The 922,746-nt window shown below is 57.0% G+C and carries 731 protein-coding genes, 5 tRNA genes, 1 pseudogene and 2 riboswitches (2 of these 739 only partly in view); of the genes and pseudogenes, 427 read left to right on the forward strand and 310 right to left on the reverse strand.

The genetic code is table 11. From position 1 onward, the window contains the following. A protein-coding gene (locus MTX78_RS12060) for an MmcQ/YjbR family DNA-binding protein (protein WP_243794215.1) crosses the window boundary here: on the reverse strand, positions 1–164 show its start. It extends 196 nt beyond the left edge of the window; only the first 164 of its 360 coding nucleotides appear in the window; its start codon is at positions 162–164; the stop codon falls past the left edge of the window. A gap of 203 nt (positions 165–367) precedes the next feature. Here MTX78_RS12060 and MTX78_RS12065 point away from each other — a divergent pair, with 203 nt between their 5' ends. Continuing rightward, complete coding sequence (locus MTX78_RS12065; protein WP_243794217.1) at positions 368–1,039, forward strand: NDR1/HIN1-like protein; 672 nt, start codon at positions 368–370, stop codon at positions 1,037–1,039. Positions 1,040–1,247: 208 nt separating this feature from the next. Here the strand turns inward: MTX78_RS12065 and MTX78_RS12070 are convergent, their stop codons facing one another. Further along, positions 1,248–1,418, reverse strand: coding sequence for a DUF6728 family protein (locus tag MTX78_RS12070; RefSeq protein WP_243794218.1), 171 nt, complete (start codon positions 1,416–1,418; stop codon positions 1,248–1,250). Positions 1,419–1,607: 189 nt separating this feature from the next. After that, positions 1,608–3,374 (reverse strand): AMP-dependent synthetase/ligase, encoded by a 1,767-nt coding sequence (locus MTX78_RS12075; protein WP_243794220.1) that lies wholly within the window; start codon positions 3,372–3,374, stop codon positions 1,608–1,610. Between the two features lie 208 nt (positions 3,375–3,582). Between MTX78_RS12075 and MTX78_RS12080 the strand changes: the two genes are divergently transcribed. Further along, entirely contained in the window at positions 3,583–4,038 is a 456-nt protein-coding gene (locus MTX78_RS12080; protein ID WP_243794222.1) for a nuclear transport factor 2 family protein, read from the forward strand. 142 nt (positions 4,039–4,180) lie between these two features. Here MTX78_RS12080 and MTX78_RS12085 read toward each other — a convergent pair whose 3' ends face one another. From MTX78_RS12085 to ispG, 5 genes are all read right to left on the reverse strand, one after another. After that, positions 4,181–4,501, reverse strand: a complete 321-nt coding sequence (locus MTX78_RS12085) for a DUF6984 family protein (protein ID WP_243794224.1) — start codon at positions 4,499–4,501, stop codon at positions 4,181–4,183. A 57-nt stretch (positions 4,502–4,558) separates the two neighbouring features. Further along, the gene (locus MTX78_RS12090; protein WP_243794226.1) at positions 4,559–5,233 is read right to left on the reverse strand and encodes an HAD family hydrolase; all 675 of its coding nucleotides are present in this window, start codon (positions 5,231–5,233) and stop codon (positions 4,559–4,561) included. Positions 5,234–5,434: 201 nt separating this feature from the next. Next, complete coding sequence (locus MTX78_RS12095; protein ID WP_243794228.1) at positions 5,435–6,097, reverse strand: Rossmann-fold NAD(P)-binding domain-containing protein; 663 nt, start codon at positions 6,095–6,097, stop codon at positions 5,435–5,437. A gap of 57 nt (positions 6,098–6,154) precedes the next feature. Next, positions 6,155–6,583 (reverse strand): DUF7684 family protein, encoded by a 429-nt coding sequence (locus MTX78_RS12100; protein WP_243794230.1) that lies wholly within the window; start codon positions 6,581–6,583, stop codon positions 6,155–6,157. A 113-nt stretch (positions 6,584–6,696) separates the two neighbouring features. Further along, entirely contained in the window at positions 6,697–8,688 is a 1,992-nt protein-coding gene (ispG, locus tag MTX78_RS12105; RefSeq protein WP_243794237.1) for a (E)-4-hydroxy-3-methylbut-2-enyl-diphosphate synthase, read from the reverse strand. Between the two features lie 212 nt (positions 8,689–8,900). On the opposite strand from ispG, the gene MTX78_RS12110 reads away from it, so the two are divergent. After that, positions 8,901–9,380, forward strand: coding sequence for a TlpA disulfide reductase family protein (locus MTX78_RS12110; RefSeq protein ID WP_243794240.1), 480 nt, complete (start codon positions 8,901–8,903; stop codon positions 9,378–9,380). Positions 9,381–9,424: 44 nt separating this feature from the next. Further along, complete coding sequence (locus MTX78_RS12115) at positions 9,425–10,045, forward strand: thioredoxin family protein (protein WP_243794242.1); 621 nt, start codon at positions 9,425–9,427, stop codon at positions 10,043–10,045. A gap of 146 nt (positions 10,046–10,191) precedes the next feature. On the opposite strand, the gene MTX78_RS12120 is transcribed toward MTX78_RS12115, so the two are convergent. Continuing rightward, positions 10,192–10,848 (reverse strand): NAD(P)H-binding protein, encoded by a 657-nt coding sequence (locus MTX78_RS12120; protein ID WP_243794243.1) that lies wholly within the window; start codon positions 10,846–10,848, stop codon positions 10,192–10,194. Positions 10,849–11,004: 156 nt separating this feature from the next. Further along, on the reverse strand, positions 11,005–12,003 hold the full coding sequence (locus tag MTX78_RS12125; protein ID WP_243794245.1) for an NAD(P)H-quinone oxidoreductase: 999 nt from the start codon (positions 12,001–12,003) through the stop codon (positions 11,005–11,007). Positions 12,004–12,145: 142 nt separating this feature from the next. Between MTX78_RS12125 and MTX78_RS12130 the strand changes: the two genes are divergently transcribed. Then, positions 12,146–12,646: a hypothetical protein gene (locus MTX78_RS12130; RefSeq protein WP_243794248.1), complete on the forward strand. Its 501-nt coding sequence runs from the start codon at positions 12,146–12,148 to the stop codon at positions 12,644–12,646. A 172-nt stretch (positions 12,647–12,818) separates the two neighbouring features. Here the strand turns inward: MTX78_RS12130 and MTX78_RS12135 are convergent, their stop codons facing one another. After that, positions 12,819–14,021: a lactonase family protein gene (locus MTX78_RS12135; protein WP_243794250.1), complete on the reverse strand. Its 1,203-nt coding sequence runs from the start codon at positions 14,019–14,021 to the stop codon at positions 12,819–12,821. Positions 14,022–14,247: 226 nt separating this feature from the next. Between MTX78_RS12135 and MTX78_RS12140 the strand changes: the two genes are divergently transcribed. The 10 genes from MTX78_RS12140 (at position 14,248) to MTX78_RS12185 (ending at position 22,396) form a co-directional block, all read left to right on the forward strand. Continuing rightward, complete coding sequence (locus MTX78_RS12140; RefSeq protein ID WP_243794252.1) at positions 14,248–14,898, forward strand: HAD family hydrolase; 651 nt, start codon at positions 14,248–14,250, stop codon at positions 14,896–14,898. A gap of 202 nt (positions 14,899–15,100) precedes the next feature. Then, the gene (locus MTX78_RS12145; RefSeq protein WP_243794254.1) at positions 15,101–15,592 is read left to right on the forward strand and encodes a Panacea domain-containing protein; all 492 of its coding nucleotides are present in this window, start codon (positions 15,101–15,103) and stop codon (positions 15,590–15,592) included. Then, positions 15,576–15,956 (forward strand): hypothetical protein, encoded by a 381-nt coding sequence (locus tag MTX78_RS12150; RefSeq protein ID WP_243794257.1) that lies wholly within the window; start codon positions 15,576–15,578, stop codon positions 15,954–15,956. Before MTX78_RS12145 ends, MTX78_RS12150 begins: the two co-directional genes overlap by 17 nt. A gap of 337 nt (positions 15,957–16,293) precedes the next feature. Then, positions 16,294–16,716 (forward strand): hypothetical protein, encoded by a 423-nt coding sequence (locus tag MTX78_RS12155; protein ID WP_243794259.1) that lies wholly within the window; start codon positions 16,294–16,296, stop codon positions 16,714–16,716. Positions 16,717–17,290: 574 nt separating this feature from the next. Next, complete coding sequence (locus MTX78_RS12160; RefSeq protein WP_243794261.1) at positions 17,291–17,593, forward strand: hypothetical protein; 303 nt, start codon at positions 17,291–17,293, stop codon at positions 17,591–17,593. 154 nt (positions 17,594–17,747) lie between these two features. Then, on the forward strand, positions 17,748–18,173 hold the full coding sequence (locus tag MTX78_RS12165; protein WP_243794264.1) for an STAS/SEC14 domain-containing protein: 426 nt from the start codon (positions 17,748–17,750) through the stop codon (positions 18,171–18,173). Between the two features lie 472 nt (positions 18,174–18,645). Further along, positions 18,646–19,080: a hypothetical protein gene (locus MTX78_RS12170; RefSeq protein WP_243794272.1), complete on the forward strand. Its 435-nt coding sequence runs from the start codon at positions 18,646–18,648 to the stop codon at positions 19,078–19,080. Positions 19,081–20,346: 1,266 nt separating this feature from the next. Further along, positions 20,347–21,117, forward strand: coding sequence for an outer membrane beta-barrel protein (locus tag MTX78_RS12175; RefSeq protein ID WP_243794274.1), 771 nt, complete (start codon positions 20,347–20,349; stop codon positions 21,115–21,117). A 127-nt stretch (positions 21,118–21,244) separates the two neighbouring features. Then, the gene (locus MTX78_RS12180) at positions 21,245–21,802 is read left to right on the forward strand and encodes a GNAT family N-acetyltransferase (protein WP_243794276.1); all 558 of its coding nucleotides are present in this window, start codon (positions 21,245–21,247) and stop codon (positions 21,800–21,802) included. A 123-nt stretch (positions 21,803–21,925) separates the two neighbouring features. Then, the gene (locus MTX78_RS12185) at positions 21,926–22,396 is read left to right on the forward strand and encodes a hypothetical protein (RefSeq protein WP_243794279.1); all 471 of its coding nucleotides are present in this window, start codon (positions 21,926–21,928) and stop codon (positions 22,394–22,396) included. A gap of 1,054 nt (positions 22,397–23,450) precedes the next feature. Here MTX78_RS12185 and MTX78_RS12190 read toward each other — a convergent pair. Then, the gene (locus MTX78_RS12190; protein WP_243794281.1) at positions 23,451–25,640 is read right to left on the reverse strand and encodes a glutamine synthetase III family protein; all 2,190 of its coding nucleotides are present in this window, start codon (positions 25,638–25,640) and stop codon (positions 23,451–23,453) included. A gap of 314 nt (positions 25,641–25,954) precedes the next feature. Between MTX78_RS12190 and MTX78_RS12195 the strand changes: the two genes are divergently transcribed. The 4 genes from MTX78_RS12195 to mtaB all read left to right on the forward strand — a co-directional run bounded on the left by MTX78_RS12195 (position 25,955) and on the right by mtaB (position 31,016). Further along, positions 25,955–27,814, forward strand: a complete 1,860-nt coding sequence (locus tag MTX78_RS12195; protein ID WP_243794284.1) for an LTA synthase family protein — start codon at positions 25,955–25,957, stop codon at positions 27,812–27,814. 309 nt (positions 27,815–28,123) lie between these two features. Beyond that, positions 28,124–29,158: a glycoside hydrolase family protein gene (locus tag MTX78_RS12200; protein ID WP_243794291.1), complete on the forward strand. Its 1,035-nt coding sequence runs from the start codon at positions 28,124–28,126 to the stop codon at positions 29,156–29,158. 68 nt (positions 29,159–29,226) lie between these two features. Beyond that, positions 29,227–29,604: a hypothetical protein gene (locus MTX78_RS12205; protein WP_243794304.1), complete on the forward strand. Its 378-nt coding sequence runs from the start codon at positions 29,227–29,229 to the stop codon at positions 29,602–29,604. Positions 29,605–29,675: 71 nt separating this feature from the next. Beyond that, complete coding sequence (gene mtaB / locus MTX78_RS12210) at positions 29,676–31,016, forward strand: tRNA (N(6)-L-threonylcarbamoyladenosine(37)-C(2))-methylthiotransferase MtaB (RefSeq protein WP_243794306.1); 1,341 nt, start codon at positions 29,676–29,678, stop codon at positions 31,014–31,016. 105 nt (positions 31,017–31,121) lie between these two features. Here the strand turns inward: mtaB and MTX78_RS12215 are convergent, their stop codons facing one another. From MTX78_RS12215 to MTX78_RS12230, 4 genes are all read right to left on the reverse strand, one after another. Beyond that, the gene (locus MTX78_RS12215) at positions 31,122–31,577 is read right to left on the reverse strand and encodes a hypothetical protein (RefSeq protein WP_243794308.1); all 456 of its coding nucleotides are present in this window, start codon (positions 31,575–31,577) and stop codon (positions 31,122–31,124) included. Between the two features lie 460 nt (positions 31,578–32,037). Further along, positions 32,038–32,661, reverse strand: coding sequence for a helix-turn-helix domain-containing protein (locus tag MTX78_RS12220; protein ID WP_243794311.1), 624 nt, complete (start codon positions 32,659–32,661; stop codon positions 32,038–32,040). Between the two features lie 12 nt (positions 32,662–32,673). After that, a complete protein-coding gene (locus MTX78_RS12225; RefSeq protein ID WP_243794313.1) occupies positions 32,674–33,051 on the reverse strand; it encodes a cupredoxin domain-containing protein in 378 nt (125 codons plus the stop codon). Between the two features lie 14 nt (positions 33,052–33,065). Continuing rightward, positions 33,066–35,333: a heavy metal translocating P-type ATPase gene (locus MTX78_RS12230; protein ID WP_243794326.1), complete on the reverse strand. Its 2,268-nt coding sequence runs from the start codon at positions 35,331–35,333 to the stop codon at positions 33,066–33,068. 380 nt (positions 35,334–35,713) lie between these two features. On the opposite strand from MTX78_RS12230, the gene MTX78_RS12235 reads away from it, so the two are divergent. The 9 genes from MTX78_RS12235 to MTX78_RS12275 all read left to right on the forward strand — a co-directional run bounded on the left by MTX78_RS12235 (position 35,714) and on the right by MTX78_RS12275 (position 46,392). Further along, positions 35,714–36,187, forward strand: coding sequence for a hypothetical protein (locus tag MTX78_RS12235; protein WP_243794329.1), 474 nt, complete (start codon positions 35,714–35,716; stop codon positions 36,185–36,187). Positions 36,188–36,495: 308 nt separating this feature from the next. After that, on the forward strand, positions 36,496–37,443 hold the full coding sequence (locus MTX78_RS12240; protein ID WP_243794331.1) for a heavy metal-binding domain-containing protein: 948 nt from the start codon (positions 36,496–36,498) through the stop codon (positions 37,441–37,443). A gap of 51 nt (positions 37,444–37,494) precedes the next feature. Further along, positions 37,495–38,214: a DUF305 domain-containing protein gene (locus MTX78_RS12245; RefSeq protein WP_243794333.1), complete on the forward strand. Its 720-nt coding sequence runs from the start codon at positions 37,495–37,497 to the stop codon at positions 38,212–38,214. 157 nt (positions 38,215–38,371) lie between these two features. Further along, complete coding sequence (locus tag MTX78_RS12250; protein WP_243794336.1) at positions 38,372–39,616, forward strand: TolC family protein; 1,245 nt, start codon at positions 38,372–38,374, stop codon at positions 39,614–39,616. Position 39,617: 1 nt separating this feature from the next. Further along, a complete protein-coding gene (locus MTX78_RS12255) occupies positions 39,618–40,223 on the forward strand; it encodes a hypothetical protein (protein WP_243794338.1) in 606 nt (201 codons plus the stop codon). After that, complete coding sequence (locus MTX78_RS12260) at positions 40,207–41,352, forward strand: efflux RND transporter periplasmic adaptor subunit (RefSeq protein ID WP_243794341.1); 1,146 nt, start codon at positions 40,207–40,209, stop codon at positions 41,350–41,352. Before MTX78_RS12255 ends, MTX78_RS12260 begins: the two co-directional genes overlap by 17 nt. Before the next feature lie 103 nt (positions 41,353–41,455). Beyond that, positions 41,456–44,677 (forward strand): efflux RND transporter permease subunit, encoded by a 3,222-nt coding sequence (locus MTX78_RS12265; protein ID WP_243794354.1) that lies wholly within the window; start codon positions 41,456–41,458, stop codon positions 44,675–44,677. A gap of 147 nt (positions 44,678–44,824) precedes the next feature. Further along, the gene (locus tag MTX78_RS12270; protein WP_243794361.1) at positions 44,825–45,031 is read left to right on the forward strand and encodes a heavy-metal-associated domain-containing protein; all 207 of its coding nucleotides are present in this window, start codon (positions 44,825–44,827) and stop codon (positions 45,029–45,031) included. Between the two features lie 257 nt (positions 45,032–45,288). Next, positions 45,289–46,392 (forward strand): SGNH/GDSL hydrolase family protein, encoded by a 1,104-nt coding sequence (locus tag MTX78_RS12275; protein WP_243794374.1) that lies wholly within the window; start codon positions 45,289–45,291, stop codon positions 46,390–46,392. A 206-nt stretch (positions 46,393–46,598) separates the two neighbouring features. Here MTX78_RS12275 and MTX78_RS12280 read toward each other — a convergent pair whose 3' ends face one another. Beyond that, positions 46,599–47,900, reverse strand: coding sequence for an amidohydrolase family protein (locus tag MTX78_RS12280; RefSeq protein ID WP_243794377.1), 1,302 nt, complete (start codon positions 47,898–47,900; stop codon positions 46,599–46,601). A 69-nt stretch (positions 47,901–47,969) separates the two neighbouring features. Next, a complete protein-coding gene (locus MTX78_RS12285) occupies positions 47,970–51,053 on the reverse strand; it encodes an amidohydrolase family protein (RefSeq protein ID WP_243794379.1) in 3,084 nt (1,027 codons plus the stop codon). A gap of 301 nt (positions 51,054–51,354) precedes the next feature. On the opposite strand from MTX78_RS12285, the gene MTX78_RS12290 reads away from it, so the two are divergent. Next, entirely contained in the window at positions 51,355–52,806 is a 1,452-nt protein-coding gene (locus tag MTX78_RS12290; protein ID WP_243794388.1) for an amidohydrolase, read from the forward strand. 30 nt (positions 52,807–52,836) lie between these two features. Here the strand turns inward: MTX78_RS12290 and MTX78_RS12295 are convergent, their stop codons facing one another. Together MTX78_RS12295 and MTX78_RS12300 are read right to left on the reverse strand one after the other, a co-directional pair. Continuing rightward, a complete protein-coding gene (locus tag MTX78_RS12295) occupies positions 52,837–54,045 on the reverse strand; it encodes a porin (RefSeq protein ID WP_243794390.1) in 1,209 nt (402 codons plus the stop codon). Between the two features lie 240 nt (positions 54,046–54,285). Further along, positions 54,286–55,524, reverse strand: coding sequence for an ABC transporter permease (locus MTX78_RS12300; RefSeq protein WP_243794392.1), 1,239 nt, complete (start codon positions 55,522–55,524; stop codon positions 54,286–54,288). A gap of 303 nt (positions 55,525–55,827) precedes the next feature. Between MTX78_RS12300 and MTX78_RS12305 the strand changes: the two genes are divergently transcribed. After that, a complete protein-coding gene (locus MTX78_RS12305; RefSeq protein ID WP_394805581.1) occupies positions 55,828–57,102 on the forward strand; it encodes an asparagine synthetase B in 1,275 nt (424 codons plus the stop codon). A 516-nt stretch (positions 57,103–57,618) separates the two neighbouring features. Continuing rightward, positions 57,619–59,484: a glycoside hydrolase family 2 protein gene (locus MTX78_RS12310; protein WP_243794393.1), complete on the forward strand. Its 1,866-nt coding sequence runs from the start codon at positions 57,619–57,621 to the stop codon at positions 59,482–59,484. A gap of 216 nt (positions 59,485–59,700) precedes the next feature. On the opposite strand, the gene miaE is transcribed toward MTX78_RS12310, so the two are convergent. The 3 genes from miaE to lpxK form a co-directional block, all read right to left on the reverse strand. Next, positions 59,701–60,309 carry a tRNA-(ms[2]io[6]A)-hydroxylase gene (gene miaE, locus MTX78_RS12315; protein ID WP_243794396.1) on the reverse strand — a complete coding sequence of 203 codons (609 nt, stop codon included), beginning with the start codon at positions 60,307–60,309 and terminating at the stop codon, positions 59,701–59,703. An 87-nt stretch (positions 60,310–60,396) separates the two neighbouring features. Beyond that, a complete protein-coding gene (locus MTX78_RS12320; RefSeq protein WP_243794398.1) occupies positions 60,397–62,430 on the reverse strand; it encodes a putative porin in 2,034 nt (677 codons plus the stop codon). A gap of 13 nt (positions 62,431–62,443) precedes the next feature. After that, on the reverse strand, positions 62,444–63,520 hold the full coding sequence (gene lpxK / locus MTX78_RS12325) for a tetraacyldisaccharide 4'-kinase (RefSeq protein ID WP_243794400.1): 1,077 nt from the start codon (positions 63,518–63,520) through the stop codon (positions 62,444–62,446). Between the two features lie 68 nt (positions 63,521–63,588). Between lpxK and MTX78_RS12330 the strand changes: the two genes are divergently transcribed. From MTX78_RS12330 to groL, 12 genes are all read left to right on the forward strand, one after another. After that, entirely contained in the window at positions 63,589–64,281 is a 693-nt protein-coding gene (locus tag MTX78_RS12330; RefSeq protein ID WP_243794402.1) for a uracil-DNA glycosylase family protein, read from the forward strand. 70 nt (positions 64,282–64,351) lie between these two features. Continuing rightward, positions 64,352–65,452, forward strand: coding sequence for a Nif3-like dinuclear metal center hexameric protein (locus MTX78_RS12335; protein ID WP_243794410.1), 1,101 nt, complete (start codon positions 64,352–64,354; stop codon positions 65,450–65,452). Next, entirely contained in the window at positions 65,442–66,203 is a 762-nt protein-coding gene (locus MTX78_RS12340; RefSeq protein WP_243794413.1) for a zinc ribbon domain-containing protein, read from the forward strand. The genes MTX78_RS12335 and MTX78_RS12340 overlap by 11 nt, the downstream gene beginning before the upstream one ends. 202 nt (positions 66,204–66,405) lie before the next feature. Further along, positions 66,406–67,803, forward strand: coding sequence for a tetratricopeptide repeat protein (locus MTX78_RS12345; RefSeq protein ID WP_243794415.1), 1,398 nt, complete (start codon positions 66,406–66,408; stop codon positions 67,801–67,803). Positions 67,804–67,917: 114 nt separating this feature from the next. Beyond that, complete coding sequence (pabB, locus tag MTX78_RS12350; protein ID WP_243794417.1) at positions 67,918–69,189, forward strand: aminodeoxychorismate synthase component I; 1,272 nt, start codon at positions 67,918–67,920, stop codon at positions 69,187–69,189. A gap of 147 nt (positions 69,190–69,336) precedes the next feature. Continuing rightward, on the forward strand, positions 69,337–70,791 hold the full coding sequence (miaB, locus tag MTX78_RS12355) for a tRNA (N6-isopentenyl adenosine(37)-C2)-methylthiotransferase MiaB (protein ID WP_243794424.1): 1,455 nt from the start codon (positions 69,337–69,339) through the stop codon (positions 70,789–70,791). Between the two features lie 374 nt (positions 70,792–71,165). Beyond that, on the forward strand, positions 71,166–72,485 hold the full coding sequence (locus MTX78_RS12360) for a sigma-54 interaction domain-containing protein (protein WP_243794431.1): 1,320 nt from the start codon (positions 71,166–71,168) through the stop codon (positions 72,483–72,485). After that, complete coding sequence (locus tag MTX78_RS12365) at positions 72,466–73,017, forward strand: LptE family protein (protein WP_243794438.1); 552 nt, start codon at positions 72,466–72,468, stop codon at positions 73,015–73,017. Before MTX78_RS12360 ends, MTX78_RS12365 begins: the two co-directional genes overlap by 20 nt. 136 nt (positions 73,018–73,153) lie before the next feature. After that, a complete protein-coding gene (locus MTX78_RS12370) occupies positions 73,154–74,605 on the forward strand; it encodes a hypothetical protein (protein ID WP_243794440.1) in 1,452 nt (483 codons plus the stop codon). Further along, on the forward strand, positions 74,606–75,004 hold the full coding sequence (gene secG, locus MTX78_RS12375) for a preprotein translocase subunit SecG (RefSeq protein WP_243794442.1): 399 nt from the start codon (positions 74,606–74,608) through the stop codon (positions 75,002–75,004). 271 nt (positions 75,005–75,275) lie between these two features. Then, on the forward strand, positions 75,276–75,566 hold the full coding sequence (groES, locus tag MTX78_RS12380; protein WP_206983612.1) for a co-chaperone GroES: 291 nt from the start codon (positions 75,276–75,278) through the stop codon (positions 75,564–75,566). A gap of 43 nt (positions 75,567–75,609) precedes the next feature. Continuing rightward, complete coding sequence (gene groL, locus MTX78_RS12385) at positions 75,610–77,250, forward strand: chaperonin GroEL (protein WP_243794445.1); 1,641 nt, start codon at positions 75,610–75,612, stop codon at positions 77,248–77,250. A 168-nt stretch (positions 77,251–77,418) separates the two neighbouring features. On the opposite strand, the gene MTX78_RS12390 is transcribed toward groL, so the two are convergent. Further along, positions 77,419–78,843 carry a peptide MFS transporter gene (locus MTX78_RS12390; RefSeq protein WP_243794446.1) on the reverse strand — a complete coding sequence of 475 codons (1,425 nt, stop codon included), beginning with the start codon at positions 78,841–78,843 and terminating at the stop codon, positions 77,419–77,421. Between the two features lie 226 nt (positions 78,844–79,069). Here MTX78_RS12390 and pckA point away from each other — a divergent pair, with 226 nt between their 5' ends. From pckA to MTX78_RS12405, 3 genes are all read left to right on the forward strand, one after another. Continuing rightward, the gene (gene pckA / locus MTX78_RS12395) at positions 79,070–80,692 is read left to right on the forward strand and encodes a phosphoenolpyruvate carboxykinase (ATP) (RefSeq protein WP_243794448.1); all 1,623 of its coding nucleotides are present in this window, start codon (positions 79,070–79,072) and stop codon (positions 80,690–80,692) included. Between the two features lie 330 nt (positions 80,693–81,022). Beyond that, positions 81,023–81,808 (forward strand): S1/P1 nuclease, encoded by a 786-nt coding sequence (locus tag MTX78_RS12400; RefSeq protein WP_243794450.1) that lies wholly within the window; start codon positions 81,023–81,025, stop codon positions 81,806–81,808. Positions 81,809–81,924: 116 nt separating this feature from the next. After that, on the forward strand, positions 81,925–82,626 hold the full coding sequence (locus MTX78_RS12405) for a 16S rRNA (uracil(1498)-N(3))-methyltransferase (RefSeq protein WP_243794458.1): 702 nt from the start codon (positions 81,925–81,927) through the stop codon (positions 82,624–82,626). 22 nt (positions 82,627–82,648) lie between these two features. Here MTX78_RS12405 and MTX78_RS12410 read toward each other — a convergent pair whose 3' ends face one another. Beyond that, positions 82,649–84,082, reverse strand: coding sequence for an RtcB family protein (locus MTX78_RS12410; RefSeq protein WP_243794460.1), 1,434 nt, complete (start codon positions 84,080–84,082; stop codon positions 82,649–82,651). Positions 84,083–84,297: 215 nt separating this feature from the next. Here MTX78_RS12410 and MTX78_RS12415 point away from each other — a divergent pair, with 215 nt between their 5' ends. Continuing rightward, positions 84,298–84,960, forward strand: a complete 663-nt coding sequence (locus MTX78_RS12415; protein WP_243794463.1) for a DUF4159 domain-containing protein — start codon at positions 84,298–84,300, stop codon at positions 84,958–84,960. A gap of 107 nt (positions 84,961–85,067) precedes the next feature. Here MTX78_RS12415 and MTX78_RS12420 read toward each other — a convergent pair whose 3' ends face one another. The 5 genes from MTX78_RS12420 to MTX78_RS12440 form a co-directional block, all read right to left on the reverse strand. Further along, positions 85,068–85,619, reverse strand: a complete 552-nt coding sequence (locus MTX78_RS12420) for a hypothetical protein (protein ID WP_243794464.1) — start codon at positions 85,617–85,619, stop codon at positions 85,068–85,070. A gap of 74 nt (positions 85,620–85,693) precedes the next feature. Next, positions 85,694–86,266 (reverse strand): 1-acyl-sn-glycerol-3-phosphate acyltransferase, encoded by a 573-nt coding sequence (locus tag MTX78_RS12425; RefSeq protein ID WP_243794467.1) that lies wholly within the window; start codon positions 86,264–86,266, stop codon positions 85,694–85,696. 64 nt (positions 86,267–86,330) lie between these two features. Then, positions 86,331–87,164: a patatin-like phospholipase family protein gene (locus tag MTX78_RS12430; protein ID WP_243794468.1), complete on the reverse strand. Its 834-nt coding sequence runs from the start codon at positions 87,162–87,164 to the stop codon at positions 86,331–86,333. A 62-nt stretch (positions 87,165–87,226) separates the two neighbouring features. Beyond that, on the reverse strand, positions 87,227–88,075 hold the full coding sequence (locus MTX78_RS12435; RefSeq protein WP_243794470.1) for an MBL fold metallo-hydrolase: 849 nt from the start codon (positions 88,073–88,075) through the stop codon (positions 87,227–87,229). Between the two features lie 73 nt (positions 88,076–88,148). After that, positions 88,149–89,096 (reverse strand): acetyl-CoA carboxylase carboxyltransferase subunit alpha, encoded by a 948-nt coding sequence (locus MTX78_RS12440; RefSeq protein WP_243794477.1) that lies wholly within the window; start codon positions 89,094–89,096, stop codon positions 88,149–88,151. A 250-nt stretch (positions 89,097–89,346) separates the two neighbouring features. Here MTX78_RS12440 and MTX78_RS12445 point away from each other — a divergent pair. Beyond that, positions 89,347–89,420: transfer RNA gene (locus MTX78_RS12445), tRNA-Asp, on the forward strand. 128 nt (positions 89,421–89,548) lie between these two features. On the opposite strand, the gene MTX78_RS12450 is transcribed toward MTX78_RS12445, so the two are convergent. Both MTX78_RS12450 and MTX78_RS12455 read right to left on the reverse strand, forming a co-directional pair. Beyond that, positions 89,549–90,499 (reverse strand): ADP-ribosylglycohydrolase family protein, encoded by a 951-nt coding sequence (locus MTX78_RS12450; protein WP_243794480.1) that lies wholly within the window; start codon positions 90,497–90,499, stop codon positions 89,549–89,551. A gap of 95 nt (positions 90,500–90,594) precedes the next feature. Then, positions 90,595–91,257: an HAD family hydrolase gene (locus MTX78_RS12455; RefSeq protein ID WP_243794488.1), complete on the reverse strand. Its 663-nt coding sequence runs from the start codon at positions 91,255–91,257 to the stop codon at positions 90,595–90,597. A gap of 408 nt (positions 91,258–91,665) precedes the next feature. Between MTX78_RS12455 and MTX78_RS12460 the strand changes: the two genes are divergently transcribed. Further along, positions 91,666–91,911 carry a hypothetical protein gene (locus tag MTX78_RS12460; RefSeq protein WP_243794495.1) on the forward strand — a complete coding sequence of 82 codons (246 nt, stop codon included), beginning with the start codon at positions 91,666–91,668 and terminating at the stop codon, positions 91,909–91,911. A gap of 71 nt (positions 91,912–91,982) precedes the next feature. Here MTX78_RS12460 and MTX78_RS12465 read toward each other — a convergent pair whose 3' ends face one another. Both MTX78_RS12465 and MTX78_RS12470 read right to left on the reverse strand, forming a co-directional pair. After that, the gene (locus MTX78_RS12465; protein WP_243794504.1) at positions 91,983–93,059 is read right to left on the reverse strand and encodes a nucleotidyltransferase domain-containing protein; all 1,077 of its coding nucleotides are present in this window, start codon (positions 93,057–93,059) and stop codon (positions 91,983–91,985) included. A gap of 70 nt (positions 93,060–93,129) precedes the next feature. Continuing rightward, positions 93,130–93,978, reverse strand: coding sequence for a nucleotidyltransferase domain-containing protein (locus MTX78_RS12470; protein WP_243794512.1), 849 nt, complete (start codon positions 93,976–93,978; stop codon positions 93,130–93,132). A 144-nt stretch (positions 93,979–94,122) separates the two neighbouring features. Here MTX78_RS12470 and MTX78_RS12475 point away from each other — a divergent pair, with 144 nt between their 5' ends. From MTX78_RS12475 to MTX78_RS12490, 4 genes are all read left to right on the forward strand, one after another. Then, positions 94,123–94,533 (forward strand): DUF2268 domain-containing putative Zn-dependent protease, encoded by a 411-nt coding sequence (locus MTX78_RS12475; protein ID WP_243794514.1) that lies wholly within the window; start codon positions 94,123–94,125, stop codon positions 94,531–94,533. 110 nt (positions 94,534–94,643) lie between these two features. Continuing rightward, positions 94,644–95,378 (forward strand): SGNH/GDSL hydrolase family protein, encoded by a 735-nt coding sequence (locus MTX78_RS12480; RefSeq protein WP_243794516.1) that lies wholly within the window; start codon positions 94,644–94,646, stop codon positions 95,376–95,378. A 141-nt stretch (positions 95,379–95,519) separates the two neighbouring features. Beyond that, complete coding sequence (locus tag MTX78_RS12485) at positions 95,520–97,226, forward strand: M28 family metallopeptidase (protein WP_243794519.1); 1,707 nt, start codon at positions 95,520–95,522, stop codon at positions 97,224–97,226. A 46-nt stretch (positions 97,227–97,272) separates the two neighbouring features. Further along, complete coding sequence (locus tag MTX78_RS12490) at positions 97,273–98,316, forward strand: S41 family peptidase (RefSeq protein WP_243794521.1); 1,044 nt, start codon at positions 97,273–97,275, stop codon at positions 98,314–98,316. Between the two features lie 12 nt (positions 98,317–98,328). Here MTX78_RS12490 and MTX78_RS12495 read toward each other — a convergent pair whose 3' ends face one another. Both MTX78_RS12495 and MTX78_RS12500 read right to left on the reverse strand, forming a co-directional pair. After that, positions 98,329–99,384, reverse strand: coding sequence for an SDR family oxidoreductase (locus MTX78_RS12495; RefSeq protein ID WP_243794523.1), 1,056 nt, complete (start codon positions 99,382–99,384; stop codon positions 98,329–98,331). Between the two features lie 154 nt (positions 99,385–99,538). Then, positions 99,539–100,621 (reverse strand): alpha/beta hydrolase, encoded by a 1,083-nt coding sequence (locus MTX78_RS12500; protein WP_243794525.1) that lies wholly within the window; start codon positions 100,619–100,621, stop codon positions 99,539–99,541. Positions 100,622–100,829: 208 nt separating this feature from the next. Between MTX78_RS12500 and MTX78_RS12505 the strand changes: the two genes are divergently transcribed. Then, positions 100,830–101,435: an SMI1/KNR4 family protein gene (locus MTX78_RS12505; RefSeq protein ID WP_243794527.1), complete on the forward strand. Its 606-nt coding sequence runs from the start codon at positions 100,830–100,832 to the stop codon at positions 101,433–101,435. A 121-nt stretch (positions 101,436–101,556) separates the two neighbouring features. Here the strand turns inward: MTX78_RS12505 and MTX78_RS12510 are convergent, their stop codons facing one another. Beyond that, positions 101,557–104,181, reverse strand: a complete 2,625-nt coding sequence (locus MTX78_RS12510; protein ID WP_243794529.1) for a polynucleotide kinase-phosphatase — start codon at positions 104,179–104,181, stop codon at positions 101,557–101,559. Between the two features lie 55 nt (positions 104,182–104,236). On the opposite strand from MTX78_RS12510, the gene MTX78_RS12515 reads away from it, so the two are divergent. Then, a complete protein-coding gene (locus tag MTX78_RS12515; RefSeq protein WP_243794531.1) occupies positions 104,237–104,842 on the forward strand; it encodes a hypothetical protein in 606 nt (201 codons plus the stop codon). A 28-nt stretch (positions 104,843–104,870) separates the two neighbouring features. Here the strand turns inward: MTX78_RS12515 and MTX78_RS12520 are convergent, their stop codons facing one another. Next, on the reverse strand, positions 104,871–106,856 hold the full coding sequence (locus tag MTX78_RS12520) for an OmpA family protein (protein WP_243794533.1): 1,986 nt from the start codon (positions 106,854–106,856) through the stop codon (positions 104,871–104,873). 115 nt (positions 106,857–106,971) lie between these two features. After that, on the reverse strand, positions 106,972–107,508 hold the full coding sequence (locus MTX78_RS12525; protein WP_243794535.1) for a hypothetical protein: 537 nt from the start codon (positions 107,506–107,508) through the stop codon (positions 106,972–106,974). Positions 107,509–108,150: 642 nt separating this feature from the next. On the opposite strand from MTX78_RS12525, the gene MTX78_RS12530 reads away from it, so the two are divergent. The 9 genes from MTX78_RS12530 to MTX78_RS12570 all read left to right on the forward strand — a co-directional run bounded on the left by MTX78_RS12530 (position 108,151) and on the right by MTX78_RS12570 (position 119,044). Beyond that, positions 108,151–109,833 carry an OmpA family protein gene (locus MTX78_RS12530; protein ID WP_243794537.1) on the forward strand — a complete coding sequence of 561 codons (1,683 nt, stop codon included), beginning with the start codon at positions 108,151–108,153 and terminating at the stop codon, positions 109,831–109,833. A 289-nt stretch (positions 109,834–110,122) separates the two neighbouring features. Continuing rightward, the gene (locus MTX78_RS12535) at positions 110,123–110,449 is read left to right on the forward strand and encodes a hypothetical protein (RefSeq protein ID WP_243794538.1); all 327 of its coding nucleotides are present in this window, start codon (positions 110,123–110,125) and stop codon (positions 110,447–110,449) included. 293 nt (positions 110,450–110,742) lie between these two features. After that, a complete protein-coding gene (locus MTX78_RS12540) occupies positions 110,743–113,205 on the forward strand; it encodes a TonB-dependent receptor (RefSeq protein WP_243794540.1) in 2,463 nt (820 codons plus the stop codon). Between the two features lie 207 nt (positions 113,206–113,412). Continuing rightward, positions 113,413–114,123, forward strand: a complete 711-nt coding sequence (locus MTX78_RS12545) for an ABC transporter ATP-binding protein (protein ID WP_317258898.1) — start codon at positions 113,413–113,415, stop codon at positions 114,121–114,123. Between the two features lie 7 nt (positions 114,124–114,130). After that, entirely contained in the window at positions 114,131–115,549 is a 1,419-nt protein-coding gene (locus MTX78_RS12550) for an ABC transporter permease (protein WP_243794542.1), read from the forward strand. 5 nt (positions 115,550–115,554) lie between these two features. Further along, complete coding sequence (locus MTX78_RS12555) at positions 115,555–116,946, forward strand: ABC transporter permease (RefSeq protein WP_243794543.1); 1,392 nt, start codon at positions 115,555–115,557, stop codon at positions 116,944–116,946. A gap of 238 nt (positions 116,947–117,184) precedes the next feature. Next, the gene (locus tag MTX78_RS12560; RefSeq protein WP_243794551.1) at positions 117,185–117,595 is read left to right on the forward strand and encodes a Fur family transcriptional regulator; all 411 of its coding nucleotides are present in this window, start codon (positions 117,185–117,187) and stop codon (positions 117,593–117,595) included. A 334-nt stretch (positions 117,596–117,929) separates the two neighbouring features. Continuing rightward, the gene (locus tag MTX78_RS12565) at positions 117,930–118,481 is read left to right on the forward strand and encodes a hypothetical protein (RefSeq protein WP_243794553.1); all 552 of its coding nucleotides are present in this window, start codon (positions 117,930–117,932) and stop codon (positions 118,479–118,481) included. A gap of 176 nt (positions 118,482–118,657) precedes the next feature. Continuing rightward, positions 118,658–119,044: a MerC domain-containing protein gene (locus tag MTX78_RS12570; protein WP_243794555.1), complete on the forward strand. Its 387-nt coding sequence runs from the start codon at positions 118,658–118,660 to the stop codon at positions 119,042–119,044. 348 nt (positions 119,045–119,392) lie between these two features. On the opposite strand, the gene MTX78_RS12575 is transcribed toward MTX78_RS12570, so the two are convergent. Beyond that, a complete protein-coding gene (locus tag MTX78_RS12575; RefSeq protein WP_243794557.1) occupies positions 119,393–119,809 on the reverse strand; it encodes a winged helix-turn-helix transcriptional regulator in 417 nt (138 codons plus the stop codon). A 160-nt stretch (positions 119,810–119,969) separates the two neighbouring features. Here MTX78_RS12575 and MTX78_RS12580 point away from each other — a divergent pair, with 160 nt between their 5' ends. Continuing rightward, positions 119,970–120,341 carry a DoxX family protein gene (locus MTX78_RS12580; RefSeq protein WP_243794559.1) on the forward strand — a complete coding sequence of 124 codons (372 nt, stop codon included), beginning with the start codon at positions 119,970–119,972 and terminating at the stop codon, positions 120,339–120,341. Positions 120,342–120,364: 23 nt separating this feature from the next. Here MTX78_RS12580 and MTX78_RS12585 read toward each other — a convergent pair whose 3' ends face one another. The 8 genes from MTX78_RS12585 to MTX78_RS12620 all read right to left on the reverse strand — a co-directional run bounded on the left by MTX78_RS12585 (position 120,365) and on the right by MTX78_RS12620 (position 131,018). Beyond that, on the reverse strand, positions 120,365–121,825 hold the full coding sequence (locus MTX78_RS12585; protein WP_243794560.1) for a 3' terminal RNA ribose 2'-O-methyltransferase Hen1: 1,461 nt from the start codon (positions 121,823–121,825) through the stop codon (positions 120,365–120,367). Between the two features lie 262 nt (positions 121,826–122,087). Next, the gene (locus MTX78_RS12590) at positions 122,088–124,823 is read right to left on the reverse strand and encodes a choice-of-anchor I family protein (protein ID WP_243794562.1); all 2,736 of its coding nucleotides are present in this window, start codon (positions 124,821–124,823) and stop codon (positions 122,088–122,090) included. A gap of 104 nt (positions 124,824–124,927) precedes the next feature. After that, positions 124,928–125,725: a class I SAM-dependent methyltransferase gene (locus tag MTX78_RS12595; protein WP_243794564.1), complete on the reverse strand. Its 798-nt coding sequence runs from the start codon at positions 125,723–125,725 to the stop codon at positions 124,928–124,930. After that, entirely contained in the window at positions 125,718–126,770 is a 1,053-nt protein-coding gene (locus MTX78_RS12600) for a hypothetical protein (protein ID WP_243794566.1), read from the reverse strand. Before MTX78_RS12600 ends, MTX78_RS12595 begins: the two co-directional genes overlap by 8 nt. A 308-nt stretch (positions 126,771–127,078) precedes the next feature. Next, complete coding sequence (locus tag MTX78_RS12605; RefSeq protein WP_243794593.1) at positions 127,079–128,575, reverse strand: GH1 family beta-glucosidase; 1,497 nt, start codon at positions 128,573–128,575, stop codon at positions 127,079–127,081. Between the two features lie 146 nt (positions 128,576–128,721). Continuing rightward, positions 128,722–129,744, reverse strand: coding sequence for a glycosyltransferase family protein (locus MTX78_RS12610; protein ID WP_243794595.1), 1,023 nt, complete (start codon positions 129,742–129,744; stop codon positions 128,722–128,724). Between the two features lie 165 nt (positions 129,745–129,909). Further along, entirely contained in the window at positions 129,910–130,803 is an 894-nt protein-coding gene (locus tag MTX78_RS12615; protein ID WP_243794597.1) for a UDP-2,3-diacylglucosamine diphosphatase, read from the reverse strand. Then, positions 130,800–131,018, reverse strand: a complete 219-nt coding sequence (locus tag MTX78_RS12620) for a hypothetical protein (RefSeq protein ID WP_243794599.1) — start codon at positions 131,016–131,018, stop codon at positions 130,800–130,802. Before MTX78_RS12620 ends, MTX78_RS12615 begins: the two co-directional genes overlap by 4 nt. Before the next feature lie 240 nt (positions 131,019–131,258). Between MTX78_RS12620 and MTX78_RS12625 the strand changes: the two genes are divergently transcribed. Further along, positions 131,259–131,819: a hypothetical protein gene (locus tag MTX78_RS12625; RefSeq protein ID WP_243794601.1), complete on the forward strand. Its 561-nt coding sequence runs from the start codon at positions 131,259–131,261 to the stop codon at positions 131,817–131,819. A 281-nt stretch (positions 131,820–132,100) separates the two neighbouring features. Here the strand turns inward: MTX78_RS12625 and MTX78_RS12630 are convergent, their stop codons facing one another. After that, the gene (locus MTX78_RS12630) at positions 132,101–132,613 is read right to left on the reverse strand and encodes an NUDIX domain-containing protein (protein WP_243794603.1); all 513 of its coding nucleotides are present in this window, start codon (positions 132,611–132,613) and stop codon (positions 132,101–132,103) included. A gap of 385 nt (positions 132,614–132,998) precedes the next feature. On the opposite strand from MTX78_RS12630, the gene MTX78_RS12635 reads away from it, so the two are divergent. Both MTX78_RS12635 and MTX78_RS12640 read left to right on the forward strand, forming a co-directional pair. Then, a complete protein-coding gene (locus tag MTX78_RS12635) occupies positions 132,999–134,429 on the forward strand; it encodes a DEAD/DEAH box helicase (protein WP_243794605.1) in 1,431 nt (476 codons plus the stop codon). Positions 134,430–134,689: 260 nt separating this feature from the next. Next, on the forward strand, positions 134,690–135,190 hold the full coding sequence (locus MTX78_RS12640) for a hypothetical protein (protein ID WP_243794607.1): 501 nt from the start codon (positions 134,690–134,692) through the stop codon (positions 135,188–135,190). Positions 135,191–135,371: 181 nt separating this feature from the next. Here the strand turns inward: MTX78_RS12640 and MTX78_RS12645 are convergent, their stop codons facing one another. From MTX78_RS12645 to MTX78_RS25435, 3 genes and pseudogenes are all read right to left on the reverse strand, one after another. Further along, complete coding sequence (locus MTX78_RS12645; protein WP_243794609.1) at positions 135,372–135,539, reverse strand: hypothetical protein; 168 nt, start codon at positions 135,537–135,539, stop codon at positions 135,372–135,374. Positions 135,540–136,302: 763 nt separating this feature from the next. After that, a complete protein-coding gene (locus MTX78_RS12650) occupies positions 136,303–136,731 on the reverse strand; it encodes a hypothetical protein (protein WP_243794611.1) in 429 nt (142 codons plus the stop codon). Positions 136,732–136,920: 189 nt separating this feature from the next. Beyond that, positions 136,921–137,040 (reverse strand): annotated as a pseudogene (locus tag MTX78_RS25435) (helix-turn-helix domain-containing protein); the annotation flags it as partial. 144 nt (positions 137,041–137,184) lie between these two features. Between MTX78_RS25435 and MTX78_RS12655 the strand changes: the two are divergent. After that, complete coding sequence (locus tag MTX78_RS12655; RefSeq protein WP_243794612.1) at positions 137,185–137,409, forward strand: hypothetical protein; 225 nt, start codon at positions 137,185–137,187, stop codon at positions 137,407–137,409. Here the strand turns inward: MTX78_RS12655 and MTX78_RS12660 are convergent. Next, positions 137,406–139,190: a L,D-transpeptidase family protein gene (locus tag MTX78_RS12660; RefSeq protein WP_243794614.1), complete on the reverse strand. Its 1,785-nt coding sequence runs from the start codon at positions 139,188–139,190 to the stop codon at positions 137,406–137,408. The genes MTX78_RS12655 and MTX78_RS12660 overlap by 4 nt on opposite strands. A 351-nt stretch (positions 139,191–139,541) precedes the next feature. Between MTX78_RS12660 and MTX78_RS12665 the strand changes: the two genes are divergently transcribed. Further along, complete coding sequence (locus MTX78_RS12665; protein ID WP_243794616.1) at positions 139,542–141,356, forward strand: M1 family metallopeptidase; 1,815 nt, start codon at positions 139,542–139,544, stop codon at positions 141,354–141,356. A gap of 196 nt (positions 141,357–141,552) precedes the next feature. Continuing rightward, positions 141,553–142,500 (forward strand): cyanophycinase, encoded by a 948-nt coding sequence (locus MTX78_RS12670; protein ID WP_243794618.1) that lies wholly within the window; start codon positions 141,553–141,555, stop codon positions 142,498–142,500. A gap of 132 nt (positions 142,501–142,632) precedes the next feature. Here MTX78_RS12670 and MTX78_RS12675 read toward each other — a convergent pair whose 3' ends face one another. Next, a complete protein-coding gene (locus MTX78_RS12675) occupies positions 142,633–143,616 on the reverse strand; it encodes an isoaspartyl peptidase/L-asparaginase family protein (protein ID WP_243794620.1) in 984 nt (327 codons plus the stop codon). A gap of 145 nt (positions 143,617–143,761) precedes the next feature. Between MTX78_RS12675 and MTX78_RS12680 the strand changes: the two genes are divergently transcribed. The 3 genes from MTX78_RS12680 (at position 143,762) to MTX78_RS12690 (ending at position 146,033) form a co-directional block, all read left to right on the forward strand. After that, positions 143,762–144,187: a DUF3127 domain-containing protein gene (locus MTX78_RS12680; protein ID WP_243794621.1), complete on the forward strand. Its 426-nt coding sequence runs from the start codon at positions 143,762–143,764 to the stop codon at positions 144,185–144,187. 211 nt (positions 144,188–144,398) lie between these two features. Next, a complete protein-coding gene (locus MTX78_RS12685; protein WP_243794623.1) occupies positions 144,399–145,271 on the forward strand; it encodes an SDR family oxidoreductase in 873 nt (290 codons plus the stop codon). Positions 145,272–145,403: 132 nt separating this feature from the next. Then, positions 145,404–146,033 (forward strand): AlbA family DNA-binding domain-containing protein, encoded by a 630-nt coding sequence (locus tag MTX78_RS12690; RefSeq protein ID WP_243794625.1) that lies wholly within the window; start codon positions 145,404–145,406, stop codon positions 146,031–146,033. A 110-nt stretch (positions 146,034–146,143) separates the two neighbouring features. Here MTX78_RS12690 and MTX78_RS12695 read toward each other — a convergent pair whose 3' ends face one another. Together MTX78_RS12695 and MTX78_RS25355 are read right to left on the reverse strand one after the other, a co-directional pair. Then, positions 146,144–146,479, reverse strand: a complete 336-nt coding sequence (locus MTX78_RS12695; protein ID WP_243794627.1) for a hypothetical protein — start codon at positions 146,477–146,479, stop codon at positions 146,144–146,146. A gap of 298 nt (positions 146,480–146,777) precedes the next feature. Continuing rightward, positions 146,778–148,283 (reverse strand): alpha/beta hydrolase-fold protein, encoded by a 1,506-nt coding sequence (locus MTX78_RS25355; protein WP_317258899.1) that lies wholly within the window; start codon positions 148,281–148,283, stop codon positions 146,778–146,780. A gap of 150 nt (positions 148,284–148,433) precedes the next feature. On the opposite strand from MTX78_RS25355, the gene MTX78_RS12710 reads away from it, so the two are divergent. The 9 genes from MTX78_RS12710 (at position 148,434) to MTX78_RS12750 (ending at position 158,986) form a co-directional block, all read left to right on the forward strand. Further along, a complete protein-coding gene (locus tag MTX78_RS12710) occupies positions 148,434–149,138 on the forward strand; it encodes an alpha/beta hydrolase-fold protein (RefSeq protein ID WP_243794644.1) in 705 nt (234 codons plus the stop codon). Positions 149,139–149,292: 154 nt separating this feature from the next. Then, positions 149,293–150,312 (forward strand): ATP-grasp domain-containing protein, encoded by a 1,020-nt coding sequence (locus MTX78_RS12715; RefSeq protein ID WP_243794646.1) that lies wholly within the window; start codon positions 149,293–149,295, stop codon positions 150,310–150,312. Between the two features lie 130 nt (positions 150,313–150,442). Beyond that, entirely contained in the window at positions 150,443–151,540 is a 1,098-nt protein-coding gene (locus tag MTX78_RS12720; protein ID WP_243794648.1) for a carboxylate-amine ligase, read from the forward strand. Positions 151,541–151,782: 242 nt separating this feature from the next. Further along, complete coding sequence (locus MTX78_RS12725) at positions 151,783–152,631, forward strand: type 1 glutamine amidotransferase (protein WP_243794650.1); 849 nt, start codon at positions 151,783–151,785, stop codon at positions 152,629–152,631. Positions 152,632–152,679: 48 nt separating this feature from the next. Next, a complete protein-coding gene (locus MTX78_RS12730; protein WP_243794652.1) occupies positions 152,680–153,867 on the forward strand; it encodes a hypothetical protein in 1,188 nt (395 codons plus the stop codon). Positions 153,868–154,042: 175 nt separating this feature from the next. Further along, the gene (locus tag MTX78_RS12735; RefSeq protein ID WP_243794654.1) at positions 154,043–154,570 is read left to right on the forward strand and encodes a YkvA family protein; all 528 of its coding nucleotides are present in this window, start codon (positions 154,043–154,045) and stop codon (positions 154,568–154,570) included. A gap of 182 nt (positions 154,571–154,752) precedes the next feature. Further along, on the forward strand, positions 154,753–157,014 hold the full coding sequence (locus MTX78_RS12740; protein WP_243794661.1) for a S46 family peptidase: 2,262 nt from the start codon (positions 154,753–154,755) through the stop codon (positions 157,012–157,014). A gap of 73 nt (positions 157,015–157,087) precedes the next feature. Further along, positions 157,088–157,684 (forward strand): hypothetical protein, encoded by a 597-nt coding sequence (locus MTX78_RS12745; RefSeq protein WP_243794663.1) that lies wholly within the window; start codon positions 157,088–157,090, stop codon positions 157,682–157,684. 33 nt (positions 157,685–157,717) lie between these two features. Further along, positions 157,718–158,986 carry a metal-dependent hydrolase family protein gene (locus MTX78_RS12750; protein WP_394805615.1) on the forward strand — a complete coding sequence of 423 codons (1,269 nt, stop codon included), beginning with the start codon at positions 157,718–157,720 and terminating at the stop codon, positions 158,984–158,986. Between the two features lie 60 nt (positions 158,987–159,046). Here the strand turns inward: MTX78_RS12750 and MTX78_RS12755 are convergent, their stop codons facing one another. Further along, positions 159,047–159,802, reverse strand: a complete 756-nt coding sequence (locus MTX78_RS12755; RefSeq protein ID WP_243794670.1) for a glycosyltransferase family 2 protein — start codon at positions 159,800–159,802, stop codon at positions 159,047–159,049. Between the two features lie 172 nt (positions 159,803–159,974). Here MTX78_RS12755 and MTX78_RS12760 point away from each other — a divergent pair, with 172 nt between their 5' ends. Further along, positions 159,975–160,274, forward strand: coding sequence for a hypothetical protein (locus MTX78_RS12760; protein ID WP_243794672.1), 300 nt, complete (start codon positions 159,975–159,977; stop codon positions 160,272–160,274). 163 nt (positions 160,275–160,437) lie between these two features. Further along, positions 160,438–161,307, forward strand: a complete 870-nt coding sequence (locus MTX78_RS12765) for a LysM peptidoglycan-binding domain-containing protein (protein WP_243794674.1) — start codon at positions 160,438–160,440, stop codon at positions 161,305–161,307. A 127-nt stretch (positions 161,308–161,434) separates the two neighbouring features. On the opposite strand, the gene MTX78_RS12770 is transcribed toward MTX78_RS12765, so the two are convergent. Continuing rightward, positions 161,435–162,307: an SDR family oxidoreductase gene (locus MTX78_RS12770; RefSeq protein WP_243794675.1), complete on the reverse strand. Its 873-nt coding sequence runs from the start codon at positions 162,305–162,307 to the stop codon at positions 161,435–161,437. 405 nt (positions 162,308–162,712) lie between these two features. Between MTX78_RS12770 and MTX78_RS12775 the strand changes: the two genes are divergently transcribed. The 3 genes from MTX78_RS12775 (at position 162,713) to MTX78_RS12785 (ending at position 165,689) form a co-directional block, all read left to right on the forward strand. Next, positions 162,713–163,576, forward strand: coding sequence for a Rossmann-fold NAD(P)-binding domain-containing protein (locus MTX78_RS12775; RefSeq protein WP_243794677.1), 864 nt, complete (start codon positions 162,713–162,715; stop codon positions 163,574–163,576). A 197-nt stretch (positions 163,577–163,773) separates the two neighbouring features. Continuing rightward, positions 163,774–165,015, forward strand: a complete 1,242-nt coding sequence (locus MTX78_RS12780; protein WP_243794678.1) for a BaiN/RdsA family NAD(P)/FAD-dependent oxidoreductase — start codon at positions 163,774–163,776, stop codon at positions 165,013–165,015. Positions 165,016–165,245: 230 nt separating this feature from the next. Further along, positions 165,246–165,689 carry a PA2169 family four-helix-bundle protein gene (locus MTX78_RS12785; protein ID WP_243794680.1) on the forward strand — a complete coding sequence of 148 codons (444 nt, stop codon included), beginning with the start codon at positions 165,246–165,248 and terminating at the stop codon, positions 165,687–165,689. 149 nt (positions 165,690–165,838) lie between these two features. On the opposite strand, the gene MTX78_RS12790 is transcribed toward MTX78_RS12785, so the two are convergent. Beyond that, the gene (locus MTX78_RS12790; protein WP_243794687.1) at positions 165,839–167,752 is read right to left on the reverse strand and encodes a DEAD/DEAH box helicase; all 1,914 of its coding nucleotides are present in this window, start codon (positions 167,750–167,752) and stop codon (positions 165,839–165,841) included. Between the two features lie 521 nt (positions 167,753–168,273). Then, on the reverse strand, positions 168,274–168,465 hold the full coding sequence (locus MTX78_RS12795; protein ID WP_022824769.1) for a cold-shock protein: 192 nt from the start codon (positions 168,463–168,465) through the stop codon (positions 168,274–168,276). A gap of 257 nt (positions 168,466–168,722) precedes the next feature. On the opposite strand from MTX78_RS12795, the gene MTX78_RS12800 reads away from it, so the two are divergent. Next, a complete protein-coding gene (locus tag MTX78_RS12800; protein WP_243794688.1) occupies positions 168,723–169,133 on the forward strand; it encodes an acyl-CoA thioesterase in 411 nt (136 codons plus the stop codon). Between the two features lie 6 nt (positions 169,134–169,139). On the opposite strand, the gene MTX78_RS12805 is transcribed toward MTX78_RS12800, so the two are convergent. Further along, positions 169,140–169,853: a hypothetical protein gene (locus tag MTX78_RS12805; RefSeq protein ID WP_243794690.1), complete on the reverse strand. Its 714-nt coding sequence runs from the start codon at positions 169,851–169,853 to the stop codon at positions 169,140–169,142. A 51-nt stretch (positions 169,854–169,904) separates the two neighbouring features. Here MTX78_RS12805 and MTX78_RS12810 point away from each other — a divergent pair, with 51 nt between their 5' ends. Then, complete coding sequence (locus MTX78_RS12810) at positions 169,905–173,510, forward strand: UvrD-helicase domain-containing protein (protein WP_243794692.1); 3,606 nt, start codon at positions 169,905–169,907, stop codon at positions 173,508–173,510. An 11-nt stretch (positions 173,511–173,521) separates the two neighbouring features. Here the strand turns inward: MTX78_RS12810 and MTX78_RS12815 are convergent, their stop codons facing one another. Continuing rightward, positions 173,522–174,199, reverse strand: coding sequence for a hypothetical protein (locus MTX78_RS12815; protein WP_243794694.1), 678 nt, complete (start codon positions 174,197–174,199; stop codon positions 173,522–173,524). 170 nt (positions 174,200–174,369) lie between these two features. Here MTX78_RS12815 and MTX78_RS12820 point away from each other — a divergent pair, with 170 nt between their 5' ends. The 3 genes from MTX78_RS12820 (at position 174,370) to MTX78_RS12830 (ending at position 178,642) form a co-directional block, all read left to right on the forward strand. Beyond that, positions 174,370–175,638: a TCR/Tet family MFS transporter gene (locus MTX78_RS12820; RefSeq protein ID WP_243794696.1), complete on the forward strand. Its 1,269-nt coding sequence runs from the start codon at positions 174,370–174,372 to the stop codon at positions 175,636–175,638. A gap of 205 nt (positions 175,639–175,843) precedes the next feature. Then, the gene (locus MTX78_RS12825; RefSeq protein WP_243794698.1) at positions 175,844–176,311 is read left to right on the forward strand and encodes a (2Fe-2S)-binding protein; all 468 of its coding nucleotides are present in this window, start codon (positions 175,844–175,846) and stop codon (positions 176,309–176,311) included. Positions 176,312–176,431: 120 nt separating this feature from the next. Next, positions 176,432–178,642: a xanthine dehydrogenase family protein molybdopterin-binding subunit gene (locus tag MTX78_RS12830; protein ID WP_243794701.1), complete on the forward strand. Its 2,211-nt coding sequence runs from the start codon at positions 176,432–176,434 to the stop codon at positions 178,640–178,642. Between the two features lie 78 nt (positions 178,643–178,720). Here MTX78_RS12830 and MTX78_RS12835 read toward each other — a convergent pair whose 3' ends face one another. Together MTX78_RS12835 and MTX78_RS12840 are read right to left on the reverse strand one after the other, a co-directional pair. Next, positions 178,721–179,224, reverse strand: a complete 504-nt coding sequence (locus MTX78_RS12835; RefSeq protein WP_243794703.1) for a vitamin K epoxide reductase family protein — start codon at positions 179,222–179,224, stop codon at positions 178,721–178,723. 88 nt (positions 179,225–179,312) lie between these two features. Continuing rightward, positions 179,313–180,071, reverse strand: coding sequence for a YwqG family protein (locus MTX78_RS12840; protein ID WP_243794705.1), 759 nt, complete (start codon positions 180,069–180,071; stop codon positions 179,313–179,315). A gap of 89 nt (positions 180,072–180,160) precedes the next feature. Between MTX78_RS12840 and MTX78_RS12845 the strand changes: the two genes are divergently transcribed. After that, positions 180,161–183,202, forward strand: coding sequence for a PD-(D/E)XK nuclease family protein (locus tag MTX78_RS12845; RefSeq protein ID WP_243794708.1), 3,042 nt, complete (start codon positions 180,161–180,163; stop codon positions 183,200–183,202). 98 nt (positions 183,203–183,300) lie between these two features. Then, on the forward strand, positions 183,301–183,735 hold the full coding sequence (locus MTX78_RS12850) for a nucleoside deaminase (RefSeq protein ID WP_243802880.1): 435 nt from the start codon (positions 183,301–183,303) through the stop codon (positions 183,733–183,735). A 90-nt stretch (positions 183,736–183,825) separates the two neighbouring features. On the opposite strand, the gene MTX78_RS12855 is transcribed toward MTX78_RS12850, so the two are convergent. Beyond that, the gene (locus MTX78_RS12855) at positions 183,826–184,878 is read right to left on the reverse strand and encodes a LacI family DNA-binding transcriptional regulator (protein ID WP_243794714.1); all 1,053 of its coding nucleotides are present in this window, start codon (positions 184,876–184,878) and stop codon (positions 183,826–183,828) included. A 216-nt stretch (positions 184,879–185,094) separates the two neighbouring features. On the opposite strand from MTX78_RS12855, the gene MTX78_RS12860 reads away from it, so the two are divergent. The 4 genes from MTX78_RS12860 to MTX78_RS12875 all read left to right on the forward strand — a co-directional run bounded on the left by MTX78_RS12860 (position 185,095) and on the right by MTX78_RS12875 (position 188,678). Next, positions 185,095–185,400: a hypothetical protein gene (locus MTX78_RS12860; protein WP_243794722.1), complete on the forward strand. Its 306-nt coding sequence runs from the start codon at positions 185,095–185,097 to the stop codon at positions 185,398–185,400. Further along, a complete protein-coding gene (locus MTX78_RS12865) occupies positions 185,397–185,765 on the forward strand; it encodes a hypothetical protein (RefSeq protein WP_243794724.1) in 369 nt (122 codons plus the stop codon). Before MTX78_RS12860 ends, MTX78_RS12865 begins: the two co-directional genes overlap by 4 nt. Positions 185,766–185,877: 112 nt before the next feature. Then, the gene (locus tag MTX78_RS12870) at positions 185,878–186,705 is read left to right on the forward strand and encodes a mechanosensitive ion channel family protein (protein ID WP_243794727.1); all 828 of its coding nucleotides are present in this window, start codon (positions 185,878–185,880) and stop codon (positions 186,703–186,705) included. Positions 186,706–186,899: 194 nt separating this feature from the next. Then, positions 186,900–188,678 (forward strand): chloride channel protein, encoded by a 1,779-nt coding sequence (locus tag MTX78_RS12875; protein WP_243794729.1) that lies wholly within the window; start codon positions 186,900–186,902, stop codon positions 188,676–188,678. Positions 188,679–188,753: 75 nt separating this feature from the next. On the opposite strand, the gene MTX78_RS12880 is transcribed toward MTX78_RS12875, so the two are convergent. Then, positions 188,754–189,944, reverse strand: a complete 1,191-nt coding sequence (locus tag MTX78_RS12880; RefSeq protein ID WP_243794731.1) for a cation:proton antiporter — start codon at positions 189,942–189,944, stop codon at positions 188,754–188,756. Between the two features lie 308 nt (positions 189,945–190,252). Between MTX78_RS12880 and MTX78_RS12885 the strand changes: the two genes are divergently transcribed. After that, complete coding sequence (locus MTX78_RS12885) at positions 190,253–191,476, forward strand: TIGR03862 family flavoprotein (RefSeq protein ID WP_243794733.1); 1,224 nt, start codon at positions 190,253–190,255, stop codon at positions 191,474–191,476. Positions 191,477–191,948: 472 nt separating this feature from the next. Beyond that, positions 191,949–193,334 (forward strand): OmpA family protein, encoded by a 1,386-nt coding sequence (locus tag MTX78_RS12890; RefSeq protein ID WP_243794735.1) that lies wholly within the window; start codon positions 191,949–191,951, stop codon positions 193,332–193,334. Positions 193,335–193,502: 168 nt separating this feature from the next. On the opposite strand, the gene MTX78_RS12895 is transcribed toward MTX78_RS12890, so the two are convergent. Then, positions 193,503–195,257, reverse strand: coding sequence for a glycoside hydrolase family 9 protein (locus MTX78_RS12895; protein ID WP_243794743.1), 1,755 nt, complete (start codon positions 195,255–195,257; stop codon positions 193,503–193,505). Between the two features lie 468 nt (positions 195,258–195,725). Between MTX78_RS12895 and MTX78_RS12900 the strand changes: the two genes are divergently transcribed. Continuing rightward, the gene (locus MTX78_RS12900; protein ID WP_243794745.1) at positions 195,726–196,781 is read left to right on the forward strand and encodes a LacI family DNA-binding transcriptional regulator; all 1,056 of its coding nucleotides are present in this window, start codon (positions 195,726–195,728) and stop codon (positions 196,779–196,781) included. A gap of 152 nt (positions 196,782–196,933) precedes the next feature. On the opposite strand, the gene MTX78_RS12905 is transcribed toward MTX78_RS12900, so the two are convergent. Next, positions 196,934–197,194, reverse strand: coding sequence for a hypothetical protein (locus MTX78_RS12905; protein ID WP_243794747.1), 261 nt, complete (start codon positions 197,192–197,194; stop codon positions 196,934–196,936). A 203-nt stretch (positions 197,195–197,397) separates the two neighbouring features. Between MTX78_RS12905 and MTX78_RS12910 the strand changes: the two genes are divergently transcribed. After that, positions 197,398–198,882 carry a DNA integrity scanning protein DisA nucleotide-binding domain protein gene (locus MTX78_RS12910; RefSeq protein WP_243794748.1) on the forward strand — a complete coding sequence of 495 codons (1,485 nt, stop codon included), beginning with the start codon at positions 197,398–197,400 and terminating at the stop codon, positions 198,880–198,882. An 85-nt stretch (positions 198,883–198,967) separates the two neighbouring features. Here MTX78_RS12910 and MTX78_RS12915 read toward each other — a convergent pair whose 3' ends face one another. After that, complete coding sequence (locus MTX78_RS12915; protein ID WP_243794750.1) at positions 198,968–199,957, reverse strand: aldo/keto reductase; 990 nt, start codon at positions 199,955–199,957, stop codon at positions 198,968–198,970. A 146-nt stretch (positions 199,958–200,103) separates the two neighbouring features. Here MTX78_RS12915 and MTX78_RS12920 point away from each other — a divergent pair, with 146 nt between their 5' ends. The 5 genes from MTX78_RS12920 (at position 200,104) to MTX78_RS12940 (ending at position 203,566) form a co-directional block, all read left to right on the forward strand. Then, positions 200,104–200,589, forward strand: a complete 486-nt coding sequence (locus MTX78_RS12920) for a DUF4112 domain-containing protein (RefSeq protein ID WP_243794752.1) — start codon at positions 200,104–200,106, stop codon at positions 200,587–200,589. Between the two features lie 336 nt (positions 200,590–200,925). Then, positions 200,926–201,351 (forward strand): hypothetical protein, encoded by a 426-nt coding sequence (locus tag MTX78_RS12925; RefSeq protein WP_243794754.1) that lies wholly within the window; start codon positions 200,926–200,928, stop codon positions 201,349–201,351. 5 nt (positions 201,352–201,356) lie between these two features. Beyond that, positions 201,357–202,040: an SCO family protein gene (locus tag MTX78_RS12930; protein ID WP_243794768.1), complete on the forward strand. Its 684-nt coding sequence runs from the start codon at positions 201,357–201,359 to the stop codon at positions 202,038–202,040. Then, positions 202,037–202,474: a c-type cytochrome gene (locus MTX78_RS12935; protein WP_243794770.1), complete on the forward strand. Its 438-nt coding sequence runs from the start codon at positions 202,037–202,039 to the stop codon at positions 202,472–202,474. The genes MTX78_RS12930 and MTX78_RS12935 overlap by 4 nt, the downstream gene beginning before the upstream one ends. Before the next feature lie 138 nt (positions 202,475–202,612). Then, positions 202,613–203,566: an enhanced serine sensitivity protein SseB gene (locus MTX78_RS12940; RefSeq protein ID WP_243794772.1), complete on the forward strand. Its 954-nt coding sequence runs from the start codon at positions 202,613–202,615 to the stop codon at positions 203,564–203,566. Between the two features lie 114 nt (positions 203,567–203,680). Here MTX78_RS12940 and MTX78_RS12945 read toward each other — a convergent pair whose 3' ends face one another. After that, positions 203,681–204,247, reverse strand: coding sequence for a DUF2062 domain-containing protein (locus MTX78_RS12945; protein ID WP_243794774.1), 567 nt, complete (start codon positions 204,245–204,247; stop codon positions 203,681–203,683). A gap of 113 nt (positions 204,248–204,360) precedes the next feature. Between MTX78_RS12945 and MTX78_RS12950 the strand changes: the two genes are divergently transcribed. Further along, the gene (locus MTX78_RS12950; protein ID WP_243794776.1) at positions 204,361–205,296 is read left to right on the forward strand and encodes a YihY/virulence factor BrkB family protein; all 936 of its coding nucleotides are present in this window, start codon (positions 204,361–204,363) and stop codon (positions 205,294–205,296) included. A gap of 36 nt (positions 205,297–205,332) precedes the next feature. On the opposite strand, the gene MTX78_RS12955 is transcribed toward MTX78_RS12950, so the two are convergent. Next, positions 205,333–205,677, reverse strand: coding sequence for a four-helix bundle copper-binding protein (locus MTX78_RS12955; protein ID WP_243794778.1), 345 nt, complete (start codon positions 205,675–205,677; stop codon positions 205,333–205,335). A 156-nt stretch (positions 205,678–205,833) separates the two neighbouring features. Here MTX78_RS12955 and recQ point away from each other — a divergent pair, with 156 nt between their 5' ends. From recQ to MTX78_RS12970, 3 genes are all read left to right on the forward strand, one after another. Then, entirely contained in the window at positions 205,834–208,080 is a 2,247-nt protein-coding gene (gene recQ, locus MTX78_RS12960; protein WP_243794785.1) for a DNA helicase RecQ, read from the forward strand. 250 nt (positions 208,081–208,330) lie between these two features. Next, positions 208,331–209,131 (forward strand): LexA family transcriptional regulator, encoded by an 801-nt coding sequence (locus tag MTX78_RS12965; RefSeq protein ID WP_243794787.1) that lies wholly within the window; start codon positions 208,331–208,333, stop codon positions 209,129–209,131. 233 nt (positions 209,132–209,364) lie between these two features. Further along, positions 209,365–210,084, forward strand: coding sequence for a pirin family protein (locus MTX78_RS12970; RefSeq protein WP_243794789.1), 720 nt, complete (start codon positions 209,365–209,367; stop codon positions 210,082–210,084). A 615-nt stretch (positions 210,085–210,699) separates the two neighbouring features. Here the strand turns inward: MTX78_RS12970 and MTX78_RS12975 are convergent. The 8 genes from MTX78_RS12975 to MTX78_RS13010 all read right to left on the reverse strand — a co-directional run bounded on the left by MTX78_RS12975 (position 210,700) and on the right by MTX78_RS13010 (position 224,364). Beyond that, positions 210,700–211,527, reverse strand: a complete 828-nt coding sequence (locus MTX78_RS12975) for an alpha/beta hydrolase (protein ID WP_243794790.1) — start codon at positions 211,525–211,527, stop codon at positions 210,700–210,702. A 208-nt stretch (positions 211,528–211,735) separates the two neighbouring features. Next, a complete protein-coding gene (locus MTX78_RS12980) occupies positions 211,736–213,589 on the reverse strand; it encodes a M2 family metallopeptidase (protein ID WP_243794792.1) in 1,854 nt (617 codons plus the stop codon). A 137-nt stretch (positions 213,590–213,726) separates the two neighbouring features. Next, positions 213,727–214,668 (reverse strand): M90 family metallopeptidase, encoded by a 942-nt coding sequence (locus MTX78_RS12985; RefSeq protein ID WP_243794794.1) that lies wholly within the window; start codon positions 214,666–214,668, stop codon positions 213,727–213,729. 96 nt (positions 214,669–214,764) lie between these two features. Beyond that, complete coding sequence (locus MTX78_RS12990) at positions 214,765–217,188, reverse strand: ABC transporter permease (RefSeq protein WP_243794796.1); 2,424 nt, start codon at positions 217,186–217,188, stop codon at positions 214,765–214,767. A 189-nt stretch (positions 217,189–217,377) separates the two neighbouring features. Further along, complete coding sequence (locus tag MTX78_RS12995; protein WP_243794797.1) at positions 217,378–219,792, reverse strand: ABC transporter permease; 2,415 nt, start codon at positions 219,790–219,792, stop codon at positions 217,378–217,380. 142 nt (positions 219,793–219,934) lie between these two features. Next, a complete protein-coding gene (locus tag MTX78_RS13000; RefSeq protein WP_243794799.1) occupies positions 219,935–222,304 on the reverse strand; it encodes an ABC transporter permease in 2,370 nt (789 codons plus the stop codon). Positions 222,305–222,365: 61 nt separating this feature from the next. Then, complete coding sequence (locus MTX78_RS13005) at positions 222,366–223,055, reverse strand: ABC transporter ATP-binding protein (protein WP_243794800.1); 690 nt, start codon at positions 223,053–223,055, stop codon at positions 222,366–222,368. A gap of 49 nt (positions 223,056–223,104) precedes the next feature. After that, a complete protein-coding gene (locus MTX78_RS13010) occupies positions 223,105–224,364 on the reverse strand; it encodes an efflux RND transporter periplasmic adaptor subunit (protein WP_243794802.1) in 1,260 nt (419 codons plus the stop codon). 312 nt (positions 224,365–224,676) lie between these two features. Here MTX78_RS13010 and MTX78_RS13015 point away from each other — a divergent pair, with 312 nt between their 5' ends. Further along, positions 224,677–226,059 carry a sigma-54-dependent transcriptional regulator gene (locus tag MTX78_RS13015; RefSeq protein WP_243794808.1) on the forward strand — a complete coding sequence of 461 codons (1,383 nt, stop codon included), beginning with the start codon at positions 224,677–224,679 and terminating at the stop codon, positions 226,057–226,059. Continuing rightward, positions 226,049–227,401 carry a sensor histidine kinase gene (locus MTX78_RS13020; RefSeq protein ID WP_243794813.1) on the forward strand — a complete coding sequence of 451 codons (1,353 nt, stop codon included), beginning with the start codon at positions 226,049–226,051 and terminating at the stop codon, positions 227,399–227,401. The genes MTX78_RS13015 and MTX78_RS13020 overlap by 11 nt, the downstream gene beginning before the upstream one ends. Before the next feature lies 1 nt (position 227,402). On the opposite strand, the gene MTX78_RS13025 is transcribed toward MTX78_RS13020, so the two are convergent. Further along, positions 227,403–227,753, reverse strand: coding sequence for a low molecular weight protein tyrosine phosphatase family protein (locus MTX78_RS13025; protein ID WP_243794820.1), 351 nt, complete (start codon positions 227,751–227,753; stop codon positions 227,403–227,405). Positions 227,754–227,942: 189 nt separating this feature from the next. Between MTX78_RS13025 and MTX78_RS13030 the strand changes: the two genes are divergently transcribed. The 6 genes from MTX78_RS13030 to MTX78_RS13055 all read left to right on the forward strand — a co-directional run bounded on the left by MTX78_RS13030 (position 227,943) and on the right by MTX78_RS13055 (position 233,646). After that, positions 227,943–229,454, forward strand: coding sequence for a TolB family protein (locus MTX78_RS13030; RefSeq protein ID WP_243794821.1), 1,512 nt, complete (start codon positions 227,943–227,945; stop codon positions 229,452–229,454). A 102-nt stretch (positions 229,455–229,556) separates the two neighbouring features. Then, a complete protein-coding gene (locus MTX78_RS13035; protein ID WP_243794823.1) occupies positions 229,557–230,873 on the forward strand; it encodes a gluconate:H+ symporter in 1,317 nt (438 codons plus the stop codon). A gap of 194 nt (positions 230,874–231,067) precedes the next feature. Next, a complete protein-coding gene (locus MTX78_RS13040) occupies positions 231,068–231,580 on the forward strand; it encodes a gluconokinase (protein ID WP_243794824.1) in 513 nt (170 codons plus the stop codon). 238 nt (positions 231,581–231,818) lie between these two features. After that, the gene (locus MTX78_RS13045; RefSeq protein WP_243794831.1) at positions 231,819–232,442 is read left to right on the forward strand and encodes a TetR/AcrR family transcriptional regulator; all 624 of its coding nucleotides are present in this window, start codon (positions 231,819–231,821) and stop codon (positions 232,440–232,442) included. 445 nt (positions 232,443–232,887) lie between these two features. After that, positions 232,888–233,166 (forward strand): phosphopantetheine-binding protein, encoded by a 279-nt coding sequence (locus tag MTX78_RS13050; protein WP_243794833.1) that lies wholly within the window; start codon positions 232,888–232,890, stop codon positions 233,164–233,166. A 42-nt stretch (positions 233,167–233,208) separates the two neighbouring features. Then, positions 233,209–233,646: a hypothetical protein gene (locus MTX78_RS13055; protein WP_243794835.1), complete on the forward strand. Its 438-nt coding sequence runs from the start codon at positions 233,209–233,211 to the stop codon at positions 233,644–233,646. A 13-nt stretch (positions 233,647–233,659) separates the two neighbouring features. Here MTX78_RS13055 and MTX78_RS13060 read toward each other — a convergent pair whose 3' ends face one another. From MTX78_RS13060 to MTX78_RS13075, 4 genes are all read right to left on the reverse strand, one after another. Then, positions 233,660–234,361 (reverse strand): DUF2625 domain-containing protein, encoded by a 702-nt coding sequence (locus tag MTX78_RS13060; RefSeq protein ID WP_243794836.1) that lies wholly within the window; start codon positions 234,359–234,361, stop codon positions 233,660–233,662. Between the two features lie 90 nt (positions 234,362–234,451). After that, positions 234,452–235,834, reverse strand: a complete 1,383-nt coding sequence (locus MTX78_RS13065) for a DEAD/DEAH box helicase (protein ID WP_243794838.1) — start codon at positions 235,832–235,834, stop codon at positions 234,452–234,454. A 78-nt stretch (positions 235,835–235,912) separates the two neighbouring features. Continuing rightward, complete coding sequence (locus MTX78_RS13070) at positions 235,913–236,425, reverse strand: GNAT family N-acetyltransferase (RefSeq protein WP_243794840.1); 513 nt, start codon at positions 236,423–236,425, stop codon at positions 235,913–235,915. 49 nt (positions 236,426–236,474) lie between these two features. Next, on the reverse strand, positions 236,475–237,656 hold the full coding sequence (locus tag MTX78_RS13075) for a THUMP domain-containing class I SAM-dependent RNA methyltransferase (protein WP_243794841.1): 1,182 nt from the start codon (positions 237,654–237,656) through the stop codon (positions 236,475–236,477). A 264-nt stretch (positions 237,657–237,920) separates the two neighbouring features. Here MTX78_RS13075 and MTX78_RS13080 point away from each other — a divergent pair, with 264 nt between their 5' ends. The 6 genes from MTX78_RS13080 (at position 237,921) to MTX78_RS13100 (ending at position 246,770) form a co-directional block, all read left to right on the forward strand. Next, complete coding sequence (locus MTX78_RS13080) at positions 237,921–238,382, forward strand: carboxypeptidase-like regulatory domain-containing protein (protein ID WP_243794843.1); 462 nt, start codon at positions 237,921–237,923, stop codon at positions 238,380–238,382. Positions 238,383–238,627: 245 nt separating this feature from the next. After that, complete coding sequence (locus MTX78_RS13085) at positions 238,628–239,653, forward strand: methyl-accepting chemotaxis domain-containing protein (protein ID WP_243794845.1); 1,026 nt, start codon at positions 238,628–238,630, stop codon at positions 239,651–239,653. A gap of 339 nt (positions 239,654–239,992) precedes the next feature. Continuing rightward, positions 239,993–241,024 carry an acyltransferase family protein gene (locus MTX78_RS25440; protein WP_394805582.1) on the forward strand — a complete coding sequence of 344 codons (1,032 nt, stop codon included), beginning with the start codon at positions 239,993–239,995 and terminating at the stop codon, positions 241,022–241,024. Between the two features lie 365 nt (positions 241,025–241,389). Continuing rightward, on the forward strand, positions 241,390–242,793 hold the full coding sequence (locus MTX78_RS13090) for a sugar MFS transporter (RefSeq protein WP_243794847.1): 1,404 nt from the start codon (positions 241,390–241,392) through the stop codon (positions 242,791–242,793). A gap of 386 nt (positions 242,794–243,179) precedes the next feature. Continuing rightward, positions 243,180–244,202, forward strand: coding sequence for a UDP-N-acetylmuramate dehydrogenase (murB, locus tag MTX78_RS13095; RefSeq protein ID WP_243794849.1), 1,023 nt, complete (start codon positions 243,180–243,182; stop codon positions 244,200–244,202). Positions 244,203–244,484: 282 nt separating this feature from the next. Continuing rightward, a complete protein-coding gene (locus tag MTX78_RS13100) occupies positions 244,485–246,770 on the forward strand; it encodes a phospholipase D-like domain-containing protein (protein WP_243794850.1) in 2,286 nt (761 codons plus the stop codon). A 98-nt stretch (positions 246,771–246,868) separates the two neighbouring features. Here MTX78_RS13100 and rlmF read toward each other — a convergent pair whose 3' ends face one another. From rlmF to MTX78_RS13125, 5 genes are all read right to left on the reverse strand, one after another. Beyond that, positions 246,869–247,837: a 23S rRNA (adenine(1618)-N(6))-methyltransferase RlmF gene (gene rlmF, locus MTX78_RS13105; RefSeq protein WP_243794857.1), complete on the reverse strand. Its 969-nt coding sequence runs from the start codon at positions 247,835–247,837 to the stop codon at positions 246,869–246,871. Between the two features lie 42 nt (positions 247,838–247,879). Beyond that, entirely contained in the window at positions 247,880–248,437 is a 558-nt protein-coding gene (locus tag MTX78_RS13110; RefSeq protein WP_243794859.1) for a cupin domain-containing protein, read from the reverse strand. Between the two features lie 123 nt (positions 248,438–248,560). Beyond that, positions 248,561–250,978 carry an endonuclease MutS2 gene (locus MTX78_RS13115; RefSeq protein WP_243794861.1) on the reverse strand — a complete coding sequence of 806 codons (2,418 nt, stop codon included), beginning with the start codon at positions 250,976–250,978 and terminating at the stop codon, positions 248,561–248,563. A 196-nt stretch (positions 250,979–251,174) separates the two neighbouring features. Continuing rightward, on the reverse strand, positions 251,175–251,933 hold the full coding sequence (locus MTX78_RS13120) for a TIGR02757 family protein (RefSeq protein WP_243794863.1): 759 nt from the start codon (positions 251,931–251,933) through the stop codon (positions 251,175–251,177). A 144-nt stretch (positions 251,934–252,077) separates the two neighbouring features. After that, complete coding sequence (locus MTX78_RS13125) at positions 252,078–253,094, reverse strand: LysM peptidoglycan-binding domain-containing protein (protein ID WP_243794870.1); 1,017 nt, start codon at positions 253,092–253,094, stop codon at positions 252,078–252,080. Between the two features lie 226 nt (positions 253,095–253,320). On the opposite strand from MTX78_RS13125, the gene kdsB reads away from it, so the two are divergent. Then, entirely contained in the window at positions 253,321–254,085 is a 765-nt protein-coding gene (gene kdsB / locus MTX78_RS13130; protein WP_243794872.1) for a 3-deoxy-manno-octulosonate cytidylyltransferase, read from the forward strand. A 14-nt stretch (positions 254,086–254,099) separates the two neighbouring features. On the opposite strand, the gene MTX78_RS13135 is transcribed toward kdsB, so the two are convergent. The 4 genes from MTX78_RS13135 to gap form a co-directional block, all read right to left on the reverse strand. After that, on the reverse strand, positions 254,100–254,528 hold the full coding sequence (locus MTX78_RS13135; protein ID WP_243794873.1) for a DUF1622 domain-containing protein: 429 nt from the start codon (positions 254,526–254,528) through the stop codon (positions 254,100–254,102). Between the two features lie 165 nt (positions 254,529–254,693). Beyond that, complete coding sequence (locus MTX78_RS13140; protein WP_243794875.1) at positions 254,694–255,038, reverse strand: translation initiation factor; 345 nt, start codon at positions 255,036–255,038, stop codon at positions 254,694–254,696. Between the two features lie 86 nt (positions 255,039–255,124). After that, positions 255,125–255,994, reverse strand: a complete 870-nt coding sequence (locus MTX78_RS13145) for a diacylglycerol/lipid kinase family protein (protein WP_243794877.1) — start codon at positions 255,992–255,994, stop codon at positions 255,125–255,127. A 233-nt stretch (positions 255,995–256,227) separates the two neighbouring features. Beyond that, entirely contained in the window at positions 256,228–257,235 is a 1,008-nt protein-coding gene (gene gap / locus MTX78_RS13150; RefSeq protein ID WP_243794884.1) for a type I glyceraldehyde-3-phosphate dehydrogenase, read from the reverse strand. 249 nt (positions 257,236–257,484) lie between these two features. On the opposite strand from gap, the gene MTX78_RS13155 reads away from it, so the two are divergent. The 4 genes from MTX78_RS13155 to MTX78_RS13170 all read left to right on the forward strand — a co-directional run bounded on the left by MTX78_RS13155 (position 257,485) and on the right by MTX78_RS13170 (position 261,015). Continuing rightward, positions 257,485–257,556: transfer RNA gene (locus tag MTX78_RS13155), tRNA-Glu, on the forward strand. Between the two features lie 104 nt (positions 257,557–257,660). After that, positions 257,661–258,254 carry a Crp/Fnr family transcriptional regulator gene (locus MTX78_RS13160; protein WP_243794885.1) on the forward strand — a complete coding sequence of 198 codons (594 nt, stop codon included), beginning with the start codon at positions 257,661–257,663 and terminating at the stop codon, positions 258,252–258,254. Between the two features lie 70 nt (positions 258,255–258,324). Continuing rightward, a complete protein-coding gene (locus MTX78_RS13165; RefSeq protein WP_243794887.1) occupies positions 258,325–258,690 on the forward strand; it encodes a DUF4260 domain-containing protein in 366 nt (121 codons plus the stop codon). A gap of 150 nt (positions 258,691–258,840) precedes the next feature. Next, on the forward strand, positions 258,841–261,015 hold the full coding sequence (locus MTX78_RS13170) for a bifunctional alpha,alpha-trehalose-phosphate synthase (UDP-forming)/trehalose-phosphatase (protein WP_243794889.1): 2,175 nt from the start codon (positions 258,841–258,843) through the stop codon (positions 261,013–261,015). A gap of 102 nt (positions 261,016–261,117) precedes the next feature. Here MTX78_RS13170 and MTX78_RS13175 read toward each other — a convergent pair whose 3' ends face one another. Next, positions 261,118–262,902: a glycoside hydrolase family 15 protein gene (locus tag MTX78_RS13175; RefSeq protein ID WP_243794896.1), complete on the reverse strand. Its 1,785-nt coding sequence runs from the start codon at positions 262,900–262,902 to the stop codon at positions 261,118–261,120. Positions 262,903–263,122: 220 nt separating this feature from the next. Here MTX78_RS13175 and MTX78_RS13180 point away from each other — a divergent pair, with 220 nt between their 5' ends. Further along, the gene (locus tag MTX78_RS13180) at positions 263,123–263,824 is read left to right on the forward strand and encodes a TVP38/TMEM64 family protein (RefSeq protein WP_243794898.1); all 702 of its coding nucleotides are present in this window, start codon (positions 263,123–263,125) and stop codon (positions 263,822–263,824) included. A 66-nt stretch (positions 263,825–263,890) separates the two neighbouring features. After that, positions 263,891–263,962: transfer RNA gene (locus MTX78_RS13185), tRNA-Glu, on the forward strand. Between the two features lie 77 nt (positions 263,963–264,039). Here MTX78_RS13185 and MTX78_RS13190 read toward each other — a convergent pair. Then, the gene (locus MTX78_RS13190) at positions 264,040–264,549 is read right to left on the reverse strand and encodes a DUF421 domain-containing protein (RefSeq protein WP_243794900.1); all 510 of its coding nucleotides are present in this window, start codon (positions 264,547–264,549) and stop codon (positions 264,040–264,042) included. 528 nt (positions 264,550–265,077) lie between these two features. Here MTX78_RS13190 and MTX78_RS13195 point away from each other — a divergent pair. Further along, positions 265,078–267,237 (forward strand): hypothetical protein, encoded by a 2,160-nt coding sequence (locus tag MTX78_RS13195; RefSeq protein WP_243794901.1) that lies wholly within the window; start codon positions 265,078–265,080, stop codon positions 267,235–267,237. A 73-nt stretch (positions 267,238–267,310) separates the two neighbouring features. Here the strand turns inward: MTX78_RS13195 and MTX78_RS13200 are convergent, their stop codons facing one another. Both MTX78_RS13200 and MTX78_RS13205 read right to left on the reverse strand, forming a co-directional pair. After that, a complete protein-coding gene (locus MTX78_RS13200) occupies positions 267,311–269,296 on the reverse strand; it encodes a PAS domain S-box protein (RefSeq protein ID WP_243794903.1) in 1,986 nt (661 codons plus the stop codon). 243 nt (positions 269,297–269,539) lie between these two features. Continuing rightward, positions 269,540–272,596 carry a CheR family methyltransferase gene (locus MTX78_RS13205; RefSeq protein WP_243794909.1) on the reverse strand — a complete coding sequence of 1,019 codons (3,057 nt, stop codon included), beginning with the start codon at positions 272,594–272,596 and terminating at the stop codon, positions 269,540–269,542. A 263-nt stretch (positions 272,597–272,859) separates the two neighbouring features. Here MTX78_RS13205 and MTX78_RS13210 point away from each other — a divergent pair, with 263 nt between their 5' ends. From MTX78_RS13210 to MTX78_RS13245, 8 genes are all read left to right on the forward strand, one after another. Next, positions 272,860–273,822, forward strand: coding sequence for a chemotaxis protein CheB (locus MTX78_RS13210; protein WP_243794911.1), 963 nt, complete (start codon positions 272,860–272,862; stop codon positions 273,820–273,822). Between the two features lie 251 nt (positions 273,823–274,073). After that, positions 274,074–274,328, forward strand: coding sequence for a hypothetical protein (locus MTX78_RS13215; RefSeq protein WP_243794913.1), 255 nt, complete (start codon positions 274,074–274,076; stop codon positions 274,326–274,328). A 684-nt stretch (positions 274,329–275,012) separates the two neighbouring features. Continuing rightward, positions 275,013–275,453: a hypothetical protein gene (locus MTX78_RS13220; RefSeq protein WP_243794915.1), complete on the forward strand. Its 441-nt coding sequence runs from the start codon at positions 275,013–275,015 to the stop codon at positions 275,451–275,453. Positions 275,454–275,602: 149 nt separating this feature from the next. Continuing rightward, on the forward strand, positions 275,603–275,917 hold the full coding sequence (locus tag MTX78_RS13225; protein WP_243794917.1) for an STAS domain-containing protein: 315 nt from the start codon (positions 275,603–275,605) through the stop codon (positions 275,915–275,917). A gap of 50 nt (positions 275,918–275,967) precedes the next feature. Continuing rightward, positions 275,968–276,210, forward strand: coding sequence for a KGG domain-containing protein (locus tag MTX78_RS13230; protein WP_243794918.1), 243 nt, complete (start codon positions 275,968–275,970; stop codon positions 276,208–276,210). A gap of 275 nt (positions 276,211–276,485) precedes the next feature. Beyond that, the gene (locus MTX78_RS13235) at positions 276,486–278,177 is read left to right on the forward strand and encodes an MFS transporter (RefSeq protein WP_243794920.1); all 1,692 of its coding nucleotides are present in this window, start codon (positions 276,486–276,488) and stop codon (positions 278,175–278,177) included. Between the two features lie 416 nt (positions 278,178–278,593). Then, positions 278,594–280,381: an ABC transporter ATP-binding protein gene (locus MTX78_RS13240; RefSeq protein ID WP_243794922.1), complete on the forward strand. Its 1,788-nt coding sequence runs from the start codon at positions 278,594–278,596 to the stop codon at positions 280,379–280,381. A gap of 178 nt (positions 280,382–280,559) precedes the next feature. Beyond that, entirely contained in the window at positions 280,560–281,480 is a 921-nt protein-coding gene (locus MTX78_RS13245; RefSeq protein ID WP_243794924.1) for a M48 family metalloprotease, read from the forward strand. Between the two features lie 135 nt (positions 281,481–281,615). On the opposite strand, the gene MTX78_RS13250 is transcribed toward MTX78_RS13245, so the two are convergent. Further along, a complete protein-coding gene (locus tag MTX78_RS13250) occupies positions 281,616–283,169 on the reverse strand; it encodes a DUF4394 domain-containing protein (protein ID WP_243794931.1) in 1,554 nt (517 codons plus the stop codon). Between the two features lie 395 nt (positions 283,170–283,564). Here MTX78_RS13250 and MTX78_RS13255 point away from each other — a divergent pair, with 395 nt between their 5' ends. Together MTX78_RS13255 and mutM are read left to right on the forward strand one after the other, a co-directional pair. Beyond that, positions 283,565–284,464, forward strand: a complete 900-nt coding sequence (locus MTX78_RS13255; protein WP_243794933.1) for a PhzF family phenazine biosynthesis protein — start codon at positions 283,565–283,567, stop codon at positions 284,462–284,464. A gap of 164 nt (positions 284,465–284,628) precedes the next feature. Beyond that, positions 284,629–285,456 carry a DNA-formamidopyrimidine glycosylase gene (gene mutM / locus MTX78_RS13260; protein WP_243794942.1) on the forward strand — a complete coding sequence of 276 codons (828 nt, stop codon included), beginning with the start codon at positions 284,629–284,631 and terminating at the stop codon, positions 285,454–285,456. 112 nt (positions 285,457–285,568) lie between these two features. Here the strand turns inward: mutM and MTX78_RS13265 are convergent, their stop codons facing one another. Then, complete coding sequence (locus MTX78_RS13265) at positions 285,569–286,594, reverse strand: SDR family NAD(P)-dependent oxidoreductase (protein WP_243794944.1); 1,026 nt, start codon at positions 286,592–286,594, stop codon at positions 285,569–285,571. Positions 286,595–286,913: 319 nt separating this feature from the next. Between MTX78_RS13265 and MTX78_RS13270 the strand changes: the two genes are divergently transcribed. Continuing rightward, positions 286,914–287,420 (forward strand): hypothetical protein, encoded by a 507-nt coding sequence (locus tag MTX78_RS13270; protein WP_243794946.1) that lies wholly within the window; start codon positions 286,914–286,916, stop codon positions 287,418–287,420. A 125-nt stretch (positions 287,421–287,545) separates the two neighbouring features. Here MTX78_RS13270 and MTX78_RS13275 read toward each other — a convergent pair whose 3' ends face one another. Continuing rightward, positions 287,546–288,313 (reverse strand): sulfite exporter TauE/SafE family protein, encoded by a 768-nt coding sequence (locus tag MTX78_RS13275; RefSeq protein WP_243794953.1) that lies wholly within the window; start codon positions 288,311–288,313, stop codon positions 287,546–287,548. Positions 288,314–288,441: 128 nt separating this feature from the next. Here MTX78_RS13275 and MTX78_RS13280 point away from each other — a divergent pair, with 128 nt between their 5' ends. The 16 genes from MTX78_RS13280 to ureG all read left to right on the forward strand — a co-directional run bounded on the left by MTX78_RS13280 (position 288,442) and on the right by ureG (position 308,583). Next, a complete protein-coding gene (locus MTX78_RS13280; RefSeq protein WP_243794954.1) occupies positions 288,442–290,010 on the forward strand; it encodes an MDR family MFS transporter in 1,569 nt (522 codons plus the stop codon). Positions 290,011–290,142: 132 nt separating this feature from the next. Next, entirely contained in the window at positions 290,143–291,189 is a 1,047-nt protein-coding gene (locus MTX78_RS13285) for an LLM class flavin-dependent oxidoreductase (protein WP_243794956.1), read from the forward strand. A gap of 439 nt (positions 291,190–291,628) precedes the next feature. Continuing rightward, a complete protein-coding gene (locus tag MTX78_RS13290) occupies positions 291,629–294,271 on the forward strand; it encodes a sensor histidine kinase (protein ID WP_243794957.1) in 2,643 nt (880 codons plus the stop codon). 281 nt (positions 294,272–294,552) lie between these two features. Further along, positions 294,553–297,120 (forward strand): TonB-dependent receptor, encoded by a 2,568-nt coding sequence (locus MTX78_RS13295; RefSeq protein WP_243794959.1) that lies wholly within the window; start codon positions 294,553–294,555, stop codon positions 297,118–297,120. A gap of 128 nt (positions 297,121–297,248) precedes the next feature. Further along, positions 297,249–298,544, forward strand: a complete 1,296-nt coding sequence (locus MTX78_RS13300) for a PepSY-associated TM helix domain-containing protein (protein ID WP_243794961.1) — start codon at positions 297,249–297,251, stop codon at positions 298,542–298,544. 245 nt (positions 298,545–298,789) lie between these two features. Continuing rightward, on the forward strand, positions 298,790–299,818 hold the full coding sequence (locus MTX78_RS13305) for a bile acid:sodium symporter family protein (protein WP_243794962.1): 1,029 nt from the start codon (positions 298,790–298,792) through the stop codon (positions 299,816–299,818). Positions 299,819–300,300: 482 nt separating this feature from the next. Then, complete coding sequence (locus MTX78_RS13310; protein WP_243794964.1) at positions 300,301–300,753, forward strand: ankyrin repeat domain-containing protein; 453 nt, start codon at positions 300,301–300,303, stop codon at positions 300,751–300,753. Between the two features lie 206 nt (positions 300,754–300,959). Then, complete coding sequence (locus MTX78_RS13315) at positions 300,960–301,559, forward strand: urease accessory protein (protein WP_243794966.1); 600 nt, start codon at positions 300,960–300,962, stop codon at positions 301,557–301,559. Between the two features lie 120 nt (positions 301,560–301,679). After that, the gene (locus MTX78_RS13320) at positions 301,680–302,417 is read left to right on the forward strand and encodes an urease subunit beta (RefSeq protein WP_243794972.1); all 738 of its coding nucleotides are present in this window, start codon (positions 301,680–301,682) and stop codon (positions 302,415–302,417) included. A 37-nt stretch (positions 302,418–302,454) separates the two neighbouring features. After that, positions 302,455–302,916 carry a hypothetical protein gene (locus MTX78_RS13325; RefSeq protein ID WP_243794974.1) on the forward strand — a complete coding sequence of 154 codons (462 nt, stop codon included), beginning with the start codon at positions 302,455–302,457 and terminating at the stop codon, positions 302,914–302,916. A gap of 67 nt (positions 302,917–302,983) precedes the next feature. After that, positions 302,984–303,082, forward strand: a complete 99-nt coding sequence (locus MTX78_RS13330) for a hypothetical protein (protein WP_243794976.1) — start codon at positions 302,984–302,986, stop codon at positions 303,080–303,082. Positions 303,083–303,272: 190 nt separating this feature from the next. Then, the gene (locus MTX78_RS13335; RefSeq protein ID WP_243794978.1) at positions 303,273–303,764 is read left to right on the forward strand and encodes a hypothetical protein; all 492 of its coding nucleotides are present in this window, start codon (positions 303,273–303,275) and stop codon (positions 303,762–303,764) included. 5 nt (positions 303,765–303,769) lie between these two features. Next, entirely contained in the window at positions 303,770–305,098 is a 1,329-nt protein-coding gene (locus MTX78_RS13340; protein WP_243794979.1) for a hypothetical protein, read from the forward strand. Between the two features lie 147 nt (positions 305,099–305,245). Then, positions 305,246–306,961, forward strand: a complete 1,716-nt coding sequence (ureC, locus tag MTX78_RS13345; protein ID WP_243794981.1) for an urease subunit alpha — start codon at positions 305,246–305,248, stop codon at positions 306,959–306,961. Between the two features lie 74 nt (positions 306,962–307,035). Next, positions 307,036–307,707, forward strand: a complete 672-nt coding sequence (locus tag MTX78_RS13350; RefSeq protein WP_243794982.1) for an urease accessory protein UreF — start codon at positions 307,036–307,038, stop codon at positions 307,705–307,707. 117 nt (positions 307,708–307,824) lie between these two features. Then, on the forward strand, positions 307,825–308,583 hold the full coding sequence (gene ureG, locus MTX78_RS13355) for an urease accessory protein UreG (protein WP_243794984.1): 759 nt from the start codon (positions 307,825–307,827) through the stop codon (positions 308,581–308,583). A gap of 55 nt (positions 308,584–308,638) precedes the next feature. Here ureG and MTX78_RS13360 read toward each other — a convergent pair whose 3' ends face one another. Continuing rightward, positions 308,639–309,496, reverse strand: coding sequence for an urease accessory protein UreD (locus MTX78_RS13360; RefSeq protein ID WP_243794986.1), 858 nt, complete (start codon positions 309,494–309,496; stop codon positions 308,639–308,641). A gap of 407 nt (positions 309,497–309,903) precedes the next feature. Between MTX78_RS13360 and MTX78_RS13365 the strand changes: the two genes are divergently transcribed. The 3 genes from MTX78_RS13365 to MTX78_RS13375 all read left to right on the forward strand — a co-directional run bounded on the left by MTX78_RS13365 (position 309,904) and on the right by MTX78_RS13375 (position 311,805). Further along, positions 309,904–310,827 carry a helix-turn-helix domain-containing protein gene (locus MTX78_RS13365; RefSeq protein WP_243794988.1) on the forward strand — a complete coding sequence of 308 codons (924 nt, stop codon included), beginning with the start codon at positions 309,904–309,906 and terminating at the stop codon, positions 310,825–310,827. A 193-nt stretch (positions 310,828–311,020) separates the two neighbouring features. Beyond that, positions 311,021–311,482, forward strand: coding sequence for a hypothetical protein (locus MTX78_RS13370; protein WP_243794989.1), 462 nt, complete (start codon positions 311,021–311,023; stop codon positions 311,480–311,482). Between the two features lie 8 nt (positions 311,483–311,490). Then, positions 311,491–311,805: a DUF3817 domain-containing protein gene (locus tag MTX78_RS13375; protein WP_243794991.1), complete on the forward strand. Its 315-nt coding sequence runs from the start codon at positions 311,491–311,493 to the stop codon at positions 311,803–311,805. 157 nt (positions 311,806–311,962) lie between these two features. Here the strand turns inward: MTX78_RS13375 and MTX78_RS13380 are convergent, their stop codons facing one another. The 5 genes from MTX78_RS13380 to MTX78_RS13400 form a co-directional block, all read right to left on the reverse strand. Further along, positions 311,963–312,670: a dienelactone hydrolase family protein gene (locus MTX78_RS13380; protein ID WP_243794993.1), complete on the reverse strand. Its 708-nt coding sequence runs from the start codon at positions 312,668–312,670 to the stop codon at positions 311,963–311,965. A gap of 4 nt (positions 312,671–312,674) precedes the next feature. Continuing rightward, entirely contained in the window at positions 312,675–315,371 is a 2,697-nt protein-coding gene (locus MTX78_RS13385; RefSeq protein WP_243794994.1) for an MGH1-like glycoside hydrolase domain-containing protein, read from the reverse strand. Between the two features lie 672 nt (positions 315,372–316,043). Next, positions 316,044–318,506: a M1 family metallopeptidase gene (locus MTX78_RS13390; RefSeq protein WP_243794996.1), complete on the reverse strand. Its 2,463-nt coding sequence runs from the start codon at positions 318,504–318,506 to the stop codon at positions 316,044–316,046. Positions 318,507–318,779: 273 nt separating this feature from the next. Continuing rightward, the gene (locus MTX78_RS13395) at positions 318,780–323,048 is read right to left on the reverse strand and encodes a T9SS type A sorting domain-containing protein (RefSeq protein WP_243794998.1); all 4,269 of its coding nucleotides are present in this window, start codon (positions 323,046–323,048) and stop codon (positions 318,780–318,782) included. Between the two features lie 621 nt (positions 323,049–323,669). Then, entirely contained in the window at positions 323,670–324,767 is a 1,098-nt protein-coding gene (locus MTX78_RS13400; RefSeq protein ID WP_243794999.1) for an acetamidase/formamidase family protein, read from the reverse strand. Positions 324,768–325,167: 400 nt separating this feature from the next. On the opposite strand from MTX78_RS13400, the gene MTX78_RS13405 reads away from it, so the two are divergent. Together MTX78_RS13405 and MTX78_RS13410 are read left to right on the forward strand one after the other, a co-directional pair. Next, positions 325,168–326,457 (forward strand): PQQ-dependent sugar dehydrogenase, encoded by a 1,290-nt coding sequence (locus tag MTX78_RS13405; protein WP_243795001.1) that lies wholly within the window; start codon positions 325,168–325,170, stop codon positions 326,455–326,457. A gap of 8 nt (positions 326,458–326,465) precedes the next feature. Then, positions 326,466–326,915 carry a c-type cytochrome gene (locus tag MTX78_RS13410; RefSeq protein ID WP_243795003.1) on the forward strand — a complete coding sequence of 150 codons (450 nt, stop codon included), beginning with the start codon at positions 326,466–326,468 and terminating at the stop codon, positions 326,913–326,915. A 113-nt stretch (positions 326,916–327,028) separates the two neighbouring features. On the opposite strand, the gene ygiD is transcribed toward MTX78_RS13410, so the two are convergent. Beyond that, the gene (ygiD, locus tag MTX78_RS13415) at positions 327,029–327,862 is read right to left on the reverse strand and encodes a 4,5-DOPA-extradiol-dioxygenase (protein WP_243795005.1); all 834 of its coding nucleotides are present in this window, start codon (positions 327,860–327,862) and stop codon (positions 327,029–327,031) included. Positions 327,863–328,139: 277 nt separating this feature from the next. Between ygiD and MTX78_RS13420 the strand changes: the two genes are divergently transcribed. The 5 genes from MTX78_RS13420 (at position 328,140) to MTX78_RS13440 (ending at position 332,566) form a co-directional block, all read left to right on the forward strand. Further along, a complete protein-coding gene (locus MTX78_RS13420; protein WP_243795006.1) occupies positions 328,140–328,532 on the forward strand; it encodes a BlaI/MecI/CopY family transcriptional regulator in 393 nt (130 codons plus the stop codon). A 22-nt stretch (positions 328,533–328,554) separates the two neighbouring features. After that, positions 328,555–329,994 (forward strand): M56 family metallopeptidase, encoded by a 1,440-nt coding sequence (locus MTX78_RS13425; RefSeq protein WP_243795008.1) that lies wholly within the window; start codon positions 328,555–328,557, stop codon positions 329,992–329,994. 284 nt (positions 329,995–330,278) lie between these two features. Beyond that, positions 330,279–330,767 carry an ankyrin repeat domain-containing protein gene (locus MTX78_RS13430; protein WP_243795015.1) on the forward strand — a complete coding sequence of 163 codons (489 nt, stop codon included), beginning with the start codon at positions 330,279–330,281 and terminating at the stop codon, positions 330,765–330,767. A 20-nt stretch (positions 330,768–330,787) separates the two neighbouring features. Continuing rightward, positions 330,788–331,360: a GNAT family N-acetyltransferase gene (locus MTX78_RS13435; protein WP_243795017.1), complete on the forward strand. Its 573-nt coding sequence runs from the start codon at positions 330,788–330,790 to the stop codon at positions 331,358–331,360. Positions 331,361–331,411: 51 nt separating this feature from the next. Continuing rightward, positions 331,412–332,566 (forward strand): alpha/beta fold hydrolase, encoded by a 1,155-nt coding sequence (locus MTX78_RS13440; protein WP_243795024.1) that lies wholly within the window; start codon positions 331,412–331,414, stop codon positions 332,564–332,566. Positions 332,567–332,709: 143 nt separating this feature from the next. Here the strand turns inward: MTX78_RS13440 and MTX78_RS13445 are convergent, their stop codons facing one another. From MTX78_RS13445 to MTX78_RS13470, 6 genes are all read right to left on the reverse strand, one after another. Next, positions 332,710–334,983: a xanthine dehydrogenase family protein molybdopterin-binding subunit gene (locus tag MTX78_RS13445; RefSeq protein ID WP_243795026.1), complete on the reverse strand. Its 2,274-nt coding sequence runs from the start codon at positions 334,981–334,983 to the stop codon at positions 332,710–332,712. Continuing rightward, positions 334,980–336,005 carry an FAD binding domain-containing protein gene (locus MTX78_RS13450; RefSeq protein ID WP_243795028.1) on the reverse strand — a complete coding sequence of 342 codons (1,026 nt, stop codon included), beginning with the start codon at positions 336,003–336,005 and terminating at the stop codon, positions 334,980–334,982. Before MTX78_RS13450 ends, MTX78_RS13445 begins: the two co-directional genes overlap by 4 nt. 80 nt (positions 336,006–336,085) lie before the next feature. Next, the gene (locus tag MTX78_RS13455) at positions 336,086–336,625 is read right to left on the reverse strand and encodes a (2Fe-2S)-binding protein (protein ID WP_394805583.1); all 540 of its coding nucleotides are present in this window, start codon (positions 336,623–336,625) and stop codon (positions 336,086–336,088) included. A 290-nt stretch (positions 336,626–336,915) separates the two neighbouring features. Then, complete coding sequence (locus MTX78_RS13460) at positions 336,916–338,226, reverse strand: TonB-dependent receptor domain-containing protein (RefSeq protein ID WP_243795030.1); 1,311 nt, start codon at positions 338,224–338,226, stop codon at positions 336,916–336,918. Next, on the reverse strand, positions 338,181–339,161 hold the full coding sequence (locus tag MTX78_RS13465; RefSeq protein ID WP_243795032.1) for a TonB-dependent receptor plug domain-containing protein: 981 nt from the start codon (positions 339,159–339,161) through the stop codon (positions 338,181–338,183). The genes MTX78_RS13460 and MTX78_RS13465 overlap by 46 nt, the downstream gene beginning before the upstream one ends. An 84-nt stretch (positions 339,162–339,245) precedes the next feature. Continuing rightward, the gene (locus MTX78_RS13470) at positions 339,246–339,599 is read right to left on the reverse strand and encodes a winged helix-turn-helix domain-containing protein (protein WP_243795035.1); all 354 of its coding nucleotides are present in this window, start codon (positions 339,597–339,599) and stop codon (positions 339,246–339,248) included. 319 nt (positions 339,600–339,918) lie between these two features. Here MTX78_RS13470 and MTX78_RS13475 point away from each other — a divergent pair, with 319 nt between their 5' ends. Then, entirely contained in the window at positions 339,919–340,629 is a 711-nt protein-coding gene (locus tag MTX78_RS13475; RefSeq protein ID WP_243795037.1) for a hypothetical protein, read from the forward strand. Between the two features lie 212 nt (positions 340,630–340,841). Here MTX78_RS13475 and MTX78_RS13480 read toward each other — a convergent pair whose 3' ends face one another. Continuing rightward, positions 340,842–341,675 (reverse strand): arginase family protein, encoded by an 834-nt coding sequence (locus MTX78_RS13480; protein WP_243795050.1) that lies wholly within the window; start codon positions 341,673–341,675, stop codon positions 340,842–340,844. A 26-nt stretch (positions 341,676–341,701) separates the two neighbouring features. Then, the gene (dnaB, locus tag MTX78_RS13485; protein WP_243795051.1) at positions 341,702–343,321 is read right to left on the reverse strand and encodes a replicative DNA helicase; all 1,620 of its coding nucleotides are present in this window, start codon (positions 343,319–343,321) and stop codon (positions 341,702–341,704) included. 259 nt (positions 343,322–343,580) lie between these two features. Here dnaB and MTX78_RS13490 point away from each other — a divergent pair, with 259 nt between their 5' ends. Together MTX78_RS13490 and MTX78_RS13495 are read left to right on the forward strand one after the other, a co-directional pair. Beyond that, the gene (locus MTX78_RS13490) at positions 343,581–344,969 is read left to right on the forward strand and encodes a UDP-N-acetylmuramate--L-alanine ligase (protein ID WP_243795054.1); all 1,389 of its coding nucleotides are present in this window, start codon (positions 343,581–343,583) and stop codon (positions 344,967–344,969) included. 92 nt (positions 344,970–345,061) lie between these two features. Beyond that, positions 345,062–345,760: an alpha/beta fold hydrolase gene (locus tag MTX78_RS13495; RefSeq protein ID WP_243795056.1), complete on the forward strand. Its 699-nt coding sequence runs from the start codon at positions 345,062–345,064 to the stop codon at positions 345,758–345,760. Between the two features lie 549 nt (positions 345,761–346,309). On the opposite strand, the gene MTX78_RS13500 is transcribed toward MTX78_RS13495, so the two are convergent. Further along, complete coding sequence (locus tag MTX78_RS13500) at positions 346,310–346,870, reverse strand: hypothetical protein (RefSeq protein WP_243795058.1); 561 nt, start codon at positions 346,868–346,870, stop codon at positions 346,310–346,312. Positions 346,871–346,897: 27 nt separating this feature from the next. Beyond that, complete coding sequence (locus MTX78_RS13505) at positions 346,898–347,689, reverse strand: M48 family metallopeptidase (RefSeq protein WP_243795060.1); 792 nt, start codon at positions 347,687–347,689, stop codon at positions 346,898–346,900. A gap of 312 nt (positions 347,690–348,001) precedes the next feature. Between MTX78_RS13505 and MTX78_RS13510 the strand changes: the two genes are divergently transcribed. Both MTX78_RS13510 and MTX78_RS13515 read left to right on the forward strand, forming a co-directional pair. Then, a complete protein-coding gene (locus MTX78_RS13510; RefSeq protein ID WP_243795070.1) occupies positions 348,002–348,616 on the forward strand; it encodes a fumarylacetoacetate hydrolase family protein in 615 nt (204 codons plus the stop codon). 298 nt (positions 348,617–348,914) lie between these two features. Beyond that, complete coding sequence (locus MTX78_RS13515) at positions 348,915–350,846, forward strand: M23 family metallopeptidase (protein ID WP_243795072.1); 1,932 nt, start codon at positions 348,915–348,917, stop codon at positions 350,844–350,846. Positions 350,847–350,933: 87 nt separating this feature from the next. Here the strand turns inward: MTX78_RS13515 and MTX78_RS13520 are convergent, their stop codons facing one another. The 3 genes from MTX78_RS13520 to MTX78_RS13530 all read right to left on the reverse strand — a co-directional run bounded on the left by MTX78_RS13520 (position 350,934) and on the right by MTX78_RS13530 (position 352,612). Next, complete coding sequence (locus tag MTX78_RS13520) at positions 350,934–351,629, reverse strand: ClpP family protease (RefSeq protein ID WP_394805584.1); 696 nt, start codon at positions 351,627–351,629, stop codon at positions 350,934–350,936. An 88-nt stretch (positions 351,630–351,717) separates the two neighbouring features. Next, positions 351,718–352,020 (reverse strand): hypothetical protein, encoded by a 303-nt coding sequence (locus tag MTX78_RS13525; RefSeq protein ID WP_243795074.1) that lies wholly within the window; start codon positions 352,018–352,020, stop codon positions 351,718–351,720. A 4-nt stretch (positions 352,021–352,024) separates the two neighbouring features. Continuing rightward, the gene (locus tag MTX78_RS13530; RefSeq protein ID WP_243795082.1) at positions 352,025–352,612 is read right to left on the reverse strand and encodes an RNA polymerase sigma factor; all 588 of its coding nucleotides are present in this window, start codon (positions 352,610–352,612) and stop codon (positions 352,025–352,027) included. Between the two features lie 379 nt (positions 352,613–352,991). Here MTX78_RS13530 and MTX78_RS13535 point away from each other — a divergent pair, with 379 nt between their 5' ends. The 5 genes from MTX78_RS13535 (at position 352,992) to MTX78_RS13555 (ending at position 357,953) form a co-directional block, all read left to right on the forward strand. Further along, positions 352,992–353,567 (forward strand): lipocalin family protein, encoded by a 576-nt coding sequence (locus MTX78_RS13535; protein ID WP_243795083.1) that lies wholly within the window; start codon positions 352,992–352,994, stop codon positions 353,565–353,567. Between the two features lie 123 nt (positions 353,568–353,690). Next, positions 353,691–354,140 (forward strand): thioredoxin-dependent thiol peroxidase, encoded by a 450-nt coding sequence (gene bcp, locus MTX78_RS13540; protein WP_243795085.1) that lies wholly within the window; start codon positions 353,691–353,693, stop codon positions 354,138–354,140. 302 nt (positions 354,141–354,442) lie between these two features. After that, complete coding sequence (locus MTX78_RS13545; RefSeq protein ID WP_243795087.1) at positions 354,443–355,345, forward strand: transketolase; 903 nt, start codon at positions 354,443–354,445, stop codon at positions 355,343–355,345. A 178-nt stretch (positions 355,346–355,523) separates the two neighbouring features. Further along, positions 355,524–356,927 (forward strand): vWA domain-containing protein, encoded by a 1,404-nt coding sequence (locus tag MTX78_RS13550; RefSeq protein WP_243795089.1) that lies wholly within the window; start codon positions 355,524–355,526, stop codon positions 356,925–356,927. Between the two features lie 69 nt (positions 356,928–356,996). After that, entirely contained in the window at positions 356,997–357,953 is a 957-nt protein-coding gene (locus tag MTX78_RS13555) for a transketolase family protein (RefSeq protein WP_243795090.1), read from the forward strand. Positions 357,954–358,318: 365 nt separating this feature from the next. Here MTX78_RS13555 and MTX78_RS13560 read toward each other — a convergent pair whose 3' ends face one another. Both MTX78_RS13560 and MTX78_RS13565 read right to left on the reverse strand, forming a co-directional pair. Then, positions 358,319–358,861 (reverse strand): hypothetical protein, encoded by a 543-nt coding sequence (locus MTX78_RS13560; protein WP_243795092.1) that lies wholly within the window; start codon positions 358,859–358,861, stop codon positions 358,319–358,321. A 260-nt stretch (positions 358,862–359,121) separates the two neighbouring features. After that, entirely contained in the window at positions 359,122–359,766 is a 645-nt protein-coding gene (locus tag MTX78_RS13565; RefSeq protein WP_243795094.1) for a zinc ribbon domain-containing protein, read from the reverse strand. 135 nt (positions 359,767–359,901) lie between these two features. On the opposite strand from MTX78_RS13565, the gene MTX78_RS13570 reads away from it, so the two are divergent. Next, entirely contained in the window at positions 359,902–360,753 is an 852-nt protein-coding gene (locus MTX78_RS13570) for a DUF481 domain-containing protein (protein WP_243795095.1), read from the forward strand. A 390-nt stretch (positions 360,754–361,143) separates the two neighbouring features. Here the strand turns inward: MTX78_RS13570 and MTX78_RS13575 are convergent, their stop codons facing one another. Further along, the gene (locus MTX78_RS13575; RefSeq protein WP_243795097.1) at positions 361,144–361,419 is read right to left on the reverse strand and encodes a hypothetical protein; all 276 of its coding nucleotides are present in this window, start codon (positions 361,417–361,419) and stop codon (positions 361,144–361,146) included. A 159-nt stretch (positions 361,420–361,578) separates the two neighbouring features. On the opposite strand from MTX78_RS13575, the gene MTX78_RS13580 reads away from it, so the two are divergent. From MTX78_RS13580 to MTX78_RS13595, 4 genes are all read left to right on the forward strand, one after another. Continuing rightward, positions 361,579–362,118: an RNA polymerase sigma factor gene (locus MTX78_RS13580; RefSeq protein ID WP_243795099.1), complete on the forward strand. Its 540-nt coding sequence runs from the start codon at positions 361,579–361,581 to the stop codon at positions 362,116–362,118. A gap of 100 nt (positions 362,119–362,218) precedes the next feature. Then, on the forward strand, positions 362,219–362,677 hold the full coding sequence (locus tag MTX78_RS13585) for a hypothetical protein (RefSeq protein ID WP_243795101.1): 459 nt from the start codon (positions 362,219–362,221) through the stop codon (positions 362,675–362,677). A gap of 33 nt (positions 362,678–362,710) precedes the next feature. After that, positions 362,711–363,190 carry a Spy/CpxP family protein refolding chaperone gene (locus tag MTX78_RS13590; RefSeq protein WP_243795102.1) on the forward strand — a complete coding sequence of 160 codons (480 nt, stop codon included), beginning with the start codon at positions 362,711–362,713 and terminating at the stop codon, positions 363,188–363,190. A 125-nt stretch (positions 363,191–363,315) separates the two neighbouring features. After that, complete coding sequence (locus MTX78_RS13595; protein WP_243795104.1) at positions 363,316–364,509, forward strand: aspartate aminotransferase family protein; 1,194 nt, start codon at positions 363,316–363,318, stop codon at positions 364,507–364,509. 92 nt (positions 364,510–364,601) lie between these two features. Here MTX78_RS13595 and MTX78_RS13600 read toward each other — a convergent pair whose 3' ends face one another. Then, positions 364,602–365,039 carry a tellurite resistance TerB family protein gene (locus MTX78_RS13600; RefSeq protein WP_243795111.1) on the reverse strand — a complete coding sequence of 146 codons (438 nt, stop codon included), beginning with the start codon at positions 365,037–365,039 and terminating at the stop codon, positions 364,602–364,604. A 265-nt stretch (positions 365,040–365,304) separates the two neighbouring features. On the opposite strand from MTX78_RS13600, the gene pfkA reads away from it, so the two are divergent. Continuing rightward, positions 365,305–366,276, forward strand: coding sequence for a 6-phosphofructokinase (gene pfkA, locus MTX78_RS13605; protein WP_243802886.1), 972 nt, complete (start codon positions 365,305–365,307; stop codon positions 366,274–366,276). A 127-nt stretch (positions 366,277–366,403) separates the two neighbouring features. Beyond that, positions 366,404–367,039 carry a hypothetical protein gene (locus MTX78_RS13610; protein WP_243795113.1) on the forward strand — a complete coding sequence of 212 codons (636 nt, stop codon included), beginning with the start codon at positions 366,404–366,406 and terminating at the stop codon, positions 367,037–367,039. A 98-nt stretch (positions 367,040–367,137) separates the two neighbouring features. Here MTX78_RS13610 and miaA read toward each other — a convergent pair whose 3' ends face one another. Continuing rightward, positions 367,138–368,046 (reverse strand): tRNA (adenosine(37)-N6)-dimethylallyltransferase MiaA, encoded by a 909-nt coding sequence (gene miaA, locus MTX78_RS13615; protein WP_394805616.1) that lies wholly within the window; start codon positions 368,044–368,046, stop codon positions 367,138–367,140. 35 nt (positions 368,047–368,081) lie between these two features. Further along, positions 368,082–369,212, reverse strand: coding sequence for a glycosyltransferase (locus MTX78_RS13620; RefSeq protein WP_243795116.1), 1,131 nt, complete (start codon positions 369,210–369,212; stop codon positions 368,082–368,084). 137 nt (positions 369,213–369,349) lie between these two features. On the opposite strand from MTX78_RS13620, the gene MTX78_RS13625 reads away from it, so the two are divergent. The 4 genes from MTX78_RS13625 to MTX78_RS13640 all read left to right on the forward strand — a co-directional run bounded on the left by MTX78_RS13625 (position 369,350) and on the right by MTX78_RS13640 (position 376,592). After that, on the forward strand, positions 369,350–373,420 hold the full coding sequence (locus tag MTX78_RS13625; protein ID WP_243795118.1) for a PAS domain S-box protein: 4,071 nt from the start codon (positions 369,350–369,352) through the stop codon (positions 373,418–373,420). Positions 373,421–373,493: 73 nt separating this feature from the next. Further along, complete coding sequence (locus tag MTX78_RS13630) at positions 373,494–373,871, forward strand: response regulator (RefSeq protein ID WP_243795120.1); 378 nt, start codon at positions 373,494–373,496, stop codon at positions 373,869–373,871. Positions 373,872–373,978: 107 nt separating this feature from the next. Next, the gene (locus MTX78_RS13635; RefSeq protein WP_243795122.1) at positions 373,979–374,746 is read left to right on the forward strand and encodes an MBL fold metallo-hydrolase; all 768 of its coding nucleotides are present in this window, start codon (positions 373,979–373,981) and stop codon (positions 374,744–374,746) included. A gap of 229 nt (positions 374,747–374,975) precedes the next feature. Further along, positions 374,976–376,592 carry an NFACT RNA binding domain-containing protein gene (locus MTX78_RS13640; RefSeq protein ID WP_243795124.1) on the forward strand — a complete coding sequence of 539 codons (1,617 nt, stop codon included), beginning with the start codon at positions 374,976–374,978 and terminating at the stop codon, positions 376,590–376,592. A gap of 60 nt (positions 376,593–376,652) precedes the next feature. Here MTX78_RS13640 and MTX78_RS13645 read toward each other — a convergent pair. After that, positions 376,653–376,734, reverse strand: a tRNA-Leu gene (locus MTX78_RS13645). Between the two features lie 375 nt (positions 376,735–377,109). Continuing rightward, the gene (locus MTX78_RS13650) at positions 377,110–377,796 is read right to left on the reverse strand and encodes a Dps family protein (protein ID WP_243795131.1); all 687 of its coding nucleotides are present in this window, start codon (positions 377,794–377,796) and stop codon (positions 377,110–377,112) included. A 278-nt stretch (positions 377,797–378,074) separates the two neighbouring features. Between MTX78_RS13650 and MTX78_RS13655 the strand changes: the two genes are divergently transcribed. Next, positions 378,075–378,626 carry an MOSC domain-containing protein gene (locus MTX78_RS13655; protein WP_243795139.1) on the forward strand — a complete coding sequence of 184 codons (552 nt, stop codon included), beginning with the start codon at positions 378,075–378,077 and terminating at the stop codon, positions 378,624–378,626. Between the two features lie 733 nt (positions 378,627–379,359). Here the strand turns inward: MTX78_RS13655 and MTX78_RS13660 are convergent. Next, positions 379,360–380,763 (reverse strand): RtcB family protein, encoded by a 1,404-nt coding sequence (locus tag MTX78_RS13660; protein WP_243795141.1) that lies wholly within the window; start codon positions 380,761–380,763, stop codon positions 379,360–379,362. 1,049 nt (positions 380,764–381,812) lie between these two features. Between MTX78_RS13660 and MTX78_RS13665 the strand changes: the two genes are divergently transcribed. Beyond that, positions 381,813–382,067: a hypothetical protein gene (locus MTX78_RS13665; protein ID WP_243795143.1), complete on the forward strand. Its 255-nt coding sequence runs from the start codon at positions 381,813–381,815 to the stop codon at positions 382,065–382,067. A 160-nt stretch (positions 382,068–382,227) separates the two neighbouring features. Here the strand turns inward: MTX78_RS13665 and MTX78_RS13670 are convergent, their stop codons facing one another. From MTX78_RS13670 to MTX78_RS13680, 3 genes are all read right to left on the reverse strand, one after another. Then, on the reverse strand, positions 382,228–383,064 hold the full coding sequence (locus MTX78_RS13670) for a TIGR02452 family protein (RefSeq protein ID WP_243795144.1): 837 nt from the start codon (positions 383,062–383,064) through the stop codon (positions 382,228–382,230). A gap of 85 nt (positions 383,065–383,149) precedes the next feature. After that, positions 383,150–384,676: a TROVE domain-containing protein gene (locus MTX78_RS13675; RefSeq protein WP_243795145.1), complete on the reverse strand. Its 1,527-nt coding sequence runs from the start codon at positions 384,674–384,676 to the stop codon at positions 383,150–383,152. A gap of 108 nt (positions 384,677–384,784) precedes the next feature. After that, on the reverse strand, positions 384,785–386,089 hold the full coding sequence (locus MTX78_RS13680) for a PcfJ domain-containing protein (protein WP_243795147.1): 1,305 nt from the start codon (positions 386,087–386,089) through the stop codon (positions 384,785–384,787). 1,180 nt (positions 386,090–387,269) lie between these two features. Here MTX78_RS13680 and MTX78_RS13685 point away from each other — a divergent pair. After that, complete coding sequence (locus tag MTX78_RS13685) at positions 387,270–388,172, forward strand: histone deacetylase family protein (RefSeq protein ID WP_243795152.1); 903 nt, start codon at positions 387,270–387,272, stop codon at positions 388,170–388,172. Between the two features lie 51 nt (positions 388,173–388,223). After that, complete coding sequence (locus tag MTX78_RS13690) at positions 388,224–389,252, forward strand: J domain-containing protein (protein WP_243795154.1); 1,029 nt, start codon at positions 388,224–388,226, stop codon at positions 389,250–389,252. A gap of 18 nt (positions 389,253–389,270) precedes the next feature. Here MTX78_RS13690 and MTX78_RS13695 read toward each other — a convergent pair whose 3' ends face one another. Together MTX78_RS13695 and MTX78_RS13700 are read right to left on the reverse strand one after the other, a co-directional pair. Continuing rightward, positions 389,271–390,212 (reverse strand): alpha/beta hydrolase, encoded by a 942-nt coding sequence (locus tag MTX78_RS13695; protein WP_243795155.1) that lies wholly within the window; start codon positions 390,210–390,212, stop codon positions 389,271–389,273. 29 nt (positions 390,213–390,241) lie between these two features. After that, positions 390,242–390,835 carry a TetR/AcrR family transcriptional regulator gene (locus MTX78_RS13700; RefSeq protein WP_243795157.1) on the reverse strand — a complete coding sequence of 198 codons (594 nt, stop codon included), beginning with the start codon at positions 390,833–390,835 and terminating at the stop codon, positions 390,242–390,244. Positions 390,836–391,131: 296 nt separating this feature from the next. Here MTX78_RS13700 and MTX78_RS13705 point away from each other — a divergent pair, with 296 nt between their 5' ends. Next, positions 391,132–392,187: an N-acetylmuramoyl-L-alanine amidase family protein gene (locus MTX78_RS13705; protein WP_394805585.1), complete on the forward strand. Its 1,056-nt coding sequence runs from the start codon at positions 391,132–391,134 to the stop codon at positions 392,185–392,187. Between the two features lie 10 nt (positions 392,188–392,197). Here MTX78_RS13705 and msrB read toward each other — a convergent pair whose 3' ends face one another. Next, entirely contained in the window at positions 392,198–392,638 is a 441-nt protein-coding gene (msrB, locus tag MTX78_RS13710; RefSeq protein WP_243795166.1) for a peptide-methionine (R)-S-oxide reductase MsrB, read from the reverse strand. Positions 392,639–392,978: 340 nt separating this feature from the next. Between msrB and MTX78_RS13715 the strand changes: the two genes are divergently transcribed. The 3 genes from MTX78_RS13715 (at position 392,979) to MTX78_RS13725 (ending at position 400,074) form a co-directional block, all read left to right on the forward strand. After that, on the forward strand, positions 392,979–393,743 hold the full coding sequence (locus MTX78_RS13715; RefSeq protein WP_243795167.1) for an NIPSNAP family protein: 765 nt from the start codon (positions 392,979–392,981) through the stop codon (positions 393,741–393,743). Between the two features lie 423 nt (positions 393,744–394,166). Next, positions 394,167–396,350: a M3 family metallopeptidase gene (locus tag MTX78_RS13720; protein WP_243795169.1), complete on the forward strand. Its 2,184-nt coding sequence runs from the start codon at positions 394,167–394,169 to the stop codon at positions 396,348–396,350. 331 nt (positions 396,351–396,681) lie between these two features. Continuing rightward, on the forward strand, positions 396,682–400,074 hold the full coding sequence (locus MTX78_RS13725) for a DEAD/DEAH box helicase (RefSeq protein WP_243795170.1): 3,393 nt from the start codon (positions 396,682–396,684) through the stop codon (positions 400,072–400,074). Positions 400,075–400,125: 51 nt separating this feature from the next. On the opposite strand, the gene MTX78_RS13730 is transcribed toward MTX78_RS13725, so the two are convergent. From MTX78_RS13730 to MTX78_RS13780, 11 genes are all read right to left on the reverse strand, one after another. Beyond that, positions 400,126–403,269 carry an SBBP repeat-containing protein gene (locus MTX78_RS13730; RefSeq protein WP_243795172.1) on the reverse strand — a complete coding sequence of 1,048 codons (3,144 nt, stop codon included), beginning with the start codon at positions 403,267–403,269 and terminating at the stop codon, positions 400,126–400,128. Positions 403,270–403,378: 109 nt separating this feature from the next. Beyond that, positions 403,379–406,621 carry an SBBP repeat-containing protein gene (locus MTX78_RS13735; protein WP_243795174.1) on the reverse strand — a complete coding sequence of 1,081 codons (3,243 nt, stop codon included), beginning with the start codon at positions 406,619–406,621 and terminating at the stop codon, positions 403,379–403,381. A gap of 103 nt (positions 406,622–406,724) precedes the next feature. Further along, entirely contained in the window at positions 406,725–409,883 is a 3,159-nt protein-coding gene (locus MTX78_RS13740) for an SBBP repeat-containing protein (protein ID WP_243795176.1), read from the reverse strand. 366 nt (positions 409,884–410,249) lie between these two features. After that, on the reverse strand, positions 410,250–413,348 hold the full coding sequence (locus MTX78_RS13745) for an SBBP repeat-containing protein (protein WP_243795183.1): 3,099 nt from the start codon (positions 413,346–413,348) through the stop codon (positions 410,250–410,252). Positions 413,349–413,648: 300 nt separating this feature from the next. Next, the gene (locus tag MTX78_RS13750) at positions 413,649–416,867 is read right to left on the reverse strand and encodes an SBBP repeat-containing protein (protein WP_243795185.1); all 3,219 of its coding nucleotides are present in this window, start codon (positions 416,865–416,867) and stop codon (positions 413,649–413,651) included. A 303-nt stretch (positions 416,868–417,170) separates the two neighbouring features. After that, complete coding sequence (locus MTX78_RS13755) at positions 417,171–420,356, reverse strand: SBBP repeat-containing protein (RefSeq protein WP_243795187.1); 3,186 nt, start codon at positions 420,354–420,356, stop codon at positions 417,171–417,173. 397 nt (positions 420,357–420,753) lie between these two features. Beyond that, positions 420,754–423,927, reverse strand: a complete 3,174-nt coding sequence (locus tag MTX78_RS13760) for an SBBP repeat-containing protein (protein WP_243795189.1) — start codon at positions 423,925–423,927, stop codon at positions 420,754–420,756. A gap of 510 nt (positions 423,928–424,437) precedes the next feature. Continuing rightward, entirely contained in the window at positions 424,438–425,880 is a 1,443-nt protein-coding gene (locus MTX78_RS13765; RefSeq protein ID WP_243795191.1) for an amidohydrolase family protein, read from the reverse strand. Between the two features lie 127 nt (positions 425,881–426,007). After that, positions 426,008–426,499 (reverse strand): hypothetical protein, encoded by a 492-nt coding sequence (locus tag MTX78_RS13770; protein WP_243795193.1) that lies wholly within the window; start codon positions 426,497–426,499, stop codon positions 426,008–426,010. A gap of 289 nt (positions 426,500–426,788) precedes the next feature. Then, positions 426,789–427,397 carry a class I SAM-dependent methyltransferase gene (locus tag MTX78_RS13775; RefSeq protein WP_243795194.1) on the reverse strand — a complete coding sequence of 203 codons (609 nt, stop codon included), beginning with the start codon at positions 427,395–427,397 and terminating at the stop codon, positions 426,789–426,791. Positions 427,398–427,759: 362 nt separating this feature from the next. Beyond that, positions 427,760–429,457: a flavin monoamine oxidase family protein gene (locus MTX78_RS13780; RefSeq protein ID WP_243795196.1), complete on the reverse strand. Its 1,698-nt coding sequence runs from the start codon at positions 429,455–429,457 to the stop codon at positions 427,760–427,762. Positions 429,458–429,822: 365 nt separating this feature from the next. Between MTX78_RS13780 and MTX78_RS13785 the strand changes: the two genes are divergently transcribed. From MTX78_RS13785 to MTX78_RS13795, 3 genes are all read left to right on the forward strand, one after another. Continuing rightward, positions 429,823–430,818 carry an SDR family oxidoreductase gene (locus tag MTX78_RS13785; RefSeq protein WP_243795198.1) on the forward strand — a complete coding sequence of 332 codons (996 nt, stop codon included), beginning with the start codon at positions 429,823–429,825 and terminating at the stop codon, positions 430,816–430,818. Positions 430,819–431,025: 207 nt separating this feature from the next. Next, positions 431,026–431,232 carry a hypothetical protein gene (locus MTX78_RS13790; protein WP_243795199.1) on the forward strand — a complete coding sequence of 69 codons (207 nt, stop codon included), beginning with the start codon at positions 431,026–431,028 and terminating at the stop codon, positions 431,230–431,232. A gap of 289 nt (positions 431,233–431,521) precedes the next feature. Then, on the forward strand, positions 431,522–434,146 hold the full coding sequence (locus MTX78_RS13795; RefSeq protein ID WP_243795201.1) for a T9SS-dependent M36 family metallopeptidase: 2,625 nt from the start codon (positions 431,522–431,524) through the stop codon (positions 434,144–434,146). Between the two features lie 224 nt (positions 434,147–434,370). On the opposite strand, the gene MTX78_RS13800 is transcribed toward MTX78_RS13795, so the two are convergent. The 5 genes from MTX78_RS13800 to MTX78_RS13820 form a co-directional block, all read right to left on the reverse strand. Beyond that, a complete protein-coding gene (locus tag MTX78_RS13800) occupies positions 434,371–435,603 on the reverse strand; it encodes an NADP-dependent isocitrate dehydrogenase (protein WP_243795202.1) in 1,233 nt (410 codons plus the stop codon). Between the two features lie 228 nt (positions 435,604–435,831). After that, the gene (gene uvrA, locus MTX78_RS13805; protein WP_243795210.1) at positions 435,832–438,390 is read right to left on the reverse strand and encodes an excinuclease ABC subunit UvrA; all 2,559 of its coding nucleotides are present in this window, start codon (positions 438,388–438,390) and stop codon (positions 435,832–435,834) included. Positions 438,391–438,613: 223 nt separating this feature from the next. Next, a complete protein-coding gene (locus tag MTX78_RS13810; protein ID WP_243795212.1) occupies positions 438,614–439,138 on the reverse strand; it encodes a hypothetical protein in 525 nt (174 codons plus the stop codon). A gap of 721 nt (positions 439,139–439,859) precedes the next feature. Then, positions 439,860–440,348, reverse strand: coding sequence for a hypothetical protein (locus MTX78_RS13815; RefSeq protein WP_243795213.1), 489 nt, complete (start codon positions 440,346–440,348; stop codon positions 439,860–439,862). Positions 440,349–440,607: 259 nt separating this feature from the next. Further along, complete coding sequence (locus tag MTX78_RS13820; RefSeq protein WP_243795215.1) at positions 440,608–441,393, reverse strand: XRE family transcriptional regulator; 786 nt, start codon at positions 441,391–441,393, stop codon at positions 440,608–440,610. A 202-nt stretch (positions 441,394–441,595) separates the two neighbouring features. Between MTX78_RS13820 and MTX78_RS13825 the strand changes: the two genes are divergently transcribed. The 13 genes from MTX78_RS13825 (at position 441,596) to MTX78_RS13880 (ending at position 458,411) form a co-directional block, all read left to right on the forward strand. Further along, positions 441,596–441,997: a CesT family type III secretion system chaperone gene (locus MTX78_RS13825; protein WP_243795217.1), complete on the forward strand. Its 402-nt coding sequence runs from the start codon at positions 441,596–441,598 to the stop codon at positions 441,995–441,997. A gap of 111 nt (positions 441,998–442,108) precedes the next feature. Then, positions 442,109–442,813, forward strand: a complete 705-nt coding sequence (locus MTX78_RS13830) for a PspA/IM30 family protein (RefSeq protein WP_243795219.1) — start codon at positions 442,109–442,111, stop codon at positions 442,811–442,813. Between the two features lie 15 nt (positions 442,814–442,828). Then, entirely contained in the window at positions 442,829–443,059 is a 231-nt protein-coding gene (locus MTX78_RS13835; RefSeq protein WP_243795220.1) for a hypothetical protein, read from the forward strand. An 86-nt stretch (positions 443,060–443,145) separates the two neighbouring features. Beyond that, positions 443,146–443,805, forward strand: a complete 660-nt coding sequence (locus MTX78_RS13840; protein ID WP_243795222.1) for an OB-fold-containig protein — start codon at positions 443,146–443,148, stop codon at positions 443,803–443,805. Between the two features lie 15 nt (positions 443,806–443,820). After that, positions 443,821–443,958 (forward strand): hypothetical protein, encoded by a 138-nt coding sequence (locus MTX78_RS13845; protein WP_243795230.1) that lies wholly within the window; start codon positions 443,821–443,823, stop codon positions 443,956–443,958. A gap of 18 nt (positions 443,959–443,976) precedes the next feature. Then, a complete protein-coding gene (locus tag MTX78_RS13850; protein WP_243795232.1) occupies positions 443,977–444,387 on the forward strand; it encodes a PH domain-containing protein in 411 nt (136 codons plus the stop codon). 87 nt (positions 444,388–444,474) lie between these two features. Continuing rightward, the gene (locus MTX78_RS13855) at positions 444,475–446,643 is read left to right on the forward strand and encodes a flotillin family protein (protein ID WP_243795234.1); all 2,169 of its coding nucleotides are present in this window, start codon (positions 444,475–444,477) and stop codon (positions 446,641–446,643) included. Between the two features lie 90 nt (positions 446,644–446,733). Next, positions 446,734–447,420, forward strand: coding sequence for a hypothetical protein (locus MTX78_RS13860; protein WP_243795236.1), 687 nt, complete (start codon positions 446,734–446,736; stop codon positions 447,418–447,420). Between the two features lie 116 nt (positions 447,421–447,536). Next, a complete protein-coding gene (locus MTX78_RS25540; RefSeq protein WP_449555798.1) occupies positions 447,537–447,911 on the forward strand; it encodes a DUF3592 domain-containing protein in 375 nt (124 codons plus the stop codon). 45 nt (positions 447,912–447,956) lie between these two features. Next, a complete protein-coding gene (locus MTX78_RS13865) occupies positions 447,957–452,897 on the forward strand; it encodes a DNA repair ATPase (RefSeq protein ID WP_243795237.1) in 4,941 nt (1,646 codons plus the stop codon). A gap of 76 nt (positions 452,898–452,973) precedes the next feature. After that, positions 452,974–455,928: an Eco57I restriction-modification methylase domain-containing protein gene (locus MTX78_RS13870; RefSeq protein ID WP_243795238.1), complete on the forward strand. Its 2,955-nt coding sequence runs from the start codon at positions 452,974–452,976 to the stop codon at positions 455,926–455,928. A 60-nt stretch (positions 455,929–455,988) separates the two neighbouring features. Continuing rightward, on the forward strand, positions 455,989–456,525 hold the full coding sequence (locus tag MTX78_RS13875; RefSeq protein WP_243795240.1) for a pyridoxamine 5'-phosphate oxidase family protein: 537 nt from the start codon (positions 455,989–455,991) through the stop codon (positions 456,523–456,525). A 197-nt stretch (positions 456,526–456,722) separates the two neighbouring features. Continuing rightward, entirely contained in the window at positions 456,723–458,411 is a 1,689-nt protein-coding gene (locus MTX78_RS13880) for a serine hydrolase (protein ID WP_243795241.1), read from the forward strand. A 231-nt stretch (positions 458,412–458,642) separates the two neighbouring features. Here MTX78_RS13880 and MTX78_RS13885 read toward each other — a convergent pair whose 3' ends face one another. Continuing rightward, on the reverse strand, positions 458,643–459,650 hold the full coding sequence (locus MTX78_RS13885; RefSeq protein ID WP_243795243.1) for an SDR family oxidoreductase: 1,008 nt from the start codon (positions 459,648–459,650) through the stop codon (positions 458,643–458,645). Positions 459,651–460,030: 380 nt separating this feature from the next. On the opposite strand from MTX78_RS13885, the gene MTX78_RS13890 reads away from it, so the two are divergent. Then, positions 460,031–461,134, forward strand: coding sequence for a Gfo/Idh/MocA family protein (locus tag MTX78_RS13890; protein ID WP_243795244.1), 1,104 nt, complete (start codon positions 460,031–460,033; stop codon positions 461,132–461,134). 84 nt (positions 461,135–461,218) lie between these two features. Here the strand turns inward: MTX78_RS13890 and MTX78_RS13895 are convergent, their stop codons facing one another. The 5 genes from MTX78_RS13895 to MTX78_RS13915 form a co-directional block, all read right to left on the reverse strand. Then, positions 461,219–461,776, reverse strand: coding sequence for a YfiT family bacillithiol transferase (locus MTX78_RS13895; protein WP_243795245.1), 558 nt, complete (start codon positions 461,774–461,776; stop codon positions 461,219–461,221). A gap of 218 nt (positions 461,777–461,994) precedes the next feature. Then, on the reverse strand, positions 461,995–463,011 hold the full coding sequence (locus MTX78_RS13900; protein WP_243795247.1) for an EthD domain-containing protein: 1,017 nt from the start codon (positions 463,009–463,011) through the stop codon (positions 461,995–461,997). Positions 463,012–463,080: 69 nt separating this feature from the next. Beyond that, positions 463,081–464,154 (reverse strand): SDR family oxidoreductase, encoded by a 1,074-nt coding sequence (locus tag MTX78_RS13905; protein WP_243795249.1) that lies wholly within the window; start codon positions 464,152–464,154, stop codon positions 463,081–463,083. Positions 464,155–464,324: 170 nt separating this feature from the next. Beyond that, positions 464,325–465,230 carry a helix-turn-helix domain-containing protein gene (locus MTX78_RS13910; protein ID WP_243795250.1) on the reverse strand — a complete coding sequence of 302 codons (906 nt, stop codon included), beginning with the start codon at positions 465,228–465,230 and terminating at the stop codon, positions 464,325–464,327. A 200-nt stretch (positions 465,231–465,430) separates the two neighbouring features. After that, positions 465,431–467,188, reverse strand: coding sequence for a serine hydrolase (locus MTX78_RS13915; RefSeq protein WP_243795252.1), 1,758 nt, complete (start codon positions 467,186–467,188; stop codon positions 465,431–465,433). Positions 467,189–467,718: 530 nt separating this feature from the next. Between MTX78_RS13915 and MTX78_RS13920 the strand changes: the two genes are divergently transcribed. Both MTX78_RS13920 and MTX78_RS13925 read left to right on the forward strand, forming a co-directional pair. After that, positions 467,719–468,096 (forward strand): GerW family sporulation protein, encoded by a 378-nt coding sequence (locus MTX78_RS13920; RefSeq protein WP_243795253.1) that lies wholly within the window; start codon positions 467,719–467,721, stop codon positions 468,094–468,096. A gap of 57 nt (positions 468,097–468,153) precedes the next feature. Continuing rightward, positions 468,154–468,636, forward strand: coding sequence for a DinB family protein (locus MTX78_RS13925; RefSeq protein WP_243795261.1), 483 nt, complete (start codon positions 468,154–468,156; stop codon positions 468,634–468,636). Between the two features lie 202 nt (positions 468,637–468,838). On the opposite strand, the gene MTX78_RS13930 is transcribed toward MTX78_RS13925, so the two are convergent. Beyond that, positions 468,839–469,201: a hypothetical protein gene (locus MTX78_RS13930; protein ID WP_243795262.1), complete on the reverse strand. Its 363-nt coding sequence runs from the start codon at positions 469,199–469,201 to the stop codon at positions 468,839–468,841. A 263-nt stretch (positions 469,202–469,464) separates the two neighbouring features. Here MTX78_RS13930 and MTX78_RS13935 point away from each other — a divergent pair, with 263 nt between their 5' ends. The 3 genes from MTX78_RS13935 to MTX78_RS13945 all read left to right on the forward strand — a co-directional run bounded on the left by MTX78_RS13935 (position 469,465) and on the right by MTX78_RS13945 (position 473,369). Next, positions 469,465–470,865, forward strand: a complete 1,401-nt coding sequence (locus tag MTX78_RS13935) for a TolB-like translocation protein (RefSeq protein WP_243795264.1) — start codon at positions 469,465–469,467, stop codon at positions 470,863–470,865. A gap of 320 nt (positions 470,866–471,185) precedes the next feature. Further along, positions 471,186–472,415: a multidrug effflux MFS transporter gene (locus MTX78_RS13940; protein WP_243795266.1), complete on the forward strand. Its 1,230-nt coding sequence runs from the start codon at positions 471,186–471,188 to the stop codon at positions 472,413–472,415. A 72-nt stretch (positions 472,416–472,487) separates the two neighbouring features. Then, positions 472,488–473,369: a 3-keto-disaccharide hydrolase gene (locus MTX78_RS13945; RefSeq protein ID WP_243795268.1), complete on the forward strand. Its 882-nt coding sequence runs from the start codon at positions 472,488–472,490 to the stop codon at positions 473,367–473,369. Between the two features lie 160 nt (positions 473,370–473,529). On the opposite strand, the gene MTX78_RS13950 is transcribed toward MTX78_RS13945, so the two are convergent. Then, positions 473,530–474,852: a leucine-rich repeat-containing protein kinase family protein gene (locus MTX78_RS13950; RefSeq protein ID WP_243795270.1), complete on the reverse strand. Its 1,323-nt coding sequence runs from the start codon at positions 474,850–474,852 to the stop codon at positions 473,530–473,532. A gap of 48 nt (positions 474,853–474,900) precedes the next feature. Further along, complete coding sequence (locus tag MTX78_RS13955) at positions 474,901–475,593, reverse strand: HAD family hydrolase (RefSeq protein ID WP_243795271.1); 693 nt, start codon at positions 475,591–475,593, stop codon at positions 474,901–474,903. A 102-nt stretch (positions 475,594–475,695) separates the two neighbouring features. Here MTX78_RS13955 and MTX78_RS13960 point away from each other — a divergent pair, with 102 nt between their 5' ends. Continuing rightward, complete coding sequence (locus MTX78_RS13960) at positions 475,696–476,325, forward strand: chloramphenicol acetyltransferase (RefSeq protein ID WP_243795273.1); 630 nt, start codon at positions 475,696–475,698, stop codon at positions 476,323–476,325. A gap of 65 nt (positions 476,326–476,390) precedes the next feature. On the opposite strand, the gene MTX78_RS13965 is transcribed toward MTX78_RS13960, so the two are convergent. The 6 genes from MTX78_RS13965 to MTX78_RS13990 form a co-directional block, all read right to left on the reverse strand. Further along, positions 476,391–476,774, reverse strand: a complete 384-nt coding sequence (locus MTX78_RS13965; RefSeq protein ID WP_243795276.1) for a DUF3037 domain-containing protein — start codon at positions 476,772–476,774, stop codon at positions 476,391–476,393. Continuing rightward, positions 476,752–477,549 (reverse strand): HipA family kinase, encoded by a 798-nt coding sequence (locus MTX78_RS13970; RefSeq protein ID WP_243795286.1) that lies wholly within the window; start codon positions 477,547–477,549, stop codon positions 476,752–476,754. The genes MTX78_RS13965 and MTX78_RS13970 overlap by 23 nt, the downstream gene beginning before the upstream one ends. Positions 477,550–477,607: 58 nt before the next feature. Beyond that, a complete protein-coding gene (locus MTX78_RS13975) occupies positions 477,608–479,194 on the reverse strand; it encodes an N-acyl-D-amino-acid deacylase family protein (RefSeq protein ID WP_243795287.1) in 1,587 nt (528 codons plus the stop codon). Between the two features lie 187 nt (positions 479,195–479,381). Then, positions 479,382–480,980, reverse strand: coding sequence for a protein adenylyltransferase SelO (locus tag MTX78_RS13980; protein WP_243795294.1), 1,599 nt, complete (start codon positions 480,978–480,980; stop codon positions 479,382–479,384). A 200-nt stretch (positions 480,981–481,180) separates the two neighbouring features. Then, entirely contained in the window at positions 481,181–481,600 is a 420-nt protein-coding gene (locus tag MTX78_RS13985) for a DMP19 family protein (RefSeq protein ID WP_243795296.1), read from the reverse strand. 95 nt (positions 481,601–481,695) lie between these two features. Continuing rightward, positions 481,696–482,772 (reverse strand): SMP-30/gluconolactonase/LRE family protein, encoded by a 1,077-nt coding sequence (locus MTX78_RS13990; protein ID WP_243795298.1) that lies wholly within the window; start codon positions 482,770–482,772, stop codon positions 481,696–481,698. Between the two features lie 168 nt (positions 482,773–482,940). On the opposite strand from MTX78_RS13990, the gene MTX78_RS13995 reads away from it, so the two are divergent. Further along, positions 482,941–483,960, forward strand: a complete 1,020-nt coding sequence (locus tag MTX78_RS13995; RefSeq protein ID WP_243795299.1) for an SMP-30/gluconolactonase/LRE family protein — start codon at positions 482,941–482,943, stop codon at positions 483,958–483,960. A gap of 242 nt (positions 483,961–484,202) precedes the next feature. Continuing rightward, positions 484,203–487,199: a PAS domain S-box protein gene (locus MTX78_RS14000; protein WP_243795301.1), complete on the forward strand. Its 2,997-nt coding sequence runs from the start codon at positions 484,203–484,205 to the stop codon at positions 487,197–487,199. 56 nt (positions 487,200–487,255) lie between these two features. On the opposite strand, the gene MTX78_RS14005 is transcribed toward MTX78_RS14000, so the two are convergent. Continuing rightward, positions 487,256–488,998: an alkaline phosphatase D family protein gene (locus MTX78_RS14005; protein ID WP_243795303.1), complete on the reverse strand. Its 1,743-nt coding sequence runs from the start codon at positions 488,996–488,998 to the stop codon at positions 487,256–487,258. A 448-nt stretch (positions 488,999–489,446) separates the two neighbouring features. Between MTX78_RS14005 and MTX78_RS14010 the strand changes: the two genes are divergently transcribed. After that, positions 489,447–489,923, forward strand: a complete 477-nt coding sequence (locus tag MTX78_RS14010) for a YsnF/AvaK domain-containing protein (RefSeq protein ID WP_243795305.1) — start codon at positions 489,447–489,449, stop codon at positions 489,921–489,923. Positions 489,924–489,947: 24 nt separating this feature from the next. Beyond that, on the forward strand, positions 489,948–490,832 hold the full coding sequence (locus tag MTX78_RS14015; protein WP_243795306.1) for a YsnF/AvaK domain-containing protein: 885 nt from the start codon (positions 489,948–489,950) through the stop codon (positions 490,830–490,832). Between the two features lie 103 nt (positions 490,833–490,935). On the opposite strand, the gene MTX78_RS14020 is transcribed toward MTX78_RS14015, so the two are convergent. Further along, a complete protein-coding gene (locus MTX78_RS14020; RefSeq protein ID WP_243795308.1) occupies positions 490,936–492,126 on the reverse strand; it encodes a PLP-dependent cysteine synthase family protein in 1,191 nt (396 codons plus the stop codon). 144 nt (positions 492,127–492,270) lie between these two features. Then, a riboswitch (SAM riboswitch) is annotated at positions 492,271–492,385 on the reverse strand. Between the two features lie 215 nt (positions 492,386–492,600). Next, entirely contained in the window at positions 492,601–493,401 is an 801-nt protein-coding gene (locus MTX78_RS14025; protein WP_243795314.1) for an SDR family NAD(P)-dependent oxidoreductase, read from the reverse strand. A 413-nt stretch (positions 493,402–493,814) separates the two neighbouring features. On the opposite strand from MTX78_RS14025, the gene MTX78_RS14030 reads away from it, so the two are divergent. From MTX78_RS14030 to MTX78_RS14045, 4 genes are all read left to right on the forward strand, one after another. Further along, positions 493,815–494,132, forward strand: coding sequence for a hypothetical protein (locus tag MTX78_RS14030; protein WP_243795316.1), 318 nt, complete (start codon positions 493,815–493,817; stop codon positions 494,130–494,132). 51 nt (positions 494,133–494,183) lie between these two features. Continuing rightward, complete coding sequence (locus MTX78_RS14035; protein ID WP_243795317.1) at positions 494,184–494,441, forward strand: hypothetical protein; 258 nt, start codon at positions 494,184–494,186, stop codon at positions 494,439–494,441. A 126-nt stretch (positions 494,442–494,567) separates the two neighbouring features. Further along, positions 494,568–495,521 (forward strand): helix-turn-helix transcriptional regulator, encoded by a 954-nt coding sequence (locus MTX78_RS14040; RefSeq protein WP_243795319.1) that lies wholly within the window; start codon positions 494,568–494,570, stop codon positions 495,519–495,521. A gap of 110 nt (positions 495,522–495,631) precedes the next feature. Then, on the forward strand, positions 495,632–496,156 hold the full coding sequence (locus MTX78_RS14045) for a DinB family protein (protein WP_243795321.1): 525 nt from the start codon (positions 495,632–495,634) through the stop codon (positions 496,154–496,156). 118 nt (positions 496,157–496,274) lie between these two features. On the opposite strand, the gene MTX78_RS14050 is transcribed toward MTX78_RS14045, so the two are convergent. Then, complete coding sequence (locus MTX78_RS14050) at positions 496,275–496,829, reverse strand: TIGR02594 family protein (protein WP_243795323.1); 555 nt, start codon at positions 496,827–496,829, stop codon at positions 496,275–496,277. Between the two features lie 427 nt (positions 496,830–497,256). Here MTX78_RS14050 and MTX78_RS14055 point away from each other — a divergent pair, with 427 nt between their 5' ends. Further along, the gene (locus MTX78_RS14055; RefSeq protein ID WP_317258900.1) at positions 497,257–498,564 is read left to right on the forward strand and encodes a flavin monoamine oxidase family protein; all 1,308 of its coding nucleotides are present in this window, start codon (positions 497,257–497,259) and stop codon (positions 498,562–498,564) included. 527 nt (positions 498,565–499,091) lie between these two features. Here MTX78_RS14055 and MTX78_RS14060 read toward each other — a convergent pair. From MTX78_RS14060 to MTX78_RS14075, 4 genes are all read right to left on the reverse strand, one after another. Beyond that, positions 499,092–499,799: a PD-(D/E)XK nuclease-like domain-containing protein gene (locus MTX78_RS14060; RefSeq protein ID WP_243795328.1), complete on the reverse strand. Its 708-nt coding sequence runs from the start codon at positions 499,797–499,799 to the stop codon at positions 499,092–499,094. Between the two features lie 286 nt (positions 499,800–500,085). Then, the gene (locus MTX78_RS14065) at positions 500,086–500,715 is read right to left on the reverse strand and encodes a cyclase family protein (protein ID WP_243795330.1); all 630 of its coding nucleotides are present in this window, start codon (positions 500,713–500,715) and stop codon (positions 500,086–500,088) included. Positions 500,716–500,823: 108 nt separating this feature from the next. After that, positions 500,824–503,466 carry an MGH1-like glycoside hydrolase domain-containing protein gene (locus MTX78_RS14070; protein ID WP_243795336.1) on the reverse strand — a complete coding sequence of 881 codons (2,643 nt, stop codon included), beginning with the start codon at positions 503,464–503,466 and terminating at the stop codon, positions 500,824–500,826. Between the two features lie 231 nt (positions 503,467–503,697). Further along, on the reverse strand, positions 503,698–504,516 hold the full coding sequence (locus MTX78_RS14075) for an SDR family oxidoreductase (RefSeq protein WP_243795337.1): 819 nt from the start codon (positions 504,514–504,516) through the stop codon (positions 503,698–503,700). A 196-nt stretch (positions 504,517–504,712) separates the two neighbouring features. On the opposite strand from MTX78_RS14075, the gene MTX78_RS14080 reads away from it, so the two are divergent. From MTX78_RS14080 to MTX78_RS14090, 3 genes are all read left to right on the forward strand, one after another. After that, on the forward strand, positions 504,713–506,050 hold the full coding sequence (locus MTX78_RS14080; protein WP_243795339.1) for a rhamnogalacturonan acetylesterase: 1,338 nt from the start codon (positions 504,713–504,715) through the stop codon (positions 506,048–506,050). 57 nt (positions 506,051–506,107) lie between these two features. Next, positions 506,108–507,490, forward strand: coding sequence for a glycoside hydrolase family 88/105 protein (locus MTX78_RS14085; RefSeq protein ID WP_243795340.1), 1,383 nt, complete (start codon positions 506,108–506,110; stop codon positions 507,488–507,490). 88 nt (positions 507,491–507,578) lie between these two features. Beyond that, positions 507,579–508,553 carry a glycoside hydrolase family 43 protein gene (locus MTX78_RS14090; RefSeq protein WP_243795342.1) on the forward strand — a complete coding sequence of 325 codons (975 nt, stop codon included), beginning with the start codon at positions 507,579–507,581 and terminating at the stop codon, positions 508,551–508,553. 161 nt (positions 508,554–508,714) lie between these two features. Here MTX78_RS14090 and MTX78_RS14095 read toward each other — a convergent pair whose 3' ends face one another. From MTX78_RS14095 to MTX78_RS14145, 11 genes are all read right to left on the reverse strand, one after another. Continuing rightward, positions 508,715–509,707: a 2-hydroxyacid dehydrogenase gene (locus MTX78_RS14095; protein ID WP_243795344.1), complete on the reverse strand. Its 993-nt coding sequence runs from the start codon at positions 509,705–509,707 to the stop codon at positions 508,715–508,717. 271 nt (positions 509,708–509,978) lie between these two features. After that, the gene (locus tag MTX78_RS14100; protein WP_243795350.1) at positions 509,979–510,809 is read right to left on the reverse strand and encodes a rhamnogalacturonan acetylesterase; all 831 of its coding nucleotides are present in this window, start codon (positions 510,807–510,809) and stop codon (positions 509,979–509,981) included. A gap of 32 nt (positions 510,810–510,841) precedes the next feature. Beyond that, complete coding sequence (locus MTX78_RS14105) at positions 510,842–511,603, reverse strand: rhamnogalacturonan acetylesterase (RefSeq protein WP_243795352.1); 762 nt, start codon at positions 511,601–511,603, stop codon at positions 510,842–510,844. Between the two features lie 368 nt (positions 511,604–511,971). After that, a complete protein-coding gene (locus tag MTX78_RS14110) occupies positions 511,972–513,972 on the reverse strand; it encodes a rhamnogalacturonan lyase (protein WP_243795353.1) in 2,001 nt (666 codons plus the stop codon). 117 nt (positions 513,973–514,089) lie between these two features. Then, a complete protein-coding gene (locus MTX78_RS14115) occupies positions 514,090–515,628 on the reverse strand; it encodes a RagB/SusD family nutrient uptake outer membrane protein (protein ID WP_243795355.1) in 1,539 nt (512 codons plus the stop codon). Positions 515,629–515,654: 26 nt separating this feature from the next. Then, a complete protein-coding gene (locus MTX78_RS14120; RefSeq protein WP_243795357.1) occupies positions 515,655–518,768 on the reverse strand; it encodes a SusC/RagA family TonB-linked outer membrane protein in 3,114 nt (1,037 codons plus the stop codon). 298 nt (positions 518,769–519,066) lie between these two features. Continuing rightward, complete coding sequence (gene rhaT / locus MTX78_RS14125; protein ID WP_243795363.1) at positions 519,067–520,182, reverse strand: L-rhamnose/proton symporter RhaT; 1,116 nt, start codon at positions 520,180–520,182, stop codon at positions 519,067–519,069. A gap of 238 nt (positions 520,183–520,420) precedes the next feature. Further along, the gene (locus MTX78_RS14130; RefSeq protein WP_243795366.1) at positions 520,421–522,088 is read right to left on the reverse strand and encodes a peptidase dimerization domain-containing protein; all 1,668 of its coding nucleotides are present in this window, start codon (positions 522,086–522,088) and stop codon (positions 520,421–520,423) included. Positions 522,089–522,274: 186 nt separating this feature from the next. Next, complete coding sequence (locus MTX78_RS14135; RefSeq protein WP_243795368.1) at positions 522,275–524,818, reverse strand: zinc-dependent metalloprotease; 2,544 nt, start codon at positions 524,816–524,818, stop codon at positions 522,275–522,277. A gap of 54 nt (positions 524,819–524,872) precedes the next feature. Next, positions 524,873–526,339, reverse strand: coding sequence for a RagB/SusD family nutrient uptake outer membrane protein (locus tag MTX78_RS14140; protein ID WP_243795370.1), 1,467 nt, complete (start codon positions 526,337–526,339; stop codon positions 524,873–524,875). A gap of 17 nt (positions 526,340–526,356) precedes the next feature. Continuing rightward, a complete protein-coding gene (locus MTX78_RS14145) occupies positions 526,357–529,524 on the reverse strand; it encodes a SusC/RagA family TonB-linked outer membrane protein (RefSeq protein WP_243795372.1) in 3,168 nt (1,055 codons plus the stop codon). Positions 529,525–530,662: 1,138 nt separating this feature from the next. Between MTX78_RS14145 and MTX78_RS14150 the strand changes: the two genes are divergently transcribed. The 7 genes from MTX78_RS14150 to MTX78_RS14180 all read left to right on the forward strand — a co-directional run bounded on the left by MTX78_RS14150 (position 530,663) and on the right by MTX78_RS14180 (position 540,281). After that, positions 530,663–532,771 (forward strand): bifunctional aldolase/short-chain dehydrogenase, encoded by a 2,109-nt coding sequence (locus MTX78_RS14150; RefSeq protein ID WP_243795374.1) that lies wholly within the window; start codon positions 530,663–530,665, stop codon positions 532,769–532,771. A 435-nt stretch (positions 532,772–533,206) separates the two neighbouring features. After that, entirely contained in the window at positions 533,207–534,298 is a 1,092-nt protein-coding gene (locus tag MTX78_RS14155; protein WP_243795382.1) for a GntR family transcriptional regulator, read from the forward strand. A 421-nt stretch (positions 534,299–534,719) separates the two neighbouring features. Next, on the forward strand, positions 534,720–536,000 hold the full coding sequence (locus MTX78_RS14160; protein WP_243795384.1) for a TIM barrel protein: 1,281 nt from the start codon (positions 534,720–534,722) through the stop codon (positions 535,998–536,000). Positions 536,001–536,013: 13 nt separating this feature from the next. Then, positions 536,014–537,342, forward strand: coding sequence for an FGGY-family carbohydrate kinase (locus tag MTX78_RS14165; protein ID WP_243795387.1), 1,329 nt, complete (start codon positions 536,014–536,016; stop codon positions 537,340–537,342). Positions 537,343–537,607: 265 nt separating this feature from the next. Then, positions 537,608–538,348 carry a (Fe-S)-binding protein gene (locus MTX78_RS14170; RefSeq protein ID WP_243795389.1) on the forward strand — a complete coding sequence of 247 codons (741 nt, stop codon included), beginning with the start codon at positions 537,608–537,610 and terminating at the stop codon, positions 538,346–538,348. Further along, positions 538,345–539,718, forward strand: a complete 1,374-nt coding sequence (locus tag MTX78_RS14175) for a lactate utilization protein B (protein WP_243795391.1) — start codon at positions 538,345–538,347, stop codon at positions 539,716–539,718. The genes MTX78_RS14170 and MTX78_RS14175 overlap by 4 nt, the downstream gene beginning before the upstream one ends. Continuing rightward, entirely contained in the window at positions 539,715–540,281 is a 567-nt protein-coding gene (locus MTX78_RS14180; RefSeq protein WP_243795394.1) for a LutC/YkgG family protein, read from the forward strand. The genes MTX78_RS14175 and MTX78_RS14180 overlap by 4 nt, the downstream gene beginning before the upstream one ends. A gap of 320 nt (positions 540,282–540,601) precedes the next feature. Here MTX78_RS14180 and MTX78_RS14185 read toward each other — a convergent pair whose 3' ends face one another. Both MTX78_RS14185 and MTX78_RS14190 read right to left on the reverse strand, forming a co-directional pair. After that, on the reverse strand, positions 540,602–541,369 hold the full coding sequence (locus MTX78_RS14185) for a LytR/AlgR family response regulator transcription factor (protein WP_243795401.1): 768 nt from the start codon (positions 541,367–541,369) through the stop codon (positions 540,602–540,604). Then, positions 541,320–542,366, reverse strand: coding sequence for a sensor histidine kinase (locus tag MTX78_RS14190; RefSeq protein ID WP_243795414.1), 1,047 nt, complete (start codon positions 542,364–542,366; stop codon positions 541,320–541,322). The genes MTX78_RS14185 and MTX78_RS14190 overlap by 50 nt, the downstream gene beginning before the upstream one ends. 291 nt (positions 542,367–542,657) lie before the next feature. On the opposite strand from MTX78_RS14190, the gene MTX78_RS14195 reads away from it, so the two are divergent. Next, positions 542,658–544,523, forward strand: a complete 1,866-nt coding sequence (locus tag MTX78_RS14195) for a serine hydrolase domain-containing protein (protein WP_243795416.1) — start codon at positions 542,658–542,660, stop codon at positions 544,521–544,523. Positions 544,524–544,605: 82 nt separating this feature from the next. Here MTX78_RS14195 and MTX78_RS14200 read toward each other — a convergent pair whose 3' ends face one another. From MTX78_RS14200 to MTX78_RS14220, 5 genes are all read right to left on the reverse strand, one after another. Beyond that, positions 544,606–546,039 (reverse strand): glycoside hydrolase family 28 protein, encoded by a 1,434-nt coding sequence (locus MTX78_RS14200; protein ID WP_243795418.1) that lies wholly within the window; start codon positions 546,037–546,039, stop codon positions 544,606–544,608. 304 nt (positions 546,040–546,343) lie between these two features. Further along, positions 546,344–546,658, reverse strand: a complete 315-nt coding sequence (gene rhaM / locus MTX78_RS14205; protein ID WP_243795426.1) for an L-rhamnose mutarotase — start codon at positions 546,656–546,658, stop codon at positions 546,344–546,346. Between the two features lie 179 nt (positions 546,659–546,837). Next, on the reverse strand, positions 546,838–549,702 hold the full coding sequence (locus MTX78_RS14210; RefSeq protein WP_243795428.1) for a glycosyl hydrolase: 2,865 nt from the start codon (positions 549,700–549,702) through the stop codon (positions 546,838–546,840). A 353-nt stretch (positions 549,703–550,055) separates the two neighbouring features. Next, complete coding sequence (locus tag MTX78_RS14215; RefSeq protein ID WP_243802890.1) at positions 550,056–551,114, reverse strand: glycoside hydrolase family 88/105 protein; 1,059 nt, start codon at positions 551,112–551,114, stop codon at positions 550,056–550,058. A 314-nt stretch (positions 551,115–551,428) separates the two neighbouring features. After that, positions 551,429–554,296 (reverse strand): glycoside hydrolase family 2 protein, encoded by a 2,868-nt coding sequence (locus MTX78_RS14220; RefSeq protein ID WP_243795430.1) that lies wholly within the window; start codon positions 554,294–554,296, stop codon positions 551,429–551,431. 405 nt (positions 554,297–554,701) lie between these two features. Here MTX78_RS14220 and MTX78_RS14225 point away from each other — a divergent pair, with 405 nt between their 5' ends. Further along, positions 554,702–556,300, forward strand: a complete 1,599-nt coding sequence (locus tag MTX78_RS14225) for a Na+/H+ antiporter (RefSeq protein ID WP_317258901.1) — start codon at positions 554,702–554,704, stop codon at positions 556,298–556,300. 108 nt (positions 556,301–556,408) lie between these two features. Here the strand turns inward: MTX78_RS14225 and MTX78_RS14230 are convergent, their stop codons facing one another. The 8 genes from MTX78_RS14230 to MTX78_RS14265 form a co-directional block, all read right to left on the reverse strand. Next, complete coding sequence (locus tag MTX78_RS14230) at positions 556,409–557,623, reverse strand: glycoside hydrolase family 88/105 protein (protein WP_317258902.1); 1,215 nt, start codon at positions 557,621–557,623, stop codon at positions 556,409–556,411. Positions 557,624–557,822: 199 nt separating this feature from the next. After that, on the reverse strand, positions 557,823–559,475 hold the full coding sequence (locus MTX78_RS14235) for a glycoside hydrolase family 28 protein (protein ID WP_243795439.1): 1,653 nt from the start codon (positions 559,473–559,475) through the stop codon (positions 557,823–557,825). 73 nt (positions 559,476–559,548) lie between these two features. Then, a complete protein-coding gene (locus tag MTX78_RS14240; protein WP_243795441.1) occupies positions 559,549–561,684 on the reverse strand; it encodes a hypothetical protein in 2,136 nt (711 codons plus the stop codon). Between the two features lie 142 nt (positions 561,685–561,826). Then, positions 561,827–565,525, reverse strand: coding sequence for a DUF4450 domain-containing protein (locus MTX78_RS14245; protein WP_243795443.1), 3,699 nt, complete (start codon positions 565,523–565,525; stop codon positions 561,827–561,829). 117 nt (positions 565,526–565,642) lie between these two features. Next, positions 565,643–567,175 (reverse strand): RagB/SusD family nutrient uptake outer membrane protein, encoded by a 1,533-nt coding sequence (locus MTX78_RS14250; RefSeq protein WP_243795445.1) that lies wholly within the window; start codon positions 567,173–567,175, stop codon positions 565,643–565,645. A gap of 20 nt (positions 567,176–567,195) precedes the next feature. Continuing rightward, the gene (locus MTX78_RS14255; protein ID WP_243795447.1) at positions 567,196–570,408 is read right to left on the reverse strand and encodes a SusC/RagA family TonB-linked outer membrane protein; all 3,213 of its coding nucleotides are present in this window, start codon (positions 570,406–570,408) and stop codon (positions 567,196–567,198) included. A 467-nt stretch (positions 570,409–570,875) separates the two neighbouring features. Continuing rightward, entirely contained in the window at positions 570,876–572,399 is a 1,524-nt protein-coding gene (locus tag MTX78_RS14260) for a RagB/SusD family nutrient uptake outer membrane protein (protein WP_243795449.1), read from the reverse strand. A 26-nt stretch (positions 572,400–572,425) separates the two neighbouring features. Next, entirely contained in the window at positions 572,426–575,635 is a 3,210-nt protein-coding gene (locus MTX78_RS14265; protein WP_243795451.1) for a SusC/RagA family TonB-linked outer membrane protein, read from the reverse strand. Positions 575,636–575,906: 271 nt separating this feature from the next. Here MTX78_RS14265 and MTX78_RS14270 point away from each other — a divergent pair, with 271 nt between their 5' ends. The 3 genes from MTX78_RS14270 to MTX78_RS14280 all read left to right on the forward strand — a co-directional run bounded on the left by MTX78_RS14270 (position 575,907) and on the right by MTX78_RS14280 (position 578,385). Next, on the forward strand, positions 575,907–576,761 hold the full coding sequence (locus tag MTX78_RS14270; protein ID WP_243795453.1) for a helix-turn-helix transcriptional regulator: 855 nt from the start codon (positions 575,907–575,909) through the stop codon (positions 576,759–576,761). Positions 576,762–576,865: 104 nt separating this feature from the next. Beyond that, positions 576,866–577,186, forward strand: coding sequence for a hypothetical protein (locus tag MTX78_RS14275; protein ID WP_243795456.1), 321 nt, complete (start codon positions 576,866–576,868; stop codon positions 577,184–577,186). A gap of 284 nt (positions 577,187–577,470) precedes the next feature. Then, positions 577,471–578,385, forward strand: a complete 915-nt coding sequence (locus MTX78_RS14280) for an NmrA family NAD(P)-binding protein (protein ID WP_243795458.1) — start codon at positions 577,471–577,473, stop codon at positions 578,383–578,385. A 294-nt stretch (positions 578,386–578,679) separates the two neighbouring features. Here the strand turns inward: MTX78_RS14280 and MTX78_RS14285 are convergent, their stop codons facing one another. From MTX78_RS14285 to MTX78_RS14300, 4 genes are all read right to left on the reverse strand, one after another. Beyond that, positions 578,680–580,197 carry a sialate O-acetylesterase gene (locus MTX78_RS14285; protein WP_243795460.1) on the reverse strand — a complete coding sequence of 506 codons (1,518 nt, stop codon included), beginning with the start codon at positions 580,195–580,197 and terminating at the stop codon, positions 578,680–578,682. A 244-nt stretch (positions 580,198–580,441) separates the two neighbouring features. Beyond that, a complete protein-coding gene (locus tag MTX78_RS14290; protein ID WP_243795462.1) occupies positions 580,442–581,533 on the reverse strand; it encodes a glycoside hydrolase family protein in 1,092 nt (363 codons plus the stop codon). Then, positions 581,534–582,760, reverse strand: a complete 1,227-nt coding sequence (locus MTX78_RS14295) for an oligogalacturonate lyase family protein (protein WP_243795464.1) — start codon at positions 582,758–582,760, stop codon at positions 581,534–581,536. Positions 582,761–582,928: 168 nt separating this feature from the next. Further along, positions 582,929–583,525 (reverse strand): polysaccharide deacetylase family protein, encoded by a 597-nt coding sequence (locus MTX78_RS14300; RefSeq protein WP_243795466.1) that lies wholly within the window; start codon positions 583,523–583,525, stop codon positions 582,929–582,931. A gap of 370 nt (positions 583,526–583,895) precedes the next feature. Between MTX78_RS14300 and gndA the strand changes: the two genes are divergently transcribed. The 4 genes from gndA (at position 583,896) to pgl (ending at position 588,399) form a co-directional block, all read left to right on the forward strand. After that, positions 583,896–585,395, forward strand: a complete 1,500-nt coding sequence (gndA, locus tag MTX78_RS14305) for an NADP-dependent phosphogluconate dehydrogenase (protein WP_317258903.1) — start codon at positions 583,896–583,898, stop codon at positions 585,393–585,395. Between the two features lie 94 nt (positions 585,396–585,489). Next, on the forward strand, positions 585,490–585,954 hold the full coding sequence (locus MTX78_RS14310) for a DinB family protein (protein WP_243795471.1): 465 nt from the start codon (positions 585,490–585,492) through the stop codon (positions 585,952–585,954). Positions 585,955–586,150: 196 nt separating this feature from the next. Further along, entirely contained in the window at positions 586,151–587,668 is a 1,518-nt protein-coding gene (gene zwf / locus MTX78_RS14315) for a glucose-6-phosphate dehydrogenase (RefSeq protein WP_243795473.1), read from the forward strand. After that, the gene (gene pgl / locus MTX78_RS14320) at positions 587,668–588,399 is read left to right on the forward strand and encodes a 6-phosphogluconolactonase (protein WP_243795481.1); all 732 of its coding nucleotides are present in this window, start codon (positions 587,668–587,670) and stop codon (positions 588,397–588,399) included. Before zwf ends, pgl begins: the two co-directional genes overlap by 1 nt. A gap of 73 nt (positions 588,400–588,472) precedes the next feature. Here pgl and rpiA read toward each other — a convergent pair whose 3' ends face one another. Next, positions 588,473–589,222 (reverse strand): ribose-5-phosphate isomerase RpiA, encoded by a 750-nt coding sequence (rpiA, locus tag MTX78_RS14325; protein ID WP_243795489.1) that lies wholly within the window; start codon positions 589,220–589,222, stop codon positions 588,473–588,475. Between the two features lie 253 nt (positions 589,223–589,475). Here rpiA and MTX78_RS14330 point away from each other — a divergent pair, with 253 nt between their 5' ends. The 9 genes from MTX78_RS14330 to cbiB all read left to right on the forward strand — a co-directional run bounded on the left by MTX78_RS14330 (position 589,476) and on the right by cbiB (position 603,486). Further along, complete coding sequence (locus MTX78_RS14330; RefSeq protein ID WP_243795491.1) at positions 589,476–590,084, forward strand: RNA polymerase sigma factor; 609 nt, start codon at positions 589,476–589,478, stop codon at positions 590,082–590,084. Positions 590,085–590,183: 99 nt separating this feature from the next. Continuing rightward, positions 590,184–591,200, forward strand: a complete 1,017-nt coding sequence (locus tag MTX78_RS14335) for a FecR domain-containing protein (RefSeq protein WP_243795494.1) — start codon at positions 590,184–590,186, stop codon at positions 591,198–591,200. 171 nt (positions 591,201–591,371) lie between these two features. Then, positions 591,372–594,809: a SusC/RagA family TonB-linked outer membrane protein gene (locus tag MTX78_RS14340; protein WP_243795496.1), complete on the forward strand. Its 3,438-nt coding sequence runs from the start codon at positions 591,372–591,374 to the stop codon at positions 594,807–594,809. Positions 594,810–594,830: 21 nt separating this feature from the next. Further along, positions 594,831–596,468 (forward strand): RagB/SusD family nutrient uptake outer membrane protein, encoded by a 1,638-nt coding sequence (locus tag MTX78_RS14345; RefSeq protein ID WP_243795498.1) that lies wholly within the window; start codon positions 594,831–594,833, stop codon positions 596,466–596,468. Positions 596,469–596,539: 71 nt separating this feature from the next. Next, the gene (locus MTX78_RS14350; protein WP_243795505.1) at positions 596,540–597,847 is read left to right on the forward strand and encodes a YdcF family protein; all 1,308 of its coding nucleotides are present in this window, start codon (positions 596,540–596,542) and stop codon (positions 597,845–597,847) included. Positions 597,848–597,862: 15 nt separating this feature from the next. Then, a complete protein-coding gene (locus MTX78_RS14355) occupies positions 597,863–599,929 on the forward strand; it encodes a glycoside hydrolase domain-containing protein (protein WP_243795508.1) in 2,067 nt (688 codons plus the stop codon). A gap of 105 nt (positions 599,930–600,034) precedes the next feature. Then, positions 600,035–601,507, forward strand: coding sequence for a cobyric acid synthase (locus MTX78_RS14360; RefSeq protein ID WP_243795515.1), 1,473 nt, complete (start codon positions 600,035–600,037; stop codon positions 601,505–601,507). A gap of 12 nt (positions 601,508–601,519) precedes the next feature. Further along, a complete protein-coding gene (locus MTX78_RS14365) occupies positions 601,520–602,548 on the forward strand; it encodes a pyridoxal phosphate-dependent aminotransferase (RefSeq protein ID WP_243795523.1) in 1,029 nt (342 codons plus the stop codon). Then, on the forward strand, positions 602,527–603,486 hold the full coding sequence (cbiB, locus tag MTX78_RS14370) for an adenosylcobinamide-phosphate synthase CbiB (protein WP_243795525.1): 960 nt from the start codon (positions 602,527–602,529) through the stop codon (positions 603,484–603,486). Before MTX78_RS14365 ends, cbiB begins: the two co-directional genes overlap by 22 nt. On the opposite strand, the gene MTX78_RS14375 is transcribed toward cbiB, so the two are convergent. Continuing rightward, complete coding sequence (locus tag MTX78_RS14375; protein ID WP_243795528.1) at positions 603,445–604,803, reverse strand: cobyrinate a,c-diamide synthase; 1,359 nt, start codon at positions 604,801–604,803, stop codon at positions 603,445–603,447. The genes cbiB and MTX78_RS14375 overlap by 42 nt on opposite strands. A 37-nt stretch (positions 604,804–604,840) precedes the next feature. On the opposite strand from MTX78_RS14375, the gene MTX78_RS14380 reads away from it, so the two are divergent. The 7 genes from MTX78_RS14380 to MTX78_RS14410 all read left to right on the forward strand — a co-directional run bounded on the left by MTX78_RS14380 (position 604,841) and on the right by MTX78_RS14410 (position 612,432). After that, a complete protein-coding gene (locus MTX78_RS14380; protein ID WP_243795530.1) occupies positions 604,841–605,377 on the forward strand; it encodes an AAA family ATPase in 537 nt (178 codons plus the stop codon). A gap of 36 nt (positions 605,378–605,413) precedes the next feature. Beyond that, positions 605,414–605,618: riboswitch (cobalamin riboswitch) on the forward strand. 29 nt (positions 605,619–605,647) lie between these two features. Continuing rightward, a complete protein-coding gene (locus tag MTX78_RS14385) occupies positions 605,648–606,868 on the forward strand; it encodes an ABC transporter substrate-binding protein (protein WP_243795533.1) in 1,221 nt (406 codons plus the stop codon). Next, entirely contained in the window at positions 606,865–607,965 is a 1,101-nt protein-coding gene (locus tag MTX78_RS14390) for a FecCD family ABC transporter permease (RefSeq protein WP_243795535.1), read from the forward strand. Before MTX78_RS14385 ends, MTX78_RS14390 begins: the two co-directional genes overlap by 4 nt. 3 nt (positions 607,966–607,968) lie before the next feature. After that, the gene (locus tag MTX78_RS14395) at positions 607,969–609,015 is read left to right on the forward strand and encodes an ABC transporter ATP-binding protein (RefSeq protein ID WP_243795537.1); all 1,047 of its coding nucleotides are present in this window, start codon (positions 607,969–607,971) and stop codon (positions 609,013–609,015) included. 33 nt (positions 609,016–609,048) lie between these two features. Then, positions 609,049–611,280 carry a TonB-dependent receptor gene (locus MTX78_RS14400; protein ID WP_243795539.1) on the forward strand — a complete coding sequence of 744 codons (2,232 nt, stop codon included), beginning with the start codon at positions 609,049–609,051 and terminating at the stop codon, positions 611,278–611,280. After that, positions 611,280–611,786: a bifunctional adenosylcobinamide kinase/adenosylcobinamide-phosphate guanylyltransferase gene (locus tag MTX78_RS14405; protein ID WP_243795541.1), complete on the forward strand. Its 507-nt coding sequence runs from the start codon at positions 611,280–611,282 to the stop codon at positions 611,784–611,786. The genes MTX78_RS14400 and MTX78_RS14405 overlap by 1 nt, the downstream gene beginning before the upstream one ends. 37 nt (positions 611,787–611,823) lie before the next feature. Continuing rightward, complete coding sequence (locus MTX78_RS14410) at positions 611,824–612,432, forward strand: cob(I)yrinic acid a,c-diamide adenosyltransferase (protein ID WP_243795543.1); 609 nt, start codon at positions 611,824–611,826, stop codon at positions 612,430–612,432. A gap of 93 nt (positions 612,433–612,525) precedes the next feature. Here MTX78_RS14410 and MTX78_RS14415 read toward each other — a convergent pair whose 3' ends face one another. Beyond that, entirely contained in the window at positions 612,526–613,182 is a 657-nt protein-coding gene (locus MTX78_RS14415) for a type I restriction-modification system subunit M (protein ID WP_243795545.1), read from the reverse strand. 221 nt (positions 613,183–613,403) lie between these two features. Here MTX78_RS14415 and MTX78_RS14420 point away from each other — a divergent pair, with 221 nt between their 5' ends. Both MTX78_RS14420 and MTX78_RS14425 read left to right on the forward strand, forming a co-directional pair. Continuing rightward, positions 613,404–614,171: a nucleotidyltransferase domain-containing protein gene (locus MTX78_RS14420; protein WP_243795547.1), complete on the forward strand. Its 768-nt coding sequence runs from the start codon at positions 613,404–613,406 to the stop codon at positions 614,169–614,171. 114 nt (positions 614,172–614,285) lie between these two features. Next, positions 614,286–614,693, forward strand: a complete 408-nt coding sequence (locus MTX78_RS14425; RefSeq protein WP_243795549.1) for a Fic family protein — start codon at positions 614,286–614,288, stop codon at positions 614,691–614,693. A gap of 701 nt (positions 614,694–615,394) precedes the next feature. Here the strand turns inward: MTX78_RS14425 and MTX78_RS14430 are convergent. Further along, entirely contained in the window at positions 615,395–615,772 is a 378-nt protein-coding gene (locus MTX78_RS14430; protein WP_243795551.1) for a SnoaL-like domain-containing protein, read from the reverse strand. A gap of 254 nt (positions 615,773–616,026) precedes the next feature. Here MTX78_RS14430 and MTX78_RS14435 point away from each other — a divergent pair, with 254 nt between their 5' ends. Beyond that, on the forward strand, positions 616,027–616,989 hold the full coding sequence (locus MTX78_RS14435) for a helix-turn-helix transcriptional regulator (protein WP_243795553.1): 963 nt from the start codon (positions 616,027–616,029) through the stop codon (positions 616,987–616,989). 646 nt (positions 616,990–617,635) lie between these two features. Here MTX78_RS14435 and MTX78_RS14440 read toward each other — a convergent pair. From MTX78_RS14440 to MTX78_RS14480, 9 genes are all read right to left on the reverse strand, one after another. After that, positions 617,636–618,052 carry a response regulator gene (locus MTX78_RS14440; RefSeq protein ID WP_243795555.1) on the reverse strand — a complete coding sequence of 139 codons (417 nt, stop codon included), beginning with the start codon at positions 618,050–618,052 and terminating at the stop codon, positions 617,636–617,638. A gap of 17 nt (positions 618,053–618,069) precedes the next feature. Next, positions 618,070–620,157, reverse strand: coding sequence for a PAS domain-containing sensor histidine kinase (locus tag MTX78_RS14445; RefSeq protein ID WP_243795556.1), 2,088 nt, complete (start codon positions 620,155–620,157; stop codon positions 618,070–618,072). Next, on the reverse strand, positions 620,063–620,680 hold the full coding sequence (locus MTX78_RS14450) for a PAS domain-containing protein (RefSeq protein ID WP_243795558.1): 618 nt from the start codon (positions 620,678–620,680) through the stop codon (positions 620,063–620,065). Before MTX78_RS14450 ends, MTX78_RS14445 begins: the two co-directional genes overlap by 95 nt. A gap of 564 nt (positions 620,681–621,244) precedes the next feature. Then, entirely contained in the window at positions 621,245–622,447 is a 1,203-nt protein-coding gene (locus tag MTX78_RS14455; RefSeq protein ID WP_243795560.1) for a PAS domain-containing sensor histidine kinase, read from the reverse strand. Positions 622,448–622,745: 298 nt separating this feature from the next. After that, the gene (locus tag MTX78_RS14460) at positions 622,746–624,968 is read right to left on the reverse strand and encodes a PAS domain-containing sensor histidine kinase (protein ID WP_243795562.1); all 2,223 of its coding nucleotides are present in this window, start codon (positions 624,966–624,968) and stop codon (positions 622,746–622,748) included. A gap of 42 nt (positions 624,969–625,010) precedes the next feature. After that, a complete protein-coding gene (locus MTX78_RS14465; RefSeq protein ID WP_243795564.1) occupies positions 625,011–626,075 on the reverse strand; it encodes a chemotaxis protein CheB in 1,065 nt (354 codons plus the stop codon). Between the two features lie 123 nt (positions 626,076–626,198). Further along, positions 626,199–627,260 carry a fatty acid desaturase family protein gene (locus MTX78_RS14470; RefSeq protein ID WP_243795573.1) on the reverse strand — a complete coding sequence of 354 codons (1,062 nt, stop codon included), beginning with the start codon at positions 627,258–627,260 and terminating at the stop codon, positions 626,199–626,201. A gap of 6 nt (positions 627,261–627,266) precedes the next feature. After that, positions 627,267–627,518 (reverse strand): hypothetical protein, encoded by a 252-nt coding sequence (locus MTX78_RS14475; RefSeq protein WP_243795581.1) that lies wholly within the window; start codon positions 627,516–627,518, stop codon positions 627,267–627,269. A gap of 363 nt (positions 627,519–627,881) precedes the next feature. Further along, positions 627,882–628,535, reverse strand: a complete 654-nt coding sequence (locus MTX78_RS14480) for a response regulator (RefSeq protein ID WP_243795583.1) — start codon at positions 628,533–628,535, stop codon at positions 627,882–627,884. Between the two features lie 470 nt (positions 628,536–629,005). Here MTX78_RS14480 and MTX78_RS14485 point away from each other — a divergent pair, with 470 nt between their 5' ends. Further along, positions 629,006–629,479: a hypothetical protein gene (locus MTX78_RS14485; RefSeq protein ID WP_243795585.1), complete on the forward strand. Its 474-nt coding sequence runs from the start codon at positions 629,006–629,008 to the stop codon at positions 629,477–629,479. Positions 629,480–629,637: 158 nt separating this feature from the next. Here MTX78_RS14485 and MTX78_RS14490 read toward each other — a convergent pair whose 3' ends face one another. The 3 genes from MTX78_RS14490 to MTX78_RS14500 all read right to left on the reverse strand — a co-directional run bounded on the left by MTX78_RS14490 (position 629,638) and on the right by MTX78_RS14500 (position 634,769). Next, entirely contained in the window at positions 629,638–634,185 is a 4,548-nt protein-coding gene (locus tag MTX78_RS14490; RefSeq protein WP_243795587.1) for a CheR family methyltransferase, read from the reverse strand. Between the two features lie 120 nt (positions 634,186–634,305). Then, positions 634,306–634,452 carry a hypothetical protein gene (locus MTX78_RS14495; protein ID WP_243795589.1) on the reverse strand — a complete coding sequence of 49 codons (147 nt, stop codon included), beginning with the start codon at positions 634,450–634,452 and terminating at the stop codon, positions 634,306–634,308. A 17-nt stretch (positions 634,453–634,469) separates the two neighbouring features. Continuing rightward, a complete protein-coding gene (locus MTX78_RS14500) occupies positions 634,470–634,769 on the reverse strand; it encodes a chemotaxis protein CheB (RefSeq protein WP_317258948.1) in 300 nt (99 codons plus the stop codon). 603 nt (positions 634,770–635,372) lie between these two features. On the opposite strand from MTX78_RS14500, the gene MTX78_RS14505 reads away from it, so the two are divergent. The 3 genes from MTX78_RS14505 to MTX78_RS14515 all read left to right on the forward strand — a co-directional run bounded on the left by MTX78_RS14505 (position 635,373) and on the right by MTX78_RS14515 (position 637,911). Beyond that, entirely contained in the window at positions 635,373–635,981 is a 609-nt protein-coding gene (locus tag MTX78_RS14505) for a BLUF domain-containing protein (protein ID WP_243795591.1), read from the forward strand. 542 nt (positions 635,982–636,523) lie between these two features. Further along, complete coding sequence (locus MTX78_RS14510; protein ID WP_243795593.1) at positions 636,524–636,763, forward strand: hypothetical protein; 240 nt, start codon at positions 636,524–636,526, stop codon at positions 636,761–636,763. Continuing rightward, entirely contained in the window at positions 636,760–637,911 is a 1,152-nt protein-coding gene (locus tag MTX78_RS14515) for a PAS domain-containing sensor histidine kinase (RefSeq protein WP_243795594.1), read from the forward strand. Before MTX78_RS14510 ends, MTX78_RS14515 begins: the two co-directional genes overlap by 4 nt. Before the next feature lie 694 nt (positions 637,912–638,605). Here the strand turns inward: MTX78_RS14515 and MTX78_RS14520 are convergent. Continuing rightward, positions 638,606–639,343, reverse strand: coding sequence for an SDR family NAD(P)-dependent oxidoreductase (locus tag MTX78_RS14520; protein WP_243795597.1), 738 nt, complete (start codon positions 639,341–639,343; stop codon positions 638,606–638,608). Positions 639,344–639,534: 191 nt separating this feature from the next. On the opposite strand from MTX78_RS14520, the gene MTX78_RS14525 reads away from it, so the two are divergent. The 4 genes from MTX78_RS14525 to MTX78_RS14540 all read left to right on the forward strand — a co-directional run bounded on the left by MTX78_RS14525 (position 639,535) and on the right by MTX78_RS14540 (position 641,442). After that, the gene (locus MTX78_RS14525) at positions 639,535–639,903 is read left to right on the forward strand and encodes a winged helix-turn-helix transcriptional regulator (protein ID WP_243795599.1); all 369 of its coding nucleotides are present in this window, start codon (positions 639,535–639,537) and stop codon (positions 639,901–639,903) included. A gap of 127 nt (positions 639,904–640,030) precedes the next feature. Next, on the forward strand, positions 640,031–640,930 hold the full coding sequence (locus tag MTX78_RS14530) for an arginase family protein (protein ID WP_243795606.1): 900 nt from the start codon (positions 640,031–640,033) through the stop codon (positions 640,928–640,930). A 5-nt stretch (positions 640,931–640,935) separates the two neighbouring features. Then, a complete protein-coding gene (locus tag MTX78_RS14535) occupies positions 640,936–641,133 on the forward strand; it encodes a sensor histidine kinase (protein ID WP_243795608.1) in 198 nt (65 codons plus the stop codon). A gap of 111 nt (positions 641,134–641,244) precedes the next feature. After that, positions 641,245–641,442, forward strand: coding sequence for a hypothetical protein (locus MTX78_RS14540; RefSeq protein ID WP_243795610.1), 198 nt, complete (start codon positions 641,245–641,247; stop codon positions 641,440–641,442). 114 nt (positions 641,443–641,556) lie between these two features. On the opposite strand, the gene MTX78_RS14545 is transcribed toward MTX78_RS14540, so the two are convergent. Continuing rightward, positions 641,557–641,892 (reverse strand): hypothetical protein, encoded by a 336-nt coding sequence (locus MTX78_RS14545; protein WP_243795617.1) that lies wholly within the window; start codon positions 641,890–641,892, stop codon positions 641,557–641,559. A 115-nt stretch (positions 641,893–642,007) separates the two neighbouring features. Between MTX78_RS14545 and MTX78_RS14550 the strand changes: the two genes are divergently transcribed. Both MTX78_RS14550 and MTX78_RS14555 read left to right on the forward strand, forming a co-directional pair. Continuing rightward, positions 642,008–642,766 (forward strand): DUF72 domain-containing protein, encoded by a 759-nt coding sequence (locus tag MTX78_RS14550; RefSeq protein ID WP_243795619.1) that lies wholly within the window; start codon positions 642,008–642,010, stop codon positions 642,764–642,766. 133 nt (positions 642,767–642,899) lie between these two features. Then, positions 642,900–643,301, forward strand: coding sequence for an AraC family transcriptional regulator N-terminal domain-containing protein (locus MTX78_RS14555; protein WP_243795621.1), 402 nt, complete (start codon positions 642,900–642,902; stop codon positions 643,299–643,301). 18 nt (positions 643,302–643,319) lie between these two features. Here MTX78_RS14555 and MTX78_RS14560 read toward each other — a convergent pair whose 3' ends face one another. Further along, complete coding sequence (locus tag MTX78_RS14560) at positions 643,320–643,628, reverse strand: hypothetical protein (protein ID WP_243795623.1); 309 nt, start codon at positions 643,626–643,628, stop codon at positions 643,320–643,322. On the opposite strand from MTX78_RS14560, the gene MTX78_RS25445 reads away from it, so the two are divergent. Then, complete coding sequence (locus tag MTX78_RS25445) at positions 643,572–643,700, forward strand: helix-turn-helix domain-containing protein (protein WP_394805617.1); 129 nt, start codon at positions 643,572–643,574, stop codon at positions 643,698–643,700. The two genes, MTX78_RS14560 and MTX78_RS25445, sit on opposite strands and share 57 nt — an antisense overlap. Positions 643,701–644,076: 376 nt before the next feature. On the opposite strand, the gene MTX78_RS14565 is transcribed toward MTX78_RS25445, so the two are convergent. Together MTX78_RS14565 and MTX78_RS14570 are read right to left on the reverse strand one after the other, a co-directional pair. Further along, a complete protein-coding gene (locus MTX78_RS14565; protein ID WP_243795625.1) occupies positions 644,077–644,871 on the reverse strand; it encodes an SDR family oxidoreductase in 795 nt (264 codons plus the stop codon). Between the two features lie 178 nt (positions 644,872–645,049). Next, positions 645,050–645,907, reverse strand: a complete 858-nt coding sequence (locus MTX78_RS14570) for a helix-turn-helix domain-containing protein (protein WP_243795627.1) — start codon at positions 645,905–645,907, stop codon at positions 645,050–645,052. A 647-nt stretch (positions 645,908–646,554) separates the two neighbouring features. Here MTX78_RS14570 and MTX78_RS14575 point away from each other — a divergent pair. The 5 genes from MTX78_RS14575 (at position 646,555) to MTX78_RS14595 (ending at position 653,728) form a co-directional block, all read left to right on the forward strand. Beyond that, positions 646,555–647,646 carry an efflux RND transporter periplasmic adaptor subunit gene (locus tag MTX78_RS14575; RefSeq protein ID WP_243795634.1) on the forward strand — a complete coding sequence of 364 codons (1,092 nt, stop codon included), beginning with the start codon at positions 646,555–646,557 and terminating at the stop codon, positions 647,644–647,646. Positions 647,647–647,664: 18 nt separating this feature from the next. Continuing rightward, positions 647,665–650,808 (forward strand): efflux RND transporter permease subunit, encoded by a 3,144-nt coding sequence (locus MTX78_RS14580; RefSeq protein WP_243795640.1) that lies wholly within the window; start codon positions 647,665–647,667, stop codon positions 650,806–650,808. A gap of 11 nt (positions 650,809–650,819) precedes the next feature. Further along, entirely contained in the window at positions 650,820–652,121 is a 1,302-nt protein-coding gene (locus MTX78_RS14585) for a TolC family protein (RefSeq protein ID WP_243795648.1), read from the forward strand. 156 nt (positions 652,122–652,277) lie between these two features. After that, complete coding sequence (locus MTX78_RS14590) at positions 652,278–652,757, forward strand: DUF892 family protein (protein WP_243795650.1); 480 nt, start codon at positions 652,278–652,280, stop codon at positions 652,755–652,757. 350 nt (positions 652,758–653,107) lie between these two features. Further along, positions 653,108–653,728: a TetR/AcrR family transcriptional regulator gene (locus tag MTX78_RS14595; protein ID WP_243795652.1), complete on the forward strand. Its 621-nt coding sequence runs from the start codon at positions 653,108–653,110 to the stop codon at positions 653,726–653,728. A 130-nt stretch (positions 653,729–653,858) separates the two neighbouring features. Here the strand turns inward: MTX78_RS14595 and MTX78_RS14600 are convergent, their stop codons facing one another. Further along, a complete protein-coding gene (locus MTX78_RS14600) occupies positions 653,859–654,095 on the reverse strand; it encodes a transposase (protein ID WP_243795659.1) in 237 nt (78 codons plus the stop codon). Positions 654,096–654,104: 9 nt separating this feature from the next. Further along, the gene (locus MTX78_RS14605) at positions 654,105–654,611 is read right to left on the reverse strand and encodes a transposase (RefSeq protein ID WP_243795661.1); all 507 of its coding nucleotides are present in this window, start codon (positions 654,609–654,611) and stop codon (positions 654,105–654,107) included. Between the two features lie 445 nt (positions 654,612–655,056). On the opposite strand from MTX78_RS14605, the gene MTX78_RS14610 reads away from it, so the two are divergent. The 11 genes from MTX78_RS14610 (at position 655,057) to MTX78_RS14660 (ending at position 667,332) form a co-directional block, all read left to right on the forward strand. Continuing rightward, a complete protein-coding gene (locus tag MTX78_RS14610) occupies positions 655,057–655,344 on the forward strand; it encodes an ArsR/SmtB family transcription factor (RefSeq protein ID WP_243795663.1) in 288 nt (95 codons plus the stop codon). 264 nt (positions 655,345–655,608) lie between these two features. Continuing rightward, complete coding sequence (locus MTX78_RS14615) at positions 655,609–656,769, forward strand: efflux RND transporter periplasmic adaptor subunit (protein WP_243795665.1); 1,161 nt, start codon at positions 655,609–655,611, stop codon at positions 656,767–656,769. A 12-nt stretch (positions 656,770–656,781) separates the two neighbouring features. Then, entirely contained in the window at positions 656,782–659,979 is a 3,198-nt protein-coding gene (locus tag MTX78_RS14620; protein WP_243795667.1) for an efflux RND transporter permease subunit, read from the forward strand. A gap of 5 nt (positions 659,980–659,984) precedes the next feature. Beyond that, complete coding sequence (locus MTX78_RS14625) at positions 659,985–661,412, forward strand: TolC family protein (RefSeq protein ID WP_243795679.1); 1,428 nt, start codon at positions 659,985–659,987, stop codon at positions 661,410–661,412. A gap of 93 nt (positions 661,413–661,505) precedes the next feature. Then, positions 661,506–661,781 (forward strand): ArsR/SmtB family transcription factor, encoded by a 276-nt coding sequence (locus tag MTX78_RS14630; RefSeq protein ID WP_243795686.1) that lies wholly within the window; start codon positions 661,506–661,508, stop codon positions 661,779–661,781. Between the two features lie 97 nt (positions 661,782–661,878). Next, positions 661,879–662,625 (forward strand): NADPH-dependent F420 reductase, encoded by a 747-nt coding sequence (locus MTX78_RS14635; protein WP_243795699.1) that lies wholly within the window; start codon positions 661,879–661,881, stop codon positions 662,623–662,625. Between the two features lie 54 nt (positions 662,626–662,679). After that, positions 662,680–663,126 carry an organic hydroperoxide resistance protein gene (locus MTX78_RS14640; protein ID WP_243795701.1) on the forward strand — a complete coding sequence of 149 codons (447 nt, stop codon included), beginning with the start codon at positions 662,680–662,682 and terminating at the stop codon, positions 663,124–663,126. A 140-nt stretch (positions 663,127–663,266) separates the two neighbouring features. Beyond that, on the forward strand, positions 663,267–664,004 hold the full coding sequence (locus tag MTX78_RS14645) for an NADPH-dependent F420 reductase (protein WP_243795703.1): 738 nt from the start codon (positions 663,267–663,269) through the stop codon (positions 664,002–664,004). Positions 664,005–664,089: 85 nt separating this feature from the next. Continuing rightward, positions 664,090–664,995: an NmrA family NAD(P)-binding protein gene (locus MTX78_RS14650; protein WP_243795705.1), complete on the forward strand. Its 906-nt coding sequence runs from the start codon at positions 664,090–664,092 to the stop codon at positions 664,993–664,995. 91 nt (positions 664,996–665,086) lie between these two features. Then, the gene (locus MTX78_RS14655; RefSeq protein ID WP_243795707.1) at positions 665,087–666,211 is read left to right on the forward strand and encodes an LLM class flavin-dependent oxidoreductase; all 1,125 of its coding nucleotides are present in this window, start codon (positions 665,087–665,089) and stop codon (positions 666,209–666,211) included. Between the two features lie 74 nt (positions 666,212–666,285). Next, positions 666,286–667,332 carry an LLM class flavin-dependent oxidoreductase gene (locus MTX78_RS14660; protein ID WP_243795709.1) on the forward strand — a complete coding sequence of 349 codons (1,047 nt, stop codon included), beginning with the start codon at positions 666,286–666,288 and terminating at the stop codon, positions 667,330–667,332. Between the two features lie 131 nt (positions 667,333–667,463). Here MTX78_RS14660 and MTX78_RS14665 read toward each other — a convergent pair whose 3' ends face one another. The 3 genes from MTX78_RS14665 to MTX78_RS14675 all read right to left on the reverse strand — a co-directional run bounded on the left by MTX78_RS14665 (position 667,464) and on the right by MTX78_RS14675 (position 669,343). Further along, entirely contained in the window at positions 667,464–667,706 is a 243-nt protein-coding gene (locus MTX78_RS14665) for a hypothetical protein (protein WP_243795711.1), read from the reverse strand. A gap of 577 nt (positions 667,707–668,283) precedes the next feature. Continuing rightward, entirely contained in the window at positions 668,284–668,736 is a 453-nt protein-coding gene (locus MTX78_RS14670; protein ID WP_243795719.1) for a hypothetical protein, read from the reverse strand. Positions 668,737–668,962: 226 nt separating this feature from the next. Then, on the reverse strand, positions 668,963–669,343 hold the full coding sequence (locus MTX78_RS14675) for a hypothetical protein (RefSeq protein WP_243795721.1): 381 nt from the start codon (positions 669,341–669,343) through the stop codon (positions 668,963–668,965). Between the two features lie 562 nt (positions 669,344–669,905). On the opposite strand from MTX78_RS14675, the gene MTX78_RS14680 reads away from it, so the two are divergent. Both MTX78_RS14680 and MTX78_RS14685 read left to right on the forward strand, forming a co-directional pair. Next, entirely contained in the window at positions 669,906–670,790 is an 885-nt protein-coding gene (locus MTX78_RS14680; protein WP_243795722.1) for a DUF2911 domain-containing protein, read from the forward strand. Positions 670,791–671,382: 592 nt separating this feature from the next. Then, the gene (locus tag MTX78_RS14685) at positions 671,383–672,360 is read left to right on the forward strand and encodes an adenylate/guanylate cyclase domain-containing protein (protein WP_243795724.1); all 978 of its coding nucleotides are present in this window, start codon (positions 671,383–671,385) and stop codon (positions 672,358–672,360) included. Here the strand turns inward: MTX78_RS14685 and MTX78_RS14690 are convergent. Together MTX78_RS14690 and MTX78_RS14695 are read right to left on the reverse strand one after the other, a co-directional pair. Beyond that, entirely contained in the window at positions 672,357–674,936 is a 2,580-nt protein-coding gene (locus tag MTX78_RS14690; protein ID WP_243795731.1) for a BamA/TamA family outer membrane protein, read from the reverse strand. The genes MTX78_RS14685 and MTX78_RS14690 overlap by 4 nt on opposite strands. 211 nt (positions 674,937–675,147) lie before the next feature. Next, on the reverse strand, positions 675,148–676,290 hold the full coding sequence (locus MTX78_RS14695; protein ID WP_243795733.1) for a redoxin domain-containing protein: 1,143 nt from the start codon (positions 676,288–676,290) through the stop codon (positions 675,148–675,150). Between the two features lie 357 nt (positions 676,291–676,647). Between MTX78_RS14695 and MTX78_RS14700 the strand changes: the two genes are divergently transcribed. Then, positions 676,648–678,966, forward strand: coding sequence for a histidine kinase dimerization/phosphoacceptor domain -containing protein (locus MTX78_RS14700; RefSeq protein WP_243795735.1), 2,319 nt, complete (start codon positions 676,648–676,650; stop codon positions 678,964–678,966). Between the two features lie 6 nt (positions 678,967–678,972). On the opposite strand, the gene MTX78_RS14705 is transcribed toward MTX78_RS14700, so the two are convergent. Then, entirely contained in the window at positions 678,973–681,480 is a 2,508-nt protein-coding gene (locus MTX78_RS14705; RefSeq protein ID WP_243795743.1) for a sigma 54-interacting transcriptional regulator, read from the reverse strand. A gap of 332 nt (positions 681,481–681,812) precedes the next feature. On the opposite strand from MTX78_RS14705, the gene MTX78_RS14710 reads away from it, so the two are divergent. The 14 genes from MTX78_RS14710 to MTX78_RS14775 all read left to right on the forward strand — a co-directional run bounded on the left by MTX78_RS14710 (position 681,813) and on the right by MTX78_RS14775 (position 692,688). Continuing rightward, complete coding sequence (locus MTX78_RS14710; protein ID WP_243795745.1) at positions 681,813–682,421, forward strand: Crp/Fnr family transcriptional regulator; 609 nt, start codon at positions 681,813–681,815, stop codon at positions 682,419–682,421. A gap of 55 nt (positions 682,422–682,476) precedes the next feature. Then, positions 682,477–683,085, forward strand: coding sequence for a Crp/Fnr family transcriptional regulator (locus tag MTX78_RS14715; RefSeq protein WP_243795747.1), 609 nt, complete (start codon positions 682,477–682,479; stop codon positions 683,083–683,085). An 87-nt stretch (positions 683,086–683,172) separates the two neighbouring features. Next, complete coding sequence (locus MTX78_RS14720) at positions 683,173–684,090, forward strand: pirin family protein (RefSeq protein WP_243795753.1); 918 nt, start codon at positions 683,173–683,175, stop codon at positions 684,088–684,090. After that, entirely contained in the window at positions 684,087–684,404 is a 318-nt protein-coding gene (locus MTX78_RS14725) for a GNAT family N-acetyltransferase (RefSeq protein ID WP_243795755.1), read from the forward strand. Before MTX78_RS14720 ends, MTX78_RS14725 begins: the two co-directional genes overlap by 4 nt. Positions 684,405–684,466: 62 nt before the next feature. Further along, positions 684,467–685,066, forward strand: coding sequence for an NADPH-dependent F420 reductase (locus MTX78_RS14730; RefSeq protein WP_243795757.1), 600 nt, complete (start codon positions 684,467–684,469; stop codon positions 685,064–685,066). Positions 685,067–685,127: 61 nt separating this feature from the next. Next, on the forward strand, positions 685,128–686,099 hold the full coding sequence (locus tag MTX78_RS14735) for an alpha/beta hydrolase (RefSeq protein ID WP_243795758.1): 972 nt from the start codon (positions 685,128–685,130) through the stop codon (positions 686,097–686,099). 139 nt (positions 686,100–686,238) lie between these two features. Then, the gene (locus MTX78_RS14740) at positions 686,239–686,697 is read left to right on the forward strand and encodes a cupin domain-containing protein (RefSeq protein WP_243795759.1); all 459 of its coding nucleotides are present in this window, start codon (positions 686,239–686,241) and stop codon (positions 686,695–686,697) included. A gap of 74 nt (positions 686,698–686,771) precedes the next feature. Then, positions 686,772–687,239 (forward strand): DUF305 domain-containing protein, encoded by a 468-nt coding sequence (locus tag MTX78_RS14745; RefSeq protein WP_243795760.1) that lies wholly within the window; start codon positions 686,772–686,774, stop codon positions 687,237–687,239. Between the two features lie 21 nt (positions 687,240–687,260). Then, a complete protein-coding gene (locus MTX78_RS14750) occupies positions 687,261–688,667 on the forward strand; it encodes a YncE family protein (RefSeq protein WP_243795761.1) in 1,407 nt (468 codons plus the stop codon). A 71-nt stretch (positions 688,668–688,738) separates the two neighbouring features. Beyond that, the gene (locus tag MTX78_RS14755; protein WP_243795762.1) at positions 688,739–689,149 is read left to right on the forward strand and encodes a hypothetical protein; all 411 of its coding nucleotides are present in this window, start codon (positions 688,739–688,741) and stop codon (positions 689,147–689,149) included. A gap of 172 nt (positions 689,150–689,321) precedes the next feature. Continuing rightward, a complete protein-coding gene (locus tag MTX78_RS14760) occupies positions 689,322–689,795 on the forward strand; it encodes a Dps family protein (RefSeq protein WP_243795763.1) in 474 nt (157 codons plus the stop codon). Positions 689,796–690,190: 395 nt separating this feature from the next. After that, the gene (locus tag MTX78_RS14765) at positions 690,191–690,937 is read left to right on the forward strand and encodes an SDR family NAD(P)-dependent oxidoreductase (protein WP_243795764.1); all 747 of its coding nucleotides are present in this window, start codon (positions 690,191–690,193) and stop codon (positions 690,935–690,937) included. A gap of 47 nt (positions 690,938–690,984) precedes the next feature. Then, positions 690,985–691,977, forward strand: a complete 993-nt coding sequence (locus tag MTX78_RS14770) for a quinone oxidoreductase family protein (RefSeq protein WP_243795765.1) — start codon at positions 690,985–690,987, stop codon at positions 691,975–691,977. Between the two features lie 141 nt (positions 691,978–692,118). Beyond that, positions 692,119–692,688 carry a Crp/Fnr family transcriptional regulator gene (locus MTX78_RS14775; protein WP_243795766.1) on the forward strand — a complete coding sequence of 190 codons (570 nt, stop codon included), beginning with the start codon at positions 692,119–692,121 and terminating at the stop codon, positions 692,686–692,688. 83 nt (positions 692,689–692,771) lie between these two features. Here MTX78_RS14775 and MTX78_RS14780 read toward each other — a convergent pair whose 3' ends face one another. After that, a complete protein-coding gene (locus MTX78_RS14780; RefSeq protein WP_243795768.1) occupies positions 692,772–694,205 on the reverse strand; it encodes an alginate export family protein in 1,434 nt (477 codons plus the stop codon). A 324-nt stretch (positions 694,206–694,529) separates the two neighbouring features. On the opposite strand from MTX78_RS14780, the gene MTX78_RS14785 reads away from it, so the two are divergent. The 13 genes from MTX78_RS14785 (at position 694,530) to MTX78_RS14845 (ending at position 709,685) form a co-directional block, all read left to right on the forward strand. Beyond that, a complete protein-coding gene (locus MTX78_RS14785; RefSeq protein ID WP_243795770.1) occupies positions 694,530–695,186 on the forward strand; it encodes a hydrolase in 657 nt (218 codons plus the stop codon). A gap of 254 nt (positions 695,187–695,440) precedes the next feature. After that, positions 695,441–696,061, forward strand: a complete 621-nt coding sequence (locus tag MTX78_RS14790) for a (2Fe-2S)-binding protein (RefSeq protein WP_243795771.1) — start codon at positions 695,441–695,443, stop codon at positions 696,059–696,061. A 4-nt stretch (positions 696,062–696,065) separates the two neighbouring features. Beyond that, the gene (locus tag MTX78_RS14795; RefSeq protein WP_243795777.1) at positions 696,066–697,052 is read left to right on the forward strand and encodes an FAD binding domain-containing protein; all 987 of its coding nucleotides are present in this window, start codon (positions 696,066–696,068) and stop codon (positions 697,050–697,052) included. Positions 697,053–697,066: 14 nt separating this feature from the next. After that, positions 697,067–699,388, forward strand: coding sequence for a xanthine dehydrogenase family protein molybdopterin-binding subunit (locus MTX78_RS14800; protein ID WP_243795778.1), 2,322 nt, complete (start codon positions 697,067–697,069; stop codon positions 699,386–699,388). 108 nt (positions 699,389–699,496) lie between these two features. After that, complete coding sequence (locus MTX78_RS14805; protein WP_243795780.1) at positions 699,497–700,372, forward strand: NmrA family NAD(P)-binding protein; 876 nt, start codon at positions 699,497–699,499, stop codon at positions 700,370–700,372. A gap of 100 nt (positions 700,373–700,472) precedes the next feature. Continuing rightward, on the forward strand, positions 700,473–701,480 hold the full coding sequence (locus MTX78_RS14810) for a bestrophin family protein (RefSeq protein WP_243795782.1): 1,008 nt from the start codon (positions 700,473–700,475) through the stop codon (positions 701,478–701,480). Positions 701,481–701,651: 171 nt separating this feature from the next. Further along, positions 701,652–702,719 (forward strand): NADH:flavin oxidoreductase/NADH oxidase, encoded by a 1,068-nt coding sequence (locus MTX78_RS14815; protein WP_243795784.1) that lies wholly within the window; start codon positions 701,652–701,654, stop codon positions 702,717–702,719. A 15-nt stretch (positions 702,720–702,734) separates the two neighbouring features. After that, the gene (locus MTX78_RS14820) at positions 702,735–703,853 is read left to right on the forward strand and encodes an FAD binding domain-containing protein (protein WP_243795786.1); all 1,119 of its coding nucleotides are present in this window, start codon (positions 702,735–702,737) and stop codon (positions 703,851–703,853) included. Between the two features lie 247 nt (positions 703,854–704,100). After that, complete coding sequence (locus MTX78_RS14825; protein ID WP_243795787.1) at positions 704,101–705,102, forward strand: type I glyceraldehyde-3-phosphate dehydrogenase; 1,002 nt, start codon at positions 704,101–704,103, stop codon at positions 705,100–705,102. Between the two features lie 52 nt (positions 705,103–705,154). Then, positions 705,155–705,427, forward strand: coding sequence for a UBP-type zinc finger domain-containing protein (locus tag MTX78_RS14830; RefSeq protein WP_243795789.1), 273 nt, complete (start codon positions 705,155–705,157; stop codon positions 705,425–705,427). Positions 705,428–705,526: 99 nt separating this feature from the next. After that, on the forward strand, positions 705,527–706,921 hold the full coding sequence (locus MTX78_RS14835; protein WP_243795791.1) for a sensor histidine kinase: 1,395 nt from the start codon (positions 705,527–705,529) through the stop codon (positions 706,919–706,921). Positions 706,922–706,953: 32 nt separating this feature from the next. Beyond that, on the forward strand, positions 706,954–707,988 hold the full coding sequence (locus tag MTX78_RS14840; protein WP_243795793.1) for an oxidoreductase: 1,035 nt from the start codon (positions 706,954–706,956) through the stop codon (positions 707,986–707,988). 41 nt (positions 707,989–708,029) lie between these two features. Beyond that, complete coding sequence (locus MTX78_RS14845) at positions 708,030–709,685, forward strand: FAD-dependent oxidoreductase (protein WP_243795795.1); 1,656 nt, start codon at positions 708,030–708,032, stop codon at positions 709,683–709,685. A gap of 129 nt (positions 709,686–709,814) precedes the next feature. Here the strand turns inward: MTX78_RS14845 and MTX78_RS14850 are convergent, their stop codons facing one another. From MTX78_RS14850 to MTX78_RS14860, 3 genes are all read right to left on the reverse strand, one after another. Further along, positions 709,815–710,213 (reverse strand): SRPBCC family protein, encoded by a 399-nt coding sequence (locus MTX78_RS14850; RefSeq protein ID WP_243795797.1) that lies wholly within the window; start codon positions 710,211–710,213, stop codon positions 709,815–709,817. An 82-nt stretch (positions 710,214–710,295) separates the two neighbouring features. Further along, positions 710,296–710,550: a hypothetical protein gene (locus MTX78_RS14855; protein ID WP_243795799.1), complete on the reverse strand. Its 255-nt coding sequence runs from the start codon at positions 710,548–710,550 to the stop codon at positions 710,296–710,298. A 105-nt stretch (positions 710,551–710,655) separates the two neighbouring features. Further along, the gene (locus tag MTX78_RS14860) at positions 710,656–711,678 is read right to left on the reverse strand and encodes an Atu2307/SP_0267 family LLM class monooxygenase (RefSeq protein ID WP_243795800.1); all 1,023 of its coding nucleotides are present in this window, start codon (positions 711,676–711,678) and stop codon (positions 710,656–710,658) included. Between the two features lie 458 nt (positions 711,679–712,136). Between MTX78_RS14860 and MTX78_RS14865 the strand changes: the two genes are divergently transcribed. The 3 genes from MTX78_RS14865 to MTX78_RS25450 all read left to right on the forward strand — a co-directional run bounded on the left by MTX78_RS14865 (position 712,137) and on the right by MTX78_RS25450 (position 713,471). After that, positions 712,137–712,535, forward strand: coding sequence for a hypothetical protein (locus MTX78_RS14865; protein ID WP_243795802.1), 399 nt, complete (start codon positions 712,137–712,139; stop codon positions 712,533–712,535). 483 nt (positions 712,536–713,018) lie between these two features. Then, entirely contained in the window at positions 713,019–713,141 is a 123-nt protein-coding gene (locus MTX78_RS25270) for a hypothetical protein (protein ID WP_262924439.1), read from the forward strand. Between the two features lie 42 nt (positions 713,142–713,183). After that, positions 713,184–713,471, forward strand: coding sequence for a hypothetical protein (locus MTX78_RS25450; protein WP_394805586.1), 288 nt, complete (start codon positions 713,184–713,186; stop codon positions 713,469–713,471). A gap of 512 nt (positions 713,472–713,983) precedes the next feature. Here MTX78_RS25450 and MTX78_RS14875 read toward each other — a convergent pair. The 3 genes from MTX78_RS14875 to MTX78_RS14885 form a co-directional block, all read right to left on the reverse strand. Next, entirely contained in the window at positions 713,984–717,640 is a 3,657-nt protein-coding gene (locus MTX78_RS14875; RefSeq protein WP_243795804.1) for a PQQ-dependent sugar dehydrogenase, read from the reverse strand. Positions 717,641–717,922: 282 nt separating this feature from the next. Beyond that, a complete protein-coding gene (locus tag MTX78_RS14880) occupies positions 717,923–722,245 on the reverse strand; it encodes an Ig-like domain-containing protein (protein WP_243795805.1) in 4,323 nt (1,440 codons plus the stop codon). A gap of 357 nt (positions 722,246–722,602) precedes the next feature. Further along, positions 722,603–726,097, reverse strand: coding sequence for a glycosyl hydrolase (locus MTX78_RS14885; protein ID WP_243795807.1), 3,495 nt, complete (start codon positions 726,095–726,097; stop codon positions 722,603–722,605). A gap of 984 nt (positions 726,098–727,081) precedes the next feature. On the opposite strand from MTX78_RS14885, the gene MTX78_RS14890 reads away from it, so the two are divergent. Then, positions 727,082–730,093 (forward strand): two-component regulator propeller domain-containing protein, encoded by a 3,012-nt coding sequence (locus MTX78_RS14890; protein WP_243795814.1) that lies wholly within the window; start codon positions 727,082–727,084, stop codon positions 730,091–730,093. Between the two features lie 682 nt (positions 730,094–730,775). Here MTX78_RS14890 and MTX78_RS14895 read toward each other — a convergent pair. The 4 genes from MTX78_RS14895 to MTX78_RS14910 form a co-directional block, all read right to left on the reverse strand. After that, the gene (locus MTX78_RS14895; RefSeq protein ID WP_243795816.1) at positions 730,776–731,369 is read right to left on the reverse strand and encodes a hypothetical protein; all 594 of its coding nucleotides are present in this window, start codon (positions 731,367–731,369) and stop codon (positions 730,776–730,778) included. A 336-nt stretch (positions 731,370–731,705) separates the two neighbouring features. Beyond that, positions 731,706–732,176: a hypothetical protein gene (locus tag MTX78_RS14900; protein WP_243795817.1), complete on the reverse strand. Its 471-nt coding sequence runs from the start codon at positions 732,174–732,176 to the stop codon at positions 731,706–731,708. Positions 732,177–732,475: 299 nt separating this feature from the next. Further along, positions 732,476–732,799 (reverse strand): putative quinol monooxygenase, encoded by a 324-nt coding sequence (locus tag MTX78_RS14905; protein WP_243795819.1) that lies wholly within the window; start codon positions 732,797–732,799, stop codon positions 732,476–732,478. A gap of 43 nt (positions 732,800–732,842) precedes the next feature. Next, complete coding sequence (locus MTX78_RS14910) at positions 732,843–733,925, reverse strand: NADP-dependent oxidoreductase (protein ID WP_243795826.1); 1,083 nt, start codon at positions 733,923–733,925, stop codon at positions 732,843–732,845. 140 nt (positions 733,926–734,065) lie between these two features. On the opposite strand from MTX78_RS14910, the gene MTX78_RS14915 reads away from it, so the two are divergent. From MTX78_RS14915 to MTX78_RS25360, 5 genes are all read left to right on the forward strand, one after another. Further along, on the forward strand, positions 734,066–734,410 hold the full coding sequence (locus tag MTX78_RS14915) for a winged helix-turn-helix transcriptional regulator (protein ID WP_243795833.1): 345 nt from the start codon (positions 734,066–734,068) through the stop codon (positions 734,408–734,410). A 95-nt stretch (positions 734,411–734,505) separates the two neighbouring features. Further along, positions 734,506–735,828 (forward strand): ATP-binding protein, encoded by a 1,323-nt coding sequence (locus tag MTX78_RS14920; protein WP_243795835.1) that lies wholly within the window; start codon positions 734,506–734,508, stop codon positions 735,826–735,828. 372 nt (positions 735,829–736,200) lie between these two features. Beyond that, positions 736,201–737,175, forward strand: a complete 975-nt coding sequence (locus MTX78_RS14925) for an NADP-dependent oxidoreductase (protein WP_243795837.1) — start codon at positions 736,201–736,203, stop codon at positions 737,173–737,175. Next, a complete protein-coding gene (locus tag MTX78_RS14930) occupies positions 737,172–738,080 on the forward strand; it encodes a helix-turn-helix domain-containing protein (protein WP_243795839.1) in 909 nt (302 codons plus the stop codon). The genes MTX78_RS14925 and MTX78_RS14930 overlap by 4 nt, the downstream gene beginning before the upstream one ends. Positions 738,081–738,480: 400 nt before the next feature. Next, the gene (locus MTX78_RS25360) at positions 738,481–738,762 is read left to right on the forward strand and encodes a hypothetical protein (RefSeq protein WP_317258904.1); all 282 of its coding nucleotides are present in this window, start codon (positions 738,481–738,483) and stop codon (positions 738,760–738,762) included. Positions 738,763–739,150: 388 nt separating this feature from the next. Here MTX78_RS25360 and MTX78_RS14940 read toward each other — a convergent pair whose 3' ends face one another. The 5 genes from MTX78_RS14940 to MTX78_RS14960 form a co-directional block, all read right to left on the reverse strand. Further along, complete coding sequence (locus tag MTX78_RS14940) at positions 739,151–740,110, reverse strand: ribonucleoside-diphosphate reductase small subunit (RefSeq protein ID WP_243795841.1); 960 nt, start codon at positions 740,108–740,110, stop codon at positions 739,151–739,153. A 149-nt stretch (positions 740,111–740,259) separates the two neighbouring features. Next, on the reverse strand, positions 740,260–740,910 hold the full coding sequence (locus MTX78_RS14945; protein WP_243795843.1) for an HD domain-containing protein: 651 nt from the start codon (positions 740,908–740,910) through the stop codon (positions 740,260–740,262). Between the two features lie 108 nt (positions 740,911–741,018). Beyond that, the gene (locus tag MTX78_RS14950; RefSeq protein WP_243795845.1) at positions 741,019–741,939 is read right to left on the reverse strand and encodes a GlxA family transcriptional regulator; all 921 of its coding nucleotides are present in this window, start codon (positions 741,937–741,939) and stop codon (positions 741,019–741,021) included. Between the two features lie 139 nt (positions 741,940–742,078). Further along, positions 742,079–742,495, reverse strand: a complete 417-nt coding sequence (locus tag MTX78_RS14955; protein ID WP_243795846.1) for a hypothetical protein — start codon at positions 742,493–742,495, stop codon at positions 742,079–742,081. A gap of 52 nt (positions 742,496–742,547) precedes the next feature. Then, the gene (locus MTX78_RS14960; RefSeq protein ID WP_243795848.1) at positions 742,548–742,955 is read right to left on the reverse strand and encodes an HD domain-containing protein; all 408 of its coding nucleotides are present in this window, start codon (positions 742,953–742,955) and stop codon (positions 742,548–742,550) included. 963 nt (positions 742,956–743,918) lie between these two features. Here MTX78_RS14960 and rbsK point away from each other — a divergent pair. Beyond that, complete coding sequence (gene rbsK, locus MTX78_RS14965; protein WP_243795849.1) at positions 743,919–744,827, forward strand: ribokinase; 909 nt, start codon at positions 743,919–743,921, stop codon at positions 744,825–744,827. A gap of 15 nt (positions 744,828–744,842) precedes the next feature. Further along, entirely contained in the window at positions 744,843–745,817 is a 975-nt protein-coding gene (locus MTX78_RS14970) for a nucleoside hydrolase (RefSeq protein WP_243795862.1), read from the forward strand. A 448-nt stretch (positions 745,818–746,265) separates the two neighbouring features. On the opposite strand, the gene MTX78_RS14975 is transcribed toward MTX78_RS14970, so the two are convergent. The 5 genes from MTX78_RS14975 to MTX78_RS25275 form a co-directional block, all read right to left on the reverse strand. Continuing rightward, positions 746,266–746,655, reverse strand: a complete 390-nt coding sequence (locus MTX78_RS14975) for a lipocalin-like domain-containing protein (RefSeq protein WP_243795864.1) — start codon at positions 746,653–746,655, stop codon at positions 746,266–746,268. A 487-nt stretch (positions 746,656–747,142) separates the two neighbouring features. Further along, positions 747,143–747,322 (reverse strand): hypothetical protein, encoded by a 180-nt coding sequence (locus tag MTX78_RS14980; protein ID WP_243795865.1) that lies wholly within the window; start codon positions 747,320–747,322, stop codon positions 747,143–747,145. Positions 747,323–748,266: 944 nt separating this feature from the next. Continuing rightward, entirely contained in the window at positions 748,267–749,307 is a 1,041-nt protein-coding gene (locus MTX78_RS14985) for an NAD(P)-dependent alcohol dehydrogenase (protein ID WP_243795866.1), read from the reverse strand. Between the two features lie 100 nt (positions 749,308–749,407). After that, on the reverse strand, positions 749,408–750,322 hold the full coding sequence (locus MTX78_RS14990; protein ID WP_243795868.1) for a helix-turn-helix domain-containing protein: 915 nt from the start codon (positions 750,320–750,322) through the stop codon (positions 749,408–749,410). A 336-nt stretch (positions 750,323–750,658) separates the two neighbouring features. Next, entirely contained in the window at positions 750,659–750,787 is a 129-nt protein-coding gene (locus tag MTX78_RS25275) for a hypothetical protein (protein WP_262924440.1), read from the reverse strand. Between the two features lie 100 nt (positions 750,788–750,887). Here MTX78_RS25275 and MTX78_RS14995 point away from each other — a divergent pair, with 100 nt between their 5' ends. The 8 genes from MTX78_RS14995 to MTX78_RS15030 all read left to right on the forward strand — a co-directional run bounded on the left by MTX78_RS14995 (position 750,888) and on the right by MTX78_RS15030 (position 758,579). Continuing rightward, a complete protein-coding gene (locus tag MTX78_RS14995) occupies positions 750,888–751,715 on the forward strand; it encodes a helix-turn-helix transcriptional regulator (RefSeq protein WP_243795870.1) in 828 nt (275 codons plus the stop codon). A 70-nt stretch (positions 751,716–751,785) separates the two neighbouring features. Then, on the forward strand, positions 751,786–752,607 hold the full coding sequence (locus MTX78_RS15000) for an SDR family oxidoreductase (protein WP_243795872.1): 822 nt from the start codon (positions 751,786–751,788) through the stop codon (positions 752,605–752,607). Between the two features lie 263 nt (positions 752,608–752,870). Then, positions 752,871–753,647 carry an SDR family oxidoreductase gene (locus MTX78_RS15005; RefSeq protein ID WP_243795874.1) on the forward strand — a complete coding sequence of 259 codons (777 nt, stop codon included), beginning with the start codon at positions 752,871–752,873 and terminating at the stop codon, positions 753,645–753,647. 17 nt (positions 753,648–753,664) lie between these two features. Further along, on the forward strand, positions 753,665–753,865 hold the full coding sequence (locus MTX78_RS15010) for a hypothetical protein (RefSeq protein ID WP_243795887.1): 201 nt from the start codon (positions 753,665–753,667) through the stop codon (positions 753,863–753,865). Position 753,866: 1 nt separating this feature from the next. Then, complete coding sequence (locus MTX78_RS15015) at positions 753,867–754,220, forward strand: hypothetical protein (RefSeq protein ID WP_243795889.1); 354 nt, start codon at positions 753,867–753,869, stop codon at positions 754,218–754,220. 164 nt (positions 754,221–754,384) lie between these two features. Next, entirely contained in the window at positions 754,385–755,305 is a 921-nt protein-coding gene (locus MTX78_RS15020; RefSeq protein ID WP_243795915.1) for a helix-turn-helix domain-containing protein, read from the forward strand. Positions 755,306–755,772: 467 nt separating this feature from the next. Continuing rightward, positions 755,773–756,879: an MBL fold metallo-hydrolase gene (locus tag MTX78_RS15025; RefSeq protein WP_243795923.1), complete on the forward strand. Its 1,107-nt coding sequence runs from the start codon at positions 755,773–755,775 to the stop codon at positions 756,877–756,879. 467 nt (positions 756,880–757,346) lie between these two features. Then, complete coding sequence (locus MTX78_RS15030) at positions 757,347–758,579, forward strand: putative sensor domain DACNV-containing protein (RefSeq protein WP_243795925.1); 1,233 nt, start codon at positions 757,347–757,349, stop codon at positions 758,577–758,579. Between the two features lie 113 nt (positions 758,580–758,692). Here MTX78_RS15030 and MTX78_RS15035 read toward each other — a convergent pair whose 3' ends face one another. After that, complete coding sequence (locus MTX78_RS15035; protein WP_243795927.1) at positions 758,693–759,688, reverse strand: helix-turn-helix domain-containing protein; 996 nt, start codon at positions 759,686–759,688, stop codon at positions 758,693–758,695. Between the two features lie 397 nt (positions 759,689–760,085). On the opposite strand from MTX78_RS15035, the gene MTX78_RS15040 reads away from it, so the two are divergent. From MTX78_RS15040 to MTX78_RS15050, 4 genes are all read left to right on the forward strand, one after another. Then, positions 760,086–762,854, forward strand: coding sequence for a TonB-dependent receptor (locus tag MTX78_RS15040; protein ID WP_243795928.1), 2,769 nt, complete (start codon positions 760,086–760,088; stop codon positions 762,852–762,854). Between the two features lie 62 nt (positions 762,855–762,916). After that, the gene (locus MTX78_RS15045; protein ID WP_243795930.1) at positions 762,917–764,575 is read left to right on the forward strand and encodes an FAD-binding dehydrogenase; all 1,659 of its coding nucleotides are present in this window, start codon (positions 762,917–762,919) and stop codon (positions 764,573–764,575) included. Positions 764,576–764,599: 24 nt separating this feature from the next. Beyond that, a complete protein-coding gene (locus tag MTX78_RS25455; RefSeq protein WP_394805618.1) occupies positions 764,600–764,698 on the forward strand; it encodes a BBE domain-containing protein in 99 nt (32 codons plus the stop codon). A gap of 141 nt (positions 764,699–764,839) precedes the next feature. Beyond that, the gene (locus MTX78_RS15050; RefSeq protein WP_243795936.1) at positions 764,840–765,340 is read left to right on the forward strand and encodes a hypothetical protein; all 501 of its coding nucleotides are present in this window, start codon (positions 764,840–764,842) and stop codon (positions 765,338–765,340) included. 333 nt (positions 765,341–765,673) lie between these two features. On the opposite strand, the gene MTX78_RS15055 is transcribed toward MTX78_RS15050, so the two are convergent. The 4 genes from MTX78_RS15055 to MTX78_RS25545 form a co-directional block, all read right to left on the reverse strand. Then, the gene (locus tag MTX78_RS15055; protein ID WP_243795938.1) at positions 765,674–765,910 is read right to left on the reverse strand and encodes a hypothetical protein; all 237 of its coding nucleotides are present in this window, start codon (positions 765,908–765,910) and stop codon (positions 765,674–765,676) included. Positions 765,911–766,237: 327 nt separating this feature from the next. Beyond that, positions 766,238–767,299 (reverse strand): ATP-grasp domain-containing protein, encoded by a 1,062-nt coding sequence (locus MTX78_RS15060; protein ID WP_243795940.1) that lies wholly within the window; start codon positions 767,297–767,299, stop codon positions 766,238–766,240. A gap of 617 nt (positions 767,300–767,916) precedes the next feature. After that, positions 767,917–768,309 (reverse strand): hypothetical protein, encoded by a 393-nt coding sequence (locus MTX78_RS15065; protein WP_243795941.1) that lies wholly within the window; start codon positions 768,307–768,309, stop codon positions 767,917–767,919. Positions 768,310–768,356: 47 nt separating this feature from the next. Next, the gene (locus MTX78_RS25545) at positions 768,357–768,617 is read right to left on the reverse strand and encodes an Imm32 family immunity protein (protein ID WP_449555799.1); all 261 of its coding nucleotides are present in this window, start codon (positions 768,615–768,617) and stop codon (positions 768,357–768,359) included. A gap of 217 nt (positions 768,618–768,834) precedes the next feature. On the opposite strand from MTX78_RS25545, the gene MTX78_RS15070 reads away from it, so the two are divergent. Then, positions 768,835–769,203 (forward strand): hypothetical protein, encoded by a 369-nt coding sequence (locus MTX78_RS15070; RefSeq protein WP_243795943.1) that lies wholly within the window; start codon positions 768,835–768,837, stop codon positions 769,201–769,203. 286 nt (positions 769,204–769,489) lie between these two features. Here MTX78_RS15070 and MTX78_RS15075 read toward each other — a convergent pair whose 3' ends face one another. Further along, entirely contained in the window at positions 769,490–771,136 is a 1,647-nt protein-coding gene (locus MTX78_RS15075; protein ID WP_243795945.1) for a MutS-related protein, read from the reverse strand. 209 nt (positions 771,137–771,345) lie between these two features. Between MTX78_RS15075 and MTX78_RS15080 the strand changes: the two genes are divergently transcribed. The 5 genes from MTX78_RS15080 (at position 771,346) to mgrA (ending at position 777,629) form a co-directional block, all read left to right on the forward strand. After that, entirely contained in the window at positions 771,346–772,365 is a 1,020-nt protein-coding gene (locus MTX78_RS15080; protein ID WP_243795946.1) for an AraC family transcriptional regulator, read from the forward strand. An 81-nt stretch (positions 772,366–772,446) separates the two neighbouring features. Beyond that, on the forward strand, positions 772,447–773,250 hold the full coding sequence (locus tag MTX78_RS15085) for an inositol monophosphatase family protein (RefSeq protein ID WP_243795948.1): 804 nt from the start codon (positions 772,447–772,449) through the stop codon (positions 773,248–773,250). A 13-nt stretch (positions 773,251–773,263) separates the two neighbouring features. Further along, positions 773,264–773,887 (forward strand): NAD(P)-dependent oxidoreductase, encoded by a 624-nt coding sequence (locus MTX78_RS15090; RefSeq protein WP_243795950.1) that lies wholly within the window; start codon positions 773,264–773,266, stop codon positions 773,885–773,887. A gap of 435 nt (positions 773,888–774,322) precedes the next feature. Beyond that, positions 774,323–776,590, forward strand: a complete 2,268-nt coding sequence (locus tag MTX78_RS15095) for a glycoside hydrolase family 2 TIM barrel-domain containing protein (protein WP_243795952.1) — start codon at positions 774,323–774,325, stop codon at positions 776,588–776,590. 46 nt (positions 776,591–776,636) lie between these two features. Then, a complete protein-coding gene (mgrA, locus tag MTX78_RS15100) occupies positions 776,637–777,629 on the forward strand; it encodes an L-glyceraldehyde 3-phosphate reductase (protein ID WP_243795953.1) in 993 nt (330 codons plus the stop codon). A gap of 158 nt (positions 777,630–777,787) precedes the next feature. Here mgrA and MTX78_RS15105 read toward each other — a convergent pair whose 3' ends face one another. After that, on the reverse strand, positions 777,788–778,552 hold the full coding sequence (locus MTX78_RS15105) for an alpha/beta fold hydrolase (RefSeq protein ID WP_243795955.1): 765 nt from the start codon (positions 778,550–778,552) through the stop codon (positions 777,788–777,790). Between the two features lie 209 nt (positions 778,553–778,761). Between MTX78_RS15105 and MTX78_RS15110 the strand changes: the two genes are divergently transcribed. Continuing rightward, positions 778,762–779,169, forward strand: a complete 408-nt coding sequence (locus MTX78_RS15110; protein WP_243795962.1) for a winged helix-turn-helix transcriptional regulator — start codon at positions 778,762–778,764, stop codon at positions 779,167–779,169. Positions 779,170–779,472: 303 nt separating this feature from the next. On the opposite strand, the gene MTX78_RS15115 is transcribed toward MTX78_RS15110, so the two are convergent. From MTX78_RS15115 to MTX78_RS15125, 3 genes are all read right to left on the reverse strand, one after another. Beyond that, on the reverse strand, positions 779,473–780,072 hold the full coding sequence (locus MTX78_RS15115; RefSeq protein ID WP_243795963.1) for a hypothetical protein: 600 nt from the start codon (positions 780,070–780,072) through the stop codon (positions 779,473–779,475). Between the two features lie 78 nt (positions 780,073–780,150). Next, the gene (locus tag MTX78_RS15120; RefSeq protein WP_243795965.1) at positions 780,151–780,675 is read right to left on the reverse strand and encodes a hypothetical protein; all 525 of its coding nucleotides are present in this window, start codon (positions 780,673–780,675) and stop codon (positions 780,151–780,153) included. 315 nt (positions 780,676–780,990) lie between these two features. Then, positions 780,991–781,737, reverse strand: coding sequence for a hypothetical protein (locus MTX78_RS15125; protein ID WP_243795967.1), 747 nt, complete (start codon positions 781,735–781,737; stop codon positions 780,991–780,993). 667 nt (positions 781,738–782,404) lie between these two features. On the opposite strand from MTX78_RS15125, the gene MTX78_RS15130 reads away from it, so the two are divergent. From MTX78_RS15130 to MTX78_RS15140, 3 genes are all read left to right on the forward strand, one after another. Then, positions 782,405–783,286: a Ca2+-dependent phosphoinositide-specific phospholipase C gene (locus tag MTX78_RS15130; protein ID WP_243795985.1), complete on the forward strand. Its 882-nt coding sequence runs from the start codon at positions 782,405–782,407 to the stop codon at positions 783,284–783,286. A gap of 117 nt (positions 783,287–783,403) precedes the next feature. Further along, entirely contained in the window at positions 783,404–784,591 is a 1,188-nt protein-coding gene (locus MTX78_RS15135) for a hypothetical protein (RefSeq protein ID WP_243795987.1), read from the forward strand. Positions 784,592–784,945: 354 nt separating this feature from the next. Further along, on the forward strand, positions 784,946–786,418 hold the full coding sequence (locus tag MTX78_RS15140) for a hypothetical protein (protein WP_243795989.1): 1,473 nt from the start codon (positions 784,946–784,948) through the stop codon (positions 786,416–786,418). Between the two features lie 295 nt (positions 786,419–786,713). On the opposite strand, the gene MTX78_RS15145 is transcribed toward MTX78_RS15140, so the two are convergent. Together MTX78_RS15145 and MTX78_RS15150 are read right to left on the reverse strand one after the other, a co-directional pair. Continuing rightward, entirely contained in the window at positions 786,714–789,008 is a 2,295-nt protein-coding gene (locus MTX78_RS15145) for a hypothetical protein (protein ID WP_243795990.1), read from the reverse strand. A gap of 320 nt (positions 789,009–789,328) precedes the next feature. Then, a complete protein-coding gene (locus tag MTX78_RS15150; protein WP_243795992.1) occupies positions 789,329–789,913 on the reverse strand; it encodes a hypothetical protein in 585 nt (194 codons plus the stop codon). 285 nt (positions 789,914–790,198) lie between these two features. Here MTX78_RS15150 and MTX78_RS15155 point away from each other — a divergent pair, with 285 nt between their 5' ends. The 14 genes from MTX78_RS15155 to MTX78_RS15220 all read left to right on the forward strand — a co-directional run bounded on the left by MTX78_RS15155 (position 790,199) and on the right by MTX78_RS15220 (position 802,288). After that, on the forward strand, positions 790,199–790,408 hold the full coding sequence (locus MTX78_RS15155; RefSeq protein ID WP_243795994.1) for a hypothetical protein: 210 nt from the start codon (positions 790,199–790,201) through the stop codon (positions 790,406–790,408). A gap of 355 nt (positions 790,409–790,763) precedes the next feature. Continuing rightward, positions 790,764–792,443 carry a T9SS type A sorting domain-containing protein gene (locus tag MTX78_RS15160; RefSeq protein ID WP_243796006.1) on the forward strand — a complete coding sequence of 560 codons (1,680 nt, stop codon included), beginning with the start codon at positions 790,764–790,766 and terminating at the stop codon, positions 792,441–792,443. Between the two features lie 584 nt (positions 792,444–793,027). Further along, a complete protein-coding gene (locus MTX78_RS15165; RefSeq protein ID WP_243796008.1) occupies positions 793,028–793,447 on the forward strand; it encodes a cupin domain-containing protein in 420 nt (139 codons plus the stop codon). 54 nt (positions 793,448–793,501) lie between these two features. Beyond that, positions 793,502–794,221, forward strand: a complete 720-nt coding sequence (locus tag MTX78_RS15170; RefSeq protein ID WP_243796010.1) for a carboxymuconolactone decarboxylase family protein — start codon at positions 793,502–793,504, stop codon at positions 794,219–794,221. A gap of 44 nt (positions 794,222–794,265) precedes the next feature. Further along, entirely contained in the window at positions 794,266–795,456 is a 1,191-nt protein-coding gene (locus MTX78_RS15175) for an aldo/keto reductase (RefSeq protein ID WP_243796012.1), read from the forward strand. Positions 795,457–795,469: 13 nt separating this feature from the next. Continuing rightward, the gene (locus MTX78_RS15180) at positions 795,470–795,949 is read left to right on the forward strand and encodes a cupin domain-containing protein (protein ID WP_243796016.1); all 480 of its coding nucleotides are present in this window, start codon (positions 795,470–795,472) and stop codon (positions 795,947–795,949) included. 16 nt (positions 795,950–795,965) lie between these two features. After that, the gene (locus tag MTX78_RS15185) at positions 795,966–796,388 is read left to right on the forward strand and encodes a putative quinol monooxygenase (protein ID WP_243796018.1); all 423 of its coding nucleotides are present in this window, start codon (positions 795,966–795,968) and stop codon (positions 796,386–796,388) included. Positions 796,389–796,470: 82 nt separating this feature from the next. Next, the gene (locus MTX78_RS15190) at positions 796,471–796,971 is read left to right on the forward strand and encodes a (R)-mandelonitrile lyase (protein WP_243796024.1); all 501 of its coding nucleotides are present in this window, start codon (positions 796,471–796,473) and stop codon (positions 796,969–796,971) included. A gap of 88 nt (positions 796,972–797,059) precedes the next feature. Then, positions 797,060–797,209 carry a hypothetical protein gene (locus MTX78_RS15195; protein WP_243796031.1) on the forward strand — a complete coding sequence of 50 codons (150 nt, stop codon included), beginning with the start codon at positions 797,060–797,062 and terminating at the stop codon, positions 797,207–797,209. Positions 797,210–797,221: 12 nt separating this feature from the next. Further along, positions 797,222–798,205, forward strand: coding sequence for a helix-turn-helix domain-containing protein (locus MTX78_RS15200; RefSeq protein ID WP_243796033.1), 984 nt, complete (start codon positions 797,222–797,224; stop codon positions 798,203–798,205). A gap of 296 nt (positions 798,206–798,501) precedes the next feature. Further along, a complete protein-coding gene (locus tag MTX78_RS15205; protein ID WP_243796040.1) occupies positions 798,502–799,557 on the forward strand; it encodes an SMP-30/gluconolactonase/LRE family protein in 1,056 nt (351 codons plus the stop codon). 206 nt (positions 799,558–799,763) lie between these two features. After that, complete coding sequence (locus MTX78_RS15210; RefSeq protein ID WP_243796042.1) at positions 799,764–800,219, forward strand: putative quinol monooxygenase; 456 nt, start codon at positions 799,764–799,766, stop codon at positions 800,217–800,219. Between the two features lie 83 nt (positions 800,220–800,302). Further along, positions 800,303–801,298, forward strand: a complete 996-nt coding sequence (locus MTX78_RS15215; protein ID WP_243796043.1) for an aldo/keto reductase — start codon at positions 800,303–800,305, stop codon at positions 801,296–801,298. Positions 801,299–801,325: 27 nt separating this feature from the next. Beyond that, entirely contained in the window at positions 801,326–802,288 is a 963-nt protein-coding gene (locus tag MTX78_RS15220) for an MBL fold metallo-hydrolase (RefSeq protein ID WP_243796045.1), read from the forward strand. A gap of 574 nt (positions 802,289–802,862) precedes the next feature. Here MTX78_RS15220 and MTX78_RS15225 read toward each other — a convergent pair. Further along, entirely contained in the window at positions 802,863–803,393 is a 531-nt protein-coding gene (locus MTX78_RS15225) for a GNAT family N-acetyltransferase (RefSeq protein WP_243796046.1), read from the reverse strand. A gap of 72 nt (positions 803,394–803,465) precedes the next feature. On the opposite strand from MTX78_RS15225, the gene MTX78_RS15230 reads away from it, so the two are divergent. Beyond that, positions 803,466–804,041 (forward strand): Crp/Fnr family transcriptional regulator, encoded by a 576-nt coding sequence (locus tag MTX78_RS15230; RefSeq protein WP_243796048.1) that lies wholly within the window; start codon positions 803,466–803,468, stop codon positions 804,039–804,041. Between the two features lie 11 nt (positions 804,042–804,052). On the opposite strand, the gene MTX78_RS15235 is transcribed toward MTX78_RS15230, so the two are convergent. Further along, positions 804,053–804,379, reverse strand: coding sequence for a DMT family transporter (locus MTX78_RS15235; protein ID WP_243796056.1), 327 nt, complete (start codon positions 804,377–804,379; stop codon positions 804,053–804,055). Between the two features lie 323 nt (positions 804,380–804,702). On the opposite strand from MTX78_RS15235, the gene MTX78_RS15240 reads away from it, so the two are divergent. Continuing rightward, positions 804,703–805,284 (forward strand): recombinase family protein, encoded by a 582-nt coding sequence (locus MTX78_RS15240; protein ID WP_243796058.1) that lies wholly within the window; start codon positions 804,703–804,705, stop codon positions 805,282–805,284. Between the two features lie 211 nt (positions 805,285–805,495). Here MTX78_RS15240 and MTX78_RS15245 read toward each other — a convergent pair whose 3' ends face one another. The 5 genes from MTX78_RS15245 to MTX78_RS15260 all read right to left on the reverse strand — a co-directional run bounded on the left by MTX78_RS15245 (position 805,496) and on the right by MTX78_RS15260 (position 809,558). Then, positions 805,496–806,134, reverse strand: a complete 639-nt coding sequence (locus MTX78_RS15245; RefSeq protein ID WP_243796060.1) for a hypothetical protein — start codon at positions 806,132–806,134, stop codon at positions 805,496–805,498. A 243-nt stretch (positions 806,135–806,377) separates the two neighbouring features. Further along, entirely contained in the window at positions 806,378–807,652 is a 1,275-nt protein-coding gene (locus MTX78_RS15250) for a virulence-associated E family protein (RefSeq protein WP_243796061.1), read from the reverse strand. Positions 807,653–808,019: 367 nt separating this feature from the next. Beyond that, a complete protein-coding gene (locus MTX78_RS25460) occupies positions 808,020–808,208 on the reverse strand; it encodes a helix-turn-helix domain-containing protein (RefSeq protein WP_394805587.1) in 189 nt (62 codons plus the stop codon). Positions 808,209–808,445: 237 nt separating this feature from the next. Continuing rightward, entirely contained in the window at positions 808,446–809,348 is a 903-nt protein-coding gene (locus MTX78_RS15255) for a hypothetical protein (RefSeq protein ID WP_243796063.1), read from the reverse strand. A 134-nt stretch (positions 809,349–809,482) separates the two neighbouring features. Next, a tRNA-Lys gene (locus tag MTX78_RS15260) sits at positions 809,483–809,558 on the reverse strand. Positions 809,559–809,638: 80 nt separating this feature from the next. On the opposite strand from MTX78_RS15260, the gene MTX78_RS15265 reads away from it, so the two are divergent. Next, positions 809,639–810,355, forward strand: a complete 717-nt coding sequence (locus tag MTX78_RS15265) for an SH3 domain-containing protein (RefSeq protein WP_243796065.1) — start codon at positions 809,639–809,641, stop codon at positions 810,353–810,355. Positions 810,356–810,413: 58 nt separating this feature from the next. On the opposite strand, the gene MTX78_RS15270 is transcribed toward MTX78_RS15265, so the two are convergent. Beyond that, positions 810,414–811,217 carry an SDR family oxidoreductase gene (locus tag MTX78_RS15270; RefSeq protein WP_243796067.1) on the reverse strand — a complete coding sequence of 268 codons (804 nt, stop codon included), beginning with the start codon at positions 811,215–811,217 and terminating at the stop codon, positions 810,414–810,416. Between the two features lie 382 nt (positions 811,218–811,599). Between MTX78_RS15270 and MTX78_RS15275 the strand changes: the two genes are divergently transcribed. The 4 genes from MTX78_RS15275 (at position 811,600) to MTX78_RS15290 (ending at position 820,284) form a co-directional block, all read left to right on the forward strand. Next, complete coding sequence (locus MTX78_RS15275) at positions 811,600–813,681, forward strand: GEVED domain-containing protein (protein WP_243796068.1); 2,082 nt, start codon at positions 811,600–811,602, stop codon at positions 813,679–813,681. Between the two features lie 121 nt (positions 813,682–813,802). Further along, positions 813,803–817,780, forward strand: a complete 3,978-nt coding sequence (locus MTX78_RS15280; protein ID WP_243796069.1) for a T9SS type B sorting domain-containing protein — start codon at positions 813,803–813,805, stop codon at positions 817,778–817,780. Between the two features lie 197 nt (positions 817,781–817,977). Beyond that, the gene (gene rlmD, locus MTX78_RS15285; RefSeq protein WP_394805588.1) at positions 817,978–819,387 is read left to right on the forward strand and encodes a 23S rRNA (uracil(1939)-C(5))-methyltransferase RlmD; all 1,410 of its coding nucleotides are present in this window, start codon (positions 817,978–817,980) and stop codon (positions 819,385–819,387) included. A 522-nt stretch (positions 819,388–819,909) separates the two neighbouring features. Further along, positions 819,910–820,284 carry a hypothetical protein gene (locus tag MTX78_RS15290; protein ID WP_243796070.1) on the forward strand — a complete coding sequence of 125 codons (375 nt, stop codon included), beginning with the start codon at positions 819,910–819,912 and terminating at the stop codon, positions 820,282–820,284. 102 nt (positions 820,285–820,386) lie between these two features. On the opposite strand, the gene thiL is transcribed toward MTX78_RS15290, so the two are convergent. Next, the gene (thiL, locus tag MTX78_RS15295; protein WP_243796071.1) at positions 820,387–821,415 is read right to left on the reverse strand and encodes a thiamine-phosphate kinase; all 1,029 of its coding nucleotides are present in this window, start codon (positions 821,413–821,415) and stop codon (positions 820,387–820,389) included. 379 nt (positions 821,416–821,794) lie between these two features. Here thiL and MTX78_RS15300 point away from each other — a divergent pair, with 379 nt between their 5' ends. Continuing rightward, a complete protein-coding gene (locus tag MTX78_RS15300; protein ID WP_243796072.1) occupies positions 821,795–822,382 on the forward strand; it encodes a hypothetical protein in 588 nt (195 codons plus the stop codon). 836 nt (positions 822,383–823,218) lie between these two features. Here MTX78_RS15300 and MTX78_RS15305 read toward each other — a convergent pair. Beyond that, complete coding sequence (locus tag MTX78_RS15305; protein ID WP_243796073.1) at positions 823,219–824,964, reverse strand: M3 family oligoendopeptidase; 1,746 nt, start codon at positions 824,962–824,964, stop codon at positions 823,219–823,221. 173 nt (positions 824,965–825,137) lie between these two features. Next, entirely contained in the window at positions 825,138–826,247 is a 1,110-nt protein-coding gene (locus MTX78_RS15310; protein ID WP_243796074.1) for a ferredoxin--NADP reductase, read from the reverse strand. Between the two features lie 205 nt (positions 826,248–826,452). On the opposite strand from MTX78_RS15310, the gene MTX78_RS15315 reads away from it, so the two are divergent. Continuing rightward, entirely contained in the window at positions 826,453–827,139 is a 687-nt protein-coding gene (locus tag MTX78_RS15315) for a peptidoglycan DD-metalloendopeptidase family protein (protein ID WP_243796075.1), read from the forward strand. A 102-nt stretch (positions 827,140–827,241) separates the two neighbouring features. Here the strand turns inward: MTX78_RS15315 and MTX78_RS15320 are convergent, their stop codons facing one another. Further along, complete coding sequence (locus MTX78_RS15320) at positions 827,242–828,387, reverse strand: ABC transporter permease (protein WP_243796076.1); 1,146 nt, start codon at positions 828,385–828,387, stop codon at positions 827,242–827,244. A gap of 114 nt (positions 828,388–828,501) precedes the next feature. Here MTX78_RS15320 and MTX78_RS15325 point away from each other — a divergent pair, with 114 nt between their 5' ends. The 3 genes from MTX78_RS15325 to MTX78_RS15335 all read left to right on the forward strand — a co-directional run bounded on the left by MTX78_RS15325 (position 828,502) and on the right by MTX78_RS15335 (position 831,516). Beyond that, entirely contained in the window at positions 828,502–829,740 is a 1,239-nt protein-coding gene (locus MTX78_RS15325) for an exo-beta-N-acetylmuramidase NamZ family protein (RefSeq protein WP_243796077.1), read from the forward strand. Between the two features lie 246 nt (positions 829,741–829,986). After that, positions 829,987–830,952: a methionyl-tRNA formyltransferase gene (gene fmt / locus MTX78_RS15330; protein WP_243796078.1), complete on the forward strand. Its 966-nt coding sequence runs from the start codon at positions 829,987–829,989 to the stop codon at positions 830,950–830,952. A gap of 78 nt (positions 830,953–831,030) precedes the next feature. Further along, positions 831,031–831,516 carry a dihydrofolate reductase gene (locus MTX78_RS15335; RefSeq protein WP_243796079.1) on the forward strand — a complete coding sequence of 162 codons (486 nt, stop codon included), beginning with the start codon at positions 831,031–831,033 and terminating at the stop codon, positions 831,514–831,516. A gap of 129 nt (positions 831,517–831,645) precedes the next feature. On the opposite strand, the gene porU2 is transcribed toward MTX78_RS15335, so the two are convergent. Both porU2 and MTX78_RS15345 read right to left on the reverse strand, forming a co-directional pair. Next, entirely contained in the window at positions 831,646–836,718 is a 5,073-nt protein-coding gene (porU2, locus tag MTX78_RS15340; RefSeq protein ID WP_243796080.1) for a putative type IX secretion system sortase PorU2, read from the reverse strand. 144 nt (positions 836,719–836,862) lie between these two features. After that, a complete protein-coding gene (locus MTX78_RS15345) occupies positions 836,863–837,966 on the reverse strand; it encodes a putative type IX sorting system protein PorV2 (protein ID WP_243796081.1) in 1,104 nt (367 codons plus the stop codon). A gap of 369 nt (positions 837,967–838,335) precedes the next feature. Between MTX78_RS15345 and MTX78_RS15350 the strand changes: the two genes are divergently transcribed. Together MTX78_RS15350 and MTX78_RS15355 are read left to right on the forward strand one after the other, a co-directional pair. Further along, positions 838,336–838,698: a PadR family transcriptional regulator gene (locus MTX78_RS15350; protein WP_243802895.1), complete on the forward strand. Its 363-nt coding sequence runs from the start codon at positions 838,336–838,338 to the stop codon at positions 838,696–838,698. 51 nt (positions 838,699–838,749) lie between these two features. Then, positions 838,750–841,446 (forward strand): GIN domain-containing protein, encoded by a 2,697-nt coding sequence (locus MTX78_RS15355; RefSeq protein WP_243796082.1) that lies wholly within the window; start codon positions 838,750–838,752, stop codon positions 841,444–841,446. A gap of 294 nt (positions 841,447–841,740) precedes the next feature. On the opposite strand, the gene MTX78_RS15360 is transcribed toward MTX78_RS15355, so the two are convergent. Next, the gene (locus MTX78_RS15360) at positions 841,741–843,159 is read right to left on the reverse strand and encodes a CCA tRNA nucleotidyltransferase (RefSeq protein WP_243796083.1); all 1,419 of its coding nucleotides are present in this window, start codon (positions 843,157–843,159) and stop codon (positions 841,741–841,743) included. A gap of 188 nt (positions 843,160–843,347) precedes the next feature. On the opposite strand from MTX78_RS15360, the gene MTX78_RS15365 reads away from it, so the two are divergent. After that, positions 843,348–844,127: a DUF2306 domain-containing protein gene (locus MTX78_RS15365; RefSeq protein ID WP_243796084.1), complete on the forward strand. Its 780-nt coding sequence runs from the start codon at positions 843,348–843,350 to the stop codon at positions 844,125–844,127. Positions 844,128–844,258: 131 nt separating this feature from the next. On the opposite strand, the gene MTX78_RS15370 is transcribed toward MTX78_RS15365, so the two are convergent. After that, positions 844,259–844,837, reverse strand: coding sequence for an L-threonylcarbamoyladenylate synthase (locus MTX78_RS15370; RefSeq protein WP_243796085.1), 579 nt, complete (start codon positions 844,835–844,837; stop codon positions 844,259–844,261). Positions 844,838–844,926: 89 nt separating this feature from the next. Next, the gene (mce, locus tag MTX78_RS15375; RefSeq protein ID WP_243796086.1) at positions 844,927–845,328 is read right to left on the reverse strand and encodes a methylmalonyl-CoA epimerase; all 402 of its coding nucleotides are present in this window, start codon (positions 845,326–845,328) and stop codon (positions 844,927–844,929) included. A gap of 166 nt (positions 845,329–845,494) precedes the next feature. On the opposite strand from mce, the gene MTX78_RS15380 reads away from it, so the two are divergent. The 4 genes from MTX78_RS15380 (at position 845,495) to MTX78_RS15395 (ending at position 848,149) form a co-directional block, all read left to right on the forward strand. Further along, positions 845,495–846,709: an IscS subfamily cysteine desulfurase gene (locus MTX78_RS15380; RefSeq protein ID WP_243796087.1), complete on the forward strand. Its 1,215-nt coding sequence runs from the start codon at positions 845,495–845,497 to the stop codon at positions 846,707–846,709. A gap of 90 nt (positions 846,710–846,799) precedes the next feature. Then, a complete protein-coding gene (iscU, locus tag MTX78_RS15385; protein WP_243796088.1) occupies positions 846,800–847,216 on the forward strand; it encodes a Fe-S cluster assembly scaffold IscU in 417 nt (138 codons plus the stop codon). A gap of 99 nt (positions 847,217–847,315) precedes the next feature. Then, positions 847,316–847,726 carry a hypothetical protein gene (locus tag MTX78_RS15390; protein WP_243796089.1) on the forward strand — a complete coding sequence of 137 codons (411 nt, stop codon included), beginning with the start codon at positions 847,316–847,318 and terminating at the stop codon, positions 847,724–847,726. 96 nt (positions 847,727–847,822) lie between these two features. After that, positions 847,823–848,149: a HesB/IscA family protein gene (locus tag MTX78_RS15395; RefSeq protein WP_243796090.1), complete on the forward strand. Its 327-nt coding sequence runs from the start codon at positions 847,823–847,825 to the stop codon at positions 848,147–848,149. A 108-nt stretch (positions 848,150–848,257) separates the two neighbouring features. On the opposite strand, the gene MTX78_RS15400 is transcribed toward MTX78_RS15395, so the two are convergent. From MTX78_RS15400 to murI, 5 genes are all read right to left on the reverse strand, one after another. Further along, on the reverse strand, positions 848,258–850,894 hold the full coding sequence (locus MTX78_RS15400) for a T9SS type A sorting domain-containing protein (RefSeq protein WP_243796091.1): 2,637 nt from the start codon (positions 850,892–850,894) through the stop codon (positions 848,258–848,260). A gap of 471 nt (positions 850,895–851,365) precedes the next feature. Continuing rightward, on the reverse strand, positions 851,366–854,770 hold the full coding sequence (locus MTX78_RS15405; protein ID WP_243796092.1) for a T9SS type A sorting domain-containing protein: 3,405 nt from the start codon (positions 854,768–854,770) through the stop codon (positions 851,366–851,368). A 1,061-nt stretch (positions 854,771–855,831) separates the two neighbouring features. Then, a complete protein-coding gene (locus MTX78_RS15410) occupies positions 855,832–857,010 on the reverse strand; it encodes a glutathionylspermidine synthase family protein (RefSeq protein ID WP_243796093.1) in 1,179 nt (392 codons plus the stop codon). A 106-nt stretch (positions 857,011–857,116) separates the two neighbouring features. Next, positions 857,117–857,812, reverse strand: a complete 696-nt coding sequence (locus tag MTX78_RS15415; RefSeq protein WP_243796094.1) for a hypothetical protein — start codon at positions 857,810–857,812, stop codon at positions 857,117–857,119. A 188-nt stretch (positions 857,813–858,000) separates the two neighbouring features. Continuing rightward, complete coding sequence (gene murI, locus MTX78_RS15420; RefSeq protein ID WP_394805589.1) at positions 858,001–858,849, reverse strand: glutamate racemase; 849 nt, start codon at positions 858,847–858,849, stop codon at positions 858,001–858,003. Between the two features lie 143 nt (positions 858,850–858,992). Here murI and MTX78_RS15425 point away from each other — a divergent pair, with 143 nt between their 5' ends. The 4 genes from MTX78_RS15425 to MTX78_RS15440 all read left to right on the forward strand — a co-directional run bounded on the left by MTX78_RS15425 (position 858,993) and on the right by MTX78_RS15440 (position 867,188). Continuing rightward, the gene (locus MTX78_RS15425; protein WP_243796095.1) at positions 858,993–859,226 is read left to right on the forward strand and encodes a hypothetical protein; all 234 of its coding nucleotides are present in this window, start codon (positions 858,993–858,995) and stop codon (positions 859,224–859,226) included. 301 nt (positions 859,227–859,527) lie between these two features. Continuing rightward, positions 859,528–863,064 (forward strand): PAS domain-containing hybrid sensor histidine kinase/response regulator, encoded by a 3,537-nt coding sequence (locus MTX78_RS15430; protein ID WP_243796096.1) that lies wholly within the window; start codon positions 859,528–859,530, stop codon positions 863,062–863,064. Positions 863,065–863,176: 112 nt separating this feature from the next. Next, the gene (locus tag MTX78_RS15435) at positions 863,177–865,075 is read left to right on the forward strand and encodes an ABC-F family ATP-binding cassette domain-containing protein (protein ID WP_243796097.1); all 1,899 of its coding nucleotides are present in this window, start codon (positions 863,177–863,179) and stop codon (positions 865,073–865,075) included. A gap of 670 nt (positions 865,076–865,745) precedes the next feature. Next, positions 865,746–867,188 (forward strand): carbohydrate-binding protein, encoded by a 1,443-nt coding sequence (locus MTX78_RS15440; protein ID WP_243796098.1) that lies wholly within the window; start codon positions 865,746–865,748, stop codon positions 867,186–867,188. 94 nt (positions 867,189–867,282) lie between these two features. Here MTX78_RS15440 and MTX78_RS15445 read toward each other — a convergent pair whose 3' ends face one another. The 5 genes from MTX78_RS15445 to MTX78_RS15465 form a co-directional block, all read right to left on the reverse strand. Next, positions 867,283–868,071 carry a hypothetical protein gene (locus MTX78_RS15445; protein ID WP_243796099.1) on the reverse strand — a complete coding sequence of 263 codons (789 nt, stop codon included), beginning with the start codon at positions 868,069–868,071 and terminating at the stop codon, positions 867,283–867,285. A gap of 80 nt (positions 868,072–868,151) precedes the next feature. Beyond that, positions 868,152–868,496, reverse strand: coding sequence for a DUF952 domain-containing protein (locus MTX78_RS15450; RefSeq protein WP_243796100.1), 345 nt, complete (start codon positions 868,494–868,496; stop codon positions 868,152–868,154). Positions 868,497–868,678: 182 nt separating this feature from the next. Further along, complete coding sequence (locus MTX78_RS25365; RefSeq protein WP_317258905.1) at positions 868,679–869,911, reverse strand: rhamnogalacturonan lyase family protein; 1,233 nt, start codon at positions 869,909–869,911, stop codon at positions 868,679–868,681. Beyond that, a complete protein-coding gene (locus tag MTX78_RS25370) occupies positions 869,827–870,906 on the reverse strand; it encodes a rhamnogalacturonan lyase family protein (RefSeq protein ID WP_317258906.1) in 1,080 nt (359 codons plus the stop codon). The genes MTX78_RS25365 and MTX78_RS25370 overlap by 85 nt, the downstream gene beginning before the upstream one ends. Before the next feature lie 313 nt (positions 870,907–871,219). After that, positions 871,220–871,609: a hypothetical protein gene (locus MTX78_RS15465; protein WP_243796101.1), complete on the reverse strand. Its 390-nt coding sequence runs from the start codon at positions 871,607–871,609 to the stop codon at positions 871,220–871,222. Between the two features lie 288 nt (positions 871,610–871,897). On the opposite strand from MTX78_RS15465, the gene hppD reads away from it, so the two are divergent. The 10 genes from hppD to MTX78_RS15515 all read left to right on the forward strand — a co-directional run bounded on the left by hppD (position 871,898) and on the right by MTX78_RS15515 (position 886,933). Next, positions 871,898–873,031: a 4-hydroxyphenylpyruvate dioxygenase gene (hppD, locus tag MTX78_RS15470; RefSeq protein ID WP_243802900.1), complete on the forward strand. Its 1,134-nt coding sequence runs from the start codon at positions 871,898–871,900 to the stop codon at positions 873,029–873,031. A 495-nt stretch (positions 873,032–873,526) separates the two neighbouring features. Next, on the forward strand, positions 873,527–875,263 hold the full coding sequence (locus MTX78_RS15475; protein WP_243796102.1) for a phospho-sugar mutase: 1,737 nt from the start codon (positions 873,527–873,529) through the stop codon (positions 875,261–875,263). A 168-nt stretch (positions 875,264–875,431) separates the two neighbouring features. After that, the gene (locus tag MTX78_RS15480; RefSeq protein ID WP_243796103.1) at positions 875,432–875,869 is read left to right on the forward strand and encodes a hypothetical protein; all 438 of its coding nucleotides are present in this window, start codon (positions 875,432–875,434) and stop codon (positions 875,867–875,869) included. A 292-nt stretch (positions 875,870–876,161) separates the two neighbouring features. Further along, positions 876,162–878,183, forward strand: coding sequence for a 7TM diverse intracellular signaling domain-containing protein (locus tag MTX78_RS15485; protein ID WP_243796104.1), 2,022 nt, complete (start codon positions 876,162–876,164; stop codon positions 878,181–878,183). Positions 878,184–878,848: 665 nt separating this feature from the next. Next, the gene (locus tag MTX78_RS15490; RefSeq protein WP_243796105.1) at positions 878,849–881,986 is read left to right on the forward strand and encodes a SusC/RagA family TonB-linked outer membrane protein; all 3,138 of its coding nucleotides are present in this window, start codon (positions 878,849–878,851) and stop codon (positions 881,984–881,986) included. Between the two features lie 27 nt (positions 881,987–882,013). Beyond that, complete coding sequence (locus MTX78_RS15495) at positions 882,014–883,561, forward strand: RagB/SusD family nutrient uptake outer membrane protein (RefSeq protein WP_243796106.1); 1,548 nt, start codon at positions 882,014–882,016, stop codon at positions 883,559–883,561. 33 nt (positions 883,562–883,594) lie between these two features. Then, positions 883,595–884,413: a PKD domain-containing protein gene (locus MTX78_RS15500; protein WP_243796107.1), complete on the forward strand. Its 819-nt coding sequence runs from the start codon at positions 883,595–883,597 to the stop codon at positions 884,411–884,413. Between the two features lie 19 nt (positions 884,414–884,432). Then, the gene (locus tag MTX78_RS15505; RefSeq protein ID WP_243796108.1) at positions 884,433–885,332 is read left to right on the forward strand and encodes a glycoside hydrolase family 16 protein; all 900 of its coding nucleotides are present in this window, start codon (positions 884,433–884,435) and stop codon (positions 885,330–885,332) included. 171 nt (positions 885,333–885,503) lie between these two features. Continuing rightward, complete coding sequence (locus tag MTX78_RS15510) at positions 885,504–886,367, forward strand: glycoside hydrolase family 16 protein (protein WP_243796109.1); 864 nt, start codon at positions 885,504–885,506, stop codon at positions 886,365–886,367. 101 nt (positions 886,368–886,468) lie between these two features. After that, positions 886,469–886,933, forward strand: a complete 465-nt coding sequence (locus MTX78_RS15515) for a helix-turn-helix domain-containing protein (protein WP_243796110.1) — start codon at positions 886,469–886,471, stop codon at positions 886,931–886,933. 128 nt (positions 886,934–887,061) lie between these two features. Here the strand turns inward: MTX78_RS15515 and MTX78_RS15520 are convergent, their stop codons facing one another. The 7 genes from MTX78_RS15520 to MTX78_RS15550 all read right to left on the reverse strand — a co-directional run bounded on the left by MTX78_RS15520 (position 887,062) and on the right by MTX78_RS15550 (position 895,439). After that, positions 887,062–888,750: an ABC1 kinase family protein gene (locus tag MTX78_RS15520; protein ID WP_243796111.1), complete on the reverse strand. Its 1,689-nt coding sequence runs from the start codon at positions 888,748–888,750 to the stop codon at positions 887,062–887,064. Between the two features lie 316 nt (positions 888,751–889,066). Further along, positions 889,067–889,612: a phasin family protein gene (locus MTX78_RS15525; protein ID WP_243796112.1), complete on the reverse strand. Its 546-nt coding sequence runs from the start codon at positions 889,610–889,612 to the stop codon at positions 889,067–889,069. A 229-nt stretch (positions 889,613–889,841) separates the two neighbouring features. Continuing rightward, positions 889,842–890,780: an alpha/beta hydrolase gene (locus MTX78_RS15530; protein WP_243796113.1), complete on the reverse strand. Its 939-nt coding sequence runs from the start codon at positions 890,778–890,780 to the stop codon at positions 889,842–889,844. Positions 890,781–890,930: 150 nt separating this feature from the next. Beyond that, positions 890,931–892,085: a lysophospholipid acyltransferase family protein gene (locus MTX78_RS15535; RefSeq protein ID WP_243796114.1), complete on the reverse strand. Its 1,155-nt coding sequence runs from the start codon at positions 892,083–892,085 to the stop codon at positions 890,931–890,933. A 200-nt stretch (positions 892,086–892,285) separates the two neighbouring features. After that, entirely contained in the window at positions 892,286–893,581 is a 1,296-nt protein-coding gene (locus MTX78_RS15540) for an aspartyl protease family protein (protein WP_243796115.1), read from the reverse strand. Positions 893,582–893,870: 289 nt separating this feature from the next. Next, positions 893,871–894,959 carry an o-succinylbenzoate synthase gene (locus tag MTX78_RS15545; protein ID WP_243796116.1) on the reverse strand — a complete coding sequence of 363 codons (1,089 nt, stop codon included), beginning with the start codon at positions 894,957–894,959 and terminating at the stop codon, positions 893,871–893,873. 228 nt (positions 894,960–895,187) lie between these two features. After that, a complete protein-coding gene (locus MTX78_RS15550) occupies positions 895,188–895,439 on the reverse strand; it encodes a KGG domain-containing protein (RefSeq protein ID WP_243796117.1) in 252 nt (83 codons plus the stop codon). A gap of 274 nt (positions 895,440–895,713) precedes the next feature. Between MTX78_RS15550 and egtB the strand changes: the two genes are divergently transcribed. The 6 genes from egtB (at position 895,714) to MTX78_RS15580 (ending at position 902,018) form a co-directional block, all read left to right on the forward strand. Next, positions 895,714–897,012, forward strand: a complete 1,299-nt coding sequence (gene egtB, locus MTX78_RS15555) for an ergothioneine biosynthesis protein EgtB (protein WP_243796118.1) — start codon at positions 895,714–895,716, stop codon at positions 897,010–897,012. Between the two features lie 86 nt (positions 897,013–897,098). After that, positions 897,099–898,127 carry an L-histidine N(alpha)-methyltransferase gene (gene egtD / locus MTX78_RS15560; protein ID WP_243796119.1) on the forward strand — a complete coding sequence of 343 codons (1,029 nt, stop codon included), beginning with the start codon at positions 897,099–897,101 and terminating at the stop codon, positions 898,125–898,127. A 234-nt stretch (positions 898,128–898,361) separates the two neighbouring features. Further along, positions 898,362–899,450 carry a pyridoxal phosphate-dependent aminotransferase gene (locus MTX78_RS15565; RefSeq protein ID WP_243796120.1) on the forward strand — a complete coding sequence of 363 codons (1,089 nt, stop codon included), beginning with the start codon at positions 898,362–898,364 and terminating at the stop codon, positions 899,448–899,450. 96 nt (positions 899,451–899,546) lie between these two features. Further along, positions 899,547–900,914 carry an MATE family efflux transporter gene (locus MTX78_RS15570; protein WP_243796121.1) on the forward strand — a complete coding sequence of 456 codons (1,368 nt, stop codon included), beginning with the start codon at positions 899,547–899,549 and terminating at the stop codon, positions 900,912–900,914. A gap of 139 nt (positions 900,915–901,053) precedes the next feature. Next, entirely contained in the window at positions 901,054–901,611 is a 558-nt protein-coding gene (locus tag MTX78_RS15575; RefSeq protein ID WP_243796122.1) for a DUF922 domain-containing protein, read from the forward strand. Between the two features lie 65 nt (positions 901,612–901,676). Then, positions 901,677–902,018, forward strand: a complete 342-nt coding sequence (locus MTX78_RS15580; RefSeq protein WP_243796123.1) for a tRNA-binding protein — start codon at positions 901,677–901,679, stop codon at positions 902,016–902,018. 69 nt (positions 902,019–902,087) lie between these two features. On the opposite strand, the gene MTX78_RS15585 is transcribed toward MTX78_RS15580, so the two are convergent. Next, positions 902,088–902,459 (reverse strand): DUF4296 domain-containing protein, encoded by a 372-nt coding sequence (locus MTX78_RS15585; protein ID WP_243796124.1) that lies wholly within the window; start codon positions 902,457–902,459, stop codon positions 902,088–902,090. Between the two features lie 90 nt (positions 902,460–902,549). Here MTX78_RS15585 and MTX78_RS15590 point away from each other — a divergent pair, with 90 nt between their 5' ends. The 5 genes from MTX78_RS15590 (at position 902,550) to MTX78_RS15610 (ending at position 906,848) form a co-directional block, all read left to right on the forward strand. Next, positions 902,550–903,452 carry a DUF58 domain-containing protein gene (locus tag MTX78_RS15590; RefSeq protein ID WP_243796125.1) on the forward strand — a complete coding sequence of 301 codons (903 nt, stop codon included), beginning with the start codon at positions 902,550–902,552 and terminating at the stop codon, positions 903,450–903,452. After that, a complete protein-coding gene (locus MTX78_RS15595) occupies positions 903,385–904,443 on the forward strand; it encodes a hypothetical protein (protein WP_243796126.1) in 1,059 nt (352 codons plus the stop codon). The genes MTX78_RS15590 and MTX78_RS15595 overlap by 68 nt, the downstream gene beginning before the upstream one ends. 104 nt (positions 904,444–904,547) lie before the next feature. Beyond that, positions 904,548–905,594: a vWA domain-containing protein gene (locus tag MTX78_RS15600; RefSeq protein ID WP_243796127.1), complete on the forward strand. Its 1,047-nt coding sequence runs from the start codon at positions 904,548–904,550 to the stop codon at positions 905,592–905,594. 105 nt (positions 905,595–905,699) lie between these two features. Next, positions 905,700–906,368, forward strand: coding sequence for a YggS family pyridoxal phosphate-dependent enzyme (locus MTX78_RS15605; RefSeq protein ID WP_243796128.1), 669 nt, complete (start codon positions 905,700–905,702; stop codon positions 906,366–906,368). A gap of 102 nt (positions 906,369–906,470) precedes the next feature. Further along, complete coding sequence (locus tag MTX78_RS15610; RefSeq protein ID WP_243796129.1) at positions 906,471–906,848, forward strand: DUF423 domain-containing protein; 378 nt, start codon at positions 906,471–906,473, stop codon at positions 906,846–906,848. A 93-nt stretch (positions 906,849–906,941) separates the two neighbouring features. Here MTX78_RS15610 and MTX78_RS15615 read toward each other — a convergent pair whose 3' ends face one another. From MTX78_RS15615 to MTX78_RS15630, 4 genes are all read right to left on the reverse strand, one after another. Beyond that, complete coding sequence (locus MTX78_RS15615) at positions 906,942–907,463, reverse strand: DUF1573 domain-containing protein (protein ID WP_243796130.1); 522 nt, start codon at positions 907,461–907,463, stop codon at positions 906,942–906,944. A gap of 208 nt (positions 907,464–907,671) precedes the next feature. Next, a complete protein-coding gene (locus tag MTX78_RS15620; protein ID WP_243796131.1) occupies positions 907,672–908,334 on the reverse strand; it encodes a DUF4136 domain-containing protein in 663 nt (220 codons plus the stop codon). Between the two features lie 141 nt (positions 908,335–908,475). Further along, a complete protein-coding gene (locus MTX78_RS15625) occupies positions 908,476–909,900 on the reverse strand; it encodes an ATP-dependent DNA helicase (protein ID WP_243796132.1) in 1,425 nt (474 codons plus the stop codon). A gap of 559 nt (positions 909,901–910,459) precedes the next feature. Next, on the reverse strand, positions 910,460–910,909 hold the full coding sequence (locus MTX78_RS15630; RefSeq protein WP_243796133.1) for a PaaI family thioesterase: 450 nt from the start codon (positions 910,907–910,909) through the stop codon (positions 910,460–910,462). 113 nt (positions 910,910–911,022) lie between these two features. On the opposite strand from MTX78_RS15630, the gene MTX78_RS15635 reads away from it, so the two are divergent. The 4 genes from MTX78_RS15635 (at position 911,023) to coaD (ending at position 913,695) form a co-directional block, all read left to right on the forward strand. Beyond that, positions 911,023–911,613 carry a DUF4126 domain-containing protein gene (locus tag MTX78_RS15635; RefSeq protein ID WP_243796134.1) on the forward strand — a complete coding sequence of 197 codons (591 nt, stop codon included), beginning with the start codon at positions 911,023–911,025 and terminating at the stop codon, positions 911,611–911,613. A gap of 29 nt (positions 911,614–911,642) precedes the next feature. After that, on the forward strand, positions 911,643–912,152 hold the full coding sequence (locus MTX78_RS15640; RefSeq protein ID WP_243796135.1) for an NUDIX domain-containing protein: 510 nt from the start codon (positions 911,643–911,645) through the stop codon (positions 912,150–912,152). Between the two features lie 110 nt (positions 912,153–912,262). Beyond that, positions 912,263–913,144 (forward strand): DUF3822 family protein, encoded by an 882-nt coding sequence (locus tag MTX78_RS15645; protein WP_243796136.1) that lies wholly within the window; start codon positions 912,263–912,265, stop codon positions 913,142–913,144. 86 nt (positions 913,145–913,230) lie between these two features. Beyond that, positions 913,231–913,695, forward strand: a complete 465-nt coding sequence (gene coaD / locus MTX78_RS15650; protein WP_243796137.1) for a pantetheine-phosphate adenylyltransferase — start codon at positions 913,231–913,233, stop codon at positions 913,693–913,695. A gap of 87 nt (positions 913,696–913,782) precedes the next feature. Here coaD and MTX78_RS15655 read toward each other — a convergent pair whose 3' ends face one another. After that, the gene (locus tag MTX78_RS15655; protein WP_243796138.1) at positions 913,783–914,472 is read right to left on the reverse strand and encodes an NUDIX hydrolase; all 690 of its coding nucleotides are present in this window, start codon (positions 914,470–914,472) and stop codon (positions 913,783–913,785) included. Positions 914,473–914,728: 256 nt separating this feature from the next. Here MTX78_RS15655 and MTX78_RS15660 point away from each other — a divergent pair, with 256 nt between their 5' ends. Beyond that, a complete protein-coding gene (locus MTX78_RS15660) occupies positions 914,729–915,223 on the forward strand; it encodes a metallophosphoesterase family protein (RefSeq protein WP_243796139.1) in 495 nt (164 codons plus the stop codon). A gap of 168 nt (positions 915,224–915,391) precedes the next feature. Here MTX78_RS15660 and MTX78_RS15665 read toward each other — a convergent pair whose 3' ends face one another. Further along, a complete protein-coding gene (locus tag MTX78_RS15665) occupies positions 915,392–915,565 on the reverse strand; it encodes a hypothetical protein (protein ID WP_243796140.1) in 174 nt (57 codons plus the stop codon). Positions 915,566–915,663: 98 nt separating this feature from the next. Between MTX78_RS15665 and MTX78_RS15670 the strand changes: the two genes are divergently transcribed. From MTX78_RS15670 to MTX78_RS15680, 3 genes are all read left to right on the forward strand, one after another. Next, entirely contained in the window at positions 915,664–916,689 is a 1,026-nt protein-coding gene (locus tag MTX78_RS15670; protein WP_243796141.1) for a threonine aldolase family protein, read from the forward strand. Between the two features lie 163 nt (positions 916,690–916,852). Continuing rightward, complete coding sequence (locus MTX78_RS15675) at positions 916,853–917,506, forward strand: metallophosphoesterase (RefSeq protein WP_243796142.1); 654 nt, start codon at positions 916,853–916,855, stop codon at positions 917,504–917,506. A 34-nt stretch (positions 917,507–917,540) separates the two neighbouring features. Continuing rightward, positions 917,541–918,209 (forward strand): DNA-3-methyladenine glycosylase family protein, encoded by a 669-nt coding sequence (locus MTX78_RS15680; protein WP_243796143.1) that lies wholly within the window; start codon positions 917,541–917,543, stop codon positions 918,207–918,209. Between the two features lie 4 nt (positions 918,210–918,213). On the opposite strand, the gene MTX78_RS15685 is transcribed toward MTX78_RS15680, so the two are convergent. Together MTX78_RS15685 and MTX78_RS15690 are read right to left on the reverse strand one after the other, a co-directional pair. Further along, positions 918,214–918,411 (reverse strand): hypothetical protein, encoded by a 198-nt coding sequence (locus tag MTX78_RS15685; RefSeq protein ID WP_243796144.1) that lies wholly within the window; start codon positions 918,409–918,411, stop codon positions 918,214–918,216. A gap of 122 nt (positions 918,412–918,533) precedes the next feature. Further along, positions 918,534–918,791: a hypothetical protein gene (locus tag MTX78_RS15690; RefSeq protein ID WP_243796145.1), complete on the reverse strand. Its 258-nt coding sequence runs from the start codon at positions 918,789–918,791 to the stop codon at positions 918,534–918,536. 373 nt (positions 918,792–919,164) lie between these two features. Here MTX78_RS15690 and MTX78_RS15695 point away from each other — a divergent pair, with 373 nt between their 5' ends. Next, positions 919,165–922,059 carry a T9SS type B sorting domain-containing protein gene (locus tag MTX78_RS15695; RefSeq protein WP_243796146.1) on the forward strand — a complete coding sequence of 965 codons (2,895 nt, stop codon included), beginning with the start codon at positions 919,165–919,167 and terminating at the stop codon, positions 922,057–922,059. A 102-nt stretch (positions 922,060–922,161) separates the two neighbouring features. Here the strand turns inward: MTX78_RS15695 and MTX78_RS15700 are convergent, their stop codons facing one another. Further along, positions 922,162–922,746 carry the 3' portion of a DUF58 domain-containing protein gene (locus tag MTX78_RS15700; RefSeq protein ID WP_243796147.1) on the reverse strand. The gene runs 336 nt beyond the window's last position, so only the last 585 of its 921 coding nucleotides appear in the window; the start codon falls outside the window, past its right edge; its stop codon occupies positions 922,162–922,164.

Consider the following 922,746-nt stretch of genomic DNA (forward strand, 5'->3'; position numbering starts at 1 on the left):
CGCTCTGGGTCACACTTCAGGTTGATACTCCCAAACGTATTGATGTCGGTAAGGGCAAACACTTTGCCCCCGACTTTAAACACCAGCGTATCGGGGCCGAAGGGAGTTTCTTCGGTCACGCCGGCTTTTAGTAGGCAATAGTCGCGGAAATCTTCAATGTTCATTTTTCAGCTAACAGCTTTTGGTGGTTCGTGTCTCAAACGGGTGCCCACGCAAATCGGTTTGAATGGCTTTTCTATTCAGGCAAGTTACGGCCCCTGCTGAGCACCCAGCTGACCATGGCACTTATAGCAACTAAACTAAACACCAATTAGTATAGCAGTCCAACTATTAAAGCTTTTCCATCCTTTTTTCAGTCCCACTCCGAATGCTCCGTTTTCTTCCTTCAACCAATCGTCGTTCTCCACTGGCTGCATTGGGACTATTGTTTGTCTTGGCCTTTAGCAGCTGTGGCATTTCCGAGCAAGTACAGCAAGCCAAAGCGTTCAAAGGCGCGCAGATACGCCTAGCGTCCGTGGATCAAGCCACCGTGGCCGGCATCGACGTCACCCAAATCCGGCAGCCCAGCGACGTGAGCACCGTGGACAAGGCCCGGCTGGTGGCCGCTTACGCTGCTGGCAATATCCCTTTGCGCATGCGCGTAAACCTGGAAATCCGCAACCCCAACGACGAGGTAGCCGCCCTCAACGAGCTGGATTATGTTGCTCTCATCGATGGCAAGCAGGTAGCTACCGGCCGCTCCACTGAGCGCATAGAGGTAGCTGCTGGCGGCACCACCATTGCCCCGCTCACGCTGGAAAGCAACCTGCGCGAAGCCGTAGGGGAAGAGTCGGGCGAGGCGCTGGCAAACCTGATATTTGGTTTAGCTGATCGTGACCGTCAGCCCGTGCGCCTAACTATGCGCGTTCGGCCCACGTTTATTACCAGCAGTGGCCGCCGCATTACGCCAGCGGGCTACATCGACCTAGATAAAGAGTTTACCACCACCGAGGTGCTCAATGCCATAGACCGGCGCGACTCGCTCAAGAAACGCCCCTAACGCTGAGCAAGGATGTGAGCGGCATGTACGTTTCGCGCTGCTTCCTCACTTGCCACGCCTTCCTACGGCCTATTACTTGAAAGCCCTCCTGACCATGCTAGTCGGGAGGGCTTTATTGCTTGTATGGAAAACGGGAACGGCTAATCTCACCTCGTAGCGGAGCGACCACGCCCGGTAGGCTGACGAGGCACAAGCCAAACAACTTAGGCTAACGAAGAAACCAACGGTAGAGAAGCACCAGGAAGCCAACCAGGAACATCGCCATGGAGAGCTTATTGATGAAGTGCATAGTCCGCAGGTTGAAATTGGTGGTGCGGTTTGGGTCGTTCTTACGGAAGAAATAACCGAAAACGGGACCAAGGTTAAACAGGCCTTTCATGCGCATGATTCAAGTCTTGTGGTATGCTGATATAACACTCCGAGGCCCGGAATGATTTACTTTTCGCCCTATATTTTCAAATAATTACATAGACCTATCAAGTCGTTACAAGCCACATAACCGTCTTATTTTCAACACAATATACTATTGTCATACTGGTGTAGCAGACAAGATTCAAGGCTTCGTCTGCTAGCGGTACAGCTCCTCAATTCGTTGCTGATTGTTCTGGCTGATGATTTTGCGCTTCACCTTCAAGGTCGGTGTCAACTCCCCCGATTCCACACTCCACACTACGGGCAACAGTGCCACTTTCTTGATTTGCTCCCATTGCGCGAAGGCCACATTTGTTTGCTGCACTAGTTGCTCGTAGAGATGCTGCACTTGGGTATGCGCGGCCAATGCGGCATCGGGTAGGTCGGCGGGCAGGTTGTGGGTTTGGGCCCAGGCCCGCAGCTCAGCGAAGGCAGGCACCACCAAGCAGGCCGCAAACTTCCGGCCCTCCCCCACTACCATCACCTGCTCCACGAGCGGCGACTCCGACAGCCGCGACTCCAGGGGCTGCGGGGCCACGTACTTGCCGTTCGAGGTTTTGAACATCTCTTTTTTGCGGTCGGTAATTTTCAGAAACCGTCCTTGCACCAACTCGCCAATGTCGCCGGTATGCAGCCAGCCCTCAGCGTCGATGGTTTCGGCCGTGAGGTCGGGGCGGTTGTAGTAGCCTTGCATGACGGAAGGCGAACGGGTCAGGATTTCTCCGTCCGGGGCCAGCTTCACTTCCACCCCCGGAATCACGGGCCCTACTGCACCAATGAGGTTGCCGCTGGCTTCAGGCTGGCTGGCAGCAATAACCGGCGAGGTTTCCGTCATCCCGTAGCCCTCCATCACCCGGATACCGGCCGCCCAAAACACCCGTGCCAGCCGAGGCTGCAAAGCCCCACCCCCGCTCACAATGTAGCAAACTTGCCCACCCATGGCTTCGCGCCACTTACTGAAGATAAGCTTGTTGGCCAGGGCTAATTGTGCGTTGTACCAGGCACCCTGGTCTTTTTGCGTGTCGTAGCGCAGACCCAAGTTCAGAGCCCAGAAAAACAGCTTTTTCTTGGCGCCAGTTAGCTCGTGGCCTTTCGCTACAATCTTGTCGTAGATTTTTTCCAGCAAGCGAGGCACCGTAGTGAACACCTGCGGCTGCACTTCCCGTAGGTTGTCGGCAATGAGCTCCACGCTCTCGGCGTACCAGACACTGAAACCCAACAGCAGATACAGGAACGTGGCCGTGCGCTCGAAAATGTGGCTTAGGGGCAGGAAGCTCAATGCCTTTTGCCCGGGCGGCAACGGCAGGTAGCTGGTCAGGTTTTCGCAGTTGAAGAGAATGTTGCGGTGACTGAGCATCACACCTTTGGGCCGCCCGGTGGTGCCAGAGGTATAGATGAGCGTTAGCAAATCGTCGGGCTGCACGGCGGCTTTCAGCGCGGTAAGGGGGGCAGTGTCAGCAGACTGCCCCAGGGCCAGCAGTTCGGTGAAAGAGCGGGTACCGGCCAGCTTTTCAAACGTGAAGATGTGGCGTGGCCCCTCGGTTAGCGTTCGGGTTGCTTCCTGCACCCGAGCCAGCAGTTTCTCGTTTTCCACCAGCACCACCTGCACTCCCGCGTCTTGGAAGATGTGCCGATAGTCTTCCACCGTGATGGTGGGGTACATGGGTACGCTTACGGCTCCTAGCTGCGCAATACCAAAGTCAGCTATGACCCATTCGGGCCGGTTGGCAGAAATAATGGCCACTTTGTCGTTGGGGCCTATGCCGAGTTGTAGCAGCCCCAGGCTCACCTGGTTGCTAAGCTCCTGTACCCGCGCCGCACTCAGTGGCTGCCAGGTACCTGCCTTCTTTTCCACCAAGCAGTCTGCCTGTGGCGTGGTGGCAGCTAAATGGGCAAGCAGGTCAAAGGTGCGGCGGATTTCCATGGAGGGGTGCAATGAGGCAGGAAGCAGAGCGGTTGCTCCTACAATATTAATCTGGTGGGCGCCAATAGTGCTACCACGCCATAATGTTGCTACGGCTGCGTGCTGTTTGTAGCAGGTAATGCGCCTGAACACAGCGGGTACGCGTCTGATTGCGCGCCGCAACGTTGGGATATGGTTAGTGTCCTTGGTTCAGTTTAACTTCCACCCCATGAAACACTTCCTACTTTTCGGCCTGCTTGTGTCCGCTACGTCTGCTTCGGCCCAAACGCCAGCCGCCGAAACCGAAGCCGTCAAGAAAACCATCCAGACGTTTTTTGAGGGCATGCGCAACGGGGACAGCACGGTGGTACGGTCCACGTTTGCTCCTGGCGCGGTTTTTCACACCATTGCCAACCGCAACGGCACCACCCAGCTTCTGCCCGAAAACCCATCGGAGTTTGTGAAAGCCGTAGGCAAGCCGCACAAGGAAGTGTGGGACGAGCGTATCACCTTCGATAAAGTACTGATTGATGCCAACCTAGCCAGCGTCTGGACTCCCTACGAATTTTACCTCGGCAACACCTTCAGCCACTGCGGCTACAATTCGTTTCAGTTAGTGAAGCTGGCCAGCGGCTGGAAGATTGCGCACGTCATCGACACCCGGCGCAAAGACAAGTGCAAGTGAGGCTTGGTGGTTGCTGGTTAATCCCAACGAAAGACCTTTGCTGGCCCCTCGCCAGGGCCATTAGAGCAGCTAAATATTAACGGCATCAAGAGTTGACTACGCATCCATCACCCACTAACTCCCAACAATCCGCCAATCCGCATTAGAAAGCCGGTATGCGGCGAAGCGGCGAGTCATCTGTTTTCCAGTAGTCCAACTCATACAGCTCCCCTTCTTGATCTAGGTAAAGGGAAACGAATGCCAACACCCCATCCTCATCCAGGAACTGGGTGCTGGCTATTCGTTCTCCTAGCTGGCGGTTTGGCTGGGTGCCAACAAACCGTAGGGGCCCGTTTTCACCCGTATGCAGCTCCTCTACCTCCACCGTGTGGAGCAATGCCAACAGGCGTTCCACCCGAGGTTTACCACGGAGCATGAAAATGAGCATGCCAAGCTCAGGCAGTTTCAGCGAACGTCTGGCCATGGGCTGGAAACGGCGGCAGCTAGGTCACCTGCCGCACCCTCCACTGGTGTATACGGGCTAGGCCGGATTTGCAGCGTTGGGAAACGCTAGTATAGTGGCGGCGTTCAGCTCCCTCAGGTCCGACACCACCCGGTCGGCCAAGCGCAGGTCCTGGCCGGTGGAATGTTCACTACGGTAGCCAATGCAGTACATGCCCGCAGCTTTGGCGGCCGCTACGCCGTTGGCAGCATCCTCAAGTACCAGGCAGCCAGGGGGCGGCGTACCCGCTAGCTCGGCGGCATGCAGAAAGATGGCCGGGTTAGGTTTCGACTCGGTGAAATCTTCGCCGCTCACCAGGTGCGCAAAGAATGGATATAGCCCAAACCGATTGAATACGCGGGCAATGGTGTCTTTGGAGGCCGAGGAAGCCAATACTAGCGGCACGCCGTGCTGGTGCAGGTCTTCAACCAACTGCCGCGCTCCGGGCAGCAAATCCAGCTCCGTCGATTCGTCGAAAGACTTACCGAACAGTTCCCGCTTGCGGCTCATCAGGGCGTCCACTTCCTGGGGCAGATCGAACTTCTGCTTTAGCCGCTGATAGATGTTGCGGGTGGAGGAACCCAGAAACGGGGCATAGTCCTCGGCCGTCATGGTAATGCCTAGCTCGGCGAAGTGGCGAAAGAAAGCGTCGTGGTGTAGCGGCTCGGTGTCAACCAGCACGCCATCCATATCGAAAATTACGGTGCGAATCATGCAGAAAAGTAGGGAGGCCCGGCCAAAGGTAGCGCATAGACGCGTGGGCTGAATGGTGCTGCTGGAAACGGATAGGCTCTACGGACTGCCACCGCCAGCACACATGCCGCTCCCCTAACCCTGAATACCCCACGAGAACGTCATGCTGCGCCACACGAGGCATCTGCTGTGCTAAGAATAGATGCTCGGACAACGACTGGCTTACTTCTTCACCAACGCCTTGATATCGGGCACTTCCAACACTGACTTGGGAGCCCCATGCTGCGCCACCCGAATCATGGCCTGCCCTACTGCCGCTAGTGTGGATACGTAATTGGGTGCTACCGTGCGCAACACCGGATACAGCCACCCTATCAAGTTGTAGTAGCCCTTTATGTTTTGCTGCCCCGGCGTGGCACGCATAAACGCAGGCCGGAACATATAGGCCTGTTTGAAGCCCAGTTTCAGTAAGTTGTTTTCGGTCTCGCCTTTCACGCGGGCCCACATCTGGCTGCTTTTCAGCGTGCTGTCTGTGCCTGCCCCCGATACAAAGCAGAACGTCAGGTCGGGGTTGCGAGGCAGCAGGGTTTCAGCAAAGCGCATCGTCAGGTCATAAGTGAGGCGGCGGTACTCCGGCTCCTTCATCCCCACCGACGACACGCCCAAGCAGAAAAAACAGGCGTTGTAACCCTTAAGTTGGTCTTGGATGGGCGTAAGATCGTGGAAATCAGTGTGTGTGATTTCACGCAGCTTTGGGTGCGTATGGCCGCTGGGCTTGCGGCTAACGGACAGCACCTGTTCCACCTCGGGGTCGTTTAAACATTCCAGTAGCACGCCCTCTCCCACCATGCCGGTGGTTCCGGTCAATATCACGCGTAGTTTCATGTGATGGGCAGACGGATGAGCAGCCGGAATGTTTTATAGCAGTAAAGCCGATAACTTTTAAGAAAGTGCTGACATTAAGTTGCTCTTATCTATATCACTCTTGCTGTCCAGATTGATGCAAACCACTTTGCTGATAACCAACTCCTCATGGCAAGCCACATTTACAGCAAACCATATTCCCTCTTTGAAGTCATCATGCCAAGTCGTCATTGGAGCATAAATGCTACTATGCTCCACACCTTGCCATATTATTCCCTCATCAAAACTATCGTGAATCAACTCACAGGCTTTACCCGCTGTACAGATATAAGCTGGTTTGTGGGCAATGCACTCATCTACAAAAGCAATGATAACCTCCTTATCAGGATCGTCACCAATTGCGAATAACAACCAACTGCTTTCAAAGACCTTACTATTCCAATCTACTTTGCCTTCTGTTGTGAAGTAGTAGATATCCCTGCCATTTTGCTGGCCTACATAATTCATTTATCTCTGTTAGTGGCTATGCTATGCGAGCAACAGGTATTGTAATGCTACGCTTTACTGAAGCGGAAGAGATGCCCTGGCAAGCGCAGCATGACAAACGTAAGGATACATACCTACCCCAATACCGGCTCTTCCAGCACTTCTTTCTCGATCCAGCGGCCGTCTTCGCGCATGAGTTCGATGAGTTCGTCCACGGCTTGTTCTTCGGGCACGGCCTTCTTGATGACCTCTTGGCCGCGGTAGAGGGCAATTTTGCCTTTGCCCACGCCCACGTAGCCGTAATCGGCGTCGGCCATTTCGCCGGGGCCGTTCACGATGCAGCCCATAATGCCGATTTTCACGCCCTTGAGGTGGTCGGTGCGCTTGCGGATCATGGCGGTGGTTTCCTGCAGGTCGAATAGGGTACGGCCGCAGCTGGGGCAGCTGATGTACTCGGTTTTGGACATGCGGGTGCGCGCCGCTTGCAGGATGCCGAAGCTGAGTTGGTTGAGTTGGTCGATGTCGCGCAACCAGTGTTCCTGCTCTTGCTCGGGCAGCAAGTCGGTGCAAAGGGCAATGCCATCACCAAGGCCGTCGATGAGCAGGCCGCCCACGTCGGTGGCGGCATCAAGCTGCGTTTGGGCTGGGTTCTCCAGGGTGTAGAGGCGGCGAACTATTACTGGGCAGGTCACACCGTAGTCCAACAAATCAAAGAAGGCGCGCCGCATCTCGGGCATGGCGTGGGCGTTGGTGCTGCTTAGCACCAGCACTACGCGGGTTTCGGTGCGCAACTGGGCCAGCAGCTCGGCATCCAGCGTACTCAACTCCACCACCAGGAAATTGAGTTGCGGGTGCAGCTTTGGAAAGTCGGCCAGATAAATATCAACGGTGAGCAAGGGAAAATGGTCGAGGCGCTGGCCGCCATCCACCCAGGCGCTGTGCGTTACAATCTCCTTGAGGCCGTTGGGCAGCATAAACGGCACGGGCCGCTCCCCGGTATAGATGAAGTCGGCCCCCAAGTCGCTCATTTGGAACTTGTCGAGAAACGAGGAATACAAGTGCCCGGCAGCGCGCAAATCGGCGTACTCCAGCTTCGGCAGGCGCGAAAGGTCGGCTACGACGCGCGGCACGTTCAGCCCCCCGATGTTGAGCACCTCGTGCGTGATGCGCCGATGGTACTGGAACGGGTCGAGCGGCTCCGCTTCCAGCAGCGGCCGAATCGATTGGGCCTCCTGGGCGCGGTTGGTGTAACGGTTGATAAGGGCTCTAGCTACGGGGGCTTCGGCTTCGGGGGCTTCGGTGAGGCTCACGCGCACGGTGTCGCCGAGGCCGTCTTCGAGCAGCGTACCAATGCCCACGGCCGATTTGATGCGGCCGTCCTCGGCTTCGCCGGCTTCGGTTACGCCAAGGTGCAGCGGGTAGGGTTGCAGGCCTTCTTCGTCGAGCTTCTGCACCAACAAGCGGTAGGCTTGCACCATCACCTGCGTGTTGGAGGCTTTCATGCTCAGCACCACGTTGTAGTAATTTTCTTCTTCGCAAAGGCGCAGAAACTCCAGCGCGGACTCTACCATGCCCAGCGGCGTATCGCCGTAGCGGCTCAGAATCCGGTCGGACAGGGAACCGTGGTTGGTACCGATGCGCATGGCGGTGCCGTACTGCTTGCAAATCTGAACCAAGGGCCGGAACCGCTCCCGAATGCGCTCCACCTCGGCGTGGTAGGTGGCGTCGGTGTACTCGATGAAGTCGAACTTCTTTTTGTCGGCGTAGTTGCCGGGGTTCACGCGCACTTTCTCTACAATGCGGGCTGCTAGCTCGGCTGCGTTGGGCGTGAAGTGGATATCGGCAATCAGGGGCACGGTGCAGCCCCGCTTGCGCAACTCTTTTTTAATTTCCAGCAGGTTTTGCGCCTCCTTCATGCTAGGCGCCGTGATTCGCACGTACTCGCACCCGGCCTCCACCATGCGCAATGTCTGCTCCACTGAACCCAGGGTGTCCATGGTATCGACGGTGGTCATGCTCTGCACCCGGATTGGGTGGAGCCCCCCCATGGGCAAATCCCCTAGTTGAACTTCGCGGGAAAGGCGGCGCTTGTATTCGGTGAGGCTAGGGCAATAGGTCTTGTTCATAACCCGAAGGGAACTGTTTCTTGGAATAACAAAGGTACGGAAGGTTCGTTGTTGACTGGCAGCAGAATGAGTGCCAAGCGGCTATTCGTAACGCATCTCTTTTACGCTCCCTCAGCCAAGCCCGGAGTGCAGGGGTAGTGCCACCGCCGCAACTTCTGGCGCCACGAACTGTCTATAGAAAAATATTGCTCCCTTACTTTCTCATGAAGCATTTGAAACTCTTTCCCCTAGCCGCGGCGCTGCTCTTCGCGCTGCCGAGCCAGGCCCAGCAAGTTGCCCTCATCAAACTACCCGAGCTGCAAAAACGCCTCAGCCGCAAAACAGACACCACATACGTCATCAACTTCTGGGCCACGTGGTGCGCGCCCTGCGTGAAGGAGCTGCCCTACTTCGAGCAAGTGAACACCACCTACGCCAAGCAAAAGGTGAAGGTGCTGCTGATAAGCATGGACTATGCCTCCCAACTCGACAAAAAAGTGAAGCCCTTCGTGCTGAAGCGCGGGCTGAAGTCGGAAGTGGTGCTGCTCAACGAAGCTGATCCCAACACCTGGATGGACAAGGTGGACGGCAAATGGTCGGGGGCGCTGCCCTTTACGCTGATGATCAACAACAGCAAGCAGAAACGAGTGGCTTACGAAAAGGAATTCACTCAGCCAGAGCTAACGGCGGCCTTACAGAAGTTTCTCCAGTGATTTTCAGTACCGCTTTTCGTCTTTCACTTCTACCTCTCCTCTCTATGAAAAAGCTAGTTCCTTTTCTGGCTGCCTGCCTGTTGCTGGTGCTGAGCAGCTACGTTCGGCCGATGGCGGGCTATCAGGTTGGTGATAAAGCCGCCGACTTCAAGCTCAAAAACGTGGATGGCAAGCTGGTGTCATTGGCCGACAACAAGACGGCGAAGGGCTACATCGTGGTGTTCACCTGCAACACCTGCCCCTACGCCCAAGCCTACGAAAGCCGCATTATTGCGCTGCATCAGAAATACGCCAGCCAAGGCTACCCCGTCGTAGCCATCAACCCCAACGACCCCGCCCTTGCCCCCGGCGACTCTTTTGCGGCCATGCAGGCACAAGCGAAAAGCAAGAAGTATCCTTTCCCCTACCTCTTAGATGAAACGCAGCAGGTTGCCCAATCGTACGGAGCCACCCGCACGCCCCACCTCTACGTCCTGACCCGCCAGGGTACCGGCAACGAGTTCAAGGTGAGCTACATCGGCGCCATCGACGACAACTCGGAAGACGCCACGCGGGTGAAAACCAAGTACGTGGAAAATGCCATGACCGAAATCCTGGCCGGCAAGCCCGCTACTACGGGTTCCACCAAAGCCATCGGCTGCTCCATAAAATGGCGTAAGGCGTAGTTAGGTTAGCTCCAACACAAAACGAAGCTCCGGCTTCCGCAGCACACACGAGGCGAGTATCGGCTGCAAACGCCAAATGGCGCGGCAACTGCTAGTCAGCTTGTGGGGGCGGGGGCCGGAGCTTCGTGCGTGTACAGGTGCGGAGACTACTCAGCAGCGCGTTTGAATACGCCTTCCAGCGAGTCAATCTGCACGCCGGGCTTTTCGTCGAGGGCGGCATTTATCATGGCGTTGGCTACTTCCCGGCCGTGGATGGGGCGGTAGGGAGCCAACCCAGGCACGCGCGCCAACAAGGCGGCCAACGGCAACGCGATGCGCTCGGCTAGCCGGGGCTCGGGGCGGTTTCCGGCCAGCATACCAGGCTGGATAATGCGGATGCGTTGGAACGGCAGGCGCTTGATGGAGCGCTCCAATTCGCCTTTCATGCGCATGTAGAAAACAAACGCGTCGGGGTCGGCAGAGGCAGATGAAACCAACACGTAGGTTTTAACGCCATTTTGCGCGGCGGCTTCGGCGGCCCGGTATTGGTACGTGTAGTCTACTTTGTATTGCGCGTGGTGGCTGCCGGCTTGTCGCAAGGTGGTGCCCAGCGTTGAAAACAGGACATCACCGGCCAGCAGGTGCTGCCACTTTTCGGGCTCATCGAAGTTCACAATGTGCTCCTCCAGCTTCGCCGGATTCTTGAACCCGGTGGGCCGACGCACAAATATCTTGATAGTGGCAAACCGGTTGTCGGAAAGCAACTGCCGCAAAAGGTAGTTGCCAACAAGACCGGTGGCCCCAATTAGTAAAGCAGTTTTCATGAGGCGTGCAAAGATGTTTTGGAGTGGTAGGCAGGCTGCTTTCTAGGAAAGCACAGAACGGACAGCGCAACACGGTTGAGCTTGTACGCAAGCTCAGCATTTTCCGCTTGTTTTTGCTTGCCTTTCTGCGCTTTCCGGGCTTCTCCCACCGCTACGCTATACCGAAGGCACCTCCTGTTGCTCGTGCGTGAGCAGCACTATTTTGCCGATGTGCTCACTGCTTTCCAGAAGCTGGTGCGCGGCCGCGGCTTCGGCCAGCGGAAACGTGCGGTAGAGCACCGGCCGAAACTGTTTCTGGAGTAGCAAGGGCCATACGTGGCGTTCCACTTCGGCAGCAAGGGCGGCTTTGAATGCAGCGGAGCGCGGCCGCAACGTGCTGCCGCTGATAGTAAGGCGACGGCGCATAACGTCCAGCGCATTGAATTCGGCCGTTCCGCCCCGCATGGCGTTGATATATACCAGGCGGCCATCGTCGCGGAGCAGCCGCAGGTTTTTAGGAGTGTAGTCACCGCCTATCATATCCAGCACCACGTCGGCGCCGCCCATGGCCTGCACTTCCACCTCGAAATCTTGTTCTTTGTAGTTGACCACCACATCGGCGCCTAAAGCCCGCACTGCTGCCGCTTTGGCGCTGCTACCCACTGTAGCGGCTACGGTGCTGCCCAGCGCATGCGCCAGCTGCACCGCCGTGATACCAATGCCACTGCTGCCACCGTGCACCAGCAGCGTTTCGCCGGGTTGGAGCAGCCCCCGCTGAAACACGTTGTGCCACACCGTAAATACCGTTTCGGGCAAGCTAGCGGCTTCAGCGAAGCTCCACCCGGCGGGCAACGGCAGGCAATGCCGCGCATCCACTACGGCGTACTCGGCGTAGCCCCCAGAAGCCAACAATGCACACACTTGGGCGCCGGGTTGCCAGCGCGTGACACTGGCACCGCTCCGCTCCACGATGCCAGCTACTTCCAGCCCCGGCACTGTGCCGCTGACATCCCCAGAGCCAGCGTACTTGCCTTGCCGAAGCAATACATCCGGACGATTTACGCCCGCTGCCTGCACCCGAATTAGAATCTCGTGGGCCGCGGGCTCCGGAATGGGCTGGGAGGTAAGATGCAGCACTTCGGGCCCGCCGGGTGCACTGATGACAATAGAATTCATGAGCAAGAAATAGCGCGAAAGAACAGCGTTGCGTATGCAGCTATGCCGCGGCGGCCGTGGGCACCACTACCCACCATTGCACGATACGCGAAGTGGTAGCGCCGCGCTGCTTTCCTGCCGCATTTTCTGTTTATTGCCTTCCATGAAGAAGCTGAGCCTACTCCCGCATATTGTTCGCACTGCCAGCCAGCTTACGGGTATGGCCGCTTGGCAGACCGGCCGCTTGTTTCGTAAAGCCGCAGCTTCGGCCCTCGATTCCATTCAAGAAGTGTTGCGGGCGGAAGTGAAAAAAGGCAATGCCAAGCTCGTCGTTGACTTTCTGACCGATAAAGCCCTGCCCACTGCCCGCGCGTTGCTGCTGGAACGCATGGCCGCCCGGCTGCTGATTCGCCTGGGGCTTCGCGGCGCTCTGGCTTCCAGCGTCGTCGGCTGGATTTTGCCTTTCGTGTTAGAGCAGATGGTACGGGTTGGGCAGCGCACTGGCCTTTTCGATAAGATTCGCGCCAATCCTACCGTACAAGACAGCCTACTTCGCCTAGAAGAGCTACGCCAAGCCGTTTGGAAACGGCTGGCCCCCGACCACGGCACCGGCGTGCAGCTCCTAGACGATGACGCCGAGCTACCCCGTGAGTTGCCAGCTTGAAAATATGCACAGGTCACGCTGTTGAAAGCCCCTCATGCTGCGCTGGCCGAAGCATGAGGGGCTTTATGCGTTTGAAACCTGCTCTCAGTGGACTGCCTAGGCAGGCTGGTTGACGGCAATTACTCTTGCTATACTTCCAAGCCTATACTTCTACGCGGGTGCTCTATCTTTTCTATTTGCCAGCCCGAGTGAAGTCAGACGTGACAAAGAGGAACATAGGGGAAGGAATGTCGATAGACTGGCCGGTGGGCCGCAACTTTCCTGTTTTCTGGTCGACGTGGTAGGTGAAGACGTTGTTGGAATTTTGGTTGCCTACTAGTAGCAAACGGCCAGCTGGGTCGAGCGTGAAATTGCGTGGGGTTTTGCCTTGCGTGCTCTCGTGCTGAAGCAAGGTTAGGTTGCTGCCGTCAATACCAAACACAGCAATGCTGTTGTGGCCGCGGTTGGAAGCGTACAAAAACTTGCCGTTGGGCGAAACGTGGATGTCGGCACAGGAGTTGTCGCCCACAAAGCCCGCGGGCAGCGTCGAAACGGTTTGCAGTTCGCGGAAAGTGCCTTGAGCGGCGTCGTAGGCCAGGGCCGTTACCGTGGAGTTCAGCTCGTTGATGAGGTAGGCACTACGGCCATTGGGATGAAACGTGAGGTGGCGCGGCCCGGCCCCGGGCTTGGCAGTGAAGGCGGGTTCCGGCTTGGCAGTCAGCTTGCCGGTGGCCGGCTCCACCTGATAGCTGTACACTTTGTCGGTGCCCAGATCCACAGCAAAGGCATACTTGTTGGCGGGGTCAGGGAGGAAGCAATGGGCATGGGGCATATTCTGGTTTTTGTGCGGGCCGCTGCCTTGGTGCTGGTTCATGCCCGTTGGGGCGCCCACTTTGCCATCAGCCGCCACGGGCAGCACGCTCACGTTACCGCCCATATAGTTGGCCACCAGCACCGCTTTTTCCGTGCGGTCGAGGCTGATGTAGCAAGGCGAGCCCCCCTGCGAAGGCTCTTGGCTGAGCAGCGTGAGGCCGCCCGTCTGTTGGTTGATTGCAAACGCACTAACCGCCCCGCTTTTCGCGCCCCGGAACTCGCTGGTTTCGTTGACCGTGTATAAGTGCTGCCGCTTGGCGTCCAGGGTCAGGTACGTGGGGCTCGCGCCGCCCTTCAAGCCGCTCACTTGCGTCAGCGCCCCGGTGGTTGGGTCGAGCCGATACAGGAAAATCGTATTCTCGGTTTCCGAATTCACATTGGTCCCGATATACACCAGATACCCTGGTGCATCAGGGGTACTTGGCACTATGCGCGCGCAACCAACCAGCGAGAAGGAAGCCAGCACTAGGCCAAAGCCGGTATTCTTAAGAAAACTACGACGCGAATACAAGTTGCGAATCATGAAAACAAGGGTAGCAAGTGGGACGTTATGCTGCCAGCCAGGTTGTGGCTCCGCTAGGTGTTGCCCGGCAGCAGGGCAAACTACAAAATTCCCTAACCCGCTCGTCTATTCCTTGCAAACCTCCCTTCCCGACTAGGGATAGAAATGCGTTTCCACCCCTTGTATTCTAGGTTTGGGTTGTATTGCATAGTAGGTTTGCGCGCACTCCCTTTACCGATACGCACTTATGAAAGGCTTCATTTTCGATTTGAATGGTACCATGATCCACGACATGGAGTATCATACAAGAGCCTGGCAACACCTGTTCAACCACGACTTGGGCGGCAATTTCACCTGGGAAGAAGTTAAGCCCCAGATGTATGGCAAAAACCAGGAGGTACTGGTACGGATGTTTGGCGCCGACCGCTTTACGGAAGCAGAAATGGATCGTCTGTCGCTGGAAAAGGAAAAGCGCTACCAGCAGGAGTTTCTTCCGCACTTGCAGCTGCTGCCCGGTTTGCCGGCTTTTCTGGAGCAAGCCTACCAGCAGAACATCCCCATGGCAATTGGATCGGCCGCTATTCCCTTCAACATCGATTTTGTACTCGATACCTTACATATCCGGCACTACTTCAGCACCATTGTCAGCGCCGACGACGTTGTCTTAAGCAAACCGCACCCCGAAACTTTCCTTAAGGCCGCAACCCAATTGGGAGTGCCGCCCACCGAATGCGTGGTATTCGAAGACGTTCCGAAAGGCGCTGAAGCCGCTCACAATGCGGGCATGAAAGCTGTAGTGCTAACCACCACGCACGAAGCGCATGAATTCACGCACCTGCCCAACGTGTTGCATTTTGCTGCCGACTTCAACGACGAGTTTATGAAGACGCTCTTGTAAGTAAAGTCCTTGCAGCCAAGTAGTACTGCGCAAGCGCCGGGCTACTGACACACAGCAATAGGAGCTAGCAACCCGGCACCCGTGCTTTGTTTCTGCTACCAACTAGCATTAAATCGACAATTCTTTGCACCGCTTGGGAATTGTTCGTATATATAGTTGCGTTCTGCACTATCTTACCCGCTTTCACACCATCCGTTTGCTCATGGAAAATGCAGTTGCAGTAGCTAATTACTTCGTCAGGAAGTCGTTGGATTCAGGCATTCCTGTCACGCCCATGAAGCTTGTGAAGCTCGTGTACGTAGCACACGGCTGGTATTTGGGCCTAACGGGGGAGCCACTGATTGCCGAAGGAGTGCAAGCATGGAAATATGGCCCGGTAGTGCCTTCGGTATACGACAATTTCAAAATGTACGGGGGGTCTCCCATCACGGAGCCAGCCGGTACGCTAAGCACCAACGGCCAGAGCGTGTACTACACCCTGAGCCGACCTGAACTGGCCGCCTTCCTCGACAAAATTTGGGAAGAGTACAAAGACTACTCCGCCGTGGAACTATCGGCGCTGACGCACCAAGAGCGTACGCCCTGGTTTGATACGTGGCACAACAAGGGCGGTAAAGCCAACCGGGCAGTGCCCATTGCCAACGATGCCATTCAGTCGCACTACCAGATTCTAGCGAGTGCCAACGTCGCCTAACCCCAAGCCCACCCCCGATCTGAACGCCATTCAGGCCGAAAAACGTCCTACCCGCCGCGGCGCGCTGCAGGCTGCCGAGCAGGAAAAAGACTGGTTTGAAGAAGACAAACGCAAAGGCAAGCATCGCCGCGACCAGCAAGCGCGCAATCTGCTGCATTGGGTCCTGTTGGTCCTGCTGGTAGTAGCCGGTATTATCCTGCTAGTGGGTCTGGTTATTCGGGCCTGCCACGTGTTCTTACCTCCCGAGCAGTTTTGGCTCAACAAAGAGCAACTGGAGTTCATCGACCATCTTTTCCAGCTAGCTGGCTCCGGCTTCCTGGGTGGTTTAATGACGAGGTATTTAACTCGCAACATAGAAGACTAGAAACCGGTCCGCAGGCAAGCAGTCATTGACTTCTTATGCTAGAAGCGAGACGAACTTGCCCGCCATGACGAGCCCCTCCGCTTGCCCTGCTTGCTGCTACCCGCAGCACGTGCCTCTTCTCGCTTAACCTTGTATACCAGGCCTCTTTCAGGCAAGTAGTGCACGAAAATCGATTACGGATATCTTCCTATATACTGGACTTTCACTAGGAAGGTATGGGTCAAGGTGGTTAAGTTTGACTGGCGGCAGGAGCCTTACATGGAGTTATCTATCCGGGAAATTATAGTCCTACTGCACTTCGTTTTATTTGCCGCGCAGATTTCCGGCTATTCGCAGCATGAAAACAGAAATACGTAATCCTTTTGGCGCAATATACCTTACTGTTGAGTTTCACGAGGCCAGTAACTTAGTGTATAACAATTGGTTTGGTTACCAGACCTACCCTGGTATTATAGCGGGTGCCAACACCAGCCTCAAAATTATAGTGGAGCATCAGTGCCCTTACCTACTCAACGACAACAGCCTGGTAGTAGGGCCCTGGGACCACGCGCTAGAATGGCTCACCACCGGTTGGGCCCCACGGGCGGTGAAAGGTGGTTTAACCCATTTCGCTCACGTAGTAAGTCCGGAGTCCTTTGCCGCCTTCTCGGCCCACAACTTACATATGGAAATCAGCGAAAAGCTGCACATGCGCATCTTCGATAGCGTTATCGAGGGGTTAGAGTGGTTGCGTGCTGCTCAGCGTAAGTTGTCCCATTGAGTTCAAATGATTACAACCCCACTTGTCCCCTACTACTGCTACTGTTGGCAAGAATATTACTCTGGCATCTTACTTGTACCTGGTTAGCTCAACCTCATACATAATTCCTGCTATCTATCTATTTCTCAATTCAACAGGTAAAGCCCCGGTTCCTTTCATTATCATTCTAGTGTCTGCGCTATTTTAGGATCTATTGTAGCGGTACGCTTACAGCTTACAGCTTGCAGCAGGCAATACATAACAAAGGTGCCGTTACTGCTGCATGCAGTAGGCATAACTATTTTGTGCTTCTACTCTTTTCTTACCCTATTTCACAGCGCCACCTAATACTCCTGTGTATCCTAGCCTTTCTGACCTTGAACCTAGGCAACATGGTTTTCCTATTCAGAGTCTGCAGATGGCCGGACACAACCGGCTGAACTACCGAACTATCCTTCTACCCTTCACTTATTTCTTGTTAGATATGCTTCGTCTTTTACCACTCCTCACCCTATGCCTACTCTTATTTGCCACGGCCTGTGAAAAGGATAACGTAGCAGAACCTCCTTTAGAAGGGCGTTGGAATCACAAAAGCATGATGGTCTACGTTTGTGATAAGCAGGGCAACGCGTTGGAGACTCATCCTGGCATATCGCCCACTCCCTACTACCTGGTACTGACTTCCTCAACACAGGAGCGCTTCGACTTACCCGGTGATGTACCGCGGGGCTCGACGACGTTCACTCGCCAAGACAACCAGCTTACCTTTGCCGACGGCCGCCAGCTATTTATCGTGGAACTAACGTCCCGGCGGCTGACGCTGCATGATAAGAACGGCGGTCCTTCGCTCATCACTCCAGGCGACCATATGGAAGTGGATTATATCTACGAACGATGAGGGAAATATGCCCTTTGTGGTCCTCTCAACATCAAAATCAGGCTCATCTTACTTCTTGTCTTGTGAGCAGCCGCAACAAACTGGCTGCTCTGCCTCTGACTAAAGCCTCTCTTACTGTTCCTATGCGAACCCACCCCCATCATAACCTCTCAGCATGCCCATAGAACTAACAAACGGGTTCGGTAAGGTCTATCTCACCATTGAGCACGATGCCGCCAACCAGTGGGTCTACAACAACTGGATTGGCTATCAGACCTACATCGGCATTATTGCTGGCGCCGATGCCTGCCTGCACCCCCTAGGCGAAAACCGCTGCCCCTACCTACTCAACGACAACCGCCAGGTTATCGGCCCCTGGAACCACGCCGTGGAATGGCTAGCCACCGACTGGGCCCCGCGGGCCAGCCGGCAGGGCCTTACCCACTTCGCCCACGTCGTTAGTCCCGAGTCACTGGCCGCTACGTCAGCCGAGGCAATGTACCTCGGCATCAACGGCCAGATTCAGATGCGCATGTTCTCGGAAATAGACGAGGCCCAGGCGTGGCTGCGCGAAGCCCAAAAACATGCCACTACCCCCTGATGCTATAGCCGCTCACGAGGCGGGTGTTGCAGAGAGGGAGTGTAACTGGCTGAGTTGAGTTAAGCAAATTAGCCGCCTGCTTTCGGAACAACCCATTTTACAATATTAAATAGGGGAGCCGCTTGGGGCTTCTGCATTCTACAGTAGCTTAACAGAGAAACAGAAAAGGCCTTCTGCGTATTGCAGAAGGCCTTTTTGCTAGAACCCGAAAATTCAGGCAACAAAAAGTCGCCCCCACCCGGAAGCATTATGCTTACTAGAAAGTGTCTTTCTAGCATGTGAAAGCACTTTTCCAAAAATGGGGCAAATTCGGGGGCGAACTACAACAACTAAGCCGTCGCCTCTTCTTTTGCTCATCCTTCTTGGGTAGCTGCTAGCTTGTAGCCTGAAGAGACGTTTTTTTGCCGCACCCAGTGCAACTTTTTCTCGAGGCTGAGGCTCTCACTAGTACACCCTCAATCTCGTCTTTGCCATGAAAAAAGTACTCTTGCTTTCCCTCTCTCTGGCTTCGCTCGTCTCTTGCCAAAAAGAAGACTCGGCAGAATTTAAAGTCGGTGCTTACCCCCAAACGTGGCAGTTGGTCAAATCCACGTCATCCTGGACGAACACCGTCGTGACGGGAGCTAACCTGCCTTACCAAGAAAAGTACGTCTTCCAGGCTGACAGCACCTTCACCAAAACGCGCCAGGAAGGGGATCAGACCACGGAGGCTAGCGGCACGTTTTCTGTGCGCACCTTTTCGGATGGTCAGTATGCGACCCTCACCTATCCCGAGGCCAGCAACCTCATTGGCTCTTGCACCACCATATCGTTGAAAGAGCACCTCGCTCTCAAATCCAATGATACTATTCGGAATACGTGGGAAGCCTGTGATGGTCCTCGACTCGAATATAAGAGAGTGAACTAGGATTACGCGTGGCACAAGCGGCTGGGTAAAATACATGGTGAAACAAGCGCCGAACAACGTTAAACGAGGCTTGAACAGTTCTTATTCATTACCCTATTCATACCGATTCCTAGCGTGACCACAAAAAAGGCCCTAGCGCATTGCTAAGGGCTTTTTTATTCTTTGTGCGGCAGATTGCGGGGCAGTTTTTGTTGAATGCTGTCACTTCGTATAACCTCAGTGGCTGTTGCAAAAGCCTGGCACGCAGAAAAAGGCTACGTAAACAGCCGATTTCTGCCCACTGAACAGCTAATACTCTTTTATTTCTAGGCCACGATGTAGGAGTAGTGACTTTTGCAACAGCCACGTTAGATATTGGACTAGCCCTGAAAGAGTGGCGGTTTGAATGTTGCTTAAGTTAGAGACTAATTACATCATTTTATAAATACTACATTCCGGGTGGATCCATGGGGTAATAAGCCATGAAGAAGAACCCAAGAAGGGCCACTAACATTACAAGGCCGATGAGCAGCGTAAGCCCCAGTAAAAGTATTGAGCCAATAGTCCAAGAACTGTGTCTATATAGGCGATAGCATAACACTAGACTAGCTACACTATAAAGCCCGATCGGTGTAACAAGGAAGAACAGAAAGTCTCGTTCCAGCATCTATAATGAATCAGACGTGCGCTTCTTGATAAGATACGACTCGCTGGCTCTGGGTTTATTAACCGTCCTACATACGCATTCCTGTAATACGTTCTAACACGATGAAGATAGCAGCTTAAGCCCGTAACGGTTGTTGAACGGTCTTCCAGTAGGTCCTCCTACCTGTTTGCCATTTTACAAAGTGTCTATATATAATGTCATGTTCATATGGCTACTAAAACCGCTGTCCTAGTTGACCTTCTTATACGTTTCGTACTCCTAGTCGAAATCGAATAATTGCTGCACCACCTGTTGCTCACTTGTCCATCCGCTCATTCTGCCGGCGTTGCTCTTCGAGCAGTTACTGCAGCAATTGCACCGACTGGCCCAAACTGGTTACTCCAACCCTCGACATAGCCGCGCAGGCGTTTGTTCTCCAGCCACTCCTCGACCTGTATTCCTTTGGGGGTAGGCGCGCATTCACTCCGGAATCATGTACTCGCTCTCATGCACGAGGCCTGCAACAGCGAAGCCTTCCTAATCCAGCAGCTTACCGTTGCCCGACACCGTCAACCGGTTCAAGTCCAACCAACATCGAATTCGGTGGTATCTCTAGGACTTGGATAATAGTCAGCTACCAGATGAGTTTCAGTTCAGCCAGATACATCAGACTATCCTCTATATTTCATTTATCTTGTTTTCCATCTTACCTATCTCTTCTATCGTATCCCGTGCACATCACATTGCTATGCTGCTTGGCAGCCTGTATAGTCCCGCTAGCCAGCCAAGCGCAGGACATTGCTCCTACCACTTACCACCCCTTCTATGTAGGAGTGGGAGCTAATCTGGGCTCTTATTATCTAAGGTGGGGAGGAGGGTATATCCGCGAGCCTTTTAGCTTCTCCCCGTCCCTGGCTGTTGGCATTGCAATAAAACCTGACTGGGCGCTGCAGGCAAGAGTTACGGCGTACGAACAGAGCCGTAGCAGCAACTACTCCTATGTTGGCAGCGGCCTTGACCCCAGAAAAGGAAAAACAACATATGTTGCCACCACCTACCGTAACCGAATTGTAGTGGTGCCTCTGCTCCTGCGCTCTACCTTGACGCGGGATGTAACGCGGCGCTTACAAGTGGATGTGCTGCTGGGCGTTACGTTAATCAGCACTAGAATACGTAGTTCTGGAGTATCAAAAGACAGCGTCGATACTGTAATCTTATCCTCTAGTGAGAACTCTTCTGCCTTGAATAAACCCCTAACCTTTGGAGCGGGCCTGCGCTACAAGCTAACCTCAAACGTAGAACTAGCCACTGAAGTGCTATCCAGTCTTCATTATGCTTTTCTCGGTTTTCAGCCGAACGCCAATATGCAATTGGAGTTGCGTTACCGTTTCGGCCCCTTAAAGAAAAGTTAGACTACCCGCAGGTTACTATAGTCGGGTGTGGTATTGATAACGTCCGTATCGCAGCTGAGTAGGTGCAAGTTCACGTTGTCGGTGAAGTGGGTAACATAAGCAGAGAGCATTTTACTATTTTGCTTCTATGAAGCTTCCCCTAAGCCTGCGGGCTACTCCAGTTTCCGTAGTACCACTACTGGAAACGCCTGACTTGCTACTCCGAGGTCCCCACCCCAACGACTTGGCCGATGCCGTGACCATGCACGCTGAGCCTGCCTTTTACCGCTTCCTAGGCAACAAGCCCCACTCCCACGAGGAGGTATGGCGCCGTCTACTGGGTCAGCTCGGTCACTGGGCCATGCTGGGGTATGGTTCGTGGGCTATTGAAGAGAAGATCACCGGCCGCTATATCGGCACTATTGGGTTCTTCGACTTTCAGCGTGAACTCACGCCCTCCATCAGCGGCACGCCCGAGGCCGGCTGGGTGCTGACGCCACGCGTGCACGGCAAAGGATACGCTAGTCAGGCATTGCAAGCTGCACTGCATTGGGCTGATACGCACCTTGGCGCCGAGCGCATCACGTGCATTATCGACCCAGGTAACGCGGCCTCTCTGCGCCTAGCTGGCAAATTCAACTTCCAGGAAGTTGCCCGTACCACCTACCATAATGATCCAATAGTCTTGCTGGAGCGACGCCGTTGAGTTCACCTAGGTAAGCCTTGGCAGGTTGCTATAGCCGGGGAGAATGCAACCTTGCGCGGCCCCTGTGACTCCTACCTCCAACAACTTGTGTTACGACCTATTCCACGCTTTTACTCCAACCACATGAATCGCATTATCCGCTTGACCCTATTCGTGCTTAGCCCCCTGCTTTGCTGCTTCCAATGCGAAAAGGAGTCACCTTATGTAGCATGTGCCCCGGAAGAAATACAAGCCGTGACCACCCAGGAAATAGCCCCCGTTCACTTCACTCCGCAAGCCAATACACGACTAGAGACCAGGGCTTTTCAGGTAAATTCTCTAGCGGAACTAACTGCTATTGTTCCGGCCGACCAATTACAAGGGCTGAACATTGATTTCGCTCTTTATACGCTGGTTGGGGGCGTGTCCCACCGCTCGGGCGGGATCAGCGTGACCTCGCAACAGGTAACGCAGGACTGTCGGGATGGGTACACGTATTCTGCTCGCTTAGCAGACAGTCCTACGTTAAGCCCAACCAATCTCTTATTCGGAGTCCTGATTCCGAAGCTGCCGAAAGGAACCATGATTTCGTACGAGCTCCAAGCTTACGAATAATCAGTTGCTGAACACCTAATAAAAGGGCCCTCGTGCGGATTGCACAGGGCCTTTTTATTAGGTGCTTTAAGACCAGCATTACACGACGAGTAGGCCACTGTAGTCGATACTGGCGTTGATGACGTCAGTGCCACAGGAGAGCATATGTAGGTCCAGGTTGTCTGTGAACTGGATGTATGGTGCGCCGGAAAGTTCTTGTTACGCTCACTAACCTTCACTTTCATAATACGGCCTTTATTATCCTGGCTTACCGGAGCCAGCAGCATGTCTTGTACCACATCCTTGCAGTTCACCTTGTTGAAGAGCATCCTCAACAGCTCAGGGTCCCGCTCGGCCAGCAGAGCCTGGGCGAGCTGATAGCGTGTAGAGTGGTCAGGGATACGCCCCAGGGCAAAGAGACGCAAACGCCAGCCCCCGAGCCCGCAGGCCCCATACGAACTGCTCGTTGAGGGTATAAGCACTATCCGGCTATCGGGCATTACCATTCCTCATCACTAAGAAACTCCACTTCCTTTTTCAGGTGAGGCGCATAGTAGCGACAGAACTCATCCAAGAGGTCGTCGATTGAGGCGGGATACTTGACGTAGAGCCCCTTTAGGAATCCGTATTCGCGCTTGTCCACGTGGGGCTATCGGCAGGAGTTCTTCAGGAATCTGATACTCAGGGAGGCCGAAGCCGATGAGCGCCACTAGATGCTCTAAGTTCATCACGCGGCCGATGCACACGTTGTTGCGCATAGTGGTAGTCGCCTCGTAAACCGCGCGCATGGCGGTATCGATGGCGCTAATGGGCAGGTCCTATCCCGAAATTTCAGCGCTTTGCTGCTCCCAAGGTGTACGTAGGATGATACCTTGACGGCCTCGGAAATGCGCGCCTAGGTTCTGTAACCTAGCGTGGCTTAATAGAAAAGGCCTTCTGCGTATTGCAGAAGGCCTTTTTACTAGGACCTAAAATTCAGGCAACAAAAAAAGCCGCCCCCACCCGGAAACGGCTTTTTTGAAATCGATGCGCGGAGAAAATTCCCACCCAACTCCGGCCCGATTCTGACCCTAGTTTAGTGCCGGAACAAAAGTTCGCGGTACTTTACCAGGGGCCAGTCCTCATCGGCCACCAGCAACTCCAGCTTGTCGGCGGAGCGGCGAATGGTGTCGAAATGTGCTCTGACGTTGTCGCAATAGGCTAGTGCCCGTTCGCGGGTATCGTCAATCTTGTTGGCTACTTTACGAGCATTTACCATCTCATCCACAGTGGTTTTAATGATGGTAATGTGACGCGAAATAGTTTTGATAGTATCTACGGTTACCTGTGAATCGGCATCGTCGAGTCCTAGTTCGCGCAGGCCCCGTACGTTGTTGATTAACTTGGTTTGGTAGGCTACCGCAGTAGGAATGATGTGGTTTATGGCCAAATCACCCATTACGCGGCTTTCAATTTGAATCTTCTTGATGTACTCCTCCAGCAGAATTTCGTGCCGAGCGTGGAGCTCAACGTGCGAGAAGATGTGGTGGCGCTCGAACAAAGATAATGCTTCTTCCGTTACCAGCGCATCTAATGCTTGTGGAGTTGTGGGTACATTGGCCAGACCCCGCTTGGCGGCCTCTTCTTTCCACTCGTCAGAGTAGCCGTTTCCTTCAAAACGGATGTTCTTCGAGCTGATCACGTACTCCCGCAGCACCTCTACAATAGCTACCTCTTTTTTCTTGCCTTGCTCGATGAGCCTGTCAACTGACGTTTTGAAGTCGATCAGTTGCTCTGCTACAATGGCATTAAGCGTCGTCATGGCCGACGAGCAGTTTGCCGATGATCCTACGGCACGCAGCTCGAACTTGTTGCCGGTGAAGGCGAAAGGCGATGTACGGTTACGGTCGGTATTGTCTAGCAGGATGGCTGGAATCTTGTCGATACCAAGCTTCAAGTAGATATTGTCACCTTTGTCGAGCGGCAGTTTCGCTGTGCGCTCCAACTCGTCTAGTACCGAATCCAGCATAGAGCCCACAAACACCGACATGATAGCTGGAGGTGCTTCGTTGGCGCCAAGGCGGTGGTCATTGGAGGCGGAGGCAATGCTAGAACGCAGCAAGTCACCGTAGGTATGCACAGCCTTGATTGTGCTGATGAAAAACGCCAGGAACTGGAGGTTTTCTTTGGGCCGGCGACCAGGGGCGAGCAAATTCACACCCGTATCGGTGCTCATTGCCCAGTTGTTGTGCTTGCCCGAGCCGTTCACACCGGCGAATGGCTTTTCGTGTAGCAGCGCCCGGAAGTTGTGGCGGTCAGCCGTCCGCTCCATGATATCCATCAGGAGTTGGTTGTGGTCGACAGCTAGATTGGCGTCTTCGAAGGTAGGCGCGCACTCGAACTGGTGCGGAGCTACTTCGTTATGACGGGTACGCAACGGAATACCTAGCTTGGTTGACTCTTCTTCGAAGTCCAGCATGAAAGCATGTACCCGAGCTGGAATAGAGCCGAAGTAGTGGTCTTCCAGCTGCTGGCCTTTAGCCGGAGCGTGGCCAAACAGCGTGCGACCGGTCATTACGAGGTCGGGACGAGCTGCGTACAATGCCTTGTCAACTAGGAAGTACTCCTGCTCGATACCCAGCGTGGTGTGCACGCGGTTTACATCTTTATCAAAGTAATGACATACATCAACGGCTGCTCTTTCCAAAGCGGCCAGCGACTTAAGCAATGGCGCTTTGTAGTCTAGGGCTTCGCCGGTGTAGGCCACAAAGATGGTGGGGATACACAGCGTTTTGGCACCAGCCGTTTCAATGATGAAAGCAGGCGAAGTGGGGTCCCAAGCCGTGTAGCCACGCGCCTCGAAGGTGTTGCGAATACCTCCGTTCGGGAACGAAGAGGCATCTGGCTCTTGCTGTACCAGCGCTGAGCCCTTGAAATTCTCGATCGGACGGCCGTCCGAATTCAAGTCAAAGAACGAATCGTGCTTCTCGGCAGTAGCGCCCGTCAGCGGCTGAAACCAGTGGGTGTAGTGCGTCGCACCTTTGGCCATGGCCCAGGTTTTCATGGCTGAAGCCACGGCATCGGCTACACTGTGCTCTACGGGTGAGCTTTGCTTGATGGCGGCTTGCAGTTTCTTGAAATACTCTCCGGGCATTGTAGCCCGCATAGCTTCAAGATTGAAGACGTTTTTACCGAATGTGTCAGAGCGACGCTCTCCATTGCCCTCTATTATCAGCGGTTTACGCTGGTCAACTAACTCGAGTGCTTTGAAGCGAAGAATTGCCATGTAAGGGTGAGAGGGTTAGAATGAGCGTTTTTGATGATGGCAAATGTGAAGCGCATTTTTTGCTTTTCCAAACGCACCCCTCTGAATTATTGAAGTTATTTTTCAAATATGATTAGTTTTTCTGCCCACCCCCCTTTCAAAACAGCTGGACACATAGAATTTTAAGGAAAATTTCAGCGAACAGGGTAAACAGACAATAGCGTGGTCAGCAAGTAAAAGTGAGTCAGTGGTCACTTCATCAAGCTCGACACTTCCACTCCGTTACCGCACGTAGTTCCGCCCAAATGCTGGGTCGTCGGCATTACCTTTGCGGCGTGAAAAACCGATTTGACTTTCAGTGGCGTTATTTCTTGTTCTGGCTAGCCTTCTTTGTGGCAGCCAAGGCGCTATTTCTACTGTATCACTTCTCGAAAACCACATCCTTATCTGGCAGCACTCTTGCGGGCATATTTGCCTATGGGCTACGGCTCGATGCTTCCGCTACAGCTTACTTAAGTGTTGTGCCGTTTGTGGTTTTCATACTAGGTAGCCTGTTAGGCCGGCGCTTTCCGTTTGCGTTTCTGGTTAAGGGCTACACTGCCGTGGTGGGTCTGCTGGTGGCGTTGCTGAGCGTAGCCGACTTGGAACTCTACCGAGTTTGGGGGTTTCGGTTGGATGCTACGCCACTGCAATATTTGGATTCTCCCACTGAAATGGCCGCCTCGGCGGGCAGCGCGCCGGTAATGCAGCTTGGGCTATGCTTACTTGGGCTGGCGGCGGCTGGCATCGTGCTATACAACAAGATAATAGGAAAAATACCCGCCCTCCCTAGCCACATTGGCCGGGGCCGGGCAGCGCTGGCCGGTCTGTTGTATACTGCGTTGCTGGTGGTACCCTTGCGAGGGGGCTTGCAGCAGATTCCCATCAACCAGAGCGACGTATACTTTTCTTCTATCCTGTTTGCCAACCACGCCGCCGTAAACCTACCCTGGAACGTAGCCAATTCCTGGCGCTTGCGCGATACCAACACCAGCCGCTACCAGTTCCTACCCGATTCCACTGCTACCCGCCTAGTACAACCGCTGTACACCTACATCAGTCCGGCCTCTGATTCGGCCACCCATGCGCTGCTACGCAGTCCTCGGCCCAACGTGCTGTTTGTTATCCTGGAAAGCTTCACTTCCAAGTTGATAGGGAGTGTAGGCGGCGAAGTTGGCGTAACACCCAACCTGGACAGCCTCGCTCGCACAGGGGTGGTGTTCAACAATATAGTTGCGGCCGGCGACCGGAGCCAGAAGGGCCTGGTGGCATTGCTCTCAGGCTTCCCGAACCAGCCGAATAACAGCATCATAAAGTACCCTCGCAAAACGGAACGGTTGGCGCATCTGTGTCAGTCGTTGAAACCGGCCGGGTATCACTCCTCCTACTACTACGGCGGCGAACTGGCCTTTGCCAATATGAAGAGCTACCTCGTAACGGCCGGCTACGAACGGTTTACGGAGCGGGGCGATTTTCCTAAAAGCCAGCAAAACTCGAAATGGGGTGCCCACGACCATATCCTGTTCGAGCGGGTACTGCAAGATTTCAAAACCCAACAACAGCCCTTCTTCAGCACCATTTTCACGCTGAGTAGCCACGAACCCTTCGAGATACCCATTCCAAGCAAGTTTCCGGGTTCCGATGAAACGGCGCTTTTCCGCAATTCAGTTTACTACACCGATTGGGCCTTGGGCCGCTTTCTACAGGAGGCCCGCCGCCAGCCCTGGTATGATAATACGTTGCTCGTGTTGGCAGCCGACCACGGCCATGGGCTGCCGGGCGGCAATTCGGTGGAAGACCCCGCTAAATTCCGCATTCCGTTGATATTGGCGGGCGGAGCGCTACGCCCAGAAGCGCGCGGCCGCGTGATAACCGCATTAGGCTCCCAAACCGATGTGGCGGCCACTCTCTTGGCGCAGTTGCAACTACCCGCCACCGCCTACCGCTGGAGCCGCGACCTGCTCCGCCCGGTAGCTCAGCCTTCGGCGTTCTACTGTTACACCGATGGTTTTGGCTTCTTCACGCCAAAGGGTGTTGTTATTTTCGATAACGTTTCTCGCCGCGAAATGAGCCGGGGTGCCGGCGTAACCGACGCGCAGCTTCAGCAAGGCCAAGCGTACGAGCAGTTGACGTACTCAGACTATTTGGCGAAGTAGCTCTTGGCTGAGGCTTACGGCGTTGTCTGCATCCAAGGCGTGTTGCAAAGTTCTTTACGTAGGCTGGTTGCTGCTAGCAGACCACCCGTAGCCGGGCACGCGCTTCTAGCTTAGGAGTGGCTGCGACAAGTCAGCCGGGGGCTTCTAGTTTCAACGCACTATCACCGGCAGTTGTAATAAAGCTTGAAAGCAGAGCCGTATCGCAGGAGAGCACAGGATAGAGGCTTCCCCTAAAAGCAAGTTCTTTCCAGCACTGGGCCGCAGTGACCTATCCATGCTAACCTAGTTTACCCGTCAATATAAGTGGAGATGCTTTTTCGCCTACGCTGTTTGCTGTTTCTGATTTTAATTTCTATTGCCACGCAGGCACAACAAAAACCTGCTGGCAAGCTAGCCCCCAAGCCCTTGTTTCGGGACCCTATCTTTGATGGTGCCGCCGATCCGGTTCTTATCTGGAATAAGAAGGAGAAGAAATGGTTTATGTTTTATACCAACCGCCGGGCCACCGACACCACGGCCACCGGGGTAACGTGGGTGCACGGCACGCGCATCGGTATTGCCGAATCGGCGGACGGCGGCGCCACCTGGCGTTACCGCGACACGGCGAACATCAACTACCGGCCTACCTCGCAGTACACGCACTGGGCCCCCGATGTGGTGGAAGCCAACGGCACTTACCATATGTTTCTGACCTATGTGCCCGGCATTTTCACCGATTGGAATCACCCGCGCAGTATCCTGCACCTTACCAGCCCAGATTTGCTGAATTGGAAATACGAATCGAGCTTGGCGCTAACTACCGACAAAGTAATTGATGCCAGCGTGTACCGCCTACCCGACGGCACCTGGCGCATGTGGTACAACAACGAGCGGGACGGCAAGAGCATTTATTACGCCGATAGCCCAGACCTCTACAACTGGCAAGACAAAGGCAAAGCGCTAACCGAGCGGGGCGAAGGCCCCAAGGTATTTCAGTGGCAGGGCCGCTACTGGATGATTATTGACAAATGGAAAGGCTTGGGCGTGTACAGCTCCACGGACCTAAAGCAGTGGCAGCCCCAGCCCGGACGCCTCCTCGAACTTCCTGGGCAGGGGCCGTTTGACCAAGCTATTGGCGGCCATCCGGATGTAGTCGTGCAGGGCGACCGGGCCTATTTATTCTATTTCACTCATCCAGGCCGCACCCAAACCGCTGCCGCCGCTACGGGCGGGCTGGATGCCAAGCGGAGCTTGATTCAGGTGGTGGAGCTACACTACCAAGGCGGCAAGCTCACTGCTGACCGCGACCAGCCAACGTACTTGAAGCTGGCTCCAACAGCTTCCAACAAGCGCATTCAACACTAGCAACGCAAGGAGTACTTGATAGCATACCCAAACCGGTAGTAAATTGGAAACGCTTAGCGTTTCTATTCATGACCGAGTTGCTCTTTGTTTATAATGCCGACAGCGGATTGCTGAACGCCGCCGTGGACTTCTTCCATAAAACCCTCTCGCCGGCCACCTACACTTGCTCGTTGTGCGCCACAACGTACGGCCCCCGCGGGATGCGCCCCGACTGGAAGGAATTTGTAGCGCAGTTGCCGGTGCAGTCCACGTTTATGCACCGCGACGAACTGCGCAAAAAACACCCGGAGTTGATTCAACACAAGCTGCCCGCCGCGTTCCGCCGGGATAATGGCGGCTCGTGGCGCCTATTTCTGACAAGTTACGAACTAGACCACAGCAACCTGCCTGCCCTGATGCAACTAGTCCGTGCGCAGCTGTCTGCTCCTACTAGCCCAGCTAAGTAGCGCAACTTCACGCGCAACTAACTATTGCTCGTAGCGCTGTTGTATCTTTGCGGTCTTGTTCGTGAAAATCCGTGGAAACCAGAAAAGTTGCCTTTTATACGTTGGGCTGTAAGCTCAACTTCTCGGAAACGTCGGCCATTGGTCGGCAGTTTGAGGAGCACGGCTTCGAAAAAGTAGCCTTCGAAGACGCGGCCGACATTTACGTCATCAATACCTGCTCGGTCACCGACCACGCCGACCGGAAGTGCCGGAAGGTGGTGAAGGAAGCGCTGAAGCACAATCCGGAAGCCTTCGTGACGGTGGTGGGCTGCTATGCGCAGCTGAAGCCTCAGGAAATTGCCAGCATCCCGGGGGTGCATGCCGTGCTGGGCGCCGCCGAAAAGTTTCAGTTGGTAGAGACGCTGGCGGGCTTCCGCAAGCCGGAGGCGGGCTCGCCGGGCCGGGTGTACGCCTCCCCTATTTCAGCAGCCACTGAATTCCACGCCGCCCACTCCTTCGGCGACCGGACCCGCACCTTCCTGAAGGTGCAGGATGGCTGCGACTACTCCTGCTCGTTTTGCACCATACCGTTGGCCCGCGGCAACAGCCGCTCCGACTCGGTGCAGAGTGTGGTAGAGCGGGTGCAAAAGTTAGCCGAAACCGGGGTCAAGGAAATCGTGCTGACGGGCGTGAACCTGGGCGACTTTGGCTTGCAGGGGCCGGAACGGGAGCGGAAAGAAAACTTCTACGACTTGGTGCAGGCTCTGGACGAGGTGGAAGGCATTGAGCGGTTTCGTATCAGCAGCTGTGAGCCCAATTTACTGTCGGATGAGATTATCCGGTTTGTGGCGCGTTCCAAGCGTTTTATGCCGCATTTCCACATTCCCTTGCAGTCAGGCTCCAACAAGATTTTGGGACTGATGCGCCGCCGCTACCGCCGCGAACTGTACGTGGAGCGGGTGCGCTTAATCAAAGAAGTGATGCCGCACGCCTGCATTGGGGTGGATGTAATAGTGGGTTTTCCGGGCGAGACTGAAGCTGACTTCTTGGAAACCTATGCGTTTCTGAACGAGCTGGACGTAAGCTACCTGCACGTCTTCCCGTACTCCGAGCGCGAAAACACGCTAGCCCCCACCCTGCCTGGCCGCGTGCAGGACCGTCACCGTCATGAGCGTACCACTCAGCTGCGTAGCCTCTCGGAGAAGAAGAAGCGCCATTTCTACGAACAGCAAATAGGCCTTGCAACAGCCGTGCTTTTCGAAGACGACGTGACCAACGGCCAGATGGAAGGCTTCACGCCGAATTACATCCGCGTGACGGCCAAGTATGACCCACTGCTGGTGGGCGAGTTGAAGCGCTTGCGCCTGACAGCTGTGAACCCGCAGAACCTAATGGAAGCCGAAGAGCTAGGCATAGAAGTGTTTCAGCACTAGCGTGAGTTAGCGGGCCGCATTGTGCCTGGCTATACAGTCAAAAGCCCCGGCGCCACAGGAGTGGCGCCGGGGCTTTCTTATTGTCTAACGCTCATTAATAGTGTGCTACCTTGGCGACAACTGCCGCTGCATAAGGTCTAGCATTTGCTGCATGAGGCGCTGCTGTTCTTGCAAATGCTGATTGCGCAGCTCAGCCATAGCAAGCTGATGCGCCATTTGCTGGGTGTAGAGAGCCGGCTGCCACGCGGCTTCAGCAGGAACGGAAGCAGCTACCGGAGCCGGTGGTGGTGTAGATGCTGCTGGTAAAGCCACTTCGGGAGTAGGAACAACGGATACAGAAGCAGGAACCGTGGCCTCAGGAGCGGCAGGCGTGGCGGGTTCTTGCAGTGTTGCCGGAGAGCTGGTTATGGGTGCCTGGCTGCTGGGCGCAGAAACTGGTTCGGTATCTCTACTCTCGGCAGCAGCTCCTGCTGCGTCCGGCACGGGCACGGGACTTTTCGCTTTGGCAGAGCTAGCAGTAACGGGGGCGGCTGTGGGCAGGGAAGTATCTGAAAGTATCATAGGCCCAGCGCCTAACATAAGCCAGTCTCTTGATACATTTGGATATACTTTAAACACAGAACTCAAAAGGTCAAACCCGGGCTTATTACGTTCATCAACAAGGTGTTGGATTACAGTAGCAGTTTTGCCTATCGAAGACGCAAAGGCATTTTTCGATATTCCCAAATGAGAAATAAGCTGAACAAATCGCTGGCCGATGGTTTCAGATTCAATCATATACAAATGTTGTTAACTACGCAAATGTATATAAAACATTCCAACAACCACCATTGCTTGCGCGCGCAGCTTTTTACTTCTCTATGCCCTCGCCAATCCAAGCAGAGGCAAAAGATTGACAAACCAAGCGGAACATCACCAGATTTATGCGCCAACCCCAGTAGCTCATTGCTCTCATAGTGCCCACCGCTCGCGTCATCGTAATTGAAGCTGAAGGCTCCTCTCCTCCTTCCGAGCGAGCTTGTTAAATTAGCGCATCTAGGCTGCGACGGGCGTGGCTAGCCGGGCCCAGCTTTTGAAATTCCGTGGGGGTTAGGCCGGTTACCTGCCGGAACTGCCGCGACAAATGGGCCGGACTGCTGTAGCTTAGCTGCTGCGCAATTTCAGTCATGCTCAGCTCGTCGTAGCCAATCAATTCTTTCGCTCGTTCCACTTTCTGCCGGATGATGAACTTCTCGATGGTCAGGCCTTCGTGGGTGGAGAATAGGTGCGAGAGGTAGTGATAGTCGCGGCCTAGCTGCTCGGACAAGTACGCCGAATAGTTGAGGAGGCGTGGCCCGGGCGGCGGGTAGTGAATAAGCGCCACGACCAAGGTTTTGATGCGCTCAACCAGCTGCTCTTGCGGGTCAACGAGCAAGGCAAAGCCCTGCTTCTGCAAGCTGCCCGCTATGCTTTCCAAATCCGGCGGCGCCCCATTAGGGCTGGAAACGTCGGCCTCACCCAAGGCCACGCGGTGCACCTGCAAGCCCAGCGTGGCTAGCTCCTCTCCCACCACCCGAACGCACTGCGGGCACACCATGTTTTTTATCAGCAGCCGGTGAGTTCCGGGTGGGGGCAGGATGTGCGCAGCACTCAAGTCGTTTTTCATTGGACGCCAGTTTTATTTCACTACTAAGCTACCGCGCAGCATGCCCATACCGCAGGTGAAAGCATACGTGCCGACTTTTTCGGGCAGTAGTTCCACCAGCGTCGTTTTGAAGGCCGGCAGTTCGCGGCGGACGCTGAAGTCGGGAAACAGCACTTCCTCGGAGCAGCTATTTTCTTCGTCGCGGTAGAAGTGTAGCTGCACGGGCTTGCCACACTCCACCTCTATGACGTCGGGCGTGTAGCCGCCTTTCACATTGATGGCCACTTCTTGCACGCCACCGGAAGAGGAGACGGCGCTAACCACTTGCCGAGTGGAAAAGAAGAAGTACCAGACCACAAAGGCTGCCAACGCGAGGCCCGCCAGGGTAACGATAATTTCGGGAGCATCCATAGCGGTGAGGGTGATTAGCGGTGAGAAAACGAACGCAGACGCAGCGAGTTGGTAAGCACCGACACCGAGCTTAACGCCATGGCTCCGGCTGCCAGCATGGGCGAAAGTAGGATGCCGAAGAACGGATACAGCAGCCCAGCGGCCACGGGAATGCCCAGCGTGTTGTAGATAAAAGCGAAAAACAGGTTTTGCTTGATGGTACGAATCGTTTGGCGCGACAGCTCAATGGCCGTAACTACCCCGCTCAGATCAGAGCGCATCAGGGTGATGCCGGCGGCTTCCATGGCGACGTCGGTACCAGCGCCCATGGCTAACCCGATATCGGCCTGGGCCAGCGCGGGTGCATCGTTGATACCGTCGCCGACCATGGCGACGGTGCGACCCTCGGCTTGCAGCTCTTTCACTTTGCTGGCTTTGTCTTGGGGCAGCACCTCCGCGAAGTAGCGCTTAATCCCGACCTGGCCGGCCACCTGGGCGGCAGTTTGCGGGTTGTCGCCGGTCATCATGACCACTTCAATACCCATGGCTTGCAACCGCTGGATGGCCGCCGCAGAGCTTTCGCGCACCGTATCGGCCACCCCTATCAGACCGGCGGCCTGACCTTCGGTAGCCACGTAAAGCACGGTTTTAGCTTGCGCCAACAACTGTTGCGCCTGCTGTTCTAGCGCTGGCGTTAGGCGCACGCCGGCTTCGTTCAGCAAGCGCAAGTTGCCAACAAGTACAGCTTGCCCGCTAATGGTAGCAACCGCTCCTTTGCCTTCCACCGCCCGGAACGCAGTAGCTGGCAGAGCGGCCACTTGCTGGGTCTCAGCATAACGCACTACGGCTTCCGCCAGCGGGTGCTCCGATTGACGCTCAACGGCTGCTACCAGTTCTAGTAGCGCAGTGGCATCCTGACCGGCCGCGGGCACGAAATCCGTTACGGCTGGCTCGCCACGGGTGATGGTGCCGGTTTTGTCTAGCAGCACCGTGTTCACCTGATGCGCCTTTTCCAAGGCTTCCGCATTCCGAATTAACACGCCGTGCTCGGCTCCCTTGCCGGTAGCTACCATGATAGCCGTGGGCGTGGCCAGACCAAGCGCACACGGACAGGCAATGATGAGTACGGCCACGAAATTGACCAGCGCCAACGGCAAGCGCGCCTCCACTGGCGCCAAATCGAACCAAACCACGAACGTCAGGATAGCAATAACTACCACCGTGGGCACGAAGATGGCGCTTACCTTGTCGGCCAGGCGTTGGATGGGGGCGCGGCTACCTTGGGCGTCCTCTACCAGCTTCACAATCTGGGCAAGCATGGTATCGGCCCCCACTTTGGTGACTTGAAAACGAAAGGAACCCGTTTTATTGAGGGTGGCTCCGAACACCGCGTCGCCGGGTTTCTTGTCCACGGGCAGGCTCTCCCCCGTGAGCATGGCCTCGTCTACGGCCGAGTGCCCTTCCGTAACGAGGCCATCGGTGGCTACTTTCTCGCCGGGGCGCACCACTATCAGGTCGCCTAGCTGTACCTGTTCGATGGGCACATCCACTTCCTGACCGCCGGGGCGCACGACGCAGGCTGTTTTGGCCTGCAACCCTATTAGCGCCCGGATAGCGGCCGAAGTCTGGGTCTTAGCCCGCAGCTCCAGCACTTTACCCAGCAGAATCAGGGCAATAATGGTGGCGGTGGTGTCATAATACACTTCGGGCATGATGCCGCGGCGCATAAAGAAACCAGGCACGATGGTGGCCGCGAGGCTATACAGAAAAGCTGCGCCAGTGCCTACCGCAATAAGCGTGTCCATGTTGGCGGCCCGGTGCTTGAAGCCATTCCAGGCCGAGCTATAAAACTCCCGGCCGCTGTAGAACAGCACGGGCAGGGTAAGCAGCAACAAGCTGTAGTTGAGCCACTGCATGTTGACCTGTTGCATCAGCGCGGGCCACAGCATCAGCATGCTCAGCGGCATAATCAGGAGGGCCAAGCCCGCGGCCACCCAGAAGCGCTGCTTGAGCTTCAGATAGGCCAGGGCTTTCTGACGGTCGATTTCTGCGTTGCGCTCGGCCGCGCTAGTATCGGGAACACGCTCTATCACGCCATAACCGGCGTTTACCACGGCTTCTTTTAGGGAAGTGGGGCTGGCTTGCGTAGGTACATAGTCTATAGTGGCTTTTTCGGTGGCGAAATTGACCACGGCCCGTTGTACGCCGGGGGTGCGGGTCAACGATTTTTCCACGAAGGCCGCGCACGAAGCGCAGGTCATGCCTTCAATATCGAGGGTTTCGGTTTTCGTAGTAGGTTCCATGATGGGATAGCAACAAAGTAGAGTTCCGGCACCTACTCCTATGATAAATCGGGGCGCGGAATTACACTACAAAGGAACGGCTGGCTGGGGCACGAGTTGGTACGGAATCTTTCGGAAATCTTGCATAATTAGCACGCCAGCTACCAGCCAGCAGCTTATAAAATACTGCCGCTAGCTGGCATAATTTTGCGCTTCCCGATGCGCAAAAACTAGTCGCAGCTACTCAGAAACCGACGTTAAAGTGATAATCAGTGCGGTTTTCCAGTATACTTCCAGACAGGCACCCCGCGTTGGAAACTCTTTCTTTGAAAACTTAGTAGAGGCTGTAGCTCTTCTATTTCTTTGGAGAAGCCTACTTTTGCGCCTACTTACCGCACACCATGTTTCGTAGTCTGTTCCTTTTCCGACGCTTGCTGGCGACGTCCTTCCTGGTCGTCTTCGTCAACGTGTTCGTGGGACAGTGCTGGTGTGCGAGCCTAGCTTCGGCTGCTACGCCTTCAGGGGCCGTGGCCAAGTCGGTAGCGCCAACGAAGAGCGCCCATGCGGGGTGCCATGGCATGGCTTCCAAGAAAGCGCAGCACAAAGCCCGGCACGCGCAGAAGCCCTGCCACTCGACCCGGAAGCATGACTGCTGCAAAGACAAGTCGGCATCCCTGCTCTCGTCGCTGACGGCACCCGCGGGGAAGCACCTCTTCACTCCGGCCCCGGCCTTGCTGCCGGCTGGCACCGAGTTCTTTTTCCGGCCCGCAACGGGCCATTGGGACCGTACGGGCGTGGTTATGCTGGTGCTCCGCGAGCATCTGCCGCCCAAAATCCCGGACATTCGCATTTTTATTCAGTCCCTGACGGTCTGATGGTTATCACGCGCTGAGGCTCGCCCCGGCATAGCTGTGCTATGTCTGGGGTGGGCCTTTGCTTTTGCGTGTCCGCTTGGCGCCTTGGTCGCGCCTCCCCCACTTTTCCTGGTTTTCTCTTTCCACGAAGCAGGTCAGTTGGCGACGCCGCTGGTTGGTTTCCGCACCTAGTTGCTGTGGGCTCTGCTACGCACTTCGCGTGGGTTAGCTGGCGTGCCAGCCTTGTACCCAGACTTGCTAGCGCCACGCGCAGCAAAGTGCTAGGCGGCTGCACGCTTCCTTGGATATTCATTCCCCACTTCTGTTTTATGTACCGCATTTCCGTTTTCGTGCTGGCCCTTGCCAGCTTGTTTGCCACCGCTAGCTGCTCCTCGGATTCCGCTTCGAGCAGCGCCACCAACACCGTCACGACGCCCACCGAAGGGCCCGCTGAGGGCACCGCCGACCACGCCGGAGGCCACATTTACTCCTGCCCCATGCACCCCGAAGTGACCAGCACCAAAGCCGGTGACAAGTGCCCCAAGTGCGGCATGAACCTGGAGCATACCGACAAAGTCCTGAACGGCAAGTCGTATAGCATGAAGCTGGTGCCCACCCCTACGCAGCTCACCGCAGGCCAACCCGCCACGCTGGCATTCACACCCCAAGAAACCGGCAACGAAGCCGCGCCGGTGCCGCTGGCTGTGGTGCACGAAAAGAAAATCCACCTCATCATCGTCAGCAAAGACCTCGGGCAGTTCTACCATGAGCACCCCGAGTACACTGCCCAAGGCGACTACAAGGTGCAATACACCTTCCCAAAAGGCGGCGAGTACGTGCTGTTTCAGGATTACACGCCGGCTGGCGCTGGCCATCAGTTAGGCCGCCAGCCCATCACGGTAAAGGGCACGGCCTACACGCCCGTCAAGTTCAAGAACGACGACATGCAGTGGGACCAGGACGGCTACCAGGCCACCCTCTCGTTCGATAAAGCCCTGACCGTAGGCCAGCCGCTGGGCATGAAAATCAACATCACTAAGGGCGGGCAACCCGTTACCGACCTCGACAACTACCTCGGCGCCTTAGGTCACGTGGTGGTCATCAGCGAAGACACCGAGCAGTACCTGCACGTGCACCCCAACGAGCAGGCCGACAAGGGCCCTAGTATCGGCTTCAACACCAATTTCGAGAAGCCCGGTCTCTACCGCGTGTTCCTGCAGTTCAACCACGGTGGCAAGATTCACACCGGCGACTTCACTATCAACGTGAAGGCCTAGCCAGCCGGCGCAACGCCTTCCCTCTTTCACCTCTACTTCCTCGCAATTCCAATGAAAGCCTTGTCTTTTATCCTCGCTGCCCTTAGCTCAGGCGGGCTGCTGCTTGCCAGTTGCAACAACGAAAAAGCACCTGCTACCACTGCCACAAGTGAAGTACCTGCCGCCGATACCGCAGCTTCCGGCACCATGGCTGGCATGGACCACTCGGCTATGAGCCACGGCGCGGCGGCTAGTACCTCGCCCCTAGTGGCTTCTATGAACGAGATGATGGCCAAGATGGAGGCTGTCAAGATGATGGGCAACACCGACCACGATTTTGCCCACCATATGCTCGAACACCACCGGGGCGCGGTGGCCATGGCCGATATCGAGCTGCGCGACGGCAAGGATGCCACTATGCGCCAAATGGCCTCAACGATAAAAGCCAATCAGCAACAGGAAATTGGGGCGCTGGAAGCCGTAGCTACCCGCCTTGACAACGCCCCCACCAACTACAATCCTCAGAACCCCAACGACCCGTTCACGGCCCAGATGAAAGCCTCCATGGACGACATGATGAAGAACATGCCCACTACAGTAGCGGACCCCGACATGAACTTCAACATGCTCATGACCGTGCACCACCAGAGTGCCGTGGACATGGCTCAGGCAGAGCTAGTGCACGGCCGCGACACCAAGCTCAAGGCTATGGCCCTGAAGATGGTGGAGGAACAGCAGAAAGAAATCAGTGCTTTCAAAGCCTGGCACGCCCAAAACGCGTCGAAGATGTAAGCCGAGGAGTTCCCGCGGCAGCATCTGTGGCGGGAGCTTACGTGAAAGGCGCAGGCGGCATTCCCTGTTGTTGGATGTGGCAGCTCCGAGCCAGCCGCACCGTAGAACGGCAGCCACCACGGGTGGCGAACCGGTAGCGAATTACTAAACTGAGTGTATGAAGGACCTTGAAATACAAGGATTTGGTAGGGTATGGTTTCTCGTGCTGGCACTCCTCGGAGCCACGCTGGCACCTGTACGGGCGCAAACCACCGTTCGCCTGGACAGTGCCGAAGCCCAGGCGTTGCGGCGGCACCCGCGCCTACGACAGTCCGACCAGGAACTAGCCGAGCAACGCGCCCTCAAGCGGGGCTCGTTTGCGCCTGCCAATCCGGACTTCCTGTTTTCGGCTCCTACGGGGGAGCGGTGGGCCCCGGGCGTAGTACAAACCATCGACCTGCCCAACGTGTATCGGCGGCAGGCCCAGGTGGCACAGGCCGGTATCACGCTGGCCGAGCGCAACCGCGAGGTAAGCCGTGCCAGCGTCCTGCGCGACACGCGGTTAGCGTATTTGAGTTTGCAATTCACCGAAGCGCAAGTGCGCCAACTCGCCTACCAGGATAGCCTCTACCAAGCGTTGCGGCTAGCCACGGAGCGGCTGTTTGCGGCCGGCGAAGTCACCTCCCTGCAGCGCATCAGCACCGACGCGGAAGCCCGCCAGATTACGGTGCAGCGGCAACAAGCTGTAGCCGACCAGCAAGCCGCTCAGCGCCGACTGGGCCTGCTACTGGGTACGCCCACCGCGGGCCTGGTCACCAGCACCGATCTGCGCCAGACGGGCCCTGTGCTGGCTCAAACCGGGGCCGCGCTGCTGGGCAGCCTTCCGGCCGAGGACAGCAGCGCCCTGGTACGCAGCCCAGCTTTGGCCTACGCCACTCAGAATGTGGAGCTTAGCCAGTCCGGCATTAGCTTGGTGCGGGCCCGGCGCACCCCAGCCCTCACGGTGGGCTACCAGAACCAGGCCTACGAAAACTCGGTGGTGAAGTACCGCTTTCAGTTTGGGGTATCGTTGCCCATTTGGTTTTGGACCTACCGCTCGCAGCTGCAAGCGGCTACGGCCCGCTCGGAAGCCGCTGGCTACCAGCTGCAAACCCAGCGGCTGGAGCTAAGCACCCAGTACCAGCAGGCGCTGGCCGACACGCGCAAATTCTCGTCTTCGCTTACTTACTACGAGCAGACGGGAGTGCCCCAGGCCGCGGCCATTATCAGCCAATCCCAACGGCTGTTTCGGGCCGGGGAAATCAGCTACCTGGTGTTGATTCAGAGTTTGAACCAGGCCTTTACCATCCAGAATACCTACCTGACCACCATCCGCGACTATCGGCAGGCCCTGGTGGAACTTAACTACCTGCGGGGCGAATAATATGAAACAGCTCGTAATGCTACTGCTGGGCTTGCTGCTCGCCGGCAACGCCCACGCCCACGGCGGCGAAGACCACGGTGCCGGGGCCCAAGCCGCCACTCCGGCGGGGGCCACCTCTTTCTCGGTGGCGGCGCTATCCGAACAGTTCGAAGTGCTTTTGCGCTACGAGCCGCTAACCGCCGGCCAACCCGCCGACCTGCGCCTGTTCGTTTCAGACTACGCCACCAACGCGCCCATCAAAGGCGCCAAGCTGACCTTAACCAACCCGGAAGACGCCACCCTTAAATGGGCAGTAATTGAGCAGGAACCGGGCATGTATCTGGCGGAAGGCGAGTTTCCAGTGAACAAGCCCTACAGCTTCGCCCTCAACATAATAGCCGGCGAAAAGGCCGATTTACTGCTACTGGAAGGCATCAAGGTGGGCGAAAAGCTGCCGGTAGCGGCCACTCCGCCCACTGCTCCCTCTGTGTTTTCCTGGAAAATACTGCTGGCCCTGGTAGGCGCTTTTGCTCTTGGCATGGCCCTTACCGCCCTGTTGCTGTGGCGCCGACGCCCTCAGCCGCCCGTTTCCACGCCTACTCCTCTTGTGTATGAAAAGCAAGCATAAATTCCTAGCGGCTACGGCCGCGGCCGGGCTGGTGCTGGCGGTGTTGCTGCCGCCCCCGGCCCCGGTATTGGGCCACGACGGTGAAGACCACAGCGGCCAAGCGCAAGCCAACACCGGGCAGGCCCTCGCCAACGAGGTGGTGCTGCCCAAGGAAAGCCAGTTTCTATTTGAAGTGCGCACCAGTCTGGCCAGCTACTCGAACACCTACAGCCGCGCCACACTTTACGGCACCGTATCAGCAGCGGCAGGCGGCGAAGGCCGTATTGTGGTGCCTCAAACCGGCCGCCTTGTTCGCTTGGCCGCCCGGGTCGGGCAGCCGGTACGGGCCGGGCAGACCCTGGCCGTTCTCGAGCAAACCCTGGATGCCACCCAGCAAATCGGCCTCAGCACCGAGCGGGCCAACGCTCAGGCCGAGCTGCGGGCCGCTCAGCAAGACTATGCCCGCCTGCAAAGCATTGCCGACATTGCCGCCCACAAAGATGTAGTAGCCGCCGAGCTTCGCCTGCGCCAAGCCCGCCAGAATGCGGCCATCCTCAACGGGCAGGCCCAACAGCGGCGCGTCAGCATCACGTCGCCCATTAGCGGCACCGTAGACGTGTTCAGTTTGGCGGTGGGCCAGCAGGTCAATCAGGGCGAGGAGCTGTTCCGCGTGCTTAATCCCGGCAAGCTGCGGGTGGAAGCCCAGGTATTCACCCAAGACCTGGCGAAAATCACCCCCGATGCGCAGTTTCAAGTGGAGGGGTTGCAGGGCCAGGCGGGCGTACCGGCGCGGTTGGTGGTATTCAGCAATGCCATCAACCCCGTCAACCAAGCCCGCCAGCTGGTTTTGGAGTTGGATGGCACCGCCGGCAGCGCCTACCGCGCGGGCCAGGCGGTGAACGTGCAGGTGGTAGGCCAGAGTGGCGGGGGCCAGAAGCAACTAGTGGTGCCCACCACGGCCCTAACCGACCTGAACGGCAAGCCTGCAGTGTTCGTGCACACCACGCCCGAGCACTTCAACATTCGCTACGTGCAGCCCGGCGCCGTTAGTGGCGAGCAAACGGTGCTGCTACAGGGCGAGGTAAACGAAAACGACCGGGTGGTGACCAACGGCACCTACCAGCTCAAATCCATCTACCTCAACCAATAGCCTCTGCACGGTGCCTTGCTGCCCTTGGTGCCACCTCCTCCCAACTGAACCACGCTGACGCTGCCCCTGCAGCCCATCCAGTGGATCGTTGAAAGCTTCCTTTATGCTCGATCAAATCATTCGCTTTGCCCTGCAAAACCGCCTGCTACTGTTGGCTTTTGCCGTGGGCCTGCTCGTGGCGGGCACCTACACCGCCCGCCAGCTCCCCGTAGACGTGCTGCCTGACCTGGACCGTCCGCGCGTGACTGTGTTCCTTGAAGCGGCGGGCATGGCGCCGGAAGAGGTAGAGGCACTTGTTACGCTGCCCGTAGAAACCGCTCTGAACGGGGCCACCGGCGTATCGGCGGTGCGCTCCAACTCGGCTATCGGGCTGGGCATGGTGTTCGTGGAGTTCGACTACGGCACCGATATTTTCACGGCCCGCCAGATTGTAAGTGAGAAGCTGCAAACCGTGGGCGAGCAGCTACCCACGGGCATCACGCCGGTGCTGGGGCCTATTTCGTCGGTGATGGGTCAGATTATGCTGGTGGGCCTCTCGGGCGGACAGCAAACCAACGCGGCCGACCTCCGCACGCTAGCCAACTACACCGTGCGCCAGCGCCTGCTCTCCATCCCCGGCGTGGCTCAGGTGATTCCCATCGGCGGCGACAACCTACAGTACCAAGTGCTTCTCGACATGCCCCGCCTCAACGCCACCGGCCTGACCGTGACGCAGGTGGAAGAGGCCCTACGTAACTCCAACCTGAACACCACCGGCAACTTTTTCGACCGCAACGGCTCGGAAGTGCTGATCCGCAACCTTGGCCGCCTGCGCTCGGTGCAGGACATCGAGAACATCATTGTGGGCTACCGTGCTCAGTCGCCGATACGGGTGGCGGACGTGGCCCGCGTGGATTTTGGGGCCCGCTTCAAGCGCGGCGACGGCAGCGTAAACGGCCAGCCGGCCGTTATTCTCAGCATCGAGAAGCAGCCGGGCGCGGCCACCGTAGGCCTCACGGAGGCCGTGGAAAAGGCGTTGGTGGAGCTAAAACCTTCACTGCCCAAGGATGTGCAGCTGAACACCCGCCTGTTCAAGCAGTCGGAGTTTATCGAGTCGTCGATTACCAACGTGGAAGAGGCGTTGCGCGACGGGGCCATTCTGGTGGTTATTGTGCTGTTTGCCTTTCTGCTGAACGTGCGCACCACGTTTATCTCCCTAGTAGCCATTCCCTTGTCGTTGCTCGTAACGGCGCTGGTATTCCGCTTCGCGGGCATCAGCATCAACACCATGACCCTGGGCGGCCTGGCCATCGCCATTGGCGAGCTGGTGGACGACGCCATCGTGGACGTGGAAAACGTGTACCGCCGCCTGCGCGAAAACCGCCAGCTGCTGCAGCCCCGGCCGGTATTGCAGGTGATTTATTCGGCTTCCAGCGAAGTGCGCAACTCCATCGTGTACGCCACCATCATTGTGGTGCTGGTGTTTTTGCCCCTGTTTGCGCTGGAAGGCATGGAAGGCCGCATTTTCGCGCCCCTCGGCATTGCCTATATCACCAGCATCGTGGCTTCGCTGTTCGTATCGCTGACCGTGACGCCGGTGCTCTGCTACTACCTGCTGCCCCGCATGAAGCAGATGAGCCACGTGGAAACGGATGGCGGGCTGGTGCGTTGGCTGAAGAAAAAAGATGCGCGGTTACTGCATTGGGGCCTCGCGCACCCCAAGCTGATTCTCTCCACCACGGCGTTGCTGTTTGTGATGGCCGCCGCCCTGGTGCCCTTCTTCGGCACCGAGTTTCTGCCGCCCTTCAACGAAGGCTCCCTGACCGTCAACTTTTCGGCCCCGGCCGGCACCTCCCTCACCGAATCCAACAAGCTCGGCACCTTGGGCGAACAGCAGATGCTAAAGATTCCGGAAGTGGCCTACACCGCCCGCCGTACCGGCCGCGCCGAACTGGACGAGCACGCGGAGTCGGTCAACAACTCGGAAATCGAAGTGGCTTTCAAGACCGAAGCCGAGTTGAAGAAAGAAGGCAAAACCATGCGCAGCCGCGACGAAATTCTGGCCGACATGCGCACCAAGCTGGCGTTGATAACCGGAGTGAACGTGAACATCGGCCAGCCCATATCGCACCGCCTCGACCACCTTTTGTCGGGTGTGCGGGCGCAGGTGGCCATTAAAGTTTTCGGCAACGACCTGCTGGAACTGCGCCGCTACGCCAACGACGTGCGCGCGGCCGCAGCCACCGTGCCCGGCGTGGTAGACCTGCAAGTAGAGAAACAGGTGCAGATTCCGCAGCTGCTTGTTCGCCCCCGCGACCAAGCGCTGCGCGCCTACGGCATGGAACGCGGCGAAGTGGTGCGCGACCTGGAAACGCTGTTTCAGGGCTCGGTAGTGTCGCAGATGCTCGACGGGCAGAAGCGCTTCGACTTGGTGGTGAAGCTACCGGAAGCGCAGCGCAACGACATAGCGGCCATCAGCCAGACCCGGATAGAAACCCCAAGCGGGGCCCTGATTCCGGTAAGTGAAGTGGCCGACGTGAGCTACGAGCCCGGTCCCAACACCATCAACCACGAAAACACCCAACGCCGCATTACCATCTCGCTGAACGTGGCCGAGCGCGACTTAGGCTCGACGGTAAAAGAGATTCAGCAGAAAGTGAGTGCGCAGGTGCAGTTGCCGGCGGGCTACTACCTCACCTACGGCGGGCAGTTTGAGAGCCAGCAGTCGGCCTCGCAGAAGATTCTGTGGCTGAGCTTGTTTTCGTTGGCAGGTATTTTTCTGGTGCTGTACTCGCACTTCAAGTCCACGTACATGGTGGGCCAAATCATGCTCAACATTCCGCTGGCGCTGATTGGCTCGGTGGTGGCGGTGCTGCTTACCGGCGGCACGTTCAGCATCGCCTCGTTGGTGGGGTTCATTACGCTCACCGGCATTGCTTCGCGCAACGGCATCATGATGATTTCCCACTACATCCATCTGGTAGAGCACGAAGGCGAAAAGTTCGGCCTGCCGATGATTGTGCGCGGCTCATTGGAACGGCTGGTGCCGGTGCTGATGACAGCCTTGGTGGCGGCGCTGGCTTTGGTGCCCTTAACCCTGACCAAGGATGCGCCGGGCAAGGAAATTCTCTACCCCGTAGCCACCGTTATCCTCGGCGGCCTGCTCAGCTCCACCTTCCTCGACATCATCGTGACACCCGTAGTGTTCTGGCTGGTTGGGGAAAAAGCACTGGCGCAATACTTCGCCTCCCGCCAAGAAAAGGGCCTCGACCCGCATCCACAAGAGCTGGATGCCCAACCCCTTACACCCCCTACCGACTTAAATCCCGTGCAGCCTGCGGTGTAGGCAACGGGGTTCGGGCGGTGTTTGGAGCCGCTGAAAATCATGCAAGTCCCAGGCGCAATCCTGTACCGTTACGGCGGCACACGCCGGTACTTTTGGGCGTTTACTTTATAGCCTGCCTACCTGCGGGCGGTTCCAAACGCAACTCTCATGAAAACGCTCCACTTCAAAACCAACATCAACTGTGGCGGCTGTATAAAAGCCGTTACACCCACCCTGAACGGCGAAAAAGCCATTGCCTCCTGGCAAGTGGACACCGCAACCCCCAATAAGATTCTGACAGTACAAACCGATTTAAGCGAAAATCAGCTGGTAGCCCTCATAGAGGAGGCTGGCTTTAAAGCCGAAACAGTATAACGCACCGGGAAATCACGCAACCGGTGGTTCCAGCTTTGGAGCAGCGCATTGTGCTGCTACTGAGGCTGGAACTTTACTTTTAAGAAACTACCTGTGCTGGCATACAAGGAGCCTTTCTTTAGCTAGTTCTATATGAGAGCAACGAAATGCTATTTTTGCCCGCCCGGCCTCCTTGCTGGTTGCTGGCAGGCGCGGCCGATACCGCTATACTGCGCCTTTCTTGCTTGCGCATTTCTCTTGAAAGGCCACTTCCTTCTATGAAAACAACCAACGCCTATCTGCTAACAGCTCTGTGCTGTGCTGCCCTAAGCTGTGCGCCTTCCCGGCCCGGCACCAGTACTTCCGACACCCTGCCGGCAACCTCCTTGCAGCCGTATGGCCGAACTTCCATCAACGGCCAGCAGTTGGAGCTGATCAGTTCGGCGGTGCATTTCGGGTTTAGCTTCGAGGGCGAGCAGTGCCAGGTCTTTGCCTCCCTACCCAACGGCCAAGGCCATAATTACCTGCAATACGAGCTGGATGGCGTATATCAGAAGCGCATCAGACTGACCGGCGACTCGAAAGAACCCTTGGTTATAGCAGCTCCTGGCGCAGGCAAGCACACCGTTTGGATCTACAAAGCCACCGAAGCGCACACGGGCGCTATTGCCATTGAGAAAGTGGTAGGCAACAACATAAAGTCGTTGCAGAAGCCGCAGGCGCCGGTCATCGAGTTTATCGGCAACAGCATTACGTGCGGGGCCGCCGCCGACCCGTCGGAAACGCCTTGCGGCACCGGCCAATACCACGACCAACACAACGCCTACATGGCCTATGGCCCACGAGTAGCCCGCGCCCTTAAAACCAACTTTGTGCTAAGCAGCGTTTCAGGCATTGGCATATACCGCAACTGGAACAGCCTTGGTCCTACCATGCCGGAGGTCTACGAAAAGGTTGATTTTCAAGCCACCAACCCGCAGCGCTGGAACTTCAGCACCGTTACGCCCACCGTGGTCAGCATTGCGCTCGGCACCAACGACTTCAGCAACGGCGACGGTAAGAAAGAGCGGTTGCCCTTTGACTCGGCTAGTTTCGTGGGGCGCTACGTGGAATTCGTAGATCTAGTGAAGTCCAAATACCCCAAGGTCCGAATCGCGCTGCTCAGCAGCGCCATGGTCAACGGCAAAAACCGCACGACTCTCCAAAACTGCCTCACCGCCGTCAAGCAGCAAGCCGATACCAGGCATCCAACCGACCAACCGGTAGCGCTGTATTTCTTTCACCCCATGCAGGCCCGTGGCTGCGGCGGCCACCCCAACGTGGAAGACCACGCCATCCTGGCTCAAGAGTTGACCCCGTTCTTTAAAAAGCTAGTGCCGTAGAATAACCTCGCTTAAACTCACCTACTATCAACAACAAGGGCCGTTTCCACAGGAAACGGCCCTTGTTGTTGATAGTAGGTGAGCTTTGAACCTATTAGGAAAGAAGCCCTGTCATTTCGACGTAGGAGGAATCTGGGTTATTTACTCCAACGGCTTCACTCAGATTCCTCCTGCGTCGGAATGACAGGGCTTATTCGGATAAGCTCTTACTTCATATCGTATTTGCCGCGAAACTTACGGTTCAGGTATAGCTGCTTGTTTTCCGGGCTGAAGGCTCGGCCGTCGATGTAGGCGCGGGTGATGTTGTTGGTGCGCATGTCCAACAGGTCGCCCTGGCTAACCACGAGGGTGGCGCTTTTGCCATTTTCGAGGCTGCCGTAGTCTTTGTCGAGGCCCAGGATGCGGGCGGGGCTTAGGGTTACGGCCGTTAGGGCTTGCTCGGGGGTGAGGCCGTGGCCAGCGGCCGTGCCGGCAATAAAGGCCAGGTTGCGGGAGCCGGCCGTTTCCATGCTGCCCTCATAGTCGAGGCAAAAGCGGATACCAGCCTGCTGCAGCATGTTGGGCAGTTTATAGGGCAAATCGTAGTCGTCGCCGGGGCGGCGAGGCAGCGCGTGGGTGCGCGAGAGGACCACCGCAATGTCGTTTTGCTTCAGAAAATCCAGCATCATCCAGGCGTCACGGGCCCCGATAACGGCCACTTTCGTTACGCCCAGGCGCTTAGCAAAGCTGACGGCCTCGATGATTTCCTTGCCGTAATCAGCATGGATAAACAACGTTTTGGACCCGTCGAAAAGGCCGCTCAACGCCGACAGGCGCAGGTTTTCCCGGCGGCCCGGCGCCAGGTTCTTGTAGGCCGAAGCTTCCGTGAACATCTGCTCTAGTTCCCGCAGCTGGGCTTGGCGGTCCTTGTTGCGCTTTTCCAACACCTTTTCGTCTTCGGCGGGGCTGAGTTTGAGCGCCATCAAAGGCCAGTTCAAATGGATACCATCATCAGGACGGACGGCGGCATCCTGCCAGTTCCAAGCGTCGAGCTGCACGATGCTGCTTTGGCCGGAAAGCACGCCGCCCCGGGGCGTAATCTGGGCCAGCAGCACCCCATTGGTTCGTACCGTCGGGATGATGTCGGAATCGGTATTGTAGGCAATCAGGGAGCGGACGTTGGGGTTCATGTTGCCCACTTCCTGCTCGTCCACCGTCGCCCGGATGGATTCGGTTTCAGTGAGCCCGAGCGTGGTATTGGGCAGAATCAGGCCGGGGTACACTTCCTGGCCTTTCACGTCAATCACCTCGTAGCCAGCGCGCTGCGTGAAGCCGCTCTGGTTGCCGGCGTACGTGATACGGCCTTTGTCGAAAGCCACAGCGGCGTCGGGCACTACCGTGCCATTGCCGACGTGCAGGTTGCCGCCCACCAGCAGGATAGGTTTGCTCTGCGGGGCCGCAGGGGTTGGTACTTGCGCGGCGGCCGTATGCGCGGCAAGCAGGCTGAAGTAGAAAAGTAGCTGTTTCATGGTTGCTGTTCTGGGCGTAATCGGATTCCTCTTCTAAGCTTAAGCCAAGATTGAAGAGGGCCGGTCGTTCTACTTGTCTAGTTCTTTATCGGTGCCTTCCGTGTCGCAATGGAAGTGGCCGGTGGCCTTGGCAGTTGGCGTTTGAGTGGGCGCACCGCCTTTCTTAGCCGCCAGCATTTTCTGGATGATGCGCAACCGCTCCCGCTCCATTTCCTGGCGCGCCACCTTGTCTGACTCAATGTCGAAAAACTGCCGTCCATCCACGAAGGTGCGTTCAGCGTGCGCATAAATGCTTAGCGGATGCGTGCTCCACAGCACTACATCGGCATCCTTGCCTTCCTTGATGCTGCCCATCTTGTTGTCGACGTGCAGCATTTTGGCCGGGTTGATGGTCACCAGCTTCAGCGCTTCTTCTTCCGACAAGCCCCCGTATTTCACCGTTTTGGCTGCTTCCTGGTTGAGGCGGCGGCTCATTTCGGCATCGTCGGAGTTGATGGCTACTACAAGGCCGGCATCGTGCATGATGGCGGCGTTGTACGGAATAGCGTCGCGCACTTCGTTTTTGTAGCCCCACCAGTCGGCGAAGGTGCTAGCAGCGGCACCGTGGGCCTTCATTTTGTCGGCCACTTTGTAGCCTTCCAGAATGTGGGTGAAGGTATTCACCTTGAAGCCCAGGCGGTCGGCCACGTTGAGAAGCATGTTAATTTCGCTTTGCACGTAGCTATGGCAGGTAATAAAGCGCTTGTTGTTCAGGATTTCCACCAGCGCATCCAGTTCCAGGTCACGGCGCGGGGCTTCGGTTTTCTTCTGCTTACCTTTGCCCAGCTTGTTGTAGGCAGCCCACTCCTTCTCGTACTCCCTGGCCCGCGTGAAGGCATCCACAAACACCTGCTCCACGCCCATCCGCGACTGTGGAAAGCGCAGCACGTTGGCTTCCCCAGCGTTGGATTGCTTCACGTTTTCGCCGAGCGCAAACTTGATAAACGGATCAGCACCAGCCACTTTCAACCCTTCGGGAGCCGCACCCCACCTGAGCTTGATCAGCTGCGACTGCCCCCCAATAGGGTTGGCCGAGCCGTGCAGCAGTTGGGAGGCGGTTACGCCACCGGCCAAATCACGGTACAAGTCCACGTCTTCGGGGTCGAGCACGTCGCCGATGCGCACTTCCGACGTTACGGCTTGCGTGCCTTCGTTCACCCCGCCAATGATACCAATGTGCGAGTGCTCATCAATGATGCCCGGCGTCAGGTGCTTGCCGGTGCCGTCGATAATGCGCGCATCCTTGGCCGACAAGCTTTTGCCCACCTTCGAGATTTTACCGCCCACCAACAGCACGTCAGTGTTTTCCAACTTGCCCGCAGCCTCGCTGGTCCACACGGTCGCATTCTTAATTAGCACCGTTTCCTGCTGCGGCATGGCCGCCCGCCCGTAGGCCGCAAACGGATACAGAATAGCACCTATCTGCACCGGCTCAGGCGCTTTGGCAGAATCGCGCTTGGCGGCGCGGCTGGCGGCTTCTTGCCGCTGTGCTGTCCACTTTACCTGAAAGGCATCTACCTGGCCATCGCCCCTGAACTGACGAGTTTCAGGCGTATAGTAGCCACTCAGCCGTATTGCTTCCGCCTTTTTATCTTTCTTGGAAGGGAAAACGATGGTCGCTAGCTCACCATTTACACTAATGCTGCCTTTTAAGGTGTCTCCCGGAGCGGTTACTACTTTCAATTGTGGCGCTTCTGGCTTGCCCTCCACAATCATAGCCATATCTGCCCCTAGTTTAAATTCGTTTGCTTTCACCTTGTCAGCAGTAACAAGTTGGAGCGCATACACCCCGCGGTAATCAGCAGGCAGCGTGCTGAGTTGGTACCGCTCGCCCTGCACCCAGTTGTCGAGCAGCACGTTGTCGTCCGCGAAAAGGCGCGTTGAACACACCAGAAAATTGGCTATCAGGCCGGGCTTGAGGCTACCTACTTGGTTTTGCGCCTTTACCAGCTCGGCTGGCGTGGCGGTCAGGGCTCGTAGGGCTTGTTCTTCGGTAAAGCCGTACTGAATGGCTTTGCGCAGATTGGGCAGAAATTTCTTTTTGTCCTTCAAGTCGGCGGCCGACAAGGCAATGGTCACGCCGGCTTTGGTAAGCAAGGCGGCGTTGGCAGGAGCCATTTCCCAGTGCTTCAACTCTTCTAGCGAAATGCGCGAAGCATCGTACACGTCATCGACGTTGTAGGCATCAGGGAAATTGAGGCTGATAATAAACGAAGCACCCGTCGCCTTCATATCCGCCACGCGCTGGTACTCGTCGCCGCGGCCCCTGATGATGTACTGGGTCTTGAACTCGTCGCCTAGCTTGTCGGCTCGCAAGGCGTTCAGCTTGTCGCTCACCTCGAAAATCTGGGGTAGCGGCTGCTGCTCTTGCCACGCCCGGAGCGAAAGGTTTTGCTCTTTGCCGGGGTTGCGCTGGTTCCAATCGGCGTCTAGGTAGGTCTGGCGGAGCAGCGCAATGCTGCCCATCAGGGAGCCGGGGTAGTTTTGGGTGCTGGTGCCTTTATCAAATGAATACCCAGCGGCGGCAATTGGGTTGAGCAACACCTCGTTTTCACGGTGGCCAGCTGTGGCTAGCGTGACCAGGGCCGCCGTCCCGCGGGCAATACCATCGGGCTGTTGGGTGAGCACGGCTCCAAAGCCCATTTTGCGGTAGACATCGGCTTGCTCGTCGTTGACTTTGAACTCGTTGGCAGCAACGGTCTCCGGGTGAATGGCCTGGTTCCAGTCGTAGGCGCCCCCTTTTTTGCTTTCAAACTGCGGTGGTGGCCGGCGGCCAGTCCGCTCGGGCAGCTTCACGTCGGGCAAGCCATAATTAGCAGCCAAATCCACGAAGCCAGGGTAGATGTACTTGCCCTTTAGGTCTTGGACCACGGCCCCGGCCGGAATCTTCACCTTGTTCCCAACGGCTTCCACCCGGCCGTCTCGAATAACGAGCGTCGCGTCGGTGAGCTTGGTTTTGTAGTCGGTGAAGATGGTGGCGTGGGTGAAAGCGTACAGGCCTGGCCGCTGGTCGTAAACGCCGTTGCGCGGATACGTACTCGGCTGAGCGTAAGCACTAAGGCCACCAAGCAGCAAGCCGCCCGCTAGCCCCAATCTAGGAGTAAAAGTTTGCATTCAGTTGTAGTTGGAAGAACAATGCTAGCCTGTGGTGATGCAGGCACTATTTCAAATGTAGAGAATTAGCCTTTCGCTGATTGGCCTTTTAGCCTCCAACATCTAAATAAAAGCTAAAACGATATAAGAATAGTGGGCAATAGTGACGAGAAGGTCGCTTCTGTTGCAGATATTGCCTTCTCGCGCTGAGTCAAACTACCTAGCGTCGTTGAGGCGGCATTCATATAGCTTGCTCAAGAAGTATTTCCTGAAAGCAGCAAGTAATCCTTGCGTTATCTATCTCCGCAAACCTACAAGGTGCATGAAACATACAGCTACTTACCTCTTACTACTTGGCATACTTTGCTTGTCGTCGGGGCCAGTACAAAAGGAAAAGCCAGACCGCAGCAATCCGCTTAAAGCACAGGCTACCAAGAACATCCAAAGCGCCTACCCCGAGTACCGCAAGATTGCGCTGCAAATCTGGGAGTATGCCGAGGTTGGGTACAAGGAAACCCAGAGTTCCGCCCTGCTCCAGCAAACCCTGCGTGACCAGGGCTTCGCCGTTGAAGCGGGCGTAGCTGATATTCCAACTGCTTTCGTGGCTACCTATGGCAGCGGCAAGCCAGTCATTGGCATTCTGGCGGAGTTCGATGCCCTCCCCGGCTTGTCGCAGCAGGCCACCGCCGAGAAAAAGCCGGTGGCGGGCAAAGACGCCGGCCACGGCTGCGGGCACAACCTGTTTGGCACGGCCAGTGTAGCCGCCGGAATTGAGTTGAAGAAGCTGATTGAGGCGCGCAAACTCAAGGGCACCATCAAGGTATATGGCACGCCCGCGGAAGAAGGCGGCAGCGGCAAAGTGTACATGGTGCGGGCCGGCCTGTTCCGTGAGGTAGATGCGGTAGTGCATTGGCACCCAGGCAGCGAGAACCGCGCGATGATGAACAACTACCTGGCAAACTCCTCGGCCAAATTCCGGTTTCGTGGGGTTTCGGCGCACGCAGCTATGGCGCCGGAACGCGGCCGGAGCGCCCTGGATGCCGTGGAAGCCATGAATACCATGGTCAACATGATGCGCGAACATATTCCGCAGGAAACGCGCATTCACTACGTCATCACCAGCGGCGGCAAAGCGCCCAACGTCGTGCCCGACTACGCGGAAGTGTATTACTATGTGCGGCATCCCAAGAAAGACGACGTCAAAGAAATCTTCGAGCGAGTAGTGAAAGCCGCCCAGGGCGCCGCGCTAGGCACCGGCACCACCATGGAATACGAGGTGATTGGTGGCACCCATGATCTGCTGCTCAATGAAACCCTGGCCAGGGCGTTGCAGCGCAACCTCGAACAAGTGGGTGGGGTAAGCTACAGTGCCGAGGAAAGCGAGTTCGGCAAGAAAATCCAAAGCTCCCTAGGCTTCACGGTGCCCGCCCTCACCGCGGCTGCCACAGTAGGCAAGTTTGAAACCCGGGAAGGCGGCGGCAGCACCGACGTCGGGGACGTAAGCTATGTAGTGCCCACCGTAGGACTGGAAGCCGCCACCTGGGTACCCGGCACCCCGGCCCACAGCTGGCAAGCCGTTGCCTGCGACGGCACCGAGGTAGGGACCAAAGGCATGATGGTGGCCGCCAAAACCATGACCATGACGGCCATTGACTTGTTTACTTCGCCCGAACTGCTGCGCCAAGCCCAGCAGGAGTTCAAGCAGGATGTGGGCACTTACATCTACAAGCCCTTGCTAGGTGACCGTAAGCCGGCCCTCACCTACCGCGACTAGCTGTTGCTACCAAGGCCTAGGAAGTGGCAGTTAAAAGTTTACCTGCGCCTGCAGGCGTAGCAAGCCACCGCGCTGCCGGTTGCTGGGGCGCTGAAAATCCTCGAATCGGCGCGAAGAAAGCGTGTACATGGTCACCAACTCGAAGCTGCTAAACGGCTGCCATTCCACCCCTAGTTCGGCTTCGCGTACGGTGTAGCTGCGGGCATCACGCTCATGCTTCTTACCGCCATCGTAGTACTGCAGGCGCAGAAACGGATAGAACTGTTGCTGTTGGTACTGCAGACGGTAGTTAAGCATTACGTAGCCGCCATGCAGGGGCTGCGTTTCTATGCTGTCTGTCTGCGGGTTGAACTCGGGGCCCCGGCCGGCATTGTACTCGGCCTGTACTCCAAAGGGCTGCGGATACAGCACGAACGTAGCCGCCACGCGCTGATCCAGGTAGTTCATGTCGGGGCGGTGCTTCACGCCTGCTGATAGTTGGTCTTTGGCTACTGCATATTGGCCACTATACGCCTGCAAGGCGGGCTCTATGATCTGCTGGCCCACCACCAGCGGATACGAAAGGCGAGCCACCACATGGCGCTCGTTGTTAAGTTCGGGGCGGTTGGAAGTTTGTCCGTTGAATACGCCCACTCCCAGTACGCCATAGTCACCAGAGCCTTTCAGCCCATCTTTTACCAGCCGGGAAAAACGCTGGCGCACTGCTGTAGGCGCCCAGTAAAACATAACGCCCAAGTCCCGCTCGTTGGAAAGCGCACTGTTCAGCGCGTCGTTGCGGTCGAGCGGCAGCCGGTTCTGGCTGGACTGCATGTTTTCGAAGCCGTAGGGCACCTTGCTTTGGCCTATCCGCAACCGAAATCGGTTGACCTTATCGAGACCCAAGTCCAGGTAGGCATCGCGCAGCTGACCGAAGTTGACGGTGGTGCTGCCGCTGGGGGCACTGGCAAAATCATGCTGCAAATAGAAGTAAGCCCGTTCGTGCAACTGCCCGTAGAGAATCAGGCGCACCCGGCGCAGCGAAAACCCACCGTTGTTGCCCCACGACCTGTCACATTGTTCACACGACAGATCGGGGTTGGTTTCAAGCAACCGGTTGTAGCGTGCCTGCATGTAGCCGCGAATAGCGAAGCTCTCAAACCATTTTTTGGTGGTTGCGGGAGCCTGCGCTACCGAGTCAGCAGTCTGTCCGTAGGCTTGTCCTACTACGAAAGCAAGAGCAAGGAGTAACAATTTCTTCATGAAATGATAATGCTAGCACAAAGTGCGGCATTAACTATTACCTCGATGTTACCCCTGTGTTACGCCAATGTTACCAATCCTAAATGCAGCTTTTCACCCCGTTCCCGCCTGGTTACGCTCAGGTTTCACTCTTGTTTTTTTCTCTGAATTGAAAATGGTAGGGCAAAAGAAAAAGGAGAAGCTACTCGCTTCTCCTTTTTCTTGCATTGTTAGGAGCCGTTGGCAGCCTCCCGTTCTCCGCTATTCGTAGCGCAGACTCTCAATTGGGTCGAGGCCGGCAGCTTTACTGGCTGGGTAATAGCCTGAGGCTAACCCAACCGTAACGCAGATAATCAAGCCTAAGGTCATCCAGAACCACGGCACTAGGAAGGTACCTTCACCTACAAACAAAGACACCGCGTTGCCCATGGATACGCCCAGAATAATGCCCAGTATCCCACCCATCAGGCAGATAACGATGGCCTCAATCAGGAACTGCTGTCGGATTTGAAAAGCCGTTGCCCCGAGCGCCTTACGGATACCTATCTCCCGCGTGCGCTCCGTCACCGACACCATCATAATGTTCATAAGGGCAATACTGGCCCCGAGTAACGTAATAAAACCAACCCCAAACCCACCCATTTTCAGACCTCCCGACAGGTTATCGAGCGTAGCGGCCATAGAGTCGGAGCGCTCTACGTCAAAGCTATCTTCTTGCCCCAAAGGGTCGTGCCGCACGGCGCGCATAATGCCGGTAGCTTGGCCCGTCAAGTAATTAAGCTCTTCGGGACGAGGCGTGGCGGTTTTTACATCGAAGGTGAGGGCGCGCTGGCGAGGCAATTGGTTGCCGGTTTCCAGCGGGATGAGCACCAGGCGGTCGGCGCCGCCTCCTTGGCCCGTACTGCCGCTTTTTTCGAGCATGCCTACTACCAGAAAGCGGCGGCCCAGCAAGTATACGTACTTGCCCAACGGGCTTTCGGCGGGGTACAGTTTCTCTTTAATTTCGGCCCCTACAATGGCTACATTGGTTCCGTTCTCCAGTTCCAGAGGCGAAAAGGCGCGCCCCGCCCCCAGGTTGTAGCTTTGAATCTGCAGGTAGTTTTCGTCACCGGCTACTACCTGCACGTTAGGGTTGGTTTTCTGCCCGTTGGCCTTCACTTCAGCACTACCCGAAATGAATGCCGAGATACCAACCTGCGCTTCGTCGCCCAGTGCTTGTTTGTATTTCTTTGCTTGCAGCAAACTGATAGGCGGGTAAATTCGGCCCTGTACGCCCCCTCGCCGAAACCGGTTGGTATAGCCCTTCGCCTTCATCTCGAAAGAATTGGCGCCCAGACTTGCAAAAGTCTGGTTCAAAGAATACTTCATGGCATCAATAGCCGTTAGAATGCCCACCAAGGCCATAATCCCGATACTGACGATAAGGGCTGTTAGGACGGTCCGCAGCAAATTGCTGTGAATGGAACGGAAAGCCTCCTTGATGTTTTCTAGCAAGTGCATAACGACAGGACAAAAAGGCGCGGGCGGCGCAGAACCCGACTCAGCTTAACGTCTTCCAAAGCCGTTCAAGAAGCAGTAGGGACACGCAATGTAGCGCGTTTTCAGCACATACAGGGCCCTCCTTCCTTGCTTTGAAAATGAGGATCAATATTTGATTATTTTAATTTTATAGTTTCTCGAATAGGTCCTAGTTTCCTGCGTAATTCCTTTAAATTTAACTGATCAGAAAACCTGCAACGGCGCTTTTTTATTTAGTTTTTGTCAACTTACCATGCGTCTGCAGTTCCTTTCACCTTTCGCTATATGACCTTCCCTCGTTTTTTCCTTGTGCTGCTGCTGGTAGTTGGGGTGGCGGCGCCTACCATGGTGCGCGCCAACCATGTGCTTATTCCCATGGACCAAGCACAGAAAGAGCATCTGAAGGCCTACGGTATTGCTTACTGGCTGCTTACCAAGCAAGTGGAGGTGGACTGGCTACTTAATTACCGCGGCGGGTCCTTTGCCTGTGAGGTAGCAACCGGGGTGGAAAACGAGTTGGCTGTGCGCAACGTCTCCTACCAGGTTATCAGCGAAGCGCAGTACACCAGCATCCTGTCGGAAATAGCTGACCCGAACGCCAATATGGATGTCATGAAGCTAGAGAAAGTACCTAAGATTGCCGTGTACACGCCCAAAGGCAAGCAGCCCTGGGACGACGCCGTAACCATGGTACTAGGATACGCCGAAATTCCGTACGACCAGATATACGACGACGACGTGCTGGACGGCAAGCTGCCCAAGTACGACTGGCTACACCTGCACCACGAGGATTTTACGGGCCAGAACGGTAAGTTTTATGCCATGTACCGCAACCGCCCCTGGTATCAGCAGCAAATTCGGGAGGCCGAAGCCGCCGCCAAACGCCACGGCTTCACCAAGACTTCGCAAATGAAGGCGGCCGTCGTGACCAAAATGCAGGAGTTTGTTGCGGGAGGTGGCTTTCAGTTTGCCATGTGCTCTGCCACTGATACCTATGACATTGCGTTGGCGGGCTTGGGCGTGGACATGGCCGAAAGTATGTACGACGGCGACCCGGCCGACCCCGCCGCACAAAGCAAGCTCAACTTCAACCGCACCTTGGCTTTCAAAGACTTCCAGATTGTGCGCGACCCGTACCAGTACGAGTTCAGCAACATCGACATGGATATGCGCGAACGGGGCGTGTACGAAGACAACGACTTCTTTCAGCTCTTCACCTTCTCGGCCAAGTATGACCCTGTGCCCACCATGCTCACCCAGAACCACGAGAAAACCATTAAGGGGTTCATGGGCCAGACAACTGCGTTCCGCAAAACCCTCATCAAGTCCGACGTAGTAATAATGGGCGACAACAAAGCCTCGGGCGAGGTACGCTACATGCATGGCACCCTGGGTAAAGGCACTTGGACTTTCTATGGCGGCCACGACCCTGAAGACTACCAGCATATGGTGGAAGAAGAGCCTACCGACTTGGCCTTGCACCCTAATTCGCCAGGTTACCGTCTGATTTTGAACAACGTCCTGTTTCCAGCTGCCAAAAAGAAGAAACAAAAGACCTGATATCCCATTGCCTTCATGGGCCGTTCCATTGATAAAAAAGGAACCTGGGTTTGCATTTATCGGCCAACCCAGGTTCCTTTTTTGCTCTCTTCCTGTCTCCTATTTCCAACCATAACAGCCTGCGGCAGCAAAGCTGAACGAATACACTACATCCTCGCTGGCATTTGCTTGCCAGCGGCAACTACGCCGGGTGATAGTTCGGAATAGCAGTACCAAAGCTGGTTAGTGGTAGTATCAACATGCGTGAAACCCCTCTGTAATTCACTGGCCAACTGCTCGTTCCTTGTAATGATTCAGCATATAAGAACAGCTGTGCAGATAACATTTCGGGAACATTGCTGTCTTCTTGAACAGCTAGCGCAGCATGCGTGAGGATAAGGTATTGGTACGGAATACTAGAAAAGGACAGCACAAACGTCATTTCTAACGTACTTTCCCAAAGCCCGGCAGTGCTGCCTGCTAGCCGTGTGCGGCGTAATGCCGTGGCATGGTGTATCTCGTTCTAAACCAACCTCTATGAATTCCGAGCAAACCAACTACGGTCTATCTATTAGCCAAGAAGAGCTGAACGTTCCGGAACCATTCGTTAACCCACTACCCCGCGCTGTATTGCGCCTTAACACCCACGTCCTACTCGATGGCGACTGGCGCTTCGCCCTCGACCTTGAAGATACCGGCTTACGCGACGGCTGGCATTTGGGGCATTACTACGAGCACCGAGCCCAGTGGCCAGGCTCTGTGGAAGAGCATATAGCGCAGGCGCACGGTCAGCAGGAGCCCGCCACCTGGCACGACAGTGTGGTGGCGTGGTACGAACGGGAGTTTACGCTCCCTGAAGTAGCAGAATCTCTCAACCGCTCCATGCTTCAGCTCACCTTTGGAGCCTGCGGCTACGAAACCCGGGTGTGGCTCAATGGCCGCTTGCTACGCACCATAGAAGGCGAGGAAATTCACTACGGCGAGTACACATCTTTCTCGTACGAGCTGCAAGCCGAGCATCTGCGCCCGGTCAACCGCCTCACGGTGCGCGTAGCCGACACGCTGGATGCCGAGACGCCGCGGGGCAAGCAAGAGTCGCACGTGTACAAGCGGGGCGGCATTTGGTACCAGACTTCCACTGGCGCAGTGCGCAGCATCTGGCTGGAAATGGTGGAACGCAACCGTCTTCGCTCCCGGGTAGGGGTAGTAAGCGTGGTAGAAGACCAGTTGGTGCGGTTCACCGTTACGCCCCGCATACATGACCCTGGGCATTACACTTTGCGCCTGCAAGTGTTCGAGCGCAACGCCCAACCAAACACGCCCCCGTTAGCTACATCCGACTTCAAGCTGAACCTGGAGGCGGGCCAACGACAACAGCGTGTGGTGATGGAAGTACCCGACGCTCGGTTATGGTCGCCGGAAGCGCCCAACCTGTACCGGTTGGTTGCTCAGCTCATCGACGAGGAAGGCTACGCCGCCCAAATCGAAACGTATTTCGGACTGCGAAAAATAGAAGCTCGTGGCCGGTATGTGTACCTCAACAACGAGCCTGTTTACTTAGATGGCATTCTGTATCAGCCTGGTACGGCCACCTATGCAGAAGTACGGCGCCATATGTATGCCATGAAGGAGCTTGGCTGCAACTTGGTGCGCGTACATATTGCCGGCGTCGATCCACGCATCTACAACCTAGCCGACGAGCTAGGGCTGTTGCTGTGGGTGGAGGTGCCGAGCCCGCACAGTTCCACCGCTCGTAGCCGCGAAAACCATCGTGCCGAATTAATGCGCATGCTCACGCTTATTGGCACGCATCCGTCGGTGGTTATTTGGAGCTTGTACAACGAAGACTGGGGCGCCCAGGACATTGCCACCAATCCCGAAACGCGCCGCTACATCGTGGACATGTACCATTACCTGCAACTCGCGCACCCGCAGTTCTTGGTAGTCGACAATGATGGCTGGCACCATATCTCTCACGAAGGACGCTTGAAGTCTGACTTGCTTACGGCACATTTGTATACGCCTGATTTGCGCCGCTGGCAGGAATTGCTCGACCGGTTGGTACAGGGCGAACTAGAAGGTACTGCAGCTTTCCCCCTCGTCGTCGGCGACCCATTTTTCTACCGCAAGCAGGTGCCGCTGCTGGTCAGCGAATGGGGCGGCTTCGGCTTCCCCGACTACGGTGGCCCGAAAGACGCCGAGAGCCGCGCCGAAGACATCCGCCTCTTCAAACAAGAACTCCGCGCCCGTCCCATTGCCGGCGACGTGTACACGCAGGCCACCAACATTGAAGATGAGCGCAACGGCATCATCGACGTACACACCGGCACCCTAACCGTGCCACCAGGCTTGCTGAATTCCCGGACTCCGAAAACAACCGAAGAGCCGGAAGTGGGCCACTAAGTATCACACACAAAAGCGCCGCCTTGCAGCTAGTTGCAAGGCGGCGCTTTTGTGTGCTTGTTATAAACAAGTTACGCGCACATGTCTTGTCATTCCGACGCAGGAGGAATTTAGGTCACGCCGCTCAACAAGTGGACTTAGATTGTTCCTGCGTCGGAATGACAATGATTAGTTTGAGGAATGATAGCCATTGTGAGAAAAAGGGTAATCCAAGGATTAGTGCATCCGGTCGTCGCGGACAGGCAGATTGGTTACAATTTCGCCTTCTATCTTTAGCAGTTCCTGCAGACGAGCTTCCACATCTTTCGGATCGCAGTACTCCTTAGCAAGGTCCACGTAGCTCACAAAGTGACCGGCCTCCGACACCATCAGCTCATAGTAGAATTTGCTTAGCTCGGGGTCCGGAATGTGCTTCCAAAGCAGCTTGAACCGCTCACAGCTGCGGGCTTCAATGAGAGCCGACACAAGTAGTTGATCTAGAAGCTGCCGCTCACGCGGCCCGCCTTTGCGCACATGGGCCAGCAGTTGTACCACGTACTCGTCGCGGCGGGGGCGCCCGAGCTGGTAGCCTCGCTTACGCAGTTCCAGCAGTACCCGCTCGAAATGGCTCCACTCTTCGGCCACCAAATCGGTTAGCTCGTCTACGAGCCGAGTTTTCTCGGGATAGTGGATAATCATGCTGATGCCGGTGCTAGCCGCTTTCTGTTCGCACCACGCATGGTCAACGAGAATGTCCTCGATGTTCTTGCTTGCAATGTCTACCCACCGCGGATCGGTATTGAGCTTGAGTTTGAGGATGGTTTTTTCTTGATTCTGAGATTCCATAGAGGAGAGGCGTAAGAACAGCTTGGCAAAAAGGCGCTTTCGAGATTAGTAGCAAGATGCCCTTACCAAACAACCAATACAGCATAATCAGTCGAAAAACTGCCAGCGAATTCCAATCTGAAACCGCCGGGGCAGCGTGGTGTAATAAGGTGTCACAAAGAACCCGTCGCGCTGCAAACCTTGGTTCAGATAAGCCACTTTCAGGAACACAGCCACCGTACGAATATCGGCAGTTAGAAACGCATCTGCCACGGCAAAATTAGCTGCCGTGAATCCGTTCTGCACATAAAACTGCTGGGTGCTAGGGCTGTAGTCGTAGGGTTTCCAGCTAGATTGGTAGTACACCTCCGCTCCTATTTGCCCAAACAACGCATTCTTGAACACGGAGCCTTGGTAGTATATTTTGCTATTGGTAATTAGGCCAGGAATGCGAATTCCCTCCACGTCGTCTTCCCCACCAGTAGTTGCGTGCGCTTGGTTATCGAAGAACAGTTTTCCGACATTAAAACGGTGGCGCACTGAAGCAGTGAGCACACGCTGCCCTAAAGGGTCCGAGGTTTGCTCCGGCTCTCCCAATTCATTGTAATACACCAAGTTGGTGATGTTGACGATAGCACCCGATGCTTCCAACCGATGCTGCCCTAACGTTTGGTCCAAGCGTACCGTTAGTTGCTGCACGTTTGTATTTTTAAGACCTAGCCCATCATCGTAAGTGTACTTTGCTTCGTTGAACTTTTGGCCCCAGCGGTAGTGATTACCGCTGAATTGCTGCTGAGTAAGGGTTGGGGAGTAACTGCTAATCAAAACCTCTCCCGTTAAAGGACCTAGGCGCGCAAGTCCACGCGCCCAGTACTCTCCAAATTTGCTACCTTGATCGGGCTTAGGCAAAGCGTACTCGCCAACTGTTTCAATAGCAAATATTTTGTAGCGGAAGTTGGCTGTACCTCCCAGAAATATGTTGCTATACGGTTCTGAGTCGTTAGGAAGAGGGTTAATTGGATCCTCGATGCGACGATGCGTAGAAAGTGAAACTCCCCGATGACGAGCGTAGATGCGGTAATTCACTAGTTCATTGCGCCCCAATACGCCAACTGTGTTTTCCACCTGTCGAAGCTCGGCTTTGTCGTTGGTGCCTGCCCGGCTCAGCAGTGCCACCGGATAAAACAGCAGGTCCCTGTTGCTCGCTTGCCCCTGTGGCACTCGCCCAAAATCATCTAGAAAGCGGTTCCGCTGCCGGCGAAAGTCCACGATGTGATAGGCAGTGAGCCCGCGTCCAATCAGGCGATACGACTGCACAAACCGAATGCCGTCGCGGTGTTCGGTATTAGCGGCCTCCGTCAGACGGGAGATTTCCTCGTCGTAGCCAAAAAGCTGCTCTGGTACCGTGTCGGCTGGTTGCTGCGTAGTAGCGGCTTGGTAGTAGGCACCACCCGATTCGGCCGCTTGGTGCCGTACGTTGCTGTAGTTGAACAAGGCACGGTAGCGTTCATCCGTGCTTTGAAACCGTGCAAAAAGCAAGAAGTTGGTATGCTCTACCAGCCCGCTTCTGGATATAGCATTGTATAGCTTGTTGGAAGCAAAACGCTCATAGGCGAGCCCTACACTTGCATTCTTATTAATGCTGCGGGTGTACGAAAGCTCGAACACCTGCTCGCCGAAGCTTCCTTGAATAAAGCGAAAGAAGGTGTAGGGCGATTTGGTGTCGTAGTAAGGAATGGTGGCTGGGTCGCGGGCATACCGATCAAAGACATTGCGGCCGAGCCGGTAGCCGAGCTGCGTGTTGGTACGCCACAATAGCGGCCGGGCAGCGGTGCCCACAAGGCCTAAATCCTGATAGAAAGTGCTGTCGTGGTACCAATTACGAGACGAGGGGAAATTGGTAAGCGTCGTGTCAATGATGCGGCCTTCGGTCCGGTCGCGCAGTATGTCGTCTTCGTAGATAACGCGAGTGGTACGGGCACCGTACAGCACCTTCGTGGAATCGTCGAGGATTTGGGCCTGCACCGGCACGGCACGGCCTAGCAGCACGAATAGCAAGATGGAGAGCAATGCCCACTGGCAACGTCCAAGCCGGGCAACCAGAACCGTTGGGTGGCCGAACGGCCAGCGTTTAAAAATCACGGAGAGCAAAAAGTCAGACAACAGCTTGGGGCTGAATAGCGGCTGGAAGCAGCTGGCGCAGACGGTTCGCCCCATCGGCCAGAAACTCCACGGCAATTGGAATGTAGAAAACGGGCAAACCAACCATTTCCGTATGCAAGGTGGGGTCGAGCAAGCGGGTGGCATCTTTCTGGGTGGTAAAAATACGGCAACCTGGGCCGCAATACGCCTTCACCGCTGCAATTTCCTGTGCAGTGAAAACATGGTGGTCGGCAAATACCGCATGGTGCACAATGCGGTAGCCCGCACCCACCAGATAGTCGCGCAATGGACCAGGCTGCGCAATGCCCGTAAGCAGCACGATTTCCGAAGAATACGCAGTGGCATTCGATGCTTCGGCTACCACTTCCGACAGTGGCACGGGCGCTCCATACGTGTAGACACTGAACAACACGGGTATTTCTGGCCGACTGTAGCGCCAAATCTGACGTTCTATTTCCTGCCGTTGAGTTGTCGTTAGCGCAGGGTCGCACTTCGTGACTATCACCACATCGGCGCGGGCCGCCCCCGCCCGGCTTTCCCGCAAACGTCCCGCAGGCAGCATATAGTCCGTATAGAACGGGCGCTGCTGCTCGGTTAGCAACACGCTGAAGTCGGGGCGTACCCGGCGGTGCTGGTAGGCATCATCAAGGACCACACTAGTGCTTGTAGAACACTGCCGAAGCAAGGTACGCAAGCCTGTTAGTCGGTCTTCACACACGGCTACGGGCACTACTCCTTGAAAGTGTTGGAATTGCTGCAATGGCTCGTCGCCAAGGGTAGCGGCCGTATCGGTGGGGCTGGCCAGGCGAAAGCCGCGGGTACGGCGGCCGTACCCGCGGCTCAAAATGGCAGGTTGCTGCCCTAGTCGGCGCAGTTCCTCCACCACCCACGCTACGTGCGGGGTTTTGCCGGTGCCTCCTACCCGTAAGTTGCCGACACTGATAACGGGCACCTCTCCAAACCGTACCGACTCTTTCCACCCTTTGTTGTACAGCCAATTGCGTACGGCCATGATGCCGGCATATAGCCAAGCCAAAGGCAAGAGCAACAGAAGTAGCAGGCGGTGCATACAGACAAAGTTAGCGGACCGAACCTAACAGGAACCCGTACCTACGGATAATCAACTGAATTCACGCTATGCTTTCCTTCGCCGACCGGCTGCTGCACTTCCTTGCTACTTTCCCGGCCCCGCCGCTTCTGCCCGACGAAGTAGTGGCCTTCAACCCATATCAGGATGCCACCGTGGCAAACTTGATGGCGCAGTTCGGGCAGAAGTTTTACACCGGCCACCGCCCCCGCGTAGCGCTGTTAGGCATCAACCCTGGACGGTTTGGGGCCGGCCGGACGGGAGTTGCTTTCACCGACCCTGCCACGCTGGCTGCTGTGTGTGGCATTCCGAACGAGTTGCCGCAGCACCCCGAGCTAAGCAGCCAATTTGTATACCGTGTGGTGGCGGAGCTAGGCGGGCCAGCCGCATTCTACCAGGATTTCTACCTAGGCTCCCTGTATCCGCTGGTGCTGTTACGCCACGGCAAAAACTACAATTACTACGATTCGAAAACGCTGACCACCGCTCTGGAGCCAGATATTCGCCGTTCCTTGCAACGGCAGGTAGAAGAATTGGGCCTAGCACGCACGGCAGCCGTATGTTTGGGCCGGCGCAACGGCCTGCTGTTCGAAAAGCTGAACCAAGAGCTAAAGCTTTTCGACACTATTCGCGTACTCGACCATCCACGCTATCTGATGCAATACAAGCGCCGCGAGCTGCCGACGCACGTCGCGCACTACGTCGACGTGTTGGCAGCTTGCCGAAATCAAGCACAAGAGTAGAACTTGTATCACCCAAGTACCACGCAGCAGCAAATCCGTATTCCTTTCTGCCCTTCTCGTTCGTCAACCTATGCCCACCGTCGCTGATCTTGCCCGAGTATTAGAAGCTGCGGCTCCCCTCGCCTACCAGGAGTCTTATGACAACGCAGGCCTGCAATGCGGCGACCCGCACATGGAAGTGCGAGGTGTCCTTATCACGCTCGACTGCACGCCAGCTGTCGTAGAAGAAGCCTTGAACCGGGGCTGCAACGTAATAGTAGCGCACCATCCCCTGATTTTTCGTCCCTTAAAGCGTATTACGGGGGCCAATGAAGTGGAGCAGACACTGCTCAAGGCTATTAAAAACGATATAGCCCTGTACGCCGCTCACACCAACCTCGACAACGTGTATCACGGCGTGAACCGTAAGCTGGCCGACAAGCTTGGCCTCATCAACCTCCGCATCCTCGACCCTAAGCCCGGCTTATTAGCCAAGCTCGTTACGTATGTGCCACCTACACACACCGAAGCCGTACTGGCCGCCTTGTACGCTGCCGGAGCAGGCCAGATTGGCGACTACTCCGCGTGCAGCTTTCAGATGGAAGGCACCGGTACTTTTACGCCGGGTATCGGTACTCATCCGTTTCAAGGAGCAGTTGGCCAACCCGAAACGACAGCGGAGGTACGCATAGAAGTCTTACTGCCCCTGCATATCCAAAATGCCGCATTGCGGGCCCTACGTCAGGCACATCCGTATGAAGAAGTGGCCTATGAAATCATCAAGCTGGAAAACATCCACCAGGAAGTAGGCTCGGGCATGGTGGGTGAATTGCCGGAAGCCGTAAGCCCAGCGGCGTTTCGGGCGCAGTTGAAGGAGGCGCTCTTAGTGCCCGTCGTTAAGCACACTGCGTTCGAGAAACCCATCAAGAAAGTGGCCGTGTGCGGTGGTGCGGGTAGCTTTCTGATTAACCGGGCCCGCGCTGCCGGGGCCGACGCCTACGTAACCGGCGACTTGAAGTACCACGAGTACTTTCAGGCGGAAGGGCAGCTGATGCTCTGTGATGTAGGGCATTTTGAAAGCGAACAATTTACCGGCGAACTATTCCAGAATTTGCTTGCGTCAACCTTTGGTGGTACTTTTGCGCTCTTGATTGCAAAGACCCATACCAACCCCGTCTACTATGACTTCTAAAACCGTCGCTACTGCCCCGGCCGATGTTCCCGTTGCCAGCAAGCTGGAAGCTCTGCTCAACCTGCAACGCATTGACTCGCAGCTCGACGAAATCCGGCGCGTGCGGGGCGATTTGCCCGAAGAAGTGCGTGATCTGGAAGACGAAATTGCCGGCTATGAGGTGCGCGTAAGCAAATTCGATGAGGAAATTTCCGGCCTCAACGACCAGATAAAGCAGCGCAAGCAAAACGCCAAAGACGCCGAAGGCCTCATCAAGCGCTACGAAGACCAGCAGCAAAACGTCCGCAACAACCGCGAGTACGAGGCTATTGCCAAAGAAATCGAGCTGCAAAAGCTGGAAATTCAGATTTCCGAAAAGAAAATCAAAGAAGCTCAATACCAAATTGAGTTGAAAAACTCCGACATCGCTGGCACCAAGCAGCGGCTGGAAGAGCGGAAGAAAGACCTTGCCAACAAACGGAGCGAGTTGGAAGTGATTGTGGGAGAAAGTGAGGCCGACGAGAAGAAACTCATGGACGAGCGGGGCCAAGCCACGCAACCCGTGGAAGACCGTCTGCTGACTGCTTATACTCGTATCCGCGGCAACGTGCGCAACGGCCTAGCCGTGGTAACGGTAAAGCGTGATGCCTGCGGTGGCTGCTTCAACACAGTGCCCCCACAGCGCCAGGCCGACATTATTTCGCACAAAAAAATCATCGTGTGCGAACACTGCGGCCGGGTACTGGCTGATGTAGAAGCCCGCATTTCCTAATCCTTCGGTTGGAATTATTGATCTTGAAAAGAACGGCCCTCGTGCCGTTCTTTTTTTGCTTATGAAATGTCCTCCAGCGGGTAGCCAAATGCTTTGTGCCAAGACGCTGTGCCTGAGTATCCTGTTGGCCTTCAGCTCCGCGTTTTTTTGCGAAGTAGTGGGCGCTCCTGCATGGCATAGGCATCAGTCTGAAGCTAGTGGCGTGGCTACTCTCACCGCGCGGCAGGCGCGCGCATACGCGGAGGTGCTGAAGATGCGCCCAGAGGCGGCCCGTACCCTACTGAAAGGCACTCCAACAGAATCTGCGGGCACCCTGCTAGTTCATGATTGTCTGGATATTACCGAGTTGATGATTAGCCAAGATGCCCGGCGCTACCAGGCTATCATCAACGCCCAAGATAAACGGTTGGAGACACTAGAAAAGGCGGAAGGCAATGGGTCCCTATACCAGTATACGCGTGCCGAAATCCGCCTGCACCAAGCGGCGGCGCAAGTAGCTTTTGGGCACGAGATACAGGGGGCGTGGAACATGCGGCAAGCCTATCAGGAGATGCAAGGCACGGTAAAGCGCTATCCAGCCTACTTGCCAGCCCGCAAAACGTTGGGCATGATGCAATTCTTTATCGGCTCGCTACCGGAAGGCTACCGCTGGTTTTTGAAGCTGCTGGGGCTTTCTGGCAGCATACCAGCGGGACTAGCCAACTTGCGGGCGGCGGCCCATAATCCCAACGATTTCCAAACAGAAGCACAAATCATGTTGGCGCTGGTAGAGGAAACCTACTACAAGAAGCCCACCGAAGCCTTGCAACTCGTTGGCCGCCTAGCCCAACAACAACCCGACAATCTACTGTTTGCTTACCTGTTGATTAGTCTTAACAAGAAACAGCATCGTACCGAAGCGGCGTTGACTGCCTATCGTGCCCGCCCGATTGGTGCTGGCTATGTGCCGCTGCCCTACCTCCGACACATGGCGGCCGACTTGCTGCTCTACCAAGGACAGTACAGTGCCTCACGCCGCGAAAACGAGCTTTTTCTGAAAGAATTTCGAGGGGCTCACTACCGTAAAGACGCGTACTTCAAGCTTTACCTCGCGGCATGGTTCTCCCACGATGCCGTTGCGGCCGAGCAATTTCGCCGGCAGATCGACACGGGAGGACGCACCGTGGTAGAGGAAGACACCTATGCGCAGCGTTTCTTCGACGACCAACAACCGCTCAACCGCCACCTTACCCGCGCCCGGCTGCAGATTGATGGCGGCTACTACCGCGAGGCCCTAACCACGCTCGACGACTTTCAAGCCACCAACGCCACCTCTCTGCGCGACCGGTTAGAAGAACCGTACCGTCGGGCCCGCGCCTGGCAGGGCCTAGGCCAACTGGACTCGGCCCGCTTGCTTTTTGCTCGTACCATTGCGCTAGCGGGCACGGCACCTTACTACTTCGCTCCACAGTCGGCTTTGCAATTAGGGTATCTGTATCAGGCAGAAGGGCAGCGCACCACGGCTAAACTGTATTTCGAGAAGGCCTTGAGTTATCCTAAGCACGAGTACAAGAACAGCACCGACACCAAAGCCAAATTAGCCTTGGCAGAACTGAAGTAGATACCCTGCCAGCCTCTCAGCCATAGTGCGTTCCAAACCTGTTGCCTGACAACTACCGTCTACTCCCTAGCCACACCCCTTACAGTCGCCGTTGGCGCCTCGTATCTTCGCTTCGTGCTAACTGTTCCGCTCACCACCTTGCCTCCCGACTTTCGTCTTCGTGCCTTGCATTGGGGCAGCCGCTTTGCGCACTGTGCCTACTTCGAGCCCAATGAGTTACCGTATCCTGGCGGTGCCTTTGCCCGAATGTTGGCTATTGCAACAGAGGCTACCGACACCCCTAGCACCCTGGCGGAACTGCGAGAATGGCTACGCGGCAACCAAGCTGCTACGCCGGTGTGTGGCTTTATCACGTACGATGTAAAAAACGAAATTGAAGCTCTAACCAGCAACAACTACGCGGAACTAAGCTGGCCCAACCTGCACTTCTTCCGGCCGCAAACCTGGTTGCACTGGCACGAAGATCAATTGGAGATTTATGGCCGTACAGAGAATGTGTTAGAGGAGATTTTGTCGGCTCCACTCCCAACACCAAGCTTGCCTGAGGTGCCGGTGTTGCGCCCACGCATGCCGAAACCAGAGTACCTGCAAGCGGTAGCTGCTATCCGGGAAGATATTTTGAACGGGGAAGTGTACGAGTTGAATCTGTGCCAGGAGTTCTACGCCGAGCAGGTGCAGTTACATCCGGTTGAGGTTTTTATGCAGCTCAACGAGGCCTCGCCTACTCCTTTTGCTGGTTTTTATCGTTGGCACGACCATTATTTATTGTGCGCTTCGCCCGAACGGTTTCTGGCCTGCCGCCCACCTACGCTTCTGTCCCAACCCATCAAAGGCACCATCCGGCGCGGCGCCACCCCCGAGGCCGATGAACTACAACGCCTTACGCTCCTGCACGACGAAAAGGAGCGCGCCGAGAACCTTATGATTGTGGACCTGGTCCGCAACGACCTTGCCCGCGTAGCGCAGACGGGCTCCGTTCAGGTACCAGAACTGTTTGGGCTATACCCTTTTCGCCACGTGTGGCAGATGATTTCAACGGTGCAAGCAGAACTTCGGCCGGCCGTTGACTTGGTAGATATCCTGCACGCCACCTTCCCAATGGGCTCCATGACTGGGGCTCCAAAAATTCGGGCCATGCAACTCATCGAGCACTATGAGCGCAGCCGCCGCGGCTTGTACAGCGGTAGCATCGGCTACGTGTCACCCACCGGCGAGTTCGAATTCAACGTGGTTATTCGCAGCTTGCAATACCGCGCCGACACCGGCTACCTCAGCTTCCAGGTGGGTTCTGCCATCACTTACGACTCCGTGCCGGAACGCGAGTACGAAGAATGTTTGCTGAAAGCACAGGCAATACTGGAAGTAGTAGGAACCGTGATTCAATGAAACAAGCGGGCTTGTTGTTTCAACTACTTGAACGACACCACCTCGCTAATTCACCGAAAGGCAAGCTCTGCCATTCTGTCATTTTCACCCCAAAACAGCTACCTTTGCGGTTCTCCCGAACGTGAAGCTGACGCCGCGACGAACACCATGTCTCAACCGCTGATTACCCTAGATTTCCTCGATACCCTGCCTACTCCCACCCCTGACGCTATTACGCACGCGGATAGCCCGTCGGGCGCGGTGCGGGTGAGCCCGGCCACCGAAACTGGCCGCAAACGCAAGCTCTACATTGAGAGCTACGGATGCCAAATGAATTTTTCCGACTCCGAAATTGTGTCCAGCATCCTTTTCAACGAGGGCTTCGACACCACCGAGCAGCTGGAAGGTGCTGATTTGGTGCTCCTCAACACGTGCTCTATCCGCGAGAAAGCCGAGCAGACCGTACGGATGCGCCTCTCGCAGATAAACGGCCACAAAAAGCGCAATCCTGGTCTACTTGTGGGCGTATTAGGGTGCATGGCGGAGCGCCTGAAAAGCAAATTCCTAGAAGAAGAGAAGTTAGTGGACTTGGTGGTTGGCCCCGATGCCTACCGCGATCTGCCGCAGCTTATTCAGCAGGTGGATGGTGGGCAGAAAGCCGTAAACGTGCTGCTAAGCCGCGAAGAAACCTATGCCGATATCACGCCGGTACGCCTGAACTCCAACGGCATCACGGCCTTCATCAGCATCATGCGCGGCTGCGACAACATGTGCTCCTTCTGCGTGGTCCCCTTCACACGGGGCCGGGAGCGCAGCCGCGATGCCCATAGCATCATCCGGGAAGCGCAGGACTTGGTAGCAGCTGGCTATAAAGAGGTTACGCTACTTGGCCAGAACGTAGACTCCTATAAGTGGGCTTCAGAAGATGGTAACGAGCACGTCAACTTTGCGCAACTGTTGGAGCGCGTAGCGTTGGTTAGCCCAGCCCTGCGAGTCCGCTTCTCCACCTCGCACCCCAAAGACATAACCGACGAGGTGTTGCATACCATGGCGCGCCACGACAACATCTGCAAGTACATCCACCTTCCAGCCCAAAGTGGCAACTCACGGGTGTTGGCCCTCATGAACCGCACCTACGACCGGGCATGGTACGAAGAGCGGGTGCATGCCATCCGCCGAATTTTGGGCGAAGAGTGCGCTATTTCCACTGACATGATTTCGGGCTTCTGCTCGGAAACCGAGGAAGAGCATCGGGATACGCTGAGCCTTATGGAGTTCGTGAAGTACGATATGGCCTACATGTTCTTCTATTCGGAGCGCCCCGGCACGCTGGCCGCCCGGAAGCTGGAAGATGACGTGCCACTGCTGGTAAAGAAGCGGCGCCTACAGGAAGTTATCGACTTGCAGCAGCAACACAGCCGCCTACGCAACCAGTTGGCTATTGGCAAGGTGCACCGTGTATTGGTTGAGAACTTCTCGAAGCGCAGCCAGGAACACCTCAGCGGCCGCAACAGCCAGAACCAAGTGGTTATTTTCCCAAAAAAGCACTACCAGAAAGGCGATTATGTGGATGTACTGGTGCACAGCGGTTCGGCTAGTACATTGCTAGGCGAGGCTGTATAGCGGTACCTGCGTTATTGAGCTAAAGAACATTGCGTCCCAACAACCGAACGGGTGCTGGCATTGCCAGGCGTAACGGAAGGCTATTGCACCAAAGAGACACTCGAGAAACAGACCGCATAGTCCGTTTGTCGCTAGTTTTTACGATCCAAACCCTTCAGAAACGTTGAAGCTTGAAGGAACTGCCGGTTACGATGAGCATTCTATATAAGAACTTTGCTCTTCTGGCAAGGCACATGCAGCTATTATGTTTGGCTATTACTTGAGTGGCCCGACACGTTTGCCTATTCTAACCGGGCATGCCATGCCGTTTAGCCAGTGCGGATAAAATAAATCACCGCAATTTTCGTCTTCCCCACGAAAACCCACTTCCGACCTTGACACCTTCAGAAATACAAAGCATAAAACAACGGTTCGGCATCATTGGCAACGCGCCAACACTGAACTACGCCATTCAGGTGGCAACCCAAGTGGCGCCTACCGATATGACGGTGCTGATTACTGGTGAGAGTGGCTCCGGTAAGGAGTCATTTTCTAAAATCATTCATGCGCTTTCCCCCCGCAAGCACGGTCAGTTCATTGCCATTAACTGCGGTGCCATCCCTGAAGGAACCATTGACTCGGAACTGTTCGGACACGAGAAAGGCTCGTTTACGGGTGCCCAGGAAGCACGCAAAGGCTACTTCGAGGTAACCAACGGTGGCACCATCTTCCTTGACGAAATTGGGGAGATGCCGCTAGGCACACAGGCACGTTTGCTACGGGTGCTGGAAAACGGTGAGTTTATTCGAGTTGGGTCCAGCAAAGTGCAGAAAACTGACGTGCGTGTAGTAGCAGCTACCAACGTAAATTTGCTGGATGCCGTGCGCGAAGGCCGCTTTCGTGAAGACCTGTACTACCGCCTGAATACAGTGCCTATCATAGTTCCACCACTACGTGAGCGGGGCGACGACATCTATCTATTATTCAGAAAGTTTGCTACTGATTTTGCTGACCGTTATCGGGTAAAACCAGTGTCGTTGACGCCGGATGCTGTGCAGGATTTACAGCGCTTCCGCTTCCCCGGCAATATTCGGCAACTTAAGAACGTGGCCGAGCAAATGTCGGTGCTGGAAACCGACCGGGAGGTGGACGCGCGTCGTCTGCGCCAGTACCTACCCGCCGACCAAAGCAGCCGCTTACCCATGCTTTTGCACGCGGCCGGCGCAGCCACCGATGGGGCCGGCAACACGTACTCTGAGCGTGACTTGCTGTACAAGGTGCTCTTCGATATGCGCCGCGACATGACGGACCTCAAGAAGCTGGTGCTGGATATGGCTACTGGTCAGCGCCCCCAGGAAACGCAGGAAATGCTGCGCCAAAACAGCCACCTGTTTACCAACTTAACTCCAGCCCCCTACGATGGCGGTCCACGGCCCTTACGGCAGCCTTCTGCTGATGGAGGAGCGACAGAATATATCCTCACGCCCAATTCAGTGGATGATACCACTGACTACGAGGAAGATGTGCAGCGGGTAGAAGATATTCCGCACGAAACCGAAGAGGAAACTCTCTCGCTAGAGGCGAAAGAGAAAGAGATGATTATGAAGGCGCTGAAAAAACACCACAACAAGCGCAAATACGCCGCCCACGACCTGGGTATTTCCGAACGCACCCTGTATCGCAAACTCAAGCAGTATGACCTGGAACAAGCGTAGTGGCCCAAAGAGCCTAAGCAGTTGGATGTTGAGCTTTTCGTTGGTATTCCTGCTGGCACTGACTGGCTGCTCCGTCTATTCTTTTAGCGGCACCAACATCGACCCTTCTGTGAAGAGCATTTCTATCTCCACCTTCCAGAATACATCCAACAATGGTCCTTCTTCTTTGTCGCAACGCTTCACCGAAGACTTCAAAGACTACTTCCAGCGCAATACGTCCATCAAGCAGGTGCCTCGGGACGGAGACTTACAGTTTGAAGGTGAGATAATTGCATTCGATTATGCACCCGCGGCTATCCAGCAGCAGGACGGCCGCGACCAGGCCGGTGTAAACCGCCTGACCATTCAAGTACGCGTGAAATTCACTAACACCAAGGACCCTACCCAGGATTTCGAGCAGACCTTCCAGCAGCCCGAAGACTTTCCGGCCACGCAGGATATTGCCAGCATCAACAACGACCCCGCTGCTGTGCGCCGGGTCACGCAACGAATCATCACAGACGTATTCAACAAGTCGGTAGCCAACTGGTGAGTTGTCGGCTGAATGGTTTAATTACCGTATCCTTGCCGATTGAAACGTAGCAGCCAGCGGCCGCTACGTTTCTCACTTGTTGATTGCACGCTAGCCGTCAACAACTTACTTGTCAACCCACTCAGGCTTCTATTCTATGACCCGCGCGTCGCTGTTGCATATTCTCAACCACGTGGGCAGTATTTCAGAAACTGAAATTCGGGAGCTAGAGCAGTTGGCAGCGGCTTTTCCTTACTGCCAGACGGCCCACATACTGCTCGCGAAAGCAGCCCACGACCAGGGCAGCATGCTAGCCAGCCAGCGTCTGCGACGAGCAGCCACCTACGCTGCCGACCGCCAACTGCTACGGCAACTGTTAGAGCAACCAGCCCCTGCCACCGTCGAGTTATCGGCTCCCAAGGAATTGCCCGCAGAAGCTAGTTTGCCGGCTTCCGCCTCCGGTGCAGGTAGTTCCACCGCTTTTTTTCAGTCGCTGGTAACAGAAGACGTCCAGCCGTTGGAGCCTCAGGAAGAAGTGGAAACAATGGCGGAAGAAGAGGTTGTACCAGTGGCTACCCCTCTTGATTCGCTGCCCGAATCCACTATTCCTGCATCTGAGCCGACAAATGCGGAGTTACCCATCGAGGAAAACCAAGAGTTGGCGTTAGAGTCCCTTCCAGTCACTCCCACTGCAGCTGAAAGCTTGGTAGAGCCAGTAGAGCAGTTGGAGCCTCAGGAGTTTACCACGCCACTCTATCCCTCTGAAGCAACAGAGGCCCCAGCGGTTCTGGCTGCAGATGAGCAAGTAGAAGAGGTAGAACTAGCTGCGCCAAACGAGTCGGATAGCGAAGATTTCGCTACGGAACCCACTGCCAATGAAGAAGCACTTGCTATTGCAGTAAAGCAGCCTGTTCATTCCGAATTGGAAGTTGAGGCTGCTCCGGCTATCGACTCGGAAGAAGCCTTGCCAGCAGTTGCCCCCCCTATCCGCCCACCAGCTGAAGTGGGCTCTTCACGTTTCGAGTTCGGGCTAACAGAACCCAGCAAACTCCCCGTTCCCATTTTGTATCAGTTGCCGGGACTCGAGGAAGAAGATACTAGCACCACTCCAAACCAAGAAGCTCCGCTGGCAGCCACGGCGTTGGCCCCACCTTTCCGGGCAGACATTGATCTGGGGTACGCTTTGTTGGAAGGGGGCAGCCGCTTTGGGTATGCCCTTCAGCTGCAAGACGATGAACTGACGCTTCCTCTGCCCGCAACCAGTTTCTTTCCGCCCGATGCGCTCTTGCATGAACACGCGGTTAGTGTCAGCAAGCTTCAGCCTGCGCCGGCAGCGCCATCGACCTTCGATCTTATTAACCGATTCCTGAAGGTACAGCCCCGCCTCAAGTCGCCAGGAGTATTGCCGCTCGTAAATGAGCAGACCGATTTGGCGGCTCGAAGCACGCACGCGCAACCAGCTTTAGCCTCTGAAAGCCTCGCCAAAATATTGGTAAAACAAGGCAAAAAGGACCGGGCTATCGAAATATATGAACAGCTAATGGTGCGTCAGCCGGAAAAAAGCGCGTACTTTGCCGACCAAATTCAACAACTGAAAACTCTCGAATAGATGTACATTACGCTCATTGTTATCATTCTTATCGTGTGTTTCTTGCTGGCCGTTGTAGTACTGGCTCAGAACCCCAAGGGCGGTGGATTGTCGAGCCAGTTTGGTTCGGGTGGTGCTGCAAACCTGATGGGCGTGAAACGCACGGGCGACTTGCTAGAGCGCCTCACGTGGGGCTTCGCTATCGGCTTGATGGTTCTGACGCTCGGCACGCATGTACTCAATGGCACCTCAGCCGGCACCGGCCCGGTACGAAGCGTAAACCAGCGCAAAGCTCTCGAAACTCGTTTGCCAGCTGCGCCTGCACCCGCTATTCCTGGAGCAGCAGCACCCGGTGGCGCGGCAGCCCCGGCCGGTCAGCAGCCTGCATCGGCTCCGGCTAGTCCTCCACCAGCACAGTAGTACTCCCATCTGTATTTCTTAGGAGAGAGCTTTCCAGAAGGGAAGCTCTTTTTTTATGCCCTTTTGGTGCTGGCTGTGCTAGTATGCAAGCGAGCTTGTTACTATAACGAGGCGCAGCCGCCCTGTCAGGTCTGGCAGGCTTTGTACATAATCCTGACGCAATGCGCCTTTTTAGTGTTCATTCTGTCAGGTTTCGCCGGGCTGGCATAGGAAGTGAGGGGAGGCGGACACCACCTTGTTTCAAGTAAACCTTTCAACCAAAACGTACAATATGTCGCTTAGCATGAAACCGCTGGCTGACCGCGTAATTATCGCGCCTGCCGCCGCCGAGGAGAAAACCAAGTCGGGTATTATTATCCCCGATACGGCCAAGGAGAAGCCACAGCGCGGCGAAGTAGTAGCCGTAGGCGAAGGCAAAGTGGCCGATAGCGGCACCACCATCCAGCCTCAAGTAAAAGTTGGCGACCAAGTGCTCTACGGCAAGTATGCCGGCACCGAAATCACCATCGACGGCCAAGACTACCTCATTATGCGGGAGTCGGATATTTTCGCCGTAATCTAAGCCCCATTCCTTTCTCCCCTGATTTCAAACATCCGAACTTAAGATGGCTAAGAACATCCAATTCGATACCGACGGCCGTGACAAGCTGAAGCGTGGCGTAGACAAACTGGCTAACGCCGTGAAAGTAACCCTCGGCCCGAAAGGCCGCAACGTGGTTATCGACAAGAAATTCGGCGCCCCAACCATCACCAAAGACGGTGTGACGGTAGCCAAAGAAATTGAATTGAGCGACCCAATCGAGAACATGGGTGCCCAGTTGGTGAAGGAAGTAGCTTCCAAAACCGCTGATCAGGCAGGTGACGGTACTACTACCGCTACTGTTCTGGCGCAGGCTATCTATGCTGCTGGTTCCAAGAACGTAGCTGCTGGTGCCAACCCGATGGACCTGAAGCGCGGCATCGACAAAGCTGTACAAGCTGTAGTTGCCAACCTGAAGACCCAGTCGAAGAAAATTGAAAACTCTTCGGAAATCGCCCAAGTAGGTGCTATTTCGGCCAACAACGACATGGAAATCGGCCAGATGATTGCCGATGCCATGGACAAAGTAGGCAAGGAAGGCGTTATCACGGTAGAAGAAGCGCGTGGTACTGAAACCGAAGTGAAAACGGTGGAAGGCATGCAGTTCGACCGTGGCTACTTGTCTCCTTACTTCGTTACCAATCCAGAGAAGATGGAAGTCGAGCTCGACTCGCCTTACATCCTGATCTACGACAAGAAGGTGAGCACCATGAAGGAGTTGCTGCCTGTGTTGGAGCAAGTTGTTCAGACTGGCAAGCCCCTCGTTATTGTATCGGAAGACGTTGACGGCGAAGCACTTGCTACCTTGGTAGTAAACAAGCTCCGCGGCTCGTTGAAGATTGCTGCTGTAAAAGCCCCTGGCTTCGGCGACCGTCGGAAGGCGATGCTGGAAGACATTGCGGTCCTGACGGGCGGTACGGTTATTTCCGAAGAGCGTGGCTACAAGCTCGATAGCGCTACCCTCGACTACTTGGGTACGGCTGAGAAGATCATCATTGACAAAGACAACACCACGATTGTCAATGGCAAAGGTGACAAAGACGGCATCACCAGCCGTATCAACCAGATTAAAGCTCAAATCGAAACCACTACTTCGGACTACGACAAGGAGAAGTTGCAAGAGCGTCTCGCCAAGCTGTCGGGCGGTGTAGCTATCCTCTACATCGGTGCTTCTACCGAAGTGGAAATGAAAGAGAAGAAAGACCGTGTTGACGATGCCCTGCATGCTACTCGCGCCGCCGTTGAGGAAGGTGTAGTACCAGGTGGTGGTGTTGCATTGGTGCGCGCCCTCGACGCCCTCGAAGGTGTAAACACCCTCAACCTCGACGAGCGCACTGGTGTGAACATCATCCGCACGGCTCTCGAAGCACCGCTTCGCACTATCGTGGGCAACGCCGGTGGCGAAGGCTCAGTAGTAGTGCAGAAAGTGCGCGAAGGCAAAGGTGACTACGGTTACAACGCCCGCGAAGACAAGTACGAAAACCTGATGGCGGCCGGTATCCTCGACCCCACTAAGGTAACGCGCTTGGCCTTGGAGAATGCCGCTTCTATTGCTGGTTTGCTCCTAACCACTGAGTGTGTGATTTCCGATGAGCCAGAAGCCGAGAAAGAGCATAGCCATGGCGGTGCTCCAGGCGGCATGGGTGGCATGGGCGGCATGATGTAAGACATCACCGTCTGACTTAGCTCAGATACTAAAAAGCCCCACTGGAAAGATTCCAGTGGGGCTTTTTTATGCTTAGTGGCAACGTACTCAGCTTAAGTATTCAGAAAGAAACAGCTTACGATGTACTGTTTCGTCTGCACACGATGAGCAGGAATAACAGACAAGGACTTACCCCCGCCCGTGCATCATGTGGAAGAGCTTCTTAGCAATGGCAATAAGAATCAACCCGGCTAGAATAACGAAGCCGGCAATCAAGCCAAACACTTTCAAGGCGCCTAGCTCTTCAACGTAGGCAGCAATGTAGCCCCCGGCAATCTGCGCCACAAAGGGAGCAAGAAACCACACACCCATTAGCATGGAGGTAAGAGCCGCAGGTGACAGGCGCGACACCATGGAAAGGCCCACTGGAGACAAGCACAACTCCCCTACTGTGTGGAAGAAATACGTTGCGAGTAGCCACCAGATACTGGCTTTGATGGTCTGGTCGGCAATATCACCGCCCCGTTGCATCACTGCACCTACCATAAATAGGAAGCCTACTCCTAGCAGCACCATTCCCAGGCCCATTTTCACAGGAATGCTCAAGTCTCGGCCACGACGGCCCAGATATACCCAAAGCGCCGCGACTGGCGCGCCTAGCAATACAATGAATCCTGCGTTGACCGACTGAAACCACGAAGTTGGAATCAAGAAGCCCCCTACCTCACGGTCGATAAATTTGTCTGTGTACAAGGTCAGAGAAGAACCCGCTTGCTCGAAACCGGCCCAGAAGAACACCACAAACAGCGTAATAATGAAGATTACAGCCATACGGTCCGTCTCCTCCTTTGTGAGTGGGGCCTTGGTTATAGTTTTGTCTTCGTTGCGACCTTCTGGATACATACCCGTGTCTCCCAAAAAGCGCGTTCCCAACAAGTTAAATGCTAACTGGCCGAGCAACATGCCGATACCAGCAGCAAGAAAGCCGTAGCGGAAGCCATAGCTTGCCACCTGCTCTATGCCATTTACCACGGTTTTGGTGGCAAACAAGTCCTCCGCAAAGTAGCCGCATACCAGAGGCGCTAGAAAGGCCCCCGTGTTGATGCCCATGTAGAAGATTGTGAAGGCTGCGTCGCGGCGAGGGTCGCCTTGTTCGTACAGCTTGCCTACAATCGTTGAGATATTAGGCTTAAAAAAGCCATTCCCCAGAATTAGCAGCAACAAGCCTAGCAATGTTGGCCAAGGCAACCCAAAAAAGACGCCTTGAGTTGACAGGCTCGGCTGCATAAACAAAAAGAACTGCCCAACGGCCATCGTCAGACCACCTATAAGGATAGCTCTGCGTTGGCCGATGTACTTGTCGGCAAGCCAACCACCAATAATGGGCGTCAGGTATACGAAGCCAGTAAAGTAGCCATAAATCAGAGAAGCACTAGCGGCATTAATGCCCAGGCCACCTTCTAAAGCAGTTTTTGACAGGTAAAGCATGAGAAGGCCCCGCATACCGTAGTAGCTGAACCGCTCCCACATTTCCGTGAAGAAAAGCAGATAAAGTCCAGGGGGGTGGCCCTGCTGCGTGTTAGGTTGCTCCCGCACAGCGGAGGTAGTTTGCATGAAGAAGAATGAGGTGAGTGAGGGAAAAGGCTGCTGGCTGCAACCAGACGGTAGTTGGTAAAGCTACAAAACTTTGTTTACGAACACGCGTTAGTTTAGCAAGGTAAAACCAGCGAAAATTCGCTAGTAATTTCTCCGGAAACGTTTGCGGCTCGTGTTTTTCCTATATTTTTGTTGTCAGATTCCCCATCTACCTCTAAAACCCCCCACCCTGTTCCCGCCCAGTATGACGAATTCCGCCGCCACTGTCCTCACTCGCCTACGACCCTTGGGTTTCACGGAAGTCACTCAAATACACCTCAACCTTACGCCCGATGAACTGGTGCAACAAGCACTACATCGGCAGGAAGGTGTCCTGACTGATACTGGAGCTTTAATGGCCGACACCGGCACGTTTACGGGCCGTTCGCCCAAAGACCGGTTTATTGTTCGAGATGCCAACACGGCCGACAGTGTGTGGTGGGGCGACATCAACATCCCCTTCGACGCTGAGAAATTCGATCAGCTGCACCAAAAGATGGTGGCGTACCTGGCCGACAAGGAGCTTTACGTTCGTGAAGCCTATGCTGGCGCCAACCCCGATTACCAGCTCAAGTTGCGCGTGGTGAACGAGCTAGCTTGGCACAACTTATTCTGCTACAACATGTTCTTGCGCCCTGAGCCCGGCGCAGACACCAGTTGGACGCCGGATTTCTCTATTATCTGTGCTCCTGGTTTTGAGGCCGATCCGGCGGTAGATGGCACGCGGCAGAAAAACTTTGCCATCATCAACTTCTCGAAGAAGATGATTTTGCTGGGTGGCACGGGCTACGCCGGTGAAATGAAGAAGGGCATTTTCGGAGTACTCAATTATCTCCTTCCGCACCAGATGCACACGCTACCCATGCACTGCTCGGCCAATGTGGGTAGAGACGGCGACACCGCTATTTTCTTCGGCCTCTCCGGCACCGGAAAAACCACGCTTTCCGCCGACCCTAACCGGGGCCTTGTAGGCGACGATGAGCACGGCTGGACACCAGATGCCGGCATATTCAACTTTGAGGGTGGCTGCTACGCCAAGGTTATCGACCTGAGCGCGGAGAAAGAGCCGGAAATATGGAATGCCATTCGCGCTGGTGCTATTGTAGAAAACACTCGCTTCATTCCTGGCACCACTACCGTCGACTACGCCAACAAATCGGTGACGGAAAACACTCGTACGGCTTACCCTATTCATTTCATCCCGAATGCCATTGAGCCCTCGGTAGCCGATGCCCCCAAGAATATTTTCTTCTTGACAGCCGATGCCTTCGGGGTGCTCCCTCCTATCAGCCGCCTAGACAAGAGCCACGCCATGTATCATTTCATGTCGGGCTACACGGCCAAAGTAGCGGGCACCGAAATGGGCATTACGGAGCCGCAAACCACATTCTCGGCGTGTTTTGGGGCCGTGTTCCTGCCTCTGCACCCAACCAAATACGCCGAAATGCTCGGCAAGAAAATGGATGAGAACCCGGATGTGAATGTGTGGCTGATAAACACCGGCTGGACAGGTGGTTCCTACGGCGTGGGTTCTCGCATGAAACTAAGCTACACGCGGGCCATGATTACGGCAGCGCTCGACGGGGAATTAACTAACGTGGAATTCAGCACCCACCCTATTTTCGGTGTGTCGGTACCTGCTTATGTGCCCAACGTTCCCGACCATATTCTCGATCCACGTGACACGTGGGCTGACAAAGAGGGCTATGATAGAACCGCCGCTGACTTAGCTACCAAGTTTGTTGAGAATTTCAAGAAGTACGCAGATTTCGCAAACGCTGAAATATTGGCGGGTGCTCCCAAGGCAGAACTGGTTGCTAGCGTATAAAGTAGATAGCCGCTCATAGTGAAAGCCCCGTTGGTATTAAGCCCGCGGGGCTTTTTCGTTGTAGTAGCTGTTGTCTAGTTTATGGCCCACTGCAATAAACCATTGACGCAAGGCAGGATATACTGTGGCATCAGTTTGAATTTCTTTTCCGCTGTCATTTGGCATTTGCTCGCATCCAAAGCAAATGTGAACTGTAGTCTGCACTAGTCATAGGAACATACCTATTGCTTGCCGTTGAGGGTAGATGAGCAAGAGTAAGACAACCCGCCCAAAGTTGGGTTTTATGGGCTAATTTTGCGGCTTCAATGTACCCTTTACTCTTCTGTATTCATGCGCAAGCGCTTCCTGCCAGTTGTACTGCTGTTGCTCACTCCTCTCCACTTATGGGCCTGGGGAGTAGACGGGCACCGCGCCATTGGCAAAATTGCCGAGAATCACCTGTCCCGTCGTACTAAAAAGGAAATTCAGAAGCTGTTGGGCACTGAAACCCTGCCACTGGTTAGCACGTGGCCCGACGAAATTCGCTACTACCCGGAATTCAAAGAAACGGCTCCTTGGCACTACGTGAACACGGCATCTGGCCTGAACCACGACCAATACGTGCAGCAACTCAAAGCCCAAACAGAGCCTAACGCTTACAGTGCGCTGATAACGCAGCTGGGAATTTTGAAGGACTCCAAGAAGACGCAGCCGGAACGTTTGGCAGCTCTCAAGTTTGTGGTTCATATCGTGGGCGATGTGCATCAGCCCCTGCACGCGGGCCATGCCGAGGACAAAGGCGGCAATGATATCAAGCTGAAGTACCGCGGCAAGGACACCAACCTGCACAGCCTCTGGGATAGTGGCCTACTTGACTATCAAGGGCTTACCTACACCGAAATAGCGGGCCAGTACGAGCACCACCTGCGCGGCCAGCAAGTGAAGGCTTGGCAGAAAGACGCGCCAGAGCAGTGGCTGTGGGAGTCATATCAGGCCAGCGAGAAGATATATGGAGATGCCCCCGCCAACGGTGACGTCGACTACAAGTACTATCCTGCTCACGCCGAGCTGATGAAACTGCGCATCGAGCAGGCCGGCGTACGCTTAGCAGCTATTCTAAACGAAACCCTCAAGTAAGTGGTAGCGCCGTAAGCAAGCCAGCAGCCTAGCTGCTCTTTCTGGCTACGCAAGCCCTGCTGGCTCTGGCTGGCAGGGTTTTCTGTTTCAACTGCGCATCCCTCTATCTTTGCCTTATGCCGCACACTTTCTATGCTCCCGACCTAGCGGGCACCACCTACACGCTACCTGAAGACGAAAGCAAACACGCAGTGCGGGTGCTGCGCCTAACCACAGGCGAGACTGTAGAGTTGGTAAATGGCCGCGGCGGCGTCTTTCGGGCCGAAGTGGAGGCCGCCGATGCGAAGCGCTGCCGGTTGCGCGTGGTTGAGGGACAACAGGTGCCGCGCCGTTCCTACTTTGTGCACGTAGCCGTGGCCCCCACCAAAAACCTCGACCGGATGGAGTGGCTGGTGGAAAAGGCTACTGAGATAGGGGTCGACAGGTTATCGTTTCTGCGCTGTGCCCGTTCCGAGCGGCGTGAGCTCAAGCTGGACCGCCTGCACAAAATTGCGGTTAGCGCCCTCAAGCAATCAGGTCAGGCGTGGCTGCCAGAAATGGATGAGCTGGCGGACTTCGCGGCGTTTTTACCCACTGTGGCCGGCGACACTACGTTTATTGCGCATTTAGAAGAGGGAGAGCGGACGCCACTGGCTCGCGTAGCTGCCGCTGCCAGTGGCTGCTGCGTTCTTATTGGCCCGGAGGGCGACTTTACCCCACAAGAAATTGAAGCCGCCTTTGCCCGTGGTATTCGCCCGGTTACGCTCGGAGCCTCACGGTTGCGCACTGAAACCGCCGCGCTGGCCGCCGTCCACACCGTGCATGTCGTGCGAGAATAAGTAACTGCACTTGCCGATGCCGTTATTCCGCCTGCAGCGCCGAGCCATCGGCCTGGGAATCGGCGGCCGCTAAACGAGCAGCTTCCTTGGCTAGCTTCTTTTTACGCCAGGGCGCATCTTGCTCCCAATCGCCGGCCATGATGCAGCCGTAGGGCTGAATCTCGTCGATGGTGGTAGCCAAGTTGAAATCCGTAATCTGCTGCTTGACGTCGCTAGCATCCTTGTAGGCGCTAGGCAACTCGGAAATATCAATTTGATTGAAGTAAAACCGAGCGTCAATACCCTGGGTTTCCTCGGCAAAGAGGTCTTCTTTGGTTTGGCCAAGCTTGCTGTATTTGTGGCGGGTGCGGCTCAGGTTTCGGCCGGCCCCGTGGGGCGCGAAGCCTAGGTTGGTGCCGGTGGTGGTGCCTTCCACAATCAGAATAGGTTGGGCCATATTCAGCGGAATGATGCGTGGCCCCGTGATGTCGGGCATAAACTTCGGGTCGAGCGGCGTGGCTCCCTTGGCGTGGTAGTACAAGTCACCGTCGCGAAACACGAAATTATGCTCGTTCCAGTAGCGCTGCTGCACTGCAGCCCCAAGTTCTCTACTAATGGCCTCGTGCAGACATAGGTGATTTTGTTTGGTCCATTTCCGAACAGTTTGCAGCGCCGCCCAGTACTGCGCGCCTTCTTCTGACTCGCTGGGAATCCAAGCGTTGTGCGGGTTGGTTTCCGGCGAAAGCACCTGGCGGAATCGTTCGGCTACTTTCATGCCTTGCGTGTAGAGCGCGGCGCCTACGCCTCGGGAGCCGTGATGAGTCACCAATACTGTGTCGCCGGTAGCACGCGAAATCCCAACGTAAAGAAAGTGGTTGCCATCACCTTGCGTGCCTAGATGCTCGCGGGCGAAGTTGAGGCTGCGCAACGAGTTGAGGAATGGATTGGTGTGAAACTCTGCCTCTATTTCTGCGGGCAACCCAAACTGCCGCTCGGGCGAGCGGCCACCAGGACCGAAATGCGTGATTTGCTGCGCAGTGTCGAGCACGCTTTTAGGGTTCACCTTGCCCAGATTGGTTAGCATCACGGAGCAGCATATATCGGCGCTGTGCATGCCGGGGTGAATGGCATTACGGGTAACCACAATGCCGCCGACCGGAATAGTGCCCAAAGGTCCAGCTGGGCAGGCGTCAGGCATGATGGCGCCGGCCACCACCGTTGGCGTACGCATCAGTTGCTGCATCGACTGCCTCACGTAGTCGATGTTGGCTTGCTCCACCGCCGTGTCGGCCCGAATATTCTCATGAAAAGGCACTGGCTCGTTCAGCAAGGGCAGTTCTGGCGCAGGCCTCATGGTATCGAGGTAGGCCAACAGGGCGTCGCCTTCCAGATGGTGGGCATTGATATGCTCAAGAACTTCCTTGAACCGCTTACCGGGCTTCAACCCCAGCGCTATTAGATCTTTGCCGGTTACCATAAAGGATGGATAGGGTATCGTGACGGAGTAAGTGGTTTATCGATCAGCAAGAAATGAGGGGAACCGCAGCAACCCACCAGATGCCTACGCGCCTTGGAGCACACATCAGGCTCGACAATAATAGACAAACAACTTGAACCGATACTACAAGCCTGAACTTTCTCGGTTATCTATTACTTTGTTTGCTAATACGCCTGTTCTGGGTTGAATATCTTATGCTGAAAAACCTGCTGACTTTTCTGCTTCTGTTTTGTCTTACGGCTGCCGCGCCGCTAGCTCCTAGCTTCCGCATAGCCAAGCTGCACTACGGCGGCGGCGGCGACTGGTACGCCAACAAAACCTCGTTGCCCAACCTGATTCGCTACTGCAACCAGACGTTGCACACCAACATCGCGCCCGACGAGGCTACCGTGGAGCTGGATTCACCGGAGTTGCTGACATACCCGTTCGTGCACATGACGGGCCACGGCAACGTGGCTTTCACCGAAGGCGAGGCAAAAAACCTGCGGCGCTACCTTATTGGCGGGGGCTTTCTGCACATCGACGACAATTACGGCCTCGATAAATTCATCCGGCCTGAAATGAAGAAGGTGTTTCCCGAGCTAGACTTTGTGGAGCTTCCTTTCTCCCACCCGATCTATCATCAGAAGTTCCAGTTCCCGAAGGGATTACCTAAAGTGCATGAGCACGACGCCAAGCGCCCGCAAGGTTTCGGGTTGCTCTACAAAGGACGATTGGTGTGCTTCTACAGCTATGAGTGCGACTTAGGCAACGGCTGGGAAGACCTCGGCACCTATCCCGAAGACACACCCGCTACCCACGATGCCGCTTTGCGTATGGGGGCCAACCTCGTTACGTATGCCTTAACGCAAGACTAACACACCAATCGGTGCTGTTGCTTAGGCCTTCAACAAACTGCGCCCAACGTTAGGTCAAGTTGACCTGACGTTGGGCGCAGTTTGCGTCTGAACAGTTCTGACAACGCTTAAAACCTGCGCTGCAAAATCTCACCCAGCACAAAAGCGGCTCGTAAATCGGCCGGATTCCGTAGCCGGTCGGCTAAACTGCTGGATGGCTGCTCTTTGCGGCGAGTTTGTGTGCGACTCCAATAATCCTCCTGGCCGTGCTGCGTATTGGCGCGGGGCAAAGCGGCGGCTCGCCTGGCTTCATGCAGCGGAACTTCCAACGAGCGGGCTTCTCTGGACTTCTCCAAGGACTTTGGTATCACTGTGGTTTGCTCTAGGCTCCGAGGAACCGGCACTTTTTCCTGGGGGAGCGGTCGGCCGGCTGGGGTGGTTTGCTTATTGGCAGGAACGGCCGGCGCGGACGCCGTGGCTGGATTACCAGCGGTGTTTTGGGCCTGCATCTGCTTGAGCATTTCCTGAAAAGAAGCGGTAGGCAGCGGGGGCACTTTGCCCGTAGACTTCGGCCGTTCGCGTTGCTCACGGGCCATAGCCTCACGGGCTTTTTGGATCATGCGCCACACAAATACGCCAACGCCCAGCAGAATCCAGAGTAGTGTTTGCAGCTTTTCCATACCAAAACGCTAAGGTTAACGAGTGCACGCTTGAGTACCTAAACAGGTTGCCTTCCAGTTGGGCCTGCTTCCACTTAACGAACGCCTTTCTCTGGAAAGCGGCCCGACTTAGTACGATAAAAAGCTTTGATTTTTTCTAGATCAGCTTCGTAGTCGCCGGTGGGGTAAATAGCCGGACCAACCCCCGCTTCCTTTTTCTTGTAATCGAGAAAGCCCAACAGAATAGGCACCCCGGCGCCCAACGCAGCAAAATAGAACCCTTTGCGCCAACGAGGCTGGTAGGCCCGGGTTCCTTCCGGAGTGATAAGGATTACCAGTTCGTCGCGCTCATCGAACAGCTGAACCATGCCGTCTACTAGGCTGTTGTTTTTGCTCCGGTCCACGGCCAGCCCGCCTAAGGAGCGCACCAGGCCACCGAGAAGCGGAATTGTAGTCCACTCTTTTTTGATGGTCAGCCGCACGTCCACGTCCATGAGGAAAAAGGCCGCACGGGCCATAATAAAGTCCCAGTTGCTGGTGTGAGGAGCGGCAATCATCATGCTCTTCTTGATGGTGGGCGGCACTACGCCGTTGAGCTTCCAGCCAGCTACCCAGAAAATTGCTTTAGCGATGTAGTACCAGAACGTAGAGGTTTTGCGCGCAGCCATGCAGAAAATAAGGGCCTGTGTGGGTTCAGGCCGGAAGTAAAGCTAGAAGTAAATGCTTGAATTGCTAAAGCGAGTCACCCGGCTCGCTGGTAGAGCTTCCCTGAAGCAGCGCCGTTAGGGCTGTGGCCTGCGCCATGGTATGCTGATAGCCGATATCGAACAACTCCTGCCCCAACCGGTAGTCGAGTGTACGATACAGGCGCAGTTCTGGTGGTTCCAGCAGCAAATCGCACTGCTGCTTGTTGAGCGTGGTGTTGGCGTTAATGGCCAGGTTGAGAGTGCGCTCCACCAGCGTCCGGAACGTGGTAACGCGCGCCGCCCGGTTGGTGGGGTTGCAATTGACGCCTATCACGCGCAGGCCTTTGCCTAGCAGAGGCTCCACGGGCAAGTTGTTGAGCAATCCGCCGTCTACCAGTTGCCGACCTTCAAACTCAACTGGCCGGTACAGAATAGGCACGGCAGAAGAAGCCAGCAGCGGCGGAATCAGCAGGCCCGCTGAGAAATAAACGGAAACACCCTCGGTCAGGTCAGTGGCTACCAGCGTCAGAGGGCGGTGCAGATCGGCAAAGGTGCACTCCGCGCCCAAGTGCTGCGCCAATAACACCTGCACGGCGTCGAGGCGAAGTAAGCCGTAGCGGCTGAGCGAGAGGCGGGTGAGGCGGGTGAAATTGACGCTGGTGAACAGCCGCAGAATCTCGCGAGGCGCAAAGCCAGCCGCATAAAACGCAGCCGCAATAGCTCCCGACGATACCCCCGATAACTGGGCCAAGGGTAGTTCCAACTTGTCTAGCGCAGCCAGCACACCCAAATGCGCTATCCCCCGCGCCCCTCCGCCCGACAAAGCCAGCCCCAAGGAGTGGGTAGTTGCTGATTGCTCCTGTTTAGTTGGGTCGAACACTAGAACTAAAGCACTTCAGAACCGTGAAAAAATCGTTACAGAAACCGAAAACGCGCTACAGCTTACAGGTCCGATAAGCGCAGCGTCTCGGCCACCCGAATTCCTTTGTCGGTGTGTTGCACAGTGCAGCATTCCACGCTCGGGTCGTGTTCGAGCACCAGCACCCAGTTTTCGTCGGCGGCCCGGCGCAGCACTTGCTCTTTCTCTGTCATCGTCACCAAGGGGCGCATATCGTAGGCCATTACGTAGGGTAAGGGCACGTGGCCAGTACTCGGCAGCAAATCAGCCATGAATACTACTGTGCGCTCTTTATAGCGGATCATGGGCAGCATCATCTTCTCAGTGTGGCCATCGGCGAAGATGATTTCCTGGAAGGCAGGCAATTCGTCCGGCACGCCTGCTGTCGGATTCACAAACTTCAGATGGCCACTCTCCTGAATGGGCAAGATATTCTCCTTCAGAAAGCTCGCTTTTTCACGCGGATTAGGCGTTACGGCGCAATCCCAGTGCGCCTGGTTGCTCCAATACGTGGCATTCGGGAAGGCAAGTTGCAACTTGTCGTCGGGGGTCCGTACCACAGAACCACCACAATGGTCGAAGTGCAGGTGGGTCAGAAATACGTCGGTGATGTCAGAGGCCGTAAAGCCGCGCTGACGCAAGGATTTCTCCAACGTATCGTCGCCGTGCAAGTAAAAGTGCCCCCGAAACTTCTGGTCCTGCTTGTCGCCAATACCATTATCGACGAGGACCAGCCGATTGCCGTCTTCTACGAGCAGGCAGCGCATGGCCCACGTGCACATGTTGTTGTCGTCGGCGGGATTGAGCTTCTGCCACATGCTCTTAGGAACCACGCCAAACATAGCGCCGCCGTCTAGCTTAAACAGTCCTGTATCGAGCGTGTGAAGATGCATCGGTTGCTGATTGAGTGATTAAGTACGCCATGAACTGAGGCTGGAGGACAGGTAAGGATGCCAGGCAACCATTCTACTCCAGTACCACGCCCATGGCCGAGAACTTGTCGATCCGCTGGCTGATACGTTCCTCGTGGGGCAGCGCTTCCAGTTCGTCGAGGGTTTTAAGAATGGTTTTCTTGAGGGCCTGAATCATTTTGGCGGGGTCGGTGTGCGCACCACCTAGCGGCTCCTTCACAATGCCATCCACCAGTTTGGCGCCCAGCATGTCGGTAGCGGTAAGTTTGAGGGCCTCAGCTGCCTGCTCTTTGTAATCCCAGGAGCGCCACAGAATGCTGGAACACGACTCCGGCGAAATCACGGAATACCAAGTGTTTTCCAACATCAGCACCCGGTCACCGATGGCAATGCCCAGGGCTCCTCCGGAAGCTCCTTCGCCGATGATGACGCAGATGACCGGCACTTTTAGCAGAAACATCTCCTTGAGATTACGCGCAATGGCTTCGCCTTGCCCTCTCTCCTCGGCCTCCAGCCCCGGAAATGCCCCCGGTGTATCTATGAGCGTGACGATGGGCTTACCGAACTTTTCAGCCAGCTTCATCAGGCGCAGCGCCTTGCGGTAGCCCTCCGGGTTGGGCATACCGAAGTTGCGAAACTGCCGCTGCTTGGTGTTACGGCCTTTCTGCTGACCGATAAACATCACGGAGCGGCCATTTATTTCACCGAAACCACCTACCATGGCCTTGTCATCGGCCACAGTCCGGTCGCCGTGCAATTCCACGAACTTGTCGCTCATTCCCTCGATGTAATCGAGGGTGTAGGGCCGCTCCGGGTGGCGCGAAAGTTGCACCCGCTGCCACCGGGTAAGGTTGGCGTATGTTTCCTTCTTAAGTGCTCTAATTTTGGCCTCAAGGGCCGTTACGGCGTCCGAAACGTCTACTTGGCTATCGAGAGCCAGTTGTTGCATTTCGCGGAGCTTGCCTTCGAGGGCAGCGATGGGTTGTTCGAAATCAAGGAGCATTGGCCGGGAAGGAATGCGTCGGGTTGGTGGTGAGAACAGGAAGGAGGCAAAGGTAAGCGAAGCACCTCACTCGTCACACGCTTGATTGAGGGAGCTACCGAAGAAAGTTTTCTTCCTGATAAACAGGCATAAGAGTGCACAGCAGCCTCTAACTACCGATTTTATTGCCGTTGGGTTGGGAATTGTCGCCGCGCGCTCTACCTTTGCAGCACCTTACCGAAAAGCAACTGGCTTTTTAGGCAAGCGAACTGGTTCGGTAGTTCAGTCGGTTAGAATGCCGCCCTGTCACGGCGGAGGTCGCGGGTTCGAGTCCCGTCCGGACCGCAGCAATGCGAAATAAAAAGCCCCGATGAGTAATGTACTCGTCGGGGCTTTTGCTTTTAATAACCTTCTGGCAGCTTTTGTTTCTTTAGAAGCCTCAGACAACATGCAGCCGGCCCTACCCTTTGCTCTTAACGGCTTGGTTGATTAGCTACGCGAGCGGCAAGGTCTTCGATTTCGGAGCGGCGGACCAGCACGGCTAGCCACTCGGCTGGAATAGCCGCCTCTCCGTAGCAAATTCCAGCCAAACCGCCGGCTACGGCACCAGTCGTGTCGGTATCGTCGCCGAGGTTGACGGCGGCCAGCACGGTTTCGGCGAAGGTATCATGGCGGAGCAGACACCAGAATGCCGCCTCTAGGGTATGCATGACGTATCCGCCGCTACGAATCACTTGCACTGGAAAATCAGCCAGCCGGCCGGTAAGCAGATACTCGAACTGCTTGATTTCAGCAGGTGGTAGGCTTAATTCTTGAAGTTGCGCCGGAACCGTTTGGCAGAGTTGGCTGTAAGCGGCAGTTGGTGTCAGGCCCGCGAGCAGGTAACGTGCCATTTCCATGTACAGAAAACAAGCAATGGCCGAGCGCACATGTCCATGCGTGATGGCCGATACGTCAGAAATCAGGGCGAAACGCTCAGTTAACGGGGCATCTGTTTGGTAGAAAGCCAGCGGCAAAATACGCATCAGAGCCCCATTGCCGTTGCTGTATTCGTCGGTACCCCCAGCTAGTAGTAGGTCATTGTCAGCCTTTAGGCGATTAATGGCCTCACGGGTGGTGATACCGATATCGAAAACACTGCCATGGGGTGTCCAAAAGTTGTGGTAGTACCACCTGCAGCAGTTCTCGGCCACCTTACCGACTGTGAAACCATCGGCTATTGCCTCAGCCAGGCAGAACGTAAGGGAAGCATCATCGGACCAAGTGCCGACGGGTTGGTTATGGGTACCGTAAGCGCGCATATGCACCACCGGGTCGAGGCGGCGGGCCGCGCGGCTTTGAAATTCCACTGGCACGCCCAACGCGTCGCCGACGGCAAGCCCAAGCAATCCAGCACGAAGTTGTAATTCTGAAGCAGCAGACATTTTACTTGCCATAGGTTATATACACACCAGGCTGAATTACAACCTATTTTCTGTTAAGAAGCACCTGATTACGAAGCCAGTGGTAACAACCCTTACTAGAGCAGAGGCAACAGTTCCGGCAAGGCACTGATACGATATGTAGGACCTAGCGGCAAATTGTCGGCTTCCTGGCCGAAGCCATAGCTAGCCCAACAGGAGGCAATGCCACAGTTGCGGGCGAAACGCAGGTCAGGTGCTGTATCACCAATCATGAGCGTGTGGGCAAGACTAACGTTGGGGAACCGAGGCTGAATTACTTGCGTGAACATGGCTGGGTCAGGCTTGAGCGGCAACACCCGGCCGGGCGCATCACCGAGAATCAGGCTGAAATACTGGCGCAGTCCTAGCCGGCTCAGCGAGGTTTCTAGCAGCGGTAAGCCTTTGTTGCTGATAACGATAGACTCTTTACCACTAGCAGCAGCAGTAGTCAAGACTTGCTCCGCTCCCGGAAACACGTTCACCAGTGCCTCCGATTCGGAGTTGTAGATAGCGCGGTACGTATCCACCCAGATGGCTGGCAGCGGCGGTGTACCAGGCGGGTGCAGCCAAAGTAGCATCTCGGTCAGCAACAATCCCCGCCCTACCGCTTCTTCCATCAGGCTCTCATCAGGTGCGGGGTACTCTAATATTTCAAAGGTACGGCGCATCGCGTGCTTGATGGCCTGGCGCGAATCGCATAGGGTACCGTCGTAATCAAATAGCAGCAGAGAGTAAGGCATAGGGCACAAAAGTACAAGGTCGCCCAAGGTAAGACCAAGCGTCAGATACACGCGCCCAAATAACGCAAGCCTGTGCCTCTATGCCACTTCCTACGCTCAAGACAACACCAAGCACACCCTATAACAGCAGCGAACAGCCTCATATTGAAAACAGGCGGCACTCGGCGGCGTACCACTTGCTTAAGCTGCGCACGGGCGTTATGTAGGTAAGCCCGCTACATTCTCGATATGGCTACGCCAGTATTGACCTAATAAGAAATTTTTGTTTGGAACGACGGCTATCAGGCGCAAGAGCTGGCTTCATAGAATAAGACGAAACAGAATTATTTAAAGTTTTCTGGCTGATACACAATTTCTGGCCTCACTCTTGAGTTTATAACAGCATCACACACCTGACCTCTACTTCCTATGATCCGGACTCTGCTGCTGTTTTTTGCCCTGCTACTTGTAAGTGGTGTAGAATCAACCCCGGCCGAAGCGGGCCGTCCTACTGCCTATGCTCGCGCCAAAATGAAAGCCAAGCGGTACACTCACCGCCCCAGCTATAAAATTTACAAAGGCCACCGCAGACGCGGCCATCGTAGCCTGTTCAACTTCAACAAGAGAAGCCAAGCCAAGACCAAGCGCACCCCTACTCGCTCTAGCCGCATTTGAGCAGGCTCTAGCACCCAGGTAGCTTCCAGCTACAAAAAGGTCCTTCTCCCACACTCGGAGAAGGACCTTTGCTATTTGGCAGCTCCGTACCACGCCCGCCGTGTCTGGATCAGCAGTAGCTCCGTGGCGGCTTTGTCGGGGGCTTCGGGCAGGCTGGACGCGGCAAAGGCAGCTTCCACCCGCTCTACTAGGGTTTCTGCTTGCTGCACTAATTCCTCGTACTCGAACTCGCCCCGGCGGATGGCTAGCAAAAACTCCCGGTCGGGGCGACGGACCTGGAGCTGGCTGGTGAGGGCAATTTCCTCGGCCATGCGCAAGAGCCGGAACACGTGCAGCATGTTTTTGGCGTCGTAGTTTTTGCCGTGCTGTACAGTGTTCTGGTACCGCTCGGCATTGCGCTTGGCTACCCACTCGTGGTACTCCCGAAACACCCGGCAGTAGGTGCTGTAGCCGTTGCGGTTGAAACTCAAATACGCCACCGGCTCCTCTCCTTTCGGCACCGCCGACAGCAGCACGTCCTGCGAAGTTTCCGGGTCGCGCACGAGGCCCCGGTAGCCGTGGCGGCCGTTAGGGTCCTCGTCGATGAATAAGGCGTAGAGGTCGGTGAGGTGGGGCACATTGGCTAGGCCGCACTGCGCGGCGCTGAGGCCCTGCCGGGTTAGCCACGGCTGCACTGGCTGCGCGCCGGCGCCTACGGTCACGTAACAGAAATCTAGCACCGATTTCCGGCTTGGGGGCTCGGGATGGTTGATTTTCTTGTTCAAACCTTTGGCTTTACGAATCTGCGCTACGGCATACTCGGCGAAGCTCTGCCGACAAAGCTTGGACAGAAAATTTTCGGCTCGAAATGCCTCGAACAACGGGTGGCGGTATACCACGCAGTCGGCCGGGGTGCCGAGCAGTTCCAGCACGGTGGGGTTGTTTTTGAGTAGCAACTCTACGAAGCGGCGCAGCTCGTAAAACACTTCGTCGTTGGTGGCATTGGCTACCTGCGGCACGTAATCGAGCCCATAAAACTCTTCTTCTGGCAGAATAAACACGCCTTTCAAATCGGTATCGGAGTGAGGCAGATGGGTGCCGTAGGCGCGGCTGCCGCTAATGGCTTCGAAGAGAATAAGGCCGCGCTGGCGCAGGTCGGAAATGGTCATGGGTTGTGCTTTCGGCGCAGGTGCTGAGTTGTGCAACGGAGGCAAAGTTTCGCAGAGGCCGGCGGAAGGTTTAGGAAGAAGCTGGAAGCAAGGTTCGGAACAAGGCGTCTAGCGCGGGCGTAGGGTCGGCCACTCTAGCAATAGGCAGCGTGGCGTGGGCGGCCAGCGCGGCCTCGTATTCCGCTTGCAAGAAATCGACCAGCAGCGCCGGACGAGGCACAGTGGTTTTCTCGTCGGCCGTGGCCTTTCGGGCCAGCAACTCGTCTACCACCTCGTTCAACTCGGGCGGCAGGACCTGCCGCAGCTGCCGGAATTCCATGGGCGGCACCTCGGTGGGTTGCAGCTGAATCCAGCGGGCCGCCAGTGAGGAGCGCAGGGCATAAAAGAGCCGCTTCAAGCGAACATCTGCGGCAACTAAATCGTCTTCTACCCCGCGCCGCATCAACCCGGTGTAGTGGTTCAGCCCGGCCCGCGCGTTCCAGCAACTGGTCAGGTGCGGCGCAAGCTGGGCTTGAAATCCGGCTGCTTCTGCGTACACCACCGGCGACTGTAACCACTCGAAAAGCGCGGCATTAGAACCGCGCAGCAGCTTCAGTGCTTTGCGCAGCTCCCAACCAGCCAAGTCTAGCTCGTCGTCGACCGGAAAGTTGAGCGTGTCGGCGCCGTCGTCGAGCGTTAGGTACCAGTCGGTGGGATGAGCGTAGATGAACCGCACGTCGTAGTCGGAGTTCGGGGAGGGGAAGCCCCAGGCCCGACTGCCCGACTCGCAGGCGTAGAGAATCCGGATGCCGTGGGCGGCTTCGAGCTGGGTAAGGGCGGTTTGGATGCGGGTCAGCATGTAGTAGCCAGCAGTGCGCAGGTAGCAGTAAGGGCGAAAATCCAGTGAAAGTAGCTTGAACCACCGAAAAGGGCTTGCCATACTTGTGCTTAGCCCTACTTTCGTTTGCTTGAACTCTGCTGCTATTGGCTATGCCAGAAAGGCCACCAAACTGCCAATGGTCCTGGCGTTGATACCTTGGAGCTACTCCTGGTGCGACGTAACCGCTGCGGTCCGATAACGAACATGCCAAATTTGGTGACGCACGAAATGACGCACAACGTGCAGCAGCCCAACGACGGCACTTTGCTCGGGGCCGCTATTCGGGAAGGCATGGCCGATTTTGTGACTGAGCTGGTTACTGGCTTCCTTGGTAATAACGCCCGCTTGCACGAGTACGGCAACGCCCACGAGCAGGAGTTGTGGACTGCTTTCCGCCAGGAAATGAACGGCACCTATACCAAGAACTGGCTGGCCAACTCCGAGCAGGAGACGCCCGAAAAACCCTGTGACCTTGGCTACTACGTTGGCTATAAAATCTGCCAGGCGTATTACACCAAAGCGCCCAACAAAAAGCAGGCTGTAGCTGCCATGCTGACTACCAAAGATTTCCGCGTGTTTCTTGCCCAGAGTGGCTATGCATTGAAGTTTCCCTGATAACCCTGTCGGGCGCTCAAGCAGCAGACAAGCCGCCGGAATAAGAGGAAACTTGCGCTGTCTTCCTACCTTACGCCCCTCCATGCGCACTTCTTTAAAGTAAACTTCTTATGAAGTGGATCCTAGTTCCGATGTTGGCCTTGAGCTTTCTGACCACCCCGCTCCTAGCTCAACAAACACCACCAGCCAAGCAGGAAGACCCTTTGCGTACCGACTGGGCTAAACTCGCCCGCTATGCCGCCGCCAATCAGCAGCTACCCGCCCCCGCCGCCAACCGGCCCCGCGTGGTGCTGCTCGGCAACTCCATCACCGATTCCTGGCCCAAAGCCGACCCCACTTTTTTCGCCGACAAAACCTATGACTATGTGGGGCGGGGCATCAGCGGGCAAACTTCACCCCAGATGCTGGTACGCTTTCGGCAGGATGTATTGAACCTGCGCCCTGCCGTAGTGGCCATTCTGGCCGGCACCAATGACGTAGCCGAAAACACCGGCCCCTACGACCCGCAAGCCACCCTCAATAACATCATGTCGATGGCGGAGCTGGCCCGGGCCAATGGGGTGCGGGTAATTCTGTGCTCGGTGCTGCCTGCCACCGAGTTTCCCTGGCGCAAAGGCTTGAGTCCGGGACCTAAGATTGTGGCCCTCAACGAGCAAATAAAAGCCTATGCCCGCCAGCAGCAGTTCACTTACCTCGATTACCACGCCGCCATGGCCGACGCCCAGCAAGGCCTCAACTCTACTCTCGCCACCGACGGCGTGCACCCTACCCTAGCCGGCTATCAGGTGATGGGGCCTCTCTTGCAAAAAGCCGTAGCGGAAACCCTCAAGAAAAAGCAAAAGTAACTTCCTGTTCAACTGACAAGCCTTCGTAGATAGGACCTTAGCAAGTAGATGCTAGTTTCCCTCCCTTCAGAATCCAAGGAAAAATCAGCTTTTAGCTTGTAATCCTAGAAAGCGTTGCGCTTGTCTTTCTCACCCTACGCTATGAACCGCCAACCGACACTACCTGCCTTACTACTGCTCTGCACCACCACATTTTCTGCTCTTGGCCAGACAGTTGCGAAGCATGAAGGCAACCCCGGCGCTGGTAAGCCGCCGCGTTATACCGCTGCTCCCCCGGCCGCTACCATCACCGCCGCCACTATCAGTAAGTACCTGCAAGCCGTTTCCTCGGATGAGATGCAGGGCCGCAAGCCGTTCACCGTGGGCGAAGAACGCAGCACCCAGTACCTGGCCGACCAGTTCAAGCAGCTCGGCCTCAAACCTGGCCCCGATGGCAGCTACTTCCAAGCCGTGCCCATGGTGGAAATTACGGGTACTCCTGCAGCTACCATGCAAATCAAGGGCAAAAGCCAGAACCTGAGCTTCAATTACAAGACTGACTTTGTGGCTTTTACGCAGCGTGAGCAGGAGCAAGTGCCCGTCACGAACTCGCCGCTGGTGTTTGCCGGCTACGGGGTAGTAGCGCCCGAGTACAAGTGGGACGACTACGCCGGCCTCGACGTGAAAGGCAAAACGGTGGTGATCCTCGTCAACGACCCTGGCAACGCCGGCAACGACACCACGTTCTTCAAGGGTAAGGCCATGACCTACTACGGCCGCTGGACCTACAAATACGAGGAAGCTGCTCGCCACGGCGCGGCCGGTGTGCTGATTGTGCACGACACCAAGCCGGCCGCCTACCCCTGGTCGGTGGTGCTGAGTGGGGCCACCAGCCCGAAACTGCGCGCCCAGACGCCCAACAAAGCCGCCGATAAGTGCGCCTTAGAAGGGTGGCTGACCCTAGACGCTGCCAAGAAACTATTCCAGGCCGCCGGCCAGAACTACGACCAGCTCTACGCGGCGGCCAATAAGCCCGGCTTCCGCCCCCGCCCCCTCGGCGACCTTACCCTCACGACCAGCATAGCCAACAAACTCCGCCGCCAGACCAGCCGCAACGTGCTGGCCGTGCTGCCTGGCACTACCCGCGCTACCGAATACATCGTCTACTCGGCTCACTGGGACCATTTCGGCGTGGGCAAAGCCATTGCCGGCGACTCCATCTACAACGGCGCCGTGGACGATGGCACCGGCCTGGCCGCCTTGCTAAGCATCGCCGAAGCCTTCCAGAAAGCCCCGCAGAAGCCTGCTCGCAGCATTGTGTTCTTGGCCGTGACCGGCGAAGAGCAGGGGTTGCTCGGCTCGGCCTACTATGCCCAGCATCCGCCCTACCCCCTCAACAAAACCGTGGCCGACCTGAACATGGACATGCTTTGGCCCTACGGCGAGATGAAAGACCTGACCGTCATCGGCTACGGCCAATCAGAGCTAGAGGACTACGCCCACGCGGCCGCCAAAGAGCAGGACCGCTACGTGCTGCCCGACCAAACGCCTGAAACCGGCATGTTCTACCGCTCCGACCACTTCAACTTCGCCCACGTAGGCGTGCCGTCCCTCTACGCCAGCGGCGGCTTCGAGAGCCGCACCCGCGGCAAGGAATACATTGCCCAGCAGCGCCAGAACTACACCACCAACATGTACCACAAGCCCGCCGACCAGTTCGACCCGAGTTGGGACCTGTCCGGCATTGCTCAGGATGCCCAACTCTACTTCCGCGTCGGCCAGCGCCTCGCCGCCGAAATCACGTTCCCGAAGTGGCGCGCCGGCTCGGAGTTTAAAGGGGCGCGGGACAAGAGTATGGGCGGGAAGTAGTGGAACTCAGAACCAACCCTTCGCCCGTAATCCGCATCTTCGCTGCATGAAGAACCTCGGATTACTTGTGTTCCTATTCATTGTCACGCAGGCGGCCCGCGCCCAAACTGCGCCAGCCGCACTTCCCGATTCCGTTAAGGCCTTTCTGGATAAGAGTCTGACGCTGCTGGAAACGTACTCGCTGGAGCGTGGCACTGTAGACTGGCCCCAGCTGCGCCAGACGGTCTACCAGAAAGCCCAAGGCGCCCAGTCGGTGCGGGAGTTGCTGCCGATTTATCCGTTTGTGTTCGAGCAACTCAAGGACGACCACGGCTGGCTGACCTACAAAGGCAAAACCTACAAGTGGCGTAACCCTGCCTGTACCCCTTACGCCAACACCGTTGTAAAGGCGGCGCTGGCCAAGAAGCCGGGTGTGTTGGTGAAGATGCTGCCTGGCAACATCGGCTACGTGCAGTTGCCGGGCATCAACGCCGGGGGCAGCCTGCAAGCCATGCGCGACGCGGCCCTGGTGGTGCAAGATTCCCTGTGCCGCCTCAACCCCGATAAAGCCAAGGCCTGGATAATTGACTTGCGCCTGAACGACGGTGGAGCTATGGCTCCCATGGTGGCCGGCATCGCGCCCCTCATCGGCGACGGGTACCTGGGCGGCTTCGTTGATAAGGACGGCAAGCCCGATCAGCAGTGGTACCTCAAGCAGGGTAATTTCTACATGGATACCATGCGCGTAACCACCCTGCAAAACCGTTGTCCCGTTCGCAAAACCAATAAGCCCGTGGCCGTGCTACTCAGCGGCATGACGGCCAGCTCCGGCGAAATTGTAGCCATCAGCTTGAAAGGCCGCCCTACTACCCGCTTTTTCGGGGAGCCTACGTACGGCGCTACCACTGCCAATGAGAGCTACCGTATTAGTGGCAACTCCTACCTGACCATTGCCGGCATGCAGGAAACCGACCGTAACAAAGTCGTGTACCGCTCCAGCATCGTGCCCGACGAGCTTGTCACCGGCGGCGACAACTTCACCGACCTAAGCAAAGACACCAAAGTAGCAGCAGCCCTGAAGTGGCTGAAAACCGCAAGAAAGACTAAATAAGGTGCTTTTTCGTTACGGGATGATTTTCTCGGCTTTCAGCTGCTCGAACTGATTGCGGAAGGACGTGAAGCTGTCGAGGTGCATGTCGTGGAAACCAGCGCGGCGCAGCTTATTAACATCGAAGAAGGCATCGGCTTCCACGTTGAAGATAAAGTCGCCGAAGGGCCATTGTACTAGCTCGTCCAGGGTGTGAGATTCAAGGTTGTACTTCTGCACCATCTGCTGCCACAACTCCGCTTTGTCGGCCATATACTCTTGCAGCGGAAATGTGATGGGCTCGGCGTATTCCACCCCGAAATACTCGGCAAACTTCGGCCACAACTGGCTCCAGCGGAAAACGTCGCCGTTGGTAACGTTGTAGATTTCTTCGCGGCATTCGTCGTGGGTCGCCACCCATTCCATGCCTTTGGCCAGCAACGTGGCATCGGTCACGTTCACGAGCACCTGATAGGCCTGTAAGCTACCCGGGAACCGGAACGGCACCTTCAATTCCTTGCACAAGCTAGCGTACACGGCAATAAGGTTAGCTAGGTTCATGGGGTTACCTACGGCAAATCCCACCACAATATCAGGTCGCACGGCCGTCCAGCTCCACTCCTTACCAGCGGACTGCTCGCGCAAAAAGTCTTCCTGGCTGTAGTAGAAGTTCGGCGGGAAATGGCGCGGATCGTTTTCCAAGGCCGGTGTCTTGTAGCGGCCAAGGTGGGCTCCGTAGGCTTTACCGCCCTGAATGAAGGTGATATGCCGGAAGTTGGGTGCTACCTGTTCCAGGCCAGTTACGAGGTTGCGCAGCAAGGCCAGGTTCACGTCCGTCTGGGCGGCCAGGGTTTTGCCTTCGATGTAGGCCGCGTAGAACACGTGCGTAACCTCGCGCAGTTGCTCGGTCTGCTTGGCTACGGCCTCTGCGTCCAGCAAATCCAGCTGCACGTAGCGCGCTTCCGTTTCGTAGTCCAGCGCCGAAGCCGACGTAACCAGGGTGTTCCAATTGCCGGTAGAAAGCAGGTAGCTGACAGCATTGCGGCCAATGATGCCGTTGCCGCCGACTACAAGAATGGTGTTAATAGGCATACAGAAGTGGTTTTACTATCAAGAACTTAAAGCCATAGTCCGTCATGCAGAGGCGGAGCCGAAGCACCTCGCGTGCTTTGTCAGGTTCGTTCAGCGAAGCGGTAGAGATGCTTCGGCAAGCTCAGCATGACGTCCTTTCCGGTTGAAGCGTCCCTTAGGAGTGTGGTAGTACGGCATTCGGTGCGGCGGTAGCTACCGTATCCGCAGCTAGTTCGATTACGGAATTCAGTTGAGCTGAACCATGCAAGGCCGTTCGCAAAGAAGCAACCATCAGGTCCCAAGCACGTTGCGCGGACTCTTGGGGGCCAAAGTGGGTGAAAGCATGGTCCACGCCTTCAAATTCTTGGTGCGTGACGGTTACGCCCTGCTCACGCAATTTCTGCGCGTATTCATTGCCATCGTCGCGCAATAGGTCGTACTCGGCCGTGACGATGAGGGCTGGCGTTAGGCCGGTTAGGTCTTCGGCCAGCAACGGTGAAGCCAGCGGGTTGAGACGGTCGGCGGGACAGGGCACGTACATGTGCTTGAAAAACGAGGCCAGCTCAACGGAAAGCACCTGCTTCTTGCGCGGTACGACGTGCTTGTGGTCGGTACGTTCGGCCAGGTTGAGCGACGGATAATCCAGAATCTGTAGCGCCAGCGCAAACTCCTGACGCTCTTTTACCAGCAACGCCACTCCTGCCGCTATACTGCCGCCGGCGCTGTGGCCGCCAATGGCCAAGCGGCTGGCATCGTAGCCGAGTATAGCCGCTTGCTCGTGCACCCACTTCACCACCTCGTAGCATTGGTAAATGGCCGCCGGGAAGGGGTGCTCGGGGGCCAACGTGTAATCAACGTTCACCACCAGACACTGCGCCTGATGCGCCAAATACTGGCACAGCAAATCGTCTAGCTTCGGGAAGCCAAGCACAAAGCCACCGCCGTGGAAGTTGACGTACACCGGCAGCGGCCCATTGGCAGCCTCAGGCCAGTAAAACGTGGCAGGAGCCGCGCCGTGGGTCGTAGCCACCTCCCGCTGCTCAATAGCGCGCATAGCTACTTTCGGGAAGTGCACGTTGCGGCGAGAAGCAGTGCCCTTGATGAGCTGCCGCAACAAAGCCAACCGGATACGGCCGGCTGTCGTGATACGCGCGCAATTATCTGCCTGAATAGTGTAGGGTTTGCTTCGCCAAACCCACGTGAGAAACCCGGCCGTCAGGACTGGGGTCAGTAAAAGAGCTGCTGTTTTCTTTTGCATGAATCGGTTGCTGTTGGAAACGTCTTGGGCAGGTCTTCTAAAGGACACAAAGGCTTCGTAGTTGCGTGCTCCATCCTATCTGCCGCCCAAGCTGCGTTCATACGGAACGCAACCGAAAAGGGAAGTCGACTGTAAACACGTTTTCATCGGGCACTGGCACGATGCACCAACAATCCCATCCTCTTACCTCACAGTTGTTCAGACATTTATGCTACCTGCTATAGACATCACAACTTTCTGGGATGATTCCGACTACTATACCAACCCCGCCCCCCTTACTCCAGCTATGGTCAGCCAGGCGGAAAAGCAATTAGGCTACATGTTGCCCGACTCCTACATTCAGTTGCTGACCAGCAAGAACGGAGGTACGCCGCGCAACACGCGCTTCCCTACCGCTACCCCCACGTCCTGGGCCGACGACCACATTGCCATCAGCGGCATCTGCGGCCTTGGGGGCCAATGGGGCATTGATTCCATGGAGTTGGGCAGCAAGTTTATGCTGGAAGAGTGGGGTTACCCTCCTATCGGCATTGTGGTGGCGCAGTGCCCTTCAGCTGGTCACGATGCCGTTATGCTGGATTACCGCCGGTGCGGCGCCCAAGGTGAGCCACAGGTCGTACACGTGAGCGTGGAGGAAGACGAGGAACCGAACATCACCTTTCTGGCAGACAATTTTCAGGAGTTTCTGGCCGGCCTGGTAAACGAGGAGCAGTTTGCGGTGGCCAGCTCCAACGATGACTTTTCTGACTTTCAGACGTTACCAGCTGCTCCAGCTAATGAAACAGCAACTGGTAGCGCCCCGGACCCAAGTTAACTATCTGAACCAGGTGAATCTGCTCTAGTTTTCCAACCAGTTGCAGAAGCCTACCACTAAACACGTACGATTCTGCACCAATGGCGCAGAATCGTACATAATGTAACGAACAGTAAGTATGTTACAGCCGCGGGTCTACGGCCTCACTTTCCAGCGCCAGCACCCCGAACACACATTGGTGTACCTCACGAAGCGGAGCACCAGCTACGAATCGTTCTAGGCTTTCCACGCCGAGGGCAAACTCACGCAGGGCCAGGTTGCGCTTGGCCTTCACGGCGCGCTCCTTCAGGCGCTCCAGGTTGCCCGGCAGCAGGTAGTCGGGGCCGTAGATGATACGCAGGTATTCGCGGCCCCGGCACTTGAGGGCGGGCTGCACCAAGGTTTTAGAATTTTTCGGGATGAAGTCGTAGGGCTTAACCACCATGCCTTCGCCACCAGCGGCCGTAAGGTCGGTCCACCACTGGATGGTGGCTTCCACTTCCGCTGGGTCTTGGGTAGCGACTACGCGGTACGGCGTGGCGCGGAGCAAACCGGGGTCCTGCAGGCTGAGGGCGCGCAGGGTTTCCATATGCCAGGCGTGGTCCTTGTCGAAGTAGGTGCGGCCCTCGGTGGCGAGCAGGTGGAAAGGCGCCAACCGCAAATCGGCGAGGCTCTCCACCGGCCAGCAGTAGCGGCGGTAGGCTTCGGCGTAGTGGTCGGCGGCGGTGCGGCGGGCCGTGGTACGGGCTAGCAGGGCTTCGAGGCCGTCGATGTTGCGGGCGGTGGCTTGCTCTAGCGCGGCTTCGGCCAGGGGCAGCGCGGCGCTGGCCGCGGCCGCCACGGCGGCGTACTGGTTTTTGATTAGGTCCTGCGCTTTGGCCGACCATGGCAGCAGCTCGGCATCGAGGCAGAGCCAGTCGGTTTGGTGTTTCTCCCAAAAGCCAGCATCGGTTAGCGTTTGTTGCAACCGGGTTAGGAAGGCGCTTTCCAGGCCGGGGTCGTTGAAGAAGTTGCGACCGGTGCGGGTGTAGCATTTGCCGGGCCCCTCGCCTACCACACCGAACCGGCGGCGCGCCACATCCTCGTCGCGGGCCAGCACCACTACTACGCGGCTGCCCATGTGCTTTTCCTCGCACACCACGCGCTCCACCCCCATCTTGCGATAGTAGTCGAAAGCCTCGGTGGGGTGCTCCAGCAAGTCGGGCAGCGGGCTGGTTTCCGTCGGCGACATGGTGGGCGGCAAGTAAAGCAGCCACTTGGGATTGAGGGCGAAGCGGCTCATCACCTCCAAAGCGGCAATGGCGTTTTCCTCCCGAATCGTGACTGAAGGCAACAGGCGCGGCCGAATGATTTGCTTGCCTATCACGTCGCGAATGTCGAGCAGGGCGTCGTGCTGTTGCTGCGCGGTGAGGTCGGGGGTGGTTTGCGCGTTGGCGGCTGCTTGCTCCTGCTGAAGGCGCAGGTAGTTGAGCGGGCGCGTCGGCTCGCAGTAAACGCGGGCGGCGGGCACGGCTACCAGTTCCCGCTCGGGGTAACGCAAGGCCGTGAGTTGGCCGCCAAACACGCAACCGGTATCAATATCAATGGTGTTGTTGAGCCATTCCGATTCGGGAACGGGTGTGTGGCCGTACACCACCATGGCCCGGCCGCGGTACTCCAAGGCCCAATTGTAGCGGACTGGCAAGCCAAACTCGTCTATCTCGCCGGTGGTTTCGCCGAACAGCGCGAAAGACCGCACGGCGCCTGAGCCTCGCCCCTGCATGTCTTCGCGCAAGCCAGCGTGGGCCACCACCAGCTTCCCCCCGTCCAGGACATAGTGACTCACAAGCCCATCTAGAAATTGCCGCACCTGGCTCTTAAACGTGTCCGACTCAGTGGCTAGCTGCGCTAGCGTCTCGGCAAAACCGTGCTGTTCGTTTACCTTCTTGCCATTGAGGTGACGCAGCAGTTTGATGTCGTGGTTGCCGGGCACGCAGAGCGCCACCCCGTCCTGCACCATGCGCATCACCAGCCGCAGCACTGCCGGTGAAGCGGGCCCCCGGTCCACCAAGTCGCCAAGGAAAATAGCCCGGCGCCCGGCCGGTGCCGTCACACGCACGCCCAAGTCACGGACGTCCTGCACCGGCTCGGCCTCGATGGTATAGCCAAGGTCGGTGAGCAGCTGCACCAGCTCGTCGTAGCAGCCGTGCACGTCGCCGATGATGTCGAAGGGGCCGGTTTCCTGCTTGCGGTTGTTGTAGAGCGGGTCGCGCACTACGGTCGTCACGGCGTCGATTTCCTCGGGGCCGTTCAGGTGGTAGACGTGGCGGAAGCCTTCGTGCTTGAGGCTTTTGAGGCTGCGGCGCAACTGCACCCGCTGCTGCGGCACCACATGGCGGCCGAGGTGCCGACGCGCGGCCCGAGCGCGGTTGCGGCTTTCGGCCACGTGGTCAGGCACGTCAAGGATGATGGCGGTAGGCAGCACGTGGTAGTCGCGAGCCAGTTGCACCAAGGTTTTGCGGGCTTCGGGCTGCACGTTGGTAGCGTCTACCACCGTGAGCAGGCCGCGCTTGAGGCGCACGCCCACCAGATAATGCAGCAACGCAAACGCGTCAGGCGTGGCGGCTTGGTCGTTCTCATCGTCCGCTACCAGCGCCCGGCACTGGTCCGACGACACAATTTCGGTAGGCTTAAACAGGCGCCGGGCAAACGTGCTCTTACCCGCCCCCGACGTGCCAATGAGTAAGACTAGGGAGAGTTCGGGAAGCTTGAGGGTAGTTAGGGGCATGAGTATAAAGTCAGAGCAAACAAGCTATATCTTCAAACAATTAATTAATGGAATTATGACGCATTCAAATACTAGATACGACGGCCTGCCAACAGTCAGACAAGCATATATGACTGAGTTTTTGGTTGAGTGTCCCAAATGTCTGCGTGCAGCAACTGTAACAACTAGTAGTCCCTACTTCTTCTGCGACGGGCAATTGAACTGTGACAACTGCCAGCACTCTGAAAAGGCAGCTGATCTAATTCGATATCGGGTTTCTGTGAAAAGATATTGCGACAATTGCGGAACACAGTTCGAGAAAGTTATTCCTACTACTATACGTAAGGTTAATGAACTGACTATCTCCTGTCCTCAATGCGGCATCACCAGAACATTCAAGGCCAGAAACGATGAGGTTAGAATTAGTTACGGAAACACCGGCCTTGGCAATGACCCTATTTTTCATTTGCCCTTGTGGTTACAACATACTGTAAAAGCCCAGTTACTATGGGCTTACAACCGACATCATTTGCAAGACATCAAGCAATATATCAGTGCCAAGTTGCGCGAGAGGCAAGCAAGAACTCACACAACTATGGTAGAAAGGTTACCTAATTTTATTAAGGCTTCTAAAAACCGTAACGCCTTACTCAAGGCAATTGAGAAAATGGAGCAAAAGTAGAAGTACAGCCGATAATTATCCTTGTCTCCTACCGCCCGCCCGTCACGCGGAACTCTACGCGGCGGTTGAGCTGGCGGGTGGACTCGCGGGCGTTGCTGGCGCGGGGCAGAGAACCACCAAAGCCCACACTGGTGATGCGCTGCTCGGAAATGCCTAGCCCAACAAGGTAGATTCTTACAGCGGCGGCGCGCTGCTCACTAAGGATTTGGTTTTTCTCCGGGGGCCCTACGTTGTCGGTGTGGCCGCGTATTTCAATCAGCAGGCTCGGGTCTTCCTTCATGACAGCTATCAGCTGGTCAAGGGTGGCGTAAGAAGCGGCGAGCATCCGGGTGGTACCCTGGTCGAACTGCACGTTTTTCAGGCGAAGCGTGGTGCCAACGGTGAGGGGCTGGAGCAAAATATCCTGCACGTAGGGACCCGCCAGGGTGGTATAGATGCTGTCGGTGGGCAGGTAGCTAACGAGTTGGGCGTGTGCCCTGTACGCTCGGTCGGGGGTGACAGGCACAGCAAACGTACCCTCGGCGGTGAGTTGCACCTTGGTTTCCGCTTTGCCATTGTTTAGGCGGAGCAGAGCTTGGGGCAAGGGCTGTAATGTAACGGCATCAAGCACCCGCCCCCGCCACGTGGTAGCCGTAGGGGCCGCGGGCGGTGCTCCGGCGGCCGTCTTGGGCGGTGGTGGAGGCACAGCACGAAACAAGTTGCAGCCTGCCAGATCGGTATAAACGCCCCGGCGGACCCGGTAAGCCTCCCCGGTTTCCATATTCACCCGGTACAAGGATTTAGGTCCCGCCATATAGAGCCGCCGGCGCCCGGCTTTGTCTAGTTGCAGCAGCAAGTCGCTGTAGCCGCCCCGCTCGGGTAGGCCGCTGAGCGCAATCATTTCGGGGGCTGCCTGGCGGGTGCTTATGTTCACTTTTAGCAGGGAGCCATCGGTGCTGTACACCTCGTAGAGGGTGTTGGCGTCATCAATGCAGAAATTGCCGTGGGAGCCCGCCCCCGCAAAACCAATGGTTGAGAAATACGGCGTTTGCCGGGCGGGGTCCTTGGTCCAAAGCACCGTCACCGAGTTGTCGGCCGGACTGACTTTCACGAGCTTGTTGGCATCAGCCGTCATAAAATACAAGTTGCCGTGCTCATCGGTGGCAGCTGAAATCCAGACGGTTTCCGAGCCTTGGGCCGGAAGTCGCCACGTGGTGTACTCGCCCTTCTTGGTGGTAGGATTGTAGCGGTACACCAGTTCGGGCCGGTTGGTAGGCGCTTTGGTTACCGAATACAAGCAGTTGTCGAAGCCTTTAGCTAAGGCGTAAGATTGAAAAGGCAGTACCTCCCGATGAATTTTCGGAGACTCGGAGGGGTCAGTAACAGAAAACTCGTGAATGGTGCGGCAGTCGTCTTCCCACGTGTCGTTGACAATGCGCAGGGCCGCAATGCCGTACATCTTATCGTCGCATTGCTGGACGGGAACGGGCGGAGTAGGTACGCTGCCCGTCAAGAGGAACGACTCCACTACTTGCGCGCCCTCGGTTAGGTAACGGCCGTCTTGGGTGGTGGCGGCCCGGTATTCTAGGTTGAACTCCACGCCGCTGCGCCATAGTTGGCGCCCTACCACGCGGGTACGAGGGGCGGGGGCAGGCTGCGCGGCGTAGGTGTACTCGTAGCGCAGCTCTTCGTAGGTGCTGGCCGTCCGCTGCTCGAGTTGTAGCACTTGGACCCGAGGCAGGCGTAGGATGCTGCGCCACAAGGTATCCTGCTGGCCCCTGGCCAGCAGGCTCGCCAGCACTTTCTGCTCGGGCGGGAGCGGGCGGGAAGTAAGGGCAATATCGGCCAGCCGCTCGGTGCTACCGGCGTGGAGAGTTACGCCGGTCTTGTCCTCGCTTTGCTGCCGTTGCCAGGAATCAGGATACGTGAGCCGGTAGTGTGCTTTGGTATCGTTGTACACGCTAGAGCCCGCAGGCTCTTGTGCGTACAGCTTCAACCAGCATACCGCCAGCACCAGCGTCAGCAAGAACTTCATAAAAAGAGAAACCAGAAGAATAATCGATGCAAATAAAGCACCTTACGATACTTCAACTACTAGGGGCTATAACCAACGCCTAGCTAGGCCGGCAACCTGTAGCACTTGCAGCAAACTACAACAGCGCATCCAAGGTCAAGGTGGGAAAAACAACTAGCCGCCGACCCGTGATTACCATGTCCTCGACCTGATACTGATATTCCGACCGAAAGCCATTGACCAGCAAGATGTTCACGCCCGTCTTGAAACGCTCACTGAATCGAAAGTTGGTTCCGAAACCGCCGCCCACATTCCAATCCCTGACCGTGCCGCTTCGTCCAGCTAGGTCCCAATGATAGAACGAGCCCACCGTACCGAGCCCCACAAGCGGCTCAATTACCGTTGAATTTGTGGGCAGGTAGTAGGTAACGAGCCCAATGCCGGCCCAGCCGTATTCCTTGGCTCGGTCGTAGTCGAACTGTCTGGCGCCTGCCAATTTCACGCCCCACCTATCAATGAAGCGGTAATCCGTCTGTAAGCCGACAGCCTTGTACGTACCCAGTATGCCAATGGAAAGCTTGTGGCTGGAAAAAGCAACTGGACGTACCTCGGACGCCTGCCCGAATGCCGGTAGAGTCGCCAGCCACAACAAAGCGAGTAACGCGTTTTTCATTCTTATGGAGTGGTAATTGCCGAAAACGGCTGCTTCAAAGCTACCCAGTAAGTTCAATATTCAATAGACCACAGCGGCCCAGCCTGCCCTGAAATGAGGGGTAAGTGACGGGCATCAGCCTTCAAAAGTGCAGCATACGGGATAGGCTAAGTGGCACACGTCCCCGATAGCCTATCGAGAGCCAGTTGAAAACCAAGATGTCCTGGCAACACCGTTTGAACCACAACGGCTAGCGGATGACATTACAGAGAAAAGTACAAATAAATACCATTTGCACAATACATAGTGAGTTGCCAGTCAATAATAGAAAACCGGTTGAAACCGGGTTTTCACCGATTACTACGGTCTGTTGGCCGAGGCGCGTTGCACAGCAGATACTAGTTGCAGTAAATTAGCCCTAAACCCACCTTAGAGCTTTTCTCACGTTATGCAATTTGTATTCTCTTTACTCACCTCCGTTTTCACTAGCGTTTCAATTGCCGGCGTTGATGTTACCACTGTATGTTGTACCGTGCTAGCTGCTACCGCGTTTGAAGTGTTGGTTTCAGTTATGACAGCAAGAGAAATCAGCGAAAAATACAACCAATAAGCACCCTCTCCTTCCTCGTTGCGTCTTTGCTCGTTGGTTCCACCATTCTGTTGATGAAGCACTTCCTTCCCTTACTCCGAGTGCTGGCATTGCCCTTGCTCCTCGTTGCCACACAGCCCCTAGCTGTAGTGGCTCAGACGGCTGAGCGCCGGACCAGCATCGGGGTGAACGTAAGTACGCTGCAATACCAAGGCGACTTTGGTTCAGAGTATTGGAAGTTCAGCAACAACCACTACGCACCCGGCTTCGCCATCAATCAGTATTTGATGCGGGGCTTGGACTTGAACGCGCAGGTTTTCTACGGGGAACTGACAGGCCAACGTAGTGCTACCACGCACTTCGCTACCACGCTCATCAATACGAATTTAGGGTTCAAATTCCGGCTCAACAACGGCTGGGCTTTGAAGGAAGATGCTCTTATTCAGCCGTATCTGCTGGCTGGCTCCGGCTTTACGTATACCAGCCGCACGGGGCTCACCGACGGCAACCGCATAGAGGAAGACAAAGGTTTCGTGGATGTTATGACGGGGGCGGGTATTAACCTGCGCCTCGGCCGTGGGATGGGGTTGTTCGTGCAAAGCAGCCAGCACCTCCCCTTGCATGCTAACCTCGACGGTGTTGCGGCGCCAAACGAACCCCGGTGGGCCGACCGCTTTCTGCAACACACCGTGGGGCTGACTTTCAACTTAGGTCAAGCGCCTGATGCCGACGAAGATGGCGTGCCCGATGGCGCAGACCAGTGCCCCGGCACGCCCAACGGCATCGAGGTCAACGAACGGGGATGCCCGCTCGACGACGACAAGGACGGCGTTCCGAACCACCAGGACCAATGCCCCAACGACCCCGGCACCGTTGAAATGCGCGGCTGCCCCGATACCGACCAGGATGGCATTGATGACGTGGACGATACCTGCCCCGATACGCCTGGCAAACCCGAGCTAGGCGGCTGCCCCGACACCGACAACGACGGCGTTGTTGACTCGGAAGACACTTGCTTGGATACGCCCGCCGGCGCAACGGTTGATGCGAAAGGCTGTACGGTGCCGGGCGCGGCTCTAGCGGCGGCCCCCACTACCTCTGCCACTGCCACCGACACCGACGGCGACGGCGTAATAAACACCGAGGATCGCTGCCCCAACCACGCTGGCACGGTTGCCAATCATGGCTGCCCAGAAATTCAGGCGCAGGTGCGCCAACGTCTGCGAGAGGCCACCCAGTTTATTGGTTTTGAGCGCAACAAGGCTACGCTCCTGCCCTCTTCTTACCCTACCCTGGACACCATTACCCACATTCTCAACCAGTATCCCACCTACTCACTCAGCATTGCCGGCCACACCGATAGCCAGGGTCCCGCGGCCTTCAACCTGCGCTTGTCCCGTGAGCGGGCCGCCGCCGCTCGCCGCTACCTGCTCGACCATGGCAGTGCCAATGCCCGCATCGAGGTTCGGGGGTATGGCCCTCGTCATCCGCTCGCGCCTAATACCACCGAGGAAGGTCGCACGCGCAACCGCCGCGTGGAGTTCGACTTGTTCCTGACGGGCGAGGCCAATGCAGCCCAGGTGAAATATGGCTCCGAGCCGATGACTGCCACTGCTGGGCCAGCCAAGAGCAAAGTTTCTTTACCGAAAAAACAGCCTAGCAAGAAAGCTCGGGCCAGCAAGAAGGGCAAGAAGGCTCCGAGCCGCAAAGCCCCCGCTCGGAAAGCATCTAGTCGGAAAGCTCCATTGAACTGGTAAAGCGTTGGTTGGATGGGTTTCGGGGCTAGTGTATGTAGCACGGCCTTGCTCTCTCGAGGAGCAAGGCCGTGCTTTTTTCCATTAAATCGAAACCGGGTACCGGCCGATGAACCGCACAGATTTTAAACTCTGTAGCAGCCTTAAAGCACCTTTGCTTGGTACTAGAGTAGACGAGTAGACAGACGCTTCATTTGCATCTTTTACTTTGCAACATTGCTGCACTCTAAAAAATGTCGGTACCTTCGTCCTTTCTTTCAGCACAGTAGAGGTGAGCAGACAACGGAATTTTTTGGCTTGGTGGCTATTGCTGCTGCTGCTGCGGGTGTTAGCCCCAGAGGCCACGTTGTTGCGTCTGCACTTTCACCAGCACACTGAAAAAGAACCCGCTCTACTCCACGCCGACGAATCGGCCAGGAAAGCCGTGCTGTCTTCGCAACACCAGCACTGCCACGTTGAAGAGTTCTACAATGCTCCATTTCAGGCCGTAGAACCTACGAGTGTAGAAGCAATAGTACGCCAACGTGTGTACGCTCAGTACCGGCCGCAGGCTCTTGCTTGCCGTGCCTCGCACCTGTTGGATGGCGCTTCTTTGCGCGGCCCCCCCAGCAGGGCCTAAGCACGCCAATTTCTGTCTGACTACCTGCGGCGGCCCCTACTCCATGATGGGTTGGTAGCGGCTTTGCAGATCTACGCCGTGCATTTATAGGCTGGTCCGGCATAGCTAGCGACCAGCTGCCAGCCCCTTGCTGAGTGGGCAACCGGGTCATTACAGGCCCCACAAGTACTTGAGCGTCTGCAATTACCTGGCTTACACGATAAGCTAGCGGGTAGCGTCACGCTTATTCCTTTTTCTACTTTTTACCCGATGACCAGATGCTGTTTGGCTTGCTGGTTGGGTATGATTTTCCTATGCCACGACTTCTTCTTTTTCTGTTGTTGCTAGTGCCGGAGCTTGCCGCGGCGCAGACCTTGGGCCGGGTTACTGGCCGCATCACCAATCCGGCGGGCCAGGGCCTGGATGGTATATCGGTGGTGGAAGTGACGGGTCGCTTTTCCGCGCTTTCCGGCGCCGATGGTGGTTTCTCCCTCGACAAAGTGCCCCTGGGCGAATACACTTTCCTGACCCGCAGCCTGAGCCACCAAGAACAACGCCGGACGGTGGTGCTGAGCGCCGACGCCCCCAACCCTACGGTGAACTTTACGCTGCAAGCTAGCACCAACGCCCTGCAGGAAGTGGAGGTGATGGGCCGCAAGGAAACCACCTACAAGAGCGACTATAGCTTTGTGGGCACCCGCACGGCCACCAATCTTATCGACGTGCCGCAGTCGATTTCCACCGTTACCAAGGAGTTGATGGAAGACCGCCAGGCCCTGCGCCTTACGGAGGTAGTGAAAAACGTATCCGGTGTGACGCAATACTCGCACTACGACGACTTCACGATTCGCGGGTTTCGCAACGGCTACGAGAGTGGCTTTCGTCTCTTGAACGGGCTGCGCTCAGGCTTCAGCTACGGCAACTCCTTTACGCAGGCGCCCCTCACTGTGAACCTGGAACGGGTGGAAGTGCTGAAGGGACCTGGTGCAGCGTTGTTCGGCGACATCAACCCTGGCGGCACCATTAATATGGTGACCAAAAAGCCGCTTGACGTAAACCGCAAGGCGGTGACTTTCTCGACGGGCAGCTTCAACACCACCCGCGCCACCGCCGACTTCACCGGCCCACTCAACGAGCAGAAAAACGTACTCTACCGCTTCAACGCCGGCTATGAGAAGTCCAACACTTTCCGCAACGTGAACGACACCAAATCGGTGATGCTGGCGCCGACCGTAACGTTCCTAGTGTCTGACAAGACCACGCTGAATGCCGAGCTGGTGTACACCCATATCGATGGGTACCTTGACCGCGGCATACCTATCAAGAGCAACGACCTGTACGGTGTGCCGCGCTCCTTCACCCTGAGCCAGCCCAGCGACTATTTCCGCACCAACACCTACTACCTCAATGCCTCGCTGAGCCATAAATTCACCAACTGGCTGTCGTTCAACGCGTCGTATCTCGACTTCACGTACAACGAAAACCTGAGCGAGCACCGCACCCTCAACTCCTACGACAACTCCGACCCAACCAAGCCCACCAACTCGGTGATGAACCTGCGCTACTTTGACCGCCGCGCCGAGGAATACACCAAGAACCTGTCGACCTACTTTGTGCTGAACCGCAACACTGGTTCGGTAACCCACAAGGTAGTAGTAGGAGCCGACTACATCCGCTTCAATACCGACAAGGAAAGCGCCATGTTTGAGGCACGCAACCGCATTGCCACCACCGTAACGGGCACCACGATAACGCAACGCGTGGTACCGCTGCAATTTGACCTCAACAGCCCGAGCTATGAAATCCGCGACCCAAGCACTTATGTGCGGCGAGCGACCCCCGCGTTTTTCATCGACTATCTCAACTCGATTTATCACACCACCGGCATTTATGTGCAGGACCAAATCGAGGTAACTCCCCGTTTGGGCTTGCTGCTGGGAGCACGCTACGAGCTGTTTGCTGATGAGCGTGACTACGGCGACGGCTCCATTAACATTCCGCAAAGCAAGTTTCTGCCTCGGGCCGGCCTCACCTACGCCCTGCGCGACAACCTGAACTACTTTGCAAGCTATAGCGCCGGCTTCCGGCCGCTGCGCCCCGAGCTTATCCGCTTTCCAGAGCGCTACGGACGCACGGAGCCGTTCAGCCCCGAAACCAGCTACCAGTTGGAAACCGGATTGAAAGGCGAGTTCTTCAACAAGGCGCTGTTTGCCACCTTGGCTGGCTATCAGATCGGGCGCCGCAACCAGCTTGTGAATACTGGCACGCTCACGGCTGAGGGCGCGGCCATCTACCGCCAGAACCAGGCCCGCTCGCGCGGCGTGGAGGTTGAGCTGACGGGCAATATTCTGCCCAACTTCAGTTTAAACGCCAACTACGCCTACAACCACACCGAGGTAACAAAGGCTGACTTGGCCGCCGAGCAAGGCCAGCCCCTAGCCAACGCGCCTAAGAATTCGGGCGGCTTATGGGCCAAATACACCTTCATGACGCCCACGCTACGCGGACTGGGTGTGGCCGTGGGTGGCAACTACGTGACCCGGCGCCGCTTTGAAAACCAAGTGCAGCCCCTCGACGGTGGGCCCGAAGAATGGGCCTACTGGCCCGGATATACCGTGGTCGATGTGGCGCTATTCTACACCATCAACCGCTTCAATTTCCACGTCAACATGAACAACGTGTTCGATAAGTACTACTTCGTGGGCGGCTACGACTACTACCGGGCCAGCCCTGGTGCCCCCCGCAATTTCATGGCGACCCTGGGTTACACTTTTTAACGTCAAGCAGCTAGAAGCACCAAAAACTAGCGCTTGCGCTAGTTCCCCTCCTCAACTAAGGAAGGGTCAAGGGTGATTGACCAGAGCGTTGAATGACATCTATTTCTAGAATCTACTTCTAGCTTTTCCACCACCCCTAGCCCCTCCTCAGCTGAGGAAAGGAACTAGCTGCTTGGCTCTCACCTCGCACCCCAATTACCGAATTCTATGACGTATATTCTGGAAGCCAAAGAGTTGCGCAAGCAGTACCAGGGCAAGCTAGCCCTGCGCGGGCTGAATCTGCAGATTGCCCCAGGCGAAGTTTTTTGCCTGCTCGGGCAGAACGGCGCCGGCAAGTCCACGACCATCAACCTGTTTCTGGGCTTCGTGCAGCCGACTTCGGGCGCGGCCTTCGTGAACGGACTAGAAGTGGCCGCGCAACCCCTTAAAATCAAGGAGTACCTGGCTTACATCCCCGAGCAGGTGATGCTCTACCCGCACCTGACTGGCCTCGAAAACCTAGCGTTGTTCAGCAGCTTGGCTGGCTTCAAGTACCCCGAGCCGGAACTGCTAGCCTACCTCACGCGGGCGGGGCTGCCGGCCGAAGCCACCCGGCGGCGGGTGGGCACTTACTCCAAAGGCATGCGCCAGAAGGTGGGCATTGCCATTGCCGTGGCCAAGCACGCCAAAGTGCTCCTGCTTGATGAGCCCACCTCCGGCCTCGACCCCAAAGCTTCCAACGAGTTTTCCGAGCTGTTGCGGGAGCTAAGCGCCGAGGGTACCGCCGTACTCATGGCCACCCACGACATCTTCCGGGCCAAAGAAGTGGGTACCCGCGTGGGCATTATGCGCGAGGGCGAACTGGTGGACGTGCGGCCCACCACCGACCTGAATGCCCACGAGCTAGAGCAGCTGTACCTCACGCACATGCATAACTAGGCACCCCATGATTTACAGTATTGCACGCAAAGAATTCGTGAGTACCCTGCGCGACCGGCGCTTCCTGGTGCTGAGTGCGTTGGTGCTGGCGCTACTGCTGGTTGCCACGCTGGTAGGGCGCCGCAGCTACCGCACGCTACAGCAGGAACGAGCCCTGGCCCAAGCCACCGTCAACGACCAGTTTCACCACCAGCCGGCCCGGCATCCGCACCGGGTGGCCCACTATGGTTCGTTTGCTTTCCGGCCCAAGGCAGGCCTGAGCTTGCTGGATTCCGGGGTCGATTCCTTTACCGGTACCGCGGTATACCTGGAAGCGCACCAGCAAAACAGCGTCAATTTCAGCCAGGCCCAGCAGTCGGGCTCCCTGCTCCGATTCGGCGAAATGACCGTGGCATTCGTGCTGCAGCTGCTGGTGCCGTTGCTGATTATCTTCCTGTGTTTCGGGGCGTTCAGTGAGGAGCGTGAAACCGGCACTTTAAAGCTGTTGCTCAGCCAGGGCATTACGCTGCGGCAGGTAGCTTGGGGCAAAATCAGGGGGTACAGCCAGGCCGTGGCGCTGGTGGTAGTGCCCGCGCTGGCCGTGGCCGCCGCCCTGCTGTTTACCGGTGCCGAGTTTGCCACCGGCCCCGACCTGCTGGCGCGGTTGGTGCTGTTTGTAGTGGGCTACGCGGTGTACTTCTTCTTGTTTGTGGTGGGCTCCGTTGTGGTGTCGGCCTGGCAGGCTGACTCGCGCACGGCCCTCGTGACGCTGCTGGGGCTCTGGATGCTGGGCTGCATTATTCTGCCCAAAGCCACTGCCAACCTAGGCGCCACGCTCTACCCCACCACAACCAAAGCGCAGATGGACGCCGAGGTGCACGAAGAAGCCCAAAAGGGCATCAATGGCCACGACCCGCAAGACCAGCGCACCGCTGCGCTGAAGGCTTCCTTGCTGAAGAAGTACGGCGTCGATTCCGAAGAAAAGCTGCCCGTAAGCGTGGGGGGTATTGTGATGGGAGAAAGTGAGGCGTATTCCAGCCGGGTGTACCAGCAGCATTTCGCCGCCCTAAACGCCACCTACGAACGGCAAAACGCTATTTCCCTGTGGGCCGGCTTACTGAATCCCTATCAAGCCATCCGGCCGCTTTCCATGGGCCTGGCCGGCGCCGACTTCGCACACTACGTGCACTTCCAGCAGGCAGCCGAAACCTACCGCTACCAACTAGTGCAGCGCCTGAATTCGCTGCAAGCCGGAATGGGCTACGGCGACAAAGAACGCCGGCTTGATGCTGCCACCTGGCAGAGCATTCCCACTTTCACCTACCAACCGCCTACCCTGGCCTGGGCCCTGTCGCGCTTATTGCTGCCGGTGGTGGCGCTGCTGCTGTGGGCCGCGGGCTTGAGCTGGCTAGGGCTGCGCCTGATTGGTAAAACAAGCATCACCTGATTTCCATGAACCGATTTTCGCTTTTCCGCCTGTTGCTTTCCTATGAATGGCAACATTTCCGCGCCGCCCGCGGCCTGGTCGTACTTACGGGCTTGTTGCTGGCCACGGGCCTGTACGGCATCTACTACGGCACCACTGAAATAGAACGGCAGCGCCAGCACCTGGCCGCCCTGCCCGAACTAACGCGCCACAACATAGACGAGCTGAAAGGGAAGTTTCCGGGCGACGCCGACGCCGGCGACATCGGCTACTACCACACCACCTACGCCGTGCACCACCCCGATGCCTGGGCCGCCCTTTCCCTGGGCCAGCGCGACCTCAACCCGTATTATGTGAAGCTCCGCTTGCTGGGTTTACAAGGCCAGCTCTACGCCGCCGACAACGTAAATCCGGTGAAGTCGTTGAGCGGCAACTTCGACCTAGCTTTTGTGCTGGTATACTTGCTGCCGCTGCTAGTTATTGCCTTGAGCTTCAACTTACTGTCCAGTGAGCGGGAACAGGGCATTTTGCCGTTGCTGCTGGCCCAACCCGTGTCCCCGACGCTGCTCGTTGGTGCCAAGCTGGCGTTTCGGCTGGCCTTGGTGCTGGGGCTGGCGTGGCTGCTCTCGGCAATCGGCATGCTCTGGGCGGGCGTGCCGCTGGATGGCCGCGTGGGATTATGGCTTAGCATGACGACGCTCTACACCCTGTTTTGGTTTGGGGTGGCGCTGGTAGTGACGGCCTTGCAGCGCAACTCGGCGGTGAATGCGGTAACCCTGGTGGGTGCGTGGTTGCTGCTGGTGGTGCTGGTGCCGAGCTTGCTCAACCTGTGGGTGGCGGCCGCCCGGCCGGTGCCCCAAGGCTTGGAACTGACGATCCGGCAACGCGAGGAAATTCATGCCGGCTGGGACCGACCCAAGACCCAGACCATGAACCGTTTCTTCGCCCTCTACCCGAAGTGGCGCGATACGGCCACCATTCGGGAGCGGTTTGTGTGGCGCTGGTACTATGCCTTCCAACACCTGGGCGACCAATCGGTGCAGCCGCTGGCGGCCGCCTACACCTCCGGCCTGCAAGAGCGCTACAACCTGGTAGAGCAACTCAACCTGCTTTCGCCCGCCATCAACACCCAAACCAGCCTCAACGCCTTGGCGGGCACCGATTTGCCTACCCACCTGCATTTCCAGCAGAGCGCCCGCGCCTACCACGATGCGTTGCGCGCGTTCTACTATCCATTTCTGTTCAAGCAAGTGGCCTTCACCCACGCCGACTACGCCCGCGAACCCACGCACACCTTCACCAGCCAGCCCGAATTGCTTACCGCCTACGGGGGCCTACGCAAGCTGCTGCTAAGCGTGGCAGTGATAGTGGCGGCCGGCCTGCTGCTGCTGCGCAGCCGGGCTATTCAGCCTCGTTAAGCCTGTAGGCTACGGCTTGGGTAGGGCCGTTGTTCTCGGTTTGCTCGTGGCGCAGCTTCGTGCGTGTCACTGTATAAGGAGGGACGCTGGCCGACCTGCAACGTGCACGACCGAGCCCCGCTCCTACGCAGCACGCCGGCCAAGAGTTTGTCTGAATCGGGGACGTGTACTGCCATTTCTGCTACGCATTTGAGCAGCTACTGCTAGCTCCTGGTGTGCTCACTTCAATTTCGGTACTATGACCATTCTTTCCGTCGCGGCATTATTGCAGCGTTATGGCGTGCGGCTCACGGGCCCCCGCCGGGCAGTGCTGGAAGTGTTGCTTCAAGCCACCTATGCGTTATCTGGGGCCGAAATTGAACAGCATCTCACTCTGCTTCTCGATCGGATTACGCTGTACCGAACGCTGAAAACCTTCGAGGAAAAAGGGTTGATTCACCGGGTTATCGACCACTCCGATACCATCCGCTACGCGGTGTGTCCCGGCTCCTCCATCAGGGAGCATGTGCATTTCAAATGCACCACCTGCCAGCACATCTATTGCTTGGGCCAAGTGCCGGTGCCAACCATCACCTTACCCAGCGAGTACCGCGTGGAACGCGGCGACTACCTGCTCTCGGGTATCTGCGAGCGGTGCCATCCAAGCTAATGCGTTGCTGGCCACAAACAGCAGCCGGCCTGCAGCCCCAAGTTAAGTGCTGCCGGCTACTTGCTTTCCAAACTCGCCGATGACTTCAGCTGCGGCTATCGGCATGCCAGCGTTTTGACAGCCGCTTCCCCTGTTCTAGATGCGCCGCAACCTGTCAGCTTCGATTAAAACTAACCTTCATGACCGGGAGCAAGCCTCGCTTACAGCCACCATAGACTCTGCTGCTCCGAGAAAGAACCCGCGCTAGTTGATTTTCTGATAGAATTAACTCAGCTACACCCCAACAAACGCATCTATGTTGCGTTAGTCGAACCTGTACACCAAATTTTCATCAATGAATACCTCCGCATCCTTTTCTGCTTCCTTCGCCGCCAGCATATTTGCCTTGGCGCTGGCCGTCAGTAGCTGTCAGTCCGCCACCGACAAGGCCGCAGAAACCAGCACAGCCACCGAAGCCGGCACTACCGCGGCCACTGGCACCGTAACCCACGACCAGCTACTGGCCGACCATCAGAAGATGGAAGTTGACCACCGCACCATGGAAGAAGCCGACTCGGTGATGGAAGCCGAACACGCCGCCGACCTGACTGCTGCCAAAGCCGCTAAAACCGACGGAACGCCAGCTTTCAAGGAGTTGGAAGCTCGTCATACAGCCTTGATGACCAAACACAAAGCGGTGGTACAACAGCACAACGACGTGCTCAAACGCCACGCCGAACTAGAGCAGAATCACGGGGCCAGCTCAATCGACGACGCGACCATGCAAGCCGATCATGCCAGCATGAAAACCGAGGACGAGCAGATGCAGCAGGAACACCGCCAACTGGTTGATGACCACAAGAAAATTCAGCAGGAGCACGCCGCTCTCTTAACTGGGGGCAAGTAATACGCAAACCCAGGCTCTAGTTCCGAGGCACAATAGCTTGGGCTAGGGCTAAAAAACACAAGCCCGCCGGCATCATATGTAACATTGTTGCATTTAATGTCGGCGGGCTTATCTTTGAGCGGCAGTGGCAGCGAAGCCACTGCTTACTTCTCAAGCTAAGGCTTCAATCCACTACCATGAACTACCGACTTCAACGGGCCGCTGATTACGGCGGGATAGGGAACGCACTACTGTGCCTGCTGCATTGCGCCGCCGGCCCTGCCCTGCTAGCTTGGTGGGGCACCCAGCAGGCCAGCGCCACGGCCGAATACTGGGAACAAAGTTTTTTAGTGCTCAGCGGCGTACTCGTCGCTTTGGCTACTTGGCAGCACTCCACCCGCAAGTTGCGCCTGGCGTTGTGGTTGCTGTTTTCCTTGTTCGCGGTGGCCGGCCTGCTGGCGGAGCAATGGCCCCTGCTAGAGTTCGTGCAATATGCCGCTTCCGTCGGTCTGATGGTCACCCATCTGCTTAATCAACGCCATTGCCGTTGCAGCGCACAGCGGCCCTGTGTACCTGCTTGTTAGCCGTTGCTTGTAGCTTCCCTACTTGGGCCGACAAACAAAGCCCTTGCTAATCAGCAGCCCCGAACGACCTTATGTGGGTTACGGGGTGCGTGAGCGAACCGAGCCCCACAGCGTGTTCCGTTGCCGACAAGAACACCGAGCGTACCCGGCCTTTCCAGTTCGGGCTCCAACTGGCGGCTTAAGATGTTACGTACGCCCTTGACTACAGCAGCGGCAAACCCCAGCCTTCAGCTAGTGCTTCGTTGCTGCTAGTTTAGGCGGGTTATTTTGGGGAGGAAGATGCAACGCTCTTCGCTACGCCGGCAGTCAAGCAGCCGCAATTGGTTTCAGCACCAACCGGCGGTGCATTTAGGCGGCGACTACCTGCTCGAAGACTGCCGTTTTTTCAACGGCGGGTACTTGTGGATGCATGATACGGTTTCGGTGCTGAAGGCCCCAATCGTGGAGCGCTTCAATGACGGGAAACAGCGTATCCCCGTAGGATTGCAGGGTGTAGGTTACGGCCACCGGCGTGGCATCGGCTTGCACACTGCGGACTAGGAGTCCATTCATTTCCAACTCTTTAAGCTCTTTGCTGAGCATTTTGGCGGTGATACCTAGTACATCGCGCTGTAGCTGCTTGAATCGCTTCGGCCCTCCTAGCAGCGCCAAAATGATGGGCAGTTTCCATTTGCCGCCAAGCAGGTCGAGGGCGTCGCGTACGGAGCGCATGGCAGTGGTACACGCTTGGGTGTGCAAGTGCGGAGGCTTGGTGGGTATCGGCATGGAGGGAAGGTCGTTAGAAATCAGGCAAGTATACCATAAGATACCGGTATCCTTTGGTAAACCGGTATCCGAGGTAAACTGGAAAGCCGACACCTTTATGCCATGCAACAAGGCTTGCTGTCAACGCCTTCTGCCTTCCATTTCTCTACTCTTTACGCACATGGCACTCCACAAGAAAACCTTACTCACCGGCCTGCTTACCGCCGTTCCCGCCCTGATGGTTGTCGGTAGCGGCCTCTTCAAGCTCACGGGCGTCCCTGAGATTCGGGAGGCGCTAACCAAGGCCGGCGTCATCGACTACATGTATATGCTAGGCGCGATGGAGCTCGTGTTTGCGGCCCTGTTTCTTTATCCCAAAACCATGAAGCTCGGTGTGCTGCTGCTAACTGCTTATTTCGCCGGCGCCATGGCCACCGACCTTTCCCACGGCGTCAGTCCCCTACCTCCGGCCTTTATTCTGACGCTGGTTTGGATAGCTGCTTTCGTGCGCGACCGGTCGGTGTTCCTGCCCACCCCATCCGTAGCAAGCTAACCACGGCCACAAGCCAGGTTGCTTTAACCCTGTAGTTCAAACACTGCCAATTGGGAGGGAGCCCCCACCTGTGCATCTTCCGGGCCGAGCGGTTCTACGCGCACCCGGTAGCCGTGGCGGGCCGCCACGTCCGTTGCCCACGCCGTGAACTGCGCTTCAGTCCACTCGAAGCGGTGGTCGGAGTGGCGGAACTGGCCGGCGGAGAGCTTCTCGAACTTCTGATTGTAGGTAGCGTTAGGCGTGGTCAAGAACACAACGCCGGGGCGCGCCCGAGCAAAAAGCACTTGCTCGAACGCCGCTAGCCGGCCTTCGTCTAGGTGCTCGATAACTTCCACCACGGCTGCCGCATCGTAGCCCGCCAAGCGGGGGTCGTGGTACAGCAAGGAGCCTTGCACCAGCGTGAGCCGCTCGCGCTGGCGCGGGGGCATCTCGGCCACGTGCAGCCGCTCCTGCGCCCGCAGCAGCTCCTGGTACGACACGTCCATACCCAGAATGTGCTCGATTTGAGGCAGCTGGAGCAACCGGCGCACAAGTTTGCCTTCGCCGCAGCCAAGGTCCAGCACCCGCTTCGCTCCTACCTGCCTGATTTCTTCGGCGACGCGCGCCAGACGCAGGTCGTGCAGCTTCTGCTTCTCGGTTGGCGCGGCCTTGCTTTCACCGGTACCCGGAGCGTCGGTAGTTGCTTCCTCGTTGGTATCGGTTTCGGTTAGGAGCAATGCCGTAGCCACCACATCGTCGGTGGGAGCGTCTTCGGTGGCCAGCAGCCGTTTCAGCGTGGGGTTCACGTACTCGGCATACCGCAGGTAGCGGCGCGTGATAAACTCCCGGTCGGGGTGCTGGGGCAGCCAGTCGGCGCCACGGTGCAGCAGTTTTTCGGCCTCGGCCGCTCCTATCCAATAGTGCTTGTCGTTGTCGAGGACGGGAACAAGCACGTAGAGGTGCGTAAGCAGGTCGCGCAAACGGCAGGCGGCATGGCGCAGACGCAGCGTGTAGTAGCGGCTCTCGCCCCACGCGGGCACGGTGGGGTCGAGTGGGTGGGCTTCGGTGGACACCTCGTAGCCGAGGGGCGTGAAAAGGCGGTGCAGCTGTTCGGCGCTGGCAGCGGGCAGCGCCGCTACGGTTACGTCCAGCGGCAGCAGCGTTTCGGGCAGCTCCGGGCGGTCTTTGCACGTGCCGTTCATGGCCGTGTTAAAGGCTTTCACCAGCGCTGTGCTCAGAAAAGAAGAAGCGGCGTAGGGCCGGTCGTTGACGTACTGTTCCAGCGCGAACCCCTCCCCAACCGGCCCCCGGTGATTGCGCACCAACGCCACTGCGTCAACATCCAGCAACAACGCCACGGTGCAGCGGGCGGCCGTAGCTTCGGGATAAAAAATGTGGGCCTGCCCGTAGGCAATATCCACGGATTGGAGCCGGGCCGGGTTCTTGTGTAGCAGGTAGCCTAGGTCGGTGGCGGGCTGGTGTGTGGTGGAGATAGTGAGGAGCACGGTCTTCTGATAACAACGATGAAGTATAGCACTAGGACAGGCCAATATACGGAACCCTGGGGCACGTTGCGTGGCATCAGCCTGTAACCCGCCATTCCTCATCAAGTAGGCGCTGCGTGTTCTATGCGCCATATACCAGCCGGGAAATCAATCTTCGGTAACCAGAAAAATAAAGCCCCAGCCAGTAGTTGGCTGAGGCTTTTTTAGAGGTGGGTAAGAATAACGAGGGGTAGTGTAGAGGGATAAAACACGAAAGCAGTATCTAGCGCACCACCAGCTTCGAGCTGGCACCATCCTCGGCGCGGAGCACATAGACGCCCGGCGCAAGGCCAGCCGTTTCAATTTGTTGAGCGGCACGCAGCATACGGACCGGGCGGCCCAGCACGTCGTGCAGCGTACCACTTACTGCCCGGCTTAGCTGCACCTTGCCGCCCTGGCTCGGATTTGGGTAGAGGTGCAATGGCGCCGCGTTGCGGGCTGTTTTGGTGCTCAGCACCCCGCGGGTTTGGATGTTGTAGATGGATACCGTGCTGCTTACCTCGTTGGCTAGCAACAGCAGCGGCTGGCCCGTCGGGCTATTGGCGGCCGAAATAAACACAATGCCTTCGGGGCCCTGGTCGCCGGTGCCGTCGGTGGTGCTGCGGTTGTTGATGTACTGCACCAGCTTTGGCTGCGCCGGGTCGTTGACGTTGAATACGGCCACACCCCCAATGCGTTCCAGCGAAACAAAGGCGTACACCGTGTCCCGGATCATCCCCGTCGTGACGCCTTCGGGCTCGGGGCCTTTGTCGTCGGAGCGGTTCTTACGAACGGGGTTGCCGGTGGTGTTGCTGGCATTGAAGATGGCGCCGTACGTAGGGTCGGTGCTGGTAACGCGCTCCAGCAAGTCGCCGCTGTCGTGGACGAGGGCGCCCGTGCTGGCGTTGTAAACGCTGAACGAGCGACCTCCGAGGGCATAAATCTGGTCGAAGTCCCCGTCCCCGTCGGTGTCGCCTAGTTTGTTGGTGACGTTCAGACGGCCGAGTACCTGGGTGTTTTTCAGCAGTGCCGCGTTTGGAAACGCCGTGGGGTCAAGCACATAGGCTGCCTCACCAAGCCGGTTGATTTCGTTGAGGGCGTCGTACTCGCGGGCATCTCCCTCGTTGGCCGTAATCAGGTAGCGCTGCCCGGCCACCTCAAATGAGGCAATGGCATCGGGCTGCCGCATCCCCCGGATCGGCCAGTTAGCCATCAGGATGTCGGGGGTTTGGTCGGAGGCATCGAGGCCGAAGCCGGCCTGGCTATGGTCTTGGTAGCCCACTGTGCGCAAACTCGTGAACTGCCGGGTGGTCAGGTCGAGCGTAGCAATGGCGTTGTTTTCCTGGAGCGTGATGTAGGCCGTCCGTGAGTCGGCAGACACGGCCACGTACTCTGGCTCTAAATCCTGCGCTACTGTGCTGGGCGTTGCCGCGGTGCCGCCGTACAACCGGATGCCTGCCGCCCGAAGCGCAGCGGCTTGGCTGTTGTAGCTGGCAAAATTCAGCGTCGTGACACTGGCCTGGGTGACGCCGGCCACGCCGTTCGCGAAGTCAATAACCGATACCGAACCTTCGGGGTCGGTGGTGTAAGTAGAGTTAGGCTCGCCTTCGTTGGCGGTGATAAGCAGCTGGCCATCGGGCGAAAACGTAATCATGTCAGGCAAGGCCCCCACTGTTACTTGCTTGAGGAAAGCCCCGTTCTGGTCGAAAAACACCACACTGCCGTTTTGCTGCAGATTGGAGTTCTCTATAGCGCAGGCTACCACCCCGTTGCGCACCGCCACCGAGTTGATACCACCATACGGCAGGATGTTGATAGAAGCTACCGACGTGAGAGCCGCCGGATTGGCCATGCTCAAAATATCCAGCTTGCCCCCTGCCGAATTAGCCACGTACAGGCGTTGCGTGGTAGGATCGTGAGCCACAATTTCGGCCGAGTTGGTACCGGCCGCTCCATTCTGGTACGAGGCCCCCAACCGGCTGAGCGTGAGGTTGCGGGTTTGCAGCGGGGCCTGCGTATCGTTGTCTTTGATATACACCAACACCTCGGTAGCGCTTGCCGTGAGCGTGGCATTGGTAGGGTTTTGGAGGCGCAATGCGAAGTACTCCGCTCCTTCGGCCAGCATATCATCCGTCAGCGGCACCACTACGGTTTGGGGGCCTGTGGCACCAGCCGGGAACGTGAGCGTTTGCGTGGCGGCATACGTGAAATCGGTGCCGGGCGTAGCCGTGCTCAGACCGGCGACCAAGGCTACCTGCACCGTGCTGGCGGCGGTACCGGGGTTGGTGATAGAGACGGGAACACTCACGGTACCCCCATTTTCGTTGGCCACCACCGTAGCCGCCGTCAGGCCCAACGCAGGCACTACGGGAGCAGTGGCGCGGCCTACTTGCACTTCGTCCCAGGCCGCCCAGTCGTCGTTGCCGTTCTGCTTGGCGGCCAGGCGCAGGCGTACGGCCGTGCTACCTGCCGGAATAGATACGGTTACGGTCTGATAGGCCCGGGTGTCTTTGCTAAGCTGCGTGTAGGTTTTGGTGGCCGGCCACGTGGTACCGTTGTCGAACACCACCACGTACGCCAACGAATCAGGATTATCGAAGGCGTTGCTGAAGTATTGAAACGAAACTGTATTGGCAGCGGTAGTACCACTCTGAATGGCTACGGGGGCGAAATCCAGAAAGTGCCACACCGAGGCAGCGCCCGTAGCGGGCCCTTCCAAGTCGCGCATACCCCAGAGCTGGGCGCCGGCGGCTGGCACTGCGGCGGTACCGGCAGTGCCCGTGGTTCCCACGGTAGCCAGGGCCGCCCACTGGTCGTTATCGGCTACTACGTTGTAGGTAGCGGGGGTGGCCGTGAAAGCCCAGGTATCGGCGGCGGTGCCTTCGAATCCCTGCCGCACACTCTGCGCTGCTGCGGGCGTGGTACCCAAAGCAAGGAAGACCAAGCCAGTTTTCACTCCCGAAAGTAAATATTGACGCATCCAAACAAGGTTGATAGTAGATGCATCAAAGCTACCGGGAGCTTATTACGGTATAGTTATCTGCTAGTTATGGAATTGTGAAGCCCAGCAGTGAGTCTGCTCTGTTAACGGGCAGGCTGTTCAGCCAGCAGCACCGATGCTATTCCACCGGTGAGTTGCTCCACCCGAACATTGATAAGGCCGGCGGCACGGCAGGCCGCCGCCACCTCATCGAGCGTGGCAAATCGGCGCGCATACGACAACAGGTGCGCGTGTATCGTGAGAGGCCCTCCTATCTGCTGCAACAAGCAGTTGAGGGCCTGCATATAGTGCAGGCATACCAGGCGCCGCCAGCCACTGGCCGGCACCGTCAGTTCAAGCAGCGCCACCGTGCCGCCAGGCACCAGCAGGCGGACTATTTCAGCGGCCAACGCCGGATAGGCAGCCGGCGCCAACGTTTTCAACCCGAAAGCACTCACCACCACATCCGCTGAACCAGAGGCCAGGCCGCTACAACAGGCGTCGGCGTGGTGCAGGCTCACTTGCTGGCCCGCTGGCAACGCAGTACGACGGCGGGCGGCGGCGTGCAGCATCGAAGACGAGAAATCGACGGCCCGCACTCTGCCCGTTGGCCCCAGCCTGGGCAACAACCGGCTCCATAGCTCACCGGTGCCGGTCATCAGGTCAACCACCCGTTGTCCTGGTGCCAACGGTAGCCGGGCCACCAGCTGGCGCCGCCACCACCCCGTAAGGCCGGCCACCAGGATGGCGTGCCAACGATACGTGAGAGCCATATAATTGAAGAGTTGACGCACAAGTGCGGGCTCGTAAAGTGGAGGAACCGTGGCCACCACTCGTGTTGCGGGAGTTGCAGGGGTTGGTGCTGGCCGCATCAGCACCGGTAGCAGCATGGTCTTATTCATGTTCCACTTGCTGCTGAAGGGTGGTCAGGACCCGGGTGTGCATATCGTCGAGCAGGTAGTCGCTCCAGAGCTGCCAGTAGCCGCGCGGCCCGATGCTGTGCTGATACACGGTGCGCGCTTCCAGTAGCGTGCGGCCGCCCGGCAGCGGTTGCAGGCGAAACGTACCGGTGCTCACCCGGAAATAGCCGTGCAAGTGCGGGGCATGAATCCGGGGGTATGGACTCAGCTCCTTCATGGGCTCGGGCGTGACGGGCACCTTGAATTGCAGTTCCCGCTCTGGCACCCAGTGGCTGACAGGCAAATGGGCCACGGCTTTGCCTGAGTAGGCCACCGTCAGTTCACGCCCACCGGTTGCGGTTGTGCGCAACGCCGTTCGGGTAGGATATGCCACCCCAGCCCGAAACAGCAGCCCTACCCGCTCCGGATACTGCACCGGCTGCACCAGCGCCGCCCACACCCGGGTCGGCGGCGCCTGCACCACCAGCTGCGTCACCACCTCATGAGGTGGCGGAGGCGGGGTGTTCTCGTTTTCGTAGGACTGTAAGGCCGGATATACCAGCACCAGCGCCGCCAGCACAGGCACGGGCCGCCGACTATCACCGCCGAGCGCCCTGGTCATTCCTTCGCCAAGCGCGGCTCCCATCAAGGCCATCACCAACGCCACGGGGAAAGCCATCAGCACGCAAATCAGGCCTTCTATTCCGCCCATAATCAGCAGGCCCATGGTGCAGAGCAGCGCTAACGTAACCACCACGGCCAACGCTGGCCGGAAAAGCCGCCGCTGGCCCACTGGCCGACTCAGGTTATAAAGAATGGCAGCGGCCAGCCCACAAATCAAGGGCGAGAATAGAAAGAGTGTCATGCCATAAGCCCGAAACTCTTGGGTGGAAATAGCCATCAGCAGCGCCCCCAATAGGCCAGCTCCTCCCACGGCAACTAAGGCACTACCCGTCGAGGTGGAGTACCAGGGCAAGTCCGTGGTTTCAAAAGAATCTGGAGCGCCGGCTTCCGGGTCAAGTGGTGGTTCATTGCGTTCGGTAGACATAACCAGTAAGAACTAGGTGAAAAATCACTCAACTGGTTTTGCCGCTCCGCCTGCACCCCACGTCCAACTATGGAGCACTATCCAACTCTCGCCAGCCTTGCCTCAAATGTATTTTCTTATTTTCAATATTTATTGAAAGTTTGGTATAAATATTTTCCTCCTATTTATCAAGAGCAAAAGCCTGCACAGTTGGGAAACCATGCAGGCTTTTAAAGCTGCTTTGCCTTGTATAAGAGCACCGCTAAAGCTCTTTTGCCCCGGCCGGATTCAAGCTACCGGAACAGCCAAGCCCAGGGCCCTGAGGCAACTCAACTACCCAAGGAAGATGAGCCCGGCACCTGATAAACTGACTGAACCGGCGCTTCCGAAGTGGCCAGTGGGGTTCCGGTTCCGGCAGGCAGGCTTCCTTCTTCGCCCGCCAGAAACTTGCTGTACCACTTCCCAGAGTCTTTGATGGTGCGCCGTTGCGTTTCGTATTCCACATGCACCAACCCGAAACGCGGCCCGTAGCCTTCGGCCCATTCAAAGTTATCGGTGAACGACCAAGCAAAGTAGCCATCCACACGGGTGCCTTCCTGCCGAGCACGCAGCACCTGCCCGATACACGCTTGAATGTATGCTTGTCGGCTGGCGTCGTGTACGCGGCCGTTGGAGGTTAACGTATCGGGGAAAGCCGCACCATTTTCTGTCACGAGCAGGCGCGGTGCATTTGGGTAAGCACCAAATTGTTTTAACATATGGTACAAGCTCTCCGGAAACACCTCCCACCCCATATCGGTATGCGGTACTCCGCGGGGGGCGGCTCCTACTAGAGAGGCCCACAACAAAGGCACAAAGGGCGAGTGCCGAACCACTTCCCGAGTGTAGTTCTGCACCCCCAAAAAGTCGAAGTTAAAGGGCATCAGCTTGTCATCGCCGGGCCTGATATAACGCTCCATCCAGCCCAGCAGGGGCACATCGGCTACGGGGTAGCCCAGCCCGAGGGCCGGCTCTACAAACAGACGGTTGAGCAAGGCATCGGCCCGGCGAGTGGCGCGGGCGTCGCGGGCGTGCCCCAGCCGCCACGGCGTAACGTAAGAGCACGAAAACGTGGTGCCGATTTGGGCCTCGGCAGGCAATACGGCGCGAAGTGCTCGGCCACCTTCCGCCTGCGCCAACGTAGCATGGTGGGTAGCCGCCAGAAACGCGCCCAAACTACGCCGGCCCGGTGCATGAATACCCAACAAGTGGCCGGCCCCGGTGAATACCATCGGCTCGTTGAGCACCATCCAATGCTGCACCCGGTCGCCAAGGCGGGCGGCCATGCGTTGAGCGTACTCTGTGAACCACCCAACAATATCACGGTTGGTCCAGCCGCCTAGCTGCTGCAGGGTTGAGGGCAGGTCCCAATGGTAGAGCGTGGGCCAGGGAGTGATGCCACGCTCCAGACAGCCATCCACCAAACGGTCATAAAAGTCTATACCCTTTTGGTTAACCTCGCCTATACCATGCGGTATAACGCGCGACCATGAAATGGAAAAGCGAAAATCCTGTATTCCCATTTGGTTCAACAAGTCTAAGTCCTGGGGCCAGCGGTGGTAGAAGTCCGTGGCTACTTGCGCCGTTTCTGCCCGCTTGATGCGGCCCCGTTGCCGCACAAAATCATCCCAGATACTAGGCCCTTTGTCGTCTAGATTCCACGCCCCCTCTGTCTGGTAGGCGGCGGCCGAAACACCCCACCGGAAGTCGGGCCCAAAGTCCGCTCGGGTCACACGAGGGGGCGTAGTTGGGGGAAAAAAAGCGGCGGGTAGCGAAGTAATAGCCATAGGTGGAAGCGGAACGAGAGGGATGGCACCAGCCCTCCGGTACCTTAAATACGGCAAAGGGTAGCGCACAAACCCAAGAAGTGGGTGATTCGTGGCAACCAGCTAAGCAGATACGTTGTGGGATAAAAAAGTAGTTGCGCCTCCACTTAGAAACGACTCGCCAACGCTTTTTGCGAGCTCACTTCTGCCAGGAGGTTGTCCAACACTGCCCCTGTCTCGTCGGGGTACTCTACGGGTATCACCGTATCCTGCTGCAGCCACTGGTCGATAATGGCCAGGCTTTTATCCTTGAGGTTTTTCACAACGGGCACCCCCATCTGGGACAAGGCGGCGGCGTTGCACGTTTGCTCGTATTGGTTGCGCATGGGCACCACCAGCAGTTTCTTGCCCAGATACAAGGCCTCGGCGGGCGTTTCGAACCCAGCCCCGCACAAGACCCCGGCGCTACGAGCGAGGCTATCGGTGAAAGCCGTTCCGCTCACGGGCCTCACCCGTACGTTGCCGTACTCCGACTCCTGCTGGCTGTGCTTGCTAAACACCTCCCACCGTACGTCGCGGCTGAGGTAGCGCAGGCGTTTCACCAGCGTTTCCTCATCGAAAGCGGGCAGATACACGGTGTAGTGGCCGTGGTTTTGGGGCGTCAAGGCCCGTACCTGCTGCCGAATGACGGGCGTGGAAATGCGCGGCTCGTAGCGCTGGAAATGAAAGCCAAACTGCTGCGTGCTGGGGGCATAGTGCCGCAGCACGGCCCGGCCTACTATATCATCGTCTTTGGGTCGCGGGGCCGCGTCGTGCAGCACCGCGCTCTGGTGGCTTAGCGCTACGCATGGCACCTCGCGCAGCCGGCACGCCCATGCCGACACGGGCTCGAAATCGTTGATGACGACATCGTAGCTTTCCACGGGCAGTTGGCGCATCTCGCGCACAAACGCAGCTGAATTGAGTTGCCAAAAAGTCTTCAGGAAATTGATGCCGCCTTTTTTGCCGAAGATAAAGCCCATGCCGTGGTAGCGGTAGCGCACCTCGAAGGGCAGCTGCACGTCGGCCGGCGGCCCACTTACCAACAAATCAACCCGAGAGGCCCGTGCTTGCAGGAGTGGAACAATATCGAGGGCGCGGCTGAGATGACCGTTGCCGGTGCCTTGAATAGCGTAAAGGATGCGGGGCATTCGTAGTAGGTAGTGCTTGCTCTGGCTAGATAGTAGGCAGCTGGATGATTGGAGGGGTGCGTACTAGTATCCAGTATTTAACAAGAGAAGCGTTGATTTCAAAAAGTCAGTTGCCGTGTACGGTGCAGCAATGTGGTGCTACGTAGCGCCTACTCACTGCATGACTCATGACTTACGCAATTGAAACTCCGCCAACAATCCATCAAGCAACGTGGCCACCGGCATATCGGCGGCCGAATCTTCCTCGTCAACCTCTTCCGGGGCTTGGTCGGGGTGTTGCAGCATCTTGGGGTCGTCGGCGTAGCGGTAGAGTTGCCAGCCAGTTTTGGCGGTGTATTCCAGCGCGGTCAGGTTTTCCACCCAGTCGCCGGAGTTCAGATAGACGACATCTCCCTTTTCAGTGTTTATCGGCCTGATTTCAGGACAATGAATGTGCCCACAGGCCACGTAGCTGTACCCCTGATCGACGGCAATGGTGGCGGCGGTTGTTTCGAAGTCGCTCACCAGACTCACGGCGCTCTTCACGCGGTCCTTCACGGCTTTCGACAGGGCTACTCGCGGGCGGCCCAACCGGTGCAAACCCCAGTTTACCATCCGGTTGATTAGAATTAAGAGGTCATAGCCTTTGGCGCCCAGCTTGGCCAGCCAGCGGGAGTGCCGCATGGTCACGTCGAACACGTCGCCGTGGAAAAGCCAGGTTTTGCCGTGGGGCAGGTCCAGCACCAGCTTGTTGTCGATGCGAAAAGCTCCGAGGCGAGTGCCAGCGAATTTGCGCAGAAGCTCGTCGTGGTTGCCGGTGAGGTAGTGGATATGAGTACCCTTGGCGGCCAACCCCGCCAAATGGCGTACCACCCGCATGTGCGTAGCCGGCCAGTAGCTTTTGCTGAATTGCCAGATATCTACAATATCACCATTCAGCACCAGCACCTTGGACTTTATGCTTTTGAGGTAGCGTAGCAGTTCGGTGGCGTGGCAGCCATACGTGCCCAGATGGACATCAGAAACCACGGCCACCTCCACGCGGCGACGCTTCTTGGTGGGCGAGCATGCAGTAATCAAAGGGCGGGGCGGGGTCTGAGGCGCGCACTCGGGAGCGTGCGCCGGGTGGGTGGGGTATCCTGCGATTCCTCGTCGGCGTTATGAAACCGAAAAGGCAATCGTAGTGCCCCCATAGACCGCAGCAGGAAGGCCAGTACTAGAGCCAGCTGGAACATGACGTAGGCTGCTCCGCGCACTATCTGGTGCAGCAGAGGTATTGTCAGGGGAGCGCGCATAAGAGAAAGCCGTTTTTACCCGTCTCAAAGTTCGTCTTCCCCTATGAAGCAGGCGTTATGAGGGCGTTACCATTACGTCACGTTTCGTTGAGGCCTGTGTTACGCTTCATACACCCCCCAAACCACTAGCATCTAGCGGGTGAAACAGGTTTTTGGACGAAATCCAGTCAGCTGCATGTAGCACTTACCTATCTTTGGGAGCCTGAAACCTTACTTTCAAGCCTAAATCTAGCTTTTCATATGAAGAGAATTATTCTCCTGGCTGCCCTACTAACTTGTACACTAGCGGCTTCGGCCCAATATATGCCCGGCAAGCCTCGCAAGAAATACATGGTTGCCAAAAAGGATGAGGAATGCCAGTACGTGCTTAACGTCACCAAAAACACAGACGAGGATGCCGAAGTAGATGCCTGCGTCACACGCGTAGCCTACCGTCCGTACGCCGATTTGCTCACTGAAATCGACGCCCTCAAAAAGATCAAGAGTTGGGCCGACACCACGTATCAGCGGCGTTTCAGCCAGTTGCCTCCTGGTGGCGAGCTAAGCGTAACTATGTACCGCCGTGGCTCAGCCAACGCCGACCCGGCCCTGCTCAGCGTGGTGGGGAAAGACAAAGAAGGCAAGGAAGTGTTCAATGTGCCTTCCTTGGAAGCAGGCAATGGCCGCTTCTGGAACCGCGACTTGTACATGAGCAAACGCACTATACCATTTGTTAAAACAGAGGCTCCTCAGGATATAACAGTGCTTATTAATGACGCCAAAACCAAACAAACATTTGAATATATTATCAAGACTCAATAATTAAAGTAAATTTTTATTTCACTCATTATTAGCCAACTATACACTATAACAAAAAAGCTGCAGCCTCTTGAGGCTACAGCTTTTTTGTTTATACAAATGAATACAGACCATCCAAACTGGAATCTGCTGAAATAGCTCAACAGGCTCAAATGTTTCATACAGGCTGCCGTTGCACTGGTAATTGAAGCCCACTACGTTATGCGGATGTCCGCGCTACTCTCCGCATAACGTAGTGGGCTTTATCGAAACACAGATAGTATGGAGCGTATCCGTGCTATTTTTCACTTACGGAGTTGCGCCCACTGTACAGCTATCAGTGTTTTGGCGTCTTCGTACTGCTGGGCTACCAGTTGCTCGTGGGTGAGGACAACGCTTTCGATTTTCTCGCTTTCTTCGACTAGCCCTCCTCCTTCCCCACTCTTATTGCTTACCTCAGCGAAAAAGATGGTGATAACTTCAGCGTTTGCGCCAGGTGAAGGATAGATTCGGGCAATTTGTTCTAGCCGGTCCACATCGTACCCTAGCTCTTCCTGTACCTCGCGGCGGATAGCAGTTTCGGGTGTTTCGTCTCCATCAACCATTCCGGCGGCAATTTCCAGCACTTCCGCCTCCGCTCCTACCCGATATTGGCGAGTCAGTAGGTACCGCTCCTGCTGAGTGTCCCACACTAGGGCTGCCACGGCGGTGCCAGGTTCGAACCGTTCGCGCTTCAGCTGCTCGTCCCCGTCTTGTATAGTGAGTAAAGAAACCTTGAAATGGCCGTCGTAAGCAGTTTTTCGGCTGATAATTTCCATGAGATAAAACAGATGGTGAAGAATTTTCAGGAAAGTAAACGGAAAATAGCGCCGCAGGTGTTGACGTAGTTCTATCTACTGCATTCCGGTTAGCTGTCAGCTACTTTATTACGAGGGTATGTGCCTGTAAGCCAGTGTCTACTCCATTTTTCTAGAGCTTTCTTTTGTAGTGAGGCTGCCCCTGCACTAAGGGCACACACGCACTGTTGAGCTGCTTTTGATTGTACTTCAGCGCCCCTCAACCGGGCTTTTATTGCGAATGATAGGGGTGCATGAACCCAGTACCGCCCATTTCGCCGTAAAACCACCGACCTTTGCATTCTTGACTAGTACCCACAGCCCATCTGGCCACCATTAGGGCGCGGCCTCGCTTTTTTTCTTTTTGATGTCTTTCGACGAATTAAACCTGATTGATCCTATCCTGCGTGCTCTGCATGAGGAAGGCTACACGAACCCTACCCCAATCCAGCAGCAGGCTATTCCGCAGGTATTGGAAGGCCACGACTTACTAGGCGTAGCTCAAACCGGTACCGGCAAAACCGCTGCCTTCACCGTCCCGATTCTCCAGATTCTGCACCAGACGGCGCAGGTAGAGCGTCACGCGCCTGGTCGCATCCGCTGCTTGGTGCTTACGCCCACCCGGGAGCTGGCTATCCAAATCAATGAGAGCTTTGGGGCTTATGGCCGTCATCTGGCCAAGTTGCGCTCCACCGTCATCTTCGGTGGCGTAAGCCAGCACGCCCAGGTCCAGACCTTGAAACGCGGAGTGGAAGTTCTTATTGCTACCCCCGGCCGCTTGCTTGACCTCATGAGCCAGGGCTTTGTTGATCTGCGTAACGTGGAAGTGTTCGTACTTGACGAGGCCGACCGCATGCTCGACATGGGCTTTATCAACGATATCAAGCGCATTCTACCCAAGCTGCCCACTTCCCGGCAGACGCTCTTCTTCTCGGCTACTATGCCGGCTCAGATTCAGGAGCTGGCGAACACCATCCTGAAGCCAAACCCCGTGAAGGTGGCCGTTACGCCCGTTTCGAGCACGGCTGACACCGTGACGCAAGGTGTATACTTGGTTGACAAAAACGACAAGGCCGATTTGCTGGAGCATGTGCTCCGCGATTCCAGCATCAAGCGGGTATTGGTGTTCACACGCACCAAGCATGGCGCCGACAAAGTGGTGAAGACGCTGGCCAAAGCCAACATTCCGGCCGAAGCCATCCACGGCAACAAGTCGCAGAACCACCGGCAGCGGGCTCTTACCAACTTCAAGGCCGGCACCACCCGCGTACTGGTGGCCACCGACATTGCTGCTCGTGGTATCGACGTCGATGACCTTACGCACGTTATCAACTACGAAGTGCCAAACGAGCCAGAAACCTACGTGCATCGCATCGGCCGGACTGGACGCGCGGGCGCTTTCGGTACGGCTCTTACGTTTGTAGAAGACGAGGAGCGCGCTTATTTGCAAGACATTCAAAAGCTGATTCGCCGCCAGATTGACTTGGTAGCCGACCACCCCTATACCACGCGGTCAGTAGCGCCAGTTCTGTTGCACGGTAACGAATCCATCAAGCGGCCCAAAGGTCCTGCTGGCCGTCCGCCACGGCCGGGCCGGGAAGGAAATGCGCCGCGCGCCGCCCGCCCGAGTCATGAGGCTGGGGCCCAACGTGGTGGCTCAGACCGCAACCGTGCCACTGGCAACCGCCCTGCTGCCGCCCGTCCTGCGGGTGAGCGGTCAGCGGGTGGCGCCAGCTCAAGCGCTGGCCAGGGACGCCGTCCTTACCGGGGCGGTGGTGGCAACAGCGGCCGTTCATAGCGGCTACTAACAGCGGTTTCTGTACTGGTTTTTGTTTCAGCTCAGCCCTGGCAGTGATGTCGGGGCTGTTTTGCTTTATAGCCGCAGGAAACTTGCTACCTGAATGGTACGAAATTCGGGAGTAGATAGTATCAGGTGGCTGCTTGGAAATTTTGGCGGGAGTTAATAACTCGTTTAGCAAACAAAACACCAGGTATCAGTATTTTACAAGCAGCGGTTGCAATGCCGCTGCTATCCATCCCTCTGACGACGTTTGATTTATGGCTCACAGCACTCTTCCCGTCATTCAGGCACTCCGCGACACGGCTCAACGCCTGGCAACCCAAGCTCCCTACCAATGGGGCCATATGGGCAGCTGCAACTGCGGCCACTTGGCCCAGACCATCACGCATCTAACCAAGGGCGAAATCCACGCCCGCGCCATGCAACGCTACGGCGACTGGGAGCGGCAACTGATTGACTACTGCCCTACCAGCGGTTTACCCATAGATACTACCATTGACGAGATGTTGGCCCTAGGCTTCACTCGCACTGATCTTACGCACCTAGAGCGTCTTTCTGACCCAACTATCCGGGGTGCCATCCCTTTCGAACGGCGTGATGCTTTGCGCCACAACCAACGCGACGACGTGGTGCTCTACCTGCGTACTTGGGCCGCGTTGCTGGAAAACCAACTATTAGCAGGCATCGAGTTGCCTGACCTGCAACCTGCAGCAGTGCAAGAAACTAGCTCATTACCCGCCGCGGTGTTGGTAGGCTAGTCCAACTCACCCTCGCGCCTACTACAACTAAAAGCCCCACCAGACGCTGCGTCTAGTGGGGCTTTTAGTTGTGGCTACACTGCAGAGTAAGGCAGCGTGGCTCTAGTATAGCAAAGAGTAGAACCTGTAAAAGTCTGCTACTGCTAGCAGACCAGGTAGTCTTACAGCAGCTAACAGCTTCTTACTTGGCGTTGCTGCGCTGTGCCTCCCGATAGCCTTCGGTGCGGTGACTACGCTTGTAAGCGGCATCAGCATCCGGGTCTTTCTCGGCATCAGGAGCTTGCGAGCAGGATGACAGGAAAAGCGAGGCGCTAGCAGCGAGCAGGAAGAGCAGACGGAATTTTTTCATAGCCCAAAGGTAAGCAGCCCCCTTAAAAACGCCAAGCATACTTACCGCTTCTATTTGTGTTGCGGAGCGCTGTTAAGGATGAAGCGTAGGTATAGGCGGGAACAACGACTTATTGCAGCACGCAACATCTGTAAACTAACTGTGCAACCGCTTACTACTACAACCAGCTTTGCCCATCATTTTACTTTTGACAACTGCTTTATGAGATACAAAAAGGGTGTTAATGATCGTGTCCTGCGAAATCAGATGACGTCAAACGGCGTAGGCGAAGCGTGCACCATCTAATACAAGACTTTTTAGTATAGCTAAAGCAATTAGTGCCTAGCCATTGCTCCGCTTTATAATTTTTCCACCCTGTATGGGCTGTCAATTATTTTAGCAGATCCTTCAGCAAACGAGAGACGATTTTAGTCAAGCTAAATTTTATCTTAAAGTTGTATCGTTAGCATACACTATTTCTAAAACTACAACTTTATGCAACTCTTATTTTTGATTGATATACAGATGTTTATAACAAATAAAAATCACTGTACCATTGCCGGCTACTCTATACTACTGTTTTATACTTTACTTATTACACTTTGTCTTATACAGTCTATAATAGCAGCAAGTTACGGCTTTCCAGCAATGCTGATAAAGGGCTAGGATTCAACACTGCCAAATTGCACTAGAATTTGTCTGCTACACAGACATCCTATAAATGGCTTGTAATTACCTTGGCAGACAGCAACCGTTGACCACTTAGCATCATATGGCAAGCCACCTACTTAGCGTCGGGCTGATAATCAGTGAAAGTGCCATCTTGATAGAAAATAACTATGCGGCGGATGGCCTTATTCTTCTCCACAAATGCCTGAGCTTGTGAGGGAACTACGGTTTCCGTTTGGATAGTGGAGCCAGTAGGCGCTTTACCCCCCAGTGAGGTGGCTTCAAGGGCAGAACTGCTAGCTGATGCTGCTGTATAGGGATATGCTAGCGGTGGTGTAGGGACGTGCGGAGGGGTAGCACCCGCTGTATTGCCAGTTGGCGTGAGAGACGGACCTGCCGCTGGGGCAGTAGGAAACAAAGGCCAATTCGGCGCGGGCGCTCCTGGTGCTTGGCTAGCGCCCACTACCGTGCTTTGCTGGCCTTCAAACGCGCCGCCTGATGGCGCTATATCAGTTGTTGCCTTGTCACGCATTGCTTCAGGCATGTCGTGGGCTACAGGGGGCGTTTCTGACGCTCTAACAGCTGTCGCTCGCCGGGTTGAGGAACTTGCAGGTGCCACTGGGCTTGGTGTATCACTCACCTTCGGAGCTTGCATAGCCCCAATTCCTTTCATTAGCCAGGACAATGATAGATCTGGAAACGCTTCGCTGATCTTCTGGACCACTTCTAGGCTAGGCTTATTTCTGCCGCTAAGGATGTGACTTACGATGGGGCGGGCCACACCAATAGCATCAGCAAACTGCGTTGGCGATAATTGGCGAGCATGTAGAATCTCCCGAATACGATCAACCATAGAGCAAACATGTAATCATTAACAAATGTACTGCAATAATCACGTGCCTTACTCCTTGCATCTACTTGTTACCTATGTAAACTGTTTGCACTAAGTGTTTACATAGATAAACATTGTAATCTTAAGCGCAATCTTTGATTACATATGTTAGAGATAGACAATCAGCCCCCTCCTCTGTTCCTACTGTGGCGTGACTTACAAGAATTGTCTGATGCTTTAACAACTCTGAAAACGGAGTTGCTATGTAAGGGCATCTGCCATCGTTATCCGCTACGCATATATGATATACAAAAAGCCCCCTTGCTGGCAGGCAGCAAAGGGGCTTATGAAAACGCTTACATGGCCATCAAGCCGAGCGAGAAATACTAATTGAAGTACTCTCTAGCCAAAGATTTATCGTGGCCATAGATGTCGTCGCGAAAGTTGACGTTTCCGTCTGTATCAACCCAAGCTGTGAAATACACTAGGTACACTGGGAGGTGCTTGGGCAGGCTAACGTACTGCTCTTGGCCAGCAGCTATTGTTTCCTCTATCCGAGTTAGGTCCCACCCTTGCTTGTTACGAAGCAGATACTCGGCCAGCTTCAACGGCTCTTCTACGCGTACGCACCCGTGGCTAAAGCCACGCTTGGTCTGGCTGAACAACTCGTCGTGCGGAGTGTCGTGCAGGTAGATATCCTGGGAGTTGGGGAAGATGAACTTCACATCACCGAGGTCGTTTTTTGGACCTGGGCGCCGACGTAACGTGTACTTCCAAGTGGCTTGTGTTACGTTGGCCCAGTCAACGGTGGTGGGGTCAATAGGGGTTGCTTTGGCACCCCAGCCTTTGACCACTTCCATGTCTAGGCGGTCGAGTACAGCATGTGGATCAGCGGCCAGTTTTGGGCGTAGCTCCTTGTCGATGATGCTGAAAGGAACGTTCCAGTACGGAGCCAATACCACCGATTCCATCTTGTCGCTGAAGACCGGCGTGGCGTTAAGTGTCTTGCCTACGATAACCCGCATATCGAAAACTTCCTTGTTGCCTTCGACAACGTGAAGCTTATAATCCGGAATGTTTACTAAGAGGTAATCGGGCTCGAACTTCTTAGGGATCCAGCGCCAACGCTCCATATTAATGATGAGCTGCTCGATACGCTGAGTGACTGGAACGTTGAGCAAACGTAGCGTTTCACCACTTACTATCCCGTCCGCTTTGAGGCCATTTTGGCTCTGAAAAGACTTCACTGCGGCTACCAGTTCGGCGTCATACTTCTCGGCTGGAGCAGCAGGAGCAGTACCCGTGTTGCCGGTATTTGCTACCGTCTGAACTGGCGTGGCTGTCACGCCATTGGTAGCCACTGGGGCGGCAGCATCAGGAGCTTTCGTGCCAAGCAACCGCTGGCGCAACAGCGCAACGGCTGGCGACGGTTGACCGGGTTTGAGTTTGGTAGTGGCCGGGAGTACAGGCCATCCCCCGTTCCGTTGGATGTCCCGGTAGCTGGCTAACGCCTTCTTCAACTGGTCATACTCCGGATGCAGAGGCTCGAACTCGTAATAAGGATACGTGCTTTCTCGCTCCTTCAGAATGGTCATTAAGGCTTTGTGCAGCTTGATCTTGTTCCGCTTCACTTGCCAATCTATGGTCTTCACTTGGCGTGGGTCTACCGTGCCCCGATAGAAGTCGGATGCCCAGTTGAAATACGTCCCGGAAAGCGCCACATCAATCTCCTTTTCCAAGGCGTTTCGCTTGGCAGAATCACCCTTAACAGCCTCTAAATCAGCAAACAGCTTATCAAAATCCTTGGTTTTATATTCTTTAGGATCAAGCCCTTCGTCGGCGGCCTTGTCGATAACGCCGAGCATGGTTTTGGCTTGGGGAACCAGTTGATGGTCGCGAAACCAGCCTAGGCGGAAGCCCCGTTCTCGGTAGAACTTCTTGCCCCAATCAATCTGATCTTTGAACTTGGGCTCGGCACTCATGTACTTCACAATGTACACGCTGTCGAGTTTGGGTTGCGCGCCCCCAGCCTTGGACGATAGCCCTGGCAGTGACTCTTCTATTCTAGACTTCTGCTCCTGACTGCACGACGACGCGACAGTAAATACTGACAGGCTGAGGAGCCAAAACAGTAGAGTGGTCAGGAAAGCAGGACGAAACAATGTGTTCATGCAAATAGGTGGGAATAGCTAAAACGAACGACTCTCGACAGTGGTCATCAAGAAGTGAGTTCTTCTTGTAGAGCCGAACAGTCGGTTGCGCGTTCTACTGCATTCCCAGCGTATAAGTTGCTTGAAGAGCAGTATTCTCCTCAGCTTGCAAGTTAGCGGGTTTTGCCGACACACTTGTTATTCACACAGGTCTATTCCTGGCACCGTACCTGGCACGCTGCCTCACTGTCTTGGCGTCGGATCAGGCACGGGTTGCTGCGTTGTATGCCACCCGCCGGCGGAAGTGGTTTGGCTATCTTTAGGGCTTCGTCGGCCGACGCTTTATTGGCTGGCCTCATTAGCTTTTCGTTTATGCCTACTGTTGTTGCTTCTTCCATCCCCCGCTTCACGCCCGATCCGCACAGCTACGCTCGCCCCTCGGAAGTTAGTGTGCAGCACCTCTCCCTTACCCTGACCGTTGACTTCGAAACTCAGACGCTGGCGGGTTCCGCTACCTGGCAAATTCGAAACCACACCGGCACCTCCCACCTGTTGCTCGATGCCCGTGAGCTAGCCATCGACGCGGTGCTGCTCGGCAACCGGCAGGGTCAACCGACCGAGTTTGCGTTGGGCGAACCCGACCTGGTACTTGGACAACCGCTGCGGATAGCTATTCAACCCGACACGCAAGAAGTCACCATCTACTACCGCACCACTCCTGGAGCGGCGGCCTTGCAATGGCTGACGCCGGAGCAGACGGCTGGCCGGCAGCACCCATTCTTGTTCACCCAGTCGCAAGCCATTTTGGCCCGTACCTGGATACCCTGCCAAGACTCGCCGGGCGTGCGCTTCACCTACGACGCCCAAGTGCAAGTTCCTGCCGAGTTGCTGGCGTTGATGAGCGCCGAGAATCCGCAGGCCCGCAACACCACCGGGCAGTACAGCTTCCGGATGGCACAACCAATTCCTTCCTACCTAATGGCGCTGGCAGTTGGCGACGTGACGTTCGAACAGCTGAGTGGGCGCACCGGCATTTACGCCGAGCCCGTTACCCTGCCTTCGGCAACCAGTGAGTTTCAGGATTTGGAGAAAATGGTAGCTGCCGCCGAAGAACTGTACGGCCCATATCGGTGGGAGCAATACGATTTGTTGGTACTCCCCCCGTCCTTTCCGTTTGGTGGAATGGAGAACCCACGTTTAACATTTGTAACACCTACTATTCTGGCTGGTGACCGAAGCCTCACCAGCTTGGTGGCCCACGAGTTGGCGCATTCCTGGAGCGGCAACCTAGTTACCAACGCCACCTGGAACGATTTCTGGTTGAATGAAGGCTTTACGGTCTACTTCGAGCGGCGGATTATGGAGAAACTTTACGGCCGCTCCTACTCCGATATGTTGCAAGTGCTTGGTCATACAGGCCTCTTGCATACACTCGCCGAGCTTGGACCGGCTAGCAAAGACACCCACTTGCACCTCGACCTAGCAGGACGGGACCCCGACGAAGGCCTCAACGATATTGCCTACGAGAAAGGCGACTATCTACTTCTCACCCTCGAACACCTAGTAGGTCGTCCCGCGCTTGACACCTTCATCAAGGAGTACTTCGCGCAGCATAGCTTCCAGAGCATGGATACTCACTCCTTCGTGGCCTACCTGCGGCATGCGTTACTAGACAAACACCCTGGCTTGGAAGAGCAGCTTCAGCTTGACGGCTGGGTGAACGGTCCTGGTATTCCGGCAGTGGCACCGCCCGTGGGCTCGTCGCGCTTCGAGGCAGTGGAGGCAGCGCTACAGAACTGGCAGCACGGCACACCAGCAACCGAGCTACAACCTGCGGAGTGGAGCAGCCATGAGTGGGTGCACTTCCTGCACGGGTTGCCGACAGCTCTGTCCATAGAAAAGGTGGCGGAGCTTGATGCAGCCTTCGGGTTCACACAATCCGGTAATGCCGAGATACTGGCGGCATGGTTTCCCCGAACCATTGCCGCTGGCTACTCTCCTGCCGACGAAGCCCTTCGTCAGTTCCTGACCCACGTGGGGCGGCGTAAATTTCTGACTCCGCTCTACAAAGCATTGCTAGCAACGCCAGGCGGCCGGGAGAAGGCGCAACAACTGTACGCGGTGGCTCGCCCGAACTATCACGCAGTAGCAACCAGCACTTTCGATTCTCTGGTGGGGCAAGCGTAGCCCTTACGCATTCACTGCAACAAGTAAGGGAAAGGGCACCATAGCAGCCGGAAAAATGTAGTAATCTTTTGCCACTGGTTAGGAATTCGACATTGCGTGTTGTTTTTTGTTTATAGCGTTGAGTTGCCTGGTCCGAAGCTTGCTTGTCGCAGCTTGCGGTTTCTTATTTTGTGTTGTACTAGTTTGATTTTTTGCGTTGAAGAACATTAAACCATTGGGTAAGCTTATTGCCATCGGCGGCAATGAAGACAAGGGCACCTACCCTAACCCGCGTACGAAAAAGAAATACTACCTCAACTTTTTCGAGTTAGGCATTTTGAAACGGGTGGTGCTCGAATCCGGCAAAGAAGATCCGCGCATCGAAGTCATTACCACGGCTTCCATGATTCCGGAAGAAGTGGCCAAGATCTACGTGACTTCCTTTGCCATGCTCAACTGCCATCAGGTGGGCATCATGGATATTCGGACGCCCGAAGATGCACTACTGCCTGAGTATGTAGAACGGCTGCGCCACGCCGATGTAGTCATGATGAGCGGCGGCAATCAGTCGCGCCTCACCCAGATGTTTGGCGGCACCGAATTTCTGCGGGTACTGAAGCAGCGCTACCACGAATCTCCCAACTTCATTATTGCGGGCACTTCGGCGGGAGCCATGGCCATGTCGCAGACAATGATTTCGGGCGGCAGCGTTCCTGATGCCCTGATGAAGGGCGCCGTGAAGATGAGTACCGGCCTCGGCCTGCTCGATAATGTGGTTATCGACTCCCACTTTGTGAAGCGCGGCCGATTTGGGCGGCTCATTGAGGCGGTGGCACTGCATCCCAAACTGGTTGGTATCGGGTTGGGCGAAGACACCGGCGTACTGATTACGGGCGGCAATCAGTTTGAAGCCGTCGGCTCGAATCTGGTGGTGATTATGGACGGACACAAGCTCGAGCACAATAACGCCAGCGCCGCCCGCAAGGGGGAAGCCATTTCCATAGAAAACATGCTGCTGCACGTGCTGGTGAAAGGCAACGTGTATGACGTATCCCAGCGCGAATTCTATCCCAACCTAAAACTGCTACTCCAAGCCGTTGAATCCGACCAACTGACGACCGAGCAGTCAGCCAACGCGCCAGCGCCAGTTCCCACGGACTCGTAACTTCCTCTCGGGCGTATTACTGAAAAAGCCGCGTTTCCAGCTTTGGGACGCGGCTTTTGCATGTTTAAAGTAGTATCTGGTTTTTCTTCGGCTACTCCTTATATATATAGGTACAAAAACCAACCGGCCAGCTTAGTCTTTATAGATGCCGATGTAAAGCTTGGACGACGTATAACTACCACGGTACATACCCTCGGAATTGAAGGGCAATGCTACGTTGCCAGCGGCATCTACAGCCACGAGCCCCCCCTCCCCGCCCACTGGCGCTAGCTTGTCGTGCACCACAATGCGGCAGGCCTCGGCCAAGCTTAAATTACGATACTCCATCAGGCAGCTGATGTCGTGGGCCACCATCGCGCGCAGGAAAAACTCGCCGTGCCCCGTGCAGCTAATAGCGCAGGTGCAGTTGTCGGCAAAGGTGCCCGCACCGATAATGGGCGAGTCGCCGATGCGGGAGTAGCGCTTGTTGGTCATGCCGCCGGTGCTGGTGGCGGCGGCTAGGTTACCATGCTGGTCGCAGGCAACGGCTCCAACGGTACCCATCTTCTTTTTCGGGTCTTCGTTGGGAAACGCGCCCGGCTCAGCAAGCGGCGTAGCCGCGGCTAGCGCCTGGCTGTGGTCGAGGCGCATGCGGCCTTCTTGGAGTGCCTCCTGCAACTGGTCGAAGCGGTGCTGTGTGAAAAAGTATTCAGCAGGTTGCATGGGCAGGCCGTATTCCCGCGCCAGCTCGTCGGCCCCGGGGTAGGCCAGCAGCACATGTTCGGTTTTCTCCATCACCAGCCGCGCCGCCCGAACCGGATTTTGCACGGTCCGGACGCCAGTCACGGCGCCAGCGGCCCGGTTGCGGCCGTCCATGATGGCGGCGTCCATTTCCTGGTGGCCCTCGTGCGTGAACACGGCGCCCCGGCCAGCATTGAAGAGCGGATTGTCTTCGAGGCTGCGCACGGCTAGTTCCACAGCGTCGAGGGCGGAGCCCCCCTGCCGCAGTAACTCGTACCCAACTTCCAAGCTCTCCCGCAAACCTGCCTGGTAGGCGAGTTCTTTTTCGGGGGTCATGAGAGCGGGAGAAATAGTGCCGGCGCCACCGTGGATGGCCAGTGAAAAAGGATGATTCATGCGCAACGAAACTTCGGGCTGATTATCGAAGTTAACCCAAAGGTACGCACCTGCTCGAGCTCATCGGCAGCTAGTCTGGATAGCCGAACCCCGTTTTTTTTCGTACGTTTGATTTACTGTTTTCACTCCCCAAAATATTTACCTTATGGCTTACGATGCTACCGGCCGCCTGCACGAAATCTTCGATGAACAGCAGGTGAGCGAGAAATTCCGCAAGCGCGAGTTCGTGCTGGAAGTTGTAGATGGCCAGTACCCTGAGCATATCAAGTTCCAATTAGTGCAGGATAAAACTGCCCTCATCGACCCGTTCAAAGTGGGCGACGAGGTGAAAATTGCGTTCAACCTCCGGGGCCGCGGCTTCAACAAAAACGGCCAAATGCTGTACTTCACCAACCTAGAAGCGTGGCGCATTGAGCCCGCCGCTGGTGGTACAGGTGCTCCGCAAGGTGGTGGCTATCAGCAAGCGGCACCCCGCGCTGCTACTTCAGCCCCCGCTGCCAACCAGAACCCCAATCTGCGTGCTTCGGCCGCTCCGATTGCCTCCGACGACGACAACGACTTGCCTTTTTAAGCTATAGCCGTTGGCGCATGCCAAGCAACGAAATGCCGCTTCCAAAAAGGAGCGGCATTTTTTATGCTACAGTGTCGCAACCCTTCATCTATCTCCACAGGCAGGGCTATATTACCTGCTTGACAAACTTTCCTTCGGCCTTGTCTCGTTAATAGCCGCATATTGCCCGGCTAGTTCTTACTTGCCGCCGCTTCCACCGTATTCGCCGCGTATGGCTATTTCTATTGGGTCTTCCCTTATTGGCAAAACTGCACTCGTTACCGGAGCTAGCAGTGGAATTGGATTGGTAACAGCCCGGGAGTTGGCACGCCGGGGAGCACGCGTGATTATGGTATCACGCAACGCGGAGAAAGCGGAGCGTGCCCGCACCGCCATTTTGTTTTCCTCGCCTCACGTGCAGCTAGATGTCCGTCTCTGTGACTTATCGTTGGTGGCTAATGTGCAACAGCTCGTTCAAGACATCAGCCGCGACTACAGCAAGCTGGATATTCTGATAAACAACGCGGGCATCATGCCTGGCCCGCTAACCATCACGTCGGAAGGGCACGAATTAAGTTGGGCGACCAATCATCTGTCGGTTTTTGCGCTCACCCAATTGTTGCTGCCGCTGCTGTCGGAAGCGGAAACAGGCCGTATCGTTACGGTGGCTTCGGAGGCGCACTGGCTGGGGGAAATAGAACTGTCGCAGGAGGCGCGCAACGCTCCGGAAAAATACAGTTGGCTCACTGCTTACGCCGATTCTAAGCTGGCCAATATCCTGTTCACCACCGAGCTGGCTTACCGCCTGGAGCTTACCAACATAACGGCAAACTGCTTGCATCCGGGCTTGGTGAACACGGGCCTCGTGCACGCCGGTAGCTCTTGGGGTATGAAAGCCCTTTGGTGGCCTGCCAAGCCGTTCATGATCAGCCCGGAGAACGGCGCTAAAACCAGCATTTATTTGGCTACTTCACCGGATGTGACCAAGGTAAGCGGCCTGTATTTCAAAAACTCCCGGCCAGGCCGCAGTTCTAGCCGCGCGCAAAATCGCACGGATGCTGCCCGGCTCTGGCGGATTTCGGAAGAAGAAACTGGAATTGAATAACCACGCGTTTCCCTTCCGGTTGGACGGGTGCCGTCCGGCCCGAGGAAAAATCCGTAGTTGATAACCTATACTTTCCTCTCGCGCGGACAGCCTTTATTGCCCACGCCTAGAAAGTTGAAGCGTAGCTACCTTATGCCTGACCTACACAGCTTGATTCGACAAGGCGAGGGAGAGCGGCTGGAATTCAAAAAGAAAACCACCCACCCTACCCGCATTTCGCGCACCTTGGTTTCATTGGCAAACACCCACGGTGGCCAGGTGTTGGTGGGGGTGGACGATGACGGCCGCATTGTGGGCGTGCGCGATGCCGAAGAGGAAATGTACTTGCTTCGCCAAGCCGCGGAACACTATGCGGATCCTCCCCTCACGCTTAGAATCAGAGAAATTGAAGAAGAGGGCCGCACCATTCTGGTTGTGACGGTGCCTGAAAGTGCCCACAAACCGCACCGCGCCCAAGTAGCCGACGGCGACTGGCGTGGCTATGTGCGCGTGCGCGACGAAAGTGTACAAACCAGCCAGCTTACCGAACGAGTTCTAGAACGCACCGAGCCCGCCTTCCCGCGCTTAGAGAAATTGCCTCTCAATAAAGAGGAACTAGCGGTGCTAGAGTATTTACGCCAGAACCCACGCATCACGCTACAACAGTATATGAAGCTGCTCAACATCGGGCAGCGCCGGGCCTATCGAACTTTAATTAAGCTAACCCTTCACGGCTACATAAAACACCACGACAAAGAGAAAGAGGTGTATTACACGTTGTAAACTCTTTCACTACTCTGCTGGCGCTATATTATATATCCACCAGCGCATAGTAATTAGTTTCTCTCTTTCTAGTTGTGATATATTTTTATTCTCAATAGCAGTTAAAGCAGTTAGAATATTTTCTGTCCAAAAACTTCAACCAGCCAGAATGGAAATTGCTCGGCACTTTTGTTCCAACCAATTAAACATCTTTCTATCAGACTCTCAGGATGCACGTTCGTAAGAGGCTTTCTCTCTGCTAGAATTCGGCCAGCAACTTCCTGGTCTACAAAACTAGCTTCCACCCTCTGCGCACGTTCGAATACTTGCATAACGCCTTCTACTACTATATCATCGGCTACTTCACTTAGCACATAAATTAACTGTCTAGTTTTTAAGTCACCATAGCTATCAGAAGCACTATAAATTTCAGTTACAATATCTTCAGGCGTCTTAGGGAGTTTCATATTTTACTTGTTCCGACTTACTCTACATCTCTACTACTTATTGTAAATGAGTCTACCTGATAAATAAATAAAAAGGCCTAAACAATATAAGTAGTTTAGGCCTTTCGATTAATTAGTTTATTCTTGCTTACGAGCGCGAGCTTGCTTTTTCTCGTCTTTGGCAGCCTTCTTTTCTTTAGTTGTCTTGACAGGCTCCTTCTTTTTTTCTTTGCGGGCGTCTTGCGCTTTGGCCATAATGTGAGGGTTTAGGAGTGTGAGGTAAAAGAAATAACGCAGTCGGTGGACGGCGTGTTGCTCGCTAAGCCGGCAAATTCGGCAGGTACCGCTCCCGCAATATATGCAGGTGATGCGCCTCGTGGCCAGGCAGTATAAAAGCCAGAGCCCGCACACTGACAGGAAAGCCGCTAGCCGTACCCATCCGGTCGTAGGCGGCGGGCTGAAACGACTCGTACAGGCTCAGCGTGGCAGCCCGCACGGTGTCGTACTCTTGTAGAATGCTTTCCAACGTGCGGTCATTGGCGCCGGAGGTAGGCACATAGTCGTTTTGCTCGAAGCCCGCTAGGGGTTGCTGGTCGCCGCGGGCGATGCGCAGGGCCCGGTACGCGAAGATGCGCTCGGTGTCAATGATGTGCACCAACGATTCCTTGATGGTCCATTTGCCTGGCGCATACGCGAAGAGGGCCTGCTCGTTGGTGAGGTGCCCGACGAGGCGGTGCAACTCTTGCGGCTGCTGCTGAAGCTGGAACAATGGATTCGCCCCATCGGGCACCAAGCTGATGTAGGTGTCGTAGTAGGCGTTGTACTGGCCAGCGGCCGGGCGGGGCGAAGCAGACATAAATGAAGCAGGTAAAACGGATGCCGCTAAGTACTGAGAAAAATGCGTATTGCCACAATGCCGCCGCCGGTGAAGTCGCTGCCGGCTGTTCCAGGGGCTGGTAAGCTGGCTTGTATCTGCCTGAAGTACAGCCCGGGGGGCAGTAGCGCCAGGCACTCCAAAGGCCCAATACAAAAAGTCGGGCAGTAGGTGCCCCCACGTGTGCTGGTTGTGGCGCCCCCCCGCTACCTCCACGTAGCGGATACATGAATCAGGCAGGCCCTGGCGAACCAGAACCGCCATTAGGTCGAGGGTATCTTCGATGGAATCGATGATGCCGTTGTGGTTTCGGTCGTTGGTTTCGTCGAGGGTGCCGGTTTGCAGCCAGAATTGCTGGTCGGGGTGGGCGGCGCGGGCCCGCACCAAGCGGTGCATGATCCGGTCGGCATCGGTGTAGCCGTCGTTGATAGCGCGCTGGCGCCACCAGAAGGAGCCGGAAAAGGCCCCGGCCCGCGTGGCTGTTTCGGGGTGGTGCCACACGAAATCGAAAGCGGTAAGCCCACCCAAGGAACAGCCGGCAACTACGGTTTGGGCCGCCGCCGCGGTGACGTGGTAGTGCTGTTGCACGTAGGGCAGCAGTTCGTGCACCATGAATTCAGTGTACAAACCGGCCCGGCTGCCCCGGTTAAGGTAGTCGGGTTGCGCGGCGGTGCCGTACTCCTGAATGCGCTGATGGGCATGGATGGCCACGAGTACGAAGGGCTGTAGCTGCCGCTCCCGGTAGAGGTGGCGCAGGATAGCGGGTAGGCGCAAGCGGCGCAAATCCTGGCCGTCGTTGAGGTACAGAACGGGATAAGGCGCGGCGGCAGCAGGGTTGTAGCCGGGAGGTAGCACCACGTCGAGCTGAACGGGCCGCCCCAAAAACCTGGAATGCAGCGCAGCGTCGGGCACCACTCGCAGGGAGCGACTACGCTCGGAATCAATTGGCAAATACATCCACAAAAGTAAAATTCTTAGCCCTTACAATAACCTCCACCGTAGCATTAGCCGTTTAGACGAAGAAGAATTGCACAGATATTTTCGATAAGTTTCAACTTATTCTTTTCTTATTGTCATTGTTCACCTCTAGTTGACTGGATTTTGCAGGAAGCCTACCGCCCCTTTTACTCGCACAACCTCGGCCATGATGTGGAGATGCTGGTCTTCGGCGACCTTGGCTACCCCATCGTACTTTTCCCCACTTCCATGGGGCGCTACTACGAAGCCAAGGATTTCAAGCTGCTCGAAGCCGTGCAGTGGTTCGCCGACACGCACAAGTTCAAGTTCTATTGCATCGACGGCGTAGACCGCCACACGTGGTACGGCAAGCACCTGCACCCAGCGGAGCGCGTGCAAAACCACATCCGCTACGACCAGATGGTTAGCCAGGAACTGGTACCGATGCTGCAGCAGGAGTGCCACGTCGATAAGATTGGGGTTGCTGGCTGCAGCTTCGGAGGCTACCACGCCATGAATTTTGCGTTTCGCCACCCCGACCAAGTAGCGCACTTACTTACCATGGGCGCCGCCTTCGACATTAGGCAGTTTCTGGATGGCTACTACGACGAGAACGTATATTACAACAACCCACCCGACTTCATGCCGAATGCAGAAAACGAGCATTTTCACCGCATGAATATCGTGCTGGGCACCGCCGAACACGATTTCTGCAAGGGCTCCAACTTCCAGATGTCCGACATTCTGCACCGCAAAGGCATCCGGCACTGGTTGGATGTAGACCCGTTCGGCACCCACGACTGGCCAGTGTGGCGCGAGATGTTTCCGCGTTATTTATCACAACTTTGAGGGCTAAGAAGCAAGAGTTCAACCTGTAGAATGTTGGTGCAAGTACTTGCTTTAGCGCCTTTCTTCTTTGTGTTCGACGCTGCTGTTTCAACGTTCTAAGTAACCTCTCTTTCCACTTTAACCCTGCCCGGACTCTTCCCTTCGGGCTCAGCTTATGAAAAAAATCGGCATTCTTTTCGGACAGGAAAACACCTTTCCGCAGGCCTTCGTGGACCGCGTAAACCAGAAAGCGGGCGGCAGCTTCGCGGCTGAATTCGTTAGTATCAGCCAAGTCGAACAGGCAGTACCAACTGATTACGCTGTCATCATCGACCGGATTTCGCAGGACGTACCTTTCTACCGCGCCTACCTTAAGAATGCGGCTCTTACGGGTACGGCCGTCATCAACAACCCTTTCTGGTGGAGCGCCGATGAGAAATTCTTCAATAATGCGCTGGCCGTACAGCTTGGCGTACCAGTGCCACGCACGTTGCTCCTGCCTTCGAAGCAGCGGCCTGATGACACCAGCCACAATTCGTTCCGTAACCTGGAGTGGACCAACTGGGACGAAGCGTTTGCCAAAATTGGCTTCCCAGCCTACATGAAGCCTCACTCCGGTGGTGGCTGGAAGAGCGTGTACAAGCTCGATAACATCCACGACTTTCACCGCGCCTACGACGAAACCGGCCAACTGGTAATGTTACTCCAAGAAGCAGTTGACTTCACCGACTATTTCCGCTGCTACTGCATCGGGGGCAAGGAGGTGCTCATCATGCCGTACGAGCCGCGCAACGAGCCGCACTTGCGCTACGCCACCGAAATGAAAACCACTGGCCAAGCTGGCAAGAAGCTTCTGGCTACCATGAAAGACTATGTGCTGAAGCTGAACCAAGGCTTGGGCTACGACTTCAACACCGTGGAATTTGCTGTGCGCGACGGTATTCCGCTGGCCATCGACTTCGGCAATCCGGCGCCCGATGCCGACGTGAATTCTGTTGGTCAGCAGAACTTCGAGTGGGTGGTGGAAGCCGCCGCCAACCTGGCTATCAGCCGGGCCAAGGCCCACAAGCCGGGTCGCGATAACCTGACCTGGGGCACGTTCGTACGAAATTCAGCTGGCGGTCCGGCCGCTCCTGCCAAGAAGGCCTCCAAGAAGGACGAAGAAGTGAAGCCGAAAGCTAAAAAGAAAGATTAAGCAACGTTGTTGAATTGTTGTTCCGACGCGAGAGGAATCTGAGTGTAGTAGTCGAACGGCTTATTCAGATACCTCCCGCGTCGGAATGCTAGTTTTTTAACCTTATCCGACCACCTATACCACCTTAACCATGCCCCAATTCACGCTCGGAATAGAAGAGGAATTTCAGACGATAGATCCCGAAACCCGTGACTTACGCTCCCATATGTCGGAGATTGTGGAAGGCGGTAAGGTGGTGTTGCAGGAGCAAGTGAAAGCCGAAATGCACCAGTCGGTGGTAGAGGTTGGTACTACTATCTGCCACAACATTTCGGAGGCCCGCGAGCAAGTAACGCACCTGCGGCGCATGGTCATCGGCTTGGCCGATAAGGTCGGACTGCAAATAGCCGCGGCGGGTACGCACCCGTTTTCTCGGTGGCAGGACCAGCCCATTACGGCTGATGCCCGCTACGACAAGATTGTGGAAGAATTGCAGGAGGCCGCCCGCTCCAACCTAGTTTTTGGGATGCACGTGCATATTGGGCTTGAAAACCGAGATTTGGGCGTGTATGTCATGAACACGCTACGGTATTTTCTGCCGCACGTTTTCGCGCTTTCAACCAACTCGCCGTTCTGGGAAGGACGCGAAACAGGTTACAAGTCGTTCCGCACCAAGGTATTCGAGCGGTTTCCCCGTACGGGCATTCCCGATTATTTCAGCAGTGCCAGCGAGTACGATGAGTACATTGCCTTGCTAGTAAAGACGGGCTGCATCGACAATGGCAAGAAGATTTGGTGGGATTTGCGGCTGCACCCCTTCTTTGATACCATCGAGTACCGCATCTGCGACATGCCGTTGCGGGTAGACGAAACGGTAGCCTTAGCGGCTGTGATGCAAGCCTTAGTGGCCAAAATCTACAAGTTGAAAAGCCAAAACCTCAACTTCCGGCTCTACCGCAAAGCCCTCATCAATGAAAACAAATGGCGGGCCGCGCGGTACGGCATCGACAGCAAGATGATTGATTTCGGCAAGGAATCGGAAGTTCCTACCCGGGAGCTCATCATGGAGCTGCTGGAGTTTATCGACGACGTGTTAGACGAGCTTGGCAGCCGCCATGAAGTGGAATACGTGCACAAAATGCTGGAAATGGGCACCGGCGCCGACCGGCAGCTGAAAATTTTCAAGGAAACCAACGACTTGAAAAAAGTGGTGGATTTCATTGTCAGCGAGACGTCACACGGGCTATAATGCTGGAAGAGGAAACGCGGAGCACCCGGACCGCGTTTCCTCTCTTTCCAGGCTTCTTCGGTCGTACATGTTCTGCGCATCGTATGCAGCAGACTGCTTTTGTTCATTGAGAGCAGGACCAGGCTGCAAAAGCTTGGCGTTTGTTTTTTGTACTTTTGCTTTTTGCTGCTACTTGCCTATCCGCTCTAGCAAGCGGATACTCACTGTTTTGAACTACCCTAGCCGCCGGGCGGCCCCATTATATGAAGCCTCTTAAAATTGCTATTCTGGACATGTACGACAATGCTCCCAACGAGGGCATGCGTTGTATTCTCCAACTTGTGCGTCGGGCACAGGAAACCAGCCCCATTAGTCTTGCTTTTGATGTATTCAATGTGCGGGCTAACGTAGAACTGCCTGATCTGAGCTATGACATCTATATTTCCAGTGGCGGCCCCGGCAGTCCGCTCCCGACCGATGAAGCCTGGGAAAAGCCCTACTTTTCGCTCATTGATAGCCTCTTCGCTTGGAACCGAGAGCATAGCCAAAAGAAGCACGTGTTTCTAATTTGCCACTCCTTCCAGCTGGTAAGCCGACACTTGGAAGTAGGACTGTTGAGTAAGCGCAAGTCCACTTCGTTCGGCATTTTCCCGATGCACAAGACTGAAGCGGGCCAGGCCGACCCCATCTTAGGTACTCTGCCCGAACCGTTTTTCTCGGTTGATTCGCGCGACTACCAAGTGACGGAGCCTAACGAAGCCCGCTTAGCAGCATCCGGCATGACTGTTCTGGCTATGGAAAAAGAACGCCCGCACGTGCCTTTGGACCGCGCCATTATGGCTATTCGCTTCACGCCCGAGATTATTGGCACCCAGTTCCACCCCGAGGCCGACGGTGAGGGTATGTTGCGCCACTTCCAAACCACCGAGAAGCGCGAGCAGATTATAGCCAACCACGGCGAGGCCAAATACGAGGAAATGGTGCGCCTACTTCAAGACCCGCACACCATCGAGTTAACGGAGTCCCTGGTTGTTCCCACTTTCCTGCGCCAAGCAGTGGCGGCACTGGCCCCCACTGCCACCGACCGGCAGCCCGCTGGCGTGACATTTTAGTGCTTTTAGAATAGCTCCAGCGCTCATCCTTTCATCTACTCTCCTTCTATGATTCCTGAATTTCGCGCCCGCTACAACCAAGCTTTCAGCCCCGAACGCTATCAGGAAATGTTGCACACGATAGATCAGGAGTTGCCGGGACAACTGGAGTTTCGCTTAGCCGAGACACCGATTTTCGTGCCGGCTGCGTTGCGGGAGAAGTTGGTGCAAGCGGGCGAAAGCATCATCGACGTACTGACGGCACCCGACTTCAAAAGTCGTACGGAGCAGGCCGTCCCGCCTGCCCTACGAGTGCCCAACGAAAACGCGCATACTTCTTTCCTTGCTATTGACTACGCGGTGTGCCGCAATGCCAACGGCGAGCTAGAGCCTCAGTTGATTGAACTACAAGGCTTTCCCTCGCTGTATGCTTTCCAGGATTACTTCCAGGATGCGTATCGTCGGTTTTTCCCGGTGCCCGATTCTGTTTCTCACCTTTTCCAGAACCCTAGCTCCGCCGACTACATAGAGCGGCTTCGGCAACTGATTGTAGCCGACGAAAACCCAGAGAATGTGATTCTACTGGAGCTGTTTCCGGAAAAGCAGAAAACCCGCATCGATTTCGAGCTGACCAAGCGCTATTTGGGCGTGACGCCCGTGTGCCTAACCAAGGTACGCAAGGAGGGCCGGCAGTTGTATTACGAGCAAGATGGCCGCCGCATCCCGATTAAGCGTATTTACAACCGGGTTATCTTCGATGAATTAGCGCACTATCCCGGCCTCGAAACCGAGTTCGAGCTAACCGACGACGTAGACGTGGAATGGGTGGGGCACCCCAACTGGTTTTTCCGCATCAGCAAGTACACGCTGCCGCTGCTCCAAAGCCCCTATATCCCCCCAAGCTACCGCCTCGACCAACTGTCTACCTACCCCACCGACCTGGAGAACTACGTGCTCAAGCCACTGTTTTCCTTCGCGGGCAGCGGCGTGAAACTCGATGTAGCCGCTGCCGACCTCGACGCCATAGCCGACAAGCATAACTACCTCTTGCAGCGCAAAGTGCAGTACGAGCCCGTTGTTCAGTCGCCGGATGGACTGGTGAAGTGCGAAATTCGAATGCTCTACGGCTGGCCCGATGGCGACGCCCGCCCCACCCTGCTCACCAACCTGGGCCGCCTTAGCCGCGGCGCCATGATAGGCGTGGACTTCAACAAGAACAAAGATTGGGTAGGCGGCTCGGTGTGCTTTTTCGAGTAATTGTCCCGCCGGTAACTGACGCATTTCACATCAGTCGCACCACATTTCATCTGCAGCAATTAAAAAATAAACTGGAAGAAATAGGGCCAGTATAAAAAGCGTCTTGCATGGAGCATTTGCCTCTCCAATAACCTCCTTTGCCTTCCCCGCGTAAGCCCGGAGAAAACCTCATCATATGTCTTCTCTCTTAGAAAAAGGGCTTTCCATCTCAAAAAACGCGCTATTCAGCGTATTCCTCAATCGCGCTGGTAAGTTGCTAGGCCGTCCATTCCGAGCTGTGCTGGTGCTCAACGAAGTAGCCACCAAGCTCGCCAGCAAGGAAAGCGGCGACAACAAATTCAAGCAGGTATTCGACGTGGCCCGCACGCTGGTACGGCTGGTGCGCAACTACATCAGCGGCAGCTACCGGCAAGTAGACAACACCACCATTATATCGGGGCTGGCAGTATTGCTGTACACGCTTTCACCCATTGATTTGGTACCGGATTTTGTGCCTGTTGTGGGCTTCTTGGATGACTTGGCCCTCATCAGCTGGTTTGTAGAGAAGTTCCAGGATGAAATCCGCCGCTTCCGCGAGTGGGAGGCTGCCAATCCGACCGACGAAACCGACGACATCCCAGCGGCTTCCTCGAAGCCGGGCTACGCAGCGTCTAATACCAACGCCGAAAACTTGCCGGCCGTTGCGGAAATGGGTCACTCCTAGCCTGCAGGCTGGCGGCGCGAATGTAACTATCCGCTCTGCTTCCTAGGGAAATTTTAAAACGCCCAACCTTAGCTGGTTGGGCGTTTTTGTTTGCCCGTAGTCAACGTAGCCCCACAAGTAATCATGTCTGCCTGCAGCTAGTAGGCTATTTTTGTGTTCTTTTTCCGTACATCCGCTCTACTATGAATTTACGTTTCCGGCTGGCCGCGCTGGCGCTGGCTCTTCTGTCTTTTCTTCCGCAAGCTCGCGCCGACGAAGGGCTATGGTTGCCGCTGCTACTCAAGCAGCTCAACGAGGCCGATATGCAGAAAAAGGGCCTCAAACTCACCGCCGACCAGATATACAGCATCAACCAAGGCAGCTTGAAAGATGCCGTAGTACAATTTGGGGGAGGCTGCACCGGCGAAATTGTCAGCAGCCAGGGCCTGCTGCTCACCAACCACCACTGCGGCTACAGCCAGATTCAACAGCATTCCTCGGTTGAAAACGACTACCTCACGAAAGGGTATTGGGCCATGACCCGGGAGCAGGAACTTCCTAATCCGGGCCTCACGGCTACGTTTATTGTTAAGATGGAAGACGTAACCAGCCAAGTGCTGGCCGGGGTGCCAACAGCCAATGTGCAGGAGGCCGACCGGGAGAAACTAGTGCAAGCCAATATCCAGCGGGTGGCGCAAGCAGCCGTGCAAGGCACGCACTATCAAGCGTTTATTCGTCCGTTCTACAACGGCAACGAGTATTATCTATTTGTAACTGAAGTGTTTCAGGACATCCGGCTGGTGGGTGCCCCCCCAAGCAGCATCGGTAAGTTCGGCGGCGACACCGACAACTGGGCCTGGCCCCGCCACACCGGCGACTTCAGCATGTTCCGCATTTATGCCGGCCCCGACAACAAGCCCGCCCCCTACTCCAAAGACAACGTCCCGTTTACGCCCCGCCATCACCTACCCATTTCCTTGGCGGGCGTGCAGCCCGGCGACTTTACGCTGGTTTTCGGCTTTCCCGGCCGCACCAACGAATACCTGACGAGTTGGGGTGTGGAGGAAACCTATTCCGTATCGAACCCAGCCAAAATCAAGGTGCGCGATGCGAAGCTGAAAATCTTGGCCGCTGATATGCAGGCTTCTGACAAGGTGCGCATTCAGTATGCGGCCAAGTATGCCAGCATTGCCAACTACTGGAAAAAGTGGATTGGGGAAAACCGCGGCTTGAAAAAACTGGACGCCGTGACGCGCAAGCAGCAACAGGAAGTAACGTTTCAGCAGTGGGTGAACAGCGGCGACGAGGCCCGCAAAGCAGCCTATGGCACGCTGCTTCCTCAACTAGAGCGCAGCTACACCGCCGCGCGCGACTATACGCTAGCCCGCGACTACGTGACTGAGGCCGCCCTAGGCGTTGAGCTAGTGGCCGTGGCCAACAGCTTGGTTCCGCTGGCCGAAATGGTGCAAAGCAAGGTACCGGCCACCGAGCTAGCTACCGCAGTAGATAAAGCCCGGGCTGGCGTAATTAATTTCTACCGCAACTACAGCGCCGCCACCGACCAGAAAGTAGCTACCGCCCTGTTGCCACTCTACGCCACCGGCACGCCCACCACGCTGCTGCCTACCTACGTAAAAAACCTATCCAAACAGTATCCGGGCCAAAACGGCTGGAGCACGTACGTAACGCAGCTATATGACAAGTCGCGGCTAACCTCCAATGAAAGCGCCCAGGCGCTCCTCAACGAAGTAGCCAAAGGCAACGCTCGCGCCCTGCTCGATGACCCGGCCGTGCAGCTGGCCTCGGCCATCGTCAGTAACTATCGCACCGCCATCCTGCCCACCTACACCGCCGCCACCGACAACATTGCGTTGCTCCAGCGCACGTACGTAGCCGGCTTACGGCAACAACAGCCCGAACGCAAGTTCTACCCCGATGCCAACTCCACGCTACGCGTCGCCTACGGCCAGGTACAGCCCTACGCCCCCGCCGACGGTGTTAAGTACGACTTCTATACCAACCTCGACGGTATTATGGAAAAGGCGGACCCGACTAACCCTGAGTTTGAAGTGCCCGCCCGCCTCACCGAACTGTACCAAACCAAGAATTACGGCTCTTATGCCTACAAAGGCAGCGTACCCGTTGCCTTCATTGCCACCAACCACACCACCGGCGGCAACTCCGGCTCCCCCGTCATCAATGGCCGCGGGGAGTTAATTGGCATCAACTTCGACCGCAACTGGGAAGGCACCATGTCCGACATCATGTTCGACCCCGACCGAGTCCGCAACATCACCCTGGACGTGCGCTATATGCTGTTCGTAGTCGATAAGTTCGCCGGAGCCAAGCATTTGGTAAACGAAATGACCTTAGTAAGCAGCTCGGACCAGGCCGCGCCCGAAGCAGGGAAGAAGATCAAGAAAGTAAAAGCGAAACGTCAGTCAAGCACGGCCACGGTTCGGTAATGTGCCAGCTTGCAACCTTACAGACCGGGAGCGACTCGAAGGAGTGGCTCCCTTCTTTATTCTAGGCTAACTCATGAAAAGAACGTTTACACTCGCTACCGTTTTATTAGGCGCTTTAACGCCAGGCTTCAGTCAGAAACTGATGCTTACGGGTAGTTACACACGTGTCAGTGAAGATTCGTTTGCCGGAGTTGCTTCCACTTCCTTGCACACTGTGCTCCCGCTCGGGCAGCATATGGTGGCTGGCGTGGGCATAAGTGCCGGCCGCAACCGACAGGTGTACCAGGACTTTATATCATATCCTGATGCAGCAGGCGGCGGCCGGGCCATTGGGGCGTATCATAACTTTCTGTATTCGTTGCAGGGCTTTCTGGCCGCACGGCTCGCGTTTGCGCCCCACTATGAAGCGACGATAGGCCCTAGCGCCGGTTTTTACTTACTAGGTGCGCGCGAACGAAGCGACGAACTGAAGCCTGGATTTGGATTATGGTCCAACGTAACATACAAGCACATCGGCGGGAGCCGCTTCAATGTAGACGCTGTTTTTCATCCTAAAGTATTGCTACGCAGTTTCCCTGTAGAGGACGCGAACTTTCGGTTCGATGACCAGCGACTATTTGTGTGGGATGCGCAGGTGGGTATATCGTATGATTTGAAGCGGCAGCCCTAACTTGTAGGAGTCAATCAACTTCCCCCTACTTTGTTGCGCCTTCTCTTCGCTTGCAGCTTTTTTCTGCTCACTAGCCTTTCCAGCGCGGCCCATCCGCCCGCGGCCACCGTGCTTTTGCTGCTCCGCCCCGCGGCCGTCTTCGATGGCGAGGCGCTACATCCTGGTTGGGTGGTGCTGGTTGAAAATGACCGAATCCGGGCCGTGGGGCCGGCCGCACAGGTAACGGCCCCCGCGGGTGCCCGCACCTTGGAGTTGCCAGGCCTTACGCTGCTGCCTGGGCTGATTGAGGGTCACTCCCACTTACTGCTGCATCCCTACAACGAAACACCCTGGAACGACCAGGTACTGCTCGAATCAGAAGCTCTGCGGGTGGCGCGCGCCACGGCCCATGCCCGCGCTACGCTGGCGGCCGGTATCACCACCGCCCGCGACCTGGGTACGGAAGGTGCTGGTTATGCCGATGTTGGGTTGAAGCAAGCCATAGACCAAGGCCTGATTCCGGGCCCACGCCTACTGGTAGCCACTCGCGCCCTAGTAGCCACGGGCAGCTATGGCCCTAAGCTTTCTGTGGATGTCGAGGTGCCGCAAGGCGCTCAAGAAGCCGATGGGGTTGATGGTATCATCCGGGCCGTGCGGGAGCAAATCGGCAAAGGCGCCGACATCATCAAAGTATACGCCGACTACCGGTGGGGTGCCAACGAGCCAAGCCGCCCCACCTTTACGCAAGATGAGCTCAATCTGATTGTGAAAACCGCTAACAGCGCGGGTCGTCCAGTAGTGGCCCACGCCAGCACCCCCGAAGGCATGCGCCGGGCCACGCTCGCTGGCGTGCAAACCATCGAGCACGGCGACGGCGGCACCGCCGAAGTCTTCAAACTCATGAAGCAGCGCGGCGTCGCTCTGTGCCCCACCGTAGCCGCCGGCGACGCTATTTCACAGTATCGCGGCTACCGCAAAGGCCAAGACCCGGAGCCCGAGCGCCTGCGTCAAAAGAAAGAAAGCATGAAGCTCGCTCACCAAAGTGGCGTGGCGCTGGCCATCGGTGGCGACGTGGGCGTGTTCACTCACGGCGACAATGTACGCGAGGCCGAACTCCTAGCTCGCGAATACGGCCTTACTGCTCTCGAAGTACTGCGCGGCTTCACCAGCGGCAACGCCCGTATCTTCCAACTCCCTGACCGTGGCCGCATTCAGCCCGGTCTCCTCGCCGACCTGGTAGCCGTCACCGGCGACCCTACACAAGACGTAGGCGCCCTCCGCCAAGTGAAGCTGGTGCTAAAAGGCGGCGTAGAAGTGAAATAAAATTGTTGTCCTTCCGACATTCCGCTTGATGCGCGGAATGCTGGAAGGACAATTTTACCCTTAGCCTGGCCGCTCCACGCCTACTGCTTGTAGTTGCTCGGCGTACTTGTCGTAGATGACGCGCAGGTCGGCGCCGTGCTTGTCGGCGTCCACGCCAATGCTGACGTTGCTGGTGTGGAAGCGGTGCAGATGGCTGATGTGGGGCGACAGAATAGGCAGGTGCCCCGCCAGCAGGAAGCGCACGTAGAGGTCGAGGTCTTCGGCCATTTCAATTTCCTCGTCGTAGCCGCCGACCTTTTCAAACAGACTCCGAGAGTAGCATACATTACCTTGAATGAAGTGCTCGGCTTTGAAAATGGCCTTGAGCATGTCGGCTGCGGAATCGAAGCGCCACGCATAGTAGTCTTCGCTAGGCAGATAGCGGCGTTCTTCGTCTACGCGCAGGAAGTCGGCCACAAACCAGGGCTGGTCGGGGTGGCGTTGCACCAAATCGGCGTAGTGATACAGACAACGTTGCAGCAATACGTCGTCGTCGTCGAGAGGCACCAGCCAGGAATCAGCGGGTGTTTCCCGAATCAGGATGTTGCGGGCCGGACCGGGCTGCAGTTTGGTTTGCTGGCTGATGACGCGCAGCGCCTCGCCTTTTTGGTCGGTGGTGCGCAACCAGTCGGCGGTGTCGTCGGTGCTGGCGTTTTCCAGGATAAGGTGCTCATAGTGAATGTCGAGCGGGGCCGTGATGGTGGCCCGGACGCTGGCAATGGCCTCAGGCAGAAACTGACGGCGGTTGTGGGTCGGCGTGATAACCGTAAAGTGCATGGCAGAAAACGCAAGAAGTAAGCAGGCAGCCATAAAAGGCGCCCATGGTACAGTTGGCCGATAAGGAGCTCCCTCTTATTCTGTTGAGATGCGGAAAAAGTTGCCCTACCTGGTGCTCATAGTCAACTTTGTTGCTCTGTTGGGCGTTAGTTGGCTCTTAAGATCCTGCCTTATGGCTAAATTCATGGTTACGCTTCAGTTGCCCGTGGTTTTCACCGAAGATTTCGTAGCCCTCATTCCCCGGCACCGCATGTTCATCAATCAGCTTATTGAAGAACACGTGGTGGAAGCCTACGCCATCAGCGCCGACCGCACGCAGGGCTGGATAACCATGAACGGCCAAAGCGCTGAAGCCATCCGGCAAGTGGTCCAGCAATTTCCGCTCTACGCTTTTTTCACCGCGGTAAAAATCAATGAGTTGTTTGTTTTCGACAGTGTCAGCTCTCGCTTTCCCCCTATTAGTCTGAACTAAGTGGTGAAATAGTGAGATGATGAAATAGTGAGTTTACCGTTCGGTAGGCGGCAACTGCGCAGTCGGAACCTTGAACTCACCATTTCACACTTACACCGTTTCATCTCCCGGCCCGGTTTATGCAAGGCGGGCATCCAAACAAGTTGCTTACGATCATCCCTCTATGACGCGTTTTTTCCGGCTTTTAGCCTTTTTGCCGTTGACGGCAGTGGCTCTAGGAACTGCTTTCGCGCCTGCTGCTCAGGCTCCCGCCGACCGTATCACCACCGAGCAGCTCATGAACCGACTCAGCAACACCATCGAAAGCCTGAAAACGCTGCGCTGCAACGTGCGCGCGCAGGAACGACTGATTACTGGTAAATACCAAAGTGCCCAAACGTCCATGAAAATGACGTTTAATCCACAACGGATTTATCTTAAAAATATCAAAGGGGTGGAAGTACTATGGGTAGCGGGGCAAAACGATGGCGACGCCTGGGTGTATCCGAACAGCTTTCCGTACGTGACGCTAAGCCTAGACCCTAACGGTTCCATCATGCGGCGCAACCAACACCACAGTGCCCTCGACGCTGGCTTCGGCACCATCTCCGACCTTATTCACGGCTCCAGCCAACGCCACGACCATAGCTTCGAGCGCAGCTTCCGCTACGTCGGCGACTCTATCATTCTGGGCCGTCCTTGCTACGTGCTACGTTCCAACTATCCGCAGTTTCGCTATGTGCCGTACAAAACCGTAGCCGGTGACACCCCGGCCCGCATTGCCGACAAATTTGGCTGCGGCGAATACCGCGTGATGGAGCGCAACGGTATCAGCCCTGGCTCAGCCATTGCCGTTGGCCAAACCTTGCAAGTACCCAACGGCTACGGCCGCCGTACCATCGTTTGCATCGACCAAAAGCTGATGCTGCCCGTTATCGTTGATGTTCATGACGACAAAGGCTTGTTCGAAAAGTTCGAGTTCAGCGACATCATAGCCAACCAACCCATCCCCTTGGCCGAATTCAGCAAAGATTACCCGGCATACAAGCTGTAGCCGATACTACCGCCAAAAAGAACGGCAGGCTGCATGGGCCGAAGCATACTTCTCAGGTGGCAAACAAAACCACCAACTGAGACATACTTCGGCCCATGCAGCCTGCCGTTTTTGCGTAAGCGCGTTATTAGCGCCGCATTGTTTTCTCGATTTCATCCCACATGGGCGCCGGAATGGCTTCGAGTTTATTGAACTCGCCGGCCCCGTTCAGCCATTCGCCCCCATCAAGGGTTACCACTTCGCCGTTCATGTAAGCGGAGAAATCGGACACCATATAGGCGGCTAAGTTGGCTAATTCCTGATGGTCTCCCACGCGTTTAAGCGGCACACTGCCGGCGGGGTCAAGCTTGGTGGCAAGGGGCTCAGGGAAGAGGCGGCTCCAGGCGCCTTCCGTGGGAAAGGGGCCGGGCGCAATGGCATTGGAACGGATACCGTATTTGGCCCATTCCACGGCCAAAGAGCGGGTCATGGCTAGCACGCCGGCTTTGGCCGCTGCCGAAGGCACTACGTACGCCGAGCCCACGGAAGCATACGTCGTGACAATGTTGAGGATGGTCCCGGGCTTCTTGTCTGCTATCCAGCGCTTTCCGAAAGCCAGGGTGCAGTTGTAGGATCCGCGCAGCACTATGTCTACAATTACATCGAATGCCTTGTGGCTTAGGCGCTCTGTAGGGCTGATGAAGTTGCCGGCCGCATTGTTAAGAAGCACATCGACGCCGCCAAAGGTGGTAATTGTTTTTTCAAGCAATGCCTCTACCTCGTCGTACTTGCGCACGTCGCACTGCACGGCCAGAATGCTGCCGCCGGTTTGCTGGCGCAGTTCTTCGGCGGTTTTTTCGAGTACGTCGAGCTTGCGGCTGCTGATGACTACATTGGCACCGAGTTGTAGAAAGTACGTGGTCATGGCGCGCCCGAGGCCGGTGCCGCCGCCCGTGACGACGATGGTTTTACCTTGAAGCGCATTGTCGCGGAGCATGGGTTGGGCGTAGGGAGCAGACATAGGAGTAGGATGGGTGGGAAATGAAACAATAGGCAAAAAGCTTCCGCCCCCAGATACCAAGGGCAGCACTATTCTTCGCCTCTCAAATAAACTGCTTATTCCAGTAACAGCCCTTACTGCCTCCGCTGGCCACTGCTCCGCCAGCCTACCACTGGCCGGCATACAGGCCGCCATGAGCAGGCTGCCTGCGGCTGTAGCAAACCACTGCACTTCGCGCTTAGCATTTTACACTCAATGCAATATGCTATATACGCGCCGAGCAGTATATAATTTAGTTTTCAAGATATTGAACAGCGGGCAAGTTCAAAAAAACTCCTAACATAGCCGCTTCTGCTGGAGCAACGAGCAGCACAATCAGCATGGCCTACTTAGAACGCGAAAGAAATTTCATCACCTTTACCTCGCATGACAACAACCTCTTCCGCCTCTACTTCTCCAACTTCAACCATTGCCGTACTGGGCTGTGGCTGGCTTGGGCTCCCCTTGGCCCAGGCTCTCGTGGCTGATGGCTACACCGTGAACGGCTCCACTACCACTCCTACGCAACTGCTGACCCTTCGCGACGCCGGCATCCGGCCGTACTTGCTGCGCTTAGGGCCGGAGTTTTCGCAGACCGATGCCGATTCGCTGCACGCTATGCTCCACGAAGCCGATGTGCTGGTACTCAATGTACCGCCTCGGGCCGCGGCGGCTGGCGCTTACCCGGCTTTGCTCCGGCCTGTAGGAGCTGCTGTGGCGGCCGCCGGTGTTCGGCACGTACTGTTCGTTAGCTCCACCGGCGTCTACCCCGACGAGCCTCGCGCCATGCGCGAAGCCGATGCCCTTTCCTCCCCCGATGCGCCCTCTGACTTGTTGCGCGCCGAGGGGCAGTTCACGCCTCGCCGTGGCCAATGGCTCACTACGGTGGTGCGCTTGGGCGGCCTGATTGGGCCAGAGCGCCCACCCGGCCGTTTCCTGGCAGGGCGGCACGAACTGAAGCAGGGCAGCGCACCCGTCAACCTCATTCACCTCGACGACTGTGTGGGGTTGTTGCGCCATATCATCCAAGAGAAAGTGTGGGGCTACACGTTCAATGCCTGCGCCGCCCATCATCCCGCCCGGCGCGACTTTTATCCCGCTGCTGCCGCGCATCTCGGCCTCGAAGCCCCCACCTTCCGCCACGAGACGCCCACTGTCAGCGGCAAAACCATTGATACCACGCTGTTGCGCCAAACCACCGATTACCATTTCCGCCACGACGACCTGGTAGCAGCCCTGGAATATTGCTAAGCCTTAGGCAGCAGACTAGTTAACTTGCACAGGCCAGAAAATCCACGCAAGAGCAAAGTTTTGTGAACGATTGGAGTTCGAGCAAGCTTGTTGATGCAGGCCTGCTGGCCAGGGGTACGGATGAGCTTCACCAACAAGCATCTTTAACCCCCGACCGTTTGGGCTGATTGAAAAATCTGTGATCTAGCTTTGCATTTGTGAATACTACCAACTCTACGGTCGCTGTGCTAGGGGGCGGGGCAGCGGGCTTCTTTGGGGCTATTGCCTGTGCTGAGGCAAACCCAGACCTGACCGTTTATCTACTTGAAAAGACCAGTAAGCTGCTCAGCAAAGTGCGGATTTCGGGAGGTGGGCGCTGCAACGTAACCCACGCCGCCGACACTCCCGCCCAACTCGTGCTGCACTACCCACGCGGTGCCAAGCAGCTCAAGGAGCCGTTTCGGCAGTTTGATGCGCAAGCCACTGTTCGGTGGTTCGAAAAGCGGGGCGTCCGCCTCAAGACGGAACCCGACGGCCGTATGTTCCCCGTTACCGACTCGTCGGAAACTATTGCCCAATGCTTGCTCGATGCCGCTCGGCAGGCTGGCGTGCGCATTCTTACGCAGACTTCCCCCGACCAGATTGAGCCTCTACCCGATGGGGGTTTCCGGTTGCAGCTCGTTGGAGCCCATGCCGGCGAAATGACAGTCGGCAAGTTGCTGATTGCCACCGGTGGCGCGCCCAAATCCGAGCAGTACGCTTGGCTACGAGCCTTAGGGCACAGCATTCAGGAGCCGGTGCCAAGCTTGTTTACCTTCAACGTGCCCGAGTCGCCGCTACGGGAACTGCCCGGCGTGAGCGTGCCGCATGTACGGGTACGAGTGGCGGGCGAAAAGCTGGAATACGAAGGGCCGGTGCTGGTAACGCATTGGGGCGTGAGTGGTCCGGCAGTGCTCAAGCTCTCAGCATGGGGCGCCCGGCGCCTACATGAGCTAGGCTACCAAAGCACCGCCCTGATCAACTGGGTTCCAGAGTACAACGAAGACACGCTCCGGCATCACCTGCGGGAGTTTCGGGAGCAGCACGGCAAAAAGGTGGTAACCTCCAACCCCTTGTTTGGGCTGCCCCAGCGCTTGTGGCGCACCCTGGCGGAGCAGGCCGGCGTTACCGACGAAGTCCGCTGGAACGAGCTACCTGCTAAACCGCAAAACAAGCTCATTGAAGCGCTGCTCAACACGGCTCTACCCGTTCGTGGCAAAACCACTTACAAAGACGAGTTTGTAACGTGCGGCGGCGTGATGCTCGGTGAAATTAACATGAAAACCATGGAAAGCCGTCGTGTTCCTGGCCTCTACTTCGCCGGCGAAGTCCTCGACATTGACGGCATTACCGGCGGCTTCAACTTCCAAGCCGCTTGGACGACTGGGTACCTGGCTGGCCGAGCAATGGGCGAAATGTAGCGCACGGGTGGGGCTTGGCAGGTTGTTGCTAATGCATGAGTATGCATCTGTGTTGCTAGGACCGCGTGCTACCTACTCTCAGGCGCAACCGCATTATGGCAGAGCGGTAGAGATTCGGTGACAAGTAGTTCATCGAAACGCGGACCGTAGGCTTCATGCTACTCTCCGCAACCCTAGCTTAGCTTTCACAGTAAAGTAAGGCACAACCACCTTACCTAACACTACTTCTCATGGAAGCTAAAGCAACCCAAGCCGTCCTCAACGAATTACTCGAAACCCTGAAAGACGGCGAAAAAGGATATTCCGAAGCCCTCACCGACGTTGAAGACCAGGATTTGAAAGAGGTATTCAAGAGATACGCTGTGCAGCGCGACGGGTATCTAACTGAACTGGAAGATCAAATGCACCAGCTCAACCTGAAGGCCGAAGAAGAAAGCTCTATCACGGGTACTATTCACCGCGCTTTCATCAACCTGAAAGCTGCTGTTACGAGCAAGAGCCGCGAAAGCATCCTCAACGAGTGCGAGCGAGGCGAAGACTATGCCGTAAAGGCCTACCAGACGGCCCTAAAAGCCGAGCTACCTAGCCAGCTCAAAACTATTATCGAAAAGCAGTACCAAGGCATTCAGCAAGGCCACGACGAAATCAAAGCCCTGCGTGAAGCTTCTAAATAATTCACGGGTGTAGCCGACTTATCGGCTCACGCGCATTTCTTCAGACAAAAAGAAAGAGCCATCTCATTGAGATGGCTCTTTCTTTTTGTGGTTATTCATGAAGCATGATATTCATGCAAGCCGCGAAATCCAGTTAACTCCAAGATATATTAATCGCCTTGGTTGTCGCGCTTGCCTTTGTAGCCGCCACCGTAGGTGCTGCTGCCACCACGGCTACCGCCGCCGTAACTACCGCCACCACGGTTGCCGCCATAGCTGCCACCGCCGCGGTTGCCACCGAAGCCACCTTCGCGGCTGCCGTAGCCGCTTCCGCCTTCGCGGTTGCCGCCCTTATAGCCACCACCGTAGCTGCCGCCACCGCGGTTGCCGCCGTAGCCGCCTTCACGACGCTCGCCACCACCGAATCCACCGGGGCCACGACGAGCACGGTCGCCGAAGTTGCCACCCTCTTGCTGGGCATCCCCTTCCTGGCGAGGCGTGGCCACATTGAACGACACCGGCCGGCCGTTGATGTTCGTACGACCAAGCTGGCTAACCACTTCTTCTGTGAATTCTGAAGGCACTTCTACGAAGCTGAATTTATCGTAGAGCGAGATGTCGCCCACTTTCGCAGCCGTCAAGCCGGTATTTTCGGCAATCAGGTCCACAATGTCGCGGGGATGAATCTGGTCTTTCTTACCCATCGTGACGAAGAGACGGGTGTAGCCAGGGCGAGCAGCGCCCTGCGTACGGCTGGCGTCCAGGCTTTCCTGTGCGCGCTTGTCTTCTTTCATCGTCATTTTCAACAAAGCAGCCGCCACGTCCAACGACGTGATGCCATCTTCCTGATCCTGATCAAGCAAACGCTGCACGCGGCTAACGTACTTATCGAGGTTGCCTTTCGTGATGACGTCCTTGATAGAATTGAGCATGAGCGTGGTTTTCACCTCCGATACATCCTCGAACGATGGCACCCGCTCCTGCTTGATGGTAGCTTTCGTGAAGCGCATGATGTCGCGCAGCTTGTAGATGTCGCGGCCACTCACGAAAGTGAAGGCCTTGCCCAACTTACCAGCGCGGCCCGTACGGCCAATGCGGTGCACGTAGTATTCTTCGTCGGCAGGCAAGTCGTAGTTCACTACCACTTCCACGTTCTCCACGTCGATACCGCGAGCAGCTACGTCGGTAGCTACCAGGATTTCCAGGGTGCCTTTGCGGAACTTGTCGAGTGTATTCTGGCGCTGCTGTTGGCCCATATCGCCGTGCAAACCTTCGGCGAAGTAGCCTTTGGCCTGCAAGTCGCCTACTATCTCGTCAACCATGCGCTTCGTGTTCGCGAAGACGATGCCCGACTTGATGTTATACATGTCGATGAGGCGGGTCAGCACGTCTTTCTTCTGCGGACCACGCACTTCGAAGTAGCTCTGCTCGATGTTGGTAACCGTCATTTCCTGATGGTTGACCTTCACAATCTGCGGGTCCTTCTGGTAGCGCTTGGTCATCTCCATGATCGGCTTGCTCATGGTAGCCGAGAAGAACACCGTCTGGCGCTCTTGCGGCATCTGCTTCAACACCGTCTCGATGTCGTCGCGGAAGCCCATGTCCAGCATTTCGTCGGCCTCATCGAGGATGATCATTTTGCAATGCTCTAGCTTCAACGTGCCTCGCTCGATGTGGTCCATTACGCGGCCAGGGGTACCAATAACGATCTGCACGCCGCGCTCCAGAGCACGGAACTGCCGGTCGTAGGAGCTACCACCGTAGATTGGCACTACAGCCAAGCCACGCTTATACTTGCCGAGCTTCTGGATTTCGCCAGACACCTGCACCGCTAGTTCGCGGGTTGGGCACAACACCAGTACCTGCACCTCGCGGGAGTTGGTGTCGATGTTTTCAATTGCAGGGATACTAAAAGCGGCAGTTTTGCCAGTACCCGTCTGCGCTTGGCCGATTACATCACGGCCTTCGAGTAGTACGGGGATAGCAGCCGATTGAATCGGGGAGGCTTCTTCATAGCCTACTTCCGAAATAGCGCGCTGCATTTCTTCTGAGAGCGAAAGCTCTTCAAATCTTACTTTTTCCATTTTTGTGTTTGATGGAGTGGAGACACTACGCTCTGAAAACAGCAAATTCAGCGACGCTCTTCTCCCACTCTCTCACAACGACAAGTGACGGAAGCAACGGACGGAAGACAAAGCCGGCCAACAATTTTTACTTAGGCAGCTACAAGCTGCGCGGAACGAGGCCGTTCTCAAATGCGGCTGCAAAGGTAGTGACAATTTTACGCAATAGCTATACTGTAGCTACTGTTTTAGTGGAAAACGGCTTTCCACACAGCTACCGCTCTGTTGTAGTAATCAATAGCAGAGCGCTAGAATACTAATCCTTCTCCTCGTCTTAGGGGGTAGGAACGGTTGAAAAATCAGAAGTAGATACTGAGGCCAATGCCGTTCGATGGAGATAAACCACTTTAATTTTCTTCAACTGACGACAACTAGTTCTTTAGCTTCCTCTGGCAAACCGCTTTTATAACCGCTTGAACCACGCACAAAAAAAGCAGGCTCTTTGGAGCCTGCTTTTCAATCGTATCCGAAAAGGAGATGGACTAAGCCAACTTTACTTTTACGGCGTTCAGGCCCTTACGGCCTTGAGCAATTTCGAACTGAACCTTGTCGTTGTCGCGGATTTCGTCGATCAACTCGGTAACGTGAACGAAGATGTCTTCGCCAGTCTCGTCCACTTTGATGAAACCAAAGCCTTTGGTCTCATTGAAAAATTTTACAGTTCCTGTCTGCATGGTACTTTTGTGATGGATGATTTTTAAGGAAAGCAGCACTCAACTCCGCTTTCCCCTCCTTACGAAAGTACTCAACTGGACTGTGTAAACCACTTTTTCTTAAACTGCCTCAAAGATAGAAGAAGTTTCCAACTTCGTAGCGTCTAGGCACAATATTATATCAGTGTTATATCATAAACGGTGAGTACTGACGAGCTTAGTCAGATTGGCCTTCCTGCGTTTCTTTGCCTAATCATCTGTTGCCTTACTCCTACTTTATGGAAACGCCCGCCTTCCGCTTCTCACGCCTGCTCACTGTACAGCCTCACGACATCGATGAGCTAAACCATGCCAACAACGTGCAGTATGTGCAGTGGGTACAGGACACAGCCGCAGCGCATTGGCACACGGCCTATCCGCCTAGCGAAGGACACTCCTTTATATGGGTGGTGCTGGAGCATCGCATCCGCTACCACCACCCTGCCCTGCTTGGTGATGAACTACGCTGCACCACCTGGATAGGCGAAGTGCGCGGCGCTCAAAGTCAGCGCTTCGTGCGCATCGAGCGGGCCGCCGACAACAAGTTGCTTTGTGAGGCCGAAACGCAGTGGGTATTTCTGGACTCGAAAACCAAACGCCCCGCCCGCGTGACTCCAGATATGGTGGCGCGGCTGTGGGGAGCAGTATAGGGTGAATTAAAGCTCACTTTCCCATGTCAGTTGCAGCGTTTCTAAGCTTGGGCTTTCAAGAATGGTTGCTCCTAGTTTCTTACTAGTTCCGATGACCGGACAAAGCCTATCTTCTAAGTTGAAGAGACACCAGCTTAGGTCTGACGGGAACAGATAAAGCGTAGCATCGAAGAAAGACTGCTCCATAAAAGCAATGAACTCCTTTATAGAAACGCAGTAAACTACTTCATCCGCAGAAGGCAATAACTGATAAACTGCCTCCCAACGCCAGTAGTCTTCAATGTATAGAAAAAGTTGATTATCAACAGTTAAACGCTCCAATAGAGCTACCAAGCTACTCATAGTCAATTCAGATAAAGTGGCAAATCCACGTTTGCTCCATTCTAGTCTTCTCACCATGGACAGGTCGTAAGGTATACCAAACTGTGCAGCTAGATGCTTAAACGTAATAGGTGTATAGTTGGGCTTACGGTGAATACTATGCGTTCCGTATTGCTCCCATATAGCAGCATTTTTGTTGAGTTGAGCAATAGATGGGTCCTCTAAGTTGATTTCACCAAAAGGAAATCCTTGGATGATACCAACTGCTGGAAGCAAAGCAGTATAAGTAGCAAATATGTTAGGCACTGCATCTCCGACTTTTAGTACAGGAGTACTTGTGTGCGTATTTACAGTGGGTTTCAGCCACTCAATAACCGATAAATCATTGCTGTACTTCATAAGTTTAAGAGAAGGATAAGTCCGAACTTTGCAAGTTACTTTTCATACCCAATGCCCGCCACCTTTCGCATTTACTCTTCTTCTGCCGGCTCCGGCAAAACGTATCAGCTTACCAAGGAATACCTGAAGCTGGCCTTAGGCGACGAGGACCCCGGGTATTTCAAGCGGATACTGGCCATTACCTTCACCAACGATGCGGCGGGCGAGATGAAGCAGCGCATTATTGGCGCGTTGCGGCGGTTTGCCTACCCCACAGAAGGTCAGCTAGATACGCTACTGACAGAAGTGGCCACCGAGCTAGCTGCAGAAGGCAAGATGCCGCGCTTTGCGACCACAACCGAGGACCAGCAGCAGGAAGTACGGCGGCGGGCCCAGGCAACGTTTCGGCTGGTGCTGTACCACTACGCCGACTTCGCGGTGAGCACCATCGACTCGTTTGTGCAGCGCATCGTGACGGCCTTTACGCGGGAGTTGGGCTTACCAGCCACGTTTGAGGTGGAACTAGATACCGAGGCCGTGCTGCAAACGGCTGTGGCCGCGCTGCTTGAAAAGGTAAACCGCGACCCAAACTCCAAGCTGCTGGCCCGCACCTTAAGCGAATATGCCCTAAGCCGCGCCGACGAAGGCAAAAGCTGGAACAACCTAGCGGGCGAACTAGTGGAATTTGGGGGTTTCCTCTTCAACGAAACCGTGCATGAGGCCGTAGCGCAGCTCCAGACGCTCACGCTTCAGGATTTTCGGCGGCTGCACGAAACGCTACGCAAGCGGCGCGAGGAGATAGAAGGCGAGTTTCGGGCGGTTGGGGAGCAAGCTACGGCCGCCTTAGCAGCAGTTGGCGTAACGGAAACCGATTTGTATCAGGGCCGAAGCGGCATCTTTGGGTATGCCACAAAATGGGAAGAGCGCCTGCTGCCGGAAAAGGAAGCTAATAGCTACGTGCGTGCCACTGTGGAGCAAGACAAGTGGTATAGCGGCAAGGTAAAAAGCGAGGCCGACCGGCAGCGTGTAGACAGTGCTAAAGCGGCGCTACTAGCTGCGTATGAGCAGTTTGAACGACTACGTGCCAGTGTATTGCCCGACTACCTGTTGCTGGCGGCTATGCAGCCCTACCTGTTTCACGCCTCGCTGCTTAGTGAGCTGAATAAGATTGTGGATCAGGTAAGCCGGGAAAGGAACATCGTGCTGATCAGCGAGTTCAACCGCCGTATTGCCAGTATCGTGCTAACCGAACCAGTGCCGTTTCTGTATGAGCGCCTGGGCGAACGGTATAACCACCTGCTCATTGATGAGTTTCAGGATACGTCGGTGCTGCAATGGAACAACCTGCTGCCACTGGTGGAAAACGCCGTAGCGACCGACAACCTGAGCTTAGCCGTGGGCGACGCCAAGCAGGCCATTTACCGCTGGCGGGGCGGCGAGATGGAGCAGATTCTGCGCTTGCACCAAGGCCAGACCGAGGCGCTAGTGAACCGCGCGACCAATCCCGAAATGCAGGACTTGCTGCGCGAACGGTATGTCACGCTTGACCAGACGCTGGAACCGGCTTCTTTGAATGTAAACTACCGGTCGGCGGCGGAGATTGTGGGGTTCAACAACGACTTTTTCAGCCATATCCGGGCGATGCACGCGGGGTTTCCGTTGGTGCAGGACCTGTTTGCCGAGGAGTTCCAACAAACGGTACCGCAGGCTATTGGCGGCGAACGGCCCCATTTGCAGGCAATACCTTCAGAGCCAGCCGCAGAGGAGGCATTTGACTTCAGTGCGCCCAATGCTAGTTTAGAGTATATCCTTTCGTCGGCTTCTGACTTGGACGCCGCGCAGACGCCTGCTACTTCTCCTGCGAGGCAGAAAACCAAGCCGGCTGATGAGGCAACCGGGCACGTAGAAATTCTCTTCACCCAGGATGATGCGCCGGCCCAGCTCTATGCTGCCGACAAGGGCGAGTACGAAGACCATCCCATACCTGGCTATCCGGTTGGGGCTAGCCTGGACTACGAGGAAAGTACGCTGTATCTGACGCTGGCCCTGGTGCAGCAGGCCTTGCGCGACGGCTTTCAGTTGCGCGATATTGCCGTGCTCAGCCGGCGGCGGCGGGGCAGCCGGCTGGTAGCGAAGTTTTTGAAGGAGCGGGGCTACGATATTATTTCCGCCGACTCGCTGTCGTTGGAGTTTGCGGAGGTGGTGAACTTGCTGGTGGCTATTTTCCGAGTGTTCAACCAACCTATTGATACGTTGGCCCGCGCGGAAGCCTTGCTACTGCTCGACAAAGTGGTGCTTCGGCTGGCCCCTACCCCCGACCGGGCACGGCACATTGCTTCGCTGGCCAACGCAGAGCACGCCGCTAATTTCTACGACGAGTTTCGGACGCTAGGCTATGATTTGCGGGAGCAGGAAACCGGCAACTTAGGCCTCTACGAGCTAACGGAGCGCCTGATTGGGCTGTTTGGCTTGCTGGGCCGCAACGGCGAGAGCGAGTACTTGTTTCGCTTCCTCGACCTGACACTGGAGTACAGCTTGCGCTTTGGCAACAACCTCAACAACTTCCTAGCTTATTGGGACCAGCGCAAAAGTGCCCTCAGCATCAACGCCCCCGCCGGCCGCAATGCCATTACCATCACTACGGTACACAAAGCCAAGGGCTTGGCTTACGGAGTGGTAATTGTGCCGTTTGCGGATTGGAGCTTGGAGCCGTTTCGGGCAACGTTGCTGTGGGGACGCCTCTCAGAAGCCGACAAACCGGTGGCCGAAATGCCCGCTGTGGCCGTGGTGCCACTTACGAAGGCTCTTACGCGCACCGTTCTCACCGACCAGTACACGGAGGAACGCGAGAAAACCTTTCTGGAAGGGTTAAACATGTTGTACGTGGCCTTCACCCGGCCGCGTCACCGGCTCTACATCATCACGAAACGCACGGAAACCGGCCGCAAAACCAGTGACGCAGATGCTACGGCTGAACCTGCCGGGGGGGCAGCTCGAAACGTGGCAGAACTGCTGCACAGTTACTTACGCAGTGAAAACCGTTGGCAGGACGAGCAGGTGTCCTTTGTTCTTTCCACGGGCAGCTTTGCGCAGTCGGCCGGCAGTCAGCAGAAAGCAACTACCAACAATTTCTACCTCTCGAACCTGGAAACAGCTCCTTGGGAAGAACGACTGCGGCTGCGGCGGCACGCCAGTACGGTGTTTGACTTCGATGAGCAGGAACGGCTCGGCGAATGGAACCGCAAACTGCACTACGGCTTGCGCCGCCTGGTGCTGGCCACCGATGTAGAGCGGGTGGCCCGGCAGTTGGTGGCAGAAGGCCTGATCAGCAACAAAGAGCGGCCCGCGCTGACCGACCGCCTGCACAAAGTAGTGACGCACCCCCAGTTGGCGCACTACTTCAGCACGCAAGTATCGGTGGAGACGGAGCGTGAGATTCTAGTGGGTGGCGTGAAGCGGCGCGACTACAAGCCCGACCGGGTGGTATTTGGGGCCACCACTTCCGCTACCGGCCGGTCCGGCACCCGCGTGACGCTTGTTGACTTTAAAGTGCCCCCTCCGCAGCCGCAACACCGGCGGCCTTTGCAGCAATACGCCCAGCTATTCCGGCAGCTTGGCTACGAACAAGTGGAATGTGTGCTGTACTACTTCGGCAGTGAGGAAGTGCAGGTGTTCTAGTGGTTCCTGCTTTACTTGAGGGCTTTGAACATGCCTTGTCCAGTGGTAGCATAATGCCATTGCAGCTTTACCACGCCATTGGTAGGTACGGCTGGAGACAGTGAATCGCGTAGGGCCAGGGCAGCGGAGGAGTCCGACAACTCCCCCCGAAGCACATCCGTCATCTTATAGTACACGCTGTCAGTGGTGACCTTCGTGACCTGCACCAGCCCGTAACTGCGGCCGTCGTCGTTTGCTTGGAACCTGTAAAGGGCGCCTACGGCTACTTGCTCGTCGCGAAAGCCGTTTTCGGCGGTACCGGTGGAAACGGCAGTACTCGCGGCCGTAGCCGACTTCTTGGAGCTCGTACGCGACGCTGTTTTGCCCACAACGATGATAAATACAATAGCCGCTCCAAGGAGCATCAGCAGGATAAAGTTGGTAAGCGGCGTGCGCGCTTGCGCTTGAATGGCTCGCACGGGAGCTTGATAAGCAACCGGCATTTCGCGGGTTGTTAGTGTTTGCTTGCAGTGCGCACACACCGTTACGCTGGTTTTTCCTATCGGGAAAGCAGGAATCCAAAACAGATGAACGTAGCGCGAAAAGACGGTGCTGGTGAGGGAATCTGTTGTACCACAGTGCACACAAGCTAGGCCAGGTAGTGGTACGGTAGCGACGCGCGTATTACCGGTTCCGAAAAAGAACAACATAGTGAGTGGTATAAAGCTGGTCCCGCTTCAAGAGAGCGGGTTTAATAACTAGTGAAGAATCTTGCCTCTAATGAGCAGCTAAATAGTCAAATATTTTGGAAGCACCATCGTAGGCGCAACCTGTTGCACTCAAGCCGGTACCTTTACGGGCCCCAAGCTCTTCCCTACTCATGCTAGAAACTCAAACTGCCTCGGCTCGCAAGCCGGCGCTGATTTTTATCTTTATCACGCTGCTACTCGACGTCATTGGGTTCGGTATAATTATACCGGTGTTGCCTAAGCTAATCACGCACCTCACGGGGGAGCCGCTGAGTGCCGCCGCCCGCTACGGAGGTTGGATGGGCTTTGCTTTTGCCGGTATGCAGTTTCTGTTTTCACCCGTGCTGGGCAACCTCTCCGACCAATATGGGCGGCGGCCGGTGCTGCTCTTCGCCTTGTTCGGCTTTGGCCTCGATTACTTGTTTCTAGCCTTTGCACCCACCATTGAATGGCTGTTTGTGGGGCGCATGATTGCGGGCCTCACGGGGGCCAGTTTCACTACGGCAGGCGCCTATATTGCGGATATCAGCACACCCGAAAACCGAGCCAAGAACTTTGGGTTGATTGGCGCCGCGTTTGGGCTGGGCTTCATTATCGGACCAGTACTTGGAGGAAAGCTTGTGGGCTTTGGCGCGCAGGTACCCTTTTTGGTGGCAGCGGGACTTACTTTTCTAAACTGGCTATACGGACTTTTTGTGTTACCTGAGTCGCTGGCCAAGGAGAATCGTCGTCCCTTCAAATGGTCAAGAGCCAACCCGATTGGCTCGCTTAGGCTTTTGCGCCGAAACCCAGTAATTCTAGCACTAGTGGGTTCGTTGGTGTTAATCTATATAGCTGGCCATGCTACACAAACTACCTGGACTTACTATACTATGTATAAATTCCATTGGAATGAAAGTCGAGTTGGCGATTCTTTAGGGGTGATTGGTGCTTTGACGGCGTTGGTACAGGGTGTGCTGATTCGCTACCTCAACCCCAAGTTGGGCGCAATTCGGTCTGTACTTTTGGGCCTAGGTTTCTATGCCGTGGGCTTTCTGTTGTTTGCGTTTGCCCCAACGGGCTGGCTGATGTTTGCCTTTCTTGTGCCATACTGCCTGGGGGGTATTGCGGGGCCCGCTTTGCAAGGCATTATGTCGGGGCAAGTGCCACCTAACGAGCAAGGAGAATTGCAGGGTGCCCTCACGAGTTTAGTCAGCCTCACAGCCATTGTGGGCCCGCCCCTAATGACCAATTTATTTTCTTATTTCACTAGCTCACAAGCACCTATTCATTTTCCGGGTGCTCCTTTCTTGACTGGGGCCGTACTCACCGTGGGTAGCCTGCTGTTGGCCATGCGCTCCTTGAGCAACTATAAGGCGCCACCCTCAGCCGTAGCCGCTACGCCCACCGAGCAGGTATAAGCACGACCCGCTTCGCTTCTGTATGTGCACCGGAGAAGCATGCTACGGGTTTCCCCTTCCACGTTGGCACGTTGCCTCTACTATGCATACCACAGCGCACGCAGACTAGGGCTTGAAACGATGGATGCTCTACGGCCAGCTACGCAAAGGCTTTGCGCTCTGGTGTTCGCGCATCCTTTTAGCTGGACTGCCAGTATCTGCTAGCATGGATGCTGACTTGACCTTACTGGTAAACGGAAAGCAGCACACGCTGCGCCTCGACCCTGCCACCCCTTTGCTGTACGTTCTACGCAACGACCTGGGCCTCAACGGCCCGAAGTTCGGTTGTGGCTTGCAGCAGTGCGGTTCCTGCATGGTGCTCCTCAACGATATTGCGTGGCCGAGCTGTCAGCTGCCAGTAGACCAAGTAACGGGGGGCGTGGCCATCACCACCCTCGAAGGCTTGACGCAACCCGACGGTTCTCTACACCCCGTACAGGCCGCTTTTGTGCAGGAACAGGCTGCCCAGTGTGGGTACTGCCTGAACGGCATGGTGATTTCGGCGGTGTCGTTGCTGAAGCAGTACCCGAAGCCCGACGAAGCAGCTATTCGCAACGGACTGTTCCGGGTGCTGTGCCGGTGCAGCGTGCAGGCTCGCGCCATCCGAGCGGTGCAACGAGCGGCGGCAATGTAAAGCCTGGCGCGGGTTCAACCAACCGCTGCCATTGGCGGCAGAAAACCACACGATTATCCTTATCAGATTTATTTTCAGCCACCTCCTCTTGTAAAGCCGGAGCTAAGCGCTACATCGGTTATGTCTGACTCCACTGCTGCCGCTTCCCGTCGCAACTTCCTCAAAACCACTGGCTGCCTAAGTGTTGGCTTTCTACTGTTTCAAGCCAACCCGCTGGCCGCAACCACGGCGCCCAGCCCAGAGCTGCCGGACAGCCTGAAAAATAATCCGCGCATCAATGCGTGGCTGGAAGTGCTGGCCGATGGTCGAGTACGGGTGCTAACGGGCAAAATCGAAATTGGACAAGGCATCCGAACGGCGGTGGCACAGATAGCCGCCGAAGAGTTGGATATGCCGTTGGAACGCGTGGAAGTGATGCTAGCAGAAACCGGCCGGACCCCTGATGAACGCTACACCTCCGGCAGCGCCTCCATCGAGCAAAGCGCCATGTCAGTGCGTTATGCTGCCGCCGCCGCTCGGCAGAAACTATTGGTGCTAGCGGCCGCTCAGCTTAGAATCCGGCCAAGCCAGCTTACGCTACGCGAGGGCGCCGTACGTACCCCTGACGGACGCCAAGTTACGTTCGCGCAACTACTTGGTGGGCAACAATTTCAAGACGAAGTGCGGTTACCTGTTCGCCTCAAGCCTAAAGCCGACTACCGGTATGTAGGCCGCCCCGTTCTGCGCGAAGACATCGAGCACATGGTGCGGGCCGAGTCGTATTACGTGCAGGATTTGCGGTTTCCGGGCATGGTGCACGCTCGTATCTTGCGCCCGCCGAGCTACGAGGGCAAACTGATTGCCTTCGATTCGAAAGCCTTGCAGAAAGCGGTGCCCGGCGTGTTGCAAGTGGTTGTAGATGGCAGCTTTGTGGGAGTACTGGCTGAGCGAGAGTACGATGCCAAGCTAGCACAGGACTTTGGACAGCTGCACGCCCAATGGTCGGGGGGCCGCGTGCTGCCCGTCGACAAGCCACTGGCCGAGCATTTCCGGAGCCTGCCCGCCATCAACAAACGCACCACCGACAAAGGCGACTTCACCAATGCCACTGGCCCCGCCACACTGCGCGCCAGCTATTTCAAGCCCTATCTCATGCACGGGTCCATCGGCCCGAGTTGTGCTGTAGCCTTGTTTGACAAAGGGATGCTGCACGTCTGGACCCACAGCCAGGGCGTGTATCCGCTACGCGATTCGCTGGCCAAGCTCCTGAACTTGCCACCCGCCCATGTCCATGTAAAAGGCGTGCCCGGCTCAGGATGCTACGGCCACAATGGCGCCGACGATGTGGCTGCTGACGCGGCCTTGCTGGCGCGCGCCGTGCCAGGCCGCCACATACGGGTGCAATGGAGCCGCGACAACGAGCATGCGTGGGAACCTTATGGTAGCGCCATGCTGCTAGATATGGAAGCTCGCCTCGACCCTAAAACCGGGCGTGTTACCCACTGGAAGCATGAGCTATGGTCGGATACGCACAGTTCCCGGCCGGGCGGCTCGCCCGAAAAGCTACTAGCCGCGCAATACCTCGCCAACCCGCATCTGCCCCAGCCCGAAGACGATGTGAGTGGCGGCATTTACCGCAACTCCGACCCGTACTATACTTTCCCGGCCGTGCAGGTCGAGACGCATTACGTGCAGGGGCCGCTACGGGTGTCGGCGTTGCGAAGTTTGGGGGCTTTCGGCAACGTCTTCGCTTTGGAATGCTTCATGGAAGAGTTGGCCGTGAAAGCCAACCAGGATTCCTACGAGTTTCGGCTGCGCCACTTAGATGATGAGCGTGCCAGAGCCGTACTCCACAAGGTGCGCGACATGGTGCGCACCGAAAAGCTGGCACCACGCGAGGGCTTGGGGGTGGCCTTTGCCCGGTATAAGAACGAGGCGGCTTACTGCGCTGTGGTAGCCAAAGTAACGGTAGCCCCCGAAGTCGATGGCTCTACTGTGCGAGTCCTGAAAATCTGGTCGGCCATTGACGCCGGTGAGGTCATCAACCCCGACGGCCTAAAGAACCAAACCGAAGGAGGGCTCATTCAGGCCGCTAGCTGGACGCTCAACGAGGAAGTGCTTTTCAATGCCCAGCAGGTCACAACTCGCCAATGGGAGCAGTACCCCATCTTCCGTTTCGACGAAGTGCCGCTGGTGGAAGTGGCCGTGCTGGACCGCCCCAACGAACCGCCCCTGGGCGCAGGTGAAGCGGCTCAGGGCCCTACCGCCGCGGCCCTTGCCAACGCGGTGTTTCACGCCTGCGGCAAACGCATTCGGCAACTTCCCATTCGGCCAGAGAAACTGCTGGCTTAGTTTACTATCTGAACCTAAACTAGCGGCCTAATTTCCTTTCCTCGGTTGAAAAAGGAAACTAGGCCGCTACCGGTTCGATTACTCTTTGCCCAACAGGTTCTTGAAGCCTTTCACGGCTTCCGGCACTGCCAACGCAAGAGAGGCGACAGACGCTACGGTAGCCACTTGGCAATAGAAACAGAGGGCCTTATTGTCCTTCCACTCTTCCTGCCCAAGCTTCACGGTCGTGAGGGTATCAAACAAAGTTTTGAGGCCCATAGCTACGGGCAGAGCAGGCTGCTGCGAAGCGCGGTGCAGGCCACCGGCACCGGCCAGACAGGCAGTGAGGCCGTACGTAACCATCATGGGCAGTGCGTCGGGGGTATCGAGGCGCTTGTAGGCGTAGTCGGAGGCGTCTACTTTGTCGGAGTCGAAGGGGCCAACGGGTGGGTCGGGTAGATGCTTGATGATGCCGGTTTGGTAGAGGCTCACGATTTGGCCGGCCGCCACCCCAAGGATGGAAAGGCCGATTATCCAGCGGCGGCGGGTAAGGTCGGCGCTTTTGCCGTTGCGGAGTTCGTAGCTAAGTTCAGTAGGATTCATGAAAGCCGTTTTTGCGGTGGAGTACTGCAAAAGGGTACGGCAATGGTTGCTGTCGAGTTAAGGAGGAGCTTTCCGTCAGCAACAAGTTTTAGCAACAGTCCCAGTAGAAATACGCTTCCTTGAAACGGCCATCTTTTAAGGCTTGTTCATTGATAAAGAAATGTGCTATTCCTGCGTCTCCGAACATAATTTTCTTGTCTACATCAATTTGCAATAACTGCACGTCAATGCCCGATTGTGAATCGTTTTCCCGTGGGTCGTCTTGAGTGAAGGATGCATAACCACCCAGCTTATGGCCATTGCTACTCAAGAAACCATAGAAAATATCCTGCTCAACTTTTGTTAGCGTATCAACAAACTCATGGCTATCTAAGCCATTGAAGTTCGCCCCGAACCGGCAATCCTGGGTAGCTCCGTATTCAAATGTTTTCTCGAATATCAGCTTATGCTCGCATGCAATAGGGCTATCCTTATAATGCGTTGGGAGCAGAAAGCTATAATCCGTGCGAATCTCGGTTTGTAGCTGGTCGAAACTTATGTATAGTACCCGCGCATAGTCTGTATATCCCCAATCGTGGGCCGGCATATAGAACTGCAGTAGCCCGTCCTTAGGTAATAAATCGTTGGTAGGTAATTCACTGAGATTGATTTGAGCCAATAACAGTAGGGGCTTGCCGTTTGGCTCAGTTGGGTATTGTGCTGCAAATGGCAAATAAGGAAGCCCTCCAAAGTTGCTGGCAATGGAAACGCACAGGTCAGTTTTCAATGGCTTAGCCATGATTTTAATACTCTCTAGCTTATACTGTTCCAGCTGCGTGGCGAAAGGCGCTAGGAAATCAGGAATCATGGCGATGATAGTTTGGTTAGTTTAAAGAGTCGGCAACAAGATAAGTTCACCACCGCCACGGGCGTATCTTTCGCTGCTCATCTGTTGCTATGAATCAGCCCGCCGTATCCCTCCTGCCCACCCCTGTCACCGCTACCAACTCTTTCCTCTCGCAGGCCGCGCACGACTTGGTGAGCCGGTATTCGCCCGAGGAGCTGTCGGATTTGGTGGTGGTAGTACCGACGCGGCGGGCGGTGGTGTACTTGAAGAACGAGCTGGCTATGGCTACCAGCGCCGGTGAGGCGCTATGGAGCCCCCGCGTGGCGGCCATGGAAGACTATATGGTGGAGTTGGCCGGCGTACAAGTAGAAGAACCTATTGCGCTGCAGCTGCTGCTTTTCGACATCCTAAAAGGCATCGATGCTGACCTGGATTTCGACCGGTTTGTGGGGTGGTCGGGGCTGCTGTTGCAGGATTTCTCTAACCTCGACCAGAATCTGGCCCCCGCCAACAAAGTGTTTGAGTACCTCTCGCAGGCCAAGGCCCTGGAGCGGTGGGAGTTGAGTGATGCGCCTTCGCCGCAGTCGATAACGGGAGCGTATTTCAAGTTCTGGGACGACCTCACGAAAGTGTACCACCGCTTGCGCCGCCGAATGTTGGAGGAGCGCGTCGCGTATCCGGGCTTGGCGTACCGCCTGGCCTCCGAACGCGTAGCCGAGCAGGTGAAGAACGGCACCACGCCCGCCAAACACGTGTTTCTGGGCCTCGGGTACCTCTCGAAAGCCGAGTTCACGCTGATTGACGTGCTGTACCGCGCCGGCCGGGCCGAGGTACGCTTTGATGCCGACCTGTTTTACCTCGACTTTGACTCGCCGAACCGCGCCGGGCAGCACCTGAAAAATTACCTAAAACGCTGGGCTCCGCCGGAGTTCGGCGACTTTGGCGCCCCCACTGACTTGTTGCGCAGCCTGCCGCGGCACGTCCGCTTCGTGGGTGTAGCCAATGCCAGCATGCAAGGCAAAGTAGCCGGGCAGCTGCTGGCCGAAGCCCGCACCCAGTACCCCAGCCAAACCGTAGCGGTAGTGCTGCCCGACGAAACGTTGTTGCTGCCCGTCCTGCACGGCCTCCCTCCCGACGCCGTACCCGACTACAACGTGACTATGGGCCTCAGCTTCCAGAGCACGCCCCTGTTCAACCTCGTAGATTTACTGTTCGAGGTGCATCTGACGGGCATTCGGGAAGGCACTGCCGAAACCGGGTACGGCGTACCCCGATACCACCATCTGGCCGTCAACAAGCTGCTGAGCCACCCGTTTCTGCGCCGCTACCAGCAGTGGCTCGACAAGCAGCCCAACAAGAAATATCACGGACTGCTCGACGGCGTGTGCCGCGAAATTGTGAAGCGCAATGCCGTGTTGCTGCCCGCCACCGAACTACTGGAAATCGGTAAGCACCACCCGCTGATTGAGGCGCTGTTCCGAACCTGGGACACCTGCGACGATATTATAGAGGCTTGCTACGTACTGATTGATTTGTTGAAACAGGTGTACACCGAGCAGCATTCCGCCATTGAGGCCGAGTACTTGTACCTGTTTTTCACCTTGGTAAAACGGCTGGACTCGGTGTTCGACTGCCGGGAGCAGCGCTTGTCGGTGCGCTCGTTCCGGCGGTTTCTGTACGAGCAGATGGGCCGCACCCGCCTACCCTTCTCGGGCGAGCCAATTGCGGATGTGCAGGTAATGGGTCTGCTGGAAACCCGTGCCCTCGACTTCGACCACATCATCCTGCTGAGCTGCAACGAAAACGTGCTGCCGGCCCCCAAACGTCACACCTCGCTGTTCCCCTACGACGTGCTGACCGAGTTCCGCATGCCCACCTACGCCGACCACGAAGCCGCTACGTCCTACCAGTTTTGGCGCCTGCTCCAGCGGGCTCGCCGCGTAGATCTGGTACACGTGCTGCCCGGTGCTGAAGGGACTCGTACCGGCGAGCGAAGCCGGTTTTTGCTGCAATTACAGAACGACCTGGTGCCGCAGAACCCAGGGTTGGTGCTCGACGACCTGACGGCGGTTACCGTGCCGGACTATTCTGGTCTTGGCGCGCCAGAAACCGGTGCGTTTCAGAGACAAGCAGCTAGGCAGCCGCCGCATGACGTACTGGTTGGCGTGGAAGAAATGGCGCACGAAGTGATGGGCGACTTGGTGCTGGAAAAGGATTTGGGGATGCTGGCCGCGCTGCGCGAAGTGCTGATGAAGGGCCTCTCGCCCACTGGGTTGAACGAATACCTGAATTGCTCCCTGAAGTTCTACTTCAACCGCATTGCCCGCTTCCGCGAAACCGACGAAGTGGAAGAAGCCCTCGGTGTGGATGGGTTCGGGACGGTGGTGCACGAGGTGCTGGAGGAACTGCTGGCGCCGTTTCAGCGCAACAAGCGGCCACTCACCGCAGCGGCCATTCCAGACCTGCTGCATGCCACTCCGGCGCTGGTAGCCAAAGCCTTGCGCAAAGAAGAAGACGAGCGCCATGCCCGCGCCGACGAAGGGCTCAACCACGTGTTAGGGCAGGTTGCCAACCAGCTGATACGCCGTTATTTCGAAAGCCTGCTTGCCCAGCCCAACGCCCTACCTCTCCAGATCCAAAGCATCGAGGAAGCGCTGCAAGCCACCATTTATGTAGCCTTGCCAAGCGGCGAGAAGCTCCCCGTCAGCCTCATCGGTTTCGCCGACCGGGTCGATCAGCTTCCCGACGGCCGCCTGCGGGTAGTCGATTACAAAACGGGCCTTGTGCATGCGCACGAGCTGAAACTGCAAAAGCGCAACGAAACACCCGCCGAAGCCGCGGAGCGCTTAATTCGTGACGATACCTCGGCGGCAGACAAGGTGCGACAGCTGTGGCTGTATCGGTTTATGCTAGAGCAAGGCGGGCGCCCGGCCGCCGATGCGGCTATCATTTCGCTTCGCAATATTCCAGCTGGCCCAATGTCAGCTGATATGTCGTTTCTGACGGCTGACGGCCAGTCGTTTATGGCGCGTAGCGAAGAATTACTGGGTCAGCTGGTCAACCGTATCCTAGACCCCACGGAGCTCATCCGCAAAACCGACGATCTGGAAAAGTGCCAGTACTGCCCCTACCACGGTATTTGTGCCAGATAAGTATTAATAGTTAAGACTTGCTTGTTGGTCACCCAATCAGCAAAACTCCCAACTATCAACAACAAACAACCAACCATTCAACAATCAACAACCCCAACATGGACGAATTCATGCAGGCCGCCATCGACGAGGCACGCCAAGGACGCAAAGAAGGCGGCATCCCGATCGGCTCGGTTCTGATGCGCAACAATGAAATCGTGAGCCGCGGCCACAACAAGCGCGTGCAGAAACTGGACCCCATTGCCCACGGCGAAATGGACGCGCTACGCAACGCGGGCCGGCAGCGCACGTACCGCGACACCGTGCTTTACACCACGCTCATGCCCTGCTACATGTGCGCCGGCACAATTGTGCAGTTCAAAATTCCCAAGGTGGTGGTAGGTGAAGCGCGCACCTTCGGCGAATCCAAAGAGTTTTTGGAAAGCCACGGGGTGGAAGTTGTGATTCTGGACTCGCAAGAGTGCGTGGACATGATGCAGGAATTCATCGAAGCCGAGCCCACGCTCTGGAACGAGGACATTATGGAACTGTAGTAGCGCACCGCTGCTTGGGTGGGCCGTACGCTCGGAATAGCACCCCTAAGAACTGTCGGCCCAAGCAGCACCGGCTTCGGAGCCTTGACCTTAGGACGCGGAGTTATCCGGCTGGCGCAGCGAAGACTCCCGAACTAATAACTTGGGCTTCAGCACAATGTTGTGCTGCACAGGCGGCTGTTCCGGATCGTCCGCTATCAGCTCAAGTAGAAGACGGACGGCAGTGCGGCCCATCAGCTCGCAGTGCTGGTCGACGCTGGTAATGCTCGGATCGGTGAAGGACGTGAACTGCTCGTTGCTGAACCCCACCAAAGCTACGTCTTGGGGTACCCGGATGTGGGCGTGCTTGAGCACTTGCAAGGCTCCTACTGCGGCCACATCAATAGAAGAAAACACGGCATCGGGCGGTTGGGGCAACGCCAGCAACTTCTGCATGCCTTGAATACCTCCTTCCAAGCTCATTTCGCATAATACGGTCAGTTCCTCGTCGGTAGGCAAGCCGTGGGCCCGCAAGGCATCTAAATAGCCGCGGTGCCGGTTGCGGTGGATGTTGAGGTGCAGGCCGCCGGTGAAATGGGCAATACGGGTGCACCCTTGCGCCACAAGGTGCTCTACTACTTCGTAGGCGCCTTGGTAGTCGTCTAGTACTACGGCGCCCACGCTTTTGCCTTCGATACCTTCTATGCTCCGGTCGAAAAAAACCAAGGGCACCGTATTATTCCGCAACGTCTCGAAATGCCCGAAACTTTTGGTGGACTTGGATACCGAAACGAGAATTCCTTCCACTTGCGCGTTCAGCAGCAGTTCGATGTTTTTTCGCTCTTGCACTTCGTCTTCATTGGACTGAAAGATCATCACGTTGAAGCCCGACAGGTTGGCTTCGGTGGCAATACCGTGCACCACTTGCGGAAAGAAATTGCCAATAATATGGGGCACTAGCACACCCAGCATTTTGCTACGGCCCCGGCGCAGGCCTGCCGCCAACTGGTTGGGCTGGTAGTTTAAAGCGGCCGCTAAATCCCGTACCCGAGCTTTAGTGGCCTCACTAACATCTTCATGGTCGGCGAGGGCGCGGGAGATGGTGGAGGGCGACAAATTCAGCTGCTTGGCTAGATCTGTGATGGATGCCCGACGATTTGCCATAGTTTTTTGTTGCTATACTACCTACTGTTGCAACGGAGCCGCCAAGAGCGACGACTAAGACTACATATTTTTTCAAACACCCGGTAACTACCGGAATTGCAAACAGCAAGCAAAGTAGCATTGTCTGCGTGAAGTCTGCTGCCAGCTTTGCCGTATAAGTGCAAACTAGCTTTTTCTTACATAGTACGCGCTTCGCGCCTTTTTATACTTATTTGCATGGAACAACAGCCGCTTACTGCTTCCAAAAAATGCCCGCACTGCGGCTTTTGGAGCCAATGGCAGCAACGGGCCGACGACCGGTGTGAGCGGTGTGGGCTTTATCTGGACGCTCCTCGCATGCGCAGTGAGCAGGAGCGCGAAGCCTTGGCCAACGAGCCACTACCTGCCTTCATGCGCATCGAAATCAAGTCCACTGATGGGCCGGTGCTGCGCTTCTTCAAGCATATCATTCGGGGTGGGCAGCTGGCTTTTGGGGCGCTGGTGTCGTTTCTGCTGTGGCTGGTTGCCCTGGCGGCCGGATGAAGTGGCCGCTGGAATTCCGCCATCCGCTGTTTGTGGCTATGGCTGGGCTCTACGCGCTGTTTTTTTACAATCGTCGGTGGGGGCACTGGGAGTTGCCGGCTGTCCTCAACGCGCATCTGGCCGATGTACTCGCCTTGCCGCTGCTCCTAACGGTAGCCCTTTGGTTTATGCGCCGCCTGTACTTTCGGCAACCCGCTTTCGTGCTACCTTTCTCTTGGGTGGCAAGCACTTGGCTCCTGCTAGCAGTGTGCTTTGAAGGGGTGCTACCCTTACTGAAGCCAGCTGCCACTGCTGACCCGCTGGACGTGGTGGCCTATGCTGTGGGTGGGCTGGTTTTCTGGCGGTGGCTGAACCACCCAGCTTAAGTGGAGTGCTTGGGTACCTGAACCTATTGCTTTCTTTTCCGCGTAGAACCAGGGTCTTTGCCCCTGCTGGCGTTCTTGTTAGGGGGTCTGTTGATTCACTACAACCCGTTTCATGATTCACGATTTGCAAGAGGTGCTGGTCACCTATTGGCAGCAGTTTCTATTTGTACTTCCGAAGCTGTTGTTGGCGCTGGTTCTTCTTAGTGTAGCCATTTTCATTTCCAACCGCGTCAGCCAAGTACTGGGCACTCGGTTGCGCAGCCGCTCCCACGATCCGCTGTTGGCCGACTTCCTGACCGGCATCAGCCGGTGGGTGCTGTGGCTGCTCGGATTGCTGCTGGCTATGGAGGTAATAGGTCTATCGGGCGTTGTGACCGGGATGCTGAGCGCGGCAGGCTTGTCGGCCTTTGTAGTTGGTTTTGCCTTCAAAGACATAGCCGAAAACTTTCTGGCGGGTGTTATTCTGGCGTTCAACCGGCCTTTCCACCTCAACGACACGGTGCAGATTCGGGACCAGCTCGGGCACGTAGAAACCCTAAACCTGCGGACCACCGTCATTCGCACCTTCGACGGCAAGCACGTTTTTCTGCCTAATTCCATCGTGCTCAAAGAGCCGCTCATCAACTTCACCCGTAACGGCGACCTGCGGCAAGATTTCCTGATAACCATCAACTACGGCCCTGAGGGCAACTACGAGCAGGTGCGGGACCAGGTGCTGGCCTTCGTGCGAATGCAGCCCGACATTCACCTCGACGAACAGCGCGCCCCCTACGTGGTCTTGGAGAAATCAACGGACACCACCGCCGACATGCGCCTCTATTTCTGGTCGTCGTCGGAGGAATACCGCCGAGGTGCGCTTGAAACCAAGAGTGAGCTGATGCAGAAAGTCAAGAACCTGCTGCTCGAAAGAGGCTACGCCACCCCGAACGTGGCGCAGTAAGACGGTAAGCTCGCCGGATGCAGTGCCAGTGAGTCGGATGGTTGAGTTGCTCATTCAGCGCCCCTAGCGCTTAATTCACCGTTTCCTGGTCTTGCGGGTTCGGCATCTCACTACTTTTTTCAGTATCATGCGTTGAGAGTAGACAAACCAGCCACTGGTTTCGCTTGGCTGGTTTCCATTATTGCCCCGTGGCTATGCCCAAAAATTTTGTTCATCGGCTGCTCAGCCCTTTGTTGCTTTGGCGGTTGCGCCACGTCAATAATCGGGTATACCTGATTCTGGTGAGCGTGATAGTAGGGCTGATGGCCGGGCTGACCGCTGTGTTGCTCAAGAACTCGGTTCGCCATTCGCAGGAGTTTTTGTATTCCTGGGTGCCCGAGGAAAAGAGGGTTTTTGCGCTTTTCCTCTACCCTATTATCGGCATTGCATTGTCGGTGCTTTTCACGCGCTACTTTCTGGATGGCAACCTCAGCCGGGGTCTGGGCCCTATCATCTACAATATTGCCCGGCAAGGCAGCATCGTGCCGCGCAGCAAGCTGTATTCGCAGTTTGTCACGTCGTTCATCACCGTCACGTTCGGGGGGTCAGCCGGATTGGAAGCCCCTATTTCGGTAACCGGGGCGGCGCAGGGCTCCAACCTAGCCCGGATTCTGCGCGTTGGGCCGCGCGAACGGCGCTTGCTGGTTGGCTGTGGCGCGGCGGCTGGCGTGGCGGCCATCTTCAACTCGCCCATAGCCGGGGTGCTGTTTGCAGTGGAAGTGGTGCTGGGCGAGCTGTCGGCACCTTTTTTCATTCCGCTGCTTATCTCGGCGGCAACGGCCACGGTGGTGTCCAAGGCGTTGTTTGCGGGTCAGCCATTCGTGCTCATCACCACCAACTGGCCCGTCGATGCAATTCCGTTCTACATCATGCTGGGCTTGTGTACGGCCCTGCTTTCGGTGTACATGATCAGGGTGTACTTCGCCGCCGACAAGTTCTTCGAGCGGTGGCCGGGTGCTTTCCGCAAGGTGATGATTGGAGGCTTGGCCTTGGGCGTACTGGTGTTTCTGTTTCCACCGCTTTACGGCGAAGGCTACAACATTGTGCAGCAGCTGCTTGCCGGTCAAGGCCAGGAACTGGTCAACGGTTCCATCTTCGCCGTGTACCGCGACGAAAACGTGTGGATTCTGCTGGCTGTAGCCACGGCCAGCATGCTGCTTAAGGTGTTTGCCACCACCATCACGGTAGGGGCCGGCGGCAATGGTGGTATGTTTGGCTCTTCGTTGTTTGCAGGGGCGCTGCTTGGTTTCGTATTTGCGCGTTTGCTCAACCTGGGCGGATTCACTTCGGTGCCGGAAGTACACTTTATTGTGCTGGGTATGGCAGGGGTGCTGGCTGGCGTGGTGCATGCTCCACTTACCGCCATCTTCTTGATTGCCGAAATTACGGGGGGATATGCGCTCTTCGTGCCGCTGATGGTGGTTACGAGCAGCTCGTATGTGATTACCCGCTACTTCGAGCCCTATTCGGTGTACACGCGCAAACTGGTGCAGCGCGGGGTATATGTGCACAAAGACCGCGACCGGGGGCTGCTGGCCCAAATGGACGTGCTGCACCTAGTCCAGACTGATTTTGTGGCCGTGCACCCCAACGATACGCTAGGGGACTTGGTCCAAACGTTCCGCCATGCCAGCCGCAACCTGTTTCCAGTGGTTGACCAGGACGGGCAACTGGTGGGGGTTGTCACGCTCGACACCGTACGCGACGCCCTCTTCGACGACGCCCACTACGGCACCACCCGCGTCCGCGACCTGATGACCGACCCGCCCGCCACCGTCAACCCCGACGATTCGTTGCTGGATACCTTGCGGTGCATGGAGCAGCTCGGCGTGCCAGCCCTACCCGTCGTCGACCATGGCCACTATGTAGGCTTCCTGCTTAAGTCAACCATTCTGGCCGGCTACCGCAAGCAATTGCTCAAGGAAACTGAATAGCGGTACGGGTAGCACAAGCCGCTGAGCGTTTTAGCACTCGCCGGCCGCACTACAACGAGTGTTGTACTTCCTTTGCTAGTACTCACCTAGCTCTGGCTCCTTGCTGGCTAATTGCAAGCCAACCATCATGAGAAGTCCTGTAAGGAGGATGACGAGGAAGAGGATATTTTCGCCGACTTCGCCAATGTGGTGCTTAGCCGGAATGCTATAGTAAAGCAACACCGTAATAAGGCCCTTAGGCGCAATAAACAGCTCGGGTATCATATCGGTGTGGGCAATGTAGCGCAGGTAGAGGTAGCGAATGACGGTAAGTACCCCCACGATGAGCACCCCTTGCAGCAGCAACGTGCCACTGATAAGGCTGCTAAGCGTGATGCTAAACCCGAACAGCAAGAAGAAAAACGTCCGAATCAGGAAAGCCGATTCGGCGGTAATGCTTTTAAGTGGAAGTAGCTCGGCGGCCAGCTGTTCGGGGTGCAGCCAGCGGTGCAAACGGGGCCCGCGCAGGATCAAGTCGGCGTTGTTGACGGCCAAGCCGAACACCAGCACCAACACCAACGATGACAGATGTAGCTGCTTCGACAAGCTGTAGAGCAGCACTAGGAAGGCCAGGATCAGGAAGAATTTGACGTGTAACCGGATACGGCCAAGCAGAAACGCCAAAGCTGCCGTGCTCAGCACCGCCACAATCAGCACGGCCACCACATCGAGCGAGAAGGTAACGAGGGAGATACCTTGCGCAAAGTTGTCTTGCAAGGCAAAGTTGAAGAGCATGATGCCGAGGATATCGGAAAAGGTGCTTTCATACACGATAAACTCTTGCTTTTCGCCCATCAGGTTGGCTACGCTGGGAATAGCAATGGCCGAACTGATAACCGACAGCGGCACGGCGTTCACCAAGCACGTTTGAAACGGGAGGCCCACATATAGCTGCAGCAGCAGCGCAATAGCCACCGACTGCACCAGCAAAATAAGGGCGGCGGCCATAAAAGAGCGGCGAATGAGCGGTGCTTTGTCGCGGGTGAGTTTGAGGTCGAGGGCACCTTCAAGCACAATCATAATCAACCCGATAATGCCGAAGATTTCCAGCACTACCGTTGGGATGTCGAGCGCGAAGTTGAAGTAGTCGGCGGCCTGGCGTAACGCAATGCCAGTGAGCAGCAGCATCAGTACCGAGGGCACCCGAGTAGCCCGCGCTACCACATCAAACAGATACGACAGAATGACGGCGACACTCAGCCCAATAAGAATAGAGTAGGAACTCATGCAAGAAAAGCAACCAGCTACTGCCAGTGTGATGGACAGCTCTTATACGGCTCCCTACGGCAGTACGTCGGAAAGCGGAGCTCTTATCCGCATTACTCTAGTCTAAATGTCTTATAGACAAGATTTTATCAAGGAGCACCAGCAGCTATACGCCTCCATGAGCCTAGTGTAAGTTGCTAGTTAAGCGCTCTACCGCATGTTCGGGTGGAAGTTGCTGTCGGGTGATTGATTGAGCGGCCTTTCGAGAGGGCCGCGGGTCTTTGTTGTACTTTGCGCCTTTCTAAGCTAGTTGTTAGAAGGTTGCTTTCATGTCTTCGTCTTCATTAGTTGCTATTATTGGGGGTGGACCTGCCGGGTTGCTGGCGGCACAACGCCTGGCCGCGGCCGGCCACCAAGTAGCTGTGTATGAGGCACAAGCTACCGTAGGACGCAAGTTTCTGGTGGCTGGCCATGGGGGCTTCAACCTTACCAATGCCGAAGAGTTAGCTCCTTTCCAGACCCGCTATGGGCCGCAACAGACGGCGTTCAACTCCTTCCTCCAGCACTTCTCTCCCTCCGACCTGCGCCAATGGGCCACTGAGTTAGGTATTGCCACGTTTGTTGGCACTAGCGGCCGAGTATTCCCGCTCAAAGTTCACAAACCAGCCGACTTGCTTCGGGCCTGGGTGGACCGACTACGGGCGCTAGGCGTCAGCCTCTATACCCGCCACCGCTGGCTGGGCTTTGCAGGGGCGAGCGGCCTACGTATGCGCAACGAAGCCACCGGGGAAGACTACGAAATTCAACCCGCTGCCACACTTTTGGCTCTGGGTGGAGCCAGTTGGAGCAAGACCGGCTCCGATGGTCGCTGGGTGTCGGCCCTCGAAGAAATAGGTGTTCAGTGCGTGCCATTTGCGGCCAGCAACTGCGGCGCGGAAGTGGCCTGGTCAGCGTTTTTTCAAACGAAAGTGGGTCGAGCACCGCTGAAAAACATAGCCTTACGCTGTGGCCCGCAACGCGTCCGGGGCGAGGTGCTGCTCACTGAATACGGCCTAGAAGGTACGCCCGTATATGCCCTCACCCCCGCTTTGCGCGCTGCCTTGGCCGTTGGCACGCCCGCCCTGCTGCACCTCGACCTGAAGCCAGACCTCACAGATGAGCAGCTTCTAAGTAAGCTGCAAAAACGCAGTGGCCGTTCTCTGCCCGATTTTCTGCGCCAGCATCTCCGCTTGGGTCCGCCCGTTCCTACGTTGTTGCGCGAAGTCGCTCCCCTGGAAGCTACGGCTTCTCCGGAAGCAGTAGCTTATCTGCTACGGCATGTGCCTCTTCCGGTTCGGGCGCTACGCCCCCTCGATGAGGCCATCAGCACGGCTGGAGGGGTTGCCTGGACAGAGCTAGATGCGCAGTTAATGCTAGCACGTCGGCCGGGCACTTTCGTAGCGGGTGAAATGCTAGACTGGGAAGCTCCCACTGGTGGTTATCTGCTGCAAGGCTGTTTTAGTACGGGCGCCTGGGCTGCGCAGGGAGTGGCGCACTGGTTGCGGCAACAGTAGCATGGGTAGCGCATAGCAGCGTGTAGCCTCTTCTTCCAGCCTCGGGGATCTAGCTGCTTGGCTGTGTACACCTTACGTGGTTTACAACAAGACATCTGCTGTATCCTGCGGTAGCTCTAGCGTGGCGCGGCTCGCAAGGACGGTATATAATTATTCTTATACCAACTCAGCTATTAGAATATTAGTAAGAAATTATTTTTTTCCTATGAGTGCATACCACACTCATAATACAATTATTTGTTATTATATTTCTAAAAAATTAGCTCTCTGCCTTACGCAACCTATTCTTTATGCCCCAAGCATGTACCCTTCCCTGCAACCGCACTTGCGCTTTTATCCTTGTTTCGTGCTCCACGCTGGTAGCGTCCCGTTGATAGTTACCTCTACTTCCCTGCTGCCAGCGCTTGCTTAAGCCAAGCCCGACTACTAAAACTTCCCCTCCTTTTGGTTTGAAGCTAACAATTAAGGATAAATGAAAACGAATGTTGTTGAAGCGGTAAAATTTTGTTTTACCGGTAAGCTCATCACTCAGATTAGCCTCTCGGTTGATGAGAACGAGAAACGAGTTGAAAAAGCACTGGAGAAAGCCATTCCGCTGGTTCTAGAAAGCCTCATGCTTCGGGCCGAACGGGCGGGTGGCCCCACCGCTCTGTTGAATATGGCATGTGAAGCCTACGCCGCCGATCTGCTTCACCACTTGCCTCACCTAGCCACCACTGCGTGGTACACCACCAGCGCAGGGTTGATGCAGGGGCTAGCCGGCGACGGTTACGACAGCCTGATTAACCGCATTGCCATTGTATCCGGCGTTCGGCCTACGGCCGGCGAAGGGTTACTGCTGATTGCCGCCGCCGCCGTGCTGAGCGTATTGGGCAGGTATGCAACCGAAAACGAGCTTTCACCCACAGAATTTGTGAACTGGTTTAAAGCCCAAAAGGTGGAGGTTGCTATGGCCCTTTTCCCCGATATGAACCGTCAACCAGATTCGTTGACCGACAGCCTGGAAGGAGCGCATCACCTTTCTGCACTCAGACGCCCCACCGCTGTTGTTCAACGCCCTGGGCTTTCGGCGGAGCACGGTACCTGGGCCCCAGTAGGCGGAGGCTCTATCTTCACGCCCCAGCCCGAAACCACTGCCCCTGCTGCTCCCGCTGCTTCCAGCACCACCGGTTTCCGCTGGCAATGGTCGTTGCTGTTGCTTTTTGCGGTGTGCCTGGGCTACTATTTCGGCCATGAGCGCCTTACCACAATTCCTGGTACCGTATCCGCCTTCGCCGACTCACCCGGTGCCAACCCTACTGCCGTAGTCAATGCCACCGAGGCCGGGGCCACCACTACCCCGCTGGGCACCTACGACCGGGACCGGGACATGTACATCTATGATACTGGTCAACCCATCGTCCTGACCCTCGCCAATGGTAGCAGCCAGAAAGTAGGCGCCAACTCCACCGAGAACCGGCTCTATACTTTCCTGTCGGACCCTTCCTTCCAAGTGGACTCCGTCAACCGGACAAAAGGCTGGATCAACTTCGACCGTGTGTACTTCGACGCCGGCAAAGCCACGCTCACCTCGGAATCGGAACAGCAGCTGCACAATATAGCGGAGGTGCTCAAGACGTTTCCGGAAGCCACTGTGAAGCTGGGCGGCTACACCGACAACACAGGCCTTGATACCAAGAATCTAGTACTCAGCGAGGAGCGCGCCAAAACAGCTGCACTGGCACTGGTGAAGAAGGGCATTCCGTTTCACCGCTTGCAGTTCAAGGGCTACGGTTCCAAGTATTTCGTTGCCACCAACGAAACGCCAGAAGGCCGCGCGCTCAACCGGCGCATTAGCATCCGGGTAGTTAAAAAGTAATCCGCTGCTGCAAGCATCCTCCTGTTCTGGCAGGGCACTAGAGCTGGTTTATCATTTAAAAAAGCGCCTCCCCAATTCGTTATTGGGGAGGCGCTTTTCTATTCGGGCGGATAGAGCCTTCTTGAATCTGCTTCCTATTCGAGTTTACTGCTGCACCAGGTACCCCACCTAGAACTTCCCTTGCAGGGCTTCCATAGCCCCCGTCAGGTACACTAAAGGCGCGTTCCAGTTGATGGCAATTTCGTTGGAGGCGTACGAGCATACATCGTCGGTGTAGGACAGAGCGGCGGCTTGAAACGGGTACTGGCACTTGTCTTGTCGGCCAGGATTAGGCCCTCCTACCAAAAAGCCCGGTAAGGGTGCCAGCACCTTGTCGCCCTCAGATAACCGGTGATGCGGGTGTTGTGGGGTCTTGGCGCCATACCCCGTCACGAAGGAAAGCCCGAGAGCATTGCGGCCTAGCAGATAATCGAGGTTGGTGAGGGCGTACTTTAAATACTTCGGGTTGCCGCTGATCTGGTAGGCCTGAACAAGCGCAATGCCCTGGTTGCCAGCGGTGGAATTGCTGCCCCACGTGAAGTCACCGACGCTTTTGCCCATTACGGTCTGGTAGGCTCGGGTGTCGCTGCCCGCTGCCAGGGTTTCGGCCAGGGCTACAATTTCCTTTTTCGCCTTGGCTACCTCCTTTGCCGCCTTTGCTGGGAGCTTGGTGCCGAAGCGAGCCAACGTATAGTAGCTAAGGGCCTGCACCTGATTCCAACCAGGCAGCGGCAACTTCCCCTCGGGCAGCAGCTGAATAGATGGGTGATATGTCTCGTTTTTGGTGGTGGCGTACAGCTCGGTTGCGGCCCAGCTCCACTCGTCTTGCACGTTTTGGTCGCCATAGGTGCCGGTAGCAATGGCCGGTTGGAATTGCTTGTTCAACTCGTCTTGCTGATAATAGACGGCCGGATGTTTCTTGGCCCACTCCCAGGCGCGGGTAGATGCCTGCAAACACGAGTCGGCTAGACCTGGCAATTGGCCGCTGAATGGGCGAAACACGCGGCTGGCCTGGGCACATACGGCCGCGAAGTCGAGGGCGGCCGCAGTGCTTTTTTGCACCACGTAGCGGGGCGTTTGGCATTCGGTGGGCATCACCATGCCATCGAAGCTGGCATTGGTGAGCTTGTGGTACACACCCCCATCGTTCGGATCCTGCATGGTGAGCATCCACCGCAGATTCCACAATGACTCGTCGAGCACATCCGGAATCGGGTTGCTGCTTTCCGGAATCTGCGCGTTCAGCTGCTTGCCGTAGGCCGGAAAGTCTTCGTAGAGAGATAATAGAGTGGCCATCGTAATGCCGGAATTCACGATGTACTTGTTGTAGTCACCGGCATCGTACCAGCCCCGCGACGACGCAATACTGGTACCGGCCGGGCGCTGCGCACTAGCTGCCGAGGGGTGCACCAGCACGTGGTTGTCGGGGTGGCCAGCGGGCCGGTTCCACACCCCGGCATACGTGGCGGGCAGCGGCGTGGAAGCGCGTTGGTAATAGTAGCTTTTCAGTGCTGCCGCCGCCAGCGGCCCATACACCTGCGGCTTTATTTGAAAGGAATGCGAATATCCTATTGCCGGAATCCATAACACGTAGGTTCCGGCAGCAGTCAGGCCAGAGAAATCAGCCGTCCGTACCTCTTGTTCCGACAGCTCCGCATGGCGCTGCTCACCTAGGTTGCCAGTGAAAACTGTGGTAGATCGGTCGGGGGTGGTGACGTAAAATTTCCCGGCTGCTGCGCCCGTCACAGCTGCTACTTTCGGGGCCCCCGGGTAAAACCCTAGTTGGTTGAGCTTGATACTTTCTGTCAGTTGCTGCGCTTGAAGGGAAATAGCCGTTGCCAAGAGGAAGCTCGTAAACAGGACGGGTTTCAACACAGGGAGCATAGATTGAAGTTGCTAATTGAATGCAGAAGTGCGTATTTGCTTGCTTGGAAGAAGCCCGACAGTGGATGTGCTGGGCCCCAACAACCCGTAGTTGTTGCTGGGCAACCGTTTGACTCGAGCAGGCTAATAACGCGGATGCAAATAAAAAAGCCGCTTCACATGGCATTTTTAGTGCGAGAGAGAAACTGCAAGCAGCCTCCCGCAGGAAGTGACGTATTTCAGTGGCAAACCAAAACATCCGGTTAGTTATGAAGTTGCACCCCCGAAACCAACCCGCACCCGTCCTATAACCCGTTCACCCCACACCTCTTTTGTTGATAGGGCAGTGTTCCACTAACTAATTAGGAACCACTGCCTTCCCTAGCAGATGCTGGCTCGCATGGCTTATTGAAGCTGCCAGACAAGGAAACCTGCTGTTTTCGGATTGACACCCCGAGCATCTGCTTTACTGTTTATTTCGCTCATCACATGCCCAATATAAAACCAACATCCATTGCTGACTTGGCCCAGCAATTAGGTATTTCCCCTTCCACTGTATCACGGGCACTAGCCGACCACAGCGGCATCAGCGAGGCCACCAAGGACCGGGTACGGCAACTGGCGCAGCAACTTAACTACCGCCCCAACCAGTTGGCCGCGGCCCTACGCAAAGGCCATAGCAAAACCCTGGGGGTAGTGGTACCACACATCAGAGGCTACTTCTTTCCGGCCGTCATGAACGGCATCGAGAAAGTAGCGAGCCGGGCGGGCTTCAATGTCATGATGTGCCAGTCCAACGAAGAGCTGCGCCGGGAGCAACAGAACATTGATACGCTGTTGGCAGCTCAGGTAGAGGGTATTCTGATTTCACTTTCGGCCACCACCCACGACCAGATGCAGCACTTCGAGCAAGTCCGGCAGCAGGGTACTCCGCTGGTTTTCTTTGACCGGATGGCTGACCTAGCGGGCAGTTCCGCCGTGGTGCTCGACGATTTCCAGGGAGCTTACCGGGCCGTGACGCACTTGATTGAGCAGGGGTGTACTCGCATTGCGCACTTAGCGGGTCCGCAGCACCTTAACACCAGCCGCAACCGCTACCTAGGCTACGCCGAAGCGCTCCGGGCCCACGGCTTGCCGCTGGACGAGCAGGCGGTATACAACTTGCCCGAGCTGACCCACGACGCTGGTCGTGACGCTATGGAACACCTACTGACGCTGGAAACTCCTCTCGACGGCGTGTTTGCGGCGTATGCCATTCCAACGGTTGGAGCGCTGGAAGTGCTCCACGAACGAGAAGTACGCGTGCCGCAAGACGTGGCTATTGCTTGCTTCAGCAACGAGCCGTTCACCAACATGACCCACCCCCGACTAACTGTAGTCGACCAGCGGGCCGAGCAAATGGGCGAAACTGCGGTTCGCTTGCTGTTGCAATTGCTTAAGCGCGGACCGAGCTACTCGCCCCCACCGTTGGTACTCAAGCCCGAGCTGATTGTCCGGGCCTCGTCGCTGCACCACGCTGAGCCCGCCTCCCTGCCGAAACGGTAATAAAGCAATTGGCCCGCTATGGGTGCGCATGGGCAGGTGCTAACCACCTATCCATGTGCCTCTATAGCGAGCCGTTCAGTGAAGGATGGGTTTGCAGTCAGACGCACTATGCAGTGCGTATTGCAAACTAATTGCGAGTTATAGGCAGTACTTTATTGTCTTACTTCAGCAGCCTCAGCGGCGGCCAAAATTTCCTTGGCTTCATCGAGCAATCGTTCGCCCTGGTTGAGGTGGCGGCGCGCAATCATGGCGAACAGCAGCAGGAACGAGACAATCGGGAACAGCCAGCCGAGCGCGAACCACAACCAGTAGGAGCGGCCGTAACTGGCAGCGCAGTAGGCTGTAAGCAGCGGCAGCACCGAATAGGCGCACAGAAAACCGAGTCCGGATACTAGGAGGTAAACAGGAGGCATAGCGGCAGCATCTATACGTTCTAAGGTACGCTTTCCGGTGGCTTATTGCAAGCTAAGCGGCCAGTTTTCCTATCCTGTATAACTTGTAAAACGCAAGAAGGTTAAGTGAATTTGGCCGAAATCTTGCCGGGCAGCGGTCTATCTTCGTTGGCTTTTTTTCGTACTTGTTGCCAACGCCTCTTTCGTTTCTTTCTGCTCTGCCCTTGCCCACTCTCCAACTCCCCTCCATGTGGGACCACCAAAGCTTGTTTCGTGTCTCGGCTCAGTTGTTTGCTGATGGCATTTTCAACCTGCTCGACCGGAACCTGAAGCCTGAAGTATTCCTGTTAGGTTTGGCTTCGGCCCGCGAAACCGACGAGCCCCAGGCGGTAGTAGTAGAGCCCGCTACGTTGCGCTACACCCCCGCCGATTTCGCAGGAGTGAAGGCCTTAGCGGCCGATCTGGAACCCGACGGTCCTAGGGACGTGGTGTATCACCTGCACCCCGACGACCACGACCGATACGAAAAGCTCCGCTGGTATGCCTTGTTGCAACAGGCTACCCAGCAGACTCTGACCGAGCTAACCGCAACCCGCACCGAGGAACGCATCAGTTTCTGCTCGGTGCCCATTAGTATGTATGGCTACCTGGTGGTTATCGTGCTGCAGCTCTCCCGCGAAACCTACGAAGCCTATTACACTCTTCCGGTGCTGAGCACCGGCAACCGGCCCACTTCCTTGGTGAATGCCACGGTGCAGGAATTTCTGCAAGATTGCAGCCGCGCTCTGCGCGAGTCCGGCACCGATGACGATCGGCCCGTTCTGGACCGCGACTACAACGAAGTGCTACGCGCGGCGGGCCGCAGCTTTATGTTGCGCGTAGCCGCTGGCACCCACGGGCTGTACGACGCCTGCAACGGGGTAGCTGCCCTCCGCCACGAGGGCGACGAAGGCATCGGCACCATGCTCGTCGCGCGGCGGCATCACCCGGCTATTGTGTCGGTGCTTACGTTGGATAGCCCTATTCCGCTGCGCGACCACCGCCGCGTACGGAAGTTACTGGAACTAAGCGAAGACCGGACCGCCTTGGTTTCTGATGCCACCGATGTATTCGGGCTCGGCTACCTCGTGGCCCCCGACGACCAAGCCTACGAGCCTATTTTCACGGTGCATTTCACTCGGCACTACAGCTGGGAGCTAACGCACGACAACCAGCTGATGATGAAGGTAGTATCGAACACGCCCCGCCTACCGCAGGGCCGCGTCGATGCTACCAATTTCGCTCGGGCCGTGCAGCGCGTGTTTCCTTATCTGGATGAGGCAGCCATCGGGTATCTCTGGGAACTAACCCAACGAGCCACCTCGCAGCCTACCGGCACCATTCTGGTAGTGTCGGAAGGAGCGGCCCAGGAGGCGGCACGACTTACACGGCAGTGCTTCCGGGTGGTACCGCGCCTCATGACGCCTTCTGTCCTGCGCCTGGTTACGAATATTGATGGGGCCGTACTCGTTGAGCCGAATGGCATCTGCCACGCCATCGGGGCCATTCTCGACGGCCTGGCCACCGAAAAAGGAGACTCTTCTCGCGGCTCCCGCTACAACTCAGCCTTGCGCTACGTGGAAAGCAGCCGCTACCCTTGCCTGGCCGTGGTAGTGAGCGAAGATGGCCTCATTGATTTGCTTCCCCCAATACACAGAAACGGTAAGTAGGAACAGAACAAATAGACGGGGCCTCTGCCGTGGTAGTAACATTACTACCACGGCAGAGGCCCCGTTTTGCATGCCTATTATTTTTTTATCCGTTTACGCTGCCCATCATCTGCTCGGGGTAGCGCTGACCAGCAGCTACATGCAGGGGGGCTATTTCTTCTAACTGTTGTAGCTCTTCAGTGCTTAGTTGCACTTCAAGGGCACCCAGGTTTTCTTCCAGATACTGCACCCGCTTGGTGCCTGGGATGGGCACAATATCGGAGCCTTGCGCTAGCACCCAAGCCAGGGCCAGTTGGCCGGGGGTGCAGCTTTTTTGAGTTGCCAATTCTTTGATACGTGCCACGAGGTCGAGGTTCTTTTGAAAGTTCTCCCCCTGAAACCGTGGTGTATGGCGCCGATAATCATCAGGAGCCAGATCTTCGAATTGCTGAAGCTGACCCGTAAGAAAGCCTCGGCCCAACGGAGAATACGGCACAAAGCCAATCCCTAGCTCTCGGCAGGTTGGCAACACCTCGTCTTCAGGCTCCCGGCTCCAAAGCGAATACTCACTTTGCAAAGCCGCTATCGGATGCACTGCACTGGCGCGGCGCAGTGTGCCAGCTGCTGCCTCCGAAAGACCCAAGTAGCGCACTTTGCCTTCCTGTACCAGCTCTGCCATAGCCCCAACCGTTTCTTCGATAGGCGTATTCGGGTCAACGCGGTGCTGGTAATACAAATCAATATGGTCGGTGCCTAGGCGCTTTAGGCTAGCCTCACAAGCTTGCCGTACATAGCTCGGCGTGCCGTTTATGCCACGGACCGCGGGGTTACTGGGGTCGCGGACAATGCCAAACTTGGTGGCAATGAGCACTTGGTCGCGCCGGTCGCGGAAGGCTTTGCCTACCAGCTCTTCGTTTTTGAAAGGCCCATACATGTCGGCCGTATCAAAAAACGTAACGCCTAGCTCAACGGCTCGGTGCAGGGTACGAATGCTTTCCGCATCGTCGGGTTGGCCGTAGAAATCAGACATACCCATGCAGCCGAGGCCGAGGGCAGAAACAGTGAGGCCAGAGCGGCCAAGGGTGCGAGTTTGCATGGAGTTGTTCGGTTGGAAACGTCCTAGCAAGGAACGTATAGACTGCTCAGAGGTTCGCGGAAGCGCTACTGCCGCTACCGGCATACAACCATCGGACACCCCTTGCGTTTCTCTGCGGGAAAGCTATCCTACACGCCCCCTGCGCCATGCCTACGCCTACACCCACCCCTCCCTTCAATGCCAACGACCGCCTACGTTGGGTGGAAAGCATTTCCCGCATCATGGACAGTCAGTTTCGAGTACCGGGCACCTCCTGGCGCTTTGGCCTCGATCCTATCATGAGCTTGATACCCGTGGTGGGCGGCATTCCTTCCTTGGCCGTTTCCGGCGTCCTGATTCTCACCATGATGCGCCATGGTGCCAGTGGCAATGTAGCCGTCCGGATGGTACTCAACGTGTTGCTCGATACCCTCATCGGAGCTATTCCCATCATCGGCAACATCTTCGACTTCGCCTATAAAGCCAATGACCGCAACGTACGGTTACTGCGGGCCCACTATGCTGAAGGCAAATACCAGGGCAGCGGCAAAGGCATTATGGCCTTTGCTATTATTCTGCTTCTGGTGGTTGCAGGGCTAGTAGTGTGGGGAAGCTATGAGCTAATCCGCGCCGTCTGGCAATACTTTCAATAGCCTAATCCGCTGACAGATAGCATCCAACCGGACTGTACACATTTGATGCTTGCGCTTCTTGTTATGGGTGGCGGGAGTGATACCAAAGCGCAACAACTAACGCTACGGCTGCCGCTACTGCCATCAGGACGTAAACCGCCCGGTTTTGCCGGGGCTCTATTTCGTTTCTTTTCATGCGGGGGTAACCGTATAGCGTCTTCACTCCCTAACGAGACACCTTCCTTCGAGTTCGACGCTTGACCGTATGGCAACACTCGGAACGGGTCAGCATTGCCGCGCAGTTGTTGCCTGTTTTGGTCAGCGGCCATCCATCGTTTACCGCGTACCTTTGCGGGCGTGAACAAACTGCGCTTATTTATTTTGCTGCCGCTTGCCGCGTGGGCATCGGCGTGCCTCTCTCTGCAGAGCGACGAACAGAAGGCGGAAGCCGCTGAAAAAACCGTACTAGCCAAACACGATGAGCTTATGGCTCAGATGGATGAGCTTACCATCTTGCGGCAGCAGCTTCAGAAAACCCCTGGGCCCGACACCACCGCTGCGGGTCGCCGCCGCCGGGCCTTACTCAGCGCCGATGCGGCTATGATGGATTGGATGCACGGCTACCGCAAACCCGCCGATACCGTGGACATAGCCCGGCGCCTTACCTACTTTGCCGGGCAGCAGAAAAAAATCGATTCGGTAGCCGGCTTGTTTCGCACTAGTATCGACTCTGCGCGGTTAGTATTACAGACCGCCGGAACGCCCACATCTTCCGCTCAATAACCACCATGTTGTCTTCTCTTTTCCGCGTACCTACCCTATTTCTAGGCCTTTTATTAACGGCCGGGCTTGGTTTGTTTGGTTGCTCTGAAACCACTCCGCCCCAGGAGGAACGGCTTTCTATTCTGGGGTTGAAACGCACCACTCCTACCAGCCCTTCTGACACGCTCCCCGACCCTATTCCTAGCTTCACGCTCACCAACCAGGAAGGCAAGACGATCAACAACCAGACGTTTGCCGGCAAAGTCTACGTTACTGACTTCTTTTTTGCTACCTGCCCCAGCATCTGTCCCAAGATGCAAAGCGAACTGCTGCGCGTGTACGAGGCGTACCAGGACAATCCTGATGTGCTGTTCCTAAGCCACACCATCGACCCAGCCCACGACTCTATTCCAGTGCTTCGTGACTATGCCGAGCGGCTGGGCATCAAAGATGCGTCGCGCTGGCACTTCGCCACGGCACCGCACGATACCATTTTCAACTTGGCCCGCGCTTATATGACTGGTGCCGAAGTAGATAAGACAGTGGCCGGAGGATTCGCGCACAGCGGCACTTTTGCTCTGGTAGATTCCAAGCGCCGGGTGCGGGGGGTGTATGACGGCATGGAGAAAAGCCAAGTGGACTTGCTTATCCACGATTTACCGATTCTGCTGAAGGAGGAAGCCGAGAGCAAGCAAACCGCCGCTAAATGAGTTGGCTGCTTTCCTCGCTCCGAGTTGCTGCAGTGGCAGCGGTGGGCTTGCTGCTGGCAACCAGCACCACTGGTTGCTTTTCCCAAAAGCAGAACGAAGGCGCCCAACTCTATCAAACCCATTGCTCTAGTTGCCACGGCGAACAGGGCCAGGGACTGCGCCGCCTGATTCCGCCGGTTGCGGCCTCCGACTACGTAGCCAACCACCGCTCCGAACTGCCTTGTCTGATCCGGAACGGCATGAAAGGCCCGGTGGTCGTGAACGGCATCCTGTACAACCAAGTGATGCCCGGCCACCCCAAGGACCTGACCGATGCCGAGATTACCAATCTGTTGAACTTCGTGCAGCAAAGCTGGGGCAATAAAAACGAGGTGTACACCATTCGGGAAGTGTCGGAACTCCTGGGTCCCTGCAACGGTAGTATTATCCGGTGAGTAGACGTCGCTGGGTGGCAGCGAATTGGCACCCAGATCTTTAGTGTGGCAGCAGCCCCCAAGTGCTGTTTATACCCGCCGGGGCTATGCATCTTCACTCAATCTTGGTTAGCTTGCACCTTCACTCTTCGAATTCTTATGGGTCTGTTTGATTTTCTAAAAAAGAAGCCTGAAGCGCCGCAAACCCCGCCGGCTGCGGCTCCTGACACTACCACCACGCCTGCCGCTGCCCCTGCTGGCCCCCGCTACAAGGGTTCCAACTACACCATGCCCACCCAGGAGCAGGCTCCCCCAATACCTCCCATGCCGCTTATTCCGGAGCCTGCCTACGGACAGCCGCAGATTCCAGATTTTCCTTTCCCTCCATCCAACATTCTGGAGGAGTTGCTGATGCGGGCCGCGAATGAGCCCAATATTCGCCCGGCTTTCTATCAGGCATTGTTGCACGAAGAACTATTGGCCGTAACCCTTCCGAAAGAAGGCGATGCCGGCGGTGAAGTACCGCTCACGCCAGGCATGGAAATTCAGCTACAGGTGTTGAACGACGGTAAGATTCCTGTTTTTTCTGCCGTAGAGCGTATTTTTGAAGGAGGCATTGCGCCAGAGGGCGTCTCCTTTATCCGGGTTCGCGGACAGGATTTGCTGCAAATGATACAGGCAACAGACTGCGTGCTCAACCCATTTTCGCCGGCCGGCAAGCTTCTTACCAGCCAGGAAATGCAGGAGTTGCTAGCCAGCGACCTGATACATCCGCCTACGGACCCTGCCAGCCAAGTACCTGTGCAAATAGGCGCGCCCGCGGAGCCGCCAACCGTATTACTAGATGCCCTGCGCGAGTATTGCGCTACCCGTCCGTTCATTGAAAAGGCTTATTTGGCAGAGCTACGCGTGGAGAACAGCCCAGAGCCGCCTCGCATCCTGTTGGCATTCCAGAGCGATGAGCAAAATGCCGAATTCCTGCAAGAGCTAGGCCCCGTTATTGAAGGCCGCCTCGAAGGGTATCAGTTTGTGGATATGATGGTGCTTGATCCGAACGCCGACGAGCCCCTTAATCAGTATTTCAACCAGCAAGAGCCGTTCTTTCAGCGTTAAATATTGCAGTAGCCAGACGTAAAGCTGATTCTTGCAGCCTGGTTTTCAAACTACAAGGGCCCTTCACACCAGCATGGATGTGAAGGGCCCTTGTAGTTTATTAATGTGCCTTTTTCAAGGGCCTGTGGATTCGGCCGCGGCAGATGGTGTGTCACTCGCCAGCTTGCCGCTTTGCCGGGCCAGCAGCCACCGAAACAGAGGCCGCAAAGCAAAGTTGAGAAGCAACCCAACCGGAATGGAAGCCACTGCCCAAATCAACATGGCTCCCATGCTAGCCTGCCACAAGAGTTGCAGTGCTTCTCGCCAATCCTTCTCAAACAAAAACTCAAGTTGCGCTAGCGTGAGCTGAGTTGCTTGCCCATCGCCGAGCAACTGGGCACCCAAGCGCATTAGCGGAATAAGCAGAAGCAGTTGCACCGGGCTCATTAAGTGACTTACCACCAAGAGTGCCGCCACGTTCAGCCGCAGCCGCACGGCAGTTGCAGTGCCCATAAGCGTGGTAATACCCAAAATTGGGACCAACCCGAATACGATGCCTAGGGCAACGGTAAGCGAGAGTTGCTTGGGGGTGAGCCCTTGCTTGAGAATATTCAGAATCGGATCCAGCACACGCCTGCGCCACCAACCCGGCGAGGCAGGGGGCTCCGAAGAAGCCGGGACGGGCGGAGGAAGTACAGACACAGATGGAGCGAAAAGAAGTTGCGTAGCGGGAAGCGGCAGTGACAGGGCGCGGCGCTATCTTCGCAGTCTGCCCCGCGGGCCATTGCGGCGCCGCAACCTAGTACGCAAGGCTGATGACAAAAGTACAAGGGCCGCACCCAACCCGCCGCCAGAATTTTACAACTACCCTGATTTTGTTGCGCCGAGCGGCCCGTGAGCTGGTGGCCAACGACCCGCTTCGCCTAGGTGCTGCCACGGCTTTCTTCACGACCTTCGCCCTGCCGCCTATTGTGCTCATCTTGGTACAGGTGCTTGGCTCGGTGTATTCCACGGCAGCCGTGCGAATGATGCTGCTTACCAAACTCTCCAACTTATTGGGGTCGTCGGCAGCTGAACTAGTAGAGCAGATTCTCCAGAACGTAACCAACGTGCAGCGCAGCCGCTTGCTCACGTGGCTCGGGTTTGCATTTCTGCTCTTCATTGCCACCACGCTCTTCGTCGTTATTCAGCACTCGCTCAACCAACTCTGGCAGATACGGCCGCGGCGGGGGGGCCGGCGCTTCGATAAAGCCCTCAAAGAGCGCGCCCGCTCCTTGGGTGTGCTCGTAGCCACGGGCTTGCTCTCGCTGATAACGTTTCTAACTGACGCTGTCATTGCCTTCGTGACCGACTACGTGCGTGACTTCGACACAAACGTTGGGTACTACCTATTCGTGGCGGTCAGCCAAGTCACTTCTCTGCTGATTTTGGCGGCATGGTTTGCCATCACTTTTCGCAACCTGAGCAGCGCGAAAGTGCCGTGGCGGGCGGTATTACGGGGCGCGGCTCTCACAGCCGTCCTCATCGATTTAGGAGAATTCGTGCTGGGGCGGTTGCTGGTACAACGCAATCTAGGCCCCATCTACGGCGCAGCCTCCAGCATTGTGCTGGTGCTCTTGTTTGTGTTCTACTCGGCCATGATTTTCTATTTCGGGGCCTGCTTTACCAAAGCGTATGCGCACTACGTGGGCATGGATATCAAGCCCAAGAAATCCGCGGTGCGGTACCGGCTAGTTGATATCGAAGAATAACCGAACAAGTTATTAGGTTTCAACGGACCTGTGCCGTTAGCTATTCCAGGCCCGGCAGGCTTCCACGCAGGCTTTGCAGGCAGCGGCGCACTGCTGGCAGTGAGGGTCATTGTGCTTGGCGCACTCATTCTGACAAAGCTGACATACCTCGATGCACTCGCGCATGATGTGCTTGGCGTGCACTGAGCCACGGGCTACCAGGCGGGCCGTCAGTGCACAAATATCGGCGCAGTCCCGGTCGATGGCTATACAGCCTACCATGTGCTGAACGTGCTCTTCTTGCAAACAGGCAGTGGCACACAGCTCGCAGGCAGCTACGCAGCGATTCAGCGCGTCAAGAACGGTTTGGTTGTCAGTTAGGGAGGTAGGGGATTGGTACATCAGAAAGAGGGTTGGTGGGATAGCGCAAGCTAAACCGTTGTACGTAGGCGCACTGGCTTCAGGTTCGTGGCATTTCAACTGAAAAGTGCACCATTTCCGCCTCGTTGTGGTTACATTCAGCTTTCAAGTCCTACTCTACCGTCGTATTTTTACGGGATGTTATTTGCTGCTGAACCCTTCGCTCCCACTCTTGAGTCTGCTCGCCGCGTCCTCAAGAAATACTATGGTTATGATTCCTTCCGGCCTATGCAGGAAGACATCATCCAGAGCATTCTAAGCGGGCGCGATACGGTGGTGCTCATGCCAACGGGCGGCGGCAAATCGGTGTGTTTTCAGGTGCCCGCCGTGGTATCGGAGGGCGTGTGCGTGGTTGTTTCTCCGCTGATTGCGTTGATGAAAGATCAGGTGGAGGCGCTGAAAGCCAACGGTATTTCTGCGGCGTACATCAACAGCAGCGTCGGGCAAAGCGAGCAGAACGCCATTTGCTCGGATTGTGCCAACGGGTATTTGAAACTGCTTTACGTTTCGCCCGAAAAGCTTTTGTCGCCGGGCTTTTTGCAGTTTCTACAGCGGCTGCGGGTGAGCATGTTTGCCATTGACGAGGCGCACTGCATTTCATCATGGGGCCACGATTTCCGGCCGGAGTACACCCAGCTACGGGTCCTACGCGACCAGTTTCCCAACACGCCCATTATTGCCCTCACTGCTACTGCCGACCGGCTCACGCAGCGCGACATTCAGCTGCAGTTGCGCTTGCACGAGCCACAGGTATTCCTCTCCAGCTTCGACCGGCCCAACCTCAACCTCATTGTGCGGCCCGGCCAGGACCGCGTAGGCGGCATTCTCGACTTCATTGAGCGCCACCCCGGCGAATCGGGCATTATCTATTGCCTTTCGCGCAAGCAGTGCGAAACCCTCACCGCCAAGATTCAAGCCAAGGGTATCAAGGCGGGCTTCTATCACGCCGGCATGACGCCCAACCAGCGCGGCACGGTGCAGGAAGGCTTCCTGAAAGATGACTTGCAGGTGATTGTGGCCACCATCGCCTTTGGCATGGGCATCGATAAGAGCAACGTGCGCTGGGTGATGCACTACAACCTGCCCAAGAATATCGAGGGATACTACCAGGAGATTGGCCGGGGTGGCCGCGACGGGGCGCCAGCTACGGCGGTGCTCTTCTACAGCTTTGCGGATGTGCTGCAGCTGCGCGAAATGCTAACCAAGGAGAATCCGCAACTCACCCAACTCAACCTCACCAAGCTGGAGCGCATGCAGCAGTTTGCGGAAGCCGCCAGCTGCCGCCGCAAGATTCTGCTCCATTATTTCGGTGAGACGCTCAGCCAGGACTGTGGCAACTGCGACATCTGCCGCAACCCGCCCATCACCTTCGATGGTTCTTTAATTGCCCAAAAGGCTCTCTCGGCGGTAGTGCGCATGCGCGAAAGAGCCAGCATCGGGCTCCTGATTGACGTGCTGCGGGGCATGCGCAACCAAGCAGTGCTATCGGGCGGCTACGACCAGATAAAAACCTACGGCGCCGGTTCCGACCTCCCCTACCTCGACTGGTACAGCTATGTACACCAAATGCTCAATGACGGGCTGCTGTACATTGCCTACGAGGAAGGCTACGCGTTGAAAATCACGGAGTTGGGCCGCGAAGTACTACAAGGCCAGCGTCCGTTGCCACTCAAGAAATTTCAGCCAGCCGAAAAAGCTGAGAAGCCTAAGCGTGGCCGCAAAGCCGCAGCCGAAACCAAAGCGCCAGTGTCCCGCGAAGCACAGCTTTTCGAGGCCTTGCGCACGCTGCGCAAACGCATTGCCGACGAGCAGAACGTACCGCCGTACGTCATCTTTACAGACGCTACGCTGCAGGAAATGGCCACCGAGCGGCCAGTTTCTCGCATGGCAATGCTGGGCGTTTCGGGGGTTGGCATGAAGAAGTTCGAGAACTACGGCGAAGTGTTCATCAAGGAAATTCTGGCGCACGGCGGTAACCCTGCCGAACTAGACGAAACCGATGAAATGCTCGACGGCCTCGACCCCGACGATGCCGCCGCCCCCCGGACTCCTCGCAAGCGTGAAACCAACACGGCCGCGGGCAGCACTATGGATGCCACGTTCCAGTTGCACCGCATGGGCCTGAACGTGGAGGCCATAGCCGAACGGCGAAGCTTGGCCGTTTCCACGGTGCAAACGCATCTTACCAACGCCTACGCCAACGGTGGCGACCTGCGCATTGCCGATTTCCTGACGCCCAACGAGCTAGCAGAAATCCAAACGGCCCAGGCTCAGCTTGGTGGTAGCCCCATGCTGCGTGACCTGTTCGACCACCTGCGCGAGAGGTATGACTACTTCAAACTCCGGCTGGCTTTGATGTACTTCAAAAAGCTGCGCGGAGAATAAGTTGTATGCGTCGTTGCCAGCTGTCCGCAGGTGTGTAATGGCATCTTGTGACGACACCATTGGAGGCAATGCTGGCTGTTTGCTGCGTAGCAATGTTGAAGCGCTGATTTGATGGTGTGTTAGCCAGGTGTTTCAAAAAAAATTAGCAAAAACTTTCAGCTAATTGAATTAGTATTCTCGTAACAGGGTTCGTACTTTCACGAGCCGGTAACTATCTACCGATGAAGCCCTTTTCCGGCTCCCCTGCATCATGATTAACACGAATCTTAAATTCTGGCGGCGCGAACTGGCCCTTACTCAGGCCCAGATGGCCGAAAAGCTTGGTATCAAACGCTCTTTGGTGGGCGCCTACGAGGAAGGTCGTGCCGAGCCTAAGTTGACTACTCTCGTTAACATGGCTCGTCTGTTCGGCATCTCGCTGGATGCGTTGGTAACCACTGACTTTAGCAAAAAGAAGAACGCCAAAGCGGCCCTCCTGCAGCTTCAGCCAGCTACTTCCACCGAGCCCACCCGGCCCGGCGGCGGCTTGCGCATATTGGCACTCACGGTAGATAAAGAACAAAACGAGAACATTGAGTTGGTGCCTCAAAAGGCTGCAGCTGGTTACCTCAATGGCTACGCTGACCCTGAGTATTTGGAAGAGCTGCCTAAGTTCCGCTTGCCTATGCTGGGCACGGGTGGCACCTACCGCGCCTTCGAAATCAGTGGGGATTCCATGTTGCCTATTGCTAGCGGCACTGTTATCGTGGGCCGCTACGTGGACGACTGGATGACGCTGAAGGACGGCACGCCTTGCATCGTGGTTAGCTCCAAGGAAGGCATCGTATTCAAGCGTGTTTTCAACCGCCTCAAAGAAGGTGCTATGTTGGCTTTACACTCTGACAATCCGCTGTACTCGCCTTATGAAATAGGCGTGGAAGACGTAGTGGAAATCTGGGAAGCCAAAGCCTATATCAGCAGCACCTTCCCTATTGCCGATCTTTCGCTGAGTCGCCTCGCCAGCATTGTGCTGGACTTGCAGCAGCAGGTAAGCACTATGAAAAAGGCCTAACTAGTAGCAGGTACAGCAGGTCCCGCAACACACCTCTAAAACGAGGTTTCATAATCAAACAAGCCCTTGGCGTACACTGCGTCAAGGGCTTGTTGCATTCAGGGAGTTATACACCTGCAGAAACAAAACCTTAGGGATGTTGCGAGCAGGACAGGTAGCGCTGGATGAGGGTGCAATCAACTTCTAGCTGCTGGGCTGCGTAAGCGGAGCACATAACTCCAACTCGACCCGCTATGCTCAAGCTTGTTCTCGCCACCGAACGCCACCATGCTGCTCCTGTAGCGTGGCTCAACAGCTTCTTCCTCTTCAGCTTTGCCGATTACCATGACCCGAAGAACGCGCAATTCGGGCCGTTACGTGTTTTCAACGACGACACGGTGCAGGCCCAATCGGGTTTTCCGCAGCATCCGCACTCGGAAATGGAAATCGTGACGCTGGTACTGGAAGGCGAGTTGTACCACGAGGATACCATGGGCAACAAAGCCACCATCAAGAAAGGCGACGTGCAGCGCATGACAGCTGGTACTGGCATGGCCCATTCCGAGCAGAACCGCACCGATAAGGTGTTGCACCTCTACCAACTGTGGTTTTTGTCGAATCAAAAAGGCCTCGCCCCGAGCTACGAGCAAAAGGACCTAAACTTCCTGGATAGCAAAAACGAGTTGGTGCCGCTGGTATCAGGCCAGAAAGTGTTGGAAGATGTGGTATACATGAATTCCAACACCACCATTTACTGGTGTAATCTGCGCGAAGAAAAGACGGTTACTTTCAAAACGTTCCCCCTCCGCAACACCTTCATCTACGTGAAAGAAGGTTCGCTCTTCATCAACGGCGTTGACATAGGACCCAACGACCAGGTTCGCTCCACCGACGAGCATGTATTGGAAATTCGGGCGGTAAAGGATGCACAGTTTATCCTTATCGATTTGCCGGCTGACGCGGCGAATTACTAGTTTCGAAGTACTCACGCCGCTTGTTACGCTACGGACGTTGCGCACGTCAACGACCCTATAAGCAGAACAGGCCGAACCAAGTGGTTGGCCTGTTCTGCTTATAGGGTCGTGGTCCATATCATTAGGAAGACGTCAGGATGCTGTTCTCCAGCTTCATCTACCCAAACTTTCGTTGTGTACTTCTCAGCTTCAGGGAAAAGTAATTCGTGTAAAACCGTGGATAAGTTAGTGGCCTGAAGAGGGCATCTGAAAGGCAAGTTGTCTTTATAGCTCGCTGATACTAGACTGAATCTCAACTGACTGGCGAGAGCATCATACCAACAATAGAAGCACATTGAGTAGGATTCTCTCTGCTTGACTTGTAACTGCTCACGCTTTTTCTCTATTACGGCCTCAATCCATTCCACTAAGTCGGTAATCGAGAGCTGTTGTCGTTCAGACTCACTTAGAGACAAGTAGAACAAATTACCGTTGGCTTCCTCAAGTGGCTGGTCGAAGATGCATATAGGATAATGACAAGCACTGCGCAGAAATGGGCTTAATAGAGGGTGCATTCGTAATCAAGCTTTATGATACATTCCCTCTTTCTGTCTATGTGTTCGGTTGATATCCTTACTACTTAGCTGAACCTTGCACTGCTGGCTTGAACACGTAGCGAAACGCCTTGAGAGCGGCCGGGTGGTAGATGGTCGAGTGGGTTTCGATGGGCATAGGTTCGTAGTGCCAACTAATGCTAGGCTTGGCCGCGGCTTGCAGGACTTCGGCAAACTGACGGCCGTCGGTGGCTATTTCGGGCTCACTGCTCGTGGCCATGTACAGCGTCTTCGCTCTGCCATTGTAGCCTTGCAACAAGCTGCTAGCCTGCTTTACCAGCTGCTTGTTGTTCCACCACAGGCTCGGGTCGAAGGTTACATAAGTATCGAATAGATCGGGTTCTAGCAATAGCGTTTCGACAACAAACAGGCCAGCTAGGGATTCACCAACAATGGCGGTTTCTGGTGTGGTGCGGTAGCGCTTTTGTATCTGCGGCATCAACTCTTGCCGTATAAACTTGCGAAAAGCAGCCGAGCCCCCGACGCGGGGTGCAATCTTTTTGTCTTTCTCGTTGGTGGTAGGACCAGTGAGGTCACGCCGCCGTTCGGTGTTTTCAATTCCAACCAACAGGAAGGGCCGCATTGTACCGTTGCCGACCAGCACCTGCACCAGCCCTGCAACATGGAGAAAGTCTTCCGCCATGCCTCCATCAGGCATGTAGAGCACCGGCAAGCGCACAGTGGCAGACTCAGTGTAGGCAGGTGGGTAATACACGTTGATGCGCCGCGTCTCACCTAATATTTTGGACTCCAGCGTGAAGGTGTTTCCTATGCTGAGCGCCGATTCTTTGCTCTGCGCCTGCACCAGTCCAGCCGGGCCACTACACCATAGCAACAGAACAACAAGCACTTGCCTAGGCGAAATCCAACGACTGCTCATCTTTTCCATTTTCAAGTTTGTTGTGGGCCACCTACTTTACTGGTCTTGTGTCAGGGCTTATGCAAATAAGCGCTTGTCCTTCCGACGCAGGAGAAATCTGGGTCAAGATGGTCAACGATTACATCCAGATTCCTCCTGCGTCGGAAGGACAAGCGCTTAGCTAGCTAGGGGCACTTTGCTACATAGTGTACTTCCGGCCCTTGTTCTGCTGCTTTAAGTAAGCCATCAACGGTTGGAAGTATTCCACCATCGCACGGGCCGAAAGGTCCTCCCCCGTTTTCTCTTTCAGCACCGCTTGCCAGTCTTTGCTGGCGCCGGGACGCATGATATCAGCCAGGAAGGCGCCTACTTCTTTGCTACCATAGTAGTTGGTGGCATGGGGGTCCTGCTTGAGGATCTTCTTGGCAATATGGTCGTGGAGCTGAAACAGAATGACGTAGGACAGCGCGTAATCGTAGTACTGCGCGGGGTCGTCGTTGATATGGGTTTTGGTGGCCGGGTCGAGGTATTGCTCGCCGCGGGTGGTAGGCGGCACGATGCCCTGGTACTTCTTGGCTAGCTCCCACCACTTGGCGTTGAGTTGATCGGCGGGTAGCTTGTCGGCGTAGAAGCTGTTTTCCCATTCGCTCATCACCCCCGATGCAAACGGAATGAATGTGGCGTAGTTGAGGGCTTCTTTAAGCAGCGTTTGGGTCTGGTCGGTTTGGGTTTTGGCATCCACCAGGTTCAAACCTGTTAGGAACGGCTTTTGGGTGGCGGCTAGGCCCATGAGGCTGCCCATGGCTTCGTGGTAAGCGCGGTTGGCGCCACCGCGCAGCAGCACGGGCACTTCGGGGTTGGTGTAAGTGAGGTAGTAGTAGATGTGGCCGAGTTCGTGATGGGTGGTTTCATACCATTCGGTGTTGCCTTCCACACTCATCAGACTGCGCACGTCCTGGTCGAGGTTCATATGCCAAGCCGAGGCGTGGTTGTTCTTCTTATAGGCGGCATCCTTGGGCAGCGGGTAGAGGCTGCTTTTCTCATAGAATACAGGTGGCAGCGCCGGGAAGCCGAGGCTCTTGTAGAACCGCTCGGCTTGCTGTACTTGCCACTCTGCGCCTTTTTTGGCTAGTACGGGGTCGATGTTCAAGCCTTTAACTTCCACCATGGCGCTCCAATCCTGGCCCCACCGGTTGGGCAGCCAATGCGCGGGCAAATAGTCGGGCACCTGCTGTTGGTTGTATTTCTTGGCGAGTTCGTAGCGGGCGTAGGTGTGCAGCTCGCGGTAGAGCGGACGCAGCTCTTCGTTGATTTTGCGCACGAGCGTTAGCATCTCCTCCCGGCTCAAGCCGTAGTCTGACGCCTGATAGGTGAAGTAGTCGGAATAGCCGAGCGCCTGCACCGTTTGGTTGCGCAGGTCGCGTAGGTTGAGCAAGCCGTCTTTGAGCGTTGGGCCGATGGCCTTGCTGGCTTCCCACACCTGCTGCCGCCTGGCTGGATTCTTCTCTTTACGCAGCAGCTCATCCAAATCATTGGTCGTGACCGACTTGCCCTGGTACTTATAGTCGAAGCCGTAGAGCTTTTCGGTTTGGGCAGCTTCGGCTGCTATGCGGCGCTTCACCACATCGGCCACGGTTTGGGGGTTGTTGGCTGCGTTGTAGAGGGCCGTTTGCAACTGCTTCACCTGCAACTCGGTGAGGTCGGCTTTGTGCTCTAGTAGCGCCTTGATGGTGAGAATATTATCAGAGCTACCCGTGAAGGCAGCCATGCGGCCGTTGGCACGCGCGGTAGCACCTGAGTTGCTGGTATCACCCGCCACAATGTGCGTGTTAGAACGCCACTCTGCCTCACTCGACTGCGTGTAGAGGCGCTGATATTCAGCTGAGTAATTGCGCAGAAACTCCTCGGCTTGCGCAGCATAGTCTTGCGGCGCAGGTGGGGTAGAAGCAGTGGTTTCGGGAGTTGCGGCCGGGGTGGTGGCAGGTGTCTTGGCCGTTGGGGCGCAGGCCGCTAACGTAGCAGCCGTCAGAAGAGGCAGGAAGTTCTTTTTCATTACAGCAAAGCTAAAACTCCCGGCGAATTGGGCAGTGTGTAATCTTTGCCTCCCACTTACCCATGGCTGGTCTTATCGAAGCCCCATGCTAAGCTGAGCAAGACCTTACAAGAGCTACGTAGCAACGCCCGACTACCTTACGCTGCCTGCTGTAGCAACAAATGGCAATCCTTGTATTTCTTGCCGCTGCCGCATGGGCACGGATCATTGCGGCCAAATTTGCGGCGGCTGCGCAAGGTTTTCAGCCACTCACGCGGGTCTACGGTGAAGCGCAGGAAACGCTTTTTAGGGTTCTGGCGGAATGCCCGCAACAGCAGTTCGTACAGCTCGGGGTGGTGCTCCTGTAGCTTCTCGGGCTTCTCGAAGAAATACTCGGTCACGACGGCGAAAAACTCGGCTTCGTTGGTGCCAGCGTAGTCGTTGATTTCCGAGTTACCGTCGCGGATGGCTTGAATCTCGCGGGCCATTACTTCGGCCCACGGCCCACGCAACTCAGGCGGCAGCGTGGCGGCGGGAATACCATCAATCACGCCGTCGGCAGCATCGAGCAGGTGGGCAAACTCATGGATGCCCACGTTCTGCTTGTCTAGCGCGTCGCGGAAGCCTTGTTCCAAAGACGCTTTGGAAAGGTGCATGTAGCGGGAAGTCTGGAAGTTGCGGACGCTACCGAGCAGCGTACCTGAGAGCGGCGCCGTTTCCTTGTTGGGGTCTTGCTGCTCTTTCCAGGCGTCGGGCACTACCAGTACCTCGCTCAGGTTGCCGTATTCCCACTCAGGAAAGCCAAACACCGGAATGACAGCCGAAGCGGCCACCAATACGCGGGTCACATCGTCAATTTCAATCTGCACGCCCGTGATAAGGGTTTGGGCCAGAAACACTTGAATCCGCTTTTCGAACCGCTGCTTATCGTTCGGGGTGAGCGACAAATAGAAGGCCACACGCTCGTTCAGAATCTGCCGCCAAGCAGCCGGGAAATCCTCGGCTAGCGCCGCAGCTTTTTGGCGCGACTCGCGGGTGACGTAACGATAAAAAAGAAAGACCACAACCGCGACGAAAGCGGCAAAAATCCAGTATTGCATGGGCCGCTAAACGAGTATGCAGCGCTTTAGTTTGCTTGAAGCGCCGCATACTCGTTTAGCGGCCCCGGCGCAGCTGCTCCGTTGCGGGTTGCCCGATCAATCGGCTCGCAGGTTTTTGATAGGATTGCTGGTGGCGGCGTGCATTGCTTTCATACTCACGGTAACAAGCGCCACGAGCAAAGCGGCTAGGCCAGCGGCCGCAAAAATCCACCACCCAATGGTGATGCGGTAAGCGAAGTTCTGAAGCCAGTTGTTCATGATCAGCCACGCCAACGGCCACGCCACCAAGTTGGCGACAAGTACCAGCTTAAGGAATTCCTTGGACAGCATCCCTACAATATTGGTCACTGAGGCGCCCAACACCTTCCGAATCCCAATCTCTCGCGTACGCTGCTCGGCCGTGAACGTAGCTAAACCAAACAAGCCTAGGTACGCCACAAACACGGTGAGGGCCGCGAAAATGTACAGGATGCGGCCCGTCTTTCGCTCGGTGTCATAAGTTTGCGCCAACCGCTCATCCAGAAAAGAGTACGTGAACGGCTCTTCGGTGGAGAAGGCGCTCCACCGCTCTTTCAGGGAAGCCACCAGCCCCGCCATGTCGGTGGTTTTCGCTTTCACTATCACGGAGCCGGAGTTGCTGCCCAGCGTCATGACGAGCGGTGAAATCGGTTCGTGCAGTGACTTGAAGTGGAAGTCTTTCACCACTCCTATTACTCGATAAGTGGTTTTGTGCCCTTGGTTGTCGGATTGGGACAGCACGTGGTCCAACGGGTTTTTTTCCCAGCCAAAGGCTCTCACTGCCGTTTCGTTGAGGATGATGCCCACCGAGTCAGAAGAAAAGCGCTTCGAGAAGTTGCGGCCGGTTACCAGCTGCATACCCAGGGTCGGGATGTAGTGGTCGTCTACCTCGTAGCGCAATGTTTTCATCAGGCGGGAGGCATCGTTGTCGAGGCTGACCAAGAAGTTGTTGTAGTTGCTGTTGCCAGCCGGCAGGTAGCCTGAGGTGCTGATGCTCAGCACCCGGGGGTCTTGCTGAAGCTGCTGCCGAAACGCATCGGCATGCTTGCCCAGCATCCAGGTTTCCGGCAATACCAGCACGTGATTTTTGTCGTAGCCCAGCTTCTTGCTTTGTATGTAATGCAGCTGCTGATACACCACGGCGGTACACACAATGAGGGTAATAGAAACACAGAACTGAAATACCACCAAGCCGCTGCGCAAGCCGCTGCTTTTTTTGCCGGACGCAAACCGGCCTTTCAGCACCGTCACTGGATTGAACGATGACAGAAAGAAGGCCGGGTAACTGCCGGCCAGCACCCCGACCAGCACGCCAAACAGCAGCAGCGCGGGGAGCAGCCACGGCTTGGCCGCGAAATCCAACGCCAGGTTCTTGCCCGCCAACTCGTTGAAGACGGGCAGGGCCATCGTGACTAGCACCATGGCCAGCAGCAAAGCAACCATGGTGAGCAAGATGGATTCCAGCAGAAACTGCCCGACCAGCTGCCTTTTCATGGAGCCCAGCACTTTCCGCACGCCTACCTCGCGGGCGCGCTTGGAGGCCCCAGCCGTGGAGAGGTTCATGAAATTGATGCAGGCAATAACCAGCATAAACAGCGCAATGGCCGTGAAGATGTAGATGTAACGGATGTCGCCGCCGGCTTCCAGGTTACCTCGGAAATTGGACCGTAGGTGAATGTCGGTTAGGGGTTGCAGGAACAAGCCCAAGTCGTTGCCTTTTTGCCGGAACTGCGTGAAGCTCATTCCCATGGCCTGTTTTAGCTGCGGCCCCATGTACTTCTCTACCACCTGTGGCAGCTTGGCGTCTAGTTGTTTATAGTCGTAGCCCGCAGGCAGCACCAAGTACGTGAAGTAGTTGGACGTCATCCAGGACGAGGATTTGGCATCCGGCACGCTGGCCAGGGACGCAAAGAAATCGAAATGAAAGTGCGAGTTGACGGGCACCTTATCGAAGACGCCGGTGACCTTGAAAGGCTGGGCGCCACCTTTGAAGGTCAGCACCTTGCCTATCGGGTTGGCGTTGCCAAAGTACTTGTGCGCCATTGCCTGAGAAACCACAATGGTATTGGGCTGTACCAGCGCCGTTTTAGAATTACCCTGCAAGAAAGGGATGGTGAACACCTGGAAGAAGTTGGCATCAACAAAGGCCACGGCATCTTCCCGAAATGATTTGTCGCCGTAGCTGATGCGCTGATTGCCGCCGCTGTTTGTCAGGCGGGTGGCATCTTCCACTTCGGGGTATTCGGCCAGCAGCGTTTGCGCTACCGGCGGCATCACAAAGCCTTCCTCCATCTTTTCGCCCTGCACCGACCCCCGGAACACCACCCGCACCATGCGGTCGGCTTTTTCGTTGTAGCGGTCGTAGCTCAATTCGTTCTGCACGAACAGCATGATGATCAGGCAGGTAGCGATGCCGATAGCCAGCCCAAACACATTGATGGCGGAAAAGGCCTTGTTACGCCACAGACTGCGTAGCGCTATTTTCAGATAATTCCGGAGCATATTGATTGCAAACGAAAGGTGGGGTCAGGCTTTTGGGACCTGAAAAATCTATGTAGAAGTAGCTGCAAACTAGTTTTCCTGAGGCATTGCCCTGTTGATACCACTGCGTAACTTCAAGGGGAAACGCGCTTGAAACTGGGCGCCACGTTCTTGGCTTGATAACACAACCTAACCTCAACCCGCGGCCTCTTACTCGGCTCTCAGGTTCTGGATGGGGTTGGTGGTAGCCGCCTTGATGGCTTGATAGCTGATGGTTAGGAATGCCACGAGCACGGCGGCTACCCCTGCCGCCAGGAACACCCACAGCGGAATGTTGATGCGGTACGCAAAGTCTTCCAGCCACTTACGCATAACCAGCCAAGCCACCGGAAACGCAATAACCGTAGCCACTACCACCAGCTTCAGGAACTCCTTGGACAGCAAGGCCACGATAGTGGACGTGTCGGCTCCCAGCACCTTCCGAATCCCGATTTCCTTTTTGCGACGCTCCGCCGCGTAGGTAGCCAGCCCGAACAGCCCGAGGCACCCCACAAACACCGCAATAGCCGTAAACACCCACAGCAACGACTTCAGCTTGTCTTCGGCCTGGTACATCTGGGTGAAATTATCGTCCATGAACTTGTATTCGATGGGATAATCGGGGCTGAACTTGTTCCAGACCTCCTTCACGCCACTGATGGAGCTACTAATGTTGTCGGCCTTCAGCTTGACGGCGACTTTCCAGTAGTCATCGGGGTTGATGTGCAGCACGGCGGGCTCCACTTTGTCGTACAGGCTTTTGTAGTGGAAGTCCTTCACCACCCCAATTACTTGCCCTTTCTTAACGGAATCGGGCTTGATGTTCCACAGGAGCGTTTGTCCTAGTGCCTGCTCGGGCGTATGGAAGCCCAGTTCTTTGACCGCCGTTTCGTTGATGATGAAGGCGTGGTCTTTGTCGGTGGTCAGTTCTTTCGAGAAGTTACGCCCCGTCAGCAGTTGCAGCCCAAGCGTTTTGATGTAGTCGTAATCCACCATCAGGTGCGTGACGGCGTAGGGTTTTTGCTCGCCTTTGGTGGGCACCAGAATCTGGTCGCCGGCCACGGCATCGCCGGGGAAGCCATAGCCGATGGAAACGGCCGCTACGCCCGGGGTCTTCTGCAATTCGCCTTTGAACGACTCGTAGCTCTTGGTCATGTTGTCGCCCCGCATCGGAAAAAACATGATCTGCTCCCGGTTGAAACCCAGGTCTTTGTTGTGCAGAAAGTCCACTTGCAGAAACACCACCATGGCACTCACAATCAGGAAGATCGACAGCGAGAATTGCACCACAATCAGGCCGTGACGCAGCCATTGCACCCGGCCGAACAACCCGTCGCTCACCACCGCGCTCTTCAACACCTTGATGGGCTGGAACCCGGACAGCACCAAGGCCGGATAAAAGCCTGCTACCAGCCCTACTACCACCGTCAGCACTACCAGCAGCAACGCCAGTGTGGGGCTAGACAAGAGGTTGAAGGACATGCTCTTGCCCGTAAATTCATTGAGAGAAGGGAGCAGCAACGAGGTAAGCACGGCCGCCACCACCACGCTGATGAAAGTGAGTAGCACCGTTTCAATTAGGAACTGCAGCATAAGCTGCTGCTGACTGGCCCCAATCGTTTTGCGGATGCCTACTTCCTTGGCGCGCTGCATGGACTTGGCCGTTGCTAAATTCACGAAGTTGAAGCAGGCAATGAGCAGAACAAAGCCAGCAATCAGCCCAAGCGCCTTCACGTAGGTGATGTTGCCCCGCACGGCCAAATCGTACTTGAAGCTCGCGGAGTACAGATGGATGTCGGTGAGGGGCTGCAGAAAAGGCACGTAGAGGATGGGGTCGTCGGGCGTGAGGTTGCGGACTTTCTGGACGATGTAGTTCTGCAGCTTCACTTGGGTTTGCTGGGCGTCGGAACCCGGTTTCAGCTTCACGTAGGTGTAAAACTGCTGCCAGCGCCAGCTTTTCATGCGCTCAGCGGGCAACTCGGCCGCCGCTAGTGGCAGCACATAGCTGACCTTTAGGTGAAACTTCGACAGGTTGTTTTGCAACACGCCCTTCACTTGGAAAGTCTCTTTGCTGATCTTCACGTCTTTGCCTACCGGGTCTTCGTCGCCGAAAAGCGTTATGGCCACGTCTTCGGACAAAACAACGGACCTGGTTCCGGCCAGGGCTTGGGTGGCGGAGCCATATTTGAAAGGCAGCGGGAACACCGAGAAGAAAGTGGAATCGGCAATAAGGCCGTTTTCCAGGTAGATTTTCTTGTCGCCAACTTCGAACAAGCTGATCGAGGAATTCATCAAAATGCGCATGGTTTGCGCCACCTCCGGAAACTCCTGCTGCAACGTGGGCGCAAACATCGGCGCGGTGCAGGCCATGGTTTCCGGCGTTTCGTTGCTGGTTCTTTCGGTGTACACCCGGTACACCTGGCTGCTTTCAGGCACAAACTTGTCGTACTGCAGCTCGTCGAACACAAACAGCCCGATCAATAGGCAGGCCGTTAAGCCCAGGGCCAAGCCCGCAATATTCAGAAACGAAAAGCCCTTGTGCCGAACGAGGTTACGATAAGCAACTTTCAAGTAGTTCTTGAACATGGCAAGAGAAAATGAGGGTGAGACGAGCCTGAAAAGGCTCGGTTACAAGCAAAAGCAGATAGGCAATTTTTAGTGGCAGCCTACCACCCAACCGCCCGCTTTGGCCGTGGCACCACGCAAGCCGACAGCCAGCACCGCGTCCTTATTGGTCGCGTAAGCAAAGGACCGGGTTGACCCGCGCCGCGCGCATAGCCTGCGTCCCGACCGTGAGCCAGGCGACGAGCAGCGCCAGCAAACCGGCTCCGAGGAAGTACCAGAACTCCAGCGTTATTCGGTACTCGAAGCTGTTGAGCCACTGGCTTACCACCAGGTAGCTGACGGGCAAAGCCAAGACGATAGCCACTACTACTAGTTTGGTAAGGTCGCTCGACAGCAGGTAGACGATGCTCAGTTCACTGGCCCCCAATACTTTGCGCACGCCTATTTCCTTGCGCCTTCTCTCAGCCGTGAAAGCCGTCAAGCCCAACAAGCCCAGGCAGGAGATGATGATAGCCAGGCCCGCAAAGTAGCGCGAGAGCACCGCCACGCGCCGCTCCGAGGCGTATTGGGCTTGGTGGGCGGCATCCAGAAACTGGTAATCGAGCGTGAGGCCCGGGTTGAACTGCTGGTAGAATCGCTGAATTGCTTGGATGGTCTCTTGCTCGCGGCCAGGGGTGAGTTTGACCAGCACGGTGCCGGCCGCCTGCGGCTCCAGCCGGAAGATGAACGGCTCTACTTTTTCGTGGAGCGACTCGTAGTGGAAATCTTTGGCTACGCCCACAATCTGCGTTTTACCCAATACTTTGCCCACCGGATTCTGCATGCCCAAGGCTGCTACCAAAGCTTCGTTGACGATGATCTTGGTGCTGTCGGAGCGGAACTGCCGGGAAAAGCGGCGGCCCGCTTTCATCTGAATACCCAGCGTTTCCAGCATGTCGTAGTTTACGGCCAGGTTGTTTACGGGTATTTTGTGGCCTTCCCACTCTAGCTGTGGCCCCATTCCTTGGGGGCCAACCACCACGAAGGAGCCCCACATACCCGACGCGTTTGCTACCCCCGGCAGCTGCTTGAGCTCGGCCAGAAACGCCGCGGGCTGTTGCGCAGCTCTGCCCGCCGTTTCGAAATAGATGATGTTGTTTTTGTCGTACCCCAGGTCCTTGCTCTGCACGAAGGCCACCTGACGATGCACCACCAACACGCAAACAATGAACAGCACCGACAACGCAAACTGAAACACCACCAAGCCCTTGCGCATCCAGAGGTCGGCCATCGAATTTCGGAGCGTCCCCCTGAATACTGTGGCTGGCTTGAACCCCGACAAGTAGAAAGCCGGGTAGCTGCCCGCCAGCAGCCCCGTCAGCAAGGCAATGCCCAGGAAGGCCCCACTGCTCTTGAGACTTAGCTCTAGTGCTAGCTGCTTACCCGTAATTTCATTGAACTGCGGCAACATTAGTTGCACCAGCATCACGGCCACAAACAAGGCCAGAAACGCCATCAGCACCGACTCGGCCAGGAAATGCACAACCAATGCCGCCCGGCTGGCTCCCAACGTTTTCCTGACGCCAATTTCTCTCACCCGGCGCGTGGCTTTGGCCGTGGCCAGGTTCATGAAATTGATGCAGGCAATCAGCAGTACAAACAAGGCAATGGCCGAAAACAACCTAACGTACTGGATTCGTCCGCCCGCGTGCGCGCCATTTTCAAATTCACCGTACAGGTACGCATCGGAATATGGCTCTACGAAAAGCGTACGGCTCTTATTCTTGGCACTTTTGCCTTGCAATAGCTTTGCAATCTTGCTGTTGAATTGGGCGGTATTGGCGCCTTCCTTTAGCACGATATAAGTGTGAAAAGGCCCATCATCTTCCCAGGTTATTCGCTGCCCCATCTTCATGATGTCCTTGAATGCATCGAAGGTCAGCACGAAATCAAACCGCTCAGTGGAATTAGGCGGAATGGGCCCAAACACGCCCGAGACAATACAGGTCTGCTTCAGATCCGCCATCCCCATCTGCCACTCCACCGACTTTCCCACGGCATTTTGAGGCGTGCCGAACAGCGCAATTGCCATCTGTTGGGAAAGCACAATGGCTGATTTGTTTGCTAATACCCGACTAGCATCGCCTTGAATAAGCGGATAAGTGAAGATGCGGAAGAAGTTTTCAGCCGCGCATTTTCCTACGGCCCGCACATTCTTGTTTGCCCCTACTAGCGTGAACTGAGGGAAAAAAGCGGGAGGCGTAACGACGGCAGCGGCTTCAATTTCCGGCATTTCTTCTACTAGGGCCTCGGCCAGCAGCGGATGGGTACCCCAACGGGTGTTGATGCCTTGGTCGGTGCGCACGTTTTCCATCACCCGGAAAAGCCGGCTGTCGGTGGCGTGGTACTTATCAAAGCTCAACTCATCGTTCACCCACAGGTACACCACCAAGGCACACGCCAACCCCGTGGATAGCCCAATCAGGTTGATAAAAAACGTGGTTTTAAACCGCTTGAAGTTGCGGTAAATCAGGAGCAGGGAATGCCAAATCATGCCGCTAAGCCTTAGGTATAAATAGAATCAGGATGCTGCCAATGCAATAGAAGCCCGAAACTCAGGTGGTGAACTGCTTGTGCACGTTCTCCATCACCACCTCGCCGTCGAGCAGGCGGATAACGCGGTGGGCATAGCGGGCGTCGTGCTCGGAGTGCGTCACCATGATGATGGTAGTGCCCGCCTCATTTAGTTCGGTGAGCAGTTCCATCACCTCGTTGCCGTTGCTGGAATCGAGGTTGCCGGTGGGTTCGTCGGCCAGAATGAGGCGGGGCGCATTGATAACGGCCCGGGCCACGGCCACGCGTTGCTGCTGACCACCCGAAAGCTGCTGCGGGAAGTGGTTGCGGCGGTGCATGATCTGCATCTTTTCCAGCACCTTGTCCACCTTTTCTTTGCGCTCGGCGGCTCCTACACCCAAGTAAATCAGGGGCAGCTCCACGTTTTCCACCACGGTGAGTTCTTCAATCAGGTTGAAGCTTTGGAACACGAACCCTAGATTACGTTTGCGTAAATCGGCCCGCTTCCGTTCGTTGTAGTGCGCTATTTCGGTGCCAGCAAATTGGATGCTGCCGCCATCGGGCTCGTCGAGCAGCCCGATGATGTTGAGCAAGGTGGACTTACCGCAGCCCGAAGGGCCCATAATGGCCACGAACTCGCCCTCGTTTACCACCAGTGATACTTTGTTCAGGGCTTTGGTTTCCACTTCCTCGGTGCGGTACACTTTGTCCAGGTTTTCGATCTTGATCATGGGGCTGGTTGTTGAGCGTTAATTCCTGTTTCTGGCGCTGTATCGTTGGTTACTGCTGCTTTTCCTTGAGCACTAATTCGCCCATGTCCTCGTAGCCTTCGTAGCTGGACGTCACCACTTTGTCGCCGGGCTTCAAGCCTTCTAGCACCTCGAAGTACTCGGGGTTTTGCCGCCCCAGGCGGATGTCGGCTTTATAGGCGGTGGCTCCGTTTTCACTGACCTTGAAAATCCAGTTGCCGCCTGTTTTCTGGTTGAAGCCACCTTTGGGCACCAGCACGGCCTGCGTTTGGTCGCTGAGGGCTAGGCGCACCTGCAAGGTTTGGCCGCGTCGCACGCTCGGCGGCGTTTCCTTGGTGAACTCCATATCCACTTGCAAGCCCTTGGTTACTTGGGTGTAAATCTTTTTCACGGCCAGCTCATAGCGCTTGCCTTCCAAGGTGAATTCACCTTTCTGGCCCGGAAAAATGCGCGAGATATAGTACTCGTCTATGTTGGCGCGCACCTTCAAGCCATTGAGCATATCAATCTGGCCGATGCGCTGCCCCCGGGCTTTCAACTCCCCTATTTCAGCGTTCAGGGAAGTGATGCGGCCCGCCACCGGGGCTTTAATGGTTAGGTCATCCATCTTCTTATGCATCAGCGCCAGGTTGCTTTGCATGCGCCCCACCGACTCCTGCATCTGGTTGATTTGCTGGCGCATCGCCACCGAATCTTGCAGCAAGGTTTGCTTGGTGAGCTGGCGCTTGCGCACCTGGTACTGGTAGGTGTTCTGGCTCTCGTTGAACTCCTGCCGCGATATTACTTTTTGCTCGTACAGGTTTTTGTTGAGCTCATAGATGCGCTTGGCCTCTCTCAGTTTGTAGTCGGTGTCAGCAAACTGGTTGAGCTGCTGAATGCGGTTTTGCTGCATCAGGTTGCGCGTGTTCTGCAGGTTGTTCATCAAATCGAACACAGCTGTTTCGCGGTTCACCATTTCCAGTTGCAGATCGGTGTTGGCTAGCTGAATGATAGGCTGGCCGGGGGTGAGCGTGGCGCCGTCTTCCACCAAAATGTTCTTTACCGTTCCGCCTTCGGTGGCATCCAGGTAAATAGTTTTGATGGGCATCACCGTCCCGTCGATGGAGATAAACTCCTGGAAGGTGCCCTTGGTCACCTCACTGATGGTGATGCGCTCGGGGTCTACGTTTAGCTTGGTGGGGCCAGCGGTGGAAAAGAAGCTAACCGCCAACAACCCCATGACTAGCACCACCCCGGCTAGGAGAAGGAGCTTGCGTAGCGTCCAGGTTTTCTTTTGAATAGGTACGTCCATGTTGGTAGGAATGCGTTGCTTGCCTTTGCACCGCTTTCGGCAAGTATCTAGTAAGAATAATGCCGGTTGCATATTGCATTGATTGCCAATTGATTAAGTCAATTCCTTTTTCAGTAAGCCGTACTATTGTTCGCTTTCGATACAAATCAGTGTTCGATATTGATACACTTTTGCGGACAGCTTCCCAGAAAAGCCGCTTTAAAGGCCAGAAAGCGGGTTATTGTAAAGTAGTACAGTTTATGGTAGGTGAATCAGTACCTACTCCTGATGATTTCAAAGTAGCTTTCTAATTCCAGCATTACAGTAGTTTCAATGGCTTTTTCTAAGGCGCGAGTATTAGTGGTCGATGACGACAGGGACGTTCTGTTTGCTCTTAAAATGCTGCTCAAAACCGAGGTGCAGGAAGTGGTAACCGAGAAGAACCCTGAGAACTTATTGTCTGTGCTAAGCAAGCAGCCGTTCGATGTTGTCTTCTTGGACATGAACTTCAAGAGCAACCTTGGCACCGGCAACGAGGGCCTGTATTGGCTGAGCCGCATTTTGGAGCGCGACAAAAACGCAACGGTTATCATGATAACGGCCCACGGCGAAATCAGCACGGCCGTTCGGGCTCTGAAAGCTGGCGCCACCGATTTCATTGTGAAGCCGTGGCACAACGAGAAGTTTTTGGAGACGCTGCATGCCACCCTGCAGCACAATAGCACCCGCAAAACCAGCGAAACGCCTACCACGGCCAAACGTGCGCCTTCCTTCGCCGACGTGGCCATGCTCGGCGAATCGGAACCCATGCAGGAGCTGTTTCATAAGATAGAAAAGATAGCGCCTACCGAAGCCAATGTGCTGTTGCTGGGCGAAAATGGCACCGGCAAAGAACTGGCGGCCAAAGCCTTGCACCAACGTTCTTTCCGCGCCAGCAAGCCATACGTTACGGCCGACCTGGCGGCTATGAGTGAGGGCATTTTCGAGAGTGAGCTATTCGGCCACAAGAAAGGCTCGTTCACTGATGCCAAAGACGACCGGGTGGGCCGCTTCGCGGCGGCTTCTACGGGCACCTTGTTTCTCGACGAAATCGGGAATATTTCGCTGCCGCAGCAAGCCAAGCTGCTGACGGCCTTGCAAAACCGGCAGGTAATTCCGCTAGGCAGCAACGTTCCGGTGCCTATCGATATTCGGTTGATTTCGGCCACCAACGCGCCCTTGTATGAGCTAGCTGCCAAAAATCAGTTTCGCAAAGACTTGATTTACCGCATCAACACCGTGGAAATAACCCTTCCTCCGCTGCGCGAGCGGGGCAACGATGTGGTGTTGCTGGCGAAACATTTTGCGGGCCTATATGCCACCCGCAACCATAAGCCCATTCCGGAGTTCGAACCAGCCACGTTCAAAAAGCTGCAACAGCACCCCTGGCCCGGCAACATCCGGGAATTGCAGCACGCCGTGGAACGAGCCGTGATTCTGGCGGAAGGCAACGTGCTACGCCCGCAAGACTTCACCTTCTCGGCCATGGAAATGGCGCTAGTGGCCAACCAACAGACACCGACTTACTTGGATGGCCCGCTGCAACTAAACGAGGTGGAAAAAAGCACCATTCTGCGCGTTATCGAGCGGCACAACGGCAACATCACCAAGGCGGCTAAAGAACTCGGCATCACCCGCACTGCCCTCTACCGCCGCCTGGAAAAACATGACCTTTAAACGGCTCGAAATCGGCATTTTCTTGCGGCTGCTCGGGCTGCTGGTGTTAGTGTACGCCGCGGTGTACTACGCGCACAAAGCCACCTATGCGCCGGTAATTTTCGCTGGGTTTTTGGTGGTAGCGCTGGTGGTGGAACTGGCGCGCTACATCACGCGCAGCAACAGAGAGCTGGCTAGCTTTATTCTGGCAGTGAAATACCGCGACTTTTCGCAGCATTTCAACGAGGACCATACCAACCCCTCGCTCAAGCAGTTGCACGTGGCGTTCAACGAAGTCAATTCCACCTTTCGGCAACTCAACGCCGAGAAAGAAGCGCAGTTTAAATACCTGCAAACCGTGCTGGAACTGATTGATACCGGCATTATTTCCTACGACGCCCAAGGGCAGGTGGAATGGGTGAACGAGTCGTTCAAGCAAACCTTAGAGCTGCCGTATCTGCACAATATTCATTCGCTCCAAAAGCGCCACGACGTGCTCTATGATGCCATTATGCACTTGGAGCCCGGGTTGCCAGCGGTGGTGAAGCTAACGGTCAGCAACAGAACAATGCAGCTGCTCTTGTCGGCCACATCGTTCAAGCTGCACGGCCGCAGCTTCACGCTTATTGCGTTCAAAAACGTCAGCCATGCCCTCGACGAAACCGAAACCGAGGCCTGGCAAAAGCTGCTCCGCGTGATGACCCATGAAATCATGAACTCGGTAGCGCCCATTGCCTCACTGGCCGATTCGCTGCGCCGCCACGTGCGCCTGGAGAAGGAAAAGGGCACGGAGTTGCTGCTTCACGACTCCGACCTGCTTGATGATGTGGAAGAAGGCATTGGCATCATCCAGCACCGCAGCGAAGGCCTGCTGAATTTTGCGCAGGTGTACCGCAATTTCAGCAAGATTACTATGCCCCTGCTAACCACCATTTATGTGCAGGAGCTTTTCAATAGCATTAGCGCGTTGCTGAAAAGCCAGCTTGCCGACCAGAACATCACCCTGCTGGTGTCGGTTGAGCCGCCTGAGCTGATGCTGCACGCCGACAGCCAATTAATGGAACAAGTGCTTATCAACCTGGTATTGAATGCCGCCCACGCCGTGGCAGGATGCGCTAACAGCCAGATTCAATTGGTTGGCAAAACCACAGACAACGACCACGTGGTAGTGGAAGTAATTGACAACGGCTGTGGCATTCCGGCCGACGTACTGGACAGCATTTTTATTCCGTTTTTCACCACTCACAAAAGCGGCAGCGGCATAGGCTTGAGCCTCGCCAAGCAGATTATGCATCTGCACAAAGGCCGGATTCACGTGCATTCGGTGGAAGGAACGGGCAGCGTGTTTCGGCTGGAATTTTAGGCTACAAGAGCGGAAGATGAGGTTGTAGCCGCTCCCGAAGCAGCTCCTGCAACACAGCATCCAGGAACTGGAACTTGTCGGGAATGCGCAGGTTGATGATGGTTTTGTTGGCCAGTTCTTCGCTGAACTTTGCCTGTAGCAAATCCGCGTGCTTGCGCTCCATGACAAAGACTACATCAGCCCAACCGATGTGCCCGGCCGTCACGCGCACCCGGGCGCCGGGTTCGGTGCCAGCCGAGCGGGCCTCGTAGGTCGCATGGTCGTCGAAGAGCCGTTCGGCCGTGAGGCTGCGCCACCGGTTCTGGCTGCAGATAAAGAGTAGTTGTGTAGCGTTGGGAGGGACGGTTGGCAAGTAGGCGGTGCTTTTTAAAGAGAGAGCAAAGCTACTTGCCAACCGTCGTTTGGACGCATGTAGTATGCCCAGAAAAAATTGCAGTACTTTCAGCCTGCCCGACAACGGACGGGTGTACTCTGCTTCTTCTACTTCCCGCCCGGCGCTATCCTGCTTTCGGCAGTAACGCTACCAACGCTCGTATCTGGCATGAAACCTTACGTTTACACCACTCTGCTCTTGCTGCTTGTGCTTCTATGCTCACCCGCATACAGCCAACAACAAGTAGGAGTATTTGACGGCAGCCAGGACGTTGGCACGCAAGTCAAGGCAGGCTCCGCCACCTACTTGCCCGCCACCCAGCAGTACGTGGTAACCGGCGCGGGTGCTAATATCTGGCTAGACAAAGACGAGTTTCGGTACGTCTACAAGAAAATGAAAGGCGATTTTCTGCTCTATGCCCGGGCCGAGTTTGTGGGGGCCAGCGGCATAAATCCGCACCGTAAGATGGGCTGGATGGTGCGCCAGAGCCTGCAAGGCAACGCTCCCCACGTCAGCGCCATCGAGCACGGCGACGGGCTGACCTCCTTACAGTACCGCCGCACCGCCGGGGCCGCCACCGAAGAAACGCGCGCTACCATCACCCACGCCAACATTCTGCAGCTGGAAAGAAAAGGCAACACCTACACCATGCGGGTAGCGCAGTTCGGGCAGCCGTTCGTGACCCAGCAAGTAACCGAGGTGAACCTAGGCGACGACGTGTACGTGGGCTTGGCAGTCTGCTCTCACGATGCCGACGTTACGGAAACCGGCGTTTTCCGGGATGTGCGCATCGTGGTGCCAGCGCGCGAAGGCTTGGTGCAGTACCGCGAGTATCTGGGTAGCAGCATTGAGTTGCTGGAAATAGCTACTGGCAACCGCGAAGTACGGTACACTTCCCCCAAATCGTTGCAGGCGCCCAACTGGACTCCCGATGGCAAAAGCCTGATCTACAACAGCGACGGGCTGATGTATACTTTCAACCTCGCCTCCAATCAGCCTACGGTTATTCCCACGGCCGAAGTTAAAAGCAACAACAACGACCATGTGCTTTCCTTTGATGGCACCATGCTCGGGTTGAGCAGCGGCGTCGAGAAGTTGGGGGGCTCCATTGTGTACACGGTGCCTACCAGCGGCGGCAAACCCAAGCAAATCACGCCCCGCGGCCCGTCTTACCTACACAGTTGGTCGCCGGATGGCAAGAACCTGCTGTTTACTGGGCAGCGCACCGACGATTTTAATATCTACCGAATTCCGGCGACTGGCGGCAAGGAAGTGCGCCTAACCAGCGCCCCTGGCCTCGACGACGGCCCGGAATATACGCCCGATGGCAAGTACATCTACTTCAACTCCAACCGCACCGGCACCATGCAGATCTGGCGCATGCGGGCAGATGGCAGCGAGCAAGTAGCCGTAACCAACGGCGACTTTCAGGACTGGTTTCCGCACATCTCGCCCGACGGGAAGTGGATTGCGTTTGTCTCGTTTCTGAAAGAGGAAGTAGCGGCCGGCGACCATCCTTTCTACAAGCACGTGTATTTGCGCCTGCTGCCCATAGCCGGCGGCCAGCCCAAGGTTATTGCCTACGTGTACGGGGGCCAAGGCTCCATGAACACGCCTTCCTGGTCGCCGGATAGCAAGCGCGTTGCCTTTATCAGCAACAGCACCACCGTCGCTGAGTAGGGCGCCTCAAGTCCTTGGTGTGCTAGTATATAGCCGGTTTTTATTTAGGTGATAGACGCTCCTTATTGCGTGTTACTTCTCATCGTTCACTGTTCGTAAGCTATGCCTTTACTCCTCGTTGTGGCGGCGGTTATTTTGCTGCTGATTTTAACTATCGTCTTCAAGCTCAATGCTTTCTTGTCGTTGATTATCGTGGCCGTTGGGCTAGGCTTAGCGGAAGGCATGGCCGCCAAGGATGTGCTGGTCTCAATCCAGAACGGCATGGGCAGCATTCTTGGGTCGGTGGTGATGATTATCGGGTTTGGGGCCATGCTTGGCAGCTTGCTCATTGAGAGCGGGGCGTTGCAGCGCATCACCTATCAGCTTATCAAAATCTTTGGTATCAAGCATATTCAGTGGGCGGTGCTGCTCACGGGGTTTGTGGTGGGCCTGCCGATGTACTACATGGCGGGCTTCGTGCTGCTGGTGCCCCTGGTGTTTTCTATTGCCGCCTCTACGCGGCTGCCCCTGCTGTACGTGGGCATGCCGCTGGTAGCAGCCCTTTCCGTCACGCACGGCTACCTGCCGCCGCACCCGGGCCCCACGGCCATTGCGGCGCTTTTCAAAGCCGATTTTTCTTTAACGCTGCTCTACGGATTGGCCATTGCCGTGCCCGCCGTCATTATTGCCGGCCCTATTTTTTCTCGCACCCTGAAGCGCTACAATCCTTCGGCACCCACTACCATCGCTATGCCCCGGCACTTCACCGAAGACGAAATGCCGGGCTTTGGCGTCAGTTTATTTACGGTCCTTACCCCCATCCTACTCATGACGCTGGGGGCCGTGGCTACCCTCACCTTGCCCGCCACCTCGCACACCCGGCAAGTGGTGGAATTCATCAGCGACCCGAGCCTGGCCTTGTTGATTTCGGTGTTGGTAGCCATGGTTACGCTCGGCCTCAACCGCGGCAAAAGCATGAAGGAGGTTATGGATCTGTTTTCGACGTCTATTGCCGGCATTGCTATGATTTTGCTGATTATTGGCGGGGGCGGGGCGCTCAAGCAAATCATGGTAGACAGCGGTGTCAGCGTCTATATCACCACGCTTTTCACGGGCATGCACATGTCGCCGCTGTTTATGGCGTGGGCCATTGCGGCTATTTTGCGCGTCTGCCTGGGCTCTTCCACAGTGGCTTCGCTGACAGCGGGCGGGATGGTGCTACCCCTGATAGCCACTTCCGCCGTGAAACCCGAACTCATGGTGCTGGCTGTAGGAGCCGGTAGCCTGGTGTGCTCTCACGTCAACGACCCCGGTTTCTGGATATTCAAGGAGTACTTCAACCTGACTATTCCGCAAACCCTAGCCACCTGGACCGTCATGGAAACCCTGGTGTCACTTGTAGGGCTGGTAGGAGTTTTTGCGCTGGATGCTGTTCTATAATCCGGCATTCCCTGTATTACAGCCCCGGCACTGAATACTCTCATTGGCAAGTAGTTGCTAGCGCGCATCAAAGTTTTCCGGTTGTCTGCTGCTGCCATTGAAAACCTAGCCTGTTGGCTGATGTTGTGATGCCGCAGTACACTGGAGCTTGAACTTATGCGTACAACACGTTACTACTATTGAAGCAAAGAACTATGGAGCGTACTGTGTTTGTTGTGATGGGCGTGTCGGCCAGTGGCAAAACTACTATTGGCGGCTTGCTAGCCAAGCGTTTAGGGATACCCTTTCATGATGCCGACGATTTTCATTCGGCGGCCAACGTGGCCAAAATGGCTAGTGGCACCCCCCTCACCGACGAAGACCGCCAAGGCTGGTTGGCGCAGTTGGCGCAGGCTATTGGGGAATGGGAAAAGACGGGTGGCGCAGTGCTAGCCTGCTCAGCGCTGAAGGAAGCGTACCGCCGCACGCTGCAAGGTGGAGCACAACAACCTTTGCAGTGGGTGTACTTGGATGGCTCACGCGAGTTGCTGCACAATCGCCTCCTGGCCCGCAAAAACCATTATATGGGCGCCGACATGCTCGACTCGCAATTAAACACACTGGAAGAGCCGGCCTACGGTATCCGAGTGGTTTTGCAGAAAGACCGCAGCCCGCAAGAAGTGGTAGCTGAAATTATGCGCGCCTACACCCCAACTCCAACCGAATAAGGCTCCTGCGTTGCGTTGGGCTGTGTTTTGCCAGAACAATCCAGCGGGCACATTTAGCTTCCACCCAGCAGCTTATGGCTACTATCCTCGTACTCGCGCTTACAGGCTAGCGACATGAATATCGGAGCTACAGGACTGACTGGATTTTCCTGGCGAGTGCAATACAAACAAGGATAGGTTTTATTTTTTTCGACTAGAAAAATAATTCGGTCGAAATCTCTGTATATTTGCTGCCCATATGCTTCCGCACTCTCTCTCTGCGCCCGTCAGCCCTCAGTCAAAAGAGGACGCCATCCGCGAAAGCGTGATGCAGGCGGCGCAGCACCTATTCCAGCAGCATGGCCTCGACAAGGTAACGCTGGAAGATGTGGCCAAGGCTATTGGCAAGGGCAAGAGCACCTTGTATTACTACTACAAAAGCAAAGAGGAAATCTTTACGGCAGTAATGAGCCGTGAAATCGACAATGTGATAACTCAGGTAGCGGAGGCGGTTGCGCACGCCAGCACTGCCGAAGAAAAACTCTTCTCTTTTTGCGCCACTAAACTCTGCGCCTTGCGCAAAAAGCTAGCGCTTTACAACATCGTTTGCAGTGAGATGAACACTCAGGCAGAGTTTGGCTGTATGATGCGTCAGCGCTATTTCAAGCGCGAAAGTGTGCTGCTCAAAGGCATCATCACCTTCGGTATTGCGAGGGGTGAACTCCAGGCAATGAGCGAGCAGGACTTGAACACGCTGGTTTTTGTTGTGCTCAGTGGCTTGCACGGGTTGGAGATGGAAATGTTGGTCAACGACAACTTTGACATGCTCGACTCCTCTATTGCCCTCCTCACCCGGACCCTTATTCACGGCATCAAGGCTTAATTTTTTTGCCTGACTTTCGACCAATATTACTTTTCAGTCCATTAGCTATTCAAGATTCGTTTTTTATCAAGCAAGCAACAACACTTCGCCAAATTTTCGACTCGAAAACCATTTAGGTCCACTAGGCCACTCACCTTACGTGTAAACTACAGCCTCTTCCTGTACTTAACTCCCGCGCTAGCAGCACTAGCCAGTAGAAGTACAGCAACACCACCTACTACACTGCCCATCGGGCAGTGCATTGGTAGCCAACACCTTTTTCGTGTTCTCCACTGCACGAACTGCCAGTGGCATACGCTCCCACTGCAGCTGCTACAGTGCTGAGTGCAAGCCTCGTTCTATTTCAACCACCATTTTTCTGGCAAGATGTAAGGCAAATCGTCAGCTCTTACGTCTACCCTTGCAGCATGGCACAGCCCTGCTTCCCTTTTCCACTTTTCACGCTATGCATTCCCAGCCTTACCTCGCCAACACCTCTACTCACATAGCTCAAAAAGTTCGGCGCATCATCAGCAGACGGAAAGACATCAAGCTCCAACGCCTGCAATTCACTTCCACCTTCCGCGAATTGAATTTCGATCTGGTCGACGTCGTCGATATCATTCTGGAATTGGAGCGCAGCTTCCACCTCACCATTCCCGACGAAGTTCCCCTGCACACCATCGGCGACTTCGTGTACTGCGTGGCCAATTACCACGCTGCAGACCAACAGAAAGCCGCCTAACCGGCGCACCAGCAGACTTTTCTCAGGATTTCCACCTTCATCATGGCTTTCAAGCGCGGAGTATTTTTCTCCCTGGCATTCAGTGCCGTCTTGCTATTACAGACCTCTACCAGACCTGCTCCCCGAGACGGAGACGCCCCTACCCTACCGGCTTCGTTCACTTCAAACTCGGTAGCCCTACCATCTCAACCAGCCCTCACCGCGCAGCAGCCCGACTCGCTACGCCCAATCCTTGCTGGGGCTCGTGGGCACGTAATTCAGTTGTTTTTTGGGGCCGGCCAGCCCGTACAAGCCGGCCAGATACTAGCGAAAGTGAGCGAAGAAATCGTTGGTTCCTCGCGCTACACTATAGCCTTCGTAGTAGCCCCCACCGCCGGCGTCATGGCCGAAACGCACTTACAACCCGGCGATTTTCATCACCCCAAAACCGTATTAGCCTTATTGCGCATTCCTACTGACACCCTATCGAAGTCGCACTAGGCTTGCCTTTAACTTACTTCTCTTCAGAGGGCTTCTGGCGCTGGGCGGCGTCCATCTGAAAAGTCCATAGCTCGGCGACCGGAACGGGTTGGCGGCTACTGGTTTCTACGGCTCCTTCTTTGGTCCAGAGGAATGGATAGAAGGACAAGCCCGTGTTGCCGTTTAGTTGGCTGGTTTCCTGTTGCCAGCCTTTCCAGCGCATTGACGAATAAAACCGAGAGATGTCTCCTGAGAAGCACCACTCAATGAATTGCGAATAGCTTAAATCGAGGGGTTCCCACGTTAGTTCGTCGGGGGCGAAGTAGTACAGTTTGCCTAAGTCAGGACCTAAAGCGCCGCCGTTGACAGCGAAGAAACCACCTACCACGTCATCTGCAACAAGCAGATAACTAGGTGCCTCGCCATATTCCTGAAACGTTTTGCCCTTGTTCCACTCCGGGAGGCTGCGGTTTAGCCGGTCATGACCAGACCCAAGAATCCGCAGCCACCCGTTGTCGACCAGGATTCCGCCTGACTCATACACGATAGCGCCCATCGGGGAGCGAGTGGTGACTTGCGTTTGCAAGAGAGCGGTGGGTGCTTTTGCTGCGTCACGCGGCAAGATTTCCACCTTGTTTTTGGCGTGCTTCTGCCACCCAAGCACCAGCGGCCAACCGCTGTCCTGCGTGTTGAGCAGTTCTGATAGGGGCCGCATGGGCTTGCTGCTCTGCGCCATAGAATGGAGAAAGGGAGTCGTAATAAGTAACAGTACAACAGATAAGCGGAAGCGCATAGCCGGCAGTGGAGTCTGGCAACGAGTTAGCGTTTACTCCACCAACGACACGCGCACTTTCTTGCCTTTTACCTTGGCCCCGAGCAGGCGTTGTAGCACATCGGGCGCCAGCTGGCGCGGCACGGCCACGTAGCTATAATAGTCGAACACCTCGATATGGCCGACTTGCTCGCGCGTGACGCCGCCCACATTCACGAAGGCACCTACCAAGTCGTGGGCACTGACTTTGTCTTTCTTGCCGGCCGTAACGTGAATGGTAACATTCTCCGGCTTAGGGGCTTTGGGCGCAGCTGGTGGCAGCTTGGGCGCTTTCATGTCGCGCCACTGAATGCTAGAAGCCACCGGCCACTTTTGCACGTGGGCTTGCTCTTTAAGCGTGGCCAACAGGTGCGCAGTGCCCTCGGCCCCGGCGCGGGCCGTTCGGCCGGCGCGGTGCTGGAAGCTGTCGGCTTTATCGGGCGCGTCGTACTGCACCACTGTATCGAGCAAGGTCACGTCGAGGCCGCGGGCTGCTACGTCGGTGGCTACCAGCACCTGGCTGGAGCCGTTGCGAAGTTTGAGCAGGGCTTTGTCGCGCTCTGGCTGGGGCATTTTGCCATGCAACAGCTCCGCTGCCACTTCGCGGCCTTGCAGGAACCGTACGAGTTCGGTGCACTTGTCGCGGGTGTTGCAGAAAATGAGGGCGCGGCCCGTTTCAGGCTGGCGCAGCAGGTGCAACAGGGCCGCGGGCTTCAACTCAATGGGGCCAACATGCCCAATCAGTTTTAGGTTTTCGGGCAGTCGGTCATCGTCTTGGCCGAGGTTGATCACGCGTGGGCGGGTGAGGTTCTTCCGAATCAGGTCCAGCACCTTGTCCGACATGGTAGCCGAGAACAGCAACGTCTGCCGACGGCGCGGCAGGCGCTTCACAATCTCCACCAGCTCGTCCTGAAAGCCGAGTTCCAGCAGCTTATCGGCTTCGTCGAGCACCAGGGTTTTTAGCTGGTTCGGGATAATGGTGCGCCGCTCGAAGTGGTCGAGCAAACGGCCGGGCGTGGCTACCACCACGTGCGGCGCCTGCTGCAGCGAAGCTGTTTCTTCGCGGAAGGCATGGCCCCCGTAGAACGCCGCCACCCGCAAATTGGGTAAGTATTTACCGAGTTTCTTGAGCGCATCACGCACCTGCAACGCTAGTTCACGGGCAGGCACCAGCACAATCATCTGCACGGCATCGTTCTTCACGTCCACTTGCTGCAACAAGGCCAAGCCGTAGGCAGCGGTTTTGCCGGAGCCGGTAGGCGCTTGGCCTGCTACATCCTGCCCATCGAGCGTGAGCGGCAATACCTGCTCCTGCACGGGCGTGGGCGTGATAAACTGGAGTTCTTCCAGAGCTTGCAGAAGGGAGGGCGCGAGGCCAAGGTCAGCGAAAGAGGGCATGAGGCAAGGGATTAGCCCGCAAAGGTACGCAAAGCTCGCCCCTTAGCCTGCACTAGCCTCGCAAACCACTCTCGCAGCCTACAGTTCTTTGTAATAATAGGCGGTGGCGTGCAAGGACCCGTCGGGGTTAGCGGCGTAGCGCGGAATCTCGCCCGCTTTCTGCCAGCCCAGATGGTGATACATAGCCGCAGCCGGCGAGTCGGCAATGGTATCCAGCACCAGCAAGCTCCGGTTGTGCTGACGAGCAAATACTTCGACGGTGGCCAACAGTTGGGAAGCTATGCCCTTGCCACGTGCTACTTGCAGTACTTGTAGTTTCTGCACTTCGGCGCGGTGTATCCCATTGGTTTTCAGCACAAGGGATAGCTGGATGGTGCCTACCACAGTTCCGTCTTCCTCTTCGGCCACCCATAAAGCCAAGCCAGGCCCCAGCGAGGAAAAAACGCTGTCCCAGTACGCATCGGCCTCGGCGGGAGTGGTGTCAGCCAAGAACCCAACCGATGCTCCTCCTGCAATACTATCAAGCAACACCTCACGCAGGCTTGCCAGCAAATGCGCCTCACCGCTTTCCACTTTCCGAATAGTCGTCATTACAGAGTATGTTGAACGAACACCAACTCTAGAGTTCTTGGAAGGAGAGCTACGCCGATTTGGGGCGGCGGCTGCCTTGGTATAGCTCGTATTTCAACAAGCGGCAATCAATGGGGCCGTTGAAAAGTGGGATGCGGCGCGAAGCCTTCAGGCCCACGCGCTTGGCGGCCTCCAAGTTGCCCGTAAAAATGTAGGCGTCGTAGCCCTGGAAGCCGGTTTTGAGCGTGTCTCCAATGGCTTTGTAAAGGGCATCCATTTCGGTTTCCTCCCCAATTCGTTCGCCGTAAGGCGGGTTCATCACTACCAGGCCCGGCTCGCCTTTGGGAGCAGTGGCATCCTTCACGTCGCGCACGGAAAGGAGAACGAAGTCTTCGAGGCCCGCCGCCGACACGTTTTCGCGCGCCAAGTTGATGTACTCGGGCGAAATATCGGAGCCCACAATCTGCGCTTGGGGCTCTTCGAGGCGAGCTTGTTCGGCGTCGAGTCGCACCGAATCCCACAGGGCCTGGTCGAAGTCGGGCCAGTTCTCGAAGCTAAACTTGCCTTGGTGATAGAGGCCCGGGGCAATGCGTTGGGCAATGAGAGCCGCTTCAGTGAGGATGGTGCCCGAGCCGCACATGGGGTCAACCAACGTTTTGCGGCCGTCCCAATCAGCGAGGAGCAACAGCCCCGCGGCCAGAATTTCGTTGAGCGGGGCCACGTTGGTTTGCTGACGGTAGCCACGGCGGTGCAGCGAGTCGCCGCTGGCATCGAGGCTCAGCACTACCTCATTCTCGATCATGTGCAGGTGCAGCCGGATATCAGGATTCTTGACGTCCACGCTGGGCCGCTCGCCGGTTCGGTTGCGAAACTGATCAACGATGGCATCCTTGGTAAGCTGGGCCACGAAAAGCGAGTGCTCCAGGTTGGACTTGTTGACTACGGCCGTAATGGCGAAAGTCTGGTTGGGTTGGATGTAGTCGGCCCAGTTAATGCGGCCAGTTTCGCGGTAAAGCGTTTTCTCATCGGGAGCATAGAAACCCGCAAAGGGACGCAGAATACGGATGGCCGTGCGGCACCACAGGTTGGCTTCGTAGCAGAGCTGCATGTCGCCGCTGAACTCCACGGCCCGCTGGCCCACCTTGTCGATGGTGGCACCGAGTTGGTGCAGTTCTTCGGCCAGCACCTCTTCCAGGCCAAACTGGGTGGTGGCAGTCATGTAGAACGGGGCGGAGCGGCGAGATTGGGCCATGCAGAGGAGTGGTGAGATGAAGCAGCAAAGGTCGGGAATGTTGGCGGGCTATGCATGGGTAACTTCTCTCGACCTGGCAGTTCCTCCTTATACCACCTGCGCTTATGGTTGTAATATTAAACGTATATTTTGTTGTCGTTGGAGGTTGCAGCAATCAAGCTACTGTTGATTGGAATACCGCAACTAAGTAGCAGCACTACGAACGTTAGTAGTAAGCGCAACATTGATTACATAAAGGATATACAAACGAATAAATATATCATAATGGGAAAAATATTAATTCTACTTATTTCACTAATTTTTTCAAATATCACTCTGTATTCACAGAATAAAACACTTAAAGGGAGAGTAATATCTGATCAATTTGACGCTTTGCCAAGAGTTTCAATTACAATTAATGACACAACCAAAGTTGGAGAAACAGACTTAAATGGTTGCTTTCAAATAGATATTCCTATTTCCGTAAATAAACTATCATTTAGCACTGTTGGAACAGAGCTAGCATCCATAGAACTTACGGACAGATGCAATGAAATAGATATTGCAATGATGTTAAGTTGCACCTGTGATTTTATGACTCCCAAGAAGGTAGACAAATATCGAATGAAAAAATTTAACAAACTACCAGAACTTCATAAAGAAGGGTTTAAGAAAGGTATATTTAAAACAGAATATGCTTGCTACACTAGATACTTCAAACCTAATTTGTATAAAAATAAAAATTAACATGTAATTGATCGTTTACTTTTAGTAGAATAAGGCACAAGGACATAAGGAATAGAAATTACATTTACTCTCTCATATTAATTACACAATTGAATCAAAGCCAACGTTTTTTGAGTACCAATACTGATAGCATTGCCTAAGCGGGGAGCTATCGAGCTACCAACTCCGGCTGCATGAACACGTATGGGCGTCAACAGCAGGCCGCATTCCAGCGGCGCTGCCGTACGGCTCTTTTCCTTTCTGCTATGGCTCGTGGTTCCTTTCTCTTTGACCCCAACAAAAGCTCGCTGTTCTACTTGCTGCTTTTCCTAAGCTTACTGATCCTTGGGCTAACTGCCTCGGAGGCCATGAGCGGGCACTACTCCATCATTGGCAGTGTAGCTTCATTTCTGGGGCTGTTCGTAGCTTTTCAGAGCTGGAAGGCCGCTGATGATGCTTCGCGCAATGCCGATGAAGCCTTGCATCAAATGAACCAGCTGGCCCAAGAAACCCGCCAACTGGTGGAAAGAAGCAACACTGTAGAAGAACAAATCAAAAGCGCCGTCACGACCATCAGTGACGCTACGCGAGAACTCTACAAGGGCTTCCAGCCCATTATGCAAGAGGTGCGCAAGTTTCTGGCTGAATCGGAAAACAGCGAATACCTAGCCATCATGACGGATTCGGCAGCCATTGGCACGTTCTACGTCCGCCACCACCGCCCGCCCCTCAACCAGCGGGAACTAAGCAGCCTCACCAACCAGATTCACGATTTGCTGCTAGAGCGTGCCCGCGACGCCCGCGAGTTTTACATGGCCACGCTGGCGGCCGACGAATCGCCCGAGGCCTTTCCGCCTACGCAAGACCAGAACGGGCTGTTCCATCACTACGTGCAGGGCGTGTGGCAGCAGTTTCACCCAGAGGCCCCTATCTCGGCGGAAACCTGGGACGAACACCGGGCACGGCACTTGGCTACGCTGCACCAACTGCAAGAAACCTTTGCCAGCCTCTCCGAGCACCGCGAACAAAAAGCCGCTGGCCTGCCATTGCACCGCACGCTGCCCGTGCTACCCCTGCAACTCTTCATTCGCTTCAATGCCGAAAGCCATGAGCCGTTCAGGGCGCTGGTTGTGTTCCTGGGCCAATACAACCTCGACCGGGTAGCCGATGCCCGAGCTCTCCAAACCACCGACCCTGAGTTAGTTCGCACCTTTATCAGCATGTTCGAGAGCCTCACCAGCCTCGACGATACGCCCGCCTATCAGGCATTGCGCAAGCAGTTCCCCTTGTAAAACACAAGGCCACAGCAAGCAGATTATTTTTTACATGATTATACCTCGTCCATAGTACATAAATTTGCTTCTATCGTTCTTTCCCAATCAGATACAAGTAGGTAGCAAGAAGCGGGTAAGGAGATTGAAGCAGTATGCACAGGCACTCATAATCCGCTTCCTTAAATAGCAACAACAAAAATTACACGACTTATTTGCCTGCTGTAGACTATTCACGCGCTTATTATTTCTGCAACAAGTATTCGCTATGCAGTAGCGTCTGTTTATTTTATTATTCAACTAAATTACGATAGGAACATTACTGATTTCCTGCTTTAGTAGCATTTGCATTAAAAATTTATGCTGAAACCACAACCACTTGGCACTAGCGGTCAGCTTGACAGCTTACTACTCTTGCGTGGAATTGCTGTTATACTGGTCTGCCTATGCCATTTCGGGGACAACTTGTCTGAAGGCCACGCGTTTGCCGAGCTTTTTTATATATTCTATCAATATGGCAAATACGGGGTGCATGTATTTTTCGTGATTTCGGGATTTATTATTCCCTATAGCCTTTATAAAAGCAACTATACTATAAGTAGCTTACCTACTTTTCTGGCTAAGCGAATTTTAAGGTTACATCCTCCTTATTTGGCGGCTCTGTTTCTAACCTTAGTTATCATGTTCCTCTCCTACAAAGTCAGAGGGCTAGAATTTCCAGAAAGCTTTTCCTCGATTGCAAAGAGCGTAGTGTATTTACATATTCCGCCCGATAACCCTGTATTCTGGACACTGCTCGTTGAAGCTCAATACTATTTATTTATTGGGTGTTTTTATGTGCTTCTCGTACACTATCAGAAGCTATGTATCTACGCAGTAATGCCTCTCCTATTAGTCATAAGCTATCTTTTCACGTCAGAAGACCAATCACTTGTACGGTACATTGTATTTTTTCTAATTGGGAATGTATGCTTCCTATTGTATGCCAAAAACGATTATTTCTTTTTAAACCTGCTAAGCATAGGGTACTTGCTGGTGTTCACGGCATTGTTTTACGAAACCGCCGAATTCCTTTTCACATCTTTTACGTTACTTTTTATCCTGGCTTTCCGACAGCCTATTTCTAAATTATTGCTGTTTCCTGGGCAAATTTCATACTCTATCTATCTTATTCATTTTCCTATTGGCATGAAGCTCATCAATCTTACCAAGAATAAGATAGATCCGTCCTATAGTTGGTTGTTGCTTGTTGTTGCATTAGTAGTCTCACTAGTAACCTCTTATATATTCTACATACTTTTTGAGAAGTATTCAGAAAGAGCATCAAAAAAAATCAGATACAAGCCGGTTTCACGGAGTTACCAAAGCATACAGAAAGAACCTACTATATAAGCACGCAATAACTCTACGCACTTATTTGTCTTTGCATACAGCCGTGTGCAAACACGCGTAGCAAGCTTTATTTATTGAAATATTTTTGATGAAATATTACTGTTAAACACTATGTTTCTGTACTGCCTGATATATATATATGTATACGATACAGAACGGTGTCATTACCTGTTGATAAGGCCTCAATCATATCAGCACAATACTGATTAGCGGGTCTCTTGCCTTTTTCATGGACGTTGTATAGTCTACTTCTGGGTTTAGCTAGAGGCACGGCAACTTGGCAGTACCGTTCCTTTTCGCCAGGATTCCATCTATTTGCTGCTGGCCACAAGCCAGCTTTTCTTTTTCCTGCCTATTTTGCCGGTATGGCAACTCCTCTCACTACTTCTCCTCCCCCCACTTCCACCGCTACGGCGCGTAGTTATGTGCTACCCATGGTGGCCATGACTTCGCTGTTCTTCCTATTCGGAGCCGTCACCAATTTCAATGACGTGCTGATGCCTTACTTGAAGGACCTCTGCCAGCTCACTGATTTGCAGTCATCGTTGGTACAAGGCGCGTTTTTTGGGGCGTATTTCCTGATGTCGCTGCCGGCTGGGTACGTGTTGCGGAGGCTAGGTTACCAGCGCGGTATTGTACTGGGGTTGCTGGTGATGGGTGGCGGAGCACTGCTGTTTATTCCGGCGGCTAATTCGCGGACCTTTGGGCTGTTTCTAGCGGCGTTGGGCGTGCTCGGCGCTGGTATCACGCTGCTGCAAGTGGCGGCCAATCCGTACGTATCGGTGCTGGGTTCGGCACAGCGGGCGGCCAGTCGGGTCAGTATTGTGGGGGTAGCCAACGGCTTGGGAGGCACCATTTCACCCCTGATTGGGGGCATGATCCTGTTCGGAGGCTCAGTTGCGCTGAAAGCCCAGCTGGCGGCGTTGCCCCTGCAAGAACGCTTGTCCCGAGAAGCTACGCTAGTAAAGCCTCTGTATCTGGGGCTGGCCGTGTTTCTGGCTGTGCTGTCCGGGGTATTTTTTCTGCTGAAACTTCCTGAAATCGAAAGCCTCCCCGCTGAGGAGGAAGCTGATACGGCTACGCTGGCTGCAACCACTGGCCGAAGCTCTGCCCTGGATTTCCCGCATCTGCTGCTCGGCATTGGCGCTATTTTCGTGTACGTGGGCGTAGAAGTGGGCTTAGGCTCTTTCCTGATTCGCTACGGAGAGTCGCAGGGCATAACCCAACTCAGCAACTTCACGCAGACGTTGGTGCGTGGGCTGAACGTGGCGACCAACTTTATTGCGGTGCTGGTGGGTCAGTCGCCGGCCCCCATTGATACTTCCGCGGGCTTCACAAAAGCCGTAGGGGCCGTGATGGTGGCTTCCTACTGGTTTGGGGTGATGGTAGGCCGCATCATCGGCATTCCACTGCTCCAGCGCTTCAACGACCGGCGGATGCTGGTGGGGGTGTGCGCGGCGGGGGTAATCTTGGTACTGGCGTCTATTCTTTCCACCGGCGAAACGGCGCTGTGGCTTATCGTGCTCTGCGGCTTGTGCAACGCCATCATGTGGCCTGTGGTTTTTCCGCTGGCTATCAAAGGGTTGGGACCTTTCACCAAGCAAGGTTCATCGTACCTGATTATGGCTATTGTAGGCGGCGCGGTAGTGCCGCCGCTCATGGGCTGGATTTCCACCAACGGCGGCGGGCTCCGGCTAGCCTTTGTGTTGCCGGCACTGTGCTACGCTTACTTGCTGCACTACGCACTGCGCGGTTACCGAGTGCGGTAGCGTTCAGAAGGCTCCATGTTCCGGCAAGCACACATTAATTGTCGAGTGGGCTAGAATCACCAACTACTTCAGCGGGCTTGCTGCGCAGAATGCCAGATCAGGAAGTTTCCTTGGTCTGGCATTCTGCTTGTTACACCTCAGAGCACGGTGCCAGTTTTTCTCTGGTGGCTTTGTCGCATCGGCTTTCACTAGGAGCTGCTCATGCTTCACCAAGCAAGCGGCCTGGTTTGGCGCACGTACTTGCTAGGCTGCTTTGCAATGCGAGCAGCAACTTCACTTCGTAGCTGAACACCACTGCCCAGTGGCCTGAAACTCTAGCTCGATAGCACAGCCCTGCGTCACGGTAGCACGCCTATCTTTGTACTCTTAGGCTTATTCCTTTTCGCATGGCTGCTACTCTCGAACACAACGTTTCACTTCGTCCTTACAACACGTTCAATTTGGAGGTGAAGGCCCGGCTGTTTGCCCGTTTCACTTCCACCGATGAGCTGCGGGACCTGCTGGCGCTGCCCGAAGTACAACACACCGAGCAACTGATTCTGGGCGGCGGCTCCAACTTACTCTTTACCAAGGACTTCGAGGGCGTGGTGCTGAAAAATGAAATTCGCGGCCTGGAAATTATCAGCCAAGACGAAGACACGGCCCTGGTCCGGGCCGGCGCCGGCGAGTCGTGGCACGGACTGGTGCAGTACACCCTGGATCAGGAGTTGAGCGGCATCGAGAACCTGTCGTTGATTCCGGGTACGGTGGGGGCGGCACCCTTGCAGAACATCGGAGCGTATGGCGCGGAGTTGAAAGACACCTTCGAGGCGCTGGAAGCCCTGGAAAAAGCAACCGGTCAGTTGCGGACGTTTTCGGTGGAGGAATGTGGGTTTGGCTACCGGGAAAGCGTGTTTAAGGGTCCGTTGAAAGACAAGTTTATCGTGACGAGCGTGGTGCTACGCCTGCACCGCCGCGCCCAAACCAACATCAGCTACGGCGCCATCCAAACCACGCTGCAAGACCTTGGCATCACCGACGAACCTACGCCGCGCCACGTGAGTGAGGCCGTCGTGCACATTCGGCGGAGCAAGCTCCCCGACCCTGCCGAAATCGGCAATGCTGGTTCGTTCTTCAAAAACCCGGAACTCTCGCAGCACAAATACGACGAGTTGAAAGCAAGATACCCCGACCTGCCCGGCTACCCCGTGCCCGGGGGCATGAAAGTACCCGCTGCCTGGCTGATCGAGCAATGCGGCTGGAAAGGGTTGCGCCGCGGCCCCCACGGCGTACACGACCGGCAGGCGCTGGTGCTCGTCAACCATGGTGGCGCCCAAGGCCAGGATATTCGGGATTTAGCCTACGAAATCATTGCCTCGGTGCGCGAGAAGTTCGGCGTAGAGCTGCATCCCGAAGTGAATATTATGTGATACCACAAGGCGTCGGCTGAAGACCAGATGCCGAAACCACACCCCCCTAGCAAGAAGAACGTCCTGCCGTGCTTGTCAAGTCTCGCTGCTATTACCCTGTTTTTACGGCAGGGTGGATAGAAGAAAGGCTTCAACAACCACAGCAGGACGTTTGCTATGTAGGAGCTATAATCTTCCACTCAACCGTACGCTTTGACGAGGCAGTAGTATCACTAAAAAGGCGAATCTTTGTCTCTTTCTCTTATTGAACTTCCCACTGTTTTCCTCTCACCCATCGCCTATATGAAAAAACTTACTCTGCTAGCCTTGTTGTTGGGCGCAGCGGCGCGGCCAACTCTGGCTCAAACAGTTATCACCATTGCAGCTGCCCGGGCGGCTGGTGTTGGGGCTACCGTCACGGTGCGGGGCGTCGTCACCAACGGACCCGAGCTGGGCATTATCCGGTACATCCAGGACGGTACGGCTGGGTTAGCCACCTACTCCACTTCAGCGGCTGGTTTCGACGCCCTAGTGCCCGGCGACAGTATACAAATCAGCGGCACGCTGAAGAGCTTCAATGCCCTGCTGGAAATGGACCCCGTTAGCTCCGTGACGGTGCTGGCTCGCCAGCAGCGCGTGCGGCCGGCCGCTACCGTGCCCGCAGCCAACCTTAGCACGGTTTTCAGTGAGGCCTACGAGGGCCAATTGGTGCGCATCACCGGCAACACCCGCCTGACCACCGCGGCGGGCAGCCCGTTCTACACGTTTTCTGGCAACACCAACTACTTGCTCAACGGCACTCCCAACGCGGTGGTGCGTCCTAGCGCCTCGTCTACGGGCCCAACTGGCGTGGTAGGCAAGATTGCCCCCAACGGCAACTTCGATGTGCTCGGCATCATGAGCCAGTTCAATAGCGCTAGCCCTACGGCGACCACTGGCTACCAGTTCCTGCCCCGGCTCCACTCCGACTTCATACTCGGCACTACGCCCAACATTGTGGGGGCGCCTTACCCAACTGCCATTACCACCGACGGCTTTACGGTCAATTTTCCGACGCAGAACGCTGGCGACGCCCGTGTGGAGTACGGCCTCACGCCCACCACGCTCACCCAGCAGACAAATGTTAGCACCGTCGGAACGCAGCACACGCTGGCTATTACGGGCTTGCAGCCGGGCACACTCTATTACGTGAAAGTAAGTTCCAGCAACACCAACGGCCGCTCGGAGCTAGCCGCCGTGCCGATGATTACGGCCTCGCTGTCGTCGGGCAAGATGCGCAGCTACTTCAACAACGCGGTGAACACCACCCTGGCCCTGCCTGGCAACAACGCCGTGTCTTTGCCCAGCGGTGCCATTGCCGACACCCTAGCCCGCTACATCAATCTAGCGCAGCAAACCCTCGATATTTCCATCTACAACTGGAACAACGCTACCATCCTGAACGCCGTGAATGCCGCCAAAGCGCGAGGCGTGCAGGTGCGCGTGGTGTACGAAGGCGACAACACCAACGTGAGTCTGGTCAGCCTCGACCCGACCATCCCGCGCGTGAGCCGCGCCACCCAGATGGCTATCATGCACAACAAGTTTGTGGTGATTGACGCCAATAGCACCGACCCCAATCGTCCGTGGGTGTGGACTGGCTCCACCAACTGGACTCCGGCTCAACTCGCTACCGACCGCAACAATGCCATTGCCATCCAAGACCAGAGCCTGGCCCGCGTTTACACCTTGGAGTTCAACGAAATGTGGGGCGGTGGCACCAACGCTACGGCCCGGTTCGGCTCCGCCAAAACCGACAACACGCCGCACTTCCTCAGCATCGGCGGCAAGCTGGTGGAGTCGTGGTTTTCGCCCACCGATAACGTGCAGGAACGTCTGATTCAAAGCATCCAAACGGCCAACAACGACCTGCACGTAGCCACCATGCTTATCACACGCGGCGAAATCACGCGTGCTATTCGCGACCAAGTGCAGGCTGCCAACATTGCCGCATGCTCGGAAGTCCTCCTTGACGATGCCGCCGACAGCCCAGCTGACGTAATCAACACGCTACGCACCACCCTCGGTAACCGTGTGCTATTTGACGTAGTGCCTGGCACGATGCACCACAAGTACGTCCTGGTGGATGCTGGGGCCGCACAGTCGGACCCCTTAGTGTTCGTGGGCTCTCACAACTGGAGCGCGGCCGCTAACACAGAAAACGACGAAAACACGCTCATCGTCCATGATGCGCGCATCGTGAATCAGTATTACCAGGAGTTCTACCAGCGCATCAGCGAGCAGAACGTAACCGGGGTAAGTCCGTGCAACCTGATTTTGGCCAACAAGCAGGCCACCGTACAGCAGAGCAGCGTGCAGGTATATCCCAATCCTACCAGCGGCTCGTTTGCAGTGCGCCTCGAAGCCAGTAAAGCCCGTACGGCTACGGTTACGTTGCGCGACGTAACCGGCCGCGTAGTACTAGCACAAACCCGCCCGCTCAACGGCCAGGAAGTTACCGTGGATGCCTCCACGCTCCGTGCTGGCCTCTACATGGTTCAGATTGCAACCCCAGAAGCCACGCAGATAAGCCGTGTGGTAGTGGAATAGCGTATTCCTTTGGCAACTCAATAAAAGAGGCGGCTTCCGAATGGAAGCCGCCTCTTTCAGTTTTCAGGCCTTACGATACATGCACTGTTGGCTGCTTTTTACTCCTTCACTTCTTTGCTGCTAGCGGCGAGCTTGGTTGTGTCACGCTGCCACCGCCGCTCCCGCCACGCCTGGTGCTGCGCTTCGTCCTGGAACGTCCAGGCTACTAGGCGGCTGACTTTCTGGCCCTGGTTCATAGGTATAGTTTGGACGTTGGTAGCGCCAGCTAGCTTGAGAAAATGGTAGGCACTGGGCAAGGTTTCCTTTTTGGAAATGAGGGAAGTGAACCACAGCACCCGCGTAGCCAGGGGCACGCTCTGCTCCACCATACGCCGCACAAAGGCCTCTTCACCGCCGACATACCACAGTTCGGTGTTTTTGCCACCAAAGTTGGGTGAAGGCTCCATAGACTGTGCATGGCCCAAGTTGCGGGCTTTGCGCTGGTTGCTAGCCGCAGCTTCCTCCGCTGAACCATGAAACGGCGGGTTACAAATCGTCAAATCAAACTCCTCGCGCGCCTTCACAATCCCGTCAAATATATCTTCCGAGTGGCTTTGCAGCCGCAAATCGATGCGGCCAGCCAGAACCGGATTGGCGGCTACCATGTGCTTGGCCGCCCGAACAGCCACTGGGTCAATATCAGAACCTACAAAGCGCCAGTTGTACTCCCGCGTCCCAATGATAGGATACACGCAGTTCGCCCCCACCCCAATATCCAGCACATGCACCGACTTTCCCCGCGGCGCTTCACCCCCATTCACCTTGGCCAGCAAGTCAGCGGCATGATGGATATAGTCGGCGCGACCGGGGATGGGCGGGCATAGGTAGCCGGCCGGAATATCCCAGTGCTGTACCCCGTAGAACTGCTTGAGCAAAGCCTTGTTAAGGGCCTTTACCGCGGCCGGATCAGTGAAATCCACAGTTTCTTCGCCGGTGGGCGTATGCGTCAGGAAGGACGCAAGCTCGGGGTTGGCGGCTATGAGTTGCGGGAAGTCGTAGCGGGCGGCGTGGCGGTTGCGAGGGTGCAAAGTAGGGTGGAAAAGTGAGATGTAGTGAATGGCTGGCGCCGCCTACTCTTTCGTTACGGGCGGTCCAATTACCTGGATATCATGCGCGGCAAAAATCCGAGTTGCCTCTTCGGAAGTAGGCGGGGATTTCAATGCTGCAAAAGCCAAAAATAGGTCTTCTAGCTTTCCTGCGGGCTGCAACGTCACCATAGTGCGGCCAACGGGGCTTATCTGAATCCAGGAGTGCGGAATTTTGCGGGGCATGAAAATACTATCCCCCGCTGTGAGCGTGTATTTCTCCTGCCCGAGCTGAAAATAGAATTCTCCTTCCAGCACATAAAAAACCTCGTCTTGGTAGGCATGTACGTGCAGAGGGAGGCCCCTACCGGGCGACAAATTCGTCTGCTCGAACAAGAACAGGCCCCCATCGGAGTCCTTGCCGGATATTTTGACCTCGATGACGGTGCTGTTGGGTCCGTTTGGCTTGATGTGCCCGTGGTGGCGTGCCTCGCCGGCTTTCACCTTAAAGCCTGGTCCGAGCTGAGCAGCTTCAGCAGGCAAATCAGTTAGCGCAACGAAAGGCGCCGCAAGGGTTGTCAGGACGAATTTTCTTCTTTCCATGGCGTAACCGCTAGTAAGGTCTTGTGCCCTGGCCCGACGCGTACGACTGTCCGCACCACGACAGCGCAATTAGGTGAAACATGTATATGGTTCACCTAATATACCACTAGCGGCCAATACCTCCTATTTCAGCACAGCTACCGTCGCACCGTCGCCGCCCCGGTCAGCGTGCTCGTCGGCTACGCTGGCCACTTGGCGGGTGCGGTGCAGGTAGTCGCGCACCACTTGGCGGAGCACACCATTGCCGCGGCCGTGCAGAAACTTGATTTCCGGCACCCCTAGCATCACAGCATCATCCACGTAGGCCATGACCTTGTTGAGCGCATCTTCGGCTCGCTCCCCGCGCAAGTCTAGCGTAGGACTGAAGTTCGACATCTTGCCGGTGGTGTCGAAGCCCGAGTACTGAGCCGGTGCCTTACGAGCCGCTTCTTTTTCCCGCTCCCGAATCTCGGTGCGGGTTAGCTTTTCCAGCTGGTTGACCTTGACGATGGTTTTCATCCCGCCAAAGCTCACCTCGGCCGTTTTGCCTTTCACGCTCATCAGCTCGCCGTACCCTTCCTGCCCGATCAGCGCTACTTTGTCGCCGGGCTTTAGGGAGCCAGCTTCGGCTAGTTCCCGGGTGCCTTTCGGCTTGGGCGGCTCGATTTGCAGCTTCTCACGCACAAACGTGTCGAGCTTGCCGCGGGCCTCTTTGGTGCGTTCCTTGTCGGCCTGGCCCAGGCGAATTTCCTGAATAGTGGCCTCAATTTGCTGATTGGTGTCCTTGAGTAAGGCCTTGGCCTTCTGCTTTGCATCGCGCAACACGTCGAGCGTGGTATCGTCGAGGTACTTCTTGAGGTCCTGGTATTCCTGCGCTGCTTTCTTGAGGCGGCGCTCCTGCTTGACGGCTTCAGCCGTACGGGCTTCGAGGTCGGTTTTTTCTTTCTCCAAGCCTTCCAGCAACCGGTCGTAGCGGATTTTGTCTTTGCCCACGAGTTGGGTAGCGCGCTCCACTATCTGTTTCGGCAAGCCAATTTTGCGCGCAATTTCGATGGCAAACGACGAACCCGGCTTGCCAATTTCCAAGCGGTAGAGCGGCTGCAATTTCTCGGGGTCGTAGCGCATGGCGCCGTTCACAATGCCAGGCGTACGCTCCGCGTAGTTCTTGAGGTTGGTGTAGTGGGTGGTAATCACGCCGAAGCTGCGCACCCGGTTCAGCTGCTCCAGCACCGACTCAGCAATGGCACCGCCCAAGGAAGGCTCCGTACCCGTACCAAATTCGTCGATGAGCACGAGGCTGCGCTTGTTGGCCAGCGTAACGAATTGCTTCATCGCCAACAAGTGTGAGGAATACGTACTCAAGTCGTTTTCCAGGCTTTGCTCGTCACCGATATCCAAGAAGATATCATCGAACATCCCGGCCTCGGAGTTTTCGCCGGCCGGAATCAGCAGGCCGCATTGCAGCATGTACTGCACCAGCCCTACCGTCTTCATGGCCACCGACTTACCACCAGCGTTCGGCCCCGAAATCAATAGGATACGCTGTTCGAAATCTAGCTCGATATCAAGCGGTACCACTTCGCGCGGGTCCTCCTTGGCGTGCTTCAGAAACGTGAGATACAGCAGCGGGTGCCGCACCTGCTTCCAGCGCGCCAAAGGCTTAGGGTTTAATACCGGCAAGGTAGCTTCCAGCTGCAACGCCAGCCGCGCCTTGGCCCGAATAAAATCAATCAGCCCCAGGTACTGATACGCCTTGCGCAAATCCGGAATGTGCGGGCGCAATTGGTCGGTGAGGGCGGTTAGGATGCGGATCAGCTCACGCTGATACGCGTTTTCCAGGTCCTTGATGTCGTTGTTCAGCTCGAACACGGCCTCCGGTTCAATAAACACGGTTTGGCCCGAAGCAGACTCGTCGTGAATCAGACCCTTCATCCGGCGCTTGTGCTCGGCAATAACCGGCAGCACCAAGCGGCCACCCCGAATGGTGGGCTCGGCATCACCGGGCACCCAGCCCTCAGATTTGGCATGGCGCAGGATACCGGCAATCTGCTTACGTAGCTGCACCTGGCGCGCAATCAGTTCGTGCCGGATTTGGCCCAGCAACGGCGAGGCATTGTCGCGCACGGCTCCTTCATCGTCCACTACTTTGTCGAGGGCGGCCAGCAGGTTGCGGTCTACCTGCACGCCAATGCCTAATAGGCGCAGCGTGGGGTACAGCTCTTCGGCGGCCTGGCTGAAAAAGGTCAGCGCCTGCCGAATGGTGCGCAAACTCATCTTCACGGCAAAGAACGCCGCTACGTCAAGGTAAGCACCGGGCAAGCTGGCGCGTACCAGTTGCGGGTTTACGTCGTGGTAGTGCTGACTCGGAAAATCGGCGCCACTATGAAGCAGGCCGCGAAATTCGTCGGTTTGAAGAAGCAGTTTGTGTAGCTGGTCGTGCTTGGTCTGAAACGTCATCTTGGCCACAAACTGGCGGCCCAGCGCACTCAGACACATAGATTCCAGCATTTCGCGCAACTGCGCGAAGCCTATTTTCTGCTCGAAATTATTAGGAAGAATCAAATCAGGTAGTTGGTAATGGGTAGTCGGTAAGCGGAGTGCAATACGAAGATAAACACTTGAAAAGGCAGGAAAGATTCATTAATTGAAATGTAGCGTAAAGTCCTGGCGCAGCGCCTGTGTAGATGAAGCACACAACTTATTTCATTACTTGAATTTCAACTAGTTACCTAATTCCCGCGGCAAGATACGCTGGAGGCTACATCTCCCCCTCCACCCCTAGCCCAAACAGCGCGAAGTCGTATTTCACGGGGTCGTTGGGGTCGAAGTCGCGCAGGTGAGCGGTGAGGTCTTCGGCGGCCAGCCAGTCCATTTGCTTGCGGTCCAGCAAACCCAACCGGCGCGCAACGCGCTCCACATGCACGTCGCAGGGACAGATTAGCTCGCTCATGGGTAGGCGGGTCCAGAGGCCGAAGTCCACCCCTCGGTCGTCCTGCCTAACCATCCAGCGCAGGTACATGTTTACGCGCTTACAAGCCGAGCCGCGGGCCGGCGTAGCGACGTGCTTGCGGGTGCGGTGCGGCGCGTCGGGGAGGCTAAAGAACAAGTTGTGGAAGTTTTCCAGCCGCTCTTTTTGAGTGTTTCCAATCAGAAAACCATCTTCCAGCGTGTCGTGGCCCGAATAGAACCAGCGCAACCAGTGCACAAAGTACAGCAGGTCGGTATCGCAGAAAGTGCGGTGGCAAAACCCCAGCAGGCGCTTCAGGTCCTCGTCTTCGTGCTGCGTAATGAATTGGTAGGGCGCATCGTCCATGCGTCGCATCAGCTCGTGGCATTTGCTGATGATGGTAGGCCGCCGACCCCAGGCCAGCAACGCCGCAAACAAGCCGCTGATTTCCACGTCTTGCCGAAGCGTGAAGCGGTGCGGAATGCTGATAGGGTCGTGGAGCACAAAGGCTGGGCGGTTGTAGTGCTCGTACTGCTCTTCTAGCAAGGTCCGAACCTGAGCGTGATTCATATTAGAGGTAAGGGGTAAAATAAGCGCCAGGCGTTGGTACGCTACCTGAACACGCAGAAAGTGAAAAGGTGAGATGTACGTTCTCGGCTGGTTTAGCGTCAGAACGTACATCTCACCTCGCACTCGTGGTATCTCGCTACTGGCTTATGGTACGTAGCTGGTTTCCACCCGGAAACGGGCGTCTGGCGTGGCGAGGCGCTGCACCGCGCGCGGCGAAAGGCGCACCAGAATATTGTTGTTTTCACCGGTGTTGGGCAGCACACCGATAACGCGCACGTACACCGACTGCCCGTTCATAATATTACGAACCTGCATAATAGTGCCAACCGCTGCTGTTTTGTGTAGCGCCAAATACTTGTCGGTGTTGCTGTTGGCAATGCTGGTAGCAAGGCCGCTTTCCGTTACGCGCCGCACAATTTCGCTAGCGCGCTCTGGAGCGCGCTCTTCTTCCCTTTCAGTGGCAGGGGCTGCGGTTGAAGTGGCTGCTGTATCGCGGGGGCGCTCGTTCGGCACGGTTTGCTCCGTCCGAATCGGGGCCGGGCGAACAGGTGCCGGGGCCGGTGTTGGAGCCGGCTTGGCGGGAGCAGGGGCAGCGGCTACTGGCTCACGCGTGGCGGGTGCGGAGGTGGCAGGCCGGGCAGGCGTAGCGCCGGCCGAAACTATAATCGTCTGGCCGATGCGCACGTTGTAGTTGGGGGCAAACCCATTCAATTGTGCCAATGCCTGAGGCGTAGTACCGTATTGGCGCGCAATAGAAAAAAAGGTCTGGCCCGCAGCCACTTTGTGCACGCGCTTGCCCCCGGTGTTGGCGGGTAGCGTCCGGACCGTGCCGGCGGCCGGTGCTTTAGCGGGGGCAGCTGCGGTTTTGGGGGCTGTTTGGGCGGGCATCACGGCCCGTTGGCGGGGTACTAACACCACTTGTCCTGTCGTCAAGGCTCCTTGCAGACCGGCGTTGGCTTCCACAATTTGATCGACGGGCACTTTATAGCGGCGGGAAAGACCGTAGAGCGTTTCGCCGGGCGCAACCCGGTGCTTGATTAGCATTTTATTGTTGCGGTATTCCACCCCAATAGAGTCGGGAGGAGCTACGAAGCGCGGAGCCGCTAGGGCCGTGAAACCAGAGAAAACAAGCGCTACGGACAGCAACGAAAATCGAAACATAAAACTACCAGGCCGAAGCCGACGCAAACGAGAGGAACCTAGAGAAGATCAGCAAAACCAATGCCTCTCCAACGAATGTACTACTCCGCTGAAGAAGGGCAACCACCTTTCCGCGCAGAAATTCTGCCGAAAGTTAGGGATTCAAGCGCAGTCCTGTGCCGGAATATGACGACGGAAATTATTTATTGCTTGTTTTGCTGATTATCTGGTCCTTCTTCCCCTTCGCATGCACGCCATCGGCATTATTCCAGCTCGTTACGCTTCCACTCGCCTGCCCGGCAAGCCGTTGATTGACCTGGGCGGTAAGTCCATGATTCGGCGCGTGGTAGAGCAAGCGCAACGCTCGAGCCTAAGCCGGGTGGTGGTAGCCACCGACGACGAGCGAATTCAGCGCCACGTGGAAAGCTTCGGTGGTGAAGCGTTGCTCACGGCCCCCGATCATCCGAGCGGCACCGACCGAGTGCGCGACGCCTACCAGCAGCTTGGTATTTCTGCCGACTGCATTATCAATATTCAGGGTGATGAGCCGTTCATCCACCCCGCCCAGATTGATGCCTTGGTGCAGCTTTTCAACCGCTCCACCCCGCCACAGCTAGCCACCCTGGTAAAGCCAGTGGTAAGCGACGAAGAGCTCTTCAGTCCGCACTTGCCTAAAGTTGTGCTGGATACGCAAGGCTACGCCATGTATTTCAGCCGCCATCCGTTGCCCTATCAGCGCCAGTACCCATCGGCCGATTGGCTGCTGCACCACCGGTACCTGCGCCACATCGGGCTCTATGCTTACCGCCCCGATGTACTGGAAGAAATTACGCAGCTTTCCCCTTCACCGCTGGAGCTAGCCGAAAGCTTGGAGCAACTGCGGTGGCTGGAAAACGGCTACCGTATCCTTACGGCCGAAACCGAGCTAGCCACCCTTGGCATCGACACGCCAGAGGATGTGGAAAGGGCCCTTATGCAGCTGAAAGCAAACGGCGAAGAAGTTGACAGCTAGCTGTTCAGCGGCGGCTACGATACCTCCGAGCTGCCTGTAGTAGGGCTGCTTGCCGCTTTCTGCGTTACGTGTTGCTCGGCTGTGTCGCGCTGCTCTTCCTTCATTTCTCTGGACAGAAAGAAGTTGAGCGCCGTCCGAATAACTGCCACCGCTCCGAGCTTACCAATTTGGTCCCAGCTTGGGGCAATGGCCGTGGAAAGAATATCAGCGCCGAGCTGAAACTCCAGTGCCAGCGCCAGATAGCGAGCCAACGTCAGCCGAATAGCAGTGAAGTCAGCGGTGCGGCGCGCCAGTAGGGCTTTCAGAAACAGTCCGGCCGCTAGCACAATACCGAGAGCAATGATTAGAGCACCAATGGTTTCAACGCCCAGCTTCAACCACTGCACCACGGACACAACCCCCGTTTCGGCCTGGGAAAATAGGGTAGCGCGTTCAGTGGGCATACGAGTAGAAAATAGCTAGGGAAGCTGGTGCAGCAAGGTGGTTGTACGTAGCAGACAGATAAAATTCTTGTGTCATCAGCTTTAGGAACAAGCATGCGCGTGCTGCTAAGCGCTACGAACCATACCAGGCCAACCTGTACGAACAAGTAGGCAGGACAGCTGCTCTTACCCGCCAGCTTTCTTGGCTTTGTACTTCTGCTCGAGCAGCACGGCCAGCACTTTGTCGCGAAAATCTCCTTGGATCAGGATTTCGCCGTCTTTGGCATTACCGCCAACCCCACACTTGGTTTTGAGCAACTTACCTAATGCTTGCAGATCAGCGTCTTGGCCTACAAACCCAGTAACGAGCGTCACCTGCTTGCCGCCTCTCGACTTCTTATCGAGCTGCACGCGCAGGTTCTGCTGCTGGGGAGGAAGCGTGGCCGCTTCCTGCTCGTCGCCGGACTGGTATTCGAAATCCGGGTTGGTGGAATACACCACGCCTTCCCGACGGTTTTTATCGGCTTTCATATAGTGCTTTAATGACTGAGTGATTTAGGAAGTTTACTATTCCAGTAGCCAAAGCTAACAGAACATCAACCTACCTAGAATCACTTTTATACGGCTACTTCTAACGCCAACGGTGTAAGCTTGGCCTCGAACTCCATAGCATCCTCCACATAATCGCCATCGATGTGAAAACCGATGGGCGCGGCGGAGCGAACCAGGATGTGGTGCGAGGTGTGGTATACGGCTTCGCCGGAAGTGGCCAAGGTACCGAGCGCCAGCCCTACGCCCACGCGCACAGCCCGAGTCAAGGAGAGGCCGTCAATCAAGCACACATCCAGCAACCCATCCTGAATATCGGCCCGGGGCGCAATGTAGGCGTTGTTGCCGTACTGAGCCGCGTTGGCGAAAGCCAGCACGTAGCAGCTCGTATCGAACAGTTCCTGCCCGTGCAAGGTTACTTGCACCGGCACGGGGCGGAAACGACGGTATTCGCGCAGGGCCACTTTCACGTAAGTGCTCAGGCCGCGGGTGCCAGCCTGCGCAAACATTTTGCTTACGTGGGCATCAAACCCCAAGCCGGCGGTGCAGAAAAAAGGCCGGCCGTTGAGGTAGCCCACGTCAATATGCTGGAAGGAAGGCTGACAGGCGCGGCGCACAGCCCCCGCCATATCCAGCGGAATCTTGAGGTGGCGAGCCAGCCCGTTGCCGGAGCCACGTGGTACTACGCCCAAAGCGGCTTGCGTGCCCAACAGCCCCCGGCCCACCTCGTTTACCGTCCCGTCGCCGCCTACTGCTGCCACCACCCGAAACCCTTCGGCCGCTGCCTGCCGGGCAAGTGCTTCGGCATGGCCAGCAAACTGGGTGGGCCACACCACAAAGTCTGCGCCGGCGGCGGTGGCATAGCGCGTTAGCAAGGCCGGCACATCCTGCGTGCGGTTGGTGCCAGAAGTAGGGTTCAGGATAAAGCAGATACGCACCTTGAGAAAAATAACAGAGTGACTACGTAACGGGCCCAGCAACAAGAGTGCGTAAAGGTACGGCAGCGCTACGGGGAGTAGCACGGAAGCACAAGCAGCCCCCGCCCGTAGCAGAACTCCTGTTACAGGCTGTCTTGCAAGAGTACTCCACTACGCAGTTACTCGCTTCTGCGCTGCAACAAAAAAGGCTTTCCAGTCTTGGAAAGCCTTTTTTGTTGCAGCGCAGAAGCGGCTTAGCCGTTCATTTTCTCGCCTAGCTTCTGGATAAGGTCGGCCGTGCGGGTGCTGTAGCCGAACTCGTTGTCGTACCAGCCCACCACTTTCACCAACGAGCCGTTGGACGAAGTGAGTTGCGAGTCGAACACGCACGAGTGCGGGTTGCCTACGATGTCGATGCTTACCAACGGATCCGTGCTGTACTCCAAGATGCCTTTCAGCGGGCCATCAGCCGCAGCTTTCATGGCGTCGTTGATTTGCTCTTTGGTTACTTCCTGCTTTAGGATTACCGTTAAGTCGGTGGTAGAGCCATCCGGAATAGGCACGCGCATGGCGATACCATCGAGCTTGCCCTTCAACTGTGGCAACACCAAGCCTACAGCTTTGGCGGCCCCTGTGCTGGTTGGGATAATGCTGTATGCAGCAGCACGAGCACGGCGCAAGTCTTTGTGCGGCGCGTCTTGCAGGTTCTGGTCGGAAGTGTAGGCGTGCACCGTGGTGATGTAGCCTTTCTCGATGCCGAACGCATCATCCAGCACCTTGGCCATCGGAGCCAAGCAGTTGGTGGTGCAGGAAGCGTTGCTCAGAATCGTCTCGCTGCCGGTGAGAATGTCTTCGTTCACTCCAAGTACTACCGTTGGAATGTTGCCGGTAGCAGGGGCAGAAATTACCACCTTCTTGGCACCCGCCGTGATGTGCTGACCAGCGCCAGCCTCGTCCACGAAACGGCCCGTCGATTCGAGTACTACATCGATACCCATGTCACCCCAAGGCAACAACTTAGGGTCACGCTCGGCCAAAGCCTGAATGCGCTGGCCGTTCACGGTCAGGCTGTTATCGTCGTATGCTACAGTGCCATTGAAACGGCCGTGCACAGAGTCAAACTTGAGCAGGTGAGCCAGCGTCTTGTTGTCAGTCAGGTCGTTGATAGCTACGACTTCCACGTTGTCGCGCTCGAGCAGCGACTTGAACGTCAGACGGCCAATCCGGCCGAAACCGTTAATGGCGACTTTGATTTTAGCCATATTGTTAGGGGAATGGGGAGTTTAACGGCCTGCAAAGGCCGGGTGAAAAACACGGAGCGAAGGTACAGGGCTATGGGTACTTCGCCAAATCACTACGCATTCTACGATAGATTCAATCGGGAGAGATTTTTTTTCCACTGACTGTCAAGCACTTTCTTTCTACAGACAAAGTTTTTAGGGAACAGTAGTTGCCTAGAAGAAGTCAACTACTATCTTTGCACCACCAAAACGGAAAAGGCCATCTTATCTGGTCCGTTCGTCTAGGGGTTAGGACAGTAGATTTTCATTCTACCAACAGGGGTTCGATTCCCCTACGGACTACTTGCCTCCCGTTTTGGCTTTCTTCTTGAAACCCGCTCACCAACCCGGTGAGCGGGTTTTTTGTTTTGTCTGGTTTGTAAATAGACAGCCTGTATCTTGCGCTCATGCATCCACTGCGGGCCTGTATCCACCATTTTGTAGCACTCACCGACGCTGAGTGGGCTCCCCTGGCCGCAGGCTTGCAGGTCCGTCAGCTAGCTCGGCGCGAGCTATTCGTGACTCAAGGCCAGCCCAGCAACGACATTAGCCTGCTACTATCCGGGGCCTGCCGGCTGTTCTACACGCGCCCTGACGGCGAAGAGAAAACCACCTATTTCTTCTTCGAGAACCACTTGATGGCCTCTTACCAGAGCTGCCTCACCGGCCAGCCCAGTGCTTTCAGCATAGAAGCACTAGCCCCCACCGAGCTGCTTGTGTTCCCCTATACCTTGCTTACCACGCTCTATGACAAATGGCCGGCATACGAGCGGTTTGGGCGCTTGCTGGCCGAATACCTCTTACTCGGCACCGACGCCCGCCTCGCCGAATTGCTGCTGCTCAGCCCCGAACAACGCTACCGAGCGCTACTGAGCAGCCACAAAACCAAGATTCTGGAGCGTGTTCCGCAGCACTACATTGCCTCTTACCTTGGCGTAACGCCCGTGTCGCTGAGCCGTATTCGGGCGCGCCTGGTGCAGAACGACGGGCGTATTTCTTAGCTTTTGTTAACGATTTCTGGCCGCCCGGGTGTGGACCTTTGAAGCGTACTTCACCATCACCCTAAGCGCCATGAAAAACCTATTGAAACTAGAAGAAGCTGCCGAGCTGCTGGTTGCCGTTGTTATCTTCAGCCAACTCCCTTTCGCTTGGTGGTGGCTGCCGGCCCTTTTCTTGGTGCCCGACCTGAGCATGCTGGCGTATTTGGCCGGCCCTGTCGCCGGAGCAGCAACCTACAATCTGCTGCACCATAAGGCGCTAGCTTTCGGCGTGCTGTTACTCGGCTGGTGGCTTGCGCAACCAGTGTTGCTGCTGGCTGGTAGCGTCCTGCTCTTCCACACCGCTTTCGACCGATTGATGGGCTACGGGCTGAAGTATTCCACGCACTTCAAGCACACGCATCTGGGCGCTATTAGGGCGGAGGCGGCCAGCGCTTAACCCCAGCAAATTTCGGTGTTGCCACCCAAGCCGAAACAGTCAGCTAGAGCCCAACTGTAGGCGCTTACTGCCGAGGCTGATTAAAAAAATAACGTCTAAGACCGTTTTTCTCCCGTAAACGCAAGGAGTGTATCAACTGAAAAACGGCTCATGTCCCGCACCATTATTGTTTCCAATCGACTTCCTACCAAAGTAATACGCACTGAAAACACCCTTACCTTCCAGCCAAGCGAGGGTGGATTGGCCACCGGCCTAGGCTCTATCTATCGGCAAGACAGCAATGTGTGGGTAGGCTGGCCAGGCTTATTTGTAGAAGACGAGGCGGAAGAGAAACATGTGCAGGAGGAACTCCTGAACGACAGCATGGTTCCGGTGTTTCTGACGGAAGCAGAAATCCGGGATTTTTACGAAGGCTTCAGTAACTCCACGCTCTGGCCTACTTTTCACTACTTCACGCAGTATGCCACCTACGAGCAGGAGCACTGGGATGCGTATGTGGCCGTAAACGAAAAGTTCTGCCGGGCCGTGCTCGAACAAGCCGGACCCGACGATACCATCTGGGTGCACGACTACCAACTGCTGCTGCTACCTGAGCTGCTCCGCCGCGCCCGCCCCGACTGCACCATTGGTTTCTTCCTGCACATTCCGTTCCCGTCGCAGGAGCTGATTCGGGTGTTGCCGTGGCGTATGGAGTTGCTACAGGGCCTATTGGGTGCCGACTTGATTGGTTTCCATACGTACGGCTACATGCGGCATTTCCTTAGCGCTGTTTCGCAGCTGCTTGGGCTCAACTCGCAGAACGGGCAACTGGAAACGCCTACCCGAACTGTGCTGGTTGATGCTTTCCCGATGGGCATTGACTACGAGCGGTACGCTAAGGCGGCAGCTTCTGAGGCGGCCCTTACCCACGAAGGCGAATACCGAGAAGCGCTGCGCAACACCCGCGTGATTTTGTCTATCGACCGGCTGGATTACACCAAGGGTATTGCGCAACGCTTGCGCGCCTTCGAGGTACTGCTGCAGCGTTATCCTGAGTGGCGCGACAAAGTAAGCCTTATCATGGTGGTGGTACCCTCCCGCGACCAAGTAGCGCAGTATGCGTCGCTCAAAGAGGAGATTGACGAGCTAGTGGGACGCATTAACGCCCAGTTCAGTACCATCAGCTGGACCCCCATCCACTACTTCTACCGCTCTTTCCCTTTGGAAGAGCTAGCCGCATTGTACCGGTTAGCAGAAGTAGCCCTAGTGACGCCTATGCGCGACGGCATGAACCTGGTGGCCAAGGAGTTTGTGGCCAGCAAAGCCGATCAGCGCGGGGTGCTTATCCTGAGCGAACGGGCCGGGGCAGCACGCGAGTTGTCGGATGCCATCATCATCAACCCTACGGACGTTGGGCAATTGGCAGAATCCATGCACGATGCGCTGGTGATGCCCGAAGAAGAGCAGATTGCTCGCATGGCCGCCATGCAGGCCCTGGTGAAGCAATATGATGTATTTTCCTGGACCAAGCTGTTCATGGACCGCCTCTCCTACGCTAAAATCAAGCAGCTTACCCTGGCCACCGAAACGCTGGATGCTGCTACCCTTGCCGAGCTGGAAAGCGAATATCAGTCAGCCGACAAGCGCCTGCTGTTGCTGGACTACGATGGCACGCTGGCACCCTTCACAGCCAACCCACAGCGGGCCCAACCCGACGAGGAAATGCTTCATCTGCTGCAGCGGCTCTCCGAGAACCCGCGCAACCGCGTCGTCATCATCAGCGGCCGCGACCGGACTACCCTGGAGAAATGGCTGGGGCACTTACCTCTAAGTTTCATTGCCGAACACGGAGTATGGTTGCGGCGAGCCGGCGAAGAATGGACGTTGTTCCAACCCCTGCGCAACGATTGGAAACGTGAGTTGCGGCCCATTTTAGAGCTGTACGTCAACCGTACGGCCGGCTCCTTTATTGAAGACAAGGAATACTCGCTGGTTTGGCACTTCCGGCGCGCCGATGCTGAACTAAGCGCCGTGCGTGCCCGAGAACTGGTCAGCCACCTTACCTTCCTGACTTCCAACACCGATTTGCAGGTGATGGAGGGCAACAAAGTAATTGAGGTGAAAAACGCGGGCATAAACAAAGGCACTGCCGCTGCGCGCTGGCTCTCCGAGTATGAGCCTGGCTTCATCTTAGCCATCGGCGACGACCGAACCGACGAAGACACGTTTGGGGCAATGCCGCCCGAAGCCTACACCGTGAAGGTGGGCAGTGCCCCTCGTTCGCTGGCCCGGTTCCACGTGCGCGGCACTACCGATGTACGGCACCTACTGCGCAAACTGCTGTAGCAGCCGATAACCAATGTATAAAGCCCCGTAGTAATCCTGATTTAGGAATTACTACGGGGCTTTTCAATTGTACCTAGCCTACTAGTAGTTGCGGGTTGGCTTCTAAACGAAGTTTGGCCGGTCCAGCTTTTTGGCAATGCGGTAGGCGGCGTTTACCAACCCCACGTGGCTGTATGCTTGGGGGAAATTGCCCCACTGCGAGCCGGTTTTGGCGTCCACGTCTTCACTCAGCAAGCCCAAGTGGTTGGTGTACGTGAGCAGTTTCTCGAACTCCCGAATGGCATCATCGAGGCGGCCGACGCAGGCCAACGTTTCGACGTACCAGAAAGAACAGATCAGGAATGTGGTTTCGGGCGTACCGAAATCATCGGCGTGGCGGTAGCGGTAGAACAGGCCTTCGGGCGTCATCAGCTCTTTTTCCAACGCCTCCAGGTGCGTATGCGCCCGTGGGGTATTGGGGTCGAGGTAGCCCATCATGATGAGCTGCAACGTGCTGGCGTCGAGGTGAGGGGAGCCAATGGCGTTGGCGTAAGCCTGGCGGTCTTCGTTGAAGCACTGCTCGATCCGGCGCGCCGCTTCTTCCTGCAGCTCGGTGGCCAAGGCTTCCATCTCGTGGTTGCCGAGGGAATGCGCCACCTTGCGGGCGGCATGACTACCAGCCCAATGGAAAAGGTAGGTGTAGCAGTGGTACTGCGCAATATGGCGGAACTCCCACAAGCCAGCATCCGGCTGGTCCATGGTGGCCTGAATCATGTGCAGTGCCTCGTAAATGAGCTTGCCAGGGTTGGTCCGTCCGGGGTCCAGGAAGCGGCAATCCACATAGAGCGGCAACAAAGCCACCAGCACCTGCCCGTACACGTCGTTTTGGATGTGCGTGTACGCGTCGTTGCCGATGCGCACTGGTTGGTTGCCGAGGTAGCCAGCTAGGTCCAGTTCCTGCTCAACCAGCTCCGAAGTGCCGCTGATGCCATAAAGGGGCTGGTATTTGCCGGTTACTTTGGTGGAGATATTGGCGATGTAGTGGAAATACCGCTCCATCTCCTCGAAGTGCCCAATGTTATTGAAGGCCGTGAGGGTGTAGTACGTATCGCGCATCCAGCAGTAGCGGTAGTCCCAATTGCGGGTGCTGCCGGGGGCTTCGGGCAAGCTGGTGGTGCTGGCGGCAATGATGGCTCCCGTGTCTTCGTACTGGTGCATTTTCAGGGCCAGGGCCGAGCGAATCACCGCATTCTGGTGGAAATTGCTGATGCTGGTGCTCTTCACCCACTTGCGCCAATAGTCTACAGTGCTGCGCAAAAAACGCTCCGACGTGCTTTCCAAGGAGGCTTCCAGCGGTGCACCATACGTGAGCACCAAGTAGCGCGGCATGTTCAGCACGAAATCCTCGTTGTCGAGAATGTAGGTAAGCGGGATGTCGGTGGTCAGGCGGATTTCTTCGCTGAGGCCCAGAAACGCAATGTGGTTGGAGCTGCGGCGGCGGCTGAGCTGCGTTTTGCCGTAGTCCCCAACGGGGTTGCAGGTTACCCGAATCCGGGGCGTACCCGTCAGCGGCTCCAGCTTCCTGATAATCATCAGGGGTTTGTAGTACCGCTCGTGCTGCTCGAACCGAGGGGCGAAATCGGTCACGCGGTAGCTGCCTTCCTCGGTTTCAATTTCCGTGCACAACACGTTGGTGTTAGGCAGGTAGTATTGGTTGGACTCAAAGGTACCGTTCGTACCGGGCCGGACGCTGAACTCGCCGCCTTTTTCAGTGTCCAGCAAGTCGCCGAACACAAAGCTGCTGTCGAAGCGCGGCCAGCAAAGCCAGGCCACAGAGGTATCCTTGCGAATTAAAGCCAGGTAGGCACAGTTGCCGATCAGGCCCATGTCGTAGGTATGCTTGGTCATCAGGAAGTGGTGAAGTGGTGAAATGGTGAGCTGGTGAGATAATGAGTTTTACATGCAGTATGCGCCAACTGCGCAGACAGAATACAGAACTCATCATTTCTCTATCTCACCACTAAGTACCCCGTCAGGGCCGTTGGGGTTGCCGCAGCTTTTGCAGTAGCCCCTACGTACAGGGGTCGGTGGCCTTTTCTGTCCGCTGTTTCTACCCTACTATCTGTTTATGCCTGATTCCACTTCTCGCCCTCGCGCCAACCATCTTCCGCTCTATCTAACTCTTGCTTTGCTCGCTACGCTGGTAGGGGCCTATTTTCTGTGGCCAGCGTTTCAGAACCTGGTGCAGGAAGGGTTTAAAGTGCTGAAAAGCGGCGAACAACAACAAATTGCTGCCTGGATGCAGCAATTCGGTTTCTGGGGCCCCATCGTGCTGATACTACTGATGGTGGTGCAGATGTTTCTGTTTGTGGTGAATGTGGTAGCCCTGATACTGGTTGCTATTCTGGCCTATGGGCCCTGGTGGGGCTCCCTGCTGGCGTTGGGCGGCATTGTGGTAGCTTCCACGGTAGGCTACGGCCTCGGCCGGGCCATGGGCGAGTCGTTTGTGAGCCGGCTGCTAGGCGACAAAACCGAGAAGAAGGTTATCGACATAGTGGAGCAATACGGCGTGTGGGCCGTAGTCATTGCGCGCCTCTCTCCTGCCCTCTCCGACGACGCCATTAGCTTTGTGGCGGGGGTGGCGCGCATGGGATACCTAAAATTTATGGCCGCTACGGTGGCCGGCGTTGTGCCCTTAATTGCGCTGCTAGCGTACCTGGGCGAAGACAGCAAACGCCTGAAAACCGGGTTACTATGGGTGTCGGGGGTGAGTGTGCTGCTGTTCGGAGCGTACGTATGGTGGGACCACCGCCGACAAAAATCCAGCTAAATCATGGCCACGCACTTGCAGCGTACCTTTTTCGTGCTTTATCTTTGCACCACCAAAACGAAACAAGGTCCGTTCGTCTAGGGGTTAGGACAGTAGATTTTCATTCTACCAACAGGGGTTCGATTCCCCTACGGACTACATTCTTGAACGCCTCTCCGCAACCGGAGAGGCGTTTTTGTTTTCCATTAGGTTTCGCACCAAGCAGTAGCTCCCTGTTAGTTTTCCTGCTTCTTTATCACGCTGAACTTGCCGCTGCGCTCCAGGTGCAACGCCTCGATTTGGTCTACCGATGAAACGCTGGCTGATTCGCGTAGCCCCTCCAGCAGTTCTTTCTCGGTTATTTCACTTTCGCGCATCTTTTCGCGCAGCAACTGGCCTTCTTCTGCGAGCAAGGTGGATTTGCCCTTGATAAGCCAGTCAAACCAATTATAATGGTACGCCACCGTGGCTAGCAGGCGGTGCAAGCCCACAAAAATGGCGCAGGCCAGCAGCGTTGACCCTAAAGGGGACGCCGCCATGACGGCCCGGCTGAGCAGGGAGCCCAGCGTGATTTTCAGTACCAAGTCGAAAGCCATGTCGCGGCCGAAGGTGCGGGGGCCGGCTACGCGCAGCATGGCGAGGGCCGCGCAAAACACGAGCACGGCCCGTACCGCTACCTGTGCTGTGGTAATAGAGCTTGCGTCGGCGTGTAACCCCAATAAATCAACAAAAAAGCTGGTATTCATTCCGGGAATTTTGGGTGTAGAGAACAGCGAGTGCCACGAAAAGCGGCACCTAGCGTGTACGAGGATATGGAAGAGTAGCGGCCGACCAATCACCTGCATGATACACAAGCGTTTCGGCGTGGCAGGTGGCGCCCATCGTCTGACGGTATTACGGCCCCAAACGGAGCCGGTTGGGCACAGCCGCTCAGAGCCTGCCAGACAAAAAGGCTTATAGTTGTGCTTGCCTTCCATTTCTCTGCGCCTTGGCAGTAGAATATTTGGGGGACGCCAGGCGCAAAGGTTTGCGACGAGTGCTGTCCTTTTCTGCCTATTGTTAGCTCGCAATCCGCATTTTCAGAGCAAAGCCCGACCTTGGGGCTTGCCAGCTAGATTATTCTTATTTGTACTTGGAGCGAGAGGTGCCGTTAATAAGAAAAGTACAGATTCTTACTTGCCGCAACGCCCCGGCCGCTAACTTTGCGCACTTATAAGTGCTGCTCTTCGTACGGGCGGTGCTATTTCTGCTTGGTTTCTGACGCTGTTTGCTCTGTGCGCTTACCTTTCGGCCTCCGTCTCGTTCTTAGTTTTGCGGCCCTGTTCCTGGGGTTTCTACTAACCACCTTTACAGCGCAGGCCCAAGTCGGGCCGTTGCTGCGGGAACTGGTGGTGCGCACCGACACCACCCGCTACCAGATCAGCCGCAACACGGTGGCGGTGCAGGGCCAGCAGCATCTGTATTTCTATTACCGGCAGGAAGACGAAACCGCTGAGCTGGAAGTGTACCCCGCTCAAACGCGCACCCGCCTGCGCCTCGTACGCTCCGCCGACTTCACGTTGCTCGACTCGCTCACGGCGGCACCCAATGGGCAATTCTACCGGGCCAAAGTGCGGTTCAAAGATCTGTCGGCGGTGCGGTTTCTGCAGTTCACGTTCGCGCAGGCGTCCGACTCGGTGGGCCGCCCTCCCCTCACCCAAACCGTGAACCTGCTGCCCGTGACGCGCACCACCCTGGAACTCCGGCCTGGCGAAACCGAGCTGTTTGTGGGCGAAGAGAAAGTGTTCGAGCTAAGCAGCAACAATCCAAAGAATATCCGGGCCACGGCCGATTGGACCAAAGGCCAGGACATCGACTACCGCATCACCCAGGAAAAAGGCAGCTTGCGTTTGCATGTGCTACCCAACGCGCTGGGCAGCCGGGTGCTTACGGTGCGCCCCCAAACTGAGCGTCCTTTCCTGACCGACAACAACCGCCGCACCACGTACGCGCTACCTCCCATCCGGCAGGAATTCACCGTGAAGGCGTCACGCTTGCGCTTTCTGAGCGTTGACAAAAAGGAAATAACCGTCGATGATGTGTCGCGGCGCAAGGGCGTGGAGCTTATTCTCGACAACGGCCGTACGTTCGAGTTGAAGCACACCTACAGGATCGAGGAGCAAGAAGAAGCTGGCGGGGCATTGATTGGCGAGCTGTTTACGCGCCAATATCTCACCAACGACCGGGTGCTGTGCTGGCTGCGCGTGTACAACACGCACCGCCTCACCGACAGCTACCTCTACATCAAGGAAAACGACCAAGCCAAGTACATCACCAACCTCAATATTTTGCCCAAAACCACCGTCTCGATGGTGAGCGTGCGGCACCGCGGCGGCGACTGGACCACCAATACCAGCGTGAACCCCGGCGAAACGGTGGACGTGCGACTGGAAGGCGAATCGTTGGCGCGGGCCCGTTTTCACTTCGAGGACGTGCAAACTGTCCCTTCCGATTCCAGCGTCCGGACCGATGCCATGGCGGTGTACCGGGTGCAGGTGCCCGTTACGATTGACAAGAAGCGCATTGCCATCTACAACTACGGGCAGCCGACGGGCTTTAATCTTTCCATCAAGGAGTTTCAGCGGCCCCATCCGCTCGACTTTGTGAGCGTGGCGTTCGGCGAAGCTCCGCGCCCTGTGAACCGCCTCAATGGCCCCGTGCTCTACGACCGGACCATCCGCGACGTGGTGTTTAGCTTCAATTCCAACGGCATCGACTCCGACAAGCTGCTGTACGGCAAGCAGTACCTCACCTTCGATATCCGCACCCAGAACAGCAAAGGCGAGCTGATTGAGATGCGCACCGTGGACAACGTGGTGGTGTGCCCCGGCGAGAATTCAGTGCGGGCTGCCTTCTACCAAGACAAGCAGTGCCAGGTAGGCAACATCAGCCTCAACAGCTTGCTGAACGCCCGCAAAACCTACGACCTCGACGACTGGAGCACCATCATTATCACCGTGAAGCACACCCCCTCGCAGTACCAGGAGCCGGGGTTTTCGCAGAAGCTGGAGCTGGTGTTGCAGCGCCGCGTGAAGTTTGATATTGATGTGAGCTTCCCGGCGGGCTTGCTGACCAAGCGGGAGGGCGAGAGCGGCTACGGCTCGTTCGGGGGTATTTCGCTGGCTATGCTGGCGCAGTTCAGCTTCTATCACCCCGAGAAAATCAACCGTCTGCGGCCGTATAAAGTGGGTGCCGGCTTCGTGGCCCTGAACGCCTTCAACCTCAGCAGCGACGACGCCGACAACCGGGACTTGGGCATCGTGGTGCTGGGTTCTGTGTACCCAACTCGCCGCGAAGCCCGCCTTACGTTCCCACTCTACCTAGGCGGGGGCTACTTGCTCGCCAAAGGCAAGTGGTTTTACTTGCTAGGGCCAGGCATTGGCGTACGGCTATAGCGTAGCTACCTTACGCCCGCATACCAGAAGCAAAACACCAGCAAGTCACAGTGGCTTGCTGGTGTTTTGCTTTTTACCGTACCGGCAGCTCGATGCCGATGATAGTGCCTCGGCTAGGCCGGGAATTGATGGTGAGGGTACCGCCGAGCAGGCGCACCCGGTTTTGGAGGCCCGGTAGCCCAATACCGTGGCGGGGGGCGTAGTTCGGGTCGGGCTCGAAACCCTGGCCGTTGTCTTCCACCGAAATCAACAGCTTGTCGTCTTCCCGGACCACGTGAATAAACGCTTCCTGCGCCTCGGAGTGCTTGATGATGTTGTTGAGCAGCTCTTGCACAATGCGGTACACGGCCACTTCCATCAGCTTAGGCAGAGGCTGCTCCAACCCTACCACGTGCAAATGCAGCGGCAAACTCTGGCGCGGAATGCGGCGAACCAGCTCTTCCAGTCCGAACTTCAAACCAAAGTCTTCCAGGATGCCGGGCGTCAGCTCAAACGAGATGGTGCGCGTCATGCGGATGGCCTCGTTGAGGAGCGAGTGCACTTCGTCGCGGGGGACGCCGGGAGTGGCGCGCCTTTCGAGGTGCAGTTTGGTGGCGTAGAGCAACTGGCCCACGCCGTTGTGCAGGGCTTCAGCAATGCGTTTGCGTTCGGCTTCCTCGGTGGTTAAGATGGCAGACAGCACCTCCTGCTGCTGGCTGAGGCGCAGGCGGGTGGTTTCCTCTATCAGGCGGTTGCGCTCGTTCATGTCGCGCACTACAACCAGCATGCCGTTGATTTCAGCTTGGTTTTCACCGCGCAGGGGCACAATGTAGGCATCGTAGTGGCCGGGGCGCGCGATAAAGGAAATGGCCGTTTGCACAACCCGTTCGCCTTTGCGCAGCACTCGCTCGAAAATCTGGCGCCATTCCGGCGTATCTAGTTTGGGAAACACCTGAAAAACGTTTCGGCCAATTACGTTGGTGGCAGACAAGCCGGAATACTGCTCGGCTTCGCGGTTCCAAGCCGTAATGTGGCCTTCGTGGCTCAGCGCCACAATACCATCCACGCTGTTATCGAGCAGGTTTTCCGAAAATTCCTTTTCGGCGCGCAACTGCTCCCGGGCGGCGCGCTGAACGGTGATGTCGCGCCAAACGGAATGCACCAGCTGCTCACCGCCCACATTGATGTACGTCAAGACTATCTCCAACCACTTACTTTCCCCCCGAAACGTGCGGCGGTACCACTCGAAGCGGTGCGAACCATTACGGCGCAGGGAAGCGTAGTGCTGCCGGATCAGGTCTTCGGAACGACTGCCGTTGGGCTGGTATTCGGGCACCAGTATGCTAATGGGCTGCTGCACCATCTGGCTTTTGTCGGTGGCCCCCAGCATCTGCATGGCGGCGGCGTTGCAGTCCACGATGTTCAACTCCCGAATGAGCACCACGGCATCGGCGCTGTGCTCGAAAAGCTGCCGGAAGCGGGCTTCGCTCAACGCCAATGCCTGCGTGGCCATGTAGCGGCTCGTCACGTCGAGCAGAACTAGCCGAAAGTGCACTCCCTGCTCGGAAGTGGCTACTTGGGTTCCCTCCAATTGCACGTACAGCATGTCGCCGTTTTCACGGACCACACTCAGCTCGCAGGTTTGGCGCTGCTCCGACGACGCCATGGTATCAAGAAACTTGGAAAACGTTAGGCGGTACGACTCGGCCACAAACAAGGCCAGCCGCCGCCGGAGCAGCTTTTGGCGCACCGACCCGAGCAGTTGGGCCGCCGTCAGGTTGAGCTGCTGAATGGTGCCCCGGCTATCCAGCGTGAGGTAGCCGATGGGCGCAAAATCGTAGAGGTCGGCGTATTCGGCGCGGGCAGTTTCGGCCTCGGCCTGCGCCATTAGCAGCTCCTCGTACTGCATTTCCAGCTCTATCTGGTGGGTTTGCAGCTCCTGTACTAGCCGCTGCATGGCATCGGGGGTGCTGTCGTCTACAACACGCGTTATCAGATGGCGCCGGCGTTCCGCTCGCTCACGCAGCAGCATGAGTGCCTCTGTGGTGCTCTTGCTGTCTTTGTGGTCGAACTCGCTCATAACAGGTGCAGCAAGGGGCTATGTGATAATAACGGAGCAAACAAGAAGTCGTTCCCAGCCCAGGTACAATAATTGGTTGCTGCGCTTATTTTTTTTACGCAAGCTAAAGCGTTGGAAAACCAGCGTTGGTAAGCCAGACAAGCGGTTTGCTTCCCTCACAAAAACAACCCAGCACCTTCCTACTTACCCTTACCTTGCTCGCTGCTCTCGGTTCCTGAACTGTGGGCAGTTTGGGTGGCGTGGCTACGCCTGTACGCTTTCAATGATTTGCGCACCTAGCAGCAGGTGGTTGGTACGGCGCCCTTCGCTGGTGATGCGCCGCCCGTAGAGCTGTATGCGCAGGGTGCCCACGTTCGGGAAGGCCGCCTCGAACTCCACATCATCGAACGTGATGCTGTTGGCGTTCAGCAGCATGCGCAGGTGGCCTAGCAGGTCGGGCTGGTTCCAGGCACCGTTGCACAGCACGGTTAGGGGCTGGCCTTTCACCGCGGCGGGCGTTACCCCAAAGGCATCGGCAAACGAGGGGCTGACAGTGAGTACGTGCAGCTCGCCGTCGAGCACCATCAGGGGTTCGCGCACGGTTTCTACCACGCTTTCCGCGAAGCGGCGGCTGACCTCCATCTCGTCTTCGAGTTGCTTGAGGCTGCTGATGTCGGTGAAGGTGATGACCGCGCCGTTGATGTAGTTATCGAGGGTGCGGTAGGGCAGAATACGCATGGCGTACCAGTCGCCGGTGGTGGTTTGGATGGTGGTTTCCACGCTCACCAGCCGGTCAATCACCTGCGTCACATCGGTTGCGAGCTGCTCGTAGCGCAGGTTGTTGGCGAAGTGCGTCAGCGGGCGGCCCACATCGGTGGGGAGCAACGGAATGATGCGCCCCACCGGCGGGGTGAAGCGCTTGATGATCATATCGTTGTCGATGAAGATGGTGGCTATTTCCGTGGCGTCGAGCAGGTTCTTCATGTCGTTGGCGGCCTGGCTCAGCTCTTCGGTTTTGTGCAAGTACTGCATGTTGAGGGTCATGAGCTCTTCGTTCAGGCTCTGCATTTCCTCTTTGTTGGTCATGGCCTCCTCGTTGGTGCTTTGCAGCTCCTCGTTGGCGCTTTGCAGTTCTTCGTTGGTGCTTTTCAGCTCTTCCAAACTGCTTTCCATCTCCTCGATGGTGGTTTGGAGACGGTGGCGGGTGTATTGCAGCTCTTTTTCCAGGGTTGTTATCTGCGCGTCGCGGCCAGGGTCGAGGCCGCCCTTGCCGCGCCGGACGCGGCGGGGCGGGGCCACGTCTTCAAATACCACCAGCAGCAGGCCCGCCAGTTGCTCGGGTCCTTCCAGATACTTCACCGTGAGGCGCAGCTGCTGCACTCCCGCCTCGGTTTTCACTTTCACGTCTTCGTTCACAATCACGTGCCGCTCCTGCACGGCCCGGTGCACGGCCTCGCTGATTTCGAAGTGCAGCTCCTCGCGGGCCATGTCGAAGATGTTGAGGCCGCTCAAACCAGGCGCGGGCTCCAGGTATTTGCCGGTGCGCCCGTTCACAAACAGAATCTCGCCTTTCTGATTGATAACTACTGCCGGCGGGGCATAAGACGCTAGCAGCAAGCGCTGAATGAGGGCAGCAAACATGTTGTCGCGACGAGGAACGGAAGAAGAAACCATGCTGCTGGGGATAGTGGCCACTGGCTGCTGCTGCCGCGACGTGGAAAAAGGAAAGTTAGCTAGCCGCACTAGCTGCGACGGAGTTTCATTGGCCCGCGAAATCTTCCATTTCACGTCTAGGGGCGTAAACAACTCCTGGAAGCCCGTCAGGTTTTCGGAAGGCCCCAGAAACAGCAGCCCGCCCGGATTGAGTGCGTAGTGAAACACCGGAATCAGGCTTTTTTGCAACTCGCTAGACAAATAGATGAGCAGGTTGCGGCAGCAAAGCAGGTCGAGGCGGGTGAAGGGCGCGTCTTTACTGATGTTGTGCAAGGCAAACACCATGGAGTCGCGCACGTCCTTCCGGATTTGGTAGGAGTTGTCGACTTTGGTGAAAAAGCGCCGGAGCCGCTCGGCACTTATGTCGGCGGCAATGTTGGCCGGATAAAAGCCGGCGCGGGCCTGGTCTATGCTCTCGGGGTTGATGTCGGTGGCGAAAAGCTGGAAGCTCAGGTTGCGGTCGGGTTCGGTATCCAAGCATTCCCGCAGCGTCATGGCCAGCGAGTACGCCTCTTCGCCCGTAGAGCAGCCGGGCGCCCACACCCGAATGGTGCTGCCGGGCTCCTTCTTGCGCACCAGGGGCAGCAAACTGCGCCTAAGCACGGCGTAGGCTTCGGGGTCGCGGAAGAACTTGGTGACGCCAATCAGCAGTTCCTTGAACAGCTGCTCCACTTCCCCCGGATTTTCCTGAAGGTAGCGCACATACTGGGTGAACTCCTTGATTTGGTGGCTGTTCATGCGCCGCTCGATGCGGCGAAACACCGTGTTGCGCTTGTAGTAGGAGAAGTCGTGCCCGGTTTGGTTGCGAATCAGGATAAAGATTTTCTGCAAGGCGTGGGCCGGCAGAGAGGGCGGCGCATCGGGGGCCGCCGCCTGCGCCCGTAGCAGCCGCCGGGTGGCCGGCTGGTGTACATAGTTCAGCAGGCGGGGCACTATCTCGGCGGCGGGCAGGATGTAGTCTACAAACTCGGTGGCAATGGCCGCGCGCGGCATACCGTCGTACTCCGCCGATTCGGGCTCCTGCACCATCACCATCCCGAAGTTCTCCATCACCATCTTCAGGCCTATGCTGCCATCGGAACCCATGCCCGACAGAATAACGCAGACGGCCCGGTCGCGGACATCCTTGGCTAGGCTTTGCAGAAAATAGTCGATGGGCAAGCGGCGGCCCGGCTGCTGGGTGGGCTCGAAGAGGTGCAGGGTGCCGTGCAGCAACGACATGTCCTTGGCCGGCGGAATCACATAGATGTGGTTGGGACGCACCCTCAGGCCGTCGGTCACTTCTATCACCGGCACGCTGGTGAAGTGTTGCAGCACCTGCCGCAGCTCGCCGTCCGCGCCCGGCATTTGGTGCGTCACCACAACGTAGGCCACACCGCTGCTTTCGGGTATTGCACGCAGTATATCCTCGAGCGCGCTCAGCGAGCCGGCCGAGCCACCCAAGCACACCACCGAAAAATTGATAGGATTGCGGGCTGTGCTGAACCCTACCCGGTCGGGGCCGGGTTGAATTTCTATGCCGGCCTCGGCAGCCAACTCGGTTGCGTTGGCACCGGCATGAGAAGTGGTACTTGGAGGTGAATCCGGCCCCTCGGAATTTTTATTCATGACAAGAAAATCAGCCTTCTGGATGCCCTGCACGAAACCAGCAGGTATTCCTCTGTCTCAAAAGTAAACAGAAAGATTGGCTGCATAGCGCCCTGAAAAACCTCCTCAATAGCAAAAAAACCTATTTGGCAGGCAGCTAAAAGGAGCTGCCACACGTAAATTTATGTTTTGGGAAAGCCTGAACGACCACCCAAAAGCGCACTGCTGATTTTATTTTAGTGAAACCCTCCTATATAATTGTTGTAGGCACTTCCGCAGGTGGAATGCCCGCCCTTACGCAACTAGTGGCGCAATTGCCGGCCACCCTACCGGCGGCAGTGCTGGTAGTCCAGCACCTGGCCCCCGACTCGTCGGGGGAGCATCTGGTGTCGCGCCTGAGCATGCACACCCAAATGCGCTGCCATCTAGCCGCTCATCACGACCAGATAGAAGCCGGCCACCTGTACCTGGCTCCCGCCGACCGGCACCTGCTGGTGCACGACGGCCAGCTGATCGTCACAAAAGGGCCGCGCGAAAACAACTTCCGCCCGGCCATTGATGCCCTGTTTCGGGCGGCGGCCGTCACCTACGGCAACGCCGTGATTGGGGTGGTGCTCACGGGCATGCTGCACGATGGCACCGCCGGCCTCGATTTTATCAAGCGTTGCGGGGGCCAAGCCATTGTGCAAGACCCCGAAGATGCCGAGTTTTCTAGCATGCCCTACACGGCGCTACGCAACGTGGCCGTCGATCATGTAGTGCCGCTCTCCCATATAGGAGCCCTGTTGCAGGAGCTGACGAGCCAAGCCCCGCCACCTCCGACCCCTATTCCTGAAGACTTAAAAGCGGAGGCCGCTATTGCGGAAAGAGTTGTGGGAAGCACAGAAGATATCGACGCAATAGGCGAGCGAGTGCCCATTACGTGCCCCGATTGTGGCGGCGCGCTGTGGAAGCTAGAGCAGGGCAACGTGATGCGGTTTCGCTGCCACACCGGCCACTCCTACACCGCCGACGCGCTGTTTGAAAGCTCGAAGCAGGCGCTGGAAGAAACCCTGTGGGTGGCCCTACGCATGATGGAGGAACGCAAAAACCTGCTAAGCAGCATGGCAGTGCGGGGCGAGGGTCTATGGAGTGTGCAGCAGGAAGAACGCCTCGAAGCAATTAAAGCCCACATCAACCGGCTTCGGGAGTTCTTGCTTAATGGCAGCACGGGCGCCACTACAGCCTCCGAACAAGAGCAGGACTAACACCCCACGGCCAACACCATACAGCAAGCCCCCCAGCAACCCCATACGTACGGTTGCTGGGGAGCTTGGTAGTTTACGAACTTGAAAAATCCGTAGTTACTTTGGGAGAAGTGGTATTTATACTTAGATATAATAATATTTGTTATTTGAATCATTGCAAGGTAAAGCATAACATTACGTATCAGATCTGTACCGGGTAGGCTTCCTTCACATCCCCTCCCACGCAGCAGGCCTTCCTACCTTCCACCGCTATGTCACGCCTCACCTCTTCCCAACTTCAAGAAGTCGGGTTTAGTCCTTGCTCCCACCCTCCACATGGTTGGCAATACGCTGGCGATGTGTACGTCCAACACCTGCCCAAAGGATCGGCCTATGTGTTGTGCATAGAACACTCCGAGGAAGTGGAAGCGTTTATCGGCGACTGGATGAACCCGCTGGCGTACTTCTACTGGCCCGCCGCCGACACGCAGAAGCTAAGCGGCCTCCTGCACATTGCGCAAACCTGAGCAAGCAGCGGTTTCGGGCCCCGGAAAGCCTGTTTTAGCGGGGGTCTGCCTTCACCGCAGGGCCCATGCCTACTTGGCAAACGGAAGACGCCGAACGTAGACACCTGACAGCAAGCCACCTATGCTGCAACCTACCGGCGGGTGGCCGCACTGCCGCTCAGCTCACCAGCCACAGGCAGCTACGCTCTAGCTTGCCTCTTCACCTGCTGGCTTTGCCAGAGCAGCCCGCCTGAACCCGAACTATTGCGCTTGCTTGTACCCGATATGGACTAGGTACAGTTCACTTAAAGAAGTGGCCTTGTAGCTAGCCAGTACGCTCCGTACATATACGTAGCTACCACTGTTTGGGGGGGGGTGGTAGCCACAACCAGCTGCGCAATACGGAGCTGAAATTACGTGCTTTCAACACAGCTATTTCCGTACTAATCCGGCCACTTTTGGGGGCGCTGGTTTCGTTTAAGGAGCGAGCTGGCTGCCCTCTACGAAATGCGTTCGGAGCGGCACCACCCCATTGGCACGGGCAGCCGGCTGCTGGTAGTTGGAAAGACTGTTGAAGGATTCCCCTATTTCTCCGTCGCATTTCCTTGCCCTATCCGTTGCGGGCGCAACGGGGCATTTGGTCACGGATGAGCGGCTTTGCTGCTTATCTGTGACCTTGCTTCGGCAACTCTAGTTTCTTCTCTTATGACTTCTCTGCATTTCGCGCTCTACCAGTCAACGGGGCTTCTAGCATGCCAACATTTGGTCTTGTATGCTCAAGACCCTATTCTGAAGAGCGTTGCGCCCGCGTTAGCGCACTGGACGGTTCCGCAACTAGGCCACCACCAGCTCACGCAGCAAAGCCACTCGCTGCTGGCAGAAGCCACTGAGCTTCCTCCAACCGCCTATTTGGTTGACAGAGGAACGTGCACCCTGATGGCCGGCGAGCTACCCCCGCACATCGGGCAAGAGCGGATACGCCTGCATTTCGAGGGATACGACTTACGCGGGCAGTTTGCGCTGCTCCGGTTGCGGCCCAGTGGCAGCCGCTGGCTGTTCGGCCGGCTTCAGTTTATGCCCGACAAGTTTGAGCGCGGCACGCAGGTAGCTCCTGCGTGGCCAACTACGCAAACCACTTCGGTATAAGTTGCCACCTGCGCAGGTAGTTCACGCAGGAATAAATTGGTCATTACTACGCAGTTAATTCATGGTGGGCACTTGTAGCTTTGCTTCCGCTCCACCAGAGTACCCTTTCTGCCCGCCCTATCTATCTGTACACTACCACCACTTAGCGTATGCTCGACTTCTCTTCACTCAGCGACCCAGCTGCCCGCGTTTATACGATAGACCTGAACCACACAGACCCGGTGCGGCTCGCGGGGCGGCTCTATAAGTCCAACCCAGAGCAACGTCCGCAGCTTCTCATCGACTGCCAGCACCTGGAGTGTGTGCGCACCCGAGGTGTAAGCTACCTGGCTTCCCAACTGCTGCTCACCCGACAAGCCGGCGCCGATATACTGCTCTACAACGTGGATGCCGTGCTGTGCCGCGCCCTGCGGCTGCTTCAGCTGCACCAGATTTTCCGGGTGGTACCTGCCCCTACTGCTTGACCTTTTTTCCACAGTCTATATTCCTTTTCCACTTCCAAAACTCTTGTATCATGGCTACTTCCTCCAGTGCATCAAACGGCCGCGCTAAATCTGCATCTGCCCCAAAAACTGGTAACCCACGTGGCTTCGCCGCTATGGATCCTGCTACGCAGCGCCGCATCGCCAGCGAAGGCGGCAAAGCCTCGCACGAAAGCGGCCGGGGCCACCAGTGGACTCCAGAAGAGGCGCGTGCGGCGGGCCGCAAAGGTGGCCAGGCTAGTCGCACCAACCGCACTGCCGCTACCTCTCGCTAGTGCGGGATACCTAACTAGGTAGCTCTTTTTACTATACCACTAGAAGCCCTGGACTTCCTCCAGGGCTTTTTTGTGCGTCATATGTCTCGTAGAAGCAGACCGCGTTCTATGGGCCAGCCGGCACCCCATGACACCTACCTGGCCTGGTGCTGAGGCAGTAGCGGCCGGTGGCAAGCGCAGGTGTCGCGGCACCGTGTGGCAGGAGTGGTTTGGCGGGTTAGGTACCAAAAGTTGGCGGAGCTACGTAAGCAAACCGGTTTCTGCTTCTGTGTTCTATGTCCGCCACTGCTACGCTGGCCTCGCCGGCTCCCCCCTCGCCCCTGGCGCCCCTGCGCATTCCATTTTTTCGGATGCTGTGGATTGCTTCCTTTGTCTCCAACATTGGCACCTGGATGCAGAACGTAGGCGCTGTGGGGCTCATGACGGAGCTTACCACCTCGCCGGTGCTGGTGGCCCTGCTCCAAACTGCTTCGGCGCTGCCCGTATTTCTACTGAGCTTGCCCGCCGGTGCCCTCGCCGACCTAGTGGACCGCCGACGGATGCTGATGCTCACCCAGACCTGGATGGCGGCCGTGGCCCTGGTGTTGGCCACGATAACCCTGCTTGGCCTCACGACGCCCTGGCTGCTGCTGCTGCTTACGTTCTTGCTGGGACTGGGCGGCGCCCTCAACAACCCGGTGTGGCAAACCGTAACGCCCGAACTGGTGCCCCGCGCCGAGCTACCGCAGGCGCTGGCCCTCAACAGTGTGAGCTTCAACCTGGCCCGCTCGTTCGGCCCGGCGCTGGGGGGCCTCCTGATTGGGACCTTTTCGGCGGGGGCGGCCTTCCTGCTGAATGGCTTGTCGTTTCTGGCTACTATCTATATGGTGTGGCGCTGGAAACGCGAACCACAGGCTACCTCTACGCTGGCTGGGGAACGGGTGCTGGCGGCTATTCGGGGCGGCATTCGGTACGCCCGCTTTGCGCCGCCCGTCCAACACATCCTCATCCGAGGTATCAGCTTTACGTTTGGGGCCAGTGCCTTGCTGGCGCTTATGCCCGCGGTGGTAGCGCGGCGGTTATTGCTGCCGACCTCGTTCTACTCGGTTTTGCTTTCGTGTATGGGTGCCGGGGCAGTGTTGGGGGCCGTGCTGCTACCCTACCTCAACCGCCGGCTCACCATCAACTGGCGCGTAACGGCCGCCACCGTGGCTTTCGCCATCGGGCTGCTGGGCCTGGCGTTCGTCGACAACAAAGTGGTGCTTTCGGGCCTGCTGGTTTTGGTGGGACTGGCCTGGATGCTGGTGCTCAATTCGTTTAGTGTGGGCGTGCAGACGGTGGTACCGCGCTGGGTGCAGGCCCGTACTATCAGTTTGTATTTGCTCACCATTCAGGGCGGCATGGCGCTGGGTAGCGTGGTGTGGGGCGCAGTAGCCAGCCGCTGGGCCCTGCCGGTGGCCCTCACGGGCGCAGCCATTTGGTTGATGTTGAGCACCCTGCTGGTGTTGCGCTATTCGCTTAGCAACAACACCGAAACCCTGGATTTCACGCCGGCGCGGGCGCGCCCAGACCTTATGCTAGCCGAGGAACCCGCCCCCGATGCCGGCCCCATCATCGTCACGACCACCTACCACATAGCGCCTCCCGACCGGCCCGCTTTCGCCACCCTCATGGAGCAGCTGAGCCGTATCCGTCGTCGTGAAGGTGCCATCCGGGTGGGCCTCTACGCCGACCTGGCTGACCCGACTCGGCTGGTAGAATACTTCATGGTGGAATCCTGGGAAGAGTACGAGCAGCTCCACGACCGGGGCGTGAGCCGCGAAGAAGCCGACGTGAAAACCCTGGCCCGTCAACTGCACCAAGGCCCCGACAAGCCCGTAGTGGCCCGCCTACTGGCCGAGCACGCCGGCGAAACCACCACCCAGGCCCCCATGGTACCTGGCAGCACCCGCCTGATAGCCAGCACCGCTGGTGAAACCCCAGGCTAAGCTACTGGCGGGCGGGCTCCTCACCTGAATTGAGCAGCAAGCAGAGCGAATGGCCGCTATTTACCCGGTACATCTTGCTAAGTGAAGTACAACGAAGTCGAAGCCTCTCTCCCGCCCCACTACCCTTCCACGTCTGCCTCGAAGCAGAGAAATGCTGCGGCAAGCGGACAACCGATCAAGCAGGACGCTTTGCTAGCATTCTGGGCCCGCGTCGTTCAACGCTGTGATTAACCGCTTTCCATTGTGCTGCTTGCTGCGTCACATCGTTTGAGAGCAGCTAGTTACTAGTGAGCATGTTATTTCGCTTTTGCTGCTGGCCCTATAGATCAAGCTCTAACTATTATGGCGTGTTCCGTAGCTGAACTGAAACCTTCTACCTTGTTGGATGCTTTCTTCATGAATACTCTTTTCCGATCATGAAACTTCTCTACGGCTATCTGAGCAATTATTGGGGCTTGTTAGGGCTGGCCCTGGTGCTAGCGGCTATCAACCAGGTTTTTTCTCTGCTTGACCCTTGGATTTTTCGCAAAATCATCGACCAGTACGTGGTGAAGCCGGGCGGCGCGCTGCACGACATCAACTTCCGCACCTTCCTGAGTGGGGCGGGGCTGCTGATTCTGGCCGCCATGGGCGTGGCCATGGTTTCGCGTATTGCCAAGAACTTCCAGGACTACTATGTCAACGTCATCACCCAGCGGCTGGGTGCGCAGCTGTATTCTGATGGGCTGCGTCATTCGTTGGAACTGCCCTATCAGGTGTTCGAGGACCAGCGCTCCGGCGAAACCTTGGGCAAGCTCCAGAAGGTGCGCACCGACGTCGAAAAGCTGATTGCTTCGTTCGTCAACGTGCTCTTTGTGGGGCTGGTGGGTGTGATTTTCGTGGTCGGCTATGCTCTCACGGTGTACTGGGTGATTGCGCCGGTGTATTTCCTAACCATTCCGCTGTTGGGCATCCTGAGTTCGGTGCTAAGCAAAAAGATCAAGGTGGTGCAGAAAACCATTGTGGCGGAAACCACGGCCCTGGCGGGTGCTACCACCGAAAGCTTGCGCAATATCGAGCTGGTGAAGAGCCTGGGACTGGCCCAACAGGAAACCGAGCGGCTGAACGCTACCACCAACAAGATTCTGAAGCTGGAGCTGAAGAAAGTCCGGTATATCCGCTCGTTGTCGTTCGTGCAGGGCACGTTCGTGAACCTGCTGCGCAACGCCATTCTGCTCCTGATGCTGTATTTGGTGGTGCAGGGCCGCATTACAGTGGGCGAGTTCTTCTCTCTGTTCATCTACTCGTTTGCCATCTTCGGGCCTTTGCAGGAAATGGGCAACATCATCAATATCTACCGCGAAACGGAGGCTTCCCTGGCCAACTTCCAGCAGATATTGGATACCCCCAAAGACAAGAAACCGGCGCATCCCAAGCACATCCAGCAAATCGAAACCCTGGCCTTCGACGACGTCCGTTTCAAACACTTATCGGCCAGCAACGCAGCGCTGGATGGCATTTCGTTTAACACGCAGCTCGGCGAAACCATTGCGTTTGTGGGTCCTTCGGGCTCCGGCAAGACCACGCTCGTGAAACTGTTGGTGGGTCTCTACCCGCCAGCCACGGGTCAGATTCTCTACAACAGCATTCCGGGCACCGAAATCGACTTGGACACTCTGCGCGAGCAAATCGGCTTCGTGACGCAAGACACCCAGCTTTTTGCCGGCACCATCCGCGAGAACCTGCGCTTTGTGGCCCCCAACGCCACCGACGAAGAATGCATCCGTGCCCTGCACGAAGCCGCGGCCGACTCGTTGTTGGCCCGCGCGCCCCAGGGCCTGGATACCGTAATTGGCGAAGGCGGCGTGAAAGTATCAGGCGGTGAAAAGCAGCGCCTAAGCATTGCCAGAGCCTTGCTCCGCCGCCCTACCCTGCTGGTATTCGATGAAGCTACCTCGGCGCTGGACTCGCTCACGGAAGAGGAAATCAGCCAGACGGTACGCAAGCTGTCCGGTTCGCGCAAGCACATTACCATCCTGATTGCGCACCGTCTCAGCACCATTCTGCACGCCGACAAAATCTTCGTGCTGGAGCGCGGCCATATTGCCGAGCAAGGCCGCCACGACGAGCTACTGCTGCAAAAAGGCCTGTACTACGCCATGTGGCGCCAACAAATCGGTGAGCGGCCTGCTTCGTCTATTGCCCCACAGTTGGTGCAAGCCTAAAGGAAGTTCCGCATTTTCCTTCCTGCATGGTCTCTCTGACGGTCAGGCCCGGCAGCAGGGTAACGTCGACCGTAACGGCACGAGATACACGTAGAAGACAGGGCACTAAAAGTTAGCGGAGCGCGTTATTTAGGCACGATTCCTGACTATCCAGGCTTCTCATCCTACCGACATTTCCATGACGTTTCAGCCTCGCTTTTTCCGCCATTTCTCCGGCTTGTTGCTGGCTGCGTGGCTGCTTCTGGCCGGTTCGGTCAGTGCTCAATCATCCAGCAACACCAAGCGCGACGTACTGCGCGAAATCACCGACGTAGTGGGGCTCAAGCCTCGCTTCGAGCTGCAAGCCACCACGGCCGTTCAGAATGCCGCAGCCGTAGTGTACGGTGGCAAGCGCTTCCTATTATACAACCCCAACTTTGTGGCAGCCGTGAACCGCGCGGGCCGCTCCGACTGGGCAGGCATCAGCATTTTGGCGCACGAAATGGGCCACCACCTCAATGGTCATACGCTGAAAGCGGGCGGATCCAACCCCACCGATGAGCTGGAAGCCGACGAGTTTTCGGGTTTCGTGCTGCGGAAGATGGGCGCCAGCTTAGCCGAAGCGCAAGCCGGTATGGCCGTGGTATCAGACGAGGAGGCCTCCCCGACTCATCCGGGCCGTTCTACTCGCCTCAAGGCCATTGGCGAAGGATGGCAGCGGGCCAGCCAGCAAATTGCAGCCAGCAACCGCACCACGGCTCCCTCGGCTGCTCCGGCCATTGTTAGCAGCCGGCCAGCCGTGACCGTACCTAGCCGCTCCAACTCCAGTGCTTCCACTCCGGTGGTGATGGCCAGCAATGGCCAGATGAATGTGGTGGGCAAAATCACGTTCCGCAGCAAGCCCGATCAGCCATTCTACCTAACGAGCCGCCTCAACGTTATTCGCCTCGACCACGAGGACCGCACCGCGCAAGTGGTTGGCCGCATCACTCGCTCTAATAGCGAAGAGTATCCGTTTGTACTGGTTGATGACCAAAACCACCGGCTCTTCATCAATGCAGCGGGTGGCGTTTTCGACAGTTCCGGCCGGCAGGTAGCCCTGTTGTCTGACCCTTCCTAAACCCATCTTCACAGTAATCGACTGGTTATTTGCCGGTTACTTATCCTTCGGTTTTAACGCTTGACTATCGTATCACAAAAAAGGTCCCGGCTAGCAGCCGGGACCTTTTTGTTTGTTGAAGCAGGAAAGAACTGGTTAGAAGCCAAGCCCTACGGCTAAGCCGGTGGCTGCGCTGGTGAAGTTCCCTACGCTGGTTGCAACTCCATTGCTGGTGCTGATGCGGTAGAGCTTGGTGCTACCACCCGAGGTAAGCAAGGCGTATGGGGTGCCGCTGGTGCCCCCAATATCAAAACCGTTGGCGGCGTCTACGTCTACGCCAAGGTCACCCACTGGCACCAGCGCGCCGGCGTTCGGCGGGTTTTGCAGGAACAGCTTATCGGAAGTTGTGTCGATATCATACAGCGCAGTGGTGGTGGCACCGGCAAAGTTGTTGGTGTACGCTGCACCCGTTACCGCGGGTGTGCCGGGGTTAAGCGGCGTATCAGTCGTGACAGTGCCAGCTGTGCCGGCTGCCACGTTAGCTGGAATGACGCGTAGGTTTTGGCTGGTGTTGCTCACAATGCGAATTCGGTCAACGGTTGGGTTGAAATCCACACCGAATGCTGTGCCGGACAAGGGCACGGTCAGAGTTGCCACGAAAGCAGCAGCCCCCGAAGAGGTATTGAGCGTGTAGATGCGGCTGTTGCTGCCAATAGCATACAGTTGGCCTGTAGCTGGCCGGAAATCAATACCAACTATGGTTTCGCCGGTCTGCAAACCGGTGATGGTTTTGGCTACAGTAGCGGATGGATTTTCAGGATTGAAAATCAGAAGGCTATTAGCAGCCGTAACGGCGTAGGCAATGGGCTGCGTAGGAATAGCAATGCCCGTGTACATCAGGCCTTTGTTGTACTTCACCAATATGCGCGTGTCGCCGGTGGCTAAGTCAACAGAGAAAAGCGTGGCTTTCTTGTTGACCTCGAACAGGCCGAGGGCGGTGTTGTCGGGAGCAATATCGAAGCCACCTTCCCCGGTTACTTTCAGCTTTAGGGGCCCTACTTTGACTAGCGTGCCGGCGTTCGGCGGGTCTTGCTTGTACAGCGTTTGGGTGGCAACATCAATATCGTAGAGGGTGGTAGTAGCGGCGCCGGCCACGTTGTTGGTGTACGCTACGGCAGCAACACTGGCCCCGGGCGCTCCGTTGATGTCGCCGTCTTCCATGGCCAAGGCACCAGTCTCCGGATTCAGCCGCAGATTTTGGCCGGTGTTTGTAACCAACCGGATACGGTCGACGGTCGGGTTGAAATCGAAGCCCGCCACTGAGCCTTCCAGCAATGGCATGAAGGGCCCCGTTCCAATAGCGCGAGCGGCCCCCGTCAGCGGGTCAATAACATAGATGCGGCTGGTGCTGCCCACGCCGTACAGCTGGCCGGTAGCAGGCCGAAAGTCGATGGCCAGAATGGTTTCTCCGGACTGCAACCCGGCAATAGGTACTGAACGGGTAGGATTTTCGGGGTCTTGGGTGGTGAAGGCGTCTAGCTTAGTGCCCTCAGCTAAGGCGTAAAAAGAAAAAGGAATGCCTTTTTGGTCGCTGCTGATACTGGTATTTCCGTTCTGGGCGTACTCGTCCATCTCTTTTTCACAACCGGCTAATGCAAAAAAGAGGGCGGCGCACGCAGCAAGCGTTGCACAGTAAGAAGTCTTTTTCATTTTTCCTTTATTTTTTAGTGAGAAATATTGGGATTGAAAAAGCTACGCACTGGCTAAGCGCCCGGATTTCAGCGGATGAAGATTTTATGAAAGTTTATAAAATAATCAACCTGCAGCCGTTGGTGCATAGCTACAGTCCTAATTCAAGCCAAACTCATGGCCGATATAATCAGAGAAAGCCAAGTGCACATAGCTCCGCAGCATCAGTATGGCTTTTTCAAGACATTTACATTCCTGAATGTTACAATTGAGTAGTACGCGTCCCCTTTTCAGGAATCCGTCAGCATATCCCGTGAGTTACGCTTCCGGTGTAGTGCAGTGCTATGGCTGTTAGAATTAGTTTCTGGGCTTCTTTTCGTCTGGTTTACTTTTGGCATTGAACTCACTGTCCTTCTATGTCCACTCTCCCCTTCTTGTTGGTTGATGCTTTCACTACCACTGCCCTAGCCGGCAACCCGTGTGCGGTAGTGCTGGACGCCGACGCGCTACCTGACACCCAGATGCAGCGCTTGGCGCAGGAATTCAACCAATCGGAGACTGCCTTTGTGTTCCGCTCGCCTGACGCAGCTTTCGGGGTGCGCTTCTTCACCCCCGCCGAGGAAATTCCGCTGGCTGGGCACCCCACCATTGCCACCGTTGCGGCGCTGCTGCACACGGGCCGCCTACTGCTCACAGAACCCCATACCACGTTGCAATTAGCCCTGCGCGACGGTCCAATTCGTATTGATGTCGAGGCGCCGACTGCACCGAACGAGTTGCCGCAGGTGTTCATGACTCAGCGCAAACCCACGTTTGGGCAGCTCCATGATCCGGCCGTAGTAGCCCCGCTTTTTGGCCTCACGCCAGCCGACCTGCTGCCCGGCGCACCCGTGCAAACGGTAAGCACCGGTACTCCGCAGCTCATGATGCTCCTGCGCGACCAGGATGCGCTACGCCGAGCCACGCCACCCGAACCAGTTGCCTATGCCCGCTACCGCGCCAACTCCGACTTCTTTAGCCCGCACCTTTTTTGCCTGGGAGGCGCTACGCCGCTGGGCCATACGTTCGCCCGGCAGTTCGGCACCCCGCCCGACCTGATGGAAGACCCGGTTACCGGCTCGGCCACGGGCGGCATGGCGGCGTATTTATGGCGCTACGCCTACCTCGCGCAGCCTGATTTCATTGCCGAACAAGGCCACTGGTTGGGCCGCCCTGGTAGCATTACCGTGCACGTAGCTGGCCCGCCCGAGGACATCGACTTTGTGCGCATAGGCGGGACGGGCGTGGTGGTGCTGGAAGGCAAGCTGCTGCTCTAGAAGCCAGTACCTGTGTTGCGCTACATGCTCCGGCCGTTGGTGCAGCCCGTTTGTTTGTTGGGTTAAGGCAGCACAATAGAGTTGGGCGGCAGCTTTTGTTGCAACTCTGCACCCGCCAAAGCTGTTCAGTAGCTGAACTGTGTTGTACTTACCGCCTCCTCTCCGTGCCCGAATTACCCGAAGTTGAAACCTACCGCCGCTTTCTTGACGATGTACTTCTCCAGCAACCTATTACGGCTTTCGAAGTAAAAGACGCCAAAGTCCTCGTCACCGACGAAGACACATTGCGTAAGGCGCTGGTGGGTCACCGCATAACAGCCACCCGCCGCCTCGGCAAAAACTGCTTTCTGGAACTCGACAGCGGCCAGGTGCTGGCGCTGCACTTTGGCATGACCGGCGACGTAGGTGCCTACCGCGACGAGCCCGATGCTCCTCGTTTCACCCGGGTTGCATTTCACCTCGCCGACGGCCTGCGCGTGGCCTTCGTCGACCCGCGTAAATTTGGCCGCATTCGGCTGGTAGAAAGCGTAGCAGCGTATCAGAAAGCCAAAAAGCTCGGCCCCGATGCGTTGGACGTAACGCCCGAACATCTGCAAGCCGTGCTAGGTACCAAGAAGCCCATGATCAAGCCGCTCCTCCTCGACCAGGGCATCACGGCGGGCCTCGGCAACTGGATTGTGGACGAGGTGCTGTTCCAAGCCAAGATTCATCCGGAGCGGCGGGCGCACACGCTCAGCACCAAGGAGTTCAAGGCCCTGCATGAAGCCATTCAGTTGGTGCTCACTACGGCCATCCAACACGAAGCCACCTACCGGCACTTCCCCGCCTCGTTCCTCATTCATGCCCGCGAGTGGGACGATTCCGCCACGCCCGGCACCGACGCGCATACCTTCTGCCCCCGCCACCCCAAAATCCTGATTGAGAAAGGGTACGTAGGCGGCCGAGCCACCTACCACTGCCCCAAGTGCCAGCCTGCTCCCAGCCAAGAATAGCTGGAACACCCACGCATCAGTTGGCAATGTGGGGCTAAACACATACCGCAATAGTTAGCCTTTAACCGAAATGCCCCAGCAGTGTAAGCTACCGGGGCATTTCAATTATCTATCACACCTGGTTGTTCTTCTTCTCGGCTTTGCGGGTGAGGGTGGTCAGCCAGGATTGCGTGATGGGCGATTCGCTTTCGTGGCCGTAGCGGCGGGCGTCGCCTTCCTTGCCGGTGGGGCCAGGCAGGGTGCGGTTCACCCAGCTGAGCAGGTCGGCGGTGGTGCCGGGCGCCAGGCCGTGGAAGGCAGACAAGAGCTTGGCTGGCAAGCCAATAATGATTTCGGCGTCACCGCGGCGGCAGGCATTCCAAATTTGCCGGGCGGCTGAATCAGCATCCACCGTAATAGCAGGCATGGAGTCGGCTACTGTAAACCACGCGTATTCTTTTATGTGCTGGCCTTTGATGATGGCATTGCGCGGGCTGCCGGTGCGCAGCAAGCCGGGGCACACGGTAGTTACTTGAATACCATATTGCAGCAGTTCCGCGCGGAAGCTTTCGGAGAGGCCCACCAACGCAAATTTGCTGGCGCAATAGGGCGCCAAGTGTGGTACGGGCACCTTCCCGCCCACCGAGGCTATGTTCACGATCCGGCCCTCGCCGCGCTGGCGCATGTCGGGCAATACGGCCTGCATGGCGTGCAGCGGCGCCCAGAAGTGCGTATCCATTGACTCTTCGTACTCGCGCAGTTCCATGTGGTCGAGGGGGCCACCGGTGATGATGCCGGCATTGTTGATGAGCACATCAATCGGGCCTAGTTTTTCCTGCACCTCCACTACCAGCGTACGCACTTCGGCCGGCTCCATCAGGTCGCGGGACAGAGCCAGTACTTCGGCTCCGCCCGCTGCCAATTCCTGGCGGGCGCGCTCCAATTCGTCGGCGTCGCGGGCACAGATGGCCACTTTGGCGCCTTCTGCTACGGCTTGCCGGGCCAGAATCAGGCCCAGACCACGCGAGCCGCCCGTAATCAGCACTACCTTGCCTTGCAGGTCGTAGGACCCACGACGATTGCTCCACAGCGTGGCGGCGGCCAGCAACGCACCAGCGCCGGCCAGTGCCAGCCAGTTGTTTCGAGTGTCAGGTTTCATATATCGGAGGTTCTGTTTGCTAGTTAAATACTCGTTGTTCAACGAAGATGTTTAGCCCCGCGCTGCCAGACCTGTGCCCGCCGCTCCTCAAGCACAACACTAGATTAGGAGCGCTTGGCGTTACATGCAGAAACTTTCCGGGAGCGTTTCTCGCAAACGCGCTGCTGTTGTGGGCAACATGAAACCAGAAACTTCCGGGCAGACGTTAGGAGGCGCGGCTTTCACGAATTGGCATCATATTTACGTGTCAGTTTCAGAGCCCGCTCGGCGGCCTTGCCACAGGACGCTGCCTGTTTGCTGGCTTCTTCACTTATCCGATATGAAAATTTCTTTTCTCGCCACCCTCTTGCTTCTGATGGCTCCTACTATGCTAGTAGCCCAGACAACCACCGTCAAGACTAAAACCAAGACGGCCACTGCCCCTACCGCCAAAGTCAAAACCGCTGCTCCCTCGGCCGCCCCAGCCGCTACTCGCCCCAAAGTGGCGCCCCCCGAAGAACAGGTGGAAGCGCGGGCCAATGCCCTCACAAGCAACATGCAAAAAGCGTTGGCGCTAAACCCGGAACAGGCCGAGAAGGTGCGGCAAATCAACCTAACCAGCGTACGGGGCGTGGAAACGGCCCGCCTCAACTACCGCCAGGACGTACGCAAAATGGCCGCCATAATAGATGATATCGGTCAGGCGCGCCTGAGCACGTTGAAAAGCGTCCTGACTCCCGCTCAGTTCGATAAATACCAGCGCAAGCGCGAAGAAAAAATGGGCGTACCAAGTGCGCAAGGCAACCAAGGCACGCCCGTTCCTGGCCTGCCTTCGCAGGGAGAGTAGGCACACCCCTAGTCCACGCGGACAAGTAACGAAAAAGACCGTCATGCTTCGGCTAGCGCCGCATGACGGTCTTTTTTCAACCAGGCAGTTCTGCCTGGCTTACCTTGTCTACGTAGCCTACTGCTTTACTTGAACATCTCCCACCCCAGCTTGAGGATGATGCCGCTGACCACCACCAAAAACAGGATGCGCACGAAGCCCGTGCCCTGTTTGAGGGCAACGTTGGCCCCGAGCGTAGAGCCGATGATGTTGCACACTGCCATGGGTAGGGCTACCATCCACAGCACTTGTCCAGTGTAAGCGAAGTAAGCCAAGCCGGCCAAGTTGGTGGCCACGTTCACGAGCTTGGCCGACGCCGACGCCGTCAGGAAGTCGTAGCCGAACAGCCCCACGAACGTGAACAGCAGAAAGCTACCTGTGCCAGGGCCGAAAAAGCCGTCGTAGAACCCGATAATGGCCCCCATGATGATGGCCACCCAGACCTCGCGGCGGGCAGTAAGCCGCGGCGCGTGCAGGGCCCCCAGGTCTTTGCGCCAGAAGGTATAGAGGGCAATAACAACCAGCAAGCCCAGCACCATGGGCCGCAACAGCTCCCGCGGAAACATGCTTACCACCCGGGCACCCAGAAACGCGAAACTGCCCGCTACCACGGCCGCCGTGCCTACGGCCCGCCATTGGATGGGCACCTGGCCCGCATAGCGCCGCAACGCCGCCAGCGTGCCCATCAGCGAGGATACTTTGCCGGTTCCGAAAATAGTGGGCTCTGGAACACCCTTGAGCAGCAGCAGCATAGCGGGCAGCTGAATCAGCCCCCCGCCGCCCACCATCGAGTCGATAAAACCAGCCATGAAGGCAAACAAGCAGAGCAGCGCGAGGGTCAGGGTGGTAATCACGGCCGCGAAAGTAGTGTATTGAGCTGCCAGTTGCGCGTTGCGGACTGCTAATTCTAGGTACTTATAGTAGGCGACTGGTAACTCCCACCTTGTTTTTCTGCGTACAGCCAGGCTCACCCTTGCTCGCCATGACTGAAAACCTTACCCAGCGGCAAAAGATGCTCACGTTTGCCGGTATCCTGCTGGCCATGTTTCTGGGCTCCCTCGACCAAACCATCGTGAGCACCGCCTTGCCGCGCATCGTGGCGGACTTGCAAGGGCTCGACCGTTTTACGTGGGTGGCTACCGCCTACTTGGTGGCCAGCACGGCGCTGGTGCCCATCTATGGCAAGCTGGCCGACATGTACTCCCGCCGCAAGATTGAGGTGGTGGCTGTCAGTATCTTTCTGGTGGGCTCGATGCTGTGCGGACTAGCGGGCGAATTCGGCACCCTGCCCCTGCTAGGCGACGGCATGACCCAGCTCATCACGTTTCGAGCCATTCAGGGCCTGGGAGGTGCTGGTCTGTTTGCCATGGCCTTCATCATCATTGCCGACCTGTTTCCACCCGCTGAGCGGGGCAAGTACCAAGGCTACGTGGGGGCGGTTTTCGGCACGTCGTCGGTGCTGGGGCCGTTTTTGGGGGGCTTTCTAACAGACAAAGGCTCGGGGCTGATTCCGGGCGTGGCAGGGTGGCGGCTGGTGTTCTACGTGAACCTGCCGCTGGGCTTGCTGGCCCTGTGGTTTATTTTGACTCAGATGCCAGCCCTCCGGCCCCGGACTACACCCAAGCCTCTCGATGTGGTATCGATTGTGCTGCTGATGGCCGGGCTGGCGCCGCTGGTAGTGGGGTTGCAGCTCAACAAAGCAGAATACGGCTGGACCTCGCCCGTCACGCTAGCTCTCTTGGCTACGGCCGCCGTGGCGCTGGCGCTTTTCGTGCGCCGCAGCCTCCGCTCCGACAATCCTATTCTGGATTTCGGGCTGTTCCGCAACACCGTGTTCCGCTGGGCCAATGCCGCGCTGTTTCTGCTGGGCGGCGCGTTCTTGGGCATCATCATCTTCGAGCCGCTGTTTATGGTGAATGTGCTTGGCACTACGGCCACGCGCGCCGGTATCAGCCTGATTCCGCTTTCGATGGGCGTGGTGCTGGGCTCGTTGCTGGCCGGGCAAATGGTGTCGCGCTTCGGGCACTACAAGCGGTGGATGATAGGGGGGATTATTGTCCTGCTCGGGGGGCTGTCGTTGTTGGCTACCATGCCCGAAACCGTGAGTTACCCCCAGGTGCTGTCGTACTTGCTATTGTGTGGGCTAGGGCTGGGCCCTACGATGCCGCTGTATACGCTGGCCATCCAAAATGCCATTGAGCCCCAGCTGATGGGGCAGGCCACGTCGGCCAGCCAGTTTTTCCGGCAGATTGGTGGGGCCATTACTGCCTCCATTCTGGGCACAGTCCTTACGCTTACGTTGGCAGAAGCCACCCCTCCTCCCACAACGCCCAGCGTGGCTGTGCGGCCAGTGGTATCGGAGGGGCCAGTGGTGCCGGCAGCCGCGGCCGGCCCAGCCTCGCCAGAGCTACGAGCCGCTTTTTCGAAGGCCATATCCCGCATCTACCTCTTCAATATTTTCCTGGTAGCAGGGGGCTTGTTGCTGACGTTCTTCGTACCCGAACTGCCCCTGCGCAAAAGCAACCACGCCACTCCTGCGCCAGCCGAATGACAAAAGCACAACTAAGACTTGGGGTGGTGCTGGCTAGCACTGCTGCGTCCCAAGCAAACTACTCTTTCGCCTCTGTTGTTGTAGCAGATAATCCGCGCCATTTCCAGCGGAAGCTCTCTAAACGACGATAGCATGTCAACTGAAAATAAAGTGCACCTGAGTGTCCTCGACCAGTCGCCGGTGCGGCACAACGGTTCGGCTCGGCAGGCGCTCCAGGAAACTATCGAGCTGGCTCGCCTCGCCGAACGGCTCGGGTACACCCGCTTCTGGGTATCAGAGCATCACAATACAGGCACGCTGGCAGGCTCGGCGCCGGAGGTGTTGTTGGCCCGGCTGGGAGCTGAAACCAACCGTATCCGGCTGGGCTCGGGTGGGGTGATGCTGCCCCATTATTCGGCACTCAAAGTGGCCGAGAACTTCCGCCTGCTCGAAGCCCTCTACCCCGGCCGCATCGACCTAGGCATCGGGCGCGCCCCTGGCACCGACCGGGTGACGGCCCATGCCCTCAATCCGCACAACGCCTTCCGCGACGAAGACTTTGCCGAACAGCTCATGGACTTGCGGGCCTACCTGCGCGACGAGGTGGTGCCCGATACCATTCACGCCAAAGTGAAAGCGGCGCCCTTCGTGGATACGGTACCGGAAATGTGGCTACTTAGCTCCAGCGGCCAAAGCGGCCTGTTTGCGGCGCACGTAGGCGCGGCATTTTCCTTTGCCCATTTCATCAATCCTACCGGTGGGCCCGACATGGTGCGGCTTTACAAGGAACGGTTCCGTCCTTCGCCAGAGCTAGATGCCCCCCTCGCCAACGTGGCTGTCTTTGTTGTTTGCGCCGACACTGAGGGCAAAGCTCAGGAACTGGCCGATGCCCTGGCGCTGCAAATGCTGAAACTAGAAACCGGCGACCGAACTCCCATGAGTTCCACCGACTCGGTACGCAACTATTCGCTCACCCCCGAACTCCTTGCCCGCCTCGACTACCATCATCAGCGCATCGTGTCCGGCACCCCCCAGCAAGTGCGCGAACAATTGGAAAAGCTCGCTGCCGCTTATGGCGTAAACGAGATAGTCGCCGTCACCATCACCTACGACTTTCAGGATCGGCTACGTTCTTACGAGCTGCTAGCAGATGTATTTGATCTGAATCCGGTAGCGCAGCTGCTGGCGCAGGGTATGTAGCTAAAGTTGGCGCCACTTAAGGCTACGGGTACCTACTGGTGGTACTGAGGCTATAGGCTGGGCTTAATACCAACAATGGCTACTAACCTTTTGGTCGGGTGCCTTTTATGTACTAGCTATTGCTTACATTAGAGGTAGCTTGCAGACAAACAAGGCAGCAAAGGAAAGAACCTCGTCTTCTACTGGGTTCTTTGCCTGGCAGACCATCCTACAGCACCTGCCAACTTAAGGGAGCAGGCTCTTTTGGGACTCACATCCCGGTGAAGATAAGTGTGTCGACAGGCCATACCCGTACGGTAGGCTCGTTGTTGAGCTTCCATTACACTATTTTCCGAGCCCATTTTCACATAAATACCTGTGAACCAGAAAAAAGCCCACGTATTCTGGTATGGCGCTACTTCTCACGCTTCGCCTGTAGCGGGGCCTGCTCCTTACTCCAATGACAAACAACCACACTGCTCGTAACACTCCAGCCGGCCTTTCCGGGTTGGCTTCGCTTACCGAGCAGGTGCTGCAGATGATGCCCTTAGCGGTGCTAGCGCTTGATAAGCAAGGCATACTTCAACTGGTCAATCCGGAAGCGGCGCGCTTGTTGGGCCGCACCGCCGACGAGCTGCAAGGCCAGGCACTCGCTCAGGTAGTGCCGGCCAGCTTCCCAGCCGAATTGCAGCTAGCGTTGCAGGAGGCTATACAGTCTTCGGGTTCTGTAACCGGGCAATTCTTTCTATCTGATTTTCAGCAGTGGATAGAAATGAGCACTGCCACCACCCCCACCCAACTACTGGTTTTCTGGCACGACATCACCCGTCTGATCAAGCAGCAAAACCATCCCCAAGTGCCGGCGCCTCAACATGAACCGCATTCTGCAGTGGAAGCGCAGACCAGCGAGGCCTTGTTGAGCGCGGCTGAGCAGGCAGCACAGGCCGGCAGCTACGAAGTCGACCTAGCCAATATGACGTTTCGCTTCTCGGGCGGTATGTTTCTCTTGTTTGGCGAAGAACCGCAGTCGTTCGTGCCCAACTTGGCCTATGTCAATGCCCGCTCGCACCCAGAAGACGCGGCAGCCATCCAACAGATTCTGGACCAGGCTATCCTGAACCGAACTCCCTACTACTATCGCCGCCGTATTTATCGCTCGGATGGGCAGCAGCGCACCCTGGAGGCTCACGGCAATGTGCTTTATGGCCCGTCGGCCGAACCCGTGAAGCTTCTCGGCACGGTGCACGATGTGACTGAACGCGACCGAGCAGAAGCAGAACTTCACTCTGCCAACCGCACCATTCAGCGCATGCTCCATGGCTCGCCCGCGGCTATCTGCTTGCTGGAGGCCCGCCGCGACGAGCAAACTGGTGCCATCATCGATTTCGTTTTTCGTGGGGTCAACCGGGCCGCGCAGATTCTGAACCAGAAAAGCGAAGCTGAATTGTTGGGCCACGGCCTGCTGGAGTTTTTCCCAGGAGTGCGCGAAGTCCTTTTCGAGAGATATGTGCAGGTGGTGGAAACCGGCGACTCCTGGCGCAGTGAACAACGCTACTCCGGAGAGCATTACCTGGACCGGTGGTTCGACGTGTCGGCGGTGAAAAACGAGGACGGTATCATCCTGACTTTTCTCGACATCACGGCGCAGAAGCAGACGGAAAGCCAGCTGCAACAAGCCAATGCGTGGCTCACGGTGCTGCTCGACACCGGCCAAACCCAGATTGGGTACTACCAGGCCGTTCGGGATGAAGCAGGACAACTCGTTGATTTCACCGTGGACACGGTCAACTCCGCCATAATCGGCATTACCTCCAAGATCAACACCCCGCATATCCGGCTAACGCAGGTGCTGCCGGGCATCAAAGAGCATCCTTCGTGGCAGCACATCATCCAAGTAATGGAAACGGGCGAACCCCAGCGCCACGAAGAATATTACGACTTCCCAGACGTGAAGGGGTGGTTCGATATTGCCTACCATCGGCTGGAAGACGGCTTTTTTTCGCAGTCATTTGAAACCACTTCTCGCAAACAGGTCGAGCAGGAACTAGTCAAAAACCTGGCCTTACTACAGCAGTCCGAAGAAATAGCCCAGATAGGCAGTTGGGAGTACGAAGTGCCGACGGGTGCCTTCCGCTGGTCGGCGGGGATGTACCGCCTGTTTGGTTTGCCACTCAACACGCCGGTCACGCCGTCCACCTATCAGGAGAAGGTGATAGAGGAAGACGTGCCTGTAGCCGAGCAACTTGTCCGCTGCTTGATACAGGGCACCGGTAGTGTAGAAGAAACCTTACGCATTCGGGTGGATGGGCAAGTGAAAACCCTGCGTATTAAGGCCCACCCCTTACACGACGAACACGGACAGTTGACCCGCATCCTGGGCATCGACTTGGATATCAGCCAGGTCAAGCAGTTGGAAGCCGAGAACCTACACTTGCGCCTACAGCAGCAGCAGCGCCTGTTTGATGCCGTGCTGGAAGCACAGGAAGTGGAGCGTAAGCGCATTGCGGAAAGCCTGCACAACGGCGTGGGCCAGTTGCTGTACGCTACCAAGCTACGCCTAGATCAGCTCCGCTTATACTTCCCGCAAAAGCCCGTAGCCCCAGCTCTGGTGGCCGCCCGCCGTGAGGCCGACCAGCTATTGGCCGAAGCTATTAGCCAGACCCGGGCCCTCTCGCATGAGCTAATGCCCACTGTTTTAAAAGAATTCGGCTTGGCAACGGCCGTCCAGGACATTTGCCGCCACTTAAGCAGTCCGTCGCTTCAGCTGCATGGCCACGTTGTGTTGGATACGGCATTGCCTCCCAACATGGAACTGGCCCTGTATCGGATGACTCAAGAGCTAGCCCAAAATATCGTCAAACATGCCGAGGGCGCTACGGAAGCCAGCTTGGAAGTGGAAACTACCCCCGGCTTTGTACTACTGCGCGCCGCTGACAATGGGCTAGGATTTATTGATGATTTAGCTGCTAGCTCGGGTTTAGGCCTGCGCAGCATCCGCGACCGGGTGCAGTTGCTAGGCGGTACTATGGAAATAAACTCGGCGCCTGCCTCCGGCAGCTACGTTCGGATCCGCCTTCCTCTGCCCGGCACTACCAGCTCTTAACCAGGGCAATGTTCAACCAAACACCAGCAGCGTAGCAGGCCCCCGCATAAGGCAGCGGCTAACGGCGGCCTTAGTCTTACGCTGCTCTGGCTAGCGGTAGAGCAACCTATATAGTTGTGTTTATGGGAACTACCTGAAGCATATGCTTCAGGTAGTTCGGTGTGTAAAGCCCTTGACAATTCGATAATGAAAATATTTTCAAAGCTATTTTGAATTCATCTAAATAGACACGTGCTTTGCATTGTTTTTAATCAGTCTAAACAAGCCAACCGCGCTGTTCAATGTCCCGATCTGCTTTACTACTACTTCTTTCGCTGCCACTTAGTGGTGTTGCTCATGCTCTTCCGCTTACCGTTGCTACCAGCCCACGTATTGCTTCTGCCGTTGCAGGAGCCGATGATCCGGTACGGCGCGGGTGGTTAACGGGCAAGGTTAGCGACGCAGCAGGCAAGCCGGTGGAAGGCGTAACAGTGGCATTGAAAGGCACGTCGTTTGGTACCAGCACTGCCGCGGACGGTAACTTCCGGCTATCGGCCCAAGCCGGTTCTTATGAGTTGGTCGTGACCAGCATCGGGTATGTGGCCCAGGAGGTTCCGGTGACCGTAACGGGCGGCGAAAGCACCCCGGTACCGGCTTTCACGCTGGCGGCGAGCAACCAGAACCTATCGGAGGTAACCGTGACGGGCGCCAAGTCGTTGAACCAGCGCACGGTGAGCGTAGGCAAGCTGCCCGTAGCCACCCTCGACCTGCCCCAAAGCGCCGTAACCGTAGAGCGCGAAGTGCTAGAGCAGCAGCAGGTGCTGCGCCTCTCCGATGCCCTTGTGAACGTGAGCGGCTTGTACGTAACCAGCACTACGGGCGGTACGCAGGAAGAATTGGGCAGCCGCGGCTTTGCGTACGGCAGCAACAACACCTTCAAAAACGGGGTCCGCTTCAACAACGGCGTGATGCCGGAAGCCAGCTCGCTGGAGCGCATGGAAGTGCTGAAAGGCAGCGCGGCTATTCTCTATGGCAACGTAGCAGCTGGGGGCGTGCTAAACCTCGTAACCAAGAAGCCCCAATTTGAAAAGGGTGGTTCTGTAGGGCTGCGCGTGGGCAGCTTCGGCCTCTGGAAGCCTATTGTTGATGTATACGGCGCAGTAGGAAACAGCGAGAAAGTGGCATTCCGCCTGAATGGCACCTACGAAACCGCCAACAGCTTCCGCGACGGAGTGGAATCCAACCGTGTGTACGTGAACCCCTCCCTCCTCTTCGAGCTGACGCCCAAAACCACGCTGATTCTGGAAGGCGACTATCTGCGCGACAACCGCACGCCCGACTACGGCATTGGCTCTATCGATTACCAAATTCAGGAGTCGCGCACCCGCTTCCTGAACGTACCCGGCGCCGACAACGCGACCAACCAAACCAGCGCTACTGCCACGCTCAGCAGCCGCCTCAATGATGCCTGGCAGATACGCGCAGTAGGCGCCTTCCAGCGCTACGACAACGAACTGCGCAGCGCCACGCGTCCGGTGGGGGTTATTACTCCGGGCCCAACCTACGGCAACTTGGTCCGGGGCTTGCAGCGCACCGAAACGGCCGAGAACTATTACCTCGCCCAGCTCGACCTGACTGGCACTTTCCGCACGGGCTTCTTGGGTCATACGCTGTTGGTGGGTGCCGATGCCGACCAGTATCAGAGCTCTACCATTGGCTATACCAACCCAGCGTCTGCCTCCCGGCCCACAACCGCGGTTAGCACCTACGACATCATCAGCCTGCTAGACCCCAACAAATCCATAGAGCAGCCCGTCGAGCGCCTATCAAGCTTCAACGAGTTGGTACGCAACTCCTTAACCAAGGGCAACACGCGTCGGGCGGGTTTCTATGTGCAGGACTTGCTGAGCGTATCCGACAAAGTGAAGGTATTGGCTGGCGTGCGTTGGAGCTACCAGGAAACGCCCAGCGACGTGTTCAACTACAACACCATCGCCAATATCAACAACAGAACGGCCAACACCTATGTGGTAAACCGGCGCTTCGACAATGCCTTCTCGCCACGCTTAGGGGTGGTGTATCAACCGATCAAAACCAGCTCCGTATTTGCTTCTTACTCCAATTCCTTCACCCCCAACACCGGAGTGGACCTGGAAGGCAAAACACTAGCTCCTTCTCTGATCGACCAGTATGAAGTAGGCATCAAGAACGACCTCTTCAAAGGGGCGTTGTCGGCCAACGTAACGGCCTACCGCATTGTAAACAGCAACCAGGCGCAGGGCATCCTGCCCACCGACCCTCGCTTTGCCACAGCTGCCACGGCTAGCCCACAAGAGCTAGCGGGCCAAGTAACCAGCAAAGGGGTGGAAGTGGACGTGCAAAGCAAGCCAATGATGGGCTGGACATTGATTACGGGCTACAGCTACAACCACACCGCCTACACCAAAAGCAATATCTATGAAGACGGCAGCCGCCTGCGCTACAACCCAGCGCATACCGCCAACTTCAGCTTGTTCTACAACTTCAGCCACTCTTTCGACAACACCTTCCTTCGTGGCCTGACGGCGGGCGTTACCAGCTACTACGTGGGCGACAAGCTGGCGGGCCGCAACAGCCGTTTCCTTAACCCGGCTACCGGCAAACCGTGGGTGGACGCCAGCGGCAACCCCTCCGCCGATGTCAACAAGTTTATCAGCATCCCGAATTACACCCTCTTCGATGCCTCGCTTGGCTACACGTTTGAACGGTTTTCGGTACGGGTGAAACTAGCCAACATCCTGGATGAGCTGAGCTACAACCTGCACGACGACAACAGCGTGAACCCCATTGCCCCTCGCAACTTCTCGGCAACGGCCAACTACCGGTTCTAGGACAACGCAGTAGAACCCATAAGTAAGAGGTGAGTGAAGGAAGCCCAGAAAGAGCCAACTGCAATTGGTTGTTTTCTGGGTTTTCTGCCGAAATTCACTAGCAGATTCCGTCTTTAACAGTATCGAGTATGAAAATCTTCTTTCGCAATATTCACCTGTATCTGAGTTTGGTCTCGGGCCTTGTTATTGCCGTGGTGTGCTTTACGGGTGGGGTGCTGGTTTTCGAGAAAGAGCTAGAGCAAGCCTGGCACCGGGAGCGGTACTTCGTGACCCCGCCAACCACTCCGCGCCAGCCACTAGCCCAACTCACAGCGGCGGTGAAAGCCTATAAGCCAGACGCTAAAATCACGGGGATGAAGGTGTACGCCGACCCAACCCGTACTGTTGAAGTCAGCTTGGCAGGGGCGCCCGGCGGCCCCAGCGGCGAGCGTAAAGGCGAAGGAGCGGGTAAAGAAGGGCGTGCCGGCCGTGAAAGCCACGCGGAAGGCGGCCCAGGGGCCCGCTCGGAAGCGGGCGGCCAGCTTGGTGCGCAAGGCCGGGGCGGCAAAGGCCCCGAAGCCAAAGGCGGTAAAGGCGGTGGCGAAGGTGGCCGAGGCCCGATAGTGTTCGTGAATCCGTACACTGCGGCCGTCATGGGCGAGTTAAACTACCGGGAAACGTTCTTCTTCACGATGATGGCCCTGCACCGCGGCATGGTGGGCGGCCCCATCGGCAAGCTGATAGTGGGCGTTAGCACCGTGATGTTCCTGTTCATTATCGGGACGGGTATTGTGCTATGGTGGCCTGCCACGCGCAACGCCGTACGGCAGCGCCTGACGGTGAAATGGAACGGCAACTGGAAGCGCGTCAACCACGACTTGCACATTGTGCTCGGGTTCTACTCGGCGCTTTTCCTCTTCATCTTCGCCTTCACTGGCTTGGCTTGGTCGTTTGAGTGGTTCAACAAAGGCATTTATGCGGTTACGAACTCGCCTATGCAACGGCCAGAGCCTCCTACTTCTGCCGCGCCAACAGTGGCTGATGCCGCGGCCCTCACGCCGGATGCCGCCTTCACCCTAGCCCGGCAGCAGGCCCCTACCGCCGAGTATTATTCTCTGCAGCTACCCAAAGATTCCACTGGTAGCATCAAAGTAGCCACGCTACGGCCGGGGGCCAGCTACGAAAACGCCACCGACGAGGTGTATTTAGACCAGTACACGGGCCAGGTAATCAGTCAGCAAACCTACGAACAGCGCAACCTGGGCCAGCGCGTACGTGGCATGTTCAAGCCCGTGCATACCGGCTCTATCTTCGGCCTGCCTTCCAAAATCATCAGCCTGATTGTTTGCCTGCTGGGTGTCACCTTCCCCATTACGGGCACTATTATGTGGCTGAACCGGCTGCGCAAAGCCAAGAAAAAGCAAGCCAAGCTAGTGGCCGCGTAATTCGCGTTCGGAAAGCAACGGAGGGCAAGTCCGTCGTAAAAAGCGCGAGCTACTCCTCTGCATAACCTATAAAGCGTCAGGCAATTGTAGCCTGACGCTTTTATTTTGTCTGGCTAAACGCCGTTGGCTGCACCACGGAGCCTGTGCTTCGCGTATCGTTGTAGGGTGTGGTGGCGGCAAAATCGAGCTGTAGCACTACCGCCTCCGCCCGTTCAACCCTACTTTGCCCTTCCTACTTCCCGAGCATGCCCACTACTTCCAAACCAGCCCTTCCCGAAAACCGCGTTGTGGCCCTACTGCGCCGAGCCGGCCTGCTCGACTGGTTTCTAGTGGGGTTGATGGTAGCCGTAGGGCTAGCCTATCTGCTGCCGGGCGTAGGCAGCAAAGCCAGCCCGGTGCCTTGGAAGCTACTGACAACGGCAGGCGTGGCCCTCATTTTCTTTTTCTATGGCTTACGACTAAACCTGGACAAGATGAAGGCTGGGCTGCGTAACTGGCGGCTGCACACGGTAGTACAACTCACCACTTTCGTGGTATTTCCCTTGTTGGCGCTGGCCGTGCGGCCGTTTTTTGGCAGCGAAAAGGCCGATTTGCTCTGGCAAAGTATTTTCTTTCTTTGCACCCTGCCTAGCACGGTTTCTACGTCGGTGGTCATGGTGGGCATTGCCGGTGGCAACCTACCCGCAGCCATCTTCAATGCCAGTATTAGCAGCCTGCTCGGCATCTTCCTCACCCCCATCTGGACCAGCCTGATCCTGCACACCGGCACTGGGGGCGGCCAACTGTGGGGGCTCGCGCTGGACTTAACTTGGCAGGTGGTGCTACCCGTGGTAGCGGGCGTTCTGCTCAACCATCGGTTCGGGAGCTTCGCTGAGCGGCACCGCCAGTCCTTACGCACCTTCGACCAGGTCATCATTCTGCTCATCGTCTTCACCTCGTTTTGCGAATCCTTTGCCGAAGGTGTTTTCACTAGCTACGTACCCACCGACGTGGTGCTGCTAGGGCTGGGCATGGTGGCGTTGTACTTGTTGATTTTCGGGTTGGTCTGGGGCTTGAGCGGGGTACTGGGCTTTGCGCGTGAAGACCGGATAGTGGCCCTGTTTTGCGGCTCCAAAAAGTCGTTGGTGCACGGCAGCGTAATGGCCAGTTTGTTGTTTCCGACTACTGCGTCTACGGGGGCGCTCCTGCTGCCGCTTATGCTTTACCACGCCCTCCAAATCATCATGGCGAGCATGATGGCCCAGCGTATGGGTCGGCAAGCCGCAGCAACATAAACCCGCTAATGACCAACCAGTAATAGCGCTACAAGTAGGAGCCACACACTCAGACGCAAACTCTTTGTCTGGTGAAAAACGCTTTTCCGTTCGCTATATTCTTGGTGACAGCCAGCGGCCAGTCTCAAGCCACTACCACCCACTACGGTGCCTCACGTGAAAACTACGTACAACCGCCCCCCGCAGGACGTACGCCCAGCACTGTAGATAGAATTACGCACAACGCTGCCAGCGAAGCGCGCCGTCAGCCTAGAATTCACTACTCCCATCAGGCTAGCTTGCACTCAGAATTACCCGGTTGACGAGATCCGCAGAAATTGAACTATAGGGCAAACACCTCAATAGATGGGGCGCTAAGATCTTGCCGAAGCTTACTCGCTATTTCATCATCACGCGCGTAAATAAGGCCATTAAATAGCGTTTTTTCTAGATGACTTGCTATATTTGAAGCTATTGATTACATCTAGAGTCTGTTTCTTGGCATGAAAAAACTTCTTCTCGTTTTTGTTTTATTTTCAGGTTTCGCCACAGTAGCTATGGCCCAAACACCCACTCAAAAGGTGTATGCGGCCGTAGTAAAAAATAAACCCACTGACGTGGATGCACTGTTGAAAGCCGGTGCCGATCCGAATGCGCCGGTGGAGATGATGCCCGGCTTTCCAACTAGCTTTCTTATTCTGGCCGCGGGCCGCAGCCAAACGGAGACCGTGAAAGTGCTGCTGCAGCACAAAGCCCTCGTCAACAAGCCCGACAGCTTCAACGCTACGGCGCTTATGGCCGCCGCTGGCGAAGGCAATGCAGAGTTGGTTACGCTGCTCCTAGCCGCTGGGGCCGACCCCAAGCTTAAGGACAACGACGGCAAGGATGCTATGGCCAGCGCCAAGGAAAGCGGCAACGCTGAGGTGGTAAAGCTGCTGCAAGCCAAAATGAAGTAACCCCCTTAACACAATCACTACCACGCACCGCCAAAAGCGGCCAGGCAGCAATGTCGGGTCGCTTTTGCAGTTTAGTGGAACTTGGCACTTATATTTCCGAACCCTGTCCTAGCAATCGGCCCATAGGAAACACCGAATTGCTGCCGCCCGCCCCACCCCGGATTCTCTATCCTACACCAGCAAGCTCAGCCCCAACCTGCTTCTGCATGGAGAACCTGTTGCCTATTCTGTTCGCGTCGGTAGCCGGCGCCGGCCACGCCTTCGAGCCCGACCATCTGCTGGCCGTTAGCAGCATGGTTTCCAAGCGCGACAGCACCCTACTGGCCATGAAAGACGGCTTGTATTGGGGGCTAGGGCACACCACCATGATTGCGCTGGTAGGCTCCGTAATTTTGCTGAGTCGGGCCACGTTTCTGCAATCAGGCTATTTCGAGGCCGCCGTGGGGCTCATGCTGGTGGTCATGGGGTTGAGCCGGTTAGCGGGCAAGGAGCCGCTAGGCTTCAAGATAAAAACCACCTCCGAGCACCGCGTGGCCTATACCGTAGGGCTCATCCACGGCCTAGCGGGCAGCGGCGCACTGGTGCTCTTGGTAATGACGGAAATTACCAGCCCACTGCTTGGCATCCTGTATCTGCTGGTGTTCGGAGTGGGCTCCATCTTGGGCATGTTTGGGGTGGCAGGCTTGCTCAGCATTCCATACACGCCCCGCATGCGCCTAAGCCGCCGCATTCGCCTAGCCACCGGCGTGGTTTCGTCGCTGGCCTGCATCCTCTACGGCGGCTGGATGATTTACGTGAATGTTTAATTGAATTGGTGATGGTTACCGCTGATTGTTGACCGTTCAACTATCAACTTTCCTTTCTAGCAATCAACAGTTCAGCCATCAGCTATTCAACAATAGACTCCCAATAAGCAACCATCACCCATGCACCTTTCGCCCAAGGACCTCGATAAGCTGGTGCTGCACCAAGCCGGTTTTGTAGCGCAAAAGCGCTATGCCCGCGGCCTGCTTCTTAATTACCCCGAAGCTATGGCCCTCATTGCCACCCAGCTACTGGAGTTTATCCGCGATGGGGAGCGGGTGGCAGTGCTCATGGATAAAGGCAAACAGCTCCTCGGCCTGCAAGACGTGCTACCCGGCGTGGCCGACATGATAGCCGAAGTGCAAGTGGAAGGCACCTTTCCCGATGGCACCAAACTCGTGACCGTGCACCACCCCATCTGCCGCGAGCAAGGCACCCCCGAACTGGCGCTCTACGCCTCCGGCCTCACCCGCACCACCGAGAAACTGGTTATCGACAACGTGCTGCACCCCAACCCCGGCGAGTATCTGTTGGCCTCAGCAGATATTACTCTGAACGCCGACCGTGCCACCGTGGAGATAGACGTAACCAACATGGGTGACCGGCCGGTGCAGGTTGGCTCGCACTACCCGTTCTTCGAAACCAACGCCGCCCTGCAATTCAACCGGGCGCTAGCCTACGGGTTCCGCCTCAACATTCCCGCCGGCACAGCCGTCCGCTTCGAGCCCGGCGAGCGGAAACGGGTGACGTTGGTAGCCTTGTCCGGCGAGCGTATCGTGTACGGCGGCAACGGCTGGATTGACGGGAAGCTGGATGAGGCTGGAAGTAAAGAAAATGCGTTGTATAAGTTGAAAAGCTGATTTTAGCGGCGAAATCAAACACATTCATTCCTATACCATGATTTATACTGTTGAATTACCGAATATAGAAAATACATATAAATACGAGTTCGATAAACTAGAATCTCAGGATGAAAATGCTACAATTTCTTCAGTGGTAAAGCTTATAATTAAGCTTTATAAGAACACTAAAATAGCAGGAGTAGATAATAGTGCACCAGATAATGATATGCTCCTTTTTGAATATGGAGTGTTCGGTTTAAGTTCAGAGCAACCTGCACTTTTCACTATCAGTTTTACGCGCCAATTCTGTATTGAAGGTGAAGAAGAGTACTATCAAATATCGCAGACCTTTTCATTTGATAAAGAGAATTTTGTAGGGGTTGATAATTTCAATCAATGGTCAACTGATTGTTCTTCAACCGATGAGTGGATAGCTACCATTCAGAATACTGTAGGATTTAGAATTGCAGAAAAGACACCTTGGTTATCATATAATATTACTCTTGATTGTACCTGAGAGGAAGCCAGTCTGCCATTTGCAAAAAGCAAATTGCTCCACCATAATCATATAAAGCTAAGTCATCATGTCCCTTCGCATCAACCGGCAGGCGTACGCCGATATGTACGGCCCTACTACTAGCGAACGGGTACGCCTGGGCGACTCGTTTGGCAAATCGTGTTAATGGGCATCAGAACCGTGTAACTCATCACGCTCTGCATCACACGCTTCAAAAGGGACTTGCATATATGCCGGGTTCTTCACTAGCTGACCCTTCTTAGGGCTCCTACTACGCCCTGCTATAGTTAGGAGTAGTATATTTCCTCAAAAAAACAGAAATGAGTTGTTTGGCAGTACGCTGTATAGCGGCCAGTATGAGCTTGGTTTGGTTTCTACTGAGCGGTTGTCAGTCCGATTCTCCTACCACTGTTTTACAAGTAGGTTATGAAGATGTGCACGGAACCACAGCACCTGACCCTGACTGGCTAGCGGACACAATAGCACACACAGGGCAATGGTCCAATCAGTTTTTAGCTACTGCTGACTATGGGCCTAGTATCATCAAAACCTGGTCGGAGTTGGGAAGCCCACAGCATCTTCGGATAGGAGGCTGGGTATGGCTGCCGCACGGTTTGATGCATGCAGCACTAGTAGTAGTAGTAGAACGCAACGGCGAGGCCATTCACTACCGAATGCTGCCTATACAAGAAGTGGTGAAACGCTATAAACAGTGGCAATTAATACATCAAACACACTTTTTACCACCAAATATGCAAGACACAGATCAGGTGAAAATCTACTTGTGGCAGTGGGGTTACCATTACAAATTCTACTTTGATGATCTGTTTGTAGAAAAAATACGCTAATACTCATGGTTAACTTGCCTTATCTACGACAGGCTACTCACTGGCCCCATACGCTTGTACGGAATCGTGCTGCTCTCATCTTTATAACAATAGGGGCGCATGTAGGCATATTACTAATTACCTATTTTGCCCTATATACATTAGGTATCATTCAGCACATACCAAACGAGGTAAGTCTCCAATCGTGGGACGCTGGGCTGTTTTACCGTTTATCGCAGACAGGCTACGATGACGCTTCAAGTGCAATTAATGCTTTTTTCCCGCTACTACCAGTTGTTTGGAAGTTAACCGGACTTAACGCAGTTGGGATAAGCATTATGAATGGCGCTTGTGGCTGTATTGGAGTGGGAATTTTAGCCTGGGCTTTCCGGCTATCAGCTCGCCAAATTCTGGTCTCCCTTTCTGCCCCCATGCTGTTTTTTGTTATGGTACCCTATGCAGAAGCTTTGTTCTTCATGTTGGGGGCATTATTTCTAGCTGGATTGCACCGAAATCAGTACGGCTTAGTGATTGTGGGGCTACTAGGAGCTTGCCTTGCCCGTTCAGCAGCTACTCTATTTATACCGGCTTACTTATTTGCTGAGTTACTCTGGTGGAATCAACAACCTTGGCACAAGAGTATTCTTCGTATCCTAGGCGGAATTCTGGCTATGGCAAGTGCTGTCGGCATTGTAATGCTGATGCAATACAACAGCCATGGCGATGCTTGGGCTTTTTATAAAGTACACTCTCTGTGGGGACAAACTTTTAAAGAACCTACTTTCCCTTTCCACAGCTCTGCGGGCATTAATGTGCTATGGTTGGATTCCTTTGGCCTACTGATAGCTCTCTGTAGTATGGTTTTCTGCTTGGGATTGGGATACAAGTGGTTATTAAGTGGACGCAAAAAATTTCACGGAGTTGTCTTTCCTTCTCGGGCAGTTCTTTTCTCTCTGGGATATTGCTTTGGCGCTGGGTTTTTTATTATTTTTTACCAAGGAGGAGACTTGGTAGGATTGGCTCGCTATATTTTAGCTTCACCATTCTTTGTGGTATTGTTGTGGCAAATTTGGCAATTACCTCCCCGGCAAAAAGTTTGGCTAGTGGGTCTTTTATTTGTTATATACTTATTAGTAGTAAGCAGCTTAGGAGGCTTATGGGAATTTAATAGCTTTTATCCTAGGCAGGCCATTCTATATTACGCGTTGTTTTTTATTTACGTAGTAATCCATCTAGCTGTTAGCTCAAATTCAATACCCTGGTATAGGGAAATGGCAACCGGCTTATACTTGGTTAACCTGCTGCTATTAATTTATTTCCACGTGCTTTTCACCCAAAGTACTTGGATTAATTAATCCACGGCTGGGGCGCGTCTATGACGCGAATCAACTGCGCCGTTTTGGCAAATCGTGCCAACAGACACGTCAGAGATGTGAAACCGACAGTGCACGCGTCGCAGATGCACGCTAACCATAAAGCGCCACTCTATAACCTAGCCTACCATGCCCTACCCTCTATCCCGGCAGGCGTACGCCGATATGTACGGCCCCACTACCGGCGACAAAGTGCGCCTCGGCGACACGGATTTGCTGATTGAAGTCGAGCAGGACTACACGGTGTATGGGGAGGAATGCAAGTTCGGGGGCGGCAAGGTGCTCCGCGACGGCATGGGCCAGGCCGCCGGCATTGCACAAGCGGAGGCGCTGGACTTGCTGATTACCAACGCCCTGGTCGTGGATTACACCGGCATCTACAAGGCCGATATTGGTATCAAGAACGGGCGAATTGTGGGCATCGGGAAGGCTGGCAACCCGCACATTATGCCCGGCGTGACACCCGGCATGGTGGTGGGCGTGACCACCGAAGTTATTGCCGGCGAAGGGCAGATTCTGACGGCGGGCGCCATTGACTGCCACATTCATTTCATTAGTCCGCAGCAAATACCGGAGGCCCTGGCGTCGGGCATTACTACGATGGTGGGCGGCGGGACGGGGCCGGCGGCGGGCACCACGGCTACCACCTGCACACCAGGTGCATTCTATCTGGAAATGATGCTGCGTGCTACCGAGGAATACCCGTTAAACTTCGGCTTTCTGGGCAAGGGCAACACCTCCCGTCCCGAGGGCCTGATTGAGCAGGTGGAAGCTGGCGCGCTGGGCTTCAAGCTGCACGAAGACTGGGGCACCACCCCTGCCGCCATCGACCAGTGCCTGACCATTGCCGAGCAGTACGACGTGCAGGTGTGCATCCATACGGACACGCTCAATGAAAGCGGCTTCGTGGAAACCAGCACTGCTGCCTTCAAGGGTCGCACCATCCACGCCTACCACACCGAGGGCGCCGGCGGCGGCCACGCCCCCGACATCATCAAAATCTGCGGCGAGCCGAATGTTATTCCCTCGTCCACCAACCCTACGCGGCCCTTCACGGTCAATACCATCGATGAGCACCTGGACATGCTGATGGTCTGCCACCACCTCGACCGGAATATCCCCGAGGACGTCGCCTTCGCCGAAAGCCGCATCCGCGGCGAAACCATTGCCGCCGAGGATATTCTGCACGATATGGGGGCGCTCAGCATCATTTCCTCGGACTCGCAGGCCATGGGCCGGGTGGGCGAAGTACTGACCCGTACCTGGCAGACTGCCCACAAAATGGCTCAGCAGCGTGGCCCCTTGCCCGAGGATGCCGGCCGCGGCCATCATAATTTCCGGGTGAAGCGCTACGTGGCCAAGTACACCATCAACCCCGCTCGCGCCCACGGTTTCGCCGACGAAATAGGCTCCGTAGAGCGAGGCAAGCTGGCCGATTTGGTGCTCTGGAAGCCGCAGTTTTTTGGTGCTAGGCCGGAAATGATTATCAAGGGCGGCGTGATTGTACAGTCGCAGATGGGTGATGCCAACGCCTCCATTCCTACGCCCCAGCCGGCCTTCTCGCGGCCCATGTTCGGTTCGCTCGGTTCGGCCATTGGCCCGACGTCGATGGTGTTTGTCTCGCAAGCCTCAGTGGCGCACGTGCAGGCCACCTACGGCCTAACCAAACAAGTAGTAGCGGTGAAAGGATGCCGCACCGTAACCAAGAAAGACATGGCCCTCAACGACTACCTCCCCAACATCGAAGTAGACCCCGAAACCTACCGCGTGACCGTTGACGGCGTGCACCTCACCTGCGAACCAGCTACCAAACTGCCGCTAGCGCAACTGTATAATTTATTTTAAAGCTAGTTCCCCTCCTCAGCTGAGGGGAGTTAGCTTTTAATTATTTACAGCTCCCCTTATCTTTTCCTTTCCTCATGCAATTTGTTCGGCTGCTGCACCTTATAGACTCCGCCCTGCCGACAGGCTCGTTTGCATATTCGTATGGCTTGGAGAGCAGCCTCACGTTTGGGTTGGTAAAAACGCCGGGGGAGTTTCGCCAGCACCTGTACGCTTATATGCAGCAAGCGGCTAGCTTGGAGCTGCCGTTTATGCACTCTTGTTTCACACTGCCGGAGTTAGGGCCAGAGCTGCGGCAGTTGGCCGAGGAATACGATGCGCAACTGCTGGTTCCGGCGCTGCACCGGGCTAGCATCACGCAGGGCAAGACCTGGCTGAAGCTATTGGCCTCTTTTTATCCGGCCGCCCACCTGCCTGAGTTGAGCGCCTGGTTTGCGGTGCAACAGGTGCCGCTACACTTCACCATTAGCTTCACGCTGGCGCTGAAACGGGCTGGGTTTGCCTTGGCTGATTTACAAGCGGTGTACCTGCACATGGCCTTGCGCGACCAACTCAGCGCGGCTATCCGGCTGGGGTTCATGGGTCCGTTGGAAGGCCACCGCCTCCAGCACGATTTCTACGCCGTGTTCGAGCACTTGCTGGCTGAGCACGGCAGCAAGTACTATCACGAAGCCACCCGATCTGCTTTCCTGTTGGATGCAACTCAGGTACTACACGAGGATATTTACTCGAAGCTGTTTCAGAATTAGTTTAGCAGCTTCCAGAACGCTGTCGAGACGCAGCACTTCGCGTCTCGACAGCGTTCCGGCACCTTGGATGACATCCTTTCCGTTGTCCTTTCACTCTTTCACAACCTTGCCTTCACTATGGCTTTTGCTGACAAACTTGCCCTTCTGCTACACGGCCACACGCACGAGGTGATGGAGTCACCAGGCGACTTCACTAAGCGGGAAACGCGCCGGCTGCCCTCCTACCGTAATTTCCGGAAGCGCGCCTTCACCGTGGGCATTGGCGGGCCGGTGGGCACGGGCAAAACGGCGCTGCTCAAGGCGCTGTGCGAGCGGCTGCGCAACGACTTCGCGCTGGGTGTGGTCACCAACGACATTTTCACCCGCGAAGACGCCGAGTTTCTGATCCGCAACAGTGCCTTAAGTGCCGACCGAATTGTGGGCGTGGAAACCGGCGGCTGCCCCCACGCGGCCATCCGGGAAGATATTTCCGTGAACATGGACGCGCTGGAAGACTTAATGGTGCGTTTCCCAACCTTGGATTTGCTGTTTGTGGAAAGCGGCGGCGACAACCTGGCCGCCCACTTCAGCCGCGAACTAGTGGACTATTCCATCTACGTTATCGACGTATCGGGTGGCGACAAGATTCCGCGTAAAGGCGGCCCCGGCATCACGCAGTCCGACTTGCTGGTCATCAACAAAATCGACCTCAAAGACCTAATTCGGGCCGACTTGGGTGTGATGGAGCGCGACTCGCGGCGGATGCGCGGCGAGGGGCCATTCCTGTTCGCCCGGGCCCTCGACGGCTTCGGCCTCGATGAAATCATCAACCACATTCACGCCGCCAAAGACCGCGCTTTTCAATCGGTTAGTGAGGACCGCCGGCCCCGTTCGTAGTCACAAGTGGTGAGGGGCAAGCTACCATTCATTATACGGAAGGGCAGCTCGTTCCTCAATACTTACGCGCCAGCGGGTTGTAGCCGAAGAATTGCTCTTCAGCCAACACGTCCAGCACTTGCGTGCAAAGCGGCTGCAATGCGTGGCGGCTGTGGGCGGCGGCGCGCAGCACGTACACATCGGCCTTGGCCTGAGTTACGGATATCAGGCAACTATGGCCGCTGAGGTCGAATTGTGGAGTGTCGGGCATGACTAGCTTAAGCTGCTGAAACAACGCCGCAAGGCGCGTGAAGCGCGGGTCAGCGGGGCTCCCCACCAGGTAGAGCGAGAGCACCGTTTGATGAGTGCTGAAATTGGCCGGCGACGTGGCAATGTGCTTGTCGGGGCTGAACGCAAACCGGTCGAGGAGCGTCAGGCGGCCGTGGTGGCGCACGTGCAGCTCCGAGAAGAACGAGTGAAACTCGAATTTCTCGCCGATATCCATGCGGCCGGAATGCAGCCAGTCGGCTACCAGTAGCAGCGCGTTCGGGGCTATGTTCCAGTGCTGGATTTGCCGGTAGCGGCTGCCTGCTTGTGGCACAACGGGGTCGGGGAACACCACGGCCAGGGCTCCTTCGGCCAGTTCGCCAGCAATATGCTGCTCGGCCACCTGGCCGTCAATGGACTTGAAGATTTTGGTGTTGGACTGCGAGCTAACGAACAGCCGGGTATCGGCGCCGCCCGTGATACGTAATTGAATAACGTCGCCGGCCACCATGCCGCCGCCGTAGCTGGACAGCACCGCGTGGCAGGAACCAGAAGGAGCTGTTGGATTCAGAATCTTGAGTGGCTGCAAGTTGCGGCAAGTAATCAGCCGCGACCGGCCTTGCACCTGCGCTACCGCCAGCTCACTCCAATCGGTGGTAAGGGGCATTCTGAGAGCGTTAGGCCGCAATATAGCGGGCGGCAGCAGTCATTTTCGCGCTATTGCGTTCATCAAGCCACAGGACTATCAGCTGAGCCCATTTTCTATTTGCAAAGCACTGCCCCCAGTTGTTTCGCAACCCATAATCATGTTGGGTGGAGACGCGGCACTTCGCGCCGTGTCGTTGTTTGGTTAGCTGTAGCACGAAGCCTTCGACAACCATCGTAAACCTGTTTTAGGCAGGCCACCTGTTCAACGCCGCGACGCGAAGTATCGCGTCTCTGCATTGTTCACGAACTGCAGTGAGCCGGTTAGTAGTTTGCTCCGGTAATAAAGCATCCGGGGGCATAACTCGTCCTTACTGATGCGGCGCTAGTGCAGCGTCAGTACGTTAGCTATTTGGCTGTTTCAACATTATGAGCGCATCATCTTCCCAAGCAATTAACACCTACAATACCAGCGGCTTTCTGACTCATTTCATGCCCGACAAGTCGGCTTTCCGGGATCTGCGGCGGGTAGGGTCGGAGTTGTTTTTTGCGGTAGCCGTGGAGCAGATGTACCAGCAATTCACGCAGGGTATTCCGCCTTCGCGGGCCACAGGGCACAGCTGCCTCTACCTGACTTCGGGCACGGCGCGCATGAGCATCGGCAATGAAATCTATACCATTCAGCCGCAGCAGATGCTAGTGGTACGAGCTGGGCAAGTGCATTCTTTTCAGCCCGGCGACGAGAATACGGGCTTTCTGCTTCACTTTCACGACGATATGCTCCTCGGCAAAACCGGCCCCACCGACGCCCCAAATCCTTTCGAGTTCCTGCAATTTTGGGGCAGCCCCTACATCGAGCTTGATTCGCAAACGGCGGGCTTTGTTGAGAACGGGATGCAGCGTCTGCTCACGGAATTCAACACCCATGCGCTGCATTACCCCGACATTCTGCGCGCTTACCTGCTGGCCTTGCTCCACGAGCTGAACCGGGCCTACGCCACCACTCCCACCCCGCCGCAGTCCTCGGCGCTGGCCATCACCAACCGCTTCAAGCAATTGGTTGCTACTTCGCTGAAATCAGCACATTCCATTAGTGACTACGCTAACCTGCTACACATCACGCCCAACCACTTAACCAAATCCGTGCGCACGGTCACGGGCAAGTCGCCGACGAAGTGGCTGGAAGAAACCGTTGTGTTGGAAGCCAAGGCCCTGCTTTTCCAAAGCACGCTGTCGGTGGCTGAAATTGCCAGCGAAGTTGGCGTGGCCGACCCCTCGTATTTCAGTCGGTTGTTTAAGAAGCACGCCGGGGTGTCGCCGCTGGTATTTCGCAGAATGATTGAAAAGTCCTGATTTCGGCTTTTTCAGTACTAACGCTCCTTTGCGCTGGGTATGACCTTTGCCTCAGCACCCACGCAAAGAATCCAATGGCCTTTCCTCTTCACCAACGCTTGCTGTTTCATACGCCCAGCTCGTTAGGTACTTGTTTATTTTCTGATGCAGCCGGGTCTGGTTATGCCTGCTCTTGCCCAACGGCCTGACGGATATGTACTCTCTGTTGTTGTTTCTGCACTCATTGGGGCGGTGGGCTGTGCTCGGTGGGCTTCTGTATGGTATTGGCCGGGCCTATCAGGGCTGGGTTGGCGGCAAAGCCTTCTCTGCCCACGACAACGCCACCCGGCACACCGTTGCGACCCTTGCACACGTGCAACTCGTGCTAGGTTACGCCTTGTACTTCACGAGTCCGTTGCTGAAAACCTTTCGTTTTCGGGACGCGATGCACGACCCTGGCACGCTGTTTTTCGGCTTTCAGCACGTAGCCGCCATGACGGTGGCTGTGGTCGTCCTGACCATCGGCTCGGCCTTGGCCAAACGCCAGCCAACCAGCCCCACCCAATTTCGCACGATGGCCCTGTGGTTCACGGCCGCCTTGCTACTGATTTTCCTGGCGATACCATGGCCGTTTTCGCCCCTGGCCAACCGCCCGTATTTCCGATTCCCTTTTTAAGTTTGCTGATGTTGAAATCCCCAATTGGCCGCCTCCGCCTACTCGGACTGCTGGAAGGCATTTCCTTACTGTTGCTCATCGGCGTGGCCGTTCCCCTCAAGTACCTCTCCCACGACCCAAGCCTGGTCCGGGCCCTGGGGCCCATCCACGGGTTGCTATTCCTGCTCTTTGTGCTGAACACGGTGCGGGTGGGCGTTGAATATCACTGGCGTTTTGCCACCACCACCTGGAAAGTGCTGCTGGCGTGCGTCGTTCCCTTCGGCACGTTCTACGTCGACCGTAACATCTTGGCTCCCATGCAGAAAAAGGAAGCAGGTTCTTAAAAAGCGCGCCTTACCAGTAGTTTACGGATGACTAGTCTAAAGCACCGTACACACTACAAAGCCGCAGGTTGATGCCAAAGCACATAGCTTTATCATCAACCTGCGGCTTTATAGTGTGTAGGTATACAGTAGCTCTGCATCCATTCCAGGCAACAGCTTAACTGCGCAACTTTTCCTGGAAGAAGGCCAACGTTAGTGCCCAGGCTTCGGCGGCAGCAGCGGGATGGTAGCTGGGCCGCTCGTCGCAGTGGAAGCCGTGGTCGGCGTAGGAAATTACGGTGTTGATATACGGCTTGCCGGCGGCGTCCAGCGCCTGAGTTACTTCTTCGATTTTGTCTTTGCTGATGTGCTGATCCAGCCCGCCCCAGAAGAAAAGGTGCGGGGCGTGCAAATCACTCGCTAGGTTTTTCACGAGGTGGGTACCGCCGCCATAGTAGGACACCGATGCGGCAAGCGGGGCCACGGCATTGGCTACAAACGCAACCCGGCCACCCAAACAGAAGCCGATGCTGCCAATTTTGTCGGTTACGCTGTCTTGGGCTTGCAGCCAGGCCATTGCGGCTTGCACATCAGCGGTCAGTCCCTCAACCGTAATGGCGCTGTAGTGCGGCATGGCACTTGCGAAATCCGAGTACGGAATTTCCAGACCTGGCGCTGCGGTGCGGTGGAATAGCTCGGGTGCCACCACCACGTAGCCAGCTTCGGCCAGGCGGTCGGCAACGTTGCGGATGTGGCCATTTACCCCAAAGGCTTCCTGAAACAGGATGATGCCTGGGTGCGGACCGGCGGTGCTCGGGAATGCCGTGTAAGCGTTTAGCGTGGTGTTGTCGGGAGCTTGGAGCGAAACGGCGTTGGGGTAGCTCATGAACTTAAGCAGAGGTTACAAATAAGCTATCAGAAGCCGATGGCGTGACACTTTGTTTTTCGGATGGTGCCGCCTCCTGTCCTCGTTTCTGCAACAATCTCACAATCAACCCAGTCCAGCCCGTTTGGTGGTTGGCGCCCAAGCCGTGCCCGTCGTCGCCGTGGAAATACTCGTGGAAGAGCAGGTTGTCTTTGAAGTGAGGGTCGGTTTGGAGTAACTCATTATCCCCGAAGGCGGGGCGCCGGCCGTTCTCGTCTTTGAGAAGCAACTTGTTCAGGCGGTCAGCGAGAGCCGCCGCCACTTCTTTCAGATTGAGCAAGTTGCCAGAGCCGGTAGGATATTCCACTCTCAGCGAGTCGCCGTAGTAGAAGTGGAACCGCTCCAACGACTCGATGATGAGGTAGTTGATGGGAAACCAGATAGGTCCGCGCCAGTTGCTGTTGCCGCCGAACATGCTGGATTCTGCTTCGCCAGGCACGTAGCTCACCGAGAAATCCGCTTCCTCTGTGCTGAACACATACGGATGGTCTTGGTGGTAGCGCGACATGGCCCGAATGCCGTATTCCGACAAGAATTCGGCCTCGTCCAGCATGCGGGTAAGGAGTTTGGTGAGCCGTTCCCGGCGCAGCAGCCCTACCAAGTGGCGGGTTCCGCGGCCCGGTTCCTCCCAACGCGCCACCAGCTTGGCTAGGTGCGGCCGGTTGGAGAGCAGCCAGGTAGCGCGTGCCGTAAATTCGGGCATAGCATCCAGGAGTTCCTGCTCTACTATCTCGACGGCAAACAAGGGAATCAGCCCCACGATGGAGCGAACCTTGAGCTTGGTGCGCTCTTCGTCGGGGGTATGCAGCACGTCGTAGTAGAACTCGTCTTCTTCGTCCCAGAGGTTGAATACTCCGTCGCCGCCACGGGTCATGGCATCGGCGATGTACAGGAAATGCTCGAAAAACTTACCGGCAATTTCCTGGTACACCGAGTTGGTTTTGGCCAGTTCCAGGGCCATGCGCATCATGTTCAGCGCGAACATAGCCATCCAGCTCGTGCCATCTGACTGCTCGATATGGCCGCCGGTGGGCAGCGGGGCGCTTCTATCAAACACGCCAATGTTGTCGAGCCCCAGGAAGCCGCCCTCGAAGATGTTGCGGTTGCTTTGGTCTTTGCGGTTCACCCACCACGTGAAATTCAGGGCCAGCTTATGGAACACCGACTCCAAGAAGTAGGTGTCGCCGTTGTCGCCCCGGAGCTTCTTGTCCATCTTGAATACGCGCCAGGTAGCCCAGGCATGCACCGGTGGGTTCACGTCCGAGAGGTTCCACTCGTAGGCAGGGAGCTGGCCGCTGGGGTGCATGTAGGAGTCGCGGGTGAGGAGGCGCAGCTGCTGTTTGGCAAACTCGGCATCGACCATGGCCAGCGGAATGCAGTGGAACGCCAGGTCCCAGGCCGCGTACCACGGATACTCCCACTTGTCAGGCATCGAGATAATGTCGGCGTTGTGCAGGTGCCGCCAGTGCCGGTTGCGGCCTTTGCGCCGCTCAGCGGGCGGCATCAGCATGGCGGGGTCGCCGTCCAGCCATTGGCTCACGTCGTAGTAGTAGAACTGCTTGCTCCACAGCATGCCAGCAAACGCCTGCCGCTGCACATTGCGCGCATCGGGGTTCGTTATGCCCTCCTGCAGGCAGTTGTAGTACTCGTCGGCCTCCTGGCGACGGGTCTCAAATAGTTCGTTGAAATCGGCGAAGGGCGCTTGGTGGTGGTGGGCGCTTAGCCGCAGCCGCACTACGCGCGTAAGGCCGGGTGCCACGCGCAGCTTGTATTGCGCGGCCACTTTAGTGCCTTGCTGCTCGGCGTTGAGGGCGCCGCTTTTGCCTTCCACCACATAGTCGTTGATGCCGTCTTTGAAATGCTGGCCTTCGGCAGGCAATCCATACAGCTTGGCCCCGTTGGTGTTGTTTTCGCAGAACAGCAGCTGGGGGTCTTGGTCGCAGTAGAGCTGATAGGTGCCTAGCGCTTGGTGGTCGATTTCTACGGTTCCCGGCTGCGTCTGGCGCATTTCGGGGCGGTAACTGTCGTGGTCCCAGCTCCAGGTGTTGCGAAACCACAACTGCGGCAACACTTGCAGCCGGGCTGTTTCGGGGCCGCGGTTGTGTACCGTTATTTGAATCAGAATGTCATCGGGGCCAGCCTTGGCGTACTCCACAAACACGTCGAAGTAGCGGCCATCATCAAACACCCCAGTGTCCAGCAACTCAAATTCTGGCTCCTCACGGGTCCGGCGGGCATTTTCGTTGATCAGCTCGTCGTAGGGAAACTCCCGTTGCGGATACTTGTACAGCATCTTCATGTAGGAGTGCGTGGGCGTACTATCTAAGTAGTAGTAATGCTCCTTCACGTCCTCGCCGTGGTTGCCCTGGTAGTTGTTCAAGCCGAACAACCGTTCTTTGATAATATGGTCGCGGCCGTTCCACACGCCCACCGAAAAGCAGAGCTGCTGTTGGTCGTCGGAGATGCCCGCTATGCCTTCCTCGCCCCAACGATAGGCGTAGCTGCGGGCCATGTCGTGGCTGATGAAGCCCCAAGCATTCCCCTCGGCGCTGTAGTCTTCCCGGACTGTCCCCCACTGCCTTTCTGTGAGGTAAGGACCGAACTGTTTCCAAAAAGTGGTGTGCGTATTGTCGTCCGCCAAACGTACCTGTTCCTGCGTCATAAGTAGTAACCCTGAGCCCGAAGGTACGACAGCCAGCGTTGGGCGTTCGGACGAGCTTGGGTTCTAAGACCCTGATTTGCCTGAAAAACAAGCTTTTCGGCAATGCATTCTTGTTCACTGACGCGGTATTCTTTGCTCGAACACTACGGCTTTGGGGCATTTGCGGCCTGCAAGAAATCTGTGTTGGCAATAGCCTATCTGCGCGCAGCCACTCAAGCCAAGAAAGCAGACTCAGCAACGTTTCCAAAGAAAAGCAGGAGCCCAAAACAAGCCTTAAATCGTCTGTGCAGCCCTTTTTGCCGCTATAGGTGCATCACCAACTTCCCGTTGTGCTCTTGCTGCTGGCCTATTGCTACCTGCGGCGTAGCTTCTGCTGGAAGTGACATGTACCTACTCCTGATGCACCTCCATATTTCTTGCGGTTGGACTTACGAAATAGCTGCCATTGCTATAACTTAAAAATCTGCGCTCCTTATTTACCTCTGCTCTACTCACCTAACGCAAGTACGCCCCAGCCCCTCCCACTGCAAGTGCCGTGGCGCACCGGTATCCTGGGCCTAGTAAACAGCCTGAAGCTAATACTCCCTGCACAGGGCTATCCTGTGTAAGCGCCTGCCAAACAACAAAAGCCGCCACTCCATGGAGTAGCGGCTTTTGTTGTTTGGCAGGCGCTTACTTCGCCGCCTCTATCTCGGCTACGGCTTGCTGCACCAGCGTAGTGGCCTGAGTTGCATTCGGGCGGCTGGCCTGCTGCTCCTGAATCTGGCGCAACAACTTGATGAGGGGCACGTGGATGCCAAACTGCTTGTAGCGTACCGCTAGCTCCTTGATCCGGTCGATGCCTTGGGGCAGGGCCGCGGGGTCGTTGAGGCGGTTGAGCAGTTCGGCTACGCTAGGCAGCATTTGCAATCGGTAGTTGGGGCTTGCCGCGTCGAACTTCGCCAGTACCAGCGGCCATTGCGCCGGGCCACCCGCTTTACCATACACCTCCACAAGGGCCAGTGTCAGGTCGGCTTTGTGGTCGGCTTCAAAGGCGGCGGCACGGGCCAAGGCCTGCTTGGCATCGAGCGGCACTAGCGCCCGCAACCCCGCCCCCTGCACCTGGTACGACTTACTGTCCAGGGACGTAACAAACAGCTTGGTGTAGCGCTTGTCCTGGAGGGTAGCGAGAGCCGTAAGGGCCAGCGCCCGCGCCTTCACCGAAGAATCGGTGGTAGCCAATTTGGCTAGTAGTGGCGCGGCTGTTTTGCGTAACGAGGCATTCTTGAGGTCCAGCAAATCAATGGTCATTCGGCGTAGCGCTGGGGCTTTGTCGGTCAGGCCGGACAACAAAAGTTTCTGCGCTAGAGCGTCGGAAAGTTGGGCTTTGGCGGCGGTAAGGGCTTCGCGGCGGTCGAGGTAGCGCGCCGCGTGGCTGTATTGGTAGGCAAATTCGGTTAGCGGCTTATTATCTTTCTTCTGCCAAAGCAAGACTTTGTCGGCATCGACATTCACCAAGTCGGGCTTGGTGGCGGCCGGAAAGTAGAGCGTGTCAACGGCGTGGCGCAGCGTGGCCGGGTAGCGTTGCGGACGGCCGTTAGTGTATACATCCACGTGGAGCGGTAGCACGAACGGCGCTCCGGCCTGGGTTTGCCGCACGATTACCGCCTGCCGTTTGCGGGCGCCGTCCCAGTGGTAGTCGATGGTGACGGTGGGGTGGCCGGGGCGGTAATACCACTGGTCGAAAAACCAGTTTAAATCCTGGCCTGAAACTTCTTCCAGCGCCAGCCGCAGGTCGTGCGGCTCACCGGTACCGAAGGCGTGCTGCTTTAGGTAGCGCTGTAACCCCCGAAAAAATACGTCCTGGCCCAGATGATGACGCAGCATGTTCAGGATGCTGCCGCCCTTCTGGTACGACACGGCATCGAACATGTCTTCCTTGTCGGCGTACTGGTAGCGCGCCAGGGGCTTGGTGTAGTTGGCCGGGTTGCCGAAGTAGACCCGCATGCTTAAGTCGGCTTGCGCCGCGGCGGCATCGGCCCCGTATTCCTGTTCGGCCCAGAGCACCTCGCTGAAGTTGGCAAACGACTCGTTCATGGTCAGGTTGCTCCAGCTCTCGGTAGTCACGTAGTCGCCAAACCAGTGGTGAAACAGCTCGTGGGCTATTTCGCGCTCCACACCAGAATATTCCCAATCCAGCAACTCCCGGGCGTTGCCTTGGGCTTGTTCGCCAAATAGGGAAGCGGTGGTGTTTTCCATGGCTCCGGCCACAAACTCACGCGCGACCACCTGGGCGTACTTGTTCCACGGAAATTCCACGCCCAGCAGCTGCGAGAAGTAGTCCAGCATTCGGGGCGTTTTGCCGAAGATTTGTCTGGCTTGGGGCGCGTACTGTGGTTCTAAATAGTAGCTCACTTCCTTGCCGCGCCACGTGTCTTTGGTGATGCGAAAATCGCCGACGGCCATCATGAACAGGTACGGCGCGTGCGGCAACTCCATCTTCCAGGTATCGGTGCGCAAACCAGCGCCGGCCGGCTTCTGGCTCACCAGCGCGCCGTTGCTGAGCGTGACGTACTTGGCCGGCACGGTCATGCTGATTTCGGAAGTGGACTTTTGGTTGGGCTTGTCGATGGTAGGAAACCACACGGAATTGGACTCACTCTCGCCCTGGGTCCAGATCTGCACGGGCTTGCCGCTCATGGCGCTATCGGGGTTGATGAAGTACAAGCCCTTGGCCCCACTGATAGCCGCGCTGCCCTCCACCTGTAGCTCATCGGGCTTGGCCGTATACTCGATGTAGAGGGTATAAGCGGTGCCCGGCGCCACGAATTTGCCTAGGTGGATGCGCAGATTGGTTTGGTTGTAGTCGAACTTTAGTTGCTGCTGCCGCTCTCCGTTCATCAGCGCCACCGCCTTAATATCCATGCCTTTGGCATCAAGCCGCACCGAATCGGTGGCGTAGGCGTGGGGTGTGAGGGTCACCCATTCCTTGCCGTAGAGGTAGCGCTTGCCATAGTCGAAACGCACGTCGAGCCTAGTGTGCACCAGGTCGTTGACTTTGCGTTCGGTGGCACGATAGAGAGTGGCCGTTGGTTGCTGAGCCACCGCCGTGGTGGCAGCTGCTAAGCCAGAGAGGAGCAGGAAGAGGTTTCGCATCGAGAGCACAAAGTATAGAGACTTCTACAGAGTAGATGGCTGTACTTTGCCAAGAGTTGTCTGCACTCCTTGATTCCCGTATTAGCCTCATTCCTGCATACGTGCTACCACCGCCACCTTGTACGTGACAACCCCGTGTACTACAGAGCATTGAAGCTAGCTTCCACCTGCTGCAACTCGCTTGAACTAAGCTTCTTTCTGGAAAAATTTATCCGCAAACAGAAACGGCCCAGCAACTTGCCGGGCCGTTTCTGTTTGCGACTGTAACAGGACTTAGTTGTGCAACAAGCGCAGCGCTAGTTGTACACTGTTGCCGCTTACCTGCACCACATAGGAGCCCGGAGCGAGTGCCGTAGTGGACAGCTCATAGACTTGCTTGCCACTCAGGGTTTGCTGACTGAGCACGCGGCCGGTCATATCCAGGATCTGTACTTGGTAGTTGCCGGCTGGTACTTCCCTCAGATCGAGTGTGGCCTGGGCTTGGGCGGGGTTTGGATACAGCCGGATGGCCGTTTGCACACTCTTCTCGAAGCGTACAGCCTCCACTCCACTGTAAGTATCGGCACCATCAGCATCTATCTGGTGCAACCGATAGTAGACAATCGAAGACACGGCGCGTTGCGCAGCACTTGCATCCGTGTAGCGGTAGGTGTGCTCCCGGTTGCTGTATCCCTGCCCCTTCACTGAACCAATAACCTCGAAGTGCAACCCGTCCAGCGAGCGTTCCACTTCGAAACGGTCACTGTTCTTTTCCGAAGCCGTTACCCACGTAAGGGCGGCGTCCTGGCGGATAGCCAACGCACTGAACTGCTTAAGCTCCACCGGCAACGGCCGGGCAATGGATACGTCTTCCCCAGTGGAACTAGTGCTTAGGTAGTTCGTACCAGGAGCAGCCGTAGTGCCACTTTGGTAAGTACCACCAGGCGTTATCATTCTGCTAGCGGTTGACCGTGTAGGATCAAGGTACACTACCTGAGCACCCGACTGATAAGGCGTATTGTTGACAGCAGTAGTGGCCATATCTACCTGAAAGGTGATGGTTAAAATAGCCCCGGCAGGAATATCGATTCCACTGAAAGCAGGAGCAGACGATGCTGCATCAGGTGCGCTGTAGGAATTGAGTGCGCCTGTTGTGGTAGTGAGTGCAACAACCGTTTTATCGGCCAGCGTGATGGTGGCGGCCGAAGTGCTCTTGTACTTGAACAACCCACTTGCGGTACCGGTAGCAGAACCACCAGTTGTTGTATTGGTACCGTTGGCTAGCGTTACCAGGGCGCTTACGTCTGTAGCGGCCCCGCCATTATTGACAACGGTTAAGGTATAGGTAGCTTGCATAGCTTGGCCACGAACGACCTGAGGCGTATTCGTCCGAAGGAAAACGTCCAGATCGGGGCGGCAACCGAGAGTTGCCGAAATACCCGTTGCAGTGTACTGTATTTCCGGACCCGAAATTCCCGGACCTGACCCGTTTGTGGTTGCATTACCATTCGTAGTAGCTCTAGCAGTACCCGCTGCACCTGCTGTTCTAACCGTTGGAGGATCTGTTGGAGCATTATAATACACCACCCCTCCGCTACCGCCGCCACCGGCTCCCAGTAAAGGGCTTACAGTAGTGGCAGAAGTGGTGTTCCCACCATTTCCACCATCGGCGTTGATTGTTACAGTAGCGAGTGAATTGGAACTAGTAATTAATACGCTGCCACCGCCGCCGCCGCCGCCAGCTCCATTAGCTGTAGTGCTACCGCCGTTGCCACCTCTAACGTTCATAACACCAGTGCCTGACACAGTGCCCGTACGCAGGATGATAATTCCTCCTCCGTTGGCACCATTGCCATTTTCTGCGCCCAACGTACTGCTGCTACCAGCTCCACCGCCACCGCCCATGAACAGCCGTCCCCCTGCTGAGAGGCCAGGAGCCGTTGCTCCTAATCCACCCACTACGGTTGCTGTGCTATAATTACCGCCGTTCCCGCCATTGTCGCTACTGATGGCATTAGAGCCGCCACCGCCGCCAGTATTGCCGGTATTAGTGGTTACTGCTGCATCGGTGCCTCCCCCTCCAGCATTGCCGGGTGCTCCTCTACCGACGCTGCCTCCTGGGTAGGCTTCCTGACCCAGATCAAGAAATGCAGTGTTGGTTTGACGTACATAGCGCGGGGTTCCAACTATTCCTTCACCCTTAGATCCGTGTGCTCCGGCAAGTCCTTTGTCACCAGCTATATTAACATAATCGTTGCTGCTATATCCGGTAGAGATGCCTGCAAATCGTACTCCTCCGCCCCCTCTGAACCCCTTGCTAGTCATATTGAAGGCCGTCGTTGTAGTGCCAAAGGTGGTGACACCTACTACGTCAAGCACCACCACTCCACCAGTCGTGCCATTCCAAGCTGCCCCGGTAGTGGTAGCTGTACCGGCAGCATTATATGAGGAGTATTGAGGTACACGAATAACTTGAAAACGCTGTGGACCAGCCGATGATGTAGCTGCTGCCGCAGTATATGCGTTTGTCAAGCCTTTCATCAAGATTAATGTACCTCCCCCAGCATAAGAGACATTGGTATTAGGCGCTGCCACTGCGTACTCATACACACCTGCTGTGACATTGCTTAATGCACCGTAGCTGCTGGTATTAGTTGAATTTATAGTTGCCCCCTGCATCTGCATTACCAACACCAAATCGCCAGGCATGATGGGGGTATCATATCCCGTACCAGAACCAGCTAGCGTAATACTCGTGGCTCCAACCCCCACAGATGCTTGCCCCTGGAAGTAGGTATTAACAACAATTTCGCTTCCATCCGACGCAAGAGCGCCTATTGGACCAGGGCCATCTTTGCCAGGACCACCGCACCCATTGGAGATGCCGGTCAAGCTGTACCCTCCAGTGGCTAAGTTGGCCGCATTATTTGCAGTACTTGGGTCGGGCACCGCAGTAGTAAAGGAAGATGCTCCTGTAACACTGCCCGAGTTCAAGGTAAATGCTACTGGGTTTTCTATCGGCGTGTCGGAAGGCGACAAGGAGGGGATAGCAGCAAAAGTGATGGTCGTCACCTTGGCGGTACCCGTACCAGACGTGGTAACAGACGAATTAGCGGGCCGTTGCGTGATGCTTATGTCCCCCGTTAGCACCAATTTCGGCACCACATTGGCGCCTGCTTCAATACCAACGTTGGACGTGGTAGTAGTATAAGTAACCGAAGACCCTACGTTTACGGCAGTAGGTCCGTTGAGCGTGGTTGCTATATCAGCCCCTGTAACGTTGATGGTGATTGTACCCTGGTTGGAAATAGATTTCAGGATACTCTGCACTGTGTAAGGCACCGTGAATGTGCCCGCGAAATTGCCAGAGGGGGTAAACGTCACCGCCCCGTCAGTACCGATAGCAAACGTACCCTCCGGAACTGACAAATTCCTGTCAATAGCAACTGTTGTCGGGTCTAAATCAAGGGTAGCAACGTCGAGAGAGCTGCCTGAAGCCTCATCGTTGGTCAGAGGGCTGAACGTTACCGGCGTATTGCTACGGTACGAGGTGAACACAACGTCATTATTCGCTACAGGAGGCCGAACAATCTGCAGGTCCCGCACCTCATGAAAGTTGGTGCTGCCACCTGTAGATGCCGCAAAGCCAATCCGCAGGCTGGCGGGCATAACCTGAGTGGCACTGGTGAAAGTGTAATTGTCTATCACCGTTGTAACAGTACTAGGACCGTTCTGAATCCGCACCGTGACCTTGTAGGTAGTGGAGCCTTTACTGATCGGGAATACGTCGACGAATACCCGCCGGTAATCAGGAGAAGTGTTTTGAGCTCGGGAAGTAGCCACATCAATACCAAAACCGCCAGGATTCAGCGTTCTAGTCCCTCCACTAATCGTGTATGTACCAGTAGCTTTGCCCGTTATATAAGGGTAAGCTGTATTACTGGTAGTAGCATTGCCAGCACCTCTGATAGCCACTCCGGAAATAACCCGACCTGGCCCTCCATTTTTACCCTCAATTCCTGCGGAGTAACCACCAAACTCGTCTAAGCCGATGCCAATGAATCCTCCCGTTGCACCTGGTGTGTTGATAGATCCTGCTACCAGCGGCGCGTAGCCTAAGGAGCCGCCATAACCACCCGGCACAAACGCACTGGCACTGGTCACCTGGGTTCCGTCAATTAGGAACAGGCTGATACCATCAGCTTTTGCTTGTTGGCTGTCGGTGGTGGTGCCGCCGTAGGAAAAGTACTCGAATGAGATGCTGAAGCCGTTTACCGGATTGAACGTCTGTGTGGAAATAGCAAACCCCCTCTGGTTGCCAGCATTAGTAGTCAGCCGTAGATACCCACCGGCATCCGTGCCGGAGGTGCCGGTCAGCGTGGCATTACCTCCTACCCGGAAGTTGGCTGCACTATTAGTGCGGAAGTCATCCTTGATAAAGTAGTCTTGTGCTTGGGCCTGCTTCGGTCCGGCCAGACAATATGCCACTAGGATTCCAGCATATACTTTTTGCGATTTCCAGCAAAAAGGTTTGGCAAACAGTTCAGTAAAAGTTTGTTTCATAAGACAACACCAAAGCACTTAATAGCATTTTTTTATTAACACCGCGTTCATTCTTTTGATACAACAGGTGTTTTACCAATGCGTGATGCCTGAGGCAAAGTTCAATTTCACCCCTAGCAAAAGCACAGCACATTATTACAACGACACAAATTTCAAACCCAGACACGCAAGCTTATACCACTGCTAATGAAGCCCTTCTATTGCATAAGCGCGCAACAAAGATGTGTATTATACAAATAAACTCAATAAAATACTACTAAAATTTATGGTTAATAATGGTATTGTTTAATTATGCCTACCTAAGATAGTACTACTATATTTTGTCGAACCGAACTATTTGTCCCATAAAAAGAATACCCTCGTCTTATGTACAATTCTGAGAATCGACACAAGACGAGGGCAAAAGTGTACTAGTGAGAAATCAAGCCAGGAGGAATACGCTTTACTCCACCTCCTGCTAACTCCCGCACATGTGGCTAGAGAGTTCCAACGTTTGGAAAGTCCCATGGGCGCCAAACAGTTGCTTATTTAGGCACAGGTTAGGTCACCTCGAACCCACATCAGGTATACGTAAATAAGATCAGCCTGAGAATTTTTAACTGGTTCATGGCGTTTTAGGCGCTACTTGCTAGTGCTTTTGCTGGTGGTTTTGCCCGTAAAAATCACCTTCGGAATCATGCTGTGGACGCCCTTGGTGCCATCTACCAGCTGTGTGATTTCCATATCGGCGGCTACACTGGCCAACATGTAAGCATCGTCGTGGCTGAGGTTCTTCTCTTGCATCAAAAAGGTTATCATTTCGCGCAGAGCCACTTTAGTGGCTTTGGTTAGGTCTTCGTCGGTGCCCATGGTGATGAAATGAGTGGGCGTTTCGGCGCGGGGCCAGGTGAGGTGCATATCCTTGCGCACCACAAATTCCAGCGTGCCCGTCAGAGACGTTTCCAACCCCGTAATGTCCACTTCGCCGTTGCCTTGGCCGGCGTGGCCGTCGCCTACCTCAAACAAGGCGCCGGGCACGTGCACCGGAATGTAGAGCGTGGTACCAGCTACCAGTTCTTTGTTGTCGAGGTTGCCGGCGTGGATGCCGGGCGGGGCACTGTTTACGCGGCCCGCTGCTGGCGGAGGCGCCACACCCATACTACCAAAAAACGGCCGGAGCGGAATCTCGATGCCGGGCGCAAATTGGGCCGTCATGCGTTTCTTGTCGAGCGGGATGATGCGCATTTTGGCGTAGCCAAAGTCCTCGGGCAGAAAGCCACTGGTCGGACCGAAAGCGTTGTAGGCGTATGGAATAGCCAGCTCCACTTTCCGGATGCGCACTTCCAGCACGTCGCCGGGCTCGGCCCCTTCCACGTAGATGGGCCCGGTCAGAATATGGCCTCCGGGGCCTTTGTTGGTTACGTCCTTGTGAATGTCGCGCAGGGACTGTTCTACTTGTGCTGGCGGTAGCCCCGCTCCTTCTAGCCGCGTCGGACTGGAGGTGATAAGTGTTTGTACTTCCACTTTGTCGCCGGACTTGATACGTAACACAGGTTTGGCAGCAGCATCATAGAAGCCCCACGCAACTGTTGTGGGGGTGGGCTTCAACTGGTGCGTGGTCGGTTTGCTGGGCTGCATTTTAGCAGCAGGCTGTTGGGCCTGGGCACAGGTAGCGAGCAACAAACTAGCCCCAAACGCCGAGGCCGTAGCGCGGTTTAAGATGTGTTGGAGTGTAGTCATAGTAAATGGCAGCAACAATGGCAGATGTGCCAAGCTACGCATCAAGTGCCCAACCGCCCACCCTTGTTTTTCAACTGGTGCTGCTTAGATCGTGTGGAAGGCTTACATAGTTGCCGCCGACGCAGATGTATGGTGGGGCGCATACCCGTCAACCATTGGGGTTTCATTAGGTTACTGCATGTGGGTAGCTACAGCTACTGTCGCTATGCAATGGGGCCTGCTGTGGCGCTCCGTAGCGGCTTGGCTGCTCGCGCCGCGGCAGGTCGGTTTCAACTGCGTGAGAAAGTAATATCCCAGCTAATCAGCCAGTCAGCCATGATGCGTGTTCTTCTTGTTCACCAAATGATTTACTTGCTACATTATCTAGGAAAAAACCTGATTCACCGAACCCATACTCACTATGACCACTCACTTATCCCGGTACCTGCTGTTATCAACGGCCTTGGTCGGGAGCCTGTCTTTGTTTGCCTTGAAGGCCAAGAACCCCCTGGCGCCGGTACCTGATGCCGACAATGCTGGCTTGAAACTACCAGCCGGCTTTGGCGCCCTGAAAGTGGCGGAAACGGGAGGCCGCGCCCGGCACATCACCGTTACGCCGCAAGGCACCATCTACGTGAAGCTAAACCGGCCCAACTCGGCCGGCAAAGGCATTCTGGTGTTGCGCCAAGCCGCCAACGGCAAAGCTGAAGTGGCGAGTGGCTTCGGCAACTATGGCGGCACGGGCATCTACAGCGCACCAGGCTTCTTGTATGCCTCTTCCGACCAAGAAGTGTTTCGCTACAAGCTGGACAGCAAAGGCCAAGTAACTAACCCCGACCAACCCGAGAAAATCGTCACGGGCCTCATCAACCGCCGCCAGCACGAAAGCAAATCCATTGCGCTGGACAAGGAAGGCAACCTCTACGTAAACGTGGGAGCCTATTCCAACTCCTGCCAAGTGAAGGACCGCCAGAAGGGCTCCTTGGGCATGCCCAATTGCCCCGTACTCGACTCGGCGGGCGGCATCTGGCAGTTCAAAGCTGATAAGCTCAACCAGACCTACGGCAACGGCACCCGGTACGCCACCGGGCTGCGCAACGTGGTGGGGCTGGATTGGAATGCGCAAACCAACCAGCTCTTCGTGATGCAACACGGCCGCGACCAGCTGTACGACAACTTCCCGGCGCTGTATGACAGCAAGCAGTCGGCGGAACTGCCGGCCGAGTGCATGTACGCCCTCAAAAAAGGCGACAATGCCGGCTGGCCCTACATGTACTACGACAACATCCAGCACAAGAAAATGATGATGCCTGAGTACGGCGGCGACGGCAAGAAAGAGGCGACCGGCAACTTCATCGACCCGGCCATGGCCTACCCCGCCCACACGGCTCCTGATGCACTGCTGTTTTATACCGGCACCATGTTTCCGGAAAAGTACCGCAACGGCGCCTTCATTGCCTTTCACGGCTCCTGGAACCGTGCTCCTGAGCCTCAGAAAGGCTATTACGTGGTATTTCAACCCTTCAAGGATGGCAAGCCCTTCGGCGACTATGAAGTATTTGCCGACAACTTTGCGGGCTCTGCTGCCAACGCGGCGGCCGGCCGGCCGGAGCACAAGCCTTGCGGCCTCGCTCAGGGCCCCGACGGCTCGCTCTATGTAACCGACGACAAGCAGGGCACGATTTACCGCATTGTATATGCCAAAAAATAAGTTGATAGATGAAGCATATTCTTGCTACCCTGTGCGTACTTACCTGGTGTAGCTACGCAGCACACGCCCAGAAAAAACCAGTTCCCAAAGCCAAACCAGTTGCCAGCACTTCTGCTGTTTCAGCGGCTACGTTAGCCGCCGGCAAAACCGTCTACGTGCAGAACTGCCTCACCTGCCACCAAGCCGATGGCGGCGGCGTGGACAACATGAACCCGCCCCTAACCAAAACCAGCTACGTGTTGGGCGAAAAACCCCGGCTCGTGAAAGTTATCCTTAACGGCCTGCAAGGCGAAGACATCGACGGTGAGCCGTACAACAACGTGATGCCTGCGTTCGACGTCCTGAGCGACCAGCAAATTGCCGACGTTTTAACTTACGTGCGCAACAGCTTCGGCAACAAAGCCAGTGGCATTAAAGCGCCGGAAGTGAAAGCCATCCGCGTAGCCAATAAGAAGTAGGCGCCCCTACCCTCCACTACAAAAGGCCCCGGTGCAGCTACGCGCCGGGGCCTTTTCATTTTCAAAAAACACTACTCGAAGTACTTTCGACTGCCTTTCAACGGCACTGCCCCCTATCCCACCACAAACGTGCGCATGCTCATACCACCGAAGCTGACTTCCTCGTAGGCGTGACGAATAGCATCGTCGGGCTCAGCCAAGGCGAGGCTGTAGAGCATCGGAATGTAGTGGTCGGGGGTGGGCACCGAGAGGGAGCCGCTGGCCCCGGCTTGCTGGTAGTGCGCCAACGCCAGCAGGTCGCGCTGATTGATTTTCACTTTAGCCCATTCATCGAACTCTTGCGCCCATGCGTACGGCGTGGCGTCGTCGGCCATGAACTTGGGCATGCTCTGGCGCAGGTTGTGCACGATGTTGCCGCTGCCCACAATCAGCACCCCGCGGCGGCGCAGAAACCGGAGTTGCTTGGACAGGTCGGCATGAAAGGTCATCGGCTTGTGGTAGTCGATGCTAAGCTGGAACACCGGAATATCAGCTTCCGGAAACAAGTGGTGCAGCACCGTCCAGGTGCCGTGGTCGAGGCCCCATTCGTCGGTGGGGTGCGCATCGGGCAGCGCGGCCAGCACCTCCTGGGCTACATCGGGCGCGCCGGGTGCCGGGTACTGCATATCGAACAATTCCTGTGGGAAGCCGCCAAAATCGTGGATGGTTTCGGGGCGCTCATTGACGGCCACGAAGGTGCCGCGCGTGAGCCAGTGCGCCGATACCACCAGTATCGCCCGCGGCGGCTGCACGTTGCGGATGTCGCGGCCTAGCTGGTGCAGGGTTTGGGTGAACGGGTTATCGGCCAGCGCATTCATAGGCGAACCATGCCCAACGAAGAGCACAGGCATTTTCACTGTTTTTTGGAAGCTGCTGGCAGTGGCGTGAAGGTCTTGCAGAGAATTCATAGCGAGAGCAACAAGTAAAACGGCTAGGTTTTCAACCATCCCAAGGATGCGTTGGCCTATGCCCTATACAACAAATGTACCTACATTATTTCTTGATCTACTTATTGTTTGAGCAGCAGATACCAAAAATGCTACAGGTCAACATCAAAACGACATTCAATTGATCAATAGATACTTACACTAGTATAGCACGCCCATATAGAGACAAAACGGATGAATACGTTTTAAAACTTATTAATAAGTTGTATAACTGATAAATACGTTATACGTTTAGCCTATGGAAGAGCTAACCAAAACAGAGGAGCGCATTATGCAAATCCTCTGGAAGCTGAAGAAGGCTTTCGTCAAGGACATCATCGAGCAATTGCCCGACGAGCCGAAACCGCCCTACAACACCATCTCGTCGGTGGTGCGCATTTTGGAGCGCAAGGAGTATGTGGGTTTTACAGCCTATGGCAAAACCTACGAGTACTTCCCGCTGATCAGCCGTGCTCAATACCGAGCGGCCAGCTTCAAACGCCTGCTCACGCAGTACTTTGATAACTCACCCTCCGATTTAGTATCGTTTATGGTGGAAGAGGAAAAGCTTGATCAACAGCAGGTTCAGTTGCTGCTGCTCAAGTTACTCCAAGCCGATCAGGCTTCCAAGCAAGACGGTGATGCTAAGTAGCTGCTTCCTGTACTTGGTGGAAGTGTCCTTCTGCCTGGCTGTTTTCGCGCTCCTGTACCGGTTGCTTTTTGCCAACCTCACTTATTTCAGTTGGAATCGGTGGTACCTAGTAGCAAGCATAGCTGTAAGCTTGGGGCTGCCGCTGGTGTCGTTCCCGGCCCTTACTGCGTATCTGTTTGCCACGCCCACTCCCGACCAAGAGCCGCTGCTCTTGCGCCTAAACTGGCAACAACTGGAAGCGGCTGCGGCTTCCGCTACCCCGCCAACCACACCGCTAAACGGACTGAATTGGACGCTAGCAGGGCTTTTGGCCGTGTACGGCTTGGGAATGCTGCACCGGCTGCAAGGCCTCGTGCGGAACCTGTGGTGGCTGCGGCGGCTAGCGCGGCGGCACCCACGTACCAACCACGGCGCGTTCTGGCTCGTCGAGCTTTCTGCTCGCCAAATGCCGGCTTTTTCGTTTGGACGCAACGTTTTTTTGTCGCCCCTACACGCTAGCCTTAGCTCCGCGGAGCGAGAGCAGCTTTTGCAACACGAGCTAGTGCACGTACGGCAGCGGCACACGCTGGATATCCTCCTGCTTGAAAGTGTAAGCGTACTGCTGTGGTTCAACCCTACTATCTATTACCTCCGCAATCAGCTGAAAGCGGTGCACGAATACCTAGCCGATGCGGCCGTAGCTCGCGAGGCTGGCAGCGTTTCCGGCTACGGTCAGTTGCTACTCAAGCTGGCCGCACAGCCGTTTCCGCTTTCCTTGGTTCATGCATTTTCCACCAAACAGATAGTTCAACGCATCACTATGCTCACAACGCCATCCTCTCGCCCCATGCAAAAGCTACGTTTCCTTCTTGCGCTGCCATTAGCAGCCGGCGCGTGGTTGGCCACCGCCTGCGTTGATTCCCCTACCCCTATTGGTGCAGCACCTTCCAAGTCGCCTTCCACCACGGCCGCGGCCACTACCACGTCCATCGCCAGTATCACGTGGCAAGGCAACACAGTGGTATCAACTGAGCGCCTTAACCAAGCCCTTGACCTGAAGCCCGGCGACGCCTACGATTCCCTCGCTTTGGAAAAGCGCCTCAGCTTCTCACCCGATGGTAAGGATGTGACGTCGCTTTACATGGACCAGGGCTACCTCTTCTTTTCCGTTGCACCCACCGTCCAGCGTCAGCCTGACGGCAGCGTGGCACTAACCCTGAAAATTGCAGAAGGCCGCCGAGCACAACTTGGCACTATCACGTTCACTGGTAATAATAAAGCGTCTGCGGAGTCTTTGCTGGAAGCTATTCCCCTGCGTTCCGGCGACACTTTCAGCCGGGCCAAGCTCATGGAAGCGCAAAAGAACTTGGCGCTATTAGGCTCCTTCGACCCTAACCAGGTTGGTGTGAATCCGAGTCCTGCTATGCGCCCCAATGCAACCACCGATTTAGTGAACGTAGAGTTTACGCTGGTGGAACGGTAGTAGATACTGTCTTTTAGGTCGTCCTCACCAAGAATAAAAACCCCGAAACCCTGATGAGTTTCGGGGTTTTCTTGTTTGCGGCCAGCCCGTAGCAGAACAATTTATCAAACAGGGGAGTGAACCTGATTCGCGGTGGCTATAAGTTTTAACCGATGAGTTATTCTCCCATCGGGGGTGGGAGTTAGGTGTTGTTATAAGACAAGAGATGATGTGAAGCACTACAGCCGTGTATATTGTGGCGCGTAGCAAATTATAGTAGCTACTCACTGTGCAACGAAGGATGTATGGCAAGAGCAGGTAGACCTCATAAATCAGACCCTCGCGTTGATGATGTGCTTTATAGTATAAAAAAGGATGACGCTTCAGGCGTAAAGCAGCTTCTGTCGGAAATAGGCATTGATGCCTGTGATGGCTACTTACGGACCGCCTTGCTCTGGGCAACATTCTACGGCAACACCCCCATACTTGAGTGGCTGATAGATAACGGAGCCAATAGCAATCATCAGGATAGAAATGGCTATTGTGCGCTGCATTTTGCTGGCCAAGAAAAGCAATTCGAATGCGCTGAACTTCTACTTACCAAAGGAGCAAATCTTGAGCTACCGGACATTCACGGCAACACCCCCATTTGGACAGCCCTTTTCAATGCAAAAGACGACCATAGGTTAGTGAATCTCTACCTTCAGAAAGGGGCAAACCTTGACCACCTCAATAAGTATGGCAAGACCCCACGGCAAGTGTTCGAAAGGGTGAGCAGCCATACCCAAAACTGAAATTTTCTCAACTACTACCCATGGAGCTTACAATAGCTGGACTAGATGATATTGCAGGCGTTCTGAATCTTCACAAGAAATACCAGGTCGATACGATTTTGGAGGAAGACAAAAAGGACGGCTTTGTAACGACGTCCTTCACTAGAGAGCAGCTCACAAAACTCATAGAGGAAGAGCAAGGACTGTTCATTGCCACGCAGGACGGGGCGGTAATTGCTTACGTCATGTCGGCGTCCTGGCAATTTTGGTCGGGGTGGCCCATCTTCTCCTACATGACCGACCGCCTCCCAACGCTGAAATATGCGGGCCATACCCTGAGTGCCCATAACTCCTATCAGTACGGCCCCATCTGCGTTGATAAAGCTCACAGGGGCAGCGGATTACTGGAAGCCATTTTCGATTTTGCACGAGAGAAAATGGCCACCCGCTATCCGGTCCTGGTAACCTTTATCAATATGATAAATGCGCGGTCTTACGCAGCACACACCCAAAAGCTAGGGCTTGAAGTAATAGCGGAGTTCGAATTCAACAACAACCAATACTTCGAGCTAGCATATGACACCTCGAAAGCACTGACCCACAGTCAGAAGTAGACTACACAGATAAAGCCACCATCACAGAAGTTGCTTACTCGGCACCTACCCATGAAGCTGTATTTTTTGGCATTTCTATGCTGTGCAATCCAGTTGCTTCCCCAGCGCGCGCATAGCCAAGCACTTGACACATTGGTTGACGTGGGCGGCTACCGGCTGCACTTCAACATCGTCAGAGGCAAGGGGTTGCCTATTTTGCTTGAAGCGGGTGGCGGCGACGATGCCCGCGTGTGGCAGCAACTGCTGAAGCCCCTGGCCGCAGCCACTGGCGCCACCCTAATAAGCTATGACCGCCCTGGCTTCGGGAAAAGCGAGAATTCCAAGGAGCCCGACGACGCCCAGCACGGCATTATGAGCGGTATCCAAGGGTTAGAAACCGGCCTCAAGAAGCTCGGCTACAGCAAAGACCTTCTGCTGGTAGCCCATTCCTACGGCGGTTTTTACAGCACTTTGTATGCTTCACGGCACCCGGAGGCCGTGAAGGCGGTGGTGTTAGTAGATGCCATGCTGGCCTGCTATGCTACCGATGAATTCCTTGCGAGCATGATGCGCGACATGCAGGCCGACATTGCTAAAAACAAAGTTGAGAACCGAGGCAGATACTATCAAACCAGTAATTATGCCGCTACGGTGAAAGTGATGCGCAAGGTCTCGTTTCCAGCCTCTATCCCGGTTATTGATCTGGTAGCGGAGGCCCCTTTTTCACCGAAACCCGAGGAAGCAGCCCGTTGGAGAACCTGCCATAAAGAGTTTACAGCTGCCTCCCCCAATCGGGAAAGCATTACGGCGTACGGCTGCGGCCATTACATCTTTCTAGACAACCCGGCCTTGGTTGTCAGCGCTATTGCCAAAGCCTATGGCAACACCCGCGGGCAGCAGAAAAACGCCGACTTGTTGAAGCGCAGCCTCGCATATTCCCTTGAATCGAACAACGAGCTAAAGAAGCGCGAAACCGAATACCGCCATTCGGAAAGCGACCTGAATACGTGGGGCTACACCCTGATGCGCCAGGGAGAAACCCAAAAAGCGCTGGAAATATTCAAGCTAAATACCGTCATGCATCCTCAGAGCGGCAACGCATTCGACAGCTTAGCAGAGGCTTACTTGCATGCAGGAAATAAAGAGCTAGCTAAAATCAATTATAAAAAGTCAGTTGAACTTGACCCGAAGAACAACAACGCAGTAGAGGTGTTGAAGACCCTATAAAAATACCGCATCGTATTCACTCGCTCCATTTGTTTCGCTCAGTTGTGGCACAAGGAGAGCATTTTGCAGTTGCAAGTTGTTACACAAGAAAAGCCCCGAAACCAGCTGGCTCCGGGGCTTTTGCATACAATACCAATTCGCTGCTACAGCAGCTTATCCATGTAGATAGGCAACTCACGGACGCGTTTGCCGGTAGCGTGGTACACAGCGTTGGTAATGGCCGCGGCTACGCCGAGCAAGCCTACTTCTCCGATACCTTTCACGCCGAGCGGGTTCACTTTGTCGTCTTCCTCTTCCACGAAAATCACGTCGATGTCGTGGATGTCGGCGTTGACGGGGATGTGGTACTCGGCATAGTTGTGGTTCATGTAGCGGCCGAGGTTGTGGTCCATGACGGTTTCTTCCATCATGGCCATGCTAATGCCCCACACCACTGACCCAAGCACCTGGCTGCGGGCGGTTTTAGTATTAAGAATACGACCGGCGGCTACGGCATTCACTACTCGCGTCACGTGCACGGTGCCCAAGTCCTCGTCTACTTTTACTTCTACGAACACGGCGTTGTGGGAGTGCAACGAGTACGGGAGCTGCTTGATCATGTCGGGCCCAGAATTACTGGTGGCCTCCAGCTTCTCCTCGCCGCTGGCTTGCAGCACGTCGCGAATGACAACCGATTCTTCGGGTTTTTCGCGCAGTCGTATTTGGCCGTTGGCAAACTCTACGTCGTCGATGTCGGCGCCTTTTAGCGGGTGGCCTTCCATCTTCTGAGCGAGCTTGAGCAGTTTCTCCCCAATGCTGGTGCACACTTTCTGCACAGCCGTACCCACGGAAGCCGCCGTCCAGGACCCGCCTTCCACCGGCGACTCCGGCAAATCGGTATCCCCGAGCTTGAAGGTTACGGCCTCCAAAGGCAGACCAAGCGTTTCGGCCGCAATCTGGGTCATGATGGTGTAAGTGCCGGTGCCAATGTCACCGGTGGCGCTGGCTACGGTTAGCTTGCCATCAGCGGTAAGCGTGGCTTTGGCACTGACTTTTTGCATGGAAGCATCCCACACGCCTCCGGCCATGCCCCAACCGATCAGCATGTTGCCTTCGCGCATGGAGCGCGGCTCGGCAGTACGTTTGTCCCAGCCGAATCGGGCGGCGCCTTGGTGGTAGCATTCGCGCAATTTCTTGCTAGAGAAGGGCCGCTTCAGGTTTTGGTCTCGCTCGGCGTAGTTGCGAATGCGGAAGTCAAGCGGGTCGAGTCCAGCCTCGTAGGCCATTTCGTCCATGGCTACTTCGAGGGCGAAGGAGCCGGTGGCGGCACCGGGGGCGCGCATGTCTTGGGGCGTAAACACGTCGAGCTTGGCTATCTGGTAGCCTAACTTCACGTTGTCGCACTGATAGAGCATACCCGACCAGTTCACCACGTTTTCGGTATAGTCCTCGAATTTCGAAGTCTCGTGGAGGGCGTGGTGTTGCAGGGCAGCCAGCGTGCCGTCGGGGTTGGTGCCCATCTTCACGTATTGCAGCGTGTGGGGCCGGTGGCCGAACGAGAACATCTGCTGGCGCGTGAGCGTGACGCGCACCGAGCGTTTCAGCTCCAGCGCGGCCAGCACGGCCAAGAACACTGTGTATTGGGGCCGCAGGCCCGAGCCGAAACCACCGCCCATGTACAGGTTAATCACCCGGGCTTCGTCTTTGCTGAGCCCGAAGATTTTGGTGATGTACTGCTGCACGTTGTATACGCCCTGCGTTTTGTCGTAGGCCGTGATTTTGCCATCGGGATGATACTCTACAGTGGTACCGAACATCTCCATGGGGTTGTGATGCTGCGTGCCGTGCATGTACTCGCCCTCGATGCGGTGGGTGGCGTTTTTCAACGCGTCGTTGGGGTTGCCGCGGGGCGACGGTGGCGGCATCCAGCCGGTTTTGCCTCGGCCCGGCTCGAACCCTTCGTCGCGCCTCAGCTCGATGTTGGTTTCAAACTTCTCTTCTTCGTAATCAATCTGCAACAAGGACGCGCCATAGCGAGCCAGCTCGAACGTTTCGGCTATGACTACCGCTACGGGCTGCATGTTGAACATGATTTTATCGTCGTGCAGAGGCCGGAACGGCGAACCGCCGGGTGCTACGTCGTCTTTGTAGTTGCGGTCAAACCAGGCCAACGACGGCACGTTTTCGTGCGAGAAAATCTGCACCACGCCTGGCAGCGCCAACACGGGCTCGGAGTGGATTTTGGTGATGCGGCCCTTGGTGATGGTGCTGTTGACCACGTAGCCATACAGCATACCGGGCACCTTGAATTCGGCCGAATACTTGGCGGCACCCGTCACCTTGGCCGGCCCATCGACGCGGTTGGTGGGCTTGCCGATGTAGCTGGTTCCGGTAGTGCCCGCCTCGACGGTGGGCGGAGTAGTTATAAGCTGGCTCATGGATTCGAGTTTAGATAAGCGTTGGCATCGAGGGGCTGGTCCATTTCGGTGGCCTGCTTGAGGGCCCGCACGATGGCGCGCTTGCCGAGCTCGATCTTGAAGTTGTTGTAGCCGTAGCCTTGGGCGTTGTGCATGATGGCCGTGGCGGCTTGGCGGAAATTATCTTCGGTAGCCGACTGGCCGCGGAGGGTTTCCTCTACCGCCATATCGCGCCACGGCTTGTGCGCCACGCCGCCCAAAGCAATGCGGGCCTCCTTGATGGTGGTGCCTTCCAGCTCCAACCCCACCGCCACCGATACCACGGCAAAGGCGTAGCTGGTCCGGTCGCGCAGCTTGAGGTAGGTGAAGTTCTTCTCAAAGCCTTTGGCTGGCAAATCCACCGCCGTAATCAGCTCGCCGGTTTCGAGTGTGTTGTCGCACTCTGGCTGGTCGCCAGGCAAGCGGTGGAAGTCATCGAAGGCAATGGTCCGCTCGCCATGTGGGCCACTCACGCGCACGGTGGCTTCGAGGGCTGCCAGGGCCACAGCCATATCCGAGGGGTGCGTGGCAATGCACTGCGGACTGGTGCCCAAAATAGCATGGATGCGGTTGTAGCCTTGCAGGGCCGAGCAACCGGAGCCGGGCTCCCGCTTGTTGCAGGGCGTGGAGGTGTCGTAGAAATAGTAGCAGCGGGTGCGCTGGAGCAAGTTGCCGCCGTTGGTGGCCATGTTGCGCAACTGCGCCGTGGCGCCGGCCAATATCGTCTGGCTTAGCAGCGGATACCGCTTTTCCACTTCGGGATGCCAGGCGGTATCGGCGTTGGTGGCGAGGGCGCCGAGCCGCAGGCCGCCTTCCGAATTGTCTTCGATGGCCGTGAGCGGCAACTTATTTAGGCCGATGAGGTGCGTGGGCTTTTCCACGTTTTCCTTCATCAAATCCAAGAGGTTGGTGCCGCCCGCCACAAACGCCGATTTCGAGTTGGTGGACTTGTCGCGCACGGCCGTGTCTACGGCTGTTGCGCTAGTATAGGTGAAGCTGTTCATGTTGCAAAAACTGAGAAGTGAGATTGTAAGACTTAGACTCGAATAGAAAGCAGACGGCAGAGTCATCTTACCTTTCAGTTCTAGCTTCTCAGTTCCCCTTTCTGCTTGTCTACTACTTCCTTCACCGCGGCCAAGATTCCTACGTAGGCACCGCAGCGGCAGAGGTTGCCACTCATCAGCTCCCGGATTTCGTCTTCGGTGTGGGCGCGGCCTTCGTTGATAAGCCCTTGGGCCGAACAAATCTGGCCGGGCGTGCAGTAGCCGCACTGGAAGGCGTCGTGGTCGATGAAAGCTTGCTGCAAGGGGTGCAAGTTGCCTTCTTGGCCCAACCCTTCGATGGTGGTTACTTCGTTGCCGTCCTGCATTACGGCCAGTGTGAGGCAGCTATTGATGCGCTTGCCGTTGACGAGTACCGTACAAGAACCGCACTGCCCATGGTCGCAGCCTTTTTTGGTGCCGGTCAGGTCGGCGTATTCGCGCAGGGCATCGAGCAAGGAAGTCCAGGGGGCCAATTCCAGCTCCCGTTTTACTCCGTTGATGAGTAGTGTGACGTGGCCAGTAGCGGGAGGCGCCGGTAGCGCACCGGCCCCGGCGGGCATGGTGGTTAAGTTTGGTTTCATAAAGGCTGTGTGCAGGAGTGAAACGGTAGCAGAGGACGCACAAGCAGTCGGCCCCGAACCTGATCAATATCCATACGCCCCACACAGAGCTTACGTTACTAAGACACAAGTATTTAGAATGTTTCTAATTCTATAATTCGCGCTGTCCACAGTCTACGTCTTGTCAGCTAGAAACTTAGCTACTTCCCTATATAATGTCAAGAATAAACTAATCGATGTACCAACCTAGTAGCACATTCAACAACAATACCTTTTCTGATCAGGATCCACCGTCAGGATGCTGTAAAACTTTACAATCCATAGGTTACAGCGAGGTAGTACAAACCACCTACACTAGGACCACCCAAATACGACTCATAGTACTTGTTGAGTAAGTTGCTGGCACCGAGTTTGAAGCGCAGGTTCGGCGTGGGCACGCTGTAGCTAAGCTGGGCATCGAGGGTGGAATAGGCCGGCACGGAGCCGCTTACCAGGAAGGTCTGCGAGTAGTACTTGGCTTGCCAGCGGTAGTTAAGGGCAAACCCGACAGTCTTCCACACCTTTTCATTGCCCAAGCTCAGGTTGTAGGCCCAACGCGGCGTGTTGAAGCCGTCTTCCAAACCGTCGCCGGATTCGGTACGGTCGAGGCGGGTATATGTGATGCTGGCGCCGGCCAGGTAGCTGGCGGCCAGCTCGTAGCGCAGCCCCAAGGACCCGCCGTAGTTGTACACCTGGCTTTGGGCGTTGGTCCAGAGGCGGTAGCGGTTTTGGGTGGCGCGGTTGCTGAGGTAGATGGCCGCCGAATCGGGGTTGTTGGTTTTGGGCACGTAGGCTTCCACCTGCGCGATAAAGTCGCGGTAAGCGTTGTAGTAGAAATCCACATCAAGCAGCAGTCGGCCACCGGGCAGCAGCGCCGCTTTGTATCCGAGTTCCAACGACTTGATATACTCGGGGTTGAGGTAGGTGTAAGGCGTTTTTACCAGCATATTTTTGTTCTGCTCGATGGCTGCTTGGCGTTTCTGTGCGGCACTGCCCGGGCTGGTAGTGGCGTTGACGGCCGCCGTTACGGCCGAGTTGAAGGCGTCGATGGAGCTGCGCAGGTAGCTGTTTTCAAACACTCCATTCGACATCACCCGCAGACCGCCAATTCGTTTCACTTGCCCGCTGTTCACGTTGGAAAAGCCCTCAAACAAGCTCGGAAACCGGTAGCCACTCTGGTAGCTCAGCCGAAAATTATGCTGCCGGACAGGCGAATACACGGCCGTAAAGCGCGGATTGAAACAGACCGTGAAGTAGTCGTTCTTATCGGCCCGGAGCGTGGCCGTAAGCCGGATCCGCTCGTCGAGCAGCCGGATGCCCGCTTGCACGAAGCCGCCGGTTTTGCTGTACGTGAGGTTGTCGTGGAGGGGGTCTTTGTTTTTTTCTGGGTTGATGAAGTAGTTGCCGTCGGGCTGCACGATATAGGTGCGGTGGTCGGCTCCTAGCAGCAGGTCGAGGGTGGTCGGCCAGGGGTGGCGGCCGCGGCGCAACGCCTCTGCCACGTTCACTTGGCCTTCGGCGTGCAACAAATCAGCCTTCACGCGCAGAGCAGCCCCTTGGTCCCAATTGTTGATGGTGGCCAATGCCAACAGCTGTTCCTGAAACTCGGGGGTGCCGGGTTGCAGCCGGCCGGCATCGGCGGCGGTGCGGGCGGCGGCATGGGCCTGCGCGCCACCACGTAGCTTTTGCCGCCCAGCGTCAGGCTGCTGCGGTTTGATGATTCGTTGCCGTAGCTGTTTACAGGGTCCTGGGCAGGATTTTCGGACCCCAAAAGGTTAGTAGTGGCATTACCGTTGGGATTTAGCTCGGCTTGATTGTTGGCTATCCAGTCGGAGCCGCGCAGGTAAGTGCCGTTTACTTTGAAAGCCAGCTTGGGCGTCAGCACCTTGGCATAGCGGACACTGGTTTCCGAAAACAGCGATGCGCCGCTGTTAGGGTCTTTGAGGTGGTTGACCCCGGTTTTCTGCTGCACGCTCAACCCCTCACTTCGAAAAGGGTTTCTGGTACTGAAGTTAGCTAGCCCGTTGATGGCATTTAGGCCGTAAAGAGCCGCCGCTGTGCCCGGTACTATCTCCACGGTGCTGATATCCAAATCACTCGGCCCGAGCACATTGCCAATGGGCCCGCCGATGTGCGGTGCCTGGTTGTCGATGCCGTCTACGAGCTGTGCAAACCGCACGTTGGTGGTGTTGGTGAATCCCCGAGCATTTATCACCTTGAAGCTCAAGCTCGGGGTAATGACTTGTACACCCTTCAAATGCTCGATGGCATCGAAAAACGACGGCGCTGGCGTGAGCCGTAAGGTGCGGGCGTTCAGCTTCTCCACCGTCACCGGCGACTGTAAGAAGCTTTCCTGCACCTTGGAGGCGGCCACCACCACTTCCTGCAGTGCTACGTTGTGGCGGGCCGTATCAAGCGGAGCCGTGGGTTGGGCAATTTGCTGAGAATGAGCTAGTACGGGGAGCAACAGCAAGCCTAACACGTGCCAAGCAGTACATCGAAGGGTAGCTGTGCTCATAGAGTTCGTTATGTTTTCGTGAACATAACGAAGAACTTGATAGATTGTTAGCGTGCAACTTTGAAATATCGGGCGCTGCGTGGTTTACAAGAGCCGGGCCTCTTCTGCTCGCAGAAAAGCTTGAAACCGCTCTTGCAAGGCTTGAAACTCTTGTATCATCTGCTGGCCCTGGGGTGTTAGTTCGGTGCCACCGCCATGCTTGCCACCAGTTTGGGTGAGTACCAGCGGGCTTCGGGCCTGAGCGTTCATGGAGCTTACCAGTTCCCAAGCCCGCTTATAGGACATACCCATAGCTTGGGCCGCTTTCGAAATAGAACCTAGCGAGTGAATCTGCGTCAGCAACTCCAGCCGTCCGATACCCATAAACCGGTCGTCGGTTTCCATCCAGAGGCGGCCGTTGAGGCGAAAAGTCAGGTCAGCGCGCAGCAGGTCTTTCATGGCTGTAATCTTACGAAAAAGGCTGTTGCGCGCCGGCATCTAATGAACTGTGTCACCGCTTGCGCTTATGTCGGTTCCTTACACTACGCACGGTTTTTCTTGCTTTCGAGGTGGTCCAACAAGCTAGCCGTAGTGACAACTGATGGTATGTTGGCATGGGCTCCACCGTTGCAGCTGCCTGGCAGTGGGGATGGCTGCGTAACCGATGTTAAAAAACTATGGACTCCTCTGCAACCTACTTAGCCTTTCTTGCGGATAGTCAGTCAGCTAGCAGTCAAATGGACTGCCATTCATATCGCACCCTTAATCAACTACTTGCATGGAACCTAATCAGTCGGGCACTCCCACCAACGAAGCTGGCGGCGACCAGCCCCAGAACGCTCAGCAACCGTCTTCTACCAACAGCACCACCAGCGGTGCTCCTACCTCCAACACCTCCAACGCCACAGGCCAGCAGTCTGCTGATAGCCAAAACTGGAAGGAGCTTGCCAACCCACAGAACCTGCAAAAAGTAGTTGACCAGCTACCACAGGGCGTAAAAGATTTCTTTGCCAACTCTTGGAGCCAGGTAGGTAAAACCTGGGGACAAGTAGGCGGACAAGTAAACAAAATGAGCACGACGCAAAAGGTAGCGGGTGCCGCCGCCCTCGTTGGCATCGGCTACCTGGCTATGCGCTCGGGCAAAAAGTCGTCCAGCAAGTCTGCGAGCCGCTACAAGTCTTCGCCGAGCACCACCCCGGCGTATCAGCGCCACGAGCAGAACTATTCCGGTAGTGGATCTTCCGCTAGCGCCCGGCCCGACGAAAGCCGCCGGATGGACCGGGGCCCCGGACACTGGAACAGCGGCAGCGGCTTCGACCGCGAAAATGCGTCCCGGACGGGAGGCACGTATTCCTCGGATGCAAGTAGCACTGCCGGCTATTCTGGCTCGGACAGCCAATCGTCTTCGGCTTACCGGGGCGTAGGTTCCCAGGGCAGCACCGGCTCTTCCTCCAGCACCTCCGACTCTGACTACGACAGCGCTATCTAGCATAACCAGAATCTGGCAACTTGCTCTGTCAAGAGCGAATTCCGGTCTTTTACCCAACAAAAAGCAGTGCCCCAGGCGAATGGCTTGGGGCACTGCTTTTTGTTTTATATGGGTGCCGCCTTTTCTTGTATCGTTAGCGTTTTTATTCAGTATGCCTCTCGTTCGGTTGAAGCACCGGAAGGCCTACTGCCAGAATAACTAGGCCGCGAAAGTTACAATAGGCTTTTAACTAGTCTTAAGGCCGCCTTGCTCACTTGGTTGGTAGTGTCTGCGCTTGGGTCGTAGGAAGCAAACGTTACGGCGCCTATGGGCATCAAACGCTTTACTTGGAGTAGTGCAGCTTCCAATGCTTCTACTTTCAGGCCACCTTCTACGGCGTAAGAATTGGCACTGCCTACGTAGCGCTTGTCCAGCACATCCAAATCAATGTGCACATACACCTGGTCCACTTGTGTTTGCAAACGAGCTAGAGCCTTCTCGAAAGTATCGGTTTCCACCGCGTCGGCTGTTACTAGGCATACACCCGCCGCATGCAAAGCAGCCTCTTCAGCGGGCTCGAAAGCGCGGCCTCCAACGTGCACTACGTGGGTCGGTTGCACTGGGCGAAACCCAGGAATGGAAGCGGCCAACGTGCTCCAGCAGTGTCCCGTGAGCGTGGCCAAGCCCATGCCATCCAGAAACCCACTTTGGCTGGTTTCCGGCGTATGAAAGTCGCCGTGGGCATCAAACCATAGCACGCCTACTCGCCCTGACAACCCAGCCGTAACCCCGAGAGCCACCCCGCAGTTGCCGGCCAGAACCAAGGGGAACTGGTGCGCGTCTACCGCCTCTTTTGTTTGCCTGGCTACCTGCTGGTATAGCCCGAAGCTAGTGTGAATTTCAGTTTGAAATTCATCTTCTGCTTGCACCTGCTGCACTCGCACCTGCCCACCTGCCTGCTGAACCACGGTTTCTATTCCTTGGTCCAGCAGGTGCTGCGGTCCAGCGCCCATGCGCCGGTTTTTCCACGCCGAATCGTAGGGTACTGCTATAATGGAAATCAGCATCAGGTTGCGGTGCTTGGAAGCGCAGCTTAAAACGGCGGCGGACCGTCGTCGAAGTTGCTACGGGGGAAGGGCTGCGCAGGCGGCGGACCGTCGTTATTGATGCGGGAGCCCAACCGGATAGTGTTGGGGGCGAAAGCCGAGGGGTCTTCGTCAAAGGTGCTGCTGGGAAAGGCTCCGGTGTTGAAGCTGCCCGCGTCGCCGAAGCCGCCCACGCCATCCAGGTCGGCAAACTTGGTGAACTTGCCGATGAACTTGAGCTGCACCGTTTCCAACGAACCGTTCCGGTGCTTGGCAATAATAACCTCGCCGGTACCCTGGGTTGGGTTGCCCATTTCGTCTTCGGTGATCTTATAGTACTCCGGCCGGTAGAGGAACACCACCATGTCGGCGTCCTGCTCGATAGAGCCCGATTCCCGCAGGTCACTCAGCTGCGGCTTCTTGTCGCCACCCCGGGTTTCCACAGAACGTGACAACTGCGACAGCGCCAACACAGGCACGTTCAGTTCTTTGGCAATCCCCTTGAGAGCCCGCGAGATGCTAGCAATTTCCTGTTCACGGTTGCCACTGCCCTTACCATCGGTGTTGCCCGTCATCAACTGCAAGTAGTCGATGATGATCATTGAAATATCGTGGTGCGCTTTCAGGCGGCGGCACTTGGTGCGCAATTCCCGAATACTCAGGCCTGGCGTATCATCAATGTAGATGGGCGCCGACGACAATGCCGAAATTTTGTGGTTCAGCTGCGCCCACTCGTAATCGGCTAGGTTGCCCTTCTTGATCTTCTCGGAATCCAGCTCGGCCTCCGCCGATATCAAACGATTTACGAGCTGCAACGACGACATTTCCAGCGAGAAGATGGCTACGGGCTTCTTGAACTCCACCGCCGCGTTGCGCATCGCCGACACCACGAAAGCGGTTTTACCCATGCCGGGCCGCGCCGCAATAATTACCAGGTCAGAGGGTTGCCAGCCGCTGGTTACGCGGTCCAGGGCCGAGAAGCCGGACGGTACGCCGGTAAGGCCATCCTTCTGATTTTTCTTTTCTTCCAGCTCTTTGATGGCCTTGCCCATCAGGCTGCGCATGTCATCGAAATTCTTGCGAATGTTGGATTCCGATACTTCGAACAGCGCCTGTTCGGTGCTATCTAGCAGGTTGAATACGTCGGTGGTATCCTCGAAAGCGTCGCGCTGGATGGTGCTGGCAATGTTGATTAGCTCGCGCTTGATGGCGTTTTCGGTGATGATGCGGGCGTGGTATTCCACGTTGGCCGCCGAGTTCACCTTGAAGGTGAGGTTGGCTACGTAGTGCGCGCCCCCGGCTGCTTCCAGCTCGCCCATCTCGCGCAGCTCGTGCGTGACAGTGAGAATGTCAATCGGCTCCGACTTGTCGAAGAGGTTGAGGATGGCCTTGAAGATGCGCTGATGCCCGTCCTTGTAGAAACTTCGCTCTTTGAGAATGTCGATTACAGTGGTCAGAGCGTCTTTTTCGAGCATGAGGGCGCCCAATACGGCAGCTTCCAGCTCCAACGCCTGTGGCGGCAGCTTGCCCGCTGGCCCACCCGCCGGAACTACCGCAGGGCGGCTGCTCCAAGCGGCTTTAGCACGCGAGGCTGATAATTTCAAGCGGTCATCCATCCGGTCATTCATCACTTAGGTAGGTACTACAAGGTAAGCAGGTTCGGGCGGTTTTCAGTTGGGAGCCGGCAGGATTCGTTTGCGCGCTTCTTTCGGTCCGCACCTAATATTTTCCAAAGGGGCACAAAGCTAACGGCTGGGCCCTACAATCAAGGAAGGGGGCAAAAGGTTTCTTTTCTTCGGGAAGTAAGGGAGTGGCAAGGGGCGGCTGGCCGGAATGAACATTGTCCCGGCCTCCTTACCTTTGCCGCCCGCCTACCCCCTTTCCCGAATGGCCGCTACGCCCACTCCTTCCCTCCAACGCCTCCACCTAACTGCTGTTGGGGGCAGTATCATGCATAATCTGGCCTTGGCCCTGCACAAAAGCGGGGCCCACGTTACGGGCTCCGACGACGAGATATTCGAGCCCGCCAAAAGCCGCTTGCAGGCCGCTGGGCTATTACCGGTAGCGGAAGGCTGGTTTCCCGAAAAAATCACTGCCGACCTGGATGCTGTTATCGTGGGAATGCACGCCCGGGCCGACAATCCGGAGCTATTACGAGCCCAGGAGTTGGGGTTGCGGGTGTATTCGTTTCCGGAATTCATTTATGAGGCGTCCAAAGACAAGCAACGCATTGTTATTGGGGGCTCGCATGGCAAAACCAGCATTACGTCCCTGATTTTGCATGTACTACGCTACCACGGCCGCAAGTTCGACTACGCCGTGGGGGCTCAGTTGGAGGGGTTTGACTTGATGGTGCAGCTTACCGAAGATGCTCCCATCATCATCATCGAGGGCGACGAGTATTTGTCTTCCCCCATCGACCGGCGGCCGAAGTTTCACCTCTACCAGCACCATATTGGCGTCATTTCCGGCATCAGCTGGGACCATATCAACGTGTTTCCGACCGAGGAAATCTACCGCGAGCAGTTCAAGATTTTTGCCGAGATGACGCCCAAAGCCGGCACCCTCATCTACGACCAGGACGACGAGCAAGTACAGCTCGTGACGGTACCAAGCCACCCCGATGTGCACTACATCGGCTACGGGCCGCACGAACACGTGATTAAAGATGGTAAAACCTTTTTGCTCAACAAGAAAGACGAAAAAGTACCGGTACAGGTGTTTGGCGAACACAACCTGCGCAACATTTCCGCGGCCAAGGAGGTCTGCAAGCAGCTAGGTATCAAGGGCAAGTCGTTTTACGAGGCGCTGGCTACGTTCAAAGGCGCAGCCCGGCGGCTGGAGCTGGTGGCCGAGGGAGATGACTCGGTGGTGTACAAAGACTTCGCGCACGCCCCTAGTAAGCTCAAGGCCACAGCTACGGCCTTCAAGAAGCAGTTTCCGAAACGCCGCTTGGTCGCCTGCTTGGAGTTGCACACGTTCAGTAGCCTGAATCCGGCGTTTCTGCCGCAGTACGCGCATACCTTCAACGCCCCGGACGTAGCGGTGGTGTACTTCAACCCGCATGTGCTGGAACACAAACGCCTCCCTCCTCTCGCTCCCGAGCAAGTGGCGCAGGCGTTTGGCCGGCCCGATTTGCAGGTGTTCACGGATAGCAAGCAGTTGGCTAACTTCTTACACGAGCAAGACTGGCACGATGCCAACCTACTAATGATGTCTTCGGGCACCTTCGACGGGCTAGACTTAAAGCAGTTAGCAGCAGAAGTGGTAAACTAAAAGGCGGCTGGAAAGTAGTGCTTGCTGTGCCATTCATTCTGCTCGCTACAACCGCCTAACGCGCCAAGTATCACTCTTCTACCTTTCCTCTCATGAAACAACCATTGCTGCTGCTGCATGGCGCGTTGGCTTCGGAAGCTCAACTGAAGCCGTTAGCTCGGGAGTTGTCGGCGTTTTACAGCATCCACACCTTCTCGTTTAGTGGGCACGGTGGCCGGGCAGTAGCAGCCGATTCGTTTTCGATGCAGGGCTTTGCCAAGGAAGTAGCACTGTTTATTGAAGAAAAAGCGCTGGCGCCAGTTGATATTTTCGGGTACAGCATGGGCGGCTACGCGGCCCTCGCGGCGGCTGTGGCCGCACCCGGTAGCATCCGTACCATCACCACGCTGGGCACCAAGCTCGACTGGTCGCCGGCTACTGCCGCGCTGGAAACGCGCTTTCTCGATTTGGATACCATGCGCGCCAAGGTGCCGCACTACGTAGCCCAGCTCGAGCAGCTCCACGCCCCTACCCCGCTGCCTGAGTTACTTACGGCCACTGCCGGCATGATGCGTACCCTTGGCACGGCGCCGTTGCTTACGCCCACCGTGCTGGCTAACTTGGAGGTACCGGTGCAAATGATGGTGGGCGAACTAGACAAAAACGCCGGCGTGGATGCCTCGCGGCACTTTGCCGATTACATGCCCCACGCCACCTTCGAGATTCTGATGAACACCCCGCACCCGCTGGAACGTGTGAATCCCGATTTGCTGGTTAGCCGGATTGCGCGCTTCATTGAAAGCGTGGTGTAACTACCAGGCAGACGTACCTGATTGCGCAGCAGGCCGCGTAGCCCCCCACGCCCCAACACGCGCCATTGGCCAGCACGCAACCAAGGCAAAGACATCGGACCCTGAAAGCAAACGGATAGCGCCTGTCATTCCGACGCAGGAGGCATCTGAGTCGAAGACGTTTAACGATCTTACTCGGATTCCTCCTGCGTCGGAATGGCAGGCGTTCTTGTCTAGGCTATCAGGCTAATATGGCCTGCTGCTACCACGTTGGCTTGACGACCCAAGCACCAGAAAAGGGCGGTGAACAGCTGCAAGAGGTCCAGAGCATTCCATAGCCACAGGTTATAACCAGCCAGCGGTACTTCGTTTTGCGCGGCAATACGGCCGCTACGAGCAGACAACGGTTTTTATCGAACGAAAAAGCCCACCTGTTGGCGGGCTTTTCTTAGTTTTTGGGCTCTGGTGGTTTTGGTGGCTCCACCGGTTTGGAACGGCGCCGGTCGGTGGTGAGCAGGAGCGCCACGGCCGTAAGCGAGAGGCGCATAATCCATTTGCGGCTGAGCATATCTAGCGTGGAAAAAGGGTATTATTGCCGACAACGCGCAAGTCGCAGCTGCTACCTCCGGTGTTTTCCTCGCAGCTGGTACCCACAATGTCGTTGTTCTCGAAGTTGAAAAAGCAGAACGTGCATCCTACCCCCGTAATGATGTAGCGGGAGGCGTTGGAACGCAACAGCAGCTCCGACTCGGAAGCCAGCGTCAGCGGAACGGCCATGCCGCGGAACATACCGTTGCGCAGCCCTAGCCCCACCAGATAGTAGGAAGCCGGGTCTTTAGGGCCTCCCTGCACTTTGCGCACCATGGTTTTATCGATGCTGGTGCCATCACCAAATTGGCGGTTGAAGGCTTGGGTTAGCTGTTCGCGCGGAACCAGGTACTTGATCAGTCCTTTTTCTCCTACGGAGGCGATAATCTTGCTGGTAGTTTCCTGCCTGCGCCCCACGTCGCTCTTGTCGGGCGAGGTGAACTCTGGAATGCCTTTCTTGCTGGTTTCGCAAGCGGGCAGCACAACAGTGAAAAGCGCGGAGGCCAGGAGCAAGCGCAAAAAAGGGCGGAAGGAAAGCATCATACTAGAAAGGTAGCAGGTCGGCGCAAGTTAGGGCTTATAGTACGTACGCGCTTCCGGTAATTCGCGCTGAATATTGGCGATGCGCGTACCGTTGGAGGGGTGCGTGGAAAGAAATTCTGGGGGCGCAGCGGCACCCTCGCGCGAGTCCATGCGCTGCCAGAACGCAATGGCATTGTCGGGGTTGTAGCCAGCCATAGCCATGAAGATCAGCCCCAGGTGGTCGGCCTCCGACTCTTGGCTCCGCCCGTATTTGAGCAGCCCCAACTGCGAGCCAAGCCCTACTGCCTGCAGGAACACGTTCTGCGTGAGCGTTGGTGTTTGTCCTACTGCCGTTGATACGGCGGCGCCTACGCCCTGTGCGGCATACTGTTGGCTGGCCCGTTCTGAACTATGCTTGGCTACTGCGTGAGCAATTTCGTGGCCCATCACAACAGCAAGGCCGTTTTCATCTTGCGTGATGGGCAGGATGCCAGTATATACGGCCACTTTACCGCCGGGCATACACCACGCGTTTTCCTGCTTTTCATCAAGTAGGTTGAACTCCCACGCATAGCCTTCCAGCTGATTCTGTTGGTTTTGCTGCCGAAAGTAAGTTTCCACTGCTTGCTGCACACGCTGCCCAACACGCTTCACCATTGCGGCTTGCTCTCCGCTAGCAATTACTTTGCTGGAATCCAGCACCGCCCGGTACTGCGTGGCGGCCATGGCGTTCATTTCCGCATCGGAAACCAGGCTAAGCTGACGGCGGCCCGTGATAGGAACCGTGGAACAGGCAGCAGCGATAAACAGGCAGCTACCCAGAACTATTTTCTTGAGCATATTCGGTGTGGCTTTACAGAAAGAAGGGTTGACGAAGAGACGCAAAGCGTTACCTCAGCGTCCCATCAGTTCGGGGCGAAACAACGAATTGCTATACGTCGGAGCCCCCCGCAAATGTTTGCTTTGCCCCACCGTCTGCTGCCAAGCGCGCCGCATTTAATTGGCTGGCTGGTTTTCAGGGGTGGAATTAAGGGCTAATTTTGAGCCTCATGATTTCGAGAACAGAGGTTTCTGGATGCTACTATTCATTGTGAGTACTAGTATTCCGCCCTTGCTTTCAAGCCCAGGCCCCCACGCCCTCACGCATCACGTATGAAAATTCTTTGCATCGGCCGCAACTATGCCGACCATATAACGGAACTACAGAACGAGACGCCCGACGCGCCCGTCATTTTTTCCAAGCCCGATACCGCCCTGCTCCAGCGCAATCAGCCGTTCTTTTACCCTGATTTTTCGCAGGACATTCACCACGAAATCGAGTTGGTGCTACGCATCTGCAAGAATGGCAAGAACATCGAGGAGAAGTTTGCTCATACCTATTACGACGCCATTGGCCTGGGTATAGATTTCACGGCCCGCGACTTGCAGAGTAAGCTAAAAAGCAAAGGCCTGCCTTGGGAACTCGCGAAAGGCTTCGACGGCTCTGCCCCACTCGGCGAAACGTTCAAACCCGTGAGCGACTTCCCTAATCCCAAAGACATCAACTTCCGGCTGGAAGTGAACGGGGAGGTGCGCCAGCAAGGTAACTCTGGCTTAATGCTGCATCCCTTCGACGCCATCATCAGCTACATTTCCAAGTTTATCACGCTGAAAATGGGCGACCTGATTTTTACGGGCACCCCAAGCGGCGTAGGTCCAGTTAAAATCGGTGACCAGCTCACAGGCTACATCGGCGACGAAAAAATGCTGGACCTCGCCGTGAAATAACGCACGGCCTCACGCTGTTGCGTTTATGTTCAGCTGTCTGCGTAGTGGGCAGCGTTCCACGTGTTGCCCTTCTTTTGGGTTGATTCCGATAGCCGGGCTGCCTTCACTTGGGTGGGCGGCGTACTACCGCCTCCCACGCTACCGTTAGAACAACGCTGCCAGCACGGCGCCGTGTCCGGCGTTTGCTGCCTCGTTTCTGTACTTGCTGATTGCTTTGCGAATGCCTTATGTGTTGAATTTGTCGTCTCGGCGGCTATTGAGTATCTCTTTTCTCCCGTTAGTTCTGCTGATTTTAGGGTTGCAACCCGCTTCCTGCGGTGGTCAGGAGCCTGATTCTGTAGCGCAACAGCCCGCCACCCAGGTGCCCGCTGGCCCGCAGCCTACAGTACCGAACGGCTACTTTTTGTTTCCCATCAAGCCCGGCAAACCCAATTTCCTGGCAGCCAGCATGGGCGAACTACGCCCCAACCACTTTCACGGAGGCCTCGACATCAAGACGGATGGCCGCGTGGATTTGCCGGTGTATGCTGCCGCCGACGGCTACATTTCGCGCCTCAAGCAAAGTAGCTTTGGCTACGGTAATGTGCTCTACATCACGCACCCCAACGGCCTGACCACCGTGTACGGTCACCTCAACCATTTCAAGGGGCCCGTGGCGGCGGAACTGCTGCGCCAGCAATACGAAAAGCAGACCTACGAGCTAGAGCTGTTTTTCAAACCCGAACAATATCCGGTGAAGCGTGGGGAAGTGGTGGCGCTATCCGGTAATACCGGTGGCTCGGCGGGCCCACACTTGCACTGGGAAGTGCGCACCGCGCAAGACCACCAGCTGAACCCGCTGCAATGGGGTGGGTTCGCGGAAATTCAGGACCACGTAGCGCCGATGCTCCAAGCGTTTGCCGTGGAAGCGCTGGGCATCGACGCCCGCGTGCAAGGCCACTTCGGCAAAGCGGTTTTCGTGCCCAAAACGCCGCCTTTGCCCAACGGGGGCGGCTATATCTGGACCGATACGGTTTCCGCTTTTGGTTCGGTTGGCTTGCTAGTGCAAGGGTTCGACCGATTTGATGGAGTATGGAACAAGAACGGATTCCAGCGCGTGGAAATCCGGGTGAATGGCCGGCCGCATTACCGGCACGTAGTGGACGATATTCCGTTTCCGGACGGCACTCGCCAAGTCAACCAACACATGGATTATGAGTGGCGCTTCATGCAGGGGAGGCAGTTCGAGAAGCTGTTTGTAGATGACGGCAACGGCCTGAAGATGTACACCACCGGTCCTGACAAGGGCCGCCTGCGCGTGGAAGCCGGCAAGATCTACGACGTGGAAATCCTACTAGCCGACTCGTATGGCAACACCACCCCGTTGCGCTTGGTGCTGCGCGGCGAGCAGCCAGTGTACTACAAAACCCGCTCGACGCTGGTAAAGAAACCCGCGTTGCGCTATGATATCAGCCGCAACTTGCTGGTGGCCACCGCCGCTGACCCCGACACGGCGGCTGCCGGCGGGCCGCTCACCCTCTTTAAAGGCAACCGCCGGCTTACGCTTCGCCCCAGCTACACCGTGCTCAGCCAGAACACCTACCTCTACGACTTACGCGCAGGCTTGCCGGACTCCATGCAGTTTGGCGGCATCACCAAGCGGTTCGACCGCCAAGTGCTCATTCCGTCGGGCCGTGATTTTGCCTTTGCTACCAGCACCTTGAAGCTAGGGTTTGGCCCCGAGACGTTATTTGACACGCTGTACGCGCAAACCAGCTACAAAGCGGGCGTCTGGACTGTGCACATGCCCCGCACTCCGCTGTACCGCAGCTTGCAGCTCACGCTGCGACCTGAAGTGGAGGTAGCCGACAAAACCCGCACTGCCATTTACGGCGTTACGGCCAAGGGAGGCCGGGCGTACGTGGGCGGTAAGTGGGACGGCAATACCATTTCGGCGCCCATTAAAGCATTCGGGCAGTTTAAGTTGCTCACCGACACCATTCCGCCCTCGGCGCGGCTCCTGCGCAAAGGCCCAGCGGGGGTGGTGTTCAAAGTCGGCGACGACCTCTCGGGGTTGGCTTCCTACAAGCTGGAAGTGAACGGGCAATTCCACCTGCTTCGTTTCGAGCACAAAAACGCCACGCTGTTCTCAGAGAGAACCGACACGCTTGGCCCGCCGCTGCGTGGCCCCGCCACCCTGTATCTGCGCGACCAAGCCGGCAATGAGAAGGCCGTGCAAGTGGTGCTGTAAGCGCTAGACCCTAGAGTATTAAAGTTAAGAGCGTAGAGCGGTCTTACAGCGCAGTATCAACTCACGCTGCAAGACCGCTCTACGCTCTTATTTCTTCTCTAGTACCTCGTCAATCAGGCCGTACGCTTTGGCTTCGTCGGCGCGCAGCCAATAATCCCGGTCGGAGTCGTCGTGGATTTGCTGGTAGGTTTTGCCGGTGCGTTCGGCGTAAATGGTGTAGAGTTCCTGCCGCAGCTTCACCACTTCGCGGGCCGTAATTTCGATGTCGGCCGAGGGGCCTTGTACGCCGCTTGAGGGCTGGTGAATCATGACGCGGGCGTGGGGCAGGGCCGAACGTTTGCCCAGGGTGCCGCCCGCCAGCAGAAAAGCCCCCATCGAGGCCGCTAACCCGGTGCAGATAGTGGCCACATCGGGCCCCACGTACTGCATGGTGTCATAAATACCGAACCCGGCGTACACCGAGCCACCCGGCGAATTGACGTACAGCAAAATGTCCTTCTTGGCGTCTACCGATTCCAAAAACAGCATTTGCGCGGTTAGAATGTTGGCAATCTGGTCGTCAACGGCCGTTCCCAGGAACACAATCCGGTCCATGATGAGGCGCGAAAACACGTCAATTTCGGCGAAGCGCGTGGGGCGTTCTTCAATTACGGAACGGGTCATGTTGGTGACAAACGGGCGGCCCTGGCCTTCCATGTGGTGTAGGTATTGGTCGACACCCAGGCCATTGAGGCCCCGTCCTTGCACGGCAAATTTTCGGAACTCTTGTTTTGTTGACAGCATGAGAGAGGTGAACGTAATGGGCATGCCGGTGCCCTTCGGCGGAAAGCCTAGGCCAGCAAGACAACCCTAGTAAATAGAAAAGTGAGACTTAGTGCGCGCGCCGCAGCTTCCGCCAGCCGGTTATAATAGCTCGCAGCCCACCGTCAGTGAGTTGGCGCCAGCGCCCTGGGCGTGGTTGATACAGTTGCTCATGAATGGCCTCTAGCTCCCGCCGCAATTGCCGCCGACCGGCTACATATATCCCCTGATACACTCGTTGTTGCGCCTCGGTGTCAACTTCCAGTTCGGCATCCAGCAGTTGCTGTACGACCCATTCATTGGCTTGCGCTGGGCGTGGGCTACCCAACAGGTGTAGCTCGATGCGTTGCAGACGTTCCAGTTCCGGGCGCATCGGCTTAGGCGCTAAAGGTTTCGAACAGCACGTTGCGCACCGAATTGCGCAGCCGCTCCAAGCACTTGAATTTCTGCACCGTGGCCGAGCGAACGTTGCGGTAGTGGTGAGTGACAGCAATTTGTTCTAACGGCTGCTGGAAGTAGTAGAACGACAGCAGAATGTTCTTGCACTTCTCCCCCAGCTGCTCCACGTACTCCAGCACCGAAGCATCGGCGGCTTCCGAGTCCGTTGCGCCAGCCGGCTCGGGTACTTGCAGGTGCTCTTCGTTCAAGTCGGCTACGCTGCACCGCCCCCGGCGGCTTAACTCCCGGCGCCACAAGTTGCGGGCTACGGCTACCACATAGGTGCTGGCCGTGGCGGTAAGCTCCAGCGTACCGCCCACTGCTTTTTCATAAAAGATAACCAGGGCATCATGAAAGATGTCTTTGGCATCATGCTCTGTCCCACTATGCTGCAACACGTAGTGGCGCACCATCGGGAACGTGCGCTGGTAGAGCAGGGTGAGCGTTTCACCACGGTTGGTTTGCAGCGCGTGCCGGAGCTGCGCGGCATCAGGTGGCAGGGGCGGCAGGAGGTTTACTGTTTTCATCGGAGCAGGAAGTCTACTGATTAATCCGGTATTTCATCAACTATCACCCTTCACCTGAAATATACTTAAGAATAACGGGCACGCAGAAGCCAGCAACCCTAGCCTAGCTGCCCCTACTGCTTGTCATATAGGAGAGGAAACGAATAAGAGTGTGTTTGGAAATTGTCATACTGCGCTTGCCGAAGCATGACGGAAACGAAGTTTTTATCAAAGCCTTAAACCCGCTCTTAGTACCAGAAGCCTGGTTTAAAGCCCCTCAGACCAAGGCTTACCATCTCGACATTCCGCGCCTCAAGCGGCGAGAGGTATCTGAGTGAACTGGTATATCCGACAAGCAAGCTCCTGCGTAAAGTGGAGTTGTCTTTCACATCTTACTAGCATGACCAGACCTCTCAAAACCCGCCAACCTGTTTTGATAGCCACAGCCGTGGCGGCAGTGGCTACCGGCGTTGCTGCCTATGGCTACGTACGGCGCAAACTGTATCCGGCACTGCCCACCGTGGCACACGTCGACCTGCATAAGTACAGCGGGTTGTGGTACGAGGTAGCCCGGCTGCCCACCCGCTTCGAGAAAGGCTGCCAGCACGTAACGGCCCAGTACAAGCAGCGGCCCGATGGTAAAGTGAGCGTGGTTAATACCTGCCATAAGGATGGCCTGAACGGGCCGGTGGAAACCGCCAAAGGTGTTGCCCGCGCCGTGGATAGCACCAATGCCAAGTTGAAAGTCAGTTTTTTCTGGCCTTTCGAGGGCGACTACTGGATTTTGGACCTAGACCACGCCGACTACCGCTACGCACTGGTTGGCACGCCCAGCCGGGAAAATCTGTGGCTGCTCAGCCGGACTCCCCACCTGCCCCGCAGCCTCCGCGACCAACTCGTTGGCAAAGCCCACGAACTGGGGTTCCCAGTGGAGAAACTGTTGTTCACGCCTCAGCCCCTTACCGACAAACCGTAGATCCTTTGTAGGCCGCGGCCCTAACTCAACAGTAGACACTACACCGAGGCCGGGCAACTCATGCAGCCGCCCGGCCTCGGTGTGTTTCCGCACTACTGCTACATTTGCTGAAACATTCTTCGTATGTCACTACCCCAAGCCGGCGACACCGCCCCCGATTTTGCTGCCAAAGACCAGAATGGCACTGTCCACCAGTTGGCCGACTATAAAGGCCGCCGCGTGGCCCTCTACTTCTACCCCAAAGACGACACCTCTGGCTGCACGGCCCAAGCCTGCGACCTACGCGACAATTACCAAAGCCTGCAAGCGGCCGGAATTCAGGTGCTTGGGGTGAGTATCGATGGTGAAAAGTCGCACCAGAAATTTGCTACCAAGTACGAATTGCCTTTCCCGCTGCTCGTTGACGAAGACAAAAAACTTGTGCAGGAGTATGGTGTCTGGCAGGAAAAATCGATGTACGGCCGCAAGTACATGGGCACGATGCGCTATACCTTCCTGATTGACGCGGAAGGCAAAATCGAAAAGGTGATAACCAAAGTCGATACCAAAAACCACGCAGCTCAGTTGCTGTAGGCGACAGACAGCGCGGCGGCCCACTGCAAGACTTGCTTTTCCTCTTTTGGCCAGCGGAACACTTAAGTTGTTACGCTGGAGTGGCGTGGGCACCTGCTGAAATAGCCGTCGGGCTTCAAGAAGCGCAGTTTGGCAGTCTGTTCTGACGCCTTATTGGGTTGGCTCTCCATACAGCCTACCAAGCAGCGCAGAAATGCGGGAAATTGCTGGGTCCTTTCGGCTCCAATGACTGGCTTGGTAGCACATCGCCCGGCCAACTTCTTACATTTGCTCTATCACATACTTCACACAAAACAGAATCTATGTCGCAGGACTCGTCTTTTGCCGCTTCTTCCGAAACGCACACCCCCGAAGCCACTAAGTCGGTAGCGGAATTGAAACAGATTGCGGCGCAGGTGCGGCGCGACATCGTGCGCATGGTGCACGCCGTTAACTCGGGCCACCCGGGCGGCTCACTTGGTTGCACCGATTTGCTGGTAGCACTCTACTTCAAGGTGATGAAGCACACGCCAGAGCCCTTCGACATGAATGGTATCGGGCAAGACATGTTCTTTCTTTCCAACGGCCACATTTCGCCGGTGTTCTACTCGGTACTGGCCCGCTCTGGCTACTTCCCGGTAGGCGAGCTAGCTACTTTCCGTAAGCTCAATTCGCGCTTGCAGGGCCACCCAGCCACCCATGAGCACCTGCCCGGCATACGGGTAGCATCTGGCTCGTTGGGCCAAGGGTTGAGCGTCGCTATTGGGGCCGCGCAGGCTAAGAAGCTCAACGGCGACGACCGCACAGTGTTCGTGCTGATGGGCGACGGTGAGCTGGAAGAAGGTCAGATCTGGGAAGCGGCTATGTATGCACCGCACCACAAGGTAGACAACCTGGTGGCTTTCGTAGACCGCAACGGGCAGCAAATCGACGGCCCAACCGACAAAATCGGTGGCCTCGGCGACCTGCGTGCCAAGTTCGAGTCCTTCAACTGGCGCGTACTCGAAACCGACGGCAACGACCTGGAAAAACTGCTGCCTACTTTGGAAGAAGCGCAGTCCTTACTCGGTCAGGGCCAGCCTATTATGGTGCTGGTTGACACGCAGATGGGCTTCGGCGTTGATTTCATGATGGGCTCGCACAAGTGGCACGGCGTAGCGCCCAACGATGAGCAGCTGGAAAAAGCGTTGCAACAGCTCAGCGTGGAGGAAGCTGGCGACTATTAATCGGTAGCGGTAGGTATGCCTGAAAGCCAACCCTACGGCTTTCAGGCACTTCGTGCTGCTTTGTTGAGCCAGCGTTTTATACAACGGGGGTGGCAACGCACGTTATAGGTTCAGCTTTTTTCAAAACTCGTTTGCGCCCTGCTCGTGCTTGAGAAGGGCTTGGGCGGAGGTTCCATGTATGTGTCGGTTGGCCGCTCTGTTGTGTACGATTCTACTGCTGGCTATCTGGCCAGGGCGGGAGTTGTGCGCCCAGAACGTACCGCCGGTAAAGCCGCAAGTCACACGCATTCTGTTTCTGCTCGATGCTTCCGGCTCTATGCTAGCGCCGTGGGAAGGGCAGCCCCGAATGGACGTAGCGAAAAGCCTGCTCGCCAAAATGGTGGACTCGCTGAACGCGTATCCAAACCTGGAGCTGGGGCTGCGCGCGTACGGACACTTGCACGATAGGTCGGAAAACAACTGCGAGGACTCCAAGCTGGAAGTGCCCTTCGCGCCCAAGAATGCGGCGGCCATCAAAACCCGCCTTAAAACCCTTGAGCCCAAAGGCAACACGCCCATCACCTACTCCCTGCTCCAATCAGCCGGCGACTTCCCAACCGATAAGACGGCACGCAACGTGCTCATTCTTATCACCGACGGGTTGGAATCGTGCAAAGGTGACCCGTGCGCCACCTCCATAGCGTTGCAGCGGAAGCGTGTTTTCCTTAAGCCCTTTGTTATTGGCATTGGAGCCGAAAAGGAGTTCGGCAAGCAACTGGAATGCCTGGGGCAGTACTACAACGCGGCGGACGTGAAAACTTTTCGCACCATCCTCAACGATGTAGTAACGCAGACCCTGGCCAAAACTACCGTAGCCGTCAACCTCACTGATGAAGCTGGCAAACCCGTGGAGTCGAACGTGAACATGACGTTCATCAACAACATCACGGAGCAGCCCGAATACAACTACGTGCATTACCGCGACGCCCAAGGCAAACCCGACGTGCTCGACATTGACGCCTTGCAAAGCTATGACCTAATAGTGAATACGGTGCCGCCCGTGCGGCAGCAGAACTTGCCCATCAAGCCGGGCAAGGCCAACGTACTCACTTACAAAACGCCCCAGGGAACGTTGTGGCTGCAAAGCCCCAATATGATAGCCAACCCCTACGGCAACGTGCAGGCGGTGGTCCGGCAGGCAGGTAAAGACTACACGCTGCTTGCCTTGCCTTTTGGAGCCCGCCAAAAGCTTCTAGCCGGCAACTACGAAGTGGAGCTCTTGACCCTGCCCCGCCAGCTTCGCCGCATCACCATTAAGCAAGGCGAGGAAACCACCGTCACGTATCCGGCGCCCGGCACATTGAACATCGTTTCCGACCTGAAAGGGTACGGCAGCCTCTACCGCCTCAACGACGACGAAAGCCAAACCTGGATTTATAACCTCCCTGACGGGGGCAGCAGCAAAGTGAATATCACGCTCCAACCTGGCGCCTACCGGCTGATATTCCGCACTAAAAACGCCACTGGCAGCAAGTTCACGGACGTGCGCAACTTCACCATCCGCTCTGGCCAGACCAGTTCCGTTAGCATCTTCGGCAAATGAATGGCTACTCTTAGCCTAAGCTCAAACCCCAACAACAGACTACAACGACATACTCTTCACTCACCATACATGAAAGACTTCCCTTACACCGAATCGAAAGACACCCGCAGCGGCTTTGGCGCGGGCTTGCAAGAGTTGGGTAAAACCAACCCCAACGTAGTAGCCCTGTGCGCCGACTTAGTTGGCTCGCTGAAAATGGACGCCTTTATCAAAGACAACCCGGAGCGTTTTTTCCAGGTGGGCATTGCCGAAGCCAACATGATGGGGCTGGCTGCGGGCCTTACCATTGGTGGCAAGATTCCGTTTACGGGCACGTTTGCCAACTTCAGCACAGGCCGCGTCTACGACCAGATTCGGCAGAGCATTGCGTATTCCAACAAGAACGTGAAGATCTGCGCTTCCCACGCGGGCCTCACTTTGGGCGAAGACGGCGCTACGCACCAGATTCTGGAAGATGTGGGCATGATGAAAATGCTGCCCCACATGACCGTCATCAACCCCTGCGACTACAACCAGACCAAAGCCGCCACCTTGGCCATTGCCGACTACGAAGGCCCGGTATATCTACGTTTCGGCCGGCCTGTGGTTCCCAACTTCACCCCCGCCGACCAGGAGTTTGAAATCGGTAAGGGCGTGCTGCTAAACGAAGGCACCGATGTCAGTATTTTCGCCACGGGCCACTTAGTATGGAAGGCAATTCTGGCCGGCAAGCTTCTCGCTGATAAGGGCATCAACGCTGAAATCATCAACATCCACACCATCAAACCGCTGGATGCACAACTGATTCTGGAGTCGGCCCGCAAGACTCGTTGCGTGGTAACGGCTGAAGAGCACCAGATGAACGGCGGCCTCGGCGACTCTATCGCTCAACTACTATCCCGCGAGGAGCCCCTCCCCCTGGAAATGGTAGCCGTGAACGACTCGTTCGGAGAGAGCGGTACGCCAGACCAACTGATGGAAAAGTATCAGCTCAACGAGGCTGCTATTGTACGGGCCGTTGAAAAGGTAATGGCGCGTCGGAAGTAATAATTCAGTGAATAAAACAAAACCGCCCCGGCTGCTACCTAGCAACCGGGGCGGTTTTGCGTTGTATAGGCTACACGCGAGCTACCTCGTAATTCGGTTGAGTTTCAAGAAGCCTCTATACGGTCTGTTTGCAATCTGGTACATAAGGAGCCCTTCGTCGGCGTTCCAGTACGATTTATCCCCGTTTTCATGCACGATTATATACGTGGTAAACGTGCCCATCGGGATAGTGATAACTGTGTCAGCAACTAGTAACAGCAGAGTCCTTTGTGCATAGTGGTGCTGGTAAGGCATGGAGTAACGAGCACTGGCGCACAGCCCATCAGCCTCGTTGTACTATAGCAAACTCCTTGGTTTTCTAGGCCTTAGAACCGCAGACCAGCCAAGCGCTGTTCCAGCATTGCATCCAGACTTTGCCACTGTGCGCGGTTGCTGAAGGTATAGTCCTGATAGCACGCCAAGAAGGCGCCAGCTTCGTGCTCTACTTCCTGCATTTCCTCCAGTGAGCCCCCGGCAGCCCGTTCGTAATCTGCTGCCAAGCCATAAATCCAGCCTACCTCCGCATCTGATTCTACCAGCGTCCGCAAGCGATACAACGACCGCACAAGCTGGCTTACGGGCCAGGTGCCGGTAGCAAACTGCCGATACAGCCAGCCGATGCCAGGGCGGACCGTGAAATACACATCCGGAAAGGCATTCTTCAGGAAGCGCGGCACTTCCTGCTTGTTGGTGTGGAGCACGCGGTAGAGGTGCAAAAAAAAGGTGTCGGCTGGCTCGTCGCGCAGTAACACCTCATCCAACCAGTCACTTATATCGGCTCGTTCAAGTACTTCCACCTGCAAAGCCAACCGAATATAGAACGCTGCTTCCGCTACGGGCAGACCTTCAAGCTCAGTATCTAACTTCATGGCTGTAGTTTCAGGCAGCTAGGGGTGCCTGGCAGTATACTCTTACGCTAGTTGAGCATACTAGTGCGTGGAGTACGCCACATTTCTGCTGCTGCCTGCACTACGTGGCGGATGTTGTTTCATCAGCTCGAAAGAACGAATGAATGCATACGGCACGTAGTGCAGGTGAAACGCACAATTAGAAGACTACTGTTCGCTGAGGAGCAAGCGTTGCGTCAGCTGACCCGTTGGCTCGTGTTACCAAACCAAATGGGGCGCTTTTACTGCTTGGCACCACACTCGGCGCAGAACCGCTGGTCGGCTTTCATGGTGGTACCACAATCCACGCAGAATTTCTCTTTGGCCTGCGCGACGGCCGCACTGGGCGTACCGCATTGCGGGCAGAATTTCTGCCCTGGGTTGAGTTTGGTGTTGCAGCTCTGGCACTGCACAATACCGCCCCGGTTCAGAAAGTCCAACTCTTTTGTATAATCCTGCGCCCGGGTTTTCGTGTAAATCTGCTCCCGGCCGGCCAACGCTTGCTGGGCCGCTAGCTCTTCGTGTTCGTCGGGGGCGCAATCTTCGCAGAGGCCGGCTTTCGAATTCCAGCATACATCAGGGCACACCCAGTGGCCACAGCGGGTGCACTGCTTGAAATGTTGCTTGCCCTCCAGCACCGCTTTTTCCAGCGCTTCGTCGTGCGCTTTGCCGCCTATGGCGCGCTGTACGTGGTAGGCAGCATTGCCCGCCTGATGAAACATTCCCCCAAACAAACTACCGGCGGCTGTGAGCAAACTCCCGGCAATACCTACCGCGTTGGGCTGAAACCGCGACATGTGGCCGTTACGGCACTTGTCACAGTAGAACTTAAACTGGAAGCCTTTATCAGTGGATAAGTCGTCATGATTGGCGACAAACTGAATCATGTTGCTCATGCTGGATGTATGGAAGGTGACACCCAAAAGTAGCATATCTGAATACTTGATTACACCTATCGGCCGACTAAGCACTGAATTCCTTCCGTATACTGGCGAACATCACAGGCCTTACGGTCTAGCTTCATGCGTATTTGTTACTTTCTGCTTGCTTTTTTTCTGTTTTACACCAACACTTCCACGGCCCAGGTACTCCCCCCCGATACCACCATTATTCGCTATGCGGGGCAGCTTACGGGCCAATACACCTCCGGGGGCGTGAACCGGACCTTACTGGCTACCACCCACACCCTCACGCTGTTGCGCGGCCAGCATTTCGGAGCCCCCGTTACGGGCAGCTTCACCTACGGCAGACAAGACGGCTTGCTTAAGGAGCGGGAGTTGCTCTTTAACGCCACTCCTTACTACTGGCTCGGCCATTTCCGGGCCTATGGCATCGGGGGGTACGAGCAAAGCAATCTGCGCGGCATAAACCAGCGCATTCAGTTGGGCCTTGGTCCTGGTTGGGCCTTCTACACCGACTCGCTGGGGCGGGAAGTGTCGGTGAGCAACCTGTTTATCCGCGAAGCAACCTACTTTCAGGATGGCAGCCAACGCATTGTGTCGCGTAGTTCGTTGCGGCTACGGTTGGTGTACAACCAGGGCGTGTTCTCGCTTCATTCCACCACGTTCTATCAACCCAACCTGAGCGGTTTCGCCGACTACCGCATCAACCAGCTTTCCACGCTGGCGTTGCGGTTCACGGCTCGCTTTGCCATTACGGCCTCTTACACCTATACCTACGAGAGCCGCGTGCTGGAAGGCAAACCCAACGACAACACCAACCTGACTGTGGGCGTGGCCTTTAGCACCAAGCAAGTGCAGCCACCTATTTCCACCACTGCTCTGACTCCTGCTTTCGAGCAGCCAAGTTGTGCTCAACCCATGCGCTGCGGTACGACTGCCACCCATGGCTTACGTAGTTGTCGGCGGGGCTAAACTCCCCCACTCCCTGATCTAAGTCGCCACAGTTCGGAATACGGTAGTCGCCCCAATTGCTGCGCTTCACAAGCTCGCTCTTATAAGATTTCCACGTGCCAACGTATTGATTATTACAGAATCCGTCGGAATAGTTGTTGCTATCATCGTACCGTATCCTTATAGTGCGGTCCAGATACCAGTTGGTGCGCAACACTCCTTGGAAAGTACCGGCGCCAGACAGGCCTACAGGTTCGTGTAGCTTGTATTCGGCCAGTGCCAAGCCAGCTTTTACTGCTGGTACAGAAGCCCCATCTAAGCCAACAGGCAGAGCCGCGGCTTCCCGGACATCGAGTAGGGTAAACGTTCCGCGAAACGGCAGCACATTTTCTCCCACCTTCGACTTTCCGGTCACCAGGTAGCGCCCGGCTGCTGAGGGTCTGGCCGCACTGTCAGCAGCTTTATGCGCAGACGTTGATAGTTGCCTCCGATAAAACCGTACACATTTTCATTGTTGGTTTTCAGCCAGAGAGCCGAGAAGTCGTAGCGTTTGTACCTGTTGATGAGTTCAACTGGTTTCAACTTCTTATCAGCAAGAACAGCTAGCCGGTATTGCGCACTTTCCGGCGGCAGCGTCACTGGTGCAGCCGCAAGCATAACCACCATCATGGCAGCTCTCGTTTTCAAGCCAGGAAACAGCATAAAGTACAGACTGGTAGACTTCAACGTTAAATGTAACAGGCCGTGGCCGACTCCCACACCGCATTTCTCTGGCTCCTCATTAAACCCTACCCTGCTGGCTGCCTCTAACCCGCTACATCCGCCGCTCTAATCTACCTTTCCTGCTTGGAAGACCAGGACATACTCGCCAAGTTTGCCGATCCGGCCGCGCGCAACGTGGCATTCAACCAACTGGTGCGCAAGTACCAGACAAAAGTGTACTGGCATATCCGCAAGATGGTGGTTGACCACGACGACGCCGACGACCTCACGCAGGATGTGTTTGTGAAAGTGTGGAAGCACCTCGAGAACTTCCGGCAGGATGCCTCCCTCTACACCTGGATTTACCGCATTGCCACCAACGAATGCCTGAGCTTTCTGGCCAGCAAGCGGCGCAAGTTTTTCCTGCCTCTCAACGACGTGGGCGCCGAACTAGCCGCCAAAATGGAAGCCGACCCCAGCGTAGCAGGCGACGATATTGAGCTACGGCTGCAGAAAGCCATCCTCAAGTTGCCCGACAAACAACGCTTGGTTTTCAACCTACGCTACTACGATGAGATGCCCTACGAGCAAATGGCCGAAGTGACGGGCACCAGCGTAGGCGCTTTAAAAGCTTCCTATCATCACGCCGCCAAAAAAATAGAGCAGTTCATCAACGACCAATGATTCTCGCCTACTGGCAGGCCCAATAACTAGGACTCTAAATAAAGATGCGAGAAGCAAGAACCTCTTTAAACCTGAAGGCCTTACGTGCCTCTAAAGCAGTATGAAAACACCCTTCCGTCTGGACGACCATCCTCGCCGGCCGCAGCCCCTGGCAGCGCCCCCCGACGGTTACTTCGACCAGTTGCCTTCTCGCGTTATGCAACGGGTACAGCCCCTCGCCGACGACGCTACCCGGCCTGGCTTGCACTGGCTAGCCACGTTGTCGGCGCCGTTGCGCACCACGTTGGCTGCCAGTGTGGTGTTGGGCGGCTTTGTGGGCTCCTTTCTCTTAAGTGATGCTTCAACTCCTGCCGCTGGTAGTTCTAGTGCTGCTACCTTGGCCGCAGTATCACACACCGAAATGATAGAATATTTGCTAGCCAACGAGCGGGTGACCCTCACTGATCTGGCCGAATTGCCCAGCACAGCGCATCCTCTTCCCGAAACGTACCTGCGAGCCTCCCCATCAGAGCTGCAGGAAGCGTTGGATGCTCAACCCGCCGAGGAAACCTATCTGTAACCGTTTTTTGTCACCGCTTTACCTGTTACCCACATGAAATTTCTGTTCTGTAGTTTGCTGATGTTCAGCTTACTGGCAGTCACTCCGGTAGTGGCCCAACCTAGCCCCGGTGGACGGCAAGGCCGCATGAGCCAGCTCGAAAACGCCAAGATTGCCTACATCACCGAGAAAGTTTCGTTGACTCAAGACCAAGCCCAACGCTTTTGGCCCGTCTACAACGAATTTTCCTCTAAGCGCCGCGACCTCAACCACCGCATGCGCGAACTTCGCACCAGCGACCAGGATGCCCTTTCCGATGACCAAATCAAGGACAACCTAACGCAAGCCCTAGCCATGCGCCAGCAAGAGGTGAATCTAGAGAAAGAGTACTTCAACAAGTTTCAGAAAGTGCTCAGTATTCGGCAGGTAGGCAAGTTGTTTCAGGCCGAGCGTCAGTTCACCAAAGAAGTGCTCAAGCGCGTAACCGACCGACGTGGCGGGCCACCAAGTGCTGGCGCAGGAGCCGCCGACTAATACTACGTAACCTACCATTGCATGAAAGGCTGCCTATTGGCAGCCTTTTGTTTTTTGTGTGGCCCAGAGTAGCACGCAAGCCACAAGAACTCTGTTGGGTGTTCTTGCACCCGTACCTTTGCGTTATGCTTACTCCTCGCCAGCTTTTCCTGCGCCACCAAGCTCAAACTTCCGACTTTCCATTGCTCGTTGAAATCGAACGAGCTGAGGGAGTGTATATGTACGGCCCGGAAGGGCAGCGTTACCTTGATGTCATTTCCGGCATCGGCGTCAGCAACGTAGGGCACCGCCACCCTCGCGTTATCGAGGCCATTAAAGACCAGCTCGACAAGTACTTACACTTAATGGTGTACGGCGAATTCGTGCAGGCCCCGCCCGCTCAGCTGGCGCATGCCCTACACGAAACTCTCCCCGCCCACCTCGACAACGTGTACTTCACCAACTCAGGCACAGAGGCCATTGAGGGAGCCTTGAAGCTGGCCAAACGCTACACCGGCCGCACTGGCTTCGTGTCGTGCCAGAACGCGTACCATGGCTCCACGCACGGCGCGCTGAGCATCACCGGCTCCGAAGGCTTCAAGAACAGCTACCGCCCGCTGCTGCCCGACGTACGCCACATTCGTTTCAATCAGCTTGCGGATCTAAAGCTGATTGACGAGCATACAGCCGCCGTTGTCGTTGAAACGGTGCAGGGTGAGGCGGGGGTGCGCGTGCCAGAACCGGGCTATCTGCCAGCCTTGCGTCGGCGCTGCACCGAGGTTGGCGCCTTGCTGATACTAGATGAAATTCAGTGCGGCTTCGGGCGGACGGGTACTTTCTGGGCGTTCGAGCAGTTCGACGTTACACCTGATATCTTGGTGTGTGCTAAGGGCATGGGCGGTGGTATGCCCATCGGGGCCTTTATTTCCTCCCAGGAAATTATGGCCGGCTTGAAAACGAACCCCATTCTGGGGCACTGCACCACGTTCGGTGGCCACCCGGTGTCGTGTGCGGCTTCGTTGGCAACGCTACGGGTATTGCAGGAAGAAAACCTGCTAGCGGGTGTGGCCGAAAAAGCCACTCGTTTTCGGCGGCAGCTCGTGCATCCAGCCATCCGCGATGTGCGAGGGTGTGGGTTGCTCATGGCTGTAGAGTTCGACTCGTTTGATGTGCTCAAACCCATCATCGACCGCGCCCTCTGGCACGAGGGCGTCCTAACCGACTGGTTTTTGTTCTGCGACAATTCGTTGCGCTTGGCTCCTCCTCTGATTATCACCAACGACGAAATTGACGAGGCCTGTGCCGCCTTGCTTCGGGCCATAACGTTTGTGTGCGGATAGCACTCCCCCAACAAGAAACCGCCCTTCCTGGCTTGCTCTTCTCATCGAAGACATGCCAAGAAGGGCGGTTTGTTTTTTAGGTGGTATAGCGGCTAGCCGCAGGCAGTTTTCAAAAAGGCTTGGGTTTCGTCCTTGATGTCTCCTCTTTCTCGGCCATCTTTCACGCCTTGCGAAATCTTTTTTACGAGCAGACCCACAATATCTTTTCGGAAGCCGAGCTTCTCGGCCATGATGGTGCAAAAGTCCATTTCGCTGTCGTCCACGATGCCGTCGGCTAACATCATGTCCACCATGTCGAATATTTGATCGAAGCGTTCGGAATCGTTGTCGGGTACGATCAGCTGGTTTAGGCTGCTGTTGGCCACAATGGTGCGCACTTGATCGGCGCGAATGCCATTTCTCTTGCCTACAGTCACAATGAAGCTCATTTCTCGTTCATCGAGGTGGCCATCGGCTTTGGCCAGCGCGGCCAGATTCTGGATGTGGCTTTTTACTTTCCGAGTCTGCTCATTTTCAAAAAAACCGAACATAAGGGAGGGACTATGTAAAAGAACGGGGTAAAAAGAACGGAAAAACAGAAACCGCCAGAAGGCGGCGAGTGGGAAGTTACTCGGCGATGCGCTGGATTCCAATAGGTCAGCTTACGCAACATAAAACAAAATAGTCGTATTTCAGCTAGGAAATTTCACAGCAGCTTTACAGAAAGCGAGCGGCAGTTTGCCAACGATTTACCACCTTTGCCCGTTCCGTGCGCCGGGTTTTCAACCGGACGCCTTCTGAAGCATAAGAGTTATGATGAAACGCATCGCAGTTTTCACCAGTGGCGGCGACTCGCCGGGTATGAACGCCTGCATCCGCGCCGTAGTACGTACGGCCGTGTACCATGGCATTGAAGTGTATGGCATTATGCGCGGCTACAGCGGCATGATCAAGGGCGAGTTTGTGCGGCTGGACTCCGCCTCCGTGGCCAACACCATTCAAAAAGGAGGCACTATCCTCAAATCAGCCCGTAGCCAGAAGTTTTTGACCAAGGAAGGACGCCAGCAGGCGTTCGACCAATTGGTGAACAATGGCATCGAAGGTCTTATAGCTATTGGGGGGAACGGCACCTTCACCGGAGCCACTATTTTCGAGCAGGAATTTGGCATTCCAACCGTAGGAGCGCCCGGTACCATCGACAACGACCTGTTCGGCACCGACTACACCATCGGCTACGACACGGCCGTGAATACGGCCCTAGAAGCCATCGATAAAATCCGTGACACCGCAGACTCCCACGACCGGTGCTTCTTTGTGGAGGTGATGGGCCGCGACTCCGGCTATATTGCTATTCCATGTGCTATTGGCGGAGGAGCTGAAATTGTGATGGTGCCGGAAACGCAAATGTCGACGGAGTCTGTGATTGACACGCTGCAATCCAGCTGGCAGCGCTCCAAAACCTCCTTTATTGTGATTGTGGCCGAGGGTGAAGTGGAAGGCAACGCGCAGTTGGTTGCCCAGCGCGTGAAAGAAGCTATTCCTCAGCTTGATACCCGCGTAACGGTTATTGGGCATATCCAGCGGGGCGGTGCCCCCTCGGCCGCCGACCGGATGCTGGCTTCGCAGATTGGTATTGCGGCCGTTGAAGGGCTGCTCAATGGCATGCGCAACGTCATGGCGGGCATTGTGAACCGCCAGTTGGTGTACACTCCCTTCAACGACACCATTCACAAGAAAAAACTAATCAACCAGAGCTTCATGCGCATGGTGGAGATTCTAAGCGTGTAACGCGTGTAGTTACTTAACTGCAATAAATGACGGGCGGCAACCAACTATCCAGTTGATTGCCGCCCCTTTTGTGTGCACCTGCTTTCAGCGCTTGTTGCTTTCTTGTTCTACGGCTGCCTCTTACTGCATGAAACATTCTTACGCTTTCTTCTCCCTCGGTCCGTTGTTGGCCGCCGCTGCCCTACCCGCACAAGCTCAATCAGAGCCCGGTACTGCCACGCACCGCCCGGCCTTGCTGCGCCTCGGGGTAGGCAGTTGCCTGAACGGCTCCGGCGACTACGGTGTAGTGAAAATGCACGCGGAATATGCGCCGCAATTTGGTCGGCACTTGCGGCTAGGGTCTCGGTTGGCGGTCATCAGTGGTTCAACCACCTACGATTTTGGATATGGCTATGTAGTGCCAGAATCATACAGAGCCGTGAACCTGGAGCAGGAAGTGTATTGGGTGCCCTTCGGGGTAAATAAACCGGTGGAATTTAGCGTGGGCGTGGGAGCTTTCGGCGGGTACGGCAGCTCGAAAGGTCTTCGCTATGGCGGCCTGCGGCACAATGATTACAACGGAAACCCCTTGGCCTATCCGGAGTTTGAGTACGTTTCCTTCCACAATCGTGGATTCCACGCAGGCTATATTGCTTCCTTAAACCTCGATGTAGCTATTGACCAGGCACGGACTTGGCGCGTAGGTGGGCGCTTGTCTCTGCAAAATGACACGCGGGCTACGATCCTGCCTGGCGGCCAATTCCAGATCAGCCGTGCGTGGTAGAACAGTCAAATACACTTGGCCTTCCACCCCACTTGATGCGTGGAATGTTGGAAGGACAGACTTTGGTCTGATTGAATAGCCACTACATCAGCTTCTCGCTACTTCGCCTCCACCCACTGATAGTCTGGGTCGCGGCGCAGCCACGTGAGCTGCCGCTTAGCATAGCGCCGGGTGTTGCGCTTGAGCAGGCGTACGGCTTCCGGCCAGTCGTGGAGGCCGTCGAGAAAATCGAAGATTTCCTGATACCCTACCGTTTGGAGGGCATTGTGGTGCCGGTACGGCAACAACGAGTTCACTTCTTCCAGCAGACCGGCTTCTAGCATCTGGTCTACGCGCTGGTCGATGCGGTGGTAGAGTTCCTCTCGCTCGCGCGTGAGGGCCACCTTGCTGATTCGGAACGGCCGTTGCGTGGCCAACCGGCCGGTATGAAAGCTGGAAAATGGCTGCCCAGTGGCCCGGCATATTTCCACGGCCCGCAGCACCCGCTGGGGGTTCTGCCGGTCGATGCGGCTGTGTGCTACGGGGTCCAGACGGGCCAGCTCTGCTACCAACGGCTCCAAACCCAGTGTGGCTAGCTCTAACTGAAGCTGTACCCGTATGGCCGGATCAACAGCAGGCAGCTCATCAAGCCCATCGGTAACGGCCTGCAAGTACAGCCCCGAGCCGCCCGTGAGTATTATCAGGCGGTGCTGCTTGAACAATTCATCCAGCAAGGCCAGGCAGTCAACTTCGTAACGGCCAGCATTGTACTCCTGCGTGATGCTATGCGAATCAATGAAATGGTGCGGCACCCCTTGCATTTCCTGGGGCGTCGGCTTGGCCGTGCCAATGCTCATCTCCCGGAAAAACTGCCGTGAGTCGGCCGATACTATCTCAGTGCGAAAATGCTGAGCCAGCTGGACGCAAAGCGCCGTTTTGCCCACGGCAGTAGGGCCAGCCACCACCGCCAACAGCGGCTGACTTGGGTACGCCGTCAATTCCACTTCAAGCGCGGCTATCAACTCCATTAAAGTGCTCATTGCTAGCAGAAAGTCAAGTAAGATTAGTGCGCGGGCTTCCCAAGCAAAGTGGCGTACAGGGCTAGCAGTTGCTGCTCTTCGTGCTGCCAGTTCAGCTCGTGGCGGGCACGGCGGCAGTTTTCAGCTAATTGCTGGTACCGCGCTGGCTCATCACGCAGCAGGCGGTTGAGGGCAGTTGCCAGCGTGGCAGGCGCAAGGTTGGTTACCATTTCCGCCACGTCGTACCGCTCGTTAAGGGCACGGTACTCAGGAAAATCAATAACCACTTGCGGCACACCGGCGTGCAGGTAGTCGAAGAATTTGTTGGCTAAAGAATAATAATAGCTTAAGCCTTGGTTTTCTAGCAGCATCACCCCCACCGACGCGTGCCGGGTCACGTCGCGCAGCGCGTCGGGCAGCACAAAGCCCCTGAATTCCACTTTGCCGCTCTCCAATAGGCCGAGTGCCGCTGCCCGCGCCCGCAATTCCTCTGACAAATCACCTTCGCCACATAATACCAGTCGGCCGGCTACGTGCGGCATAGCGTCCAGCAAGGCCTCAAGCCCGCGGCCCACGTTCAGTACCCCTTGGTAGAGTATATAGCCGGTGGCAGGTGCCGCTAAAGGCGGTGCGGGCAATGTCGTTTCGGTGAGGCGGCTAATATTGCGTATCACCGAAAACGGACGGCCATACCGCTGCTCGAACAGCTGGGCCAGCGCCGGGCCCACCGTGTAGGCCAACTGCGCACGCGCCACCACAAAGCGCTCCACCCATTGCCACACCCGCTGCACGGCCGGGCGCACCACCACTTCCGGTACTTCCGTGAATAGCTCGTGCGCATCGTATATCAGCGGCTGACCGCCTAGCCATGCCCGCAGCCACACCGGCATGGCGGTATCCAAATCAATGGCGCACCACGCAGAGGCGCGGCGCGGCAGCAGATACAGGAAGAGGCGCAGGTTGAATTCCAGGTAGAAAAGCTTCCCCCGCTGAAACCAACAGCGCAACCGATGCTGTTGGTAAGGTTGTGGTACTAGGGGTTGCGAATGATTCCATTGGCGCCCAATAAGCCATACGTCGTAGCCTGCCCGAGCTAAACTCCCGCAAATACGCTGCATGCGCTGATCATAGTTTAGGTCAGTCGTGACGGTAAAGTACAGGCGGGAAGCAGTCATAGAGTGGATTGCGCAACATCCGGACGATAACGGCCATGCAAAGCGCGGAGGTTCGGGATATTTTCGTCAAATTTAGGGGTTAAAACCGGCCCAGTGGGAGTTTCGTGTTTGCTCCTGTTAAGCCTCTTGTTACCCTGATGTCTCAATCCGCTGCCTCGCCTTCTACTGCTGCCGCGGCCCCGCCGACAGATTATTACCGCGCTTTGTTTGATGACGCCTACGATGCCCAACTCCTCTACAATGAGCAAGGCAACCTAGTCGACTGCAATAAGGCTGCCTTGCATCTGCTTGGGGTTAGTCGCGCCGATCTGCAAACCAATGGTCTGATGGCCCTCACTGTGCCAACCGCCATTACGGGGCAGTGGCACACCGAAGCTACGCTACGGGAGGCCATCCGATACACCGCCCGCACGGGCAAAGAAGCGGCGCGGCCTTGGCAAGCACGGCGGCCCAACCAGCGGCTGTTGTCGGCTCAGTTGATGCTGCGCCGCTTGGCGCTGCCGGATGGCGCCGTGCGCGTGCTGATGATTTTGCGCGAAAGCCTTGCTATTGGTCCGCCGCAGCCCATTGAGGCGGATATCAATGTGCAGCAGCTTGTTATCGAGCGGACGCAGACCCAGCTGCGCGACCTGCTCTCCCGCACCACGCTCAGCTACGTGCTCATCGACCGTGCGGGCTTGGTGGTGGATACCAACGACTTCTTCCTGGAGTTCACGGGGTACACGCGCGAGGAAATCGTCGGTCAACCCTACCACGACATCTTCTCGCCGCCCACCGAGCGGGAAAGCCGCTTCACCTCCTACCTGACGTGTATTCGGGAAGAGCGTTTGCAGGATTTCTATGAGCGGTCCTTGCTCACGAAGAACGGCCAGATGCGCATGGTGCACTGGCACGCCGAGTTTGCCCGTGACGCCGCCAACACCATCAACGGCATCTTCGTGGTGGGCCGCGACTTCACGGAGCGCCACGTAGCCGCCCGAGCCCTCACCGATAACCGCAATCGGCTTCAGGACTTTCTTGACAACGCCCACGACCTCATTCAGAACCTGAGCATTGACAATCGGCTTTTGTTCGTGAACAAGGCCTGGAAAGAAAAGCTCGGTTACTCCGACGAGGACTTGCCCAACCTCACTCTCTCGGATGTGGTACACCCTTATTATAAGGCCAAGTTGCTGTATCAGCTACGCAACCTGTACAAGGGCGAGAAAGTCAACAAGCTTGAAACTGTATTCCTCACTAAAACGGGCAAGCCCGTTCACCTGATCGGTTCCATTTCCTGCTCCTGGCAGGATAGTGAGCCGGTGAGCACCCGCGCTATTCTGCACGACATCACCGACCGCATCAAGGCGGAACGGCTGCAGAAAGTGTACTACAGCATTGCCAACCTGGCAATTAGCTCCAAAGACTTGCACTCGCTTTACGGGGCTATTCACCGGGAGCTAAGCAAAATCATTGAAACCAATAACTTCTTTATTGCTCTTTGCGACGAAGCTCGGACGCAGTTGCAGTTTGCGTACTTCGTCGACCAGAACTCGCCAGGCGAAGTAGGAGCGGTATCACGGCCCTTCTCCTCGGGCATGTCAGAGTACATTATCCGGACCGGCCGGCCGCAGTACATGCTGCGCAACGAGCTGGAAGAGCTTATCAGCAGTAGCACTATTACAGCTTACGGCCTGATTCCGGAGGTAATGCTTTGCTCGCCGCTTAGCATTGGGGAGCGTATCATTGGCGTGATTGCCGTGCAGGACTATCACAAGGCCGACGCCTATGCCCCAACCGACCTGGAAATTCTGCACTTTATTTCCAACCAGGTGGCTTTGGCCATTGAGCGCAAGCGCAACGAGGTTCAGATTCAAAAGCAGAACGCTCGTCTGAACGCCATTTTCGAAAGCGGCTCGCACTTGATGTGGTCCGTGGATACGCACTCTCGCCTCACATCTTTCAACCGCAATTACGCCGCCTACTTCCTGCGGCGCAACGGTGTGTACCCGGCGCCCAACGTGAACTTGTTCCAAGCCGATCTGGCCATGATGGAAGAAGATGCGCGCGAGCTATTCGTGGAGAACTACCGGCTGGCGTTCCAGGGGCAGCCACAGCGCTTCGAGGTGCGCCTGCAAGATGCGCGTGGGGCCGACTCGTGGCGTGAAATCTTCCTCAACCCCATCTACCTTGATGACGGCTCGTTCGAGGAAATTTCGGGTATTGCCCACGACATCACCGACAAAAAACGCTCGCAATTGGAGCTGGCCGCTCAGGAAGAGAAATTCCGCGCCATCTTCGAGTCGTTCCAGGACGTGTACTACCGCACCGATGAGAACGGCGTGTTGGCGCTGATCAGCCCATCGGTAGCCGATATACTGGGCTACACCCCGGAGGAAGTGATAGGTACGCTTATCTCCGACTTCTACACCTGCCCCGTAGAGAGCGACAATCTGCTGCGTACAATTCGAGAGCAAGGCAAGGCCAGCAACTTCCCCATTGAAATGCGCCACAAGCAGGGCCACGGCGTGAGCATGCTGGTAAATGCCCGCGCAGTAGGTGATGGCAACGAAGGTACGGAAGGCATCGGGCGCGACGTCACGGGCTTGAAACGCATGGAAGTGGACCTGCGCCGCGCCAAAGACGAGGCTGAATCGGCGCTGGAAGCCAAAACGCTGTTCTTGGCCAACATGAGCCACGAGCTGCGGACCCCAATGAACGGTATCATTGGTATGATTGACTTGCTGCACCAGACGGTAAGCAGTGAGGAGCAGGAAGAGTACGTTGATACGCTACGCAAGTCGAGTGATGCGCTGTTGGCTATTCTGAACGACATTCTGGACCTCTCCAAGATCCAGGCCGGCAAGCTGCAGCTCAACGAGGAGGGCATGGACCTGCACTACACGCTGGAAAAGATCCACTCGCTGTTTGCCAACCGGGCGCAGCAGAAGCGCCTCACGTTCTCTTACCATATTGCACCAAACACGCCGCGCTTTATCGTAACCGACGAAACACGGCTGCTGCAAATCCTGAGCAACCTCACCTCGAACGCCATCAAGTTTACGGCGCAGGGCACGGTCAGCATCATTGTATCCACGGACAGGCGCGAGGGCGACGAATACCGGCTGCGCATTGCCGTACAAGATTCCGGCATCGGTATTTCGATGGACAATGCCAAGCTGCTGTTCACCAACTTCACCCAGCTTGATACTACGCCCACGAAAGCATTCGGTGGTACTGGGCTTGGCCTTGCCATTAGCAAGCAATTGGCGGAACTGCTAGGCGGCGAGATTGGCGTCCTCTCCAACGAGGGCGACGGTAGCACGTTCTGGTTTACTCTGCGTTGCCGCGCGGCGCACAACGAAAACGAGATAGTGCAGGAGCGGCTGGCCTCGCGTGAGCGGGCCCCCGACATCAGCCGCTTCGACACCGCACCGCGCGTATTGCTCGTCGATGACAACCCAATCAACCTGAAAGTAGCTATCCGCCTGCTCGATAAGCTGGGCTGCGAGGTGGCAGTAGCTGATAATGGGTTTGAAGCCATTAGCAAGGCTACCGCTCCCGACGCCGAGTTCGACTTGGTGTTTATGGACATTCAAATGCCGGAGATGGATGGCGTGGCGGCCATGCAGGAAATCCGGCGGCGTTTGGGCGCGGCCTGCCCGCCTGTGGTGGCCATGACGGCTTATTCCATGAAGGAAGATGCCGAACGGTTTGTGCGCGAAGGCATGGACGACTATGTTTCCAAGCCTGTGAAAAGCCAGGATCTGCACTCGGTGCTGCGGCGCTGGGTAACTGCTGGACCGGCTATGGTGCGTGCGGGTTCCACTACGTCAGCAAGCCCGGCAATGGCTGTAGAACCAGAAAGTGCAGCCGTAATAGAGGCCCCGTTCATTGACCCGGATGTGGTGGAGCAACTCCGGCAATTGGGCGGTGCCGAGTTTGCTGCGCAGCTGTACCAAGACTTTGAAGTGGAAGTAACGCAGCTCCTCGATGACGCACAGATTATAGTTGAAAGTGGGCAGTACGAACAGATTTTACCACATTTGCACCAATTAAAGGGAACTGGCTTTACTTTAGGCCTTACTTTGTTGGCGGAATGTGCTAGAGACATCGAACATGACCTCAAAAAGGGCGACCAGAGCAACGTCAAGCAAGATTTTCAGAAGCTATTAGCTTACTTCACTCAATTCAAAACCGTATATCCGGGTGTGATGAGCAACTTGTAAGCACCCGGCTTATCCTTTTCAAATTCACTTTTCTCAACCCGAACCTTCCTACATTACTACTTTCTCTCTCCCCATGAGCGACGCGAAAACAATACTGATTGCCGAAGACAGCTCCGTTATTCTGAATCTGACCAAGAAGATTCTCGAGCTCCAGAAATACCGCATTGTGTCGGCCAAGAATGGTGGTGAAGTCCTTAAGCAAGTGGAAAGCCAGCCTATTGACTGCGTGCTGATGGATATTAACATTCCAGTGAAAGATGGTATGGAGTGCACCCGCGAAATCCGGGCCCATCATGACGAGCGGATTTCTAAAATTCCAATCATTGCTATTACGGGCAACGCCAACAACTACTCTATGGAGCAGTTCCGCGAAGCCGGCGTAACCGATTATTTACCGAAGCCGCTTGACTTTGATGCACTGGTACGCGTTGTGAAGCAGTACGTTGGGTAATTATTAAGGAGCTATAGGTTAGGAGCTAGGAGCTGGAATTCACTGAAACATAGCCGTTACAGCTGTTCCACTCGTTCTAACTCCTAGCTCCTACTTCTAGCTCTCCTATGCAAATCACCTTTCTCGGCACGGGTACGTCGCAAGGCGTACCCGTGATTGGGTGCCATTGTGCGGTATGCCGCTCTCTGGACTACCGCGACAAGCGGCTGCGGGTATCAGTTCATCTGCAAACCCAAGGCAAAAGTATCATTATTGATTCAGGGCCGGACTTTCGGCAGCAGGTACTGCGCGAACGGGTCGACCGGCTTGACGCGTTGGTGTTCACCCACGAACACAAAGACCACACGGCCGGTATGGACGACATCCGGGCCTACAATTTCAAGCAGCAGCAAGACATGCCCGTGTATGCCGAACCCCGGGTACTGGAGCAGCTGCGGCGCGAATACGCTTACATTTTCGCCGAAAACAAGTATCCGGGTGTACCCCAGGTGCAAACCATCCCCATCGTCGACGACAGCACGTCCTTTGATGTGCAGGGCGTACTCTTCCAGCCCATTCGGGCTTTACACTATAAGTTGCCGGTGTTGGGCTTTCGGGTTGGTGGGTTTGCGTACGTGACGGACGCCAATTTTCTGGAACCAGCATCGTTGGAACGAATGCGAGGCGCTGATATCATTGTGCTCAATGCGCTACGCCACGAGCCGCATATTTCCCACTTTTCACTTAGCGAGGCGGTAGCGGTACTCGAAGACCTCGCTCCTAGAAAGGCGTATCTGACGCATATCAGCCACCTGCTGGGCCGCCATCGGGAGGTGGAAGCTACCCTGCCAGATTTTATTAGGCTGGCATATGATGGGTTGCGGGTAGAGGTGTAAACCCAACATAATAAGTAGTAGCTGTTCTGAGCGGCATGGGCTCGTCTGTATTGGCTTGGTAGATATCCGGGAGCAAACATGTAACGGAGGGTATGCTTATCCACTGGAGTCTAGTGCGCTGTTGGTTACGCAAGGGCAACCCGTTGGCAAGACACTGAAGCTCAAGCCGGCAATGCCCTAAGATACCCCGATACTACCGCTTCGTTTTCGTCTTTGACTGCTCTCTTCTGTGCACAACAACTATTATTTCCTACGCCAGCTTGCCCCAGCCCTCACTCGTCAGTTAGTCGGCTATAGAGTAGTGACGTGCTTTTCACAGGAAAAGGACGAACTGGTAATAGGCTTGACCAATGGCACAGCGGAATTTTGGGTGCGGGCACAGCTTTCGGCCACTTTCACGGTGCTGGCTTTACCCGAAACCTTCCACCGGGCCCGCGCTAACTCCGTGGACCTATTGCCAGACCTGCTCGGCCAGGAAGTAGCGGACATCAGCGCACTCCCCAATGACCGGGTACTGCAGCTACGTTTCCAGAGCGGCGCGACACTGCTGTTGAAATTATACGGTCCCCGCCCGAACGCCATCTTCCGCCTCACCCCCGACTCGCCAGTCGAGTTGTTCCACCAGCGCTACACTGCCGACGCTGCTATTCAACCGCTAGTGGGTGCTGAGGGCAAGGACGTACTCTCTATCTCGGATGCTGAAAGCCCCAAAGAAACAGCTGATGCGCCCCTGCCAGCAAATCCGCTAAAGCGGTACCCTGCCCTGGCCGATTTGCCAACCCGCTACCTCCGCGCCCACGGTTACGACCCCGCTCCGCTAAGTGTTAAAGAGCAGTTAACCCAGGAGGTAATTACATTGCTCGAAAACCCTACTGCCTTCTATATAGTGGTGGTAGAAGGCCGTGCGCGCTTGAGTTTGCTACCTATAGGCGAGGTGGAACGCACTCTACCCCTCGACCCAATTGCTGCCCTACGCGTCTTTGTACCGCTAACACTAAGCCGTCGGGCGCACGAAACAGAGTTACGGCAGGTACGGCAGCTATTAGAGCGGCGCGCCGAAGAAGCAACGACCAGTGCCAGTATGGCTCGTACGCGCCTCTATGCACTAGAGCACACCGCTGGCTACCGCCAAACTGCTGACCTTATTATGGCCCATTTGAGCGTTATTCCAGCTGGCGCCAGCAGTGTGGAAATTGTGGATTTCTATCAAAACAATCAGCCCCGGATTATCAAACTGAAGCCCACTGAAACACCACAACGCACCGCCCAAAATCTTTACCGTAAAGCCAAAAACCAGCAGATTGAAACCCAGCAGCTAACAGAACGAATAGAGCGGCGAGAAACAGAAGCGTTGTGGTGCTTGGAACGGTTAGAAGAACTGGAAACCCTTCCCTCCGACCTACGCGCTTTACGCACTTGGCGCAAACAACACCAGTTAGAGCCAGAAACCAAGACCAAAACAGCCCAAGAATTGCCATTCAAGGTGTTCGAGGACGCCGGTTTCACCATCCTTGTTGGCCGCAACGCGCAGAACAACGATTTGCTTACGCAGCGCTACGCTCATAAAGATGACCTGTGGCTGCATGCCAAAGACGTGAGCGGGTCGCACGTGGTTATTCGGCACCGAGCGGGCCAGCCCGTACCCCAGCCCGTGATGGAGCACGCAGCACAGCTAGCTGCCTGGTACTCCCGCCGCCAGAACGACTCACTTTGCCCAGTTACGATTACACCCAAGAAGTTTGTGCGTAAACCCAAAGGCGCGTTGCCAGGACAAGTAGTTGTGGAACGAGAAAAGGTGGTGCTTGTGGTGCCAGTCAATCCGTTTGAACGAAACGGAACGTTATAACCGCAAATTAGGCCATTAAAAAAGCCCGCTTCGATTATCGAAGCGGGCTTTTCGTTGGAGTGCGCGCGGGGAGATTCGAACTCCCACACCCGAAGGCACCACCCCCTCAAGATGGCGTGTCTACCAGTTTCACCACGTGCGCAGATGACGGCAAGCACTCCTTTGTTCGTTGAAAACCGAAGCTTTCCGCTCTACTGAGGCGGTAGAGCGAGGACAAAAGTAGGTAGCTGAGGCGCTAGGTGCAAGCCCAGGAACGTATTTTTTGCTTTCCAATGCCCTCCAAGCGCCACGCAAAACTCTTTGCAGCCTCATTTTCAGTTGGAACCGCTACTTTCTTTGCCTTGAAAAAAATGAAAGAATTATTGAGTGAACTTCAGTAGCTAAGCATTGAAAGCCCCCGTTCAGCAATTTCAACTGGATTTCAGCTTGGCCTGAAACACTAACTGCCAACAAAAAACGACTCCAGTCATGATGACTGGAGTCGTTTTGCTTGATAAAGCAGATGTGGGCTAATTCACTATTCAGCACGCACGAGTGGCGTATCTACTACGTGCTCTGACACGAACCATACTTGCAATTCGTTGGTGCGCATTACGTCGCTTACTACCACGTCGTTGGTGCCGTCATCGCCAGCATCAGCGGCCGTTTTAGCAAATTCGTGGCAGTTCTTGAGGATGATTTGATGCGCTTCCAGCAAACGAGACACCTGTACAGGCGCTTCTTCCCGGTCGCGGGGTGGGCGCGGGATGCTGGTTAGTTCGGCTACGTCGTGGGCCATAGCTACGGCTACACCGCCTAAAATCTGAATGCGCTCTGCGATGATGTCAACCAAGCCGCTTTGCTCTTCATAATGCTTGTCATAGAGCAAGTGCAGCTGATAGAACGTTGGGCCCACTACCTGCCAATGGTGCTTCTTGTAGAGGTCGCGCAGCGTAATCGTGTCGGCCAACAACTGGTTGAGGTTGGTTACACTCTGCTGGCGGGTGTTGGTATCGAGCCCAATGGGCAGGCGCTGCGATACAGTACCGAATTTCTGCAGAGCTGCTGGTGCGTCGAACTGCTGGTTGAGCACTGGCTGCAACATCGGAGTTGAACGGCCGTCGGAGGCAGCCTTGTCATTGGAAGGTGCTGCCTTTTTTGCAGCAGAGGATTTTGGAGCTGCTACTGGGGCAGCGGCAGTATTGTTGGCAGGAGCTTTGGCCATGGTACCTAAAGGATTGTTATCGAAAGAACAAGCCGCAACCGAATTGCAGTCAACTGGTCAGCTTATGGTATGTCAATACGCACAAAACCACTACAGGTTAAATTTACTTTTCAAATTTTTAGGGCATTATTACAAGCTTTACAGCAATTTGGCCGGCTGAATCCAACAGAATACAGTGCGCAACAAGCATCAACTAGTACTCTGTTGGCTAACGTTTACGGATGACGTTCTTTGCGTTACCACTTACGTACATCAGCTAACCAGAAACTTGCAGCCTTATGCCTTTCCCTTTCTTTGGCGACGATAAATCAACTATTGCTAGCCTCCTGAATACCTTGCCACAGGTTGGGCGCCTAGAGTGGATCGGCTTGCGACCCGTGCGTCGGGACGCGGTGCTCTCCGTATGGGAAGCCACCGCCGAAACCGACCGACACTTGGAAGGCGACCACGCACGGCCTAAAGCTGGCGGGAAGCGCCAAGTGACCCTTATGCAGGGCGAACATCTAGCGGCAGTGGGTAGCTACCTCGGTCATGATGCGCCGGTAGATCCTGCTCGGCTGCGACGGAACCTGGTTGTAACGGGTTTAAATCTTTTGTCACTCAAGAACCGTCAAATTCAAATTGGGGAGGAAGTGGTGCTCGCCATCACAGGAGAATGCCATCCTTGCTCTCGCATGGAAGAGGAGTTAGGGCCAGGAGGCTATAACGCCATGCGTGGCCACGGAGGCTTAACCGCACGTATCGTGCAAGGTGGTGCGTTGCGGGTCGGCGACTTAGTACGGGTGGTGCCCGCTGAAAGCACTGTTCCTGATACCACAGCCGAACAGTAGCCACAGGTGAATACTAGCTTGCAGCACCAGTTGCTGCATCGTTTACATCCAGTATACGAGGTCGTAGTAGGCAGCATGGGCTGATGCTTTCAAGCTACCTATGCTCATTTTCGTGTCGGGAGTAAACGGACCAGTGGCCCCCACGTTCTTCGCTATTCAAGAAAATCCAGAAAACTACCGACATGTTTTTCACTGCTTGCATACACCCATAGCACAACAAGTACACAAATTTTACACAAGTGGTTTTTTTGTTGTTTTTTGGCATATATTCACCCAAAGCTCCGCGAACCACGTTTTCTATCTTGATTTTGTTGTTATTTCAATATAAATCTTGACTAACGTGTTCTGATAGGCCAGTTTTTTCATAGCATTTCTTTGCTCTTTCTGTAGCTTCTACCTACAATGGCCCTTCACCTATCTAGTTCTTCTTTAACTGCCACCGCCATAGCACTGTTACTGTTAAAGAGCGGGCTGCTGGCTCCTAAGAACTTGGCTAATGCTGTTATGCTGGGGTATAAACCCTCTGGTTGCAAGAAGTTGGCGCGCTTGAGCGACGTAGGCAAACGGTTCACTGAACAGCGTCATCGACGCCGAGCTGTGCCCTGCCAGGTCGCCAGCAACCGGTAGCGGTACGGCAGCGAATATCCGAAAGCCTACGGTTCTTACTCGTGATTTACTAACCATTAAAAAAGGCCCCTCCTACATAGGAGGGGCCTTTTTTAATGGTTGAACGCTAGGCACCACCTTCCATCCGCACGATACGCGGGGTGAAAGAGCCCAGCACATCTACCAGGTCCGTCTGGCTGGCCATGACGGCCCGGATGTCTTTGTAGGCTTGCGGCGCTTCATCTAGGCCACCGCCGATTAGCTCGATGTTGTGCTGCTGGAGGTAACGCTTCACTTCTGCTTCGCCTAGCTCCTGCTTGGCCCGCGTCCGCGACATAGCCCGGCCGGCACCGTGCGAGGCCGAGGCCAACGACGCGGCGTTGCCCCGACCACGAACGATAAAACCAGGGGCTGTCATCGAACCAGGGATGATACCGAGCACACCTTCGCCGGCAGGCGTTGCGCCTTTGCGGTGCACGATTACCTCGCGGCCATCTACTAGGCGCTCTTTCCAAGCGAAATTGTGGTGGTTTTCCACTTTTGCCAGGGGCCGTTCGCCGAGGGCTTTGGCCAAGCGCTGGTGAATCTGGTGGTGGCAAGCCGAAGCGAAATCACCGGCCAAGTTCATGGCCGCCCAATATTCCTGTCCAGCTTCGCTGTCGAGGGAGAGCCAAGCCAGGTGCTGCGCCTCCGAAGGCAGCTGGCATACGTCTTTGGCAAGCTTGGTGTAGTGAGTGGCCACGCTGGCGCCCAAGCCCCGCGAGCCGGAGTGCGAAAGCAGCCCGAGGTACTCCCCTGGCGGCACGCCTAGTTCGTTGCGGGGGTCGGTGATGTTAACGATGCCCCACTCCACGAAGTGGTTGCCGCCGCCCGACGTACCGATTTGCTCGGCGGCCGTGGCTTGTTTGTTGCGCAGGAACCCGATATTCGTAAACTCGGCACGGTCGAGCACGGCGTGGTCGAGCTTTTGGCCGCGCTGAAACCCCTGTTTGTTGCCGAACCGGGTGTTGTCGAGGAGGAGCTTGCGCATTTCCTGCACTCGTTGTTCCAAGTGCTTGGGTGGCAAGGCAAACACCGACAACGCCATCCGGCACCCAATGTCAACGCCCACAGCATAAGGAATGACGGCATTATCAGTAGCAAGCACGCCGCCGATAGGCAAGCCATAGCCGTGGTGAGCGTCGGGCATGAGGGCACCGGCCACGGTGACGGGCAGTTTCATGGCCGTTTCCATTTGGTGAATAGCTCCGTGCTCGATGTACTCAGCTCCGAACACGGCGTACTCCTTGCGCTCGGCGAGAGCAATGTGGCGGCTGGGCGGTGGCAACAAGGCAGCCGCCGTATGGCTCCAGTCGAGGTCGGTGAGGAAATCGTTCGGGGTATTGAGTAGGCGCTGCAACAGTGCCAGTTGGTCGGTTTGCGAGAGTTTTTTGAGGTGCTTGCGCTGCAGTTGTGCTAGCGCCAGCCCGATGGCCCGTCCTTCCGGGAAGCCAAGCTGCCGGAGGTCGTTGCCACGTAAAAGATTGCCCATATAGAGGGGGGTTGATTGTTTGTTGATGATTGTGGGAAGGCAGCTATGCTAGCTTGTAAAAGCATGGCGACCTTCTGATTGACACTTATTTCTTCTCTAGGCGCTGGAGCAACTAACAGCCCGCGCAACGGGCCAAGCGGCCCGACTTAATAGAGTCGGAGTAGCGCGCACCTACGGCATCCGGCCCAGAGAAGTAGAAATCGGGAAAGGCAACCATCGGCTAGCCGCTTGGATTTTCAGACGAAGTAAGACTAACCTACGACACCCTCCCTTTCTCTGAAATAAACCGACAGGGCAACGGGCACAAAGCCCACTGATTGTGCTTAACCAACTGAGCTACTGCCTTGCGGCAAGTGGGACTTGAACCCACGACCCCATCGTCCCAAACGAAGTAAGGCTTCGCTACGGCACCTGTCGGGTAGTATTTATGTACGGGGCAACAAGCGCCAAGCCTCCTGATAACCTGCTCTGCCAGTTGAGCTACAGCACCACCGAAGGGGCAGCACCAGCAGGACTCGAACCTGCAACCTGGGCAATGGAAATGCGAAGTATGGCCCGGCTACGGCACCCGTACAAGACAATAAAGTAATGGGGTAACATGCGGTGGCCGTTTTTATAGCGCGTCTACCAGTTTCGCCACTCACAGCTTTGCGAGCTATGAGGCAGGACTCGAACCTGCACATCTTTACAGAACTACACCGAAGTATCGGCTACCTACGACACCCATTCCGAGGAACTGTTTTCCTTAAGATTTCGCGGCTTTCTACTAGGGCAACAGGCGCTAGCCACTCGGTTTTGCCCTACCAATTTCCGGCGCAATACGTTACCGCATCACTTCGGGAGTCGAACCCGCGACAAGAACCTATGTGGTGGCGAAGTAAGGCCAGCTTACGGCACCTAGTTGAAAGCCTTGGAAACCAAGGAAAAAATCTGCTGGGGTGAAAAGCGCGAAGCGGTGGCCGAAGCCTTTCTGCTCTACCAAACTGAGCTACAGGCCCGGTTTGTATGCGAACTGGACCTGATACGATTCGAACGTACGACCCGAAGGAATGCTTTGCAACGACACCCAGCAGGGTGATTTTCAGCTGAACCCACCAACTTCGGGGCAACAGGCGGCCGGCGTATTGTTCACGGCCGAAGCCGCGAAGTGGGACTCGAACCCGGCAAACCTTCCAAAGAGGATTTGCTTCACCAGCGAAGTAACGCCCGCCTACGGCACCCGAAGTGGTGGCTCAGCTGTTTGGAACGGCAAGCCGAAGCCATGTGCCTCGGCCAGCTGCCGTTCCGGCTGGCGGCTGCCGTAAGCTGGTCAGCCGCCAGCCCAATTATAATAACGCAAGAATTAACATGATTATTGAGTGTTTTATGAAATAAATGTTTCCATTGATTTCTGTTGAGTTTACCTCCACACACTTCAGCTTCAATTACTATCCGTTCTATTACCCTGTTGCGGGCAGTTAGCTCTTACGCCGACACCGTTGCAAAGGCTTTTTCAAACGCCGAAAGCGTTTCGTGTGGCGGCTTAGGGTCAAACACAGCAAAGTCGATGCGTTGGAAATGGCCGCGGATATTGGGTTCAGCTACAGCCGTTGCAAACAAACTAGCTATCTGCTGCGGGCTGTTTTGAAATACGCCGCAGCCCCAGGCTCCTAGCACGAGCACCTCGCACTTGTGAGAGGCAGCTATGGCCAGCACTTGCCGGATGCGCCGTTGCATGGTGGGCACCAGTTCGGGCAGCAGTTCCGGGTTGTTTCGGCTTAGAGCCCCCGCGTTGACGGCCGGGGACGTAATGAAATCAATCTGCACCGGTTGCGAAAGCCAGTTCCCGGCATCGTCGCGGAAGACGGGCACGCCAGGCGAATAGATGGCATGGTCGCTGTAGAGGCCAGTGTGGGCGGTGAGCGTGTTATGGCTGTACATTTCCCGGAATTGCTTTAGGCACGGATACAGCCCCGAAGAGCGGGCCAGGCTTTCTTCCTGGGCCTGACTGCCGCCCAAAAAGCCGCCACCCGGGTTGCGGGCCGAAGCAAAGTTCAGGCAGCCCACTCGCTTGAATTCTGCGGCGAGTTTGGTTGCGGCTTCGAGCGTAGTAGCCTGGTACACCCGGATTGGAGCTGGTTGGCCGGCAACTGGTTGAAACACCTCAAGCAACTGCGGCACGTCGGCAGGTTTGTACAGCACGCTTCCTTGCTCGGCTGCTTGTTGCCAAGGCGTCAGGTCGATGGTTCCGCCTGCGGAATTGCTGTAGCTGCCGCGTTGTAGGGCATCTAGGGTTTCGCGGGCTATGTGTCGGCGGTTCATGGTAGAAAGAGAAAGTATTCGGGCAGTTACCCGGGAGTGGCGGCAGCTTGTACTGGGTCGGATGCCACTCCCGGGGCCGCATAGTTTAAAACTCAATGGCTTCGATTTCCGTGAGGGCGGAGCCGCCGTTGTCGAGGGCTTCGAGCACGCCAAACACTTTGTCGGACCAGCCAGCTATCAGGGCCACTCCGTCTTCGGCGCGTACGTCGAGGGGGGCGGTGCCGTGGCCGGCGAGGTCGAAGAGGTACAGGCGAGCCTGGGGCGCCACAGTACGGCGGTATTCTGCCCATTCCTGGGCTAACGTGCCACCGTCGGCGTTGCTGTTCCAGAGTTGCACGTCGGTGAACAGCATCACTTTATCAACCACTTCCTGGCGCTGGCGCAGGTCGCGCACCACCAAGTAGCCGTTGGTGCTGTAGCCTACCTCGCCTTCGCGGCGGTAGAACTCGTCCACGTTGCGCAACACCGGGCCGCGGGGCATGCTGATGCGCTTCCACGTGTCGCCGAACATGCCGGCCGTGACGTGCTGGCAGCGGCTTTGGAGCAACATTCCCAGCACCAAGCTCACATCGTAGAGCAGCACTTTGCTGCGCGGCGAAATGGGCGTTTGCATGGAGCTCGACACGTCGCAGGCCACTACCACGCGGGTTTCGGGGCCGAAACCACGCAGGTTGGCAGCACTGTACGAAATGGCATCTTCCAGCGCCGTAAGCACCGCCGATACGTGGCCGTTCTGCAACGCTTTCACCTCCCGGTAAGCGGCCAAGTAGCGGAACGGCAACTGCTTGCTGCGCGCCACTGCGGCCCGGTCTGAGAGGGCTGCGCACACCTCTACCACTGCCTCCGCCGACACGCCGGCTTCGAGGATGTTGCGTAGGTTGCGCAGCAAGGCCATGTAGCCCAGCTTGCCGCTAGCAATCAGCGTTTCCCACTTCTCTTGAAAAGCCGCCGTGCGCTCTTCTTGCGTGGCGTAGGTGGCCTGCCCTAGCGCCGACAACTCGGTTTCCCAGGTGTAAGGCGTGGGCAAGGTGCCCGCCACCAACTGGTTGAACAGGGCTTGCTGCGCCTCGTTGCGAGGCGTGGGGTGCACCAAGAACAGCGCGTCGCGCAACCGCACGGCACCGGCTCGGTCGTACTTAGCCAACTGGTAGCCGTCGAAACGGTTGAAGCTAACGGCCAAGCCTTTCTGGAGCTGCTTGGAGAGGCGGTTGAGGGTTTTCACCCCGGTGCGCTGGTTCACCTGCGCATAGCATGCCAGCAACTCCGTGATTTCATCGGGGCGCTGCACGATGCGGGCCACCAAGCGGCTCACGAGGTTGTCGCCGCGGTGCAAACGCGCCAGTTCTACGGCCAACACCAGCGGCACCGAACGCAGGTACATCTGCTCACGAGCGTATACCGCCAATTGCGCCACAAACGTGGGGTCGTTGCGGGCCACCAACTCGCGCAAGCGGGCCAGCCGCGTGTCGGCTTTCTCGTAGAACTGGTCGCTGAGGGCGGCCGTAGCTACGGCGGCGTACAGTTCCAATTGCGGCGTGAGCGTGAAGGCGGGTGCACCCTCGTGGTTCACGGTGTTAGGTTGAGCTTTGCGGAAAGTAAAGTTGAAACGCATGGCGGTTGATTGCTGCTTGTTGGATGGTTGATTGTTTGACGGGCACTACTTGGCGCTGGTAGCCGGCGGTTTGTTTTGCGGTTGTCCTGCATCGCCGACCTTTTCACGCTACTCCCCAAGCAAGTGCTTGGGAACCAGCAGGCGGTTTTCGGTAGCCCAACGCCGAATCCAGACGCCTTCCTCATCGTTGGGGCGGCGGTTGAACAGCCCACGGGCCTGCACTATCGTGCGGTTGGCTTGTACTTCCAGCGTCACGGCGCGGGTACCGTTGAGGGTGAGCGAGAAAATAGCGCTACGCCCCCGCCGACAGGAATCGAAGTAGGAAGCCACGCAGTGCCGCAGGGTGCGCCCCTCATCGAGCAGGTTCCAGTAGGTGCGCAACTGGGTGATACGCACTGGGCACTTGCTCCCTCCGGAAAAGTCCGGTACTGGTAGCGGCACCCAGGTGGTATCCAGCGTTAGGGTGGTTTCAGGCACCCGGTACGGAGCCTGAGCTAGCTCGCGGTGCCACTGCGCCGTTTGCGTCAGTACACTGCTCATCGAGCGACCCTTCAAGGAAAAGCCCGGCTGAGCTGGTTCATCCTTGATGCCTACCGCGCGCTTCTGATGAATCCAGTCGCACACGGGCCCCAGTTGGTAGGGGTCGACCATGGGTGTGGCGGCAAAGAAGTCCACCACCCGCAGCCAAAACTCGTCGTCGCGCCCCAACTGGCGGCTCAGGCGGGAGTCGAGCACCGGCCCGAGCCAAGCCAGCTGGTCGCGGGCTGCGAGTTGGGCGTAGCGCAGGGCATGCAGAAAAGAATACCCCGCCGGAGCCAGGCGCAGGTGGTGTTCTACCTTGCGGCTAAGCGGCACCGGCAGCCCCCGAAAGGTGCGCAATGCCCCACCCCGCCCTAAGTGCACAGTTAGCTCCGCAATGTTGAGGCCATCGTGCAGGCGGCCGGCAGTCCAGGAGTTGATAACCCAGGCTGGTATGTCGCCATAGTGGTCGAAAAGGTGGCGCACCAGGCTTTCCAGCTGCCGAAAAGGGTTCCGGCTGCGGGGCTGCCAGTCGGTGAGTTCCCGGCAGCGCTGGGGCAGCCACCGGGCCACTGCCGCCAAGGCCGGGGCCAGTTCGGGGCGCCAAAGTAGTTCGGTACGCTTAGTGGCCAGGCCACGCAATAGACTAGCACATTGGGTGCGCTGCTGCTCTTTCTGTTCGTGGATACAGTGCCGGTAAAACTGCGCCAGCGCTGAATTATCGCCCAACTGGGCATTGATAACGGGCAGCGAGCCGTAGAGCGAAAACAAGTATTCCACCTGTTGAGGGAGCGGCCAGCGGCGCCAGTCGAGGCGCTTGGCCGCAGAGAGTACTATCCGCGCCTGCTGGGCTTCCCAGGCGGCGTGGGATAAGGGTTTGAGACGGTTGGACATCGGGGCAGGTTCCCTTCACGAGGGTGGTTACCGATTGAAAAATCAAACTGAGAAGTGGCCCCGGCGGTGGGTGCACTAAGTAGAATCCGGAAGCTTTCGTACATGACAGAAATTATAAAGAGTGATGACTGTAATTAGCGGTTTAAAGTAAACGCAATTATTATTTGTTAATTAATTATTACCGAAAAGACATAGCTCATCCAGGTCGCATGAAATTAATTTTCAGCGAATAAATAATATGAAAAAAGCCCGGCTTCTAGGTGAAGCCGGGCTTTTTCACGGATACGTCACGAGGAATTTACCTACGCGAATCGTTCAACGAAAAATCCCGGCCATACCAATCCCGCTTGCTGCCTATTGGCCGCTGATCCGGTGATTGATAAAGAAAACTGTTGTGTAACAGGCGCATGGCCAAAGGGGATGAGGGGGCTGAAAACAAACCACCCGAACCTTCTGGGTCCGGGTGGCGGAAGTATCAGAGGAAGTCTGCTACTACTTAGCTATACCGAACCGCGCATGAAACCATTGGTTCCTTGTCGTCTTGCTTACTGATATAATTGAAGTGGCGTAGCATGGGGTTGTTGTGTTTAGTGTGACAAATATGGGAGGAGTTTTTGTATTCACCAAACTGCATTCAAAAATATTTTAATTATTTTTTATTTGGAATAATTCAATCAGAATAAACACCGCAATAAATACGAATTCAAACACTGATACTTCATGATTTTTCACGCGTCAGCAGCATTCATGTAATTAGTGTATTTGTTGCGGAAGTAGTTGTTATAACTGCTTACCCTTCCGTTCTGCTGTGCAGTGCTTGAGCCAAGTGTCGCGTCTCTACACCGTGCAGGAAACAGTTGTAACCACCTTCTTCCCTTTCTTACAGGCTTGGAAATGCTTGACAACCATTGTTTGCTAAGAGTCTTGTGCTGAGCGAAGCTAGAGTATGCCAGGTAGTACCGCAAAGCCAGCACATGATACGTTAGCTGCTGGTGTTACCTGTTATCCTAGTATCGTCGGTCAACCACCCCTACTCCTTCCTCATCTGATGAGGGGTAGTAGCTCTCTAACGCTTTCGTCTTTTAGCTTTGAAACAACGCTCCTTGGGTACGTTGACGCTGCTTTTGCTCGATGCTGCTTGTTTTGCGTACTCAGTTGCGTATCCACTCTAACCGCCTGCATGCCCCGCCTTGCCACTTCCGAACGTTACAGCATCAGTTTGCCTACCGGCCATCGGTTCCCGATTGCCAAGTACGAGCTGATTCGGGAGCAGCTGCTGTGGCAGGGCGTTGCGCCGGCCGAGGACTTTTACGACCCCGGACTAGCCAGTGAGGACGACATTTTGCGCGCGCACTCCACGGACTACTGGCACCGGGTGCGCGACTTGCGCCTTTCTTCGGCCGAGGTGCGACGCTTAGGCTTGCCGCAAAGTCCGGAATTGGTGCGCCGCTCGTTGAGTAGTGTGGCTGGCACGGTACAGTCGGCGTTGCAGGCGCTGCAAGATGGAATTGGGATGAGCTTGGCTGGTGGCACGCACCACGCGTTTCGAGACCGGGGCGAAGGATTTTGCGTGCTCAACGATATTGCTGTGGCTGCCATGCATTTGCTGCACCACAAGCTAGTCCGACAAATTATAGTGGTGGACCTCGACGTACACCAGGGCGACGGTACGGCCAGCATCTTCCGGGACGAGCCGCGCGTATTCACGTTTTCGATGCACGCTGGCGCCAACTACCCGTTGCGTAAAGAGCAGTCCGACCTTGATGTGGCCTTGGACTTGGGCACCGATGACGCCACGTACCTCCGCATCCTACAGGAAACGCTGCCGGGGCTGCTGGCGCAGGTACAGCCAGATTTCCTCTTCTTCCAGGCCGGGGTGGATGTGCTAGCCACTGACAAGTTGGGCAAGCTGGCCCTCACGCCCAAAGGCTGCCGCCAGCGCGACGAATACGTGCTAACCCTGTGCCGCCAGCACCAGCTGCCCGTAGCCGTGAGCATGGGCGGGGGCTACTCCGAGCGCCTCTCCGACATTGTGGATGCGCACTGCAATACGTTCCGAGTGGCGTATGAGGTGTTTGGATGAACCTAGCAAGACCCTTCCTCTGTTCGACGACGTGCGCCCTACCTTTGTCTTATGAACCTGCACAACCCCGCCACCGACCTTCCTGCCGCCAACTCCCTGCCCACGCTGGCACCAGCTGAAGCGCCGGGCACCCCGGCGCAGCAGGCGTTCCGAGAGGCGGTGCAGCAGGTGGAGGGCTTGCGCCAGCGGCTTCGCGAGGTACAGCAAGAGCAAGCCGAGGCCCGTCGGCGCTACTGGCAGCAAGTAGGGCCGGGGGCGCGGGCGGTAGTAGAAGCCCGGCGCGCGTTGTTTGCCCCGCTGGAAGACGCATTGCTTCTACCCTATTTCAGCCGTAAAGAGGAACGCCAAATCACAGAGTTTATCGTGGGCAATGCCCGCTCCCTGCACACCCGATTTGGGGAGGACACGGCGGACATCGTGCTGAAATACGCCCCCAGCCGCCGTGCCGCAGCCGAAGCCGAAGCGGAGGCTACGCCAGCGGAGGAGAAGCCCATCGACTTCGTCCCGGACCCCAACTCCGACCTGCCCCCACACGAGCAGGCCGCCGCGCATGCCCGTGCCCGACGCAAAACCAAAGCCCAGAAAGCTCACGAAATTGCCGAGAAAGCCGCCCGCGAAGAACAGCAAAAGCTGCTTTCCAATACCAAAACGCTGTATCGGCAGCTCGCTCGCACCCACCACCCCGACCTGGAGCGTGACCCGGAAACCCAAGCCCAGAAAACGGCCCTCATGCAGCGCATCACCGAGGCCTACGAAGCCAACGACCTCTACACGCTGCTCCAGTTGCTCTCTGAATCGGGGCCGGCGGCCCGCGCCGATGACGATGTACTGGCCCGTTACACGCAAGCCCTACACCAGCAGCAGCTCGAGCTAAAGCAACAGCTCAACGAACTGAAATATGGTGATAATGGCTTCAGCGGCAGCACCGGCAAAAAGCGGGAAATAGAATTGCGCGAGCTGAAGCGCCACCTGCGCACCGAAGCCGACTACCTAGAGCACATCCTCCGCCTGATCCAGGAGCCCGAAGGCTTGCGTGAAGTGCTACGCGAATTAAGTGCCACCGGCCACGACACTGTGTAAGGCCCTTACAACTGAGTTTCAGCTTAGAAACTCCACCACCTCTTTAATGACGGCTGGCTCCCGCATAATGCGGTTGTGGCCGAGGCCGTTGGTCGGGCGGAAATCCAGGGCGGGCCAGCTGGCGGCAATGGCTTCACCGTCGGCGAAGGGCACGTTCAGGTCCTGGCGGTCGTGGAGGAGCAAAGCACGCTGCACGGGCAGGTGGCGGCCGGCTTCAACCAAGCTGAAGCTTTCGGCGCTGCGGTTGAACTGCTGCTGAATAAAGCGGCTCATCCGCTCCACCACGCTATGGGGCAGGCGGAGCAGATCAGCAAACCGCTCGGCTACGTTGCGGGTGCTGCTGGGGGCACTCATCAGCACCAGCCGCGGCAACTCGCCGCCAGCAGCTTGGTTGAAGCGCACGGGAACCCCAGCTGTACAAGCAGCCCCAAAGGAATGGGCGACAACGCCGTACACCGGGCCGCTAGCATTTGCTACCGCCTGCACGGCGTCCCCAAAGCTTACCAAGGTAGCCCGCACTCCGGCCGATGCGCCGTGGGCTGGTCCGTCGAGGGCTAACACCCGAAAGCCGGCCGCAACCAGCCCAGCCGCCATATAGCCCCAAAAACTGGCCCGGTGCTCCCACCCGTGCACCAACAGGATGGTGCGGGCACCCGCTGGGTTCCACTCGTAGTAAACTATCCGTCCGCTTTCTGCCTGCACGGCATGCTGTGTGGCCTGCGCCAGTGCGGCAGCTTCCCAGGCTTTGGTGGGCAGCTGCCGGGGCGTAGTAAACAACTGCCACGCCGAGCGAAACGCCCATTCTCCTGACACCAGTGCTTGCAGCCGCAGCTTCAGGCGCAGGAATTTCAAGCCGGGCGGCACCGAAGGATACTGCACTTTCGTGGGGTGGGCTGCAACGGGCTCGGCAACAGTTTCCAAAGGGTAGAGGTCGGAGGCGGGCGAAAAGGCGTTGACCATAACAAGCACAGCTATAGAGGAGAAACGAGTTACTCTGGCAGCAATTCCAAGCGCAACTGCTCGAAAACCAGGTGGAATTGGCGTTCATCATGGACGCGGGCCATTTGGAGCGCGCCCGCCAGCGTCGTGAGCACCTGCGCGGCTTTGGCCGTGGGCTGGCCTTTGAATACTAGGGTGCCGGCAACGCGGCCGGCCTCTAGCACACCAGCCAGAAAGTCGGTTAGCTCCAGCGTCAGGAGGCGCAGTTCCTGCTGCATGGCCTCGGGTAGAGTCCGAAACTCGGCGGCCAACGAGCCAAACAGGCACACGCGCTGCTCATGTTGCACGTGCCCAAGGTAGACTTCGAAAAGCGCCTCTAGCTGCTGCTGAGCCGGCAAATCGGTTAGGCGAGGTAGGTTGCGCCACTTGTTGAGGCGCTTGCGCTGCCGCTGAATAATGGCCACTCCCAAGTCTTCCTTGGCGGGGTAGTGATAATGAATGGCGGCGGGTTTCACTTCCAGCTCCTTAGCAATGTGCTGGTAGCTGAACGCATTGAAGCCCCGATTAAGCAGCAGTTGCTCTGCCACATTGAGGATGCGGGTGCGGGTGTCGGGAATAAGTGTTGCAGGCTGTTCTAAGGGCATAGCCAAACATACTTACTTACTAGTAAGTAAGCAAATAACGACACGATATTGTAGGCCGTCGTCCGCTACTCACGATGGCTACCCCACATCAAATCAGCGGCGACATGCAGAATGCGTCAGGGGAGTTGCCGTACTTTGCCGCTTGCGCACGTTGCTTGCCGGAGTAAGTGCGCGTCTTTTTTGTGGGTCAGCTGGCCTCGTTCGAATCTGGTTGAGCGGGACAACGGGCCCTACAGTGCTTGGCCTCTTGTTTCTTAGTGCTCTTGTTATCTAGATTTCTCCGCCCTCATTTCAGCTTGTTGCTTTTGCGAACGGCGTATCTCTCCCTGCTTTTTCTGCTGGCTTCGGTACTTGCCTTCAGTCAGACTGCTTACCGGCAAGTGGTAGCCCGCCGGGGCGACGGTACGCACACGTTGCTACGCCGCTACGGCCTCCCGCCGGCCACGTACCTGCGGCCTTTTCTGGCGTTGAACCGAAAATCCATCGGCAAAAACAACAGCCTAGTTGCCGGCCGCAAATACCGCCTGCCGCGGCCCGCCGACCGCTCCCTGGGTGCCACGCGCCGGTTGAAGCCCCATACGGCGGCCAGGGCTACCACAGCCCTTCCAAAATCGGTAGCCATGCCGCTGCCCGCTCTGTTTGGCAAGGCCTACGGGGCAGTGCCTTCCGACGGCTTGTTGCGCGGTGCCGTGTTCTACCTCTCCTCGGGGCATGGGGGCCCCGATCCGGGGGCTATTGGCAAGTACGGCGGCCACTCCCTGGCCGAAGACGAGTACGCCTATGACGTAACGCTGCGGCTGGCCCGCGTGCTGTACATGCATGGGGCGCTGGTGTACCTTATTATCCGGGACCCCAACGATGGTATCCGCGACCAAGCCGTTTTGCTCACCGATTACGACGAAGTCACGTATCCGAGCCAGACGATTCCGCGCAGCCAGCTGGCCCGCTTACGGCAGCGCATCAACGCCGTAAATGCTCTTTACCCCAAACACAAGGGAGCGTATCAGCGCTTTCTGGGGTTGCACGTAGATAGCCGCAGCGAAGGCAAGAACATTGACGTGTTCTTCTACCACAACTCCAACAGCGCAGCGGGCAAACGATTAGCTCAGAACATTCACAAGATGTTCACGGCCCGGTACAAGCGCGCTCAGCCCAACCGTCCGTACTCCGGCACCGTATCGGCCCGCAACTCTTTATATGTGGTGCGCAACAGCCACGCTCCGGCCGTATTTATGGAGCTAGGCAACATCCGCAACAACAAAGACCAGCGCCGCTTCCTCATCCCCGACAACCGCCAAGCCATGGCCAACTGGATGTATGAGGGCATTCTGGCCGACTACCGGAGCCGCTAGAGAAGCAGCCTCATAGCTTAACCATGCTTTCCGAATTCATGCAATAGCGCAAGCCGCTGGGCTCCGGGCCATCCGGAAACACATGGCCTAGATGGCCGTCGCAGACGTTGCAGATAGCTTCGAGACGCTGCATATTGTGGCTGTCATCGAAGGCGTACTTGATGGCGTTTTTGGCGAGGGGCTGCGTGAAACTGGGCCAGCCCGATATGGCGTGGTATTTCTCCGAAGAGTTGAACAACAGGCTACCGCAGCCACGGCAAGCGTATACGCCGGGCTCGTACAAGCGGCAATACGCATTGCGGTAAGGTGGCTCGGTTCCTTTCTGGCGCAACACCTGAAACTGCGCGGACGTCAGACAGGCCTGCCACTCCACCTCCGACCTTTCCACGCGGCGCGGCGGTTCGGGGTTGCTGTATTTGGCAAATTTCAAGACATCAATCCAGCGCAGCATCAGGTATATACTCGGGTGTGGCCACGAAGTTAGTGCTAGCTTTTCCAGTCTTCTCAAGCCAAGGGTGCCCCAACACAGTCGTGTTTCAAACAACTTTAGTAGCTAAAACGCTTCTCTTTCCTGATCCATTTGTGGAGAAAAGAGTGCAAAGGAGTAGCACGGGTTTATAACTTATTGATGAGCTTACACAGATCTGCACCGTAGAGACTAGCTCATCAGGAAGTAGGAATTTTCTGTTTGCGCATAGAATTTTTGTTAGGTTTAACGCAGAAAATTCCACCCCCTACTCACTTACCTAATGAAGCACTTGCTAGCATCCGAACGGCCACACAAGGTCGGTTTGCTTTCTCTACTTGTGATGGCGCTGCTAACCTTACAGGTCACTGTAGCCGCCGCTGCCGATAAAGAGCTCTATCAACTCAGGATTTACCACTTAAAAGACAAGCAGCAGGAAGAGCGGGTCGATGCCTTCTTGAAGGAAGCCTACCTACCCGCCCTGCACAAGCTCGGCCTCCAGAAAATTGGCGTTTTCAAGCCCATCGGCAACGACACGGCCGTCGACCGCCGGATTATGGTGCTGGTGCCGTTCAAGTCTTACAGCCAATTGCTGAGCGTGACCGACCGCCTAGAGCAAGACAAAAGCTTCGAGAGCAACAGCCAATACTGGACGGCTGCCTACAACAACCCGCCCTATACCCGCCTCGAAGTTGTTCAGATTCAGTCTATGTCGGATAAGCTGCAGTTGCAGGAGCCGCCCTTGAAAGGCCCACGAGCAGAGCGGGTGTACGAGCTGCGCAGCTACGAAAGCTCCAACGAGAAAATCCACATGAACAAGGTGCAGATGTTTGTGCAGGGCAACGAAATCGGTTTGTTCAAGCGCCTGGGGTTCAACGGCGTGTTCTACGGCCGGGTAATAGCGGGTAGCCATATGCCCAACCTGATGTACATGACCAGCTTCGAAAATAAAGCCGCCCGCGACGAGCACTGGAAAACCTTTGGCTCCGACCCAGAGTGGAAAAAGCTTTCGGCCCTGCCGGAATACCAGAACAACGTTTCCAAGAACCAGCAAATGTTCTTGTACCCTGTCGCGTACTCTGATTACTAAGAGGCCATCCAACTAGGCCTTCTCATTCCGACCTGTTCGGATGGGCTACGAATGGTCATCCAACCACAGTACCGCCTGCACTATCACAGAACGTCATGCTGAGCGCAGTTCCAGTATCTCTAGCTCACCTCCAACACAGGGGCGAAGCGGGCGAGATGCTGGAACTGCGCTCAGCGCGTAATGCCCTGTTGACACGCCCTTGGCTGCTCCTATTTTCGGTTAGCTTCGGAAGCGCTAAATGCCTACGCAACAACTCAGGTCAGTCGCCCCAAGTGGAACCTGCGGGAGCGAATCGGGCTTAGGTAGTACTTTCATGCCTGCACCATTGCCACACTCTGTTCCTTACCCATGTTTGACTCTAGTACTTTTCCAGGTGGACGGCTGTTTACTCATGCGTTGTTCGCCTTTAGTTTAGTTGCCTACGTGAACCCAACGTCTAGCCTGGCCCAAGCGGCCCCTGGCACCACCATAGCCACCCCTGCTAACCCTCTCCTAGCCTCCTGGACTGGCCCGTATGGCGGCTTTCCGGCCTTCGATAAAATGCAGGCTAACCAATTCAAGCCGGCATTGGAAGCGGCAATGGCTGAGAACCTGAAGGAAATCCAAGCCATTGCCAGCAACCCGCAGCCCGCTACGTTCGAGAATACCATTGCGGCTCTAGAGCGGGCCGGCAACACGCTGGAGCAAGTACAAACGGTATATGGCATTTGGTCGGGCTCCTTGAGCAGCCCGGAAATGCAGGCTATTCAGCGCGAAATGGCCCCGCGCATGGCTGCTTTCGGTGACCAGATAACGCAGAATACGGCGCTGTTCAAGCGCATCGAAACGGTGTACAACTCACCCGACAAGCAGAAGCTGACGCCCGAGCAGCAGCGCCTTACCTACGTGCGCTACAACGCCTTCGTGCGGGCCGGGGCCAAGCTCGATGCCACCGCCAAAAAGCGCCTGTCGGCCATCAACCAGCAGCTGGCGGGCCTGTTCACCAAATTCAGCCAGAACGTGCTAGCCGACGAAACTGACTCGGTGCTGGTGCTGAAAACGCCCGCCGACCTCGGCGGCTTGTCGGCTGGCCTGCGTGATGATGCGGCCAGCGCGGCTACCACCCGCAAGATTACGGCGCCCGGCGTCATCACCAACACTCGCTCCAGCGTCGAACCGTTCCTGACCTATTCCGACCAGCGCAAGTTGCGCGAAAAGGCCTGGCGCATGTTCTACAACCGCGGCGACAATGGCGGCGCCCACGACAACAACGCCCTGATTACCGAGATTCTGCAATTACGCGCCGAGCGGGCCAAGCTTCTGGGCTACAAAACCCACGCCCACCTACGCCTCGACAACACCATGGCCAAAACGCCCGAAGCCGCCATGCAGCTCATGGAGCAGGTGTGGGCGCCGGCCGTGGCCCGCGTGAAAGAGGAAGTGGCTGACATGCAGGCCCTTGCCAAAAAGGAAGGCGCCCCCGCCGACTTCAAAATCGAGCCCTGGGACTACCGCTACTACGCCGAGAAAGTGCGCAAAGCCCGCTACGACCTCGACCAAAACGAAGTACAGCAGTATTTGCAGCTCGACAAAATGCGGGAAGGCATGTTCTGGGTGGCCGGCGAACTGTTCAACTTCACCTTCAGCCCCGTTACCGATGTGCCCGTGTACCACCCCGACGTGAAGGTGTGGGAAGTGAAAGACAAAACCAGCGGCAAGCACGTGGGTCTGTGGTACTTCGACCCCTACGCGCGGCCCGGCAAACGCTCGGGTGCTTGGATGAATGCCTACCGCAAGCAAGAGCGTATGGGCGGCAAGGAAGTCGCGACTATTGTGTCCAATAACTCCAATTTCGTGAAAGGCAAGGACGGCGCCCCCACCCTCATTTCCTGGACCGACGCCACCACCCTGTTTCACGAGTTCGGTCACGCCCTGCACGGCTTGTCGTCGAACGTGACCTACCCCACCCTCTCGGGCACCAGCGTGGTGCGCGATTACGTAGAGTTTCCGTCGCAGGTGCTGGAAAACTGGCTGCCCACGCCGCAGGTGTTGCAGCGCTTTGCCTTGCACTACCAAACCGGCAAGCCCATTCCGCAGGCCCTCGTCGACCGTATCGAAAAGGCTTCCACCTTCAACCAGGGCTTCGAGACCACCGAGTTCTTGGCCAGTGCCCTCATCGACATGAAACTGCACTTGGCCGGCGACCAGAAGATTGACGCCGACAAGTTCGAGCGCGAAACCCTGGCGCAGTTGGGCATGCCGAGCGAGATTGTGATGCGCCACCGCACACCGCAGTTCTCGCACGTTTTCTCGTCCGATGGCTACTCGGCTGGCTACTACAGCTACCTGTGGTCGGTGGTGCTGGCCTCCGATGCGTATGGTGCCTTCACCGAAGCCGGCGGCCCCTACGACAAAGCCGTCGGCCAGCGCCTAACCAAGTACATCTTCTCGGTCGGCAATACTGTGGACCCCGCCGACGCTTACCGCAGCTTCCGCGGCCGCGACCCGAAAATTGATGCCCTCATGCGGGAGCGTGGCTTCCCGATGAAAGGCGCAAAAGCTGGCAGTAAGCAAGGTCCGGGTAGGCCAGTTGACGTACTGCCGAGGCAGCAAGCAAAGCGCAAGTAGCAGAGTTTGTCTTTCGTTATAGCTTCAGGAAAGCCCCATTATTGGGGCTTTCTTTTTGCGTCAAGCGTAATTGTAGGAGAACGTCATGTAGAGGCGGAGCCGAAGCATGACGTTCTCCTACAATTACGCACTGGCGACTTTCCAAAGGACTCTTTATTCTGCCAACCTTAATGCATGGGGAATAAAGCCTTGAACCACCATGCAGCCTCTGTGGCCTCACTGCTCTTTTGCGCTTTCTCGAAGCATAGTTGCCAACTATCCTGATTAGCTAAATTCAGGAAGCTAGCTAATCAGGATAGTTACCTACCTTGCGGGGCTGCAACTTCTATTTATGTCGAAGCCCACGGAAACACCGCCTTTACCCAACGGCACCCCGCATCCACACCAGTATTTTCTGGCGGCTGCTACGGTTTCCACGCTCACCGACGCTGCTGTGGCCCGGCACTACCCACCGCTATTCGTTACCGACTCTTACGCCCTGACGGCCGTTCAGCCGGAAAGTCTAACGCTGGATTTCGGTTCGTTTACCAGCTCGGCACCCGCTCCCGGCCTGTCACGATTTCCTTCGGTGATTGTAGAGCAGCAGGCGCAGGGAGTACTACTTTCCTGTGCCTGCCTCACGGAAAAAACCACCTTGTGCGAGCACCAAGCGCAAGTGCTGCTTAGCGTGATGCGCCGCAAAGAGTTCCGGGTGTTCTTCGACCCGGCACAGCGCCGCACGCTGCTGCAAGCCACCGCCCGCGACTACGGTCTGGAGCACGCGCCCGACTTGGACGAGCATTTTCAGCTAACCTACGTGCGGCCCTCGGTGGTGGTAAGCCCGCGGCACGCCGGGCTCTACCCCGTCACGGCGGCGACCAAGCAGGAACTGGTGGGGCAGCTGTTGCCGCAGCGCCATAACGTGCTGCCTACGCCCGATGAAACACGACGCTTTGTGGTGTTTGGCAAACACAAGTACTACGGCCACCTAACCATTCAGCTGGCGGAAGCGCCGTTTACGCCGGCTGGCAAAGTCAAGAATCCGGTAGCAGTCCTCAACCCCTTGGATGCTAGCTGGAAAACTGATGATGCGGCAGAATTGAAGTTTTACACCGGCCTGGCCCGCTTCCAAAACAACTACGACGACTCCCGCTCCACGGTGGCCGTGGAGGCGCTACGGGCGGTGTTGCACAACCCCATCAGCCTGCCCATTTTCGGCCACAACCCTACCGTATCGGAGAAGCTGACGGCACCTTCGCTCACGCGGCTGCGGCTGCGCACGGCTCCGGCCGACTTACGCTTATCCGTGCATCTGAAGGGGGAATTTTACGAGGTAACGGGGGTGCTGCAACTCGATAAGCAGCCGGTGGACCTGAAAACGCTGGCGGTACGCTACGACTATTTTGTGGTGGTGCAGGAGGTGTTGTACCTGGTGGAAGACCCGGACATTTGGCGGGTTATCGAGTTTTTCAAGAAGCGCAACAACACCCTGCTTGTCCACCAAAGCAAGTTTGCGGAGTTTCAGTTGGACGTGCTGGCCAACCTGGAAGACCGGCTGCGCATCACCTACTCCTACGCCCGCCCTGCCACGCCCCAACAGCTCCTGTCCAGCGGCTTTCTAGAGGCGCCCGAGAAGCTGCTCTACCTCACCGATGCTGGCGCGCATGTAGAGGTGCTGCCCGTGATGCGCTACGGCACGATGGAGGTTTCTATTCTATCGCGCAAGCAGCTATTCGGGGTGGATGAGCTAGGCAACCCGTTTGCGCTGGAGCGTGACGAGGTGCAGGAACAGCGCTTCGCCGCGGCCCTGCTGCGCCACTACCCCGAGTTTCAGGAGCAGATGCAGTACAGCTCCTTGTATGTACCCAAGGCACTGTTTTTGGAGGAAGAATGGTTTCTGACAGCTTTCGAGGACTGGCAAAATCAGCAGATCAGCATCCTCGGCTTCAACCAGCTCAAGAAAAACGACCTCAACCCGAACCGGGCGCGCATCTCGGTGCGCGTAACCGGCGAAACCAACTGGTTTGACACCCAGCTCCGGGTCCGCTTCGGCAAGCAAAAAGCCACCCTCAAGCAACTGCATCAAGCCGTCCGCAATAAAAGCCACTATGTGCGCCTCGACGACGGCACCCGCGGCATCCTGCCCAAAGAATGGGTGGAAAAGTTTGCGCGCTACTTCGCCGCCGGCCACGTCGTGGATGACCAACTCCGAACGCCCAGCATCAATTTCTCGGCCATTCAGGAACTCTACGACCCCGAAGCTCTAGCCGCCGAAGCGCAAGCGCAGCTAGCCACCTACCAACACGCAGTAGTTGACTTGGCCGCCATCGAGCCCGTGGCGGTGCCGCCCGGCTTGCAGGCCACCATGCGTGAGTACCAGCGGCAGGGCCTCAACTGGCTGAACTTCCTGGATACGTTCAACTTCGGTGGCTGCCTCGCCGATGATATGGGCCTCGGCAAAACCTTGCAAGTATTGGCCTTCATCCTACTCCAACGCGCCAAAGGCCGCACGGCCGCCAACTTGGTGGTTGTCCCTACTTCGCTGGTGTTCAACTGGCAGGCCGAGGTGAAGAAGTTTGCACCGGCGTTGCGCGTACACGTGCTGCACGGCACCGCCCGCAGCCTCACCCCCAAGGAGTTTGAGGCCTTTGACATTGTGCTGACCACCTACAACACCATGGTTTCCGACGTTCGGCAGCTCAAGGAATACTGCTTCAACTACGTGTTTCTGGACGAGTCGCAGGCCATCAAGAACCCGGAGTCGCAGCGCTACAAGGCGGCTTGTTTGCTGCAAGCCCGTAACCGGGTGGTGCTTACGGGTACGCCCGTAGAGAACAATACCTTCGATTTGTACGGGCAGCTTTCTTTTGCCTGCCCTGGCTTACTCGGCAGCAAGCAGCACTTCAACGACATCTATGGGAGCCCCATCGACAAGTTCAAGGACGACAAGAAGGCGCGGGCGCTGCAACGCAAAATCAGCCCTTTCGTGCTGCGCCGCACTAAGGCCCAAGTGGCCCGCGAGCTACCCGACAAAACCGAGATGGTGCTCTACTGCGAAATGGCCGACGAGCAGCGGCGTATCTATGAAGCCTGCAAAAAAGAGTACCACGACCTGCTGATGGGCATTCACGAGGAAAACCTACCCAAAAGCAGCATGCACATCTTGCAAGGCCTCACCAAGCTGCGCCAGATCTGCAACTCCCCCGCCCTACTGCCCGACGAAGCCAGCTACGGCCACCAGTCCGCCAAGCTGGATGCTCTAATGGAAGAAATCCGCAGCAAGGCTCCGCAGCACAAAATCCTGGTTTTCTCGCAGTTCGTGACCATGCTCGACCTCATCAAGCAAGAGTTACAAACGCATGGCATAGCCTTCGAGTACCTAACCGGCCAAACCAGAAACCGCGCTGCCACCGTCAACAACTTCCAGCAAAACGAGGCTGTGCGCGTGTTTCTAGTAAGCCTAAAAGCGGGCGGCACCGGCTTGAACCTCACCGAAGCCGACTACGTGTACCTCGTGGACCCGTGGTGGAACCCGGCCGTGGAAAACCAGGCCATTGACCGCAGCCACCGCATCGGCCAAGACAAAGCCGTGGTAGCCGTGCGCCTCATCTGCCCCGACACCATCGAAGAAAAAATTATGAAGCTCCAGGAAATGAAGCGCGAACTAGCCGACGGCCTTATCAAGACCGACGCCGGCTTTATCAAGGCGCTAACTCAACAAGAGTTGCTGGATTTATTCAATTAGCTAGCGCACGTTGCAGAGTAATTGCAACGTGCGCTAGCTAGTTGCCTACGCTTAGCGCGTGACGAGCAACTTCACCGTTTCGCGCTTGTTGTTGACTCGTAGCACGCACGTGTACAAGCCCGCGGTTAGCTTCTGGCTGTTGAGCGGCAGCTCATACCGCTGACCTTTGCGCACGGTGCCCTCGTACAAGCTGGCTACCTGTTGGCCCAGTTGGTTGTAGACCAGCACCTGCGCGGCCCCATTCTGCACTGGCCGGAAACTCACCGAGGCTTGGTCGGCAGCTGGGTTAGGGTACACCAACAGGTCCTGCACAGCAGCGCTAGTGGCAGCCAAAGCTGGGCGAGTAGTTAAAATAGCAGCCGGGGCGCTAAGCTGATTGTATTTGATGATGAGGTAGTCGGGGTCGGAGCTAGTGGTGAAGGCGGTGCCGCCCACGTAGACATTGCCAGTAGCATCCACTACTATACCAACCGGCCTGTTGTTGGTGATGCTGGGACTGTTGTCGCGCGTTTCCCACAGGACCTGGCCGCTGGCCCCGGCGTACTTGATGGTGTTGTAGTTGATGCTACCGGCAACGGAAATGCCCGTTACGTAGGCGTTGCCGGCACCATCCGTAGCCAGATCAACGGCCTGATCGGTGCTATTGCCAGCTCCGTTGATGACCTGCCAGAGCTGCTGGCCGGTAGCCCCATCACACTTGGCCGTCACCCACACGCGCTGGTTACTACTACCATTGAGGAAGCCCGTGCCAGTCACCAACACGTTGCCGGCCGCATCGGCCGCTATGGCGGCGCCGTCGGCGAAGTATTGGGCGGTCCAGAGGAGTTGACCGCCGGGCGAATACTTGAGCGTGTTCGTACCCGTCACGTACACGTTGCCCGTTGCATCTACGGCTATGTCGGTGGGGTTTTCTTGGCGCACGGGGTCGTTGTATCGCGCCTCCCACAGTTCCTCGCCACCAGCCGAGTACTTGATGGTGACCATGATAAAGTCGTTCGGTGGTGGCGCCGAAGAAGTTCCGGTTACGTACACATTGCCAGCGGCATCCAGCGTTATGCGAGAAGGCACCTCGTTGCTACTGACCCCCTGACCAAAATACTGTCTGCGCCAAAGCTGCTCGCCGCTGGGAGAATATTTGATGGTCGTGTAATCGTAGCGAGTAGAAAGGCCCATGACCGAAGCACCCGTGACGTACGCGTTGCCGACCGCATCGACCACCAAGTCTTTCACCTCGTTTCCGCGGTTCAGGGTACTTCCGAAGTAGCGTCTGCTCCAAATTACTTTTCCACTGGCACCGTCGTATTTAATAGTATAGTACTCGTTGTTATTGGTGCCGGCCATGTACACATTGCCGGCCGCATCCATGTCCACCACCGGGTTACTCTCGAGAGTTAGTGCAATCGGAAGGCGTGCCTCCCAGAGCTTTTGCCCGCTAGCCGTGTACTTGACAGTGGCATAGACGAGGATGCCCCGAACGTTGCGGGAGCGGCCCGTCACGGCTACGTTGCCGGCCGGATCCACGGCCATGTCCGTGGCCTGGCTGGGAATACCGCCAAGCCGGGTGCCTTCATAACGAGTGGCCCACAGCTGTTCACCGCTGCTTTGGTCGTACTGAAGGGTGGCATAGTCGAAGTTGTTGGGGCCGGCAAACGAAGTACCCGTGACTGCCACCCCGCCGTTTCCGGTCACGGCGATGCTGGTTGGTTCGTCGTCACCGTTGGCGGGGCCACTGTAGCGACTAACCCAGGTGGAGCGACCCACGAATTGCTCTATATACCGCACGGTAACGTAGTCGCACTGGCTGCCTTGATACGAGCGCCCGGTTACATACACGTTGCGGTTTGCATCTACGGCGAGGTCAGTAGCTTCGTCGTAACTTCTATCAGGCCCAGCATAACTGTTTCCCCACCGTGTCTGTCCGGTGGTCCCGATGTACTGGATAGTCATGTAGTTCCAGTCGCCGTTTCCGGTATCCGCGTAGCCCGTAACGGTCACGTTGCCGACGTTATCTACTACGACAGCCGTGGCTTCGTCGTAGCTATTGCCGTTGCCATTGTAGCGGGCAGTCCAGAGTTGCTGGCCGCTGCTGGTGTAGCGCACGGTGGCATAGTCGTAGCTGGTGCCGCTGTCGGAGGTACCCGTTATGGCTACGTTGCCAGCCGCATCCACGGCCAGGTCGCGCACCAAGTCGTAGCTGTTGGCGGGGCCGTTGTAGGCCGCCTCCCATACCTGGGCGCCACTGCTGCCGGCGTACTTGAGGGTAGTATAATTGCTCTGGTTGCCGTTGTAGGCAGTGCCCGTTACGTACACGTCGCCGGCGCCATCAACGCCTAAGGTGGTGGGCACCTCGTCGCTGGTTCCGCTACCAGTGTAGCGCGTTGCCCAAAGCTGAGTGCCACTCTCCGAATATTTCACCGTCGCGTAGTCGTAGCTGGTGGTGGGGCCATTGTAGGAAGTCCCGGTTACGTACACATTGCCGGCGGCGTCCACGGCCAGGCTGGTGGCCAGATCGTCTCGGTTGGCGGGGCCGTTATAGCGGGCCGTCCACAGTTGCTGGCCAGCGGCCGAGTACTTGATGGTGGTGTAGTCATAAGTGCCGAAGTTCTCCACTGAATAGCCGGTCACGTACACATTGCCACTGGCATCCACGGCTATGTCGGTGGCTATATCGTCTTGGCTACCAGGGCCGTTAAAACTAGCTACCCATTGCTGTTGACCACTAGGTGAATATTTCACCGTGACGTAGTTGTAGTCGCCGGGCGATGCTTCGAGGGAGGTATATTCTTCAAACGAGTAGCCAGTAACATACACATTGCCGGCAGGGTCCACGGCCGTGCTGGTGGCCACGTCGAAGCTTGTTTCGGGTGCATTGTAGCGGGCTACCCACTGCTCACTTACCGGGCCCGAAGCCACACCCTGCGCACGAACTGCATGCGCCAGGTCGGCCGGTTTGAGGGAAGTACCCAGCAGAGCGCGTTGCTGGGCCAATTGCTTAGCCGACATGCCGCCAAGGGCAGGTAAGGGTTGGCGCAAAGGCACCGCTCCCTTTGGCACTGTAACCTGCGGTAGCAGAGCAGGCACCGGCTTTTGCATCCTGCCAGCCGACAGCGGCGAATCAATTTGGGCCTGAGCGGTTAGCCCACAGAGGAGCCAGACAGCTGCCAGCGGCAGCATACGGGTGGAAGCATGTCTCATAGTAAATAAGGTTGGAAGGAGGAAAGGAAGTGTACAAGCACCTTGTATCGGAGCAGGTCCTGAATAGTATAATCCAACGGGATATCACACTACGTCACGTAGTTGTAACCTAATGCGCAACAACTAGACGCACGGTTTCGCGCTGCCCATTCACAAGCAACGAGCAGGTGTAGAGGCCCGGAGCCAAGTGCTGACCATCCAGAGCCAGCGTATACCGCTGGCCCTTGTGTACGACACCCTCATACAGGGACGTCACCTGCCGGCCCAGCTGGTTGTAGACCAGCACCTGCGCGGCCCCATCCTGCACCGGACGGAAGCTCACCGAGGCGGCCCCAACCGTGGGGTTAGGGTACACTGATAAGTCTTGCGCGCGCTTGCGCGCGGTGGCCACGACCAGTGGAGCACTAGTTGGGGGTGTCGCGGCCAAGGCCATTGGCCGTGTGGAAAGGCCGACTGAACCATACTTGAGGGTGGCAAAATCGTACCCTGTGCTGCCGCCTAACGAGAAGCCCGTTACGTACACATGGTTGGATGCGTCCACGGCTATTGCCGCCGGCTCGTCGTAGCTGTTGCCGGAGCCGTTGTAGCGGGCCTGCCAGAGCTGCCGCCCGCTGGCTGCCGCATACTTCACTGTCGCGTAGTCAGAGGTACCGTCGCTGTTATAGGATAAGCCGGTTACATAGGCGTTGCCCGCCGCATCCAGAGCCAGAGCGGCCGCCTCATCGTAGCTGCTGTCGGGGCCGTCGTAGCGGGCTTCCCAGAGTTGCTGGCCGCTGGCCGAATACTTGAGCGTCATGTAGTCCCAACCGCTGCCCGTGTAGGAAGTGCCGCTCACATACGCGTTGCCGGCCGCGTCCAGTGCTAAGTCGGTCGACAGGTCATAACTGTTACCAGGCCCGTTGTAGCGGGCCACCCAGAGCTGCTCACCACTGGGTGAGTACTTGAGCGTGGCGTAGTCATACTTGCTTGCATCACTCTCACTTTCTGAGCTACCCGTTACATACACATTACCCGCCGCGTCTACGGCCAGGGCCGTAGCGATGTCCTCTTTGCGGGAAGAGCTCGGACTGAGGCCGTCATAGCGAGCCACCCAGAGCTGCTGGCCGCTGGCCGAGTACTTCACGGTGGCGTAGTCTAAACTCGATTGGTAGAAACTATACCCCGTTACATAGGCATTGCCCGCGGCATCTACAGTTATGGCGGTGGCCCCACTAGTAGAATAAGGATAGCCGCTATAGCGTTGAGCCCATACTTGCTGCCCACTGGCCGAGTACTTCAGCGTCAGGTATTCGATGCTGCCCCGGGGACTGGCGTCAATGCCCGCGGCTTCCCCGGTCACGAACACGTTGCCGGCAGCGTCTACGGCCAGCGCAAAGGCATACTTGTTTCCTTGGCCCAAACCGCTGTAGCGGGCACTCCACAGCTCTTGGCCGCTCGGTGAGTACTTGACGGTAATGTAGTCATAGCGGCTGCCATTGCCCAAGGAATAGCCCGTCACGACTACATTGCCGGCCGCGTCCACGGCCAGGGCGGTAGGAATTTCGTCGCCATTGGCGGGCCCGTTGTAGGTGGCCTTCCATAGTTGCTGGCCGGCGGCCGAGTACTTGACGGTGGCATAGTCGTAGTTGCGCCCGTTGTAGGCATAGCCCGTCACGTACACGTTGCCGGCCGCGTCGGTTACCACGTCGGAGGCCACCTCGTCGCTGGTGCCAGTGCCCGTGAAGCGCGCTTCCCAAAGCGGAGGCAGGTTGCTGGGCTCATACTTGACAATGGCGTAATCGGAATTACTTTGCTGGGATGTGTTATAAGAGCTTCCTGCTACGTACACGTTGCCCACCGCGTCCAGCGCTATTCTAGAGGCGTAGTCATTGTTGCCGCTAGGGCCGTTGTAGCTGGCTTCCCAGAGCTGCTGCCCTGTAGCGCCATTGTATTTGAGGGAGGCATAGTCGCTCTGGCCGTTGCTAAAGGAATAGCCGGTCACGTACACGTTGCCGGCGCCGTCTAGGGCTAAATCGTTGGCTTGGTCGTAGGTACTACCCGCTTTGTTGTAGCGCGCTTCCCAGAGTTGCTGGCCGCTGGCCGAGTACTTGAGCGTGGCTGCATTGTACACCTGGCTAACGCTGGTACCAGAGTAACCAGTTACGTATACACTACCGGCTGCATCTACGGCCAGGCCTGTGGGCAAGTCTGAGTTATTGCTGGGCCCGTTGTAGGTGGCCACCCAGAGCTGCTGCCCGCTCGGCGCGTACTTGACGGTGGCGTAGTCAGGGTTGTTCGAGCCCGAGGAAATACCCGTCACATACACGTTGCTGCCCGCGTCCACGGCAATATGAGTGGCCGTGCTGTTGTTAACCGGACCACCATAGAAGCTGGCCCACACTTGGGTTCCGGTTGCACTGGCGTACCGGCAAGTGAAATAACGTACGCCGGAAGCTCCGCTCGTACCCGTCACGTACACGTCGCCAGCGGCATCCAGGGCCAAGTCGGTGGCCGAGTCGCTGTTGCGGCCGGCCACTGAGTCCAGCGTCGACCAAAGCTGCTGGCCCGTGGCGCCATCGTACTTGACGGTGGCATAGTTGCGGAAAAACGTGCGTGGTTCGTTGGGAGGGCTAAAGGTGGACGTGCCGGCCACAACCACGTTGCCGGCCGCATCCACCGCCAAGCCAGCCGGCGCATCCAGGGCTCCTCTTCCGTCGCCCAAACCGCTGTAGCGGGCCACCCAGAGCTGCTGCCCGCTCGGCGAGTACTTGACGGTGGCATAATCGTAATTCCGGCCGCCCAAGTCACCTGGACCGTATATAATTGACGTACCGGTTACGTACACATTGCCGGCCGCATCTAGCGCAATAGCAGTAGCTTGGTTGTTGCTGTTTGGGGTGCTCATCCCAACGGTTGCATTGTAGCGCACTGTCCATAGCTGCTGTCCACTGGGCGAGTACTTCACGGTCACGTAGTCGGCGTAGGCGCCGGAGTTGCCGGTTACGTACACGTTACCCGCGGCGTCCACGGCCATGTCCTTGAACGTATTATTGTCACTACCCGGGGCGTGGTAGCGAGCCACCCACGCTTCGCGCACCGTTTCTGTGGTGCGGGCTTGGTCGCGGGCTTCTTCAGCCCGGGTGGCTTGCATTGCCCCGGGGCGGGCAACCGGATGCCGCTGGATCAGCCCGGCGGGTGTGTTGCCGGCTGAGGCGCGGCGGACAGCCAATTCTTTGAACGGTGACGGCTCTTGCGGCAACGCAGGCATGGGCTGCTGCGCTTGGTGAGTTGGCACGGCCTGCGCCCGAACTGCGGACACTTGAACAAGTAACCCTGCTGCTAAAAGCAGCAAACGCGTATAAGCACGTCTCATAGTAAAATAGCTAAAAGTGGGGAAGGAAGTTTGCAAGTAGCCTATGTCCGAGAAGAGCCTGAACAGTGCAACCTTAGAGCATGCCACGTCACGTAGTGGCATCTTAATGGTTGATTTGGAGCCTTACGGTTTCGCGCTGGTCATTCACAAGCACCGAGCAAGTGTACAAGCCCGGCGCTAACTGCTGCCCGTCCAGGACCAGGGTGTAGCGCTGACCTTTGCGCACGGCCCCGTGATAGAGTGAGGCTACTTGCCGGCCTAGCTGGTTGTAGACCAGCACCTGCGCCGCGCCGTCCTGCACCGGCCGGAAGCTCACTGAGGCCTGCCCCGCCGCAGGATTAGGATACACCGACAGGCCCTGCACATGCTTGCTGGCTACCGGTCCCACGGCTAGCGGAGTGCTGGCTTGAGCTTGAGGTGCCGAAGCCAGCGGCTTGGCAAAGAGGTTGACGAAGCCATAGGTCAGGGTGGCAAAATCATAGCCTGTGCTGCTGCCCAATGAAAAGCCCGTCACGTGTACACGGTTGGCTGCATCTACAGTTATTGCCGCCGGCTCGTCGTAGCTGTTGCCGGAGCCGTTGTAGTGGGCAACCCACTGTAGCCGGCCGGTGGTAGTGTTCGGGCTGGGACCGGGCGCATACCGAACCGTGGCAAAGTCGCTGGTGCCATCGGTGTTGTACGACAAGCCCGTGACATAAGAATTACCTGCCGCGTCGAGGGCTAGCGCGGTAGCTTCGTCGTAGCTGTTGGCGGGACCATCATAGCGGCTCGCCCAGATACGTTGGCCCTCCCGATTGTAACGCACGGTGCTATAGTCGGCACTGGAGCCCCCGTATGAGGTACCGGCTACCACGATGTCGCCCTGGCTGGTAACAGCTAGGTCTGCCAGTATATCGTCTCCATTAGCAGGGTCGTTATACTGGTTTGCCCAGGCTTGCGAGCCGCCAAACGTCTCGTACAGAACCGTGGTAAAGTCGGAGCCGGTGCTCTCCCCCTCGGAGGTACCCGCCACGACGACACGGCTTGGCGAACCAATGAGAACTAGTTTCGTGGCCTCGTCATACCCGTTGTTGGGGCCGTTGTAGATGCTTTCCCACACTGGCTGCCCACTGGTACTAGCGTACTTGACCGTAGCGCAGTCACTGCTGCTACTTGAGTAAGTGGTGCCGGTCACGTATACATCTCCTACCTCATCCACCACCAAGTCAGCGGCCAGATCGAAGCTGTTGGTGGGCCCGTTGTAGGTGGCCTGCCATAGTTGCTGGCCGGTGGCTGCGTTGTATTTGACTGTGGCGTAATCATAACTAGTAGTGCTACCGTTATCAGACGAGCCGGTCACGTACACGGTGCCTCTCCTGCCTACCTCTACCTTAGTCGCTAGGTTGTAGCCGTTAACTGGACCGCTGTAGTGCGCTTGCCATATTTGCTGGCCGGTAGGCGAATACTTGATGGTAGCATAATCGCTCTTGGCTAGGCCATGCGAAGTGCCACTTACGTACACGTTGCCTGCGGAATCCACTACCACGTTGGTGGGCAGGTCTTCGCCGTCGGCGGGCCCGTTGTAGCGGGCCTCCCACAGTTGTTGGCCGGTAGGAGTATACTTCACCGTGGCATAATCGTAGTTGCGCCCATTGTAGGCGTAGCCGGTTACATACACGTTGCCAGACGTATCCGTAACCACGTCTTCAGCCCCCTCCGTACTGGTGCCGGGGCCGGTGAAGCGCGCTTCCCATAGCTGCCGTAACTCAGATTGGGTGTACTTGACGGTGGAGAAACTGCGGGTGAAGACGCCGCTGAAAGAGGTCGTTCCCGTTACATATACGTTGCCCGTTGCATCAACGGCGAGGTCCGCCACCTCGTCCATATTACGACGGACCGTAACCCTGTCGTAGCGGATGTCCCACACCTGCTGCCCGGTGGCCCCGTTATACTTCACGGTGAGGTAGTCGGTCGGAATGCTGAGCAGAGGCTGTGAATCACCGCTCACGTACACGTTGCCAGTCGCATCCAGTACCAGGCGCCGAGCTACGTCAAAGAAAACACCGGCAGGAGCCGGGGAATCAGGGTATACGCTGAGGTAGATAGCTTCCCAAAGCTGCTGGCCAGCGGTTGAAAATTTAACAGTGGCATAACGGGTGCCGGAACTGTTACCATTAGTGGTGGTACCCGTGATGTACACGTTGCCGGCCGCATCCACGGCCGCGTCTACCATTTCGTCGCGGCCATTGCCGGAGCTGTTGTAGCGGGCCTCCCATACTCGCTGGCCCGTGGCTCCATTGTACTTGCGCGCCACATAATCAAGATTGTTGTTGCCACTATCCACGCTGCCCGTCACGTACGCATTGCCGGCCGCATCCAGGTCCACTGCGCCGCCCGGGCCAGGTGTAGCCCAAATTAATTGCCCGCTAGCCGTGTATTTGCTGACGCCGTTTCCCGTCAGGTACACGTTGTTTGCTGCATCCAGCGCTATATCTCCGCCCGTTGCCGTCCAGAGTTGCTGCCCGCTCGGCGAGTACTTGACGGTAGTAGTGCCCGCTACATACACATCACCCAATCCATCGACCACTACTTTAGATGGTACATCAGTGCTGTTGCCTGGCCCATTATAGACGGCCACCCAGAGCTGCTGGCCGCTAGCCGAATACTTGATGGTGGCATAGTCGGAGGCAGAACTAGTAGCTCGAGTGGGGCCCGTCACGTACACGTTGCCCATCGCATCCACTGCTACGTCAGTAGCTCCACCAGTATCTGAATTTGGCGCCGTGTTATAGCGTGCTGTCCAAAGTAGTTGGCCGCTGGGAGAATATTTAAGGGTAATGAAATCGTTACGTGAGTCGCCAGCGCGAAGCCCAATCCCAACCACGTAAAAATTGCCGGCCGCGTCCACGGTCAAGCCTGTAGCCCTATCACTTCGGCTACCAGGTCCTTGATACTCAAAGAAGCCCGTTTCAGTTACCGTTTCAAAATTCAAAGTTGATTCCTGGGTTCTGCGCACCGAGGCGCCAAGCTGAGGCAGCTCTCCCATTTGAGGGCGTTGCGGGAGTCGCCCGCCCTTGGTGGCCGCAGCCGCGGCTTTGGCAGTGAGCAACGACGGGTGCAAGGCCGGGATGCCAGAAGGCCGGGCTGGCGCATGGGGTAGAACAGGAAGTGGCCGCCGCGTTTGGACATCCGATGCGGCTGAACTGAGTTGTGCTTGGGCAGTTGGCACTTGAACAAGCAACCCTGCTGCTGCTAGCAGCAAACGCGTAAAAGAGTGTTTCATAGAGTGGGGATAAGAAACAGAACAACAGAAATGAAAAGGAAGACCAGCCTTAGGCACAAGGCACACTATAAAAGCAGAAGGACAGTTTCAATCCGGGCATTCCTCTAGTCAGCTATTCTAGGTGGTTGCGCCACGCCAATAACTTGCCTCTACTAGCATCCGATTTATTGTAAAATATCAAAAAATAATATGCAAAATACTACATATAATTTAGGTAATATTTACAGCAGCAAGTGCGTACCGCCCGCTCCTTCCGGGCCCCCACCCTCTGCACGTAGCACTAGTTAACACGCACAAAAAAGCCCTCCAGATTTAGTCCAGAGGGCTTTTTGTAGATACTAATGCTACCTAGTAGTTGCCGTTCATTTAGTGGCCGATAACCAGACGCACGGTTTCGCGCTTGCCATCTACCAGCAACGAGCAGGTGTAGAGACCCGGCGCTAACTTCTGGCCATCAAGAGCTAGGGTATAGCGCTGGCCTTTGTGCACGGCTCCGGTATAGAGCGAGGCCACTTGCCGGCCCTGTTGATTGTAGACTAACACTTGCGCCACGCCGTCCGAGGCAGGGCGGAAGCTCACCGAAGTTTCACCTACAGCGGGGTTAGGGTACACTGACAGGTCCTGCTCGCTCTTGCTGGCGGGTGTTACGGCCAGCACGCTCGCCGCGTCGCTTGGGGAGGCCGCAACTAGCGCCGCCATGGCACCGCTCTGGGGATACTTGAGCGTAGCAAAGTCATAGCCCGTGCCCGCGCCCACCGAGAAGCCGGTCACGTAAGCGTTGCCGGTGCCGTCAACTACCAGAGCGGCGGGTTCGTCGTAGCTGTTGCCGGGCCCGTTGTAGCGCTCCTCCCACTCCTGCTGTCCGCTGCCCGAGTACCTCACCGTGGCGTAGCCGTCGGTACCATCGGGGGTGGTGGAGTAACCAGTTACGTACACGTTGTTGGCGTAGTCAATGGCCACGGCCGTGGCCTCATCGTTGCCGGTAGCCGAGCCGTTGTACACCGTGGCCCACAGCTGCTGCCCTGTTACCCTTACGTACTTAACCGTGGCGTAGTCGCTGTTGCCGCTGCTGTTGTACGACCGACCAGTTACGACGATGTTGCCGCCTAGGTCGGCGGCTATGTCACTGGCCTCGTCGTAGCTGTTGGCAGGGCCGTTGTAGCGCGCCGTCCACGAAAGCAGGCCGTTGGCGGCGGTGTACTGGAGCGTGGTGTAGTCGTAGCCGCTGCCGTTATCGGCGTAGCCCGTCACGGTCACGTAGCCCGGGCCATCGGTAGTCAGAGCCGTGGCCTCGTCGTAGCTGCTGCCCGCGCCGGCGTGGCGCGCCACCCACTGCTGCTGGCCATTGATACCGTTGTACTTCACGGTGGCGTAGTCGTAGCCGCTAGTAGCACCGGCATCGGAGGTGCCGGTTACGGCCACGTTGCCTTGGTTATCGACGCCCAGATCTTTCACTAAATCGTAGCTGTTGGCCGGGCCGTTGTAGGTGGCCGCCCACACTTGCGTGCCGGTGGCCGCGGCGTATTTGCGCGTCACGTAGTCGCTCTGGCTGCCGCTGTAGGAGGTGCCCGTCACCACGGGGTTGCCATCTGGGCCGATGACGACGTCCGTGGCCAGATCGTCGCTGCTGGCGGAAGCAAAGGAATGGGCCTCCCAGAGCAGTTGGCCGGTGGTCGAATACTTGAGCGTCACGTAGTCGTAGCGCCCACGGGCGCTACTGTAGCTGGTGCCCGTCACGTACACGGTGCCGTCCCTTTCCACAGCGATGCTTGAGGGCAAATCGTCACTGCTGGCCGCCCCGTTGTAGGTGACGGCCCACAACGGCGTGCCGATGGCCGAATACTTGGCGGTAACATAGTCCCAGCTGCTGCCATTGTAGGAGTAGCCCGCTACGTACGCATTGCCTACCCTATCGATGGCCACATCCACCGCCAGATCGTCACTGTTAGCCGCGCCGTTGAAGCGCGCTGCCCACGTGTCCTGTATGGTGCTTTGCTCGTACTTCACGATCGTACGGCCGCCGCCTACATACACGTTGTCGTTGGCATCTAACGCAATTTCAGTGGCTACGTCATTCGTGTTATTTGGGCCACTGTACTGTATCTGCCATAACTGCTCGCCTATAGGTGAATACTTGACCGTGTTGAAGTCTCTGTCGCCGTTGGCCGTCACAGACGAACCCGTCACGTACGTGTTGCCTGCTCTATCCGGCACGAGCTCGTAGGCGACATCATTCCCGCCAATTGGGCTATTGTAGCGCGCTTCCCAGAGCTGCTGACCAGTGGTCTTGTTGTACTTGAGCGTGGCAAAATCGTTGCCGGAAGAACCGGTCACGAATACATCGCCGTAATCATCCATCACTAGGTTCGCCGCCCCATCCACTGCATTGCCCGGCCCGTCGTACGTCGCTTGCCACAGCTGCTGACCAGTAGCTTCGCTGTATCTAGCCGTAACGTAATCGTTGTTGGAGGTACCTGTAGTAAACACATCGGCGCCTATAAAGATGCTGGTGAATGCGCCGAAGATCGCCCACAACTGCTGACCGGTCTCGCTGGAATATTTCCTGAGTGCGCCCCCCGACGTTACGAACACACTCGCACTAGCTCCGCTCACGGCAACATTGCGGGCAGTCGTCAACCCGCTGCTGTTGGTGGTGGTAGTGGTCCATTGTTGCGTCCCATTCACCGAATACTTCACTGTTACCGCCTCGGAATTCTGGCTGTTAAAAGTGAGCCTCGTCGTACCGGTCACATACACGTTGCCCAACCCGTCGATGGCCACGTCCGCGGCTATATCTTGGTAATTTCCGCCGTTGTAGCGCGCCGTCCAGAGCAATTGCCCGCTCGGCGAATACTTGACGGTGGCAAAGTCTTCGCGCGAACCCGAAGAGGTGGGAGGCGGCGAGATAAACGAGGTACCCGTCACGACTACATTGCCGGACCCGTCCAGGGCCATTGCAACCGGCGTGTCGGTGCTGCTGGTGGCGGGAGACCCGTTGTAAATTCTTTGCCACACGCGCTGGCCCGTGGGCGAATACTTTTCGGTGATGTAGTCGGAGTTGTTGCCACCGGTTCCGGTTACATAGGTGTTGCCGGCGTCGTCTACCACCATATCAACCAGGGTAAAGTTATCTGGTCCCGTGGCCCATGCCTGCCTTACGGGTTCGGTGATGTTGGCCCGCGTTTGGGTTGGAGTTGCATCGGCTAGGCTGGCTGACTTGGCACTAGCGCGGGCTAACGAATGGTGGCTGGCCTGCGGCTTAGCGGGCCTGTTGCCCACTACCGGCAAGGCATGACGCAAAGCCGGCGCGCCAGCTGGCAGCACCAGTTCACTACTGCTGCGCGTAGGGGATAATTTCAGCCCCCGGCTGGCGGCCTGGGAGGGGCTGTTCTGCGCCTGGGTTGCAGGCACACAAAGGAGCAAGCCTGCTGCCACGGGCAGCAAACGGGTAAACGCTTGTTTCATACAAAAAAGGGAAAGGGAGCGAAAAACAGGCAACTGCTTGCGAATAAGAAAAAAGATAAAAGCGGTACTAATGCGGTGTTCTGTACTTAGGCGCCTTGGGGCTCCTATAGCGAGAATTTCATGGAAGATATGGTGCTGTAAGTATCAAGAAATAAGCATAATAAACCAATAATTAATGATAATATAATTCAGGTAGAATATATACAAAGCAACCCATGTATCTCAACAGGACTTTACAGCAAAAGCGCCCCTGAATTGCATTCAGAGGCGCTTTTGCTGTAAGCTGTAGTCTAACTGTACTTATTTATTGATTACGAGCCGCACGGTTTCGCGCTTGCCATCCACCAGCAACGAGCAGGTGTACAAGCCCGGTGCTAACTTCTGACCGTCAAGAGCTAGAGTATAGCGCTGGCCTTTGTGCACGGTGCCGTTGTAGAGCGAGGCCACCTGCCGGCCCTGTTGGTTGTAAACCAACACCTGCGCGGCCCCATCCTGCACCGGCCGGAAACTTACTGACGCCTGTCCAACCATAGGATTTGGGTACACCGATAGGTCTTGCACGTGCTTGCTGGAAGTTACCGACGTTGCGCGAACTGTTGCTAGAGCTAAAGAAGTGCTACCGCTGGCTTGTACATATTTAATGGTAGCAAAGTCGGCGTTGGAGAAAGCGCTGTTAAATGAAGCACCCGTGACAAACACGTTACCCACTGAATTAACAGCCACGCTAGCTGGTGCGTCATTCAGGCTGTTTGGTCCATTGTAGCGCACCTCCCAGAGTTGCTGGCCACTGGCGGCAGCATATTTCACCGTCGCGTAATCCTCGTTGCTATTACCCGTTATATACACATCACCGGCGGCATCTACGGTCAGGTCAGAAGGCTGATCAAACCCTTTGGTAATCCCGGCATAACGCGCTTCCCAGAGTTGCTGGCCACTAGCCGCCGCGTATTTAACAGTTGTATAATCGGCGTCGGTGCTCGTGTCGCTGTAAGAAGTACCGGCGACGTACACGTTGCCTAGTGCGTCAACCACCAGATCGGTTGCGCTATCACTCAGGTCGTTGGAACTGTTGTAGATGGCGACCCACAGTTGCTGGCCGCTGGCACCAGCATATTTTACCGTCGCGTAATCCTCATTGTAAAAGAGCTTGCTGTTTTCAGTTTCCCCCGTTACGTAGACATCGCCAGCGGCATCTACGGCTATATCCTTCGCCACATCAGCGCTCCGGCCAGGGCCCTGGCCGGCGTAGCGGGCTTCCCACAACTGCTGGCCGCTGGCCGAATATTTTATTGTGGCATACTCCTGGTTGGTGGCAACTTCATCACTGTCAATAGCACCGGTCACGTACACGTTGCCGGTTGCGTCTAACGCCAGCGCATTGGCTTCATCATTGCCATTGCCAGGTCCCGTGTAACGGGTAGCCCACAGCTGTTGGCCGCTGGCCCCGTTATACTTGACCGTAGCATAATCGTCGCTGGTGCTGGCTCCGCCATAGGAGGTACCCGTTATCACCACGTTGCCCGCCGCATCTACCGCTATATCAGTCGGCAGGTGCGTACCGATATAGCCGGTGCTCGTTCCGTAGGTAGCTACCCAGAGCTGCTGGCCGCTAGCGCCGTCGTACTTGAGGGTGGTGTAGTCATTCGTTCCTCCCAGAACGTACGTATTACGTCCCGTTACAAACACGTTTCCAGCGGCATCCAAGGCAATCTTTGTTGAATTGCTGGCATCACTTCTTCCTTCTAATCGGGCTACCCACAGCTGCTGCCCGCTGGCCGAATATTTTATGGTGAGATAGTTCCAGTTACTGCCATTATAGGAGCTCCCCGTCACATATACGTTGCCCGCCGCGTCCGCCACCAGGTCTGTTGCTTCATTGCTTGTGTTGGCAGCTGAAGGGCCCGTGTAGCGCGCCACCCACAGTTGCTGCCCACTAGCGCCAGCGTATTTAACAGTAGCGTAGTCGATGTCGAGGTTGCTGTTTGCTGGCGAGGCGCCCGACACAGCTACATTACCGGACCCATCTACGGCGAGGCTGGTGGGAGCTTGGTCGCCCGCAATGGTGCCGCTGTAGCGTGAGGCCCACACCTGTTGCCCATTGGCAGCGTACTTAACCGTGGCGTAGTCGCTCCGGCCACTACCATTATAAGAGCGCCCAGTCACAAAAATATTGTTGTTAGCGTCTATGGCCACATCCCGGGCCTCGTCGTAGCTATTATCGGGCCCGTTGTAGTGGCCTACCCACGCTTGTTGGCCACTAGCGGCCGTGTATTTGAGGGTGGTATAGTCGTAGCCACTGCCCGTGTCAGCGTACCCCGTTACAACCACATTGCCTTGCCCATCAGTGGCCAGGGCCGTGGCCTCGTCGTATGTGTTACCTGCCCCGTTATAGCGCGCGACCCAGAGTTGCTGGCCGTTAGCTGAGTAACGTACCGTGGCATAGTCGTAGCTGCTACCCGCATCGGAAGTGCCCGTGACGTACACGGTGCCTGACCCGTCAACCGCTACATCCCGCACCAAGTCGTAGCCGTTGGCGGGGCCGTTATAGCGGCTGACCCAGAGTTGCTGGCCACTGTTGTTGTACTTGACGGTGGCGTAGTCGCTCTCACTGTTGCGGTAGGAAGTACCCGTCACATACACGTTGCCCGTGCCATCGAGTACGAGTTTGGTGGCCACGTCACTTTCGTTGCTGAACCCGGAGCCCGTATAGCGGCTCACCCACACTTGCTGGCCCGAGCTAGAGTATTTGACTGTGGCATAATCATAGGCCGTATTTGCCCCAAACGAAGAACCGGTGACATAAACATTACCGGCGGCGTCCACGGCCAGGCTGGTAGCTAGGTCGTCACTGCTAATGGTCGAGAAGCGCGGCTCACTGGTATAAATGGTCGCCCAGAGTTGCTGCCCCGTGCTGGAGTACTTAACCGTGGCGTAGTTGTAACTGGTGCTTGATGTGCCATAGGAATAGCCGGTCACATAGACGTTGCCGGCCGCATCTACAGCTACACCGGTTGGTATATCATCACCGGAACTTCCCCCATTATAACGGGCTGTCCAGAGTTGCTGACCACTAGGCGAATACTTCACCGTGGCATAATCATAGGTGTTGCCTTGGAAGGAATAACCGGTCACGTACGTGTTACCAGCCGCATCTGCCACCACGCTCGTGACGCCGTCATAGCTGTTGCCGTCTCCAGCGTAACGTGCTACCCACTCTCCAGTAACAGGTCCACTGGCAAGTGCTGCCTTTGTGCTGTTGCCCTTCCGCTCAGCGGGGAGCGTAGGCGTAAGGGCATGTTTGGTAAGAATGTTTTTTTTCACTGCTGTTCCTTTAGCCAGCGGTAAAGCATGGCGCAAAGCCGGGGCGCCAGTTGGCAGCACCAGTTCACTACTTTGAGTGAGAGGTGACTTCGACTCTCGACTGGCAGCTTGGCGTTGGCTGTTCTGCGCCTGGGCAGTAGGCACATACAGGAGCAAGCCTGCTGCTACAGGCAGCAAACGGGTAAACGCTTGTTTCATACAAAAAAGGGAAAGGGAGCGAAAAGCAGGCGGAGGCCTACGAATAAGAAAAAAGGATAAAAGTGGTACTGATGCAGTGTTCTGTACTTAGGCGTCTTGAGGCTCCTATAGCGGGTGTTTCTCAAGACAATAACTGGATGCAAGTATAAATGAATAATTAAATTAAATAGCTAATTAATGATAAAATAATTTACATGGAGATATAGATAAAATTACATGACCAACTCAATAAACTTTTACAACAAAAGCGCCCCTGAATACGATTCAGGGGCGCTTTTGTTGTAAAAGATGGAACTAGTGTGCTTAGTGCGCAACGACCATACGTACTGTTTCGCGCTGCCCATCTACAAGCAATGAGCAAGTGTAGAGGCCGGGTGCTAATTGCTGGCCATCCAGAGCCAGGGTGTAGCGCTGGCCCTTGTGCACAACCCCATTGTAGAGCGAGGCCACCTGCCGCCCCAGTTGGTTGTAGATCAGCACCTGCGCGGCCCCATCCTGCACCGGACGGAAGCTCACCGAGGCCTGCCCCACCGTGGGGTTCGGGTACACCGATAGGTCTTGCACGTGCTGGCTCGCGGCGGCCCAGACATCCTGCGTGGCGAGAGGCTGCAACGCTGTGGTACTAGTTTGGGTGTATTTAATGGTGAGGAAGTCGGAGTAGCTGGCGCTGACCGAGGAATAGCCGGTCACATACACGTTGCCGGTGGCATCTAGCGCAATGGCGCTGGCTTGGTCGGAACCGTTGTCGGGGCCGTCGTAGCGGGCATTCCAGAGGAGCTGGCCGGTGGCGGAATAGGCTAGTGTTGCATAATCGTTGCTGAAGTTACCGAGGGTGTTGTCGGAGTAACCGGTTACGTACACGCTGCCTGTGGCGGCGTCCAGGGCCAGGTCGGTGGCTACGTCGGGGCCGTTGGCGGGGCCGTTGTAGCGGGCCAGCCAGAGCTGCGTCCCATCGGCGGCAGCGTACTTGAGGGTGGCGTAGTCGGAGCTGGTGAAGCTGTTGGAGCCGTAGGAACGCCCGGTCACGTACACGTTGCCGGTGGAAGGGTCTACGGCTAGTTTGGCGGCCTGGTCTTCGCGGTTGCCGGGGCCGTTGTAGCGACTGGCCCACAGCTGCTGCCCGCTGGCGGAGTATTTCACGGTAGCATAGTCGTGGCTGCTGCTACCGCCGTTGGAGTAGCCGGTCACGTACACGTTGCCAGCGGCATCCACCGCCACGTCGGTGCCAGCACCGTTGCCGTTGCCGATGCCGCTGTAGGGCGCAATCCAGAGGAGCTGGCCGCTGGGCGAGTATTTCACCGTCACGTAGTCGAAGCGCCCGAAGGAGGCCCCCGTCACGTACACATTGCCGGCGGCATCTACGGCCAACGAGCTAGCCTGCTCGATGCTGGCGCCGGCGCCGTTGTAGCGGGCTACCCAGAGCTGTTCGCCGGTGTTGGAGTACTTGATGGTGAGGTAGTCGTAGCTGGTGCTGCTGTCAATGGAGTAGCCAGTTACGTACACGTTGCCGGCCGCATCTACCACCACCTCTTTCGGATCGTCCATGCTGTTGGCGGGACCATTGTAGCGGGCCACCCACAGCTGCTGGCCGCTGGGCGAGTACTTGATGGTGGCGTAGTCGGAATTGCTGGTACCCGTCACGTAGACGTTGCCGGCGGCATCCACTGCTAAGCTGATAGCGGTGTCGAAACTATCACCGGGAGCATCGTAGCGGGCTTCCCAGAGCTGCTGGCCGTTGGGCGAGTACTTGATAGTGGAGTAATCGTAGCGGGTGCCGCTACCGGCCGAGGAGCCGGTTATGTACACGTTGCCCGCGGCATCTACGGCTATGTCCTTGGCGGCATCGTCGTTGCTGTTGGCCAGGGAGTTGCTGTAGCGCCCTTCCCACAGTGGCTCGCCGGTGGCGGCAGCGTACTTGAGGGTGGCGTAATCGAAGTCGTTGCTGCTGGTGAAGGAAGTACCCGTCACGGCTACGTTACCGGCTTTATCCAGGCCTAGGCTTACGGCTTCTTCGTCGCCGTTGGTGGGGCCGTTGTAGCGCGCCACCCACAGCTGTAGGCCATCCGCACCGCTGTACTTCACGGTGGCGTAGTCGGTGTTGCCGCTGCTGTTATAGGAGCCTCCGGTTACCACCACGTTGTTGCTGGCATCCACCACTACATCCTTGGCTTCGTCGTAGCTGTTGGCGGGGCCGTTGTAGCGCGTCGTCCAGAGAGGCTGGCCGGTGGCGGCGGCGTACTTGAGCGTGGTGTAGTCGTAGCCGGTGCCGGCATCGGCGTAGCCGGTTACTATCACGTTGCCGGCGGCATCCGTGGTGAGGGCGGCGGCTTCGTCGTAGCTGGTGCCGGCCCCGGTGTGGCGCGCCGTCCAGAGGGGTTGGCCGGTGGCACCGGTATACTTCACGGTGGCGTAGTCGTAGCCGGTGCCACTGCCCGCGTCGGAAGTGCCCGTTACGGCCACGTTGCCCGCCGCGTCTACGGCGAGGTCGCGCACTAAGTCGTAGCCGTTGGCGGGGCCGTTATAGCGGGTCGCCCAGAGTTGCTGGCCGGTGCTGGAGTATTTGAGGGTGGCATAGTCGCTCTGGCCGTTGCTGTAGAGCGTGCCCGTCACCAGCACGTTGCCAGCCCCATCCAGGGCCACATCGGTGGGTACTTCATCACTGCCGGTACCGGTACCGCTGTAGCGCGCTGTCCAGAGCTGCTGCCCGCTGCCCGAGTACTTCACGGTGAGGTAGTCGTAAGTAGCGGTGCTACCATAGGACGTACCCGTCACGACTACGTTGCCGGCCGCATCTACGGCCACGCCGGTGGCCATATCGTCGCCGTTGGCTGCGCCATCGTAGCGGGCCGCCCACAGCTGCTGCCCGCTGGAAGAATATTTTACCGTGGCGTAGCCATAGTTGGTGCTGCGGCCCAGGGAGTAGCCGGTCACGTACACATTGCCCAGGGTGTCCGCTGCGATGCTCGTGGGTATATCGTCGCTAGTGCCAGAGCCGCTGTAGTGCACGGCCCACACTTCCAAGCCGCTGGGGTCGTACTTGGTGGTTACGTAATCGTAGTCGATGGACAGGACGCTGATGGCGTAGCCGGTCACGTACACGTTGCCGGCGGCATCGGAGGTGGTGCTGGTGGCTACATCGTAGCTGTAGGTTGGGCCTTTGAAGCGGGCGGTCCAGGCCTCACTAACCGGCCCCGCAAGTGCTGCTTGGGTGCGGTCTTGTAGCGTGGCCGCGGCTTGCTTGGCAGTGGGAGGCGCGAGGAGGCGCTGGGCAGGCCGCCCGGGCCGGGCCGACGCGGGGGCGGCTTTGCCCAGCGTGGGCAGGGCGTGGCGCAGAGCGGGAGCCCCGGGTAAGGTGCGTTCCTGAGGCAACACTGGAAATGGCCGCGGCGCTTTGCCAACCGGCGCGGAGCTGCTCGCCTGCGCATGCGCGCCCAACGATTGAACCAGGAAGCCCGCTGCCAACAGCAAACTTGTAAAAGCTTGTTTCATAGAATAAGAGGGTAAGGAAAGGAAGTATATAGCCTATCAGAAGGCCGGGGGAAACGAATCTGCTCGATTATACATCAACACGTATGCCTTCTACTCCCGTCGTCAGACCGGCAGCCTACTATGCGCTGCCGCGTACCAGCCACAGCAGCTGGTGGCGCGCTTGGGGCCGCCAAATAAGCGAACTATAACAACATTCTATAGTGAATAAATTAAATTTACTGTATTCTACTCTTGTCCTACACTTGTTGAAGCCAGCTGGGCAAAGAAGCCCGCTACTGCCTGGCGTTGAGCTTACAAGACAAGCATCCTGTTGATTTCGGAAACCCTGTAACCAGCAGAAGCCCCCGCAGGCTACTGCTACGGGGGCTTCTGTTGGTTACGAGTGCGGCGGGCGTGACTATCGGTTGATGACCAGACGAGTTGTCTGGCGCTGATTGCCGATCCAAAGGGTGCAGGTATACAAGCCAGCGGGCACGTGCTGGCCACTAAGCGGCAAGGTATAGAACTGGCCTCGGCGCACCGCTCCGGCGTAGAGCGTGGCTACCGGCTGGCCTAGTTGGTTGTACAGCAGCACTTGGGCCCGGCCGTCGAGGGCGGCGCGAAACGATACGGTGGCTTGCTCGGCGGCCGGGTTGGGGTACACGGCCAACTGGTGTTTGCTGCTGTTGAGGCTTGGTGCGAGTAGGGCCAGCGCAGTTTGGGGTACGCCCTCTCCTACTCGCGCCAGCTTGCCGCTGGGCTGGGCGTACTTAAGGGTGGCGTAGTCGTAGCTGTTGGTAAGGCCGCCAGTGGAGCTTCCTGTCACGTACACGTTGCCGGCGCCGTCTACGGCCACGGCAGTGGCATGGTCATCGGCAATGCCCACGCCGTTGTAGCGCACCTCCCAGAGCTGCTGGCCGCTGGACCCGGCATACTTAAGCGTGGTGTAGTCGTTGCTGCTGTTGCTTCGGGAGGTGCCCGTTACGTACACGTTGCCGGCCACATCCACAGTTAGGGCAGCGGCCACGTCGGACAGGGCGTTTGGCCCCGAGTAACGGGCCTGCCAGAGTTGCTGGCCGCTGGCGCTGGCGTACTTGATGGTAGCGTAGTCATAGCTGGCACTGCTACCCACTGAGCGTCCGGTCACGTACACGTTGCCGGCGGCATCCACGGCCAGGCCAGTGGCCTGGTCTTCTCCGTTGGCGGGGCCGTTGTAACGCGCCTCCCACAGGGGCTGGCCCGTTGTTCCGGTGTACTTCACCGTAACGTAGTCGGCGGCGCTGCCGCTACCCGACGTTCCCGTTACTACCACGTTGCCGGCCACGTCCAGGGCTATCCTGCTCGCCTGATCTGTGCTGCTGCCGGGACCCGAGTAGTGGGCCTGCCAGAGTTGCTGGCCGCTGGCGCTGGCGTACTTGAGGGTTGTATAGTCGAAGTCGTCGTTGTTGCGCCGCGCGCTGCCCGTCACGTAGGCGTTGCCGGCGGCGTCCAGGGCCAAGCCAGTGGCCTGGACGCCGTTATTGAAGCCCGTGTAAAGCGCCGTCCACAGCAGCTGGCCGCCGGTTGAGTACTTGAGGGTAGCCGCGGTATTGTTGCTGAGGCCTTCGGAATGGCCCGTTACGTATGCATTACCCGCCGCATCCACGGCTACAGCAGTAGGAATATAGGCAAGTATGCCCCCGCCGCTGTAGCGCGCCACCCACAGTTGCTGACCACTGGCCGAGTATTTCACCGTTGCGTAGTGGTAAGCGGCACCGCTGCCCGCCGAGCGCCCGGTCACGTACACGTTGCCGGCGGCGTCCAGCGCCAGGCCAGTGGCTTGGTCTTCCCCGTTGGCGGGGCCGTTGTAGCGCGCTTCCCACAGCAGTTGGCCGCTGGCCGAGTATTTAAGTGTGGCATAGTCGGAGCTGCTGCTGCCGGTCACGTACACGTTGCCGACGGCATCCACTACCAGGCCCTCCGCATTATCGGCGCCGGGAGTTAAGCCCGCATACGGAGTTACCCATAACTGCTGGCCGTTGGCTTCGGCGTAGGTGATGGTGGCGAAGTCGGTGTCGGAGGTGCTGCTGCCGTTGTAGACGGCCCCTGCCACCACCACGTTCCCGCCCCGAGCCACGGCTACCGCCGCCGCGGCCTGGTTGCCGCCATCCGGCCCCGAGTAGCAGGCCTGCCAGAGTTGCTGGCCACTGCCCCCCGCGTAGCGAACGGTAGCGAAGTCGCTGGTGCCGCTGCTGTTGTAGGAGCGGCCCGTTACGGCCACATTGCCCGCGGCGTCTACGGCCAGGCTTTTGGCTTCATCATAGCTGTTGGCCGGCCCGTTGTAGCGCGCCTGCCACAGCTCTTGCCCGTTGCTCTGGGCGTACTTGACGGTGGCATAATCCCAGTTGTTGTTGCCGGTGTTGGCAAACCCCGTTACCAACACGTTGCCGGTGGCATCCAGGGCTATAGCAGTGGCTTCGTCGTAGCCGTTGCCCCCGCCGTTGTAGCGGGCCACCCACAGTTGCTGGCCGCTGGCCGTAGCGTATTTCACCGTTGCGTAGTCGTAGCTGCTGCCACTGTCGGAAGTGCCCGTTACAGCCACGTTGCCGGCGGCATCCACGGCCAGGCCCGTTGCCAGGTCGTAGCTGCTGCCGGGTCCTGCGTAGCGGGCCTGCCAGAGCTGCTGCCCAGTGGCACCAGCGTAGGCAAGAGTCACATAGTCGCTTTGGCTGCCTTGGTAGGAAGTGCCGGTTACCAGCACTTCGCCGGTGGCAGTTACAGCCACGGCGGCGGCCAGGTCGTCGGTCCCGAGGCCGGTGTAGCGGGCTTCCCAGAGCTGCTGGCCGCTGGGTGCGTATTTGAGGGTAACGTAGTCGTAGCTGCCACTAGCGCTGCCGTAGGAGGTACCCGTTACGTACACGTTGCCGGTTGTATCCACGGCCACGCTGGTGGGTATGTCGTCGCTGTTCGCTGACCCATTGTATTGTACCACCCAGGCCTGCCCGCCACTCTTCCAATACTTCACGGTCGTATAATCCCAATTGCTCCCGCTGTACGAATAGCCAGTCACGTACACGTTGCCGGCGCCGTCTACGGCCAGGCTGGTGGGTATGTCGTCCCCGTTGCCTGGATTGTTGTAGCGCCCCACCCAGTATTGGAGCCCTGCGGGCGCATACACCACCGTGGCGTAGTCATAGCTGCTGCCGTTGTAGGAGTAGCCTGTTACGGCCACGTTGCCGGCCCCATCTACGGCCAAGCTGGTGGGCTGATCGTAGCGGATGCCGCCTCCGGTGTAGCGGGCCGCCCATTCTTGGCTCACCGCCTCGGTGGCATCCAGCGTGGCCGTTGCGGCCAACGGAACTGCTGACCGCACGTGAGACTTGGGCCGCGCGCCGAGTTGCGGTAGGTGCATACCAGCTGAAGCGGCGCGGGACGCAGGCAACGCATGGTGCAACGCCGGCACGCCAGGAGGCAGCAGCATCGGCGCCTGCGTCATGGGGGCGGGTTGTTTGAGGGTTCTGCCAGACGCCGGTTGGTCTGGCTGGGCGTAGACGCTTGGCAAAGCCACGAGCAGCCCTACGGCCAACAGCGCACGGGTGAGTACTGGTTTCATAGCGCGTTAAGATGAAAGGTTGAGGAAAGGAAGGACGAAGCCACTAGGTGCACTAGGAAAAACCTGCACCACCATTTCAAGCTGCTGTCTACTTCACCTGCGTTGTGTGGTGCTAGCCACCCCAGTTCTCTCCACGCATCGTCAACAGCACCCAACAAGTCATTATATACCAGCCCAACGAGCGGAATAAGACACTTTCTGATTCTATATAAGCGTTGTTGAATATACTACTTTTTCAGCTGATACCTCACTCGTCGCCGCGTATTTTCAAGCAGACAAACGCTTTTTTGACGTGTAAAATCCTTTGGTTTCCTGCTTGCCTAGCAGCTACCCAACAGCAAAAAGCACCCGCAGAAAAAACCACGGATGCTCTTTACAGGATGACGATATGCAACAAGCCGATCGGCAAGACAAAACGACGACGACTTACCAGCGCGTAGTACTTCCTGACAGTTCGTACTCCAGAATACGCCTTACTATAGACAGGCCTTATAGCGAGTTGACGAGACGCTAGTTCAACCCTACTTTTCCTTTCATCGACTCGAAGAGCTTAACGGAATCAAAGCCTACGCCTTTCTTGAAGACCACTTCCATTTTCCGCACCTGGTTGATGTTCTGCTCCGGGTCCCCATCAATGAGTACTAGGTCGGCTTGCTTGCCTACTTCAATGGAGCCGATTTCTTTGTCGCGGCCCAAGTACTTGGCTCCGTTTAGGGTGCTGATTTTGATGGCCTCCACGGCAGTAAAACCAGCCTCCACCAGCAACTCTAGCTGCCGCCGGTTGGCATACCCGGCCACGGTGCGGCCCGCGCCGGTGGGGTCGGTGCCGGACACTAGCAGGCCCCCGGCATCATAGAACTGCTTTTCCCAGGCCATTTCTTTTTTAAACAGCCGCGTGCTGGCCGTATCCTTCAGCTGGTTTTGCTGCCAGGTGGCGGTTTCGCGCTCTTGCAGCTGCGGAATCAGGGCTTCCAAACCGCCCCCGAGCACCACTTCCCGGTTGGTGTAAGGCTCGAACACGGGCAAGGTAGACGTCAGCGCCACCCGTTTGGCAATCAGCAAACCAATTAAGCTTTTCATGGCCGGGCTACCCACCGGCAACTCCAGCAACCCCTTGCGGGCAGCCGGATAATCGGCTACGTCGGGGGCTTTGTTGGCGGCAAAGTCCGAGCTGGCCATAAACCCGTGCTCCAGGTTATCGATGCCCAACTCGGCCGCTTCGCGGTAGGTGATGGCGCACAAGTGGCCCGTTACTTTCAGCTGACGCGCGTGCGCCTCCCGCAGCACGGCGGTTAGGTCGGCGCGGGTGGCGTGCATGTACATCTTAAAGGATCGGCAGCCTTTGTTGGCCCAGAAGATGGTGGCGGCCGCTGCCTCCTCGGGGCCTTTGATGGTGTTCAGCGCCGGAATGTCCAGGGCGGGCTCTTCGATGTAGGGGGCGGTTATTTCCATATCGGGCCCGATGAGCTTTCCTTCCCCTATCATGCGCCGCACTGCCAGATCGGTCTGGGGCTCGATGCTGCCGGCAGTCCGGATGGTAGTGGCGCCCCCGGCCAGGTAGAGGCGCGGAAACGAGTACGGCATCTGCGCAATGTTGAAGTAGCCGCCTACCGGCATGGTGTAGTACAGGTGCTCGTGCAGCATCACGAGGCCCGGAATTAGGGTTTTGCCGGTGCAGTTGACAACCTGCGCCCCCGCCGGCACCTTCACTTTTTTAGTGGGGCCTACTTGCACGATGCGCCCTTGCTCCAGCACAACGGTTTGGTGAAGCTGCGCGGGCCGCCCGGTCCCGTCTATCACTTTGGCATCAGTCAGGGCAATAGGCCCGAGCCCTTGCACTTTGATATAGGTTTCCACTTGGGGCGTAAACTGCTGCGCCCAGCCCGTAACGGCCGCGGTAGGCAGGCAACACGCCGTAAGAAAGAAATGCAGTCGTTGGAAAGCAAAGGCCATAAGGGAAGAGCAACGTAGCGGGCTATACAGGCCCTAGTATACAACATCTGGCCTGACTGCCTACCGTGACGAGCGAGCCAACACAACTACACCGGCAACCGCCCTCGGCCGCACGGTACTCGCGGCCTTATGCTTTCTCTCCCACTGTCCACCCCTCGCGCGGAACGGGGGTCTGGTCGGGGCCTGGAATGAGGCGGTCGAGGACGGCGCCGGTGGTGAAGGCGTAGATGCCTTTGTGGAGCAGGTCAATGGCTTGCTCGTCGCGGGGCCAGGTCCAGGGCAGGGCGCCTATGCCAGTGGCATTCTCCAGGGTTTGGTCGTTGAGCAAACGCAGATTCATAAACAAAAACGAGCCCATCGGACCGCGGAAGCCTCGCTCAGCCATCAGGGCCCGCGCCACGCCCATCAGAATGCCCTGGCCCCAGTGCATGGTCCAGTTCAGGCCTAGGCGCTCTTTGTTGGGCTTGTGCGGCAACCCTAAGAGTTTTTCAAGCACGTGAGCAGGTACATAAGAATCTGGCCGCTTGGTGAAGCGCTGCTCTATCTTTTCGGCCAACGTCATGGCGGCTACTCCGGCAACGCCTGCTGCCAGCCCGTAGAGAATGTTTTTGCCTGTCATAATGCGTTTTTTGCTTGGCCTGCTTTCGCTGGGCGGTGGGTTAGGGTTTCAATGCGCGGATGCCCCGCAGCAGGGCTGATGAGCACCACGCCAGCAGACTGCTTTCACTGCTAGTTACGGCAGCTTCCGCGCGCAGTTTGAAAATAAAAGCCTACAACCACTTATTGATCAGCTTATTACAGCTCAGCTTGCGCGTTTACACACCGCGCACCCTCACAGGCCTGCTGTATGCCATAGAGGCTTCTAGCAGGAAGTTTAGTTGCTACGTTTTGACGGCAAGGAGAACAGGCTAGCTACCTGATTCCGTGGCTTCTGCGTCGTGGAGAGGCTCCTCGGTGTTGGGGGCATACACCATAACATAGGCGGGTGGCAAGTTCAACAGCACGTGCCCTTCTTCGAGCAGGTGAAAGAACTTTTCAAACAGCTTCTTATTCTGCTGGGAATACTGAAACAGAATCAGCTTGCCATCCGGCAGCAGCAGTTGCCGGGTGTGGTCGAGGATACGCCAGCCCAGGGTCAGGGGCAGCGAGGAAAATGGCAGTCCACACACCACATAGTCCGCGCCCTGGATGCCCAGCCGCTGCAGTTCCGGCCCGGTTTGGTCGGCGGAGCAATGCAGCACGTGCACGTTGGGTTGGCCCGCGTAGCGTTCTTGCAGGAGCTGCACAAACCGCTCGTTCACTTCCACCAGCACAAGCACTGTTTCCGGCCGCCGCAGCTCAACCAGCCGGTCGGTGAACACGCCCGTACCCGGCCCGTACTCCACAATGCACTTGGCACTGGCAAAATCAATAGGCTCCACCACTTTGTTGGTCAGCTCGCGGGAACTAGGTATCAGGGAGCCGACCGTGGCGGGGTCGCGAAAAAACTCTTCGGCAAACGAGGGCAAGGGCAACATAGAAAATAGCAGCTAGCGTAACAGGGCATCTGAACTGGCCCAGTTAGCTTGTACGGCCGTTTTTCGCCTAGGGTATAGTGTCCAGCTTGCCTTTCCGGCCGGCATACGCACAAGCCAAGCAGCCCAAAAGCGCTTTGGATAGCGTGCGCTGCCAGACAACAATTTGCTGGAACGGCCGCAACCGGCACGACGCTGTTGCGCCACAGCCGCTGGTGCGGCTTCGAGTTCAGGTAAGCTAGCCCACCCCTACCGCTACCTTCCACCGCAGCAACTGGCTAACAGCCGTGCACGCCCAGGACCCTTACACGAAGGACCCTGGGCGTGCATGGCCGCCTTCGTAGCAGCTAGGTAAGGCAGCACTACTACGCCAGCACAGATTCTCGCTGCCGGAGGCGGCGCAGCAGCGCCGTATGGTTGCCGCGCACAGCAGCTCGCACCTCATCGGCGGCCATGCGCCCCGTTTCGGCGGCGCCGTTCATGTAGCCTTGGTACCAGGCGCTGCAATGCTCGCCGGCAAAGAAGAGGTTACCAACCGGCTTGCGCTCAGCCCCGGCAATGGTGCTGAACTGCCCTGGTTTGTAGCAGGCGTAGCTGCCCAGCGTGTACGGATGCGTCGGCCAGTGCATGCGCTCGGCTCGCCCGTTGTAGGTGCCGCGGGCGGCGGGCCACACCGCTTCCAGCACCGGCAGGTACCGCTGCACCTGCGACTGTGGCGTGCCAGCGCCCACTGCCATACCTTCCTGCCCACCCAGGTACACCGTGTACGCCGACTGCCTAGTGGGTTGCAGTTGGCCGGAATCCCAGCCGGTCTGCACGGGCTGGTCGGTGAAGATGTAGCCGGTATCGCCTTCGGTGCGCCACGGGCGGCCGTTGAAACCCAGAAACAGCTTGGCATTGGTGCCGTAGCCTAAGTTGTGGATGGCATTGGTTTTCCAGGCTGGCAGGGCCAGTTGCAGATCTAGCTGCCGGAGCACCGTAAAAGGCAGCGTGAGCACCACATAGTCGGCCACTACCTCAATGGTTTGTGTGGAGGCCAACTCGAAGGTGAGCACATACTCCCGGGCGGCGTTCTGGGCTAACCGAGTCAGTCGGTGCCCGACCTTGAGTTGCCCGGCAAGCTGCTGCGCCAGGGCATCGGTGAGGCGCTGGTTGCCGCCCTGAATCTTGTACCGCTCGTCGCTTTCTCCGAAAATATCGAAGGCCCCCTTGTGGGTATCGGCCGAGAACAGCCACAAAAAGTTGATGGCCGACTGTTGGTTTACCTCCAAGCCATACTCGGTGAGGTAGGCTACCTCCAGCAGTTCCCGGATCAGCCCCGTCATGCCCAGCGTATCGAAATACTGCGCAATGGATAGCTGGTCGAAGCGGGCGGCGGCCGGCGTTAGGTTGTCGTAGGTGATGGTGTTGGGCAGGGCCCGGATGTCGGTGGCTACCTGGCGGGCATACGGTTGAAAGGCCTGAATTACCTGCCCCACGGTGTAGTGCCGCCCGTTGAAGTAGTAGGCGTCCTTGGTAAGCACCGTTTCGCTGGGGGCCTGCACGTCGTAGAGCGGCAGGTTGAACTCCCGCGCTAGTTGCAGCATGTCGCGGTGGCCGCTGTCAATAAACTCGCCGCCCAGTTCGGTGGTAAGGCCGGGAGCCATCAGGTCGGTGGCGGTGAAGATGCGGCCCCCAGTGCGGCTGCTGGCTTCATAAATATCGGCCCGCAACCCAAGCTTGCGGAGCTGGTACGCGCAGTTCAGCCCCGCTATGCCGGCCCCTACCACCACAATGCGCGGTTGCGAACCTTTCGCGTCGAAGGCAGTTTGCCCCGACAAAGATTCGGGCTCAACCACTTCGGTTTCACAGGCGGCGAGCAAGCCACCGGCCCCTACCAGCAACCCCATTTTGGTGGTAGTAACGAGGAAGTCGCGGCGGCTTTGGCTGGTAGCCATATCGGCTAGCTCGTGGGCAGAGGGTGCGCCCGGCTCGTTGGCAACCACGGCGAGGCCAAAGGCCCGTTGCAGGGCCCGCAATAGTGGAGTACGTGCTTTGAAATCAGGAGTAGTTGTTGGGTTCATATGCGAGAGAACTGGGTGGGAAAAATGAAGTACTAAGTTTAGAAAACTATAGACTTTATCAAGGCTGTAGTGGTATTTATTCAAGCCACTCAGACAGATACCTCTTGTCAACCGCTCATCTGCGCTATGCCCTAGGTTAACCAACGACGGGCACCGGTTTCGTGCTTTCAAGTTGATGGTAGGCGCGCACTGAGCACCATGCCACAGACCGTTTGCACCGGCAACGACCAGCACCGAGCTGCCGCACTCGTCCCGGCACCCGACAGGCGCACCGGCTCAGCTTGGTGCTTTTACCTGATACTCAACTGCAACTCCGTGAACCAACCGGCGGTATACCCCTGCACTATAGCTATGGTATCAAGCACATGAGAAAGAACGAGCTACGCAACGCAACTGTGGTAATTACGGGCGCTTCCAGCGGCATAGGGCGCGCTACCGCGCTGGCATTTGCTCGCCAGGGCGCCCGGCTGGTATTGGCAGCGCGGCGCGAAGCAGTACTGCACGAAGTAGTGCTGGAGTGCGAACAGCTCGGCGCTACCGCCTTGGCCGTACCCACTGACGTGACCAATGCCACGGCCGTACAGCACCTCGCCGAAACGGCCGCCAGGGTTGGGGGTGGCATTGATATTTGGATCAACAATGCCGGGGCCGGCGCCATCGGGCCCTTCTCCACCATTCCGTTGGCCGTGCATGAGCAGGTGATACGCGTCAATTTATTTGGCTCCCTGTATGGGGCCTACGCCGTGCTGCCCTACTTTCGGCAGCAAGGATACGGCACCCTGCTCAACGTTATTTCCTTGGGGGCCTGGCTGCCCGAACCGTACACCGTGGCCTACAGCGCCAGCAAATACGGTCTGCGGGGCCTCATGGACACGCTGCGTACCGAGCTAACCCTGGAACCCAACATCCACGTCTGCGACGTGCACCCCGCCTACATCGATACGCCCGGTTTCCAGCACGGCGCCAACTACACGGGCCGCCTGATCAAGCCGGCCCCGCCGGTGTTTCCAGCCCAGCAGGTGGCGGCGGCACTTGTGCGCCTGGCGCAGCACCCTCGCCCTACCACCATGGTAGGCTGGAGCGGCCCCGGCTTGCGCCTACTCTACCGGCTGGCCCCGGCGGCCACTCGCTGGAGCAGCATGCGCCTGCTCAACTACTATCTGCGCCAAGCCGAGCCCGCGCCTATTACGGAGGGCAGCCTTTTCACACCCACCCCCGCCCGCCACGGCACCGACATTTCCGGTGGCTGGCGTCGGCCTGCTTCTGCTTCCGGCGGCGCTAAGTGGGTGGGGGCCGTGGCGCTAGCGGCGGGTGCGTATGCGTGGTGGCGCTCCCGCACACCAGGAAAGCAAGCAACCTGATTGCTCCACCTACTCAGGTCAGCGCAGAGCGTAGCGTCCACAATAGAGTCGAGTGGGCTAGCCTGCGCATTCTGCGCCGCATGCCCCTCACCGATGTGCTAGTTATGCTACTCGTGACGCTCGTAACGGCTATTTCGCAGAACCTTTGGCTCGGTTCAGGCTTTTACCGAGAAATTCGACGTCCAGACCGACCCGACCAACGTGGTAGTGGGCTTTCGCGAGAGCCGCGTAGCCGATATGTTCGGCATTGATGCTCCACACAAACTCACCGAGCGGTATCAGCGGGTAGGCAAAACGCTACGCCCGCGCTACCTCAGCCCCGATTGCCGCCAGTTGTTGCACAATGCCGGGGCCCTCGTGAAAGTTAATATCCTCGAAGACCCCGACTACCGCGTGGCTACCGACGCCGGGTAAAGCACTTCGCTGGGCTGTCCGGGACTCGCGTACACGCCCGCTACATCAGGGCAGCTAAACGGGGCGACTCCAAGATAGTGGCTCGTTTAGCTGCCCTGACGTGTTTTCTATTCTTCTCATTTTTAGCGCACGTTACCGGGTTTAACCACGCGTACTGGCACTGAGTGGGCTATAGCGACAAACACCCAAATTATATATTTCTGATTGTCATAATTCATATATACGTTTAGACGAAAGCAGCCTTATCCACAGAGGTTGTGTCATGTCCACTCACCTTTACCCTATATCTATGAAAACATGCTTTACGCCAACTAGCTGCCGTCCTTTGGTCGTGGCTGCGTTGCTTGCGCTGCCTGGCTTAGCCGCAGCCCAATCCACTCCGCTGAACAGCGCCTTGCAGCAGCTCAGCGGCCAGTACACCAAGCTTGGCCTCACCCAGGCCGACGTCGCCAACCCGGCCGTCACCAGCTCCTACACCGATGCCGATGCGGGCGTAACGCACGTGTATTTGCGGCAGCGGTATCAGGGCATTGAAATTTATGGGGCGGAAGCCGACATGCACCTCGACCGCAACCAGAAGGTGGTGGCCCTGAACAGCGCTTTTCTGCCCAACGTAACTAACGCAGCCCGGGCCGCGGCCACAGCTCCCACGCTCACCTCAGTGCAGGCCGTAGCCGCGGCAGCACGCGTGCTAAGCTTGCCTGCCCCTAGCGGCTTGGCCATCACCAAGGCAGGTACGCCCGCCGAGGGCATGGTCTTTAATGAAGGCGGCATTTCGCTGGACCCCATTGCCGTGAAGCTGATGTATCAGGCGCGCCCCAGCGGCGAGTTGGTGCTCGTGTGGGACGTAACGATTGCGCCCCAGAAAGGCGACCATTACTGGAATGTGCGCGTGAATGCTCAAACCGGCCAGTTGTTCGACAAAACCGACTTCACGGTTTCCGAGCCCGTCGACTTTCAAGAACTAACGCAGCGCGCCCTTTCCACGGCCGCCTGGCCTCAGCCGCAAGCTACCAGCCCAACGGCTACGCCTAACAGCTACAACGTGTATCCGCTGACTGTGGAAAGCCCCATCTACGGTCCCCGGCAACTGGTAGTGAACCCCGCCGACCCTACGTACTCGCCCTACGGCTGGCACGATACCAACGGCGTAGCAGGAGCCGAATTCACCATTACGCGCGGCAACAACGTGCACGCCTACGAAGACCGCGCCAGCCGCAACGGCAACCCCGTGGGCTACAGCCCCGACGGCGGTGCCGACTTGAGCTTCGACTTCCCCTTCGATCAGACGGCGGCGCCCCTAGTGTATCGGGACGCGGCCATCACCAACCTGTTCTACTGGAACAACCTCGTGCACGACGTGATGGCCTACAAAGGCTTCAACGAAGTGAGCGGCAACTTCCAGGTCACCAACTACACCGGCACCGGCCTCGGCAACGACGACGTGCGGGCCGAAGCTCAGGACGGCGGCGGCGTCAACAACGCCAACTTCTCGACGCCCGTCGATGGCCTGCGCCCCCGCATGCAGATGTACCTCTGGCCCGGTGGCTTTGGTAGCATTACGGCTCCAGCCACCATTGCGGGCTCCTTATCGATGCGCGGCACGGCGTACGGCCGTACGCTAACCGCCACTGGCCCTATCACCGGCAACGTGGTACTCGCCAACGACGGTTCTTCCAACCCACCACGCGCCTGCGCGCCGCTACTCAACGGAGCCGCCATCAATGGCAACATTGCGTTGGTGTATCGGGGCGGCACTTGCTCCACACCCACCAAAATTCGGAACGCCCAGAATGCCGGGGCCCGTTTGGTACTGATTTCCGATAGTATTCCGAACACGGCTATTGCCAACTACGGCGGTGCTACCGACACGGTGGGTATCCGCATCCCATCGGTAGCTATTTCCAAAGCCGATGGCGACAAAATCAGAGGCGCTCTTACTGCGGGCGTCACGGTTACGGTGAACGTGAACGGTATCACGCGCGACGGCGACTTCGACAACGGCGTAATTGCCCACGAGTACGGCCATGGTATCTCCAACCGCCTCACCGGCGGGCCTGCTAACTCCAACTGCCTCGGCAACGCCGAGCAGATGGGCGAAGGCTGGAGCGACTTCTTCGGCTTGTGGATGACCACCAAGCCCGGCGACCAGGGCTTCACGCCCCGCGGCATTGGCAACTACGTAACCGGCGCCGCTACCGATGGCTACGGCATCCGTCCGCAGCGCTACTCCACGGACTTCGCCGTGAACAACCAAACCTACGCCAACATTGGAGTAGCCCCGTACACGGCTGTGCACGCCATCGGCTCGGTATGGGCTGCTACGCTTTGGGATTTGAACTGGAAGATGGTGGAGAAGTACGGCTACAACCGCAACCTGAAAGCGGCTACCGGCGGCAACAACATCGCCCTCAAGCTGGTAATGGACGGCCTAAAGCTGCAAGTGTGCCGCCCCGGCTTCCTCGACGGCCGCGACGCCATCCTGCGGGCCGACTCGATCTACAACAACAAAGCCAACACGTACCAGATCTGGCAGGTGTTTGCCCGCCGCGGCATGGGTGTTGATGCCGTGCAGGGTTCTAGCAACCTGCTCACCGACCAAGTGGCCGGCTACCTGATTCCGACCCGCGTGCTGGCTACCCAGTCGCAGCAGCAGCGCGACCAGTTGCTCGAACTGTATCCAAACCCCGCCAACAGCGAGTTGACGGTCAAGCTGCCGGTGAGCAGCAAGACGCCAGTACAGGTGTCGGTGGTGGACATGCTGGGCAAGACGGTGCAGACTTCCGCTACGCCTTCCAGTGAGTTGCAGCGCGGCCTGCGCCTCAACACCACGGCCTTGGCACCCGGCTTGTACATCGTGCAGTTACGTTCCGATGCCGGTTCCTTCACCAAGAAGGTCCTGATACAGCACTAAGCACGAGCCGAATAAGACCTGTCATTCCGACGCAGGAGGAATCTGAGTTATTACGCAGGGCTTCACCCAGATTCTTCCTGCGTCGGAATGACAGGTTTTGTTCAACTAGGTACTAAGCGCAAACAGCAGTAGCTATTTCACCAGCGTACCGCTGGCTAGCTAACAGCCACAAAAAAAGCCCATCCAATTGCTGGATGGGCTTTTTTGTGGCTAAGAGGCCAGGGTTATTTACCTAGCTTGATCTTCAGGTTTTCGTCTAGCGCCTCCAGGAACTCCTCGGTGTAGAGGTAGTCTTGGCCGTGCTGCACCTTGTTGCCGTGGATGCAAACGGCCAAGTCCTTGGTCATTTTGCCGCTTTCTACGGTTTCCACGCACACTGCCTCCAAGGCGTGGCAGAAGTCGATCAGCTCTTGGTTGTTGTCCAACTTACCGCGGAACTCCAAGCCGCGCGTCCAGGCAAAGATGGACGCAATAGGGTTGGTGGATGTAGGCTTGCCTTTCTGGTGGTCGCGGTAGTGGCGCGTCACGGTACCGTGGGCGGCTTCCGCTTCCATTACGGTGCCGTCCGGCGTCACCAGCGTGGACGTCATCAAGCCCAACGACCCGAAGCCTTGGGCTACCGTGTCGCTCTGCACGTCGCCGTCGTAGTTTTTGCAGGCCCACACGAAGTTGCCGTTCCATTTCAGAGCAGAGGCCACCATGTCGTCGATCAGACGGTGCTCGTAGGTGATGCCGGCCGCTGTGAACTTGGCTTGGTAGTCTTGCTCGTAAATCTCCTGGAAGATGTCCTTGAACCGGCCATCGTACTTCTTAAGGATGGTGTTCTTAGTGGACAGGTACAACGGCCAGCCCTTCATCAGGGCCTGGTTGAAGCAGGCGTGGGCAAATCCCCGAATCGACTCGTCGGTGTTGTACATGGCCAGTGCCACCCCGTCGCTCTTGAAGTTGAACACTTCAAACGACTGGGTTTCGCCGCCATCTTCCGGCGTGAAGGTGATGGTTAGCTTGCCTTTGCCTTTGGTTAAGAAGTCGGTGGCGCGGTACTGGTCGCCGAAGGCGTGGCGGCCAATGCAGATAGGAGCGGTCCAGTTGGGCACCAAGCGGGGCACGTTGCTCATCACAATGGGCTCCCGGAAAACGGTACCGTCCAGAATGTTGCGGATGGTGCCGTTGGGCGACTTCCACATCTGCTTGAGGTTGAATTCCGTCACACGGTCCTCGTCCGGCGTGATGGTGGCGCATTTGATACCCACACCGTATTGCTTGATGGCGTTGGCGGCATCAACAGTTACCTGGTCGTTGGTTTCGTCACGGTACTCGATTCCCAAGTCATAGTACTTGATATCTAAGTCCAGATACGGAACAATCAATTTGTCTTTGATGAACTTCCAGATGATGCGCGTCATTTCGTCGCCATCGAGCTCCACTACCGGGTTTGCTACTTTAATTTTTGCCATTTCTTGTGTGGACGTGTGTTTGTTGTTCAATTTCAGCGCCTTGGGGCACTGTACTACGGAACCGGGCATTTCTCGTCTATCCATCGACGGTACTGCATCCCGATTACCGATGCCAATAATAAGAAAGGTTTACTATCCGGAAGCAGTTTATGCCACGTTTGCCGCCGTATAGCGGCTCCGGAAGAGCAAGCTATGCGGTTCCAGCGAACTGCGTTAGGATTTACCTACTTATTTAAACGTGCCGGCTAAGAAGCGCGCCAGAAACGGCGCCGTACGGCTGTGTTTTGCTGCGGCTACTTCTGAGGGTGTGCCGGCAGCGACTACGAGGCCGCCTTCGTCGCCGGCACCGGGCCCCATATCCAGCACGTAGTCGCTGCTTGCTACTACGCGCATGTCGTGCTCCACTACGATGACGGTGTTGCCAGCTTCCACCAAGCCATCGAGCTGGGTTAGCAGCTTCTCCACGTCGGCAGGATGCAGGCCGGTGGTGGGCTCGTCGAGGACGTAGAGTGAGTTGCCGCGCTGAGTTCGTTGCAGCTCCGTCGCTAGCTTAATGCGCTGGGCCTCCCCACCCGATAGCTCGGTGGCCGGCTGCCCGAGGCGCAGATAGCCCAGGCCTACTTCGCGCAGCACCGTAAGGGCGCGGTGTACCGGTGGCTCGTCGGCGAAGAATTCCCAGGCGGCGTCCACCGTTAGGGCCAGCACTTCCGCAATGTGTTTGTCGCGGTAGGTTACTTCCAGCGTTTGGGCATTATAGCGGGCGCCCTGGCAAACTGGACAGGGCGCATACACGCTCGGCAGAAACAACAATTCCACCATCACAAAGCCCTCGCCCTGGCAGTTCTCACAGCGGCCTTTTGCTACGTTGAAGGAGAACCGTCCCGCATCATAGCGCCGCTTACGCGCCGCCGGGGTGGCCGCAAACAGCTTGCGAACGTGGTCGAAGAGGCCGGTATAGGTGGCCATGTTGGAGCGGGGCGTGCGGCCGATAGGCTTTTGGTCGACGCGCACAAGGCGCTTGATGTGCTCCATGCCAGCGGCAATGCGTCCGCCGGTTTCAGGCGGCGCGGCGCGCTCCAGTGGGTCAGTGCCTTCCTCCTCCTCGGCAGCTACCTCTAGCCCTAAGTACTCGGCCACTAGCTCCACCAGCACCTGGCTCACCAAGCTCGACTTGCCCGAACCGGACACCCCCGTAACGGTGGTGAACACGCCCAGTGGAAACGCCACATCCAACTGGTTGAGGTTGTTGCGCGTGACGCCAGCCAGCTGCAACCAGCCGGTAGGCATGCGGGCCTGGTGGGTGGGCTGTTCGGTTTTGTTGGCGTTGAACAGGTAGCGCCGTGTCTGCGAAGCGTCCACGGCGGCCAGCCCCGCGGGTGGGCCACTATACAGGACTTCGCCGCCTTGCTCCCCAGCCGCGGGCCCTACGTCCACCAGCCAATCGGCCTGCCGGACCACGTCCAGGTTATGCTCCACCACGAACAGCGAGTTGCCAGCCCGTTTCAGCTCGGCCAGGGCGGCCAGCAACGCCTCCGTATCAGAAGGGTGCAGCCCCGCCGACGGTTCATCCAGCACATACACCACCCCAAACAGGTTGGAATACAGCTGCGTGGCCAGCCGTAGCCGTTGCAGCTCCCCCGGCGACAACGTAGGCGTGCTGCGCTCCAACGACAGATACCCCAATCCCAAATCCAGCAGCACCCCGAGCCGGGCGCACAAGTCGGCGGCTATGCGTTGCGCGACAATGGCTTGCTCGGGATGAACGGCATCTTGCTTTTTGCGGCCCGTGGCGGTGCCCTGGGCGTAGGGTTGCAACAGGTGCGCCACCCGCTTTAGGGGCAGCGTGGAAAGCTCCGCAATATCGAGCCCCGCAAACTTCACCGACAAGGACTCTGGCCGCAGCCGCTTACCGTGGCACAGCGGGCACTCGGTGCTTAGCATGTACTGCAAGGCCCGCTTTTTCATCAAGGGGCTTTGGGTGGTAGCAAAGGTGTGCAGCACGTGCCGCTTGGCGCTGCTGAACGTACCCATGTAGTTAGGTGGCTCCCGGCGCTTGAGGGCCCGTTGGGTTTCACTTGGCGAGTAGCCCGGGTACACGGGCACTACAGGTTGGTCGTCGGTGAATAATATCCAGTCCCGGTCTTTCTGGGGCAGGTCGCGCCAGGGCCGGTCCACGTCGTAGCCGAGCGTAACGAGGATGTCGCGCTGGTTTTGGCCACCCCAGGCCTGGGGCCACGCCGCAATGGCCCGCTCCCGAATCGTAAGCGAATCGTCGGGCACCATCGACTCCTCTGTCACCTCGTAGGTGCGGCCCAAGCCGTGGCAGGTGGGGCAGGCGCCCTCAGCCGTGTTCGGGGAAAAGGCTTCGGCGTAGATGATGCCCTGCCCCGCGGGGTAGTCGCCGGCCCGCGAGTACAGCATGCGCACCAAGTTGGAAAGCGTGGTGACACTGCCCACCGAGGAACGGGTGGTGGGCGTGCCGCGCTGCTGTTGCAAGGCTACAGCCGGCGGCAACCCCTCAATGGCATCCACCTCCGGCACCGACATCTGGTGAAACAACCGCCGGGCATACGGCGAAACCGACTCCAGGTAGCGCCGTTGGGCCTCCGCGTACAAGGTTCCGAAAGCCAACGATGATTTGCCGGAACCCGAAACGCCGGTAAACACCACTAACGCATCGCGCGGTATCTCGACGTCGATGTTCTTGAGGTTGTGCTCCCGGGCGCCGCGGACGCGCACGAATCCGATAAACGGCTGTGTGGTATTAGGTTGTGCTTGTTTGGCCATGTAGTGCAGTGCAACAAGAGAGTTGCGGATGCGCTCTATTACGCAAAACCAGCCTTTGCTGCCGGGATACACAAGACAACGGCCTCCTACGCCTTACCAGTAAGACGTAGGAGGCCGTGCAAACGGGGCGGCGGCTTGCTGCTGTTGCTCAGCGCTGAGGAGTTGTTACGTGGCGGCCATACCTCCTCTCAGCACCAGTTGCGCCGTTGTCTGGTGTATTCCGCTAAATGCGCGAAGGTATGGGCTGAGGGGCCTTCAAGGCTTGTTTCAATTCCTGCTCCTTTAGCTTTTTGCAGGTTAGCAGGATCAGAGCGTCGTAGCTCATCGAGTTTTCGTCGTAGCTCATATGCACCCGTTTGCCATTCCAGGCATAGTGATGGGTGAAAGGACTACGCCGGACACCCGTTCCGGCCTGCTGCTGCAACTCAGCCAATACAGCGCGGCTGTTGTCAAGCCCTTGCGTTTTCATCATCACCACTGCAAGCTTCCCCTTGTAGAACCCGTACGTGATGTCGGCTACTTGCCCGCTGCCAAACTGTTTTATCTCGCTTGTGCGGCGGTAATAGCGTGTTTCGCCCGCTTTTTCGGCCAACGCCAGATCCTGAAAAGCGGTAATATCCGTCTCGAAACGCGCTTGCCGGAAGCCGTACGTTTCGTCTAATGTTTGGACGCTAGGCGTCGAAGATTGGGCGTAGGAAAAGGTACTTGGCAGCGCAAAAAAGCAGGCAAGTGTGAAATATAACTTCATAAGAGTGGCGCAAAAAAATCAACAGCTACTGCAAGCAAGATAAAGCACCCTCTACGGATAAATACAAAATAGTTTATAAAATGCAAATTATAAGAACTTAAGTACTGACAACTGCTACTAGATGATAAGGTGCTGGTTGCCTAACGGCTGCATCTATTGAAAACCGGCCTACAGCAGTTGGAAACCCCATACCTTTCTTCACTCGTATGGAGAGGCGCTACGTAGGGCAACTGGCTAAGCGAACAACGTGTTGCTGGAGGCGTCTCCTTACAATGCTATTTGTGTGGTTTGTTGGCTACACAAGGAGTTGGCACCTCTAGCGCTGTTGCACGAGGTAGAGCAGGCCAACCAAGCCAAAAATTATCAGCAACAGTATGGCTACCCTCACCAACCAGCTTTTCCACTGTTTGCGTTGCTTACGCTTAGTGCGTTTGAGTTTGCGTTTCATTGCAGTTTCAAGGGAGGGAAGAACTGCTCAAGTAAGGAAAAAGAAGTTGCTTCCCCGCCTTCTCTTTTCATGGGTCGGCCCGCTTGAGCCTGCACCCGTAGGCAGTTTCAAGCGGGCCGACCCGTAACTCATTTCTTGAACAGCATGCTACGTGCTCAACGTAGCCTCAGACAAAGTATGTGTGGTTGTGTTTGCTACTCACCAGAACGCCGGATGTATGTCCGCCGTGCTCAAGCAAGTGTCGTTTATATAGCTAGTGCAAAGTATCTAGCTCTATTCCTGGTCTGGCTCGATGGCAGAATTACTGCTGTCCAGCCCGATATTCTTGCTGGCTAATTCATCGGGATTAGGCTGCGCGTAATCACCGCCGCCGTAGCCCCCGCGGAAAGCGTTCGTGTCTTCCTGGGGCTGGCGGTCGGTGAGGTCTTCACGGCCCCCACTCGAGCCTACCCCGCCTCGGGTACCGCTTTCGTCGTAGGCGCGGTCTTCGTCGCCGTTGGAACCCGCCCGGCCAGTACCGTAACCGCGGCCTACATCACTGTAAGGCAATTCAGGGTCGGCGGCGCTGTGGCGGCGCTGCTGGTTATAAGCGGAACCCTGACCGCCGAAGCTACCGTCACCTTGCGGCGCTTCATCGTGGTCGGGTGGCAGGTGCTCGTTTCCAAATTGGTTGTCGCCAGTGATGTTGCCTCCGTTGGGCATGCCCTGTAAGTCGTCTTCCAGCGGGTCGAGGTGGTCATCGGGTTGGTCGTAGGTAGCCATGTCTGAGTGGGAATAGCGTGGGTGGAAAGGAAAAGGTCAGCTTCTGATACCGCCCTGTGCAGGGAAAGTTATGTTGAGCTTACCAGCTCCCAGACCAACTGAATGACCAGAGAAAGGGCATGCTTGTGTTGAATGGGGCAGCTCGCAGCTCACGGCTGCCTCGAAAGTGCCCCGAACTCATGGAGTCAGGGCGCTTTTTCAGTTACAGACTATGGTGCAGGCCTATGTCGTGGTTGTGTTTGGAATAACAACCAGCGGATCAACCTAGCCGCGCCAGCAACTCTTCCACTTGCCGTTCCAGCCGCGTTACGCGTTCTTCCATGGTGGATGGTGGCCGCAGGTGGGTGGTAAAGACGGCCTTCACTTCCCAAATTTCCAGCGCTTGGTCTAAGGCAAATTCCTCGGCGCCGTAGTCAGGGTTGTCGGCCCGGAGCTTGACCACGTTGTTGGCGAGCCGCTCGGACAGGCGCCGCACCAGCAAGCGGTTCTGCGTGACGAAAGCGTAGATGCGGTGCACCCGCAAGGTGGGCTCGGCCAAATCAACCCGGCGGCACAGCACCACATCTTGGTGCCGCAGCCCTTGTTGCTGATGCTGCATTTCGGCGCCCACTATTTCGAACGCGCGTGTGGCGGGCCCAAGCTGGTGTGGGAACGTGAGCGGCGGCAACGAATCCAGAAAGCTGGAATTATGATGCTGTACAATGTACTCTAGCAGCCGGTCGGCGGGCACGAACGGTGTTACAGCTTTCTGTAGGTCGGCGGCGGCAGTGGTAGGGGCAGCGGGTGCTTGAGCGGGAGCACCTTGCTGCTTGAAGATGTCGAAATGATACAGCTCATTTACCGTTAGTTCTTTCGTTAGTAGCAAGTCAACTGATAAGCCAAAATGCTGAGCAATTTGGATCAGGGTTTCCATTTTTGGCTCGGAGCGGCCTTCCTCGTAGGCACCAACACTTGGCCTAGCCAAACCAAAAAGCTCTGCAAAAGCTGCCTGACTGAGCTTTTTGACAGTTCTTATCTTGCGGATGTTTTTTCCAACGTAAGACATTAGCGAAAATATATTTTGCTCAAAGCTTGAGCGTATCTAAAACTTTGAGTACTCTTGTGTCGTAAAGCTACCACATATTCGACACATCACTTTGCAAGGCGCTACTTTTTTGAGCCGCCAGCAGATTTTGCTAGCACCCCTCCTATAAGCTCTCTTCATTTATCTAGTAGCACTCCTTTCTCAATACCTAGTTTCCACTGGCATGGTCAACTCTTACTTCTTTAAAATCCAGACTTACTTGTTGGAGCTTGGCTTCGACATTCACCATCTGGACGAGGCCAACAACCTGCTGGTGGTAAGTAAGCCGGAGTTGGGTATCGAGCATCTGGTGCTTGGCTGTGGCGAGCCGCTGCTGATTATGGAGCAATATCTGCTCGACCTGCCCGGCCCGAACTGCGACGTGTACCAGCGGCTACTTCAGAAAAACCGCGACATCATTCACGGCGCCTTCGTGCTCGACGAGTCGGGCCGCAAGGTCATCTTTCGCGACACCCTCCAACTAGAGCATCTCGACCGGCCGGAACTGGAGGCTGTGTTCAATTCCCTGGCACTCTTGCTGAGCGAGTTCAGCGACGAGTTGATTGCGTTTTCGAAAGGACAGTAAGTTGCGCGAAGCTCCAGCTTCGCCCCTCGTTGCACGACCCACTTCCTCGTTGCAGCGACTAACGTTCAACGAGGCCTGAAGCTGGAGCTTCGCGCTATATCTCTAGAAGCCATGAACTTATTTAACCGCATCTTCAAAATCGGACAGGCCGAAGCCCACTCTGCCGTCAACCAGCTCGAAGACCCTATCAAAATGACCGAGCAGGGGCTGCGCGACCTACGCCAGGACCTCGACAAGGCCTTGCACGCGCTAGCTGAAGTGAAAGCCCTGGCTATCCGGGCCCGCAACGAGGTGGAGGTAGAACGCAGCCGCGCCCTCGACTACGAAAACAAAGCAGTACTTCTGCTCCAAAAAGCTCACCGGCAGGAAATGGATGCCGCCGAAGCCGACCGCCTAGCCACGGAAGCGTTGCTCAAGAAAACGCAGCACGAAGCGCAAGGCTCCCGCGCCGCGCAAGACCAGCAGAAGTTTGAGGCTTCCGCTGCACAGCTCGACCAAAACGTGCAACAGCTCAAGAGCACCATCAGCCAATGGGACAACGAGCTCAGAACCCTCAAAGCCCGCGTGACGGTAAGCACGGCCACCAAAACCATCAACCAGCAACTAGCCCAACTCGATTCGTCGGGAACGGTGGCGTTGCTGGAGCGTATGAAGGAGAAAGTAGCCACCGAAGAAGCCCTAGCCGAATCGTACGGCCAGATTGCCCAAGAAAACCGCACTATTGATCAGGAAATCGATAAAGCCTTGGGTTCCACGCAGTCTGGCCAAGCCAGCCAGGACCTGAAAGCCTTGAAGGCAAAGCTCGGACTCGAATAACCTACCCTCTGCGCTATGAACAACAGCATGAACCTAACGGAGAAGATATTGCGAATTTGCTCCTTGGTCTTGGTGCTTTGTAGCCTGGCGCTACGCCTCCCCCACATCGTGGGCGTGAGTGATGCACATGCCATGCTGACGTTCGGTTTGCTGCTTGGTTTGCTCTCATATAGTAGCTATTCCCGGCGGCTCCGGCGCCTCAACGAGGAACTGGAGCGCCAACTAGAAGACCGAAAGCCCGACTAGCCTCGGTCAGGACGACAGAAGCCCATGTAAAGTAATAAGCTTCTGTTTCCTGAAATTTTACCTGCGCGGCACTATCCCTTATTCATATGACTGAGCTGCTGCATGCGGCCGTTTCGCCGCCCAACCTATTGCCCACCGCGCTGCTGGTGTTTGTGCTCCTGTATTGGCTGACCGTAATTGTTGGTTTGCTGGATTTTAAGACCCTTGATATCTCCACCGACCACGATTTCGACGGCACTCACAGCGCCCACGTATCGGCCGACCACGGGGGAATTGGTGTAAGTTGGCTGAACAACGCACTGGCTTTCTTCAACTTAGGGCGCGTACCGCTGATGGTGTTTTTGAGCTTTGTGGCCTTGCCGCTGTGGGTGGCGAGCATCCTACTCAACTACTACCTCGGCAATGAGGCCTTGCTGCCGGGGTTGCTACTGCTGGTGCCGCTGTTCATCAGCAGCTTGCTACTAGCCAAGGTGCTCACGCTGCCTTTCGTGCATCTGTTTGCCGCCCTCGAGAAAAGCCACGACAGCGGTGCGCAGCCCCTCGGCAAAGTCTGCCTAGTACTGCTGCCTACCAGCCACGAGCGGCTCGGTCAAGCCAGCGTCCGGTTGCTCAATGGAGCGCCGCTGGTACTTAACGTTCGCGCCGCTTCCATCACCTCCGAGCTGCGCAAAGGCGACTCCGCCCTAGTAATCGACTATGACAAGGAGCGCCGCTGCTACCTGATTGAGCCCTACGACGCAGTGTAACGCTGTTGATTTCTTATGCTTGAGAAGCTGAAATCTTTTCGGGACTGGTTGATCGAACTTGGTGCCGATGTGCTGCTGGAAGGACTGTTTGAATTTGTTTGGAGCGTGTTTGTGAAGATGCTTGAAATACTAGCCGATGCGTTGTCCAACTAATATCTTCTTGCCAAAACGATGCTGAAAATCTTCAAATCGGCGGTCAGCTGGTGGTTGGTTGGACCCATTTTCCTCTTTCTGATGGGCGTGCCTTTGATAAGCTGGCAACACCCCGCTGCGTTTCTCACTAGTGCTGCAATGTGTTGGCTGACATCAGCTTATGTCTTCTACATGATGCGCACCACCCTCTACACCCTTACGCCCACGCACCTAGTGGTGCAATGCGGACTTTGGCGGATGCAGGTGGCTTTGGATAGCATTACCAAGGTGATGCCCACGCGCAACCCACTTAGCTCGCCGGCCTTTTCACTCGACCGGTTGGAAATCAGCTACGGCAAGTACGATACGGTTCTGGTTTCTCCCGTCAACAAGCTCAACTTTTTACAGGCCTTGCATCAACTTAACCCGACTATTCAGCTTCCTTTGTAACAGGGCGCCAAATAGTATCTTTTCTAGGTCTGTTCTTTTTTGCTTTATACTTTCTTCTGTTTGAATTTACTCTTACTTCTTACTTCCATGTTAGAACAACTATCCCTGGCGGTGATTGTCATTGTCGCCCTGCTGCTGCTTGGCTTGATTGCCATTGTGGTGAAAATGTACCAGAAAGCTGTGCAAGGTGAGGCGATGGTACGCACCGGCCTTGGCGATACCAAGGTGTCGTTTAGCGGCATCTTCGTGGTACCGGTGCTGCATAAGCTGGAGGTGATGGACATCACCCTCAAAAACATGGTTATTTCGCGGGCTGGCTCCGAAGGCCTCGTTTGCAAAGACAACCTGCGGGCCGACGTGAAAGTGAACTTCTTCGTGCGCGTCAACAAAACCCACGACGACGTGGTGCAAGTAGCGCAGAGTATTGGTTGCCGCCGCGCCTCCGACCCGATGGCGCTGGAAAACCTCTTCGACGCCAAGTTCTCGGAAGCCCTGAAAACGGTGGGCAAGCAGTTCGACTTTATCGAGCTCTACAACTCGCGTGAGCAGTTCAAACAGGAAATCCTGCGCATCATCGGCACCGACCTCAACGGCTACGTCCTCGACGACTGCGCCATTGACTACTTAGAGCAAACCCCGCTGTCCTCACTCAACCAAGACAACATCCTGGACGCCGAGGGTATTAAGAAGATTGTGGCCCTGACCTCGGAGCAGAAGATTCAGGCCAACTCTATTGCCCGCGAGATGCAAAAAACCATCAAGAAGCAGGACGTGGAAGCCCAAGAAACCATCCTGCAACTCGATAAGCAGTTGATTGAGAACCAGGAAAAGCAGAAGCGCGAAATAGCCAATATCAAAGCCCGCGAACTGGCCGAAACCGAGAAAGTACAGCAAGAAGAAAAGCTGAAGTCGGAAAAGGCCCGCATTGCCACCGAAGAAGAAGTAGGCATCGCGCAGCAGAACCGCGACCGGCAGGTGCTGGTAGCCGAGCGCAACAAACAGCGCACCGACGCCGTGGAAACCGAGCGAGTAGCCCAAGCCAAAGCGTTGGAAGCCAACGAGCGGGAACGGATTGTAGCCTTAGCTCAAATCGAAAAAGAGAAGGCGTTGGAAGAAGAAAAGAAGAACATTCAAACTATTATTCGTGAGCGGATAGTAGTGGAAAAAGCCACCGTTCAAGAGGAAGAGAAAATCAAAGACACCCGCGCCCAAGCCCAAGCCGACCGTGAAAAACTGGTAGCTGTTACGGCCGCCAAGCAGCAAGCCGAAGCCGCTACCGTGGCCCTTGTGGGCAACGCTGACATGGAGCGCCAGGCCGCCGAGTTCCGCGCCAAGCAGGCCCTCATTGATGCCGAAGCCGAGAAAGCCGCCGCTGAGTTCAAGGGCCAAGCCATCCGCACACTGGCTGAAGCCGAAGCCAGCAAAGCCACGGCCGTTGGCTTAGCTGAAGCGCAGGTGATGCAAGCCAAAGCCACCGCTCGCCAGAAAGAAGGTGAAACCGAAGCCAACGTACTCCAACTCACTGCCTCCGCCGAAGCCCAAGCCATCCAGGCCAAAGCCGGCGCCCAAGCCGAAGCCGACGAGAAGCTTGGCTTGGTAGCGGCCAAAGTGAACCGCGAAAAAGGCCTCGCCGACGCCGACATCATCCAGGCCCGCGCCGATGCCGACCAGAAGAAAGGCCTCGCCGAAGCGGCCGTTTCGGAGCAGAAGTTTGCGGTGGAAGCCAAGGGCATCGAAGCCAAGGCCGACGCCATGAAAAAGCTCGACGGGGTGGGCAAAGACCACGAGGAATTCAAACTGCGTCTCGACAAAGAAAAGTCGGTGGAGCTGGCCCAAATCAGCATCCAGAAAGACATTGCTGCCTCGCAGGCCGATGTTATCGGCGAAGCCCTCAAAGCTGCCAAAATCGACATCGTGGGTGGCGAGACGATGTTCTTCGACCAGATTATCGGCTCGATAACCAAAGGCAAAATGGTGGACCGCGCCGTGCACAACTCCGAAGTGCTCGGTACGGTGAAAGACGCTTTCTTTTCTCTCGACGGGGGCGGCGACTTCAAGTCCAACCTGCGCCGCTTCATCGACCAGTTCGGCCTCAGCTCCGAGGATATGAAAAACCTTAGCGTCTCGGCCCTGCTCCTGAAGCTGATGAACAAAGCCGGCGACGATGCCACCCGCAACACCATCACGCAACTAGCCAGCACCGCGCAGGCTTTAGGTATCGGCGACAAGCCAGTGAAGATGTTGGAGCTGAAGTAAGGAATGACTACCCTTCAAGCAAGGATTAGCAACTAGCTCCCCTCAGATGAGGAGGGGAGCTAGTTTTCAGTTCTAATAGAGTCACTCTACATGCTTTTACGCCCTACGACACTTTCCTTACTGTACGTACCATTAGCTGTGCTATTGGCTAGCTGCAACTCACCTGATTCCAGCAAGTCACACGCGGAGGAAGCGGTTACTAGCCCAACGGCGGCTGACCAACCACCTGCTACTGCCGCTGCGCCGCCTTGCTTGGAGCGTATGCAAGGGTTCCTGCGCTGGTATCATCGACGGTATACCGCAGAGTTCGACACTACCACGGATTTTATCAACATACCGCTCACCGGCGACGAAGATGCCGCTACGTTGGCCAAAATTCCTCGCAGTAATATCAGCTCCACGAACTACATGCAGCTGAACCACCGTAAGTTGGCTGTATACATCGATACGCTTCGGCGCTCCGGCTATTTCTCTGCCAGCTACCTGGCTGCTAAACAGGCTTCCATCCTGGAACGCGGGCAGGAGTTGGAAGCCGAGAAAGTGACGGAAGGGTTGCTCGAAGGCTTTGACTCCGACGAGGTGATTCATACGCAAGACATCTATCAACGCGAAGACATCAATAAGCTGACGGCGTACCAACCTGCTGGCCTCAAACCCGGCACTCAGGCCTACCGCCTGCAATTATCCTCACTTGGAGAAGAAAATTTCAGCTGGGTCTTCTACGTCAAACAAGAAAAAGGCCGCTGCGTCATCGACAGCGTGCATACCACTGAGTAGCCACGGCTGTCTTACCGACTATCTCAGTTAAGTACGCATCATTCTACTCTATTCAACCACCCTAGCTCCGCCTCAGTTGAGAAGGAAAGCCAGGCTCCACTCCTTGTTGTATGTTCATGCAAGCACCCGATTCTAGCAATCCGCCAACTCCGACTCGGCAGGTAGTCAGTATTGTCCTTGGGCTGGCTTTCTGCGTTGCGGTCTTTGCGGGCGTCATCTACTTCGTCAAAGCGGAGAGGGCCGAAAAGCGGGCGTTAATTCTGAAAAACCCGGGGTATGTCACGGGCATCATTACCCGGGTGAGAACCTACAAGGGCCGGCGCGTATCGGTGCAATATACCGTTGGTGGAGCAGATTATTCCCTTAGAACCAGGGTGACCAGAAGCTTCCTACGTACCCACGCCAAAGGCGATACTACCGCTGTCATCTATTCTAGATCCGATCCGTCCAGTGCTATCCTGAAGGCCACATTGCGGCCCTCAACCAAGTAATCAGCAGTTCTTTTCTCCTGGCAAGGGTTTGTGCCTTGCCCTCCTATGGAAGCTCAAGCTACCCAACTCGAAACCGGCACCTACGAAATCCTGCGCAACCGCTTGCAGAAAAGCAGTGCGGACCTGCGCCAGCGGCTGGATGCGCTGAATACTGAGCGCAAGCAGGTGTTTGGGGCCGTGGATACACGCCTGCTTGGTACGGGCCGCATCACCACCGACAACAACTGCGTGCCGTGGGACATGGTGCCGGTGGGGCGCCGCTTCTTGTTTGGGTATAACGTGGTATTGGGGCTGAAGGCGGAGCCGGATTTAGCCGATGTGTTCGGAGTGTACGAGTATGCCGAGCACGATTTCCGGCCGCAGGGACTGGAGCTGTTGCAGACCCCGCAGTTTCTGGAGGAGTTTCGCAACCTGTACCGCTACTACAAGAACACACAGTTCGTAAAGTTTGCGCAGATCGGGACGCACCTGTTCATGGTGTTCCGCATCGGCAAGAGTGCTACCGACGTGAAGACGTTTAAGTGGCTGCTGCAGGGCGATACGCTCACCTACCTCGACAACCGCTCCGACCACGAGTACACTTTCCCGCCGCAGCACGAGTTTCAGTGGAAGCGCGCCACCCGGGACATGCAGCGCGGCGGCAAGCACCCCCACGTCAGCATCGAGGACAAGGTGTTTGTGGAAACCATCGGCGGTGACCTGACCATCAAGGTGGAAGACAATACCGCCACTGGGCAGGGCATCTTGAGCGAGCCAGTCGACAACAAAGACCAGACGCTGGACGACTCGGAAATCTATTACGCGGTTATTGGCAACCTGATTCTGCTCAAGATTCGGCCGTACCAGGAGCAGCAGTACCGCTACTTCATCTTCAACCACCGGCTGCAACAGGCGCAGCGGCTCGATGCCTTGGCCGATGCCTGCGTGCTGCTGCCTGACGGGCAAGGGCTGATTTTCCCGCACGGCTTCTACCTGCAAACCGGCGACAATAAGCTGTTCGACAACGGCTTGCGCGACATGCTGTTCGAGAAGCGGCTGGCTTCGCCCAACGGAGAAGATTTCCTGTACGTGTTCTACAACCGGGAGAGTGGCGCTTACTTGCTGCTGAGCTACAACCGCATTGCCCAGCGCGTCGATAACCCGATTGTGTGCCACGGCTACGCGCTGTTCGAGAACGGGGAGCTGTGCTACTTCCGCGCCGACGATGAGCCCAAGAAGCACCACGCCGTCCAAATCTGGCAGACGCCCTACACCGGCCCCGACTTCCAGCTACCCGTCACCTCCGATTCGTACCTCTACAAGCTGGGCAACAAAGAGATAGTGCGGGCCATGAGTGAGGTGCAGGAAGTCTTGACCCTCACCGGCAAAGACGACAGTTACGCCGGCCTCTACCTCGACCTGATCCGCCAAACCACGGCCCTTACCGACTCCTACCACTGGCTGCGCGAACCCGCTGCTCAAGCCCTGGCCGAGCCACTGACGGAAATCCGGCAGACGGCTTCGGCGGCGGTGGCCGAGTTCGAGAAAGTGCAGAGCATCCGCAAAAACACCAGCCAGCAAACCCAAACCGTCTTTCAAAAAGCCGACGACCTAGCCAGCCGCATCCGTCGTGCCGCGCCCGATACTGTAACGGAGTTTGTGCAATTGCTTGGTGAGCTGCGGGCCGTGCGGGGCGAGGTGATTTCGTTGAAAGAGCTGCGCTACGTGGAAGCGCCCGCCGTGGAAGCTCACGCCGCCACCCTTGAAACGCTGAGCAAGGAGGTAGCTACTCACACCGTGGAGTTCCTGCTAAAACCCGACGCGCTAGCGCCCTATGCCACCCGCGTGCAGACCATCGAAGAAGGCGTGGCGCAGGTGCAGAAAACCGTGGAAGCCGACCAACGCGAACAGGAAACAGCAGCTATTGCCCAAGAGCTGGAGCTGCTCATTGAGGTAGTCAGCAACCTGCCCATCCCGGACCCCACCCAAACCACAGCCATCATCGACAATATCTCGGCGGTGTACGCGCGCTTCAACCAGATTCGGGCGGCGCTGAAGCGGCGGCGGCAGGCGCTGGCGGGCACCGAGGCGCAGGCCGAATTCACGGCCCAACTCAAACTGCTCGACCAAGCCCTTACCAACTACCTCGACCTGGCCGACGCGCCCGCTAAGTGTGATGAGTACCTGACCAAGCTCATGGTGCAACTGGAAGAGCTGGAAGGCAAGTTTCCCGACTTCGACCAGTTCCTGAGCCAGTTGGCAACTAAGCGCGAGCAAGTGTACGAGGCTTTCGAGAGCAAGAAAGTGGCCTTGGTGGCAGCTCGTAACCAGCGCGCTACAGCCTTGCTGCAAAGCGCCGAGCGGCTACTAAAAGCTGTGCAAACTCGCCTCGGTCGTCTAGAATCAGTAGCCGACATCAACGGCTATTTCGCTGCCGACTTGATGGTGGAGAAAGTGCGCGGCACCATGGAAGAGCTGCGCAAACTTGGTGACGCCGTGAAGGCCGACGATGTGCAGTCGCGTCTGAAAACGCTGCGCGAAGATGCCGTGCGCCAGCTCCGCGACCGGGCCGACCTCTACGCCGACGGCGGCCAAACGCTGAAGTTCGGTTCCCACGCCTTCACCGTGAACACCCAGCCGCTGGACCTGACGGTGGTACTTCGCGACGGCGACCTGCACTACCACCTTACCGGGACCAACTTCTTCCAGAAGATAACCGACCCCGCGCTGCTCTCGGCTCGCCCGGTGTGGGAGCAAACCGTGGTATCGGAAAACGAAGAAGTGTACCGGGCCGAGTTTCTGGCCTGGCGCCTGCTGCAAGCCGCGCAGCACCCCACGCCCGCCAACCCCGAAGTAGGACGCGCCGCCGTGCTGTCCGTAGCCGAACTCTCGCACCTCAGCCAGCCGGAGCTGCTAGCCTATGTGCAGCAGTTTATGGCCTCGCGCTACGCCGAGGGCTACCTCAAAGGCGTGCACGACCACGACGCCACCCTGCTGCTTACGGCTCTGGTGCGCCTCACCCGCACCGCCGACTTGCTGCGCTATCCGGCCGAGACCCGCGCCGCGGCCAGCCTGTTCTGGCTCCGCTTTTGCCACCCCGACCAGCGCGCCCATTGGGAGCGGCAGCTGCAGGGCATTGGCGTGCTGTTGCAAGTCTTTCCTGATTCGCAGGAGTTCGACACCCTGAAAACCGAACTACAAACGGCTGTTGAAGCCTTCGCGCAGCAAACCAGCCTCTTCACGCCCGACCAAGTGGCCGAAGCTGGTGACTACCTGTTTCATGAGCTGACGCACACGGGCAGCTTCATCATTGCCGCCGAAGCCGCTGAGCTGTACCAGCAGTTTCAGAAGTCGTTGCAGGAGCGGCAGGCGACGGAGTTGTTTCAGCAGTCGGTAGCAGGTCTGCGCGACCAGCCGGCGGCGCAGCTGGCTTTGGTGCGGCAGTGGCTACAGGCGTATTTGCGTCAGGCACCCGCAGCTGGTTCGCTAACTGATTTCTGTCTCGAAACCGCCGTGCTGCTGGTCACCGACACCTACGACCCGGCCCGCGTGGTGCACACGCCCCTGCGCGAAACGTTGGCTGGCTTCCAGGGCGCCCACCCGTGCATCAGCACCCCCGACACGCCTAACACCCCAGACGGTAAGGCGGCCGCTCCCACCTACCACCTCGACTTCCCCAATTTCCGCCGCCGCCTGCTACACTACGACCGTACCACGGTGCCGCAGTTCGAAGCGTTTCAGGAAACCAAGAAGCAGTTGCTCGCGCAGGCCACCCAAGAGCTGCGGCTTGAAGACTTCCGCCCCCGCGTGCTGACTTCGTTTGTGCGCAATCAGCTCATTGACAAGGTATACTTGCCTCTTATCGGCGCCAACCTGGCCAAGCAGATTGGCGCGGCCGGAGAAGGCAAGCGCACCGACCTGATGGGCTTGCTGCTCCTGATTTCGCCCCCGGGCTACGGCAAAACCACCCTCATGGAGTACGTGGCCAACCGCCTCGGCCTTATCTTCATGAAGATCAACGGTCCGGCCATTGGGCACGCCGTAACTAGTGTGGACCCGGCGCAGGCACCGAACGCCGGGGCGCGGCAGGAGCTGGAAAAGCTGAACCTAGCCTTCGAAATGGGCGACAACGTGATGATTTACGTCGACGACATCCAGCACTGCCACCCCGAGTTTCTGCAGAAGTTTATTTCGCTCTGCGACGCGCAGCGCAAGATCGAGGGCGTGTATCAGGGCCGCACCCGCACCTACGATTTCCGAGGCCGCAAGGTAGCCGTGGTAATGGCTGGCAACCCCTACACCGAAAGCGGCGACGTGTTCCAACTGCCCGACATGCTAGCCAACCGCGCCGACATCTACAACCTCGGCGACATTCTCACGGCCGGCTCCGAAGAAGCTTTCCGCCTCTCCTATCTCGAAAACGCCCTCACCAGCAACACTGCCCTAGCCCGCCTCGCTACCCAAAGCCCCCAAGACGTGCCTGCTCTCATCCGCCTCGCCGAAACCGGCCAGTCGGAGGGCGTCTCTTTCGAGGGCAACCACACGCCCGAGGAGCTGAACGAGTACGTGGCGGTGCTACAAAAGCTGCTGCGCCTGCGCGACGTGGTAGCCCGTGTAAATGCCGCCTACATTGCCAGCGCCGCCCAAGCCGACGCCTACCGCACCGAGCCGCCGTTCAAGCTGCAGGGCTCGTACCGCAACATGAACAAGCTGGCCGAAAAAGTCCGCCCCGTGATGAACGATCAGGAAATAACCGACCTGCTGGCCGCCCACTACGAGAGCGAAGCCCAAACCCTAACCAGCGCCACCGAAGCCAACTTGCTTAAGCTCCGCGAGCTGCTCGGCTGGCTCACCCCCACCGAGGAGGCCCGCTGGCAGGAAATCAAAGCCACCTTCCGCGACAACCTGCGCAACTCCGGCGCTGGCCAGCTTCTGCAAATGCTCGACAAGCTGGAAAGTATTGCCGGTGGCTTGAGCGGAATCCGAGAGGTGTTGAAGGGTACTTGATTGTCCCACACTCAAACTATTCCTAGCTTCGGCACGGCTGCGTAATTCCGCTTCCCTATCTTATACCACCGCGTTCATGTTTCAACCACTATCTAAAGAACAGGCTCGTCTCGAAATGGCTCGCCTAGTTGAGAACTTTACTTACCAGCTGCCCGATTTCAAGCGCGGCAAATCCAACGAAACCGAAGTTCGCGTCCACTACATTAACCCCTTTTTTAAAGCCTTGGGCTGGGATGTCAACAACGACAACGGCGCTTCTCCTGCATACTGCGAAGTCGTCCATGAAGCCCGTGTCAAAATAGGCAAAGCCAGCAAAGCTCCCGACTATTTGTTCCGGCTGCCAGGCGGTCAGAACCTGTTTTTCCTCGAAGCCAAAAAGCCCAGCGTCAATATTAAAGGCGACGTACAGCCCGCCTACCAAGTGCGCAGATATGGCTGGAACGCTAAAATGGCCTTGAGCCTACTCACAGATTTCGAGGAGCTGGCAGTCTATGACTGCTCCATCCAGCCTGGTCCCAAAGACAAATCCTCCAAAGCTCGCCTGCACTACTTTACTTTCGATCAGTACGCAGCCCAGTTCGACTTCCTGTGGGACAATTTCTCCCGCGAAAGTGTGTACCGCGGCAATCTTGATAGGTTTGTAGCCAGCGGCTCCGGCCGGCGCGGCAAGGAAACTGTTGACCGTGCCTTTCTCGATACTCTGGAGCAGATGCGCGCCGCCCTCGCCCAAGGTCTCGCCGCTCGCAACAGCAAGCTCGACGCTGAACAGATGCGCTTTCTGGTACAGATGCTCCTGGACCGCATCATCTTTCTGCGCATTGCCGAAGACCGGGGCGTTGAGCCCGAAGACGACCTCAAAAAACTGGCCTCCATCAAGGCCAAAGATGGTATTTACCTCTCCCTGCTCGATAGATTCCGGGCTGCTGCTGCCCGTTACAACTCCGGCCTCTTCGACCTCGACAAAGATACCCTCTCCGCCGAAGTCCGCCTCGACAACACCACACTCAAACCCCTGCTCGACGGTCTATATTACCCCGAGTCGCCATATGAATTCTCCGTTATCGGGGCCGAAATCCTGGGCTCTGCCTACGAACGCTTCCTGGGCAAAGTTATCCAGCTCCAGCCCGACCGCACGGTCATCATCGAGGAAAAGCCCGAGGTGCGCAAAGCCGGTGGCGTGTTCTATACGCCCGCCTACATCGTGGAGTACATTGTCAAAAACACCGTGGGCAAGCTATGCGAGGGCAGCAGCCCTCAGCAGATAGCCAAGCTGCGCATCGTTGACCCCGCCTGCGGCTCCGGCTCCTTCCTGCTCGGGGCCTATCAGTTTCTGCTTGACTGGCACCTGGCCTACTACCAAACCCATCCCACCGCCGCTCTGCCCCCCACCCTGGCCCCGGCTGGCGGCCCCAAAAAGGCCGGCAAGCCAGCCCGCCCCACGGGTAGCGGCAAGGCTCTTACCCCCGATGGCCACCTGACCACCGCTGTCAAAAAAACTATCCTGCTCAACAACCTCTACGGTGTCGACCTCGACGAGCAGGCTGTCGAAGTCACTAAGCTCTCGCTGCTGCTCAAGTGCCTTGAGGGCGAGACCTCGGCCAGTATGCAGCAAAGCCTCGGCCTGGAACGCGTGCTACCCACTATCGACCAGAACATCCGCGTCGGCAACTCCCTCGTGGATGTCGATTTCTACGACCAGGAGTTGAACTTCGGTACCGAACGCGCCGTCAAACCATTCAGCTGGCGCGACGAATTCGCTGAAGTATTCCAGCAAGGCGGCTTCGACGCCGTTATTGGCAACCCGCCGTATTTAGGGGGTCGGGAATGGAAAGAAGAGAATGGCAACCAATACGACTACTTCACCGAAAGATATGCAGTGGCTGAAACTCAGTTTGATATGTATGTTCTATTCTGGGAGAGAGGAATATCTTTAGCAAAAAAAGAAGGATATATTGGTTATATCACACCTAATACTTGGCTAAACAACAAGACTACGTTGAAGCTAAGATCCTTTATTTTAAATAACACTGTGATTGAGCAGATCATAGATTATTCATCTGTAAAAGTATTTGACCAAGCAACTGTACTACCAGTAATAGCACTCCTCAAAAACAATAACCCTTCATCTTTAGCTAGCACTACAATTATAAGACCTGATAAAACAGGCGAGTTAATTACGCTCCGAAATATCAGACAGACTACATGGAACGATGCTGGCCTTAAGGTTATTAATATAAATCTTGAAGAAGGTGATAACGAACTCAAGGACAAAATAGCCTCAGATACAAAGTCAGTACAGGAACTTGCTGAAGTTAAATTCGGGATTAAAATATACGAAACAGGGAAAGGCAAACCAGCGCAAGTTCCCGAAGCTGCCAAGAATCATATTTTTGAATCTAATTCAAAAATCAATTCATCGTATCGGCATTATTTAGAAGGAAAAGATATTCATCCCTTTTTCATTAATTGGAAAAACAAATGGCTAAGCTATGGCTCACATTTGGCGGCTCCGCGTGATCCAAAATTATTTGAAGGAGAAAGAATATTAGTCCGTCGAATTGTTGGCGAAAGGTTAATTGCTTCTTACACAAATGATGATTTTGTAACAAGTCAGTTACTACAAATAATCAAGCCTCACTCTATTGATTCAAAGTACCTTTTAGGTATTATTAGCTCTACACTGATAGCTTACTACTTCAAAAAGAAATATAATAGACTGGACAAAGTTTTTCCCGAAATCAGGATTTACGAACTAGCTAATCTACCTGTCAAAATCACACCTGATCAACATCGCCACGATGCCATCGTTACCCTCGCCGAGCAGCTGCTCACACTGCATCCACAGCTCCGTGCTGCCCGTCTCGCAACCGAGCAAAGCCAGCTGCAAGCCCGCATTCGCCGCCTCGATCAGCGCCTCGACCACCTTGTGTACCTGCTCTATGGTCTAAGCTACACCGAAGCTCAGATAATAGAGCCAGCAATAGCTCAGCGTCTCACCGAAGCACAATACGCCGTATGGCCATCTAATTGATTACTCACTTCATAAAAACGCTCCTGTAAATACAGGAGCGTTTTGCGTTTCCTATTCCTCATGGGTAAGCAATACCCCGCTATCAGCGCTGAAATTCAGGCCTTTATCGAGCAGCAGCACATCTTCTTTGTGGGCACGGCCCCCGCGGATGGGCGCGTCAATATCTCCCCCAAGGGCCAAGACACCCTGCGCGTGCTTGATGCCAACCGCGTGGCCTGGCTGAATCTGACCGGCAGCGGCAACGAAACCGCCGCTCACCTGCTAGAGCTAAACTGTATTACGCTGATGTGGTGCGCCTTTGAGGGCAAGCCCAACATCCTGCGCCTCTACGGCACCGCCACCGTATACCACCCGCGCGACGCAGAGTGGGCCGAGTTGCTGCCCCTGTTTCCTCCCCTACCCGGCTCCCGGCAGATCGTGGTGGTAGCGGTGGATCTGGTGCAAACCTCCTGTGGCATGGCAGTGCCGTTCTTCGATTATAGGGCCGAGCGCGACGAGCTAAACGACTACATGGAACAGCGCGGCCCCGAGCAGGTAGAGCAGTACTGGCACAACCGCAACGCCCACAGCATCGACGGCAAGCCCACCGGTATCTAAACCAGAACATAGGGATATTCGGGCCGGTACCTCTCGCCGCCCGATCCGCTGAAGAGCATTGCCGACAACTTACGTGGGGTTCGGGAGGTGTTGAAAATATGAGGGTTACACACAAAAGCCGAAGTCTATTGCGGACGGGCTAAGTGGCATCTTACGCGAATTAAATTCGAAATTGCCAACAAGCCGACCCAACCGCAATGAAACCGAAATCCCTTGTCCTCCTGCTACTTTTCCTGCCTCAACTCCTGCAAGCACAAAAAGCGGCGTTGCCCGATTCAGACCTGACAACTCTCATTGACAGTGCCGGGATACCAGGTTTGTCGGTGGCCGTTATCAACCAAAAAGGAGTGGTCTGGTCCAAGGGCGTCGGGGTGCGGGAAGCTGGAAAACCGGAGCGCGTTGATGAGAATACTGTTTTCTCGGCGGCCTCGCTCAGCAAGCCCCTGTTTGCTTATTTGGTGCTGAAGCTGGCCGACGAAGGTAAAATCAATCTTGATAAGCCCCTGTATCAGTACGTACCATTCCGGGCCATCGAGCACGACGAACGGCACAAACGCATTACGGCTCGAATGGTGCTGAGCCACCAGACGGGATTGCCGAACTGGCGCAGCGGACAACTCAACTTCCTCTTCGACCCTGGCACCCGGTTTGGCTACTCGGGCGAAGGCTTCGTGTACTTGCAGGGCGTGGTGACAACCATCACGGGCAAAGAGCTGGACGAGCTGGCGCAGCAATACGTGTTTCGGCCCTTGGGCATGAGCCGCAGCAGCTACCGCTGGCAACCGGCGTTTGAGGCCAACCACGCCACGCCGCACAACCGTTTCGGCCAACCAACAGCCCTCAGTCGGTACAACGAATCCAACGCGGCCTTTTCGCTCATGACGACTGCCACCGACTACGGACGGTTTATAGTCGCCCTGCTCACCGGCCAAGGCCTGAAACCCGCCACTGCGCAGGCCATCTTTCGTCCTCTATCTACTCCCAAACGCACCCTCGACGACACCCTTCAGGCCTCGCCCACCATCCGGTGGGGGGTGGGCATTGGGCTGGCACAACAAGCTGGCAACGAGGGGTTCTGGCACTGGGGCGACAACGGCGACTTTCGCTGCTTTGTCTACGTGTCGCGGGCCCGCAAAGAGGGCGTAGTGTACTTCACCAACTGCCGCAATGGCCTAAGCATCGTATCGGACGTACCGGCCCGCACGCTGGGGCTGCCAGTGCGCGATATAGCGGACTTCGTTTACTACGAGCCCTACCGAAGCCCGTTCGTTCAGGTTAGCCGCACTCTTCTGAAACAGGGCGCTGTGGCCTCCGCGAAGCCTTTTTTAGCTACCAAGCCGGGCGGCAGTACCCGGCGCAGCACGGCACAGCTGTCGGAAGAAGATCTGCTCCGAATGGCTGATGAGCTAAGCAATACCCCACAAATTGCCCAGGCAGTTGAGCTGCTGGAACTAGGCAGCACGTACTACCCGCAGTCGGCTGATATGATGAAAGCCTCCGCCTTCGCGCACTTGAAACAGAACGACCGTCCGAAGGCCAAAGCAGCGTTAAGCCGCTACGTAGTGATGAAACCCGACGACCAAGCTGCCCGAAACATCTTAACCCAACTTACCGAACCTACCAAAGGCAACGTAACGCTCCGGCTGCCCGGCTTCCCAGCGGCCCGCCTGATTACACTGGCTGGCAGCTTCAACAACTGGCAACCCCTGCATACCCTGTTTCTGAGAGAAGGCAACGAGTGGCGCTGCACCTTGCAGCTGCCCAAAGGCACCTACCAGTACAAGATTGTGGTGGATGGCAACTGGCAAACTGACCCCGCCAACCCCAACACCCAAGACGACGGCAAGGGAAATACCAACTCCGTTATGACGGTAGCCAATAAATAATCAAGTCAACTGCCCTATCCCAAATGCCTCCTGTTTACCGCAACCAGTACAAGTCGCGCAGTAAGCAACCCTTCCACAACTGCTTGCGATGATGCTTAGTGCCGCTGGGGTCGTAAGCAGTGTTCTGGTGTACTTGGCTTACGTTAGAGGCTGACCAACAAGAAAAACGCCCCGGCAGCTGCCGGGGCGTTTTGCATACTTACTGTCGTTGCTACAACAGAGCCAACATGACTACGGCATGCCTGCGCCGCCAGTGGAACCATATACCTGCCCAGTAGCGTAGCTGGCCAGCGGGTCGGCGAGCAGCACATAAATACCAGCTAGTTCGGCGGGCTGGCCGGGGCGCTTCATAGGAGTATCGCCGCCGAACTTCTGCAGCTTCTCTTGGGTGGCACCGCCGCTCACTTGCAAGGGCGTCCAGATGGGGCCGGGCGCTACACCGTTCACGCGGATGCCTTTCGGCGCAAGCTGCTTGCCCAACGACCGGACAAAGCTGGTGGTGGCCGCCTTGGTTTGGGCGTAGTCGTAGAGGTCGGCGGAGGGGTCGGTGGCCTGCTCGGAGGTGGTACCGATGATGGCCGAGCCGGGCTTAAGGTGGGGCAAGGCAGCCTTGATAAGCCAGAACGGCGCGTAGATGTTGGTTTTCATCGTCGCGTCGAAATCCTCACTGGACAGGTCCATGATGGACTGGTGCTGCTGTTGCCGCGCCGCGTTGCTAACCAAAATATCCAGGCCGCCTAGTTGGCGCACGGCATCGTCCACCAGTTTCTTGCAGAAGGCTTCGTCGCGCAGGTCGCCGGGAATGGCTACGGCTTTTTGGCCGGCGGCTTTGATGAGGGCTACCACTTCTTTGGCGTCAGCTTCCTCGGCCGGTAGGTAATTGATGGCTACATCGGCGCCTTCACGGGCGTAGGCAATGGCGGCGGCTCGGCCCATGCCGGAGTCGCCACCGGTAATGAGGGCTTTGCGGCCTTTCAGGCGGCCCGAGCCTTTGTAGCTTTTCTCGCCATGGTCAGGCAAGGGGTCCATCTTACTGGCCAAGCCTGGCCAGGGCTGCGTCTGGCTTTTGAATGGAGGTTTAGGGTAGGCAGTGGTCGGGTCTTTCAGGGGTTCGGCAGCGGCTTCGGCGGGGCGGCTAGCGGCTTCGGCACCTACTACCGGACCGACGGCGGCCACAGCCAGGCTGGCTCCTAAACCACTGATTATTTGACGGCGGCTAAGTGTGTTATCTTCTTTCATGAGTTGTAAAGGGAGTTATCAGTTTTTATGAAACGAGGCCTTTGCGTTTTAGTTAGCCTAACTCTATAGGGGCGTTGTACTACGGTTCAGTTAGTGGTAGGACTTTAACTTTCAAGCAATTGAACTGTATGACGGAGCAAGCTTCGCGTATGCCAAACCAGGTTAAGCATATCGTATGCTCTCCCGACTTTCTTTATTGGCCTTTGTCAAGAAAAGCCCGAAGCCCAATTTTCTTTTCCAAGTAAGTGTCCGAACAACCATCACTCTCGGCCATATGGCCTTAACACCACTGCCGAGAGCGGCGGCGGGTTCTTTCGCGGGTGCTAGACAATAAAAATCCGTACTGTTGATTCTATAAACCCGTCCTAACTCCCGGTAGTATGACCTTTACTTCCCTGCTCACTATCTGCCTGATGCTGCTAAACTCAGTTGTTGTTGCGCAAAAAGCTCCCTTGCGTGTGGGGGTAGTTGGCCTGACCCATGCCCACGTGCACGGGATACTAGGCTTGAAAAACCGCAACGACATCCAGGTGGTGGGGATTGTAGAACCCAACCGGGACTTGGCGCAGCGCTACGCACAGCAGCACGGCTACTCTATGCGCATCGTGTTCAATACCATGGACGAAATGATTGCGGCCACCAAGCCGGAGGCCGTTACGGCGTTCGGCACTATCTACGAGCACTTGGCAGTGGTGCAGACCTGCGCGCCCAAGGGCATTCATGTGATGGTGGAAAAACCCTTGGCCGTCAGCCTCGACCACGCCCGCAAGATGGAGGCCCTGGCCAAGAAGCACCATATTCAATTGCTCACCAACTACGAAACCACCTGGTACCCCACCAACCACCAAGCCTACGAGCTGCTGAAGAATGGTACGGTGGGCGAGTTGAGCCAAGTAGTGGTTCGGGACGGGCACCGCGGCCCGAAAAAGATAGGCGTCAACGCCGAGTTTCTGGACTGGTTAACCGACCCGGTACAGAACGGCGGCGGGGCCCTGATGGACTTTGGCTGCTACGGCGTAAATCTGATGACCTGGCTGCAAGACGGCAAGAAGCCTACCACCGTCACGGCCATCACGCAGCAGTTTCAACCCGAAAACAACCCCAAAGTAGACGACGAAGCCACCATCTTGCTTGCTTACGACCACGCCAAAGCCACCATTCAAGCTTCCTGGAACTGGCCCATCGGTCGAAAAGACCTGGAGATTTACGGCGAAACCGGCGTTATCTATGCCGACAACAAGCACGATTTGCGCGTGCGCCACGCCGAGGGCTACGACCAGTTCCGGGAAGAAGCGCATCGGCTCGAAGAACGCAAAGCCCCCTACGACGACCCGTTTGCTTTGCTGGCAGCTGTGGTCAGGCAGGAAATAACCCTCAAGCCCTTTGACCTGACCTCGTTGGAAAACAATATGGTGGTCGTGGAAATCCTAGAAGCCGCCCGCAAGAGCGCCAAAACTCATAAAAGCGTCAAGCTAGGTAAGTAAGGGTAACGCGAAACGCCAGCGTTGTGGCGCTTCTGGGGGTTGCAAGCTACCTCATCCATTCCTACTCTCAACGTACGCTACTAGTCAGGAAGTGGTGGGTGCTCCTCCGCCCTCCCGACTCAACAGCTCGATGTGCGCCAAGTGGTGGCGGCCGTGCCAACTGTATTGCACCAAGGCTTGGTCGAGCGTGTAGGTTTGTTGATAGAGCGGGTGATAGAAGGTGCGCTGCCATTGCTCGTTGGTGAGGTGCCAGAGCAGCGTCACCCAGCGCGAGTGCAGGGCCTCCAGCAGCGCCAACGACACCGTAACGGGCGTGGCCTCTATGTCGGGGAGGGCAGCCCAGGCGTTCATGTCGAACGGGCGGATGGTGGGGTTGTCTTCGGTGAGGGCCAAGCGGTAGCGCAAGTAGAAATTCAGGTGCACGTCGGCTACGTGGTGTATTACCTGTCGGCCGGTCCAGCCGCCGGGGCGGTAGGGATTTTCCAGGCGCACGCCGCCCACTTGGCGAGCCGCCGCCGTAAGCTGCGCGGGCAACGCCGCCAGCTGCTCGATATAGACGGTGCGCTCAGCGGCAGTCAATGGGCCCTCCGGCAGCGCCGGGCGGCCGATGGGATATTGCAAGTCAACAAGGGTGTTTTCCATAGGTGGCAAACATAAAACAACTGGCAATAGCAGCCGACACAAGCCCCTACCCAGCCAACCGAGACCAGGTTCTGAAATCAGCACGGAACGCATGAGGCGCCGGCGTGCCTCTCCCCTATCCTATAGCTTCCGCTCGTAAGCCATCTGTTAAAATAACTGCGCCGATCAGGTTTATCCTGATCGGCGCAGCAGCATCAAAAAGCCAAGCAACCAACTAGCTAATAACGGGTTGGCAGCTCAGGCAGCAGCCGATTGATGACGCTATAGGTAAGCCCCGTCCAGAATTCCGACCGACCCAAATCCATGAACGACGCCTCATCGGCCTCAATGGCTCCGTACCCGGCCGTGACGAGGAAGTCTTCCACATCGTTCATGCTGGCAAACGACAACACCGAAATGGCATCCATCAGGCTGCCCTCCGGGTCGGGTTGGGTGGAGCCGATGTTGTGTAGTTGCGCGTAGCGCCGCACGTACGTGTGCGTGGCTGCCTGGCCCAGCACCACTTCGGCGTGTTGGTGCAACAACCGCTCCTGGAACGCCTCGCGCGAAAGGGTTGGCTGCCGGTAATGAATCTTCACCAAGCAAATAGGGTCGCGGTGGGTGGCGCTGGGGAGCAGGATGTATTCGCGGGTGATAGAGCGCGTTACCATGCGGAACGCCGTTTGCTCGTCGGCCACCACCCGCTTGTCGTACTGCGGCTGCTTGAGCACCCGGTTGATGTCGGCCTCGCTGGCATAGGCTATGTAGGCAAACCCATCCCAGCGCGGACGCTGGTAGGTGGGTACCTGCGCGTGGGGGTCGGCCACCAGCTTGTGGTCGGCCTCGGTCATGGCGTGGTAGGGCGGCCGGAAGTACGACGAAGGGCCCGCGGAAATACGGTGCACCTGGTCGTAGCGCAACACTGGCTCCGAGGTGCTGCCTGGCTCTTCGTAGGCGAATTTGGGTCCGTGCACTTTGCGCCAATATTCATCCCAGTGCTCGAAAGCGAGGTTAGGGTTGGCTTCCAACGCTATTTCCGCCGGCTCCGCGTCGGGGTTTTCCAGAGAGTTACCGTGGCGGCTGCGGGTGGCGCCTTCGTCGAGGGGCCGTTCTGCCTGGGGCGTGGCATCGGCCCGCGTCAGGAAGGTGGGCGTGACAATCAGGGGCTCAGCGGTGGTGTGGTAGCTGGCCCGGTACGGCGGCCGGTGGCGGTTGTCGGCCGAAGCATCCTCGGCGGGGTTGAAGGGGGTAGGCATAGCAGTAGCGTGGTGTAGGAACAAGCAAAAAGCCCAGACACGTGCAGTACCTGGGCTTTCAGCTAGACGTTAAGGAATGATGTGGTCTTGCCGCAGTTGCGCAAACAAGTCAATAAACGACTCCTCGGTTGGTTGGTACACGTGGAATCCAAGTTTGCGACTCTTCGACATATCGGTCATTACTTCCAGCGGACGGCCCAGATCCAAGTCGGTATGCCAGGCCGAGGCCAATTGGCTTAGGTCCGGCACGGTAAGCTGATGCCGAGACGCCAATTTCTGCCACACCGCGGCATCCTCAGCCATCTGCTCTTCCAGTGGGTGCACGGTGCCATCGAAGCCACGGGCTTCCACCCCAAACCAGGCAGCCAGACGGGGCCACAGCCAGCTCCAACGGAAATAGTCGCCATTCACAATGTTGAAAGCTTCGTTGTGCGCCGCTTCGGTGGTAGCGGCCCAGGCAAGCTGCTTGGCAATGACGCGGGCATCGGTTACGTCGGAAAGGCCGTTCCACTGCGCCTCCGACCCAGGCCATTGAAACGGCCGACCGGTTTCTTTGCAGATGCTGCCATACACGGCCAGCGTGGTGCCCATGTTCATGAGGTTGCCTACCGCTTTGCCAATGATGGTGTGCGGACGGTGAATGCTCCACGTATAGCCGTCGCGCGCGGCGGCAGCATACACCTCGTCTTCCTGGGCGTAGTAGAAATTCTCGATTTCGAGGCGGGGCAGCTCTTCCCGGAAGGGCGTCGGGGGCAGCGTGCCTCCTTTGGCGTAAGCCTCAAACGGCCCGAGATAGTGCTTTAGGCCCGTTACAAGCGCCACGTGCTGCACAGTTTTCTTCGGCGAAAGGGCCGTTAGGATGTTGCGCACCAACGCACTGTTTACGCGGATGTTCTCGACCTCGGTGTCTTGCCGCATCCAAGTGGTGATGAACACGTGCGTCGGGTTAACGGCCGCCAGCGCAGCGTCCAGGCTCGCTGGGTCGAGTAGGTCGGCGGCAACCGGGTGCAGGCCAGCTAGGTGCTGGGGCGGACGGCGGGCCAAACCGTACACCGTCCAGTTGGTGCTAAGTAGCTCCTGGGCCAGGTTGCTGCCCACAATACCGCTGGCACCAACAATCAACGCAATTTTATCTACACTCATATTTGACAGACAGAAGAAGAGAAATGGATCCAAGCAACCCGCATAGGCCGCACGTTAGTTGCCGCGGCGTACTGCTACGGGCAGCGAGACGCCTTAGCGCGCTCGGTTCACTGAAGTTGCCCAACAAAGCTACCAGCTCGGTTTCTGTTGTCTTTGCACAAAATGCCTAACTATTTGTACGCTGCACACTCTGTGCGGTACGTCGAAGGCGTTTGCCCGGTCTCCTGCTTGAACCACCGGGAAAAGTGCGCTACGTCGTAGAAACCCAACCGGTAGCTTAAGTCGCCGACGGGGAGTTGCGTACCGGACAGCAGCACTTTCGCTTCCGTAACTACTTTCTCTTTCAGCAAACTCACGGCGCTTCGGCCCATAGCGTGGCGGCACAAAGCGCTCAAGTGCTTGGTTGTCACCGACAGGGCATCGGCGTAGAATTCCAGCTGCAAGGCTGGCTCTCCGGCGGCCAAGCGAGCTTCCACCAACTGGAAAAACTGCTGTACCACCGCGGGCAATAGTCCTGGGGCGCCGGCTGTAGCAGGCGCTGCTTGCCATTCGCGCAAGTCGGTGAGTAGGAGGCGCAAATACAGCCGGGCTTTCTCTAGCCGGGCTTGTTGGGCAAAAAGTTGCTCGCCACTTTGGCGGAGCGCGGCATATTCAGTGGGTGTGCAGGCGTGATATACGTAGGGGGCCGCGCCGGCTAGGGCCGCGTGGAGTTGATAGCTCGGCAACAGGCCAGCATTGTAGAAATCGGTGGAGAAAAAGCAGTACAGACCCGTCTGGGGCTCGTCGTGCAGGTGCCAGCGCAACGCCGTACCCGGCATAACGAGCAGGACAGAGTTGGGCGCTACCACCACTTCTTCGTCGTTGAGGTAGAAGGTACCGCCGCCCTGTTCTACCAACGACAACTTGAAAAACTGCCGCCGGTGCTGCTCCATGTGCTGGCGGCAAGTGGCAAATTTTTCTTCCCGCCGATATACTACCAGCTGTTCCAGCGCCTCAGGCGGCGCCGACGACTGAACCGGCTCCTCCGCCTGCGGATAATTGTCGAACCGAAAAGTTGGAATCAACGAAGTGCTCATGGTTGCTACAACTCCAAAAAACAGGAATGGTTGCTGACGCTGTTGCCTGAGTTACTTCCCCAACTATTTTTTGAACTCGGTAATCCCCAAATCTGGAGGCCACTACCCGGCACCCACTGCCGCGCTACGGGCAGATTTCAGGTGTTACAGCAACCTGCTTCTCCTACAAGGCAGCTTCCAGAAGCCCAGCTAGCTGGTTGCTACTCTTTTACAAACCGTTGCGAGACGGGGCCTTCGGGGGCCTGCAAACGAATGAGGTAAGTGCCGGGTACCAAGTCAACTACCGGAATAGTGCCGCCTGGTGGCAGCAAGCCATTGCCGACGTGCTGCCCTTGCACGCTCAGGAGCTCGTAAGACAAAGAGGTAGTAGCACCCGCCACCGACAATTCTTCGTGCGCAGGGTTCGGATACAGGTTGAGGGCCACTGCGGCCGCCGGGTCCAGCACCAGGGTCGGGTTACCATCCAGGGTGTAAACGGGTTGGTAGGCAGTAGCTGCATCATCGGCGTACTCCACCACCCGAATGTGGTACGCCTGACGGGTATCCAAACGAGGAACAAACACCGAGTCAGTGGCTGCATCGGCTACTACATACGTGTCTGCTCCCAATGGCTGGCCTTCTCCAAAGGGGGCCGCCGGGTAACGCACGCCATCCGTTGGAAAAGCATCAACGGGGTTATTGGCGCGCATGAGCACCAGGCGGCGCGTGCCGCTGCCGCGGGTCCAACGCAGCCATACGCCCGCCGAATCGGGGGTGGCGGTAAGGGCAGTGGCATTCAGTGTGGGCGAGAGCAGGCTGTGGGTGGGCCAGCTGGCCGCGCCCGGTACTGCCACCCATCCCAGCCTATCGAGTTCCTGCCAGAAAGCGGGCGTATTGGGGCTGGTATTAAGTAGAATGGCCCAGGTATACTTGCCCGCCGTGCGTACCAGGTAGGTGGCGGTGCCGTCGAGCAGGCCGCTATGCCACCGGTTGCCCGCTTTGTTTACCCACCAGCCCTTGGCATAGCTTGAGGGCACTCCCGAGGGCTCCACCAGCGCAGCGCAGGAAGTGGGGGTTAGCAGGCCCGGGCGGGTGGCACTGCCTTCCACTGCCAGCAGCAGGCGCACCAGGTCGCGGGCCGAGCACACCCACCCACCGTGGGCACCCATGGCTTCCAGGTGAAAGCCACCGTAGGCGGCGGGTACCACTTGGCCCGAGCCGTTGCAGGCCTTCACTTTATACCGGCTTTCGTATTCTGCTTCCCGCTCCAATCGGCTGGTAGCCAGGTTGCGGCCGAGGTGAGCTTCCTGCGCGCCAGCGGGCAGCAGCAGGTTGTTGCGCACCCACGCTTCGTAGCCCTGCCCCGTCACGGCCTCGATGATCTTGCCTAACACCAGATAGCCCATGTTAGAATAGGCGTAGCGCGTACCAGGTGTGAAGTTGAGTTTCTTGGCCAACAGAAAGCGCACCAGCGTGGAATCACCCACTGGGTTAGGCACATCGAACGTGCGGGCCACGTGCAGCGGAAAATCAATAGGGTCGCAGCTGCCGTACCCGTCGCACCCCACTTGACGGTCCCAGCCGGCGGAATGTTCTAGTAGCTGCCGCACCGTGATGTCGTAGGTGCGCGGGTCGATGATGGAGCGGGTGTAATAGGCGCTACGGAGGTAGCCCTGCGGTCCGAATGCTTTACCGGCCAGATTAATACGCCCTTGTTCCACCAGCTTCATGATGGCCATGGCCGTTATCGGCTTGGAAAGGCTGGCCACGCGCAGCAGGTGCGAGGGCTGCATGGGCTGCGTGCGGGCCATATCGGCATAGCCAAACGCGCGGGCATACACCAGCCGGTCCTCCGACCCAAAGGCCACCGAGGCACCTGCTATTTCCCACCGCTGCATAAACTGCTGCATCGCAGCTTCAAATTGCTTGAACTCGGGTACTGGCACCCCCGTTTGGGCTTTAACGTTTAAAGAAAGCAATAAGAATAGTAGAGTATAAATTTTCTTCAAATGAATAGCTGATAAAAGGCCGTCAACACATCGAAATCTGCGCTAATACAGTTCTGGTTGATATGGCAATTTTATCATACTACACCGTATTTCAAAAGCAATTATGCCTCATAAAATATAAACTTTCCTTTTCGTGCATAGCGCTTAACGTCATTACAAAGGCACATCATCAAGTATAATTATAGTAATAGACAAAAATTTTATACACCTCTCTTTTTCACTTGCAGATAGCAGAATAGTACCAGGGCACTTGGTGCGTCAGCTGGCAGTTGCTGTGCGCACCTAGTGGCTGTTCGCTACACCGGTTTTCAGCTTGCCTGCTATGGGCTGTGAGAGGCAATGCGAGACGTGGTAGTAGCGCTAAGTTCATGGCACTTTCTGAGCGGCCTGGGGGCAGCAACCGTCTCGCCGAGAGTCTTCTTGCACGCAACACACACGAGCCGGCATGTCTGTTTGGGAAGAAATGGTTAGTATGGGGTCCAACTCCTTTCTTCTTGCTTATGACTCTTCCAACCGCTTCTCCTTCGTTAGTTGAACGCCTCGCGCAACAGCTCACCTCTGCCGTAACGGCTCAAACGGTGTATGGCACCCCAGTGAAACAAGACGGTATTACGGTCATTCCGGTAGCCCGGGCCGTGTACGGGTTCGGTGGGGGCGGCGGCACCGATGGCGCCGAAGCAACTGGCTCTGGTGGTGGGGCGGGCGTTTCCATCACGCCGGTAGGCTACATTGAAATAGCGCAGGGCCGCACCCGCTTCCGCCCCATCCGAAGTTCTGTGGTGCCGCTAGTAGCCGTGAGTGGCATCGTTGCGCTGCTGCTACTCCGTAGCGTTCCGAAGCTGTTGCCGGGCCGGTACAAAAGCGCCACCCGGCCCTGATCTGCGCTGCGCGGCATCTGTTTAGGCAGGTGCCGCTCCTACCTTTTCTTAGCTGCTATGGACTCCACCACTCGCGAAAACATCGTTGCCGAGCTACGGCTGTTGCTCGTGAAAGGCAACGCGCACATTTCATTCGAGGAAGCCTGCGCCGATATTCCGTTGCCGCTGCTTACCAAGACGGTGCCCAATCTGCCATACTCCATCTGGCAATTAGTTGAGCATATTCGGATTGACCAGCGGGACGTTCTGGAATTCTGCCGCAACCCGGCGTATGTCTCCCCGAAATGGCCCGATGCATACTGGCCTGCCCCAGTTGCCGCCGTAGACGCCGCCCGCTGGGAAGCGACGCTAAAGCAAATCAGGAACGACCGGGACCAGTTCATTGCCTTGCTCGAAGATTCTGCGCAGGACTTGTTTGCCCTCTTCCCGCACGGCACCGGCCAAACCCTGTTCCGGGAAGCGTTGCTTATTGCCGACCATAACTCCTACCACACCGGTCAAATTCTGCTAGTACGGCGCCTACTGCAAGATTGGAAGTAGCGCTTCCCCGCTTACTCGTCGTCTGAGTATGCGTTTGTTTTCCAGCGCCCTGGCGATAAAAAATACGTGAGGCGCAAAAAGTGAAAAATGGAGGTTTGCTAGGTCGGTGCGAGCAGCCGTAGCTGCGCTTAGGCAACCAGACTAGCTGGAACGCACCTATAGCTTCTGGTTCTCAGTTAACGGGTTCGGTTCCCTGTACTAGTTACTCTTCCTCTAACCCATCGTTTTGGAAATACTGCCACGCATAGCCGCCTATGTCACCGTCGTTGAGAGTATTTCCTTCATTATCAAACAATTGATACCGGGTTTGAACACCACCTATTGATGCACTTCCTTCTAAACCGAGTAGAACGGAATAGTATACATCCGTCAGCGCTATATCAAGCAGTTGACGTATTGCCTCCTGCTGTTCCTCTGTCAAATTCAACCCTTGCAGGTGAGTTGCGACAGCATCTCCCGATTCTTTGTTGAAGTATAATTCAAGCAAAGACTGCTTGTCCCTGTAAAATCCTTGAACAAACTGCTCTGTTGTCATGTCCGGCGGGCTGCAATTGGTGTACAGCAAGGTATTAGTTATGGAAGAAGTTAGGGTAAGGCCTGCCGAAGATATAGCACGAGCGCGCGGTGCGGTTGAGTAGGCTCTACGCAGTGCAAGCCGGTCTTTCCCACTAATCGGGCATCGGCAATTCAACCCGTCCCCTGAGCGTCCGTCAGCAGGAGGGTGCAGGATGGACCCGCAGGGCATTGTGGCGTCTTTAGATGCTTGGTTAGCAGGACGCTACTACGCCCCCGCGAGCCGGTGACCCACCCGACCCAAGCACGCATACTATGAAAAGAACTTCTGCATTGCTCGTAACGGCGCTAAGCGCCACTCTGCTGCTGGCAGCCCCAGCCTCTGCCCAGATTGGCACCCGGTTTCCCTCGGAGCGCAAAGTGGTAAAAGACCCCGTGACGGGCACTATGCTCACCTTCCTCACCAGTACGCCCCAAGGCGACTCCAAAATCTACCAAACCCACAACCAATGGACTTCCGATGGGCAGTGGCTGATTTTCCGCTCGGGCCGCGTACCCAAGGAAGCTATGGCCGTGAACGAGAAGACCGGCGAGATGGTGCAAGTAACGGAAGGCGGCTACACTGGCATGCTCAATATTGCCCGTAAGTCGATGAAGCTCTACTTTATGCGCAACGTGGGCAGCACCGAGGTGAAGGCCGACGTGCCGCGTAGCGTGCAGATTGTGGAGGTGGACTTGGCTAAGCTGTTCGCCGACAGCAAAGCCGGCAAGATGAAGCCCGCCAGCGTGTACCAGCGCGTGTGCGGCACCACGCCTCCCGAAATAGGAGCCGGCGGCGACATGGCCCTCGATGGCAACGAGGAAGTGGTGTACTTTCGGGTAGGCAAAACCGAAGCGGCCAAACACTTGCCCCCCGACACCAAAATGATGAGTGCGTTTGGCCCACGCAACATGGGCGCAGGCCCGGCCGGCCTGGGCAGCATGAATATCAAAACCGGAGCCATCAAGCACGTGGTATCGGTGCCGTTCCAGATTGGGCACGTGCAAACCAACCCCTGGGTGCCCGGCGAGATTATCTTCTGCTGGGAAACCGGTGGTAAGTCGCCCCAACGCACCTGGACGGTACTGGCCGATGGTACGGGCCTGCGCCCCCTCTACCCGGAAGCCGACTACGAGTGGGTGACGCACGAAGCCGTTATTGGGCCCGATGAAGTGGCTATTGCCCTCATGGGCCACCGCAAAATCAACTTCAACAAAGAAGCTACCGCCACGGCCAGTACCAGCGCCCAAGCTACCACCCCCGACCAGCGCAACCCCGGCCAGGAAAACGCCTGGGGCCCTTCCGGCACCCGCGAAAAGCCCACCGGCTTAGCCATTGTGAACCTGCGTACCCGCGAAACAACCATTGCCGGCCAAACCCCGAGCGGTAGCGGCCTCTGGCACGTGCACGGCTCCTCCGATGGCCGGTGGGCCGTCGGCGACGACTTCTCGCGCAGCCTCTACCTGATTGACCGCCACAGCCGGGAGATGCTGCTCCTAACCACCGGCCACAAAGAAACCGCCGCCGACCACCCCCACCCCACCTTCAGCCCCGACGGCACCAAAATTCAAATCCAATCGGCCATGCTTTCCTCCGATAACCGCTCGATGAACATCTGCATCGTGCCCGTGCCGGAAGCCTGGCTGAAACGCAAGTATCCGGAACCAGCCAAGTAACGCCCCGCTTCTTATTGCCTACGCCCGCCCCGCTGCACCTGCTGCCGGGGCGGTTTGTTTTTACCTGTTTTAAGCCGGCCTGGCCGGTAAAGCAGCGGCGGGTGCCAACCTGTCGGCGGCCTGTGCGTACCTTTGCTGTCTCGCAATAGCTCCGCTCGGGAGTATCGGCGTAGCGCGTGTCCGCTTCCACCGCGGCACAGTATCTATATCCGCGCTATTTGGTTCCGCCGCCCGCCAAGTGGCGGCAGCACACTCCAAGGCTATACCCGTGTACAAGCACTGCCCATTTCCTGGCTGATGCCAGGCTTTCCGTTGATTCCATGTCCAAGCAAAAGTATCTTTCCCTCATCTTGATTCTGGGTAGCCTCACGGCAATCGGGCCCTTCTCCATTGATATGTATCTGCCGGGCTTTCCGGCTATTGCCCAAGACCTGCACACCACTGCGGCCCGGGTGGCGCTGTCGTTGTCCAGCTTCTTTATTGGCATTTCGGCCGGCCAGCTCCTGTATGGCCCCCTGCTCGACCGGTTTGGCCGTAAGAAGCCGCTCTACATTGGGCTCTGCATTTATATTCTTACCTCCGTTGGCTGCGCGTTTGTGCACACCATTGATGGGCTAATTGCGCTCCGCCTGGTGCAGGCCGTGGGAAGCTGCGCCGCGGGCGTGGCTTCGGTGGCCATGGTGCGCGACTTATTTCCGGTGAAAGACAGCGCCAAGGTGTTTGCCACGCTCATGCTGATTGTGGGCCTCTCCCCCATGCTGGCCCCCACCATTGGGGGCTACGTCACGGAAGCCTTCGGGTGGCAAGGTGTTTTCATCACCCTCGCCTTCATGGGCGCCGCCATGCTGGCTGCCTGCGTGCTGTGGCTGCCCGACACCTACACCCCCGACACCACACTCTCCCTGAAGCCCCTCCCCATCCTGACCGGTTTCTGGTCGGTGCTGCGGGAGCCGCAGTTCTACACCTACACCTTCGCGGGCGCCATGGCGTTTTGCGGGCTTTTTGCCTACGTGGCTGATTCTCCGCTGGTGTTCATGGATATTTTCGGGGTCGATGGGAAAACCTATGGTTGGATCTTTGCCTTTCTCTCGGTTGGTCTTATCGGGGCGAGCCAAGTGAATAGCGTCATGCTCCAACGGTTTTCCAACGAGCAATTGGTGTACACCTCCCTCATATGCCAGGTAATAACTAGCCTGGTGTTCCTGGTGCTTACCATGAACGGCTGGATTGGGCTAGGTGGCACCGTTGCGCTGCTGTTTGTTTTCCTGTGCTGCTTAGGGTTCAACAGCCCCAACACGTCGGCCCTGTCGTTGGCGCCGTTTGAAAAAAATGCGGGCAGTGCCTCTGCGCTTCTAGGCGCTATTCGCATGGGCATGGGCGCTTTGGCCTCGGTGGCAGTTAGTGTGCTCAACAACCACACGGCCGTGCCCATGGTGGCCGTCATGGCCGGGGCGTCGGTTTTGGCTTTGCTGATTCTGCTGGTTGGCCGCAAGCAAATAACCGTTCAGGTAGAAGCGCCCGCAGGCCAGCTGGCCGAGTCGGTGCACTAAGGGGAATGGGGCCGCAGTGAAGGGCTATGCTGAAATTGCTAGCTTTAGCTTTCGAATAATCACTTCGCAGCTATGAAAACTACTACTGCTATTGCCCTCGGCTTTACGCTACTGCTTACCTCCACCGCCTCGAAAGCCCCAGACGGCTGGGTGCCCCTGCTCGACAAAAACCTGAGCAAGTGGCGCAACTATGAGAGCTACCGGCACAAAGACGGCTACAAAGGCCAGCAACCCACCGACGCCCAAGGCAAGCCCCTCACCCCCATCGGCTACGACAAAAATGAGGCGAACGTCTTTTCGGTGGTGATGCAGGACGGCGAGCCGGTGCTGCGCATCAGTGGCGAGATTTACGGCTGCGTATTCACCAAGCAGGACTTCACCAACTACGACCTGAAGCTGAAAGTGAAGTGGGGCAACAAGAAGTGGATACCCCGCCTCAACGAGCCCCTCGACAGCGGCATCCTCTACAACAGCCAAGGCGAGTGCGGGGTAGACTACTGGCGCAGCTGGATGCTCAGCCAAGAGTTTCAGGTGTCGGAGTATGCGGCCGGCAATGCCATGGGTGACTTCTGGTGCATTGCCAATTCGTCGGCTGATATCCGGGCTACCAAAGCACCAGGCCAGGATATTCTGAAGTACGACCCCAAAGCGGCCCCAGTGAAAATGGGCAACGGCAGCCCCGGCTTTTGCCAGGCGTCGGCCAACTACGAGGTACCCAACGGCCAGTGGAACGAGCTGGAACTGATTCAGGTGAACGGCAAAAGCGTGCACATCGTGAATGGCCACGTGGTACTGGCCGTGGACAACTCCCGCTACGTGGTGAACGGTGAGAGCAAACCGCTCACCCACGGCAAGATTCAGCTGCAAAGCGAAGCGGCCGAAGTGTTCTACAAGAACATCATGATCAAGCCCCTCGACGCCATGCCGGCCGAGTACGCACAGTATTTCAAATAAGCTCGGCCTTACCGAACCAGTACCAAAAGGGGGTTGCCTATTTAAATAAGCAACCCCTTTGCTTTCTGCATTTCCCGTTTAAAACAAGTCGTCATGCTTCGACAAGCGGACGCCAGATCAAGCATGACCGTTCTCTTTTCCAGCCTATTTGGATAGGCACTTAGCCTAATTCAGCTAGCCTTTCCTGAATTTCCTTGAACAACGGCCGCTCGGCAACGGTGGGCTGCATGCAGTGCTGTTGCAGCTCTAGCAGCGCCTGCACGGTGGGCGACGTGGCCGGCGCGGCGCAATGCGTCAACAAGTCATCGAGCAGGCAGCCGAAAGCCCGTACTTCCAAGCGTTGCAACAACAACGCCTCTTCCTGCTGTTCCGGCGAGAAAAAGCAAGCCGCGCCAAAGTCCCCGAGGAGACATTCACCGTCGGAGGTGGTTAGGATGTTATGCGCGTATAGGTCGCCGTGCAGGATGCCGCGGGTGTGCAGGTGCTGTGCCGCGCTGGCCATACGGCGGGCAATGCGCAGCACTACATCAAGCGGAAATGAGGTGCCCACCGCGTACACGTCGCGGGTGCAAGAGGCGAGGCTGGGGGGGCCTCCGAGGTTGCCAAACGAGGGAGCAATCAGTTGCAGCACGAGGCCATCTGTACGGTCGGGGTGGCCGCTGATTTTGCCTTCCACCGCAATCAGGCTGGGGTGCGTTCCGGCGCTTAGGCAGGCTGCCATTTCGCTGCCGGGCAGGCCGTCGCTGGTACGGGCCCCTTTGAAGAGCTTGACGGCAACGGGCCGCGGGGCCGCACCGCGCTGCTGCCACTGTGCCTGGTAAATAATGCCGGATGCGCCCTCTCCTAGCTTCTGTTCGAGCGCTAAGCTGTGCCAGTCTATTGTACTGGTGGTATCGGCCGCTACAGCTGCCGCTTCGGCGGGCTCGCTGAACGGGTTGCCGGCATAGGCCAGCCACGAAAGCCGCGGCAAGGCCAGCAGCCACGCGGGCAAGGCAGAGAACTGGTTGTCGGCAATGCGGAGCAGCTCCAGCTTGGTGCAAGCCTGCATAGAAGCGGGCAAGTGGCGGAGCTGGTTGCCGGCCAGCATCAACTTCTGCAAGTTGGTGCTGGCACCTAGTTCTTCGGGAAGCTCTTGCAGTTGGTTGTCGGTCAGAATCAGCCAGCGCAGCGCGGGCGGTAGGGCCGCCGCCGGCAGCGTATGAATCTGGTTGGCTTTAAAGCCAACCATGCTGAGCTGCGGACATTGGCCCAGCACCTCAGGCACTACGGTAAACTGGTTGTCGGAGCAGAACAGCACGCGTAGCTTGTGCAGCCGGGACAAGTCAGCCGGCAGCGTTGATAACGCATTGCCAGACAAATTCAGGATTTCCAGCGAATCGGCTAGGTCGAAGATTTCCGGTGGAAATTCGGTGAGGCCATCAGACAAATCGAGGCGCTGAACTCCAGCCAGTTGTTTGGTACGGAGTTGTTCGAGGGTGTGCATGGAGGCAAAGGTAGGGCCAGGGGCCACGTTCTGGGGTTTGCTGGCCGCCTATACGTATTGCAGGACTTCGTCCAGGGAAGCAATTTCCTGAAACGTAACGCCGGTTAGCGCTTCCGCCGGCACTTGCTCGTACACCCAGGTGGTATGATACGGCACGTAGATGGCCCGGGCACCTAAGCGCGCCACTGGTAGAATATCAGATTTCAACGAGTTGCCGATCATCACAAAATCCTCAGGGCGCACCTGGTAGCGCGCCAGAATACGGCTGTAGGTGGCTTCGTTTTTCTCGCTCACGATTTCCACGTGCTCGAAATAATCCCCGAGGCCAGAGCGGGCCAGCTTGCTTTCCTGATCGAACAGGTCGCCCTTGGTGAGCAGCATCAAGGCCTCGCCGCGCTCCTTAAGCTCCGACAGCACGGCTTCCACATGAGGCAGCGGCTCGATGGGAAAATCCAGCAGGCGCTTGCCGCAATTCAGGATGTGCTGGATTTCGGTGCCCGTTACAGCACCGTTGGTTAGCTGGATTACGGTTTCAATCATGCAAAGCATGAACGACTTGGCGCCGTAGCCGAACAGGTGCACGTTTTGGCGGTGCACCTGGTTGAAACGGTCAGACAAAGTAGCCGCATCGGCATAGTGGGTAAGCACGGCGGAAAGCTCGGCTTCGGCGCGGTCGAAGTGGGGCTGGTTGGGCCACAGCGTGTCGTCGGCATCAAAGGCTATCAGGCGGGAAGTTGACATAAGAAATAACTGCTAAGGAAATGCAAAACACCCGTGCTAATGCCAGCATACTAGCCGCACAGCACGGTTTAGGTGTGGGCAAAGTTACCGAACTTGCGTTCCATGAAGCAGCTAATCGACTTGGACACGTGGCCCCGCCGCGAACATTTCACCTTCTTTTCCGCATTCGACGAACCGTTTTTTGGGTTGGTAGCCGACGTAGACTGCACGCCGGCACTGGCTACCGCCAAGCAAATGCACGTCTCGTTCTTTCTCTATTATCTGCACTGTGCGCTGCAAGCCGCCAACGAAGTAGAGGAATTCCGTTGCCGCATCGAGCAGGGCCAGGTGTACCGCTACGACCGGATTCACGCCTCGGCTACCATCGGCCGCCCCGACCGCACGTTCAGTTTCTCATTCATCGAGCAGCAGGATTCCCTGGCTGATTTTGTAACCGGCGCCAACGCGGAAATCGAGGCGGTGCAGCAAGCCACTGGCCTGCGCTTGAGCGACCAAACGGGCCGCCCCGACGTGATTCACTTCTCGGCCATTCCGTGGGTGCGGTTCACGGGCCTCACCCACGCCCGCAGCTTCCAGTTTCCCGACAGCGCCCCCAAGATTTCAGTGGGTCAAACCTACCAGGACGGCGCTACCCTTCGCATGCCCGTATCCGTGAACCTGCATCACGGCCTCGGCGACGCCTACCATGTCGGGTTGTTTCTAGAAGCCTTCCAGCGCCGCCTGAACGCGTAAGTACGGTGTGGTGGTCTGGTTCCCGTGGCAAGTCTGGAGCCTGCTGCGAGAACCAGACCACCGCTCTACGCAACCAGTTCAGTGTGTAGCCGGGCTAGGGTGTCGGCGGCATCTTGGCACAGGCCGGGGTGCACGGGCGAGGTTTGCACGATGGTGCTGCGGGTGGCAGTGAGCCAGCGGAAACGGGAGGCAATGGGTAGCTGCCCGATAACTCCGCCTTCTTTGCGGCCCGCGCAAATCCGCTCGAAAGCCCGCAGCCGCTCGTGCAGTTCGGGCAGGTCGAGGTCGGCGGCAAAGGCCAAGAGCCGGGTTTCGTTTAACTCGAACCGAGTTTGCAGAAACCCCTGGGCGGCACAGTACACAATGATGCCGACGTTCAGAAACTCCTCGCGCTCCACCCGGGGCATCACGCGAATCACGGCGTACTCAAACAAGTGCTTTCCTGGCATGCTGCGCGGCTTCAACAAAGATTTCAGACGCCGCGAGGCGGGTCTCTAAGAACTGAACGTAGGCTTGGCGGTGGGCTTCCGTCGACTGAAACGGCGTATCTCCCAGCAGCCACTCATCGGGAATCAGCGCCACTATAGCCCGGATGTGCTCTGGCGTCAGCAGGGCCCGAAACTCGGCATCGACGGCGGCCAGCTCCGAGGCCTGGGGCAGCAGCACATGGTCTTTGATTTGCGCAAAGGGGCGTCGGGCTTGCTCTTCCACATTCTGCCAGGCGTGGTGAAAGTAGAACGCTGCGCCGTGGTCAATCAGCCACAACTCTTTGTGCCACATCAGCATGTTGGTATTGCGCGGCGTGCGGTCCACGTTGGTTATCAGGCAGTCCAGCCACACAATCTGCGAGGCCAGCCGCGGCTCTACGGTGGTCACGAGGGCATCGAAGGTAATGGCACCGGACAGGTAGTGCAGCGCCAAGTTGAGGCCTTCGCTGGCCCGCAGCAAATCCTGGATTTCCTCGTCGGGCTCGGTGCGGCCAAACGCTTCGTCGAGGGTAATGAACACGATTTCTGGCACCCGCAAGCCCAGGGCTCGGGCCAACTCGCCGGCCAGCAGCTCGGCAATCAGGGCTTTCGCCCCCTGCCCTGCTCCCCGAAACTTAAGCACGTACAAAAACCCGTCTTCGGCTTCTACCAGGCCTGGCAGGGAGCCGCCTTCTCGCAACGGTTTCACATACCGCGTCACCTCCACGGTGCGCAGTTCAGGTGGACTATACTTCATAGCGCGAAATTGAGTATTTATTTCTGTAGCGCGGAACGGATTTTCTGTGGCTGCCGCGCTACTGCCGACCTGGGCCGTAGAGCACCTGCCCGGCTCGGCGCTTGGTGTGCTGCCCCTCCCGAACGGTTAGTTGGCCGTTGACCAGTACGTAGCGCATGCCTACACTGTAGTGGTGCGGCTCGGTGAAGGTGGATTTCTCGGCCACTTCACTGGGGTCGAACACCACCAAGTCGGCGGCGAGGCCGGGACGCAGCAGGCCCCGGTCGGTGAGGCCGAAGGTTTGGGCGGGCAGCGAGGTCATGCGGCGTACGGCTTCCTCTAGGCTGATGATGTGCAGCTCACGCACGTAGCGGCCCAGCACCCGGGCATTGGAGCCGTAGCCGCGCGGGTGTGGTACGCCCTCCTGCCACACCCGGATGCTGGCATCGGAGGCCACCATATTGAAGGGGTAACGCATAATCTGCTGCACATCCAGCTCGCTCATGCCATGGAACACCATGCCCGCATCGTGCTGCAATACCAAGTCTAAAATGGTGGCGGCTTCGGCGCGGGCTTTGTGGGGCCGCCCCCGGCGCTGGTTGATGGCCTCGATGCTCAGGCCGTTGTAGCTCGGGTCGGGGGGGAAACTGGCCACCACAGCATAGCCGAAGTGGCGCAGCTTTTTCTGCCGCAGGCGCTTCACCATGGCCTCTTCCACCGCCGACCGCACCGCGGGCCGGGCCAGCCGCATCCGCAACGAGTCGCGGCCGTCGGCTTGCACGTTGTCGGGGAGCAATGTGCTGAGGGAGGTGGAGCTGGCCGTGTAGGGATACTGGTCGATGGTGACTTCCTGGCCGCTTTGGCGGGCGGTTTCTATCATCGTTAGCAGGTCGTCGGCGTGGCCCCAGTTCTGTTGGCCGCCCAGCTTGAGGTGTGATATTTCAACCGGCAAACTCGCTTCCTTGCCTATTAGCAGGGCTTCCTGAATGGCCTGCCGAACACTGTCGCCTTCGTTGCGCATGTGAGTGGCGTAGAGACCCCGGTAGCGGGCTGCCACGCGGGCCAGCCGCACCAGTTCCGGCGTGCGGGTGTAGGTTCCGGGAATATAAATCAGCCCCGAGGACATGCCCACGGCCCCGGCTTGCATGGCTTGTTCCACTAGGGTTTCCATCTGCCCCAACTCTGCTTCGGTAGGGGCGCGGTTGGCGCGGCCCATCACGGTTTTGCGCACCGACCCGTGCCCGACCAACGAGGCCACGTTTACGGAAAGGTGCAGGCTATCAAGGAAAGTGAAATACCGACGCAAATCGGGCCGCGAGGAACCACAATTGCCCGTTACAACCGTTGTTACGCCGTCGTAGAGGAAATTGTCGGCGGTGGGCTGACGTACTTCGTCGTCTTCGATATGGGTGTGCACGTCGATAAAGCCGGGCGCTACTATCAGACCGCGGGCGTCGAGGACGGTATCGGCGGGGTAGTCTTTCGGGAGCCGGCCAACGGCTAAAATGCGGCCTGCTTGCACAGCCACATCGGCGTAGAACCAGGCGTTGCCGGTTCCGTCGAGCACGCGGCCGTTGCGGATAAGCAGGTCGGCGCGTTGCTGCTGCGCCGTGCCAGGTTGCGCCAGCAACAAAGCTCCCATCCAGAATATCAGTACACGCCACATAGCCAGCCGGAGTTGGTAAAAATTCCCTGCTGGAAAGATAGCACGGTTTGCTAACCAGCTTACAAGCGTAGAGACGCCACACCTAGCGTTTCGTCGTTGAACGGCTGGCATTGTTCTTAGTGAACACCATCCGCAACAACGAAACGCCAAGTGTGGCGTCTCTACGCTCGGTTCGTATGACTAGTGGTTAGGAACTACACGAAAGCGTAGCGCAACCCGGTTTGTCACTGGCCCAGGCGGGGCGCTTGGCGGCTAAGTCGTCGTGCTCAGGCTGCTCGTCGTAGGGGGTTTTCAGTACCTGCATCAGCCGGTTCAGAAAGGACAGGTCGCCGGCTTCGGCGGCTTCAATGGCCTGCTGCGCCAGGTAATTGCGCAATACGTACTTCGGATTCACGCGCAACATTCCTTCCCGAATAGCCGTGGACCCGGTGGGTTCTTGCCGAACACGGGCAGCGTACCGCGACAACCATTCCAGCAAGAGCTGAGAGCGGCCTGACAGCTCCGGGTAGCCCGCAGCAGCCAACAACTCCTGGAACCGAGCGTCTTCGTTGCCAGGGCTCGATACTAGGTCGGAAGCCACGTGCGAAAGGTGCCGGAAGAACAAGGTCATGTCCACGGCTGCTTCCGCGAGGGCTTCATACAGGCTCTCAATCAGCTGGTGGTCGTCCTGACCTTCGGTGTTCAACCCTAGCTTGCGCATCATCATCTGGTGCTGCGTGGTGGCCATGGTGGTGCGGTACAGCTCCAAACCGATGTTGAGGTCTTCCACATTGGCCACCAGCGGCGCCAGGGCCCGGGCCAGTTGGTACAGGTTCCAGAGCCCGACGTGCGGCTGCTGCCCGAAAGCGTAGCGGCGGCTGCTGAAGTCGGTGGTGTTGGGGGTCCAGTCGGGGTCGTAGGGTTCCAGCCAGCCGTAAGGGCCATAGTCGATAGTGAGGCCGAGGATAGACATATTATCGGTGTTCATCACGCCGTGCACGAAGCCCACCGACATCCAGTGCGCAATCATAACGGCGGTGCGGCGGCACACTTCCTCGAACCAGCGCAAATACACCTGGGGGCTCGGCTCCCCTAGCTCGGGGTAGTGGTGGCGAATCACGTAGTCGGCCAGGGCGCGCAGGTTGTCCATTTCGCCGGTGGCCGTCATAATCTGGAAGTTGCCGAACCGGATAAAGGTGGGCGCCACCCGCGCCACCACCGCGCCCGGCTCCGGCTTGGCATTGCCGTTGTAGAACATGTCGCGTATCACCTGGTCGCCGGTGCCCACTAAACTCAGGGCCCGGGTGGTAGGCACGCCCAGGTAGTACATGGCTTCGCTGCACAGAAATTCGCGCAAAGAAGAACGCAGTACTGCCCGACCATCGGCACGGCGCGAATACGGCGTAGGGCCGGCCCCTTTCAACTGGATTTCCCAGCCGGAGCCATCCACCGCGGTTACCTCGCCCAGCGAAATTGCCCGGCCATCCCCCAGCTGCCCGGCCCAGCTACCAAACTGGTGCCCGCCGTAACGAGCCGCAAACGGCTTCATGCTGTCCGTGACTCGGTTGCCAGCCAGGGCATCTACCGCCAGGCCGCGCTCGGCAGGCCGGTCGAGGCCCAGATACGCCGCCAAGTCATCGGACCAGGCCAACAAATGCGGATCGGCAACGGGCGTGGGGTCAATACGGGAATAGTGGTAGCCCGGTACTTGGCGCGGCAGCTTGTTGGGGGCTACCTCGCCGCGGAGCTCCTCCACGAAGGAGTTTTGAAACGTAACTTGCTCTAGAGGTTCAACGTGTGTGGCCATAACTCAAGGGCAATTAGGGTGCTTGGTGGGAAAGAGAGAGAGTGATTTCGGTTGCCGCGGACAGTGCGCGGCAAGTTGGCTAACGCTGATTAGGCGCGCATGTTTCCGCTTCTTTCGTCAAGCTAGACCATAAAACCGCACACTTCAGCAGCAAATTGCGCGGGGCTTTTGCACCAACGTTGAGCTTGCGAAGCTGCCGTCTAGCGGTAGTATGCGCAGGTGCGCTTCATCACCTCGCTTGGGTCTTCCCAATACGCATTGTCTAGCGCATCAAGGGCCCGCAACTCTTTTTTGGTGAGGAATTCGGGAATATCCCACAGCTTCTTTATTCGCGTGTCGTCTTCCAAACGGACTAGTATCTGGTAGGCTTCCTGTACAATGCGAGCAGCCTCGGTTGCTTGAATGACAGTTAAGGCCCGCAGTGCTAGTACATACGCCTCGTGGCCCCAGTTGCAAAAGAACTGGATAAACCCTCCGTTATGCATATCCATTTCCAGCTTCCAGATGGCCGCCAATTCTTGCTCCCGTTCGGTTAGGGCACTCCAATTGCTTTGGTTGCTTATCAGCTTGTCGAGAGCAGGCTCCGTGAGCTTGTCCCATTCTTCGTAGAATTCTTCCATTACTTACACCTAATGCGGCTATGCATCGTGAAAATAACTAGCCCAAGGCCGGACAGTACGATAGCAAGCGCCAGACTTGCTTGCTATCGTACTGCTTATTGCAGCTTCACCTTATACAGCCGGAACGGATATTGCACCCGGTCTTGGCCGTTGTTCCATTTGGGGGTGCGCTCGATTTGCGCGGCCGTGAGGTAGAGGTAGCCATCGGGGCCGATACCGAACGAGTCGGGCCAGAGCAGGCGCGGGTCGCGCACTACGGTTTCAAAGCGGCCGGCGGGCGTAACGCGGCGCACGGCATGGTTAGGCGAGTCGGTGAGGTATACGTTGCCGGCTTTGTCGGCTATCATGCCGTGGGAAATGCCGGTTTCACCCACTTCTTCCACGCGGGCCGCCACGTCGGTGGGTTTGAGGGTGGTGTTGCGCAGCGCGTCCGTTTGGATGCGGTAGAGCTTGGTTTGGTTGATGGCGCGATAGTAGAGGTACTGGAAGTCGGGCGTGAGGGCAATGCCGTTGACGTTGCTGCTGAAGGGCTTGCTGGCTTTGTCGCGTACTTCCTTGCCATCAATGCGCAGCACAAAGCCTGGGGCGGCGGCTGTTGATTTATGGCCCTGAAGCAGCAGGCGGCTCTTGCCCGTGCGCAGGTCGAGTACCACCAGCGCGGCGAGTTTGGGGTCGGAAAGGTAGGCTACCTGGTTGCGAGTATCCACCTGAATGTCGTTGAGGCCCGACCGTTCGCGGGGCAGGTCCTCGAAGTGGTAGACGCGCTCCACTTTGTTGGTGCTTAGGTTGATTTTCAGCAGCTTGATACCCGCTAGCAGCGGGGCCTCATCGGCCGGGTTGGCGGGGTCGAGCACCCATAGTGCGTCGTTTTGATCCACGAACAGGGCCTGCACGTTTACGAAGCGGCTGGTGGCCCGCAAGGAGTCCCATTGATTCCATTCGGCGTTGGGGTACGGCTGCCGCTTGCCCTGCACTATTTCCGCCAGGCCGTAGTCGTAGTCGGTGGGCTTCTTGGGGAACGTAACGAAGATGCGTCCCTGCTGCGACACGGCTACTCCGATGGGTTGGTGCCGGCCAAATGCTGCTACTTCTAGCAGCGGCGTTGCTGGGTTTTGCGCGTAAGCGGCCAAGCACGTGACAGCGAAGAAGAACAGGCCAAGAAAGTATTTCACGAAGAAGCAGGGTTGAGCTTGAAAAGAGGGACACTTGGAGCCAAGGCGCGCTGCTGGCGCGGACTACGCTACCTTCCCTACGGCTGGGTTTCCTTAGGGTTAATGCGCGCAACCGTAACCTTCCTTCCTGCCGCCGGGTAGACCAAGCAGCCCATACCTTCCCCACCCATGCGCTTTCCACTTCTATTGCTGCTCTCGTGGCTGCCTCTTGCGGCGGCCACGGCCCAAAAGCCCCCGGCCCGCTTCACCACCATTGGCCGCATTGTCCGGCAGTCCCCAGCCCTCGACCAGCTGCTGGCCCCAGGCGCCCAAATTGAAATTGTGGCGGCCGGCCTCGGGCACACCGAAGGGCCCGTGTGGGTGCCCGATAGCAGCATGCTACTTTTCACCGACGCTCCTACCCGCACCGTGTACCGGTGGTCGGCCGCGAGCGGGCTCAGCAAGTTTCTAGAGCACACCGGCTACTCGGGTCGCATGCCCTACGGCAAAGAGCCCGGCTCCAACGGCCTCGCCCTCGATGGCCGCGGCAACCTACTCATCTGCGACCATGGCGACCGGCGGCTGGCGCTGCTTCCGTTAGCTGGCAAAAGCGGCAAGCGCACCCTCACCGACAACTTCCAGGGCAAGCGCTACAACAGTCCCAACGACGTGGTAACGCACCCCACCAACCGTAGCTTCTACTTCACCGACCCACCCTACGGCTTGCCCCAGCAAACCCAAGACGTAGCCAATCGTGAGTTGCCTGTCTGCGGCGTGTACCGGCTCGCTCCCGACGGCAACGTCACGCAGGAAGTCAACGACCTCGCTCTGCCCAACGGCCTCGCTTTCAGCCCCGATGGCCGCACGCTTTACGTTTCGCAGTCTGACTCCCTGCGCCCCCTCATTATGGCCTACGACGTGCGGCCTAGTGGTCAACTCGGCAAGGGGCGCGTGTTTTTCGACATGAGCAAGCTCAACCGGCCCCGGCCCAAGGAAACGCCCGATGGGCTAAAAACCGACCGCAACGGCAATATCTGGGCTTCCGGCTTCGGGGGCATCGTTGTGCTATCGGCGCGGGGGCAGCACCTGGGCACCATCGACACCGGCGAAGTGGTGGCCAACTGTGCCTGGGGCGACGACGGGCGTACGCTCTACATTGCCTCCGGCAGCTTCTTATGTCGGGTAAAAACCTTGGCGCAAGGTTTCTGATTCTCAACTCCCTACCACTCCATTGCATTCAGTGGAGTTCTATTCGTGTCTGGCCCCGCCTGGCCCTTGGGTGTGCCTTCAAGGGAAGCGTTGGAGCGGTTGCCGAGCGCCGCCTAGCGCCCCGGCAACATTTGGCTACCAGATAACCTTTGCCATCTGAGAGAAGTATTCTACTGCAACTGATAAGCTTGCGGCACGCGCAGGTTCTATTTTGCTCAGTGCTTAAAGCTGCCTGTTACGCTATGTCCACTGTGTTTTCGCCACCTGACTACCAACACATTTTTCGCTCTTTACCTGGTTGCTGCCTGTTGCTAACGCCCGACGGCACCGTGGTTGAATGCTCGGTTGGGTTCGCAACTGCCACGGGGCAGTTGCGGGAAACTGTTGTTGGGCACGACCTGGCCGCGGCGTGGTCTACTGCTCCTACTCTAGTCCCGCACCTCACCGATTCGCTGGCCCACGTACAGGCTAATCGGCAGCCGCATACTATCCGCCACAACGCGCCCGGCGCGCCCCTGCTACTCACCCAAAGCCCGATACTCAACGCCCAAGGAGAGCTGCTTTTCATTCTGCATACCGCCGAGCCAGCGCCGCTTGCAAGCAACGACAGCACCAACAGCAACGACAGTTCGGCGCTGCACAAACTTCAGCAAGAACTGAACACGGCCAACCAGGAACTACAACAGGCGCTGTCGGAAGCCAACACCCAACGCAAGCGGCTGCACTCGCTCTTCATGCAGGCGCCCGCGGCCATTGCCACCTTGCGCGGTCCGAAGCATGTGTTCGAAATGGTGAATCCAGGCTATCAGCAGCTAGTGGGCAATCGGCCGTTGGTAGGCAAAACCATTCGGGAAGGACTGCCGGAGTTGGAGGACCAAGGCTTTTTCGAGCTGCTCGACTCGGTGTATCAAACCGGCCAAACCTACTACGGCAAGGACACAGTAGCCTACCTAGACCGCCACAATACGGGGCGCGTCTCGCCCTACCATTTCGATTTCATCTATCAGGCCATTCTCGATACGGCGGGGCAAATAGAAGGCATTCTGGTGTTTGCCTACGATGTATCAGAGCGAGTATCATCCCGGGAGAAGATGGAGCATAGCGAGTTGGAGCTGCAAACCGCCAACGAGGAACTAGCGACCATCAACGAAGAGCTACACGCTTCCAACGAGGAGTTCCACGCCAATAACGCCGAGCTGTCCAGCACCCAGCAAGAGCTACGGAGCCTCAACCTGGAGCTGGAATCCAGAGTGAAAGCCCGAACTCTGGAACTGGACCTAACCCGGCAGGAAGCCGAGCAGCAACGCGCCCGCCTGGAGCGCTTTTTTATGCAGGCGCCGGCGGCTATCTGCGTACTGGATGGCCCCAACCTGGTATTCGAGCTGGTAAATCCTGGCTACCAACACATGTTTCCGGGCCGCGTGCTGCTGGGCAAGCCCATCTTGGAAGCCCTGCCCGAAATAGCCGGCCACCCCATGTGGCAAACGCTACGTGAAGTATACAGAACCGGCGTGACGCACGAGGAAAAAGGCATTATGCTGTCCATCGTACGCACGGCAGGCAGCCCGCCCGAAGACCTGTATTTCAACTACATTCAGCAGGCCCGCTTTGATGCCCGAGGCCGGATTGATGGCATCTTGGTGTTTGCATACGAAGTAACCGAGCAGGTGCGGGCCCAGCAACGGGAAGCACATGCAGCCCGGGCTTTCGAAACCATGACCAATGCCGTGCCACACCAGGTCTGGACGGGCACGCCCAACGGCGACATGAACTACTACAACCAGCAGTGGTACGACTACACGGGCAGCACATTCGAGGAAGTGAAGGGCCAGGGCTGGCAGCAGTATTGCCACCCCGAAGACCTGCCCCGACAGCGCAAACAATGGCTCAGGGCCGTGCACAGTGGCCAGCCTTACCAGACAGAAGCCCGCCTACGCAACCGCGAAGGAGTTTTCCGCTGGTTTCTGATTCGGGCCCAGCCTTCGTACAACGACCAAGGCGTGGTCGTTAAGTGGTTTGGCTCGAACACCGACATACACGAGCAGAAGCGCCTAGAGCAAACTTTGCTGGAGAGTGAACAGTACTTCCGGGCCATGGCCGACAACGTGCCTGCCATGATTTGGGTGACGCGGCCGGATGGGCAGTGCGTGTACCTCAACCAGCAGTGGTATGAATACACGGGCCAAACCGAGCAAGAAGCCTTAGGCTTCGGCTGGACCAACGCCATTCATCCAGATGAATCCGAGCAAGCAGGCCAAGCGTTTCGCGACGCCAACGACCGGCACGAAACGTACAGCATGGTGTATCGCCTCCAAACCAACACCAATTTGTACCGTTGGGTGGTGGATACTGGCAAGCCCAAGTTCAGCGCTACTGGCGAGTACCAGGGCTTTGTAGGCTCCGTGGTGGATATTCATGAGCGTAAAATGGCCGAGCAGGCGCTACGCCTGGCCAGCCAACGCCTAGCCACCACCAACAAAGAGCTGCGCGCCGCCCACCAGCGAAGCCAGCAAGCCAACGCCGAACTGGCCTTAACCAACGAGCAGCTCACGCGCATCAACCAGGACCTCGACAACTTTGTGTACACCGCCTCGCACGACCTGCGGCAACCCGTCAACAACATGGCGGGCGTGTTCGAGGAGCTGAAGCGCAGCGCCACCTTCCACGACCCCGAGGCCGAGCAACTGGTGCAGATGTTCGAGGGCGCCTTGCACCAGATTCATACCACCATTCAGGGGCTGGCGGAGGTGGTGCACGTGGAGCGCCGCAACGAGCAGTTTCCGCTGGAGCCTGTGGAGCTGCTGCCCCTCACCAACGGTGTTATTCAAAGCATGAAAAGCCAGGTGGCCGCCCTGAAGGCCGAGTTTGAACTGGATTTCAAGGCGCTGCCCACCGTTCATTTCGCCCAACTCAACCTGCAAAGCATCCTGTATAATCTGCTCAGCAACGCCCTCAAATACGCGCACCCCGACCGCAAACCCGTAGTACGCGTCAGCAGTGAGGTGGCCCCGGATGGCAGCCCCGTTTTGGTGGTGCAAGACAACGGCCTGGGCCTGGATATGGAGCGCTATGGCAGTGACCTGTTCAAGATGTTCCGCCGCTTCCATGACCACGTAACCGGCTCGGGCATGGGCCTATACCTCGTCAACCGCATTGTGCGGCAAGGCGGGGGCCATATTGAAGTCGATAGCACTGTTGGCGTGGGCACCACCTTCCGCATCTTCCTGCCCAAAGAGTAGTTGAGCGGGTTGCCACGCGCTAGCTGTGGACACTCCTGTTCGGCTGGCGCGGGTCACTACACTTCCGTTACGGTGCGACCGGTGGTGGTAGCAGTGCTTTCGGTGGTAAGGCTGGCCACATATTTCCACTCCGAAACGGCGCTGGCAGCAGTGAAAGTCACTTCCACGAAACCGCGCTGGGAGGCGTCCAGGTAGTGAAGGTCGTCGATGAGGAGCTCGTTGGACTGCTCGAAGCCCTTGATAGCGGCCGCATTGCCCGCCAGGATAGTCTCGAAGCCCGGCGACGAAACGGACGAGCAGGCAAATTCAGCTCCTAGCTTGCGGCCCCCGTTTTCCTTTAGGTCGCTGTACCAGGCGTTGTGCGTATCGCCGGCCAACGACACCAGTTTCTTGTTGCCGGCTGCCGCAAACACCGCTTCTCTTTCCGCTGGGTAGCCGTCCCAGGCATCCAAGTTGTAGGGCAACACGGTGGTAACCCGGGCCCGCTCGGCGGCCGTGACGGTGGAGTCGCCAGCCGCAATCCGGACCTTGATACCCGCTAGTTGCGCGGCTACTGTGCTGTATTGGGTGAGCAGCGCCGTAGTCGGGTTGTTGGCGAGCTGGGCTACCAAAAACAAGAGCTCGACCGGTATGTACATCTTGCCCATCAGCACCTGTGAGCCCAGTACCTGCCAGCGGGCCGTGCTGCCCCCTAAGCGGCCAGTTAGCCAAGCTTTCTGCTCGGCACCCAGTATGGTGCGGTTCGGGTTCAGCCAGGCCGCACCAAACGCCGTGGTGTTGAACGCGCCGGTGGAGGGGTTGATGTAGTCCGCCAAGCTCAGCTGCTTGTCGCGGCCGATGAGGCGAGTGTCGAGCATCATCAGGTTCACGAGGCCCCCGAAGTCGAAGCTGCGGTAGATTTTCGTTTTGTCGCTCACGCGCGCCGGCAAGTATTCGTGCCACACCTGAATGGCGTACTGCTTGCGTTGCTCGAACGCCCCTTCTGTACCTTCCGTGTGGTTTTCGGCGCCCGTCTTATAGGCATCGTTGGCAATTTCGTGGTCGTCCCAGACGCAAATGAACGGCTTGAGCTGGTGGGCTTTCTGTAGCTGTTTGTCGCTTCGGTATTGCTTGTAGCGCGTGCGGTAATCCTCAATGGTAAGGATTTCGCCTGCGGGCAGATGGGCCCGGTTCAGCATGGCGGTAGCTGGATTGGTGCCGTAGCCGCCCGCCCCGTATTCGTAGATATAGTCGCCGAGGTGCACCACCACGTCGGCCGCAGATTCGGCCACGGCGCCGTATACGTTGAACAACCCAGCCTGGTAATTGGCGCACGACACCACGGCTAGCTTCACGCTGCTGGCTTGCCCGGTGGTGGGCAACGTGCGCGTTTCACCCACCAACGATTCCGCTTTCGTTCGGTCGTTGCGGAAGCGGTAGAAGTACTTTTTGTTGGAAGTTAAGCCAGTGACGTCCACGCTCACTGTATAGTCGGCGGCAGCGGCGGCCGTGGCAGTACCACTTTTAGTTAAGGAGCTAAAGCTGTTGCTTTCCGCTACTTCCCACTGAATGGCAACGTCGCCGGTTTCGTTGTCGGCGCTGGTGTATCGAGTCCAGAGTATAACGCTGCTGGCAGTTGGGTCGAAGCTGGCAACGCCTTCCCGAAAACCAAAGTCGCCGGTATACTGGGTGGCGCTATCGTCGTCATCGGCGCAGCTGCTGAGCACACTAGGCAGCAAGGCCATGCTACCCGAAACCAGCGCAGTATGCTTGATAAACTCTCGTCTATTGATACGACGGGTACTCTTCTCCTTCGACATGACACTGAGCATGATAATGAAGGCATAAAAGTATACCTGCCACATTATCAAGATATTATTGAAGGATTACCGAATCACTTCCTCTCCTCCACTACCGCCCACAGCCGGCCGTGCCACGCACAATACCCAGGCCCAGGCTGCTCTTATGTGCTCCTTTACTTCCGGCCAAACTTGTAGGGTACGGCACACGGAGTGAGAGGTTAAGCCCGTATTTTTTTACAGCGCTCCGCACCTTGGCCTGCCAAAACAAGGACTATGATTTATCATATTTATTTTCTGTCCAGCTTAGTTCACTGAAAAACGGCATTACAGGGCTTTCAACCCATCTTCCTTCTCAATTATAACATTTTAGCTATCCTTAATTAATACTGTCATTACTTTTTTACTAACAAAATTACAATATAAAATACCTGAAACTCACCATTTCAGGTGGCGTATAGGGGGTCCAATGACAACCTCATCCGACACCTTTTCCGCTGATGCCGCTGGCCGGCTGCCCGCTACTCCTTCGACGGCCCCCCTTGTGGTACCGATAATCGAAGAGCACGCCGTTGTTCACCGCGAAGTGGTGGAAAGCGGGCGCGTCCGCCTATCAAAAGTGGTGCAGGAGCACGAAGAGGCTATTGACTTTGCGCTGCAGCACGAAGAAGTGAAGGTAGAGCGGGTGGACGTTAACCGCTTTGTGGCCGACGAAGCCCCCGCCCCTACCATGCGCTACGAAGGCGACACGCTAGTCATTCCGGTGGTGCGTGAGGTGCTCGTGAAACGGCTACTCCTTGTAGAGGAGCTGCACGTGACCAAGCACCAAGTGCAAACCCAAGAAACGCAAACTGTAACTCTCCGCCACGAGCAAGTTCAGGTGGAACGCCTGGCGCCCGATGGCACTGTACTTCCAACTCCCCATTCCCAAAACCCAACCCTTTAATTGTTCACTAATTCTCTTAAAGCTATGAGCCAGACAGTAGTAGGAATTTTCGATAGTGCTGCCGAAGCGCAGAATGCTGCCCAGCAACTTCAAGCCGCTGGTTTCAGCCTTGAGCACGTAGACGTATCAACGGGCAATGCCCAATCCGGCCAATCCAGCCAATCATCGGATTCAAGCAATTACACCAATACTAGCGGTACTGCCACAGAAGGTGTTGCTGACGCTGCCGGCCGCACCGGCGACGGTATCGGCAACTTCTTCAGCAACCTCTTCGGGGGCGACGAGTACGAAGACACTCAGCGTTATTCGCACGTAGCTCGCTCAACGGGCTCTATTGTAACCGTACACGCCCATTCCGCTGAAAACGCACACCGCGCTGCTGAAATCCTGGACGCCGCCGGTGCTATCGACGTAAATGAGCGCGCTCAGCAATCAGGCTACCAGTCTACGGGTGGTCAGGCTTACGCCAGCGAAGCCACTACTGGCAGCGAAGGCATGTCGGCCAAGGTTATCGAAGAAAACCTACAGGTAGGCAAGCGGGTAGAGCAAACGGGTGGCGCTCGTCTGCGCAGCCGTATCATTGAGCGTCCGGTGGAAGCTAGCGTGCGGTTGCGTGAAGAGCACGTAACGGTACAGCGCAACCCAGTGAACCGCCCTGCTACCGAAGCCGACTTCAACACCTTCAAGGAAGGCAACATTGAAATCACGGAAAGCGCTGAGCGTGCCGTAGTAGGCAAAGAAGCCCGCGTGGTAGAAGAAGTAACGCTAGGCAAAGAAGTAACCGAGCGCGAAGAAACCATCCACGACACGGTGCGCAAAACCGAAGTGGACGTAGAGCGCCTCGACGGTGGCACCACCGATACAACCGGCTCCACCTACGATGCCGACGACACCACGACTCGTCGCTAAGTTAACGAACTCCATCTGACGGAAAAGGCAGCCTACTAGGCTGCCTTTTTTGTTTTGTGAGTAGCCGGTCGGCGGCAACTTCTTAGGCTGCCCTCTCCTGCATTTAGACCACTGAAAGCCGGCTGATTGGCTGATAGTGGGTGAACTCTATTTCGGGCGCCAGGTACCCCGCCCGCACGGGCTCTTTGCGGAGCAAGTCGGTGCTGAGGTACTTTTTGTTGCTGTCGCAGAGTAGCGTCACGACGGTGGCGGCCGAACCCAGGGCCGCTGCCTGCCGGATGGCGCCAATTACATTGGCCCCCGAGGAAATACCAACTGCCAGCCCGAGCTGGGTTGCCAGTTTTTGCGCCATCAGAATGGCGTCGCCGTCGTTGGCTTGCACCACGTGGTCGAGCTTCTGAAGGTCTACCAGCGCGGGAATAAACTCGTCGGAAATGCCCTGGATGCGATGCGAGCCTACCTTGTAGCCGGTGGTCAGCGTGGGCGACTCGGCGGGCTCCAACGGATGAATACGGACCGCCGGATTTTTGCTGCGCAGGTAGCTACCCACCCCCATTACGGTACCGCCCGTACCCACGCCCGCCACAAAGGCATCGGGGGTGCGGCCCAAGCCCCGTAGCTGCTCCCAAATTTCCACGCCCGTGGTGCGGGCATGCGCTTTGGCATTGACACCGTTCTCGAACTGCCGGGGCAGAAACACATTGGGGCAGGCAGCAGCTATGGCTTCGGCTTGCTTGATACTGCCCAAAAAGCCGCCCTGCTCTTTGCTGACTAAAGTTATTTCGGCGCCCAAGCTGCGGATGATGTTCACCCGCTCGGCGCTCAGCCAGTCGGGCATCAGGATGCGGACCGGGTGGCCGAGGGCTTTTCCAATGGCGGCAAACGCAATGCCGGTGTTGCCGCTGGTGGCCTCCACAATAGTGTCGCCGGGCTTTATTTCGCCGGTGCGGTACGCCTCTTGCAGGATGTAGAGCGCCATTCTGTCCTTTAGGCTACCCGTCAGGTTGTAGTGCTCACACTTCACGTAGATGCGGCCGGGCTGGCCCTGATAGTGGTAGTGGAGTTCCAGCATAGGCGTGTTGCCTACCAAGTGCCAGAGGTGGTTGAATTTCTCGGTTAGCTCCGCCGACAAACAACAAGGCGCTTTGGTAAGATGCGCCGCGTCCGGCGGATGAATGGCAGCAGTAGCTTCTGGCAGCGCCGCATCGGCGGTCGGCCACTTGGCGGAGGTGGCACGAATGCCAGCTAGAAACGAGACGGGAATGGCGTGCGAAACGCGAGTAGCAACGGTCATGGCAGCAAGACGTTAAGGTGTAAAACACGTACTTAAAACCGCCTCTCTACCTGCTAGCACTCGATCAAGAAAGCTTATCGAAAAGGCATAAAAAAAGCCCTCCCGACAAGTCAGAAGAGCAGCACCTTTCCGTGCGCATCTTTCAACTTATCTTCTCCCAAGCAAACCGAAGTCTTCTTGGAACAGGATTTAGCACCTGGTATCACTACTGGTTGCTAAGGCATCATAGGGCCTGTCCCTCCGCCTTTCTTGATAAGTGCTCCGGTGAAGGAGCGTGCCGTAAATATAGGAACGAGAACTAACTATGCAAGAGCACGCTACAAAAAATCAAGCAAGTCATTCGCCATACAACAGAGTACCCGCCACCCCGAGTACCGCTCTGCCGGCTCGTCCCAGCACCCCGCTGCTGGCCACGCAACAGAAAAGGCTCCAGCAGTTGCCGGAGCCTTTTATCTTCTCGAATCTAAGATAGCGCTACTTGCTTTCGTCTACGGGTTTGCCTTGCTGGTGCATGTTGGCGGCTACCATGTCGTCGGGCATCAGGTTGCTGCTATACACCATGGCTTTGTTTTTCAGGCCGGATATCACTTTGTCTGTGCCCGCTAGCAGCGCCTCGTAGCCGTCTTTGGCCACTTCGGCAGGGTCGGCTTTGCTGCCTTCGGCCACCAGCTTCGACTGGTTCATGTCGGCTTTGTTGAAGAAGTCGGTATCCGTTACGCCGGGCAGCAGGGCCGTAATGGTCACGCCCGACTCTTTGGTTTCTTCCCGGATGGCTTCCGTAAACGACGTCACGAAGGCCTTGGTGCCGTGATATACGGCCTGGAGCGGGCCAGGCATCTCGCCGCCGATGCTGGATACTTGCAGGATTTTACCTTCGCCGCGGGCTACCATCTCTTTCAAGAAGCACTTGGTAAGCACCACGTACGCCCCAATATTTAGTTGGATGATGTCTAGTTCGCGGTAGATGTCGGTTTCCACAAACTCGCCATACTGGCCCTGGCCGGCATCGTTCACGAGCACATCTATCTGAATGCCTTCGGCTTTCACTTGGTCGTACACCTGGAACGGCGCCTCCCGCTGAAACAGGTCGCGCGCAATCGGAAGCACGTTGATGCCGTATTGCTGCCGGAATTCGGCGGCCGTGCTTTCCAGCTCTTCCTGGTTGCGGGCCACCATCACTAGGTTGTAGTGGTCTTGCGCAAATAGCTTGGCTAATTCGTAGCCAATGCCGCTAGTGGCCCCGGTGATGAGGGCATATTTTGAGTTGTCTGCCATCGTATGTAGATGTTGTGTGGTTGGATCAGGCTTGGGTTTACGGTGGTAATTAATCCTCGTTTAGCATATCGGTTACGCGTTTTTCCCCGTATAAAAAGCCGGATAGCGCAAAGCTGAGCCGTAGGGTGAAAGGGTTGATTGCCTTGAAGGAGGTTGAGTTGCCACACGATGTGGCCCTATTGACTCGATAGGCCCTTTGCTGGGTGTTACAACTTTGCTTGCTGCCATTTTCCACTGATAGCCTACGTACTTGGTGTTGTGCCTTACCTTTTTTCTTGTTCTGTAAAATCAGGGTTTCCCCCACCAGAAACCCGTACAAATCCGGGAGCTAAAACCCGGCATGTGGCCGTTGTTGCTACTACCTGAATCTTCCACGTCAGATAGACCTCCGCCACATCACCAACCAACCCCTTATGCTTTCTTCCAGCTATCCACCCGTAGCAACACCCGCGGCCGCGTTGCAGCTCCACCTGGTTCCAGCCGGCCGTCGCCTCGACTTCGAGATTCTGCCCAACTACTTTGCCTACGTGTACCGCCGCCAGAACCAGAACGAGTGGCAGTGCGTGGCGCGCAATGCCTGCAGCCCCTACTTCGACCATTCTCCGGTGCCCGCTACCTCACAACCCGAGTACATGGTTTGCTACTGCGACGCGGCCGGCACTACCAAAGCGGCTACTGCCATTGCAGCAACTCCGCCAGCTACTTTTCCCGCCTCCCACCGCGCGGCGTAGCCCAACCGGCAAGAGCACAGCACTTTCTTTTCCACCACCAACCCCACTACCATGGCCTCTTCTAGCCCCGACATCGATCCTACTCAATTAGTGCGCTTCACCCTGCAAGTGGAAAACCTAACTTCTCCCGACCGCATTAGTGAAATGCGCCAACAGCTTATGGGCATGGGCTTGCTAGTTGACCGCATCGATCAGGGCGAGGTGGAAGTGGCGGCCAATCACGGTACCAACCCAGGAGCCGACTCTATCCGCAAGGTGCTGAACAACGCAGGATTTTCGGTGGGCGACATTACGGCCACCCCTGGATAGCGTACACTCCTACTTGCTGACTTGCCTGCGGTGTTTTGGTGAAAACTACAACCGCTAGAGTGCGTTCCCAATCTGATAGCCATTGTCGCCAGTAAGCTGGCTGGCAATGGCTATTTTGCTGATGCTATGAATCGTTTCGACCGTATTACCGCTATTCTGGTGCAGTTGCAAGCCCGTCGCCTCGTACGAGGACAAGACTTGGCTGAGCGGTTTGGCGTAAGCCTACGCACCATTTACCGCGACCTGCGCACCCTCGAAGAAGCGGGCGTACCGCTGTGTGGCGAAGTGGGGGTCGGCTACTCTTTGGCCGATGGCTACCGGTTGCCGCCCGTCATGTTCACTCGTGAAGAAGCCACGGCCCTCGTCACGGCCGAAAAGCTGGTAACCCAACTCACCGATGTACACACCGCCCAACTCAGCAAGGGGGCCATGGACAAGTTGCGGGCCGTGTTGCGCCGCACCGACCGAGATTATCTGGAAGAACTGAGCCCCCACATTACTATTCTGGGGGGTCGGCATCAGCAGGCAGCCATGCCTTTGCCGCCCAACACGCACCAATTGTTGCTCACGGGCATTGCCAGCCGGCAAGTGGTTTCGCTGGACTATCGGGCGGGCTACCACGGAGCCCCCACCCAGCGCGACGTTGAGCCAATCGGCATCTACTTTGGCCACTATTGGCACGTGGTAGCTTTTTGCCGCCTGCGCCAAGAGTACCGCGACTTTCGCCTCGACCGTATTGCGCAACTGCGCCTCCACGACGAGCAGTTTGCGCCGCGCCCCGAAACCCTGCACACCTACTGGCAACAACTGGCGGCCAAGCGGCAGCAACAGTCGGCGGTGGTGCGGTTTGCGCCCGAAGCCCTGCCCCACTTCGAAGAAAACAAGCGCTACTTCGGGTGGGCGCATGAGCAACGCCTACCCGACGGCTGGGTGGAGGCTACCTTCCTGACCAGCCAACTCGACTACTTAGGACGCTGGCTGCTACTTTTTACCGGGCAAGTGAACGTGGTGTCGCCGCTGGCCCTACAGGAGCAATTGCGCGCATTGGCACTGGCGGCCTACGAATACTTTGCCAAGTAAGAATTGAGGTAGCTAATTGAAAAAAGTACGCGGGTCGAGTTTTCTACTGACATAGGGCTGTCATAGAGGGCAAGTAGGTTTGAGACATCATTCACCTAACCCCTCTTTCTATGCTGACCGACACGCTAGCCCCCCTCGCCCATGCCCTGGTAGTTGAACTAGAAGACGAGCTACAAACCACCCGCCGCGTATTGGCGCGTGTTCCCGACGCCCAGTTCAACTGGCAGCCGCACCCCAAGTCGATGCAGATCGGCTACTTAGCATCGCACATCACCGACTTGATGGGGGGCATTGCTAATACCTTAGTAACCACGGAACTGGATTTAACTTACTTTCTGGAACGCGAAGCGCAGCCCGCCACAAATAGCCGAGAGCTACTGGAGCGCCTCGATACCAACGGTGCTACTGCCCTCACGGCGCTCACCGCCGCCACCCCCCATGATTTCGAGCACCTCTGGACCCTGCGCCAGGGCGAGCAGATACTGATGAGCCAGACCCGCGCCGAAACAATCCGCCACCTCATCAACCACATGGCCCACCACCGGGGCCAGCTCAGCGTGTATCTGCGCCTACTCGATGTGCCGGTGCCCGCCATCTACGGCCCCTCCGCCGACGAGCCTATGTTTGAGGCGTAAACCGAAATCCTGACCACAGCCCAATACCCCCTACTAGCGCACCAGTGGGAGGTGTTGGGCTGTGGCCTGCGGCTACGGCAATAGCCTGAGGATGCCGGTTGTGCAAGGCGCTTCTTACTTACGCTTCGTTGTGCGAGAGGGCCGTGGTGGTGGCCAGTCGGATCCGGCGCACGTTATCGGGCTGTAGTTGGTAAGCGGGCCGGCGGGCCGTGTAGAGGCGCGTTTTCGCCATTCTAGTCACGCACACACAGTCGCCTTGATTGCCCCCGAGTACGTGGTAGGCGGTTTCGTCTTCGCCCACATACAAACCCACGTGCCCGGCCCGGCTGCCATCGGTCGTACGCCGTACGAACACCAGGACATCCCCGAGCATCGGGGTTTTGGTGAACACACCAAACGTACCCCAGTTCAGGGCCCATAACGGGTCTTTGACCAGTGGCTTATCGGCGCGCTTGGCTACTACCGCCATAAAGAGGCCACACCACGGAATGCTATCGGCCACGTACATCTGGGTAACATTTTTCTCGCCGGTTTCCTTGGCCCAACTGATAATAACCGGGTTGTTTGGGTCGCCGGGCTGCTCTACCGTCCCGAACACCGCCAGGGCCTCTTTAATCATGCGGGGGCCGGGTTCTTCTGCCAGCCACTGATATTTCTTGGGAAGCGTTGCCATATATACATACCACCGTTAGATGCACCCTCTTTATCAACGTCCTTAGCCTTGGCTCTTTCTCCGTCGGCCACACTGGTTGTCTGGCAGTTAGATAATATTAATATTTTCTAATATACTATACAAGTAACTGATTTTTAGCTTGGAGTGGGCAAACAACCAGTGAAAAGACCGTCATGCTTCAGACCGCGCAGCATGACGGTCTTTTCACTGGTTGAATCGCTCTTGATAACCTGTTCATATAAGCTGCTTGCTTGAAGCTAGGCCTTGACATTAGCACCTACTCAGCTTCTGAACCTGCACCTCTGCTTTCTTGGAAAGACTAAAGAGTACGTATAACCTCTTCGCGGCCAACGCTTCAGCGGCTATTTGCCGTTTTGCGTTAACTTTTAGGTGGCTCCGGCGGTAGCTTATCCGTAAAATCACTTGCATGATGGAAGCGGAAATTATTGTGGTGGGGGCTGGTGCGGCGGGGTTGCTGGCAGCTCGCACGCTCGCGGAGGCGGGCAAGCGGGTGCTTGTGCTGGAAGCTCGCAACCGCCCTGGTGGCCGAATCTACACCTTCACCGACGCTGGCTTTTCGGGGTTGGTGGAAGGAGGCGCCGAGTTTTTGCACGGTTCGGTTCCCCTTACCCGAAGCTTGCTGGAAGCAGCCGGCAAAACCAGCTTCCCAACCACCGGCACCACCTACCAGGTGATCCAAGGGGAGCTCCACGAGTCGGAAGATTTCATTCAGGAGGCACCCCAGCTGCTGGAGCAACTCCACGCGCTACCCCACGACATGCCCCTAGCCGACTTTCTAGCTGAATACTTCCCCGACGAGCACTATGCGCCCCTCCGCGAGCAGGTCACGCGCTTTGCGGAAGGCTATGACGCGGCCGACGCACAACGCGCCAGTTCCTTTGCCCTGCGCGACGAGCTAAGCGGCGGCGGCTTCGACGACTCGCCGCATCCGGAAGGCACGTACGCAACCGTAATCAACCGACTTGTAGAAGCCACCCAAGCCGCGGGCGGCGAGCTACATCTGGGAGCGGTGGTTCAGGAAATAAACTGGCAGCCCCGCCACGTGGAAGTTCGCACCATAGATGGCCGTTGCTTCCGGGCGCAGCAAGCGGTGCTCACCTTACCGCTAGGCATCTTGCAAACCACTCCGGATAGCCCAAGCCACATTCGCATCGAGCCGGAGCTACCCGAGCACCGCGCTGCCGCCGCCAGCCTCGGCTACGGAGCCGTTATCAAGGTGCTGTTAGAGTTTGAAACAGCCTTTTGGGAGCAGGGCTCAGCGCAACTAACCCGGCCGATGCCCGAGCTGAGCTTCTTGTTTTCTGATGCCCCCTTCCCTACCTGGTGGTCGCAGCTGCCGGATACGCGCCCGTTGCTTACGGGCTGGCTGGCTGGCCCCACTGCTACCCAGCTTCGTGAAGTTTCCGAAGAGCAGCTACTCGTACAGGCGCTGGATTCGTTGGCTGGTTTGCTGGGCACCACGCCCGCTTTCCTACGCAGCCAACTGCAAGCTCACCGCATCATTAACTGGGCCGCCGACCCTTATGCGCTTGGCGCTTATGCCTACACCACCGTTGGAGCTTCGGCGGCTCGCGCAACGTTGGCTGCTCCCGTAGCCGACACGCTGTTCTTTGCTGGTGAGGGCGTGTATGATGGCGCCTACATCGGCACCGTGGAAGCGGCGTTGGTTAGCGGTGCCGATGCCGCCCAGCGGCTTCTCCACAAAGACGCTTAGCGCTTGGCACCCACTGGATTGCAGACTTGGCACTGAGCTAGGTCGGAGCAGCACCCCTTGTAATCGTTGGATTAGGCCACAAAAAAACAGGTGGAGAAGCATACGGCCGCCGAGCCCGCTTCCCCACCTGCGCTGTTTCGGGCCCGCTCAAGTTGCTTATGGCAACCGTTGCGCAGCCCCAGCTTTTTGTTTTCGGCCGTCTTTTTCCGAACGACCGACTACATAGGCCTGCTGCAGGTGGGTGACAAAGCCAGTGCAGCAAGCACAAAAAAAGCCTTCCAGAGAACTGGAAGGCTTTCAAAGGAAAATCAAGAGTTGATTTTTATATTTCCAATGGTGCAATAGCCTTCCTAGCCCGAACCGGATTATTGTTCGAGTTATTATTAGAAAGATTATTGCTGCAAAGACGCATGTAAGAGGCCGTTTTGGGGGCGTTTATGCAAGTATAGAAATCCGGTTAGGCAATTCCTAACAAAACAGCAGATAGTTTACCGGTACCCTGCAGAATTTGCCACCAGCGCGGGAGATTATTCGTCGCCCAGCAGAGAGTCGCGCACTTTCCGGATGGCACCTGCTACGGCAGTCGGAACGAGGGTATCAGGATGCAGCAGCTTCAGCAGGCGCATATACTTGCTGCGGCCTTCAGCCAGCATGTGTGGCGGCACCTCAAACACGAACAGGCTGAAGGGCTCCACTTTCTGCACTCCCACCAGCAAAAACCGGTCGGCACGCAGGGCATCGGAATAGAATGCGGCTTGCCGGTCGTAGTCGTAGCCGGTGCATTGCGAAATGAAATGGTCATGGTCGCGGGCCAGAGTGGTTTTGAAATCCACAATGGTATAGGGCTGATTGGGCCGGTCGATGATGAGGTCGGCGCGGAGCTTGCAGAGGGTGCCGGTGGTGGGCTCCGTGAAGATGCAGCTGGGTTCAGGAGTGCCTATTTCCAGGAGGTGGTTGATGTCGGGGTTCAGCTTCACGCCGTCTACCATCCACCAAATCAACGAGTCGTTGATGCCGGGCAGGCCAGGTTCGTAAAGGTCGGGCTCTAGCAGCGCCGTATGAAAAGCTGTACCCAAACCCAATGCCCCCAGCGAGCTGGCTTGGCGCGGCGGCCGGCCATGCAGCGCATCGCGCAGCCGCGAAAGGTCGGAGTTGGCGATGGCCGGCAGGGCACGGTAGTCATCGTAGGGTACGCGCAGCAATTCGGGGCGCGGGGTGGGAGTAAGATCAGTCACAGGGGAACAACAACGGAAGCCGGGAAAAGGCTCCTTGATAGGAAAGCGGAGTACGAAGCGGGATGATAAGGCTTTTTCAGGAAACTCGCCCGCTTATCAGCCAGCAGCCCGTCCCTTCATGGCCCCCAAAATAGCCCTGGCTGCGCCACTCTATGCCTGCTTCACTTAACCGATCCGCTTCCTAATTTTCTAAGCCGTTAGCAGCCTGCTAGCTAGACCTCACCTAGGCAAACTGCTCGACCTACGGTCCATGACACACGCATGGGGTCACTACACTGCCGCTTCTTTAAGGCAGCACAGTTCGTGGCCGGGCAATCACGCGGGCGGGAGCACCGTCGGCTCCGTTGATTTTCAATGGAAGGCAAATCAGATCGTAGAGCCCAGGCTCTACGTGTTGCAATGCCAGCCCTTCAATGATGCTGATACCAGCTTTCAGCAAGATATTGTGCGTGTCGGCGGGGCCTACTGATAGGTAGTCAACCCCAACGCACACCACTTCCTGCTCGCGCAGCCACTCGGCCGCATCGGCGCGCACACGCACAAAATCGGGGTTGAACGGTTCTTGCGCCCACTCCCTATCGGAGTTGCGGGTTTTGAAAAGCAGCCGCTCGCCGGGCTGCAACAACAGGCCCTCCAACTCGGCGCGGGTGATGAAATGCGGGTCTTGGATGGCTACCACGTGGGCCGGCCCCATGAGGGTGTTCAAGTCCAACGAAGCCACATCGGCGCCATCGTCTAGAAAGTGCAGCGCGGCATCAACGTGGGTGGCGGTGTGCACGCTCAAACTCATTTCCGTTACGTTGGCGGCGTCACCGCGCTGGATACTGAGCGTTTTCTTGATGTGGACGGGCGCGTTGTCGGGCCAGTAGGCCATGCCGTCGGAAATGGGGGTGGTGAGGTCGAGCCAGTCAGACATAATACGTTGCGTTACGTGTTGTTGCTTACCACCTACTAGGTGCAAGCTGCCAGAGTTGCCGATTCCTGACGTTCACGAACTGGCAACTCACACTTGGTAGCTGGCAACTCATTCTCCCGCTCTGGGTTGAAGCAGCTTGGCAATGAGGCCGGTCCAGCCGGTTTGGTGGCTGGCGCCGAGGCCTTTGCCGTTGTCGCCGTGGAAATACTCGTGAAAGAGTAGGTAGTCGCGGAAGTGCGGGTCTTGTTGCAGCTGCTTGTCGTCGCCGAAGGCGGGGCGCTGGCCGCTGTCGTCGCGCAGGAACAGCTTGGTGAGCCGGGTGGTAAGGGCCTGTGAAATTTCCAGCAGCGAGCAGTGCTGCCCGGAACCCGTCGGGTATTCCACTTTGAAATCGGGCCCGTAGTAGTGGTAGAAGCGCTGCAACGACTCCACAATCATGAAGTTCATGGGCATCCAGATGGGGCCGCGCCAGTTGCTGTTGCCTCCGAACAATGATGTACTGGACTCGCCGGGCTCGTAATCAACTCGGTCGTTGCCGCCGTCGGCGTGCTCGAAGATGTAGGGGTTCTGCTGGTGGTAGCGCGACATGGAGCGTACGCCGTACTCCGACAAAAACTCGGCCTCGTCCAGCATGCGGCGCAATAGCTTTTTCATGCGGTGGCCGCGCAACAACGACAGCAAATGCGTCTGCCCTTTGCCCGGCTCCTGCCAGCGCGACACCATCGTAGCCAATTGGGGCCGGTTTTCCAGAAACCAATTCATGCGGCTCACAAACTGCGGGGCGCTTTGCAAGGCATCTTCTTCCAGCACTTCCACCGCAAACAGCGGCACCAGCCCCACCATAGACCGTATGCGCAGCGGAATACGCTGGTTGTCGTCGTTGAGCAGCACATCGTAGTAGAACTCGTCTTGGTCGTCCCACAGGTCTAGTTGCAACTCGGCCACGTTGGCCATGGCGTAGGCGATGTACAGGAAGTGCTCGAAGAACTTGCTGGCTAGGTCCTGGTACACTGGGTTGGTTTTGGACAGTTCCAGCGCAATGCGCATCATGTTCAAGGCAAACATGGCCATCCAGCTTGTACCATCGGCCTGCTCGATGTGGCCGCCGGTGGGCAGCGGGGCGCTTCTGTCAAACACCCCAATGTTGTCGAGGCCTAGGAAGCCGCCTTCGAATACGTTGCGGCCATTCAAGTCTTTGCGGTTCACCCACCACGTGAAGTTGAGCAGCAGCCGGTGAAACATGGTTTGCAGAAAGGCGGTATCGGCAGGACCGTTGTGCTTGCGGTCCATCTGGTACACGCGCCACGTGGCGTAAGCGTGCACGGGCGGGTTCACATCCGAGAGGTTCCACTCGTAGGCGGGCAGCAAGCCGTTGGGGTGCATGTACCAGTCGCGGGTCAGGAGCAAAAGCTGGCTCTTCGCAAATTCAGCATCTACCAACGCCAGCGGGATACAATGGAAAGCCAAGTCCCAGGCTGCGTACCAGGGGTACTCCCACTTGTCGGGCATCGAAATGATGTCCATGTTGTTTAGCTGCTCCCAGTTGGAGTTGCGGCCCTGGCGGCGTTGGCGCGGCGGCGCGGGTTGCGCGGGGTCGCCGTGCAGCCACTGCCACACATCATAGTAATAGAACTGCTTGCTCCACAGCATACCGGCCAGCGCTTGGCGCTGCACGTTGCGCGCATCGGCGTTGTGCAGGTCGGTTTGCAAGTGGTGATAAAACTCGTCGGCCTCCTGACGACGCTGCTTCAGTATCCGGTCGAAATCGGCAAAAGGGTCTTTCAGTTCAGGGGAGGCCAGCCGCACCCGTAGCACACGGCTTTGTCCGGCCGGTACGTGCAGCACGTAGTGAGCGGCAGCTTTAGTGCCGCGCTGCGCCGGGTTTATGGCCTGATGCCACCCGTGCACGAGGTAATCGTTGATGCCGTCTTTCTGATAAAGCTCCTCATTTGGGCAGTTGTGAAGCCGCTGCAAGTTGCTTTCGTTGTCGCAGAAGAGCAGTTCCGGCATCTGCCCGTCCAGTGGCTCGCAATGCAGCATGAGGTCGGGCAGATTATCGTGCTGAATTTGCACCTGACCGGCTTCTGTGGCGCGGAGTTCGGGCTTGTAGTCGTCGTAGCCCCAACTCCAAGTGTTCCGAAACCAGAGCTGCGGCAGCACATGCAGCGGCGCATCCTGCTCGCCGCGGTTGTGCACCGTTATTTGCAGAAGGATGTCGTGGGGGTCGGCCTTAGCGTAGTCGAGGAAGATGTCGAAGTAGCGGCTGTTGTGGAATATCTGCGTGTCGTTGAGCTCGAATTCTGGCTTTAGGCGGCCGCGGCGGGCGTTTTCATGCACCAGCCATTCGTACGGAAACGTGTGCTGCGGATACTTGTAGAGCATCCGCATGTAGGAGTGCGTGGGGGTGTTATCGAGGTAGTAGTACAGTTCCTTGACGTCCTCACCGTGGTTGCCTTCGGGCCCACTGAGGCCGAAGAAACGCTCTTTCAAGATTGGGTCGTGGCCGTTCCAAAAGGCTGGCGCTAGGCACAGAAGCTGTTTCTGGTCGCAGATGCCGCCGATGCCTTCCTCGCCCCAGCGGTAGGCGCGGCTGCGGGCTTGGTCGTGGGTGGTGTAGGTCCAGGGTTGGCCGTCAGCGCTGTAGTCTTCGCGCACCGTTCCCCACTGTCGGTCACTTACATAGGGGCCGAATTGGTGCCAGCGCGCTTTCCCCTTGTGTTCTTCGTGTTGCCGTTCTTGCTCTTTCGTCATGGACCTCACCCTAAAATTTCCATTCACAAGAAGATAAAAGCTCGGCGTTAAGTTTTGATGAAGTACCGACAAAAGCTGCTTTTCCTCTCAAAGAGAAGCAAAGTACTAGTTCTAAAACATTAGAAAGCTAGTTTCCCTTCTCAGTTGAGGAGGAGAACTAGCTTTCTGGATTTGTAGCTTACTCTTCTTTTCAGCTTGGGAGCAGAGCCAAAGCTCCCTTTTATTCTTAACTCAACCGTTGTCGGCGAAGCCGGGGTAGAGGGTCATGCCGCCGTCGGCGAAGAGGGTGATACCGGTGACGTAGTCGGCTTCGTCGGAAGCTAGCCAGACGGCTACGCTGCCGATGTCGGCGGGCTCACCGATGCGGCCGTAGGGAATGAGGGTGAGCAGGCTCTTCTCTTCTTCGGGCGTGTCGCGGGCCGACTCGTTGATGGGGGTAGCAATGGCGCCGGGGCCGATGCTGTTCACCCGAATTTTGTGGGGCGCTAGTTCCTGCGCCATCGTTTTCATGAGCTGCATGATGCCGCCTTTGCTGGTGGCGTAGTTGACGTGGCCGGCCCACGGAATCACTTCGTGCACCGAGCTCATGCAGATAATCTTGCCGGTGGCCTTGGAAATTTCGGGCTGCGGGCCGCGCTTCACAAACTCGCGGGCGGCTTCGCGGGCGCACAGAAACTGGCCGGTCAGGTTTACGTCGATTACCTTCTGCCACTGCTCCAGCGTCATTTCCAGCAGGGGCGCATCCACTTGAATACCGGAGTTGTTGACGAGGATGTGCAGCGTGCCGAACTCCTTGCGGATTTGATCGAACATAGCCAGCACCTCGTCTTCTTTGCTCACGTCGGCTTTGATGGCAATGGCTTTGCCGCCGGCCTTCGTGATTTCGTCTACCACTTCTTCGGCTCCTTCGGGGCTGTGGGCATAGTTGACAACGACAGTGGCTCCTTCGGCGGCCATGGCTATGGCTACTCCGGCTCCGATGCCGGAGCTGGCTCCGGTTACTAGGGCTACTTGGTTTTGCAAACGTGGGGTTGCAGCAGGCGAAGACATAGTATTGCGGGTTGATGAATACCTCAAGACTAGATTATTGGGCTGTAGGTTACATGAAGTTTGCGTTTCCTGCTCAGCGGACGAGCTGCACTCACCTGTTTCTAGCTCCGAAAAGCCCCTCACCTAAGCATGACAGTACAGGCAGGCGGACTACAGGACGGATAGTACTTTTAATGACGTCACCTACCACTCTTCCATGAACCGTACTCTTTTCCTGCCGGCCGCTTTCCTTGGCGTGCTTTTCACTTCGGGCGTCGCGGCGCAGTCGGGCAAGACGAGCTACAAGTTTGATTTTGGCGCCGGTAGCGTAGCGCCCGGTTATCGGCAGGTACTCCCCTCCGCCACGTACTCCGAGGAGCGCGGCTACGGTTTCGACTTCAACACCACCGTTTCAGCCGTGGACCGCAAGGGTAAGGATGCGCTGAAAAGTGATTTCGTGACCAGTGACAAACCCTTTTATTTCTCGGTGGATTTACCGGAAGGCAACTACAACGTGACCGTCAAGCTTGGCGACTTAAAGAAGCGGGCTTCGACGATGGTGAAGGCAGAATCACGCCGTTTGCTGCTGGAAAAGACGGAAACCGCGCCCGGCAACTTCACCACCGAAACCTTCACGATTAACATCAAAAACCGCCGCATCAACGACACCCTGACGGTGGGTTTGAAGCCGCGGGAAGTAGGCAAGCTGGATTGGGACAACAAGCTCACGCTGGAATTCAACGGCGCGGCCACGTGCCTCAACGCCCTAGAAATAACGCCGGCTCCTAACGCCATAACGGTTTTTTTGGCCGGCAACTCCACCGTCGTCAACCAGGACGATGAGCCGTGGGCCGCGTGGGGCCAGATGATTCCGCGCTTCTTCAAACCGGGCGTCGCCATTGCTAACCACGCCGAATCAGGCCTGAGTTTGGGAAGTTTCTTGGGTTCGCGCCGCCTCGACAAGGTGCTGAGCGTGATGAAGCCCGGCGACTACCTATTCGTAGAATTCGGACACAACGACCAGAAGGAAAAAGGCCCTAATGACGGCGCCTACAAATCCTACACCGAGCGGCTACAGTTCTTCGTGCGCGAAGCCAAAAAGAAGGGCGGCATTCCAGTTATCGTGACGTCCACGGCCCGCCGCAACTTCGACGAGGCAACAGGCAAAAACGTGAACAACCTCGGCGACTACCCCGACGCGGCCCGCAAAGTGGCCCAAGAAGAAGGTGTGGCGCTAATTGATTTGAACGCCATGACCACTACGCTCTACGAAGCGCTGGGCGTACAAGCGTCGATGAAGGCTTTCGTGCATTACCCCGCCAATACCTACCCCGGCCAAGAGAAGGCCCTGGCCGACAACACGCACTTCAACCCCTACGGCGCCTACGAAATTGCGAAGTGCGTGGTAGAAGGCATCAAAGCCAACAAGCTAGGTTTGACGAAGTACCTCAAATCGGACATCCCGGCCTTTGACCCCGCGCATCCCGATGCCCTGGATAAGCTGGCGTGGGCCGACAGCCCCCGCAATACAGTGATAAAACCCGACGGAAACTAGCGTTAACCGAAGCAGCACCTGAACCGCAAGCACTACTACCACCCTACTTTACCTCATATGAAAAGAACTTCTTCTCGGCACCTGACAGTAGGTTTATTAGGATTAACTCTGCTGGCTGGCACGCCCTTGCTGGCCCAGAAAGCCCCGGCAAAAACGACCCCAGTAAAAGCCAACGACACCACCACGCCGCTGCACCTGTTGCAGCCGGATTATCCGGTGCCGTACGGCAAAACCAAGGCCGAGGAAGTGAAGCAGGTACTGGACCGAGTGTACACGTATTTGGATGCGGCCACGCCTGCCCAGCTGGTTGATAAGCAAACCAATGCCGTTGTTAGCACCAGTGCCAAGTTCAACCCCAACGCCGTTATCAAGCCCGGCGACTTCCGTCTAACCAGCTACGAATGGGGCGTTACGTACTCGGGCATGCTGCTGGCCGGCGAAGTAACCGGCGATAAGAAATACACTGCCTATACCTTCGACCGGCTTAAGTTTCTGTCGGAGCTGGCGCCGTACTACAAGGAGTTCCAAAACGCCAATCCGAAGGCGCCTACGCCCATGCGCGGCTTCATGAACCCGCACGCCCTCGATGATGGCGGGGCCCTAACGGCCTCCATGATCAAAGCCCAACGGGCCGGCCTGTCCGCCGATTTGCGCCCCCTAATCGACGGCTTCGTCAACTATATTATGACGAAGGAGTTTCGGTTGACGGATGGCACCTTGGCGCGCAACCGCCCGCAGCCCAACACGCTCTGGCTCGACGATATGTACATGGGCATTCCGGCCCTGGCGCAGATGGGCAAACTTACCGGTGAGAAGCGCTATTACGACGAAGTGGTGAAGCAGTACACGCAGTTTTCGCAGCGCATGTTCAACCAGCAAAAGGGGTTGTATATGCACGGCTGGGTGCAGGAAATGAGCGTGCACCCCGAGTTCCACTGGGCCCGGGCCAACGGGTGGGCCCTCATGACCACCGTTGACATTCTGGACGTGCTACCCGAAGACCACCCCGGCCGCCCTGCCATGCTAGCACAGCTAAAGGCCCACGTAAAAAGCCTAGCTGCGCTGCAAGCCGGCAGTGGCTTCTGGCACCAGCTCCTAGACCGCAACGATTCTTACCTAGAAACTTCGGCCACAGCCATCTACGCCTACGCCATTGCGCACAGCATCAACAAAGGCTGGCTCGACACTAAGGCTTACGGTCCCATGGCCCTATTGGCCTGGAATGCCGTGAGCACGAAAGTCAACACCAAAGGGCAAGTGGAAGGCACCTGCGTGGGCACCGGCATGGGCTTCGACCCGGCTTTCTACTACTACCGTCCCGTGAATGTGTACGCCGCCCACGGCTACGGCCCGGTTATCTTGGCGGGCGCCGAAATCATTCGTTTGCTGAAAACTCACCCCTCCGAAATCAACGACAGTTCCGTTCAGATAACCAACTAACTAGGCTGACTGACACCAATAATTTGCCTTTCCCGTTAAGCTTTAGCTTTCCTTCTGCTCGTTACTTTCTCTCCCTCACCTATTTTCAATGCACAGAAGCACTTATCGAGTTGCCGTACGTATTTGCACCGCGCTAGGTGTTTTCGGGCTTGCCTTGGCTGCCCTGCCCGCGTTGGCGCAACAGCCAGTCAAGAAAGGAGAGCCGCTGGTGTTTTCCTACTTCAAAGGCAACGGCGAAGACGGTCTGCACCTCGCCTACAGCCGCGACGGATACGCTTGGACTTCCCTGAAAAAAGACAGCACCTTCCTGCGCCCCACCGTGTCGAAAGACAAGCTCATGCGCGACCCCTGCATCATCCGGGGCAAGGATGGTTTGTTTCACATGGTTTGGACTGTAAGCTGGAACGACAAAGGCATCGGTTATGCTAGCTCCAAAGACCTTGTCAACTGGAGTGCGCAGCAGTTTGTGCCCGTGATGCAAAAAGAGGCGGAAGCCCGCAACTGCTGGGCCCCAGAAATCACCTACGACGCTGCCACCGGCGCCTACGTCATCTACTGGGCGACCACCATCAAGGGCCGCTTTCCCGAAACCCAAAGCACCGCCGACGCGGCCTACAACCACCGCATCTACTATGTCACGACCAAGGACTTCAAGGCGTACTCCGATACCAAGCTGCTCTACGAACCCGGCTTCAACGTTATTGACGCCACCATTCAGCGCGACGGCAAGCGCTACGTGATGTTCCTGAAAGACGAAACCCGCGAGCCGGCTCAAAAGAACTTGCGCGTAGCATTCAGCAACAGCATTACGGGTCCGTACAGCAAAGCCTCCGCTCCCATCACCGGCAAGTATTGGGCGGAAGGCCCCACGGCTGTGAAGTTTGGCAACGAGTGGCTGGTGTATTTCGACAAATACACCGAGCACAAATACGGCGCGGTGCAATCCTCTGACCTTGAAACCTGGACCGACGTATCCGACAAAGTGCAGTTCCCCAAAGGCCTGCGCCACGGCACCGTTTTTCCGGTGACCGAGAAAGAACTTAATGTGCTATTGAAGCAATAGGACCGACGCAAAACCTTATTCATAAAAAAGTGCGTCCTGCTTAGCAGGACGCACTTTTTTATGAGCATAATCACCAGCAGCTTCCTGGTGCTCTTCATTCAGAGCGGGTTGACTTAGGCTGCTTGCAAAACCTATTCTGTTTGTCTTTGGATGCTCACTCGTCAGGACTTTACAGCGTTTGCGAGCGGTTTTCCTTGTTCGAAGTCGGTGATGTTCTGTAGGGTAATGCGCGCGATGTTGTGCAAGGCGTCGGCGGTGAAAAAGGCTTGGTGGCCGGTGACAAGCACATTGTTGAACGAGAGCAGGCGCATAAACACGTCATCCTGGATGACTTTGCCCGACATATCCTCGAAGAATAAATCACCTTCCTCTTCGTACACATCCAACCCCAAGTATTTGATCTTTTCGCACTTAAGGCCCTCAATCACCGCTCGTCCATCAATAAGGGCGCCGCGGCTGGTGTTGATGAGCATCATGCCTTCTTTCATTTGGTTGATGGACTCCTCGTTGATCAGGTGGTACGTCTGGGGCGTGAGGGGGCAATGCAACGAAATAATGTCGGACTGAGCATATAGAGTTGGGAGGTCTGTAAACTCCACGCCTAGCTCGTCGGAAGCAGCGCTGGGTTGCACATCATACCCGAGCACCCGGCAGCCGAAGCCTTTCAGAATGCGGGCCGTCACCAACCCGATGGCGCCTAGCCCAATAAGCCCGACCGTGCGCCCATGCAAATCGAAGCCCATGAGGCCGTTGAGGGCGAAATTGCCTTCCCGGACTCGGTTGTAGGCGCGGTGCGTTTTGCGGTTCAGCGCCAAAATCAAGGCCAAAGTATGCTCTGCCACGGCATAGGGCGAGTAGGCTGGTACGCGCACCACTGGCAAGTTGAGGGCGGCGGCCGTTTTCAGGTCCACGTTGTTGAAGCCCGCGCACCGCAGAGCCAACAGTTGAACTCCATTTTCAGCTAACTGGTGCAACACCTGCGCATCAACCACATCATTGACAAACACGCATACTACCTCCGCGCCTTGGGCCAGTGGAGCAGTGCTGGCATTGAGCGGCACCTCCAGAAACCGGAGCTGATGGCCGTACTGCTGATTAACTTCTTCGAAAAACTGGTGGTCGTAGGGCTTTGTATTGAAGAAGGTGATAGTCATGCAGAGGAAGTAAGAAGGAACCCGAGAAAGAACAACTACGCTCCGGCCCTATTGTGTTGAGAAGTCGGCAGTAAATCAAATAACCACGTTTTCTGTACCACTGAGCGGCCGCGGTGTTGCCGAACAAGCTTGTTGTTCATCAAAACGCCGCGCAACAAATCCAGAAACGGCAGTTCTGAATCTGTTGCGCGGCGCATCATTCCGAACAGTACGGGGCTACTACCAAGCGTAAGTTGACAGGCAGCTATTTACCAGCCGCTTACCAGCCGCCTTATGCTTTGACCATGTACTTAAGGAGCGGGTTCTTCTTGATGCTCTTCAGCCCATCAACTACCGATTCGGCGTTTTGGCGGGCGCCGGCCTCGATGGTGTGGGTGTGGTCGGTGGTGTTGAAATACGTGCTCTTTACTTTCTCCTCCCCTTCCTTGTCGTATTTGTCGGCAATAATTTTGTTGAGGTCGATAAAGTAGGCGCCGCCTTGCTTGGCCGCTTCCGAGGCCCACAGGCCGTAGTCGGCGGTGGCGCGGTTCACTTTGCCGGCAGTCCAGGTATTGCGCGGGATGGGCGAGCAAACATAGACCGTGGCGCCTTTGGCTTTGGCCTCGGCAATGAATTGGCGTAGGTACCAGCCGTAGCTGTGCACCACTTCCTGCTGCTTCTTGATGGGGTTGTAGATTTCCTGGCTTTCCTCGCCATTGCTTTTGATGGTGCCCCGCGCCCGCGCCGTGTCGGCTAGCGGGCCGTTGTCGTTGTGGCCGAATTGCATGATTACGAAGTCGCCGGGCTTGATGTTCGCTTGCACTTTGTCCCAGAGGCCGTTGGTGCGGAACGTGCGGCTGCTGGTGCCGCCGAGGGCGTTGTTGCGCACCGCAAGGCGGGTGGTATCGAAATGAGCCGGCAGGAAATTGCCCCACCCCCATAGGCCACCGTCGCCCTTGCCTTTGCCGTTTTTCACCGTCGAATCACCTATCAGGAACAGCGTTGGTTTCTTGGAAGCTTGCGGCAGGATGGTGAAAGCGGAGAGAGCAAGTAGCACGAGCAATAAGCCATAGGTTAAAACTCCTTTGTTGCGCTGCGTGCTTTCGTGTGGTTGGTGTTGCATACGTGAGGTTCTGCGTGTTGCGAAATAGGTTTTCACTTCTTCGCCAGAAATTTAGTGAGCGGCAACCGTTTGGCTGCTTTGATGCCGTCTGCTACCGATTCGGCGTTGAGGCGGGCGCCGGCTTCGTTGGTGTGAGTATGGTCGCCGGGGAAGAATTTCTTTACTTCATAGGGGCCGAGCTTGTCGTATTTGTCGGCCGTGATGCTGTTCAAATCAATGAACGTCACCCCTTCCTGCTTGGCTACTTCGGCGGCCCACTTGCCGTAGTCGTTGGTGGCCCGAATCACCTTGCCTTCTTTCCACTCGTTGCGCGGAATCATGGAGGCCACCATGGGCGTGGCGCCTTTGGCTTTCGCCTCTTTTATGAATTTGCGCAGGTACCAGCCGTAGGTATGCACCGTTTCCTGGCGGCCATCGGGCCACACCAAATCCTTGGTTTCTTCGCCGGTACCCTTAAGCACGCCTCGGCGGCCGGCCTTAGTGGTATCGGGGGCGCTGCCTTCGTTGTGGCCGAACTGCATGATCAGAAAGTCGCCGGGCTTTAGAGCGTTGTGCACTTTGTCCCAGCGACCTTCCGAGATAAACGTACGGGTGCTACGGCCGGCCATGGCGCTGTTGTTGATGCTGATTCTGGTGGTATCGAAGTAGCTAGCGAGTTGGCTGCCCCACCCGGCTTGGGGTGCGTTAGTATTGCGCACTGTGGAGTCGCCGATAAGGTAGAGCGTGGGCTTGGATGGCTTTAGGAAGGCGGTTAAAACGCAACATAGCGCGAGCAGCGCAAATAAGTTTTTCATGGATGCGGGGTGTTGCTTCTCTTGAACTTCGCTGTGGATGTTCGAAATGAATTTAAAGTGACACGCCCAAAACGCAGTCAGCTTAACCAGAACAGAAAGTCTTGCAAAGCTTGCCAAAGCATTGGGCGTGCTGACGCTAAGGAAGGCATTGTCATGCTGAGCGGAGTCGAAGCATCTCGCTTGATTTATTGGGTTAGTCTTACAACCTTAGCACGCGAGATGCTTCGACTCCGCTCAGCATGACGTTCTAGTTGTGCTAGGCATTAGCACGCCCAATGCTTCGACTGCGCTTGCCCTCAGCATGACAAACGGATTAGGTTGGCACGATTGCAATTAGATGGAATGCTATGTTGATTAGGCTTGGCTAATCACTTGCCAATTTTTGCCGTTTCCGGTTTCATGCCTTCACCTAAGTAGTAGCTGGTGTGCGGGGGCTGGTTGTAACCCACGTTTTCGCGGGCTACGCCAAGCCGATACGCGGGGTCCTGCATCAGGGTCACGAAACGGTGCGTAGTCGGAATGGTGGTCGTGAAAATCAGCAGCTCGTCGTTGTTGGCGTTGCGCCACATCACTTCTTCCCGCCAGTCGCCGAACAGGTCAGCACTCACGCAAGGCGTAGCTTTTGTGCCGTTGCACGAAGCCGCCCCGAACGGCTTGCCATCCAGCAGCGTGCTGGCAGCTCCGGCCTTGTACTCCCACTTGGAAACGGTGGTGCCATCCAGCAGTTCGCGCAGTAGGTCGCCGTCCCACCACAGACCGAAATTCACGGCACGCGGCGCGGGGCCAATAGGTTCGCCTTTGCAAGTAAGCAAGCCCAGTTCCCGGTTGCTAACCCAGACCTCGGCACCCGCATAACGTGGGTCAATATCAGCGGCCATACCCCGGCCTACATCCTGACCTGGCAGCCCCGAAAACAACACCTTGCCCGTAAGAGCATCGTACATGGCGGCGCCTGGCCCATTTTCATGACCGGGCACTTTCTCTTCGTTTTCGTGCACACCCCAGGCTTCCAGGTCGGGCGTGGAAGGGTCGAAGTTGCTGACGTGCAGCGCATCACCGTGGCGCAGGCCGGTGCTGAATAGGCCCTTGCCATTGTCATCCACTACCATCGAGCCATACACAATTTCGTCTTTGCCATCGAAATCTACATCGTTGACGCTCAGGCCGTGGTTGCCCATCCCAGAGAACGGGTTCTTGTCGTCTTGCGAGTCGAACATCCAGCGGGAAGTGAGCTTGCCGTCGCGCCAGTCCCAGGCGGCCAGCACGGTGCGGCCGTAGTAGCCGCGGCACATTACGGCGCTGGCGTGCACGCCATCCAGATACGCTACGGCGGCCAGCATCCGGTCGGCGCGGTTACCGTGGCTGTCGTTGCCGCCGTTGCCCCCAATGCCGCCCCAGCCGCCCAGCGGGTCGCGGCCGGGCGCGTAGGGCGCGGTGGCCAGCGCGGCTCCGGTCAGGCCGTTGAACACAGTGAAAAACTCGGGGCCCGCCAGTACCCGGCCGTATTTACTGTCGCGGGGGCTGGCTACGGGCGGGCCATCGGTGGGCACGGTGAGGGTCCGGTAGTCTTTGCTGGCGTCGCCGATGATGGTGCCTTTGCCGTCCGTGGTGCCATCGGCGGTTTTGCAGGCCACTTCGGCTTTGCCGTCCCCATCAAAGTCGTACACCAGAAACTGCGTGTAGTGCGCCCCGGCTCGGATGTTCTTGCCCAAGTTGATGCGCCACAACTGCGTGCCATCGAGCTTGTAGGCATCGAGCAGTACTGGCCCCGCAATGCCCGCCGAACCATTGTCGCGGGCGTTGGAAGGCTCCCACTTCAGCACAATCTCGTACTGCCCGTCGCCATCCAAATCCGCTACGGAGGCGTCGTTGGCGGTGTAGGTGTATTCGCTGGTTTCGGTGCCGCTGCTTACGCTACCGCCGGCAGGGCGCTTCAACGGGACTCGCATAAAGTTCTGCGCCCATACGGCCGCTTGCTCAAGGGGCGCATCCTGCGGGCTGCGGCTGGTGCTTTTGCCCGCTACCAGCTGCACCGAGTACGAGTAGGTTTGGGTGGCATCGGCGGTTTTATCGACCCAATTGGTGCTGGTGGCAATGGGCTTGCTGGTCAGCTTTACGGCCTTGCCTCCCTTCGCCTGGCGGAACACCAGAAACCCCGCACCCTCCGGATCGGAATTCAACAGGCGCCAGCTTACAAACACCCCGCCTCCCTCCTGCTTTACCGCCACTACGCCGCGGCCGAGCCGTTCCAGTTGGCGCTGCGTGGCGGCAGGGTGAGACGTGGATTTCAACCTTGGCTTAGTGGAAAAACCAGCGGCCAGCAAGCCGCTACACAGCAACATATAGCCTGCTTTGTTGGTGTACTTCATATGTGATTAGGTAGGCACAAAGAATAGCAATGAGTCGTCTGGAGGACTAGCGCTTCAACAGCTCCAAAAACAATGGGCAGCTTTTATCCAGCTGCCCATTGCACTCGAAACTACCCGTTAGTTGTACCCCGGATTCTGCTCCCAGAAGCCAGGATTGAGCCGCAATTCCAACAGCGGAATCGGGAAAATCAGGTCGTGCTCGTCAAGCTGCCGGAAGTTGGCGCCGCCAGTGGCCGTGGTGCCCGTGGTGCTACGCTTAAAGGCCGTCATGACGGAAATGGCATTGCCGGTGCGCACCAGGTCGTGCCAGCGCTGGCCTTCGGCGATGAACTCGTAGCGGCGCTCTTTCAGCACGGCAGCCCGGAAGGCATCCCGGGAGGCAGCCTCGGGCGAAGCCGCAGTGTACTCAGGGATTCCCGAGCGTTTCCGAATCAGGTTAATGAGCGTGAGGGCCATGGCTGGGGGCGGGCCGCTGGTTTCCTCGCCCAACACCTCGGCGTACATCAGCACCACATCCTCGAAGCGGATGATGGGGAAGTTGTTGGGGTAGTCGGTGCGGTTTTGAATGCCGGTAATGCCTTTCTCCAGGAACTTGGTTAGCTGTGGGCGGCCCGCCGTAATGGCATTAGTAGTAGGGTTGCGAATAACCGAATCCAGCGTTGCGGCCTTGCGCTTGTCGATCTTAGGCCAGTTGGCACCGAACAACGCAGGAGGCAACGTGAAATCTGCTTGAAACCCGGTAAACGGCGACCAGAACGTAGGAAATACCTGGCCTTGCTGCCACGGAATAGGGTTGCCCAAGCCAGTGCCGCCCGAAATGTATTGCAGCTCAAATACCGCATATTTGTTGTCGTTGGCTGACTTGAACAGGTCGGCGAAGTTCGCAGCCACCGAGAAGGTACTGGCCCCACCAGCGGCGTACACGTCTGCAAGCTGCTGCTTGGCCAGCGGCAGGGCGCTGGCTTGGCGCAGCGGGTAGCCGTACATGGTCAGGTACACTTTGGCTAGCAAGGCTTTCGCCGCCCACCGGGTAGCCCGGCCTTTCTCGGTCGTACCATAGCTGGCAGGCAGGTTGGCCGCCGCGAAGGTCAAATCGTCCACGATGAACTTGTACACGTCGGCTACCGGGGAGCGGGGCACTTGTTTCGCCTCCTCGATGCCCAAGGTCTTCTCAACGATCGGCACGGCGCCCCAATAGCGCACCAGGTCGAAGTACGCCAAGGCCCGCAGAAACCGCGCCTCCCCCTTGAACTGCTCGACGCGCGCAAACGTGAAGGGCTCGACTTTCTCCTGCAAGATGTTGGCCCGGTACACAATTTCATATAAGTCGGTCCAGGTAGCTTGCAGCTGATTGGTTTGCGACGTGGTGTTGAAGTTGCTTACGTCGCTGTAGTCGCGCTGTACCGAAGCCACGTCGGCCGCCACGTTGTCGGAGCGGAATTCCGCTAAAAACCAGTACGAGTTTTCGGGCAATGACAGGCAGCCATTGTAGATAGCAAGTACGGCCTGGTTGAGTTGAGTTTCGCTGTTGTAAAACTCGTCGGCTATGTTGTTGGCTACCGGCGGAATATACAGGATGTCTTCGCTGCAGGCCGTAGTCAGCAGTCCGGCCAAGCCCAGGGCTGCGGCGTAAGTGAAATATTTATAGGATTTCATTGGAGTGGCGATTGAAATGGGGGACGTTACAGCGACAGGTTGAAGCCAAACGTGTACGTGCGGGACTGCGGGTAGCTACCGTTGTCGAAGCCACCGGCCTGCAGGGCCTCAGGTGAGAAGCCGCCGGTGTAGTTGTGCCAGATGTAAGCGTTTTCAATGGCCACATACACGCGGGCTCCGGCGTAGAACGACTTCTTGGGCAAGTTGTAGCCCAGCGTGATGTTCTTGAGGCGGATGTAGTCGGAGCTATATAGCCAGCGCGAATCGAGCAGGGAGCTGTTTTGCGCCGTGATGCTCGGCGTTTTGCCGTCGCCCGGCTCGTCCACTGACTTCCAGCGGTTGTTCCAGGTGCTGGCGTGGTTGTAGAGGTAGCCCATACCCGGCCGGTCGATGGAGCGGCCAATCAGCGAGTACAAGTCGCCGCCCGCCTGGGCGTTCACCAGCACGTTCAGGTCGAAGTTCTTGTAGCGGAAGCTATTGGTAACACCGAAGATGAATTTGGGCTGCGGGTTGCCAATGATGGTGCGGTCGTCAACGGTGATCTTGCCGTCGCCATTCATGTCCTGGTACTTGATGTCGCCTACGCGGGTGTTGTCTAGCTTGGGCTGGGTGTCCACCTCGGCTTGGGTCTGGTACACGCCAATGGCCTTGTAAAGCAAGAACGAGTTGATGGGCGCTCCTACTTGCAGGATGCTAACAAAGCCGCCAGGGCTTTCCCCGCTGGGCACGGGCGTGTTGTCGTAGTCGAGCCGCTCTACGCGGTTGATGTTGTAGGAAGCGTTGAAGTTGGTAGTCCACTCGAAGGCCTTCACCATGTTGCGGGAAGTCAACCCCAGTTCTACCCCCTGGTTGTACACTTCCCCGATGTTAACGAACGTGCGGGTGAAGCCCGTCAGCGACGACAGCGGCACCCGATAGAGCATGTCGGTGGTGTTTTTCGTGTAGTAGTCGGCCGTTACTTGCAGGCGGCTTTGCAGCACGCTGAAGTCGAGGCCGTAGTTGAAGCTGGCGGTCTGCTCCCAGCCCAGGTTGGTGTTGTCGATGCCGCTGGAGCTGAACCCGTTAACGCTTACCCCATTCAAGGGGTAGTTTGCTGCGCCCAAGAGGGCGAACTGCGAGTTGTTGGGAATACGGTTGTTGCCCGTCACGCCCCAGCTGGCCCGCAGCTTCAGGTCGCTGACGAGGGTCACGTCCTGCATGAAATCCTCGCCCGACAAACGCCAGCCCACCGACACGGCCGGGAAGTAGCCCCACCGGTTGTCGGACCCGAATTTGGATGACCCGTCGCGCCGCAAACTGGCCGAGACTAGGTATTTCTGCTTGTAGTCGTACTGGGCCCGGGTGAAGTAAGACAACAGAGCTTCCTTGAAGGCGAAAATACCGTTCTGGTTGGTGGTCGAGTTGTTGCGGTCAAACAGGAAGGTGTTGTCGTTGGGCAACTGGGTGTTTTCCTGGGTGGACCGGTCTTCGCGGGTGCGCTCCACAGAGTAGCCCAGAATGGCATTCAGACTGTGGTCGCCGAAGGTGCGGGTGTAGTTCAACACGCTCTGGAAGAGGTAACGTGTGTTGAACGTTTGGTAGTAGCGCGAGCGGCTCAATGAGCCCTCCGGAGCACCAAACCATTCGCGGCTGGAGTTGGTCGGGAAGAACTGCTGGTCCTGGAAATAGCCGTTGTCCATGGCGCCCAGCAATTGCAGTTGCAGGCCCTTGTAGATGTCGAAGTTCAAGCCCATGTTGGCGTTGAGGCGGGTACGGGTGCCATTGGCCTGGGTGCGTTCCATTACGGCCACTGGGCTGATGTAGCGGCCCGACCACGCATACGTAGTGTAGGGGTCAGCGCCGACATATATGCCCGCTTCTTTGGGGCCTACGGGCGGCATTTGGGCGGCGTTCAGGGCCTGCCCGCCGGTGCCATCCACACGGCCCAGGCTGCTCCACTCCATGCTGGGCGCCAGGGTCATGAACAGCTTGATTCCCTTGCGAATTTGGGCGTCGAAGTTGGCCCGGAGCGTGGCGCGCTTCAAGTCACTCCCAATGATGATGCCCTTCTGGTCCAGGAAAGAGCCGTTCACGTTATAGGTTATGTTGTCGGTACCGCCCGACACGCCCACTGTGTACTGCTGCATAATGGCACGGCGGAAAATAGCATCCTGCCAGTCGATGTAGGAAAGGCTGTCTTCGCCGTAGGCCCACTTCGGGTCGTGGGTGTAGCGGATGATGTTGGTGCCGCTTGGCGGCGTGCCGTTCACGGTCAGGCGTTGAATGCGGGTTTCACGCGAGTCTTCTATGCGGTTGATAGGATTTTGCGCCAGCCAGTCCAGGTCGATGCCTTCCTTGCGCATCTGAATCCACTCTTCAGCCGATTGCACATCGAGGCGGCTTTCCGCTATCTGCATGCCCGTGAAGCCGGAGAACTGCAGCTTGGCCGCGCCCTTCTTGCCGCGTTTGGTGGTCACGAGCACCACACCGTTGGAGCCGCGCGAGCCGTAAATAGCCGCCGAAGCTGCGTCTTTCAGCACCTCGATGTTGGCTACGTCGGTGGGGTTGATGCCGCGCAGGTTATCTACGGGCACACCATCCACTACGTACAGCGGATCATTGGAGGCGTTGATGGAGGCGGCACCCCGCACCCGAATCTGCAATTCGGCACCGGGCTCACCCGAAGGGGTTTGCACGTACACACCAGGCATCTGACCAACCAGTGCATTCTCGATACGGTTGACGGGCCGTTCCTCGATTTCCTTGGCCGTGATACCCGTAACGGCACCCGTGACGTTGCCCGCCTTTTGGGTGCCGTACCCCACTACCACCACTTCGTCCAGGGCCTTGGTATCGGCCGTGAGACTCACATTGATGGTTGTTTTGCCGTTTATTTCCACTTCCTTGGTTAGGTAGCCAACAAAGGAGAAAACCAGCTTACCGGTGGTGGTAGGAACCGAGAGTTGGAAGCTGCCATCGGCATTGGTACCCGCCCCAATGGTGGTACCCTTTACTACTACCGTTACGCCCGGTAGCGGCTCGTTCTTATCAGAGGTCGTGACTTTGCCGGAAATCGATTGCGATTGAGCGAAGACGGACCGCGTAAACAGCAGTATTGCCAGCAACGGCAATAATCTGGCTAAGCAGTACATGTTTTTCATACGGAGTGAAGTGTGGTTGACGCTGAGGGGCCTGAAAAAAGTTCAGGAAGTTATTGTTACCCAGCGCGCGTTCCTTCCCGTACTTACCTGCTTATAATAATTAATTCAGGTCTGTGTTAGATGCAAAAGAGCCCGGCGTATAACCGGGCTCTTTTGCGCGTATGAACGGATGATAGTAGGCGAAGCGGGCGTGCACTCGTTTGCACTACCCAACCCCTAAATGTGCTGTGTTAGCAACCAGTACCTGCGCTTCCTACGCGCTTCAGCTAGCGTTACTGCCTTCTGGCCTGTGCAGTTGCTACTCGGCCTGCGGCTGTTCGGCGGCCACCTGCGTTACTGGCGTGGTGGTAGTGGAGGTAGCCGTTTGCTCGGTGTTGTCGGAGCCCAAATAGTTGCCGTAGCCCACAATGATGGTAGACAGCACCACCGTCAGAATACCCAACGACACAGTGCGCATGGTGGCACGGTTGGCGCCCCGCCATTCATGCAGATACAACCCCCACATTGAGCTGAACGCAATGATGAAGGCCATGTGCAGTGTCCAGCCCGAGAAACGGTAGACGCCCAGCTTGGTGTCGCCCATGCCGTAGAAGAAGAACTGGAAGTACCACAGCGTGCCCGCCATAGCGCAGAAGATGATGTTGCGTAGCGCCGGGAAGGTTGGGTTGAAATAATCGGTGTAGGTGCGGTTCTTGAGGTTGAGGTACAGGCACCACACGGCATTGGTGGTGAGGCCACCGAGCAGAATCACCACCAGAATGGCGTTGTTCTTATAGAGTGGGTCGGCGCCCTGCTGCACGGCCAAGTCGGCAATTTTCTGCCCCGCTTCCAGCCCGAAGGCGAAACAGGCGCTCATGATGCCCGAAAACACGGCCACCAGCAAGCCTTTCCGCAAATCATATTCGGCAATCGACTCGCCCTTCTCGGCCGCCGACAACGACTTCTCTTTCATGATGCCGGCCCGGCTGCAAATCAGGATACCAACCAGGCACACGAACAAGCCGAAGATTGTCACCTGCCCCGAGGCGGTACTCATCAGCTGCGACATGGTGCCGCCCCAGATAGGTGGCACCAGCGTGCCCACCAACGCGCACAGCCCCATGATGACGGCCATGCCCAACGACAACCCTAGGTACCGCATAGCCAGCCCAAAGGTTAAGCCGCCAAACCCCCAGAGCACGCCCCAGAAGTACACCCAGAACAGCGTGCTGCTATCGGTCTGGCGCAACACGTCCGTTAGGTTCGGGATGGTGAGGAAACCGAGCAACCACGGAACCAGCAGCCACGAAACGATGCCGCCTACCAACCAGTAGCTTTCCCATGACCACCCTTTTACCTTTTTATAAGGCAGGTAGAAACTGCCGGATGCAAAGCCGCCCAATGCGTGAAAGATAACTCCCCAGATTACAGCCATAGTCGTATGCTTTTCAACAAATCTGCCCTATATACCACTATAAACTGTCCTGTGCTCTCCTGAGCAATTGGCAAAGCGCAGAAGCGCCTGATTTTCACAGGCTACTGGGTTCTATCCCACAAAAAAAGCTCCTAGCCACTCCGCAAGTAAGGAGTAACTAGGAGCCGAAGCGTACGGGTTTGCAGCAATGCCCAGGCCCCACTTTGCCGAACAGAACAAGGTAGAAAAGTAGTTTCTCTTACTCTCCGCCGCTGCTGACGGCCTTAGAGGCATCGGCCGGCCGCACCGTGGGGTACTTGATGCCAAGCTGCTCTAAGTACGTTTTATACTTCGCCGGATTGTAGTAGTACTTCTTCATCTGAGGCCGATATTCTGCCATAATCCGCTCGTTGAGGGTAATAGCGGGCTTATCGGTTTTGGAAATCAGAGGCGTGTACTTGGTGTTCTTGGTTTGCACCTCGTTGAAGTACGCCCAGGCCTCCTTCAGGATTTCCGGTTTCACCAGCATGTCCAGCAGTGTCATGGCCTCGGCTTTGGCACCGGCCGTTACACCTTTGTGCGCAATGGGCGTGGCCATGGAAATAGCATTCGACCAGTGGTGGCCCGGCAAGCCCGGAATATTGGACGGGTAGCGCAGCACGATGGTAGGCACGTTCCAGGATATATCGGCAATGTCGTCGGAGCCGCCCCCAATAGAGAATTCCTCGGGCTTGTTGAGCGTGTCCAGCTTCATGGCTAGGCCATCAATGGGCTTGTTGCGCCGGTCGGTTTTGGGCGCTTTCATTTCCACTTGCGTGGCTCGGGCCAGCACTTGGTCGTCGGCGCTCCAGGTGGGCAGTCCTACCGTCCGGATGTTCTGGTACATGGTTTCGGCCATGGGCTTGTTCATGTGGCCGGGCCAGGCGCTGCCCAGCACTTCGTGCGTGACGGTGGTGTTGGTCATCAAGGCAGCGCCTTCGGCCATCTTCTGGGCATCGGCATACATCTGCATGATTTTGGGGTAGGTCCGGTCGCGGAGGTAGTACCACACTGATGCCTTGGAGGGTACCACGTTGGGCTGGTCGCCGCCGTCGGGAATCACGTAGTGCGAGCGTTGGGTTACTTCCATGTGCTCCCGGTGGAAGTTCCAGCCGATGTCCATCAACTCCACGGCATCCAGGGCGCTGCGGCCCCGCCACGGCGCACCCGCCGAGTGGGCTGCCTGCCCCTCGAAGTTGAACTTCACGGAAATCATGCCGTTGCCCCCACCATCGCCATACGACACGCCCAGGTTGTCGGCAACGTGGGTGAAAATGCAGGCATCTACGTCTTTAAAGTATCCGTCGCGGACATAGAATGCCTTGGCGCCGAGCTGTTCTTCCGCCACCCCGGGCCAGAGCATAAGCGTGCCCGGAATCTTTTCGCGCTCCATTATTTTCTTAAGCGCCAATACTGCCGTGATATTCAGCGGCTCGCCGGAGTTGTGCCCTTCGCCGTGCCCCGGCGCGCCCGCCACAATAGGGTCGTGGTAGGCTACGCCGGGCTTCTGCGACGCCTTCGGGATGCAGTCGATGTCGCTGCCGATGGCAATGAGCGGCTTGCCCGAGCCCCATTTCGCTGTCCAGGCGGTGGGCACGCCCGCAATACCCTGCTCGATAGTGAAGCCGTTCTTCTTAAGAATCCCCGTTAGGTAGCGCGACGTTTCCACCTCCTGAAAGCCTAGCTCACCGAAGCTGAACACCATGTCCACCATCTGCTGGGTGGCTTTCTGCTGCTTGTCAATCTCGGTGGCCAGCTCTTTCTTGAGAGCTTCGAGCTTGGCGGGCGACATGGTCGTTTGGGCCGCCCCGCGCTGGGGCAGCGCAAGCGTGCCCAACAAGCAGCCCACGCCTACCAAGCGGCGAAAGAAAGTAAAGTTCTTCTTCATAGCATTTGGGTTAGAGTTTGGCTTTTTGTGGTTGGATCAGGCTGAGCATACTAAATCATTTCATGGTCACTACTTGATGCTAGAAGTCTAGTTTCCCTCCTCAGCTGAGGAGGAGAATTAGTTTTCTAGCATTAAAGGTCTAGTCCTTAGCAAGCCGGATGCCTCTGCTCGGTTGGAAGCAAGAGCTTAATACACAATGTCGTCCCCCAGAAAATCCAGGGCGGGCATGCCGATGGGCGCGCCGGGTGGCATTTCCAGGCCGGGCACGGGCAGAAACTTGTTGGGGTCTTCGTTGAACTTAGCAATCTGGGCAAGGCCGAAAGCCAGATTAGCTTTCTGACGGGCTTCGGCGGTCGGCATCTTGCCGGCCATCCACTGCTGTAGCTCCTGCACTTTCAGCAAGGCCTGCCCCCGAGCACTTTCCGACGCCTTGGTATCGGCGGCTAGTTCCAACAGATTCTTCAGCGTCACGTTGTTGACCATGGTGTGCAGCTCGCCTTTGTAGCCCGCCGGCAGCGGGGCTTTCCAGGTGGCCGTGAGCAACTTATCCACTACCGGCATGAAGCCGGGTTGCTGACTGTCGCGGGCTTGGTACTCAATGAGGCGGGCGGCCCGCTCGGGGTTCAGAATGGAGGCAATGGTTTCGCCTGCCGCCGCCTCGGCCGTGGCAATGGGGTCGAAGGTGGGGCCGGTGTGGCGGCTGAACAGCTCCGACGAGTTGGTGTACCCCGACGGGCGCGGCGGAATCATCTGAATTAGCTTTTCGGGCAGCGCCAACGCGTCCGGCGTGATAGTGGTCAGCAGTGCATCGAAGGCCCGCCACTGCTCGGCAGGCGCTACCATTTTCGTGGGCACCTGCCCGTCGCCTTTCACGGCCGGCGAAAAGTACAGCCCACCCAACGATTTGGCGGTGGCTTCAATCTGGTAGCGGTGCAACAGGTAAATCGGCACCAGCACTTCCTCTAACGTCGCCATGGGGGCTTGCTCCCGAATGGCTTTCTCCGAGAAGTTGTCGAGTACATGCCGGCGCACGGTCATCAGCTTGGTAAGCTGGGTAATAGCGTTTTCGCCGTCGTCCCATTGGTGCGACGTGGGGTGCGTGTAGCCGCCAATATCCGGGATGAAGAGGTGGCCCTGCTTGAGGGTTTCCTGCATTATTTTCTCTAGGCCCGCATCCTCGTCGGTGCCTTTGGGGAAGTCTTGGTAGCCCCATACCACCGCCCGCTTATCCCAACTGCCAATGCCCGCATCGTAGGCGTCGGACACGTCCACGGTACCATCAGCCTTGAGCGAGAAACGCGGAAACGGATAATCCATCACCGAAGTTCGGCCTTTAGGGCTAGCCGCGAAGTTGTGAAAGAAGCCCAGCGTGTGCCCGATTTCATGAGCCGATAATTGGCGAATACGAGCTAGGGCCAACTGCTCCATTTTGTCGGTATTGCCTTTGCCACCGTACGGCTGCAACAGGCCTTCCGCAATCAGATAATCTTGCCGGTGCCGGTCGGAGCCGAGCGTTACCACGCCCTTCATGATTTCGCCGGTGCGCGGGTCGATGTACGACGAGCCGTAGGAAAACGCGCGGGGGTTGCCGGCCCGGTCCACCCAGTTCACTACGTTGTAGCGAATGTCCATGGGGTCGGCGCCAACGGGTAGCTCCTGAATCTGAAAGGCGTTTTTGTAACCGGCTGCCTCAAACGCCTGGTTCCACCAGGAACCGCCTTCAATCAGCGCCTTCTTGATTTTTTCGGGTGCGCCGCGGTCCACGTAGTACATGATGGGCTTCACCGGCTCGCTCATAGCGGCCCGGGGGTTCTTTTTTTCCAAGCGATGCCGCCGCGAGAAACGCACCAGCTCCGGCTCGGTCATTGGGGCCGAAAAGTCCATGTAGCTGAACATGTTCATGCCACTGCGCGGGTCGAATTTGCGGGGCTTGTAGTTGTTGTCGGGCAGTTCTACCAACGACTGGTGCATGTTCACCGTTATCGAGTTCGGGTCGGGCGCAATTTCCGAGCCGCCTCCGAAGCCCCGCCCCCCAGCCGTAGCGCCGCCCGTGAACGTGACCATGGCCTCAAACTCGGTGTTCTTGGAGAAGTTCTTGGTGTTTTCGAGCAGCACGGCCGAGCGAGACTCATCGAAGCGGTAGGGCGCCGCCGAAGCGGCCGGAGCGGGCGCGCCCCGCAACCCCGCAAACGACCGTGCGCCCAGCCGGTCACCAATTTTTTGGCTGTCGCGCACCAAGAAGGGCGTGAAATCCACCAATGCTTTGTCCCCCTCGGTGGCCGCGGCCGTGAAGCCCCAAATGACGGACTTGGCAAAGGCGCTGGCCACCGATTTTTGCTCGTCCACGTTCTTCGTGACGGCGCGGTAATTATAGTTGGGAGCCAGCAGCATCACCTTCGGCCCCATGCGCACAAACTTCACAATCGACGACGACGCCTGCCCCTTCTCTGGCCCGCCCATGCCCACGCCTTCGGTCAGCGAGCTGAAGTACAAGAACTCCTGATTGAACTTGTCGACCTCTAGAAATATTTTGCCGGTTTTCTCGTCGTAGTAAAAAGGAAAGTAGCCCTCGTATTTCTTCATTCCCTGCGTGAAAGCGGAAATACTGGTGGACGGTTTTGCCTCTGACTTGCTGGTGGGTGGCGCTTGCCCTGCGGGGGCGTTTTGGGCGGGGGCTGGGTGGTGGAGGGTTAAGAGAAGGGCTACTGGCAGGTACTTTGTTTTCATCATGAGTTGGGAAGTTTGAGAGAGGAGTGGCGTGCTATGCACTAGCGCGGAGCTGTATCAAAGTAGCTTGTTGGTGGATATTTCGGCGTTCGGAATCGGGAAGATGTACTCGGGCTGCGTGGGCGCCACGGACGGCGCAGTGCCTTTCGCTGGAATGGGCAGCATGTTGCGCAGCAAATCGTTGGAGCGGAACCCCTCCCCCAACAACTCGATGCGCCGCTCCACCAATATAGCATTTACCAAGGCGGTGGCTGTAGCGGTAGTGGCGGCCGGAAATACGTAGCTGGCGTCGGAGCGCTGGCGCACAGCGGTTAGCAAGCTGGTGGCTAGCGGCAGATTGGGGGTGCTGCTTTTGGCTAAGGCTTCGGCGTAATTGAGCAGCACTTCCGAGTAGCGGATAACCGGTACATAATCTAGGTAGGGATTGGCTTTCTTGTATTTGGTTAGGTAAAGCAAGGTGCCGGCGGTGCGGAGCATGGTTTTGCGCTCGTCGGTGGCCCGCCAGGTAGCGTTGCCTAGAATGCCGGTTGGGTTCAGGTTATATTCCTGATTGACGGTGTACTCGTAGCCCAGCGAGCTTTGGCCGCTGATGTTGTCTAGCTCCGTCATGGGCATGGAAAAAATGCTTTCCGTAGTGGTGTAATCGGAGTTGAACACGGTGCTGATGCTAGCTTGCAACTGATGCTGCACGCCGCTACTGGCCTTGAAAGGCGTGGCAGCCGAAACAATCTTGCGGGCTTCCGTCACGGCGTTGTCGTATTGGCCCATGGTCAGGTATACCCGCGTTTTGAGCGCAATGGCTGCGTTGCGGTGGGCGCGGGTGGTGTTGAGCAGCGGCGTGCCATAGGTAACCGGCAAGGCGGCTTCCGCCTCGTTCAAGTCCTTGATGATTTGGGCGTACACCTCCCCTACCGTACTGCGGGCCATGTCGTTGTTGGCGGAAGTGGTTTGGCCTTGCAGCCGCAGCGGTATCCCCGGCGAAGCTCCACCATCCTTCACGTACGGCTGCCCATAGAACGTAATCAGGCTGAAGTAGCTCAGGGCCCGCACAAACTTGGCTTCGCCTACATATTGCGCTGCCAAGGCAGCTTCCACCGCACCGGAGTGTGCCGCCAAGCCATCTATCACCAAATTCGAGGAGTTGATGGCCACGTAGGCCGCGCTCCAAGTGGTGAGGGCGTCATTGGACCCGGAATTGATGGTGTGGTTCCAGGCGTCGTAGCCAGTAAACACATTTTGCAGCCGGTTGATAAACTCTTCGCCCCGAATGTCGCTCAGCATCAGGTAGCGGCCACCGTAGAAATTGCCCACTTTCAGCGCTGAGTACAAGCCATTTACTTGGCCCAGTACGCGGGCCGGCGTGTCGAACAGGTTGGCGTCGGGCAAGGAGGTATCCGGCGCCGGATTCAGCAGTTTGTCTTCGTTGCAGGCGCTGGTGCCCCACAAGGTACAGGCCAGCAGAAGCAGGCAGGCTAGTTTGTGCGGCTTCGCTGGGCGGAAGTTGCGTGCGGTTATCGTCTTCATCTGTTGCAGCATAAAGGTTAAAATCCGACGTTCAGGCCCAGCGTAAACGTGCGGCCTTGCGGGATAGAATTCTTGTCGACGCCGGGCGTCGTGTTGCTGTTCCCGTTCGAGGAGATGTCGGGGTCGGTGCCCGAGTAGTTGGTGATCAGGAAGGCGTTGAACACCTGCGTGTACACCCGTACCGAGCTAACGCCCGACTTGCCAAACAAAGCCGCCGGCACCGTGTAGCCCAACGCCGCCGATTGCAGCCGCAGGAAGTCGGCCTTCTCTACATTTTCTGAAATCGGAAACGACGAACCGTTCGACACCAAGTCCCCAATCACCACCCGCGGAATGTCGGTTATCTGCCCTTCGGTGGTCCAGCGGTCCAATACTTCGGTGGAATTGTTCCAGAAGCGTTGGTCGCGCCAAGTGCCTTTCGTCCCGTTCATGACGTAGTTGCCGCCCGAGTACGTGAAGTTGATACCCAAGTCGAAATTGCCATACTTGAACGTGTTGTTGAAGCCCCCATACCATGTGGGTAGTGCGTTGCCAAGCAGGTAATAATCGGAAACGCTGATGGCGGGTGCCGGGGAGCCATCCAGGTACGTCCAGCGACTTTGGCCCGAGGCCACGGCGTGGCTGTACTGCACCTGTTCGCCGTTTCGGTTGATGAAGATGCGTTGGCCGGTGGCCGGGTTCACGCCGTCGGTTTTGGCCCCGTACAAGCTCCCCACCGAGTAGCCCACCCGCGTGATGTTGCTGGTTTCGGCCGTGGCGCTGGTGGTACCCACAATCTCCGACCCGTTGCCAAACAAAGCCGTTACCCGGTTTTTGTTGGTGGTGTAATTGAAGTTGGAGCTCCACGTAAACTTGCCAGCATTGATGATATCGGCGTTGACACCCACTTCCAGCCCCCGGTTGTACATAGAGCCCACGTTCATCAGAATGGCGCTATTCGGAATGCCTTTCGACGGCGTCTGAGGCACGTTTAGGATCAGCCCGTCCACGTTGTTGCGGTAATACGTCAGGTCGAACCGCACCCGGTCGTTGAACAACCCCAGGTCGGCGCCCACGTTGGTTTGCTTGCTGGTTTCCCACCCCAAGTCCGAGTTGCCGCCCTGGCTGAAAATCCAGGTGGCCGCCGAGCCGTATAGCGCCGAATTATAGAGAGACAACGAGCCATAGCTGTTCGACAAGTTGCCGTTGCCCACCCTGCCCCAGCTCGCCCGCAGCTTCACGTTGGTAAGCACCTCAGCCAGCGCCGAGTTCTGGTAGAACTGCTCTTCCGCCAACGACCAGCCACCGGATACGCCCCCGAAGTTGCCGTACTTCTTGCCCGCTCCCAGCGCCGAGTTGCCGTCGCGCCGGAAATTGACAGTCAGGAAATACCGCTTGTTGAAATCATACGTGAGGCGCGAAAACACCGAAGCAAACGCCCGCTCGTTCAGGAAGTTGTTGGCCGGTACTATGCTGCCGTAGCTGCCCTGAAAATCGTTGAAGAAGGCATCCGACAAGATGGAGCGCGTGGCACCCCACGACGAGTTGTTGAACTTTTGCACGTCGTAGCCCAGCAGAACCGACACGCTGTGTTGATTGGAGGGCAGCGGCAGCTGGTAGGTGAGCGTGTGCGTCAGGTTCCAGTTGTCGATCAGTAGGCTGGCGTTGCTGGCTCTGCCCCCACTCGTGGGCGTGCCGTAACCCGGGCCATGCACCGCGCTTTCAAAGGTTTGATTTTCAATTTTGAGCCGGTCGATGCCATAGCTTAGGCGGTACGCCAGCCCCTTGAGCGGAGTGAAATCAGCCGAGAAACTGCTAATAATCCGGTCGTTTTCCGAGGTGTACTTGTTGAGGTCCAGCAGCGGCACGGGGTTGTAGAAGTTGCTGGCCACCGTGTTGTTGCCCATGCCCAGCGTGTTGGCGGCACTCAGGTTGTAGGAGCCATCGGGGTTGCGAGCGTACACGTTGGGGGCCGAAAGCCACGCCAGCCGAGCCGAGCCCACAATCCCGAAAGCGTTGCCTTCCAAAGAGCCTGTGTTGGGTGAGGAGTTCAGGCTGTTGTTGAAGTTGGCGTTGCCTGATAAGCTGATCCATGGCGTCAGCTTGTGGCTCAGGTTGAAGCGCACAGCTTTGCGGGTAAATTCGTTGGTTTTGAGGATGCCTTTCTGGTCGCTGTAGTTGGTGGAGAAATAGTATTTTGTACTTTCCGAACCGCCCGATACGCTCAGGCTGTGGTTTTGCGAGAAGCCTTTTTGGTACACTTCATCGTACCAATTGGTGTCCACCAAAGAGCCATCGTCGTTGTATGTCGGGAAGAACGAAGCTGAGGGCACGCTAGCGTTGTTGGCGTTGCCCGTCAGGATTTTAGAGTTTAGAACGGCTTCGTTCTTGATAAGCATAAACTGCTCGGCATTCAGCATGGTAGGCAGGCGCACCGCCTCGGTTACCCCGGCCCAGCCTTCGTAGGTCACGCGAGGCTTGCCGGCCTTGCCGCTTTTGGTGGTGATAAGAATCACGCCGGCCGCGGCCCGGGAGCCGTAAATAGCTGTGGAAGCGGCATCCTTCAACACATCAATGCTTTCGATATCCGCCGGGTTGATGTCGCCCAATGGGTTGTTGGCCACCGTCGTGCTGCCCGACGCGTTGCCTGTATTCACCGGAATACCGTCTACCACCACCAGCGGATACGAGCTGAGCGAAATAGAATTAATTCCCCGAATCCGAATAACGGGCGCGTTGTTGAGCACCCCGTTGGGCTGGCCAATACTGACCCCAGTGGCTTTGCCCGCCAACCCCTGGTCGAAGCTCTGCACGGGCATATCTTTCACAGCTGAACCCGAAACCCGGGCTGCGGAGCCCGTAAATTCCGCTTTGGTTTGGGTGCCGTACCCTACCACCACCACTTCGTCCAGGGCTTTGGCGTCGGCCCCCATGGTCACCGACACAGAGGAGCGCCCCGCCACCGAAACTTCCTGCGATTTGTACCCTAGAAAGGAGAATACCAAGACACTGTTTGGGTCTCCTTCCAACGCAAACGTACCATCCATGGAAGTGGCTCCTCCCCGCGTGGTTCCCTTCACGAGCACCGTCACGCCAGGCAGTGGAGAACCGTTGGCTTCTGTTACTTTGCCCGTAATCTTTTGGCTTTGCGCACTAGCTTCCGCCAAAGGAAGCAGCGCCAGGACAACCAGTAAAGGTTTTTTCATGCTTCTGAAGAGTAGGTGAATCCATTAGTTTTCAAGCGGCTCACGGAGCCGAGGGGTTGACAACACAGCACAGTCCAACAAGCAGGCGCAGCTGCACCCCACGCAAGGGGCACACGGAGCCTACAAGGAAGGCCCCACACAAGACAGGCGAGTCTATCGCCGAGAGAAAGGAAAAACTGCTTTTAGGACGTAGCGAAGCCGAACACGCACGGTGCGTACAGCTAAAACGAGGCAGTGGGCGTGCCTCAGGCAACGGGGTAGAATGGTGCCTAGGACGTATCCTGGCAGGGCGTGGATGACAGAGGTAGGTGGGAGTACCTCACAAGCTGTTCCGGTAGCGACCGTGAACTGCTAAACGCGCGGATTCTGGCAGTTGTAGTCACTCAGCTGATACCCAGCGTGGAGCAGAGCAGTGCAAAAGCGACTTATGACAATGTTAATGATTAATTAACTATTGTGCAAATCTTCCATAAATTTTATTGATTCGTTACAAATGCAGCAATCAAAGACGCTTTTCATTGCAATCGTGTGCATACCATGTACAGCTCCACTGTATCCTCCTTGTTATAGGGTAGCTGGCAGCAGCCCCTCACGCATTACGGTAACGTACTGTTCTTTTCTCTCTATAGTCGCTGCATTCTGTCAGCAAGCGTTGTCTGTAGTAGCCTTACTGCAAAGCAAGGCTAGGCTGCCGCTCGTGCGTTGGTCAGACATAAGTACCGCGGGCTACATGCGGTGCAGACGCTTCAACTGAAACGGCTAGAGTCAGTGGGCACATAGTTGGAAGCCTTGGGGTGCTTTGGTTTCCAGCTTTATTGTGGTATATAGTAGGTAGCATGAAAGCCCCTTATTACTTGCCCAGCTTGCGGCCTGCTTACCTCGTTGCACTGCTGATAGCAGGCTTTTGGATTGGCACACGCAACGGCAAGCACCTAAGCGGGCCACCTATCCGGTGATTTGCTTCAACCCCAGGAAACTGAACTTTTCTTTGCCCCTATTTGAGAAGGGCAACCGATGAGGCCAACAATTATTTTACAAACGAGCAGGAGAGTGCAGGAGGTTGTCCTTCTATATACAAGCGTAATTTGTTTAAAAGCACTCAATTATTGTTTTCTGGTAAATTCACAGAAGCACTACTATGGAAAAAACGCTAACCTTTCAGCACGTGAGCTACCTCTGGGATGAGGCCCAGGCGCTGGCGCTCGGCGGCGACGAAGTGGCCCTCTTCCTCTACCGTTCTAACCTGCTCGGCGCTGACTTGCGCCTGACCAACTACGCCGGAGGCAACACCTCCTGCAAAATCCAGGAAACCAACCCCGTCACGGGCGAAGCGGCCGAGGTGATGTGGGTGAAAGGCTCGGGCGGCGACATTGGCACCTTAACCAAAGCCGGCTGCGCCAACCTCTACGTTGAAAAGCTGCACCAGCTCAAAAATCGTTACCGCGGCCTAGCCCACGAAGACGAGATGGTGGGCTTGTTCGAGTACTGCCTCTTCGACCCCAAGTGCGCCACGCCTTCTATTGATACGCCACTGCACGGCTTGCTGCCCTTCAAGCACATCGACCACCTGCACCCCGATGCCCTGATTGCCATTGCTGCCAGCAAAGACGGCGAGCAAATCATGCACGAGATTTGGGGCGACACGATGGGTTGGTTGCCGTGGCAGAAGCCAGGCTTCGACCTAGGCCTGCAACTCGAGAAAATCGTAGCCGACAACCCGCACCTGCGCGGCGTTATCCTCGGCGGCCACGGCCTCTTTACGTGGGGCGAAACCTCCTATTCCTGCTACCTCAACACGCTTGAAGTTATCGAGCAAGCCGCCACCTACCTGGAAGCCAACTATGGCAAGAAGGGTCCCGTGTTCGGCGGCGTGAAGCGTGAGCAGACCCTAGATGCCACCCAGCGGCGTCAGCAAGCGGCTACCGTAATGCCCGTGCTGCGCGGCCTGGCTAGCAGCCAGCGCCGTATGCTCGGCCACTACACCGACGACGCCCGCGTACTCGAGTTCGTTAACTCCAACGACCTGCCCCGCCTGGCGCAGAAAGGCACTTCTTGCCCCGACCACTTCCTGCGCACCAAGATTCGTCCGCTCGTGCTCGACGCCGACGTGATGCAAGGCGACGCAGCTAGCGTGAAAACGTATCTGGAGGAGCAGTTTGCGGCCTACCGCCAGGACTACGCCGCGTACTATGAGCGCAGCAAGCACGCTAATTCGCCAGCTATGCGCGACGCTAACCCGGTAATCATCCTGTGGCCCGGCGTGGGCATGTTCGCCTTCGCCAAAGACAAGCAGACCGCCCGCGTGGCTGCCGAGTTCTACACCAACGCCATCAACGTCATGAAAGGCGCGGAGGCCGTGAGCGAATACACGGGTCTGGCCGAACAGGAAGCCTTCAACATCGAGTATTGGTTGCTGGAAGAAGCCAAGCTTCAGCGCATGGCCCCACCTAAAGCTCTTTCGGGCAAGGTGGCTTACGTGACCGGCGGCACCGGTGGCATCGGCAAAGCTATCTGCGAGGAGCTGCTTAAGTTCGGCGCCTGCGTGGTAGCCGTGGACCGCGACCGGCTGGAAGAAACGCAGGACGAACTGCGCAAGAAATTCGGGAAGGACAGCGCCCTGAGCGCGGCCATCAACGTGACCGATGCCGACAGCATCGCCGAGTCGTTGCGCCAGAGCGTCCTGCAATTCGGCGGCGTTGATATCATCGTCAACTGTGCCGGCCTTAGCATCAGCAAGCCCCTAGCCGACACCACCCAGGCCGACTGGGACATCCTCAACGATGTACTGGTGAAAGGCCAATTTCTGGTCAGCCAAGCGGCCGTTACCATCCTACGCCAGCAGGCCCTAGGCGGCGACATCGTGAACATTGCCAGCAAGAACGGACTGGTAGCCGGTCCGAACAACGTAGCCTACGGCACGGCCAAGGCCGCGCAGCTCCATATGAGCCGCCTGCTGGCCGCCGAACTCGGCGCCGACAAGATTCGCGTCAACACTGTTAACCCCGACGCCGTGTTGCGCGGCTCCAAGATCTGGGAAGGCGACTGGGCCGCGGGTCGGGCCAAGGCCTACGGTATCTCGGTAGAAGAGCTGCCCGCGCACTATGCCAAGCGCACCTTGCTCGGCGAGGAGCTGCTCTCCGAAGATATTGCCAAGGCCGTACGCGTATTCGTGGATGGCTCATTGAGCAAAAGCACCGGCAACGTGCTCAACGTAGATGGCGGCGTAGCCATGGCCTTCGTCCGCTAATTCGCTTCGAGCTGCACAAGCCGCTTGTTTCGAGCTAGATAGGTGTAAGAATGCGCCCCTAGCGCACGGACAGTATTCTCACAGTACAAGTTGCCACCTCAAAGAACCTGACGAACTATAGTTCGTCAGGTTCTTTTGGTTTAGGAGGTGTAGCTTCTTGAACCAAGTTAAAATCCGGTGCGTCGGCAACGTTCCCGGTGATTTTTACCAGGAAAAATTGGCTTTCTAACTGTTCAAACGAGCTTTTTTCAGTATTTTCAACCACTTGGAATCCTTCCGCTTCCGCCCTTGCGGTTCGCGACGCGGCAGATCCAAGATGCTGTCACCGCCCTAGGCTTCTCTTATATCAATCGATTGCATTACAGATAATTCCAGAGCCGCGCCGGTGTTTGGCAGTTGTTGCCCCTCAATTCCCACCTATTTCTTCCTTCCACCATGATCTACAAATCTGCCTCCCGCGACCGAAACCCCAGTATCGGTCTGGCCGAGAACCGAGAGTTGCTGGTAGCTCCCGAATTCTATAAGCTACAACTGAAGCCCCAGGACAAGACCCCGAAGTACAAACAGATTGTGCAGTCGGTGATAACGGATATCGAGCGGGGTTTGCTGAAGAATGGTGACCAGCTTCCTTCTATCAGCGAGCTGAGCGTGGAATATTACATTGCCCGCGACACCGTGGAAAAAGCGTACCGCGAACTGCGTGAGCGAGGCTTTATTACGTCGGTGCAGGGCAAGGGCTACTACGTGCAGGCCAGCGACACGACCAAACTCAAAATTCTGCTGGTATTCAACAAACTCAGCTCCTACAAGAAGATCATCTACTACGCTTTCCTGGAAGCCCTGGGTGAAGCAGCCACCGTCGACCTGCAGATTCACCACTACAACGTGCATTTGTTCGAGGAAATCATCGAGAAAAGCCTTGGCAAATACAACTACTACGTGGTGATGCCGCACTTCACCCTCGACACCGAAAAAGCCACGTATCAGAACATTCTCAACAGAATTCCCTCGCAGGAGCTCGTGCTGCTCGACAAGGATATTCCGGAGCTAAAGCACGACTGCCTGCGCGTGTTCCAGGACTTCGACAAAGACATTTTCAACGCCCTGGAAAACGCGGCTGATCTGCTAGAAAAGTATTCGCGCCTGGTGCTGATTCTGCCGAACGATGCCAACCACCCCGAGGAATTGCCGTGGGGTTTCCGCTCGTTCTGCCTGCTGCACAACAAGACGTTTGCCGTAGTGGAAAACGCCATGAACGAAGTGCTGCAAGTAGGAACCGCCTACGTAGTGATTCGGGAAACCGACTTGGTGGAACTGGTTAAGAAAATGCGCCAAACCAGCTACTTGCTCGGTCGTGAAGTGGGCATTATTTCGTTCAACGAAACTCCGCTGAAGGAGCTGCTCAACATGACGGTTATCACCACCGATTTTGAAGCCATGGGCCGCACCGCCGCCACCCTCCTGCTCGACAAGCAGCGCGTGAAAGTGAAGAACCCCTTTTATACCATTCGCCGCGGCTCCTTGTAGTATACTGGCCTGAGCAGCCACCTTTCGTAGTCAGCGAAATCCGCTCTGCAACGAGTGCAGCGAGTATCGGGTAATGCTCCAGTTGGCGCTTACTCATTGCTCCCACCCCTCGTTGCAGAGCGGATTTTCGCATTACACAGGGGCACTTGCGCTTTCGTGCTTGTCTGGTAACGGAACGTCAGACACCCCATCATTTCATGTACGTTGAACAGCCTAGCTGCTGAGTGGGCAAGGGCAGCAACGTGGAGTTACTTCCGATTTTGCTTATAAAAAACACGATAGACAGGAGAGTTCAGAACAGTTCGGCAGGGGTTGCCCAACTAATTTGCTTGTATCAATAAAGCTTCCACCACTTGGAGGGGAAACAAACTGGTCGGCTTGCAGCTGACCGGAGAGCCTTGCCTCCCAAACCTCGACCTTTATGCTTTCCGAATCCCGCATTCAAGACCTCAACCAGCCGTTGCTGGAAGAACATCAGTTGCAGTTCAACTTCCTGACCGATCTGCTGGCGCGCCGTCAGGTGGACGCCGGGCAAGTGGTGCAGCAGCTCATCGATTTTCAGGTGGCTATTCCGAGTTGGGCGCTTGGTACGGGCGGCACACGGTTTGGGCGGTTTCCGTTGGGTGGGGAGCCGCGCAACTTAGAAGAGAAAATCAACGACGTAGGCCTGCTCCATCAGCTTAATGGCTCGTCCAACTCTATTTCGCTGCACATTCCGTGGGATATTCCGCAGGATATTGCGGGCTTGCAGCAGCAGCTGAGCGAGCAGAAATTGGTGATTGACTCGGTGAATTCCAACACCTTCCAAGACCAAAAAGACCAGCATTATTCCTACAAGTTTGGCTCGCTGAGCAACACTGAAGCCGGGGCTCGGCAGCAGGCCATTCAGCACAACATCGACTGCATCCGGCACGGCCAGGCCCTGAACGCCAAAACCCTGACCGTGTGGCTGGCCGATGGCTCTAACTTCCCGGGCCAGCAGCACTTGCGCCGCGCCTACCTACGCACCCAAGAGTCGTTGGCGGCCATTTACGAGGCCATGCCTTCCGACTGGAACATGCTCATCGAGTACAAGCCCTATGAGCCCAATTTCTACTCCACGGTGATTCCAGATTGGGGCACCTCCTATTCGCTGTGCCAGTCGCTGGGCAAGAACGCCAATGTACTGGTTGATTTGGGGCACCACTTGCCCAACACTAACATCGAGCAGATTGTGGGGCGCTTGCAGCAGTTCGGGCGCCTCGGGGGCTTCCATTTCAATGGTTCGATGTACGGCGACGATGACCTGACGACCGGTAGCACCAAGCCATTCCAGTTGTTCCTCATCTTCAACGAACTAGTAGACGCCGCCCGCGACCAGACCGTGACTAACCCGACGGTGGCGTACATGATTGACGCCAGCCACAACGTGAAAGATCCGCTCGAGGACTTGCTGCAATCGGTGGAGAACATCCTGAGTGCTTACGCTAAAGCGTTGCTCGTTGACCGCACGGCCTTGTATGAGGCCCAAGAGAAAAACGACGTAGTTCGGGCCGAGGAAATCATGCGCGATGCCTTCCTGCTAGACGTTCGGCCGCTGGTAGCCGAAGCGTACCGCCGGGCGGGTGGAGCGCTCCGGCCAGTGGCGGCCTACCGCGCCGCTGGCATCCGGGAGCAGCTGATTCAGCAGCGCGGCAAACTCAGTTTATCCACTGGTCTTTAAGCTAAGCACGGCGATGAAAAAGTCTGTCTACGCGGTATTCGACATCGGCAAAACCAATAAGAAGCTGATCCTTTTCGATGAGGATCGGCAGATTATTGACGAGAACCAACATATCTGTACCGATTCCATTGACGATGATGGGTTTGTGTGCGACCACCTACCGCGCCTGACGCAGTGGGTGGAGGACCATTGGAAGATTTTGCGCAACCACCCGCACTACACAGTGAAGGGCGTCAACTTCACGGCGTACGGGGCCAGCTTTGTGCATCTCGATGCGGATGGTAAGCCGATGCTGCCCCTCTACAATTACCTCAAGCCGATGCCTGAGGAAGTATTGGAGAGCTTCTACGCCATGCTAAACCAGTCGCCGGAAGAGTTTGCGGCCGAAGCCTGCTCGCCGCAACTCGGTATGCTCAACTCGGGCTTGCAATTGTATTGGCTGAAACATACCAAACCGGAGCAGTATGCACATATTCACACGTCGTTGCATTTGCCGCAGTACCTGTCGTACCTGATTTCGGGCGAGAAGTTCAGCGACTATACCTCGGTGGGCTGTCACACCAACCTGTGGGATTTCGAGCGGGGACAGTACCACGATTGGGTGCGCCGCGAGGGTATTGAAGAGAAGTTAGCGCCGCTCACCAAAGACTCTATTGCCTCGGTGGTGGACGGCATCATGGTGGGCGTTGGTTTGCACGACAGTTCTGCCGCGGTGATGCCTTATTTGGCCGAAACCGATGAACCGTTTGTCTTGGTTTCGACGGGTACCTGGTCGGTGACCATCAACCCGTTCAACAGCCAGCCTCTCACGCCGGAGCTGCTGCGGCGCGACAGCCTGAGCTTCCTCACGCCCGGTGGCCAGCCCATGCGCGCCGCCCGCGTGTTCTTGGGCCGGGAGCACGACTATCAGGTGGACCGCATTGCCAAGCACTTCCACGTAAAGCCAGATTTCTACCGCTCGCTCGTGTTGGCCCGCCCCTACGACGAAGCCTCGGCCAGCTTCCAGCCAGCCTGCATGGCCGGCACCGGCCCCTTCCCCGACCGGCCCGCCGCCGAGTGGGACATCACCGGCTTCCGCACCGCTTCCGATGCGTATCAGCACCTCATGCACGGCCTCATCAACCTGCTGCTCGAATCCATTCACCTGGTATGGCAGGGCGAGAAAATCATCTACGTCGATGGTGGCTTTGCGCGCAACCCGTTGTTCATGCAAACCCTGAGCTGGAACTTCCCCGGCGCCGAAATCCGGACCTTGGAAGTGCCGCAAGCCACTGCCCTTGGTGCCCTAGTACACCTAGAGCAAGGAGAAGCCTGGAAGAAAACTCAGTTGCTGTTTACTTGATGATTGCTGATTGCAGGATAGTAAAAAAACGTCTTGCTGTATTTATTGAAGCATTTCGCTTGCATCGCTGCCAAACTAGCCCGTCATACTGAGCGGAGTCGAAGCATCTCGCGTGCTGAGGTTGCAATGCTAACTCAACGAGGCGAGCGAGATGCTTCGACTCCGCTCAGCATGAAGTTCTTATGAGGCGAGTATGCTAGGTTGAAGCTCAGTATAATCGTTTTCTCGTGTTTTCTGTTACCTCTTTACCTATTACCCATTACAAATGAAAGTCGCCTTATTCGTGCCGTGCTACGTCGACCAGTTCTACCCGCAGGTAGGCATTGCGTCGTTGCAGCTCTTGGAGAAACTGGGCGTGAAGGCAGAATTTCCGGCCGCGCAAACGTGCTGCGGGCAGCCGCTAGCCAACAGCGGCTGCGAGAAGGATGCACTGCCTATTTACCGGCACTACGTCGATACCTTTTCCGACTACGACTACGTGGTAGCGCCCTCGGGTAGCTGTGTGTACCATGTGCGCAAACACTTCGACAAGCTAGAGCAAACCCCTGCCGTGCAGCAAGTGCGCACGTCCGCCTATGACCTAATTGATTTCATTACCACTGTGCTCGGCGTAACAGAAATACCCGGCACGTTTCCGCACCGCGTGGGCTTGCACCTAAGCTGCCACGGCCAACGTGGCTTGCATCAAGCCAACGAATCGGAGATAACGCCGGTGCGCGACGGGCAACTACGCCGGTTGCTTGGCTCGCTCAACGGCATCGAGCTAACGGAGCTTGACCGCAACGACGAATGCTGCGGCTTTGGCGGCACGTTTTGCGTATCGGAAGCCGCTATTTCGGCCCGCATGGGCCAAGATCGAGTGGCCGACCACGAACGCAACGGCACCACCGTCCTCACCGGCGGCGACATGTCGTGCCTTATGCACCTAGAAGGCATTGTGCGGCGCCGGCAGTTGCCGATGCGGGTACTGCACGCCGCCGAAATACTTAACGGCACCCTCTCATGAACCATGCTACCCGGGCCGCCAAATTTGTTGGCGATGCTGACCGTACCACTTGGCACGACGAAACCCTTTGGTTTGTGCGCGCCAAGCGCGACAAAGCCGTGTACGCCGTCCCTGAGTTTCAGGACCTGCGCGAGCTGGCCTCTCAAATCAAAGACCACACGCTGAGTAAGCTGGATACCTACCTCGAACAGTTCGAGGAACAAGCCAAGCGCAACGGCGTGCACATCCATTGGGCTGCCGATGCGGCCGAGCACAACGCCATCATCCTCGATATTATTCGGCAACACAACGCCACGCGGGTGGTGAAGAGCAAGTCGATGCTGACCGAGGAATGCCACCTGAACCCACATCTGCTAAGCAACGGCATCGAGGTGGTGGACACCGATTTGGGCGAGCGTATCATTCAGCTGCGCGACGAAGCGCCGAGCCACTTGGTGCTGCCCGCCATTCACTTAAAGAAGGAAGACGTCGGCGAGACGTTCTTTAAGCACCTCGGTACGGCCAAAGGCGAAGTCGATCCGCAAGTTCTTACCGAAGCTGCCCGGCAGCACTTGCGCGCCCGGTTTTTGGCGGCGGAAGTAGCTATTTCGGGCGTCAACTTTGCGGTGGCTGAAACCGGTGGCGTGGTGGTGTGCACCAACGAAGGCAATGCCGACTTGGGCGTGAATCTGGCGCACGTGCACATTGCGGCCATGGGCATCGAGAAGCTGATTCCGCGGCTTTCCGACTTGGCGGTGTTTACGCGCCTGCTGGCTCGTAGCGCTACAGGTCAGCCCGTTACCACTTACACCTCGCACTATACCAAGCCCGCAGCCGGTAAGGAGATGCACATCGTCATCGTGGACAATGGGCGCACCAAGCAGCTCGGCCGACCCGATTTCCGGGCTTCGCTGAAGTGCATTCGGTGCGGCGCTTGCATGAACACCTGCCCCGTGTACCGGCGCAGTGGTGGCCACTCCTACGACTTCACCGTGCCCGGCCCCATCGGGGCCATTCTGTCGCCGAACATCGACATGAAGAAGCACAGCTCGTTGCCGTTTGCTTCCACGTTGTGCGGCTCCTGCTCCGACGTGTGCCCGGTCAAAATTGACATTCACACGCAGCTCTACAAGTGGCGGCAAGTGCTCGGCGAAGCCAACGAAATACCGGCCTCCAAGAAGTGGAGCATGAAGCTCATGGGGCGCTTACTAACTAGTCCGAAGGCGTTTGGGGTGGGCGGCAAGCTGGCCCGACACGGCATCAAGTACCTCCCCTACAGCCTCACCCACGCCCGGCACTTCAACGTGTGGGCCGTGGCCCGGGAACTACCAACCCCGCCCAAGCAAAGCTTCCGCGAGTGGTATCAACAACAGGCCAATACTCCCGCATGAGCAGTTCACGCGAAAAAATCCTGGCCGCCGCCCGCGCCAACAAACCCGACGAAAAACCTCTGCCCACCGTCCCCGATTTTGGCGGCGACGATTCCACTGAGCGGTTCACGCAAGTTTTGACCAGCATCGGCGGCCAAGTGGTCTGGATCGATGGGCCAGAGCAGTTGCAGCCGGTGCTGAAGCAGTTGTATCCGGAGTCTCGGCTTTCGGCCTCTCCCCTCTTTCCGGGCACCGTGCTTGTGGATGCGTTGACTTCTACGGAAGTCTTGGCTGATGTTGACTTAGCAGTGTTGCCTGGTGAAATGGGCGTGGCAGAAAACGGCTGTATCTGGCTACCAGAGGCTAATATGCTGCACCGCGCCTTACCCACCATCACCCAACACTTAGTACTGGTCCTCGACCACCGGCGCATCGTAGCGACCATGCACCAGGCCTATGAACAGTTGCCTTCTACTGGTGGCTACGGAGCCTTTGTAGCCGGCCCTTCTAAGACGGCGGATATCGAGCAGTCCTTGGTGATTGGCGCGCACGGCGCACGGAGCTTAGTAGTGCTGCTGTATTAGGAGGCAGAACTACGCGCTAGGGTATTTAGTACTAGTAGTACTAGTGTGTTTCGCCTTGTAGGGGCTTATATACCCAAGTAACTGTCATGCTAAGCTGAGCCGAAGCATCTTGGTAGGGTGGTAAAATCAATAGCACCACAACGCTAGCACGCGAGATGCTTTGGCTCCGCTCAGCATGACGTTCTTATGGATAGCTCTAGCAGCATCCCCTTAAACCCTCATCTGAGAACTAGCTATGAGACACTAGTTATAATCTAGCGCAATTTTTAGGGTAGGATGCTTTGGTAGACTTAACGTGACTTGTACTGCGCCAAATGCTGCTAGCTGGCTACGACTTTGGCGAAAGCGGCGCGGTAGGTGTCCCCGATGGGGATTATGGCCTTGTCTAAGTAGATGCGCTGGCGTTCTACTACCGAGATTTTGTCGAGGGCTACGATGTAAGACTTGTGCACGCGTAGGAACTGCGGGTGAGGCAGGCTGTCAGCGAGGTGCGATAGGCTGCTGACGGTGAGCAGCTTTTCGGTGGTGGTGACGATGGTGGTGTAGTCTTTGCCTCCTTCGATGTAGAGGATAGCATCATAGTCAACCTTGACGAGCCGTTGGTCGGTTTTCACGAACAGGCACTTCGGTTGCACGGCTGGTATGGGAGTTGAAGGCTGCTCGGCTAGTTGCTCTAGTTGCTTATGTACGCGCTGTACCGCCTTCAAAAACCGCTCGAAAGAAATGGGTTTAAGCAGGTAGTCGGCCACGGCGTATTCGTAGCCATCGAGGGCGTAGTGGGCGTAGGCGGTGGTGAGGATGACGCGACACTGGTCGCCGAGGAGTTGCAGGAATTGCAGCCCGGTGAGTTGGGCCATTTGGATGTCCAGGAATACGAGGTCGATGTCGCCTTGCTTCACCCGCAGCAATCCGGCCACCGGATCGGTGGTGATGCCTACTAGGTGCAGAAACGGCAACTGCTTGACATGCGTGGTGATGACGCGCAGCGCCAGAGGCTCGTCGTCGATAGCATACACGTTGAGGCGCATGGTGGTCGGGTTAGGAAACGGGTTGAAGAACGTGCGTATCGAGTTGTAGGGCGCATTCAAACACATCGTGCTCTTGGCTGACTGCCAGCCGGTGCTGGCCTGGATAAAGTAGTGCCAGCCGTCGCCGCACGCTGGCCAAGCCAATGCCACCCACTTGGTCTTTGTTTTTGCGCACGATTTGGTTGCGCGTCATGAAGGTAAGCTGGCTGCCAACGACCGACAGATGCAAGGTAATCGGACAATCGGCATTGGTAACGGCCCCATGCTTGAAGGCGTTTTCCACGAAGCTGATTAGCAACAAGGGCGCAATTCGTTGCCCATCTACGGGCCCGACCACCGTGAAATCTACGTAAACCGGACCTTCGTGCCGCAGCTTCTCTAAGCTGATGTAGCTGCTTAAATATTCTATTTCCTGTGGCAACGACACGTAGGTTTCGTTGCTTTCGTAAAGCACGTAGCGCATTAGCTCCGAGAGTTTCAGCACCACATCAGGCGTGCGTTCGGGCTCGGTGAGAGCTAGGCCGTAGAGGTTGTTGAGCGTGTTGAAGAGGAAGTGCGGGTTGAGTTGCGACTTCAGGTAGGCTAGCTCGATGGCGTTTTTCTCATGTTGCAGGGCCTCGGTGCGGAAATGGTCGCGCAGGTGCTTGAAGAGGAAAGCTAGTAGTACGTAGAGGCAACTCGTGGTAAGGTCGCGGAGAGTGAACCCAAGAATGGGGGTACCCGGTGGGCTGAACCACTGGCCGGTTAGTGGGCCTATTATTTTCTGTTCCAACATGTAGCCAAGAACAGAGTCAAAAACCCCGAGCAGCAGAATCTGAAGGAAGATAACACCTAACTGCCGCGGGTAAAAGAAGCGGGTGAGCACCCATAGGCTGAGGTAAAAGGTGAACAGTACCCGTCCTTGTTTCACGATGCTAAACAAGTCGGTGAACTGCCGCAAATACAACTGTAAGCTGAAGGCACCCTGGTTGCGGGCAATGGTGTCAAAGACCACCGATACGCTCACAAATAGCGTCCAAAAAACTAGATGGTTGAGTAGGAGACGACGGCGCATCATGGGCGAGCGAACTGAGTAGCGGCTTCGACAAGTAAACTAGGAAAATCGGCGTACACGGTGGCCTCTACTCCCGCCAACACCCCAAAACTCCCCGCCACTACCTAAGTGAAACGTTGAGCCGCGCGACTACCAATAAAGCTACAAGCGAGTTGGCGGTGGGAACAGACCCGTTGGCGGATTTGTGGTCTGCAGGCAGAGAAGCAAGCGCACCTTGCGCCAGCAAGTGGCGCAGTTGGCTAAGAGCCAGCCCACGGCGCTTGACACTGCCTTTACTGTTCTCCGCCAATTCCTATGAAACACCTGTTGCTCTTGCTGCTACTTAGTTTTTGTCTGCCGGTAGCAGCCCAAACCCCGCCACCCAACGAAACACCCCGAAGTCTACCTGAACTACTAAAGCGCATTGAAGTGGTGATGCAGCAGGAACGAATTCCGGGGCTGATGCTAAACATTGTCACCAAAGACTCGGTGCTGTTTGTCGGAGGCTTTGGCTACGCCAATCTGCAAACGCAAGCCAAGGTGACCCGCGCAACCCGGTTTCGCATGGGCTCCGTCACCAAGAACTTCACGGCGCTAGGCATCCTTCACCTCCTGCACGAAGGCAAGCTGCATCTCTCCGATAAACTCAGCGTCATAGCCCCGGAAATAGGCGTTGTGAACCAGTGGGAAGCTATTGCCCCGGTGCAGGTAGTGCACTTGCTGGAACACACGGCCGGTTTCGATGATGTGTATTTGAACAAGACGTTTCGTGTTTCCGGCCCTGAGTTAAAGGGACTAAAAGCAGTGAAGCTCTACCAGCCGCAGTTGGTTTCGCGCTGGCGGCCCGGTGAGCGGATGGCCTACTCCAACGCGGACTACATCGTGCTTGGCTACCTGATAGAAAAGCTGTCGGGGGAGCCTTGGGACCAATACCTGACCCGCCACGTGTTGCAGCCACTCGGTATGCGCCATTCCAGCTTTGCGCGGCACATAGAGGCATCAAGCACGCAGGCGCACGGCTACCTGATGCAGGATGGCAGAGCCATACCCGTACCGTTTTTCGAGTTGCAAGGCAATGGAGCCGACGGCGCCCTTACCTCTACAGCCGACGATATGGCCCGATTCCTCCGTTTCTACCTCAACGACTGGCAGCTTGACAACACACCTTGGCTGCCCGCTTCTTACTTGCAAGAAATGGAAACGGTGCACAGCACGTTGGCTTCCTGTCTCGGCCTGCGCTCCGGTTACGGCTTAGGCAACCATACGTTCCGATTGCCCAAGGCGTCGTTTCAGGGCCACAGTGGTGCGTTGGTGGGCACCAATGCCACTTTTCAGTACAACCGTCAGCTCGGCATTGGCTTTGCGCTGGCCCTCAACGGCGGTTACAACGGAGGCCGCATCGAACGGTTAGTAGCTGATTTTGTGACCCGAAATCTACCAGAGCCGCCGCGCCGACCAGCCGTGGTACCCGCACCAACCACGTTGGAAACCTACAGCGGCTACTACCAGCCTGGCAACTCCACGCACGAGCGGTTCTCCCCTATCGAGCGCCTCACGCAAGGCATCAGTTTGCAGCGGTCTGGCAACCAACTGGTGCTACACGGCCGAGGCGGCCCCGATACGTTGGTAGCGGAAGGGCCGCACTTGTTTCGCAGTATGCACCAAGCGGTGCCCACTGTGGTGATGGGCACTGATGCTGCGGGTGTGCAAACAGTAATTATTGATGACACTTACTACCAACCTGCTTCTTTGGCTTGGGTCCGGGTGCAGCAAGCGTTGCTGGCACTGAGTGTACTTGCACTAGCTGCATCGGTGTTCATTGGGCTTGTGGGGTTAGTTCAGGTGCTGCGAGGCAAGTTGCCGCGTAAGCAATTGTTCCTGCATCTACTGCCCGTCGCGGCTACGCTAGCCCTGGCGGCAGCCCTGAAACTGTTGTTGCAGCCGGATCAAGACTTTTTTGCCTTTGCCTCCGTCAATCTAACCACGCTCACCATTTTCGTGGGCACTATGCTTTTTGGTGTGTTGGTAGCGGTGGAAATTGTGCTTCTGCTTCGGCACTGGAAAGGCCTTGGTAACCCTTGGACAAGGCACCTGCTTGCCTTTACCACTTTCGGCCTTGCCTATCTGGCTGGTTGGTTGCTCGTGCACGGCTTCGTGGGCGCGCGGGTGTGGGCATGGTAGCTGACTGTAACCGGCAGCTGGCGCAAAAAAGAAGCGGCCTCCAAGTGGAAGCCGCTTCTCTAGCCTTATTCTTCACTTCACTTTAAAAATTCATGCTGGCGCTGTTCTGCACCGCTATGGGCTCTTGGTTTTGCGCCGTGATGGTGAGGCCTTTCACGCTCCACCCTTTGGCGTGGTCTATTTTGCCAGCTTTGGCGCTGGTAATCATAATGTTTTCGAGGGTGAAGTTTTCCAGCACCGAGGTAGGCAGCCCCTCGGCCGAAATAGCTTCGTCGGCAGCAGTGGCGCGCAGGTTGCGGATGGTTACGTTGCGAAAGTGCGGCGTGCCTTGCTCAGGACTTACCGTAGCAAGCATCTTCTTCCAGTGCTCGGGCAGCGTATTCTCGGTGTAGCCAGCGGGCAGGGCAGAATAACTGTAGGTCGGGTTCCAGTTCATGGTCATGATGATGGGCACGCGCACCGCCTCCATTTCTATGTCCTCCACTAGGATGTCTTCCACGATGCCGCCCCGGTTGGTAGCCGATTTAAGACGGATACCACATTTGGTGCCTTTCGCCTTGAGGCCGCGGGCAATGATGTGGCGGATACCACCCGACGTTTCGGAGCCGCACGTAAACAGCCCCCCACCAGCACCGGCCACGCAGTTCTGGATGATGACGTACTCGGTGGGCCGGTTCACGCGCAGACCGTCCGAATCGCGCCCGGCCTTGAGGCAGAAGTTGTCGTCGTTGCAGTCGATATCGCAGTTCTGCACCAGCACGTAGCTGCTCGAGTCGATGTCAATGCCGTCGGTGCTGGGGCCGTGGCCGCCTACATTGTTGCGCACGATCAGACCGTCAGCAGTAACGTTCTTGGAATACAAAATGTGGACCGTCCAGAACCCGGCGCGTTGCAGAGTGATGCCCTTCAGACTCACGTTCGAGGAATTGGCCACGATGAGCGTGCGCGGGCGCTTGGCGTCGTAATCAATAATCCAACGCAAACCCTTGGCGTCGTAGTCTTTGCGCATACTCCAATAGTTATCCCAAAAGGGCTTGCCTTGCCCATCGACGGTGCCTTGACCGGTAATGGCCACGTTGTCTTGGTCGAGGATGTTGATGAGGCCGGCGGGCCACACCATTTCAACGCCCGCCACACGCGAAGGCAGCTCGGGATAGTCTTTGAGGTCTTGGCTGCCAAGCAGCGTGACGCCCTTATCGAGTTGCAGCGTGACACCTTTCTTGAGGAAAATAGAGCCAGTGAGGTACTCGCCGGGCGCAAACGTAACGATACCTCCTTTTTTGGCGGCCGCATCAATGGCTTTCTGGATGGCCTGCGTATTGAGGGTCTTGCCGTCGGCTACTGCGCCGTACTTGCCGGCCGCGAAGATGGTTTTGCTGGAAGGGGTGGTTTTGGCGCCTACTTGCTTAACCCAAGCTGGATCAGCGGCGGCGGTAGAAGGTTGCGGTACGGGCTCCGTGAACGAGCTCATCCAAGCGAGCAGCGGCAACAGCAGCGAAAGGATGGGCTTTAGCATATAGGACCGGAATGGAGGAAACGTAACTTTCCTGAAGCTACCTCTTTTGACGTGACGCGTGGCAGGGTTGGGCAAGACGGATTCCCACGGCCGCAATTCCCGGTTCCGCCACGCGTCAGTCAAAAGGTACTTCACTCACATTCCAAATCTGCCTAATTACTTCCGTAGAACTGTCCCGCACTCTCCTGCTAAAAGGTTTTTTTACGCTGAAATTTCTACTTTCAATTAAGGTGAAGCTCCAAGCTATTCTGCTCTATGAGCTGGCCTATATTCCTCGCATTTGTAGAAATAGCGGAAACGCATTTTAGTCCATGTGGAACACTCGCTGCAAGGGTTTCGCCACAGGAGAGTTATCGGGGTTGGTGTCCATCAGATCGGCCATGTAGTCCCACCAGCGTTTCATGACTGGCAAACCCGGCAGTTGGTCGGTGGTGTGGTCGGGGGTGCGCTTTTGCACGGCGAACAGGGTGCCGCTTTCCGGGGCGAGGTAGATGGAATAATCTCGAATACCAGCTTTTTCCAACGCCTCCGACAGTTCCGGCCAGATTTCATCATGCCGCCGTTGGTATTCGGCTACATTGCCGGGCTTGAGTTGCATGGTAAAGGCTACTTCTTCCATATGGTTGGGTGAGGTTGAGTGGACGCGGCGGATTTCAGGAAAGTTAGTGCTCTAGCACTTTCTAAGAGCGTCATGCTGAGCTTGCCGAAGCATCTCGCGTGCTGACACCAGATTAGTATGCCAACCTCAGCACGCGAGATGCTTCGGTAAGCTCAGCATGACGTATAGTGGGTTATTAACTACTGCACTTTCGCAGGTTGCGTGGCGGAGGCAGTGGGCGTCAAGGTTACGGGACCTAGCAGGCCCGACTCCTGCGGCGTCCATTTTTCGGCGGTGAACAGGCCTTCGGGGGTGCGGTTTTCCTTGAGCCGGGCGGCTACGTTTACGTTGTAGAATTTCTTGTACTCGACGTGGTTCTTGTCCATGTCGATGATGCGGTTAGCCATGCCATTGCTAACCGTCACGGTCAGGCTGTTGGTGGCTTGCAGTTGCTCTTTGGACACATACACTTGGTAAACTGGCCCGATGAGCGTGCCGAGTTCTTTGCCGTTGAGTTGCACGCGGGCACTCTGCGCCACGCGGCCAAGGTCGAGCAGCCAGCCGGTGCCAGTGCCTTGCGGCGCGGGGAAGGACGTGGTGTAGGTAGCAGTGCCGGAGAACTTCTGGCCCGCTTCGCCAGCCATCGTGGTCCAGGAGTCCAGCTTCTGCGTTTGCAACGGCGCCGGCAGCGTCGGCCCACCTGATACGAAGGCCACCTTCCAGGTGCCGTTGATGGGCTGCGGGGCACCGGCTGGCTTCACGTAGGCATAGGCCGGGCCGGTGGTGCCGGCTTCGTTGGTTTCCAGAATGCATGACTCGCCGGGAGCCAACTGCACGTACACTTCCGGCATTCCCTCCGCGGCAGTCCGGATGGAGGCCATACCGAGCTTTTCGGTCATGGGGTTGTAGAGGGCTACTGATTTGGCGGCGGTTTGCAGCGGCAACCAACCGTCGATAGCCTTGTCGCTCCAGTTGGCCACAAAATAGTAGTGCCCTTTGGCGTGGCGACGGCGCTCGAATTGCAAGCCCGTATCCACCATCTTTTCGCGCTTCACCCCTGCTTGCGTCAACAGTTGGTCTACGTCTTTACCAACCAAGATGCGGCCTTTGCCCACTTGTGCCTGCTGCACGCCGGCTTGCTTGCCGGGGGCCAGCTTGACTTGGGCCAGCAGCTTGCGGAACGCGCTGCGGCGGCTGTCGAGGCTGCCGAGGCCGGGCACGTCGGCGGGCAGTTGGTCTTCCATCACGATGGTGGCCCCGCCTTGCGCCAACTTCACGAGCTGCTGTAAGGTGGGCAGCGGCATCAGGCTGGCGTTGGGGACCAGAACGGTGCGGTAGGTGGCGCCACCGGTTTGCAGCGTGCTACCCACACCTTTCACATCTAGTAATTGCTTGTCGGAAATGTAGTCGAAGCCGTAGCCGCGCTTGAGGAGGGTGGCGCTGGTTTCTTCGATGGGCATGCCTTTGAAGCCGTGGTCGATGCCGTCGAAATGCTGCAAGAGCACCTTGCCGGGCCGCACGTAGGCATCGTACATGGGCAGGTACACCAGCACGTCGTTGGAGGGCTTGCCGGCTTGCATGAATGACTGGCAACGCGCCACGTACTTGTTGAGTTGGCCGAAATCGGGCCAGAACGAGTTGTTGGGGTTGAAATGCACGGCCGCGTAGAAAATCCAGCCGGGCCACGCAGCGGCTTGTGGCGAGTAGTTGGTGCCGTGGTAGAACGTGTGGTTGACGCCGCCGAGCAGCATCCGGTCCAAGGCCTTTTTCGCGTCGCTGAGCTTGGTCAGGAAATGCTCGTTTTCCCACGTGGCTGTCTCTGCCGAGGTGAGCGGCTTACCCGTTACGTGCGCCGCCGACGAAGCAAATTTGATGCGCACCAAATCTTGCCCTTCCGTTTCGGGAATGTCGGTGGCGGCGTACAAATCCAGGATATTGGCGGGCGAGCCGTGCGCTTGGTTGCGGATCAGCGCATCATGCGTTTTCGCCCACGTGGCCCACGTCTTGGTGTAGTTTTCGAGCAGCAGTTCGGAAATAGTTTCCCGGTAGTCTGAGAGCACGCGCTTGTTTTCGTCCTCGGAAGCCTTGCCAAACAACGCCGGCAAGTGCTGACGCAAATCGTAGGCGTGGCGCTTCTGAAATTCAGCAAACAGCTGCGGCGTCCAGTTGCTCTCGCCTTGGGCATCGTCTACCTCATAAGAGTCGTTGAAAAACGCCCGGACGGGTTTCACGTCGCGGCCTTTGAAGGCTTGGTCGAAATAACGCAGGTAGTTGTCGGTGGCGGTTTTCGAGAAGTGGTCGATTACGTCGCCTTCCCCACCAGGACCAGCGCGCTCCACCATCTTGCCATGCCAGCCTTGGAACACGCCGTAAAGCGTCCAGTTACCGGCCGGGGCAGTCCAGTTCAGTTTGCCATCGGCGGCTACTTTGCTGGTCAGATCCAGCGTCTGGCCCTTATCGGAATACGCCATCAGAGCCTGCAACGGCAGCGGCTTCTCGAAGCGCACCTGGTCGAAGGCGCGGAGTTGCAGATCCGGGTTCTTGGTGATGGGCTCTACTAGCTGCTTGATATCAACCCGCGGACCAATAACGCGCAGGATGGGCTGCTGCACAAAGCGCACCGGCTCCTTCAGCTGCTCGCCGCCCTTGAGCGAGTAGGTTTGCGAGGCCACGTACTTGCAGGCGTCTTCCTGCGTCACCCACGGCCCGCCAAACGGCCAGCCGGACGCCTGCGCCATGTCTACGCCCATGCCCAACCGACCTGCTTCCGTGAGCGTGTGCGTAAGCATGTCCATCCACTTCGGCTCCAGAAAGTTGATGAACTGGTTTTCTGCACCCTTCACCCCGTAAATCGTGGTGATTTCCACCCCGCCCAACCCGGCTTGCTGGTACTGCGTGAGCAAGCGCGTCAGGTCCTCTTTGTTGACGGCACTCCCCTCCCACCACCAGCGCGTCCAGGGCTTGGTTTGCTGCGTGATTGCAGGCCAGGCGGGTGCCTGCGCACGGGCGGGCAGTTGTGTTAGCGCAGCGGCGAAAAGCAAGGAAAGAGCGAGTGGTGTTTTCATAAGTCAGAAAGACGAGAGTTCATTGCAATACAGACTATGGCAAGAAGTTAGAAGACTAACTTGCCTCAGATGAGGAGGCATTTGGGGTGGTTGACTGCTCGTTGCGGATGTTGCCAAACTATTTGTCATGCTGAGCGCAGCCGAAGCATCTCGCTCGAATCGTTGAGCAAACGTTAGGGTTTACCACACTAGCGAGATGCTTCGGCTTCGTTGCACTGCGCTCAGCATGACGTTCCTGTAGATTGTTTTGGCGTTAATCAATTGCCTCTATTCTCCTCATCTGAGGGGAACGAGTCTTCTAGCTCTATCTTCTTTCACTCAGTTACGGCTTCATTTAGTTGTAGCCTTGCTGCTTACTTCATCTTGTATATCTCCGTGCCGGCTAACAGGAAGCAACCGGTACCGTAGTCTTCGAAGTCGGGTTTGCTGGTGTAGCTGACGGGTTGGCCGTCTTTGGGCTCTTTGCCGGTGCCCTGCACGTAGCCGAGGAAGCCGTTGGGGTGCACGCATTCCTTGGCCATGGCGGTCCAGGCTTTGGCGATGATGGGCTGGTACTGCTTGGCGTCGAGCAGGCCGTGGTTGAGGCCCCAGGCCATGCCGTAGATGAAAAGGGCCGTGCCGGTCAGCTCTTTGCCGCCGTAGTTGGTCGGGTCGTGGAGGCTGACGTTCCAGTAGCCGTCGGGGCGTTGCAGAGCCGGCAGGGCCTTCATCATGCTGAGGTACATCTGCTCGTATTCGGCGCGGTGGGGGGCGTCTTTGGGCATGATGTCGAGCACGCGGACCAAGGCGGCTACCACCCACCCGTTGCCGCGGCTCCAGTAGCAATCCTCGCCGTTGGGCTCTTTATAGGGCGGCACGAAGTCTTTATCGCGCCACCATAATTGGTCTTGCGGATTGTAGAGGCCGTTGCCGCCGTGCACGGTTTTCGAGTAGTTGTAGATGCGGTACATCTTCTCGTAGTAGGCGGTATCCTTGTAGAGTACGCCGAGGCGGGCGTACACGGGCATGGCCATTTGCAGGGCGTCAATCCAGTTCCAATCGTCGACTTTAGGCGTTTGCACCATGTTGTCGATGCTGGCCTTGATGTCGCGGATGCGCTCCGGCTTGGGGTCGATGTTGTAGAGGTCGATGTAGGTTTGGCCGCAGGCTTGGTTGTCGGCGTTGCGGTCGGTGATGCCGTTGCGGATGCCCCATTGGTGCTTGGTTCCCCAATCGACGGCGTAATCGTAGTAGCGCTGCTGCTTATCGATGCCGTAGAGGGCCATCAGGCCTTCGTAGTACACGGCGCGGGTCCAGATGTGGCTCGGGCGGAGCTTATTGGTCATGATGTCTTTGCCCGGATCGGGCCAGAGCTTCATGAAGTAGTCGTTGGTTTGCCGCATGGTTTTCAGCACCGCTTTCTTGTTTGGCATCTTCTGCCCCGAGACGCTCACCGAGGACGCAATCAGCAACCCTACCAACAGGGTTTTCCAGCTTAGGAAATGGTTTTTCAAAACACTCGATTTCACTTTTAGCATTGTTGAATGGGCTTGTGTAGCTGCTGCTTAGTGGTGGGTAGCGAAGAACAATTCCAAGAAGGCGAATCTGCCCGCGCTAGCCCTCCTGTACTCTTCCGTTACCCCACCCCCGGCCCCTCCGGGAGAGGGGTGCCAGACGCAGGATGTTACAGAACGCACCCCTCTCCCGGAGGATGCTGCGCATCAAGCAGCGAGGGCCGGGGGTGGGGTTAAAATAGCTCGTCTTTGGCTGGGGCCTTGTAGGGCTGGGGGGTGGCGTTGGATTTGGGGAGGCCGAAGAAGAAATAGAGGGTGCGTTTTGAGGGGCCGCTGACGTGGTTTAGTTCACTGTTGGGGCCGAGGTTTTTGGTGTTGGCGTCGATGTTGAGGGCCAGCTTGGTGCCGAGCGGTGGAATGGTTTCCAGGAACGACAAGTTGCCGACGGGCAGCGACGGGTAGGGCTTCACGCCAGACAAGCCGTAGAAATCGAAGAGGCGCACAAACAACCCTTTGTCGGGGCTGGCGACCAGGAATTTGCCTTCCACGGTGTTCATTTCCATCCAAGTGATGTCGGCGAAGTATCCTTTGAACTCGGGGTAAATCCAGGGGGCGGCGCCGGTTTGGGTGTTGTTGTAGGCGTTTTCCCACACACTTTCGCCTACGCCCTGCATGCGGTTTTTCCAGACGCGGTACGGGCCTTTGCCGAGCCACTTGGCGCCGAGCACGTAATTTTCGGGGTAGGTGAAGCTGATGCCGGTGAAGGGCAGGTCGCCGTTCACGGCGTACTCGTAGTCGAGGCGCAACCAGCCGTTGCCGTCCATCTTCCAGCGTACCGATTTCAGGTCGCCTTGGTAACTCATTTCCACTACCTCGCCGTCGGGCTCGGTGCGGCGCTTCAAACTGGTGAAGGTGGCGTTACCGCTTACCAGAACGGGGCCTTTGCCGAAGCTGAGCTTGTCGCCGCTGTTGCCTTTCACGTCCTGGATTTCACCGGTTTTCTTGTTGAAGCTAACCGTGATGCCGGCGGCTTGCAGCGTGAGGGTGCTGTCGGTTTCGGTGGCGGCTACGGTTGGTTGCTTTTCCGTGCCGGGCAGAATGTTGCGAAGCAAGCGGGTGTTGTCGCCGGTTTTCCAGGTCCATTTGTACACCAGGTTTTTCTGCGGGTCGAAGGCCGAGAGTACTAGGGCATCATAGTCCTGCCAGTTTTTGGGCAGCTTGAGCTTCAACTCGCCCTGGCCTAGCGGTGCTACTTTCGGCGAGGTAGCGCGGCTTTTCTGGAGCGTAGTCGAGCCGGTGAATACTTCGCCCGGCTGGCGGTAATTCACCAATTCCCACTGGAAGAAGCACTCATTCAGGTTGTTGTAGTGGTAGCGGTTTTCCACCGGAATAGTGCCCTTGAACTTGGCGGGCAATTCCTTCATGTCAATCTTGATGGGCGAGAAAATCTCGCGCAGAGCGTAGAAACTACCCTCCTTTTCGCGGTGCGGACCTACCACGCCGTCGGGCGCATTCACGCCGTTCACGTCGATGATGTTGTTCTGATCTGTGCGCACGATGCCTTCGTCTACCAAGGCCCACAGGAAGCCGCCGCCGGAGCGTTGCGACTTCCAGTGCAGGTCCCAAAAGTCGGCCAAACCCACGGCGGCCCCGCCGTCGTCCTGCGCGTGCAGGAATTCGGTGGGCATATAAATCAAGGAATCGGCGAGGATTTTTTGGGTGCTGTAGTAGTTCTCGTAGTGGTTGCAGTCGATGCCGTTGAAGGCGTTGCCGGGGCGGTGGTGGGCGTGGATGACGGGGCGGTTCGAGAGGTCGTAGCGGCCGTAGTCGTCGTCCAGTTCCTTGTTGGTGCCGCCTTCGTTGCCGTTGCTCCAGAAGATGATGCTCGGGTGGTTAACGTCTTTTATCACCATTTCGCGCACCAGCTTCTCCCCTACTTTGGTGCCGTAGGCCTTTTGCCAGCCGGCCAACTCATCGAGCACGTAGAGGCCGAGCGAGTCGCAGAGGTCCAGAAACTTGGCATCGGGTGGGTAGTGCGACATGCGCACGGCGTTCATGTTCATTTCCTTGATGAGCTTCACGTCCATCAAGTGAATTGAGTCGTTGAGGGTGCGGGCCGTTTCGGGCCACCAGCTGTGACGGTTGATGCCCTTCATCTTCACCTGCGTGCCGTTCACGTAGATGCCCTTGCCGCGCCGGATTTCGATGGTGCGGAACCCGAACTTCTCGGTGGTTTGGTAGAGCGTCTGGCCGCCCGCTTCCAGCCGGATGTTGGTGCGGTACATGTTCGGCTTCTCGGAGTTCCAAAGCAGCGGCTTGCTAACCGTGGTGCTGAGCTTCACCAGCGTATCGTTGGCGGCCGCGCGGCCCTGGGCAGTACCCACCACCTTGCCTTGTGCGTCCAGAATATCCGCCTTCACGTCGGTGGCTTGGCGCAAACCTTTGAGGGCGACATTGACGGCAAACGTACCGTCGGCGCGGGCATTGATGGCGGTATGCGGGATGAACTGCTTAGGATACGCTTCCAGATACACGGGCCGGAAAATGCCGCCAAACACCCAATAGTCGGCGAGGCGCTCGGCATTGTTCACGGTCGGTTCCGCCGACATCTTGCTGACAGTTATTTCCAGCAGGTTATCCTGGTCGTACTTCAGCTTGTCGGTGAGGTCGTACTTGAAGCGGTAGAACGCGCCCTGGTGAATGGGGCCGGCTAGCTGGCCGTTTACCTTCACTTCGGTATCGGTCATCGACCCCTCAAACACGATATACACCTGCTGGCCTTGCCAAGCGGCGGGCACCTTGAACTGATGCTTATACTGACCTTTCTCGTCGGCGAAGCGGAAATTCTTGCCGTAGGTTTTGTAGTCGCGGCCGTAGTTGTAGCTGCCAAAACCCTGCTGCTCCCAACTCGAAGGCACCTGAATGGTGGTCCAGGCGCCACTGCGGCGGCCGCCGGTGCAGTAAAAATCCCAGGTTTTGGTGTGGATGTTGTCGGTGCCGGAGAGGTACTGTACCTGCTTGCGAGCCGACGTTTGGGCCGCGGCCGGCGCGGACCAGAACAACGCGGCGCAGGCCAGCCAAGACAGTAGATTGGTCTTCATAGAAGATGATTCAAGGAAGTCGAGGAGTTCATTATCGTCCCAACTTACCATGGAATTTTTCTATCAGTAACCTGTAGTATCCTGCTTTTACCGACAATGGGATACCGACGTACCATTTGGCTTTAGCTGAACAGGTTTCGGTATCAGGCAGATACTCCCAAACCCAAAGCACTCCGCAGACACTCTATTCTTCTATGCGGCCCCTGAAGTTTAACCTAAGCGCAGGCTACGCATAGCCATGCTACCGCAAGCAGCACCCGGGCTATCTAGCTGAACACTCCCTCACTATTTACGCTACCTTGGTGGCCCCGACAGTTACAATCGTAGTCACTTTCTCGGTCGTTTATGCACCATACGCTACTGCTTTGCCTTGGGCTACTCCTAGCTATCTGCTTGCTTTTTACTTTGAGCCAGCGCTTACGCGTCCCTTATCCTATTCTGCTGGTACTGGCGGGGTTGGCTATCAGCTTCATTCCTGGTCTTCCCTTATTAGAGGTGGAACCAGACCTCATTTTCCTGATTTTTCTACCACCGCTTCTCTACGAAGCTGCCTGGTTCACTTCCTGGAAAGACTTTTGGAAATGGCGCCGAATTATCAGCTTTCTGGCGTTCGGCTTGGTATTCCTCACGTCCGGCATCGTGGCGTACGTTTCGTGGGCCGTGATTCCGGGCTTCACGTTGGCGTTGGGCTTTCTATTAGGCGGTATCGTGTCGCCCCCTGATGCGTTGGCAGCAACGTCGGTTATGCGTGATATGTCGCTACCGAGGCGCATCACCGCTATTCTGGAAGGGGAAAGTTTGGTGAATGATGCTTCCAGCTTAATCGTGTTTCGGTTTGCCTTGGCGGCGATATTGTCTGGCTCGTTTGTGTGGCAGCAGGCCGCGGGCAGTTTTCTGCTCGTCACGCTGCTTGGTATTGCCGTTGGCCTGGCCGTAGGAGTGGTGTTCTACACAATTCACCGCTGGCTGCCTACCACGCCTAGCACTCATACCGTTCTGACGCTGGTTACCCCTTATGTGATGTACGTAACGGCCGAAACGTGGCACGTTTCGGGCGTGATGGCGGTGGTGAGCGGTGGCTTATTTATGTCGTACCATAGCTCGCGCATCTTTTCGCCCATCAACCGGCGGCAGGGCATTAGCACCTGGACCACCGTTGGCTTCGTGTTGAATGGGGCTGTATTTATGCTCATTGGGCTGGAATTGCCCGTTATTACGGGTGCCCTAGGAGGCTATTCCAAACTCGAGGCTGTTGGCTACGGCTTGCTGATTAGCGCGGTGGTGATTATCACGCGCCTTGTTGTTGGCATGTTGGGCTCCCCTTTCAGTCATTGGATTAGCCGCTTCATTGAAGTCAGTGATGCCAATCCGGGCTGGCGGGGCCCCCTTGTTGTGGGCTATGCGGGCATGCGCGGGGTGGTGTCCTTGGCGGCCGCTTTATCTATTCCGCTGGTAGGCAATAACGGGCAGCCGTTTCCGGAGCGCAACTTGATCTTGTTCATCACTTTCGTCGTGATTCTGGTTACGCTAGTCGGCCAAGGCCTTACGCTGCCGCTGCTCATTCGCTGGATTGGGGTCGAGGACCGTGATAATCTGCGTCCCGAACACGAGCAGCGCAACACGGCCCGTCATCATCTTACCACCGTGGCCCTGACCCGATTGCGTGCCCTTTATCAACCTCACCAGCGTAACCACAACGGCTTACTTGACACGCTCCAAAAGAAGCTGGAGAAAGATCTGTACTTGATTACGCACCAGATGCAGCCAGTGGACCATCCCCACATCGAGCGCCAGGTAACCGAATACCAGCGCATCTACACCGAGTTGCTGCACGCGCAACGCGAGGAACTGCGCAGGCTCCGCGGCCAGGAAGAGTACAACGACGAGCTAATTCGCCACTTAGAGGCCCATCTGGATCTGGAGGAGGAAAAGCTGACGCTATTTGTTGAAGCACAGCATCAACCAACGCCTCAGACCTTGCACGAGCAGCAACACAACACGTAACGGGTTCACCAGAAATTCCAGTTAACACGCAAAAGCCGCATCAACAACAAGGCAGGCCATTGTAGCTTTCCTTGTCACTGATGCGGCTTTATGTATTGAGGTGGTCGGCTACTTCTTGCCTTTGGCCATTTCCATTTCCACGCTGGCCATGATGAACGGGCCGACGCCTTTGAAGTCATTCTTTTTGATGGGCTCACTCAGGTAGTACTCGTACGAACCGTCGCGGTACGGGTCGCCGCCGAGGCCGCCGACGCTGACCGTGCCGTTCAGGACCAGCAAACCGTTGGGCTCGGTGGCTACGAACTCCTTCACGATGCCTTGGTAGCCTTTCTGAGCCGGGGCGGCAAACTTCTTGTCGAGGTAGCCCATGCGCACGCCTTTGGCCAGCGCGTACACGAACATGCAGGAGCCCGAGGTTTCAATGTAGTTGCCTTTGCGGCCCGCTTGGTCGGTTACCTGCCACCAGCCGCCGGTTTTGGGGTCTTGGTACTTCATTAGCACCGGGGCTAGGCGCTGTAAGTTCTTAATGAGTTGGCCGCGCTGCGGGTGGTCTTTCGGGAAATAGTCGAGCACATCGACTAGGGCCATGGCGTACCAGCCGATGCCGCGGCTCCAGAAGTTGGGCGAGAGGCCGGTGGTTTTGTCGGCCCACTTCTGCTCCTTGCTTTCGTCGTAGCCGTGGTAGAGCAGGCCGGTTTTGGGGTCCACGAGGTGCTTTTCCACTTGCGCGAATTGCAGGGCTACGTGGTCGAAGCCAGCGGGCTGATTGAACAGCTTGCTGTACTCGGCTGAAAACGGCTCGGCCATGTACAGACCATCTAGCCAGATTTGATAGGGGTAGCGCTTCTTGTGCCAGTAGCCGCCTTCCTTGGTGGTGGGCTGGTCTTGCAACTGCTTGTGCAGCAGTTCGGCGGCGCGCTGATACTTCATTTTATCGAGGCCGGGCTGCTGCATGAGCGTAAGCAGCACGCGGCCGGCGTTGATGTTGTCGAGGTTGTAGTCGGCCATCTTGAAGTACTGGATGGACCCATCGGCGGGCAGCGAGTAGTCCATTGTTTTCACGATGTAGTCGAGGTATTTTTTGTCGCCGGTACGCTGCCACACTCGTTCAATCGACTTCAGCATCAGCCCATGCTCGTAGCCCCAACGGGCCGCCCGGTTGCGGCTGGCCGGCACCGAATCGGGGTAGAGATGCATAAATGAATCGGCCATTTGCTGCGACAACGGCAACGAGGTTTTGGACTTGTTCTGAGCGTATAAGCCGGAGCTAAAAGCCACTAGGGCCATCAGCAGGCAGAAACGCAGCATCGTTTTCAACTTCATAGTATTCATCGTGGATTCAACGGTCCAATAGTACGCTTGCAAACACCCGGCCGCATGTAGCTTTTTGGCCTGATTCAGTAGGAAACTAGCAGAATCAGCCAGCACCCGACATTTCTATTCTTTTCCCTAGACTGTCTGAAAAACCGAAGACCGTCATGCTTTGCTGTGCTCTGCATGACGGTCTTCGGTTTATCAAGCACTAACGCTTTAATACTACAACCGCCTTTTTCTTCACGTTTTGGCCGTATTCGATGTCCTTTTTGGCTTTCGAGGCGTCGGTGTTTACTAGGCGGACGTTCTTGGCTTTTTCGGCACCGGATACGCGTAGTAGTACTGTGGCGCCGGGGGCGTACTTGATGTTGTCGAGGGTGATGTTCTGGCTGTTGTGCACTTCCATCACGGGGTCGGTGCTGGTGGGCAACAAGGTCACGTTTTTGAGGCTGATGTTGTCGGCTTCGATGCAGACTAGTCCTTTGTCGCTCTGCAGCACGGCATTTTCGATGCTGATGTCCTTGATGGCCATTTCGGGCAGGCCGCGCACCATAATGCCGGTTTTGGCGCCGTTGCAGGTCACGTTGCGGATCTGGATTTTGCGGAATTGCGGCGTGCTTTCATCCACGGGTTTGGCCGGCGAAACAGGGCGCTCCTTGGAGCCCGCCACCTGCGGCGTGGGGTCCTTAATCATATAGTACATGTCGAACAAGATGGCCTCGCCGGGAATGTCTTTCATATCGATGTCCTGAATGAAGATGTTCTCCACGACGCCCCCGCGGCCGCGGGTGGTTTTGAAGCGCAGCCCGATGTCGGTGCCAATCATGGTAATGTTGCTCACGTACAGGTTGCGCGCCCCGCCCGACATTTCGCTGCCAATCACGAAGCCGCCGTGGCCACGGTACACCTTGCAGTTGCGAATGATGAAGTTCTCGGTGGGCATGGCCCGCTTGCGCCCCTGCTCGTTGCGGCCGGATTTGATGCAAATAGCATCGTCGCCGGCGCTAAATGTGCAGCCTTCCACGATACCGTTTTTGCAGGATTCTAAATCCAGGGCGTCGGTATTGGGCGTGTAGGGGCCGTTGAGCACGTTGATGTTGCGCACGATTACGTCCTCGCTGCGCATGGGGTGCACGGTCCAGGCGGGTGAGTTCTGGAACGTAACGCCCTCAAAGAGCAGCCGCTTGCACTGGTCGAGCACCAGGAAATCGGGCCGCAGATAATCCTTGATGTCCTCGAAATCCTTGATTTCCGATTTCTCCTCGGTTATCACGCCGGCTTCCTTCACGGTAGTGCCTTTCAGGCTTTGGGCCGAGGGGTACCACCGGTCCTGCTTCTCGTTCAAGAAGCCGCCCGAGGCCACTAGCTGCTTCCACTCGCCTTCCGTGGAGCGGCCTTTTTGCACCATCCACCACGCTTCGCCGGCCCCGTCGAGGATGCCTTTGCCGGTTATGGCTACGTTTTCTAGGTTCTTGCCGTAGATCAGGGCTTGGTTGCGCACGGCATCGAGGCCCTCCCAGTTGGTTTTGTGGAGTTTGTAGTCAGCGCGGTTGTCGCTGAACTGGACTAGGGCTCCGGCCGCAACGTGCAGGTTTACGTTGCTGCGCATCTCAATCGGGCCGGTTAGCCACTGCCCGCGCGGCACGAGCACCACGCCCCCACCCTTCTGGCTGCATTCGTCTATGGCTTTCTGAAAGGCCGCGGTGTTTGACGTTAGGGCATCGGCTACTGCGCCGTACTTGGCAATGGAAAATGTATCAGCGCGAAACGAAGTGGTTTTGACGGGTGGCAAAGCGGATTGCTGAGCCACGGCCACGCCAGGTAAGCTAAGTAAGGAGAGAAAGGCAAGGGACTTTATCATACTACTAGGTGGAAACAGGAGGATTATCGAGCCTAAAGCAAAAGCTAGAGCATTAGCTTTTGCCCAATATTACTTACGGCATCTTGCTAAGTCCTTCCCAGCGCACTTTCCAGCCTTTCGGGATGCCGGGGTTTTCTTCTTTGCAGCCGTCGTAGCCGGCGCACATGAGAGCCACAGCCGAGAGCAAGCCGCCGTTGCCGGGCAGGTAGATGGGCAGGCGGTCTTCCTGATAGTTGTGGCCGCTGGGCAAGTAGGTGTTCTTCTGCACCTTCATTAACAGGGCGTCCACGGCTTTGTCGGGCATGCCCAGGCGGGTGGCCGTCATGGAGGTCATCGGGAAGTCCCAGCCCCAGGTTTTGTCCCAGCTCCAGTCTTTCCACACCAAATCAAAGGTGCGGCGCATGGTAGCAGCATCCACCTGGCCGGTGGCGGGCATCACGCCTAGCGCGCCTAGCACTGAGGGATGGTCGGTTTTGAATTCGGGATTGGTGTAGGAGTCGGGGGCCGACTCAGTAGCCAAGTACACGCCACCGGCTTGGGGCAGCTTGGAGAGCTTGGCTAGCACCTCGTCCCACTTGGCGTTGCGCGGCTGGCCCTGGCGAATGCGCCACTGCTGGGCCATATTCAAGGCCCAATTCCAGTATACTAGCTCGAAAGTAGGGTTGAACGTTTCCTCGGCCTTGAACCGCTCTTGCGCCGGAATGACGCCTTTGCCGAGGATGTACCGGTCCTTATCCTTCTCATAGAATGGATAGGAAGCCATAAAATCGGCCGTGGCCGCTACCCTATCCTGGTACAGCTTCAACGTAGCCGCGTTGGGGTGGGCACGGTACATTTCCTCAGCGAAGTAGATCATGTGGGGCTGCTGCCAAATCAGAAATGCCCCCACCGACGACGGTCCTTCCTGACCCCACGGGTCCGTCATTTTCTGCCACCGCACGCCGTCGTAGCCCTGGCGCTGGGCAATCTTGCGGGCCTCGGCGCGCACATCGGGGCGGGCGTACCACACGAGGCTCTTCTCCAGCAATTCAGGGCGACCCCACAGCGCGAAGTGCGCCGAGTGCCACCAGTGCATTTCCAGGTGCGGCCGGCCGTACCAGCTGTTCAGCACCAGTCCGGTTTCCTGCGGGGGCTGCGAGCCGGCACCTTGCAGCCGAGTCAGGTACTGCGACAATACCACGCGCCGTTCCAGCTCTTTGGCCCGCGGGTCAGTGGTGCCGCTGAAGTCCACGGCGGCGCCGCTTTTCCAGAATGTGGGCCACTGCTGCTGGCTGTTGGTGCGCGTGGCGGCAAACGAGGGCGCGACGGCAGGCCGCGGCGCGAAGCGGCAACCGAACTCCAACACCGCGCCTTGCTTGTCCGGCGTGAGGATGAATTCGTGCGCTTGACCGGTGGTCAGGGTGGCGGGCTGCTGCCAATTCAGCGCCACCGCGTACGTGGTAGTATCGAGCTGGTGCGTCAGCAGCGCCGCATTTTTCTTTGATTCCGTGATGCTGGATTTGTGCTGCTCGGTGTGGGTGTAGTCGGTACCCATATCGGCCCAGCCGGCAGTAGGCCACGGGAAACGCAGGGCCACTTTCAGCTGCCCGGTTTGCAGCAGCTTGGATTCCACGCGGGCTGCTACAGCATCCTGCTGCTGGTGCCCCACGGTCACGACGTCCACCGGCACGCCTTCCAGCGTGAAGTGGCTCTTGATTTCACCGGTCCAGGGGTTAAGGGTCTGCCGGATGCTGCGCAGGTCCTTGATGGTGGCGGGTTTGCCGTTCTTTTTCACCAACACGAACCCCAGGTTACCGAGTTGCAACCGGTGCGGATTTGCCCGCAGAAAATCTACGGCGTCTTTGTTGCCGGGCTCCTTCCGCTGCACCGAGTAGCTGACCTTGCGGCCATTCAAGTCATAGTCGCGCAAGGTGGCGTCGAACTTGTAGCCCTCTTTGTTCGGGAAGCTGTGCCAGCCCCACTCCGACTGCGTCCCCAGCGGCACGCCCTTTTCATAGTACATCGGAAAGGACTGCAAGCCCGTCACGTCCACCGTGAAAGCAAACTGCCCGTTCCCCACCGACAACGACGACAAGGTGTCGCTCGTGGTATTCACGACAATGTGGCGCTCCACCAGCGCCTTCCGGTCGATGGGTGTTTTTTGCGCCATCAGGGGCTGGATGGTACTGAGCAACAACAGACTTGAAAGCAATTTGGGGAGAGGTGGCATAGAGGAACGTTTCGAGGGCATTAGGTTCTCGTACTGCGCAAATGGAAGCATAGATTTTTTGCGGCGTGACTTAGGCTAAAGCTTGAGGCTGGCTAGAAGCTAGTTTTAGCTCTCCTTCCAGTAGCCTCATCGTTTTCAAAGGTTATTCGCGTACCAGCGTCACGCTCATCAGCCCGATTACTACATCGTTGGAAAGGGCTTTTAGGGTGAGGCTTTTGAGTTTCTTCTTGGGGTTGAGGGGTAGGTCGAGGATGTTGGCGGCCCCGCCGTCGATGGCGCGGGTGCTGAAGCCTTTGATGCTGGTGTACTGCTTGAAGTCGCGGGTGATGAGGCCGGTTTTGAGGTGGACGCGGAAGGGTTTGGGGGCACCGGTGGTGAAGGCAAAATCGTCCTGCAAATAGTCTTGCTCGATGGGCGCCCAATTGTCGGGGTTGCGCAGCGGCAGCGTTTCGGTGGACTTGTCGGTGTAGGTTATCAGCACTACCCCGTTAGTGAGTTGGCTTTGCATGGGGTTGGTGGAACCCGCCATGAGCAGGTAGGCATGAGAAGCTTTGCCGCGCAACGGCACGGTAGCCTGCTCAGCGTAATTATCCCACTGCGACACAAACAGAATGTTCTTCTCCCCGGCAGTGCCCGGTGTGCGCAGCGGCACGCCCCACGGCAATTTGATTTCGTTGCGGGCGCCGGCTAGCTGGCGCAAACCAGCATCATCAATAGTGGCTTGTGTGAGCGGGTAGCACCAGTTGCCAATGCCTTGCGTGGGAAGCTGCAAGGTAGGACCAACGGGACGCGGCGAAAGGTATTTGTTCTGAAAAATCTGCGTCACCTTATCGTTGAAATACGAAGCCAGGTTCACGGTTTCATAACTACCCTTGCCGACGGTGGTTGGGGCGCTGCCATTCCAGTCCATCAGCGTGGACGAAACGCGCTGCCCTTGCCCCCACTCCACTCGCACCGCATTGCTGCCAACTACGGTGTTGGCAACCGGCACCTGCACTTCATCGGAAACCGCGTTGGCCGGCACCTGCACGGTAGTTTCCAGAGCGTTCTTGCCAGTATTCACCGTCACTTTCGCGCTTAGGAGCTCAGATGTGTGGTTCTGCAACCGGAAGCGCAGGCCACCTGCCGATTCTTTTTCGGGCATGATGGCAACGGCCTCCTTCACCTCCATAGGCAGCGGCGCCCACCAAGTCAGGCTGCCCTGCTGGAGTTGTACAAACACCGTGCGGCTGCCAGGCAGACCTGCTACCTGCGCCGCCAGGGTTGATTGGTTGGGTTTGGCATCACGAAGAACCTGCTGCGGGTCGAATACTTTACCTACCGTAGCGTGCGGAAAACGGATTGCTAGTGCGGAGCCGGGAGCATACGCTGGAGCTAGCGCTACGGCATCCGGCGCATTGCCTTGCCACTGAATTTGCACCACGTATTTCGCCGCTGGCTCACTGTTGATTTCTATGACAGGCTGGCCCACGGCTTCTGCTACGCTTTTCCATTGCACCGGCTGGCCGTTCACGGTTATGGCTGCGGCTACGGCACGGGCCTGCACTTGTAGGCGCAGCTTCAGGGGTTTGGCGAAGGTGGGTGTGATGGTGTACGTGTCCTGCTGGCCTTGGCGGCGGAAATCAAACGCCACATCCGGCACGGTCAGCGCCGCTTGGTTCCAGGCAGCAGGTAAGCCGGGGCGAACAGTCAGTACGCCTTCTAGCGCATTGGGCACGATGCCGAACAAGCCTTCCACCAACGAGCGAGAAGCCATGCCCACCGGGTCGGCGAAGTCGCGGTACAGTTCGCCGCGGTGGGCATCGTAGAAGGAAACCTGCTGGAAGTTGCCGGGGCTCGAACCCAAGTACATGCTTTCCAGCAAGGCGCTTTTCCAGAGCTTGAACGCCTCCTCGGTGCGCCCGCCCTGCCAGTTGGCTAGCGTGGTGTGTAGCACTTCCGCCATGGCCACGTTGTTGATCGACCAGTCGTAGGGCTGCCAGTTGGTGGTAGAGAGCAGGTAGTAGCCTTCATCCGTCAAGCCAGCGGCCCGGACGGGAATGTGCGGTATCTCAGCATCCACGTAACGAAGCGCCTGGTAGGCCTGGAAGGCATCGGGCACCTGCGAATCGAGGGCGTGGTAGACGGTCCAGATACCAGCGGCAGGGTGCAGTTGCTTGAGGCCGAGGGCATCCTGGTATTCAGCGTACCAGCCTTTGGCGGGCATCCAGAGGCGCTGGTCGAGGGCCTGCTTGATGCGGGCAGCCTCCTGCCGATACGGCGCCGGATTTTCACCGATTCGTTGCGCCAGTTCCGCCGTCAGTAGGTTGGCCAGGTAGTTATAAGCCGACGAATGCGTGACGGCGCCGCCGCTGTATTGCAGGGCATCGGAAGCCCAAATAGCGGCGTAGGCATCATAAAGTCCATCATTGTCTTTGTCGAAGTTGCGCTTCTCCCAGGCTAAATGGCGCTGTAGCACCGGAAACATTTCCTTGGCAAAAGCCAGGTCACCGGTCCAGTTGAAATGGCGCAACAACTCGTCGATGAACACCAAGTTCATGTCGTAGTGGTGAGGCCGGAAGTCGCCGCCGGGGTTGCGGCTGATGTAGCCGCTGCTGAACACCGACGTACCTAGCTTTTCCTGGTGGCGCGCCAAATTCAGAGCCGTATCCATCACCACTGGCCCCGTACCCGGGCTGGTGAGCTGCGACTTGGCGTAGGCCCGAAAGTGCGTTTGGGCTCGGTCGTGCCAGCCAAGTGGGTCGGCGGTGTAGGCGCCGCGCCAGCCGTTGAGCGGCATCCGCCAGGCAATGGCCCCGTGCATGTAGCTCGGAGACTGCCAAATGGCATCGGCCGCAATACTGAGCGCCCCGCCCACCGTGTTGATGTACGGGTCGGGCGTGCTTACCTTGATGCGGCCCGCTAGTTTTTGCCGGTCAGCTTCTGCCTGCTCCAGGGCTTTCGGCAAATCAGCGTAGCGCAACGCGGTGGCTTGCTGCGGCACTTGCACCGCGAAGTACAACGGCTCCCCTGCCTTCACCTTCAAAGTACCGGCCAGTGCGGGTGCAGTGGAACCCTTGGAAGCAGCAAACTGCGTCGGCGACTCTTGTTGCGCGGCATCGGCTACGTGCAGCGTGGCGCCGGGCGGCACCACGCCTACCAAGCTTTTTTTGTCGATTCTGGCTACTGTTTCGCCTTCTTTCTTCTTGGCCGCTACGCCGTAGGTGAGCGTAAAGGCGTTGCGTTGCAGTTGGAACTCATTGCCTTGGCAGTATTCCGGCTTCAGGTAAAAGCTCGATTCGGGGTCGGCCCCGATGTCGCCGTCGCGGCTGAACTTCTTACCCGTAACGCCGCCAAAGGCCCATAACAGTTGTACTTGGCCCGCGGGCACGTCCGTGAACTGCGCCCGCACCACTAGGCCTTCGGCCTCGGCCATGGCCTGCACTTCCAGTTGCAGCTTGCCTTTGCCTAGCAAGGGGTCGGAAATTTCGTAAAGCATGGCGCCCGGCCGGTAGCGGGCCACAATGTTTTCAGCGGCGATAAGCCATTTGCTGCGTCCATCGGCGCTCAGCAACCCAAATTTCAGGTTGCCGCCCATGCCTGGCAGATACAGCGCAAACTCCGGCAGGTCACCGGTTTCCACCCGGAACGCGGTGTTGGTGCCGTAGAGGGCCCGGGTAAAGCGCTTGGTGCCGTTCCGAATAACGAAGTCAGTGCCGTCGGGCTGGTAGCGCAGGGTGCGTTGCTGGCCGTGCCAGAGCGGCAGCTCGGGTGCAACCGGCTGCTCCGACTGCGCCAATAGCGGCAAATCAAGCAACAAGGCTACGCCAAGCAGCCACGGCCGTAATTGAAAGCTACTCAACGCTTGTGCACATCTGGTTAAGGGGCTTTCGCTCATTCATCAGTCAGTAAAAAACCCGGCCCAAGTGCCCTTAGGAAACCTGAAGAGCACGTAGGCCGAGCTACCATGCGCTACGAATTAGTATCCGGGGTTCTGCTCATACAAGTAAGAGGAAGCCGCTAGCTCGTTTTGAGGCACCGGGTACAGCAGATCATTTGCGTTCAACGGCTTCCGAATCCGGGTGCGCGTGTCCTCCTTGGCAACCCACGTGTTCATAATCGTCACGGCTTGGCCGGAGCGGACCAGATCGTGCCAGCGGAGCCCTTCGCCCGCAAATTCGCGGCGGCGCTCTTCCATAAGTTGCGGTAGCGTCACACCGGTCAGAACGGAGGCCGTCAGGCCGGCCCGGTCGCGCACGCGCTTCACGAGCTGGTCTGCTTCCGCATTAGGTCCGTTTTTGCGGATCAGGGCCTCGGCTTTCATCAACAGAATGTCGGCGTAGCGCATCACAATGAAGTTAATGGGCCAGTCGGTGCGCGAGGTGCCACGTAAGGCGCCGTTTACGTACTTCTTGAAAGCGGGCCTGGTTTCTACCGCTACCGGCGTGCTGGTGGTGGTATACCCGATTTGCATCGTCACGTTCTTGCGAACATCGGCAGCGGCGTAGCTGGCTACCAAGTCGTTGGAAGGCGGGCGCAGTTCATCCCCCGTACCGAAGCCCGTACCCGCGCCAATCGACTGGAAGTAGTTGTTGGTCAGCAGAATCGACGGGAAGGATGCGCCTGCCCCAAGACCACCGCTGATGTATTGCACATCGAACAACACCTCGCGGTTGTTTTCGTTGGTGTAGGAAAACACGTTGGCGTAGGCGTTGGCCGCCGTGCCCGCCGCCGTTATCAAATCATACCGGCCGCTCCCGATAACCTGGTTGAGCAAGGTGAGGGCGGCGTCGAAGTCGTTGGTGCCGAGGCCGGGGCCTTCTATCCCGTAGGTAGGGCCCGACCGGGTGAGATACACCAGCGCCAGCAACCCACGGGCCGCCCCGTTGGTGGCACGGCCCACGTTGGTGGTCGTGTAGGAGTCGGGCAGCTTCTGAATGGCGTCCTCTAGGTCGGCAATAATCAGGTTGTACACGTCTGCTACCGGGGTGCGCGGAACCTTCACCACTGCCTGGGGCTCAAGCGGGGTTTCTACCAGCGGCACCTTACCGAAGTAGCGCACCAAATCGAAATAGTACAGGGCCCGCAGAAACTTGGCTTCGCCTTCCGTGCGCAACCGAACATCGTCGGCTAGCAACGAGCCGTTTTTCGCAATTTGGTCGAGCACAATATTTGCCCGATACACGCCCACAAAATCGGTGGTCCAGGTATCGGCGGGGTACTCGTTGGAGGCAATGGCAACGGAAAAGTTGTTGATAGGTTCCCACGTCCGAATGCCCTGCGTGCTGACGCCGTAAATGTTGTCGGAGCGGGTTTCCGACATAGTCAGCTGACGGTCGGGGTAGTCGCGCAGGTTGCTGTAAACGGAGTTGATGGCTTGCGTGAAGTCGTCGGCCGTTTTGTAGAAGGTGGGAACCGAGCCGTTGGAAATAGGTGCTTGTTCGAGGTCTTTGTCGCAGGCGCTCAGCATCAGTACGCTAACTACCAGAGCCGAGAGAAGGGTCTTTTTCATGGTATACAGTCGGCTATCGACTAGAAGGTAACGTTAACGCCTAGAGTCATCGATTTGGTGAGGGGCAATCCGCCGTAGTCGGTGCCAACCGAGAAGCCGCTGCCGCCGGTATCGGAGTTGGTGGCATCCACGTTGTAGCCGCCGCGGTAGGTGTCGTGGCCGAAGAAGTTTTCGGCCGACACATAAACGCGGGCTCCCTGCGCGTAGCGCTTACTGAGTACCTTACCCAAATTGTAGCCGAGCGTGATATTGCGAATCCGGTAGTAGTTGGTCGAGTACTGCCAGGAGTCACTCTTTAAGGGCGTGAAGTTGGCTTGCGCCTTGCCCCGCTCCCCGGCGCCGGGGTTATCCTCGGAACGCCACCGGTCACGCTGCAACCCGAGCACGTTCTGGTTGTAGCCCATGTTGGTGTTGTCGATGGCGCGCCCGATCAGCGAGTAGAGGCTGCCGCCGTTTTGGCCCTGCACCAACACGCTCAAATCGAAACCCTTGAAGCTGAAGTTGTTGGTGATGCCCCACGTAAGTTTGGGGTTCGGTTGGCCGATAATCACCCGGTCTTTCTCGTTGATGACGCCGTCGCCGTCGGCATCGAAATAGCGCGGGTCCCCGACGGTCTGGCCCTGGATGATAGCCGCGCCACCGTCGATGTCGCCTTGGTTCAGAATGCCGGTTTGCTTGATGGCGTAGAACACGAACATCGGCTGGCCCACCATCAGCAGGTTGCTGGAAGCACCGTAGGGTGAGGCAATTTCGATGGTCGCGTCGCCTTCCCCAAGGTGCACCACCTTGTTGCGGTTGTGGCTCACGTTCAGGGAAGTGTTCCACTCAAATTCCCCGGTTAGGTTGCGGGTCCGCACTTCCAGTTCTAGGCCCTGGTTCAGCACCTCCCCAATATTAACTAGCTGCGACGCGTAGCCCGAAGCACTCGGCCGCGGCACGTTCAAAAGCAGGTCTTTGCTGGTTTTGGTGTAGTAGTCGAACGAGCCGGAAATGCGGTTGTCAATCACCCCGAAGTCCAAGCCCACATCAATGGTCTGCGACTTTTCCCAGCGCAATAAATCGTTGGGTGCCTTGTTCGGCGACTGGCCCGAGGCAACCACGCCCCCAAACGTATACGGGTTCACGCCGAGCGTGGCAATGCTGCTGTAGTCGCCGATGCCGTTGTTGCCCGACATGCCGTAGCTGCCCCGCAATTTCAACTCGCTGATTACGGGCAGGTTCTTCATGAAATTCTCTTGCGAGATGCGCCAACCCAACGAACCAGCCGGGAACACGCCCCAGCGGTTGTCGGCGCCAAACCGCGAGGAACCGTCGCGGCGCACACTGGCCGTAGCCAGGTATTTGCCTTCAAACGAGTACTGCACGCGCCCGAAGTAAGACAGCAGCACGTTCTGCGTTTCGGTGGTGCCGTTGTCGGCAGTGCCCGTGATGTTGGTGGCCCCGTTGAGCGTGGTTACGGCGCTGTTGGTGAAGCCGCCCGACGACCGGAGCCGGTCGGTTTCGGTTTTAAAGAAGTTGTAGGCATAGCCCGCCAGCGCCGCTATATCGTGCTTCCCGATAACGCGGTTGTAGGCCAAGGTATTCTCGTTCACGAACGCCTGTTTGCGGTAGCCGCTGAACGTACCCGTGGCCCCCGAGCCCACCAGCCGCGAGTTCGGAATGTAGCTCTTGGCCCGCGAGTCGGTGTTGTCGAGGTTGAGGGAGGTGCGGAAGCGCAAGTTCTTGATCAGCTCGTACTCGCCAAACACCGTGCTCAGTGTCCGGAACACGGTGCTTTGCTGCTGCCGGTTGGTGAGTTCCCCCACCGGGCTGATGCTGCTGCCGCCCCAAGTATACACCGGGTTGTCGCCGTAGTTGGTGAGCACACCGGCCGAAGACTCGGCCACGGGCACCATGGTGATAAACTTCTGCGCCAAGTTGTCCTTGCCTTCCACGCCGGGGTCTTTCGATATGGCGTAGCTCGGGCTGATATTGAGGCCGAATTTCAGTTTGTCGCTGGCTTTCACTTCCACGTTGGCGCGCGCTGAATAACGCTTATACGCCACCCCAATCACAATGCCTTCCTGGTCGGTGTAGTTGCCCGACAGGTAGTAGTTCACGTTGTTAGTGGCCCCACTGGCCGATATCTGGTAGTTCTGAACTTTACCGGTCCGGAAGATTTCGTCTTGCCAATCAATGTAGTCGAGGCCCTCGTGGTTGGGCAGCAGCCACCGGTCGTCGATCATCTGGCTCGGGTTGATGGTGGTCACCCCTAATATAGCCTGGCGCTCGGCCGTGGTTTGGCTAGCCAGGCGCGGCCGAGCGCCCGGCGTAGTAGGCTGTGAGCGGACCCAGTTGTTGTTGATGATTTCGGTGGACCGCTCCACCCATTCCTCGGCGCTTAACAGATCCAGCTTCTTGGCCATCTGCGAAATGCCGCCGTACACATTGAAGTTGATTTGGGGCTTGCCGGTCTTGCCGCGCTTGGTGGTTACCAGCACCACGCCGTTGGCCGCACGCGAACCATAAATAGCCGCCGCTGCCGCATCCTTCAGCACCTCAATCGACTGAATATCGTTGGGGTTGATGTTGTCGAGCGGGCTGCCGGTGGCGTAGTTGCCGTTGCCATTGGGCGAGGTGCCTTCCAGCGGAAACCCGTCGATTACATACAGCGGCTGGTTGTTGGCCGTGATGGAGCCGTTGCCCCGTACCTGCACGTTGAAGCCCCGACCCGGCAAGCCGGTGTTCTGCTGTACGTTCACGCCTGCCAACGTTCCCACCAACGCCTGATCGACGCGCAGAATGGGACGCTCTTCCAGTTTGCTGGCATCAAGAGTGGCAATAGCGCCCGTTACGTCGGCTTTTTTCTGCGTGCCATAGCCTACTACCACTACTTCGTCGAGGCTCTTGGTATCCTCCGTTAGCTTGATCGTAAGCGCGCCGGCCTCGGAAAAACTTTGCTCTCGGGTTTGAAAGCCGATATAGCTGAAGACCAGGGTCCCGGCTCTTTCAGGCACCGATAAGGTAAAGTTGCCGTCGGCGCCGGTGGTCGTGCCCACGGTAGTGCCTTTGAGCACCACGGTCACACCCGGCAGACCTTCGTTGCTTTGAGAAACCACCCGACCTGTGAGCTGCCAGTCGGCTACCACCTTGGTTAGGGGGCGGGCTTGTAGTGTAGTAATACCGGGGCCTGCTAACAGCAAAGGCAGGCAGACCACCAGCTGGCCGCGCCGCCATGTGTAGTTTTTCTTCATGAGCAGTAGGTGGGAAAGTTTTGGGTGTCAACCAGTTTATATCGCTGGTTTACTTAAAAGTATTTGCTTACTCACCCACAACTCTCCTGTACCGTACCGCCCAGCAGAGCCAATTTCCACTTGCCTTTTTTCCGCAAAGCCTTGCGCTACAACAGCTTTCCCAGCCACCATGCCTTCTTCACGCAGCTTGTTCTAAGCTTCTTACTCCGTACAAGAAAAACACCTATCCTACACAACTAACTTATTATTAGATTCTTACAATGACATACAGTACCGCTGAATAGATCATGCCGACCCTACAATATGAGCATGACAATGTGAGAAACTGAGAATTTTGCTTTGCCTTGTTTTTCCTGTACTACTCCTGCACTGCAGACCGGTTGAACACGTACACAGGCCCTATAAACAAAAGAACGCCATGCCAGACAAAGCCAGCATGACGTTCTCGTTACTTCACCCCTCAGGCGCTATTGGTACCCTAGGTTTTGGTCGTAGAGGCCGGGCGCGGCGCTTAGCTCCGACTGCGGTACCGGGTAGATGATTTGGTTGGCATCAATGTTCCGGGCCATGCGGTTGCGGGTGTCTTCCACCGGAATCCAGGCGTTCATCTTGGTTAGCACCAGCCCTTCACGCACCAGGTCGTGCCAGCGGGAGCCTTCGCCGGCTAGCTCGCGGCGGCGTTCTTCCATGAGTTGCGGCAGGGTCACGTTGGTGAGTTTGGTGGTAACGCCGGCGCGGGTTCGTACTTGGTTTACAATGGCGTCTACGTCGGCTTGGGTGCCGCCCACGCCGTGCAGGATGCACTCGGCTTTCATCATCAGCACATCGGTATAGCGCAGCACTATCCAGTTGATGGGCCAGTCGAGGCGGCCGGGGCCCCGCAGGTTTTCGTTGAGGTACTTCTTCATCAGCCAGCGCGTTTCGCGGAAGCCGGTGGTGCTCACGTAGCCTTCAGCGAAGTTGAAGGTCTTGCGCACGTCGCCAGTGGGGTACGAGTTCAGCAGGTCGTTGGCAATGGGCCGGATTTCAAGCCCGCCCGACGCATACGGGATTCGCAGGAAGGTGAAGTACGCATCCGGCACCAGCAACCCCGGAAAGTCGCTACCCAAGCCGGTGCCACCGCCCTGAAACTGAATGTCGAAAATGACTTCTCGGTTGTTTTCGTTGGTGTACGAGAAGATATCGGGGTACGAAGCCAAGAACGAGTATTTGCCGCTGTTGAGCACGTCGTTGAGCAGCGGCAAGGCTAGGTTGTACTCATTGGTGTTCAGGCCCGGCCCCTCAATGCCGTAGGTCGGCCCCGAGCGGGTCAGGTACACCAGCGCCAACAGGCTCTTAGCGGCATTGGCCGTGGCCCGGCCCACGTTGGGCTTGTCGGCCGACACAGCGTTGTCGTAGGTAGCAGGCAGCACGCTGATGGCCGCTTGCAGATCGGCAATAATCAGCTTGTACACATCCTCCACGGGGCTACGCGGAATCTTGGCCACGGCATCGGGCAGCAAGGCTGCTTCATAAATCGGCACCTTACCAAAGAAACGGACCAGATCGAAGTAGTAGAAAGCGCGCAGAAACTTTGCCTCGCCTTCCAGCCGCGGCCGAGAAGCGTCGCTGACTACGCTGCCGTTGGCGGCCAGTTGGTCGAGCACCGTGTTCACCCGGAAAATGCCCCGGTAGTTGGTGGTCCAAGCTTCCGCAACGTACGGGTTGTTGACTAGCGCCGCCGAGAAGTTGTTGACCGGCGCCCAGTCGCGCACCCCAAGGTCATCGACGCCATAGATGTTGTCGGAGCGGGTTTCGGAGAGGTTGAGGGCCCGGGTGGGGTAGCCGGTGAGGGGCTGATAGGCGGCGGCTAGGGCTTGGTCGAAATCAGCTTGGCTGCGGTAGAACGTGGGGGTCGAGCCGCTGGAAAGGGGGTTCTGATCGAGCTCTTTCTCGCAGCCGCTTAGCGTAAGCCAGGTTGCTGCCGCTAGCAGATATATCGTCTTTTTCATGGGTTGCTTGGGGAATGAGGCGAAGCTTAGAAGGTGACGTTAAGCCCCAAGATCAGCGACTTGGTTAAGGGCAGGCCGCCATAGTCCACCCCGATAGGGAAGCTGTCGTCGCCGCCGGCGGTGTTCACGGCTTCGGGGTTGAGGCCCCCTTTGTACTTGTCGTGCCCAAAGAAATTCTCGGCCGTCACGTAGATGCGGGCACCCTGCGCAACTTTTTTATTGACCAGCAGCCCTAGGTCGTAGCCCACGGTGATGTTGCGGATGCGGTAGTAGTCCGACGAGTACAGCCAGTCGGTGTTTTTGATGCGGCCGAAGGTGGAGTACGCCTTGCCACGCTCTCCGGCGCCGGGGTCTTCGGGGGAGCGCCACCGGTCACGGTAAAGGCCGAGCACGTTGTCGGGTTGGCCGGTACCGGTACGGTCGACGGCGCGGCCGAACAGCGAGTAGATAGAGCCGCCGTTTTGCCCCTGTACCAGCACGCTCAAATCGAAGCCTTTGTACTTGAAGCTGTTCGTGATGCCCCAGCTATAGTCGGCGTTGGGGTGGCCCACAATCTGGCGGTCGTTGGCGTCAATCTTACCGTCACCGTTGTAGTCCACGTACTTCGGGTCGCCCACGGTTTGTGAGCCGTAGCGGGCTGCGCCATTATCCAGGTCGGCTTGGGAAAGAATACCGTCCTGCTTCACCACGTAGATGCTGTAAAGCGGCTGCCCTACTTGCAGGATGTTGTTGGGAATATCGAAGGCCGACAGCACCTGAATGGGCGCGTTGTTGGCGCCCAAACGCACCACCTTGTTGGTGTTGTGGCTCACGTTCACCGAGGTAGTCCACTGGAACTCTCCCACAAAGTTGCGGCTGGTTAGCTCCAGTTCCTGCCCCCGGTTCAGCACCTCCCCGATGTTGGTGAGCTGAGTGGCAAAGCCGGCCCCAGCTAGTATCGGAATGTTGAGCAGCAGGTCTTTGCTGGTTTTGGTGTAATAGTCGAACGAACCGGTGATGCGGTTCTTCAGCAGCCCGAAATCAAAGCCCACATCATAGGTGCGCGACCGTTCCCACTTCAGGTTAGGGTTGTTGACGCGGTTGGGCGCCTGCCCGTTGAACTGCGTGCCGCCGTAGGTGTAGTTGAAAATACCGAGCGTGGCAATGCTGCTGTAGTCACCGATGCCGTTGTTGCCGGAGTAGCCCACGCTGGCCCGCAGCTTCAAGTCGCTGACGGGGGTCAGGCCCTGCATAAAGTTCTCCTGCGAGATGCGCCAGCCCACCGAGGCCGCCGGAAACACCCCAAACTTGGTGTTGTCGCCGAACCGCGACGAGCCGTCGCGCCGGATGCTGGCCGACGCCAGGTATTTGCCACCATAGGCGTACTGCAAGCGCCCGAAGTAGGAAATCAGGACGTTCTGGGTTTCGGTGGTGAAGTTGCCCGCGGTGCCGCTGATGGTGGTCGCGGCGTTCAGCGTCGTGACGGCGCTGTTCACAAATCCGTTGGCGGCCGTTAGGGCCTGCGCGTTTAGTTTGGTGAAGTTGTAGGAGTAACCGGCCAGTCCCGTTAGGTCGTGCTTGCCACCTAGCGTGCGGTTGTAGGTCAGCGTGTTCTCATTCACGAAGGTTTGCTTGCGAAACGAGCTAAACGAACCCGAGGCCTGCCGGTTTCCCAAGCTGCCATTCACGAAGGCCGGAACGTACGACTTGGACTCGGCATCGGTGTTATCGAAATTGGCCGTGGAGCGAAACGCCAGGTTTTTGACGGGCTGAAACTCGGCGTAGATGGTGCCTAGCGTCCGCAGGGTGCGGGTGTCGCCGATGGCGTTTTCCAGCACCCGAATCGGGCTGTTGCGCGTGAAGCCCCAGGCGTAGTTGGTGAAGTCGCCGGTGTTGGTGTTCAGGCCGGCTGCGCTTTCCACCACCGGCGACGTGGAAATAATGTTTTGCATCAAGTTGTCCTTGCCTTCCACCCCTGGGTCGGAGCTGATGGCGTAGCTTGGGCTGATGTTGAGGCCGAACTTGAACTTGTCGCTGGCTTTCACTTCCACGTTGGCACGCGCCGAGTAGCGTTTGTAGCCTAGCCCAATCACCACGCCGTCCTGCTTCTGGTAGTCGCCGGAAACGTAGTAGTTCACGAAGTCGCTGGCGCCGCTGGCGGAGAGTTGAATGTCCTGGGTGAAACCGGTCCGAAACGCCTCGTCCTGCCAATCCACATAGTCGAGGCCGGGGTGACCGGGTTGCAACCACCGCTCGTCAATCATCAGGGTGGGGTTGATGGTGTTGACGCGCAGAATGGTCTGGCGCTCGGCGGTGGTCTGGCTGGCCAGGCGGCCCGCTCCAGAGTTAACCCAGTTGGCATTGATGATTTCGATGGAGCGGTCCACCCACTCCTCGGAATTCAGCATATCCAGCTTGCGCACGGCCTGCACAAAACCCGCGTAGGTGTTGAGGTTGATTTTCGGCTTGCCCGACTTGCCGCGCTTGGTGGTGATGAGCACCACCCCGTTGGCCGCCCGCGAGCCGTAGATGGCCGCCGCCGCGGCATCTTTCAGCACCTCGATGTTCTCGATGTCATTGGGGTTGATGTTGTCGAGGGGGCTCCCAGAGCCGAAACGGCCCGACGAGTTCTGCGACGCTGCTTCCAAGGGAAAGCCGTCGATAACGTACAAAGGCTCGTTGTTGGCGGTGATGGAGCCGGAACCCCGCACCTGCACCGAAAAGCCCCGGCCCGGCACGCCGGTAGTTTGCTTGACTTGCACACCCGCCAACTGCCCCACCAGCGCCTGATCGACGCGGGTGACGGGCCGCTCGGTTAGCTTTTCGGCGTTGAACGAAGCAATGGCCCCCGTAACGTCGCCGCGCTTCTGCGTGCCGTACCCGACCACCACTACCTCGTCGAGGTTCTTAACGTCTTCGCCGAGCGTTACCGTAACGGGTCCGGGTCCCGCAAAGCTTTGCTCTTTGGTTTGAAAGCCGATGTAACTGAATACCAGGGTGCCGGCATTCTCGGGCACCGACAGCGTGAAGGTACCATCAGCGCCCGTAGACGTACCGACCGTCGTTCCTTTGAGCACCACCGTTACGCCCGGCAGGCCCTCATTGGTTTTGGAAACCACGCGGCCCGTTATCTGCCATTCGGCTACCATGTTGGTGGAAGGCCGGGCCTGTACGGCAGTTACGCCCGGCCCAGCCAAGAGTAGCACTGGCAAGCACACCGCAAACCGGCCGTGTTGCCATTTGTAGTTTTTCTTCATGAGCAGTATGGGTAGGATCTGATGAGTAAAGAGCTGCTGATGACTGGTCTAGTCAGCACCTAAGCTATTCTTCTCCCTCCCCCGAACCCTCCTGTACCGTACCGTTTCCTCCCGCTCCAAGTGAAATTTAGTGTTTAATAAGTAATATTAAACACGGCTAATACGTAGTTTCACGCCTTATTTGGGGCGCAGAAGCGTTGAAACAAACGGGTTAAACATTCCACTCGACTTGCGGTTTGCTGATGATTCGCTTGCTCTTGCCCCGTTCCCGATGAAATACGATTCCGAGATGTATGCCCGCCCGGCGCTCGTCAGCAGCGCAGCCCTGGCGTGGCCGGGCCTGCGGGTGGAGCGGCACCAACTAGACTCTGTTGAGCTGCCAGCCCATTACCACGAGCAACATTTGCTGCTGCTGCATCAGGGTACTGCCCCCGTTAGGTCGCGCCGGCAGCAGGGCGGCTACGTGGAGGAGGCGGTGTTTCAGGCGGGTGATGCTGGCTTGTACCCAGGGGGCGAATACGGCGCCGTAACGTGTAGCGGCCCAACCGACACCATTCATCTGTACCTCGACAACTACTACCTGGAAAACCTGGCCCGCCAGGGCATGGACCTTACCCACTTCGGCTTGCGCGACCGGTACAAGTTCGAGGACGCCCTCTTAAACCAGTTGGGGCGTCAGCTGCTGAGTGCCGTTGGGGCGCCGCACGCGCTGGGGCAGTTCTACATCGAGGCGCTAACCAACGCGCTGTGCTGCCAGCTCATCGAGCACCACGCCACCTACGAGCGGCGCGTTGCCCACGGTCCGCAGCTGCCCAACTCGGTGCTGGCGCGTATTGATGCCTACTTGGAGGCGCACGCCGACGCAGCCGTAACGCTGGACACGATGGCCGAGCTAGCCAACCTGAGCGTGTTTCACTTTGCCCGCCGCTTCAAGCAAACCACGGGTGCCTCCCCCTACCAGTACGTAATCAGCTGGAAAATCAAGCGGGCCCAGCAGTTGCTACGAGCCGACAGCCTTGCCATTGCCGACATCAGCGACGCGTTGGGGTTTGCTTCGCCGGCCCACTTTTCGGCGGCGTTCAAGCGTAGCGTTGGACAAAGCCCGCGTGAGTTTCAGCGCAGCTAACCCAACCGACAAACAGCAAGAATCAGCAAGAAGAGCGCAAGAACCGGGAAGTTCGGTTGGGCATTGCGGCGGACCTTTATAGCTGTCCACTCTTCCCCGCTGCCATGCTCTACGAATCATTCCGTTTGTGTAAGACACCGAGCCAGCTTCTCAAAGAAAACGACGAGGTGCGCTCTTCCCGTTCGCGCCGGCACTGGCCGATTGCGCCGCCCATGTTCCAGGTGGAATATCAGCTGAAATTGGCCCAGCTTAGCCGGGGGCAGATTGTCGACTACTTTTTTGTGTGCTGCACGCGTCGTTTCCCTACCAACGAACTAAACGTAATTCTGGCCGAGCTCTACGAGGAAGTGGGCCCCACGCCTACCCTGCTCGGGTTGGAAATTGTAACGGTGCGCGCCTTACCTTTCCGCGCCGCCTACCAGTGAGTTGCCCGACTTACAAGCAAACGCCTATCGATTCAAGATTTTACGTTGCTGTCTTTCCGGCGCAGGAGGAATCTGGGTGCAGTTGCTGGGTGTACTAACTCAGCTTCCTCCTGCGCCGGAAGGACAGGGCCTGTTTGTGTGAAGTCTGTGGCTGGCGTGCGGCAACGAAAGCAAGAATTTGAAAGAAGTGCGCAAGAATCGGCGACGGCCAGCAAACGTGCGCAGCAACCTTTGTGGCATCCAGAAGAAGGAGCCCTTTTCACGCTCTTAAATCCACAAAGACTATGACACCAATCATTTTAGTAGCCGGTGCAACCGGTGAACTCGGCGGCCGAATCAACAAGGCACTACTTGCCCGCGGCGCGGCAGTTCGGGCCCTTGTACGAACCAGTTCCGACCCCGCAAAAGTAGACGAGCTAACTGCCCAGGGGGTGGAAGTTGTTCGGGCTGACCTAACTGATGTAGCGCAGGTTACGGCCGCCTGCACGGGCACGGCCTGCGTGGTTTCGGCGTTGCAGGGCCTGCACGACGTGGTAGTGGACGCACAATCGGTGCTGCTGGAAGCGGCTGTGGCCGCCGGCGTACCCCGCTTCATTCCCTCCGACTTCTCGACCGACTTCACCAAGCTGCCAGCCGGCGAAAACCGTAACTTCGATTTGCGCCGGGAGTTCAAAGAGCGCCTCGACCACGCCCCCATTGCCGCTACGTCCATTCTCAACGGGGCCTTCGGGGAAGTCCTGACGTACAACATCCCACTGCTTGATTTCAAGAAGAAAAGCGTTGGGTATTGGGAAGATGCCGACTGGCGCATCGACTTCACAACCATGGACGACACGGCGGCCTACACCGCCGCGGCCGCGCTGGACCCTACCACTCCACGGCTTTTGCGCATTGCCAGCTTTCAACTAAGCCCGCGCGAGCTGGCAGTGGTGGGCGAGCAAGTAACCAAGGAGCCGTTTGCGCTGGTTCGGATGGGCAGCCGTGCCGAGTTGGCGGCGCACACCCAGCACGCACGGGCCGCGCACCCCGAAGGCGAGCAAGAACTCTACCCCGCGTGGCAACAGATGCAGTACATGCTTAGCATGTTCAGCGTGCAGCACAACCCGCTCGACAACAACCGCTACCCCGAGGTGCAGTGGACCAGCGCCCCCCACCTGCTAGCTGAGGCCATGCAGGCCAGGGCCACTCCAACTAGCTGATATGCAGGTTGCCCCAAATCCAAGCCTGACGCTTTCTATTGTACCGGGGCCTGTATCCTGGCTCCGGCACAACTGCTTTTTCTCTTTCAGCGCCTCAGCTTCTCGCTGTGACCTTGGCTTTTCGTTGCTTTCGTTGGTATGCCCTGTTTCACCGATAAAGTAGCCATAGCAACAGGCGCCGCCCTCAGCATCGACGGTGGCATGAACAGCTAGCCAGAGCGGGTGGGCCAGCCACTATAGGTTCGCCAGCGGGTGGTAGAGTTGCTCTGCTACCCGCTGGCGAACCTGTTGGCGTTAGTTTTTTCCTTGCGTTGGGGTGGGCCAGGTGTCGGTGCGGAAAGGCGAAGCCGGTAGGCCGGCGGCATTGTATAGGTTGGGCTCCGGCGAAATGCTCCACCCAAACCGTACGGCCACCGGCTGTTTCACTTTCTCGCTCCACACTACCACCGTGTTGCCCTGGATTTGTGCCTGCGCAGGCACGAAAACGCTGTCGGGGCCCGCCACCGAGAACTTGCGCAGCGGCCCCCCTTTGGCTTGCAGCCCGTCGGCGTACTTGAATTGCAAGCGAGCTTTGCCGTTTTCCACCTTCATGGATTCGTAGATGGGGCCGGAGTAGGGCAGCTTGGTTTGCCCGTATTCGTGGCTTAAGGCCCACAGCGCCAGTCGGTGCCCGACCACCTGCTTGTTGCGCGGATGGATGTCCAGCGAGTCGCCGGCATCGGTGATGACGGCCATGCCAGTGTGGGGCACGGTTTGCATGGTCACCAACTGCGACTCCCTAATTTCAGGGTTCTGGCTGCGGTTGGGCGCTATTTGCACGAAGTAAAACGGCAAGGTGGGCTGCTGCCACTCTTGGCGCCAGTTGGCAATCAGGGCCGGAAACAGCTTACGGTACTGGTAGGCCCGCTCGGCGTTGCTCTCGCCCTGGTACCAGATAACCCCGCGCAGTGTGTATGGTATTAGGCCCTTAATCATGCCGTTGTAGAGCTTGTAGGGCGACTTGTTGCTGGTGGCGCTAAGCGGCTCGGCGGGTTTGGGGCGGGTGGTTTGGGGGTTGGCTTCGCGCTCCTGCTTCCAGGCGGCCAGCGCCGTTTCGTAGGCGGGCCGCTGGGTGAGGCCCTGCTCGTAGCGCGTCAGAATCGGGCGCAGCTCCGGGTCCTTTTCCAGCACATCCTTGCGGGTCCAGGACTCGGCCGGCGTTCCACCCCACGACGAGTGGATCAGACCCATTGGCACCTTGGTTTTCTCGTGGATTTCCTGGCCGAAAAAGTACGCCACCGCCGAAAAATTACCTACCGTTTCGGGGCTGCACACCGCCCAGCTCCCCTGCACGTCGCGCTCCGGCGCGTCGGCCACCTTCTGCACCACCGTGAACATCCGGATGTTGGGGTAGTTGGCTTTCAGAATCACTTCCTCGGCGTTGATGATGCCGGTGTAGGAGCCGCTGTTGGGTCGTTTGGTTACCGGGAAGTTCATGTTCGACTGCCCCGAGCACAACCACACTTCCCCGAGCATTACATTGTTGATGGTCAGCTGATTGTTGCCCTGCACCTGTAGCGTGTAGGGCCCGCCCGCCTTGCCCGTCGGTACGCGCACCAGCCACTTGCCCTCTTTGTCGGCCACCACCTTGCGGGGCGCTTTCTGCCAGCCGACCGTCACGGTTACCACCTCGCCCGGCTCGGCCCAGCCCCACAGCGCCACGTTTGTTTTCTGCTGTAGCACCATGTTGTCGGTCATCAGCGCGGGCAACGTGACATCGGCACGGGAGGCAAATGGAGCAAGCAGGAGCAGTAAGGGCAGCTTGTGACGCATAGCGAGGAGAGGTGTGTTGAGTTAAAGAAGAAAACGTAATGGCAATAGCCTGTTGAATAAGACCGTCATGCGGAGCCTGCCGAAGCATCTCTCCTGCTTCACTGCGCACGTCAGAAATTACTTTGGCGGGAGAGATGCTTCAGGAAGCTCCGCACGACAGGTAGTTTGGCAACATCGGCCCGCGAGATGCTTCGGCGACGTCTCTCTATGACGGCTTTTTTGTCAATTACCACGGAAGCCAACCTCAAGTAATCTTGAACACAAACGCGGAGGCTGTCATGCTTGTGCCGCCTTGGGAAGCTCCAAACAGGTACTCGGGCTTGCCGTTGCGCATAAGCAGCTGCGGGCGTTCCAGCCGACCGTAGCGTTTCAGATTTTTGGGCGCGGGTGGCTCCTGCACCCCGTACGCGCGCAACGGCAAGAAGGCTACCTTCGGAAACGTCCACTCCTTGCCGTCCTTGGACTCCAGATACAGTCCCACTTCGTGGTTATAGACGCCCATGTCGCGGGCCAGCATTTTGAAGCGGTTGTCTTCGCGCCACACAAAAGCATCCTCGAACTGCTTGTTGTTGCCTTGTTTCGAGAAGTCGATAACTGGGTTGCCGGCGTATTTCACGTACGGGCCTTCCAGTTGCTCGGCCACCGCCAACCCATACTTCCGGTTGCCCCGGATGGTGGGGTCGGTGGCCGTGAGGTAGTCCTGCGTGTTCCACGACTTGTAGTACAGCCAATATTGGCCGTTGGGGTGCTTGATGAAGGCCGGGTTGGTGGTGCAATGGTCGTCCCAGGCGCCGGCGTCACCGGCTTCGAGCAGGGGCTGGTCGGGGCGCTGCCAAGGGCCGTTCAGCGAGTCGGCGGTGGCCAGGCCGATGCGCTTGGTGTCGGTTTTGCCGTTGGAGTTGCCCATGTAGAACAGGCAGTACTTGCCGTCCACGAACTGAATGCTGGGGTTGTGGCAGGTGGTGGCATCCCAGTAGCCCGGCCCGCGCGGCGCCAGCACCGTTTCCAGATACTGGAACGGACCAGCAGGCGAATCAGCCACGGCGTGGGCAATTTCCGAGCTGTTGAGCCAGCCGCCCATGCCTTTGGCCTTAGGCCAGCGCGAGAAAAACACGTGCACTTTGCCGTCAAGCCCATATAGGGGTGAGTTGCACCATACGTACCACTCAGGCAGTTCCAGCGCCCGCCCCACGGGCTTGAGGTGCTTGCTGAACTTGGACAGGCTGTTTTTCGGCAAATCCAGGAATTTGTCTGCCCCAAACCCCTTGGCGGCACCTAGTGCCTGCGCAAAAGGTGCCAGCACCAGACCCGCTAGAAACGCTCTTCGAGTTGGCATCTATAAGTTGGATTTGGCAATTTCTACGGCGTATATCTGGCTCTTGCCCTCGAAGTTGGCGCGGAAAATAACCCACTTCTCGTCCGGCGAAAAATGCACATTGGGCTCTAGCGCGTAGTCATGCTGCTTCATGTTTACTAGCTTCTCCGACGTGAACTTCACCCCCTGCGGCCGTAGCAAATAGATCCACTTGCCATCGGGAGCTTTCGCCACCGCAGTTTCGTTGCCCCCGTCGCCGGCAAACAGCAGTTGGCTGGGAGAAACCGTGTAGTGCACAGACCACTCGTTGCGCTCCAACTGGCACTTTCTCTCGTAGCCGTTTTTCAAGTCAGTGCCCGACACAAAGAAGGTTTCGCCACGCGGAAGCTGCTGGTCGTACCAGATGGTCTTGCCGTCGGGGCTGAAGAACTCGTGCCCAACGATTTCCATGTCCATGGTGCGCTTGTGCACCAGCTTCACGTCTTTGCTCTGGATATCGATGGTCCAGATGCGGTCCACTTTGTGCCAGGGGCCTTCGTGGCAAAACATGAGCAGCTTCGGATCGGTGGGCGAAAACTGCACGTGGTTCAGCCAGGCCTTGTCGGTGAACAGCTTGTTGATGGTGCCGTCCTGCACGTTCACCGTGAACAGTGTGCGCGGCAGCTTGGCTTCGTAGATGCGGTTGAAATAGTCACTTTTAGCCGGATACTTCTTGGAGATTTCCTTTTCCTCGTCTGTTGCCCACACCCCACCCAGCAGCGTTTCGTCGGCGTTGAGGGTGGTGATGGTGGCTTTGAAGTCAGCAGGGAACACGAAAACCAGGCGGGTCTTTTTGGTGTCCACGTGGGTGGCGTACACACTGTCGCCGGTTTGGTAAAACACCTCCCGGCGCTTGGGTGCCACTATTTCGCCGCTCACCGACGCAAATGCCCTGGTGAGGGGCTGGCTCTGCCGGGTTTTTAAACTCACGACGTAGAGTTGCTTGCCTTCGGGGCTTTTGTGGTAGTACACCATTTTGTCGCCGTCGCGGCCGTTCTTCTTCAGGAAGGGGTTGTTGTGAAAGTAGAAGCTCTCGTTTTCGCCGCTCAACCCGCTCAGCCGCACAATGCGGTGGCCCGTGGACTCATCAATCCATTCGGCCGCGGCCATGGGTTTCTGCGCGCCGGTAGCTAGCCTTTGCTGCGCCTGGGCACGCCCGCCAAGGTGCAACAAACCGCTGAGCAAGAGGAAGGACAAGGTTTTTTTCATTGGATGGGCAGAAAGTAGGGGGTTATTTCAGCTGTTGGTAAGTGGGTTGGAGGAGGCGTATGGCTTCCGGCACATTTACGTACTGGGCCAAGTCGCGCAGCGCAACCACTTGGTAGTGGTTGTCGTGTAAATATTTCAAATATTCTTCGAAAAGAGCCAACGGCGTCGTCACCCAACTGTGCGCGTAGTCCGGAACACCGTGTACGGTAAGCACCACCACATTGCCTCCACGGGCCTGCTGCACCACCTCTTTGATGTCGAGCTTGTCGGCGCTGGCGGTGCTGTAGCTGGGTGATAGCCTTGCGCCTGTAGCACCGCCAGCGCCGTGGGGTGCGTATCGTAGCCGGGATAGGCGAAGGTGGTAGGGCGCGCAATGCGGTAGGTGGCGCACCGTTTTTCTATTGAGTCCAGCTCTGCTGTGAGTTGCGGCGGGGTTAGCTTGTTTACGTGCCGGTGCGTGAGGGTGTGGCTAGCTACTTCAAACCCGGCTTGGTGCAGCCCTTGGATCTGCGCCCAGCTCATGTACTTGGTTTTGTCGGCGAAGTCAGGCGGAAACTCGCACACGAAGAATGTGCCGCCAAACCCGTACTTCTTCAGCAGCGGCGCTACCACCGTGGCGTGACTAACGGCGCCATCATCAAAGGTGAGCACCACCAGCTTGTCGGGAATGGGCTGCCGGAGCACCTGCGCGGTGGCGCTTGGGGTGGCCGCGCTGCCCCACAAAGCAAGCAATACAATGGCGTAACGAGCGAGATAATGCAGCATGGGCACTGGAATGGCAGGTGGAAGGTATATCTAAGAAAGTCTTAGGATAGCTCCCGACCTTCCTGTACTCTTTGGTGCGGCTAGGGTCTTGCTAACGACTTCAGCCACCAGAGGCCGCCCTACCTGATTGCAGGCTTGCCGAAATGGTGCTGCGTATGGCGTATAGCAACGTGCCATCCCGCTCCTTGGTATTACTTACATTACGGCTCAGCTACCGCCTTAATTTGTTTCCTTTCAAACAATGACGGTATTATAACAGTAGAACTCAGTTCTATTCAATAAAGGCGTGTACCTTTTGGCACTCCTGACTCTTACTTCTGCTTCCAACACCCGTCGGGCCCTACCCGACCATTAAAACCCAGTGATTACAATGAGCGCAACGCCAACCAACTATTCGTTCGGCATGATTGGCCTCGGAACGATGGGCCGCAACCTCCTCCTTAACCTTGCTGACCACGATTTTGCGGTAGCCGGCTACGACAAAGACGTCAGCAAGGTGCAACTGCTGGCCGAGGAAGGTGAAGGGTTGCCTGTGCAGGGCTTTTCCACCCTCCCCGAGTTTATTCAGAGCCTGCAAACGCCCCGCTCCATTATGATGCTGGTGCCCGCCGGCAAAATCGTGGACAGCGTTATCGACGAGTTGCGGCCCCTGCTCAGCCAGGGCGACATCATCATCGACGGCGGCAACTCCCACTTCACCGATACCGAGCGGCGCGACAAGGCGCTGGAAGCCGAGGGGCTGCACTTCTTCGGCATGGGTATTTCAGGCGGGGAAGAAGGTGCTCGCTTCGGCCCGAGCATGATGCCCGGCGGCGACAAGCAGGCCTACGAAACTATGCGGCCCATGCTGGAAGCCGTAGCCGCTAAAGTAGACGGGGCTCCCTGCGTAACCTACATCGGGCCGGGAGCAGCGGGTCACTTCGTGAAGATGGTGCACAACGGCATCGAGTACGGCTTGATGCAGTTGATTGCCGAAACTTATGAAGTCCTGAAAAAAGGCCTCAAGCTCGATAATGAGGCTATTGGGCAGGTGTTTGCCAAGTGGAACGAGGGCCGGCTGCAATCCTTCCTGCTCGATATCACCAAGGACATCTTCAAGTACATCGCGCCCGACACCGACCACCTGCTCCTCGACGATATCAAAGACGAGGCCCGCTCGAAAGGCACTGGCAAATGGACTTCCCAGATTGCCATGGACCTCACCGCCCCGATTCCTACTATTGATACGGCCGTGTCCATGCGTGACGCTTCGCGCTTCAAGGGGCTGCGGGAGCAACTGGCCGGCTTATACAGCCAAAACGACGAGGCCACTTTGAACGTGAACCAAGACGAGTTTCTGGCCAATTTGGAGCAGGCATTCTACTTCAGCATGATGCTCAGCTATGCGCAGGGCATGCACATGCTGGCGAAGGCTTCGGAAGAGTATGGCTACGAGCTACAGTTGGCTGAAATTGCCAAAATCTGGCGCGGCGGCTGCATCATCCGGTCCAGCTTCCTGAACGACATCTTCAACGCGTACCAAAGCACGCCCGACCTCGCGCACCTGCTCCTCGACCAGCAAGTACAGCGTTTGGTGCAGGAAGTGGTACCGGGCGCGCGTGCCGTGGTGGGTGCGGCTGTAGCCGCTGGTATTGCGGTGCCCGGCTACGCGTCGGCGCTTGGCTACTTCGATAGTTTCCGCAGCGCCCGGATGCCTTCCAACCTCATTCAGGCTCAGCGCGACTATTTCGGAGCGCACACCTACGAGCTGATTGGGCACGAGGGCGTGTTCCACACCCAGTGGACGCCGAAGATGGAAAAGCCGGAAAACAAGCAGGATGCGCAGGTGGAAGAAAACCAAGGAGAGCAGCCAGTAACTCCAAACAAATAAGACGGAATGCAGGACCAGGAAAGAAGAAGCATGCAACGTGCTCTTCTTTCCGCCGTCGGCCGGGAGCTAAAGCCAGTGCACTTCTTGCTAAGTTATGACGCCAATTGATGTCGGGAACCTGTTCGATGACGCGCTGAATACTTTCAAAGCGTTCGACAACTTGACCCCTGAGAACAGTGGTCAGGGACAGGAACAGTTTCCGACCAGCGTCTGGCAGATTCTAAACCACTTACTCAAGTGGCAAGCCGGCCAGCTACATGCGCTGCGCGGCAACACTGCTGAACACCCTTTCAGTGAAGCAACTACCTGGCTTAGCCAGCGGGCTCCATCAAGCGAAGCGGTGCTGCAGGAGGCCGTTGCGCAATTCCATGGGCAGCTTGCAGCGTTTCAAACCGAGCTACATTATATGGCCGCTACCGAGGAAGCAGACCGCAAACTGAAGATCCTTCAAGAGGTGGTCCTACACTTAGCTTTTCATGTGGGGGAAGTGGTCTTGATTAGAAGAGTGCAAGGCAGCTACCCGCTGCCCGACCAAATGCAGGACTTCCTCGCCTCTTGAAGCGTAGCTACTTCCTTTGCACGCCTCCGTAGCTCCGGCTACACTAGCAGTGCCCGTCTTTTCCTGCAAGCTCCCACCCTACTGCCCCAACCCTCATTTTCAATTTAGTTTTCAACGTGCTTCATTCTGGATTTTCGAGGAGATACTCAGTACTAGTTCTCCACTCCATCCGTCACTCTCCAAGCAAGCAGCAGGCATGAATAGCAACGAAAAAATACAGCCAACCATCTTTGTCATTTTCGGTGGCACCGGCGACTTGAACGCGCGCAAGCTGGCGCCTGCGCTTTATAACCTGTACCTGGAAGGCTGGCTGCCCAAGCAGTTCTCGATTATTGGTACGGGCCGCACCAAGCTGAAAGACGAAGAGTTTCGCGCCAACCTACTCAAGGACATCAACCAGTTTTCGCGCAGCGGCAAAGCCAAGCCCGAGCAATGGGAAGTCTTCTCGCAGAACCTGTTCTATCAGGCGTCTGACTTAAACGATGCCGAAACTTACAAGGAGTTTGGCGTTCGGATTCAGCAGCACGAAGCCGATTGGCACGTGCGGGCCAACGTTATCTACTACCTGGCCGTAGCGCCCAACTTCTTCCCCATCATTGCCGAAAACCTGGCCAAAAGCAAGCTCACCAAGGATGCGGAACGTACCCGCATTGTGATTGAGAAGCCGTTTGGCCACGATTTGGAATCGGCGAAGTCGTTGAACCAGCTGCTGACGCGTATTTTCAACGAGCGGCAGATTTACCGCATCGACCATTACCTGGGCAAGGAAACCGTGCAGAACATCATGGCGTTCCGGTTTGCCAACTCGATTCTGGAGCCCGTCTGGAACCGCAACCACATCGACCACGTGCAGATTTCGGTGACCGAGCAGCTCGGGGCCGGCGAGCGGGCCGGCTACTACGACGGCTCGGGCGCCCTGCGCGACATGATTCAGAACCACCTGCTGCAGCTGCTGTGCATTGTGGCCATGGAGCCGCCCATCAGCTTCAATGCCGAGGAAGTACGCAACCGCAAAGTGGACGTACTGCGGGCGATGCGCCGCTTCTCACCCGAAGATGTGCGCCTCTCCACGGTGCGCGGGCAGTACGGCAGCGGCTGGATTGAGGGCAAGGAAGTGCCCGGCTACCGCGACGAGCTAGGCTCGGAATCCAACACCGAAACCTTTGCTGCCGTGAAGTTTTTCGTGGACAACTGGCGTTGGGAAGGCGTACCGTTCTACTTGCGCACCGGCAAGCGCATGCACCAGTCGGCGTCCGTTATTACCATCCAGTTCAAGGACGTACCGCACTTTATGTTTCCGGCTTCTGCGGCCGACAACATCAGCCACAACCGCCTCATCATCAGCATTCAGCCTGAAATGAGCATCCGGCTGCAAGTGCAAGCCAAGCGCCCCGGCCTAGACATGGTGCTGAACACCGTAGACATGGTGTTTGACTACAAAGGCACGTACACCAACCAAGCGCCGGAAGCCTACGAAACCTTGCTGCTCGACACCATGCTCGGCGACCAGACCCTGTTCATGCGCGGCGACCAAGTGGAGGAAGCCTGGGACTTGATTATGCCTATTCTGAACACCTGGCAGAACCGCAAAAGCCTCAACTTTCCCAACTACTCGGCCGATTCGTGGGGCCCGGAAACTGCCGAAGCCCTCATCGCGCGCGAAGGGTTTCACTGGTTCACGCTTCCCGTCAATCACAAGAAAAAACCAGCCTAATGAAGCTTCATATTTCTCCGGTCACGTCGGTGGTGCTCCGCAGCTTAGCGGAGTACTTTGTGGTCACGGCCACGCAAGCCATTAGCACCCACGGGCGTTTTACGGTGGCGCTTTCAGGGGGCAGTTCGCCCAAGAAACTGTACGAGTTGCTGGCTTCCGCTGACTTCAAAGACCAACTGGATTGGCAGAAAGTGTATTTCTTTTTCGGGGACGAGCGCAACGTACCGCACACCTCCCCGGATAGCAACTACCTGATGGCCAAAACCGCTCTGTTTGATCCGCTGCACATCAACCCCGCCCAGGTTTTTGCGGTTGATACCAGCTTGCCCCCAACCGAAGCCGCCGCGCACTACACGACGGCTGTTAACCAGCACTTCGGCAACGAGCAGGCCCGCTTCGATTTGATTCTGCTGGGGCTCGGCGACAACTCACACACGGCTTCGCTGTTTCCATACACCACGGTGTTGGGCGCCAAGACCGCCGACGTGCAGGCAGTGTATGTGGAAGAGCTGAAGGCAGACCGGATTACGCTCACGGCGCCGTTGATCAACCAGGCTCGCGCTATTGCGTTCCTGGTTTTCGGAGAAGACAAAGCCTTGGCCGTACGCCACATTCTGGAAGACCCTGAAAATATCGAGAACTTCCCGGCCCAGCTCGTTTCGCCTACCGATGGCGAACTGCATTGGTTTCTGGATGCCGCTGCTGCTTCCCGGCTAACGCAACAGGCATAGGTAGCTACTCGTTAGCAAGCAAAAAGGACCGTCAGGCTACGCTGACGGTCCTTTTTGCTTGTATGTAAAATCATTAGGGCAGTGCTGCAAAACTGTCGGCTGCTTGTGGCGCAGCATCGGGCCGTAGCACCTGCACTTGCCCGTGTTGGACCACCAGAGCGGCGCGGGCCAGCCCCAGAAACAGGCCGTGCTCCACAATACCGGGTATTGTTTTAAGCTGCCTGGCGAGCTGCTCCACCTCGTTTAGCGCACCGAAATGACAGTCAACCAACAGATTTCCTTGGTCGGACTGCGCGTGTTTGTCTGGGTCCTGTTGGCTCATGCGCACCACCGGATTTCCGCCCAGGGCAGCCACGGCATCCAGCACCCACGGCAAGGCAAACGAAACAACTTCCAGCGGCAGTGGAAACTTCCCGAGTTGCGCTACCGCTTTCGAAGAATCGGCAATGACGAGCAGGTAATCGGAAGCGGTGGCAATAATCTTTTCCCGCAGCAGCGCCCCTCCCCCACCTTTTATCAGGTGCAAGTGCGGGTCCACTTCATCGGCACCGTCCACCGTCAGGTTGAAGCGCAGGCCGCGGCGTGGCTCTATGAGCGGGATGCCGAGTTGCCGGGCCAGGTTTTCGCTGGCCAGTGAGGTGGCCGTGGCCTGCACGCGTAGCTCGCCGGCTTGCACCTTTGCCCCGAGCTGTCGAATGAAATGCGCGGCAGTGCTGCCAGTGCCCAAGCCAACCAACATCCCGTCTTGCACCCACCGCAACGCCGCCCGGGCCGCGTCCTGCTTTTCCTGATCTAAGTGGCTTTTGTCTTGTATAGGTGTCATGGAGGAAAGCTTGAAAAGCAGGTGAAACAAAGTGCCAACTCGCAGGCTGAACGGCGTCTGAGCAAGTGGGTATCAGATGTTGTACGCGCCGTTTGACCAGCACCTCATACGGCGGCACCTAGTTACAGCAGTACGAGGTTGAGGCCTAATCAGAAGATAAAATTTATTACCTCCTCAGTAATTGGTAATCATTCGATAACTAGTAGCACTATAGGGCCAGAGTACTTTTGCCACAAACCTACGCTAGGAGTTTATGAGCAGGGAACAGGACGAAAAGACGTTGCTAGAGGCGGTAGCAGCGGGCAGCAGAGAAGCTTTTACGTGTTTGTACAGCACCCATCTGAGCGGCCTGTTTCGTTACGCTCGTTTGTTTGTTGCCTCACCCGCAGAGGCCGAAGAACTGATTCAGGAGGTTTTTGTGCGGATTTGGGAGCGACGCGCTACGCTCACACACATTTCCTCTTTCAAAGCCTACGCCTACCAAACCACCAAGCATCTGGTAATTGATTGCTGGCGCGAAAAGAAGCAGCAGGCCATCCAGCAACAACGCTTCCTGCGCGAAGCCGCTGCCCCCTCGCTAGCCGACGAGGAGCTGATTTATCACCAAGGATACCAACTAGCACAGCAGGCTATTGCGCAACTGCCCCCGAAAAGAAAGCAGATCTTTTTGCTGCGCACCCAAGACGAACTTTCGTTGGACGACATTGCCCAGGAGCTAGCTATTTCCAAACCGGTGGTGAAAAAGCAATTCTACGCCGCTACAGCGTTTGTCAAGGCTTATTTAAAGCGGCACGCCGACTGGTCGTTCGGCGCTTTCTGCTTGCTGGCTTTAGTGAAACTGACAGTTAAATCCGCTCAGTAGCGCATTCTATTTCACTGATTGCTACGCCTTAAAAATTAAATTTTCTCGACGAGGGGTTCTTTTTGGCAGCTAGTCCGTCTTGCCAGTGAAATCCTCGCCATGACTCCCCAGCAGCGTCGCCTCTTCCTGGAAAAATACGCAACCGGCCAGCACTCCCCAGCCGAGCAGGAGGCGTTTCAGCGCTGGCTCGCGCAGGCTTCTGGCGAGGAACTAGAGCAGGCCCTAACCCAGTATGAGCGCCTGCACCTTCCCGGCACGGAGCCAGCAGCGCCCGAGTTACTAGCCGGCATCGAGGCTCGGCTGGACCGTCTCTTGCAGCCTGCTGCTTCCGCGCCGGCAGTCCGGCAGTTGTGGCCGCGCTTGTTCTGGGTGGCGGCGGCCGTCATTGGGCTGCTGTTGCTGATTGGCGGGCGCTACTTCCTGCCTACTCCGAGCCCTGCCAACACCACCCTAGCCTACCTGCACAAGCGCGTGCCCGCTGGCCGCACCGACTCGCTGATGCTGCCCGATGGCAGTGAGGTGGTACTCAACGCGGGGAGCACCCTCTCCTATCCGGCGCAGTTTACACCCACTCGTCGCGACGTGTACTTGACGGGTGAGGGATACTTCCGAGTTACTAAAAATGCGGCCCGCCCATTCGTGGTACACAGTGGCAAGCTACAAACCGAAGTGGTGGGCACCAGCTTCAACGTGTACGCCTACCCTACTGCCACCAGGCAGGAAGTAACCGTGCTGACGGGAGCAGTGCGGGTACGGGACACCGCCAGCCAGCAGCACGTGGGGTTGCGCCCGGCCCAACGGGCGGTGTTTGAGCTTGCTACCAGCGAGTTGCGTGCCATGCCCGCTACCAACCCAGGAGTTAGTTTGGCGTGGCGGCGCGGGCAACTGCGGTTTGAAGACGCGCCGCTTGATGAAGTGCTCGATAAGCTCTCCGTCCGCTACGGGGTGGCCATCCGGACCCGCGCCCCGCGCCTCAACAAGTGCCGCCTCACGGTGCGCTTCGAGGGCGAAACCCTGCCTGAAGTCCTACAAATCGTGGCGGCCCTCACCCACAGCCGCTACCATACCGACTCTCCCCACCTGATTTGGCTGGAAGGCCAGGGCTGCTCTGGTTAAGCCACTGCCGTTTGCACTTTCATTTTTTGAAAACCTGGGTATCCTCGCTCGCCGCGGATTTGCGCACTCTTTGATTTACATCAGGCACCCAACTGGTCCGCTCCTTTTGGAGGGGGTGCTGGCTTGCTGCTAGTTGTTCATATATCTCGCCAACCCTTTCATTTTCATTCCATGCCCAACAAGTATTCTCCTCTGGCCCAGATGCTGCGGAGCCTGCGTCGGCCAGTGCCCGGCTTGCTGCTGACTACTATGCTGACCGCCGCCTGGATTTCGCCGGACCTGGCGCAGGAAGCCTTGCAGAAGCGTATCAGCTGCGAGCTGCAAAACCAGACGCTGCGGCAGGTGCTGCACACCATCAGCGAGCAGGCAGCCGTGCCCATTGCCTTCACCAGCGACCTGCCCTTGCTCGACGAGAAAACCAGCGTGCAAGCCAGCCGCGAGTCGGTTTCCAAGGTGCTGGGCCGGTTGCTTGGTCCGCTGGGCCTAAGCTACCGGGTAGTGGCCGGGCAGATTATTGTAGAGAAACCCGCCACCGCGCCTGCTCTTGGCAAGCCAACGGGCCAGGTGGTGCTGGACGTGCAGGGCGTGGTGCGTGATGCCACCACGGGGGAACCCTTGCCGGGGGCCCGGGTGCAGATCAAAAACTCCACAGTGGGCGCAACCACCAATGAGACTGGTGCCTTCACGCTGCAAGTACCCGACGAAGATGCCATTCTGGTGGTCAACTTCATTGGCTACAACCCGCAGGAGATTCGGGTGGGAACCCAACGCACCATCACTATTGCGCTGAAAACCAACGTTACGGCCCTCAACCAAGTGGTGGTGGTGGGCTATACCACCCAGGAGGCCAAGGACGTAACCGGGGCGGTCGGCATTTTGCCGCTGGAACGGGTGCGCAACTTCCCGGTGGCTAGCGTGGATAAGCTGCTGCAAGGCCAAGTGGCCGGCGTGCAAGTCAGCAACGACGGCGCGCCCGGTGGCAACAGCGTGGTGCGGGTGCGCGGCCTGGGCACGCTCGGCGACAACGACCCGCTCTATATTATTGACGGGGTGCCCACCAAAGCAGGGTTGAGCCAGCTCAACCCCAACGACGTGGAGTCGATGCAGGTGCTGAAAGACGCTTCCTCGACGGCTATCTACGGGGCGCGGGCGTCCAACGGGGTGGTAGTCATTACCACCAAGCAGGGTAAGGCCGGCAAGACGCAGCTGAGCTTCGACTCGTACTACGGGGTGCAGTCAGTGTACAACCTGCCCAGCATGGTATCGCCGACAGAACTGGCCCAAATCGAGTTCGACGCCCAGCGCAACAGCGGCCAAACGCCGAGCCACCCGCAATACGGCAACGGCGCACAGCCGGTGCTACCGGAGTTTTTGCAGCGTAACCCCGATGTGCGAGCCAACCAAGGCGGCACCAACTGGTTTAAAACCATCTTCCGCACGGCACCCATTCAGAACTACTCACTAGGACTGTCGGGCGGCAACGAAAGTGGTCGGCACGCCATCAACCTGTCGTACTTCAACCAAGACGGCATTCTGGACCACACGGGCTTCAAGCGGGCTTCGTTGCGGGCCAACACCGAGTACACGGTGCTGGGCAAGCTGAAAGTCGGCGAAAACTTCACGGCCAGCTACGGCCGCTCCACCCAAGCCTCGTCCAATGCCGTGAACGGCGGGGTGGTGTTTGATGCTTTCCGGCTGCCTTCCATCGTGCCTGTCCGCGACGAGCTAGGCAACTTCGCTGGTCCAGCGGCCGGCCTTGGCGACGCCGGCAACCCCCTGCGGGCCCTCTACAACGCCCGCGACAACGCCACCAAAAACCTGCGGGCCCTCGGCAACGCCTACGCCGAACTGGAACTAGCTGACAACCTGTTTGTGCGGTCTTCTATCGGCATCGACTACCTGACCAGCAACTTCCGTGGGTTCACGCCGAGCTACGTGGAAGGCATTGCCAACAACCCCATTGCCAGCCTCAACAACACCAACGCCTACACCACCAACTGGACCTGGACCAACACGGCCCGCTACAGCCGCACCTTCGGGGAGCACACCCTGGCCGCAGTGGTGGGCACCGAGGCCATCGAAAACAACGAGGAAGGCTTCAATGCCTACCGCGAAAACTTTCTGATCAGCGACCCGGATTTCCGCTACCTCGACGCCGGCCAGGGCCTGCAAACCAACGGCGGTACCGGCTCGGCTTGGTCGTTGTTCTCGCAGTTCGGCCGCCTCGACTACAACTTCGGCGGCAAGTATCTGGCGTCGGCGTCGGTGCGGCGCGACGGGTCCAGCCGCTTCCCCAGCAACAACCGCTACGCCGTGTTCCCGGCTTTCTCGGCGGGCTGGCGCGTGTCGGAAGAAACGTTTATGAAGCAGGTGGATTGGCTGAGCAACCTGAAAGTGCGCGGCTCCTGGGGGCAAAGCGGCAACCAGGAAATCGGTAACTACCCGGCCTTCGACATCTATGGCATCAGCCCCTCGAACACCAACTATCCGCTGACTGGCAGCAACGGCACCGTCCAAACCGGCTACACGGCCCGCGCCATCGGCAACCGCAACCTGAAGTGGGAAACCACCACCCAAACCGATATCGGCCTCGACTTCGGCGTGCTGGGCAACCAGTTGAACTTCAGCGTTGATTGGTTCGACAAAGTAACCAAGGACGTACTGGTGCGCGTGCCGCGCCCGGCCCTGGCCGGGGAAGTGCTGGTGCCCTACGAAAACGCCGGCCGCATCCGCAACCGCGGCTTGGAGTTCCAAGCCACCTACCAGAGCGACGCCACCAAGGATTTCCAGTGGGGCGTGTCGGCCAACGGGTCGGCAGTACGCAACAAGGTGCTGTCGTTGGGCGAGGGCAACCTCTCGATTCCGGGTTACGTGAGCAACAATCTCACGCGCGGCCAGTCGCTTTCGCGCACCGAAGTAGGCAAGCCGGTGGCGTATTTCTACGGCTACGTGGTGGATGGCATCTTCCAGAACCAGGCCGAAGTGGACGCCGCCCCCATCCAAAACGGCAAGGCCGTTGGGCGCTGGCGCTATCAGGATTTGAACGGCGACGGCACGGTGAACGCGCAGGACCAAAAGCAGATCGGCAAGCCTTCGCCGGATTTCACGTACGGGCTGAACCTGAATGCCTCCTACAAAGGCTTCGACCTCAGTGCTTTCATCCAGGGCGTGCAAGGCATTGACATCTACAACTTCAGTAAGTATCACACCGATTTCGCCTTCGACCCTTTCAACAAGAATACCCGCATCCTCGACTCCTGGACGCCGCAGAACATGGGCGCCACGCTGCCGCAGCTCAGCAAAACCAACGTCAACGACGAGCTGCGGCCCTCCACCTACTTCGTGGAAAACGGCTCGTACGCTCGCCTAAAAAACCTGCAGATCGGCTACACCTTGCCGGCTACCCTCACCAGCGCCATCAAGGCCAGCAGCTTGCGCGTGTATGTGCAGGCCCAGAACCTGTTCACCGTCACCGATTACACCGGCATGGACCCGGAAGTGAACCTGCAAAACTACAACGCCGCCGACCGCAACCTCGACCAGAACGTGGACCGTGGCTACTATCCGCAGCCCCGCGCGGTGTTGTTCGGCGTCAACGCTCGGTTTTAACCTGCCTTACTCTTTCAACTCATGAAAAATAAGATTCTCGTACTGGCGCTGGCCGCCACGCTGGCCGGTTGCGACAAAGACTTTCTCGATCAGGAGCCCAAAGCCAGCCTTTCCTCCACCGACCTCAACAACCTGGCCGCGGTGGAAGCCCTGATAACGGCAGCGTACGCGCCCCTGGGTGGACAAATCGACGACGCCAACAACGCCTTCAACTCGCCGGGCACCAACTGGACCTTCGGCGACGTGGTATCCGACGATGCCTACAAGGGCGGTGGCGGCGTGGGCGACCAGAACGGCATGCACCTGATGGAAATCTTCCTAACCAACGCCAACATCATTGATGTGGACCGCAAGTGGCGCGCCGGCTACGAGGGCGTTGCCCGCGCCAACCGCGCCATTCAGGCCGTCAACAACTTTGCGGGCATGAGCGCCGAGCAGAAAACCATCCGGCTGGGCGAACTGCACTTGCTGCGCGGGCACTACTATTTCGACCTCAAGAAGGTGTATAACCGCATTCCGTGGGTGGACGAGACGCCGCGCACCATCACCGAGTACGACATTCCGAACAACCTATCGGATGCCGAGCTGTGGAAAAACATCGAGAATGATTTCCTGCTTGCGGAAACCAGCTTGCCCGCCAAGCAGGCAGATTTGGGCCGCCTAACCAAGGGCGCCGCCACGGCCTACTTGGCCAAGCTCTACCTCTACACCAAGGACTACCCCAAGGTAATTACCAAGGTGGACGCGCTGCTGGCCACCGGCCTCTACCGCCTCAACGATAACTACCACGACAACTTCGACCCCAGCAAAGAGCACGGCCCAGAAAGCCTGTTCACCATCGAGCGGTCCATCCGCGACGGTACGCCCAGCAACTACCGCGGCAGCCTCGATGAGCGCCTCTTGAACCCTGGCGGGCCGTTTTACCCGGTATACGGCTTTGACGCGCCCAGTCAAGACCTAGTGAATGCCTTTAAAACCACGGCCGCCGGCCTACCCCAAACCGACAAGTCCGACGTGGGCACCAACGACTCCGTGGACCCGCGCCTCGACCACGCGGTGGCCCGGCCGGGCATCCAGTTTCTGGACTTGGCTCCCTACGCCGCCTCTTGGGTGCGCGATGCTGGTACCTACGGGCAGTTTTCGTTTAAGAAGCGTATGGTTAGCTCCCGCTCCACGTTCTACCTCAACCAGTTCCCGTGGGTTAGCGCGCTGAACTACGACATTATCCGGTTGGCCGATGTGCTGTTGTTTAAGGCTGAAGCGCTGGCGGAAACCGACAACCTGGAAGGCGCCCGCACCATCGTCAACCAAATCCGCCGCCGCGCCACCAACGACCAAGTGCGCAACGCCGATGGTACCCCCGCCGCGCGCTACAACGTGGCCCCGTACACCGCCGTCTGGACCGACCCCGAGGTGGCCCGCCAAGCGGTGCGCACCGAGCGCCGCCTGGAAATGGCCTTGGAAGGTCACCGCTTCTTTGACTTGGTGCGCTGGGGTGTTGCCGACCAAGTGATGAACGAGCACTTCGCCCGCGAGAAAAGCCGCCGCACCTACCTTTCCACGGCCCGCTTCGTGAAAGGCACCCACGAGTACTGGCCAATTCCGCAAACCCAGCTTAATCTCAGCAAAGGGCTACTAACGCAGAACGCCGGCTACTAAGGCCACCCGCCGCGCCGGGGCAGCTCAGGCTACCTACGGCGCGGCTTTTTTGGGCTCCAAACCAAGCATACATGCTAGATGATAACGTGAAACGCGCCACTGCCCACCGCTTTCCGGCGGGGCTGTGGCGCGCTTTTTTTGCCCTGCTGGCTTGCTTCAGCGGGTTGGCTTTCACTGGTTTCGGCCAGTCGCCATTTCCTCGGCCAGCGGCCGCCTACGCTGATTCCGCCCTGCTAGCTCAGGCGTTTCCGTTGCTCTCAGTCTTCGAGGAAAGTCCGGCGCTGCAACGGGCGCTCCAAAACGATAAGGCGTTGCAGACCGTTGCCCGTCGCCAGGCTGCGCGCTCCTACCAGGCCCTTAGCGAAGGCACGCCGGATGCACAACGCTACGCAGATTCGGTGGTGTGGAAGCCTCAGGAAATTCGCCTTATCCAGCAAGCCTTGGTTCACACCTACGCAAATAGCCCGGAATTTCGGGCGCTGCTGGCGCCCACTATAGGTCCAGCTGGCCGCTATCCGCTCTACCTGAACCGGCCGGACACCGCCGTGCTGCGGCTGGCCTGGCAAGATGCCGCACGGGGTTTGAACCGGATTCTACGGGTGTACTTGGCTAACCAGAAGCCGCGCTATCCGGCCATCGACTCCAGCAGTTTTCCGCGGCACGATGCCACATTAGCCCAAAAAGTGCGCACTGCATTACTGCCAGTCAGCAAAAAACAACGCCAGCGCCCAACCGCCTATTACGCCTTGCCACTGCAAGCAGCCCGGCTGGCCTTGCGCCTCAACGACCGGGACGAAGCCATTCGCTACGAACCTCTAAGCGCGGGCCTGAACCAGGCTCCGCGTGCCGCAGTACGCCATACCACTTGGGCGCGCTACCCCTACAGCGTGCTGCTAGTGCCCGGCCTAGGACCGGAAAAGCCCGGCGTTGCGCTCGATACATTGGGCGCTTTCCGTTGCCGGCTGGCGGCGGCGCGCTACCGGCAAGGCTTGGCGCCTTTCATTGTGGTATCGGGTGGGCATGTGCACCCCAACAAGACGCCTTATTGCGAGGCCGTGGAAATGAAGAAGTACCTGGTGCAAACCCAGGGCCTGCCTGATTCGGTGGTGTTCATTGAACCTTATGCCCGCCACACCACTACCAACCTGCGCAACACCGCCCGGATGCTCTATGCCTTTGGCATCCCCACCGACCGGCCCGTACTTGTCGTGACCGACGTTTCGCAAAGCCGCTACATCCTGGGAATGGAAGAGCGCTGCCGCCGCGAGCTTGGCTACGTGCCGTACCGCGGCTTGCAGAAGGTATCCTCGGAAGAAAACGCCTTTTTCCCCGTACCGGCAGCCCGGCAGCCCGACCCTTACGATCCGCTCGATCCATAACGTGTAGTAAACAACATGAAATATTTCTGGTGGATAATACTGAGTGTGCTGCCCCTGCTTGGCCGAGCGCAAACGGCCGCGCCGGTCGAGCAAGTCAACGTGTTTCTGGGTTCGTCCGGCGACCATGGCCAACTCTCGCCCGCGGCTTCGTACCCGTTCAGCATGGTTAGCCTGGGGCCCCAGACCTACCCCAACACTCACACCGGCTACGAGCATTTGGCCCGCAAATTCCTAGGCTTCACCCACAACCGGTTCGAGGGCGTGGGCTGCATGGGCAGCGGCGGCAACTTGCTGGTGAAGCCCTTCATGGGCCGGCAACCCCAGCAAACCGAGCTGCTCAAAGCCGCGGAGCAAGCCGAGCCAGGCTACTACAGCGTCTCGTTCACCAATGGTCAAAAAGCGGAGCTGACGGTAGCCCAAAAGTTTGGCGTGCACCACTATTCGTTTCCAGCCGGCGACCCTGGGCTGTATTTTGATCTGAGCCACTCCTTCGTAAAGCGCTTCAAGCAGGAGCAGCACACCACCGAGGGCACGGTGCTTAGCGGCTGGATTGAAGCCGCTACCACCTGCGACGCGGGCCTGTACCGCCTGTTCTATTACCTAGAAATCAACCGCCCGGTGCAGTGGGAAACCACGGGCGCGCACCAACTGATTGCCCGCCTGTCCTCCTCGGGCAGTCCTGCCGAGGTAGAAGTGCGGGTAGCCTTTTCCTCGGTCAGTGTGGCGTATGCGAAGGCCGGGCTGCGCCGAGAATCTTTCGTGGCGCTCCGGCAGCAAAGCAGCCAGGCTTGGAACGCGCTGCTAAACCGGGTGCAGGTGCAGGGCGAACCAGCGCGCACCAAACTGTTCTATTCTATGCTGTACCGCACGTTGCAGTCACCCTACGTGGTGTCGGAGCCTGATGGCAGCTATCAGGCCATTGATGGCTCACGGCAAATGTCGCGCATGCCCATCTACAACGGCTGGGCCGTCTGGGACAACTACCATACCCAGTTGCCCTTGTTGTCGTTGGTGTACCCCACCGAGTTTCAGAACATAGCTGCTTCGCTGGCCAACCTCTACCGCTTCGGCAAAAAAGACTTTGCTACCAAGCACGAGCCGTCGCCTACCGTGCGCACCGAACACGCTATTGTAGTGTTGCTCGATGCCTACCGCAAAGGCTACAAAGTGGATTTGCGCGGCATCCGCGACTCGTTGATCAGTGAAGTGAACCGCCTCGATTATTCGCACCCCGATAAGGCTCTGGAATCATCTTATGATGCGTGGGCGCTAGCCGGGATTCTAGCCGAACTCAAAGACGACAAGCTAAGCGCGCAGTACCGGCAGAAAGCTCTCGGCTACCGTAACTATTGGCGCAAAGATTTCGCGGATATAACTCAGCCCGATGTCGATAAGCTGCCGGCGCGGGGCATGTACCAGGGCACCGTCTGGCAGTATCGCTGGGCCGTGCCGTTCGACGTAAAAGGCTTGATAACGCTAATGGGCGGCGAAGCGGCCTACCGCCAGCAACTCGACAATTTCTTCGCCGGCGACTTCTACAACCACGCCAACGAAACCGACTTGCAGGCCCCGGCGCTCTACAACGCCTCGCAGCAGCCCTGGAAATCCCAGGCCCTCTTGCACCAACTGGCCGTGGACACCGTGGTGCAGCACTATTTCAACGACAATAGCCGCGGCATTGACCCCTACATTGGCCGCATCTACCAAAACCAGCCCCAGGCCTACCTGCGCACCATGGACGACGATGCCGGCGCCATGTCGGCGTGGTACGTGCTGACGGCGTGCGGCCTCATGCCCGCCTGCGTGGGTGAGCCAGTGTACTACCTGTCGTTGCCGTTGTTTGAAAAGCTAACGCTTCAGGTAGCTCCCAAGAAAACCTTAGCTATTCAGGTAGAAAACTACAGTCCCGTACGGCGCTACATCCAGTCGGCCAAACTGAACGGCAAGCCTATTGAGCGTAACTGGCTGACCCACCAAGAAATAGCGGCGGGCGGCACCCTCACGCTGGTAGCGGCCGATACGCCGAATCTTACCTGGGGCGTGCAGCAACAATGGATTTCCGATGGGCAGGCTGTGAAGTAAGTAAGGTGCCGCGCCAACAATTCACTGGAAACGTCTCTTTAGGGTGGAAGGCGCACGGGTCGGATTACCGCTTACTTTTGCCGCCCTTCGTCTTTCCTCGCCCTTATGCTTCGTTCCATCATGTTTGTCGGTACTGCTTCCGACGTAGGCAAGAGCATCATCACGGCTGGCTTTTGCCGCATCTTCCGGCAAGACGGCTACCACCCTGCCCCTTTCAAGGCGCAGAACATGTCGTTGAACAGCTACGCCACGCCCGAGGGGCTGGAAATTGGGCGGGCCCAGGCCATGCAGGCGGAAGCAGCGGGCATTGCCTGCCACGTCGATATGAACCCCGTACTGCTCAAACCTACCTCCGACCAAGCTTCCCAAGTGGTGCTCAACGGCCGGCCCGCGGGCACGCAGTCGGCCTACGAATATTTCCGCGAAAACGACCGGCACGAACTGTTTCGAGCGGCCACGCAGGCGTACGACCGGTTGGCTGCTCGGTTTGCCCCCATTGTGCTCGAAGGCGCGGGCAGCATTTCGGAGCTGAACCTGAAGCGCCGCGACATCACCAACCTACGCATGGCCCGCCACGCGGGGGCTGCCACCTACCTGATTGCTGACATCGACCGGGGCGGGGTATTCGGCAGCGTGTACGGCACGTTGGCGTTGCTGGAACCCGAAGAAAAAGCTTGCATCAAAGGCATCATCATCAACAAGTTTCGGGGTGACGCCCGGCTCTTTGCTGAGGGCCGGCAGCAGCTCGAAGACCTGACGGGCGTGCCCGTGGTAGGCGTACTACCCTATTTCCGCGATATTTATTTGGAAGAGGAAGACTCCGTTGCCTTAGCCCGCAAGCAACACAGCGGCGGGGTGGCAGGACAGGTGAACGTGGCCGTAGTGCTGCTGGGCCGCATGTCGAACTTCACGGATTTCGATGCTCTAAGCCAGGACCCCCGGGTGCACCTGTTTTTCACGCACGACGCCACCGACCTAGCGGGTGCCGACATAGTTATACTACCGGGCAGCAAGAACACCATCGACGACCTACTAGCACTACAACGTAGTGGTTTGGCTACCGCCGTCCGGCAGGCGCACCGCGCCGGCAAAACGGTGGTGGGTATCTGCGGCGGTTACCAAATGCTGGGGCTTTCGGTGGAAGACCCTGCTGGCGTGGAAAGCTCGGTGGCTGCCGCCGCTGGGTTGGGCTTGCTACCGGTCCGCACCGTGCTGCAAGGCGACAAAACTACTCAACAGCGCCGTTTCACCTTCCTCGACCACCCAACGGCCGACTGCGTGGGCTACGAAATCCATATGGGCCGCACCACCCCCGACGGCCCGCCGCAACCCGTTGCCATGCTTGCTGACGGCACCCCGGACGGGTACGTGGCCAGTGCCCGTTGCTGGGGCACCTACCTGCACGGCATCCTCGACAACCAATCCGTTATCGACCACCTACTGGCGCCCTACACCTCGCAGCAACGCGCTGCTCCCCTGGACTTTGCGGCGTACAAGAACAGTCAGTACGACCGGCTGGCGGCGCTTATTCGCGAAAACGTAGACCTGAAACAGGTGTACGCGGCCCTCCACTCCTAACTCTAGCTTCTTATGCTGCATGGTCACGGCGACGACGGCTACCTCCATTCCCAGCCAATTAAGGCGGATTTCAGTACCAACGTCTGGTATGGCGGGCCGCCCGCGGGGCTGCAGGAATACGTGTTCAGTCAGTGGCCCACCGTAACCCGCTACCCGGAAGTGCTGGCCGAGAGTTTGGCCGCCCAAGTGGCTGCGCACCACGGCGTGCCCCCGGCGCAGGTGCTGATAGGCAGCGGCACCACCGAGAGTATCTACCTGGTAGCACAGGCCTGGGCGGGGCGGCGCACCACTATCCTCACGCCCGCCTTTGCTGAGTACGAAGACGCCGCCCGCCTGCATGGCCACTCGTTGCGTTTTCTGCCGTGGCAGGAACTACAGGCAGACACTGTGCTCGACACGGACCTGGTGTTCATCTGCAACCCCAACAACCCCACTGGCAGCGTGCTAGAGCAGCATGTGCTGGTTGCATTGCTAGAACGCCATCCAAATACGGTGTTTGTGCTCGACGAGGCTTTTCTGGAGTTCACCATCCGCATTACAACTGCTATTCCACTGCTGGCCCGGTTCAACAACCTGATGGTGTTGCGCTCCATGACCAAGGCCTACGCCATACCGGGCCTGCGGCTTGGCTACATGGTGGCTTCGGCGGCGCTTATCAGCCAGCTCACGCAATGCAAGATGCCGTGGGCGGTGAATGCGCTGGCAGCGGCAGCCGGTCATTTTTTGTTTGCTCACTACGCGCAGGTGCAGCCCCCAATCCAGCAAGTATTGCACGACAAGGCTGCTTTAGTGGCGCAGCTTCGTCTTAACTCTGGCATCGAGGTTTTACCTAGCCATACGCACTTTTTTCTGGCGGCCACCAAGCGCGGCACTGCCGCCGACCTCAAACACTGGCTGCTCTCCCAGCACGGGTTGCTCGTGCGCGACGCCGCGAATTTTCGGGGTCTCACGCCGCAGCACTTCCGCGTGGGCGCCCGTAGTGCCACCGACAACAACTTGCTGGTAACTGCTTTACAAAAATGGACCGATTTCGCCGATTAGCCGCACCGCTGGCCGCTGGCTACGCCCTCGATTTACTGCTGGCCGACCCGGAAGGATGGCCCCACCCGGTGCGCACCTACGGTGCACTCATTGCCTCCGGCGAGCGGCAACTCAACCACGGCTCGTACCGCTTTGCCAAAGGCGCGGTGCTGGCAGGTGGCCTGGTAGGCGGTACTTTTGGCGTGTTCCAGCTCCTGGACCGCGCCCAACGCCACCTGCCGCCGCTAGTGGGCCTTGCCATTAACAGCGCGTGGGTGTTCTATGGCTTGGCGAATACGGGGCTGGTGCGCGAAGGCCATGCGGTGTTTGCGGCGTTGGAAAACAACGGCCTGGAAGCCGGGCGCCGGCAACTCGCCCGCATTGTCGGGCGCGACACAACCCAGCTGGATGTGCAGCAGATTCGGACGGCAGTGCTGGAAAGCCTGGCCGAAAACCTCAGCGACGGAGTGGTTGCCCCGTTGTTGTACTACGCTCTGGCCGGAGTACCGGGTCTGATGGCCTACAAAATGGTGAACACCCTAGACTCCATGCTCGGCTACCACAGCCCACGCTACGAGCAGTTCGGCAAGTTCGCGGCCCGCCTCGACGATGTGGCGAACCTGGTGCCGGCCCGCCTTACGGCCGGCTTATTGGCGGCGCTGGGTGGCAGCTGGCGCGGTTTTCAGTTTATCTTCCGGTATGGGCACCAGCACAAAAGCCCTAACGCCGGCTATCCGGAGGCGGCCCTAGCGGGGGTGCTGAACTGCCGGTTCGGCGGGCCGAATACCTACCACGGCCAACTAGTGGTCAAGCCCTACATCGGTAACAACCCGCGCCTGCTGGCGGCCACCGAAATCAACCGGGTAGCCCAACTGAACCATGCCGTGTGCGCCGTGTTGGTGGCAGGCATTGTGGGCCTACTGTGGCACCGACGCACCCCCAGAGCTGGCCTCGAGTAACTGCTCGATAAAGGCGGTATTTTCAGCCCAGTACAGGTGCACGTAGGAAGCCCACACGTTGCCCTGCCGGTAAAGCTGCACGGGCACGGGTACGCCTTTGGCACTGGTAATATGGGCCGCTTCAGGCGTTAGGCCGTGGTCTTGCAGCTGCGAGTAATGAAACTCGTGCCCCTTCACGGTCAGGCCGTTCCATTCCACTACACGGTAGCCTAGGGTCATTTTGGCGTTTTCCAGGGAGGTAGTGCACGGCAGCACGCCCACCATGGCAAAAGCCTGTCCGTGCGTGTCAACCAGGTCAGTGCCCAGGTACATCAGCCCGCCACATTCGGCGTACGTGGTGCCGCCCGCCTGGCAATACGCGGCCACACTGGCGCGCATGGTTTCGTTGTTGTGCAGCTCGGCGGCAAACAGCTCCGGGTAGCCGCCGGGCAGGTACAGAAAGTCGATGCCGGCAGGTAAGGCTGCATCGGTTAGGGGGCTGAAGTAGCTTACCTCGCCGAACTCAGCCAGCGCCTGCACATTCTGGTGATAGGTGAAGGTGAATGCTGCGTCGCGGGCCACGGCAATGCGGCGGCGGGGCGTGTTCCTTTTGCTGGGCGCTTTCGTAGGAGTGGTGGGCACCGCTCGGCGCGTGACTTCGAGTAGCCGGTCGAGGTCCACCGTTTGCGGCAGGGCATCGGCCAGGGCGTCCACAATGGTTTCGTACTGAATATGGGTGTCGATGGACAACCCCAGGTGGCGGGAAGGAATGACGAAAGCCGGGTTGTTGGGCAGATAGCCCAACGCTTCCACGCCCACGTCCTGGCAGGCTTCGCGCAGAAAACTGTAGTGCGAAGCGGTGTTTACGAAGTTGAAAATGGCCCCTATCAGCTGGATGCCTGGGTAAAAGTTCTTGAACCCATACAACAGTGGCGCCACCGAGTAAGCCATGGCCTTAGCATTCACTACCAGCACCACCGGAATACCGAGCTGCTCGGCTACGTCGGCGGCACTGCCTTGCATGCGGTTGGCGCCATCGAAGAGGCCCATTACGCCCTCTACCAACGCTACGTCGGCCGCGGCGGCGTACTGGGCGTAGGTGGCCTGGGTGTGCGCGCTCGAAGCCATAAACACATCCAAGTTGAGGCTCGGGCGGCCTGCAGCCTGGGTATGATGGTGCGTATCCAGGTAATCGGGGCCGCACTTGAAGGGCTGCACTACCAGCCCGCGCCGGGCCAGGGCGCGCAGCAGGCCCAGCGTGAGGGTGGTTTTGCCGTTGCCGCTGGCGGGGGCTGCCAGCAGAAACTGAGATTTTTCAGCAGGGGAAGGTAACGGCACAGCAGATACTTTTGCGGGTGAAATCAAATCAAGCACGATGCCCCTCTACGTAATTTCGGGTGGCCCCGGGGCCGGCAAAACTACCCTGCTCGCTGCGCTATGCCAAGCCGGCTTTGCGGGAGCCGAGGAAGTTTCGCGCCAGCTCATTCGCGAATTGGTGGCGCAAGACAGCGAGCTAGTGCCGTGGCGCAACCTGGCCGGCTTTGCCGAACTAGCCCTGGCCCGCATGGTAACCCAGCACCAAGAAGCTACCCGCCGCGGCGGTGTCACGTTCTGCGACCGGGGCCTGCCCGACATCATTGCGTACTTGGAAGTGGCCGGCTTGCCCGTACCGCCCCCCTACTACGCCGCAGTGAAAGCGCACGCGTACCAAACGCCGGTATTCATGCTGCCGCCCTGGCTGGAAATTTACGTGAACGACGCGGAGCGCTGGCAGACCTTCGCCGAAGCGCAGGCGCTCTATAACGCCTTGCAGCACACCTACCAACGCCTGGGGTTCACGACGGTGGAGCTGCCCAAAACCTCGGTAGCGGTGCGGGTTGAGTTTGTGCGGCAATTGATAGAAACCCAGTAAACCACTGCCCGAAGCACGTCGTCCGGCATTTTCTTCTACATTTGCCGACGCATTTGGTAGTCGTTTCCGCGGTGCGGGACGACTTTAAAAGGGAATCCGGTGAGAATCCGGGACAGTCTCCGCTGCTGTAACCCCCTCCACAAGCCGGCTGATACGTAGGCGCCACTGGTTGATACAACAACTGGGAAGGCCATCAGCCGGTGGGGGAAGTCAGAAGACCTGCCGCTGCACCATACAGTCACAGCTTTCGGCAGAAAGGCTCGTTGTACCATGCCCCACTCCCCGCTTCTCCCCGGCCGTGCTGGGGACGTACCCGTTTATTTGTTGGTTTGCCGCAGCGTAGCGCTGCTTGGCCTGCTGTTGCTGTCCCCAGCGGGCTTCAGCCAAACTACCACCCCGCCGAAAACCCGACCGAAAGTTACTGCGGCGCCCGCCACCCGGGGCCGAACCACGGTGCAATACGCCAAGGGGTTCACCATCACTTATGCCGGCAACTGCAAGGTGGTTACCATTCTAAGCCCCTTCGAGCAGAAAACTACGGCTACGCGCTACTTGCTGGTGCCCCGCGGTACTGCCCGCCCCGCCGGCTACCCCGATGCTCAGGTTATTACCACGCCCATTCGCAGCTTGGTAGGGCTTTCGTCGATGCACGTGGCGCTGGCCAGTTTCCTCGGGGCCGATGATATTCTGGTGGGCCTGGGCAACTTCAAATACGCTTCCTCGCCGCGCGTACGGCAGCGCATCACGGAAGGAAAAATCTATGAAGTCGGTCAGGGCAAAGAACTCAACAACGAGCAGCTGATTGCCCGGCACCCCGACCTGGTGATGACCACCGGCTGGCCCGGCGAAAACCTCACCCGTTTCCAAACCTTGGCCGCGGCGGGCATACCCGTCATGATTAATTCGGAGTGGGTGGAGAAAACGCCCCTAGCCCGGGCGGAATGGGTGAAAGTGTTGGCTGTGCTACTCAATAAAGAAGACGTGGTCAACCAGAAGTTCGGGCAGGTAGCGCGCGAGTATCAGCGCCTGGCAACCTTGGGCCAGAAAGCTGCCAAGCGCCCCCGAGTGGTGGTAGGCATGCCGTTCAAGGATGTTTGGCACGTGCCCGACACCGACAGCTACATGGCTCAGTTTCTGCGCGACGCGGGTACCACCTACGCCTGGGACAAAACTAAGTCCCCGCAAGGCAGTCTGGCTCTGTCGTTTGAAACCGTTTCGCCGGTGGCCCTCACCGCCGATTATTGGCTACATACCGGCTCGGTTAGTACCAAGGCAGAAGTGGTGGCCCAGGATGCTCGCTACGCGGCTTTTGCATCCTTCAAAAGCGGACGCGTCTACAACAACAACCGCCGCACCAACGCCCAAGGCGCCAACGACTACTGGGAATCCGGCGCAGTCCGCCCCGACCTGGTACTGGCCGATTTGCTGAGAATCCTGCACCCCGAGCTGCTACCAGCTGGGGCTTTGTGCTACTATCAGCAGTTGAAATGAGCACAACCGTAAGGGTAGCGGCGACGGTGCCGCAACGTGTGCCGGCAGCAGCTGGCGCCCGGCGGCGTGCGGCGTGGCTAGTGGTGTTGGCTGGGTTGGTCGTGCTGGGTTTTGTGCTCGATATTGCCTTGGGCTCGGTGCGCATTCCACTTTCGGCCGTGGTTGATATTTTGCTTGGCCGGCCTGGGAAGACGCCCGCCTGGGAATTTATTGTGCAGCAAATTCGCTTGCCCAAAGCCCTGACGGCCTTGGCCGTCGGCAGCGGGCTGGCTGTTAGTGGCTTGCAAATGCAAACTCTGTTTCGGAATCCGCTGGCCGGGCCTTCGGTGCTGGGCCTCACGGCGGGTGCGGGCTTGGGGGTGGCGGTGGTGATGCTGGCCAGCGGCAGCGTGGCGGGCAGTTTTGCCATTCGGGCGCTGGGTATCGGTGGCAGTTGGAGCCTGGTGCTGGCCGCCACTACGGGGGCCGCGCTGGTTATGGGGCTGGTGCTGGCCCTTTCCGCCAAAGTGCGCGACAATGTGGTGCTGCTTATTGTGGGCATCATGATTGCCAGCGTCACCGGAGCCATAGTGAGTTTGTGGCAGTACTTCAGCGCCCCCGAGCAGATCCAGGAGTACTTGCTCTGGACGTTTGGTTCGCTGGGCGGCGTGGTAGGCGCCCACCTGACGGTGCTGGCCCTGGTGGTTGGTGTGGGGCTGGTGTTGGCGTTTGCGTCGGCTAAGTCGTTGAACGTGCTGCTGCTGGGTGAAAACTACGCCCGCAGCATGGGGCTACGAGTTGGCCGCTCCCGCACCCTTATTATTCTGAGCACCAGCTTGCTGGCAGGGTCCATTACGGCTTTTTGCGGGCCCATTGGGTTTGTGGGTATTGCGGTGCCCCACCTTACCCGGGCGCTCCTGCGCACCGCCGACCACCGCGTGCTATTGCCTGCTTCCTGCTTGGCCGGGGCCGCCCTCACGCTGGGCTGCGACTGTATCACGCAGCTGCCGGGCAGTCAAATCACCTTGCCGCTGAGCGTGGTAACCTCGTTGCTTGGGGCCCCGGTAGTATTGTGGGTGGTGCTGCGCCGCCAATCTATTCGCTCGTCTTTTTCTTAATCCATGTCCACGCGCATCCCCTTGCTCACAGCCGAGGCGTTGGCTGTTGGCTACGTGTACAAAAAGTCGCCCCGGCCGGTAGCGGGCCCGCTTCAGTTGGCTTTGTGGCCCGGTGAATTGGTGTGTTTGCTGGGGCCGAATGGAGCTGGCAAATCCACGCTGCTGCGCACGTTAGCTGGCTTGCAACCCCCACTCAGCGGCCAACTACACCTAGCAGACACGGCCCTAAGTAGCTTGAGCGCCACTGAACGAGCCCGCCAACTGAGCGTGGTGCTCACTGACCGGGTTGAGGCGGGCAACCTTACCGTGCAAGACCTGGTTAGCCTGGGCCGCCACCCCCACACCGGCTGGCTCGGCGGCTTGTCAACTCAAGACGACGCCCACGTGCAAGCGGCGCTGGCCGCTACCGGCACTACCAGCTTCGCCCGCCGGCCAGTAGGGGAACTCAGCGACGGGGAGCGCCAGAAGGTGCTGCTGGCCCGCGCACTGGCGCAGGATACGCCCATCGTGCTGCTGGATGAACCCACCGCCCACCTCGACCTGCCCAACCGCGTGGCCCTCATGCGCCTGCTGCACCAGTTGGCTCGGCAAACTGGCAAGGCCATTCTGCTTTCCACCCATGAACTGGATTTAGCCCTGCAAGCCGCCGACCGGGTGTGGCTGCTGCCCGCCGACGGAGAACTGCGCACGGGCACTCCCGAAGACCTGGTGCTAAGCGGACAATTCGCGGCGGCTTTCACCCGCGAAGGATTGGCCTTCGACCCTAGCACCGGCACGTTTGCCCTCCACGCTCCCACTGGCCCCGCCGTGCAGATTCTCGGCGGAGGTGCCGTGGCATTTTGGACGCGCCGCGCCCTGGAACGCGAAGGGTTCGTGCCAACCGCTGGCCCAGCAGCCCGGCGTGTGGCAACCTCCGCCGACCCCGTGCTCTGGACCACCCAAATAGACGCCGAGACCCCGCAAACGCACGCCACCATGGAAGCCATGCTGCGCACGCTACGGGAAATTCCAGCCAACCAACCGCGCACGGCAGCAGTGCCCACCTGCTAATTTTTGTCTTGATTTCTTGCTTTACCCTACTTCATGAACAAGCACTCTTTACGCCAACATCCTTTCTTTTCACTGGCCAAACCGTTACTCCTCGGAGCGCCGTTGCTGGCGGCTACCGTGTACCAGACGCAGGCCCAAGCCCCCGTACCCGTCGCCGATACGTTGCAACGCCAACGCCTGAGTGAAGTGGTGGTAACGGCTACCCGCGCGGCCACCGAGCGAGGCAAACTGCCGCAGCAGATTCAGGTTGTTCGCCGCCAGGATATCGAGCAGACACCCGCCCAAGACTTCACCGATGTGCTCAAGAAAAACGCCTCGGTTGATATCATTCAATACCCCGGCTTATTGTCGGGGGTGGGCATCCGTGGCTTCCGGCCCCAAACCAGCGGGCTCAACCAACGGGCATTGCTGCTGGTTGATGGGCGCCCAGCCGGCACCGGTAACCTCTCCACCCTCGATTTGGGCAGCGTAAAGCAGGTAGAAGTTTTGAAGGGCCCGGCTTCGGCGCTGTACGGCTCGCAGGCCATGGGTGGCGTTGTGAACGTGGTGACGCGCAAGTCCCGCGGGGCAGTGCGCTCGTCGCTGGCCGCCGGGTACGGCAGCTACCAGACGTTTACGGTGGGCGGCGCTACCGGCGGCAACCTCACCGAAAAACTGGATTTCGACCTCTCATTTGGTCTCTTTGATCGGGCCGCCGATTACCGGTTGGGTAGAGGCGGCGTCTTCCGTAGCTGGCTCGACGGCGGCAGCGCCACCAAAACCTACGCCAACGACAGCACCGCCCAAACCGACGACCGGCGTGCCGACGGCCAACGCCGCACCTTCACCAAGCTGAACTACTATTCGGGAGCGTTGCGCCTCGGCTACCAGTTGAACGAGCACTGGCACGTAGACGTCCGCGGGGAGCGGTTCGTGGCTCGCAATGTGCAGTCCCCCAACGACATTTTCTACGGGGACCTGGGGCCATCATCCAAAGACATCGAGCGACAAAATCTGGACCTGAGTGCTACCGGCGACTACGAGCATCATCAACTGTTTGTGCGCGGCTATACTTCCATTGAAACCAACGACAACTACACGCTGTCGGCGGGAGCCAACAATGCGCTTATTGCGCCCTACCGCTCGTTCCAGAGCGAGTACTTGTGGAAAGGCGTACAAGTGAAAGACGTAATCAAGTTGGGCAGCCAGCGCATCACGGTGGGCATCGACCGGAACGAGGCCACCAGCAACTCTCAGCGCTTCAACGCCACTAACACCTCCATTGCGCCTTTCAACCCCAATTACGAGCTGAACACCACCGGCTTCTATGCCCAAGGCCAATTCAATTTCTTTCAGGAAAAGCTGATTGTAACCCCCGGCGCTCGGTATGATTTAATCACCTATAACGTGCAGCAAACCGACCTGCTGACCACGTTTACGCCGGGCAAAACCACCAATCCGTTCTTCAGCCCCAGCCTCGGTGCGCAATATTCTCTCACGGAAGGCTTGCGCCTGCACGGTACCATTGGCCGGGCCTACGTCACGCCCGATGCCTACAACGTGGCTGGTTTCTCTCAAACTACACCCAATGCCACCCAACAAGTAGCCATTACGGAAGGCAATGCCAGCCTGAAAAACGAGAGCAGCGTGACCTGGGACGCTGGATTGCGCTACGAAAACAACACCAGCGGCTTCTCGGCTGGGGCAGCGTTCTTCTCCACACAGGTCGAGAACCGTATTACCACCCGCACCACCAACCCAGTGGGCGAAACCACTCCCGAAGGGTATAGGGTCCGCTCCCGCACCACGTACGTAAACGCCAACGACAGCCGCATCCGCGGCCTGGAAGCGGAAGCTGGCTATGATGTTGGGGCGCTGGCCGACAGTCGCTACGAACTGCGCTTGTTTGCTGGGGGCACCAGTATTTTGAAAGCCGAAGACGTAACCAATAACACCGACGGCTCGCAAACCACCCGCGGTATCTTCAACGTGGCGCGGCTGAGCGGCAACTACGGCCTCGCCTACGACAACAACCGGGGCCTGCGGGCCCGCCTGAGTGGCCACTACGTAGACCGCCGCCGCGACACTGACTTCACGGACATCAGCTCGCCCCAAATTCTGTATCCGCGCTACATGACCCTGGATCTGTCGGCGGGCTACACACTGGCGGGCAAGCACACCCTGTCGGTGCTGGTCAACAACCTCACCGACGAAAACTACTACGAGAAGCGGGGCTACAACCTGCCAGGCCGCAACATCTCGGGCCGTTACACCCTCACGTTCTAATGCAGCTCTACTACATTTCCGGCGGGCAGCGCTCTGGCAAAAGCCGTTATGCCCAGGAACTGGCCTTGCAGCTTAGTGCCACCCCTGTGTATCTGGCTACCTCACGGGCCTGGGACGACGACCACCGGCAGCGTATTGCTCGGCACGTAGCCGACCGGGATGAACGCTGGACCACGTTGGAAGAGGAAAAGTACCTGAGCCGCCTCGACCTGACCGGCCGTACCGTGGTGTTGGACTGCGTGACCCTCTGGCTCACCAACTTTTTCACCGACGCAGAATACGAGGTCGAGAAGGCGCTGCAACAAGCCCAGCAGGAATTCGACAAGCTGATGCTACAGGAATGCACTCTGCTCGTGATTTCCAACGAAATCGGGATGGGGCTGCACGCCTCAACCGAGGCCGGCAGGAAGTTCACGGATTTGCAAGGCTGGCTGAACCAATACATTGCTCAGCGCGCCGACCATGCCATTTTCATGGTATCAGGGCTGCCACTCACCATAAAGTAGCTTCGGCTCACAGCAACTCACCTACTATTCATAGCTCATGAAGATCTACACCAAGAAAGGCGATGCCGGTACTACCGGCCTATTCGGGGGGCAGCGCGTCTCGAAAGATGATGTGCGCGTGGAGTGCTTCGGCACCCTGGACGAGGCCAATTCCACGCTGGGTTTGCTCCGGGTGAAGCTGGGCAACGAGCACCCCTGGCAGCCCCAGCTCCACAAGATCCAGAAGGATTTGATGGACATGATGTCGCACTTGGCGCGGCCTTCGGATGCCAAGAAAACCAACCCCAATCCGCTACCAACCGACGGAGCCCAATTCTGTGAAGAATGGATCGACGAGCTGGAAAGCCAGATGACCTCCCCTTCCGACTATTTCTTGCTGCCCGGCGGCAACGAGGTTTCGGCGTTGTGCCACGTGGCGCGCACGCAGATGCGGCGCGGGGAGCGGCGCCTGGTTAGTTTGATGGCCGTTGACACCGTGCATCCTGCTATTCCCGCTTACATCAACCGTTTGTCGGATTTGTTTTTCACCATGGCGCGGGCCGAGATGGACAAAGCCGGCGTAGCCGAAGAAAAATGGCAGCTCTTTCTCTACAAACGCTTCAAAAAAGCGGAAGAACCTACCAAACCCGACCAACCAGCCGCTTAGCAACGAGGCCAGCTGCATAGAGTTGGTTGCGCATTTGCAGCTCCGCAACCAACCGAAAAACGCTAAAGACGAGTTTTAAAAGGTATGTCCCTTTCAAAACTCGTCTTTGTTGCTTGACGTCCCGCAGGCCGGATCCAGGATGCGCCCCGTGTGCGGCTCCAGAATCTCTACAATCAGCCGCACCACCGAGGTAGGAGTGTAGAACTCTCCGCCCTTCTGCCCCTCGCTCAGCGCGAATTTGCCCAGGAAGTATTCGTAAATCTTCCCAAACACGTCCCCCTCGGTAATCTTCAGCCCGGCTATTTCCCCCAGGATTCCTCGCAGCACGTCATCCGGTATCTTTCGGTAGTCGGCCTTGGGCAGCACAATGCCGGCGTCCGGGTTGGCCTCCTCGAAGGCCTCCATGGCTTCAATCACTTTTTCCGGCGCACTGTCGTTAGGCCCCAGCTGCAGCAGGGTGTTATCGTAGTGCGCCTCCTTGGGCACCACGAAGCCAATCACCCGCACGTAGGTCTGGGTCGGCTCTTCCACGTTGCGGCCCGTCTGCTTCGCCGCATTCTGGGCGTCAGCCTCGGCCCGCATTTTCTCAAACCGGTTGGTGGCGTAGCGCAGAAAAAACAGCCCCAGCAGCGGGGCGGCGTATTCGCTCGATTTCAGGTTGCTCTTGGCCCGCAGGCGGTCGGCCGCGGCCCAGAGGTTGTCTTCAAACACTTTCGGGCGGGGCACCCGGTCAAACAGTAACGAATTCAAAATCAATTAGTGTAATGGTAGGCAAAGCAAAACCTGGTTGTAGCCTTATTAAAGGCATACCCCTAAATGTACATAGCTATTCGGAGGCTATAACATAGCACATCTAAATCAGCATAAAAGGCTAAATAAATTAGTATTTACTAACGCCAATACATTCGATTCTGTTACCCAGTTTAACCGCTTTACTTGACTTTCAGCCACACCTAATTGCTCCCGTTTTTATGATCAAGTTGAACTCTTTACTTACTGCCGAGAGCCCTTCCCAGCGCGTAGCTCGCAAGACCGACTTGTTCTTACTGCTCTACCAGATAGGCCAAGAGTTGGAAATCCCGGCGGCTCGTTATCAAGAAGCTGAAAAGCGCTACGGTAGCGTCATTACCTACCTCGACGGCTGCCCTATCCTTGGTGCTCTTCAGCCTCATGCTTTCCCGCAGGGTTCATTTGCTCTGGGCACCACCGTGCGCCCCCTCCACGGTGAGGAGTACGACCTTGACTTTATTTACCTATTGCGAGGTGCACACCCTCAACTCTACAACCAACAACAGATCTACGATTCCCTTTTCCAACGCCTGAAAGGGAACGGCACTTACGCCAGCATGGTGGAATTGAAAAAGCGGTGCGTACGCATCATTTACGCCAATGAATTTCACCTCGATATAACCCCGGCAGTCAGCAACCCAGCTTGCCAGCAAGGCAGCATTCTGGTGCCCGACCGCAAGCTAAAAATCTGGAAACCTTCCAATCCCGCTGGCTATGTTGCTTGGTTCACACCGATTGCAGCCCTGGTACCACGCGCACAGCAATTTGACAAAGCATTACCTTTTGGCCGCCACCTTGTTACGCTAGCCTCCGCCGAGCCCGTTCCTGCCCAGGGTGAGCCCCGCGGCATCCTGCGTCGGGCCGTGCAGTTCATGAAGCGCCACCGTGATGTATACCGGGAAAACAACCCACAGCTAGCAGATTTCGCCCCCATTAACTGTTATCGGTAGTAAGGTATTTTAATAACCGATTAAATGCCCATCAGGTGTTGGAGTGCTTATACGATCTTGTCGGACTTGACAAAGCTGGATGTCCTAAATCCTCCCGCCCAGCGATGCTATATTATGTCGGCGCAAATTCAGGCCGAACGCCAAACCTATTACGATTTGCTGGAAACCAGCCAGCGCGGCCCGCTGGATCTGACGCCCTGGCTGACATGGTTTCTGCAGTGCTTGGGGCGGGCGCTCACCAGTGCCGAACACACCCTGGCGCAGGTCTTAGCTAAAGCCCGGTTTTGGGAGCAGCATCGGCTCACGCCGCTCACGGAGCGGCAGCGCCGCTTGGTGCAGCGGCTGCTCGACGGCTTTGAGGGCAAGCTGACTACCTCGAAGTGGGCGCGTATGGCCAAGTGCTCCCAGGACACGGCCGGACGCGACATCGCCGATCTGATCGACAAGGGTATTCTGCTCAAAGAAGGCGCAGGTGGCCGGAGCACCAGTTATCGCCTAGCACCCGAGGAAACGAGCTGCTAAGAACGAATACGGCTTATCCGTTGTACGCGTAGACCTCGATTATACAGTGGTAGGAGATCGGCCTAAAACTACCCAAATCTTAATTTGTCACATTAGTTAAACGCTGCTCTTAAAATGCTACAGGCCGCGGTGCTCGGTAGCACGCTTGCGGCGTGGAGAGGATATGCCTTAGGGCGTTGCCTAACGGCTCACGTGCCGTCGGCCAGGAGCTAGGGGGGCGGCGAAAAACGATGCCTGTACGGCCCTTTTTTTTACGGGTAGCGGTGCCGGTACCAACGGCTAGTGAGTAGGCCAATAGCCTTAACCTACTCACTATACCAGCCAAGTGGGTCGACTACCTGTGCAATTTTTACTCCGGCAGTACTGCTATCTGGATTCCTAAATTGCGTACCACGGCCACCGCCTGGTCCCAACAGACGGGGCCCGGCCGGCGGCACCGGAGGCAGAGGATACGGTCGCAGTCCTCCAAATCGAAGCTCGCGGTCAGCTCCGGGCATGCCTTGGACAGTGCCTGCAGCACCACGGCGGCCTGTTCGGCCGAGGTGACGGTGGTTCGGTAGACTTCGATGGCGTAGCTGCCCAGCGCGACAACCGGGGACCCGGCACCCAAAGGAGCCGGCAGGAGCTGCGGCGCAGGGGATAAGAAAAGAAGGCCCGTGGGCGGCCGTCGGCCGGGGCGGTCGCCCACGGGTAGGGGATGATTAGTAGGCGGCATCATTGTAGAAGAACTGCTCTTTTATGATGTAGCCCTCGGCCACTTCGAACACGCCCACCTGGTCTTTCTGCACGCGGCCTCGGTCTTTCAGCGTGACGTCCATGCCCATGGTGCAGGCAAAGTAGTATGAAGCCACGACGGGTTGACCACAAAAGCCGCCGTGCCGCGCCTCGATTTGCGCCTCTAGAAGCGCTTCTTTGTCGCGCATGGCCTGAATACCCTGGACCGTGATCGGCAGCTGCGACACGTTTTCCGGCTCGATGCTGACCGCGTCGGGGGCGTAGAGTTCGTCCTGAATCTGGTGGAGTTGGCCGCGCTGGGCCAGGGCATAGTACCGGTCGGCAATTTCTTGAATGGTTCGCATACAATGGGGGGTGAAGTGACTGTGCGGGCAAAGGAAAAGGGCGACTGCGACAGCAGTATGTCAGCAGCCGGTGGCGACCTGTTTTTATGTTGCTGTTCTGCGGGCACTCCCCCACTGGGCCCGCTGGCCAGCAGCGCGGCCGATGCGTTCTTTTCCGCGTATTGTTGCGTATGTTGGGGGCTTAGCCCCTAGCGGACAGCGCGCCTGCCGCGGCCCGCTTTCGGGCGTTACGCCATCTTTCTACGCCGTTTTGCATGAACCGATTCGACCGCATTACCGGTATTTTGCTGCAATTGCAGGCCCGGCGCGTGGTGCGCGGCCAGGCCCTGGCCGAGCGGTTCGGCGTGAGCCTGCGCACCATCTACCGCGATTTGCGCACGCTCGAAGCAGCCGGCGTACCACTTTACGGCGAAGCCGGGGTCGGTTTCTCGCTGGCCGAGGGCTACCGCCTGCCGCCCGTCATGTTTACCCGCGACGAAGCCGTGGCCTTACTCACCGGGGAGAAGCTAGCCGCCCGCCTCACCGACGAGCAGACCGCCACCCACAGCCGCGAGGCCCTGGACAAGTTGCGGGCGGTGCTGCGCCGCCCCGACCGCGACTACCTCGACGCCCTGGCCCCCCGCCTGGAGGTGCGGCGCCTGCGCACGCAACCGGCAACGCCCGCCGCCGACAGCGGGACGCACCAACGCCTGCTTGCGGCCACGATGTCTCGGCGCGTGGTGCGGTTGTGCTACCGCGCCGGCTTGGCCGAGGCCAGCACCGCGCGCGACGTCGAGCCGATCGGCTGCTACCTGCAGCAGCAGTGGCACCTGGTGGCGTACTGCCGGCTGCGGCAGGATTTCCGGGATTTTCGCTTCGACCGCATCGAGCACCTGGAAGTGCGCGACGAAACCTTCCCCGAGCGGCCGGAAACGCTGAACTCGTACTGGTCGGCCCAGGCCGTGCGCCGCCAGCAGTTAGCGGTGGCCCGCGTGCGCTTTCAGCCCGAAGCCGTGCGCTCCATCCAGGACACCAAGCACCAGTACGGGTGGGTGCAGGAAGAAGTAGGACCCGATGGCACCGTGGAAATGTCCTTTCTGCCGGGGAGTCTGCGCTACCTAGCCGCGTGGCTGTTGCCCCAGGCGGGCTCGTTCAGGGTGGTCACGCCGCCGGAACTGCAGCAGCAGTTGCGCGAGTTGGCCCAGGCCGCACACGCCTGTTTTGGCGACGCGGGCTAAGCTTAGCACCGGCGGAGTCAGGCAGCGGGGCACTCCACTGCGCTGCCTGGAATGCGTCGCCCAACCTCACGGGGACGGCTTGGCGTCATGTTAGCCTCGGCTGCTATAAGCAGGCCAGTCCGAGAACCAGCATTATATAAATCAGCTTTTGACAGCAACAAGAGAGAAAAGCAGTTGCCTCTTTCCATACTCAAAATCTTATTTGCCTAGGCCAAAAAACAGTGCTTGGAGCTAGTAAGTACTGACACTCACTTGCCCACTAATTGCGTGTTTATTCGGAGAAAATGATGATTTCACGCAGGTTACTGAACCGTTAGCTAACAGGGGGCCGTTCTCAATACCGGACTCTTCTACTAGGATGAAGCACGACGGCGGCAACTGGTTCGGGAATGCCTGGGGATAACGCAGGGAACGGCGTTGGCTGCTCAGGGCTACGAATTGCGCCTGCTGGTGCAGTTCATCCAGGGAAAGTTGACCATTGACCAAGTGTGCGGCCTACTCGACGCGCCTCCCCGGTGCCTCCTCTACTAGGGGGCCACGAGCGGAGGAACCGAAAACCCCGCTAAGGAAGTTGGACTAGAAGCACTTCCCCACGAGGAGGAGTGGTTCAAAGAGTGGTACAGCCGTTACCCAGGCCCTGGCGAAACTAGGCTACTGGCTGGGTGAAATGCTCCAGTAGCAGGGCGTGGACCTTTTCCTTGGTCAGCGGCTTATTCAGAAAGCCCGCAATGGGCAGCTGCTGGGCGTGGGCCAGGTCCACGGGGTGCAGCGAGCTGGTGAGCAGGACGATGACAATGGCTTGCTGCTGGGCCAGCGGCAGCTGCACGTAGGCTTCCAGAAAGGCCAGCCCGTTGAGCACGGGCATGTTCATGTCCAGCAAAATGAGTTGGGGGCAGGTCGTGGTTTCGGCCACACAGGTTTGCCCGAGCGTGCGCAGGGCCTGCTCGCCGTTTTCGGCCACGAGCACCTGCTCGGCCGCTCCCATGCGGGTAAGCAGGAGTTTATTAAGATAATTAGTCGTGGGGTCGTCATCGACCAGCAGGATACTTGTTAAGGCAGGCATGGCCATACACAGTGCACTTAGGCAGGAAAGGTAACCGTGAAGGTGGTGCCGATGCCCGGCTGGCTCTGCACGGTGATGCGGCCCCCGGCATTCTCCACCAGACGCTTGGTAATGTAGAGGCCCACGCCGGTACCTTCTACGTGGGTATGCAGGCGCTGGAACAGACCAAAGAGTTGCCGTTGCTGCCCCACGCTCATGCCCAGCCCATTATCCTGCACCGTGAGCACTACCCCGGACGCGGTGTGCACGGCATGCACGCGCACCTGCGAAAGCCGCTCCGGAGCGCGGTATTTGATGGCATTGCCAAGCAAATTGTACACGATGCTGCGCAGGTTGGCGGGGGAGAACGAGACGACCAACTCGGGGTCTACCTCGACCGTGAGCTGAGTGTCTGCCGCCGCGCTAGCGGGCCCCAGGTCCAGGCGTACATTCTCCACCACTTGCGCCAGCCGCACCGGTTCGGCGGGGCCGGCGTGGGCCAGTTGCAGCTTTGAGATGTCGGTGAGCTGGTCAATGGTCAGCCGGAAGCGGGTCACGGTCGTGTCTAGCAACGCCAGCAGGTGCGCTACGACCTCGTCCTGCTGCACGCCGGGCGGCAGCGTATCGCGCAAGGCCAGCACGATGCTTTCGATGTTGGTAATCGGGGCCTTGAGGTCATGCGAAGCGGTGTAGACGAACGTGTCCAGGTCCACGTTGGTGCGCATGAGCTGGGTGTTGCTCTTGTTTAACTCTTCGTTGGTCGCGGTAAGCTCTTTATTGGTGCCTGCTAACTCCTCGTTGATGAGGGCTAGTTCTTCATTCAGGTCCTGCACCCGCTGGCGGGCCCGCACCTGCTCGGTAAACTCCACCGTAAAGTTGAGAATGCCGTTGATACGGCCCCGCTCGTCACGCCGTGCTTGGTAGACCACAGTGAAATAGCGCTCCTCGAGCAGCCCATCCTCGGCGCGGGCTACGGGAATGAGCAACTCGTGCTCTTGATGCGTTTCGCCCGTCTCGTATACATGTCGGAGCAGTTGTTCCACGTTCGTGCCAACCAGTTCAGGCATGGCCACTAATAGGGGCAAGCCCAGTAGCGGGCGGTGAGGCTGTAGCTGCTGGTAGCTGGGGTTGATGACCTCATAGACCCAGTCGGGACCGGCGAAGATGCAGATCCCAACCGGGGCCTGCTCGAACAGGTCGTACAGCTTGCGCTGCTGCTCTGCTTGTTCCCGACGCACCAGCACCTGCTCGGTCACGTCGTAGGCATAGGTGACGAAGCCATCAATCTGTCCGGCCTCGTCGCGGCGCGCCTGGTAGGTCAGGTCAAAGTAAATATCTTCTACGGGGCCGCCCGCGGTGCGGGCTAGCGGCACGAGCACCGCGTGAGCCTCGAACGGCTCGCCCGTATCGTAGACACGGTGCAAGATAGCCATCAGGGGCTGTTCGGCTATTTCAGGCAGGGCATCCACTAGGCGCTTGCCTAGTAGCTCGCGGTCGGGGAACATGGCTTGGTAGCCCGGGTTCACAAACTCGTACACCCACTCCGGGCCGTCGAAAATGCAGATGCCGGCCGGGGCCCGCATCATGAGCTCGTACCATTGTCGCCGCTGGCGCTCGGTGGTCGCCTGCGCGTTTTTGAGCTGGTAAGTGCGCTTCTGCACGCGGGCTTCCAGCTCCTGGTTGAGTTGCTGCAACTGCTGCTGCGTTTCACTCAACACCGTGTTCGCCTGGTGGTATTCCTCGTTGGTAGCCCGAAGTTCTTCGTTGAGGGCAGCTAGTTCCTCATTGAGATGCTGTACCTGCTGGCGCGCTAGCACTTGGTTTGTCACTTCGATGGCCGAACATAGGATGCCGGAAATGTGCTGTGTTCCCTCGTAAACGGGCTGAGAGGTGATGTTGAAATAGCCCTGGTAGGCTTGCTGGTTCTGGTTGATGCTCACCAATAGTTCCTGCAATGCAACAGTTCGGCCGGTTTCCAGCACATCGGCAAATACCTGCTCAAAGCCCTGGCCGGCTAAGTCGGGTAGGGCTTCAAAGTGGGGTCGACCCACTACCTGGTCTAGAGGCCGCCCCCAGATGGCGCCCATGCGCGCATTTGCCCATTCCAGTACAAAGGTGGGGGCCACGCATCAGGCCCATGGCCACCGGTGCTTCCTGGTAGACACGCTGCAACTCGGTGCGCTGCAACTCCGCCACGGCGCGAGCTGCTTGCTCGCGGGCCTGGCTTTCGCGCAGCTGCCGCTCGGCCTGGCGGCGGGCGGTGATGTCCTGCACGGATTGAATAATGAACTGCACCTGCCCCTGCGCATCGAGCACGGGCGTGTGGCGCGGCTGCCAGTGGCGCTCGATGAACCGGCCGGGCCGGGTGCGGTCGGGCACGTCGTAGTGCTGCGGGGCCATCTCGTGCGGCTGCTTGGTGGCCAGCACCGTTTCCAGCGAGGCGCGCACGTTGGCCACGGCATTGGCCTCGGGCGTCTCGGGGTTGTCGGGGAAGGCGTCGAAGATGTGCTGCCCCACAATGATGGCTCGCTCCGTGAGGGTGGCGGCCAGGTAGTCGTCGCTAGCCCCCAGTATCACCCAGTCCGGGGACAGCAAGAGGGTAGCACCGGGCTGGGCGTTAAAGACGGGTAGCAAGTCGAGTGGGGACATCAGTACAGCACTAAGGGCCGGGTAAAGGTCGGGGTTTACTAGCGAAGACCCCGTCAAAAAGAGCTGTAGATGCTGCTACAGCCAATCTAAGGAAAGAATACGCTAGGCTCCAAAAGGTGCGCCATACTGAGGCCCTATCTGATGAGTGTTAAAAGATAGCTTAAGGGTGCCTCAGCAGCCCAGTAAGTAGATTCTGAATCATTAGTAGGAAACCGGTGCTTTCTGATACAGCAGGTGCGTTTGCCCCCTCACAAAACGACCTTGAGAACTACGTTTTCAAGGTCGTTTTGTGAGGGGGCAAACCAGTAGTATGTTGAATGCAAATTTCTTGAATCCGAGTTCGTAGCTAGTTTGCTGGCTTACCCATTTTGTAGACGGTGCTTGATAAACGTTGTGGGTGATGTGGCATTTTACGAATACCGTCTTTGTAAAATGCTACATGTTGTCGTGAGGTCTGACGGAATAGTCTTCACTCTATAGTAGGCGGCCGCCCCCCTTTCGTGCCGCCACCGCAACAGGCCATTTTGCTAGGGCCCCGCTCGCTGCAGGCCTCTACTGTTCTGCTTAGTGCAGCTCCACAAAAAAGCAGGTGCCCGCGCCCTCTCGGCTTTCCACCCACAGTTTGCCGCGGTGCAGCTGCACAATCTGCCGGGTGATAAACAAGCCCAGTCCCGTACTGACCTCGCCGCCCACCCCAAGCCGGGCCGAGGAGGTGAACTTCTCAAACAGCTGCTCCTGCAGCGCCTCGGGGATGCCAATACCCGTGTCGCGGACCGTGAACTGCACGCAGCCCGGGCACTCCTGCAGCCGTACCGTCACCCGGCCCCCGGCCGGGGTAAATTTCAAGGCGTTGCTGACTAGGTTGTCCACCACCCGCCCGAAGACGTCGGCGTTCAGGTTGGCTTGCAGCGCCTGGGTCGGCACCTCCAGGGTTAATGTCAGGTTTTTGTCGTGGGCCACCAACTGGTGCGGGACCAGCCGCCGTTCGAGCAAGGCGACCAGGTTGGTGGGTTGCTTTTTTAAGTGGGCGGCGTCGAGCGAGCCCAGAAACAGCACGTCCTGCAGCAGCTTATTGGCCTCGGCGCAGGACTGGCGGATGAGGGCGAGGTAGCGCGCCGTATCCTGTGCCTCGTCCGCTGACTGCTGGGCCGCGTCCGCTTGGCGCTGCAGCAGGTCGGTCAGCAGCTGAATATGGGCAATGGGCGTCTTCAAGTCGTGCGTGACCAGGTGCAGGATGGTTTCCTGCGCGTCGTAGAGCCGTTTCAAAGAAAGCTCCAGGGCCTTGCGCTCACTGATATCTTCGAGCTGCGTGTAGCCCAGTTCGTCTTCCCCGTCCGGGAAGCGAATGGAGGTGACTTGGCACCAGAACGAGGAACCATCGGGGCGCACCAGGCAGGTTTCCAGCATGAAGTGCGACAACTTATGCGCCCACAGCCGCTGCTGTAGATAATGCCAGTCGGCGCGGTGGTCGGGGTGGGCAAACTCCAGGATGCGGTGGCCCACTACGTCTTCCAAGCGGGCACAGCCCAACATGTCCACTACGGCTTGGTTGGCCTGCCGGATCAGCAAGTCCGAGGTGATAATTTTCTGCCCGAACGGCGAATTCTCAAATATGGTCCGGAACCGGTCCTGCCGTTGCTTCTCATCGTCGGCAGCGGCCTGCTCGGCCTGAGCCATCACTTGGTCGGCGCGGAGCTGGCGGTTTTCTTCTTGCAGGGCCGCCAGTTGCGCTTCCAAAGACAGCGGCTCGGGTTGGTGGGGAACCATAACAGTTTCAGTTGGGACGGGGTGAAGAAGCAATACCCCTAATGTAATGAGGATAGTACGGCTAGTAGTCGAACCTAGCCTATACAAGGATAATACGAGGGTTCAATTGGGTGAACCAGTCTCTAAACTCGCTATTATGCGTCGCACTACGTTGCCGATACAGACAGCAAAAAGAAATCAGTCACGTCAAGCATAGCCCTTGATGCTATCCTGTCTCCAAGTACTGGTTGTGCGTAAAGGTGGCATAAAGAATAAGATTCCACTAGTAAGGTGAAACTTGTGGGACGCTGTGAGCTACTTAGATAGGAAAAACAGCCCTAAAGGTGGAACCGCAGCCTACCGTACTCTCGACCCGGATGCTACCGCCGATAGTATCAAGAATTTTCTTCACCAGATACAATCCCATACCTGTTCCTTCCACATGCGTGTGCATGCGTTGGAACACCTGAAAGAGTTGCTTCTGTTGCTCCTCACTCAAACCCAAGCCGTTATCTTGGACGCTGACCACTAAACTGCCCTGTTCGTGGTAGCAGCGCACCTGTACGAACGGGGGACGGTCAGGATGGCCGTACTTGATGGCGTTGCTGAGCAGGTTGTAGACCACCGAACGCAGATTCTTTTCCGAAAGCGTTATAGGTGGACACTCATCCACGTTTATGATGAACTCGGCGTTAGTTTTGGCAATAGGGAGGGCCAGATCCAACAGCACATCTCGCACCATACTGGCCAGCGATACGGCGGGGGACACCTGGCCAGCTTCCGCCTGCAAGCGAGCGGTAGTACTCAGTTCAAGTAAGGTGTGCCGGAATCGCTCAATTGAGCCGTGCATGAGGCTTAGGATCTGCGCGGCTAGGACTGAGCGAGCGGAGATGGGGAATTCCTGGTCCAAGGCGTGCAACAGGCCAGCGAGATTGTTGATGGGCCCTTGCAAGTCATGGGAAGCCGTGTACACGAAAGCATCCAGGTCGCCGTTGGTGCGCACGAGGTGCTGATTCAAGGCCTGTACTTGCGCACGGCCAGCTTCCACCTCCCGTCGAGCGCGAACTGAACCAGTTACATCATAGGCAAAGACGACGACTCCGTCTATTGCTCCGTGCGCGTCGCGGCGGGCTTGGTAGGTGAAGGTACAGTAGATTTCTTCCAGCGGATTGCCTTCGCGACGAGCTAGCTGAAGAGGCAATTCTTCGGCCACATACGGTTCGCCTGTTTCGAATACCTGCCGACACAACCTGGGGATTGGAGTGTCGGCTAATTCGGGTAGGGCGTCCAGTAGAGGCTTGCCCAACAGATCCCGGCCGGGAAAAAGTTGCTGATAGGCCGGATTGACCAAGGTAAAGTGGAAGGCGGCACCCTCCAGGATAACAATCGGCCCCGGGGCATGCATAAACAAATCGTGCAGCTGCTGCTGTTGCCGCTCGATTTCAGCGCGGGCCTGCACTTGCTCGGTGATGTCGTTGATGAGGCAATAGAACCCCACTACCCGTTCCTGCTGCACATCGGGCACGTACGTGGTGCGGATGTGCTTGACTAGATCATCCCGGTAGGGCATGCAGGCTTCAAAGTCCACCCGTTCTCCAGCCAGCGCCCGCGCTATATAAGAGGCGGCGGCAGCATACGCTGCTTCGCCAACCACCTCCCGCACATACTGCCCCCGTAAGGCCCTCGGCGACTGGTGAAACCACTCCTCGTAGGCTTGGTTGTTGAACTGGTAGCGCTGCGCTTGGTCTACGTACGCAATGAGGACTGGTAGGGCATCGGTCACGAGTTGCCGCTGGCGGGCGCCGGCTTCCCGCTCCAGCCGGGCCCGCACCTGCTCCGTTACTTCGTAAGCGAAAATGAGTAGTCCCTCAATACGGCCTGCTCCGTCGCGGGTGGCCTGGAAGATGTACGTGGCAAAGAGGTGTTCTAGCTGGCCCGAATGCCTACGATCCAAGGTCACCGGCACATCCGTGCCGGTGTAGGTTTCACCCGTGCGGTATACGTCGTCGAGCTGGTCGAAAAAGGGTTGGCCTGCGAGTTCGGGCACCGCCTGGCAAAAGGGCTGACCTACCAGCTCGCGGTGGCCGAACATCGCGCGGAAATGATCGTTGGCTAACTCCACTACATGTTCGGGGCCGGTAAGCACAGCAATCATAGCTGGAACCTCCGCGACGAGGCGGTGGAGCCGTAGGCGCTGGGCCTCGGCTTCAGCGCGCGCAAACTCGGTGGCCTGCAGGCTATCGGCAATGGTATCGAGCAGGCCCGCATTGGTAAGGGTTAGCTCCGTATTGAGTTGGCTGACTGCCTCTTCTGCTCGCTGCAAGTCCGCCGCCTGCGTACGTATCTCCTCGTTGTACACTCGTAACTGGTTATTGGCCACAAGCAGTTGCTCGTTGGCAACCCGGAGTTGCTCGTTGGCCACATCCAACTCTTGGTTGACCACCGATAGCCGGTGGTTGGCCTGCACTAATTGCTCGGCTGGGCTGGGCAGCGGAGTTGCGCCGGCAGCGGGTTCAGAGGAGGAAAACAGGGTGTCGGCCATAGCAGCGGTAGGTCAGCGGGCAGCAAGTGGAAGTGAAGGGGCTTACTCCAACTTGGTGGAGTAGAATTGCAAGTCGCCGCTCAGTGCTTCCTGTTTCTGGATAGACTCATGCATGAGGCGAGCCTGCAAGCCCACCTCGTCGGCTTTCTCGAAAAACAGCTGGGCTACGTTGGCTTGTTTTTCGTCCTGAAAATGCGTGCCCAATTGGTCGAGCAGCATTTTGGTTTCTTCTAGCCCGCGCATAGACTGATACAGCATGCTTTCCACCGACTCGGTCACTTCACTGAGCAACGAGCTGACGGTGTAGGCATGCCCCGTGTGGCAACGGTAGCGAATGACCTTGCCCTCGATAAGCTGCGTAAGCGCGCCGTGGCAATCGGGGCAGGTGAAGGCAGTAAGCTTGCCTTTCTCGATGATGCCTAACTCGAAGCCACCACCTTCTTTGGCAATAGTGAGTTCAATCTTTAGCAGGTCCAGTTCGGCGGCGGGCAGGCGAATTTTGGCGGGCGTGGGTTCTTGCGTAAGGCGCACCAGGAGGCTTCCTAGCCGGGATAGGGGCACTAGGTGATCGGCTGTTACAAACGCCAGGGCGTTAGTGGGCATGGCCGGCTGCTCGGCGTCTTGTGGGTCCTGCACGATGGCCAGTCCACCCATACGCTGCACCGACCAGAGGCCGGAGGTGCCGTCGTCTAGGTAGCCAGTGAGCACTACGCCCAGCACGCGGGGGCCGTAGGTGTAGGCGGCCGAGCGAAACAGGGCGTCGATGGACGGCCGGAAGCGGTTTTCTTTCGGGCCCCGGGCAACGAGTACCCGGTCGTCTTCCAGCAGCAAGTGGTGGTCGGGTGGAGCCAGGTATATGACGCCGGCCCGCACAGTCTCGCCATTTTGCGGGTGTTTGGCCTCCAGGGCTGACACCGAGTTCAGCAGCTCGGGCATGATGCTGGGCGAATCGGGGGCCACATGCAGCACCACAAAAATAGGGGCCGGGAAATCAGCCGGTAACGTTTTGGCCAGGGCCAGCAGTGCCGTCACGCCCCCGGCCGAAGTACCGATGACCACAATATCCCGGTGGTGGCGGCCCTTTTTAGGAGAGGGCAGTGCAGGCATAGCGCTCAGATGTAAGAAGTAAAAATTGGGCCATAGACCAGGGAAACACGCCTGCTCCTATTCACTTACACTAAAAACAGCAAGGCTTTACGAAGACGTAATCCTGGCCGGTAATCAGCCACGCTATGCCGGGACCAATACCGGGCGTGGCAAGCGCTGGGTTCTGCTGCGCAGCAACGCTACCACTTCCTCTTCGGTCCGGTGCGGGTCGTGCAACTCCACGAAATGACGGGCCAGCAGATCGTAGCGCTGACGCATCAAGTAGCTGAACACGTGTAGAAAGTGAATGCCATCAAACACAATCGCATCGTAACGGGCGTACTGAGCCAGGTTCGCACGAAAGTGCGCGGGATGATCAGTCCAGTGCAACGCTGGTTTGAGGTGATGACTGATATGATAGCCGTCATTCCAGCACGCGTGATTGTAGGGCGTGTTGATGCAGGTGACGCTGTTAGTATAGCAGTTCTCGGGACTGTGGGCCGCGATGAAGGCATGCTGCGTCCAGTTACCGAGCATCATCACCACCCGCGCAATCACTAGCGGCAGTACCAGCACCACCAGCGTCGCTGGTAAGTTGAGCCAGCCTAAGCCCAGCGTAACCACTACGTAGGTTAGTTCGCCCCGCAGGAGGCGGCGGCGCAAGGTGGTCTTGTGGCGCCGGGTGAAATAGCCTACTAAGCGGGCCACGCCCAGCAGCAAAAAGTCGCCGAGGTAGTGCAGAAAGCTCACCAGCGAGTCGCGCTGGTAAAACATAGTCGAGCTTTCATCCTCCGGTGAGTTGTTTTCGGGGTGGTGCATGCCCAAGTGGTGGGTGAAGTAGCTTTCGGGCGTCTGCCCGAACAACGGGCCTATCACCCACGGCACGTAGTGATTAAGCCACCCGTACCTTTTCTTGAACAGTACCCGGTGGGTGGTACAATGCAGCATCAGGCCGAACGGCCCTTTGAAGCGTAGATTACCCAACAGCGTGTACACGCCCGCCACCACCCACCACGCCGGGCCTGGCAGCCCTGGCACGAAAAGCAGAACCGCCAGAGGCACCATAGTGCCCGATAGGTGCAGGAGCAGATACACAAACGGCATGTCCCGCTCATCCTGCACGTAGCCACGCAGCCAGCGATGCAGGCGTGAAGGCCCAGTTGGTGGGTGATATTCTGGATCCGTTAGAGAGGTTAGTAGCTTCATCTCTCGTCAGTCAGTGAAGGAAAAAAATGCACTGAGCTTCAGATCCTGCAGGCAGTGGCGCAACACGGGACTCGCATTGCGTAGCCAGACAGTAGCCCCACTTCGCCGCAGGATGAGCAACTGCGATACCAGAAAGCAGATGCCTTGCGTGCGTTGGCTGGGCAACGCACCACAGTCGACTAACAAGGGAGTGGATAAAGGACCTAGGATGCGCACCAGATGCGCCGCATCTACCACGGCAAGGTTTACTGGCAGCATAGCGCCCGCTGCTATAGCAGACGGATTAGTAAGAGAGGGTAGCACAGCATTGGCAGCTAAGGATGTGAGACCGGTACAAGCCTACTGGTGCCACTTTTGGGCAGCAACCAACACTATCTGGCTAGAGGTATACCGTGTGCTTGAATAATGATACACCACCAGAACAGCTAGCTCTGGAAGGCAACACAAAGAAACAGAACGACCCTCCTCCCCTACCTCGCTAAAATACGGGGTTTTGTTGCTGGTAAATGCGTGGTTTTTTCTGCGTATTTATCGGCTGCGCTACCCATTTTCTACCTGCTTATCTACGTATTGCTTACGGGTGAGTCTGCGCCCTGCTTCACCCGGTAGTAGCGCCACCACTTATTGTTGCAGCCAGCCTTGTTCCATAGCGTGCTTAATCAACGCAGGAGTGTTTTTGATGCCGGTTTTTTCCAGTAAGTTTTGCCGGTGGCTTTCCACCGTTCGCTTACTGGTGAAAAGCTTATCCGCGATTTGCTGGTTGGTTAGCCCGTTGGCAACCAATTGCACAATCTCTCGCTCGCGAGGCGTCAGGTAGAAGGCACTCTTAGAAGAACTTGTGGGGCCTTCGGCTTCATAAGCCAGCAACTTTTCAAGCGTGCCCAAGCCAATTTCCGAGCACAGAAAACGCTTACCGGCTGCCACCGCTTGGATTGCCGCGAAAATCTCGCTCTTATCCGCGTTTTTGAGCACGTAACCGTGGGCTCCCGCGGCTAGCACTTCCCCTACGGTGCGCTCGTGCGTATTCATCGACAAAATCAGGATGCGCAGAAGCGGGTACTGCTCTTGCAACTTATGCGTGGTCGCCAGCCCATCCAGTACGGGCATATTTAAATCCATCAGCACGACGTCGGTGGGCACGGTAGGCAATTGGTCTAACAGCTCCTGCCCGTTGGCCGCTTCGCCCACCACTTCTAGCAGGGGCATAGCGGTTAGCACCGATTGCAGGCCGTCTCGCACAATAGCGTGGTCGTCAACGATAAAAACTCGAATCATAAGGGAGAAGATAGGGAAAAGAGAGCCGCAGAGTACTACGGGTGTCGTGTTCAGAAGTGGAAGTGACGTACTGGGGCTGGCTAGCTGGTCAGTGGCAGTATACAGCATACGCAAGCCCAGCCGTTTGGGCTAGCATCAGGGCCGAAATGCAGGCCGTCCAGTTCAGTCTGCAGCCCTACCTAGGTGGGTATAGAGGCCTCTTAGCTGAACAGGTGAGCCGGCAGCACAGCGGGTCTGTTGCTCCTAGCAAGCTAGCGGGACGGTAGGGAGACGGCAAATGGGATGTAGCGGGCAAGCGGCTTGCGTAAAAACCGCAGTGATATGTGACGAGAATACGGAGATAGAATTCGTATTTGTCTCCTTGCGTAGTGCCTTACTGCTTTTCAACTTTGCACCTGCACAGTAGCCGATATAACGTCATAGTTAGCAAGGTGTTGGCTCTTATTTATTTGAATATTTTAATATTATCCATGCTGCTTGATTCGCTACAATTCGGTTCCGGGGGTACTTGCGTGCTTCACTACGAGGAGTCGGAGCACTGGCTGTACGCCACCTGGAGCGGGCTTATTGGTGACCACGAGGCCATGCAGGGCGCCCTCAGTTACTTAGATAAAGTAGCAACTCATCCCAGTGCTTTTCTACTTAATAACAACTTGGCCTTAAACGGCCCTTGGTTTAACTCCGCCGAATGGCTCGAACACGCCTGGCTGCCCCAGGCCCAGCGGCTAGGTCTCCGCTATATTGCGCACGTAGTGCAAGCAGATAAGGGGGTAGATATTCTCACCCTCGCCAGTTCCCACCAGCTGAGCGGGTCGCTTGAACTGCAACTGTTTTACGACCTAGCGGAAGCAAAGGACTGGCTGCACAGCTGTCGGCACCAAGTGGCCCCACCCACTACAGCTAGCTACTCTTTTACAGGAAAAGCGGCCAGTTCAGGAAGCTAAGTGGTTGAAAAGGCCCACAGCACGGCCCGCTCAGCTCCCTGATTAGTAGACGAATACCGATTTTTTTTGAGTCTTAGTAGACTCCAGCTACAGACTACACGCGTGAGGGGCCTTCCGTAACGGGCCTACCGTTGGACCACTGATGGAAGAATTGCCTGCTAGCTTGCCCCAGTACTTGGAATCCGGACGGTTACTTGCGTACCTGTACTGGTATCAGGAGTATGCAGAGAAAAGGTGCCGTTTAGCAGGTTCACCCGGTCCTTGATTGTACGCAGTCCAATCCCGGCCGATTTGCTGCGTTCCGGGCTCACTCCTTTGCCGTTATCACGGACTTTCAGCGTTACATCGCCATCCTCCTGTACTAACAGAACATCGGCGCTAGTAGCTTCCGCGTGTTTCGTCACGTTGGTCAGCAATTCCTGGCAAATGCGGTAAACGGCAACCTCCAAGTACGGCTCCAGCCGATTCTCCAGCCCCACTATTTCGCAATTCACACGAATCCGCGTCTGGCTGTAATTCTGGCATAAATCTCGTATGGATTTGGCTAAACCAAAATTGTTTAGCGTAGCAGGCACCAGCTCGTGTGAGACCTTTCGAGTTTCCTGAATGGCTTCATCTAAGAGTTGGTTGGCACCCCGAAAAATTTCCTTTGGTACCAGCGTAGCCAACCGGTCGAAGTTGAGTTTTGTGGCGAATAACAGCTGTCCTACCCCATTATGCAACGACTCGGCGATGCGGCGGCGCTCTTCCTCCTGAGCATCCAGAATACCCAACAAGAGGGCTTTCTGCTGATTGAGCCGCATTTGCAGGTTTTCTTCTTCCAGGCGTTTTATTTCCGACACATCCAAATCGAGGCCGAGCATCTTCACCGGCTCTCCGTGGTCGTTGCGCAGCACCACTGATTTAATCCGGAAGGTATGTACTTGGTCGTCTATCAGCAGGTGCAGCGTTTCGTCCAGCGGCTCGTGCTTCTCCCGAACTTGTTGTATCAGCTTTTCGGCTAGGGGCTTTTCGGCTTCCACAACATAATCCAGGTAGATTTCTGGGCTTACTGCGTGGGTAGCGGGCAACCCGTACAAGCGGTACATGCCGGTGCTCCAGACGGTTTCGCCGCTCGCAATGTCGTACTCCCAACTGCCCATCTGCGCCACTTCTTCGGCTTGCTGCAGTTTGGCCAAGCTCTTTTGCAAGATCTCCGTGCTCTGGTTTAATTGTGCCGTTCGCTCCTGTACCTGCTGCTCCAAACCGACGGATAGTTGTTCGAGGGTTTGAATAGCCCGGTGCCGTTCCACGAAATCAGCCGCCATCCAGGCCAGCAAGTCAAGCAGCCGCAACTCGTGCTCGGTGGGGCGGTGGGGCTGGCGAAACTGGTTGCTTAAAACTCCTACCAAGCCACTGCTGCGAGTGATGAGCGGAACGGAGTGCAGGGCCCGAATGCCGGCCGACAAAGCCACTTCTCGGTCTTGGGTGCTCAGCAGGGGCGCATACGCTTCAATATCTTCAATGATCAGCCGGAGCTGATCCCGACGAGTTGCATCACCGACGGGCTTAAATCCTTCGTGCAAAAAGTGCTGAATAAAGCGGTTGTTTTCCTCGTAGCCGTGGCAGGCGTATAGTTCCAGGCGCTGGCCATCGTCGCTAAGCAGCTGCACACAGCCGCGGTCGGTATTCGTAAAGTCGCAGGCCAGGGCCACCATTTCCGTTAAGGCCACTTTCAGGTTGGTTTCGGTGGCTAGCTTCGTGTGCAACTCATGGAGCCGCTGCATGCCCGCCAGGTCGGACGCCACCGCTGCTTCGGCTTGTCTGCGGGCACTCATGTCGATGGCATACTCGGCGATGGTGCCGTCGCCCAAATCAGCGGCCACAAACATCAGCCAGAGCCGGGAGCCGTCCTTGCGGAAATACTCTTTCTCGTACGGGCCGCCCCGCCCGGTTTGCCGCAACTGGGCCATGACCTGCTGGCTGACTTCCACGTGCTCCGCGGGAGTGAAGTCCAGCCAGGTGAACGTGCGGGCCTCGAACTCCGAGCGGGTGTACCCGACCATCTCCAGGAAGGCATCGTTGACTTGCAATAGCGTGTCCGTGTAATCGAACGTCAGCATGCCCACGCTGGGCACATTCACCATGCGCTGCAACCGCTGTTCGCTGGCCTGCAAGGTTTCCTCAGCCTGCTTGCGGTCGGTTATGTCGAAAAGCGTAATCACCACGCCATTAATCCGGTCGTCAGCCGTGCGATACGGCAACAGGCGCATTAAAAACGCCCGGTGGTCGGTGGTTTTCACTTCGCGCTCCAGCAGCGTAAGCTTCTCTAAGACAGTTTGGGCGTCGGGCAGCAACTGGTCGTATTGCAGCCGATGGGTGATATCGGAAATAGGACGCCCATAGTCGGACGGAATCAGGTTGAAAAGCTGCTGAGCGGCCGGGGTGTACAACCGAATGCAGAAAGCACGGTCCAGGAAGATGGTGGCTACGCCGGCCGAATGGATTAGATTTTGAAAGTTGTTGCTGGTAACACTTATTTCCTCGATTTTCACTTTCAACTCCTGGTTGACCGTGCGCAACTCCTCGTTCATCGATTGAAGCTCTTCCTTGCTGGTTTCCAGTTCTTCGGCGGCCGAGCGCAACTCTTCGTTGACAGCTTGAAATTCCTCGTTCGACGCCTTCAGTTCCTCCGCCTGGTATTCGTACTGCTCCGCAGAATAGCGGAGCTGAGCTTTCACTTGGATCAACTCTGCTTCTAGTTGCCGGGCAATGGGCTCATCCGATGGGAGCCCCCCCTTTTCCTCGGGCGCTTGCTGTTCGTTCGGTTCAAAAATTACCAGGAGGAATCCTTTGGCCGTGTCGCCCGCTTTGGTAACGGGTTTAACGCGGATGGTTACCATCTGGCGTTCCCCATTTTTATTCCAAAGCACGTTGCGGGCTTCCATGATGGTTTGCAGCTGCACTGCTTGGTGCAGCACCGAGCGGAGTGCCAGCCGTAGCTCAGGCCGGATGAGCTTGAGCAGGTTCTTGGTGGGCTCCCCGCCCGAAAACTCCAGAAAGCTGCCCACCCTCTCGGACATGTGCAGGATGTCATACTCCTCGTTTACCACCAAAGAAGGGGGCGCGTACTGCTCCAACAGCTTCTGGTGCAGCTCTCCCAACGACAACCGGGTTAGGTGGCGGCTCTCGGCCTCGAGCAGCGTAAGTGAAGCCGGCGGCGTAGCGTGTAAGGCGGCCGGCACCGATTCGGGCAGTGCGTAATGGGGCATGGCCACTTCGCGAGACCGGTAGATGTGATTCTCTCGACTAACGGTGGCATACAAGTCGCTGGTGCCATCCACCGATTCAGAAGAACCCAGGAACAGGAAGCCGCCTGGTTTCAGCGCGAAGTGAAACGTTTCCATGACCCGCTCCTGAGCCGTGGAATTCAAGTAAATCAACACGTTGCGACACGTCACTAGGTCCAAGCGTGAAAAAGGCGGATCCTTCAAAAAATTGTGATTGGCAAACAACACCATTTCGCGGAGCTCGCGCTGCACGCGGTAGTTATCGCCTTCTTTGGTGAAGAAACGCAGTAGGCGTTCCGGCGACACATCGGCGGCATCATTAAGGGTATAGAGCCCTTCGCGGGCAGCAGTGAGGGCGGCCTCGTCGATGTCGGTAGCAAATATTTGCACTTTAGGTGCATCCAGTACGTCCAAGGTTCTCTCAGCCACCAGCATGGCCAGGGAATACGCCTCTTCCCCGGTGGCACAGCCAGCAACCCAGATGCGTACCGCGCTATCCGCCTTTTTGTGGTGAAAGATGGCCGGTAAGACATCCAGTTCCAGGGCTTGGAAAGGCTTTTTATCCCGGAAAAAGTTGGTTACTGAAATCAACAGGTCTTTCAGTAAGGCCTGGCTTTCTTCCAGATTTTGCTGCAAAAAGACGGCGTAGCTTGGCAGGTCGGGCAGACTGCGAACGTTGATGCGACGCTCAATCCGGCGTAATAGCGATGCCTGTTTATAGTTCGAGAAATCATGCCCGGTGCGCACGCGCAAGTGGGTGAATATTTCGCGCAGGGCTACTTGTTGCTGCTCTGCCCGGTCCTCCACGGCATTTGGTATTTCTACCGTGCCTAGGCTATTGCGGTACGCCAGTATCCGGCCGGGGATTTCCGCCACCGGCAACACTTCATCAATCAGGTCGGTGGCAATTGCGTTGCGGGGCATTTCGTTAAATTCCGCTTCCCGAGGATTTTGCACGTACGCAACTCCTCCTCGCTCTTTCACCCGTTTCAGCCCCATCGACCCATTCGCCCCCGTTCCCGATAACACCACGCACACGGCGCGCGCGCCGTACGAATCGGCTAGGGTCCGGAAAAAAATATCCACGGGCGCCCGCCTTTCTTCCACGTACAGATTGAGAGAAGGCACAATAGTGTCTCCTTCCATCATCAGATGCTGGTTGGGGGGCACCACATAGACGTGATTTGGCTCTATGGTCACTTTTTCCGTCACTTGCGTAACGGGAATGCGAGCTACGGTCTGCAGTACCTGCGCTAGCTGACTGTCGTGGTCGGGGGAGAGGTGGAGAATGACCACATATGCAAGAGCGGAATCTGCGGGCACGCGCTGAAAAAACTCCTGCAGTGCCTGAATACCACCGGCCGAGGCTCCCAGGCCCACAACAAGGAAGTTTTGGGGCTGTTCGGCCATAAAGTCGGTAGATTCGATAGATTCCATATTGGTTGTCTTTTGTTTCAAACGCCCACCGGCCCGTTACCTCTGCAACTGGTCCGAATGGTCAGATAGGTGCTGTAAAGTATATAGTACCCTTGCTCATCTCTCACTTGCTGGCTGATGCTAGTGGTAGTCAATTGCTTGTGGTTGAAAAACGATCTGGCGTTCGGCTGCTTGCGCCTTTTCAAAGTACAGAGCAGCTAGTTTGGGCTGGTTTTGTTCGGCGTAGTCGTCGCCCAGGTTGTTAAGCGGTAAGATACTTTCTTCCACGTCCCGCATGGCACTGCCTAGCGTGTCTTCAATTCGCTCGTCTCGGTCACTGCTTCGGCAATTCGCCGTACCAGCAACGAAGCCGTTTCGGCAATCGGCACTTGATAGTCCACCTCTACGACAGCTAGGGCACTTTCGGGCATAGAGGACACGCTTAATTCCTGCACGATGGCAATGCCGCCCCGGCTTTTTACTGTCCCTAAGCCGGCCATACCATCATCCAAGGCGCCAGATAGTGTAATGCCAATGACCTGGGAACCATAGCTAAAGTCTGCAGAACGAAATAGCGGGCCAATCGCAGGCTGTTCCCCGCACAGGCGCCGATAAAGACGATATTTCGTTTGTACAAAGTCTGAATTACTCTATAAGTTGAGCAAATATTGCAATAAGCGCTGGCTTCTAGCCCGTAAACTACCCGAAAGCAAAACACCAGGCGCTTTGAAACGCTACGGTAGAGCAATACTCTTTCAAGTGGTAGTTCGATTTGTTTGCACCGCCTTTAGGCTGGGCAGGTTGAAAAAGAACCCTTATACGGGTTCTTGCGCCTGCAATAAGGCTGTTGCTTTATCCGCCGTAAAGTTCCCAGCTGTATACTCGTCAAGTAATCTCAGTTCGTAAGCAGTGGGAGCAGGATTGTGCCCTCCTTTATAGCTGCATCAGAAGCACCAGCAGGAACGGGACTAGCGTTTGCGGCCTCCCAACGGCCATGCGCGCAGCTTGGCGCAGTTGTTTATTCGCTATGGGCGAGGCGAGTGGTCCTTGACCGATTATCTGTGTGAAGTCGAGGATCGTGCTGAGCAGGTGCGTGCAAGCGACACAGGCTTTTTCTGGCCTTGGCTGGCCTCACAGACTGGCTACTTGAAGCGAAGGGCCACATATCCGTATTTCTAACGTATGAATCCGGCTTTATTGCGTGCGGGTTGCTCGTATACACCGTAATGGCTGACCCTACTTTCCCCTATGAGGCGGCTCGCCGTCGCGCCGTTGCGGCCATGATTCGCTTTCTGGCAGACACCCCGCTGGCTCCCTCACGCTATGAACGGCAACTGCTCTTGCGCTACCAGGAAGGCAAACTCACGATTGACCAGGTGCTGGCCTTGCTCGAGACGAGCACCTATCACGTCTTCTACCGCAGCCGGGCGACGTTTGGCGTGACGGTGGCCGACGTGGAGGCCCTGGTTGAGTGGTCGCGCAACTATAACGCGCAGCATCAGCTCACGGGCCTGCTCTTGTATAGTGAGGAACAGTTTGTGCAAGTGATTGAAGGCGAGGAAGCCGCGGTGCGCGCCCTTTTCGCCCGCATCCAGCAGGACGCACGCCACCGACAGGTGGTGACTTTGAGCGAAGGCCCGGGTCCGCAGCGCCTGTTTGCCGAGTGGAGCATGGCCTGGGGCCAGGTGGATCCCGTCGAACTTACCCAAGTTCTCGGCGCCGTGGAAAGGCAGATCCTATTGCCGGAATCCATCACGGACCCGCACCTGCAACTGCTGCTCCATGCCTTCCACCTAGTTGAACCGGATGCGGAGTAAAGGAATGGCAACAACGATCGTGTCCCAGTTCCTGTACCACCGGCCACGTAAAAAGCGCATTCCGCCGACTGCTGTCACCCCTTTTTATATGTATATGGCCCTTTGGGGAACATGGCGTATGCTGGTCCCCACTTTTCCCTGCACCGAGCACTACGAGACCGGCCTGCAGGTGTCTTAAGACCACCACTTTACCGTGTAGTTTGAATATAACCCCGCCTGTGCTCGGGTGCACCTGTGCGGCCAACACGGGGACATCTACTTTGACTCGGAGCAGAAAGTGCCCCAAGAAGCAGTAGAGATACCAAAACTCGTCCTGGCGTTCTTGCGACAGGCCTAGCGCACTTCTATGGTATGTTTTCCAAATAGGATAATGGAAAGCAACAGCATGCGAGCCAAGGGCAGCTTAAAATGGCTATTCAGTAAGTCATAGTCGCTGTCGCAGAACGCTCTATCCTACTTGTGGCGGTGCTCGTAGCAGGTAAATACCGGGCCAGAAGTAGGGCCTAGACCAAGAAGTAACGCGCTTTCGCTTCTGTGTGCGCGTGCCGCTACCCAATGTCCATGGCCGGTCGGCCGAACTGGTCGACTGGCGTTTTCTCTACCCGGAGCCCAAGCCCACTACAGCCCCACGGGGCAGCCCTCGCTCGACCCGGTCGCCTTTCTCAACCCCTGTACTGGTAGGGCGGCTGGAGAACCTGGTCCGTGACCGACGGCTGATTGAGCACGGTGCCGTGCGCCTCGATGATGAGGTAGACGAGGCATTGCCGAGCATTCCATCTTGAAAGAGATTAAGAGCGAAACCGAGCGAAAAGGCCTATCTTTCGTACACATCATTGTCAACTTCATGTCGGACTTCGCCGCCTTGTACTGGGAACAGGCGGAAGCCAGTCCCCAGGTGCACTTTGTCTACGACGTGGCCGCCGCCCGCGTCCTGTTTGTCAACGCAGCCTACGAAACAGTCCTAGGCGGCCATCGGGAGGCGGTCAACGCCGAGCTGCCCGCCTTGCTCGATCGGTTACACCCCGACGACCGAGCCTATCTGGTGCAGTATTGGCAGGTGCTGGTGCGCGGTCAGGTCACGGACGAAGTGGAGGTGCGGTTCTTGCGTCCCGGCCAGCCCGAGCAGACCTTTTGCCTAACGCCCTACTGCTCGGTCAACGGTGCCGGTTCTGTCCTGATCTGCGGGGCGTTGCGCGATATTAGCGCAGCCAAGAGCTACCAGCGCAACGCCGACGCCTTCAACGCGCGCAAGAACGCGGCCCTGGAAATCCTCTCCCACGACCTGGGCGGCTCGTTCGCCATGGTGCAGCAAATTACCGACTACCTCGTTATGGAAGTGGCGGTGACAGCCGACAGCCAGGCCGCTCAGCTGCTGCAGGTGCTGGCCACCACCAGCCGCAACAGCCTGAAGCTGATCCGGGACCTAGTGGCCATCGAATTTTTGTCGGGCACCAGCGCCGCCCTCCAGCTGGAGCGGGTAGAGGTGGGCGCGGTGCTGCGCGAACCGTTAGCCCAGTTGCAGCTGGGGCAGGGGGTACTGGGCTTTCACTTCCAGTACTCCCTGCCCCCCGAGCCGGTGTACGCCCAGCTTGATGTGAACAAGTTCAATCAGGTGCTCACGAACCTGGTCAGCAATGCGTTTAAGTTCACGCCCGACGGCGGGCAGGTCACGGTGCAAGTCGAGGCGAGTTCGGGGTGCGTGCGCTTCCACGTCCACGACGACGGGGTAGGCATTCCGGCGGCTCTGCAGCCCCACTTATTTGAGCGCTTTACTCCCGCCCGCCGCCCGGGGCTGCGGGGCGAACCCACCACGGGTCTGGGTTTATCCCTGTGCAAGACGATTGTTGACTGGCATCGCGGCACGCTTACGGTCGTGAGCGCCGAGGGGGAAGGCAGCACGTTCACCGTGGAAATACCGCAGGTCGGATAGGTCTCTAGCGGCGAGGAGAGTAAATACCTAATGTGCCCCCTCTAGAGCGCAAGCGCTTGCTTTTCGTGCTTACGGATCCGGTCTTGTCTCACTCGCTGCTGGCGGGGGCATACTACTCAAGCTGGAGAGGAAAGGCAAATTTAGATCAAGGTCGTCTCCCGATGCTTTGCGAACTGAGATGTCTTTGAGCGTAGTATAGCCCATCAGGCTGGCTCATTCTTGAAAAGCACGAAGCAGCACGGCCAGCAGCATGAGGAGTCATCGTGCGCACTAAATGGGTTTGCAGATACGTCGAGCGGTTCTCGGAAACCAGATTTCTCGGGAACAGTTTCTGGTGAATATTCTAATACGTACCCTATTTGAATGCGGTAGTTGCCATTCTAACGGTCCCTAAGGGCATCCAAAATCTCATAGGTTTTAGAGCCCGCGGGTTGAACTACCTATTCAGGGACATGGCTTAGAATCGGGGCTAAAACGTGGGGCCAGAAAGAAAACCGGGGGTGTCTTTCTGGCCCTCGCTTTCTGACCTGCTATAACGAAGCCCGTTGATTCTGCCCGCGTTTCGACCGTCGACCCGAAGCGGGACCCGCTGTCTACGGCCGGGTGCCACGGCCGCGGTAACCGCTTCCGCAACCCCCCGCAGGCCGCGTGGCCCTGGCCCGAGAGTGGAGTTACTTGCCCTAGGTTGGCAGGCCTACCAGCCTAATGGCTGGCCATCTCGAAAGAACCCCCCGGTGGGACCGTCATCGGGCAGGGTGGCCGCCCACACAATGCTGGCCGCGCCCTCCGGCACGGGCCGGGCGCCGTAGTCGGCGAAGCCCGGCTGCGTGGCCACAAAGCCGGGACACACGGCATTAACCAAGATGCGGTCGGCCCGCAGGTCTTTGGCGAGCTTGGCGGTGAGGCCATTGAGGGCTAACTTGGTCAGCGCGTACACGTTGACCGTGGGCTGGGCCGAGTTCGTCAGGCCCCAGACCGGATCCGAGAAAGAACCCATGCCGCTGGAAACATTCACAATGCGCCCGTGCGGGCTGTGCCGCAACAACGGCAATAGGGCCTGCACCACCCGCCAGGGGCCGAACACGTTGGTGGCAAAGCGCTGCTGCGCCGCGGGCAAGTCCACCGGCGCGGCCGGGTCCTCCGCCGGCAACAGCACGGCCGCGTTGTTAATCAGCACATCCAGCCGCCCGACGTGTTGGGCTACCGCAACGGCTAGTTGCGTCGCACTGTCGTCGCTGCACACATCCAACGCGTGCGCCGTAACGGACAAGCCTTCCTGCTGGAGTTGGCGGGCTAGGGCGTCCGCTTGGGCGGCGTGGCGAGCCGTCAGCAGAACGTGATAGCCGCGTTGCCCGAGTTGGCGGGCGGTTTCATACCCTAGGCCCATGGCCCGGCTTACGCCGGTGATCAGGGCAACTGGTGAAGTGTGCATCGGTACGGAAAAAAGAGGGGTAGATAAGAGAGAGCAACGCAGTTTGGGCTCTCCGACGACGAAGGGGCACCGTGCTATGCCGACTCGCCGCGTAGTTGTCACGAACTGCAGTTGCGTTCACAAACCTACGCGCCTACTTTTGCTGGTGCGAGTACTGCGAAAATTGTTAGGTACTAACAAAAAAGGAAGAAATGCGCAAACAGACCTCTACGAACACCCTTAATCGACAGCGCACCATTGACATGTGCGGCATGGCCTATGCCTTAACCGTGGTGGGTGGGCGGTGGAAGCCCAGTATTTTGGCCCGGCTGCTGCACGAAAAGCTTCGCTACAGCGCGCTACGTGACCAGCTGACGGGTATATCCGAACGCATGCTGGTGTTGCAGTTACGTGAGTTGGAGCAGGACGGCATTGTCCGGCGCATTGTCCATGCCGAGGTGCCCCCGCGGGTAGAGTACGAGCTGACCGAGCGGGGACAGTCCTTGGGGCCGGTGTTGCGCAGCCTGGCCGACTGGGGCCGCGCCAATCGTCCCGCTCCTGAACCGGTGGCCGCTACCTGAAGTAACGGCTGGCAAAGGGTAGACCTTTGGCAGGTCGGCTAACAGCAAGTGCCAGAACTGTTCATCGAGACACCCCGACCGCAAACGCGTAGTGTTATTTTATTTCCCCCGCTGCAAGAAGGCCTTTATGCGTACCGTTCATCTAATTGAAGCGCCTAGTAACCTCGGCCTACAAGAGTTGATTCCTGGGGTGCCACCGGCTGTGGACCGGCTACCCGGGTGGCTCCAGCAGTGGGGTTTTTACGACCTGCTCTCCCCGCGCCACGTCCATTCTGTCTCGCCGCCGCCTTATGCCAGGGAGGTAGACCCGGTAGGCGTACGCAACGCCGATGCGATTAGCCACTATTCTCAGCAGTTAGGGGCTTGCATCACGCAGGTGATTACGCAGCCGGGGTTTGCCGTCGTCCTGGGCGGAGACTGCAGCATCTTGCTCGGCATCGCGCTGGGCCTGAAGGCGGCCGGCACGTACGGGCTGTTTTTTTTGGATGGGCATACGGACTACGCCACCCCGGAGCGCTCAGCCACGGGGGGCGCGGCGGGCATGGACCTGGCGCTGGTGACCGGCAGCGGCCCTGCTAAACTCAGCAACCTGGACGGACAGTCGCCCTACATTCAGCCCCGTCACGCGTGGAGTGTTGGCAACCGGGATGCCGACGAGGCCGATGTGGCCGCCCTGCAGGCCTCCCCGATCCAGTACGTCGACTTGGCGGCCCTGCGCCAGCAAGGACCAGCGGCCTGGGCGGCCGCTTTTCTAACGGACATGGCCCAGCAACAGCTTGATGGCTTCTGGATTCACTTCGACGTGGACGTGCTCGCCGACGAGCTTATGCCGGCGGTAGATTCCCCCCAGCCCGGGGGGCTCACGTACACAGAACTGACTGCGCTACTCCTTCCTTTGCTGCACTCCGGGCACGCGGTGGGGCTCGACATCACTATTCTGGACCCCAGCTTAGACCCGACGGGCGCCATCACCCGCCGGTTTGTGGAGGCGCTCTCCCCCCTTATGGCGGCCCTAGCGTGCGAGTAGATTGCGTGGACAGCACTCCCAGCAAGCTGCACCACACCCTCTTCGACAAGTTCAACTCCAGTCGCCGCGCCGGGCTGCAGGGCGAAACCACTACGGGCCTGGGCTTGTTCATTGCCAAGCAAATCGTGGAGCTGCACGGCGGCCACATCTGGCTGGAGAGCCGGGAGCAAGAGGGCACCACGTTCTTCATTGAAATAGCGTAAGCGCGGGGTACTCTATGGCTACAAACGGGTGCCTGGAAGCCTGTGGGAACGACTAGTTGCTTCTACCCTACCCGTATTTCATGTTGGCCGGGGTTGCTTTCTTCGCTTGCTATGCTTCCTGGTTACCGCCCCCCGTCCACTCAATGGTACAACGACACGGTCCTGGTGCTGTTGTTGTGCGTGCTCGTATTGCCTCTGGGGCTGTACGGGCTATGGAAATCGAGCGCGCTGCTGCCGCCGTTCAAAGCCATTGTGGTGGGCTGCTTGGGCTATCTGGTATATTATCTTACGGTTTGTGGCCCGATGTAATCTGTTCTCGGGCTGTTCGATGCGCACCGAATGGCTGGCAGGTTAAGTACAGAGGTCTTGGATAGTTCGTAAAAGGTCCCAGTAAAGTGTCCAACGAGAAGCTACCTTTCTTCCCTACTGTCCCACTGTCTGATTACCCCACGTAGGCTGTACCAAGCCGGCGCTCATCGGTCGCATAGCAGATGTTGAGCCGGCACGTTGTTTTAGATATAGTCGCTCAACGAAACAAGCTGCTGTATAGCCTAGTGGTAGTGAAACGGCTGCTACACTCACTGAAGGAGTAGGTGTAGCAGCGTTGTCATGGCCGCGTGTAACGACGTCGGTGAGGCAGCGCGTGCTCAGGGGGCGCTGGTCGGGCAAGCGCAGCAGGGCGCCCGCGTAGAAGCGCAGCTCGTTGCCTTCGGCGGCGGGCAGGCCCTTCGAGCGGCAGCCCCCTGCCTGGCCGGCCAAGAGAGCTACTAGGACAAGCAGGTGATACGTTGGGACCCCGTGAGGAGGCGTCTGGGGTAAAACGCCGAGGCACCGTGGCACGTTATACCCCGAAACTCCCGTATAACTCCTTCCCATGCCTGCCCTCCTTGGCACCCTGCGCACTGGCACCAGCGGCATCGTTGTGCCCGGCCCAAAGGCCACCTTTCCCGAGGCCTACCAGGCGACGAGCCGCCTTACCTATTATGCCACCCTGTTTAACTCGGTGGAGATTAACAGCACTTTCTACCGCCTACCCCAGCCCAAAACGTTTGCGGCCTGGGCCGCTGAAACCGGCCCTGGGTTTGACTTTACCCTCAAGCTTTGGCGCGATATCACGCATACTAAGGCGCTGGCCGAGGACCTCTCCGGCCTGGTCCGCTTTCTAGAGGCCGCACGGGAGTTGGGCCCCAAAAAGGGCTGCCTGCTCCTTCAGTTCCCGCCCAGCAACACCATTCGCCAGCTACACGCAGTCAGGGCCCTCTTGCAGGCGCTTGCCGCGGCAGACCCCGCCCACGAGTGGCGCAAAGCGGTGGAGTTTCGTCACCCAAGCTGGTATGCCGAGGATACGTTTGAGCTGCTGGACCACCACGGCGCCAGCCTAGTGCTACACGACAAAGGCCCCGCCCGAAACGCCCAACTCAACGAGGGGGCAGACTTTGTTTATATGCGCTTCCACGGCCCGCAGGGAAACTACCGAGAGTCCTACGAGCGCGACTTTCTGCATGACCAGGCCGAACAGATACACGACTACCTCCAAGAAGGAAAAGACGTATATGCCTACTTCAACAATACCATGGGCGCCGCTTTTGACAATGCCCAAGACCTGTCCCGGCTGGTAGCGGAGCGGGCGTGAGCCGTACGACTCGCGTCCGGGGCAGGATGGCGCTGGTTTCCAGGGCCAGGTCGCGGTAAACCACGGCACGGGCTTTCTCCTGCGTGAATCTGCCCCTTCCTCGAACAGCGAGTCCACGAAAGCCGCTATTTCGTTGCTACGCTACCGCACGCAAACGCCGGCCGCCCGCGCCCGCGTGCTGTTGCCACAGCACATGTTCACCTTTCTGCTGACAGGCGAAAAAACGGTGCACTTTGCCGGCGCCCAGGTCACCATTCAGCCGCAGCAGTTTGTGCTCCTGGTGGCGGACAACTGCCTGATGAGTGAAAAGGTGGCGGCTCCGGCCACCGAATACCATAGCCTGCTGTTGCTCTTCGACCACCAATTGCTCACTGATTTTTATCACCGCCATGCTGCATGGCTTGGTCCGCCCACCAAGCAGGCGGCGAGCCAGCCGTTTCTGCGGTTCGAGCAAGATGCCTTTCTCACCCATTTTGTGCAGTCGCTGGACTGCTTGCTCAGGGAGGGAGCTCCGCTACCCCCCCCGCCCTTGTAACGCGTGAAGCTGGAGGAGTTACTGCTGTACCTGGCCCTCCAGTGCCCCGGGCAGCTCCAGCAACTGCACAGTGTAGGCCAGGAGGCCCACGAGGAGGTACGGGTCCGGCAAGTCGTTACTGCGCATATCGGCAGTCCGGTTGCCGTCGAGGAACTGGCTTTTCTGTGCCATATGAGTCTGTCCACCTTCAAGCGCCGCTTTGCCTAACTCTACGGCAGTAGCCCGCGCCGCTGGCTGCTGGCGCGGCGGATGGAAAAGGCGGCCACCCTGCTGCGTCAGGCAGACCGCACTGTGCAGGAGTTGTCCGACGAGCTCGGCTACGAGCATCTGTCCAGCTTTAGCCAGTCCTTCAAGCAATTCTACGGCGTGACCCCCAAGCAATATCAAGGAGCAGGGTAGCGGCCTCGTCCAGCAACGCGGCTCACCTCGAGCGTCACCATCCTGGCAACCCGATGCCTTCGCGTGTACATCCGCCCATTCGGAAGAAGAACTGCCCCACTTCTAGTGGAAAACACTTGCCTGCTGGGCTACCCTTCGTGCGCCTATAGCTGGCTTTAATTACACTAGGTAATCTACAAGTCGCATCTGGGGTTCTCTTGGTAAATGGACATACTCTTACGCTAAGCGTTCGGGCACCTGCCGCCCCGCGCTGATGAGCCTAGAATTGTTAACGAAGTAGCCTTACGCCAGCCGCTGAAATAGATAGGCTCCTGCCGACGGGCTGAACTCCACAGGGTTGTCGGTCGACCTTGCGGAGTTCAGCCCTTACGCACCTTTAGACCACGGGCACAGTACCCCCATCAATCAAATAGTTGGCGCCGGTCAAGTAAGATGCGGCGGGGGAAACCAGAAAATGGACCAGTGAAGCAACTTCCTCCGGTTCCGCCATGCGCCCCATGGGGATGCCGCCGGCTTGCGTCGCCATTCGCTGAAAGGCTTCCTCCGGACTGAGGCCGGAACTGGCCGCAACCTTCTGCACAAGTCCCTGCATCAGCGGCGTGTTGGTCGCCCCGGGCGAGACGGTCAGCACGCGGACGCCTTGGGGGGCCAGTTCGTTCGAGAGGGCTTTGCTATAGGCATTGAGCCCCGCTTTGGACACGGCGTACGCCAAATTGTGATACCATACGGGCTTTACCCCCGCCACCGACGAAATGTGGATAATCACCCCGCTTTTTTTCGCCAGCATGGGGGGGAGCAGCGCGCGGTCCAGCCGAATGGTAGCCAGCAAGTTAAACTGCAACTCCTGCTCCCAATCGTGGTCCGTTAAGCGGCTAAAGCCCCCACTAGGCGCCGTCACGCCACCGATATTGTCGACGAGAATATCCAGGCCGCCAAACGTGTCGTGGATGGCCTGGGCGAGGTGCTGTACCTGTTGGGGCTGGGTTAGATCGGCTTCGATGAAGTGATGGCCCGAATTAGTCTCCCCAGGATGCTGGCGGGCGGTGATGATCACCCGGGCTCCTGCCTCACTTAATTTGTTGGCAATGGCTTTGCCAATGCCTTTGGTGCCGCCCGTAACCAACGCCGTTTTACCGGCCAGGTCGTGGTACTGCTGGTGGTTGCTTTCCATCTGATTCATCCGGTGTTTGCTCTAATACAGACGCAAAGTTCCGGGCCTTCACCACCAAGCGGGTAACAGCAATCAATCGAAAAAGTATACAAAACATGCCAGGCCCACCCCTTCCCGCCAGCTGCCCCACCCCAGCCAGCTATGGTGCGCCGAAGAGCCAGCAAGACACGCGGCGCGCTTAGGCCTTGTGGCGGAGGGAGAGGGGCGTAACGCCAGTGTGCTTCTTAAAGAAGGTATTGAAATAGGTAGGATATTCGAAGCCGAGGCAATAGCCAATGCTGGCCACGCTCCAGTCGGTGTGCTGCAGCAGCGCCTTGGCCTCGTCTAGGATGCGGCCGGCAAGGTGGGCACTGGTCGGCTTGCCCGTCACCTGCTTGACAGCTTTGTTAAGGTGATTGACCTGCACGGCCAGCCGGTCGGCAAATTCCTGCGGTGTTTTCAGGGGCAGCTGCTGGCTCGGCAGTTCGATCGGAAACTGGCGCTCGAGCTGTTCCAGAAACAGCGCCGTGAGGCGGGTCGCGGCGTTCTGCGGCTGGAAAATCGGATCCGCCGGCTGCAAGTGCAGCGCCTCGTGAATGAGCAGCTGCACATAGGTGCGCATCAGGTCGCCCTTGAACGGATAGTCCCCGGCCTGTTCGGCCAGCATCTTTTGAAATATCCCCCGGACGTAGTCCGCTTGTGGGGCCGGGAGTTTAAACAGGGGCGACTGGTGCCGGCTTTCCGACCGGTCGGCGCCTTTCACAAACTCCTCGGTAAACAAGCAGGCGTAGGCGTGTAGCCGGTTGGTGCGCAATTCCAGCGAATAGGGAATGTGCGGATTGGCAAAGAACAGGTATGAACCATCCAGCTCCAGACGGTGGTGCGCGTAGCGCAGCACACACGTACTCTCCAGCCACAGCACTTTGTAATAATCACGTCGGTTGAATATCTGCGCCGCTAGCAGGGGCTGCTGCGCCGGCGGCAGCGTCAGGTTTTTCTCGTACACCTTAAAGCCTTTCAACTGTAAATCGATGAGGGAAGAAAGGGTAGGGTTCATGCGGTAAAAGGACAGAAAGGGCTAGATAGGTGTTGTGAAACGACTGGGACAGCACCCAGCGTAGGGCAAGAGTCAGGACCCGGTCTACGATCCAACATCTACGAGCACGCTGAGGCGTTTTGTAAACGCCTAACCCTCTGCCAAAGTACCACAATGTAAGGCTAGGGCAGTCGGAACAAATACCGTCATTATTGCAAGGTGAGTCCGAGAACCCCTATTATAGTCAATAGAAGATACTGAGAGCCGGCCTAGCGAGTCTGCTTGGACATTTTGTAAAGGACGCCTTATAAAGAGTCCAAGGCTGTTGTGTGTCGGATTAGGTAACGGGATACTGGCAATAAGGGGCCCTTATCGGGTGCAGTTGATACACCAGCATTTCGGCAGTTGGGACATGCGACGCACGCCAACCGGTGTCAGGGTCGGTGCCACTGCCAATGAAAGCTTGATGAAGCAGCTCAGAATGTGCCTTATCCATTTACGAGATCAATCCCTGCCTTTTCTCGATGATAAGGAGGGCTCTTCAAGTTAATGGCTACCCGCCTATTGCTATATCTTTTTAGATGCGCTCTGCTGGATGATTACTCAATTTTAAACATTTATGACTAACAGTCACTTTATGAATATTAGTAATAACCGTTAATCCTTTTATGTCTGCCTTTCTCATGTTTATCCCCATCCAATCGCCTCGTTGGCTCTTATTTGCACTGCTACTGGGCATCACGGCCTGCTCGAAGCCCGTAGATACAGCAGAAGTGACTGCCGCCTCTGCCGTCTCGTCCCCAGGTCTTGGGGAAATAGCGGTGCAGGTGCAAGCCGTGGGCACGGCCACTAGGCCGCAAACCCAAACCTACAGCGGCACGATTGAGGCGGAAAACACAGCTGATCTCGCGTTTAGCGTAGCTGGTTCGGTACGCCGGGTGCTCGTGCGTGAGGGTGATCAGGTCCGCGCCGGCCAGCTGCTGGCTGAGCTAAACGCGGAAGAATACGCCAGCGCGCTGGCAGGGGCCAACGCATCCTTGCAGGAAACGCGCGACCACGCCCGCCGCGCGCAGCAGCTCTTTGCAGGCCAGAGTTTAACCGAGCGGGAACTGGTGCAGGCTACTGCGGGGTTGCAGCGGGCCGAAGCCACTGCCCGCGTGGCCCGCAAGCACGTCGCGGACACCTATTTGCGGGCCCCGTTTGCGGGCCTGATTGCGGCCAAGCTGGTGGAACCCGGCGTGTCGGCTGCGCCCGGCGCGCCCGCCTTCCGCCTCATCAAAACCGAGCAGGTGTTTGCGCAGGCCGTGGTGCCGGAAGTTGAGATTGGGTGGATGCGCCGGGGCACCAGCGTGCAAGTGCTGGTACCGGCGCTGGGCCGCGAGTTCCAGGGCCGGGTGCAAGTCATCAACCCAGTGGCCGACCCCGCTTCGCGCAGCTTTCAACTGAAAGTGCTGCTGCCCAACCCGGGCCTACGTCTGCTGCCGGGCATGCGGGCCAGTTTGCAGATTCCGCTGCCGGCCGGGCAAGGAACACCCGTGGTAGCGGTCGCCCCGCAACTGGTCGTGCAGGAAGCCGACGGCGCGAGCGTGGTGTATGTAGCCGATGCCGCCGGCCACACCGCCCAGCGTCGCCGGGTGGTACTCGGGCCAGTACAAGGCAACCAGGTGGTGGTAAGCCAAGGCTTAGCCGCCCACGAGCAAATCATTATGGCGGGGCAGCAACGCCTGCACGACGGGCAGGCCATCCGCATCATTCACTAGTTCTTCCTACCCCCCCTTATGGAAAACAAGCAACCCCCGCGCCGCCTCAACTTGATTGAGGCGGCCATGAAATACCAGCAGGTCACGTTTGGCCTTACCCTGCTGCTGGCGCTAGCGGGCATCTGGGCCCTCTACAGCATGCCCCGGATGGAGGACCCGCGCATCACCATCCGGCAGGGCCTGGTGCTGGCGGCCTACCCCGGCGCGAGTGAACTGGAAGTGGAAAACCAGGTAACCAAGCGCCTGGAGCAGCAGCTCTTTAGCTACAAGGAGGTGCGCAAGGAGAAAACCTACTCCACCACCAAGGCCGGGGCGGTGGTCGTGAACGTGACGCTGCAGGACTGGGTGACCGACACCGACAAGTTCTGGACCAAGCTGCAGGATGGCCTCAATGCCAGCAAGCAGCAGTTGCCGCCGGCCCTGCAGGGGCCGTTCGTGAACGGCGAGTTTGGCGACGTGGCGGCGCTAATGGTCGCCGTAACCGCCCCAGACCGCAGCTACGCCGACCTCCAGGAGTACCTCGACAAGCTGGAAGATGCCCTCAAGACCCTGCCGCAGGTGTCGAAGATTCGGCGCTACGGCGAACAGCGCGAGCAAGTCTACGTGACCACCTCGGTTGACCAGTTACGCCAGTACGGGCTCGATTTCGGGCTGATTGGGCAGGTGCTCCAACGCCAGAACAACGTGCGCTACTCCGGGGAGCTGAGCTTGCCTAAGGCCAACGTACCCGTCTTTACCGAAGGGCTCTACCGCTCACAAGAGGCCTTGGCCAACCAAGTGGTGTACGCCGACCCGGCGTCGGGCAGCCAGGTGCGGCTACGCGAGGTGGCCCAACTGGAACGTCGCAACGAAGACGTAACCTCGCACATCAAAATCGACGGGCACTCGGCCGTGATGCTGACGGTGGAAATGCAGCCGGGCAACAACATGGTGTGGTTCGGGCAGCAGCTCGCCGCGCGCATCAAGCAGGTGGAGGCCACGTTCCCGGCCGGCGTGCAGGTACAGGAAATTGTAAGCCAACCGCGGGTGGTGGACCACAAATTGCGCGACTTTTTCGTGGAACTCAGTATTGCCGTGGCCGCCGTCATTGCGGTGGTTTTGCTGCTGCTGCCGCTGCGCATCGCTCTGATTTCAGCCATTGCCTGCCCGCTGTCCATTCTTATCACGTTTGCCGTGCTGCACATGCTGGGCATGGAAATTCATCAAGTGTCGCTGGCGGCCCTAGTGATTGTGCTGGGCATGGTCGTGGACGACGCCATCGTGGTAGTCGACAACTACGTGGAGAAGCTCGACGAGGGCATGGACCGCTGGCAGGCGGCTTGGCGCTCGGCTACCGACTTATTTGTGCCGGTCCTGGCCGCAACGGCCGCCATCATCTTTGCCTTCCTGCCCTCGGCCCTCGTGTACACGGGCCTGACGCGGGAATTTTCCATGCACATTCCCGCTACCGTGGCCGTGGCGCTCACCACCTCGTTGCTGGTGTCGATGCTGCTCACGCCGTCCTTGTGCTACTTCGCCATTCGCAAGGGGCTGCACACCCAGCAGGCCGAGGCCCCGGCAACCAAGTTCTCGGTGCTCGACCGGGTGCAGCAGCGCTTCAACCGGGCCGTGGACTGGAGCTTTGCGCACCCCAAGCTAGTGCTTACGCTGGGTTTCTCGTCCCTGGTCCTGGCCGGCGTGTTCGGCTCGCAGGTGAAGTTCGAGTACCTGCCCTACTCGGAGCGCGACCAATTCAACCTGGAGTTGTGGCTGCCCGAGGGCACGCCCGTAACCCAGACAGAAAAGGCCGTGGACCGCGTGACGGCCGCTATCAAGGACGACCCACGCATCCGCCAAGTGGTTAGCTTTATTGGCACCGGTTCGCCGCGCTTTTACTCGAGTTACGCCCCCGAGGCTCCGGCCGAAAACTACGCCCAAGTGTTCATCAACACGGTTAGTGGCGAAGCTACCGTGGAATTGGCCCAGCAGTACACCCACTCGCTCCAGCAACTAGTGCCCGAGGGCTCCGTGCGGGTCCGCCGCCTAAGCTGGAAAGAAACCAAGGCCCCGCTGGAAGTGCGCGTGGTAAGCGAAAATACCGCCGATTTACGCGCCGTGGGCCAGCAGGTGGCCAAGATTTTTGCCGCTACTCCCAACACCCACTTTGTGCGCGACGACTGGCGCAACTCCTATTTGGGCGTGGCCGTGCAGGTGAAGCCAGACGAGGCCGACCGCCTGGGCGTGAGCAAGGAAGCTGTGGCGCAGACCCTGGGCGGCAGCCTCAAGGGTTGGCCCGTATCCACGCTCTGGGAAGGCGACAAGCCCCTGGACATCGTGCTGCGGCTTGAGGAGGGCGACCGCCAAAACCTGAGCGACGTGCGCCAGGTGTACGTGACGACGGCGTACAACACGAAAGTACCCCTGCGGCAGGTGGCCGACGTAGTGCCCGCTTGGCACCTGAGCAACATCGTGCGCCGCAACGGCCGGCGCACGCTCACCGTGAGCAGTGACACCGACTTTGGCCGGGTAGCCGCCCAGATTCTACGCGACGTGAAGCCCCAGCTCGACGCCCTCAAGCTACCGGCCGGCACGCACCTCGAATACGGCGGTGATGACGAGTCGGGCCGCGACGCGACCCCCAACTCCAACCTAGCCCTGGGTTTGAGCTTTCTGCTGATTTTCCTCACGCTGCTGCTGCAATTCCGCCACGTGGGCCGGGCCTTGATTGTGTTGTCTACCTTCTTTCTAAGCTTGCCGGGCGCCATGTTTGGCCTCTGGATCACCGATAACCCGCTGGGCATGACGGCTTTCCTGGGCATCAACAGCCTCTTGGGCATTGTGGTGCGCAACGGCATCATCCTGGTCGATTACGCCGATGAGTTGGTGCGGGAACACAACTACTCGGTAAAGGACGCCGCCATTGCTTCGGCGCAACGCCGGATGCGGCCCATTTTCCTGACCTCATCGGCCGCCGCCGTGGGCGTGATTCCGATGATCCTGAGTAAGTCGCCTCTGTGGTCGCCGCTGAGCAGCGTGATTGCCTTTGGCATTATGGTCGCCATGGTCATGACCCTGTTCGTGGTGCCCGTCCTCTACTACCAGTCCCTGAAAGGCCAGCGCCAGGTGACGCCGGCCGCGACGCCTGACGACGACCAGCCCGCCTTAACGCTGGCCACCAATTAGCTTTTCCCTACATGAAAGTCATATTCTACGTGGGTCTGGTGCTGGCAGCCCCGGGCCTTTACGCCCAATCAGGGCCCGCCCTTGCCCCCATTTCGCCGCCCATTGCCCTGGCCCCGCTTTCCCTGGCCGAGTGCCGGGCATTAGCCCTAGAACACAACCAGCGCCTGGCCGCCGCGGGCCGGCGGCAGCGGGCCGCCGAAGCCGGGCACGAGGCCACAAAAACCAACCGCTTGCCCAAGCTGGATTTCAGTGGCACCGGCTACTATGTGCACGGTTTAGGCAACACCTTGAATACGCAGGGCGTCACGGCAGGCGTAGGCCTCACCCAGACCCTCTACTCGGGCGGACGCCTCCGCGCCCAAACCGCCCTCGCGGACGTAACGGCCCAGGTGGCCACCGCCGCCGTACAAGCCACCCGGCAGCAGCAGCTAACCGAAACCGACCAGACCTACTGGCAAACCGTTGCCCTGCGCGACCACGTAATGCTGGCCGAGCGCAACCGGACCCAGCTGCAAGCTCTGGTGCGGGACGTTGACAACAAATACCGGGCGGGCCTGGCCTACCAAGCCGATTTGCTGCGGGCCCAAGTCCAGCTGCGCGACGCCGAAGTACGGCTGCTGCGCACCCGCGACGACGCGCTTCTCATCCAGTTGGTGCTGCGCCAGCTGATCGGGCGACCGGCCGGCGACTCGTTGCGCCTAGCCGATTCCGTCGAGGGCGAGTTTGCGACGGTTAGCCCCGCCGACTACGCGGCCCGGGCCCGGGCGCAGCGGCCGGACCTGCGCCGACTCGCCCTCGCCAACCAGGCAGATTCCCTGCAACTGGAGGTGGCCCGCAGTGCCCGATGGCCGCAAATCAACGCCAGCGTTAACGCCTTGTACCTGCGGCAGAAGCCCGGTTTTCTGCTGCCCGAAGCCAACAATACGCCCGCCTACGCCTTGGTCAGCGTGAATCTGCCGCTGGTGCACTGGCAGGAAAACCGGCTGCTGGAAAGCCAGCGGCGCTACCTAACCCAGGCCAGCCGGGCCGACCTGGCGGAAGCCCACCAGCAGGTAACGCTGGAAGTGAGCCGCGCCCTGTTGCGCCTCAACCAGGCGGCCCGGCGCATCGAGTTGCAGCGCCTCACGCTGACGCAGGCTCAGGAAAATCTGCGCCTCAACGACAACCGCTTCCGCGCCGGCCTGCTCCCGCTCGTTGATTTACTGGAAGCCCAAACCCTAAGTCAGCGTGCCGCCACCGAGTTGCTTGATGCGAAAGTGGAATACCGCGTTGCCGAGGCGGCCTTGGCGCAAGCAACAGGGGAGCAATTCTAGCGACGGCCTGATCACCAGAACCAGAAAGCAATTAAGGGTAAAAAGAACATATTGTGACTAATAGTCATTTTTTAACTGTTAGTGCAACTAGCTACTGTTTTCTCCGTTATTGCAACCAAGTAAGCTGTTCTTACCGCCACCTAACTTTCTTTTCTCATGGAATCCCAAGCCCTCAAAGAACTAATTAAACAAGGATTGGCCGCCGATAAAGCCGGCAGCAAAATAGGCGCTGAGTCCACCGCCGACATTCAGAACAATGCCAGCCACCCCGACTTATTGGCGCTGCTCGACAAAGGCAATACCACGTCGAAAGAATGGGCGCAGCGTATTGACCGGGCCATAACCGAAGTAGGGGGCGTCGCCGAACGGCCCAACGAAGTGCTGGAAGCCCACTACCGGGTAAGCAAAGAAATCAGCAGCGAGGCGCAGACGGACGAGGTGCGCGACCTGGGAATCATTGCCAGCGGCCAACTGGCCCTGCATTATTGGATTGCTTCTTTCGGCACCCTCAAAGCCTACGCGGAGGCCGTCGGCCTCTCCCAAACGGCCCGGGAGATGCAGGCCTCGGTTGAAGAAGCAAAGCAACTGGATGAGGAATTCACGGCGCTGGCGCAAAAAATGCTGGCGGTAAAGTAGGGCGCAGCCCCACTCGTAGCGGCTGCCTAGCGGTTTTAGGCTGTCCCATTCTTCGCTACGCTAGTATGTTACGCCCCCTATCGTGCGGGGGCTCGTTCGGCCGGACGAGTCCCCGCACGATAGGGGGCACTTCGTTTCTGCCTTATGCATAACCGTTCAGGTCGGCCGGCGAGTAGGCTGCGCTTCGGGCCTGGTCCACAAGCTACCGGATGGGCCCCGGACGAGCCATAGCAGCTCCTTCCCACGCCCCTCTGGGCAACGGGGTAGAGTGGTTAACTGATAAACTCTTACCTGCTGGGTCAAAAGACCGTACTTTTGACTTACTAGTCACAAACTGACTATTCTGACTTATGGGAGTAGCAGAGCGAAAACTGCGCGAGAAAAAGCAGCGGGAAGAGGCCATTCTAGCGGCAGCCAAGCAAGTGTTCCAACAAAAAGGCTTGGTCGCGGCGACGATGGATGATATTGCCGCCGTGGCCGAGTTGGCGAAGGGCACCCTCTACCGGCACTACCGCAGCAAAGAGGATATCATGCTCCTTATCAATGAGCGGGCGTTACAGGAAATGCACGGGCAATTTGTGCAGGTAACGGCAGCAGCCGCCACGGGGCTGGAAAAGATTTTGCGCTTGACGCAGGCGTACTACGCATTTTGCCTGGCTCACCCCGCCTACTTCGACTTCATCGCCTTCTTTGAATCCCCCTTTCCTAGTACGAACGTAGCAACGTTGTATGCCACCAACACGGCTATTCGGGAGTTGGTCATGCACCTCTTAGAGCAAGGCATGCAGGACGGATCTATCCGGACGGATCTTAAAGCCGAGCTGCTGACCAATATCATGTGGGCGAGCAGTTACGGGATTATGCAGCTCATCGTGAGCCGCGGCGGACACTTAACCGAAAACCAGGAAATCAACCTCGATGAGCTCTTCGCGACCTACCTGACGACCTTGACCGCGGGGCTTCGGCCTTGAGAGGGCCCAGTAAAAGTGACTTATTTGGGGCGTAAGGATGGCTCAGATTCTCATAGTGGCTGTTGCAGAACTCTCGCCTGTTAAGCGCCGTGACAAGTAGTAATTCGTCTATCAACCAATAGTCCCTGATTCAGGGCTGGAAAAACCAGTTGGAGGCGGTGCCGGGGGCCTGGGCAGGACGACGGCGAGACCTACCCGCTGTTGGGACCGATATGTGAGAAGCTTTTCTTAGATTGTAGGCCATCGCGGCCAGCAACATCGTCTTGTGGGCACTAGCCCGGCTGCGCGTGTTGACCTGGCGCAGGCCGTAGTGCTGGAGCAAGCTACCAAAGACGGGCTCCACCGTGCTTTGGCACACAAGCCGCATCCGGTGCCCTTATCGGCTCTGCTGGCGGGCCAGCGCCCGGCGGTAGTGCGGGTCATACGCTGTGCGTGTCACCTTGCGCTTGTTGGTTTTAGGGGCACGGATGGCTTTGCGCGGACAGAGCCGGCAATCGCGGGTGGAGGCGCGGTAGGGCTTGAACAGGCCACCATCCAGACTCGTCTCGTAACTCCGAAAGGGCAGAAACTTACCGGCCGGACAGGTGAAGCAGTCTGCTTGGGCATCATAGGGAAAACCCTCCACGACCAGCTTGTAGTTGCCAAAGACGGGGATCCAGGGCGTGATGCCCTGCTGCTCGAGCAGAGCGTAGTTCACCCCGGTCGAGTAATTGGTGTCGGCTACCAGGTCTTGCAGGGGCACGCCCTGGGCGAGCAAGCGCTGGCGCAGGTGCGTAACCAGTTTAGGCAGGTACACACAGTCCCGGATATCGGCCAAGTCGGCCTGGACGTGGCTGATCACGCCATGGGCCGTGTCCACGGCCAGGCTGCAGTGGTAGTTCAAGGCGCGCGGTTTGCCGAGCTTGATAGAAATGCGCGCTTCCGGATCGGTCGGACTGTAGTGCGTTTTGTTGCTTATCAGACGGGCGCGGGGGCCTCGCGCACCAAAGAGTCCCGTCCAATGCTGGTACGCGCTCGGAGAGCCGAAAGCGCGTGACCTGCTGATCGGTGAACTGCTTCTGGCCTTGCAGCTGCTTGCTCCGAAACCCAACGCCGAATAGGTCATACGTTCTGCAACAGCCACGATGATATTCTGTGCCTTCCTTATGGCCTCAAACGGTCCAGCGGAACTCGACCACCTCACAAGAGTCTAACTATTGGCTTTGAATAGATGCCTCATCTCAACTGCGCCTAATACGCCCGCTAGCCAGAACCATTTCGACACGCTACCAGTTACAAAACATTAACTCATGCGCATGAGGTAAAAACATTGCTTATCTTTACTTTCCATGGATACCAAGTCCCTCGTCAAGTTAGCTAAGTCGCTGAGCGACCCTACTCGTCTTCGCTTGTTGCAGGAGATTGCCAAAGGAGATATCACGGTGTGTGCCGACTTATTTCAGTACGTGCCTATCAGCCAGCCCTCCATGTCGCAGCATCTAAAAGCCCTCTGCGAGGCGGGTTTACTGGAATCGCACAAGGAAGGCCGGAACATGTGTATGTCCATTAATGCTGAAAAGCTAAAGGAGCTGGAAGATTTCCTGCAACTGCTTAAACCGGCAGTAACTCCACGTTAATTCCTTGGCCCATTCTCAGCCCGTTGGTGGTATCGCCAACGGGTTTTTATTTTTTAAAACATTATTGGTTGCTTATGCATTTATAGCCGATACCTTTGCTGATGCTTAGCAGGAAAGCTAGTGGCTGCCAGCAAAGGGCTTTACCCCGGTTTTTTTTGCCTCATTACATAATCTCATGCTTATCAGATGATGTATTGGCGCCTATTCGTAGCCTATCAACGCACACCACTTCCCCCATTACCCTCACTTGGGTTGCTTTTACTGATGAAACTATCTTCTCTTTTAGCCGGCAGCGTGCTGCTGGCGAGCTGTGCGGAGCAGCAAGCCCCGCAACAGGCCCTGGCCCCGCCGGCCCTGCCGGTACAAGCCCTGCATACCGGTACCGAAACCACGTACCAGGATTACCCGGCTTCCATTGAGGGCGTCGTCAACGTGGAGATTCGGGCGCAGGTCGCGGGGGTACTCGACCGTGTCCTGGTCGATGAGGGCGCAGCGGTGCGCAAAGGCCAGCCACTGTTCAAAATCAACGACGCGCCCTACCGGGAGCGGCTGAATAATGCGTTGGCGGCCCAGCAAGCGGCCGCTGGGTCGGTGACCAGCGCGCAAGTGGAGGTCGATCGATTCGCTCCGCTGGTGCAGAACAAGGTCGTATCGGAGGTGCAACTGCAAACGGCCCAGGCGGCCCTGGTCGTCGCCAAAGCCAACTTGCAGCGCGCCAAGGCCGAGGTTAGCAGTGCCCGGATCAACCTTGGTTACACGACCATTACGGCTCCAGTGAGTGGCTACCTGGGGCGGCTGCAAACCAAGCAGGGTAGCCTGGTAGGCCCCACCGATGCTCAGGCCCTAACGCAACTCTCCGATGTGCACGAGGTGCACACCTACTTCGCGTTGGGCGAGGACGATTTTGTCACCTTCCGCAAACAGTACGCCGGCCGGACGCTGCAAGACAAGCTCGCGCACCTGCCGCCGGTGGCCCTGGTGCTGGCCGACCAAAGCACCTACCCCACGCGCGGCAAGGTGGACATGGTGGACGGGCAGTTCAACAAAACGACGGGGGCCGTGACCTTGCGCGCCACCTTCCCCAACGCCAATGGGCTGCTGCGCTCGGGCAACACGGGCACCATCCGACTGGCCCTCCAGCACCCTGATGTGCTGCTGGTCCCCACTGCCGCCACCGTGGAGTTGCAGGACCGCGTGTTCGTGTACGCGGTGGGCGACAGCAACCGCGTCAGCCGCCAGGCCATTACCATTCAGGGCAAGAGCGGAGCCAACTACCTGGTGAGCGAGGGCGTGAAAGACGGCGACCGGATCGTGCTGCAAGGCATCGACCATTTGCAGGAAGGCCAAATCATCCAGCCCACCCAAGCTTCCAAGGCCAGCGCCGCCGTGCCGGGCAAGGCAGCCACCCAATCCGTTCAGAATTAACTGTTTCCGGTCATGTTTAAGGTATTTATTGAACGGCCCGTACTGGCCACCGTCATCTCCATTCTGCTGGTGATTTTGGGGGGGCTGGCCTTGTGGAAGCTGCCACTTCAGCAGTTTCCCGACATTGCGCCCCCCGCGGTGCTGGTGACGGCTACCTATCCGGGGGCAAATGCCGAGACGCTGCTGCGCTCCGTGGCGCCCTCGCTGGAAGAGTCTATCAACGGCGTGGAGAACATGGTGTACATGAGCTCGACAGCCAGCAACGACGGCTCGCTGGCGATTACGGTGAGTTTCCGGCTGGGCACCGACCCCGACCAGGCGGCCGTGAACGTGCAGAACCGGGTGGCGCAGGCCACCAGCCAGCTGCCCGCCGAGGTGGTGCAGCAGGGCGTAACCGTGGCCAAGCAGCAGAACAGCATGGTGGTTGTGCTCAACCTCTATTCCGATGATGCGCGCCAGTACGACCAAACCTTTTTGACGAACTACGCCCAAATCAACCTGGTGCCCGAGCTCAAACGCATTCCAGGCATCGGGTCGGCGGTGCTGTTTGGGGGCAACCGCGCCTACTCCATGCGCATCTGGCTGAACCCGGCCCAGCTGGCCAGCTACAACCTCACGCCGGCCGAGGTAATGGCCGCCATTCAGGACAAAAACCTGGAGGCTGCCCCCGGCCGCCTGGGCGAGAGCAGCCAGGAAGCCTTTGAGTACGTCATCAAGTACAAAGGCAAGCGCAGCCAGCCCACGGACTACGAAAATATGATTGTCCGGGCCAATGCCGACGGCTCGATGCTGCGCCTCAAGGACGTGGCGCGGGTGGAGTTCGGCTCGGCGACCTATAACGGCGACGTGCGCATTTCGGGCAAGCCGGGCATCAACATCGGCATCTTCCAAACGGCCGGCTCGAACGCCAACGAGCTGCAGATTGCCGTGGCGCAGGTGATGCAGAAGCTGGAAAAGGACCTGCCCAAAGGCGTGAAGCAACAGACGCTCTACACCACTAAAACGGCGCTGGATGCCTCCATCGAGCAGGTGGAACACACGCTGGTGGAGGCCTTTATTTTGGTGTTCATCGTGGTGTTCATCTTCCTGCAGGATTTCCGCTCGACCTTGATTCCGGCCATTGCCGTGCCGGTGGCCATCGTGGGCACGTTCTTTTTCATGCAGCTGGTGGGCTTTTCCATCAACCTGCTCACGCTCTTTGCGCTGGTGCTGGCCATCGGCATCGTGGTCGATGATGCCATTGTGGTGGTGGAGGCCGTGCACAGCAAGCTGGAGGAAGGCGCCCACTCGGTGAAAGCGGCCACCACGCAGGCCATGAGCGAGATTACCGGGGCCATCATTTCCATTACCCTGGTGATGGCGGCCGTGTTTCTGCCGGTGGGCTTAATGGACGGCTCGACGGGGGTGTTCTACCGCCAGTTTGCCTTTACGATGGCCATTGCCATCGTCATTTCGGCCGTCAACGCCCTGACATTGAGCCCCGCCCTGGCGGCGCTCTTTCTCAAGCACACCCCGCACGACGGGGAACATGCCGCCCCGAGCACGTTTAAAACCCGCTTTTTTGCGGGCTTCAACCGCAGCTTCGAGCGGCTGACTACTCGCTACGTGGGTAGTATTAAATTCCTGATCCGCCACAAGTGGGTGGGGCTGAGCGGTCTGGTGCTGGTGGCCGTGCTCACCGGCTGGCTGGCCAAGCGCACGCCCTCCGGCTTTATCCCGTCGGAAGACCAGGGCTTTGTGGCTATTGCCATGTCCCTGCCGGCCGGCGCGTCGCTCGACCGCACCAACCACGTGGGCTTGCAGTTGGAGGAGCAACTGCGTACCATGCCGTCCGTCGAGAAAATCAACCTGCTGACGGGCTTTAGCATCCTGACTTCGTCGAACAGCGCCTCGGCGCTCACGGCGTTCGTCATTCTGAAACCCATCCCGGAGCGGGGCGCGGTGCAGGACATCAACGCCATCATGGCCACCATCCGCGAGAAGGCGGCGGCGACCATCAAGGGGGCCGATACCTTCGTGTTTACCACGCCCACCGTGCCGGGCTTCGGCAACGTGGAAGGCCTGGAAGTGGTGTTGCAGGACCGCACCGGCGGCGAGCTGCCTAAGCTCGGACGGGTGGGCCAGGACTTTATTGCCGAGCTGATGAAGCAGCCAGCAATCGGCGTGGCCTTCACCTCGTTCCGGGCCGACTACCCCCAACTAGAGGCGGAAGTGGACGAGGTGAAAGCGGCCCAATTGGGCGTGGGCGTGCAGCGCGTGCTGCAAACCATGCAGGCCTACTTCGGCAGCGCCCAAGCCTCGGATTTCAACCGCTTTGGCAAGTACTACCGGGTGGTGGTGCAGGCCGACAAGGCCAACCGCGCTGACCCCTCGGCCCTGAACGGGGTGTTTGTGAAAAACGACCGGGGCGAGATGGTGCCCCTGGCCACGCTGGTGCGCCTCAAGCGGGTGTTCGGGCCGGAAACGGCCTCGCGCTACAACCTCTTCAATGCCTTGACCATTAACGCGGTGCCCAAAAAAGGCTATAGCTCCGGCGATGCCATCAAGGCCGTGGAGCTGGTGGCCGAGAAGTACTTGCCCGCGGGCTACACCCACGAGTTTTCGGGCTTGACGCGCGAGGAAATCTCGTCGGGCAATCAGTCGACTGTCGTGTTCCTGATGTGTTTGGTGTTCGTGTATTTCCTGCTGGCGGCCCAGTACGAGAGCTACATCCTGCCCTTTGCCGTGCTGCTGTCGCTGCCGGCGGGCATGGTCGGGGTGTTCGCGGCCATCGGCTTTGCCGGCATCACCAACAACATCTACGTGCAGGTGGCTTTGATTATGCTCATTGGCCTGCTGGCCAAGAACGCCATCCTCATTGTGGAGTTTGCCTTGCAGCGCCGCCACGCGGGCGAGCCGCTGGTGCAGGCCGCGCTCAATGCCTCGGCTTCGCGCCTGCGCCCCATCCTGATGACCTCGCTGGCCTTCGTGGTCGGGCTGCTGCCCATGATGCGGGCCCAGGGTCCTTCCGCGCAGGGCAACCATTCCATCAGCATCGGGGCCGCGGGCGGCATGCTCACGGGCGTGGTGCTCGGCCTGTTCCTCATCCCGCTGCTATTCGTGATTTTTCAACGCCTGAACGAGCGCCTCAGCGGTACGCCCGGTTCCCAAGCGCCCAGCCCGGCTTCCGCTGAGCTGAAGCGGGTGCCGGCCCACGCCACGGTTAGCTAACCCCCATGACTACTTCTAGAAAAACTCTCTGGCACCAACTACCGCTGGTGCTGGCCGGGCTGCTATTGGCAGCTTCCTGCAACGTGTCGAAAGACGTTCCCCTACCCTCCCTGCCGCTGCCGGCCACCTACCGCACGGCGACCAACGCCGATACAACTTCCGTGGTCAATTTGCCCTGGCGGAGCTTTTTCACCGAGCCGGCCTTGCAGCAACTGCTCGACAGCGCCACCCGGCGCAACAACGACTTGCAGCTGGCTATTCAGAATATCGCCTCGGCGCAGGCTACTCTCAAGCAGGCTCGACTCGGCTACTTTCCGGCCGCGACCTTGCAAGCGGGCGTAACGACCAATCGGCCCTCCAACAACAGCCTGAACGGTATTTCCCTCAGCCAGTTTCTGGGCACCAAGCACATCGAGGATTACAACCTCTCGCCGGCCATCAGCTGGGAAGCCGACATTTGGGGCAAAATTCGCAGCCGCAAGCAGGAGGCGCTGGCCGCCTACCTGCAAAGCCAGGAAGCCCGCAAGGCCGTGCAAACGCAGGTGGTAGCGCAAGTGGCCCAGGGCTACTACAACCTGCTCATGCTGGACACCCAGCTAGCCGTGGCCCGGCGCAACTTCGCCCTCACGGACAGCACCCTGCGCTTCACCCGGCTGCAGTTCACCGCTGGCCAGGTGACGGCGCTGGCCGTGCAGCAGGTCGAGGTGCAGCGCCTGACGGCGGCCGGCCTCATTCCCGAGTTCGAGCAGGCCATCACGGTGCAGGAAGATGCCCTAAGCATCTTGGCCGGGCGGATGCCGGGCGGCATTAGCCGCACCGGCAACCTGCTGCGGGTGCAAGTGCCGGTCGTGGCCGCGGGCGGGGTGCCGGCGGCGCTCCTGGCCCGGCGGCCCGACGTGCGCAGTGCCGAACTGGCCCTCGACCGGGCCAACGCCACGGTGGGCTACACCAAAGCCCAGCTCTACCCCACGCTGGCCATCACGGCCCAGGGCGGCCTCAACGCCTTCCAGGCCAGCAACTGGTTTAGCGTGCCGGCCTCGTTGTTTGGCACGGCCGCCGCGGGGCTCACGCAGCCGCTGTTTCAGCGCGGGGCGTTGCGCACGCAGTACCAGCAGGCCCAAATTGACCGCGAGCGGACGGTGATTCAGTTTCGCCAGCAGGTGCTGGTAGCGGTGGGTGAAGTGTCGGATGCCCTCGGGCAAATCACGCGCACGCAGACCCAGCAGGCCCTAGCGACGGAGCGCGTCAGCACGCTACGCCAGGCGACGACTAATGCCAACCTGCTGTTCCGCAGCGGCCTGGCCAGCTACCTGGAAGTCATCACGGCCCAGAGCAACGCGCTGCAAAGCGAGCTGGAACTGGCTTCGCTCAAACGCACCCAGCTAGGGGCCAATGTGGAGTTGTACCGGGCCGTGGGCGGCGGCTGGCAGTAGGAAACAGCCTACAAGCCGCTAATCACGCTACGCACGCTCCCTACTTCGGCCAGCGAATGCCAAGCAAAATCCTCCTCTCCCCACCCTCCTGTTATGGATACCAAGTCTCTCGTCAAGCTAGCCAAGTCGCTGAGCGACCCCAGCCGCCTGCGCATGCTGCAGGAGATTGCGCGGGCCCAGCGGCTGGGATGCGCCAATCTGTATGCGTTTGTGCCCATCAGTCAATCTTCCATGTCGCAGCACGTCAAGGCGCTGGTAGATGCGGGGCTGGTTGATTCGTGTAAGGAGGGCCGCAACATGTACTTGACTATCAACACCGAAAAGCTGCAGGAGCTGGAAAGCTTTCTGCAGTTGCTGAAGATGCCTTAGCTCTCCTGTAGCAAATCACTGCTGCACAATGCCTTTTGCAGGGCGGGCCGCAGGAGGTTTTCGTCGTGGAAACAAGCAACTACTTAACCCCCATCCCATGAAAATCGGAATCATTGGCACCGGCCCCGTCGGCGGCTCCCTGGCCAAAAACCTGGCTGCCCTCGGCCACCAAGTGAAAGTAACCAACACCCACCAGCCCGCCGAATTAGCCCAAAAAGCCCGGGAATTGGGGGCTAGCCCCGCCACCCTGCACGACGTGGTGCAGGACGTGAACCTTGTTTTTATCGCCGTGCCTTTCAAGGTACTGGACGAGTTTCCGAAAGACCTGTTCCGGTCGTTGCCCCCCGAGGTAATCGTGGTGGACACCGGCAACTACTACCCCTTCCGCGACGAGAAAATCGAGGCGCTGGAGCAGGGCACGCCGGAAAGCGTGCTGGCGGCCAAGCACCTAGGGCGCCCCCTCCTGAAAGCCTTCAACAACCTGCTGGCCGAGACGATTGCCAGCGGCGGCACCGCCCCCGGCACGCCCGGCCGCATTGCCCTTTCCATTGCGGGCGACGACGCGCGCGCCAAACAAATCCTATCCGACCTCTGCAACGACCTCGGCTTCGACGTGGTGGACGGGGGTAGCCTGGCCGACTCGTGGCGGCAGCAGCCGGGCACGCCGGCCTACTGCACCGAGCTCACGGCCCCCGAGCTGACCCAGGCCCTGGCCAACGCCGTGCCCGGCAAAGCCCCGCAGATACGCGACCAGATTATCTCGGAGCTGCTGCAACGCGAAGCTTGGCCTACCCGCGAAGAAGTAGTGGCCGGCAACCGCGCCCGGCAGCTAGGCAAGGCGTAGCCGGACCACGCTTTTCCCTAGGTTCTTTTTTAAACAAAATTTCAAGCTACTATCATGGCAACTACCATCATGCACTCGGCGCAAGCCAAATCTATCGGCGGCCGCGACGGTCGTATTGAATCAACCGACCACGTGCTCAACCTGGAGCTGACCATGCCCCGCAGCCTGGGCGGCCGGGCCCGCGAAGGCGCCACCAACCCCGAGCAGCTCTTTGCTGCCGGCTACGCCGCCTGCTTCGGCAATGCCGTCATTCACATTGCCCGCCAAGCCAAGGTGAACGTGGGCGACATCTCCGTGGACGCCCAGGTAGAACTGTTCATGAATGAAGAAAACCTGCCCACCCTCGGCGTAGCCCTGCACGCCAACCTGCCCGGCGTAGACCAGGCCCAGGCCGAAGAAATTGTGGATAAGGCCCACCATACCTGCCCCTACTCGCGGGCCACGCGCGGCAATATCGACGTGAAGCTCACCGTCACCACCGACGCCGCAGTAGCCGCCTAGGCCGCCCCGTTTGGCAGCGCGAACCTAGCGCCCGGCTCCAGAGCGATTCTAGACCGAGCGCCAGGTTCTCCATGCAGCTCGGCCCGCCTGTTGGGCTAACTGATGTAACCCCCTTCTTTTCACGATTACGCATTCTCTTTATGAAGATTGGCATTATCGGCACCGGTTCCATCGGGGCTACCCTCGCGCAAAAGCTGGCCGCGGCCGGCCACCAGGTGAAAGTCACCAACACCCGCCAGCCCGACGAGCTGGCCAAAAAAGCCCGGGAGCTAGGCGTAGCCCCGGCCACCCTGCCGGAAGTAGTGCAGGACGTGGACGTGGTATTCGTCAGCATCCCCCTGCATGCCATTCCGAAGCTGCCCGCTGGCCTGCTGCGCGACCTGCCCCCGGCGGTAGTGGTAGCGGATACCAGCAACTACTACCCGCAAAGGGACGAGAAAATCGACGCTTTAGAAAACGGGCAAGTCGAAAGCGTGTGGGTGGCCGAGCAGCTGGGTCGCCCCATCGTCAAAGCCTACAACAACATCCTGTCCCAGACGCTGGTGGCGGGTGGCACCGCGCCCGGCACACCCGGCCGCATCGCCATTTCGGTAGCCGGCGATGACGAGCGGGCCAAGCAGGTGGTGGCCGCCCTCATCAACGACACCGGCTTTGACGTGGTAGACGCGGGCTCCTTGGCCGACTCGTGGCGGCAGCAGCCCGGCACTCCGGCCTACTGCACCGAACTCACGGCCCCCGAGCTGACCCAGGCCTTAGCCAATGCCGTGCCCGGCAAAGCCCCGCAGATACGCGACCAGATTATAGCCCAGCTCACGCAGCGAGGCACGCCCCCCACGCGCGAAGACCTCCTGGCCCTGAATCGCTCGCTGGGCATGTAGGGCCCTGCGCCGGCCGCCCCGACCCTAGTGCCTTCGTAGCCGCTCCCGGCCCCACCAACCTATTACAAATTCAGCGCAACCTCCCATGGAAAACAAGCAAAATCCGACCGTCCTGGTCCTAGGCGCCAGCGGCACCATCGGCCGTCAAGTCATCAAAGACCTGGAAGGTCAAGCGGTCAACGTGCGCAGCACCTCGCGCAAGCAGGAGGTAGTAGACCAGCTTACCCGCGAAGGCAAAGACTGTAAATACTTGGACCTGGATGACCCCAGAACCTTTGCGCTGGCGCTAGCTGGGGTGGACCGGGTATTTCTGCTAACCGGCTACACGGTGGCCATGCTCACGCAGAGCAAAACCCTGGTGGATGCGGCCAAAAAGGAGGGCGTCCAGCATATCGTGCATGTGGGCGTGTTTGCGGAGTGGGACACGACCGATGCCCACTTTGCCTGGCATCAGCTGATTGAAAAATACATCGAGACCAGCGGCATCGCCTGGACCCACCTTCACCCGAACATGTTTATGGAGGTGTTCACGGGGCTCTACATCCCCAAGAATCTAACCTACACCAGCTACTGGGACGATAGAAGAGTCGGCTACATTGCTTCCAGTGATATCGCGGCAGTGGCCGCCAAAGCCCTCGTGGATGGTCCAGTGCGGCACGGTGGTCAGCACTACTGGTTAAGTGTGGAAAGCTTCAACGGACAGGAAATTGCGGCGCTGTTGAGCGAGGTCACTGGCCTAGAAATCAAGCACGAGAACAAAGGGCTTGAAGGGTTTAAAGAGCTGATTGCAACGCTGCTGGCGAATGGGGCGGAGAGCTGGTACGCGAAGGCCAATATTGACTTTGTGACGCAGATGCTCGACGGCCGGATGTCCTATATGTCGATGGTGCAAAACGATATTCCCTACGTGCTGGGCCGGCCCGCCAAGACCCTGCGGGAATTTTTGGAGGAGCACAAGTCTGCGATTGTGGAGTCAGCCAAGTCGATATAAAGGACATGCGGCGCTGGATAGCATCGGCTAGGGCCAAGGCCTCGGAGAAAGTTCTGCCGGGAAAAAAAACACGCATGCACACTCCAACGTGATGAACAACAGAAAAACGCTAAAGCTGGCCGCGGTCATTGACGGGCCGGGGTGGAATTTCTCCTCCTGGCGCCACCCCGCCATGCCCGCCGACGCCGGCGAAAACATCGATTTCTTCATTCAACAGGCGCAACTGGCAGAGCAGGCCAAATTTGAAACCCTGTTTTTGTACGACGTAAGCCACGTCGGCCCTGGCAACATTCCCTACTACCTAAGCATGTTCGAGGGGGGGACGCTCATGGCGGCCCTGGCCATGAAAACGGAGCGCATCGGCCTCTCGCTGACCGCTTCGACCTCCTACACCGACCCGTATAACCTGGCCCGGCAGGTCTTGTCGCTAGACAAACTCAGCAAGGGCCGGGCCTCGCTGAATGCCATTACGTCCAACCCCGGCGGCATGGTGAACTTCAGCCGGGGCCACCTCGGCAAAGTTGACCAGTACCCCATACACCGGGAGTTTCTGGAAATTCTGCTGGGCTTGTGGGACACGTACGAAGACGACGCCTTTCCCCGCGATAAGGAAAGCGGCGTGTTTCTGAATCCGCGCAAGATGCACCCTATCAACTACCGGGGCCAGTATTTCTCGGTGGATGGGCCACTGAACCTGAGCCGCTCGGTACAGGGCCGGCCCGTCCTGTACATGGCCGGTAGCTCCCCCACCTTCGTGGACCTGGCCACGTCCTACACCGACGGCGTCTTCATGGCGGGCAGCACCTTCGAGGAAACCGTATCGCTTGCCAATGCGCTGACTGCGAAGCTCCTTGAAAAAGGCCGGCTGCCGGAACACTTTGTGCGGGCGGTGTCGCACAACCCCATCGTGGGCCGCACCGATGACGAGGCCTACCAGAAGTACCAGGAAATCCTCGCGCTGGGTCGGTACTCGCACACCCCCGTCCCCTTGTTTATGGGCTCGGCCGAGCGAGTTGCTACGGAAATACAGCGCTGGTATGAGGCCGGGGCAATCGATATGTTCATGGTTCGCCAAGACCATCCCTATGGGCTACATGATTTTATCGAGCTGGTGGTGCCCATTCTGCAGGAACGCGGCCTCTTTCACACGGAGTACGAGGCCGAAACCCTGCGGGGCAATCTGGGCTTACCAAAACCAGCCTTCCGAACCATTTAACCTGTTCCTCCTTCCGTTGCGCTTTTTCCAGCACCCGGTCTGCTACTACCAGCAGCCACTTATCTAAAGAAGTTATGCCTACTCCTGTGAACGAGTTTAACCGTCTGGAAAAGCAATCGGTCGCTTATTCCATTTTAGACCTAGCTATCGTCTCGCAAGGCGAGACGGTGAAGCAAACCCTCAACAATTCATTGGCGCTGGCGCAGGCCGCCGAAGCCGCCCACTACACCCGCTACTGGCTGGCCGAACACCATAACTCCGATAACATCGGCAGCAACGCGCCGCCCCTGCTCATCGGGTACGTGGCGGAAAATACAACGACCATCCGGGTGGGCTCCGGCGGCATCATGCTCCCCAATCATTCGCCCCTGCTGGTGGCCGAGCAGTTTGGCACCTTGGCGCAGCTCTACCCCGGCCGCATCGATTTGGGGGTGGGCCGGGCGGTGGGTACCGACTCGCCGACCGCCAAAGCCATCCGGTCGGATTTCATGCAGGCAGCTCAAGCCTTCCCGCAGGAAATCAGCAAAATTCAGCAGTACTTTTCGCCGGCCAACAAACAGGCCGCCGTGCGGGCCCCCATAGCCGAGGGCATGGAAGTGCCCCTCTATATCTTAGGTTCCAGCACCGATAGTGCGCACCTAGCAGCCAAGCTGGGCCTGCCTTACGCGTTTGCCAGTCACTTTGCTTCCACGCACTTGCACCAGGCGCTAGAGATTTATCGCGACGAGTTTCAGCCCTCGACCGTCCTGCAGCAGCCTTATACTATCGTCGCCATTAACGCCTACGTGGCCGATACCGACGAAGAAGCCCAACGGCAGTTCACCAGCGTCATCCGCATGTTTGTGGGCATGTTGACGGGGAAAGCGAAAGAGCCCTTGCTGCCGCCGACGGACATGACCGAAGAACTGCAAGACCTGTGGCAGCACCCTTCCGTCTACCAGATGCTCAAGTACTCCTTTGTCGGCAGCAAGCAAACCGTCAAGCAGCAGCTACAAGCCTTTCTGGTTGAAACGCAGGCCGATGAGCTCATCACCGCGTCCAGCATGTACGCCCTAGAGGATCGGCTCACTTCCACCCAATTGTTTGGGGAAATTATGAGAGAAGTCAATGAAGCAGGGTGAAGTATGAATTGAAATTATAGCAATACAGCAAGTGACTTCCTTGAATAGGAGAACACAATAATCGTGACCTAAATAAAGCAATCGCCTTTTTACATGTTGTAATTCACCGTTCAACAAACGTTACGGGCTTTTTATAGTAGAAATAGTCTGTCGTAATCACGGCAGATGGCCACCACGGCATGCCGGTCTATTTCTGCGGCTGCCCCCACCTTCATGTCTTGTGTGAGAACAGCCGATATGGGCCGCCCCTGCCGGTACATAAAGACGTAGCCCTCTGCTCTTAAATCCAGGAATGTGGCCTCTGCTTGTAGCGCACTGCTTAGGTTGAGAAACCAATTCTTGATGCTAAGCGAGTGTTGAAACAGCCAGCTCATTGCAGAAGTGGCGGCGTCAAAGCTGAAAAAGGAGTATTTACTTGATTCAAGTTGCTTGGATTTCAAAATAGATATAACTAAAGCGCCCCCTCATGTCTGTAGGGAAGTAGTCTTGGTATTCACTTTATTAAGCAAGAATCTAGTTTTGCCTATATCTGAGTATGCCTCATAGGTACCATGAATTGAGCCCTGCAGATACCACAGTAACGCGTCATCACGCGGGAAGGTGAGCGTAAGACATGTACCGAATGGCTCCGGTAGCTGCCGGATGGATCCTGCTTGCAAGAGGTGCGTTAGTAGACGCTGCTCCTCTGCTTGCTGGATAAGCATCACATATCTAAAATTAAGTCCCACAAAGTGGAGGAGCCAAAGAATAGAGGCTGTTGTTAAAGTACAACGTTAATAGTAGAGTTAGAATGAATATTGTGTCTATTCCTTTTCCAAGGTTGGCCCGAGAAAAAATCTTGTGTTGAGAGATAAAAGGAATATATCCTAGATGATCGTATGAGAAGATACGAATTATACAAAAACATGTACCTGCCCAACTTAGTAAGTAGCCTACTCTTGGTGCGGTAAGCTAATGCAGTTTTGGCGGAGGCGGTGGAGGGGCCAACCGAAGGAAAGGATAGGCGGAGGAAGAGTAAGGGACTTGTCGATCAATGTGGGTTACTTTCTGGCCGCGCACCTCAAGGCGCCAACACCGAAACGCGGGAGACCATATCTTGCCCCTATTCGCTGCTTCGGTTTCACGGATAAGATGCTGGTACGTGGTATCACCCCCGGTGGCCACGGCTTCTAAGCCGGTAAAGACAAAGATGATTTTCTGCTCCACCTGCCAGGTGGTTAGTGGTAAGATCTTGATATCACCATTCGAGTTATACACGTCCAGCAAGTAAATCGATAGATCACCCGCCAGCATCCCTTGCCGAAGGAAGGCCACGTGAACTTTAGGCGCCTGGTTGAGCGTGTCAGCGGCCAGAAACTGCTGCAACACCGGGTACACCTCCTTGGTGGGAGTGGAAAAGTGCAAAGCAGACTGTGTAGGCGCGTGTTTCGCCACACAAGACAGGAAGGCGAGCGTGCTCAATGCCAAAGCAAAAGAAGAAAGTCGGGACAAGTAGTTACAAGTAACCCTCATTACGGTAATCAAGTGAATCGATTAAGCTAAGCTATATGAGAGCGACAAGGTGAATAAAGGCTTTGCTACGATTTAGAAAGCTCGTTACGTAAAGCTTATATTCAATAGGATTTCGCCCTCAATCGATGGTTGCCTGAAAAGTAATCTTAGCGAGTTTCTCTTGCTGGAAAAAGAGGGTTGCCCGCGCCATCCCCTCGAGCTCGGTCACCTGTAGGGTATTGCGGCTTTTCGCAAGTCGAAGTTGACGCAAGACCTCCTTTTTGGCCATACCTAGTGTGAGGAGCGGGGCCAGTACTGGCTCGGCACGGCTAATGGTAAATGAGACGGTGAAGGTATTGTCCGGGCTGTGGAAACAGGCGAATTGATTAACGCCGTGCGAAAAACGCACAAATCCACCCGAGCCGACTGGGGCACGCTCTTTCACCACCGGATAGTTGGCGGCGACGAGTCGTTGATAGGACACCTGCGCAAGCAAGGAGGCAATAAAGCGCTCATTCACTACCGCAGTAGGTTGCTGCTGTGCGGAAGGGAGGTAGGAGGTACTCGTCCAGCTGAGCGATAACCAAAGGCTCAGGGACAGCATAATGTACGTCACGTTGGCTTAACTGAATAGGTAGATAAAAGGTAGCTATAGGTTTAGCTGCCAATCTAATTACTTTGTAGTGAAAGCTGCTTTACATGATAGGTGTATCGGACAACGAGAAGCATTACTATTTTCTTCCGGTCTTAGAAGTGGACTTATGTGAGTTGAGCATGTTGTAAACCCACCGGTGATACTAGCATCTGTTGCGTTCGGAAGCAAACAAAACAATAGAAGTATAGGAAGGCTAAAGAAATAGGGCTCTATAAACCGATCAATAACCTGAATTGACAGCGGTTGATCTGTAAAACCTGTTTCATAGTCATCGGTAACCCTTTGGCCTGGAATGCGGGGGTTCCCTTCTCCAAGTAGCGCGAGCAGGTTACACCCGTACCTCCGCTTCTTCTGCCAAGACTACTCTCTTCTAGCGCTGCTCCTTGGGACAGGGGCATTGGGCGCCCCTACGCCTATCTTTAGGGCCATGAAATACTTCCTCCCCACGCTGCTCATGGCTCCTTTACTAGGGTTGGCCGCTAGTAAGGTCCACGCCCAAACCAAGCTCGTGCTGCCGCAGGCGAGCCCCGCGGTCAAGATTCGCCAGGCGTTTTCCACCTCGTTTGTCGAGTTGAGCTACTGCCGCCCATCGCTAAAGGGACGCCAGGTCTTTGGCGGACTGGTTCCTTATGGTCAGGTATGGCGCACGGGGGCCAATACCGCTACCAAAATCCGCTTGGGCGAAGCGGTGCAAGTGGGCGGCCAGGCCGTGCCCGCCGGTACGTATTCGCTGTTCACCATCCCGGGCAAAACGGACTGGACGATTATTCTCAACCGCGACACAGCGCAGTGGGGGGCGTATGAGTACAACCAACAGCTCGACGTCGTGCGCTTTACTACCCACGCGACCCCGCTGGCCGTGCCGCACGAAAGCTTGACGCTCACCCTGGAAAACATGCGGCCTACCGCGGCGGACCTCACCCTGAGCTGGGAGCGGACGCAGGTCAGTATTCCTTTGCTGGCCAATCCTGACCAGCTGATTCTGAACCAGATTCAGGAAGCGATGCAGGGCGAGAAGAAGCCCTACTTCACGGCAGCCCTCTACTACTACCACTCCAACCAACCCAACCTTACGCCCGCCGTGGGCTGGCTCGATGCTTTCCTGAAAGCGCACCAGGCTAGTCCCAGCGACCAATACGAAGGCTATTACTGGAAGGCCAAGCTGCTGCAGAAGCAAGGCAAAAAGCAGGAAGCGGCGGCGGCGGCCCGTCAGTCGCTGCAGTGGATAAAAGCCGACAAAAACGAAGTAGCCAAAGCCGAGTATACGCTGCTCAATCAACAGCTATTGACCGAAGTGGGCGCCAAACAATAAAGATGCATTACGACCGTATAATGCTCTTCTCAAGAAACAGAGAAAAGCGCACGTAAAGACAGTGAGAAGAGCCTTATAGTCCGGAAGTTAGATAGCTACTTGACATAAAACGACTTATACGACATTGTAGAACTATAGCAACTAGGTATGCACCATCCCCTTCTATTCGATATTCCCCTTATTCTCTCTTAGTGAAGACGTTGGCCTGCTTGCTGCTGGTCTGCCTGGCTGGGCAAGTCGCGTTGGCGCAACAGCAGCCAGCCGTGTCCTTGCCACCGACCGGTAGCTCCCTCACAGAGTTCATTCCTGCGCCTTACCCTTCTGGCGGGTGCGCCTGGCCAATGCGCACTGCCAACGAATCGTGTTTATTGGCCCCGTTACGTGGGACCCAACACTCCGCATGTTGCGCCAATCTTTTGGCCCCCCACCGATAAATAAGGGCAAGTAGGTTATGGCATTACTTGATATAGGGAGAGGTATTTTCCGGTCGGGCTCGTTTTCAGCTCTCCGTTCTTGACTTATATCATCGGAGAGGGCACTCAGTTCACGCATATTTGCACCCTTACTTTTCTGGGCTACTTTTTCCTTTGCTATGACGCCACACCTGTACGTGTTGCCCGACCACCGTGACCTCACTATTGCCCCTGGGCAAAGCATACTGGTGGCCACCCTGGCGCAGGGCATTGCGCACGTGCACGCTTGCGGGGGCAAGGCGGAGTGCTCTACCTGCCGGGTGCAGGTGCTGGAGGGACTAGAGTACTGCTCGCCCCGCAACGCCTGCGAGCAAGAATTGGCTACGCGGCTGAATCTCCCCGAAAACGTGCGGCTGGCTTGCCAAACCACCGTAGCAGGCGGTAACGTGCGCTGCTCGCGGCCCATCCTCGATGCCCTGGATGTGGAACTTACCGTTCAGGAGCTTGAAAACCCCAGGCAGCAGTTGGGCCAGCAGCAACGCGTGGCCGTGCTGTTCTCCGACATCCAGGACTACACCGTTTTTGCCGATATTCTGCCTCCTTATGATGTCATCCACATCCTGAACCGCTATTTCGGGGTGATGAGTGAAATTGTTGCAACCCATAATGGCTACATCAGCGACTTTATCGGCGACGGGTTGATGGTGGTGTTTGGATTGGAGCACCCGGCTACGGCCGTGGTCGATGCGCTGGCGGCGGGGCAGGCCATGCTCCGCAGCGTCGAAAAACTGAATCCCTACCTGCGCCAAATGTACAACTGCTCGTTCCACGTGCGCATCGGTTTGCATTATGGCGAGGCCGTGGTCGGGCATATCGGTGCCGGTGGTTTCCGCAAGCTCGCTACCATCGGCGACACGGTGAACGTGGCCGCCCGAATTGAAAGCGCCAACAAGGAGTACGGCACCCAGTTCCTGGTGTCGGAGGCAGTGGTGCAGGCAGCGGGGCCAACGCTACAGGTGCGCCAGGCGTTCCTGACCCCGCTTAAAGGCAAGAAAGGCCTGCACCGCCTCTATGAGGTCGTTGCCGAGGAAGCTGTTGAACCAGCTACCGGCAGTACGGAGCCACTACCGGCGACAGGTAGCGCGTTGCCCAACTAAAAGAAGAACCCCACCCGCACCAAAGGCAGCCGGTCTTCGCGAGAAATTCCGTAGAGCCCCAGCACAATCACCTTGGGGAAGGGTTGCAACCACAGGCCGCCCCCGTAGCCGCGGTGCCAGCGGGCCGAGTTCTCCCCATCCGCCCAGACCCGCCCCACGTCGTGAAAGCCAAACAGCCCATAATCAGCGGAGAAAAGCAGACTATGAAAGCGGCCGAGGCGGGCGCGCGCCTCCACGTTGTTGTAGAGGGCGCTTTCGCCGGCGAAGCGGGTGCGCCGGTAGCCCCGCAGGTTGCTGAGCCCACCCAAGGTAGCGGCCTGGAAGAACTCATAGCGGCGGAAATGGGTAGCGCCGCCTACCCGCGCGCCCAGGGTAAGGCGGGGCCAGGGCGTCCAGAAACCTGCCGCTTCCGATGTGAGCTGCGACACGGGCATAGCCGCGGCATTCAGGGCGCCCAGGGCCGTGTACTCCGTGCGCCAATACAAGCCCTTGGTAGGCTGCCAGGTGATATCTCGGGAGTCGTAGATGTAGCCCAGGCGGGCCCCGGCGTAATGTTTGGCTTGGTAGAGCGACGTTGCTGGGTTTTCCGGGGAATGCTCATCCAGGTAGCGTCCCGGTGTGCGCTCCACCTTGACCGACTGATACATCGGCCCGGCGTACACTTGCTGGCGCGGCCCCAGGTGCCGGCGCAGCAGCGCCTGGAAGGCTATATTGCGGAACCGCACCCGGTAGTAGCGGATGCTCTGCTGGTTATTTCGGCGGGTGTCATTGCCCAGCCCGAAGAAGTTGCGCACGTAGTTGGGGGCCTGCACCTCCGCTTTCAACAGTAGATCCTGGCGGCCTAGCAGCTGGGAGAAGTCCCCTTGATAAGCAAAGCTGTAGGCGCCCGTTTGCAGGGCTACGTTGCCTTGAAGACGGTGCACACTGGCCCAGGGCTCCTTGCGAAACCCAGGCCGCCGCGCTTCCAGGCCCAGCCCGAGAAAAACGCCGTCGTCCGGGTTATAGCCCAGGGGCAGCAGGGGCCCCAAATAGGGGTAGCGGTACGCCCGGCGGTTGTACTGGTTAACGGCGGAATCCGTGGCAGTCCGGTTACGGGCTTCGGTACCCAGGCGCAACGCATTGTCCGGGCGCGTGTCGTACACCACCGTCTTGCGGGCCCACCCGCCTACCCGGGAGCTGTCTTGGATAGTGTCTTGCCCCAGTCCCCCAATAATGCGGACCCGAATGCCCCGCGAGGCCCGGCCCCGTACCTGCACTACATCGTCGCCCGGCCCGGCATACAGCCGGATTTCGCGGGTTTCGGCCGTCAGCAGTACCCGCTCATACACCGGGGCCGCGCCCGCTGGAGTGCCAAGCAGGTGCCGACGGACGCGGGTGCGCGCCGCATCTAGCCGCTCCACTTCGAAGCGCTCGGCTTGCTCGGAGCCGATGATGTCCACTTCGTGGGCCAGGAAAGCGTAATACTGCTCCGCGTAGGTGGGCAGGGCGTTCCGGTGCGCTTTCAGTAGGCGGGCAATCCGGGGCCCCGACCACTGATACACCGAATCGGGCAGGCGGTGCAAGGCGGCATCAATCACCGAATCCGACAGTCGGGTTTGCAGCTCCCGGGCCAGCGCTACCCACTCGGCCCGGGGCAATTCGTTGAGAAAGCTTCGGTCGAAGTAGCGCCCGTTGAACATGAATGTGTTTACGTTGCGCAAGGTCCCGTCGAAGCCCTGCACTTTCGGCATCGCCCAGTCCCGGCTGGCCACATTCGGGAGCAGTCCCTGGTTGACAAAGTACACTTGGTCCCGGTCGCGAGGCAGGGCTCGCAACAGCAGGCCGCCCTGAGGCTGGGGGTAGGCCAGCCAGCGCCACTGGTCGTCGTGCCGGTCCCAGTCGGCCAGCACCATGTCCAGCAGGCGGGCGCGCAGCAGTTCGCGCTGGTCGACGCGGTTGCGCGCATCCTTGCGCAGCAGCCCCAGTACCTGCTCCGTGCTATAGCCTTTCACGCGGGAGGAGTTGCCGAAGCGGGCCGGCGCAACAGGGTCGCGCTCTTCAAGCAGGGCTAGGGTATTGGCAAACTCCGCTTGAAACTCACCTAGGCGCACATCTTCGGGCACATACACCAGCACCGGATTGGTATGGCCCACGCCGGCGGCTTCCGCCAAGAGCGGCACCGTCAGGGCCGCGTACGGGTGGGAAGCCGATATCTGGTCCTGCACAATCTTGGCGGCCAGCGTATGCCGAAGCTCCTGCTGCAACACCTGCTCGGTGCTTTTCTCCACGGAACGCAGTACGTATTCCTGGCCGCTGGCCGCCCGCAAGCGCAGCGACTTAGTTTGCTGCCCGCCACCCCGCCGCAGGGGGGTGAGCCCGCCCTGAGCTGTGCTTAGGTTGAGCAGCGGTACCCGCACCGGCTGCTGCCACTCGCGGCGGTAATTGGCACCCAGTAGCCACGTTTTGAAGGTCGTGGCTTGGTATTGGGAGCTGGCGCGCACCTCTATGCTGTCCTTTACCTGGAAGGGCGGGACCGGGTCGGCGGTTTGGGCCCGCGCCGTAAGCAGTGCCCCCGGAAGCCAGTGTAGAGTTAGCAAGAGAAGTAGCCTTGGAGCCATAGACAGATGGAAACAGATGGAGAAGAGTGCCTACCCGCCCGACAAAAGCCCGGAAACTGGCAGCAGCGCGGAAGCATACCCCGCCGCCGCAACCAGTTGCTTGCCCGCGTTGAGTGTTAGCCGGCTGTTCAGCCCCGCTAGGACGAGCTGTAGTACCGGGCTCCGGAAAGACAGACCCCTTAAAATATGGTTAATTTGTTTTATTTAATAATTCTGCTAATTTCTTGGGTAATTCTTCCCCGAACAGGTTGACGGCCAGAATGCGGCCTTGCGGGTCGAGCAGAAAGTTTTGAGGAATGGCGTTTACCCCGTAGGATAGGGCTACCGGGTTGGGCCTAGTTAGGGAGCTTACCTGGGGCCACGGCAGGCCGTCCGTCTCAATGGCTTTCAGCCAGGCGGCCCGCTGCGAGGCGTTATCCAATGATACCCCGAGCACGGTAAAGCCTTTAACTTTATAAGCATTGTAGACCTTGATCAAGCTGGGATTTTCTTGCCGGCAGGGGCCGCACCAGGAGGCCCAGAAATCAATCAACACGTAGTTGCCGCGCAAATCCGAGAGCTTCAACGGCTTGCCGTCCGGGCCGGCTTGGCTGAAGTCTGGTGCCAGGGCCCCAACGGCTACGCGTTGCAACTGCGCAATGCGCTCCTGCAGCACCTTGCCATAAGGCGAGTTGCGGACGCTGGGAGCTAACTCCCCGAACAGGGTGGCGTAAGCGCTGGCTTGGGGTCTGGGCCCGACGTAGCTTTCCAACACGTAGAGGCTGTAGAGAGTAGTTGGATGCGCCTTGAGGTACGCCGCGTAAACCTGCTGGCGCTTTTCGTAGATGGCATTTGCTTCCTGGGTTAGCTTGGCCTCAGCCACGGGAGTAGCACGTTCGGCCGCGGGTAAGGCTTCGTAAGCAGCATACAAGGCATCGAGTTGCGCCCGGAAGGTCCGGACCTGAGTTGCTAGACTAGTGCTTTCGTGGTTGAGCGGGGTGCCCTCAACGGCTGCGTTCTTCACTTGCTTGGTGCCGACCACCGTAATGGTCCCCTTTTCCAAGTACACGGGCAGCCGTTCCTCCGAACGGTCGGCGGGCGTACCAGGGGCCGGCAATACTAGCTGGGCCTGCGGCAAGGCCGGTACCACTCCTTTAAATTGAAAATACCCCTCGTGCACGGCAGTGGAATCAACGATTGATTGCGTACCGTTTTTGTAGTATAAATACGCCATCCGGGCCGTGGTGCCCGGTAAGCGGCCTTGCACGAGGAAAGTAGCGGGTAGCGCTGGCTTCGATTGGGCCGTGGTAGTTAGCGGGGCCAAGGCGAGTAGAAAGGGCAGTAAGCGGCGCATACGATAGAGGAAAGTGCTATGATGGAGTGGTTGAGGTGACCAAGTGAGCATGCTGAGCCGCTCACCCGATGACTAGCACAAAAGTGGGCGCCTCCTTCCTGTCTTATCCTTGATTTTTATCAAGAACTATCAACCGCAGCCTTGAAAAAGGCGGCCCATACGAGCAGGCCCTCGTTCTTGACAAAAGTCAAGGCAAGCAATGCGCCTGAACTATACTTTTGCCAAGTGCAGGTGGCCCCAGCCGGTAAGTTGTAACTGGCAGGTTGGCAAAACGAACCTTAAGCTGCTTGCAGACTGGTAACTTAGAAATGCGGGTGCTCCGGTTGGTTGCTGCCCTACCACCCTACTCCTTGTCCTGTGAAATACCTGTTGGTACTTCTTTCGTTGCTGACCTTCACTGTGCAGGCGGAGCCCCCCTACCCGCTACTGAGCAAGGGTAAAGCCGATAGTCTGCGCCGCCGGCTTTGGCAAAGTCCGCCCGATACCAACCGCGTGAAGCTGCTTGTGCAGTTGAGCTTCGACTTGATTACCAAGCAGTATTACTCCAACAAGCCCATCGACAGCGCTGCGGCCTACATCCGCCAAGCCCAGGCGCTTAGCCAGTCGTTGCAGTACCCGGCCGGTCTGATTGATAGTGACTACGCCCGTGGCTACCTGCTAGACAGGGACTGGCAGGAAGACGAGGCGCGAAAAGTTATTGGGCAGGCGGTGGCGCGCAGCCACGAGCAGCACGACCGGTACCGCGAAGGCATGGGCTGGTTTCTGCTGAACACTACCTCGGGCATTACGCTACCCACGCGCATTCAATATTGTGAGCGTGCCACCCAACTCTTTCGGGCGGTGCATAACCAGCTGCGGGAAGCCCAAACCCTCAAGGAAATAGCTGATATCCACCTGCTCATGGGAAAACCAGCCCTGGCCCGGGAGGAATTGTTCCACGTGCTGGCCCTCTACCGAGCCTGTGGCCACCGCGAATTGCAGTACACGTTTGATTTGTTAGCGGGGGCTAGTGATGCCCTCAGCAACTACAAAGAGGCCTTGCAGTATGCGCAAGTCGGTGTTCAGTGGGCTAAAAGTCGCCAGGACACCACGATGTTGCAAGCGCTTTATATGCGGCTAGGCGGCGTGCACCAACAGCTAAACCAGCCCGAAAAGACGATTCAGTATTACCAGCTGGCCCTGCGTCACGCCACGCACTACCAGAATCAGAATGATAACACGGTGCTGAATCTGAATCTTGCTATTGCAAAGAACTTACTTACCCTGCATCGGCCTCAACAGGCGTTGGCCTTGGTGCAGCAAACCAACCAAGCTCTGCCAACCTCCAATGATTTTTCCCGCGCTTCGGTAGCCAATGCATTTATTTCTTGCTACTTGGCCACGAAGCAGTACCAGCTGGCCAATGTGTGGCGCAGGCAGTTAGAAGTCCTTGCAACCCGTCCTGCCGTCCGAGAGAACAGCCGGTTGCAGGAGGGGGTGTACAATTATATTGGCCGCTGCTACTTGGCTTCTCACCAGTACCCGCAAGCGCGAACGTACTTCGCCCGGTCGTTGGCAGTTGGCAAGATTACCAGCAATAGAACGCTGATGGCCAACTCGTGCCTATCCTTGTTCCAGGTGGACTCGGCGCAAGGCAATCTATCCTCCGCCATTGCGTATTACAAGCGCTACAAAGCCATTCAGGATAGTGTCTTTAATGAAAACAACAGCAAGCAGATAGCCGCCTTGCAGATTCAGTACGACACCGAAAAGCGTCAGCAACGCATTGCCTTGCTGACCAAGCGGAACCTGATGCAGCAGATGACCATCCGGCAGCGCGAGTGGCAGCGCAACGCCGTATTGGGGAGTGCAGGCCTGCTGTTTTTAGTGCTAGGGCTGGGTTACAACCGCTACCGCCTCGAGCAGCGCAGTTCCCGCTTGCTGGAGCAGAAGCAACACGCGCTGGAAACGCAGCAGGTGGAAATCAACCGTAAGAACGAGGCATTGAAGCAAGTGCTGGGCGAGAAAGACCAACTGCTGGAAGAGCGGCAAGAGCTCCTGGTAGAGAAGGACTGGATGCTCAAGGAAATCCACCACCGGGTTAAAAACAACCTGCAAGTGGTGAGTAGCCTGCTCTCCACCCAGTCGCGTCACTTGCATGACCCACAAGCGGTAGCCGCTATCCGTGAGAGCCAGAACCGGGTGCAGGTCATGGCCCTCCTGCACCAGAAGCTCTACCAAGCCGACAACATTGGGCGGGTGAACATAGTCGACTACGCCCGCGAAATTGTGACCTACCTGGTCGAGTCCTTCGACCGCCAGCAGTCGGTGCAAACAAAGCTGGAACTGGCTCCCATCGAGCTGGAAACCACCTTGGCGACGCCCCTGGGCCTGATCATCAATGAAGCCGTAACCAATGCCCTCAAGCACGCCTTTCCCCCACCTCGGCGCGGTACGCTCACTGTCCGCCTGGCCATGCTGGCGCCGCAACTCTACCAGCTCACCATCACCGACGATGGGGTGGGCTTGCCGCCGAGCTTTGATCTCAAGCGCAGCCGCAGTTTGGGGATGGTCATCATCAAAGGCTTGAGCCGCCAGATGGACGGCCAACTGGCCGTGACCACCGCCGATGGTGTGCACCTGAGCCTGCAATTCAGCACCCGCAAAAAGCCCATGTACGCCGAAACGGCAACCTAGGCTACCCTACTCCGCTTGGCTTTCCTTGCGGGAAGCAATGCCGAGCTTTTTCATGCGGGCTTCAAGGGTCGTGGCCTTGACACCCAGTAATACGGCGGCCCCGCGTGGCCCCCGAATGCGGTAATTGGTTTGGGTGAGGGCCGCCAGGATGGTCTCGCGCATGGTGTCCTGCATAGGCTTTATCTCGCTGCGAGGTGCGGCACTCAAGACCAAGGGTTCGGCCAACACCAAAGTCGGCGGCGCGGACAGAATGGCGGCTCGTTCCAACACATTTTCCAGCTCCCGAATGTTGCCGGGCCAAGCGTAGTGCTGTATCTGTTGCAGAGAGGTGTTGGCAATGCTGGTGAATGGCTTGCCTAGCTTCTGGCTGAGCTTGTGCAGAAAGTAAGCGGCCAGGGGCAGCAGATCGTCGGGCCGGGTGCGGAGTGGCGGCAGCACCAGCGGAAACACATTGAGCCGGTAGTAGAGGTCGGCGCGGAAACGGCCGGCGGCCACTTCCTCCTGTAAGCTGCGGTTGGTAGCGGCAATGATGCGCGCATCCACCGGGAATGGGCCCTTACCGCCAATACGCTCAATCTCCTTCTCCTGGAGCACGCGCAGTAGCTTAGCTTGTAGCTCTAAGGGCAATTCGCCGATTTCATCTAGAAAGATGGTGCTGCCGTGGGCTAGCTCAAACTTGCCCACGCGCCGCTCGGTAGCGCCGGTATAGCTGCCCTTTTCGTGCCCAAACAGCTCCGACTCCATCAGCTGCGGGGGTAGAGCCGCGCAGTTTACCTTGATCATGGTGCGGGCTTTGCGCGTAGAGCGGTTGTGCACGGCCCGGGCAATCAGTTCCTTGCCGGTGCCGGTTTCGCCCAGCAGCAGCACGGTGGCATCGGTGGGCGCCACCTGGGCCACACCCCGCAGCACGGCCAGCAGCGCTGGGCTCGTGCCAATGATTTCCTCGAAGTTGTGGCTGGTTTTCAGCTCTTCGCTGAGGTAAGTATTCTCTTGTTCCAGCTGCTCGCTCAGCAGGCGAATGCGCTCGTAGGCCAATAGATTGTCTAGCGCTACAGCGAGCTGCTCGGCTAACTCTTGCAGCAGCCGCAAGTCCTTGGACGTAAACGCGTAAGCCGCCTTGCTGGCTATGATGAGCACAATGGCGGGCTGGTCCTTCAGCCTGATAGGCACCGACATAGAGGACTTAAGTTGCAGCAAGTTGCCGTAGTAGCGGGTCACCGGGTTTAGCTCACGCGCTTGCGCGGCAGCCTCCCCGACGTTGAGCAAGGGTTCTTGCAGCCAGGAGTCCATGCCAGCTAAGAGGCGGGCGGCCTGCTCGGCACTGTCGGGCAGGGGCATGGCTTCCAAGGGCAGCAGCTGGAAGTGGCCACCTAGGTTGCCTACGGTGGCATCCATTGCGCTTGGGTGCCGCAACACGCGCCCTACCCGGTAGAAGCTGAGCAGGTCGAGGGGCAGCAATTCGTTGATGGCCGCCGCGACTTGGGGGGCTATGTCGGCAATGTCGCGGCCGTTGCGGAACGCACTGGCAATGGTTAACTCGGTAGCCTTCACCTGCCGCCGGCTTTCCAATTCCTCGTACGCCAGGAGGTTGTCCAAAGCCAAGGCAATTTGCGGGATGATGAGGCTGATGGCCGCGTAATCATCGGCCGTGAACCCAGCGGCGGCCGTGGTGCCTAGTTGCAGACTGGTGAAGGTGCGCTGCTGCAACACCACTGGAAAAAACGCCATGGATTGAATCCCAAAGTTCTCGCTTAGCGCCCGGGCCATACTGAATTCCTGCCTCAAAGTCTCGAAAGCCACGCCACTGAAAATTCCCTGCCGCTCGCCTAGCTCGGCGGCCGTGGGGTGCGCGAGCATACTTAGCCGTTCCGAGGAAGTAGCCAGACCGAGTAGTTCCGGCAGGCGCACCCGCTCGAACGTGCCAAGGGAGGTGCGGCGCAGTAGCATCCAGTAAAAAGTCTGCTCCTCGGGCTGGCTGAGGCACAGATTGAGTACGTCGATGGGCACGAACTGATTGACTTGCGTGGCAATAGCCCGGCAGAGCTGCTCCCGGTCGTGGAGCGTGACAATCACCTCATTGACGGCAATCTGGGTTTGCTGCTGTTGGCGCAGTCTGGCTTCTTGGCTATGGGCGTGGCGGTAGCGCGCTATTTCGAGGGCCGCCAGCACGTCCCGCTCGCGGAAAGGCTTGTTGAGAAAGCCAAATGGCTCGGTCACCTTCGCCGCGGCCAACACGTCGTCGGTTAGGTTGGCCGACAGGAACACAAAGGGTATGTGCTGCTGGTTGAGCCAGTGCGCCAGCTCGATGCCGGTTTCCTCGCCTTTCAGATAGATATCCAGCAATACCACACTAGGTTGCGCTTGAGCCACCAGGGCCCGCGCCTCCGCGCCCGACTCAGCCAACCCCAGCAGCTGGTAGCCCGCGCTTTCCAGGATGTCGCCTAAGTCATTGGCAATCAAGAATTCGTCTTCCACAACAAGGACCAGGGCAGCGGATTCGACGGGTGCAAGCATAGGCGACTGGTGAGGCGTAGCAACTGGCTACTTAGGGCGGCTGGAGCTAAAAAGATGCGTTGGGTTGAAGCTTCATAGCCAGAAAACTTCAATGGTGGAAGGTACACCGCAAAGCTGCCGTTTACAGGACTTTTGTCCAAAAAAAACTCCAATATATTGTAGAATCCAACGCAATGGAGAATTTCACAACCTAGCCAAGACGTTGTTTTTGCAGCTATAAGTAGCTGTTTATAAGAGCATTATATTGTAATATCACTAGCCAGTCACAGCATTGGCACCTGTTTGGCAACTAGGCGAGTAGCTATGATCTTTTCCGCTCCATTACGCATACTATGCAGGCACTACGCAACTACATCGACCAACAAACTCGCTCAACCATTTCTGACGCTGATTTTGCTTTAGTTACGGCGGAGCTGCTGCCTTACAAGCTCCAGAAGAAGCAGTATCTGTTGCAAGCGGGAGAAGTGTGTCGGTATCAAGCTTTCGTTGTGGAAGGCGCGCTCCGCCTCTATACCGTGGATGCGCGAGGTACCAAGCAAATCCACGTATTAGGAGTAGAAAACATGTGGCTAGGCGACCGGGAAAGTTGGTCGCAACTCACCCCTTCGCGCTACTATATTGATGCCGTGGAAGATTCACAGCTCTTGCTCATCAACTGCCCGCAGGCGCAGGAGCTTGTGCGCCGGGTGCCGCTGGTGGCCGAGCTGGTGCGTATCCAGGACGAGCGCAATGCCATTGCCGCTCAAAAGCGCCTGCACGATGCCATAGCCTGCTCAGCCGAAGAACGCTACGCCGCCTTTGTGGCGCAGCACCCTGCTTATGCACAGCGGTTTTCGCAACTCATGATTGCCTCCTACTTAGGCATTTCGCCCGAAACGCTTAGCCGCATCCGCACCAAGCTGCCGCCCGTCCATACTCCAGCCGCAGTGGGCAACTCCTGACCTAGCCCGCTGTACCAAGTGCTCTACTTGTCCTGTATTCCCTTACCACTTCGCCATGCAAGCTTTTCGTACTTACATCGACGTTGCCATTTCCTCGCCCGTTTCCGACGAAGATTTTGCTTGCATCTGCGCCGCGTTTGTGCCGAAGAAGTTAAAGAAAAAGGCATTTCTGTTGCAAGCGGGCGAGGTGTGCAAGCACTTCGCCTTTGTGTTAACGGGGGCGCTGCGGCTGTATAGTGTGGACGACAAAGGCGGCGAGCATGTGCTCAGCCTGGGCGTCGAAAACTGGTGGGTGGGTGACCGGGAAAGCTGCGTGTTGCTTACTCCCTCCCGCTACTACATTGATGCGCTGGAAGATGCTAGCCTGTTGCTGATAACGCACGCGCACATGCAGGAGTTGATCCGCACTGTGCCAGCCATGGCCGAGCTGATGCGAGGGCTGGACCACCGCCACGAGATTGCCACTCGAAAGCGTTTGGAGGCCGCCATCACCAGCACGGCCGAGGAACGCTACGTGGCTTTTCTGGCGCAGCACCCCAGCTACGCCCACCGCTTTCCGCAGCACCTGATTGCCTCCTACCTAGGCATCTTGCCGGAAACGCTGAGCCGTATTCGCACCAAGCTGTTGCAGGCCAAGACCCAGCCCGTTGAATTGCTTTCTTGATAAAAGTCAAGGAAACACCCTGGACCTGCCCGTCACCTTTGCAGCAGCAGTACCCGAGCAAAGGCACTGCGAAAAAGCACGCACGCCATGACCAAAACCATCATCGCGCAGGTTGGGGGCACCAACGCCAAAGTAGGGAAGTTGCTCGTCAACCGGCTGCTGCCCAGCCGCATGGTAGCCGCCGTAGGCCCCTTTGTTTTCCTGGACCACGTGTATCCCGTCCGGTTCGAGCCCCAGGTGCCCAAGGCGCCCACCGGCGAAACGGCCCACCCCCACCGGGGCATTGCCACTTTCACCTACGTGCTAAGCGGCGCCGTGGAGCACTACGACAGCGCTGGCCACCACGGCGTGGTAGCGGCGGGCGGCGCGCAGTGGATGAAGGCCGGCTGGGGCGTGCTGCACGACGAAAATCCCAGCCTGAATTTTCAGGCTACCGGCGGCGTGCTGCACGCCTTACAGTTCTGGATCAACCTGCCGGCTCGCCACAAAGCCGAGGCTCCCGCCTACCTAGCCCTGCAGCCCACGGCGGTGCCCGAAATGCTGCTGCCGGAAGGAGCCGGTAGTTTGCGGGTGCTGCTCGGGACGCTGGGCGATGCCGCCTCGCCGGTGCCCACCAGCAGTCCGCAGTTTCTGTACCACTTGCAGCTGAGCCCGAAGGCTACGTTTTCCCTGGCTACCAAAGTGGGCCTCGACTATGCCGCCTTCGTGCCGGCCGAACCTATCCTCATCAACGGGCAGCCCCACGGCCAGAGCGAACTGGTACTGTTTGGCCCGGAGACGGGTCCCATCACCTTCACCAATCCCAGCATCGGGCCAGTTAGTGTGCTGGTGTTTGGCGGGGAGCCTTACCCCGAACCAATAGTAGCCCAGGGGCCCTTCGTGATGAACAGCCACGCCGAAATAGCCACGGCCTACGAAGACTTTTTCGCCGGCGACTACGGGCAGATTCACTACGAGGCCGTTACGTCGCCCCAGGATTTATCGCCCCGAATCACCCTATTATGAATCCAGCATATCAAGTTCTACCCCTTATCGACAACGCCTACGACCAGCAATTCGAGCTGGAAGTAGCGGCTGCTACCGCGTTGGTGCAGTACCAATTGCATCACCAATATCTTAGCCTGATTCACACCGAAGTGCCAGCTGCCTTGCAAGGCCAGGGCGTAGGCAGCGCCCTCGTGGAAAAAGTGTTGCACCAGGCAGCCGAGCGCCACCTAACCGTTGTTCCGCTATGCCCGTTTGTGGCGCACTACCTCCACCAGCATCCCGACTGGTACCGGCTGGTGGCCCCTGGCTACCGACCCGCCAGCGCGCAGTAACAGCGTGCCGCCGACCAAGCCCCATTGCAAAACCTTAACGTTTTACCTCAACCTAACTGTCCATGAAAATAGGAACCATTGGCGCCGGCAACATTGCCCAGGCGTTTGTTCGCCACGCTGCCCACGCCGGCTACGAGGTGGTTATCAGCAGCAAATCCGGGCCGGCCGCGCTAACTGAGTTGGCCGCTACGCTGGGGCCGGGGGTGAAGGCTCGCACGGTAGAAGAAGCCGCGCAAGCCGACCTCGTGCTATTGTCGGTGCCGTGGGGTGCGGTGGCGGATGTTTTAAACCGGGTACCAGCCTGGAAAAACCAGATTGTCGTGGACACAACCAACGCCATTCATTTCCCCGACTTCAAACCGCTGGACCTGGGCGCCAAAACTTCTTCTGAAATCGTGGCCGAGCAAGCCCCCGGGGCACGGGTCGTGAAGGGTTTCAACACCTTGGGCGCGGCCCTGCTGGCAGCTAGCCCAAGCGAAGGCAGCGGCCAACGAGTCATCTTCATTTCCGGCGACGATGCGGCAGCTAAAGCCAGCGTGTTGGAGCTAATCAACAAGATAGGCTTTGCTGGTATCGACCTGGGTGGGCTAGCCGCTGGCGGCCAACTCCAGCAATTTAGCGGCGCCTTTTCGGGAATTAATCTAGTAAAGCTTCCGGCCTAGCGCGGCGTATTGCCATTGCTTTTATCTCACATTGCCAACCACTTACTTAACCCCCTCGCGCATGCAGGCACCTCCTTTCGCCACCGACCAACACCTCGACCCCCAGGTAATCGAGTTTCTTGAAGTTTTGAACACCGGTGGTCCTGGCCTTGAAACTCTGCCCATACCGGACGCCCGCCAGGTGCTGGTCGGCGCGCAGGCCTCTGCTACCGTGGACATCTCGGGCGTGGAAACCACGCAGCGCACCATCGAGCAGGACGGCTACACCGTACCGCTGCACATCGTGCGCCCCACGGGTACCGCCGACACGGTGTTGCCCGTGTTCATCTTCATCCACGGTGGCGGCTGGGTGCTCGGCGACTTCCCCACTCACCAGCGCATGGTGCGCGACTTAGTGGTGGCGTCGGGCTACGTGGCCGTGTTCGTGGATTACACGCCCAGCCCGGAGGCGCAGTATCCGCAAGCCATCAACGAAATTTACGCGGCCACCAAGTGGGTAGCCGAGCACGGGGCCGAAATCAACGTGGATGGCAAGAGCCTAGCCGTGGTTGGTAACAGCGTGGGTGGCAACATGACGGCCGTTACCTGCTTGCAAGCCAAAGAGAAAGGCGGCCCGCACATCAAGCTACAGATTCTGCTGTGGCCCGTGACCAACGCTGATTTTACCACCGAATCGTACCAGCTCTACGGCCAGGACCGCTTCCTCACTTCGCCGCTGATGCAGTGGATGTGGAGCACCTATACCACCGACCCCGCGCAACGGCGGGAAATCTACGTGTCACCCCTCAACGCTACCCGCGAGCAGCTGGCTGGCCTACCCCCCGCCCTCATTCAGGTAGCCGAAAACGACATTTTGCGCGACGAAGGCGAAGCCTACGGCCGCCAGCTCAGCGAAGCCGGCGTGCCCGCCACCACCATCCGCTACAACGGCATGATTCACGACTTCGGTTTGCTGAATGCCTTGGCCGACGTGCCGGCGGTTAAGTCGCTGTTTGTGCACGCGGCGGCCGAGCTCAAGAAGCATCTCGGCTAGGCTCCCAGCGTTGCTTCCGCGTTTCTCAGCCCCTGCTTTTCACCCAAGTTAGGGCGAAAAGCAGGGGCTGTTGCCTTAGCGGCGGGCAGCTACGCAGTGCGTCCGTGCACTGCCTTCAACAATCTAGCATCTGTAACTCATGAATCAGTCTTTCTGGCTGTTAGGCACGCTCACGCGCATTCTGGCCAACCACGAAACCACCGAAGGCCGCTACGACCTAATTGAGGGCACTTTCCAGCCGGGAGTGGCCACGCCGCTGCACCGCCACACCACGTATTCCGAGCACTTGTTTGTGCTGGAAGGCGAGTTTACCGTGCACACCGAAACCGAGGTAGTGGTGCTGAAACCAGGCGAAAACTTCCTTGTCCCGCGCGGCACGGTCCATGCCGTAGTGAGTGGCCCGGCCCTTTCGCGCGGGCTGGTAGTGGCCTCACCCAGTGGCTTTGCCCGCCTCATTGAAGCCGCGGGTACGGTGGCCGATGCCACGGGTCTACCGCCCACTACCCCCCCCGATGTGGCGGCGTTTGCCCAAGCGTCGGCCGAGGTAGGCGATGAAATAATAGGACCGCCCCCAGCCAGTAGTACGCCGCTGGCGTAGCCACCATCCTGCCCTGCACTCCGGGTGGGCAATCTGCAAATGGCGCATTATCTACACTTTTAAACCACTTGCTTATGACCCTCACCCTAAGACACTTGTCGTTACTTTCGCTTTTGGCTGCTACGCCAGTGGTCGTAGCGCATGCGCAAACGCCCGACCACCACCGCATGCCAGCTGCCAAGCGTAACGAACCGCACACTATGACCGACATGGCCCCGGCCGCTTTACCTCCCGGTTCGCCCGCGGCGACTTTTCACCAGCAGATGGATTCGGTGATGACGGTAATGGACCAGGGCATGCACCAGATGGGTGGCGTGCCGCCTACCGATATCGACGCCAGCTTCGCGGCCATGATGGTGCCTCACCACCAGGGTGCCGTCGACATGGCCCGCTTGCAGTTGCTCTACGGCAAAGACCTTGAACTGCGCCGGCTAGCCCAAAGCATTATTGCCGAGCAGCAAGTCGAGATTCAGCAGATGACTGCCTGGCTGCGCAAGCACAGTGCCGCCGCGTCTAGCCCGCCCGCCGCGGCGCACCACTGACTTTCTTTCAAGCCCTTTCCTATGAAATACTTGCTTTTAGTGCCCCTCTTGGCGGGGAGGCTGCCGGGCTATGCGCAAGCCGTAAGCCACCGCGACCGGGTGTACACTGCCGACCAAATTTTCAACACGGTGTCGGTAATAGACCCAGTGGATAACAAGCTGTTGGGGCAGATCATCCTGGGGAAGCCGCAGCCCGATATTCTCACGCCGCTTTACCGGGGCCAGGCGCTGGTGCACGGCCTAGGCATGGCGCCCGACCACAAAACACTGGCCGTAGTGTCGATTGGCTCCAACAATGTGACGTTCATCGACCCCGCCACCAACGCCATGAAAGGCAGCGTGTACGTGGGGCGGGCCCCGCACGAGCCTACCTTCCGGCCCGACGGCAAACAGGTGTGGGTGACGGTACGCGGGGAAGACTACGTGTCGGTGATAGACGTGGCTACGATGCGCGAAACCCGCCGCGTGCCGGTGCCCAATGGCCCTGGCATGGTCGCCTTCAGCCCCGACAACAAACTAGCTTTCGTGTGCTCCAGCTTCTCGCCCGAACTGACGGTGGTGGATGCCGCAACGTACAAAACAATCAAGCACCTACCCGTCGCCAGCCCCTTCTCGCCCAACATCTTCGCCACCAAAGATGGTCAGCAAGTGTGGTTTACGCACAAGGACGTGGGCAAGGTATCGGTGCTGGATGTGAAGACGTTGCGCATCACCAAAGTGTTCGATACCGGCCCCATCACCAACCACGTCACCACCCTGGATACCAAGCTGGGCAAGGTGGCCTACGTGAGCGTGGGCGGCGAAGACGTGGTGAAAGTATACTCCCGCGAGCCGGGCTTCAAGCAACTGGCCACTATTCCAGTAGGCACGTTGCCACACGGCATCTGGGCCGCCGGCGACGCCAGCCGGGTGTACGTGAACCTGGAAAATGGCGACTCGGTGGTCGCCATCAACACCGCGACCAACCAAGTAATCGGGAAAGTGAAAGTCGGTCAGGCGCCGATGGCGCTGGTGTACGTGCCAGAGGCCGTGCCCGCGGGGGCTACGGGCCTCAGCAACCTAGGTCGGCAGCTCATGGACCAGCCCGCGGTGGTACGCGAGCTGAAGGCCGTTGGGGGCGGGGCAGCAGCTGGCTCGCTGGTTACGCGCTCCGAAGGCCTGGTTGACCTCGCCTCCTTCTCGCTGATGCACCTGGAGCCCGATACCGAATACGACGTGTACTTGAGCCGCGCCACCCAGGCCCCCTATTCTCGCGATTACCCCCTGCTCACGGTGCGCACCGACGCCAAAGGTGGCGCCATGGCCCAGACCCTGGGCCCGGTGCAAGACGTGAAAAACGCCGACTTAGGCAGCACCAGCAAAGCGTACCATCGGGTGGTCGTGGCCCCCAAAGCGTCCGGCAGCGCCCCGGTGCTGCTCAGCGAGTAGCGCCGGCAACGCGTCGAGCGGCGCAGTAGCAACAGCCGATCGGCGTGTTCAACCTTGCTTAAAACCCTGCTATGCAACACTTCTTAGACGTTTCGTACCGGCCGCAGGAGCACGTGCTCGTGGCCCGCTGGATACAGCAGATGCGCACCGATACCGACTTCGCAGCGGGTTACCACTACCTGCTGCAAAAGGCTCGCCAGTATAATTGCCCGTTCTGGCTGCTCGATGTGCGGCGGTGCCCGCCTAACTGCGCCCGGCAGGCCCGGTGGCTGCTGGAAGAGTTCTGCCCGCTTGTGCCCTCGGCCTTTCGCTCGGCGGAGCTCATTTACAGCGCGCACTTGGTTTTTCCGTCCCACTTGGTGCATTACACCGACATCGTGCTGCCCATCCTAGCCCACCCGACCAACCAGCATTACCAAGCCGCCGCGTTCATCGACGAGGGTCCTACTATCGCTTGGCTGCACGGCCAGCAGCCCGCTTAGCTAAGCTGTTTAAAAACAGCCGCGGGTCGCGTTAGCGAAACAGCATACGCCACAGCTAGGCTAACGCAGCGCTTCTAGCCGTTTTCTTGACAAAAGTCAAGGCAATGCGGGCAGGACGGCAGGCACCTTTGCTAGTCAAACAAGACAGCTAAAATCAACCTTCATCTTGCTTATGAAAACTACTATTGGCATTTCCGCCGAAAACCGGGAGGTAGTCGCGCACCAGCTGGCCAAGCTGCTGGCCGACGAATTCGTGCTCTACACCAAAACCCTGCGGGCGCACTGGAACCTGGAAGGCCCTGATTTTCATAGCGTGCACTTGTACTTCGAGGAGCTGTATAAGCAGGCCGCCGACCGGGCCGATGATGTAGCCGAGCGCATCCGGCAGCTAGGCCACTACGCGCCCGCTTCGCTAAAGAATTTCCTGCAGCTCACCCACCTAACCGAGCAGGACACCGCCGGCACCGACAGCCTCAACTTGATTCGGGTGCTGCTGCAAGACCACGAAAGCATCATCGAATTTATTCGGGGCACCATCGACGAGTTTCAGACTGCGCACAAGGACGCGGGCACCAGTGACTTCGTGACTGACCTACTGGAAAAGCACGAAAAAACCGCCTGGATGCTACGGGCCCACCTGAAGTAACAAGGCTGGCAGAGCGGTTTTCCGCTAGGATACTTAGTTAGAAGAGAAGGGGTAAAAGTTAGGGCTAGCTGCTTTACAACTTTTACCTCTTCCCTTTTTAACGCTACTCAGAAGGGTACACCATTCAGAGAACCGTACCAGAGATGATGCTTGATAAAAGCTTGGGTGGAGTTGTAGCAGCGTAGCACTTATGAGTAGGCACTATGACTACCTAGTGAGGGCCAGACAGTAACCTTGACATTTATCAACGGCTTTTCTTGATAATTGTCAACGAGGTTGGGGAAGGGGGAATAGGACCTTTGACTTGTCGAAACAGTCCAGATAAACAGGACCGACAGTTTCCTACAACCCGCAGCAAGCCACTGGAAATGCTTGCTGCACCTACCCTTTCCTCTATGAATCGCTTGACCGATAAAATTGTTTTTGTAACGGGTGGCAGCCGCGGTATTGGAGCCGGCATTGTGCGGCGGTTGGCTGCGGAAGGAGCCGATGTGGCCTTCACTTACACCAACTCCGCCTCCCAGGCTGACGCCTTGGTAGCCGAGGTAGCCGGTACGGGCCGCCGGGTGCTGGCTATTCAAGCCGACAGCGGCGATACAACCGCTATTCGGGCGGCCGTGGCCGAGACGGTGGCGCAGTTCGGGCGCATTGATGTGCTGGTAAACAATGCGGGCGTGTTCATCACGGGTACCGTCGACGATGCCGGCGCCGATCTGGCCGCCTTCGATCGACAACTGGCCGTCAACGTGGCGGGCGTGGCTACTACCGTGCGGGCCGCCGTGCCCTATATCGGGGAGGGGGGGCGCATCATCTCCATCGGGTCTACCGGCGGCAGTCGGGCCCCCTTTCCCGGCATTGCCGATTACGTAGCCACCAAAGCCGCAATAGCGGCCTACACCCGCGGCTGGGCCCTCGACTTAGGCTCTAAAGGCATCACGGTGAACGTGATACAGCCCGGCAACATCGACACGGAGATGAACCCGGCCACGAGCGACTTTGCGCCTGCACAAGCCGCCGGCACAGCGCTGGGGCGCTACGGGCGGGTAGAGGAAATTGCCGCCACGGTGGCTTTCCTGGCCAGCGCCGAAGCCTCTTACATCACCGGAGCCACTATCAATGTGGATGGCGGGCAAAGCGCTTAGCCAGCGCATACATCGGTTCCAAACTTTTGCTTTTAAGTACGTTACGCATGGGCTCCCTTTCGTCAGACGCGCCTACCGGCGTAGTATATATGCAAGCGCCCGGACCGCCCTCGGTCCTGGTGTATGGTCAGGAGAAAGTTGGGGCACCCGGACCGGGGCAGGTGCGCGTGCGGCAAGCGGCCATCGGCGTCAACTTCGTCGATACCTACTTCCGCAACGGCAGCTTCAAGGTGGGCTCTTTTCCTTTTGTCCCCGGCGTTGAAGCGGCGGGTACCATTGAGGCCGTCGGCCCGGGCGTGACCGGGTTCCAAGAAGGTGACCGGGTGGCGTATCACTTTGTAGTGGGCGCCTACGCCGAGGTTCGTCTGCTGCCTACCGACAACCTGGTCCACCTGCCGGATGGCATCACTTTACCCCAGGCGGCGGCCGTAACCACCAAGGGGCTGATGGCGTGGGCCTTGCTCCGGCGCGTTTATCCGGTGCAGAACGGCACCGTGGTTTTGGTGCACGCCGCAGCCGGCGGGGTGGGCGGGTTAACGGCGCGCTGGGCCCGGGCGCTGGGGGCCACGGTTATCGGCACGGTAGGCGCGGCGGCGAAACTGGCCGTTGTACAGCCCTACCTCGACTATGCCATTGCCACCGACCAAGAAGATTTCGCGGCGCGCGTGCTGGAAATCACCGCTGGACGAGGCGTTGACGTCGCGTATGATGGGGTAGGGCAAGCCACGTTTGCTGCCTCCGTGCCCGTGGTGAAGCCCGGCGGCACCCTCGTGCTGTACGGCTCGTCGTCGGGGCGTCCGCAACCGCTGGCGCCCGCCGAACTCGCTCAGCGTCAGCTTACTGTGGTGTCGCCCGTACTGGGCACCTACCTGCCTACTCAAGCCACGCTAGAGCAAGCCGCCGCTGACGTGTACGGTGCCCTCCAAAAGGGCTGGTTTGGAGAACTAACCACCCAGACCTACCCCCTAGCCGAAGCCGCCCGAGCCCACGCGGATTTGGAAGCCCGGCGCACCACGGGCTCCGTGCTTTTGCTGCCTTAGTTGGCTGAAGTTCCTTTGTGTGAGAGTAGGCCCTAGGAGTTACTTAGGAAGGCAGCCGTTCAGTAAATCAGAGTGTGGGCTAGGATGATGCCAAGCAAAAAGTACTTTCTTTTGCGCTTGGTACCATCCTAGCCCACGCCAATGTTTGCCGTGTTCGAGCAGTATCTGCAGAGTAAAGCGTTGTTCACTCTAAGCGAAATCGAGCAGATAAAAGCAGTGAGTGTAGTGCGTACGCTGCGCAAGCGGCAGTACCTGCTTCAGGCCGGCGATGTGTGGCAGTCAAATGCCTTTGTAGCCAGCGGCTGTTTGCGCACCTACTCTGTCGATGCCAAAGGCTTGGAACACATCATCGGGTTTGCGGTGGAAAACTGGTGGGCCAGCGACCAGGAAAGCTTGGTTTCCGGCCAGCCCTCGCGCTATAACATCGAAGCCACGGAAGACTCGACGGTAATTGTGGTGAAAAACGACGATTTCGAGCAACTGCGCCGCGACGTGCCAGCCTTCGACCAGGTAGTTAAGGCCCTGGTGCTGCGCAGTTTTATGGCCTCGCAAAGTCGGGTGCACTCGGCTATCAGCTATTCGGCCGAGGAGAAGTACCGCGAATTTCTGCAAAAGTATCCGGGCTTGGTCCAGCGCATTCCCCAGCACATGGTGGCTTCCTACCTGGGTCTCACGGCCGAAACCCTGAGCCGCATCCGCCGCCAGTTGTAAACGTTGCTGCTTGGGGGCCACCTTCTGGCATTCCAACAGGCCGCTTTCGTCGGCCGTTACTGGAGGTTGTTAATCTAACTGTCCTAGATACGCACGGTAAGCCGGAGCCCTCCGTAATACATATCAGTTGTCAAGCCTGGTTGCTTGAGTAGGTACGGTCCCCGGCGGAAGTACACGCCCGTGGCTTGCAGGGTAAGGGCCGGCGTCGGGCTGTAGGATAAAACGGTGTCGTACATGTCCCCCACCAGGCGGCCGGAATCAACGGCGGGCAGCAATAGCACGCCAGATGGCCCGTACACTCCATCCGCGAGGCTGGTGCGCCAGAAGCAGTAATAGCCTGTCAGCAACCGAACGCGAGGAGCTAGATTCACATCGGCGCGGGGATGTATGACTAAGACGTTGGAAGAGCCTACATTGTCGACAAACCCGTAGTAGATAGCCCGTGGATACAAGGGGTTGAACGTATGTAGCTCGCTGTCCGAGGGGTTATGGTCGCCGCTGGCAACGGCCCCTTGCAGGGTGAATACGGGCTGGCGTTTCAAGTCCGGGACGGTGTAGGCCACCAGTTGGGCCACCTTCCACGCCTTGATTGTGGTGCCGGCAAACCGGCCGAGCTGCCCTTCAACTACCGTGATACCGTTCCAGCGCCCGCGCTTGTAGTACAGGGAAGCGCCGGCGGTGTGCCGTTTTTCCGAGCCAGTGCCTTGGTTGAAGCGAGTCGGCTCGCGGTTGACGTAGAGGTAGAACGCGTCCAGGCGAGTGAATAAATGGTGCTGGTAGGTATGGGTCAGCCAACCGCCTAGCAGATACTGCGACCGGTCACGCTCATCATCTAAGAAGCCAGGGTTGTTGCGTACCAGCCACAGGGCTAGGCCGTCGAGCCGCGTGGTGCCTAGGTAGGCCATTGCTTTCGCGCCTATAAAAGAGCGTCGCACGTTGGCGTCGCGGATATCCAGTAGCGTGCCCTGCCCATATTGTAATAGCTGCTTACCCAGGCGCAAAACCAAGTGCGCCCGGGGAGCGGGCGACCAGGAGAATTCGGTGAAGAGTTGATTGAAGCTGAGCTTGTTGATATCCTGTACCGGTCGTGGCCCGCCCGTGCGCCCCGAAATCAAGCTGCTATTGAGTTCGGCATAAGCGCGTACATGCCGGCTCCAGCGCACATCGGCGTAGCCGATAACCCGGTGCAGCAGGTAGCCATTCTGGTCTTCCGGCCCCAACCCCCAGTAGTAAGTTTGGTAGTTGTCATACGTCTCGCGCAGGTGCAAACCGTAACCCATAAAGCCCCGGTTAGCGCGAATGGGCAAGTGTTTTAGCCGGGAGACAAACTGGTTGGACAACGAGTCTTTCGCGGCTGGCCAGTACTCCTCGGCTGAGTTAGCGAGGTGGCCCGTCGCCGTGAAGTCCCCCCTATTGACCTGCGCGGCTACCTCTCCTATTCCGACCAGCTGTAGGGTGGCGGCTAGCACGAGCGGCGCTACCCGTTTTGGCTTACTCTTGATTCTTGCAGCCATCATCTTTTGGGCACACGGGTGCTGGTTAGCTCAGCGGCAAAGGTGACTTCTGCGCTCTGCTTGGTCATTGATAAATATCAAGACTGGCTTCCCTCCCAGCTGATACGTGAGAAGCCATTCCCTTTCCGGTCACGCTGCTGGGCATGCTATAGCGCCAGGGCAGCAGAACACGCGAGGTATCTGCCGTACCGCTGCCCTCTACAGTGCTACTGCTACAAGGAGTGACGCTGGAGTGCAATGTTGACAAAAGTCAATGCTAGGGCTTGGGGGAAGCCCCACTTTTGGCTCGGTTCTACCGCTATTTCTTACTTTAAAAACCCTAAAAGCATGACCGCTAACCAATACCCGAAAACGGGCTACGATGCCCTGCTGACCCCACAGAACAGCCTGCTGCTGTTGATTGACCACCAACCCTTTCAGTTCACCAACCTGCACAGCCACGAGCCGGTCATGCTGGTCAGCAACGTGGTGGGCCTGGCCAAGACGGCGAAAGTTTTCAACGTCCCCACCATTCTGACGACGGTGGTGGAAGAGCGTGGGGGCCTGCTGCTCAAAGGCATTCGGGATGTTTTCCCTGGGCAAGAGATAATCAACCGCACGACGATCAACACTTGGGAAGATGCGCGCGTGGTAAACCTGGTGGAGCAGTCAGGCCGCAAGAAGCTGATTATGGCGGGCTGGTGGACCGAAATCTGTTTAGCCATGCCCACCATTCAAGCCTTGGGCGAGGGCTACGAGGTATTTATCGTGACCGATGCCTCGGGCGGCGTATCCACCGAATCGCACGAGCGGGCCGTGCAGCGCATGGTGCAAGCCGGGGCTGTGCCCATCACGTGGATGGCCGTGCTGTCGGAGCTGCAGCGAGATTGGGCGCGCACCGAAACCACCGAAGGGGTAAGCGAAATCTTGTTCGAGCATGGGGGCGGCAGCGGGGCGGCGCTGCAATGGGAGCGGCAACTACTCGGTGTGGGAACTGGGGCGTAACGTGGTAACGGCCCCAAATCAATTACTGCTACAGCAAGCTTACCGGACTTCACGGCCCTAACCCATTACGTGGAGCTGATAATGCATCAGCAAAGTTTCTCTTGACAAAAGTCAATGCCAAGGAGATAGAGTGCGTCAGACCTTTATCGAAAGCCGCTACGTGCCTGCCGAGCTGCTCGCAATAGCGCTGCTCAGCAGGCACGTAGCGGCTAGCACCTTCCTTATTTGGCTTTCACCACTATAGGTTCTACTCAATGGGCAATACCCTCTTCGACAAGCTCCCCGACGACGGGTCCCGTCGCTCCTTCATGAAGCAGGCTGGCGGTATCGTAGGTCTAGCCATTGCCCCCCCATTTATTGCCCAGGCGGAACGCCTGACGGCTTTCTCGAAAACGGTGGCTGGCGTCTCAACCATGCAGCTAAAGGTGAACGGCACCGTGCGCACCATTCAAGTGGAACCTCGCGTGACGCTACTCGACGCCCTGCGCGAAAACCTGCACCTGACGGGCACCAAAAAAGGTTGCGACCATGGCCAGTGCGGGGCCTGCACCGTGCACGTGAATGGCCGCCGCATCGTAAGCTGCCTGACGCTGGCGGTCATGAACCAGGGCAAGGAAATCACGACCATTGAAGGCCTCGCCAAAGCCGACCAACTACACCCACTGCAGGAAGCCTTCATCAAGCACGACGCTTTCCAGTGCGGCTACTGCACCTCGGGCCAGATTATGAGCGGCGTGGCGTGCGTGAACGAAGGCCACGCCACTACCGACAACCAAGCCCGGGAGTGGATGAGCGGCAACATCTGCCGCTGCGGCGCCTACCCCAACATTCTGGCCGCCGTGCGCGAGGTGGCCGGTCAATCCGCTAAAGGCTAACGCTATGAACAACTTCACGTTTACACCCACTAATTCCAGTAAGGAAGCCACCCGCCTGCGCCGGGAAACGCCCACGGCCACCTACGTGGCGGGCGCTACTACGCTGCTGGACATGATGAAAGTCAATCTGGCGGAGCATCCCCAATTGATTGACATCAACGCGCTGCCGCTCACCGGTATCGAGCAGACCAAAGACGGGCTGCGCATTGGCGCCTTGGAGCGCATGAGCAATGTAGGTGAGCATCCGTTGGTGGTGCAGCAGTACCCGGCTGTGTCGGAGTCGCTGCTGCTGGCGGCCTCGGCCCAGTTGCGCAACATGGCCAGCATCGGCGGCAATATCCTGCAACGCACCCGTTGCGGCTACTTTCGCGACGCGGATTTTCCGTGCAACAAGCGCGTGCCCGGCTCGGGTTGCCCCGCCCAGCACGGTGACAACCACGGCCTAGCGGTCCTTGGCACTTCCGAGGCTTGCATCGCCCAAACCTACCCCGGTGATTTGTCAGTGGCTCTGATGGCGCTTGATGCGGTGCTGACGCTAGAAAATGCCAAGGGCAAGCAGCGCCGCGTGCCCCTCACGTCGTTCTACGTGCTGCCCGGCCAGACGCCCCATCAAGAAAACATTCTGGAACCCGGCGAACTAATCGTGGCCGTTAGTATTCCGGCGGCGGTCCACGCTCAGCGCTCCACTTACCTGAAAGTGCGCGAGCGAACCAGCTATGCCTACGCCCTGGCCTCGGCGGCCGTCGGTTTAGACGTGCAGGGCGGTACCATCCGCGCGGCCCGCGTGGCGCTGGGCGGAGTGGGTACCATTCCGTGGCGCTCCCCCGAAGCCGAGAAAATTCTGACCGGCGCCCCGGCTACCGAAGCCACGTTCCGGGCTGCTGCCGCGGCGGCTTTGCGCGGAGCCCAGCCCCGGGAACACAACGGCTACAAAGTGCAACTAGCCCAGAACACGCTGGTGCGGGCCCTGCAAAAAGTTGCTACCACTTAAGCTGCTGCCTTGTTATGAACGATTCTCCTTCCTTCGAACCGTCCAAGGCCGGCGTAGTGGGCCAGCCCGTCAACCGTGTGGACGGCCTGGCCAAGGTGACGGGCCGGGCCCACTACGCCGCCGAGTACGACTTGCCCGGCCTGACCTACGCCGCCCTAAAAACCAGCACGATTGCCAAAGGCCGCATCAAAAGCATTGATACGGCGGCAGCCCTGCGCGAACCCGGCGTTCTAGCCGTATTCACTCACGAAAACCTGCCCAAGATGGCGCAGACGCCCAACACGCTGGCCGGCAAATACGCCATCTACGGCATGCACATGGGCTATATGCCAATGACGGGCAACGAGGTGTTCTACGCCGCGCAGCCGGTGGCTGTGGTCGTGGCCGACACCTTTGAGCGCGCCACTCAGGCCGCGGCCCTGGTCCAGGTCACCTACGAAGAGGCCCGCCCCGTAGCTTCCTACCAAAGCGCGAATGCCGAAGTGTTTGACCCCAACGGGCAGGGCTTTGTTTTTGACTTGAAAAAGGTGACCCGCGGCAACCCCGGAGCGGCCCTGGCGGCCTCGGCGGTGCAAGTGAAAGCCACCTACGTGCACGCCCTCAACCACCACAACCCTATGGAGCCGGGCGCCACTATCGCCCACTGGGAAGCGCCCGATCGGGTGACGGTGTATGACTCGACGCAGGCGGTGGCCATGTCGCAGTCGTCGCTGGCCACGGTGCTAGGGTTGCCGCAGGAGCAGGTGCGCGTAATTACCAAGTTCATCGGGGGCGGCTTCGGCTGCAAGTTCAATTTGTGGCCCCACACGGTGCTGGCTACGCTGGCCGCCAAAGCCGTAGGTCGACCCGTGAAGCTGGTGCTAACCCGCCCGCAAATGTTTACCAGCCTCGGCCACCGCGAAGACCAGGAGCAAACCATCACCCTGGGTGCCACCAAGGAGGGCAAGCTGACCGCACTGATCCACGAGAAAACCTCCACAACTTCGCCTTGGGATATTTTCGCCGAGCCTAACGCCGCCATCCTCAACTGGCTCTACGCCTGCCCCAGCTACCAGTCGTCTCACCGGGTAGCCCGGGCCAACGTCATGACTTCGACGTACATGCGGGCGCCGGGAGAGTCGCCGGGCTCGGTGGCCATGGAATGCGGCCTCGACGAGCTGGCGGCCAAACTCCACCTTGACCCCCTCGAAATTCGCCTGCGCAATTATGCTGACGTTGACCCTGGCACCGGTCAGCCCTGGTCGAGCAAGGGTCTGAAAGAGTGCTACGCCCGCGGGGCCAAGCTTTTCGGTTGGAGCAAGCGCAACCCCCAGCCGGGCGCAACCCGCGACGGGCGCCTGCTGGTGGGCTGGGGCATGGCCACGGCCTCCTATCCCGTGCGCCCGGCACAGGGTCGGGCCCGCGTCCGTCTCTACGCCGATGGTCACGCCTTAGTGCAAACCAGCGCCACCGACCTAGGCACCGGTACCTACACCGTCATCACGCAGGTGGCCGCCGACGCGTTGGGCTTACCAATGCAGAACGTACGCTTCGAGCTGGGTGACAGCACCTTGCCCACGGCACCGGCTTCGGGCTCGTCGGTGGCGGCGGCCACGGTGAGTTCCTCGGTGTATCTGGCCGTGCAGGACGTGTGGCAGCGGCTGACTGCCCTGGCCGTGCGCGACAGCCAGTCGCCGCTATTTCGGGCCAAACCTGAAGATGTGCAACGCGAGCAGGGCCGTCTGGTGCTGCGCCAAGACCCAAGCAAGGGCGAAACGTTTGACGCGCTGCTTCAGCGCCAGGGCTTGGCCGACATTGAAGGCGTGGGCAACAGCAAATCGGGGGAAGGCTACGAGGCTGATCAGATTGCCTTCGACAACAAACCGGGTACCAAGCAAACCAAACGCTCGATGTACTCCTTTGGAGCGCACTTCTGCGAGGTGAAAGTAGACCCCGACCTCGGTACCGTGCGCGTCACCCGCTGGGTAAGCGTGATGGATGGCGGCCGGATTCTGAACCCGAAAACGGCGCGCAGCCAGATTATCGGCGGCAGCATCATGGGCATCGGGGCCGCGCTGATGGAAGGCACCAACCGCGACGAACAGTTTGCTCGTTACACCAACGCCGACCTAGCTGGCTACCACGTGCCCATCAACGCCGACATTCCCGACATGCGAGTGGAATTTATTGACGGGCATGACCCCTACGTCAACGCTATGGGCGTCAAGGGCATTGGTGAAGTAGCCATGGTGGGCAGCGTGGCTGCTGTGGCCAACGCCGTCTACCACGCCACCGGCAAGCCGGTGCGCCGCTTCCCCATCGTTCCCAGCACCGTGCTGGGGGGCAACGCAGTATAGTGCCCATTGCGCAACCTAGGCGTTGCCCTAGCGGCGGCAAGCATGAATTTTCCCGAGTGGGGCAGTTGCCTAGCCAAGGTGCTGCTTCACCTTTTATTTCTTCTTTTTATGTTGAATTCTATTTTGGTGACGGGCGCCACGGGCACCGTCAGCTCTGAAGTCGTGAAGGCCCTCGCCGGGCGAGGTCTGGCCGTGCGGGCCGGAGTGCGTTCAATCGACAAAGCCGCGCCGCTCCAAGCATTCCGCCCAAACGTGCAGCCTGTAGAGCTGGACTATACCCGCCCCGAAACCGTCCATGCCGCCTTCGCGGGAGTTAACCGCGCGTTTTTGCTTACGCCCTTCACCGAGGATCAAGTAGCTATTGGCAAGCAACTGGTGGCGGCGGCTCAGCAAGCCGGTGTACAGCAGGTGGTGCTCTTGTCCGGCGCCGGCGCGGATGCGCAGCCGGGCACCCAGATCAACCACTGGCACCGGGAAGTGGAAGTGCACCTCGAGCAAAGCGGCCTGTCCTACACCGTGCTGCGGCCCAGTGGCTTCATGCAGAATTTCCTGACTTACAACGGCGTCTCCATTCGCCAGGAAAACAAATTTTACCTGGCCATCGGCGACGGCAAAGTCAACTACATCGACGTGCGCGACATTGCCGCCGTAGCCGCCACCGTGCTTACCGCCCCTGTTGCCTCCCACTGCGGCCAGATCTACACGCTTACGGGTCCGGCCGCGGTTAGCTCCGAAGAAGTAGCCGCGGCTCTGAGCGAAGCTACTGGCCGCCCGATCAGCTACGTGGCCGTGCCCGAAGAAGCCGCCGTCGAGGCCATGGCGCAGGCGCCCGATTGGCTGCGCAATGGCCTTTTGGAGCTCTACCGACTCTACAAAGCCGGCGGTGCTAATTGGGTGACCTCTACGGTGGAAGATGTTACCCAGCGCCCCCCGCACAGCATCGAACAGTTTGCCCGCGATTACCGCTCGCAGTTCGCCTCCTAGGTGGTCCCGACTGCTGGTTTTTACCTGTTAGAAAAATACAAAGGTCCCGGCGAACAGCTTGCCGGGCCTCTACCTGAATTGTACTGCCAACCTCTCCACTATGCACGCCGGTCGCCGCTTCACTCTGACGGAAATTTTAGTTTGGACCCGGCGAGAAATCCTAGTGCTTTTTGGGCTCTCCCTGGTGCCTACTGTGCTTTACGCCGGGCTGGGCTGGCACTGGCTGGGCATGCCCTGGGTGCCCATCGCGCTGGTGGGCACGGCCACGGCCTTTGTGGTGGGCTTTAAAAACAATGCCACCTACAGCCGCCTCTGGGAAGCTCGGCAGGTGTGGGGATCCATCGTCAACACCAGTCGGTCGTGGGCGGTGTTCGTGCGGGACTGGGTCGGCTCTGCGCCCCCTACCGGACCGGGCTTTCTTGATGCACGTCAGCAGTTGATCTACCGGCACGTGGCCTGGCTCACGGCCCTGCGGTTTCAGCTGCGCGAGTCCCGGGCCTGGGAACACATGCACGAGCCTGCCAACGTGGAATATGCCCGCAACTACCGCATTGCCGAGCGGGAAACTATCCTGGCCGAAGAACTGGCCCCTTATCTCACCCCAGCCGAGGCCGCCTACGTGCTTGGTAAAAAGAACCGGGCTACCCACTTGCTCGCCTTGCAGTCCCAGCAACTAAAAGAACTACTTGACCATGACCATCTCAACAATCTGCTGCATCTGCAGTTGGTGCCACTGCTGGTAAACTTGTACGAGCAGCTAGGTAGGTGTGAACGCCTCAAAAACTTCCCCTACCCGCGCCAGTTCGCCACTCTCAACCTGCTTTTTGTGCGCCTGTTTGCGGGCCTCGTGCCTTTCGGCTTGCTGCCGGAGTTCGAAAAGCTGGGCGCGCATTTCGTTTGGCTTACGATTCCCTTCAGCATGCTGGTAGCCTGGATTTTCCTAGCCATGGAAAAAGCGGGAGAAACCGCCGAAAACCCATTCGAGGGCGGGCCCAACGACGTGCCCATCACGGCCTTATCCCGCAACATTGAAATCGACCTGCGCGAGTTGCTGGACGAACTGACTATTCCGGCCGCTCTGCAAGCGGAAAACAACATCTTACTCTAGCCTCGCCTACCAATGCTTGCTGCTTGGTGGCCGGCACCACCTAGTCTCTGATTTTCCAACAATTAGGGATTGACTAGCGCTTGTTAGCTAGCAACTTACCAGGTTCTGGTCACCGTTTTTACTTCACGGCAGCGAGCAGCTCGTTGCCAATCAATTTGAATTCAGATCTACATGGCGCTCAGCATATTTTCGCCTCTTACCATTCGGGGCATGACCCTGAAAAACCGGCTAGTGGTGTCGCCCATGCAGCAGTACCTCACGCCCGATGGCCTAGTGGGCACTTGGCATATGGTACACTTAGGCAGCCGGGCTGTGGGTGGCGCGGGCCTTATCATCACCGAGTGTTCGGCCGTTTCTCCCGAAGGCCGCAACACCTTGTTCGACACGGGTCTGTGGAATGACGAGCAAGTGGCCGCCTGGCAACCCATCGTGCAATTTGTGCAGGAGCAAGGCGCTAAAATCGCCATCCAGCTCTGGCATGCCGGTGGCAAAGGCAGCCACCGCCACCCCCAAGAAGGCATGACTTATCTTCCCCCCACCGAAGGCGGCTGGCTTCCGAAGGGACCCTCGCCCACAGCGCTGGGCAATGGCCTCGCAGCGGAAGCCCTGACACTGGCCGAGATGGAGACCATCAAGGCCAACTTTGTGGCGGCCACCCAACGGGCTGTGCAGGCCGGATTCGATAGTATTGAATTGCACGCGGCGCACGGGTACGTGTTCCACCAGTTCTATTCCGGGCTGACCAACCACCGCACCGACCAGTACGGCGGCAGTTTCGAAAACCGCATCCGCCTATTAGTGGAAACGGTGCAAGCCATGCGCCAAGTGATGCCCGAAGCCATGCCGTTGCTGGCCCGCCTGTCGGTGGTCGATTATTCCGATGACCCACGCGCCTGGCAGCTCGCCGACGGGGTACGGCTGTCGGCCATTCTCAAAGTCCACGGCGTGGATGTTGTTACGGCTTCGGGCGGTGGCTTTGTCACCGTTGATCCGGCCACCGTGTTTCCCTCCTATCAAGTGCCAATGGCTGAGAAAATTAAGACGGAAACCGGCGTTATTACCGGAGCCGTGGGCATGATCAACGAGGCTCAGCAAGCCAATGCCATTATTGCCAGCGGGCAGGCCGACCTCGTACTCATGGCCCGTGAGTTACTGCGCGACCCTTATTTCCCACTGCGGGCTTCGCGGGAGTTGCACCTGACTGCCGAGGTGCCTCAGCCCTACAAGCGCGCCTTTTAACGCTGACCACCGACTATGGGTATCCTTATTGTTGGCGGGTCTATGGCAGGCTTGTGCGCGGGCATTGCCCTGCGCTGCAAAGGCTATGAGGTGGACATCTACGAGCGGTCGGCTGTTACTATCGAAAGCCGGGGGGCAGGCCTTGTCGTGCAGCCGGATTTGCAGCATTACATGATCGAGCACGGCCTCATTCCCAAAGAGCTATTTGGGGTGCCCGCTACCTTTGGGCAGGTGCTCGATTACACGGGGCGGGTGATGATAAAATACCCTATCAGTGGTTCGTTTACCTCTTGGAACCACCTGTGGAAGAACCTGAAGGCGCATATTCCTGCCGAAAATTACCACTTCTCCCACCAATTGGCGCAGGTGACGCAGGACGACAAGCAGGCCACCGCCACCTTCACCAACGGCACGGTAGTTAGCGGCGACTTGCTGCTGGGCGCCGACGGCTATCAGTCGGCCGTGCGGCAGTACCTGCTGCCGGGTGTGGGCCCTACTTACGCCGGCTACCTGGTGTATCGGGGCTTGGTGCCCGAAGAAGATCTAACGCCTGCCGAAGTAGCCTTGTTTGCCAACGGCATTACGTTTTTCCCTTACGAGCACGCCCGTATCCTGGCCTATATGGTACCCGGCGACAATGGGGAGGTAATGCCCGGCCACCGCCTGCTCAACTGGGCCTGGGCCACCAATACCCCCGCCCCAGAGCTAGCCGAATTGCTGCTCGACAAAGATGGCCGCGCGCGCCCATCCAGCGTGCCCCCATCCTACCTCAGCGCCCGCAGCCTGGCCCGTATCACCCAACTGGCCGACCAGCATCTGCCCGACGTGTTTCGGCGCATCGTGGCTGAAACCAAGCAGCCTTTCTTACAGGCCGTGATGGAGTTAATGGTGCCCAAGATGTATGAAGGCCGCGTGGCCATTATGGGCGATGCGGCCTTTGTAGTGCCGCCCCAAACCGGTGCCGGTACCTCCAAAGCCTACAACGATGCAATTTCCCTGGCCGAGGCCCTACACTATAATGCGACTCTCAAGCCGGCCCTGGCTCAGTGGGAAAACGACCGGAATCGACAGGCCCGCAAGCTGTTCGCCCAGGGCAAGCAAATTGCTTTTCAAAGCGGCTTAGGAATGGAGTAGCCGCCGAAAAGCCAGTAACCTGAGCAGGTCCTTCACCACGTACTGGCTCGTGTTTTTGGCATTAATTGGCTTTACCAGCCAGGAAGAGCGACGTTCTCAAACCAACACAATATTCGATAAGCCATTTCACCGGGTATCACAAGTGGCTAATTTACAGACAGAAATGCTTAAAACATCACTAGGGATTTTCTAGCCATTTGCACGTTGCTTTCAACCAGCTCTACTGCTAACTCATTTTTCTTTTGCTATGAAAAACATTGCGCTGTATGGATTTGGCCGCATCGGGCGGCAGTTTTTGCGGGTAGCGCTATCTAAGCGCCTGTTCGTGCCAGTATCCGTTTCCGACATTCGGGACGAGGCCACGCTGGCGGCGCTTTTCGCCGTGGACACCAACTACGGGCGGTGGGCGGAACCCGTAGCGGGCACCACCGGTAAACTGCGTATCGGCGCGCAGGAAATTCCCTACCTCAATTCCGCCACCGAAATACCTGATTGGTCCGCCCTGGGTGTGGACCTGGTGGTGGACTGTACGGGCCGCGCCACCACCCGCGCCGGGGCCCAAGCTCATCTGGACCGGGGCGCCAAGTACGTACTGGTGAGTGCGCCCAGCAAGAGCCTTGCCGACTGCGACGCCGTGCTGCTCAAGGGCATCAACCTCGACACCTTCGACCCCGCCCAGCACCACATCGTGAGCATGGGTAGCTGCACCACCAACGCGCTGGCAGCGCCCATCAAGGTCATTCTGGAAAACTTCGGGATTCAGTACGGCCTGTTTTCGACGGTGCACTCCTACACCAACACTCAGTCGCTGACCGACCAGCCCATGAAGGACCGACGCGACTCCTGGGCGGCGGCCGAGAACATCATTCCCTCCTCCTCCGGGGCCGCGCGGGCGCTGCAGTTCATCTGGCCCAACCTGCACATCACGGGCAAAGCTTACCGCGTGCCCACCCGCACCGGCAGCATCGCCGAGTTGAACTTGGTGACTGAAAAGGAGTGCACAATCGACGAAGTGAAAGACGCGTTTCGGCGGGCAGCGCAGCAAGGGCCACTGCACGGCGTACTTGACGTGCTGGAAGAGGAATGGGCCTCTTCGCGCATCGTGGCTGACCCGCACACCGCCCTCATTGACCTGCCCCTGACGGCTAAGCAGGGCCAGCTCTTGTCGGTGGCCTCGTGGTACGACAACGAATGGGGCTTCTCCAACCGCTTGGCCGAAGTGGCGGGCTACCTGGCCGAGCGTATCTGAGTGCCTCACTTTTGTCCATTACTACCTGTCTCACGCTTTTTCTGCTTCTCTTATGGCCTCTGTTTGCTCTCACCTCTCGGCGCTCGACACGGCGCACCTGAATATAGCTCCGCAACACGTCTGCCCCGAATGTGTGGCCTTGGGCGACACCTGGGTGCACCTGCGCGTGTGCCAGCAGTGCGGCCACGTTGGCTGCTGCGACCAATCGAAAAACACCCACGCCACCAAGCACTTTCACGCCACCCAGCACCCGGTGGTATCCTCGGCCGAGCCCGGTGAGTATTGGGTTTTCTGCTACCCTGATCAGGAATTCGCGGAGTACTAGGCGGTCCGGCTCCAGCCTATAGACTCCGCAGAGCCCCTGAGCAACCAGCCGGCTTACCACGGTGCAAAAGTACCGACTCTCGATTTTTCTTCCTTACGCATGGCCCACCTCCTGCCCGCTGATCCTACCGTACTGCCCAGTATCACCGCGTTCCAAGGCTTGCCTCCCGATGTGCTGACCTGGCTGCTCCAGGCCGGGCACCTGCGCCACTATGCCGATGGGGAAGTCATCGTGCAGGCGGGGGCGCCCGCCGACCGCTTGCTGGCTGTAGTGCGCGGGGGCACCCACACCCAACTGCCGGGTGCTCCCAGCACCCGTGGGTTCCGGCTGGAAGTCGGCGACGTGGGCGGCCTGCTGCCGTATTCCCGGCTCGAGTTCTTTCCGGCGCAGGGCCTGGCTGTGGGTGACACCGTGCTGTTTGAGCTGCCCCGCTCCCAGTTTGCAACCCTGGAGCAGGTAAGCCCCGAACTGGTGCAGCGCTTGATAGGCGTTATGAACGACCGGGCGCGTGACTTGGTGCGTACGCAGGAGCGCGACGACAAGCTGCGCGCCTTAGGCAAGCTCTCGGCCGGCCTCTCGCACGAACTCAATAACCCGGCGGCGGCCATTAGCCGGGCAGCAGACTCGCTAACGACGGCACTGCACGTCATTCCGGCCCGGCTGATTGCGCTGCTGGCTACCTGCCCGCCCGCCGAAACCCTAGCCACCATTACGGCGCTAGCCGTGCTGCCGGCCGAATTACCGCGGCCCCTTTCGGCCCTGCAAGCAGCTGACCGTGAAGACGAGTTAGCCGACTGGCTGGAAACCCAGGGTTGCCCCGATGGCGCTGCCCTTGCCCCCAGCCTGCTTGATGCCGGCCTGGACGCGGCCGCCTTGACTCCGGTGGCGGCCCGGTTGCCTGCCAATACGCGGCCCGCCGCCTTTGCCTGGCTCAGTGGTCACCTCACGGCCGCTCGCCTCACGCGCGACATCAGCGAGGCCTCCCGGCGCATCAGCACGCTGGTGGACGACGTGAAAACCTACTCACACATGGACCGGGCTGGGGGCCGCGAAAAGCTGGCCGTGACCACCGGGCTCGACAGTACACTCCACCTATATGCCCACGCGCTGCGGCAGAAAAACGTGCGTCTGACCCGTGACTATTCCCCCGACCTGCCGCTGGTGCTGGGCCAGGCAGGGAGCCTCAATCAAGTCTGGACCAACTTGATTGACAACGCGCTGGATGCCATGCCTGCCACCGGTGGAGAATTGACGCTGCGCGTCGACCGGCAAGGCAGTTGCCTGGTTATCAGCGTGGAGGATAACGGCACGGGTATTACTACCGAAGTATTGGCCCACATGTTCGAGCCCTTCTACACCACCAAGCCCCTCGGCGAGGGCAGCGGCCTGGGGCTCGACATTGCCCGGCGTATTGTGCAGGAACACGGCGGCCGCCTGGAAGCTGTTTCCCGACCCGGCTGCACCAAGTTTACTGTTTGGCTGCCGCTTGGCTAGCCCGCTTCACCTTAGTTGTTACGACCCCTTATATGCCTGATTCACCCGCTTTCCCTTCTGCTTATCGACCCACGTTGCAACACCCCCTGCACTCGGGCTTCACCGCCGCCAGCACGGCCGCCGAAGTAATCCGTGGGATTGATCTCAACGGCCGGGTGGCCATTGTGACGGGGGGCTATGCTGGCCTCGGCCTCGAAACCGTGCGGGCGCTGCACGGCGCGAGGGCGCAGGTTATCGTGCCAGCGCGTGACACCAGCCGGGCGGCCCATGCTTTGCAGGGCCTGGCCGGCATTGAACTGGAAGCGCTGGATTTGCTTGACCCGGCTTCCATTGACGCGCTGGCGGCCCGGTTTGTGGCCAGCGGCCGGCCGCTGCACCTGCTCATCAACAGCGCGGGCATCATGGCGGGCCCGCTGACCCGCGACGCCCGAGGCTACGAATCGCAGTTAGCGACCAACCACCTGGGGCATTTTCAGCTGGTGGGCCAGCTCTGGCCGGCGCTGGTTCGGGCGCAGGGCGCACGGGTAGTAGCGGTGTCGTCCAGGGGGCACCGCCGCTCACCCGTGGTCTTCGACGACCCCAACTTCGAGCGCCGCCCATATGATCCGTGGGAGGCCTACGGTCAGTCGAAGACCGCCAACATTCTGTTTGCACGGGAACTGGATAAGCGCGGGCAGGCAGCGGGCATTCGAGCCTTCTCGCTGCATCCGGGTAGTATTGCGGGTACGGGCCTGAGCAAGCATGTCTCCCTAGAGCAGCTGCGGCAGATGGGGGCTGTAGACGCCGACGGCGCTCCCATTCTCGACCCCGCCCGCGGCCTGAAGACGGTGGCGCAAGGGGCCTCAACCGGCGTGTGGTGTGCCACCAGCCCGCAGCTGGCTGGCCGGGGCGGCGTGTACTGCGAAGACAACGACATTGCGCCTCTCTATACACCGGTCACCCAGTCCGACGGCTCTACTCCTACGCAGGGTATGATTGGGGTCATGCCGTATGCGGTGGATGAGACGGACGCCGCCCGCCTGTGGACCCTCAGTGAGCAGCTCACGGGCACAGTGTACCCTCGATAAGTGCCAACGGTCCTAGCCACCCTTTAGCCAGTACCCATCCCATGAAAAAACCCGCCATCCTAGTAGTTGACGATGATCCGCAGGTACTTGGGGCCATTACCCAGGACCTGCGTCGCGAGTTTCGGCAGGCCTACCGCATACTGAGCGCGAGGTCAGGGCCGGAGGCGCTGGCGACGCTCGACGAGCTGCGCACCCGAACTGAACCGCTGGCTCTGGTGCTAGCCGACCAGCGCATGCCTGAAGTGGAAGGGGTAGAGGTGCTGGCGCACGCGCTAGCGCTGTTTCCCGAAGCCAAGCGCGTGCTGCTGACCGCCTACGCCGATACGGCTGCCGCCATCCGGGCTATCAATTCGGCACAGCTCGACTACTACCTGCTTAAGCCCTGGGACCCGCCCGAGCAGCTGCTCTATCCCGTGCTGCACGATTTACTGAGGAGTTGGCAAGCTACGTACCGGCCGGCTTTTGCGGGCGTGCGGCTCGTTGGGTTTCAGTGGTCGCCGCTCTCGCACGAGCTAAAGGACTTTTTCAGCGGCTACCTAATGGGATACCAATGGCTGGATATTGAAAAAGATGCCGAGGCGGCCACGCTGCTGGCTACCACCTCCTTCGCAGTCGATGACCTGCCGGTGGTGGTCTGCCCCGACGGCCAAGCCCTGTCCCGCCCCGACAAAGCCGACTTAGGCCGGCACTTGGGCCTACTGGTTGCGGCGCAGGAGGAACTGTACGATGTCGTGATTATCGGGGCGGGGCCGGCCGGGCTGGCCGCGGCCGTGTACGGAGCCTCCGAGGGCTTGAAAACGCTCCTCATCGAACGCCAAACGCCGGGTGGGCAGGCCGGGGCCTCGTCGCGCATCGAGAACTATTTGGGCTTCCCCACCGGCCTGAGCGGCAGCGAGCTAGCCCACCGCGCCTGGGCGCAGGCCACGCGCCTCGGGGCCGAGTTTATGGCCCCGCAGGAGGTAGTAAGCCTGCACGTGCAGGACGGTTACAAGGTGTTGACCCTGGGCGACCAGTCGGTCGTCCGCACCAAAGCCGTGGTGCTGACCACCGGCGTCAGCTACCGCACGCTCGACGCGCCGGGCCTGGAGCGCCTGAGCGGGGCGGGCGTGTACTACGGGGCCGCCCGTACCGAAGCGCGCAGTTGCAGCAACCAGCCAGTGTACATCATTGGCGGGGGCAACTCGGCGGGGCAGGCAGCCATGTTCCTGTCCACCTACGCCTCGCGGGTGTTTATTGTCATTCGTGGCGAAAGCCTAGCGACCAGCATGTCAACCTACCTCATCACCCAAATTGAGCAGACGCCCAACATCGAAATTTTGCCTCACACCCAGCTGCGAGAAGCCTGCGGCGGCAACTCTCTTGAAGCCGTGGTGGTGCAGCGTGATGGGCAGGTGCCGGAGAAACACCCGGCCCGAGCCCTCTTTATCTTCATCGGGGCCAAGCCCAGCACCGAGTGGATTTGCCACCTAGTACCCTGCGACGCCAAGGGCTACCTGCTCACCGGCCGAGACCTGCTGACTGACCCGCGCCACGCTGCTTCCTGGAAGCTGAACCGCGAGCCCTATCTATTGGAAACCGGCGTGCCGGGCCTTTTCGCCGCCGGCGATAGTCGGGCCGGCGCAATGGCCCGCGTGGCCTCTGCGGTGGGCGAGGGCAGTATGGCCATCAAGTTTGTGCATCAATACTTAGCCGAGTAAAAAACTGAGTAGGGCGTCGGTTAGGCGCCCTACTCAGTTTTTTACTCGGCTAAGTAAACCTAGCTTTTGTGAACTTAACACGATAGGCAGGTGCAGGTCTAACTCAGTTTTAGGGCGTGTTGTATTCGGCTAGTTGTTCTCCAGCAATTCTTTAAGCTTATTCATTTCCTGCTCAATTAATTGCACAGCCTGGTGAAACGCCTCATCTGGCATTGCCTCCGGCTTAGTAAAGGTCATCATGAAATGTGCCCCTTCATTACCTGCTACTACTCGGCACGGCACCAGCCAATCACCCTCCACTGGGTCGTTAAATTCCTGGTCCAGGATGCCGAATTTCTTATTTGATAGCATTTTTACGTGCTGCATACCCCGCGGACCTTCCATGTTCCAGTACCCGTTTTCGCCGGGCGTCGCGCTGAACACGTTGTGAATTGCCCATTGTGGCCAGTTGGCTAAGTCATTAAGGAAATCCCATACCCGCTCGGGGCTGGTTTGGATGTTGATGGTTTTGGTGATAGTGCTGGCCATGAGAAAACAAAGAAGCTGCCGCCTGTCAGTAATAAGGCAGCAAGGTGAAAAACAAAAGGAAACGTTGCTTTTTGTCTGCTGATCAACTGATGGTTGCCCCGTAATTGATGGCACTCTGTCGCTTGGCTTGCCATCTCTGCAGTGCTACCACCCCCAGTGCCGCAACGCCAAACGCGGCCCCGGCCCACGGCAAGTAGTGCAGGCGGTGATGCAGCAGGATCCAACCGCCGACCGTCGTACCCACCGTTACGCCCAGGTTGGTGATGGAGCCGGCCAAGCCGTTGGCAAACTCCAGGGCTTCGGAGGCCGCCGCGCTGATGAGCGACGAACTGAGCAAAAACAGGGGGCATACAGCAGCTCCCACGCCGCCACAGCCAGCGTAGTGAGTATCTGTAGCGGGCCAGTAACCGACAGCGCCCCGGCCAATGGCCCCTAGGATTCATTAGCGAAGCAAGGGGGCGACGCGCGTGCCTAGCAACTCGATAGCGCGCATAAGCTTGGCGTGAGGCAAGGTGGCCACGTCCAACTGAAAGGTTACCCGCGATATTCCACCCAGCGCCTCGCCATGGCGCAGAATCTTGGCGGCTACTTCTTCGGGATTACCGACTAGCAGGGCTCCTAGCGGCCCCAGCTGCGCATTGAATTGGCCGCGGGTCACTGGCGAGCCACCCCGCTCCCGGGCTCGATTGGTGAAAGTGCGTGCGTAGCCGGGATAAAAGTCCTCCACGGCCTCGGCCGTCGTATCGGCCACGTAGCCCAAGGAGTGCAGGCCCACTTGTAGTTGTTCGGGGGCGTGCCCGGCCCGCAGGCCCGCTTCTCGGTAGAGGTCTATCAGCGGCCGAAACTGGTGCGTATTACCCCCAATAACGGCTACCATCAGGGGAAGGCCTAGCGTGCCGGCCCGCACGAACGACTGCGGCGTACCCCCTACCCCCAGCCAAATGGGCAGCACCGGCTGCTGTGGACGAGGGTAGATACCCTGCCCGGTAAGCGCCGGTCGGAATTTGCCCTGCCAGCGCACCTGCTCGTACTGACGGATGGTCAGCAGCAAGTCAAGCTTTTCTTTAAACAAAGCATCGTAATCGTCCAGGTTGAACCCAAACAGCGGAAAAGCCTCGATGGACGACCCACGCCCCACCACCATTTCAGCCCGCCCCTGCGAAATCAAATCCAGCGTGGCAAATTCCTGGAACACGCGTACTGGGTCGGCCGCACTGAGCACCGTCACGGCGCTGGTTAGGCGAATTCGCCGAGTCCTCGCGGCCGCAGCTGCTAGGATGACGGCCGGGGCCGAATCAAGGAATTCGGCCTTGTGGTGCTCGCCAATACCAAACACGTCAAGCCCTACCTCATCAGCCTGTACGATACGGTCTAGTAGTTGCCCCATAGCTTCAGTGCTACTGGGTGTGCTGCCCGTACCATTATCCAAGAGCGCCGCGGCGAAACTGTCGATTCCGATTTGCATAAAATCCTTGCATTAGCATGAAGTGCCTATTGTAAGCTGGCCGTTTGTCAAAAACTGCCTATTTACTATCGGCATGGCTATGCAAAGGTGTTCCGTAGCAGCAAGCAATTGCATTGATATTAATCAATAAAATGCGTTGACAAGCTGTCTAATTAACGGATAGGACGTGGGTGCTACGCTAACGGCTACTCCAAGAGATAATGAGGTGGTCTAGCTAAGCCGTTCATAAGTAGCAGGTGGATCGCAAATGTGTTTAAACGTAGTTAGAGTATATCAAGCGGAGAAGGATTATTGGCGCTGCGGGACATTTTACAGGATGACAATCACAAAAGGTCCAGCCCATTAGTTAGCGATTAAAAAGCTACGCCGTACGCACCCGCAGCAGCTCTCTACTTTACTTAATTTGACGTATCAGACAACTTTTCCAGTATTATCGCGAGTCTACTTTGCTGTTTTGTATGAGGTCTATCGCCTTTTGGGAAGCTAAACTATATCAGGCTCTCACTCAAGTTTTTAAAAACGATGATCTCACGCAGCTAGTCCCTCGTCTCCTGTTTGTCATTCAACTGGATGAGTCTGAAAGACAGCCCAACCAAACAACCTACGATGATATCATGCGCCTCATGGTGTTGCCGCAACAGGTCAACCAAGAGAAGACGTTGTCACAAGTGCTTGAGATACTAGTTTCGGTGAATAATGAATTCCCTCTTTTTGTCAAGATCGCAACAGCGGTTCCGTTAACTGCATTGCCCAAAGTGATTTTGACCATTAGCAAACGGTTTCGACGCTGGAAGGACATTGAAACTTGGCATCAAGGTCAAGCGTTGGCACCCTTTATCATAACCGCAGCTGGGTAGCTAAGGGAGTGTTGTTGATACTGCCCATCTTGGATTAAAGCTCTATTATCTGAGTGCCAGTAAGCAGCAGAACTCCTTGGAAAAACTGATTGTCATAACATTAGTTCCCGGACTGACCTTGGAAAAGTAGTAGTTTAGACCTCCCTGCGCTAGGTGCTGCCGGTGTGGACTTTGCCGGGGAACCACGCACTGGTTTGAGAATTTACGAAACTCATCTCTTTGGCCAGTTTTGTAAACTTTGAATCGTAGACGATTTTCTTAAACTCGCTTAGCCCTATTGGGGCCAGCTGGCTCCTGGTGCTGAGCAGCTGCTGGGTGTTCAAGGAAAGGAGTGTTTAGTTAACCTTGGGCTGACCGACAGCGCTTCAAAAAATACCCGAAACCAGGTATCGTGTACGGCTCGTCCGAATGCCAAATTTGCTGGAAGAGACCCACGGCCTCGGCCCCTTTTTGTTCCCACGATACCACCGACTGCGAATCCCCATGAAAAACCCATCCCGCTTCTTCTCCTTTGTTGCCACCTTAAGCCTGCTCTTGGCTTTGGCCGGAATCTTCATGGTGGGCTACTATTCTGGCCGCAACGACTCCTTAACGAAGCTGGGGTAGGGGCTGTGCTGGGGGGGCATCTTGCTCGTCTTCGCCTCCGTTATGTATAAAAAACAAAAGGGCGACCCTGCGCTGGACACTGGTCGCGCGCCGGCCGAGCTCATTATCTACTCCGACCTGGGCAGTCAGTACACAGCCACTCGCTTTCAGGACCTGCTGGCCCGGCACGGAGCTCAGCAGAGCATGAGCCGTCGCGGCAACTGCTACGACAACGCCCACGCCGAATCGTTTTGGAGCCGCCTGAAAACCGAGCTGCCCTCGTCTACGAATCCCCTAACTACTTCGAAATCCAATTTTAAACCACGTCTCAACTCTGGCCAGCTTAACTAAACCACCTCATTTGATTGCAGCGGCCTTCTTTCAAGAAAGTCCCGCAATGCATTGGCTATAACCGTCCCCCTACACTATACCCCTGCAAATACTAGTGCAGGTGCAAGTGCGGTCCTCAACGCTGCGGCTCGTTAACCCGATCCCTGTAATATGGCGCTAGCCTACGATACCCTACACCGGCTGCAACTGCTCCGTCAGCGAACGTGTGTTGGTGAGTACGACTTCTTCCGTACGCAACGTTTGTTTTTTCTCCAGCAGCATGATATGGCATTCCTGCTCGGTGACGGGGTTGTGCGTGTCCCCTTGGATACGACGTAGAGCGAGCCGGCTGGCAACTCGACTACGCCTTGCTCCAACTCCAAGCGCAGATGACCCTTATAGTATGAAGAATAGCTCGTTCTCCTGCATGTCTGTGCCAAGTAAGAGAAACCCAGCAAAAAGGCCCCAACGTAGGTTGGAGCCTTTTCAATGCCAAGAAGTTGCGACTGAGTAATATCTGGTTTCAGCAAAGGCTATGGAGCGACGATTAGCCGCCGGGCGGTGCGCTCGGTGCCGCGCTGCACTGTTACGGTGTACACGCCAGCGGGCAGTTTGCCTACGGACAGGTGCACCTCGTTCCAGCCGGCTCTAGCACGGTGCGTAGTGCTAGCTACGCGGCGGGCAAGGGCATCGAGTACATCTACGTGTACATCGTCGTTCGCATTGGCTTTAAGGCTCACCGTGAACTGGTCTCGTACCGGGTTGGGGTAAAGCTGCACCGCAGTGCCGTCGTTACCTATTTTGCCACTTGCCGAAGTGGCAAGAGCCGCTAGCTCACGCGCTCCGCTGGAAGCTGCTCGGAACAAAGCCGTGGCGGGGACAAGGGATTTCCCTAGGCTAGGCCCAGCATAATGTACGTCGAGCACCTGGTCGCCGCCACGCTCGAAGAAGTTAACCGTAATGGCGTGTAACCCGGCACCCAGCCCGATTTTTCCGCTCTGTTCCTGGGTTCCGTGGAGGCCGTCATTGTCCACGACCAGCGTGGAACCGATGAACAGTTGCGAGCCATCGTCCGAGGAAGTATAAAAGGTGTACTCCCCGTCGGTGGGCACGCGCACGTAGCCCGTATACTGAAAGGCAAACTCGTCGTCGCGCAGGCGGGGCGCGGCGGTGAACGTGGCCACGCGACCACTGGCCGCCGTCGTGAGAGTTGCGAAATCAGGCACTGCCGACCATTGCCCTTCATAATACGTGTAGTTTAAGCCTGCTATGGGGTTGGGTACATTATCGGGCGCCCGCAAATTGGAAGGGGGCTGTACCGGACCCGCATGAAACAGGGCCGTGCCCGGAACCAGGGTTTTGGCTAGGCCCGGCCCGGCGTAACTCACGTCTAGGATCTGGTCGCCGCCGCGCTCAAAGAACCCAACGGTGATGGCGTGCAAGCCGGCTTTGAGCCCAATTTGACCGCTGCGCTCCTGCGTGCCGTGCAGCCCGTTATTGTCCACGACCAAGGTCGAACCGATGAAGAGCTGCGAACCGTCATCCGAAGACGTGTAGAACGTGTAGACCCCGTCGGTGGCCACGCGTACGTAGCCGGTGTAGCGGAAGGCAAAATCATCTTCGCGCAAACGGGGACCCGGGCTGAACGTGGCCACGCTGCCGCGGGCGGCGGGCGTGAGGGAAGTGAAATCCGGCACGTTGTCCCATATGCCTTCGTAGTAGGTATAGTCGAGCGCGGCTACTGGATTCGAGACGATGTCCGCCACACGGAGCGTCCCGTCGGTTGGCGGCGTCACGGCATTAGTCACCGTGAAGGCGATGGTAAGCGGGGTGCCGGCATTGCCGCCCGCGCCGCCTTGGGTATAGGGTGTTACCGTGAGGGTGTGGTTGCCCACGGCGGGCGTCCACGCATTGTAGTTCGGGTTGCCGTTGACGAGGCCGTTGTCGCCGGCAATGGCGTAGGGGGCCAGGGTTTCGACTTTGTAGTCGGCGTTGCCATCGTAGGCAAAGCGCACGCTGCCTACCGTAGCTGGGTTGGTATTGGCCCGAATGTTCAGGTTGCGCGTGGGCAGGATGGCCAGGTTCAGGGTAGCGCCGTCGGGCAGCGGGTCGTAGCCGGCAATGGGCTGGTCGGTGTCGGCGTTGATAAGCGTGAGCGATGTCACCGCCTGGGCGGAAGCCGGCACCACCCGGTACGTCGCGGTGTAGGTTTCGTCGTTAGAGGGCGTGGCAATGGTCTGCGACTGCGCACCACCATTTGACCACGACACAAAGGCATAGGTTACGCCGCCCGCCGTTTGGGTTGAGGGCGCTTCGAGTGTGCGCAAGACGCCTTCAACTCCCACGATGGAGACGGGTGTGGTGCGCGCCGTGCCGTCGAGGGTAAGACTTAAGCCGGCCGGATTGGTCGCCAGAGTGAAGGTGGACTTCTGCGGCAGAATGTCGCGGAAGGTGGTGGTGGTTCGTCCGCCCGCGTCGGTTACCGTCAAGATGAGGCGGTAGAATACGTTGTCGGACAGCTCGCCGCTGTTGGGTATCACAAACGTGCCGGTGCGGGCGCCCTGGCTGAACGGGGTGCCGTCGTGCACGTGCGTATCGTGGTGCAAATTAACCTGCCACACAAACGCGCTGGCGGGCAAAGTACCGTCCTCTGCATCGGTCGCGCTGCCCGAAAACGAGATAGTGCTGCCCGCCACGTACGTGGCGCCGGTAGCTGGCGTCAGGATTTGGGCGGTAGGCGCCGTGTTCGGGGTCGTGATAGTCAGGGTGGCGGCAGAGCTGGTTACGGTGCCCACGCCGTTGCTTACCACCACGCGAAACTGGCCCGCATCGGCAGCGGCTACGCTGGCAATGGTATAGCTGCTGCCCATGGCGCCGGCAATGTTTACACCATTTTTCTGCCACTGGTAAGCGAGCGGGGCGCTGCCGGTAGCGGCCACGGTAAAGGTGGCGGAGGAGCCTGGCACTGCGGCCACGTTCGAGGGCTGCGTGGTGATGACCGGCGCGCTGACGGCGGATGTGTACACCACTTTGAACAGTGAGGCGCTGCTACGGGCCAAGTAGTAGAGGTTGCCATCGGGGCCGGTTTCCAGGGCCAGCGCATCGCCGGGCATGTTCAGGGCGAAGGGTTGGCGAGTGGGTGGCCTGGTAGCGCTATTCGGGTCGAAGTAGTTAATCCACTTGCCGCAGTAGTCCTGGTAGAAGTACTTGCCGGCGTACTGGCTGGGGTAATTCGTGGCCGCAGGATTGAAGAACGTACCGCCCGTGATGGAGCAACCCGCCCCGTCGGGAAAGCCGCTGGTGTGCGGATAGGCAAACACGGGCGCCGTTTCGCCCGTGCGCACGTTGTAGCCCTCGGAAGATGGCCAGCCAAAGTTGCGTCCGCCGGTGCTAGCGTCGTTGATTTCCTCCCAGCTGCCCTCGCCTACGTCGTTGATGAAGATTTTGCCCGTGCCGGGCTGCACCGTGAAGGTGAAGGGGTTGCGCAAGCCGGAACTCCACACCCGCTGGCGCTGGGCCGATAAGCTGCTGCCCACGTACGGATTGCCGGCCGGCACCGAGCCGTCAGCGTTGATGCGCAGCAGTTTGCCCATGTAGGAGTCCAGGTTGGGGGCATTGGTGCGGTTGGCGTTTTCACCCACGGCTACGTACAGCTTGCCGTCGAGCCCGAAGTGCATAGCCCCGCCGTTGTGGTTGGTGGCCGTGCTCAGCGGGTCCAGGTTCAGCACCAGCGTTTCACTGCCCACGGCGGCTACATCGCCGTCAGCGGTCAGCCGGCTGATGCGGTTGTTGGCCCCGCTAGCCAGGGTATAGTACACGTAGACGTAGCGATTCGTGGCAAAATTGGGGTCGAGTGTAATGCCCACCAGTCCCCGCTCGCCGCTCGAATTCACGGATAAGCTTACGAAAGGCGTGGGCAGCAAGGCTCCGTTTTTGATGACGCGCACTTGGCCCGTTTGCTGGCAGACGAAAATCCGCCCATCTGGCGCGAAGGCCATGGCCGTGGGGTTACTGATGCCGTTGGTTACCAGCACAGCATTAAAACCTGCTGGAAAAGAAGGGGTTTGCTGGGCGGCGGCCGACCAGCTGGCCAGCCAGCCGACAAGAATCAGCAGCACCGAGCGGAAACGAGCCCGCACCTCGTCCTGCCGATGTCCGGCATAACGTATTAGCATAGAACGTGTTTTCATGGATGAATTGGTGAAAGGATGAAAGTAGCTCTGCGCAATAGGTTGTGCGGACTCGGTCGTTTCCCAGAAAAAATGGGAAAGCGAAAGGGCGCAAATAGAGTAGTGTGGTAAAGGGCTTGCGGTATCCAACCAGGTTTTTTAAGCCTGCAGCATTTCGAAAAACCATAAGGCATTTTCTGAGCTATGCAGTGCACGGGCAACCAGAAGGAGGCCGCGTACTGCATAGCTCAGGTTCTAAATATGGCGATTCAGAAAGTAGGGTGGCTCAGCCAGCAAGCGGTGTTACTGCTTGATGAACTGCTGTACCGTAACGACGCCGTTAGCGCCGCGCAAGGTCAGGAAATAAAGGCCCGGCTTCAGGGACTGCACATCCACTTCCGCCACCGCCTGCTGGGCGGTTACGCCTTGGGTACGAGCCACCCGGCCCAGGGCATCGGTGATGGTGAGCACGCCCGCGCTGGCCGTGGGCACCTTCAGCAGCCGGCTAACCGGATTCGGATAGAGCCGCGCTTCAGGTGCTATAGCGCGGGTATTTGCCAGCGCCCGGTTGCCGGATGCAGCCGTCCCGTACACCTCGAATTCGTAGAGGGAATAGCCGTAGGGCAAGGCCCGCGTCTGGCAGTAAATGCGCACGAATTTGCCCGTGCCGCTCAATCCCGTGAGGTCGTTGGTGAGGCTGCTGTTGCCGGTCACTGCTCGCAAGGGAGACCAGGTAACGGCATCGGAGGAAATTTCCACCCGGTAATCGGTGGCATAGGCGGCCTCCCAGAGCAGCTTGACGCGGTTCACGGCGTACGTTGCTCCCAGGTCGACGTAAATCCACTGTGGAGCGGCACCCGACGCGCTGCTCCAGCGAGTGGTGGTAGTGCCGTCTACGGCGTTCGGAGCCGGAGTACCTACGTTTTCAACCGAAGAAACCGTTACCGGCTTGTTGAGCGCCAAGTTTATAGTAGCTGGCGGAGTTGCCCCTACCGTCACGCTCACGGCGGCCGAGGTGGTCACGGCGCCAGCGTTATCAGTAGCGCGGGCCGTCAGCGAATACGAACCGGCGGGCACGTTGGTCCAGCTGAACGTGTAGGGGCTGCTCAGGTCCTCACCGAGCTTGGTGGTGCCGTTGTAGAACTCGACCTTACTCACCGTACCGTCGGTGTCAGCGGCGGTGGCGTTGAGGGTGATGCTGGCCGGAGCAGTGAACGTTGCGCCACCCGTTGGGCTGGTCAAACTCACGCTCGGGGCCGCGTTGGTGGGGGCGGCGAAAGAAATCCAGTTAAGATTCCAGCCACCGGTGGCAACGTACACTCGCAACGTTTGGGCGCCAGCCGGTAGGGTGGCCGTGGCGTTGACCGTCGACCAGGTCTGCCAGCCGCCAGTAGCGGCAACGGATGCGGTGGCGTAAACAGTACCGGTTGCGCTGCGCAACTGTATTTGCCCACCGCCGGGCACGCTGGCTACGCGGAAGCCCACGGTATACGTACTAGCCGTTTGCACGTTCACGGCGTAGTCGAGGTAGTCGCCGGTATCAATCCAGCCCACGTTCTGGCCACCGCCCGTATCGCCGGTGGCCTCCAGCTGCACGCCCGACATGGCCGTGTAGTTTTCGGCTTCAATAGTGCCGGGAATTGTCAGGCCCGATGGCGCGGCCCCTACCGTCATACTCACGGCAGCCGAGGTGGTCACGGCGCCAGCGTTGTCGGTGGCGCGGGCCGTGAGCGAATAGGCGCCGGCCGGCACGTTGGTCCAGCTGAAGGCGTAGGGGCTACTTAAGTCTTCGCCCAGCTTGGTGGTGCCATTGTAGAACTCAACCTTACTCACCGTGCCGTCGGCGTCGACCGCGGTGGCGTTGATAGTGATGCTGGCCGGCGCAGCAAACGTTGCGCCCCCGGTTGGGCTGGTCAAACTTACGCTCGGGGTCGCGTTGGCTTGGGTGCTGACGGCCGTTAGGCTGCGCAGGTTATCGATGTAGAACACCGAGCCGGTGAGGCTGTTCGGAGCGAACAATAGCACCACGTTGTCCACGTCGGCGTCGGCCGTGCCCGCATCCGGCGAGCCAGCATAGGAGAAGGTGAGCGTGTGCCAGGCGTTGGTTTGCTTCACTACGGATTGGTAGCTGCTGTGGCGGCCGGTGGGATAATTGCCGGGGGTGGTAGAGGTGCTGTTTTCCAGCTGCCACGATATGGGGGTGCCCACCGGAGCCGACGTGTACACGTCCATGGCAAACACTTTCTGGCCGCTTTCATAGGCAGCCCCGTCCTTGATTTGGGTGCTAGCCAGGGTCAGGGCGTCGTATTGCGAGGCGGGGTTGCGGGTGTACTGGGCAACTTTAGCCGAGGTGTTGAGGCCCGTGGCCGCCGGGTTGTTGGCCGCGGCTACGTACGTGCCGGTGGCGGTGCGCAACGGCAGATTGCGCACGGTGTCGTAGTTTTCGAAGGTGGTACCGGCAGTGTACGTCGGGGTAGCTCGTTTCGCCACCCGGATGTTGTCGATGTAGTACGTATCGCCGGAGGCCACGCCGCTGTTGAACAGAACGGCTAGCTGGTCGATGCTCACGTTGGCCGTGCCGCCGTCGGGCGTAGTGTTGTAGGCAAATGTCAGCGTCTCCCACTGGTTTTGCCGGGTGGTGTTGGCCAGGTACGTGCTGTTGCGGCCGGCCGGGTAGGCGCCCGCCGCGGCCGCCTTGTTTTGCAGCGTAATGCCCACCGGCGTGCCCACCGGGGCTGTCGAGTACACGTCGAATTGCAGCTGATAGGTCTGGTTCTTGAACAGGGCCGCGTCTTCAATCACGGTGCCCGGCACGCCGGCGTCGAAGAACAACACGTCGTACTGCTCGGCCGGATTGCGCACGTACCGGGCCACGTTGGCCGAGGTGTTCACACCGTTAGCGGACGGATTAGCGAAGTTGGGCGTGTAGGTGCCGCCGGTAATGGCAGGGTCGAAGCTGATGCGCGCGGCGCCGTCGTAATTCAGCAACACATCCGTGGCCACCACGGGCGCGTCGGGCTTTTGCTTGATGAGCAAGTTGTCGAAGTAGAACGTGGCGCCGGAGTTGGTGGCTGGCTGAAACAAGAAGGCCACGTTGTCAATGGCGTAGATGTTGGTGCCCGCGTCCAGGCTGCGCTCGAATTCGAATTCGAGGGTTTCCCAGGCGTTCTGACGAGTGGTGAAGGCTCGGTAGGCACTGTGGCGACCGGTCGGGAAGTTGGTGGCCGTGGTGGCCTGACTGTTCTCGAACTGCATGGTCACTTTACTGCCCACCGGGGCCGTGGAATACACATCCACGAACACCTTGCGGCGCCCCGCCACAAAGTCGTTGGCGTTGCGGACACCCAGATTGCGCACGTACAACACGTCGTACTGCTCACTGGTATTGCGCACGTACTGCCCCACCTTGGTTGACGTATTACCAACGGTGGCCGCCGGGTTGTTGACGGCCTGCGTAAGCGCACCCGTGACGACCCCGTAAGTGATAACACGGTTGCTCTCAAAATCTTCGTACACGCGGTCCAGTTGCAAAGCGGGCAGCACCGTCACGGCCTTGGAGTAAGTGCCCGTGGGACAGTTGTTCACCGTCACCGTGGCCGAAATATTGCCCGTAGCCGCGCCGCTGCCAAAGTTCACTTGCACGGCATTGGTGCCTTGCCCACTCACGATGGTGGCCCCGCTGGGCACTGTCCAAGCGTAGGTGGCGCCGGCAATGGGCTCGAGGCGGTAAGTTTTGTTGGCGTCGCCCTGGTAAACCTGGCCGGCCCCCAGCACCGCGGCGCTGAAAGAGCCTTTGTAGACTCGCACGTAGTCCACCTGGGTGGTGGTGGGGAAGTCGGAGGGCGTGGGGTTTTGGTAACCGGTGAAACCGGTGCCGGGCCCGCCCACGGCCGCATTCAGGATGATATAGAAATTGTTGTCGTTGAAAGGCCAGGAGCCGCCCACCGTAGTATTGGGCGAGGCCGTGTTAAACAACACGCCGTCCACGAACCATTGAATTTTCTCGGGGCTCCATTCCACCGCGTACACGTGGAAATCCTGGGACAAATCCACTGCCGAGGTGTAGTCGCGGCCAGAATAGCGCCAGCCGCCCGCATCGTAGTGGATGGTGCCGCTTACCGAGGTAGGGTTGCGGTGCTTGGCCTCCATAATGTCAATTTCGCCCGTGGTCGGCCAGTTGCCGGGGTCGGCCAGCATCCAGAACGCGGGCCACACGCCCTGGGCCGAGGGCAGTTTCATGCGGGCTTCAATCCGCCCGTACTTAAAGGTTTGGAGCGCCCCGCTGGCTTGCTTGGAGTAGAGCTTAGCAGAAGTGTAATTGTAGGTGCGCCCGCTCTGCACCGTGGGTTCGTAGCGGGTCGTGATGGTGAGGTTGCCACCCGTCACGGTGGCGTTGGCGGGGCGGTACACTTGCAGTTCGGCGTTGCCGAAGTTGCAGTTGCCGGTTTCGCAGCCGTCGCCCTCGTACACCTGCCACTTGCTTAGGTCGCCGGGGGTGTTGAACTCGTCCTGCCAAACTAGCTGGGTACACTGGGCTTGTGCCGGGGTGGTCTGCAGGAGCCAGCCGATGCCCGTGGCAACGGCCAGCCGGGTCCAGCGACCCTGAAACGTAGATAGTGCTTTCATGGGTTGGTTGTGGAAATTGTGGTGGAAAAGAAGAGTAAGTGAGCTGCTTAGCAAGCAGCGACCAAGCACTACTTGACAAGCAGGAAAAAGCTATTGGAAGGCGCAGCCCACATGGCGCAGTCAGGGTTAGGTTCGGGCAGGGCAATACCAGTGTTCGAGAAAAGCGCCTAGCTCACGGCAGCAAGCCCAACCGGACGAGGACAATGACCAGCGACTGGGGCGCAGTTCGGGCTGGCCCGCGGGGATTCGGGCGGTACACTGGTCCTATGCTAGCCTTGGCCCGCAAGGAGTAGCGCGGCTTACAGATGCCCGAAACAGCAGGCAGGCCCCCCTACTGCTTCGCAATGCCGCCGCAACTTATTCCAGCGTCAAGCGGCTCGATTTGCTGCCGCACCGTACCAAGTACAGTCCCCGAGCCAGCTCGGCTGGCAAGGCGAGTTCCAAGGGAGCGTCGTTCAACACGGTTTGCTGCCTCACGACCCGGCCCTGGACATCCAGCACCTGCACTACCTGCCCCGGCGTTGCACCCGCGACTCGCACCCCGGAATGGGCAGGGTTGGGCCACACCGTGAGCGACGTGGCACTATGCGGGCGTTCCTGTCCTCCGGCGGTGGCCAGCGCCGTGCGGGCCGCTGTACCGCTGCAAGTGGTCAACTCGAAAATGGAATACCCCCAGACCGTAGTGCGCGCCGTAGCGGCCATGCGCAGGTAGCGATACGAGCCCGTTACGGACAGCACGTCGGTGCGGCGGAAGTCCACCGCCGCGTCGGTGCTGACTGGCAGGTTGGTGCGCACGGCCAGCTCCTGCCAATTAGTGCCATCGACGGAGCCTAGAAGCCGGTAATCTTTGGCACTGGCGCGCTCCCACACAATGGTTACCGTGGTTAAAGGAACGGTCCGGCCATAGTCCACGGTGAGGTCTTGTTGGTCGGAAAAAGCGCTTTCCCAGCGCGTAGCTGAATTTCCGTCGGTAGCGTTGCGGGCGGGCTGTGAGGCCGTAGAAGCCACGGTGCTGGTGGCTACCAGGTTGGTGCAAGGCCCGGTCGGCGTGGTGGGCGGGGTACCTACCGCTGGGAAGGTGAGCAGGGTCCGCGGCGGGATTACGGCCGAGGTGACAACTCCCCCCTGCGCGTTGTAGACGGTGCAGGTTTGGGCGCTGGCCGATGGATTGTAGGCCACGGCGTACGAGAAAATGCCGTTGCGCTCAAACACGCTGCTGGTGGGGAAATTGGTGTGAAACTTCGAGGAGAAGTAGCCTAGGTTTTGCTGCGCGTGGGCGTAGAAGTAAGTTATCCCGGATACCTCTTTCTCGTCCATGATGTAGCGCGGGTCGGTGGTCGGCAGCCGTAAGTTTTCGGCCAGCAGCTTGGTCACGTACTTCGGGTCCGATAGGTATTTGAAGCCTAGCGCCACATGGCTCCAGTCATCTCCCTCAAAGTCCAGCTCGGTGGCGTAGCCCTGCGCGGCTCGTGACTCGGCCAGCAGGTTGTTGTACTCGCGCCGGGCCCAGGCCGTGTCGCGGGCCAGGTAGCTCAAGCCGGGGTTCACGGGCAGGTACTGGATGCCGTGCACGTACTTTTCCTGCGCGCCGAAATAGGTGGCGTGGGCCAGCCCTTGGTTGGAGAGAATAGCCCCCATCTGGCGGCGGGCGGCGAAGGCGGCCGGGAAGTTGCGCTGCTTCCAGTCAAACCAGTACTCTAGCGTAGCGGCGGCTTCGCTGGTGTAGCCGAAAGCCCCGGCCGCGCGCATGGCCGGGTCGTTCAGCGCATCGCCGAGCAGAAACAGGCCAATCCACGACTGCATGGCTTCCGACGACGACTCCTGGTTGTTGCCGTTGCCCGAGCTGGTGCCGCCCGCGTAGCTGTGGCCCGTCCACGGGTCGAAGGTGCGCAGCCAGGGTTGGCTTTGGTTGGTTTTGTCCCAGTTGGCGTACTGCTTGGCAACAAGGCGGGCCATGCCGCCGTACTGGTTTTCCTGCAGGAAGGTGGGGTCCACCATGTTGTAGATAGCGCACGCCAGCGTGAAATAGCCGTAGTGGAAGTGGTTGTCCACGAATTCCTCGGAGCCGAAAGAAGGATTGAAGCCAATCAACGCTTTCCACCGGTCGTAGCGGGCAAAGTAGCGGCTCCTCTCCCCAGCCTGATACGTCAGCCAGTTCACCAGCGTGGCCCGGGCCATGGTTTTAAGCGCCGCGGCAGCCGGGTGGTTTAGTTCTTTAGCCAGCAAGGCGTACTTGGCTTGCAGCACCACGTCTTTGCCGCCAAAGTACGTATCCTCTCGGTTGGAAGGGTTCTGGGCGTAGGCCGTCACCAGGCGGTTCTGGACCGCGACGTTGTAGGGATTCGCATCGGCCGCGCGACTGACCGGCGCGGTGTAGGAAGGAATAACTCCTTGGAAATCGTAAGCAAAAGGAAAGCTCGTGCCGGCCACTGTTTTCAGCGTGCCGCGCGGGCTCAGGTAGTCGTAGCCAGTGAAGGCCAGGCTGTGCGCAGCATTCTGGTAGAGGTGCGGCAGAAACCCCTGAAGCGTAGGTCCACCGGGCTGGCTGGTGCGCAAGTCCTGCGTGGTCAGGCGCCACGTCAGGTTCACTTTACCAGCTACGGGGTCGTAGCCGTAGTCTACCTGCGTGTCCGTTACCTTGTTATAGGCGTAGGTTTCGTAAGCTGCCAGGCGCTGGCCGGCAGCCTGGTTGGTGGTTGCGTTCAGAGCCGACACCACAAAATAGCTGTTGGGAGTACCGGGCGTCAGCATCAATTGCGGCTGTTGGGTGGCGTCGGAGGCCCACCGGGTGCCCAGGTTGCCGTCGTTGACCAGCGGGCTGCTGAAGTTGCCCGTCGGCTGGGTGGAGGTTACTTCCACCGGCCGGCTCTGCGACACCAGCGTGCTGCCGTCGAACACCTGCATCTCAAACAGCGAATAGCCGAAGTTGGTGGCGCGCTTGTTGAACAGCAATCGTACGTAGCGCCCTGCTGCTCCGGGAGTAAGAGCGGTGATGTTTTCCGTGCCGCCGGGGCTAGTGGTGGTGCTGTACACGCGTTGCCAAGTAACTTTGTCGTCGGATACCAGCACATCGTAGGCCGAGGCGAAGGCCGCTTCCCACACCAGCCGCACCGTCGATACGGCGCGGCGGCTGCCCAGGTCAAGGGTCACGGATTGCTGCCCGCGCAACTCCACAGTGCTCCCTGGGGCCACGTGAACGCCAAAGTAGCGCCCGTCTGTGTTCACCACGAACGAGTTGCGGGTCGGCAGGGTCAGGGGGGTGCCATTGGCGGCCAGGTAGGTGGCGTCCCGCTCGAAATTAAATTTGGGGCTGATGCCCTGGGTTTCCACCCACACAAACGGCACACCGTGGGCCATGCTCACAATCATGTTCTTGCCCGTCGTGGTATCGGGCAAACTCATGACCAGGCCCCAATCCGACCAGCTTTCGGCCAGGGCCGTGCTGGGGGTATAACCCGTTGCCGTCACCCGCATGTTGCCGCCGTAGGCCATGTCGTAACTTCCCCCACTGCTGGCCGCCGTGCTCGGCACGTTGACGTTGATGCTGTTCGGAAAATTCAGGTTGAGCCCGTTGGGGTCGGGGTCGGCCACCAACGGGTACACCCATAGCAGCCCGGCATCTTTGCCGCGCACCAGCAAATCGGTCCACCAATCGTTGGTGGGAATGGGTCCATTCTTCTTGCTGCGGACCACGTACAGGGGCTTGTTGTACACAAAGTCCCGGAGCGGGCCCGGGGCAACCGCCCCGGGCGGGAACGAGGCGTAGCTGCCCGCGCCCACCGGCACCGATGTTTGCGCCCGCAGCAGAGGGGCTGTTGTCAGGAGCACTAGCGTGAAGAGAAGTTGTTTCATAGCGGTAGCGATGCGGGAAAGGATGAGCTACACAATGGGGGGCAACAAATGACCACGCTAGGCGCAAAGCCCCCGTGACGATAAAATCTGTTGCGTGGAAAGGCAGGAGCTTTGGCGTTCAGCACGGCCCCGACGAGAGCGAAGTATACAGGTCACTCTCTTCATCGAATACCCCGACTGCTAGGGCGAAACGGGGACAAACAAATGTGCCGTTCCTGGGCTAGCGACCCAAAAAAAGGGGTACGGGATAATTACGGTCCCTTAAAAAAAGCCTACCGCACTCATTAAAGGCAACAGATTTAGTATAACATAACTTATTGTAAATCAAACACTTGATATTGGTCATTCGTTGTTCACGCAACTGCCCGCCCGTAATATAATTGACCAGCCATTACTGGCTTTTCAGATACCGTATAGTTCGAATACCGTACCCCATGAGTAGCTCGAACTAGCGCCACTCCCCCAAACTCAGCTGGATTTTGAAACGAGACACCTCCCCTACCTCGACGGTAAGACGCGCCTTTTGGTGGCTCGGTAGATCAAAGGTGGAAGCTTTCTTTTCCACTGGTTGTGGCCACTGCTTTGCGGGCAACTGAACAGAAAAGGTTGTGCGAATACAACCTGTGTTATGCCGAAGTTGTGGTCGGTTCAGTGCTGGCTAAACGCGCGGCCTTGCACGCCAGGTAAGGAGAATTAGTTAAGTTGTGCCGCTTGGTCGGCATCCTCTACTACCGCAGCGTTGCCGACTACGTGAGCTTAGTATTGAAATGTAAGTTCTTCGCACCAACAAGCCGTCTTATTTCACTTAGCTGCGGTAAGCCGGAGGGCATACGTGTTGCACCCAACAGCTACCTGTTCAATAGGCTATTCTTGTCTTTGATGCTCCTTGCTTTACATTATTTCAGCCGTCTCGCTACGACTGGGAGGGCCTACTTTCCAGCACGATCAACCTGTCTGCCCATCTTCCAATTCCTCCTGATATTGGTGGCTTGGCAATTCTGGGCGCTACCCGGGCGGGGGCAGTCTTACTCTTTTTCCCACCTTACGGTGGACAATGGTCTCTCGAACAACAGCATCCTGAGCATCATGCAGGATAGCCGCGGCTTCATGTGGTTTGGCACCTATCATGGTCTCAACAAATACGATGGCTACCGCATCACGCCCTACCTAGCCAATGCCAAAGATTCATCGGCCATCAGCGACAATTCCATTACCTGCCTGTACGAAGACCGGCAGCACACCCTGTGGGTAGGGACCCACTTGGGGGGCCTCAACCGCTACGACCGTAACCAGGATGCGTTCATCCACTACAGCAGCGAAAGCCGGCTGCCTTACCGGCTAAGTGGCAACTGGGTGACGAGTATTTTCGAAGACAGCAAAGGCCGCTTGTGGGTCGGCACCGACTATGGCTTGAACCTGCTGGAACGCGGCGCCCGCACCTTCCGCATCTTTCAACACAATCCTAAGGATGCTACCACTCTAAACTCCAGCCAGGTATACGCCGTTACTGAAAACGAGCAGGGTGAAATTCTGGTGCTGACCAGTGCCGAACACTTGAACCGTTATCAGCCGGCCACCGGCACTTTCGCCCCAGCCAATGTAGGCGGCGAAGCGGGCCAGTTGCACTCGGCCCGGCTGCTAGCCCAAGACCAGCAGGGCCACTTTTGGGCCGGCACTTTCGAACGGGGCCTGCTGCGCTTTGGACGCGGACCAGCGCGCCGATACCAGCATCAGCCCACGGATTCGGGCAGCCTGAGCCGCAACCAGATAAAGGCCCTGCTGCCGACCGGCCGCGGCGAACTATGGGTGGGTACCGATGGCGGGGGGCTCGACCGGTATGACCCCCAGCACGACAACTTTACGCACCTGCGCACCGACGAAGAAAACTCCAGCAGCTTGAGCAGCAACGCCGTGCATTCGTTATTCGAAGACCGTAGCGGTACGCTGTGGGTGGGCACTTTCAATGGCGGCGTAAACTACTACAATCCCCATCACAATTGGTTTGCGCACTATACGCATCAGCCACGCATTGCCAACAGCCTCAGCAACCGCTCGGTGCTGGCCTTGCACCAGACGCCTGACGGGGGCGTGTGGGTAGGCACCGACGGGGGCGGCTTGGATGTGTTTGACCCGCAACGCCGGGCGTTCCACCACTTCCGCCACGACCCCACCAATCCCCATAGCCTGGCGGCCGACGTGGTAAAAACTTTGTACCAGGACCGGCAGGGCACGTTGTGGGTGGGCACCTACCTCGGGGGGCTCGACCGGTATGACCCGGCAACTGGTCGTTTTGCGCACTACGTTAATGACCCCACCAATCCCCACAGCATCACCAACAACTTGGTGTGGGACCTGTACGAGGACCGCCACGGACAACTGTGGGTGAGCACGCTGGGCGCCGGCCTGTGCCTACTGGACCGAAAGCGCCGCAACTTCACCCGCTTCCAGCCGCTCACCGGCCCCGGCAGTCTCAATGACTACAACGTGGTGACCATGCTGGAGGACCGCACCGGCCAGCTATGGATTGGCACCGAAGACCGGGGACTGAACCTGTATCACCCGCGTACCCGCACGTTCAGTTACGTGCAGCATAATGCTAAAAAAAGCAACTCACTGAGCAGCAACCGCATTCAAGTGCTGTTTGAGGATAGCCGCGGCCGTTTTTGGGTGGGTACGGCTGACGCTGGGCTAAACCTGTTGGACCGTCGCACCGGCACCTTTCGCCACTATACCACCCAACAAGGCCTGCCCAGTAACATCATCAACAGCATCGTGGAAGACCAAGCAGGTCAACTCTGGATTGGTACCAACCAAGGCTTGGCCCGCTTTGACGCTGCCCGCGGCACCTTCAAAATCTACAACCGGGAAGACGGCTTGCAAAGCAACGAATTCGCCATCAACGCAGCGCTGCGAGCTCGCAACGGCGAGCTGTACGTGGGGGGAGTAAACGGATTCAACGTTTTCGCGCCCCAAGCGCTGACCAGTAACCCCATTGCACCACCGGTGGTGCTCACCGGTCTGTTGGTGTTCAATAAGCCTGTGCACGCGCGGCAATCACCGAGGCTGTTGCGCCGCCACATCACCGAAGCCGATACGCTGACGCTCTCGTACAAAGAAGCTGCGGTCACGTTTCAGTTTGCGGCGCTTAACTTCATCGACCCACAGAAAAACCGCTACGCTTACCGCCTCGACGGCTTTGATGCCGAGTGGCGCTACGTGGGAGCCCGCCACGAAGCCACATATACCAACCTTGACCCCGGTACGTATACTTTTCGGGTGCGGGCAACCAATAACGACGGCGTCTGGAACCAACGCGGCGTGGCCCTGACCGTAGTGGTGACGCCCCCGTGGTGGAAAACTATTTGGTTTCGGGTAGTAGCTGCGGTACTGGCCTGGAGTGGCGTGATGGGCATGTACCTCAGGCGCACCAATCGCCTGCGCCGCCGGCTGGAGCAGGAAAAGCTGGTTGAAATCAACATCAAAAAGGCTGAGTTGCTCGAAGCAAGACTTAAATACGAGCAGGAATTAGCGGAGATGAACCAAACTCAGCTGGAAAATGAAATGCTCAATAAGAACTCGGAGCTTGCCTCCTCAGTAATGAACACCGTTCACCAGAACGAGGCCCTGCTTACCATCAAAGACCAACTCAAAGAGGCCCTCAACGACCAGGATGCTCAAGAACAGCGCAAAAAAGTGAGCCGGGTGGTGCGCCAGATAGAGCGCGCCATAACTCCCGACCAGCACTGGCAACACTTCGAACAGCTGTTCAACCAGCTTCACGAAAACTTTTTGCAGCGCCTAAAGACGACCTATCCCCAACTAACCAGCCGTGATATCAAACTGTGTGCCTACCTACGCATGAATCTTAGCAGCAAGGAAATAGCGTCGCTGATGGGGCTTTCAGTACGGGGCGCGGAAGACCTGCGCTACCGGGTACGAAAAAAAATGGGCCTGGACACGGCCACCAACTTGGCCGATTTTATTCTTCTGATGTAATTTCATTGTGTACAAAAGGGGCATTGATAGTGCTACTATCAGGGCCTTTATTACATGCTGTAGTTCACCGTGGCTGTTGCAGAACTCTGGTTCTGTTATGGTGAGGCGTTGTATTTTCCTAGCAGCAACCCGTTTATACTGGATGCGCAGCCGACAAGTAGGCTCTTGTGGTGGAGCTGGTGGCACGGGTAGGGCCAATGCGAGCCCTACTTGCTGCTGGGGCTGAGCGCGGAGCAGCTCTTTCAGATTATAGGCTATGGCCGCCAGCAGCATCGACTTGTGTGCGCTAGCTTGCCCACGTACGTTGATCCGAATTAGCAGATGTTATCAAGAAGTAATCTCCGGCCCAGATATACCTGTTGCAGGTACCGGCTTCGGATTAATAGCGTGCGCCATGCAGGGGTCTTGTTGCTTGTCGCACACTACAAGGAGAGACCCAATGTGAGGTGCTCCTCGCTCGGGACATAGGCCGTTCGATACGCGTGGCAAATGCCTGTTGGAATTCTTGTGTTTTCACAGGCTAATGATACTAAGTAGAACGCTCCATCCAAAAAAGGTTCGGTTTTTGGACGGTTTTAGCACCCACGCAGAAGGCCCCGAAAACACGATTTTTTGAGGCCTTTTTTCACACCCTTTTTTGGAAGGCCTTTTATCGCCGTTCGCGTCCTACCACTCGCTCGTACTAGAACCGGTAGCCCGCTCCTATGCCGATGAACTCCTTTAGATATACCATGCGGTCTGGATCAGACCACACGACGACCGCTACGTTCGTGTCAAGCAGCCAGCGCTGTCCCAGGGCCCAGTGCCGTCCAGCCCGCACGATTGGCCGCGCGGCCAGAGACCGATGCGTGCCAGAACGATAGGTAAGATCGTCGGACGTAAATTGATTACGGCTAAACGCTGCAATGATGCCGGCGCCAATGAACCACCCCATCAACTCGGGCTTGCGGCCTTGGAGATAGTAGTTGAGCGAGGCATCCGCGAGTAGCTCGGTATTGCGATACTTAGTAGTGCCCGTAACAATCAGCCCATTCGCATCGGCATAGGGGTAATTATAACGATAAGAGGTGGATCGTCCCCCTAAACTGACACGTCCGCCCCAGCGGGGACGCACTCGTGCTTCGTAGCCCAGGGCCGGAATGAAAGGCGCGGCAATGTGGAGGGTGTGCACCGTGAGTAGGTGACGGTGGGGAGACACGGCAATCGAGTCCGACTGAGCCCTACTCCCGAAAGGAAACAAGAGCAGCAAGGCGGCGCCATAGTGCTTGGCATTCATAAAGAAAGAAGTAGAAATAGTAGAAATAGCAGAGACGGGTGATAGACCGCACCGATGAGAAAGAAATACGGCTTAGGCAAGTAGATTATTGCGCATGATGAATATTTAACATCAGCCTCCTGTAGACGGTCCTTTACTGAAGGGCTCCCCGTCCAAAAAAAGATATAAGAAAACACTTTCGAAACGCTGTGCTTCGAGGGTGCCAGAGGTGTACAAAAGGGTGCGCGTAAACCAACCGATTAATGGACACCTAAGTCTGCTTTGACTGGTCGCCTATTGGAACACCTAACTAAAGAATCGACCGTTTCTAAACAGCCTATCTGAAGTTGTTCGCACCTATAAGGGAGTAGGAGCAACTTGCCAAGCTGAAGCTAAGAGCTGTACGCCTGCTCGCTGGTGCTCTATTTCGCTGGTGCTTTGCCAGCCGCCACTTTCTATTAGGGCAACCGCGATGTAGGCCAGCGCTTCCGTTGTCGTAGAGGCCTGCCCGCGTACAAGCACAGTGGCTTCCAGCGGAGTGATCTTAGGGCGGCAGTACTCAATTCGGTACCCGCTCTGATTACCAATAACCAGGACGCCCCAATTATCGCTGGCATTGTAATACGGTTGATCCTGCAACAGCAGATGATAGTGTGAGGTCAGTCCCCACAGCGGAGTGGTAACAAACTGTTGTTTCACACGCTCGATCAAAGCCAACATGGCATTACCAATCTGTATCGTCTCCCAAGTGTTATCGGGTACGAGTAATTCCTGGTAAAATGACTCTAACGTTTGGCTTGGCTGCGACTGACTACGGACGAAGGGCATGGCAGATCTTTTTCAGATAATCAGTGTACCTCTTTAGATAAGGACTCCGTCGGCTATCCTATGCGAAAAGGCAGGCAAACTACTGAAGTTGCGGCAAATGGTCATTTACTGGAGGGCAAACCACCCCACACAAACGGCCCGGAAACGCAGGGTTTCCGGGCCGTTTTTCACTACCGTTTATTAAAGGGCTGAGAGGACTCTTTCTTCCGCTACGCAAGCTCAACTGCGCTATTTAGGGGATAGCGCAGGCGTAAGAACAGTACTTCTTGGCTCTCGGGCCGAGCGGCTAAGGAGCGACGCTACGTGGGATTTTCGCTCACCCGCTGGGTGGGGAGCACTTCCCACGGGCTCGCCAGCAGGGGCCGCACCAATGCCAGGATACCGGGTACGGCGGGATGCGTGGGGTGGGCGGCTACGGCCTCCTCGTTGGCCCAGCCGGCCAGCAGCACGAACGCAGTAGGGTCCTCGGCCTGCACCAACAGGTGGTAATACAAGCAGCCGGGTTCGCGGCGGACGGGCTCGATGAGTTCGAGCAGGAGTCCCTGCACCCGCTGACGGTGCGCCGGCTGGCTTCGAATCGTCACGAGCAGGTGACGTTCGGCCGATTTGTCGAGGGTAGTCATGGTAAATGAGCAGTAAGTTGGGGTGTTAAAAGGCTCTTTGCTTTTACGCGACGGTGAGCACAATTTTGCCCTGCAGGTGTCCGCGGGCGGCGCGTTCGTGCGCCTGACGCGCCTCGGCCAGCGGAAACGTGCTGTCGATGACCACGCGCACCGTGCCGGCCGCCAGCAAGCGTCCCAATTCCGCGAGCTGCGCGCCATGGGAGCGCACCTGGGTCATCGAAACCGCAATGCCTTGCTGGGCGGCCTGCTCGGTAGCGGTGAAGCCCAAGAACACGGGGAATAGTGCCCCACCCCGGCGGAGCGTGCGCAGGAAACGGTCCGTGGTCGGGCCACTCAGCGTATCGAGCACCAGGTCCACGTCCTGCACGATTTCCTCGGCCGGAGCCTGGGTATAGTCGAGGAACTCGTCGGCTCCCAACTCGCGCAACAGCGCTTCGTGTTTGCTCGACGCCACGGCGATAACATGTGCGCCCTGCCATTTGGCCAGCTGCACCGCCAGGTGGCCCACGCCGCCCGCGGCCCCGTTCACCAGCACCCGCTGACCCTGCAGCGGTACCGGGCGATGCGGCTCCGCTTGGAATGGATTTGGCGCGGTGTGTCCCAACTCAATCAGGTACTGCCACGCCGTTAGCCCGGACATCGGGGCGCCTGCCGCTTGCACGTGGTCAAGGCCGGCCGGCTTATGGGCTAGGTCCGTAGCCGGTGCGGCCACATACTCCGCATAGCCTTGGCTTTCCCCTACGCTCGGAAAGCGAATCATCCCAAACACTTCCTCGCCGACGGCGAAACCCGTTACATCTGGGGCTATGGCGGCGACGACGCCCGACACATCCGTGCCCAAGATGAGGGGGAAGGAAACGGAAGGTTGCCACGTCGGCGGCAACTTCTTGTACCCGTCGCGCAGGTACCAGTCGGGTGGATTGAGGCCAATGGCGTGTACGCGCACGAGCACTTCCCCTGGCTTCAGCTTGGGCCGGGGCGCTACCTCGTAGCGCAGCACCTCGGGGCCCCCAAATTCGTACTGGCGTACTGCCTGCATCGTCCCGGCGGTGGCGGTGGCTCGTGCTACTTCGTGTGGTTGGTCGGCAATCGTCTGCTGTTCTAACTTGATTCCTGTTGTGGCCATGATAGAGGTGAGTAGGTAATGAAGCAGCGGCTGGTTCCTTGGGTCAACGGTCGTTGAGGAGACCAACCGGCTAGCGGAGCGTAAAAGTACCAGTGATTGGTATACCTTTGTAACCAGTATCACCAAGTATACCGCCTCCTATGAAACGTTGCCCACCGCTTGGCGACCCTGCCGCGCTCCGTGCCCTCCAGGACGCGCTCTACGTAGTCGGGGGCAAATGGAAGCTACCCATCGTCCAGTCTATTTGCAACGGCAACCACCGGTTCCGGGACATCGAGCGCAGTATCCCGGGCATTACCACGCGCATGCTGTCTAAAGAGTTGAAGGAACTGGAAATGAACGGCATCATTTCCCGCACGGTCCATGCCGATATCCCGGTTACCGTCTTGTATGAGCCGACGGACTACAGCAAAGTGTACGGCCCCATCATCATGGCCATGATTGAGTTTGGTCTCGTGCACCAGCAAAAGATGAAAGCGCGATAACGGCTTCTCTTGACACCACGCCGCCTACCCTGTCAACCAACCATCTTACTGGAGGCCATTCTATTCTACTCCCCGGCCTTTTTCTTCTGCTTTCTATGAGTACCGCCCGCGAACAGCAAAACATTGAATGGAAAGAGTCCTGGCGGGAAGATTACTTCAAGTGGATTTGTGGTTTTGCCAATGCGCAGGGCGGCCGCATCTACCTGGGGAAAAATGACGCCGGGCAGGTCGTGGGCTTGGCTAACAGCCGAAAATTGCTGGAAGACTTACCCAACCAAGTGCGGGATTTGTTGGGCATCCTGGTGGAGGTCAACCGGCATGAGCAGGACGAGCTGGAGTACGTGGAAATTGTCGTCGAGCCGTACCCCTACCCGATTAGTTACCGCGGGCAATATCACTACCGCAGCGGCAACACGAAGCAGGAAGGCCCCGCGTTAAGCGCCTTTTTGCTCCAGAAGCAGGGCAAACGTTGGGACGGCGTCCCGGTGCCCGGCCTTACGACCACCGATCTATCGGCGAGTGCCTTCGACCTCTTCCGGCAGCGCGCCGCCAAAAGTGGGCGGGTGGACGAGCAGGTGTTGCAAGATAGCAACGAGGCTTTGTTGGAAAACCTGAACTTGGTAGAGGGCGAGTACCTGAAGCGGGCGGCGGTCCTGCTGCTCCACCCGACCCCCGAGAAGTATGTGACGGGCGCCTACGTCAAGATTGGCTTTTTTGCGACCGACGACGATCTGCGCTACCAAGATGAGGTGCACGGGCCCCTGCTGCTGCAAGTGGAACGCACGCTCAAGCTGCTGCAGACCAAGTACAGCAAACAGCAGGTCCGGTATGAAGGCGCCAGCCGCGTAGAGGAACCGGCCTTCCCGGTCCTGGCCGTGCGCGAAGCCCTGCTCAATGCTCTGGCGCATAAAGATTATAGTGGCGGCACCCCGGTACAGATCAGCGTGTATGACCACCGCCTGTACGTGTGGAACGAGGGTTACTTACCGGATCAGTGGACGGTGGAGAATCTGCTGCGCAAGCATCCGTCCAAGCCCTTCAATCCGGAGGTAGCCAACACGCTGTTCCGGGCCGGCTACATCGAATCCTGGGGGCGCGGCACCTTAAAAATGGTAGCCGAGTGTCGAGCCGCTCGGCTACCAGATCCTAGCTTCCGCTTCGAGGCTTCGGGTTTCGTAGTGGAATTCAGCACGTACACCTCTAGTTATTGGCATGCGAAAGGCGTACGAATGGACCTGATTCCCGTGCTGCTCTATACGGGGCAACACGGCACGGTCACGAACTCACTCGTGCAGCAGCAGTTGGGCGTCAGTAAACCGACGGCCACCCGCTATTTAGGGGAGCTAGAAAAAGGGGGCTACTTACAAAAAATCGGTAAAACGGGGGTTGGCACGCAGTACACGTTAAAGGGCTCGTAAAGGGCTCAGCATAGGAGGCACCCCGTGTTGCAAAACTGTATAAGAAGTGCAGAAAGCCCGTTTTTAGCGAGCAGGCTGGTCCTACGAAAGGGCTCAGGAAGAAACACAGCGGGGGCTACTAAGAGGTTATCCTACTTCTTAGGAGGTTATCGAACAAGTAGAGTACCTCCTCCGCTTGGACACTGACGCATCGAGTGGCTCGTCACGAAGGAAAGACGCCCCAGGCGCAAGAGGAAGTACTGCTTTACCCGGACAGGGAGCCAGAAATTCGCGCGCAGCGTCATTTCAACTAAGACAAAGGGCATTTTGGTTAAACCCGCTGCTCAGCCAGCGGCGACCTTTGTCTCGTTAACCAACCGAAAATAACTACTTATGAAAGCGGTTAGAATTCATGCCTTTGGCGGACCTGAGGTTCTGCAAGTAGAAGAGGTGGCGCGGCCGGTACCGGCCGCCGACGAACTCCTCGTCAAGGTGTACGCCAGCGGCGTAAACCCAGTAGATTGGAGCATTCGCGAAGGCGGCAACGACGCGCTGCGGGCTTATCTGACCCTGCCGATGACCCTAGGCTGGGACGCAGCCGGCGTGGTGGCAGCGGTAGGCAGCGAGGTCACCGGCTTTCAGGTAGGCGATGCTGTCTATGGCGAGCCCAACTTCCCCGGCAATGGCAGCTACGCGGAGTACTGCGCGGCCAAAGCCAGCCAGTTTGCCCACAAGCCCCAACGTCTCGACTTTATCGCCGCGGCGGGCGTGCCGCTAGCCGGCCTCACGGCCTGGACGGGCCTCTTCGAGCACGGAAAGCTGCAGCCGGGCCAGCGCGTGCTTGTTCAGGGGGCTTCGGGCGGCGTGGGTGGTTTTGCGGTGCAGTTTGCCAAAGCCAAGGGGTCGTATGTGATCGGCACCGCCTCGGCCGGCAACCTGGACTATGTCAAGCAGCTGGGCGCTGACGAGGTCATTGACTACCGCAGCCAGGAACTAGCGGCGCTGGTGCACGAGGTGGACGTGGTGCTGGAAGCCTCACCGGTGCGCGATAACACCGAGCGAGTGCGCGCCGTGGCCGTGTTGAAGAAAGGCGGCATTTTCGTCAGCGTCAATGTCGATTTCCCTTTCAATGAAGCCATGCAGGCGGCGCTGACCCAGCAGCAGGCCACCGGCGCACTGGCAGCCAACCAGCCCCGGCAGGACTGGCTGCAGGAAATTGCCCAGCTCATTGATGCCGGCCAGGTGAACGTCTTGGTTAGCAGTGTCTATCCGCTGGCGCAGGTGGCCGACGCCCACCGTGAAAGCCAGACGTGGCGCGTGCGGGGCAAGCTGGTGCTGGAAATAGCCAAAGACGGCGAGCAGGCATGAGGCGCTTCTCCACAATAGGCGCGTTTCACGCCTTTGTACACCTGCCCCCGCCCCAGCACCCCCTGCTCAGCGTGGTGGACGTGAGCACCGTGCCGCATCAGTACGGCGCGGAGCCCACAAGTATGGTGCTGGATTTCTACGCCATTTCTGTCAAGCGCATGCGCAACGTGCGCGTGCATTACGGGCAGCACCCGTTTGACTTCAACGAAGGCGTCCTCTCGTTCATGGCGCCTCACCAGGTATTCAGCATGGCGGTGGCCGACCCAGCCGCGGAAGTGGAAAAATCCGGGTGGGTGGTGTATATCCACCCGGATTTTCTGTGGAATACGCCGCTGGCCAAAACCATTCAGCAATACGATTTCTGGGATTACGCGCTCAAAGAAGCACTGTTTCTGTCCGCCAAGGAAGAGGCCACCATCCTGGGCCTCATCGGGGCCATGGAGCAGGAGTACGCGGCCAATCTTGACCGGTTCAGCAAGCCGATTATCGTCTCGCACGTGGAAAGCCTGCTGCAATACGCCGACCGGTTTTACCACCGCCAGTTCCTGACCCGTGAAAAGGCCAACCACGAGGTGCTTGAACGGCTGGAAACCCTGCTGCACTCTTATTTCAATGGCGCGGATGTGACCGAACGAGGCCTGCCGACGGTGCACTACGTGGCCGACTGCCTGCAGCTGTCCCCTAAGTACTTAAGCAACCTGCTGCGCGTCGTTACGGGACAAAACACCCAGCAGCACATTCACGCCAAGCTGATCGCTAAAGCCAAGGAAAAGCTGTCGACCACCACGTTGACCGTCAGCGAAATTGCCTATGAGCTCGGGTTCGAGCATGTGCCCTCGTTCAGCAAGCTGTTCAAGGCCAAAACGAGCCTGTCGCCTTTGGCGTTTAGAACCTCTTTTACTTGACCACAAGACGAACCACCCTGGCTTAATTGCCGCTTAGCAGATGTTGATCAAGCCGGTGCAGGGCTCGGCCGGAGGCTTATCCTAGTTGTTTTCCCTACTTAGTACACCTGGCTTTGGTCACCTGCGCCACGTCGCACGCTGCCAAAAAGGCCACCGAGAGCTTGGCGCCATCCGATGGGGAAATGGCGCCATCCCAAAAAATGGTCGTTTACCCGTACAACCTATCAAGTAATCGGCCTAAACGCTGAAAGCGTCCACTAGCCTGAGCTAATGGACGCTTTCAGTTGAAACGCGAGACAAGAGTAAAAACTTAATTCAAGTAGTGGCCAGCACCTATGCCGCCGTCAACGTCGATTAAGGCACCAGTTACATAGGTATTGGTTGCAATGGCATAAATCATTTGGGCAACTTCCTCCGGCTCACCAATACGTTTCTCTCGTATTCGCCTACTCTAACGCTAGCCGAGACCCTGGAACCAACTAGTGATGGCAGTCGCGTGCCGGCCGCAACCGAGGTGGTACGGCCCTTGCAGGACTCTATGCGGGCGGCCATTCTGGCCGCGCTGGCGCAGGCAGGCAATCGGGTGCGCGGCAGCGGCGGCGCAGCAGAACTTCTGGCGATTAAACCCACTACGTTAGAGGCACGAATGAAAAAACTAGGGATTAGCGTGGCGCGGGAATAAACAAGCAGAATCAGCTGCTGGTGGCTATCACCTGATTTCATCACTAAGTGTACTGAAGGCAGCACGCTTGCCGAACCAGCACGTAAAGAGCAGTTAGCTGTGTAGGGGGTGGGCGTAGTGCCAACAGTGTAGCATGTAGTTAGGAGGCCGGGGCGCAAATGTGATAGTCACTGGCCTCAAAAAAATCCTCTATAGCAGTCAATCTTCATTTAGTCTAGCCGTTCTTCTTGGAGCGGCCGACTGTAAATACTACCTTCCTCGCCCTTACATTAGTGCTTTTTTTGTAACGTTAAACTGTAGCCGGTGCTGGCCTAGAGGAAGACAGGTGCGTAAGCTGCAGAAGCCGGCTCACGCACCTGTCGCATTAACTGGCCGGCTAGCTTATACGTCAAAAGGCCTCATCCAGCGAAAACTGGTTGTCCGCCCGGGTACTCAGCACGCCTGCTTTCTGGTAGTCGCCTACTCGCTTCTCGAAGAAATTGGTTTTGCCTTGCAGTGAAATCATTTCCATGAAGTCGAAAGGGTTGGTGACCTGATAGAGCGTACCACAGCCCAAAGCCACGAGCAGGCGGTCGGCCACAAACTCGATGTACTGGCTCATGGCCTTGGCATTCATGCCGATTAGGCTAACTGGAAGCGCGTCGGTTACGAACTCTTGTTCAATCGTCACGGCTTCGCGGATGATTTCCTGTACCCGGGCTTCGGGCAGCTTGTGTTCGAGGTAGCCATAGAGCAGACAGGCAAAGTCGCAGTGCAGCCCTTCGTCGCGGGAAATCATCTCGTTGGAGAAAGTCAGACCGGGCATCAGGCCGCGCTTCTTCAGCCAGAAGATCGAGCAGAACGAACCCGAGAAGAAAATGCCTTCGACGGCCGCAAAGGCAATCAGACGTTCAGCGAAGCTCTCGGAGTTTATCCAGGTTAGGGCCCAATGACCTTTGCGCTGCACGGCCGGCACCGTTTCCAAGGCGTGAAACAGGTAGTGTTTCTCCTCCGGGTCCTTGATGTAGGTATCAATCAACATGGAGTAGGTCTCGGCGTGAATGTTTTCCATCATGATCTGGAAACCATAGAAGCAACGAGCCTCAGGCATTTGTACTTCCTGCATGAAGTTGATCGTCAGGTTTTCATTCACGATGCCATCGGAGGCGGCGAAGAAGGCCAGCACGTGCTTAAGGAAGTAGCGCTCGTTTTCAGTCAATCCATTCCAATCTTTATGGTCCTGGGAAAGGTCGATTTCCTCGGCGGTCCAGAATGAGGCTTCCGCTTTTTTGTAGAACTCCCACACTGGCAGGTTCTGGATGGGAAAAAGCACAAAGCGGTCGGGGTTTTCGGCAAGTAAAGACTCCATGGTATGCTGAGTTTCGAAAGAAAATAGGGCGACCCTAGCTGCCTCAGTATCAGGTGATAGAAGCTAGGGTGGCCGTACAAGGGAGGATACAGCGATTAGGCCTACGAGCCTTGACCCTTGAATCCTAGGTGGCTAAAGAAGCCTAGGGCTTATTCACTCCAGGGGGAGTTGAGCACCAGCTCGCAGAAGTTCGGGCTCCGGTAACCCGGAATAAAACGCTCCGCCACATCGGCTTTGATGTTGCCAAACGTTGTCTCGGGCTTATGGGCAAAGCCGCCGAAGAAGGTTTGCAGGATATTCTCCTTGAAGCCGGTGCGGGGGAAAGCGGCCAGCACCTCCTGGCGCTGCTCGACGGAGAGATGCTCGTAGCCCTCCCCCATCACATCAAGGCCTACCCCGGAGTACAGCAGTGCTACCTCAGGCTCTTTCCATTCGGCCACACCAATCGTCGTGTGTAGAGCAATAGCATCCCAGACCACCTGCGCGTCCTGCGGCGGAATCCCATGCGACTGCAAGAAGCTGCGGGCAGCATCGGCGCCGTCCACTTCAAAGCGCTTATGCTTGCTGCAATAGTGCTTTGTTAGGCCTAGATCGTGAAAAACGGCACTCACATAGAGTAACTCCGGGTCGAAGTTTACCTTAGCCCGCTCGCCGTTGAGCACGCCGTACACGAACACGCGTAGTGAGTGGTTGTAGAGAAATTCGGTGCCGTGGTCGAGCAGCAACTCGGTGGCCTGTTGAGCCAGGGCAGAATCGGGCAGGCGCACGCCAGCGACGTGGGTTAAAGTGGTTTTAGCCATGAGGTTGAAGAGAAAAGGTGGTGAACTGAAAAGCAAAGGGGGGCCTACCCACTCCAAGGCGGAGTAGAGCCTGGTCGTAAGCCAAGAGGTAAGGGAGGGGTGGCTAGGTTAGGCGGCGCGGCCGAGGAGGCGCTGGAGTTGGCGCGGGTCGCGGAAGCCGCAGCGCTCGGCAATGGCCTGGCGCGTCAGGTTGGAAGTAGCCACGAGTGTGCGGGCCGCCTCGGTGCGAATTTTGGTCGAGAAATCGTTGATGGTCAAACCAGTGTGCTGGCGAAACAGGCGCGTCAGATTACGCGGACTGCTGTGGGCTACTTCGGCCAGTACTTCGAGGGTCGGGTTTTCGGCCAGATGGTCGAGCAGGTAGTCCTGGGCCAGGTGCACGCCCGGGTGCAGGTGGTTGCGGTGGTCGAGGTACACGCTCACCTGCCCGTGCAGACCGTTGCGGCGGTAATAGAGCACCAGTCGGCGGCTAACTTTATATGTCAGCAGGGGCCCGAAACGCTCTTCCACCAGCGCCAACGCCAGGTCGATGCCGGCCGCGATACCGGCACTGGTGTACACGCCCCGGTCGTGCACAAACAGCCGATCGACTAATACCCGGCTGTCGGGGAAGGCCTGTTGCAGCGCGCCTACCTGTTGCCAATGGGTGGTGCAAGCGCGCCCATGCAGCAGACCCGCCGCGCCTAGCAAAAAAGCGCCCGTGCATACCGAGCACAGCGCCACTCCTTGCTCGGGCAGCGCCCGTAGCCAGGCGTAGAACTCCGGGTGGGTGTCGTCTGCTGCTGAAGGCAACGCGCCATCGGCTAGGCCCGGTACGATGACTAGGTCGCCGGCCTGGAGCGTCACGGTGTCGAAAGGTGACACCGCCGCAAACACCAGCCCGGCCGAGCTGCGCGCCTGCGGTTGATACCGCACGTAGGCAAGCTCCACGGCAGCTCCCTGGGCACGGGCCTCTTCGAACACCTGGACGGGGCCGGCCAAATCCAGCAGGGTGCACTGGTCAGGGATAACAAAGACGATAGTGGCCATAAACGAACGATAAGGATACAAAGATCTGCTGCTCCACTCTTGCTCCCAAGGTCAATAGTCGGACATTTTGGGCCAACGCTTACTCAGCAAAAACTACGTAGGTCCTGCGCCAGGCGCACTTATCGCGATTCTAGGTTCTCTATAGTTCCGATAAACGACTCACCTGCTTCCCAATCAGAATCTCGGGATCCACGCGCCGCGGCTTCGTGGCGATAGGCGAGCCGAGCGACTGGAGCTGCACCCAGGCGGCGTATTGGGCGGCCACTGACTGCCCGCTGAGGATATGGAGCCGGTGCAGCAGATGCGCGTCGTCCTGGTGAAAATCGTCCAGCGTTAGCTGACCGGTTTTATAATACAACTGAATAAGCCCACGCAGAAAAAGGTTGGCCGATTGGCTTTGCGCGCCCGCAAAATAGTGTTCGGTGAGGTAGGCGTACTGTTGGCTAAACCAGTGGGCATGCTCCACGCTGCTGACGACGATGCGGCCCTCGTGCACGCGTAAGCCCTGTAAAAACCGCGTGATAGCCTCGCCCGAAAGCACGCCTAGTTGGCGCAAGTCGCGCAGGGTATAATCAATCCGGTCGGCTGCTAGGTTGGGTAAGGGTTGCTCAAGCAGCGTATACTGGTCGAGGTCGAGATAAATCGTTGTAGTGAAAGAGGTGGCAGGCCAGCGCCGCCTGAATCTCGGGGTGCGTCAGTACCGCTTCGTAACGCTGTTCGTGGTAGTCTTCTCCATCTATATCGAGCACGTAATCAATCAGGTGTGAAAAGGCTGTGTGTGAGACATCATGCAGCAAGCCCGCGAGCTGCTCGCGTATACTGCCCCCTAGGTGCCTGATAAGCAGCAGCACACCTACTGAATGGTCGAAGTGGGTGTGGTTGATGGCCGGGTCAGCCAACACAACAGCGCCGCCCTGATGAATGCCGCGTAAGCGCTGGATGGGCGCCGTGTGCAGCAAGTCAGTAAGGGCAGCGGTCAGTTCCACCAAGCCGTAGAGCCGGTCTTCGTAATGCATGGTTGGCAGGATAGGGGATACTTAAACGCCAAAGGTCTAAAAGATGACCTTATAGGATAATCGTTGTTATAAGCGCATCCTCGAAATCGTAATGATTTTCAACTAAGCTAGCCGTTACTCTTAGCATGGTACTTTACTGAAGCAGGTTCGACACGGTATCACTCAATTACCACCGCGAGACGTAGGCAACGATTCCTTCATCACCTTCTGCGAATTCAACGAGTACCCAATTAGGATTCATTGCCAGCTCCCGCACTCGAAGCGACGTACGGTACTCTACTTGATAGACAGCTATGCCCATCGCTGCGAGTTGCTTGCGCAGATTCAGTAGGCTGGCTGTAACATAATAGGTCGCACCAACCCGCAATGGCACCACAGTGCTCCTTCCTTGGAGCGGAATGGGAGCTACTTTAGAAGCCCTTAGGGCCTCGAGTAGTCCATACAACGCACCGCAAAGCCACCAGACCTAGAACATGAACCAAATGTAAGAAGGCTCTATTCCTTACCAACTTAGATTATTCGCAGTTTAAGTAAAATCAATCGCTTGCGAGCTGCGAAGCCCTTTTGCATACTGTGAACGACCTATCACGGCACATAAAAAGGCTATAACGTTTACGTAATGGCACTCTTATAATGCCAAGTTTCCCACTAAACGGTGCTTGTATCATTTTTTAAACGTCACCCTGTAAAACGTCCGAAGCAAGTGCATATAGGCGTGATAAGGGGCTCAGGCGCACCTTCTTGCGCTAGACTAATTAAGTAGCCGGGCGCAATTACCCTACGCGTACCGACTACTTTTACTGGACCATGCGCCTATGTACCCTTCCCTGCCGCTGCTCCCTGCGCCGTAACTTCATCACACTACTACTACTCGGTGCCGGTGCAGCGGCGCGGGCGCAGGAAATGACGCCCGCTGCCTAGGAGGCCGCCCAAAATTGATTGCTGGTCTTTGCTTGCTTCTCCATGCCTGTTCTCATTATTGGTAGCTATAATATCGATTTAGTTGTTCGCTGCCCCCGATTACCCGCGCCGGGCGAAACCCTCTTGGGCGGCACCTTCGCCCAGCACCACGGCGGCAAAGGGGCCAATCAGGCCGTCGCAGCGGCCCGCCTCGCCACGGCCGGTCAGGTGCACTTCGTCGCCACAGTAGGCGACGATGAATTCGGTCGGCAGGCGCTGACGCAGTTGCGGGCCGAAGGAGTGAACACCGCGGGCGTGCGCGTGGCCCCCGGTCAGCCTTCGGGGGTGGCCCTGATTAACGTGGCGACGGGAACGGGTGAAAACAGCATCAGCGTCGCCGCTGGGGCCAACGAGCACCTGAGCCCGGCCGACGTCGACGCAGCGCTGGCCGACGCCGCCGCCGGCACGGTGGTGGTGCTCCAACTCGAAACACCCCTGCCGACAGTCATCCACGCGGCCCGGCAGGCCGCGGCGCGCGGGTTGCGCGTGATCCTGAACCCGGCCCCGGCCCAGCCGCTACCGGCCGGCCTGGGCGCGGACCTCTACGCGCTGACGCCTAACGAAACCGAGGCGGAAACGCTGACCGGCGTGCGGGTAAGCGATGCGGTCACGGCCACCCTCGCCGCGGACCGCCTGCACGCGGCCGGGTTCGGCCGGGTCGTCCTCACGCTCGGCGCGCAGGGCGCCTACTGGTCCGACGGCACGGGGGCAGCGCTGGTCGCGGCCCCGGCGGTGCCGGCGGTCGACACCACGGCCGCCGGCGACTGCTTCACCGGGGCGCTGGCGGTGACCTTGGCCGAGGGCCACGCGTTGCCCGAAGCCGTGGCGTTTGCGTGCCGAGCGGCGGCGCTCGCCGTCACCCGGCCCGGCGCCCAAGCCAGTTTACCTACCCGGGCCGAACTTTCCGGCTAATTTCCTCTTCTGTTCATGGACAAGCGCCTCCTCCTGATTGACACCGACCCCGGCGTGGATGACGCCATGGCCATTCAGTTTGCCTTGGGCCTGCCCCAGTTCGACGTGCAGGCCCTGACCACTGTGTTCGGCAACGTGGCCGTGGAACTGGCCACCACCAACGCGCTCCGGCTGCTGCATTTGGCCGGCCGCGCCGACATTCCCGTGGCCCAAGGCGCCGCCCATCCCTTGGCCGGCGCGTTCAACGGGGGCGCCGCCTTTGTGCACGGCGACGACGGCCAGGGCAACACCGACTATCCCCCGGCGCCGACGCAGGCCGTCGCCCAGCCCGCCGCCGAGCTGCTGGCCGAGGTGATCAGCCGTCATCCCGGGCAGGTCACCCTCGTCGCGCTGGGCCCGCTCACCAACCTGGCGCACGCCCTGCGCTTGCGACCCGGGCTGGTGCACGAAGTGGCCGAAGTCGTGGTCATGGGCGGCAATGCCTTCTGTGCCGGTAATGCCACCCCCGCGGCGGAAGCCAACGTGTTGTCCGACCCCGACGCAGCGGACGTGGTGCTGGGGGCGGACTGGCCCCTTACCCTGTTTGGGCTCGACGTGACGCAGCAAGTCAATATGCCCGGCGCGGTGCTGGACGAGCTGGCCCGTCTCACCGGCCCGCTCAGCGCCTACGTGGGCCAGATGGTGCCGTTTTACCGCCGCTTCTGCGAGCGGATGCGCCAGATTGACGGCATCTTTGTCCACGACGCGACTCCCCTGGCCTATCTGATTGCGCCGGAGCTGTTTCGCTTCGTGCACCACCCGGTGCGCGTCGATACGTCCCCGGGCATCGGCCGGGGTAAAACCTGGCCGGCCCCCAGCGACCCTGCCCAGCTGCAACGCCCCGCCCTACGGCCTTGGCTCGGCCGCCCGAACGTCAAGATTGCCGTCGGGGTGCAGGGCAGCGCGGTGGTGAGCCGCTTGCGGGAAGAGTTGCTGAAAAGCAATCTGTGAGTCACTTGCCGGAAGCCTTGCTGCCGCCGGGTGCTTCGCGTACGTTTAGCTCCTGCTGCTACGAAAAGACCGGGGTCGGCTCTTCGCTTGCCGGAGTACTATACGAGGACGAAAGCGCTGGCAAGAGTCGGCCATAGGGGGTGCGCTGTTACATGGATAGGCGCACTTTATAGGTAGTCCCTCCACCCAACGCACGTATGGAGGCAAGCGCCTCCACTAGAAGAGGTGCGTAGGAGAGGCTAGGGAGGGAATAACTCTTCTCCTGTGATTCCTTGGAAAAGCCACGTAGCATAATACAACTTCTCGGACACGAAAAGCGTGGCCTATCACATGTTCTAAGCTTGAAAGGCCACTCTGCCTAGTGCTTTTCTTGCGCTACGTTTTTGGTCGGTATGATTCCTCCGTTACTGCTCTTTCCCTTAGATAGCTGGTTCGAAGCGGATTCGAGCTAGTTTTTTACTCGGACGTAGTGCTCAACTATTACACGATTTATACCCGCCTGCTCGACCTGCTCTTGGCCTTGCTGGATGAGAGTATCTCCCTTGAAAGCTACGGTAAAAGAAAACGTAGTTCCTTCCCACTTTCGGGCAGTGCAATAGTCCAACTGCTCGGTATACATATCGTTGCGCAAGGAATACCGGCCCCCGCCCGATACAAAAACCGCCGAATCCTGGCCTTTCTGTAGATCGTGCTGCAAGAAGGCAAAATGCGTGTCGTTGATGATTTTAATAAACGACTGCTTGCGAGTGAAATCAACAACCGTCGTGTCTCCCTTTTCAATGGTCGTTGCTCGTAGTAGCTGCCAGGTACCAACCAGCGGATGATCAACCGGTTTCAACGCTTTAGGTTCTCGGCACGAAATCAGAAAAACGCAACTCGATAAAAGGCAGCTGTTTAGTTTCATGTGCTTAGGCCTATGTTTTTGAACCTACTGCTCGCTTTATGCCAGCATGGCAGCTAGGTGGTGTTTACGCACCTGCTACTGTCCGTAGCCAGCTGCGACAGAAAGGTAGCACTGCGTACGGTTCTAGGGGCCAAGTATTTTCGTTGGTAAGAGGAGCCACACCCATCGTAGTGCTTGTTGCTGAGATGCAGATGGGTTCTATCTTCGGCAACCTTGTAAAGAGAGGTTTGCGACTGCACAGTATTCGTTCCGGGGCGTGGTAGTTGATGGTAGCCGCTGGCTCCGACTGACCACGGTGGATACTGCGCAGGGTACCAAGCGAGCGACTACCGTAATCTCCTTCCAGCCAGGGCTGCTCTACGCTCACAATGGGTATAGCGTGTCCTATATCGGGGTTGGGGGCTACCTACCCCGGGTTTACTTAACTTACCTCACTGCGCCCATACTGGCCAAAGGGAAAGTCAGGAGCTAGGTAGCCGAGACCGGGCCGTAAGTCGGCTACCTGACCGACGCTAGGCACCGCAATCCACTCGTCGATCCGCCGGAGGCCAATCGCCTTGCTCCCTACCGGCGGTAGGAACTGGGCTAATGTCGCGGGCATCGGGTATGAACTCCCAAATGGTTTGGGGATCGGCATGCGCTATACGAGGGTGGGAACTCGGCTGCACCAGGAAGAAAGTGAGCCATCCTATAACAGCGCCTTTCGGGTCCTATTTCTCCTATGTACTGACTCGCCGCTCTCCTACGGGCACCTAGCACGAGCTACCGTCCTGATGCCTTGAGATGAGGCTACGTAACGAATAGAGAACGGTCCTGCACGAGCGTTACGAGGTATTTGGTATTTTACTGTTGGTGAATTATAGCATGTAAAAACCATGTGGCAGCAGTCAGCCATAATATCGCGATGCGACAGATGAGGGCGTATTCCAGCACTTTGGGGTCTTACGCTGCTCACTTACCGAACACCACCGTTTATCGTTCTAGCTCCTGTTTGGCTGGATATAGTTAAGTGCATATGTGTAGAGCGCGTGAGCCTTTCCGGGCTGCTTGACCAGCAACTCATCTCAGTTGTATGCTAGGGCTTTATGATCTCCAGCTGATTTAGATCTATCCTGCCTTATTGCCGCTTACTCTGACGACGCGTTCCCCATATCTAAGCGGTGTTGATGCTGCAGGCCCACGCTTTTAAGACCTCGGTGACGGGGTCGAGCGTGCGGGCATAGGACAGCGCGTGATATTCCATGAGCACGGGCGGGCCGCGGGTGCACCATGCGGGCAATAAAGTGATGGGATTATAAATCCTTTAACTCCTTGGCTAGCACCTTCGTGAAGATACCCGGTACGCTGCACTCTAACCCGCAAGGCAATTTTCCGTTGTAGCGCGAATTCGCACCAGGAGGGCACGTAGAAAGGAGATGACGCTTACTTCCACCCGCTACGTTGCGCTTGCTTGGGGGAAGGGCTGCCTGTTGCTCTTCCCCCAAGCAAGCACAACGCGTGCCGCACGTACTAGCTGGGAGTTCCAATTGCCGGGACCTGCCGCCCTTACAAGGTGGCCATGTCAATTACAAAGCGGTAGCGCACATCGCCTTTCAGCATCCGCTCGAAAGCAGAGTGAATATCTTTGATGTCTATCACTTCGATGTCTGACACTAGGTTGTGCTCGGCGCAGAAATCCAGCATTTCCTGGGTTTCGGGTAGGCCCCCGGCCCCTGAGCCGGTCACTGTTTTGTTGCCATTCGCTAGGCTGAAGGAAGGCACCTGCAAGGGCGCCAGCGGCATGCCCACGTTGATGTAGGTGCCGTTGGTGCGCAGCAGGGGCAGGTACAGGTTGATGTCGTGGTCGGCCGCCACCGTGTCCAAAATAAAATCAAATTGCCCCTGCACGGCCGCTACTTCGGCGGCGTTCTTGGTGACGACAAAGTGGTGCGCGCCTAACGCCTTGGCATCTTCGCGCTTGGCTTCGGAAGTGCTGAGCACAGTCACGTCGGCCCCGAAGGCCACGCCGAATTTGACGCCCATGTGTCCCAGGCCACCCAGGCCCACCACGGCCAGCTTGTGGCCGGGACCTACCCGCCAGCGACGCAGGGGCGAGTAGGTGGTGATGCCGGCGCACAGCAGTGGGGCCACGGCGGCTAGGTCCAGCTTCTCGGAAATTCGGTGGGCAAAGTCCTCGTGCACCACGTTGTGGTTGCTGTAGCCGCCGTAGGTAGGCAGCCCGTCGTGGCCGGTGCTGTTGTAGGTCTGCACCGGGCTTACCTGGCAGAATTGCTCCTGGCCATTCGCGCAGTCGGCGCAGTGGCGGCACGAATCGACCATCACGCCGACGCCGACCAGGTCACCGACCTTAAACTTGTGGGCGTGCGCGCCCACGGCCACCACGCGACCTACCATTTCGTGACCAGGTACCAGCGGGAATTGGCTGTGCCCCCATTCGTTGCGCAGCAGGTGCCAGTCGGTGTGGCACACGCCACAGTACAGAATTTCGATTTGTACGTCGTGGGGCGCCAGGTCGCGGCGCTCGAACGTCCAGGGGGCTAAATCGGTTTGCGCATCGTGCGCGGCGTATCCTTTGGCAGCTAGCATCGGGGTCGGTTAAAAAGTAGTGAACTCGACAAAGGTCCGCCTGCCCCCACCGGCTGGTTAAGCGAATACCCAACCAAAACTTGTCTTATTCAAACCTGCCTTAGCGGACCAGCCGCCCGGATGCCTCGGCCCGCCGGAATGCGTTGGGCGACGTGCCGGCGTGCTTGCGAAAAAAGTGGTTGAAGTACGTGGGGTCGGCAAAGCCTAGCGCCTCGGCTACGTCGGCAATGGGCCAGTCGGCATGCTGCAGCAAGCGCTTAGCCTCCTGCGTAATACGCGCCGCCAGGTGCGCGCTGGTCGGTCGCCCCGTTACGTCGCGCAGCACCCGGCTCAGGTAGTTGACGTGTACGCCCAGGTGCTGGGCAAAGGCCTCCGCTGTGTGCAACGGCAGGGGCCGGGCGGGTGACGTGACGGGAAACTGTGTTTCCAACGCCTGCAAAAACTGGGTGGCTAGTCGGCTGGCCGCACTCGGGTCGGCCAGCTGCGGCACGTCGGGTTGCATGCGCAGGGCTTCGTGCAGCAGCAAGTGCACGTGCGTGCGCAGTAGGTCGAACTTATAGCGGTACGAGGAATTGACCTCGGCCAACATCTGCTGGAAAAGTTGGGTCAGGAACGCGCATTGCTCGTCGGTGAGCAGAAATACGGGACTGGTACCCAGCTGAAACAAGGGTGAATCTGCCCACGGCACCCCCTGCCCCGGCGTGGACAGAAACTCGGTGGTAAACAGACAGCAATACCCGTGCAGCGGCTCGATAGGCGTGCAGGCATAGGGGGCGAGCGGATTATAGAGCAGCAGCGCGGGACTCTCAATCCGCAGTGAGTGCCCGGCGTATTGCAGCTGCGTGGTGCCGCCCGTGTAGAGGCTAATTTGGTAAAAATCGCGGCGGCCGTAGGGCAGGCTCGGCTGACTGACCCCAGTGGCAATAGGATAGACGTTGAACGGCTGCGGCACTTGCGGCAGATGCTCCTGCAAGTAGTGCTGGTGAAACTGGCTGAGGGATTCGCGAGGCGACATGAAGGGCGTTGAAAAGGGCGAATGCTACGCTACAACTACTCATTGGTCAGTATGTTGCTAGGTACAGCCGGTGCCCAGCCGAATAGCATTTATGATAGGACACGTCGCTCTCAAAGGTCGGAAATTGGTGCGGCAAGCACAGGATTGAGCTTGATAATCCGACGGAGAGCACCACCTAGGTACAAACCAGGACCACTTCAGCGTATCCTGATGAGGGGATAAGATTTCCTAACCGGTGCGGCGCAAACCGTAGGGAAATAGTGCTGTAAGGAAGCCCCTTTTGAAGGTCAACAGGTTAGAAGTGCCATTCCCCGTGACTATTGCCCAAACCATGACTTACGCCCGTGGCCAGCCTAGCAGCTTGGACATGGGCGACATTCTGGTGCGGCCAACGGCCCGGAATGGAGCCGTCATGCCACCCTGAATCATGTTGGGCAGCGAGCAGGCTTCACGGACTGTGAACACGCACGTGGGTTAGAGACGCAAGCAACATTGAGCTTTCTACGCAAACACATAGTATCAGCATTCTATGACCTTTGTTTGGTCGGTTGAAACCAGTAGACAAATGAAAACGGAACCCTCCCCTACCCTTAATCAGCCAGGCATACTCTACTCAGAGTACGCAAACCGCTACGTGGACGCGGACCAATGTGTGGCCGTGCATGGCCTAACCTATCTGCTGGCGGGGAGCCTGCGGGTCACGGAAGTCGGACAAAGTCGTGTATTCGAGGCGGGCAGTTTGCTGTTCACTCGCAAAAACTTCCTAGCCAAATTCACCAAGCAGCCGGCCGCAGATGGGCCTTTTCGAGCCATTACAGTGGCATTTGATACTCTTACTCTGCTCGCAGCCAGTCAAGCATACGGCAAACGTAGCGAGCCACTCCCTGCGAGTAGTCCGGCCATTACGGTTCTAAACACAACCCCGCCGCTCCAGCAACTCGGCGAGTCTCTCCAACCTTATTTCGCCCAGTCCTTGCCCGCGTCCCTGGCTCACGTGAAGCAACAGGAAGCCTTAGCATTGCTCCTGCAGGCCCACCCGGCCCTGCAACCGGTACTGTTCCATTTCGCGCCGCCCGGTAAAATCGACCTGGAAACCTTTATGCGGCAGCACTTCCGCTTCAATGTTGGCCTGCCACAGCTGGCGTACCTCACGGGGCGGAGCCTGGCCAGCTTCAAACGGGATTTTCACCGGATTTTTCGCACCTCGCCCGCCCGCTGGGTTTACCAACAGCGACTGGCCGAAGCCCATTACTTGCTGCAACAAGAACACAAGCGTCCTTCGGAGGTGTACCAGGAAGTGGGCTTTGAGAGCTTGGCGCACTTCTCCTATGCCTTCAAGCGGCTGTTTGGTTGCCCGCCTTCCAGCGTGTATGCGCCCGGTCTGGCCGGTTAGGGCGGGTGCGAGCTTTTACCAGCCCGTACGCCTTCTAGCTACAACTATACTACCCTCTTTTCCTTGCTTTATGCCTACCATCTTCATTACTGGCGCTTCGTCCGGCCTCGGGAAAGCCACAGCCAAACTTTTTGCCGCCCGGGGCTGGCGCGTCATGGCCACCATGCGCCACCCCGAGTACGAAACCGAGCTTGGGCAGGTGCCGGGCGTGCACCTGCTGCCGCTGGATGTAACCGACCCGACTCAGATCGAGCAGACGGTGCAACGCGCTATTGCGCTGCACCCTGTCGACGTGGTATTCAACAATGCTGGCTACGGCCTTATCGGCGCGCTGGAAGCCGTGTCGGATGAGCAGATTACGCAGTTGCTTACTACCAATCTGCTCGGCGTCATTCGGGTCACGAAGGCGTTTCTGCCCCATTTGCGGGCCAAGCGGTCTGGCCTTATTTTGAGCACGACGTCCATGGGCGGCTTCCTCACCTTTCCACTCTACTCAATTTACCACGCCGCCAAGTGGGCCGTGGAGGGCTGGAGTGAGAGCATGTCGTTCGAGTTGGCCCTGCATAACATCCGCATCAAAACGATTTCACCCGGCGGTACCGCCACTGACTTCACGGGCCGCTCGCTGCAGGTAGCTGAGCATGAGGCCTACAGTGGCTTATTTCAGCAGCTGTTGGCCGGGCAGGAAGGCGTCCAGTTTGCGCCCGCTGAGGTTATTGCCCAGGTGGTGTATGCGGCGGCGACTGATCCACAAGATCAACTTCGCTACCCGGCCGGCCCCGATGCCGTAGCCGCTTACGCCCAGCGGCAAGCAGCTGGCCCTGAAGTTTTCCGTCAAGGGGTGGCCGCTCAATTTGGGTTGCCCAAGCCAGCAATTCAACCAGCCACTTAGCGCCCGTTAGTTTGCGCTGCATTGCCTGCAGATACCACCTGGTTCCGCTCCGCCACTAGGTGCCCCGCTAACCAATGGCTAGGCACGTACCCGAAGCCGGTACAAGAGAATCCTACTTCAGGCCCTCTCTATTTCCTACAAGGGAATTGTTTGAGATGACGAGTGACTTTTGACTACAACAAAAGGCGTTTTGGCTACAGCCGCTTTTTACGTGGGATTGACCTTTGTTCTGTCACTATCACCCCACGTAAAATAGCCGGAAAATGGAATTGAAGAACAACACCGTCCTGATTACGGGCGGGACAAGCGGGTTTGGGCTGGAATTCACCAAACGCTTCCTGGAGTTAGGGAATACCGTACTTATCACGGGCCGCAATCCGGCGAAACTAGCCGAAACCAAAAAGCTGTTTCCGCAAGTCCACACCTTTCAAAGTGATATCAGCAAGCCCGAAGATATCCAGGCCTTGTATCAGCAAGTGCTGGAGAGATTTCCTGACCTGAATATCCTCATCAACAACGCCGGTGAGATGCGCAAGCTTGTTCTCCACGACGAGCATGATCTGCTGGATATCACCCGGGAGATAGAAATTAACCTAATGGGACCGATCCGGATAATCCAACAGTTTCTACCCCACCTGAAAAAGAAAAGTGCCGCCGCCATTCTCAATGTCACGTCCGGCATTGCCCTGATGGCCTTTCCCATCGCGCCCGTGTACGGCGCCACGAAATCCGGGCTGCGTTCCTATACCCAATCGTTACGGGTGCAACTGAAGAACACCAGTATCAAGGTGTTTGAATTGGTAGCGCCTGGCTCCCCCACCCCCTTGAACGATAAGTTCAAGGAGCTAGATGGCTTTAGTTCGAGCGGTATGCTGGCGCCTGAAAAAATAGTGGCAGCCGCCATCAAAGCCATGCAGCAAGACAAATGGGAGATTTATCCTGGCCTGCTGCGGGCCATTCGCTTTGTTATCCGGCTGGCCCCGCAATTTGTGCTGGCGCAAGCCAGTAAAATCGGTGCTTCCGCCATGCAAGGCAAATAACTGTAAGATACTCCAGCATGAAAAACGATACCAAAGGGGTGGCAGCCGCCATTGGGCTCACCTTGCTTAACCTAATTCCATTCGCCGGCCTTTTCCTGTACCTCAAACAGGGAACTCCATCGCCTGATGATACGAGAAGAATCTTAGTGAGTACGTTAGTTGATATTCCAGCCCGATTGGCAATGGGCTATTTGCTCAACACCTACATCTGCAACTGACATGGCCAAGAACATAATTGCCTTGCTGCTAATGGCCCTGTCGGTCAGCTTATCCTTCAAGCACGGCTGGGATTCGTTGCAGGTCAAAGACAATCCGGCACCGGCAAAAATGATGAGCGAATTGGGTATTAGCAGCGCACTAGTTCCTCTTTTGGGAGGGATTACTATCGCTATTGGCTTACTGACGCTGTTCCCGAAAACATTCTTCCTTGGCAACCTACTCAACGCGCTATCCATTGTGGCAATAATGGCGTTGGCCTTACAAGCTGGCAATTTCAAAATTGCCTTGCTGGAAATTCCTTTTTTGCTACTTCCTCTGGGACTGATCTATTTACGCTATCCTTTCCAAGGGTAATACGCCAGGGTGAATCGCCAGTGCTCCTTCAGTGGTAAAGCAACTTCAATGCTTCAGTGACGAGCAAAAAGGACAGGGCGTTTACCAACTATCCTTCAGCTAAATAATACTTAGCGCTTCAGTGCGAATTTCTATTGTAAAGAGGATCAACAACTGAAAATGCCATGACCAGCAATAAACCCCTACGAATAAAAACAATTACGGAAGGCCATCGAATTTTGGGCTTGCCCAAACCTGAACATCCCTTGATCAGTGTGGTAGAGTATGCCGCGCTGCAAACCCCCGCCGCCGACACGACGCATACTGGAGCGCTGTTCGATTTTTATTTTATTTCCCTTAAAAAAGGATTTCGCAATAAATTTTACTACGGACAACAGCAGTATGACTTTGATGACGGGATGATGTATTTCGTGGGTCCCAATCAATTAGTCAGAGGCGCTGGCCCAAGCCCAGAGGATGACCTTTCCGGCTGGATTCTGTTGGTTCACCCGGATTTGCTGTGGGGCACACCCCTGGCGAAAACAATCAAAAAATACGAATACTTCGATTACTCGGTGAACGAAGCCTTATTTCTTTCAAATAAGGAAGAACTCATCATTAACAACATAATCGCCAATATTAAAACTGAATACCACGCGAACATCGATAAATTCAGCGAAAGTATTCTTGTTTCTCATTTTGAAACGTTGTTGAATTATTCGAAACGTTTTTATCAGCGCCAATTTATCACGCGTAAAAGGAGTAATCACCAAATTCTGGATCGGCTAGAAAAGTTGCTGGCAGATTATTTTACTAGTGATGATTTAGCGGTCAAAGGGCTGCCGAGCGTACACTATATTTCCAGTGAGCTCCATGTTTCGCCTACTTATTTACGCGGGCTGCTGAAGGTTTTAACAGGGCAGAATACGCAACAGTATATTCACGATAAACTGATTGAGAAGGCGAAAGAAAAATTATCAACCACCGCTTTGTCTGTCAGCGAAATTGCCTACGAATTAGGATTTGAACATCCCCAGTCATTTAGCAAACTGTTCAAGACAAAAACCAGCGTTTCGCCTTTGGAATTCCGGCAATCATTTAACTGAAAGTTTCCCTCTCCCGATGTCGGCTCGCCTCTTCGGAAGCACGGCCAGACAGCGTACACGGGCCCTTTTTGTTGCCAAAAACCCATGCGCGCTACGAGCAGTAGTCCCGGGCCCTGGCTGGTGTACCTCCGTGAACGACTAGCTCACCTACCCGACCAGTCAGGCGCGGCATTCCACCCACTCGGCACGTAGTGGGGGTCCTTACCCGAGTAGGAAGAACAGGAAGCAGATACATAGTAGGCAACGAGCCTTGGGTAGACACCCGCCTGCTCGGTAGCGGTCGGCGCTATTCGACGACGATCTGGCTATCCACAACTTGTGCGCGGGGAGTCTTTCGTGTAAACGCGGCGCTGGGCACTAGCCGATCCGATCTGCGGACATCAGCACTGCCCCTGAAGCGGGAGCAGTGTACCGTTCTCCCTGGCACGGGGTCGGGACGCCCTTTTCACTTTTCAGCACTGAAGTTCATGGGTAATCGATTGCTAGTTTCGCTGCTAACTACGGCGACGGTCGCCCACTTGGGTATGGTGACCGGCTGCGCTCCTTCGGCGGCTCGGCGGGCCGTGTACGCCCACTCAAGTTATTACGCGCACGGTCGATTTGTCAACCAACAGCCTACCTCTTCACTCTCGGCCGGCAACCCCTTCTCCGTGCTCTGGCACTTTCTTACGACCAAAGTCCCGGACCGCGAACCCACCGCCCCGCTGCCCGTTGTGCCGCTGGACATCGCCTCGCTGACGGACCGCCGGCCGGAGCTGGTGCGCGTGACGTGGCTGGGCCATTCCTCAAGCCTAGTGGAAATTGCTGGCTACAAGCTCCTGCTCGACCCCGTGCTGGGTTTCACGATCGGCCCCGTCGCCTGGGTATCGCCGCAGCGCTACACCCGCACGGTACCGGCCACGGCCGCGCAATTGCCTTTTATCGATGCCGTCCTGATTTCGCACGACCACTTCGATCACCTGGACCGCGCAACCATTGAGTTGCTGCGCGACAAAGTGGGGCACTTTTACGTGCCCCTGGGCGTGGGGTCCCATTTAGTTAGGTGGGGCGTGGCGGTTGGACGCATCACCGAGCTAAACTGGGGGGAAGAAGCCCGATTGTCCGGCCTGACGCTGGTCTGCACACCTACGCACCATGGCTCCGGACGGGGCGGGCGCCGCGACGCAACCTTGTGGGGCTCCTGGGTTATGCAGGCCGCGACCTGCCGCCTCTTTTTCAGCGGCGACGGGGGCTACGGCCCCCATTTCAAAACCATTGGGGACGCCTACGGGCCGTTTGATTTGGCCTTGATGGAATGCGGGCAGTATAGCCCGCAGTGGGCGCCGATGCACATGCTGCCCGAACAAACCGTGCAAGCGGCTCTGGACTTGCGGACCCGCCGGATGCTGCCCGTGCACTGGGCGGCCTTTTCGGAGTCGTTGCATCCTTGGACCGAGCCCGTGGAGCGGGCGCTGGCAGAAGCCGCCCGGCGGGGTCTGCCTCTGACCACCCCCCGTCTGGGCGAACCCGTGCTTATTACCGATTCCACGCGGTGGCCCACCGCCGCCTGGTGGCGGTTGGTGAGGCCTCAGTGATACCACGGAGTCAACTCGCTGGGCTCCGGCAGCTGACGGCTCTTTTCTATCGGCTTCGAGACGACATGCGCTTTCTGCTTCAGTGGGCACCATGAGAAGCTAGACGTCACTTCCTCGCTACACCCTAAGTTTCCTGTTTCTACCCTTTACCACAACCTGTTGCAGCTTTACGTGGGGTTTGACATCCTGCCCTAACAAGGTTCGAGTCTGGAGTGCTGCCAGGCCGATATGTAGAGAGCTAGCCAAGCTACTCGAGGAGGGTATAAGGCTCCTCGACTACCAAGACCTAGCGGGGTTTCGCCACTAAGTCGCCCCCCCCTTTCATGCTACGCAAGCCGCCCCTCTTCGGGAAGTTGTCACAACCAACTTGTGTCCGCTGCTACCTATTTCTCGAGTCGGGTAGGCTAGGGCTTCCTGTACGCTGCTAATTCGAAGCCTAATCCCTTCCTCACCACGCCGCATGTATCATGTCTAGCCCCCTACACTATTATCCCGCTGATCTGGCGGTGGCTCTGCGACAGCACTGGGCTCCCGACGCCCCCCCGCTACCCACTGCAGCGGTGCTTACTGCCTTTCTCTCCACGCTCTACCAAGCTAGTATGTTGGCCGAGGAAGGCCGCCCCGTTGTATGTCACTTGGTGCTGGCGACCCCGGCCGAGCTGGAAGCCCAGGCCGTAACGCTCACCGATTTTCACTTGCTGCGCTTTGCCGAGCCCCGCGCCTACTCCGAGCAGGAGTTGCGCCGGCTCAGTCCCGCCGTGCAGCAGGCCAGCAGTTTACTGGCCGTGGCCCCCACCGCAGACGGTAATTTGCACCTTTGGGGGATGCTTTTCAGCGAACATGAGTGGGACCAGTTCGTAGACCAACCCCGCCAGAGTACGGCGGTGCCGCCGCGCGCGCTGCTGGTACAGGTAAATGGGCCAGGAAACCTCGTTTTCTATGACGGGGCGCACCGCGTCCTCACCTTACAGCGGGGCCGGATTGATGGGCACGGCTTTTTGTCCTTTCCCCTGACCTGGATCGAAGGGCGCATTGTGATAAGTCAGCAGCTGGCCGGCCAGGACCTGTCGCCGGAGAAGCGGGAGCTGTTTCGCCATCTTATCTTGCTGCTCCAGCGGCGGATACTGACCCGCGTCCGGGCCAGCGGCCATGGCGCGCTCATCGTGATGGTGCCCGCCGACCGCATTGCCCCCCTGACGGCCCCCGGCGGGGTCTTGTGCCCTAAGTACCCGGTGCTGCCCGGTGGAGGAACGAGCTCGCGCTTTGCGGCGCTAGCCCAAGCCGTGATTCGCCGCTTGGCCGCGCTCGGGGAAGTGAGTTGGGCGCACTATCAGCGGACTCACGATGACGAACTGCTGGTCCTCGCTGCCGAAATCGAGCACTTGGCCGACTATTTGGCTGGGCTTACCGCCGTTGATGGGGCCTTGGTGCTCACCCAATTCATGGATCTGGTAGGTTTCGGGGTTGAAATACAAGCCACGCAGGTTTCGCTGGAACAAGTCTACCGGGCTCTCGACCTGGAGGCCCAAGCGCGTCAGCCCTTGGCCGTTGACCACGGGGGCACCCGCCACCGCGCCGCCTACCGTCTCTGCCTGGCCGCGCCTGACTGTTTGGCCATCGTCGTTTCGCAGGACGGCGGGGTGCAGTTTGTGGGAGAGCAGGCCGGGCAGGTGGTCGTCTGGGACCAGCTTACCTACTAACCGGGAACACGCGCTCGTAAGGCAACTGCAGGCAAGAAGCTATATAGATTAATATCTCATGAGGTTCTGAGCCCTTCCTAAGCCCTCCAATGGTCCGTTTTTACTCGACCACCTTATAGGGTTTTTGCTCGTTGCTGAATGTTCTGGCGTATCGCATTGAAAAACTGATTGCGTTCCTTTTCTCCTACGCCACTGACGAGAGTGGACTTCTTCATCAGATTGTCCATGTTAGCAAACATGAAGTCGTTGAACCCTTCATCCCGAGTGCCCAGAAAATGTAGTACACTGTGGTTGAGGTACGTTAATCGGATGTCATTCAGCTCCACCAGCAAGGTGTTGTCCCCTAGAATGAGCTCGTTTACGAATAAGCGGTAGGGCAAGCGGTTGCTGTTAGGCTGCTTCAAGATGCACTTTACGCCAATTTCCGCCTGGTATTCGATGGACTCAAGCAGCTCGGCCAATTTTTCATAGAGTAGGCGCGCATCATCTGCCGAGGCAAAAGCGCCGGCTTCGTGGTAAAACTCGATCTGGCGCAGCGTGCTGTTTACACTTTCTGCATTCCAGATTTCCGTGGTGGGCATTTCGTGGTACAAGGCTACAATACGTTGGCATAGGGCGTGGCCAGCATCGTACTGCGGATCGCCGAAACGAAACCGGACGCCCTTTAGGCTGTCGTAATGCAGGATGGACTTCATCCAAAAGAACATCTTGAACTCGGCCAACTCGGGAATCTGGAAGTGATAGAACGGGGGAATGTCTTTGAGCAGGTAGTACAAGTGCCGCTTGCCGAAACTATTCATAAGCTGCAATTGGCCCAGCATGTGAGTTAGCCAGCTTTCCAGCGTAACCGGACTAGATGCTACAGGCTTGCCCGTGAATAATACCGCATCGCTTTGCAGGTTCAGCAGTTGATCGAGGGACACCTTGTAGTGGGCGGCCAACTGCTGAAGCTCGCCTAAGTCGAGGGGCTTTTCGCCTCGAATGCGGCGGTAGGCGCTGTCCGTGCTGATTCCGAGTAGCTCGGCTACCTCTTCCACCAAGGCTTTGTGGGGTGGCACGTGGCTTTTAAGATGCTGAAAAAACAGGCTCTGGCTGGTAGCGGGGTTCATGGCTGTATCTTTTGGTAAAAGCTGCTGACACGCCAGCCATTATTAGTAGATAATACTACAAAAATTAAATATTTAATAGGTCAGCTACAAAAAATGCCATTGCCAGTGTCCTGCATTACTAGGAGAAGTAAAACTCATCACTGCTAGACTACAGCCCTTATTTATCACTTAGAGAAGAGGCAATTACACCTATACTTTTATCACGGCAGCAACCGCTACCCAACTGAACTGCCTTAGAACCCGGAATTGCCCCAGCCGCCGATCTAATCTGTCGCTCATGTTAGCTAAGCGGTAACGACCAGTGCGCTACAGGTTGTCAGTCAGTTGCTTAACTCTAGGCCCCACTACGGCCCTGATGTTTGCTGCACGCTTGTAATCCATCTCTCATTTCCAGACTATGAACACAAAAGCTACGTTTCACTCGCTGCTGTTCGCTTTTTTACTGTCGCCGTTGGGCGCTTGGGCACAGCAGCAACCTCTGAGCGGCCGGGTGCAGAACGAAGCCGGGCAAGCATTACCCGGGGTGACAGTCTTCTTGAAGGGCACCTACATCGGGGGCAGCACGGATGAAAATGGTCGTTTTGAACTCCGGGAAGGCAAACCCAGCAACGCTCCGTTGGTGCTGGTGGTGTCGCTGGTGGGCTACGAAAGCCAAGAAATCCCTCTGACCTCGTTTAGCGCGGCTACCCCGGTGGTACTGAAGCCCAGCACCCTGCTCGACCAAGTGGTAGTGGCCGCGTCGCGCGTGGAGGAGACGATTGGGCAGGTCCCAGTGACAGTGGAAAAGCTCGATCAGCGGCAGGTGCAGCAACTCACCACCCCCGATTTGGTGGCAGGCCTGGGGCGGTTCAAATCCATCGACATCAGCAGTTCCAGCATGCTGACCACCAGCTTCAGCACCCGGGGCTTCAATTCCTCACGGGCCGACCGGGTCATTCAGCTGGCCGACTACGTGGACACGGCCGCGCCCAGCCTGAGCACCAACTTCGGCAACCTGCTGGGCATTCCAGTGCTGGACGTGGCCAGCGTGGAAATCGTGCACGGACCGGCCTCGGCACTCTACGGCGCCAATGCCTTCAACGGGGTGCTGCTCACCAACTCCCGCGACCCTTTCCGCGACCCAGGGTTGAGCGTGCGGCTGCGGGCCGGCAACCGCCATATGCTCGATGGCCAGCTGCGCTACGCCGTGAAGCTGGGCGAGCGGGTGGCCTTTAAAGTGGCGGGTGGCTACATTCAGGCTCATGACTTTACGGCTAATAACCAGGATGCTACGTCCCAGTTGATTGAACCCGCCAACAACCCGGTCGGCTCCAACCTAGGCTACGACGCCGTGAGCCGCTACGGCGACATTGGCAACACGTTCACGGCTACCGGCGGGGCTTTGGCTGGTAAAACGGTGTTTCTGCCTGGCTACTCCGAGGCCGACCTGATTGGCGGCGACAACAAAACCTACTCGCTGAAAGTGGCCCCTAGTTTATCGGTGCTGCTCACCGACCGGGTGAAAGCCACGGTGGGCTACAAGTACAACATCACCAGTAGCACCTACCAGGCCGGGGCGCGGTACCGCTTCGAAAACAGCGGCGTGCAGCAAGCCAAAGTGCTGGTGGAAGGTCGCAACTGGTTTGTTCGCGCCTTTACCACCCGCGACTTTTCCGGTGGGCGGGACTCCAAAACCGATGGTTCCTACAACTTAGGCTTCTTAGGGGCTTTCCTGCAAACCCAGTTGGCTCCGGGCTTCAACGTGCCTATTGGCGGGGGCAATACTCGCCCCGGTAGCTATGCGGAACGCTACTTCGGCACCTACGCCACAGTATATAATCAGGCCTTCGCTGCCAACGGAGGCAATGCTGCCGCTGCCGCTCTAACGGCTCGCACCGCGGCCAACGCTAATGCGCCGCTGCTGCAACCCGGCACGCCGGAATTTGCGGCGGCCCGCGACCGAATCATCCACAATCCCACGCCGGGTGTGGGGGCGCGGCTTGTTATCCGCTCGTTGCTGAACGACGGCAGCGCACAGTACAACTTCAAATCCGACGTGGTGGACGTGGTGGTAGGTGGGTCCTACCGGCAGTACTTGCTAGGCTCGGATGGCAGCTTGTTTCAGGACTCGCGGGAGGGAGGGCGAATCAGGAATTACGAGTACGGGGCCTACGTGCGGGCCAGCAAAGGCTTGGTGAACGAGCGGCTGCAACTGGCTGCCGCGGCCCGTGTCGACCGGTTCAAGAACTTCGGCACGGCTTTCTCGCCGCGCGTGTCGGCGGTGTACTCGGCAGGGCCGGAAAAGCAGCATAACCTGCGCGCCAGCTTCAGCCGCGCCCTGCGGGCTCCCGCGCAAGACAACCAGTACATCCGCCTCGATGTGGGGCGAGCCATCCTGCTGGGCAACGTCGAGAACGGATATAGAGGCTATACGACGGCGCTGGCTCCCCAACTGCCCGGGATTCTGGCCCCCACCCGGGCCGCCGACCTAGCCACCTACGAGTACCAAGCCGACCCCTTGAAGCTCGAAGAAGTGAACAGCGCCGAAGTGGGCTACCGCGCCCAGCTCACGCCGCAACTGTTTCTGGACGTGGATTACTTCTTCAGCGTCTACGACAACTTTATTGCCACCCAGAACTCCATTGGCAACGTGGACGGCACCCGGCCAACTCCTCAGCAGATTGCTGCCGCAGCACCCAGCCGCTTTCAGAGCCCTGCCAACCCTACCCGGGTCATCCAGATTGCCGCCAACGTCGACCAGCAGGTGCGCACCAACGGGGCCGGCCTAACGTTGAATTACACCTTCGCGACGGGCTTGGTTTTAAGCGGCAACTACAGTTACAACGAACTGCTGACCACCAAGTTTAAGCCGGGTACGCAGTCGTTTTTCAACACGCCCAAGCACAAGTTCAACCTCGGAGCCAGCGGCCAACTGCTAGAGCGCAAGCTAAGCTACACGCTCAACTACCGCTGGGTGGACCGCTTCCTCTATGAATCCACTTTCGCCACCGGCACGCTGCCCCGGGCGCAAGTAGTGGATGCGCAGTTGGGCTACTCGGTGCCTAGCTTGCGCACTACTTTTCAGGCCGGCGGCACCAACCTGTTCAACTCCACCAATTACCAGGTATACGGCTCCCCAAGCTTCGGCCGGCTGGTGTATGTGGGCCTACTGTTCGAGGTGAAATAAGGTCTGCCTTTTCAGCCTATAAAACAGCGTTAAATAACCACAATATCCTACCCAGCAATGCTATGCATACCGAAGCAGACGTAATCATTATTGGGGCTGGCTTAGCTGGTTTGGTGGCGGCAACCGAATTGGCAGAGGCTGGCAAACGGGTGGTGCTGCTGGACCAGGAGCCCGAGCAAAGCCTGGGTGGGCAAGCCTTCTGGTCGTTGGGTGGGCTGTTTCTGGTTGACACGCCCGAACAGCGGCGTCTGGGCATTCGGGACTCCTATGAGCTGGCGTTGCAGGACTGGCTGAGTACAGCCGCGTTTGACAGGTTGGAAGATGCCTGGCCTCGCCGCTGGGCCGAAGCGTACGTGGCCTTTGCTGCCGGCGAGAAACGGACATGGCTGCACCAGATGGGCGTGCGCTTCTTCCCTGTTGTGGGGTGGGCCGAGCGAGGCGGTTACGGAGCCCTGGGACCCGGCAACTCGGTGCCTCGGTTTCACCTGACTTGGGGCACCGGGCCTGCCGTGATGGCCCCATTTGCTCGCCGGGTCCGCGAAGCGGTGCAACGCGGACGCATTACGTTGAAGTTCCGCCACTGCGTCACCGAACTGACGGTTACCAACGGCGTCGTGGACGGTGCCCAGGGAGAGATTCTGGAACCCAGTGCGGTACCCCGCGGCGCGAAAAGCTCCCGCCGCGCTGTCGGTGACTTTACGCTACGAGCCCAGGCCGTCATCGTGACGGCCGGGGGCATGGGCGGCAACCACGCGCTGGTGCGCCAGCATTGGCCCGCTCGTATGGGCACACCCCCACAGCATATGCTCTCGGGCGTGCCCGACCACGTCGATGGGCTGATGCTGGGCATCAGTGCCGCGGCGGGGGGGCATCTCATCAACCAGGACCGGATGTGGCACTACCCCGAAGGCCTGGAAAATTGGAATTCCATCTGGCCACAGCACGGCATCCGGGTGTTGCCGGGCCCTTCTTCGCTGTGGCTGGATGCGTGCGGCAATCGGCTGCCTGGCCCGCTGTACCCCGGTTTCGACTCGCTGGGCACTTTGCAGCACCTGCGGCAGACCGGCTACGACTACAGCTGGTTTGTGCTGACGCAGAAGATCATCCGCCACGAATTTGCCCTGTCCGGCTCCGAGCAAAACCCGGACTGGACCAACAAAAGCTGGCGCCAAAGCCTGGGCCGTGCGTTCGGTAAAGGCGCCCCAGCTCCGGTGGAGGCGTTCAAGCAGCACGGCACCGATTTCATAGTGCGCAACACGCTAGCCGAGTTGGTGCAGGGCATGAACGCCTTAACCGCCCAGCCGCTGCTTGACCCCGTTGCGCTGGCGCGCGAAGTACGGGCCCGCGACCAGCAGATCGACAACCCTTTCAGCAAAGACGGCCAGATAACGGCCATCCGGGGCGCGCGCCGCTACCTTGGCGACAAGCTGATTCGGACGGCCAAACCGCACAAGCTGCTCGACCCCACCCAAGGCCCGTTGATTGCCGTGCGGATGCACGTGCTGACCCGCAAAACGCTGGGAGGCCTGGAAACCGACCTCTCGGGGCGGGTGCTGGGCCCGGAAGGCCAGCCAGTGCCGGGCCTGTACGCGGCAGGAGAAGTGGCGGGCTTTGGCGGCGGCGGCATGCACGGCTACCGGGCCCTGGAAGGCACTTTCCTGGGCGGGTGCCTTTTCTCGGGTCGCGTGGCGGGACGGGCCGCGGCCCAGGAAACACTGTAATTGACGTCTTGGCAGCAGCAAGCTGTGCTTGGGCCACATGACGAACGGCTCCGGGCAGTCAAAAAGAAGCAGGACCCCACCAACTTCTATCGCTTCAACCAAAACATTCTCTCAGCTGCCTAACCGCAGGAACACTCCACCGAACCGACCACTGTGCCTTTCTCTCCCACTTATAGTGGACCGGAGTTTGGGCCACACCAGTTGCAACTGGCAAGTGGTATCACTAGTGACTCATTGTATCCAAAACAACTACCTCTTGCTCCAGTGCGTTATTCTCTGCTTCTGGTCGGTGGGCTCTCGAGTAGCCTGCTCGCCTTTCCCCTGCACGCGCAAACCACGCCCGACTCTACTACCGCTCGAGCTGCCCAGCCGGCGCTGGCACCGGTTTCAACCCGCGAGGACAGCATCCGAGCAATCCACCACCTCTATAAGGCGCGTCGCCGAACCGGCACCTGGTTTATTGCAGGCGGGGCGACGGCCCTTACGACAATCGGTATGCTCTATGCGGCAACGGCAGCCTTTTCTTCTGTTGTGAGCGCTGGCTATAGCTTGACAAACCAGCCCGCACCCACAGAAGATAACACGGGCTTTATCGCCGCCGCAGGCATTGTGGGAGCCGTGACGGTGGTCCCCGCCGTTGGCCTAAAATCCAGGTTCAGCCGCCAGAAAGAAAAGGCCCTGATCCAGGACTACGAACAAGGACAACCGCTACCGGCCGAGCTGCGCAGCGCTTTGCAGGATAAGTTTTTTCGGCGCACTCGGTAAGCTGGAGCAAATATTTGCAAGGCCATTTAGTCCAACGCGCCACGGAGTTAGCCCGCGTAGGGTATTCAAGCGCTTGGCGTGGTTGTAGGCCAGCAAATTGCAGGTGCTCGTTGAACTCATCGGTGGTCTGGTAGTGGAAGCGATGGACCGTCGCGTCTTTGAGGGTACGGTTCATGCGCTCAACCTGGTCGTTGGTCCAGGGATGTGTCGACTTGGTCAAGCGATGCTCTAAGCCGTATTCGCGGCAAATGCGGTCAAAGCTGTGCCCACCCGGCAGGAATTGGTGCGGCTCGGGCGTGATTGTACCCATTTTCCGTCAGCCCGGTATGGACTTTAATAAGGCAACTTGTCGAGCACGCGCCGCAGAAACTCGGCCGTGACCACCCGCTTGGCGCGATGATGCAGCTCGGCAAAGGCCACTTTGCTGGTGCGGTCAATGGCCACGAAGAGGTACTGCTTGCCTTCTTCGGTCTGCACTTCCGCGAAATCGACGTGCAGGTAGCCGGTGGGGTAGTCCTTGAACTTCTTTTTCGCAGGTCTCTGCCCGTATTCGTTCGGTAAGTTCGTCACAACTACGCTTGCAGCAGCGTGCTCCTCATTAAATCAGACGCCGCCTTAAACGATCCCATCCAGCAGCCCCCGTCTTTTATCCTTACATTATGGAACTTCACGGCGGTCACATCCGGGTTGAAAGCCAGGAGCAAGAAGGCACCTGCTTTTTCATTGACTTGCCTTGAATGTTCCGCTCTCTCCGAGAGCATTCTACTTGAATGAGGGTGCCAAACCCGTTCGAAAAGAGCTGTACGAACGGGTTCCCATGCTCCGCTGACGCCCACGAACACGCGGTTTTTGGGGGTGTTTTTCACTAGGTAATTCGAACACCCGATGCGAGTTCGGTTACGTCAGCGACCAGGCTTGGCGCAATATATTCATGAGCAGCGCGGCAAAGTCCCAGCCAATGGCATGCGCGGCTAAGGCCGAAAGGCTGTCTTGATTGGCCCGACCCGGTCGGCCAGGACCCGTCATGTTGGGTTTCATGTTCAGGTCGAACAGGTAGTAGGTGTCGCCGTGGGCGGCCTGCCGACAATCGATGCGGATAGGCGCTTTGGCCCCGACCAGCCGCGCCGCTGTGGCACACTGCTGCATCACCTGCTGCACGGCTGGAGTGGCCAGCTCCGCGGGCGCCATTACCTGACTGTTTTCGCTCACGGCGACTGTTCCATTGTAAGGCGCAATGCCCTGGTGGTGATGAAAGCGTTTGACCGGCGGCAGGCTCCAATAGTCGGCGTACTGCTGCTCGACTCCTCCCACCAGATACGCGCCCGGCGGCAGCACCGTCACCGTGATTTCTTGGCCCGGCAGGTACTGCTCGACCAGCACAGCCTCGCCAAACTCACCGGACGCGACCAGCAGCGGTAACCGCGCGGCCAAGTGGGCCGCGCTCAGCACGCGTTCCACCCCGGCGCTGCCTCGTCCCCGAATAGGCTTGAGCACCACCGGAAACTCGAACTCAGCCGGCAGTACCTCGGGCTGCGTCATGATGCGGGCGGCCGGGATAGGCAGGCCGTGGGCGCGGAGCCACTCGTTGGCCGTCCACTTGTCCTCATACGTTTCCGCTACAGCCGGGGGCTGGCCCACCAGCCGGCCGCCGTGCTGCAAGTACGCGTCAATCGGGTGGCCGACAAAGGGCACCGTGTTCAGCCACAGGATGGTGCCCCCCTGGGCCTGGGCCTGCGCAATGCCGGCGGCAGTGTCCGGAAACACCCAGTCTAAGTCGCGCGTCACCTGCGGCGCGGCGACGGGGGTGACAATAGGCACGCCCTGTTGCCGGAGGGTCACGGCAATGTCCGCCCCGCTATCGGCGTAGCCATTGGGCTTAAGCGGTTTGCGGATGCCGTTAATGACGGGCGGTACTTGGGCCTGATACAGGATGGCGACGGGGGCAAAAGAGAAGACCATACGACTAGGTACGAAGAGCAGCGCAAAGTAACGACCGCCACACTTGCTCGACGCGTTATCCAATCAACACAGCGCGAGGATGCACGCTACATAATGGGCGTAGCACCTTTGCCAGCGCATGACTTCCTATTGAAAATAAAAATGACTTCTCGAACAGCGACAAGTCTGATAACAGGCCCTTAACAGACCCTATCCGAAAGCCGGTGGTTGCTTGCATCACCCTTTCGCTGCCCTATACCACCTCGTGCGGCAAGACGTCAAAATGCCGATATCTTTCGGTCATGGAAAACCAGCCTGAGATTCCGCCTGGATGGGAGCTAACTGTTGATGAAGTCTCTAGTAATGTGTATGAGGTGCGCTTGACGTGGGACCGGGGGCCCCTGGTCGAGACGAAAGGAACCGACGTCGAAGGCATGGTAGCATGGTGTGTACAATCCGCACGGACTATTGAAGACCTAATGCGTCGAAGGGGCTTGTTTTCGTAAGCCGTAGGGGGCCGTTTCGTCAACACACCATGTGCTCTCACTGGCAGACGAAAACAGGAGTATGGGGCAATAGGGAAGTGTACTTCTTTCACTTTGGTTCTGGAAATAGTTGCTTGACATAAGAAGGACTTATCAGACAACTAAGGCATATGCTTTTATCCTGGTGGCAACGATAAAATCATTGTCTTTTTCATCGACCTCTTGGGTTTCGTCATAGGGATCAAGTGATAAGTAATATCCTTTTTCTATGGGCAAGAATTTGTAGGATACCACATTGTAGAATGAAACCTCCATGCTGTAAGCAAGGGCATAAGCCGACACCTGCTCAAAGCAGAGCAGCAGTTTTGAGACGGAGGCAGAATGGCGTAGTAGCAAGGTGAGCTTGAGCACTAAGCCATTCTCTTCATACTTGATGAGCACGCTTTCCAGCGAAGCGTTCAGTAAGGTTTCTTTACCCGCTACTAAGGACAACACCGCGTGGTTCTCCGCCAAAAGGCGCATTGCCTGATTGTTAGGCTCGGACAAGGTGCGGGGGCTCGGCATAAATAGACTTGCTGTTCCTTGGACCAGACCTAGGCGATTTTCTCGATCAAGAGTTCACACGAAGGCTCTTCCAACGCGTTGGTCTCATCCAGATGCAGATGAGCACCTGGTGTAACATTGTCTTGCGCTAGGTTTAGAAGATGACTAGCCAAGGACACAAGGCCCTGCTTGTTGGCCTGTATCCTGATGACACCTTGCTCAACTGTCGTTTGAATCGAGAATCCTGCGGTCCACTGATATTCTATGCCGCGGCTAGGATCATACGTGGGAACCTCAAGGGTTATCTGCATAGTGATTACAAATAGTGTGTTAGCAAGATTGCACTAAATACTTTTACGCCATTCGATTCTCGGAATAGTTGCTTTACATAATCGTTGTCATACCCATGGTCTGGGAGAAGTAGTGCTTTTGACCCCACGGCTCCGAACCTCAATTTGCAGTACTTTTCCGGGGAAAAGGCTCCAATTTGCGTGTTTACGAAAAACGCACAGTTTTACTCGCCAGCTGATGACCATTCTTCACGTACCAGAGCAGCATAGGAAGCCATCTGACGAAGGAGGATTATTCTTACGAGCGCTTGCGTGGGTACTGCTTCGCGTGGTTCCAAAGGCCAGCCCAGATTATGACCGGCATTTTAAGGAAGTGGCGTATTGGTTAGTGGAAGTAGACGCCGAAGGGAAAGCAGAGCGGGAAATCGGATTCAATACACAGCATGAGCCGGTTTTTTTTGCGCCTACCAACCGCAACTGTGGCTTGTGGACGGATTCTGACCGCATCTTTTCGCGGGAGCAGTTCGAGTCCCGAGACGATTTCCCTTTTGATAGTACGTGGAACAACTTGTATGCTCAAACCCTGCAGGGCACTCGTTCACTTTGATAGTGACTTAAGTAAGGTTGACCTTACCTGCCTACCCTACCGCCACAGCTGTGCTGCTACTCGGTTTGGTGCATGCGTTGCTGGGCCACTTGACGCTACGCTTCCTGCTCTAGCTGGGGTTAAGTTCCATGGCCAGCCCGTAACAACGGCTCACTTCATGGGCTCCGTAACGGTTGTTGAACGGTCTATTGTAAAGTGCCATACCGCCCATAATGTCTGTTCGAACGCTGTCGTCAAAATGTAAAAATTCTGCTCGATGCAGGATAAGGTCGCTAGAATGAACCCTTTAGCCTAACAACTTCTCGTCGCCTTTAATCGAATCAACTACCGAACCACCTTCTTCCGGCGTGGTCGCTTGCGCGCTGCTAGCGTGCGCCCGCGTCGCCAGCATGGCACTAAGCGTCTGCGCGGCGGCGACCACTTGTGCCAGGTAGTGCAGGCGGGCCAACAAGCGAATGGCATTGCGCGTGGTGAGCGGCCCGGCTTTGAGGCGGTAGTCGAAATACCAGTCTTCCGCCGTGACGGTCTCGCAAAAGTGGTATTCGACAAAGTACGACTGCAAGAGCGCGCCCAGTTCCCCATCGTGGGTGGCGGCCACCACCCAACTGCGGGGCTGCAAGTAGGCCAGTACGGCTTTATTGGCAGCGATACGCTCCTGCGTATTGGTGCCTTTGAACAGCTCGTCGAGCAGCAGCAGGTAGCTGCTGGGGGCCGCGTCGCAGGCCAGTAGTAGCTGGCGCATGGTTTCGGCTTCGACCAGGTAATAGCTTTTGCCCGTGGGCAGGCTGTCGGCCAGGCTCAGGCTGGTGAGCACCCGGCAAAACGGGGCGCGGTAGGCGGTGGCAGGGCACGTGGCGATGGTCTGGGCCAACAGCGCATTCACGCCCAGCGTACGCATAAAGGTGGTTTTGCCCGCCATATTGGAGCCGGTCAGCAGCACGCCGGGCCCAGCCAGGGTCAGGTCATTTGGCACGCACCCCAGCACGAGCGGATGGTAGCCAGCCTGCAGCTGGATGCCGTCGGCCGCCGGCCCAAAGTGCGGCACGCAGGTGGCGTGACGCTGGCGGAAGCTAGCCACCGCTAGGGCACAATCGACGTAGCCCACGGCCTCAAAGACCGTCCGAATCGCGGGCGCCTGCTGCTGCACGGCCACCCGGCAACGAGCATACACCAGCACGTCGAGCAGTAGCAGCATCTTGACCAAGCTGAGCACCAGTAAGTTGTCTTGAACTTGAAGGAACGTTACTTGCCACATGATGGCCCTCAGCCGGGACAGGGGCGCGGCCAGCGGCTGTAGCGGCCGCAGGGGCAGGGCCGCCCGCTGGAGCGCCTGGCCCGCCCGACGCAAGCGGCCCAGTTGCAGCAGCGGGCGAACACAGTTAGTAATCCGCTGCAGCTGCCAGAAGTGAAACACGGCATTGGTGAGGGCAAACGCCAGCGTACCCACCCAGAGGACGGGGAGCCAAAAGCCTCCGAGCAATGTGGCCAACAGCCCCAGCACGAGCAGCGGCGCGAAGCGCGCACCGGGCAACGTGGGCAGCGGCTCCCCACTGAACAAATCCGTTAGGTAGTACGCCTCGTGGGCCGTGAGTTGGTTGAGGGCGAGCAACGCATGCCCGCGGACCTCGGATTGCTGCGCCAGCAGGTTCGCGGCGGTATCAAACTCGTGCAGGGGGGCCTCGTCGGTGAGCGGGCTGCGCAGGCGGTGGTAGAGGCATTGCTGGCCGACCGGGCTCACCGTCGCATCGAGTAGGTTAAAGAGCAAGTCGCCGTTCAGGTCCTCCCAGGTTTGGTCCGGCAGGCGGTGGTACGCGGGCTCGTGCTGAACGAGGTCATAGTAGCGGGCCACCAAGGGCAAGTGGGGGGAACGCGCCGCTGGCTGGTGCCAGGCCGCCTCCAGGCGGCGTAAGTGCGTGCGGGAAGAAGTCCACATAAGAAACCAGGGGAGTGACGAGTAGGCAGGGAACTGGTGCCCCTGGTAAGTAGAAGGAGCGCGAAAGGTAACTAAGGAAGGCGTAGAAGAAGCGGCCCACGCCAGTAGCAACCGGCGTCTAGCGCTAATAGCAACCTTATTCCGGGGCTTGTCCGAGAACTAGCATTATGTTCAACAGAAGCTCCTGAAAGCAGACCTAATACGGCCGCTTGGATATTTATGTAAACGCCCCTGATCCAGCGGATAAGGGGGCCGGGGAACCCGTTTCGCTAGCTGCTGGGCAGACGCGCTTACCTCTTAAGCGGGTGGTCCGCTGGCTACCCAAGCCGCCGGGCGCCGTTTATACGCGCTACCTTCCAGTGTTATTCGTGAAGCAAATGGTGTCTCCCCTACCCCATTACCCCCTGTCTCCTTTGGCGCGAGCGGGGGTGCTCGTTCGCCCCCTAGCCGACGCCGCCCGGGCCGCCGCCCACCCGCCTGGGGCGGCGCACCACGACGCTCATTATTTGCTGGTGCTGCTCACGGCGGGCGAGCTGCATCTGACGCTGGATTTCGAGGAACTCACGTTGCGCGCCCCGGCCGTGCTGCTCATCAGCCCCGGGCAAGTGCACCAGCTGCGTGGGGCTACCGCCCCCCAGGGCTGGGGGGTGAGCTTCGAGCCGAGCCTGGTGGCCGAAGACACCCGCGCCTTGCTCGAGCAGCAGTTGCGCCAGCCGGTGACCGTTCAGCCCACCTTGCACACGCGAGCCGAGACGCTCTTGGCGCTGCTCGCTGACTGTCAGCAGGACGCCGGGCCCACGACCCACCTGGGTCCGGCGCTGCAGGCCTTGCTGGCGGCGCTGCTTCACTTGTTGGCCAATGAGCTGGCGCCGTTGAGCGTGCACGCCCAGGGGGCCACCACCCGTGGGCAGGAACTGCTCGCCGGCTTTTACCGGTTGCTGCGCCAGCATTTTCGGGACTGGAAGCAGCCCGCCCAGTACGCGGCCGCCTTGGCCGTCACCGTTTCGCACCTTAACGACACGGTGAAGGCGCGTAGTGGCTATCCGGTAAGCCAGCACCTGCAAGCGCGCACAATTCTGGAAGCCAAGCGCCTGCTCTTTTACTCCGACGAGCCCGTCAAGCAGATTGGCTACGCCCTGGGCTATGACGAGCCAGTGTACTTCGGCAAGCTCTTCAAAAAGGTCACCGGCCTTACACCGCAGCAGTTTCGGCGCACGATCCGCGAATAGGACTAGCATCCCCGGCCTTACGCCTACTTTTTGGAGAGAGGACCCGCGACCTTTGCCAGGGTACTTAACTCCAGTGTTGTGATGCTATCTTCCTCCGAAATCGCCACCCTCCACGTCGCCGTGCGCGCCGCCGGCGACCAGTTTCTGCCTGATTTTCGCCGCTTGCCCGTGCCGCAAACCAGGGCCGAGCTGCAGGCCCGCCTCGCGGACATCGAGGCACGCTGTATGGCCGCCTTGCAAGCCCCCCTGGCCGCGGCCTTTCCTACCACCCCCTGGCTAGCCGCCGACGACTTCGGCCTCTCGACGGCTGCCACTACGCTCCCAGCCGAGTACTGGCTCTGCGATGCCATGGACGGGGCCATTCAGTACGTGCAGCAACTGCCGGGCTGGACAATTAACCTGGTGCTGATGCGCCAGCACGAGCCCGTCTTCGCCGCCATCTACGACCCGCTGGCCCAGGAGCTGTTTTGGGCCCAGGCCGGCGCCGGGGCCTTCGTGAATGAAACGCCGTTGCGTCCCAGCACCAAGCGCGAGCCGGACGTCATGGTCGCTGTGTTCGAGCATACCCACGGCCTGGACGAGGACGCGGCCCTGCGTCGGCGCGTCAGCCAGGGCGTGGAACAGTTGCTGGCCACCTACGGCGTGGTGCGCAACTATGGCCCCCACGGCTTGCAACTAGCCTATGTGGGGGCCGGCCGGCTCGACGTGTTTCTGCAAGTGGGTCGCGACCTGGAAAACTGGCTGCCTGGCCTGCTCATCGCCCGCGAGGCCGGCGCCGAGGTACTGACGGCGGCCGGCCAGCCTTGGCACTGGGCGGCCGACAGCCTGCTGGTCACGGTCCCGGGCCTGGGGGCCACTTTCACGCCCACTCCCCCCTCTGTTTAAAATCGTCTCGCGTATGCACCTTACCATTATTGGCGCCTCGTCAGGCGTCGGGCTGCTGGCCGTGCAGCAGGCCCTGGCCCAGGGCCACCACGTCACGACCCTCTCGCGCACTGTGGCTACCCTGCCCGAGCACCCGCACCTGACCACCGTAACTGGCAGCGCTACGTCCGCGGCCGACCTGCGCCGGGTGTTGCCCGGGGCCGAAGCCGTGCTCATCACCGTGGGCACGGCGAAGAAAAACAGCACGCCGCTCTTCACTGATACCGCTCGGGCCTTGCTCGCCGCCACCGCAGATACCCCGCTGGCGGCGCCGGTGCTGGTGCTGACGGGCTTCGGGGCTGGGGCCAGTGCTAGGTACCTCAGCTGGTGGATGCGCCTGGCCATCCGCTGGTTTATGCAGCCCGAATACGACAACAAGACCCAACTGGAAGAGCTGCTGGCGGCCAGCAGCCTGCGCTGGGAATTCGTACGGCCGGGCATGCTGACGGATGGTCCGCTGGCCCCCTACCACGTGTTGCCCGAGCTAACGCCCGACATGCGCGTCGGCCGCATCAGCCGGGCCAGCGTGGCCGATTTTCTGCTGCGCCAAGCCCAGCAGCCGACGCTGCTCCACCACTACCCGGCACTCACTAGGTAAGCCAAACGCTACCCGGCAGCAACCACGCTATGGTCGGTGCTGGCGGCTCTCTCCTCATGGCTCAGGGGCTGAACAAACCGGCACCGGTACCGGGGTTCGTTCTAAAGAGGGGAAAAGAGGGGTGGTCTAGTTAAGCTGGACAGTTAAGAGCATCGTGAAGGTCCATTTTGTCATGAGAATTTGAGCTTGCACTACGTCCTCAACCTGTCTGCATTTAGTAGACCACTTCAGCTCATTTGATGAAGCGGGTGGGTTGCGGGCAACCGACCAGAAAAGTACAGGACAGTTCGGGTCCTGTTTAGGTGGTTCTTGCCTAGCAGAAATCACCTTGACCTCCCCCACATGCCTCTTTACCCATCCCGTAGTACGACTTCCGCTAGGCGTAGCGTCCTGCTACTTGCTACAACCTTATCCGCGTTGGCCGCCAGCGCGCAGATGCCGGCCCGCACAATCACACCCTTCGATACCGATTGGCGCTTTGTGCAGCAGGATGCGCCGGGCGCGGAACAGGTTACCTTCAACGAGGCGGGGTGGAAAGCCGTGGTGGTGCCCCACGACTGGAGCATTGCCGGGCCGTACGACCGCACCAATCCTCCCGGGCGGGGCGGCGGCTACCTGCCCGGCGGCATCGGCTGGTACCGCAAGCAGTTTACGCTGCCCGCCAGCGAGGCCAAGCGCCAGGTCTGGGTGGAATTCGATGGCGTGATGGCCAACAGTGAGGTATGGCTGAACGGGCACAAGCTCGGGCAGCGGCCCTACGGCTACAGCAGCTTCGCTTATGACCTGACGCCTTACTTGGTATCGGGGAAAGCCAATGTGCTGGCCGTGCGGGCCGACAACTCGGTGCAGCCGGCCTCGCGCTACTACACCGGGGCCGGCATCTACCGCCACGTGCGGCTGGTAAGCACCGCCCCCACCCACTTCACCTACGGCGGCGTATTCGTCAGTACGCCCCAGGCTACGGCCGCCCAGGCCAAAGTGCAGGTGCAGGCCGAAGTGCAGAACCAGTCGGCCGCGGCGGGTACCTACACGCTCGAAACCACGCTGCTGGCCCCCAACGGCAAGCCCGTGGGCACTATCCGCAGCAACCAGGCCGTAGCGGCGGGCCAGACCGTTACCTTCACCCAAACCCTGCCGGTAGCTAAGCCCCAGCGTTGGAGCCCAACCCAGCCCGTGCTCTACCAAGCCACCACGCGTGTGCTAGCCGGCAAAACGGTACTCGACGAGTACACCACGCCCTTCGGGATTCGAGAAGCGAAGTTTGTGGCCGCCACCGGCTTTTGGCTGAACGGCGAGAACCTGAAAATCAAGGGCGTGTGCCTGCACCACGATGCGGGCGCCCTGGGAGCGGCCGTGCCGTTGCGCGCCTGGGAGCGGCGCCTGGAGCTGCTCAAGCAAGTAGGCGTCAACGGCATCCGCACGGCGCACAACCCAATGGACCCCGAGTTTCTGGACCTCTGCGACCGGATGGGCTTCGTGGTGATGGATGAAACGTTTGACACCTGGACCGCGGCTAAAAACCACGCCGAGAAAGGCTACAACCTGCACTTTAAGGACTGGTGGCAGGCCGACACCCGCGACTTGGTACGCCGCGACCGGAACCACCCCAGCATTGTGCTCTACAGCGTGGGCAACGAGATTCGGGATGATTTGAACAGCCCGGCGGGCTTTCAGCGCTACAAAGAGCAGCAGGACCTGGTACACCAAACCGACCCCACGCGTCCGGTGACCATGGCCTTGTTTCGCCCCAGCCAAAGCAAAGTATACGAAAACGGCTTCGTGGAAACCATGGACGTGGTGGGCCAGAACTACCGCGAAGCGGAGCTGGTAGCCGCCCACGAGGCCAAGCCCGCCCGTAAAGTCATCGGCACTGAAAACGGCCATGAACTGCCCGCCTGGCTGCTGCTGCGCGATAAGCCCTACATGGCCGGGCAATTCCTGTGGACGGGCTTCGACTACCTGGGCGAGGGCAACTGGCCAGAAATTGCCAACGGCCAGGGGTTGTTTGACCGCACCGGTGGCTGGCGGCCCGTGGCCTACCAGCGCCAGAGCTGGTGGGGCGCGCAGCCTGTGGTGCGCCTCGTGCGCAAAGCCGAAAACGCCGGCGCCGGCGAGTGGGTCGCCAACTGGACGCCCACCGATTTTGATACCTACGACGATGCCAAAGTGCAAGTCTACAGCAACTGCGACGAGGTCGAGCTGTTTCTCAACGGCAAGTCGTTAGGCGCCAAGCCCAAGCCGGCCGACGACTCGCCCCGCGCCTGGGATGTGACGTTCGCCAAAGGCACCCTGCGCGCCGTGGCCCGTAACAAGGGCAAGGAAGTAGCCACCGACGAACTGAAAACGGCCGGCCCACCGGCCCGCATCGTGCTGAGCACCGACCGCCCCCAACTGGCCCACGACTGGGACGACGTGGCCTACATCACGGCCCGCGTGGTGGATGCCAACGGCGTAGTCTGCCCTAATACCGACCAGCAACTCACCTTCAGCGCGAGCGGGCCCGGGGCGGTCGTAGCCGTCGACAACGGCAACATTGCCAGCCACGAGCCCTACCAGGCGCAGGCCCGGCAGGTCTACCAGGGGCAGTGCATTGCCCTCGTCAAGGCCAACGCCCCGAGCGGTAAAATCACGCTCAGCGCTGCGGCTTCTGGCCTCACGTCCGGCACGCTGACGCTGGAGGCCGCTCCGGCCCGCACGAAGTAGCAGCCCTGTTCACCGACCTTTTTCACCCCTGCTCCCGCCTCTTTTCATGCCCTACTCACCCGCTCCAACGCGCTACCAACATATGACCTACCGGCGCTGCGGCCGCAGCGGCCTGACGCTGCCGGCGGTGTCGTTGGGCCTGTGGCACAATTTCGGGGACGTAGATATCCTCGGTGCCTTCCGCGAGACGCTGCGCACGGCCTTCGACAGCGGTATCACGCACTTTGATTTAGCCAACAATTACGGCCCGCCGCCCGGCGCGGCCGAAACCAACTTTGGCCGCCTGCTGCGCGAAGACTTTGCTGGCTACCGCGACGAGCTCATTATCTCCACCAAGGCGGGCTACACCATGTGGGAGGGCCCCTACGGGGACTGGGGCTCGAAAAAGTACCTGGTGAGCAGCCTCGACCAGAGTCTCCGGCGTATGGGCCTGGACTACGTGGACATCTTCTATCACCACCGTCCCGACCCTGACACCCCGCTGGAGGAAACCATGGCGGCCCTCGACCTGCTGGTGCGGCAGGGCAAGGCCTTATACGTGGGCCTCTCCAACTACCGACCTAAAGAAGCCGCCGAAGCCTTTCGGCTACTGCGCGAGTTGGGTACGCCTTGCCTGATTCATCAACCCAAGTACTCTATGTTTGAGCGCTGGGTAGAGGGCGGTCTGCTCGACTTGCTCGGACAGGAAGGGGTCGGCTGCATTCCGTTTTCGCCGCTGGCCCAAGGGTTGCTCACCGATAAATACCTGCACGGCATCCCCACCGACTCGCGGGTAGCCAAAGGCGTTGGCTTCTTGCAAGAAAATCAGCTGACGCCGGAGCGCCTGCACCAAATTAGCCGGCTCCATGACCTAGCGCAGGGACGCGGGCAAAGCCTGGCGCAGCTGGCATTGGCCTGGATCCTGAAGGATGAGCGAGTGAGCTCCGTGCTCATCGGCGCCAGCCGCCCCGCCCAGTTGCTCGACTCGCTCCGCAGCCTGGACAACACCCGGTTTGCCCCTGAGGAGCTGGCCCAGATAGACCAGATTTTAACCGCCTAGGCCACTCGGCTACTCCTGCGTGGCAGCAAACGGGTTATACTGGTATCCTGCCAGTTAGCTAAGCGACAACGACTCAGGTACTCTATAGCTGATCAGAGCGGAGTTGGGTTAAGCAGGAGTTGCGGGCCTAGCGCCGGTCGTTGCCGAAGCGCCTCTGCTTAGGGGTGGGCGGCCAAAAAGGGCAGCAGCACGGAGGCCATCGCCTCCGGCACTTCCTCGGCTAGGTCATGGCCGGTGACGTGGTGGGCCAGTTGCTGCATGATCTCTTCGTTGCGCGCTCCAATAAACGCATCGCCGCCTAGCGCCAGAACCGGGAGCGCCAGCTTGGTTGTAGCCGATTCTCGATTCTGTTCGCCGTCCACGAGCATAGCGCGGTACACGGCCAGCATCGAGCGGATACCGCCGGGCAGGCTGTAGCAGCGCACGTATTCCTCGATGGCATCCGCCGTGGCCGTGTCGGGGAATAGCCGTTCGGACTTGATCATATAGGTAATCAACTCGCGCTCATGGCCGGCAATGAGCATCTCGGGCACATCCGCTTTAAAGTAAAACCCCACATGCCAGAGAAACATACCCGCTGCGTTTTCGGGAGTCAAGGCCGCGTGCTGTTCGAAGTTGAAGCCGGGCATTAACGCTTCGGTAAAGACCAGGGACTTCACCCGCTGTGGGTGGCGCGCGGCGAGCTGATAGCCAATAACGGCCCCCCAATCTTCGCCCACCACGTGATAGGCGTCGTGGCCAAGCGTAGCCATGAGCGCCGCAATGTCGTCGCTCATGGTGGCCGCGTCATACCCGCCGGCGGGGTGGTCCGAGTCGCCCAGGCCGCGCAAGTCCGGTACGATGACGGTGTACTGGTCGCTGAGCAGGGGCAGTAGGTGGCGCCAGTGATACCCGGTTTTAGGGATGCCATGCAGCAACACCACGGGGACACCCGTTCCAGCGAAGCGATAGTGCAGGCTCGTGCCATTGACCGCGGCGCGGTCTGTGTGCACCGGGGTTCCCTGGTGGTCGACCATCGTACATTTGTCTTCCTTCGTAAGCGGTGATTGTATCATGCCGTAAAGGACCCCGTTGCCCACTTCATCTACAATAACTCACCCCAAAGTGAGCCCCCTCTTCCTCTTCTCAGCCGATGGCCAGTAACGTGAAAGCCGGCACCACCAATGCGCAGAATCGGCAAGTGTTGTCGGCTTGGTGCTCCGTCAATGAGGTCTTGCGCGACATCAGCCCCCGCTGGAAGATGGTGCTTTTGCATGGCATTGCCCACGGGGTGGCCCAGTTCAGCCGGCTCAAGCAGGCCTTTCCCACCTTATCGGATCAGGTGCTCGGCCAACGCTTGGCCGAGTTGGTGGCCGAGGGGTTAGTCGAGAAGGCCGCCGTGGCGAATACCGTCCCACCGCAAATTCGCTACTCGCCCACACCCAAGGGCCACGCCTTGCTGACTATTATCGATGCCCTGCAACGCTGGGGCCAGCAGGAGTGGTCGAGCGACCACCGCGGAGATGGAGCAGCGGAGCCGGATGTTCCTAAGGCCAACTAGGGAGCTCGGAAGTCCAATAGGCCCGTTCCGTTTCGAAAGGCGTACGGGGCCGCTATCGTCTCAAGCAAGTAGTTGGGGGATCAACAGGCTGACGGAAGTAGAGCAAAAAGCGCTGGGAACATTTGTTCTCATTCCTTAGCAAGCAAGGCGTTGGAGCCAACTAACCCCGTGGTCGGGCCTTGGACACCTTCTGATAGGTCAATCACGAAAGGTTCAGGTACCTGCTGGGGAAATGAAAAGCAACTCCGTGCGTACGCGCAGCCGATCTGCTTATCATAATATCGACGTATCGGACAATTATGTCTATCGGAGAGTGCTGACATAAAAGTCGCGGGCAATGACATAATTCTGCCCAATGAGCAACAGGTTGAAAGGGGGAGGACTCTGTAGCGGTTTGGGGAAATAATACCGCGACTGTAGGAGTTCCTCCCGTTTCAGGTACGATGCTTCCACACCGTATACCCAACAGAGCGCTTGTAGCTCATTCGCTACCCATAGCGGAAGGTAAAGCGTGTGCCGATGCCCGTTTCGCAATCGTTCTTCTAACCATTGCTGGTTCCGTTCTATCCCGCTCCACACCGGTAGAAAGGCGTTCCAGTCCGCTGTTAGGGTCGCAAAGCGGTGGTAAAAGGCTGCCAGAAATCCAGAGGGCAAACCAAGCGATGCTCGAACAGTTAGGGCCGCAAGGGAAGCATTATAGTACACGAGGGCAGGGTGGTCACAGTAATAGCCTACTTGTCCACCAGTACCTCGCTTTAGAATGGCGGCTACCTTATGGTGGAAGTCAATGCGGTGGACCTCTACGGCAGTGGCCAACTCTAAGTAAGTGGTTTGGCTATAGCGGATAGTGCCGGTGGGGTACAACGCACTGAATTGCTCCATCATGTTGGTGAAGCTACTCATAGCTAGGAAGTGTACAAAAGCGGGAGCTAATCATTCACTTATGAGAACAATCTTCTTTAAAATTGTCATAGACATAATCTATACTTCTTGGACAGGCCGGTAGCAAACCACTGCCGATGTTTTGCTTCCAACGTGCGCTTGCCAGTGGCGAGTTGGTCGAGAAGCTGTCACTTGGAACGTCTGTCCATTGAGCCAGCAGGCCGCGTCAAATCCATGCTCCCTAAACGGTTCATTCTCTATGATTCGCTGACACTGATAGTCGTTTCTCCGCTTGGACATGAACACGACGTCAACCACAAACGTGGTGAGGGTCCACTGACACACCAGACAAGCCGTAAGGAGGCCATCCGGGGAGGTAAAGAAGCGCTTGCGCCCGATTTTCATCACCCACGCATTGGTTAGATTGGCCTGTACGCAGTGCGCATACGCTTCGTCGAACGGCGCATGGGACCACTCCCGCCTCTTAGCCAGTTCTAGACAAGCGGTATGGATCAGTTCGAGTTGTAAGCGACTCTTGTCGTGCTCGGCTAGGCCAACATAAAATCTGAGATCCAAAGGGCGTTGCACCGTCAACACGTTGAGCAAGAGCAATTCGTTTTCCAACTTACTGCAGTCATTTGCTGTAATGCCTGGCTGATCAAGGATGTCAACGAAGAGTTTGACAATCCCCTGCGTAGTAAATGTGGGCAACCAACTCGTGTAGAGATCTGCCAGCGCAGCCGTCGACGCATTGAATACAAGTCGGTGGTTCCTCGAGGAGGTTCCTAGTGCTATTTCTCGGATAGCCATCAGGGGGCGATAGGTTGAAACTCGCTAACATCGCAAGCTTACCAATTGCTGAGCTATTTTCACGGAAAAGTTGCTTAACGTAATCTTTGTTATAAGCTGCTCCTCGGAATTACACCAGTATTTGACTTCTTAATCAGGGAAGTTGATTTGGCACTTTTTTGACTTGGCTTCCCTATAGAGTAGGGGAAAGGCCTCCAAGTAAGGATGCTCTCGTAATGCCTGCGCCATAGCAGCAGAGCAGCCAACAGCAAGCCATTCTGCATTCTCTACTTTGTAAAGGCACCACGTATGATCGGCCGCAAACGAGTACGCTGGCAAGCCTTTGTCCCGCCGGTACACCGTAAGCAGATCCGCACTTACTCCCTGCTCCAACCAGTCAATAGGTAATCCGTCCTCGTCCCAATGGTAAGTACCTTCCTCAACAGAGCCATAAAACAAGGTCGTCATTATAGGGCCTAGCACCTGCACCAGTTGCTGCACAAACGCTTCTTCCAAGGCAGGACTACTACCCAGATGGGGTGGCCATCCCCCGTAGAACTGACGCATGGCCTCGCTACTAATGGGTTCGTGGTCCGGCATACCCGCGAGCGTAGCGGCCTGTCGATACGTAATGCGCTCTAATTGGTCAACAGGTGGCTGTCCCTGGCGGATACCGTGCGCGTCCCAGAAAGCGGCCCGCGCATTGAGATCTGCTACAGTGCGCTGGGCGAAAGAGTACGAAGCGATAGGAATACGACGGTCAATGCCCAAAGGTGGCAGGAGCTTTACATACCCCTCGTAGCCTGTTGGCAAACCAAATGAGTTTGGAGCTGCTGCTACCAGAGCAAGCGATAACCACTCCAGCTGGTTAGTTATTGGCACAGATACGAGGCTCATAAGCGGCGAAGTGAGAAAAGGGCCTGTAATCTACCCGTTTGCAAATCTCTTTTCAAACAGCAACTCTAAGCCCAGACACTCTCCACAAGGTCTAATAAGTGGCGTTTACAAGACTCGTAACGTTTTCCAAACATCCAAAAGTGTGGGGCACTCGGCTAGTGAGGATTAAGAGCGGTAGACGAGCTCATCGCTTTCACTACCAATAACGGCTTTCCAAGGTGAACTGACAGGTAGTTCACTACTACTGGCCCACACTTCTGATGCTCCCCTTAGCCAGACCAACTTAGTTCAGTGGTTGCACTGATGCGGGGATTAATCGTGTCGAGTAGTTTTAATAAGACTTTAAGAAGGGCTCTAAACATGATGTGTTGCCATTCCGATGAATTTGCTGTCGGTTGCAGTGCTGTTTAGGTACAACTTATTGCATCCGAAAACCTTGCGTGCAAGAAAAGCAGTGAACACCTGAAGACGCTGCGGCGCTTCCTGCCGTCACTGATTAAACTCTCCGAGTAGGTGCAGCGGAGTAGGACGGTGCCTCGCGGCGAAGTAATACAGGTGTGGGATCCGATGATGATTTATATGGCAGTTAGTGAAACGGTAGCAATCCATCGCCTTTGCAATTAAACCAAGACCTCCAACAAAAATTCAACCTTTTACCTAATTATATATGAAAACAGTGCTACTTCTGACCGGAATTTTTATTAGTTCATTTAACGCATTTGCGCAAGATATTAATTATAAAGATAGCCATACTATAGCGTGTCATAATTGCTTTGATCCTCAGTACGCAAATAACATCGAAGAGGTATTCCCTTATACAACAACAATAGAGTTAGATATTTGGGACACCAAGACATGGTTTGGCATCGGAGGGTGGAAAGCGTTAAATAATGATTGGTATGTCAGGCACGTAGCTACAGATAAAGTTAATAAGAATTGCTGCGGAGGGACTTTAAAAGATTGCTTAATGCGCGTTTCAAATTGGTCAAAGCAACATCCTGATCATTCAATTATTACAATTATTATAGATAAAAAGGAAAACTGGAGTAATAATAATGAAAGCAGATTGCCTAAAAATTTAGATGCTCTTATCTTATCATGCTTTGATGAGAGCAAGATATTGACGCCTTCTGTCCTGCGAGGAAAAAAAGCAAATTTACGTGACGCATTGACCTCCAATGGGTGGCCAACTTTGGAATCACTTAAAGGAAAAGTAATGCTAGTTCTTACTGACGGAACAGTAATAACAGGGCGCCAACCATTAGACGAGTATTTGCAGTCCTCCGGAGAAAGAGCACTGTGTTTTGTTGCTCCTGAAATAGCTTCGGAGCCAGAAATTTCCAGTCCCAAAGGGTTTAGCCGAGCTTCAGTAAATTCAATTGTGTTTTTTAACCTTTCAAACGAAAATAAAAGCTTGGCTACTCAAATAAATTCAGCTGGGTTTATTTCTAGAATCTATGGAATACCAGAAAATATTAATTCGGTTAATGAATTAATTAAATTAAAAGTAAATTTTATTGCCTTGTATAATTATAAGATAAAGTTATAATAAATGATTTTGCACATCACGAGTTAAATTAAATTGCTTTTAACTCTGAGGTATTAAGCTTATAAGACTCTTCACACCTTTTTAATAATAGCCATGAAATGTCTTGTTTTACCCTTGATGGTTACCACTCTCTTGTCTTTTGAGTGCAAAGGACAAAACGAATGCCTGACACTTGCAAAATTTGGCGTCCACGACACACAGGCTAATACAACTGACCACGCACGATCGGTGTCATACTTGAATATTTTTAAACAAAATAAAAGCATGACTTATGAAGAAGCTAGGACAACATCTATGACAATGGGAATCCCATTAGGGGAACTTATGGTAAGTTTAGGATTTAAAGATGACGCTTCGTCATTCAGTGAATTTAAAGAGGAAATTCAAAACTCTACGAAATACGATGATGTTTTAATTAATAAAACAACAAGTTTTATTAAAAAAGTCAATACAGATGTTTTGGGAGTAATTAGTGCATGCATTAACTCCAATGGTTTGCATACTTATTATGAAAATACTGCTGACCCAGATGTATTTTATATCATAACAAAATTCAAATGGGTTACAGGGAACCACGAACCCATTAATGTTAAAATGGCTTTTACAGGAAATAATTTTACAATCAATGGCATTGCATCAAGAAGTGTTGGACCTGCAATTAAGTCATTCACTCTTGAAAGCGGTGATGAAATGCGATTTATAATAAAAAAAACACCCAATTCGTCCGTAGCTTTTACATTTAATACTTCCAGAGGAGTGCCTAAATTTGGAGGCAATATCGTTTTTCCTGCCCAAAAACAGGTGGATACGCGCAGGGATAAATATGAGTTCCAAGTTGTTCAGGCAATGACAACGCCACGCACTGTTAAAGCAACCAAACTCGGTGGAGGAGATAGCGAGTTGAAGCGATGGGGTACTACTCAATTAGATGGTAATGCAACTTTAGTTATTGTTAATAATAGCCTTAAATTAAATGTTGACGCAACGGTAGCTGAATTGGTTAAAGATAATACTGCGTTCAAGATCAAAGATTTAATTACGCTATATACCCCTCAGCCTGGGCGTGTGATCGCGGGATACAACATTGACATTACCCCAAGTACAATCCTGCCATTAAGTTCAGTACAGGCTGACTGGGTTACTTCTGTGCCGGCCAGTAATATTGCCTTCGCCTATAGTTGGCAAGGTGATACCGGTAAAGATGATGACAGTATTGATGGGTGCTGGATAGTTTTTGATTTAAAACCGATAACTGTGCTTCTGAAAAAGCAGAATACGGACCAGACCGCAGGCGCGTCACACTAGCTGTTCTATGCCCTTGCACAGTACATCGTGACGCAATTTCAAGTCCCGGAGCAGGGCAGGATAAAGGGCCGCGCCGCACTATATGGTAAACAAGTACTCGGCCACCATCACTCCATTAACGGGGACATAGTGGCTTACGAGCTTCGTAGTTGCCTCAGCTGTGAAGCGTCAGATTTCCGCGAGTAGTTTTTCGGCAGCTACGGCGGCGAGTAACATAAGTATGAGAGTTGCATCTGAGACCATTTGGCTGAGCATCAGGCGCGGTTAAGTGCCTTTACAGATTGTTTCTCGCAGGCAGTGACCGGACGGACTTGTCAATCCCTTTCTCCCACTTGCAAACAATAAAAGCTAACTATGAAAAAGCTAATTTCTAAAATTAGAATTCTTTTGTTTCTGATGCTTTTCATTTTAATAAACCATGAAAAAGCCCGAAGTCAGGATTTTCTCACTGGTGCTGCAATACTTACGGCATCATCAAAAGTGACAACAGCCTTGGGGAATCTGTCGCCCCAACTTGGATATGCAGGTGCCAGTGTAGCAAGTGGGGCAATTACTCAACTAGGCCAGCTTACAAACGATTTGAAGGCGCTGCTTGGTCAGAACGTAAATGCCCCTATTACAAGTATGAGTTTTGAAATTCAGAACTTAGCCAGGCAGGTAACAACTGCAATCACCCAGCTCGATGCTGTGCTTGATAAACAAAGAAATTGTGGAATAAAAGATATAGAAAATCTGATTTCGACAGTCAGCACTGTGGCGTTGCAGTTAAAGGAAGGAGTTCCTCTCATTGATGCTGCAAAACCTCGGTTTAATTACTTTTCATTCGATGGACATACACCAGGAACGGTTCCCAAGGAAGGAGGGCAGGCCACGTTGATTGGGTTTAAGCTATGGCCGGAGCCAACGGTGCGACCAGTAGTTGAGCTTTTAAATGAGACCCGCACAGCGGTATTAGGAACCCTGACGGCAGCGCGTGGTAGCAGTAATGATGAAATCAGTGTGAGAATTCCCAAGGCAATCCTGACTCGTCATGCGGGACAATGCCTATACATCAGAGTTATGCCTAAAGAAATCCGAGGCAGCCTTTTTTGGAAAGAAGTAGTCACAATAAATGAGGTGACACGAGCAATGTGCATTCCTAGTGCCAGGGTTACTTCACTACAGATTAGAGCAGCAATCGAGTACTCTTGCCCGTCGGTATCAAGAACAACGCTGCCTGCTGAAGGATTTTATTTCGAAAACAATGATCCTGTGCTTGAAAGACAGGTATCTGAAACCAGAGGGATTTCCGTACCGGAAGGTTGCCGGATTATAAGTCTGACCCCGACCCAGCAGAATATAACAAGGCACTTCAGAAATGCCTCGTTCGCTTTTACTGACAAATCAATTACGGCGAATGCTCACCTTGGTGATGCAGAAGACTTTAATCCTCCTATTGGTCCACGTGTAGTAACCAGCCATGCCGTCTGGTCATATTCGGTAGTCCCAAACATTGAGTGCAATAGCAACACCCCTGTTTCTGACCCCCTCGTGGAATCGTCTTTTGTTCCTATGGGTGAAAGTATAACCCGACTATCTGTTACGCTTCCTAAGAACTGTAACATTCCAACAAGTAATGTGAGGTTTGAAGTCTGGAAAAAGCATGGCAATGAAAAGCCCACCAAAATACATGAGACCGCCTGGATCCCAGCTGGTCAAGCTGGTGTAACCAACACAGCGAACAGTGATTATGCAAAGCTCGCAATTAGTTTACAGTACAATCCCGGTGTGCTAGGTGGCACAGCGCAGGTGTTCATCACGGTCACCGCTCCCAATTGCGGCTACTGAGCGCAAGAGGGTGTTGATATGTTATCGGGGGGATATTTTACTTTTTTGATCAGAGCCTAAAACGGCCTTCTTATAGCAGCGGGGGATAAAAAGACCTCTGTATCTTATCCTGAAATAGGTTGACAGTTTTTCCCTAAAAACTGTCCATATGCAAGACCACATTCGCGATCTGATGCAGCGGAATCTATCCGGGGGTCCTCCTAAAGCCGACTATTTCACTGAAAACGAGCCATAGCCTGCTCCCCCGCCCGGTCGGGTCACAATCTTAAGCGAAACTTTCGCGGCCTGTTCCGCACTATGCCTCCTGCTGCAGTACCCACCGGCCCTGCTGCTTGCGCACTACCATCACGCTGCCCAGCGCATACTGGTTGTAATCCACCTCGTAAAAGAAGAAGCCGCTATCACGCGCCGAGTTCAGGCACACGCGTGAGAACTGCATGCCGAGTTGCTGGCCCCAGCTGCCCAGCGGCTCGGGATACTGATGGAACGGCTCATACCGCCAATAAAGCGTATACCCTTCCACAGGTGGCGCAGAAGCCGGCGTAAACTCCCGTGCTACCAGATGAGCCAGCACCGGTTCCTGTAGAAGCTGCTGTAACGCCTGGGTGCGCACTGGCAGATTCGGCTGCTCCAGCAACGACTCATACTCGGCCCGGCATTCAGCCATGGAGCGCAACCGAGGTGCCAGGTTTAGCACTTCAGGCGGCGTAAACTTTTCCGGGTGGGCGGCCACGTACGCCTCGTAGTATGCCTGCTTTTCCGCGGCGGACAATCCTGCTGCCGGCGGCGGAATTATGGGCTCCCCATCCGGCAGGTGTTGTGCCTGCACATCTCCTATATACCGCTGCCAGAGCAACTCGGCCAGCACATCGTGATAGACCTGGTCTTCTTCCTGGCAGTAGTCCGGCGTATAGGCTTGCTGGCCCGCGGTACTGCGTCTGCTCGTCACTACTTCTTCCGTTAAGCTGGCTACGAGCTCCGCTAAGCGCTTATGCACCTCCAGGTTGTAGCCATCGGTAAGCAGAATCGGGTGCAACTCTGCGCGCACCGCTTCAGCCCGCTGCATGTCGCCGCCCACTTGCGTGCGCTCCCAAGGCGTGGGTTCTTCATCGACCAGCGCCTGCACCCACAACGAGACATCCCGCTTTTGCTGCTGGTTGCGCTGGATCATGGCCGCGAGCTGCCGCTGCGCTCGCAGGTAATGGTCCAACAACGCTTTGACCTGTAGGCCTTGCTTTTGCCGGTCCTCCTTGCTGGTCAGCGCGTGCTGTTGAGCCAGCGCGTAGCACAGCCGTAAGCCCTGCCGCAGGCCTTCCAGGGCGTACCAGATAGCGCTCCAGAGTTGGTTGCGCACCTTCCCTTGCGTGTACCACTCCCCGGCCGCTTCGCCGAAGGCCTCGGCCACCAGACGTACCGAACTCACGTAGCTGACAAACCGCCACACGGTACTCTTCTCCAACGGTTGGCTGGGCGAGAGGCTACGCCAGCTGTAGCGGTACTGCTGGGCTTCCACCCGCGAGAGCCACGCTTCGGCTTGCCCGGGGTCCTGCAAACACGGCAGCAGTTGCAAGGCCATGGTACTCGCCTGCGCAAACTCAATCGACGCGTGCGTCCGGCCCTGCGCATCGGCTTGTAGCGCCAAGTAGTCCAGGCCGTCCATGATGCTCGCCAGCCATACCCCCCGCGGCGCGGGCGGGTCGGCGGCGCCCGGGGGCAGCTGATCCAGCGTAGCCCGCAGCAGGGGAAAGCACTGCCTCTGCTCGTATAGCGTGGCTAAGTGGTCAGGCGTCACATATGCTTCCCCTAACAAGCTCAGCAACAGGTTGAGGGGCCAGGGTTGACGGGCCAGCCGGGCGCGCAGCTTGCGCTGCGTCCGCTCACTGCCGAGTAGCCTCGGGAGCAGGCCACTCCAGGAGGATTCGTGCAGCTCGCCGCGAGCCAAGGCCCCGAACAGCTGGGCCAGTTCGCGCGCGGGCTCGCAGGCCGCTACCTGCGTTAGCCACAAAGTTAAGGGTAGCCGCCCGGCAAACAGGATGACGCTGGCCAGCACCAGTTCCTCATCGGTGGGCGGCGTAGCGGGAATTGCTGGGACGGCAAACCCCAGCTGCGCCTTCGCGATACCAGGTGGCGTTGGGCAATCGAATTCTAAGACCGCGCCGTATGCCTGTAACACGTGCCCTAGGTCATAGCCCACCGGGCGGGGTTTGGTTACCTGGGGCACGGGCGGGGGCAGTAGCAAGGACACTACCTGCTCAGTGAAGCCGGGATAGCGCGGTTCCAACACTTGATACGCCTTGCGGCCGTAGCCCGCGAGCAGGGCCTGCAGCAATTCGCCCTCGTACTCGCTAAACTGGTGGGCGGCCTGCTCTGGGGTTAGGGTTTCTGCCGTGACGATCTGCACGCTCGCTGGATCGCGAACCCCCCACTTTCCTAAGGGCATGGTCAGGCCTATTGCGGACATAAAGCCCGGCGCCAAGAGCCCGCCTGCGGCGTTGATACACGCCAACAACTCCCCCTGTTGGTACACAAAGTCAAAGATGGCGGAAAGATCAACTTCCCCTAGCCGCACAGAAGCAGGTACCGAAGACATAAGAACTGATCGTACTTGTTCTCAGGAAGATAAAGACTTATGCAACGAACAAAGCAGTAATATTCAGATTGTTAGATTTATTTGAAAAGCAGATGCCAGAATCCTCCCCTTCACTATCCGTAACCATTACTGGCGTCTTGGACATTTTCCAAACGTCCTACTGGAAAGTGTCCAAGGTTGATCCGTGCCAGGTTGGTAGTTGCCTCTGTGGGTATGTGTGATAAGGCCCCCTTATCGAGGGGAATCGCTAACCAGTAGTGGTGCCGATGCGACAGCTCCACTATGGTCTTGTTTTGTCCAGGACCGATACGGCACCCTAGCTACTTCGTCCGACTACTTATACGTAAATAGCTCGCCGCCTCATTGCCTGCCCCGCCCCCTGCCATCGAGTGCACGCCCGTATCCGGGAGAACTGGCCCGACTTGGCTGCCCATGGCCCGGTCCACGGAATCCACATCAATCTTAGCGTTTGCGGCCGCCACCTGCTCGAAATACACCCGTCGGGCCTTGGCTAAGGTAGCCGAGTCCATCCGCCCAAAGGTGCCCATCCCCTCCAGGACGAGCGTGTCCGTACGCCGGGTGGCCCCTTTGTAAAAGCGGAACGTAGTCGAGCTGCCCAGACAGCCGTGCCGCAGAAAGAGTGTATCGCCGTGGCGACTTAGGGTTGCTTCTTGCTGGCTATAGTAGGTCTGCAGATAAAAGCCAAGGCCCCCGCGAATAAAGCGAATGTGCTGGGGCGGCTCGCCGGGACGTGGCACGGCTGGTACCTGCTGCCATGCCCCCCGCAGATCGGCTTCGGTAGCAGGCGACGGGTGAGCGCAGCCGCTAAGGGTCAGCCAGGCCAGAGGCAAAACGGAGAGGACAGCTTTCGGCAACGGGCGGAGCAGCAGAGAAAATAGCACCACTGGTAGAGCAAGATACGAACTCTAGTAATGGGGTAAAGGCGCTACACGTCCTGTCCTAAAATAGGTTGACAAACCTGATAAGCGTTAACCTATGTTAGGAAAGGTACTCGGGCTAGATGCTTCGTAAATTGAGTGTTTAGTTGTCCTTTGGCTGACCGACAGCGCTCCAAGAAAATATCCAAAACTAGGTGTTGTGTACGGCTCGTCCGAATGCCAAATTTGCTGGAAGAGACCCACGGCCTTGGCCCCTTTTTGTTCCCACGACACCCCCGACTGCGAATCCCGATGAAAAACCCTTCCCGCGCCTTCTACTTGGTTGCCACCTTCTGCCTGCTCTTGGCCTTGGGCGGAGCCTTCCTGGCGGGCTACTATTCCAGCCGCAACGACTCCTTGGCGAAGCTGGGGCAGGGGCTGAGCTTTGGGGGCGCGCTCTCGCTCATCTTCGCCTCGGCTGTGTACAAAAAACAAAAGGGCAACCCAGACAGTCCGCGCTAAGAAGACACGGAGGAATTACGGCCTAGTGCCGGGCAGATGGGCTTGCCCGCTTTGGTTCACGGAAACGGTGGTATTAGCTCAGTGAATATCCCCCCTCCGAACGCTGTCACATTAGTTGAACGGGCTTGACAAACGTTACGTGCCGAAGATGCTGTATGTATGTTTATCAGCTAATCAACTACCTCAACTAGGGTACTTTAAGAACGAAGTAGCCCCTTAGTTTATTCCCTTCAAGCGCCTCAAGCCCGAGAAGGTGGAGCTCCTTCTGGCTACCTTGGCCGTACTGAGTTTGGTGCGTCAAACGCCGGAAAGTACTTAGACTGTCTAACTATCCACTTCGTTTTCTGACTCTTCTATGCGTATTTCTACCTTCTCTTTTTTTCCACTCACCATAAAGTGTCTGTTTTTTGCTCTGGCACTAGTGCTATCCTTGGGAGCGGTAGCTCAACCCACAGCGCCAACCTGGCAAAGTGCCGTTGCCCTCGACGGCTTGTCTGCTAATGTGAGTTCTGCTGCTTTTGATGCCTCCGGCAATCTGTATATATCCCGGCGTTTCTCAGGTACTTTGAGCTTAAGTGGCACCACCTACACCAGTAACAACGGCAGCGCCGACGTGGTGGTACTCAAATACGCGCCGAATGGCACGCTGCAGTGGGCCCGCTTGATTGACTCCCCCGGCAACGACGAGGTGACGGACTTGGCCTTGGATGCCGCAGGCAACGTGTATGTAACCGGTATTTTCACCGGCTCGGTAACCCTGGCCCCGAATATTTCGCTGACTTGGAACGGCCACACTAACGGCCAGTGCTTTATTGCTTGTTTCTCGACGCAAGGCATCCCCCAGTGGGTACAACAAAGCACCGACTTCGCCCGCGCTAGCCGCTTAGCCGTTCACAGCAACGGGCAACTCAGCTTTGTCGGCGCTTTTTTTATCAGCCAGTCGCTAACTATTGGTGGAATGTCGTTGAGCAGTAACGCCGATGCCACCGCTTATATTGGTCGTATGTCGGCGGCAACGGGGGCCATGCAATCTTTGGCACAGCTCTTCTCCTACACCGCCATAGGCTCAAGTCCGCTAACGATAACCTACCCCCGCCTCGCTCTTTCCCCCAACGGCGATGCCTACGTGTCCATTGCCTTCCCTCCCGTCACTACGCTCGACTTTCCCAATTTTAGGCCTGTCGCTCGGGGTAATTATGACTTGGTGGTGGCCAAATACAACCCCCAAAATGGCTTCGAGTGGGCCCAATCCATTGGAGGTGCGGGCAATGACTACGACGCGGGCCTAGCAATAGATGCCAGCGGCAGCCTTTACATGGTGGGCAACTATGATGCTCCCGCCACGTTTGGCACGGCCACCGTACTTGCGCATACCGGCGGCACCGATGCCTACTTGGCCAAGTACTCGCCGCAAGGCGGCTTGCAGTGGGCCGAGCGAATGGGGGGAAGTGGTGACGATGTTTGGCGAGGCGTCGCCCTTGATGGAACGGGCACGGTGTACACCATGGGCAGCTTCTCCACCACCGTTCAGTTCGGACCCAGCACGCTAACCAGTGCCGGCAATACCGACGTGGCTGTGGCCAGCTATTCGCCCGCTGGGCAGTTTCGTTGGGTACAGCAGGCCGGCGGTCCCGGGTCTGAGTCAGCCGCCACGCTAGGCTTCGAGGCCAACGGCGGCGCGTACGTGCGGGGCCAATTTTCCAGCACCTGCACCTTTAACTCAACCGTACTCAGCACGCCGCTTGCCGCCGAAAACTTCATTGCTCGCCTTGGTTCCTTGCCTTTGTCACGGCGCGCCCCTGTAGCCACGGCCATGGCTATTTATCCCAATCCAGCTTCGGCTTGGGTTTCTTTACCCGCTCTGCCTGCTCAAACGCGCGTGCACCTCATCGACGCGCAAGGCCGGGTCGCTCGTACTAGTGTTGTATCGGGCTCGGCCCACGTTTCGGTACTGGGCCTCGTGCCCGGGCTTTACACCCTGCGGGTCATCGATGTACAGGGCCGTCAGTATACCGGACGGGTGATGGTAAAATAATGTCTACTGGTCTCGCACACTTGCATCAAAGTTTATTGCGCAGAAACCTTCCCATCAGTTGCAATGAGAAAGCGGGCACTGTCAAGCACTAACACCCCCTTTTATTCCTAGACCAAGCGTGTCTTACTGTTGTACCAAGTCGAGACGTGTCAGTGGCGGTGCGTAGAGAATCTTCCAGTCGGTGGAAGTGCTGTACCCCAGCCTCTAACATAGCTAACTGCGCTTGGACATGTTGTAAAGGACCATTCAGAAGGTGTCCAAGACACTTCCGTATCCGATTTATTAGCTATGTACCTGTGACAAAGGCCCCTTATCGAGGGTAATGTTTTGCATCAGCCACGGTCCTTTTGTTACTGTAGCTGGCAGCAAGTATCGCCTGCTTCTCTAGTCCATAATTACACTATCTCTACCGACTATTTTACCTTGGTGCGAAGCAGACCCAAGCACCTAGCTGTTTGACTAGCTGTTTGAATTGTGTAAAAAGCTGTTTGATTCTCTTTTTCAGCCCTGAAGCAGGGGAAGGACCTTTGTCTTAGGAAAGGCAGTAAGCCTTTCCCCATGATACCTTCTTGAGCTGAAGAACCATGAGCGAACAAACACCAAATACCAGCAGCCCGGCCAAAACCGCGCGGGGTGCTGCCGAAAACTTCATTGGCACGGCCTGGGTGAGCCTGGTAATACCCCCTGGTAATCCCACCGATTGCGTGGTGGGCTACGTCACCTTCGAGCCGGGGGCGCGCAATAACTGGCACGCGCACCCCAGCGGCCAGCTGCTGGTCGTGACGGCCGGGGCGGGCTACTACCAGGAAAAGGGCCAGCCGGCGCTGCTGCTGCGGGCCGGCGACGCGGTCAGTATTGCGCCCGGCGTGGTGCATTGGCACGGGGCCACGGCCACCAGCCTCTTTGTACACTATGCCATCAACCCCGGCGCCAGTCAGGGATTGGGCGACTGGATGGAGCCCGTGACGGACGAGGAGTACCAAGCCGCCCACCAGGGCTCGTAAGCCCAGCTGGCGCCTTTAGCCTTGTTCAATAGCCTCCTATCCTTCCTGCAAGCAATGAAACGACTGCCTTTTCTGGCAGCAGTAGCTGCCCTTTCCCTGCTTTTTTCCATCCCTATGAACGCGCAACAACCCGAGCCGCTGACCAAGCGGCAGCAAGCCCTTGTTACCATTTCGGCTCTTACTGCCAAGGGCGATTTGCCTCAACTGCATCAGGCCCTAGGCCAAGGTCTCGATAATGACTTGACTATCAACGAAGAAAAGGAAGTATTGGCGCAGCTCTACGCCTACTGTGGCTTTCCGCGCAGCCTGCAGGGCATCAACACCCTGATGAAGGTAGTCGAGGAGCGCAAAGCCCAAGGCAAGCACGACGTGCTCGGCAAAGAGGCCTCGCCGATCACCAGCACCGAACCCAAGTACGAGCGCGGCAAGCAGAACCTGGAAAAGCTCACCGGCAAACCGGAAACGGGCCCTAAAACCGGGGCTAACGCCTTCAGTCCAGAGATCGATGTGTTTCTGAAAGAGCACCTGTTTGCCGACATCTTCGAGCGCGACGTGCTTTCGTTTCAAGAGCGGGAGCTGGCTACCATCGCGGCGTTGGTAAGCCTGGGCGGCGTCGAGCCCATGCTGCAAGCGCACCTCGGCATGGGTATGAACACCGGCCTGACCGAAGCCCAACTCCGGCAGGTGCTGACCCTGGAAGAGAAGAGTATTGGCAAGAAGGAAGCAGACGCGGGCCGGGCAGTGCTGACCAAAGCACTGGAAGCCAAGAAATAGCAGCTACCAGCATCCATCCTAATCATTTCCCTATCCACCACGCTATGTCTACGAACTCGCATAACGGGCTGCTGCAGCCTAATCAAGAACCGAGCAATCACCGCCGTAATTTTCTGAAAACCGGGGCCGTGCTCGGCTCCGCCCTGCTGGCCGCGCCCGGCCTGCTGACTAGTGCCGCCGGCAATACCCTAAGTGCTGAGGCGGCAAGCCGCGCTAGCTTGACCACGCCGCCGGCAGCCTTAACCCGTCGCACGCTAGGCCAGGGCAAAGCCGCCTTCGAGGTAACGTCGTTGGGCTTTGGCTGCATGGGCATGAGCTACCACCGCGGGCCCGCCCCCGACCGGAAAACCATGCTCCGGCTGCTACAAAAAGTCGCGGAGTCGGGCGTTACGCTCTTCGACACGGCCGAAGTATACGGCCCGTTCCTCAACGAGGAACTAGTCGGCGAAGCCCTGGCGCCCTTCAAGGGCAAAGTCAACATCACCACCAAGTTCGGCTTCGACATCCGCGACGGGAAGGACCGCGGCATTAACAGCCGGCCGGAGAACATTCGTAAAGTAGCGGAGGCTTCACTGAAGCGGCTGCGGGTAGACGCCATCGAGCTGTTTTACCAGCACCGGCCCGACCCCAAGGTGCCCATCGAGGACGTGGCCGGTACGGTGAAAGACCTTATCAAAGAGGGAAAAGTGAAGCGTTTCGGCCTGTCGGAAGCCGACGCCGCCACCATCCGCAAGGCCCACGCCGTGCAGCCCGTCACGGCCCTGCAGAGCGAATACTCCCTGATGTGGCGTGAGCCGGAAACGGCCGTATTCCCCACCCTCAAGGAGTTGGGGATTGGCTTCGTGCCCTACAGCCCGGTGGGCCGGGGTTATTTGACCGGGATGCTCAACGCGCAAAGCAAATTTTACCCCGGCAACGACAACCGCCTGGGGCTGCCGCGCTTTACTCCGGAAGCCCTGAAAGCCAACTACCCCTTCGTGCAGGCGCTGCTCGACTTTGGCCAGCCCCGCGGCTTGACGCCCGCCCAGATTTCGCTGGCCTGGCTGCTGGCCCGCCCCGAGCAGGTCGTGCCCATTCCGGGTACAACTAAGGAGGCGCATGTCCACGAAAACATGGCCTCGCTGACCAGCAACATTGCCCAAGGCGAGTGGAACCAACTGGAAGCCACGCTGGCCAAAAGCACGCTGGTCGGCAGCCGCTATCCTCCCGAGCAGGAAACCCGGGCTGCGAAGTAAACGCCCTTACACCATGAACAGGCTCCTGATTTCAACCTTGCTAACTGCCGCGGCACTCAGTGGCTGCCGCTCGAGCCAGCCCTCTGCCAAGTTGCCGGATAATGGGGGCGGTGGGCAGGTCGATGTGCGCACGTACCAGCGGGTCGATACCCTCAACTACACCGGCACAGGCTACCTGAAAATGATCACCGTCCGCAAGAATTACAGCTTGGTCAGCTTCGTATTCGAGGCTGGCGGACGCAACCGCTGGCACCTGCACCCCGGCGCCGAGCAGGTACTCTACGTGACCGAAGGCGAAGGCTATTACCAGCAGGAGGGCCAACCCAAACAGCTGCTCAGGAAAGGCGAGACGGTGGTCATACCCCCGGATGTCAAGCACTGGAATGGCGCGACCCCCACCAGCCGCGTGGTGCTCATCACCATCTCCGACCACGTCGAGCAAGCGCACGTAACTTGGTTTGAGCAAGTCTCGGAGCAGGAATTCAACCAGTAATCAGCTTTCCATCCCCATGCGCTTTCCCCATATTATCTTAAAAACGGTGCTGCTACTCGTCACCGCTGCGGCAACCAGTAATTGCAGCCTCAAGCTACCGGCGCAGTCGGCACAGGTACCGGCTCAAAAGCCGCAGAAGGTACGCTTATCCCGCATCGTGGTGGACTCCACCCAGCTCGAGAGCTACAAGGCTTTCCTGCAGGAAGAAATTGAGGCCTCGATGAGCAAGGAGCCGGGCGTGTTGTCGCTGTACGCGGTATTCGAGCGAAAAAAGCCCAATCACCTGACCATTCTGGAAATGTATGCCACCGAGGCAGCCTACCAGGCGCACGTGAAAACGCCGCATTTTTTGAAGTATAAACAGGGGACGCTCGGCATGGTGCAGGAACTAGAGTTAATCGATACCGACCCGCTAATTCCAGCGCTAAAGATTAAGTAAGGGCTGGGGCGAACGGCAGCCTTCGTTTCCTACTTCGCCTATCCGCATCAACTGTTCATCTCAACTCTCTTCGCTTCCGCTCATGACCACTTCCCGATTTAAACAAGCAATCCTAGCCCTCGGTGCCAGCGTGCTGCTGCTGGGCTTTACCGGCAAAACCATTCCGCAGCAGGGCAAATCCCCTGCAAAGGCCGGCCCTTTCCCAAAGGGGGATCGGGCGCCGGCCGAGCACTTTACGGGAGTGGTCTACATGCACCCCCTGATAAAGGAAGACCCGACCTTTAACGTGGTGAGCGGCAACGTGACCTTCGAACCGGGGGCCCGCTCGAACTGGCACACCCACGCGGCCGGTCAGATTCTGCTGATTACCGAAGGGCTGGGCTACTACCAGGAAAAAGGCCAGCCCGTCCGGCTGCTGCGCCAGGGCGAGGTCATCAAGGCCCAGCCCGGCGTGGAGCACTGGCACGGTGCCTCACCCAAGCAGGGTATGACGCACATCTCGCTCAACGTCAACACCGAAAAGGGAATTGTGACCTGGCTCAAGCCCGTGACCGACCAGGAATACAATAGCTATAAGCCCTAGCCGGCCTTTTTCTTATGCCCCAGATCAGCATCAAGCTCGCGCCGAGCCGCACCGAGGAGCAGAAGCAGCGCTAGCCGCACAAATCGTTATGAACAGCTTACGTATCACAGGGGGCGTTACGGTGCTCACCGCTACTCCGGCCGACAATCCAACCGCTCGCGACTTCGTCACGTTGCTTCTCCTGACGACGAGGCCGCACGACTACGGGGTGGCGGCACGCATCGAGCGACTATCATAGTCTGGTGTGCGTATGTCGGTAACTAATCTTATAACCTACGCGTTGGCTACTGGTACCTACTTGCAGCGTCCTTATTCCAAGATGCTCCCCTACCAGATGGCCGAAAACTTAGCTACCGCCACCAAGGCGGCCATGAACCGCCCGCCGCTGACGCTCACCATCCAGGATGTGGCGGTCATGACTATCCCGGAGGCGCACTGCGACATGGCCGCCTTTGACCGGCGCGACTTGTTTAAAGTGCTGCTGGTGACCGAAGGCGCGAATGAGTTGCACTACGCGACCCGTAGCTACCACATCGACCGGCCAGCGCTGGTGTTTACCAACAAGCTGGTGCCGTATTCGTGGGAGCCAGTGGAGAGTTCGGGCGAGCAGCAAGGCTTCCTCTGCGCTTTCACCGAGGACTTTCTGCAATCGGCTATGCGCGGGGTCAGCCTGCTGGAATCCGTGTTGTACCGCGTCGACGGCAATCCGGTGTATTTTCTGGACGAGGCGCAGCTGCGCTATCTGACGGATACGTTCCAGCGCATGCGCCAAGAGTACGACACGGACTACCCGCACAAGTTCGATTTGATTCGCAACCAGCTCTCGATCATGATTCACGAGGCCACGCGGCTGCAGCCGGCCAGCTCGCAGCACATTGCCCCGGTCAACGCGGCTGAGCGCGTCACGGCGCTGTTTCTGACCTTGCTCGATGTGCAGTTTCCGGTGACCACGCAAATCCACCAGCCCATTCTCAAGAATGCCCAGGAGTACGCCGACCGGTTGGCCGTGCACGTGAACAGCCTCAATCGCTCGGTGAAGGAAGTGACGGGCAAGTCGACGACGACGCACATCGCCGAGCGCCTGGTGGGCGAGGCCAAGGTGCTGCTGCTGCACACCGACTGGAGCATCGGCGACATCGCCGACAGTTTGGGCTTTGAGTACGCCACCTACTTCACCAACTTCTTCAAGAAGCACGCCGGCACCACGCCGCTGGCCTTCCGCAACGCGGGGTAAAAAGCAGGCTGCTAGCCGGTCTTTTCCAGTAGGAACCTGAGTAAAACCAGGTTTCCGGGCTTGCCATGGACAAACCAGATTAGTTCGGTCATCGTGCCTGATGCCGAGTAGGCAGTTAAAGCGTATGCTCCTGAAAAGTCTTTTTAACCAGTCATAGCCACGCTACTAGTACCTCACTACCCCCCCTCGCCGCTCGTCCTACTGAACCACGCCTAGCAAAGGACAGCAGGCAAGTGGTACGGGCTTCAACGCGAATACCAACCCGTAGATAAGCCCACCCTTCAAGCACGTAGGAAATGAGTTCTTCCCCAACATGGCCATGCGACGGCTACCTAAAAACGGGCCTCGTGCTCGGCGGGCTGTGCCTGCTGGCTACGCTAGCCAAAGGGCAAGCCCATCAGGCGCAAGGCAGAATTTTTCCTGCGTTGGCAACGCCAGTGGCCGTTTTTACGGGCGGGGTGGGGAGCGTCTGCGAGGGCCCGGCCGTGTCGCCGGACGGCCAGGTGCTGTTCACGGATATAACCACCGCCCAAGTTGGGGGCATTATCTGGGCCTACCATCCTAAAACGGGCCGCACCAGCCAGTTCCGCACCCCGAGCGGTAACGCCAGTGGCCTGGCCTTCGATGCGGCTGGCAACCTCTTCTTGGCCGAAGGCCCTAATGGCGGCGGTAAGTGCATTACCAAACTGCAGCTAAGCACCGGCCACCGCACCACGCTGGCCGCTTCGTTCCAGGGCAAGCCCCTCAACGGCCCCAACGACCTCACCCTAGACGCCCAAGGACGGGTGTATTTCACCGACTCCCGTTACCAGAGCACGGAGCCCCTCGACCAGCCTTGGATGGGCGTGTACCGCGTCGATGCCGCCGGCAGCGTGCAGCTGCTGGCCGCCGACTTGCCCCGCCCCAACGGCCTAGTATTTTCGCCCGACCAGCGCACCCTCTACGTGGGCAGCTACGATTCGCCTGGCGTGGGCATCTACGCGGCCCTGCCTGCCGATTACACCGGGCCAACACCCCAACGCAGCGGCGAGATTAGGGCTTACACCGTGCTGCCCGATGGTCGGCTCACTTTTCAGAAACAGTTGGTGCAGTTTGAGGGCGAGGGGCCGGACGGGCTGGCGGTGGACGCGGAAGGCCATATTTACGCCGCCGTAGCCAGCCGCTTGGTCGTGTACACGCCGCAGGGCACGCAACTAGCTGAGATGCCCCTGCCGGGGAAGACCACCAACCTGTGCTTCGGCCAGGGTCAGCACCGCCATACGCTCTTTATCACGGCCGCCAAAAGCCTGTACACGCTGCAAACCGTCCAGGAAGGCTGGCCGCTCCCAATACGGCCGACAGCAAGCAAGTAAAAGAGTAGACCCTGCCAGCAAGGCCGGACTTAATTGGTCGTGACAGTTCCTACTACCGGCCGTTCGCAGCTAGTAGGCGGAGCCTTGCCGTCCGAGAACGGACCGGCTGCCCTAGGGAGTGGTTTGAAAAGTGTAAAAAGTCGTTTGAAAACCATTCACCAGCACCTGGGAGTGGGCGATACTTTTGCTCGACTAACCCACTGACAATGAACACCTATTCTTCTGGCTTATGGCAGCTTTTTCTAAGCGGTTTGCTTCGGTTAATCGCCCAACTGCGCTCCGGCCTAAGCGTGGTCTTACTTACCGGGGTAGCCTTATTAGTGCCTCGCTGGTCGCTGGCGCAAGCCAGCAGCCCGCGCACGCAGGTGGTTACCATCGTGGTAAATGCCGGACAGCTTGATTACTATAAAGCGGCGCTGCAGGAAGAAATTGAGACTTCGCTGCGCCTAGAGCCGGGCGTGCTGATGCTTTACGCCGTCGCCAGTAAGCAAGACCCCACCCGAATCACCCTGCTCGAGCACTACGCCAGCGAGGCGGCCTACCAGACCCACCTGCAAGCACCCCATGTACTCAAGTTCAGAGCCCTAGTCAAGGACATGATAACCTCCCGGGACCTGGTGCCCAGCACCTCTCTCGTTCCGCAGGTGAAAGCCACCCGTTAAAAGCAACGATTTGCCGTTGGCGTAGTAGTCGCTGCTTGGCCCCGGCAGCCTGTTCTCTACTTCCACTTCACACCTCGAATAGTATGCAAAAGCGCGCTTTAGGTCAAACCGGCCTGCAAGTTTCAGCCCTGGGCCTGGGCTGTATGGGCATGAGCTGGTCGTATGGCCCGCCCAAGGACAAGCAGGAAATGATTCAGCTGCTACGCGCCGCCGTGGAGCGTGGCGTTACCTTCTTCGATACGGCGGAAGTCTACGGCCCGCTGGTGAACGAAGAGTTGGTGGGCGAAGCCCTGGCGCCGTTCAAAGGAGAGGTGGTGATTGCCACCAAGTTTGGCTTCCAAGCCGGCCGGGGCGACACCAACCGGTGGTCGGTCGTTACCAGCGACCCCAAGCACCTCAAGCAGGTAGCCGAAGCCTCGCTCAAACGCCTACGGGTGGAGGCAATCGACCTGTTTTACCAGCACCGCGTGGACCCCAACGTACCCATCGAGGATGTGGCGGGGGCCGTGAAGGAGCTGATTCAGGAAGGCAAGGTCAAGCACTTCGGCCTGTCGGAAGCCGGCGCGCAAACCATTCGCCGCGCCCACGCCGTGTTGCCGCTGGCGGCGCTGCAAAGCGAATACTCGCTGTGGCACCGCACACCCGAGCAGGAAATTATTCCCTTGCTCGAAGAGCTGGGCATCGGCTTAGTGCCCTACTCGCCCCTGGGCAAGGGCTTTCTGACCGGCAAAATAAACGAAAGCACCCCGCTGGCCAGCGACGATTTCCGCAGCACTCTCCCGCGCTTCCGCCCCGAAAACCGGCAAGCCAACCAAGCCCTGGTCGATTTACTTACCCGCTTTGCCGAAAACAAGCAGGCGACCCCGGCCCAGATTGCGCTGGCCTGGCTGCTGGCCCAAAAACACTGGGTAGTGCCCATTCCTGGCACCACCAAGCTGTCCCGCCTCGAAGAAAACCTGGGTGCCGTGCAAGTGGAGCTGACGCCGGAAGACGTGCAGCAGCTCACCGATGCCGCCTCACAAATACCCGTGCAGGGTGCCCGGTATACCGAGGCGCAAGAGCAGCTGACGGGTCGCTAAACTAGCTGGCTTCAACTCCTACACCCTATGCCCCTCCTCCTGTCATTCGTCAATTCAAACAAGCCGCCGGCACACCGCTTCTGCCGGCTGTTCCGCCAAGAACTTGCCCTATTTGTGGGGTTGCTGGCCACTTCCACGCTCGGCGTGCAGGCCCAGACGACGACGGGCACCACCCCTAGCCAGCCGAAGAAATACCAGGCTACCGCGCCCAAAACGCAGCCCTTCGGGGCCGCCGCTTTCGCCCCCTCCGGCAAAACCACTTTGCGCTGGCTGGGAATGGGTGGGTTCTTTCTCAACAGCCGGGGCACCGCTATCATGATTGACCCCGTGCTGGGAGGGTTCGACATGCCGCTGCTCATCTCCTTTCCCATTGCCGCGAAGGCAGTGCCCCGGCTGGATGCCGTCTTGCTCACGCACGCCGACAATGACCACTACAGCGTCCCGACTACCGCCGACCTAGCCCCGGTGACCAAAACGTTTCACTCCACCGTGTACGTCGATTCGCTGCTGCAAAACCGTCACCTGCCGGCGGCCGGCCACACCATTGGTGACACGTTCCGGGTGGGCCAGGTGCAGGTGAAGCTCACGCGGGCGGACCATGCCTACCAGAATGCCTATCCCGGCATGAGCAAACGCTTCTTCCAGCAGGAGGATGCCTGCGGCTTCTGGCTGGAAACGCCCGACGGCACGGTGTGGGCCCCCGGCGATTCGCGCCTGCTGCCCGAGCACCTGCAGTACCCCACGCCGGATGCCATTCTGTTTGATTTTTCGGACAGCGAATGGCATTTCACCCTGGCCGGCGCGGTCAAAATTGCCAACGCTTACCCTAACACCCCGCTGCTGCTTAACCATTGGGGCTCGGTGGACGCGCCTGACTTTTCACCTTTCAACGCCGACCCGGCGCAGCTGGCCAAGCTAGTCGTAAACCCCGGCCGCATCAAAGTGCTGGCTCCCGGCGAGGCGTACACCCTGAAACGGGTGAAAAAATAGCGCTCAGGTGCATGTTGCTACACGCCAGACAGGCTAGCTCCACTAAGCCCGTCTGGCGTGTAGCAACATGCACCTGAGCGAAGTCGACCACGGCAACGGTTTAACCTAGTACGTCTTGTCCGCCCCACTATATGAGCGTTTTCGTGGACAGTTAACGGGAATATTAGCCACCCGGCTATTCAAGCCGCTAGCCTGTGGCGACTCGTCTCAAAAGGCCATCTACAAAATCAACGTCCTATTATCTGGGCGTTGGTTGACTTCGCTAGACGGGGCGAAAAGGCTATTCTATTCTACTCTCCTAGGGCCTTTTTATAGCAGTGGGGGACTAAAATTACGCGAAGCACTCCAGGCAGTTGACCCACTAAGGAAGCATTGCTTGCGGGAGTACCCCCTACCTGGCGTAGCGGCCACGGCTTTCCCTCACAGAGCCGGCGAGCTACGGGGTAGCGTATGGGCGAGGGACAATAAGGCGTCGTCGCGCAGGCTGTAGTCCACCGGGTAGGAGATGCTCCCCAAAGCCGTGCCCAGTAGCAGCAGGCCCAGAAAAGCGGTTTCTTTGGCAGGGCCATACCCGCTACTGGTTGCTAGGCAGGGAGCACTTCATCAGAATATCGATCTGTTCGTCATCGCCGAGCTTAAATACGTGCTGGTCGAAGGCCACAAAGCCGTTTTTCTGGTAAAACCGGATGGCCCGCGGGTTGTCTTCCCATACCCCGAGCCACAGGCACTCAGCTTGCGCCTGCCGGGCCAGGTGCAGCGCCTGCTCGTAGAGCAGCTGCCCGACCCGCTGGCCGTGAAATTCCTGCAGCACGTAGAGGCGTTCGACTTCCAGGGCGTTGGCCGTATGCTGCTCGGTTTGCGCCGGGCCGGTGTTGACTTTCAGGTACCCAATGACGCGGCCGGCCTGCTCGGCCACATAAAAGGCCGAGTGCGACTCTTGCAGTTCAGCCGTCAGCTTTTCGGCCGCAAAGCCTTCCTCCAGGTAGGTGCGCATATTGTCTTCGGAATTGCTGGCGGCAAACGTCTCCAAAAACGTTTGGCGACCGATGTGCTGCACCTGGCTAACGTCGGCCAAGGTGGCTTGGCGGAGCGTGATGTGTTCCATACGGGGAAGTAGTAAAGTATAATGAAGGTGAGGCTCCGCCTCACCAGAAAAAGTAGCGCTTATCTTGCGGTCGTGTCCTCCCGCCTAGCCCTTGCCGAGATGTTGCTTGCCACGTACCCGTTGCCGCCCGCTTCGCTGGATAAGCTGCTGGCGCTGGCCGAATACGTGGAGCTGCCGAGGGGCGCCGTCTTGTTCCGGGACGACGCGCTGGCCCACTACGTCTACGTGTTGCAGCGGGGCCTGGCGCGGGTGTACGCCCGTCGAGCGGACCGGGAGGTCACGTTTTCGTTTCCCGAAGAAGGGGCCGTATTGGCCTCGATTCGGGGCTATACCGAGCAGGCCGTGAGCTACGAGACGATAGAGCTGCTCGAAGACAGCGGCCTGTTTCAACTCGATATGCGGGCGCTGCACGCCTTGTACCAGGAGGATATTCACCTGGCCAACTGGGGACGGGTGCTGGTCGAGCGCGTGTGGCAGCAAACCGAGCAGCAACTCATTGCCCGGCAGTTTCGCACCGCGGAGGAACGCTACGCGGACCTACTGCACCACAGCCCGCACCTGCTCCAGCGCGTGGCACTGGGGTACCTGGCGTCTTACTTGGGCATTACCCAAGTTACGTTGAGCCGGGTGCGCGCCAAACGCAAGTAAGCGCGGCTGGCCTAGGGCGCTACCGCTTTCAGGCCCAGCACGGACCCGATCAGGGTGGCGAGGAAAAATAGGCGTGGGCCGGTCAGCGGGTCCCCAAAGGCGACGACGCCGACCACCGCCGTCCCCACCGCGCCAATGCCGGTCCAGACCGCGTACGCCGTGCCCAAGGGTAGGTGCACTAAGCTCAGGTTGAGCAAGTAGAAACTCAGGATGCCACAGCCGGCGAAGGCCGCGTACCACCCGGCCGCTTCGGCGCCAACCGCCAGCCGAGCTTTGCCCAGACAAAAGACAAACGCGACTTCGGCCAACCCGGCCAGCACTAACAACAACCACGGCATGATGAAGAGGAAATGGACAGCGACAAAGGTCGCGTCTAACACTCGCCCTTCTTTTTACCAATGTTAAAAACGGCACCAAGAGCTTAGCGCAATTTTATTCCCGTTGCTATAAGAAGGTTGGAAAGCGAAAGGAGGACTACTTGATGAGCCGTGTCTAACAGAATGGGTTGCCTCTGTCACAGTACGCTTCAAAATATCATGCCATTTAGAGCCCACCCCTTTCCCCATCGATTCCGTGTCAAAGGGCATAGAAACCAGGGCTAATAAGTAGGTCCAGAAAGAAATAAGCAATTATCTTTATGAACCCAACTTTTTGAACCTTCATGAATAAAATCTTTGGCTACGCCCGCGTCTCCACCGTCGACCAGAATCTAGACACGCAACTTGACATCCTGACTAAAGCGGGGTGCGACCAAATCTTCCAGGATAAAATCACGGGCATGAGCCTGCAACGTCCTGCCTTAGATGAGATGCTGGGGTTGCTACGCGAAGGCGACACGGTGCTGGTAGCGCGCTTCTTTCGCCTGGGCCGTAGCCGAGACCATGTGATTCATCTAGTCAACTCGTTTCATCAGCGCGGCATTTACTTCAAGGCCCTGGACCTAGGCATCGACACGACCACACCGGCCGGCAAGTTCATGCTGTCCATTTTCGCCTCGCTCGCGGAGTACGACCGTGAGAGCATCTTGGAGAAGACCAAAGCGGGCCAGCAACTGGCGGCGGCACAGGGTAAGCATATCGGCCGTCCTAAGGGGTTCGATGCCGAGAACCTAGCCAAAGTGAAGAGAGCATTGGCGAGAGGTCTATCTGTGGCGGAAACGGTAGCATTAACGGAGATCAGTCTCTCTAGTGTTAAGCGCTATCGGAAGCACTTACAAGCTTCAATTGAACAACGTGGCATTTAGAGTGATTCTACTCTCACTATATCCTGTTATAATAAGGGTCCTTAATTTCTATTACACTCCGCTTTTTCACAATAGTACCCCCTAAGTAAGATGGCCTCTACGCATGCGTAGAGGCCATCTTACTTAGGGGGTCATCAAGCGTAACAGTTGTTACACCGTATCAATTTAGGCGATATTTAAGGCTAAATGCCGTTACTGTAACTGATACGCTTTACTCTAGTAGTCTATCATATAACTGCTTTTTCCATTTTTTGGTAAGCTCATATCGACCCATGTGACCTGTAAGCCATTTAGTCCGCGCTTCTTGCATGGTATCGGCGAACACCTTAGCCGCATCGCGCAAATCGTTGATTCGCTGCCGAGCTATACTATTTGGCTGCCCCAGATAAGGATGCTCTTTATAGTCTTCTAAACAGTCTATCGCCATGGCCCACAGCTGACTTAACTGGTCGGCCTTCAGGTGCTGGCCTTCCCAGTGAAGTAAGGCCTCAATGGCTTTCATGTAGTACCGATGCACCTCCCGCGCTAACGCTTGATCTTTACGCTGTTGTTCTTGCGCGTCTCGTAGGGCTTGTTGTTTTCGCCACTTGGTATGGAAGTCATCTTCTTCTGGATCATCGTCCTCATCGCGCGCTACTACCGTGAGGGCAGTACTTGACGGAGGAGACACCGGAATTGGCATTTGCCAGGGTAAGAGATCTATGTCCGTGAAAAGGGACGCTTCTTCGTTTTGCTGCTCTTGCTGATGTCGATGCGCCCACACCCGGCAGGCAACACTACAGTAAATTTTGTCGGCGCGACCGGAAAACCAAGTTTCACACACAGCACATTGTTTCTCAGAAGTAGGCATAATAGGATTTGAAAAAGAAAATGGATTAAAACACAAAGGGCCAACGTGTTTTATGCAGCCTTTTAGATGCATTCTTCTCGTGCCAGGCGTGCCACTTGTTTTTATAGCCTGGCAAGGCGTATCACATGAGCAAGCGGTACAGGCTGTCACGTGACAGGAGCACCTAAGAAGACAGTGAATAAGGCCTGTGGGACCAAACACGCGGGTGGCATGCCTGGCACGAGAAGAATGCATCTAAAAGGCTTAGTGATTGGTGTTGGTACTGGGCAGCGTGTCTTCGGCCCACGTTCGTTGTCCTAGGGCCTGGACATAATAGCCTCCCACGCGCCCACCTTGCGCCAGACGTTTCTGCTGCCTGGGTATCCCTAAGCGGGCCAGAGCTTCCCCTAGAAACCTTTCACGCAAGTTGCGAACCGTAGAGCGCAGCTGCAGCTCTTCCTTAATTTGGGCCAGGGTATAAAATTCTTTTCCCGGCTCAAAATGCATCACCACCAACTCATACTCCGGCGTATCCTGCTGAAATTGCCGGTTGCGTTCGTGTAAAGCGTCCAGTTCGTCTTCGTCAAACCAATATTGGAAGCCCGTTTGCCAGAGATGATATGCTTCGCTCCACACGGCCTCTAGGTCAATTTGCCGTGCGGCTTCAATGTTGATGGCTTCAATCTGAAAGGGCAAAAAGCGCCGCGAACCCGTGGGGTCTGTGAGAAAGTCTGCCCCGTTGACACTGCCCATAAAACTTGCTCGACGCGGCAACTCCGCAATTAGTCGGTCGTAGGGCCGACGTAGCTTTACCGAGGGTTGTGTAATGAGGGTTTTGAGCGAGTTTTCATCCCGCTTGTTGATCGTGCACAACTGATCATCAATGTTGATGAAAAAGTATTCGGCCAGCATGGACTGGGTATCTTTATTCTCCACCTGAAGCTTACCCGTAAACAGGTACCGCACTGCTAACGGTGGCGGGCAAAGCAGTTCCAGCCAAGTCGTTTTATACTGCCCTTGCCCTCCTGTCAGAACCAAGCAAGTGTGATTCTGGCACCCCACAGGAGTTAGGGCATTTGCAATGGTAGCAACCAACCATTTGGTGAGATAGTGAGTGAACACGACTGAATCGACCAGCTTCACCGTAGCGGCCAGCTTCGCAATGTGGCCGGTAGCAGCCGGCTTCGTACCAAGCATGGTGAAATATTCCTGCAACGGATCTACGCGAGGTGAAAAGTCCGAAGCCAACAACCGGTTCAACCCATCCGAACCCATCGCACATTGGTTGTGCGCCAGTTCCCGCAGGATGCTGTTGAGCTGGTAATCATTCAACGGCTCGTAGAGAATAGAGCTCCCAGCTGGTCGCCATTCGACTACTCCTTTCACTACATTGAAGCGCACCTCATAGCGCTGCTGTATGTATTGCTCTGCCCGCGCTAGTTTATTGTCTGCCGAGTTCGCCTTAAGCGATTTCTGCCGTTTCGGCAACGCTGGCTTCTTCGGCGGCACTTCTTCTAGGGAAGGTCTATGGCGTTTCATAGACCTAATTCCGTTAGCGAGTGATAAATGGGAATGCGTAACGGCACCTGGTATCCTACTTCCCGCGGATCAGGACCCAGATAGATTTCGGCGGAGCGAAAGGTCGAGTCTCGCTGCCGAGCCTCAACTAAGCACTGCTCCACTGGATGCCATAGGTGTGGAAGATGAATTGGCAAAGCACAACCTTCTTGGATGGCCTTACGCAAGGCAGATTGCCCGTAACGTCGCGCGTTGGCTACTTTATGCTTAATGTACAAGCGCCGTCGTTGAGCTTCAGTGGGAATAGAGGTACTAGTCCAACCAACTAGCCAGTTATCTACCTCACTATCCAACTCCAATAGTTCGGCATCAGAAGCACGGAGGTCATTTAGCATGCAACACGCCCCTCCTTCGGCTTATGAGACTCTAGGTATGTGATCAGTTCGCTGCGCTTGTACAGTACCCGTTTATCCGACGAGTGATAGGCCGTAATATAGCCTTCACGTCTTTTTTTGTTGAATGTCGGCTTAGACAGTCGAACCAACTCTAGAGCCTGCTTAGTGGTGAGATATTCCACTGAGTCATGCTTATAAACTGCCTTGATGCTTCTTTAATTGGGCGAAGCTGTTCTTCCAGAAGGTCATTGAGTACTGCTCGAAGTTGCGGAAGCGAGAGAACGAATAGTGCCGCTTCAATTGGGGGTGATTCTTTCATATGCCCTGGTTTAGTTGTTAAACCGAGGCAAGTTTCACTCCCTGTATGCGTCGCGTACGGGACATTCGTACGCTATTTTACCTGCTAATATGATTTCTTACTAGCTTTTGCTAGTTGTACCCTCTGGTTTGCCCTTAGCTCTCAGCCACTGCTCATTTTCTATAGTGTCAAGGCCTAATAACTTAAGCTGTGAAATAACCCATTCGATGTTCCGCTTCGTGTACATCAAATGATCGTGACCATAATCCGGGGCATTAAAGAAACGGAGCTGGGTTTCACGATCTGTTCCAGTAACAATGGCTACTAGCGTGATTGTAGTTGGATAATCAAGCGTTATGCCTCCCCTATGCCGGAGAAATTCAAATAGTAGCCCCACTTGTTTTGAAGTCGGCATGGATGATTTTGAATTGTGCTTTTCCTCACTTTTTCCTACAATAGTTTTGCGTCGGTCCCACTGGCTGGCCACCCGTAGCAATGATATAGAACTATCATTTGTATTCTTAGCCTGCTCAAGCCGCTCGTTTAGGTGCACTTGGATTAGATTGTGCACATAGCGCACAAATCTATCTTTCAAGTTATTGGAGGCCTGCCGTTCGAAGTGGAAATTGAGTAAATTATGAATGTAAGTATCAGTCGGCGTATTAAACTCCGGATGATGACTATCTCCCCCATTCTCTATCCGGTAAAGAAGGCGCTCGTTAAGGTATTGCTCTCGCCACTCTTTCGATGGGTGTTCATAGCTACCGTCGGGCATTTGTACCCAGGGGTCTCGGAAAGCATATTGTAAATCGACAGGTAATGCATCATCCTGCTTTAACTGCCACTTCTCCGCAAATTCCTGCTGTAGGCGAGTTAGTACTTCTGGATTAGTCCTCAGTTCCTCTTTATCTTGCCTTAACCTCTCCCAATCTTGTAGATAAGCCGTACTAGTTTCTTCACTACGTGTATACGACCGGTAGTCACTGAACACTACTAAGCACGAATGAAGCTTTACTGGGGGCATAGATGAAAACTTTACCAGAGTTACCCAAACTTAACTGCAAAGCCCCATTTGTAAGAAGAAGGCAAATAATACACGGTCCCACTCACGGACCCACTAACAAAAAAGCCTCGTTTGCAGGTTGCAAACGAGGCTTTTGGTGATCCCGCTGGGATTCGAACCCAGGACCCATACATTAAAAGTGTATTGCTCTACCAGCTGAGCTACAGAATCAATTACTTTGCAATCAAAAACTCGCCGTATGGCGAATGGTGGCACAAAAGTAGCCGGCCTGTTTCTACGCTCCAAACGTTTTGCTGAAAAAGCTTCTACTTTTTTTTCTGATTCAGTCCTGGTTTTCTCAACCTGCTACTGCCCAGAATGTTAATTCTGCTCTCGTTAAGGCCGACTCTGCTTTCGATGCCGGGGCTTATCAGGCGGCCTATGGGCAATACCGAAAGTTGTTGCGGCAGGAAGGCCTAGTATCGCCGCGCGTACTGCTCCGCATGGCCTATGTGCAGGAAGGGCTTGGGCACTATCCGGCGGCGCTTTACTACCTGCATATGGTGCTGGTTAGGCAGCCCCGGTTGGCTACTTGGCGCAAAATGGCTGAAATGGCCCGCAACCAACGCCTGACGGGCTACCCCGAAACTTGGCGGCAGGATTTGCAGCTTACATTTCGGCGCTACTACTACCTGGGGCTGCAAATCCTGCTGATTGGCGCCGTAATAGGTGGTACGCTGTTGGTCGTGCGCCGGCACCAGGTAACGCGCGGCTGGTGGGTAACCTATGGCTCCTACCTACTGCTCACGGCTGTATACCTGAACCTATTAGGAACTGAGCGTGCGGCGCTGGTTGTACGGCCCCGCGCCGCCTTGATGGCTGGTCCAAGCGCTGGTGCCGCGTGGCTTACCACCGCCACCACCGGCGACCGACTCCTCGTGCAAGATCAGCAAGACACCTGGTATCAGGTGCAATGGCAGGGCCAGGAAGCCTACATCCGTGCGCAAGACTTGCTGCTGGTGCAGTGAGCTTATGCGGAGGCAGGTCGTGTTCAGGTGCTGAGTACATAATTCCCCAGCGTTATTCTTACAGCACGCCCTTCTCTTCCTTACGGAAGTGATTGAGGACCAGCTTATCTGTTAGGCTAGGAAGCCACTTATTGAGAAAAACGGTGAGCTTCCCTTGGCTGGTGAGCACTAAGTCGCGGCGGCGGTGGCGGACGGCATTGAGGATATGCTGCGCTACTTCCTCGCTGGTCATCATCTTCTGCTCATCACGGGGCGACTCTCCCTGCGCAGAGCCGTCGGCGGCGAGGGCCACTTGGCGGATATTGGAGGCCGTAAAGCCGGGGCAGGCCAACAGCACGTGTACGCCCTGCGGGAGCAATTCCGTACGCAGCGCTTCCAAAAAACCATGCATAGCAAACTTGGAAGCGGAATACCCGGTTCGCCCTGGCAGCCCGCGGTAGCCGGCAACGCTGCTTATTCCTACCACCGACCCTTTACTGGCCAGGAGGTGAGGTAGCGCGAACTTGGTGGTGTACACGGTCCCGAAAAAATTGGTTTGCATCAGGCGCCGGATAACATCAAGGTCCACATCCTGAAACCGGGCGCGCATACTGATGCCCGCGTTGTTGAGCAGGACATCCAGTTGGCCGAAAGCCTGAATAGTTTCGGCTACGGCACGCTCGGAATCGGCCTCTACCCCTACATCGGCCCGAACAGTATGGTGTACAATGCCCAAGTCGGCTAGCGCGCGGGCTGTCTCCTGAAGGCGGGCTTCGTCGCGGCCCGTTACAACGATGCGGGCGCCGGCTTGGCCGAAGGCTAGGGCGCAAGCGCGGCCAATGCCGGATGTACCACCGGTAATGAGAACTACTTTGTCTTTCATGCCTGGCAAAGGGTGCGGGGTCTGCTTTGATGCAGCGCTGGCAAAACTACTTATTTCGTAGGAGCTAGGCGATGAGTGGCACTAATTCCGGCTTTTCTTTCACTTGTATAATTTATTAACCTATATATTATACCACCTATGCAATAAGCTGCATTTCGTGGCGCCATTGTTCCTACATTTAGAGTTTCTTACGATTCATTTTACGCAGTATTCTATGGCCCTAACTTTACGTACGAGATACCGAGTTTCTACTTTTTGGTTTGGTGCTTTATCGTTAGTGCTGTCCATTTTATTAGCGCCAAGTAGTAGCAGGGCTCAATGTCCGCCAACGGCTAGCGCCTGTACGCCTGGCTCGGCACCGTCTTCCGCCTATGCCTTCGGAATGGGTATTCTGAACGTAACGCTTGGCTCGATTAATAACACAACGCTCGGCGTGCAGGACGGCTTCCGGGACTACGCCTGCACTATTGGCACCACCCTCACGGTAGGCCAGAGCTACCCCATTAGCGTGCGTACCAACACCGGCGTGGAAGAAAGGGTACGCGTGTGGCTGGATGTCAACAACGACGGCACGCTGAACCCTACTTCCGAGCTGATTTTCTCTTCTACCGCCTTGCAGTTTCACAGCGGTACTATCTCGCTGCCAACGGGTACAACCCTAAACACACGCTTGCGCCTTCGCGTGGCCTCCGACTGGGTGAACTCGCCAGTGCCGGCACCCTGCTCCACTCCCCTGTACTCTCAAACCGAAGACTACGCCATAACGGCGGTAGGCAACACGGCCGCGCCAGTAGCAGAGTTTGTAGCTGACCAAACGGTAACTTGCTCGGGCTGCGTGCAGTTCACCGACCAAACGCAAAATGCCCCAACCAGCTGGCTCTGGACCTTCGGCGACAATACCACCAGCACCCAGCAGAATCCCAACCACTGCTACACTACGCCCGGAACGTACACCGTGACGCTCACGGCTACCAACGCCACTGGCTCCAACGTACGCACCCGCACAAGCTATATCGTATACAACAATCTGGTGCCCGTAGCCGCTACGTGCACCCCTACCACGGTAGCCTACTGCTGCGACTATGGTATTACCAGCTTTACCCTCGGTTCTCTCACGAAAACATCGTTGAACGGCCAGGCCGGCTACGAGAATTTCACGTGTACCAACCGCGTCCAACTCGTTGAAGGCACGGCCGTTCCGATCAGCCTTGTTACTGGTGGCACCTCCCCACACGATACTCGGGTGTGGCTGGACCTGAACAACGATGGCGCGTTCACCGGCAATGAACTGCTTTACACCGCGCTAAACAGTGACAACCCCTCCGGCACGCTTATCATACCGGGGGCGGCCGTGAAGAACACCCCCCTGCGGTTGCGGGTGCTAGCCGACTTTGTAGGCGGCGTGAGTGGCCCCTGCTCGAATCCGCAGCTGGGCCAAGTGGAAGACTACACCGTCACGGTACTGCCAAACACCACCCCTCCCACAGCGAATTTCACCTCGAACTACGTACTAGGCGACTGCCAGAACCCCGTGCAGTTCACCGACCAAAGCACGAATGCCCCAACCAGTTGGCTCTGGACCTTCGGCGACAATACCACCAGCACCCAGCAGAACCCTTCGCACATCTACTCAACGTCGGGGGTGTTCAACGTGACGCTAACGGCCACCAATGCTTTCGGCAGCAACGTGGTGACGCGCAACAGCTACGTGGTTTTCATGCAGCCCTGCGTATCGTATTGCACGGCTACCGGCACTACGCCCAACATCTGGCTGACCAACGTGGCCGTACGGCGCGGCGCCACCACCGACCTCAACAACTCCTCAGCGGCCTCAGCTAGTGGCTATGGCAACTACACAAGCCAAGTGGTGAACCTGTACCAGGGTCAAAGCACCACGCTCAACCTGACCGTAAACACCGGCTTCCAACAGCACATCTTGTGGGCCTGGGTTGATTGGAACCGCAATGGCACCTACGAAGCGTCGGAACAAGTGGCAAATGGCTCAACTACGGCCGCTCTGTTCAGCACTCCAATCACCGTACCTACCACAGCGGCTAGCCGAGGCTTTACGCGGATGCGCGTGATGGTGCGCCTCAATACGTCGCCAGTGCCTACTGCCTGCCAGATCAACCAAAACAACTCGGAAACCGAGGATTACTCGGTACTGGTGAATGCGACACTTAACACAAACGAAGCCCGAGCCTTGCCGGCCCTCGCCGTTTTCCCCAATCCCACCGCCGACGGCCACCTAACCCTTCGTCTCCCCGACCCTGCGGCCGCAGGCACCTATACCGTGCGCGTTGATAACGTGGTGGGCGCACAAGTGCTCGAGACTTCGGTGCGGTTGAGTCCGAGTCAGGAAGCCGAGCTGAACCTCTCGGGTCTGCCCCGCGGGCTGTACTTGGTACGCCTGCAAAATGCCGAGGGCAAAATGGCTACGCGCCGCATTCAGGTAGGATTGTAGTTGACGCTTTGGAGGCTGCTTGCTGGTGTTTCTTGGACTTCAACAGTAAGTTATTCAGCAAGCCGCACTCCGAACTTCGACGCGCAACAAGTAAATAAGTGGTACCCCGAACATTCAGTCTATGCGCCAAACTGTACTCCGCGCCTTACTCCTGCTACTCTTACTAACGGGGCTACGCCCAGGTTCGGTGGTGGCTTCTCACTTATTGGGAGGCGAGATGACGTATCAATATCTCGACGCCAACGGCCCGACTGGCAACCAGTTTCGCTACCGCATTACGGTATTTATCTACTTGAATTCGGAATGCGCCGTGCCTGGCATACCGTCCCAAACGGTTTCGAGTGTGCCTGACGGGCGCTGCAATATCTTTCTGAACTTATACAACAAGACCACGGGTCAGCGTATCGTTAGCTCGGAGGGATCCAACAGCTTCTCGTGCGCGCAGATGGTTTGTGGGGGGCCGCCGCAGTCTGATGTGCAACCAGCCGGCACGTTTCGTCTGCCGCGCATGTCCAACCCCAGCATTACGCCTCCGCTGCCGGGCGGCTGTAGTATTCCGCCCGGCTCGATACCGTCGGTACGCTTGGCCCGCTATGAGGCCATTGTGAACCTGCCCGTGTCTTTGATTGGCTATTACGCTGTGTATACGGATGGCACGCGCAATTTCAACATCGACAACTTAAGCAACCCAAGCGGCCAGAACCAGACCATGTACGTGGATATGGCGCCACCGCTACTGCCCAACTCGTCGCCTACCTTCTCGGATACGGCCGTGGTGGTTATCTGCCAGGGCGATACCAGCATCCTAGTCAACAACGCAGTAGACCCTGACGGCGACCGACTAATCTATTCGTTTAGCACTCCCTACAACAGCCTCCAAGGAACCACCCCGACCTTTACTCCACCGCCGCCAAGCGTCACGTATGCGCAGGGCTATTCTGCTTCCACCCCCTTCGGGACGGGCCCCGGCAACTATGCGTTCCTGAATGCCAGCACTGGCATCAGTCGCTATGCCACGTCCAGGGTAGGGCGCTTTGTGGTGGCAGTGGAAGTGAAAGAGTACCGAACCATCAATGGCAACGAGGTGCTTATTGGCTCTACCCGCCGCGAGATTCAGCTGGTTTCGCGCACCTGTCAACCCAACAACTCGCCGCAGTTTACGCCCGCCACCGTAGCGACGCGTACGTTCACTATTCAGGAAGGCCAATCCCTTAGCTTCAACCTAGCGGCCACCGACCCCGATGGCAATCCGCTTCGTATACGGGCCAATAGTGTGCTGCTCGACGGGACGGGGCCCTTCAATGCCACCTTTGGCGGCAGCCAAGGCACGGTGTTGCCGGGTGCTCCTACGGGTAGTGCCACCGTGCAAGGCGCCAACGGCAGTGTCAACGGCCAGTTTGTGTTCAATAGCCAGTGCGGCAACGCCCGCAACACGCCATACGATGTGGTAGTCACGGCTACTGACGCAACCTGCGGCGCCAAAACAGTGGCCGAAGTGTTTCAGATTATAGTGACGAAAGCGGCTGGCCCGACTGGCATCACTGGCGAAGGCGTTATCTGTGACCGAACCACCCCGCGACCTTATGCAGCGACAGGTCCTACGGCTAACTCCTACCTCTGGACTGTGCAAGGCGGCGTCATTCAAGGCCCTAACACGGGCAGCACGGTGCAAGTGCTCTGGAACGGCACCGGCGCAGGCCGCATAACGGTGCGCGGTATCTCGACGCAGAACTGCCCCACCGACTCGGTGTCGCGCACGATAGATGTACGGCCTGCTAGCGCCCTGACTGTAACGCCGACTGCTGCCTCCATCTGCCAGGGCGCTTCGGCCACGCTTCGGGCCTCGGGCGGCACCACCTACACCTGGACTAGCAGCACGGGGCAAACATTCACGGGGTCTACCATCATCGTCACGCCTTCTGCCACTGTCACGTATACGGTTACCTCTACAGATGGCACCTGCACCTCTTCGCAGTCAGTGACCGTGACGGTGAACCCGCAAGCCGTAGCCGACGCCGGAGCCAATGCCACAGTTTGCTCGGGAGAAGCCACCACCTTGGGTACTGCGGCCCTTCCGGGGTACACCTACCAGTGGAGCCCTGCCACTGGGCTGAGCAACGCCACGGCCGCCCAGCCTTCCGTCACAGTTTCTACGGGCACTATGCCGCAGACGTTGACCTACATCGTAACGGCTACCACGGCCCAAAGCTGCGTAGCCTACGACACGGTACGCATCACTGTAAACCCACGCCCTTCGCTCGATAGTATTCAAGGTTCTGCTTCGGTGTGCCCTACGGTGCAGGGCGTGGCCTACTCCATTCGTAATGCGCAGGCAGGCGACTATCAGTGGATTGTGACGGGTGGCACGCTGGCAACTGGCCAAGGCACGGCGGCCATTACCGTGAACTGGGGTGCGGCTTCTACTACGGCCAGCGTCAAGGCCTTCCGGTTAAATAGCTTTGGCTGCTCTTCTGACACCATTACGTTCCCAGTCCGCGTCAACCCGGAACTCTTCACCCAACGGCCAACGGGCCCGTTGAGCGTGTGCTTGGCCGATGGCCCGTTCACGTACCAAACACCACTCACCGCCGGTTCCACCTACGGTTGGCAGATAGTAGGCGGCACGCAGGTAAGCACCAACCAGAACACGGTGCAGGTGACTTTCACGCGTGCTGGCATTGCCAAGCTCGTGGTAACGGAATCCAGCAACCCGAGTGGTGGACGCTGCCTGGGTCAGAGCGATACGCTGTATGTAACCGTGCGGCCTTCCCCAGCAGCCAACTTGGCTATCAGCGGCCCTAGCCGCGTTTGTGCTGCTCCACAGTCTAGCGTCAACTTCACGTTGCCAGGCAGTGCAGGCTCTACCTATGCCTGGACGGTAAATGGAGTACCCCAAGCAAGCGTCACAAACACCCTACTCATTTCGACATCTGTACCGAGCACTTACACTATCACGGCGCGTGAAAGCAATGCCAGCCTTTGCTCGGGCCCGGTTTACACAAAAATCCTTACGGTAGTGCCCACATTGGCTATTACCGGCCCAGCTAGCTACTGCCCCGAAGCCCGAACCGGCCTCCGCTACACCATCGCCAACGGAACAACAGGCGGGGTATACCAATGGGCTGTAACAGGTGGAACCATTGTTAGTGGCCAGAACTCGGCTACGATAGTGGTTGATTTCGCGGCGGGTACTACGCCCGCTACCATCCAAGCAAACGAAACCAGCAGCACCGGATGTACCGCTGTGTTCACCGTGCGGCCCGACAATGCTAGTATTAACCTGACGCTAGCTTCCGTTGATCCACAGAGCGATACGCGAATTGCTCTTGCCCTCAACGTTCCCAGCAACACCGGCAACAGCAACAGTGTGAGTGTCACGCGCCGGGTGTTGGGCAGTACGGGGGCTTTCACCGCGGTTGGCACGGCGGCCAACACGGCCACCACCTTCACCGATACAGGAGTTGATGCCGACGCTGCTGCTTACGAGTACCAAGTGAACCTGACCAACGCCTGTGGCACCGTCCTGAGCAGCACGCAGCATACCACTATTCGCCTGCAAGCCACCGCCACCGAGGGCCAAGCCGGCCGCGACCAAGGCAAGGTGCAGCTCACCTGGAATGCGTACCAAGGCCGGCCGGTGGGCAGCTACAGCATCTACCGCCAGGTGAACGGCGGCGCCACCGAGGAACTGTTGCAAACCGTGCCCGCTACCGGAGCTCCTACCTATAGCCTACTGTTGCCGGTGGGTGCCGCTGGGTTCAATCAGTGCTTCCGCATCCGCACCGTTGATGCCACACAGTCTACCGCGCCTGTCTCGCTCTCGAACCTGGCATGCGTGGAGTTTGCCAACGATTTAGTGTTCTATAACATCGTGACGCCAAACGGGGATGGCCTAAACGACCAGTTCATCATCAAGAACGTGGAGCTGTATAGCGGCAACACCTTCACCGTCTTCAACCGGTGGGGCAAGGAAGTGTACAAGACCAGCAACTACAACAACACGTTTGACGGCGTCAACTCCCCTGCCGGCGTGTACTATTACCAACTCCAATTAGCCGGTGGACGATTGTACAAGGGCTGGTTCGAGGTGGTAAAGTAGAACCACGGGTTAGCTGAATTATTCGGACTGCACGGATTTCTCAACCGAGTAAAGCGCAAAGAGGCTTGCCCGTGGCAAGCCTCTTTGCGTTTCAGAAACACAAATCAGATCTGAGCCTGATGGCAGTTGAGAAGGCATCGGCTACAAAATCCGTGAAATCCGAGCAATCCGGCTGAATCCGTGATTACTTTTGCCAGGTGAATAAAGCCGCTAAAAACATCCCGCCGCAAGACTTGCGCGAAGTTGAAATTCAGGACATGGTAGCCGAGGGCAAATGCCTGGTGCGCGTCAACAACCTTGTCATTTTCGTGACCCACGTAGCGCCCGGCGACGTCGTGGATTTGCGCATCAGCAAGTCGCGGAAGAACTACCTGGAAGCCGTACCAACCCGTTTCCATAAGTACTCGGAGTTGCGCGTGCAGCCGTTTTGCGAGCATTTCGGCACCTGTGGAGGCTGCAAGTGGCAGCATCTAGGCTACGAAACGCAGTTGCAGTTCAAGCACCAGCAGGTGACGGACACGCTCCAGCGCATCGGCAAAGTGGCGCTGCCCGAGATTCAGCCCATCCTTCCCTCGCCCGACCAGACATACTACCGCAACAAGCTGGAATACACGTTCAGCCACAACGGCTGGCTTACCAACGAGCAAATCAGCTCCGGCGAAAACTACGAGCGGCGCGTGCTGGGCTTCCATACCCCTGCCCGCTTCGACAAGATCTTGGACGTCAACCATTGCTGGCTCCAACCCGACCCGAGCAACCAGATTCGGCTGGCCATCCGTGACTACGCCCGCGAGCATGACCTGCCCTTCAACAACCTCGTGACGCAGCAAGGCTTCCTGCGCAACCTCATCATCCGGACGGCCAATTCCGGCGACCTAATGGTGATTTTGCAGTGCTATTACGCCCACGATGCCCTGATGCCGCTGCTCGATTATATCCACGAGCGGTTCCCGCAAATCACCTCCCTCAACTACGTCCTCAACAACAAAGGCAACGAAACTTTCCACGACCTGGAGGTGGTCTGCTACAAAGGCGAACCCTACATTCACGAGGAGATGGAAGGTCTGCGTTTCCGCGTTGGCCCGAAGTCGTTCTACCAAACCAATTCTGAAGGCGCGTACAACCTCTACAAAGTAGCCCGCGACTTCGCCCAGCTTACCGGCGACGAACTGGTGTATGACCTCTATACCGGCGCGGGCACCATCGCCAATTTCGTAGCTCGCCAGGCCCGGCACGTTATCGGGGTTGAATACGTGGAGCAAGCCGTAGCCGATGCGCACGTCAACTCGGAAATCAACGGCACCACCAACACCGAGTTTTTCGCCGGCGACATGAAAGACGTGCTCAGCGCCGACTTCATTGCCAAGCACGGCCGCCCTGATGTGGTCATCACCGACCCACCCCGCGCCGGCATGCACGAAGATGTAGTACGCCGCCTACTGGAAATGCGCGCCCCCCGCATCGTATACGTCAGCTGCAACCCCGGCACTCAAGCCCGCGACCTAGAGCTACTCGACGAAGCGTACAAAGTAACCCGCGTGCAGCCAGTGGATATGTTCCCCCACACTCATCACGTGGAGAATGTGGTGGCGCTGGAATTGCGGTAAAAACATGATCCATCGTTGGCCCTATTTAATCCTCTTCTTACTCGGCCTTATTGGATGCCTTTTTATTGGCATCCAATACGATCCAGAGTTTCACGAACCGAGTGATTTTATCAAGGCCAGCCCTAGTCTGCAAGTGCATTACTATTCTCCCCTAGGTGAATCAGATTTTCAATTAGGCAGTCTACCAGCAGTGCAGCAACGACAGGAGCTAGCTTACCGTGATGTGCAAAGCGGTAAAAATGTCAACCAAAGTTTGAGCGCGTTACAGCCTTTTTCAATCCAGTTGATAGTTGTTCTGCTCATCATAGGAAGCGCTGGAACATTTCTAAATCCGCGAAAGAACCCTGTCTTGCAGTACCTTCTCTTTTGCTTCCTAGGCCTGGTATTGCAATTTCTTTTTAGAATTCTGTGGCGGGGACTGCCACAGGACCTATCCGGAATCTTAGGCATCTGTTTTATAGCAGCTAATTTCAAGTTGCTGTTAGCAGTTACTCGTTCATCAATAACTAGCAAAACGACTTAATGGACTACGCCAACGACCCCGAACTGAACGGTAAATACCTCGGTACTATCACCAAGGATTTCGCTACCGTTTCTGATACGCTGCTGGAAGCCTCTTCGCAAGTGCGAAAGATGGACATTTCCAAATATCCCATTTTCGTTTTTGCCCGCCAGGAAGTACCCCTTGGCAGCCTCCTTGTAAATGCCGACGAGTTGAACCTAGAATGGCATGTCTTTGCCTCGTTTTTAGAGCTGTTCGTACAGCAAGGCATTGTGAGTACAGAGGGCATTGAGGCTTTCCAATCTACCTACAAAGACGCTGACGAGTATTGCTGCCTGTTCGTGCTGGACAAGGAGTTCACCAATTTCGTGTACATCCCCTACCCAGAAGATTAAACCGTAAACGCTTCGCTTCAACGAGTACAACAGAAAAGGCCACCTGCGAGCAGATGGCCTTTTCTGTTGTACTCGTTGAAGCGAAGCGTTTACGCCTTCAGTTTAAAAGTGGTTGAAGCCTTGTGCCCGTAACGGAACCGGCTGGCCGGATTTGGTGATGAGGTTAGTGCCTTCGCTCTTCTCTACCATGTGGCCGATGATGGTAATATCGGGGTGGTTTTTGATGAGCTGATGGGCAGCAAGCGGAACAGTGAAGAGTAATTCGTAGTCTTCCCCGCCGTTGAGCATGCACATGATGGGGTCGAGGTTGAACTCTTCGGCTACTTCCAGGGTGGGGTTGGCAATGGGCAGGTTTTCCGAGAAAACGCGGGCGCCTGTGCCGCTGGCTTGGCAGAGGTGCAGCACTTCTGAGGCCAATCCGTCGGAAATATCAATCATGCTGGTAGGAACTACGCCTATCTCGCGCAGTTCATGGATAACGTCCATGCGGGCTTCCGGGCGCAGTTGGCGCTGAAGCACGTAAGGATACTTGCCGAGTTCCGGCTGGGTTTCGGGGTCGGCTTGCCATGCTTGCTTCTCGCGTTCTAATACTTGTAGGCCAAGGTAGGCGCCACCTAGGTCGCCGGTTACGCATAGCAAATCGTTGGGGCCGGCACCACCGCGGCGCACTGCTTTGCCGGCTGCCACCTGTCCCAGGGCCGTGATGCTGATGGTGAGGCCGCCGCGGCTGCCGGTGGTGTCGCCGCCTACTAGGTCTACGTCGTAGGCCTCGCAGGCCAGGCGCATCCCTTCGTACAGTTCTTCCACGGCTTCCACTGAAAAGCGGGCGCCAATGCTCAGCGCCACCACAATCTGGGTGGGAATGGCGTTCATGGCGGCCATATCCGACACGTTGACGGCAACGGCTTTGTAGCCTAGGTGCTTAAGCGGGCAGAAGGTCAGGTCGAAGTGTACTCCCTCCACCAGCATGTCGGTGCTAATTACCATATCGTGGCCGGCTAGCGGCGTCAGGATGGCAGCATCGTCGCCAATACCGAGCTTGGTACTAGGCTGGCGTAGCGTGATGGTCTGCTGAATGCGGCGGATAAGGCCGAATTCTCCTACGGTATCAAGAGGCGTGACGTCGCTCATAAAATCACTGGTTGCACTAGTTGAATTAATGCCGCTACTCCGCCTAGCTGGGTAGTGGGTTCGGCTGGGGCAAGCGGGCCGCAAAGGTACACACGCCTGGGATAGGGGTAGCTGGCTTTAACGGGTTTGAAGGCGCAGCGGCTTTCTACTCGCTCCAAATAGCCACAACGTGCTCTTTTCCGCATGGTTTCACGAGTACCTTCAGCATCGGACATATGTACGGGGCACTATCTTGCCGCTCCTTTGCGTTGTTGCGCAGATTAGGGGGCTGAAAACAGATCATCAATGATGTAGCTTCTATACAAGGCTGACCTTGTTTTCAAGCAGTTCCTCACCTGTTCTACTTCTTCATTTCTTGCTGATTTTATCTGTGAAATTCGTGTCCAAACAACCTATCTGGCTGGCCCTACTCTTATTTGCTATGGTAGCGGCTTGCAATCGAACCCCTAAAGCATTAGACCCGGCCTCGGCCACCGCCGCCAAACAGCAACTGGAAGTGCTGCGTGATTCAGTGAATGTGCGCTGGAATGCCATGATAGCCAGCGACGACGCAAAAATCACGGCTACCAGCCAAATGCTGAATGAGTTGGAACGCTCCCCAGCCGCCGACAAACAGCAGTTGCAGCAATTGACCCAGGTCAACAACCGCCTGAAGGAGTTACGCTACCGACAGCTCACCATGCAATCCAGCCAAATAGACCGCTATGATGCGGCGCAGGATTCGCTGCTTGGCGTGTTGCGCAACATAACTTCAGGTTCCAACGGTACGGCTGTCAGCTCCACTGTCCTTAACACGCTGAACACGATTGGGGAGTATGACGGGCAAGTGGTAGGCCAACGCGTGCAGTACGACCAGGCCGCCAAGAAATTCAACAATTACATCCAGCTTCACCAAGCTGAACTGCAAAGCTTAGGCGGCAAATACAAGCAGCTTGCTCCGCTGCCACTATTTGAGCTAACCAATTAGGGAGCCAACCCTTCAGAGGCCAGCCTTAGGTAATGCTTGGCATGGCCTGCTTTGGGTGTTGCTAACAGATCAAAACCCAACTCACCTGCCGGTTGAGTTGGGTTTAGCATTTTAAATCACTGTCTGTCAGCGCTAAGAAAAAAACTTGTTAGTAGCGTGCAACCGATATGTCGGTCGGAAGCTCTTCTTTTTAGTGCCAGCAACCCCTGGTGTTGCTGGTTACTGGTTGAGTTGGTTGTGGAAAGGCGACCGGAGTTTTCCGGCCGCTTTTTTTACGCCCACTATTCACTATTCCATCGGAACAAGCTTGCAACCTATTCTCGCAAGGCAGACTCCTCCTAGTATACTTAACCATGGGTTACCTATGTCACTACTTTACTATTGGCGCTTTGCCCCGCTAGCAGGGTCTATCTTAACTACGGCCTGCACCATAGAGTGTACAGAGCCCCGACCCGATAACTGCAGCATTGCAGCCACTATAAAGTATCCTACCTGCTACGTACTGGATTGCCCTTCCCATCCAACCTTGCTTGTCTTGGAAGATAGTGGAACTGAACTCAGGCCATCAGGACCTGTGTGGGAAAGTTTTAAAGCCCAAACACTAGAAAACGCTCCGCAACGAGTGAAAATAGAATACAAGCCGCTTGCTACCCAGCAAGTTTATAGTTGGAAGAACGCCGAAATCTTATGTATCCGCGGGCTAGAAACAACGCCTTCCGGCCTCTAATTATACTTACTCGCTTATAGTTACTTACTAATAGTTATCTATAAAATAGACGGCCCCAGCAGTTGATACTGCTGGGGCCGTCTATTTTTAGTATTTCAGGCAATACCTGTTACAGCTTCGCCATTTCCTCGCGCACGAAATCAGCGAGAGTACGCAGGTAGTCGGTGCTGAAGTCGAAGCGGATGCCTGCGGCCGCGTATATCTCGCCAATAGGAGCAGTGTAGCCCAAAGCCAATGCCCGCTTATAGGCTTCAAGACCTTGCTGCGGGTTTTGCCGGTAGTTGCGCCACACGGCAATAGCCCCCAACTGGGCCATAGCGTACTCGATGTAGTAGAACGGCACTTCGTAGAGGTGCAGCTGCTTTTGCCACAAGTACGGCTTGAAGCCTTCCAGCCCTTTCCAACTCACGGTGCGCTGGTTGAACTCATCAAAAATGGCCGTCCAGCACTGGTGACGTTCGTCTTCGGTGTGCTGCGGGTTTTCGTAGATCCAGTGCTGAAATTTGTCGATGGTAGCCACCCACGGAAAGGTTTCGAGTACACTTTCCAAGTGGGTCTTTTTGGCGCGGCGCAAGTCTTCGGGGTCGGTGAAGAACACGCCCCAATGGTCCATGCTCATCAGTTCCATGCTCATAGAGGCCAACTCTGCCACCTCGGACGGTGGGTGCTTGTCGGCGCCCAAGGGCAGGTTACGGGTCAGGAAGGAATGGACGGCGTGGCCACCTTCGTGCAGCATAGTTACCACGTCGCGCAAGGAGCTGGTAGCATTCATGAAAATGAACGGCACCCCCGTTTCGTCCAGCGGATAATTGTAGCCGCCCGGCGCTTTACCCTTGCGCGACTCCAAATCCAGCTGGCCCATATGGCGCATGGTGCGCAAACAGTCGCCGAGGTACGGGTCAAGGTTCTGGAAGACGGTGATAGTCTTTTCCAGTAGCTCCTCTCCGGTATCGAAGGGCCGCAGCGGCGACTTACCCGACACGTCCACGTCTAGGTCCCAGGGGCGCAGTTCCGGCAGCCCTAGGTTTTGCCGACGCTCCAAGTCCAAGTCATCAATCAGCGGCACTACGGTTTCGCGGATAGCTTTATGGAAAGCAAAGCAGTCTTGGGGTGTGTAATCAAAGCGGCCCAACGCGGCAAACATGTAGTCGCGGAAGTTGCTGAAGCCCGCATTCAGCGCTACCCGGTGGCGCAGAGTCACGAGTTCAGTGAACAGTGTGTCCAGTGGCTTGGCATCGCGCAGGCGGCGGGCCTGAATAGAGCGGTAGGCTTCCTCGCGCAGGGCGCGGTCGGGGCTTTTGAGGCGGTCGGCCGCGCGAGGCAGCGTCATTTCCTCGCCGTCGAGCGTTACCGTCATGGCCCCCGCAATGGCGGCGTACTGCTGCTGCTTGGTGCTTATTTCCGTTTTCAGCGGAATATTTTCCACTCGATAGATTTCCAAGGCCTGACGCACCGAGCGCAAAAACACGCGGTATTTGCGCGGGTCGAGTTCGGGCAGAAAATCCGAACTCATCATCTTCTCGTTCAGGGCGTGGTCGTGAGGAGCCACGTTGGGCTCAATCTCGCTCACAAAAAATTGGAAAGCAGTGGCGCGTTGCTCGTCCTGGGTGTCGCAGGTCATGCGAATATAGCGCCACGCCAAGTCTTCACTTAGGGCCGCTTCCAGCTCTGAGCGGTCGAGCAGCCAGCGTTCCAGTTCTGCACCGGACGTAATGGTCCGGTCGCGCAACTCCACAAAGAAGGGTTCAAGAGCAGCCCAGTTGGTTACGTGGAAGTCCTCGGGCAAGTAATGCCGCGGCGGACGTTGGGTATCGGTGGCCGAGGCAACAGCAAATTCAGCGGAAGTAGTAGTCATAAGTAAATAAGTTACGAGAAAACGCCCGATGAAGTAGCACGGGGTGGTCCAAGAAATTGCCGATGATACCTAGGACCGGTGCTCGCTACACCAAGTGCCATCGGGTGAGTCAGCAAATAAAAGCTAAAAAGCGTACGCACCTTAGAAGCTCAACCAAGCAGCGCATCAAAGGACTAGTCTATTTCAATTGTAACATCGCTGGTGAGCGGATGGGCTACACATACCAGCACATACCCTTGTTTCATTTCCGAATCGGAGAGGCCCTCCCGCTCGTCGAGGTGCACCTTGCCCGTGAGGCATTTGCCTCGGCATGCCGTGCAGAGACCCGCTTGGCAGGAATACGGCAAGTCGATATCCTGATCGAGGGCGGCCTCCAATATGGTTTGGGCGGGCGTTACTTCAAACTGGTATTCCGAGCCTTCATAGTTGACAGTCACGGTGCGGGTTTTTATCTGGCCGTCGTCCTCATCCACTGATACGTCGCCGTGGCCGTTGAGCTGCGCGGCGGCTGTTTCCTGGGTTTCGGCAGCGGCCACGAAACTTTCGCGGCGGACGCGGCTGTCGGGTACGCCTAGCAGGTCCAGCGCGGCTTTCGCTTCCACCATCATGCCTTCGGGGCCGCAGAGGAAATACTCGGCCTGCGCGGCCGGAAACTGATGGCGCTGCTCTAAAATACGCAGCAGCGTGGTGCGGTTCAAGCGGCCAACGTGCTGGTGAGCTGCTGTTGGGCCCGTAGGCTGGCTGTACACGTGCTCGACCTGTAAGCGGCTCGCATACTGGCTTTCCAGCCGCCGCAACTGCTCCCGGAAAATAACCGATTGCTCGTTGCGGTTGCCATACACGAGTAGTACCTGGCTCTGTGGCTCCTCACGCAACACGGCTTTCAGCATGCTCATCAGCGGGGTGATGCCCGAACCGGCGCCTACCAGCACCAACGAGCGGGCCGACCTCGGATTGGTTTCCAGCACAAAATTGCCAAGCGGCGCCATTACCTCCAGTTGCTGGCCCACGCGTACCGTGTCGAGCAGATAGTTGCTGACAAGCCCGCCCGTTACCCGTTTCACCGTCACCGACAAACGAGGGGCTTCGCTCGGCGTGCTGCTGAGCGAATACGCCCGACGTTCTTTTTTACCACCAGGACCGCAAGGCAGAATCAAAGTCAAAAACTGCCCCGCCTTACTAGCTAGTGGCTGGCGGTTGGGGTGTTCGAGGTGAAGGGTAACAGCATCATCAGTTTCCTTGGTGATTTCGACGACGTTCAGTGAAAGGTACGGTGTGCTCATTGGGGGCGGAAGGACTGCGAGTCTTGTAACTGGGAAAGTAGGTTGATAACTGTGCCTTACCCCGAAGGGTTTGCACGAGTTGCAAATTACGGGATTCTATAGCGTATGCCTTAGCTTGCGGCAGCCTCTCTGCCCCTGCGTTCGTATGCAGTGGCTCTTGGCTTCACCCGTTTAGCTCATTCGCACACTCTCATTTCAGCTGTATATGCTCGCCGAACTTCTGGAGCGCCACCAACACGAGTTTCACGCTATCTTACCCGTCGACCTGAACGCCCCCGACGTAGCTCGACTCGATTTCACCGCCAACAACCCACTAGTCCGCAATGCCGATCTGCGTGATACAGCAGCCTTTGAGGCTTTGGTAGCGCAGCTTCTAGCCGAGCAAGAGGCCCATATTGGCGTAGGCGGCTACCTAGAAAACCGCGTTATCTACCGCCGTAGCCCCGGTTTGTTCGGCGACCCGGCCGTACCAGCCCGCTCCCTCCACATGGGCGTAGATGTATGGCTGCGCGCTGGCACGCCCGTTATGGCCCCGCTCGATGCCCTTGTGCATAGTGTACAGGACAACGATAATTTCGGCGACTATGGTCCCACCGTCATTTTAGAGCACGAATTAGAAAGCGAAACCTTTTACACGCTCTACGGCCACCTCACTCGTCGCGAAACTGCTCTGCTACGTCCCGGTATGGTCATCGAGAAGGGCACGATCTTCACGGAAGTAGGGCCCGCTCCCGAAAACGGCGACTGGCCGCCCCACCTGCATTTCCAGGTTATTGCCGATATGCTAGGCCTCACCGGCGACTTCCCCGGCGTCGTGTTGCCCGCTGAGCAAGAGAAGTGGGCCGCACTCTGCCCTAACCCAAATTTGATTCTGCAAAGCCGCTGCCTATAAGTTCTGCTACCCAAAGCAGGACGCCTTGCAGGTAAACCAAGAACGGGGTACCAATGCCACACTTGCATTGGTACCCCGTTCTTGGTTTTGGTAGCTGGTGCCTTAGTCGAACTTGATGGCAGCCACCGGCTTAATGCGCGAAATGAGGTAGGTTGGAATCAGGACGGCCAGCAAAGAAGTGGCGAAGGTGGCCACGTTGAGCAGCACAATGATGGCAGGGTCCCAGAAAACGGGCACCCGGTCCATGTAGTAGTTCTCGGGGTCGAGGGGGATGAGGTGGGTGTAGTACTGCAAGGCGCAGAAGCCCAACCCCACCAGGTTGCCGAACAACATGCCGCGCACCGTTAAGCTCAAGCCTCGATAGAAGAACATACTTCGGATTTGTCGGTCGGTGGCCCCCACGGCTTTCAGGATACCAATCATGTTGGTGCGCTCCAAAATCATGATGAAAATGGTAGCAACCATGTTGAACGTGGCCACGAAAATGATCAGCAGCAGGAAGATAACCACGTTGCGGTTAAGCAGTTGCAGCCAATCGAAAAGCTGGGCGTACTGGTCGGTAATCTTGTCGAGCTTAAGGTCGTAGCGCAGATTCTCGTACATATCCTCCGCCACCGGGTCGAGGCGGTTGAAATCTTTGAGTACCACTTCCACCCCACCCACCAGTGAGTCGGGCCAGGCATTCAACTCCCGAATTTGTCGCAAATCCCCTATAACGTATACCTCGTCGAACTCGTCGAGGCCCGTTTGGTAGATGCCGCTGACCCGGAATGGCCGAACTCGGGGCGGGTTTTGGATGAAATAAAACAAGACCCGGTCTCCTACCTTAAGCCGTAGCTTGTCGGCCACCTTTCGCGAAAGCAACACGTCATTGGAGGCCGAATCGGGGAAGTTGATGAAGTTGCCCGCCACCAAGTTCTGGCGCATCGGGGAGCGGCTGCCCACTTCCGAAATACCCTTGAGCACCACTCCCAGCACTTCGTCCTGGGTTTTGATAATGGCCGTCTTGCGAGCAAACGGCTGGGCCGACTTCACCTGGGGAAACCGGTTCAGGTCTTGCACCAGCGCGGGCCCGCTAATGGGCTCAATCTCGATGGAGTTGTTGGTGTCGTACTTACTAACCGTGAGGTGAGCCCCAAACGAGAAGATTTTGCTTTGTATCTCGTTGCGGAAGCCTTCAAGGATGGAAAAGGACACGATCATCACCGCCAGCCCGAGGGCAATGCTGATGATGGCTATCTTTGTCACCGACGAAGTAAAAGACCCCGAGTCGGCTCCGTCAATCTTGTGAGATATGTACCGCGAGACATTCACTGCCGTAAAGCTACAGGTCTACGGCCAGTTTCCTAGCTTCGTTTCCTGATGCCCCTACCCAACTTCACCTTCTTGCTGAGTGTGCCCCTGCTGCTGTCGGACTGCTCGAAAGCGCCAGCTGCCACCGCGGTTCCACCCACAGCCGTTGTCTCTTCGGCCCCACAAATAATAACGGACGCCCCGCCTGCACCTGCCACCTTGCGCGTTGGTGCTGAGCAGTTTGAGCGTTACATTCCCCAGCTCAAAGGCAAGCGGGTAGGCTTGGTAATCAACCAAACGGCGCGCGTAGGGCAGGCTTTTTTGGTGGATACGCTACTGGCACTCGGGGCCCCCGTGAAGGTGATTTTTGGGCCCGAACATGGCTTTCGGGGCGAAGCAGCGGATGGTGCTCTAATTAAAAATGATAAAGACAATCGTAGCGGCTTGCCCGTGCGCTCCTTATACGGCGCCACTAAAAAGCCTACCCCTGCCATGTTGGCGGACGTGGATGTGCTGATTTTCGATATTCAAGATGTGGGCACGCGCTTCTACACCTACATCAGCACGATGCACTACGTGATGGAAGCGGCCGCCGAGCAAAACAAGGAAGTCATAGTGCTTGACCGGCCTAACCCCAATGGCTGGTACGTAGACGGACCCGTGATGGAACCCGCCCACAAGTCATTTGTGGGTATGCACCCCATTCCGGTGGTGCACGGCCTGACGGTTGGGGAGCTGGCGCAAATGATCAACGGCGAGAAATGGCTGGCCGGCGGCAAGCAATGTCGCCTGACTGTGGTACCCGTAGCTGGCTATACGCACAGCACCCGCTACCCAGTGCCCGTTGCGCCGTCGCCCAACCTCCCAAATCCGCATTCTGTGGTGCTGTATCCCACTGTGTGCTTGTTTGAGGGCACTGATGTGAGCGTGGGCCGGGGTACTGGCACGCCGTTCGAGGTAATTGGGTCCCCTACGCAGCCTACTAGCCGCCCGTTCAGCTTCACGCCCAAGCCCAATGCTGGCTCGCCTACGCCGCCTCAGAACGGCAAGACCTGTTACGGCCTTAATCTGAAGTCTGTTGACAGCCTGGGGTTCTCGTTGAAATACCTCCTAGACTTCTATCAGCAAAGCAGCGCTAAAGACAAGTTCTTCACCAAGTACTTCGAGCAGCTGAGCGGTACCTCCAGCCTACGTCAGCAAGTTGTAGCCGGCAAGTCGGAAGCGGAGATTCGGCAGTCGTGGGAGCCGGCTCTGGGGCAGTACAAGGTGATGCGGAAGAAGTATCTGCTGTATCCGGATTTCAAGTAAGGCTTGCAAATAGGATGACGCTTGACTCTCAACGAGCAAAGGGTAACCAAATAGCAAGTTCAGGACCTAATAGCATCCGGAGCCATATTTCATCCGAAGTTATCGGCTGCGCTGCCTTACCACAGTGCAGAGGGTACTAGAGTCTATTCGCTGCCAGTTGGCAACATTTTGCTTGTTCACGGCCTTTCAGGCATTACAGGCAAAGAAGATATCGGGCCACCTGCTGCTTTTCTACAAATTCTCTCTATGATCAACCCTGTTTCTCCTCTCCGTATTGTTTTCATGGGCACTCCCGAGTTTGCGGTACCCACGCTGGAATCGTTGCTAAGTTGGGATGAATGCCAAGTGGTAGCCGTCGTGACGGCCCCCGACAAGCCAGCGGGGCGCGGGCGCCAGTTGGCGGAGTCGGCGGTGAAGCAGGCGGCGGTGAAACACGGGCTGCCCGTATTGCAACCCACCAATTTGAAGTCACTGGAGTTTCAGGATGAACTACGCAGCTACGCAGCCGATTTGCAAGTGGTGGTGGCTTTCCGGATGCTGCCGGAGGCGGTATGGAACATGCCGCCCCGCGGCTCTATCAACATCCATGCTTCCTTGCTGCCGCAGTACCGTGGAGCAGCGCCTATCAACTGGGCACTCATCCACGGCGAAACCAAAACGGGCGTCACCTCTTTCTTCCTGCGTCACGAAATTGATACCGGCGACCTGATTTTTCAGGATGCGGTGCCTATCACGCCTGATGATGATTTCGGGACGCTATATGAGAAGCTGAAAACCACGGGAGCCGCGCTTGCATTGCGCACCGTGCAAGCCATTGCTACTGGCACTGCGCCCAGTTTGCCACAGATGGAAAGCGCCACCTTGCGTAGTGCCCCCAAAATTCAGAAGGAAACGGGCCGCCTCGATTTCACCCAGCCCGCTACTACCTTGGCCAACTTGGTCCGGGGCCTCTCTCCCATCCCAACCGCCTTCACGCAGCTTCCCGACAACCGCACCCTCAAAGTCTTCAAAGCCCAGCCCTTCGACGACGAGGAAGCCAGCGGCCCCGACTCTGGCAACGTTGGCTCCTGGCACACCGATGGCCGCACCTACTTGCGCGTGCAAACAGCCAACGGCTTGCTTGACTTACTGGATGTGCAGTTGGAAGGCAAGAAACGAATGCCAATAGCTGATTTTCTGCGTGGCATTAACGCCGCTGTGTTTGCTGGTTAGCAGTTATTCTCTTGTCTCATCTAGATTGCCTGTACCAGCCATGCGTGCCGGTATTGTATCTACCAAACCGTATATGAAATGGTAGCTTTTGTAGTAGCCACCGCCGATAATGGCGTCATCGGGCGTGATAACCAGCTTATCTGGCACCTACCAACCGACTTGAAACACTTCAAGCAACTCACCCAGGGGCATCCGGTGGTAATGGGGCGGCGCACGTATGAAAGCATCGGCCGGCCCCTGCCCAACCGCACCAACATTGTTGTAACGCGGCAGCCCGACTGGCAAGCAGAAGGGTGTGAGGTTGTGCACTCGGTACCGGAAGCGCTGGAGCGCGCCAGCCAGCTCGACGAGCAGGTATTTGTTATTGGAGGAGCTGAAATCTATCGGCAAGCCTTACCCGCGGCCGACGTGGTGTACTTAACTGAAGTACACCACGCTTTCGAGGGCGACGTCACGTTTCCAGAACTAGACCGTGCGGTGTGGCGAGAGGAGAATCGCCAACGACACGACCCAGACGAAAAACACGCCTATTCTTTCAGTTTCGTAACTCTGCGCCGACGTTAAGTTTTAAGTGCTGTAGAGATGATGTAGCACACCATCGTCTTTTGGGCCCCTTTAAACAGCAAACCGCCCTTGACATCCTACGTGTCAAGGGCGGTTTGCTGTTTGGGTACGAGCTTCTATTTGCTGCTCCTACCGCAACAAAACCAGCTTGCCCCACTCTTTCTTGAAGGCTTTATCGCCAGCAGTAGCGCGCCGCCCGAATTGGTCCTGCGGATCATCTAAGATGACACGGTAGAGGTAAGTGCCATTGGCGAGCCGGTCTCCAAATTCATCGGTACCATCCCAAGAATAATCGGTGATGTTGTTACCGATGCGCAGCGGACCGAGTTCGGCCATCATAATCTCTTTCACCACGCGTCCTGTAAGCGTCAACACCTGAATTTTCATGTTGCGCGGCGGCGAGGTACCAGTCAGCGTGAACACAAACTTGGTTTTGCTGGTAACAGGGTTCGGGTAGGGATACACATTGCTGATCGTGGATTCATTGACTACCTCGAACGTGATGCGGTAGGGCTCACCACCGGCCGCCCGCCCAGTAGCATCTCGCCCCTGTACTTCCAGCGTGTATACGCCATTCGCAAGCGGTGTATTTTGGCCCATTGGCAAGGTCAGCAGCGCTGTTCCCTTCGTGGAATCTGCTGCAAAACTTACATTGGTTGCGGTCAGATCCACCCGAACGGTAGTTTGGTCAGGAGAAGTCAGCAGAACGTCGAAGTTGCCTTTGCCCTGAATTCGGCGCAGTCGATCATCATCGCGCAACTGCACTGTAATAATGGGCGTTGGAGATACGATGTCGCCGTTGAGGATGTGTTGCCCGTCGAACGTTACATCCAGTGTGGGCGGCACGTTGCGGTTATCAACCCGGAAGGCATCTAGCAGCAATTCATTGTTGAAAGAGTATAGCTCAGGTAGCGCGCGCGGGCTCGGGTTCACAACCACATTGCCACTCAACGATCCTACTAAACCTATCACGTTCACTTTAGCGTCGAAGCTCACCTGGCTGTCGGCACGCAAAGCACCACCGGGCACATCTACTAAGGCCTCCCGAACATTATTACCATCACGCAGCAAGATCCGAGCCTTCATAGGGCCACTGAAATCTATGGATGATACGTTTTGGAAGACTACTGGCACCGTAACGAAGCCTGTTTCAGCAGCTTGTTTCGCTAAAGTAGCAGGCTCATAGGCCGATGCTGGAGTAGCTAAATCTCGCCGCACAATGCCCTCAGGGAGCCCCTGGTACGTGACAAGCCATTGTTCTAGTTGCGGCGCCGTACGGTTCAGCGAATCGCGCATCTCTAGTGCTAGCTGGAGGTACGGGTACTGCCGGGCCGAAATAGTGGTTAGTGCTAAGCTCCGGCTAGTAACGTTGGCATTAAGTATCTGTTCAACACCCGTACTATCAATCCCAATCAGCTTCAGCGTATAACGGTCTGACGGTTCTGAGAGGCGCACGGTATGATGCAGGGTCTGCCACTCCCGCGCTGGACCGATACGGGTTGACGTGATATTGCCGCTGCTGGCTCTGGTTAAGAGCGTGTCATTGAGGGCTACTACTTGGTTGATGCGGGGCACCGTACTGGTCGGGTCGACTGTTACTTCACGCATCACCCGCGGGTTGGAGCCCTTCTGTATGAGCAGTGCGTAAGGGTCGCCATCCTGCAACTGATTGACACGCTGTGCTCCCAATGAAGTCAGTGCAGCTTTCAGAGAAGTGGAGAACGTAGAAAAATTCACCTTGTTCATCGAAATCAACGCCACATAGTCGCCAGGGCGCACATTGGTGAGCAAGGTTTGTAATTGCGTCTGCCGAACTGGATCGTTGATATTATCGGCACCGTTGCCAGCGAAATGATAGAAGCGTAAGTTGCCTTGACCACAGGAATCGTATAGTCCGCCTGCCACATTACGCACCGGGCGTAGGGTTCGGCCACTAAATACCGCTACCATAATGTTAGGCTGGTTTGGTGCGCAGTTCGCTACGTAAGGCGAAGTGGAGGTGCTAATCCCGTCTGACAAAGCGTTGAAAGTTTGGTTGCTACCCGTTCCTCCTCCGCGGGTGGTTAGGACAATAGGTTCCCGAACATCATCAAAGCTCCAATTCCCGGCAGGAGCAGCTACTTTCAATCCCGTCAGTTGGTCGCGCTTGAACTGGCCGTGATGACTCTGAGACCAACCACTGGCACTGCCTGGCAATACGCGGAAAGAACTGGTTGCCCAGTCGGCGCTTTCGTCGCCGGTGGGTGTTTGGAAGCGCAACCGCCAATACCACACCACACTATCCTGGCCCGCAGTAGTTGGCAAAATAGGCCGCCAGTCTGGCACAAGGGTCGTTGTAACGGTACGGGTTTGCTTTAGTGTGCTATTGAAAGTAGGCACCGTGTCCAATTCCATTTCGTAGACGCGCGATGCACCTCGTGGATCGTTTGTCTGCCCTACTAGCCGCAGGTTAGTGGCGGGCACGATGGCAAACTCTAGCGGCCATACCGTTCTTACCCCTCCTTGCAAAAAGTTGAAGTTGATCTGGCCTGTGTTGTTGGTCTCACTTGTCTCCACCACTCGGTTACGGTAATCGAGTGCCACTTCGAAGCGGTTGTCGCCGAACACGTTGCCGGTATTGTTGAGCACAAACGTGTAGGTAGTGTCATGCCAGGCCTGGCGTACGGTACGAATAATGACATCTGGGGTGCGCGTACCCGTGCTGGTTGTTGGGTAGGTTCGCGTGATGCGAATGTCGAGGGAGTCGAGGGTGATTTTGCCAGGATTTTTGACGTTGACGAGCAGTTTGAAAGTGGGCGAAGAAGCCTGCACCTGCCCGGTTCCATTGGGCTGGATTTGTACATCAGCGTTGCTGGTAATGAAGTCGGGTCGTTCGGGCGCGAAGAAACGGACGGCCGGGTCTCCCAGCCACGTATTGTTCATGGCGTGTGCTATGGCTGTAGATCTACTATTGGTGATTAGTAGCATGCGCCGGGTGGCTTCAGCCTGTAACACCGAAATAGGCTTGCCATACCAGGTAGGCTCGTTGAATGCTACTTTGTAGAACTCAGTGGAAAACGCATCTAGGTCATACGTGAAGCCCAGATCAGAACCAGCCATAAACCCTATAGCTCCCTTGTTTTCCGCAAAAACCCAGTTTTCTGACAGAGTCCTGAAATTTCTATCAACAGCGTTGACGGCACAACCATTGATCAGAAACACAGGGTATTTACCTGCATTAGTGTAGCCTTTAGCCGGCTCGGTAGGATCTCCGAAGTTGAGGTCGAAAGTAGACGCCGAGCCATGACCGAAATAGGTGATGAGCGATGCACCCGTATTCACTTCTGGCGCAAGCGTAATATTCACCGGAAGGTTGGTACCACCAGAGAGACGCCGCCGGTATGTGTTAATTACCTGGCCCCCAAACAATGGCTTTTCAACCAGCCGCTTGTATTTGTCTACAAAACTCTCAAACAACGCAAACTCGTCTGCGGATTCGCCTCCGCCTAGATGGACAACGTTCTTTCGCCAAGGCTCGGCACCCAACGCTTCGTGTTCCTTGAGTTTGTTGAGGTACTGAAGTACTTCTTGAGGCGTTACAGCAGATACGCGCCCGGCTGGCATGCGTGCCACATATTGGTTGTTCTCCCAGTCTGCCGAGAGGAAATTGTCTGAGCCGCTACGGGTGGTTGAAGGCACCAAGTCGGTGGCTGGAGGCAGCCTATTACGGCTATATTCTCCTACAATCAACCCTTTACCTAACAACAGCAAATAGTTGGTTTGGGTAGGAGGAGAATTCGCCAGCTCCCAACGCACATAGTTGCGCATGGCTCCCACTGACTTTTCACCGTAGTGAAACTGGTTGTACAGTTGCTCGGAGGTTACGACTACCGTATCATAACGCCCACCCGCTGCTGAATGCCGATACTCTGCATACGCTCGAACTGGGTTTGCGACATTGCCTACAGGACGCATCAAGGCGGTGTGGCTAATTATCAAGAAATTGGAAGCTGTTGGATTCAACGTACGAAAACGTACCCGAACAGCTGGTCGAGGCGTCGAGGCCAGGGCTTCATCGGCTAGGAGCAGCTTATGGGGACGGTTTGTTGCGTCTGGAAACACATAGCCACGCTGCTGCCCACCCAAACTGGTGCCAGCAATCCGCTGTACCGAGTAAGGATCCTGTACATCAAAGCCCGCAACCGTAGCCGGAATTGTATCCAAGGCATAATAAGCCGGCCCAGCTAAAGTGGAATCGTTGAAAAATTCTAGGTGACGCCTTCCAGCGAACCAACGACTGGTTTGGGCATATACATAACGGATATATCCTACCCGAAACTTATTGTTGTTGCTTCCTGCCGGAGTACCCGTGATATTAAACACCAGGTTCACAACTCCACTAGCATTGAAGTCTGTGGCTTGCAGCGGTGCGCGCAAGACATATTTGTTGTAATTGCTTACGATAGTTGTTCCAAGCAAACGTCTGCTACCGCTTCCCGGAACAACAACGGACACATCCACTGAACGCTGCCCAACCCACCCGCCTAGCAGAAGGATTTCCACCTTGGGAACTGGCCCCGTAGTACTGCGGCTAGAGAGTGAATCGGTTCCAGCAACAGCAGTCAACGACTCTCCTCGTCCGGTTGCACCGAATGCAGCAGACAGGAATCCTTCTCCTGGCTCTCCCCACGGCTGGTATACATTGCTGACATCGTCAACATAAGAATAGGCATAGTTGACCAGTACCATTCTTTCCTGAATCCGGTGCGGATGGGGTGCTACCGTTGGAGCCACTGCTGGCTGTACCATCCTTTTGCCGTTGGTAGTCGCCGACCATGTAAGGAAGTAAGCTGCTGTATCAGTGTAGAGGCTATACATATCGTGGGGCTGCGCGGCTGCGCCTCCTTTATAGATAGCCTGGTCGAGTTTGCCATCGTTGCGCTGGCCGTAAAACTCGAAGAACGTGGTGGCGTCGAGGGTGCTTTGGTTGCCACCGCCGTAAATAGCTAGTTCCCGTCCGCGTCGCCATAACTGAATACGCTGCGGGTTAACGCCGCTAATGCCTGCCTGCGCGAGGTACTGCTGGTCGATGCGGTAAAGCGCGTCTTTGGTAATTTTTATCTTGTAGTATTGCTGACTTGGCACAATCCATTCGTTGCCAAACAAACTCGCTGTTTGAGCCGCCACCGGTCTTGCCGTCAGCACCCCAACCACTAGCATCATACACCACCCTAGTACTTGTGCTAAAGGGTATTTTTTCTTCATAGAACAAATCGTTAATCGCTCACTCCGCTATACAGATAGCTTAGCTCTTCTAGTTTTCCTCTGAAATGCCACCTGTTCACTAGCCAAGCGCTCTTGCCGCTATTACTTGATGCCGTAACCCAATGACACAATGATGTTATTGGTTTGCGTGCGCCCTCCAAGCTTTTCCACTGCTAATTGAGAAAGGGCCACGTCGAGGCGGAGGCCACTCAGCGCCACCCCTACTCCGAGGCTAGGCTGCACCTTCCATGCCTCACTACCTGTAAAGGATTGGATCTGCTGCACGTTACTAACTCCTCCGCGCAGAAATGCCAAGTTCTTATATCCAATTTCTAGCCCAGCCCGAGGGTCGATACTTGCTACTTTGCTTGATACCAAAGTATTACGCTGACCATCCGTCGTGATTTCCAAATCCACAGCTGCTAGGGCCGTAAACTCGCCGGGCAATTCTACTAGCCGGCCCACCCCCAGCACGAAAGTTGGGAGAGTAATTTCGGTGCGGTTGGTAGGAATTTCGTCGAGCGGCGCGCCAGGTGTAGGGCGCAACTCATCGGCATTAATAGCCCATGAATTATAAGTGGTGGTGATGTCGCGGGCCATGAGGCCAAGACGCCAATTGCCCTTGTCGTATTGCACGCCTGCGTCAATACCGAAACCCCAGGCGTTGGCAAACGAACCAATATTGCGGTAAATGATTTTGGCGTTTGCCCCTACTTTCAGTCCTTCTACATTCCCAATTTTGCGGGCATAAGAGAGCACAACCGCATAATCAGAGACCGAGAAATAACGAATCTTGGTGTAGTCGATGTAGCCGAATTCATTGATTAAGTCTCGGGTGTCGGCAATGTCATCAACGCCGAGACGCACAGCGCTGATGCCGATAGCGCTTTTCTCGTCGAGTGGCATGGAGAAGGCCGCATAATCGTTCTTCACAATTCCCGAGAACAACTCGGAGTGCATAAGCACAGCGTCATACTTGGCTTTTTGGCTTAGCAGACCGGCTGGATTCCAATAGCCAGCCGTAGCATCTTGGGCAAGGCTAACTTGCACTTTGCCCATACCCAATGCCCGGCCACCAACCCCAACGTTCAAAAATTCATTGCTGTATTTAGGAGTCAGGTCTTGAGCTGAAACCGTTGTAGCAGTTAGAAACAGTAAGCTGCTTGCACTAACTAGCAACGCGGTAGAACGGAAGAGGTGCATCATAGAAAATGGGCTAAAAACGAGTAGTCCGCTTTTGAACGCAAGGTACTACATATTAGTACGTCGCCCTCTAAAACAGCTCACAAATTAGGCGACTATCAAGGGGTTACGGTCCGGGTTAGGCCACCAACGCAACAGCTTGGCATTGCAAGAGTTGGGCATTCTCACCTGGATGCCCCTGCTTAGTCGACCACTTAGCAGTTTCACTCGGTGAACAAGTTGGCAAGGCCTCTTGCTGGGTTGCGACTACCTCTCTCCTCTCACTTCAGTGCTGTAAAAAGAATCTGAAAAATATTTTTCAACAGTACCTTGCGTTACATAGTACCTTCCATTATCTTTGACTCATTCTTCACCGACTACTGCCCCAAGCCCATGAAAGTAGAGAACACCCAAGTGCAGATGCGGAAGGGAATTCTGGAATTCTGCATCCTGGAGATTATCGCCCGCGGCGAGGTGTATGCGTCCGACATGCTCGAAGAACTTACCCAAGCCCGCATGATTGTGGTGGAGGGGACACTCTACCCGCTGCTCACGCGCCTCAAAAATGCTGGTCTCCTCGACTATACCTGGAAGGAATCGATGAGTGGCCCCCCGCGCAAGTACTACACCCTTACGGAAGGCGGCCAGGATTTCCTGTTGCAGCTACGCCTTACCTGGGAGGAAGTACAGGACTCCATCCGCATCATTCGCCAAAAGCCTTCCGCCAACGGGAGCAGCCTGCCGGTACCGCTGTAGCGCCCGGTTCTCTCTCGATTTTTTTCCGACTAGTTGCAGCACCTGACTGAGATGAAAAAGAACATCAGCATCAACCTCCAAGGCATCATCTTCCACATTGAGGAAGACGGCTACGAAGTTCTGAGCCGCTATTTAGCTGAAGTGAAAGCCCACTTCAGCAGTTACCGCGGCCACGAGGAAATTGTGGCGGACATCGAAGGCCGTATTGCCGAATTGTTTGCCGCCCGTCTTTCCAACACCAAGCAGGTGATTTCGCTGGACGACGTACAGGCCATGACCGCCAAAATGGGTCGCGTGAGTGACTTCCAAAGCGCCGACGAGGCCGAGGACGACGAAGAACTGCTGGCCGATGCCGTAGCTAGCGGCACAGCCGCCGGCACGTACACCAACGCTGGCATCGGCGAGCCCAACGGCCCCTTCGGTACTAAGGGAGCTTTCGGCCCCGAAGGACCGTTTGGCAAGAAAGGCGCATTTGGTCCCGATGGCCCTTTGGGAGCGGGCACTGACGCCAGCTCCACCGAGCCTCGCCGCCTCTACCGCGACATGGCGAACCGCAAAGTTGCGGGGGTAGCCGCTGGTATTGCCCGCTATTTTGCCGTCAACCCACTATGGATTCGGTTGGGCTTCCTGGGGCTCTTGATTCTGATACCACTTGCTTTCAACGACTTAGGCTGGCTGGAGGAAGTAGGCGAGAAACTAGCCGCTATATCGGTTATCTCCTACGTTATTCTTTGGATTGCCTTGCCAAAGCGCTACGATGGCACGCCAGAGCAGGAAGATAAGGGCTATAAAAAGTTCTACCGCGACACCGACACCGGTAAAGTAGGGGGCGTATCGGCCGGATTGGCCGCCTACCTCAACACCGATATTACCTTGATTCGGGTGCTGTTTATAGCTGGCTTGTTTATCGGAGGCATCTCGTTCATTCTGTACCCGCTGCTGTGGATTCTAGTGCCCGAAGCCAAGACCATCTCGGACAAGATGCGCATGCGTGGCGACGCTGTAACACTTTCGGGTATCGATAGCAACGTGCGTAATAATGCGTATGAACCTGGCACTACGGGCAACAACCGTCCTCTGGGCACCTTCTTCGAGGATTTAGCGAGTGCCTTGAACCCACTACTCAACTTCGTCGGCAGCGCCATCCGCATCGTGGCCGGAGTAATGTTGTCTATCCTTGGCTTCGGCTTTCTGATAGCCCTTGTCACGGTGCTTGGGGTTGCGATAGGCTTGATTCCTGATTCGCCTTACGTTGTAACCGGTGACGTACCCGCACACGTTTTCTTGAATGGGATACCAGGTTGGGCCTTGTTGTCAGGATTTATAGCCTTCGGAATTCCTACGCTAGCTATGCTGCTGCTTGGCATCGGGCTGCTAATGCGCCGTGCCATTCTGAGCCGGACCATGGGGTGGTCGTTGTTTGGCTTGTGGTTGCTGAGCATCATAGGTGTTTCGGTGGCTGCAGCCCGCCAGAGCCGCGAGTTTCAGTATGAGGCTGACGTTGAGCAGACCCAGCAGTATCCAGTGCTTCAGGCTCGTGTGCTGCGCCTCGAAACTCGATATGTAGACCGCCAATGGGACCAGTGGGTGGATGTAGACCTAGCCGCTACCGATAGTGGCCGCACAGTGGAAGTGGTTCGCCGCTTGTCTGCTAAAGGAGCTTCCGAAGCTGAAGCCAGCAACACGGCTGCTACCACTGTGGCATACACCGTCCGCACCCGCGGCGACTCGACGCTAATTTTCGATGACCACTTTTCTTTTCAACCTAATGCCCGCTACCGCGACCAGGATCTAGAATTGACCATCCGCCTGCCTCGCGACCGGACCTTCCACCTCAGCCAAGGCTTTGCGAACTGGCTAGATGATGACGACTTCGTAGGTAACCGTACTCCCGAAGACATCGAAGAGCGGACTTTCCGGATGCGCGGCAACAAGCTGGAATGCATCAACTGCCCCGCCGAGGAAATGGACGAGACTGACGAAGGGGACGCTACCGGGGACGGTATCAGCTTTGATGCCAGGGAAGATGAGAACGGCGACGTTAATGTCAATCTACAGTTCAAAGGCTCTCCTTCCTTCGACACCGACGAGGACCGCTACGGCTCTGGCCGCCGCACCTTCGAGCAAAATGACTTCAATGCGGTTACCGTAATCGGCCCCTACCGCGTGGTGGTGCGGGCCGGCAGCAGCTACCGAGTGAAAGCTGCTGGCGACAACCGCAACCTCGACGACCTACGTGTAGAACGTGAAGGCGACAAACTGGTTATCCGGTCTAGCAACCGCAACTTCATAGGCGGTTCCAACTGGAATGGTGCCGACAAAGTGTTGGTAACCATTGAAAGCCCAGAGCTGGATCGGCTGGAATTAGTAGGTGCTGCCCGGGCCGATGTACAAGGCTTTAACAGCGGTGACTTACGAGTGGAACAAGCCGGCGCTAGCCAACTGCGTCTGCAAGGCGAATTCAACAACCTCGACATAAGCTTGGCTGGAGCCTGCCGCGCTACGCTGGATGGCAAAGCCGACGACCTAAACGTGAACGGAGCCGGTGGCTGCGAGTTGGCAGCGTCCAACTTCACCGCACGTAGCGCCGATATCGACATGGTTGGCGGCAGCAAAGCCCGTCTGCGGGTAACCGAGAACCTGAAAGCCGATGCTGTTGGCGCCAGTGTAATCGAGTACAGTGGCAATCCTGGCGACGTAACCAAGGATGCGACGGGAGCCTCTCGGGTTCAGTCTGTTAATGAGTAGGCACAAGACGAAGGGCTCTTCGCTGTGCTTTCTTGAAAGAACAGACAGGTTGAAAATATATTTGGTGAGTAAGGCAACGCTCACTTACAAGCCGGCATCTATATTGCTGGTGAAATGAAGAAGAGGGTCGTTTTTTTCTGGTGAGTGAAAGGTAGACCCTAGAGGAAGTTCTTTCGCCGTTCGTGCTGCAACCGACCGGCGAAAGGCTTCCTCAACTTTTTGCGTAAACGCAGCAGCCCCCGGCATAAACGAAATACTCGTTTGCGCCGGGGGCTGGTGTTTTTTGTGGTTCGCTTATTCAGCTACTCGTACAAGCCCCTTCTGCTCTCCTAGCTCCAGCAATAGCGCAAAGGCCTCGTCGTGCTCGTTGCGGACTTTCCCGTCCAGAATAGCTTCCAGCACGGCGTCTTTCAACTCTCCCACCTCGCGAGAGGGCTTCAAGCCGAAGGTTTGCATAATGACTTCGCCGGTAATAACGGGCTTGAAGTTGCGCAGATGGTCTTTCTCCTCTACTTCCTTCAGCTTTTCCTCCACCACATCGAAATTGCGTAGGTAGCGGTTTTTGCGGTCGTAATCCTTGCTGGTGATATCGGCACGGCACAGTAGCATGAGGCGGTCGATGTCGTCACCGGCCTCGAAAAGCAAGCGACGTACGGCCGAATCCGTCACGATTTCCTTGGACAGCACAATGGGGCGTAAGTGCAGGCGCACCAGCTTTTGCACCTGCCGCATCTCTTCCCCCAGCGGCAGCTTGAGGTCAGTGAAGATGCCGGGAACCCAGCGGGCGCCTTTGTCTTCGTGGCCGTGAAAGGTCCATCCTACCCGCTTGTCGTAGCGCTTAGTAGCGGGTTTGGCTATATCGTGAAGGATAGCCGCCCAACGAAGCCACAGGTCACCGCCAGCCGCTACCACGTTGTCGAGCACTTGCAGGGTGTGGTAAAAGTTGTCTTTGTGCGCGTGCTGACCCACTTTCTCGACTCCATGCAGCAGCGCCATCTTCGGAAAGATAAGCTGCAATAACCCGCACTGAAACAGTAGCTTGAAGCCATAACTGGGCTTCGGCGCCATGATGATTTTGTTGAGTTCGGTGGTGATGCGCTCCTGCGACACAATGTTGATGCGCTCCTTGTTGCGAGCTAATGCGTCGAACGTGTCGGGCTCGATGTCGAAATCCAACTGCGTAGCGAATCGGATGGCCCGCAGCATACGCAATGGGTCATCGGAAAACGTAATATCTGGGTCCAGAGGGGTGCGAATCGTACGGCGCTGCAAATCGCCCATTCCGTCGTAGCGGTCCACGAGGGCGCCAAAATCAGCGGGGTTCAAACTTATACCGAGGGCGTTGATGGTGAAGTCACGGCGGGCGAGGTCTTCTTCTAGCGTGCCAGCTTCCACCTCGGGCTTGCGGCTCTCGGCCCGGTAGCTCTCCTTGCGGGCACCCACAAATTCCACTTCGATTTCGGGCGTAGGCAGCATGGCCGTCCCGAAGTTCTTGAACACCGTTACACGGGGCCTACCCGGGAGCTTGCGCCCCACCTCCTGCGCCAACCGTATGCCGTCGCCGACGCACACCACATCCACGTCCTTGCTTTCGCGAGCCAAGGCCAAATCCCGCACGAACCCGCCAATCACATAGGCTGGATAGCCTAGTTCGCCAGCGGCATCAGCAATGGTGCGAAACAACGGAAGGTCAGGAAGCTGCGGGGTTTTCATGTCGCAAAGTTCGGCAACCAGCAGTTAGCAACCATACCTGACCGCTGGAAGACCGTGCAGACCAGCAGTTGTTTGCTACGCTTCGTCGTTGCTGTGCTACGTTTCGGCAACTACTAATTGTCTGGTAGCCAAGGAGAGTGGAGGTTTGCTGCATTCCATTCAGATTCCTCACCAACAGGTAGTTTACCATGTCTTTCTCTGCCTTCTTTGCGCTGCCGACTACGGCCCTGCCTATTCGCCTACTACTGGGCGTCCACATTGCTACGGGCGCTATGGCCCTGCTCGTAGGCCTTATCCCAATGCTAGGTCGCAAAGGTGGCTTGTTGCACGTACGGGCAGGGCGGGTTTATACCTACTCTATGGTGGTGGTGGCTCTTACCGCAGTGCTGCTCTGCTTGTTTCAGTCCCTCTCGGTGGGGCGTTTGTTTCTGACTGGCATAGCCATCTTGAGCTTCTACCTCAGCTTCACTGGCTGGCGGGCCGCCCGGCGCCACAGCACCTTGCTGCCCCTCCCCGACCGGCTCCTGGCTGTAGCCGCTGTATTAACGGGGATATGCATGATCGTAGTGGGTATTCAACTGCAAGCAATACTGTTCACCTTCTTTGGGGGTCTTCTAGGCGTATTTGCTGGTGGTGATACCAAAGAGTTTTTGCGCCCCTCCCTAGCTCCTACTCCCTGGTTGCTTCGCCATTTCACCCGCTTGGGCGGCTCGTATATTTCAGCCTTTACGGCTTTCGTAGTGGTAAATTTGGGGCGGTGGTTGCCAAATGATGCTCCAGCCTGGGCTGGGTTGGTAGGCTGGCTGACCCCTACGTTCATCGGCACCTTCCTAATTTTTCGGACCGTACGACAGTACAAAGCTCGTCAGCGGGCTGCTACTTTAGCAGCCACAACGCAACCAGCGCCAGCCAGTTTCTTACCGCTGCTCTTGTTGATAAGTATGCTTGTAGCAGGGCCAGCAGCTTAGGCTTCGAGCCTGCGTAATCCCCATGCAGCTAGGCGTTCTGACAAGAGTTCTTAGCTCCGCAAGGGTCTGTCAACCATGATAAGCGCAGCGTATGTCCCCATCAGCTGGCTTTCTCTTGTGCCTTTTAGGCACTAGTCACGCAATACTTCCAGTGCGCCATCGTCGAGCACCCGCACCACGCGCGAGGGAATGGTACGGGTGGTTTCGTCTTGCCGCCAGTTCACAACGTAGTCGGCTCCCCGGATTAGCGCGGGGTTCACCTCCGAGTACAAGCCTGGTGTAGGTTCACCGCTTAAGTTAGCTGATGTTGAAACCAATCCGTGACCCAGCCGCCGCACCACTTTATGGCAGAACTCATCGTCGAGCACCACCCGCAACCCAATGGTTCCATCGGCAGCCAGCAGGTTGGGCGCCAAGTGCCGGCTGCCTGGCACTACGTACGTGGTAGGTTTCGACTGCGCCGCCAGCAGCTTCACCAAATGCGAAGGCACTACTGAGGCGTAGCGAGCAAACATCACTTCATCAGCCACCAGCACAATGCACGATTTCTCGGGTGGGCGTTGCTTGAGCTTGTAGAGCCGCTCCACTGCGGGTGGCACCTCTGCGTCGCAGCCAAGCCCCCACACAGTATCGGTAGGGTAGAGAATTACTTGCTGAAGGAGTAAGGCATCTACCGCCGCGTCCACTTCCTGACGGAAAAAGTTGCTCATGTGTCTTCAGATTTCTGGTTGCTTTTCGATCTACCAACCAACAAGTTGTCGCCTAGCAAACAACGACGGAGGATTGGCAGGCTTCAAACTTATAACGATTGGCACAACTCTACCAATACGCCGTTGGCACTTTTGGGGTGCACGAAACATACGAGCTTGTTATCAGCACCTTGCTTGGGTTCCTCGTTCAACAACACAAAACCAGCGTCACGCAACCGCACCATCTCGGCCCTGATGTCTGACACTTCGAATGCCATGTGGTGAATGCCCTCTGGTTTTTTGCTTAGGTACTTGGTTATGGCGCTATCGGGTGAGGTGCCGGCTAGCAGTTCGATCTTCGAGCCGCCCACCTGAAAAAACACAGTATCAACAGCTTCACTGGCCACATGCTCGCGTTTGTAGGGCTCTTGCCCCAGCAAAATGGTATATAAAGCGGTGGCCGCTTCCAGGTCCTGTACGGCCAATCCTACGTGTTCCAGATTCGTCAGCATAAACGGGGCCGCTAGTATAGTACGGCTTCTTTGGATTTGTTCTACTTTTGCGGTGAAAGTAAAACCAGTTCACTAACTTTTGTGTTCTAGTTACAAATGATTGTCCATTGGTTTTCTTTGGTCACCATTCATTTTCGGAACTCCACAGAAACCTGCATTCTGCGCCATGCTCAAGCTACCTATTTACCTCGATAACAACGCCACGACGCCCATGGACCCCCGGGTTCTGGAAGCCATGATGCCTTATCTGACCGAGGTATTCGGCAATGCTGCGTCCCGTAACCACCCGTTTGGTTGGGCCGCAGAAGAAGCAGTTGACTACGCTCGCGACCAAATAGCGACGCTAATCAATTGCGACCCTAAAGAGATTATCTTCACCTCCGGCGCCACCGAATCCGACAACCTCGGCATCAAAGGCGTGTTCGAGATGTATTCCCAGAAGGGAAACCATATTATCACGGCTACTACCGAGCATAAAGCAGTGCTCGACACCTGCAAGCACATTGAAAAGCTCGGCGGCCGTGTAACATACCTACCTGTTAACTCGGAGGGCTTGATTAGCCTCGAAGAGTTGGAAGCCGCCATGACGCCCCAGACCATTCTGGTAACCATCATGTACGGCAACAACGAGACCGGCACTATCCAGCCGATCCGCGAGATTGCCGCCATTGCGCACAAGCATGGTGCGCTCTTCATGACGGACGGCACGCAGGCAGTTGGCAAGATTCCAGTAGATGTTATTGCTGATGGCATCGACCTGATGGCTTTCACGGCGCACAAGATGTATGGCCCCAAAGGTGTTGGTGCGCTATATGTACGCCGTAAGAACCCACGGGTAAAAGTAACTGCTCAAATGGACGGCGGTGGCCATGAGCGTGGCATGCGTTCCGGCACCCTGAACGTACCTGGGATTGTAGGCCTTGGCAAAGCGTGCGAGTTGTCTCGCCTGGATATGGCTGCTGACACCGAGCGTATCATGAAAATGCGCGACCGGCTGGAGAAGGAGCTGCTGACCATGGAAGAGAGCTATGTAAATGGCTCCCGTGAGCATCGCCTTCCTCACGTAACCAACATTTCTTTCACGTATGTAGAAGGTGAAGGCCTGATGATGGGTGTGAAAGATCTGGCTGTATCTTCTGGTTCGGCTTGTACTTCTGCTTCTTTGGAGCCTTCTTACGTACTGAAAGCCCTTGGTCTGAGCGACGACTTGGCACACAGCTCGTTGCGCTTTGGTCTGAGCCGCTTCACTACCGACGAACAAATCGATTACGCTATCAACCACGTAAAAGAAGCTGTAACCAAGCTGCGCGAAATGTCGCCGTTGTGGGAGATGTTCAAAGAAGGCATCGACTTAAGCAAAATCGAGTGGGCTGAACATTGATTTGCAGAGCCCAGAGCTTAATAAGCTGTAGTGCTCGCCTTTCAAAGTTCTGAGTTCTAAAAACTTGACATCTAAATTTCAAATAAAGCCATGGCTTACTCCGATAAAGTAATCGACCATTACAGCAACCCCCGCAACGTGGGCACGCTGGACAAGAGCAAAAAGAACGTAGGCACCGGCCTAGTTGGTGCCCCTGAGTGCGGCGACGTCATGCGCTTGCAAATTGAGGTAGACGAAACTACCAACACCATTACCGACGCCAAATTTAAGACTTTTGGCTGCGGCTCGGCCATTGCGTCATCATCGCTGGCTACGGAGTGGCTGAAAGGCAAGACGGTTGACGAAGCTCTTGCTATCGACAACATGGAGATAGTGGAGGAATTGGCTTTGCCACCTGTTAAAATCCACTGCTCGGTTTTGGCTGAGGACGCTATCAAGTCTGCTATCAACGACTACCGCGTGAAAAACGGTTTGCCTGCACTCGAAGAGGCGAAAGCCCATCACTAACCTAGTAGATAAAAGGTAAGAGCTAGAAGATAGAATGCATCGGCTGTGGCCGTAAGTTCTTCTCCTAGCTCTTACCTTTTAACTCCTACTTCCTTGCAGATGGACGTTTCCGCTTCCGACGTACACGTTGAAAGTGCCCGTATTCAGCAGCAGATAGAGCAACACGTGGGCATGGGCCCAGGTAATTTGCTTTTCGAGTTTCGCCAGTTGGATGGATTAACGCGGCTAGACCTAATTACGGTAAACCCGCGACACCAACAAAGCTTCTTGTTTCGCTATGAAACGGGCTACGATAAGCTGGACGTGTTGCGCAAGATGCTGGCTTACGTACAGCGCTATCGTGACGTCGAAAGCCCCTACACCATTCAGTGGCGAGCCCGCGGTGAAAAAGAGTTGCAAACCTCTTACTTCAGGGCCCACAACGTGTACGAAGCACTCGACAAACTCTATTACGGCCGCGACTTGAATACCATCACCGTATTTAGCGTGGTCTTGAACCCGAGTAGCTAGAGTATGGAACTGGGACCTATAACGACCGAACTGTTGTTGTATTCGTACTCCCTTTCTAACAGACTACTAGCTTCTAACTATTAGCTTCTTTTCACCATGATTACCGTTTCTGACAAAGCCAAAGAGAAAGTTGAAAGGCTCATGCACGACGCAGAGCTTGATGCAACTTACCGCCTGCGCGCCTCGGTGGCCGGTGGCGGCTGTTCGGGCTTAAGCTATAAGCTCGACTTCGACAACGAAGTGAAGCACATGGACCAGGAGTTTGAAGATAAGGGCGTACGTGTGGTAGTGGATATGAAAAGCTTTTTGTATCTGGCTGGCACCGAGCTCAACTTCTCCGACGGCCTCAATGGTAAAGGCTTTTACTTCGACAACCCGAATGCGTCTCGCACTTGCGGTTGCGGGGAAAGCTTCTCAGTATAAGCTTAACATATTAGCTGGTATGTGAGTGGTATTTATTTCACACAATAAAAAGCCTCGCTCCTACATGTAGGAGCGAGGCTTTTTATTGTGTGAACTCAGTCAGCTACTTTATCGTGACTTCACAACGCGCTGTACACTGCGCCCTGCTGAGGAATTGACTTCCAGGAAGTAGGTACCTTCTCGCAGTGACTGCATATCCATCGTATTGCCGCCAATAGTCTCTCCTGAAAGCATTGTTTGTCCTAGGTTGTTTAACACTCGATAATGCACTGCCCCGAGTGAAGCTGGCAAGGTCACAACTCCGGTTGTAGGGTTAGGGAAAACAGCATTGGTCAGCCCCTCCTGGTTCTGAACTACTACAACTGGCGAAAAAGCCTCGGTGCCATCATGGTCGAGTTGGCGTAGGCGGTAGTAGCTCACACCCGCCAGCGGGCGAGCATCCAACCATTCATAGCGGTGGCCCTGGCTGCTGGTACCCTGACCCTCCACCCAGCCAATGGTTTCGAACTTATTGGCCGTGGCCCCGCGCTGCATTTCGAAGGCCGCGTTGTTCTTTTCTGATGCTGTAACCCAGTGTAATTGAATGCCTGTCGCTCCGCCTGATGCTGTGAAGCTCCTTAGCTCCACTGGCAAGGGGTTTACAGCCAAATCAGTACTAGCCAAAATAAAATTACTGAATGAGTCAAACGAACCTGATACTAAAACAGAATTGGTACCGGCTGCTACTCGACTAATACTTGCCCAGCCGCTACCATTACTTTTAGCGACTACGAAGGAAGCCGCACGGGGGTCCGTCACGTCATCATCAGTTCCATAACTTAACTCAATGGTACCTGCAAAAGTCCCAACGGCAGGTACTGGACTTGGAGTCACTGAGTAATAGCGAATGCGCGATATACGTTTAATATCTCCAAGCAAGGTTTGATCCGCAGGTGCACCTTCTATTTGCTCGGCGGTGTAAGTAGTTGTACCAACAGGAGAATTCGTGATATCCAGAGCCAATGGACGATAATTGCCACCCTTGCCAATTGGGAAAACCACTCGGCCAGTTGCGTTTACTTCACGAGCGAATGGGCCGTTCACATAACTGGAGCTACTCCCACCCGTTACAGTAGCGCTCGGTACTAATGTCAACAAGCTTGCATTAGTAGTGGTAATTGTACCATTGGTCAAGGATAAACCACCCGTTCTAACCGGACGAGATAGTGTGAGTCCCGCAGGATTAGCAATTTCTAATCCACCTTCAAAAATAGGATCAGCCCCTCCTGAACCATTTACTGCTTGTGTACTAGTTCCGTTGAACCTTACGACGGAGGCTGGACCACCAATAAATGTGACGTTTCCGTTGTTGACTGTAAGATTACCACCAATATTCACGGTAGCTGCCCCTATTCTAACAGTTCCACTCGTGATTACTAAGTCGTTCAAAATAGTCAGTGTACCGGTGCTGATAGGGTTATTGGAAGCAGTTATAGGCGCAAATTCTAACGTGCCGTACGTACGGTTACTTAGTGAAGGCTGCGAAGAACTGTTAAGCACAAACCGGCTACCATTCTCGAATGATGCGATAGACGAATTAGAGTTTCCAAATGGACTTGCTGCTGCTTCTTCTTGCGTGTAAGTAGCACCGCTCCGGAAAATTACAGAATTGGTTGTACCGGTTTCTCCGAACGCATTTCCGGAAAAATTTACAGCCGCTCTAAATAAACTGCCTGCCGTAAATTCCACTGATGCTGGATCAGTGGTTTTAAGTTCATGCTGGCCTTGGGAGAAAGACAAGTTTCCGCCGATGCGTCCTTGATTACCAGTCGGTACTATTACCTTCAAATTGCCACCACCAAGGCCCACAAATTCCACAGAAGCTGCTGAACCTACGTTGCTTGATCCAGCAATTTCGAACTCTGACCCAGGCAAGTTACCACTCACTGTGAGAGTACGAGATACGCCAGCCGAAGCCAAAGAGACGTTGACTCCATTGAGAAAACGCAACTGCGCAATAATCTCACTGACAGAAAAATCGACATTCACCGAAACAGCCGAAGGCGTTCCTGCCGCTGGATCAAACACCAGTATGTCACTGACTGTAGCCGTCGAACGCGCAGGAGTCCAGTTAGTGGGGCTAGACCAATTGCCATTGCCACCTGTCCACGTATACACTTTAGAACCAAGAGCACCGCTGACAGAGAAATCATCTAGTCTATACCCAAGAGCTGTCGATGTGTTATTAGGTGTCACAACCCATCTAAAGCGAAGGTTATTTACGCCTGCGGCTGAAGCAGGAAGTGGTATTCTAGCCCCTCCGTTTACTAAGGCCCAAGTACCATTATTTGCGACCTCAGCAAATATTACTGGATTCCAAGTAGTACCGTCAGAACTCCAAGAAAATGCCACTGGGGCCTGAGTCGTAGTCCGTCTTGCACCCCATAAGACTGTAATGTTAGAATAACCTACTGTTGATAGATTACCTGAGTATTCAATGATGTTAGTGCTTGCCGCACTGCTATTCCTATATTGACTTCCACCAGAAGCACCCGCATAGTCTGATGAGCCAGTGCTAACTACTGACCAGTTTACCACTGTCCAGCCTGCGGGAGTGGCAGTACCACTTCCGAAGTTCTCATTGTAGAGCGGAACGCTATTCTGCCCCCATCCTGCTAAAGGGCTTAGAAGTAATAGCAGGAATAATAATGACTTCCAGACCTGCTGGCGTGTGTTACCCAAGGGTAATGTAAAAGACTCGGACATACCGGTAGAATTGAAATGCAACAAGATTCAGATTGTTGAGCTCTGCCTCAAAGTTACAATATAATCCGGTTTCAATCCTACTGATATGGTATTGTATAATGTTTATTGTGCACTTTATATATAAAATGCATATTCATAACAGTATGGATAGTAACACAAACAAATCTATGTTGATATAATTATATTATATCAACATAGAACAAACACTTTTTGGTCTATCTAAACAATAATGACACTACCAAATATGCCTGTGATTAAGGTTAGCGGCTGATATTGGGTGTTCTTTGCCAATTTGGAACCAGTCGCGCTAACTCCGCGAACCAGCAGTTCATTGTCCCCGCTAGCACAACTGGCAGCTTATGCAATAGTGTTAGTCCATAATCTCAGCACATTTGTGTTGCTTGTAGTACATGGGCAAATAAAAAGCTCCCATCTCACGATGGGAGCTTTTTATTCATTTTGTCAAGCTGCTTAATTTTTGATTATCCGACGTGTTACTTGCTGATCGCCAGCGCTTAGTGTAAGCAAGTAGGTTCCTGCTTTCAGCTCGCTCAAATCAATTTCGTTATCTTTTGACAAAGAAGTTATCTTGATTTCACGACCACTCAAATCAGTTACACGGACTACAGTAGCAGTCGTGTACTGTGCTTGAGGCATATTGACGATTAGCTTACCTGAAGTAGGGTTAGGATAGAAGGTAATTTCGGCCAGAGCAGCATTAGTAACTATAACGACAGGTGAATAGGCAAATTTACCATCGGAATCGCTCTGTTTGAGACGGTAGTAGCTAACACCTGTCAGAGGCCGTAGGTCGACACCATCGTAAGTGGAACGGTTAGTCGTGGTTCCTTTGCCTTCACGCGTCAAAATGGTCTGGAATTCCTTACCATCCTGGCTGCGCTGCACTTCAAACCCTTTGTTGTTCGATTCTGAAGCTGTTACCCAGTTCAATGCTACCTGGCCTTTGCGTAAAATAGCAGTAAAAGAAGTTAACGAAACTGGCAGCGGCCCGCCTGGTGCCTCAATACCGTTGATAACCGTAGGCACTGGTGGCGACAAGTAGTTTTCAGCCCCTTGCACACTGATGTTGAAATTGTTGTCGATGTTGTTGTACTCGAACGTATAGAAGTAATACGTTATCGACGAACTCAAGCCTTCCACAGTAGCCGTCTGGTTAGCACCAGAGTATACTATATAGTAGCCAGGTGCAACCTCGGGGCCTAGGCCATAGGTTTGGTTGCCAGTGGTGTATCTATTGCCATCCTGTGGTTGGCTACCAGCCGGCAGCGTGGCATTAGTGCTGGCAACGATAATACGACCTTCACCATAGCCTAGCGCAGCGTAGTTAGCGGGCAGGTTGAAGCTCACAGTGGCCGTAGTACCGTTACGGGTTACTGTAGCCGTGCTACGCAGGGTAGGTTCCGTATCTATTGAGTTAGCTCGCAACAGATCGTTAGCACCGAACACCTGAGCGGCAGTGTTTGTGAAGTCGTTGCTTTGGAACTGCAAAGTGGACTGAGCATTGCCTAGGTACGTGGGCTTGTAGCGGAAATAGATTGTCTGGTTTACGTCGAATGTTCCTTGGTTAGGAGTCAACGTTAGAGTAGTGCCAAAATCTACATTGTTGGCAGAAATCTGGAACTGCTCAGTATTACTCGGGTTAAGTGGGTTAGCCGTTAGCGCCTCTGATATCGTGATGGTTTTCTGTACCCGCTCAGCTCTAATAGCAAGGGACTGGGATGCGGAAGTACTGTTGATAACCGTATTGCTGATCAGTTGAGGAACCGTTTGGATTTGGATAGACGGCTCACTAGTACCACCTACAGGGAGGCCTACTGAGGTTGCCGGATAGCTATCTATGCGAATAAGAGAAGAAGCGGTGAGGGCTGTAGGTGGCAGGAAACGCACATACACGGTTACGGAAGGACTGATATCATTTCCGCCCGTGTTGCGTGGCACAACAATACTGTTGCCGGTGCCCACAATACCTGCGAAAGAGGCATCCAGCGAAACCTGGAAATGCGTGGGTGCTAGTACCGTAACATCTTGCAACAAATTGGAAGCTTCAAGCTGGAAGGATTGAACTGCAGAAGCAAGACCAGGTACTGTAGAGAATTGGGTGAGATTTCCAGCACTATTAATTGTGGATTCCCCGCCTATTGAGTTGTTAGCAGTAACAGTGACAACCTGAGATACAGCGCTAGTGCTCGTCAGCGTAATGTTGCCATTGAAAACCCCGTTTGCTACTGGACCGGCCAACTGCACCTCGATAGTGCGCAATGATACAGCACCGCTAACTGGGTTGATAGTCAACGGACCAGAGGTAAAGCTACCACCGACCGAAGCATCACGAAATACGATGTTGCCGCTAGATCCTGTTAGGACAAGAGGAGCCGTTAGGTTGCCAGCACTTATTTCGAACGTCAGGGTCTGGAATGAGCCACTGCTCGAAACAGTTTGGAAGTTGAGTGAAGTCGGATTGGCTGTGATATAGGGACCTGTTGGAGCCATGGTTCCAGTACCACTTACGTCTACCCCTGCGTCCAACGCACCGGCAGATGTTACCGTAATCGTGTTTTCGTAGCGCACAGCTTGAGAAGGCACGAAACGAATATCAATCGTAGCATTTACCGAGCCGCTGGAAGGGGTGAGCGTGATGTTTGCGGCGCTAAAGGCGTTTGTGCCTTGGCGCATTTGGAAACCAGCCGGCACAGTTAGTGTCACTGGATTGGTCAAATTGCTGCCCGACACAGTAAACGACTGCGTTGTTGAGTTTAAGCCAACTTGAACAGAGCCAAAGTCTGGCAGGCTAGTAGGCGAAGCTGTTAATATGGGAGCGGGAGCTTCGCCAGTACCAGATACGGCGACAGCACGCGTTTGCGCATTAGTACTAGTAAGCGTGATATTACCGCTATATGCTTGCACTAGTGTTGGAGCAAACACTACGTCAACAGTGGTAGTAGGTACCGAACCACTTGTTTGTGCTAGTGTCAGAGACGAAGCATACGCATTGTTTCCCGTACGGATGAGAAAGCCACTCGGTGCACTCAGGTTGATATTGTTGGTAAGATTCTGACCGCTTACTGTAATTGCCTGCGGATCACTCTGTGTGCCCGTAGTGGTGTTGCTGAAGATGAGCGTAGTAGGCGCTACTGTGATGGTAGGAGCTGCTGCTGCTGTTAAGGCCACATCATCCAAGCGGTATTGGTTTGTGTTACCGCTGACACGCGTAAAACGCACCCGCAGGTTATTTACCCGTGGGATAGTCGACGTAACATTATACTGGTTGAACGTGAATCCTGAGTTAGCCGGAGTTTGGTTTGTTTTGGTTGTTACGGCCACATAAGTGGCCGTAATGTAGTTGGTACCATCAGCACTGAATTCCACTGTAAACTCGGAATTCAAAGTGCCAATAGAAGCCGTAACTGGCGCGTACAAGCCAAACGTCAAGGCCGGGGTAGTTAACGCCGCCGAATTGATATTCTCAATCTGAAAGTTGTAGGGTGGCGCATCGGGCAATGACGTGCCGGCACTATTAAATGCAGGACCAAAATATATGGTGCTCGCCCCACTCGCTCCGGTGTACTGACCAGTAGCTACTGCTGTTGAGCTATTAGCCGTTACTGCCGACCCTGAATAGATGAATCCTTTTTCAGCATCATTGTTGAAGCCTCTCTTATTATAATAAGAAGCAATGCTTTCCCGAGAACCAGCTGTCGTGCCCATGTTCTCAGTGAAGGTTTGAGCCATGCTAGCACCTGACAATGAAAGCAGGAAAAGCACTAGTGCCCAAACGCGGTTATTCAAGATGGAGCACAATAGCCTTACCTGCTCGAGGTAGGGTCGTTGGCCCCGGCACGTGTAAGAGTTTTTCATAGAATTATGATAAGTTGAAAGTTGCAGACAAAGGAAAGAAGTGAAGAAGGAAAAGTGCGATTATGAATTCATTATCAAAGCTCGCTATCTAATGCTTTATAATTGAATGATTGTTAGATTAAGATTTCAATTAAAAATTGCATTTTACTAGCACAACGTATTTCATCATTTAATAATACGTAATGATACTGCTTTTTGGATCTACACAAAAAACCTGCCATACGAAGTCAAAACGCCTTTTCCAAAGGCTAAAATTTACAACACCACCCAAAACACGGCAACTCTATTCATAACACAGTACCTCCTGAATGCCTTCTATACGGCACAAATTTGCACTTATTTTTTTGATAACCAATTTCATAATAGAAAGAAAAACACACATATCTATCCCGTCTATTAATTACATAAATAGTTCAATTTCATTACTCTTGACAAGCTAAGCAATCAGCCATGGTATGACTGCATTATACCCCTATATACCGATGAGCAATCAATGCAAACTGGCAGGACTTAGCTTGTATGTATCTAGAACAAGCTCAGCATGTCGCTCACCTATACAATCCTTGTATACAGCCACTTGTGTGGGGTCATTGTTCGCTAAAGAAAGCTGGCGCTTTTGCAGAATTATATGTACTTCTTTAGGTCTGTAATGGATGGGCACGAAAGCATAAACGTTGACACACTTTCGATTTCGCTTATAGGCTTGTTTTTTAGACAATCATTACACGGCTTAGCTTAGAAAGCAATTACTTGCATGGATATAAAAGGATATTTAACTAGAAGCGCACCCACCTTAAGTGCTAAAAACCTTGCTAGATACAAATAGTAAAAAAGCAAGCTCCTATTCGGCTTGATGTGCGAGTAGGTTCTTGCTAACGAGGAGCTTAATTGCTGCCACAAAAGGGTGCACTTACTGCCTTACATTAAATGCATCTAACATTAGTGTATAACGGCTAAAGTCTAGCTGCGAGTGTTGCTATTAGCTTTTACTCTACTTGGACGACAGTATACAGTAGCTGTTGATACACTATATCTATAGTAAGGGCAGTCTGCCTCTCACTTTATATCACAATGTGTGGCACAAACTCCGATAGGTTAGTAATAAAACCAGCGTCGCGGCGGAAGCCGATGGCACTAGCGGATCCGGCCCAGAAAACGCCCGCTTGATACCGGCGGCCTTGGGTATCTTGTGGTAACTCTGCGAACCGTTGGCGCACTTGAGGCTGATCAGCAAAGTCACCAGCGACGGACTCTCCCGCACGGCCTTCGTTTACTTCCGTTACATTCTGCCCTTCCCTGCCTAGCAGGGGTTTGCGAACGTAATGGCCGGGCAAATCTTGCAATGAGGCTTCGAGTAGTAAAGGATGATACGGGAAATTCTGCCACAGCCATGCCAGAATGCCTTTACTTTGAAACAGCAGGGTGTAAGGTGGATTACCAATAATCAGGTCTCGACTTTGCAGTAATTGTGTTAAGTCAGCGGTTAGCTCTGGTTCTTCGGCAGCTAATATTTCCCAAGGCACGAGCTTGAACACAAAAGCGAACCGTTGCCACTGGCCAGGCTCTGTCTCCACCCAAGCACCTCGCTCCTCTCCCTGCACTGATACTTGCATGGCATCCACTGGGCAAACGTGCACTAGCTCGAAGCCAGCCTCGGTAGCGGCTTCGGCTACTACCGCGCAGTTTGCTTCATCCTCGCTACTATCAGGCAAGTGCACGAGAAGCAACGTAGGTTCCAAGTCCTCGTTGAGTTCCAGCCAATGAATCAGTTGGTTGCGGAGTCCTTCAAACAGACCGTTTGCCTGGCGCTCGTCTTGTCCTTGGCCGGCAGCTACCAAACTAGCCCACTGTACCACGGCAGTTTCAGGAAGGCTGGTAGCAGTGTCCGCATTGAACTCGAGGAGTTTAGGGCCGTCAGGGGTATCTGCCAGGTCGAAGCGGCCATAAAGATGCCAGTGCCGGTCGTCGTTCCAGGAATGGCGGACGGCGGCCCACAGGTTCTCAGGAATGGCCAGTAGGCGCAATAGGTCGTCGGGAATAGGATCAGGAATGCACTGAACCAGCAGATCATAGAGCGTATCGGCGGCTTGCAGAAGTGCGTCGGCGGTGGTTTCGGGTAGCTGCACCGCCTCGCGAGCTACATAATTTTGGCAGGCGTCTTCAATGGCCCAATCCCAGCCCAGGCTGCGTACCGCGGGACTAACATCACCAGAAAGAGGCAATAACTTGATAATGCTCATAGGAAGAGGCGTAGAATAGCTTTACCGGCGCCTAACTGCACGCCAGACGAACGCACCGGTCATTTTTCACTGAATTAGGAACTCGCGTTAGGCTCCAAGCCCTAGATTAACCGCCAAAACCACGGCTACCGCCACGGCTGCCAAAACCAGAGCTACGGCCCGACGGCGCAGTACCACGCACGCTGCTTCGTCCGAAACCAGTGGTGCGCGTTACGCTCGTGCTGGGCCGAATACCAGCCGACGGCGACGTGCGGCTACCTGCAAACCCCCGACCAAAGAAACCGCGGCCCTGACCGCGCTCCTGTGCGACGCGGCTACGCCAGCCGTTGTTCTGTTGCACCAAGCCAGGATTGGCGTAAGCCCCTACGTTGGGCGTAAGGAACCGGCCAGCCATGTAGCCAATACCGCCCCACATCAGGATGTCCATCATGCCAGTGCCGCCAGCACGATTTTCTGGGTAAGCGCGGCTGTAATCCTGCATCTGCTTCTGCAAAGCCTGGCCTTGCAGCGTATCTACTTTGCCATCGAAATGCTTGAGCACAGCGGCTACCTGCTCTTTGCCAGCAGGGCGCTCGGCTGTGATTTTCCACTGACCGGGCTGCACTTCAGTCATTTCAGTGATAACACCTTCAGAATAAGAATCGGAAGCACCGTTGCCGCTGGTCCAGTCGCCTTCTGCAGCAGTGGTTTCAGACTCTGAGTTGCTGGAGCAGGCCGGTAAGCCAATACCTAAACTGGCCGCCGCCGCGACCATTAGCACATTGCGACGCCAGTCGCCAATGCGGAAGTACGGTTTGTTCATGGCTGGATGATTAGTGTTGCTGGTGGGTGGATGCTGTAGCTTGCAACAAGGAATACAGAAATTTCAATCAAGCGGTTGAGACATAAGTGAAATTTCCTTGCAGAGCTTGCTATAACTTGTTTTTAATGGAAATACGAAGCCTACTCCCCTAGCCCGTTCTGCTTGTTTTCACTAACAAGCAGCGGCCCCTACTCCCACAGCGGATAATGCTCTAGGTGCACTTCTCGCTCGAAAAAGATGCGGGTGCTTTCCTCGAACGAACGGGTGAAATCGGAAACGTAAAAGTGGTGCGTGGGCGCTGTTGGCCCCGGCTGGGCTGCTAGCTGATTTTCTTCCAAGTACTTTTTCACGTGAGCAGCTACCACATCAGAGGCGTCCAACACTTCCACTGCGTCCTGGTAGTACGCGGCAATCTGCTTTTTGATAAGCGGGTAGTGCGTGCACGCCAGCACCAGCGCCTCAATGTCGGCCAGGGCGGGGTTCGTGAGGTAAGAGCGGATAATACTGTCGGAAATGGTATTGGCGAAAAACCCTTCCTCTATCATGGGGGCCAGCAACGGTGTTGCTAGGCTTTGGAGCTGCACGCCGGCGTCTAAGTCATCTATTTTTTTGCGGTATACATTACTATTCACGGTCTGTTTGGTACCGATTAGTCCTACTGTGCGCCCGGCATAGGCTGCTCCAACATGCGCTACTATTGGGTCAATAACGTTGAGGACCCGCGCCTTGGAGCCCACGTATTCGCGTACTAGCTCGTAGGCCGCCGCCGATGCAGAATTACAAGCAATGAGAATGACTTTGCACTGCTGCTTCAACAGCAAGTCGCAGATTTTGACGGAGTACGCCTGAATGGCCGCCGTGGACTTGTCGCCATACGGTAGGTGGGCGGTGTCGCCGAAGTACACGAGCCGCTCGTGAGGTAGCTCGCGGGCTACGGCACGGGCTACCGTGAGCCCACCGATGCCGCTATCGAATACGCCTATTGGACGGGTGGTAAGATGCATGGGCAGAATGCCGATAAAAGGCGTTGACAACATATACGAAGTGAGCCGCAATACTAACGTTCAGCTTCAAAATACCAGTGAAACCACAAAGTTGTTGTTTTCTAATAACTCGTCCTGAATTCCGTCTTGATGCTTAAATATTAATTGTTAATTGCTCGTCGAACATGCACAATCCTATGAGCAAAATTCTGGAAGAAATCGACCAAGCCCTCGCCGCCTTCGATTCCACCCAGGGCCGCCCGGTTGCAATTGAGTTAGGCGAAAGGAAATACACGCAGCTCATTCTAGATGTGGCTTACCTGCATGCGGACGGTGGCGAGCTAACCCATAATACCGGCCGGCCGCTCGCCTACAAAGGCTTGGAAATCCTTCGGGATGATGTGCACATGGATCGAGTGCGCGTGATATAATCTGGGTGATATCACCGCCTAAACTTCTATTTGCCTGTGTACCAAGCACAGGCACTGGGCATTGACAATATTGGTTATGTTCAACTTTCTCTCTTAAGAAGGTAAGACAAAATTGAACTATGGCGCTTCCATTCCCATTTTTGGAAACTTGAGCTCTACCGTTCCCAAACATAGAACTATGGGTTTTGTATTTGCTACCTGCTGTTCATCAAGCAGTAAAAAGCTAGATTTGTAGCTTACAGAAGTGAGTAGCCAACACGTAGAGTGCTTCTGTAGGAAAAGCTATTGTGCAATTAGTTCTATGGAGCAAGCTGGTGTTCATACCTCGATAAAAGCGCAGGCGTTGCCAGAAAAAAACGCCATCACGCCACCAGACACTCACTTGTTCGCACACTTAGAACAAGCCCTTTTGTTGGTGCAGCACGCTTTTACGGCCGTAGCCCTGCTCGATGGTGCTGGCCGGCTCATCTGGGTGAATGAGGGCTTTGTAGCGTTAGTGGGCACTACGGTTCCTCGCTTGCTAGACCAGTCTCTGTGGGCCGTGTTGCCGCCCAACGCAGGTTTGGGAGCGGTACCAGCCGACTTGGATTCCGAAGCACCATTACAATACGAAGGGCGCATGCACACCGAGGCAGGCACAACTCGGTGGCTACGAGTGAAGCTCCAACCGGCGCCTGCTACAACCGCCACTGAGCCGCGTTGCTTTTTTGCACTGCTGGAAGATATATCCACTGAGAAGGCTACGGCGGCAGCTACGGCGGCCCGTGATGCGCAGCTGCAGTACCTGACGGAGCAAGCTCCTGGCGTGCTTTTTCAGTGGCGAAACAACGTAGATGGCACTTCACGCCTAACCTATGTCAGCGCCACTTCAGAGAAACTATTTGGGTATCAGTTCACACAGCTAGAGCACTTCATTGAGGTAGTGCACCCCGAAGACCAGCAGGAGTGGGCCGCTTTTCTGCAAGCTCCCGAACACGAAACGGAGACGCCTACTTTCGAAGGTCGGCTGGTGGTGCCCGGACAGCCGTTGCGCTGGTGCAGCGGCAGCTACCAACTGTCTGCGCGCGACGCGGAGGGCGCGCTCTACAGCGGCATCCTCACCGATATAACGTCGCTGAAAACAACGGAGGAGGCCCTGCAAGACAGCGAGTATCGGTGGCTGCTGGCCATTGAACGTTTCGGGGATGGAGGCTGGGAGTTCAACTACCAAACCGGCGACGACTACTTCTCCAATGCCTACCGAGCTATGCTTGGCTATCCGGACGAAGACTTTCCGCCCGGCTTTCAGTCGTGGCACAACCATGTCCACCCCGACGACCAAGCAGCGAGTATTCAGGCATCTGACGCGTATTTGCGCGGTGATGTTCCCATCTATTCCGTGGAACGGCGGCTTCTTTGCCGCAACGGCGAATACAAATGGGTTCTTACGCGCGGCCTAATAACCAAATATGGTCCCGACGGTGAGCCGCTCATCATGACGGGCGTCCACACCGATATTTCGGAAATCAAACGGGCCAACCTGGCCATTGAAGCTTCTACGCGCCGTTTGTCGACCACTATCGCCAATTTTCAGGAAGGTATCTTGCTGGAAGATGAAAATCGACGGGTGGTATTGGTCAACGAGGCATTCTGCCGCATGCTGAACCTGGAAACAACCCCCGACCAACTGGTGGGCGTCGAGACGGTGTCGTTGCTGGCGGACGCGAAGCAAGGCGCTACAACCGAGCCGGGGTGGTTAGCGGGCAGAAATGGACGGGCACTCAAGCAGCAAGCCATTGTTGGGGAACTGCTACCGCGCAAAAACGGCCAGGTGTTCCAGCGCGACTTCCTTCCCATTTACAGCAACGACACTTCGTTGGGCTACCTGTGGAAGTTTCAAGATGTCACGGAGCAAAAGAACGCGGAGGAAGCCCTGAAACGGCGGGAAGAGAAATACCGGCGCATCATCGAGCAAATGAAACTGGGGCTTGTGGAAACCAATCTCGCGGGGGAGGTGGTGTACGTCAACCAAGTTTTTTGCGATACCCTGGGCGTTTTCAGCACCGAAGTTGTCACGCAAGAGTTTTTGGCCACCTTACTGGCTCAGGAAACTTCGCACGTGGCTCAGGAAGAGGAAGAGGCTTACGAACTACCTGTCCTCAGCCAGGATGGTAGCCAGAAGTGGCTACAAGTCAGTCGGGCCCTCGTTTACGACGACGACAAGCAGCTCATCGGCACAATTCGCATTACGCTCGACATCACGCACCAGAAGCAGCTGGAAAACAAATTGCGCAGGGCCAAAGAGCAAGCCGAGGATTCGTCGCGGGCCAAAGAGTCGTTTTTGGCCAACATGAGCCACGAGATTCGGACGCCTATGAATGCCATTCTGGGCATGAGTCAGTTGCTGTCCAAGACGCCGCTCCGCCCCGACCAAGACGACTACTTACGGGCCATTGCCACGTCGGGCGAGAACTTACTGGTCATCATCAATGATATCCTAGACCTGTCTAAGATAGAGGCCGGCCAGTTGCAAGTGGAGCAGATTGGCTTTAGCGCCAGCCAGCTTCTTACGCAAATCGAAAAAACGCTGCTCTACAAGGCCGAGGAGAAAGGCTTGTCGTTCGTTACGGAAGCAACACCTGAACTGCCAAAAGTTCTGCTCGGCGACCCGTATCGTATCACGCAGGTACTACTCAACTTGGCTGGCAACGCTATCAAGTTCACGGAAAAGGGCCTCGTGTCGATTTCCTGCGAACTTATCGGCCAGTCTGCCGACGCAGTGGAAATCAAATTCACGGTAGCCGACACAGGCATCGGGATAGCGCCGGCGTACTTGTCTAGCATCTTCCAGGAGTTCACCCAAGAAGATTCGTCCGTGACCCGCAAATTTGGCGGCACGGGCCTCGGGCTAAGCATCAGCAGGAGTTTGGTTAACTTGATGGGAGGTGAACTGCACATCACCAGCGAAAAAAACAAAGGCACGGTCAGCACCTTTTCGCTGTTTTTGCTGGAAGGTGAAGAGGTTGACTTGCCGCGCCGGGAAGCGGCCGACCCTAGTCTCCGCGAACGACTACGAGGCAAGGAAGTGCTGCTGGTAGAAGACAACAAGTTCAACCGCCAGATTGCGAAAGCCCTGCTCAACAACGTACACATCCGGGTAGAAGAAGCTGAAAACGGCGCCTTGGCAGTGGAGATGCTACGCTCCCATCGGTACGATTTGGTTTTGATGGATGTGCAGATGCCTATCATGAACGGGCTAGAAGCTACCACCGTACTGCGTCAGGAATTGTCCCTTTCAACGCCTATTATCGCCCTCACGGCTAATGCCATCAAAGGGGAACGAGAAAAGTGCTTGGCGGCGGGCATGAACGACTATCTGGCCAAGCCATTTCAGGAAGATGAGTTGCTCAAGCTAATTGGCGACTGGGTACTGGACACGCCGCACTCAGCTGCCCTCACGCCGCCACTCTTGGACGCTGATGCTATACCAGATTCCTCGGCGGCTCTTTACAAGCTCGATCTGCTGTACCAGATTGGGCAAGGGGACGAGGAATTTGTGGCCCTCATGCTCGAAACTTTTGTGGAGAGCTGCCAGGAAGCAACGCACGACTTAAGCGAGGCGCTACGCACCCAAGATGCCAGGCTTTTGAAAGCTACTACGCACAAGCTCAAGCCCAGCCTCGACCACTTACACGCGTACCAACTATTGCCCCTAATCACGCATTTAGATACGTGTACCGGTCCTTTCGACTTGCAAGTACTGGAGCCGCTCATCGAAAACGCAATCAAATTGCTGCACCAGGTCATCAACCAGATGACAATTGATTTAACCAATAGAGCAGCGAAAAAGGCGGAATAATAGCTCTACCGGACTATATAAAATACGATGATTGGGGTAAGCAGCGGGGAACATACCAGGGGATTTGTTGGGTTGTGCTTCCAGGCTGCCTAGCCCTGGCTACCTTTGCACTATGAATCTGCTTTCTGCTGAGAACCTTTCGAAGAATTATGCCGACCGGTGGCTTTTCCGGGAATTGAACTTTGGTCTTTCACAAGGCCAGCGTGTGGGGCTAGTGGGCATCAACGGCTCCGGCAAGACCACGCTGCTGCGCATCTTGGCGGGCATTGAGCCCCCTGACACGGGCGGTTTGAGCACTCGCAAAGACACCCGCGTGTCTTTCCTGGGCCAACAGCCTGTGTTCGATGAAACACTGACCGTAGAGGAAACCATCTTTGCCAGTCAGAACGATACGCTGGCCGCTATTCGGGACTACGAGCACGTAGTGAACGACCCCAACCACAAACCCGCTGATTTGCAACGGGTAATGGAGTTGATGGATTCTTACAACGCCTGGGACTACGAGTCGCAGGTGCAACAGATTTTAGGCAAGCTGGGTATCTTGGGCGAGTTGCTGCAGCGCAATGTAAGCAAGCTCTCAGGCGGCCAGCGCAAGCGCGTAGCCTTAGCCCGCGTGCTGATTGAGGAGCCGGATGTGCTGATTCTTGACGAGCCTACCAACCATCTGGACCTAGCCACTATCGAGTGGCTGGAAAACCGGCTGGCCTCCCCTTCCCTCACACTGCTAATGGTTACCCACGACCGGTACTTCCTGGACCGGGTAGCCAACGAAATTGTGGAGCTAGATCAAGGCCGGGTACACCGCTACCAGGGCAACTACGCTTACTTTGTAGAGAAGAAAGCCGAGCGCGAGCAAATGGAAACCGTGGAGGTGGAGAAGGCCCGCAACTTGCTCCGCAAAGAATTGGAGTGGATGCGGCGTCAGCCTCAAGCACGCGGTACCAAGCAAAAAGCCCGGATTGACTCCTTTTACGAAACCCAAGAAAAGGCCCGCACCAAAATCAAAGGCCCGGAAATGGAGCTGTCGGTGAAAACCACTCGGCAGGGAGGCAAAATCATTGAGGTGGAACACCTAAGCAAGAAGTTTGGCGACAAAGTGGTGCTCCATGATTTCAGCTACGTGTTCAAGAAGAAAGACCGGATTGGTCTGGTGGGGCCTAACGGCGCGGGCAAAACGACCCTGCTGAACATGCTCACCAAGCAGCTGGCACCCGACTCCGGTACGGTGGACGCTGGCCAAACCACCGTGTTTGGCTACTACACCCAGACGGAACTGGTCTTCGATCCGACGCAGCGGGTGATTGACATTGTGAAGGAAGTGGCCGAGGTGATAGAGCTAGCGGATGGCAGCGTAGTTACGGCTTCGCAGTTTCTGCAACACTTTCAGTTTCCGCCGGCGCAGCAATACACGCTGGTAAGCAAGCTGAGCGGGGGCGAAAAGCGACGGTTGCAACTGTTGCGCGTACTTATCAAGAACCCCAACTTCCTGATTCTTGACGAGCCTACCAACGACCTCGACATCATCACGCTCAACATTCTAGAAGACTTTCTGCTTCAGTTTGCAGGCTGCCTAATTATTGTATCGCACGACCGGTACTTTATGGATGCTCTGGTTGAGCAAGTGTTTGCCTTGGAGCCCGGTGGCAAGATCCGCCAGTTCCCCGGCAACTACACCGACTACCGCGAGTGGCTGCAGGAGCAACCCGCCAACACAGGTGCCCGCGACGCTGAGAAGGCATTGAAGTCGGTGAATCAGCCTGTTGTTTCTGCACCAGCGCCGGCGCCAGCCACTGCAAAACGCAAGGCCAGCTTCGCCGAGAAAAAGGAGTATGAAACGTTGGAAAAAGAGCTAGAGCAATTAGAGGTGCTGAAGCAGCATCTTATCGAAAAGCTTAACTCGGGTACTGGCTCGCACACAGAGCTAGCCGACTGGGCCGCTCAACTCAAGCGCACCGACGCCGACCTCGATACGAAGGGGGAGCGGTGGTTGGAACTAGCCGAGTTTGTATAGGCAACTGCCATCAACCTAGTTTCTAGTACCGACAAAGGACCTTGGTGAACTCCAAGGTCCTTTGTCGTTTTCAATAGTCACGTACTTCAGTGAAGAGGAACTATCAGTTGTTCCCGGCTTATATAAATCCGCTAAGGCAGTTTGTATTACATCCCTGTTCAGCTTCTACTTATCAGCTAGTTGGGTTTTGGGTTTGTCCGTGACGAAGGGAGTGAAAGAGCGCACACAACATTTTGGCATTTGTGCAAAAGCCTTAGGCAGTAGTATGCCTAACAGCTTGTTGTTTAAACGGTGTTATCACTGGTTTGCATATATAGCATCAGTCGCGCTGTAAGCTGCTGGCTGCTTTTCGACTTGTGCAGTAGGCGTACAACTCGTGCTACACTCGGAAGTCTGCATATTTTTTCGGCCATAGGAAGCGTGTGCTGTGCCTTGCATTTAGCAGATACAGTGCAAATATTTAGGTAGCACCACGTAGGGCTTTTGCTGTGCAGATGGGTTAAGTGTCTTGCATTATAAAAGGATGCCTTTTCTCCTATTAGACAAGAGAAGCAAGCATACCAATGACATCTCCTGCGCTTCCAGGCATTGTGTATCCGTGACACGGCCTTATCCCTAAAACGATCTTCTACTTACCCATTCTTATTCCCACCAACCAACCCTCAACACCATGAAAACCAGTTTACGCTCTTTACTTGGCGCGGTAGCCTGTGTGCTCCTAAGCCACGCCTCAGTGCAGGCTCAGACCTACCAACTCGTCTGGGCCGATGAGTTCAATGGCAGTATCAGTCCTGATTGGCAGTTTGAAACCGGCGGCGGCGGCTGGGGCAACAATGAGAAGCAATACTACCAAGCGGCCAATGCTACCGTAGCGAATGGCAATCTGCTTATTACAGCCAAAAAGCAAACGGTCGGGGGCATGCCCTACACTTCGGCCCGCATGATTACCAAGGGCCGCAAAGAATTCACCTACGGCAGAATGGAGGCCCGCATGAAACTGCCTTTGGGCCAAGGATTGTGGCCGGCCTTCTGGATGCTGGGTGGCAATATCAACACCGTGAGCTGGCCGGCCTGCGGCGAGATTGATGTGATGGAGCACATCAACTCGGAAAACAAGACCTATGGTACGCCCCATTGGGACAGCAACGGCCACGCCGAGTACGGCGGCAGCATCGTAACTACTCCGCAAGACTACCATGTATACTCGGTGGAATGGGATGCTAGTGCTATCCGCTGGTTTGTGGACGGCACGCAGTTCCACGTCATGAGCATCCTCAACAATGCGGGCAGCACCGAGGAGTTTCATCGGCCCTTTTTCTTGCTCTTGAACCTGGCAGTGGCTGGTAACTGGCCCGGCCAAACGGTAGACGAAAGCAAGCTACCCGCTACCATGTACGTTGATTATGTGCGCGTGTACCAGAAAACCGGCACCACTCCTACGCCCACTGCCACCCAAATTCAGGCGGAAAGCTATAGCTCCATGAACGGAGTGCAGCTAGAGAACTGCGCCGATACGGGCGGCGGCCAAAACGTAGCCTACATCGACGCCAACGACTGGATGGCGTACAGCAACGTGAACTTCCCTACTTCCGGCAACTACACCATCGAGTACCGCGTGGCCAGCCCGAGCGGCAGCCGCCTATCCGCCGACCTCAACGCTGGCTCCACCCAACTGGGCACCGTGACTATTCCGGCTACGGGCGGCTGGCAAAACTGGACTACGGTTTCTCATACGGTGTACGTGAATGCGGGCACCTACAACTTTGGCGTGTTCGCGCAGGCCGGCGGCTGGAACTTCAACTGGTTGCGCATCACCAAGCAAAGCGGGGCGCGTACGGCAGAAACCACAAACGATCAGCTTGCTCTTTCACCTTCGCCCAAACAAAGCAGCATAGAGCTTTATCCGAATCCGGTTACAGACCAGCTCACGCTCACCGGAATGACCGATGGACCCACCCAAATCAGTATTCTGGACATGCAAGGCCAACAGGTGTGGAGCGGTTCGTACACGGGCAAAGCGCTGAACATTTCGAAACTACAGCCAGGGCTATATAACTTGGTGATTATCGACAAGAACCAGAAAAAGCAAGTATCCCGATTCAGCAAACAGTAGAAACGGTATTGCCGACTGCATACACCAACGGACACCCAAGAAGAGCTACCTACTGGCTCTTCTTGGGTGTCCGTTGGTTGAAAGGGCCTTGGATTTATTGCTGTGTGGAAGTGACTCTTGCCGTTGACTTGCTGGTTGGAGAGCTTACTTGCTGCGTGAAGTCAAAGCTGACCGGCCGCTCGTTGAAAAACACCACCACTCGCAGCCGGCGGGCGGCGTCGGTGCGTGGGAAATAGACCAGCCCACGCACAAACTTGCCTGGGCTGAGCAGCGTCTTGCGCAACCCTACGGTCTGCATGTTGAGGTGCTGTGTGTAAAGCGTATCGGCTTGCTGGGCATGCTGCTCGCGCTGGTAGTCGAAGTAAGCGCTGCTGCTCTGGTGCCGTTCTTCCCGTTCTGCTATTTGCTCCTCGGTTTCTTTCTTTTTGATGCTCGACACGTCTTCGGCCACGTTGGAAACCATAGTCAAGATTTCAAGCCAGCTCACTTTTTCCGACTTCGTGGTTTCTTCCTCTAAGCGGGCTGCCAGCTGCTTGAGGCGCAGTTCGGGGTCGAGGGCCGTTACCCGGGCGGTGGCAGTGGTAGGCACCACGGCCGCGCCAGTGTCAACGGGGGCATAGAAAAACGTTTCGGGCGTTACCCATACCGGCTGGCTGGAATCGTTGCCAATTTCCACTTCAAACACCAGTGTAGCGGGTTCGTAACGGACGAACCCCAGCTTTACTTCCACACTATCGGGGTGGTAGCTGAGGCTGGTGGGGTGGCCGTTTACGCTGGGACCATTTGCCTGGGCTGGCATCATGGTTAGGAAGGAAGTGGAGCCGCAACTCGCTAACCCGGCGCTTAAGCCAGCCAAACAAGTGTATAGTATAGATTGACGCATATCCCGTACAGTTAACCGGTTTCTATTGAATAGAGGAGGGCAACCGACTGATGGTTGTACTGGGTAATACTACCTATACTTTACAGCCCAGCCGGCAACGTAAATTCATCTGCTAAATCCGGGCCAAACGCCCAGTGGCGTCGCACAGCGGCCAGCGGAACGGGCGCGAAAATATGCGCGAAGTGCTCCTGCCGGGCTTCCACCCACTCTCGCTCCACCCGCACCCCTGCCGCGGCCAAGGTGTCTTCGTCCCATTCCAGCAACACCAACTCTGGGCGGCCAGTATAGTAGCGGCGGGCCGTTTCCAGAATCTGGCTGCGTTCAGAGCTATGGATGAATCCTTCGGCAGCTAAGTCGGAGCTGGCAAAAAAGCCGGTTTGCTGCGCGCGATTCCAGTCAACTAAGTCGGCAATGCGGTAGAGCATAGTGTCTGCTTGAGAGGTGGTTTCACCTATTTACTAGAACAGGCAACTACCAGTAGTAGCTGTCCGGCTTCATTTAGAAGCACTTAAATAAACGCAGCAGGGCGGACAGTACGACAAGTTAAGCTTTTGCCTGCCCTATCGTACTATCCGCCCTGCTACTCTCGTCTAGCTTTGGCTGACACTTACTGCTTCACCACGCTCAGCATACTGGTGCCTTCGGCGGTGCTGATGCGCAGCACATACAAGCCGGGCCGCAGCTTCTCACCCACGAGTTGTTCGGTTTGGCCGTCGCCTTCCTCCAGGCGCTGGCCGGTTTGGTTGTACACCTCGTAGTGGAAGTTGCCCTTCACCCGCACCCGGAAAGAACTGGTGGAAGGATTGGGAAACACGGCTGCTCCAATCAGGTTTTTCGTTTGCTTCATTCCGGCTACCACCGGCATGCCTTCGCCGAGGTAATAGCCAGTATGCGGGGGCTGATTGTAGCCTACGTTTTGCCAGGCAATACTGAGGCGGTACTGCGGATCGTGCATCAGGGTAGGAATGCGGTAGGCCGTCGGAATGGTGGTGGTGAAAATCAGCAGCTCCTCGTTGTTGGTGTTGCGCCAGATTACTTCCTCGCGCCAGTCGCCGAATAGGTCGGCGCTGAGGTTGGGGGTGGCTTTGGTGCCGTTGTTGGAACCTGCTCCAAGCGCTGCGGCATTCAGCAGCGTGTTGGTGCGGCCACCCACCCAGTCCCATTTGTTGATGGTGGTACCATCGAGCTGCTCGCGCAACAGGTCACCGTCCCACCACACCGCGAAGTTGATGGTGTTGGGCTTGGCCGTTGAAACCTGGGTGCCGGTAGCCGAGTACAAGCCGCCCCGTGTGCTCCACGACTCCGCGCCCCACGTGCGGGGGTCCACGTCCATCGTCACGCCCCGGCCCACGTCGCCTTGGTTGGCTGCTGGGCCGCCCCAAATCAGGGTGCCGGTACGTGCATCGCGGAAGTCGTTGGGGTTGTTGCCGTACGACGATGGTGATTCGTGTACTGAGAACACCTCCAAGCCTGGCCGCGCAGGGTCCAGATCCGACACGTGCATGGCGTCGCCGTGGCCGCGCCCGGTGGCGTACATACCCCGGCCATCGTCATCGACGGCGCAAGAGCCGTATATAATTTCATCTTTGCCGTCATCATCAACGTCCGCTACGCTCAGGTTGTGGTTGCCCTGTCCCCTGAAGGCAGCATTGCCGGGAGTGTTATCGTCGCTGTCGAACTTCCAGCGCTGCGTTAGCTGGCCGTTGCGCCAATCCCAGGCCACCAGCACCGTGCGCGTGTAATACCCGCGGCACATCACCAGGCTAGGCCGCTCGCCATCCAAATACGCCACGGCGGCCAAGAACCGGTCGATGCGGTTGCCATAGTTGTCGCCCCACACGGCGTTGATTTGCGCCGGCGTTGGATTGTCGCCGGCAATGGGGTGGCGTTGGGGCTGGTAGGTGTGCTAGCCATCGCCGCGCCCGTTTGCCCATTGAAAATGGTCAGGTACTCGGGACCCGACAAAATATAGCCGCCCGCATTGCGGTAGTCGGCAGTGGCGTTTCCAATTACGTTCCCTCGCCCATCAACAGTGGCATCCGACGTTTTGCAGGCTAGTTCGGCCCGGCCATCCCCGTCGAGGTCATACACCATAAACTGCGTGTAGTGGGCTCCAGCCCGAATATTACGCCCCAGGTCGATGCGCCATAGGCGGGTGCCGTCGAGCTTATAGGCATCCAGAATCACGTTGCCGGAAAAGCCGCTGCTGGCATTGTCGCGGGCGTTGGAGGGGTCCCACTTTACAATGATTTCGTATTCTCCGTCGCCGTCCAGGTCGCCGGTGCTACAGTCGGCGGGGCTGTAGGTATAGGTGCTGGCACTGGTACCCGTGCCCACTGTTCCGCCGGCGGGCTGTTGGAGCACCAAGCGCATGTAGTTTTGGTTCCAGAGAGTGGCCACCTCTGAATTGGCCTGCGAACCGCCTCCGTTCTGCACCGCCCGCACGAAGTAGGTGTTGGTTTTGGTGAAGTCGGCGGTCTGGTCCACCCAGTTGGTGCTGGAAGAAATAGGCGTGCTGTTCAACTTGACGGCCGCTCCCCCATTCTCCTGGCGGTACACATCAAATGACACCCACGTGGCATCCGTTGTCAGCAGCCGCCAGCTCACGAAAACCTTGTTATCGTCTTTAACGGCCACGATGCCGCGCTTCAGGGTTTCCATCCGCCGGGTGGTGCGGGCGGGGTCAGGAGCTGTTTGCGCCGCCGCCATACCAACAGGACCCAACAAGCAAGCCGCCAACAGTGGTGTACACCAGACCGTTAGTCGGCCCATGGTTGCTGCTCGTAGGGAAAAGGGGCCATCAACCGATGGTAAGTGAGAAGAGGTTGGACTCATAGCTGGTAGGATTTGGAAAGATGGATACTAGGAGGTGCTGTCCTGCTGACACCTGCGCGAAGCAAGCGTGTGCCGTACTGAGTGATGACTCACTTGCATATTACCTATCTCCCTTCTGCCCACCATCCTGTAGTTTCCTGTTCTCAACACCGGCCTTCTTCCCCGCCCACAGCAGCCCAAGTCTCCCCGACTTTCTACTACACTAATAACATAAACTTCACACTAGCCCAACGAAATTGGCCGTTCCGCACTTCCCAATAGGAAGCACGGAACGGCCAACACAGCATTCTTACAATCTAGTATTCGAAATTCGTTACTCCGCTTTCCATAGTTCCTGCTGCACCGCCTTACCAACCGTCAGGACAATGCGCGTGGGGTTGGGAACCAGCGTGATGCGGGCTTCCTTGCCAGGATATTTTTCCGAGTCCACCCACACACCTTCTTTGGGCGATGGTTTGCCGCCGGTGCTGGAGGGCAAGTAGGCAGTGGGCAGCAATACGTCGGTATCGGAGCTAAGGTCGGTGTGTACCTTATCGAGTGCGGCTTCCAGGAAAGTACCGTACTCATCATTGAAGTCGTCTTCCAGGTCGTGCAGTTCTTCCTCTACTTCGTCGTAGCGGGCGTCGTCGTACTTCATATCGTGTAGTACTTGCTTTTTCTCGATCAGGGTAACGAGGGCGCGGTTCAGCTCTTCCAGGTTCATAAGCGTAAGGCAATAGGTTAAGTAACAAAGGTGCGGAGCTTTTCCTAATTTTCGTGAAGAGCCCCTACCCTGCCACAATTTTACGAAGAATAGTGCAAGGTTTGCTTGTTGCTCGCTCGTTGATTTGCTGAATCTTAAGTGAGTGGCTGCCAGGGTGCTTTTCCTGCAGTATAGGGTATGGCAAAGGCCCGCTACTGCTACCTAAGCGACTCTTACCTTCCAGCAGCCAACAATCGTTGCCAAAACCTTATTTTTACCGCCCTACACCCACCCATTCCCACCCGTACCATGCAAACCATGACCTCCCCGGCCGTACAGGCCCATTCCGCCCAAGATTTTCTTCCCCTCAATGGCACCGACTACCTCGAGTTCTACGTCGGCAATGCCAAGCAGTCGGCTTACTATTATCAAGCGGCTTTTGGCTTCGAGCTAGTAGCGTATGCTGGCCCCGAAACCGGCGTGCGCGACCGAGCCAGCTATGTCCTGCAGCAAAACAAGATCCGCTTCGTACTAACCACCTCCCTGCTTCCCGACTCCGATATTACGCGGCACGTGGCCCAGCACGGCGATGGCGTGAAGGTGATGGCCCTGTGGGTAGACGACGCCCGCAAATCGTTCGAGGAAACCACCAAGCGCGGCGCCAAAGTGGCTTTCGAGCCCTACACTATGGAAGATGAGCACGGCTCCGTCACCCTGGCCGGCATCTACACTTACGGTGAAACCGTCCACACTTTTGTGGAGCGCAGCAACTACAGCGGCCCGTTTTTGCCTGGCTTCGTGGCGCGCACTAGCTTGGTTCCGCAGGGTGCTCCCGTTGGCTTGCAGTTCGTAGACCACTGCGTGGGCAACGTCGGCTGGGGCGAAATGAATCAGTGGGTGAAGTTCTACGAAGATGTGATGGGTTTCAAACTACTCATCACCTTCGACGACGACGATATCAGCACCGAGTATTCGGCCCTGATGAGCAAGGTGGTGAGCAATGGCAACGGCTTCGTGAAGTTCCCCATCAACGAGCCCGCCGAAGGCAAAAAGAAAAGCCAGATCGAAGAGTATCTGGATTTCTACCACTCGCCGGGCGTGCAGCACATGGCCCTTATCACCCACGACATTCGCGCGACTGTCACGGAACTACGCCGCCGCGGTGTGGAATTCCTGACCGTACCGAGTTCTTACTACGATGACTTGCTGGACCGCGTCGGCCACATCGACGAGGACCTAGACAGTGTACGCAACCTGAACTTGCTCGTGGACCGCGACGAGGAAGGCTACCTGCTACAGATTTTCACCAAGCCCGTAGAGGACCGGCCCACGGTGTTCTTCGAAATCATCCAGCGCAAGGGAGCCAAGAGCTTTGGGAAAGGCAATTTCAAAGCCCTGTTCGAAGCTATAGAACGCGAGCAAGGACTACGTGGCAACTTGTAAGAAGTAATAGCAAGGCACTAGCTCTTTGCTGAACAACTAGGAAAGCTGCGGCTTCAGGTATCGGTGCACAACGAGGGCTCTGCTCAGGCAAAGGGCGCCTTCCGACGATACCTGAAGCCGCAGCTTTTCTTTGTGCCTAAGGGTGAAGCTATTTCTGATTTCAATTTCTCGCTGAATAATCTTTGCCTCTCAGCCACCGTATGCTCCGCAACGGCACCAGCTACTGCAGTCAGGCATTCGTGGTTGAAAAGGAAATCTATTTTTCACCTTCAGAGAAATCTGGCTGGATTACTTGGAAACACCATCCTGCTGCTATCCCTAGATCGGGAGGTTTATGCTGACAGTCAGCTTTGTAGCCAGTACTTTTTTCAGAAAAATAATGACTCAGTAAAGTTGGGTTAGCTGTTATGCTTGTAGCAGCCTGCCTGTTTTTTCATGTAAACTTGTTTTCTTTACCCCATACCTTCGCCCCTCTTCACTCAGTTTCTCCCTTATATGGCTCTCACTTCTGAAGTTCAACAGAAAATAAATACGTGGCTCACCGGCAATTACGATGCTGCCACACAAGAGGAAATCCGTCAGTTGCAGTCTCAGAACCAGGACGAGCTTTTGTCGGATGCTTTCTATCGGGATTTGGAATTCGGGACGGGTGGGTTGCGCGGTGTCATGGGGGCAGGTTCAAACCGCATGAACCGTTACACGTTGGGCATGGCTACGCAGGGCCTGAGCAATTATTTGCTGCAACAGTTTCCTGGCCAGGAAGTCAAGGTGGCCGTAGCTCACGACTCGCGCAACAACAGCAAAGAATTTGCCCGCATTGCGGCTGATATCTTTTCGGCCAATGGCATTACCGTTTATTTGTTTGACGCCTTGCGGCCCACGCCAGAGTTGTCGTTCACTATCCGGCAGCTCGGTTGCCAAAGCGGCTGCGTCGTGACGGCCTCGCACAACCCCAAGGAGTACAACGGGTTCAAAGTGTACTGGAATGATGGCGCGCAAGTAGTAGCCCCCCACGACAAAAACATCATCCGGGAAGTGGAAGCCATTCGCTCGGTTGATGAGGTGAAGTTCCAAGCCGATGAAGCCAAGGTTCATCTGATTAGCGCCGACCTTGACGCAGCGTACTTGGCTAAGGTAAAAGCCCTAAGCATCAACCCCGCCGCTATTCAGCGCCAGCACGACCTGAAAATCGTGTTTACGCCGTTGCACGGCACGGGTATCACGCTGGTACCGCAGGCACTGGCCCAACTCGGCTTCGACAACGTGCACATCGTGGAAGCCCAGGCTACTCCCGATGGTAACTTCCCCACGGTACAATCGCCGAACCCGGAAGAGAAAGTAGCCATGCAGATGGCCCTCGACCAAGCCAAGCAACTGGATGCCGACCTCGTACTAGCTACCGACCCCGATGCTGACCGGGTAGGCATTGCTGTGAAGAATACGGCGGGCGAATGGGTGCTCGTGAATGGCAACCAAACAGCTGCTTTGCTTACGTACTACAGCCTATCGGCCCGAAAGCAGGCCGGCAAGATGACCGAGAAAGACTTCATCGTCTACACCATTGTGACCAGTGAGGTACTTGGTGACATTGCGCGCGCCCACGGCGTGAAGAGCTACCAGACCCTAACCGGCTTCAAATACATTGCTGGCCTCATTCGGGAGCTAGAAGGCAAAGAAACCTACATCGGTGGCGGCGAGGAAAGCTACGGCTACATGCTCGGCGACTTTGTGCGCGACAAAGACGCCGTATCAGCGTGCGCTATGCTGGCCGAAATGGCTGCCGTAGCGAAAGACAATGGCCGTACCCTCTACGAGGAGATGACCCAGATGTACGCCACCTACGGCCTCTATCAGGAAAGCCTGATTTCGCTTACCAAGAAAGGCCAGCGCGGCGCCGAAGAAATTCAGGAAATGATGCGCGACCTGCGGGCCAATCCGCCGGCTACCATTGCGGGTTCGGAAGTAACCGAGCTGCGCGACTACCAAACCGGCAAGATTCGGGACCTTCGCACCGGCCAGGAAAAGCCTACGGGATTAGAAGCCAGCAACGTGCTCCAGTTCATCACCGCCGATGGCAGCAAGATATCTGCTCGCCCGTCTGGCACCGAGCCAAAAATCAAGTTCTACTTCAGCGTGAAAGCTCCCTTGTCTTCTGCCGCTGATTTCGAGCAAGGCGAACAACAGCTCAACCAGCGTATTGCGGCCATCATCGAAGACATGCAACTGAAGTAAGAACTTTTTTGCGCTACCTTATGCGGCCCGTCCTGTTCGTCAGGGCGGGCCGCTATTGTATACTGCTCCGCTATGCCAACCATTCGTTCCGCTCAAAACCATGTGGTGGTTCTTAGCAAGCCCGATCTACTCCACTGGCTGTGCGTTGCTCTTCTAGCTGGCGCCTTGGTGTGGCTCGACCTCTATTACGTGGCCATTCCGCTACTTTTTTTCTGGATGTTCGCTTCTACAGGCAAAACCACATTGGAGATAGACGTAAAAGCGCATCACTATCGGACAGGCTCGCAGGTATTAGGCATTCATATAAGCGACTGGCACCCGCTGCCCGAAGCTCAACGCGTTGTTGTTCGCTACTTTTCTGAATATAACCTCACTACCACCAGAGAGGGCATCGAAGAAGCGCATCAAAACGCAGAGTTTGTAGTCTTGCTTTCCGTACCAAACGCTTCGCAGGGCTTTATTCTTTTTCGCCATTTACACCACAAAGATGCCGTGCGTGTTGCCTGCGCGGTAGGAAGCATCTTGCAATTGGAAGTAGTTGAATTCAACCGCCAGCACGAAGCCAGCACGATACAAGAGGCGCACCTACTAGATAGCGAAGCGTAGGGCGTTACTGCAATGCCGATAGGTGCAACTGCGTCTTACGTTCTGCGCCTCCATGCTGCTAACTGCCTCGTAGCGGGAGGCAAGTAGGTTAAGCTGTTGATGCTGCCATAAGTTGTAACCTACATATAGTTACAGGGCCTGGGGCCACGCTGATACAGTTGGCTTTGCTTGCCGTCGGTGCTCTTCACTTGAAAAGAAACCTAGTGTGGCGTGGCAGAGAGGTGATTGGCACCTTTGCTAGGTGCAGTACTGTGTTTACTAGTGCGGGACTTTCTTTATCTTGGAAATCCCCATGTGCTGCTCCATCAATTCCCCCAAACTTCTTTGCCGGGCGCGTGCTTGGCAATGGCTCTGGCTTCTGACCATAGCCCTCTTATCGGCCACTTCAAGCACCGGCGCCCCCGTCGTCGGTTCAGAAAAGCCCATCCGAGTTGACGCCCTCCACGACGAACTCCCGGTTGAGCTTTCCAACTACAGCGTACTAGAAGACCCCTCCGGACAGCTGACGTTGCGAGACGTACAGCGGCCCCAGCATGCATCGCGCTTTGTGTTGGCCTCACGTATAGACCCGACGATGGAACACGTTGGGTCCGCGTATTGGCTGCGCTTAGCGGTGCAGGCTCCGGGGCTGCAACGTCAGCACTGGTACCTAGAACTGTTTGATTCTCACCTAAACAACATCACGTTCTACCCGGCTTCCGATACGGAACAGGGCTTGGTACGCACTGGCGCCGACTGGCCTTTTGCCTCGCGGCCCTACAGCTACAAGAATTTCCTGATGCGCCTGCCGCTTCAGCCCAACGAGTCGCAGACTTACTACCTCCGGCTGCAATCAAATTCCAAAACCAGCTTTCTGGCCCGGCTACGTACGGAGCGGGGCATCGCAGAGCAATTCCCAACGGAGTACGGGTTGCTAGGCGGCTTCTATGGCATTCTGCTGATTATGGTGGTGTATAATTTCTGTTTGTTTGTCTTTACAGGCGAGCAAACTTATTTGCGCTACGTGGTATATGTGTTGAGTTGCAGCTTGGTGTTCTTATCGGAAGATGGGCTGGGCTTCCAATATTTTTGGCCCGACCAGCCCTTGCTCAACAAAATAGTAGCAGCGGGTTCGCCCCCCCTGCTGCTGCTCTCCTTTGGCTATTACGCCCGCCAGTTTCTGGACACCCCGCAGCGCCTACCGCAGTATGACCTTTGGCTACGGGCCATTATTCTGCTTAGCGTTGTGGCGCTGTTGCTGGATGCGCTCTGGTGGAAAACCGATGACTTAGGCATCGGGCTATACTTATTGCCGTATGGGATGTTGCTTTTGGCCGCACTACGGGTGTGGCAGCGCGGCTTTCGGCCAGCTCGGTTCATTTTATTGGCTCACTCGCTGGTGGCGGTTGGCATCTTGTTCCTGATCCTGCGCAAGCTTGGCATCAATACCTTCACTAATACCTACACCGTGTACAGCATGAACGCGGCGTTTGTGTTGGAAGTGGTGGTGCTGTCGTATGCCTTGGGCGACAAAATGAAGAGCATTCAGGAGTCGACGCTTAGGGCACAGCATAGCTTGGTGAAGCAACTCCGCAAAAAGCACGAGGTACAGGAACAACTCGTGGAACAGCTGCGCCAAAACGAAGAGCTGAAAGACCAGCTGAATTCGGAATTGGAAGGCTTGGTGACCCTACGCACCCAGGAGCTTCAGCAGCAAGGCGAAACCATAGCTGCCCAGAACCGGGAGTTGCTGCAAGCCAACGGGCTACTGGCACTACAGTCGGCGGCCATCGAAAAACTGAATGCCGAGCTGCAACTGGACCTGCAGAAGGCCCAAACTGCCCGGGTGCTTTCGCAAGAAGTGGACTTCGGGGAGTTCAGCCAAATCTACCCCGATAAAGACACATGCCTGACCTACTTAGCCGACCTGAAATGGGCCAACGGCTACCAATGCCGCAAGTGTGGACACGACAATTATTGCGAAGGCCGCGAGGCACATTCGCGTCGTTGTACCCGCTGCCGGTACGTAGAATCGGCTACGGCCAACACGCTGCTTCAGAAGTGTAAGTTCTCTATTGTGAAGGCATTTTATGCGGTGTTTTTGTTGCATACCCACAAAGGGAATTATTCGGCGCAAGAGCTTTCTCGGGTGCTTGATTTGCGCCGGGCCACCTGTTGGAGCTTCAGCCAGAAGGTAGCTGACGCCATAAGCCGGCAAACCGCCGAACATCCTGAAGATGAAAGCTGGACCCGTTTGCTGCTAGATGACTCTGGCAACGAGAACGACGAAAGCGGCGACGAAGCGGCGGCCCTCGTGACCGACACGAGACATTGAGGAGGGTTGGTACTGTGAAGTTGAAAAACTAGAAAAAATTTATATCGGGAGTTTATTTTTTTACTTGTTTTTTACCCGTCAAGGGTAGGATGGGCTGATGGGCCATTTGGAACTAATGGCCGCTAAAACTGCACAAAATACGTGTGCTCTAAGCGTACACATTTACGTGATACGTAAGCGAAAACGCACTTTGCAAACGTTTGGGGCGAGGTTTTCACTTGATTTTTAGAAATAAGGTCGGGTATATTTGGCTATTCCTACCGCCCCTCATGCCCCACCCCGTTCCTTTCTTCAACTCTTGCAATGTGAGTACCCACTCACCTCTTGCGCGATTACCCTTCCGTTCGCACCCACCCCTTCTAATTGTATCCAGCGGGTACGCGAACAATGTTGCAGTGCTTGTCTCTCTTGCTACTGCGCTGTGTAAGGGTATACTCCCAGATGCTATCGGGTAGCCTTGCTACGTAGCGTCCAGCTCTACAGTGTTTATCGAAATTGTTTGCCGTGAGCATGCTTGCTGGCTCCCTGTATCTTTTATGCGGAGCTAAGCACTTACTCACTTTGCCAGTTTGCCTTACCCATTTTTCTCATTATTTGCTTGCATTTCTCCTTTTTGAAAGGAGTCTGCTAAGTGTTTTCAATTCCCACATTCTTTCCCATCACGTATGAATCGTACTTATTACTCGTATCTGGGATTCCGACGCGTAGTACCTCTTGCAGCTTGCGGCTTACTGACTTTGGCTATGGCTCCTGCGCAAGCGAGCAGTGTAGCAGTGTCTAGCCGTACAGTTGAGGCCGATGTACCAGTATCAGGCCGCGTAACAGGCGAAAAAGGAGAGCCTTTACCCGGTGTTACCATCATCGTAAAAGGCACCACGCAAGGCATCACCACCAACTCCGACGGGGGCTTTACGCTCAACGCGCCGGAGGGGTCCACACTGGTGTTCAGCTATGTTGGCTACGGCCGCAAGGAGCTGGCCGTAACGGGCGCCACTAACAGCCTGAACGTAAGCTTGATAGAAGACACCCGGGCGCTGAGCGAAGTCGTGGTGGTTGGGTACGGCACTCAGTCGCGGGGTAGCGTAACAGGCGCTATTTCATCGGTGGGGGCCGCAGAAATTGTGCGCCAGCCCGTGCCAGATGTCACGCAGGCCATTCAAGGCAAAGTGGCCGGGGTAACTATTACCTCCGGCGGGGGTGCTCCAGGCGGAGCGGCGGGTACGGCGGTGCGCATCCGCGGTATATCGTCGGCGGGCCTCAATTCGCCTCTGTATGTAGTGGATGGCTTCCCGCTGCCCACTGGCGTGGACGGCAATGGCAACGCCACAAACAACGAATTGAACGGCATCAGCCCCAACGATATCGAATCTATTGATATCCTGAAGGATGCTTCGGCTACGGCTATCTACGGGGTGCGAGCTGCCAACGGGGTAGTTGTAATTACCACCAAGCGGGGCAAAGCCGGCAAAACCAACATCAACTTTGATGTTTACCGCGGTGTGCAGACACTAGCCCGCAAGCTAGACCTGCTCAACGCCGAGGAGTACGCTACTATCAACAACGAGTCACTATATGCAGCTGGCAAGCCGCTTGCCCTGGAGAAGCTGCGCGACCCGTCTACGTTGGGCGAAGGCACCGACTGGCAGGATTTACTGTTCCGCCGGGCTAAGATTCAGAACTACTCGTTGTCGGCGACTGGGGGCAGCGAGAAAGCGCGCTACGCCTTATCGGGCACCTACTTCCAGCAGGATGGTATCTTGCTAGGAACTAAGTTCGAGCGGTTTACGCTGCGTGCCAACGGCGACGTGCAGGTAGGCAAAATGCTGAAGCTGGGCAACAGCATCTCGCTCACCAACCTCAACGACCGCCAGATAACAAGCAACGACGGGGAATACGGAGCCGTGCAGCAACTGCTACGCATGCCCCCTACAGTACAGCCATATCGGCCGGATGGCTACTGGTACCAGCCCAACAGTGCTTCCGACAACTTCACGGAGGAAAACCCACTGGCTACTTCGCAGCGGGTCAACCAGAAATTCACGCGCAACCGGGCCATCACCACGTTCTTCGCCGAACTCGAGCCGCTTAAGGGGCTCCGCTTCCGTACCAACGTAGGTGCCGACCTGATATTCGACAACTTCAACAGCTTCGCGCCCAAAGGGCCGGAACTTGCGGGCTTCACCCAGCGCTACATTACGGCTGGGGCGCGTGCTACTTCCAGCTACGCTCCTAGCTACCTAATTGAGAATACCATCACCTACGATCATCTGTTCGCTGAAAAGCACCAAGTCACTTTCCTGGTGGGTCAGTCGGCGCAGGAGTTCAACTACAGCAACGTAGAAGCGAACCGCTCTATGTACCTGCGCAACGACTTGCAGGTAATCAACGCGGGTCCGATCAACGCCCTTCTTACCAATGCTGGCGCTATTGATCCTTCCCGGCGCCTGGCCAGCTACTTTGGCCGCCTCAACTACGAGTTTAGTGGCAAATACATCTTCCAGGCCACGGCCCGCTACGACGGCTCGTCGCGGTTTCAGCCCGGCGAGAAGTTCGGCTTCTTCCCTGGAGCATCGGCCGGCTGGCGCATTTCGGAAGAAGGCTTCTTGCAAGGCAACAGCACCATCAGCAACATGAAGCTGCGCGTGGGGTATGGCCGCGTAGGCAACGAGCTAAACGCAGGTCGTTTTGCCTACCTCTACACCATCAACTTCGGGGCGGTATATCCACTGGGACAAGATGGGGCCATCAATACGGGCGGTGCGCCAGTGCGTTTGCGTAACCCTAACCTGCGCTGGGAATACAACGACCAAACCAACATTGGCTTGGATCTGGGCTTCCTCGACAACCGTTTTGAGGCCACCATTGACCTCTTCAATCGGAATTCGCCGAACCTGATTGCCGGCGTACCTCCATCCTATGTGTCGGGTACGTACGAATCAGTGAATACCAACGCCGCATCGGCTTACAACCGCGGTATTGACTTCTCGTTCACCTCACGCAACTTCACCGGAGTTGATCAAGCGCTGAGCTGGACCACGACCCTGAACGCCTCGGCCTACAAAACCAAGCTGGAGTCGTTGGGTGCGGGGGTACCGTACAACGGATTAAGCTCTTTGAGCGGCGTTATTGTGCGCTACGACGTGAACCAGGCATTCGGCTCGTTCTACGGGTATGTGAAAGAGGGATTGTTCCAGACGCAGTCGGAGGTAGATGCTTCGCCGAGGCAGCCTGGCGCAGGCCCTGGCGATATTCGCTACCGCGACCTGAACGGCGACAACGTTATTACGGATGCTGACCGCAAGTTTATTGGCAATCCGAACCCAAACTTCACGTTCGGCATCACCAACAACTTCAACTACAAGAACTTTGATTTAAGCGTCTTCATCCAAGGTTCGCAGGGCAACGACGTGTACAACCTTAACCGCTACATCACGGAAAGCGCGTTGTACAGCACCACCAACGGTACCACCCGCGTGTTGAAGCGCTGGACCGGCGAAGGCACCAGCAACGACGTGCCACGAGCCATCAACGGTGACCCCAACAACAACCTACGGGTATCCACTCACTTCATTGAGGACGGCTCCTACGTGCGCCTCAAGAACCTAACGCTCGGTTATACGCTACCCAAAACGCTCATGAGCCGCATTTCGGCCACCCAGATGCGCGTGTACTTCACGGCCCAGAACTTAGCCACCCTCACCAAATACACCGGCTACGACCCTGAGGTAAGCATTAGCGGTGTCGACCGGGGTATCTACCCGCAAACACGGGTGTTCATGGGCGGCCTGAACATCGGGTTCTAATTCTCTTGTAATTCCCACTTACTACTCATGACTATCTCTAAATTCACCTGCGGCGCCTTCCTGCTGTCGTTAGGATTACTGACTGGCTGCGGCGAAAAGTTTCTGGAAGAAACTCCTTCCGACCAGGTTACGGACGTAAACTTCTATCAAACTCAGCAGGATGCTATTCAGGCCACTACAGCTGCCTATAGCGAACTGACCAAGGAAGGCCAGTACAACCTGTCGATGTGGGCCTTTGATATCATGGCCGATATATCGGTGACGGGCGGCGACGACGGCAACGACGGCATTGAATACAAGCAGCTCGAAGCCTTCAACATTCCTACCACCAACATCGTGGCCAACCGCCTGTGGGGCGGCAGCTTCATCGGGATACAGCGGGCCAACCTGGTACTGCAGAAGGTGCCGGACATCGCCAACATGGACCCCGACATCAAGAAGCGCTGCTTGGGCGAAGCACAGTTTCTGCGGGCCAAATACTACTTCGACTTGGTACGGGCCTATGGGGATGTTCCGCTGTTCACAGCACCACCTGCCAACCAGGCAGCTGTGAGCATTCCGCGCACGCCGGCTGCAGAAGTGTACAAGCAGATCGAGCAGGACCTGATTGCTGCTATCGATAACCTGCCGCCATCCTACAGCGGTGCTGATTTGGGCCGTGCTACCAAGTGGGCCGCCACGGGCCTGCTAGCCAAAGTATACATCACGGAAGCTTCCCAAGGCGACGCCAGCAAGAAACCACTGGCCGCCCAGCGTGCCCGCGAAGTAATCAACAACTCGGGTAAAACACTGCGGACCAACTACGGCGACAACTTCAAGGTAGCCACCGAAAACGGCGCCGAGTCGCTGTTTGAAGTACAGTACGTGAACGGCCGCAACGAGTATGAGCGCAACAACGTGGGCTCTGCTATGAACGAGTTCTTCGGGCCCCGCGGTGCCAACCAAACGCCCGGCAGCGGTTACGGTTTCAACATTCCAGAGCCCGATTTCGTGAACGGCTACGAGGAAGGCGACCAGCGCAAAGCCGTTACTATTTGGGTGCCCGGCGACACGTACCCGGATGGCGGCAAGCAGTCGGCACGCGCCACTGGCTCGCCCTTCGGCTACAACTGCAAAAAGTGGTTTGTAGGCAAAGTGAACACCAATATCTGGGATTCGGGCCTCAACGTACCGGTGCTTCGTCTGGCGGAAATGTACCTGATTGTAGCCGAAGCGCTGGGGCCAAACACCGAGGGCTTGGAAGCCATCAACAAGGTGCGGCGCCGGGCTTTCGGCCTCCCCATCAACACGCCCTCTGCTCGTGACCTGACCAGCGCTACCGCTGACTTCACAGCAGCCGTGTTGCGCGAGCGGAAGTATGAGTTGGCGTTCGAGTTCGACCGGTGGTTTGACTTGAAGCGCTACCACGGCACCCAGTACGGCCTGATACCCGTCATGACGGCGCAGGCCAACTATCTGCGCAGCCTGAACCTGGGCATCGTGCGCGGCATCCCAACCGAGAAAAACCTGGTACTGCCTATTCCGCAATCGGAATTGGATGCCAACTCCGGCCTGGTTCAGAATCCTGGCTACTAAGCCTCCCTCCCGACTTTTAGCGCGACTCTACAGATGAACTATACCTTGAACAAAGCAGCACTGGTCTTACTGGCCGGCTCGCTGCTACTCACGGCCTGCGACAAGGAAGACGAAGGCTCGTTGGACGGCCCCAAGCCCACAGCAAGCTTCACGGCTACTGCACCCAAAGTGGTTGGCCTGACTTCGGAAGTAACCTTCACCAGCACCAGCACCGATGCGTTTCTCTATCAGTGGGATTTCGGTGACGGAACCATTGGCTCGGGGCAGACCGTCACGCACGCTTACACCCGGGGCGGTACCTTCAAAGCCAAGCTAACGGCTGTGGGCCGTGGCGGGGCTACTCCGTCGGAAACGCAGGATGTCACCATTGCTTCCACGCTCAACCTTGTCAACCAGCTGCTCACGGGTGGCTCGTCGCGCACCTGGAAGCTCGACAACGCAACTGCTGCCCCTATAGTGGTGGGCACGGAAGCAGCGCCCACCACGTACTTTCCGGGCGTAGCGGCAGGTGATTTGCCAGCGTGTCAGTCGGATGATGAGTACACCTTCTCAACCAGCAACACCTTCACCTACGACGCCAAGGCCGAGACGTTCTACGCTGACAGAATGAATTACAGCTGTCAAGCTCCCCTTTCGGGCACCTCGCCGTTTGTATTTGGGGCGGCCACCGGAACTGGGCTAGCGCAGTTTACATTATCACGGGCTGGGGCTTTCATTGCGGCCACCGATGCTTCCCTGACGGAGCGCGTGTACCGCATACTAAGCATCGACAACCAGAAAATGACCCTGCGCGCCGGCAGCGGCCAGAATGGCGGCACCGTGTTTACTATCAAGATGGTAGTTAAGCCTTAGGAAGCTTCCTAACCGCTGCTTGCTCACTACCATTAAGCGTATTCCGATGACCTATCCCACCATGTGGGTGCGGCAGAACCTGACGCTCGGAGCCGGCCTCTTGCTGGCTCTGAGCGTAAGTTCCTGCACCGAAACCAAGACCAAGAATATTCCGGCGCCCACGCCCGTTACGCCCGTCGTGAACGAAGAGGCCCGCGACTACGGCCAGTACACCAACCTGGTATGGAGCGACGACTTCAATAGCAACACCCTCGACCAAACCAAGTGGACGTACGAACTGGGTGGCGGTGGCTGGGGCAACAACGAGTTGCAGAGCTACACCAACACGCCCGAAAACGTATTTCTCGACGGCAGCCACCTCGTGATTCGGGCGCGCCAGCAGGCTGGCAGCAATGTCTACACCTCTGGGCGCCTCATTACCAAAGGCAAGCAAAGCTTTCAGTTTGGCCGCATTGATGTACGGGCAAAGGTTCCGAAAGGCAAAGGCGTATGGCCCGCCATCTGGATGCTAGGCGCCGACATCGACCAAAACAACTGGCCGGTCTGCGGTGAAATCGACATCATGGAACTGCGCGGCAGCAAGCCCCGGGAAATGCTTTCGACCATGCACTTTGGCAACAGCACGGCTACCCACCAATACAAAGGCACCACCAAGCAGCTCACCGCCGACTTGTCTGATGAATTTCACGTGTTTACGGTGGTGCGCAGCAGGAACCTGATGCGTTTCTTCCTGGACGGGCAGGAATACTACCGGTTCACCAACGCCGATGTAGGCTCGTTCTCCTATCCCTTCAACAACCCGTTTTTCGTGATTTTGAACGTAGCCGTGGGGGGAAACTTCGACGGCAATCCAGATGGCTCTGCTGTTTTTCCGCAGCAAATGGAGGTGGATTACGTGCGCTACTTCCAGTATCAATAAGCGTCGCCGAGGACTAGCTTGTGTAGCTTTTTCACGCCGGTATATTGCGTGGTATGACTGAGGTAAGCCAGCCTTGAAGTTGCTTGCCGCCGGCTATACCACGCAAAGCAGGCACCCTATGTCCTGGCCGTGCGTCGTTGTGTTGCTCCAGCCCGACTTTTATTTCTCGCTATGAAATCCCCTTTACCCCGACCGATGCTATCGGCTGCCATGGGTATGCTGCTTCTGATTTGTACTTCTAGCACGGCCACATTTACTGCAGCTTCTGCCTCTAAGCCCTCCAAATACTCTTTCAAAGAGTTGCTGTGGAGCGACGAGTTCAACTACACCGGGCTACCCGACTCCGTAAAATGGACCTACGATGTAGGCGGCAGTGGTTGGGGCAACAAGGAAGCGCAGTTCTATACCAAAGCCCGCCGTGAAAATACCCGCGTTGAAAAAGGACATCTACTTATTGAGGCGCGGCGTGAAGCCCTGAACCCACAGAACCCCTACACTTCCGCACGGCTGGTGTCAAGGGCCAAAGGTGGAGGCAGCCTCACGTATGGCCGGGTGGAAGTACGGGCCCAGCTGCCAGCCGCTCGTGGCACCTGGCCCGCCATCTGGATGCTCCCCGACGACTGGAAGTACGGCGACAAAAGCTGGCCCGCCAACGGCGAAATAGACATTATGGAATACGTGGGTTACCGGCCCGCCGTGGTGCAGGCCTCCACGCATTGCAAGAAGTATTACTTCCGCACCAACAACCAGAAAACCGATTCTATCAGTGTGCCTACCGCCACAACGGCATTCCATGTATATGCCATTGAGTGGACGCCTGAAAGTATTACGGCCTTGGTTGATAATAAAGCCTACTTCACCAGCCCGAACGAGCACAGCGGTTGGGAAGCCTGGCCTTGGGACCACCCATTTCACGTGTTGCTGAATGTGGCGGTCGGGGGCGAGTGGGGCGGCAAAAAGGGTATCGACGATACCGCGTTTCCGCAGCAGATGCTCGTGGATTACGTGCGCTTCTACAAGTTAAAGCAACAGTAAGTAGCCTTGCTGCCGTGGGCAGCTCTTCTCTTATTTCTTGGTATTACAACGGCTCTTGCAAAGGAGCCCGGCTTCTTTATTGCACTTTCTAGCCGTACTATATGGGCCGCCAAAAACAGTTTTTCCGGTTGTCGGCCGCTGAGCAGCAAGAGTTGCAGCACTACTTGCAACAAGAGCAGCTTGTGCGCCGACAAGTTAACAGGGCACAAACCCTGCTCGATTGGCACGCCGGGTACTCGGCCGCCGAAACAGCGCAGCGCCTAGCCATGACCGAAGGCCGGGTGTATGCCTTACGACGAGCGTATCAGCGCCAGGGTCTCACCTCGTTCCTGAATACACATCCGCAGGGTGGTGCCCCCACCAAACTAACGCCCACCGTAGAAGCAGCCTTGCTGGCGTTGCTTTCGCGTCGCACTTCCGATCCGGCCCGGCACTGGACCCTGCGCGAGTTGGCTGCTTACTTGGTGGACAAGGGCCACGCCAAATCAATTTGCCCAGTTACCGTCGGCAAGGCGTTGCAACGGCTCCAAACACTGCTTGTTCCCGTCTCTGATACCGACAAATAAGCGCCGTCCTTGTCTCAGCCGCCAATGCGTGAGGTGTGAGTCCTGACTACTCTATCACGCTATAGTTTGTGTAGTATATTTCTATGGATAAGGAAACAGCCTAACTACTTTGGTAGCTAGGCTGTTTTTTATTCACGACGCTCTTTTTTGGTACCCAGGATAAAAAGAATCAGCAGCAAAAAGGCAGCGACGCCCAGGCTATACCACGTCACGACGGGGAGGCCGCGGTAGTAGGGCATCTGACCAGACGGATAATGCCCGAGCAAGCTCAACCCCGCAAACAGAATCATGGCTACGGAAACTGCGGCTAAAATGCTGCGGCTTACCAGTTGATCGGCCTTGTGCAACAGCAACATGTAACCGCTCAGCTCCACCCGTACTCGCAGGTCGCCGCGGGAAATTTTGCGCACAATCTGCCGGATATCAGCTGGCAGAGTCTGGATGAGCGCCAGCAATTGGGTGCCGGTATACTCGGCTTCGCTGAGGATATTCTCAGCTGAATACTGCTCGGCTACAATGCGCGCGCCATAGGGCCGCACAAATTCGAACGTGTTGAAGCGCGGGTGGAGCACCTTTCCAATTCCTTCCAGAATCACAAGGGCTCTTAGGATAAGGAACACCGCGCCGGGCACCTGCAGCTTATAGGTATAAATGACCCCTTGGAGCGCCTCCGCCAAGTCCGACATGCTCATGTCTTTGACGTCGAGGCTGGCGAAATCCTCTATCAGCTCCCCCAACGAGGCCTCGAAAGCCCGCATGTCCTGAATATCGGAGGTGATGGCCAAGCGACGGAAACTCAAGGCCATACCGCGTGGGTCTTGCCGGGCCATGCCAATGAATACGCCCGCAAAGGCGTATTTCTGCTGTTTGCTCATTTTGCCCACCATCCCGAAGTCGATGAGCACCAACGTTCCATCGGGGCGAACTAGCACGTTGCCGGGGTGCGGGTCGGCATGGAACATCCCGAACTCGAATATCTGAGTCAGGTAGATGTCCATGCCGGTTTCGGCCACCTTTTCGGGGCTGAGGTCCCACTCCAAGAGCTGCGCCTTGTCCGTGATTTTGCAGCCGCTCACAAACTCAATCACCAAGATGCGGGTGGTACTAATATCCCGGTAAGGCTTAGGAATATAGAAGGTCTCGTAGTTGGCATACAGCGAGCGAAACTGCTCCATGCTCCGCGCCTCGGAGGTGTAGTCCAGCTCCTTGGTCATGCTCCGCTCAAAGGCATCTACTACATCTTGGGGGTTGCTGAGGCCTTGCTTGCGTAGAAAGTTGCCCGTCAGGCGCACCAATTCGTGCAGCAAGGCTAGGTCGGAGCGTACTTTTTCCTGCACGCCGGGGCGTTGCACTTTCACTACCACTTCCTCGCCCGTGAGCAGCCGCGCCCGGTGCACCTGCCCAATGCTAGCCGAACCAAGCGGCACGTCATCAAACTCAGAAAACATTTCGTCGAGGGGGCAGCCAAGTTCCCGCTCGATGATACCTTTGGCTGTTTGCACATCAAAGGGCGGCACGTTGCTTTGCAGCTTTTCGAACTCGTCGATGAGGGGTTGGGGCAACAGGTCGGCACGGTTACTCATGGCCTGGGCCAGTTTGATGAAGGTTGGGCCCAGTTCCTCGATGATCATCCGGATCCGCTGCCAACGGGTGGTTTCAAACACGGCTTGCTCGCCCTCCTGCCACGAAACACGCCGGCTTTTAGACACTAGCCGCCGCAAGGGGGTACTGGTTACGGCATCTTCGAAGCCATACCGAATCAGCACCTCCGCTACCTGCCGGATGCGGGTCAGGTTGGAAATCGTGTTTTTAAACATTAAGTGTTAAATAAACAGGCAATTCAGTGTGGAAGCTTGGCGGTAGCAAGGTTGTGTTGCCTGCCGGAAGCTGGACTGGCAGTTGGCGGCCGATGCTTCGCGCAAGCTAACAGTGAAGGTCAGTAATGCGTCTGTAAGTGCTCAAGAAACGCTTGAAATGCTTCCCAGGTGCCCACCTTTTTCACTGACCTCCCTAACGAACCACGCAGCGTCTGCACAGCGGATAACAGTTTCTTGGTTGAACAGTTGAATCGAACATACAGAAAACCCCGTTCGGTGCCTCCGAACGGGGTTTTCCAACTTCTTAAACAAGAAGCTACGACAAGGTGCTGCCTGTGCTAGAGGTGTTGTCGTTGGGCGAAATGGCTTTCTTGGCCGCTGTTTTATTGGCTTTGGTTTCCTTGCTATCCGTGCTGGCGGCTTTCACTTTGCCCGCGGCGCTGGTAGCAGGAGTGGTTACGGTTTTTTTGGCCGCGGCAGTTCTGCCAGCGGAACTGCTTACGTTGGTGACTCCAACCGGAGAATTAACGGTGGGCTTGCTGGCCTTTGGTGCCGCTGCTTTCGGAGCAGGCGTTGCCGCTTTGCTACCGCCTTTCACCGTACGCTTCAGTTCTTCCACTTCCGCGTTGGGAGCTACGCCCACTGTCTTCATCACGCGCGAAGCAATGCTTTGCACCTGCTTTTCCAACTCCTTGCGCTTGGTTTCGCCGTTTTGCTTCAGCTCATCCATGATTTTGGCACCTTCCTGCTCCGACAACTTGCTTTCTTTCACCAACGCGTCAATGGTTTTTTGCACCCGGTCGGTGGTAAGAGAAACGAAGCCAACGCCTGCGTTGACAAACTTCTTAAACAAATCTTCCATAAAACTGCGTGATTAAAAGAGAGTGGGAGAAGTAAAACCGGCGTTGCGGACCTGCCTGCCGGGAAAAGTAGTATGCAAGCCGACTATATTTCGCAAACCTACGAAACCGAAGCTATATAGTTGGCAGTGAATGGAAAATAATTGCGCACCTCCTATTTCATCTGTGAGATTCACTTGACATGACTCATTTTTAACTACTCGTCGGCTTCCCTTACCTGCTTCCTGGTTGTCAGGCCGCAGAATTCACCTGGCTTTGGGCTTGCTGCTCGGCCCATACGCTGTGCGTAAATTCCCCGACCTGCTGGAGTGCTTGCCGCGCTTCGGGCACGAACCGCCAGAACAGATGCCACCAGTGTACTAGCCCTTCAAACACTTGGAGTGTAACAGGCACACCGCTAAGGCTAGCTTTGCGGCAGAAGCGCACAACGTCATCATGTAGCACCTCGGCGTTGGAAATCTGGATCAACAGTGGTGGCAAGCCATGTAATTTGCCTTTGGTGGGCGAAACCAACGGGTGAGTTTGGGGGGTATCGGCGGCGTAGAGGCTGCCCCAGGTTTGCATCTCCAGTGCCTCCAACATCCGGGTTTCCTCTTGGCATGCCTGCCGCCGCAGGGTAGTTGGCAGCGCCAAATCAATCCAGGGGGAAAGGCCGATGGCCGCGGCTGGCAGCGGCTGCCTAGCGTCGCGCAGGTGCTGCAACAGTGCCAAGCCCAAGCCGCCACCCGCTGAGTCGCCGGCGACCATAATATTGGAGGCCTCGTACCCTTGGTTCAACAGCCAGTCGTACGCAAGTCGGGCGTCTTCGAGAGCCGCTGGAAAGGGATATTCAGGCGCTTTGCGGTAGTTGATAGCCAACGTATTCAGCTGGCAACTCGCAGCCAACGCTCCTACCAATGCCCGGTGCGTGTTCAGAGAGCCTATTACATACCCGCCACCGTGCAGATACAGCAACACTCGCTCGGGCCGAGCGCCCACAGGCCGCAGCCATTCGGCCGCCATGCCCTCTACATCAGCATCTTGCAAAAACACGTTCCAGGGCACGAACTGGAAAAGCGCGGCGGCCTCTGCGGCCAGCCGAATGGCAGGGAGTCGCGGCCGACTACGGGCTAACGGGCCAGTGGCGGCCGTCAAGAACTGCTTGAGCAGCAAATGCTGGGAAGACGGCATCGAAAAAGCAAACGTGGGAACTTGGAGGGGAAGCGGGGCGGTAGCAACGGCGCGAAGCCGCAAACACTAAGCGCTGCCTATCAGATACGTAGAGCAGCTTTTGTAAGATACTGATTTGGTTAAAGATTATAGGAAACCTTGGTGCAGCCGCTACGGCTTCTTTCCAATATTGTGTCCTTTGTACCCTCGGATGGCAATAGGAATCCAGCCCAGAATAGGAATAAAAAAAGTGATGGTGAACGGGTTGCGCCACACCATACGCAGCCATGCGCCCGGTTTGTCGAGCTGCATGTCGAAGTCGCGGTGGCCTTTGTGCACGTAGAGCCGCTCGAATTCTCGGAATAGTGCGGGCCAGGCAATCGGCAGGAAAAATGGGAAATAGCGCCAGTTCTGCTTCATGCGCTGCCACAGCTCACGCCACCGGTAAGGCTGCTGGCCATGCTTGGCAACGGCGGCTTCCAACTCGGCTTGCATCAACACACGCACTTTCTCGGAAAGCGCGGTGTAATCTTCGCGGGTGAGGTCAGCCGGGTCTTTGTCAATCATTTCGTAGGGCCGGATGCGCGAGCCCAACACGAACGTGAGTTGGGCTGGATAGGCCATATAGAACGACCACGGCTGGAGCAGCACCAACAGCACTATCGGCCCGAGAGGAATGAACGGAATACCGATTTTTTTGCTAAGCGTATTCAGCCACTCCCAGCTGTAGGCGTACGGATTGAGGTATTCGCCGTTGACGGTGTAGAACGGCACCACGTCCGTACGGTGGGCAATGCTATGGCGCACCATGCTACTGGCCAGCCGCTGAAGTTTGTACTTCTTGTTGAACCCTTTGCCGATGCCAGGCACGCCCTCCGGATACAACATCAGGTTCATGTCCTGATAGTACATCATTGTATCAAAGTTGAGCGTGGTAGCATCCACACAGCCGCATTTCTTCCAGAAATCCTTGACCTGGAACGGATTCATGAGCGTGGATTGCGAGAGCAACGGCGCCGACAATGGCCGGGGCAAGCCAATCTGGCCCGGCAGGATACGCCACATGTGCGCCAGGGCCACAATGGCATCCCAGGGGAACGCCATACCGGAATGATTGGAGGCAAAGATGAGCGGGCGCTCGGGGTTGTTGCGCTCCGGAAAATCCTCGAAACCCACTAGGCGCGAGCGAAACCATACCCTATCGAGCAGCTGTAAGACGTTGCGGTCAAGTGTCTCAACGAAATCTTCCCGAAAGTAGTCGGAGTAGATATGCTGGTTGGCCTGGATGGAAGGCGGCGGCGACGGCAGCACGGGGGGCGTGGGCATCGGGGGGTGGAAGTAGCGGGGAAGCGTGGAGAAGAAAGTACACTCTGACCAGCTTCTAATGTATGAATTTTAGCTGTAGGGCAGCGAAATAGGGCATTAGAGCCAATGATTACCTGAGCATGTAGCGGGTCAAGCTCCCCAGCAGAGCACGCCAGTGGCTGCGCACATGAACGCAGGCAAACCAGCGAAAACCGACTGCTCTAAATCTGACGTTTCAGGCGGATAAACGCCGAGATAAGCTCGTCTTTGCGTTGTAAAAGCAAGAACAGCGTTTTGCCATCACCGGAATGGAAAATTCGGCTGATTTGCGTGAGGCTCATGCCTTTGACCGGAATCAAATTGATGGAAAGCAGCTCGTCGTCCGGCATCAGATCCGCTGCGGCAGCCGGCGAATTGGGCTCGATCCGCAGCACGAAATAGCGACGATAATTGGGGCCGGAAGCCAGCAGTTCCAAGCCACACATATCGTGCTCGAATGGGTCGCGGTAGAGGGAGTTGGGCCGGAGCCACAACGAATTGTGCGTGTAATCAATTATCACCTCAAACCGTTTCAGCAATTCAAACCCGATGTTGCCGTTGCGGGGCACTTCGGCACGCAGCGCCCCATTCTCGGCATCGGGGAAAGACGTAAGCGGGGCCTTGAGCCGATACTGCCCTAGCTGCATGCTTTGCACCCGGCCCAGATACCCGTTGATGGCACCGCTAAGCCCACGCCCCAGTTGGGCCCGCATCCGTTGCGCAGGCACCCGCATACGCGGGTCAGAGGATGTTTCCAAGGACAAGGCATGGCCGGCTCCGGTGTCGAGCACCAGCTTGAGCGGCAGCGTAAGTGAGTCGCTGAGGCTGATGGGGGCGTATACGTAGGACTTACGCCCCTCCAGGTCGAGGGGGAGGCGGGCCCACCGCCGGCCTTTCGGCGACTTATAGGAGTTGGGGGCATGAAACCAGAGCTGCGCGTTGGTAGGCTCTACCTGCACCACAAAGCTGTTGAACACGTCGTAGCCCAGGATGCCGTGCACGGGTATGCCCACGTAGCCCGACAGGTTGAGCACATCAGAAGAAAGCACTAGAAAGGGCAGATGAGGTGCCACCACGCCCCGCATATCCACGTGTACACTGTCGGAATAGAAAGCTTCCAGGGGCTTTTCCTGCCCGGCGCCCATCACGTTGTAGTTGACACCCCGGCGCAGTTTTAGAATCTCAATCAGTGACGGGTCGGTGATAAGCGAAATACCCACCCCGGAATCAAGCAGAAAATTGTAGGGCCCTTGCCCGTTGAGGTGGGCCTGCACGAGAATAAGGTTGCGCTGAAATTCGAACGGCACACGCACCTTCTGCTGCCCGGCCTTCGCAAATCTAAAGGCCGGCGCTTCGCCGACGCGTTGTGCGGGTGCGGCAATCGGCAGCAAAAGCAACAAGGCTAGTTTACACCACAGCCGGCCCGGCCACCAATGGCGCGCCAAAACAACGAGCGTAAAAAACCAATGGGCAAGCATAGCGGAGCGGGCGGGATGGGAAATATAGCCAAAAGCCACCTGTTTCGCCATTGTTTAGGCGGCTACGTTGTCCTCTGCCTGCACAAAACATTCCACTGCTATGCGGTACGCCGTATCTAGCTTTCTTCCAGCAAGCTAGTGTGCTCCTCTGCGGAACACAGGAAGCCTGTTTGCTTCCTGTGGGTTGCGTGGCCGAACAGCGGCAGCGCGCACAGTCGCGCCTCCAACCACTCCTTATCTTGTGGTAACCAACACATGCTACTTGTAGCCTGGTTCCTAAGCCTGCGGTTTATACGTACTGCTCGAGCATTGGCAGTTCCCAGGAGCCGCGCGGGTCGTAGTGGAGCTGCCCGGCCTCGATGCGGAGTGGGGCAGCCAGGTTGTTGTGATACAGTTGTCCGGTGCCCAAGCCTTGCGGAAAATTGGGGAGAGCATACTCGCCGGCTAGCTGGCTGATGGCGTTCAAGGCAGTATTGGATTCCAGCGCCGAAGTCAGCCACCAGCTGATGCCCCAGTCTTCGGCCAGTTGCCACCAGGTGGCTGCAGCAGCCATGCCCCCTACCAGCGTGGGCTTCAAAATGATATAAGCAGGCGCTATTTCCTCCAGCAACGCTTCTTGCAGGCCAGGGTCAGTAACGCCAATCAACTCCTCATCGAGGGCAACGGGTACCGGCGAATGGCGGCACACTTCGGCCATGGCCGCCCACTGGCCGGCTGCCAATGGCTGCTCGATGGAATGCAGTTGAAAACGCGCCAGTTGCTCTAGCTTGGACAACGCCTCAGTGGAGGAAAAGGCACCATTGGCATCTACGCGCAAGGTGAGTTCAGCAGGACCAGCTTCGGCCCTGATTTCGGCCAGTAATTGCAGTTCAGTGGCAAAGTCTAGGCTTCCTATTTTCAATTTCAGGCACGAATAGCCCTCTTCCAGCTTCTTCCGAATCTGCTCCCGCATGAAGGAAGCGTCGCCCATCCATACCAGCCCGTTGATGGGCACTCCCGCCTCGCCGCGGCTGAAAGGGTTGTCGAAAAGCTGGCGTTGGGCCCCGTGGTGTAGGTCGAGCAGTGCGGTTTCGAGTCCGAAGCGCAAGGCTGGCCACTCCGGCCCGATAAGCGCCAGCACATCCTCTACACCAACGTCCGCCTTGAATTGGGCGCGGTTGAACGCCGTACACAGCGCAGCTAGATGGGCCTCGAAATCGGGGCGGTAGTCGGGGCTGAGACCAGCCAGCGGCGCGGCCTCTCCCAACCCGACAAGATGGGGCTGCTGGCTATCCGTAAGGTGCAGATACCAGGCTACATGCTCGGTAAGGGCCCCGCGGGAAGTACGGGCGGGAAAATTGAAGCGCAGAACGCGCTGTGAATAGCGAAGCTGAAGCATGGCGTGATAATACGGCGGTTTCCAACAAACCGCCTAGTTTGGTGCAGGATGAGGGCACAAACCGAGGAGTTACATACCAACGGAAGCCGTTGCGGATAGTACGTAATGCCTAGGAAGCACTGAGACTTTTGCCAAAAAAAAGCTACTCCCAGAACAAGTCCGGGAGTAGCTTTTCATAGTAGGCAGAAAACCTGGTTGGAAGCAGGCCTGCTTTGTTACAGCGTAAACCTATGCTTTTGCCGAAGGTTTGCGGGTTGCTTGGCCACCTTTGCGGCCGGCTGCGCGGGCCTCTTCGGCGGTGAAGCGGTGGCCACGGCCACTTTCGTGCGAAGCCCGACCACCTTCGCTGGCGATGCGGCGCTGCTGCTCTGGGTCCATGGCAGCAAAGCCACGAGGACGCTTCGCTTTGGAGTCGGTGGTAGCCGCCTTGGCCTTAGCAGCAGGGCGGGATACTGGCGTAGATGGGAGATTGTTCTGCATAGCGGTATGATTGTGGAAAGGAAATACTTCGTGTTGATTTCTGTAAGCAAGAAACGCAGCTACTCGTTTCAGGACTAGCTAAATCCAATAAGAATTGGGGTAAGGGGGTCAAAATACCGCTTTCTACGGAGGAGCTTGCGCGATATACACGACCGTACCTGCGGCAAATACGGAGGAGCTTGCGGACTCAACAGTAGGTAAGCGCCGACCCGACACAAAACCTGAACCGAAGAAATGTAGTTACTTGGCAAGCAGCTTCTTTTCCTTACCTGCCATGTCCTTGTCTTCTCTCTCCGTTGCTTTGCCCGTTGTGGCCGAGCCATCCTCCCTGGCACTTCGTTTTCAAGAAGTGCGCAACCGCACCGCCACTTTGTGTGCCCCCCTACTCCCTGAGGACACTGTGGTGCAGCCCATGCTCGATGTGAGCCCGCCGAAATGGCATCTGGCCCACGTCACTTGGTTTTGGGAAACATTTCTGCTGAAGGAATACTTACCCGGCTACAGCGTGTATCACCCCGACTACGCGTTTCTGTTCAATTCGTACTATAATTCGCTGGGTTCCCGCGTAAACCGCGCCGACCGAGGCACCATTTCGCGCCCCGCACTAGCCGACGTGTACGCCTATCGGGCCCACATCGACGAGCACATGCCGCAGCTCTTGGCCCTGGCTGACACGCTGCCACCCGCCTTTCACGAGGTATTCGAGCTGGGCTTACAACACGAGCAGCAGCACCAAGAGCTACTCGCCACCGACATAAAGTACATCTTGAGTACCAGCCCGTTGGCGCCTGCCTATCAACCTGCTCCGGCCGCGCCCGCTCGTACGCCCGCGCCTCCTGCGGCTTGGCTGCCCGTGCCCGGTGGCATTTCGCGCATTGGGTACGAAGGCACTGGCTTTTGCTTCGACAACGAACTGAACCCACACGAGGTACTAACCACCGATTTCGAAATTCAAAACCGGCTGGTTACTAACAGCGAGTATCAGGAATTTATAGCGGCCGGTGGCTACCAAGATTTCCGCTACTGGTTGGGTGAAGGCTGGGAGTTGGTTCAAAGTATGGGCTGGGAAGCGCCGCTGTACTGGGTTGAAAAACAAGGACAGTGGCACCGCTTTACGCATCACGGCTTGCAATCCGTACATCCTGCGGCACCTGTCACGCACATCAGCTTTTATGAGGCGCAAGCCTACGCTACGTGGGCCGGTGCACGGCTACTGACAGAGCAGGAATGGGAAGTGGCAGCTCGGCATTTTCAAGCTACTTCAACTGCCGGCACCTTCCTGGAAAGCAACCTTCTAGACCCCCAGCCCCTTCCGCCCGACGCTGACCCAACCCACTGCCACCAGTTGCTCGGCGATGCCTGGGAATGGACGTATTCAGCATATCACCCCTACCCTGGCTACAACCGGGCACCGGGCGCGCTAGGCGAGTACAACGGCAAGTTTATGGTCAACCAGTTGGTGCTGCGTGGTGGCTCGTGCGCTACGCCCGCCAGCCATATCCGGCTTACGTACCGCAACTTTTTCCACGCTGACAAGCGCTGGCAGTTCACGGGTATCCGGCTGGCTCGCTAAGGTTTTGGGTGGATGGCACTAGGTAGTACTACGTAGTGCTATCCGCCCCTATTTTTTCATTGTGCACATTGTTTGCGTATTATCTAATGTCCTTGTCTTCCGCTTCCTCTCTCTCCGCCCCTCTTGATGTTGCTGCTGAGCAACAAGCAGAAACTGAAAACCAGGAACTGGAAACGCTTAAGAAGCACGTGGCCGATGGCCTGCGCCGTCCGCAGAAAACGTTGTCGTCGATGTATTTCTACGACGACGAGGGTAGCCGGCTGTTTCAGCAGATTATGGCCTTGCCCGAGTACTACCCCACTCGTACCGAGTTTCAGCTCCTGACCCAACACCAAGCCGCGCTGTCCGCGGCCCTGCGCCCCACCAATACCCAGGAACCGTTTTTTCTGCTTGAGCTAGGCGCCGGTGACGGATTGAAAACCAAGATCCTGCTGCGGTACCTTCTGGAAACCAACGCCGACTTCACGTACGTGCCCGTTGATATTTCCGGCGCAGCTCTAGATGGCTTATCGGCAAGCTTGCGCGACGAGTTGCCCGCGTTGCGCGTGGAGCCGATTGTGGCGGACTACTCGGCCGCTCTGCGCCTGATGGCGGCTCGGACGGGCCGCAAAGTGGTGCTGTTTTTGGGCTCGAACATCGGCAACTTCTTACCTAGCGACCGACTGGCGTTTTTGCGTACGCTGGCGGAGCCGCTGAGCCCCAACGACCGGTTGCTGATTGGCTTCGACCTCCAAAAAGACCCGCGCATCATCCGGGCCGCTTACGACGATGCGCAGGGCGTAACAGCGGCCTTCAACCTGAACCTGCTGGCGCGGTTCAACCGAGAGCTACGCGCAGATTTCGACTTGGCCCATTGGCAGCACTACACGGACTATGACCCGTTGGCTGGCACTGTCCGCTCGTTCTTGGTGAGTACCCGTGCCCAGGTGGTACACATAGCGGCCCTCAACCAAGTGTTCCACTTCGCTGCATGGGAAACCATTCATACCGAGAATTCCTACAAGTTCACGGCTCCTCAGATAAGAGCAATAGCGGCCGAAGCCGGGCTCACCGTCACGGAGCTTTTCACTGACGAGCAAGAGTATTTTGCCGATGTAGTGCTGCGTCCTGCCTGATAACGTGCGCTTTACTTTGGGTTAACCTGGGTAAGTCGTTGTGTTCGGCATACCCTGCTAAAGGCCGGAGAACCTTGTCTGCACCTACTCCCCACAGTACTTCGGGAGGCATAGTACGGATACTGGCGGAGTAGGTGGCTGGCAAGCTTGGTGGATAGTGAAGCCTTGCGCTTTTTGTGAAAGGGCAGCTACTTTACCTACCTTTTTGGCCTCTACCTCTCTTGCCTTTGCTTCATGCCACTGATCAGCCTTGCCTCTGGATATGGCAACTTCCTGCCACCACCCGAAGTTATTTCTCAGGTAGCACACCTGCTGCATGCGGGCCGCTTTCCGGTTAGTCCGGTGGAAGGGCTGCCAGCGCTGCGGGAGGCCATAGCAGCCACCTACCAGCATCCGGAAGGCCCGCCCGTAACGCCAGCCAACGTGGTCGTTACGCCCGGTACCAAAGCAGCCTTATTTGCTTTGCTCCGAGCAGTGCTTCGCCCCGGCGACGAAGTGCTGCTCCCTACTCCGAATTGGTTTGGCTTCTGGGAGCTAATCGAACGAGCGGGCGGCACCGTCCGTGAGTTGCCGCTGCACGCCGCCGATGGCTATAGCTTGTCTGCGGAGGTTCTACAAGCGGCTCTCACCCCTCGCACGCGGCTCTTCCTTTTCACCAACCCCAACAACCCAACCGGCCGCATCTACCAACGCTCCGAGGTGGAAGCGTTGCTGACCGTCACGCGCCAGCATCCGCAGCTGTTCGTGCTGGCCGATGAAATCTACGACGGCATGTGTTTCGAGCCCGTGCCCGTACCTACGCTGCTCTCCTTCCCTGACCCCCACAACCAGCACCTCGTGGTGAATGGCTTCTCGAAGTCGTTGGCCTTGATTGGCTGGAACACCGGCTACCTCGTGGCGCCCCCGACCATAGCACGAGCGTGCGCACTTCAGCAGTTCGCTACTGGTGGTGCCGTAGCTGTTCCCAGCCAGCTGGCAGCCCAAGTAGCCACCGAGTCCAAAGCCACCATCACGGCTACGCTGCGGCAACAGCTGCTTGCTAACCGGCAGCGCCTTCTCGATTTTCTTTCCTCACTCCCAGGAGCCCTGCCGCATCTTCCGGGTGGCACTTACTACGCCTTTCCTGATTTGCGCGCCTTCATGGCGCCCCACCTAGCGCCTGTTGAGGCATCAGCTCAGGTGGTGGCACGGCTGCAAGCTGCGGGGGTAGGTGTATTAGACGGAAGTACCTGCGGAGCCCCGGGCTTCGCGCGTTTGTCGTATGCAGTACCGGTAACGGAATTGCGGGAGGCCCTCAGCAAGCTCGCTACCGTTCTTCAGTAGCGCACGGGTTCCGGCAACAACCCGAAACTTCACGGTAGCAACGCTAATTGCTCGCCGGGAGGGGGCTACCTTTGTGGCGTTCTTTTGCCTTGTGTTATGTCGCTTACCGCCCTCCGCCCCCACCTCAAACCCACCCTCTTATTGGCTTATCCGGTTGTACTCAGCCAGCTGGGGCACGTACTGGTTAACGTCTGCGACTCCGTGATGGTGGGCCAGACGGGCAAGGTTCCGCTGGCCGCTGTTAGTTTGGGTGTGAGCGTGAATACGGTGGTAATGGTGCTAGGGCTCGGCCTATCTATGGGTATCACGCCGCTGGTGGCTGCCGCCGATGGGCAGCGCGACGTGCGGCAACTTGGACGCCTCCTGAGCACTGGCGTTTGGCTGTGCGCTTTGGCAGGCATTGTGCTGGGCGCAGCCGGGCTGCTGATTGCCCCCCTACTTGGGCATTTGCGCCAACCCGCCGAAGTGGTGCGCTTGGCTGCTCCTTGGGTGCGCGTGCTGTTTTTGTCGTTGCTGCCGCTGATGGTATTTCAGGGATTCAAACAGTTCGCCGAGGGCCTGGGCCTGACCCGGCAAGCCATGTACTTGTCGATACTGGCCAACCTGATCAACGCGGGCTTGTGCTACACCTTTATCTTCGGGCATTTTGGGGCCCCAGCCCTGGGCATGATGGGCTCGGCCTGGGCTACTCTTATTGCCCGTATCCTAATGGCTGTACTCATGGGGGCCTACGTGCTACGAGCAGCCCGCTTGCAGCCGTATCGGGAGGCCGTGCACTCCTGGCTTCGCCCCGACAAGGCCACGTTGCGCCGGCTAATTGGGTTGGGCTCACCTATTGGAGTGCAGATGATGTTTGAAATGGGGGCCTTCAGTTTCTCGGCTATTATGATTGGCTGGGTGGGCGCCACGGCTTTGGCAGCGCATCAAATTGCTATCAACGTCGCGTCTGTAACCTACATGGCCGCCAGCGGTATTGCGGCGGCGGCCACCATTCGGGTCGGCAATTTGCGCGGAGTAGGCGACGCCTATGGCGCACGCCAAGCGGGCTTGGCAGCGTATCTGTTGGCTTTCTTGTTTATGTCTTCTATGGGGCTGCTGCTGGTAGCTACCCGTCACTTCGTACCCCACTTCTACAACCACGACCCCACCGTAGTGGCGCAGGCCGCTACCCTGCTGCTGATAGCGGCAGCTTTCCAGGTGTCGGATGGGCTGCAAGTGGTAGGGCTAGGGGCCTTGCGGGGCCTTGAAGACGTGAAAGTGCCGTCGGTAGTGGCCCTGCTGGCGTACTGGGTGGTGGCTCTACCGCTGGGCTATGGCTTGGGCTTCGGGCTGAAAATGGGCAACATTGGCGTTTGGTTGGGCTTGCTGCTCGGCCTCACGCTGGTAGCGGGCGTGCTCCTGTGGCGCTTCCGGCAGCATAGCGCCGTGTCCGTCCCACCGCCTGCTGTACTAGCTAGCCACTAAGCGGCTGCCGGGTGCGCTCTACCACACCAGTTCAGCTATTGTCAGCGTTTTAGCGCAGCTCAAGGGAACAAGGCGCTGCCGGTTGGTGTAGCAGGAAAGCCTTTGCTCCTGTATCAGCCTTCTTCGTTTATCTTTGAAAATGACATTTTTCTCGTTTCTCCTATTTCTGCTTGCGCAAACGCTGCAGAACCCAGTTCAAACGACTCCTAAACCAGCTCCCGCTAAAGAACTAATCGACTGGTCGGCGCAAAGGCCGCTCACCTGGGCCGACTTCAAGAGCAGGCCGATGGCCGTTGACCGGCTAGCCGCGCTTACTTCCGGCACTATTGACGTTCAAGTCGGTTGCACCGACTTTGTGTTCCGGTCCACCGTACGAGCCGTTTTTATTCCGCAGGAGTCGTGGGTGCGCGATGCGGCCAAGGCCACTCCTGCCCTTCTACGCCACGAGCAATTGCACTTCGATATCACCGAGCTGCACGCCCGCATGTTGCGCCAGAAGCTTAGCTTGGTGAAGTTGAATTGCCAACACCTCAACCCCGCTTTCAATAACCTCACCAAAGCGGCTTTTGCCACGTGGCAGCGCGAGGAAGGCCGCTACGACCAGGAAACCAACCATGGCCTCAACGCCGTGAAGCAAAAATATTGGGAAGAGCAAGTACAAGTGCGCCTCACGCAACTGAACGCTTTTGCTTTGTAACATCAGTATAGCGCATTACTTCGGGGCTGCGCTGCACCACGTATTAGCCACTCTAGTAGTTTCTTATGTCTTCTACCATCACCTGGGCTGATTTCGAGCGAGTTGACTTACGCGTAGGCACTATTCTGGAAGCACGGGAATTTCCGGAGGCGCGCAGACCGGCTTATCAATTGCTCATTGACCTTGGCCCCGAAATAGGCATAAAACGGTCGAGCGCCCAGATTACGCGCCACTATTTGCCCGCCGACCTGCTCGGACGACAAGTGTTGTGCGTGGTCAACTTCCCTCCCAAGCAAATCGGCAAGTTCATGTCGGAGGTACTAGTGACGGGTGCCGCCGATGCCCAAGGTGATATAGTGCTGGCGGCGTTGGCAGGTCCGGTTCCTAATGGCAGCCGCTTGGTGTAAGGTAGCCGGCACACAGGGCATACAGCACTCTAGGTTGCATGCGTTGAATACGCACTCTGTTATTTGGCTCTACTTGGGGGCCAGTTTGGTTTGGCGCATGGCCAGCGTATCCAGCACAATGCCGTAGATGTCGTCGAGGTCTTTGCCGTGGCTGGCGTAGTACCGGTAGCTCTGCTGAAACAAAGAGTCCGTCACTTCCCGGCGCCAGAATATTCCCTTCTGCTGCTGTAAGTACAAAGCACGGGCCGAATCTGGGGAAAGCCGAGCGTTTTCCACCTGCGCTTCAAGCATGTGCAAGTCAGCCAATACGCTCACCAACTTCTCACGCGGCATAAGTGGCTGCGGTGGCGGCGTATCATCGGCGCGTTGGCAGCCGAACAACACCCCGACCAGCAGTAGGCTGATCCTGAACGAATAAGCACGAAGAAGCAGGTTTTTCACGGCGCAAAAATACAATTTCTCTAGGGTTACTGCTAGCTTTCTCTTTCTTACGAATGCCAACACTGGCATGATTCACGTAGTTTAGCTGATATGAATGCCCCCACTCCCACTCCTTTTCAGTTGCTCGTGCGGAAGCTTCGGCAGGTGGAAATCCGGATGCTGAAGGCAGTGGATGCGCAATTGCAAGGCAATTTTCATTCCGTCTTTAAGGGAACTGGCCTCGAATTTGACGATGTTCGCCTCTATCAGTACGGCGACGAGGTGCGAGCCATCGACTGGGCGGTGTCCAGCAAAGGACACGGCACGTTCATCAAAACCTACAAGGAAGAGCGTGAGCAGCAAGTATTGCTCCTCTTCGACGTAAGCGGCTCACAGCAGGTAGGTGCTGCCAACCGCCGCAAGCTGGACGTAGGCCGCGAAATTTGCGGCATTCTGGCTCTGGCCGCCGCACGGCAGGATGCACAGCTCGGTATTCTGGCTTTTTCCGACCAAAAAGAGCTGTATATGCCCCCCGGCAAAGGTGTGCGCCATGCCTACGCCCTCATCAAGCAGTTGTTCAACCTAGAGCCGAAGTCGAGACAAACAGCCGTGGGAGCTGGTATCAAACAGGCGTTGGGGCTACTGAAACGGCGCAGTATCATTCTCTTGATTTCCGACTTCATTGACTCCGCATACGAGCGTGAACTCACGATGCTGGCCCGCAAACACGACTTGGTGGTAGTACAGTTGCTCGACAAGCGCGAACGGGAGTTTCCGCCCCTAGGCATTGTGCCGCTTTACGACCAAGAATCGGGGCGCACAGTCTGGACCAACACCTCATCGGCTAGTTTCCGGGCCCGCTACCGCGCCACCTACGAACAGAACCTGTCTCAAATCGGCCAAATCTGCCGTCGGCACCGCACCGAGTACCTTTCCATTGCCACCGATGCCGACTACGTACCGCAGCTTATCCGGCTGTTTCGGCGGCGCAACTTGCGAGCAGGCCGTGGATAAGGCCGTCCGCTTTACTAGGGTATCGGGCAGCCGATTACGGGCTTCCTCTCCGTCTCGGCTGTGGGTGCGCGAGCTTCTGTGTGGCGGCATTATGGGGTTGCTGCTTTTGCTTGTGACGCCCACCGCTGCTTCTGGGCAAGACTCTACGGCCTCTCTTCCACGCGGCCGATTTTTGCAGCCCACCGTACGAGTCGGCGAAATCATAGACTTCGAGTTGAGTTACAGCCACGCGCCGGAGTTGAACGTCATCTTCCCCGATTCCACGGCTAGCTACGCCCCCTTCGAGTTTGTGGGCAAAACCTACCGCCCTACCCGCACGCGCCGGGGCCGCAGCCTCGACGAAACGGTGTATCACTTGCGCACCTTCGCCCTGGACTCGGTGCAGCGGCTTACGCTGCCCGTCACCATCTTGCGTGGCCGCGACACGCTAACAGTGCCCACCACCCCCACCAACGTTCGGTTGGAACGGGTGGTGCCGCCCCTTGTGGCCGGGGCGGTGCCCGTATTACGCCAGAATACCACGCTGCTGCCCGTGGAACCCACTTTCAATTATCCGTACTGGCTGCTGGGCTCGGGTGTAGTGGTGCTGATGCTTGGCGGCGTGGCCGTTGGCTTTGGCCGACGCTGGCGGCGTCGGTATCAACTATATAAGTTGCGCAAAAACCACGTTTATTTCCTGGCCCAATATGCCCGGCACGTCGAGCGGTTCACGCTTAGCCGTTCGCTCACCAACATGGAACGGGCTATTACCCTTTGGAAAAATTACCTCACGACCCTCGAAAACAATGTTATTAATAGCCTCACCACCCGCGAAATTGTGGCCCACTACCAGAACGATGCCGATGTAAGCTTGGCACTACGCCTGGCCGACCGCGTTATCTATGGCAATCAATTCAACGAGGATGAAACCGAAACTGACTTGGCGTTCGATCTGCTTCGGGATTTTGCCCAGCGACGGTTCGAGCTGGAACTAACCAGAATTGCCAGTTGAAGCGACGGCACGTGTAGGAAAGCGTTGGCCCCACCAGTCATACTACCAAGCTTCATTGCCCGAATCCGTCACACTTTCTCGCTTCCTTTAAGTACTCCTCCTGCATGCAGCTTTGGCAACAGTTTCTCGGTCAGATGGTGGATAGCTTGCGCTATGCCACGCTGGCTAGCTATGCCTGGGAAATGCCGCGGCTGTTGTTTTTAATTGCCGGAATTCCACTGCTGTTCCTAGGCCGCTGGCTGCTGGTATATCGCCGGCGCAGCAAGTTGGGCGTGGCGTTTGTGCACGGCCAGGTACGCCGCGACTGGACCGCGGTGCTCCGCTTTATCCCCGACGTTGTGCTGGCTTTAAGCATGGCGTTTGGCATTGTGGCGTTGGCCCGACCGCAGCGCACGGATGAGCGGGTAGTGCAATCAGGTGAAGGCATTGACATTGTGCTGGTCCTTGACGTGTCAGGGTCAATGGAGTTGGGCGACTTGCGCCCGAACCGCCTAGAGGCTGCGAAGCGCATGGCCCACGAGTTTGTGGATGGCCGCTCAGGCGACCGGCTTGGGTTGGTGGTTTTTGCCGGTGATGCCTATTCCCTTGCCCCCCTCACCACCGATTACGAGTTGCTGCGCGAAAGTATTGATGGCTTGAAGCTGGGCATGATTGCCAACGACGGCACCGCCATTGGCACCGCCTTGGGCGTGGCAACCAACCGCCTACGCGACTCACGCAGCCGCACCCGCGTGTGCATTCTGCTCTCCGACGGCGAAAATACGGCCGGTAGCCTCGACCCGCTGACGGCCGCCAGGCTGGCGCACGCCTACGGCATGAAAATCTACACCATTGGGCTGGGTCAGGATGGCGTAGTTCCCTTCGGTACTGATGGCTTGGGCCGCACCAATTACGTGAACACCCGCCTCGATGAAACCACCATGCGCGAAATTGCGGCGGCGGGCGAAGGCCAGTTTTTTCGGGCCACTGACAACGCCGCGCTACGTCAGGTTTTCAAGCGCATCAACCGTTACGAAAAATCGGAAATCAAGCAGACCCGTTTCCGCAACACCCGGGACTATTACCGAATCTATTTGTTTTGGTGTGTGGGCCTATGGCTGCTTTGGCTAGGCCTGAAAAACACCTTCCTCACCAATGCCCTAGAGGACTAATAGAGATACCCTCCCCTTTACTACAGCTTACGCGGAGCCCCAAGCGCGGCAAATGCTACATCAGCGAGATGTCTCCAACAAGCTCCGCACGACGTTCACTTCTTCATGTCCATATCCGACAACATCCACTTCTTTGAGAGTCAACTAGCCGGCACCACCTGCCGCTTGGTTACAGTTACGAAAACGCACTCCGTAGAGCGGCTTCAAGAGGCCTATGCTGCCGGCGCCCGGCTTTTTGGCGAAAACAAGGTGCAGGAAATGGCTGCCAAGCAGCCCGAGTTACCCACCGATATTGAGTGGCACCTGATTGGACATCTGCAAACCAACAAGGTCAAGTACATCGCGCCATTCGTGCACACCATCCAGAGCGTAGACAGTTTGAAGCTGCTGCTGGAGATGGAGAAGCAGGCCGCTAAGCACAACCGCATCATCCACGGCTTGCTGCAGTTCCATATTGCCGCCGAGGACACGAAAACCGGGCTTTCATTTGCCGAGGCGGAAACAATTCTGCAATCCGATGCCTTCAAGGCCTTACAACACGTGCGCTTGAGCGGGGTAATGGCCATTGCTACCAATACTTCTGATGAGGCACACTTACGACGTGAGTTCAGCGAATTGCGTGGCTACTTCCATGAATTAAAAGCGCGTTACTTCTCTGACAATGAGACCTTCCGAGAAATTTCCATGGGCATGAGCTCCGATTACCAGTTGGCTATTGCGGAGGGTAGCACGCTCATCCGCGTGGGCAGCGCTATTTTTGGCAGCAGAAACTAATGGTTGCTTTGTTACAGAGGTAGCTGATAGCTGACTTAGTTGGTCCGGCTAACGGCTTCTTGCTCTTTTCAAACATCCGTTTACTTATTCACTTTTCCATTTATGACTGCACGAATCATATTGCAGCTTGCCGCCTTGCTCGGCGCCCTAGGCGTAGGCATTGGGGCATTTGGCGCGCACGGCCTGCGTCCCATGCTGGAGGCCTCCGGACGTTTCGACACCTTCGAAACTGCTGTTCGGTATCAGTTTTATCATGCCTTGGGCTTGCTGGCGGTTGGCATTCTATTGCACGCTCGTCCGGAGCTGCGGCTGCTCAGCACTACCGCCTGGTTGTGGTTGGGTGGTATGCTCCTGTTCAGCGGCTCGCTTTACCTGTTGTGCTTCACGGGTATCACCAAGTTAGGCGCCGTGGCTCCTATTGGTGGCCTGCTGCTCATTGCCGGCTGGATTACCCTGTTGCTCGCAGCCCGGCAGGTATAACCTACCCTGCTGCCTTTGGACAGCAGGAATAGTCAAGACAAAAAAAGAGCGGCTTGGAAGCCGCTCTTTTTTTTGTCTTGACTAGAAGGAAGCTTACGACTTCTTCTTGGCTTTCATCTTGCTGTCGTCCATCTTCATTTTGGTCTTCTCGCCCGCAGCGGCCGATTCGGTTTTTTCTGCGCTAACTGTGGGCGCAGCGTTTTCCTTCACTTCTCCTACTACCGACACCATAGCGTTGCCAGCGGCGGAATTCGACTCAACGGTTAGGACTTTGTTTTGCATGCCCATTTTACCGGCCGTGTTGAAGTTGGCAGTGATAGAGCCAGTTTTACCAGGCATTACGGGTTCTTTGGTCCACTCAGGCGTGGTGCAGCCGCAGCTTACACCGATATTGGAAATCACCAACGGCTGCGTACCAACGTTCTTGAATTTGAAGACGTGCTTTACCACTTCACCTTGCTTGGCGGTACCGAAGTCGTACTTCATTTCATCGAACTGGATTTGTGGGCCAGCCGGCTTCACCTGGGCATTAGCAGGCTTAACGGCGGCCGTCTGGGCCTGGGCGGCAAAGCCAGCGCAGGCCAGCGACAGGGCAAGTACGAATGCTTTTTTCATGAGGTGGTGCTGCGTTAATATGTTGAGGAAAACAAAATTAGTCGTTTTGGCGGGCGTGGCAAGTTGAGTGCCAGTTTTCTATATACTGCTAAGCTACCAGGAAGATAGACATATATGCGCGCATCCTTTGTTCCGGGTCTATCATTTAAAATGCCCCAAATCAGGCAAATACCTGCTCTGGGGCATTTCAAAAAGACTAACGGGAAGCTTAACCTTTGAATTCTTTGGAATATGGAAACTGACGGGATGCCTTGCGCATGATCGTCGTTACGATGGTGTTGGTGTCGCTGCCAAAGCCTCTGGAGAGGCTCTTGTCATACTTCCAGAGCAGCTCACCCGCTTTACCGTCGTGGATGTTGATTACCAGCTTACCGGTGTTGGTTGGTGCGCTCATGCCTACCACCAAGTTCATGGCAACAGCTGCTCCGTTCGACATGGGCTGAGTGCTGGAAAAGCTGCCCGAAATGATACCATCCACACCTAACAGCTGCGCCAGTTGCTCAGGCGTTTTGGTGGCGAGTTGACTAGCCGTGAGGCCAGCCTGAGCCAGCAACGCGTTGGTGCGGGCGGGGTCTTGCACTTCCACCGTCAGATCATTGGACTCTTTCTGTTTTAGGAAGTAAGAATGCAGCGCTTGTTGCACGTCGAGTCCTTCACGCTCTTCCAGTTTGGCCACTCCTTCTGCGCCGCCATTTTTCTCTACCTCCTTCGGGCGCAGTTGCAGCTTCACTGCGAAAGGCATAATGGCTAACATCTTGTGGCTTTGCGCCAGTGTGCGGAAGTTGTTGTTGGTGTAGATTTCCCGTGTTTGAGCTGCTGAAGCGAAGGCAACCATCACGGTCAGGAGCAGGGCGAATACTAGTTTTTTCATGGAAAGGAAGGAAGGGATAAATGGAAAGAACATCGCCAGCTTACATAGCCTGGCTTAGATGGCGCTAAACTAATATCGTGCCAAACGAATATTCATCTCTTCTCTCCTAATGCTGCTCCTGCCACCCCAAACGGGGCGCTTCTAGACCTCCGGCTTCTCGGCTAGTAGCTTCTGATTGAAATTCAGCAAGAACAGCTTTTCCGATGCCCGCGTGACAGCCGTGTACAGCCAGCGCGCAAATTCCGAGTTCACCATATCTTCCTTCAGGAAACCATGATCCACGAATACCGCTTGCCACTGTCCGCCCTGCGCTTTGTGGCAGGTGAGGGCGTAGGCAAATTTCACTTGCAACGCGTTCAGGAAAGGGTCTTTACGCAGAGCGGCACTTTTGTCACGTTTGGTGGTTAAGTGGTCGTAGTCTTTGCCTACGGCTTCGTACAGCTCTTTGCTTCGGTCGGCGGGCAAGGCGGGGCTTTCGGTATGCAGGGTATCCAGCAGCAGCTTGATTTCCATATCCGGCTCGTCGGGGTAGTCCACGAGCCGCACGCGGGCATCGGCGAACCGAAAGCCAAACTCCTCAGTACGCCGGATGATTTTTACCACCTGCACAAAGTCACCGTTGGCTAGGAAGCCCATTTCCGAATCTTTGGGCAGCCAGAAATAGTTGTTGCGCACCACCATCAGATAGTCGCCCGACTCTATTTCGTCCTCCGCCTCGAACAGCACCCGCCGAATCATCTGGTTATACTGATTGGCGTTCTTATTGGAGCGGCAAATGATGGTGGTATTCTCGTGCCCGAAGTTTTTGTAGGCCCAGCGCAAGCCGTCTTCCAGCTTGTCGCCGCCCATCTGAAACAGGTCAGGGTAGCCACGCGTTACAAACTGGATGTTAGGCTCTTCCTGGCGCAGTTCTTCGCGCAGCACCGTAGCATTCATTAGGATACCCGACGCTTCGGCCTGGCGCATTACCTGGCGCAACTCCACGCCATCCACGGTGGCCCGGAAACGGTGGCGCAGCAGTTCGGGGTCGAGGGCAGGGCTGAGCAGCTGGCCTACTGGCGGCAGCTGGGCGGTGTCGCCGATGAGCAGCAGCCGGTTCGAAGTCTTCTCGAACACGTAGTTCATTAAGTCATCGAGCAAGCCATGTTCTCCGAAGGCCTTTTCGTCGGAAATCATCGAGGCCTCATCCACGATGAAGAGCGTGTCTTGGGCACGGTTGGGCTGACGCTGAAACGAAAGGCTCTGGCTAGGCGAGCCGCTGGTTTGGCGGTAGATTTTCTTGTGGATGGTGCTGGCTGCCACGCCTGCGTAGGCGCTCATTACTTTGGCCGCGCGGCCGGTGGGCGCCATCAGCACGTACTTGCGGCCCAGCTTGTGCAGCCACTGCACTAGGGCACTGACTACGGTGGTTTTACCGGTACCAGCATAGCCGCGTAGCACAAATGCTTTGCGGCCAGGCAGATCATCTTTCAGAAACACATCCAGCTTTTGAAAAAGCGTGGCCTGGTCTTGAGTTGGCTCGTAAGGAAAATGGTCGCGGACGGAGGGGGTACGGAGAGAAAGCATAGCGTATTGTCTGGTAACAAAGCTACACCCGTTTCAGGTCCCCGATGGCACAGGATTTCCGTTCGACCAACACACATAGTTATGTTACATCCCGACTGTGTGCTCTAGTACCTTCCGCTCCTGCACCTTCCACGCGGGCTTAGTAGCAAGCCACGGACCATGGTTCGCACAAAGCAAATCGAATGCACGCACACGCGTTGGAGCGTGTGTGTTTCCATTGAAAGGCGTATCAGTGGTTCCGACGCTCAAGTCACTCCACAAATACCACGCAGCTACACAAACACAATGATCATTCGGCAGCTTGTCATGATGTTATATTTGGCCCTAAACGCTACCAAGATCTTGTAGAGCAGGTTTGCTGTCTTCCCGTTTAGAATTCAACTACAACGCCAACTCAGCTACTTCCTTTGCTGTCGAAAATAATGGCACTCGTCCGTAGGCATTATTCCACTACCGTTCCTTGCTTGGAGTACCAAGCCACAGGGCATAGCCATCCTGCTTCTACCATTGGTTTAGCTTACACAATGCTTTGTACGAGCATCTTGCGTCATTTCAACGGTTAGCCTTGCGGCTCTACTACCGCCATGGTGGCAGTGGCTTTGGCAATCAGCAGGTCGTCGCACCATACTTCGGCCTCGCAGAAATGTAAGCGGCGGCCGGCTTTCAGCACCCAGCCTACGGCGCGTAGCTTCTGGCCGACGCCAGGGTGCAGGTAGCTAGTTTTCAACTCAACGGTCACTACTCCAGTGTCGTCGGGCACGAGCGTGACGGCCGCAAAGCCCGCCGCTAGGTCGGCCATGGTGGCGGTAAGGCCGCCATGCACAAATCCCTTTTGCTGCTGATGCTGCTGCCCCAGCACTAGTTCTGCCTCCACGCGGCCAGGCTCGATACGGGTGAGGTTTGCACCAATCAGGTGCATAAAGTGCTGTCGTGTAAGCTTGCGGCGGATGCGGGCCTCGAGCGAGTCGTCGGCTTGGGGGGAGGTGGTTGGCGTAGAGGGTGGGTTCATCGGGGCCAAAGGTAGTTTCTGGTTTTGGGTTGCGGGTTTTCAATCCGCTGTTTCTGGTTTTTCTATCCCTGGTTTATCAGTAAATTGATTGGCAACTACAAACCACATACCGTATGGAATACCTGTTGAGTGGCGCATTAGGATTGGCGTTGGCGGCGTGCAGCGGCTTTCGGGTGTTTGTACCGTTGTTGGCGGCCAGCATTGCCTATCACACTGGCGTGCTACAGCCGTCGGCGGGGTTTGCGTGGCTAGGAAGCTGGCTAGCCGTAGGAGCGCTGGGCACGGCTACCGTTATGGAGATACTGGGCTACTATTTTCCGGTAGTTGACAATGTACTGGACACGATAACGACGCCGGCTTCGTTTATAGCGGGCACCGTACTGATGACGGCAGCCCTCCCCGACCTCGACCCAATGATCCGCTGGGGATTAGGCATCCTAGTGGGGGGCGGCACGGCCGGCGTTATTCAAACGGGTACCACACTGCTACGAGCAGGTTCCACGTTCGGTACGGCGGGCTTGGCCAACCCAGTGCTAGCCACCGCCGAAAATACGTTGGCCGTGGTGGGCACCGTACTAGCACTGCTTGTGCCGGTGTTGGCTGCTGGTTTGGGGCTGGTATTGGTGCTGTATATTGCCACTCGGTTGCGGCGCTGGCGCCGGCAGCGTATGCACCAGCGTGCGGCTCCGCTGCCCAAAACCTGAGCTTCGTTCTTACAAATTCCATCTATTGCATGTCTGTTCTAAACTCTATTTCTGCCAGCCAACCTCTAGATGCGTACACAGGCCTGGTGCGGGTGCGCGTATGCGGGCTGCTGGTGCAGGAAGGCGCCTTGCTGCTTACCGCTCACCGCGGGCTACTCTCCGACGATGCCCCCTTCTGGTCGCCGCCCGGGGGTGGGTGGCAGTTCGGAGAAACCATCCAGGAGTGTTTGCGGCGAGAGTTTCAGGAAGAAACTGGGCTGGCCGTAACGGTCGGTCGGTTTTTGCACCTGCACGAGTATGGCAGCAATGATTTGCAGGCGCTGGAGCTGTTTTTCGAGGTAACCACCGACGACGCCACCGTATCGCCCCACCTGGGCCATGACCCTGAACACGACGCTGAAAATCAGCTGCTTACCAAGTTAGCTTTTATGGAGCCTCGGCAGCTTATCCGGCTGCCCCCCAATCAAGTTCACCCGGTCCTCCGCCAGATTATCAGCACGGATGATGTCTTTATTCCGCAGATTCGGTTTCAACGATGACCCTCTCCCATTCTGAGCGGGTGAGTAGGGGGTGAGGCACGGTTTTGTACCTTTGGCTTCCTTCCTACCCGTTTTTGCCTGTGCCTGCTGATTCACGCGTTTCCACTGCTATGTCCGTTTCTTCGTCGCACCTGCCGGCTCCTGCTGCCTTGCACTACCTCCGCGACGAAACGCTGGACCCCACCAACCTAGCGGCTTACAACCTCTACCTGACGGTTAGTCCGGCCGGGACGCGCGTAGGCGTGGCAGATGTACGCCGCAACAAATTTGTGGTGCTAGAGGACTATGTGCCGCAAGCCGCCACTTCCTACGGAGGACAGCTACAAGCCTTGGCCGCCCGCCACGACTTAGTGGGGCAGCCGGGTTGGAACCACGTTCGGCTAGCTGTCCAAAACCGCCACTTCACGCTGCTGCCGGCGCCGTTGGTGCGGCCTGGCGACGAGGGTACCTACCTGCGGCTGCATCACACGGTGGATACACAGCACGAAACGGTTTTTTCTTACACGCACAGCAGCCAGGAAATAGCCAGCGTTTTTGCCACAGAAAGCGTGCTGGCTACCTGGTTTAGAAACACGTACCCGGCTGGCACCCTGCTCCACCAAACCAGTGCATTGCTCGAAGGTCTTATTCACCAAAGCGAGCCAGGAGCCACCCGGCGCTTGTACCTCAGCATCGGCCACCACGAACTAACCATCGTCGTTATCCGCGACAAGCGGCCGGAGTTCTGCAACGTCTTCGCCTTCAGTTCGCCGGAAGACCTGATCTACTACACGATTCTGGTGATGCAGGAATTGCAGCTTAACCCCGACCAGGATTCGGTGGTGGTATGGGGCGACCTGATGCACGATTCCGAGCTGTTCACCATCCTGCGCAAGTACATTCGCCATATCAAGTTTGGCAACCGTCCCTTCGACCTAAGCTACAGCTACCGCTTAAACGAGCTTTTCGAATACCGCTTCTTCGAGCTATACAGCCTTCACCTGTGTGAATAGGTTGCTTTTGCTTCACGGATTCACGGATTGTAAAAGCGTATAACTGTCTATGTGCTAAACAATTCTTCAGTTATAATTCCTGCTTAATGAGGATTGCTCTTTTCCCTGGCTCATTCGACCCTTTCACCAACGGCCACCTTGACGTAGTGCGGCGGGGTACGGCTTTGTTTGATGAAATCATCATTGCCATCGGTAACAATAGCAGCAAAACGCGCTATCTACCGGTCGAACAAATGACAGCCATGATTGAGGACGTGTTTCGGGACGAGCCACGGGTATCGGTGCAAGCCTACAAAGGCCTTACCGCCGATTTTGCTCGCGAAGTAGGGGCCCGGTACCTGTTGCGGGGGCTGCGCAATACCACCGATTTCGAGTACGAAAACACCATCGCGCAGGCCAACCGCCACGTTAATCCAGAGTTGGAAACTGTATTCCTGATTACCTCCCCTACTCTGGCGGCTATCAGCAGCACCATCATCCGCGAAATTCACCGCTTTGGGGGCAACGTTGATGGGTTTGTGCCCTTCCAGCTCCCACCATTCCAACACTAAGCAGCCTTACTACCAAAACAGCCGCGGCCATTCAACATCCCATCAGGAATCGTTGAGTGGCCGCGGCTGTTTTGGTAGTAAGGCTGCTTAGTTCTTGCTGGATGTTTGTCCGGCCATTTCGCTCAGGTAATGGCGCATCACCAGCGCGATACTGGCGTATGATGAGTCCAGAACCGCTAGGGCTTCTTGTGGCGTCATCCAACGCACTTCTTCTATGTATTCTTCGGCCTGAGGTTTCATGAGCGTGTCGTCGAGGCAGCGCATCACATACCAGTTGGTTTTCTTGAGAATCTTGTTGCCGTTATAGGCATACGAGTGCCACGTGCTTGGCAGTTTGTCGCCTAGTTCTACCTTGATGTTGCACTCTTCTTCCACCTCACGCAACGCACCAAGGCTAGGATCCTCCTCTTTCTTAAGCTTGCCTTTCGGCAAATCCCACTTCCCTAGCCGATAAATCATCAGCACTTTCCCTTGCTTCACCACTAGGCCACCGGCGGCTTTCACAATGCGAAATTGATCTTTCAGGTGCAGGATCAGGCGGCTCTTTTTGCGGGCTAGCATGGTTAAAGAAGTGAGCTTCTTCAGCTTTTTCACTTCCATCAGCCGTAGTAGCCGGTCTACAAACACGTCTGTGACGTCGCGCACCAGCACGTCGCCTACCAGGTCTTTGGACGTGAATTCGTCTTCCGGATTCAGAATCAGGTCGTACTTGTGCTTGTATACTTTGTCGCTGTTCTTCTTGATGATCAGCGGTATATCGTTGATGAAGACGTTCATCGCGGGGTAATCTGGAGGGCTACAAACTAGGAGAAATGCAGGCCGCGGCCCGCTGCAAAGCACAACATAAATCTTGGCAAACGAAAGCCCAAGGCAGACGGGCAAGATACGGGATGCCGCCGGTTGAGTTGTTAAAGTGCCAAAACAACCAGCCCCGCAACCCCTAAACTTGACACTAGCCGGCCCCCGATTCCACGTTTGGAACGTTAAACCTACTATTTCACTGTCACATCACCTCACATGTTACCTTCGCCGGATGAAGAAAATCGGTCTGCTCTCCGACACCCATAGCTACCTCGACGAGCGAATCTTGCACCACGTAAGCGGCTGCGACGAAATTTGGCATGCCGGCGACTTCGGCACCGCTGCCGTAGCCGAAGAGCTAGCCGCCCTTGCTCCGCTACGTGGCGTGTATGGCAATATTGATGGCCGCGACGTGCGCGACACCCAGCCGCTGGTACAGGCCTTCGACATCGAGGGCTTGCGCGTGCTAATGACGCACATTGGGGGGTACCCCGGCCATTACAGCCCGGCGGCGCGGACGCTGCTACAACAAGAACGGCCCGGCCTCTTTATAAGCGGCCATTCGCATATTCTTAAAGTCATGCCGGATGCCAAGCTCGGTTTGCTGCACTTAAACCCTGGTGCCGCCGGCCGCCACGGCTTTCACAAGGTGCGTACGCTTTTACGCTTTGAGGTAGTTGCAGGCAAAGTGCAACAGTTGCAAGTAATTGAGCTCGGTCCGAAATAAATGGTGGCTTGTTGCAGCGCATTTCGGCTAGGCAGAGGTGTTTCACACCAGACAACCAGAAACACAGCCGGAAACTAAAAAAGCGTCTTTCCTATACAGGAAAGACGCTTTTTGATTCTGACCGTAACCCACCGACACCGGGGTCGGGTGTGCCAGATGGTTCGCAGCTTAGGCCGCAGCTTCCGTTTTAGCTTCGCCGGTCTTAGGGAAACGGGCTTTCAGTTCTTCAATATCCACGTTCTTGAGAACGGGAGTCAACAGCAATTGCTTGATGATAGTCTGCTTGTTGTTAGCGCGGGCAATGTTCTTGCGGTGCTTGCGCTTCAGTCGGGTAGTGCTCATTTTTTCCGGGTCGGTTAAGGTCTTTCTGTAAAGGAGGGGCAAAAGTAAGTTATAAATTTGAAACCGGGAAACCTTTCCCTTATTTCCCTTCTCCACTGATGATGAATTCATTGATTGATTTGCGGTCTGATACCGTCACGCGCCCCACTCCTGCCATGCTGGAGGCCATGTTCAAAGCACCCGTCGGCGACGACGTATACGAAGAAGACCCTACCGTACGCGCCTTGGAGCAAGAAGCAGCTGCCCGCTTCGGGCTGGAAGCCGGCTTGTTTTGCCCTTCGGGCACCATGACCAACCAAATTGCCATCAAAGCCCACACCGAACCGTTGTCGGAAGTGGTGTGCGAGCAGAACTCCCATATTTATTTGTGGGAAGTAGGCGGCATTGCCTTCAACTCGGGGGCTTCCGTGGCGTTGCTGCCTGGTGAGCGAGGCCGCCTGACAGCCGCCCAGGTGGAAGCTGCCATTCGCCCCGTCAACGTGCACTACCCCACCACGAGCCTTATATCCCTGGAAAACACGCACAATCGCGGCGGCGGCAGCTGCTACAACCTCCAAGAATTGGAAGCCATTGCCGAGGTGGCCCAGCGCCACCGCATTCCCCTACACCTTGATGGCGCCCGTATTTTCAACGCGCTTGTGGCCACTGGTCAGCAAGCTGCCGACTACGGCCGCATTTTCGATACCATTTCCGTTTGCTTGTCGAAGGGATTGGGGGCACCAGTTGGTTCGGTGCTGCTCGGTAGCAAGGCCTTTATTCAGAAAACCAAGCGCATCCGCAAAGTGCTGGGTGGTGGCATGCGGCAAGCAGGCTACTTAGCGGCGGCAGGCCTGTATGCCCTCGAGCACAACGTCGCACGCCTAGCCGACGACCATCGTCGGGCCCAGCAAGTAGGAGCCACCCTGGCGTTGCAGGCGTATGTAGCGGAAGTGCTGGCCGTTGAAACCAACTTGGTCATGTTCCGCCTGAAGCCGGAAATGCCGGCCGAGCAGTTTCTGGCGCGGCTCGAAGAACAGGGTATCAAGGCGGCTTCGTTTGGTCCGCAAATGATTCGCTTTGTGACGCACCTAGATATCAACGACGAAATGATTACGCGCTTGGAAAAAGTCCTAAAAAGTCTCTAGTTCGTAGCTATCCACCTTTAAAGTCAGGCCAGTGCGCCTTAGTGTACTGGCTTGACTCTACTAACAACTGGGCTTGCGTACTACAGATGCGCTTTCAGACAGCTGCCATTAGCAACTTTCTGTTTCAGCATTTGCCCTACCGCTCTCTTTCGTACATCTGTTTATGAACCTCTTTATAATTGGTGATGTCCATGGCTGCTTCCATACTTTCGAGAAGTTGCTTCAATACTGGCAGCCCGATAAAGAACTCCTGGTCCAAGCTGGCGACTTGATAGACCGGGGAAATTTTGCGCCGGAGTGCATTAATTTGGCCATCGAGTTGGAGGAGCGCTTTCCTGGCCGCACAGTGTTTCTGAAAGGCAACCATGAGGCTTCCATGCTCCAACATTTCGGCCCGCGGGGGCCTTTTCCGCCGTGGCTGGAATGGGGTGGCCGTTTCACCGTACAGCAATACGCTGGCCGGCCCACACTGCTTACCGCTCACTTAGCCTGGCTGGCCCGGCGGCCGTTGCTATGGGAAAATGCCTACCTACTAATCAGCCACGCCGGCATAGCTGATACCCCTGACCCACTCAGTGAAACGCATCCTGATGGTATCCTGTGGCGCCGGGGCCCCTTGCTGAACGTGGGCAAACGCCAAGTAATTGGGCACACCCCAACGCCCTACGGCGAGCCCACCTACGATGCCGAAGCCAATGTATTCAATATTGACACGGGCGCTTACCTAGGACAGTGTCTTACGGGCATTCGGGTTTCCCATGCCGGTGAGTTGCTCGACGAATTCCTCATTCCAACCGTATCCATCGACATAAATTGAGCCTCTAGCTTCACGCCTTCTATCCTATCTGCTCATGCCTGCTGCTCCGCGCAAACCTGCTTTTCCTCCTACCCTACCAACGAATTCAACGGAGGCGGCCCTGGCACACCTGCGTCAGGCCGACCCGGTGCTGGCTGGCATTATCGACCGGGGCCAGCCGATACTCCCTTCCGCGCACGAAGACCTGTATGTAGCCTTGCTCCGGGCCATTGTCAGCCAACAGATTTCCACCAAAGCCGCCGCTGCCATTTGGCGCAAAGTGCAAACGCTGTTTCCGCCAGATGGCTACCCCGAACCGGCCGCACTGCTGGCGTTGACGGAAGAGGACCTACGCACTGCCGGACTGTCGCGCCAAAAAGCCGGCTACTTGCGGGCCATTGCCGACTTCGCTCAGCGCGACCAACTCGACCACGCCCACCTCAGCCAGCTTTCCGAAGATGATTTCACCCGCCACCTGACCCAAATAAAAGGCGTCGGCCGCTGGACGGCCCAAATGCTCCAAATGTTTGCTTTAGACCAGCCCGACGTGTTTGCGGAAGGCGACCTAGGCATTCAAAACGCCATGCGCAAGCACTACCACCTACCCGAAACGGGCAAGGCCCTCCTCACCCGCATGACCGAATTAGCCGAGCCGTGGCGGCCGTACCGCTCGCTGGCATGCAAATACTTGTGGCAGTCCTTGGACAATCAGCCCGCGGCATAAACGCCTACTCGTCTACTTCACCGGTCCGCTTTTGGTCGAGATACGTCACGACCATCGCCACCACAGCCGCCAGATAGGGCACGCAGAAGCCAAACAGCAACCACCGCCACAATGACCGGTCGTTCATGTGGGCAATGTAGGCCGTGATGAGCGCGGAGGGTATGCAGAGGAAAAACAGCGCGCAAAGAATATTGACGAGCATAGCATGAACAGAGGTACGTAGTGAGGCCCTTGTGTGACCCTTGGAAGGTAGATGAACAAGCAACGGGCTGTTTTGTACCCGCAGAACAACTGTACTTTTCTTTAATTGCTAATGGCAGCAAGCTATTGATAGCGCGGTGGCACTAGCTGCAATTGCACTTCCAGTTGCCAATCGAGGGGCTTTATCTTGGGATAAAACCAGGCAGCTCCACTGGCAAGCCACTTAGCCCGATACTGCCGGGCACTATCGGGGGTGTAGTCTTCGTAGCCAAATTCCACTCCACAGCACTCACAGATGCTATGATCTGGCGACTGGCCGTCTGGTCCCCACGGTGACGCATCATAATCTAGCCCGCACACCCGGCAGTACCACACACGCATTTGATTTCAAGGTAAAACTCACAGTGCCTAAGGGTACACTTCCTTGCAACAAGACGAAGACCTGAGTCTTTAAGTTTTGTCGCTCTTAACAGTTCACTTCAGAAGCGGGTTTTGCTAAACTATAAGCAGCTGCCAGTGCATAGGTACCGGTTTAATTTTCAAGACAAAACCAACCTTCGAGAGTAGCAGCGCATCCTTATCGTCGAGAAAAGCTGCTCAGTTGAATCTGCAACTTTAAGACAACGAGCAGAGCAGAATATGTCACCGAATTCAGCTAGTTTTCAGCACTCTACGAGCTTATTTTTCTAGATTAGTCTTGGCGCCACGCCACCTTCTCTACTTACACCTACCTTCTCCGCCATTACCTGCATTTATGACGTATTCGCTACTATTTCGTTTAACTCGGATTGGGGTATTGCTGGTGCTTTTGGTAGGGATGATGAGTATTTCATTCTCAACGCAAGCCTCGCATATTCGGGCCGGCGACATTCAATCGAAAGTTGATACCACCGCCAATTACAACCCGCGGCGGATATTTTTTCGGTTGACGCTGTACTGCTCGCAGCCCGGCGGGATGATACCCGATCAACTAACTGCTGCTATTTTCTTCGGCGACGGGTCTTGCAACCGAAATGTTCCTCGAACTACGGACGTCTTGATAAGACCTGGCATCCGGCGCTACACCTACGACTTTGAGCACACCTACAATGCGGCCAGTACAAGCCCTTACGTAGTCAGTTTTATCGGTGAAAACCGTAACGGAACAATTTTAAATATCCGAAACCCCGATTCTCAGTCTTTCTATATTGCTACTACGGTTACCATTGACCCCTCACTGCTGCAAAACCGTTCCCCGGTGCTTCGGCGGCCAGCGCTCGACGACGCTACTATCGCGCAAGTGTTTCGGCACAATCCAGCAGCGTACGATGCAGATGGTGACTCCATAGCGTATCAGTTAATAAGGAGCCAGCAAGCTGGCGAGCTAACGACAGTGCCTGGCTGTGCCCCTATGCCGACCACCGCCTTGGGGTATGTCCGACCAAACAACCTTACGCCAGCCAGCGACAACGGAAGACAAGTAGCTTATCCTGGTCCGCCGGTGGGCATACCAGGAGACACTTCTACGTTCCAAATGAATCCCATCACTGGGGACATCACCTGGAATTCGCCGGGCAAGGCAGGGGAATACAACTTCGCTTTCAAAGTCAAGGAATTTCGGCGCATTCCGGGCGGGTTTTATCGGCTGATTAGTGAGGTAATCCGGGACATGCAAGTAACGGTGCGTCCAACTACCAACCGGCTGCCGAACCTTGTTATTCCACCCGACCTGTGCGTGGTAGCGGGTACGCCCGTGGTAGGCAACGTAACGGCCACTGACCCAAATGGCAACCCGATTCGGCTGTATGCGAACAGTGGCGTCTTGCCACCGGCCACCTTCACGCAAGCCTCGCCTGGCCCACCGACCGCCACCGGCACCTTCCGCTGGACTCCTAGTTGCGCCGACATTCGGGCCAGCCCCACCCAGGTGATTTTCAATGCGGAAAACCAACCTCCCGGCCTCAATCCGGTGCCGCTAACCGACATCAAAACCTGGAATATCACCGTCATTGGGCCCGCTCCGCAGAACCTGCAAGTAAGGCCTGGGCCACCCAATAGCAGATCAGCCATACTAAGCTGGCGCAGCTACATCTGCCGCCGACCTGGGGCACGAGTTCTGATTTATCGCAGAGAAAATCAGTCGGGAGCCGTTTTTGGGCCTTGTCAGACGGGCATACCAGCCTCAGCAGGGTACACGCAGATTGCGGTGCTCACCTACACTGACACCAACGATTTGGTGGAATACGTTGACAACGGAGGCCCCCAGGGCTTGGAGCAGGGCAAAACGTATTGCTACCGCATCTACGTGGATTTCCCGTTGCCGGGCCGTGGAGCAAGCTTAGCGTCCGAAGAAGCCTGCATCGACTTTGCTGGCCGGCCACTGGTAATTCGCAACGTGACCGTGGATCAGACGGCAGCTAGCAATGGCCAGATTACGGTGCGGTGGAGCAAGCCGAAGCGCATCCCAGAGCTAACGGAGCCTCGTCAGTTTCGGGTGTCGCGGGCGGCCACCAACAGCGGCCCTTTCACCCCAATTGGCTCTTTGATTGCGCTCAACAGTGTTCCGAACGACACGACTTATATAGATCGGGACCCGTCTCTGGACACTCAGAACCGTTCTTACAGCTACCGAGTAGAGCTTCTTAGCCAGAACCTAGTAGCGGAAACCGCCACTCCGGCTTCGAGCGTTCGGCTGGACGGCACTGCGTTTCAGGCAGTGAACGTTGGCGAGCAAAATGCCGTGATACTGCGGTGGACGTACACCGTGCCTTGGGACAATACCCGTAGCCCAACCATCATCTATCGCAAAGACCCAAACGCTACAGCCTTTGTACGCATCGGCACGACGACCGGAACGGCAACCGGCGGCACCTACCGCGACGAAGGCACGGCCACGCAGCGCCTGTTGAAAGGACAAACGTATTGCTACTACGTGGAAACCAATGGCACCTACAATTCCCCCCGGCTTCCCGACCAATTACTCAACCTGAGCCAGCAACTGTGTGTCACGGTACGAAATCTGCCGTGCGCGCCAGTGCTTACCCTCAGGCGTTCCAACTGTGATAGTCTGGCTAGCCGGCTGTTTGAGTTGCCCGTAACGCCTGTCAGTGGCCCCGTGTACACCAACAGCTTAAGTTGGACGCTAAGCAATACCCCCACGGACTGTAGCCGCGGCATTGTCTCGTATGACATCTATTATTCGCCGAACAGCGAAGACTCCTTGCGCTTGCTAACGTCGGTACCAGGTACGCAGCTGTCGTATCAGCACCAGAATCTACCATCAGAGGTGGGCTGCTACGCGGTGCAGGCCGTGGATTCGAGCGGGATTCGCAGTGTGCGCAGCAACCGCGAGTGCAAAGAAGATTGCCAGCTGTTTTTGCTGCCTAACATCTTCACGCCCAATGGTGACGGTAAAAATGACACCTTCCGGCCTAAGGTATTCACGCCTATTCGCCGTACGCATTTCATGGCCTTCAACCGCTGGGGCGTTAAGATCTACGATAGTAGCTCTGATCCGCTCATCAACTGGACCGGCGGCGGCAGCCGGACCGAAAGTGGGGTAGCGCCTTCGGTGGTAGAAGGTGTATACTACTACCAGGCCGAGGTCGAGTTCAACAACGTCAGTCAAACCAAACGTACCTACAAAGGCTGGCTACAGGTCACTCGCTAGCTTCTATCGGTTTCGCTTCCAACACTAAAAAGCCCGCTACAAGTAGCGGGCTTTTTGTTAACTGCGTGATACGGTCTGGTTGCTTCAGCTCATTGCTTTCTTCTACCGCACTTTGCCGCGTTTGACGAGGTAGGCATACAGCACTTTGTCGAACGGCTCCCGAATATCAACGGGCACGAAGTCGATTTTGTACTGTCCGCACCGCAGAATCAACTCGTGCTCGTATTTCTGCATGGCGGCGCGGTACTGTTCGCGCACCTGGGAGGGTTGTAGCTTCACTGTTTCGCCGGTTTCCAAATCCTCGAACACGTAGGGACGGTCCTGGAAGTCGAAATCGGATTCGGTGGCGCGGTCCATGATGTGAAAGAGCAACACCTCGTGGTTTTGGTGACGCAGGTGCTGAAGGGCAGCCAGCGTGGCGGTTTGCTCTTCGGGGGCCCGGCCCAACATGTCGGAAAAAAGCACCACCAACGAGCGTTTCGGGATTTGCTGCGCAATAGCATGAATCACGCCCGACACATCGGTAGTGGCACTGCGAGGCGGGGCGGGCCGCTCCAGCAATTGCTGCAACGTGAGTAGCAGCGTGTGGCGGTGGGTGCTGGTGCTGCGCACTGGCGTTTGTAGCTCTACCTTGTCAGCGAAGGTGACAAGCCCTACTGCGTCGCGCTGCTTTTGCAGCAACGTAGT

It is taken from the genome of Hymenobacter tibetensis (genome assembly GCF_022827545.1).
GTDB classification, from domain to species: Bacteria; Bacteroidota; Bacteroidia; order Cytophagales; family Hymenobacteraceae; genus Hymenobacter; species Hymenobacter tibetensis.

What these genes read in the sequence shown, in the direction of transcription:
- MTX78_RS12065 (WP_243794217.1), top strand. Translation starts at nt 368, where the DNA reads ATGCTCCGTTTTCTTCCTTCAACCAATCGTCGTTCTCCACTGGCTGCA.
- MTX78_RS12070 (WP_243794218.1), bottom strand. Translation starts at nt 1,418, where the DNA reads ATGAAAGGCCTGTTTAACCTTGGTCCCGTTTTCGGTTATTTCTTCCGT.
- MTX78_RS12075 (WP_243794220.1), bottom strand. Translation starts at nt 3,374, where the DNA reads ATGGAAATCCGCCGCACCTTTGACCTGCTTGCCCATTTAGCTGCCACC.
- MTX78_RS12080 (WP_243794222.1), top strand. Translation starts at nt 3,583, where the DNA reads ATGAAACACTTCCTACTTTTCGGCCTGCTTGTGTCCGCTACGTCTGCT.
- MTX78_RS12085 (WP_243794224.1), bottom strand. Translation starts at nt 4,501, where the DNA reads ATGGCCAGACGTTCGCTGAAACTGCCTGAGCTTGGCATGCTCATTTTC.
- MTX78_RS12090 (WP_243794226.1), bottom strand. Translation starts at nt 5,233, where the DNA reads ATGATTCGCACCGTAATTTTCGATATGGATGGCGTGCTGGTTGACACC.
- MTX78_RS12095 (WP_243794228.1), bottom strand. Translation starts at nt 6,097, where the DNA reads ATGAAACTACGCGTGATATTGACCGGAACCACCGGCATGGTGGGAGAG.
- MTX78_RS12100 (WP_243794230.1), bottom strand. Translation starts at nt 6,583, where the DNA reads ATGAATTATGTAGGCCAGCAAAATGGCAGGGATATCTACTACTTCACA.
- ispG (WP_243794237.1), bottom strand. Translation starts at nt 8,688, where the DNA reads ATGAACAAGACCTATTGCCCTAGCCTCACCGAATACAAGCGCCGCCTT.
- MTX78_RS12115 (WP_243794242.1), top strand. Translation starts at nt 9,425, where the DNA reads ATGAAAAAGCTAGTTCCTTTTCTGGCTGCCTGCCTGTTGCTGGTGCTG.
- MTX78_RS12120 (WP_243794243.1), bottom strand. Translation starts at nt 10,848, where the DNA reads ATGAAAACTGCTTTACTAATTGGGGCCACCGGTCTTGTTGGCAACTAC.
- MTX78_RS12125 (WP_243794245.1), bottom strand. Translation starts at nt 12,003, where the DNA reads ATGAATTCTATTGTCATCAGTGCACCCGGCGGGCCCGAAGTGCTGCAT.
- MTX78_RS12130 (WP_243794248.1), top strand. Translation starts at nt 12,146, where the DNA reads ATGAAGAAGCTGAGCCTACTCCCGCATATTGTTCGCACTGCCAGCCAG.
- MTX78_RS12135 (WP_243794250.1), bottom strand. Translation starts at nt 14,021, where the DNA reads ATGATTCGCAACTTGTATTCGCGTCGTAGTTTTCTTAAGAATACCGGC.
- MTX78_RS12140 (WP_243794252.1), top strand. Translation starts at nt 14,248, where the DNA reads ATGAAAGGCTTCATTTTCGATTTGAATGGTACCATGATCCACGACATG.
- MTX78_RS12145 (WP_243794254.1), top strand. Translation starts at nt 15,101, where the DNA reads ATGGAAAATGCAGTTGCAGTAGCTAATTACTTCGTCAGGAAGTCGTTG.
- MTX78_RS12155 (WP_243794259.1), top strand. Translation starts at nt 16,294, where the DNA reads ATGAAAACAGAAATACGTAATCCTTTTGGCGCAATATACCTTACTGTT.
- MTX78_RS12160 (WP_243794261.1), top strand. Translation starts at nt 17,291, where the DNA reads ATGATGGTCTACGTTTGTGATAAGCAGGGCAACGCGTTGGAGACTCAT.
- MTX78_RS12165 (WP_243794264.1), top strand. Translation starts at nt 17,748, where the DNA reads ATGCCCATAGAACTAACAAACGGGTTCGGTAAGGTCTATCTCACCATT.
- MTX78_RS12170 (WP_243794272.1), top strand. Translation starts at nt 18,646, where the DNA reads ATGAAAAAAGTACTCTTGCTTTCCCTCTCTCTGGCTTCGCTCGTCTCT.
- MTX78_RS12175 (WP_243794274.1), top strand. Translation starts at nt 20,347, where the DNA reads ATGAGTTTCAGTTCAGCCAGATACATCAGACTATCCTCTATATTTCAT.
- MTX78_RS12180 (WP_243794276.1), top strand. Translation starts at nt 21,245, where the DNA reads ATGAAGCTTCCCCTAAGCCTGCGGGCTACTCCAGTTTCCGTAGTACCA.
- MTX78_RS12185 (WP_243794279.1), top strand. Translation starts at nt 21,926, where the DNA reads ATGAATCGCATTATCCGCTTGACCCTATTCGTGCTTAGCCCCCTGCTT.
- MTX78_RS12190 (WP_243794281.1), bottom strand. Translation starts at nt 25,640, where the DNA reads ATGGCAATTCTTCGCTTCAAAGCACTCGAGTTAGTTGACCAGCGTAAA.
- MTX78_RS12200 (WP_243794291.1), top strand. Translation starts at nt 28,124, where the DNA reads ATGCTTTTTCGCCTACGCTGTTTGCTGTTTCTGATTTTAATTTCTATT.
- MTX78_RS12205 (WP_243794304.1), top strand. Translation starts at nt 29,227, where the DNA reads ATGACCGAGTTGCTCTTTGTTTATAATGCCGACAGCGGATTGCTGAAC.
- MTX78_RS12215 (WP_243794308.1), bottom strand. Translation starts at nt 31,577, where the DNA reads ATGATACTTTCAGATACTTCCCTGCCCACAGCCGCCCCCGTTACTGCT.
- MTX78_RS12220 (WP_243794311.1), bottom strand. Translation starts at nt 32,661, where the DNA reads ATGAAAAACGACTTGAGTGCTGCGCACATCCTGCCCCCACCCGGAACT.
- MTX78_RS12225 (WP_243794313.1), bottom strand. Translation starts at nt 33,051, where the DNA reads ATGGATGCTCCCGAAATTATCGTTACCCTGGCGGGCCTCGCGTTGGCA.
- MTX78_RS12230 (WP_243794326.1), bottom strand. Translation starts at nt 35,333, where the DNA reads ATGGAACCTACTACGAAAACCGAAACCCTCGATATTGAAGGCATGACC.
- MTX78_RS12235 (WP_243794329.1), top strand. Translation starts at nt 35,714, where the DNA reads ATGTTTCGTAGTCTGTTCCTTTTCCGACGCTTGCTGGCGACGTCCTTC.
- MTX78_RS12240 (WP_243794331.1), top strand. Translation starts at nt 36,496, where the DNA reads ATGTACCGCATTTCCGTTTTCGTGCTGGCCCTTGCCAGCTTGTTTGCC.
- MTX78_RS12245 (WP_243794333.1), top strand. Translation starts at nt 37,495, where the DNA reads ATGAAAGCCTTGTCTTTTATCCTCGCTGCCCTTAGCTCAGGCGGGCTG.
- MTX78_RS12250 (WP_243794336.1), top strand. Translation starts at nt 38,372, where the DNA reads ATGAAGGACCTTGAAATACAAGGATTTGGTAGGGTATGGTTTCTCGTG.
- MTX78_RS12255 (WP_243794338.1), top strand. Translation starts at nt 39,618, where the DNA reads ATGAAACAGCTCGTAATGCTACTGCTGGGCTTGCTGCTCGCCGGCAAC.
- MTX78_RS12260 (WP_243794341.1), top strand. Translation starts at nt 40,207, where the DNA reads ATGAAAAGCAAGCATAAATTCCTAGCGGCTACGGCCGCGGCCGGGCTG.
- MTX78_RS12265 (WP_243794354.1), top strand. Translation starts at nt 41,456, where the DNA reads ATGCTCGATCAAATCATTCGCTTTGCCCTGCAAAACCGCCTGCTACTG.
- MTX78_RS12270 (WP_243794361.1), top strand. Translation starts at nt 44,825, where the DNA reads ATGAAAACGCTCCACTTCAAAACCAACATCAACTGTGGCGGCTGTATA.
- MTX78_RS12275 (WP_243794374.1), top strand. Translation starts at nt 45,289, where the DNA reads ATGAAAACAACCAACGCCTATCTGCTAACAGCTCTGTGCTGTGCTGCC.
- MTX78_RS12280 (WP_243794377.1), bottom strand. Translation starts at nt 47,900, where the DNA reads ATGAAACAGCTACTTTTCTACTTCAGCCTGCTTGCCGCGCATACGGCC.
- MTX78_RS12285 (WP_243794379.1), bottom strand. Translation starts at nt 51,053, where the DNA reads ATGCAAACTTTTACTCCTAGATTGGGGCTAGCGGGCGGCTTGCTGCTT.
- MTX78_RS12290 (WP_243794388.1), top strand. Translation starts at nt 51,355, where the DNA reads ATGAAACATACAGCTACTTACCTCTTACTACTTGGCATACTTTGCTTG.
- MTX78_RS12295 (WP_243794390.1), bottom strand. Translation starts at nt 54,045, where the DNA reads ATGAAGAAATTGTTACTCCTTGCTCTTGCTTTCGTAGTAGGACAAGCC.
- MTX78_RS12300 (WP_243794392.1), bottom strand. Translation starts at nt 55,524, where the DNA reads ATGCACTTGCTAGAAAACATCAAGGAGGCTTTCCGTTCCATTCACAGC.
- MTX78_RS12305 (WP_394805581.1), top strand. Translation starts at nt 55,828, where the DNA reads ATGACCTTCCCTCGTTTTTTCCTTGTGCTGCTGCTGGTAGTTGGGGTG.
- MTX78_RS12310 (WP_243794393.1), top strand. Translation starts at nt 57,619, where the DNA reads ATGAATTCCGAGCAAACCAACTACGGTCTATCTATTAGCCAAGAAGAG.
- miaE (WP_243794396.1), bottom strand. Translation starts at nt 60,309, where the DNA reads ATGGAATCTCAGAATCAAGAAAAAACCATCCTCAAACTCAAGCTCAAT.
- lpxK (WP_243794400.1), bottom strand. Translation starts at nt 63,520, where the DNA reads ATGCACCGCCTGCTACTTCTGTTGCTCTTGCCTTTGGCTTGGCTATAT.
- MTX78_RS12330 (WP_243794402.1), top strand. Translation starts at nt 63,589, where the DNA reads ATGCTTTCCTTCGCCGACCGGCTGCTGCACTTCCTTGCTACTTTCCCG.
- MTX78_RS12335 (WP_243794410.1), top strand. Translation starts at nt 64,352, where the DNA reads ATGCCCACCGTCGCTGATCTTGCCCGAGTATTAGAAGCTGCGGCTCCC.
- MTX78_RS12340 (WP_243794413.1), top strand. Translation starts at nt 65,442, where the DNA reads ATGACTTCTAAAACCGTCGCTACTGCCCCGGCCGATGTTCCCGTTGCC.
- miaB (WP_243794424.1), top strand. Translation starts at nt 69,337, where the DNA reads ATGTCTCAACCGCTGATTACCCTAGATTTCCTCGATACCCTGCCTACT.
- MTX78_RS12365 (WP_243794438.1), top strand. Translation starts at nt 72,466, where the DNA reads ATGACCTGGAACAAGCGTAGTGGCCCAAAGAGCCTAAGCAGTTGGATG.
- MTX78_RS12370 (WP_243794440.1), top strand. Translation starts at nt 73,154, where the DNA reads ATGACCCGCGCGTCGCTGTTGCATATTCTCAACCACGTGGGCAGTATT.
- secG (WP_243794442.1), top strand. Translation starts at nt 74,606, where the DNA reads ATGTACATTACGCTCATTGTTATCATTCTTATCGTGTGTTTCTTGCTG.
- groES (WP_206983612.1), top strand. Translation starts at nt 75,276, where the DNA reads ATGTCGCTTAGCATGAAACCGCTGGCTGACCGCGTAATTATCGCGCCT.
- groL (WP_243794445.1), top strand. Translation starts at nt 75,610, where the DNA reads ATGGCTAAGAACATCCAATTCGATACCGACGGCCGTGACAAGCTGAAG.
- MTX78_RS12390 (WP_243794446.1), bottom strand. Translation starts at nt 78,843, where the DNA reads ATGCAAACTACCTCCGCTGTGCGGGAGCAACCTAACACGCAGCAGGGC.
- pckA (WP_243794448.1), top strand. Translation starts at nt 79,070, where the DNA reads ATGACGAATTCCGCCGCCACTGTCCTCACTCGCCTACGACCCTTGGGT.
- MTX78_RS12400 (WP_243794450.1), top strand. Translation starts at nt 81,023, where the DNA reads ATGCGCAAGCGCTTCCTGCCAGTTGTACTGCTGTTGCTCACTCCTCTC.
- MTX78_RS12405 (WP_243794458.1), top strand. Translation starts at nt 81,925, where the DNA reads ATGCCGCACACTTTCTATGCTCCCGACCTAGCGGGCACCACCTACACG.
- MTX78_RS12410 (WP_243794460.1), bottom strand. Translation starts at nt 84,082, where the DNA reads ATGGTAACCGGCAAAGATCTAATAGCGCTGGGGTTGAAGCCCGGTAAG.
- MTX78_RS12415 (WP_243794463.1), top strand. Translation starts at nt 84,298, where the DNA reads ATGCTGAAAAACCTGCTGACTTTTCTGCTTCTGTTTTGTCTTACGGCT.
- MTX78_RS12420 (WP_243794464.1), bottom strand. Translation starts at nt 85,619, where the DNA reads ATGGAAAAGCTGCAAACACTACTCTGGATTCTGCTGGGCGTTGGCGTA.
- MTX78_RS12425 (WP_243794467.1), bottom strand. Translation starts at nt 86,266, where the DNA reads ATGGCTGCGCGCAAAACCTCTACGTTCTGGTACTACATCGCTAAAGCA.
- MTX78_RS12435 (WP_243794470.1), bottom strand. Translation starts at nt 88,075, where the DNA reads ATGCATCTTCACACGCTCGATACAGGACTGTTTAAGCTAGACGGCGGC.
- MTX78_RS12440 (WP_243794477.1), bottom strand. Translation starts at nt 89,096, where the DNA reads ATGCTCCTTGATTTCGAACAACCCATCGCTGCCCTCGAAGGCAAGCTC.
- MTX78_RS12450 (WP_243794480.1), bottom strand. Translation starts at nt 90,499, where the DNA reads ATGTCTGCTGCTTCAGAATTACAACTTCGTGCTGGATTGCTTGGGCTT.
- MTX78_RS12455 (WP_243794488.1), bottom strand. Translation starts at nt 91,257, where the DNA reads ATGCCTTACTCTCTGCTGCTATTTGATTACGACGGTACCCTATGCGAT.
- MTX78_RS12460 (WP_243794495.1), top strand. Translation starts at nt 91,666, where the DNA reads ATGATCCGGACTCTGCTGCTGTTTTTTGCCCTGCTACTTGTAAGTGGT.
- MTX78_RS12465 (WP_243794504.1), bottom strand. Translation starts at nt 93,059, where the DNA reads ATGACCATTTCCGACCTGCGCCAGCGCGGCCTTATTCTCTTCGAAGCC.
- MTX78_RS12470 (WP_243794512.1), bottom strand. Translation starts at nt 93,978, where the DNA reads ATGGCAAGCCCTTTTCGGTGGTTCAAGCTACTTTCACTGGATTTTCGC.
- MTX78_RS12475 (WP_243794514.1), top strand. Translation starts at nt 94,123, where the DNA reads ATGCCAAATTTGGTGACGCACGAAATGACGCACAACGTGCAGCAGCCC.
- MTX78_RS12480 (WP_243794516.1), top strand. Translation starts at nt 94,644, where the DNA reads ATGAAGTGGATCCTAGTTCCGATGTTGGCCTTGAGCTTTCTGACCACC.
- MTX78_RS12485 (WP_243794519.1), top strand. Translation starts at nt 95,520, where the DNA reads ATGAACCGCCAACCGACACTACCTGCCTTACTACTGCTCTGCACCACC.
- MTX78_RS12490 (WP_243794521.1), top strand. Translation starts at nt 97,273, where the DNA reads ATGAAGAACCTCGGATTACTTGTGTTCCTATTCATTGTCACGCAGGCG.
- MTX78_RS12495 (WP_243794523.1), bottom strand. Translation starts at nt 99,384, where the DNA reads ATGCCTATTAACACCATTCTTGTAGTCGGCGGCAACGGCATCATTGGC.
- MTX78_RS12500 (WP_243794525.1), bottom strand. Translation starts at nt 100,621, where the DNA reads ATGCAAAAGAAAACAGCAGCTCTTTTACTGACCCCAGTCCTGACGGCC.
- MTX78_RS12505 (WP_243794527.1), top strand. Translation starts at nt 100,830, where the DNA reads ATGCTACCTGCTATAGACATCACAACTTTCTGGGATGATTCCGACTAC.
- MTX78_RS12510 (WP_243794529.1), bottom strand. Translation starts at nt 104,181, where the DNA reads ATGCCCCTAACTACCCTCAAGCTTCCCGAACTCTCCCTAGTCTTACTC.
- MTX78_RS12515 (WP_243794531.1), top strand. Translation starts at nt 104,237, where the DNA reads ATGACGCATTCAAATACTAGATACGACGGCCTGCCAACAGTCAGACAA.
- MTX78_RS12520 (WP_243794533.1), bottom strand. Translation starts at nt 106,856, where the DNA reads ATGAAGTTCTTGCTGACGCTGGTGCTGGCGGTATGCTGGTTGAAGCTG.
- MTX78_RS12525 (WP_243794535.1), bottom strand. Translation starts at nt 107,508, where the DNA reads ATGAAAAACGCGTTACTCGCTTTGTTGTGGCTGGCGACTCTACCGGCA.
- MTX78_RS12530 (WP_243794537.1), top strand. Translation starts at nt 108,151, where the DNA reads ATGAAGCACTTCCTTCCCTTACTCCGAGTGCTGGCATTGCCCTTGCTC.
- MTX78_RS12540 (WP_243794540.1), top strand. Translation starts at nt 110,743, where the DNA reads ATGCCACGACTTCTTCTTTTTCTGTTGTTGCTAGTGCCGGAGCTTGCC.
- MTX78_RS12545 (WP_317258898.1), top strand. Translation starts at nt 113,413, where the DNA reads ATGACGTATATTCTGGAAGCCAAAGAGTTGCGCAAGCAGTACCAGGGC.
- MTX78_RS12550 (WP_243794542.1), top strand. Translation starts at nt 114,131, where the DNA reads ATGATTTACAGTATTGCACGCAAAGAATTCGTGAGTACCCTGCGCGAC.
- MTX78_RS12555 (WP_243794543.1), top strand. Translation starts at nt 115,555, where the DNA reads ATGAACCGATTTTCGCTTTTCCGCCTGTTGCTTTCCTATGAATGGCAA.
- MTX78_RS12560 (WP_243794551.1), top strand. Translation starts at nt 117,185, where the DNA reads ATGACCATTCTTTCCGTCGCGGCATTATTGCAGCGTTATGGCGTGCGG.
- MTX78_RS12565 (WP_243794553.1), top strand. Translation starts at nt 117,930, where the DNA reads ATGAATACCTCCGCATCCTTTTCTGCTTCCTTCGCCGCCAGCATATTT.
- MTX78_RS12570 (WP_243794555.1), top strand. Translation starts at nt 118,658, where the DNA reads ATGAACTACCGACTTCAACGGGCCGCTGATTACGGCGGGATAGGGAAC.
- MTX78_RS12575 (WP_243794557.1), bottom strand. Translation starts at nt 119,809, where the DNA reads ATGCCGATACCCACCAAGCCTCCGCACTTGCACACCCAAGCGTGTACC.
- MTX78_RS12580 (WP_243794559.1), top strand. Translation starts at nt 119,970, where the DNA reads ATGGCACTCCACAAGAAAACCTTACTCACCGGCCTGCTTACCGCCGTT.
- MTX78_RS12590 (WP_243794562.1), bottom strand. Translation starts at nt 124,823, where the DNA reads ATGCGTCAATATTTACTTTCGGGAGTGAAAACTGGCTTGGTCTTCCTT.
- MTX78_RS12595 (WP_243794564.1), bottom strand. Translation starts at nt 125,725, where the DNA reads ATGAATAAGACCATGCTGCTACCGGTGCTGATGCGGCCAGCACCAACC.
- MTX78_RS12600 (WP_243794566.1), bottom strand. Translation starts at nt 126,770, where the DNA reads ATGTCTACCGAACGCAATGAACCACCACTTGACCCGGAAGCCGGCGCT.
- MTX78_RS12605 (WP_243794593.1), bottom strand. Translation starts at nt 128,575, where the DNA reads ATGGCTATTACTTCGCTACCCGCCGCTTTTTTTCCCCCAACTACGCCC.
- MTX78_RS12610 (WP_243794595.1), bottom strand. Translation starts at nt 129,744, where the DNA reads ATGCCCCGCATCCTTTACGCTATTCAAGGCACCGGCAACGGTCATCTC.
- MTX78_RS12620 (WP_243794599.1), bottom strand. Translation starts at nt 131,018, where the DNA reads ATGCGCGCTCCCCTGACAATACCTCTGCTGCACCAGATAGTGCGCGGA.
- MTX78_RS12625 (WP_243794601.1), top strand. Translation starts at nt 131,259, where the DNA reads ATGAAGAGAATTATTCTCCTGGCTGCCCTACTAACTTGTACACTAGCG.
- MTX78_RS12630 (WP_243794603.1), bottom strand. Translation starts at nt 132,613, where the DNA reads ATGGAAATTATCAGCCGAAAAACTGCTTACGACGGCCATTTCAAGGTT.
- MTX78_RS12635 (WP_243794605.1), top strand. Translation starts at nt 132,999, where the DNA reads ATGTCTTTCGACGAATTAAACCTGATTGATCCTATCCTGCGTGCTCTG.
- MTX78_RS12640 (WP_243794607.1), top strand. Translation starts at nt 134,690, where the DNA reads ATGGCTCACAGCACTCTTCCCGTCATTCAGGCACTCCGCGACACGGCT.
- MTX78_RS12645 (WP_243794609.1), bottom strand. Translation starts at nt 135,539, where the DNA reads ATGAAAAAATTCCGTCTGCTCTTCCTGCTCGCTGCTAGCGCCTCGCTT.
- MTX78_RS12650 (WP_243794611.1), bottom strand. Translation starts at nt 136,731, where the DNA reads ATGCCTGAAGCAATGCGTGACAAGGCAACAACTGATATAGCGCCATCA.
- MTX78_RS12655 (WP_243794612.1), top strand. Translation starts at nt 137,185, where the DNA reads ATGTTAGAGATAGACAATCAGCCCCCTCCTCTGTTCCTACTGTGGCGT.
- MTX78_RS12660 (WP_243794614.1), bottom strand. Translation starts at nt 139,190, where the DNA reads ATGAACACATTGTTTCGTCCTGCTTTCCTGACCACTCTACTGTTTTGG.
- MTX78_RS12665 (WP_243794616.1), top strand. Translation starts at nt 139,542, where the DNA reads ATGCCTACTGTTGTTGCTTCTTCCATCCCCCGCTTCACGCCCGATCCG.
- MTX78_RS12675 (WP_243794620.1), bottom strand. Translation starts at nt 143,616, where the DNA reads ATGAATCATCCTTTTTCACTGGCCATCCACGGTGGCGCCGGCACTATT.
- MTX78_RS12680 (WP_243794621.1), top strand. Translation starts at nt 143,762, where the DNA reads ATGGCTTACGATGCTACCGGCCGCCTGCACGAAATCTTCGATGAACAG.
- MTX78_RS12685 (WP_243794623.1), top strand. Translation starts at nt 144,399, where the DNA reads ATGGCTATTTCTATTGGGTCTTCCCTTATTGGCAAAACTGCACTCGTT.
- MTX78_RS12690 (WP_243794625.1), top strand. Translation starts at nt 145,404, where the DNA reads ATGCCTGACCTACACAGCTTGATTCGACAAGGCGAGGGAGAGCGGCTG.
- MTX78_RS12695 (WP_243794627.1), bottom strand. Translation starts at nt 146,479, where the DNA reads ATGAAACTCCCTAAGACGCCTGAAGATATTGTAACTGAAATTTATAGT.
- MTX78_RS12715 (WP_243794646.1), top strand. Translation starts at nt 149,293, where the DNA reads ATGAAAAAAATCGGCATTCTTTTCGGACAGGAAAACACCTTTCCGCAG.
- MTX78_RS12720 (WP_243794648.1), top strand. Translation starts at nt 150,443, where the DNA reads ATGCCCCAATTCACGCTCGGAATAGAAGAGGAATTTCAGACGATAGAT.
- MTX78_RS12725 (WP_243794650.1), top strand. Translation starts at nt 151,783, where the DNA reads ATGAAGCCTCTTAAAATTGCTATTCTGGACATGTACGACAATGCTCCC.
- MTX78_RS12730 (WP_243794652.1), top strand. Translation starts at nt 152,680, where the DNA reads ATGATTCCTGAATTTCGCGCCCGCTACAACCAAGCTTTCAGCCCCGAA.
- MTX78_RS12735 (WP_243794654.1), top strand. Translation starts at nt 154,043, where the DNA reads ATGTCTTCTCTCTTAGAAAAAGGGCTTTCCATCTCAAAAAACGCGCTA.
- MTX78_RS12740 (WP_243794661.1), top strand. Translation starts at nt 154,753, where the DNA reads ATGAATTTACGTTTCCGGCTGGCCGCGCTGGCGCTGGCTCTTCTGTCT.
- MTX78_RS12745 (WP_243794663.1), top strand. Translation starts at nt 157,088, where the DNA reads ATGAAAAGAACGTTTACACTCGCTACCGTTTTATTAGGCGCTTTAACG.
- MTX78_RS12755 (WP_243794670.1), bottom strand. Translation starts at nt 159,802, where the DNA reads ATGCACTTTACGGTTATCACGCCGACCCACAACCGCCGTCAGTTTCTG.
- MTX78_RS12760 (WP_243794672.1), top strand. Translation starts at nt 159,975, where the DNA reads ATGGCTAAATTCATGGTTACGCTTCAGTTGCCCGTGGTTTTCACCGAA.
- MTX78_RS12765 (WP_243794674.1), top strand. Translation starts at nt 160,438, where the DNA reads ATGACGCGTTTTTTCCGGCTTTTAGCCTTTTTGCCGTTGACGGCAGTG.
- MTX78_RS12770 (WP_243794675.1), bottom strand. Translation starts at nt 162,307, where the DNA reads ATGTCTGCTCCCTACGCCCAACCCATGCTCCGCGACAATGCGCTTCAA.
- MTX78_RS12775 (WP_243794677.1), top strand. Translation starts at nt 162,713, where the DNA reads ATGACAACAACCTCTTCCGCCTCTACTTCTCCAACTTCAACCATTGCC.
- MTX78_RS12785 (WP_243794680.1), top strand. Translation starts at nt 165,246, where the DNA reads ATGGAAGCTAAAGCAACCCAAGCCGTCCTCAACGAATTACTCGAAACC.
- MTX78_RS12790 (WP_243794687.1), bottom strand. Translation starts at nt 167,752, where the DNA reads ATGGAAAAAGTAAGATTTGAAGAGCTTTCGCTCTCAGAAGAAATGCAG.
- MTX78_RS12795 (WP_022824769.1), bottom strand. Translation starts at nt 168,465, where the DNA reads ATGCAGACAGGAACTGTAAAATTTTTCAATGAGACCAAAGGCTTTGGT.
- MTX78_RS12800 (WP_243794688.1), top strand. Translation starts at nt 168,723, where the DNA reads ATGGAAACGCCCGCCTTCCGCTTCTCACGCCTGCTCACTGTACAGCCT.
- MTX78_RS12805 (WP_243794690.1), bottom strand. Translation starts at nt 169,853, where the DNA reads ATGAAGTACAGCAATGATTTATCGGTTATTGAGTGGCTGAAACCCACT.
- MTX78_RS12810 (WP_243794692.1), top strand. Translation starts at nt 169,905, where the DNA reads ATGCCCGCCACCTTTCGCATTTACTCTTCTTCTGCCGGCTCCGGCAAA.
- MTX78_RS12815 (WP_243794694.1), bottom strand. Translation starts at nt 174,199, where the DNA reads ATGTTGTTCTTTTTCGGAACCGGTAATACGCGCGTCGCTACCGTACCA.
- MTX78_RS12820 (WP_243794696.1), top strand. Translation starts at nt 174,370, where the DNA reads ATGCTAGAAACTCAAACTGCCTCGGCTCGCAAGCCGGCGCTGATTTTT.
- MTX78_RS12825 (WP_243794698.1), top strand. Translation starts at nt 175,844, where the DNA reads ATGGATGCTGACTTGACCTTACTGGTAAACGGAAAGCAGCACACGCTG.
- MTX78_RS12830 (WP_243794701.1), top strand. Translation starts at nt 176,432, where the DNA reads ATGTCTGACTCCACTGCTGCCGCTTCCCGTCGCAACTTCCTCAAAACC.
- MTX78_RS12835 (WP_243794703.1), bottom strand. Translation starts at nt 179,224, where the DNA reads ATGAATCCTACTGAACTTAGCTACGAACTCCGCAACGGCAAAAGCGCC.
- MTX78_RS12840 (WP_243794705.1), bottom strand. Translation starts at nt 180,071, where the DNA reads ATGATTCCTGATTTCCTAGCGCCTTTCGCCACGCAGCTGGAACAGTAT.
- MTX78_RS12845 (WP_243794708.1), top strand. Translation starts at nt 180,161, where the DNA reads ATGAATCAGCCCGCCGTATCCCTCCTGCCCACCCCTGTCACCGCTACC.
- MTX78_RS12850 (WP_243802880.1), top strand. Translation starts at nt 183,301, where the DNA reads ATGGACGAATTCATGCAGGCCGCCATCGACGAGGCACGCCAAGGACGC.
- MTX78_RS12855 (WP_243794714.1), bottom strand. Translation starts at nt 184,878, where the DNA reads ATGGCAAATCGTCGGGCATCCATCACAGATCTAGCCAAGCAGCTGAAT.
- MTX78_RS12860 (WP_243794722.1), top strand. Translation starts at nt 185,095, where the DNA reads ATGGAACAACAGCCGCTTACTGCTTCCAAAAAATGCCCGCACTGCGGC.
- MTX78_RS12865 (WP_243794724.1), top strand. Translation starts at nt 185,397, where the DNA reads ATGAAGTGGCCGCTGGAATTCCGCCATCCGCTGTTTGTGGCTATGGCT.
- MTX78_RS12870 (WP_243794727.1), top strand. Translation starts at nt 185,878, where the DNA reads ATGATTCACGATTTGCAAGAGGTGCTGGTCACCTATTGGCAGCAGTTT.
- MTX78_RS12875 (WP_243794729.1), top strand. Translation starts at nt 186,900, where the DNA reads ATGCCCAAAAATTTTGTTCATCGGCTGCTCAGCCCTTTGTTGCTTTGG.
- MTX78_RS12880 (WP_243794731.1), bottom strand. Translation starts at nt 189,944, where the DNA reads ATGAGTTCCTACTCTATTCTTATTGGGCTGAGTGTCGCCGTCATTCTG.
- MTX78_RS12885 (WP_243794733.1), top strand. Translation starts at nt 190,253, where the DNA reads ATGTCTTCGTCTTCATTAGTTGCTATTATTGGGGGTGGACCTGCCGGG.
- MTX78_RS12890 (WP_243794735.1), top strand. Translation starts at nt 191,949, where the DNA reads ATGAAAACGAATGTTGTTGAAGCGGTAAAATTTTGTTTTACCGGTAAG.
- MTX78_RS12895 (WP_243794743.1), bottom strand. Translation starts at nt 195,257, where the DNA reads ATGCTCCCTGTGTTGAAACCCGTCCTGTTTACGAGCTTCCTCTTGGCA.
- MTX78_RS12900 (WP_243794745.1), top strand. Translation starts at nt 195,726, where the DNA reads ATGCCCAATATAAAACCAACATCCATTGCTGACTTGGCCCAGCAATTA.
- MTX78_RS12905 (WP_243794747.1), bottom strand. Translation starts at nt 197,194, where the DNA reads ATGCCTCCTGTTTACCTCCTAGTATCCGGACTCGGTTTTCTGTGCGCC.
- MTX78_RS12915 (WP_243794750.1), bottom strand. Translation starts at nt 199,957, where the DNA reads ATGCAAACTCGCACCCTTGGCCGCTCTGGCCTCACTGTTTCTGCCCTC.
- MTX78_RS12920 (WP_243794752.1), top strand. Translation starts at nt 200,104, where the DNA reads ATGCCTACGCCTACACCCACCCCTCCCTTCAATGCCAACGACCGCCTA.
- MTX78_RS12930 (WP_243794768.1), top strand. Translation starts at nt 201,357, where the DNA reads ATGTTGTCTTCTCTTTTCCGCGTACCTACCCTATTTCTAGGCCTTTTA.
- MTX78_RS12935 (WP_243794770.1), top strand. Translation starts at nt 202,037, where the DNA reads ATGAGTTGGCTGCTTTCCTCGCTCCGAGTTGCTGCAGTGGCAGCGGTG.
- MTX78_RS12940 (WP_243794772.1), top strand. Translation starts at nt 202,613, where the DNA reads ATGGGTCTGTTTGATTTTCTAAAAAAGAAGCCTGAAGCGCCGCAAACC.
- MTX78_RS12950 (WP_243794776.1), top strand. Translation starts at nt 204,361, where the DNA reads ATGACAAAAGTACAAGGGCCGCACCCAACCCGCCGCCAGAATTTTACA.
- MTX78_RS12955 (WP_243794778.1), bottom strand. Translation starts at nt 205,677, where the DNA reads ATGTACCAATCCCCTACCTCCCTAACTGACAACCAAACCGTTCTTGAC.
- recQ (WP_243794785.1), top strand. Translation starts at nt 205,834, where the DNA reads ATGTTATTTGCTGCTGAACCCTTCGCTCCCACTCTTGAGTCTGCTCGC.
- MTX78_RS12965 (WP_243794787.1), top strand. Translation starts at nt 208,331, where the DNA reads ATGATTAACACGAATCTTAAATTCTGGCGGCGCGAACTGGCCCTTACT.
- MTX78_RS12970 (WP_243794789.1), top strand. Translation starts at nt 209,365, where the DNA reads ATGCTCAAGCTTGTTCTCGCCACCGAACGCCACCATGCTGCTCCTGTA.
- MTX78_RS12980 (WP_243794792.1), bottom strand. Translation starts at nt 213,589, where the DNA reads ATGAAAAAGAACTTCCTGCCTCTTCTGACGGCTGCTACGTTAGCGGCC.
- MTX78_RS12985 (WP_243794794.1), bottom strand. Translation starts at nt 214,668, where the DNA reads ATGCAATACTGGATTTTTGCCGCTTTCGTCGCGGTTGTGGTCTTTCTT.
- MTX78_RS12990 (WP_243794796.1), bottom strand. Translation starts at nt 217,188, where the DNA reads ATGCTCCGGAATTATCTGAAAATAGCGCTACGCAGTCTGTGGCGTAAC.
- MTX78_RS12995 (WP_243794797.1), bottom strand. Translation starts at nt 219,792, where the DNA reads ATGTTCAAGAACTACTTGAAAGTTGCTTATCGTAACCTCGTTCGGCAC.
- MTX78_RS13000 (WP_243794799.1), bottom strand. Translation starts at nt 222,304, where the DNA reads ATGATTTGGCATTCCCTGCTCCTGATTTACCGCAACTTCAAGCGGTTT.
- MTX78_RS13005 (WP_243794800.1), bottom strand. Translation starts at nt 223,055, where the DNA reads ATGATCAAGATCGAAAACCTGGACAAAGTGTACCGCACCGAGGAAGTG.
- MTX78_RS13010 (WP_243794802.1), bottom strand. Translation starts at nt 224,364, where the DNA reads ATGGACGTACCTATTCAAAAGAAAACCTGGACGCTACGCAAGCTCCTT.
- MTX78_RS13015 (WP_243794808.1), top strand. Translation starts at nt 224,677, where the DNA reads ATGGCTTTTTCTAAGGCGCGAGTATTAGTGGTCGATGACGACAGGGAC.
- MTX78_RS13020 (WP_243794813.1), top strand. Translation starts at nt 226,049, where the DNA reads ATGACCTTTAAACGGCTCGAAATCGGCATTTTCTTGCGGCTGCTCGGG.
- MTX78_RS13030 (WP_243794821.1), top strand. Translation starts at nt 227,943, where the DNA reads ATGAAACCTTACGTTTACACCACTCTGCTCTTGCTGCTTGTGCTTCTA.
- MTX78_RS13035 (WP_243794823.1), top strand. Translation starts at nt 229,557, where the DNA reads ATGCCTTTACTCCTCGTTGTGGCGGCGGTTATTTTGCTGCTGATTTTA.
- MTX78_RS13040 (WP_243794824.1), top strand. Translation starts at nt 231,068, where the DNA reads ATGGAGCGTACTGTGTTTGTTGTGATGGGCGTGTCGGCCAGTGGCAAA.
- MTX78_RS13045 (WP_243794831.1), top strand. Translation starts at nt 231,819, where the DNA reads ATGCTTCCGCACTCTCTCTCTGCGCCCGTCAGCCCTCAGTCAAAAGAG.
- MTX78_RS13050 (WP_243794833.1), top strand. Translation starts at nt 232,888, where the DNA reads ATGCATTCCCAGCCTTACCTCGCCAACACCTCTACTCACATAGCTCAA.
- MTX78_RS13055 (WP_243794835.1), top strand. Translation starts at nt 233,209, where the DNA reads ATGGCTTTCAAGCGCGGAGTATTTTTCTCCCTGGCATTCAGTGCCGTC.
- MTX78_RS13060 (WP_243794836.1), bottom strand. Translation starts at nt 234,361, where the DNA reads ATGGCGCAGAGCAGCAAGCCCATGCGGCCCCTATCAGAACTGCTCAAC.
- MTX78_RS13065 (WP_243794838.1), bottom strand. Translation starts at nt 235,834, where the DNA reads ATGCCCTCTTTCGCTGACCTTGGCCTCGCGCCCTCCCTTCTGCAAGCT.
- MTX78_RS13070 (WP_243794840.1), bottom strand. Translation starts at nt 236,425, where the DNA reads ATGACGACTATTCGGAAAGTGGAAAGCGGTGAGGCGCATTTGCTGGCA.
- MTX78_RS13075 (WP_243794841.1), bottom strand. Translation starts at nt 237,656, where the DNA reads ATGGCCCAATCTCGCCGCTCCGCCCCGTTCTACATGACTGCCACCACC.
- MTX78_RS13080 (WP_243794843.1), top strand. Translation starts at nt 237,921, where the DNA reads ATGGGAAAAATATTAATTCTACTTATTTCACTAATTTTTTCAAATATC.
- MTX78_RS13085 (WP_243794845.1), top strand. Translation starts at nt 238,628, where the DNA reads ATGGCTCGTGGTTCCTTTCTCTTTGACCCCAACAAAAGCTCGCTGTTC.
- MTX78_RS25440 (WP_394805582.1), top strand. Translation starts at nt 239,993, where the DNA reads ATGCTGAAACCACAACCACTTGGCACTAGCGGTCAGCTTGACAGCTTA.
- MTX78_RS13090 (WP_243794847.1), top strand. Translation starts at nt 241,390, where the DNA reads ATGGCAACTCCTCTCACTACTTCTCCTCCCCCCACTTCCACCGCTACG.
- murB (WP_243794849.1), top strand. Translation starts at nt 243,180, where the DNA reads ATGGCTGCTACTCTCGAACACAACGTTTCACTTCGTCCTTACAACACG.
- MTX78_RS13100 (WP_243794850.1), top strand. Translation starts at nt 244,485, where the DNA reads ATGAAAAAACTTACTCTGCTAGCCTTGTTGTTGGGCGCAGCGGCGCGG.
- MTX78_RS13110 (WP_243794859.1), bottom strand. Translation starts at nt 248,437, where the DNA reads ATGGAAAGAAGAAAATTCGTCCTGACAACCCTTGCGGCGCCTTTCGTT.
- MTX78_RS13120 (WP_243794863.1), bottom strand. Translation starts at nt 251,933, where the DNA reads ATGAATCACGCTCAGGTTCGGACCTTGCTAGAAGAGCAGTACGAGCAC.
- MTX78_RS13125 (WP_243794870.1), bottom strand. Translation starts at nt 253,094, where the DNA reads ATGTTTCGATTTTCGTTGCTGTCCGTAGCGCTTGTTTTCTCTGGTTTC.
- kdsB (WP_243794872.1), top strand. Translation starts at nt 253,321, where the DNA reads ATGCACGCCATCGGCATTATTCCAGCTCGTTACGCTTCCACTCGCCTG.
- MTX78_RS13135 (WP_243794873.1), bottom strand. Translation starts at nt 254,528, where the DNA reads ATGCCCACTGAACGCGCTACCCTATTTTCCCAGGCCGAAACGGGGGTT.
- MTX78_RS13140 (WP_243794875.1), bottom strand. Translation starts at nt 255,038, where the DNA reads ATGAAAGCCGATAAAAACCGTCGGGAAGGCGTGGTGTATTCCACCAAC.
- gap (WP_243794884.1), bottom strand. Translation starts at nt 257,235, where the DNA reads ATGGCTAAAATCAAAGTCGCCATTAACGGTTTCGGCCGGATTGGCCGT.
- MTX78_RS13160 (WP_243794885.1), top strand. Translation starts at nt 257,661, where the DNA reads ATGCATCCACTGCGGGCCTGTATCCACCATTTTGTAGCACTCACCGAC.
- MTX78_RS13165 (WP_243794887.1), top strand. Translation starts at nt 258,325, where the DNA reads ATGAAAAACCTATTGAAACTAGAAGAAGCTGCCGAGCTGCTGGTTGCC.
- MTX78_RS13170 (WP_243794889.1), top strand. Translation starts at nt 258,841, where the DNA reads ATGTCCCGCACCATTATTGTTTCCAATCGACTTCCTACCAAAGTAATA.
- MTX78_RS13175 (WP_243794896.1), bottom strand. Translation starts at nt 262,902, where the DNA reads ATGACCAAGCATACCTACGACATGGGCCTGATCGGCAACTGTGCCTAC.
- MTX78_RS13180 (WP_243794898.1), top strand. Translation starts at nt 263,123, where the DNA reads ATGCCTGATTCCACTTCTCGCCCTCGCGCCAACCATCTTCCGCTCTAT.
- MTX78_RS13190 (WP_243794900.1), bottom strand. Translation starts at nt 264,549, where the DNA reads ATGAATACCAGCTTTTTTGTTGATTTATTGGGGTTACACGCCGACGCA.
- MTX78_RS13200 (WP_243794903.1), bottom strand. Translation starts at nt 269,296, where the DNA reads ATGAGCGAGTTCGACCACAAAGACAGCAAGAGCACCACAGAGGCACTC.
- MTX78_RS13205 (WP_243794909.1), bottom strand. Translation starts at nt 272,596, where the DNA reads ATGAATAAAAATTCCGAGGGGCCGGATTCACCTCCAAGTACCACTTCT.
- MTX78_RS13210 (WP_243794911.1), top strand. Translation starts at nt 272,860, where the DNA reads ATGCCCGCCCTTACGCAACTAGTGGCGCAATTGCCGGCCACCCTACCG.
- MTX78_RS13215 (WP_243794913.1), top strand. Translation starts at nt 274,074, where the DNA reads ATGTCACGCCTCACCTCTTCCCAACTTCAAGAAGTCGGGTTTAGTCCT.
- MTX78_RS13220 (WP_243794915.1), top strand. Translation starts at nt 275,013, where the DNA reads ATGACTTCTCTGCATTTCGCGCTCTACCAGTCAACGGGGCTTCTAGCA.
- MTX78_RS13225 (WP_243794917.1), top strand. Translation starts at nt 275,603, where the DNA reads ATGCTCGACTTCTCTTCACTCAGCGACCCAGCTGCCCGCGTTTATACG.
- MTX78_RS13230 (WP_243794918.1), top strand. Translation starts at nt 275,968, where the DNA reads ATGGCTACTTCCTCCAGTGCATCAAACGGCCGCGCTAAATCTGCATCT.
- MTX78_RS13235 (WP_243794920.1), top strand. Translation starts at nt 276,486, where the DNA reads ATGTCCGCCACTGCTACGCTGGCCTCGCCGGCTCCCCCCTCGCCCCTG.
- MTX78_RS13240 (WP_243794922.1), top strand. Translation starts at nt 278,594, where the DNA reads ATGAAACTTCTCTACGGCTATCTGAGCAATTATTGGGGCTTGTTAGGG.
- MTX78_RS13245 (WP_243794924.1), top strand. Translation starts at nt 280,560, where the DNA reads ATGACGTTTCAGCCTCGCTTTTTCCGCCATTTCTCCGGCTTGTTGCTG.
- MTX78_RS13250 (WP_243794931.1), bottom strand. Translation starts at nt 283,169, where the DNA reads ATGAAAAAGACTTCTTACTGTGCAACGCTTGCTGCGTGCGCCGCCCTC.
- MTX78_RS13255 (WP_243794933.1), top strand. Translation starts at nt 283,565, where the DNA reads ATGTCCACTCTCCCCTTCTTGTTGGTTGATGCTTTCACTACCACTGCC.
- MTX78_RS13265 (WP_243794944.1), bottom strand. Translation starts at nt 286,594, where the DNA reads ATGAAACCTGACACTCGAAACAACTGGCTGGCACTGGCCGGCGCTGGT.
- MTX78_RS13270 (WP_243794946.1), top strand. Translation starts at nt 286,914, where the DNA reads ATGAAAATTTCTTTTCTCGCCACCCTCTTGCTTCTGATGGCTCCTACT.
- MTX78_RS13280 (WP_243794954.1), top strand. Translation starts at nt 288,442, where the DNA reads ATGACTGAAAACCTTACCCAGCGGCAAAAGATGCTCACGTTTGCCGGT.
- MTX78_RS13285 (WP_243794956.1), top strand. Translation starts at nt 290,143, where the DNA reads ATGTCAACTGAAAATAAAGTGCACCTGAGTGTCCTCGACCAGTCGCCG.
- MTX78_RS13290 (WP_243794957.1), top strand. Translation starts at nt 291,629, where the DNA reads ATGACAAACAACCACACTGCTCGTAACACTCCAGCCGGCCTTTCCGGG.
- MTX78_RS13295 (WP_243794959.1), top strand. Translation starts at nt 294,553, where the DNA reads ATGTCCCGATCTGCTTTACTACTACTTCTTTCGCTGCCACTTAGTGGT.
- MTX78_RS13300 (WP_243794961.1), top strand. Translation starts at nt 297,249, where the DNA reads ATGAAAATCTTCTTTCGCAATATTCACCTGTATCTGAGTTTGGTCTCG.
- MTX78_RS13305 (WP_243794962.1), top strand. Translation starts at nt 298,790, where the DNA reads ATGCCCACTACTTCCAAACCAGCCCTTCCCGAAAACCGCGTTGTGGCC.
- MTX78_RS13310 (WP_243794964.1), top strand. Translation starts at nt 300,301, where the DNA reads ATGAAAAAACTTCTTCTCGTTTTTGTTTTATTTTCAGGTTTCGCCACA.
- MTX78_RS13315 (WP_243794966.1), top strand. Translation starts at nt 300,960, where the DNA reads ATGGAGAACCTGTTGCCTATTCTGTTCGCGTCGGTAGCCGGCGCCGGC.
- MTX78_RS13320 (WP_243794972.1), top strand. Translation starts at nt 301,680, where the DNA reads ATGCACCTTTCGCCCAAGGACCTCGATAAGCTGGTGCTGCACCAAGCC.
- MTX78_RS13325 (WP_243794974.1), top strand. Translation starts at nt 302,455, where the DNA reads ATGATTTATACTGTTGAATTACCGAATATAGAAAATACATATAAATAC.
- MTX78_RS13330 (WP_243794976.1), top strand. Translation starts at nt 302,984, where the DNA reads ATGTCCCTTCGCATCAACCGGCAGGCGTACGCCGATATGTACGGCCCT.
- MTX78_RS13335 (WP_243794978.1), top strand. Translation starts at nt 303,273, where the DNA reads ATGAGCTTGGTTTGGTTTCTACTGAGCGGTTGTCAGTCCGATTCTCCT.
- MTX78_RS13340 (WP_243794979.1), top strand. Translation starts at nt 303,770, where the DNA reads ATGGTTAACTTGCCTTATCTACGACAGGCTACTCACTGGCCCCATACG.
- ureC (WP_243794981.1), top strand. Translation starts at nt 305,246, where the DNA reads ATGCCCTACCCTCTATCCCGGCAGGCGTACGCCGATATGTACGGCCCC.
- MTX78_RS13350 (WP_243794982.1), top strand. Translation starts at nt 307,036, where the DNA reads ATGCAATTTGTTCGGCTGCTGCACCTTATAGACTCCGCCCTGCCGACA.
- ureG (WP_243794984.1), top strand. Translation starts at nt 307,825, where the DNA reads ATGGCTTTTGCTGACAAACTTGCCCTTCTGCTACACGGCCACACGCAC.
- MTX78_RS13360 (WP_243794986.1), bottom strand. Translation starts at nt 309,496, where the DNA reads ATGCCCCTTACCACCGATTGGAGTGAGCTGGCGGTAGCGCAGGTGCAA.
- MTX78_RS13365 (WP_243794988.1), top strand. Translation starts at nt 309,904, where the DNA reads ATGAGCGCATCATCTTCCCAAGCAATTAACACCTACAATACCAGCGGC.
- MTX78_RS13370 (WP_243794989.1), top strand. Translation starts at nt 311,021, where the DNA reads ATGTACTCTCTGTTGTTGTTTCTGCACTCATTGGGGCGGTGGGCTGTG.
- MTX78_RS13375 (WP_243794991.1), top strand. Translation starts at nt 311,491, where the DNA reads ATGTTGAAATCCCCAATTGGCCGCCTCCGCCTACTCGGACTGCTGGAA.
- MTX78_RS13380 (WP_243794993.1), bottom strand. Translation starts at nt 312,670, where the DNA reads ATGAGCTACCCCAACGCCGTTTCGCTCCAAGCTCCCGACAACACCACG.
- MTX78_RS13385 (WP_243794994.1), bottom strand. Translation starts at nt 315,371, where the DNA reads ATGACGCAGGAACAGGTACGTTTGGCGGACGACAATACGCACACCACT.
- MTX78_RS13390 (WP_243794996.1), bottom strand. Translation starts at nt 318,506, where the DNA reads ATGCGAAACCTCTTCCTGCTCCTCTCTGGCTTAGCAGCTGCCACCACG.
- MTX78_RS13395 (WP_243794998.1), bottom strand. Translation starts at nt 323,048, where the DNA reads ATGAAACAAACTTTTACTGAACTGTTTGCCAAACCTTTTTGCTGGAAA.
- MTX78_RS13400 (WP_243794999.1), bottom strand. Translation starts at nt 324,767, where the DNA reads ATGACTACACTCCAACACATCTTAAACCGCGCTACGGCCTCGGCGTTT.
- MTX78_RS13405 (WP_243795001.1), top strand. Translation starts at nt 325,168, where the DNA reads ATGACCACTCACTTATCCCGGTACCTGCTGTTATCAACGGCCTTGGTC.
- MTX78_RS13410 (WP_243795003.1), top strand. Translation starts at nt 326,466, where the DNA reads ATGAAGCATATTCTTGCTACCCTGTGCGTACTTACCTGGTGTAGCTAC.
- ygiD (WP_243795005.1), bottom strand. Translation starts at nt 327,862, where the DNA reads ATGAATTCTCTGCAAGACCTTCACGCCACTGCCAGCAGCTTCCAAAAA.
- MTX78_RS13420 (WP_243795006.1), top strand. Translation starts at nt 328,140, where the DNA reads ATGGAAGAGCTAACCAAAACAGAGGAGCGCATTATGCAAATCCTCTGG.
- MTX78_RS13430 (WP_243795015.1), top strand. Translation starts at nt 330,279, where the DNA reads ATGGCAAGAGCAGGTAGACCTCATAAATCAGACCCTCGCGTTGATGAT.
- MTX78_RS13435 (WP_243795017.1), top strand. Translation starts at nt 330,788, where the DNA reads ATGGAGCTTACAATAGCTGGACTAGATGATATTGCAGGCGTTCTGAAT.
- MTX78_RS13440 (WP_243795024.1), top strand. Translation starts at nt 331,412, where the DNA reads ATGAAGCTGTATTTTTTGGCATTTCTATGCTGTGCAATCCAGTTGCTT.
- MTX78_RS13445 (WP_243795026.1), bottom strand. Translation starts at nt 334,983, where the DNA reads ATGAGCCAGCTTATAACTACTCCGCCCACCGTCGAGGCGGGCACTACC.
- MTX78_RS13450 (WP_243795028.1), bottom strand. Translation starts at nt 336,005, where the DNA reads ATGAACAGCTTCACCTATACTAGCGCAACAGCCGTAGACACGGCCGTG.
- MTX78_RS13455 (WP_394805583.1), bottom strand. Translation starts at nt 336,625, where the DNA reads ATGAAACCAAACTTAACCACCATGCCCGCCGGGGCCGGTGCGCTACCG.
- MTX78_RS13465 (WP_243795032.1), bottom strand. Translation starts at nt 339,161, where the DNA reads ATGAGCACAGCTACCCTTCGATGTACTGCTTGGCACGTGTTAGGCTTG.
- MTX78_RS13470 (WP_243795035.1), bottom strand. Translation starts at nt 339,599, where the DNA reads ATGAAAGACCTGCTGCGCGCTGACCTGACTTTTCGCCTCAACGGCCGC.
- MTX78_RS13475 (WP_243795037.1), top strand. Translation starts at nt 339,919, where the DNA reads ATGGAACCTAATCAGTCGGGCACTCCCACCAACGAAGCTGGCGGCGAC.
- MTX78_RS13480 (WP_243795050.1), bottom strand. Translation starts at nt 341,675, where the DNA reads ATGCTGATTTCCATTATAGCAGTACCCTACGATTCGGCGTGGAAAAAC.
- dnaB (WP_243795051.1), bottom strand. Translation starts at nt 343,321, where the DNA reads ATGAATGACCGGATGGATGACCGCTTGAAATTATCAGCCTCGCGTGCT.
- MTX78_RS13490 (WP_243795054.1), top strand. Translation starts at nt 343,581, where the DNA reads ATGGCCGCTACGCCCACTCCTTCCCTCCAACGCCTCCACCTAACTGCT.
- MTX78_RS13495 (WP_243795056.1), top strand. Translation starts at nt 345,062, where the DNA reads ATGAAACAACCATTGCTGCTGCTGCATGGCGCGTTGGCTTCGGAAGCT.
- MTX78_RS13500 (WP_243795058.1), bottom strand. Translation starts at nt 346,870, where the DNA reads ATGATGCTTTCCTTCCGCCCTTTTTTGCGCTTGCTCCTGGCCTCCGCG.
- MTX78_RS13505 (WP_243795060.1), bottom strand. Translation starts at nt 347,689, where the DNA reads ATGCTCAAGAAAATAGTTCTGGGTAGCTGCCTGTTTATCGCTGCTGCC.
- MTX78_RS13510 (WP_243795070.1), top strand. Translation starts at nt 348,002, where the DNA reads ATGAAAATTCTTTGCATCGGCCGCAACTATGCCGACCATATAACGGAA.
- MTX78_RS13520 (WP_394805584.1), bottom strand. Translation starts at nt 351,629, where the DNA reads ATGCTGTCAACAAAACAAGAGTTCCGAAAATTTGCCGTGCAAGGACGG.
- MTX78_RS13525 (WP_243795074.1), bottom strand. Translation starts at nt 352,020, where the DNA reads ATGCGCCCGGAACTGGAACGTCTGCAACGCATCGAGCTACACCTGTTG.
- MTX78_RS13530 (WP_243795082.1), bottom strand. Translation starts at nt 352,612, where the DNA reads ATGAAAACAGTAAACCTCCTGCCGCCCCTGCCACCTGATGCCGCGCAG.
- MTX78_RS13535 (WP_243795083.1), top strand. Translation starts at nt 352,992, where the DNA reads ATGACCAGACCTCTCAAAACCCGCCAACCTGTTTTGATAGCCACAGCC.
- bcp (WP_243795085.1), top strand. Translation starts at nt 353,691, where the DNA reads ATGTCACTACCCCAAGCCGGCGACACCGCCCCCGATTTTGCTGCCAAA.
- MTX78_RS13545 (WP_243795087.1), top strand. Translation starts at nt 354,443, where the DNA reads ATGTCGCAGGACTCGTCTTTTGCCGCTTCTTCCGAAACGCACACCCCC.
- MTX78_RS13550 (WP_243795089.1), top strand. Translation starts at nt 355,524, where the DNA reads ATGTGTCGGTTGGCCGCTCTGTTGTGTACGATTCTACTGCTGGCTATC.
- MTX78_RS13555 (WP_243795090.1), top strand. Translation starts at nt 356,997, where the DNA reads ATGAAAGACTTCCCTTACACCGAATCGAAAGACACCCGCAGCGGCTTT.
- MTX78_RS13560 (WP_243795092.1), bottom strand. Translation starts at nt 358,861, where the DNA reads ATGAAGTTAGATACTGAGCTTGAAGGTCTGCCCGTAGCGGAAGCAGCG.
- MTX78_RS13565 (WP_243795094.1), bottom strand. Translation starts at nt 359,766, where the DNA reads ATGATTCAGTTTGTCGCCAATCATGACGACTTATCCACTGATAAAGGC.
- MTX78_RS13570 (WP_243795095.1), top strand. Translation starts at nt 359,902, where the DNA reads ATGCGTATTTGTTACTTTCTGCTTGCTTTTTTTCTGTTTTACACCAAC.
- MTX78_RS13585 (WP_243795101.1), top strand. Translation starts at nt 362,219, where the DNA reads ATGAAAACACCCTTCCGTCTGGACGACCATCCTCGCCGGCCGCAGCCC.
- MTX78_RS13590 (WP_243795102.1), top strand. Translation starts at nt 362,711, where the DNA reads ATGAAATTTCTGTTCTGTAGTTTGCTGATGTTCAGCTTACTGGCAGTC.
- MTX78_RS13595 (WP_243795104.1), top strand. Translation starts at nt 363,316, where the DNA reads ATGCTTACTCCTCGCCAGCTTTTCCTGCGCCACCAAGCTCAAACTTCC.
- MTX78_RS13600 (WP_243795111.1), bottom strand. Translation starts at nt 365,039, where the DNA reads ATGTTCGGTTTTTTTGAAAATGAGCAGACTCGGAAAGTAAAAAGCCAC.
- pfkA (WP_243802886.1), top strand. Translation starts at nt 365,305, where the DNA reads ATGAAACGCATCGCAGTTTTCACCAGTGGCGGCGACTCGCCGGGTATG.
- MTX78_RS13610 (WP_243795113.1), top strand. Translation starts at nt 366,404, where the DNA reads ATGAAACATTCTTACGCTTTCTTCTCCCTCGGTCCGTTGTTGGCCGCC.
- miaA (WP_394805616.1), bottom strand. Translation starts at nt 368,046, where the DNA reads ATGGAGTTGATAGCCGCGCTTGAAGTGGAATTGACGGCGTACCCAAGT.
- MTX78_RS13620 (WP_243795116.1), bottom strand. Translation starts at nt 369,212, where the DNA reads ATGACTGCTTCCCGCCTGTACTTTACCGTCACGACTGACCTAAACTAT.
- MTX78_RS13625 (WP_243795118.1), top strand. Translation starts at nt 369,350, where the DNA reads ATGTCTCAATCCGCTGCCTCGCCTTCTACTGCTGCCGCGGCCCCGCCG.
- MTX78_RS13630 (WP_243795120.1), top strand. Translation starts at nt 373,494, where the DNA reads ATGAGCGACGCGAAAACAATACTGATTGCCGAAGACAGCTCCGTTATT.
- MTX78_RS13635 (WP_243795122.1), top strand. Translation starts at nt 373,979, where the DNA reads ATGCAAATCACCTTTCTCGGCACGGGTACGTCGCAAGGCGTACCCGTG.
- MTX78_RS13650 (WP_243795131.1), bottom strand. Translation starts at nt 377,796, where the DNA reads ATGGCCAAAGCTCCTGCCAACAATACTGCCGCTGCCCCAGTAGCAGCT.
- MTX78_RS13655 (WP_243795139.1), top strand. Translation starts at nt 378,075, where the DNA reads ATGCCTTTCCCTTTCTTTGGCGACGATAAATCAACTATTGCTAGCCTC.
- MTX78_RS13660 (WP_243795141.1), bottom strand. Translation starts at nt 380,763, where the DNA reads ATGGGCAATCTTTTACGTGGCAACGACCTCCGGCAGCTTGGCTTCCCG.
- MTX78_RS13665 (WP_243795143.1), top strand. Translation starts at nt 381,813, where the DNA reads ATGCTTTGCAACGACACCCAGCAGGGTGATTTTCAGCTGAACCCACCA.
- MTX78_RS13670 (WP_243795144.1), bottom strand. Translation starts at nt 383,064, where the DNA reads ATGAACCGCCGACACATAGCCCGCGAAACCCTAGATGCCCTACAACGC.
- MTX78_RS13675 (WP_243795145.1), bottom strand. Translation starts at nt 384,676, where the DNA reads ATGCGTTTCAACTTTACTTTCCGCAAAGCTCAACCTAACACCGTGAAC.
- MTX78_RS13680 (WP_243795147.1), bottom strand. Translation starts at nt 386,089, where the DNA reads ATGTCCAACCGTCTCAAACCCTTATCCCACGCCGCCTGGGAAGCCCAG.
- MTX78_RS13685 (WP_243795152.1), top strand. Translation starts at nt 387,270, where the DNA reads ATGCCCCGCCTTGCCACTTCCGAACGTTACAGCATCAGTTTGCCTACC.
- MTX78_RS13690 (WP_243795154.1), top strand. Translation starts at nt 388,224, where the DNA reads ATGAACCTGCACAACCCCGCCACCGACCTTCCTGCCGCCAACTCCCTG.
- MTX78_RS13695 (WP_243795155.1), bottom strand. Translation starts at nt 390,212, where the DNA reads ATGGTCAACGCCTTTTCGCCCGCCTCCGACCTCTACCCTTTGGAAACT.
- MTX78_RS13700 (WP_243795157.1), bottom strand. Translation starts at nt 390,835, where the DNA reads ATGCCCTTAGAACAGCCTGCAACACTTATTCCCGACACCCGCACCCGC.
- msrB (WP_243795166.1), bottom strand. Translation starts at nt 392,638, where the DNA reads ATGCTGCGCTGGATTGATGTCTTGAAATTTGCCAAATACAGCAACCCC.
- MTX78_RS13725 (WP_243795170.1), top strand. Translation starts at nt 396,682, where the DNA reads ATGTCGAAGCCCACGGAAACACCGCCTTTACCCAACGGCACCCCGCAT.
- MTX78_RS13730 (WP_243795172.1), bottom strand. Translation starts at nt 403,269, where the DNA reads ATGAGACATGCTTCCACCCGTATGCTGCCGCTGGCAGCTGTCTGGCTC.
- MTX78_RS13735 (WP_243795174.1), bottom strand. Translation starts at nt 406,621, where the DNA reads ATGAGACGTGCTTATACGCGTTTGCTGCTTTTAGCAGCAGGGTTACTT.
- MTX78_RS13740 (WP_243795176.1), bottom strand. Translation starts at nt 409,883, where the DNA reads ATGAAACACTCTTTTACGCGTTTGCTGCTAGCAGCAGCAGGGTTGCTT.
- MTX78_RS13745 (WP_243795183.1), bottom strand. Translation starts at nt 413,348, where the DNA reads ATGAAACAAGCGTTTACCCGTTTGCTGCCCGTGGCAGCAGGCTTGCTC.
- MTX78_RS13750 (WP_243795185.1), bottom strand. Translation starts at nt 416,867, where the DNA reads ATGAAACAAGCGTTTACCCGTTTGCTGCCTGTAGCAGCAGGCTTGCTC.
- MTX78_RS13755 (WP_243795187.1), bottom strand. Translation starts at nt 420,356, where the DNA reads ATGAAACAAGCTTTTACAAGTTTGCTGTTGGCAGCGGGCTTCCTGGTT.
- MTX78_RS13760 (WP_243795189.1), bottom strand. Translation starts at nt 423,927, where the DNA reads ATGAAACCAGTACTCACCCGTGCGCTGTTGGCCGTAGGGCTGCTCGTG.
- MTX78_RS13765 (WP_243795191.1), bottom strand. Translation starts at nt 425,880, where the DNA reads ATGGCCTTTGCTTTCCAACGACTGCATTTCTTTCTTACGGCGTGTTGC.
- MTX78_RS13770 (WP_243795193.1), bottom strand. Translation starts at nt 426,499, where the DNA reads ATGACAGGCAAAAACATTCTCTACGGGCTGGCAGCAGGCGTTGCCGGA.
- MTX78_RS13775 (WP_243795194.1), bottom strand. Translation starts at nt 427,397, where the DNA reads ATGTTGCCCTTGCCCTCGTTTGCCGAAGAGTTTTTTCGCGACCCCGCC.
- MTX78_RS13780 (WP_243795196.1), bottom strand. Translation starts at nt 429,457, where the DNA reads ATGAACCCAACAACTACTCCTGATTTCAAAGCACGTACTCCACTATTG.
- MTX78_RS13785 (WP_243795198.1), top strand. Translation starts at nt 429,823, where the DNA reads ATGAGAAAGAACGAGCTACGCAACGCAACTGTGGTAATTACGGGCGCT.
- MTX78_RS13795 (WP_243795201.1), top strand. Translation starts at nt 431,522, where the DNA reads ATGAAAACATGCTTTACGCCAACTAGCTGCCGTCCTTTGGTCGTGGCT.
- MTX78_RS13800 (WP_243795202.1), bottom strand. Translation starts at nt 435,603, where the DNA reads ATGGCAAAAATTAAAGTAGCAAACCCGGTAGTGGAGCTCGATGGCGAC.
- uvrA (WP_243795210.1), bottom strand. Translation starts at nt 438,390, where the DNA reads ATGGCCAAACAAGCACAACCTAATACCACACAGCCGTTTATCGGATTC.
- MTX78_RS13810 (WP_243795212.1), bottom strand. Translation starts at nt 439,138, where the DNA reads ATGAAGTTATATTTCACACTTGCCTGCTTTTTTGCGCTGCCAAGTACC.
- MTX78_RS13815 (WP_243795213.1), bottom strand. Translation starts at nt 440,348, where the DNA reads ATGGCTACCTACGACCAACCCGATGACCACCTCGACCCGCTGGAAGAC.
- MTX78_RS13820 (WP_243795215.1), bottom strand. Translation starts at nt 441,393, where the DNA reads ATGTCTTACGTTGGAAAAAACATCCGCAAGATAAGAACTGTCAAAAAG.
- MTX78_RS13825 (WP_243795217.1), top strand. Translation starts at nt 441,596, where the DNA reads ATGGTCAACTCTTACTTCTTTAAAATCCAGACTTACTTGTTGGAGCTT.
- MTX78_RS13830 (WP_243795219.1), top strand. Translation starts at nt 442,109, where the DNA reads ATGAACTTATTTAACCGCATCTTCAAAATCGGACAGGCCGAAGCCCAC.
- MTX78_RS13835 (WP_243795220.1), top strand. Translation starts at nt 442,829, where the DNA reads ATGAACAACAGCATGAACCTAACGGAGAAGATATTGCGAATTTGCTCC.
- MTX78_RS13840 (WP_243795222.1), top strand. Translation starts at nt 443,146, where the DNA reads ATGACTGAGCTGCTGCATGCGGCCGTTTCGCCGCCCAACCTATTGCCC.
- MTX78_RS13845 (WP_243795230.1), top strand. Translation starts at nt 443,821, where the DNA reads ATGCTTGAGAAGCTGAAATCTTTTCGGGACTGGTTGATCGAACTTGGT.
- MTX78_RS13850 (WP_243795232.1), top strand. Translation starts at nt 443,977, where the DNA reads ATGCTGAAAATCTTCAAATCGGCGGTCAGCTGGTGGTTGGTTGGACCC.
- MTX78_RS13855 (WP_243795234.1), top strand. Translation starts at nt 444,475, where the DNA reads ATGTTAGAACAACTATCCCTGGCGGTGATTGTCATTGTCGCCCTGCTG.
- MTX78_RS13860 (WP_243795236.1), top strand. Translation starts at nt 446,734, where the DNA reads ATGCTTTTACGCCCTACGACACTTTCCTTACTGTACGTACCATTAGCT.
- MTX78_RS25540 (WP_449555798.1), top strand. Translation starts at nt 447,537, where the DNA reads ATGCAAGCACCCGATTCTAGCAATCCGCCAACTCCGACTCGGCAGGTA.
- MTX78_RS13865 (WP_243795237.1), top strand. Translation starts at nt 447,957, where the DNA reads ATGGAAGCTCAAGCTACCCAACTCGAAACCGGCACCTACGAAATCCTG.
- MTX78_RS13870 (WP_243795238.1), top strand. Translation starts at nt 452,974, where the DNA reads ATGTTTCAACCACTATCTAAAGAACAGGCTCGTCTCGAAATGGCTCGC.
- MTX78_RS13875 (WP_243795240.1), top strand. Translation starts at nt 455,989, where the DNA reads ATGGGTAAGCAATACCCCGCTATCAGCGCTGAAATTCAGGCCTTTATC.
- MTX78_RS13880 (WP_243795241.1), top strand. Translation starts at nt 456,723, where the DNA reads ATGAAACCGAAATCCCTTGTCCTCCTGCTACTTTTCCTGCCTCAACTC.
- MTX78_RS13885 (WP_243795243.1), bottom strand. Translation starts at nt 459,650, where the DNA reads ATGAAAGAAGATAACACACTTAGCCGCCGTCAAATAATCAGTGGTTTA.
- MTX78_RS13890 (WP_243795244.1), top strand. Translation starts at nt 460,031, where the DNA reads ATGACCTTTACTTCCCTGCTCACTATCTGCCTGATGCTGCTAAACTCA.
- MTX78_RS13895 (WP_243795245.1), bottom strand. Translation starts at nt 461,776, where the DNA reads ATGGAAAACACCCTTGTTGACTTGCAATATCCCATCGGCCGCCCGGCG.
- MTX78_RS13900 (WP_243795247.1), bottom strand. Translation starts at nt 463,011, where the DNA reads ATGCCTACCCCCTTCAACCCCGCCGAGGATGCTTCGGCCGACAACCGC.
- MTX78_RS13905 (WP_243795249.1), bottom strand. Translation starts at nt 464,154, where the DNA reads ATGAGTGTAGATAAAATTGCGTTGATTGTTGGTGCCAGCGGTATTGTG.
- MTX78_RS13910 (WP_243795250.1), bottom strand. Translation starts at nt 465,230, where the DNA reads ATGAGCACTTCGTTGATTCCAACTTTTCGGTTCGACAATTATCCGCAG.
- MTX78_RS13920 (WP_243795253.1), top strand. Translation starts at nt 467,719, where the DNA reads ATGACTCTTCCAACCGCTTCTCCTTCGTTAGTTGAACGCCTCGCGCAA.
- MTX78_RS13925 (WP_243795261.1), top strand. Translation starts at nt 468,154, where the DNA reads ATGGACTCCACCACTCGCGAAAACATCGTTGCCGAGCTACGGCTGTTG.
- MTX78_RS13935 (WP_243795264.1), top strand. Translation starts at nt 469,465, where the DNA reads ATGAAAAGAACTTCTGCATTGCTCGTAACGGCGCTAAGCGCCACTCTG.
- MTX78_RS13940 (WP_243795266.1), top strand. Translation starts at nt 471,186, where the DNA reads ATGTCCAAGCAAAAGTATCTTTCCCTCATCTTGATTCTGGGTAGCCTC.
- MTX78_RS13945 (WP_243795268.1), top strand. Translation starts at nt 472,488, where the DNA reads ATGAAAACTACTACTGCTATTGCCCTCGGCTTTACGCTACTGCTTACC.
- MTX78_RS13950 (WP_243795270.1), bottom strand. Translation starts at nt 474,852, where the DNA reads ATGCACACCCTCGAACAACTCCGTACCAAACAACTGGCTGGAGTTCAG.
- MTX78_RS13955 (WP_243795271.1), bottom strand. Translation starts at nt 475,593, where the DNA reads ATGTCAACTTCCCGCCTGATAGCCTTTGATGCCGACGACACGCTGTGG.
- MTX78_RS13960 (WP_243795273.1), top strand. Translation starts at nt 475,696, where the DNA reads ATGAAGCAGCTAATCGACTTGGACACGTGGCCCCGCCGCGAACATTTC.
- MTX78_RS13965 (WP_243795276.1), bottom strand. Translation starts at nt 476,774, where the DNA reads ATGCCAGGAAAGCACTTGTTTGAGTACGCCGTGATTCGCGTGATGCCC.
- MTX78_RS13970 (WP_243795286.1), bottom strand. Translation starts at nt 477,549, where the DNA reads ATGAAGTATAGTCCACCTGAACTGCGCACCGTGGAGGTGACGCGGTAT.
- MTX78_RS13975 (WP_243795287.1), bottom strand. Translation starts at nt 479,194, where the DNA reads ATGTGGCGTGTACTGATATTCTGGATGGGAGCTTTGTTGCTGGCGCAA.
- MTX78_RS13980 (WP_243795294.1), bottom strand. Translation starts at nt 480,980, where the DNA reads ATGGCCACACACGTTGAACCTCTAGAGCAAGTTACGTTTCAAAACTCC.
- MTX78_RS13985 (WP_243795296.1), bottom strand. Translation starts at nt 481,600, where the DNA reads ATGGAAGAATTCTACGAAGAATGGGACAAGCTCACGGAGCCTGCTCTC.
- MTX78_RS13995 (WP_243795299.1), top strand. Translation starts at nt 482,941, where the DNA reads ATGCGCTTTCCACTTCTATTGCTGCTCTCGTGGCTGCCTCTTGCGGCG.
- MTX78_RS14000 (WP_243795301.1), top strand. Translation starts at nt 484,203, where the DNA reads ATGTCCACTGTGTTTTCGCCACCTGACTACCAACACATTTTTCGCTCT.
- MTX78_RS14005 (WP_243795303.1), bottom strand. Translation starts at nt 488,998, where the DNA reads ATGTCGAAGGAGAAGAGTACCCGTCGTATCAATAGACGAGAGTTTATC.
- MTX78_RS14010 (WP_243795305.1), top strand. Translation starts at nt 489,447, where the DNA reads ATGACAACCTCATCCGACACCTTTTCCGCTGATGCCGCTGGCCGGCTG.
- MTX78_RS14015 (WP_243795306.1), top strand. Translation starts at nt 489,948, where the DNA reads ATGAGCCAGACAGTAGTAGGAATTTTCGATAGTGCTGCCGAAGCGCAG.
- MTX78_RS14020 (WP_243795308.1), bottom strand. Translation starts at nt 492,126, where the DNA reads ATGACCGTTGCTACTCGCGTTTCGCACGCCATTCCCGTCTCGTTTCTA.
- MTX78_RS14025 (WP_243795314.1), bottom strand. Translation starts at nt 493,401, where the DNA reads ATGGCAGACAACTCAAAATATGCCCTCATCACCGGGGCCACTAGCGGC.
- MTX78_RS14030 (WP_243795316.1), top strand. Translation starts at nt 493,815, where the DNA reads ATGCTTTCTTCCAGCTATCCACCCGTAGCAACACCCGCGGCCGCGTTG.
- MTX78_RS14035 (WP_243795317.1), top strand. Translation starts at nt 494,184, where the DNA reads ATGGCCTCTTCTAGCCCCGACATCGATCCTACTCAATTAGTGCGCTTC.
- MTX78_RS14040 (WP_243795319.1), top strand. Translation starts at nt 494,568, where the DNA reads ATGAATCGTTTCGACCGTATTACCGCTATTCTGGTGCAGTTGCAAGCC.
- MTX78_RS14045 (WP_243795321.1), top strand. Translation starts at nt 495,632, where the DNA reads ATGCTGACCGACACGCTAGCCCCCCTCGCCCATGCCCTGGTAGTTGAA.
- MTX78_RS14050 (WP_243795323.1), bottom strand. Translation starts at nt 496,829, where the DNA reads ATGGCAACGCTTCCCAAGAAATATCAGTGGCTGGCAGAAGAACCCGGC.
- MTX78_RS14055 (WP_317258900.1), top strand. Translation starts at nt 497,257, where the DNA reads ATGATGGAAGCGGAAATTATTGTGGTGGGGGCTGGTGCGGCGGGGTTG.
- MTX78_RS14065 (WP_243795330.1), bottom strand. Translation starts at nt 500,715, where the DNA reads ATGTCTGACTGGCTCGACCTCACCACCCCCATTTCCGACGGCATGGCC.
- MTX78_RS14070 (WP_243795336.1), bottom strand. Translation starts at nt 503,466, where the DNA reads ATGACGAAAGAGCAAGAACGGCAACACGAAGAACACAAGGGGAAAGCG.
- MTX78_RS14075 (WP_243795337.1), bottom strand. Translation starts at nt 504,516, where the DNA reads ATGTCTTCGCCTGCTGCAACCCCACGTTTGCAAAACCAAGTAGCCCTA.
- MTX78_RS14080 (WP_243795339.1), top strand. Translation starts at nt 504,713, where the DNA reads ATGAACCGTACTCTTTTCCTGCCGGCCGCTTTCCTTGGCGTGCTTTTC.
- MTX78_RS14085 (WP_243795340.1), top strand. Translation starts at nt 506,108, where the DNA reads ATGAAAAGAACTTCTTCTCGGCACCTGACAGTAGGTTTATTAGGATTA.
- MTX78_RS14090 (WP_243795342.1), top strand. Translation starts at nt 507,579, where the DNA reads ATGCACAGAAGCACTTATCGAGTTGCCGTACGTATTTGCACCGCGCTA.
- MTX78_RS14095 (WP_243795344.1), bottom strand. Translation starts at nt 509,707, where the DNA reads ATGACTATCACCTTCTTCAATACAAAGCCCTACGACCACCAGTTTTTC.
- MTX78_RS14100 (WP_243795350.1), bottom strand. Translation starts at nt 510,809, where the DNA reads ATGCAACACCAACCACACGAAAGCACGCAGCGCAACAAAGGAGTTTTA.
- MTX78_RS14105 (WP_243795352.1), bottom strand. Translation starts at nt 511,603, where the DNA reads ATGAAAAACTTATTTGCGCTGCTCGCGCTATGTTGCGTTTTAACCGCC.
- MTX78_RS14110 (WP_243795353.1), bottom strand. Translation starts at nt 513,972, where the DNA reads ATGAAGTACACCAACAAAGCAGGCTATATGTTGCTGTGTAGCGGCTTG.
- MTX78_RS14115 (WP_243795355.1), bottom strand. Translation starts at nt 515,628, where the DNA reads ATGAAATCCTATAAATATTTCACTTACGCCGCAGCCCTGGGCTTGGCC.
- MTX78_RS14120 (WP_243795357.1), bottom strand. Translation starts at nt 518,768, where the DNA reads ATGAAAAACATGTACTGCTTAGCCAGATTATTGCCGTTGCTGGCAATA.
- rhaT (WP_243795363.1), bottom strand. Translation starts at nt 520,182, where the DNA reads ATGGCTGTAATCTGGGGAGTTATCTTTCACGCATTGGGCGGCTTTGCA.
- MTX78_RS14130 (WP_243795366.1), bottom strand. Translation starts at nt 522,088, where the DNA reads ATGAAGAAGAACTTTACTTTCTTTCGCCGCTTGGTAGGCGTGGGCTGC.
- MTX78_RS14135 (WP_243795368.1), bottom strand. Translation starts at nt 524,818, where the DNA reads ATGATGAAAACAAAGTACCTGCCAGTAGCCCTTCTCTTAACCCTCCAC.
- MTX78_RS14140 (WP_243795370.1), bottom strand. Translation starts at nt 526,339, where the DNA reads ATGAAGACGATAACCGCACGCAACTTCCGCCCAGCGAAGCCGCACAAA.
- MTX78_RS14145 (WP_243795372.1), bottom strand. Translation starts at nt 529,524, where the DNA reads ATGAAAAAACCTTTACTGGTTGTCCTGGCGCTGCTTCCTTTGGCGGAA.
- MTX78_RS14150 (WP_243795374.1), top strand. Translation starts at nt 530,663, where the DNA reads ATGGAAAAAACGCTAACCTTTCAGCACGTGAGCTACCTCTGGGATGAG.
- MTX78_RS14155 (WP_243795382.1), top strand. Translation starts at nt 533,207, where the DNA reads ATGATCTACAAATCTGCCTCCCGCGACCGAAACCCCAGTATCGGTCTG.
- MTX78_RS14160 (WP_243795384.1), top strand. Translation starts at nt 534,720, where the DNA reads ATGCTTTCCGAATCCCGCATTCAAGACCTCAACCAGCCGTTGCTGGAA.
- MTX78_RS14165 (WP_243795387.1), top strand. Translation starts at nt 536,014, where the DNA reads ATGAAAAAGTCTGTCTACGCGGTATTCGACATCGGCAAAACCAATAAG.
- MTX78_RS14170 (WP_243795389.1), top strand. Translation starts at nt 537,608, where the DNA reads ATGAAAGTCGCCTTATTCGTGCCGTGCTACGTCGACCAGTTCTACCCG.
- MTX78_RS14175 (WP_243795391.1), top strand. Translation starts at nt 538,345, where the DNA reads ATGAACCATGCTACCCGGGCCGCCAAATTTGTTGGCGATGCTGACCGT.
- MTX78_RS14180 (WP_243795394.1), top strand. Translation starts at nt 539,715, where the DNA reads ATGAGCAGTTCACGCGAAAAAATCCTGGCCGCCGCCCGCGCCAACAAA.
- MTX78_RS14190 (WP_243795414.1), bottom strand. Translation starts at nt 542,366, where the DNA reads ATGATGCGCCGTCGTCTCCTACTCAACCATCTAGTTTTTTGGACGCTA.
- MTX78_RS14195 (WP_243795416.1), top strand. Translation starts at nt 542,658, where the DNA reads ATGAAACACCTGTTGCTCTTGCTGCTACTTAGTTTTTGTCTGCCGGTA.
- MTX78_RS14200 (WP_243795418.1), bottom strand. Translation starts at nt 546,039, where the DNA reads ATGCTAAAGCCCATCCTTTCGCTGCTGTTGCCGCTGCTCGCTTGGATG.
- rhaM (WP_243795426.1), bottom strand. Translation starts at nt 546,658, where the DNA reads ATGGAAGAAGTAGCCTTTACCATGCAACTCAAGCCCGGCAATGTAGCC.
- MTX78_RS14210 (WP_243795428.1), bottom strand. Translation starts at nt 549,702, where the DNA reads ATGAAAACACCACTCGCTCTTTCCTTGCTTTTCGCCGCTGCGCTAACA.
- MTX78_RS14215 (WP_243802890.1), bottom strand. Translation starts at nt 551,114, where the DNA reads ATGCCAAACAAGAAAGCGGTGCTGAAAACCATGCGGCAAACCAACGAC.
- MTX78_RS14220 (WP_243795430.1), bottom strand. Translation starts at nt 554,296, where the DNA reads ATGAAGACCAATCTACTGTCTTGGCTGGCCTGCGCCGCGTTGTTCTGG.
- MTX78_RS14230 (WP_317258902.1), bottom strand. Translation starts at nt 557,623, where the DNA reads ATGAAGTTGAAAACGATGCTGCGTTTCTGCCTGCTGATGGCCCTAGTG.
- MTX78_RS14235 (WP_243795439.1), bottom strand. Translation starts at nt 559,475, where the DNA reads ATGATAAAGTCCCTTGCCTTTCTCTCCTTACTTAGCTTACCTGGCGTG.
- MTX78_RS14240 (WP_243795441.1), bottom strand. Translation starts at nt 561,684, where the DNA reads ATGCCACCTCTCCCCAAATTGCTTTCAAGTCTGTTGTTGCTCAGTACC.
- MTX78_RS14250 (WP_243795445.1), bottom strand. Translation starts at nt 567,175, where the DNA reads ATGAAAAAGACCCTTCTCTCGGCTCTGGTAGTTAGCGTACTGATGCTG.
- MTX78_RS14255 (WP_243795447.1), bottom strand. Translation starts at nt 570,408, where the DNA reads ATGAAGAAAAACTACACATGGCGGCGCGGCCAGCTGGTGGTCTGCCTG.
- MTX78_RS14260 (WP_243795449.1), bottom strand. Translation starts at nt 572,399, where the DNA reads ATGAAAAAGACGATATATCTGCTAGCGGCAGCAACCTGGCTTACGCTA.
- MTX78_RS14265 (WP_243795451.1), bottom strand. Translation starts at nt 575,635, where the DNA reads ATGAAGAAAAACTACAAATGGCAACACGGCCGGTTTGCGGTGTGCTTG.
- MTX78_RS14270 (WP_243795453.1), top strand. Translation starts at nt 575,907, where the DNA reads ATGAAATACGATTCCGAGATGTATGCCCGCCCGGCGCTCGTCAGCAGC.
- MTX78_RS14275 (WP_243795456.1), top strand. Translation starts at nt 576,866, where the DNA reads ATGCTCTACGAATCATTCCGTTTGTGTAAGACACCGAGCCAGCTTCTC.
- MTX78_RS14280 (WP_243795458.1), top strand. Translation starts at nt 577,471, where the DNA reads ATGACACCAATCATTTTAGTAGCCGGTGCAACCGGTGAACTCGGCGGC.
- MTX78_RS14285 (WP_243795460.1), bottom strand. Translation starts at nt 580,197, where the DNA reads ATGCGTCACAAGCTGCCCTTACTGCTCCTGCTTGCTCCATTTGCCTCC.
- MTX78_RS14290 (WP_243795462.1), bottom strand. Translation starts at nt 581,533, where the DNA reads ATGCCAACTCGAAGAGCGTTTCTAGCGGGTCTGGTGCTGGCACCTTTT.
- MTX78_RS14295 (WP_243795464.1), bottom strand. Translation starts at nt 582,760, where the DNA reads ATGAAAAAAACCTTGTCCTTCCTCTTGCTCAGCGGTTTGTTGCACCTT.
- MTX78_RS14300 (WP_243795466.1), bottom strand. Translation starts at nt 583,525, where the DNA reads ATGCTGCATTATCTCGCTCGTTACGCCATTGTATTGCTTGCTTTGTGG.
- gndA (WP_317258903.1), top strand. Translation starts at nt 583,896, where the DNA reads ATGAGCGCAACGCCAACCAACTATTCGTTCGGCATGATTGGCCTCGGA.
- MTX78_RS14310 (WP_243795471.1), top strand. Translation starts at nt 585,490, where the DNA reads ATGACGCCAATTGATGTCGGGAACCTGTTCGATGACGCGCTGAATACT.
- zwf (WP_243795473.1), top strand. Translation starts at nt 586,151, where the DNA reads ATGAATAGCAACGAAAAAATACAGCCAACCATCTTTGTCATTTTCGGT.
- pgl (WP_243795481.1), top strand. Translation starts at nt 587,668, where the DNA reads ATGAAGCTTCATATTTCTCCGGTCACGTCGGTGGTGCTCCGCAGCTTA.
- rpiA (WP_243795489.1), bottom strand. Translation starts at nt 589,222, where the DNA reads ATGACACCTATACAAGACAAAAGCCACTTAGATCAGGAAAAGCAGGAC.
- MTX78_RS14330 (WP_243795491.1), top strand. Translation starts at nt 589,476, where the DNA reads ATGAGCAGGGAACAGGACGAAAAGACGTTGCTAGAGGCGGTAGCAGCG.
- MTX78_RS14335 (WP_243795494.1), top strand. Translation starts at nt 590,184, where the DNA reads ATGACTCCCCAGCAGCGTCGCCTCTTCCTGGAAAAATACGCAACCGGC.
- MTX78_RS14340 (WP_243795496.1), top strand. Translation starts at nt 591,372, where the DNA reads ATGCCCAACAAGTATTCTCCTCTGGCCCAGATGCTGCGGAGCCTGCGT.
- MTX78_RS14345 (WP_243795498.1), top strand. Translation starts at nt 594,831, where the DNA reads ATGAAAAATAAGATTCTCGTACTGGCGCTGGCCGCCACGCTGGCCGGT.
- MTX78_RS14350 (WP_243795505.1), top strand. Translation starts at nt 596,540, where the DNA reads ATGCTAGATGATAACGTGAAACGCGCCACTGCCCACCGCTTTCCGGCG.
- MTX78_RS14355 (WP_243795508.1), top strand. Translation starts at nt 597,863, where the DNA reads ATGAAATATTTCTGGTGGATAATACTGAGTGTGCTGCCCCTGCTTGGC.
- MTX78_RS14360 (WP_243795515.1), top strand. Translation starts at nt 600,035, where the DNA reads ATGCTTCGTTCCATCATGTTTGTCGGTACTGCTTCCGACGTAGGCAAG.
- MTX78_RS14365 (WP_243795523.1), top strand. Translation starts at nt 601,520, where the DNA reads ATGCTGCATGGTCACGGCGACGACGGCTACCTCCATTCCCAGCCAATT.
- cbiB (WP_243795525.1), top strand. Translation starts at nt 602,527, where the DNA reads ATGGACCGATTTCGCCGATTAGCCGCACCGCTGGCCGCTGGCTACGCC.
- MTX78_RS14380 (WP_243795530.1), top strand. Translation starts at nt 604,841, where the DNA reads ATGCCCCTCTACGTAATTTCGGGTGGCCCCGGGGCCGGCAAAACTACC.
- MTX78_RS14385 (WP_243795533.1), top strand. Translation starts at nt 605,648, where the DNA reads ATGCCCCACTCCCCGCTTCTCCCCGGCCGTGCTGGGGACGTACCCGTT.
- MTX78_RS14390 (WP_243795535.1), top strand. Translation starts at nt 606,865, where the DNA reads ATGAGCACAACCGTAAGGGTAGCGGCGACGGTGCCGCAACGTGTGCCG.
- MTX78_RS14395 (WP_243795537.1), top strand. Translation starts at nt 607,969, where the DNA reads ATGTCCACGCGCATCCCCTTGCTCACAGCCGAGGCGTTGGCTGTTGGC.
- MTX78_RS14400 (WP_243795539.1), top strand. Translation starts at nt 609,049, where the DNA reads ATGAACAAGCACTCTTTACGCCAACATCCTTTCTTTTCACTGGCCAAA.
- MTX78_RS14405 (WP_243795541.1), top strand. Translation starts at nt 611,280, where the DNA reads ATGCAGCTCTACTACATTTCCGGCGGGCAGCGCTCTGGCAAAAGCCGT.
- MTX78_RS14410 (WP_243795543.1), top strand. Translation starts at nt 611,824, where the DNA reads ATGAAGATCTACACCAAGAAAGGCGATGCCGGTACTACCGGCCTATTC.
- MTX78_RS14420 (WP_243795547.1), top strand. Translation starts at nt 613,404, where the DNA reads ATGATCAAGTTGAACTCTTTACTTACTGCCGAGAGCCCTTCCCAGCGC.
- MTX78_RS14425 (WP_243795549.1), top strand. Translation starts at nt 614,286, where the DNA reads ATGTCGGCGCAAATTCAGGCCGAACGCCAAACCTATTACGATTTGCTG.
- MTX78_RS14430 (WP_243795551.1), bottom strand. Translation starts at nt 615,772, where the DNA reads ATGCGAACCATTCAAGAAATTGCCGACCGGTACTATGCCCTGGCCCAG.
- MTX78_RS14435 (WP_243795553.1), top strand. Translation starts at nt 616,027, where the DNA reads ATGAACCGATTCGACCGCATTACCGGTATTTTGCTGCAATTGCAGGCC.
- MTX78_RS14440 (WP_243795555.1), bottom strand. Translation starts at nt 618,052, where the DNA reads ATGCCTGCCTTAACAAGTATCCTGCTGGTCGATGACGACCCCACGACT.
- MTX78_RS14450 (WP_243795558.1), bottom strand. Translation starts at nt 620,680, where the DNA reads ATGTCCCCACTCGACTTGCTACCCGTCTTTAACGCCCAGCCCGGTGCT.
- MTX78_RS14455 (WP_243795560.1), bottom strand. Translation starts at nt 622,447, where the DNA reads ATGGTTCCCCACCAACCCGAGCCGCTGTCTTTGGAAGCGCAACTGGCG.
- MTX78_RS14460 (WP_243795562.1), bottom strand. Translation starts at nt 624,968, where the DNA reads ATGGCCGACACCCTGTTTTCCTCCTCTGAACCCGCTGCCGGCGCAACT.
- MTX78_RS14465 (WP_243795564.1), bottom strand. Translation starts at nt 626,075, where the DNA reads ATGCCTGCACTGCCCTCTCCTAAAAAGGGCCGCCACCACCGGGATATT.
- MTX78_RS14470 (WP_243795573.1), bottom strand. Translation starts at nt 627,260, where the DNA reads ATGAAGCTACTAACCTCTCTAACGGATCCAGAATATCACCCACCAACT.
- MTX78_RS14475 (WP_243795581.1), bottom strand. Translation starts at nt 627,518, where the DNA reads ATGCTGCCAGTAAACCTTGCCGTGGTAGATGCGGCGCATCTGGTGCGC.
- MTX78_RS14480 (WP_243795583.1), bottom strand. Translation starts at nt 628,535, where the DNA reads ATGATTCGAGTTTTTATCGTTGACGACCACGCTATTGTGCGAGACGGC.
- MTX78_RS14485 (WP_243795585.1), top strand. Translation starts at nt 629,006, where the DNA reads ATGCTGCTTGATTCGCTACAATTCGGTTCCGGGGGTACTTGCGTGCTT.
- MTX78_RS14490 (WP_243795587.1), bottom strand. Translation starts at nt 634,185, where the DNA reads ATGGAATCTATCGAATCTACCGACTTTATGGCCGAACAGCCCCAAAAC.
- MTX78_RS14520 (WP_243795597.1), bottom strand. Translation starts at nt 639,343, where the DNA reads ATGCACACTTCACCAGTTGCCCTGATCACCGGCGTAAGCCGGGCCATG.
- MTX78_RS14525 (WP_243795599.1), top strand. Translation starts at nt 639,535, where the DNA reads ATGCGCAAACAGACCTCTACGAACACCCTTAATCGACAGCGCACCATT.
- MTX78_RS14530 (WP_243795606.1), top strand. Translation starts at nt 640,031, where the DNA reads ATGCGTACCGTTCATCTAATTGAAGCGCCTAGTAACCTCGGCCTACAA.
- MTX78_RS14540 (WP_243795610.1), top strand. Translation starts at nt 641,245, where the DNA reads ATGCTTCCTGGTTACCGCCCCCCGTCCACTCAATGGTACAACGACACG.
- MTX78_RS14550 (WP_243795619.1), top strand. Translation starts at nt 642,008, where the DNA reads ATGCCTGCCCTCCTTGGCACCCTGCGCACTGGCACCAGCGGCATCGTT.
- MTX78_RS14560 (WP_243795623.1), bottom strand. Translation starts at nt 643,628, where the DNA reads ATGCTCGTAGCCGAGCTCGTCGGACAACTCCTGCACAGTGCGGTCTGC.
- MTX78_RS14565 (WP_243795625.1), bottom strand. Translation starts at nt 644,871, where the DNA reads ATGGAAAGCAACCACCAGCAGTACCACGACCTGGCCGGTAAAACGGCG.
- MTX78_RS14570 (WP_243795627.1), bottom strand. Translation starts at nt 645,907, where the DNA reads ATGAACCCTACCCTTTCTTCCCTCATCGATTTACAGTTGAAAGGCTTT.
- MTX78_RS14575 (WP_243795634.1), top strand. Translation starts at nt 646,555, where the DNA reads ATGTCTGCCTTTCTCATGTTTATCCCCATCCAATCGCCTCGTTGGCTC.
- MTX78_RS14580 (WP_243795640.1), top strand. Translation starts at nt 647,665, where the DNA reads ATGGAAAACAAGCAACCCCCGCGCCGCCTCAACTTGATTGAGGCGGCC.
- MTX78_RS14585 (WP_243795648.1), top strand. Translation starts at nt 650,820, where the DNA reads ATGAAAGTCATATTCTACGTGGGTCTGGTGCTGGCAGCCCCGGGCCTT.
- MTX78_RS14590 (WP_243795650.1), top strand. Translation starts at nt 652,278, where the DNA reads ATGGAATCCCAAGCCCTCAAAGAACTAATTAAACAAGGATTGGCCGCC.
- MTX78_RS14595 (WP_243795652.1), top strand. Translation starts at nt 653,108, where the DNA reads ATGGGAGTAGCAGAGCGAAAACTGCGCGAGAAAAAGCAGCGGGAAGAG.
- MTX78_RS14600 (WP_243795659.1), bottom strand. Translation starts at nt 654,095, where the DNA reads ATGCGGCTTGTGTGCCAAAGCACGGTGGAGCCCGTCTTTGGTAGCTTG.
- MTX78_RS14610 (WP_243795663.1), top strand. Translation starts at nt 655,057, where the DNA reads ATGGATACCAAGTCCCTCGTCAAGTTAGCTAAGTCGCTGAGCGACCCT.
- MTX78_RS14615 (WP_243795665.1), top strand. Translation starts at nt 655,609, where the DNA reads ATGAAACTATCTTCTCTTTTAGCCGGCAGCGTGCTGCTGGCGAGCTGT.
- MTX78_RS14620 (WP_243795667.1), top strand. Translation starts at nt 656,782, where the DNA reads ATGTTTAAGGTATTTATTGAACGGCCCGTACTGGCCACCGTCATCTCC.
- MTX78_RS14625 (WP_243795679.1), top strand. Translation starts at nt 659,985, where the DNA reads ATGACTACTTCTAGAAAAACTCTCTGGCACCAACTACCGCTGGTGCTG.
- MTX78_RS14630 (WP_243795686.1), top strand. Translation starts at nt 661,506, where the DNA reads ATGGATACCAAGTCTCTCGTCAAGCTAGCCAAGTCGCTGAGCGACCCC.
- MTX78_RS14635 (WP_243795699.1), top strand. Translation starts at nt 661,879, where the DNA reads ATGAAAATCGGAATCATTGGCACCGGCCCCGTCGGCGGCTCCCTGGCC.
- MTX78_RS14640 (WP_243795701.1), top strand. Translation starts at nt 662,680, where the DNA reads ATGGCAACTACCATCATGCACTCGGCGCAAGCCAAATCTATCGGCGGC.
- MTX78_RS14645 (WP_243795703.1), top strand. Translation starts at nt 663,267, where the DNA reads ATGAAGATTGGCATTATCGGCACCGGTTCCATCGGGGCTACCCTCGCG.
- MTX78_RS14650 (WP_243795705.1), top strand. Translation starts at nt 664,090, where the DNA reads ATGGAAAACAAGCAAAATCCGACCGTCCTGGTCCTAGGCGCCAGCGGC.
- MTX78_RS14655 (WP_243795707.1), top strand. Translation starts at nt 665,087, where the DNA reads ATGAACAACAGAAAAACGCTAAAGCTGGCCGCGGTCATTGACGGGCCG.
- MTX78_RS14660 (WP_243795709.1), top strand. Translation starts at nt 666,286, where the DNA reads ATGCCTACTCCTGTGAACGAGTTTAACCGTCTGGAAAAGCAATCGGTC.
- MTX78_RS14665 (WP_243795711.1), bottom strand. Translation starts at nt 667,706, where the DNA reads ATGAGCTGGCTGTTTCAACACTCGCTTAGCATCAAGAATTGGTTTCTC.
- MTX78_RS14680 (WP_243795722.1), top strand. Translation starts at nt 669,906, where the DNA reads ATGAAATACTTCCTCCCCACGCTGCTCATGGCTCCTTTACTAGGGTTG.
- MTX78_RS14685 (WP_243795724.1), top strand. Translation starts at nt 671,383, where the DNA reads ATGACGCCACACCTGTACGTGTTGCCCGACCACCGTGACCTCACTATT.
- MTX78_RS14695 (WP_243795733.1), bottom strand. Translation starts at nt 676,290, where the DNA reads ATGCGCCGCTTACTGCCCTTTCTACTCGCCTTGGCCCCGCTAACTACC.
- MTX78_RS14705 (WP_243795743.1), bottom strand. Translation starts at nt 681,480, where the DNA reads ATGCTTGCACCCGTCGAATCCGCTGCCCTGGTCCTTGTTGTGGAAGAC.
- MTX78_RS14710 (WP_243795745.1), top strand. Translation starts at nt 681,813, where the DNA reads ATGCAGGCACTACGCAACTACATCGACCAACAAACTCGCTCAACCATT.
- MTX78_RS14715 (WP_243795747.1), top strand. Translation starts at nt 682,477, where the DNA reads ATGCAAGCTTTTCGTACTTACATCGACGTTGCCATTTCCTCGCCCGTT.
- MTX78_RS14720 (WP_243795753.1), top strand. Translation starts at nt 683,173, where the DNA reads ATGACCAAAACCATCATCGCGCAGGTTGGGGGCACCAACGCCAAAGTA.
- MTX78_RS14725 (WP_243795755.1), top strand. Translation starts at nt 684,087, where the DNA reads ATGAATCCAGCATATCAAGTTCTACCCCTTATCGACAACGCCTACGAC.
- MTX78_RS14730 (WP_243795757.1), top strand. Translation starts at nt 684,467, where the DNA reads ATGAAAATAGGAACCATTGGCGCCGGCAACATTGCCCAGGCGTTTGTT.
- MTX78_RS14735 (WP_243795758.1), top strand. Translation starts at nt 685,128, where the DNA reads ATGCAGGCACCTCCTTTCGCCACCGACCAACACCTCGACCCCCAGGTA.
- MTX78_RS14740 (WP_243795759.1), top strand. Translation starts at nt 686,239, where the DNA reads ATGAATCAGTCTTTCTGGCTGTTAGGCACGCTCACGCGCATTCTGGCC.
- MTX78_RS14745 (WP_243795760.1), top strand. Translation starts at nt 686,772, where the DNA reads ATGACCCTCACCCTAAGACACTTGTCGTTACTTTCGCTTTTGGCTGCT.
- MTX78_RS14750 (WP_243795761.1), top strand. Translation starts at nt 687,261, where the DNA reads ATGAAATACTTGCTTTTAGTGCCCCTCTTGGCGGGGAGGCTGCCGGGC.
- MTX78_RS14755 (WP_243795762.1), top strand. Translation starts at nt 688,739, where the DNA reads ATGCAACACTTCTTAGACGTTTCGTACCGGCCGCAGGAGCACGTGCTC.
- MTX78_RS14760 (WP_243795763.1), top strand. Translation starts at nt 689,322, where the DNA reads ATGAAAACTACTATTGGCATTTCCGCCGAAAACCGGGAGGTAGTCGCG.
- MTX78_RS14765 (WP_243795764.1), top strand. Translation starts at nt 690,191, where the DNA reads ATGAATCGCTTGACCGATAAAATTGTTTTTGTAACGGGTGGCAGCCGC.
- MTX78_RS14770 (WP_243795765.1), top strand. Translation starts at nt 690,985, where the DNA reads ATGGGCTCCCTTTCGTCAGACGCGCCTACCGGCGTAGTATATATGCAA.
- MTX78_RS14775 (WP_243795766.1), top strand. Translation starts at nt 692,119, where the DNA reads ATGTTTGCCGTGTTCGAGCAGTATCTGCAGAGTAAAGCGTTGTTCACT.
- MTX78_RS14780 (WP_243795768.1), bottom strand. Translation starts at nt 694,205, where the DNA reads ATGATGGCTGCAAGAATCAAGAGTAAGCCAAAACGGGTAGCGCCGCTC.
- MTX78_RS14785 (WP_243795770.1), top strand. Translation starts at nt 694,530, where the DNA reads ATGACCGCTAACCAATACCCGAAAACGGGCTACGATGCCCTGCTGACC.
- MTX78_RS14790 (WP_243795771.1), top strand. Translation starts at nt 695,441, where the DNA reads ATGGGCAATACCCTCTTCGACAAGCTCCCCGACGACGGGTCCCGTCGC.
- MTX78_RS14795 (WP_243795777.1), top strand. Translation starts at nt 696,066, where the DNA reads ATGAACAACTTCACGTTTACACCCACTAATTCCAGTAAGGAAGCCACC.
- MTX78_RS14800 (WP_243795778.1), top strand. Translation starts at nt 697,067, where the DNA reads ATGAACGATTCTCCTTCCTTCGAACCGTCCAAGGCCGGCGTAGTGGGC.
- MTX78_RS14805 (WP_243795780.1), top strand. Translation starts at nt 699,497, where the DNA reads ATGTTGAATTCTATTTTGGTGACGGGCGCCACGGGCACCGTCAGCTCT.
- MTX78_RS14810 (WP_243795782.1), top strand. Translation starts at nt 700,473, where the DNA reads ATGCACGCCGGTCGCCGCTTCACTCTGACGGAAATTTTAGTTTGGACC.
- MTX78_RS14815 (WP_243795784.1), top strand. Translation starts at nt 701,652, where the DNA reads ATGGCGCTCAGCATATTTTCGCCTCTTACCATTCGGGGCATGACCCTG.
- MTX78_RS14820 (WP_243795786.1), top strand. Translation starts at nt 702,735, where the DNA reads ATGGGTATCCTTATTGTTGGCGGGTCTATGGCAGGCTTGTGCGCGGGC.
- MTX78_RS14825 (WP_243795787.1), top strand. Translation starts at nt 704,101, where the DNA reads ATGAAAAACATTGCGCTGTATGGATTTGGCCGCATCGGGCGGCAGTTT.
- MTX78_RS14830 (WP_243795789.1), top strand. Translation starts at nt 705,155, where the DNA reads ATGGCCTCTGTTTGCTCTCACCTCTCGGCGCTCGACACGGCGCACCTG.
- MTX78_RS14835 (WP_243795791.1), top strand. Translation starts at nt 705,527, where the DNA reads ATGGCCCACCTCCTGCCCGCTGATCCTACCGTACTGCCCAGTATCACC.
- MTX78_RS14840 (WP_243795793.1), top strand. Translation starts at nt 706,954, where the DNA reads ATGCCTGATTCACCCGCTTTCCCTTCTGCTTATCGACCCACGTTGCAA.
- MTX78_RS14845 (WP_243795795.1), top strand. Translation starts at nt 708,030, where the DNA reads ATGAAAAAACCCGCCATCCTAGTAGTTGACGATGATCCGCAGGTACTT.
- MTX78_RS14850 (WP_243795797.1), bottom strand. Translation starts at nt 710,213, where the DNA reads ATGGCCAGCACTATCACCAAAACCATCAACATCCAAACCAGCCCCGAG.
- MTX78_RS14860 (WP_243795800.1), bottom strand. Translation starts at nt 711,678, where the DNA reads ATGCAAATCGGAATCGACAGTTTCGCCGCGGCGCTCTTGGATAATGGT.
- MTX78_RS14865 (WP_243795802.1), top strand. Translation starts at nt 712,137, where the DNA reads ATGAGGTCTATCGCCTTTTGGGAAGCTAAACTATATCAGGCTCTCACT.
- MTX78_RS25270 (WP_262924439.1), top strand. Translation starts at nt 713,019, where the DNA reads ATGAAAAACCCATCCCGCTTCTTCTCCTTTGTTGCCACCTTAAGCCTG.
- MTX78_RS25450 (WP_394805586.1), top strand. Translation starts at nt 713,184, where the DNA reads ATGTATAAAAAACAAAAGGGCGACCCTGCGCTGGACACTGGTCGCGCG.
- MTX78_RS14875 (WP_243795804.1), bottom strand. Translation starts at nt 717,640, where the DNA reads ATGAAAACACGTTCTATGCTAATACGTTATGCCGGACATCGGCAGGAC.
- MTX78_RS14880 (WP_243795805.1), bottom strand. Translation starts at nt 722,245, where the DNA reads ATGAAAGCACTATCTACGTTTCAGGGTCGCTGGACCCGGCTGGCCGTT.
- MTX78_RS14885 (WP_243795807.1), bottom strand. Translation starts at nt 726,097, where the DNA reads ATGAAACAACTTCTCTTCACGCTAGTGCTCCTGACAACAGCCCCTCTG.
- MTX78_RS14895 (WP_243795816.1), bottom strand. Translation starts at nt 731,369, where the DNA reads ATGAATGCCAAGCACTATGGCGCCGCCTTGCTGCTCTTGTTTCCTTTC.
- MTX78_RS14900 (WP_243795817.1), bottom strand. Translation starts at nt 732,176, where the DNA reads ATGCCCTTCGTCCGTAGTCAGTCGCAGCCAAGCCAAACGTTAGAGTCA.
- MTX78_RS14905 (WP_243795819.1), bottom strand. Translation starts at nt 732,799, where the DNA reads ATGACTACCCTCGACAAATCGGCCGAACGTCACCTGCTCGTGACGATT.
- MTX78_RS14910 (WP_243795826.1), bottom strand. Translation starts at nt 733,925, where the DNA reads ATGGCCACAACAGGAATCAAGTTAGAACAGCAGACGATTGCCGACCAA.
- MTX78_RS14915 (WP_243795833.1), top strand. Translation starts at nt 734,066, where the DNA reads ATGAAACGTTGCCCACCGCTTGGCGACCCTGCCGCGCTCCGTGCCCTC.
- MTX78_RS14920 (WP_243795835.1), top strand. Translation starts at nt 734,506, where the DNA reads ATGAGTACCGCCCGCGAACAGCAAAACATTGAATGGAAAGAGTCCTGG.
- MTX78_RS14925 (WP_243795837.1), top strand. Translation starts at nt 736,201, where the DNA reads ATGAAAGCGGTTAGAATTCATGCCTTTGGCGGACCTGAGGTTCTGCAA.
- MTX78_RS14930 (WP_243795839.1), top strand. Translation starts at nt 737,172, where the DNA reads ATGAGGCGCTTCTCCACAATAGGCGCGTTTCACGCCTTTGTACACCTG.
- MTX78_RS14940 (WP_243795841.1), bottom strand. Translation starts at nt 740,110, where the DNA reads ATGGAGTCTTTACTTGCCGAAAACCCCGACCGCTTTGTGCTTTTTCCC.
- MTX78_RS14945 (WP_243795843.1), bottom strand. Translation starts at nt 740,910, where the DNA reads ATGGCTAAAACCACTTTAACCCACGTCGCTGGCGTGCGCCTGCCCGAT.
- MTX78_RS14950 (WP_243795845.1), bottom strand. Translation starts at nt 741,939, where the DNA reads ATGGCCACTATCGTCTTTGTTATCCCTGACCAGTGCACCCTGCTGGAT.
- MTX78_RS14960 (WP_243795848.1), bottom strand. Translation starts at nt 742,955, where the DNA reads ATGCATTACGAAGACCGGCTCTACGGCTTGGTGGAACTGACCGCTGCC.
- rbsK (WP_243795849.1), top strand. Translation starts at nt 743,919, where the DNA reads ATGCCTGTTCTCATTATTGGTAGCTATAATATCGATTTAGTTGTTCGC.
- MTX78_RS14970 (WP_243795862.1), top strand. Translation starts at nt 744,843, where the DNA reads ATGGACAAGCGCCTCCTCCTGATTGACACCGACCCCGGCGTGGATGAC.
- MTX78_RS14980 (WP_243795865.1), bottom strand. Translation starts at nt 747,322, where the DNA reads ATGCCCGCGACATTAGCCCAGTTCCTACCGCCGGTAGGGAGCAAGGCG.
- MTX78_RS14985 (WP_243795866.1), bottom strand. Translation starts at nt 749,307, where the DNA reads ATGCTAGCTGCCAAAGGATACGCCGCGCACGATGCGCAAACCGATTTA.
- MTX78_RS14990 (WP_243795868.1), bottom strand. Translation starts at nt 750,322, where the DNA reads ATGTCGCCTCGCGAATCCCTCAGCCAGTTTCACCAGCACTACTTGCAG.
- MTX78_RS14995 (WP_243795870.1), top strand. Translation starts at nt 750,888, where the DNA reads ATGAAAACGGAACCCTCCCCTACCCTTAATCAGCCAGGCATACTCTAC.
- MTX78_RS15000 (WP_243795872.1), top strand. Translation starts at nt 751,786, where the DNA reads ATGCCTACCATCTTCATTACTGGCGCTTCGTCCGGCCTCGGGAAAGCC.
- MTX78_RS15005 (WP_243795874.1), top strand. Translation starts at nt 752,871, where the DNA reads ATGGAATTGAAGAACAACACCGTCCTGATTACGGGCGGGACAAGCGGG.
- MTX78_RS15010 (WP_243795887.1), top strand. Translation starts at nt 753,665, where the DNA reads ATGAAAAACGATACCAAAGGGGTGGCAGCCGCCATTGGGCTCACCTTG.
- MTX78_RS15015 (WP_243795889.1), top strand. Translation starts at nt 753,867, where the DNA reads ATGGCCAAGAACATAATTGCCTTGCTGCTAATGGCCCTGTCGGTCAGC.
- MTX78_RS15020 (WP_243795915.1), top strand. Translation starts at nt 754,385, where the DNA reads ATGACCAGCAATAAACCCCTACGAATAAAAACAATTACGGAAGGCCAT.
- MTX78_RS15025 (WP_243795923.1), top strand. Translation starts at nt 755,773, where the DNA reads ATGGGTAATCGATTGCTAGTTTCGCTGCTAACTACGGCGACGGTCGCC.
- MTX78_RS15030 (WP_243795925.1), top strand. Translation starts at nt 757,347, where the DNA reads ATGTCTAGCCCCCTACACTATTATCCCGCTGATCTGGCGGTGGCTCTG.
- MTX78_RS15035 (WP_243795927.1), bottom strand. Translation starts at nt 759,688, where the DNA reads ATGAACCCCGCTACCAGCCAGAGCCTGTTTTTTCAGCATCTTAAAAGC.
- MTX78_RS15040 (WP_243795928.1), top strand. Translation starts at nt 760,086, where the DNA reads ATGAACACAAAAGCTACGTTTCACTCGCTGCTGTTCGCTTTTTTACTG.
- MTX78_RS15045 (WP_243795930.1), top strand. Translation starts at nt 762,917, where the DNA reads ATGCATACCGAAGCAGACGTAATCATTATTGGGGCTGGCTTAGCTGGT.
- MTX78_RS15060 (WP_243795940.1), bottom strand. Translation starts at nt 767,299, where the DNA reads ATGGTCTTCTCTTTTGCCCCCGTCGCCATCCTGTATCAGGCCCAAGTA.
- MTX78_RS25545 (WP_449555799.1), bottom strand. Translation starts at nt 768,617, where the DNA reads ATGCAGATAACCCTTGAGGTTCCCACGTATGATCCTAGCCGCGGCATA.
- MTX78_RS15070 (WP_243795943.1), top strand. Translation starts at nt 768,835, where the DNA reads ATGACCATTCTTCACGTACCAGAGCAGCATAGGAAGCCATCTGACGAA.
- MTX78_RS15075 (WP_243795945.1), bottom strand. Translation starts at nt 771,136, where the DNA reads ATGTGGACTTCTTCCCGCACGCACTTACGCCGCCTGGAGGCGGCCTGG.
- MTX78_RS15085 (WP_243795948.1), top strand. Translation starts at nt 772,447, where the DNA reads ATGCTATCTTCCTCCGAAATCGCCACCCTCCACGTCGCCGTGCGCGCC.
- MTX78_RS15090 (WP_243795950.1), top strand. Translation starts at nt 773,264, where the DNA reads ATGCACCTTACCATTATTGGCGCCTCGTCAGGCGTCGGGCTGCTGGCC.
- MTX78_RS15095 (WP_243795952.1), top strand. Translation starts at nt 774,323, where the DNA reads ATGCCGGCCCGCACAATCACACCCTTCGATACCGATTGGCGCTTTGTG.
- mgrA (WP_243795953.1), top strand. Translation starts at nt 776,637, where the DNA reads ATGCCCTACTCACCCGCTCCAACGCGCTACCAACATATGACCTACCGG.
- MTX78_RS15110 (WP_243795962.1), top strand. Translation starts at nt 778,762, where the DNA reads ATGGCCAGTAACGTGAAAGCCGGCACCACCAATGCGCAGAATCGGCAA.
- MTX78_RS15115 (WP_243795963.1), bottom strand. Translation starts at nt 780,072, where the DNA reads ATGAGTAGCTTCACCAACATGATGGAGCAATTCAGTGCGTTGTACCCC.
- MTX78_RS15125 (WP_243795967.1), bottom strand. Translation starts at nt 781,737, where the DNA reads ATGAGCCTCGTATCTGTGCCAATAACTAACCAGCTGGAGTGGTTATCG.
- MTX78_RS15130 (WP_243795985.1), top strand. Translation starts at nt 782,405, where the DNA reads ATGAAAACAGTGCTACTTCTGACCGGAATTTTTATTAGTTCATTTAAC.
- MTX78_RS15135 (WP_243795987.1), top strand. Translation starts at nt 783,404, where the DNA reads ATGGTTACCACTCTCTTGTCTTTTGAGTGCAAAGGACAAAACGAATGC.
- MTX78_RS15140 (WP_243795989.1), top strand. Translation starts at nt 784,946, where the DNA reads ATGAAAAAGCTAATTTCTAAAATTAGAATTCTTTTGTTTCTGATGCTT.
- MTX78_RS15145 (WP_243795990.1), bottom strand. Translation starts at nt 789,008, where the DNA reads ATGTCTTCGGTACCTGCTTCTGTGCGGCTAGGGGAAGTTGATCTTTCC.
- MTX78_RS15155 (WP_243795994.1), top strand. Translation starts at nt 790,199, where the DNA reads ATGAAAAACCCTTCCCGCGCCTTCTACTTGGTTGCCACCTTCTGCCTG.
- MTX78_RS15160 (WP_243796006.1), top strand. Translation starts at nt 790,764, where the DNA reads ATGCGTATTTCTACCTTCTCTTTTTTTCCACTCACCATAAAGTGTCTG.
- MTX78_RS15165 (WP_243796008.1), top strand. Translation starts at nt 793,028, where the DNA reads ATGAGCGAACAAACACCAAATACCAGCAGCCCGGCCAAAACCGCGCGG.
- MTX78_RS15170 (WP_243796010.1), top strand. Translation starts at nt 793,502, where the DNA reads ATGAAACGACTGCCTTTTCTGGCAGCAGTAGCTGCCCTTTCCCTGCTT.
- MTX78_RS15175 (WP_243796012.1), top strand. Translation starts at nt 794,266, where the DNA reads ATGTCTACGAACTCGCATAACGGGCTGCTGCAGCCTAATCAAGAACCG.
- MTX78_RS15180 (WP_243796016.1), top strand. Translation starts at nt 795,470, where the DNA reads ATGAACAGGCTCCTGATTTCAACCTTGCTAACTGCCGCGGCACTCAGT.
- MTX78_RS15185 (WP_243796018.1), top strand. Translation starts at nt 795,966, where the DNA reads ATGCGCTTTCCCCATATTATCTTAAAAACGGTGCTGCTACTCGTCACC.
- MTX78_RS15190 (WP_243796024.1), top strand. Translation starts at nt 796,471, where the DNA reads ATGACCACTTCCCGATTTAAACAAGCAATCCTAGCCCTCGGTGCCAGC.
- MTX78_RS15195 (WP_243796031.1), top strand. Translation starts at nt 797,060, where the DNA reads ATGAACAGCTTACGTATCACAGGGGGCGTTACGGTGCTCACCGCTACT.
- MTX78_RS15200 (WP_243796033.1), top strand. Translation starts at nt 797,222, where the DNA reads ATGTCGGTAACTAATCTTATAACCTACGCGTTGGCTACTGGTACCTAC.
- MTX78_RS15205 (WP_243796040.1), top strand. Translation starts at nt 798,502, where the DNA reads ATGAGTTCTTCCCCAACATGGCCATGCGACGGCTACCTAAAAACGGGC.
- MTX78_RS15210 (WP_243796042.1), top strand. Translation starts at nt 799,764, where the DNA reads ATGAACACCTATTCTTCTGGCTTATGGCAGCTTTTTCTAAGCGGTTTG.
- MTX78_RS15215 (WP_243796043.1), top strand. Translation starts at nt 800,303, where the DNA reads ATGCAAAAGCGCGCTTTAGGTCAAACCGGCCTGCAAGTTTCAGCCCTG.
- MTX78_RS15220 (WP_243796045.1), top strand. Translation starts at nt 801,326, where the DNA reads ATGCCCCTCCTCCTGTCATTCGTCAATTCAAACAAGCCGCCGGCACAC.
- MTX78_RS15225 (WP_243796046.1), bottom strand. Translation starts at nt 803,393, where the DNA reads ATGGAACACATCACGCTCCGCCAAGCCACCTTGGCCGACGTTAGCCAG.
- MTX78_RS15235 (WP_243796056.1), bottom strand. Translation starts at nt 804,379, where the DNA reads ATGCCGTGGTTGTTGTTAGTGCTGGCCGGGTTGGCCGAAGTCGCGTTT.
- MTX78_RS15240 (WP_243796058.1), top strand. Translation starts at nt 804,703, where the DNA reads ATGAATAAAATCTTTGGCTACGCCCGCGTCTCCACCGTCGACCAGAAT.
- MTX78_RS15245 (WP_243796060.1), bottom strand. Translation starts at nt 806,134, where the DNA reads ATGCCTACTTCTGAGAAACAATGTGCTGTGTGTGAAACTTGGTTTTCC.
- MTX78_RS15250 (WP_243796061.1), bottom strand. Translation starts at nt 807,652, where the DNA reads ATGAAACGCCATAGACCTTCCCTAGAAGAAGTGCCGCCGAAGAAGCCA.
- MTX78_RS15255 (WP_243796063.1), bottom strand. Translation starts at nt 809,348, where the DNA reads ATGCCCCCAGTAAAGCTTCATTCGTGCTTAGTAGTGTTCAGTGACTAC.
- MTX78_RS15270 (WP_243796067.1), bottom strand. Translation starts at nt 811,217, where the DNA reads ATGAAAGACAAAGTAGTTCTCATTACCGGTGGTACATCCGGCATTGGC.
- MTX78_RS15275 (WP_243796068.1), top strand. Translation starts at nt 811,600, where the DNA reads ATGGGTATTCTGAACGTAACGCTTGGCTCGATTAATAACACAACGCTC.
- MTX78_RS15280 (WP_243796069.1), top strand. Translation starts at nt 813,803, where the DNA reads ATGCGCCAAACTGTACTCCGCGCCTTACTCCTGCTACTCTTACTAACG.
- MTX78_RS15290 (WP_243796070.1), top strand. Translation starts at nt 819,910, where the DNA reads ATGGACTACGCCAACGACCCCGAACTGAACGGTAAATACCTCGGTACT.
- thiL (WP_243796071.1), bottom strand. Translation starts at nt 821,415, where the DNA reads ATGAGCGACGTCACGCCTCTTGATACCGTAGGAGAATTCGGCCTTATC.
- MTX78_RS15305 (WP_243796073.1), bottom strand. Translation starts at nt 824,964, where the DNA reads ATGACTACTACTTCCGCTGAATTTGCTGTTGCCTCGGCCACCGATACC.
- MTX78_RS15310 (WP_243796074.1), bottom strand. Translation starts at nt 826,247, where the DNA reads ATGAGCACACCGTACCTTTCACTGAACGTCGTCGAAATCACCAAGGAA.
- MTX78_RS15315 (WP_243796075.1), top strand. Translation starts at nt 826,453, where the DNA reads ATGCTCGCCGAACTTCTGGAGCGCCACCAACACGAGTTTCACGCTATC.
- MTX78_RS15325 (WP_243796077.1), top strand. Translation starts at nt 828,502, where the DNA reads ATGCCCCTACCCAACTTCACCTTCTTGCTGAGTGTGCCCCTGCTGCTG.
- fmt (WP_243796078.1), top strand. Translation starts at nt 829,987, where the DNA reads ATGATCAACCCTGTTTCTCCTCTCCGTATTGTTTTCATGGGCACTCCC.
- MTX78_RS15335 (WP_243796079.1), top strand. Translation starts at nt 831,031, where the DNA reads ATGGTAGCTTTTGTAGTAGCCACCGCCGATAATGGCGTCATCGGGCGT.
- porU2 (WP_243796080.1), bottom strand. Translation starts at nt 836,718, where the DNA reads ATGATGCTAGTGGTTGGGGTGCTGACGGCAAGACCGGTGGCGGCTCAA.
- MTX78_RS15345 (WP_243796081.1), bottom strand. Translation starts at nt 837,966, where the DNA reads ATGATGCACCTCTTCCGTTCTACCGCGTTGCTAGTTAGTGCAAGCAGC.
- MTX78_RS15350 (WP_243802895.1), top strand. Translation starts at nt 838,336, where the DNA reads ATGAAAGTAGAGAACACCCAAGTGCAGATGCGGAAGGGAATTCTGGAA.
- MTX78_RS15355 (WP_243796082.1), top strand. Translation starts at nt 838,750, where the DNA reads ATGAAAAAGAACATCAGCATCAACCTCCAAGGCATCATCTTCCACATT.
- MTX78_RS15360 (WP_243796083.1), bottom strand. Translation starts at nt 843,159, where the DNA reads ATGAAAACCCCGCAGCTTCCTGACCTTCCGTTGTTTCGCACCATTGCT.
- MTX78_RS15365 (WP_243796084.1), top strand. Translation starts at nt 843,348, where the DNA reads ATGTCTTTCTCTGCCTTCTTTGCGCTGCCGACTACGGCCCTGCCTATT.
- MTX78_RS15370 (WP_243796085.1), bottom strand. Translation starts at nt 844,837, where the DNA reads ATGAGCAACTTTTTCCGTCAGGAAGTGGACGCGGCGGTAGATGCCTTA.
- mce (WP_243796086.1), bottom strand. Translation starts at nt 845,328, where the DNA reads ATGCTGACGAATCTGGAACACGTAGGATTGGCCGTACAGGACCTGGAA.
- MTX78_RS15380 (WP_243796087.1), top strand. Translation starts at nt 845,495, where the DNA reads ATGCTCAAGCTACCTATTTACCTCGATAACAACGCCACGACGCCCATG.
- iscU (WP_243796088.1), top strand. Translation starts at nt 846,800, where the DNA reads ATGGCTTACTCCGATAAAGTAATCGACCATTACAGCAACCCCCGCAAC.
- MTX78_RS15390 (WP_243796089.1), top strand. Translation starts at nt 847,316, where the DNA reads ATGGACGTTTCCGCTTCCGACGTACACGTTGAAAGTGCCCGTATTCAG.
- MTX78_RS15395 (WP_243796090.1), top strand. Translation starts at nt 847,823, where the DNA reads ATGATTACCGTTTCTGACAAAGCCAAAGAGAAAGTTGAAAGGCTCATG.
- MTX78_RS15400 (WP_243796091.1), bottom strand. Translation starts at nt 850,894, where the DNA reads ATGTCCGAGTCTTTTACATTACCCTTGGGTAACACACGCCAGCAGGTC.
- MTX78_RS15405 (WP_243796092.1), bottom strand. Translation starts at nt 854,770, where the DNA reads ATGAAAAACTCTTACACGTGCCGGGGCCAACGACCCTACCTCGAGCAG.
- MTX78_RS15410 (WP_243796093.1), bottom strand. Translation starts at nt 857,010, where the DNA reads ATGAGCATTATCAAGTTATTGCCTCTTTCTGGTGATGTTAGTCCCGCG.
- MTX78_RS15415 (WP_243796094.1), bottom strand. Translation starts at nt 857,812, where the DNA reads ATGAACAAACCGTACTTCCGCATTGGCGACTGGCGTCGCAATGTGCTA.
- murI (WP_394805589.1), bottom strand. Translation starts at nt 858,849, where the DNA reads ATGTTGTCAACGCCTTTTATCGGCATTCTGCCCATGCATCTTACCACC.
- MTX78_RS15425 (WP_243796095.1), top strand. Translation starts at nt 858,993, where the DNA reads ATGAGCAAAATTCTGGAAGAAATCGACCAAGCCCTCGCCGCCTTCGAT.
- MTX78_RS15430 (WP_243796096.1), top strand. Translation starts at nt 859,528, where the DNA reads ATGGAGCAAGCTGGTGTTCATACCTCGATAAAAGCGCAGGCGTTGCCA.
- MTX78_RS15435 (WP_243796097.1), top strand. Translation starts at nt 863,177, where the DNA reads ATGAATCTGCTTTCTGCTGAGAACCTTTCGAAGAATTATGCCGACCGG.
- MTX78_RS15440 (WP_243796098.1), top strand. Translation starts at nt 865,746, where the DNA reads ATGAAAACCAGTTTACGCTCTTTACTTGGCGCGGTAGCCTGTGTGCTC.
- MTX78_RS15445 (WP_243796099.1), bottom strand. Translation starts at nt 868,071, where the DNA reads ATGCGTCAATCTATACTATACACTTGTTTGGCTGGCTTAAGCGCCGGG.
- MTX78_RS15450 (WP_243796100.1), bottom strand. Translation starts at nt 868,496, where the DNA reads ATGCTCTACCGCATTGCCGACTTAGTTGACTGGAATCGCGCGCAGCAA.
- MTX78_RS25370 (WP_317258906.1), bottom strand. Translation starts at nt 870,906, where the DNA reads ATGAGTCCAACCTCTTCTCACTTACCATCGGTTGATGGCCCCTTTTCC.
- MTX78_RS15465 (WP_243796101.1), bottom strand. Translation starts at nt 871,609, where the DNA reads ATGAACCTGGAAGAGCTGAACCGCGCCCTCGTTACCCTGATCGAGAAA.
- hppD (WP_243802900.1), top strand. Translation starts at nt 871,898, where the DNA reads ATGCAAACCATGACCTCCCCGGCCGTACAGGCCCATTCCGCCCAAGAT.
- MTX78_RS15475 (WP_243796102.1), top strand. Translation starts at nt 873,527, where the DNA reads ATGGCTCTCACTTCTGAAGTTCAACAGAAAATAAATACGTGGCTCACC.
- MTX78_RS15485 (WP_243796104.1), top strand. Translation starts at nt 876,162, where the DNA reads ATGTGCTGCTCCATCAATTCCCCCAAACTTCTTTGCCGGGCGCGTGCT.
- MTX78_RS15490 (WP_243796105.1), top strand. Translation starts at nt 878,849, where the DNA reads ATGAATCGTACTTATTACTCGTATCTGGGATTCCGACGCGTAGTACCT.
- MTX78_RS15495 (WP_243796106.1), top strand. Translation starts at nt 882,014, where the DNA reads ATGACTATCTCTAAATTCACCTGCGGCGCCTTCCTGCTGTCGTTAGGA.
- MTX78_RS15500 (WP_243796107.1), top strand. Translation starts at nt 883,595, where the DNA reads ATGAACTATACCTTGAACAAAGCAGCACTGGTCTTACTGGCCGGCTCG.
- MTX78_RS15510 (WP_243796109.1), top strand. Translation starts at nt 885,504, where the DNA reads ATGAAATCCCCTTTACCCCGACCGATGCTATCGGCTGCCATGGGTATG.
- MTX78_RS15515 (WP_243796110.1), top strand. Translation starts at nt 886,469, where the DNA reads ATGGGCCGCCAAAAACAGTTTTTCCGGTTGTCGGCCGCTGAGCAGCAA.
- MTX78_RS15520 (WP_243796111.1), bottom strand. Translation starts at nt 888,750, where the DNA reads ATGTTTAAAAACACGATTTCCAACCTGACCCGCATCCGGCAGGTAGCG.
- MTX78_RS15525 (WP_243796112.1), bottom strand. Translation starts at nt 889,612, where the DNA reads ATGGAAGATTTGTTTAAGAAGTTTGTCAACGCAGGCGTTGGCTTCGTT.
- MTX78_RS15530 (WP_243796113.1), bottom strand. Translation starts at nt 890,780, where the DNA reads ATGCCGTCTTCCCAGCATTTGCTGCTCAAGCAGTTCTTGACGGCCGCC.
- MTX78_RS15535 (WP_243796114.1), bottom strand. Translation starts at nt 892,085, where the DNA reads ATGCCCACGCCCCCCGTGCTGCCGTCGCCGCCGCCTTCCATCCAGGCC.
- MTX78_RS15540 (WP_243796115.1), bottom strand. Translation starts at nt 893,581, where the DNA reads ATGCTTGCCCATTGGTTTTTTACGCTCGTTGTTTTGGCGCGCCATTGG.
- MTX78_RS15545 (WP_243796116.1), bottom strand. Translation starts at nt 894,959, where the DNA reads ATGCTTCAGCTTCGCTATTCACAGCGCGTTCTGCGCTTCAATTTTCCC.
- MTX78_RS15550 (WP_243796117.1), bottom strand. Translation starts at nt 895,439, where the DNA reads ATGCAGAACAATCTCCCATCTACGCCAGTATCCCGCCCTGCTGCTAAG.
- egtB (WP_243796118.1), top strand. Translation starts at nt 895,714, where the DNA reads ATGTCCTTGTCTTCTCTCTCCGTTGCTTTGCCCGTTGTGGCCGAGCCA.
- egtD (WP_243796119.1), top strand. Translation starts at nt 897,099, where the DNA reads ATGTCCTTGTCTTCCGCTTCCTCTCTCTCCGCCCCTCTTGATGTTGCT.
- MTX78_RS15565 (WP_243796120.1), top strand. Translation starts at nt 898,362, where the DNA reads ATGCCACTGATCAGCCTTGCCTCTGGATATGGCAACTTCCTGCCACCA.
- MTX78_RS15570 (WP_243796121.1), top strand. Translation starts at nt 899,547, where the DNA reads ATGTCGCTTACCGCCCTCCGCCCCCACCTCAAACCCACCCTCTTATTG.
- MTX78_RS15575 (WP_243796122.1), top strand. Translation starts at nt 901,054, where the DNA reads ATGACATTTTTCTCGTTTCTCCTATTTCTGCTTGCGCAAACGCTGCAG.
- MTX78_RS15580 (WP_243796123.1), top strand. Translation starts at nt 901,677, where the DNA reads ATGTCTTCTACCATCACCTGGGCTGATTTCGAGCGAGTTGACTTACGC.
- MTX78_RS15590 (WP_243796125.1), top strand. Translation starts at nt 902,550, where the DNA reads ATGAATGCCCCCACTCCCACTCCTTTTCAGTTGCTCGTGCGGAAGCTT.
- MTX78_RS15595 (WP_243796126.1), top strand. Translation starts at nt 903,385, where the DNA reads ATGCCGACTACGTACCGCAGCTTATCCGGCTGTTTCGGCGGCGCAACT.
- MTX78_RS15600 (WP_243796127.1), top strand. Translation starts at nt 904,548, where the DNA reads ATGCAGCTTTGGCAACAGTTTCTCGGTCAGATGGTGGATAGCTTGCGC.
- MTX78_RS15605 (WP_243796128.1), top strand. Translation starts at nt 905,700, where the DNA reads ATGTCCATATCCGACAACATCCACTTCTTTGAGAGTCAACTAGCCGGC.
- MTX78_RS15610 (WP_243796129.1), top strand. Translation starts at nt 906,471, where the DNA reads ATGACTGCACGAATCATATTGCAGCTTGCCGCCTTGCTCGGCGCCCTA.
- MTX78_RS15615 (WP_243796130.1), bottom strand. Translation starts at nt 907,463, where the DNA reads ATGAAAAAAGCATTCGTACTTGCCCTGTCGCTGGCCTGCGCTGGCTTT.
- MTX78_RS15620 (WP_243796131.1), bottom strand. Translation starts at nt 908,334, where the DNA reads ATGAAAAAACTAGTATTCGCCCTGCTCCTGACCGTGATGGTTGCCTTC.
- MTX78_RS15625 (WP_243796132.1), bottom strand. Translation starts at nt 909,900, where the DNA reads ATGCTTTCTCTCCGTACCCCCTCCGTCCGCGACCATTTTCCTTACGAG.
- MTX78_RS15630 (WP_243796133.1), bottom strand. Translation starts at nt 910,909, where the DNA reads ATGAACCCACCCTCTACGCCAACCACCTCCCCCCAAGCCGACGACTCG.
- MTX78_RS15635 (WP_243796134.1), top strand. Translation starts at nt 911,023, where the DNA reads ATGGAATACCTGTTGAGTGGCGCATTAGGATTGGCGTTGGCGGCGTGC.
- MTX78_RS15640 (WP_243796135.1), top strand. Translation starts at nt 911,643, where the DNA reads ATGTCTGTTCTAAACTCTATTTCTGCCAGCCAACCTCTAGATGCGTAC.
- MTX78_RS15645 (WP_243796136.1), top strand. Translation starts at nt 912,263, where the DNA reads ATGTCCGTTTCTTCGTCGCACCTGCCGGCTCCTGCTGCCTTGCACTAC.
- coaD (WP_243796137.1), top strand. Translation starts at nt 913,231, where the DNA reads ATGAGGATTGCTCTTTTCCCTGGCTCATTCGACCCTTTCACCAACGGC.
- MTX78_RS15655 (WP_243796138.1), bottom strand. Translation starts at nt 914,472, where the DNA reads ATGAACGTCTTCATCAACGATATACCGCTGATCATCAAGAAGAACAGC.
- MTX78_RS15660 (WP_243796139.1), top strand. Translation starts at nt 914,729, where the DNA reads ATGAAGAAAATCGGTCTGCTCTCCGACACCCATAGCTACCTCGACGAG.
- MTX78_RS15665 (WP_243796140.1), bottom strand. Translation starts at nt 915,565, where the DNA reads ATGAGCACTACCCGACTGAAGCGCAAGCACCGCAAGAACATTGCCCGC.
- MTX78_RS15670 (WP_243796141.1), top strand. Translation starts at nt 915,664, where the DNA reads ATGATGAATTCATTGATTGATTTGCGGTCTGATACCGTCACGCGCCCC.
- MTX78_RS15675 (WP_243796142.1), top strand. Translation starts at nt 916,853, where the DNA reads ATGAACCTCTTTATAATTGGTGATGTCCATGGCTGCTTCCATACTTTC.
- MTX78_RS15680 (WP_243796143.1), top strand. Translation starts at nt 917,541, where the DNA reads ATGCCTGCTGCTCCGCGCAAACCTGCTTTTCCTCCTACCCTACCAACG.
- MTX78_RS15685 (WP_243796144.1), bottom strand. Translation starts at nt 918,411, where the DNA reads ATGCTCGTCAATATTCTTTGCGCGCTGTTTTTCCTCTGCATACCCTCC.
- MTX78_RS15690 (WP_243796145.1), bottom strand. Translation starts at nt 918,791, where the DNA reads ATGCGTGTGTGGTACTGCCGGGTGTGCGGGCTAGATTATGATGCGTCA.
- MTX78_RS15695 (WP_243796146.1), top strand. Translation starts at nt 919,165, where the DNA reads ATGACGTATTCGCTACTATTTCGTTTAACTCGGATTGGGGTATTGCTG.